This window comes from Haloarcula ordinaria, assembly GCF_029338275.1.
In the GTDB taxonomy this organism is placed as follows: domain Archaea; phylum Halobacteriota; class Halobacteria; order Halobacteriales; family Haloarculaceae; genus Haloarcula; species Haloarcula ordinaria.
Genome location: NZ_CP119789.1, coordinates 1722780 through 2619558, shown reverse-complemented (window position 1 = coordinate 2619558; position 896779 = coordinate 1722780). Strand labels below are relative to the sequence as shown.

Below are 896779 nucleotides of genomic sequence, written 5' to 3'. Positions count from 1 at the left end.
TCGCTGTTGTTGTCACCGGAATCGGCAGCAACACTTCCGCTACCGGAGCTCTCACTCCCGCTCGTGGCCGGTGTCGGTTTCCTCGTCCTTATCGTCGGGACGCTGTTCGGCGGCTTCTTCGCGGTGTACTCCGTATCGTTCTACCGTGAACTCACACAGTAACGGAAGGGTCCCAGGCGAATCCTTGCTTGATACGCGCTGTGTGCCTTGTACGTCCTTGAGGAATTTCCTGACAAATCTCAGGAGCGGTGTACGAGATACAGAGGATGATTCTTCATGGTGGGAAAAACACATCAGCAGATATGAATCAGATTGGGTCTGTTGGTATTCTATTCATTGGATTGGGGCTCGTAGCAGGTTCAATAGCGACAACACAGGGCTTTGCCAACGTAATCTTGCCTTCGATTTTCCTCACTGGCGTCGGTATGGCTGTGACGGCATTCGGGAGATATCGCTGACCGGCTTGCGCTGGTTATTCTGTACGGCTGCTGGACCCCATTCCGAATAAAGGGTTTCAGCAATTATACCAAATACAGGCCACGTCTCGGCCATTGGTGGGTTCTTTTCAGTCGTACGAATAGACTGTAGAGCTCGTTTCTATGCCCGGCACTTCCGAACCTATCGACGTCTTTTCACCTTACCCAATCGTGATACGCGTATGGATGCTGCCGGGGATAAACTCATTCGCATCGATGCGTGGCTGTTCCATCTGTTGAACGTCCTCGTCGGCATCGCTGTCCTCGTTACAACCGTTCTATATAAGCCACTGGGAACAGTCTCTCTCAACCTGTTCGTCGCACAGATAGATCTGTTCTATATTCTCGTTCCCCTCGCAGTGCTGTACACGTGCTGGAGTGGTGCTGTGTTGTGGCGATGGGTAAACGGAAACGACCTGTTGTGAAACCGTGGACGTCCGCTACCATCCAATCGCTCGGTTTGCTCCTCTCAGTAGGGACTGGCACAGGCCAAGCTACTGAACGCATCGTCTGGGTGCAGCCCGCTGGTTGTCTCTGGTTCGACGGCGGTATTGAAACCTTCAATAAATGATGGATTTCAGCAGACGTGCTGAATACAGGGCGCAAGTCGGTCACTCAACCCTGCCGGTCTTGATGTTCGGTATAGGCCGTCTTCTGGCCATCGAATTATAAGCAGAAGTATGATGCCAATACAGAGACAAGACAGTTCATGAGATCCAGTCCCTCCCTTCGAGATCGAATCCGTCCGAGAGCGTTGTTGTTAATGATACTGCTTGTTGGGGGAGCGACCTTCGTTGAGTTCGTATATTTGGGGCCACCAAGTCTGTATTCGGTTGTTCTCTGGATAATTGTCGTTCCACTGTTGTTCTCCACGACAGTGTACGGTGTTCGAAGTCATCCTCTCTACCAACCGCTCGTGTATGGCAGTTTCATTGCAATCGGCGTCCTTCAGTATCTTGACAGTGACTGGTTCCTTCTCGCGGGGCTGTTCATACTCGCAGGGCTTGTTGGATTAGTTTCTGAACTCCGTAATCAGTATACTCCCACATCTTCCAGACCACAGTGATAAATTCGTATGCCTACGTCGCTCCACAACAGAACGAGTGAGACGGACGACATCCTTTGCTGAATAGACCCTCTGAGTGTTGCATACCGCTACTGACAGTGACTGGGGAGGTTTCTCCGGTCGTGCTGAATAGAGCGCGCGTATTCGGCAGTCCGTTCGTCAGCGGGCTTCGACGGACCCACGAAGCGAGAACGCTCCAGCAGCGACCGCCAGACAGCCCGCAACCGAGGCAAGCGCCGGACCGACCATCACCGGCTCGAAGACCTGAGGCAAGGAGGCTGACTGTTGGGCAATGAGGTAATGTGGGAGAACCGCATACCCCACTCCAAGGAGACACAGAACGCCTCCTTTCACCTGATTCCATGGAAGAACGAGAGTTATGCCACTCGCGACAGTCATCACGCCGACGAAGATGCTCTCGATGACTGTGAGTTTGTAGCCGAATAGGTACGACCCGATACTGGGAACCTGTGTTGCGTCGGAAGCCGGAGCCATCCACGGCAGGTATCCACTGACCACCAGTAGGACGACAGAGGCTACTGTGAGCGCCACGGTTACTCGGGCGGTATTGGCCATACAGAGGTGTCCTGACTCGCTTGTAAGTGTCTTCTCTTCATGACCGACCTATCCTCTAAGTCTCGCACGCCAATTCTGGCAGAGAATGGAGAGGTTTCTGTAGACGTGCTGAATAGAGCGCGCACCAGTCTTTCTGTATATGATAAGTTTATAACAGCTGGAAGCTTAAGTATCAAACAATGAATAGTGAGCCCAAAGCAGATATTGTGAACGTCGTAGTGGGGGCGGCGTTGTTGATCGGTTCTGCGGTACTAATCGCAATTAACGGTGTGGTTGTGACTACCTTACTATTCTTTCTGGGCGGAGTGTATCTGGTCAGCCGAGAAGTCCGAAAAGCTCTGAAAAGACAATAACTGAATCAGACTGCACAACTTTTCTGCTGAACTCACCCTCTGTATCGGTCACGCCGGTACTGACAAGATTCGAGTAGTTGCTAAGGGCGTTCCTGTATACAGCACGCGAGTCGGTCAGCGTCATCAGCACCGTTTCACAATCGAACCAGACTTATCTCAACGGCGGGTACGCGAATCCCCGCCGTATTTTGGCATCGCGGGAGATGACACGCTTGATGCCCTCCATAATCGATGAGACAGTGTTCGGCGAGCCCTCCAGAGGGCTTGGGCTGTTTTTCCTCTGTGGTGCACTTCTATTGGCCGGGCAACAAGGGTACTACGTTATAGTAAAAGGGGCGACGCCGTTCTATGCTGGGCTATTTGTGATTGCCGGGATGGCCCTCTCAGGCATTGCCGAGTCCTTGCCGAAATCCCGACGACGGGCTGCTGGTGCCCTGCGACTCACGGCGATCTCTATACTGGTGAGTCTTCTTGTTATCGGCTTCTTCACCCCCCGAGCTCCTCTCAGCGTGATCGAGCCGGTCGGGTTGAGTTCACCACTCTTGTAATGAGTTCATTCTCTCTTGCACCGCCGAGTGACTCACACCTGGCCCCCATCCGACTGCTCGTCTCGTATCTGAAGATAGGCGTCGGCGATGATGCCATATCCAAGTATCGCAAGCGGGGCAGTCACCAGGAACGTGACGAGTTGGCCTATCCCCGGGCTGACGAAGGATGCAAGCGACCCGATACTGCTAACGAGGCCAGTCACGACCCCAACGAGCAATAGAAGGCCCGCTAACCGCCAGCGATTCCCACGTGAAAGCGCCCAACTGCGTCGCAGCGAGGCAATGAGACGACGGTCTTCCACGGCGATGGCGAACACGACGAACGCGAAGCTCACCATAAGGAAAATGCCGGGAATTACCAGCAGAACGAACCCGAAGAACGTGGCGATACCGACGACGATGTTCGCACCGACAGCTGTCAGTAGCGCTCGTCCAATCCGCCGGGTGAACAGCGATCCAGTGACTGTTCCGCTGTCTGACCCCTGCCGAGTGAACGCGCGGGCGGCGGCGATGTAGAGCGCAATGCCAAACAGCAGGGCAGCGAGTGCAAGTCCCGCCGCGAGGACACTGGAGAGGGGTAGCGTCAACCCGATCTGTGCTTCCTGTTGAATCTCTGGTGGGAGCGCTCCAGCGACAATCGTGTTGACCGAACTGGTGAATATCCCCACGTAGAGGAAAGTCAGTACCATCAGGGTGATGCCAACCGGAGAGACACTCCGGCTAATGCCGTTGCTAATCGCACGGTCAATTTGGAGGGCCATAACTGATTTGCTTAGGCTAGTGTAGAAAATCCTTCGCTTGACGACACTTCGGAAAGTAGCGGCGGTGGCCTGCGTACAAGTACAGACTCGCAGCGCTACGGTAGTGTCTCGCCTGTCGCTCCGTCACTGAACTCGAATTAATCGATGGACACCGCACAGAAAAGTCACCACTCTTGCCCAGTCTGTCGCTCCTTAGCCCAGAGTACCGCACTCTTCTCGCGTGTAGTAATTCTATGATTGCGCACAGGGGCTCTCGATAGCCTCTCAGTACCGAAGTGACCGATACAGAAGGGGCATTCAGCATCGGTATTGCATGAGGGTTTATTACCTCCGTTTCGTCTGCGATCAAGAGGAAATGAGGGTGCTACTGTACTGCCTCGTCGATGGCCTTGACGAACTCCTCCGGGTGTTGAGACCCGAGAAGCACATCACGCTCGTTCGTCCGTTCGATCCAAACTCCTCGATTACCACGTACGTTGTAGGCAAGCTTCCCGGGTGCCCAGCGAATCCCCCAGCCGCCGAACTCACGGAGTGGTCTGTACTGTTTGGTCTCGCGCTGTTCGATTTCTGCCCACGGTATTCGACGGAACGAGTGGTGAAGTGGCCACATTTTGAGATATATACCGTCAGCTCTCACTTCGGTCGTGAGACGAAGGCTGTAGACGAACCCAGCGACCGCACCGACGATGACGAGTCCGCCCCACGAAATGGGCCCCAACACGAGCATGAGCAGCGCGATCCCTCCGAGGAGTGTCCAGATCCACGGCTGGCGAAACCGCTGTACTTCACGGAATAATGGGTCCATGTGTGAGTACTACGCGAACGACGGTATTCAGTACTCGGCCTGCCAGACATCGAGATACGATTGAGACCGATGCGTACCGTGGTTGAAGCACCCTCCTCCCCCTCTTTCATTGTATTCGGTATCGTAAGCGGAGTGACTTACGCGATATCTGTGGGGACTCGCTTGCCTCGGCGATAGCTCCGCACGAACGCGTACACCAAGCCGAGCAGACCACCCACGCTCAGGACGCCCGGACCGACGCTGATCGAGATCTCCTCTGCGGTGTTGACGAACGCGAAGAGGTACGTGAGCGTCCCCGGCGTCCCGACGGTTATCGACTCGACGCCGAGCGCCGAGAGGAGTATCGGACCAACAAGTGCCAGTAGTATCCCCACGAGGAACAACGCCACCGCTGCTCCGGAGAGCGCGTCCCAGACGAGCGACGTTATCGACAGCGAACGCGGTCTATCGCTGTCCTGCCCGACGATTCGGACGCCGCTTTCGTGATCAACGATTCGAACGTGTGCTGGATAGCTCACCACCATCAGTGTCATCCAGATGTCTGCGACTGCCCCAGCGGCGTTCAACGTCAGTGGAATGACCAACCATCCCCACTCAAGCAGGATCATCAAGGGGACGCCGACGAGCGTCATCACGACGAGTGGCGTCAAGAGGACCACGATGAACTGGTTGCGCGTGAACTCGTGGTCGGTTGTCGCGTATGCGTACGGGAGCACGAAGTGAGCGACGCCGACACCGTAGCGTGGCTCGCCACCATAGTGTCTGATTGCGAGCCCGTGGAGCCACTCGTGGGGAACGAGAATCGCCGTCCCGAGAAACACGAGGACGAGGATGTTCAGTGGGGTCGCAACCCACCCGACCGACTCCGGTACAAACTGGAACGTCACGACATTCCCAGTCGTAACCTGGTAGAGCCCACTGAATAGTGTCCAACCGACGAGCATCCCCAACGTACCGATTGCCAGCATCTGAATCGTCAGCCCGCGAGTGAGTTCGAGACCGGCGAGCACTCGCTCAGTGGACCGGTCCGCCATTTGTTGGAGTGATATCCCACTTACAGAAAAGCGTTCGCACCACACCCGTGCGCTGTGTGTTCAACAGGACTACTGAAATATATCTCCGATTGAGGATATCAAAACGCCCTCTATTGTCACTTGGTCTCGTCGGTCGCGCCGGGGAAGATAAGTACTGGTGCGGTATAATCGACCAACGATGGCCCGCTTCGCCCTCCACGCCCTGCTGGTCGTCTGTGTCCTGACGAGTGGGTGTTCGCTGTTCGGCCCCGACTACACACGCGAAGACCGCGCCGTCGAGGCACTCGAAAATGCGACGAGTACCCACTCGGCAACCGATACCTACCGCTTCGAATCACACATGACTGTCACAAGCGCTGCCGACGGCCGCACCGAGCGGGTCGATATTGCACTCACCGGCACTGTCGATGTCGCCGCACGTACGTTGCGCCAGGAAGCCATCAGAGATAGCGAGTCACGACGTACGTTCGTGGTGAATCGAACCGTCTACCGGGAGTGTGCACCACCGTGGGACGGCTGGGCAGTCGAGGAATCCGACGATACCGTCCAGTGGGTGAACCGAACTCCGGCGGTCCGCCAACTCTCTTTGCTTGAGTCGGGATCGCTGTACTGGAACGGCACCGAAACCGTCGATGGCGACCGGGCTGTGGTCCTCACCGGCGAACCGAGCTCCGATGCGCTCACCGAGTATCAAGACGACCAGTCACGACCGCTGTTCGGCGGTCCGCGTATCGACGGCGTCGAACTGCGAGCCTGGATCGATGCCGACACTAAGCGCCTCCTCAGAACGGAACTTCGCTTCACCGTGTCGAACAGGGACAATTCCGCAACGGCGACTATGGAGACCACCTTCAGCGACTATGGCGAATCAGTCTCAATCGATGTACCCTCCGAGGCGCGAACGAACCAGTACAATCTCGGCTGCCCTGGGGAGTAACTGGTCTAGCGAGTTGGTTGTGGTCCCGGTCCTGATGATCTTGATCGCCATCGGGGTGATAGCGAGTAGTCCAGTATCGTGGTCTTGGCGGGGCCAAGAGTTGCAAGTAGCATTGTCGGGTTGTGAACAGCCCCCACGATGTCATTATCTCGGTTCTCACATCTTTCAAGAGAAGTAGATTGTTGGCCGATTGAAATGGGTATGACCGATTCGAAGGAAGTGGTTCGGTTGCGTTCGTCCAGCAGACGGGTTCAAGAGCAAGTGCATCCTTAATCTTTCACGAGTAATCACCCGAGCCTCCATGATGGAAGATGTATTCTTGATTCGAATCTTCGCGTATACGGTCCTGCCGCTTATATTCGCTGTCGCCCATCTACTCGTTGGCCCACAGTCACGGACGTTCTCCCGGCGTATCGAGCTCTTCGTCATCTACCTGTTGGCAATCAGCGTCGGGGCAAACGGTATCAGCGGTGCCTTCGGACACCTATTCCTGTCTGACCTCGTGGCCGAGTCGGTTGGATGGCCGGCTGGCAGCCCATTCCAGCTGGAGATGGGCTTCGCCAACCTGGCCCTTGGTGTATTGGGCTTCCTCGCCGTGGGCCGACGTGGTGGCTTTCGCATAGCCACCATTATCGCGGTAGCAATAATCGGATTCGGCGCAACCACGGTCCATCTCCTTGACATCGCTGCGACTGGGAACCTCGCACCGGGTAACACTATTCAGAACGTGAGCAACGTGACTGATCCAGTATTGCTCATCGGGCTGACGTGGCTGAGCGCACGGCGAGCCGATCCCGACGCCGAGAGTTCGGAGTTCGAACGGTGGCAACAGCGACAACAACCCATCGCTATGCTAGCGGCGGCCGGTATCGGCACGGGATTCGGTATCGGCTTTGCTATGGGCGGTTTGCTCCTGTGGACCGTCGTCGGGGCTGCCGTTGGCCTTGCCATCGGCGTCAGATTCAGCAGACGGCTTCCCGATGTGGTTCCATAGTGAAAGCGGCTTTTACAGATGCACCACTCGTGTTTCCATCGCCTGGTTCCCTTCACCGATCTGCAGAAATTCATAATGCGAGATACGCACTGGATCTTCGGTATGCGCCAAGATATAGTAATAATTCTGATATATGGGGGCGTATTCAAACCCCTCGAATTCGGTCGCCTCACGCCCGAAAGGACGATTCGTTCGACAGTCGAACGAGCGCCCTCAGCGCCCGTACCGAGTTTTGGGTCTTGACCAGCATACAGCATCGGAGTTCTCCCGCAGCTCTATAAGGCGGAGGATTGCTTTCGTGCAGTCGTCGGCCGAGTCCAGTCCGCTACGTGAACGCCGGAGACACGGTGAGGGTCAACGCGGTCGTAATCACGACCCTTTCGACCCAGGCCTGATACGAGTGCCGTGCGCCAGGAACCGACGCCGTCTTGCGACGTATCAGAACCAGCGCCAATGTCTTCGAGTTCCACACTCGCGGTATCGGCGGTGTTCGTAACCGATTAATCGATGGTTAGATACTGGGATACCGAGACTGGTCTCTTGACATTCGACAATTTATATTGGAAAAATACGTTGAAATCTAGTATCAACTGTGCCTTTTGATATTATACTGAGTTATATACTTAACATTGAGGTGGATAAAGTCATAGAGCAGTGAAAAGTGGGAAATTTGGATTCTAAATCAGATATTAGAGAATATAATTCTAAATTTGAAACTATTTTGGCTAATTATGAGGGCATAATGGGTGACTATTGTTACTATCTTATGCGTCGTCTATCTCGAGCCTGAAATACCCTGCCAGTCCAAGAGCCCTGCTGGACCAGTGTACTTCGCCCACGGGGAAGAGGTCAAACCCACATCCGAGTCGTCTTCATCTCTCGAACCGGTTCGGTAGTACTGAACAGGCTCTACCTTTGCTCGATTCTCGTGAGTCGAAGGCTCGATCCGTTTCCCGGCACGGACAAAACGTGGACTGGCCTGCATATTCAGGGAGAGAGAGAGGTTGTTCCTGGGCGGTTTCGGCGCTTCTACTGATTCAGTAGTGAGAGTTGTCACGACGACCAATCGCTGTAGTGGCGCGGTCGTTCGACTCGTCACGTATAAGTTTCCAAGCCTGTTGCCGCAGAAATATTGTTCAGTATCGAAGAACGAAGCGGAGCGACACGTCGAGCACGATGATCCCGTTAGAAAAGACTCGGGGCGTTATCTTCGGTTGGGCAAAGAACGCGTATCGAGCACCTGTCGGTCTGATACTACATCTCGCTGCTTATCTGTGCTAGGAGACCGTCTTCGTGAACGCTATCGAGTCGGTACCCATCTCCCTACTCTTGACACTCCGTCACGTGGGCCGCTGTGGACGGGCCCTGGAGAAGTTACGCGACGAACGTGTGGTCTGGCCCTAATATAACGAGCGTACACCTGTGATTTAGATGTCGCGCCCCCCTTCCGGGACACTCGTGTCATTAGATTCTGGCTGATAGCCTGGTGATATAGAGAGGCCAATACCTGTTCGTTCTCTAATACGGAATGCTACATACTCGATTCGACTGTGAACTCACAGCACTGTTCCGCCATCACCGAGGTTCCTGTTTGGTAAACCATCTCATAGACCGGTCACTGCCGGTTTCACGCGGGACGTCTCGTGGACATCGACACTGCAGGCCAGGGCCGCGCTCCACGCGCCATTTCGCATTGGAGAATATCTAGCGAACTCGACAGGGCCCAGCAGGGTGTCGCGTGGGATCTCAGTACGGTCCGGGACGTGGACTCAGTCAGAGGTCGAGCGGCGCGTGATGTCGTTTAGAAACGGAGTGAAAAACGGTGTGGCTCTGTGGGGGTCAGATCGGAATCATCGTCTCGGACGTCAGCCCGATTCCCACGAACACCATTGCCGAGAGCCAGAGCAGGTGCATGATGACGAGGCTACCGAGGGCCTTTCTGCTTGGCAACCCGTGGGTGGTCGTGATGCCGGCATACACGGTGCGCGAGATTACCACTACCGCCGGAATCGCCAGGAGGAGCGCGGTGAGCAGGGACGTGCCGACGATGGCAATGTCGTAGCCCAGCGTGACAAACGGGATGGCGAACAGTGGGGCAGCCATGAGACCGTACGTTATCGTGAGCAGGGTGCTCACCGAGTCTCCGGTGCCGTCGAAGAACTTGTTCGCTGCCGAGAGAGCGAAGAATCCGACAAACGCCATGGCTGCCAGGAAGAGGTACACCTGAGCCATCGTCTCCGGCCACCCACCCTCGAGTAACAGTCTGAACTCTCCGCCGCCGCCGGCGAGGCTGAACACGAACGCGAGGAGGTTGGTCAGGACTCCGGTAACGCCGATCGTCACAGCGAGGAAGCCGAACATCTCGCTGGTCGTCATCTGTTCGGAGACCTCGTCGAAGAAGTGGTGGGGGGATCGAACCAACTCCGAGATGGGGTCGAAGTACCATCGCTTGAGGAGATCGTAGCTGAATCCTTTGAAGATCACGTCAAGGCCGATGGCCGCGATGATGAATCCACCCTGGATAACGCCGTTCCAGCCACTGATGTTAAGACCGATTAGCGTCAGGATGTTGTTCGCGATGGCGAGGACGACGGCACCGAGCACGACCCCAACCATCGATCCTTCGCCACCCGTGAGTTTTGTCCCACCGAGGACGACGGCTGCGATAACAATCAGTGCGAGCCCGTTGCCAGTACCCGACGACACTGAGCCGAAGCGTGCGAGATAGGACATTCCGGCGAACGCGGCCATCATCGAACACAGCGCGAAGGCGCCGAGTTTGATCATCTGTGGGTCGATACCGGTCGTGTCGACCGACTGTACGTTGTCACCCGTCGCACGCACGTGGGCGCCGAATCGCGTGTAGTTGAGGATGTAGTGGAACACGCCGAGCAGGATGAAGATCCAGAGGATCTGTATCGGGAACTGTGAGAACGTGTTCACGTCGTCGTGAATGCCCGGTATCTGGTACGATATCGTCGGTATCTGGATGTTGCCACCGATCCACCAGAGGATGCCGATGTCTTCGGACGCCGCAGCAACCGTGGTGCCGCCGAGGAAGATCCGTTGGATACCCCGGACCAGCGTCAGGGTCCCGATAGTGACGATCAGCGACGGCAGCCCCATCTTCACGACGATCAGCCCCTGTGTGATTCCGAAGATAGCGGCAAAGACAAGGATGAGCACGACCGCGAACAGGGGATCGAGACCCAGTTCGCTGCTACCGATGATGAGTGCCGTAAACGCTGCCGAAAGACCGTACATCGACCCTACTGAAAGGTCGAACTCGGCCGTAATCATCAGCAAGGCAACGCCGAAGCCGATGAACGCAGTCGTCGCTGCCTGTCGAAGCACACCCGCCAGATTGTTCAGCGTGAGAAAGCGTGAGGGGCTAAGAAACGCTCCCAGTAGGAAGATGACGATCAGGCCGAACAACACACTGCCTTCACGCCGATCGAATAGCGATTCAAGGGAAGACCCCACACGCGACCAGACTGTCTGTGACTCTGTTGCCACGTACTATAACACCTACAGAGATAACTACAGAGGAGCGGTTTATAATTTTTGATGAGGTAAGAGACGATCCAGGTCGCGACTGGTGTGACGAGGAGTCCCCACAGAGTGACTGGGCGTCTACCGCTCGCGTTCGCGGTGCATCCGCTCGACGATGTCCATCCGCTCGATGTCGTCTCGGTTGGTGTCGAGGACATCCACGATCTCACCGTCCCGCATAACGGCGATCCTATCGGCGACGTCGACGACGACGTCGATCTTGTGCGAGATGAGGATGACCGACTTCTCACCGTCTGGGATACCACGGACGAGGTCGATGATCTTGTCGGTCCCGGTGGTCGAAACTTCGGACGTCGGCTCGTCGAGGATGATAATCGGCGGGTCTCGGATGAGTGCACGGGCGACCGCAACCGCCTGTTTCTGCCCGCCAGAGAGTTCGTTGACGGGCGAGCGCGGATCGAAGTCGAACCCGATCTCGTTCAGCAGGTCCCGGCTCTCATTGATCATGTACTTGCGGTCGAGTTGCCGAAGCAGCCACCCACGGGGGCCGTCCTTCAGCGGTTCCATTCCGAGGAAGATATTCGCGAAACTCGCCGCATTTGGCGTCAGATGTTGTTCTTGGTACACCGTCGCGATGCCAGCGTCCATCGCGTCCTTCGACGAGGAAAAATACTGCTTGCGCAGCTCACCTCGTAATCGGAGAAAGATGTCACCACGGGTTGGCTGGAGGACACCGGACAACATCTTGATCAAGGTCGACTTCCCGGCGCCGTTGTCCCCGGCAATGGCCAGGATCTCGTCTTGGTGAAGCTCTAGACTGACGTCTTTGACTGCCTCGATAGCGCCGAAGTACTTCGTGAGGTCTTTCGTCTGGAGCGTTACCTGCCCGCCGTCGCCGACACCCGTATCCGATTCGACTGCAGGTTCGACTGAGTCTGAATCAGCGTCTGCCATGGCTAGTAAGCAAATCGCGGAGATATAAATCCACCGCTGCAGGGTGTGTTATCCCAGGTCGTAGTTCTGGTTCTGCCAGCTTTGCAGGTCGGCCCACGAGCGGCGTTCGAGGGCAAAGGGCACGTTCTCCTCGTCCCAGACGGAGACGCCCCACTCTATGTCTTTCATCTCGATTCCACGGTTGACGTACATCCACGCCAGGGGCACGTTCATGAAGCCCTGACTGTACGGGTCCTGCCCGACTGTGAAGTCGATGAAGCCGTCGTTGATCCCGTTGAGCAACGGTCTGACGAGGTCGAATCCACAGATAACCATCGGCCCCTCGATTTCGCCGGCGTCGAGTGCCTGGCCCGCACCGACTGCACCCCAGAATGCCGAGCAGATGACGCCGTCGACGTCTTGGCCCGAGATCGTGTTCGTGATCTCGGTCTGTGCCTCGGCGATGTTCGCCGGCGGATTGATGATCTGGTCGTTGTAGAGGCTGACCGACGGGTTACTCTGTGCCTCGAAGTATCGCTGGGCGGTCCCCGTGCTCTCAGCGTTCGCGTTCACCCGACGGGTGACGGCCGGGTTGTCCGGAAGTTCGTTCGTGATGAGGACAGTGAGTTCGTCCTTGTCTGGGAACGTCTGTTGGAGGCGTTCGTACGCCTCCGCCGCCATCGCGGCACCACCACGGGCGTCGCGAATCCCGACGTGGGGGATAATCATCGCCTGGTCCCGGTAACTGAACTCCTCTTGCATCGTCTCGTAGTTCCACGGCGCACCCTCCGGCGGATTCGTCGCGGGGGTCGTGTGTCCGTTGATGACGACGATGTCGTTATCGAGTGCTCGCTGGAGTACGTCGTTGTACGCTGTCGTGTCCAGGACCGTCGTGACGAGCACGTCACCTGGATCGAGGTTGTCGACCTGCGTGTTCAGGATCTGAATCTGTGCCGAGGGGTCGCCCGCGGTGGCACCCGAGGGACCGGTGACCGACCCGTTCCAGCCGAACTGGTTGAGCGCGTCCTGGTACCCACAGATCAGCGGCACGAAGAACGCGTTGTCGATGCTCTGGATGACGAAGGGGGCAGTTCGCTCGGCGTCGCCAGCGCCACTCTCCGTCTTGGACCCGTCCCACTCCGGCGGTGCGACGGCAGGATGCCGGGAGAATTCGAAGTCGGCAGGCGGACTGGCATTTCCATCCCCGTTGGAACCGCCATCCCCGCCCCCATCGCTCCCGTCACCACCGTCACCGCCGTCTTCCTGGTCGCCAAGCAAGGCGTTACAACCTGCCAGTCCGGTGGCGGCACCCAGCGCACCGAGTTGTGCCATCACCTTCCGACGTGACACGTCCTTGCCAAGTTCGATCTCGAATCTCCCGTCCTCGATAACATCGTCTGGTTCCATACCGGTTCGGAAAGTGTACGGCCTAGCATAAATAAATTATTATAAATTAAGTATGACGTTTCTCGTCGCGGTGATGGCGGGGAACAGAGCGTGGTCCCGTAATTTCGCCCGGAATTCGTCTCTGTTTCCGACGATCGCATTCGAGTGACGCGGGTCTGTAGCGCCCCCTCCCATCGGTGGGGAGCGGAGTCGCAAAGTCGTGGTGTCGAGCCCTGGATATCACCGTGTACTTACCGGCACGAGAAAACAGTGAGCCGAGGGTTCTCAGACGTCGACCCAGCGGCCAGTCTCGTCGCTCCGTTCGATCGCGTCCAGGACCCGCTGGACCGAGAGTCCGTCCTGGAAGCTCGGCGCGTATTCCTCGCCATCCGCGACCGCGCTGAGGAACTCGTAATCCTCGTGGATGAAGGTGTGTTCCCAGCCGATGACGTGGCCCGGCGGCCACCAGTGGTCGATATAGGGGTCGTCGGGGTCGGTCACCAGCACCGTCTCGTACCCGCGGTTCTCACCACGGAGGACCTCGAGCTCGTTGAGTCGTTCCAGGTCGAACCTGATGCTCCCCTCGGATCCGTTGATAGCAATCGTGTGCGCGTTCTTCTGCCCGTTCGCGAACCGCGTGGCCTCGAAGGTTCCCATCGCACCGCCTTCGAAGGCCGCCTGCGCTGAGTAGGCGTCGTCCACGGTCACCTCACGGGTTTCGACCGCGTCAGAGCCAGCGGCGTCCAGTCCACCACCGTCCGCGCCGGGTACCGGCCGTTCGTCGACGAAGGTCCGAAGGTGGCCACTCACGCGGGCGATGTCCTCCCCGAGGAGGAACTGTGCCAGGTCGATCGAGTGGGCACCAAGGTCGCCGAGTGCCCCGCTCCCGGCTACCTCCGCACTGTTGCGCCACGACCACGGCGCCTGCGGATCGACGAGCCAATCCTGCAGGTAATTCGCTCGCACGTGATGGATATCGCCCAAGACGCCGTCCGCGATGAGCTGCCGGGCGTACCGGATGGCAGGAACGTACCGGTAGTTGAACGCGACCGCCGACGGGACGTCGGCGTTCTCGGCGGCGTCGGCCATCCGCTCTGCGTCCTTGAGCGTGGCTGCCAGGGGTTTCTCCGAGAGGACCGGGACGCCCGCCTCCAGTGCGGCGATCGAGGGGTCGGCGTGGACGTTGTTCGGTCCCAGGTTGTAGAAGACGTCGACCTCGTCGACGACGTCCCGCCAGTCCGTGGACGTTCTGCTGAAACCCAGCTGGTCGGCGGCGTCCTCCAGCGCCGTCTCGTCGCGGCCGATGAGGACGTCCCGCTCGACCGCCGGCGCATCCGGGAAGAACATCGGGAGCCTGGCCATGGCGTTCGAATGGGCCTTGCCCATGAACCGATACCCCAGCATACCGACGGACAGAGTCACGAGGGCCCACCTCGCTCGGTACCGTAGTTGCCGGCCGACGACGCTACTCGAATGCGGTGTTTCACACGCATAGTCGAAGCAGGAACTACCAGCCGCATTAATGTTACCCCGTCAGAGACTGACGATGGGGCCCCTCTCTGCCCGCGAGTCTGCTGCCAGGCCGGGTCGATCGGACGGGTAGGCGGGTGGCGGGGGATAGCTATTTTGCATATTCAATCCAATCGTCGTCTGTATGCAACTAGGCGTACTCACGGCCCAACCGCTCGGGCACATGGACCGTTCGGACGCGTTCGACTTCCTCGAAACACTCGGCGTCGACGCCGTCGAACTGGGTGCTGGTGGCTTGATCGGCTCCGACCACATCGATCGGGGCCACTTGCTCGACGACGACGATGCACAGGCCGCACTCCAGGCCGAACTCGACGAACACGACCTCGAAATCTGTGGACTCGCGGTCCACGACAACCCCCTCCATCCCGACGAGGAGCGACAGCGGAGAGTCGACGAGGAAACCCGTGAGACGATCAGGCTGGCGTCCCAGCTCGACGTCGACCGCATCATCACGTTCTCGGGTCTGCCCGCAGGCTCGCCGGACGATTCGACGCCGAACTGGGTCACCTTCCCGTGGCCACAGGAACACGCGGAGGCGCGTGACTACCAGTGGGAGGTCGCGACCGAGTACTGGAGCGACCTCGGGGCCTTCGCCGACGACCACGGCGTCGACATCGCCATCGAGATGCACCCGAACATGATGGTGTACGACCCGGTGGGGATGGTGAAACTGCGCGAGCGCACCCACGAGCGCGTCGGCGCGAACCTCGACCCATCCCACCTCTGGTGGCAGGGCATCGACATCCCGAAGGCGATTCGCTACCTCGCGGACCACGACGCCATCCACTACGTGCACGCCAAGGACGTCCGCGTGTACGACTCGAACGCCGAGATCGAGGGTGTCCTCGACAACAAGGACTTCGACCGCGAGGAGGAACGCGCCTGGATGTTCCGCTCGGTGGGCTACGGCCACGACGAGGACGCCTGGCGCGACATCATCAGCACGCTCCGACTGGTCGGTTACGACGACGTGCTCAGCATCGAGTGGGAGGACGGCCTCGCAGAGCCCACCGAGGGCCTCGAAAAGGCCGTGACCATGCTCCAGGACGGCCTGCTGCGAAAGGAAGCCGACGTCGACTGGGTGCCCGAGTAAGTCGCTTGGCTCCCTGTCGGCCGGTCGGGGTTCGGGTGCACGTCCCCGACCTCGAAGTCTCCGCACTCGCCAGGTTCGGGTAGCCACGGGTCGTCCGACGGTACCGGCCACGCGAGGCTTTAACATGGACGTCCGCGAACGGCTATGATGATGCAGTTCGGAATCAACCTCTGGGTCTGGGGAGCACCGATAACAGACGACCGCATTGCCGAGCGGGTTCCACAGGCCGCTCGGATGGGCTTCGACGTCGTGGAGTTCCCGCTCGAAGAACCGGGTGGGTTCGACTACGAACAAACGCGGGACCGCCTCGACCGACATGACCTCGACAGTAGCGTGGTCCTAGCGATGTCCGAGGAGCGTGACCTGCTACACGACGACGACGTGGTCCGCGAGAACGGCCGGGAGTACATCCGCCAGAGCGTGGATGCCGCCGCCGCAATCGGGTCGGACCGCGTGGTCGGACCCGCGTACTCGGCCGTCGGGCGTACCTGGCGGATGAGCGACGACGAGCGCGAACAGGCCGTCGAAGACGTCGCGACGCAACTCGCCGACCTCGCGGACTACGCGGGCGAGCGCGGCGTGACCATCTGCGTCGAACCCCTCAACCGGTTCGAGACGAGCTTCCTCAACACCGCCGAACAGACGATCGAGGTGGTCGACCGAGTCGATCATCCCCACTGTCAGATCCTGCTCGACACCTTCCATATGAACATCGAGGAGACCTCCCTGGCCGATGCGATCCGGGCCACGGGCGACAGACTCGCTCACTTCCACGCCTGTGGCAACAACCGTGGTGCGCCCGGGAACGATACCATCGACTGGCCGTCTGTGGTCGAGGCGCTCGACGACGTGGGGTACGACGACCAGGCAGTGATCGAGTCGTTCACGCCGGAGGTCGAGAGCATCGCGCGGGCTGCTGCGATCTGGCGCCCACTCGCAGAGAGCCAGGACACACTCGCCGAGGACGGGCTGGCCGCACTCAAACGGTACTTCGCCTGAGTCGCCGGTAGTCCCGGAGAGAGCACAGTGCTGGCGCCGGGCAGCTCGGGTCGGGGGAGCACGGACAGGTCGGGAGTGGTATCGAATGCCGACCTGACGACCTATCGCGCCCGGTATCACCGCTGTCGGAACGGTCGACCGCTACGGATGCCGGCCCCGCTGGCTGAACGCGACAACAGTCGCCGATGTCGGCACGCGCTTCGACACAGGGCGATAGCTACGCTCGAATCACAACCGTGCGGACAGCTCCGAGAGGTGCAGATAGTGTGGACGAACTGTCCGGGGTGCTGACGGTCGAAAACCACGCACAACGAGTCACGCTATCCAGGCATGTGGTACCGTTGGGGTGACAGCGTCACAACCGCGAACTGGCCGGCAGCCACACGTCGCTTACGAATAGATGAAGTTGAGCTCTATGAGGTTGGCCGTGTTCTTGACCGCGTCGCCGTACGCCATGCGGTCCTCTTCAGTCGCCATCCGACTGCGGGGGACCGAGATACTCACCGCGCCCTTCACGTCGCCGTCGTCGGTGCAGATGGGTGCGCCGACACATCGGAGGCCACGCCAGCGCTCCTCGTCGTCGTACGCCCAGCCCCGGTCGGCGATGGTCTCGAGTTCCGCCTTCAGCGTCTCTGGATCGGTTATCGTGTTCGGTGTCTCGCCTGGGAGCCCCCGCTCCGCGATTATCTCCTCGACGCGCTCGGTCGGCATGTGAGCGAGAATCGCCTTTCCGAGCGCGGAGTTGTGCAGGGGTTCCTGGGCCCCGATGTGGTTGTCGAGGTCGACTGCGTCCTCACCCGGAGCGCGATAGAGGACGACACCGATACCGCGTTCGACCGTCGCGAGCGTGACGAGTTCTCCGGTCTCCGCGGCCAAATCGTCGACCTTCGACCGGGCCGCCTCGAGTAACTCGATGTCGTCCCTGAGGACGCCACCGATCGTGAGAAACTGCAGGCTCAATTCGTAGTTGTCCTCGTCTTTCACCACGTACCCGTGCTCGCGGAGCGTACTGAGGTGGTTGTGGACGGTGCTCTTGTTCATATCCAGCTCCGACGCGATCTCGCGCAGCGGAGCCGCCCCCATCTCCTGCAGCGTCTCTACGATGGTCACGGTCTTTTCGAGTGTTTTGACCGGATGTCTCGCGTCCTGGTCCATACAGGCCCATTGTACTGTTGGCTCTTCAAACTATTCAATCATAGAGAATGTGTCCGGATAGCCGGCCGATCCGCTCCCTGTGACCGGATTCGGACCGGAACGCTCGCAGGGTGGTCACCACAAGGCGCCTACGAGTAACTCTTCAGACTGTTCAATGATAGAGAATATGTCCGGGTAGCCGACCGATTCGTTCTCGGTGCTATCGTCCAGACACCCACGGTTTCAGGGTTTTCACGCCCTCTCGACCCCCCCCTCTATACCGTCACTGAATGTGGCGGGGGCACATCCCGCGACCCCGCTCGGTGCGCACCGTCGTCGGTCGTGCCCCAAACACTTATGAAAATTTGTGGCGATACTCTATCCATCATGACCGACAGTCAACGGTTCATCTCGCCAGAGTCGATCGAGACACTCACCCTGGACTGGGGCACCCTCAAGTGGCTCAGCACGCCGGAAACCACGGGCGCGGAGACGTTCAGCGCTGGGCTGGTCGTCCTCGAACCCGGCGAGGGCCACGAGCGGCACACGCATCCCGACAGCGAGGAAGTCCTCTTCTTCCTCAACGGCGAGGGCATCCAGATGATCGACGAGGAGGAACGAACGGTGTCCGCGGGAGAGATGGTCTACATCCCGGCCGGGGTCGAACACAGTACAACGAATACGTCCTGGGAGCCGCTCCGCTTTCTGGCAATGTACGGCCCACCCGGACCGGAAGCCGAAATCCGCCACAGCCAGGACTCAACAGTCGTCCCGCCGGGTGAAACACCGGACTGACCGTCTCTGTGAACGAGTCGTTGGACCGGCGTTGGTCAGAGACCGTCCGCTGACGTGACGCGGCGCGAGTGCAAGAGAGGGGGCCCTTCGAGGGTGCGAGCACCCCAATCTTCAAGCATCGTTCAGGCGATGATGGTAACGACAATGAAGTTCCAACGGCGAGAGTCCCTCGAGCGACTACAATCGACTGTCGACAGCGGTGACCCGATCATCGGCGCGGGCGCGGGGACCGGTATCTCGGCGAAGTTCGCCGAACGGGGTGGGGTCGACCTGCTCATCATCTACAACTCGGGGCGCTACCGGATGAACGGCCGCGGGTCCCTCGCGGGTCTGTTGCCCTACGGCGACGCTAACGAGATCGTCGTCGAGATGGGCAACGAGGTGCTCCCTGTCGTCGAGGACACGCCCGTGCTCGCTGGCGTCAACGGGACCGACCCCTTCCGCGAGATGCCGGTGTTCATCGAGGACCTCCGACGCCGGGGCTTTTCCGGCGTGCAGAACTTCCCTACGGTCGGGCTGATCGACGAGGACAGCAGTTACCGGAAGAACCTGGAGGAGACCGGAATGGGCTACGACGAGGAGGTCGAAATGATTCGCGAGGCCAGCGACCAGGGGATGTTGACCTGCCCGTACGTGTTCACCGAAGACCAGGCCCGCGCGATGACCGAGGCCGGGGCAGACGTCGTCGTCTCTCACATGGGGTTGACGACGTCCGGTGACATCGGCGCGGAAACCGCCCTCGACCTGGAAGCGGCAGCCGAGCGCGTGCAGGCCCACCACGACGCGGTAAAGGAGGTAAACGAGGACGTGCTGGTCATCTGCCACGGCGGTCCCATCGCATGGCCCGACGACGCTGCGTACGTCCTCGAACACACGGAGGGCGTCGTAGGTTTCTTCGGCGCGTCCAGCATCGAACGGCTCCCCACCGAGGAAGCAATCGAGAACCAGGCACGCGAGTTCAAGGAGATCGATATGGGATGACGTCGACTGCCAGACGGGTGACGGGCCGATGAGCGTCGGTATCATCGGTACGCTCGACACGAAAGGCGAGGAGATCGGATTCGCCCGGGACGTGATCGAGGCTCAGGGTGTGGACGTCCACCTGATAGACGTCGGCGTGATGGGCGACCCCGAAATCGAACCGGACACGACGGCGGCGGCAGTAGCCGAAACTGCCGGGAGTACTCTCGAAGCGCTTCGGGGGTCGGGCGATCGCGGTGAAGCGATGACCGTCATGGGCGAGGGCGCCGCCGCGGTGGTTCAGCGCCTCTACGAGGATGGAGTCCTCGATGGCCTGCTCGGACTCGGCGGCTCTGGGAACACCTCTATCGCCACGTCCGCGATGCGCGCGCTACCCGTCGGCGTTCCCAAACTGATGATCTCGACGATGGCGTCCGGGGACACCGAGCCCTACGTCGGCTCCCGGGACGTCGCGATGCTGTACTCCGTCGCGGACATCGAGGGACTGAACCAGCTCTCTCGCACCGTTATCGCCAACGGGGCGCTCGCGATGGTGGGGATGGTCGCCAACGAGGCCGACGTCGCGGTCGAGGACCGTCCGACCATCGGCATCACGATGTTCGGCGTCACCACGCCCTGCGTGCAAACAGCCCGCGAGTGGCTCGAGGAGCGCGGGTACGAGACCATCGTCTTCCACGCGACGGGCACCGGTGGGCAGGCAATGGAGAACCTGATACGTGAAGGGATCATCGACGGTGTCCTCGACGTCACGACGACGGAGTGGGCCGACGAGCACGTCGGTGGCGTCCTCGCTGCGGGCCCGGACCGCCTCGACGCCGCGGCCGAGACGGGTGTCCCCCAGGTCGTCTCGACTGGCGCGCTCGACATGGTCAACTTCGGGCCGCGAGACTCGGTGCCCGAGGAGTTCGAGGGGCGAACCTTCCACGTCCACAATCCGCAGGTGACACTCATGCGGACCACGCCCGCGGAAAACGAGGCCATCGGCACGATCATCGCCGAAAAACTCAACGCGGCGACCGGGCCGACTGCCCTTTATCTGCCGCTGGGTGGCGTCTCGATGCTCGACGTCGAGGGCGAGGACTTCTTCGACTCCGAGGCCGACGCCGCCCTGTTCGACGCGCTCAGAGACACGGTCGACGAGGGCGTCGAACTGATCGAGATGGACGCGAACGTCAACGACGAGGCGTTCGCGCTGGCGCTCGCAGAGAAAATGGACGCGTACATGCAGGACGCAGATGCGGTCTGACAGCTGACATCCGGACTCGTTCGCTCACCGGGAGGCGCTCCGCTCGCCCGTGAGAGCCGACGATGTCTCGAGTCCTGCGGCCACCCACCATCGGCAACCGAAACGGGAGGCGCAGCCATCCTTCTATCGGTCCCACCGAGCCCGCTCGGTGGATACCTATAGGAATGTCAACGTAACGGGGAAATGATTATAATACCCTGTTGAGATGTTTCACACGTACTTATGGAGATTGGCTGTAACGTGGTTCCCTTCGGGGACCAGACGCTAGAAGAGGTACTCGAATACCTGGACGGCCTGGGAGCAGAGGCCGTGGAACTCGGCTCCGGTGGCGTCCTCGGGCAGGACTTCCTGCCCCGCGACGAGTATCTGGACAACCCCGACAAACAGGCCGAACTGCATCAGACGCTCGACGACTACGGCTTTCACATCAGTGCCCTCTCGACACACGACAATCCGCTCCACCCCGACGAGGAGAAGGCCGAACAGTCAGACACGGACCTCCGCGAGTCGATTCGACTCGCGGACCAGCTCGACGTCGACGTCGTCTGTGCCTTCTCGGGCCTGCCGGCCGGCGGTCCCGACGACAACGTGCCGAACTGGATCACCGCGCCGTGGCCCTCCGAGCACAACGAAGCCTGGCGGTGGCAGTGGGAGGAAAAGACCGTTCCCTACTGGCAGGAAATCGGTGACCTCGCCGCCGAGCACGACGTGAAAATCGGCATCGAGATGCATCCGAACATGATGATATACGAGCCTACGGGGCTCATCGACCTCCGCGAGGAGACCAACGAATACATCGGGGCGAACCTCGACCCGTCACAGCTGTTCTGGCACGGCGTCGACATTCCCGAGACGATCCGGTATCTCGGCGAGCACGACGCGATCCATCACTTCCACGCGAAGGACTCGAAGCTCAACGAACCGGTCTCGAAGCTCAAGGGCGTCCAGGACCCCAAGATGTACACGAAGGAACCGGAGCGGTCCTGGCTGTTCCGGACCATCGGCTACGGGCACGGCGAGCAGTACTGGAAGAACATCGTGAGCGAACTCCGGATGGCCGGGTACGACGGGACCCTCTCGGTGGAGCACGAGGACTCCCTGACCAGCACCCGTGAAGGCATCGAGAAGTCGATGGACGTACTCAACCGTGCCGTCTTCGAGACCGAGCCTGGCGAAGCGTTCTGGGCGGAAGGGTCGCTCAACGAGTAGCGAACGATGGACGTCGAATCATACTTCGAAGGCTTCACCGGGCGGAACTGGGAGACACCGGCACCGGATGAGCAGGTCCGCTTCGCCGTGGTCGGCTGTGGCTGGTTCGCAGAGGAGTTCGCGCTGCCTGCAATCGAGCAGGGTGAGCACTGTACGGCGAGCGTTCTCGTCACCGGGGACGCGGAGAAGGGGAACCGCCTCGCCGGAGCGGTCGGTGCGGACCACGTCATCGGCTACAGCGACTTCCAGGACGGCACCGCCGCCGACGAGTACGACGCAGTGTATGTCTCGACCCCGAACGCCCTCCACCTCGAACACGTCGAGGCGGCCGCCGCGCTCGGCAAGGACGTCCTCTGTGAGAAACCACTGGAGGTGTCCGCCGAACGTACGGAGCGGATGGTCGAGGCGTGTGCCGATGCCGACGTGACGCTGATGACGGCCTACCGCCAGCAAGCCGAACCGGGCATCCGTCGGATGCGTGAGTTGGTCCAGGACGGCGTCATCGGAACGCCTGTGTACGCCATCGGCGATTTCTCGATTACCCTGTTGGGTCGGGACGCCGACGCGGACCAGTGGCGACTCGACCCGGACCTGGCGGGGGGTGGTGCGCTCGTCGACATCGGCATCTATCCGATCAACACGCTGCGATACCTCATCGACGAGGACCCGGTCGCGGTACAGGCAGAGACGAAGACGTCGGACGAGCGCTACGCGGGCGTCGAGGAGCACATCTCCTTCCAGCTCTCGTTCCCGGGCCGGATGAGTGCTGCCGTCGCGTCGAGCTACGGCGCGAACCTGGACGACACGTTCGTGCTCGTCGGCACAGAGGGGAAACTCGAAATCGACCCGGCGTTCTTCCCGGAAGCCCAGCGGACGTTCCATCTCACGAGAGACGGCTCGACGCTGTCGCTCGAGGGAAGCGAGGTGTCCGGTATCGACGAGGAGTTCGAGTACTTCGCGAGTTGTGTCCTCACCGGCACCGACCCGGACCCGGACGGGCAGGACGGACTCACCGACGTGCGGACCATCGAGGCGATTTACGACGCCGCCGAGACAGGGCAGCGCGTCGAACTGTAGGCTGTCGACGCGGCGCACTGTCCCCGAACTTCCCGGCACCTCTCGTAGAGCCACCCATCGACGCCCCCACGTTTATGCCTCGGATAGGTTGTCTCTGGCCAATCATTTTCTAACCATGTTTTTCATTTCCTACACCGATTTGGCATTGACGAAATTAAATTGCCAGTATATAGTCGCAAATAGTATTCAAAAAACTCTCAACTCTCGGTATATCCCAATATATCTTATACAAACGCCCTCTATTGAGATATATTACTAATTTAGTGCTAACTAACTCTTATTTGGACATAAAATAGCGTTTCTACTGGCAACGAGTTACCCAACGCGAAGCATTCTGCGGAAACTGACCATCAGTTTGGCCGGTTCTGATTCGATACGGGGCGTCGTTCGATGGTCGAACTGGTGGCAGCAGCGCTCGTGGTCTGGCTCGAAGAACTTCACGAGCGGCTGGTACAGAATTCGGGACGCGCTATTGCACCCGACCCGAATCAAGGCGGTACCGGTCGACCAACCACGCATCGTGACTGACGGAAAATCTCAAACGTGATAGCCATCCAGTCATTATTTACAGTCTTGAGCAGAAAAAGAGGTCGAATATGCCGTCAGCGCCGATACGTGTCCTTCACGTCGACGATGACCCGGAGCTGCTCGACCTGGCTGCAACCTTTCTCGAACGAGAGAACGCCGGGTTCACCGTCGATACGGCCACGAGTACGGCCGAGGGCTTAGAGCGACTCGGCGCCGACGTCGACTGTATCGTCAGCGACTACGATATGCCGGACCTGAACGGTATCGAGTTCCTCGAGGCGGTCCGGAGCGACTACCCCGACCTCCCGTTCATTCTGTTCACGGGCAAGGGGAGTGAGGAGATCGCTAGCGAGGCCATCTCCGCGGGAGTCACCGACTACCTACAGAAGGGGACCAGCGGCGAGCAGTACACCGTCCTCGCCAACCGAATCGGGAACGCCGTCGACCAGTTCCGGTCACAGACGAAACTCGAAGCCAGCCAGCAGCGCCTCGAGCTCTTCGTCGAACAGTCGCCGCTCGGCGTTCTCGAATACGACCAGGACTTCGAGATCGTCGGGCTAAACCCCGCCGGCGAGGAGATTCTGGGGTACACAGAAGACGAGCTGAAGGGAGAAACGTGGGAGAAAATCGTCACTACCTCCAGCCACCAGAACGTCGACGAGGTGACCTCGGCGCTGGCAGAGGCCGAAGGCGGCTACCACAGCATCGACAGGAACGTCCGGAAGGACGGGGAGATAATCACCTGCGAGTGGCACAACCGAATCATCACCGACGAGAGCGGTGACGTCGTGGCGATATTCTCGCAGTTCCAGGATATCACCGACCGAAAGGAACGGCAGGAACAGCTGCAGCGAACGACTGCTCGCCTCAGAGCGCTGTTCGACAACTCGCCGGTGATGATTAACATCCACGACGACGCGGGCAACATCATCGAACCGAACCCGCGACTCTGCGAGAAGACGGGATACGACAAGTCGGAACTGACGGAGATGAAAGTCTGGGAGCTGGACCAGGGCATCGACCCGGAGGCGGCGAACTCACTCTGGGAGGGGATGGAGGTCGGCACCCAGCGCGAGTTCGAGGGCGCCTACGAGCGGAAAGACGGGTCGACACTTCCGGTCAGAGTCCACGTCAGCCGTATCGCCTTCGAGGGGAAGGACCGTTTCGTCGTGATTAGCAGGGACCTCACCGACGAGCGGGACCGACAGCGAGAGCTCGAACGATACGAGGCGATGGTCGAGAACACCGAAGACGGCATCTATCTGTTCGACGAGTCCGGCAACGTGCGGTTCGTGAACGAACGCGTGGTCGACGTCTCGGGCATCCCGTTCGACGGGTGGGTCGGCGAACACGTCTCGGTGCAACGGGACCTCGGGACGCTCACCGAGAGTGAACTGGAAGACGTCGAGTCGGCGATCGAAGCGATCGCTAGCGGCGACCAGGCGGACGTTCGAATCGAACTCCATCCGAACGTCCCCTACGGTATCGACACGCTGGAGCTTCGATTGACGCCGTTCCGGACAGACGACGGCGAGACCCACGTCATCGGGTTCTCGCGGGACGTCACCGAGCGCAAGGAGTACGAAGCGAAACTCGAGGAGAAGAACAGCCGGCTGGAACAGTTCGCCAGCAACGCGTCCCACGACCTGCGGAACCCGCTGCACGTCGCTTCGGGGCAGCTCGAGCTCGCACGGTCGGAGTGTGACAGCGAACACCTCGATGCCGTCGGCGACGCCATCGAGCGGGGCGAGGAGCTGATCGACGACCTCCTCCGGCGGGCCCGTGAAGGTGGTGAGGTCACCGACCGTGAGGCGGTCCGGCTAGACGACATCGTCGAGACCTGCTGGCGGACCATCGACACGAGAGACGCGACGCTCGATCTGGCGACCGACCGGACAGTGCAGGCCAACGAGAGCCGATTCCAGCAGTTCTTCGAGAACCTCATCCGAAACGCTATCGAGCACGGGGGCGAGGACGTGACGATTACCGTCGGTGAACTCGAGAACGGGTTCTACGTCGCGGACGACGGGCCCGGGATTCCCGAGCCCGAACGCGAAGACGTCTTCGACCGGGGCTATTCGACCGCGGAGGACAGCACTGGCTTCGGCCTGCCGATCGTCAGACAGATCGCCCAGTCGCACGGCTGGGAGATGCGGCTGACCGAGAGCGGCTCGGGTGGCACGCGCATCGAGACGCGGCTGGGAGCCCGTCCGTCCCAGTCCGATGAAAGCCAGTAATCGGCCGCAGCCTGTCTGTCCCGCTCACTCCCACGCGCTTGGTCCCACACCGAGTCGCATCACGATAGGACGATACGCGAAGACGACGACGGTAACGACCGCTAACTCGGCGATGAACCCGATGTCACCGACGGCCATCCGAACGACCGTGAGAACCAGGAACACCAGGAACAACATGGCGAGGTAGTGCGGGACGAGCTCGAGGAGTCGGTCTGTGTCCATACTCCTCCTAGCCGGGTGACTGTCATCAAACCCGCCCCTCACTGGGGAGGGCCGAACAAGCAACTCACCGTCCGTGATTCGGTCACCGGTCCGACCGCGGGTTACCGCCAGCTCGTCCAACCGCCGTCGACGACGAGCGATTCGCCGGTGACGTAACTCGCGAGGTCGCTCGCGAGGAACGTCGCAGCGCCGGCCACGTCCTCGGGTTGGCCGTAGCGCCCGAGTGGGACCATCTGCGTGAACTGTTGGGCCTGCTCTGCGGCCGCTTCCTCGTCGGTCACTTCCCCGCCGATCATCGTCTGAATCCCACCGGGGTGGATGGCGTTGACGCGCACGCCGTCGCCCCCGAGCTTGTGGGCCAGTGAGTAGGTGAACGTCGTGAGGCCGCCCTTGGACGCGGCGTAGGTCGGCCAGTCACCGTTCCCGAAGAGGCCGGCGATGCTGGAGATGTTGATGATAGACCCACCGTCCTCGTTCTCGACGAGGTGCTCGCCTGCGATCTGCGAACCGAAGTACGCTCCTTTGAGGTTGATATCTAGCATCTGCCGATAGTCCTCCTCAGAGACGTCGAAGAACTCCTCGGCGTGCCAGATGCCGGCGTTGTTCACCATCACGTCGATGCCGCCGGATGCCTCGGCGGCTTCGACCGCTTCCCTGAGGTCCGCCCGGTTCGTGACGTCACACTCGACGAACGCGGCCTCGGTGTCCGACTCTTCGCTGACCAGTTCGTGGGTCGGCGGCCCCTCGCCTTTCGGTTCCTCGCGGACGTCGGCAACGACGACTGCTCGGGCCCCGTGCTGGGCGAACCCTCGTGCGATACCGCGACCGATACCTGAACTAGCGCCGGTGATGACCGCCGTCTTGCCTTCGAGTAGTGTCATTGTTGTGCCTCTGTCTGTGGGCTACGACGGCAAACATGTTAAATTAGAACCATTACTGTCGCTCCCTATCCTGGACCCTTCATCGACAACGTGGCCAAGGAACCGCCGCGCGTGCCACCAGGCTGATTCAACGGTCACTTACTCCGGGGTCGCGCTTTCGGTCCGCGGTCGTCCAGAGAGCCACAACGCTTTCATCCGGCCGCTGCCGTGTTCCGCCAGAGCATGTACCGGAACGGTCACTACGGACTCAATCTCCTCCTCTATGCACCCGTCGGCGCCGCGCTGCTGCTCCTGCGAGAGCCCCTCCTGTCGATGGTCGGCTGGGGGCTGGCTGTCGGGCTCGCGACGACGCCAGACCTCGACCACCGACTGCCGCTCGTCTCGCACCGTGGCATCACTCATACGGTCTGGGCCGCACTCGCCGCCAGCGTCGTCTGTGGTGGCCTGCTCTACGTCACGGCTGGTTCGATAGGGGCCTACACACCCGTCGAGGGTGCGGTCGTCGGTGCGCTCGGTGCGACGGTCGGCATCCTCGGTCACGTCGCCGGCGACGCGATGACGCCGATGGGCGTCACGCCGTTCACGCCGCTCTCCAAGTCGCACTACTCCCTGCAGCTGTGGACGGCCGACAGCACCATCGCGAACTACGGGCTCCTGCTGTCGGGCGTGTTCGTGACGTCACTGGTGGTCCTCATGGCGCTGCGGACGGTCTACGCCGTGCCGGTGTGACCGTGCCCGCGACTTCGCGGGACACTTACCGCGTCGCTGCGTCCGGTCTCGTATGAACCCCGACGAAGTCCGTGACGACTGGGCCGGTCGCTCCGGGAGATTCTCCCCGCGGTACTACGCCGAACTCGGTCCCAACAAAGTCAGTGAGACCATCCTCGAAACCCTCCAGTACTACGTCGGGACCGACGCCGCGATCCTTGAACTGGGGTGTGGCTCCGGCCGCCACCTCGAACACCTGCGTTCACACGGATTCAAGCATCTCTCCGGCATCGACATCAACGACGACTCCTTCGAGGTCATGGCCGATGCCTTCCCGAAACTCGCCGAGACGGGGACCTTCAGGACCGGTGCGATAGAGGACATCCTCCCCGAGTACGACGCGGACGCGTTCGACGTCGTCTACTCGGTCGAGACGCTCCAGCACATCCACCCGGACGACACGTGGGTGTTCGAGGACGTCGCCCGCGTCGCCGGCGACATCCTCATGACCGCCGAAAACGAGGGCAACAGTCCCGAACGGGGCCGTGGCGAGACCGCCGTAAGCTACGTCGACGACGAGTTCCCGCTGTACTACCGCAACTGGAAGCACGTGTTCGACGAGTTCGGGTTCACACAGGTGATTCACGAGCCGACCAAGCGGGACACGATACGGGTCTTCCGCGCGCCGTAGTCGGCCCTGTCTAAACCTCGCCGACCCACAATCGGCCCGGACCTGTTTCTCGTTCGACGCCATACGCTCCGGCAGTGACACTTATCATCGTAACAAGCGATAGTCAAGACACATGCCGACAGACGTACCATCGTTCGACATCGAGACGGACACCGGCGTCGACGTGGGCGACACGCTCATCGTCGGGACGGCGAACCTCGGACTCGCGGGGCTGACGGCTATCGACTACCTGGTCACGCATACGCTCACCGAACAGACCGGCCACGTCAGGACCCGGAACTTACCGGACATCACGCCCTTCACCGACGGCGAACCGCGCAACCCGATGCGGCTGTATTCAGCCACCGAGTCCGACATCTCGCTGCTCATCAGCGAGATATTCGTCCCGGTCTGGGCGGGCGAACCACTCGCCGACGGCGTGGCCGCCTGGGTCACCGACCACGGATTCGAGGAGGTCTGTCTCCTCCACGGGGTCCCGTTCCCCCACGGACCCGACGAGCACGTCGTCTTCCACGTCGGGACCCCCGAGTTCCGGACTCGTCGAATCGATTCGAGTGAAATCAGACCCCTCGCGGGCGGATTCTTCGAGGGCTTCGTCAGTGAGTTCCTGGTGCAGAGTCTCGACGGGCGGGTTCCGCCGACGGGCGTTCTGACGACGCCGACGCACCCGCCGGGCCCCGACTTCGAGGCCGCACTCCGGTTCCTCGACGCGCTCGAATCGCTCTACGGGCTCGAAGTCGACGAGTCCGAGCTCGAGGCACGGTCCGAGGAGATGAAGCAGTACTACGAGGAACTCACGACCCGGTTACAATCGATGGAGGAGAGCGAGGCGTCCGGCCGCGACTACCCGGAAGACCGGATGTACATGTGAGGCTGCGTTCAGGGCCAGAGCTATCGCCGCCGACGTCCGCGAGGTCCCGAGGAGTCTAACGGACTGACCTGTTACTCGGCGAACTCGTCGGCGCCGTCGCCGCCACCCAGTACTTTCTTCGCCGCGACGGCGGAGACGAGGGCGACGAGGACACCGAGCACGACGAGAAGACCGACCGGGACGCCGCCGGTGTCATCGTCATCGACCGCTACCTCCTCGTCGTCGGCTGCTTCCTCACTCTCCCCGCTATAGGGGGCGTTGGCAGTGAATCGAGCACCTTCGAGATGAAGTTCGAACAGCGTAACGTTCACCATACTGGTAGTTCTCTCCGACAGACCTTATCGGTTGCCCCGTGCCGTCCTTTCATACCAGCGGGGTTCCAACGCGGAGCATGGACGAACCACAGCGTGCGTTCCTCGAGTCGTTGCTCGAGACGCCCGGTCCGTCGGGCTACGAGACGAACAGCCAGCGGGTCTGGGTCGACTACGTCAGCGAGTTCGCAGACGAGGTCCGAACCGACGACTACGGGAACGCCGTGGCGAAACTGGAGGGCGGAGACACGTCCGTCGCGCTCGCGGGTCACGGCGACGAAATCGGCTTCATCGTCCGTGACCTCACCGACGACGGCTTCGTCCGACTCAGTCGAATCGGCGGGTCCGACAAGACGGTCACGCGCGGGCAACACGTCACCATCCACACCGCGGACGGGCCGGTCGCCGGCGTTGTCGGCCAGACGGCTATCCACCTCCGGGACCCCGACGACGAGAGCGTCGCCGAGATCGCCGAGCAGTACGTCGACGTGGGTGCGACAGACGGCGACGAGGTCGCGGAACTGGTCGACAGGGGCGACCCGGTGACGTTCACACAGGCGATTCGCGAACTTGCGAACGGGCGACTCGCCGCGCGCGGGATGGACAACCGCATCGGTATCTGGGCGGCCGCCGAGGGGCTCCGCCGGGCCGCCGAACGTGGTACCGACGCGACGGTGTACGCCGTCTCGACGGTCCAGGAGGAAGTCGGGCTGCAGGGCGCGAAGATGGTCGGGTTCGACCTCGCGCCGGACGCCGCGCTCGCGATAGACGTGACCCACGCGACGGACGCCCCCGAATCGCCCGGGAAACGGTCGAGCGGCGTCGAGCTCGGCGCCGGGCCAGTCGTCTCCCGTGGGAGCGCGAACCACCCGGTCGTCGTCGAGGCCCTGCGCGCGGTCGGCGACACCGAGGACATCGACGTCCAGTTGCAGGCGACGGGCACGCGAACCGGGACGGACGCCGACGCCTTCTACACTTCGCGTGATGGCATCCCCTCGGTGAACGTGGGCCTCCCGAACCGCTACATGCACACCCCGGTGGAGGTAATCGACCCGGACGACCTTGACGCGCTGGCCGACTTGCTCGCCGGGTTCGCCAGCGTGGCCGACGCTCACGCCCCGTTCGCTGTCGATATCTGAGCGGTCCCGAGCGCTCGCGAACAAGCGAGCAAGCGGTACGTTTAAGCGGCCATCACTATCCGTTCCGAACATGAGTGGACGACCGCTTGACGTACTCGAAGCGTCGCTGGGCGAAGAGGTCACCGTGCAGCTGAAAGGCGGCGAGATATTCGAGGGGGAGCTGACCGGCTACGACCAGCACATGAACCTCGTCATCGAGGACGAAGACACAACGATTATACGCGGGGATAACGTCGTTTCGATTAATCCATGACTGGTGCAGGAACTCCGAGCCAGGGGAAAAAGAACACCAAGACACACACCAAATGTCGACGGTGTGGCGAAAAGTCCTATCACAGAAAAAAGAAGGTTTGTTCGTCGTGCGGCTTCGGCAAGTCGGCGAAACGACGCGGCTACGAATGGCAGTCAAAGGCCGGCGAGTAACGGTCTGACACTCCCCACAAATGCACGAAAAGTGCGGCGTCGTCGGTATCTCCCTCGAAGAGCGTAGCGCCGCCCGCCCCCTCTACTACTCACTGTACGCCCTCCAGCACCGCGGCCAGGAATCGGCCGGTATCGTCACCCACGACGGCTTCCAGCAGCACAGCCACGTCGAGATGGGTCTCGTCGGTGACGCCTTCTCGCCCGGGGACCTCGAGTCGCTCAACGGGTCGAACGGCATCGGCCACGTCCGCTACCCGACCGCGGGTAGCGTCAACGCCTGCTGTGCCCAGCCGTTTTCGGTCTCGTTCAAGTCCGGGTCGCTCGGGCTCTCGCACAACGGCAACCTCGTCAACGCCGACGAGATCGGCGACGAACTGGCGGAACTCGGTCACGCCTTCACCTCCGACGGTGACACCGAGGTCATCGCCCACGACCTCGCGCGGAACCTGCTGGAGGAGGACCTCGTCCGTGCGGTCAAGCGGACGATGAACCGTATCCACGGCTCGTACTCGCTGACCATCATGCACGACGAGACCGTGCTGGGCGTGCGGGACCCCGAAGGCAACCGCCCGCTGTGTATCGGCGAGCTCGACGACGGCTACGTCATCGCGTCCGAGTCGGCGGCAATCGATACGCTCGACGGCGAACTCGTCCGGGACGTCGAACCCGGCGAACTGGTGGTGCTCTACCCCGACGGCACGGGCTTCGACACCTACCAGCTCGTCGAGCGCGAGCGGACGGCCAACTGCTTCTTCGAGCACGTCTACTTCGCGCGCCCCGACTCGACTATCGACGAGAACCTGGTCTACGAGGTGCGGCGCGAACTCGGCCGGAAACTGTGGCAGGAGTCGGGCGTCGAGTCCGACGTCGTCCTGCCGGTGCCCGACTCCGGGCGCGCGTTCGCCTCGGGGTACGCCGAGGCCGCACAGGACGACGGCTCGGACATCGAGTTCGCCGAGGGGCTGATGAAAAACCGGTACGTCGGCCGGACGTTCATCATGCCCACGCAGGGCGAACGCGAGCGTGCGGTCCGGTTGAAACTGAACCCCATCAAGTCCACCATCGAGGGCAAGTCGGTCACGATCATCGACGACTCCATCGTCCGCGGGACCACCTCGACACAGCTCATCTCGCTGCTGAAAGACGCCGGCGCGGAAGAGGTCCACGTCCGGATCGGGTCGCCGCCCATCGTCTCGCCGTGTTACATGGGCATCGACATGGCATCTCGCGAGGAGCTCATCGCGGCCGGGCAGTCCGTCGAGGACATCCGCGACGAAATCGAGGCCGACTCCTTGTCGTACCTCTCTATCGACGCCATCGCGGCGGCGCTGGGCGAGAGCCGCGCCGACCTCTGTCTCGGCTGTGTCACGGGCGAGTACCCTTACGACATCGAGGGCGAGACCACGGACCGAGACGTCGTCCGACCGGAGATCGGCGGCAACCCGACGCCGGCGGACGACTGACGCCCTGCGATTCTTTCGCCCCGTCTCGAGGACCGCCAGCCTACCGGCTCGTCGTCTCGTGATTCCTCGCAGACCACCTTGTGCGTCAGTTCCGTTCGCGTCGCTCGCGCCCGTCCCCGTCTGCCCGTCGCGGTTCGCCCTGTTCGGCCTGGCGGCGCTGCTTGGTTCGCGCCCCCGGTTTCGGCCCGCGGGCACGGGTGTCTCTGGTGTCGAAGGGCATCCCGGCGACGCTATCGGGAATCGCGACCCACGCGAACACCCCGCCGAGCGCTGACGTCCCGAGCGTGATGCCCAGGACGACCGGCAGGGCGGCGCCGCCGTGGAAGGCAACCATCCCCATCGAGACCCCGACCAGCAGTGCGAAGCCGATCTTCACCCTGACCAGGAACCGCTCGCGGTCCGAGTCGGTGATCGACGGTCCGACCATCAGCGGCCCCCGGTCATCAGTAGAACCCCCGGTCGACGTCCTCGTCGATGACGTCCTCGAACTCTGCGTCGAGCAGTTCCTCGGCCTCCTCGAACGTGTCTGTCAGCCCGTCCATCCGCTCGGGGCGGTCGTACTGGTCGAACTCCATCGGGCCGTAGGCCGGCGAGTCGACGGCGTCCATGATGTCCTCCATCAGCGCCTGCGGCGTGGTCGGAGCGTCGGCGTGCGTCTCGAGGACCGTCTCCAAGTTCTTGGCCTTCTCCTCGGCCTCGTCCTCGTCCTCGACGCCCTGCTGGACGCCGAAGAGCCCCGTCCCCTCCTCGGGGAACAGCGGCTCGATGTCCTCGTCGATGCGACGGGCGACCTGCGTGCCGACCCCCTGGACCTCGTAGGGGTTCTTCGCGTAGGTCTTCATCTGGTAGACGCCGGCGTTCGGATGGCCGAAGTAGATGTCCTCACCGATTCCGTTCGCGCGGTCGCCCCCCACGGCGCGCCAGCCGCCGGGGTCGGCGCTGCTCTCCATCACGTCTCCGATGATGTCCTGCCAGTCGCGAACGCGCATTGTTGCTCGTGGGTTCGGCCTGCTGGAGAATGAAGCCATCGGTCTCTACGGTGTGCGACACCTTCACTCCGTACCGAACGGTTATATTTGCGGACCCGAGCACTCGACGTATGGAGAGCGAAGCCAACGTCCTCGGCGGCGAACTCGCGGCCTGTTCGACCGACCCGATGACGGGGTTCATGCGCGACGGCTACTGCTACCCGGTGGCCCGAGACCCGGGCCGTCACGAGATCTGTGCCGTGCTGACCGACGAGTTCCTCCAGTTCAGCAAGGCGCAGGGCAACGACCTGGTGACGCCGCGGCCGGAACTGAACTTCCCGGGCCTGGACCCGGGCGACGCCTGGTGTCTCTGCGTGCCCCGATGGGTCGAAGCCCACGAGGCGGGCGTCGCCCCGCCGGTCGTGCTGGAAGCGACCAGTGAGGACGTCCTCGATGACGTCCCGCTCGAGACGCTGGAGGGGTACGCGTACGACGACGCCGAGGAATGACCGGGCGCGAACGACTTTTGCGTCTCGCTCCCGTTGCCGTGAGCGTGCACGAGATTCAGGGACCGACGGTGGGCCGCCGCCGACGACCGGAGGGGCGGTTGTGAGCGGGGCTGACAGTCTCAGAGGTGTCGTCGTCGACGTCGACGACCCCAAGACGGTCCAGACCGGCCACGGCGAGAGCGACCTGTGCGAGGTGACTGTGCGGCCCGAACGGGGCGCTGGCGAGCCGACGACGGTCACGCTGTGGGGGAAGTGGACCGAGACGGGCGCGGTCATCGAGCCGGGCATGGAACTCGCCGTCTACGACGCCGACGAGCGGGAGTACCAGGGCGAGACGCAGTACTCGGTCGGCAGCGGTGCGACCGTCGTCGTCGAACCGGACTTCCTGGTCGACGTGACCGACGTCCGGGCGTGGGTCCAGTGCCCGCGGATGTACTACCTACGGAAGCTCGACGGGGCCGACCTGGCCTACCCGCTGGTGAAAGGGACCGTCGTCCACGAGGTGTTCGGCGACCTCTTGCGGGGCCGGGACGTCGACGCGGCCATCGAAGCCCAGGTCCGTGACGCGGGGCTGGACATCGGCCTGCTCGGCCGCGAGGCCGACGAGGTGGCCGGCGACGTGCGGGACCACGCGAAAGCCATCGAGGGATGGCTGAACCAGGGCACCCTTACCGAAACTGACCAGTGGCGCTCCGAGATGACGCTCATCTCCGAGCGCTTCGGCATGAAGGGGCGGGCCGACGCCGTCCGCCGGGGGATGCCGGTCGAACTGAAGACCGGGAAGAACACGAAGCGCGAACCGCGCTTCCAGGACAAGATCCAGGCGACGGCCTACGCGCTGATGCTCGGGGAGCGCGAGGCAAACTCGCTGGAGGCCAGCGAGGTGATGGCCGGCGACGGTGGCTCACAGAGTCCTATCGAAGCGGCACCCAACACGGGAACGCTGCTCTACACCAAGAACGCGGCCGTCGACCGGAACGAGGAGAGCGGCGACCTCTCGCCGGCCAAGGAGTTCTCCATCGGGCCGGGACTGCTGAACTACGTGATTCGGACCCGGAACGCCATCGCCGCGATGGAACACGACACCGGCGTGCCGACGGGCTACGAGGCCAACGCGAAGTGCGAGTACTGCTTCGAGCAGGACACCTGTATGGCCGTCTCCGGCCGCCTCGACCAGGAGTCGAAGGCCGGGCAGGTCGGCGTCGCCATCCCCGAGGACGAACGCGAGTACTTCGAGCGGTTCTACGAGGCCATCGAGGCCGAACGCCGCGCGGTCCACCGCGAGTACGCGAAGCTCTGGGAGCAGACACCCGAGGAACGCGCCGACGACGACCGGGCGCTCGTGGACCTGGAACCCACCGGCCGCCGGGAACTCGACGGCGGCCGCTGGGAACTGCGCGCCAGGGGGACCGGCGCCGTCTCGAAGATACGCGAGGGGAACCTCGTGCTGGCGAGCGACGGCGACCCCATCACCGGGAACGCCGAACTCGCCCGCGTCGAACGAATCGGTGGCGGGGTGGCGGACGCCGAGGGCACCAGTGGTGACCGCGAGGCCGGCGAGGAGATCGTCGTCACCGCCGACGAACCGTTCGACCTGCGCCGCCTGGACGTCTACCCCTCGGAACTCACGACGAGTCGGCTCCAGAACGCGCTGCACGACGCGCTCCTGAAACAGTCCGCCGAGGCGAAAGACGTCCTGTTTGGCCGCCGCGACCCCGCGTTCGAGGACGTCGCCGAGACGTTCATCGACAACAACGCCGCCCAGGACGAGGCCGTCTCGCTGGCCGTCGGGGCCGAGGACCTCGCCCTGGTCCACGGCCCGCCCGGAACCGGCAAGACCTACACCCTCGCCCGGATGGTCCGGACATTGGTAGAACGAGGCGACCGGGTGCTCCTCTCGGCGTTCACCAACCGCGCCGTCGACAACGCTATCGAAGCCCTCGAAGAACAGGGATTCACCGACGTCGTCCGGGTCGGGACCGAGAGCGGCGTCCGGGAGGACATGCAGAAATACCGCCTGGAGACGAGCGGCGACCCCGGCGAGTGCGCTGCCACCCTCCAGAACGCGCAGGTCGTCGCGGCGACGACGGCGACCTGCGGGAGCACCGCGCTCCAGAGCCAGTCGTTCGACGTCGCCGTCGTCGACGAGGCCGGCCAGCTGACCGAACCGGGGACGCTGGCCGCGACGACGCTCGCCGACCGGTTCGTCCTCGTCGGCGACCACCAGCAGCTCCCGCCGGTCGTCCAGTCGGAAGACGAGACGCTCACCACGTCGCTGTTCGAGCGCCTCATCGAGGCCTATCCGGACGCTGGCGTGATGCTCGACAAGCAGTACCGGATGGCCCAGCACATCCAGGCGTTCGCCTCGCAGGAGTTCTACGACGGCGCGCTGCGCCCGGCGAACGGCGACGTGGCCGGCCAGCGAATCGACGACCTGGCGGGTGTCTCACTCGATTCACTCCCGTCGCATCTCCGTGACCGCGTCTCGTTTGTCGACCCCGACGGCACGCAGGTCGGCAACACGAATCCGACGGAGGCCGACGCCGTGGCCGACGTCGTCGCCGCCTACCGCGAGGCGGGCGTCCCGGCGGCCGATATCGGCGTCATCGCCCCCTACCGCGCCCAGGTCTCGGAGATATCCAGGCGGCTCACCGACGTCGCCGTCGACACCGTCGACCGGTTCCAGGGCTCCAGCAAGGAGGTTATCGTCGTCTCCTTTACCGCGACTGGTACGCTGGACGGGCCGCTGTTCGAGGACTACCGGCGCATCAACGTCGCGCTGACACGGGCGAAGAAGTCGCTCGTGCTCGTGGGCGACGCCGACGCGCTCTCGGGCGACCCCGTATACGGTCGGATGGTCGACTGGGCCTCCCGGTGAGGGCCGGCGCGCAGAGCCAAACAGGGTAGGTATCACCGATAGGCAGACCCAGTATGATGTGTGAGTATGGACGCACCAAAATTCGAGATGATCGGCGAGAAGGCGACGCTTGCGACCGAGGAACCCGGTCAGTGGCTGGCGAGCGACCAGGTCGTCGTCCTGGACGACTGGCAGTAACTCACTGGAAGTCGTCCGGCGAGAGCGTCTCCGGGCCGTCGGTCGGACTGTCTTCGGTCCCGTCGGCTGGCCGCTCGTCCGTAATCTCGCTCGACCGTTCCACGCCCCCGCCGGTCGAGGCTTGCACCTTCGCTACGCCCTCGACGTCGTCGACCCGCGCCGTCTCGTCTTTCGCGAGTCGGAACAGGTCCACGAGCTCGTGGAGGTCGTCGCTCACCCCGCTGAGGTACTGCGCCCGGTCCGCGACCTGGTCCATCGCCTGGGTCTGTTCGTCGACGCCGGCGGCGATCTCCTGGATGGAGGCACTGACCTCCTGGGCCATCGCGGCGGTGTCCTCGAAGACGGCGCTCACCTCTTCGGCGTCGTGGGCCTGCGAGTCGACGGCGTCGGTTATCTCCTCGACGCCGCGGTTGGTCGCCTGAATCTGCTCCCGGAGCGTCTCGATGGTCTCGACCGCGTCGTCGACCGAATCGGCGCCTGTGCTGACCTGACTGTTCGCGTCCTGGATGCTGGTCACGAGTTGTTCGGTCATCGTCTGGGCGTCGTCGATGATGTCGACGATCTCGTCGGCGGACTCCCGTGACTGGTCCGAGAGGCTCTTGACCTCGTTCGCGACGACGGCGAACCCGCTGCCGGCATCACCGGCGCGGGCGGCCTCGATGTTGGCGTTCAGCGCGAGGATGTTCGTCTGGTCCGCGATGTCGCTTATCATCTCGACGATCTCACCCACCTCGTGCATGTGTGCCTCGAGCTGGTCCATCTCCTCGGCGACCTCCGACGAGGCCTCCATCGCGTCCCGGATCTCCGTCAGCGCCTGTCGGATGTCGGTGACGCCGGACTCGGTGAGTTCACTGGCCTCGTCAGAGCGGGTGCGAATCTCCTCTGCCGTCGCGGTGATCTCCTCGATGGAGGCCGAGAGGTCGTCGACAGTCTGGTTTGCCTTCTCCGTGTCGCTCGCGAGCTGTTCGGCGCTCGTGGCCATCTCGTCCGTCGAGGCGTCTATCTGCTGGATGGACGCCGTCACCTCTTCGCTCGACGCGCTCAGCGTGTCGCTGGTGCCGGCGACGGACTCCGTCTGCTCCGTGAGTGTCTCGAGGACCTCCGAGAAGCTGTCGACGACGTGGTTCACGTCGTCGTTCATCGCCGAGAACTCCTCGTAGACGGTCTGCAGCTCCTCGTAGTCGGCCGTGGGTGGTTCGACTGTCGGGTCGATGGTGAGGTCGCCGTCCGCGAGCTTGCTCAGGTTCTCGCTGAGGTCGTCCAGCAGCCCGACCTGGTACTCCTCGAGTGCTTGTGTCCGTTCACGTCGCTCGATTCGATTCTGAATCTCGCGGTCGATCTCGACGGCACCGACGCACTCCCCGTCCTCGAACACCGGCGTCACCGTCCGGCTGACGGGCACTGTCTGTCCCCCGACGACGAACTCCTCCTCGCGGTCCTGTATCTCTGCACCGCTCGAGACGGCTTGCTCGGCCACCGGACTCACCGAACTCCCGTCGTCGAGGAGCGCTTCCGGCGTTCGACCGGTCGCCTCGTTCTCCGTGACGGCGAACAGGTCTCTCGCCTCGTCGTTGAGGCGCCTGATCTGCCCGTCCGTATCGGTGACGAGTGTCGGGAAGCCCAGCCCGTCCAGTACGGAGATCGAGTCGGTCGCCGTCGATTCGATCGTCGAACTATCCACTTCGGCGTCGGTGTCGCCAGGGCCGTCGCCAGCACGCCTACTCATAAAGAACCCCATGTGTGTACAGATTTTGAGGGTGATGGTAACTGTTGCTGTCAGATTCTCAGTCGTGATAGCCCCTTTCGTTGGGGCTGCTGCCGTGAGAATGCCGGGATTTCAGGCCAAGGCTGCGGATGGCTCTGTCGAACCAATCAGTATCACCGACTTTCACTGCCGCAAGGATTCGACGGTCACTCGGTCGCTGCTGGTCTCTCTACGGGGCCTCGCGGAACCTCGCCGGCCATCACCTCACTGGTAGCGCTGGATGAGCGAGAGCAGTGCGTCTTTGCCCTTGACTCCGACCACCTGTTCGACCTGTTCGCCGTCGGCGAACAACACTAGCGTCGGGACCCCGCGGACCCCGTACTGGGCGGCGAGCTGCTGGTTGGCGTCGACGTCCACCTTGGCGACGGTCACGTCGGTCTCCGCCGCGATCTCGGCGACGGTCGGTTCTAGCATCTTGCACGGCCCACACCAGTCCGCATAGAAGTCCGTGAGGACGATATCGTAGGAAGCAACCGCATCTGCCAGCTCGTCGCTGGAGCCGATGTGAATCGGCTCAGATGGTATTGCCGACTCAGATTCACTGTTGCTGTCGTTCTGGAGTTCCTGTCGTTTCCGCTCGCGAATATCGTCGAGAGTCTCTTCGTTACTCATCGACTGTTCGTTGGTGACCGACGCTCTTAATTGTTTTGTGTATATCGAGCAATACTCTCCGTCAGTCGAGCGTCGTCGCGAACGCCGACGGTAATCGGGTGTACACGGAGGCGTTCCGAGCGACGGCGTCTCCCGTCGTGTACTCGTCGACGGCGTGCACGGTGTCGGTGCCGATGCCGAACTCGACGGTGGGGATACCCGCGTTCCGGAACGTCTTCGCGTCGCCGCCGCCGGTGGCACTCCGCCGGTAGATCCGCTCGCCGGTCACCGCACTCGCCGTCTCGGCGACGGCGGCCGGCAGTGGGCTGTCTATCGGCTCGTAGGTGCCGACGCTCCAGTCGACGTCGTCGATGGAGATGCCTTCACACCCGTCGACGCACTCACGGATGCGGGCCAGCAGGTCGCTTGTCTCGACGCCGGCGGTCACCCGGATATCGAGCCGCGCGGTCGCCCGCGTCGGGACGCTGTTGATGCTGTCGCCGCCCTCGATGACCCCCAGGTTCACCGTCGGCGTCTCGAACAGGGCGGTGGCCGTCTCCGTGTCCATCGTGCCCTCGTAGTAGGCCACGGACTCATCGACGATGGGCGCGAGTTCGGGCGGCAGGGTCAGTGACTCACTTCCGAACTCGGCTCGAATCCGGTCGACTGCGGCGTACAGCCGGTCGATGGCGTTGTCGCCGAGCACCGGTCGCGACCCGTGTGCGCCGCGTCCCGTCGCCGACAGCGTCAGCCAGATACTCCCGCGGTCGGCCACCGTCACCGCGTAGCGGTCGCTATCACAGGTCGTCTCGCCGATGACACAGCCGTCGGCCCGCAGGTCGCGCTGATCGAGGACCGCTTCGAGCCCCGCGGCCCCGCCGGTCTCCTCGTCGCTGACCAGGAGGAACTGCAGGGTCAGCGGCGGCGTGGTATCCGTCTCGACGAACGCCGCCGCGGTCGCTATCATCGCGGCCACCTGCCCCTTCATGTCTGTCGCACCCCGGCCGTAGATGCGGTCGCCGTCCCGTTCGCCCAGCGGGTCCCGTGACCACTCGCTCTCGGTGTAGGGGACGGTGTCGAGGTGGCCGTTGTACAGCAGGGTGGCGTCGCGCTCGCCCGGAAGCGTCGCCAGGACGTTCGGCTTCGCCGGGTCGACGGTCAGGCGCTCCGTCGACAGGCCGAGCGCCTCGAAGCGGTCCTCGACGAGCGATGCGAGGGCTGCGGTCTCTCCCGGTGGGTTCTGCGTATCGACTGCGAGGAGGTCGAGCGTCGTCTCGATGAGCGACTCCCGGTGGGCGTCGAGATACGCCTGGACCGCGTCCGAGCCGCCGGTCACGGGCTTACTGCTCGGGGGCGACCTGCTGTGGCTGGTCGTACTTGCCGCGGAACTCCTGGATGAGCTGGCCCATCTTCGCGTACCAGTCGTTGAGCATCCGCTGCATGTTGTCGGCCATCTTGTCGGGGTCCGCCGGGAGGTAGACGTGGTAGTAGCCGCCCTGGTCGTAGTTGACCTGTTCTTTCTGGATGAACCCGGTCTGGAGCAGGCGCTGGACCGCCCGGTAGGCCGTCGACCGCTCGCGGTCGACCTCCTCGGCGATCTCGTCGACCGTCAGCGGCTCCGACGCCGATGCGAGCACGGCGAAGATCTGCCTGTCGAGCGCTTTCAGCCCGTGGAAACACTCCAGAAGCCCTTCACACTCCATGTCCTGCTGGAGGTATTCGCTCAGTGAGTCTGGCATTATAGGCTAGCCTACGGGCGAGGCGAGCATAAGTGTGTGGATTCTCTACACTACTGCTCGGCCGTGAAAAGACGGCCCAGTGAGCCCCGCTACCCGAAGGTGCTCACGCGACGGCGACGACGAGTAGCGTGTCGGGTCGCTCCTGTGCGACGGGCACGTCGAACCCGGCGGCCGCGAACATGTCGGCGGCCTCGTCGGCGCCGTACCGCTCGTCGAGCGGCGGCCCCTCGTCGCCAGTCCCGTTGGCCGTCCAGTCGACGATGACAGCTCGGCCGCCGTCCGTGAGGACGCGGTGGAGCTCCGCGAGCGAGTCGGGTGTCGCGAACTCGTGGAAGGTCATCGTCGAGAAGACGGCGTCCAGATGGTCGTCGTCGAACGGCAGCGACGCGACGTCGCTGGTGACCAGTTCGACGTTCGACGGGACGCCGTTCTCCCGGTACAACTCCTGCATCTCCGGCTGGACGTCGACGGCGTACATCGTCCCGACGAACGGCGCCACCTCGTCCGTGTAGAACCCCGTCCCGCTCCCCAGGTCGGCGACCACGGCGTCCCGGTCGACCGCGAGGTGGCCGACGAGTTCGTCCCGCGAACAGAAGCGGAAGCGTGACACGTCCTCGAGCATCTGTGCCCGGTCGGGGTCGAAGGTGTGAAATCCCACGTCAGTGCCCCTCCACGTCGGTTCGTCCCTCGGCGGTGATTGCGCGGACAGTACTGTCCCGTCGCTCGGTGGGTCGGTCGATTGGCATAGGCGTGGTATCCGCCCGACGTACAGAAGTCTTGTCCCCTCCGCGTGTGGTTCCCTGTGGAGGTTCAGTCGGCGGTGACCGAGCCTGCGTCCCCAGGTGCCCGGAGCGCTCGCCAGTACCCCTGAGCGTACGCGCCGACGAACATCCCGGCCATCGCCCAGAGAATCTGGTAGTTGCCGACGCCGATACTGGCGTAGCCGGCGCCCGGACAGATACCGGAGAGACCCCAGCCGACGCCGAAGACGACGCCGCCGACGGCGACGTTCCGGTCCATCGACTTGACACGGCGAGTGTAGGACTTCCCGGTGAGCGGAGCCCGGTCACCGAACGTCGTCGCACCCCAGAAGGTCAGGCCTGCCGTGATGGAGGCGACCCCCATCACGAGCAACAGGCCGAAATCCTCGAGCTGGAGGAAGTCGAGGACGACCTCGGGTCGGGCCATCCCGCTGTATGCCAGGCCGAAGCCTTCGATGAGTCCGCCGGCGACGATGAGCAACGTGAAGTACGGACCGCGGCCACCGTCGCTCATCAGGGCGTCACCCCCATCGCTGCGACACCGAGTGCGACGACGATGGCCGTCCCGACGAACAGCGCGACGTTGACTAGCGAGGTCCGGGAGACGGACCCGACGCCACAGACGCCGTGGCCCGCGGTACAGCCCTTCCCGATTCGCGTCCCTATTCCGACGAGGACACCGCCGCCCAGGAGACGCCACCACTGCACTTCGGTGACGAAGATGGACGGGTCGAAGATGGCTTTGTAGGCGACGGCGCCGAGAATGATGCTCGCGGTGAACAGGACGCGCCAGTCACGGGACTCGACGAACCGCGGGATGTTGAACCGCGGGAGTTTCGAGACGTAGGAGAGCGACGTCTCGAGGAACGTGCTGTTCCCGGCGATGATGCCGGTGCCCAGGTAGATGACGCTGATCCCGAACCCGACGAAGAACCCGCCGATGAGATACTGGGCGACGCCGTTCGGGAACAGCTCCGGTGCGAACGCGAGCTGTGCGAGCGCCGTCATCTGTGTCGCTGCACCTCCGACTTGGCAGCCGGCTCCTGTCTCGCGTGGTCGACTGAATCCGTTGAAACTGTCTCGTACATCTGGACGAGTCTTGTACACTCTTCAAAATAAGACTTTGGATGTACTCGGACAAAACCCGAAAAACGGACTAATAAGCCGTTTCTCATAGGTAACTGGACATCTATATTGGAACTACTAAACAAGACTATCGCAGGGTTTTTACGATCCGGGGCAATACTACCGGGCGAGGAATGACGATGAATTCAGATATCGACGTCACCGAAACGCTGGACGTGCGCGGCGAGAACTGCCCGATGCCGGTCATCAAGACCAAGCAAGCCGTCGACGGTATCGCCGAGGGCGAGACCCTCGAGGTGCTGGCGACGGACCCAGGCAGCATGAGCGACATCGGCGGCTGGGCCGAGTCGACAGCGAACGTGGAACTGGTCGACCAGCAGGAGAGCGACGAGGCCGGCGAGACGGTGTTCCGACACTTCGTCGCCAGGGTGGCATGATGACGGCGCGCCGTTCGCTGACCGTGTGCGGTCGCTGGGAGGGTGAGCACTGAGATGAGTACCGACGACGCGTCCGCGAGCGACCCCACGCCGGACGTCGCCCGGCTCGAGGCGAGAGTCGAGGAGCTGGAGTCGGAGCTCGCGGCGGTCAGAGACGACCTCGCGGACGACCAACAGAAGATGGTCATCATCGCCACGAAAGGGACCCTCGATATGGCCTACCCGCCGCTCATCCTCGCGAGCACGGCGGCCGCCTTCGGCTACGACGTGACCGTCTTCCACACGTTCTGGGGGCTCGAGATACTCCACGAGGAGCACTCCTCGGACCTCCAGCTGAGCGCCGTCGGCAACCCCAACATGCCGATGCCAAACGCCATCGCGGCGCTGCCCGGGATGGACGCGATGACCTCGCGTATGATGCGAAAGCGAATCGCGGATAACGACGTCGCCAGCGTCGAGGAGCTCATCCAGATGTCGCTGGACACCGGGGTCGACCTGCAGGCCTGTCAGATGACCATCGACCTGCTCGAATACGACGAGGACGACTTCTACGACGGCGTCACCGTCGGCGTCGGCGCGGCCACCGCCTTCCAGGAGATGGTCGACGCTGACATCCAGCTGCTGGTCTGAGGGCGTTCCCGTCCCGACCTGCCATCGTCAGAACGCGCTCGCGAAGTGCATGATGTCGACGACGATGACGAACAGCACGACCAGCAGCAAGACGAGGATGACGACCTTCAGATACCACGGGAGCGACGTATCCTTGCCCGCAGGCTCGTTGCTCATACACACCGTTCGTTCGCCAGGCCCGAGAAACTTCGGCTTCGCGGCGTGAGCGTCGTCAGTCGAGGAGGCAGCCGTTCAGGGAGCCAGCGCTGTCCGGGGAGAGTATTTCAGGCTGCCGATACAACCGACGTACGATGAGCGACGTTCAGGCCCTGCAGTCGATACTCCTCGACGCCGACGAGATAACCATCGTCTGCCACAACAACCCGGACCCGGACTGTCTGGCGAGCGCGCTCGCGCTCGGCCGCATCGCGGCGACGGCGGGCATCGACGAGCGCCGTATCCTCTACAGCGGGGACATCTCACACCAACAGAACCGCGCGTTCGTCAACCTCCTCGAGGTCGACCTCCAACCGTTCGACCCGGACCTCGTCACCGATCGCCCCGCCGGGTCGCTGCTGGCCTTCGTCGACCACTCTGTGCCTGGCGAGAACAACAACGTCCCGCCGGGCACGCTCGTCGACATCGTCATCGACCACCATCCGGCGGAGGACGTCAGCGGCCGGTACGTCGACCACCGCGAGGAGATCGGCGCGACAGCCACCATCCTGACGACCTACCTCGAATCCCTCGAAGTCGACCTCAGCAGCACACTCGCGACGGCGCTCCTCTTCGCCATCCGCCAGGAGACGCTCGGCTTCCTCCGCGGGACCACCCCGGCGGAGTACGAAGCGGCGAGCTTCCTCCAGGAGTACGTCGACGACCAGCTGCTGCGCCAGCTCTCCTCGCCGGCTGTCAGCGGGGCGACGGTCGACGCCATCGCCGACGCTATCGAGAACCGCGTCGTCCGCGGCTCGGTGCTCCTCTCCCACGTCGGGCGGACCAGAGAACGTGACGCACTCCCGCAGGCGGCCGACTACCTGGCGACGCTGGAGGGCGTCGACACCGCAATCGTCTTCGGTATCATCGACGACAGTATCCAGTTCAGTGGCCGTTCGACGGACCCCCGAATCCACATCGGTAACGTCCTCAACGAAGCGTTCGACGACGTGGGGAGTGCCGGGGGACACCGGGAGATGGCCGGCGGACAGATTTCGCTCGGGCTTTTCGCCGACTACACCAACGACGACACACAGCTGGTCGATATGGTCGAACAGATCGTCAGCGCCCGGCTCCTGGCGGCGCTCAACCTCGACGAGTCCGGAGAAGACCGGCAGAGCGAGACGACAGAGGAGTGAGCCGACGGATTTCGCTCGGTGAACGACCGAACGGAGTTCCCGAGTACTGAGAACACGGCGATATATTCATAGTAGTGGGGTGACTATACACTGATGTAGAAATACCCATGGAGAAGAACGTCGGTGGACTCGACAGAATTGCTCGCCTCGTGCTCGGACCCGCACTCCTCCTCGTCGGTGTGGCCGCCCTCGCCGGCCTCTTTACCCTCGCGGCCGGGACGACGGGGCTTGTTGTCGCTGGACTCCTGTTGGTCGTCGGCGCGGTGCTGACGGTGACCGCGCTCACGCAGAAGTGCCCGCTGAACTCGCTTATCGGGTTGGACACGTACTGACCAGTCAGGGTCTGACCAACCGCCGCAGCCGACTCGACCGCGTCTGCGGCCGTGCTCGAACGTCAGTGCCGCTCAGACGAACCGGAACGTCTCCAGGTTCTTCGGGTTGAACGTCCGCATGTTGAACTTCTGGTAGAGCGCCGACGACAGCTGGTTCGTCGAGGATTCGTCGCCGTGGACACAGAGGACCTTCTCCGGACGGGGGTGCATCGTCTCGACGAACGTCTCTAAGCCCTGTCGGTCGGCGTGACCGGAGAACCCGTCGACCGTCTCGACGCCCATCTTCAGGCTGACGCGCTCGGCGCGCGGGCCGCTGCCGTCCGAGAGCGATATCTCGTCCTGGCCGCGCTGAATCTGTCGCCCGAGGGTCCCCTCGGCCTGGTAACCGACGAACACCATCGTGTTGTCCGGGTCGCCACCGAGCAGGCGGAGCCACGACATGACCGGCCCACCCGTGACCATCCCGGAGGTGGTGAGGATGATGGCCGGTTCCTCGTCGACGATGTCCTGGCGCATCTCCTCGCCGCCGTCGACCTGCGCGAACTGCTCGGCGAGGAACGGGTTCTCGTCCTCGTAGAGGATTCGCTGGCGGAGGTTCCCGCGGAGGTACTCGGGATAGGCCGTGTGGATGGCCGTCGCCTCGCGTATCATCCCGTCGAGGTAGACGGGCATCGTCGGGATGTCCCCCTTCCGCATCGCCTCTTCGAGAACGAGCATCAGTTCCTGGGAACGCCCGACTGCGAAGGCGGGGATGAGTATCTTCCCCTCCTTCTCGTGGGCCTCGTTGATGACCCGCTTGAGGACGCGCTCGGAGTCCTCCTGGTCGGTCTGGTAGTCGTTCTTGCCGCCGTAGGTGGATTCGAGTACGAGCGTCTCCACGCGCGGGAAGTCGTTGACTGCGCCGTCGAGCAGCCGGGTGTCCTTGTAGTGGATGTCGCCGGAGAAGGCGACGTTGTACCGGCCCTCGCCGATGTGGAAGTGACACACCGCCGAGCCCAGGATGTGGCCGGCGTTGTGCATCGTCAGCTTCACGTCGGGCGCGATGTCGGTGACGTTGCCGAACTCCAGGGGAATGGTGTGTTTCAACGCGTCCCGGACCTGCTGGCTCTCGTACGGAGGGGTGCGTCCCTCTTTGGCGGCGACGTCGAGGTAGTCCAGCTGGAGGAGTCCCATCAGGTCGCGCGTGGGCGCCGTGGTGTAGATGGGGCCGTCGTAGCCGTACTTGAACAGGATGGGGATGAGCGCCGAGTGGTCGAGGTGGGCGTGGGTCAGGACGACGGCGTCGATGGAGTTCGGGCCCGCCGCGAGCGCTTCGGGCACCTGGAGGTAGGGGACCTCGCCCTGGGCGCCGGGCTTGTCACCACAGTCGATGAGGATGCGCGATTCGGGCGTCGAGAGAATGAACGAGGCGCGGCCGACCTCCCGACAGCAGCCGAGCGTCGTCAGACGGACCCAGTCGTCGTCGGCCGTCGTCGGCCGGTTGATCTGCCGGCCGACCCGTTCCAAGATGTCACGGCGCTCGTCGCGCTCCTGTTTCAGGAAGTTCCGGACGTTCGAGACCGTCGAGGACTCCATGGGCGGCGTCCGGACGACTTCGGGGGTCCAGCCGACGCTGGCGGCGATCTGGTCCAGCGTCTCGCCGTGGCGACCGATGACCCGACCCGGTTTCTCCGCCTCGATGAACACCTCGCCGGTCTGGGTGTCGAAATCGAGGTTCTGGACGCCCGCGTCCTCGGGGATAATCTCCTCGATTCGCGGCTGGGCCTCCTTGGGCGGGACCAGCGCGTCCTGGGTGGGACGGACGTTGATTCGCTTCCGGAGGGCCTGGGCCAGATTCCGGACGATGCCGTCACGGTTCGCCACCGTCTGGGCGTCCGGCGTGTAGATGACCAGTTCCGGCCCCTCGAACGTCACCGACTCGATGGTGATGTCGCTCGGGGTCTCCGATTCGACCTGTGCTTTGATCTCCGCCAATGTCTCGTCTGCAGTACTCATGTATACGGGAAACCTATCCGTTGAAGACCACATCGCCGTCGCAAGAACAACGGCTACCGGGTATCGTTGTATACCGAAAGACCGAGCAGAAACAAGAACCTTTGCTTCCCGGAGTACTGGGAACGTCGCTCCGTATCGGTCCGGCGCTCGCAGCGCGACTCGGTACCACACGCCGAAGGCGAGCACTATCGGACGTTTTTTGCCACTGGTCGACCTACTTCCGTACATGGGTTTTGGAAGCTACGACGAGTCTGAGCAGCAAGACCAGAACGTAGATACCGACGACAGCGACGGCGTGGCCGTCCACGAGAACGACCACGACGGCGACGTGTCGTTCGAGACCGACGCCTCGACGTCGGACCTCGTCGACAAGCTCGGCGAGATGAAAGACGACTGAACGGCGTCAGTCTTCTCCCACCTTCGGTTCTCGCGTGTTTCTTGGCTTACGCGCCGAGTGTCGACTCCAGCTCGCCGCGCTCGTCGAGCTGTTCTAGGATGTCGCTCCCGCCGACGAACTCCCCGTCGACGAACGTCTGTGGAATCGTCTCGCGGTTGCTGTGTTCCGAGAGTGCGGCCCGGAACGCGTCTGTCGCCTGCAGGACGTCCACGGTCTCGACGTCTTCGCAGTACTGTTTGATGAGGCCGAGCGCCTTCCGTGAGTAGCCACACTGGGGCAGCAACTCGGTCCCTTTCATGAACAGGACGACGTCGTTGTTCGCGATGGTCTCGTCGACTTTCTGTGTGACCTCTTCGTCAGACAGCGTCTCCGGTTCGAAGGACATGTCTCTCCGTAGTGCCACCAGGCGTAAATCAGTGCCGCTGCCGCCAGGTCGCGTTCGAGGAGGCTCTGCCACTGGCGCCCGAGCGTTGGCCCGGTCCCTCGCCGCTCAGTTCGAGGCTTCTTCCGGCGTGGCCGTCGTCAGCTCGATGGCGTGGATGTCGCGAGTCAGATGCTCGCCCAGCGCGTCGTGGACGAGCTGGTGTTGGTCGACGAGTGTCTTGCCCTCGAATGCCGGCGATACGACCGAGATGGCGTAGTGCTTGTCGTCGTCGGGGTCCCGCGGCGTCGTGACAGTCGCCTGGGCGTCGGTGATCTCCTGTTCGATGAGGGCCGCGACTTCGTCAGCGTTCATACCGGCAGGAAAGCGGGGAACGGGCAAAACCCTTGGCCTCTCGCCCGGCCTGTCAGGCCATCAGGCGCTGGTGCGTCGGTTTCATGCAGCGGTCCTGGACGACCTGTCGACCAGCCTTCTCGGCTCGTGCCACGGCCTCGTCGTCGTGGATGCCCAGCTGTAACCAGATGACTGCATCCTCGTCACGTTCGAGCGCCGCGTCGACGATGTCGCTCACCTCGTCGCTCGGTCGGAACACGTCGACGATATCTATCTCGCCGGGGACGTCCGCGAGCGAGTCGTAGGCCTCCAGGCCGAATATCTCGTCCGCGAAGGGGTTGACCGGTACCACGTCGTACCCCTGTTCGAGCAGGTACTTCGGAATCTCGTGGGCGTCCTTCCCGGGCGTCGTCGAACACCCGACGACGGCGACGCGCTTTCGCTCGAGAATCTCCCGGAGTTCGTCGGTATCGGAGACGGGCATATCGACGCGTACGTGTCTGCACAGTATAAGATGTGTGGGAACGTCCACCGCTCACACACTCGGGATATACAAATGTACTGGTGACTGGAACGGCTCGTGCCCGTCCGGGGTACCTTAAACTACGCTCTCGGCGCTCTCGATAGACGATGAGTTCCGAGACACCCGTCACTGTCGACGACACCGGCACTTTCCACGTTCACCCGGGGCTAACAGGGCCGTCCACGACGCATCGAATCAACTCCATTACTGATAGGGATATATCGCGACGCGCCACGAGGGTCTCGGCATGAGTGACCACTCCGAGCGTCACGAGTACGAAGTCGTCGTGGTCGGTGGCGGACCGGCCGGCATGACGGCGGCCCTCTACACCACCCGACTGGGACACCGGACGGCCCTCGTGAACCGCGGTGGCGGCCGCGCCGCGATGATGCAAGAGGTCCACAACGTGCTGGGCGTCACGGAGGAGACCAGCGGTGCCGAGTTTCTCGGCGTCGGCTGCGAGCAACTCGAGGGCTACGGCTGTGACCTGTACCAGGACATGGTGACGACCTGTACCCGCGAGGACGACGAGACCATCGTCCTCTCGGGCAACAACGCGGCGTACGAGGCCGAGTACGTCGTGCTCGCGACGGGGTTCAACGACGTCAGACCCGACCCGCCGCTCCCGCGGACCGGTCGCGGGCTGCACTACTGCCTGCACTGTGACGCCTACATGTTCGTCGACGAGTCGGTGTACGTGATGGGACACTCCGAGAGCGCCGCACACGTGGCTGCCATCATGCTGAACTTCACCGACGAGGTCGACCTGCTGACGCGGGGCGACGAACCGACCTGGAGCGACGAGACGGCGGCGATGCTCGAACACCACCCCATCGACGTGATTCACGCGGACCTCTCGGGCGTCCAGAACGGCGAGGATGGCTGGCTGAAGGCCCTGGAGTTCGAGGACGGGAGCGTCCGCGAGTACAAGGGCGGCTTCGCGATGTACGGCGCCGAGTACAACAACGGCCTCGCCCGGGAACTCGGCTGTGATATCAACGACGACGGCACCGTCGAGGTCGACGACCACGGCAAGACGTCCGTCGAGACGGTCTACGCCGTCGGCGACATGGTGGCCGGCCACAATCAGGTCCCCGTCGCACTCGGTCAGGGAGCCAAGGCGGGCATCTCGGTGCACTTCCAGCTCCGTGATTTCCCGCGAGACCCGGACCTCCTGGAGGAACAGGGACCGGTCCGCTCCGAGGAAGTCCCGGGCCTCCCCGACGAACTGCTCGAACAGTCCGTCGACTTCCACACCTACGACAACCCCTAGTCCTCGCGACTCGCGAGGAACTCCGCCGCCCGTTGCTCGCCCAGCACCTGCAGCTCCGCCAGGAAGTCGGGGTCGCGGTCCACCTTCGTGGCGCAGTGGAACCGCTGGCCCATCTCGATGCGGTGGACGTCGGTCACGGCGAACTCGTCGCTCGGCAGCTTCCCCGACTCCACCCAGTCGTTGACGCGTTCGATGAACCGCAGCTCCTGGTTCAGCGAGATGTTGCCCGACAGTTCGTTGCGCCGGTCGGCGATGACCTCCGCCGTCCTGGGTTCGCCCTCGAACGCCTGGGGATTTATCTGAATCACCCACAGCTCGTCCGGTTTCTGGCCGGGTGGCTGGTGCATGAGGTCGTTTATCGGCGGGTTCTGGGAGAACAGGCCGTCCCAGTGGTAGTGGCCGTGGAGCTTCACCGCCTCGAAGAGGTCGGGAACGGCGGCCGACGCCAGCACGGCGTCCACGGTGACGTCCTCGTTGGTGAACGTCTCGAAGACGCCGGCGTTGACGTCGACGGTGCCGACGACGAGTTCCGGCACGTCGCGCCGACAGAGGTCCGGGATGGCCTCGAAGTCGATGTGGCGCTCGAGGACCGTCCGGATGCGCTTCTTGCCCATCTCCGGGCCCGGAATCTGATAGGGCGTAATCTCCAGTAACGCGAAGCCGGCGCTCTCCATCCGCGACCGGCTGGTCACGAGCTCGTTCATCCAGCGGTCCTGCGGCCCCTTGGCCGCCAGGTCGTCCCAGAGGGCAGCCAGCAGTTCCCGCGCGTCCGTCTCGTCGCCGGTGACCAGACCGTACCACGTCGCCAGCGCGTTGAACGCGCCGCCGGAGGTGCCGCTGATACCGACGAGTTCGTGGTCCTTGTCCCACTCTGCCAGCAGCGTCCGGAGGACGCCAGCCGTGAACGCGGTGTGGCTCCCCCCACCTTGACAGGCGATGGCGATTCGGGTCGGGCCGTCGTCGGGCGCGGCCTCACTCATACGTCGTGGTGTAGCCGCCGTCGAAGAGCAGGTCGGCCCCGTTGAGGTGGCTCGCGTGCCGGGAGAACCCGAAGACGAAGAGGTTCGCCACCTCGGCCGGCGTCATCAGCTCCTTGGTCCGCGCCTGGCCGAGCATCACGTCTTCGACGACCGCCTGCTCGGAGATGCCGCGCTCTCTGGCCGTGTCCGCAATCTGGTTCACCATCAGCGGCGTCAGCACGTACCCGACGCTGACCGAGAACCCGCGAAGGTTCCCTTCCCCCTCGGCGGCGATTGCACGGGTCAGGCCCGTGATGCCGTGTTTGGCGGTGATGTAGGCCGGCTTGTCCTTCGTCGCGTAGTGGCCGTGGACCGACGACATGTTCGCGATGGCCCCGACGCCGTCGTCGGTGGCCCGGATACGGGGCATCGTCTCCTGGGCCATCTTGAACGGCGAGCGAAGCATGACGTCCGTCAGGAGGTCGTACTTCTCCATCGGGAACTCGTCGATGCCGGCGATGTGCTGCATCCCGGCGATGTTCGCGACGAACCGGATGTCGCCCTCCGCCGCGGCGGCCGCTACGACGGCTGCCACGTCCCCGTCGTCGGTCAGGTCCGTCTCGACGCCGTGGACGGTCCCGACCGCGTCACACGCTCGGGCGATGTCGGTCGTCTCGTCGAGGCCCTCTTCGTCGATGTCGGCGCCCACGACGGTAAGGCCGTTCGCGGCCAGGGCGACGGCCGTCGCCCGACCGATGCCCGACGCCGCTCCTGTGACGATAGCCACGTTGTCCTCCGAGAAGTACGGGTCGTCCAGCACCAGCAGGTCGTCCCGGGTCAGTTCCGGTGCGCTCAGGTCGAACGCAGAACCAGTCATGTAGTATCACTCACACGACTGATGGGCCTCCGTCCAGATAACTGCACCTCACGGGGCGGTAACTGTATCCAGTGAAACCACGTACTCTGGGACCGAGATGCCCCGAAACGGGTCACGTCGACGTTAGTCCGTAACCGCCCCCATACGGAGGTGTTATAGGTTACCGAGTAGTACTAGGTACTGTACAGTAACCAGTAGCGAGCCCCGATCTCAATGGCACCCAAAATCCGCGACTCAGACGACCGATTCCCCACGACCGGCCCCGACAGCGAACGGTACGACCGGTACCGGCTCGTCACAACCGGTACCGACGAGGTCATCATCTACGACACGGAGTCCGACGACGCGTGGATACAGACCGAGCTCGTCGTCGATTTGAACGACTGGTGCTGACGGGTCGAGACGGAATCGGCGACGCGTCGCGTCCCTCTCTATATCGACGCCACGCCATCGCAGGCCGTCGCCGTGCTACCGGATGCCGCCCTCGGGCTCCGACGGCGCCTTCAGATTGTTCTGGCCCCACTCGGCCATCGCCATGATGACCTTCTCCAGAGATTCGCCGCGCTCCGTCAGGGAGTACTGGACGCGGAAGGGCTGTTCGCTGATGACCGCCCGGTCGACGAGCTGCTTCTCCTGGAGGTCCTCGAGGCTGTCCGAGAGGACTTTCGAGGAGATGCCGTCGACGTTCTTCTTCAATTCGTTGAACCCGGAGGGCCCCGACTCGAGCAGGCGATGGATGATTACCGGGTGCCACTTCTTGCCGATGAGCGTCGCCGTGGTCGTTATCGGGCACCAATCCTCACCGGCACACCACACCTCGAGTCGCTCGGGTGAGTCGCTCATGTCTAGTCCCCCTGTTGGCGGGCTGCCGGCTTATAGTTACTGCACGTTATCAAGTAACAGTGTGTAACCTCTATTTATCGGTCCGGCAGCGAGTTCGTCGCCCATGGACACCGAGTCGTTCGCTACACAGGATTCAAACCCCGTCACGGCCGTGACCGCCGACGAGATGCGCGACGTTGACCGTGTCGCCGTCGAGACGTTCGGCATCGACCTCTTACAGATGATGGAGAACGCCGGGCGGAGCCTCTCGACGATTGTCCGCGAGACGCTGGCTAGAGCCGCACCTGACGCCGCGGTAACTGTCGTGGTCGGAAACGGCGGAAACGGTGGTGGCGGCCTCTGCTGTGCGCGCCACCTCGCGAACCGGGGCGTCGCTGTCAGCGTCGTCCTCGACAGGCCCGCGGCGGAACTCAAGGGCGCGGCGGCCCAGCAGCACCGTGTCGTCGATGAGATGGGGATACCGGTCTCGACGGGTGCCGCGGTGCTCGAGGAACGCGACGCCGAGATTCTCGTCGACGCCCTCGTCGGCTACGGCCTCCGGGGAGCCCTCCGCGGGGCCGCCGCAGCGATGGTCGAGGCTATCGAGGAGCACCCGGCGCCGGTCGTCTCGCTGGACGTCCCCTCGGGCCTCGACGCGACGACGGGGGAGCGACCCGGTGTCGCCGTCTCACCCGAGCGAGTCGTCACGCTCGCGCTGCCGAAGACCGGTCTCGCCGCACTCTCCTGTCCGGTAGCCCTGGCCGACATCAGCGTCCCGGCAGGCGTGTACGAGCGTCTCGATATCACGTACGAAGGGCCGTTCGACGACGCGTACCTCGTGGAACTGCAGCGCGTCACCGAGCGATGAATCGGTGGACGTCCGCTGGAACCGGTTGCTGGGTGACGCAGGTATTTGTGGGCTCGCTTCGAGACGTTCCGTATGGCTGACCCGTTCGTGGTCGTCGGTGGCGACGCCGCCGGCCTCAGTGCCGCAAGCAAGTTCACCCGCGAACGACCCGACGACGACGTCGTGGTCTTCGAGAAGGGCGAGTGGATATCGTACGCCCACTGTGGGACGCCCTACTACGTGAAGGGGACCGTCGAGCACATCACCGACCTCCTCTCGCTGTCGCCGGCGGCCGCCGAGGAACGCGGTATCGACCTGCGGCGGAACCACGAGGTGGTCGCCGTCGACACCGACGCACAGACCGTCACGGTTGACCACCACGGCGAGGAGCTGGTCCAGCCCTACAGCGACCTCCTGGTCGCGACGGGTGCCCACGCGCTGACCGCGCCCGTCGAGGGCAGTTCGCTCGACGGCGTGTTCACGATGCACGGCCTCGACTCCGCCGCGGCAGTCCGGGCGGCGCTCTCCGACCCCGGTGAGTCGGCCGTCGACACCACCGTCGAGGCCGTCGACACGGCGCTGGTCGAGAAGTATGCTGCACGTGACCCACCGGAGACTGTCGCGGTGGTCGGTGGGGGCTACGTGGGCGTGGAGATGGCCGAGGCCTTCCGCGAACACGACCTCGACGTCCACGTGTTCCAGCGGTCCGACCGACTGCTCCCGCCGTTCGGCGAGGCGGTCGGCGAGCGCGTCGCGGAGCACATGCGCGAGCAGGGTGTGACCCTTCATTTGAACACCGAGGTCGAGCGCCTCGAGGGCGAGTCCGAGGTGTCCGGTGTCGTGCACGAGAACGGTCACGTCGACGTCGACATGGCGCTCGTCGGCATCGGTATCCGACCGAACACCCGGCTGCTCGAGGACTCGCCGGTCGAACTCGGGGACTCGGGTGCCGTGGCCGTCGACGACTACGGCCGGACCTCGGTCGACGGGGTCTACGCCGCCGGTGACTGTGCCGAGATGGCCCACACCGTGACGGGCGAGCCCGCGTGGGTCCCCCTCGGGTTGACCGCGAACAGGGCGGGCCGGGCCATCGGCCAGACCGTCGCCGGCGACCCCGAGCCCGTCGGCAGCATCTCCGGGACGGCTGTCGTCAAGGCTTTCGACCTGGAGTGTGGCCGGACCGGGATTCTCGACCACGAGGTAGCCCGAGATGCGGGATTCGACCCCGTCTCGAAGACAATCACGGCAGGCTCGCGGTCGGGCTACTATCCGGGCGGCGACGAGACGGTCGTGACACTGACCGCCGACCAGGAGACCGGCCGCGTGCTCGGCGGGTCCCTCGTCGGGCGCGATCGGGCGGCCATCCGGGTCGACACCCTCGCGGCGGCGCTCGACGGCGAGGCCACCGTCGGGGCGCTCGAACGGATGGACCTCGCCTACGCCCCGCCGTTCAGTCCGGTCTGGGACCCGATTCTCGTCGCGGCCAAGGTGTTGCGCGGCAGTCTGGAGTGAGGCCCGCTGCGTTCGGCGGTCGGTCGACTGGGAGGGGCCGACTCGCCCGGTTGGGTGTCACGTCCCTGCGTCGCCGGAGGGGGATGCGGGGGTAACAGGTGATGACCAGTCCCTTCGATTCCGGGTAGGACACCGTTTCCCCGCGCTCGGTCCGCCGTGCCGTGACCGCCTGCCGAAACTATGAAAACCAATCGACTGCGCGGCCGACCATACGAACGGCGGGTCCAGTAATCTGTGCAAATCGCGGGGTAATGCCCGCGAGCCGACCCTGAGTTGATTGGTGAAGGTCGCAGTTATGCTGTCTAACTGCGTTCTCACGTTCGAATGACCAAGGACACGAACGGGGCGCGAGACCGGAACAACGAACTCGTGGGCTTGGAGAAACAGACAGCGACGCTCACCCACGGGGCGGTCTACACTCTCCTCGCGAACCCGACCAGGCGACATGTGGTGACGGCACTGGACATAGACGGCGAACCCTGGACGCTCGAGGACCTCTCCCGCTACGTCGTCGCCAGAGAGTACGAAGCCCTCTCCGAGCGGAGTCGCTCGCGTGCTGTCGACGAGGTGGCTACCTCGCTGTACCACGCTCACCTCCCGAAACTCGAACAGAGCGGCGTTATTTCTTACGACCAGGGGCGTGAACGAATCACGGCCACGCCGACGGCCGGGACGCTCCGAGAGGTTCTACAGACCGTCGAGCAGCTCGTCGAACCCACCGACTGAGACTGCCACACCACAGTCACCCCCTGACCGCGACCGCCCTCACCACGCGGCCTCGAGAATCCCCTCGATATCCTGCCGGGTGGGTTCGAGGGCTGGCGGCCGGTTCGGCATGAACGAATCGCCGAGGATAGCGTCTGTCACCTTTGGGAACTCCTCGGGCGCTGGACCGTCGACGTCTCGGAGTCGCGTCGGCAGGTCGAGCGCCGCCACGACGGCCTCGACCCGGTCCACGATTGCCGACGCGGGGTCGTCGGCTGTTCCGACGCCCAGTGCCTCGGCGAGCAACCTCCGCCGGCCGTCGACGTTTGCGAAGACGTACTCGAGGACCTGCGGGGCGACGACGGCGTGGGCGGCCCCTTGCTGAACCTCGTACGTCCTGGTGAGTCCGTGGCCGAAGGCGTGGACGAGCGAGAGCGTCGTCGCGTCCGGCCTGGCGATGCCGTACTGGAGGAGCATGATACCCTTCGTGAGCGCAGCGTACACCGAGGGGTCCGTCTCGCCGTCGCCGTAGGCCAGTAGTCCCTCCGTGAACAGCGTGAGCCCCCGCATCGCCGTCGCGTCGGTCACCGGCGTCGCCGTGCCCGCGTACAGCGTCTCGATGCCCTTGTCGAACCCGTTCATCGCGGAGGCCGTCAGGACCGACCGGGGCGTGGTCGCGAGGAGGTCCGGGTCGTAGAACACCGCCGCGGGCATCAGTGAGCGGTGGGAGACACCGCCACCGACGGGGCTCTCGACCGGACACGTCGCGGGGTCGGCGGTGACGCCCGCGCCGATAGAGAGGTCCGCACCGGCCAGCGTCGTCGGGACGGCGAGGATGGGTGCGAGCCCCTCGACCGGAACCGTGAGCGTGCCCGTCTCCGCGAACTGCGCGCCAACCTGCTCCGGGTCGCGGTCTGTCGCGACGAGGACGCTGAGCACCTTCGCCACGTCGAGGCTGCTCCCGCCGCCCAGGCTGACGATGGCGTCCGCGCCCGTCGACTGGAACCGTTCGAGTGCGTCGTACGCCGTCCCGAGGCGTTTCGCCGGCGTCGTCTCCGCGAAGACACCCGCGAGCCGGTCGCCGAGACCGTCGCGTACCGGGTCGATTACCGCCGGCGTCTCGCCGACGGTCGACCCACAGACCACCAGCGCCCGCTCGAAGCCCTGAGTGGCCAGTTCGTCGTCGAGGTCGGTGACACAGCCCGGTCCGTAGCGAAGTACTGCTGGGTCGTACTCGAAGCGGAACGGGCCCGTGCCGTCGGCGTCGATGGTGTCGGCCATGCTGTCTCAGTAGAGCAGTCCCCGCGCCTTCACTTCTCGGCCGGTATCGACGGCCCGTCGAAGGGCAGCAACTGCCGCTCGATGACGTCCCGGTCCGATTCGAGCCACTCGGGGAGCGTGAGCGAGGTCCCCAGCGAGTCCAGGTCCTCGTCCACGGCGAAGCCCGGACCGGGGGTCGACAGTTCGAAGAGGACGCCGCCGGGTTCGCGGGCGTAGAGCGCCCTGAAGTACTTTCGGTCGATGACCTCGCTGGGCTTCATCTCCTGCTGCTTGTATGCCTCGCGGAACTCCCGCATGGTCGCCTCGTCGGCGGCCTCGAAGGCGACGTGGTGGACGGTTCCGGCGCCCATCCGGCCGCGTGGCTGGTCCGTCTCGACCAGGTCCACGACAGACCCGGGCCCCCCAGTCGCGCTCCGGTAGCGACGTCGCCCACCGTCTGTCGCCTCGTGCTCGAAGCCGAGGACGTCGGTCAGAATCTCCTCGGTTGGTCCGAACTCGGAGACGGCGAGCCTCACGCTGTAGAACCCCTTCAGCTGGTGTGCCTCCGGGACCGGGCTGTCCGCCCACGGCGTCGCGTCGGACGGCGCGTCGGCGGCGACGAGTTCCAGCCCGATACCGTCGGGGTCCTCGAATCCGAGGACCGTCTCGTCGAACCGCTCCTCGCGCGTCACCTCGACGTCGTGTGCCGCCAGGCGGTCGGCCCAGTAGTCCAGCGAGTCCTCGTCGACGAGGTACGCCGTGGTCTGTGTCTGGCCGGCCCCGAACGTCCCTCGCTGGCCCTGTTCTCCCCACGCGAAGAAGGTGATGTTCGTCCCGGGCGTGCCCTCGCCGTCGCCGAAGTAGAAGTGGTAGGTCCCGGTGTCGTCGTGGTTGACCGTCTTCTTGACGAATCGGAGGCCGAGGACGCCGACGTAGAAGTCCGCGTTCCGCTGCGGGTCGCCGACGATAGCGGTGACGTGGTGTATCCCAGGGGTTACGGGTGCCATACGAATTGGAGGGGCCCGAGCACTGAAAGGCTTCTCTAACACGGGTGACATCAGGGGGCATCGGTGTCAGTAGGCCCTCGGAGACGGGTCAACGGTTAATCCGGGGCGGCACCTACACCGGCCCATGCCATGCCAGTTTCTGGAGTACCGTGGGGGCGACGACGAGGCGTCGTTCGACACGGCGCGCGCCTACTGCACCGCGGTCGACGCGTTCGTCCAGCCGATGCGCGCCGACATCTGTAACGACCGCTACGACCTCGACCACGCACGACACTGCGAGATATTCGAGGCCCACGTCGGGGACGAGTCGTGAGTTACGACCGGTTCCTCGACGGTGACCCGGTCATCGTCACGGCCGCGCTCACCGGCGGTGTCCACGGCAAGGAGGCGAACCCGAACCTCCCCGAGACGCCCGAGGAGATCGGGCAGGCCGCCGGCGAGGTCGAGGCGGCCGGCGCGTCGGTGGTCCACCTCCACGCGCGACGCCCCAACGGCGAGCGGACGTTCGAGACCGAACGGTTCCAGGCCATCGACGACGCCGTCCGGGCCCACACCGACGACGTCATCATCCAGCACTCCACCGGCGGGACCGGCGCGCCCGACGCCGACCGGCACCTTCCGCTTCGGACCGACCCGCCGCCGGAGATGGCGTCGCTCGACATGGGGCCGCTCAACCGGTACGACCACCTGACGAGCGAGAACACGCGCGGGCTCGTCGACTCGCTGCACGACGAGATGGTCGACCGCGGCATCAAGCCCGAACTGGAGGTGTTCAACGACGGCCATCGCAACGAGGTGTTCGGCCTCCTCGAACGCCGCGACCTCGCAGACCCGGTGTACGCGACGCTCATCTTCGGCCCCGGCACGCTCTCACCGCCGACGCCGCGGAACTTCCTGACCGCTATCGACGGCCTCCCCGAGGGCGCGCTGTTCAACACGCTCGGCTTCGGTCGCCACCAGTTGCCCTTCGCCACCATGGGCATCCTGTTCGGCGGGCACGTCAGGGTCGGCCTCGAAGACAACGTCTACTATCGGCGGGGGGAGCTCGCAGCGAGCAACGCCCAGCTCGTCGACCGCGTGGTCCGAATCGCCGAGGAGCTCGGTCGACCGGTCGCGACGCCCGACGAATCGAGGACCATGCTCGGCCTCTGACTGAACCATCCCCGATGCGTCTGGCGGTCGGTTCCCCACTGCAGGCCGGTGACCCCGTCCGAGAGGCACAAAGGATTTAAAAACAGGTGGTAAGTATCCGATATGGTAGAGTTTGCATTGCAACTGGACAGCCTCGGACTCCAGCAGATGGGCCTCGAGTTCGGCGGCGGCGGCCTCATCGGCGGCATCATCGGCTACGCCGCCAAGAAGGTGGCGAAGATCATCGCTATCATCGTCGGCCTGGAACTCGCCCTGTTCAAGTTCCTCGAGACGCGGGGCATCCTCCAGGTCAACTGGAGCGCCATCACCGGCGCGGCACAGGACACAGCGACGTCGGCCGGGAGTGCAGCCGCGGGTCAGCCACCGTCCTGGCTCCTGTCGCTGCTGTCGGCCCTCCCCGTCAGTGCGGGGTTCACCGGCGGCTTCCTCATCGGCTTCAAGAAGGGATAACGGCCCGTCGACTGCGGAAGCGCGACGTCAGCCCCGCGTGTTGAGTTCGTCCTCGTCTTTGATGATTCGGGTCTCGGCCTGCCCGCTCGTGTGCTCGTTGACGAGGTCGTAGAACTCGTTTTGCAGGCCGGCCGGGAACGTGAGGACGCCGACCCAGGACCCGTCGGACTGCCACTCCTCACGCTCCAGGTCCCCGAACTGACGGATCTGTGCCTGGGCGCTTCCGGCGTAGTCCGGCGGCACCTGGACCGCCACGGTGACCTCGTCGAACCGGATGGGAATCACCGGGCGCAGGGCGTCCAGCGCCTCGTCGACCTGGCTCTCGACGGGTTCCATCGGGTCGACGCGGAAGTCCGTCTCTTCCAGCGCCGACTCGATACGTTCTGGCGGGTGGGGCGCGTCGTCCATCTGCGGGTTCACCGCGTTCCGGGTGATTCGCTGGATGAGCTGTTTGTGTTTCTGCTCCTGCATCTCGCGGCGCTGGTCGGCTGTGATCTGTATCTCCCCGCGCTCGACGACCTCCGGGATGATCTCCATCGGGTCCGTCGTGTCGAACACCTTCGTCAGCATGTCCTCTGGGGGCCGGTCACCGCGGGAGGCGTCCTCGAAGACGTCCTCGGCGGCGATGACGTCCTCCAGTTCCCCGTCGAACTCGCCGCGCTTCATCGCCAGCGCCGCGTCAGGGTCGACGAGCACCTCGAACCGCTGCCCGTGTGACTCGAGGCGGGCCGTCACAGCCTCGTCAAGCGATATCATACCTGTCGGTTACGGGGGGCGTCGTAAAGACCTTACTGCGTCGGGATTCGGGGCAGCGCGTCAGACGGTCGGGAAGGTTTATGCCAGCATAGCTGTAACGGGCAGTCGAATGCGGTCACTGGAACTCACGGTCGACTCGGAGACCGCACGCTCGCTGGCCGTCGAAGCCGACATGCTGGGGTTCGAGGGTGTCGACGGCTACCTCCGGTGGCTGGTCACGCACCGACTGGACATCGCGGCCGACGGCGAAACCGGCGAGCGACTGACAGAGTACGCGGAGCGCGTGACGGACGTCGAGGCAGACAGGGACGTGGCCGCCGTCGCTGAAGCGGCCGTTGGAGAGGGCCCGTCGGACGACGACCGGAACGGCGTCACCGCCAGAATCCAGGACGACCAGCTGTCCGTCGCGGCGGACGCCCTCTCGTCGGTAGAGGACCAGCGACTCGACCTGTTCGCCCAGCACGCCGTCGCGAGGGCGCGCGAGCAACTCGACGACGGTATGGGCGGCGAGTACCGCTCGAACCGCCCGCTGGTCGACGAGAAACCGCCGGGGGCCGAGATAACCGACCTGGACTCGCTGGAGGTCCCTGGGTGGGACGACGAGTCCACGACGCGCCGGCAGGAGGCCGTCGGGGCGGCGCTGGCGTTCCTGAAGGCACAGACGGAGGCCACGAGGGGCGACTTCGTCGACGCGCTCTACGAGGAGTACCCCGCCGGGTACGACAGTCCGGACAGCTGGTGGGAGTGCATCTCGACTGGGCTCCGGCAGGTCGACCGGGTCGACCCGGCACGACAGGCGAGTCGCGTCTGGCGGTTCCGGGAGACACCGGGGCGAGTGACGCGCATCTCCTTCGAGTGACGCCCGGGTAATGGCTTCATACTGACCCAGGAAAGATTGATTACGAGATGCCAGCAATAGTGGTGTATCCGACCAAAACGACCGATACCCCATGACAGACCAGAACGCTGACGGACGACTCTTCGAGTGGTATCGACGCTACATCGGCGAACCGGACCGTGAGGTGGACGTCTACGTCGGGTTCGCGCTGTTCTTCGGGGGGATCGGTCTGGGCATCGCGGCGTTTCTCATCAGCGCCGCGGGACAGTTCGGCGGGGCCGAGGGCTACGTGTTCCGCGAGGCAGCCTTCGCGGTGGGCATGGTCGCCCTACCCGCTACACTCTCGAGCGTCATCGTCCTGCTCCCGGTCGGCAGGCGCGCCATCTACGGCGGGGTGGCCGGCACCCTGGTCTGTCTCGCGGGACTGGCCTTCTTCCTCTTTGCCTACCCGTTCAACTGGGCGTCGGGGTCGGGGCCGCAGTACGCCATCCACGTCATGTTCGTCTACGGGGCGGGCCTGACCGCGCTGCTCGCCTCGACGGGCGGCGCGCTGGTCGCGTACCACGTCGAGCGCGCGCGGCCGGGCCCGGCCGACATCGAGGGCATCGAGGAGGACGACGACGAGGAGTTCACCGACGAGGACATCGAACGGGACATCGAGGAGGCGATGGCCAACGTCGACATCACCTGGGGCGGCGTCGAGCGCCACGAGGGGACGGCCCTGAAGCTGAACCCCGACATGGACGACATGGACACGTCGGGTATGAACGTCGAGGCCGACCGCGTCCACCGGAGCTCCGTCGACGCGCAGGTCAACAGCCTCCAGAGCCTCAAGGGCGGGAAGGCCAAGTCCGACCGCTCGACGTCCACCGTCGACGACCAGACGAGCCGGCTGCAGGAACTCAGGCAGCGCCAGCAGGAGGAGGCAGAACAGCAACCGACGGAGACGCTGCTGGAACGCATCCTGGCGCGAATCGCGAGCCTCCTGAACTGAAACCGGCCGCGGCGCTCCGGCCGTCGTTAAAGTATCATTAAAAGTAACTATACATAGATTTATCTGTCGAAACCACCGACATCAGTAACGTATTACCATGGCAAAAGGTTTAGACGTGGGAACGATGAACTTGATTTCCGCACAGCAGGAAGGCAACGAAACCGTCTTCGTGCAACAGCGGAACTCGTTCGTCGAAATCGAGTATAGCGATATGGCGGAACAGATGCTGTCGCGGTCGGAAGTGCTCCACATCCGGAAGGACGACAAGGTGTACGTCCTCGGTGACGACGCGCTCAACTTCGCGAACATCTTCAACCGCGAGACCCGGCGTCCGATGTCCCAGGGCATCCTCTCGTCCTCGGAGAAGTCCGCGATTCCGATGATGAAGCTCATCATCGAGCAGGTCGTCGGCTCGCCCGACTACCCGAACGAGAAGCTGTACTTCTCGTCGCCAGCCGACCCGATGGACTCGAACCTCAGCACGCTGTACCACCAGAAGACCATCGAGTCGTTCCTCAACGAGATGGGCTACGACGCGGAACCCATCAACGAGGGGATGTCGGTCATCTACTCCGACCTCGCGGACAACGACTTCACCGGCCTGGGCATCAGCTTCGGCGCCGGGATGACCAACGTCTGTCTGGCGTACTACGCCGTGCCGGTGATGAAGTTCTCCGTCGCGCGCGGCGGCGACTGGATCGACGAGCAGGCCGCCCAGGCGACCGGCCGCTCCGTCGACAAGGTCACCTCCATCAAGGAGGACGACTTCGAACTGGACTTCCAGACCGACGTCGGCGGCGTCGAAGGGGCGCTCGCAATCTACTACGAGAACCTGCTCGACTACGTCATCGGCAACATCGTCGAGGAAGTCGACGAGGAGGACGTCGAGGAGGGCCTCGACGTGCCCGTCGTCGTCACCGGCGGCACCTCGTCGCCCAACGGGTTCGCCCAGCTGTTCGAACAGCACCTGGAGGACGCGAACATCCCGTTCTCCATCAGCGACGTCCGCCACGCGGACGAGCCGATGTACAGCGTCTCCCGCGGCGCGCTGGTCGCGGCACGGTCCGACGAAGGCGAGCGGGAGCGACAGGCGGACCAGGAGTCCGAAGACGTCGAGGAAGCCGAAGAAGCAGCGAGCGACGACTGAGGGGCTATTTGGGTGGGGCCGGGTGCTACGTGAGGGAGCGACTGCGCTCTGTACTCTCGGTTGAGGGGCGGTGGGGACTTCGCTCCAGAACGACGGTACCCGAGTGTGGGCTTACTCGGACGCGTCGTCGGACTCGTCTGCTTCGTCCGTCGCTTCGTCCGCTTCTTCGTCGTCGTCGCTCGCCAGCAGTCCGGCCGCCTCGAGATGCGCGTGCTTCTCCTCGTCGGTCAGCTCGTGGAACATCTCGGAGTCGACGTCTATCGTCGCGACGCCGATGCCCTCGGGGGAGAGCCCCTCGTCGTTGACGGACTCGAGAGCCGCCAGCGCGAGGTCGATACCCTCGTCCAGGTCCATCTCCGCGGAGTAGTGTTCCTCGAGGTACTCACGGATGTCGCCCCGGTCGGCACCGACGGCCAGGGCCTTCCACTCGTAGGGCGTCCCCGACGGGTCGGTCTCGTAGAGGCGCGGTTCGCCGTTGACGATGCCGCCGATGATGAGCGCGACGCCGAACGGCCGGGCACCGCCGACCTGCGTGTACTGCTGGATGTAGTCGGTGATCTCCTTGGTCAGCGTCTCGACGCCGACCGGTTCGCCGTAGCGCAGCTGGTTGACCTGTGCCTGTCGCCGAGCGAAGTCGATGAGCTGGCGCGCGTCGGCGACGTGGCCGGCCGACGCGATACCGATGTGGTCGTCCGCCTTGTGGATCTTCTCGACCGAAGAACGCTCCATCAGCGGCGAGCGGATGCGCTTGTCGACGGCGAGGACGACTCCGTCGCTCGTCCGCACGCCGATGCTCGCCGTGCCGCGCTTGACCGCCTCGCGGGCGTACTCGACCTGATAGAGACGTCCGTCCGGGGAGAAGATGGTGATCCCGCGGTCGTACGCCTGCTGTTGACTTTGTCCCTGCATAGTTATCTGAAATCGAGTGCGGTCGCGCCCGCGAACGCGTCGTCGGTGTGGACGTCGATTCGCACACCCCGTTCGACGGCCCGACGGTCCTGGTTCTCGAACACGACCTGTCTCTTGGCAGGTGCTTCCGGCGGCCGGCGTATATACTTTTCTTCACAGGCCCGCACCGTCCCGCTAATTCCCAGGACGCGGAGGCCAACTGGGTCGTCGTCGACGCTGTCGAGACACGCCAGCGCGGCACGGGCTTCGCCGGCGGAGCCCCGCCGGGTACGAACGATGGCCTGTGCCCCCCCGTCGGTCCGGTCAAAGGCGATGACGGTCAGGTCGACCTCGGCGCTGCCGGTGTCACCCAGCAGGTTCTGCGCGGCGTACCACACCTCGCGCTGGAACGCGCGGCGGTCGACCGACGCGTCGGGCCAGGACTCGACGGCGACGGCGAGATACCGCCAGCGGGGCTGGAGGTGCTTCGGGAGATGTTTCACACCAGGGCACCTCCGAACCCACGATTCGAGTGCATACCGGACCCAGCGGTGCCAGCGGCAAGAACGGTGCGGTCGCCTTGCGGGGCTCTCGAAACTGTCGGCCCACCCGGCAACGCGTCACTCCTCGTCGGTCTCGTCGATGCGGACGCCCGGCTCGACGAACGCGTCTGACCGCCGGTCACGGTTCCGTTCGGCGAGTCGGCCCCACTCGGCGAGGCCGTCGCGAACTGCGTCGGCGTCGAACCCGATGGTCTCCCCAACGGCGACGAGCTCGCGGGGCGCGCGTATCTGCAGGTGACTGAACGGGTCCGCACTGACGACGTACGGCGCGTCGGCGTCGGCCACGAGTTCACGGAGTTTCCGGAGGGCCTGGATGGTTCTGACGCGTCGTCCGCCCTCCTCGCGCAGGACTCGGGCCAGCGAGAACTCGACGCGGACACCGTTCTCGGCGGCTGCGGCCGCCAGGACGTGGTTGAAGTCGCCGTCGGCACGCATCGGATGGGCGAGCACGTCGACGGTCGGCTGTTCCACGGCGAAGCGGTTCATCTCGGCGTCGCCGCCGTGGACGGCGACGATGGTCTGTGAGGACCGGGCGTTCCCCACGTGGCCGCTGGCTTGTGCGGGGGCATCGGCGCGGACTTCGACGCCCGTGACGACATCGATACCGTATTCCCCGGCGACAGTCTCGGCGTCGTACGTCGCTCGCTCGTCTACGTGGTTCCTGACGACGATGCCGTCGTACCCGTAGTCGGCGGCCGTCAGCGCCTGTCTGGCGACGGTGCTCGCGCCGTCGGGACGGGCGTGGACGGCCTCGTACATCACAGTTCGTCCAGGAGTTCACGCGCGTTGGCGACCGCTTTCTCTCGTTTTGCCGGGTAGGCTTCGACCTTGGCGCGAAGCGTGATACCGTCGCCGCGGGCGACGTCGCCTTTGAAGGCCGACTGCTTGTCGAACGTGAGGAAGAACGAGCAGTTGTCGTCGACCCGGTCGTCCAGTTCCGCGCGGACGTCGTCGATCTCCGACACTGACGCGACCTGCGAGAGGACGTGTCGGACCTCGTCAGCGTTCTCGACGCGCGCCGACAGCACCACGATGCGGTCCCCGTAGTGTCCCTCGTTCGTCACGCGCTCGATGGGGTAGTCCTCGGGGAGGAAGGTCCGGAGGGCCTGCTCGACGCGTTTCTCGTCTTCCGTCGCATAACAGAAGGTGCGGAGGTCGACGTAGTGGAAGGGGACCGACGACATCGGGGCCTTACTCCTCGACGGCTTCGAGGTTGTCCTCGGGGACGCCCTGCTCCTGGCCGTCCTCGAACGAGACGGTGTAGTTCGCGTCGCCGAACATCGTCTCGACGACCTGCGTGATGGTGCCTTCTTCGCCGTCGTAGTCGCTGTGCTCGTCGTTGAGAATGACGTGGTCGTCTTCTTCGAATGCCATAGGCGCCGCTACTGGACGACTCGTCAAAAAGGGACTGATTCGACCCGGCGACCGACAGCCTGGCTCCGGAAGCGACCCGTCGGTGCACCGATATTGTCGAAGACTTATAGGTAATACTCTCCTATCGCGCCGTATGAACTGCGCATCTACACCTCCCGGGCCGCGGTATTCACAAGCGAGACGGAGCGCCGACCCGCTGGACGGATGACTACTGTCGACAACCTGTGGTATCTCGCCGACGTGGCGAGTCAGCAGGCCGAACAGACGTACCACGACCTGGCGACGGCACACGAGGGGTTCGTCGAGTTCACTCGTCACCGGCGCGTCCCGCGACACCGGTTCAAACAGGTCGCGACCGACGCCCGTGACCACGGTGCGCCGTTCGGTTCCCACACCTTGACCTACCGGGCACCGGGCGAGATTCTCCTCGTCCGTCACGAGGGAGTCGACCAGTGGGTCCTGCCCGGCGGCGAGCTCGACGGCGACGAGTCCTTCGAGGAGGCCGCGCTCCGCGAGCTCGGCGAGGAGAGCGGCGTCGAGGCGACCATCGAGGGCCTGGGCATGCTCGGCCGCGTCGAGTTCTACTGCGACGGGAACAACACCTGGGGCATCCTCCCGGTGTTCGAGGCCCGTGCCGAGACGACGGCGCTCAGCGTCGACGACCCGGACGAGGAGATCAGCGAGGCTCGCTGGTTCGAGACACTCCCGGAGGACACCCGTGACCGCGACGAGATACTGCGCTGGCGCGACCGGTTCTTCGACTGACGACTAGCGCCGACTGGGCGCGCGCGCCCTCGCCGTCTCCTTGGCCTTCTCGACCATCGGACCGGCCAGCGCCCACTCCTCGTCGGCTTTCGAGCGGGCGCGCTTGACGACCGGTGCCGCGGAGGTCCACTTCTCGCCCAGAATCGCGCCGACGAGCGCGCCAGCACCTGCCGCCGTGCTCGCGGCGCGCGCGCTGAAGATGCCGCCGACCGCTCCGCCGATGGCGCCGCCGATTGCCGCGTACTTCGCCCTGTTGACCACTCGAGTGATGCGTTCGCGCATACCAGATATGTCGCTCGCCGAATAGATAAAGGTATCCTGCGCCCCGTCCTGAAAAAACGGTCTCAGTCCGGGCCGAACGACTGCCCATCGCGCGCGTCGGCGCTCATCCGGCGGATGGTCGCCCTGGCGTTGCTCGCGTCGTAGCCGAAGAGGACGCTCTCACCGTACTCTGCGGCCACTTCGGCGGCTTTCGCGAGCGCGTCGATGTCCACGTCGACGGCGTACAGTTCGATGCTGAACGGCGTCGAGAGACGGTCGCGGAACCCCTTGGCGAGAATCTCCAGCCAGTAGGTCGTCGAGTACGCCATGTCGTAGATGGGGACGACGAACTCGTCGACGTGCTCGGACAGGTCGTCGATAGCAATCCCGCTGCGGGCTTCGAGGTGGCCCGGATACGGGTCGGGGTACAGGGTGAGATAAAGGTTACCGGGGACCCGCTCGCGCGCCGCGGCGACGAAGGAGGTGATGACGTCGTTTCGCCACTCGCCCCAGTCCTCGAACTCGCTCTCCTCGAACCGCCGCTCACAGCGGTCGCAGTGGCAGTACTCCTCACGGGGGAACCCGACGTCGTCGAGGCGGACGTCGTCGGTGACGGCGGCCGCGTCCTCGATGATGTCCAGGAGCCCCTCGCGGTACCGGTCGTGGGTCGGGCAGACGTACGTCCAGTCGAAGTACGGTTCGTTGCGCGTCGCCGCCGTGCCCTCGTCGTCGAAGGACAGCAACTCCTGCTCGCTCTCGACGGCGTTGTCACCGAAACACGACACCATGTTCACCGCGCTGTCGACAGGTTCGGCTGCCCGGCCGGTGACGTCCTTGACCTCGTAGAACGCGCGGTCGAACTCCGACCACTCGGTCTCGTCCTCGTTGCGCGTGACGACGCCGTACATGGCCGTCGGTACGGCGCTGTCGCTGGTAAGCGTTCGGAAACGTGGTCGGAGGACTGTACGACTGGGGCTGTCCGTCGCTACTTCCGGTAGACGTACGCGAGCGTCAGGACGGCGAGAGCGACGAGGGCGATGACCTTCTTCGACATCAGTCGTACATACACTGACGCGGGTAATAGAACTATCGGAGAATCGACTAGAACTGGGCGAATGGGGATCCGCCAACGAGCAGCCGTTGGGCGGTTATCTGTCGTGGGCCCAGAACGCCTCCTCGACCGTGACCTCCTTCTTGAACAGCGGCACTTCCGCCTTGAGCCGGTCGATACCGTCCTCGACGGCTCGGAACGCCTCCTCGCGGTGGCCGGCCAGGACGACGACGAAGACGATATCCTCGCCGGCCTGGACGACGCCGGTCTTGTGGTGGAGGCGGACCGCGAACACGCCCTCGCGGCCCTCGATGTCCTCGCGAATCGCCGCCATCGTCTCGTCGGCCACCGCGTCGTAGCGCTCGAACTCCAGGTGTTCGGTCGGCGCGTCGTCGACGCCGTCACGGGCGCGGACCCGGCCGGTGAAGGTGGCGATAGCGCCCGCCCGGTCCTCGTCTGGGCTGCGTTTGACCTCGCGGACGAGCGATTCGAGGGTGACGTAGGGGTCCTGGGCAGCCAGCGCATCGAGAATCGCATCGAGGTCCGCCGTCTCGCCGTCGTCGGCGCGGTGGACGACCGGGTCGGTCGCGGGTCGGTCCCCCAGCACGACCTTCGGCAGCGACGAATCGGGGTACCCATCGACGAACACGTAGTCGAACGCCGGCGCGAGCTCGGTTAGCGTCTCGTCCAGCGTCCTGGACTCGCCGCTGGCGACCCACTCGCCGTCGTCGGTCGTGGCCACGGTGGTCGCCGCGCCCGCCGTGCGATGGCGGGCGATATCTGTCCGGTCGGTATCGACGGCCGGCGCGCGGTCGCACTGCGTGACCGTTGCCACCCGAGCAGAGTCCGCGCAGCGCGCGACGAGTCGTTCGACGAGTGTGGTCGTCCCGTTGCCCGAGGGGCCGACGATACCGAGGACCTGCATGGAGTGGTCTACTCGGCGGAGACACGTATGTGTTTTCGGCGGCACCGGACTGAGCCACCGACCGGTCTCGACCCGCCGTCGATTACCTGTCGACCGACTTCTCGACGACACGTACGTCCTCGATTGCGGTCGTCGGATACTCGCCGTCGGCGTCTTTCTCGCTCGCCTTCACCATGTCCCAGACGACGTTCAGCCCGGTCGTCACCCCCTGGAGCGCCTCCATCTCACAGCCGGTCTTCCCCACCGTATCGACGGCAACAGTCACCTCGACGGCCGATTCGTCGACGTCGAACGACACGTCGACGTTCGTCACTGGAATCTGGTGGCACAGCGGAATCGTCTCCCACGTGTGCTTGACCGCCTGGATGGCCCCGACTCGTGCCGTGGCCAGGACGTCGCCCTTCTCCATTTCGTCGGCCGCGATGGCCTCGAGCGTCGCCGCCGAGAGCCGTATCCGGCCCCGGGCAACGGCGCGACGCTTGCTGTCTGCCTTCCCCCCGACGTCGACCATCTGCGCCTCGCCCTCGTCTTCGACGTGCGTGAACTCGTCGGTCATCGCTCGGTCGTAACAGGACTGTCCCCAAAACCGTGCGGGTCGCCTCAGCGACGGACGAGACCGACCAGGTGGCCGACGGCCGGGACGATGAGCCGTTCGGTCCCGGTCCGGGCGGCGTGCTCGCTTCCGGGCAGACAGAACACGATGCGGTCGTCCACGACGCCCGCCGTCGACCGCGAGGCCATCGCCATCGGCCCCACCTCCTCGTAGGAGAACCCGCGGAACAGTTCTCCGAACCCAGGAATCCGGCGGTCGAACAGCGGTCGGAGGGCCTCGACGGTGACGTCGTCGGGGGTCAGGCCGGTCCCGCCCGTGGTCACGACGACGTCGGCGTCGTCCTCGTCGAACGCCGCCGCCACCGCTTCGACGATGGCGTCCCTGTCGTCGTCTACGACGCGCCGGGTCACGACGTCGTGACCCGTTCGCTCGCAGGCCCCAGCGACGACGTCGCCGGCGGGGTCGTCTTCGAGCGTCCGTGTCGTAGAGACGGTGAGGACGGCGATACTGACGCGCTTGGGGTCGTGCGCGTGGTGGTCGTCGTGGTCGTCCTGAACCTCGTTATCGTGTCCGCCGTTGTCGCTCATACCGTCTCTTCGGTCCCATTCCGAATAAATCCCGTCTGGTCATGCCGAGGGGCCACAGAGCACCTGACAGGCCAGCCACAATTGATGCGTAACTGACAACTCAGACACAACATAAATACGGGTGCCGGGAGTTGGTCCGGCAATGGTCCTCTCGGAAATCTTCCTCTCCCCGCTCGGATTGGCGGCGTTCGCCCTCGCCATCCCAATCGTGGTGCTGTACTTCATCCGCCCGGAGCCCCAGCGGATGGAGCTCCCGACGTTCCGCTTCCTCGCCAACGACGAGCGCCAGCAGGCGACCAATCCCCTGCTGGAACGGCTCTCGCGGAGCCTCCTCCTGCTCGTCCAGCTGCTGGCGCTCCTCCTGCTGGCCGTCGGTCTCGCGGCGCCGTACGTGATGGTCAACGAGCGTGCCGTCGTCGAGGAGACCGTCCTGGTGGTCGACACGAGCGCGAGCATGGCGACCACCGGCGGTGGCGACACCCGGCTCGCTCGCGCGCTCGAGACGGCCGACGCGGAGGTCACCAGCACGACCTCGGTCGTCACCACCGACGACGGGGGTGACGTCACCCTCCAGCGAGGGACACCCAGCGAGGCCCGCGAGGCGCTCGGGCAGTTACAGGTGACCGACGCGCCGGGCGACCTCGACGGCGCGATAACGCAGGCGACCGCGCTGGCGGGTGAGAACGCCCGAATAGTGGTGCTCAGTGACTTCGCCGGAAACGAGTGGACCGACGCCGTGGCCACCGCCCGCGCCCGGGACCTCTCGGTCGACCTGCGGCAGTTCGACGCTGGCGGCGACGCGAACGTGGGATTCGTCGACCGCCGCTTCGCCGGGTCCAGGGTGACGCTGTCGGTCAAGAACTTCGGGAGCGAGACGGTCACCCGGACGGTCACGCTCGGGAACCGGAACGCGCGGGTCGAACTGGGGCCAGACGACCTCGAGACGGTGACGTTCCCGGTCCCGGCCGGCCGGAGTCAGGCGCGACTCTCGCCAGGTGACGGCTTCGCGACCGACGACACGGTCTCCATCGCCGCACCTTCGGACCCCACCGTGGAGGTGCTCGTGCTGACCAACGACCCGAACCGGTACCTGATTACGGCGCTGGAGGTGGTCGACCAGGTCGACGTGACCGTCGACCGGCCACCGACGACCGTCACCGACGACTACGACGTCATCGTCTACAGCAACGTGGACCCGAGCGCGCTCCTGCCCGGCAACGTCGAGGCGGGTCGAGAGCTCGTGGCCGACGGTGGTGGCGTCGTCGTCCAGGCGCAACCGGAGCTCCCGACGCGATACGGTGACCTGTTGTTGCTAGAGCCGGGGCCCGTCAGGTCTGCCGCGACCGTACAGTCCCCGCCACCGGACGAGCTGACCCGCGGCATCGACTTCCAGCCGCCGGACGAGTACGTCAGCGGCTCCCTCCGCGAGGGCCGCACGGTGGTCGAACTCGGCGACGGGACCCCGCTCATCGCCACCGCCGAGCGAGAGAGCGGCCGTCTGCTGTACTACGGGTACATCGAAGACAGCTCGAGCTTCAAGTTCAACTACCAGTACCCGGTGTTCTGGAAGCGGGCCGTCTTCCACCTCGCGAACCGGGACCCGCTGCCGGCGCTGAACTTCGAGACGGGCGAGACGGTCCGGTTCGACGCCGACCGCATCGAGGGGCCGGACGGGCCGGTCACCGGGCCGACGAACTCGCTCCAGCGCGTCGGGTTCTACAGCGCAGCCGGACGGACGGTGAGCGCGTCGCTGCTCGACGAACGCGAGTCCGACACAGCGGTCGAACCGCTCTCGGACCGGCAGGGACCGACCGGGAACGCCACGCGCGAGGAGCGCCGGAGCGTCCCCCGGCCGTTGACGGAGTTCGCCGCGCTGGCCGGCCTGTTCGTGGTCCTGCTGGAAGTCGGATACCTCCGATACCGGGGTGACCTCTGATGAGCGTCTCGTACACCCTCTCCGACGGGCTGACGATCGGGGTCGAACACCTCTGGCCAGCAGTGGCCGTCCCGGTCGCCGTCGCCGTCCTCGTCTACGTGGTCTTCTGGGGCGAGCGGGGCTCCCGGTCGGCGTCGACGCGGAGCAGACGCCTGCTCTTTGCCAGCCGGGTCCTCGTCGTCGTCCTGCTCGTCGTCGGCGCGATGGGGCCCTACACGGTCCAGACCCGCGAGACGGCCGGCGAGCCGAGCGTGACGCTGCTGACCGACGACTCCGCCAGTATGGACGTCTACGCAGACACGCGCGAATCGCTCGTCGCAGACATCGAGGCGACGGGCGTCCCGGTGACCACCACGACGGTCGGGAGCGAGGCGTCGTCTCGTCTGGGTGACGGCCTGGCAGCGAACGCCAGAGAGAACGGGACGGTAGTGGTGCTCTCCGACGGCCAGGTCACCGCCGGGCGGAGCCTCGCGATAGCGGGGGAAGAGGCCAGACGGCTGAACGCGACGGTGAGCGCCGTCGAGCTGATTCCGCGAAACCGCGAAGCGGCCGTCTCGGTCTCCGGACCACAGACGGTGAGCTCGGGGGTACCGTCCCGGTTCGTCGTCAGCGTCGACGGCGTCCGGCTTCCCGACGAGTCGACTGTCGAGGTCAGCATCGACGGCGAGACGGTCGCCACGCGGACGGTCGGCGAGAACGGCACGACGGCCGTCACGCACACCTTCGAGGACCTCGGCTCACACCGGGTGACGGCGACGATAGAGAGCTCCGACGTCTTCGACCGCAACAACGTCTTCTACAAGAGCGTTCGCGTCGTCGAGCAACCGGACGTCCTCTACGTCTCGGCCCGGACCTACCCCTTCGAGAACTTCCTCGACTCGCTGTACGACGTGACGAAGACGGACACCGTGCCGGCGGACCTGTCGGGCTACTCCTCCGTCGTCGTCCAGGACAGCCCCGCTACGCGATTCGGGAACGTCAGCGCCCTCCAGGAACACGTCATCGAGGGCGGCGGCCTGGTTGTCGTCGGTGGCGACAACGCCTACGAGAACGGCGGCTACGGCGAGTCGCCCGTCGCGTCGATGCTGCCCGTCTCCGTCGGGAACGCGACTGGCGGGACGACGAACATCGTCCTGCTCGTCGACGTCTCCGGCAGTGCCGAGGAGGGGATGGCCATCCAGAAGGCCGTGGCCCTCGACGTGCTCGACCAGCTGGGCGACGAGAACCGGGTCGGCGTCGTCGCGTTCAACTTCCGGGCCTTCCGGGTGGCCGAACTCGCCCCGCTGGGGGAAAACAGGAACACGGTCGCCAACCAGATTCGCCGGCTCACGAGCGGCGGAGCGACCGACATCGCCATCGGCCTGCAGGGGGCCGACGAGCTGCTCGGGGAACGCGAGGGGACGATAATCCTCCTGAGCGACGGCCAGGACCGACCGGCCCAAGCGGCCGCCGTCTCGAACCAGCTGGGCCGCGAGGGGACTCGCGTCGTCAGCGTGGGTGCCGGCCGCAAGGTCAACGAACTCACGCTGCGGGAGATCGCCGCCGAGTCCGGCGGGTCGTACTTCGCGGCCACCGAGACGAACCGCCTGCGACTGCTGTTCGGCGGTGGGTCGCGACAGTTCCAGGGCGACCGACTCACCATCGTCACCCGGAACACGTTCATCACGTCGGGCGTGGAGCTGACCGCCAACCCGGGCCAGGCGAACCGCGTCACGGTGAAACCCGGGGCCGACTATCAGGTGGCGACGGCCGACGGCACGCCGGCCATCGCGTCGTGGCGCTTCGGCCTCGGTCGGGTCGTCTCCATCACGACGTACGGCGACGACGGCACGCTCGACGGCCTGCTCGAACGGCCGGACTCGCTCGTCCTGACGAAGTCGGTCAACTACGCTATCGGCGACCCGGCGCGGACACAGACCGGCGTCACGGCCGTCGGGGACGCGCGCGTCGGCCGGCTGACGTCGCTGACGTACCGCGGCGAGACACGGCCCGAGGCGGCCGATATCACGTTCCGGCAGGTCGGGACGAACCGCTATCAGGGCGAGTTCACGCCGTCGACGGCCGGCTACGGAACGGTACTCGACACCGAGTACGCGGCGAACTACCCCGCCGAGTACGGCACGTTCGGCCAGTCCGAGGCCCTCACGAGCGTCGTCGAGGAGACGGGCGGGCAGCTGTTCACGCCCGGCGAGGGGGCGGAAATCGCACGGCTGGCACGCCAGCAGTCGACGCGAATCCGGACGGTCCGCGACTCGTGGTCGTGGGTCTTCCTGCTGGGCGCACTACTGCTGTTCACTGCAGAGGTCATCGCCCGACGCGTTCAAGTGTACCGCGGGCGCACTACTCTGGAGAGTGGTCTCCCGTGAGCGCAATCGGTCGCACCCTGAACCTCGGACTCGTCGCCCTCATCCTCCTGGCAGTCGCCGGCACCGCCGGGGCTACCGTCTTCTACCAGGACTCGACGGGCGAGCTACAGCAAGAGAACAACCGCCTGAAGTCGACCAACGCCGACCTCCGTGACGAACTGGAGGAAACGCGTGCCGACCTCCAGGACAACCGGACCCGTGTCCGCGAACTCAGACAGACACTCGAGACGCGGACCCAGGACGTTGACCAGGTAGCCGACGACCTCGAACGGACCGAGGCCCAGCTGAACGCCACCGAGAGCCAGCTGGCAGAGACGAGACAGGCACTGCGAGACAGCCAGGACCGGGTCAGCACGCTGCAGGGCACGACGAGCGAACTGCGCCAGGAGAACCAGCGCCTGGAGCGGGAAGCGAACGAGCTCGAAGACGAGGTCGAGACGCTTCGAGACGACCGACGGGAACTACAGAACGACGTGGTGAACCTCAGGAACGAACTCAACGACCGCGAAGACGTAATCGACGACCTCCAGGACGAGGTAAATACGCTCGAGAACGAGAACGAGGACCTGCAACAGGAGAACAGCGAGATGGAAGACGACCTGCAGTCGCTGTGCAACAAGGCCGAAAACGAGGGCGAACCGGAGTGTAGCGGGTACTGACCATGAGCAAGAAAGACAGACCAGTCGGCGAACGGATGCGTGCGGCGCTCAGAGCGGTCCGGTTCGAGGCCTGGAAGGCCGCCACGATATACGCCGTCGTCGACGCCGTCGCGCTCTTCCTCGTCGTGAACCTGCTGGTCGCGGCGCTGGAACCCAGCGCGATTCCGGAGCAGGTCGGGGTCCCGGACGTCGTCACCGAGACGGTGACCGATTCGGCTGGCGTGCCGCTGTCCGACCCCACGGTACCCGGGTCCGCGCTCGTCGCGCTCGCAGTCGGGCTCGTGGTGTTCGTCGCCGAACTGGTGCTTCGGCTCCGGCGCCCCCTCATCGAGCAGTTCGAGGCCGTCAACCCCTCGGTCGCCGAGGCCCTCCGGACCGCCCGCGACGCTATCACCGACGAGCAGGAGACGGCGATGGCCGTGCGACTCTACGAGGACGTGCTCGCACAGCTGCGCGAGACGTCCGGCGTCGCGCTGGTGAACATCCGGCGACTCGCGGTGACGCTCTTTGTCATCGCTATCTTGAGTCTCGCGACGGTCCAGGTCGCCGCCGTGGACCTCGCCTTGCTCGACGGTAACGGCGGAGCGACGCCGGCGAACGGCGGCCCAGACCAGCCACGGGACTACACCGGCCTCGAAGACGGCGACTCGGTGCTGGGCGACAGCGAGGACGTGACCGCCGGCGACGAGAACCTGACCGCTCAGATAGAATCGACCGGCGGCGAGGAGGAGGTCGACCCCACACAGCAGTTCCCGTCGGAGGCCGGCGGGGACGTGAGCGGCGACTTCGAGAGCCAGCAGGCCGGCTTCGCCGGTGCGGAGGACCTGGAGGACGCGGAACTCATCCGCGAGTACAACCTGCGGATACGCGAGGACGGGGAGTCTGATACATGAGCTCAGGACACGACATCGACACGATACAGCAGAAGTTACAGGACGCACGCGACCAGATCAGAAAGCGAATCGTCGGCCAGCGGGATGTGCTCGTGCAGCTGCTCGTCTGCATCCTCGCCGACGGGAACGCGTTGTTAGAGTCGAATCCCGGCCTCGGGAAGACGACGATGGTCCGGACCATCGCGGAGGTGACCGACCTCGAGTTCTCGCGCATCCAGAACACGCCGGACCTGATGCCCTCCGACATCACCGGGACCGAGATAATCCGTGAGACCGAACAGGGCCGGGACTTCGTCTTCGAGAAGGGGCCGGTCTTCGCCAACGTCGTCCTCGCCGACGAGATCAATCGTGCCACGCCGAAGACGCAGGCCGCGCTGCTCGAAGCGATGCAGGAGAAGCAGGTGACGGCCGCCGGCGAGACCTACCAGTTGCCCCGGCCGTTCTTCATCCTCGCGACGCAGAACCCCATCGACCAGTCGGGGACTTACGCGCTGCCCGAGGCACAGACCGACCGCTTCATGATGAAGATCCTGGTCGACTACCCGAACTACGAGGAGGAACGGGACATCGTCGAGATGTTCACCAGCGGGAAGCCACAGGTCCCCATCGAGAAAGTGCTCACCCGGCAGGAGATACAGACCGCCCAGCAGTACGTCCGGGAGGTCCCTATCGCCGACGACCTGCGGGACCGGGCGATTCGGCTCGTCCGCCGGACCCGCGAGGAGGACACCATCGAGTTCGGGGCGAGTCCGCGGGCGAGCATGGCGCTCGTCCTCGCCTCGAAGGCGCGCGCTTTCCTCTTTGGCCGGTCGCACGTGGCCAGCGAGGACCTCGAAGCGCTGGCCGCGCCCGTGCTCAGACACCGCATCCTGCTCGACTTCCGCGCGGAGCGGGAGGGGCTGACGACCGACGACGTCGTCCAGTCGCTCTTCGAGTGACGATGCCGGCATCGCACGGACAATCGGACGACGAATCCCCGGGAGGTGACTCGTGACTATCGAACCCGACTTCCTCGACGAACTGGGCCGGTTCGACGCGGCGCTCAACCGGGTGTCGACGGCACTCCGGCAGGGCGACCAGGAGTCCCCCCGGATCGGTGAGGGGCTGACCTTCAGCGACTACCGCCGATACTCGCCGGGTGACGACACCAGGCTCATCGACTGGCGGCTGTTCGCCCGCACGGAGGAGTACTTCATCAAGCAGTTCGAGGAGGAGCGCAGCCTGACGGTCCACGTCCTGCTCGACGCCAGCGCCTCGATGGACTACGGTGATGGGGAGGCCAATAAGTTCGAGTTCGCGGCGAAACTCGGGCTGGGCTTTGCCTACCTCACCGCCGAGGAGAACAACGACTTCCTGTTCGAGACGTTCCGGGAGCGGGTCGACCGCCTCGACACCGGGCGGTCGAACCGGGGGGAGCTGCTGAACCTCATCGACCAGCTGAACGCCATGGAGCCGTCCGGCTCGGCCGACTTCGAGACGGTCCTCTCGGAGTACGCAGAGCGCATCCGGTCGCGCTCGCTCGTCGTCATTCTGAGCGACTGTCTGGCCGACCCAGAGGAGTTCGAAGCGGGTATCGCCGCGCTCGTCCGGAACGAGGTGGACGTGCTGGTCGTCCGTGTCGTCGCGCCAGACGAACGCGACCCGGGCGCGGTCGGCGACGTCCTGTTCGCCGACCCGGAGAGCGACCAGACCCGTCGCTCCTATTTCAGCGGTTCGATGGCGGACACCTACCAGTCACGGTTAGACGCCCACGTCGACGCCGTCGCGAACCGGGTCACGCGGCTGGGAGGCGACCACGTCCTCGTCGACACCGGGTCGGACTACTTCGACGCGTTCGCGAGCGTCTGGCTGGAGTGATTGTTGGTCCCGCTGAGATACTCAGCTGGTGAGCGGTTGCCGTAGCCGTGCTGAATACAGGGCGCGTATATTGCACATTCAGCTTTGCACGCTGAGTTATATAGCAGCGCCCGCTGATGGTACAGACCCCCGAATCTTTGTCGCTAACTTGCTACGGTGAGTCACTGTTTGTGAACACGCATCCGAACATCCTCGGAAGGTTGCAACGTCAACTCCATGTTTATCTCGGGCTGAGGCGAACTCAACAGCTCGAATTCTACATTTCGGGCAAGCATCGGGATGATGTGTTTCAGCTCCATCATCGCAAAGTGCATCCCGATACACTGGTGGGGACCACCGCCAAAGGGGAAGTACGCAAAGTCCGGCCGTCTGTCACTCCGAGCATCGGTAAAACGCTCGGGCCGGAACTGCTCGGGCGCGTCGAACCATCGGTCGTCCTTGTGAACAGTGAACTGTGGTAGTAGGATCTTCGTTCCTTCGGGAATGTAGTACCCTCCAAGCGCTGTCTCCTCAACAGCCTCGCGGAACAGCATCCCCGCTGGCGGATAGAGCCGCATCGCTTCCTTGGCGACGTGCTCGGTAGCGGTGAGGTCGGCAAGGTCTTCTGCCGTAGGCGGGCCGTCAAGCACAGTCGTGGCTTCCTGCGATAATCGGTCGCGCTCATCGGGATGGGTCGCCAGCAACAACCACGTGAACGTCAGTGCCATCGCTGTCGTCTCGTGACCAGCGATGAGAAACGTAATCAAGTGGTCGTGAATTTCCGCATCGGTCATCGAATACTCGTGGTCGTCCTCCTTTTCGAGCATCATCGTCAGGAAGTCGTCGTACTGGCCGGGGTTCGCTCTCCGCTCTTCAATGAGCGTATCGACCGTTTCGTCGAACGCATCCATAGCCTGCGTATACCGTCGGTTCCTGTGAGTCGGCACCCACGACGGCAAGAGCATTTCGACGGCACTGAGGCCACTCATATCGGCCATGGTCTGTAGCTCGTCGGCGGCATCGGTGATCACTTCCCGGTGCTCGCCGAGGTCGAAATCGAACAGCGAATTAGTGAGTATCGACAGCGTCAGTTCCGAGAACTCCTCGTTGATGACGATTTCTTCGCCGTCATCCCACTCCTCGATCAGTTGTTCCGTGGTAGCAACCATGGACGAACTGAACCCTCGCAACCGGTTCAGCCCGAACATCGGCTGGAGGAAGTGGCGCTGTTGTATCCATTCCTCGCCACGGGTGAATGTGAGACCCCGCGGGGCGATCTCGTAGTCGAGGAGTTCTTTCAGTTCGTCGAAATTCCACCGTTCGTAGGTGTCTTGTCCCAGTAATACCTCGCCGATGTGCTCGGGATGGAAGACAGCGACGGCGTCGATACGCGGAAATTCACAGTGGGCGACATCACCGTACTCGGCAAGGTCGTCGAAAAACCCCATTGGCTGCTTGACGTACTGATGGGTGTTTCCCAGCACTGGGAGCCCATCCGGGCCCGGCGGAAGCTCGTCGGTCTCATCATCCGGACCTGAGCCGGTGTCATCACCCGGCATATGTAAGCGTATATGAATGATTGTTAATAGTCATTTTCCCAGCAGAACGTGACATAGAAACAGCCTCACAGAGTTTGCGGCGTTGATTCACGGGTGAATAAGGTGATCAGTACCTCTGCTGATCTATCGGTGGAGGTTCTACCACATCGCGCTGATGTTCGCTGCGTCGTGCAAGCTAGCGGATACGGATCTCTCACCGATGGAATCAGAGTTCACAAGAGCTCCACTCGGTCGGTTCAGTTGCAGTTGGTGTCACGACACACAAAACCGATACATCATTTCGAATACATTTAGAACATAGGTATGGAAACCCAACATCTGCTACTCGGGAGTCGAAGGGGAGCTCGGCAGCGATACGGAGTGGTCGCTGTCGTCTTGGGACTGCTCTCGGCGGTCGTCCCGATTGGCATCCGGGTCAGTGGTGCACTCAGCGGTCCGGGTGGCGACACGGAGGGACTCGGCGTCGCGCTACTGTTGCTGCTTCTCGGTGGGGTCCTTGCCCTGGTCGTCCCGATCGCGGCGGGCTATCACGGCGCGGGTCTAGTCGTTTGTATTGCGATTCCCACGGGTCTCATCCTGGGGCTTAACGTCGCTTTCTGGACGGTGATGGACGCATTTCGATGGACTCTCTGGCAGTGGAGTGGACCACCGATCGGGTTGCTGCTTGGACTCCCAGCTGGGACTGCCGGATATCTGGTCGGTGTCGCTCTCCGCCGGTTCCGGTGAGTCTCTACTGACTGGTCACCCAGACACAGACGGTCTTTCAGTCACTTGCACAGTCTGGTGGCTGCACTTCCCTCTCGGTCATTTGACACTGACAGATATCGAATCTTTCGAACCGATCCCACTGCCTAGACTGTACATAGTCAGTATGGCTACAGATCACATTGCTGAGGTGCGTAATCGTTCAGTGGATATTCACTTGCGCCCCTATCGTTGTGGCTATACTAGGTTACGACCTTGTTTAGACGCAGGGTAGATTGGCTGCTATGGCTCTTGCCCAACGAACGAAATTGACGAGAAAAGACCTGAGTGGATTCTGATCCTCCAAAGGGCAACTATCCGATGCTCTCTGGAACGTCTAGACAAGGCTGAGGGCGCGTATGTAGAGCGGACAGAACTCGTGAGACGGACTTGACCGGAAGAACCGTTCGTGTAACCCACTGGAAAAGAATTAACTCACGTTCGGTCGGAGTGCGTATATGAAGAGCCGACGTAACCTCTACGTCGCTGCGTTTGTTGGTGCGTCGCTATCGTACATATTCAACGTTCTCGCGTTCACTGGTACCTTCGATGTTTTCCGTTGGTTCGTGTTCGCTGTCTTCTTTCTCGGGGTTACCTATGGGTTCGAGAAGTTCATTGCGTGGCAGACTGGATAGTGGTACATCAATGGGACTGAGTCGCCATTCCGTGCTGACTACACCCTCTGTATCTCGCACGCCGCTTCTGACAGCACCTGGGTAGATCTCTGGATCGTGCTGCATACAGCACGCATATCAGTCACTTTCAGAAGTCACAGTCGTGATATAGTTGTGTTATTTTCCGACAATATTATGAAAAAGTGAGTTCTACCGCATACTATGACGCCCCTCCAAATGTTCGGAATTAACCCACTCGGAAGTGTAGTGCTGGCACTCGTAGTCCCGTTCGTAATCGTCCTCTTCGGGACGTACTTAGGGGTCCTCGGGGCGCTACAGACCTTCTTCGGTGAGTCGTCGTGGCAGGAAGTCTCGCCCGTTGACGAAGAGTGAAACGCCCGCTCCAGCCCCCGATCAAGCGAGGTCTGTCAATAAGCCCAATAGTCGGTGATAGATACGCCCTCTGTCTCTTGCATCCCAGTACTCTCAGATGTGAATGCGCTAACAGAGCCTACGTTTTCTAACTGTCCACAGATATGACCGCTCGCAGTCGGCCTGTCAACGCTGACATACCCGACAATGACTACTCCGCGAGGATGTGGGCCGGCAGGTCGTCGCGGATGATGGTGTTGCAGTACTCACAGCGCACGCCGTCGTCGGTGACGGCAAAGCGGGACGCGACGGGCTCGTTCTCGGTCGTGATGCAGTTGTGGTTCGGACACTCCAGGACGCCCACGACGACGTCCGGGCGCTCGACGCGGTGTTTCTCGACGACCTCGTAGTTGCGGACGATGTTGATCGAGGCGGCTGGCGCGATGAGCGAGAGGACGTCGACCTCGTCCTGGGAGAGCTCGCGGCCCTCCACTTTCACGATGTCCTTCAGGCCGAGTCGCTCGGAAGGCATGTTCATCGCGACGGAGACCGAGTCACCGCTGGTGCCGTCGATGCCGAGGATGGCGAGCACGTTCAGCGACTGCCCGCCGGTGATGTGGTCGATGACGGTGCCGTTGCGAATCTTCGAGACCCGTAGTTGTCGGTCGTCGTCAGTCATTGGTCGCCTCCGAGCATCAGGTCCAGCAGCGCCATCCGAACGGGCACGCCGTTGTGGGCCTGCTGGAAGTACTTCGCGTACTCCGTGTCGTCGACGTCGTGTGAAATCTCGTCGACCCGTGGCAGCGGGTGCATGACGGTGAGGTCGTCGGCCGCCGCCTCGAGCGTCTCGGCGTCGATCTGGTACTCGCCCGCGACGGCGCGGTACTCGCTCTCGTCGGGGAACCGCTCGCGCTGGATGCGCGTCACGTAGAGGACGTCCAGCTGGGGGAGCACCTCGTCGAGGGCGGTGTGTTCGCGAACCTCCGCGCCCTCGTCGTGCAGGTCGACGCGAACCGAGCGGGGCAGCTGGAGTGACTCGGGACTGATGAAGTGCTGGCGCGCGTCGACGGTCGTCAGGGCGTGGGCCAGCGAGTGGACCGTCCGACCGTACTTCAGGTCGCCCATGATGCCGATGGTGAGGTCGTCGAAGCCGGCGTTCTCGCGGATGGTGTAGAGGTCCAGCAGCGTTTGAGTCGGGTGTTGACCCGCCCCGTCGCCCGCGTTGACCAGCGGGACGTCGACGAACTCGCTGGCCATCTTCGCCGACCCCTCCATCGGGTGGCGCAAGACGAGCGCGTCGGCGTACCCCTCGACGACGCGGACGGTGTCGGCCAGCGACTCGCCTTTCTTGACGCTCGATGATTCGACCGACCCCATGTCGACGATGTCGCCGCCCAGCCGTTTCATCGCCGTCGTGAAACTCATCTTCGTGCGCGTACTCGGCTCGAAGAAGAGCGTCCCGAGCAGTTTGTCCGAGTGCCGGTCGCCGTACGCACTCGGGTTCTCGGCGATGTCGGCCGCGTGGTCGAGCACCGCCTCGATGTCGGCCCGTGTGAGTTGTGTCGCGCTGATGATATGGTCGTGCCGCATCTCACAATGAATCGCCCCCGGATGGTCTTGAATCCCCCGACACGCCCGGCCCGAGGGTTGAAGTAGCATGGCGGGACCAGCCCCGCTATGCTCGCAATCGCTGGCGGGAAGGGCGGCTGTGGGAAGACGACGACTGCGCTCGGGGTCGCTCGCGCGATGGCCAGGGCCGGTCGTCGACCGGTCGTGGTCGACGCGGACCTGGACATGCCGGACCTCCACCGCCAGGCCGGCGTCGCGCAGACACCTGGAGTGGCCACTGCCGCGAGTCGGTCGGCTCCCCTCGAGGTCGCCCATCCCTCCACCTGCGTCGACGGCGTCGACGTGCTCCCCGCCGCCGGCGCGTCGCCGGTCGCCCTCGCTTCGGTCCTCGATGCCCTGGAAACCAGTGACCGTCCGGTCCTGCTCGACTGTCCCGCGGGCGCTGGTCCGGACGGTGCGGTTCCGCTCCGCGCGGCGACGCATAGCGTCCTCGTCTCGACACCGACCAGGCAGAGTCTCCTGGACGCTGTGAAGACGGCCGCGATGGCGCGGCAGCTCGATTCGCCACCGGCACTCACGGTCGTGTCCCGGAGCGAGGGCGACGTCGACCCGACACCGCTGCTCGGGCGCCAGCCGACCGTCCACGTTCCGGACGTATCACTACCTCCACTCGAAGCCACGGAACCGGCAACACGGTACCGAGAAGTCGTGAAAAACCTGAAAAAGCGGAATGCTTAATCGTTTGCGAACACCATTTCGAGTGAATGGTGAACCGGCTGCGAACGGGTATCGAGGTCCTCGACAGGAAGCTCGACGGCGGCATCCCAGCCGGGAGTATCGTCGCCCTGACCGCGAGTCCGGCCAGCCAGGCGGAGCTGTTCCTCTACGAACTCACGGCCACGCGCGGGACGCTGTGGCTCTCGCTCGACCGAACCGCCGAGTCGGTGGTCGCGAGCATCGAGCAGACGCCGGCCAACACCGGCGACCCGACGGTCCGCCACATCTCGGGGGAGGCACCGCTCGACAACGCCGGGAAGCTCGTCTCCGCGCTCCCGGAGACGTCGAACCTCATCGTGGACCCGCTGGACGTCCTCGAGTCCCAGGAGCCGCCGTCCCGGTTCCGCGCGTTCATGAACGACCTCCAGAACCACATCGTCAACACGGGGAGTCTGGCCATCCTCCACTGTCTGGACGGCCGGACCATCCCACCGCTCCGGGATACGACCGAGCACTTCGCCGACGTCGTCTTCCAGCTCGACACCCGCGTGAGCGGCGACGAGGTGGAGAACCGCCTCGCCATCCCGAAGTTCCGCGGTGGCCGCGCTCCGAAAGACGTCATCAAACTGGACCTCGTCGAGCAGGTCAGCATCGACACTTCGCGCGACATCGCCTGACGTCGCTCCCTCCGCCGGACCTCGTCGGTTGCTTCCTCAGCACGGAAGTCGCTACTCGGGTCGGTTGGGCGACCCGACTTCCGTCCCAAGGAGCACTATCCCGAGGATGAGCAGGCCCACGGAGAGCCCGCCGACGGCGCCGAACCGGATGTTACCGGTCAGTAGCGTGACCCCGACACCGAGCGCCACGGCCGGCGGGACCGAGAACAGCGCCGCGTACGTCAGCGTCGCTCGCATGGGTGTGAATGTGATGCCTCCCAGATAACCGTTTTCGAGCGGTCAGTGAACCAGTGCAACCGCTCGACGGTCGAACCGCCCGCAGAACCGCACGCGTCGCGTCGCCGGGAACCGGGTCGAGCGCGTTACTCTTCGACGTCTTCGATCTCGTCCATGATCTCCTCGGCGTCGACGTCGGCGTCCTCGAGCGCGTCCTCGATGTCGCCCATCCCGCCGGCGCCGCCCATGCCGCCGCCCATCATGCCGGGCATACCCATACCCATCCCGCCCAGCTCCTCCTGGACGATGATGCGGTCGACGTCGAGCAGCTGGGTGAGCTGCTGGGCGATCTGCTGTTTGCCCATCATCCACTGCTGGTTCATCGTCAGCTGCGGGGTCGCCTCGATGTAGAGCGTCTCCTTCTCGACCTCGACGGTCTCGTACTCGGGTTCGCTCGCTTCGGCGGCTTCGCCGCCTTCGTCCGAGGCGTCTTCCGACGCCTCGCTGTCCTCGTCGTCCTCGCTCTCGACGAGCTGCTCTTCCTCGACGGTCTCGGTCTCGAACCAGACGTCGAGGCGCATGTCGAGCATCAGGTCGAGGATGCCGGCGGCCTTCTCCTCGCGGTCGGTGACCTCCTCGACGATCTCGTAGTCGTACTCGACGTCCTCGCCCGCCAGCGGGTGGTTGAAGTCGACGCGGGCACGCCCGCCGATGATGGTCTCGACGTGGCCGTGCTCGCCGTCGATGTCGACGTGGCCGCCGGGGTAGCGGTCGTCTTCCGGGATCTTGTCCTTCGAGACGGTTCGGACCTGCTCTTCGTCGTACTCGCCGAAGGCGTCGGCGGCCGCGATGGTGACGCTCCCCTCGTCGCCGACCGCCTTCCCCATGATGTCCTCCTCGACGTCCGGGAAGATGTGACCCTCACCCAGGACGATGGTACGCGGGCCCCAGTCCTGCTGCTCGGTGTCGATGCCGTCTTCCTCAGCGATTTCCTCGTGCGTCGTGTCGACGAGGTTGCCGTCGTCGACGGTGCGGGCGGTGTAGGCGAGTTTGATGACGTCGCCGTCCTGGAGTCCGCTCTCGGTCTGTTCGTCCTCGGTGTCTGCCTCTTCCTCGACCGCTTCCGCGTCGGCCTCGGACTCGTTGCTCATACCGTGTTCGTCAGTCGTGGCACTCTTAAGGACAACGTTTCGGGGCCGCCGTCACTGCGCGTTCGCCCCGTCCGTGAGTAGGTCGACGAGTTTCTCGTGGGAGATGTTCCGCCCCGAGACGGGGATGACGACGGTCTCGCCGGCGATGTCGTCGCCGGCCTGTCGGGCGGCGGCAACGCCGGTCGCGCACGCGCCCTCCATGACGATGCGTTCGTCCAGGAACAGGTCACGCACCCCGTCGCGGATGGCCGATTCGGAGACGAGCCGGAAGTCCGTGAGTCGGTCCCGCAGCACCTCCACAGTGAGGGCGAACGGGACCCGCGTGGCGACGCCCTCCGCCATCGTGTCCACTGGCTCGTGGGCGTCCATCGTCCCGTCCCGCCAGGCGTTGTGGACGGCCGGGGCCGCCGCGGCCTGGACGCCGATTACCTCGGCGTCGGTCAGTGCGCCGACGGTGAGGCAGTATCCGGCGGCCGCCGACCCGCCCCCGACCGGACAGAACACGCGGTCGACCGAGGGGAGGTCGTCGACGACTTCGAGGCCGGCGGTACCCACGCCGGCCACGAGTTTCGGTTCGTTGCCCGAGTGGACGTACCGAGCCTGCCGCTGTGCGGCCAGTTTCTCGATGTGCTCGCGCGCAGCGTCGTAATCTGCCCCGCGCTGGATGACTTCCGCGCCGAAGCGCTCCATGGCCGCGACCTTCTCGGGGTTTGCGTCGGCCGGGACGCCGATAGTCACCGGGACGTCGAACTGGCGGCCGGCCCAGGCTATCGACTGACCGTGATTCCCCGTACTCGCCGCGAGCAGCCCCCGCTCGCGGAACTCCTCGTCGAGCGTCGCGACGAGGTTCACCCCGCCGCGGATTTTGAACGCCCCTGTCGGCAGCGTGTCCTCGCGCTTGAGGTACACCTCCGCGTCGAGTTCGGCCGAGAGTGACTCCGAGCGGACCAGCGGCGTCTTCGGGAGGTGTTGCCGGACTATCTTCCGAGCGGCGGCCACGTCGGCCGTCGACGGCGGCGTCAGGTCGTGATAGGGGAACACTGTCGTCTCGTCCGGCGATTCGGCGGGGGTGTACCGGCCGTCCATACGTCCCCTCTCTGGCCGGAGACAGTAAATCACGCGGTCGGAACGGACCGCTTTTCAGCGACGCGGGTCCAGGCCGGTGCATGTACGAAGTCGAAGTGAAGGTGCCCGCCGACCTCTCCAGCGTCGAACGCGCGCTCGAGGACGCGGGTGCCGAGCGAGCAGGTGAAGTGGTCCAGGTCGACACCTACTACGACGCGCCCCACCGGGACTTCGCCGAGACGGACGAGGCGCTCCGCACCCGCGAGGAGACGCGGGACGGCGAGACGACGACGAAACTCACCTACAAGGGGCCGCTCGTGGACGACGAATCGAAGACGCGCGAGGAGTTCGAGACGGCCGTCGCCGACGGTGCGGCCACTGCGACCATCTTCGAGCGGATGGGCTTCTCGCCGGCGGCGACCGTCCGCAAGGACCGGCAGTTCTACACGCTCGACGGCTACACGGTGACGCTGGACGATGTCGAGGGCGTCGGTGAGTTCGTCGAAGTCGAGGTCGAGACGGACGAGGCCGGCGTCGAGCGGGCACGAGCGGGTGCCTTCGAGATACTGGAACTGCTCGGTCTCGACCCGGCCGACCAGGTCCGGACCTCCTACCTCGGACTGCTGCTCGAAAATGCGGGGGAGTAATCATCGCCGCCTGAACTGTTCCCGTAAGTTATAGAACCCACCGAAGCAAAGGCCAGACAATGACCGACCGGAACATCCACGTCCAGCCCGAACACGGGCTGGCAGTCGAAGACCAGGACGTCGAAATCGTCGAGCGGAAGGGTATCGGTCACCCCGACTCTATCTGCGACGGCGTCGCCGAGACCGTCGCACGAGCGCTCGCACAGGGCTACATCGAGCGCTTCGGCAAAGTGCTTCACTTCAACACCGACGAGACGCAGCTCGTCGCCGGGACGGCCGCACCGGCCTACGGCGGCGGCGAGGTGCTCGAACCCATCTATCTCCTCATCGTCGGGCGCGCGACCAAGGCCTACGAGGGCCAGCGCTTCCCGGCCGAGCGCATCGCGCTCGAAGCCGCCCGGGGGTACCTCGACGAGACGTTCCCCCACCTGGACTCGGGGAGCGACATCATCGTCGACGTCCAGCTGGGCGAGGGCTCGGGCGACCTCCAGACCGTCTTCGGCGAGGCGGGCGCGGTGCCGATGGCCAACGACACGAGTTACGGTGTCGGCCACGCGCCACTCTCCGAGACCGAGCAGATCGTCTACAACACGGAACGCAAACTCACCGGTGAATACGCGGCCGACAACCCGGTCGTCGGCCAGGACGTGAAGGTGATGGGCAAACGCGAGGGGGACCACATCGACGTCACCGTCGCCGTCGCGATGGTCGACGAGCACGTCGCGGACATCCATGCCTACAAGCAGGCGGTCGAGGACGTCCGGGAGTACGTCGGGACGCTGGCGACGGAGTACACCGACCGCGAGGTCACCGTCCACGTCAACACCGCCGACGACTACGACGAGCAGTCCATCTACCTCACGGTGACCGGGACCAGCGCCGAACAGGGCGACGACGGCTCTGTCGGCCGGGGCAACCGTGCGAACGGCCTCATCACGCCCAATCGACCGATGAGCATGGAGGCCACCTCCGGCAAGAACCCCATCAACCACATCGGGAAGATATACAACCTCCTCTCGACGGAGATCGCCCACTCCGTCGTCGACGAGGTCGACGGTATCCGCCAGCTCCAGCTGCGACTGCTCTCTCAAATCGGCTCGCCCATCGACCAGCCTCACGTCGCCGACGCGATGCTCGTCACCGAGGACGGCGTCGAACTCGGCGACATCGAGACCGAGGTCCGCGCGGCCGTCGACGAGGAACTGGCGGCCGTCACCGACGTCACCGAGCAGGTCATCGAGGGCGACGTCTCGACGTTCTGAGTCGGCCGTAAGCTACCCGTCACGTCTCCGGTCGGTACTCAGATTTCTGCCGTGCCGCTGGTCGATTCCCGGGGCCCCGGAGGGGTCAGATATGCCACAGTTAGCGGCGGGTAACGACGGCTCTATCCTGGCATGGTAACACATAACAAAGACTGTCCGCTCCGTACTGGGATTGCCACCAAGGCGGCGCACCGCCGACGAACTACAACCAGAGACACCCGACAATGGCGACAACAGAGTCAGCGACAGACGTCCGAGAGGACATGGAAGAGACGTTCGGGATGGTCCCGTCCCCGTTGGACGCGATTCCGGAGGCGGACGTGGCCTCCGAATGGCCGTTCTTCAAGAAGTACACGGTCGGCGAATCCGAGATTCCCGCGAAGTACCGCGAACTGATGGGCCTGGCCGTCGCGGCCAACATCAGGTGCCCCTACTGCCTGCACTTCCACAGGACGGCGGCGGAGCTCCACGGCGCGAGCGAGGCGGAACTGGCGGAGGTCGTCTCGCTCGCGAGTCTGACCTCGCGGTACAGCGCGATGCTGCACGCGTCCGACAAGGACCTAGAGGAGTTCAAGACGGACGTGAGGAAGATCGCGGACCACCTCGAGGCCCACGGCGGCGACTGAACCGGCGACGAACGCTCGGCACGGAAGCCGACACGCATTTATTTGCCATCCAGGTACCTCGCGTATGCATCCACCTGACGCCGACGTGGTCCTCATCAGACACGGCGACATCGGCGTCAAGAGCGAGCAGGTCCGCCGGAAGATGGAGAGCCGCCTCGCGGACAATCTGAGGACCATGCTCGCGGACCGGGGCGTCGACGGCGACGTCGAACAGCGACGGAACCGCCTGTTCGTCCACACGGACGACCCCGCGGCCGTCACCGCAGCGGCGGCCGACACCGTCGGCGTCTCGTCTGCCTCTCCGGCCCTGACTGTCGCCCCGACGCTCGACGACATCTGTGCGGCACTGGCTGCCGCGACGCACGAACACTACGACGGCGGGACGTTCGCCGTCGACGCCCGCCGCGCGGGACCCGCGGACGCACACCCGTTCTCGAGCACCGACATCGAGTCCGAGGGCGGCGCGGCGGTCTGGGGGGCCATCGACGCCATGGGTGGGGACCCGTCCGTCGACCTCGACGACCCCGACTTCCGGCTGTTCGTCGAGTGCCGGCGCGACGAGGCGTTCGTCTTCTTAGAGCGCTGCGAGGGACCGGGTGGCCTTCCGCTGGGGAGCCAGCGTCCCGTAGTCGCGCTGGTCAGTGGCGGCATCGACTCGCCGGTCGCCGCCTGGCAGCTCATGCGCCGCGGGGCCCCGGTCGTCCCCGTCTACGTCGACCTCGGGGCGTACGGCGGCGCCGACCATCGGGCCCGGGCGCTCTCGACCGTGGAGACGCTGGCCGCATACGCGCCGACGACGGACCTCTCGACGCACGTCGTCGACGCGGGCGACGTCGCTGCCGCCCTGGACGACACGATGGGAGCCATGCGGATGCTTGCGGTCCGCCGGTTCATGCTCGTGGCCGCGGAAGCCGTTGCCGAGGACGTCGGGGCCGTCGGTATCGTCACCGGCGAGGCTATCGGCCAGAAGTCCAGCCAGACGAGCGCGAACATCGCCGTCACCGACGCGGCGACGTCACTGCCGGTCCACCGGCCGCTCCTCACGCTCGACAAGCCCGAGATAACGCAGCAGGCTCGCGACCTCGGCACGTTCCGCGACTCGACCATCGACGCCGGCTGTGACCGACTCGCGCCGTCGCTTCCGGCGACGAACAGCTCTCTGGCGGCGATTCGCGACGCCGAACCCGACGACCTCTTCGAGCGGGCACGGACGGCGGCCGGCGAGCGGTCGGTCGTCCCCATCGAAAGGTAAATCTCCGGGGCGGGCGACGGCCAAGACATGACGCAGGTCTGTCTCGTCGGGAGCGAGGACGTCAACCTCCGGTACGAACTGCTCTCGCGCGAGACCGCACGGGACGCGCTCGCCACCTACGACCTGCAGGAGCCGTTCGAGAACTGCCTGAGCGTCGAGACGGTCAGCCTCGGGGCGGCCGTCGCCCTGCTGAACGACCTGAACTGGTACCTCGTCCGGTTCGTCGACGCGGCGTTCGTCCGCGAGCCGTCGATTCACGAGACCGAGTGGCTCTCGCGTGACCTCGCCGCGGCCGTCAGGGACGACGGGGTGGCGCCCGACGAGACCGGTCGGTTTCTCACCGTGTACGGCATCGTCGAGGACGACGCGGCGAACGAGGAGGGGTCCGAGGACGGGACAGAGCGGACAGACCCACCCGAGGAGCCGTCGGTACAGGACGCCCCGCCGCGACTGGTCGAGCCGATGCTGGTGACCCGCACCGGCGACGGAATCCCCGAGTACGACCTGCGCGACGTGGACGACACGCTGGTCGTCAGAGTTACCGAAGACGAGTTCGGGGCCTAAACGACTCGCGTCGATTAGTCGAACATCCCGGTCGACATGTACCGCTCGCCGCTGTCCCAGAACACCGTGACCACGAGCGGGTCATCGACGCCGTCTTCGACGAGGCGTGCGGCGACGTCGTAGGCCGCAAGGTTCGACGCGCCCGAGGACTGGCCGACGAGGAGTCCCTCCTCACGGGCGAGACGGCGGCACTCTGTCTCGGCCTCCTCGAGCGTGACCGTCCGCACGTCGTCCAGCAGGTCGACGTCGAGGTTGTCGCTGACGAAGCCAGGCCCCATCCCCTGGAAGCTGTCCTCGCCGGTCCCCGGCTCCATCCCCGAGAGCACGGCGTTGTTCGCGGGTTCGACGGCCACCACCTCGACGTCCGGATAGGCTTCCTTGAGCCGCCGTCCGGTCCCGGTGATGGTGCCGCCGGTGCCGACGCCCGCCACGAGCGCGTCGACGGTCCGGTCGCCCACCTGGTCGACGATCTCGACGCCGGTCGTCTGGTAGTGCGATTCCGGGTTCGCGGGGTTCTCGAACTGGTGGAGCTGCACGTAGCCCTCCGTCTCGGTGAGCTCGTCGGCTCGCTCCTTCGCGGCCGAGATGTCGCCGTCGACGAGCTCGATGTCGGCGCCGTAGGCTTTCATGATGCCACGCCGTTCCGGTGACTTCGACGACGGCATCACGAGGACGACGTCGTACCCCTTCGCCGCGCCGACCATGGCCATCCCGATGCCGGTGTTCCCGCTGGTCGGCTCCACGAGCGTATCACCGTCCGAGAGCTCCCCGTCCCGCTCGGCCCGCTCTATCATGAACCTCGCCGGGCGGTCCTTGGCCGACCCGCCGGGGTTGAACGACTCGACCTTCGCGGCGACCGTCGCGCCCTCGGGGGCTCGCACCGAGACCAGCGGGGACCCGATGGTGTCGATAATAGATTCGTCCATTGGGGGAGCGTACGCCACCCCATCATAAACCGCTAGTGGCATCGCCAAAGCGTGCGGGGAGTCGTCGCTGCCGGCAGCGTTTTCCGATGCGTCCGAGAGCCGGGCATTTCAAGCCGTTCGACGTACAACGAGCGGCTATGAGCGATACGGAACGACTCGAGACGATGGAACCGAACCCGGTGTGGGTCGCCGACGCCTACACGGACACCGTGGACACCCTGAGCGAGTACGGCGCGGACCTCGTGTTCAGGGTCTGGGGCGGCGACTGGTGCAAGGACTGCCGGTCGCAGCTCCCCGACTTCGGGGCCGCACTGGAGGCGGCGGCCATCCCCGAGGAGAACGTCCACCACTACCCGACTGAGAAGGAAGACGACGGGTCGAAGACGGGGCCCGGCGTCGAGGAGTACGGCATCGAGTACATCCCAACGGTCGTCGTCGAGTACGAGGGCGAAGAGGTGGCGCGGTTCGTCGAGGACGAACCCGTGCCCATCGCGGTGTATCTGGCCGACGAGATCGCCGCCGCGCTCGACTGAGACGAGGCCTCAGTCGATATCGACGGCCACACGCTCCGTGAGTTCCAGGTTCAGGGGCGCGGGGAGCGCCGGCCCGCCACGGAACTTCGGGACGGAGAGCCGATTCTCGACGGTCTGGTTGTCGACGGACGTCTCCAGGTTGAACACGAGGTCCGCCATGTACGTGGTGACGTCGCGCTGCTCGGATGCGCTCGAACCGGCGAGGCAGTGGAGGACAGCGATGCTCTCGGTGGCGTCCAGTCGCTCCTGTAACCACACCAGGAACCTCCGGAGCGACTTCGTGTCACAAGTCTCGACGGCGTCCATCGGGTCGATGACCACGACTGACGGCTTGGCGACCCGCTTGACGTACCCGGCGATTTCGACGAGCGGCGCGTCCGAATCGACGGCCCTGACGAAGCGGTTCGATGCTTCGGCCCCTGTCGACTCGAAAGCCTTCCGGACGGACGAAACCGACCGCCTGGCGGTCAGGTACAGCGTCGGTCTGTCGGTCGCGAACTGGGACAACAGCAGTTCGGACTGGCTCGTCGGCGCGGCGAGCAAAGCGACGATGCTGCCGGCCGGAATCCCACCCCCGAGACCGGTATCGAGCGGGCCGATGCCCGTCTCGTACCGTGACGCGACCCCTGACATGATATGACCGAGCTACCCCCGATACCTGCCTTGTAATACCGTCGCTACCGCCGACGTCTCGCTCAGAAACAGCGGGTAGATACCTGCTAACCGGGGATATTTGGGTCTGTAGCAGAACATGGACTGCCCTACTCGGTCGTCGCCCGCTCCGTCGGATACTATTTTGATGGTGGGCCGTCCACGTCGAGTATGGACGTCGTAGCAGACGATTCGTTCGAAGAGGTCGAAGTCGAACCCGGGGTCTTCCTCGCACAGATGGCCGCCGGTGACGAGATGAGCATCCAGCACCTGCGGATGGCGCCGGGGGGCCGCGTGCCCGAACACAGCCACCACCACGAGCAGGTCGGGTTCGTCTACCAGGGCGCACAGACCTTCGTCCTGGAGGACGGCGAGGCGGTGACCGTCGAGGCCGGCGAGTCCTACCGGCTCGAGAGCCACGAGGTCCACGCGGCGGAGAACCGCGGCGACGACGAGCTGCTCGCCATCGATATCTTCAGTCCGCCCCGCCCCAACCCAGACTGGCTGGAGTGAGCGGTCGGCCGGGGACCCGGGTGGACCCACATTTAAGTCAAGTCCCCCTCTCACTCCGGATATGCGAGCCGTACGCCTCCACGAACACGGTGGTACAGACGTTCTCGGTGTCGAAGAGACCGACCGACCGGAGCCGGCCGACGACGAACTCCTCGTCGAAGTCGCCGCCGCCGGCGTGAACCCGGTCGACACCTACTTCCGCGACGGGTCTTACACCCCGGCCTCGCTGCCGTTCTCCCCGGGTGTCGACGTCGCCGGCGTCGTCAGCGCCACCGGCGACGGGGTCACGGGGTTCGAACCCGGTGACCGCGTGTATGGGACCGGCATCGGGAACGCTGCCCACCAGGGGGCGTACGCCGAGTACGCGACGGTTCCCACCGACCGGGTGGTTCACCTGCCGGACGGGGCCGACCTGACGGAAGCCGGGGCTGCCGGCGTCGTCGCTGGCACCGCGTGGCGGTCGCTGGTCGACCACGCCGAACTCGACCCGGCCGAGTACTGCCTGATTCACGGCGGGTCGGGTGGCGTCGGCCACGCAGCCGTACAGATTGCTGCGGCGGTCTCCGCCCGCGTCGTCACGACCGCCGCACCGACCTATCACGAGGCGCTCTCCGACCTCGGTGCCGAGACGGTGCTCGACTACGACCGTGACGACCTGGCCGACGCCATCGTCGACGCCTCGGACGGCGGCGTCGACGTCGTCCTGGACCACCGGCTGGACGACTACCTCCAGCTCGACGCCGACGTGGCGGCGGACCAGTGTCGCGTGGTCGGCATCGGCGAGAACCAGCCGAACCCCGGCTTCACGAACGACCAGCCGGCCCGGGCGAAGGACGTCTCCTACCAGTTCATGAGTATGTTCAACACACCTGACCTCAGGGTCCCGCTTCGGGGCGTCGCGCACCTCATGGGCACCGACGCGCTGTCGATAGAAGTCGCTCGGTCCTACGACCTGGAGGAGGCGGCCGAGGCCCAGCGCGCCGTCATGGAAGACAGCTTCATGGGCAAGCTCGTCATCGAGCCCTGAGCGAAGGTCCCGTTCTCGCGGTCAGTTCTGCCCCCACGTCAGCGCCGCCTCGAGGTCGTGTTTCGGCGGTGAACACGCGAAGTTCCGGCAGGCGTAGACGGTGGGGTCGCCGTCGGCAGGGTCGCGACCAGCCCATATCGGTGGGGCCTCGTCGAGGTCCAAAGACGCGAGCCACTCCGAGAACCCTTCGTCGGCTGCCGGCCGCCAGGCGACAAGCCGCCGGGGGACGTACGTCTCGGCCAGCGTAGTCAGCCATTCTCCCGGCGGGTCACCTGTGTCGCCGACGAGCGTCAGTTCGAGCGCGCCCTGCTGATACGTGTCCGTCGCGAGCGTCAGGGAGGCGTGCTGGAGCGGGTTCGACGAGATTCGGTCGGCGTGGGTCTGGATGACGGACTCGGCCACCGACTCGAACCGGTCGTCGTCGACGAAGTGCGAGAGTGAGAGCAGGAGCTCGACGGCGACGCCGGTGCTCGACGGCGTCGACTGGTCGGTCAGTTCCTGTGGCCGAGCGACCAGCGACTCGCCGCCCGTCGGCGTGAAGTAGAGCGTCCCCTCGGACTCGTCCCAGAAGGCCTCGCAGATGGCTGTCGCCAGGTCGCGGGCGAACGCGAGGTACTCGACGTCGGCGGTGGCCTCGAAGAGGTTCAGCGCACCCCGGCCGAGGAACGCGTAGTCCTCTAAGTAGCCGTCGATGGCGACGTCGCCGTCCTTGAACCGGCGCTGGAGGCGTTTCGCGTCGTCGTTCCAGAGGTGCTCGCGGACGAACCCGAGCGCGTCGGCCGCGACGTCGGCGTACGCGTCGTCGAGCACGATAGCCCCCTCGGCGAGCGTCGATATCATCAGGCCGTTCCACCCGGCGAGAATCTTCTCGTCGCGGGCGGGTCGCGGACGCGATTCACGTGCCTCGAAGGCCTGGTTCAGCGCCGTCTGGAGGTGTGAGAGTGCTTCCGCCTCGTCCATCTCGAACTCCTCGACGAGAGCTCCGACGGGCTTGCGGACGGCCAGGACCCGTCCCCCGTCGAACCCCCCCTTTCCGTCGACGCCGTAGTACGAACAGAAGACCTCGGCCGCCGTCTCGTCGTCGATGGCGGCGTGGGCCTGCTCGGGCGTCCAGACGTAGAAGGCCCCCTCCTCGGTGTCGCCCTCTGGGTCGTCCGGTGGCCGGCTGACGGCGTCGAGCGTGCTGAAGAAGCCGCCGTCCGGGTGTTGGAGTTCGCGCTGGACGAACTCGAACGTCTCTCTGACGACCGACGCGTAGCGCTCGGAACCGATGGCCTGGTACCCAGCGAGGAACGCGCGCGGGATCTCGGCGTTGTCGTAGAGCATCTTCTCGAAGTGGGGCACCGCCCACTGCGGGTCGGTCGCGTACCGGTGGAAGCCGCCCCCGACGTGGTCGTACAGACCCCGGTCGGCCATCACGTCCAGCGTCTCCTCGACCACCGCGAGGTAGTCGTCCTGTCCACCATCACTGTGGGCGCGCAAGAGCGCGTGGATACGGCCGGTCTGGGGGAACTTCGGCCCGCCGGAGCCCCACCCGCCGTGCTGTCGGTCAGCACCCCGGTGGGCGACCGTCGCCGCCGTCTGAATCAGGTCCTCGTCAGGGTCACCAGGTTGACCGCCGGTCGCCTCCAGGTCGCTCTCGATGGCGTCGGTCCACTGCCGGGCGCGGTTCTCCATCTCCGCGCGCTGCTCTGGGTCCGCCCAGGAGTTCGAGAGGTCCCGCAGGAGGTCGGCGAAACCCGGCTGGCCGCGCTTCTCCTCGGGTGGGAAGTACGTCCCGACGTAGAACGGCTCGCCGTCGGGCGTGAGCCACGCTGAGAGCGGCCACCCGCCCCCGCCGGTCACCTGCTGGCAGATGCTCATGTACACAGAGTCGATATCCGGGCGTTCCTCCCGGTCGACCTTGATGGGGACGAAGTGCTCGTTGAGCAGGTCGGCGATGGCCTCGTCCTCGAAACTCTCCTCCTCCATGACGTGACACCAGTGGCAAGCGGCGTAGCCGATAGAGAGGAAGATAGGGACGTTACGCTCTTTCGCCGCGTCGAGCGCCGTCTCGTCCCACGGCTGCCAGTGCACGGGATTCTCCGCGTGCTGGCGGAGGTAGGGGCTCTGGGCCTCGTCGAGCCGGTTGCGTCGCGTCGGGTCCGGGCTGTCGCTCATACCACTTTCTCGGAGGGCCGCGGGGAAAAACGGACCGACGAGGCGAGCCACCGGTCGCACTGAGAGAGCAATACTTACGTCCCAGCCAATCCGGCCTACCAACATGACAGAGACTGTGCTGCTCGTGGGTGGCGGCGGCCGTGAACACGCCGTCGCTCGCGCGCTGGCTGACTCCGACGCCGCGCTGTACGCCTGTGCCGGCAACCGGAACCCCGGTATCGTCGACCTGGCGGACGGGTTCGAGGCGCTGGACACGACCAATCCCCAGGCCGTGACCACCTACGCCCGCGAGGTCGAGGCGGACCTCGCCGTCGTCGGTCCCGAGGCACCGCTCGCGGCGGGCGTGGCCGACGCGCTCGACGACGCCGGCGTCTACGCCTTCGGCCCGCAGGAGGCCGAGGCCCGCATCGAGACGGACAAGGCGTTCCAGCGCCGGTTCATGCAGGAACACGACATCCCCGGCTGTCCCGACTTCGAGACGTTCGAGGACATGGACGCCGCCTGCGACTACATCGACGAGTACGACGGCGACCTCGCCGTGAAGCCGGCCGGCCTCACCGGCGGCAAGGGCGTCCGGGTCATCGGCGACCAGTGTACGGCCGAGGAGGCAAAGGAGTACCTCCGGACCTCCGACTACGACCGCGTCGTCCTCGAAGAACGACTCGTCGGCGAGGAGTTCACTATCCAGGCGTTCGTCGCCAACGGTGACCTCCGGGTCACTCCTGCTGTTCAGGACCACAAGCGCGCCTACGAGGGTGACGAGGGCCCCAACACCGGCGGCATGGGGAGTTACTCCGACGCCGGCCTCGCGCTCCCGTTCATGACCGAGGACGACTACACCGACGCCGTCGACGTCCTCGAAGCCACCGTCGACGCACTCGAGGGGTACAAGGGCGTCCTCTACGGCCAGTTCATGCTCACCGAGACGGGCCCGCGCGTCGTGGAGTTCAACGCACGCTTCGGCGACCCGGAGGCGATGAACACGCTCCCGGTGTTGAACACGGACTTCCTGGACGTGCTGACGGCCGCCCGCGAGGGCGAGTCGCTCCCCCAGCTCTCCTTCCAGCCCAAGGCGACCGTCTGCAAGTACGCCGTCCCGGACGGCTATCCTACCGACCCCGAATCCGGCGCGAAGGTCACCATCGACGCGGACAACGCCGGGGAGGCGCTGCTGTTCTACGCCAGCGTCGACGACCGCGAGGACGGCATCTACACGACGACCTCGCGCTCCTACGCCGTCGTCGGCGTCGCCGACTCCATCTCAGAGGCCGAGGAGATCGCCGAAGGGGCGCTCCAGCGCGCGGGCACCGAGGGGCTGCGCGTTCGCCACGACATCGGCAAGCCCGACCTCGTCCAGCAGCGCATCGACCACATGGCCGAGATCCGCGGCGACTAGGCGAATATGGCGCCTCGCTGGGCTGGGGGTTCAAGACAGTTCGGTCGGTACAGGGTGCCGTGAACGCGACGCCGCGCTCCGTGTCGACGCGCCGGGGAGGTGACCCACGCTGTCGCTGACGTCGGTCGACGTCGGCGCGTCGCTGAACGTCGTCGGCTCGATACTTCAGTGGCTGGCGGTCCCGTTCTCGATTCCGCTGGTGACCGCGTTCGTCTACGGCGAGAACCCGGTCCCGTACCTCGCCGCCATCGCGGTCTCCCTCGGCGTCGGGACGCTTCTCGTCCAGTTCGAGCGCGAGGACATCTACGACCGCGAGGCGTTCCTCGCGGTGTCGCTGTCGTGGCTCGCCATCGCGCTCGTCGGCGCGATTCCGTTCCTGGTCGAGGGGACTGGCGTGTTCACGAGCCCCGTCAACGCCCTCTTCGAGAGTATGAGCGGCATCACGACGACGGGCGCGACGGTCGTCCGCGACTTCGAGGCCCACTCCCGGGCCCTGTTGATGTGGCGCCAGGTCATCCAGTGGCTCGGCGGCCTCGGCGTCCTGTTGCTCGCCACGGCGGTCCTCTCGCGGCTCTCGGTCGCCGGCGCGCAACTGATGGAGTCCGAGACTCGGACGAAGAACGTCACGAAGCTCACGCCCGCTATCGGCGAGACGGCCCGGATACTCGTCACGCTCTACCTCGGGCTCACCGCCGCGGCCGCGCTCCTGCTTGGGCTGCTGGGCGTGGTCGGCCTCGCGCCGAAGATGACGGTCTTCGACGCTATCGCCCACGCCTTCACGGGCATCGCGACCGCTGGCTTCTCCCCACGGGCCGCGAGCGTCGGCGCGTTCTCTCCTGCGGTCCAGTGGGCCGTCATCCTCATCATGGTCGTCGGCGCGACGAACTTCATCCTGCTGTACGCCGTCTTCCGCGGGGACGTCTCCCGCCTCCGCGACAGCGACGAGCTCCACTTCTACCTGGGGATTCTCGCCGGCGGGAGTGCGCTCATCCTCGCCTTGCTCGTGGCTAACGCGACCATCACGGGCGGTCCCGAGGCGTCGGTCCGCCACGCCGTCTTCCAGGTGGTCTCCATCGTGACGACGACGGGCTACGCGTCGACGGACTTCAACATCTGGTCGGCCGCCGCGAAGAACGTGCTGTTCGTCGGGATGTTCGTCGGTGGGATGGCCGGGAGCACGACCTGCTCGATAAAGTCGCTGCGCTGGCTGCTGGTGACCAAGTCCTTCTGGCGTGACCTGAACGTCTCGGCTCACCCACAGACCATCCGCCCTATCCGGCTGGGCGGCAACGCCGTGGACGAACAGACCGTCCAGAACGTCTACGCCTACACGCTGGTGGCGCTCGTCTTCTTCATCCTCGGGACGGTGCTGCTCATCGCCGACGGCGAGCGGGCGGGCGCGCCACTCACCGAGTTCGAGGCCCTGAGCGCCTCGGCATCGACCTTCTTCAACATCGGTCCCGCGTTCGGCGCGGCGGGCCCGTACGGTACGTACGAGGGCTTTGCCCGGTCGAGCAAACTGCTGATGGTCCTGCTGATGTGGGTGGGCCGCATCGAGATTATCCCGGTCCTGGTCCTCTTCACGCCGACGTTCTGGCGCCGATAGGGCGGGGAGTTGAAGAGGGCGACCACCGTACGCACTGGCGTGACAGCGCCCGATGGACCTGCTGACGACAGGTCGGAACCCGAGGACACGGAGCGACGCCACGACCGACTCGTCAGGCACCCGACGACCGGCCCGCTGAACTCGCTGTACCACTGGACCGACGCCCGTCATCCGCTCCGGGTGATGGCCAACTACGCCGTCATCCTCGTCTGTCGGATTCTCCCCAGTATGCGACTCAAGAACGTCTTACTTCGCCGCCTCGGCATGACGGTCGGCGACGGCGTCGCGTGGGGACTGGAGTCGACACCCGACGTCTTCTGGCCCGACCGCATCACCGTCGAGGACCACGTCATCATCGGCTACGACGCGACGGTCCTGTGCCACGAGTTTCTCCAGTCCGAGTACCGGACCGGCGAGGTCAGAATCGGCGAGCGGGCGATGGTCGGCGCAGGGGCTATCATCCTCCCAGGTGTCGAAATCGGCGCGGGCGCACAGGTCGCGGCGAACTCGCTGGTGACCGAGGACGTCCCGCCCGGGACGACCGTCGCCGGCGTTCCGGCGGAACCGGTCGAGAGTGGGGCGACTGACGCCTAGTCCCGGATTCGGATAACGCCGTCCCGGAAGACCTTCTGGTTAGGGATGACGTGCTCGCGGCCATCGCTCTCGACGTGCGTGACGAACATGTCGACCTCCTGGACGATGCCCTGCCGGTCGCCGATGACTATCTCGTCGCCGATGCTGTACGGTTCGGTCAGCAGGACGTACACGCCGGCCGCGCTGGCCGAGAGGAGGTCGCGGAGCGCCAGACCGACCAGGAAGACGAGGCCGAACGCGTAGGCGGCGAGCAGGATGAGCAGCGCGAGCGTGTCGATGCCCAGTTGGCCCAGCGCGATGAGGACCGCCAGGTAGACGATGCTGTACTTGACCAGCTCGGGCAACACCGTCGCCTCCGGTAGTTTCACGCTTCGGAGGCGCTCGGAGACGACGAGTTTCGCCTTGTCACCGGCGATGAGTCCGATGATGAGTGCGAACGCGGCGATGAAGAGGTCCGGGAGGAAGGCGGTGAAGCGCGTCCAGTACGCTTCGGGGTCGACGAGTTGTGCGATGTTCAGAGCGACGGTGATGGCCGTTATGTAGACGAACAGCGCCGCGAGGTTCGACACGATACCCACCGTCGACGTGCCGAGGCTCTGGGCGGTCCGCTCGAACGGCGTCCCCTCCACGGTCTCCGGGACGCCCAGCTCCCGCATGAACTGTCGCAGGGAGCGCCAGACGAGGTAGCCGAACAGCGCCCCGACGACGAGGACGGCGATGGAGAGGACGAAGGCGCCCTCGGGCGAGAACACGGACCGGACGACCTCCGGCCAGTCGATTCCGAACTGCATCGTCAGTACTCCTCTGGGTCGACTTCGAGGATGAGCTCCCCGCCTTTGAACGCCCGTACCAGGCCGTCGCTCTCCGAGAGGACGATGGATATCGCGTTCGTGTCACGGGTGATGGCCCCGCCAGCCATGTGGCGAGCGCCGAGTCCCTTCGGGATATCGACGCCCTCTGCGGAGGGTTCGAGGTAGCGATACGCCGAGACGATCTTCCCGGCGTCGGAGATGACAAAGGCGCCGTCGAGCCGCGAGAACTCCTTGAGCATCACGTTGACGATGGGGTCGCCGACGTGGACGTGTGACTTCTCGAAGGGGTTGTACGACAGCGGCCGGGACTTGTTCATCACCTTGCCGGCGTCCCCGACGACGAACAGTGCGCCGACCGGCTTCCCCTTCTGACCCTTCTTGCCGAGTTCGACCGCGACCTCGAAGACGTCGCGGACGACGCCCGGCTCCGCGCGAGAGTTGACGAACAGGTCGTAGACACCGGAGGGAGCGAAGTCGCTGGTCTCGATGCGCATGATATTGTTGGCCGTCCCACCGAGCATGTCGGCGACGCAGACCACCTCGGCACCTTCCTCGACCACGCCCTGTTCGAGGGCGCCCTCGACACCGAAGCGGACCCGTCCCTCGATGTCGGTGAACTCGAGGGGCAGCTCGACGAACGTCTCGGCGTCGACGGTGTTGTCCGGCGCGACGACCACGACGTCGACGTCGTCCAGCTCGCCGAACTGCTCCGCGTAGGAGGCGTTCGGGGAGAACAGAAACACCGCGTCGGCGTCTGCGACCACTTCTTCGAGCAGGTCGCGCAACTCGGTCATTGTACGTATCACCTCGCGTAAGAGGAAAAAAGGTTGCGGGTAGTCTGCCGTCTGGCAGACGCGCCGTCAGCCGTGCGTTGTTATTCCGAACCTGACAGTAACGAATCGACGGCGCCGCTCGCCCCGTGGGCGTGGCAGTAGGTCCCGAGCGTTCGGTACTCGAACAGGCCGTCGTGGGTGCCATCGATACCGTCGCCACGGACAACGTCGAAGGCGAACGTCGCGTCCGACGCGACCGAGGCCGAGGAGTAGTGGAACTCGTGGCCCCTGCGTGTCGCTCCGCACGCCGCGACCGGCGAGTCCCGCGTGGCGGTCAGTTCGACGTGGTCCAGTGCCTGGTACCGGTCGTGCATCTCGACGTCGGCGGGGAGCACGCCGGCCATCTCGTACCGGTCGCCGTCGCTCGTAGTGAGCGACTCGGACAGCGCCATCAGCCCGCCGCACTCCCCGTAGATGGGGCAGCCGTCAGCTGCACGCGCCGCGATGTCTGGCAGCGTCTCCGAGGCTTCGAGCGCTGCAGCGTGCAGTTCCGGGTAGCCGCCCGGGAGATACACCGCGTCACTCTCCGGGACCGGGTCGCCGGCCAACGGCGAGAACGTCTCGACGGTGCCCCGCTCCCGCAGTCGCTCGACGGTGCTCGGATAGACGAAACAGAAGGCAGCGTCCCTCGCGACGGCCACGGTCCGCCCTGTCTCCCCGGTCTCCAGCGGTGCTGGACGGTCCGGTTTCCGGGCGAGCGAGACGAGCCCGTCGACGTCGAGGTGTGCGGCGGCGTCAGACAATGCATCGGGGTCGAGCGGGTGCTCGGTGCCCATCTCCAGGCCGAGGTGTCTGTCTGGAATCTCCAGGGCCGGCATCGGTGGGACCCGGCCGAGATAGGCCATCTCCTCGGGGATGGCGTCCTCGATACCCGTCTCGTGCCGGCCGCCGTGGGCTCGCTGTGCGACGACGCCAGCGACGTCGATGTCGCGTCCGACCCGGGCGGCGTACTCCCGGAACCCGAGTGCCGTGGCGCCGACGCTCTGCATCCCGGCGCTGGCGTCGACGACGAGAACGACCGGCAGGTCCAGCACGTCGGCGACGCGTGCCGTCGAGCACACCGACCCGTCGTACAGGCCCATCATCCCCTCGACGACGCAGACGTCGCCCTCGCCGCGCCAGTATGTCCGGCGCGTCCCGTCCTCGCCGGAGAGCCACGGGTCCAGCGAGCGAGAGGGCTTCCCGGCGACCGCTGCGTGGTGGCTCGGGTCGATGAAGTCCGGACCGGCTTTCGCCGGCTGTGGGTCGTAGCCAGCCTCGTCCAGCGCCGTGAGCGTCGCGAGCGTCGCGACAGTCTTGCCGACGCTCGAAGCGGTCCCGGCCAGGACGACGCCCTTCACGACGCGCTCCCCCTCATCGATGCTCCTCGTCAGCGACAGGCGTCTCGACCAGGTCGTCGTACACCGTGGCGAACCGGTCCCGAACGTCGGCCATCGGAACCCCGGCCCGGTCGGCCAGTGCCAGTGCCCCGCCCATCCCGACGCCCTCCTTGGCCTCGCCGGCCACGAATCGGTCCATCGCCACGTGGTCGGCCCCCTCGAATCCGGGGTCGGTGACGGTCAGGTCCAGCGACAGCGCGTCTGCATCCGACCGGAGTGCGGCCGTCTGGTCATCGGCGACGTAGCTCGTCGTCGCTAGACCGAGCCGCCCCTCGTACCCCCCGTGGCGGACCAGCGCCGCGACGGCCAGTTGCTGGCTCCCGCCCGCGAGCGTCACCGCGGTGTCGGTCTCGACGGCTCCTGCCGTGAGTCCAGCGAGCGTCGCGAGCACGGGATCGCCCATCCGCCGCAGCGCCCGTTTCGGTTCGCCGGCGGCGTCGCCGGGCGCCATCGAACTCGCGGCGAGCCCCTGGCTGACGGCGCGTTCTTTCTGTTCGATGGGGTTCTCGGGCAGCGACGACGACACCATCGACGTCTCCCCCAGCGCCCGCAGCACCCCGAGGGCGGTGGTCGTCCCACCGGGGACCGACTCCGCGAGCCAGAGCTCGTCGGCCGGCAGCCGGTGCCCGAACTGCCGGGCCGCCTCGAACGCCCCGTACGCGGTCGGCACCGGGTCTTGCTCCCCGATATCCTTCCCCGGTCGCGCACCGACCGTAATCGTCGGCGCGCCGGTCCGCTCGGCCAGGCCGCCGTCGACCACGGCGAGGTCGAACCCGAGCACCTCCCGGACTGCCCGTGTGACTAATGCTGGCGTCGGACACCCACTGGGGCTGACCGGGACCGTCTCGGTCCTGACCGGTCGACCGTAGGTGACCAGCTCCGCGTCCGCCGCGGGCGTCGTCGCCATCAGGTCCGGGTCGGCACCCGCGGCGCTGATTCCCTCTCGCTGGGCCGTCTCCGTCGTGCCGGCGACGAGGACGAATCTGATACCGTCGGAGCCACTGTGCATATCAGAGTGAGTTACTGCAAACGAACTTGAACACATCGGTGCCGTCCGACCAGCGGTGTTCAGGACACTGCTGTATATCCGGAAATTCCGTTCGCATTGTAGCAATCAAGGGGACAGCAGACCTACTCTACCCTGGACAGCTCTCCGATACCCTTCGAAGTAGACAGCTCATTGCACCGGTACAAGGGACAAACGTTTCTCCTACATCTCTCTGAACCAGCGAATCATTTGACGGTGGTACCGCCGTTCTGATCCGACTATCCGGGCGTCTCGGTACAGAGTGCGGGTCCCGAGAAACACGTCGTTTCAGAACGGATGGCAGCCACACTAACGTGACATTCAGTAATACTTTCTAGCACTTGAAGTATTGCAGATAGTCTAGGAATTTATGTGCGTAGCCTAAGCAAATAGCATATGTCCCAGGCAAAAGCGACACAAAGTGGTACAGAGACGGTCTCGTCGCTTGAATCCGAGCTGGACCAGGCGCTCTCGATCGGGGAGCGACTGGACGAGTTGGAGAATCGGGCCGTGTGGCTCGATGCGGAGTTCACGATTCCGGGAACGAACATCCAGATCGGTGTTTCTTCCATCGTCGGCGCCCTCCCGGGCGCGGGCGACGGGGTGATGATGCTGATCGCTGCATCTATCGTCTACCACGGCTTCCGACTGGGTGCGCCGACGAAGACGCTCGTCTGGATGTACATCGTGCTGCTGGTCGAGGGGGTCATCAGTATTATCCCGCTTTTGGGCGACTTCATCGGCGCCTACTGGTCGGCGAATATCCAGAACGTCGGCTACCTCCGGGAGCACAGTGAGACACTCGATGGGTCGACAAACTGGTGGTTCCTCGTAGCCACATCCTCACCGTTCATCCTCTTCGTCCTGCTGGTGGTGAGTCTCCTGTGACGACACACGAGACGCCGTGTTACTATCGAGTCGGACCCAGGCAATCTGACTCCCCTGCCATCGAGGACTGTGTCGAAGGTCGGCTTCGCCTCACCGAAGAGGGGCTCGTCCTCGGGACGGATGCGACGTCGTCCGACGGCAGCTACACCGACCGTATCGACAAGCACTCCAACTCAGCGATTCGGCGCTTGTTCGGCGGCCACTTCGACCCACAGCTGTTCAGTTTCGACGACCTCCCCACAGACCGGACGATTGCAGTCCCGCTCACGTCGATTCAGGACGTCCAATTCCTGACCTGGGACGGGAGCCACCTCCGCGGGGCCGACCAGACGCACGGTATCCTGGTCCAGACAACGGCGTTCGGTGGCGACGCGTTGCTGATTCAGCTGGGCCACGGCGACCGGAACCGGGGCAGTGGTACGAAGCGGCACAGACTCTTCGCACAGACACTCGATGCGCTGCTGGCGCAGTCCAGTCCCGACAGAAGCGCCGCGGGCAACGGATCAGTAGCGGCGGGCACTGAGACCGTAGACGCGTCCGAGAACTCTCAGGTGGACTGGTTGGATGCACCGACGGCGGAGACCACGCTTGTCGCACGGAACACGTCCGACGAGACAGTGACCGCGCATATCGGGTATCGAGAAGACGAGGTGGTCGGCGGGACGTACGACGTCGAGCTCGACGGCAACTCGACGAGGGAGTGGGACGGACTCTCCGCTGACAACACCATCGAAGTCGGTGCCGCACTGGGCCCGCGGCGAACGACTGCGAGGCGATTCGAGGTGGACGGCCTCGCGTCTACCGACCTCGTGGTCGAGATCACACCGGAAGAGATTGCCGTTCAGCCCGGAGATGGCGAGACAGTCGAATCAACACCAGCATCGAACCAGCGCTCACAGCAAGCGCGTTCGACGCCCCAGTCCAGCCCCACAACTGAAGCGGCATCCCAACCACCGACCGGGACTCAGGCAGCAACGAATCCCGGTGGCGCTGCCAGCACGTCGTCAGTCGACCCTCACGAGACTTCTCCCACCGAGACGGAGGACTCGTCCGAAGGGGGCGTACTGAAACCGTTGCTGGTCATCGTGGCCGGTATCGGTATCGGTGTCTTCGGGAGTGCGCTGGTCTCTCTCGGGGTGGACTTGCTGATTCGCGCATCCTCCGGTCCGACCAACTCTCCAGGGTTGATCGGCTTTCTCGAAATCCTTCCAATGATTTTCACTGCACTCAACCTCGTCGGGCTACTCGTGGTCCTATACGGTATCTACAAGCTGATTGGAGCCCTCCGATAACTGGGTCCTAACCATCGCTTCCGTATTTGTCTAAACGCGAATCGGCAGCGTTATGCGTCTCAATTAGACGACTACGTCACCGTGTCGGGTACTCTGAAATCGAGATGTCCTGACCAGTGAACTCCACCTGGATATCGTGGGGCGATCCGGTGTCCGACGAAAACGCTTCGAGCGCTCCGCCGCCGTCGGCATTCACACCTACCTCGAACACCTCGGCGACGGGAATCGCCGTCAGTTCTTCACGCTCCCCGGCAGCCACCGCGAACTTGTCCGTGAAAACCGTCTCCTCTCGGGTTCGAATCCCGACCGATCCATGGACCGAAGATTCTGACCGGTTGACCAGCGTGAGCGTATCGTCGAAGTCGATCGCATCGGCCAGCCAGTCGGCCGGTACTTCTCTCCCGGCTGTCGTCGGTTGTGGGGTGGTCTCTGTGGATGGCTGTGGAGACGTCGTTCCGTTGTTATCGAGTGTCTCCGCCGTGGTCTCTGGGTTGGATTCAGCAGTGGACGGTTCGTCCGACGCCAGCTGATACTGACTCGGGTTCATCGGGATAACCCAGACACGCTGTGCGGCGTCGCCCTCGTACGGTTCTACGTTTCCGGCGTTGAGATGCCGATAGTGGATGAAGCCCTCGATTGCAAGTATAGCCAAATACGTGCCTGCAGAGAACGGGATGAAAACCAGGTTCGCGATGGTCCGAATCGTGTTGTGTCGCTTCATCGCATCCCAGACAGCGAACAGGAACCCATACCTGTCAGGAGTTGTCGACGACGAGTCGTCGGCCTGGGTGGCCCCACACGCCGGACACAGGTCTGCGGATGTCTCGATGCGCTGACCGCAATCACCGCAGACCTTTCGAGCTGATGGATTCTGCGTCCCTGATTGTGACATTTCGTACATCTCACGACGAAAGATACTAAAACATTTTGTACACTTACAGGTCTAATTTATCTCTCAGGTAACACTAGCACCCGCTCCGGCGTGTGTTTTATACTCCATGCTTACGGCGTTCTACTATGGACGATTTCGACGAACTCGTCTCCTCGCTGACACCTCGTGAGGACAACGAGGCAATCAGGTCCTACCAGAACACGACCGCCGTCGCCTGTCCGGCCTGCGAGCAACCGTTCGACGACATGGTCGTCTGCAAGCAGGACCTCACCTCCCTCGAGATGGACTTCGAGATGGACCTCTGTACGGGTATCCACGACGACTCGGTGATTCTGTTCACACACCGGTGAGGTGCCGGGTAAGACTGTTGGGGGCCGGATTTGAACTCGCTGGTGAGATGCACGTCGTTCGCCTCGCGTAGTTCAAATCTGCTCGTTACGATTTATAGACTGCCCACTTCCGCCCGCGGTCAGTAAGAATGCGCGGGACCGGATTTGAACCGGAGGGAGACGTGCTCACTTCGTTGCGCGCGACTCCCAGAGTTCAAATCCGCTGGCGCAGACACGTCTCTCACGTCCGTTCGAGACGGTATGCGCGGGACCGGATTTGAACCGGCGGACCCCTACGGGATAGCGTCCTAAGCGCTACGCCTTTTCCTGGCTCGGCAACCCGCGCGCACTCCGGAGTTTCCGCGACGGAATCAAGAACCCTTCGCTTGCTGGCGACGAAGGTTTACGTAGGGTGCTGTCCAATCGTCGTTCATGTACCGCGCGAGCGACCGGGTAGAACACGCGGAGTGGCTGTCCGACATCGAACGGGCGGCCGACAGTCTCGGGCTGGGGACGACGGCCCGGTCGCACGCGGTCGACCTCTTCCTCTCGACGATTCCCGACGAGGACCGTTCGAAACGGGCGACGATGGCCGCGAGCGTCTACGTTGGGGCCTTGCTGGCGAGCGAAGAGCGGTCGCAGTCGGCGGTCGCCGAGGCCACTGGCGTCTCGCGGTTGACGATACAGCAACGCTGGAAGGGCCTGCTCGAGAGCGCCGGGCTCGAAGCGCCGGAGTGGTAGTTACGAGGGCGTCTCGCGGCCTTCGCGCTCGGGCGTGACGTTGCCGTGCTGGTCGATTTCGCCCTTGACGATACGAGTCGAAGAGATGACGTCGCCGTCGTCGGCCAGGACGTGGTCCACGACGACGATATCCAGTGACTGGTGGCCCCGCTCCTCACGGATCTCGTTGATTCGCTTCCCGCCCGTCTCCGTCTCGGGCGAGACGACGAGCGCGTCGAACTCCGGTTCCGTCGCGATGCCGGTCGGTTCGACGAGTTCGCGGATCTCCCACTCCCGGTCGTGGGCGTCGGCGAAGGTGGCGAGTTCCGCGGCGAGCTCCGAGCGGCGTTCCTCGAAGGACCGGATGTGACGCTGGTCGTGGCGTGTCTTCGGGGCGAGGTCGTCGCTGGTGAGGCCGACCGTCACGTTCCCGAGTTCGAACGCTCGCTCGAAGAGGGCCCGGTGACCGTCGTGGATGGGGTCGAAGGTCCCGCCCAGCGCGACTTCCATACTCCGGGCATTGGCGGGGTTGGATTTAGTGGTATCGACTTCCTCAATCTCTGTGACGGACTCCCACGAGGAACGTCGTCGGACCGGTGAGACCGCTTGGAGAACAGATTCGACGGCTACTCCTCGTCCTCGTCTTCGGCCTCGTCGACGTCCGCTGCGTCCTGCACCGAGATGGTGACTGGTTCGCTATCGGTGTCGAGTTCGTCGGGCCCGCCGCCGAGGTGGTCGTCCAGGTTGAAGACGGTGTTCAGCTCCGTCTGGACGTCGCCGACGATGGTGTTTACGAGCTCGCTTGGCGCGATTGCGCTGTACTCGTAGGGGTTGTTGCCCGCACCGTCGCTCTCGCGTTTGGTCCGCGTCACCTTCCCCTCCTCGTGGAGCTCGGCGAGCGCCTCCCTGACCGTACTGGGGTAGAGGCCGGTCCCGTCAGCCACCTCCTCACTCGTGCTCCTGGGGTGCTGTCGCAGGTGGACGTAGATGCGCGCTCGCGTCTCGGTGTCGAGCACCCACGAGAGCAGGTCGACGATTCCCTCGTCGAACTGCTCGACCGCGCGGTCGGCCTCCTGTTCGAGCCGGTCCCGTACATCACCGCTATCCGGAAGTTCCTCGTCTGGGTCGTCGTCGGACATGCGTTGTCTCTGTAAGGACGGAAGCGGTGTCGAGATAAAAATGCTTGCCTCCTGCCCCTCCGAGTGAGGCTCCCAAGCCCGACCGACAGCCGCGTCGGGTCGGCGACGCCCGGTCGAATTTGCTCAAGAAGCACCACATATAAAAGCAGCCGATTTACGGGCCCCACTATCGTCCGTGAAACTGTCCCTCGGGTATTACTTCACTGTACGTGGTACATCAGCGCGTCGAACGACTCGACTACGAATCACTTTCGTTCGTCCGCTGGCCATCCGGTCACCATATCGGTGGAGGGAGGCCGGAAGATTCGGAGGCCGGCGACACCCCGGGTACGACTCGGAGTGGGGGTAACTGGTGGCATCCGAAGCCAGACGCGCTGTCCGTTTTCCGCCGCACGCCCGGCCACTGTTCGTTCGATGGCTCCCGAAAGCGGTGCGACCGGACTACTGGCCGATTCTGACGGCCTCGCATACCGGCTCGATGCCGTCCGCTCGGAGGCGTCGCTGCCTGACCGCACCGCTCTCCTGGTCGAACACCGACTGGAGGCCGTCGACGTCAAGGCGGTCACACTCCGCGGCGACCAGGTCGCCGACGGGCGCCGTATCCGTCCCGTCCGGCGTGAGCAACGACGCGGACTGGCCGTGTCGAATCGCGCGCCACTTGCTCTCGGCTAAGAACTCGCGACGGATTTCGGTTCCCGACTCGCCGTCCTCGTAGCGTGCCGCGTAGTCCGTCACGAGCGCGTGGACGTACTCGACGAACGCGAGGACTCGCTCCGGGTCCGGCTGGCCGTCGGGCGCGCGGACCTCCACGGTCCCGTGGCCCGAGTGCGGCCGCACGTCGAACCAGAGCTCGCCCCGGTCGTCGATGCTCCCGGTCTGTATCATCCGGCGCTCGTAGCGCTCGAATGCGTCGTAGTCCTCGAAGGCTGTCGGCATCCCGGTGTTCGGGAGCCCCTCGAAGATCTTCGCCCGGGCCGACTGGAGGCCGGTGTCGAACCCGTTCCAGAACGGCGAGTTCGCGGAGACGGCGAGCAGCAGCGGGACGTGCCAGCGGAGTTCGTTGGCTATCCAGACGGCCTTGTCCGGGTCGTCGACGCCCACGTGGACGTGCAGGCCCGCTGTGGTGTTCCGGTGCTGTGGGTACTTGATGCGGTCGAGTTGCGCACGATACCGCGGTTTCTCGGCGTGTTCGAGCTCGCGCCACTTCGCCGCGGGATGCAGGCCGGCCGCGGCGATGCCGAACCCGTGCCGACGGGCGTGGTCGACCAGCGCCTCCCGAACCGACAGCAACTGCTCGCGGGCGTCTTCGGGTCGCTCGATGAGCGGCGTCTGGGTCTCGATGATGCACTTGAACAGCTCGTGGTCGAGTCGGTCCTCGAGGAGGGCCGGCGGGTCGCTCTCGTAGACGAGTTCGTCAGTCCCGGACGTCGGCCGTCCGTACTCGTCGACCACGTAGAACTCCTCTTCGATACCGAGCGTCCCCATCCGCGTGAAGTTCTCGGCGGACCCCGTCTCGTCCATCGAGTCGTGCATCGCAAGCGACGTGCTAAAGCCTTCCGTCACCGGCCGGTTACTCGTCTCGCGGCGTCGCCACCACGCCGAGGTGGTCGGCGTGGTACGGGTCGAGTCTCGCCGTCTCGAGCACCTCGTACGACTGCTCGAGGTCCGAGCGCACGCGTTCGAACACCGTTTCGGGGTCGGCCGTCACGTCTTCGCTTCGCGCCTTGATGGCCGCCAACAACCGGCCGTCCCCGGACAGGAACTGCTCGTTGAGGTTCGCGACGCGCCCCTGTCCGCGGGTCGCGACGTCCTGGACGACGACGTCGACCGGTTCGACGACGTGGGCGTAGGTTTCCGGCTTCCGGGCGTCTTTCAGCAGCGGAAAGAGCCGCTGGCGGCTCTCGGCGGCGGTCAGCAGATCGCGCATCGGACGGGGCGCGAACTCCACGGCGTACGTCGGCCCGCAGAAGTCGGCGACGTGGCTCGCCGTCGTCCCCGCCGCGGCGCCCAGATAGAGGACCGTCTCCCCGCCCGAGAGTCCCGTGTCCATCCCCAGTTCGAGCATCGCCCCGAGTTTCGACCGGTGTGGGTCCCAACGTCGCCACGGGTCGTCGGTCCGCTCGCCGTAGACGGGGTCTCCCTGGGTGGCGATGCTGGTCTCGCCGTCGAACTCGTGTCGCTCGACGCCCGTCGGGAGCGTCACGCGTCCTCACCCCCACGCGACTGGATGGTCTCGATACGCTCTTCGAGCTCTTCGGCGAGCTCCGGGCGTCGGTCACCGCTGTAGTGGTCGATTCGCGCGGCGATGCTGAGTTTCCCCGCGAACGCCCGCGACGCCGACCCGCGGTCCGCCGGCCGTGTCCCCCTGACGTACTCGTGGGTGTAGATGATGCCGTGCTTCGGTGACGGCGCGCCGCCCTGGAGGTGGGCGAACAGGGCGTCTTCGGCCCCGAGCAGCTGAACGGTCCCGCTGGGTTTCTTCGCGAGTGCCTCGAGGCCGCCGGCGAGCGAGACGAGGCGTGCCGCCAGCACCGGACCAGCGAGCATCGAGAGGTTCGGCGCGACGGCCGGCGCGGTCCGTTCGATGTACGCTCTGAGTGCGTCCGCCTCGTCGGCGACTGCGACGGTCTGTTTGGCCAGCGAGCGGAGTGCCTGGTCGGCGTCCTCGGCGTCCGTTCGGGCCGCGACCGCCCGCGCGTACTCGATGCCACTCCCGGACTCACCGTACCGGCTCCCCGCCCACTCGGCGACCCGCTCGGCGAGTTCGTTCGCGGTCTGCTCGCAGTCGGCCATCGCGCGGACCGCGTGGACGAGCTGCTTGTCGTCAGCACCCTCCCGCTCGCGGACGGCCGCCGTTGCGGCGGCCGTGGTCGCAGCCTTGAGCCGGTCGTAGTAGGCTGTCTCGTCGTCGACGAACCCGGCTTCGACTGCCTGTGCGGGCCACGCTTCAGGACCGTCGGCGCGCCCGCTCCGGACACGCTCTGCAGCAGTCGTCACGTCGTCGGGGTCCACGCCGACGAACCACCCGTCTGTCATACACTCCGCTTGCCGGCGGCCCGCGAAAAAGGGTCCGGTCGGATGTCGAGCGCCGACAGACCTGTAGCCCAATGCCCACACACGTACCTCGCCGTCCACCGATGGACTGGCCTGCTGCTAGCACAGGTGACTACTACTTTATATTTTCAAACAGCCATCAGTACGGTGTTATGGGAACCCGAAGATACCCCTTCGACAGCATGGAACAGCTCTTCGACCAGATGCGCCGCGAGATGTTCGGCGGCTGGGACGAGGTGCGAAGCGACTGGGACGAGATGCGGCGTGACTGGGACCGGCCCGCACTCGCGGCCGACGCCTGGGACGCGGGCATCAGCATCGACGAGACCGACTCGGGCTTCGTCGTGCTGGCCGACATCCCCGGGTTCGAGCGCGACGAACTCTCGCTGCGGCTCCACGACGACCTGCTGGTCATCCGTGGCGAACACGAGGTCGGCGACGAGTACGAGTCGCGCCGACGGACCGTCCACGAGCGCATTTCGCTCCCGGCCAGTCCTGACCCCGAGGACGTGCACGCGAGTTACCGCAACGGCGTGCTCGAGGTCGAGTTCTTCGTCGAGAACAGTTCCGACGAGGGCACTGACATCGACATCGAGTGAACTGACCGGACCAATGCGGCTGTGAAGCGGGGTGTGGTAGGACACCGTTCGAACTGAGGCGGTTCTGCGGAAACGATTCGAAACGGAGTAGCCGTTAACTTCCCTTATATATTTGACTCGGCAGCTTGTATCGGTGTCTATGTCAGGCGACGACTCGCGACCGGCGTGGCGCGACGCCGAAGAAGGGTACACCGACGACGTCATCGGAACCAACACGATTGGCGAGTTGTTCGCCGAGACCGCACAGCGTAACGCCGACCGGCCCGCCCAGATGTACAAGGGCGGCGTCTACGACCGGACGCTGGGCGAGGACGTCATCTCGACGGCCCCACCGGGCGGGTACGCGACTATTTCCTACGAGCGAATGCACGATATCGTCAAGCACCTCGCCGCTGGGTTCCGGGACCTCGGGATGGAGCCCGACGACCGGGTCGGGCTGTTCGCCAACACCCGGATGGAGTGGGCGCTCTGTGACTTCGGCGTGCTCTCGGCCGGTGGCGTCGTCACGACGGTGTACAGCGAGTCCTCCTCCAACCAGGTCCAGTACCTGCTCGACGACCCGGACGCCGACGCCGTCGTGGTCGAGAACGAGGAGCTGCTCCGCCGAGTCCTCGAGGTCGAAGACGACCTCTCACTGTCGTTCATCGTGGTGATGGACGACACCGACGTCGACCGGGAGGACGTATACTCGCTCGCCGCCGTCCACGACCGAGGGAGAGATGCGTTCGACGAGGCAGCCTACGAGTCCTGGCTCGACCAGCGCGACCCAGAGGACCTCGCGAGTCTCATCTACACTTCGGGGACGACGGGACGACCGAAGGGCGTCGAACTGACTCACGAGAACTTCCGCTCGAACGTCAACCAGGCGCGCAAACGCCTCGGCCCGCGGCCGGACAAGCATCCGGACCTCGCGAGCGTCGAGCCCGGAACCCGTTCCATCTCGTTCCTGCCGCTGGCACACGTCTTCGAGCGACTCGCCGGGCACTTCTTCATGTTCGCGTCGGGCGCGACTGTCGGGTACGTCGAGAACCCGGACACGCTCGCCGACGATATCCAGCAGATACAGCCCCACATGGGCGCGAGCGTCCCACGGGTCTACGAGCGCATCTTCGACTCGATGCGCACTCAGGCCGCCGAATCATCGGTGAAGGAACGCATCTTCGAGTGGGCCATGGACGTGGCGCGCGAGCGTACTCGGACCGAGGACCCAGGGCTCGTCCTCGGTCTCAAGCACGCCATCGCCGACCGACTGGTCTACAGCACCGTCAAGGAGAACCTCGGCGGCGAACTGGAGTTCATGGTCAGCGGCGGCGGGACCCTCTCGAAGCGACTCTGCGAGACGTTCCTGGGCATGGACCTCACGATAATCGAGGGGTACGGGCTCACGGAGACGTCGCCCATCCTCACCATCAACCCGCCCGAGGACGTCCGACCCGGGACGCTCGGCGCGCCCGTCGTAGACGTCGACGTCCACATCGACGAGAGCGTCGTCGACGCCGAGCAGTTCGACGACGTCGAGGGTCGGCTTGGCGAACTGCTCGTCGACGGGCCAAACGTCACCCGTGGGTACTGGAAACAGCCCGGCGCGACCGAGCGCGCCTTCACGGAAATCGACGGCAAACAGTGGTTCCGCACCGGCGACATCGTCGAGCACACCGACGACGACTTCCTCGTCTACCACGACCGCATCAAGGAGGTGCTCGTCCTCTCGACCGGGAAGAACGTCGCCCCGCAACCCATCGAGGAACGCTTCGCGACAAGCGACCGGGTCGAACAGATAATGGTCGTCGGCGACGACCAGAAGTTCATCGGCGCGCTGGTCGTTCCGAACTTCGAGAACCTCGAGCGCTGGGCGGACCGCGAGGGCATCGACCTGCCGGCGGACGATTACGCACGCTGTGCCGACGACCGCGTCCGTACGTGGGTCGGGGAGGCCATCGACGCGGAAAACGAGGCCTTGGAGAAGGTCGAGCGCATCAAGCAGTTCGCACTCGTGCCGGAGGAGTGGACGGCCGAGAACGACCTCCTGACGCCGTCGATGAAGAAGAAGCGGCGCAACATCCGGACCGAGTTCGAGGCCAAACTCCGGGAGATATACGGCGACGACTACGCCACGCGGGACTGACCCGTCTCCGCGCCGGTCACCAGCAGACGTCGATAGCGCGTTCTCGCGGGCCGTCACAGTCGACCAGTAACACGGACTGCCAGGTCCCGAGGTCGAGGTCGCCGTCCATCACGGGTATCGTCTCGCTCGGGCCGACGAGCATCGCCCGGACGTGCGAGTCGGCGTTGCCGTCGAGGGAATCGTGCTCCCACCCCTCGTCGGCGACGATGTCAGAGAGCGCTGTCTCGAAATCGTCGAGCAGTCGGGACTCCGCCTCGTTGACGGTGATACCGGTTGTCGTGTGCCTGGCGAACACGGTGCAGGTCCCCTGAAGGTCCGGCGGGACGGCGTTCTGTACCTTCTCGGTGATGTCGACGACAGAGAGTCGTCGGTCCGTCGAGACCAGGATGCGTTCGCTTCCCATACCAACAGCTCGACCCACACTGCCGAAAGCGTCACGCCCGTCTCCGACTCAGAGCCACTCCTCCGGTTTGGTGTTGTAGTCGATGTCCGTCGCGGCGAGATGCTCGACCGCCGCCCAGTCCACGTCGTTGACGACGACGTTCTCGCCGTCGTACTCGATGCGCTTGCCGACCTCCCTGGGTTCGGGTTCGCGGTCACGCCGCCTGGCCACTTCCACGTCGTGGTCGTCGAACTCCTTGACGATTGTCAGCAGGCTCACCGGTCGTCCCCAGAGCTCGAACACCCGCTTGAGGACGTCGATGGCCTTGCTGGTGTTCAGCATGACGCCGTTGTACTGGTGGGCGAGGAGCAGCTCGTTGCGGTTGCGGTAGTTGCCGTCCTCGACCACGATGGTCGGCTTGCCGAAGTTGGTGAACTGCAGCATCAGCTTCTTCTTGACGTCCTCGTGGTCGGTCGAGGTGACGCGGTAGTCGCCGGACGCGTGGGTGTACTCGTAGGTGAAGTAGTCGTTGTCGTCGACGAACTCCTGGGTCAGAAACTCGTCCAGGAAGGTCACGTCGTTGTGACTCTCGCGGATCTCTCGCATCCGCTCCCAGCCGCGGGTGTAGTCGACGTCTTCGAGCGCCGCCTCGATAGAGTCGTACCGCGCGTCGTCGAACATGTACCGCGAGAGGCGTTCCAGTTCGGACTTCCCGATACGCGAGAGGAAGCCCCGGAACTGCGGCTTGAGCAGCGAGTAGTGGCGCTGGGCCATCCCGTCGTAGGTCAGTACCTTCCAGGGATACGACTCCACGTCGAATTCGCCCGCGCGGGCGGCAGCCAGCGCGTCCGCGTCGACCCGCGGGTCCTCGGGGTCGATGTCGTCGAGGTGGCCGACGACGTCGGTCACCCACGCCGGGGGTTCGAGCAGCGACTGCACTTCGCCGAAGTCGACGACGTCGGTGAAGTTCCGCCAGGACACTCCGTCGACTCTGAGGAGCCGCTCGACGACCTCCCGCCGGTTCTCGGTGTTCTCGACGTACTCCCAGAGTTCGAGGCCGAGCTTGTACGGGTTGAGCCCCGGCGACCCGAGCACCTGGGCCATGTGGTCGGCGTAGAGGACGAACTCGTCGTCGCCGGCGAACCGCTCGCCGGTCATCATCAGCGACTCCCAGTACGCCGCCCAGCCCTCGTTCATGACCTTCGTCATCTTCTGGGGGGCGAAGTAGTACGCTTCGCGGCGCAACAGTTCGAGCAGGTCCTTCTGCCAGTCGGTCATCTCGACGGCCCGTTCGGCGCTCTCGTCGTACTGCTTGCCGTGCTTGCGCAGGAATCCGAGGACGTCTTTCTCCGGTTCGGCCGGGAACGTGACGTTCTCGCCGTCGTCGGCCTGGGCCTCCAGCCACTCCTCGTCGAAGACCTGTCGCTTCACCTCCTCCGAGAGGTCGAGGTTCTCGAGCTGGTCTTCGGGGTCGACGCCCTCTATCTCCTCGAGGCGCTCTTCGACGGTCTCGACGGGGCTGTAGGGCTCGTGCTGGTCGATGTTGTCCTCCAGACAGAGGACGTGGTCGATGAACTGCTCGACGTCGCCGCGAGCGATGTCCGGGTCCTGCATGTACTCCCGGATGGTCTCGCCGTGTCGGGCCAGCATCCCGGCGGCGTCGGGGTTGTCCGCGAAGAGGCCGAACCACTCGTTGTTGGCGAAGAAGTCGCCGTGGGCCTCGACGTGGGTGATGACGGCCTTCTGGTCGGCCAGGGTGTTCGACTCCTGGAGGAAGGCGTGTGCGGGGTCGTCGTTGTTGACGATCTCGAAGGCCTTCCCGCCGAGGAACTGGCTCTGTTTCTGCTGGCGGTCGTACTGCATCCCCCAGCGCCAGTGCGGGTACCGGTTCTGGAACCCGCCGTAGGCGATGAGCTCGTTCATCTCGTCGTAGTCGACGATCCAGTAGTTCACCGGGTACGGCGAGAGGCCGAGCTTCCGGGCGAGGTTGCCCGCTTCGGCCACGGGTTCCTCGAGGTTCGCTGCGATGCGTTGTTTGGCGAATCTATCGTCGGTGCTCATTTGTCCTCCGTGCTGAGAATCTCGTAGATGGCGTCGATGACGTCCTCCGGCGACGTGACGTACGCCACCGCGACGTTGTCGGTGTCGCGGAAGTTCCGTTCGACCTCCTCTGCGTGCGTCGCGTTGATGGCGTTCCCGCTGGGCTGGGTCTCCACGTAGGCGTGGAGGTTCGCCGGAATCTGCTCCATGAGCGGGATCACCCGTTCTCCGGTGTCGTTCGAGGAGTTCTCGCTGTCACCGGCGGCGAACACGTAGCGGTTCCACTCGCTCCACGGGTACTCGGATTCGAGCACCTCCGCGGCGAGTTCGTAGGCGCTGGAGATGCGCGTCCCACCGCCCGAGCGGATGCCGAAGAACTCCTCGCGGTCGACCTCCCAGGCGTCGGCGTCGTGGGCGATGTAGACGAACTCCGCGTTGTCGTACTTCCCGGTGAGATACCAGTCCAGCGGTGTGAACGTCCGCTCGACGAGCTCGCGCTTCTTCTGGCGCATCGACCCGGAGACGTCGCGGATGTTGACGACGACCACGTTCTTCTCCCGTTCCTCGACGATTTCGGGGTAGCGGTAGCGCTCGTCCTCACGGCGGAACGGAATCTGCTCGATTCCGTCCCGGCGGATCCGCGTCGGCGTATCGACCTTCTCGACGTTAGCCTCCATCTCCTCGATGGAAGCCCACGTCGACTTCTCGTCGCCGTCGAGCTCGTCGTAGGCGTCGTCTATCCAGGCCTTCGAGACGGGCATGTGTCGCTCGCGAGCCCACTCGAACACCGTCGCCGGCCCCCAGCCTTCGACTTTCAGCGCCTCGCGGACGTACTCCTCGTCGAAGTCCATCGCGAGTTTGCGCTTCAGTCCCTGCTTGAACAGGCGCTCGAAGTCGAGCGTGCTGGACGGACCGGTCCGGGTGATGTCGGTGAAGTCGCCCTCCGTCTCCTCTAAGACCTTCTTCCCCTTCGGTTCCAGGTCGAGGCCGAGCTGCTCGTCGAGCTCCTGGGCGAACTCCTCGGGGTCCATCTCGTAGTATTCGTGCTCGCCACCCTCCTCGCCGGGTTCCCCGTCCTCGTCGCCGTCGCCCGGCTGAGGCTGTGGCTGGCCGACCGGGTCCCCCGGCTCTGCCCCTTCGCCCTGGCCGACCCCGCCCTTGTCCCGCTGGTCGTACTCGAAGCTGGGGAGGTCGATGATTTTGATGGGGATTCGGACGCTGTCGCCACGGGACTGGCCAAGGTCGCCGTACTGGATGAACTCCGCTAAGTCCTGGCGGCGCTCCTCACCGACTTCGCGGTACCGTTCGAGGTCGTCTTTCAGTCCCATCGGTAGCTCACCTGTTTCATGACGTGTCGGCTGGTCAGTTCGGCCGACGCGGGGCTGTAGTCGTACATCTCGACCATGTTCTCCGTCGCCTTCTGCTTGAGGCGGGCCGTCTGCGTGCCGGACGGTGGGTTGTCCCACTGTCGTGGGTCGAAGTCCTCGTAGGTCCGTCGGACGTCGTCCCAGTCGTGGCTGCCGAGGACGGTCTTGATGACCGGAATCTCCTTCGGGTTGACATCGCTGACGCGGAACTCCTCGTCGCGGCGCTGCCACGCGTGGCGGTTCAGCGCGGTGATTATCTTGTCCGTCCGGAACGACCGAACGGCCTCGTCCGGGTCGTTGCCGCTGTAGTTCGACTCGTCGAACCGGCCGAGGTGCTCTATCTCGAACACCTTCATCTTCAGCGGGTCGGGGTCGACGAACTCGCCGCGGTCGTTCGTAATCTGGTCGTCGGACTCCCAGGCGTAGACGTGCTCGATGTACTCCTCGACGGTGGCCTCGTCGACCCGCTTGTCCCGCATCAGTGCGTCGAGGACGTCCCGTTCCTGTTCGCTGAATATCTCGTTTTTCACCTGGACGACGCGCTCCTCGTACTCGCCGGCCTCGCCGGCCGAGAACACCGGCGCGTCGTCGAGGCCGTCCGCGACGGCGTTCAGCACGTCACGGGGCATGATGACGTGTTCGACGGGCAAGTCGGGGTGATGGCGGTCCTGCGTCTCGTGGAGCAGGTCTGCGATGACGTCTCGCACGTAGGTGACTGGGATGCCGTGCTCCCCGTCGTCGTCCGTCGGTTGGAGGTCGAAGTCCTCGATGTCCAGCCGCTCGTCGCCCTCCATCAGGTACCCCCGGTCGAACAGCAGCGCCTTGTCGACCAGGTCGAGGCCGTTGGGTAGCTGGGCCGTATCCAGCCGCGAGACGACGGCGTACAGCGCTGCCGCCTCGACGGCGTGAGGCGCCAGCTCCTTCTCTGTCACCGTGTCCAGGTCGCTGCGGACCGTAATCGTCAGCGGCTCCTGAATCCGGTCTTCGAGATCCTCCCAGGACCTCGGGTCCCAGACGGTCGTCTCGTTGGTCAGCTCCCGCCGGAGCAGCTGGGCCTCCAGCGAGACGTTCGTCAGGTAGGTGAACTCGTGCTTGTCGAGCCGTCGTTTCAGCGCTTTCAGCGGGTCCTGCCCCTCGCGCTCGGCGTGCTGGTTGAGCTGGGCTTCGAGGTCGGGGTTCGAGATGATGACGAGTTGCGTGTCGATGTCCATTCCGATGCCCTTGTCGAGTTTGACCCGGCTCTCGTCGGGGACGTTCAGCAGTTTCTGGAGCAGGTCGGCGTGCTGGGCTGCGTCCTCGACGATGGTCAGCAGGCCGTTGCCCTGCGAGAGGACGCCGTCGTAACTGAACGCCTGGGGGTTCTTCCGGCCCCTGGAGTCCAGCTCGCGGAGCATCCCGTGCATCCACGAGCCGACGAGGCGCTCCTTGGGGGTCCCCTCGTCCTCCGAGTGGAGGATGCCGATTCCGCGACCGACGTCGACGACGAAGTTCTTCACACGGAGGTGCTTCGGGTCGGTCACCGAGGAGAACAGGTTCCTGACGCCCTGTCGGCGGTACTGCTCCTCGATGTAGTCGTAGGCCTCCCGCGAGAAGGGGTCCAGTTGCCCGTCGACGCGGACTTCGATGTGGTCGTCGAGCCGCTCGTTCACCCGGTCGAGTATCTCGCGTCGCACGTCTTCGGGGAACACGGTCAGGGGGTGGACCTGTACCGGACTCTCGTACCAGTCGTCCTCGTCCTCGACGGTCTGGCTGCCGTAGGTCAGGCCCGGGTCGTCCTCGCCCGCGCCGGCGACGTTCCACTCCACGGTGTAGCGCCGGCCGGCTGGCGTCTTCGAGAACTCACGCAGCCCGTTGATGAGACACCGTTTGAGCTCGGACTTGCCAGTCGCCGTGGGGCCTTCGAGCCAGATTATCTTCTCGTCTTTCCCGCGGCCGGCGGCGATTGAGCGCAGGTCGTCGACGAACCGGTTCAGCACCTCGGTGTTCCCGAGGATGGCGTGTTCGCCGTCGTTGTGCGGGTCATCGAAGAAGCGGTAGCGCTGTTTCTCGTCGCCCTCCTCGATGACCGTCCGCGTCCCGGCGTCCTCGATAGCCGCGAGCAGGTACTTCGACGCGTGGGAGGCTATCTCGGGCTCCTCGAGGACCGTGTCGACGTACTCGCCGAGGCTCATCGGGGCCTCGTAGGTCCGGTCCAGCGATTCGTCCGCCCGTCCGATGAACTCCTCACCCGACATTACTCTTCCATCTCACTCTTTGCGACCTCGGCACCGGCGAACTCTAACACCTCCTTTGCGCCCTCTTCGCCGTAGCCCTGCTCGATGAGCGCGTCGATCCACTTGTTGCGCTCGTCGTCGTCCATCTCCGAGCTCGACACCAGCGCCGAGAAGTTGATGTTGTGCTTCTTGTCCTCCCAGAGCTTGCGTTCGAGCGCACGGCGCAGGCGGTCGTTGTCCTGCGGGTTGAACGTGTCGCCCTCGCGGGCGCGCCGGGAGACCCAGTTCGAGACCTCCTGTCGGAAGTCGTCCTTGCGGTCCTCGGGGAGGTTGAGCTTCTCCTCGACCGACCGGAGGAACTGCTCGTCGGGTTCCTGCTCCCTGCCCGTGAGCTCGTCCTCGACGGTGGCGTCGTCGATGTAGGCCATCACGTGGTCCATGTACTTCTCGCCCTGGCGCTGGATCTCGTCCATGTCGTAGGCCAGCGCGTGGCGGACGTCCTCGATGGCCCGCTCCTTGTACTCCTCGCGGACGAGTTCGAGGTAGCGGTAGTACTCGTCGAACATCTCCTCGTCGATGGAGCCGTGGTTCTCCAGGTTGCCCTCGAGGTGGTTGAACGTCGTCAGCGGCGAGAGGAACTGCCGGTCGCGGTGCATCGAGTCCATGATGGCTTCGGCGATCTCGTCGCCGATGAACCGCGGAGAGACGCCGTCCATCCCCTCGCCGATGTCCGCCCGCTGGTCGGCCTCCTCGCGGAGCTTCTTCACGTCGACGTCGTCGGCCTCGTCGATCTCGCCGTTGTAGGCCTTGGCCTTCTGCACGAGGTCGATCGACTTCGTGTCCGGTTCCTCGATGCGGGTCAGCACGCCGAACAGGCCGGCCATCTCGAGGGTGTGTGGCTCGACTTTGATGTCCGGAAGGTCGGCGTTGCGGAGCATCTTCCGGTAGATGCGGGCCTCCTCCTCGTACTGGAGGACGTAGGGGAAGTCGATGCGCTTCGTGCGGTCGTTGAACGCCTCCATCTTCTCGTCGCCCTTCTTGTCCCGGTACTCGGGCATGTTCGTCCGGCCGACGATGACCTGGTCGATGTCGATGCGGGGGTTGTTCTTCGGCTTGATGGTCTGTTCCTGGCTGGCGTGCAGGAAGTCGTAGAGGAACTCCCGCTGGAGCTTCAGCAGCTCCTCGCCGGAGAACAGGCCGCGGTTGGCGTTACAGAACGCCCCGGAGTAGTCGAAGGCCCGGGGGTCCGACTCGCCGTAGATGGCGATCTTCGAGTAGTTGACGTCGCCGGTCAGCTCCGTCTCGTCCTGGTTCTTCTTGTCCTTCGGTTCGAACGTCTCGATACCCTGGCGCTGGTTCTCGTCGGCGACGAACCGGATGATCTCGACGTGGTTCTCGAGGACGGCCTGCAGGTCGTCGTCGTAGTGAGCCAGCAGGTTGTCCATGTAGAACTCGGAGGCGGGGTCGAGCGCCTGCTCGTTGCGGATGGTGTAGGGAGCGTCGAGTTCCTCGTTGATATCGTCGATGACGCGGTCGCGTTGTTCCTGTGGGAGGAGGACGATGGGGTCCTGGTTCATGGGTGACCGGACCACGTCGTCGGCCGGGTCCTGGTCGTGGATGACGTCGCCGAGGTTCGTCCACCGGAAGGTGTACATCCGTCCCTCGTCGCGGCGTGTGTAGTCCTCGAAGTACCGGCGCAGCTGGCGGTCGAAGTCGGACTTGCCCGACCCGACCGGGCCCAGCAGGAGCTTGATACGTTTCTCGGGCCCGAGGCCGCGGGCGCCGGACTTGACCTTGTTGACGAACTCGTGGATGGCCTCGTGGATGACGCGGCCGTAGAACGTGTTCTCGCCGTCGTTGAGCGGGTCCTCGCTCGCGAGTTCGTACTCGACGACACCGGCGTCCTCGTCGTACGACGTCCCGTAGAAGTCGAACATGTCCGCGACGCGCTGGTGGGCGTTCCGGCCGATCCGCGGCTCCTCGTAGAGCTGGTCGAGATACCAGTCGAACGTGTGTGTCGTCCGGAGGTCCGCCGGTATCGAATCACGGTACTCCCTGCTCAGCGCTTCGAGTGTCTCTTTGTTCTTGCTCATGCTATCGTCGTAGGTTGGTCTCGAAACAGCACGCTGTGGTGTTCGACCACGGAACGAGGCGGGCGGGGCCCGCGAGGTGTGTCGGTTGCAGTCCTGGCCCGGCGTCTATCGACCGCTCTGCGCGTGCTTGCCAGCGGCCGACGACCGACCCGGGGCAGTGGGTCGGCAGTAGTACGAATCCTTGCCATGTCTGACTCCCGAGCGGGGTAGGACGGTTGCCCGGGACGGTAGCGGGGACAGTGCGGGACTGCTTCCGATACTATTTATTGTTTGAGGGCTTCAGGCATATGAGCCTTTTCCCCATCCCCCTTAAGTTCCGTCTTTTTACAGACAGATATGCAGTTGAAATACACCGACAGCGCGGCGATGGTATGCCAACACCTCCCAAGACATCACGGCGTTACTTATATACCCGTCTTCCGGATGCGACCGCGGCCTTCATGTTTCCCGGACCAGAGGGGTCCGATATGGGACTGGACTCGCTGGCCGACGACTGGACGGTGTGGACCGAGAGCGCCGAGAAGCTCGTGCTCGCGTACCGTCCGGACGTCTTCGACAGCCACGCGTTCCCAGCGCCGTGTCTGCCGACCATCTACCTCACCCGGGGCCGGCGGACCCGCCGGCCCGGTGCGGACCGCACTGGCGACGACTGGTTCGTGACGCTCTACCTGGAACCCGACGTCGACGCGAGCGCCGACCGGTACGACGACCGGGACAGCGCCGTCGCGGGGGCCGTGGACCTCGCGAACCGGTTCGCGACCGGCGAGTTCGACTACCGGGCGCTCTATCAGGTGCCCCGTCCGGAGTACCTCGACGAACTCGACGAGCGCACCGGCCGGTCCTGACCCTTAACTGCCGCCGCGGAGTAGACACGGCTATGTCAACTGTCACGCTCGTCGGCACCCGCCTCGCAGAGGTGGGCGAGGAGTTCGTCTACCACGGAGAGGCCAGCGGTTGTGCTGGCTGTCCGTACCGCACGCAGTGTCTCAACCTCACGCCCGGTCGCCGGTACCGCATCTCCGACGTCCGCGAGAACGGCCAGACGCTCGACTGCGCGGTCCACGAGGGCGGCGTCCGGGCCGTCGAGGTCGAGGCCGCGCCGATACGCGCCAACGTCCCGACGAAGGGCGCGTTCGCCGGCAGCAAGGCATCGCTCGCCGGCCCCTGTCCCCACACCGAGTGCCCGAGTCACCCCTACTGTGAACCGGCCGGTGCCGAGTTCGACTCGGAGTACCGCATCGAGACCATCGTCGGTGACCCGCCACACGACTACTGCATGCTGGACCGCGACCTGACGATGGTGGAGTTCGAGGCGCCGGAGGAGTGACTCAGTCCAGGACGCCGACCTTCGCACCCCGATAGCCGAACACGTCCTCGTAGCCCTCCGGCGAGAGCAAGACCGGATGGAACGGCTCTTCGGCGACGACCGGCTCGCCGTCGACAGCGGCGAACTCCTCGCCGGCGTCGACGCGTTCGAAGTTCCGGACGAACACCTCGTAGCGGTCGGCGGTCGACTTCGGGATCGGGTCGCCCAGCTGGAAGACGGGCAGCGACGCGTTCCGAATCGTCGCGACCGTGTCTGTCACGCCCAATGCGTCGAGGAACTCGCGGATTACCTGTTCGGCGTTCGCCGCGGCTTCCTCCGACCCCTGGTAGCCACACTCGACCTCGATTGCCTCCGGCGCCACCGAGAAGAGTCGTCCCTCGTTGTTCCCCTTCGTCCGGACGATGGCGTCGACGGACAGCTTCGGGATGACCTCCCGTGCCAGCGGCGTCACCTCGTCGACGAGCGCGAACATGTCGTCGTACGACTGCGTGGAGTGCAAGGAGAGCACCGTGCAGTCACGTATCTCCGCCGCGAGTTCGGCGGCGAGGCGCACTTCGCGGACGTCGCTGTCCGGGTCACCCGGGAAGATTCGGTTCACGTCGACGTCGACGTAGCGGCGGTTCGCCGCCAGCGCCTCCTCGTTGACCACGATGAACTTCACCGGCCGATTCACTGTCGGGGGGTCGGCGAGCACGGCCTCGATGCCGTCGCGACCACACGGTTCGTCGCCGTGGATACTCCCGACTATCGCGATATCCGGCTCGCCATCACCCAGCTGCTCGACTCGCATCTACCGTCCGTTGGGAAGCCAGCCTTTAGAGTCGTGTGGATTCGGCGTGTCAGTCCAGGCGCTCGGCGTACTCGAAGTCGACGTCCCTGGCAGTGGGGTAGCCGTCGTCGAACCGTATCTGCCATCCCTCCAGCACCGAGGGGTCCGACAGCGCGTTGGTCACCGTCGTCCGCACGTCGAGCAGGTCGACACCGTAGTAGTCGTTCGGGACGCCGCGGAAGTACTGCAGCGAGGTTCGAAAGAGCGAGCGCATCCCGTCGTCGTCCTCGAAGTCGAAGTGCTTGTACGCGCCCGCGGCCACCTGGACCATCCCGTGGAGGAACTTGCTCTCGGTGCTCCCGCGGCCGTAGTTGTACCACTCGTCCTCGAAGCAGTCGTGTGACTCGTGGAACTCACCGGAGTTGTAGAGTCGCACGCCGTGGACCACCGCCTGCCGGAGGGTGGCGTGCTCCCACTGGCCGTCGGCGCGCCAGCCGGCCGGGTTCCCACTGGGGGGCGCGACGGAGGGATCCCGCGTGTGGTCGTCCATAGCCACCCTTCGCTCGCGGGCCGGGTGAATCCTCCGGTGGGCGGGCCCGAGGAGAGCGACGGCTTATTGACTCGGCTCTCCGATGCCAGGCCATGACCAGTGTACTCGTTCTGGCCGGTGGGGCCGTCGCCGTCGTGTCGTTGCTCGCGTTGAGCGCGTTCTTCTCGAGTTCGGAGATCGCGGTGTTCTCCCTGCCCAGTGAGTGGATCGACGCGCAAGCGACGACGGGCGATGACCGTGCGAAGGTGCTCGAGGAACTGCTCGACGACCCACACCGCCTTCTCGTGACGCTCCTCGTCGGCAACAACATCGTCAACATCGCCATCGCGAGCATCGTGACGGTCCTCGTGGCGCAGTCGCTGCCCCCCGGTCCAGCGGTCGTCGCGACCACCGTCCTCACGAGCGTCCTCATCCTGCTGTTCGGCGAGATCGTGCCCAAGGCGTATGGACTCGCAAACGCGAAAGACTGGGCGCTGACCGTCGCCGCCCCGGTCCGGTACGTCGAGATGGGACTCTCGCCGCTCATCACCCTGTTCGACGGCGTCACCACCCGGCTGAACGCGTTCCTCCCCGTCGAGATCGACATCGAGACGCCCTATCTGGAGTAAACTGGTACGAGTGCTGGCATCGCGACGACGTTCGGCGACGCGTTTCCGTGGCACCTTTATACGAGTCGGCGTGACTCTCTACCGGACCAATCGCGGTGCCCGACCCTGGACGGTGGTTGGTCGAGAGACGCGTGCGAGGGTAGCCAAGCCAGGAAACGGCGGCGGACTCAAGATCCGCTCCCGTAGGGGTCCAAGGGTTCAAATCCCTTCCCTCGCATCGCACGAGGCGCACGACGCGCCGAGTAAGATGCAAACGGAGGGTTTGAAGCAGGAAAGTCGCAGCGCGACTCCGTCGCGACCGTCTTTCCGTGGTTCAAATCCCTTCCCTCGCACTGTTGGACCTACCGCGGTCCCTCGCAAACAGTGCTGGAAGACTCGCACGGAGCGGTCTTCCCTCGCAAATTCCTGCGCACCAACCCAGGTAGTCACTCGACCGGCGGCGCACGCAAAACCCGCTCCCGTAGGGTCGTCGTGAGCGACTGCTCGAACGACGAGGAAAACCCCATATAATCCCAGTCCAAAGCCGTAGCCAGTGACCGACGCTACCGAGCCGGTGTACTACGTCATCAGTGACCTGCACATCGGCGGCGACGAACAGCTGGAGCACGCCGCGTTCCTCGACGAACTGCTCGAGTTCCTCACGCGGCTGGAGACCACCGACGAGAACGCGGAACTGATAATCAACGGCGACGCCTTCGGTCTGTGGGAGTTCACGGAGATCGAGGGCCCCGCCAAGTTCGACGCGCTCGTCGAGACCTACCCCGAACTGTTCGAGCAGTTCCACGCGACAGGTGAAAACACCCCGATTACGCTCTTACCGGGCAATCACGACCACGAACTCGCCGTCTACGACGAGTACGTCGAGCGCTTCGACGACTACAACGTCGACGTCGTCCAGGAGCAGTCGATGACCCGACCGATAGACGGCCGGACCATCCACTTCGAACACGGCCACCAGCGCGACCCGAACAACCGGATCGAGGACTGGGGGAACCCACACGCGACGCCGCTTGGCTACTACTACAACACCCTGGTGACGAGCCGAGCCGGCAGGCTGTCGGACCGCGGACGCTACAACTGGCTCCGGGATGTCCAGGCGGTGACGCCGACCGAGCGGATGCCGGTCTGGCTCCTCTCGAAGTACTTCTACCTCGAGATGCATCCGGTCCTGCGCTACGCGCTGGTCCCGTTCTTGCTCTTGTTCAACGTCAGCGCGCTGCTGGCCGTGCTGGCGGGACTCGACCTCGCCGGCGTCTGGTCGGTGCCGGTCGAATTGACCGCGACCTTCCTCTCACAGTTCGGCCCAGCCGGGGCAGTGCTCTGGTCGCTGCTCGTGCTCAACGTGTCGCTGGCGGGGCTGGTGTTGCTGGTCGGCATCCCGCTGTACCTCATCCGCCGCGACGTCCGCCAGACCATCCAGCGCTTCGGCGTCTTCGAGACGGCGCTCACTGTCGACGACGAGACCCCCTACGAGACGGCTGCCCGTGAGGTGTTCGCCGAGACTCCCGAGACCGCGGTCTTCTGTTACGGCCACACCCACCGGCCGCGCGTGCAGGCAGTCGACGATGGGGTGCTGGTCAACACCGGGACGTGGCTGAAGCGCCTGCACCGCCGCGACGGCATTATGGGTATTCTCCCGCCGGTGTTCTATCCCTCGTATCAACTCGCAGCGGTCCGTATCGCGGCCGACGCCGACGGGGTCGCCGTCGAGTACGAACCCATCGAGAAGCCGAACCCGAGTCCGGAGGAGCTTACACTCACCGAGCGGCTGTTGACACTTGGACGTCAGCCGGACCCGTCGCTCCCGGGCCGGGTGGTCGTCGAGGGCGGGGCGGACGTGTCGCAGACCCCCGAGATCGAGGCAACCGACTGATAGTGATTGCTGTACCTGTTTCCCGGTTCGACCGCACACCGTGGTGCGGTCGATACCGGAATGACGTACAGTAGTCACTATGGGGCGGTGGTCCCGTGGCCCGACCGCTTCAGAGATACCCGAAGCGGCAGCGGACGCGGACGAGTACCCCGGCGCTTCATTGGGGTGGAGTTCATCAGCCGTCTCAGGACGACGTCGTCCCGAGGCGAACCACGGCCGCACCGAGTGTCCAGTACAGCCGTCAGCAGACCGAGCGATGTTAGTGGGTCGGTTGTGAACACGGGGACATGGCTGATGAACACCACCGAGCGGCGGTCGCCGAACGCGCCGCCCGGTCCGGGGGCGTTGTCGCCCGCGAGGCGTTCCGCGGCGACCTGGTCGTCGAGACGAAGGCGAACAAGAACGACTACGTGACCGAGACGGACCGGGACGCCCAGCAGCAGGTCGTCGCGACCATCCGCGAGGAGTTCCCCGACGACGGCTTCGTATGCGAGGAGGAACTGACGCAGTTCGTCGGCCCTGAGTCCGATGCGGACGACCCGCTGGCGCTCGACGCCGTTCCCGACAGTGGCGCCGCGTGGGTCGTCGACCCAATCGACGGGACGGCCAACTTCGTCCGCGGGTTACACACGTGGACGACGAGCGTCGCGGCGACCGTCGACGGCGCGGCGGTCGGGTCGGCTACGTACCTCCCGGCCACCGGCGACCTGTACGCCGCGGGGCCGGAGAGCGTCACCCGTGACGGTCGGACCGTCTCGGTCAGCGACCGAGCGGACCCGGAGACGTTCGCCGTCGCACCGGTCGGGTGGTGGGACCGGGACGACCGGACCGAGTTCGGCGACCTCTGTACCGCCGTCGTCGAACGGTTCGGCGACATGCGTCGTATCGGCAGTTTCCAGGCGACGCTCGCGTTCGTCGCCGACGGCGGCCTCGACGGGGCTATCTGCACGACCCCGATGTACCTCTGGGATACCGTCGCGGGCGTGCACATGGTCCGAGAGGCCGGTGGCACGGTGACCGGCCTGGACGGCGAGCCGTGGGAATTCGACAGCGAGGGACTCGTCGCCTCGAACGGCGAGGCTCACGACGAACTGCTGGCCGCCGCTGCGGACGCGCTAGACTGAGCTGACGAGCCGGTTGATTTCCCGGACACGGCGCACGGGACCGGAAGCCTGAAATCTCCCGATGCCGGTCTGTGACGCATGAACACCTTCGGACGAGTCGTCGACGAGTACGGTCCGGAACGGCTCTGGATCGCCTCGTTCGTCACCATCCTCGTCGTCGGCATCGTTGCGGCGCTCGCAGTTCCGCGAGTCGTCTGGGACGGGTTCCTCTGGCGATACTTCTGGGGCCCGGTCTACGCCGACGCGAAAGCGGCCAGCTGCGCCGTGATGACGCCCAGCGGACCGGAAGCGCTTACGAGCGGCTGTGCTGCGGCCATCCAGGACGGACGAATCGTCGCCGAGCCGGGCTACACCGTCGTCTCCGAGGTCGGCTACATGCTCATCCTCATCTTCATGCTGGTCGGCGTCTACCTCCTGCTCGACAACCTGGACATCGCCGAGGACCCGAAGCTCTACTTCGCGTTCGTCCCGTTCATGCTGCTGGGCGGCGCGCTGCGAACCGTCGAGGACGCGACCGACCGAGCGCTCGAAGCCGGGTTCACGCCGTTCGTCGAGTACCCGCTCAGCTCGCTCATCATCAGCCCCGTCATCTACGGCACCGTCTTCCTGCTGACGCTCGCGACGCTGGTGACCGCCGTCTGGGCCGAGAAGGAGGGGTACATCGAGAACTACTACCGCGCGACGGCGGTCACCGGGTCGGTCCTGGTCCTCGTCACCCTCGTCTACCTGTCGTTCGTCGCCGTCACCACCGACTACTCGACGGCGTATCCGTCGGTCCTGCTCGTCACCGTCGGTATCGCGACCGCGCTGTCCTACGGGCTCTACCGGGCGTTCGAGGCGTTCAAGCCCGAGGTGAACTCGGGCACCGGGCTCATCGGCCTGCTGGTCATCTGGGGCCACGCCATCGACGGCGTGGCGAACGTCCTCCTCGCGGACTGGCTGGACACGCTGGGTGTCCCGCTGACCTACTACCCGAAGCACCCGGCCAACGCCTTCATCATCTCGACCACCGAAGCGCTCCAGCCCGCGAACCTCACGGCCGTCCTGGGGACCTCCTGGCCGTTCCTCATCGTGAAACTGGTCGTCGCCTCGGCTGTCGTGTGGCTGTTCAACGACGAGTTCCTGGAGGACAGTCCGCGGTACGCGCTCCTCTTGCTGGTCGCGGTCACGGCCGTCGGCCTCGGGCCCGGGACCCGCGACATGCTGCGCGCGACGTTTGGTATCTAAACCTCCGTATTTTCCCACCCGAACGGCGCCAACCTACGGGAACGGGTGGTGCTCCCGGTCGAGCCGTGGCGCGAACCCGAGCGACTCGGGCACCCGTTCGGCGCGCTCGCCGAAGTAGGGGTCGTCGAAGAAGAGCGGCTGTGCGGTCGGACAGACGACACGGACCGCTTCGAAGCCGAGTCGCTCGACGTCGCGGGTCGTGATGCGCGCCGCGTACGGGTCGAGTCCGGCCGCAGTCACCCGGTCGACAAGTTTCGCCAGTTCGTCCTCACCTTCGGGGACCGAGTCGGGACCGACGCTGTCCACCGGGACGGTCGTCTCCGTCTCGACGAACGACGCCGCGGCGTCCGGTCGACGCGCGAAGTGCCCGATGGCGCCATCCGCGTCCTGCGCCTCTGTGGCCCCCATCCCGTCGAGTTCCATCCAGTTCTGGAGCGCTTCCGCCAGTGCGCCCGTGGCCGCGTCGACCGGGTCGAGCGACGTGGCCGAGCCGAGCGCGAACTCCGGCCACTCGTTGCCCTGGACTGCGACGCCGACGACCGGGACGTCGACGTCCTGTGTGAGCAAGAGTGGCGTCACCTCGAGGTTCTCGGACGCCGCGCGCCGACGGAGCGTCTCGAAGGTGTCGTGGCCCTCGACGGCGATACCCAGCGGGTCGTACGTCGAGTACCACGAGAGCATCGCGGCGTCGCGCTCGACGACCTCGTAGAGTCCGGAGAGCAACGCCTCTGTCCCCGTGCTTCCCAGTCCCAGTCCGGTCGTCACCGGGGGTCGGACCCGACGAGAGGGCGGTGGGTACAACACCGTCTCCGCCGGAAGGTGGTGTCGCTCGCCGGTGTCGAGCCGCTCGGCGGGGTACCACTCGATGGACTCGCCGCTCCAGTCCCACCCCTCGGGCCGGACGAACGCTGTGGGCTCGACGGGGTTCTCGACCCGTGCGGGCGGGCCGGTGGGAAGCGACTCGCTCCGGTAGACGCCGGCCGCGTAGCGCTCGTAGCTCTCACCCAGCGCCTTCATGAAGGCGGTGTCCCAGTCGACGGCGACGCCGGCGGCCTGCCGTGGGACCGTCGCGTCGCTGAACCCCGAGGTGTCGGCCAGCGTCGACAGGTAGTACGGTGCGGGGAACGACTCCGCTTCGCCGACCTCGCTGACGACGCCGACCCGCTCGTCGAGTCCCTCCTGCGCACGGGCCAGCGCCGGCCCGTCGGGTTCGCTGTCTGCCTGCCTGAGCGTGCGGTCCGGATCCGCGGCGCAGGTGCATCCGGGAACCGGGAGGAACTGACGCTGGGCGTGAGGTACCTCGATGACGGTCCCGGGGAGCACCGCGTCGCCGTCGAGGAACTGGCTGATTTTGCGACCTGCGACCGCTCCCGCGAACCGCTGTACGCCGGGGTCGGGGGCTTCCACCGGCTCGTCGTGGTCGGTCACGTTCGCGGCGACGCGGGACGCGAGACAGTCGAAACACCCCACCTCCGGGCCGAATCCGCTCACCGCGGCGTCGACGACCGGCACGCCGCCGACACCACCGAGCTCCACCGCGACCCACGGCGTTCCCGTCGCGCCCGCTCGCTCGTTCGCTCGCCCAAATCGGTCAGCGGCGATTCTGTCGACGACGACGACGATGTCGGCGCCGTCGAAGTCGGGTTCCTCACTGTGTCGTACGTCGGCGTCCGTGTCCGAGAGCGCCGCGAGGAGGGTCTCGGTGGCAGTGCCCTCCCCCGCGACGTCGATGCTGGTCATGCCTGGTGAGACACGGAGGAGATAGAAAAACCCACAGCCACCGTCCGCCTTACGCCGCCAGGATACTCTGGGTGATACTCGCCAGGTCGTCGGTGTCGGCCCCTTTCAGCCGTTCGTCGCCGAGCATGAGGCGGAGGCGCGGACGGCCCACGTCGATGGGGACCTTCTCGGTGTCGATGAGGCCCATGTCCTCGAGCTTCGTCTTCGTCCGCGAGAACGTCGCCTTGCTCGCGAGGCCGATGTCCTCCCCCCACTTGCTGATGTCGTACAGCAGTTCGCCGTTCTTCGCGGCGACCAGGAGCGCGATTGTCACCTCGTCCAGGCCGTCACCGTCACCGCGAGCGGTCGCGAGCGACCCGAGCACCGCGTCGAAGTCGGCGGCCGTCTCGGAGCCGATGTCGGACTCCAGCGTCTCCTGGACGAGCGAGAGCGGCGGTGTTCGGAGCGAGAACGCCTCGGCGTCGTCCCAGACGTCCGCGTAGAACCCGAAGACGTCGCCGACGAATTCGTCGTCGTCCGTCCCCAGGCCCGCGACGGAGTCTCCGACGGTGACGAGCGCGTACACCTCGTCGCTCGTCACTGCGATCGAGTGGTTCGGGCCGTCCGCCAGCAGTCGCAGTGCGAGCGTCTCGGCCTCGATGAGGTCGGCGGCGGTGCTGGCCAGGATGAAGTCGTCCATGATATCTTTCAGGACCCGTTCCTCGGCGAGCATCCGGACTTCGGGGTGGGCCGAACTATCCTCCAGCGTCGTGATGAACTCGGAGATCGTCTCCCCGGAGGGATTGACGACGTACAGTGTCTCACCCGCGTCGAAGACGGACGTGAGGATGGTTCCGATGTCGTCCTGTAGCAGATTTGTACTCATTGTCTTTGCTAGATATATAGTCCAGTATCATATTTAATTTTACCGGCCAACTCGTGTTGAATTCTATCGCGGAGGACTCACTCTCGCCTTCTACCTGGATAAATAAACCATCGAATCGTCGTTATCAAACCGGAAAACGGTTCTGTAGCGCTATTCTGGCGGGTTCTTCGAGCGGGCAGCGATTTCGCAACGGCGAGACGACACTTGTGTTCTTGGTGGTGGATACGGGTGCCGGCGCTACTCGCTCGACTCGAGGTGGGCGGCCAGGTCGTCGGACCAGTAGAACTCGCCGTCGAAGATGATCGGGAACGACGCCGCCCGCAGCTCCCCGGGCAGCCGCTCCGCACCGACGGTGAACGTCCGCTTCGTCCCGTTGAGGGTCTGCTCGTCGGCGAAGGGGACGCGGTAGTGCCCACCGGCCGAGCGCGGCGTGACCACCTCACAGGCCAGCTCGTAGCCGCCGTCGCACTCCGAGAGCCACACGACTATCGGATGGGTGCCCTGGGAGACGAGCGCGTACGTGCCGTCACCGACGACGGCGTAGTCCTTCCCCATCATAATACGGCGGCGGGCCAGTTCGATGGCTCGCTGGAGGCAGAAGCCGTGACTCAGCAGGTGCGCGAAGGCGGTGCCGACCAACGCGGCGTGGTTGTCGAGGACGTCGGTGAACGTCACCGCACCGGCGACGGCACCCCGGCGGACCAGCGCCAGCCCTTCGTCGTAGGAGCCACAGGCGTTGAGGAAGAACGTGGGCGTGCGCACGTCCCCGAGCGAGTCCGACGCGAGGTTCCCGTCGGGACAGCGCAAGCCCGCGTCGTCACAGTGTCCGATGAAATGCACGAAGTCGTTCTCGGCTTCGAACACGGCCGCCAGCTCGTCCGTGCGCAGTCGCTCGCTGACGGTGACGTCCACCGAGCGGTCCGCGCCGCGGTATATCTCGGCGACGGCCCCGTGTTCGTCTGCCATCCCGTCGTCGTTCCGGACGACGGCGACCGATACCGGCTCGGTATCCCGGTCACGGTAGCGCCCCCGGTTCTCGAAGGCCGCCGGCGTCGTCTTGAACGCGTCGATGGGCGTCCCCGGGGCCATCCAGGCCTGTGACCGGCCAGCACCGAGCGACGGCGCCAGTACCGACTCCGCGGGCGAGTCGCTACCGCGTGTCGGGAAGGCGTCGGTCAACGTCCTGTCGAGGAGGTCCCGTGGCTCCATCTCGGCCCCGTCGGCGATGTAGACCAGACTGAGTTTGTCGAGCAGGAAGGGGAGATATCGAGCCCGTTCGATGGAGGGATGGACGTGCGTCGCGAGGTGCCAGTCGGGCAGTGTGCCATCGAGCGTGTCGTCGGGCACCGCCAGATAGCGCTCCAGTCGACCGGCCGGCGAGAGCGACCGGACCGACTCCGGGTCGAGGTCGAGCCGACTGAGCAGGTCGCCGGCACTCGTGTCTGCGTCGACCCGTCGAACCAGACAGTCGAGGTAGAAGACGCGTCTCAGGAGCGCGGCCACGCGGTCCTGGAACTGCGGCCGTCGCTCGAACCGCCGTCTGACGCTCGTCCCAGCCGCCGTGAGGACCGCGGTGTCCCGGTCGACGGCCCGCAGGTCCGCGCCCAGATAGTACGCGAGCGGCGCAGCGACGAACAGGTCCGAGACGGTCGCCGGCACCGCGAGTTCGATACCGGTCTCGGGTTTCCGGTCACGGACGGACCGCGGGACGGAGACCGTGTCGCCAACGGTCACGAGCGGCGGGTGGCTCCGGTGGTCCGGATGGGACCGAGCGGGCGCCATCGAGCGGTGGGCCGCGCTCAGATACGACAGGCCGGTCGCGACGCCCATGACCGTCCCCGGGACCTGGATCTCTGCCGGTCCCGTCTCGGAGTCGCTACGAAAGCCGGTCGTCTCGGCTGTGCCCCGGTCTGCGTCGACTTCGTCGTTTACTCCCACAATCTCAGTCACCCCCATGTGACGTACGGTCCCAACTCTGCGAGAGTCGATTAAATACGTACTGGTTCGTGTCGGCCATCCACAATATTTTGGCTCCATTAAATACCCCCGTATCGTGTTTCAGACCGCTGCTTAAGCGAGCGGAAGAAAGCCATTAGTTCGAACCTGACAGGTTCGTGTTCGCGCTCGTCACTGGCTCTCACACGGTCGCCCAAAGGGTAGCTTATTGTCGGGCGGGTCCAGAGAAGTCGATATGACCTACGACACAGTCCGCGAGACGGACCCTGCTGTCGCAGACGCGCTGGAGGGCGAGCGCGCCCGCCAGAACGACACGCTGGCGATGATCGCGAGCGAGAACCACGTCAGCGAGGCGGTCCTCGAAGCCCAGAGTTCCGAACTGACGAACAAGTACGCCGAGGGCTATCCCGGCTCGCGATACTACGGCGGCTGTGAGTTCGCCGACGACGTCGAGCAACTGGCCATCGACCGTGCCAAGGCGCTGTGGGGTGCCGACCACGTCAACGTCCAGCCCCACTCGGGCTCGCAGGCGAACATGGGTGTCTACCTCGCCGTGCTCGACCCCGGCGACAAGATTCTCTCGCTGGACCTGACCCACGGCGGCCACCTCTCGCACGGCCACCCGGCGAACTTCGCCGGCCAGGTCTACGAGGTCGAGCAGTACGAGGTCGACGAGGAGACGGGCTACATCGACTACGACGCTCTGAAAGAGAAAGCCGAGGCGTTCGAGCCGGACATCATCGTCTCGGGCTACTCGGCGTACCCGCGCGAGGTCGACTTCGGGCGCATCCAGGAAGCCGCCGACGCCGTGGACGCCTACCACCTCGCCGACATCGCGCACATCACTGGTCTGGTCGCCGCCGGCGTCCACGAGTCGCCCGTCGGCGTCGCTGACTTCGTCACCGGGTCGACGCACAAGACTATCCGCGCCGGCCGCGGCGGCATCATCATGTGTGACGAGGAGTACGCCGACGACGTCGACTCGGCTGTCTTCCCCGGTTCGCAAGGCGGCCCGCTGATGCACAACGTCGCCGGCAAGGCCGTCGGCTTCGGCGAAGCGCTCGAACCCGAGTTCGAGGCGTACGCCGCACAGACCGTCGACAACGCGAAGGCCCTCGGCGAGCGACTCCAGGAGCACGGCCTCGAACTCGTCTCGGACGGCACCGACAACCATCTGGTCCTCATCGACCTGCGTCCCTCGCACCCCGACACGACGGGCAAGGACGTGGAGGCCGCACTCGAGGACGCCGGCATCGTCCTGAACGCCAACACGGTCCCTGGCGAGACGCGCTCCGCGTTCAACCCATCGGGCATCCGCGCCGGGACGCCCGCGCTGACGACCCGTGGATTCGACGAGGAGACCTGCCGCGAGGTCGCAGACCTCATCTACGAGGTCGTCGACGCTCCGGAGGACGAAACCGTCGTCGCCGAGGTCAGCGAGCGTGTCGACGAGCTCACCGACGAGTACCCGCTGTACGACTGAGCGTCGGTCGCTGTTCGAGTCCAGTACGCTTCCGATTTAGTGTTCCCAGTCTTTCTTGAACCCCTGCAAGATCATCGTGAGCGGGACCAGCACGACCATGGCCGCCCCGATGAGCGCCAGTATCGGCAGCGGCGGGAGGATAGCCAGCGCCATCGCCAGACTGTTGCCCTCGGCAGCGTCCACCGTGGCGACGGCCGCGCCGTCGTAAACGATGGTGTACAGCACGCCGAAGAGGAGCGTCATGAAGACGATGTTGAAGAGCGTTCTGATGGGGTGGGTGACGACGTTGACCGCGTTTCGCTTCACTCGGCTCACGTCTCGATTCGCTTCTTGCACCGTGTCCCTGACGAGCCACTCTAGTAGACGTCCTGCAACCATGAGAGAGAATGGTTCGCTGACAGTATGACTGTACACCCTGACAGTGAAAGCAGCGACCGTAAGAGGGGGTTTCCCGGCTGGTTTTTTACTGCTCGCCCCGTTGGGTCGGTGTGACCGACCTCGACAGGACGCGACGGACTGTCCTCACGGCAGGGGTCGCAGCCCTGGCGACCCTCGCTGGCTGTGGCGACGGTTCTGCACCCGAGGCGCAACCGTCCGAACCCGTGACCCAGGCGGCCACGGAAGCAACGGATATGCCGACCCCTTCGGCGACTGACGAGCCAACGGGCGACGACCTGGACCTCCGCGAAGCGAACGTGACCGACGTGGCCGTGACGAACAGCGGTGACCGGAACTACCGGTTCGACGTGACGCTGTACCACGACGACGATGGCGAGGACGGCTACGCGGACTGGTGGCAGGTCGAGACGTTCGACGGAGAGCAGTTGGGGCGACGAGACCTGCTCCACGCGCACTCGACGGCCCCGTTCACTCGTTCCGAGACGGTCGAAATCCCGGCTGGTGTCGATTGCGTCGTCGTCCGCGGCCACGACCAGGAACACGGGTACGGTGGGCAGGCGATGCTGGTCACGGTCGATGGTGGTGCGATGCGAGCCGTCGAGCAAGGGCCAGAGCGCCAGTCGATGGCCGACCAGCCGTGTCCCTAGGGCTCTACCGGGACGAACACCGTCGAACGAATCCACGCCTCGTCGCGCTCGACGTCCTCGAGACGGACCACGCGCTCGCCGGCGCACTCGAACTCGCCGTAGGCTAGTTCGACACGCTTCGATTCGGCGTCGGTCATCTGTCCGTCCTCCGTGTTGCTTCGAGACCGGAGACAAACGGAATCGGGCTCATGTGTCGTGACGGGCGTAGGACGGACCGTAGTATGGCTGTGGCGTCAATTCGTATTCACGGCCGGCGAATCGACGCTATCTATATTCACCGCCGAGACGAGCCGTTCGACGGCGCCGCTGGCGTGTCACAGGAGTGCACACCGGAGCGAATCCGCACCTTAGAAAACCCCCGGTGACGCCACACTAGACAATGACCGAGATTATCGACGGCGACGCACTGGCCCAGTCGGTCCGTGACGGCCTCGCCGAGAGTATCGACCAGCTCGACGATGCGGGCGTCAGGCCGTCGCTCGCGACGGTGCTGATGTCCGATGACCCCGCGAGCGAGACGTACGTCTCGATGAAGCAGCGCGACTGCGAGGAGGTCGGAATCGAGGCCATCGACATCGAGATCGATCCCGAGACCGACGCAACCAAGCTGTACGATACCATCGACGAACTGAACGCCGACGAGAACGTCAACGGCATCCTCGTCCAGATGCCCGTCCCGGACCACGTCGACGATCGACAGGTGCTCCGGGCCATCGACCCGCTGAAGGACGTCGACGGCTTCCACCCCGAGAACGTCGGCCGCCTCGTCGCGGGGAACGCGCGGTACAAGCCCTGCACGCCCCACGGCATCCAGAAGCTCATCGAGTCGGCCGGCGTCGACACCGAGGGTAAAGACGCCGTCGTCGTCGGGCGCTCCGACATCGTCGGCAAGCCGATGGCGAACCTCCTCATCCAGAAGGCCCCAGGCGGCAACGCGACGACGACGGTGTGTCACTCCCGGACGAAGGACCTCGCGGCGAAAACGCGCGAGGCGGACATCGTCATTGCGGCGGCTGGCGTCCCAGAGATGGTCGATGGCGACATGCTCGGCGAGGGCGCGACGGTCATCGACGTCGGTATCAACCGTGTCGAGGCGGATACCGAGAAGGGGTACGAGCTGGTGGGCGACGTCGACTTCGAGAGCGCGAAGGACGTCGCCGGTGCCATCACGCCGGTGCCCGGTGGCGTCGGTCCGATGACGCGCGCGATGCTGCTGTACAACACGGTCAAGGCGGCCAGCCTGCAGCACGACGTCGACGTCGACCTGCCCTGAATGCCCTCGCTCGCAGCGTTCGCGGACCGACCGGTTCTCACCCGGCGCGTCACGCGCGAGACGGACGCGTCGGGCCTGCGGGCACTCCGTGACCGGGGTGACCGCGACCTGGTCTGGGCCGTCGGTGCGCTGGTCGAGGACGACGCGAACCGGCTCTTGCTCGTCTACGAGGACGACCGCTGGAAGCTCCCCGGCGGCGGTGTCGAAGCCGGCGAAACGCGCAGCGAAGCCGTCCGTCGAGAAATTCTAGAGGAGACCGGCGTCGAGTGTCGCGTCGACGACCTCGCGGCGGTGACTGAAGTAACGGTGACTCACGGTGAAGCGCGCGAGACGTTCTTCTTCGGGACCTACCGGGCGACGCCCGAGTCATTGATCACGGCCGACGACCCGGGCCTCGATGGCGAAGACATCGAGCGGGTCGCCTGGCGGGAGTCGGTCCCCGAAGCGTGTCTGGACCGCGACCTGGTGGCCCGGCTCCGTGCGTCAGGTGACTGACCCGCCGATGCCGGTGAGCCAGTTGTCCGCGGTGACGTAGGCGCTCTCCTCGCCGGCGACGAACCGACCCAGGTCACGCGCCGCGTGGAGCAGTCGGTTGGCGTCGGCCGGGTCCACGTCGCCGTCGAGCGCCTCGATTCGCTTTCGGTGGTCACGGATTCGCCCGGAGAGCCGTCGCGCCGTCTCGTCCTCGTCGTCGTTGAGATAGGTTCGGACGTCACGCTGGTAGGCTTCGACGGCGTGGGCAACGGCCAGACCGAACGGGACCCGGAGCGAGGACGGCAGCTCGTCGACGCCGGGCCGCTCACCCTGGTCGGCCCCCGAGAGGAGCGCCAGGAAGTACAGCTCCTCGTCGTCGGTGACTCGCAGCTCGCGGGCCACGTGCGAGCCCACGTACTGGAGGACGACGGCGGCGGCGAACGTCTCGTCGAGCGTCTGGAGGGCGCCGGCGTCGATGAAGCCGCGCTGTCGCGTGTACTCCCGGCACCGTTCGGCCGCGGCGGTCGCGACGTCCCGCGTCGCGTCGGCGTCGATGCGGTTCCGGACGGGCGTCAGGTCGAGCCTCACTGGCGAGTCCGTATGCCGCGTCCGGTCGCCGACGCCGACGCTGTGGACGCTCTCACACTCCGGGCACGAGATGCTCCCCGTCTCGTAGTACGACCAGCGCGTCCCGCAGTCCTGACACTCCCGTTCGCCACGCACTTTCATATCTCCCCCTCGTCGCCCTGGCCTCAAGATTGTTCCGCGCTCGCCGTGTAGGCGACGTCATGCGCTCGGAGGCCGAAATCAGAGAGCAGTACGAGTACCTCGCCGAGCAGCTGGACAGCGGGGACATGAATCACGAACGCGTGCGGATGCTGTTCACGCACTACAAACGCGCGCTCGGCTGGGTCCTCGAGGAGGAACACATCTGACCCGGCGGTTCACGTGTGGCAGATAACAGGTCTGAGCCGGTGCCGGTACTTTTAAGTTATTCTCCCACCAGTCTTCACGTGACGCTTCGCTTGGAGGGCCGAAGCGTCAGCGGGGACCAATTCAGGGCGGCAAGCGGTCGCATTTTTGGCGACCGCTTTCCACTTACTTCGCTCCACCAATAACAGGCAGCCGCGCTGTTCTCACTCGATTTCGAGTGCGTCGTCGCTGGGGTTCTCCGGCCACTCCAGTTCGACCTCGATACTCAGTTCGCCGTCGCCGTCGGCGGGCCCCTCGCGTTCCGCTTTGACCTCGAACTCGACGTGTGACGGCGGGTGGAGCGTCACCGACTGGTCGCCAGCTCGGAGGGTGACGTCGGACCCCGTGTCCAGGTTGTCGGCGAGGGTTCGGAGGTACTCCGCGACGGCGCCTCGGTCCATCTTCCGTTCGCTCTCGAAAAGCACTTCTTCGGGCATACGTTGAGTTTGTCAGCCAAGTTAATAATCCCGTCGGCGCACCCTTTGTCGAGAATGAAATCCTTCTGACGAGATCTGACGGGCCGTGATGATTGACTGAAGGAGGTTTCACAGCTCGAATAGCCCCGCATACGGGCCTGTCACGGGCACCGACACCTATCGGGACGACATAGTTAAATGATTCAGACACTAACAGAATACTAGAACGTACTGATGCACGACCTCACAGGATTCCAGCGAGACCTCCTCTACGTCATCTCCGGGAGAGAAGAACCACACGGCCTCGCGATAAAGGAAGAACTGGAAGCGTACTACGAGAAAGAGATTCACCACGGTCGACTCTACCCGAACCTGGACACGCTCGTCGACAAGGGCCTCGTCGAGAAGGGGCAGCGCGACCGTCGGACCAACTTCTACACGCTGACTCGCCGCGGCCGTCGCGAAATCGACGCCCGACGCGAGTGGGAAGACCAGTACGTCGAGCTCTGAAACCGCCGGCCGCTCACTCGCTGGCTGGGTCGCCTGTCGCTCGCGGGCCACCGCTACTCTTCGAACTCGGCCCCGTCTCGTCTGTCTGGTCGCTCGCTGAATCGTTCTCCAGCAGGTCCGCCTCCGTCCCCGCGAGATTCGTCGGGTCGACGGCACCTGGCTTGATGGGTCTCCCCTGTAAAAGCTCCGGCAGGACGAACCGCGCGAAGTGCACCACCAGGACGAGAATCATCGGGGCCAGGAAGATGCCGTACCACCCGAACAGGAACGGTCCCAGGATGTACGCGAACATCAGCGTCCCCGTATGCAGGCCGGGTTGGTCCTCGAACTGGTCGGGTTTCGTCCCCAACGGCCCGATTTTCAGCGACCCGCCGCCCGAGACGTACGGCCGGATGATGAGGTCCGGAATCGTGTCGACGACGACGAGCGCGACGACGACGAACAGGGCGACGAACCACCACCCCTCACCCTGGAGGCCTGCCTCGACCGCGAGGAAGCCGGCCATCGGAACGTAGACGATCTTCATCCCGATGATGGGGATGAGACTGGCCGCCCCGGCGAGCAAGCCTGTCAGCGCCGGGTAGGGAACCGAGAGGCCGGCCGGTGCAACGGCGTCGACCAGACTGAACGCGATGGCACCGATGGCTCCCGTCACGATGGCGTTGAGGATGTTCCCGTAGAACACGCGGTCGAAACTGCGGTCCACCTCGGCGAAGTACCGGTCCAGGTTGCCCCGGTGGTCCAGATAGTTCTTGCACCACTCGGCGAACCGGCCGCCGTCCCGGAGCATGTAGAACGCGAACGCCAGCATGACGAAGCCGTGGATGAGCCCGGTTCCGACGAGGCCGAGAAAATCGAGCAGCTGCGTGGCTGAGTCGACGAACACGCCGGTACCACCGGCGCTATCGACGAGCGCCTGCGGGTTCTGGACGACTTCGGAGACGTTGACGTACGGGGAGGCGTACTCTTCTATCGGGCCGAACTCCGCCGACTCGGCGAAGCGACCGAACTCCTGGAGCGCGATGGCGATAGTGTAGTACAGAAGTATGATTATCGGGAGGGCGAGCAGCGACAGCGAGATGATAGCCGCGAGCGTCCGCTGACGGATGCGCCCGTAGATGCGCCGGTAGAGGGGACGTGTCGCGTAGTAGAGGAACACCCCGAAGACGAACGTCCCGATGAACGAGTAGAGGACGAACAGGAGGACAGCCGCCAAGACGGCCCCGAAGCCGATCCAGAAGGCCCGGGGCCAGTCTACGTCGACGTCGTAAGAGGCCATGTCAGGACCTTTCACTGGGGTGCGCAAAAAACTGTGGCGTCAATACCGCTCCATGGGGGCGGCCCGAACCGGCAGCTGGCTCGCCGCGTCGCCTTGTGGAGTGCTGCCGTGCTGGCCGCCGGGAGCCTGACCGCCGTCGTCCTCCTCGCCTAGTCGCCGGCCACGAGCCGTTCAGAACTGGTAGCGTCGGTCGTCGTTGTCGTCCTGCTGGGGGAACTGGCCCCCGGTCATCTCGTCGTAACTCATCCCCGAGAGGTACTCGTCGTAGGTGCAGTCGTACCCCGACCGGAGGTGGAAGTCGAGCGAGCCGCGTTCGACCGCCGACTGGAACAGCATGTGCACCGCCCGTCGGACCAGTTCGTCGGTGTCCTCGGGGTCCAGCGCGACTGACAGCATCGCCAGCTCGTTCTTCGTCTCGCGGTCGAGCGCGACGCCGAGTTCGTCGTCGAAGTCGGAGTAGGCGTCCGTGACGTCCGTTTGCAGGTCTTCCAGAGTCATGTGCCAACCCAGCGGCGGGCCGAAGAAACACCTTGCGACTCGCGCGCCCGCGGTCGGTCGTTCTATCAGTCCTACATGACAACGCTTAAAATCAAATACGCAGTACGGAAGTGTAACTACGCCGCCGACCGGTCCTCGGCGACGTACCATCATGGCACGACAAGCGGGGGATGGGTCCTCTGACGCGGTGACTGCTGCGGATGGGTCGGGGAGCGACTGCCGTCCCGACTCGTCCGATAGACAACCGCTGGACGTCCTCAAGCGCCGGTACGTCGCGAAATTCGCGCTGGTGCTCCTCCTGATTGTCCTGTTCGTCTCGACTGCCGGCGCGGTGAGCTACGTCCAGACCTACAGCCACCTCTCGGCCGAGGCGACGGAGAACTTAGAGACTCGTACCGAGCGGAAGGCCGCCTCGGTCGCCGAGTGGCGGACGAGCCTCGAGGCCCACGTCCGCGACTACGCCGCCGAAGGCGCGTTCGAGGCCGACCCGACGGCGGTCACCCAGTACCTGCGAGAGGCGACGGTGACCGCGACCGGGTCTGTGGTCGAGCTGCACTACGTCGACACCTCGGCCAGCGACCCGCGTGTCGTCGCCAGCACGAACGCCTCCGTCACGCGGACGGGCATCCCGCGCCAGTCGGACTGGGACACGCTCGCCGGCGAGGTCACGGAGAGAGGCACCGCCCCGTCCGCCGTCGCGGTCTCCGGACACACGTACGAACGCGGCGGCGCGCAGGTGCTGTCGTTCGCCAGTCCAGTCCGGAACGGGTCGGGCGTGCTCGTCCTGGTCGCGTCCGTCGCGGAACAGCGTCGACTACTTCAGGTCTCCGACCGCGAGACGACGGTGCTACTGAACGCCTCCGGAGCGCCGGTGTTCGAGGCCGACGCCGAGTCACCGGTTCTGCCGGTCGACGAGTCGAACGTCCAGGCGGCGCGGGCCGGCGTCACGACGACTGACGAGCGCGACGACGACGTACTGGCGTACGCCCCGGTGGCGGACACTCCCTGGGTCGCGGTCAGTAGCGTCGAGCAGTCCGTGCTCTATCACTCGGCCATCGAGGTGCGCCAGACCATCGTGGTGCTCGTCGGCACGGCGCTCCTCTCGCTCTCGCTCGCCGGTGTCGTGTTCGGCAAGCGGGCCGTAACGCCGCTCGTCGACCTCCGGAACCGGACGGAGGCGATGGAGCGTGGCGACCTGGCGGTCGACCTCGAGACGGACCGTGAGGACGAAATCGGCCGCCTCTACGACTCACTCGACAGCATGCGCGACGCCCTGCGAGAGCAGATTCGAGAGGCGGAGGACGCCCGGCGGGCCGCCGAGCAGTCGAACCGGGAACTGGAACGACAGAATGAGCGGCTCGAGCAGTTCGCCTCGACGGTGAGCCACGACCTCCGGAACCCGCTGACCGTGGCCCGTGGGCGGGTCGAACTGCTCGAAGCGGCGGTCGAATCACTGGACGAGCCCGCGCGGAGCGAACTCGCGGAGCACGTCGAGCAGATCGACCACGCCCACGAGCGAATCGACGCGATAATCCAGGACGTGCTGGCGCTCGCTCGCGAGGGTAGCGTCGTCGAGGACCCGTCTCCCGTCTCACTCAGAGCCATCGCCGAGGACGCGTGGGAGTCCGTCGACAGCGGAGCGGCGACACTCACCGTCACTGGTGACCGGACTATCGTCGCCGACCGGTCGCGGCTGCTCCGGGTGTTCGAGAACCTCTTCCGCAACGCCATCGACCACGTGGGTGACGATGTCGTGCTGGAGGTCGGGAGCCTCGACGACGGCTTCTACGTCACCGACGACGGGCCCGGAATCCCGGACGAGGACGTCGACGATGTCTTCGAGTACGGATACACGACCACCGAGGACGGCACCGGCCTCGGCCTCTCTATCGTCCAGACTATCGCGCAGGCCCACGGCTGGCGGCTCTTCGTCGACAGGCCCTACGAGGACGGGGCCATGTTCGTCTTCGCCGACGTGGTCGACGAGCCCGCCGAGTCCGACGACCCGTTCGAGTGACGCGACGGGCCGGAGCATTCCCTGACCGCTCCGTCCGCTTGGCGACCGCCAGGCCCATATCGGGACCAGCCCAACTCCCGCGGGATGACCGACCAGTCGCCAGCGACGGACCTGCCCGGCGACGTGCCGGCCGACCCGTCGGCGGTCCAGCGGGCACTCGTCGAGTGGTACGAGGACGGCCACCGGGACTATCCGTGGCGCCAGACCGACGACCCCTATCGGATTCTCGTCTCGGAGGTGATGAGCCAGCAGACGCAGCTCGACCGCGTGGTCGCCGCCTGGGAGGACTTCCTCGAGGAGTGGCCCACTGTCGACGCCCTCGCTGCGGCCGACCGGGCGGAGGTCGTCGGCTTCTGGACCGACCACTCGCTGGGCTACAACAACCGGGCGAAGTACCTCCACGAGGCCGCTCGCCAGGTCACAGCGGAGTACGACGGCGAGTGGCCGCGTGACCCGGAAGGCCTCACGGAGCTGATGGGCGTCGGACCGTACACCGCCAACGCCGTCGCGTCGTTCGCGTTCAACAACGGCGGGGCGGTGATAGATACCAACGTCAAACGGGTGCTCTATCGCGCGTTTGCGGAAATCCATAATGCGGACGATCCGGACTACGAAACCGTTGCGAACGCCCTTATGCCGCCCGGAGAGTCTCGAATCTGGAATAACGCGATTATGGAACTCGGTGGTGTCGCCTGCGGGAAGACGCCTCGGTGCGATGAGGCCGGTTGCCCGTGGCGCGAGTGGTGTCACGCGTACCAGACCGGCGACTTCACCGCGCCGGATGTACCAACCCAACCGAGCTTCGAGGGAAGCCGTCGCCAGTTCCGCGGGCGGATCGTTCGGCTTCTCGGTGAACACGACGAGATGGATCTGGACACACTTGGTCATCGGATCCGAGTGGATTACACTCCTGATGGGGAACACGGACGAGAGTGGTTGCGAGGTCTCCTTTCGGACCTCGCCGACGACGGTCTCGTCCAAGTCGAGGAAGGAGACGATCAGATAACTGCTCGCCTCCAGTAGTCTGATTCAGGTCCGCTGAACTACTTCTAAGGGGTCATAGACGAGTTATATGCGAGTGGACGATGTGATGGTCGAGGGTCACACCGCGGCCTGCTTGTGCCGTCTCAGGTCGTCGGTGTCGCTCGCGTACTGTTCTGTGAGCCACTCGTTCCACGTGACGCTCCCGACTGCGTGCTCCGGGCAGGTCGCGTGGCCAGCTCGAAACGCCGCGGTCGTTCCACCAGGGAGTGGAACTCTGAGTATCGGTCGGCGTAACTCCCGCGCACGACGGTACGCCCGTGCGAGGTCACCCACTGAATGGACCTCCGGCCCACCAACAGGGTCAGTTCGACCCGCAGCTGTCTCCGTCGCATAATCCACGAGACAATCTGCAACCTCGCGGACATCGACCGGCTGAACCTGAATCCTTGTCGGGAGGGGCCATATGGGGAGCTTCGCCACAAAGTCAAGCAACTCTGCGACGAACGAGTGAAATTGCGTCGCACGAACGATTGTCGTCGGGAGGTTGCTGGTCTCGACTGCGATCTCGGCGGTACGCTTGTGCTCGTAGTAGGAGAAGGGGATGTCGTCGATTCCGACGATGGAGGGATAGACGAAATTCTCGATGTCAGCTTCTACCGCGGCTTCCAAAAGGCGATCCGTCCCCGCAACGTCAACTGCCTTGGTGTCGCCCTGCGGGGCCGTCGCCGCGTGGATGACGGCATCAACGTCTTCGAGCGCTGACTGAATCCCCGTGCCTTCAGCCAGATCGAGAGCGACCCACTCGACGTCCGCCGTACTCTCGTCCGGCGGCGAGCGGCTTGCCGCCCGAACAGTATGGCCTGCCTCGGTGAGGCGCGACTGGAGGGCTGTCCCGAGTGTGCCGGTTGCTCCGGTCACCAGCGTTCGAACCATACCTACGGGTTCGGTGCCTCGAACAGAGTGGCTACTGCCGATTCCACTCGGTGGGTTTAAGTTATAAATCGTGTCGTGTAACTTATGAAACACGCTCGCGTGCGTATCACGGCCCACGGGAAGGAGAGCGACATTCACCCGATGTACGGTGTGATGACCGAGGCGTCGTTCGTCGAGCGAGCGACGGCGCTGCAGTGGAACTACACCGGCGATGCGTTGGGAATTCTCCATTACATCGTAGGCGACGCCGACGCACTCGAAACGGCGATGGGAGACATTCCGGAGGTGATCGGCTACGACGTGGCCCGCGTTGATTCTCGGTCCTTCTACGTGTACGTCCGGGACACGACGACTGGTCCACTCCAAGAGATGTTCGCTCCTGTCACGTCGGGTGGAATCCTCGTCGTCCCGCCGGTCAAGTACGAACCGGATGGAACCGTTGTTTTCTCGATGTTTGGCCCTGACGATGAACTTCAGGAGGCATTGAAGAGCGTTCCCTCACCGATTGACGTAACCATCGAAGCTGTAGGCGGCCTCGCAGATACGACGGCTGCTGTCGAGGCCCGGCTCACAGACCGCCAGCGTGAGGTCGTCAAAACGGCAGTTACCAGGGGTTACTACGATATTCCTCGAACTGTCAGTCAGGCGGAGATCGCCGCCGAACTTGACTGCGCACCGAGTACTGTCGCAGAGCACCTCCGTAAAGTCGAATCGCGGATGATGCGAACGCAGTTCCTCCGATAGCTGCAAACAGAAATGTCGCCTTCTACTACAGAACGGATGTCTCCCCCCCTTATTGGCTCCCAGAGAATCGTATAATGGATTTCTCACACTATCGGGCGTTCGGTGCGCCGGACGACGACGCGGCCTTCGAAGCGGCCGCGCCACATCTCATGCCCGACGGCGAGTCCCGGACCTGGAACAACGCCATCATGGAGCTCGGGGGCGTGGCCTGCGGGAAGACGCCGAAGTGTGACCAGGCCGGGTGTCCCTGGCGAGAGTGGTGTCAGGCATACGAGACCGGTGATTTCACCGCCCCCGACGTGCCGACCCAGCCCGAGTTCGAGGGGAGTCGGCGACAGATGCGCGGACGGGTGGTCTCGGTGCTGAAAGAGTACGACGAACTGGCCCTGGACGACCTGGGCCCGCGGGTCCGCGTGGACTACTCGCCCGACGGGGAGTACGGACGGGAGTGGTTACGGGAACTGTGCGACGACCTGGACGCCGACGGACTGGTAGACTTGCTCCAGCGCGACGGCGAGACTGTCGCCCGGCTCAGGGCGTAAGCGAGTTCAGTCGCTCGTCATCGACTCCTGACTGGCGGCGCAGTTGTTCGGCCCGAGTTCGAGCGCGAACGCCTCTTCCTCGTCGGTGTCGCGCTGACCGAGGTTCGTCGCGATGATGTCCTCGTAGTTGGCGGGCCGGGGCGGCATGTCCGCGAGCACCTGCTCGACGAACTCGGACTCCTCGGCGGTCAGCGCCGCCATCGACTCCGTCAGGTCGCCGATGGGTGCCGTGTAGGTCCCGTCGGCGGCTGGTTCGGCGGAATCGCTGAAGTGCGCCCCACCGACGAGGACGTCGTCGTCCAGCGCCAGGACGCGCTCCTGCAGAGACTCATAGAGCTGGCGGGCGGCGTCGGGTGCGCCCTCGTCGCCCTCCTCGAGGTCAGGCCGTGCGACACTCTCGGTGAAGAGGCCGTCGCCGGTGGTGAGGAGGCTGTCGCCGACGAGGTACGAGGTCATACCCGACGTGTGGCCCGGTGTGTAGACGACCTCGACCGTCGCGTCGCCGACAGAGAACGTGTCGCCGTCCTCGGTCGTCAGGAGGTCGTCAGCGTAGGTGACGCCGCGGTCGACTGCGGCCGACGGGATGACGCCTGTCACGCCCGCTTCGTCGAGCGCCCGCACGCCGCTGACGTGGTCGGCGTGGATGTGGGTGTCGAACGCATATGTGAGATCCACGCCCAGGTCGGCCGCGTCCTCGAGGTAGCGGTCGGTGAACGCCTGGAGCGGGTCGATGACTGCCGCTTCCTCGTCGTCGTAGACCATGTAGCCGAGACAGCCGCTCGACGGGCGCTGGTACTGGAGCACGGTGCCCGGTCCATCGTACGCCTCAACCTCGACAGCGTGGTAGACGCTCGCATAGCCGTTCATCCCGTCTTCGAGGTGGACGACGTCGCGGCCCTCCTCCTGGAGCAGACCGGCGACGTACTCGCTGGCGCCACCCTTGGCACAGAGGACCACCAGCGGGTCGCCCTGTGGGACGTCCGTGAGCAGTTCCTCGTCGAGGCCCTCGATGAACTCGAAGTACGGCACGTTAGCTATCTCGACGCCTTCGCCGTCGATGTGCCACTCCTCGAAGTCGCCCGTCGAGCGCGCGTCGAGGATCGTCACGTCCTCGCCGTCCGAGACCATCTGCTCGAGTGCTCGGGGGGCGAGTTCGTCGACCGGTTCGTCTGGGGTTGGGAACGCTTCTGCATCCATGCGTACTCCACTGTTGCAGGGGGATGGTTAAAAGAGTTTTGTATAAATTGCACAATACACCCAAAATAGGTGCGACTAGTCGGGAGTGGTCGCCGGGAAAAAACGTCCGAGACGCTCAGTCGGCGCTTGCTGACCGTGCGGTGCTGGACTCTTCGCGGATAGCGACGATGCTACTGTAGACGACTGCGCCGCTGACCAGCAGGGCCGCGCCGATGATGATGACGAAGCTGACGGTGTTCAGGACCTCGATACCGAGGTAGTTACCCACCTGACGGAGGGCGACGGCGGCAGCCCCCAGCAGGAGCATCACGCCGAAGTACACCTTGATGCCCTCCTCGTCGACGAGCCCGGTCGCGGCCGACCCGAGGCGCGCACCGAAGGCGCTCCCGGCCAGTAGCGGGGCGACGATACTCAGGTCGACACCGCCCGACTGCGCGTAGAGGAACGACCCGATACCACCCGAGAAGACGATCTCGAACAGGTCGGTTCCCACTGCGACGGGCACCGGGACGCCGATGAGGTAGAACAGTGCGGGCATGCGGATGAAGCCGCCACCGACCCCGAGCAGGCCCGAGAGGAGCCCCGTGACGAAGGCGACGGCCAGGACGACCCAAAGCGAGATTTGGACGCCGCCGCGGAGCGACAGCATCGGCGGGATGCGGTACGACTGGATTTTCTTCGCGATTTCGGGGACCTCCGCGTCCTCGTCCTCCTCGACGTCGTGTCCGAGATCGTTCCCACCCGACCCCCTGCTTGAGAGCGCCTCGTAAGTGACGAACGCGCCGATACCGCCCAGCAAGACGACGTACGTGACGCTGATGATGCCGCCGGCCAGACCAAGCTCCTCGAGGAAGAGGACGGTCTCTTTTCCCACCTCGATGCCGGCGGTCGTCCCGATTATCATCGAGATACCAAGTTTGTAGTCGACCTGGCCCAGGTCGCGGTGTTTGAGCGTCGCGATGACGGACGTCCCGAAGACGAACGCCAGCCCGCTCCCGACCGCGACGCGCGTGGGATAGCCCATGACCAACAGCGCCGGGGTTACGAGGAAGGACCCGCCCATCCCGAAAAAGCCGAAGAGGATACCGATGAGCAGACCGAACCCGACGAACAGCGCGATGAGCGCAACGCTCATTCCCAGTAGCTCCATCGTCACCCCTCCAGCATGCTGCGGATTTTCGGTGCGGCCACGCGTTCGATGCCGCCGTATCCGACGTAGAGGAGTGCCGCTTCGACGAGGACGATGCCCACCAGCACGGCCGCCTGCACGTTCCCGCTGAGCTGTTCAACGCCGAACATCGACGTCACCTCGAGTTAATATTGTGCTTCGGTGGATTTTCATTACAATACAGTCTACCCGGTCAAGCGAATATAACTGTTTTGCAGTTGGCGCACAATACTATATCGCGGTAACCAACCCATCACCATGGATACGTTATGGGTTGGATTGGCTGGCAAGTCCGGACGCAGCGTTTTCGACGGATGCACCACGAGGGCTTTCAGCGGGTATCACGTAGGTTCTGGTATGAGCGACCCGTGGCCCAGCGACGTCTCCCGTCGTCAAGTCCTGATGGCCGGGGCCGGCCTCATCGCCTTCGGTGGCTGTCTCGGCGACGGGGACCGCCCGGCACCGATTGCCCTGGACGGCGGCCAGAGCTGCGACCAGTGTGGCATGATAATCGACCAGCATCCGGGCCCGGCCGGGCAGACCTACTATCGCGAGAACAGCCCGCCTGGCCACGACCCGCCAGCGCGGTTCTGCAGCACCATCTGTACGTACCGCCACCGCTTCGCCGCGAGCGACCGGGGCTGGCGGGTCCAGGTCACGTATCTCACTGACTACGCGCTCGTCGACTACGAGGTCCGGTCCGAGGGTGGGTCACAGTTCATCTCCGCCCACCTCGGTGGCGAGGTCTTCGCGCCCGCCGACCAGCTGGAGGTCGTCGTCGGGTCCGACGTCGTGGGGGCGATGGGCCCCGCGCTCGTCCCGTTCAGCGACACCGACGCCGCTGACGACTTCGTCGCGACGCACGGTGGCGAGCGCATCGCTGCCGAGTCTATCTCCCGGGAACTGCTCGAGAGCCTGTGAGGCGGCTCACTCGCGACAGGCCGGCGGTGTTCAGTGGAACCGAGCCGCCCCATCCGATATTGTGTTATTTTTACAATTCCATTCACGGGGGTACCGTGCGCTCACCGATACTCGATCGCGGCTGTCGCCCCGACCAGCGGGAGGACGACCCAGCCGACGAGACTGACCGCTGCGAGTATCGGTGCGACGAAGCCCGACCGACCTTCGAAGGCGACGTACAGCACCGTCTCGAAGACGAGACCGCGATAGGCACTGGTCGGCGAGAGTGCCAGGAGGGTTCGCAATCCTCCCTCGCTCGTTCCGGCGTCGAGCGCACTGAAGAGGGCGACGTCCGTCCCGACGACGACCAGGAGGAGGCCGGCGACACCCAGCAGGATGGCGCTCCGACCGGACCCGGCGACGGCCGAGAGCGCCAGCGCGACGGACAGCGATACCAACGCCAACAGCGCCGTCAGCGTCACGAACCGGACGTAGAGGAACGGTGAGTCGACGCCTCGGTGGCTCGCGAAGACGGTTATCTCCGGGCCGGACGTCGTCGCCACGTGGAGTCCGAGCAGCGCCAGCGGGACGAGCGTCACTGCGAGCAGTGCGATGGCCCTGCCGACGTACACGCCGGCGACGTACGCCCAGGTCGGGAGCGGGTAGGTCTGGAGGACGTCGAGTTCGCCGCGGACCGCGTCGTCGACGATGGCGCGGTAGCCGACGGCGAACGCTACGGTCGGGACGAGCACCTCCACGACGAGCAGGATGTCGACGACGGTCGGGACGTAGCCACCGGCGGGACCGCCTCCAGTCCGGGCGACGCCGAACGCGATGCCGGTCAGTGCGAGGCCGAGGAAGACGTACAGCCGCGTGCGGACGGCGCCGCGGAGTTCACGCCGTACCACTGTCCACAGCCGGTCGCTGGTCCCAGTCATTCGCTGGCCTCCACGCGTGCGCTGACAGTCCCATCTTGGTGGTCGAGGAGCATAGAGAACGTCTCGTGCAGCGGGCCACCGGTCCGTTCGCGGAGTGCTGCCGGCGAGTCCGTCGCGACGACGGTGCCGCGGTCCAGTACGACCACGCGGTCGGCCGTCGACTCGACCAGGGGGAGCTCGTGTGAGCAGAGGACGACGGCCCGACCGTCGGCCGCGATGGAGTCGACCACCTCGAACACGTGTCGGCTCATCTCTGGGTCCAGACCGCTGGCTGGCTCGTCGAGCGCGACGACCGGCGGGTCGCCGGCCAGCGCCTGTGCGATACCCAGTAACCGCGTCATCCCGCCCGACAGCGCCTCGACCCGTCGGTCCGAGACGGCGTCGAGCCCGACGCGCTCGAGGAGTCTGTCCGGGTCGTCGTCGACCAGGTCGGCGTAGAACGCAAGCGTCTCCCGGGCGGTGAAACCAGGGCGGAAGGTCGGCCGCTGGGGCAGATACCCCAGCCGGCGCATCGCAGACGGACCAGTGTACTCGATGCGCCCGCTCGTGGGTGTGTCGAGCCCGACGAGCAGCCGTAGCAGCGTCGTCTTTCCGGACCCGTTGGGGCCGATGAGGGCAGTGGTGGAATCGGCCGGCACCGTGACAGTCACATCAGACAGCGCGGACACCTCGCCGAAGCGGCGCGTGACGCCCTCGGCGGTCAGCGAGGGCTCGGTCACGACGCCTCACCCCCGTACTCGGATTCGTTACGAGCAGCCGTGAGCAGTTCCGGGTTCGCCGGCTCCCTGAGCGGGTCGAGGTCGACGATGCTGGCTTTGCGGAAGCCCGGTGTCGTCCCGCGCAGCGCCCGCACCCCACGGACGCTCGGGGCGGCGCTCAGCGTGACCGCCGCATCCGACCGGTGGAGTCGACCGTCGACGGTGTCCGTCGGCGAGTACGCTCGTTCGAGCGTCCCGTCGCCTCCGGTCAGGTCGTACGCCCCGTGCCAGTAGTTGCCCCGACCGTCGTGGGTGTAGATGCGGAGCGGCCCGGTAGCGGCGGTCGCGTGTCGGTCGTTGGCGACGAAGTCGTTCTCGACGACGCGGTTGGACGGGATGACGTTCTCGGCGACGACCCCGACGTCGTTGTCGTAGAGGACGTTGTGCTCGTACAGCGACTGGATGGCGTTCGTCGAGATACCTCGCCGCGTGTGCGCGACGACGTTCGACCCGACGTAGCTCCGGGACCCGGAGGTGGCGATGCCGCTTCCGGAGTGGCGGATATCGTTGCCCACGATGGCGTTCCCGGTCGGTTCGGTCATGACGACGATGCCCGAGTACAGCTGGCCGCGAGCCCGGTTGTCGGCCAGGAGGGTGTTTGACGTGTACATGAGATGCGTTCCGAACCGGCCGCCACGGAAGGTGTTGTTCCGGACGACCGTCCCGTGGGCCCGGTGGAGGTAGACCCCGTCGCGCCCGCCCCGGAGCGTCGAGTCCTGGACGACCACCGGCGCGTTCATCGCGATGACGCCCATGAAGCCGTCGCGCCACTCGTCGGTCCCATTGACGGTCACGCTGCTCACGACCGTCCCCTCGCTCCGGCGCAGCAGGATGCCGTTCGCCGGTGTCTCGATAGTCACGTCGGTGACGAGCAGCGACGAGGCGTTCACCGCGGCGATGCCGGCGTCGCCCCCGCCGTAACTGTGCAGAATCTTCGTGTCCCACGCCCCGTCGTCGCCGGAGCCGTACCCCTCGGTCGACCGGTTCAGCGTGGCGTTACCCACACCCGAGATAGCGAGCCCGGTCAGCGCCACCCGGTCGGCCCGCACCCGGACGACGGTCCCGTTGCCGGACCCGACCAGGTTCGCGTCCCGTCCGCGGACCGTCACCGGCTTGTCGACGCGGACCTCCTCTCGGTAAGTCCCCGATGGGACGACGACGGTGGTGTTCGGCGGGGCTGCGTCGATGGCCGCCTGGACCGTCGGCGCGTCTCGACCCACGACGACCGACACTGGTCGCTCCAGCGTCGATTCGAGGGCCTCGACACGCTGGTCCGCTCGAGCACGCTGGTCGGTGACACGCTCGCGCACGCCCGTCGCCTGGAGGAGGTCGAACTGCCTGTCACGAAGGCGCTCCCAGCCCTCTGCCTCGCCACCACACCGGTCGACGAACGCAGCGGCGCTCTCGGCCGACCCGAACGGGACTACGACCGGGCCCGACGGGACACGGGCGTCGCTGTCGACGACGAACGTGGCGTCCTGGGCCATCACCCAGCCCGGCTCGCGCGTCGCGGTCAGGGAGCCGTCCTCGAGACAGGTCGGCGTCGCGCGACTGTAGTCGGAGACGTAGACCGCGAGCGGGTAGCCGAACTGCTGTTCCCGCCCGGGTTCGTTCAGCGCAGCGACCGCCTGCCCGACGCCGGCGTACCCGACGACGAAGCGGTACTGCGAGTAGAATATCTCCGCCTTCGGCACCGCGAGCCCGCGGTTCGCCGCCTCCTGTTCGGTCTCCATCGACAGCCCGAGCTCGACGGTGTCCTCGAAGGGCACCGGGTCCGGCGTGGCATCGCTCACGTCGACGGCAAAGGACCCGAGCGCGACGCTCACGATGAGCACGACGGCGGCCGCGAGAGCCACGTCCTCGACGGTGGTGTCTTCGAGCCACATTCACGTCACCCGTCTGGCCGCGCGTGGGTAACGTTCTCGGTTTGCGGGTGCCCCTGGCGACGGTCCGGTCGCGTGCTGCCCCGCCACGATGTCACTCATCCTCGAAGAACCGGGCCCGGTAGCGTTCGGCCAGGTCGCGGTCGAAGGCCTCGATACCGACCACGTCGTCGGTCGTCAGGTAGTCGACGGCCTCGACGTAGGCCACCGCGTCCGACCGGTCGGCGAAAGGCGCGGGATTGAGTCGCATCGGGTCGTCGACGCGGTCGGGGTCGGTCTCGAGGGCGTAGCTGGCGGGCAGCCCGTCGATGGTCTCGCGAGTCTCGAAGTCGGTGACCCAGACGCCACTGACCGGGGCGTCGGTGGCTGCGAACCGGTCCGGGACGGCGTAGTAGGCGAGCAGACACCCGCTCGTGTCGAAGAAAGCCCGCTGGCCGTCGTCGTGAACGACCTGTGCGTTCCAGTCCGGATAGTCCGCGGGGACCATCTGACACACCGGACAGGCCGCGTCGGCCGGAACCGGGGCTGGTTCGTCGAGCGCCGCCGTGGTGGTGCGGTCGCTATCACTCTGCGTGACCGTGTCCGTCGGCGTGGGCTGGTCGCCACCGCCGCCACAACCGGCGAGTCCAGCGGTCAGGCCGCTACCCACGAGTGCGAGCAGTCGCCGTCGGTCGGCGTCGGAGAGACGGTCGTCCATACGACGTCGTAGGCGACTGCCAGTGTTGTACGCTATGGTGCATGCGTCGAAACCAGCCGATGAGGGTGGCTGCCAAGACCCGCCGCCATCGCTGGTCGTTTATCGGTCGCGCACGTCCGGTCGGATATGACCCAACCACACGTCGTCGGCATCGCAGGGAGCCTCAGGAACGCGAGCTACACCCACGTCGGCATCGAACGGGCGCTCGAAGCCGCCGAGTCCGCGGGCGCGACGACCGAACTGCTCGACCTCCGGCACTTCGACCTCCCTGTGTTCGACGCCGACGACCGGGAGGCGGGCGACGCGGTCGAGTTCGCCAGGCGGGTCCGGAGCGCGGATTCCATCCTGCTGGGGACGCCGGTATACCACGGGTCGTTCTCCGCGCCGCTGAAGAACGCGCTCGACTACTGTGGCTTCGACGAGTTCGAGCACAAGACCGTCGGCCTGCTCGCCGTCGCCGGCGGCGGGTTCCCTATCACCGCCCTCGACCACCTCCGGTCGGTCTGCCGGTCCCTGGACTGCTGGGTCATCCCCCACCAGGTGGCCATCCCGCGTGCGCGGAACAGCATCGACGGCGGTCGAATTACCGACGACAGCATCGACGACCGCGTCGGGAAACTCGGCGAGGAGGCCGTCCAGTTCGCGAACATCGAACCGGACCCACCGAGTCTCGAGAGCACCGAGAACGTCGGCGCAGAGGACTAGTCCCGTGTCGGGACTGTCCTGTCGAGCGCGCGTGGGACGCTCCGAGAAGGAAACGGTCAAAGTCGGCCACGCCTAACCGTCGGTCGTGACACAGTGGGTCGAGAATCCGACCGGCGGCCGCGACCGCGGCCCGGTCGCCGTCCTCCGTGCGTGGGCCGAGATACTCGTCCGACCGCGTCGGTTCTTCGCGGCGGGCGTCGCGCCGGGCGATCAGGCACCGGGACTCGTCTTCGCCGCGGCGGTCCTCCTGATCGAGGAGGGCAGCCGGTTCGCGGTCGTCAGGCTCGCCGAGTGGGGCCTGGTCTCGACCGGTCCCTTCGCCTACCCCGCCGTCAGCGAGTTCTCGCCCGGTATCGCGCTCCTGGCGCTGCTCGGCGTCATCATCTTCGTGATGCCTGCGACGGTGCACCTGACGGCCGCGCTCCAGACGCTCCTGCTGGTTCCGGTCGCGGAGAACCGCGGCGGAGTCAGCGAGACGGTCCAGGTGATGTGCTACGCGATGGCGCCCTGCGTCCTCGCGGGGCTCCCGTTCCCCGAGCTTCAGAGTGGTCGTGGCCGCGTGGGGCGCGGCCCTCTACATCGTGGGGACGACGGTCATCCACGATATCAGCCTCGGGAAGGCGCTGGTCGTCGGGGCCGTTCCCGCCGCTATCGTCTTCGGCTACGGGTTCCGGGGATTCCTCGCGCTCTCCGTGCTGGTCTGACGGCGGACTTTTGTACCCGGCGCGCCCCCCCTCCGGTTATGCTGAGTCTGGACATCGACGACTTCATGCTCGAACTGAAAGACGGCGCGTTCAAGAACATCGGCGCGTCGAACAAGCAAGCCACGGTCAAGCTCTACGACGTCGAGGGCGTCGACGTTCGAGCGTTCGGCGACGAGCGCGTGAAGATCGCGTTCGAGGACGAGGATGGGAGCGAGGTCGAGGTCGCGCTGTTCCCGGAACAGGCTCGAGCGGTCGCTGAGGGGCTAGAACTGGTCGAATCCGAGAGCGACCTGTTCGACTGACCGGCCGTTCGAACGCCCACTGACTCTCGCGCGTAATTCGACAACAGTTTTAGGGCCGAACTATTTTCTCCTCCCAATGGGTTCGTGTATCATTTGCGGCAAATCTGTCGACGGAAGCATCTGTGACATCCACGAGGAGGACGCGCTGTTCGAATTCCGCGGGTCCCGACCCGACCAGCTCACGGTCGGTCGGTACTACCGCGGCAGCGTCGACGGCTTCGCCGAGTTCGGCGTCTTCGTCAACATCGGTGACAGCGTCACCGGCCTCCTCCACCGGAGTGAACTGGACCGGCGACTCGACTCCCTCGACTGGGACTCGGGCGACGTCGTCTACGTCCAGGTCAAGAACGTCCGCGACAACGGGAACATCGACCTCGGCTGGTCCATTCGCCAGTCCGAACGCGAGTTCCGTGGCATCCTCGTCGACGACCCCGACATCGGCCACGCGATCGAACTCGAGGCCGAGGACGAGAACGAGGACGCGGACGAGGCGGACACGCAAGCAGATGCTAGCACAGACGACGCCGCACAGGACGACAGTACCGAAGCGGAAGAAGACCAAGAGGCAGAGGACGACTCGACGACTGACCGCTCCGCCGGTGAAGTGAGTCAGGCTGGCGACGCAGACCGCGTCGACGGCGCCGGCGGGTCAGTCGGAGCCACCGAGGAGACTGAGACCACGACGTCGACGGGTGGCGGCGCTGCCGTCGTCGAACAGCAGGACGCGGAATCCGAATCCGCGGCCGAACCGGTCACGGCGGCTATCGGTGACCTCGAATCCCTCGTCGGTGACGACGTCCGGCTCGAGGGCGAGGTCGTCGACATCCGGCAGACGTCGGGACCGACGGTCTTCGAACTCCAGGACACGACGGGTACCGTCGACTGTGCCGCGTTCGTTGAGGCCGGCGTCCGGGCGTACCCCGACGTCGTGGAGGCAGACATGGTCACGCTCGACGGCGAAGTGCGGCGCCGACGCGGCGAGATTCAGGTCGAAACTGCGGACCTGACCGTGCTGGAAGCAGAGGAACGCGACGCGGTCGAACAGCGACTCGCGGATGCCCTGGACGAGGAGGCCCGACCCGAAGCGGTCGAGCCGCTGGCCGAGGACGGGGTCATCGAGCAGCTGAGCGACGAACTCGTCGAGGCGGCGACGCTTGTCCGTCGTGCCGTCCTCACGGACCGACCGGTTATCGTCCGACACGCCAATACCGCCGACGGCTACCTGGCCGGGAGCGCGCTCGAACGCGCGACGCTCCCGCTGGTCACCGAGGAACACCGCCGCGCCGACGCCCAGTACCACTACTTCGACCGCCGCCCGCTCGAGGGCGGCGTCTACGACATGGACGACGCGACCAAGGACGTGACGAACATGCTGGACAACCGCGAGCGACACGACGAGAAGCTCCCGCTGTTCGTGTTCGTCGCTGCGGGCGGCACGCGAGAGAGCCTCGACGGGTTCGACCTGCTCGACGTCTACGGCGCCCCGAGCCTCGTGGTCGACGACATCGCAGTGGACGACGAGGTCATAGACGCCGTCGACGCCGTCGTCTCGCCGTCCGAGTCCGGCGCGGCGACGACCACGGCGACCACCCTGGCCGCAAACGTCGCCGCACACGTCAACGAGACGGTCCGCGACGACCTGCGACACCTCCCGGCCGTGAGCTTCTGGGAGGAGGCACCGGACGCGTACGTCGAACTTGCCGCCGAAGCCGGCTACGACGCCGATGCCGTCACACAGCTCCGTGAGGCCGTCGCGCTCGAGGCGTTCTACCAGTCCTACGAGGACAAGCGCGAGCTCATCACCGACCTCGTCTTCGGCGACGACGAGGACGACATCGGTGGCCTGGCGGGCCACATCGCCGAGCAGTTCCGCGAGAAGGTCGACCAGGAGGTCGCGACCGCTCGCGCGAACCTCGATTACCAGACCGTCGGCGACGCGCGAATCGCGGTCCTCGACACGGACGCCTTCTCGCACCAGTACGAGTTCCCGCCGGAGACGCTCCTCCTGGACGAGCTCCACCGCGACATCCGTGACGAGGGCGACGCGCTGGTCGGCATCTCGACGGACACGCTGTACGTCCGGACGGACGCCGACGTCGACCTCCACGACCTGTCCGACATGGTCGCGGACGAAGCGCCCGAAGGCGGCGTCGCTACCCGGAGCGTCCGCGAGGGTTCGGTCCGGTACCTCGCCGGCGAACGCGGCGCGGTCCTCGACGCGACGCTGAAGGTCCTCTCGGACCGCCTGTAACCCAGCCAGACTTTTTCACCGCTGCGCTCCACTCGGGACCATGAGCAACGGCCCCGTCAACGTCTCGGACCTCGAGTGGACCGACTACGACCACGGCGACCGGCAGTTCCGGCGCAAGCAGCTGGGCGCGGCCGCAGGCGGCGAGGCGCTCGGGACGAGTCTCTACCAGATTCCAGCCGGCAAGCGTACCTGGCCGCCACACAGCCACTTCGCCAACGAGGAGGCTCTCTTCGTCCTCGACGGTGGCGGGACGCTCTTTCTCGGCGAGGACGGCGACGAACACGCGCTCGAATCGGGCGACTACGTGGCGCTGCCGACCGGGACGGAGCACACACACGAAGTCGAGGCCGGGGAGGACGGGCTCCGCGTGCTCGTCGTCTCGGAGATGAACGATCCCGACGTCACGTACATGCCGACGCGAAACGCTCTCAACGTGTTCGCGGGTTCGCCGCCGGGTGGCGAAGCGAGCGAGCGGGACTTCTCGAAACTGCTCGACCTTGACGCCGAAGTCGACTACTGGGACGACTAGCCGTCATCCCCGCCCGCTTGAATTGCTCCGGAGCTGTTCTGCCACGTCCAGTGCCAACCCGTAGCCCAGCGAGACCAGGACCACCACCGAAAACGTCGTCCAGAGCGCGACGTTGATCGAGTTCGGACCGGCCCAGAACGGAATCGCCGGTCTGGTGACCGCCGGCACAAACGGCCACAGGAGGTCCGAAGGGACCGTCGGGTTCGCCGCGAGCAGCGATTCGTGGTTGTCCCCGATCAGGTGGGAGACGTAGGCGACGCCAAAGGCGACTCCAGCTCTGAGCCGGCCGGTTTTCCAGCCGTAGATGGCGACGCCGACAGCGATCGGCACGGCGAACGGGAGCGAGTGCATGAACACCCGACCGGAGGGCAGTACCTGGAGCTGGTGGGCGAGTGGCTTGTCTATCAGGTCCGGGAACTGGCTCCCGACGAACACGACTGCGACCAACCTTCGGTCCGGGAGACTGCCGTCACGAACGGCCACGTACGCGAACACAGGGAGGGCGGCGACGATGAAATGCTCATGCGGGAACACTATGCGTGATGCAACGGTTGACACGAGTATTAGCCTTGGGTGGGGCGGCGACCCGAGTGCAGTCGCGGCTGACGACCTTCGAACGGGAATCGCACAGATGGACACGCCCACCGCGCGGACCCGAGCGACACGCTTATTCACGCGAGACGACGAAATCCGACCAACCGATGAGCACGGAGACGCCGGACCCGGAGGAAACCGAAGCCTTCCAGCAGGTGTGTGCGGAGCTGGTCGACCGCATCCTCGCCGGGGACGTGGAACGCGACGACGTCGAGTCCGCCAAGATCGACGTCTGCCGGGAGTACTCTGCCCCGAAGGTCCCCCAGAACTCCGAACTGCTCGACTACGCCCCTCAGGAGCACCGCGAGGTCCTGGAAGAGGTGCTCCAGCGCAAGCCCGTCCGCACCGCATCGGGCGTCTCACCCATCGCCATCATGACCTCGCCCGAGCGCTGCCCCCACGGGAAGTGTCTCTACTGTCCCGGCGGCCCGGACTCGGAGTTCTCCTCCTCGCAGTCCTACACGGGTCACGAGCCGGCCGCGGCGCGCGGCGAACAGAACGACTACGACCCCTACGGGCAGGTCACGCTGCGGCTCAACCAGCTCCGGGAGATCGGCCATCCAGTCGACAAGGCCGAACTCATCCTGATGGGCGGGACGATGACCGCCCGGAGCCACGACTACCAGGAGTGGTTCGTCAAGCGCGCCCTGGAGGCGATGAACGACTTCGACGTCGACGCCGACCCCAGCCCCGCCGAGGGTATCTCGTTCGCCGAGTCCGCCGACGACTACGAGTGGCGCTATCTGGAGGACGTCATCGCCGAGAACGAGACGGCCGACGTCCGGAACGTCGCGACGACGTTCGAGACAAAGCCCGACTGGTGTGACCCAGAGCAGATCGACCGGATGCTCGACCTCGGCGGCACGAAGGTCGAGGTGGGCGTCCAGACCACCTTCGAGCGCATCAACCGCGAGATGCACCGCGGTCACGGCGTCCAGGCCTCCATCGACGCGAATCAGCGGCTCCGGGACTCGGCGTTCAAAGTCGGCTTCCACATGATGCCCGGCCAGCCCGGGATGTCGAAGGAGATGTGTCTGGAGGACTTCCGACGCATCTTCGAGGACTCGCAGTGGCGCCCGGACTATCTCAAGATATATCCGACGCTCGTCGTCGAGGGCACCGTCACCTACGACTGGTGGCGCAAAGACGAGTTCGAGCCGCTGGGTAACCAGGAGGCCGCGGAGCTCGTCGCGGAGATCAAGGACATGATTCCCCGCTACACGCGCCTCCAGCGCGTCCAGCGCGACATCCCTGCGGACTTCATCGAGGGCGGGGTCTGGAAGTCCAACCTCCGGCAACTCGCCTGGAAAGAGATGGAGAAACACGGCTGGACCTGCGACTGCATCCGCTGTCGCGAGGCGGGCCACAGCGACGAGGTCGCCGAGGACGTCGACCTCGACGTGATGACCTACGACGCGTGTGGCGGTACGGAGCATTTCATCTCCTTCGAGGATTTCGAGACCGACGTGCTCGTGGGATTCTGCCGCCTCAGGTTCCCGAATCAGCCGGTCCGAGCGGAGCTTCAGGACGCCGCGCTGGTCCGGGAACTCCACGTCTACGGCAACTCGGTGGGCATCGGCGAGCAGGGCGCAGACGGGGATCACCAGCACAGGGGCTACGGCAAGCGACTCCTCGCGAAGGCCGAGGAGCTCGCGCGCGACGCGGGCTTCTCGAAGATTGCGGTCATCTCGGGCATCGGCGTCCGTGAGTACTACCGGAACAAACTCGACTACCAGCAAGACGGGCCGTACGTCTCGAAGCGGCTAGACTGACTACAGCCGGTCGTACTTCTCGGCGAGTCCCACGACACCGAAGAGTACGACGCTCGTCCCACCGACAACGACCAGTAGCGTGTATACCGACCCGTCGACCCCTGGCGGGATGCTCGCCAGGCCGCCGAAGATGGCCACTCCGACGGCGACGTCGCCGAGGCCGCTGCAGTCGTGGAGGTCGACCCGCCGACCCGCGACGGCGGCGGTGCGTCCGTTCGCTGCGAGGAGGAAGAGGAGGCCAGCGAGGACGAGCCCACCAGCGAAGAGAAGCGCCCCGTCACTCGCCCAGACCGACTCTGCGCCAGAGAGCAGCGCCACGGACGTAACCCCGAGGAGACAGAGTACCCCGGCGGTGAGGTTGAGTCGGTTCACGGGCTCACAGACTGGACGGGTGGCTATCGGGCTTTCGGCGACGCAACACGGGACCTGACTGTGTGCCTGTCGAGAACCGGGTGATGAGAGGGTCGCGTCGAGTGACCGCGCTTACTGCATCGCCTTGACCCAGCCGGGGACGCTGGCCATACCGTCCTTGTCCGCCCAGCCGTGGTCTTCGAGGTACGTCTCGAGGTCCGTGAACTCGAACCCGAACCGGTCTTCCAGCGCGTCGACGTCGGCCGAGTAGCCGACCTCGTTGAACCACTCGCACATCACGGTGAACTCCTCGCCGAAGGTCTCGTAGGCGTCCTCGATGGGGACGTGGACGGCCTCGACGTCGACGCCGGTGACCGACGAGAGGACGGCGGCCGTCTCTTCGAGGGTCCGCTCGTCGCCCGCGAGATCGATTGCCTCACCGACGAAGTCGCCCGGATTCGCGAGGGCGACGGCAGCGGCGCGGCCCACGTCGTCGTTGCTCACCATCTGGAGGCCCACGCCCTCGGCGAGCGGGAGCGCGAGCGTGCCGTCCTCGACGATGTCCTCGGCGAACGCCTCGAGGTTCTCGAAGAAGAAGACCGGCTTGAGAACCGTCCAGTCGAGGTCCAGGTCACGGATGTGCTGGTCGATTTCTTCGGCTGTATCGAAGTGGGGGATTCCGGTGTCCTCGTCGTGGCTGCCGACCCCGGAGAAGACGAGGTGGTCGACGCCCTCCTCGGCGGCGACGGTCGCGATGTTCTTGCCCTGTTCGACCTGCGCGTCGTACCCCTGCGTCCAGAAGTTCGTCACCGCGAAGACCGCGTCAGCGTCGCCGACGGGGCCACGTAGCGTCTCCGGGTCGCCGAGGTCGCCCTCGACCATCGAGACGCCGCGGTCCGACAGCGCCTGTGCCGCGTCGCTGGACGCGTCGCGGGTGAGTCCGCTGACCGCGAAGTCCTGGTCGCTTGCCAGCAGGTGGTCGACGACGGCGCCGCCCTGGTTTCCTGTCGCTCCGACGACGAGTACGTGTGTGCGAGAATCGCTCATTAGGTAACTCGGATAGACGTTCGACCCGCACAGGGATATCCTTCAGGCGGCGTCGGGGATAGCAGGTGACGCCGGTGTAATCACCCCCTGGGGGCGCATCTGTGTCGTGCCCTTGCAGTTCGGTTCTCAGATTTGACCCGCAGCGTTTTCCCTCCAAGTCCCGTCCTGTCTGTATGGTCCGTCGACTCCGCGAGGGCGTGTGGCTACTGGAGCTCGGGCTGTTCCCACCGTTCGCCTCGAACGCCTATCTGGTCGACGAGACGGCACTTGGGGACGCGGACGGCGACCTCACCCTCGTCGACACCGGTCTCTGGTGGAACGAACCGACAATCGTCGACGAACTGGCGGCGGTCGGCTACGCGCCCGGGGACCTCGACCGGGTGCTGATAACCCACTACGACCTGGACCACGTCGGCGGATTGAACCGCCTCGTCCCTGAGTTCGACGGCCCGGTGTACGTCGGTACGGCAGACCTCGACCTGCTGAACGGCGACAGCGACCCGGCGTGGCTCCACCACAAGGGGCTGTTCCACCGGGTCGCCCGGCAGCTGTTCCCGCTGCCGGACGTGGACCTCTACCCCGTCGAGGACGGGGACACCGTCGGGCGATTCACGGCGCACACCACTCCGGGCCACAACCCCGGTCACGTCGTCTATCATCACGAAGACGCTGCGGCGGCGTTCCTGGGGGACCTCGTCTGGGAGGACGACGGCGCGCTGACGACGCCGATCCGGTTCGATTCGTACGACATGGTCGAGCTCCGGGCCAGCGTCGTCGACCTCGCCGCGCGGATTCCCCCGTTCGAGGTGGCCGCGATGGGGCACGGTGACCCGCTCCTCGCCGACGGGTTCACGGCCCTCGAGGCGCTCGCTGCCCAGCACTGACCCCCTGACGTGTGTGGGGATGGCTTTTTACTCGCCGCCCGTGTGTCAATCGATATGACCGAACAGGTGGCAGTCGTCGGCGCAGGAGCGGCCGGCGCCGCGGCGACGTACGCACTCCGTGGCGACCCCGTCGAAGTCACCGTCTTCGAGAAGAGCCGGGGCGTCTGCGGGCGCGCGGCGACGCGGCGGAAGAACGACTGCGTCTACGAGTACGGCGCGAACTACCTCAAACCGAGCGACGACCGGGTGACGGACCTCGTGACCGAGCAGCTGCCCACCGACGGTCTCGTGGACATCGAAGAGCCGGTGTACGTCTTCGATGCGGCTGGCGACCTCGGCGAGGGGCGGGACGCCGACGCGCACAAGTGGACCTACGAGGCCGGTATCACGCAACTCGCGAAACGGCTGTTCGCCGCGACGGACGCCGAGGTCCACAACGAAGTCAGGGTCGAGACGCTGGACCGGCACGCCGACAGCTGGCGGGTCGTCGACGACGAGGGCCACGACCACGGGGCATTCGACGCCGTCCTCCTGACCCCGCCTGCGCCACAGACTGCCGACCTGCTGGGTCAGGCGGCCTGGGACCACGACGACCGTCGCGCGCTCAGACAGGCCATCGCGTCGGTCCCCTATCGGACAGTCGTCACCGGCGTCCTGCACTACCCGTTCGAACTCGACATGCCGTGGTACGGCGCGGTGAACACGGACAAAGACCACGATATCGGCTGGCTCTCGCGTGAAGAGTGCAAGCCAGGCCACGTGCCGGACGGTGAGAGTCTCCTCATCGTCCAGATGAACCAGCCGTGGTCGATCGCGAACTACGACGTTCGGCCGGACGAGATGCTCGAGACCATCGCCGACCGGGCCGCTTCGCTCGTCGACGACGACCGCGTCCGGGACCCCGACTGGACCGACTACCAGCACTGGCGCTACTCACAACCGGAGGGCGAAATCGAACACGAGACCCTCGCTAGCGGCGTCGACCACGACCTCTTCTTCGCCGGTGACTGGGTCGCGGGGGAGGGCCGCATCCACGCGGCAGTAGGCAGTGGGCTCGACGTCGCGGGCGACATCGCCCGGCGCTGAACGGAACGCCTTTGCGTCGCGGCCGTCAGCCACCGACATGGACCACAAGCGGGAGCTGACGAGCGTCGACCTCGCGGCGCTCGAGACGGAACTCGGGGCCTACGAGGGCGCGAAACTCGACAAGGCGTACCTCTACGCCGACGACGACCTCGTCAGGCTCAAGATGCGGGATTTCGACCGCGGGCGGGTGGAGTTCGTCATCGAACTCGGCGAGGTCAAGCGGGCCCACGTCGTCGCGGCCGACCACGTCCCCGACGCGCCAGGCCGGCCACCGGACTTCGCGATGATGCTGCGCAACCGACTGTCCGGGGCCGACCTCGTCCGCGTCGAGCAGTTCGAGTTCGACCGCATCATCGAACTGGAGTTCGACCGGGCGGACGGGTCGACGACCATCGTCGCGGAGCTGTTCGGCGACGGCAACGTTGCCGTCCTGGACGAACACGGCGAGGTCGTCGACTCACTGGAGACGGTGCGCCTGAAGTCACGGACGGTCGCGCCCGGCGCGCCCTACGAGTTCCCCTCGGCACGGTTCAACCCGCTCACCGTCGATTACGAGGGGTTCGTGGCTCGAATCGAGGACTCGGACGCCGACCTCGTCCGGACGCTGGCGACGCAGCTCAACTTCGGCGGCCTCTACGGGGAGGAACTGTGTTCGCGGGCGGGCATCGAGTACAACGTCGACATCGAGACGGTCACCGACGAGCAGTTCGAGCGCCTCTACGAGGTCGTCACGGACCTCGCGACCCAGCTCAGAGAGGGGAATCTCGACCCCCGCGTCTACTACGAGTCGACCGGGGAGGGAGACGACGAGGAGTCGCGCCGCCGCGTCGACGTCACGCCGGTCCCGCTCGAAGAGTACGAAGCGCTCTACAGCGAGCGCTTCGACTCGTTCAACGCGGCGCTGGACGACTACTTCTACCACGTCCAGCGGGAGAGCGAGGTCGAGGGCGGCGAGACGAAACGGCCCGACTTCGAGAGCGAGATTCAGAAACACGAGCACATCATCCGCCAGCAGGAGCAGGCCATCGAGGACTTCGAGGCCGACGCCGAGGCCGAACGGGAGAAAGCCGAGTTACTGTACGCCCGCTACGACCTGGTGGACGACGTCATCTCGACCGTGCAGGGGGCCAGAGCGGAGGACGTGCCGTGGGACGAGATACGCGACACCTTCCGCGAAGGCGCGGACAGAGGCATCCCGGCCGCGGAAGCCGTCGTCGACGTCGACGGCAGCGAGGGGACGGTCACGCTGGCGGTCGACGACACGCGCGTGACCGTGGACGCGTCGATGGGCGTCGAGAAGAACGCCGACCGCCTCTACAAGGAGGCGAAACGCATCGAATCGAAAAAAGAGGGCGCGATGGCCGCCATCGAGGACACGCGCGAGGACCTGGCCGACGTCAAGGAACGCCGTGACAGCTGGGAAGAAGACGACGGCGAGGACGAGGCACCGGAGACCGAGACCGACGACGAGCCGACCGACTGGCTCGCCGAACCCTCGATACCGATCCGCCAGACCGAGCAGTGGTACGAGCAGTTCCGCTGGTTCCACACATCGGACGGCTTCCTCGTCATCGGCGGTCGGGACGCCGACGAGAACGAGCAACTCGTCAAGAAGTACCTCGAGCGTGGCGACAAGTTCTTCCACGCGCAGGCGCACGGCGGACCGGTGACCGTCCTGAAAGCCACGGGCCCGAGCGAGCCCTCGAAAGACGTCGACTTCCCGCAGTCCTCGCTCGAGGAGGCCGCGCAGTTCGCCGTCTCGTACTCCTCGGTCTGGAAGGACGGGAAGTTCGCCGGGGACGTCTACATGGTCGAGAAAGACCAGGTGTCGAAGACGCCGGAGAGCGGGGAGTACCTGGAGAAAGGCGGGTTCGCCATCCGGGGCGACCGGACGTACTTCGAGGACACCGAGGTCGGCGTCGCCGTCGGCATCACCTGCGAGGACGAGACGCGCGTCGTCGGCGGCCCGCCGACTGCCGTCCGCCCGCAGGTGGCGACGAGCATCACCGTCGAACCCGGCCAGTACGCGCAAAACGACATCGCGAAACGGCTCTACCGGGAGTTCAAGACGCGGTTCGCGGACGAGACGTTCGTCCGGAAGGTCGCCAGTCCCGACCGTATCCAGGAGTTCTTGCCACCGGGCGGCAGTCGGATGGTCGACGACTGAAAAGGAGTCTCGTCGTCGTTCAGCGATTCGCTCTCGGGAGTATCGAACACTACCGGCCGGACGGCTTCTTCGGTCCGACCGGCTACGATGAACCCTACGTCCCGGGAACCCGCGAGATACTCCGTAGCGTGATAGTAATACGCATCTGATACGTACGGTTATATACTTGTTGGTAGTACTAGGATAACGAAGATACCACGAGGTGACTGCTGTGGCCGTCTGGGTCCAGTTCCCCGGGTATCGCACCCCACTGGAGGGACACGATGTTTCAAGAAGCCATAAACTACCCACGTAACGGCGACAGCGCGATAAAGAACCTCGCTATCGGCGGCCTCCTGCTGCTCTTTAGTTTCCTGCTCGTCCCGGCGTTCCTCGTCCTCGGCTACATCCTCCGGGCCCTCCGGATGGTCATGGACGGCGAAGAGGAACTGCCGGAGTTCGACGAGTGGGGCGAGTTGCTCACCGACGGGCTGCAAGTGTTCGCCATCGGGTTCGTGTACGCGCTCATCCCCGCACTCATCGCCACCGTGGCGGTGATTGCGAGTGGGGCGTCCATCGGACTCGGCGGCGACAGCGCGGCCGGCGGCCTCGCCGCGGGGCTCATCTTCCTCGTGACGTCGCTCGTCCTGTTCGTCGTCTCGCTGGCGCTGGCGTACGTGCTCCCGGCCGCAGTCGTGGCCTTCGCCCGTGAGGACCGCCTCGGTGCGGCGTTCTCGGTTGCCGAACTCCGCCCGCTCCTGTTCAGCCGGACCTACGCGACTGGCTGGCTCGTCGCGTTCGGTATCAGCTTCCTGGCCGGGATCGTCATCGGCGTGCTGAACGCCGTGGTCATCGGTGTCATCCTCGCCCCGTTCGTGTCCTTCTACGCGAACCTGGCCGGCACCCACGCCATCGGTGAGGCCGTCCGTGAGATGCCCGCCATGGAAGAGGGACCCGACTCGACGGCCGGACAACCCGCCGTCTGAGAACCGGCTGTTTACCGCGCCCACTTTTCACTCCTAGATTCGACGCTTCGAGCCTATCGCTATTCCTGTTGGCGAATCTTTATGTTCGCGCTCGGCGAACCCTCGTGTGATACTGTCACAAACCGCTGTCCGTCGCCTGCCGCTCCGAACGGTCGCGACAGTACCAGAGAACCAAGTTAGAAGACGCACTCAGATTCCCGTGGAAGGGGGAACAGAACGTCGAGACCATCCTCATCGGCGGCGTCCTGAGCCTCCTGGGCGTCTTTTTCATCCCGACGCTGTTCGTGTACGGCTATCTCGTCAGAGTCATCCGGCAGGTGGCTGCGGGCGACGACGAACTGCCGCCGGTGTTCGACGAGTGGGGCGAGCTGCTCGTCGACGGCGTCCTGGCGTTCGCCATCTCGCTGGTGTACTTCCTCGTCCCGGCAATCGTCATCACGGTCGGCGTGCTGGCCTGGATACTCCCGGTCGGCGTCGGGACGAGCGTCGGTGGCACCGGCGGGAACTCCGTGGCCGTCCTGGGGGTGTTGCTGGCGCTCGCGACCGCCGCAGTGGGTCTCATTACGCTCCTCGCCGCCGTCTACCTCTTCCCTGCGGCCATCGCGGCGTTCGCCCGGACGGGGTCGTTCGGGGCGGCGTTCTCGCCGTCGCTGCTCCGGCGAATCGGAACTGACGGTGACTACGCGGTCGCGTGGCTCATCGCCATCGTCATCGGCGTCATCGCACAGATCGTCGCGGGCGCTGTCGCCATCACGGTCCTCGGCCTCGTGCTGGTCCCGTTCGTCACCTTCTACGGCAACATCGCCAGTGCCTACGCTATCGGTCGGGGCATCGAGTCGGTGCCCCTCCCCGACGAACAGTCCGAGGAGTCCGCCACCGGCCAGCCGGCAGTCTGAATAGCAGGGCACTTGTGTCACTACGGCGGACCCACTCCCATGCAAGTCAAGAGTCGGGTGACCACCACCGAGGGACGCGAGCGCGTCGAGGTGGTGCCCGAGACGCTCGACGACCTCTGGCACCTCTCCTATATTGTCGAGCCGGGCGACCTGGTGTCGGGTGATACGACCCGGCGCATCCAGCGCAACGACGACAACCTCCGTGACAAGGGCGGCGAGCGCGAGCACATGTGGCTGGAGATTGAGGTCACCGACGTCGAGTTCGCGAAGTTCGCGAACCGCCTGCGTATCGGCGGCGAAATCGTCGACTGCTCGCGGGAGGACCAGCTGGGCTTCCACCACACGCTGAACGTCGAGGAACACACCGAACTGGAGATAGAGAAACACTGGAAGCCGGACCAGAACGACCGCCTCGAAGAGGCCGAGGCGGCCGCCGAGAACCCCGACGTCGCAATCGTGACTGTCGAGGAGGGCGAGGCCCACGTCCACACCGTCGCACAGTACGGGACCGAAGAGCGCGCCACTATCACGTCGACGACCGGGAAGGGCGAGTACGCCCGGCCCCGTAAAGAGCTGTTCTCGGAACTCGCCGACGTCGTCCGCCGGCAGGACGTCGACGCCTACATCCTCGCCGGGCCCGGCTTCACCAAGCAGGACGCGCTGGACTACTTCCGCGAGGAGATACCCGACATCGCCGAGCAGATGACGGTGGTCGACACGGCCAGCGTCGGCGACCGGGGCGTCCACGAGGTGCTCAAGCGCGGTGCCGTCGAAGACGTCCAGCAACAGACCCGCATCGCCGAGGAGGCCGACCTCATCGACGAACTGATGGCCCGAATCGGCGAGGGTAGCGAGGCCGCGTACGGCCCCGAGGAAGTCGCCAAGGCCGCCGACTTCGGTGCCATCGAGACCTTGCTCGTGCTGGACGAGCGTCTCAGACTGGAGCGTGCCGGCGAGGGCGACTGGGAGGTCGACGTCGACCACCTCATCGAGACGACCGAGCAGAAGGGCGGGTCGGTGACCGTCTTCTCCGCCGAGTTCGCTCCCGGCCAACAGCTGTCGAACCTCGGCGGCGTCGCGGCGCTGCTTCGATACCGCCTCGACTGACCCTCTGGCCGGCACAGTCAGCCGTACGTCGCCGTTCTCGCACGACGAGAACTATCCAAACGAGTATTTAGGGGGAGTCCTAAGGTCGGTCAACCACGGTACAGGGCAAGGGTTCAGATGATGCCACTGGAAGATAGTCGCGAGTTCGCGAGACAGGTCGCAGACCTCAACAAGTACGGCCAGGCGCTCAACCAGTGTTCGACCGTCGAGGAGGTCGTCTCACTGTCACTGGAGGCGATGGCCGTGCTGTTCAGGTTCTCACACTCGACGTTCGTCGACGTCCACGGCGGCGAGCCCCGGGTGGCCCACAGCACGAACCCCAACTTCGAACCGGGCGAGCAGCCGTCCGATATCGCATTGGCCGCCCTCGAGACCGGGTCGGTCGTCGTCGAATCGGGCTCGACCGCCAGCGTCACCGCCGACTCGGACGTCACCGCCGCACTCGCAGTTCCGGCCAAGATGGGCGACGACGTGACCGCGGTGCTGGAGACCCGCTCGACGTCGGCTGACCCTTTCGATGACGAGCACAGCCGTCTGATGACGATTCTCGCGTCACACGCTGCGACGGCGATCAGCAACATCCGCTCGCGCGAACGCCTCGAACGCGCCCGGCAAGACTTAGAGAGCCGGAAGGAACTGATAGAGCTGTACGACCGGCTGCTCCGCCACGACCTGGGCAACGAACTGCAAGTCATCGCTGGCTTCGCCGACGTCGTCGCCGAGGACGTCGACGGCCAGACCGCGGAGCACGCCGAGAAGATACAGCGGGCGGCCGGGAACGCGGCCGACCTCATCGAGCGGGTCGGCGACCTCGTCTCGTCGCTCGAAGCCCAGGACGAACCAGAGCCCCGGGCCCTCCGACCGATTCTCGCCGACACCGCGGCCGACATCGAGGCCAACTACCCGTCGCTCGCCGTCGAGTTCGACCCAGACGACGCCGACTACCGGGGTACGGCGGCGACCTGCTAGACTCGGTGTTCCGCAACATCGTCTCTAACGCCGCCGTCCACAACGAGGGCGACGTGACAGTCCGCATCACGGTCGCCGAGAGCGGGACCGAGCAGGTGGTCGTCACCGTCGCCGACGACGGCGAGGGCGTCGACGAGGCGGTCCGCGAGGAGATATTCCAGATGGGTCACAAGGGGCCCGACAGCTCCGGCAGCGGCTTTGGCCTCGGGTTCGTGCGGGCGCTCACGGAGTCCTATGGCGGGAGTCTCACCGTCGCCGACAGCGAGGCGGGCGGGGCGGCCTTCCACGTGACGCTGGACCGGGCCTGAGCGTTCAGGCGGCGTCCGCGACCGAGAGCGTCAGGCCGTCCGCTGCGAAGCGGATGTCGCCGTCGTAGTGGCGTTCGAGCGAGGTCAGCATCTCCTCGTGCCGGCCCTCGGTGTGCGGGTACAGGTGGGTGAGATACACGCGACCGACAGTGGCGTCGGCGGCTGCGAGCGACTCGCCGAGCGAGGACGGCGTCGGGTGGTTCGAGACGTCGACGTCGTCGGGGAACGAACAGTCGTGGACGAGGACGGCCGAGCCGTCCGCGAACTCGACGAGGTCCGTGAACGCCTCCGAATCGCCGCTGAGAGTCACGGTCGGCCCGCCGTCGGCCGATGCGAGCCGATAGGCGAAACACTGCATGGAGTGGCGCGTCTCGAACGCCTCGACGGCGAACCCTGCCAGCGAGAACTCTCCCACATCGATATCTCGAAGCGTCAGGTCGAGCCGGTCCTGCATGTACTCGTGGACCGAGAGGATGTCCCGGACGAGTTGCGTCGTTCCTGGGGGGCCGACGATAGTGAGGTCCGTCTCGCCCGCCAGCCAGCGGGCCTTCAGCAGCACGTCGATGTCGGAGACGTGGTCTAGATGGTGGTGGCTCAGGAGGACGGTGTCGACGCCTTCATAGCCGACGTCGGTCCGAGCGAGCGCCGAGAGGACGCCGCTCCCGCAATCGACGAGGAGCGACTGCTCGTCGGCCGAAAGCAGGTAGCCGCTCTGTGCACGGGTCCCGGTGGGCATCGCGCTCCCGGTCCCGAGGAACGTGAGTCGCATGGCCGGACAGAGCGACCGGACAAGGAAAGGCGTTGGTGTCGTGGGGGAAGACACCGGGCGGGACGCCAGGGATCCGTTCGGGAGCGTCAGCGGAGGGGGGAAGGGGTAGTTCCGGGGGTGGAACTGGATGGCTCGGGCAGGGTGGCCATCGTCGGAGACCGGGGCACCAGGGCGGCGGTTCCGGACCCCGTCGACGGCGCACCTAAGCGTAGGGTTGGGAGTATCAAAAGCCCATCTTACGGTAAAATATCGTTTTGAGCGACCGTCATGTATCGTAGGCCCAGACGGCCGCGACGACGGCGACCACCAGCAGGCCACCGAGGAAGAACACCAGTCCCGGCGCGACGTCGAATCCGCCGGCGGCGCCGGACATTTCGGCGAGTTCGGTGGCGACCTCCGTGGGGGTCGTCGTCGCTTCGGCCGCCGTTTGCGGGGCTTCGGCAGGTGCCGGTGTCGGTGTCTCCGTCGCCTCGGCGATGCCGACGCCACCGTCGCCGCCGCTCGGGGTCTGTGTCTCCGTCGCCTCGGCGATACCGACACCGCCGTCGTCACCGCTCGCCGTCGCCGTCGGTTCAGCCGTGGGCTCCGACGTAGCGAGTGACGCGTCCCCGCCGGCGTCGCCGTCGCTTTGGCTCGCGAACTCCTCACCGTCGGCGCCGCCGGACTGGCCCACGAACGGGACGCCTTCGGTGATGACCTGGACGGCGACGCTGGCCGCCGTGAGGACCCCGACGACCGGGACGAGCCGCTTCGCGAGCGAGCGCAGCGACCGCTTTCGGTCCCGAGTCCCGACGAACAGCACCAGCGGGTCCTCCGGGGGCTGGTACACCTTCATCTCCTGGCCTTTCTCGGAGTAGCGGGTGCCGGCCACGGCGATGAGGTCCTCGTCTTCGAGTTTCTCGAGGTGGTAGGAGACCTTCTGGATGGACATGTCGAGCCGGGTCGCCAGCTCCGACGGCGTGCCCGGGTCGTCGTACACCGCATTGAGGATGTTGCGTGCCGTCTCGGAGGAGAGCGCATCGATGACAGCGGAGACGTCTTCGTCGACACCGACGATTTCGAGTTCGCCGTCCTGGGCGGTGCTCGCCTCGGGACCGCGCGAGGGGAGGAGGGACATATCGCATCCACCGACGCCCAGCGGTATATATCTCGTGGAGACTGCGATGGAAATTTCACGGTTGCCGCCGGTTCACTTTCACTCCGCGGTCGCAACCCACTTGGCCGCACGGGCCCACCGTTCGACCAGACTCCGAGATGGGAGGACGAGCGCGCCTCGAAGCACTGGACCTGCAGTTCGACCCGTCGGCGGTCGATATCGACGACGAGTCGGTCATCGAGCTGCTGGCACCCGTCGTCCAGGAGTGGTGGGTCGAGCAGTTCGGCGCGTTCGTCCCCGGGAACGGCGGCTTCTTCACGCCCCCGCAGAAGGAGGCCATCCCGCTCATCCACGAGGGGGAGAACGCGCTCATCTGCGCGCCGACGGGGTCCGGGAAGACCCTCGCCTCCTTTACCGGCATCATCAACGAACTGTTCGCGAAGGCCCGCGACGACGACCTGGAGAACTCCGTCTACTGCATCTATGTCTCGCCGCTGAAGTCGCTGGCCAACGACATCCACCGCAACCTGGAGGTCCCCCTGGACGACATCACCGACCGGTTAGCCGAGCGCGGCGAGGACGTCGACATCCGCCACGCCATCCGCCACGGCGACACGAGCGACAGCGAGCGCCAGGCGATGCTGGAGACGACGCCACACATCCTCAACACGACGCCCGAGACGCTCGCTATCCTGCTCAACTCGCCGAAGTTCAAGCAGAAACTGGAGACGGTCGAGTACGTCATCGTCGACGAGATTCACAGTCTCGCCGAGAACAAGCGTGGGACCCACCTGTCGGTCTCGCTGGAACGCTTGGAGGCGATGGCCGAGACCTCGCCGACGCGAATCGGCTGTTCGGCGACCGTCGAGCCGCTCGACACCGTCGCGGAGTTCCTCGTCGGCCGTGAGGAACTGGGCGGCGACCCCCGGCACTACGAACTCGTCGACACGCGGTTCACCCGGGACTTCGACGTCGAACTGACCTGTCCGACCGACGACCTCATCGACACGCCGCGGGACGTCGTCACCGGTCGGTTCTACCAGCAGCTCCACGACCAGATCCAGTGCCACACCAACACGCTCGTGTTCACCAACACCCGCTCGGGGGCCGAGCGCGTCCTCCAGAACCTCCGCGAGCAGTTCGACGGGTACGACGAGGCCAACTCCGGGTGTCACCACGGGTCGCTCTCGAAGGAGAAGCGCCACGAGGTCGAGGAGGCGCTGAAGGCCGGCGACCTCGACGTGGTGACCACCTCGACGAGCCTCGAACTGGGCATCGACATGCCCCACATCGACCTCGTCGTCCAGGTCGGCTCGCCGAAGTCCGTCGCCGCCCTGCTCCAGCGCATCGGACGGGCGGGCCACCAGCTCGGGGAGACCGTCGAGGGTCGCGTCGTCGCGCTCGACCGGGACGAACTGATCGAGTGTGCCGTCATGCTCCAGAAGGCAGAGTCCGGCTTCGTCGACCGCGTGTTCGTCCCGGAGAACGCCCAGGACGTCGCCGCCCAGCAGGTGTACGGGATGGCCATCAACCAGGTCCGGCCGGAACGCGAGGTTCGGGCGATTCTCCAGCGAGCGTACCCCTACCGGAACTACACCGACGAGGACTGGGAACAGCTCTGTCGGTATCTCACCGCCGACTACCCGGGACTGGAGGACAGGAACGTCTACGCGAAGATATGGCGCGATACGAACGACCCGCCGGACGGCGAGTACCACTACGACGAGTACGACGTCGGCGAACCGCTCGTCGGCAAGCGCGGCCGGCTCGCCCGGGTCATCTACATGACGAACATCGGGACGATACCCGACTCCTTCACCTGCGACGTCCGCACGCGCAGCGACAGCCGGTGGGTCGGCCAGCTGGACGAGCAGTACCTCGACACGCTGGAGCAAGGCGACGTGTTCGTCCTGGGCGGGGACCGCTTCGAGTACCGGTACCGGCGCGGGTCGAAGGTGTACGTCGACCCGACGAGCGCCCGCCCGACGGTGCCGTCGTGGTTCTCCGAGCGGCTCCCCCTGTCGTACGACATGGGTCGTGAGATGCTCACCTTCCAGGAGACGCTGCTTGAGAACCTCGAAGCAGGGGGCATGTCCGAGGTCCGCAACTGGCTCCGGACGTTCCCCGTCGACGAGAACTCCGTCCGCGCCATCGCCCGGATGTTCCGCGAGCAGGTCGCCTACGCCGGCTCGGAGAGCGTCTCGACGCCCGACCGGCTCGTCGTCGAGGAGGCGCTGGACCACGACGAGTACGAGCGCCACTACTACGTCCACGCCACGTACGGCCGGCGGTTCAACGACGGCTTCTCGCGGCTGGTCGCCTACTACGTCGCCCAGCGAGCGACGGCGAACGTCCAGGTGGCCGTCGCCGACCACGGCTTCACCCTCTCGATGCCGCTGAACCGGAAAGTCGACGTCGCCGGACTCATCGAGGGCATCGACCCGACGGCGGTCCGTGCGGACCTCAGAGCCAGCCTCGAGGGGACCGACCTGCTCCAGCGGTACTTCCGCATCAACGCGACCCGGTCGCTGATGATACTGAAGCGCTACAAGGGCTACGAGAAGTCCGCCAGCGAACAGCAGGTCTCCTCGGAGATGCTGCTGGGGTTCGCACAGGACCTGGGCGACTTTGCCGTCGTCGAGGAGACCTACCGGGAGATTCTCGAGGACAAACTCCACGTCGAGGGCATCCAGGACGTGGTGACCGACATCGACCGGGGCGCGCTCGACGTCGTCTCGACGCGCGTCGACTCGCCGACTCCCCGTGCGTTCGGCCTGGCGACGCTGATGGCCAGCGACGTGGTGCTCGCCGACGACGAGTCGGCGGTCCTCGCGGAGTTCCACCGGCGCGTGATGGCTGAAATCGACGACGACCGGACTGACGAGAGCGTCGCGACGACGGACGACTGACGTCCCCGTTCGTCACAGACGCCGGTACGTGTTACCTGAACATCAAGTACGACGTGGGGGGAGTGGCAACGTGCCATTCGATGCCACACCACACGCACGACCACACCGACGACCCGCCTGAACCGGGTCGGGTTCACGAGGCCGTCGATAGCGACATCGACGCCCGGGACGACTGGGCGCGCCGACGCCGCAAGGGAATTCCCACCGACAAGCAACTCCTCGTCGTCGCCTGCATGGACGAGCGCATCCCGGTCGAGGAGGCCCTTGGGCTCGAACTCGGGGACGCACAGGTGTTCCGCAACGCCGGTGGCAAGGTGACCGACGACGTCATCCGGTCGGCGGCACTCACGACGCAGTTCTTCGAGACGACCGAGATTATCGTCGTCAACCACACGGACTGTGGGATGATGAGCGCCTCCGACGAGGCGGTCGTCGAGGGCCTCGAAGCCGCCGCTGGCGGTGACCTCGACGACGTCGACCTGGACCCCGCGCTCCCCGAACTGGACGTCGGCGAGGCCACCCTGGCCGACTGGGTCCGGATGACCGACGACATCGATGAAGCCTGTCGGGTTCAGATCGAACTGCTCCGCGACCACCCCCTCATCCCGGACGAGGTGACCGTCTCCGGGTACGTCTACGAGGTCGAGAGCGGGCACCTCCGCCGCCCGGGCGAGCGCGTCGCCGACCAGGTCAACGAGCGGGTCTGACCGCTGTCGGGCCGTCGCGGTCCAAACGATTAATCCGACGCTCGGTCCACAGAGTGTGTATGGAGTCGTTGCATCCGCGCGTCAGAGGGCTGTGGGTCGGGCGGCGGCTGATACAGGCGACGGTGCTGGCCGCCATCGCGCTCGGCGTCGACCGGTTCCTCCTCACCGTCTCACCGACGCTCATCGCCGCGGGTTGGCTCGTCGTCGCCCTCCTCGGCACGGTCCACGCCGTCGCTGCCCACCGTATCTGGCGGTTCGAGCTGCAGGACGACGCCCTCTATCTCGTCCGCGGCGTCGTGACCAGAACTGACACCTCCGTCCCCTACGTCCGCGTCCAGCACGTCGACACGCGGCGCGGACCCGTCGAGCGGACGGCCGGACTGTCGAGCGTCGTCGTCTACACGGCCGGGTCCCGCGGGGCCGACATCACCATCCCGGGGCTCCGACCCGAACGGGCGACCGAACTGCGCGAGCGCCTCCGTGACCTCGCCGGTGAGAGCGAGGCCACAGACGCCGTATGAGACGGCTCCATCCACGGAGCGCGGTCCTGCGGGTCACGCGGGCGGCGCTTCAGGGCGGCTTCTTCGGCTTCTTCGTCGGGACGGCGGCCGCTGGAGCGCTCGGCATCCCGTCGACAGCCATCCCGGTGTTCGTTCCGCTCCTGGCACTGCTGGCCGGCGGGTACGGACTGTTGCGATATCTGCGGTTCAGATACGATATCGACGACGGGACCCTCAGAGTCACGTCGGGCGTCGTCGCCCGACAGTCCCGCGAGATTCCACTGGGCCGCATCCAGAACGTCGATACGAGACAGGGGGTGTTCCACCGCGTCCTCGGGCTGACGGTCGTCGAGTTCGAGACGGCGGGCGGGAGCGCGACAGAGGCCAGCCTCGACGCCGTCGAGGTGACCGAGGCCGACCGACTCCGGCGACTCGTCCAGGACTACGACCGTCGGGGTGGGACCGAGAGCCAAACGGACGAGGCCGAAGACGAATCCGAGGGCGACGAGGAAACCGGCCTCGCGCCGGAGCTGCTGTTCGCGTTCACCTGGCGGGACCTCGTCACGTACGCGCTCGTCTCCGTCCGACCGGCGGCACCGGTGTTGACGCTCGTCGGCTTGCCACTCGGGTCCGACGTCGTCATCGCAGTACTCCGGTTCAACGTCCGACTCCTCGCCTCGAACGGGCAACTGGGTATGCCAGGGCTCCGCGACATGGCGACGCCGCGGCTCGTCGCGCTGTTCGCGCTGACGGCCCTCCAGTTTGTGCTCATCGCACTGGTCGTCAGTATCGTCCTGACCGTCGTGGAGTACTACCACTTCACGCTCACGCGCGAGGACGACGACCTGCGGTACGAACGGGGCCTGATTCGCCGGTACAGCGGGACCATCCCGGTCGAGAAGGTCCAGACAGTGAGTATCCGGGAGAACGTCCTGATGCGTCGGTTCGGCCTCGCCACGCTCGTCGTCGAGACAGCCGGCTACGGACCGGGGAGCCAGCAGTCCTCGAAGGGAGTCGCCGTGCCGATGGCACCGCGGGGGGAGGTGTACGACCTGGCACGCGACATCGCGCCGTTCGGCGACCTCGAGTTCGAGCGCCCGCCGACGCGCGCCCGCCGGCGGTACGCGTTCCGGTTCGCGTTCGTCGCCGCCGTCCTCACTGGCGTCGGATACGCAGTCGACACGCTGGTGCTCGACATCGGGGCCTGGTGGGCTCTCCTCGGGGCCTTCGCCCTCGTCGTGCCTGCCGCGTACTACCGCTGGGTCCACCGAGGGTACGTGCTTGACGACGACGCTCTCGCGACGCGGACGGGGTTCTGGCGGCGGACGACGCGTATCGTTCCGTACTACCGAATCCAGACCGTCTTCGTCCGCCGGACGCCGTTCCAGCGTCGTCGCCGGCTCGCCACCGTGACGGCCGACACCGCCAGTTCCTCCAGCCTCGTCGGAGGCAGCGCGAGCGCCTTCGACGTGGACGCCGACGATGCCAGCGACCTGCGGGACGAACTGCGCGAACGGCTCCGGACAGACCTGCTGGCACGGAACGCAGCCTCGCGGGCGAGTGCTCGGGACGAACGACGTACGGGGGCAACTGTCTCGGAGCGAACCGACGACACCGAGGAGGCCGACGGGACCGGACCGTCGGCTGGTGGGGACAAAGACTGGCCGGACGACCAGTGGGGGCCGCTTTCGGACGCGACAGACGACGCGGAGGGGACCGAGTCGGCCGACGGCCCGGACTCAACCGACCAGTAGCGTGTCCAGCGCGTCGGGGACCACCAGCACGTCGCTGCTGGGGTCGATAGCGGCCTCGACACTCTCGGCCGCGTGCATGAGACACTCCTCGACCACGTCCGGGGACTGGCTGTCTGTCACCCAGACGTCGTAGTCACGCAGGACGCGCGCGACGACGAACGCCCGCTGTGCACCGGGTTCGTACCCCTCGGCCATGGTCGCGTAGAGGTCCTCGGCGCTGCTCGCGCCCGAGAGCCACTCGTAGAACCGCCGTTCGCCGGTCCCCGCGCCGACGCCTTCCTGCAGTGCGGCCGGAATCACGATTCGGCCGCCGTCGGTCAGTGGGTCGAAGTCACCCAGGGCGACGTATGTCGCGGCGCGGGTGGCCTGGTAGAGGTTCGCGTCCTTCGGCGCGCCGACACCGGCGACGACTGCGTCGTAAGTTTCGGTCACTTCGACCGAGAGCGCGTCGCGCGCGCTGGCAGCGAGATGACGGACGACCGCTCGCGGGTCGCCGGCGGCCGCGTCGAGGATGCCGGCGGGACCGTGGGTGACGTTGAGACAGAAGTCGACACCGACGCAGTCCCCGGCCCGGTCCAGAAACGACCGGAACGGGTTCTCGTCGACGCGGCCGAGGCGGACGCCGTCCTGGCCGATGAGGTCAGGACCGTGGGTGTAGCCGATCTGTGACTCGCCGCCGGCGCCGATGACGACGGTCTTCGCACCGCCGGAGAACCCGGCGTACTGGTGCGGTTCGACCATGCCTGTCGTGAGGACTCGGTCGGCCGCCGCGACGGTCTCGTGGACGTCGACGTCGACACCATCCACCGTGCCGACGGTCACCGTCTCCTCGGGGTCGTGGTTCACCGCCAGGTCGGCGTGGTCGCCCAGTGCGGCCTCGATTTCCTGTGCCGTCATCGGTCGGTGGAGGCCGAGCCCGACGACGACGGTCACCTGTTCACGATGGACGCCTGCGCTGGCGAGCCCGTCCAGTAGGTGGTCGAGGAGGACGTCGTCGGGCGTCGCTCGCGTCACGTCCGTTACGACGATAGCGACCGTCTCGTCGGGGTCGACCAACTGCCTGAGCGGCGGCCCGTGCGGGTCGGCAATCGCCTCGGCGGCTGCCTCGCTCGGGTCGTCGGCCTCGCCACCAGGCGGCCGACACACCGTCACCGAACACTCCGGCAACGACACTTCGACGGTCCCGTCACCGAGGGGTACTCGAACGGTCATCGGCGACGGTTCGCACCCCAGCGTGGAACACCTATCGGTCGAGGGGACCGGCGAGGGCAGGTCTGGGACGAGTCGCGACTGGGTTCGGCTCGACGTGTCGCTCCCTGGCGCCCCAGGCTGAACCTGGAGCATCAAGTGTCGCGACTCAGCTTTCCACCGGTAAGCCAACAGTGCTGGCGGTGTCGGCTGGAAAGTAACAAATAACTACCAACACTGACCGCGAAACCCCTCCCATGGCCGTTCAGAGACCGACGCGACGACAGGTGCTGCAGGGAGTACTCGTCGGAACGGTGGCGGGACTGGCGGGCTGTTCGGGCGACGGCGGTGGGGATGGTGGCGACGACGAGGTGTCCGCCGACGACTACCCGGTCATCGACCGGTGGCTCACGGAGACGGAACTCGGCGGCGCCGCCGACAACTACGACGGCAGTTTCGCCGACGAACGCGGAGCGGATACGGTGACCGTCGACGTGGGCGCCGAGGGCAACGGTGGTGCCTTCGCCTTCGGGCCGGCGGCGGCTGTCGTCTCGGCTGGAACCACCGTCGAGTTCCGTTGGACCGGGGGCGGGAACCCACACAACGTCGAGGCGCTCCCCGAAGAACAACTCGGCGAGTCCGACTACGAGTTCAGCTCGGGCGAAGCGGAAGGCGGGTCCGGGGTGAAGTACACCGTTACGCTCGACGAGCCCGGTATCGTGCTCTATCACTGCGAGCCGCACTTCTCGCTCGGGATGAAAGGCGGTATCGCCGTCGAATGACTCGACGGGATTTTCTAGCCCGTTTCGATGCTATCGTGGCAGATACAAGCGTCCGGATATACCCATCTCATTCGAGAATCTACCGGTCTATTGCTTGATACAGTGGAAAGAGGCGTATATGTCGACTTGAACTGCCGATAGTGGCGGATTCGAGAACGAAATCCCGAGATAGATTCACAGTTACTGCGAGTCGACGACAAAGTGACGATTCTCTCGGCAGTGACCGTGTTCGATTCCGTCGTTCGCCAGTCGGTTACTCCTCGCTATCGTCCCCGCCGCGGCGGCGTGCGGCGATGGCGACGATGGCGACGATAGCGACGATTGCGATGAGTTTCGTCCGTTTCATGACAGGTAGAACTGCGTTCGAAAGGTGTATAAAGATTTCTGTCACTTCGACGGCGACGACCGTGGTACTCCCGTATTCTCTGCGAATGCTGTCGACGTGCGCTCCCCTGGTAGCCGGTGGGCCGGGGCCGCTCTACGGCAACCCACCACAGCGATAATATATAGGACAGCCAAGGTGTTGGGGACGGTTGATGACTCGATTCATCGTCGCGTACGGGACCAGCGAAGGACAGACCGAGAAGATAGCCCGGGCGATAGCCACGACAGTGCGGGACCGTGGTCACGAATCCGAGACGCTCGACGTCTCGACGCTCCCCACCGATTTTACCCTCGACGGGTACGACGCGGTAATCGTCGGGTCGTCGATCCACGTCGGGAAACACCAGGACTCGGTCGTCGAGTTCGTCGAGCGGTATCGGGACGCGCTGGCGTCGCGTCCGACCGCGTTCTACCAGGTCTCGCTCTCCTCGGCGGTCGAAGACGAAGCGCGCCAGGCCGAGGCCGCGAACTACGTCGACGAGTTCGTCGAGGCCACAGACTGGCATCCCGACCGTATCGCCATGTTCGGCGGCGCGCTACGGTATTCGAAGTACGGGTTCCTCACACGGCTCCTCATCAAACGCATCGCGAAGGACGCGACGGGCGATACGGACACGTCCCGAGATTACGAGTACACCGACTGGGACGAAGTGGCTGCGTTCACGAACGACTTCGCGGCGTTCGTCGAGGGCCGGATGGGCGTCTCGCCGGACGCCGAGTAGCGAGTCCGGGCTACGCTACGCTGTCGGCGTGTCGCCGACCGATTCGTCGAGCGTGGCCTGCCGACCGCCGGGAGTCGCGCCACTGCTGCGGTTCCGGTAGCTGTTTCGCAGCCCGAGCGCGACGGCACCCAGACCGAGCAGGAAGGCGATGAATTCGAGGATGCCACCGAGAACGGGTATCGCCCCGAGCAGGGCGAACCCGACCAGGCCGACGACCAGCGCCAGCCACCGGTTGTCCACGTCGAACATCGACAGCACCCACGTCCCGACGGCGAACTGGCCGTAGACGCTCCCGACCCAGACGGCGAGGCCGAACGCCGCGGCACCGAGGAGCGTCAGCGGAATCCCGATGATGGTGACCGCCAGGAGGAGAAGGAGGACGGGTACGCCGACGAGCGTGAGCAGACCGACGCCGCCGCTCTTCACTGGCTCGTCAGCCACGCGCCTCGCCACGCCCATGGAGAACGCCGGGAAGATGGCGAGCAGGACCACACCGAGCAGGAGGCTGGCGACGAGGCCGTAGACGATGCCGACCCAGGACGGGATGGTGAGCGGCTGGAAGTCAGGACCGGCGGTCTGTCGAAGGCTTGCATCCCTGACGACACCGCCAGCGACGGTCGCGTCGGGGTCCTGGGTGAACGCACCGGCGTCGTAGCGGAACGTCCCACCGATGTCGGCGTTGGGACCCAGTTCGAGCGTCTCCGCGCCGACGCTGACGTCTCCAGCGACGGCCCCGTCGACGAGCGCGTAGTTCGCGCCGGCTTCGAGGTCACCGCCGACGGCACCGGTCTCGCTGAGCTCGACGGTCGCGCCAGCGGCGGCGACGTCGCCGTCGACCGTCCCGTCGATTCGGATGGTCGCCGCGGCGGCTTCGACGTTACCGCCCACGCGCCCTGTCTCTGTGATGTGTATCGTTCCCGCCGCACCGGCGAGGTCGCCGGTCACCGTCCCGCGGATGACGATGGTGCTCGCGAACGCTTCGATACTCGACACGGTCTCGCCCGATTCGACGACGACGGTCCCCGTCGCGCCTTCGACCGACTGGGCGGCGGCGATGCCGGTCCCTACCTGGAGGAGGAGCGCGACGACGACGCCGAGGACGAGGAGCCGACGTCGGAGGGTGGTCGATTGTATTGCCATGCATACCTGTTCGCTAATCGTGATAATAAAGGTTCGTTGACATGACTGGTCAGGGCTGCTCGGAATTCTACGGCATAGAGCCGCAACGAGGGCGCGACTCTTTCTCTCACCGTCGCAGCCGCTCAGTCCTTCGAACGGTCCGTCTTACCGGTCCGGGTCGTCGGGAGCTCCGTGACGAACTCGACAGCGTGGGGCTTCTTGTGGGGGCCGAGCCGGTCGGCGACGGCGGAGCGGAGTCGGTCTTCGAGGACCTCGTCCCCACTCCCTTCGTCGACGAGGACCACCGACGCGACCACCCGCTGGCCCCGCTCCGGGTCGGGTTCCCCCCGCACGAGCGCGGCCGCGACGCTCGGGTGGTCCGTGAGGACGGACTCGACTTCGAGCGGGCTGATGCGGTACCCCGACGAGACCACGAGTTCGTCGGCCCGCCCGAGGTGTTCGAGGACGCCATCGGGGCCGAACCGGCCGAGGTCACCCGTCCTGAGCCACTCCTCCCCGAGGACCGCTTGCGTCGCGTGGGGGTCGTCGAGATATCCCTTCATGACGACCGGGTCGGGACGGGCGACGGCGATCTCGCCGACCTCGCCCGCCGGCAGTGGCGTGCCGTCGTCGTCGATCACTGCGAGGTCGTGCCCGGGATACGGGCGGCCGAGGCCGTCGTCGGTCCCCGGGTAGACGCCCTGGGCCTCGCCGGCGAGTGCGTTGGCCTCCGTCTGTCCGTACGCTTCGTTGACCGTCACGTCCAGCGTCTCCTCGGCCCACGTCGCGACCGAGTTCGGTAGCGGTTCGCCCCCGCTCATGATGACCGACAGCGACGCTGTCTGCTCTTCGGACACGGCTGCCCCCTCGCGGAGTTTCCTGAGCGCCGTCGGTGGGAGGAAGGCGTGGGTCACGCCCTGTGTCTCGACCACGTCGAGCGCACGCTCGGGGTCGAACCCGCGCCGACGGACCGAGGAGACGACGGTCCCTCCGACTGCGAGTGTCGGAAAGACGACGTCGAACAACGCCCCGGCCCACGCCCACTCGGAGGGGGTCCACGCGCGGGTCGCTTCCGCCGTCTCGGGCTCGAAGCGGTCGAACCAGCAGTGGTACCCCGGCATCGACCCGAGCAGGTACTGGTGGCCCTGGACGACGCCCTTCGGCTCGCTGGACGTTCCAGACGTGTAGAGGACCAGCGCCGGGTCGTCGGGAGCCGTCCGGGCCATCGGCGGCGTCGTCCCACCCGACCGGTCACTGGCGAACCGCGTCAGCCCGCCGAGCGGGGAACTGTCCGCGTCGACTCTGACAGTCACAGTCGAGACCGTCTCCTGGAGTTCATCTAGGTCGGCGCTGGTCCAGCGCTGTTCATCGACGAAGAGCGCCGATACGTCGGCGTGGGTCAACTGGTGTTCGAGCGACGCGTCGCCCAGCAGCATCGACACCGGGACGACGACGGCGCCGAGTCGGTAGGCCGCAAGGTGCAGGACAACCTGTTCCGGACACTGCGGGAGGCAGACGGCGACCCTGTCGCCGGGCGTCACGCCGTCAGCGGCCAGTCGAATCGCGACCGCGGCCGAGGCCGACGCCAGTTCCCCGTAGGTGACGGTCCGTACGGTGTCGCTCACGGCAGCATTGCTCCCTCGGTCGGGGAGGTGACGGAGCGCCACTGCCTCCGGGTCACCCTCAAGCGCGACGGCCGCGATGTTGTACTCGCCGGGAATCTGCCACTCGAACCCGTCCAGTAACTCGTCGTAGCCGGTCGGAGACGTCGGGAGTGTGTACCCCGTCCATGACCCGGTCATCCGTTGAGCACGCTCGCGAGCGTCTCGGCCAGGTAGTACGTCGACCAGACGAGCTCCGTGTCGGTCGCGTACTCACCAGGTCGGTTGAAACAGCCGTGTTCGACGCGTCCGTACGCCGGGTCGTCCGGGTCGGTGACCAGGTAGGCGTCGACGAGCGAATCGAGGACGTTGACTCCGACGGACTGCAGTCGGGCGACGCGTGACTCCTGCTGCCCGGCTTTCCCGTCGTCGAGGTGCACCAGCAACCCGTAGGTGACGAGCGCGGCGGCGCTGCTGTCTCTCGGCTCGTCGTCGGGGTTCGGGACCTCGAAGTCCCAGTGGGGGACGAGGTCGTCGGGGGCGTGCTCGCGGTAGTAGTCGACGTTCGCCTCGAGGGCGTCCAGATAACGCTCGGCACCCGTCGCGGTGTAGGCGGCCGAGAGCCCGGCGATGCTCCACCCCTGCCCGCGGGCCCAGCAGGTCTCGTCGCTGTGTGCCAGCTCGTTGTACTGGCGTTCGAGCTCGCCGTCCGTGTCGAACACCGCGTGGTGCCAGGTCCGGCCGTCGTCGCGGACGTACCAGTCGAGGTGCCGGTCGGCGTGGGAGACGGCGACGTCACGGAACCGCGGGTCGTCGACCTCCTCGTAGGCTCGCCAGAGCGGCGCGACGGCGGTGTAGAGGTTGTCGACCGCACCGATGCGGTCCCCTGGCGGGCCGTGGCTGGACTCGGGGCCACGGAACTGCTCGGGGCCCTTGATAGCGAGTTTTCCCAGCGGCACCTGTCGGGCGCGTTCGTCGAAGGCGTCGGCCATCGCGTCGGCTCCTTCCAGGCCGATACCGAACAGCGTCCGGTCGCCGCTGTGGTCGTACGCCCGGAAGCCCGCGTAGGCGAAGTTCATCCCGCAGAACATCGAGTCTCGCGGCATGGCCGGGCGCATCGCCTCCGTGTGGGCTCGTGCTGCGCGCTCGAACCGCTCGCTGTCCTCAGCGTCGTCGGCCCACTCGCTCGCCAGCCAGAGGAGACCGACCCAGTGGCCGCCACACCAGTTGCCGTCCGCCGTCGTCTCCCACGTCCCGCTGTCCCTGTCGAAGACGTAGGGGAACCGTTCGCCGGTCTCGTCGAGCGTCGCCCCGACGCGGGTCAGCAGCGCTCGCAGTGCCTCTTCGTACACCTCGTCGGTCCCCCCGTGCATACACACAGCTCTGCCCGGCCTGGTATTTAAACTACTGCTCGCCGGGACGGACTGCCCGGGCCCTAGGGGCTTCCGACGACGCCGTCCTCCAGCAACCGTTCACGCTCCGTCTCGTCGTACCCGAACTCGGCGAGAATCTCGTCGGTGTGCTCACCGGGCCGAGGCGGGTGTAATCGAACGTCACCCGGCGTCTCGGACATCGTCACCGGGATGCCGGTGGTGGTGAAGGCGCCGTCCACGGGGTGGTCGAGCTCGACGAGCATCTCGTTGTGTTCGACCTGTGGGTCCGCGGCGACGTCGTGGAAGTCGTTGACCTCGGCGGCCCAGATGTCGTCCGCAAGCAGCGTCTCGAGGAGCTCGTCGGTCTGCTGGTCGCGCGTGTACGCCTCCAGGGTCCGTTTTATCTCGTCGCGGTGTTCGAAGGTCTCCTCGGGCGTCTCGTACTTCGCGAGTTCGGGGAGGTCGAGCGTCTCGGCCAGCGTCTCCATCGGTGCCATGGCGATGGCCACGTGGTCGTCAGCCGTCTCGTAGATGCCGTACGGGCCCCCGAGCCAGGCCTGGGCGATGCCCTCCTCGCTGCGCTCGAACTCGACGTCCATGTTGAGCGCGGCGGTGATCTCCTGACACTGGAAGTCGAGCGCCGCGTTCAGCAGGTTCACCTCGACGCGCTGGCCCGACCCGGTGCGTTCCCGGTGGAACAGCGCGACCATCGTGTGGAAGGCGATGAGCATCGCCGCGTGCTCGTCGACGACAGCGGTCCCGGCCGGTGTCGGCGGGTCGTCCTTCCGACCGGTGTAGTTCGCCAGCCCGCTCATCGACTGCAGGAGGAGGTCCTGGCCCGGCCGCTCGACGTAGGGTCCGTCGCTGCCGAACCCGGACGCAGAGACGTAGACGATACCCGGGTTGACCTCCGCCACTTCGTCGTAGCTCAGACCGAACCGGTCCATCACGCCGGGTCTGAAGTTCTCGACCAGGACGTCGGCGTCCCGGACGATATCGAGCGCAACGTCCCTGCCCTCGTCAGACGTCAGGTCGAGGGTGATGCTCCGCTTGTTGCGGTTCATCGCCAGGAAGAAGGGACTGACGTCGTCGAGCAGTCTCCCGCCCGCCTCGAGCGTTCGTTCCCATTCGCCACCCAGTCGCTCGATCTTGATGACCTCGGCCCCCATGTCCCCGAGCTTCTGTGTCGCCCACGGCCCCTGCATCATCTGTGTGAAGTCCGCGACGACGATGTCGTCCAATGCTCGTTTCATACCAGTTACATTCGCACCCGGCCTGTATATTCTCTTCGTTGGTCGCGGGCGACGGCACACCTCCCGACACTGTGTCGCTCGCCGTCCGGCGGTGAGTTTAATGTGTCACGTGGTATCAGTCGATTTATGGTAACACTGCGGCTTGTCGGACGCCCGTTTGAGGGGTTCGAGCAGGCCCTACAGCGTCAGATGGACTCGTTCGCTGCCTCCGTCGACGCCGACGTGAGGTTCGAGCGTGAGCACCGTCCGCTCCCGGAGATTCACGAGGAACTCGTGACGACGGGCGACATCACTGACGGGACCTACGACCTGTTGCTCTGTCTGAGCGACTGGGTCCCGATGCTCGCCGACGCCGGCTACCTGACGCCGCTCGACGACCACCTGGACAGCGATCCGCCGGCGGACTGGCCGGACGGGTGGGCCGAGAGCCTGCGGGGCCTGATGGCCTTCGAGGGAACGACCTACGGCGTCCCGTACCACGACGGCCCGGAGATATTCCACTACCGCGAGGACCTCTTCGAGAGCGTCACCGAGCAGAGGGCCTTCCGGGCCGAGTACGGCCGACCGCTGTCGGTGCCCCGGACCTGGGACGAGTTCCGCGAGGTCGCCGAGTTCTTCACACGGCCCGACGAGGATCTCTGGGGTACCGTCGTCGCGGCCAAGCCCGACGGCCACAACGACGTCTACGACTTCTGCATCCAGCTGTGGAGTCGCGGCGGTCGGCTGCTCGACGACGACGGCGCGCCCGCGTTCGACAGTCCCGAGGGTCGAGCGGCGCTCCAGTACTACCACGACCTGATTCACGACCACGAGGTCGTCCCACCGGAGTCCGTCGATCTGGAGAGCGTCGAGGCGGGACAGTTCTACGCCGACGGGAAGGCCGCGATGATGTGGAACTGGTCGGGGTTCGGCGCGATGGCCGAGGACCCGGGCTCCGCGGTGTTCGGCCGGACCAACTACGGGCTCATCCCGCGGGCGGACGCTCCAGATGGCGAGCACACCTCGCTGACGGTCACGTACGGGCTGACCGTGCCCAGCGGGAGCGAGCACGCCGACCTCGCGTACGAGTTCATCCGGCACGCCGCGTCCCCGGAGAACGACCTCGTGACGACCCGTGAGGGGGCGTCCGGGACCCGGTTCTCGACCTGGCGCGACCCCGACGTACTCCGCGAGAACTCCTTCTACTCGATGGTCGAGGAGGTCAACACCGGGCCGGTCAACACCCTGCCGCGCGTCCCCGAGTACCTCGAACTCAACGAGATACTCGACGAGATGGTCGAGGCCGCCGTCGTCGAGCAATCGGCGTCCGTGGAGGCGGCGCTCTCGGAGGCGGCCGACAGGGCAACGACGCTCCTCGAGTAGTCGGCGCGCTGCCCTCGGGCGCTTTCGCTGGACAATACTTATGCCCACAATCGTCGTCCTCTCGGTATGAGCCAGCAGTCAGACGGCCTCGCGACCGACTTCGAGTCGCTCCCGATGCGAATCGGCCTCGGGCAGTTCATGGACCCGACCGAGGACAAGCTCCGCTTTTGCAAGCAGCTGGGCGTCGACGACGTCCTGTTGAACATGTACCGCTACACGCCGGACTACCCCCACATGCCGGACAACGAGCGAATTCCCCTGGAAGGCGACGAGGAGTGGTCCTACGAGAACCTCGTCGAACTGCGCGAACACGTCGAGTCGTACGGGGTACGGCTCAACGCTATCGAGAACATCCCCATCTCCTTCTACGACAAGGTCATGCTCGGCAAGGAGGGCAAGGAGGAGCAGATGGAACACGTCAAGACGACGATTCGCAACATGGGCCGGGCCGGCATCCCGATGTTCGGCTACCACTGGATGCCAAGCGGCGTCTGGCGGAACGTCGACGTCGAGGTCCGGGGCGGTGCCAGCGCCTCGGGGTTCGACCTCGGGGCGGTCGACGACGAACTGACCCACGACCGCGAGTACACCGAGGAAGAGCTCTGGGCGAACTACGAGTACTTCCTCTCGGAACTCCTCCCCGTCGCCGAGGAGGCGGGTGTGAAGGTCTGTCTCCACCCCAACGACCCGCCCGTCGAGTCGCTTGGCGGCATCCCCCAGCTGTTCCGAAACTTCGAGAACTTCAAGCGGGCGATGGACCTCGTCCCCAGCGACAACCACGGCCTCGAGTTCTGTCTCGGCTGCTGGTCCGAGATGGGCGAGGACCTGGAAGAAGTCATCCGCTACTTCGGCGAGCGCGACGACCTCTTCTACGTCCACTTCCGGGACGTCGACGGTACCGTCCCGAAGTTCAACGAGACGTTCATCGACCTGGGGAACTACGACGCCTACGAGATCCTCTCCTTGCTCGACGAGGTGGGCTTCTCCGGGCTGGTCATCCCCGACCACACCCCCCACGTGGACGACGACACCGACTGGGACCACCGGGGCCGGGCCCACGCCGTCGGCTACCTGAACGGGATGCTCACCGCGATTCGCCACGAGCACGGGCAGTCGTAGGCAGGTACCAGACTGCCGGTACACCCGCGGGTCGTGTATCGGTACGAACGGTCTGTGTAAACAGCCAGACAGTCCCCGCCCGCCAGGTTGTCCACACGGCTGGACTTTCTGGCGCTTCGAAAACAGAAATCCAAAAGCAGAGACTGGCCAGGTCCGGCGACCAATCTATAAGCCGGTCCCGGTCGAGAAGCCTGTATGGAAGCCCAGCGACACGCAGACCGGACGGTCATCGTCACCGGTGCGGCAAGCGGCATCGGTCGAGGCATCGCCCGGCGGTTCGGGACGGAAGGCGCCAACGTCGTCGTCGCGGACGTCCGCCGAGAACCGAAACAGGGCGAGCGCTACGACAGCGACGAGACTGTCCCGACTGACCGGGTCATCACTGACGAGACGAGCGGGGACGGGACGTTCGTCGAGACCGACGTCGGCGACCCGGACAGCGTCGAGGGGATGGTCGAGACGGCCGTCGACACCTACGGCGGCGTCGACGTGCTCGTCAACAACGCGGGCATCCAGGTCGTCGGCGACTCACAGACAACCGACGTCGAGGACTGGGCGCGCTCGCTGGACGTCGATCTCAGCGGCGTCTTCTACGCCGTGAAGTACGCCGTCCCCCACATCGTGGAGCGGAGCGGCCAGATACTCAATATCGGCTCCGTCCGCGGGTTCGAGGGCGGCGGTGGCCCGGCCTACGCCGCCGCGAAAGGCGGCGTCGTGAACCTGACCCGCGACCTGGCCGTCGAACTCGGCGAGGACGACGTGCGCGTCAACTGCATCAACCCGGGCTACGTCGAGACGCCGCTCCAGGACTACCTCACGGAGGAGGACATCGCGCAGTCCGCCGAACACACCCTCCTGCCCCGCTTCGGGACGCCGGAGGACATCGGCGACGTCGCGGTCTTCCTCGCCAGCGAGGAGGCGTCGTTCATGACCGGTGTGAACGTGCCTGTCGACGGCGGCTGGCTGGCCCACAGCGGCCTCTGATCAGAAGACGCCGTACTCGTCGTACGCGTTGAGCGGGGCCATCCCCTCGCGAACGGCGTCCCTGACCTCGTTTTCCGTCTCGGCGAGTTCCTCGGCCGCTTCGAGGACAGAGAGCCGGATGTCTTCGGGAACCACGACGACCCCGTCGACGTCTCCCAGGACGACGTCGCCCGCCGAGACTTCGACGCCACCGACGACGGCGGTGCCGCCCCAGTCGAGTATCTCCCACCGCGGGACGGCGTCGGCCGGCGTGCGGTACTTCGAGAACACGGGGAAGTCCTCGTCGAGGACGTACGAGACGTCACGGACGCCGCCGTCGAGGACGGCTCCGTTGACGCCCGCGGCCTTGAGCGCGACCACGGAGAGCTCGCCCAGGTGTGCCGCGTCACCGTCGTCGTTGGTCTGGTAGGTGAGGACCCCGTGGGCCGGGGCGTCGCCGAGCATCCGGAGTATCTCGCGCATGTTCGCGTCGGGGTCGACGCTCCGGTTCGGCCGGCCGACCACCGGATACGCGATGCCGGCGGTCCGCATTCCGTCGCGCAACGGCGCGATTCCCGCCCGCATCGTCTGGTCTTCGAATCCACGGTCGTCGAGCACGTCGACGACCGCGCCCGGGTAGAGCGCTTCGTATCGGCCGGTCAGCTCCTCGAGTGATGGGTTGCTCATAGCCGCCGCTACTCCTTCGGGTGGTATAACGGTACGCCACAGGTTTGTGCTCTCCAGCGCTCCTCGGCGTACCATCCGGACGGCAGTGTTGGCAGGTAGTGACTCAGAGAGCCAGAAAGCCCCTTTCAGTCCCACCCGTCGCCGGGTGGTCAGCCGGTCTGGGCGGGACTAAAAGGGGCCGCGTTCTCGGCTCCCGCGGCTCGCTGAGAACGCGGGGGCTGTCTGGCTGTTCACTCCCTAAGTCTCGTAACGAAACACCACCGTCGGGAGTTCACGTAGAGTTTTATGCCGTCCGCGGGTACCGCTCACCCATGCAGCCGGCAACCTATCGGGACCCCGACTGGCTCCGTCAGCACGTCCGGGACGTGCTGTCGTTCTACTACCCGTCCTGCGTCGACACCCACTACGGCGGCTACGTAGCACAACTCGACGAGCAGGACGGCCACGTCTACGACGGACAAACGAAACACCTGGTCGCGACGGCCCGCGCCGTCCACAACTTCAGCGTCGGCGTCATGCTCGACGGCCCGGTATGGTGCCGACCCGCCGCCGAGCACGGGCTCACCTTTCTCGAGTCCGCTCACTGGGACCCGGACAACGAGGGGTACGACTGGCGTCTCGAGGGCCGCGAGACGGTCGACGCGACGCGACACTGCTACGGCCACGGGTTCGTGATGCTGGCCGGCGCGCGGGCACATCAGGCCGGCCTCCGCCGGGGCAAGGAGACGCTGGAACGGGCCTACGATGTCATCGACGAGCGGTTCTGGGAGGAAGACTACGGGCTCTGTGCGGACGAGGCCAGTGGCGATTGGAGCGAGCTGTCACCGTACCGCGGCCTGAACGCGAACATGCACACCTGCGAGGCCCTGTTGGCGGCCTACGAGGCCACTGGTGAGGCGCGCTACATCGACCGCGCCGGGGTCATCGCCTCGACCGTGACCCGCGACCTCGCTGAGGACCACAGCGGACGCATCTGGGAGCACTTCACCGAGGACTGGGCGCCGGACAAGGCGTACAACCGCGACGAACCGGCCCACCAGTTCCGCCCGTGGGGCTACCAGCCGGGCCACCACGCCGAGTGGGCGAAGCTGCTGCTCGTGCTCCACGAACACGCCCCGGCGGACTGGCACGTCGAGCGGGCCGCCGAGCTGTTCGACGTCGCCGTGGACCTCGGGTGGGACGACGAGCACGGCGGGTTCTACTACACCGTCGACGGGGACGGCGAGCCGGTCGTCGACGACAAGTACAGCTGGGAACTCACCGAGGCCATCGGTGCCGCCGCGTTGCTCGCTCAGCACGACGCCGACTACGCAGCGTGGTACGACCGACTCTGGGAGCACTCGATGACCCACTTCGTCAACCCGCGCCACGGGAACTGGTACGAGCGGCTGACCCGCTCTCACGAGCGCGACGACCCGAACCGGGGTGTCGCCGTCGAACCGGGCTATCACCCGTTGAACAACGCCTGGGTGGCGATGCAGGCGTTCGCCGAGTAGACCACTCGCCAGGGAGACTACTCTACGGGGTGAGTCTCGAGCGTGACCGTCGATTCTCGGGTCTCGCCGGGGTCGAGCAATTCGGCGGTCCCGTTCTCGATCGCCTCGGCCAGCCCGGCGTTCGGAATCGACGTACACGGTTCGAGCCCGACGTTGTAGTTGCGACCGAAGAACGGCGCTTCCTCGAAGCCGCCCAGGGGCTGCCAGTACCAGAGGTACTCGTACAGCGACTCGGGGAACCGCACGGTGACGCCCAGGTCTATCGCGGGGTTCGAGACAGTGTACCGCCCCTCCCGGAGGTCGGCGAGCGCCACCAGGTCGTGGACGCGCTCCTCCCGCGGTGGGAACGCACGCAGGTCGACCGGGCCGTCGGGCGTCTCACAGACCGGCCAGTCGTAGGTCTCGCCTGGGGGGAGCCTGGCGGTGTCGGTCGTCTGGTCGGGGTCCACGAGCACTGTCTCGCAGGGGACGTCGAGGTGTGCGTCGGGGTCCACGAGCGGCTCGCCGAGCGCGATATGCTGGAGCCACGAGTACGGGACGGTCACCTCGCCGTCGTTCCTGACCGTCTCGGTGACTGCGAGCGTAGAGTCGCCCGCCCCGAGTGCCAGCTCGCGCACGATGGTGAACGGGTAGCGCGTGAGCGACGTCGAAAACTCGACGGCAACGCGCTCGTCGGTGTCGGCGGTGATACGGGAGTCCCACGGGATGACGCTCGACTCCCCGTGGAGGGCGAGCGTCGCTCCAGCGACGGACGTCGGCCCCCCGGCCGCCGGGAGCACGGTCTGCCAGCCACCGGGGTAGTGGTCGAGGAAGGAGAACGCCGCGTCGGGGGCGCCGGCCGGGCCAGCGGCCGGGGCGCGCCACGCGTGTGGGGCCTCGAAGAGCACGTTCGTGTCCGTCCGCTTGTCCCGTATCTCCGTGACGTCGCTCCCCTTGCCGGCGAGCACTTCGACACGCAGGTGGTCGTTCTCCAGAAAGACGGTGTCGATGCCCCGGCGCTGGTACTCGTCGGTGACAGAACAGCCCATATCGGGGTTTCGCCCCCGACCGATAAAAAGTTCGAGCGGTCCCTTACTGGAACTCGGGCGCGACCTCGTCGCCGAACAGTTCCATGCTCCGCTCGCCCGGGAAGTCGAGGAACATGAGCTGCAGGCGGTCGAAGCCGAGGTCGCGGATGGCTTCTATCTGGGAGGCGACCTGTGATGGTGTCCCGATGAGCATACTCCCCTTCTCCCGTGCGTCGTCGGCGTCACTGAGCTCCTCATCCATGTCGGATTCCTCGCCCCACGGGAGCGGGAAGATGTTGTCGACGGCATCTTCGACGGCCGCTTCGTCCTCGCGGACGAGCACGTGTGCGAGCCAGGACCGACGCACGTCGTCCGGGTCGCGCCCCTCGTTCTCCAGGTACTCGTCAAACTTCCGGACCTTGAACTCGATGGGCTTCCCCCGTGCCCGGGCGCTGATTTCGACGTTCCACTCGTCGGCGTGGCGCGCGATGAGACGGAGCATCCGCGGCCCGGCCCCGCCGATGACGATGGGCGGGTGTGGCTCGCTCGTCGGTTTCGGGTTGTTCAGCGCGTCGTCGATCTGGTAGTGCTCGCCCTCGTAGGTCGGGTGGTCTTCGGTGAACATCGCCTTCACGACGTGGATCGACTCCTCTAACATCTCGATGCGCGTGTCGATGTCGGGGAAGTCGAAGCCGTAGGCGCGGTGTTCCTCCTCGTGCCAGCCGGCGCCGAGGCCGAGCTTGAGTCTACCCTCGGAGAGGATGTCGACGGTGGTCGCCATCTTCGCGAGCAGGGCCGGGTTCCGGTAGGTGATGGACCCGACCAGCGGGCCGATGTCCACGTCGTCGGTCCGCTCAGCGAGCGCGCTCAGGAGCGTCCAGACCTCGTACTCCTCGGCCTTCGGACCGAGCATGAAGTGGTCGGGCGCCCAGAGCCCTTCTAACCCATTGTCTATCGCGGCGTCCACGCCGTTCAGTATCGTCTCGCGCTCCACCGTCTCCAGCATCGGCGTATCCCTGAAGACACCGTCACCGGCGTAACACTGCACCATCCAATCGAATTGCATGTCTGTGTCATCGGACCGAGGTGAATAATCACTTTGGGTCGGATTCCCGACAGTCATCCCGGGCCAGCTGAACTCCAGACGTCCGGTCCGTCTCGCCGACTGGATTTATTACGGTCACGGGCGTCCCCTCTCGCATGAAGGCACCCGCGAAGGACACCGAACGGTACTTCGAGGCCATCGAGGAAGGCGAGACGTTCACCGTCGAGGCCGCCCGGACGATAACGGAGGCGGACATCGTCAACTTCGCCGGCCTCTCCGGCGACTTCCACCCGCTCCACATGAGCACGGAGCGCGGCGAGGACTCCGACTTCGGCGAGCGAATCGCACACGGCAACCTCGTGTTCTCGGTCGCCGAGGCGCTCGTCGCGGACATGAACCCCCGCTCGTTCTCCTACGGCTACGACTCGCTGCGGTTCATCAACCCGGTCGGTATCGGCACCACGCTGACCGTCCACCGCGAGGTCGTCGAGACCGAGGTGTACAACGACGACCTGGGCCGCGTGGTGTACAAGTACGTCGTCGAGGACCAGGAGGAGACGACGCTGCTCGCCTGCGAGCACATCACGCTCGTCGAGCGCGAGAGCGCCGAGTGAGTCGGCGGCCCGGCGGGACGAAAGGTTGTTTAGCCGACCGGCCGGAGCGTCGTACGAGATGGACTACCGACAACTCGGCAACACGGGGACGCGCGTCTCCGAACTCTGCTTCGGCACGTGGCGCTTCGGCAAAGAGACCGGCGGCGTCGTCGAGACGGACCGCGAGGAGGCACACGAACTGCTCGACACCGCCTGGGAGAACGGCATCAACTTCATCGACTCGGCGAACGTCTACGGGACACCCCACGGGCTCAGCGAGGAGTACGTCGGCGAGTGGCTGGACGACCACGACCGCGAGGATTTCGTCGTCACGTCGAAGGTGTACTTCCCGTACAACGGGGACGGCGAGCCCGGCCCCAACGACCGCGGTCTCGGGCGCAAGCACATCCGGGCCCAGATAGAGGGGACGCTCGACCGCCTCGATACGAACTACCTCGACGTCTACTACATCCACCGCTGGGACGAGAACACGCCCATCGAGGAGACGCTGCGAACCCTCGACGAACTCGTCAACGAGGGGAAGGTCCACTACCTGGGGGCCTCGACGATGGCCGCCTGGCAGCTCACGAAGGCCCTGTGGACGAGTGACGTCGAGGGACTCCAGCGCTTCGACGTGACACAGCCGCTCCACCACGCTGGCTACTACGAGGACGTCAGGGAGTATCTCGAGGTCTGTGCCGACCAGGACCTGGCTGTCTGTAACTACTCGCCGCTGGCCGGCGGGTTCCTCACCGGGAAGTACGAGCGGGCCGACCCCGACGACCCGGAAGCCGTGGAGGCCCCCGACGGAGCCCGGGGGAGCTTCGATGACTTCTTCGGCGACTGGTACGCCTCCGAGCGCGGCTGGCAGGTCTTAGACGAGGTCCGAGCCGTCGCCGACGAGGTCGACGCGACGCCCGCGCAGGTGTCGCTGCGCTGGCTGATGGACTGGGACGACTTCTCCTGCATCCCCATCGTCGGCGCGCGGACGCCCGAGCAGCTCGAGGAGAACGTCGCCGCGACGGAGGTCGACCTCTCCGACGAGCAGTGGGACCGTATCATGGACGCGCGCTACGACCCTGACGGCGACCTCTGGGGATAACCGACAGCGGGCGACGGTCTATTCGTCGCTCTTCCCGGGCTTGACGTAGGTCACCGGGCACGCGGCGTCAAGCAGGACGCGCTGGGAGGTGCTCCCGAACACCGCTTTGCCGACCGGCGAGCGGGCGTGCCCTGACAGGACGACGCGGTCGGCGTCTTCCGCTTCCGCGAGGTCGATTATCTTCTCGCTGACGTCGCCGACGAAGCCGTGCACGGCGTAGTCCACGCCGTGCTCGTCGAACAGGTCCTCGAGGTACTGGACCGACGCGTGGCGGTCGAGGATGGGGTCGATGTCCTCCTCGGTGGCCTTCGAGTAGTCGAGTTCCTCGGCGATCGCCTTGAACTGGTCGCCGGTGAACACGTGCGTGAGCACGACAGACGCACCCGTCGGTTTCGCCACCTGCAGGACGGTCCGTGCCAGTTCTTCCAGCCGGTCGTCGTCTTCGGGGCCGATAGCCAGTACGATGGTCTCTAGAGAGGTGTCCATACTGAATCATTCGCCGGGCGACGAAAAAATACCACCGGTCGAGACGCCCCCAGCGTCGGCCACTCCCGGTACGTTGATACAGGACCCGGCCGCGTGTACACACATGGTTGGCAGGACCACCTACGACTTCGACGGAGAGTCGGCGCTGGTGACCGGGTCGACGTCAGGCATCGGTCGCGGTATCGCTCGGGCGCTCGCCGCGGCAGACGCGAACGTCGTCGTCAACTCGCGGACCGAGAGCGACGTCGAGGCGACGGCGGCCGAACTGGACGAGCTCGGGTCGGGGACCGTCGTCGGCATCACGGCTGACCTGCTCGAGTCCGACGATATCGAGCGCCTGGTCGAGGGGACAATCGACGCCTTCGGAACCATCGACCTCCTCGTGAACAACGCCGCCGTCTGGCCGATGGAGGAGTCGATGCTCGACGCCGACCTCGACGACTGGGACACGACGATGGACGTCAACGTCCGCGCGCAGTTCTACACGGCGAAGCTCGTCGCCCAGCATATGATAGACGAGGGCGTTGAGGGCTCGATCGTCAATGTCACCAGCCAGACCGCCGACAGGCGGACCGGCCCGCGTGGCATCTATGGCATCTCGAACTCGGCGGTCAACGGCCTGACGTGGCGAATGGCGGGCGAACTCGCCGAGGAGGGCATCCGCATGAACGCCGTCTCGACGGACCTCACCGAGACCCGCCAGGTCCGCCTCGAAGCGCGCGTCGCTGGGGAGGATACGGGCCAGTCCGAACAGGAGGTCCTCGACGAGTGGGCGTCGAACCTCCCGCTCGGGCGACTCGGGCAGCCCGAGGACCTCGCCGACGCGGTGCTGTACCTGGCGAGCGACCGGGCCGACTACGTCGTCGGGGCCATCCTCCGGGTCGCCGGCGGGGGGAACCTCCAGTGACGCTCGTCGACACCCACACGCACGCCTGGGGGCCCGACACCGACGCCTACCCGTGGCAGGCGGAGGTCTTGCCACCCGGCTGGGAGGGAGCGTACACGTACGACGACCTGGTCGACGACATGGACGCGGTCGGCGTCGACGAGGCAGTCGTCGTCACGACGCCGATGTACGGCCGCGGGCCGGACGCCAACGACTACACCATCGAAGCCATCGAGGCCTACCCCGAGCGCCTGCACGGCGTCGGCCTGATGGAGTTCTTCCCCGAGGACCAGCAGGCGGCCGCCGAGTCGTTCCGGCGGGTCGTCTCGACCGACGGGATGCTCGGCGTCCGGATGCACGCGGCGCTCGCGTACGCGGAGACGCCGACCGAGATAGACCGGCAGGGCGACTGGTTCCTCGACGACCGCCTAGACCCGATGTTCGACGCCGCGGCCCAAAGCGACGCGGCCGTCTTCGTCTTCCCGAAGGCCCAGCAACTTCAGGACGTGGCGACGCTCGTCGACGACAATCCCAGGGTGCAGTTCGTCGTCGACCACATGGCCTGGCCCGACGAGACGACCGACCCACACGAGGCCCCGTGGACCGACTTCGAGGGGCTGGCGCACTACGACAACGTCGCCGTGAAAGTGAGTTCGCTGCCCCGTTCCAGCGACCAGGCGTGGCCGTACGAGGACCTCTGGCCGTACGTCGAGCACCTCCTCGAGTGGTTCGGCCCCGAGCGGCTAATGCTCGGCTCGGACTACCCGTGGATGGACGACTGGGGGACCTACGACGAGTGTCTCTCGTGGGTCGAGCGCGCCGACGTCCTCTCGGACCGTGACCGTCGCTACCTGCAGAGCGAGACGTTCCGGCGGATTCACGGCTGACCGACGGTCGCTACTCCTCGGGTTCGAACCGCCAGATGCAGTCCATGAACGGGATGCCCGATTCGGGGTCCGCGTCGGCGTCGACGCCCTCGCGCTTGAACTGACCGGTGTAGCGTTCCCACTCGGCGACCTCCTCGTCCCCGTCGACGGCTTCGAGGTACGCGTCGAGGTCCTCGCACTCAAGGATGCAGACGGCGATGTCGTCTCTGAGGTAAAGCTCGAACTCCTCGACGCCACCCCGCTCCATCGCGTCGGTAACCGCCGCCGGCACGTCGTCGTGGGCATCGACGTATTCCTGGCGCTGGTCGGGGTCGAGTCGCTGAATGTACACCGCTCGTTCTGTCTCGGACATGTCTGGGGAGACGGTGGGCCCGAGCAAGAGCCTTGGGGGCCATCGCTGGGCTTACTACACCGGCCGTCACAGTGCCGGTATGGTCGACCCAGCACTCATCCTGCCGCCGAAACCGGACGAACGATGGCAGCTCGCGAAACAGATGGGCGTGACGAAGACCGTCATCCACCCCATCGAGATCGGGGACGCGCGGACCCACTGGTCGTTCGACGACCTCCAGGGACTGGACAACTGGCTCACGAACGCCGGCCTCGACCTCTCCGTCATCGAGGGGTCGGTCCCCATCTCCGACCGCGTCAGACTCGGGCGAGAGGGCCGCGACGAGGACATCGAGACGTTCAAGCAGTTCCTCCGGGACTGCGGCGAGGTGGGTATCCCGGTCGTCGCCTACGACTGGATGGCCGGCGTCCGGTGGGCCCGGACCGCCGCGCACGTCGAGTCCCGGGGCGGCTCGTACGTCACCGAGTTCGACAACGCGAAGGTCCAGGGTGGGCCGCCCTCCGAAGCGGCCAGCGCGACCCACGAGGACCTCTGGGAGGCCCTGGAGTATTTCTTGCAGGAGGTGACGCCGGTCGCCGAGGCGGCCGGCGTGAAGCTCGCCCTGCACCCCGACGACCCGCCTCGCGAGGAACTGCGCGGGGTGCCCCGTATCATCGGCAGCGTGGACGCCTACGACCGCGTGCTCTCTGCCTACGAGAGCGAGCACAACGGGCTCACGTTCTGCCAGGGCAACTTCGCGGCGATGGAGACGGACATCCCCGACGCCATCGAGCACTTCGCCGAACACATCCACTTCGTCCACTTCCGCGACATCGAGGGGGACGCCGACCGGTTCGTCGAGACGTGGCACGACGAGGGCAAGACCGACATGCTCGCGGCGATGCGCGCCCACGAAGAGCACGTCGGCGACGAGGTGCCGATGCGTCCCGACCACGTCCCAACGATGGCCGGCGAGGACAACTCGAACCCCGGCTACCACACCAAGGGTAGGCTGTTCGCGATCGGGTACATGCGCGGCCTCCGGGAACAGGCTCGGGCCGAGCAGTAACCTTCAGACGTCGATAGCCGACCGGAACTCCGGGACGCCTGTCACGCCGAGGTCGACGGTGTAGAGGCTCCCGGCCCCCTCGCCTTCCGTCTCCCGCGTCTCGACGCAGGCCGTCGTCACGTACGCCGTCTCGTTCTCTGTGCCACCGAAGGTCAGCGACGAGACCTTCCGCGGCGCGAACTCGACGGTCGCCTCGTGGTCGCCCTCGGGCGAGAACCGCCGGAGTGCGTGCCCATCCCAGAACGCCGACCACACGTGGCCCTCGCTGTCGACGGTCATCCCGTCGGGGTACCCGTCGAACGCGCCGCACTCGACGAACACTTCGGGGTCCGAAATCGCCCCACTGGCCCGGTCGTAGTCGTAGCGGTAGATGTAGCCCGGGCTGTCGGGATCGACGTTGCCGGTGTCGCTGAAGTACATCTGCGAGCGATCGGGCGTGAACCCCATCCCATTGGGGAGGACGCACTCCTCGCGGACGAGCTCGAAGGTTCCGTCGCCGTCGAGGCGGTACAGCTGACCCGGGATATCCCGGTCGGTATCGGGCATCACGCCGGCGAAGACGCGCCCCTCCGGGTCGGCGATGACGTCGTTGAACCGCTCGTGGAAGCGGTCGGGGTCCGATTGGACCACCGTCTGGACGTCGCCGCTCTCCTGGTCGAGTCGCCGGACGGCCCCTGCCTCCTGGAACAGCAGCAGGGACCCGTCTTCCTGGAACGTGAACCCGCCGATGCGCTCGGTGTCGTCCTCGTAGACGAGTTCGTGGTCGTCCGTATCGGGATCGTAGCGATAGATGCGGCCCCGCGGGATGTCGGCCCAGTAGAGGCGTCCCTCGTCGGGGTGCCACAGCGGTCCCTCGCCCGTTTCGCAGGTGATGTCGACGACTATGGACGGGTCGGACATACGCGAGATATCGACGGAGGAGAACTTAAGGGTGTGTGCCGGCGTCAGTCGTCGTCGCCGCGGATTCCCTCACGGAGCGTCCCCGTGGTCATCAGGTCGTTGAGCGGTTCGAGGCCGGTGTCGGCCGGGTCGAGGATGTCGACCAGCTGCCCCTGGTAGAGGACGCCGATACGGTCGGCCAGTTCCAGCACCGACTCGATGTTGTGACTGACGATGACGATGGTGATGCCCTGTTCCTTCGAGAGCGTCTCGATGGTGTCCTGGACGAGTCGGGTCGCGTCGACCGACAGCGCGCTCGTCGGCTCGTCCAAGATGATGACCTCGGGGTCGAACGCGAGCGCCCGACCGATGGCCACGAGCTGGCGCTGCCCGCCGGAGAGGAACTCGACCTCGGTGTTGAGGTCGACGTTACGGCCGAGCCGTTCCATCATGATCTCCTCCGAGCGCTCGAAGGTCTCGTCCCAGTCGATGTACTTGATGGGGCCCAGCCCTTTCATCGGGAACTGGCCCATGAAGATGTTCGTCGCGATGTTCAGGTCGTCCATCAGCGCGAGGTCCTGGTACACCGTCTCGATGCCCTTCGCTCGGGCTTCGGACGGGTTCGAGAACGAGACTTCCTCGCCGTCGACGTACATCGACCCGGTCGTCGCCTGGTGGACCCCGCTGAGGACGTTCATCAGCGTGGACTTCCCGGCCCCGTTGTCGCCGATGAGCGCGAATATCTCGCCCTCCTCGATATCGAGCGTCACGCCGTCGAGCGCGGTGATACGGCCGAACGTCTTCACCACGTCTTCGACGCGAATCTTCGGCGTCCCGCGGACCTCGTCGACGGTGGTCGGCGCCGCGGACTCCTGTCCGGAGGCGACGTCGTCGGTGCTCATACCGAACCACTCGCGAGGATGCGAGAGCGGATCTTGCTCTGCGTGCTGTACAGCAGGATCGCGATCAGCAGGACGAATCCGTTAATCATCTGAATCTCCGTCGCACCGACGGCGGTGCTGTTGTTCAGTGCCGACTGGACGAGCTGGATGAGGATGACCCCACCGAGCGCGCCCGTGATCTTCCCGCGCCCACCGAAAAGGCTGATGCCGCCGATGACCGCGCCGGCGAACGCCTGGAACACCAGTCCCTCACCGATGAGCGGTGGGACGACACCGACGAAGCCGGTGAGCATGAGGCCCGCTATCGCCGATAGCACACCGCTGATGGTGTAGATGACGATGATGAGTCGGTCGGTGTCGATGCCGACCTCCCGCGCGGACTTCTCAGAACTCCCCAGCGCGTACACCGCCTGTCCGAACGTGGTGAACCGCATCAACAGGCCGAACACGAGGAACGCGACGAGCAAGACGAGGATAGCGAAGTTCGGCGTGCCACCCACGTCCAGGTACAGCGTCGGGAGGCCCGTGACGGGCTGGGTCTGCATCGCCGTCTTCGCGCCCTCGAAGATGATGAGGAAGGCCAGGGTCTGCAGGAACGGGTTCAGGCCGACGCGGGCGATCATCACGCCGTTGACCAGCCCGATGACCGCCCCTGCGCCGAGGATGATCGCGAACCCGAGCAGCGGGCTCGAGATGACGTTCCAGCAGCTCGGACAGGTCCCGAGCAACATCCCGGTGAACATCGCCGAGAACCCCGCAATCGACCCGATAGAGAGGTCGAAGTGGCCCGAGAGCAGGCAGAGGCTCTCGGCCAGCACCAGGAGCCCCAGCGGAACGGCCGCCCAGAGGAGCAGCTGTATCGAGCGGAAGTTCCGGAGCGTCTGCGGGACGAAGACGAGCACCCCGAGGATGACCACGCCCAGGATCGGCCATATCATGTTGTCCAACAATGTCAGTACGGTGTCGTCGGTGTCGCCGAAACGGCTACTTAGGAATCCTTCTTCGGTAGACATGATGTAGTGGAGTACTGAAGGTAGTTGTCCGTGGATTCAGCCCCAGACGTTGCCCCAGAGGAACGGCTGGTCGTAGTTCTCCTGGGTAATGACGACGCTGTTGGTGCGGAACCACGGGTGCCCGTTCTGCTCGCGTATGATGCCGGGCTCCCATATCGGTTCGGACCACATCTCGACACCCTTGTGCTGGCCGGACTCGATGGTGAGGTCGTCGGCGGTGACCTCCGAGCCGACCTCTGGGATGACGCTGTCGTCGTTGCCAGCCTCGACGTACTGTTTCATGTACTGCATCGCGATGGGGTTGTAGAAGTAGTTGGGCTGGTCGACGGCGGCGTCGATCATGCCCTCCCCGACGAGCGGGTTCACTTCCGGACTGCCGTCCATCTGCGTCAGGACGACGTGGCCGTCCTCGCCCTTCGGGACCAGGAGGTCTTCGTTACGCATCGCCTGGACGACGCCGAGGCCCATCGAGAGGTTCCCGGAGTAGATACCGTCGACGACCCCGTTGGCGTTGACCCACTGCTGGACGGTGGACTGTGCCACGTCACGGGCGTACTCCCCGTTGAGCGTCTGGACGACTTCGATGTTGTCCTGTTCCGCCATCACGTCGAGGAAGCCCTGCGAGCGCTGGTTGGCGGACTGGTTGCCCTGCGGGCCACGGACGTTGAGTACGCGGTAGTTGTCCTTGTCCGGGTACTGCTCTTCCAGTGCGGGGATCATCTCCTCGGCGGAGGCCGCGCCGCCGTCGTAGTTACTGAACCCGACGTAGAGCGGAATCTCGGAACTGGACGTGTCGGCGTTGGTCGCGAACACGGGTGTGCCCGCCTCCATCGCCTGGTTGATGGCCCCCTCGGCGGCGCCGGTCGACCAGACACCGACGAGGATGGCGTCGTGGTCCCCGTTCGTGAAGTCGCGGATGTCCTGGACCTGCTTCTGTGCGCTCTGCTGGTTCGGCCGGACTTCGAGCTCGATGCCGAGGTCCTCGGCGTAGAACCTCGCCGCCTCGATGTACGCCGTGATCCAGGAACCACCACGGACGTACGCAGACATCCCGACCTTCTCCAGTGTGTTGTCGCTTCCACCCGGCCCCGCAGAACACCCGGCGACGGCTGTCGCGCTCACTGCCGCTCCGGCTGCCTTCAGAAACGTTCGCCTGTTGGTATTTACCATACGGGCTACGGTTCTGTGGCTATTATTATAAAACTTTATGGAGTACATCGATTTCACTCTTCGAAACGCCTATCTATGGCCCAGACCGGGCCGGTATTCCGGGAGGGTCCCCGAGCGGTACAACGGTAACTCCTCCCATGACCAGAACGGTCATGTCTCGGGGTCACCCACGAGTGGGTATGTCACTCGACGGACGGACGGCCATCGTCACCGGTGCTTCGAGCGGCATCGGGCGTGGAATCGCCGACTGCCTCGCGGCGGCGGGCGCGAACGTCGCTGTCGCCGACGTTCGACGCGACCCGAAGCAGGGGCAGTACTTCGAGACGGACGTCACCGTCCCGACGGACGAGATGGTCGCCGAGGCCCACGGCGTCGAGTCGCTGTTCGTCGAGACGGACGTCAGCGAGGAGGACGACGTGGTCTCACTGATCGCCGCAGTCCTCGAGCGGTTCGACCGGCTCGACATCCTCGTGAACAACGCCGGCATCCAGGTCCCCGGAACGACCCAGGACCTCTCGCTGGACCAGTGGCAGGAAGTTCTCGGCGTGAACCTCACAGGCGCGTTCGCCACCTCGAAATACGCGATGCCGTATCTCGACGACGCCCCGGCAGGCCGTATCGTGAACGTCTCCAGCGTCAACGCGTACTTCGGCGGTGGCGGCGCGCCCTACGCGGCGAGCAAGGCCGCACTCCTCAACCTCACGCGGGAGCTGGCCCTCGAAGCCGCGGTGGCTGGGACGACGGTCAACACTGTCCTCCCCGGCGTGGTGAAGACGCCGATGCAGGACCTGAACGACGAATCGGTCCAGGAACGCGAGGCCGAGAAGACGCCCCTCTCTCGCCTCGGTGAACCGGCAGACGTGGGCCACGCCGTCCGGTTCTTCTGTTCCGACGAGGCGGCGTGGATTACCGGGGCACAGCTCCTCGTCGACGGTGGTTACTGTGCCGGCCGGTGACCCGCCGGCGATACCTTCATTGAACGGGCCCACGGACCTCCGGACGAATGAAACTGTATCTCGACACGGCCGACATCGACCAGATTCGCTCCGCGGTGGCGCTCGGCGTCGTCGACGGCGTCACGACCAACCCCTCTATCATCGCCGCGTCGGGGCTGGGCTACCGCGAGGCCGTCACCGGCATCGACGACGTCGTCGACGGCCCGATATTCGCGCAGGTGGTCGGCGAGAGCGCCGACGAGATGGTCGAACAAGCCCACAGATATCAAGACTGGGCCGACGATGTCGTGGCGAAGATTCCAGCCAGCAGGGCCGGTTTCGAAGCACTGGCTCGCCTCCGCGACGACGGCGTCCCGGCGGGTTCGACGGTTGTGTTCTCCGTCGAACAGGCCGTCCTCGCGGCGAAGAACGACGCCGACTTCGTCGCCCCGTACGTCGGGCGACTCGACGACGCCGGTGCCGACGGCCTCGAGACCGTGCGGCGGATGCAGCGGACCTTCGACCGACAGGAGTTCGACACGGACGTCCTCGCGGCCAGCGTGCGAAACACGACGCAGGCGACGGCGCTCTACGAGGCCGGCATCGACGCGATTACGATGGGGCCGGACCTGCTCGATGCCCACGTCGGCCACCCGAAGACGGACGAGGGCATCGCGGGCTTCGACGAGGCCTGGGGTGACCGGGGGAGCCCCATCGAGGAGTGACCGACCGGCCCACCGACCGAGACATGCTATAAGTACCACCGGGCCGAGAGTCTCGGTATGGCCGAAGACGGAACGATTCTGGTTGCTGGGGATACGCTCGTCGACCTCCTCCCGGACGAACCGGGACCGCCGGGCGAGGCGGGGGGATACACGCCGAACTTCGGCGGCTCGGGCGCGAACGTCGCGCTCGCACTTGACCGGCTCGGCGTCCCACCACTCTTCTGGACGCAGCTCGCCGACGACGACTTCGGGACCTTCCTCCGTGGCCACCTCTACGACTCGTCGATACCGCCGACGCACATCGTCACCGACCCGGACGCCAGGACCACGCTCGCCGTCGTCTCCCACGACGCCCACGGGGAGCGGTCGTTCAACTTCTATCGCGACGACGGGGCGTGTACGCGGATGCAGGCGGGCGAGGTCCCCGACGCGACACTCGCGGACGCCGACTGGGTCCACACGACCGGCGTCACGCTCAGCGTCGAACCGAGTCGGACCGCGACGCTCGACCTCCAGGAGCGCGCCCCGGACGGGACGACGGTGTCGCTGGACCCCAACTGGCGACCGGAGATGTGGCACAGCCGCCAGGAGTACGCGGCCGTCGTCCGGGGCGCGCTGGGGAACGTCGACGTCGTGAAGGCCTCCACCGAGGACCTCGGCCCGGCCGGGTTCGAGGGCCAGGACCCCGCACAGGTGGCGAAGTCGGTCACGCGATACGGCCCCCACACTGTGGTCCTGACGCGCGGGAGCGACGGCGCGGTCTGTTACGGGACCGACGACAGTCCGGTCCCCGGGCTCGTCGAGCACTCGGGCTACGACGTCGAGCCGGTCGACGCGACGGGCGCGGGCGACGTCTTCCTCGCGGGGTTCATCGCGTCGCTGACGAGTGGCGTCCGAGACCCGGAGCGCCTGCTCGGGCTCGCGAACGCCGCCGGCGCGGTGGCGACGACCAAGCCGGGGGCCGTCTCGGCGCTGACTGGGCTCGACGAGGTGCGGGAGTACCACGACGACATCCCCTGGGAGTGACCGCTCGTTCCCCTTGTGTGGCGATGCGTTCCGAACTGCTGAACAGTTAAGTACCGTGCGCCGGTACGGTGTCGTATGTCTCCGGACGCCAACACGGTCAACGCGACGCGGACCTCGTTTCGCATCATCGAGGTGCTGAAGCGGCTGGACGGGGCCGGCGTGACCGACGTCGCGAGCGAGCTCGACATCCCGAAGAGCACCGTCCACAACCACCTGCAGACGCTGCTAGAGGAGCGCTACGTCGTCAAAGCGGGCGACACCTACAACGTCGGCCTCCGCTTTCTCGAGCTCGGGGAGTTCACGCGCAACCGGATGGACATCTACGAGACGGTTCGCCCGGAGGCCGAGACGCTCGCCGAGAAGACGGGGGAGATGGTCAACGCCGCCGTCGAGGAACACGGCCAGGGCGTCTACATCACCCGTCACGGAGGCCAGCAGGCGGTGAACGTCGACACGTACGCGGGCAAGCGGGTCAACCTCCACTGCACCGCGCTGGGCAAGGCGATTCTGGCCGAACTCCCCGAGGCCAGGGTCGACGAGATTCTCGACGAACACGGGATGCCCGAGCGAACGGAGCACACCGTCACCGACCCGGACGAGCTGAAGGCCGAACTCGAGACGGTGCGCGAACAGGGTATCGCCTACGACCGCGAGGAACGGCTCCCCGGCCTCCGCTGTGTCGCTGCACCCGTGGTCACCGATGGCGTCGTGGCCGCCCTCAGCGTCTCGGGACCGACGACGCGTATCAAGGGCGAGACGTTCCACGAGGAGATTCCAGAGCTGTTGCTCTCGGCGGCGAACGTGGTCGAGATCAACATGGCGTACTCCTGACTGGCGTTCCGGAGAACCGAACGACAGTGTGGCGAAGCACCGTCGTATACTTTTAAGACACCGGGTCCGGATGGACGTAGTATGGCCCCCGAGATAGAGCGTATCGAAAGTATCGAGTTCAGCTATCCACTGGAGGACGTGGGGACGGACGGTGCCGGGTTCAACCTCGTCTACGAGCCCGGGAGCACCACCGAGCGGAAACTGTTCGGGCTCCGCATCCACACGAGCGAGGGCATCACCGGGGAGTACGTCGGCGGGAACTCCCCCGCCGCCGCCCAGATAAACACCTTCGCCGACTACCTCGTCGGGAAGAACCCCCTGAAACGCGAGCGACACTGGTCCGAAATCAAGCGAGCGCTGCGCAAGTACGACCGGATGGGGATGGGTCCCGTCGACATCGCGCTCTGGGACTTCGCCGGGAAGTACTACGACGCGCCGATTCACGAACTGCTCGGCACGTATCGCGAGCGCATTCCCGCGTACGCGTCGACCTACCACGGGGACGAGAACGGCGGACTGGACTCGCCCGAGGCCTTCGCCGACTTCGCCGCGGACTGTCGGGAGATGGGCTTCGGCGGGTTCAAGGTCCACGGCTGGGGCGGTTCGGACGGCTCTCGCGACGTCGACCGGGAGGTCGAGATGGTCCACGCCGTCGGCGAGCGCGTCGGCGACGACATGGACCTGATGCTCGACCCGGCCTGCGAGTACGAGACGTTCGGCGACGCGCTGACCGTCGGCCGCGCCTGCGACGAGGAGGGGTTCTACTGGTACGAGGACCCCTACCGCGACGGTGGCGTCTCGCAGCACGGCCACAACAAACTGGCCGACCGACTCGACACCCCGCTCCTCCAGACCGAACACATCCGCGGCCTGGAGATTCACACGGACTTCGTGGCGTCCGGGGCGACCGACTTCGTGCGCGCCGACCCCGAGTACGACGCGGGTATCACCGGCGCGATGAAGATCTGCCGGATGGCCGAAGGCTTCGGCCTCGACGTCGAGTTCCACGCGCCCGGCCCGGCCCAGCGCCACTGTATCGCGGCGACGCGCAACGCGAATTACTACGAGCTCGCGCTGGTCCACCCGGACTGCCAGAACACGATGCCGCCGGTGTACGAGGGCGGCTACTCCGACTTCATCGACACCATCGACGACGATGGCACCGTCTCCGTCCCGGACGGCCCCGGTCTGGGCGTCGACTACGACTGGGACTACATCGAGAACAACGCGACCGGCAGCGTCCACGTCTACGAGTAACATGACTTACAGAGCAGGCATCATCGGCACTGGCGGCATCGCTGGCATGGGCATCCTCGGTATGCACGACGAGGAAGACATCGGCAAGAAGAAGGTCAAGGCGAGTCACGCCGGCGGCTACGACGCGGCGGAGGGCATCGAACTCGTCGCCGTCGCCGACGTCGACGAGGAGAAACTCGAACGGTTCGGTACGGCCTGGGACATTCCCGAGGAGAACCGCTACGTCGGCCACGAGTCGATGCTCGCGGCCGAGGACCTGGACGTCGTCTCCGTTGCGACCCCGTCGTATCTCCACGCGGACCACACCATCGACGCGGCGCAGTCCGTTGCGGACCCGAGTCTGGTCTGGTGTGAGAAGCCCGTCGCCGCCTCGGTGAGCGAGGCCGAAGAGATGATCGAGGTCTGTGACGAGACTGACACGGAGCTGTTCGTGAACCACTCGTTCCGGTTCACCGACAAACTGCGCCGACTCCACGACCTCGTCCAGGAGGAGGGGCTGCTCGGCGACGTCCACGCCGTCTCGACGCAGTTCCGGATGGAGCTGCTGCGCAACTCGACCCATCTGCTGGACACGCTGGTCTACCTCCTCGACGCTCGGGCCGAGACAGTCTCCGGGTACATCACCGGCGAGAACGAGGCCGTCGACTCGCTGCAGGCCGGCGAGGAGGTCGACGACGCCGGCGGCGGCGGCTTCGTCGTCATGGACGACGGCACGTTCACGACCGTCGACTGCACGATTCCCAGGGCGGAGTCGTCGATGACGCTCCAGTTCGTCGGGAGCGAGGGCAAGCTCTACCTCAACAACGACGACGGTGAGTGGCGCTACTGGCGGCTCGAGGACGGCACACACGTGGAGGAGCCGCTGCCTGGCATCGAGGGTGCCTGGACGTGGGACGACGACTACCAGCGAGCCTTCCCGAACGCCGCCAGAGACATCGTCTCGGTGCTCGACGGTGACCTCGACAACCCGTCGACGGGAGTCGAAGCGGCCCGTTCGCTCGAAATCATCGTCGCGTTCTACATCTCCCACTACACCGGAAGTCAGGTCTCTATACCGCTCGACCGACCGCTGAAAGACGTCACTATCACCTCCTGGTAACCAGTTCCTCCTCCGTTCGCTCAGACGGCGCTCCTCGTTCACACTGTCTGAACGTATTCGTGTTCTGTCTTCTACCACCGGTACAGAACACCGGATGGACCGCCTGACTGAATCCGGTTCGGTCTCAGACGCCATCGGAGGTCCGTGCGACGGCACTCGAATTTTCCGCCTGTATGAATACCCATTATTGTGAGGTGAACGGTGGGGAACGAACTCCGTACAGAACCGACGCGAGTTCCGAACCGGACTCTGTCGAGTCGGGTCGCTTGCGGGTGGGGAGTGATCCGACGTCCCACCCGGAATCTCTGGGTCGACGCCCACTGTGGCGCTGCAACTACCGTCATGGAAATCGACATGACGAGCGATGTCTGTGGAAGCACTCGGTCGCCGTCGCATCGAGTCTGAAACAACCTGTCCACCCTGTCTCTCTCAGTAGAATCTATATTCGGCCTGAATGAACGAACAAATCGCGCCCGGCCTGAGATAGCGAACGGCGACGACCGAACTACTACTTCACGAACACGCGACTTTCCAAATCACTGCAACGGAAATTTCCATTCACGGAGAGCCGATCTTCGAACAGCTGCAGATAGACCTAACAGATGTACATATGTGCTAGAAAGGGGAAAACTGACCCGAGATTTTCATCGACACTATTCAGCATGACCGAACGATATTGTCGGGAGAGCGATATCACACACGCCGTCCACCGAGCCCCTATTCCAGATTTCGGTTGGTCATTGGCGCTTGCCGCGAAACTGGCTTCGGGACCAGCAATCGGTCGCCTGGGGCGGTATGTCAGTTGTTCACCTGACTGGGACAGAGCGGGGCGCACGCCTTACCAAAACCTTCTCGTAGCCGCGGTGACTCGCCTAACACCATGGTGGAGACGTACCACAATTACGTTGACGGAGCGTGGATTGAAGCCGAAACCGGCGAGACGTTCGAGACGCGCAACCCGGCGGACCGCTCGGAAGTCGTCGGCGAGTACCAGCAGTCCGGGACCGCCGACGCGGAACGCGCCGTAGAGGCAGCAGCGGCGGCCCAGTCCGAATGGGCGAACACACCCGGTCCGGGACGTGGCGCTATCCTCCGCGAGGCCTCGAACAACCTCGCCGCCCGCAAGGACGAGGTCACCGAGACGCTGGTCCGCGAGGAAGGCAAGACCCCCGGCGAGGCGGGCGGTGAGGTCCAGCGAGCCATCGACATCCTTGCGTACTACGGGACGAAAGCAAGCGAGATCGGCGGCGACGTCAAATCGCCGAGCGCCCCGGACAAGACGATGTACACCGTCGACGAACCCGTCGGCGTCGCCGGGCTCATCACCCCGTGGAACTACCCCATCGCGATTCCCGCCTGGAAGATCGCCCCCGCGCTCGCCGCCGGGACGACCGTCGTGTTCAAACCGGCCTCCATCGCACCGAGCGTCGCCCGGCAGCTCGTCGAATGTCTCGACGAGGCGGGGCTCCCCGACGGTGCACTCAACATGGTCACCGGCCCGGGCAGCTCTGTCGGTGAGACCTTCTCCACACACGAGGCCATCGACGCGGTGTCGTTCACCGGCAGCGCGGCCGTGGGCGACATGGTCGGGTCGCAGGCCAGCGAGTCGGGCAAGCGCATCCAGCTGGAGATGGGCGGGAAGAACCCCGTCGTCGTGATGCCGAGCGCCGACGTGGACGAGGCCGTCGACATCGCCGCCGCCGGTTCGTTCGGCGTCACCGGCCAGGCCTGTACGGCTACGTCCCGCGCCATCGTCCACGAGGACGTCTACGACGAGTTCGTCGAGGGTGTCGTTGCCGCCGCCGAGGACATCGAGATCGGTCCCGGCCTGGACGGTGCGGACATGGGCCCACACGTCAGTCAGGACGAACTCGACAGCACGCTGGAGTACGTCGAGATCGGTCAGTCCGAGGGCGCCACCCTCGAGACGGGCGGTCAGACGGTCGACGCCGGCGACGCTGAGGGGTTCTTCGTCGAACCAGCCGTGTTCTCCGACGTCGACAACGACATGCGCATCGCCCAGGAGGAGGTCTTCGGCCCCGTCCTGGCTGTCATTCCCGTCTCCAGCTACGAGGAGGCCGTCGAGACGGCCAACGACATCCGCTACGGACTCTCGGCGAGCATCGTCACGCAGGACCTCTCCGAGGCCCACCAGTTCGTCGACGACTCCGAATCTGGCGTCGTGAAGGTCAACGAGAAGACCACCGGGCTGGAGCTGCACGTGCCCTTCGGCGGGATGAAAGACTCCTCCAGCGAGACGTACCGCGAACAGGGCGACGCCGGCCTGGACTTCTACACCATCTCGAAGACGGTCTACCTCAACTACTAACGTCGAATTCAGGCTGCTCTCGGACGTCTGACCTGATATTTCCTCACTCTATCTATATAAGCACCCACTTCACCCCCAGATATAACTATACGGCCTCAGAAGAGGGAGATACATCCCCTATATACACCTTACGTCAGCGTATGGCTATATTCCTTCCCATATAGTACTATATCGGGTATTCGAAATCCAGAATTCACTACTACCGTGCTGTATTCGCTTTATTCGGAGGTATCACTTCGAGCGTGTGATGACAGTCCGCCACGCTATCCCCGAGACGTCCGTCCCGAATTCGCCCGAAAAATCTTCGATGTTCCGAAAGTATGCAGACACAACCGATACGTGACCGATATAGGGGCCGTTATGCTGATTGTACTTTAGTGGGACCAGCGGCTCGTCTGGCCTATGGGCGCCACTGATTCTCGACTGTCCGTCGAAGAGATACACATGTCTGTCACCGAGAGCGACGACGACCGATACTGCCGTCACTGTGATACTATCGGCCTGGCCTTCGACCCGGCGGCGGGCCGGGCGCGTTGTCGTTTCTGTGGCTCGCTCGTCTAGGCCGCGGTGGGCCTGCTATCGGTCGTTTCGAAGCGGTCCGCCGTGGCGATGACAGACGCTGTCGGGTTTCTGCAGGTACGAGTTACCACGCCCGTGGGACTCTCTCGGGGAGAAGGCATATTCCTACGCGCCGCGTCGATAGGGCATGGGACTCTATCATAGCGTCAGGGCGGTCGCGCGAGCGTCGGGCGACGGCCCCATCGACTGGGACGCCGTCGCCGCCGCCGCGAAGGAGGGCACCGACCCGGGTGACCTCGACGTGTCGGCGGCGGAACGGGACGGGTACGCGACGGACGTGCGGGACGCGCGGGACCGTGTCCGGACGGTCAGCGAACTCGACTTCGACCTCCCGGAGACGGTGGAGATTCAGAACCGCCACCACTGGATCGACGCGAACGTCGCGACGTTCGAACGAGTGATGGCCCCGATAGAGCAGCAGGCGGAGTACATCCCTGGCATCGCCAGAGCCGTCAACACCGGGTCGATGGCCTTCGCGCTCTCCTTTCTCGGGAACAACGTCCTGGGCCAGTACGACCCGCTGTTGCTGGCCGACGGCGACGACCACGCGCTGTACTTCGTCAGGCCGAACATCCAGCGGGTGGCCGGGCAGCTCGGCGTCGACGGGGACCGGTTCAGGCGATGGATCGCGTTCCACGAGGTGACTCACGCGGCGGAGTTCGGCGCTGCGCCGTGGCTCTCGGACCACCTCGAGGCGTCGATGGAGGAGGCCATCGGGAAACTCAGTGACGGGAATCTGGACCGGGCGTCGCTCGGCGAGCTCGACACCACGATGACAGCGGTCGAGGGCTACGCGGAGTTGCTGATGGACCGGGCGTTCGACGACGAGTACGACGACCTGCGGCGCAAAGTCGACGAGCGACGGAAGGGGCGCGGCCCGATCGCGTCGCTGGTCCGGCGCGTCCTCGGCCTCGGGATGAAACGCCAGCAGTACGAGCGCGGCAAGGCGTTCTTCGATACGGTGGCCGACGCTCGGGGCGTCGCCGCCGCCGGTCGCGTCTGGGACCGGCCCGAGAACCTCCCGACGCAGGACGAGATCGACTCCCCGCTACTGTGGGTCGAGCGCGTCGACCCGTAGCGCGGTCGCGCCGCAGCGATTGCTCGTCACCACAGCACGTACAGCATGAGGTAGACGACGATACCTAGCGAGAACGAAATCACCCAGAGCGTGGCGGCCGCCTTCCCGGCTCGCGGATGGTTCGTCTCCGACAACTGCCCAGGCGAGTACGAGAATGCGAGCAGGAGCACGTAGTACACCAGCGGAATCGCGACGATGGCAAGGAGGATGTGTATCGCCAGCAGCGGGAAGTAGAGGTACGTCTCGAAGACCGCAGGGCCGGAAAACTGCGTCGGGCCCTCGAAGATGACCCGGTAGAGATACAGCACGAGGAACGCGACGAAGAGGCCGAACGTGGTCAGCATCAGCCGTCTGTGCCGTCTGACGTCGCCTCGGCGGATGGCGCGAATCCCGCCGAATATCGTGCCGATAGCGGCGGCGCTCAGTGCGGCGTTGACGTGCGGGATGGCTGTGACGACGGCGTCCGGCGGGTGTGGCAGTATCGTCCGGGGAATCGCCCCCAGGACGGCGCCGAACACGAGGGCGAGCGAGACGACCGTCAGGAGGCCGGTTATCGGACCGACGTTGTCACGAACAGTCACCTGCATGGGTCGGGGTTAGGACGAGTCAGGCATGTGTATTGCGTTCTACACCGCTGGGAGCGGTCTGTACCCGGTGCCCCTGACGACCAAAAGAGAGAGAGAGATACCGCGAAAACGTGCGAAATCGCTGAAAATCGAGCCGGGTTTACTGGAAGGTGCGGCTGACCCGCTCTTCCTCGCTCACGTCTGGCTCGCTGCGCTGGAACCGCTCTTCGATCTGTTCGTAGCGGTCCCGGGTCTCGTCGGTGACGCTCGCGTTGACCTCCTCGAGGGCCGTCTCGAAGTGGTCCATCGTCACGCGGACGTTCCCGACGGAGTCGTCGATGTCCTCGGGCTCGACGCTGGCGATGAACTCGCGGGTCGCAGCCATCGACGCCTCGCGGGCGACGGCTTCGACGTCGGCCCCGACGTAGCCTTCCGTCCGGCGGGCGAGGCTGTCCAGGTCGACGTCGTCGGCCAGCGGCTTGTCGCGGGTGTGGACCTCGAAGATGGCGCGGCGCGCCTCCTCGTCGGGGACCGGCACGTGGACGTGTCGGTCCAGCCGTCCGGGGCGCAGGAGCGCGCTGTCGATGAGGTCCGGACGGTTGCTCGTCGCGATGACGACGACGTCCTCCATCTCCTCGATGCCGTCGAGCTCGGTCAGCAGCTGGCTGACCATCCGCTCGCCGACGCCCGAGTCACCGGAGCGGGTCCCGCGTTCGGTCGCGATGGAGTCGATCTCGTCGAAGAACACCACCGTTGGGGCGTTCTCACGGGCCTTGCTGAACACTTCGCGGACGCCCTTCTCGGACTCGCCCACGAACTTGTTGAGCAGTTCCGGCCCCTTCACCGAGATGAAGTTCGAGTCGGCCTCGTTGGCGACGGCCTTCGCGAGCAGGGTCTTCCCCGTGCCGGGCGGGCCGTACATGAGGACGCCCTTGGCGGCGTTCAGGTCCATCGCCTCGAAGACGCTGCCGTATTCGAGGGGCCACTGGATAGTCTCGCGGAGGCGCTCCTTGGTGTCTTCCAGCCCGCCGACGTCCTCCCAGGTGATGTCAGGGACCTCGACGAACACCTCGCGGAGCGCCGATGGTTCGATACCCTTCTTGGCCTCCTTGAAGTCCTCGTCGGTGATCTCCAGATGCTCGAGCACCTCGGCGTCTATCTCGTCGGACTCGAGGTCGAGTTCCGGGCGGATGCGGCGGAGCGCGTTCATCGCGCTCTCCTTGGTCAGCGAGGCGAGGTCGGCCCCGACGAACCCGTGGGTGTTGTTCGCGTACTCCTCTAAGTCGATCTTCTCGGAGAGGGGCATCCCGCGGGTGTGGACCTGCAGGATCTCCTTGCGGCCCTCCTTGTCCGGGACGCCGATCTCTATCTCGCGGTCGAAACGGCCACCGCGGCGGAGCGCGGGGTCGATGGCGTCGACACGGTTGGTCGCCCCGATGACGATGACCTGGCCGCGCTCTTCGAGCCCGTCCATCAGCGAGAGCAGCTGTGCGACGACGCGCCGTTCGACGTCGCCCTGCGTCTCGCCACGCTTGGGTGCGATGGAGTCTATCTCGTCGATGAACACGATTGCGGGCGCGTTCTCGGAGGCTTCGTCGAAGATATCCCGGAGCTGCTCTTCGCTCTCCCCGTAGTACTTCGACATGATCTCCGGCCCGGAGATGGTGGTGAAGTACGCGTCGATCTCGTTGGCGACGGCCTTCGCCATCAGCGTCTTCCCCGTGCCGGGCGGGCCGTGGAGCAGGACGCCCTTCGGGGGTTCGATGCCGAGCTGCTGGAACAGCTCGGGGTGGCGCATCGGCAGCTCGATCATCTCTCGGACCTGTTCGAGTTCGCCGTCGAGGCCGCCGATGTCCTCGTAGGTGACGTCGGGCGTCTCCCGCCCGTCCGACGGCTCACCGCCGCGGATCTGTTCGGCGGGCTTCTCGCTGACCTGGATCTCCGTGGAGTCGGTTATAACGACCGTCCCCGACGGGTCGGTGTCGGCCACTTTCAGCGGAATCTTCTGGCCGGACATCGAGGAGAGCGGCCCGAGCCCGAAGCTGACCGGGACTGTCTGGCCTTTCGTGACGGCCTGGCCGCTGAGGTTGTTCCGGATCATCGGCCCGACGTTGCCCCGGACCCGGAGGTTCTGGGGAAGCGCGACGGTCACGTGCGTCGCCGGGTTGACATCTGCTTTCTCGACGGAGACGCTGTCGTCGATGCCGACGCCGGCCTCCTGGCGGAGCTGACCGTCGATTCTGACGATGCCGTTGCTGGTGTCCTCGGGGTAGCCGGGCCACACGCGGGCGACCGCGCGGTTACCCTGCTTGCCTTCGAGTACGATGTAATCGCCGTTCTCGAGGCCCATCTCGTCCATCGCGCCACGGTCGATGGCGGCGAGTCCGCGGCCCGCGTCCTTCTGTTTGAGTGGTTTGACGGTGAGTTTCATCGAATGTCCTCCTCCGGGTCTGACAGTTCGATGGTGAGGACGCCGTGGTTGATAAACGCTCGCGCCTCGACGTTATCGGGGAGCTCCTGCTCGTACTGGTCGTCGCCCGCGATGACGATGACCGTCCCGTCGACGACGTCCACGCTGGCGTCGTCGACCGTTCCCACGTCCGCCGCGAACACGACGCTGTCGTCGTACTCGAACCGGCGGAGGGGTATCTCGCCGAGCGACTTGTGTTGTGAGTTCATCCTAACACAAGGTAAGTCACAAAACTATATAAACCTTTCGCAAAAATACGCCACACTGAACGGTGATGGCTATTCTTGCTTGATTGCGGTTCCACATTGTCGGGGGATACCCGAGCCACCTTTATTTTCCGTCCCCTCGTGGACGGGACGTAGATGGAGACGATTCTACACGACGGGCGAGAGACGGCCTACCGGCTCGTCGACGCCGCGGCGAGTGGCCCGACAGCCCTGTACGTGCACGGGAGCGGAGGCACCCACGTCGCCTGGGGCCACCAGTACGGTCCCTCGGGGCCGACGCATCCGGCCGCCGCGCTCGACCTGAGCGGTCATGGGCACTCCGAGGAGGTCGCGGTGGGGCCGGACGGCGCGATAGGCGCCTACGCCGCCGACGTAGCCGCCGTTGCTCGAACCGTCGACGCCGACGTCCTGGTCGGAAGCTCGCTCGGCGGGGCTGTCGTCCAGCGCGCCGTGAACGAGTACACCCTCGACCTCTCGGCGCTCGTCCTCTTCGGGACCGGCGCGCGGTTGCCGGTGGCCGAGCAGTTGCGAGCGTGGCTCGATTCGGACTTCGAGCGCGCCGTCGAGTTCCTCCACGGGCCCGACCGGCTCTTTCACGAGACGGACCCACGGACTGTCGCCCGGTCCAGGGAGCAGATACAGGCGGTCGGACAGCGCAGTACTCGCCGGGACTTCCTGGCCTGCCACGGCTTCGATAGCCGCGACTGGTTGGCCGACATCGACGTGCCGACGCTCGCCGCCTGTGGGGAGCACGACACGCTGACGCCACCGTCCTATCACGAGGAACTCGCGGAGTCGATTCCCCATGGGGAGTTCGCTGTCGTGCCCGATTCGGCGCACCTCGCGATGCTCGAACGGCCGGCCGCGTTCAACGACCTCGTCGGCGACTTCGTCGCGTCAGTTACCTGATGACTGCACGTCACTCCCAGTAGTATCTGGGGCCGAGCGTGAGAAAGAGCAGTGCCACGACGAGCATCACCCGTGGGCCCGCCCGGCCGAACGCCGTCGGTGCGACGACCGACACGGAGAGGACGACGCCCATCGGTATCGCCGTCCTGGCGCCCGGTTTCGGGAAGTCGAACGGCGAGACCATCAGGAGCGAGAGGACGACGGCGCCGCCCGCGAGCACGAGCGGGTTCGTCACCCCGGCGAGATACGCCGTGGCGAGGATGATGACGCCCAGCGTGTTCGGGATGCCCGGCCGGGCGTCCGCACCCTCGATGTAGGTGGTGTAGAACGCCGTCCGGACGACGGAGAAGACGGCGTAGACAGCGGCGAGCAGCGTGAGCCCGGCGACGACTACCGGTGAGGTGTCACCGACGCCGCCGTAGGTTCCCGTCAGGGCGACGAAGATGAACAGACTCGGCGTCGCACCGAAGGAGATGACGTCGGTGATGGAGTCCAGCAGCGGGCCGACAGCCGAGCTCTCACCCTCGCGGGCGACGATGCCGTCGACGGCGTCGAAGATAATCGCGACCAGCATGAGCCGTGCGGCCAGCTGGAGGTCGGTGAACGCCACCGCGCCAGCGGCGAACCCGACGACGGCGTTGGCAAGCGTGACCGTATCGGCGACACTGAGCCGTCGGCGCACGTCGAAGCCCATGCGTGTCCGGTCGGCAACCGCCCACAAGAAGGACTCGGAACGGACCGACTCACTCCTCGGGCAGGTCGTGGCCGACGACGAACCGCGCGGCCGTCGCCAGCGTCCCCACGACGAGGAGGTAGAGCTGCCAACCGCCCCGTGCGACCGGGAACACGCGGTCGACGACCTCGGGTTGCTCTGCCTCGCCCGGGTTCGGGTCGATACCCGTGCTCATCTGGACCTCGCTGGTGTTGCCGATGGACCGCAGCGTCGGCACGCCCCCGCCGCCACCGCCGTCCCCACCTGACGCCGGCGGGCTCATCTCGACGAACGTCTGGACGATGCCGCGCTGGGTCGACAGCTCGAGTCGGCCTCGAATCTGGTAGAACTGGTCGTGGAGCGGCCACAACAGGTTCGCACCCCCGCCGACCGCGTCCAGCAAGACGTGCGCGACGGCGTAGATGAAGACGCAGAACCACGCGACTCTGACCCCGTAGGTACCCCACTGCGTCCGAATGTACGACTCCTCCCGGACGTACAGGTCGACGACCAGGACGACGGCCGCGAGCGCGGGGATGACGAGGTTCGTCGTCGCCGTGCGGTGGCCGGCCGTCGAGAACAGCGCGATGAACGCGTCGACGTCTGGAATCGTGACCACGACCAGCGACAGCAGGAGCGACCGCTTGTCGAAGGCCGCCCCGAGCAGCGTCGCCGCGAGCAGTCCGACGAGTGCGTAGTGGACCACCAGGGAAGGCATACCTGGACAAACGGTACGGACGAAATGAGTGTTGTGGTACCAACTACCGTCCCCGAAATCGGGCGACGGCAGACCCTACGACTCGGCCAGTTCGATGGCCCGGCGGCGCAAGCCGACGTTCATCTGCTCGAAGCCCCGTCGCATCCGTCGCTCCAGACGACTGACCACGGGGTTGGCGAGCGGCCCGTCGATTCGCTCGTGTTGCGTGAACCGCGTCCCGGTCCCGTCGTCGGTCGGTTCGAGCAGGAACGCGTGCTCGGCGGCCTGTCCGAACAGCGTCGTCCGCCAACGGACCTCTCGCTCGGGCACGACGGTCAGCACCCTGGGTCTGAACGGTATCGTCGGGAGCCCCGGAACCGACAGCCGGGCGGATACCGTGCCTGTCTCAGTCAGGTCCCCCCGCACGCGGAGCAGCGTGTTCCACCGGGGATACGCCGCGACGTCGGTCAGCACCTCCCACACCGTCGCCGGCGGCGCCGGGACGTCGATCGACGCTGATAGCTCGCGCATCACCCCGGCGTAGGGTCTGTCGAGGCAAAAGCCCCCTGTGAGTTGTGTTGGCACGAGCGCCGCGTGCCTGCACTCGCGCCTCCATCGCGGCAGCGGCTCTCCGAGTGCGGGCGCCACTGCTACGGACGACGACTTTCCGGTCCGCGAAGAAGTTTTAAGACCCGTCCGTCCGACCTTCGCCTATGGACCCGGAGAGCGTACCCCAGGAGATTACGACACTCGTCGGACGCGAGGTGTACTCGAAGAACGGCGTCTTCGTCGGCGAAGTCGAGGACCTCCGCCTCGATCTCGACCGGCAGGAAGTCACCGGTCTCGCCCTACACCAGATCAACACCGAACTGTTCGACCAGGAAGTTCGGTCGTCACGCGGCGTCATCCTCCCGTACCGGTGGGTGCAGGCAGTGGGTGACGTCGTCATCGTCAACGATATCGTCGAGCGGCTCCGCTCGCCGGACTCCGACGAAGAGGAAGAAGTCGCGGCCTAGCTTCCGTTCCCGTTCTCGCTCGTACTGTCGACGCCCATCGCCTGGAACAGCTTCTGCTTGACGGCCGACTCCGTCAGTTCGAGCAGCGTGTCGCGGTTGTCGTCGCTGGTGTCGAGGCCCATGAAGATACCGAGTGGAATCTCGACGCTCGCGTCCGTCGAGTGACCCGCCGTTTCGCCCATCTCGCCGAAGGCGTCGCCGAGCACCTTGCCGATGTTCATCCGGATGTCCTTCGACCGGGCCGCGAGGTAGATGGTGTCGTCGGCGATGGCGAAGACGGCCGTCGTCGTGATGCCTTCGAGGTTGAGGAGGTGCTGTGCGGCCTGCGAGAGGGCGTCCCGGTCGCGGATGAACCCGGCGTTCGAGACCAGGTGACTGCCCTGGACCTCCCGGTTCCGGATGGCCTCGGCGAGGACGTCTAACGTCTCGGGGCTCATCGACGGGGACTCGACCTGCTCTAAGGTGTCGTGGTCGGCGAACGGGTAGAGATAGGCGGCCGCCGTCAGGTCCGCCGGCGTGGTGTCTCGCTTGAAATCCAGCGTCTCGGCGCGGATGCCGTACAGCAGCGCCGTCGCGACGGTCTCACTCAGGTTCAGGTCGAGTTCCTGGATGTACTTCGTGAGAATCGTCGACGTCGCGGAGACGTTGGGCCGGATGTCCGAGAACGTCGCGTCGTGGTCGTCCTCGTGCTCGTAGTGGTCGATGATGATGTCGACGTCGTCGATGTTCGGTTCGCCGCCCTTCGCGACGTCGACGAGCGCGAAGGTGTCGTACTCACTGAGGTCGACCGAGTCGCGCCCCGCGAGTTCGATGCCAAGCAGGTTGACGAACGCTCGGTTCTCCTGGCGCCCGATCTCGCCCTCGTAGACGATGTCCGCCTCGACGTCCCGACTCTCGGCGATCGCCACGAGCGCCGCCGCCGACGCGATGGAGTCCGGGTCGGGCGAGCGCTGGACGAGAATCGCCATCCGCTCCTCGGTGCCGTCGATGACGTCGCTCAGCTGTGTCGCCTTGTACTCCAGTTCGCCCGTCTCCAGCGCGCGAAGCGCTGAGTCCGCGATGACCGCCGACGGGTTGATGACGACGTCCGCCCCCAGCTCCGCCAGTTCGTCGGCCGAGACTGGGTCGTCGGCGCGCGCGATGATGAACTGGTCGCCGTCCGCACGCCGGATGTTCAGGACCGCCTCCGCGTTCGCCTCGACGTCGGACGACATGATGAGGACCACGTCGCGGTCGCCGACCATCTCGACGACGTGTTCCTCCACGATGTCTGCTTGCTGGGCGTTCAGGTCCTGGTCGCGCAGAGCCTCGACGCGCCCCTCGTCAGCGTCCAGGATGAGAACGTCTTTCCCCTCCTCGACGAGTTCCTCCGCCACGGCGTGGCCGACGCTCCCACACCCGAGGATGGCATAGGTAGACATCGAGGCCATCGTAATGCCGCTGGCTGCACTCATTGACTGTCACGTACGGACGGACACACTTATATTACACCGTCTCCGTGTCCACCCGTCATTCCGTGAACTTGTTTCACGGTCGACACCCGCAAACAGGTCCCACGAACGGACGACGAGACGGCCGGACGGCGGTACAGTCCGGCGACCTGCGGGGGCCGAAAGGAAACGTATTTACAACCCCCTCCGCAACGATGAGTTGCTGGGCCGGTAGCTCAGTCTGGCAGAGCGACGGCCTCTTAAGCCGTCGGTCGAGGGTTCAAATCCCTTCCGGCCCGCTTTCTGTGCGTACGACAGTGAGCAGTGACACGACGGAGTTGAACCACACGTGGCGACCGGCAGTGTGCCTCACAGGCGGCTCACATCGCTGCCTCTCTATCTACGTCGAAAAGAGGACCGACCACCGAGCTGGCTCCGCCGGTCCTACTCACGACGGTTCGATTTCGACGCCGGTAATCTCGAAGCGCGCCCCGCCCGCGTCACTGCTTTCGAGAGTGATCTCCCAGTCGTGTGCGTCGGTGACCTGCTTTGCGATACTCAACCCGAACCCCGTTCCCCCTTCCGTGCCGGAATAGCCTGGCCGGAACAGTTCCTCCTGGTCGTCGATAGCGATACCCGCACCGTCGTCCTCGACGTAGAACCCGCCGGGGAGTCGGCCGACCGTCACCGTGACAGCCGTGCCGCCGTGTTCGACTGCGTTTCCGATGAGATTCTCCAGCAGTTGCTTGAGACGCTCCCGGTTCGCGTGGATTTGCGGCGCACTGTCCGTTCGGAGCGTCGCGTCAGCGGTTTCGACGGATTGCCAGCAACTCTCCGCGACGGTCCCGACGTCGACGACGTCGAGGGCACCGACCTGCTCGCCCTCCCGCGACAGGGTCAGGAGATTCTCGATGAGTTCGAACATCCGTTCGTGTGCCTGCTGGACGCTATCGAAATGTCGGGTCTCGCCCGTCTCTCTGGCGAGTTCAAGGTGCCCTTCTGCAACCTTGAGCGGATTCTTGAGGTCGTGACTGACGACAGACGCGAACTGCTCTAACTGCTCTTCACGCTGTCTTCGCTCGGAGATGTCTCGGCTGATGGCGATGAACCGCTGCTCGCCATCGGCGTCGTGACGCCTGACGTGTATCTCCACCGGGAAGGTGCTCCCATTCTTCCGGTGATATTCGCTCGTTATCTTCCGTTGTGCGTCCTCGTCCATCTCCTGCCACAGCGACTTCGCCTCCGCCGGGTCGAGCTTCACGTCGAGGTCCCAGACCTTCATCTCGAGGAGCTCCGCTTTGCTGAAGCCGGTCTCTTCGCAGAGGCGCGGGTTCGGCTCGACGATGTTCCCGTCGATGTCGTGGACGTTTATCATGTCCGGCGACTCGTCGAAGAGGGCTTTGAGGCGCGCGGAGCTCTCCCGAAGTTCCTGTTCGCGCTGTTTTCGCGCCGTGATGTCCCGGCTGTTGACGACGATACCCTCGATGTCCGGGTTGTCCCGGTAATCCGTCCCGCGGATGTCGAGCCAGCGCCACTCGCCACTGGCGGTCCGGAACCGGGCTTCGGCCTCGACTCGGCTCTCGGCCCCCGTCGATAACCGCTCGAAGGCCTCGAGCGTCGACTCCCTGTCGTCCGGATGGACGAACTCGAACCCGTTTTGACCCACCAGCTCGCCCGCGTCGAATCCGAGGATTCGTGTGACCGATGGACTCTGGTACTGTATCTGTCCGCTATCGTCCAACACGGTGATGATGTCCGTCGAGCCCTCGAGATAGGCTTCGTACCGTTCGAGTTCCTGCTGCCGCTCCGTCCGGTCGGTGATATCCTGGAACAGGGAGATTATCGCGACGACGTCGTCGTGTTCGTCGGTGATGACGCGGTTGTGCCACTCGCAGATTATCTCCTCGCCGTCCTTCCGGACGTTCCGGTCGACACTGTGATAGCCGCCGCGAGCCTCCGCGAGCGCGTCGGTGACGGCGTCGACGTTCTGGTAGCTCTCCTCGGTCACGAGCCGCTCCCAGGTGTCCCCGAGCAGCTCTTCCTCGGAGTAGCCGAGAATCGACTCGCCTTTCTCGTTCAGCCGAACGATCTCGAAGTCCTCGTTGTACTCCAGGACGCCGATCGGCGACTGCTCGATGAGCAACGAGAGGCGTTTCTTGCTGTTCTTGAGCGCCGCCGCCGAACGGTACTGCTCGACCACGTTCCTGATCCGGTTCGCGAGGACAGTGTACTGGCTCGTTCCGCTCTCTTTCTGGAGGTAGTCGGTCACGCCACTCGAGATAGCGTCGCTGGCGACCGTCTCAGACCCTTTCCCAGTGTACAGTATGAACGGCAGGTCGGCGTACGCCTCCCGGACGGCCGTGAGGAACTCGATGCCGTTCTGTCCCGGCATCTCGTAATCCGAGACGATACAGTCACAGGTGCTCTCGGGGAGGCGGTCCAGTGCTTCGCTGGCGGTGGCGACGGTGGTGACGTCGAACTGCTCGTCCTCACGTTCGAGATACGTCGCCGTCAGGTCGGCGAGTTCCGGGTTGTCGTCCACCAGTAGAACGGCTATCGTATCCAAATTTTCAGAAGACATGTTCTCTCGTTTCGTCGCAGAGACGTCCCGTGCGATCAGCCATACTGATTGCGTACAGTTGTGAGGGTGGTCTATTCAAACTGACGGCAGGGACTGCCACAGTGATTCGGGGGTCAGATCAGCCTGACTCAGCCAGCCGAGACTCACTGGCTGTTGACACTTGGGTTCGTGCGATATCCTGTCACACACAAGGTATTTGTTCGACCCGGGAGAGCGCTCTACCATGCTGCCCCTCCCAGTCCTCCAGGTGCCTGGTGCCGCCGAACTGGTAATCGTGCTCTTCATCTTCCTCATCGGGCTCGTCCTCCTCGTCGGGGCGAGCTACTGGGTGTACTCCGACGCGAAGAAGCGTGGGAACGACAACGCCCTCATCTGGGGCCTCGGGACGGCATTCGGGTTCTTCCTCGGGCTGTTCCCCGGACTCCTCGTGGTCGGTATCTACTTCGTCACGCGCGACTGAGGGCCGTCACTCGGCGTCGAGCGGTTTCACCATCTCCACGTGTGGGATGCCGGCCTCTTCGAACTCCTCGCCGACCGTCTCGTAGCCGAGTCCGGTGTAGAACGACTCGACGTGGCGCTGGCCGTGTAACAGCGCCGTGGTCGCACCGGCTTCCCTCGCCGCTCGCTCGGCCGCGGCCATGACTCGCTTGCCGAGCCCCTCGCCCCGGTGAGAGTCGAGCACTGCGACCCGTTCGACCTTCACGGTCGCGTCGTCGATGAACCGGGTTCGGGCCGTCGCCACCGGGGTCTCGTCGTGAGTAATCACGAAGTGCGTGGCCACCTCGTCCTTGCCGTCCATCTCTTCACTCTCCGGGACGCCCTGCTCGTCGACGAACACCGCCTGACGGACCTCGCGGGCGGCGTCACCGAGTTCCGCATCGGTGCCGCTGTGGAGGACGTACGATGACACAGTCGGAGTTCGCGGACGGGGACACTGTATCTTGCGCTCGGCGGCGTCGTCCGACGGACGCAGTGTCGCTAACGAAAACAGTGGCTCACTCAGCTCTCGGGGCTGTAGTTCGGCGCCTCGTCGGTAATCATCACGTCGTGCGGGTGGCTCTCTTGTTGGCCAGCCGCGGAGACGCGGACGAACTCGGAGCGCTGCTTGAACTCGGGGATGGTCGCGGCACCGACGTAACCCATGCCCGACTGCATCCCGCCGACGAGCTGGTGGAGCTCGGAGGCGAGCGAGCCCTTGTACGGCGTCGCGGCCTCGACGCCCTCGGGGACGTACTCCTCGTTCTCGTCGTCGTCCTTGAGATAGCGTTCACCGCCGCCCTCGTTCATCGCGCCGACGCTGCCCATCCCGCGGTACTGTTTGTACTTCTTCCCGTTCATCGTGATGACGCGGCCGGGGGCCTCGTCCGTCCCGGCGAAGTACGACCCGAGCATGACGGCGTCGGCGCCGGCGGCGATGGCCTTGATGGCGTCACCGGAGTACCGGATGCCGCCGTCGGCGATGACGGGGACGTCGTGCTGGCTGGCCACGTCGGCGACCTGCGCGACGGCCGATATCTGGGGCATTCCGGAGCCGGTGACGACGCGGGTCGTACAGATAGAGCCCGGGCCGATGCCGACCTTCACCCCGTCGGCGAAGTCGACGACCGCCTCGGCGGCTTCTCGGGTGCCGATGTTACCGACGACCACGTCGGCTTCGACCTCGGCCTTGATTTCGCGGGCGCTGTCGATGACGTTCGCGTTGTGCGCGTGAGCGCAGTCGATGAAGAGGATGTCCGCGCCGGCCTCGTCGGCCGCCTGGGCGCGGTCGACCTCGAACGGGCCGACGGCCGCGCCACAGCGGAGGCTCCCGTCGTCGGCACGGGCGGCCTCGTCGTACTCGCGGCGCTGGAGGATCCCCTGCATCGTCACGAGGCCGACCAGTCGATTCGCCTCGTCGATGATGGGCACGCGCTCGATCTTGTGGTCGTACATGAGCTCAAGCGCCTCGCGGGGCGTGACGTCCTCGGGCGCGGTGACGACCTCGTCGGTCATCGCGTCGCTGACAGCGTCGTCCTCTCCCACTTCGAGATAGGGGCGGATGTCCGTCCCGGAGATGATACCGAGTACCTCCTCGGTGTCGTCGTCGACGACGGGCGCGCCGGAGACGCCCTGGCGCTCCATCATCTCGTCGACCTCGCGGACGGTCTGGTCGGGACGTGCGGTGACCACTTCCCGGATGATGAGCTCGTCGGCGCGCTTGACACGCGCTATCTCGTCGACCATCTGCTCGACGTCCATGTTCCGGTGGAGGACGCCCAGGCCTCCCTGTCGGGCCATTGCGATGGCCATGTCGCCCTCCGTGACCGTGTCCATCGCGGCGGTGAGGACCGGCTTCTGGAGCGTGACCGACTTGGTCACTCGCGTCGTCGTGTCGGCCTCGTCGGGCTCGACGCGGGACTCCTTCGGTCGAAGCAGTACGTCGTCGAAGGTCAGCGCCTCCGGAACGCGGAGTTTCTCCGAAAAGGGCTCGGAATCGTTCGCCATGTAAACCGTCCAGTATCGCCGGTGAAAAACGTTGCGAGAGCGGACGAGACTGACGCTTGGTCACACACGCCCACGTCGGTCCCCGTCCAGATTTCGAGGCCAAAGCGAGACAACTGTCCACGTGTGACCGGGTACCGTGGTGTTCACGTGGTGTATGCGGCCGAATCTCACACAACACTTATACTCAAATCAACGTTAATTACAGATATGCACTCGACCGAACCCACCCGCGCGGGCGCTGCCCGGCCACAGACGCTCTCCTCGGAGACCGTCGCGACATTTTCGGTGGGCTTCGGGAAACAGAACTGGCTGCCAGCCCTCGATTCGAGCCAGTCCAGTGCCGTAGCCGCCCGACGGGAGTTGGGGTATCCCCGATCGTAGGACTCGATGAGTAGCTCGAGACACCCCGTCGCACTCGACGTCGAGCGACAGGTCGGCCGCGGCGGCCGACTGCTCGCCACCGTCATGGGCCTCCCGCTGGTAGACGGCATCTTCCCGGTGCTGGTCCTCGCGGGCGCGCTCTCGACCGTCACCGGCATGCTGGAGGTCGGTCTGCTGGTCTTCGGCGGCTCCGCGATGGTCGCCGTCGTCCTCGCCGAGATGGAGGGCAGCCCCCGAGAACAGGCCCGCGTGGTGCTCCTCATCGGCGCCGTGTTGCTCCCGGTCGCGGTCCTGGAGGCCGCTCTCGCCCCGACTATCGCCGCCGTCGTCGAACTCGCGACGTTCGAGCGGTTCGCCGGCATCGTCATCCTCGCTGTCGCGGCGCAGACCGCCAGTGCCCGCATTGGCGAACTCCTCCCTCGGCCGGCCATCATCGTCGGCCTGGGGCTGCTTGCCAGCGTCGACCCTGCCGGCGCGACGCTCGTCGTCGAGGCGAACCTCGAGATGATGGCCCGTGCTGCCGCGACCGCCGGCATCGGCGTCGGCTTCGCGCTGGCCGTCGCGCTGGCGAGCCCGTGGCTGCGCAACGCCGTCGATATCGACCGGTTCCGCTTCGGGAGCGCCGTCGCACTGGGCGTCCTGGCGCTGTCGGTCCTCGGCATCATGCCCACCACGGCACCCGTCGCACTCGCGGTGCTCGCCGTCACGGCCCTGCTCTCGTTCGACCCGCACGAGGCCCGCGAGCGCCACACGGAGTACCATCCGGACCACGTCGACCTGACCGCCGCTTTCGCCGATGGTGGGGCGTCCCAGGGTGTCGCCGGGGACGAGCGGACCGACACCGGCGCCGCCGTCGACGACGACCCCGACGAGGAACGCGCGCCCTGGCTTTGAGAACGGGAACTTTTAGGCCCGTCTGGCCCCGCTGTCCGGTATGGCCGAGAACCGCGTCGTGCAGGGACGGATGCAGACGCCACAGAGCCTCGCCGAGCTCATCGAGGGCGAGAGCGTGATGGACGCCGAACCGATCGAAGACGCCGACCGGGCGTGCCCGGAGTGTGGTGAGAACGTCATCTCAGTCGGGTACATGCCCTCTGCACTGGAGTTCGTCACTGGCTACAAATGCCAGGAGTGCGACTGGGCCGAGACCGACCGCGACTGACCGCCGTCCGGCAATCGAAATCCCTTTACTGTACCTGGGGCAAGGCAGGAGTGCGGGGTCGTGGCCTAGTCCGGGAAGGCGGCTGACTCCAGAGGCCACGTGCCTGGGACGAGACTCTAGGGCTGATATACTGAGCGGCCGGCTGATCACCGGTTCGCGACGATGACCCTCTGGAGTTCCGAGGCACAGGACGGAGATATCAGCCGATCGGGGGTTCAAATCCCTCCGACCCCATACCATATATTAAACTTTCTTAGCTTTGCTTACAGATCACTGTTCGATGGATTCCACTATTTCTGGGCAACTCTACGTGGTGAACAGGATACCGGCCGATCAACCAAAGAAAACGATGTTCGGTTAAGAACCACACCCGGCTCGCTCTGGTTCGATTTCGACGAAGAAAGCTCGAACAAGACTGTAATAGACTCACCTCCAATAGCGGTTCGAACGTCTCAGGGCTGCTACTCTCCAGATGGCGCTTCCCTTACCCTTAGTGGCGGGATGCGAGTGCATAGAGAACGCTCTTCTTCTTCTTTCTGTGAAGAACCAGATCGATTACTTACTACGATCTGCGTTCGAGAAGAAGGAGAAAAGAACCAGCCTGGTTCACTTCGTGCTCTCTCCGAATCGGCGACGAGGTGGGTCGAATGAGCCGTCGGCCTCAGTTGAGCCGACAGGTCCCAGCGGAGTCCGTGGCAAAATTCGATGACTGGTGCGAACGTGAGGGGCACGTGAACGGCGGTGACAAAGGCAGACACGCGGAACAGGCCATCATTGAGTATCTACCACCGATGTATCGACCTGAACGCTTCCGCGACGATCTCGACGCGCTTGAAGCGGACTTGCGTGCTGATCTGGATGAGGCCGGGCTCCTGAGTGACCATTCTTCGTCGAAGGAGAGCCCAACTTCGAGATCCAGTGTCGAAACAGCCAAACTCACTTACCGCATTGCCGAAGATGTTCAGGACGAACTCGAACGATACGTCTACGATCAAGAGGGGAAAGTCCGTGAAGTGATCGGAGAATACGTGGCGAGAGCGTTGGACGAATACCGGGACGGAGCTCAAGTTGCACGCGTTCGCCGTTACTACGAGCAACTGCGGGAGAACGTAGATATGGTGTCTGAAGATCGGGTTGGTGCAGTTATTGAACAGTTACACTCTGAGATTGGTGAACGTGAGTATTACAACATCGAGACAATACGGTGTGCTGTCAGTAGCGCCTTAGATGTACATTCCGAAGATGTCCGAAACGACTTCGCAGACCGTGTGATTGAGCGTCTAGAGTTCGTGTCTGTAGAAACAAGTGATGGAGTGTATGCTAAACCGGAAAAGGCAGCGAAGTTGGTTCAACAGAATGAGGTGGACTCTGATTTCAACTGGTCTTCGACGGACAAAAAAGAGCGTGTGGAGTACCTCAAGACAGCTGTAAAGGCTCGTTCCAAAAGCTCAGCGAAGGGTGCCGGCGTTGATTACAATCAGGTCCGGGACGAGGTATTCGATCAACATCCCTGCAACGATTATTGTTATAAACTGATGGAATTGGCTGGCGAGGAGTCTGGCTTCGAATATGGCAAACACAACGGGAAGCTGATGCTGCGCTACACTGGCAAGACCGATCCGTTAGAGGCGAGACCGGATAGCGAGTGGGTCAGTGACGCTGCAAAACGTGTACAGGAGTTCTGTGATGAGACCGGGATGAACCCGGGAGAGGTTGATCAGCCAATTCTCGATAATCTAATTGTACGTGCAAAGTTCATCGACGAATACGACAAAGAAATGGGGCCGAGCGAACGGGCAATGGAAGCAGTAACTGAGAATGACCGTAGATGTGTCCGGAATCGCGTTACTGGTTCATCCGACACCAATGCGGGTCAAACTGAGGATACTGGGAAGAAGGAAATGGATCGGCTAACTGCAGAAGCAGAACCAGTGACAGATGGTGGTCAGCGGAGGAAACATCACGATTGAAACAATTCATTAGAATGTCAGGCGGCCTGCCGCTGATGAAATTCTCCTCGGAAAACGTGACGGCGAGAATCTCTTTATCAGAGTGAAAACGCGGGCAGTATTTCTATGTTCACTTGATCCGGAGAATGTGTCTGTTGAACGCTATCTTCGCGTCTCGCTGGCACACGATTTACACTCAAGTACATCTGATATCGTATGAATCGGATTTTGTTCAGAAAATTCCCGTTCGCACGTTGAACATCGAATGGTGTCAGTCACCCCAATACCGCTCCCATATCCGAAAGTAACGGTTTGACTTGTGCTCTCGTCAAGAAGCTCAAAATCGACCTCGCCCCGCTCGTACTCGACCTCTGTCAAAGTGAGCGGCGTGACCTGCACGTCGAGTGAGTGCCGCTCTCGTATTTCGCGCTGCCGCTCCGGGAACCCACTGTCACGGCGCTCCCGTAACTCGTTGAGAATCTCGTCGAGGTCCTCATACTCCGATTTGAGTTCCTTCCGTTCTCGTAACGCTTGGACGCGTGAATCCTCGTCTCCGGTGTTGATTTGCTCACTCAGGTCGCTGATCTTCGATGATAAGTTCGAGTGTTCTTCCTGCAGTTCCTGGATCCGCTGCTCTTGCAGCTGACGGTACTCCTCAACTTCTGAATCTGCCGCACGGGAGGCTTCTTGCTGAATCTCGTCGAGTTGGTCTTGGAGCCCGTCCAGAACCAGCTTACGAGCGGTCTCCAGAAGTGGTTTCGCCTCCGTCTGTGTCAATTGCGCGTTGCCACCGGAGGTTTCGTTGGACCCTACCGAGGTCAGTTCGATGAAGGATTCAGCTAATCTTGGGAGGTGCTCCTCTGACCGAGCATCAACGGCAACGACTCGGAGGAGCTCCTGCTGGTATTCACTGACAGTCTCGACACCGACATGGAAGAGAATCACGACAGCTGTACGGTCGTAGTACGGGGTGAACTGCGCGCTCTGTACTTCGACATCGCTGTGCCGGAGCCACTTCGGAGTCTCAATGTCTGATTCACTCTCTATCGATAGCTTGCCCGTAGGCGACCGTTCCGCAGCCTCACGGAGGAGCCGCTGAAAGAAGGCACTTTCCGGGTGCAGCTGCTTCGTGTTATCATCGTCACCGTCTGGAGCGCCTTCCCTACGGACGAGTGTGTGTTTCCCGTGGGAGATTTCGGTGTCGGTTGTATCGGGTACAGACACCACCCAATGATCGTCGCTGTGCTCGATAGAACAACCGAGAGAGCGGAGATATCGCTCCGTAAACTGCTCTACCGCAGATTGGGTAACGGAAACGGCGGCGTCAGTCATCGCTCTCCCCTAGATCAAACCCTTCGAACACGCCGCTGTTGAACTCCTCAAGTTTATTGGCGAGGTCACGCTGTTCCTGAAGGTCAACGGCCATCGCATCGAAGTCATTCTCAAGATCGACCTCGGAACCAGCATTCACCAGCCGTTCGAAGATCTCGTCTTCGAAGCTCGTCCCAGACTCTTCTAAGCGGCTTAGGATCGAGCTCAACTCTCCCACGCTCTGCTGGAACAGATCGATCTTGTGGTACAACCGTTCCAGTACGTACTCCTCAACGGTGTCTTTCAGAGCCATATTGAAGATAAATACGTCTCGTTTCTGGCCGATCCGGTGTACGCGGCCAATACGTTGTTCAACACGCATCGGGTTCCACGGCAAGTCTAAGTTAACCAATATGTTACAAAACTGTAAATTACGCCCCTCACTCATAGCGTCGGTTGACACGAGGATTCCGCCCTCTTCTTCGAATTCCTCGACGATCTGTTCTTTCTCGCTGCTGGAGTGCCCACCGTGGAACGCGTGAACCGTATACCCCTCTGAGGCGAGTCTGTCGAGGATTTGCTGTTGGGTAGCTCGGAACTGCGTGAAGACGATTACTCTCCCCATTTCGACGGTATCACGGGCTTCTTCAACGATGTCTAAGAGCCGTTCCTGTTTGGTCACCGTATCGATCTCATCGATCAGATCCAAGATTGACTCTAATTCGTCTGCGTGCGTGAGTTCCGACTGGTCGTAGAGTCGCTTCTCAATAGTCTGCTTAAGTGCAGCCGGACTGCTGACGACCTCCTTCTGTAAGAGCATCAGTACAAGCTTCTGACCCTGGTCTTGGCTGTAGGCACCTTTCACGTAGTCAGAGACCGCCTGATAGAGTTCACGTTCCTTCGCGGTTGGGTCGAACGTCCGTGTGTCGATAGTCCGGTCTGTGAAGTCGATGTCCGTGTCCTCCCGTCGGTTCCGGATCATCACTTTGTTCAGCCGATCCTGTAGTTCGTCTCGATTCACCAGCGTCTCCTGATTACTGTTCACGAAGTAGTGGTGGAAGACATCGCGTGTGCCAAAGAGTCCAGGTCGCAGTAGCGATACGACGTTGTACAGGTCCGTCAGTTCGTTCTGAATCGGTGTCGCCGTTAGGAAGAACGCGTAGTTGTACGAGAGGCGGTCTATCAGGTCGTAGCGGTCCGTCTCTTCGTTCTTGACGTAGTGGGCCTCGTCGAGTACCAGAACGTCCCAATCGCGCTTGAGGACAGTCTCACGGTGTCTCTCACTCTTGGCAGTGTCTATGCTTGCGATGATGTAGTCGTGCGCATCGAAGTCCTCGAACTCGTCGTCGTAGTTGCAGACGAAGTCGAGTCCAAATTTCTCACGTAGTTCCGCTTGCCACTGTTTGGCCAACTGCGCAGGAGTGAGGATGAGGACGGATTCGTCCGTCTGTCTGAAGTGCATCTCCTTGAGAATCATTCCGACTTCGATGGTCTTCCCGAGTCCCACTTCGTCTGCGAGAAGGGCCTTCCCATCCATCTCGAAGAGGGCACGATAGGCCGCATCCACCTGGTGTTCGAGTAGCTTGACGGAGTTCTCGTCCAGCTCCTTCAGCGACCGGAGTTCAGAATCAGACTGTCCAGCCTGGAGACGGACAGCTTGGATACTCTGCAGATGCTCCCCCTCGGTGCTGTCCTCAGACAACGAATCGAGCAGATCGTCACCAGATTCGTGTGTGACCTCGATATCGACGAGGTCGTAACCGCTCATACGTTCGTAGAAACGGGTATGCGTGAAATACATTTGGTGACCGACAGTCACAGACCTGCACACGGTACTGTTGGTGCGTCTCAGGCTGCGTTCACGTGACCATAGTGTTTATTGGGTGCCACGGAGGTTTGTTTAAGTATCAAGATGGCACAAACGGGATCCTTATCAAACACACTCGAAGACACGGTGACCCTCAGCCGCGAGCTTCGAGAGGAGGGGCAGATCGACGGGCAGGTAAAGCTCTACAACGTTGACGACGACGACGAGTTCGAGTCTGATGCGGAACTCTTCTTCGAGCGGACGTTGATGACTCAGGGCCTTAGAGAGGCCATTTCGATCCTCCGTGATTCCTTGACTGGTGACGACCCGCGAGGCACACACATCCTCTACGGCCCGTACGGCAGTGGGAAGTCGCACCAGATGGTGGCGCTGTACCACTGTTTCGATGATCCTGCGGCAGCAGGTGTGTGGGCGAGTGATTCGGTTGAAGGATTCGACGACGCGCTTCCGGAGTCGGCGACGCCGATTACGGTTGCGATGCAGAACGAACAGTACGAGTACCTCTGGGAGCCTTTTTTCGAGGCTCTCGATTACGATCCGGGGACGTTCGAATCGGGGGGATATCCCGACATGCAGACGATTCAGGAGGCTGTCGGTGACGACACGGTCGCGTTCTTTGTGGACGAACTGGAGGACTGGTTCGATACACTACAAGGCGACCGAAAGAGCGCTAACAAAGCGTTCCTCCAGTCGCTGCTCGAATCCACCGCGCTCTCTGACCTCGAACTCTACACCATCGTCTCCGTGCTCCGTGAGGGATCCGAGGTCCACGACATTCTGAATCGGGAGCAGGCGGTTGAGGTCAATATGAACAACCAGGTGGATAAGCGCGAGGTCCTTCGTCACCGCCTGATCGACTCAGTGGACGAGAGTGCTGCCCGCGAGATTGTTAACGGGTACTTCGACGCGTACGATCAGGCAGAGGGGCACGTCGATATACCTGACGACCTGCTGTCGGAGATGCATGACCTCTATCCGTTCCACCCAGTGCTTCTGGACGCGCTTGAGACGCGCTACTACGCCGATGAGGGGAACCAGAACACGCGGGGGATGATTTACCTCTTCTCTAAGGTCCTCTTACAGATGCAGGATCAGACGGATCTGATCACTCACGGGGACATCGATGCAATCGAATTCGAGGACGAGCTGGCGAAGATCAACTACGAGCGACTGAACGCCGCCACGGGTGACATCAAAAGTCGTGTCGACACGGACGAAGTACCCCACGGTCGTCGCATCCTGAACACAATTCTGCTCTACTCGCTGAAACCCAGCGAAGGTGAGGGTGCGGAGGTCTCGGAAATCGTGATGGGAGCCTACCAGACGGGTGACCTCGTATCCGACGTCGTCCTCAATCTTGAACGGCTCCACGGCGTCGCGTGGCACCTTCACAAACTGAACGGAAAGTACGCCATCCGCGACCGACAGAACCCGAACGCACTCATCCGGAACGCGGCCGTGGACGTATCGGAGACGTCGGCGAAGGCCGAGATCGCGGACTTCATCACAGATATCTTCGGCTCAAACGCGTATCCGGTCGGATTCCGGACAAACGATATGCGAGACATCCCGGACGACCGGGAGGTCAAAGTCGTCGTGAAGGACAGTCAGTGGTCGCAAGAGGAAATTAAGAAGGTCATCACGAACGACGGGCGCGGACGCGAATGGCGCAACACGCTCGTGTTCGTCCAACCTTCCGGCGATAAGGCCGTCGAGTCCGGTACGCGATATATTGACAAAGCGCGGTACATCGAGGGTGCCCGGCAGGTACTCGCCGACGAATCCCTCGATGACGAAATCCGCACGTCGATTCGGAATATGAAGGAGCAGGAGGAGAACGAACTCCGCGAAGAGCTTCAACTCCTGTACGGCGAAGTCATTGACGGCGACAATCTGTTGGACGACGACGAGTGGGAGAAAGTCGAGCCGATGGACCTCGATGTCTTCGTGCTCGATGACGCCGAACTTGACGCGACGAATATCGCAGATTCGGCTGCTGCTGACCCATTCGATCTGCAATCACACGTATGGGACATTGCGGAAGACCTGCTGGAACGACGTGGTGAGATCTCGGTGGAGGATATTTACGAGCAATTCCTCCGTGATCCAGAATTCCCGATTCCCGGCAGCGCAAATGACGTGTTGAACGCGACTGTCGAGGCACTCAACGGCAAGCCGGTGCTCGCCCGTGACACCGGCGGGTTCCGCGACGACCTCTCTGGAAGTTCGCTAGATACCGTTCTCGTCCAGCAAGAGGACGTTGACGTGTGGGGCGTCGATGACGTCGAACAAGAACTCCGCCAGCGCTTCGGGAGCGGAACAACAGCACTCGACATCGGCGACCTGGAGCTTGAGCTCGTCGAGGACGGCGAGGTATGGATCGACGGCGACAGCCACGACGTCGTGATGCGTGCCATCGGCCGGCTCGCTCGTGAGGAACAGTACGTCATTGTCAAAGGGAACGAGATCCTCGACAAGCCCCAGTCCGACGCGACGCTCCGCGACGTCGGCGGCGCAGAGATCGTCGGTACGTCGTCGCTCGTGGAGCGCATCCAGACGCACATTGACGACGACGGCTACGCGAACCTCGACACCATCATCGGTGAGATTCGTGCGGACGAAGCAGTGTTCCTCCCGCCGGACGAGACGGAGTCCGTCGCACGAGAGGCGGTGAACGAGTTCCTCGTTGACGACTACGTGCTAGAGGCTGGCGGTCGGTACCTCGGGTCGCTCGGCGACCGCGACCCGACGGCGGTGAAGATTGTCCCGACGGTACCGGATCGGATCGGCGACCAGATCCTGGCGTACATCGAAGATCTGGACCCGGGCGACCAGTTCACCGTCAACAAAGTCACCGACCGGTTCGACAGCAGCGTCACCGAGTACATGGTTCGGACGTACCTGCTGGAGAACATCGGGAAGGACGAGGAGCCGGAGTACGTGGTCAACACCACCGGGTCGGACAAGGCCTCGGACTGGGTGCCCGGCTATCCGTTCCGGAAGGCCGACACGGAGGCTGACACGTGGCGTTTCGAGTACAACGGCGACGACGTCGCCGCGATGCGGAGCAAGTGGCGGAACAACCACCAGACGGGAAGCGTCGAGTACGGCGACGTCACGTTCATGCTGCCCGACAGGGAAGGTGTTCCCGGCGCTCTTCAGGGGACCGCCGACGTCGAGCGCACGCAGGTCAGCTTGACGTTGCGGTCCGAACAGGACTACACGAAGGTGCAGGACCTGTTCGAGCGGATGCCTGATGAGGCGTCGAGTCTGAAGATCGAGATCAGCTTCCAGAAGTAGCTGTAATTCAGCTGTATCGTCTCCTCATTAACCATCAGTTCCTATTCTTTGTGCTTGCCCAATTAATCCAGATACCGCAGTAGAATAACTGTGCCCGAATGAGTGATTCCGGCCGCCATCCAATTACAAAGGAAAGATCGTCAGTTGTTACCTATCGTCCTGTTTTTCAGCGGTATTGTATATCTGTGGTTGAGATTTTCCTCCTTTGGAGTGGTGGATGTTGATCAGGATGCAGATTTATTTCACTCTATGCTCAGTTCCCTGCTAAGAGACCTATGTCAACTGATACCCTGTCAAAGGAACAATTGCATCATAAACTTCTTTCAGCCCTTGATTATGCTGTGGTAGACTATTCTGATACTTCTCAGAAGCCATTAGAGATCACGCTGGATCACCCGCTCCCTCCGAAAGTTCGAGTGTATATGTATAATGTCACAAGCCCAAAAGGTGACCGGCCAAATGACGAATACAAAGCACAACTGATAGCACCGGGCCAAGATAGCGACGAACGAGGATCATTCGATTTCTCTGATGATTGGCTTGTTCTTCTAATCGGTTACGAACAGAATGAGGAGGTCTTTGTATTATGGGATGGATATTTACATCCAGACTTTTCGTTCTCAAAAACAGTCTATGTGAAGCAATGGGCTATCAGGAAGGCAGTTCGTGGTGAGTTGGGAGAACAGACTAGAAATTTACAAACTGGTGAGGAAGTGGTTATCACGGCCAATAGTGAGAATCTAAATGAGGCAATTCGTTTGCGAACCTCGCTCTCAAGTTCATCTCTCCCAGAGGGAACAGAAGCAGCTGGGGTATCCAATCCGGATCCGGAAAGGAAGGCTACTGACTATGATATACCTGATGAAAGGACATCAGAGACCACCAGAAAAATCCGGAATACGACTATCGTCAATAATCTAAAGCAGAGATACAACTACCGTTGTCAGGTCTGCGGGAAGCGTAGAAAACAATCAAAGGATGATTTCTATGCTGAAGGACATCATTTGAAACCTCTGAGTGATGGAGGACCTGATGACATCAGAAACATAATCATACTCTGTCCCAATCATCACGCGGACTTCGATTTTGGGATGGTCAAAGTTGATCCAGACTCATTAGAAATCAACCACTGCTACGAGGATGCAGAAAGAGAAATCAAATGCCGACCGGGACACGATATTGATCCCAGATTTCTAGAATACAATAACGATCACATCACCGAATTCTAAACCGTCGTATCGCTTCTCAAGTCCCGATTTACGATTGATGAACAGAACAGCAGTTGATACAGGTTACAACAGGCTAGTGACCGTTGCACTATACCCTATTGTCGAGACACCCGAATCCTTATGCAGTCAGATTGTGCTTCATCCATATATGACGGATAGCTCCGGAGAGAAGCAGGTTTCTGAACGTCAATCTCTCCCGATTGAGAAGGGATTCCCCATTGAACGGGTGAACGAGATCGCCGCGAAAGAAGGCCGTGCGAAGATTCACTACCGGCCGATTTACACGATGCACAAATGGTGGGCACGCCGTCTCGGCTGCGTCTTTCGTGCCGTTTCTCTGTATACACTGCTGGATGACCCAGAGAAGGTAGAAGTGTTTGAGCCAGGGAATAAGGACCAGACACTCGCCGGTTGGGGTGACGACGACACCGACGAATTCGATGTCGCGTCCCTGCTTGAGCGGGTGGACATGATGGATCCGGAGAGCCTCTGGAAGCTCTATCCCAAAGACGTCCAGGTTGAAGATAAGAAGATCCTAGATCCATTCATGGGGGGTGGGACATCGCTAGTTGAGGCCTCACGTTTCGGAGCCGAAGTCGTCGGAAACGACCTAAATCCGGTCGCATGGTTCGTTACAAAAAAAGAACTTGAGGCCGGACAGACCGACGTCGAAGACCTCAAAAACGCCTTCGAAGAGGTCAAGGAAGATGTCGCCGACGAGATCACGCAGTATTACCGGACTCCTTGCCCGAACGGCAACCACGAGGCTGATGTGATGTACAACTTCTGGGTCAAGGAGTTGGACTGCGTCTCCTGTGGGAGCACGGTTCCGCTGTTCAAGGATTACCGTGTTGCGAAAGGACGTTACGAGAATGATGACCAGTATAACGTTCTTTGTCCGGGCTGTGGAGCGGTCACGCTTGTAGACGATTGGCAGTCTGAGAGTGTCTGTAACGATTGTGGACACGGGTTCGTCCCTAAGGAAGGAAACGTCTCCCGTGGTGGGAAGTACAACTGTCCTGACTGCGGACAGAAGTATGCAATTACGGACGCGATCCAAGAACAGGGGGGTTACGACACGCGTCTGTACGCTCTGGAGTATTATTGTGAACACTGTGAGGATGCAGGTGAAGAGCGAAGCCTGTACAAAGGGTACAAAATGGCTGAAGATACGGATATTCAGCTGTTTAACGAAGCAAAAGAGAGGTGGGAAGGAAACAAAGAACTCAGTTCTTATTCACCTTCGGAACATATTCCCGAAGGACACATTCCTTCAGAAAGAAATCCTATCTTCGACCATGGGTATGAAGAGTGGCAGGATATGTTCACCAGCAGACAACTTTTCGGCCTGAGTACGCTTCTACGTTCAATTGACCAGAACGTGCCGGACGATAATCTTCGGGAATTGTTGCTTCTGGGCTTCTCTGACAGCCTGATGTTCAACAGCACGTTTTCTATCTACAATCTAAACGCTAACAAGATCGAGGGCACGTTTAGGATGAACTCATTCGTTCCCCAGACAGACTTCGTTGAGAACAACCTCTGGGGTACTAAATTTGGACGGGGAACTTTCTCCAACACGATGGACAAAGTCTTCAATGCTGTAGAATACGCCTCAAACCCCACAGAACGCTATATCGAAGATGGTGAGACAAAGGAATCAGAGCCGTTTTCGAAGGAAATTGGTGGAACACATACTCTGAATTTGGGTGACGCTAGGACGATCAATTTCGGTGAAAACGAGTTTGACGCAGTGATTACAGATCCTCCGTACTATGATAACGTCATGTATTCAGAGGTTGCTGACTACTTTTATGTTTGGCAAAAACTACTACTGAAGGGGGACTATCCGGGATTCGATAACGAAAAAACACCCAGAGCAGATAGTATTGTCACGAATCCGTTCCACGGTAAAACGGCAGAAGATTTTGAATCTGAGCTGGGACAAGCATTCGAAAATATCCACCACCACCTCAAGTCAGATGGTCTGTTGGCATTTACTTACCACCACTCTGACTCGGAATCTTGGGGGGAATTACTGGAGTCCCTTTGCGAGACTGGATTCGAGGTAACGGCCACGTATCCCATCTCCTCAGACCTGAACAAGTTCATCAGCGGAGAAGCCGTTTCCTTCGACATCGTCGTCGTCGCCCGTCCCATCGACGACACCGAACCCGCATCTTGGAACTCCCTCCGCCGCGACATCTACCGCACGGCTCGACGCACCCGCAAGCAGCTAGAAGAGAACCGCGACCTCTCCCGCGGCGACATCGGCGTGATGGAGATGGGCGCGTGTTTCCGCGAGTACTCCAAGCACCACGGGAAGGTTCAGCGCGACGGAGAGATCATGTCCGCAAAGGAGGTCGTCCAAGAGATCTACGGCATCATCCAAGAGGCAAGTGACATCGGCGTCGAGGACGTGTTCATCGACCTGCTGGACACACCGAATCCCTCGTTCGACGATGTCAACAAGCTCTGCCGCGGGACGAACGCCACACCGGAAGATCTCAAGGAGACGCACCTGTACAACCAGGACGACGGCTTCGAACTCGGCACGTGGGACAACGAGAAGCGCCAGGCGTACATCCAGGAACGCGTCAACGGCGACGGCGGCGACCACCTCTCGAACCTCGACAAGCTCCAGTTCCTCCGCTACCGTTACGAGAAGGGGCAGGCGGTCCAGAACTACGTCGAGAAGTGGGATGTCGATGACGATATGCGTGAGCTCGCTGGGCGGCTCGCCGACGTGACCGGCGACGACACGTACACGCGGGTGCTCGGCGACCGCGACATCACGAGTTACTAACCATGGCAGGACCAGGCCAAATCCCCGGACGATACAACATCATCGTCGAAGGGGAGTACGACGTATTCGACCACCAAATGCCGGTCGAGGAGTTCATCAAGCGCCTCAAAGACGACGACGTGCCCGACAAGGTCACCGTCGTCGGACTGGGTGATGCGTTCGAGGACGGTGACTTGGCAGACGAACTCGCTCATTCAATGGATCGACGAGCGAACGACCTAGAGTATCAAAGTCCGACCGTCCAGTTCGTCGCCGAAGGGTCGTTCCACCGGAGCGGGAAGACCTACGACCTTCGCTACAACGACGCGCTACACTCCCTGCAACAGGTCTTCGGTCCACAACTCGAACGGAAAGAAGGGGGTGACTGGCTCGTCGCTCCATTTTAAAATTCAATAGCTGATCTCAGTAGAGTGGTTCCTACTTACTGTTCGTGATTCACAACAACTCAGAGAGCCAACCGACGCCTATTCGGTGTGGTCTTTGAGAGTCCGACTTCGGGTAGTACCCTTCAACGCTTGCAGCACTCGTTCTTCAACGGCATCGTATGCGTCTGAATCAACAACAGAGTATCCGTCCTCACCTGCCCTAATCTGCTCTGTAAATGCTCTTCTGAACGCAGCTTTCACCGAGGGGTACTCGATGATAGGGTCGTAGTGTCGATCAAAGACTTCGTACAGGGACAGCAGGGATTCGAGGGGAAGGAAAGCGACCGGGATCTCGCCTTTCTCCACTTCCTCACTCTGTTCAAACCACTCCTGAACACGAGAGGAAACATGAGGGAACTGCCCTTCTCGGAAGTTATTCGAGACGAAGAGGTGGGCATCTAAATTTTCGTCGTCTGAGAGCGAGACTGAGAGAGCACCGCCGAGGTTTTCGGTGACCATGTACCAAGCAGCTTTGTTCTTCTCCCCGGCATCGAGGTCGTATCCCTTCTTGGTGTAGGTGAGCTTCGGGTCGTAACTTGTGATGAAGTACCCCTCGTCTTCAGGAATAACCAGGCAGCCATCTGTTTCGGTTTCTCCTTCTCGGCCCCACCGCTCAGTGAAGAGAAACATAAACTTCAGGAGGTAGAACACGTCCCGTTCGAATTCGTTGTAATCGTAGTCTTCTTTCAGTTCCTTCCGCTCTCCCTGTGAGAGACTGTCAAATTCGCCTGCTGCACCGCGCTGATGTAGGTCCTGAAGTCGTTCGAATGCTTCATCGGCACGCCCGATGATCCGATTTCTGAACTGGGACTTGCTGTTACGGATCGCTGAGACAAGAAGGTCCTCTGGTGAGTCGGTTGTCAACAGGTCGTGTAGGTCAATAGTCCCAAAGTGCTCTCGTCCGTTGAGATACGCTTTCCCGTAAACCACGAGAACCGAATTTAGCAGGTATTGATTGATGCGTCGAGGAAGGCGACCATTTCCGAGACAGTAGTTGATGTACTCATACCGGTGTGTGTTGGCTTCTTTTCCTGCGCTCGCAACTTCTTGGAATGTAGTCCTGATGTAGTCGTTGTGCTTGGTCTCATACTGGTCAATTGAGACGTTCAGGAAGTTGATGCCGTTATTTGATAGCGTATCACTGGTCTCTTTCAACGACTCAAATGCTGCTTCGTGGACCGCCGCATCGTCAACGCTGACCTCCCTTCGAATGTCGGCTCTAAAGCTATCTCCCTCACATTCTTCGCATTCCTCTGGTTCCTCTTCCTCATACACCTCGTGACAACGGTAGCACTCGAACGTGTCAATTTCATCTACTTCGATGAACCTGTTCAGAAGCGACTGCTCTTCCTCTGGTAAATCCTCAAAGTACCTGTTATACGTATCAACTGCACCGGTGAGGATCTGATGGAAGATGTATGAATCCCGTAACTGGACATCATAGGGATAGATGCTGTCGAACGAGATGCCTAGTTTATTCTCGATCAACAATTGAATCGCCTCCTTTTCTGACTCGGGAAGGTACCGATCTTGAATCTCGAAGTAGAATCCCGTTTCTTCGCGCTCTACTTTCAACTCAACCTTCTTCCCCGTCTTGTTGTGGTTGAAGCCGAGGTGAGATAGCTCGGAGAGGCTCTGTAGATCGACGAGTTCCTGAAAGACGGCTTCTGACTTGAGATCGTTCCGAACTCCTGCGGGGTTGCTCAGAGAAAGAGATGACCCATCAGGGAGGTAAGTTCGTTGGAATTCTACTTCAGTGAGTGTGAGCGCTTCAATCTCATCGTTGAAGATGGAGGCAAGTCCATCAATAACGGGCTGAGTCGTTTGTGATCGCTCTATTCTGTCAACGCCATCACTGTCCGTGAAAGTCTTTGAGAACTTCTTGATGCGATTCTTTGCGCCTCGTACCTCTACCTCACCACCATCGTCTCTCCGCACGAACAGTGGGTGGGCTCGCTCGAACAATCGACTCCGGACACGATTGTCTTCCCGCGTGGTGACACGGACCTCTTTGCTCGGCCATACCAATGTGAAACCGTCAGCCAACTCCTCGACAAAGAGGCCCTCCTCTTCGAGTCGTCGAAGCTCGTCATTGAGGTCAGTTTCCACTTGGAAGCCATTGCTCCCACTGCTCTTTTGAGTCCATTTCTCTTCTGCCCAGATAGTGAGTAGAATCTGCTGGGCAAGGTCGGGGGATTGATCTGCTAATTCTGCGAGGAGATCGTCAGTAGACTCAAACCGGGAGTCGGTACGTTTCGTCCGCCCAACATAGAATTCGGATACGAGATTTTCAAACGTTCTTTCTGATTCCGGAATCTTATCATATTTCTTTCCAAGCAGGAGACCCCAGAACCCGTCGTCGTCCGAGAGGGGATCATGTGATGTCATCTCGTTACTCATTCAACTATCTGATTAGTGTGAAATCGGGTATAAAGAGACTGTCGGACGAAACGAACATTCAGAGGAGTTTCAGCGGACCTTCTTTCTCCACCTCACCGGATCCGTTCTGGAGGAAGTAGAGGTCGATCCACTCTTGTCCGTTCTCACGGCAGAACACCGGCACGCACGTTGTGGTGTGCTCGTAGCGCTGTTCACAACGCGTTTCAATCTGTTCTCGCGTCCAGTCGCCGTCTTGCTCTAAGTCGTACCGATTGCGGACTTCCCACGAGTGCTCGTCGGCAGCAGCCTTGAGGACGCGGAGCGAGAAATCCCGTGTATCCTTGAACGTGAACGGGCCGCTCATCGATTTCGCCTCGGCCAGATCTGTTTCTTCGACGCCGTCGAGGCACAGGCGGTTCTCCGCAACAGCACGGAAGGCTTCGAGTTCGGGAGATCTCTTGACGAGAACGTCGTGCAGATAACACTGAACGACGTTGCCATATCCATCCAGCGAGAACTCTAACTCAGGTGAGACGATCTGCAGCTCTGCCCCAGTCTGGGCGACTCGACGACGCTTCGGTTCAAGCAGCGGACACAGGAACGCGAGTCGGTCAGCGTGGAGAAGATAGGCGTAGCTGAACAGCCGCGACCGGGACGGTGATTCCTTCACCGGATCGTGGCCTTCCGCGTAGTACTTCGAGTCCAACACGGCCAACGTCTCCTCGCCCTCCTGCAGGGCGTGGTCCGGCTCGTGGTAGATCTGGCCCTCACCCTCGAACGGATTCACCGACGGTGACCGAACGGGTGTCACGTCATCGAGTTCGCCGAGATGGTCGTAAGACTTGATGTACGAGAGTTCACGCTCAATGACGACCTGGGAGTACTGCTCGAACAACGACTCCATATTCAGAACGTAGTCTACGACCAATTCTCGTGGGCCATCGCGGAGTTGCTGGCCGAGCGACGATGACATCACCGCCTTAGCGACGTCGAACGCCTTCTGGTAGTACCGACGCTGTTTCGGGAGATCGTGGAGCGAGATCCGGCGATACTCATCCATTCGGTCCAACCCACTTCCGACGCCCATACTCTCCAAGCGCTCCACCTCCCGGTGAACCTCTGAGAAGATTCGGTCGTACGCAGGATGGTCGTTCTCGTGAGAATTCTGCCGGAAGAGTCGAAGAAGGGTTTTTCCAGCGAAGTGCAGCAGCGAGTTCGCGGGGTTGTCGTACTCGGTCTCGTTGCGGATCCAGTGTGGCTCCAGCGTCCCGCGTGCGTGGTTCAGGAGTGTCTGTTCGACGTCGATCTCACCACGACCATCAAGGCTGTCGACACGCCGAATGATGAGGTCGCGGATGTACCCTTGCCGGTGAATCGTCTCTAACCCGTCGAGATAGTTGATCGCCAGAACCACGAAGACATCGTCGAGGTGGATATCGTCGGAGAGGAAGTCCTGAAGCGGGATCCCGTGATACTCAATAGACCGGTTCTGGTCGTAAACGGCCAGCAGCATATCGAAGATGTACTCCCAGTCAATCTTGGGATCGACCTGCACCTTCGACGACGGTGTGAGGCTCACGACGCCGATGATGTCGGTTGCTTCGACGTGGAGTACCTCATTCTCGTCGCCGTCAACGGTGACCGTGACGACCTCGTATTCTTTCTCGCTGTCGAGTGCTGCTTGACTCTTCGTGAAGACGCCAGGACTCTTCTGGGTGAAGGATGCGCGACGAAGTTGATCCCCAATGGACGACGGACAGCCCTCTATCCGGATTTCCCCACGTTCGGGGACGTTGAAGGTGTCCTGCCCGTACTCGTAGACTTCGTCAACGGTGCTCATTACTCGTAGGAGCCCATCTGGCGTCGCTCCTGTTCGAGTTCCCGTTCGGCCAACTCGGCAGCAGGGGCGAGATCGTACTCCTCAAACTCGCCATTCATCGCACGGTAGTGTTCCGCGATTCGCTCGATCTGCGGGAACGCAGCGGCGTTCAGGAGTCGCGGAACGATGTATGTCCGGAACGCCTGTCCGACCGCGTCAGTCTGATCGTACTCGTACTCTCCGCCTTCTCGGCAACCGACACCAAGGAAGACGGCGACGTCGCGGTAGTGCATCGGGCCAAATCGCATAATCGACCCTTGCGATGTCGATTCGTGGCCGTGGTTGATTCCCTGATAGTCCCGCTCGAACAGGCGGAGGATCTCGCTTTTGCCGAGTTCGGTGTGATCAGTGACGTGCGTGGTGATCCAGTGTTTGAACAACTGGCGACGTTTGTCCTCCTCGTACTCGTCAAGCTCGATCATGGCGAACCGGCGGGTGATCGCGTTGTCGAGTTCGTTCACCGTCCGGTCGGACATATTCATCGTACAGATGATGTTCACCCGTTCGTCCAGTTCGATGGTTTCGCCCTCGTCGGTCTCGAAGATGGTCTGGTGGGGATTCTCGATAGCGGTGTACAGTGGTCCGAAAATCTTGGAGATGTCCGCCCGAGTGATTTCGTCAAGAATGACGCCGTACTCGACGTCGAACCGTCGAGCACGCTGAACGGCTTCGGACACACACCCGAGTTTCGTCCGGTAGCTTAGCGAGTCACCGGTGTAGTCCGGGCTGATGCCGCCGATGATGTCTGATGGCGTCCACGAGGGTGTTGCGGTGTTGAGGGCGTATCCAATGCCGGTCTCACGGGCGAGCTGCTTGGCGAAGGTCGTCTTACCAGTTCCAGTCGGCCCGTACAGAACGACCGGCTTCCCGGCTTCGAGCGCGACTTTGGCGTTGCGCTCCACGTCGTTCGGTACGAGTATCTCTTCAGGCGTTTCGTCACCACGGAGGCTCACGATGCGCTTGAGACGATCCGACGCTAGTGCTGACTCAAGTACGGCACGCCGAACCTGACCCAGACCACGCTCTCCGTCGTGGACTACGTCAAGTTTCTCGTCCTCGATTAAATACTCCAGTACATCTTCGCTCTCTGCATTCCGGATTGCTTCGACGACGTCGTCGGTGACACGGCGAAGAATTCCGATTTCGTCCTTAGCATCCTCAAGCGTATAGTCGTCCGACGAGTCACTCATCATCTGACACAGGTGGGCCGGAGTATATAAAATCCCGTTCAAGAATGAGAATTGAAAAGCTGAGATTGCCCTCGAATAGTGAATTCTCAAGAGGAATCCCTATTCGTCGGCTTAGAGGTACCACAATTTGCATCTGCAGAATCACAATCCCACAACAGGACTTGAACCTATACGCATGTTTTCTCCCCCGAGATGGTTGGTTGCGATGTTCTCCGACTATAGTGCTTGGAGAGTGGCAGATAACTGGATCAAAAACGGCGGTCCAGACACTATCCGTTCTTCACCGTTCTGACACGGCGTCCGCGTGACAGTTGGCGCTCAGCTATTCTACGTCAGAGAGTAATGACGCGGTCCAGAAGGTACGAGATTTCAAACGTAATTTCTCCGGTGACAAGTAGATGCCGAGTGAGACCACTCCTCTCACGTAGAGGGTGCTTCATCAACTCAATACAGTCGTGCTCTCAGTCTGCCCTCCCGACTGTCAATCTGGAGCGGTCCAGTTCGTGTTTTCATCTCTTGTGCACCGAGTGCGTAGTGCTACTCCTTTTTTCGTGCAATCCTGTGCGGCAGTAATGCCCGTCTGAGGAGTCGAACCCCAGCTTGGCTATTCCTCGGGAGGGACAGCTCCTCTCCCGTTGGTGGGAGGGATAGCCGTTAACCAAGAACGGGCGCTCTTAAGATCGCTTGCACTCTGGGTCTGTCTCGACCAAGAGGTACACACCAGGGCCTTGAGGGACTGTGTGAGACATACTTCCCGGACCCGTGACGTGGATAGAGCCAACCGAGGCAGTCTCAACATGAGTCCCGATCATCTGATTCGGGTCCTGTCCCTTGTCTGGGAGTCGCGTGAGTGAGTAGTCACCCGGTCGAAAGATATCACCTACGACAATCCCACCGTTGTCGGTCCGTTGTAGCCAACTGACTACTTGTCCCCTGACAGGGATGGCAGGCACCTCACAGTCTGTACCGCTCTGGTTGGGGGGCGAGGTATCCATCCAGTCCACCACACCACGATTTATTCCTCCTCCTTAATCAACAATTGCCGATTGGGTTTTTCGTCTCCTCGGTTCAGCTATCCTTGTCTGGTCGCTTGTCGGCCACGTTGTACTGTTCGACGAGCTCGGTCTCGATCCGTGACGCCTCATCCTCGTCAACCTCTCCAACGTTGACCTCTTGGATACAGACACAACTCCCACCACGGCAACCGCGATGGCTCTGCATCAGGCCGCGCTCCTCCCGGTAAATCCACGTCTGCTTGCATCCGCATGCTTGACATCGGGTCTCGATCTTCAGCGGCATTATTTCCGTCCTCGCCAGCCAGTAACACTCTCGTTCAGTGTTCTCGATAGTATCCCTCCGACCGGTGTCCCTATCTCAGCACCGGACAGTGTGGACATCTCAACCGGTTGCTTATCAACCATACCGTGTTGCGGTTCCCGTGCCTCCTAACCAATCACTCTTTGCGGGTGCACAGACCTGATTCCGGTGTCAGCCTAATTCACACGCGTGTTGAGCAACAGCCACCAACGACTCATTGTGTTAGTGCGTGAGACCGTTGCAGAAGCTATGTGATCGTTGAGTGAGATTACCAGCGTTTAACTTGGAAAATCCACTTCATTAGCCTGACCCCCGACCCTCCGCCTCGGGTAGAGTCCCGAGATCAGGAGGGCAGGTGTTAGAGCACCTGCCCGGGGGTTCGAAAGGTCCAGAACCCCATGATTAGACAGCTAATCCAGCCCAAAGTAGCTATCGCTAGTTCGACGAATAGGAAGGTTTGCAGATGAACGATCAGTCTCCCACTTGGCAGCGAGGTGCGGCCAACCTCTTCAAAGATGACACTCTCGATACAGTTTCCACGGTCTGCGATCTCCTTAGCAATCAGAGACGACAATTCGTCGTGTTCTACCTCGCCTCGATACCCGAGCAGTGGGTCTCAGTGAGTGAGGTATCTCGGTGGGTGACCGCCGTCTACTACGACCAATCGATCAGTGAGTCCCGAGGGGCCGAGTACAAGAACGTGAGGGAGTCAATGAGACACACCCACGTAGATGTCCTTGAAGAAGCTGATGTCGTCGAGGTTGACGACCGAGGGACTGAGATGCGTCGTGGTCCTCGATTCGAGAGAGTAGCTGCGATTCTCGTACACCTTCTCGCAGCTAGCTTGTAGAGACAGGCGTTGCGATTTTTCCAGTACGCTCGCTGGAGTACATCGCTGACGATCTCCTACGCGACTGGGCGCGTATTGAGGCTACAGCTGAGGCAACGTTCCTCAACATACAAACCCAATCACGCTATGAGACAATGCACCTGTGAGAACCCTATCGCTAAACTCGTGATCTCAACCTGTTCAAGAAGCACGAGCGGCGTGTGAGAGCCACGAAAACATACCATATCCATTACACCCCACGGGGGGCGAATCCCCCCATATCTAACACCATCTTGGTACAAAACACCCCCCTCTGGACGGAGTAAGAATCGGTATTGAAGGTCATAGAGGCATCAAAAAACCCTCTAAAGCCATTAGGGTGAGTAAGAGGGGAAATCATAGTCAAGATAATGATATGACCTCAATCCCACACAGTATCCCACATAGTGGCTAATGTAGATATCCAACGAATTATTGATGAACGTAAGTAACCCCACACAGTATCCAACACTACGTAAGATATGTTCTCATTGGATTTTAGACGAATAAAAGTATACTACACAGTACCCAACACTTAGCCGTGAGGAGCCCTACAATGAAGCTGGAGGCAAATGGCGAGTGGTCAAGACGAAGATCGAGATGACGACAGCATCGGTACACAAGTAGATATTGAGCAGATCAGTCATGAAGCCGCGAAGATGGTCGCGGTGTATACCCGCAATGACCCCGATAGTGTCTCAGAGAGCCTCGACGCGCTCCTGAGCTATGCAGAAAAGGAATTAGGGTACGAGTTCGGATCAGATGCTCGGAAATCTCTTGTTGATTCAGATATAGATGATACTGACGAACTTGGGGGAGGGAAGAAGGCAGAAAACGGGTTCAACGGGGCCTCTGTGATCTACGATCTCCAAGAGACGTATCCTCGGGGGCTTGAGGGTTTCACTGACTTTGTAACTGAATACAAAGTTGCTGACGTCGTAGTACCTGCACTGGCGACATTTGGAAACGTGGAGACTGCAACGAGGAAAGTTGAGCATCTACAGGATAACGGTGCCACGATACACCTGATCCAAGACGGCCTGGTCATTGATCCCAGTGACAAGCGAGCAAGTGCGTGCTTTGCCGCTGCGCGCCGCGCCACAAAGTCGGACGTCGACGAACATCTGGTGACCGAGCGAGGCACCGGAGTTGAGTGGGATAGTGGCCAGCCTCCAGCCGGATTTACTGTCGGTTCAGCCGGGTATTTGGAACGAAACGACGACTGGGAGACAATCCGTCAAGCAGCTAAAGCGGTTGAGTCGGACGAAATAACACTGTACCGCGCCAGTGAGATCACTGGTATCTCTCGTCACGCGATTCGGACTGCACTCGATAAGTACTACCATTTGTACCGAATAGACGAATCTGACCCGCTCACATTCACCACTGGCGCTGATAATCAAGGGCAGTAATCACCGTTCGATAATGGAGTCAGAGCCAGTACGGTCGTGCTCTTAGTCTGCCTATCCTACTGTCAGTCCAAGAATGAGCGCACGTGTGTTCGACATCGATATGGCTCGAATCTCTCATCGCTCTGACTTTGCCGACCTTCTCTTCATCTCACTGGTGGTGAATATGCAGCACCGCTTGTGACTCGTAGCGTCGATCTGGAAACTGTATAGCGTTCGTGATCGTGCGAGACCCAGTATGTTCAGGTGAGTATTCATCCGGTCTCGACCTTTTCGAGGTACCGATCACGCCGCTTCATGACGCCCGACATCGTTGAAGATGAGATTCCCAGTTCCTCCTGAACGTCTCGATAGGTTGCACCGTCTTCGACCATCCGGATCGCCTCAACGACGTCACTGAACCGACCATCTCTGTCCGGAATCCAATATTCGCCGGCGTCGTCGAACTGGAAGCCCAGTGGGGCCCGTCCGTGGTCGTACCCGTTATCAATGCGTTCCTGTACGGCCTCGCGGGCCCGCTTGATTTCCTTCTTTTTCGCTTCATGCTCGCTAGCGGCCTGAAGAACTTCGACGGCTGCCTGTACGGGTTCAGAGAGGTCGATTTTCCCCTCTTGGAAGGTGTGGGCTTCGACGTTGTGCTCTCTGAGATCGAGGACTAGCCGCATCGTTTCGTCGAAGTCGCGCGCTAAACGCCGCTTGTCGTTGACGATGACCGCCATGGTATCTTCCGACTGGATGCGGTCGCGTAACCGCTGGTACTCTTCTCGGCTTTCATCGAAGCCGGAGGAACGTTTGCCATCATCGTAGATGTGTTCCAGTGTAAGGCCTCTCTCATCGGCGTACTCGCGGATGTGACGCGTCTGCCGGTCGATGGACGTGTCCGAGTCCTGTGAGAGGCGCGTGTAGCCAATGGCACTATTCATCGACCACCGTCACCTCCAGTGTACTCCCAGACTTTACTTTCCACTCCAGACGTTTCCCCTCCAAGTCCATCGCATCTGCTACTCCTTTCGGAATTGTGACTTTGTACTGCCCGTTCGACCCCTGACTGACTCGTGTTTTTGCCATTGACCCGTATAGGACTAATAATAGGACTAAACTTAGTTCTATCTCAGTTGTTCAGAAAACCCCGGTTTCTCGAACAAGTAGGGAACAAATTGTCAGAACCTACCGGCGCGGCCCATTCCCCCGCTACTACCTGAGTGGAGTAGGACTGCAAGTGTGAACACGACGAATCTTCCGATGAACAGCGAAATTGCATACTCGGGAGCGTCGAACAGGGCAGAGGCTCCGAGGACGCCGAGAACGTACCCTGCGAGGCCACCCCAACGACCGGCTCCGTAGGCAACCCCGAATCCAATAATAGTCTCTACTATCGGCAGGAGTGGCATCAGCTTTACAGTCAGCAGAATCAGGTGGAGCGTGGCGCCCTCCGGCTGAGGTACCGTGAATACTATCTCACGGATGACCTTCTGGAACACCGGAATTAAGATGGCTCCGACAATTGCGCCCTCCAGAATATCTGCGAACACGTTACCGGGGTCAACAGAGGCGCTCACACTACTAAGTAGCATATTTGAACACATCAGGGTTTCGTAGAAAAGAAATCAAGTACAGAATGTGGGTTCAAGTGAGAATCATCGAAGGGTGAGGTAAAATTAGATTCACTATAGAAGGCCTCAGTAACTGATTAACGAGGAGTTACATTCGACACCCGGGGTTAAAATCAATCCCATGTCTGACCACAGGAATTCTGGACACCCCCCGTCGATTACACCTCATTGGAAGACCAACCATATTATTGATAGTGTTGAGTGCCCGAACACCGGACTGACTGTGGGCTCAGTCACTTTCTCCTATGTGCCAGGTGTCTGGCAGTATTTGTCGTCAGAAGTCGTCGAGTTGACTCTGCTTGCCGAGTTCTGCAACAATCCGCTCCTCACACTCATCTCTTAGTTGTTCTTTCATACCCTCAATCCGCCAGTCTACCCACTTGTTTTCGAGTGCTCGCTCAAGATCGTCTTTGGCTGTGTAGTTAGACACGATCTTGAGCTCTGCCCGATCATCATCCCATTCGGACAGGAAGTTGAGACGCTTCCCCGATTCAATGAGTTCATCGACGATTTCTGAGATACGCTCCTCAGTGTAATTCAACGCGCTATTTGAGACGTACTCCTGGATATCGTCACGATCAACACACGGGTACCTATCTTCAACTCGACGAGACTGGACGACCACACGTAGACGGTCTACAATGATGGAAGTCGGTAGAACATCTGCCTGTCCAAAGCTCGTGGTCACTCGATCCAACTCACTGTTCAGAGAAGAAATGTCGTGAGTATGTCGGCGGTCAAGCTCTTCAAGCATAGCGTCAGGGTCATCAGATTCCAGGTTACCAGGAAATGACCTGGGTCTGGCTTGCCGAATCCAAAGCGTATCGGAGTGGGCATCCACTACCCACGTAATGAATTCCACGCCGGACTCAATGATCTCCTTCGCAATCTTGTCACCGTGGTTGACGTACGTCGACACCACGAACTCCATATGGTTGATGTCGCTCCCAAGATACTCCTGTTCGATGTACTCCTTGTGATTCTCTGCTACTTCCTTTCTTTCCTGAAGTTGGTTCACGACTGTGGCCGCGCTATCGGGAATCGAAGACTTCGCTTCACCGAATATCACGCTACCGTCAAGGTTCCAAAGTAAGAAATCGAAATTTGGAACGTCGAGTTCCTCCAGCGGCTCAGCAGTGATGAACTTGTAGCCCGCAGGGTTCCCTTGTGCGAATGGGAAGATTGAGTAGCTGATGAGTTTGCGATGGTGGCGCTGAACGTCGATTTCTTCACGGAGTATCTCACGTTTGGACTGCTCAGGGAATTCTTGGCGCTTATGATGGACACACTTGCCGTATAACCCGCGGTATTTCGTTTCTTGACCCTCTGGCACCGATTCTGGAGGGTCAACGTTCGTCATATTATGCCGCAGTCTGAGATTCGTAGAGCTTCATCTTCGCCCCACCGTCCAACATCTGAATCACCGCGAGGTAGAACTCAACCAGAGACGGGAAAGAGCAGTTATGCTTCGGAACGATTCGCATTGATTCTTCAGTCGCACTTACGTTGAAAAGCGACCCTCTATTCTCGTCTGTTACTTGGGCAGAGAAGTCCAGTGACCCGGCTTGTTTTGTGACGTCGGTGAAGCTGAAGTTCAGATCATCGCTATTCTTAGTACCCCTGATGAAACTCTCGGCTTGCATCAACGTCACTGGGTGATCAAAATCTATTTCACCAGAACTCACCTCCGGCACTTGGATCTTCAAGTTTCCCGGCTCCACCTCGCGCTTCTCGAACTTGATCTGATTCGCCACATCGAGCAATTCGAGAACGTTCACGACCACCTCGCTGAGCAGCTCAAACAGGATGTTGAAACTCTCCTGATTGACGGTCTCTAATGTGAACTTGCCAGAGGTGTCGATCCTGATGGACACATTCTCGTGTTCGTATTGAATACGGGTCGGGACAACACCGTACTCCTCGCGGAATTCGTCGAGACGGTCACGGCCGTCGATGCCTTTGTATTCGATCTCTCGATCAACGTCCGGTCGGGTTCGAGCGTCTGCCAGACTCGGAACGCGCTTCGATTTGAACTCGGAGATCCGCATATCATCATAGCTGCTGAGGACAATCTCGTTCATCGTCTGGAAGTCCTCAGTCATAATCGGCATCGGTGACAAACTGTCACTGTGCTCCGACACCGGACGCAAGGCTTGTCGAATAGCCTCCTCGGTTTCGGCAGTGAGCACCATCTGGAGATCATCCTTGTATTCCCCCACGTAGAATTTCGCGGGCTGCTCAGCTCCCTTCCGATTGGTATACTCGCCTACGAACTTTGTTATCTCGCCGAGGTTCTCAGTCTCGTAATGCTGGTCAAGGTAGTCGCCCCAGCCGTCATCTGAGAGGTACAAGAACGATTTGATGCGTTGTCCATGATATCCCTCTAGGACAGACTCTGGCGAGTCGAAAATAACTCGACAGAACTCCTTCAAATTGTATTGGCCTTCGGGGATATGCATTAGCGAGCCTCCGACAGCGCTGTTTGTTGAACGTGGTATGCCTGACCGTATATTAGTTCCCCATCCAAGGTGAATGTGAACTGCCGATTCCGACCGATTTGTTCTCCTAGGTACTCTACTTGGTCGTCGGGAAAGGTTCTTATGCCGGAAACGCTTCAGATAGAATAGGAGCCACTGGAGGCACCCACGATGACCTTTCAAGAACAACTCCGCTCAATAGAAGAGCGGTACGACGTAAGCGAGAGCGAACATGCCCGGGAGCTTGGGCGCATTGTCGCGGACCTTCAGGACTAACGCGGTTATTCTGCCTTTTCGAGGAACGAGACGAACTCCGCTTTACCGATACCTTCGGTACTGACGAGTTCGTCGTGTCCAGCACGGGTGACGGATTCAGTGAGGAAGTCGGTACAGAGTTCAGTATGCACACCCCCATAGTGCGCATACGCTTCTGAACGGGTGAAATCGAGGTCGTACTCTGCAAGACAGATCTCGATACCGTTCTTCCGTACAACAGTGTCACATCCCCATTCAGAGAGTAACGAGAACGCCGTCGTATTCCGCCGAACCGTGAGAAGCCGCTTCGATTCGGAAATGTACTCGTTGACCCATGTCTTCCAGTCGTACGCTTCGGTCGCAAAGTCCGGAAAGGAGAATCCGGTTTCGATGCTCTCCAGGTACCACTGAGCCATACTGATCGAAGTCCGGTGGTTCGCGTTGGGTAGCGCGTGTTTCAGAATCAACGTAGACATAAGTTGCCCTGCGACATGAACAGCAGTACCGGTCCAATCAACGCGTGCAATAGCATCTGGAATCCGCTCTAATTCGATCTGCTTGTAAATCTCCAGCTTCTCTTCTTCTTCCAGTTCCTTCTCCTCGACAATCTCCTCGAAGATCTGGAGCAACCGCACGGTGATCGTCCGATCCTGCGGTGACATCTCGTCGAGTACGTCTTCAAACTCGTCGTCAATATCCTCGACAGTACCGCTTGCTCCACGATTCGTATACAGTACGAAGAACTCTTCATCGAAATCGTAGTGCTCAATAATCGCGTCTTGCCCAGACGTCGTTATCTCATCCCTGTCTTGCGTAACATACGCGAGAGAATATTGGGAATCGTCGGGATGATGATAATAGACGCGGGCAGTCATCTAATCAGTGTAGGCCATAAACCGAATTAAAATGCACTACATCCAGAGAGGGGTACACACGTTCGGCCATACCAGCTTGCGGAGTGATTCCTCACACCTGCCTAAGGGACCAAAGTGTTCTATGACCAGGCTCATACATGACTTGAGACGTTCGAGTTATTTCCTCTATGAAGTCTTCTACACCTGCTATCGGGCCGTTCCAGATGAGATCAATCGTGTCGGCTGGTATTTGATGCACTCTTGTTAGAGGATAATGCCGCAGGAGATGTTCCAAGTTGTCTCGGCGTCGAGTTTCTTTAGTGTACTCGTCTATTTGCCAGTGGAGACTAACCCCTTGATGAATCGTCTCGCTCAATCCCTGTTCGGCAAAGTGCGACTCCACAAGGTCACCTGCTTCAGCGAGACGTATACGTCGCTCAATAGATTTCCAATCAGTCTGGGTGAACGCCGACTTGATATCGCGGCTCACGTGATACTGCAGGGACTCCGCCAGTGACCCGTCCGTAGTTACGATTTCCGGATGTGGTAGGGGATACACTTGATACGTGCGCATCTGCTGGAAATGTTGTTTCCCACCCCAGTCAGCGTCTGAGATGCCTCTAAGCGAGCGCTTCAATAGAACCCCATATTCGGCATCTATTAAGTAATCGGATCGGAAATGGTATGTCTGGTCATCAATCTCGCAATCTGCCCGCAAACTAACTTTCCAAGAATATGGTGACGAAACATCACCAAAAGAATAGTTCACAACGGTGTGGATTGTTTTGGAGCCGATCTCTAAACGACCTTCCCACAAGGTTCGATCCATCGACTCGGGTGGGGAGGCACTCGCTCGATCAGACCGGATTGCACTGATCACTCGTGCTAAAAACGGATACTTGAGAACTTTTCTGTGGACTTGGTTTGTTTGTTTTGATAATGTGGATTGTGTAACACCGAACGCTTCGGTCAATTCAGTAGCATCGAATCCGAATTCAGTTCGCAAGAGATAGCGCTCCACAGCTTTTGAGCCGATACCGCTGATGTCCGACGGAAGACGTTCGATGACTTTGCTGCACTCCTCTTGCGCGTCTTCAAACGCCAAATCAAGAGATTGTTCAGGGACAATCTCTTCTGGAGGAAGATCCAGACGTTTAGGTTCGAATTCATCTATCTCCATGGTACTTGAACAGACCTCCTATTAGAATAACTTTTGCCTCAGACGGTCAAACCCAGGTGCCATCATACCGAGTGCAAGCGCCATTTCGAATTTGTTTTGACTGAATCAGTCAAAAAACACACCAAGTTTATATACCAACAGACTATATCAACCAGTGACGGGATGAGGTCGCAGGTCAGGAATGGCTGTGAGGATGCACCCGTCTGGCAACGAACTGCATCCTCACAGGTTCTGGCCGCGGCCGACTCACGTCGTCCAAACACGGTACGACCAGAACAATGCAACAGAGAACACCTAACGCAAAGGCAGTTTCGGGGTGGTCAAGTTGAAACTCCCCGAAGAGCCGGGAGATTTCAACCCCACCGCCGCGGGAGAGTACTGGATCAACAAACGAAAAATCGATCATACTGAGAACACGATTCGTTCCAATCAGAAGGATCTCGACCCATTCTTGATGTGGTGTGACGAACACGGCATCAATCGGGTGGGCGACCTTACGGAGTGGACCATCGAACAGTACGAAGATTATGCACACGCACGTGAGGACTGGAGCCCGATCACGATCAAGAACAAGCTCCAGACGTTGAAGCAATTTCTCCGATTCCTCGGTGAGAAGGGTGCTTTAGACAGCTACCTCCATCCAGCCGTTACTGTCCCAGACTTAGAGCGCAGTAAAGAGGTGAATACCGAGAAGTGGGACAAGACTGACGCACTTCCACAGATCCGTTATATGCGGAACTCGCCGAAGTGGTTCGGCACGTTCGAACACGCGGTGACAGAAGTTGCGTGGTTCACTGGCCGACGAGTTCAGGCTATCGCTGGTCTAGATCTTAGCGATTACACTCGGGAGCCAGATGAGGATGACCCTGCTGACGGCCCCTACCTCGACTTCAAACACCGGGCAGACGAGGGGACTGGCCTCAAGAACAAACTCGATAGTGAGGACCCTGTCGAAATATCCGGCGACGTTGCCGACGTGCTCGATCACTACATCGCTCGGGAACGGAACAACAAGCGGGACGATAACGGACGTGAATCTCTGTTCACAACCAGGCAGGGTCGAGCAAGCATAGCCAAAATTCGTGGAGCGATCTACATCGCTACCCAGCCCTGCATCCGTATTTCGTGCCCGCACGGTGAGAACGCGAAGAAGTGCGAGTACCGCAAGCGAGACCACGCGAGCAAGTGCCCGAGCTCTCGCTCGCCTCATCGAATCCGGACGGGATCGATTCAGTGGCAGCTTGATCAGGGGATCGCCCCTGAAGATGTATCGGATCGAGTGGATGCAAGTGTTGACACGATTCGCCGCCACTACGACGTCCCTGACGACCGCGAGAAGATGGAGAACCGGCGTCGCAAGTATACGGGAGTTCTCGAAGACTCGATTGACGACGGTGACGAGTCCAGAGGACAGCCCCAATCCGGAAACGACGATGACGATGACGACGACTCAGAAGGGAGTCCGCCAGCACCTACACAATGACCCACCAACAGGATCCACATAAAAAGACCAGTGTCGCCCTGTGTCACCCCCTGTCGAATTCGGGCGTGAACAGGGCACAGTACGGCAAAAAACGACTGGTTTGGGGCCCTCCGACCCCTTACATTCTCGCGACGGTCCACTTCGAGCACCGGTGAATTGATGACGAGCGGGGATTTGAACCATACGAGACCAGCGAGGCTGGCAACTGACTACGTCGAGACGGTCGCCGGTGACCGCCCCCTTCCACAACTGGTTCACTCCTGGAGTCATTAGTAGAATATCGATGGTCTCTGCTTTGGCGCGGTTCAAAGGTCCGTTGCTCTACGTGATGGGGCCGCTGTACGTCGTCGCCGGACTCCTTCATTTCGTCGTCCCGGAGCTGTACGTCCAGGTCGTCCCACCGATGTTTCCGGCGGCACTCGCGCTGGTCTATCTGTCCGGGTTGGCCGAGGTCGCAGTCGGCATCGGGGTGTTGCTACGACCGACGAGACGATACGCAGCGTGGGCGACCATCGCACTGCTCGTTGCGATCTTTCCGGCGAACGTCTACATGGCCACAAGCGGCGTCGTCGTCGACGGAGTACCGGGTGGCGGCGCCCCGTCCGAGTTCGTCCGGTGGGCACGACTACCGTTGCAGGGCGTGTTGATACTGTGGGCGTACTGGTACACCGATTCTGGAGTAGATACCGGTCGAGGTGACGCGCCGTCGTAAGGAGGAGACGACGGGCCAGCTCGTCACAGGTGCATCTGTAACCCGGCGACGACAACTCCGAGTCGTGGTGACCCCTCTGGCTGTCTCAGGCCACCTCCTTTACTACCGCGGGGAGTCTGAGTAGGAACGTGAAGCAGTGTCCCGACATCCCAACCCTCGACGGGGCCGAGTTCTCCGGACACGTCTGGGTACAGGAACTGCCGACCGGCGTGGAGTTCCGGTTCCAGGTCGCAGCCTCGGGGCTCGTGACGTTCGCGACGGCTCGCCAGTCCTACGACACAGCCGCCGCCGTGCCACCGCAGTACCGGCTGGCGGCAGACCTCGTCAACGAGAAACTGGACCGTGCGGCGCTGGAAACGGCGACGGACGACCCGAGCGACGTGACGTTCTGTGGCATCGCGACCCGCAACGAGGGACTCGAGTTCGACTGGCAGCGGGTCCCGGCGTTCGTGGGCATCGACGTCTGGTCCGGTCGCCAAGACAAATTCCTGTCCCCGGATTCGGCGACCGGCGTATACGAGCACCTGGGCCTACCTACCCTACCGGCTATCGATAAGGAACTGGTGGCTGCGCATGCGAACTTCGACAGGTACACCGACGAGTCGGGATTCCCGCAGTCGGCTTGGCGAGACGGGCACGCGGTCGGCGTCCTGATACGCGACAAATCAAATCGACGCGCGGCAGCCTGGTCTGACGAACCCCGCTCACAGACAGGTCCAGTTGCTCGGTCGGCCGAGACGTTGGCAGCGCAGTATGCGACCGACGAGCGAATCGCGCGCACTGTCGCAGAGATGGGTGCGGATAGCCAGTCGACGGCAGTCGACGTGGTACGTGACCGCCTGGTTTCGGCGGTCGCTCGGGAGGCGTACGCCGAACTCTTCTCCGACGAGGAGTTCGCCTCCGACCTGTCGGCGTTCCGGTCAGCCGTCGCCGAGCGCGTCCAGCAGTTTCAACCGACAGCAGAGTAGCCCTCGACGGCTGTAATCCGAACGCGGAAAATCCGACGTCGATACCCTGGATGGCGTCCCTACCACTGTCACCGTCGGCACTCTCTCCCGTCGACTGTCTCTCAATCAGCCAGTTTCGCCTCGTTGGGAGCCGGGTCGACCGGCGTCCCCGATTTCAGGGTTCCTGTTGCTGACGTCTGAGCGACGCTCACTCTCGTGTTCGCCGACGCCGTAGAGGAACAGACAGAGGACTGCGGCCCCCACCAGCCAGACGACTAAGACGCTTGTAGCCCATCCGAACATACGGTATGCTAATGGGTAGCAAGATAATAGTTATACACCTCCTAAGACGGGATCGTCCCTGGTATCAGTGGTACGGACTCCACGGTCATCGCTGATCGCGGGGGTTGGGGACCCGCCAAATTCACCCGTAAACCTAGTGAGGACTCGCCGAGGACGGTTGTAGCCGGCCACATCTATTTTGTATCCGTCGGTCGAGGAACTAGTATGGTCTCCGAAGACGACGACTCAGACACGGCCCACTCCGCCGCTGAAGAGTTCGACCCTGCCGAAACAGCGTCCTCTGAAGCAGACGCGGGGTCCGACACCAGCGAAGCCGCTGGCGACGAGAACAGCGTGACCGACGACGAGCAGACGTGGGCGGTGGTCCTCCACGCGTCGGCGTTCAGCGGCCTCGTCGTTCCGTTCGGAAACATCTTCGGCCCGCTCCTGGTGTGGCTCATCAAGAAAGACGAGAGCGAGTTCATCGACGAGAGCGGCAAGGAGGCGCTGAACTTCCAGCTCACGTGGACGATGCTGCTGCTCGGGGCGCTACTCTCCTTGCTCGTCGGTATCGGCTTCCTGCTGGTTCCGCTCCTCGCGGTCGCGTGGATCGTGATCGTCGTCCTGGCGACAGTCCGGGCCAGCGAGCGAGTGGTGTACGACTACCCGCTCACGGTCGACCTCATCGACTGAGCGCGGCGCGTCCGAGTGCAGGGCCGACTGAACTGTTTGAATCGCTGCTGCGAGGAAAGTCGTCCTGCAAGCAGCGATGAACTGCTGTGGTAGCGAATCCACCGTCCGGTTCGTCGCGGACTGCTCGGCGACGCCGGCGTCACGGTGTGAGTCGTTGCCACCAGAAGTCCTGCCAGGTCCGAAGATTTTCCGTCCAGCGGTCCCAGAGGGTCGTGGGTGAGACCGGCGACTCTCCTGTGGACCGGGCGATTACCGTCGTGTGACATTCGGGGCAGTGGAGTGCTCGCGTGCCCGTCCGCTCGACGACGAGCCAGTCGCCGTCGTACCGACTCCGGTGTCCGCAGTCAGGGCAGAAGAGCGTCGCCTTCGCGAGGGCCGTTCGGTCGGGGGAGGTCATCGCTCGAGTGGTGCTTCTGAAAGCATAGGGTAAAGAGGCTACCTATGAGGAGGATTTAGTGCTGTAGCAGACCTTTGTTTCATTATATCGGCCGCTCTCGGCGTGTCCGGCTCTTCACTGGCGGGCCCCGACCAGGTGGACGCGCGGCCCCGTTCAGAACGCATTTATACCGCGATAGTGTGGTGCCCGCCAATGACTGCGTCCCCCGTCGCCGACCGCGTCGAGTATTCGCTCGCCGACATGACCGAGTGGGAAGACGTCGACGCGGACCTGGCGATAACGGACCCGCCGTTCGGCCTCGAGTTCGACGGCAAAGCGAGCAACTACAACCGCGACACCTCGAGAGTGGTCGACGGCTACGTCGAGTGGGAGTCGGCGGAGTACGGCGAGAAGATCGCCGCTTTGCTGGAGGTGCTCGAGCGCAACACGCACGACGAGGGCCAGGCCATCGTCTTCTCCGGGAAGGACAACAGCCACCTCGTCCACCAGGCCGTCCTGGAACACGACGAGTGGACGCTCGAGGGCAAGCTCTACTGGGCGTACAACTTCGCCCCGTACTGCAAACTCAGGCCCGCACACAACGTCTACGAGCTGTTCTGGATGGTCAAGGGCGACGACTGGTACTACTCGAACGAGTGTTCCTACGACCACTGCCAGGAGGGTGAAGCCAATCTTTCGGTGCTCGACATCAAGCGTAACTACCTCCGCGAGATGCCGAAGTACCCGACTCGACTGCCACCCAAGGTCGTCAGGGTGCTCCTCGACCACTTCTCGGAACCGGCGGACACGGTGTTCGACCCGCTGGCCGGTTCCGGCGTCGTCGGCATCGCGGCCGCGCAGCAGGGAAGCGACGCGGTACTCGGGGACCTGAACGCCAACGCGAAGGACGTGTTCACCGAGACCCTCGCGGCATTGACTGACTGACGGTCCGTTACTGTCAGCGACCGAGCCACCGAATTGATTATCGCCGGGTTCAATATCCGCACCGGAGCAGGAGTTACCAATGGGAAGCCTCGACGACATCCGGCCCGAGTGGCGGACGCTCAAGCGGAAGTGGGAGCACAGCTTCCACCCCATGTGCTCCTACATGGGGATGTTCCCGGCGTCGCTCCCCCACTACTTCATCCAGAAACTGACTGACGAGGGCGACGTCGTCCTCGACCCGTTCTCTGGCCGCGGCACCGCCCCGCTCCAGGCCTGCGTCGACGGCCGCGTCGGCGTCGGGAACGACCTGAATCCGATGGCCTACGTGCTGACGCGGGCGAAAGTCGACCCGCCCTCGGCCGAGTCGGTGCACCAGCGAATCGAAGATCTGCGGCTGGACTACGACCCGCCGGAGACCGAACACGTCCCGGAGAAGGTCCAGATGCTGTACCACGACCACACGCTGGCACAGCTGGTCTACCTGAAACGCGAATTTGGACTCGGTGAGAACGGTATCCCGGCAGACCTCAGGTCGCTCTCGCAGATCGATACGTTCGTCACGGCGCTTCTCCTTGGCATCATGCACGGCCAGAGCGGCCAGTACCTCTCCGTCTCGATGCCCAACACCTTCTCCATGTCTGAGGGGTACGTGAGCGACTACATCGAGGAGGAGGGACTCGAACCGCCCAGGCGGGACGTGTTCGACAAACTGGAGACGCGGCTCCACACGATATACCACGACGGGGAACCCGCTCAAAGGGGTCACGCCGTCTTCGGCGACGCGCGCGACCTGCCCGAGACGCTGGCAGACATCGACGACGTCGACGGTGTGGACCTCATCTTCACCTCGCCGCCGTACCTCAAGGTCCTCAAGTACGGCCTGTACAACTGGATTCGACTGTGGTTCTTGGACGAGGAACCCGACGTGGTCGACGACCGACTCGACGACGAGCTGGACCTCGAGGCGTATCTCGAGTTCATGACGGAGACGTTCGCCGTCGCCGACGAGGTGCTCGACAGCGAGGGCGGCGTCGCCGCGTTCGTCATCGGCGACGTCGACCAGGGGGGTGAGACCATCAACCTCGCGAAGGAGGTGGCGGACGAGGTGGTCGCGCCGATGGACGGGTTCGAGGTCGGGCGAATCGTCGAGGACAGGGTCCCCGACAACGAGAAGGTCTCGCGCATCTGGGGTGAGACGAAGGGCGAGGCGACGGAGATCGACCGCATCCTCATCGCCCACCGCGGCCACGTCGAGGTCGCCGACGACCCCGACGGGCTGAAGACGAAGTCGCTCCCGGGACGCCAGCAGACGCTGAGTTCGTTCGATTGAGACTCGCACTCGGGATTTATGTTCGGCGGTCCGTAACTGGAGACAACATGGATGCCAGGTCGTACGCTGACGAGCTCCGAGCGGCAATCGATTCGGAACGCTACGCGACGCTCATCGTCTCACTCGGGTCACAGCTCAACCGGGCGCAGGACCGCTTCGACAAGTCAGACTTCATTGAGCAGGGCGTGGCGGAGTTCTCCGGTGGCCGACTGAACTGGGTCGACGAGCAGGGCCGTGACTTCAGGGACGCGGAGTTGGGGTTCGACATCGAGTTCAAGTACGAGACCGACCTGATGTTCACGCCCGCACGGAAAAACGAGTCAAGTAGCATCAAGCCAAAGATCAAGAACAGTCTCGGCAAGAACAAAGGCACGAATATCCCGGACATGGCCGAATTCTACCTGCTGGGCCAGCAGGACGCCCTCGCGCTCGTCTCGGACGACACATTAGAGGAGTACCTCGTCAGCGTCCCCGACGGCATCGAGGCACACCTCGACTTCGACGCCCTGGAGTTCGTCTTCCGTCCGGAGGAGATCGGTGACGTCGACCCCGTTGAGATAAACTACAAGACGCGGAAGATGGAGATGCAGCGCGAGATTCTCAAATCCATCTAGCGGGGAGCGGTTCGGTCCGCCACACGGCTATCCTACGACTAGCTGTCGGAAACGGGAACAGCTCGGTGTTACCGGCCCCGACGCCCCTTCGTCTGTCGATAGTCCCGGCCCAGCGTCTCGCTGAAGTGGTCGAGGAACGCGGTCCGCTCCTCGTCGGTCTGCTCGACGGGGGCCATCATCGGGATGATTTCGAACCCCCGCCCGCGAATCGTCGTCGCGTGCCGTTCGGTCACGTCCAGGTCCTCGGCGCGCTCCGTCGTGTACTCGAAGGCCAACTCTTCGAGCGGGCGCTGGCCGACGGGGACGAGGATTTCGGGGTTGATCATCCGTATCTCGCTGTTGAGATACGGCTCGCAGTTCACCACCTCCTCCTCGGTCGCCTCGCGGTCGGGGTGTCGACAGCGCGTGACGTACGTGAGGAAGGCGTTGGGGAGCGCCGGTTCGTCGGCGTCGGGGTCCTCGCACATGTCGACGGCCGTGAGGATATCCAGGAGCTCCCGCTCGCGCTCGCCCGTGAACGGGATGCCGGAGGCGTCCGCACCCTCACTCGGAGCGGGGCCCAGGAAGAGGAACTCCGCACCGACGTCGCCGTAGCCGTGGACGACGGTCTCGCGGGTCGCACAGAGCGCGTCGCAGTTCTGACAGGCCTCGTCCATCCCGAACGGGTTGGACATCGATTCCTGGTTCGCGTCCATCTCAGTCCTCGTCGACCGGTTTCGCGTGGGTGCCCGCGTCCTCGGGGTCGTTCTGCGGACTGGACGGGTGGTAGTCGGTGTCGTACTCGCCGGGGCGGTCGTCGAGCCGGTCCGGGTTGAGTCGGCCACCGAGGAGCATGAAGTCTAGCACCGTACAGTACAGCATCGCCTCGACGACGGGGACCGCCCGCGGCGGGAGGACGGGGTCGTGGCGCCCGGTGACGGTAATCTCTTTCTCCTCGCCGGTCTCCCAGTCGACGGTCGTCTGGGTCTTGGGAATCGAGACCGGCGGATGCCAGGATACCTCGCCGTAGATTGGTTGGCCGGTCGTGATGCCGCCCTGGATGCCCCCGTGGTCGTTGCCGACGGGCGTCGGGTGGCCCCTCGCTCGCGACTCCTCGTCGCTCGCGGATTCCGGGGCCGTCGCCTCGCTCTCGTCGAACTCCCAGTCCTCGTTGTAGTCGCTCCCGCGGGTCGTCCGGGCCTCGCGGCCGATGCCGTACTCGAAGTCGTTGACCGCCGGGATGGAGTACATCGCCTGTGCGAGCCGGGAGGGGAAGCTGTCGAACCGGGGCGCACCGAGTCCGGACGGGACGCCGCGGCACTCGAAGTAGATAGCGCCGCCGATGGAGTCCCCCTCTTTCTGGTGCTGGTCGGCCACGTCGCGCATCTCCTCGGCCGCGTCGGGGTCGGCACACCGGACCTCGTTTTCCTCGCTATGTTCGAGGATGTCCTCGAAGGTGACCGGGCCGGCCTCGACGTCGCCGATCTGGCAGACGTGGGCCTTGATGGTCACGTCGTAGTCGGACTGGGCCAGTACCTGCTTCGCGACGCCGCCGGCCGCGACCCAGTTGACGGTCTCGCGGGCCGACGACCGGCCGCCACCGCCCCAGTTACGGGTCCCGAACTTCGCCGAGTAGGTGTAGTCGCCGTGCGAGGGGCGGGGTGCCGTGATGAACGGCTCGTACTTGCCCGAGCGGGCGTCCTTGTTCTGGATGACCATCCCGATGGGGGTGCCGGTCGTGTAGCCGTCCTGCAGGCCCGAGTTGATGGTCACCTCGTCCGGTTCCCCGCGCGATGTGGTTATCATCGACTGACCGGGCTTGCGCCGGTCGAGGTCCTCCTGTATCTCCGCTTCGGAGAGCTCGACGCCGGCCGGGACGCCCGAGACGGTACAGCCCATCGCCTTCCCGTGTGACTCGCCGTAGGTCGTCATCCGAAAGAGACGACCGAACTCGTTGCCGTTCATTATCCCGAATTGAGGGACGGGGGCATTTGAACCTTGTAGGTGACGGTCAGCGTCGGCGTCGCGGTGACCGTGCCGATGCGTGGGTTTATGCTGTTACGAGGAGAATCTCGTCCAATCTGAATGTCCGTAATCGCGAAATTCACCATCGACTCGAGCGAGTTCATCCTGGGGCAGGTCCTCTCGATGGAAGCGGGGACACACGTCGAGATGGAGCGGGTCGTTCCGGCGTCGAGACGTGTGATGCCGTACGTTTGGGTCTCCGGGGTGGACCTGGACGAGTTCGAGCAGCACGTCCGCGCCGACGAGAGTATCGAGTCACTCACGGCGCTCGACTACATCGACGGGCAGGGGCTCTATCGGGTCCAGTGGAACGAGAACGTCGAGAGCCTCGTCTACGGCATGGCGGAAGTCAATGCGACGATACTGGAGGCCGCGGGCAACGAGCAGTGGACCTTCCGGCTCCGTTTCGACGACCACTCGGGACTGGCGAACTTCCACAACTACTGTACCGAACACGACATCTCGTTCACGCTCGAACGCGTCTACACGCTGTCCGACGAGCAGGCGGGTGGCTACTCGTTCGGACTGACCGAGTCACAGCGGGCGGCCCTGATGCTCGCAGTAGAGAACGGTTACTTCGAGGTTCCGCGCGGGACCACGCTCGGGGAGATCGGCGAGGAGATCGGTATCACCGAGCAAACGACCTCGGAAAACGTCCGCCGTGGTGCGAACAAGGTGTTGCGGAAGGTGCTTCTAGAGCAGTCGGCTGCCGACCTGAGTAACCGGTGAATATGGTCGAAACGGCCCCCGATAACTGATATAACATGCACATATCTTCGAGAAGTCTTAGAAATACGTGCTTACTCTGGTTATAAAAGCCCTGAAATAACAAGGAGTATGCTGTTGATACCTGCAATCGAACAACTTTCGTAGATGAGACACACCGAGCAGGCAGACTGGGACAATATCTTCCGCGCGCTCGCTAGCGAAGAACGACGGACGGTCCTCCAGACGCTCTTCGATGGCAATGGCGAGATGGCGCTCGAGGAGCTGGCCACCGAGCTGTCCGATAGTCCGCCTACAGACGGCGGCACGGACGCCGCAGTCCTCGCCCATCTGCACCATACCGCGCTGCCGGCCCTCGCGAAAGCCGACCTTATCGACTGGGACCCACAGGAACGGACAGTTTCGCTGAACGCGCTCGTCTACAGACTTCCGATCGGGACTGTGAGCCCCCAGCTGGTGCCCCCCGAGGCGGCGAGCCCGAAGCAACGAGCAGACGACTGAACGATGCGCGAGGGAGACGAGCTGCTCGGCACGTCGACGGGGACCGTGCGAGACCCCCACGACCCGGCGGACGATACGAAACCCAGTGAGCGGGTGGTTCGGTCCGTCGCTGCACTCACGGACACTGACCCGGTCGACCTTCCGCCGCTGTACGACGCTGTCGACCCCGAAGCCCTCGACAGACTCGCCGACAGCCAGGCCGACTCGGAGTATGAAATCGCCTTCCAGTACGCCGGTACGGCGGTCTACTTCTCCGAGCCGGGAGATCTACACGTGACCTCGTTCGAGTAGTAGCGCAGCCAAGCAGATCCCGGCGTGCGAGACAGTGAAGTGATACACCAACGCTGAGTGCTCGCTCTACGTCCGGGTGACCGATGCACCGAGTTCCGAGAGCACGTCGAAGAAGGCCGGGAACGAGACGTCGACGTGTTCGGCGCCCGTGACGGTCGTCTCGCCGTCGGCGACCAGTCCAGCGACTGCAAGCGACATGATGATACGGTGGTCAGCTCGCCCGTCCACGGTGGCCCCAGTCAACTCCGTATCCTCCCCGTAGACGACCAGCGAATCCTCGTGTTCCTCGACGACGGCACCCATCGCGGTGAGCTCCTCGGCCATCGCACTCACGCGGTCGGTCTCCTTGTACCGGACGTGTTCTGCGTCCGTGATACGCGTGACTCCGTCGGCGGCCGCCCCGAGCGTCGCGATGGTCGGGAGCAGGTCGGGCGTGTCTTCGACACCGACCTCGACGCCCTCCAGGTTGGAGTTCCGGACGGTGAGTTCACCCGCGTCGCGGTCCCACTCCAGGTCGGCGCCCATCCGCTCCAGGACCTCGACGATGGCGATGTCCCCCTGCGCGCTCGGGAACGCCGACGTGACGACGAGTTCGTCCTCGGCGGCCAGGGCCCCCATCGACAGCAGGTAGCTGATAGACGAGAAGTCGCCTGGGACGTGATACTCGCCGCCGACGGGGTCGTATGTCTGTCCGCCGGCCACCGAGTAGCCGTCGTCGGTCTGCTCGGCGTCGACCCCGAACGCCTCCAGTACTTCGAGCGTGATATCGACGTATGGAGAGGACTTCAGCGCCGTCGTCAGCTCGATGTCGATACCCTCGTCCGTGACCGCGCCGGCCATCAGCAGCGCCGTGATGTACTGCGAGGAGACGTCGCCGGGGATGGCGACCGACCCGCCGCCGACCCCACTGCCCACCACCAGCGGCGCCTGGTCGTTCGCTCGGGTACTTTCGGCGCGGCCGCCGAGTTGCTCGATGGCGTCGAGTAGTGCCCCCTGGGGGCGTGACCGGAGTGAGTCGTCGCCGGTGAGCACGGTGAGGTTGTCCTGGAGGGCGGCGGTCGCGGTGACGAGTCTGGTCGTCGTTCCACTGTTCGCACAGTCGATGACGTCGTCGGGTGTCTCGGGGCGGCCGTGGAAGCCGTCGACGTCGAGCGTCGAATCGTCGGCCGAGCGGTCGACGCTGCCGCCGTAGGCCTCGACTGCTCGCATCGTCGCCCGCGTGTCAGCGCTCACGAGCGGGTCGTGGACCTGGGCCGACTCGGCGTACCCGGCAGCGAGAATCGCACGGTGCGTGTAGCTCTTCGACGGCGGGGCCTTCGCTGTCCCGCGCACCGTCGAGTTCGCGATAGTGACGTCCATATCCGCCCGTCGTGAGCGGATGCCAAGAGGATACCGTTCCCGGACGCCGACGTGCCGACGACAGGTCTCGAAGCTCGCTTCGAACCGGGTATACAGAGAATACTTAGATACGGTGTCGCCGACTGGTCCACGTACCAATATCATGTCAGATTTGATGTTCGCGGAGGAGGCCGACCGCTAGCCAATGTTACTGCAACTCATCGATGTGCTCCGGGCGTACGCCGGCCTCGTGCTCCCGCTATTATTCTTCGGGTTCTTCGCCATCGCCGGCCTCGCGCTCCTGTTCAACCGGCGCCCGGAGGTCAGGCGGACGTTCGCTGTCGGGTTCGTCGTCGTGTTCTTGCTCTGCCAGGTCAGCCTCGTTCCCCTCACGGTGCCACCGCTCACCACCTACCACAAGTTCTCGAACACGTGGGACGAAGAGCGCGTCCAGCACGAAGTCCGCGTCGTCGACGAGAACGGCCGGGAACTGAGTTTGGACTCGAAGTCGACGCTCGCGTTCGAGGGCATTCGGATGGCCCGCCTGTCCCACCAGATGCTGAACGAGTACTCCGAGGCAGAGAACCAAGAGGTGGCGCGGTTCCTCTTGCAGAACGCCCGTGAGTACCGCAGCGAACTAGAGGCCGGTGGCGGACGGAACGCCCTCGTCTGGACCGACGGCGGTGTCAAACTCCGCCACGCGATAAACTTCCCGGCCCACGGTCACACCGGCACGTGGACTCCGGCGGAGGTGCGCGAGTACGGGGAGTTCGTCGGCCTCCGTCTCTACCGGGTCGAAATCGTTTCGTCCGCCGACGGGTCCGAAGTCGTCTCGCAGTCCGAGGCGGTCGTATTCGAGTACTACGACTACCACGAGGGAGACTCCGCGGCCGAACTGGAGGAACGGGATGTTCGTTAACTACTTCGCCGATTCGGAGCGCTCGTCGCCGGTCAACCTCGCCGTCGGGCGGACGATACTGACCGTCTGGCTCGTCTGGAAGACGGCGATGTACGACTGGAACGAGTTCTTCGAGGTACCCTTCTATCTGACGCCGGAGTTCACGTGGGCGGTACCGCCCGTCGCGCCGGGACTGTTCATGACCGCCGAGAAGTGGGTGCTCATCGGCTTGCTCGTCCTTTTCGCTGTGGGCTACCGCGTCCGGTTTACCGGCGGTGTGAGCGCGCTCGTCCTGGCTCATTTCGGCGCGGTCAGGGAGATTCAGAACAACTCCGGCGAGACCCAGGCGCTGTTCCTCGGGGTATACTTCCTGTTGTTCTACAGCCTCTTCTCAGAGACGCACGTGCTGTCCGCCGACGGCCTCCGGCAGACGAAGGACTGGTCGGTCGACTCGCTGCGGTCCTTCATCGTCTCGGGCCGCGACTCGTACCAGCTTCCGGCGCTGAAGTGGTCGCTACTGGTCATCGCGATGATATACTTCGGGTCTGGCTTCAATAAGCTCTTCCCGGACGGTCCGTTCGGCGGGTTCCACGCCGGCTACTTCGGTTCGGTCACGCTCTCGCGCATCATTGTCGTCCGTGACGCCGTCTACCAGTGGCACGTCCCAATCGGCCCGGCGCTGGTGGAGTATCCCGTGCTGATAACCGCCGGCTCCATCGGGACGCTCGTCGTCGAGATGGGGCTACTGGTCGCAGTCTTGCTCGGCATCACCATCACGCCGTTCGTCGTCGGGTTGCTTGGATTCCAGACGGCCGTGGTCGTCCTGCTTGGCATCCTCTTCGTCGACACGTACCCGATACTGCTCACGTTCTTCGCTTGGGACAGGGTCTACGAGCGCCTCGTCGCCGACCGGCAGATCGACGTCGTGTTCGACGGCCAGTGTTACTTCTGTATGCGCAGTCTCTATCTGTTCAAGCTCCTCGACGTGAACGGAACCATCGAGTTCGTTCCGCAGGCGGCGACGCCCGAGAAGTACGCCAGTCGTGACGACGTCGACTTCCAGAGCGCGATGTACGTCTTCGACGGGGAAATCGCCTACGAGGGCTACTACGCCTTCCGGGAGCTCATCCGGCAGTACCGGGTGTTCTTCCCGTTGGTCTGGTTGATGGGGCTGGCGCCCATCGCCCAAACTGGCCGGCAGGTGTATCAGTACGTCGCCGCGAACCGTGGGGCACAGTTCAGTTGCCGGGTCGAGAGCGACGACTGACTGGTGTCGGCCGGGGCACGGTCCAGCGGCACGCCTATGACCCCCGCAGACGGTAGCCACTGGTATGGACCCCGACCTCTCGCGGCTCGACTCGTATCTGGCAGAGCGCGGCGCCGACGGTTACCTCGTCGACGCGGACTCCGGCCTCTCCGACCAGTTCTACCTCTCGGGCTTCGACGCCCCGGACCCCTTTATCACCCTCTACGACGGCGAGACACACCTCCTCTTCCCCCGCAGTCTAGAGTTCGGACGGGCGAAACGCGAGTCACGAGCGGACACCGTCCAGCGGTACGTCGATTTCGACCACGCCCAACACGTCGAGGAACACGGCCCGGAGGCCGCTGTCTCCCACGTGCTCGCAGACTTCCTCCGCTCGTACGACGTCCACCGCGTCGCGGTGCCGCCACGGTTCCCGCTGAAGACCGCCGACGCGCTCAGAGCCCGCGGTATCGAGGTGACAGCCGACTCGGACGGCGTCGTCACCGAGATCCGAGCGACGAAGACCGACGAAGAGGTTGAGCACGTCCGGGCGGCCCAGCGGGCCAACGAGGCGGCGATGGCGGCGGCCGAATCGCTCCTGCGCTCGGCGTCGGCCCGCGAGGACGGAACCCTCGAGGAGGGCGGCGAGGTGCTGACCAGCGAACGGGTCAAGACCGAAATCGAGGTCACGCTCCTGCGCCACGGCTGTTCGCTCGACGAGACCATCGTCGCCTGTGGGAGCGACGCCGCTGATCCTCACGACCGCGGGAGCGGGCCGCTGTCGGCCGACGAGGCCATCATCGTGGACATCTTCCCCAGGGACAAGGCGACGAAGTACCACGCCGATATGACCCGGACCTTCGTGAAGGGCGAGCCCAGCGAGAGTATCGCGGAGTGGTACGACCTCACCGAGCGCGCGATGGGGGCGGCCTACGACGTACTGGAGGCCGGGGTGACCGGTGAAGCCGTCCACGACGCCGTCTGTGACGTCTACGAGGACGCCGGTCTGCCGACACTCCGGAGCGACGAGCGCACGGAGACAGGGTTCATCCACAGCACCGGGCACGGTGTCGGCCTCGACGTCCACGAACTCCCGCGGATCTCACCCGACGGTGGCGAGCTCGAACCGGGCCACGTCGTCACCGTCGAACCCGGCCTCTACGACCCCGAAATCGGTGGCGTCCGAATCGAAGACCTCGTCGTGGTCACCGAGGACGGCTACGAGAACCTGACTGACTACGAGAAGCGACTGGTCGTCTGACCGGGCGGGGGACCCCGTGGTCTGGCAACTGCTAGCATGCCGCAGAATCTTGCATGAAAAATTATGAAGGTTTATTACTGATGACGCAGTACGGAGTGATACGCCATGCTTGTACACAAAGCAATTCGCACGCCGGCACACCACACACCGTCGACGCCAGCCCGACCGACCGAACCCACACGATACACCCAACCCCCCGGATGACAACACAGATCACGACCCCGACCGACGACGACGCGTTCACGACTGACACCACTTCTCTCACCGATGTCGGCACCCGTGCCGACCGCGCCCCGATGATGTTCTCGCCGACCAGCTCGGCTGTCATGGGGCAGTTCGAGACCGAAGCCGACGACGCCTGAGAGGGCAACTCCTTTCCCGTCGGCATCGTACGGTACGCTATGGCCGACTACACGACGGTATCCATCCCGAAGGACCTCGCCGACCGAGTCGAAGAGACCATCGAGGGGACCAGCTTCTCGAGTACGTCCGACCTCGTCCGGTTCCTGCTCCGGAGCATCGTCGTCCAGCACCAGCGGGAGGGCGAGCTCACCGAGGCCGAGTTCCAGGACATCACGGACCAGCTGCGCGACCTGGGCTATCTGGAGTGACCGTCAGGTCAGGCGCTCCTCGGGCGGTTCGACGTCGAGAATCTCGACCTCCCGCTCGCGACCCGCCCGGTCGAACGCCGCGAACGACGCGTCGTCCCAGGGCGGTATCGCCACGAACACGACCTCGTGCAGGTCGTCGGCCTCGCTGATGCTCAGCGCCCCCTGCGGGTGCGAGACGAACCGGCCCTGGGTCTGGCCCGCGGGCATCCCGAGGTCCATCCCGAAGACGGCGTTGACCGACCCGCCGGCGGAGGGGAGATAGAAGTCGGTGAACACCGGTGTTTCGCCGGGGAGCCCCGAGTCCGGTAACTCGGCGGCACGGCTCACGGCCAGCGATATCGTCACGTCCGACGGCTCCGCCTCGTTCGCGAGGCGCAACAGGGTGTCGACGAGGCCGCGTGTAATGTACACCACACGGATAGTTGGCATGGCAGGTGTAAAGTCCCGTCGCCGACCGGGTCACCCGAAGACGAGTGACTTGACAGTCTTCGCGTACAGACTGGGAGCGCGGCCGCGTGACCCCTTGAGCGCGTCGGTCAGCGCCGCCTCGGCGTCTTCCATGACGCCGCTCCCGTGACCGACCAGTATCCTGTCGGGCGTCAGGCGACCGAGCTTTGTCGGTGGTTTCAGCCGGAGTGCCGGGTGGACGCCGAGGCGTTCGGACCCCGCGAGGAAGAAGTCGGCCGTCCCGACGGCCTCGGCGACGACCAGCGTGTCGTCGTCGTCACCGTAGAGCGCGGCCTCCTGCCAGAACGGGTTCTTGATTATCTTGTGGATGCCGTAGTCCGTGTCCGGCAGTTGCCGGTGGACTCGCTCGACCGGGGCGTCGATGTCGTCCTCGACGCCACTCATCCAGTCCGGAACGTACACGGGGACGTCGTGCCGTCTCGCCACGGCCGCACAGTCGCGCTTGTGCCGGGCGAGCAGGAGCACGACGCCGGCGACGTCACCGAACTCGGCGAACAGGTCGTCGATGCCCTCCGCGTCGACCGGGTCGACGACGAACACGCCCGCGTCCGTCGAGAGGACGTGGCTGGCGCGCTCCATCGCTTCGTCAGGGTACGCAATCCAACTGGCTCCTCGCTCCCACCGGTCGACCTCGGCCCAGTCTGTCGCCGGGCCCGTCTCTTTCATAGCCATGCAGATGGGTACGGTCCACTGGCTGATAAATGGGGCATCCATTCGGTTAGGTACCGGGACCTTTCAGGCTGGACCGCGTACGCCCGCTATGCTCGCTACGCCCGCCTGGGTGACGCTCGAAGTGAAGTACGTCGACCGCGCGGCGGCGTTCTACGACGCCTTCCTCGAACTGGACGTCGTCGAAGAGACGGAGTCGGAAGCCGTCCTCGCGGCCGGGGGGACTGACATCCGACTCCGCGCTCCGGGCGCGGTGCCCCGCGGTGGCCTCCACACGCACTACGCGCTGACGGTCCCCGACCGCGAGTACGACGACTGGTACGAACGCCTCGACGCGCAGTTCGACCTGGTCGAAGAGACGTTCGGCGGCGAGCGCTCGCTGTACTTCTACGACCCGGAGGGGAACTGTGTGGAGCTCGGCGAACGCGACCACGGCGGCGAGGGCGTCACCGGGCTGTTCGAGCTCGTCCTCGAAGTCGAGGACCTCGCTGCCGCCGTGGAGTTCTACACCACTCTCGGTTTCGACGTCGTCGACGACGACCGTGACTCGGGTCGCGTCAGGTGTACCACCGGCGACCTCGACCTGGAACTCTGGGAGTCGCGGCTCGGCATCGCCGACGCCCGTGGCGGCGTCCACGTTGATTTCGGCGTGGTCGCCGAGGACCCGGAATCGGCGGCCGATGCAGTCGCCGACGAGGCACTCGCCGTGACAGCCGTCGACGACGGGATGAGAATCCGGGACCCCGACGGGCACTACCTGACGCTGGTCGGTGCCTGAGCGGCGCGCCGCTCAGTCCAGGCGGTCGGTGTCGATACTGACGCCCGGTGGGGTCACGACGAGGAAGCCCCGGAAGTGCATCAGTTCGCCGCCGGCCTCGGTAATCGGTCGGGCGAAGCCCGCCGCGAGTTCGTTCAGGTCGCCGTCGATGTTCAACACGAGGACGGCGCCGTCCTCGATGGCTTCTATCCACTCCTCGTCGTCCGTGGTCCCGTCGAGCACGCCGAGGACGACGCGGTTGCTCCCCTCGTCGTCCGTGTCGAGTTCCATCTGGTCCTCGACGGCCTGCAGGTCCAGTCCCTCGAAATCGCTCATGTCCGGGGAGAGACGCGGCACCGGCAAAAATCCACCGCAGCCCGGTGGGCCTCGGCAGGTTCGACCGACCACCGGACTGCCGGCGAGGGCACCGCCGACGCTCGTCAGCGACGGCCGAAGAGCCGCTCCGAGAGCGACCGCGACGTCGCCCGCTCGGTGAGCAACACCGAACACTCGATGTCGTCGATGACGGCGAGGTTCAGCGAGTCGTGGACGAGCCGCGAGAGGAGGCCACGCTCGGTCGCCCCGATGATGACCAGCGACCGGGAGCGCGCCTCGCGGGCGATCGCCGCCTCGACGTCACCGGAATCGTCGACGGTGCGAGTCGCGCCTTCGAGCTGCTGCTCACGAGCCCAGCGTTCGAGGAACTGTTCTCCCGCTGGTCGGTCCTCCGCACTGTCGACAACGTGCAACAGCGAGAGGTCGGCGCCCACGGCGTCCCGGAGCCTGCGCCCGACCTCGGCGCTCAGCTCGCAGTTCTGTCCCTCCTCTGTCGGGAGGAGGATATCCGACGGGTCGAACCCACGGTTCTTGAGCACGAGGAAGTCACACGGCAGTTCGCGAGTGAGGTCGCTGAGCGACCGGTTGGCTCTCGCGGCCCCCCACACTCTGTCGTCGTCCCACTGCATGACGACCAGGTCGGCGTGGTTCCGTCGAGCGACCTCGAACAGCGCCTCGAAGGAGCGCTGGGAGACCACCGTGGAGCTCTCGTACTCGATGTCGTACTCGGCCGCCACCTCCGCTAAGTCCGCCATCAGTTTGTTCGATTCCTCGACGACCTGCTGGCGCTCCGTCGAGCCGTATCGGCTCCGGTCGGTCGGCGTCTGGACGATGTGCACCGGTGAGACCACCGCGTCCTCGCGCTCGCTGGCCAGGAGGGCAGCCAACCGGACCAGGTCGCCCTCCGTTCGCGGGTTCAGTATGGGGACGAGAATCCGGTACGCGTCGTCGTCGGCAACCACGGGCGCGTCTTCCGTGTCGAGCAGCGGCACGTACGAGCGCCCGGCGAGGCTCCCGAGCGCCCACTCTGGGAGCGATAACTGCCGCGCTGCCCCCTCGAACCGCGCCGATTCGAGCCGCTCTTCGGTCGTCTGGAAGTAGTTGACGACGGTGACCAGCACGACGCCGCCGACGGTGTTCCCCAGCAACACCGGGAGGACGAACTCCATGAGCCCCACGCCGAGCGCGAGGTCGCCGTGCAGGGCCAGATAGGTCATCTCGGTGAAGGCGACGACGGAGTGGTACAGTCCGCCGAGCGGAATCGCGAGGAAGGCCAGGTAGACCACGACGAGTCGGGAGATGGTGTCCCGGGCGGCGTACTCCACCCAGACGACGCCGGCGACTATCAGCCCGGCGAAGGCCGCCTTGCTGAACAGGCTCCACCAGGCGGTGGCGACCCCCTCGCGGGCGATTTCGGCGGCGACGGTCCCGGCTTCCGGCGAGAGGACGCCGCCGAAGACGAGCGCGGCGGCGCCCAACGCGCCACCGGTGAAGTTCCCCGTCAGGACGACGAGCCAGTTGCGCAACAGCGCCGGTACGCTCGCCAATCGTTCGAGTGTCAGCGCGACCGGCGGCAGCGTGTTCTCGGTGTACAGCTGGTAGCCGCCGATGATGATGTAGATGAACCCGAGCGGGTACAGAAGGGCACTCAGGACCGGGTCGGAATCGGTCGACGTCTTCATCGAGACGTACAGCATGAAGGTGATGGTGATGGCGAACCCGGCCGCGAGCGCACTGAAGAACAGCTCGCGGGCACCCGACGTGATCTCTTCGTCCGCGGCGGCGACGATGCGCTGGAAGACCTCGTCAGAGGAGAACCGGTCCCGGACGACACTGCCCACTGCGGGGGCGCCACTCCGAGACCGTTCGACGGCCTCCCGGAGTGACTCGTCCCCGTCTGTCCCGTCGATATCGCTCATTGGTGGGTCGACTCCGCAGGAGAACTAAGAAGTTCTTGTTGCGTGTCGCGCGATAGGGATTCACGATTCGGCGTCCCCTCACCGATAGCGACGGCCGATACCGGTGGCCCGAACGGACAACTATAAGTAGCGGAAGCGACCAGAGAGAAGTGATTATGTCCAACAACGAGGGCACGTCGGATTCTCCGGCGGATCGAGTTCTTCCAGGGCACACTGGATTCCACTTCTGAGATAACAGAAGCACGCATTTTCGACACCACGCTGCGCGACGGTGAACAGTCGCCACGCACGTCGTTCAACTACGAGGACAAACGCGAGATAGCCGCGATTCTCGACGAGATGGGCACCCACGTCATCGAGGCCGGGTTCCCCGTCAACTCCGACGCGGAGTTCGAGGCCGTGCGCGACATCGCCGAGTCCACCCACGTCACGACCTGCGGGCTGGCACGTGTTGTCGAGAAAGACATCGAGGCGGCGCTGGACTCCGGCGTCGACATGGTCCACACGTTCGTCTCGACGTCCGACGTACAGTTGCAAGATTCCATGCACGCGACCCGACAGGAGGCGCTGGACGCCGCTATCGAGAGCGTCGAGCGCGTCAAGGAGGCCGGCGTCGAGTGCATGTTCTCGCCGATGGACGCCACCCGGACCTCAGAGGAGTTCCTCATCGAGGTCATCGAGGAGACGTCCGCGGCAGGCGCAGACTGGATCAACATTCCAGACACCGTCGGTGTCGCGACGCCACGCCGGCTCTACGACCTCATCGAGATCGTCGACCAGCACACGGACGCGCGTATCGACGTCCACGCGCACGACGACTTCGGGTTCGCGTCGGCCAACGCCATCTCCGGCTTCGAGGCCGGGGCGAGCCAGGCCCAGGTGTCGGTCAACGGTATCGGCGAGCGGGCCGGCAACGCGGCCTACGAGGAGGTCGTGATGGCACTCGAGTCGCTCTACGACGTCGACACCGGCATCGACACCACCCGCATCACCGAGCTGTCGCGGATGGTCGAGGAGAAATCCGACATCCCGGTCCCGGCGAACAAACCCATCGTGGGCGCGAACGCGTTCTCCCACGAGAGCGGCATCCACGCTGCCGGGGTCATCGAGAACTCGGACACGTTCGAGCCGGGCGTCATGACCCCCGAGATGGTGGGCGCAGAGCGCGAACTGGTGCTCGGCAAGCACACCGGTGCCCACTCCGTCCGCGAGCGACTCGTGGACGCGGGCTACGCCCCGACGGACGCCGAAGTCCGCGAGGTGACCCGCCGCGTCAAGGAGTTCGGCGCGGAGAAACAGCAGGTCACGATGACCGAGCTGGAGCGGTTCGCGAAGGAGGTCGGCGTCGACGAGGAGCCCGAGGAGGTTCGGGCGTAGGCCCATGTCGGCGCTCTCGGCCGTGATTCGTCCCTCCGAGCGGTGGCTGGCCCCACGGCGTCGCCGTCGGCCCCGAAGGCCCGGCACGGAGCGCCACGCACGCCAAAACCTATCACAGAACGCTTATTATCCGGGACGATTAGAATCCGGATGTGACGTCTGCGAACGCTGGCTACCGCATTCGACCGTCGACCAGCGTCGCGTCCGTACTTCTCGGCGAGGGTATCGTAGGGGCCTTCTAGCCCCCATATTCACCCACTTCCGACGCCGCTCGTACCGAGTTCCCATCACCCAACGACACAGAATGCACACACCCACGACCACGATGCGACCACAGGACAGTTATGAGTGAACACGCATCAGTCCCGAAAGAGGACCAGACAGAGACCGAACAGGACGACGAACAGGAGCCGATAACGACGGGGGCCCAATCGGTCATCCGGGCGCTCGAGAACGCCGGGACCGACTACGTCTTCGGCGTCCAGGGCGGGGCCATCATGCCTGTCTACGACGCGCTGTACGACTCCGACATCAACCACATCACGATGGCCCACGAGCAGGGGGCCTCGCACGCGGCCGACGCGTACGGCATCGTCACCGGCGACCCCGGCGTCTGTTTCGCGACGTCCGGTCCCGGCGCGACGAATCTCGTGACCGGCATCGCCGACGCCAGCATGGACTCCGACCCACTCATCGCGCTGACGGGGCAGGTCCCGACGGACTTCGTCGGCAACGACGCGTTCCAGGAGACCGACACCGTCGGCATCACCCAGCCCATCACCAAGGAGAGCTACTTCGCGGGCGATTCGGACACCGTCGGTGACAACGTCAGCGAGGCGTTCGCACTCGCCGGGTCGGGCCGTCAGGGGCCGACGCTGGTCGACCTGCCGAAGGACGTCACGCAGGGCGAGACGGACGTGGAGCCGATGGCACCCACGACGCCCGACACCTACGACGTTCCCGAGGAAGCCGACGACGCCGACGTCCAGGAGGCCGTTGCGGCCTTCGCGGACGCCGACCGGCCGGTCATCCTCGCTGGTGGCGGGGTCATCAAGGCCGACGCCTCGGCGGCCCTCCGGGAGTTCGCTAAGGAGTACGAGATTCCGGTCATCACGACGATGCCTGGTATCGGCAGTTTCCCCGAGGACCACGAGCTCTCGCTCGAGTGGGCCGGGATGCACGGGACCGGCTACGCCAACCTCGCGATAACGAACACCGACTGCATGCTGGCCATCGGGACCCGTTTCGACGACCGGCTCACTGGCGGCGTCGACTCCTTCGCCCCGGACGCCGACATCATCCACGTCGACATCGACCCCGCCGAGATCTCGAAGAACATCTACGCGGACTACCCGCTCATCGGCGACGCGAGAAAGGTCCTCCACCAGCTTTTCGACGCGATGCCACGCGCCCCCGACGCAGACGAGTGGCGCGAGCAGTGCCAGGACTGGAAGGCGGAGTACCCGATGACCTACGAGATGCCCGACGACGAACCGCTGAAACCGCAGTACATCGTCGAGACGTTCTCGGAGGTGACGGACGACGACACCATCGTCTGTACCGGCGTCGGCCAGCATCAGATGTGGGCCTCCCAGTTCTGGGAGTTCACCGAACCGCGCACGTGGGTCTCCTCACACGGCCTCGGGACGATGGGCTACGGCGCGCCGGCCGCTATCGGCGCGAAACTCGCCGCGCCCGATCAGGAGGTCGTCTGCTTCGACGGCGACGGCTCGTTCCTGATGACGGTCCAGGAGCTCATCGTCGCGGTCCGTGAGCAACTGGATATCACCTACGTCGTCCTCAACAACGAGGCCGTCGGGATGGTCCGCCAGTGGCAGGACGGCTTCTACGAGGGCCGGCGGATGGCCTCGGAGTATCCGTGGATTCCGCAGTTCGACAAGCTCGCCGAGGCCTTCGGCGCCCGCGGCTTCCGGCTCGAAGACGCAGACGACGTCGAAGCGACGATACAGGCAGCGCGTGACTACGACGGCCCGGCCGTCATCGACGCCATCATCGACCCGGCGGAGAACGTCTTCCCGATGGTCCCCAGCGGCGGTGACAACGGGCTGTTCGCGCTCGAAGAATCCCATCTGGAGATGCTCTAACAATGACTGGAGGAATGCCAGGCCCCGCACCGGACGAACGGCTCCGCCCCGAGGGTCGACGCAACTTGCAGGGAATCCGCGTCGACCCCGAGGCCGAAGTGACTCACGAACCCCGCCAGGCCGTGCTGTCGGCACTGGTCAAACACCGCCCCGGCGTGCTCTCGGAGGTGTCGGGCCTCTTCAGCCGCCGGCAGTTCAACATCGAAAGCCTCACTGTGGGTCCGACGGTGGACGAGGATACAGCCCGAATGACCATCCTCATCGAGGAGCCGGAACCCGGCATCGACCAGGCGAAAAAGCAGTTGCAGAAACTGGTGCCGGTCATCTCGGTCGCCGAGCTCGAACCCGAAGCGGTCCGCCGCGAACTGGCGCTCATCAAGGTCGACGGGGAGAAACCCGACGACATCACGGCCGTCGCGGAGATGTACGGCGGCCAGGCGGTCGACGCCGCCACGGACTCGGTGACCGTCGAGGTCACGGGAAGCAAGCAGAAGATCGACGCCGCCGTCGAGGCGTTCAAGCAGTTCGACGTGCAGGAAGTCGTCCGCACCGGTGCCGCAGCACTGGAACGGGGCGCAGATACACTGGAGAAACATGACTGACGAATTCACTACCACGGTCTATCACGACGAGGACGTAGACGAATCGCTCATCGAAGACGAGACAATCGCCATCCTTGGCTACGGGTCACAGGGGCACGCCCACGCGCTGAACCTCAATGACTCCGGGATGGACGTCGTCGTCGGCCTGCGCGAGACCTCCTCGTCCCGCGACGCCGCCGAGGCCGAGGGGCTCCGCGTCGAGACCCCCGACGTCGCCGCCGCCGAGGCCGACCGCGTGGTCATGCTCGTCCCGGACACCGTCCAGCCCGCGGTCTACGAGGCCATCGAGGACGGCCTGGAGGCAGGCGACACGCTCCAGTTCGCCCACGGGTTCAACATCCACTACGGGCAGATTCGCCCGCCGGAGGACGTCGACGTGACGATGTCGGCGCCGAAGTCGCCCGGCCACCTCGTGCGCCGGACCTACGAGCGCGGCGAGGGGACGCCGGGTCTCATCGCGGTCTACCAGGACGCCACGGGCGACGCCAAGGCGGAATCCCTGGCGTACTCGAAAGCGATCGGCTGTACCCGCGCCGGCGTCATCGAGACGACGTTCCAGGAAGAGGTCGAGACTGACCTGTTCGGCGAGCAGGCCGTCCTCTGTGGCGGCGTCACCGAGATGGTGAAAGCCGGCTTCGAGACGCTTGTCGACGCGGGCTACGCGCCGGAGATGGCCTACTTCGAGTGTCTGAACGAGCCCAAGCTCATCGTCGACCTGATGTACGAGGGCGGCCACATGGGCATGTGGAACTCCGTCTCCGACACCGCCGAGTACGGCGGCCTCACCCGAGGTGAGGAAGTCATCAACCGGGAAGGGATGGACAAACTGCTCGAGGAGGTCCAGAACGGCGAGTTCGCTCGCGAGTGGATCAACGAGAACCAGGCCCACCGGCCGGCCTACAAGCAGTACCGAGAGGCCGAACAGAACCACCAGATAGAGGAGGTCGGCGGCCGGCTCCGCGAGCTGTTCTCGTGGAGCGACGACGCCGACCAAGAGACACAGGAAGCACCAGCAGATGACTAGCGAGAAACGCAATTGCTCGGAGAACGAGAGCGGTGACCGCAGTGAGCCGCGAAGCACAGACACGATGCGCGACGTGGACCACACGCATCCACACACGAACGAGACGTTCGGCGCCGCCTTCGTCCGCGGCCCGGCGGTGGCTGCCGACGGTGGCGAGGCCGACAGCGAACCAGCGGCCGACGACACGATGGAAGACGTCGACCACGAGAACGCCGGCGAGGCAGTCTCGCGCGCCTACGAACGCGGAACAGAGGGACGGGACGAGTCAGTATGAGCCGAGGAACACTGTACGACAAAGTCTGGGACCGGCACAAAGTCACGACGCTGCCCAACGGGCAGGACCAGCTGTTCGTCGGCCTCCACCTCATCCACGAGGTGACGAGTCCGCAGGCGTTCGGGATGCTCCAGGAGCGAGGCCTCGAGGTCGCGCGCCCGGACCTGACCCACGCGACGGTGGACCACATCGTCCCGACGGCCAACCAGGACCGGCCCTACAGCGACGACGCGGCCGAGAACATGATGGCCGAACTCGAACAGAACGTCCGGGACGCCGGCATCGAGTTCTCCGACCCGACGACCGGCAACCAGGGCATCGTCCACGTCATTGGCCCGGAGCAGGGCATCACCCAGCCCGGCAAGACCATCGTCTGTGGCGACAGCCACACCTCCACGCACGGCGCCTTCGGCGCGCTCGCCTTCGGTATCGGGACCAGCCAAATCCGCGACGTCCTGGCGACCCAGACCATCGCGATGGAGAAACAGAAGGTCCGCAAGATTGAGGTCACCGGTGAACTCGACGAGGGCGTAGAAGCCAAGGACATCATCCTCGAGATCATCCGCCGACTGGGCACCGAGGGCGGCGTCGGCTACGTCTACGAGTACGCCGGCGAGACCATCGAGAACCTGGACATGGAGGGGCGGATGTCCATCTGCAACATGTCCATCGAGGGCGGCGCTCGCGCGGGGTACGTCAACCCCGACGAGACCACATACGAGTGGCTCGAGCAGACAGATTACTTCCAGGAACGCCCCGAGAAGTTCGAGGAACTGACCGAGTACTGGGAGTCCATCCGTAGCGACGCGGACGCCGAGTACGACGACGTCGTCGAAATCGACGCCGGCGAACTCGACCCCGTCGTCACCTGGGGGACCACGCCGGGCCAGGGTATCGGCATCGACGACCAGATTCCGGCCCCCGAGGACCTCCCAGAGGACAAGCAGGACACCGCTCGGCGCGCCCAGAAGCACATGCGCGTCGAACCCGGCCAGAGCATGGAGGGCTACGACATCGACGTCGCCTTCCTGGGCTCGTGTACGAACGCCCGGCTGCCCGACCTGCGACGGGCCGCCCGCATCGTCAAGGGCCGGCAGGTCCACGACAGCGTCCGCGCGTTCGTCGTCCCCGGCAGCCAGCGCGTCCAGCGCGCCGCCGAGGAAGAGGGCCTCAAGGACATCTTCGAGGACGCCGGCTTCGAGTGGCGCAACGCCGGCTGTTCGATGTGTCTGGGTATGAACGAGGACCAGCTCGAGGGCGACGAGGCGTGTGCCTCCTCCTCGAACCGGAACTTCGTCGGTCGCCAGGGGAGCAAGGACGGACGCACCGTCCTGATGAACCCCCGGATGGTCGCCGCCGCGGCGATCAACGGGGAAGTGTCTGACGTGCGCGACCTGAAGGAGGTGTCCTTGGCATGACCGACGCGACCGAGGACATCCCCGAGGTCGACTACGTCGAGGGGACCGGCATCCCCATCCGCGGGAACGACATCGACACCGACCAGATCATCCCCGCGCGGTTCATGAAGGTCGTCACTTTCGACGGCCTGGGGGAGTTCGCCTTCTTCGACCTGCGGTTCGACGACGACGACAACGAGAAGGACCACCCGATGAACGAGGCGCGGTTCCAGGACGCCAACGTCATGGTGGTCAACAACAACTTCGGCTGTGGCTCCTCGCGCGAGCACGCACCCCAGGCGCTGATGCGCTGGGGTATCGACGCCATCATCGGCGAGGGCTTCGCCGAGATCTTCGCCGGGAACTGCCTCGCGCTGGGCATCCCGACGCTCACCGCCGACCACGAGACCATCAACGCACTCCAGCAGTGGGTCGACGACAACCCCGACGGAGACATCGAGGTCGACGTGGCGGCAGAGACCGTTCGCTACGGGGTTCCGGAATCGGACGATTCCGGAGCCGAGCAGAACTCGGAGAGTTCTGCGCTCGGCAACGAGATCTCGGTCAGCGTCGACGACGCCCAGCGCCAGGCCCTCGTCGAGGGCATCTGGGACACGACGGCGCTGATGAAGGCCAACCGGAACGCCATCGAGGAGACGGCCGCACAGTTGCCGTATCTGGACCAGACACGGTCGGACGTCGAGTCGGACGACTAGAGCGCGGCTGGGATTTTCGAAGCCACCTGCCACGCCGAGCGGTGTAACCGCGAGGCGACTACGCGGCGTTGCATCGCCGCGGCGGAGGCGGGCGACTCGCTAGAACGGACGACTGACTCTCCGGACGTCTCTGTTCGAGGTTGCGACGTACGGGTGAGTGTCTGAACCGTGCCGTTTATCGGTCTGTCACTCGCTATCACTGCCGTGAACCACTGGCTGCTCCTCGCACTGGTATTCGGGTTCATCGTCCCAGTCACGGTCGGGTCGGCCGTCGTCTGGGTCGCCTTCGACGCCGCGACGCGTGGCGTCAAGTGGCCCGGCAAGTGGGTCTCCGTGCTCGTATTAACCTTTCCGCTCTTTCCACTGGTGCTCATGTATCTGCGCCTTCGCCACGACCGGGTCGGAACGCCGGGGTCGAAGTACTTCATCGCCCGGAACATCGCGGTCGGCAGCATCTTCGTCCCGATACTCGCCGTGGCGATGTCGCCCCCGGACGTCACCGTGCAGATATTCAGCTGGGCGTTCGCGTTGCTGCTCGTCCTGGTCGGTGGCTACCTCTACGAGTGGCTTTGACACCGGGGTAAGCCACGAGTTCGAAATCGTACCGTGAGGACCGGTCGTCGGTTGTCTCGGATATCGACACCCTCTTTTCGGCCACCGGTGGAAGTACGTGCATGACACACGAGATTGCAGTCATCCCCGGCGACGGTATCGGGCAGGAGGTCACGCCCGCGGCCGTCGCGGTACTGGAGGCCATCGAGACGGTCGACTTCGAATTCGTCGAGGGTGACGCCGGCGACGCGGTGCTGGCCGAGACTGGTGAAGCGCTCCCACAGGCGACGCGGGACCTGGCAGCCGACGCCGACGCGACGCTGTTCGGCGCGGCCGGCGAGACGGCCGCCGACGTCATCCTCCCGCTGCGCGACGTCGTCGACTCGTTCGCCAACGTTCGGCCAGCGCGGTCCTACCCCGGTCTCGACGCCGTCCAGCCGGACACGGACATCGTGTTCATCAGGGAGAACACGGAAGGCGTCTACACCGGCATCGAGAGCGAGATAACCGACGGCGTGCGGACGCTCACGCGGGTCATCACGGAGGAGGCCTCGCGCGACATCGCCGAGTTCGGCTTCCGGTACGCGAAGCAGAACGGCTACGACGACGTGACTATCGCGCACAAGGCCAACGTCATGCGCGAGACCGACGGCCTCTTCCTCGAGACCGCCGAGGCCGTCGGGGACGACCGGGGTGCCGACTACGACACGGGGCTGATGGACGCTCTGGCGATGCACCTGGTGATGAACCCGGAGGACTACGGCGTGGTCATCTGCCCGAACCTGGCCGGGGACATGCTCTCGGACCTCGCGGCCGGCCTGGTCGGTGGCCTGGGACTGCTCCCGTCTGCCAACGTCGGCGAGGACAACGCGCTGTTCGAGCCGGTCCACGGCTCCGCCCCGGACATCGCCGGTCAGGGCATCGCGAACCCGTCGGCGATGATTCTCTCGGCGGCGATGCTGCTCGACCACCTCGGCTACGACGATGAGGGCGACCGGGTCCGGGACGCCGTCGAGGCAGTCCTCCAGAGCGGGCCCAGAACGCCGGACCTCGGCGGCGACGCGTCGACCGAGGACGTCACCGACGCGATACTCGGCGAACTGTAACCCGGTCGAAGCACGCAGAAACGAAACCATACGATAGAAAGTGGTAAATCGGACCGGGAACAACCGCCCGAGCGACGATGCTTCCGGCCGAGAGAAAACGGACTATCGTGGAACTGGTGACGGAACGTGACGGCTGTTCCGTCGCCAAGCTGGCGGACGAACTCGAGTTCTCGAAAGCCACTGTCCGCCGTGATCTCCGAGACCTGGAAGACGAGGGCCGTATCGAGCGAACGCACGGCGGGGCCGTTCCGACGCCGTCCGTCGGCACCGAGCGCTCCTACGACCAGCGGGAGGTCGAACATCTGGCGGCGAAGCAGGCTATCGCGGAGCGCGCCAAAGCGGAGGTCAGGGAGGGTCACGTGGTCTTCCTCGACGCCGGGACGACGACGATGGAGATCGCTCGCGTCCTCCCCGATACCGGGTACGTCGCGGTGACGAACATGCCGACCGTGGCGACCGAGCTCTCTGAGCGGGACATCGACGTGAAACTGACCGGCGGGACGCTCCGGGCGCGGACCCGCGCCCTCGTCGGTCCGACCGCCTCGGCGTTCCTCGACCGGGCCAACTTCGACCTCCTCTTTCTCGGGACGAACGGAATCCACGCCGACGCGGGTCTCTCGACGCCCAACGAGGAGGAGGCGGCGGTCAAGACACAGATGGTCGAGCGGGCCAGTCGCGTGGTCCTCGTCGCGGACAGTTCGAAGTTCGACGAGCGGAGTTTCGTCTCCTTCGCCGACCTCGCGGACGTCGACGCACTCGTGACGGACGCAGAACCGCCAGCGGCCCTGGCAGCAGCGCTCGCAGACGCGGACGTACTCGTCGAGAGTGTCAGCCAATGATTGTCACAGTCACCTACAACCCAGCAGTCGACCAGACGCTACAGTTCGACGAACCGATGGACGCCGACGCGATACTCCGGGCGACGGACGCTCGGTTCAACGCCGGCGGCAAGGGAATCAACGTCGCCCGGTACCTGACCGGGCTGGACCGGCCCTGCGTCGCGACGGGTATCGTCGGCGGGTTCACCGGCGAGTTCATCAGCGACGAGCTCGAGGACGACGGCATCGAGACGGACTTCGTCCAGGTCGACGGGCCGACCCGACTGAACACGACGGCCATCGCCGCTGGCGAGGAGTACAAACTAAATCACGACAGCGCGCCAGTGGAACCGGAGTCTATCGACGAGCTGGTCGAGACGGTCCAGTCCTTGGGCCCCGAGCGAGTGCTCGTCAGCGGGAGTCTCCCACCTGGCGTCTCGACGGCCGACGTCGACCGCATCGCCCGAGCCGGCGACTGGGACACCGTCGTGGACATGGGGGGAACCTACCTCACGCAACTGGAGTCCGAGTACGCACTGTGCAAACCCAACCGCGAAGAACTGGCCGAAGCCACCGGGACCGACGTCTCGACTGTCGACGGGTGTGCGCGGGCGGCAGACGCGTTCCGCGACGAGGGGTTCGACCGCGTCCTCGCGTCGATGGGCGCCGACGGGGCGGTGCTGGCTACCGGCTCCGAGCTGCTGTACGCCGAGGCGCTCGACGTCGACGTGGTCGATACGGTCGGTGCCGGCGACTCGTTGCTCTCCGGAGCCGTCGCCGCCTGGGACGAGGGCGCCGACGACCGGACGGCACTCCGAACCGGCGTCGCCGTCTCGTCGCGACTGGTACAGGCGGCCGGCACCGACGTCAACTCGTTCGACGGTGTCGAGGCGGCTCGGGACCGCGTCACGGTTCGCCGGCTCGACGAGTAGCGACCCGAGAAAGCAGGTAGTTAGAACTTCGAGAGGTACGTCTCGACGAACTCCCGGACCGCCGTCAGCGACGGCTGGTCCGCCGTCCGCACGAAGTACCCGGCGACGGCGTTCCCCAGGACGACCGCGGGTGCCGGTGAGAGGCCGGTCACGAGTCCGAGCCCGAGGCCGGCGTTGAAGTGGTCGCCGGAGCTGGTCGTCATCGCGGGCTCGTCGACCGCCGGGACAGCCACGCTGGAGACGCCGTCGGCCGTCGCGACGACGCCGGCCTCGACGCCGTGGCCGACGTACCAGGTCGGTTCGAGCGCGTCGAACGCCGCCTCGATGTCACCCTCGAACGACCGGTCTACCTCGCCCTCGAAGGCGTCGGCGATGACGCTCGACTCCGCCCGATTAGAGGAGACCACGACGTTCGTCACCTCGTTCAGCCGACCGATAGCCTCGCGGCCCGCTCGGAGCCGGTCGTCGTCGAGTTTGCGGACGTCACCGGGGTCGACGAGGACGTGGCTCGGCGGGTCCGCCATCTCGTCCCAGCGGCTGCTGAGTCCTTTCAGGATGTCCGGCAGGTCGGGCGTCTCCGACCAGTAGCCGGTCCCCAGGAGGCTCGCGCCGTCGATACGGTCGACGAGTGTGTCGTGACCGACGCCGTCGTCGAGCGTCGCCCAGTCCAGTTCCATCGTGTCGCCGATCTCGGTCAGCATCAGCTTCCCGTCGTCGAACTCGATGGCGTCCGTGACGCCCGGCTCGCCCAGGGAGTGCATCTCGTAGTCGCCGAACTCCGTCGCGAACGGCTCGGCGATCGGGTCCCCGTACATCCCGACCATCACCGGGTCGAACGACCACGCGCCGAAGGCACGCGAGACGTGGCACGTGTGGCCCCCCGTCCGGGTGCCGTGCTGGAGCCACTCGAACGAGAGTGAGCTGTCAGCGGCGACCGACCGCTCGATGCGGTCGCCCAGCGACTCGATTGTCGCGAGTCGGTCGAAGTCCTGCGGGCCGGACCGGTCGGCGACCATCTCCCTGACGCGGTCCACGTACCCGTCGAAGCCGAAGACGACGCGGCCCCGCTCGACGGCCTCGGGGAGCGCTGCCGCCTCCGGGAACTGTTCGAGTGCCCGCTCGACCGCGTTTCGCGTCTCGTCGTTCATCGTCACACCACATCCCGCTTCGTCGTGCTCTGGAGTGCTTGTTCAGCTGTGGCTCGAATCCCGGCGTCGTTCCTGGCGATGTCGTTCCGGTCAGAGGGAACGGCACTGACGTCTCGCATATGCTACCGTGTTCCAGGATTACCCACTAACCGCTTTCGATTCTGTCGGTTTCCTATCGAACGTGCATGCTGTGGGTCGCTACCGGTGTCGTTCTGACTGGCCTGCCGAGTCGGTCTCCTCAGGCCTCCATCTTGCAGAGCGACTCCCAGCGCCCCTTCGATTCGAGTTCCTCCTGGAGTTGCTCGGCGTACTGCTGTGCCAGTTCCGTCGCCTCTTCCATCTTCTCGTTGCTACCGCCGCCGCCGAGGCCGAGGGCTGACTTCACGCCCGAGAAGAGGCCGCCGCCGCTCGATCCGCCGGAGCCACCGCCGCCCATCGGGGACTGCTGTTCGATTCGGTCCATCTCGGGCATGATGCTCGACAGCTTCGACGTGTTGGCGACGACGCGCGCCTCGTCGGGGGATTCCGGGTTCTCTATCTCGAACTCGACGGCAGTCATCACGAGACCCCACTGCTGGCTGGAGAACGACGAGGCCTCGACGTATTCGTTGAACTGCTGGTCGACGGACATCCGCTCTGCTGCGATGCGGTCTGTCCAGGATGGGTCACGCATACGACGACGTTGGTGGGCCGGGCGTATGAGCGTTTCCCGGTCCGTCCGGACCGAAAATTAGAGTCGGTGCCGTTCAGACGCCGGAGTCGATCGTAATCTCGGCGTGGAGCCCCTCGCGGAGCGCCGAGTGGACGTGGCAGATCTCCTCGCCCAGTTCGACGATGTCCTGCTCGTCGTCGCCGAGGTCGGCCTCGACCTGGATGTGCCACCGCATGGCCACCAGGTCGTCGTCGTCGTCCAGGTCGGCTTCGACGTCGACCTCTACCGTGCCGATGTCGTCGTACCCGTGTTTGCTCGCGGCGACGCGGAACGCCGGGATGTAACAGGACGCGTAGTCGGCCGCCAGGACCTGGTTCGCCGACGGTCCGTCCTCGCTGAGTGCGTCCACGACGAGCTCCCATTCGCCGTCGATGACGCTCTCGACTGTGTATCCTTCCGTGCACGTGCTTTTGACTTCGATATCCGTCATTGCGTTCGTGTACTGGGGGCGCGCTCCCCTAAATGTTGCTGGCCTGCGTTCGGACGAATGGGTCATCCGAATCGGCTTCACAGCGTATTAGAGGGTGGAGAGCGAACGCCTGCCTATGGCAGACGTAGGCTTCATCGGACTAGGTGCGATGGGTGCACCGATGGCGTGGAACCTCGACGACGCAGGGTTCGACCTGCTCGTGTACAACCGCTCCGACGACCGCGAGGACCCCTTCGAATCGGCGGGTATCGAGACCGGCGCGTCACCGAGAGACGTCGCGGAACGGGTCGACGTCGTCTGTCTCATCGTCAGCAACGGCGCCGCCGTCGAAGCGGTCCTCGAACAGGACGACGGTCTGCTGGCGGGACTCGACGAGGGGACAACGGTCGTCCAGATGAGCACCATCGGCTACGACGAGACGATGGCGGCCGCAGAGATGGTCTCCGAGGCCGGCGGGACCTTCGTCGACGCGCCCGTCTCCGGCACCGTCGGGCCGGCGCGGGAGGGGACACTCGTCGGCCTGGCGAGCGGCGAGGAATCCGCTGTCGAAGACGTCTGGCCGATGCTCGAAGCGATGTGCGAACCCGTCGTCAACTGCGGCGAGACGGGCCAGGGGACGAACATGAAGCTGTTCATCAACCTCCTGCTGGGCGACGCGATGGGCGCGTTCGCGGAAGCGCTCGTCTTCGGCCGGAAGAACGGACTGGACCTCGACACCATGCAGACGGTCGTCGACAACGGTGCGCTGGACTGTCCGCTGTTCGCGGGCAAGGGCGAACTCATCGCCGACGGGGACTACGAGCCGCGGTTCCCGGTCGACTACCAGTTCAAGGACCTCTCGCTGGCCCTCGACCGCGCCGGCGACGTCGGTGCGCCGCTCTCACAGACCGCTGCGGCGCGCGAGTCGTTCAGTGCGGCGCGCGCACAGGGGCATGGCAGCGAGGACATGACCGCCGTCATCAAGCACCTCGCCGAAACGGCGGACGTGTCGCTGGCCGAAGAGTAACACCGGAAAACAGCGGACATGGCGGCAGCGGTCCCGGGGTGGCCCGACTAGAGCGTGAACGTCTCGTCGCCTTCGAGGACGTGCACGTCGGTGTCACTTCCGGCCGCTTTCACTTCTCTGGCGAAATCCTCGACCTCGATTTCGATAGGCGGGAACGTGTCGTAGTGCATCGGGAACGCGTGGTCGACGTCCAGCCAGTCGACGGCGATGGCGGCCTGCATCGGGCCCATGGTGAAGTGGTCGCCGACCGGCAGGGCGGCAGCGTCGGGTTCGAGGTACGGTCCGATGACGTCCCGCATCTCGGTCATCAGCCCGGTGTCGCCGGCGTGGTAGAACGTCGTCGAATCGGCGTCGCTAATCTGTGTCGGCTTGGTGTCGGAGATGATGTATCCGGCCGGCATGCCGCCCGTGGCCCCGTAGGACGTGTCCATCCCGTTGGTGTGGTCGGCCCGGTGCATGGTGACGTACGCGTCGCCGAGTTCGATGGTCCCGCCGATGTTGAACCCGATGGTGTCGTTGACGCCGTAGTTGTCCTCACAGTACTCGACGACTTCGGGTGTCCCGACCACAGTCGTCCCGCGATAGCGGTCCACGTCGGCGATGTGGTCGGCGTGGCCGTGTGTGAGCAGGACGTAGTCGGGGTCCAGTTCCTCCGGGTCGGTCTCTGTCATCGGGTTGTCGAAGAAGGGGTCGATGAGCAGCTCTGTCCCGTCGACTGTGACGGCCCACGTCGAGTGGCCGTACCAGGTTAAATCCATAGTCGCCAGACCGTACACGTGGCTCGTACTTAACTGTACAGTGGGCTTTCAGGTTCCGGTCAGTCGAACAGACTCGTGCGGGTGGGTTTGCCCTGCGCGTAGCGGATCCACTTCCGCATGTGTCTGTTCATCGCCCAGAAGAGGACGACCGTCATGCCAAGCAAGGCCGTCAGCAGGACGACGCCCAGAACCAGCGGTTCCTGCGCCGGGAGCCCCACCAGCGCGACGATGATGCCGACGAGCGCCATCTCGACGCCGGCCCTGAGTCCCGGGAGGACGAACCCCGGCGACGGCGTCTTCGACCCGGAATTGTTCTTCGCCATGGGCCACGTTCGGCGGCCGACGATATTGAGTCTTCGGCCGACCGTGGCATTCATCGGACTCCGCTCCCTGGTTCGCGTATGAACAGTACGAGCCTGTCACGTCGCCAGTTGCTCGGCGCGCTCGGCGCCGCAGCCGCGGGCGTCGCCGGGTGCCAGGCGCCCGGACAGACCGAGGCCCCGACGGCCGACCGACAGGTGTCGACCGAGACGTCCGACATCGAGACGGCCGCATCCCGCGGGTCGACCTACGCCGACGTCTACCAGCAGGTCGCCGGCTCCGTCGTCTCGATACGGGTGCTCACCGGCTCGGGCGGCGGGTCACAGGGGAGCGGCTTCCTCGTCGACGACAGCCACATCGTCACGAACGAACACGTGGTGGCCGGCGGTGACGAGTACTACGCTCGCTTCGCGGACACCGGATGGCGCGAGGTCAGCATCGTCGGGATGGACGTCTACAGCGACCTCGCTGTGCTCGACATCGACGACCCCTCGGCCGCCGCGACGCCGCTCTCCTTCGCGGACCAGGACCCCGCGATCGGGACGGAGGTCGTCGCAATCGGGAACCCCTTCGGGCTCTCGGGGTCGGTCTCCGCCGGCATCGTCAGCGGCGTCGACCGGACGCTCCGGAGCGCGAACAACTTCTCTATCGCCGACGCCATCCAGACGGACGCGGCGGTCAATCCCGGCAACAGCGGCGGCCCGCTGGTGAACCTCGACGGGGACGTGATCGGCGTCATCAACTCCGGCGGCGGCGACAACGTCGGCTTCGCCATCTCTGCCCAGCTGGCCCGGCGCGTCGTGCCGTCCCTGATTCAACGCGGCTCGTACGACCACTCGTACATGGGTGTCCTGCTGCGCAGCGTCACGCCGCTGGTCGCGGAGGCCAACGGCCTGGACAGAGCGACCGGCGTCTACATCGACGACACCGTCGACGGGGGGCCCGCAGCCGGCGTCCTCCGCGGGAGCTCCGGCTCGCGCGTCGTCGCCGGGACGGAGGTGCCGACTGGTGGCGACGTCGTACTCGCCCTTGATGAGACCCCCACGCCGACGCGACAGGCGCTCGCGACGTACCTGGCACTGGAGACCAGTCCGGGCGACACCATCGCGGTCACGCTGCTCCGTGACGGTACCGAGCTGACCGTAGACCTGAGGCTCGGGAACCGGCCCGCGCCGTAGGTCTCGGCCGGTCGAGCCGTGTCCTCACCTACCGAACTGACAACTTTTCGAAAAGACCTGGCTCAGAGACGCTTTGCCGGTGACTAGTCGAGCGGTTCGGCGGCGTCCTGCTCGACCAGCGGGTCGGCGTTGTCGCTCGGCAGTGTGACGATGTCGTCCGTCGCGAGATCGTACTCGCGCTCGTCAACGCCGAATATCTCGCCCACGTCGTCGGTGATGCGGACCGTCCGACGCTGGACGTCGTCGACGGAGTGCTCCGGCCCGTCGTCGGCCGGTTCGGCTGGCTCGTCTCGGCCCGACTGGGGTGGGGGACTCGTTTCCTGGTCAGTGGCGACCGCAGCCTCGTCGGCCGGCCGCCCATCACCGACCGGTTCCGGGTCTGTCCCCGACGATTCGTCGGGTTCCATCCCGCTCCCACCCATCACGTCGGCCGCGCCGACGCCATTGTCGTCCGGTGTCGGTGAATCCGCATCGGCCGCTGGGGCCGGGGTATCCGAGCTCGGTTCGGTAGTCGTCTCTGTGGGTGTGCTCGTCTCGATTGGGGCACTGGCCACCTCGTCGCCCACATTCTCCCCGGAGATGACGTCCAGGACGTGGTTCCGGTTGTCCTTGATGGCCTGGACCATCGTCTCGAAGAGGCTCCGTTCCTCCTTGGTGAGCCCGTCTTCCTCCATCGGCATGTCGGCGGCCGCCAGCGACGCCATCTTGACGATTTTGCCGACGCGACGCTCGTAGATGGCCTCTATCGTCTGCTCGGCCGTGTTGATGTCGTCGGTGAGGTGGTTCACCTCGGGCGCGTCGAAGGGGTCGTCGGCCCGTTGGGCCGCCCGCGACCGCTCCTCGCGCAGTTGGGCGATGAACTCGCCGGCCTCCGTGTAGAACGTCGCGCGCAGCTGCTGGAGCTGGTCGGTCTGGCGCTCCCGCGATTGAACGGACTGGAGTTCGTCGAGGTTCATTCCTTCCCCTTCTCGGCGCGACCGCGGGCCATCAGGAAGATGCCCACGTGCTCTGGTACTGAGTGGATACCCGCCTCGACTGTAAAACTATCGCCGCCCAGTTCGACCAGGCCAGGGTCGGTGACGTCGACGGAGATCTCGTGGCCGCGAAACGTCTCCGGGACGGGGTCGACCAGCGGGTCGAACGCCGCGATGTCGTCGCGGCCGATGCGTTGGACCTCCAGCCCGCTCCCGCCGTGGAGCGAGCCCGGGAGCCGGATGAGGCGGTTGGTGTCCGTCGTCACCGGCTCGTCGATGGGTGCGTTGTCCGTCGCGACGACCTCGTGGTGGAGTAGCTTCGCGAGCTGGTAGAACGCGGGGTGGACGTCGATGTTCCCGGACGCCAGCTGGTCGTAGTTGTTCCGGGCGGCGTTCAGCGCCGCCGTCGCCTTCCCTTCGCCGATGCCGTCGTACTTCTGGAGGCGGTCGAGGGCGTCCGCTTCGTCCATCCCAAGTAGGTCGTCGACCTCCGACATGATGTGTCGGTGGGCGCGTGCGCCCCACCCGCCCTCGGTCACGAGGGTCCGCTTCTGGGCCGGACTGGACCGTCCCGCCGTTCCCGAGACCGCTTGCTCGCTGACGAGCTCGTCGAACTCCAGGCCGATACCCCGGACGTAGTCGACGACTTCGCGGCGCGCCTCGCGGTTCAGGTGCCGGATGCTCTCGTCGCGGACGTGGACGTGGTACCCGCGGCCCCCGGAGAACACGACGGTCATGTCGTCGAAGTCGAAGTCGTCTTCGAGGAAGTCGAGCAGGCGCAACAGCGCGTCCTTGCACTTCGCGAGCATCTCCCCGTACGTGTCCTCGCCCAGCTCGACAGCGGGGAGGTGGTCGGCGTCCAGGTCGAAGACGAGGTCCGAGGAACGCCATCCCTTCGCCCCCATCGTCGACGCGCTGGGGTCGTCGTAGCGGCCCGCGGAGAAGTAGACGTGTCTGGGCTTCTTGCGGCCGAGGAACTCGGAGAGCTCGCCGAGGTCGAGCAGCGAGCGGTGGCGCACCATCGTCTCGCCGGGGCCCTCGGTCCACGGGATGAAACCCCATTCCCGTTCGTTGGCGGCCGGCGGCGGCGTTATCGAGGCCTGCCGGTAATGGTCGCCAAAGCGGCCACGGAGATACGACAGTGTCCGCGCTTCCATCGGCTACTCCGTTGGACGGTTCCACTCAAAAGCGTTCTCCTACCCGCGCAGCAGCTTCGACAGCTTGTCTCGAATCGTGTCCTCGCCGAGCCGGAGGTAGTAGGCGTCGCCGCCGTCCTCGTAGTAGTTGTCGATGCGGCGGCGGATCTGGAACCCGATGTGCTTGTAGAAGCCCAGCGCCCCCTCGTTGGTCGTCCGGGCGTGGCAGGTCACGGTCCCGTAGTCCTCGGCGACGCGCGCGATGAGGCGCTTTCCGAACCCGTGGCCGCGGTACTCGTCGTCGACGGCGAGAAAGAGGATGTAGCCGTCGCGACGGACCGCGGCGAACCCGACCAGCCGGTCGTTCGGCCGGTCGACGTAGAGGTACACCGTCGACCGGCGGTAGGCGTTCCGGAAGAACCCGTGTCGCTGTCGGAGGACGCCGTCGGACTGGCGGATGTCCTCCTTGAGTCGCCAGGCCGCATCGACGTACTCGTCGCTCCCCCGCTCGACGATTTTCGTTTCGATGTTGACGCTCACTGGCATCATCGTAGAACTGGCATGAACATAATTCCACCGCCCTGAACGTGGCGTTTACCGGCGCAATACGGTCGTCGCGTCGGTTCCGCCGCTGCGGAGATGACGACCGATGAACAGGATTAGGTGTGTCCTCTCCCAATCGCCGCTATGGCGCGCCCTTCGAGTGCCTATGTGCTGGGAGCCGTCTTCGCGGTAGTCGCATTTAGCCGTCCGGTCGCCGGGCACGTCGATTACGTCACCGACGGCCCCGGTCCGGCCGTCGACGCACTGGCGTTCGCCATCGACGTCCTCTCGAACTCGTTCAACGCGGCGCTCTTCGGCGGACTCGGCCTGCTTACCCTCATCGGTATCGCGGGGTACCTCTGGGCCCGGCCGACTATCCCCGACGTCGTCGTGCTCCGGAACACGCTCGCCGGGTACGCCGACCTCGTCCCGTGGATGATTCGTCTGAGCGTCGGCCTCCCGCTCGTCGGTGCCGGCTTTCAGGGGTACCTCTTCGCGCCGACAGTCGCCTTCGACCTGACGGCCAACTCCACCGTCCGGGTGCTGTTCATCGGGCTCGGCTTCCTGCTGCTGTTCGGCCTCGCGGTCCGTATCGCCAGCACGGTCGGGTTGTTGACTTACGGGTGGGCGCTCACCGTCGACCCCGCCGTCGTCATCGCGATGGAGTTCGTTCCGGCGTTCCTCGCGCTAGTCATCCTCGGCGGCGGTCGCCCCAGCGCGGACCAGATGCTCCAGGAGGTCGCGAGCACCGAGGGGACCATCTACGGCCGGTTTGACCCGGTCCACCATCTGAAAGGGTTCCTGGACGAGGTGACGGCCCCGTACCGCCAGTACGTCCCGGTCGTCCTCCGGGTCGGCGTGGGCGCGACGTTCGTCTACCTGGGGCTGGTCCAGAAGCTCGCGACCCCCGGGAGTGCGCTGCTCGTCGTCGAGAAGTACGACCTCACCGCGGTCGTCCCGGTGGACCCCGGCCTGTGGGTACTCGGCGCTGGGGTGACCGAAGTCGCCGTCGGACTCGTGTTCATCCTCGGACTGTTCACCCGTGGCGCCGCCGCCGTCTCCTTCCTCCTCTTTACGACCACGCTCTTCGGCCTGCCGGACGACCCGGTGCTCGTCCACGTCACGCTCTACGGGCTGGTCTCGGCACTGTTCACGCTCGGTGCGGGGCCGCTCTCGCTGGACCACTGGTTCGGCCGGCCGGCCGTCGCCGACGACGAGGCCGCTGTCCCGGCCGACTGACGGCGAACGTTGGGTGGGTGACACTTTTACCCTGCGGCACGGAGTGTCGAGCATGACCACGTACCAGGCCGACGACATCACGCTCGAGAAGGTCAGGGACTACGTCTGGGAGATTCCCCAGCAGGACGGGATGCGCGTCCCGGCCCGCGTACTGGCCAGCGAGGCGCTGCTCGACGAAATAAGCGACGACCTGACGCTCACCCAGCTCAAGAACTCCGCGCATCTGCCGGGGGTCCAGAAGTACACGCTCTGCATGCCGGACGGCCACCAGGGCTACGGCTTCCCAGTGGGCGGTGTCGCCGGTATCGACACCGAGGAGGGCTGTATCTCGCCCGGCGCGGTGGGCTACGACATCAACTGCGGCGTCAGGATGCTGAAGACGACTCTCACCTACGACGACGTCCGGGGACACGAAGAGGAGCTCGTCGATTCGCTGTTCGACGCGATTCCGTCTGGACTGGGCGGTGGCGGCGTCCACGAGGGGACCATCGAAGAAGTCGACGCGATTCTCGAACGGGGGCTGGACTGGGCGCTCGAACACGGGTACGCCGTCGAGGACGACCTGGCGCACTGCGAGGACGAGGGATACCGTCCGGAGGCGAACGCCGCGAAGGTATCCGAGCGGGCGAAGAACCGGGGGACGGACCAGATCGGGTCCCTCGGGTCGGGCAACCACTTCCTCGAAGTCCAGCGGGTCACAGACGTGTTCCGGCCCGACGTCGCCGCCGACTTCGGCCTGTCGACCGACCAGATCGTCGTCCTCATCCACTGTGGCTCCCGCGGCCTGGGACACCAGGTCTGTACGGACTACCTGCGCGAGATAGAGAAGGCCCATCAGGGCTTGCTGAACCAGCTCCCCGACAAGGAACTGGCTGCGGCGCCGGCGGGGTCGCAACTGGCCGACGACTACTACGAGGCGATGTGCGCGGCCATCAACTACGCCTGGGTGAACCGCCAGCTCGTCATGCACCGGACGCGGACGGTGTTCGAGGACGTCTTCGACCGCTCGTGGGAGGACCTGGGGATGTATCTGCTGTACGACGTCGCTCACAACATCGCGAAGCGAGAGGTCCACGAGGTCGCGGGCGAGGACCGCGAGCTGTTCGTCCATCGGAAGGGCGCGACGCGCGCGTTCCCGGCCGGCCGACCGGAGCTCCCGCCGGTCTACGCCGACGTGGGACAGCCGATACTAATCCCGGGGAGCATGGGCGCGGGCAGTTACGTCCTCCGTGGGGGCGCCGAGTCGATGCGAGAGTCGTTCGGGTCGACGGCCCACGGTGCCGGTCGACTGATGTCACGGATGCAAGCGAAACAGGAGTACTGGGGCGAGGACGTCAGCGACGACCTCCGCGAGCACGACCAGGTCTACGTCAGAGCCCAGTCCGGCGCGACGGTCGCAGAGGAGGCCCCCGGCGTGTACAAAGACGTCGACGAGGTGGTCCGGGTCTCCGACGCGCTGGGTATCGGTGACAAGGTGGCCCGGACGTTCCCCGTCTGTAACATCAAGGGCTGATGCTCACTAGCCATCCCACTCACTCAACTTCGTCCGGTTGCCGCTCCGATTCAGGTAGATCTCCACCTGGTCCCCCCGCTGGACGCTCTGTCCGTAGGCGTTCCCGGAACCGAGCTGCGTGATATCGCCCGGACCGACGAGCGCCGTCTCGTTCCGGTTGGCCAGCTCCGCCCAGGTCGCATTGTTACCGGGTCCCTGGAACTCGATGTTTCCGGCCTGTAGTTCGTCACCCCTGGCGTGGGTGACGATGAGCAAGCCGCTATTCTCGACGTGGTCGTAGGTGAAGTTGGCACGAGGACCGCCTTCGTCCACGTCCTCGAAAACGAGGACGCTCATCCCGACCATCGCGGTCACCGTTATGGTCAGGCCGATGAGGACGGCCACACCGATGGCTTCGGACATCCCGAGGGTATCGGTGCGGAGGCGTCGCCCACCCATCTCGTTCCGGGGAGAGGGTGACCAGCGGTATATGTCATTCGGGTCTCGTGGGGAAGACACATGACCGTCCGGGTCACAGCAGTTGATATGATAGACGAGACGGTCCGGCAGATCGAGGAGATGCAGACCCACAGCTCTTCTGTCGTCGCCGTGAAGGCCGCAGAGGCGCTTCGCGCGCTGACCGACCGGGACTACCCGACCGTGGAGGCCTACCTCAGGACGCTCGAACGCAACAGCCACGCACTCCAACGGGCGAACCCCTCTCACGCGTCGCTCCACACGACACAGGAGGACATCGTGCAGCGCGTCAGCGACGCGGACCCCGCGGACGTCGAGGCGGCGAAGGACCTGACGACCGCTGCCATCGACGACGTGGTCTCCGAAGTCGAGCACGCGAAAGACCGCGCTGCGGCCCGGACGGCGGAGTTTATCGCCGACGACGACGTCCTCCTGTTGCACGACTTCTCCTCGACGGTCATGGCCGCACTGGACGAGGCGCTCTCCAACGGTGCCGAGTTCGAGATCTACGTCACGGAGTCCAGACCCCGGATGCTGGGACGGAAGGCCGCACGCCAGCTCGCCCAGCGAGACGGACTCGACGTGACGCTCACCGTCGACAGTGCGGCCGGCTACTACGTCTCCGAGTGCGACCGTCTCCTCCTCGGGATGACGTGCATCGTCGACGACACGCTGTACAACCGCGTCGGCACGTATCAGATCTGCACGGCGGCCGTCGACAGCGACGTCCCGATCACCGTCACCGGCGCGGGCTCCAAGCTGGTCGAAGGCGGGTTCGCCTTCCAGAACGAGTTCCGGCCGCCGGCGGAAGTGATGCGGGAACCGGCCGACGGGTTCAACCTCGCGAACCCGGCCTACGACGCGACGCCGACCGAACTCCTCGATACCGTCGTGACCGACGACCAGGTCTACGACTACTGAGACGAGCGCGGATGACGACTCTCACGGCTGCAGCCGCCGAGTGGCGTCACTGACTGCTGACGACGGTCCGACAGACCGGACAGCGCAATCGCTCGCGGCCGTCCTCTCCTTCGGTGTGCCAATCGCCGTCCAGCTCGCTCTCGTGGCCACAGTCGGGGCAAAACAGGACAGTCTTGCGTCGCTCATCGCCAGGGGCGAACTCTTCGATAGCGTCCGTGGTGAACGGCGTGGTGGAGGTCATTGGATAACTAGTGTTGCTGTACACTGATATACGTGTCGGGGAATTGTTTGATAGTTCACGACAGACCCACCACGTCTGTCGGTTTTGGGCGTATAATAATTCCTGACAGTTCGCTGGATGAGAGCACGTCACACGTGCATCTGGCTCGCGGTAGCGGCCCCGTCCCATCGGGAGGGCAATCCTTTTCTCGGGGGGCCGTGGATGATGGGTCATGCGAGCCGGTTCCGTCTGGTTGTTCCAGACGACCCCGACGCCGACCCAGGCCGGGACCACCACGGACCTCGGCGGGCTGCTCCCCGTCCAGATTCCAGTCTGGGTGATGCAACTGCTCACGGCGCTGTTCGTGTTGACGGTGGCGTTCCTTATCTCCCGTCTCCTCGTGCGCTTGCTGGGCCGGCGTATCGCCCAGCGGTTCCGTCGACCGAGCCTCACCCGGACGGCGCTGCGCAGCATCCGCGTCGGCGTGTTCATCCTCGCGCTCCTGACGGTGATGAACATCTACGGCCTGGAACTGGGCGACATCGCGCTCTCGGTCACCGTGTTCTCCGCCGTCATCGGTGTCATCCTGGCGCCCATCGTCGGGAGCATCATCTCCGGGATGTTCCTCCTCGCGGACCAACCCTACGAGATCGGCGACATGATCGAGCTGGCCGACCGGAACCAGCGGGGCTTCGTCGAGGACATCACGCTCAGGCACACGAAGATTTTCACCATGGACAACACCTTCCTGGTGATTCCGAACGGGGAGATACGCCAGCGTGACGTGATCAACTACTCCGCCGAAGACCCACGAATCAGGCTCTCACAGGGCTTTCTCGTCACCTACGAGAGCGACATCCAGCAGGCCCGCACGCTCATCGAGCGGGCCGCCCAGAGCTGTGAGGGCATCATCGAGGGCGGTCCCGACATCCGTATCGGTGCCGCCCGGTATCCAGCGTCGCCGACGGCCTACATCGATGACTTCGCCGACCACGGGGTGTTGCTGACGCTGCGGTACTGGGCGATGGAACCGTACAAACTGCTCACCGTCCGCTCGCGGATTCAGACGGCCGTCTGGGACGAACTCGAGGACGCAGACGTCGAGATCGCGTACCCGCACTCGCACCTGTACTTCGACGAGACGAGCGGCGAGATGCAGGTCTCGATGGCCGAGGAGTCGGCGGACCCGCGCGACGGTCAGACGTTGGACGAACTCGACGAGGAGCGAGAGGGCTGAGCGTCCGGGCTGACCGTGACGATGTCGCAGTCGAGCTCCTCCCGGAGGAAGCGGTCGATGTCCGGGTCGTCGACGAGTCGGAGGACCATCTTGCGCCACCGGCTGACCTGCTTGCTGCCGATGACGACGACGTCGGCCTCCTGTGCGGCCACCTCGTCGAGAATCGTCTCCTCGACGAGCAGTCCCGTCCGGACGACGTACCGCGTCCGCGGCAGGTGGCCGAACGCCGCTTCGACGGCCTGTTTGAGCTCGCTCCGTGTCACTCGCTGGCCGTTCTGGTAGAGATTGACGTGGAGGACTGTCAGGTCGGCGTCCTCGCTCTCGGCGACTTTGATTGCTTCCGCGAGCGTCGCTCGTGAGTTCTCGGAGAGGGGATACCGAACCGGGACGACGACCTGTTGCATCGAGTGGAAATTGGCTCCCGGTGTTTATATTCCTAGCGACAGAGACATCTTCTGCTGTGCTTTCACGAGGCCGTCACAGCGCGTCCGACGAATCGGCCGGAGTCGCAGCACCTTAGCCGATAGCCCGCCTCCGGTCGAACATGGACGCTCACGACGGGCCAGAGGGGCTCACACTCTACGTCGACCGCACCGACTCGGATATCGGGACCAAGGGACCGTTCTTCGTGGTCTACGCGGACGAGGACGGCACGCGGCGGTGGGGCTACTTCTGCAGCAACTGTTCGACGTTCGACAACGCGATGGACTCGATGGGACGTATCCGGTGCAACGAGTGTAGCAACCTCCGGAAACCAGACGAGTGGGACGCGGCACACGAGTGAACGCGACCGGGTAGCGAGTGGGTTCGTGTCAGTAGGAACGTTTATATCGTCACCCTTGGTACTTGTTGTCAGATGGGGGCTGTTACCACATCCCTAGGCGAGCAGGCTCGGTCGATATTCGACGAACTCGGTTACACCGTGTCGCGCACTGGCACAGAAATCCGCGCGGAGTACAAGTGGCGCACAGTCACGATCTCCGTCCTCGAACCGGACGAGAAACCACCGGAAACGGGCGAACTCCGGTGTTTCGTCACACGGGCCGGTGAGGTGACACGCCTCTATACCCGGTTGCGGACGATGGACGTCGAGTACGACTGGGCGGTCATCGGTATCGAAGACGACGGAACCTACGAGGTGTTCCGCTCGGACGCCAGACCCACATTTTAACCCCGTTACGTTCGTCTCGCTTGCGTGCAGATAGACATCCTCAACAGGGCATTCGAGCAGATACTCGCGAACGTCACCGACGCGCTGCCGGACCTCATCACCGGCATCGTCTTCCTCGCGCTCGCCGCAGTGCTCATCAAACTACTCATGGCGGTCGTGCGGACGGCGCTCGACCGGGGGCTGCCGGGCGAATCGCCGGTGTACAGACAGTTCATCGCGGTCATCGTCCTCGTGTTCCTGTGGTTCGCCGTGGTGCTCTCCTTTCTCTCGATCGTCGGCCTCACCGCCATCGCCGCCTCGCTGGGAACGGCCACGGGGTTCCTCGCTCTCGGCGTCTCGTACGCACTGTCGGGGATGATAGCCGACGCCGTCGCCGGTGTCTACCTCTTGCGGGACCCCGATTTCAACCCGGGCGACGTGGTGACCGCCGGCGGCGTCACCGGCGAGGTCGTGGCCATCGAACTCAGAAAGACCCGGTTCCGGGTCGAGGGAAACACCGTCGTCCGTGCCAATGCGGACATCGAGAAGCAGTGGACGAAAGTAGATACCACGTAGCACAGGGGTAGTTAAGACCTCTGAGTGCGAAGTTTCTCTAATGTTCGTCGGACACGGGCTGCTGGCGTTCTCCCTGATGGCCCTCGCTGCGGAGCGGTGGGGCGTCTCTCGAGAGCGTGCCGTAACCTTCGGCGTGCTGGCAGCCCTCTTTGCCACCGTGCCCGACGTCGACGTCGTCTACGCGCCGGTCGGCCTCCTCCTGCGCTCGGTCAACACGCTCGGACCGGACGTGTTCTGGGAGACGGCGAACGTCATCCACCGCGGCCCGACCCACTCGCTCGTGATGGGCGCACTCCTGGCTGTCGCCGTCGCGCTCTGGGTCACCGGTCGCGACGCGGGGCGCGTGCTCGCTATCGGCGTCGTCGGCGCGCTGGTCGTCGTCGCGACGGCGGCCAGCGGCGTCGTCGGCGGCCTGGTGATCCTCGTCTATGGACTCGGCGGCCTCGGACTGGCGCTGCTGGCCGAACGGCTCGCCGTCAGCCCGCGGCAGGCGCTCGCAGTCGCGCTCGTCGGACTGCTCTCACACCCCTTCGGCGACCTGTTCACCGGGTCACCGCCACCGTTCCTCTACCCGCTGGACGTCACGCTCGTCGCCGAACGGGTCCTCCTACACCCCGACCCGACCGGTCACCTGCTGGCCGCGTTCGCCGTCGAACTGGCGACGGTGTGGCTGGCCGTCTGGACCTACGCTCGCCTGACGGGCCACACGCTCCCGGGACTCGTCTACCCGCGTGCCTCGCTGGGTGTCGGGTACGCCGTCGCCGCGTTCGTGCTCCCGGCCCCCACGCTCGACCAGTCGGCGCACTTCGTGTTCAGCGTCCTGGCGCTCAGCGTCGTGGGCGCGCCGGTTCGGCCGTTCAGTCGGGGCGTCGACTGGTTGAAGACGCTCGTGACAGGCCTGGCCGCCGTCACCATCGCTGCCCTCGCGTACACGCTCGCCTACGGTCTGCTCTGACCCGAGCGTCCACATAGCCACGTCCATATCGCAGAACCGCTGGTTCGGTGCGTATCCGATAGCATTTTCGGGTTCGGGTCGCTTGCAGAGTGTATGGCACGCGACGTCACCGACCTCTTGCGCGACAAGCGGCTGAACGCGCTGGGTGGGTGGATAATCGTGGTGGTCCTGTTCGGCGTGGCGGTGACGAGTCTCGTCGGCGGGAACCTCCTCTGGACGGTGTTCGCGACGACGGTGACCGTCCTCGCCGTCTTACCACCTGTGTTGCTCGTCAACCGATACGCGATGTTACCGTGGGAGATTCTACTGCTTGCGGCCCTGCCCGTCGTTGGCCGCCTGTTCGCGACGGTACCGGTCACCGGCAACCTGGCCAGTTATCTCTCTGTGGCGGCTATCGCGCTTATCATCGCCGTGGAACTCCACGTGTTCACCCCCGTCCGGATGACGCCCCGGTTCGCCGTCGTGTTCGTCGCCGTCGCGACGATGGCTGCCGCCGGCGGTTGGGCTGTGGTCCGCTGGGGCGCCGACATCATGCTCGGGACGACGTTCGTCCTCGACCCGGCGCTGACAGAGCACGAGATAGAGGAGGCGCTGATGTGGGAGTTCGTGGCGTCGACCATCGCCGGCCTCGGCGCAGGCCTCGTCTTCGCGTACTACGTCCGCCGCCAGATCGGCACGAAGCGGATTCCGAGGGAGGTCCGACCCGACACATGAGACTTCGCGACCGCATCGGCATCGGGCGACACCGGCAACAACAGATATCCCGGGCTCTCTCGATGTCTCTCGTCGGCTTCTTCATGGTCGGCATCTGGACGGGCAACACCGGTGTCATCGTCAACGCCGGCGTCGGTGTCCTCGCCACCCAACTGGTCCCGATACTCGAACGGGACTACGGCATCGCACTCGACCCCGCGCTGACGCTCTGGATTACCTCGGCCGTCTTCCTGCACGCGCTCGGCGTGGTGGGTCTCCCGGGCGCCGAGGAGAACTTCTATCGTAGCCTCTGGTGGTGGGACCACCTGACCCACGCACTCTCGTCGTCGGTCGTCGCCGCCGTCGGGTACACGTCCGTCAGGGCGCTGGACCGCCACTCCGAACAGCTCTATTTCCCCCGTCAGTTCATGTTCGTGTTCATCCTGCTGTTCGTGATGGCTTTCGGCGTCTTCTGGGAGGTCATCGAGTTCTCGCTGGGCCTGTTCGCGTCGGCCACGGGGAACGGGACCATCCTCACCCAGTACGGCCTCGAAGACACGATGCTTGACCTAGTGTTCGACACCATCGGTGCCATCATCGTCTCAATCTGGGGCACGGCACATCTCACCGACGTCGTGGGATACGTCGAGGACTGGCTCGATTCCCGGACCCCGACCTGACCGTAGTTTTATGCTCTCCCCGGGAGACGCGACAACACGCTATGGTGTTCAAGAAGATTACACTAATCGGTACCAGTCCCGAGAGCTTCGACGCCGCCGCCGACGACGCTATCGAGCGCGCCGAGCGGACGCTCGACAACCTGAAGTGGGTCGAAGTGGAGGAACTGGGCGTCGAGATAGCGAGCGTCGAGGGTCGGGAGTACCAGGCCGAGGTCGTCGTCGCGTTCGAACTCGAAGAGTAAGCAGTCGGCAGCTCCGTCTTCTCTGACGTTGGGGTCGGTGTGGTGGTGGCCGGTCTGACTCGACGCATAGAACCCGACCCGCCGCTGCTGGATTCACAAGGTGTGGGAAAAAGCGTCAGCGCGTCGTGCTGGGGGTACTGTGTGCGCCGGTCAGGTCCGGAACGACTCGCCACAGCCACACTCGCTGACGACGTTCGGGTTCTCGACGTGGAAGCCAGCGCCCTGGAGGCCGCCCTCGTAGTCGAGCACCGACCCTTCGATGTAGTCGATACTCGCGCCGTCGACGAACACGCGGAGTCCGTTCCGCTCGAAGACGTTGTCGTTCTCCTCCGGTTCGTGTTCGAAGCGCATCCCGTAGGAGAGGCCGGCACAACCGCCCTGCTGGACGTACAGCCGGAGACCGGAGACGTCGGTATCCATTCCCTCGCTCTCCATCAGTTCGAGCGCCTCGACCGCGGCCTCCTCGCTGACAGTCACGTTCGTCCCGCCAGGTTCCGGCTTGCCGTCGTCGGCGGTGCTGCTCATACAGAACAGTGCGTTCCGGAACGTGTTAACACTGACGACGACTGCGCCGCTCGGCACTCAGTCCTCGGAGCGCTTCCGGACGCTCTCGGCGTGTGCCTCCAGCCCCTCTGCCTCGGCGAGCGTCGTAATCGTCTCCGAGAGGTCCCCGAGCGAGTCCTTCGAGAGGCGCTGGACCGTCGTCGAGCGGACGAACGTGTCCACGGAGAGGCCGCCGGTGACGCGAGCCGAGCCGCCGGTCGGGAGGACGTGGTTCGTCCCGGCGGCGTAGTCGCCGGCGGCGACGGGGCTGTACGGGCCGAGGAAGGCGGACCCGGCCGTCGGGATTCGCTCCAGCAGGGCCTCGTCGTCCTCGGCCTGGATGGAGAGGTGTTCGGCTGCGTACTCCTCGGCGAAGAGGACGCCCTCGCTCATCGAACGCGCGTGGAACACGCCCGACGCGTCGTTGTCGAGTGCGGCGCGGATGACCGCCTCACGTTCTCGGTCCTCGGCCTGGGACTCGATTTCAGCCACGACAGCCTCGGCGAGCGCCTCGTCGTCCGTCACCGTCACCACGGAGGCGTTCTCGTCGTGCTCAGCCTGTGCGACCATGTCGGCGGCGACGAACGCGGGGTCGGCCGTCTCGTCGGCGACGACCATTATCTCGGAGGGGCCGGCGAGGAAGTCGATGGCGACGTCGCCCCGCACCTCGGCCTTCGCGGCGGTGACCCAGCGGTTGCCGGGCCCCACGACGATGTCCGTCGCGGTGACCGTCTCGGTGCCGTAGGCCAGCGCGCCGATGGCCTGTGCCCCGCCGACCTGGTAGACGGCGTCGGCACCGGCGACGTGGATAGCCGCGAGCGTGACGGGGTTGACCGGGTCGGCCGGGGGCGTCGCGACGGCGACGTGGTCGACGCCGGCGACTTTCGCGGGGATGACGCCCATGAGGGCGCTGGACGGGTAGGCCGCCGTGCCGCCGGGCGCGTAGACGCCGGCGCTCTCGAGCGGACGGAACCGACGTCCGAGCTCGCGGCCGTCGAAGTCCGCCCGCCAGTCCTCGGGGACCTGCCGTTCGTGGAACTCGCGGATGTTCTCGGCGGCGGCCTCGATGGCGGCCAGGACGTCGTCGTCTACCTGCTCGGCGGCCCGCTCGGCCGCGTCGGTGATGTCGACGTTTCCGACTTCGACGTCGTCGAACTCCGCGGCGAAGCGCCGCAGCGCCACGTCGCCCTCCTCGCGGACCGCCTCGACGATGTCGCGGACGTCGTCGCGGACCGCCTCGACCCCGGCGTCGCGGTCGAAGAGCCCCGCCCGCTCGTCCGGAGTGAGGTCGGCCACGGTACGTACGTTCATAGCCGGGATTCGTGACGGGTGGAAAAACGGGTTTCCCTTTCGACGGCGTCGCTGTGGTGTCCGACCGCGCTCCAACAGACCCAAACTGCTGGGCCGAGTATCGTCAGTATGACCAACGCGACAGACGACTGGGCGCGGCGGCTCCGCGCGAACCGCGACGAGAAAGACCAGTTCCTCGCCGAGCATGCCCAGTCGCCGATACCCCCGGACGAACGCGACTCGTTCGACGGGCTGAACTACTACGACCCGGACCCGGACTACCGCGTCGAGGCGACGGTCACGGTCCACGAGGACCCGGACCCAGTCGAGATGGACACGACGGCCGGCCGGACGGTTCGATATCTGCGCGTCGCCACGCTCGCGTTCGACATCGACGGCGAGGCGCACGAACTCCAGGGGTATCGGCAGGCCGACGACGACACGACGTCGCTGTTCGTCCCCTTCCGGGACAAGACGACCGGGCAACAGACGTACGAGGAGGGTCGATACCTGGAGCTGGAAGCCGACCGCGAACTCGAGGACGGCGACACGTTCACCGTGGACTTCAACCTCGCGTACGCCCCGTTCTGTGCCTACAGCGAGACGTTCGACTGTCCGATTCCGCCCGAGGAGAACTGGCTCGAGACGACCGTCGAGGCCGGCGAGCGGAACCGATAGCTTCGGCGGGCCGCTATCGGGACAGACAGCCGAAGAACGAACTTTTTTCGTCGCTCCGACACTACGGTGGTTATGGAAGCAGTCTCCCGTGAACGACCGGCGGTCAGGTCGGCGGTGGCGCTCGTCGCCGCCGTCGGCCTCGGTGGCGGCGGTCTCTTTCTGGGGTTCGTCCTCGCCCTGGTCGCCGCGCTCGCCCTCACTGCGGCCGGAATCGAGGTGACACCCGTCCGGTTCCTGGTCCTCAGCCTGGTGTTCGTCCAGGGTGTCGGCTCCGCCGGCGTCGCCCTGACCTATCGGAAGTATCGCCCGCGACTCGCCCCGAAGGTTCGGTCCCTGCTCGGACTGACCGACGGGGTCTCGTCGCTCTCGCTCCCCGCGGCGGTCCCGTCAATCGGCCAGGTGGTCATCGTCGGTGTCGGCTACGTCGCCGCGCTCGGTGCCGCCATGGTCGGGGGGCTCGTCGTCTCGACGCTGGACGTCCAGACGGGCCAGAACGCCGCGGCGGAGCTCGGGATGCAGAACCCGGACGTGCTCCTGTTGCTCATTCCGGCGTCGATTCTCGTCATCGGACCCGGCGAGGAGCTGCTCTTCCGCGGCGTCGTCCAGGGGCGACTCCGTGAGGTGTTCGGCTGGAAGGTCGCCGTCGTCCTGGCGAGCGTCATCTTCGCCGGCCTCCACTGGTTCGCGCTGAGCGGCGGGTCGGCCACCGGGAACCTCGTCGTCCTCGGCGTGTTGCTCGGCCCGGCTATCGTCTTCGGCCTCGCCTACGAGTACACCGACAACATCGTCGTCCCGTCACTCATCCACGGTATCTACAACGCGACGCTGTTCACCGCGCTGTACGTCTCCATCACCTCCGGCATGATGCCGGAAGCGACGCTGCTGCTCTGAACCCCCTGGAGACGGTCACAGCGTGATACGGGAGACGGTCGTCCCGGCCTGTTCGAGGTCCCGCTGGGACGCGGCGGCCACTATACAGGTGTTCTCCCCGTACTCCATCTCGAGGCCGACCTCGAACTCGCCGCCGTCGGGCTCGACGAGCGCCGAGTCCACCGGCGTCTTCACGGCGACGAGCTCGCCCGTCGTCTTCCCGCTGAAGATTATCTCGTCGCCGCGGAACCGCGTATCGACGCGGAGCGCTGGACTCCGGTCCTGCTCGTGGACCTCGCGCTCCAGGTAGCGCTCGCGGACGACGGCCGGCGTCTCGACCGGCTCTCCGGCGTCGATGCCGTGGGCCAGGCGGACGAACTGGGCCATCGCCCACGCGAGCGGCGTCGCCGCACCCGTCCCTTCGCCCGGTTCCCAGTCGTAGTCGGTCGTGTACTGGCGGTCCCACACCTGCTCGGCCAGCATCCGTCCGGAGTTCGCGAACGAGGCCATCGACTCGAGCAGTTCCTGTGGGTGGTCACCGGGCGCGTGCTCGTCGGTGTGCAGTTCGTACTCGCCGCGCTCGCCGGTCAACAGCGGCCAGAGCCGTCCCTTGCCGTTGTGGTCGACCGACCACGGCCCGCCCTGGTCGCCCCGTTCGCGCTCCCCGTAGCCGTCGCCGTTGTACCGGTAGAACGCCGCGTTCCCGTCGAGGTCGACCCGAATCGTCTTGTCCACCTCGGCGATGGAGTTCCTGACGACCTGGTCGTCCCAGGGCTTGATGCCGAGGCGGATGAGTTCGAGGAATCCCCCGTCGATGATGTCCCGTTCGTCGAGGGTGGGACCGTCGTTCGCGAGCGCCCGTTTCGTCCCCGACTCGGGGTCGCCGTCGCGGGTCACCCGGACGTAGTACGGCGTCCGGTCGTGTTTCTCGGTCCCCGTCTCCGTCGCGGTCCAGGACTCGACGACGTTCGTCCACTGGTCGGCCAGGGCGAACCACGAGAGCGCGTCCGCCTCGTGTCCGGTGTCCATCGCCACTGTCCCGGCACAGACCAGACCGGCGATCTCCGCTGCGATGGTCGACGGCGAGTAGCCCGCCTCTTCCTCCCAGCGCTCCTGGGAGGTCGCGGGGCCGTTCTGCGCGACGTAGTCGGCCGACAGCCGCAGGTTCTCGAAGTCGTAGGCCACGTCGTCGAAGGTCACGCCGCGCTCCCAGAGGTGGTAGGCCATCACCTGGGGGAACGAGACGTTGTCCATCTGCTCGCCCACCCAGCGTGTCTCACCGTTGACGTACGTGTTCTGGGGAACGAACCCGTCCGGTTGCTGCTGGTACTCGTAGATGAACTCCAGGTGCTCGATGGCCCGGTCCAGCCCGTCGACGGCGTCGAAGACGGTGAAGACCTGATAGAGGTCACGCGACCAGACGAAGTTGTACCCCGTCCCCTGGGATTTCGACGCTGTGACGACCTCTCCCCAGGGAACCGAGGGCGACGCGACCGACGCCCCGGCGTAGCCCTTGTCTTCGACGGCCAGGAGCGTCATCAGCGCGCTCCGGTACTGGGCGGCGAGTCGCTGGTCGTCGCTGACGGATGCCGGGAGCGCCTTGTCGGCGAGGAACGACTGCCAGCTGTCCCGATAGCCGGTCCGGATGGGGTCGTACCCGGTCGCCAGTGCGCCCTCCGCTTCGCCGAGCGCCGCCGCGGTGTCGGCCTTGCCCGCGAATCCCAGCGCGATGCGGGTGTCTGTCTCCGTCCCGCTCCCGAGGCGGCCGACGAGCACGACGTGGTCGCTCTCCACGGTGTCCCGGCCTTCGGGGAGCGCGTCCTCCGAGAAGACGGCCTGCAGGTGCTCGTCGCCGGCGACGCCGACGGTCGCCCAGTCGAACCGCTGTTCCGCTGCGAGTGCGAGGGCCACCGAGTATCCCTCGTCGTTCTCGTCGACCAGCAGTGGGGGGCTCGGGGACTGGGTGTACGCCGCTGCGGCGCGCGCGACGAGGTGGTGCCCGGTCGACCCGGAGAGGCGCAGGCCGCGCTCCCCCTCACCGGTCGTGCTCAGGGCGGTGTCGGCGACTGCGAACACGTCGTAGGACTTCCCGTCGTGCGCCTCGAACTGGACGTCGGCGACGATAGCGTCGTGTTCCGGGTCGGCGGCGTACTCGACGGTCAGCGACCACTCGTGGCCGTGGCCGTCGCTCTGTTCGGTGATGACGTGCTTGAACAGCAGGGCGTCGTCGGCCGTCGGTTCGACGCGCCGGTCGACGGTGTCCGTGCCGCTCCGGCGGCGGTTCTCCTTGTGTGTCCTGACGACGTACTCCTCGTCCCGACACCTGACGAGGAAGTCGAGCGTCCGGAGGTTCATCAGGTCGATTCGCGGGAACCGTGCCTCGGTCAGTGCGCCCTCGGTGAGCGTGAACCACACCCGCGAGGGGTCGGGACTCCCGTGGTCCGCGACGGTCCCCAGGCCGTACTTCTCGCCCGTGGTCCACCGGAGTCGCTCTTCGGGCCCTGTCGGGGCCGGCGCCGTCGGGAGGGCGTTCTGTTCGCCCAGAATCGTCGTCGCTCGGAGTCTGAAGACGTGGGCCGTCCCCAGCGGGGTCGCACCGTCGAGCGTGCCGTCGTCGAACACCTGGGCCGCGAGGTAACCGACCTCGCTCGTCAGCGGGCCGTCCGCGCGCAGGAGGTTGTACAGGTCGCTGCCGCGCTTGAAGAAGGCCTCGCCGTTTCGGCCGTACCCCTCGAGGAGTACCCCGAGCTCGGCGGCGGCCGCCGCACCCATCGCCGTCGTGAGCGTCCATATCTTCTCGGCCGGCTGGTCCATGGTCCGCCAGCGGTCGCCCTCGAACCTGACGAGGCCGCCGACGGGGTTCCCCGGCGGGTTCCGGTACAGCCCGTTGAGCAGCGAGCCGACGTGGCTCGTCAGCCGGTCCAGGTCCGCCTCGGAGAGCGTGACGTCGTCGAGTGAGGCGTAGGCCCTGAAGGCGTCGACCAGCGCGAACGTGGAGGCGTCGAGACGCCGGTCGGGAATCCCGTTGCCGTCCAGCCGCTGGGCGAACGACCCCGCTGAGTCGTCCCACAGCTCGTCCAACGACGCGAACAGCTGTTCGGCCCTGACCGCCGCAGTCGACTGCAGTCCCTCGCCGACCGGCGCTCGACTGACCTCGGCGTAGGCTTCGATGTATCTGGCCGCGGTGTGGGTGAACTGTCCCATCGCGTCCTCCCAGAGGTTCTGACAGAGCTCCGGCAGCCCGTTCTGGTCCAGCGAATCGTCCATGGCCGCGACGGCGTCCTCGAGCGTCTCCCGTATCTCGCTCCGGAGCGTCTCGGAGACGTCGTCGCCCCGTGTCCGGAGGTACCTTGCGAGGAAGGTGGTCACCTGCGCCGACTGGTGGGCCTGGTACTCGCCGGACGTCTCGTCGTGTTCCACTCTGGCGTTGGCCCACCCCGGCGCCAGTTCCCCGTCCGACGCCCAGACGCGGTGGGGCCAGGTCCCGTCGGGTAACTGCCCGGCGCAGTAGAACGCAGCCTTCTGGCGGAGTCGGTCGGTGATGTCGAGGCCGACGCTGTCGTCGACGGCCAGCAGGTTGCTCGCGATAGTGGCGTCCTCGCCGAACCAGCAGTAGCCGTAGCCGCCGGAGTTCACGTAGAAGGGGTCGAAGTCGGGCGCCGAGATGTGCGCGCCGGTCGGGGCGAGCAGGAGGTCGAGCACCCGCAGGTCGGTTCGGACCAGCGAGGGGCGTGGCGACTCCTCGGGCACGCTCACCGACGTCCGGTCGCGGGCCGCCGCCCGGAGGTCGTCGGACGTCTCGTGGGCCGACACGCAGTGTCTGAGGTCCGCGAGCGCGTCCTCGCGGTCTATCTCGTCGTGGTCGGACAGCTGGGTGACGAGCGACGTCCGCGCCGCTCGCCCGGTCTGTTCCAGCGGCGCGGTCACGAGGATGTCGCCGCTCAGGTGCGTGTCCTCGTAGCGCCTGGAGGCCACGTCGCGGGGGAAGGTGAGTGCCTCGTCGTCGAGTATCTCGTCGAACTGTTCGGGGACCTGGCCGTGGACCTCGTCGAGCCCCGTCGAGGCGGTCACGTAGTCGTGCTCGTGGTGGTGGAACACTTCGACCGCTTTGCTCCCGCTTGGCCCACCGTCCTCGTGGATGAGCCGGGCGACGCGTGCCTCCTGGCCCTCCGGTGCGAGCGTCATGAACGCGACGAGGTGGGCCTGTGACGGAATCGCCCCGCGGAGCTCCACGTGCGTGACGTGGGCCCGACCCAGCGTCAGGTCGTACTGGTGGACGGTGAACTCGCCCATGTCGTACTCCGTCTCGACGAGGTTCGTCTCGCGGTAGTAGTGCTGGCGTATCGTGTCGAGGTCGTCGAACCAGTAGGTGTCCGTCTCTGTCCTGATACCCAGCCGAGAGCGGTCGATGCCGTACAGCTCGGATAGCGGGGCCGAGAAGTCGCGGAGAGAGCCGTTCGGGTCGACGTGTACCAGCCGGTCGCCGTGGCCGGAGAAGGCACCCTCCACAGTCTGCCGTTCTCCGGGGTACCGGGCGGGGTCCGACCGGTCGCGCTTGTAGTCGTTGAGCGCTGTGCGCAGCCGCATACCCCTTGAGTACAGCCCGTCCGGTATAGTAGATTGGGTGTGTTGGCCCATCGCCGCTTCCGGCAGGAGAATACATAAGGGGCACACACGCACAGTGTCCGTATGGACGACCCAACCGACACCGCCGATACAGGGGCCGAGGTGGCGGACGAAGAGCCCGTCTCCTTCGAGATGGACATCGTCGACGGCGAGACGCGCATCGTGGTCTCGGGCGACCGGGACACCGCCGTCGTCGTCGTGTCGGCTTCCGGCGAGAAAATCTACCTCCCCCCGGAGGACTTCGAGCGCTCGGCCATCGAGGGGCGCCAGACGCCCTACGATAGCCCCTACCAGTCGCGCAGCGGGAGCGGTGACAGCCCGTACGACTCACACCCGGACGCCACGTCCGTCTCCGGCCTCGAACCGACCGCTGACGGCTACATCATCCAGCATCCCGAGCCGGTGCAGGACGTCAGATTCCTGCGCTGACTCACGCCGCGTCGTCGAGGATATCGTGGTAGAACGCGACGTGTTCCTCGCCGACGTCGTCCCAGGTCCGCTCCTCGTACTCGATCGGCGTGTCTATCTCCAGAGCGTACTCGATACCCTCGGCGATGGAGTCCGAGTTGGGTTCCACCTCGATGACGCAGTCGTCGGGCAGAATCTCGCCGGCACCGTTCTCACAGGCAAGGACGCGCGTCCCGACCGAGAGCGCCTCGACGTAGGTGATACCGAACGGTTCCGCGAGCGACGGCGAGACGAAGAGGTCGGCGTTCGCGTAGTAGTCGCCCAGTTCCTCCTGGGGGACGTACCCCGGGAACCGGACCTGGTCTTCGACACCGAGGAGTTCCGCGAACCGCTTGAGCTGGTCGGTGAGGTGGCCGGAGCCCCCCAGCACGAGCGTGACGTCGTCGCGCTTGAGCTTCGTGAGGGCGTAGAGGAGATAGGAGATTCCCTTCTGGTCGGTGTGGCGCCCGACGAAGAAGAGCATCTTCCCGTCGATGTCGAGTTCCGCCTTGATGTCCCGGCCGGTCGACTCGACGGAGGAGAAGCCGTTGTAGATGACCGTCGAGTCGGCCCCGTACTCGGCCTTTATCTTGCCGGCGGTGAAGTTGCTGACCGCGATGAGATGGTCCGACCGGTCTGCGACGCGCTGTTCGGTCTCGACCTCGCGCTCGGGGGGGTTGACGTTCCGGTCCGACGACAGCGAGTGGAACGTCGTCACCCACTCGACGTCGTGGGCCGATTTCGCTCTCGACCCGGGGTTGTACCCGAACCAGTCGTTGGTGTGGATGATGTCCGCGTCCTCGGCGTGGTCGGCGAACGCGCCCGCCAGGCGACCGATGCGGGTGATGATGTCTCCCTTCCCGGTCGGGACGCCGTGGATGTTCTCGCGCCCCTCCGGTGCGTACTCGTCGGGCAACACCAGTTCGAACTGGACGTCGTCGCGGGGCTGCATCACTTCGAACAGTTCGCCGATAGCCGTATCGAGGCCGCCGGTGATGTTCGGTGGGAACCCCCAGCCAAGCATCAGCACTTTGGGTGGCATGTTCGGTTACCCGGGTTGATGGCCGATGCGGTTATGTAACTTTGGGGCTTCGGATGGCGCTCGACCAGCAGTTCCGAACCTGTGGGCGGCCGGAAAGTATCGGACCGTTGAAGGGGGAGTCGGCTGAAACCCTCTTCTATGAGATTCCAACGACAGAGTGGACTCTTCCTCCACCACACGTCGCTCCCGAGCCCGCACGGGGTCGGGGACCTGGGGGCCGGCGCTCGCCGGTTCGTCGACTTCCTCGAACGGGCCGACCAGTCGCTGTGGCAGTTCTGCCCGCTCGGACCGACGTCGGCCGAGCTCGGTAACTCGCCGTACCAGTCGTTCTCGGCGTTCGCCGGGAACCCGCTGCTCGTCGACCTGCGCGACCTCGGCGAGCGGGGGTACCTGACCGACGGCGAACTCGAACCGCCCGGAGGCGTCTCCGAACACTCGGTGAACTACGAGACAGTCGGCTCGTTCAAGCGCGACCGGCTGCGGACGGCCTTCGAGCGCTTCGACGAGGACGCGACCGGGGCCGACCGCGAGTCCTTCGAGGCGTTCCGTGAGCGCGAAGCAGGGTGGATCGACGGTTATTCCCTGTTCATGGCGCTCAAGTCCCACTTCGACGGCCGGCTCTGGACCGAGTGGCCCGATGCGGTCAAGACTCGCCAGCCCGACGCGCTCGACAAGTACCGCGAGGAGCTGGCCGACGAGGTGGGTTACCACGAGTTCGTCCAGTGGGTATTCGACGAGCAGTGGCAGGCCCTCTACGAGTACGCCAGCGATGCCGGCGTCAAGCTCGTCGGCGACCTGCCCATCTACGTCGCGCTGGACTCCGCCGACGTCTGGGCGGCGCCCGAGGCGTTCCAGTTGACCGAGGAAAACGACCCCGCCGTGGTCGCTGGCGTCCCGCCGAACCCGGACGACAGCGGTCAGCGCTGGGGGAATCCGCTGTACGACTGGGACCGGCTGGCCGAGAACGACTACGACTGGTGGATCGACCGCCTCGAGCGACTGTTCGAACTGGTCGACATCACGCGCATCGACCACTTCAAAGGGTTCGACGAGTACTGGGCCATCCCAGCCGAATCCGACGACCCCGCCGACGGCGAATGGCGTCAGGGTCCCGAGGCGGACTTCTTCGAGACGGTCGAGGCCGAACTCGGCGACCTCCCCTTCTTCGCGGAGGACCTCGGCTTCATCGACGAGAGCATGATATCGCTGCGCGACCGCTTCGAGTTCCCCGGTATGCGCGTCCCGCAGTACGCCGACTGGTGTGAGGGCGGCCACATGTACCAGCCGATGCACTTCCCGGAGAACGCCGTCGGCTACACCTCGACGCACGACACCGACACCGTCGTCGGCTACTACCGGGACCTCGACGACCGCCAGCGCGACTGTCTCCACTACAACCTCGGCACCGACGGGAGCGACATCAACTGGGATATCATCGAGGCGGTGTGGAATTCCAACGCCGTCGTCGCCATGACGACGATGCAGGACCTCCTGGGACTGGACAGCGACGCCCGGTTCAACCTCCCCGGGACCGCGACGGGCAACTGGCAGTGGCGGGTCACCGAGGCGGCGTTCGACGAGGACGTCGCCGAGCGCCTGCGCCAGGTGACCGACCGGACGATCCGGTAGTCCGACAAGGGCTTTCTCCGGGCCGCCCGAACCCGGCGTATGGACCTCGCGCTGAACTGTTACGCCTGTGGTTCGGACGGCCAGCTCGCCGACGGCACTCGCTGTGCCTGCGGCGAGCCGTACTGGCTCGAGACCGACGCGAGGGGCTTCGAGTGGCCGGACACCGCGGAGCGCTCGCTGTGGCGGTACCGCGACCTGCTGCCGCCGGTCGACCCCGAGAGATTGGCCGCGGTCGCCGGGGGGACGCCGCTGGTCCGGGCCAGCCGACTCGACGACGACGTCGGTGCCCGCGTCCACGTCAAGTACGAGGGCGCGAACCCGACGGGGACGTTCAAGGACCGCGGCAGCGCCGTGGGCGTCGCCGTCGCCGAGGCGTCGGGCGCGTCGGCCGTCGGCACCGTCTCGCACGGCAACATGGCCCGGTCGATGGCGGCCCACGCGGCGAGCGCCGGTCTCGACTGCGTGGTGCTCGTCCCGGCGGACATCCCGGCCGAGCGCCTGGGCCTCATCGCCCGCTTCGATCCGACCATCCTCCGCGTCGAGGGCGGCTACGACCGCCTCTACGGGGCGTCGCTGCGGGTCGGGCGCGAGCACGGCGTCCGCTTCGTCAACTCCGACACGCCGCTCCGGGTCGCCGGGCAGCAGACGACCGGCCTCGAGATTCTGGAGGCCTTCGCGCCCGACGGGCCGGACGCGATCGTAGTCCCCGTCTCCAGCGGCGGCCACGCGAGCGGGCTCTGGAAGGCAGTCCGCGAGCTGGAATCGGCCGGGCACCTCGCCGACCCACCGGCGCTGTACTTCGTTCAGGCAGCGGCGTGTGCGCCCATCGCCGAGGCGTGGGCGCGGGAGGCCAACGCCGTCGCGCCCGTCGAAGCCGGGGAGACGGTGGCGTACTCTATCGCGAACACCGACCCGCCCAGCGGGAACCGGGTGCTCGCGGCCGCCAGTGACACCGGCGGTGCCGTCCTCGCCGTCGACGACGACGCCATCCTCGCGGCCCGCCGGACGCTCGCCGAGCGGACCGGTCTGTTCGTCGAGTCGGCCTGCGCGACGGCGCTGGCCGGCGCCCGTGACCTGGCGGCCGCCGGGGCGTTCGTGCCCGAGGACGACGTGGTCTTGGTCGCCACTGGCACCGGCTTCACCGAACGCGACGTCGACCCGGTCGGCCCCGCCCCCCGAACCGTCCACGTCGACGCACTCGACGGGGCACTCGAGTCAGTCCTCTCCTGAATCGGCGCCAGTGGTGGCCGGAGCAGGGAACCCGGGCATACTTTTGCCCGTCGTCCACACACCGCTGGTGATGTCGTCACCCGGTCCCGACGCGAGCGCCCTCTGCTGGACCGTCCCCGAGGTCGTCGGTCTCACGGCCGTCGGCATCCTCATCTCGCTGGTCGCCGGCTATCGCCGGATCGAGCGTCCTCTTCGGGTCGGTGCACCTGACGAACTTCACCGGGGCGCTCCCGCCCATCCTGGCGACCATCGGCCTCCTGACCGCCGTCGGTGCCGTCTTCGGCGTCGCCTACGAACGGACGGGCAACCTCGCGGTGCCCGTCGCGGTCCACGGTCTCTACAACCTCGTCCTGCTGTCGGTCTCGTTCCTGTCACTGTAGTGGGAGGCGTTTATGAAGACGGCGTCCATTGTGGTCGTTATGGCCGGTTCGACCGCCGGAGGACACGCCCCCGAGAGCGAGCACGAGGGAGGACACGAGCACGCGAGTCGTTGGCCGCTCGTGGCCGCGATAGGTGCCGGCGCGCTGTATCTGGGGGTCGGCCTCGCCTTCGTCGGCCTCGACCTCGTCCCCTCGGCGATACCGCTCGCGCTGGGCGGCCTGGGGGCGGTTGGGCTGGTCGCGGGCCTCGCGGGCTGGGCCAACGAAGCGTTCGTTCGTGACTACCGGGCGGGTCGTGGCGCGTCGGGGTCGCTCTACGACACGACGATGGTGCTGTTCCTGGTCTCCGACGTGGCCACCTTCGCCGCGGGGTTCGTCTACTACGCGTTCGTCCGCGCCGGCCAGTGGCCGCCCGCGCACCTGCCGCCGCTGTTGAGTTCGCTCGTGCTCGTCAACACCGCCCTGCTGCTGGCCAGCAGCGTCACGCTGCACTACGGACACCACGCCCTCGAACGGGGCGACCGACGGCGGTTCCTCGCTCTGCTGGGCCTGACGGTGGCGCTGGGCGTCGTCTTCGTCGCCGGACAGGTGCTCGAGTACGTCGAGTTCGTCCTCGGCGAGGGCTTTACCCTCTCTAGCGGTGTCTTCGCGAGCGCCTTCTACGGGCTGACCGGGCTCCACGGCCTGCACGTCAGCCTCGGGGTCGTCCTGCTGGGCATCGCGTTCGCTCGCGCGCTCCGTGGCCACTACTCCGCAGAGCGCGACACCGCGATCCGGACGACGGCGCTGTACTGGCACTTCGTCGACGCCGTGTGGGTATTCCTGGTCGTCGTCCTCTACGTCGGCGCGAGCGTCTGAGAACCGGCCCTACCGGGCGCGGCGGTCCAGCGCCACGAGGCGCTTGTAGATGGGCGGCGTCAAGATCAGCACGACCCCGAGCGCGATGGCGAACACACCGAGCGGGAACTGGAGCGGCGCGGCCTGGAAACAGGGGTTCTCCGAGACGGTGGTGACGTAGTGTTGCTCGCCCTGGTACGCGACGAGCGACCCGTTCCTGAACGCGGCCGCGTTGGGGAAGTCACCCGCCACGTGGGCCTCGTTCCTGGGTGCAGTGAGCGCCTCCCGGAAGGCGGCCTGTTCGGCGGGCGAGAGGGCCTCGAACTGGGACTGTCGGAGGGCCGGCCCGTCGTCGCCGAACCGGTCGGCCGTCGCGTCGGGCCCTTCGACGGCGATGGTCGGTTCGCCGCAGTTCAGGACCGGCCCCTCGAGGATGGCGTAGCCGCCCGGGACCGCCGCGCCGATGCCGATGGCCACCAGCAGGACGCCGGCAAAGGGCGCGACGTAGGTGAACACCACTGACCCGCGGTCCCTGTCGCCGTCAGTCATCCGACTCGACACCCCAGAAGCGCGCCTGGCGCCGCGACTCGAGGTACTGGTAGGTCACGCTGAGGCCGAGGCCGTACGCCCAGTGGGCCACGAGGACGAACCCCAGGTAGCCCACCAGCGCCAGGCCCTGCTGGCCCGTGTAGAAGGCGACGGCGAACCCCGTCGAGATGACCGTGGCGAACACGAGCCCCGTCTCGAACAGCAGCCGCCCCGGCAGGTACTCTGAGAACGCAAGGAACAGCAGCGGCCAGGTGACTGTTCCACCGACGAGAAAGAGGACGACGCCGAACAGCGGGCGGGCGGGCAGTCCGACTATCTCGGCGATTTCGCCGAACGACGCCGGGTCGAGCACGCCGACGAGCCAGGCGGTGCCCAGGCCCCCAGCCATGAGGACGGTGCCGACGAAGCCACCGATGGCTGCGAGCCCCGCGTTCCGGGTGACTGTCTGGGCGACGTTGCCCACGCTGCCCTCGGTGAACCCCTTCGGTTCGCCCTCGGGGGCGTACGAGCGGCGGGTGCTCGTCGGTTCGGTGGGTTCGATGTCGTACTTCTCGACCAGTCGCTGCTCGAACCACCGCCACTCGCGGGTGAACTGGTTCGTCGCCTTCAGGTCCCAGGGGTCTGTCGTCTTCACGACGTCGCCCTGCCAGTACGACACCAGCATGTTGTAGAGCCACAGCAGGGCGCTCAGCCCGATGACGTAGGCGCCGATGGTGGCTATCTGCTGACCGAACTGGAGTTCTGGCGGGTAGACGGCCTGCCGGCGCGGGAACCCCAGGCCGCCGATGACCGTCAGCGTGACGAAGGTGACGAAGGAGCCGAAGATGAGCAGCACGGCCTGGAACCGTGCCAGGCGAGTGTCGTACCAGCGGCCCGTGATGAGCGGGTACCAGTAGTAGCTCGCGGCGATCATCAGGAACGGGATGATGCCGACGACGATGAGGTGGAAGTGCCCGACGACGTAGTATGTCCCGTGATAGAGGATGTCGACGGGGATGACCGCGAGAAAGACGCCGGTCACGCCACCGATGATGAACGTGGATATGCCGCCCGCACAGAGGATGAAGGGCGCGGTCAGGCGGATGTCCCCGTCCCATATCGTCGTGATCCAGTTGAACACCTTGATGGCGCTGGGGACGGCGATGGCGATGGAGATGGCCATGAACGAGGCCTTCAGCCGGGGGTCGACGCTGGTGGTGAACATGTGGTGGGCCCAGACGCCAAAGGAGAGGACGCCGAGGCCGAGCGTCGAGTAGACGATGAACTGGTAGCCAAAGAGCTTGCGCCCGACGAACTTCGGGAGGATGGTGCTCATCAGCCCCGCTGCCGGCAGGAAGAGGATGTACACCTCGGGGTGGCCCCAGAACCAGAACAGGTGCTGCCAGAGTATCGGGCCGCCACCCTCCGTCGCGAAGAAGGTCGTCCCGAGGTTACGGTCCAACAGGAGCATCACCAGGGCGCTCCCCAGCAGCGGGAAGGCAAACAGCACCAGCCCGCTCGTGACGAGCATGTTCCACGAGAAAATGTCCATGTTCGCCCAGGTGACTCCCTCCTCACGCTCGTAGACGATGGTCGCGATGAAGTTGATGGCCCCGACCGTCGTCGCGATGCCCGAGAGGTGCAGTCCCAGCAGGAGCAGGTCTATCTGGGGGTTCGGTTGCTGGACCGACAGCGGGGCATAGAGGGTCCACCCGACGCTCACCTCGCGGACGGTCAGGAAGAACTCGATGGCCTCGGGCGGGAAAAAGAGGGAGAGAATCTGTCCGCCGACCTGTACCAGCAGCCCCATCCGGGCCATCAGGAGGGCCGGCGGGAGCATCCAGAACCCGACGGCGTTGACCCGCGGGAAGGCCATGTCGTCGGCGCCGATGAGCAGCGGGAGGACGTAGTTCCCGATGCCGTAGAACACGGGGAGGACGAAGAAGATCAGCATCGTCAGCCCGTGGGTGGTAAAGAGCGCGTTGTACGTCTCCGGCGTCCAGATGTCCGCCGGCGGCGTCAGCAGTTCCGTCCGGAGCATCATCGCGTCGACGCCGCCCCACAGGCCCGCAACGGTGCCGAAGGCGATGTACAGCAGGCCGATGTCCCGGTGGTTCGTCGTCGTCAGCCACCGGTACAGTTCGGACCCCACCCGGTCGACCTCGTACTGGAGTCCCTCGCGGGTGATCGTGCCCCCGTCGCTCTCGAGGCGCGCGTGCCAGCGCGAACGCACCCACAGCGCTAGCACGGAGACCGCCAGGAGGCCCAGCGCAGTCCCCTCGACGACGGCGCGGTTCACCGGTGCCCCTCCGTGTGGCTCGTGACCACAGCTCGAATTTCAACCGAGAGACACATTTACCGACCCTGAAAGCGGCTCGATAATAAAACTACGCGACGGCGGCCTGGCGAAGATATATGACAGCCCCACTACAAACGTGTGCCAATGCGTCGCATTCGGGTCCTGTCCTGGTCGCTGCTGGCCGTGGTGGCGCTGGGCGCGCTCGCCTCGCCGGCGGCGGCCCAGTCGCTCAACCGGGCGGCCATCGACGAGCTCAACGAGCAGTTGCTCTACGTCGCCCTGCCGCTGACGCTGTTCGTCGAGCTCACCCTCGTCTACGCCATCTACCGGTTCCGGAACAACGACGCACCCCGGCCGACCGTCGACGACCCGGCGCTGGAGGTGACCTGGACGGCCGCGACGGGGGCCATCCTCGTCTTCGTCGGCATCTCGGCGTTCTTCGTGCTCGCGACGCCCTATATCAGTCCCGCCGCGGCGACGCCGGCCGACGGCGGAGCCGCCGACATGGAGGTCGAAGTGGTGGCCTACCAGTGGGGCTGGGAGTTCCACTACCTGGACTCGAACGTCACCACCCAGTCGCGTCTCGTGATCCCCGTCGACGAGGACGTGCGGTTCCGACTGCGCACGGTGGACGTGATACACTCCTTCTACGTCCCGCAATTGGGCATCAAGCAGGACGTCTTCCCCGGCCAGGAGATGGTCGCCCGGACCCACGCGACAGAGACCGGGTCGTACCGCCTCCACTGTGCCGAACTGTGCGGGGCCGGCCACAGCCGGATGGACGGGACGGTAGTCGTATTGAACCAGAGCGAGTACCATCGGTGGGTCGCGAACCGGACCGCCGAGTCCTGACTCGTGAGAACGGGGGAATTAAACCGCGCCCTCCCGGAACGCAATCTATGGACCTGTTCGGGACGGCCGGCATCAGAGGCCCCGTCGACGCCGACGTCACGCCAGACCGGGCACTGGCGGTCGGCCGGGCCGCCGGCCGGGACGGCGGGACGTTCGTGGTGGGCTACGACGGTCGAGTCACGTCGCCGGCGCTGGCTGACGCCGTCGCGTCCGGCCTCGCGAGCGCCGGCGCGAACGTCGTAAAACTGGGACGGGTACCCACGCCGGCGCTCGCCTACGCCTCGCAGGGCCGACGAGGCGTGATGGTGACCGCGAGTCACAACCCGCCGACGGACAACGGCATCAAGCTGTTCGTGGACGGCGAGGAGTACCACGGTGACGCCGAGCGCCGACTGGAGGACCGCGTCGCGAACAACACTCACCCAGCGTCATGGGACCAGTGGCGTGCGACCGAACGCGAGGACGTCCTGCCGGACTATCGGGACACCGTGGCGACCTACGCTCACACGCTGGGAGCGGCCCCGACTGACCTGACCGTCGCCGTCGACTGTGGGAACGGGATGGCGGGCGTCGCGACACCATACGTACTCAGAGCGCTCGGCGCCTCAGTAATCGCGACCGAGGCCAACGTCGACGGCCACTTCCCCGCACGCGAGAGCAAACCCACGGCGGAGTCGCTCACCGCCCTCCGGTCGCTCGTCGCGAGCACGGACGTCGACGTCGGTATCGGCCACGACGGCGACGGCGACAGACTCGTGCTCGTCGACGAGGAGGGCGACGTCGTCCACGAGGACACGGTGGTCGCGATGCTCGCCGAGACATACACCGCCCGGTCGAGCGCCGAGGACCCGGTTGTCGTCACCACGCCCAACGCATCGGGTCGCATCGACCAGCGCGTCGAGGAGGCCGGCGGCCGCGTCGAACGCGTCCGTCTGGGCGCACTTCACGAGGGCATCGCCGACGTTCGCGCCGACGCCGGCCCGGACACCGAGGTGGTCTTCGCCGCCGAACCGTGGAAGCACGTCCACCCGGCGTTCGGTGGCTGGATAGACGCCGTCGCCAGCGCGGCCGTCCTCGCCAGACTCTTCGCGGCGACACCGCTCGCGGAACGCCGGGCCGTCGTGGACGAACGGCCCTACCGGAAGGTGAGCGTCCCCTGTCCGGAGGCGGCAAAGGCAGGGGCGATGGAGACGCTCGGCGAATCGCTGCCTGCGGCCTTTCCCGAGGCCACGGTGTCGACCGACCACGGCGTCCGATTGTCGTTCGACGGCGGGGCCTGGGCACTCGTCCGCCCTAGCGGCACGGAGCCATACGTCCGCGTCTACGCGGAGAGCGAGTCCGTCGACGACCTGATCGACCAGGTGGAATCACTGGTCCGCTCCGCCGTCGACGACGCGAACTGAACCGAGCGATAGCCCCGTTGGCCCCGGCGGTGGGTATTTCACCCGGCCAGTCCACCCGTGACCATGGACGACCTCATGCAGGCCGCACGGGACGCCATCGACGCGTCGTACGCACCCTACTCGGAGTACCGGGTCGGCGCAGCCATCGAGACGGCCGACGGGTCGGTGTACACCGGCTGTAACATCGAGAACGCCAACTACAGCAACAGCATCCACGCCGAGGAGCTGGCCATCGGGTCGGCGGTCCGCGACGGCCACGACGAGTTCGTCCGCCTCGCCGTCTCCTCGGACAAGCGAGACGGCGTCACACCCTGTGGGATGTGCCGCCAGACCCTCTCCGAGTTCTGTGACGAGTCGCTCCCGATTGTCACTGACGGCGAGGACGGCACCGAGTACACCCTCGGCGAACTCTTGCCCGCGACGATATCTCCGGCACACCTGGGCAAATGACCGGCGACAGCGAAGACCCGAACGACGACGTTCAGTACCACCTCGAGGTGGGACCGGGAGACGTCGCCGACAGCGTGCTCCTGCCGGGCGACCCCGAGCGCGTCGAGAAGGTGGTCGCCGACTGGGACGACCACGAGCTCGTCGCGGACCACCGCGAATACCGCACCGCGACCGGTACGCACGAGGGGACGCCGATTTCCGTGACGTCGACCGGTATCGGGTCGCCCTCCGCCGCCATCGCCGTCGAGGAACTGGCCCGCGTCGGCGCCGAAACGCTCCTCAGAGTCGGGTCCTGTGGCGCTATCCAGGCGGAGGCCAGCGTCGGCGACCTCGTCATCACGACGGGCACCGTCCGACAGGAGGGGACCAGCAAGGAGTACGTCCGCGAGGACTACCCGGCCAGCGCGGACCACCGCGTCGTCTCGGCGCTCGTCGCGGCCGCCGAAGAACTGGGCTACGACTACCACCTCGGCGTGACCTGCTCGACGGACAGTTTCTACGCTGGACAGTCTCGCCCGGGTTTCGGCGGTTTCGAAGCCCGGGGAAGCGATGGTGACCTCGAAGCACTCCAGCAAGCCGGGGTCCTCAACTTCGAGATGGAGGCCGCGAGCATCCTCACCCTCGCCAGCATCTACGGCCTCCGGGCTGGGGCGGTCTGTACGGTCTACGCCAACCGCGTCACCGGCGAGTTCCGGGCTGAGGGCGAGCGGAAGGCCGCGAAGTGCGCGAGCCTCGCGGTGACCTACCTGAAGGAGATGGACGAGGCAGTCGAGGCGAGCGATAGCGACCATTGGCACGCTGGATTGAGTATCGAGCAATAGCGGGAGGTCAGGCCGGGAGTGCGCTCCGTCGCACGACCCGGGGAAAGGCAGGCCGACTGAGAATAGACCGGAACGGAGATTTCAGAGGACCGTGTCCGACGCCGAAGGCGTCGGTTCACCCGCAGCGCGCGGACTGCCGCGCGGCGCAGCCGCGCGAAAGGAGCACGCAGCGATTTTTCCCCAAGTTTTTGCTCGACTGAGGGCGCGGAGTGCCCGAAGGAGATGCAAACAGTGGGTTCACATATCCGGCCACGCCTTCGCGGCGCGACCGATGCTGGTGACGTCGGCGATCCAGCGGGCGGCGATACCCTTCTTGAGAATCTTCGCCGGGAGGCCACCGAACGTCGAGATCGGGACGCCCATCACGTCGTGGGCGACGGCTTTCTCGCCGACGGAGATGACGGTCCCCTTGTCCTTGTGCGTCCACGTACTGAGTGGCTGGCCGCGCACGGCACGAGCGAGGTTCTCACCGGCGACCTCTGCGGCCTGCCAGGCGGCCTGGGCGGTCGGCGGAGCGGGCTGCTCGCCGGGCTGGTCGATGAGCGCGCAGTCGCCGATGGCGAAGACGCGCTCGTCGTCGGTCTGGAAGTCACTCTCCGCGTGGATGCGGTGGTTGCGGTCGTCCTTGTCGAGCTTGACGTCCTGGACGGCGTCGCGGCCGGTGATACCGCCGGTCCAGACCAGCACGTCGTAGTCGAGTTCCTCGTCGTCGCCGATGTAGACGGTGTCCTCGTCGACCTCGCCGATGAACTCGCCGCACATGATCTCGACGTCGCGCTCGACCAGGCGCTTGCGGAGCGAGCCCTGCAGTTCGGGGTCGTTGCCGGGGAAGATCTCGTCGAGGCCCTCGACGAGGTGGATGTCGATCGGCGCGTCGTGCAGGTCGCGGAACTCGGCGACCTCGCCGGCGGTCTGGATGCCCGAGAGGCCGGCGCCACCGATGACGACCTGCGCAGGGTCGTTCTGAGTCGCCTCCCGGGCGGCGGTCTGGACGGCCTCGTGGATGCCCAGAGCGTCGTCGAGACTCTTCAGCGTGTGGGCGTGTTCTTCGAGGCCCTGGATGCCGAAGAAGGCGGTCTGCGAACCGAGACAGACGAGGAGGTAGTCGTACTCGACGGCGTCGTTCGCAGCGAGTTCGACGCGCCGTTCGTCGGTGTCGATAGCGACGACCTCGTCTTCGATGAACGACGTGGTCGGTTCCTTGATGTCGTGGACAGGAATCGAGATTTTGTCCTGGACGGACGGGTCACGGATGCAGCGGTGGGATTCGTGGAGAACGAGGTGGAAATCAGTGTCCGAGATCCAGGTCAGATCCGCGTCACCGTTCAGTTCGTTTTCAAAACTCTTGACGGCGCCTGCACCGGCGTAGCCAGCACCGAGTACGACGACCTTATCAGTCATATCTCGACTTGAGGAGTGGTGTGATACAAAGGCTTTGAAACGCGCGCGACAGCCCTCGTTCTCCGGATATTAATCATCCAGAACTGGAGCGGCGGTGTTGCTCGTCGCAGCGAGCAGGGAGAGAACGCGAAGAGAAGATCCGGAACTAGTGTTCGGGCTCGCCGGCCGGCGCTCGCATGTCGTCGATAGTCAGGATGAGCTTGTTGTTGGTGTCGTCCTTCCCTTCGAGCGTGCCGATGATCTGGAGTTTCGAGAGCGGCGTCGGCCCCACGGTGACCGAGTCACCTTCGTGGTACCCGGAGATCGAGCCCTGGAGCTGTATCTCCGCGCGGCACTCCTCCGGGTGGTGGACGCTGGTGAGGTCGATCTCCTCGACGTTGGAGTGCTCGACCAGTTCGCCGTTGTGGCGAAGGGGAACTTCGGCGGCCTGTTCCATGTCCTGAATCTGGAGGGCGTCGTACGCAGTCGCTGTCGGTTTGTACCCGCCTTTGGGGCCGGGGACGCCCTCTACGAGCTGGAGGGCTTTCAGGCTCTGCATCTGGTTACGTATCGTCCCGGGGTTGCGGTCGACTTCGGCGGCGATGTCTTCGCCTTTGACCGCCGTCTCGCTCTCCCGGTACAGGTTGACGAGCTCCTGGAGTATGTTTTTCTGGCTCGGGGTCAGTTCGATTGATGACATAATGTCTCGTTCGGTATAACCGTCCTTAAACCCGGCGGTGAGACCCCCCACAAATCCACGCTGTCCGGTAACTTTCAGCGGAAAGCGACACCACTATTGTACGCCCTCGTGGCTACATGTGTATGAACGGACATCGCGTGCTGGTGACTGGCGGCGGCGGATTCATCGGTTCGAATCTGGCCAACGAACTGGCCGAGGACAACGATGTCGTCGCGCTGGACGACGGCTATCTCGGGACGCCGGCGAACGTGTCAGACGAAGTAACGTACGTGGACAAGAGCGTCCTCGACGACGACCTGCCGACGGACGTCGACGTGGTCTTCCACCTCGCGGCGCTGTCGTCCTACGCGATGCACGAGGACGACCCGACACACGGGACCCGCGTCAACGTCGAAGGGTTCGTGAACACCGTCGAACAGGCCCGCGACGACGGGTGTGACACCGTGGTCTACGCCTCGACGTCGTCTATCTACGGCAGCCGAACTACTCCCTCTCCGGAGTCCATGGATGTCACAGTGAACACGGGGTACGAGGCCTCGAAGATGGCCCGCGAGACGTACGCCGAGTACTTCCACAACCACTACGACCTCTCACTGGCCGGGATGCGCTTCTTCTCGGTCTACCAGGGCTACGGTGGCGCCGAAGAGCACAAGGGCGAGTACGCGAACGTCATCGCGCAGTTCGCCGACGACATGGCCAACGGCGACGCGCCGGTTCTCTACGGCGACGGCACTCAGACGCGCGATTTCACACACGTCAACGACATCGTCCGCGGGCTCGTCCAGGCGGCCGAACACGAACTCGACGGCATCTACAACCTCGGGACCGGCGAGGCATTCGACTTCCGCACGGTGGTAGAGATGCTGAACGACGAACTTGGCACCGACATCGACCCCGAGTTCGTCGAGAACCCGATTCCCGACGACGTCTACGTCCACGACACCTGTGCCGACGCCTCGAAGATGAGGGCGGCGACGGGCTGGGAGCCACAGATCTCGTTCGAGGAAGGTATCGAACGAGTCTGTCGGCAGTACAACTGACGCGTCGTCGGCCTCACAGCCCCCCGTTCTTTTCTCGGCTGGCCGAGAAGCCATCGTATGAAGCGCAACGTCCGTATCCTGGGTGTCCCGATGGACCTCGGCGCGGACCGGCGTGGCGTCGACATGGGGCCCTCTGCCATCAGGTACGGCGGTCTCGCGGGCCAGCTCGAGCGACTCGGCTACGACTGCGTCGACGGCGGGGACCTCGCCGTCCCCAACCCAGAGGAGCGCGACCCGGATTCGACGGTACTGGAGCGCGGCCGGGCGAAGTACTTCGAGGAGACCAGGGACGTCTGCGACGACGTCCGGACAGCAGTCGCCAGTACAGTCGCTGACGGCGAGTTCCCCCTGGTGCTGGGGGGCGACCACTCCATCGCTATCGGGACTGTCGCGGGGATAGCCGGCCCCGACGAAGACGTCGGCGTCGTCTGGTTCGACGCCCACGGGGACTTCAACACGCCCGCGACGTCGCCCAGCGGCAACACCCACGGGATGTCGCTCGCGGCCATCCTCGGCACCGGGGAGTTCGCCGACCACGACTGGGCCCACACGTCTGCGGTGAAGGAATCGAACGTCGTCCTGGTCGGGCTCCGGGACGTCGACGAGGAAGAGCGCCGGCTCATCAACGAGAGCGAGGTCACCGCATACACGATGTCGGAGATCGACACCCGCAGCGTCCCGGCCGTCGTCCAGGAGGCACTCGACGTCGCGACGGACGGCACCGACGCCATCCACGTCTCGCTGGACATGGACTGGCTCGACCCGACGGAGGCACCCGGTGTCGGGACGCCGGTCCGCGGAGGCGTCTCCTACCGCGAGGCCCACGTCGCGATGGAGTACGTCGCAGACCGAGGCGATGCGCTACGCTCGATGGAACTCGTAGAGGTGAACCCCATCCTCGACGACCACAACCAGACCGCCGAGCTCGCCTGTGAGCTGGCCGCGAGCGCGTTCGGGAAGCGGACGCTCTAATCGCTCAGATACCGGTCGAGTCCGGGGTAGTCAGCAATGAGTCCGTCGGCGCCGACGTCCAGTGCACGACGGGCTTCCTGCCAGTCCCGGACGGTCCAGACGTTGACAGCAGCGCCCAGGTCGTCGGCGAGGGACGCCAGGGTCGGGTTGTCCACCTGTTCGAGCGGGACGTGGAGTGCCTCGACGTCGTAGCGGCGCGCGATAGTCGCACCGGCCTCCCAGTCGCGCCGGCCGACCAGCGCAGCGAGCGACGCGTCCGGCCGCTTGCCTCGGACCGCGGCGAGCGCTCCCTCACAGAACGAGGAGAAGAGGACAGGCGTCTCTGACGCGTCGGTCACCGACAGCACCCTGTCCACGAAGGGCGTCCATCGGTCGCGAGCAGCGCTGCGGTCCGCACCGTCGACCGCCTCGAACGGTCTGATAGCGGTCGTGCCGGGGTTCTTCAGTTCGACGTTGAGGCCGACGTCCGCCGGGAGGACCTCCAGCACCGATTCGAGGGTTGGCACCCGCTGCTCGGTGCCGAGGACCCGTGCATTCGTCACGACGTCCGTCGACCGGTCCCAGACGCGGCCCTCGCGGTCTGTGACGCCCCTGCTCTCACCACCGTCGTCGAGTCGCTCGTCGTGAAAGGCGACGACCTCACCGTCCGCCGTCGGGACCGCGTCGACCTCGACCATGTCGGCACCGCTCTCGACGGCTCCTCGAACCGCAGCGAGGGTGTTTTCCGGATACAGTCCGGCGAACCCGCGATGGGCGATCGCCGTCGGGACATCGGCCATCCTTCGAGGCGTGGTTACGACTCGTCTACGGCCGCAGGAACGACGGTCACGCTCGCGACCTGGTCACCGGCGTCCAGGCCCATGATGGTCACGCCCTTGGTGTTCCGGCCGACCTGTGAGACGTCACCGGCGCTGATTCGCATTATCTGGCCCTGTTGGGACATGATGACGAGGTGGTCCTGCTCGGTGACGGCTTTCGCCGTCGCCACCGGGCCGTTTCGCTCGTCGGTCTTGATGTCGATGAGCCCCTTCCCGTAGCGGGACTGGCGGCGATACTCGCCCAGTTTCGTCCGTTTCCCGTAGCCGTTCCGGGTGACGGTCAGCAGCGACCGCTCGTCGGCGTCGTCGGTGGCGACCATCGCGGCGACCTTGTCGTCGCCCTGGAGGTCGATGGCCCTGACCCCGCGCGCCGACCGCCCCATCTCGCGGACCTCGTTCTCGTCGAAACGGATGGTCATCCCGTGTTCGGTGGCTACGACGAGGTCCTTCGTTCGGTCGGTCACCTCGACGTCGACGAGCTCGTCGCCGTCCTCGAGTTTCGCCGCCCGGATGCCGGTGGTCCGGATGTTCTGGAAATCGGCCGCGCAGGTGCGCTTGGTGTACCCGTCCCGGGTCACCATCGTGATGCACTCGTCCTCCTCGAAGTCGTCCGTCGAGACGACGGCAGTTATCTCCTCGCCGTCGCTGAGGTCGATGACGTTGATGGCCGACTTCCCGCGGGCGGTTCTGGACATCTCCGGAATCTCGTAGGTCTTCAGTCGATACACCTGCCCCTGGTTGGTGAAACAGAGCAGGTAGTCGTGGGAGTTGGCCCGGAACACCTTCGAGACCCGGTCGCCCTCCTTCGGGTCCGAGCCGATGATACCCTTCCCGCCCCGGCCCTGTGGGTCGAACGCGTCGACGGGCATCCGCTTGATGTAGTCGTCCTCGGTGATGACGACCACACAGTCCTCCTCCGGGATGAGGTCCTCGTGAGTGACCTGGCCCTCGTCCTCGATGATGGACGTTCTACGGTCGTCGTCGTACTCGTCTTTCATCGCCTGGAGCTCGTCGACGATGACGCTGTCCAGCTTCGCGCGGCTATCGAGGACCGATTCGAGGTAGTCGATGGTCGCCTGGACCTCCTCGTACTCCTCCTCGATTTCGGTCGTCTCCATCGAGGTCAGCGAGCCGAGTTGCATCCGGACGATGTGGGCCGCCTGGTCCTCGGAGAAGTCGAACTCCTCGTGGAGCCCCGCGCGGGCCGCGTCGCGGTCCTCGCTGTTCCGGATAAGGTCGACGACGTCGTCGACGTTCTCCAGGGCCTTGAGACGGCCTTCGAGGATGTGTTCCCGGTCCTCGGCCTCTTCGAGGTCGTGTTCGGAACGCCGGCGGACGACCTCGCGGCGGTGGTCGATATAGTGCTGGAGTGTCTGTTTCAGCGAGAGCACCTTGGGCTGGCCGTCGACCAGCGAGAGGTTGATGACACCGAACGTCGACTCGAGGTGGTGGTCCAGCAGGCGGTTCTCGACGACGTCGATGTTCGCGCCGCGCTTGAGTTCGACGACGATACGGACGCCGTTCCGGTCGGACTCGTCGCGCAGGTCGGCGATGCCCGCAATCTTCCCCTCGTTGACGTCGTCGGCGATTCGCTCGACGATGCGGGCCTTGTTCTCCTGGTAGGGCAGTTCGCTGATGACGATCCGGCCGTCTTCGCGGTCGACCTCGTACTCGGCACGGACCCGCAGTCGGCCGCGACCGGTCGTGTACGCCGAGTAGATGGCGTCGCGGCCGACGATGTTCCCCCCGGTCGGGAAGTCGGGCCCCTTGATGTGCTCCATCAGGTCCTCGACGGTGGCCTCCGGGTTATGAATGAGTTCGGTGGTCGCGTCGACGAGTTCGCCCAGGTTGTGCGGCGGGATGTTCGTCGACATCCCGACGGCGATGCCCGACGATCCGTTCAGGAGGAGACTCGGCACCTTCGCGGGGAGGACGTCCGGTTCCTGCAGGCGGTCGTCGTAGTTGCTGGAGAAGTCGACGGTGTCCTTCTCGATGTCTTCGAGCAGTTCCTCTGCGATGGGGGCCATCCGGGCCTCCGTGTACCGCATCGCAGCGGGCGGGTCGCCGTCCATCGACCCGAAGTTCCCCTGGCCGTCGACCAGCGGGTAGCGCATCGAGAAGTCCTGGGCCATCCGGACGAGCGTGTCGTAGATTGCGCTGTCGCCGTGCGGGTGGTAGTCACCCATCGTCTCGCCGACGATGGACGAGGACTTCCGATGGCTGGACCCCGACGAGATACCCATCTCGTGCATCGCGTAGAGGATGCGCCGGTGGACCGGCTTGAGGCCGTCACGGACGTCCGGGAGCGCACGCCCCGCGATGACCGACATCGCGTAGTCGATGTAGGACTGCTCCATCTCGTCCTCGATACGGACGTGCTGGATGCGCTGTGCCGGTGGCGCCGCGTCCTCTGGCACGTCCGAGCTCATATGTCGACCCACTCCGCTTCAGGGGAGTGTTCCTTGATGAACTCCTTGCGCGGTTCGACGGCGTCACCCATCAGGATGTTGAACATCCGGTCGGCGGCCGCCGCGTCCTCGATGTTTATTTGCTTGAGGATGCGGTTCTCGGGGTCCATCGTCGTCTCCCAGAGCTGGTCGGGGTTCATCTCGCCTAAGCCCTTGAACCGCTGGACCTGCGTCGGGTTCCCGTCGCACTTCTCCTCGACGATACGGTCGCGTTCCGCCTCTGTCATCGCGTCGTACGTCTCGCCCCGGTACCGGATGCGGTACAGCGGGGGCTGGGAGGCGTAGACGTTCCCGGCTTCGATGAGCGGCTTCATGTGGCGGTAGAGCAGCGTCAACAGGAGTGTCCGGATGTGGGCCCCGTCGACGTCCGCGTCGGTCATCATGATGACCTTCTGGTAGCGCAGGTCGTCGATGTCGAACTCGTCGCCGATGCCGGTGCCGAGCGCGGTGATGAGGTTCCGGATCTCGTTGTTCTCCAAGATGCGGTCCAGGCGGTGTTTCTCGACGTTCAGGATCTTCCCCTTGATGGGGAGGATGGCCTGGAACTCTGGGTTACGACCTTGCTTCGCGCTCCCGCCCGCGGAGTCGCCCTCCACGACGAACAGCTCGGCCTCCTCCGGGTCCCGGGTCTGGCAGTCGGCCAGTTTCCCGGGGAGCGCCGTCGAGTCCAGCGCCGACTTCCGGCGCGTGAGCTCCTCGGCCTTCTTCGCGGCCTTCCGTGCCTTCGCCGCCTCGACGGCCTTCCCGATGATGGTCTCGGCCGTGTCCGGGTTCTCCTCGAAGAACGTCGCCAGGCCGTCGTGCATCGCCGACTCGACGACGCCCCGGACCTCGCTGTTGCCGAGCTTGGTCTTGGTCTGCCCCTCGAACTGCGGGTCGGGGTGCTTCACCGAGATGACGGCGGTGAGTCCCTCACGGATGTCGTCGCCCTTCAGCGTATCGTCAAGGTCCTTCAGCAGTCCGTTCTCGGCGGCGTAGTCGTTGACCACGCGTGTGAGTGCGGTCTTGAAGCCGGTGAGATGAGACCCCCCTTCGCGGGTGTTGATGTTGTTCGCGAAGGCGTGGATGGAGCCCTGCAGGTCCGCAGTGCCCTGTAGCGCGATTTCGACCTGGACGACCCCTTCGCCGATGTCCTCCTCGTCCTCGAAGTAAATGACGTCGGGATGGAGGGGCTCTTTCGTCTCGTTCAGGTACTCGACGAACTCCCGGATGCCGCCCTCGTACTCGAAGGTGGTGGCCTCGCCGTCGCGCTCGTCGGAGAGCGTGATGGCGACGCCGGAGTTGAGGAAGGCGAGTTCGCGAAGCCGGGACTCGAGCGTCGAGAAGATGAACTCACCCGTCTCGAAGATGTCGTCGTCGGGCCAGAACCGGACCGTGGTCCCGGTCTCTTCGTCCGGGTCCAGGTCGCGGATGCGTTCGAGGTCGTACTCGGGTTCGCCGTGGTCGAAGCGCTGCTTCCAGACCGCGCCGTCGCGCTTGACCTCGACTTCGAGCCACTTCGAGAGGGCGTTGACGACGCTGACGCCGACGCCGTGGAGGCCACCCGAGACCTGGTAGGACTTGTTGTCGAACTTTCCACCCGCGTGGAGGATGGTCATCACGACCTCGACGGCCGGGACCCCGTGCTCTTCCTGGATGTCGACCGGGATGCCACGCCCGTCGTCGCTGACGGAGACCGAGCCGTCGTCGTGGATGGTCACCTCGATGGTGTCACAGTAGCCCGCCAGCGCCTCGTCGATGGCGTTGTCGACGACTTCGTAGACGAGATGGTGGAGACCTCTGGCATCGGTGGAACCGATATACATCGCAGGCCGTTTCTGGACGGCCTCCAGCCCTTCTAGGGTCTGGATTGACTTTGCGCCGTACTCATCAGACTCTCCTGACATAGGAACTTACTCTGGTTAGTAGGGGCACCCTTATAAAATTCCCGCACGCGCGTGCGAGAATCGGCCCGAATCCACCCGAGAGAGGCGTTTGAACGGCCTAACTCCGTAACCTGCTGACAGAACAGAGCCGCCCTGAACGCCGTCGTCAGACCGCTTGAATCACCGAACCGGTTCCCGAACAGTGGACTGGTTCGAACGCATCTGTTCACTTTCACCGCCCTGGCGAACACCTTTTAAGCTCGACGTTAGTACCTTCCCCCACGTCAATGACCTCGTTTCAGTCGCAACTCGGTGAAGGCGAGGGAATCGCCGAGGAGCTGGCCCAGACACAGCGGGCCATCTCCATCGCCGAGTTCTTCGAGAAGAACAAGCACATGCTCGGGTTCGACTCGGACGCCCGGGCGCTGGTCACGGCCGTCAAAGAGGCCGTCGACAACGCGCTCGACGCCTGCGAGGAGGCCGGCATCCTCCCCGATATCTACGTCGAGATACAGGAGGCCGGTGATTACTATCGCCTCGTCGTCGAGGACAACGGTCCCGGCATCACCAAGGAACAGCTCCCCAAGATATTCGGGAAGCTCCTCTACGGCTCCCGCTTCCACGCCCGTGAACAGTCCCGCGGTCAGCAGGGTATCGGCATCTCTGCGGCCGTCCTCTACTCCCAGCTGACCTCCGGGAAGCCCGCGAAGGTAACCTCCCGACCCAAGGGCCAGTCCGAGGCGCAGTACTTCGAACTCATCATCGATACGGACACCAACGAGCCCGAGATCAGCGTCGACGAGACGACGACCTGGGAACGCCCCCACGGCACCCGCATCGAACTCGAGATGGAGGCGAACATGCGTGCCCGCTCGAGTCTCCACGACTACATCCAGGACACCGCCGTCGTCAATCCCCACGCTCGCATCGAGTTCATGGAGCCGGGACTGGACGAGCCCCTGAAGTTCGAGCGCGTCGAGGACGCTGGTCTGCCAGCGGAGACCTCGGAGATTCGACCCCATCCCCACGGCGTCGAGCTCGGGACGCTGCTGAAGATGCTCGCCGAGACTGACTCGTACTCTGTCTCGGGGTTCCTCCAGGCCGAGTTCACCCGCGTCGGCGCGAAGACCGCCGACAAGGTCATCGCGAACTTCAACGACTACCACTACGGCCGCGGGATGGCCTGGCAACCCCCACAGGCCCACGCGGACGAGAGCATCGAGGACGCCGTCGAGGCAGCCGTCGCCAACAAGGGCGCCGACGCCACGGCAGCGTTCGCGAAGGCAGTCTCCGACGCCATCCACGACAGCGACCGGGTGGCACACCACGAGATAGCGGCTATCGTCGACGAGGCGGCCGACGACATCGAGGCCGAGTACGGGACGACCTTCGGCGCGACGGTCACGGAGAACGCCGTCGAGGCGGCCTGGGACGCCGTCGTCGCACAGCGCCAGAGCGACCTCTACGGGCTGGTCGACGACGCGACGTCGACCCGGAAGGACGACGCCGCCGTCGAGGGACTCGCCGGCCGACTCGTCGACAAGTTCGGAGACAGCCGCCACCGTGTCACCAGGAAGGACCTCCGGGACTACGTCGACCGGGCCGCCGACATGACCGAAGAGCACGACGACGCCACCTTCGGTGAGACCGCCCGCGAGAACATCGTCGACGCGCTCTGGGCTGCGGCCGTCCGGGTCCCCGACGACCCGCCGAACGTCTCGGCCGTCGCCGACGACCGGGACACGGCGAGCGACCTCCTGACCGCGATGCGGGAGACGGACATCATCGCGCCGCCGACCGACTGCCTCTCGCCCATCACCGCGGAGCTCGTCGAAGAGGGGCTCCGAAAGGAGTTCGACGCGGACTTCTACGCCGCGTCGACCCGCGACGCCGCAGTCCACGGCGGCGACCCGTTCGTGGTCGAGGCCGGCATCGCCTACGGCGGCGACCTCCCCGCCGAGGGACCCGTCGAGGTGATGCGCTTCGCGAACCGCGTCCCACTGGTCTACCAGCGCGGCGCGTGTGCGACCACCGACGTCATCAAGGGCATCAACTGGCGCAACTACAACTTAGACCAGCCGGGCGGTTCCGGCATCCCCAACGGCCCGGCGGTCATCATGGTCCACGTCGCCTCGACCAACGTCCCCTTCACCAGTGAGTCGAAGGACGCCATCGCCAACATCCCCGAGATGGAAGACGAGATAGAACTCGCCATCCGGGAGGCCGCCCGCGAGCTCAAAAGTTACCTCAACAAGCGGCGGTCGATGCAACAGCGTCGGAAGAAGCAGAACAAACTCGCGACCATCCTCCCGGAGATGGCGCGGAAGCTCACCGAGGTCACCGGCAACGAGGAGCTCGTCATCGACGACTCGCTGGCCCGCATCATGAACAACGTCCTCGTCGAACGCGCGGTCGAGGACGGGACGGTCAGACTCGTCGTCGAGAACAACGACGACACGAACGCCGACATCGAACTGACGGATATCGTCACCGCAGAACCAACGGACACGAACGGCGCGACGGTGGTCGAGATGGACGGCGAGTGGTTCGTCAAGTGGTCACAGACCGTCGGTGCGGGCGAACGGGCGGTGCTGGAGTACAGCGTGGCAGACGAGGCCGAGTTCACCGTCTCGGTCGACGGCGTCGAGGACGAGAAACTGACGGTGAACGCCTGACATGAGCTCAGAATCAGACACCCCACAGCAGTCCGAGGAGGCCCGCGAGAAACTCATCGACCTCGCGGCGGAGTTCTACGACCAGTTCGCCGGCGGCGAGGTGCCGTCGATGCAAATCCCGACCCGGACGAAGTCCAACATCGAGTACGACGAGGACAAGAAGGTCTGGGTGTACGGCGACCGCCACTCCACCCGGTCGGCGAAGTCGGTCTCCGGTGCGCAGAAGCTCTTGAAGGCCATCTACACCATCGACTTCCTCTCGAAACAGCTCGACGAGGACCGCTCGTCGACCCTGCGTGAGCTGTACTACCTCTCCGAATCGTGGGATATGGAGGACGCGCAGTTCAACGACCAGGACGAGTCCAACCAGCTCGTCGAGGACCTCGAGATCGTCTCCGACGTCACGCGCGAGGACTTCCACATGCGTCCCGAAGAGTCCGGGGCGACCATCATGGGGCCGCTGAAACTCCGCGAGCAGACCCGCCGGGGCGAACGCGAGATTCACTGCCAGAAGGACGTCGGCGAGGGCGGCTACCAGATTCCCAACAACCCCGACACCATCGAGTTCCTCGACAACGACGCCGACTTCGTCCTCTGTGTGGAGACCGGCGGGATGCGTGACCGGCTCGTCGAGAACGGGTTCGACGAGGAGTACAACGTCATCGTCGTCCACCTCAAGGGCCAGCCCGCCCGCGCGACCCGGCGCATCACCAAGCGCCTCCACGACGAACTCGACCTGCCGGTCACCGTCTTCACTGACGGCGACCCCTGGTCGTACCGCATCTACGGCTCAGTCGCGTACGGCTCTATCAAGTCGGCGCACCTCTCGGAGTATCTCGCCACGCCGGAGGCACAGTTCATCGGCATCCGGCCGGCCGACATCGTGGAGTACGACCTACCGACGGACCCGCTGTCGGATTCGGACATCAACGCTCTCGAATCCGAGCTCGAGGACCCGCGGTTCCAGACGGAGTTCTGGCGCGAGCAGATCGAACTCCAGCTGGACATCGGGAAGAAGGCCGAACAGCAGGCACTGGCCTCCCGTGGCCTGGACTTCGTGACCGACACGTACCTGCCCGAGCGACTGACCGAGATGGGCGTAATCTGAGGTCGGTACGGAGCGCGGTCTCGCGTGCTCGCCAGTCGGACCGCCGCTGACTCAGTCGCGGTCCAGCACGACCGGGATGTGCCGGCTCGCGACGTCGGCCGCGAACGCCTCGTCGTCGGCGGCCAGTGACTCGAACGTGTTGTAGTGCATCGGGAGCACGAGGTCCGGGTCCATCGCCTCGGCCAGGTCGGCAGCCTCGTGGCGGTCCATCGTGTCGTTCGGTGCGAGCGTGGGGACGAACAGCGAGACGTCGAGCTCGGCGTGCCCGTCCAGCACGTCGCTGTCGCCCGGCCAGAACACCCGCGTGCCGTCGAGCGAGACGAGAAAGCCACAGCCGAAGCCCTTCGGGTGGATGGGCGTCCCGTCGGGACGCAGGTTCGTGCCGTCCTCGCGGTTGTAGGCCGGCACGGTCCAGACGGGGGTGTCGCCGACCAGAATCTCGTCCTCCATCGAGACCTCCCGGACCTCGAACTCCAGGTCGGCAAACCGCTCGAGGTCGCGGTCCGACTCGTGGACGTTGATGCCCTCGAAGGCGACGACCGTCGCGTCCGGTTTAGCGACACGACGAATCCCGTCCGGGTCGTAGTGGTGGACGTGGGTGACACAGACAATGTCCCCGTCGCGCGCCTCGTAGTCTCGCGGCTCCGGATGCCGGACACCAGGCTCGTGCGGTTCCCACTCACCGGTGAGCACGCCGTATCGCCCCGGGTCGAAGTAGACGACGGCATCGCCGGTTTCGAGCCGGAGCGTCGCGTACCCCAGCCACTCGGCGGTGACGTTGTCGTGTCGAACTGTCATATTCGTCCCTACTCCGACCAGTCTGAAAAGGTATCGGTCGCGCCGGTCACTGTTCGTCGGCGAGACGTTCGACCCGCGAGAGCGAGTCGGCGTCGGCCGGCGCCTTGTCCTCGCGGACCGCGAGGAACCGGGGGAACCGGAGGGCGTAGCCGGAGTCGTAGTTGGACGACGACTGGATCTCCTCGTACCCCACCTCGAAGACGACGGCCGGGTCGAGACGCACGTGCTGGCCAGACGTTTCGACGACCAGCGGTTCTAGACGCTCGGTCAGCGAGTCAAGTTGCTCGTCGGTGATGCCCGTCGCGACGTTCCCCACCGTCTCGAACCCGTCGTCGGTCCGCACCGACAGCTCGAACGTACCCAGGACGTTCGCGCGGCGACCCTCGCCCCACTCGGCACCGGTGACGACGCAGTCCAGCGTCTCGACGTCGGGCTTGCGCTTGCGCCAGCGTTTCCCCCGCTTGCCCGGCGTGTAGGCGGCCGTCGGGTCCTTGAGCATGATACCCTCCTGACCGGACGACAGCGCCTCGCGCTCGATGGCAGCGACGCTCTCGGCGTCGGACGCGAGGACGAGGTCCGAGACGGTGTCGCTGTCGGCCCCGAAGAGCGATTCGAGGCGAGCGTGGCGGTCACGGAGCGAGGCATCCAGCAGGTCCTCGCCGTCGACGTGGAGGCAGTCGAAGGCGTGCAACCGGACGGCGACGTCGGCCCGGGTCGCGGCGACGTCGTGTTTCCGACGGAACCGCCGGAGGACCTCCTGGAACGGCAGGGGCGACCCGTCGTCGTCGACAGCCACCACTTCGCCGTCGAGAATCGCCGGGCCGTCCAGGGCCCGTTCGACCGTCTCGACGATTTCCGGCAACGGGTCGGTCACCTCCTCCATGTTCCGCGAGAAGAGGCGGGCCGATTCGCCGTCGAAGTGGACCTGGACGCGGGCGCCGTCGTACTTCCACTCGACTGCGGCCGTCGCCCAGTCCTCGAGCGCTCCGGTGACGGTGCCGGCCTGTGCGAGCATCGCCTGGACCGGGCGACCGATTTCGAGGTCGATGGCCGCCAGTCCGTCGCGTCCCTCGTCGCGAGCGACCGTCGCGACGTACCCGTAGTCGTTCGACACCTGTAGCGCCCGCGCGACGTCCTCGACCGGGACCTCGAAGGCGGCCGCGATTGCGTCGCGGACCGTGCCAGTCCCGACGCCGATGCGCATCTCCGAGAGGACGAGCCGCGCGAGGTACCGCGCCTCGGTCGGCGAACAGCGGTTGAACAGACCGAACAGCGTCTCGACTTTCGTCGTCTGGCTCCCGTCGCCGTCGACGGCCGCCAGCGCGGCGAGGTCGGCCGCGACGCCGGCGACAGTCAGCCCCTCGCTCTCACCGGCACCGAACGCGCCGAGCCCCTGCTGTCCGCCGAAATCGTAACTCGCCGCGACGGCACCGATATCGCCAAGGTCGGCCAGTCGCGATTCGACGTCGTCAGTCGAGACGTTCGGTCCGGCCGCTCGACCGATAGCCTCGTAGCACAGCTGCGGCCCGACGTCGTGCGTGCGAGAGTCGTGGGCGGGGAACACGCGGCCCTGGACGAACCGCGCCAGGTACTCGAGGTCGTCGTCCGCGCTGGTAAACAGGTCGGTCACCGCCTCGACGATGGCCGTGTCGGCGGACTCCCCCTCGATGGCGGCGGCGGCGTCGGCGAAGGCTGCGAACTCCATCTACCCCGTCTTCCCCGGTGACGACCGTAAACCCAGCGTCACTCGATTGTCACGTCGACTGTCACGTACTCCGCGTTGCCCGTCGCCGCGTACGGCTGGTCCGGGCTCCCATCAGGCTGGTCGAACCGGTAATCCAGCGCCTCGTTCCCGTTCGTGTCCTGATGGACGACGAGCACCACGGACCTGCCGCTGCTCACCGACCCGTCGAGGGGAATCCGGAGGTCGCCATACGTGCCGGCCTGGAGATAGTCCGACGTGCCGAGAACTGGACCGTCGGCGTCCCCCGCGTGGACCACGACGAACCCGCCGTCAGAGAGCGAGGCCGACTCGACGGTCAACTCGCCGCCGTCGACGGGCTGGTCCGCCACCGTCAGCGAAGCGACCGGTGAGGAGAGCAGGAGGAACGCCACGTAGGCCACCCCGAGCAGGACGGCGGCGTGCTTCGCGCCGTCCTTGAGCGTCCCCTCACCGAGCTGGCCACCGATGAACCCAGTCAGGACCGCCTGGATAAGCGCCGTGTGGAAGAACACCAGCGTGTACGCCGCCTTGTCGACCTGGCCGAACCGCGCGAACTGGTCGACGCCGACGCCCAGGCGGTTCGCCGACCCCACGGGCGTCGGGACGTCCGACGGGAGCGCCGGCACGAGCACCTCCTGGACGGCGACGATGATGACCAGGAAGACGAGGAAGGAGATGTAGATGACCACCAGGTAGGTCAGCATCTGCTGGCGCCGTCGTTTCCGGAGGCGGAGCTCTGAGCGGGCCTGGGTCGCGGCGATGCGGAGCACCGGGCCCAGCTCGCCCGACGACCGCATCGAGTGAATCAGCAGCGTCACGACTCGGGTTATCGGCGTCGTTCGGATGCGCCGGCCGAACCTGACGAGCGCGTCGCCGACGTTCGCCCCCATCCTGATGTCGGCCCAGATTCGCGCCATCTCCGGCGTGAGCACACCGACGTCGTTCCCGCGGACCCGCCGGATGCTCTCGACGACCGACATCCCTGCCTCGTTCAGGCTCGCCAGCCGCTCGAGCAGGTCCGGCGTCGCCTGCTCGATGCGAGCGATGCGCCGCGTGTAGAGGAGTCTGACGAGGGCGAAAGAGCCCAGCACCAGCAGTACGGACTGAACCAGCAGGTCGTCGAGCAGTCGGACGTTGACCATCGACGTCTGGACGGCCGCCGGGACTCGGACGGCGAAGGCGAGCACGGCGACGGGGACAGCGACGTACAGCATCTTCGTCGGGTTCCAGACCATCGTCTCGACCGGTGACCGGAGCACGCGCTTCACCGTCTTGATGCGGTCGTAGAGGTCGAGTCGCGCCCAGTTGTCGTCCGTCCCGCTGACGTGGCCGCCGTCGGTGACCCGCGCGGTGGGTCGCGACGCGGGCTTCCCGAACGTCGTCGTCTCCAGTCGGTCCAGCGCGTCCGTCGTCCCGGTGTCGCTGATTCCCAGCGCGTCCATCTTCGACGACAGGTAGACCATGAACCCCAGGTTCGCCAGCGGGATGGCGAGATACGCCAGCAGCTGGAGGAAGGGGAGGGTGTCGGTGGTCGTGAGCCCGAACACCAGCAGGATGGTGATGAGGAAGAGGACGCCGGCGACGAAGACAGTCACGTACGCCTCCGCGACGGTGGCGAGGTTCTCGATGATGTCGGCCTGGCGCTCGGCGGCCTCCTCCTGGTGCCGTTCGTACTGCCCGTGGAGGAAGGAGGTGAGCGACTGGCCGCTCTGCAGGACGCTGGAGAGGTTCTCGGAGAACGTCTTCATCTTCTCGCTGGGCGTCCGTCTGGAGACGTGCTGGAGCGAGGAGATGACGTCCCGGCCGAACAGGTCCATCTCGCGGACGGCGATGGAGATCTCCCTGGACATCTCGCCGTAGATGTCCTGGTTCCGTCCGAGAATCCGCACTGTCTCGGGGAACGACATCCCTCCGCGCGCGAGGGCGTACATGAACGCGATGTTGCGTGGCATCCCCTCGTCGATGTTGCGGCGACGGACCGCCGCAGTGTTCTTTGGGAGCTCCCAGCGCAGCAGGTAGGTCAGTCCCGCCGTCCCGCCGCCGATGACGGTGCCCCCCGCGATGAGGACGACGAGCGTCTGTCTCGGGGCCAACACGAGCTCGAACTCCCGCAGACCGAGCGTCGCGACCATCGTCCGCGGGAGCCCCAGCATGAGGTCGACGATGGTCGGAATCGAGAGGAGCAACAGGCCGACGACGTACGTCCCACCGAGGGCACCACACAGCGCGGCGACAGCGGTAAGCAGGTACGTCCGGGCCGCGTACCCACGGTACGTCTCGCCGATGTAGGCCGACTCCAGGGACCGCTTTCGTTCGGGCGACGCCTTGACGTAGCGCCCGAAGAGGCGGCGAGCGAATCTGGTCAGACGCCGGTCGAAGGCATCGCTGACCGCACCGAGTCCGACGACGCCCAGCAGCGCGACGAGGACGACCAGCGGCGCGAGACCGAGTGGGTTCAGTGCCATCTACACAGACTCGCCGTCGATGCGTTCCATGACCCGGTCCTTGTCGGCGTAGTACTTGTTGACCATCGCGGTGAACCGCCGGTAGTCGGAGATGCCCTCCTGCCGGAGGTACTCTAGGAATCGGCGGCGGTTGCGCAGCTCGGTGAGCAGTTCCGACTGGCTCCAGCCGCGTTCGGTCCGTATCTCGTCGAGCAACTCGCTGTTGCTCTGGGAGAACTGGTCGGCGGTTGAGTTCCACGAGTAGGTGTTCGAGTAGTCCAGCTCACCGGTCCGCTGGTCGATGCCCTCTATCTCGGCGATGGTCTTGGCCCGGCGGACGCGTTCGTCGCCCGAGCGCCCGAGGACCTGCACACACAGGATGTCGAGCGACTGGACCATCGGTCGGGGCACGTTGATGGGTTCGTTCTCCAGGCGGTTGATGACGGTCTGGACGGAGTCGGCGTGGAGCGTCGAGAACGTCGTGTGGCCGGTGTTCATCGCCTGGAACAGCGTGATGGCCTCGCTCCCTCTGACCTCACCGACGACGATGTACTCCGGCCGGTGTCTGAGCGCGGACCGCAGGAGGTCGTACATCGTGATGTCGGAGTCATCGAGCCGTTCGCGCGTGACGGAGGAGAGCCAGTTGTCGTGGTACAGGGAGAGCTCGCGGGTGTCCTCGATGGTGAGGACCTTCGAGCGAGGTGGGATGAACATCGAGACGGCGTTCATCGACGTCGTCTTGCCGGCGGCCGTCCCGCCGGCGAAGATGAGCGACTTGTTCGACTCGATGGCGAGCCAGAGGTAGGCGAGCATCTCGATTGAGAAGGTGCCGTACTCCACCAGGTCGATGGGGGTGAACGGCTCGTCGGCGTACTTCCGGATGGTGAACGCCGACCCGCGCGGGGTGACCTCCTCGCCGAGCGCGAGTTCGATCCGCGACCCGTCCGGCAGGGTCGTCGAGACGACGGGGTCCGAGACGGAGACGTGGCGGCCCGCTCGCTGGGCCAGCTGGATGACGAACTCCTCCAGTTCCTCGCCCCCGTAGGTGACGTTCGTCTCGATGTCGGTGTAGCCGTCGTGGTAGACGAAGATGGGGAGGTCCGCCCCGTCACACGAGATGTCCTCGATGGCCGGGTCGTACATCAGCGGGTCGATGTAACCGTATCCAAGGAACGACCGGTAGAGGTAGTAGTAGAGCCGATAGAAGGTCTCTGGTTCGACGACGACGCCGTACTCCTCCAGGCGGACGCGGAGTTCCTCGCGGAGCGCGGTTTCGGGGTCCCGGTCTATCGAGTCGCGGTAGATGAGCGGGCCGCGGATGTCCTCGTACAGCCGGTCAAGGAGCTCGGCCTCGATGTCGGTCAGCGACGGTTCGACGACGTGGTACCGGTTCTCGTCCCGCTCCGGGTCGTGGTTGATGGAGACGAAGGCGAACGGCGCGTTGAGCCAGTAGCGCTCGAGTTCCTCGTACCCGTCCAGCCCCGAAAAGGAGACGAGCGAGTCGTGACGGCCCGGGTCGTAGTTCGACTCCGGGACGGCCCCGCCGCTGAGCATCGTCGCCGTGCGCGAGAGCCACGACTGGATGTGGCCCAGTGGGTCTCTGACGATGTCGCCGGGGTCGGGAGTCTCGGGATTTGACATCTACTCACACAGACCGACGCGTGACGCGTCGCCGGGTTTGTCGGTCATTGTTCGGCTTCCTATTTAAATTCGCTCGTCAAATTATCAGTTGCGACCATAGACCTGATAACCACGGGTCGGTCACGTCCGCTCTATCGTCAGGAGGAGATAGGCGAACAGCGCGGCCAGGAGCGCGCCGAGCGGGAAGGTGACGCCGGGGAAGTACCGGGCGAACAGCGCGGTGGCTCCGAGCGACGCGAGCGCCACCAGCCCGAGGAGAATGCCGAAGAGACGCACCGGGTCGAGCGGGAGGCGCGCGCCGACCCGTTCCTCCTCGAAGTAGTAGTAGAGACTCAGCACGAACGGCAGGACGAACAGGCCCAGCGCGGCGAACCCGAGCGTCCCGGCAAGGGTGAGTTCCGGCGACTCCTGGAACCGCGCGACCTCCCAGGCCCACAAGAAGGGGCGCTCGTTCTCGAGGGTCGCACCGAAGATGAACTGGAACCGAAAGGGGAGAAACCGGAGGGCGACGACCGTGAGGCTGGACACCTGGAAGACGGAGACGGACCACGGTGCGAGCGCGACCAGCCAGGTGGCCAGCACGGCCAGTTCGCCGGCGTACTCGGATTTGACCCACGCCATGACGTCTCCAGAAGGTGTGGGTGACCGTGAAAAGCTACCGGTACCAGCGAACTGGCCCGGTCGGACGAACACGGGGACGCCACCGCCGTTACGTTCATTGCATCCGGACACCTAGCGGGAAGTATCCGAATGAGGCGCGACTACTTCACCGTCGACGTGCACAGCGAACCCGCGGACGAAGGGACCCCTACGATCAGTATCGAGTACACCGGCCCGTCGGGCGGATTACGGGAGCGCCTCGCCGCGGAGTCCGGCACGCTGGACGCCGACGACATCGACGTCACACTGCGTCACCAGCCGAGTGACGAGGACGGCGTCCTCTCGCTTTCGAACCGCCTGACCGGTGAGTACATCCTCGAGGCGACGGTACCGACGGCGGCGATACTGAAACTGGTCACCGCCGCGGAAGACCGTGACGACGGCCAGTACGAGGTCCGACTGACCGACGCCGACGGGAAGTCCCTCGTCTACGAGAAGCAAACGCTGCTCGTCTACGACCACGACGGCAGCCTCCGGCGCAGCCAGAGCCTGATTCCCGGCGGCGTCCAGCTCTGATCAGCGGACGCGACAGACCAGCGCCGGAAGCACGGTCGTCACGTCCTCCCTGACGACGTACGCCGCCTCGCCGTCTCTCGGCGTGGGGTCGAAGTTGACGACGACGAGCGTGCTCCCCGCCCGGGTGGCAATCTGTGGCAGTAGCGACGCCGGCTGCACCGAGAGCGACGACCCGAGTGCGAGGAACACGTCGCTCTCCCGGGCGAGGTGCTGGGCTGTATCCATCGCTTCGTCCGGCAGCGACTCGCCGAACAGGACCACGTCGGGTCTGAAGACGCCGCCACAGTCACAGCGCGGCGGGAGGTCACCGTCCGCTGCTCGGTCGAACATCTCGTCTGCCGATACTCGGTCGCCACAGTCGTCACATCGCACCCGCTGGTTGGTGCCGTGAAGCTCGACGACGCGGTCGGACCCCGCCGTGTGGTGCAATCTGTCGACGTTCTGTGTGACGACAGCGTCCAGCAGCCCACGGGACTCCAAGTCCACGAGGGCCTCGTGTGCGGCGTTGGGGACCGGGTCCAGGTCGGCATACAGCTCCCTGCGGAGGTCGAGTCGGTCCAGCCAGAACCCCGCCGGGTCCGCGTCGAGCCGGCGCCGGTGGAACGCCATCGGGTCGAACTGGTCCCAGACCCCGTCGTCGCCGCGGAACGACGGGATACCGGACGCTGTCGAGACGCCCGCGCCGGTCAGCGCCACTGTCGAGTCGCCGTTCTGCATCGCGTCGGCCACGGCGTCGAGTGCCTTGTCCTCGGTCACGACCCGCGCTTCGAGCGCGGCGGAAAAAGCGTCGTCGGTGAGGGTCGGTCCGAGCCGACGATTTATATCCACACAGTTCCCAGTTTGTCCCATGTGTTACGACCGGTTGACGGACGAGGGGGTAGCCGAGATGCGGCTTCGGGACCTCGTCGCGTCTGAACTGCGGTGTTCGCTTCGGAACGGGGGGATGGCCGGGGTGATGGTGCTTGCAGTCCTGCTGGTCCAGGGAGCGTCCGCGCTGCTGCTCCTCGCGAGTGTGGTGGGCGCCGTCGCCCTCGGGGCAGTCCTCCACCAGTGCGTGTTCGTTGCCGGAGCGCTCGTCCAGCGTGGTCGAGTGCGGGTCGGCGGGAGCGCCGAGGACAGTCCGCTCGAATCGGCCTGAGACGGGGGTCAGGCCACACCGCCGAGCAGGCTCCCGACGGCGTAGGCGACAGCAGCCGCGAGCATGCCGACGACGAACATCTCGACGCCGTTGATGACCCACGACCGTCGAGTGACGAGGCTCCGGCGACGCCCGAGACGACGGCGAACGTCGTGACGATGCCGTCGTTCGCCCCGTAGATGACCTCGGCAAGGTACCGGCCCGACGATTCGACGTCGTCGCCGAGGAGCTGTTCGATCACGCCTGGGAGATACTCCAGGAGGTGTCAATTACCTTACGACGAGCCGACACGATACTTGCGGTGGACGAGGCGGAGACGGAGGGGGCTCCTCATGGCTGGTTCCTGGCAGGAGCCGGGGTACCGAGGACGGTTGGCCGGCCGGTGTGACATAGTCGGGTGCTCGTACGGCACGCCTCCCAGCTGCGTTCCGTTGGACCGACAGAATTGTGGGGGGTCCGACGGCTGACGTCCAGTCGCGTACAGACGGATTTAAATCGCCGCCCCTCTCCAATCCGTATGACATGCGATTGCACGAATATCAGGCGAAGCAAGTCTTCGCCGACGCGGGCGTCCCCACACCCGCATCGAGACTGGCCGAGACAGTGGAGGAGGCCGTCGCTGCGGCCGACGAGATCGGCTATCCGGTCGCTATCAAGGCACAGGTACACGTCGGCGGGCGTGGGAAGGCCGGCGGTATCGAACTCGTCGAGAACGCCGAAGAGGCCCGCGAGGCCGCCGAGAACATCATCGGGATGGACCTCAAGGGCTACCACGTCAGGACGGTGCTCGTCGAGGAAGCCGTCGACTTCGTCAACGAGCTGTACGTCGGCGTCACGATGGACCGCGGCGAGGGCAAGCCCGTCGCGATGGTGTCGACCAAGGGCGGCGTCAACATCGAGGAGGTCGCCGAGGAGGACCCCGACGCCATCGCGCGCGAGCACATCGACCCCGCGTTCGGGATGCACCCCTTCCAGGCACGGAAAGTCGTCTACGACGCGGGCGTCGACCGCAACCTCGCGAACGACGTCGCGAGGGTCCTGCAGACCCTCTATCAGCTCTGGGACGACCGCGACGGCAGCGACGTCGAGGTCAACCCGCTCATGATCACGAGCGACGACGAGGTCATCGCGGCCGACGCCGTGATGAACATCGACGACGACGCGCTGTTCCGCCAGCCCGAGCTCGCCGAGATGGGCGAGGAGGCCGCGGACGGCGACGAACTCGAACAGAAGGCCGACGAGTACGGCTTCGACTACGTCCGGCTCTCGGGCAACGTCGGCATCATCGGCAACGGCGCGGGCCTCGTAATGACGACGCTCGACCTCGTCGACCACTACGGCGGCGCGCCCGCCAACTTCCTCGACGTCGGCGGCGGCGCGAAGGCCGACCGTATCGCGAACGCGCTCGACATGGTGTTCTCCGACGAGAACGTCGACTCGGTCGTGTTCAACATCTTCGGCGGCATCACCCGCGGTGACGAGGTGGCCCAGGGTATCAACCAGGCCTTAGAGCAGTTCGACGAGATTCCCAAGCCGGTCGTCGTCCGACTGGCCGGGACGAACGCCGCGGAAGGTATGGAGATTCTGAACGAAGACCTGGTGACCGTCGAGCACACGCTGGAGGACGCCGTCCAGCGTGCGGTCGACTACGCCGGGGAGGTGGACAAATGAGTGTTCTAGTCGACGAAAACACGCGCGTGGTCGTACAGGGTATCACCGGCGGAGAGGGGAAGTTCCACACCGAGCAGATGCTCGAGTACGGGACCAACGTCGCGGCCGGCGCGGTGCCGGGCCGCGGCGGTCAGGAGGTCGCCGGCGTGCCGGTGTACGACACCGTCCACCAGGCCGTCGAAGCGGAGGACGCCAACGCCTCCGTCGTGTTCGTGCCGCCGGCGTTCGCCGCAGACGCCTGTTTTGAGGCCCTCGACGCGAAAGGGCTCGACCTCGTCGTCGCAATCACCGAGGGCGTCCCGACCCAAGACATGTCCCGCGTCTACCGCAAACTCCAGGAGACCGACACGTACCTCGTCGGCCCGAACTGCCCCGGCCTCATCACGCCCGGCGTCGCGAAGCTGGGTATCCTGCCGGGTAACATCTTCTCCTCGGGGAACGTCGGTCTCGTCTCCCGCTCGGGGACGCTGACCTACCAGGTCGTCGACAACCTCACCGACCGCGGACTCGGCCAGACGACCGCCATCGGCATCGGCGGCGACCCCATCATCGGCACCGGGTTCATCGACGCCCTCGAACTGTTCGAGGCCGACCCCGACACCCACGCCGTCGTGATGTGCGGAGAGATCGGTGGCGAGGACGAGGAGGAGGCTGCCCGATACATCGGGGCCAACATGGACACGCCGGTCGCCGGCTTCATCGCAGGCCGGACCGCACCGCCGGGCAAACGCATGGGTCACGCCGGCGCTATCGTCTCCGGGTCCGGCACTGGCACTGCTCAGTCGAAGATTACGGCCCTCGAGAACAACGGCGTCCCGGTCGGCGACACGCCCGAAGAGGTCGCGGACCACGTCGAGGACCTGCTGTAGACGGCGACGGATTCATATCCCCGCTTTTCGTACCGGCGGAGCGTGAACGAATCGGGTGAGCCACTGCATGTCGCCGTCGTCGGAGACGCCGCGACGGGGTCGGGGGGCCTCGGCACAGCACTCGACGCGGTCGCTGAATGGGCGACCGTCGTAGCAGTAGCAGACGTCGACGCGGTCAGTGACGACTCGGCCGTCGACGCGGTCGTCGTCGCCGACGCCCCGCCGTCGCGGGACGGGCTGGCCGACCTCAAGCAGATCCGCGAGGCCGATCCGACCCTGCCGGTGTTTGTCGCGACCGAGTCCAACGACCCGGACCGAGTCGCCTCGCTGCTCGAGGCTGGCGCGACCGACGTCACGGCACTCGGGGGTTCCGAAGACGTGGCCCGACTCGCCGCCCGAGTCCGAGCACGGTCCGCCTCGCCAGCGGGCGACGGGCGACGCGTCGCCCACCACTGGAGCGAGGTCGCGAGCACCCTCGCACACGACGCGAAGAACCCCCTGAACGTCGTCGTCGGTCGGCTGGACCTGATGGAGCTGGACCCGGTCCACGTGGAGTCGGTGAACCGGTCGGTGACCCGCGTCGACGCGCTGTTGAACGACCTCTCGGCGCTCGGAACGGCGGGACTCCCGGTCACGAACCCTGAAGCGGTATCGGTCGGTGAGAGTGTCGAACGGGTCTGGAACCACCTCGAGACGGAGGGGGCGTCGCTGACAGTCGATGGCGACGTAACCGTCTCGGCCGACCCAGAGCGCCTGCGAACGCTGCTCGACTGCCTCGTCGAGAACGCGCTGGTCCACGGGGGTGACGGCGTCAGTGTCACCGTCGAGGCCACGGACACCGGTTTCGCGGTCGCCGACGACGGCCCAGGTATCCCACCGGAGGACCGCGAGAGCGTGCTCGAACAGGGGTTCGGGACGACGAGCGACAGGGTGGGCTACGGCCTGTTCGTCGCCGCGACCATCGCCGATGCTCACGGGTGGTCCATCGACGTCGGCGAGAGCGAGAGCGGTGGCGCCCGGCTCGAAGTCCGGACCAGTCCGCGGTAAGGTGAGGCGAACCGAGCGACCGCGCCGGCGGAATCACTCCGACCAACCACCGGGAGACGGCGACCCGAGGCCGACTGTCGAGCCCGAAACAGACGGAGTAAGACGGCAGAACCGGCGCTCGTGAACGTTCCGGTGTAGATATAAGGAAGGAATTTGTATTTTCGTCTATGCCCCACACTTGCCGGAACTGCAAGCGGACGTTCGGAACGGAACTCGAACTCGAACTCCACCTGGACACGTGCTCAGCCGGCCAGCTCTACTGCGACGAATGCGGCGGGCGCTTCACAGAGCGGTCGGCGACAGAGGACGGGTGGCACTATCGATGTCCGAACGAGGACTGTGACGGCGAGGGAATCGGCGATGACATCCACAACGTCTCCGACGCGCGCGTAACCAACCAGTAGTCCTGCGGCCCAGTCCCCGGCACGCACCGAATATCCCGAGAGCGGACGCTCTCACGGTTCTGTGGTAGTGCTTTCGGCTGCGAGCGACGCAATCTTCCGGCACGCTCGGGCACAGACCGGCGCGTATCCGCCGGCGAGCAACGGAATCTCGAACACGACCCGTGAGCCGCCGGGCCACTCGTCCACCCGATGTCCAGTCGCCGGAATCCGTGCGACGTCCCACGTCCAGCGATACGGCTCACACGCGGTCACCTCGAAGGGCAGCCAGAGCCCCCCGACGGTCCGAACGCGGCCTGTTGTACCCGATTCGATGTACCGAGTCGCTGCCTCGACGGACGTTATCGAGGGTCCCCAGTCCGGCCACAGTTCCGTATCGGTCAGGACGTCCCAGACGGTGTCACGGGACGCGTCGACAGCGCGGCTGACGACGATGCGCCGTCCGTCAGGTGTCCGTTCGACCGAGACGTCTGTCTCATCGAGTGTGGTCATTATCAGAATCAATAGGCCGGCGCCAAGGTATAGGTTCGTGCCGTCACAACCCCCGCGCAGATGATTGACGCCCGTGACCTTCGCAAGGAGTACGGTGACTTCGTCGCCGTACAGGGCAGTACGTTCTCGGTCGACCGTGGCGAGGTGTTCGGTATCATCGGCCCCAACGGCGCCGGCAAGACGACCACGTTGAAGATGCTCGCCGGCCTGCTGGACCCGACGGGCGGCGAGGCGACGATCGCGGGGCTCGACACCGAGACGACCGAGATGCGCCGCCGCCTCGGCTTTCTCCCCGAGGAATCACCGCTCTACGAGGAGATGACGCCCATCTCCTACCTGGAGTTCTTCGCCGACCTCTACGACGTCGACCCGGACGTCGCCGAGGCGCGGATGCACGAGACGCTGGACGAACTCGACCTGGAGCACCGCGACCGGAAGCTCGGCGACATGTCGAAGGGGATGAAACGCAAGGTCGCCATCGCCCGCTCGCTCATCAACGACCCCGACGTCCTCATCTACGATGAACCGGCGTCGGGACTGGACCCGCTGACGACGAACTACGTCATCGAGTTCACGGAGCGACTCGCCGAGGAGGGCAAGACCATCGTGTTCTCCGCGCACAACCTCTTTCACGTCGAGTCCATCTGTGACCGTGTCGCCATCATGAACGAGGGCGAAATCGTCGCCCGCGGCGACCTGGACGAGCTCCAGGCGGAGTACGGCGAGACCCGGTACCACGTCTACACCACCGTCGACGTCCCGGACGCCGTTCGGGTCAACGGCAACTACGAACGGGTCGTCGAGAGCATGGACGCCGTCGAGGAGACGCGCGAGCAGGCACAGGCCGCGGGCGGTGAAGTGGTCGATATCCGGACCGAGGAGTCCAGCCTCGAAGAGGTGTTCCTCAACGTCGCCGACGCGGGGACCAGGGGCACGCGGTACGTCGAGGAGGACGCGGCGTAGATGGAGTGGGACAAGCTCCTGCGGGTCGCGAAGTGGGAGGTGACGAAGAACGCCGGCGGCGTCGACAGACGAACCGTCGCCATCATGGCGCTCTCCATCGTCGCGATGGGCGCCGTCGCCGCCATCGCCGTCAGCGGCGGCGGCGCGGCACTCGACGACGGCCTCTACCGCGTCGGGGTCGACGAGTCGAGTCCGTTCTACGACGTCGCGGCCGAGGACGGGACGTTCGTCGTCCAGGAGCCGGACCCCGCGGCTGTCGAGCGGCGGGACCAGGAGCTTCTCTTCCGTGGCCCCAGTCTGTTGAGTGTCCCACGGACTCCCAAGGAACGGGCCGCGCTCGACGAGTTCCGGTCGAGTACGGAGCGGTACAACGACCGGACGCTCGCCCGCGACGACAACCAGACGGCCGCGTTCCCCGTTTCGGTGACCGTCGTCTACCGGGAACAGTCCGGCACCGACGTGTTCGACCCGCGTGACGATAGCGACGGCGGCAGTGACGGCGGGGGCGACGGTGGCAGTGGCGGCAGCGACGGCGGGAGCGGTGATGGAGCAGCATCTGGCGGAAGCGGCGGACGTACCGGTGACGGCACCGCGGGCGGTGGTGGAGCGAGCCTGAGCGGCCTGGGTGCCCGGCTGACCGGTGGGGTGACCGGCGGCACGCCCTCCGACATCTCGCCACCATTCCCGTTCGAGTCGCTGGTCCTCGCCTTCCTCTACATCGTCCCGATGAACTTCGTCATCCAGGCCTACGGGTCGTCGATGCTCTCGGAGCGGTTGAACCGCCGAGGCGAACTGCTGCTCGTGACCCCCGCATCCCGGGGCGACATCATCGCGGGCAAGACGCTCCCGTATCTCCTCGGGGCCCTCGGGGTCGCGACGGTCATCACCGCGACGCTTCGCTTCGGCGGGCTCGCCCCCGGTGGGAGTCCCATCTCCGTCCTTGCTGTGGTCCCGCTCGCGATGCTCTTCCTCGCGGCGACGTTCTGCGGGGCGATGTTCGCCCGGTCGTTCAAGGAACTGACCTTCGTGACGGTCACCATCACCGTCTCGCTGACCTCCTACGCGTTCGTCCCGGCTATCTTCACGGACATCACGCCCATCGCGCTCATCTCGCCGTTGACGCTGGTCGTGATGGACCTCACCGGCCAGGCCATCAGCCCCGCAGCGTTCACCTTCTCGACGCTGCCACCGCTGGTGACGGCGCTCGTCCTGTTCGGCCTCGGGGCGGGGCTCTACCGCGAGGAGGACATGTTCACCCAGCGCCCCATTCCGCTGAAGGTGTTAGACGCGCTCTCGGGGCGCATCAAGTCCCGGCGGAGCGCGGCGAAGATGAGCGTCATCCTCCTGCCGTTCGTCGTCGTCGCGGAACTCGTCGCCATCGCGTTCCTCTTCATCCTCGACTCCGTGTCGCTGAACCTCTTTGGCACCAACCAGACGCTCGGCGTCCTGCTCATCCTGGGCGTCGTCGCCGTCGTCGAGGAAGTGGCGAAGAGCCTCCACATCTACGCTGGGTACGACGCCGCGCGGTACGAGCGGACGATTCGGTCCGCACTCGGCCTGGGCGTGCTCTCTGGACTTGGATTCTTCCTCGCCGAGAAAGGGCTGCTCATCGCCCGGCTGTCGAACTTAGAGAGTCTGCCCATCGGCGAGGCGGCGCTCCAGGGGGCGACGCCCCCTGCCGGCGTCCCGTTGTGGCTCGTGGCGTTACTGTTCTTGCTGGCCCCGCTCGTGTTGCACACGGTGACGGCCGCGCTGTCGGCCATTGGGGCGACGCGCGGGCGTACGGGGTACGTCGCCGGCCTCGGAGCGGCCGTCGTGGTTCACTTCGCCTACAACCTCACGGTGGTGACCAGCCTTGTCTGACGGACGCTCGCCGTGGCGCGACCCACGGCTCGTCGTCGCGAAGCGGGACGTCCTCTCGCTGTCTCGCGAGAAGACCATCGTGCTGGCGCTGCTCATCCAGCTGTTCGTCGCCGGGTTCTCGTCGTTCCTCGTGGTCGGCCTGACCTCGCTGTACGACCCCGGCTCGGTCGCCACCCAGGACGTCGAGATGGCGGTAACTGGCGACGCGAGGACCGAACTGCTCGAGGCCGCCGAGGAACAGCAGGGGGCCAGCGCGGTGGCCTACGAGAACCCCGACAGAGCCAGACAGGCGTTCCAGGACCGCCGAGTCGACGCTGTCCTCGTCGGCCAGTACGTCTCGGCGCCCGACGGCGGTGGGCGGACTGTCGACGTCATCGCGACGGTTCCCGAGGGGAGCATCCGCTCGACGCTCGTCGTCGTCGAGGTACGGCGAGTCCTCAACGCACTCGAGCGCCAGGAACGCGTCGAGCGAGCGGCGTCGCTCGACCGGTCACCGGCCCCGCTGCCACAGACCGTCGGTGCGAGTCCCTACTTCGGGTTCACCTACACGGTGCTGATTCCGCTCCTGTTGTTCCTGCCGCCGTTCATCAGCGGCTCCGTCGCCGTCGACACTGTCACCGAGGAGATCGAGCGCGGGACGCTGGAACTGCTCCGCGTGGCACCGGTCTCGCTCCTGGACATCGTCGACGGCAAGGCGCTGGGGATGGTCGTCCTGGCGCCGGTCCAGGCCGTGCTCTGGGTGCTCTTGCTGTCGACGAACGGTATCACCGTCGCGAACCTGGGGACGCTCATCGTGTTCGTCACGGCGGTGGCGCTGCTCGTGGTCACCTTCGGCGTCGTGTTGGGACTGGCGACGAAACGCCGGCGACCCGCACAGCTGTTGTACTCCGTGGTGACGCTGGTCGTGTTCGGTGCTGCGGTCTTGCTCCCCGAACACCCGGCGACGACGGTAGCGAAACTCGCCGTCGATAGCGCTACGTTTGCCACCTACGGCCACGTGCTCGCCACCGTCGCCGTCGCCGTCGGGGCGTACGCGGCCGCCCGTCGGTACGTCGCCACCGTCGACGTCGAAGGCCTCTGAACCGGGTTCTACCTTTTTGTACTCGGCGGCCCCGACGGGGGTATGGAGTACACTACACTCGGCTCGACGGGCATGGACGTCAGCCGCATCTGTCTGGGCTGTATGAGCTTCGGGACCTCCGACTGGCGGGACTGGGTGCTCGACGAACCGGAGAGCCGGGAGATAATCGAGCGAGCCATCGACCTCGGTATCAACTTCTTCGACACCGCCAACATGTACTCGCTGGGCGAGTCCGAGCGCGTCCTCGGGAACGTCCTCGCGGACTACGAACGGGACGCACAGGTCGTCGCCACGAAGGGGTTCTTCCAGATGGACGACGACAACCCGAACTCCGGCGGCCTCTCGCGGAAGGCCCTCGAACAGGAGTGTGCGAACTCCCTCGAGCGGCTTGGAATGGAGACGGTGGACCTCTACCAGATTCACCGCTGGGACTACGAGACGTCTATCGAGCAGACGCTGCGGACGCTCGACGATCTGGTGCGTCGTGGACAGACAAGATACGTCGGCGCGTCGTCGATGTGGGCCCATCAGTTCGCCGAGTCGCTGCAGACCAGCGACCGGGCGGGGCTGGAACGGTTCGCGACGATGCAGAACCACTACAACCTCCTCTATAGGGAGGAGGAACGAGAGATGCTGCCACTGTGTGACCGTGAGAATATCGGCGTCCTCCCGTGGAGCCCCCTGGCCCGGGGCTATCTCACCCGACCACACGAGGCGGTCGAGGCGACCACCCGGGGCGAGGGGGACGATTACGCGAGGGAACAGCCCTACTTCGAGGGCGCCGGTCGCGAGGTCAACGAGCGCGTCGAGGAGCTGGCCGACGAGTACGACGCCTCGATGGCTCAGATAGCCCTGGCCTGGGTCCTGGAGAAAGACTGGGTCGACGCCCCCATCGTCGGCACCACGAGTATCGAACACCTCGAAGCCGCCGTCGAAGCCCTCGATATCGACCTCGCGGCGGACGACGTCGAGTGGCTCGAAGCGCCCTACGAACCTGTCAGAGTGTCCGGACACGAGTGAGGTCAGCTATCGACATCGCCACGGAGTGGCGCAGGGACCGCTGTTGGTCGGCTGAAGCGAAAAACGCATATGAGTCGGTTTGACCGGAGAATTTTCTTATCCTGTAGAGAAATACTGGTACATAACTTTATTATGTACAATTACCTATCAAGGGCATGTACTCTGTTCCGTTCAGCACTGGCATCGACACCCCGTTCGCCGACAGCGTCGTGAGTGCCGCCCGGACGACGCTCGGTGATTCCCTTCGGAGCGTCATCTACTTCGGTGAACACGAGATGGACCTGCTGTACGTCCGCAAGGACCTCTACGAGACAGAACAGGGTGCGATGGAGGTCAAATCACGGCTCGTCGAGTTCGAGCGGATCGGCTTCGACGAGGCACCGATCCGCTCGGTGCTCTCGGTCCCCAACGACCCCTCGAGCATCGGGACCTACGAGTTCACGGTCCGTATCCACGACGACGGGTACGTCATCCGTATCCTCGGCGACAGCGTCGGCGTCCTCCTGACGACGGACGAGATGGACGTCGAGGCCTTCGAGGATGCCGCGGAAGCCATCACGAGGCTCCTGAAGGACCCCGTCGGCTGAGTATCGACACCCACAGCCATAGCGCGTGGGGAATCTTGGCTCAGTTGGCCCGAGGACCGGCTGGTGTCAACTATTATATAGGCCGGCCTCATCTGTTTACATGTGGTGTGTTAACTATGACCGCGTCACAGACAGACGAGCGGACGAGGTCAGCGCCGACGCGTAGTCCGGACGGCAGACAGGGCGTGCCAGTCGACCCCGTCGAGCACTACATCACCGGCTTCGTCGGCTTCACCGTCACGCTCGTTGGCACCGCGATGCTGTACCCTACCCTGGCGGCGGCCAGCGACGTCCTGCACTACCTCTCCTCGACCCTGCTGCTGTTCGCGTTCCTGGCCGCCTGGCTCCTCGTCTGGCTCTCGCTCGAAGTCCTGTGGGAGTGGCGCGCCGGACGGCTGACGGTGACGTGACGACAATCAGGGCACGCGCCCGCCGACTTCGCCGGGGGACGCCGTCCCCGCCTGCTCGTGGGTGTGATGGAAGAACCGTACCAGCGGGGCCCCGTCGTCGTCACTGACCGGTTGGAAACAGACGCGTCTGAACCGCTCGTTGTCGAGCAGGTTGACCATCAGTCCCTCGTCGTGCACCGAGACCGACTCGAAGTCGGCCCCGCAGACCGGACAGCGGACCGGACCGTCACGCCCGCTCTCGCCGGTCTGCCGTGTCTCCTCGCTCGACTGGTCCGTCACGCGTCGCGAACCTCGCTTGCGACGCGCCGGATGCGCTCGTAGTCCTCGTCCGAGTACGCGATGAGACGGACGTCCGAGAGTTTCGTGGCGTCGAAGTCGCTGATGGTCTCACAGATGATGCGGACACCCTCCTCGAAGTCGAAGCCCGCGATGCCACAGCCGATAGCCGGGAGTACGAGCGACTCACAGTCCAGTTCGTCGGCCTCGACGAGCGCGTTTCGCGTCGCGTCCCGGATACTCTCGGCCGTCGAGGACCCACCCGGCGGCATCGCCGCCGCGTGAATCACGTACGTCGCGTCGAGGTCGTACGCGTCCGTCGTCGCGACGCCGCCGAGGTCTACCGGCCCCTTCGAGACGGCCTCGTCGTTCAGGCCGGAGCCCGCTGCGCGTTTGAGCGCGCCGGCGACGCCGGACCCCATCCGGAGGCTCGTGTTCGCGGCGTTGACCAGTACGTCCGCCGACTGGACGGCGATGTCGCCCTGGATGACCTCGAACTCCATACGAGGGCTGTCGGCCGCCGGGCGCAAAAGGGTTGCCGAGGGTGTGGGGCGAAGTCTCACGACAGGACGAAAGTCCTGGAAGCCCAAGCGCACGTATGAACGTTCTCCGGATGCGCTGGCGCGACGTCGGCTTCCTCCACTGGCCGGTCGACCCGGCTGTCGTCGCTCGGACACTCCCCCCACCATTGACCGTGGACACGTACGACGGGAACGCCTACCTCGGGGTCGTCCCGTTCCGAATGGCCGACATCAGGCCGCGTGGCAGCCCGGTCGGGCGCTCGTTCGACGAGTTGAATCTGCGGACCTACGTCCGTGTCGACGGGCACCCGGGCGTGTACTTCTACAACCTCGACGCCGACGACGCGCTCAGCGTTCGGCTCGCCCGTCGGCTGTTCATGTTGCCATACTACCCGGCCGAGATGACAGTCGAAACCCGTGACGGGACCGTCGTGTTCCGGAGCGAACGGCCCGGTGGCGACGCCCCGACCGCCCGGTTCGACGTCACGTATCACGGCGACGACGACCCCTCGGCACCCGCACCACAGAGCCTCGAGCAGTTCCTCGTCGAACGGTACCGGTTCTACGCCGAGAGCACCGACGGGACGGTCTACTACGCCGATATCGCACACGACCCGTGGCCTCTGGAGGGTGGCACCGCGGACGTCCGCCGCAACGAGCTGTTCGACGTCAACGGGTTCGAGTACCCCGCGGGCGAGCCGATAGTGCACTACAGTTCCGGCATCGACGTGACCGCCGGCGTACTGCACAAACTGTAGCCCGCGAGCGCTACACTGATTGTCACGCTGCCCCAAGCGACTGTGTGGTCTCGGTCACTCCACTCCGGACGTCGCTCGTCGACATCTGTTTCTGTCACTGGCCGGTCGGCCGCGATGCCCTCGCCCGGGTCGTACCCGACTGGCTCACTGTCGAGACTATCGACGGCGACGCCTGGGTCTCGGCCATCCCCCACACTGTCGAACGCGTCGAGGCGTTCGGCATCGACCTCACGAGCCCGGCCCCCGCGGTCAACGTCCGGACGTACGTCCGTGGTCCGAACGACCAGCGCGGCGTCTACTTCCTCGCGCTGTACTCGGGCGACCAGTTCACGACGGAGACGGCGTCCCGCGTGCTCAGACTCCCCTATCGACGGGGACGGCTCGAAGTCCACGAGAAGTCTGACGGCGCTGTTCGCCGGACGCTCGATGTCGAGGGACGGCGTGCGATGGATGTCGAGTACAGTCCCACCGCTGGGGAAGGAACGACGGCACCACCGGATTCGCTCTCGGCCTTCCTCGTCGAACGGGACCGGTACTTCACGACCGGTGCCTTCGGCGTGAGACTCTCCGGGAGCGTCGGGCACGACCCCTGGCGACTCGCCCCCGTCGAGGCGACGGTCGACGGCGCGCTCCTGGAGACTATCGGCCTGGCCCGGACGGACGAGCGACCGCTGGTCCACTACAGCCACGGGATGGACATCGACCTCGCGCCGCCGACGCCCCTGGTCGAAAGTCAGCGCTGATGACGAACAGTTAACAGCCCGCGCCGAGTGGTGCCGACGCAATGAGCCCGGCCAGCCGGTTACAGACGAGCGTGGCGGCGGGACTCGCCTCGGTGGTGACGACCAACGTAGCGATTCTAAGTGCCGTCGTCGCGTCACCGTCGTTCAGCTGGTCGGAGAACGCACTCTCGAACCTGGGTCAGCCCGGGACGGCGGTCGCGACACCGGTGACGACGGCGCTGTTCAACGGCGGACTCGTGCTTGGCGGCGTGCTCGGCGTCGGGTTCACGGTCGCGCTCTGGGCGGTGGCCGACAACCACGTCCAGCGACTCGCGGTCCCGCCGTTCGCCGGTGCCATGGTCGCGATGGTCGGCGTCGGGGTCTTCCCTCAGTCGCAACCACTGCACGCGCCAGCGGCCATCGGTCTCTACCTGCTCTCGATGGTCGCGATGTCGTTCGACGGGACGGGCGCACTCATCGCCGGGGCCGTTCGACGCGGCGTCGCGACGCTCGCCCTGGTCGTCGTCCACGTCGGCGTCTGGTGGTGGTGGAGCACTGGTGGCCCGATTCTCAGGGCCGGGCTGGCGGTTCCGGAGATCGCCGGCGCGCTGGTCATCACCGGCTGGGTCGTGCTGGTGGCGCTGAGCGCGCGCGGGGACTGACTCGAACGAGACGCACTTTTCCCCGTCGGGCGCATACTGGCGCAAGATGACCTACGGGGGCGTAATCCTCGACCTGGACGGCACAGTCTACCGCGGCGACTCGCTCATCCCGGGCGCGACGGACGCGGTCGACGAGATTCGACGCCGAGACGCAGCGGTCTGCTTCTTCTCGAACAATCCGCTCCACGACGGCACGGAGTACGTCGAACGGCTGGACGGCCTCGGTGTCGACGCCCGTCCCGGCGAGGCGTGTTCCTCCGCCGTCGTCACCTGCGACTACCTCGATTCCACGCATCCCGGTGAGTCGGTGTTCGTCGTCGGCAGCGACGAACTCCGGACACACGTTCGGCGGACCGCTACGGACATCGTCGAGGACCCGGCGGCCGCCGACGTCCTGCTGGCCTCCTGGACCGACTCGTTTCACTACCGGGACATGGTCGCGTCGCTCCGCGCGATAGACGACGACACGGTGTTCCTGGGGACCGACCCCGACCGGACGTTTCCGGACGCCGACGGGAACGCCGTGCCGGGTTCGGGGGCGATTATCCGGGCGATAGCCGGCGTCGTCGAGCGCGAACCGGATACGATTCTCGGGAAGCCCTCCCAGGTGGCCGTGGACGCCGCACTGGAGCGCGTGGGTCGCCCGGCAGAGGAGTGTCTCATCGTCGGTGACCGACTCGACACGGACATCGCGATGGGCGAGCGGGCCGGGATGACGACGGCGCTAGTCATGACCGGCGTCACCGACGAAGACGACCTGGCCCGGAGCGACGTGCGACCGGACTACGTCATCGACTCGCTGGCAGACGTGGGGCGGGTCTTCGAGCGATAAATCATTTTCTTGATGATAATTCACCTCTGTCTTTATTTCTTCCGGGCGAGAAGGATAGTTCGGTGACACCAATGGGCAAAAACATCCTGATGATAGTCGGTGACTTCGGCGAAGACGCCGAGATATTGGTTCCGTTCCAGGCACTCCAGATGGTCGGCCACGAGGTCCACGCGGTCTGTCCGGACAAGGAAGCCGGCGAGAAGGTGAAAACGGCAATCCACGACTTCCGTGGCGACCAGACGTACATGGAGGCGCGTGGGCACGACTTCGAGCTCAACGCGACGATGGCCGACGTCGACCCAAGCGACTACGACGCACTGGTCGTCCCCGGCGGCCGGGCACCGGAGTACCTGCGGACATACGAGGAAGTCATCGAGGCGGTCCAGCACTTCTTCGAGGCCGACAAGCCAGTCGCGGCGCTCTGTCACGGCCCACAGATTCTCGCCGCCGCGGGAGTCCTCGACGGGTACCAGGCGACGTCGTATCCGGCCTGTCGCCCGGAGTGCGAGGCGGCCGGCTGTTCGTGGGTCGACGGCGTCGTCCGCGACCGGAACCTCGTCACCGGGCAGGCCTGGCCGGACCACCCCGAGTGGCTCGCCGAGTTCATGACGGTCCTCGGCGACGAGGTCTCCCACGGCGACGCGGCTGTGCTCGCCGACGACTGACCTGGAATCCGGGCGAAACGCCTTTTCTGACGCCGACCCTCAGTAGCCAGTAGATCACCCGTGTTCTCGCCATCGGCTCCCAGACTCGCCGAGGAAGGAGAGCGGAGCATGCGCATCTCGCTCGTCGTCCTCTTCGTCATCGCGCTCCGACGGCGGAGCTGGGGGGCCGCAGTGAACGCGCTGCTCGCGCTCGCGGGGACGTTCCTGCCTGGCATCCTAGAGTCCACCTACGACGTCGAGTTCCGCCCCTGGCAGCGCCTGTACGCCAGCTCGGCGATGGTCACACACGCCGTCGGGATGCTCGGACCGTACGACGACACCTGGTGGTGGGACCACCTTACCCACACGCACTCGGCGACGCTCCTCGGCGGCCTCGTCCACGTCGTCACTCGCCGCCGCGGGGCGGACCCGACGGTGAACGTCCTCGGCGTCGTCGGTGTCGCCGGGGTCCTGTGGGAACTCGGCGAGTACGCGATACACTACACGGCCGAGGCACTCGGCATCGAGCCGGTCCTGATGACCTACGGGACGCGGGACACGATATTCGACCTCTGCTTCAACCTCCTCGGCGCGCTGGTCGTCCTGGCGTTCGGTGACGAGTGCCTCGAGAATCTCATCGACCGGGGCGAGACAGGCGACGGCGAGGCCTGACTTACCCCTCGATGAATCGCTCCGGGACGTAGCCGTACAGCGGTGCCGGGACGCACTTGAGCGCGAGTCCGGCGAGCAGCGGGATCTTCCGGCGGACCAGCGCGTACGTCAGCGAGACGAGCATGGCCCCGACGACGAGCAGTTCCACCGACCCGTCTGCAACGACGAGCGATGGGACCGCGACCGCAGTGGCGACGACGGCGTCTTCGGGGGCCCCATCGTAGCGAATCCACCGTCGAGGGCGGTGCCAGCGGTTCCGGAAGTGGTCGTACACCGCCCGCTCCGACCCGGCCTCCCACGGCCGAAGCTCCAGGCCGCCACCGAAGATGTCCATCGTCGAGTGCAGGGCCGCGCCAAGGGTGAAGAAGAACAGGCCCACGGTGAAGGGGCTGCTCCCGACGAACACCAGTAGTCCGGAGACGGCGACGACCGGCCAGTAGTACGTCGGGAAGTGCAGCGTCTTCCGATGGCCGAAGTACAGGTCCAGGTCCGGGAACACCCCACCCGCGAAGGCCCCCACCAGCGCGACGCTCGCGGACTCGGGGTTGGTGAAGGCGAACAGCGACGCGACCGCCACCGCGACGAGCGCGTGTGTCGTTGCCATCATCTCTACCGAACGTAAGCCAATTCCGACGTAAAACCGTATCGGCAGACGTGGTAGCACACGGACCGGACGGACAACGAGCCGAGACTATCGACCGGTCTCCTGTTCTCACGCCCCGCGAATCCGATGGACCACGCCGCTGTCCCCGCTCACACCGCCCCCATCCGTCGTACAGACGAGCAGTTCGCCGTCGGGCATCCGGCCGAACGAGAGGACGTTCGACCCAAAGTCGTCGCCGTTGATCGGCACCGTTTGGACCGGCCACCGCTCTGACTCGCGTTCGCTCGCGACGAACAGCCGACCGCTCACCCGCCAGTCCGCGAAGACGTAGCGTCCCTGGAGGTCGGGAATCGACGCCCCGTCGTAGAGGTAGCCGCCGATGACCGACACGCCGGACACCTCGGCCCCGCCGTGCGGGTACTCGATTATCGGGTCCAGCAGCGGGTCGCCGTCCGGTGTCTCCGACGGACACTCAGACGCGTTGTAGCACTGTGTCGCCTCACGGACGTTCCACCCGTAGTTCCCGCCGCGTTCGACGACGTTCACCTCCTCGAACTCGTTCTGGCCGACGTCGGCGACGAAGAATCGTCCCGCCGGACCGAAGGAGAACCGCCACGGGTTCCGGAACCCCCAGGCGTACTGCTCGTCGAGGCCGGGCTCGTCGACGAGCGGATTGTCGTCCGGAATCCCGTAGGCGTCGCCGCTCGGCACGTCGTCGACGTCCAATCTGAGGATGCTCCCGAGGAGGTTGTCGGTGATATCCTGTCCGTTCCCGCCGTCGACGGCGTCGTACCAGTCGTCGACGTGTCCTCGGCCCTGGTCGCCGCCCGCGCCACCGTCGCCGACGGCTACGTAGAGATAGCCGTCCGGACCGAAGGCAATGGCCCCGGCGTTGTGGTTCGACTGGGGCTGTGGGATCTCGAGTACCGTCCGTTCGCTCGACGGGTCGACGGTGCCCTCGCTGACCTGGAACGCGGCCAGGACGAACGTGTGGGAGTAGTTCTCGGGCGTCCCGTCCCGTCGTGGAGCGCTGTACCTGACGAACAGTCGCCCGTCGCCGTCGTAGTCCGGGTGGAGGGCCAGACCGAGCAAGCCCCGTTCGTCGTAGCCACCGACGGTGACCATCCGGTCCCGGACGTCGAGGACCGTCTCTCGCTCGCCGTCGGAACCGATTCGCGAGACGGTACCGGCCTGGTCGGCGATGAAGTACTCGGTGGGGCGTGGGACCGCGACGTCAACGGGTGCGGTGAGCCCGTCGGCGACCGGTTCGGTCCGGAGTTCGAGTGACTCGAGTGATTGGTTCGACTGTCCGTCTGTGGGGCCCGCTCTGGTTCCGTCGCCGGAGTCTCCCGCTGCATCGGGGGACGCTGAACCGCTGGGCCCGACACACCCTGCCAGGCCACCCAGTGCGAGTACGCCGGCGCGAAGGAACTGCCGTCGACGCTGTGGGACCATAGCCGTCGTTAGGGACGGAGGGACAAGAACCTGAACGACGCGAATAAACTTCCAACAACGGAATAGTGTCGCGTCTTCGAACCTTTTATGCAACGTGTGGCGCTACAGTGAGACGAACAATGGTAGACAAAGCAGACCTCCGAGAGCAGTTCGTCGAGGCGTTCGAGGGCGCAGACTACCCCATCTCCAGTCCGATGGACCTCGTCCCGGCCCTGCCGGGCGGTCCGTCGACGAAGTTCGAATCGGGCGACTTCTCGATGACGGCGATGGAACTCAACACGAAGCTCGACGGCGAGTTCCCCTACGAGAACGTCGACGAGTTCGTCGACGACGTGATGACCTCCCTCGAGGACCAGGACCTCATCTGAGTGCCCTCTCGGAGCCATCTCGTATCGCCGGTCGCCAGTCCCACCTATAGTTACCGGACCGACTCCCCGCCTCGCCGTTTTATCACTACCCCGCCCTAACTCGGGGTATGTTCGTCACCCCGCTGGTCGATACGCTCGTCAGCACCTTCGGGCCGTTCCTGATTCCGGCGACGTTGTTTCTCCTCGGCGCTATCGGCTATCTCTTCCTCTATCTGCTGACGCGGACGCGAACAGAGACCTACACTGCCGACGAGTGACTAGCGCGCTCCCGTGTCACGACGCGCGACTCAATACCACCATATTTTTGAATTAGACGCGTCTAATTCGCGGTATGCTGAGCGCGAAGATGGAGGACTATCTGAAGGCTATCTACCGCCTGGAACGGGAGGACGGGGGGGCGGTGTCCACCTCCAGACTCGCCGAGACCCTCGACGTGACCCCGCCGACGGCGACGAGCATGGTCGAGAAGCTGGCAGAGCGAGGACTCGTCGACCGCGAGAAGTACAAGGGGGTGACGCTGACGCCGGAGGGCGAGACCGTCGCCCTGGAGGTCATCCGCCATCACCGCCTCATCGAGACGTTCCTGAGCGAGGAACTGGGCTACGACTGGGCCGAGGTACACGAGGAGGCCGAGATTCTCGAACACCACATCAGCGAGGAGTTCGAGCGTCGCGTCGCCGACAGGCTCGACCAGCCGGCCGTCGATCCGCACGGTGACCCGATTCCCAACGACGCGCTCGAACCCATCGACGACGCGGGCGAGTCCTCGTTGGCCGACCACGACGAAGGCGACCACCTGGAGGTCGTCCGGGTCCGCGACCGGGATTCGGAGGAGCTCACCTACCTCGACAGACAGGGCATCACTCCGGGGACCCGGTTCACCGTCGAAGAGGTCGCGCCCATCGGGATGATGACGGTCCGAATCGACGGCACCTCGACCGTCTCGCTCCCCGACCACATCACCGAGGCGATCCAGGTTCGGCCGCTCGAAGCGACCGGCGCGGATACGGTCAGTCGCGGCCCCGACGAACGCTCACAGACATGACGGAAGCCACCTGGCTCGGCGTCGCCCTCATCGCGGCAGGCGCCCAGCTGGCCGTCCTCCCGGGCGAGAAGGTCCAGTTCATCATCGCTGGCCTCTCGACGCGGTTCAGTCCGGCACTGGTCGTCGCCGCCGCGGGGAGCGCCTTCGCCGGCTGGACGGCCGTCGAAATCTGGCTCGGTCAGCGGGTTACTGAACTGCTGCCAGGTATCTATCTGGACGCCCTGACGGCGGTCTTGTTCGTGGTCTTCGCCGTCCTGCTCGTCCGGTCGGCCCCCACTGCGGGAGGGCTCGAGGGCGACAGTCCGGCAGGATACCTGACTGACGGTGGTGAAATCGACGTCCGACTCCCCGTCGTCGACGTGCGCGTCCCGAACAGACTCGGCGGCTTCCTGCCCATCTTCGCGATGATGGCCTTCGGCGAGTTCGGCGACAAGACGCAGATGATTACCATCACGCTCGCGACGCAGTACGCCGCGCATCCGACGGCGCTCTGGACTGGCGAGATGCTGGCGATACTCCCGGTGAGCATCGCGAACGCGCTGTTCTTCCATCGGTTCTCCAACGCGTTCGACCTCCGGAAGGCCCACTTCGTCGGCGCGGCCCTCTTCCTGTTTTTCGCGCTCGACTTCGCCCTCTCGGTGACGGTGGGCGTCTCGCTCTGGGAGACTGCAGTCGGTCTCGCTGCCGAGCAGATACCGCTGTGAGACACCCCGTAGAGATTACCCCGTTCCAGTACACTCATCTGTCACGCGCCCCGAACCCACGGTAGTGAGTGAGTCCGCCGGTGCAGGAGAACGCACGTCCTCGAGCGCCAGCACCCAGCCGACCGGACTCAGCGTGACGCTGCGGGCGCTCTGGCGGACGGGCGTCATCGTCTGGCAGTTCGTTCCGCTGGTGCTCGCCTGGGCCCGCGACAGGCGGCGGTTCATCTTCTTCGGTCGGTCGCGCTCCGTCTCGTCGACCGAGCGGACCCGCCGCGCCCGCGAACTCAAGACCACCTTCGTCGAACTCGGGCCGGCGTTCATCAAACTGGGCCAGATGCTCTCGACCCGGCCCGACGCGCTCCCGGAGGAGTACGTCGAGGTCCTGGCCGAGCTCCAGGACCGGGTTCCCCCCGACGACTGGGCCGACATCGAGCGCGTCATCGAGAGCGAGCTCGGCCCCATCGAACAGCACTTCGACGAGTTCGAGACGACGCCCATCAGCGGTGCGTCGCTCGGGCAGGTGTACGTCGCCGAGTGTGGTGGCGAGACGGTCGCCGTGAAAGTGCTCCGGCCCGGTATCCGCGAACGGGTCGAATCCGACCTCCGGGTGCTGTCCGTCCTGCTACCGATCTTGACTCGCGGCGCGCCACCGGGACAGGCCTTCACCCTGGAGAACGTGGCCGAGGAGTTCGCCGCGACCATCCGCAGGGAGATGGACTACGGGCACGAGGCCCGGATGCTTCAGACGGTCGGGAGAAACTTCGCAGACAGCGACGACATCGCCATCCCGTCGGTTCGTGAGACCCACAGCACCGGTCGGTTGCTGACGATGACGTACGTCGACGGGGTGAAGATTGACGAGGTGGAACGGCTGGACGAGCTGGCCATCGACCGCCGGGAGGTGGTCCGGCGCCTGGAGGAGGTGTACATCCAGATGATCGTCGAGGACGGTGTCTTCCACGCCGACCCGCACCCGGGGAACCTGGCTGTCCAGCCCGACGGGACGCTCGTCTTCTACGACTTCGGGATGACCGGCTCTCTGGGTCCCCAGACTCGGGAGCAGTTGATGGAGTTCTACATCGCGCTGGCGGCCGACGACGTCGAACGGGTGATGGACGCGTTCGTCGCGATGGGGGCGATGGACCCACACGCCAACCGCGAGGTGATGCGGGAAGCGTTCGAGATCGCCATCGAACAGTTCCGCGGCGAGGACATCAGCCAGTACCGCATCGAGGAGCTCGTCGGCCAGTTCGAGGAGCAGCTGTACGAGTTCCCGATGCGCCTCCCCCAGGACCTCGCACTCGTGGTCCGCGTGACGACGGTTCTGGAGGGCGTCTGTCGGACGCTGGACCCCGAGTTCGACTTCATCGACATCATCACCGAGTACGTGATGGAGGAGGGTGCGGCGGAGGCCGGGACGGCCGTTCGCGAGGAACTCACGAACACCGTCCGGGCGACGAGTCGGGCACTGGTTCGCGTGCCGCGAGGCCTCGAAACGGCGCTCGATACCGCGAGTCGCGACGACCTGCTCGTCCAGGCGCTCATGGAGGATAGCGGGGGACTAACTACCCGCATGGCTCGCCGACTCCTGCTGGGGCTCGTCCTGAGCGCCGGTGTGCCAATCGTCGCGTTCCTCTACACCCGCGGGACCCCGGTCGCACTGTGGACTGCGGTGGCACTGACGACGCTCGCTGGCGGGACACTCCTCCTCTCGTTCCGACGCCAGCGCGGGCCACGGCTGTCACAGCCACAGTTCACCCGTCACGAGCTCCGTCAGCGGCGACAGACCGACCCCGAGGAGTGAGTGCTGGTCCGGTGGGGCCTAGAGGTCCCCGCGTTCGGCCTTCGACCGGACGTCGTCGGCGCGCTCACGGATTGCCGCTCGTTCCCCGTCGTCCTTGTTGTCGAGGTGATTGTAGACGAGCCCCATCCGGTGGTTCGACCGGAGTCGGTTCTCGTTGCGGTCGAGGAACTCCCAGTACAGCGCGTTGAACGGACACGCACCCTCGCCGGTCGCCTTCGTCTTGTCGTAGGGACACCCCGAACAGTAGTCGCTCATCCTGTCGACGTAGTTGGCCGAGGCGGCGTAGGGTTTCGTCGCGAAGACGCCGGCACCGAACAGCCCCATCTCGACGACGTTCGGCGTCGTCACCCAGTGGAAGGCGTCGACGTACCCCGCGTGGAACCAGCGGTTGAGCTGCCGCGGTTCGACGCCGTAGACGAGCCCGAAGTTCGAGAGGAGCATCAGGCGCTCGATGTGGTGGGAGTAGCCGCGTCTCCGCACACCGTCCACGACGTCTGACAGGCACGCCATCTCCGTGTCGCCGGTCCAGTAGAACGCCGGCAGGTCCTCGTCGGCGCCGAGCTGGTTCGCCTCGGCGAGCGCGGGCATCTCCCGACGATAGACGTGGCGGAGGAACTCGCGCCAGCCGAGTATCTGTCTGACGAAGCCCTCGACGCTGTAGAGTGGCGCGTCGCCGTCCTCGTAGGCGGCAATCGCCCGCTTGATGACCTCTGCCGGACCGAGCAGGCCGAGATTGAGCGACGTCGACAAGAGGCTGTGGCCCATCGCCCACTCCGACCGGCGCATCGCGTCTTGGTACGGGCCGAACTCGGTCAGCCGGTTCTCGACGAAGTCGTCGAGCGCACGGACGGCCTGCCGACGCGTCACCGGCCACCTGAACGTCTCCGGGTCGGCCCAGTCTCCGCCGTAGGGTTCCGCGTCGTACCCGCCGGCGAACGTCTCTCTGACCCACGCTGCGGTGTCGCGGGTCAACTCGTCAGGCTCGAAGTTCGGTGGTTCCGGGGCCGTCCAGTCGTCCGGCGGCGTCTCTCGGTTCTCCTCGTCGTAGTTCCACGACCCGCCGACTGGTTCGCCGTCGGCCATCAGATAGCCAGTCTCGCGGCGGAGAAACCGGTAGAAATCCTCGTGCCGGTATCCGTCTGCGTCGCCGGCCCACTCGTCGAACATAGCGCGCGAACAGCAGAACCGCTCGTCGGCGACGAACTCGACGGACCCACCTGCCGACTCGACCATCGCTTCGAGCCGCGTTCGTTCACTCGGCGTCGGTGGCGACGGGGTCACCAGTGTCTCCCCAGGATACGCCTCGAAGTACGCTTCCAGGCCTTCCCTGAAGCTTCCGACCGAGTAGTACTCGACACGTCGGCCGGCCTCGCGCAGCTCGTCGCGGAAGTGCCGCATCGCGCTGAACACCAGCGTGAGCTTGTGGGGGTGGTAGGGGAGCTTCCGTCCGAACGATTCCGACTCCACCAGCAGGACCCGGTCGTCCGGCCGGTCTGCGAGCGGGCCGCGCCGTCGCACGAGGTGGTCACCGCGAAGCCAGACGGTCACGGTTCAGCGCTCCAGTTCATCGGCAGACTATAGGCCTCGACAGGCATCAATCCTTGGCTCGGTTCGGTTAGTAACAGGAGTGATACATCCAGGAATAATCGTGACTGATTCCTGCATAATTCGCCGATTACGGCAGTTTACCGCCTTCTGACGCGGTTTGAAAACGACCGCCTTTTATGTCTTCAAGGCCAACAGATACGTGTATGCAAACCAACCTGGATCGACGGACGTTCCTCCGTAGTACCGCCGCTGTCTCGGTCGCTTCGGTGCTCGCTGGCTGTGGCGGGTCCGGTGGTGACGGCGGGGACGGCGGCGGTGACGGCGGCGACGGCGACAGTGACGGGAGCAGCGACGGTGGTTCGGGTGGCGACGGCGGAAGCGGCGCCAGCAGCGAAGTCCAGGAGTACCTGAGCGACACCTCGAACTTCGACGGGCAGGTCCAGGACATGACCGGCCAGGACGAGGTGTCGGTCACCGTCGGCGCGGAGGGCAACGGCGGGGCCTTCGCCTTCGGACCCGCAGCCGTGTCGGTCTCGACCGGCACGACGGTGGTCTGGGAGTGGAACGGCGAGGGCGGCACGCACAACGTCGTCGACGAAGACGAAGCGTTCGACTCCGGACCCGCCGTCGCCGAGGAGGGGACGACGTTCGAACAGACGTTTGAGGAGTCCGGGACCTTCCTCTATCAGTGTACCCCCCACGCGACGCTGGGGATGAAAGGCGCCATCGTCGTCGAATAGCGGTCGCCGGAGTCTCAGTGATCGATTGCGAGCCGAGCGCCACCTTTGGCGACCACTGATATCAGTGTTCTGAGCGATAGCGTCACTATCCTGAGACTGAGTACGCCGAGTGGGCTGCACCGGTCATAGTTCCTCACCGATTCTGGTCCAGAGGCGTGCGAGGCGCTCGGACGGTGATTCGCGGTCCGCGAACAGGTCGACGTCGAACTGCTCGTCGCCCTCGATCGTGACGAAGATACCTGCGCAGTCCCGGACGTACGTCGTCGTATGGTGCCCGTCGGACCGCAGTTCCGTCCGGTCGTCCACCAGTCCGGCCTCGCACAGCTGCTGGAGTTTCCGGTACGTGGTGGTCTGGGGCAACTCACACGCGTTCGCGACGGCCTTCGCCGGCAACGGCTCGTCGAGTGTCGCGAGGATGCGGCGACAGTCGCGGTCTGCGAGCGAGTCGAATATCGGCTGCTGATCTGGCTGCTCCTCTCGTGACACGCGGGGACACTCCTTGTCCGAGGGGCGGTGGTGGGGGCTGTTTGGGGGCGATAGCGGACGAAGCGGCAGTTCAGGGCTGCTATCTCGGACCTATCACGCGGAGGACTGTCAACGTGACGGTCAGACTGGTGCCCGCCCGGCAATTCGTATTCGAGTCGAAACTACCTGTACAGTAAAGGGTGGTCGCCGATTTTCAGAGTCTGGAAAGGAGGGTGCCCCTTTTCGACTGCCCGGAGACAACCATTGCCCTGCAATGCGACTCCCCACCTGTCCTCCGCGTCCGGACGGGGACGACCGTCGTCTGGGAGTGGACCGGGAACGACGGGGGGCACAACGTGGCGTTCGATGACGCCGATATCGAATCAGACGACGTGAGTCCAGAGCAGGGACGCACCTTCGAGCACACGTTCGACGCGGCTGGGACGTATCGCTACTACTGTGCCCCGCATCACGCCCTCGGGATGCGTGGGGCGATTATCGTCGAGGAATAACCGCCTGGTCACGGGCCGGATATTCGGCGGTTCCGAATCGGACCAAGAAGTGAGCCCCCTCCGTTCGGGGCTGCGACTGACAGAATCTGAATCTCTCCCACCTCGTTCACTGGTGGTTGGTGTTGGGCGATAGCGTGGCGGGATTGAGCGAATCCGGATCTTTCGGGATATTCGTCATGGCCGCAAACAAGCGACGCGAGTGAGCGGGCGTGGCGGGATTCGAACCGCCTGAACTTCGCTCACTCCATTCGCTCGTTCCGTGCTTCGAATCTCCGGTCTCCCTCCGGGGTTCGCTATCGCTCATCCACTACGGGCGTGGCGGGATTCGAACCCGCGGTCTAGGGGTTAGGAACCCCTCGCCCTCGTCCACTAGGCCACACGCCCTACTCGGTGCTCGTGCAGCGCGTGAAAAACGCTTTCGCTCCCGCTAACGGAGCGCAAAACGGAGGAAGATGGGGGAGAGTTACTTCTCGGTCTCTGTCTCGGAGTCGACAGTCGACTCGGCTTCGGCGCTTGGCTCGGTTTCGGTGCTCGGCTCGGCGGCCTCACTCTCGGCTTCGCCGGTGGCGCCCGTGCGCATCTCTTCGAGTTCCTGCTCGACTTCTTCGCGCCCTTTCTGGAACTCGCCCATCGCCTCGCCCGTCGAGCGTGCGAGTTTCGGTATCTTGTTCGCTCCGAACAGGAGGACGGCGATGAGGAGGATGACCATCATCTCCGTCGTCCCCGGCATCCCGGGGAACAGTGGTACGAATGGTGCTGCCATTGTAATCTGAGTTTACGTGGTTGTTATTATAGTCTTTTTGCAAAAGTCCCGTTCCAGGGCCGCCGTTAGCGGATTTTCAGCCGTTGCGTCGCTGCCACCTGTCAGGCGAACACGACCGACTCACCTCCCCGCTGTCCGAATCTCGCAAGGGCTATCACGGGCCACTGCAAAGGCCCGGAAGACATGATTTCGACTGGCGACACTGCGCCCGATTTCACCGCCCCGCTGTCGAACGGTGCCGTTGACCAGTTCACGCTCTCGAACGCTGCAGACGACGGGCCGGTCGTCCTCGCGTTCTTCCCCGGCGCGTTCACGACGACGTGCAGGCACGAGATGAACACGCTCCAGGACCGCCTCGACGAGTTCGCCGATGCCGGCGTCTCGGTGTACGGTATCAGCATCGACACGCCGTTCGCGCTCAACGAGTTCCGCGACAAGCTCGGTCTGGAGTTTCCCCTCCTCAGCGACACGAACCGGGATATCATCGACGCCTACGACATCTCGATGGACTTCGAATCGAGCGGTATCCGGAACCTCGCGAAGCGGGCCGTCTTCGTCGTCGACGAGGACCGGAGGGTCACCTACGCCTGGGTGAGCGACGACCCCGGCGTCGAACCGGACTACGACGAGGTCGTCGCGGCCGTGCGCGACGACTGACACCGGGAAGCGCTTTTTGCAGTGGGCCGCCTCTCCGAGGGTATGAGCAGCGACGATGCCACGCACGGCGGTCGGCACTACGACGAGAACGCACCGCACGCGTTCCCCGACGAGCGCGTGAACGCGGTCTTACACTCCATTGCGGAGAGTGAGACCATCGCGACCTACCTGGACGCACAGAACGTCAATCCGGTCACCCGGATGCGCTACAACGACCACGGCGCGAAACACATCGACATCGTCCGTCACAGGGCGCTCTGCCTGTACGATCTGCTCAAAGGAGGCGGCGTCGAGTTCAACGGCGCCAGCGACCAGAGACTCGAGGAGGCTGACGAAGCCGTCATCATCGCCCTCGCGGCCACACTGCACGACATCGGCCACGTCGTGCACCGCGACTCCCACCCGTACTACTCCATCCCGCTCGCGGCCGACGTCCTCGACGAGTTCCTCCCCGAGTTCTACGACGTCGCCGACGCGATTCGCGTCAAAGGCGAGGTGCTCCACGCCATCCTCTGTCACCACACCGAGGAGACTCCCCTGACCCTCGAAGCCGGCGTGGTCCGCGTCGCCGACGCGCTGGACATGGAGCGCGGCCGCTCCCGGATTCCCTACGAGAGCGGCGGTCGTGGCATCAACACCGTCTCCAGCCAGGCCATCGAACGGGTCGAGCTGAGTGCCGGAGACGAGTTCCCGGTGCTGGTCGAGATCGCGATGAACAACGCGGCCGGCGTCTACCAGGTCGACAACCTCCTGAAGGCGAAGCTGAACCAGTCCGGGCTCGAGAACCAGGTCCGAATCGTGGCTATCAACAGCCACGAGAACGGCGACCAGATCGTCGAACGCATCGAGCTCTGAACGCGCCCGCGTCACAACGATTTTGTAGCCCGGTACCCAACCTCTGGGTATGAGTGTCACACCCAAGGGAGGGGGAAAGGGTGGGCACGCAATCACGGGAACCAAGGCGGAATCGAAGTCGCTCAAGCGACGGGTTCTCGACGGACTGGTACCCGTACTCCGGCGCATTCCGTTGGCTCGACGAATCGTGCCATCGAGCAGCGGGGAGTGCACGAACGCGACACCGACCTCCGCGCCGACGGACGACATTGCCGACCATCGGGAGGGGGGTAGCGTCAGCGGCCTTCCCGACCGGCGACGGCCGTTCACCTATCCGACCCGTGACCGTCCGGAGCGCAACCCGGTCGACCTCGTCGGCGAGACGCGCCAGGATACGCTCACAATCACGCACCCGGACAACCCGGATGCGACGATCACCTCAGACGTGTGGGACGACGTCAGGCAGTAATCCCGTCGACGACAGGTGTGGCACGGCTGTCTCTAAGTTACCGGGTACTCGCTGCCGGTTTCGTGGCCGAGCAGACGCTCACCACGTTTGTTCCTCGCAGGATGCGGCGGCCGGGATTTGAACCCGGGCCATGAGCTTGGAAGGCTCAGGTCCTACCACTAGACCACCGCCGCACGACGTCAGGCGTCCGTCCACGGCGTCGCCGTGACGCGAACGTAGCTGCCCATACCCGGGTGTCGGTTAAGGGCGTTTCCCTTCTGGTTCGACGACAGCGTAGCAGTTCCCGCTCGACAGCTCGAAGTCGACGACCCACAGCTCGCTCTCCGCTAAGACGGTACGGAACTCGGCGGGCGCATAGATGTGGTAGAACCGCGGGACAGTCTCACCGTCGGGGAGCGTCCAGTCGACGGTCGTATCGAATCCGACGGGAGCGTCTTCATCGACGTCGAACCGGTCGTGGGCCGTGCTCCAGACGCTGACGAGCGCCCGGCCCTCTGGGGCCAGCACGCGAGCGAGTTCGTCCAGGCTAGCGGCTCTGTCGCGCTCTGTCGGGAGATGATGAAGCGTCGCGACGTAGACGGCGAGGTCGACGCTGTCGGTCGCAAGCGGGAGCCGCGAGGCGTCGCCCTGAACGAGGTCGGCTCTGTGACCGACCCGCTCCCGGGCCGCAGTGAGTAGCGCGCGACTCGCGTCGATACCGATGACTCTCGCGGCGACGTCGGCGAGCAGGACTGCGTGTCGTCCGTTCCCACACCCGACGTCCAGCGCGGTGTGGACGTCCCTGTCGGTCCCGACGAACGCTTCGACCTCGGGCCAGGCGTACTCGCGGGTCTTCGAGAAGTGCTCGCCAATGGTCTCGTAGGTCTCTCTGACGCCGAGGCGGGACCGCTCGTCCATGTCTCCGAGTGGGTGAACCGGCGGGTTATCGGTTTCGACAGCGAACGCGTGGGCCGAATCGATCGGTCGCTATTCGCCGTACGTCTCCGGGTACGCTTCGGCCAGCAGGTCCGTCTCGTCGGCCAGTCGCTCGCGGACCGGATCGATGACGTCGGAGATGGCAGCCGCCGCGGACGGCTTCAGGTCGGCCGGGTGGAGCTCGCCGCTGAGGAAGTCCGCCTCGACGGCGTCGTAGTCCTCGTAGACGAGGTCGCCGCCGTACTCTTCGGGCCGTTCGACGACGAAGTCTTCGCCACGCTCGTCGAGCACCGGGAAGACGAGGTGGTCGAGGTACTCGAGGACGCCGTTGTCTTCGAGTTCGCCGGCCGGACAGTAGGCTTGGCCGATCTTCTCCTCGACTGCTTCGGGGCTGTCCGTGAGGTTGACCTTCGAGGCTGCCTCGGAGGCGCTCATCTTCCCGCCGGAGAGGCCCGACAGGAGCGGCGCGAACAGGCAGACCGGCGACTGCCCACCGTGGTCGGGGAGAATCTCGCGCGAGAGCATGTAGATGCCGCGCTGGTCGACACCGCCGTAAGCGATGTCGGCGTCGAGTGCTTTCACGTCGAGGGTCTGCATCAGCGGGTAGAGGAGTCCACCGAGCTTCGGACTCTCAGACTCGCGGACGACCTCGCTGGCGGCACGCTGGGAGCGAGAGATGGTCGTCTCCGCGGCCATCCGGTACATCTCAAGGGTGTACTCCTCGTCGAGCTGGAACTCCGTCCCGCGGACGAACTCGACGTCGTCGGGGTCGGCGCCGGCTGCGGCTATCATCGCCTCGATGGCGACCTCGTAGTACTCCGAGCGAGCGTCGAGCAGGTCGAAGGGGCTCTTGTTGTCGTCGAGGTGGGCGTGGAGGTCCGCGATGAGGACGGTCACGTCGACGCCGGCCTGCAGGAAGTCGGCAAGCTTGCGCATCGTGGTGAAGTGGCCGATGTGCATCTCGCCGGTCGGCGCGTAGCCGATGTAGGCCGACGGGTCGTCGTCGAGCAGTTCGGTGAGTTCGTCTTCGGTGACGACCTCCTGTGTGTGTCTCGTCACCAGGTCGAGTCGCTCGGCCGTATCCATACGCTCCGGTCCCCGCTCCGGCGAGTAAAGCGTTCCGTGTCCGCCTGGAACGTATGACTCTAGCAGACCACTTCTCGCTGTCTGAACGGCTGTCACGCAGCGCCTTTGGGACGTCGACTGTGGCCGCCCTGTGTCACGGTGGCACGTCACTGCTCACTAGATAGGCACTGGACCCAAGTCTGTGCGGTCGAAGGGAGGGACATGTACACGGGGAAGACGGAGACCGCGTGTTGCCTGTGCGGGAACCCGGATATCGAGACGCGTATCGACCTCCCGCCGCGGGCGGTCCCGCTGCTGAAACACTCGGAGGCCATCGCGTGGCGAGACATCGTCGGGGAGGTGTCCATCTACTTCTGTGAGAGCGACTGGGAGACGGTCCGCGACCTCGTCCTGGAGACGGGAATGAGTCCACTCTCCCGCTGTAACGTCGCCCACGCTTCGTTCGACCTGCGCGAGGACTTCGAGGCCCTGCTGAACGACATCCGGGACGAGCCCGACCATAGCGACCTCGAACGGGAGATGCGCGAGTCGGCGACCAAGACCCTCTCGAACCCCGAGGACCCCTACGTCGACGAGCGGGACCTGGTGGAGGCGCGCGTCGTCACGTGGGCCTTCGACGACACCCTCGTCGAGTCCGAGACCTGACGCCGAACTGATACTGGTCGGCGATACCCAAACTGCTTAGTGTGCCCGACGCAGACCGGTAGCACAATGTCTGTACGCGTAGGCGTTCTCGGCGCGACCGGTGCAGTGGGACAACGACTCATCCAGCTGCTCGACCCACATCCCGAGTTCGAGATCGCCGCACTGACCGCCAGCGAAGCGAGTGCCGGAAAGACCTACAAGGAGGCCGCCAAGTGGCGCGTCAACTCCCCGATTCCAGCGGACGTCGCGCAGATCGAAGTCGGCGCGACGACGCCCGATGACGTCCCCGACGACGTCGACCTCATCTTCTCGTCGCTCCCCTCGAGCGTCGGCGCCGAGGTCGAACCCGAGTTCTGCGAGGCCGGCTACGTCGTCTCCTCGAACTCCTCGAACGGTCGGATGGACCCGGACGTCCCGCTCACCATCCCGGAGATCAACGCCGACCACGTCGACCTCATCGAGGTCCAGCGCGACGAGCGCGGGTGGGACGGCGCACTGCTGAAGAACCCCAACTGCTCGACCATCACGATGGTCCCGCCGCTGGCCGCGCTGGATAAGGCGTTCGGACTGACCGACGTCAACGTCTCGACCCTGCAGGCCGTCTCCGGCGCGGGCTACTCGGGCGTTACGTCGATGGAGATCATCGACAACGCCATCCCGCATATCGGCGGCGAGGAGGAGAAGATGGAGACCGAGTCCCGAAAGCTGCTGGGCTCGTTCGACGGCGCGGAGGTCGACCTCCACGATATGGACGTCGCGGCCTCGTGTAACCGCATCGCGACGCTCGACGGCCACCTGGAGAACGTGTGGGCCGACACGGCCGAAGATGTCACCCCGGCGGACGCCGTTGACGCGATGGCCGAGGTCACCGGGGTCGACCTCCCGTCCTCACCGGAACAGCTCATCACCGTCTTCGAGGAACCCGACCGACCCCAGCCTCGACTCGACCGGAACATCGAGAACGGGATGGGTGTCGCCGTTGGTGGGTTCAAAGAGACGACGAAGGGTGTCCAGTTCAACTGCCTCGCGCACAACACGATGCGCGGTGCGGCCGGTGCGAGCGTCCTGAACGGCGAACTCCTCCAGCAGCGCGGGTACCTGTAACCGCGCGTTCGGTGGCTGGTTCTTCCAGCACGTTCGGTCTCCGTTCGAGCCTCGGACTCGCTTCTCAGAGGTCGACCTGGTTCCGAAGCCCTTCCCAGCCCCCAGTCTCCTCGTGACGGCGGATGTTCTCGGCGACGATGTCGGCGAGCCGCTCGAAGTACGATTCGGTGTGGCCCGCGTTGTGCGGCGTGATGAGGACGTTGTCGAAGTCCCAGAGGGGATGGTCGTTCGGCAGCGGTTCGGGGTCGGTGACGTCGAGGGCCGCCCCGGCGATGTTGTTGTGCTGGAGCGCGTCGACCAGTGCCGGCGTCTCCACGACGGGGCCGCGAGCGACGTTCGAGATGACGGCAGACGGGCGGAGCGTATCGAAGACGGCCTCGTCGAATAGATGGCGTGTCGCGTCGGTCAGCGGGCACGCGATACCGATGTACTCAGCGTCGACGACCGCCTCGTGAATCTCGTCGAACCCGTACACGTCGTCGGTCGACCCCCCTTTCTCCGGCGAGTAGCGCACACCGACGGTGTCGACGTCGAACCCGCCGAGGCGGTCGACGATAGCCTGGCCGATGGCACCGAGGCCGACGATGCAGACGGTGCTCCCCGCGAAGTCCGTCGAGGGGAACGACTGCCAGACGTGGTCCGCCTGCTGCTCCCGGGCAGTGAGGAAGCCACGGGCGAACGCAAGCCAGTTCCCGATGACGTGCTCGGCGATGTTCGGGCCGTGAACGCCCGACGCCGTCGTCAGCGCGATGTCGTGTTCGGCCAGTTCAGACAGCGGGAGGTGGTCGTATCCCGCGTAGATGCTCGCGTACAGTTCGAGCGAGTCGGCCCGCGCTAACAGTTCGTCCGGGAGTTCGACACCGGTCAGCACCGTCGCATCGCCGACCATCTCACGGCCCGCTGCAGGTGTTCGCGCGACGTCGATATCGTAGTCCGGCAACCGGTCCCTGAGCGCGTCGACGTAGCGCGAAATCGGGATACCGTGGATGTTGTGCCGCAACACCAGGATGTCTGTCATCGTCCCCTCCGTGGTTCGAGCCAGCGCATACCAGGGGGTGCACACCGGACTGGCAAAACGATGTCGGGGGTGGACCGTCGCACCAATCGGGTCAGGGGACCGGTCCGAGACAATAAGTTTTAGCCACCGGGGCGGCACGACTGTGCGTATGGAAGACGTAGACGTCGCTATCGTCGGGGGCGGTCCGGCCGGGTCTTCGGCGGCCAGAGCCGCGGCCGACCACGACGCCGACGCAGTGGTCCTGGAGAAGGGGGTCCCCAGGGCCGACCGCGAACGCCTGGGGCCAGATTCGACGGACGCTGCCGGATTGCTCGATTACTGGCTCGACATCATGGAGTTCGACCCGGGCGAGTTCCCGGACGACGTCGTGTTGAGCGAACTCGAAGGCGCGAAGTTTTACGGTCCCGACAGCGAGCTCGCGCTGACCGAAACGGGCATCGACGCGACGTACGACGGGTTCGGGTTCACGTTCCACCGCGCGAGGTTCGACGACTGGCTCCGGGAGCGGGCCCTCGAGGCAGGCGCGGAGTACCGCACCGGGGTCAGTGTCACCGGCGTCGAGACGGACCTCACGAGCTCCCCCCGACACACCGTCACGCTCGCGAAGGGCGAGGACATCCGGGCCGACGCCGTCGTGCTGGCCGACGGACCCCAACGGACCGTTACGAGCGGCACGCTCGACCAGTTCCTCCCCGAGGACCGCTCGATGTCCGAGATTCTGCCCTCGACGTCGGCTAACCACATCGCCTACCAGGAACACCGGCGGATGCCGGAGGAGCTGTTCGACCCCGAGTTCATCGAGTTCTGGTGGGGCATCATGCCCGGCCACACGGCGTACCCCTGGATATTCCCGAACGACCCGCCAGTCGCCCGCATCGGCCTGACGATGCCCATAGGCCTCGATATCGACAACTACGACGTGGCCGAGTGGGACCTGCTCCGGCCGGAGGACGAGGGTATCCCACGCGGGAGCGAGTACGTCGAACGCCTCCTCGAACGGCAGTTCCCCGAGTACGACCTGACCGACTTCCCGCTCGTGGAAGACCGGGGCAAGTCGAAGGGCACCGAGACCTACCCCATCTCCTCGACGCGGCCTATCGAATCCCCCTGTCGAGCGGGCATCGCCGTCACCGGTGGCGCGATGGGTGGGACCTCCGCGTTCCACGAGGGTGGTGACCACGTCGCCGTCAGGACCGGGAAGATCGCCGGGCAACTCGCCGCACAGGGGCGTCTCGAGCGGTACAACGAGGAGTGGCACGCTGCCATCGGCGACGAGGTGCTCCGGAACGTCACCTTCGCCGACATCGTCCGCGATTGGGGCCCGTCGGACTGGGACCGCGCCTTCACAACCGCCAACGATCTCATGGACGCACGCGGCATCAAAGCCGACGCAGCGCTCAAAGGCGGCTACTACGGACTGAAGATGGTCCTGACCTACAAGTGGAACAAGTTCGGCTACCGGAACGGTCGATACGTCCAGTTGCGCGAGTCCGACTACACGATCTGAGGCCTGTTCGCTGTCGCTCCAGTCTTCGGTCCTTTGTCCTCGCTGAAGTGAGTTGCTCGGAACGTCACGCTTAGGTTCGGGAGGGTTCTATCTATCGATACGTGCCTTCAATCCCCGGCCGAGGCCCGACATCGGGACGATGACAGACCGGAGAACCCGGGCGCGTGACACAGCGATCCGTCGCCTGACGGCGACCGTCTCGCGGGACATCCCGCGCGACACTTGGTGGACCCGTCCACCCGCCCGGCACGAGGGTTTGTCGGCTGACCTGGCACACCGCCCAGGATGATGCCGGACGTTAGTGTTCCGGGCGTACATTTCGACCGCATCGAGCGCTTGCTTTGCACGCTGTCCGCTTGCGAACCCCCAGCCAAACACTCAAGAATCGTGTACACGTATCTCAGGTATGGCGACGATAGAGATCGACGACGACGTTTACGAGGCGTTACAGCTCCCGGAGGGGGAGCGCTCACCCGCGATGAAGCGGGAGTTGGCGGTCTCGCTGTACGCCCGCGATATCCTCTCGTTCGGGAAAGCCCGTACGTTGGCGGAGATGTCGAAACGGGAGTTTCAGGAACTCCTCGGCGAACGTGAAATCGCCCGGCACTACGACGAGCGGGAACTCGAAGAAGATCTCGACTATGCCGGATAGCGAGCTGATCGTTTCTGATACGTCGCCACTCCTTAATCTCGCGCTCATCAGCGGCTTGAGCTCCTCGAATCGCAATTCTCCGAGGTCACGGTTCCACAACAGGTCTGGAACGAACTTACCGATGGGGAAGATGGACTGGAGGGGCTCCGTGAGTTGCGCGACGACGGACTCCTATATCTCGTGGAGGTGGAACGCTCGGACTTGTTCGTGGAGCTCTTCCACGAGCTTGACCTCGGTGAGACAGCAGCGATCTGCTATGCCGTCGAGCAGAATGCCGACCTCGTTCTACTCGACGATCGCGACGGACGGCGCGTCGCCCGCAGACACGACCTGAACGTCACGGGCGTGATCGGAATCCTGCTTCGCGGAGCGAAGACCGGCGTAGTGAACCTGGAGCACGAACTGGAGGTCCTTCGTGAAGCTGGATTCTGGATTTCTGACGACCTCTACGAACAGATACTCTCCAAAGCCGATCCGTAGCCTTTCCGACGGATAGTTCGCCGCCACCACCCGATTTCACTTCCGTCGAGTCTATCAGTAGATTCGCGCCCGGTAGCGTTCCGGGCGTACATTTCGAGTTGGCTATTAGAACTATTTGAAAATAATATCTATTGCTTCAGGTACGGTCTACCGTTGAGGTCGATCCTTCCGAAGTACCGCTCTTCCTACCGGTTTTTGGAACCAGCAGATAATGACGAGCCCGGGATGAGGTCGGCCGGGAGTACTGACATCTGTCAGGTTTGGATGACCGTGCTGCATAGAGGGTACGTATCGGTCAGTACAGGTGACTCACAGACCAGCGTCGGTTTACACCTCTCACCCCTGTTAGAAACACCCGAGAAACCGCAACCCAGTGATTACCGCTGGTCGTCTGTGATGTACCGCTCATAGACGTATCCTACAAGCGCACCGAGTGGGGCGATGATGGGGGCGGTAATGGCACCACCGAATACAGCGATTAAAACAGTCAAGAACAGGAACTCGGAGATACCACCAGCGAGCGCGCCAGCGGAAACCCGACTCAGAGAGAACACGAAACCTATCGAAGCCGCGAATACGAACAGCGTACCGAACGCTGAAACGACGCCTGCTGCGGCGCCGTAGAGTGGGTTTGGCTCATCCGGCATCATCACGCGCCAGACGACAATCCCGACGAACACAGCGATAATCGGTGCGAAGATACCCCCGAGGAAGATGATCCCACTCATCCCTCGTGAGTACTCCGCTATACTGGCGGAATCGAATCCTTGGGCCCTGAACGTCTGGAAGAAGTTCCAGAGGTTAATCAGGACGGCACCAAGGAGGGACGACCCGCCGGCAGCGAGGCCTGCCCCGACATCCCGCCGAGACACACCCAGATAATGGGTCATGGTCCGATCAATGAACCTTGCGGTCGTTCGATAATAAAAGAGGTGTGTCTCTGTTACTGACGTTTGTACACCAACCAATACGAGAGTGGGAGTGTAATCGTGAGGATCACGACCGTCCCGAGCACTTGACTATAGACGTCTGGGGGCGAGATCTGGGCGGCGATTGCGAATCCGAGAATAATAAGGAAAGACTCGTAGATGACGAAACGGGAACGGCGTGATAAGTTCATACCGTTGGTTCGTGGAGTCCTACGAATAACTCCACCGACAACCACGCTCTGAGTCGGTCACGCCAGTACTGATAGACACTGAGTTGTTGGCAAAGGGGTACTGCAGACAGGCGCGTATCTCTCGGTGAAAGATGTGCATCTAATAACTACCAGTACCTGTCAGTCGTCGTTATCTACTTCAAGACCGTATCTCTTCCATGTCTCCAGCAGAGGGTGTTACAGGACACCAACAGCCGAGCGGAGGATTCGAGCGTGGAATCGCAGCGAAGGTCCAGCAGATCCGTCCCTCCGTCCAGCCCTCTCCGATGCAGGGATACGAACACGTGCGGGGCTTTGGCATCTATGCACTGCCGTTTGATTCTGGCCACGTGCTCGCGCTTCGCGTGTTTCCCGAGAACGACTTTGCCCCGTACACGACGGTCTGGCATCGGACGCCTGACGGGCGCTGGTCAATCTACGTGGACGGGCCAAGCCACAATACTGCCTGTCCTCGGTACTACGGAACTGCGGCGGACTACGTGCAGACAGCGACCATCACGCTCGATTGGACCGGACCGATGGAGCTCCAGGTGCGAATGGATGACCCCGAACTCCGCTTGACCATCCGAATGGACGCGCCCCTGACTGCGACGATTCTGAATGCTATCGGCGCTCGCTTGCCGGCCACGATCTGGCGCATTCCGGGAGTTGCATCAGTGTTCGCTCGGGTGGCCGATACCGTGTTCGATATCGGTGATGTGACGCTGATTGGCACCGCTCCGAACGGCCAGCGTGCGATTCTGATGCCTCGTCAGATGTATCCCATCGAATCTGCTGTCGCAATGCTCGATGGTGACGATTTGGGTGAGCCGATTACGAGCAAGACAAACCCAACTATGGGAGACGTTGCGTTTCCTGCCCGGCCCATGCTGGCAATCGGCGAGGCGTACTTCGAAATCCTTGACCAATCCGAGCACGATGAAACGTTCATGGAACTGAACGAAACCAGCGTATCGTACTGAGTATATTCTCTGGATCGCTCACGACGTTACTGACAGGTTCCGAGTGGTTCGGTCGGACCGTGCTGCATACGGAGCGCGAATTCCCCAACTGGGGAATACCGGTAGGAGGTAGTGGTTGGAGGGCGGTCCTCGGTTGGTTTCGATCCAACCGCGTTTCTCAAGCCACCGTTGCGGTGGGGGCGTCCGCAGTCTCCGGGTCGCCGTCCTGGCCGACGGTCTCCCCGGTCTGCAGGTGGGTATCGAGTCCCGAAAGGATGCCCTCCGCTACGTCACGGAACTGGCCCTTCATCATCACCTTGGCCATCAGCCAGCCCACTGGGCCGTACTTCGGCACGAACGACATGGTAAACGTGACGTCGGTGCTGTTCTCGTCGATCGGTTTGAGGTCGAAGCTACCGACCATCTCCTTTAGCGGGAACGAACCGAGGTCGTACACGTTACTGACCTGTCGCTCTTCGGGGATCCTCTCGACGACCTCTTCGCGGATGACGCCGCCGTTGTAGAAGTCGCACTGTCGCTGGACCCCTTCGCCGGTCCCAGCGACGTTGATGCTTTCTGAATGTTTGACGTCCGGGTGGAACCGGTAGACGTTCCCGAAGTCGTCGATGGCGTCCCAGACGGTTGCGACGGGCGTATTGATAGTTCGCGTTGCTGTTACGGTGTGCATGTTTTTTCTATGAGCCTCAGAGAATCTCTTACTGGACTTCAAGACGACGCTGGCCAAGTGAGGGGGGACTCGGAGAGTCGTGACAAGGTAGGACTCACAAGGGGATAAACCCACCCTATTAATAATTAAGTATCCCTGATTTCCACGGGTTGACCCAGTCATTGATTGATTCAAGGAAGGCAGATGTCCGAATCCCGGCGCGAAGCCGGGGAGGGTCAGTCTGTCGAAATCCCCCGGTCTGAAAGATGTTTGGAATTGGTATCTGCTAAATATCACCTGCTGATGAATGCACCCTCAGTAGGTTGCACGTGACTTCTAACAGTGTTCGGTGAGGTTTCTGTGAGCGTCCGCATACAGCGCGCATATCCTCCGTAGAGTCAGTTCCGGCATTCAGGCAGGCGAACTGTCGGTATTTGTCGTGTAGTCCTCAGAGAGAGTTGATAAAATCGCTGAGTATTCGATTGAACCGTTCGGGCTCCTCAACCGTGATGCAGTGTCCGCTGTCCTCAAACAGTTCGAAGCTGGACTCTGGGAGGATTTCCGCTGCGTATTCGACGGATTCCACACTTCGCCATTTCTCATCTGCTCCAGCACACACTAATGTCGGGACGTCGATCGTAGAAAGTATGTCTCGGTAATCGCGCAGGTACAGTAATCCGAACATGAGAGTTCCCTGAATCGCCGGTGGGGTTTGAGATCCTTCGTCAAGGATGAGATTGCGAAGCTCACGCGATGGCTTCTCTTTGAGCATTCCCGTTGCTTGCTCTTCAAGGAGACCAAGCGGATCAGTTTGAATCTGGTTGATCGTTTGTTCAAGGTCATCACGCCCGTAACTCCCGTATTCGTAGTCGTCGCGTTTCATTGGTGAGGGCTCCATATCGACATCGACCATAGCCCGAACCCGGTCGGTCCCGAACTGATCGATGTATTCCCACGAAACGATTGCCCCCATCGACCACCCTGCGATGACGACGTCATCGAGATCGAGCTGGCGGAGAAACTCATGCACATCACGGGCGTACTGTGAGAGCGTGTGACCGAGTTCGGTCTTCTCCGAGCGTCCGTGGCCTCTGAAATCGACGGCAAGGGTTCGGTATTCGTTCGACAGACTGGCCAATTGTGGTTCGAAGTACCGGAGGCCAGCCGTTGCTCCGTGGAGGAAGACGATGGGATCTCCCTCGCCGTGGTCTTCGTAGTAGAGTTCCGCGCCGTTACACTGGATGGTAGGCATTATGACATAGTTGAGCGTGCTCGTCGTTAAGAGTATTCAACAGGAGATTGATGTCAGATGACTATAACGTCCCTATCTCGCACGCAGGTCCTTCGACCTAAATAGTGTTAAGAATCCTCGATGATGTTTGCCACCGTAATCTGTAGTCCCTGACTACTATGCTGGGGGCACGATCTGGTCAGACAGGGGCTGTTCGGTTCGCGGATTCTTTTTCGAGGGTCATACACGTTCCAGAGAGGCGTGCGACGAGATCACCCTCTTCAGTCGTAATATCACACTCTGCGAGCCCGATCCTTCGGCCCTTGTGGACGACCCGCCCGACCGCCTCCAGTCGTCCACTCCAGACGGGTCTTAGGTAATTCACTGTCAGGTCGACCGTCATGAACGATTCGTCTGGGTTGACGGTGCTCATGTACGCTGTGCTGAGTGCTGCATCCCCAAGGTCACAGAGTACCCCACCGTGGATGGTCCCCATCGGGTTCGCGTGTTCCGGGCCCGCTTCGAGCACCCATTGCGACTTGCCATCACCCATCGAGCGGAGTTCGAGTCCGAGGAGGCATCCAAGCGGCCACGTCGGATACTCTGGATCCAGGATCTTGCTGAACCCCTCCGGGCCCTGGAACCCTCCGTCTTGAGTGAACGCAATCGACTCCAACAGTTCGAGTCGCTGTATCGCTGAGTCGTAGAGCAACTCGGCTGGCGAATCAGACACCTCCCTGAGTCGGTCATACTCGTTCTGATCGAACTCGATAGTGACTGTTGGGCCTCTATTCTCGCTCATTTTGCCCCCTAAGGTATGTGTAGACATAACCTTATGTTCAAACTACATATCGCCCTCTGTATCGGTCGTACTGTTACTGACAGGACCAGAATAGGTAGCAGAGCCATTGCTGCATTAAAAGAGCGAGTGCAGCACTGATTGCCAACACCAACTGTCAATCTCTACTGAGTGACACGCCGCACAAGCTTGCCAACAGCGCGAGCCCAATCCCAATCGAATTAAGGAGGCTGTGAATGATACTCACGATGAATAGACTTTCTGTCCGTTCGTAGATGGCACCGACAACGAATCCACCAGCTACGATACCCAATAGTGCACCCACAACAGAGACTGAGGTTCAAGGTGAGCACGAAGCGTTCTCGCGGAGCGATTCTGCCTGTGAACGCTCGACACCCGAACGTGTTCGGCGTAACTCCTGGGGAGTCGCCAGCGGTATGCCCTTGTGAAGGCATGTACGACAGCAACAGGAACGCGACCAGACGGCGTGTAGTCGCGGCGACCGTGACAACGCTGCTCGGGGCATCGCTCGCGGGCTGTTACGGCGGGAGTAGCTCCGGAGATGGCGGCTCATCGGGTGAAACTGAAAGCGGCAGTTCCTCCGACGGCTCGTCAAGCGAGAGCGGGAGTGACGACACCTCCGGCGAGTCGTCCGGCAGCTCGTCGGACGGCTCGAATCCCAGCTTCGGTGGCTGGTTCGAGGACGTCTCGAACTTCGACGGCGTGGTCGACGAAACCGGGTCGGGCGAGGTAACCGTGACGGTCGGTTCCTCGGCCAACGGCGGTAACTTCGGCTTCGGTCCTGCGGCCGTCCGCGTCGACACGGGAACCACCGTCGTCTGGGAGTGGAACGGCAAGGGCGGGTCGCACAACGTCGCTGCCGATGCTGGGGCGTTCGAGAGCGAGCTCGTCTCCGAAGACGGCCACACGTTCTCTCACACTTTCGAGGAGGCAGGGACAGTCAAATACGCTTGCACGCCGCACGAGACAGTCGGAATGAAGGGCGCCGTCGTCGTCGAGTAGTCGGGCGCGCTGGTATTCGACGATTGTCCACAGAAGACGAACAGGAGCCCGAAAATCACGGCTCCGCTGGTCCGGGCGGCACGTATGCTGAGAGGTCGCCGCAAGAGATACATAGATTGATATGCTAACCGAGAGTTCATTTTCTCCGGCCGTGTTGGGGTAGACCATGTCTGACGCCGTCGGCGGACCGGGGTCGCAGTCCGACTCACTGACCGAGGAGCTGAACCCCGAGATCGGCCTGATCGGGTCGCTGGCCATCGGGGTCGGGACGATGATCGCCGCCGGTATCTTCGTCCTGTCCGGCCTCGCGGTCACGAACGTCGGTGCCGTCGCTATCGGCTCGTTCCTCCTCGCGGCAGTCATCGCGGGGTTCACCGCCGCCGCCTACGCCGAGTTCTCCTCTATCCACCAGGAGAGCGGCGGCGGCTACATGTTCGTCGCCAACACCTTCGACAGCGACGTGACCTACATCATGGGCTGGACGATGATTTTGGGCTATCCCGCCAGCGCGGCGTTCTAACTCGCGAGTTTCTCGGAGTGGTTCTACCGGTTCATCTTCCCGGTCCTGAACGTCCCCGACGCACTCCCGTTCTGGATACCCGGTATCGGGATTCTGGTCCTCCTGGTCCTCATCAACCTCAAGGGGACCGAGGAGTCCAACCAGTTCCAAATTATCGTGACCCTCCTCAAAGTCGTCCTGCTCGTCTTCTTCCTCTGGGGCGGCCTCCAGACGTTCGACTCGGCGGTCGTCGTCCAGTCGGTCGCCGAGAACATCGACAAGGTGGCCCAGATCGGCCTCACGAGCGCGCTCGTCTTCATCACCTTCTTCGGGTTCTCCGCCATCACGACCAACGCCGAGGAGATAAAGGACCCCGGTCGCACCATCCCGCGCGCCATCTACCTGAGCATGGGTATCGTGACGGTCATCTACGCACTGGTGGTGCTCGTCATCGTCCTGGCGGTCAACAATCTCGAGTTCCTCACCTTCCTGGCCCAGAACGTCGAACTGGGCGGCCTGGACGCGACGGAGTTCGTCGCGGAGAACGGCGAGGTGTCGATGGGCTACGCCGCCCAGTACTTCCTCGGGCCGGTCGGGTTCAATGTCATCATCGTCGGCGCGCTGTTCTCCATGCTCTCCGCGGCGAACGCGACCATCATGGCCGGGTCGCGGGTCAAACTCTCGATGGCGCGCCGGAACCACCTGCCGAAGGGGTTCGAGGACATCCATCCGGACTTCAACACGCCGTACAAGGCGGTGTTGCTGACAGGGTGCCTCATCTTCGTCTACATATTCGTCTTCGCAGTCATCTTCGGCGAGTCGGCTGGGACGGAACCACTCTTCGGCTTCCACCTGGGTATCGAGGGACTGGCCCAGTTCGCGAACTTCCTGCTTTTGAGCGGGCTGAGCCTGGTCAACGTCGCGCTCATCCAGTCCCGGCGGAAGTTCCCCGACATCGAGCGCGGGTTCAAGGTCCCCCTAGTGCCCATCGTCCCGGCGCTCGCTATCGTCGCGAACGTCGGTCTCCTGCTGAACGTCGGGCTCGTCGCGCTCCTCATCGGGCTGTTCGTCGAAGCCATCGGCGTGGCCGTCTGGTTCGCTTGGAAGGGGCGCAAGCCGCCGGTCGAACGACTCGAGAAGGAGACGCCGACCGCAATCGCCGAATACGCGGGACCCAGCGACGGGTATCAGATAGTCGTCCCCATCGCGAACCCGCGCAACGCCACCCAGTTGATGCGCACCGCGATGCGCATCGCGGAGGACAAGGACGGCGAGATTCTGGTGATGAGCGTCGTCACCGTCCCCGAGCAGACGCCGCTCTCTCGCGGCCGCGAGCAGACCGACGAGAAACGGGAGATACTGGACCGCGCGATGAGTCTCGCCGAGGATGCAGACGTCCCGGTCAGTGGGACCATCCGTATCAGTCACCACGCGGCCAGCGCCATCCTCAACACCATCACCCAGTACGACAGTGACGCCGTCATCGTCGGGTGGAAGGGGCGGCGGACCCAGCGGCGCGACGCCGTCCTCGGGTCGAACGTCGACCGTATCGTCAAGGAGGCCGACTGCGACGTCTACGTCGAGAAGTTCGGCCTGGAGATGGACGGACGCGTCGACTCGATTCTCCTCCCCACGGCGGGCGGACCACACGCGGCGCTGGCCGTCGAGACTGCGGCTGCTATCGCCCGCTCGACCCGCGCGACGCTCTACCCCGTCTACGTCCTCGGAACCACCCCGACGCGAGAGGAACGTGAGCAAGGCGAGTCGTTGCTCGCGACGGTCAGTGAGACGGTCGACGACGTCCCCATCGAGACGCGCCTGCTCGAGAACGACGACGTGGTCGAGGCGCTGGTCGACGAGAGCGCGAACCACGACCTCACTATCATCGGCGCGACCCGCGAGGGCGTGTTCCAGAAGTTCCTCTTCGGGACGATTCCGGAGACTGTCGCGGAGCGTGCGGCCACCTCGGTCATCATGACGAAGGCGTCCCTGGAGCTGGGGACGAAACTCCAGGAGTCGGCGAAGAAGCTCGGCGAGCGCGTGACCGGACGGGCGAACCCGCTCGAAGAAGACGAGCTGAAATAGTGGGCCGACGGAACGCGGTTACAGGAGTTCGTCGAAGTCGTAGCCCTGGATGTCGACGCCCTCGGCCGTGACGTCGGCCAGGTAGATGCCGTTCCCGGACCCCGTGTCTCGCTCCGCCGCGGCCTTGATGGACGCTGCGGCCACCTCACGGGCCTCCTCGTTGCTCATGTCGTCCTCGTAGCGGTCTTCGAGGGTCCCGTACGCGACCGTGAGCCCGGAGCCGGTGACCGTGTAGTCGTCTTTCATCACGCCGCCGGCGGGGTCGATTGAGTAGACGTGGTGGCCGTCTTCGTCGACGCCGCCGAGAATCGGGTTAATAGCGAAGAAGGGACCGCCGCGGGCGAAGTTACCGGCCAGCGTCGAGAGCCCTTTCATCGTGATGTCCTCGCCCCGGCGGGCCTCGTAGAGGTTGACCTCGGCCCGGAGCGTGCGGATGAACGACTGGGCGCCCCCGACGCTACCGACGAGGGTGAGCGCCCCGGTCGGGTGGATCTGTTCGACCTTCTGGACGTTCTTGTTGGAGACGAAGCGGCCACCGAGCGAGGCGCGCATGTCCGTCGCGATGACGACACCCTCGGCGGTCGTGATACCGATAGTCGTCGTCCCCGTCTTGTTGACCTTCTCCGCGTCCTGTGCGGACTGCTCGGGGAGCGAGCCGACCTCCGGTGAGTACGGGTCGCTCTGGAACTCGTCCGCGCTCGGCGGTCGGGAGAAATCGGAGCCGGGAATACTGTCTCGCATTACCGACCGGTACCAGTCCAGCGGTGATAAAACCTCTTTTTGTGGTGAGCCTGACCGCCTCCAGCCGGCACTCTCACCGAGCAGGGAGCCCTGCCCTCACGCGCTCGCCTGTTCGTAGGCGTCGTTGAGCCGCGTCACGAGCCGTTCGACGGGGAGCCTGATGCCGAGTCGCTGGGTCACGACCGCGACCGGGAACAGCACGATTCCCAGCACCAGACTGAGTTGATACAGTGCGAGCAGCGTCGTCTTGTACAGTTGGGATTCCATCGTCCCTCGCTCGTGGAGAGGAAAACGGTAGTATAAAACGTTTGCTACCGAAATTCTTGCATGTTTTAACGTTCGTGTAGAATAGCAACGCCGCAGTCTTGCGGTTAAACTCTACTTGCAGATAGTCCAACTGACCGAGCAGTCCGAGCGGTTGCGGGCGTAACTGGGGTGTGAGGGAGAGCCGGGATTCTGATAAGTTATGACAATAGTAGCGGTGACGTGCGCACCACGAGCGAATCAAAACTAACGAATAGTCGGGCCACATTGGACGGGGTATGAACTATCTCGTAGCGATGGAAGCCGCCTGGTTGGTCCGTGACGTTGAAGACATCGACGACGCCATCGGGGTCGCCGTGAGCGAGGCCGGCAAGCGCCTCAACGAAGCCGAGATGGACTACGTCGAAGTCGAGGTCGGCGCGACGGGATGTCCCGCCTGTGGCGAACCGTTCGACTCGGCGTTCATCGCCGCGGACACGGCGCTCGTCGGGCTCGTCCTCGAGATGGACGTGTTCAACGCGGAGTCCACCGAACACGCACAGCGCATCGCGAAGAGCGAGATCGGCGGCGCGCTGCGGGACGTCCCGCTGAAGGTCATCGAAGTCTTCGAGACCGAAGCGGACGACGAGGCCGAAGCAGAGGCCTGACCCGCGGTCCCTCGGTGTTCCTGAACCGACTTACCGCATAGCCGATGGCTTTTTGTATAACCTCTGGTAATACGGCCTATGGAACTGCCGACGCCCGAGGACCTTCGGGAGCGACGGAACGAGCTCGGACTGACCCAGAGTGAACTGGCCGAACAGGCCGACGTCTCCCAACCGCTCATCGCGCGCATCGAGGGCGGAGACGTCGACCCCCGGCTCTCGACGCTCCGTCGCATCGTCAACGCGCTCGAGGAGGCAGAGGGCGGCATCGTCAGAGCGGCCGACCTGATGAACTCCCCGGTGGTCTCGGTCGCACCGGACGACTCCGTCCACGAGACGAAGGCCCTGATGGACGAGAAGGGGTACTCCCAGGTGCCGGTCATCCGTGATGGGTCGCCCCAGGGGCTCATCGGGAACTCGGACATCCGCCAGCGCTCCGAAGAGAACGTCGGTGACCTGCCCGTCGCCGAAGTGATGCACGAATCTATCGCGACGGTCGAACCCGACGCGACCATCGACGAGGTCGACGCCTACCTCAACCACAACGCGGCCGTGATGGTCGTCGAGGACGGCCGGACAGTCGGTGTCATCACCGAGGCCGACATCGCACGGACGGTCAGCTGAGGACGTCGAGCGCCCTCAGTCGCGAAGTTCCAGCCCGCGAATCGACACCGTCTCGTCGCCGTCGGCGACGGAGCCGACGATTCGTGCGTCCTGCGACGCTTCGACGACCGCTTCTGCGTCTTCCTCGGGGAGCGCAGCGACGAATCCGGTCCCCATGTTGAACGTCCGGTGCATCTCCTCGTCGCTCACGTCGCCCTCGTCCTGGACGAACTCGTAGACCGGCTGCGCCTCGAACGGGGCGTCGATGTCGTAGTGGAACGCCCCCATCCGCGTGAGGTTCGTCCAGCCGCCGCCCGTCACGTGGGCCGCGGCGTGCGTTTCGTGGTCCCGGAGGACCGGCAGCACGTCGCTGTAGATTCGTGTCGGCGTCAGGAGCTCCTCGCCGATGGAGACGTCGTAGTTCGGCGGGAACGGGTCACTGTACTCGTGGTTCCGTGTCACCGCCTCGCGAGCGAGCGTCAGCCCGTTCGAGTGGATGCCTGACGAGGGCCATCCGACGATAGCGTCGCCCGCCACTGCTTCGCCCGGGAAGACGCTGTCTTTCGGCGCCAGACCCGCACAGGTGCCGGCGATGTCCAGTCCCTTGATGACGTCGGGCATCACGGCCGTCTCGCCGCCGACGAGCGCGACGCCCGCCCGCTTTGCGCCCTCGCGGAGGCCCGCACCGATTTCCTCGCTCGTCTCTTCGTCCGGAGCCTCGACCGCCAGGTAGTCGACGAACGCGACCGGTTCGACCCCCGTCGCGACGAGGTCGTTTGCGTTCATCGCCATGCAGTCGATGCCGATGGTGGAGTAGTCATCCATGGCCTCGGCGACGAGCAGTTTCGTCCCGACGCCGTCCGTCGCGAGCGCGAGGTACTGGTCGCCGATGTCGACGAGGCCAGCGTAGTCGCCCTCGAACTCGCCCGCGGCGCCGATGAGCGCCTTCGTCGCCGCCTCGCTGGCGTCGATGTCGACGCCCGTCTCGGCGTAGGTGAGTCCCTCCTGCTCCGACTCCTCCGCTGGCTCGTCCTCGCGCTCGTCGGTCATACCCGAGTGGGGACGTGGCGCGGGCAAAAACGCATCGTTCCGTCAGAGGACGAACAGCGCACCGAGGCCGAGGAGAATCGAGGGGACGGCAACCACGAGGAAAACGAGCGTGCTCCACTCGCGGACCTTCCGCCCGTCGAGTGGGCCGAACGGAATCATGTTGAAGCCCGCCAACAGGAGGTTGATCTGGACGCCCATCCGTGCCACTTCCCAGAGGAACCCGCGGATGCCGCTGAGCAGGGCGAATACGAACGGGACGAGAAACACCACTGCGAGAGCGAGGTTCGTCACCGGGCCCGCGAGTGCGATGAGGCCGCCCTCGCGTTCCGTGATGCGCCCGCGGTGGACGACGGCCCCCGGCGCGGCGAAGAGGAAGCCGGCCAGACCGCCGATGATGGCGAACCCGAGCATCCGGTAGTCGGCTTTGAACGCCGCCAACTGGCCGAACCGGACCGCGACAACCTTGTGGGCAAGTTCGTGGAGCAAGAATCCCACGCCGACCGTCAGCAGACTCACGGCCAGCACCGAGACGACGCCACCGACGGTCAGGCCGGCGATGTCGCCTAAGAGCGCCATGCGGATGTCGCGTTCGAGGAACAGCGTGAACGCGACGCCCAGCGCGAGCCACGCGACGAACAGGTCCTTGACCTCCGCGTCGCTGAAGGTGATGTTCACACGACCAGCCCCCAGATGAGGTCGGCGCTGTTCTGGGCGCCCTCGATCATCTTCGAGACGACCCAGCCGACGTCGCGGTCCTGTGAGGCGAGATACGGCAGCGCCACGACGGGGAAGAGGAAACTGGCGATCATGCTCCCGATGTTGGTCATCGCGACGATGAGGATGAGCCTGAACAGCGGGACGGCCCGCATCCGCTGTACGAGGTCCAGAATCGGGGACTCCTCGTCGGCCAGAATCTCGTTGAGCTTCCCGATGTCGCCGACGTTGACCGAGAGGTAGCGCAGTTCGACGTAGCCCGCGAACCAGCCCGGTGCGAGCAGCGGGTTGACGCTCGTCATCCAGGCGACGCCGCCACCGACCAGCGAGCTGCTCCAGTGGGCCCCGGCCAGACGCGCCAGCCCCGCGGCGACGATGCCGTTGATGAGGAACCAGGCAGCGAACACCTGGAGCAGGAACGTGTTCCGGACGCCGGCCATCGCGAGCAGGACGAAGAAGGCGACGAACGCCACCGTGATGCCCCATCCCACGATTTTGTAGATGGAGAACCGACTGCCGGTCTCCTTACCGACCAGCGACTCCATCGGTGGGAGGCTTTGTGGGTCCTCGAGGTACCGCTCGATACCTTCCCGGTGGCCCGCCCCGACGACGGCGACCACGTCGTAGCCCGCCTCGCGGAGGCCGACCAGTCGGTGGGCGATGAACGCGTCGCGCTCGTCGATGAGCGCCTCGGCGCCGCCCGGCGAGAACCGGCGGAACTCCTCCATCATCGCCGTGACGACGTCGGTCTCGGTCAACTGTTCGAGGTCGAACTCGTCGATATCGTCACCACCGCGCTGTCGGGACAGCAGTGCTGCGATGGTCACGCCGAGAACGACGGTGACGACGACGCCGACGAGCACCGAATCGAGGATTCCAACGAGAGACCCACCCAGGCTACCGGCGAGCGCACCGGTGACCGCCGACGGGACGATGAATGGACCGCCGAGCGCCGACGCGACGACGACAGCGGAGATACCTACCACCGCGCCGACACTCAGACCGACGGTGAGCGGGGGACCGAGTTCCGCGAGCAGGCTCCCGACGAGCGTTATCTTCTCCCGAACGGTCAGCCGGGCCCAGAACCGCTGGACCGTCGTCTGGATGTCACGGTCGACGAGGGCGACGCCGATTCCCAGCCGCTCTGCGGTGTCGATCGCGGCCTGCATGTCGGCGCCGGGTTCGATGTCGAACTGCTCGCCCAGACGGGTCTGGATGTACGAGAGCATCCAGTACGCCAGAAACTGAAAGACCGTGTTCCCCCTGAGCAGGTCGCTCGCGTCGAGGTCTTCGGGCGTCTCGCCCTGCATCTGTCGGTACCGGCCCTCGTCGAGTTCGACGGCGACGATGTCCGGCCGTGAGGACTCGAGTGCCTCCTCTACCGCTTCGACGCTGTGTTCCGAGACGTGGGCGGTTCCGACGACCTGGACGGACCCTCGCCCCGACGGTTCCGGGAGGTCGCCCGCCGCCGACTCCGCGTGTTCGGTCATCATCCGCGTTACACAGTCACCTCCTTTACCGTTGTCGGGTACGGTCGACACAATCCTGCCGCCAGAACCGAATCGCACTCACAACTTCCACTGGCAGCTACTCCCGGAAAATGAGAGTCCCAAACGAGCTCACCGCCAGCGACACCGGCGATAGTGGTTGTGGAACAGGAGGTGTGCGAATCAACGGTGAACATCGGGGAGTACGGTCAGATTACTGGCACAGAGAACTGTCGTTACTGGCCGCTACGAACTTACTTCTGGGTTACCTGCTCACTCGCTGATTAACAAGAGTGATATATGTTGGATACGGTGGACTATCTATAGGTTATGCACGACTTGACTGGTTTCCAACGGGACTTGTTGTACGTCATCGCGGGACTGGACGAACCCCACGGTCTGGCAATCAAAGAGGAACTCGAACAGTACTACGAGGGTGGCGTCAACCACGGCCGTCTCTACCCGAACCTCGATACACTGGTCGAGAAAGGGCTCGTCGAGAAGGGACAGCTGGACAGACGGACGAACTTCTACACACTGACCCAGCGTGGGGTCCGCGAGCTCGACGCCCGGCAGGACTGGGAAGCGCAGTACGTCTCGGCGTAAGCGGTCGTCGAGCCACGCGCAACGCGGGCGGTCCTTCTCACACCCCCGGTTTTCCTCACGCGTTCCGCTCGCTTCGCCAGACTGCCCGACTTTATGCCGGTCACTTTCCTAATGCCGCTATGGGACTCGACGTAGCGACGCCCGACGTACCGGAGCTCGAGACCGGAAAGTCGGCCGACGAGTACGAGGACGCGGACGTTCAGGGCGACGAGTACAGACGAGCGGAGTTGCAAGTAGCGCTCGAAGACGGCGCGTGGGCCGACGCGTTCGAGGAATGGACGGCCCAGACGGGCCTCGAAGAGCGAGCGTGGGATATCGTCACGGACCTCGGCCTGGTCCGGGAGTTCGACTTCTTCTGGGACTCCTTCGCCGGCCGCGTCGGTTACCACGCACCCGGCTTGCCCGAGGACTGGCGAGAGCGGAACATCCACCCGGCGATTCAGTCCTGGGAGACCGTCTCGGGAATCAACGCCGGTCTGACCGAATTCGGCCAGGTGGTCTGTGACGTGCTGGCCGACGACTACATCGACTGGGAGGCCGAGGAAGTCGACGCCGACGACCTCCCGGACTTCTGAGCCGGGCCACCGGAATCGACCGGCACGCTGATAGGGGCTCACGTACTTCGACCGGATATGGCAGAAATCGTACCCCCGCGAGAGCGCGTCTGTGAACGGTGTGGGCGGCATGACGTGTGGGACGAGGGCAAGAGCAGCTGGATTATCGCCAGCGCGGAGGGCGAGAAGGAGTTCGGCAGTCCCTACTGTCTCCACGAGTGGGACATCAGCGGTACCTACAATCCGCTCGCGTGAGTACTCGGGAGAATCGGTGCGCTCACGGTACTCAGACCACCTCATCTTCTCTGTTACCTGTTCCACCCTGCTAGAGAGTTCGACCCCGAGCGACCGGGGCTACCCGAGACGACGAACAAGAAGACGTCAACATCCAGAACTAGCAGAACCCTCGACGTCGTTCAGGGTGTGACCGCGACGGACTCGCTCGCGACCGGCGAGAGTGACCCGGACGTGTTCGTCGAGGAGTCGGTTCCGCTGGTCTCGTTCGTCGTGGTCCCGTCACCGTCTCCAGCCGTGGCGTCGTCGGTCGATCCGTTCTCGCTCTCCGCGGTGTCGTTCGTTTGAATCTCGAAGGCCGGTTCCAGCGTGACAGTGGCCGCCGACTCGTTCTCGCCGATGACCTGTCCCTCGGTGACGTTGGTCGTCGCCGCGAACGGTAGGAGCGTGCCCGCCTGCTCGCCGGTCGCAGTCAACTGATAGCTCGTCTCCGCGCGGACGCTGACGTTCGTGTAGCCCGCGTCGGTGCCCCACTCGTCGTACCCGGTCGTCGAGTACGGGACGGTCATCTCGAAGTCCCCACTGGCGTCGGTCTGGGTCTGCTGGCGGTAGACGAACGTCTCGTTGGTCTGCTCGTTGCGCATCCGGACGGCCGCAGTGACATTCGAGTTGGCTGGGCCGGTTCCTTCAATCGTCGCACCCGGGACGCGCTCGAACGTCTTGGTCCACGCCGGGTTGTTGACGTGCATCTGAGTAGCGTACGCATTCACCAGACACCGAAACACCTGATTTGTCACAGCTCGGGGATTATACCCACACGACTCCTTATCGGTGTCTGACAAGACACCCACTGCTTCTTGATACATCGCTACGTTGTGACTGAAGGATTCGTAGGCGCTCATCTCGCTGGAGCCAACGTATCGATAGTGCTCCATCGCCGGGACCCGATCGCTCGGGTTCGACCCGAAGCCGCCCACCTGTGCTGTGCCGTCATCACGGACATAGGAACGGGCCGCAGACATGTTCGGGAACTGTTTGAGTGTCTGGCCATCGGACGGAGTAACGCGCCCTTCGCCAGGCTCGCGTTCCCAGTCGAAAACTATTGGCTGTGCTTCGATAGCGCTGCCGTGGAACTCGTAGAGTCGTACGACAGTCGTGTCGTAGTACGCCTGTGTGCGGTAGTAGAAGAACTGGTTGGTCGATTCGCCGTTTCGCTGGACCCGAACTGGGCGGTAGTAATCCGACGAAGTTGTGTTGTACTGGTCTTCGAACCGTGGCGGCGCGAAGAACTTCCCTTGACTACCTCCGTAGACTTGCGTCATCTTCCAGTCGACGGCGACGTACCGGGTGTGCGCGTCGTCCTCGTCGGCACTGTCGAGCACCGAATTCGCTTTCACCTCGGTCGGCGCTAACAGGAAGTTCGCCGCGAGGTCGGAGCCCTGCTGGAACGGGTTCGCGTTCGGTATCCGTTCGGCCTGTGTCGTGATCCAGTGCCCGTAGTCCCACCAGGAGATGACGCCGTACTCGCCCTCACTGTAGTCGAAGTCGTCCCGAATCTGGTAGGTTCCGTAGTACTCGAGCGACTGGTTTCCGCCGGTGCCGTATGCACCTTCCTCTGGGGTGTTCCCCTGCATCCAATCGAGGTTCTCGTCCCAGCCCTGAACCGCCTGGCCGGGGTCAGCGGATTGGCCCAACTGCAGCGCCGTCGGTGCGACGAACAGCAGCGGCCCGACGACGACGAACACGACTGTAATGACAGCCAGCACCTGGTACGTGTCGACGCCATCGTCCGGCGAGAGGTCAATCCAGTCTACGGCCTTTCCGACGACGAGACCCGTGAGCGTCGCGATGGGGAAGACGACGTAGATGCCGAATCGTATCTGCGTGAGCGTCGCCGCGAAGATGAACGCCGTCCAGACGACCACGAAGAACTCCTCAGCCGACTGGCGCCGATCGAACAGCTGCTGGTAGATAATGTACAGCGCACCGATGATAGCGAGCAGGAGCGCCAGGCCGTACTCGTTGTACAGTCTGGAGGGGTTCCCGAGCGGGTTGGCTTCAGCGACCGACGTCTGCGTCGCGGATGGACTCGCCGTGAACCCGATGACCCGGAGTATCTGATTGACGAAGTAGCTGAAGACGTCCGGAAGGATAATCGCCATGAGTACCGCCCCAACGGCGATGATGCCGAAGACCGTCACCGGATACAGGTTCCGGTCGAGTGATTCGGCCTCGATGTACCTGGCGAGCCACGCCATGAACGCGCAGCCGAACGCGATGGTGAAGGCGAGGAATGGCTGGAGGATAGAGTGGTCCGTCGCCGTGAGTGCGAACGTCTGGAGCGACCCAAGCGCGAGGACGCCGACGGTGCCCATCATCACTACGCCGGCGATGGCCGTGTGGTCCGGACTCTGACCGTGCCAGAACTCGAAGACGAGTCGGAGGAGGAAGAAGGCGCCGAGGATACCGATGAGGAGGACGCCGGGCGGCCAGGTCCACAGGTACAGCGAGACGCCGAAGCCGGCCAGGATGGACCAGCCCACCGTGTCTCGAAGCGCGTCGACGTCGCGTTCGAGGAACTGCTCGTATATCGGCCGGTCGCGTTCGGCCACGCTCAGTGCGACCATCACGCCGAGGACCGCAGTCACCTGGAGGAGGCCCTCGGCGACCTGGTGGTCGTAGACGCCGACGAGACTCCGCTGCATGAAGGTCCCCGCAGAGAGTGCGAGGACGATGACGGCGGTGAGGCCGCCGAGGCGACCACCCAGTCGCTTGCCGACGTAGTATGTCGGGATGGCTGCGAGCGCGCCCATCACCGCGGGGGCGAACAGCGCCGTCATCGCGACAGTGTTCTCGGTCGGCGAGCCAAGGCCGAGAACCAGCGCTACTGTCCCGACGACCTGGTCCATCAGTGTCCCGAACTGGCCCGAACGTGTCCCGATGGGGAACCGGGTCCAGGGGTCGAAGGGCATCGTCGCCGGCCAGTTTCTGACGACGTACATCGTCGAGCGGAAGTGGTAGTACGGGTCGTTCCCGCTGAAGAACACTTCGCCGTCGACGACGAAACTGCGCCAGTTCTGTACGCGGTTCCAGAGCATGAACCCGATCAAGACCACCAGTATCGGGACGTGGTACCACCGCTCGGCCCAGTCCAGGGCAGCGTCGAGTTCCGGGTTGTCGTCAAAATAGCCCGACGATTGACTCATTGGACGGAGAAACTGGCAAGGCGCGCATAAGCCTTTTGACCTCTGGTCGGATGGACCGGATTTGCAGTACCTTCGCGTTGACGACACTCGGATAGATAGCCCTTACATGACGGATAGAAACGACTAACAGCACCCGTGGTCCATGCCCAGACATGCGAGTCTCGGTCGTCCTCTGTACGCATACCTTGGACCGCTACGACGACTGTCGTGCGGCGGCCGAGAGCGTTCTGGACCAGACGTACGACGACGTCGAACTGATACTCGTCTCGGACGGGGACGAAGCCGTCTACGAACGATACGAGACGGACTTCGGCGACCGGGAGAACGTCCTGACCCACTGCAACGACGAGAACATCGGGTTGCTCGAGAGCCGGAACAACGGTGCGAGCGTCGCGACCGGCGACGTCGTCGCGTTCATCGACGACGACGCCATCACCGACGAACAGTGGGTGACAGAACTCGTCCGCGCGTACGACCGCGATGACACCGTCGCCGTCGGTGGGCGCATGACCCCGGCATGGGTCGCCGGCAAGCCGTCTTTCCTCCCCGAGGAGTTCTACTGGCTCGTCGGCGTCACCCATCGCGGGTTCGGCCCGGACGGGAACCCCGAGGAACCGGGCGAAGTCCGCAACACCTTCGGCTCGAACATCTCCTTCGACCGCGAGGTGTTCCTCGACCTGGGCGGGTTCGACGACGACATCGGCGGTCGCAAAGGCGAGAAGAACCTCCAGGGCGGCGAGACCGAACTCTGTGCGAGGCTTCGCAGCGAGTACGACGCGGGCGTCTACTACACGCCGGACGCGCTGGTCGCACACAAGATATTCGACTACCGGACCGACCCGGGATGGCTCGTCGACCGCGCGTTCTGGCAGGGGTACTCGAAACGCGGGATGGAGGTGTTCGTCCCCGAGTCGACCGGCGAGGAGTCTGCCTTTCTCGGCGACCTGCTGTTCTCCTTTGTCCCGGACCGTCTCGGCGGTCTCGTGCGCTCGCCGTCCGTCGCGGCGCTGCTCCAGCTCGTCTTCCTGTTCGTACTGACTGGTGCCGTCGGCGTCGGCTACCTCTACGGGATGTACGTCTGGGGATGACGATGACTGGACCTGCCCTCCCCGATGTCTGTGTCGTCACACATCCGCTCGCGCCCGCGGGCGAGAACGCGACCCGCAGTCTCCTCGACATCCTTTCAGCGATCACCGCTGTCTCGCTCGTAACGGCCGACCTCCCTGCGGACTCCGAGATTCGCGAGCGACACGAACTGATAGAACTGACCCAGAAGGGGGCCGGTGAATCCGTTGTGGTCGCCGCCGTCAGGTTCCTGCTGAACCAGCTCCGGATGTGTCGCGTCATCGCCGAACGCGACGAGGAGGTCGTGTTGTTCTACGGCGCGACGTCGTACGTCCTCCCGATACTCGCCGCTCGCTTGCTTGGCAAGACCGTGCTGGTCGAACCGCGCGGGGACGTCCCCTTGACACTCCAGCTCAACTGGGAACAGCGGCTGCCGATTCCCGTCGCACGAGGCCTCGCGGGACTGGTCCGCGCTCTCGAGCGGGTCGGATTCGCGGCAGCGGATGGCGTCGTGACCTACACACCAGCGATGGCCCGACAGCTCGACCTGCAGCCCGAAGCCCCCGACGTCTATCCGCAGGGCGCACGGTACGTCCGGACCGACGAGTTCGATGTACACACGCCCTACGACGAACGCGGGCGAGTCGTTGGCTTTCTCGGGCGACTCGACGAGGAGAAGGGGATTCGGGAGCTGGCAGAGGTGGCCCGTACCCTCCCGGACGATGTGACGTTCCGGTTCATCGGCGATGGCGACCTTCGCGGTTGGCTCGAATCAGAACTCGCCGCCGAAATCGAATCGGGCACGGTCGAGATGGCGGGATGGGTCCACCACGACGAGGTGCCAGCGGAGTTGAACCGATTGGCGCTCCTCGTGTTACCGTCACAACCGACGGAGGGCCTCCCGACGACGATTCTGGAAGCACTGGCCTGCGGGACCCCGGTCTACGCGTCGCCAGTCTCTGGCGTCCCGGACGTGGTTCGCGACGAGGAGACCGGGTTCCTCATCGATCGCCGTGATCCGGCGGCGCTGCGAGTCGGCATCGAAGGGATACTTGCTCGGGACGACCTGTCGGAACTGAGTGCGAACGGGCGTGAACTGATAGAAACGGAGTACAGTTTCGAGGCGGCCTGCGACCGGTACCGCGAGATTCTCGCCGCAGTCTCCTGACTACTCCTTGTACCCGAGACGGCGGAGGCGTTCTTTGACGTCTTCGCTCATGTCCGGCCGTTCGACGTCCTCGGACGTCGTCGATTCGACGAGCTGTCGGTGGACGTCGAGTCGTTTCCTGAGCTGTCGTTCAACGTCCGGATGGTCGCCGAGTACGTTCTCGTGTTCGCCTGGGTCGTCGGAGAGGTGATACAGCGCGTCTGGTTCGTTCTCGTGGACGACGAGGTTCCACGCGGGGTCCCTGACGCGGATGTGTTCGCCGTCCTCGTCGCGATAGCCGCCGATGACGTCCGTGCGTTCCCACTCGCCGTCGAATACCAGGTCCCGGAGGCTGTACCCGAACCAGTTGTCCGGTATCTCCAGGCCCACACTATCGACGAGCGTCGACGGCAGGTCGGTCAGGCCGACGAGGTCGTCGTACTCACCATCGTCGTCCCATCCACTGACGAACAGCGGGACGTGATTTTTGACCTCCAAGAGGCGAGCCCCGCCGAAGTATCCGTGTTCGAGGAAGTGGTCGCCGTGGTCGGCAGTCAGCGCGAGCAGGTAGTCATCGCCCCACTCGTCTTCGACGACATCGAGTAATCGACCGATTTCGGCGTCGTTGAACTTAATCTCGGCGTCGTAGAGGTCGATGAACGTCTGGTACTCCTCGTCGGTTACGCCGTCGGGGTTCTCGATGAACTTCCGACGGAGCTGGATGGACTCGTCGTGGGACACCTGTTCGTCGAGGAACTCCCGCTGGTACTCTTCGGGTGGCAGGAACGGGTGGTGGACGTCCATGTAGTGGACCCAGGCGAACGTCGGGTCCTCAGCGGTATCCCTGACGAACTCGATGGCCCGGTCGGTCATCTCGTCTGCAGGCACGTGGTACGACCCGACGTTCATGCCCTGTGAAGATTCGAGGAAATCGTAGCCCTTCTTCAGCACGTCGAGGACGACCCCGTCCAGGTTGGTCTTGGCCCACTTCCGGAACTTCGACGTCGCCGACTCGTCGGGGGCCGAGTCGAAGAACTCGTCCCAACCCCTGTCGTAGCCGAACTGGCCGGATACGTAGAGATTCGAATGGAAGCCGCCGGTCCGGTAGCCGGCGTCGTGGAACACCTCGGAGAGAAGCGTCTGCTCGGCTGAGATCTGTTCGTGGCCGCCGTACATCATCGGCGTCACACCCGTCAGAATCCCCGGGAACGAGAACCGCGTCCCCCCCACGTGCGAATGAGCGTTCGTGAATCGACTGCCGCGCTCGGCGTGTTCGTCGATGGTCGGCGTCACGTCCCGCTCGTACCCGTGGTAGCCCACGTGGTCGGCTCTCAGCGAGTCGATAGTGACGAGGAGGACCTTATCCATACGATGACTGTCCAGTACTGGCGTAATTAAGGATTCCCATCGCAATCAGGGGTCGCTCAGGCGGCCCTGGGAACCAGCGAGAACGCCTTGGAGCGAATCCGGGGGGCAATCCCCAGTAACACCGCGAAATACACGACGCCTCCGAACCCGGCGAGCAAGACGGTCCCCACGCGACCACTCGGTGCGAATCCGACAACGGGGAACACTGCACCAGCCATCACGAGCGCTGCGACGACCTGGCGGGAGAGCTCGCCGAACGGGATGCTGACACCACCGAGAATGGACTCGAGGACCCAGTACCCGGCGACGGCACGGAGCAGCGAGGACGACGCCGTCGCGAACGCAGCCCCGAACCAGCCGATCTGCCAGACGAGCACGACGTTCAGCACCATGTTGACCACGATGAAGAGGCCATTGACCCGGAAGGCCGCGTCCGGTCGGTCGATGCCGTTGAGGACGTTCGTGAACTGTGAGGCGAAGACGTCGGCCAGGTACGCCAGGATGAGGACGAGCAGTATCTGGGTCCCCTGTCCGAACTCGGGGCGATAGAACCGAAGGACGCGTTCGCCGAGGACGACCGTCCCGAACAGGCCGGGGATGACGAAGATGGCGCTGAACGCCAGTGCCTCGTCGAGGTAGTGCCGGATGCGGTCGAATCCACTGTCCGTACTGAGCTCGCTGACCTCGGGGAAGAGCGTCTGGCTGATAGACCCGCTGGCGATGGCAAGCATCGACGCGATACCCCACGCAGCCTCGTAGATGCCGATGAGTGACGCGCTGACGAAAAACGAGAGGACGATCGTATCGAGCCATCCGAACACTCTGCCCCGTAGCGCGCCCGCCCACGCGTAGCGCGCATAATCTACCAGGCTCTTCACCTGGGCGACAGACGGGGCCGAGGGCCGGTACTTACTGAAGAGGAACCCGCCCACTGCAATCAGTGCGAGCGAACTGGCGTGCCCGAACGAGATGCCGGCGACGCCGAGTCCCAGAAGGAGTGCCCCGACTTGGAACGCGGTCCGTCCGATGCGCTCGCCGGCTTTCAGCCAGCCGGTCGCCGCGACGCGCTTCTGTCCCTGAAGGACCGCCATTGCGGTCTGATAGCCGATTGCAGCGACTAGTAGGGCGGCGATCTCGACGTCGTACTCGATGAGGACGATCATCAGCTCCCGGTTCCGGGACACGATTCCGCCGAGTAGTTCTCCGGCTGCGAGGACCAGGGCGACGAGGCCGGCGGCCAGCGCGAGATTCAACACGAGGCCGCCGCCGAAGAACGCCGCGGGCGACTCCTGCTCGCTCATTCGCTTCTTGATCGCCATCGCCACCGCGTTGGCCGGGATAACGAGCCAGAAGAAGCCCAGCGAGACCACGACCGAGTACCGTCCGAGCCCTTCAGCACCGAGAACGAACGCGATGAGCCACGTCGCGACGAACCCCGACAGCGTGACGACGACTTGCGAGACGAAGTGGGAGGCGGCGGTCTTTCCGAGTCTCATTCCATGTAGCCGAGGTCACGGAGCTGACGCGTCACCGCGTCCGAGAATTCGCCTTCCTGTGCGGCACCGACCGGCTGTCCGTGGCGGTCCATCCAGTCGTCGAGTGTCTCGTCGAGCGCGGTTCGTTGCTGCGGATACTCGGACGAGACGTCGGCATCTTCGTCGGGGAGTGCGAACAGCTCTTCTTTCTCGGAACTGCGCTGGTACTTGAACTCGGGCGTCCGGAGCGCGGTCAGCGTCTCCGTGTGGAATCGCGAGGTATCGAACGACGGGTTGTGCGCGAGCAGTTCCTCGAAGCTCGTGGGACCACGCTGCGAGACAGCGAATTCACGGGTCTGCTCACGGAGGTCGAAACCGATAGTATCGCCGGGGTCCCCGCCTGCGACGTTCAGTAGCGTCCGGAACACGTCGAGGTGTTGAATGGTATCGTCACCATCGACGGCCAGGTCGTCGTCGAGACCGTGGATTACCATCGGGACCCGCGTGACGGCGTCGTGGAGCACGTAACTGTGCGAGAGGAGCCCGTATTCACCGAACAGCTCCCCGTGGTCGGCAGTGACCACCACGATGGTGTCTCGGCCACGCATCGACTGAACGTGGTCGAACAATCTGCCGACCATCTCGTCGGTGTAGGCGACCTCTGCGTCGTACATCGCTTCGAGCGCGGCCCACTCGTCGTCGCTCAACTGACAGCCGTTCGCGACGATGTCTTCCAGGTTGTAGTGGACGTCCAGGGCGAACTCGGCGGCCTCCGTCCCCGACATCGAGAGGCCTTCGGAGAATGTGTCGAGGTACTTGCGGGGTGGATAGTACGGACGGTGCGGTTCGTTGTAGTGCAGGTAGAAGAAGAACGGGTCCTCGTCGCGCCGGAAGTCCGCCAGCCACTCCTTGGCCACTTCGTTCATCAGATAGGCCGACGAGTGTTTGGCCGTATCCGTAGACAACCCCGCAGAGTGTGACCGGAGGTTCAGCGCGTACGACAAGAGGGGTCTGAGACCGGCCTCGTGGAGCGTCGATGAGGAGAGCCACTGGAACCGGTCGAACCCTCTATCGAGGCCCGTCGCCGAACTGAGATACGAGTTCCGGGAGAGACAGGCCGTCGCGTAGCCTGCATCGGAGAACCGCTCAGGCATCGTGGTGATAGAGTCAGGGAGCTGGTTGCCGTCGACGCCGACGGTGTTGCGCGATGGTGGGTATCCGCTCATCATCGCGCCCGTCGACGGCAGCGTCGAGAGACTATGTGCGATGCAGTTCCGGAACGCGTGGCCGCCCTGGCCGATGCGTTCGAGTTCCGGCGTCGTCTCCCGGTGGTAGCCGTCGAGGGTGGTGTGATCCGCCCTGACGCTGTCCAGCGTGATCCAGACGATGTTGGGGCGCTCCATCGCTGCGTGAGTGGTCCGTTTCCGGGGCAGTAGTTTCTGTGTTCCGGTTGCCATCCGAAAGAGATTAGCGGCCGCCGGGGGTTCTCTGACACAACGATGGTCCTCGTCGTGCTCGGAATCGACGCCCTCGACCCGGAACTCGTCGACGCGCAGCGACACCCGAACCTCGTGCTGGACGCCCACGAGTCGATAGCGACGATAGACAGCGTCGAGGGCGAACCGAGCACACACGAACTCTGGCCGACGATTATCACGGGCTTGGAGCCCAGGGAACACGGACTGACCCTGGACGACGACGGCGTCGCCTGGGAGAACCCGCTGTTGAACGTCGGGAGTCGCCTCGCTGACTACGTGTTGCCCGACGCAGTCCAGACACGTATCGGCGCCTGGCTTCTGACGAATACGCGCGCCGATGCGTTCAGAACGCCCGCGGCCTACTACGCCGAGCGTGGCATCGAGACCGTCTTCGACACGGCCGACGGGACCGCAATCGGCATTCCGAACTACGTCGTCGACCCCGACGAGACCGACCGCGAGAACCAGCTGCGACAGAACATGGGTGACCTGTTCAAGCGGGACCCGGATGCAGTCGGCGGTCACCGGTCAGCGGACCCCGTGGCGTTCTACGAACAGTGCCTGGAGATGGTGATGATCCGCATCGCACGAGCCCGGCGGGCGCTCCGCGGCGGCGCGTCTGAACTGGTCTTCGCGTACACGAGCGGCCTGGACCTCGTCGGCCACGTCGCCTACCAGACACCTGGATTACAGCAGGAGGCGTACGACGAACTCGACGACTTCGTCGGGGAGGTCCGGGCGGACCTGGGCGAGACCGACGAACTGCTCCTCGTCAGCGACCACGGCTTGCAAGACGGCGTTCACACGCACGAGGCGATGGTCGCCAGCACCGAACCGAGCATCGTCGACCGCATCGCGAGCGTCCTCGACGTGAAAGCCGCCATCGAGGTGGAACTCGACAGAGTGGACCACCGCCCGACAGAGCGAACCGTCGAGACGGCGGGACCGGGCGACGCCGAAGCGGTCAGAGAGCAGCTCGAAGATCTGGGGTACATGTGACCGATGTCCGGTGAGCCAAACGTCCTGCTGGTCGTGCTGGACAGCGCCCGAGCGAAGAACTGTAGCCTGTACGGCCACGCCAACGAGACGACCCCGTTTCTGGAGTCGTTCGCGGCAGCTGAGGCGACCGTCTACGAACAGGCTCGTGCGCCTGGAGCCCGCAGCGTCACGAGTCACGCGAGCCTCTTCTCGGGCCTCCACGTCGAGGAACACGGCGTCGTGTCCGCGGGCCACAGACTGGACCCGTCCGTCTCCGTCTTCTCGTCGCTCCGCGAGGCCGGCTACGACACCGGCGTCTTCACCGAGAACGACTGGCTGACGGCGGTGGACGTGGGCCTGAAAGACGGGTTCGACACGATAGTCGGCGCCCGAAACGTCCCGTTCCCGGAGGGAATGAACCCCCACGAGTTCGTCTCCAACGAGGGGCAGGGGCAGTACAGCGCGTTCGTGAGGGCGGCGCTCGGAAGCGACGAGCCGTTCAAGTCGCTCGCCAACGGGGTGGCGACGAAGGTACAGTCGGATTACAAGCGATTCCTCCCTGACAGCGTCCGGTCTTCGACGCCGGCCGACGTCTACGTCGATGCGTTCCTCGACTGGAGCGAACGACGCGACGGGCCGTGGGCCGCCTGTGTCAACCTGATGGACGCACATATCCCCTACGAACCCACGAGCGAGTTCGACGAGTGGGGTGGAGCCAGAGCCCGACGCCTCCAGTCGTCGTTCGAGGACCAGAAGTGGTCGTTCAACGCTGGAGACCGCCCGTGGTGGCAGAAGCGAGCCGTCGAATCGCTCTACGACGGCGCGATACGACAGCTCGACGCCGAACTGGAGCGACTCGTGGGAGCGCTTCGAGAACGAGGTGAACTGGACGACACCCTGCTCGTAATCACGAGCGACCACGGAGAGGGGTTCGGCGAACCGAGTCGACTCCGACCGGGCGTCCGTGTCGCCGAGCACGGGGTCGCGATTCACGAAGTCCTGTTCCACGTGCCGCTAATCGTGCGACAACCCGGCCAGACGGACCCACGGCGCTTCGAGGACCCGGTATCGCTGACCGCCTTCCCAGACGTCGTCGGGGGGACTCGGGACGGCGATGCCGAACCTGGCGCGTTCGTGTCGGACGAGCCAGTCATCACGACGGCCGTCGGCCTCGACGAACCGTTACAGGAGCGAGCCGGCAAGTACGTCGACGACCTCTCACCCTGGATGGGGACGTCACGGGCAGTGTACGAACGCGAGGGTGACGTCGTCCACAAGTATTGCTCGAAGGGGGAGAGGGCCGCAACAATCCACGTCCGGGACGCACAGACGGGATACAAAGTATCGTCGGACGGCCTGGAGCGCGTCGAATCGGCGTTCGCCGGTATCGAACAACTCGACGTTCGCGAAGACGGGGAGGATTTCGACGAGCTGGACAGCGCGACGTACGACCGATTGGAAGACCTGGGTTACGTGTAGACGTCCCCCGACGCCTGACTCTCGTACTCCCAGACCAGGTCGAAGTACCGCTGCATCCCGGCGACGAACGACCCGTTGTCGGTCAACGCGGCCTGTCGCATGTGGTTCGGGACGTCCGGTTCCTCGACTAGCAGGATGGCTTCGCCGCCGTCGTAGTCCATGCTCGGGTCGACGACGGTGCCGCGCCAGGGGAGCTTCTGGTCGCTGAACCGGAACTCGACGGCAGTGAACTCACGCCGGAGTCGCTCGACGACGTCGGCCTGCACGGCGGCCTTCTCGGGGGGCAGTCGGTCGGGATGGAGGAACAGCACCGCGACGTCGGCGCCGGCGGCCAGCGCATCTTCGAGTGCTCCGGCGACGCTATCGAGGTAGGCAAAGCTGTTCGTGATGATTCGGAGCGTCTCCCCCGCGTCGCGGTAGAGCCGCCTCGTCTCGCGCTCGCTCGGTCCGCCGACGTCGACGACGTGGAACAGTTCGGCGGTCGGTGAGATGTCCTCGTTCGCCCGCTCGTAACGGGGCCGGTACTCGGAGAGGAACGCCTCCCGGTTGGCGTCGATTTCCTGGGTGAACCCCTCGAAGGACTGCCGACGGTTCTCGACCGCGCGGTCGAGGATATCTTCGGGCGCCTTCGGCTGGTACTCCTTGGGACGGCCGGGGACGACCTTGACGAACCCGCGGTCGGCCAGCGCGTCGAGGACGCCGTAGATTCGGGCCTTGGGGATGCCGGTGGCCGACGCCAGGTTCGGCGCCGTGGTCCGGCCGAGCGAGAGCAGTTCCTCTAACGCCGTCGTCTCGTACTCGGTCAGCCCGAGGAGGTCGAACACGTCCGACGGGTCGGCCATACCAGACCGTCCAAGGCCACGGTAGTAAAAGGCGCGAATCGGGGGCCACTGCCGCTTTCCCGACAGGGACGCGGCCATGGGTACTACCCGTGATTTATTTCAGTGCGCGTATCGGATGGTCGGACAATGGCCGACCGTGACGACGTCTGCGTGCTCCTGCCGACATACAACGAGGCAGAGACTATCGAATCCGTCGTCACGGGCTTCCGCGAAGCCGGGTTCGAGACCGTCCTCGTCGTGGACGGCGGGTCCGCCGACGACACGCGTGAGATAGCCGAACGCGCCGGCGCTCGCGTCGTCCAGCAGTCCGGGACCGGCAAGGGACAGGCGATACGCGAGGCGGTCCGGCGGTGGGTCGACCAACCCTACGTCCTGATGGCAGACGGCGACGAGACCTACCGGAGCGAGGAGGCAGACCGGATGCTCGACCCGCTCCTGTACGGCGACGCCGAGCACGTCATCGGCGACCGCTTTGCCAACATGTTGCCCGGAGCGATGACGCGGCTCAACATGGTCGGCAACCGCTTCATCAACCGGGCGTTCGCCGTCATCCACGGCCGTGACCTCGGGGACATCCTCTCGGGGTACCGCGCGTTCACGACAGACTCCTTCGAACGGATGTCGCTGACCGCGGACGGCTTCGGTATCGAGACGGAGATGGCCGTCGAGTGTGTCAAGCACAACATCCGGACCGACGTCGTGCCGATCACCTACGAGCCGCGGCCCGACGAGTCCGACACGAACCTCCACCCGCTCCGCGACGGTGCGACCATCATCCTGACGCTCTATCAGATGGCCAAGACGAACAACCCGCTGTTCTACTTCGGGAGCGTCGGCCTGGGCTCTATCGGCATGGGCGCTGTGCTGGCGGCGTACGTCGCCTACGACTGGGTTGTCAACAGCATCTCCCACGAGGTCATCGCGATGGTTGGCGGGGTCGCCATCCTCCTCGGCCTCCAGTTGCTGATGTTCGGCGTTCTCTCGGATATGATCGTCGCGGTCAATCGCGAGCAGACGCGTCAACTCGAGGACATCGCTCGCAAACTGACCGACGACGACCGGTCGGACCGACGGTCGAGAGCGACCGAGACAGAGGCGACGGTCACGTCCGGCGAGTCCGAAGACTGAGTCAGAAGGGGACGAGCGACCGCAGCTGCGAGAGGAGACTGGTCCCACCGGAGAGCCGTTTTCGCTCGAAGACCGGATGGAGCGCGTTGAGCAGGTCCTGCTCGGTCTCGAAGTGCCGCTCGGTCGACTCGTCCAGCGCGTCTCCCACCGTCATCGTGTGTCCGGCCGGGTCGTACGGGACCTCGATGGTGCCGGCGAGGTCGCGAACCTCGTCGGCGGTCGCTGGGTACGTCAGTTCGTCGCTGGGCAGTTTGCCGTCCAGCGCTGCGATACCGAACTCGATGACGTCTGGTTCGTCGTTGTCGTCGCTTGGTGGCCGGACTCCCATTGTCGTAGTGTTCGGACCGGGGGGTGGAAAATCCTGTGTTCCGTCACTCGGGGCCCTGGGCGAGCCACTCGTCGGCCCAGTCCTCGATCTCGTCGAAGACCGGACAGAGCGAATGTCCTTTCGGGGTTAGCGTGTAGTAGGTCGCCACTGGCGCGTCTTCCTCGAGCCGTCGCTGGACGAAATCGGTCTCCTGGAGGTCGTCGAGGACGCGGGAGAGCGTCCGCGAGCTCGCGTCCGTCGCCCGTTTGAGTTCGTTGAATCTGCGCTCTCCGTTCTGGAGTTCGTGGAGGACCACGAGTCGCCACCGGGACCCGATCTGTTCGAGCGACTCGACGACCGCACACGGGCCCGCTTCGTCCTCTACCGCGTCTGAGAATACTTCTGATGACATCGGTGCTACCTGGTATCGTCTATGTCCGGGAATCGATATATAGGTTCGGATTCGAATCAGGTAACGTGATGAAACCACCTGTCAATCACAGATCGATTCGCTCGGCGACCACTGCGACCCCGGCGGTGAGCGCCTGATGGCGTTCGAGACTGCGGGTGCGCCCGAGGCGTTCCTCGTCGGCCGCGTGCTGTTCGGTGGCCTGCTGGCGTTCATGGGCCTGAACCACTTCCAGAACGGCGAGCAGCTGATTCCCTACGCCGAGATGAAGGGGCTGCCCGCCCCTGGACTGTCGGTGTACGTCAGTGGCGGGCTGCTGGTGTTCAGCGGCCTGTTGCTCATCCTCGGTGCCTTCCCCGTCGTCGCGGCCGGTGCGCTCGCGACGTTCCTCGTCGTGTCGGCACTGACGATGCACGACTTCTGGGCCGCGCCCGAGGAACAGAAACAGGACGAGATGACCCAGTTCCTGAAGAACGTCGCGATGGCCGGCGGCGCGTTCGTCCTGCTCGCCGTCTCGGGGACGGCCTGGCCGTACAGCGTCGGCATCGGACTGTTCTGACGGCGCGAGAGCTCGGATTTTCCGCCGTGCGTGGCGTCAATGCTAAACCGTCGCCGGTCCCAGTGCCACCTGAATGATACAGGCGACGCCGGAGTTGCCGAGCGTGATCGCCGGGCTGCCGCTCCGCGCGGGTGTCGTCGTACTCGTCCTCCTCGGGACGGCCGTCGGGTTGCGACGGTTCGCCGGCGTCACTGTTCCGGATGCCGTCCGCGCACGGCTCCTCCTGGGTGTGCCGTGGGGGACGCTCGTGACTATGGCCGGCCTCCTCGCCGTCTACTTCTTCGTCCAGGGCGCGTGGTGGCATCCGCACCCGCTCGTCACCCCGTTCCGGACGTGGTCCTACTTCTACCCGCTCGGGATACTGACCAGCGCGTTCACGCACGACGGGCTGGGCCATCTCATCGGGAACCTGCTCGGGACGCTCGTGTTCGGAACCGTCGTCGAGTACGCCTGGGGCCACTATCCGACGCGGCGCGGTGTCCAGACGTTCACGTCGCTGCGCACGAACCCCTTTGCCAGGATACTCGCGGTTCCCCTGGCGGCGGTCGCCGTCGGGCTCTTCACCGCGCTGTTCGCCATCGGTCCCGTCGTCGGGTTCTCCGGGGTCGTCTTCGCGCTGGCTGGATTCGCACTCGTGGCGCGGCCGACGCTCTTCCTGGCCGCACTGCTCGCGAACCGAATCGTCGACCTCGTCGTCGCGACGCTCAGATTCCCTGAGTTCACCGCCAGGGCCCGCCAGCAGTTCGTCTCCCCGTGGTGGGCCGACATCGCTATCCAGGGCCACGCCGTCGGGATGGTCGCCGGCGTCGTGCTCGCAATCTGGTTGCTCCGGCGGCGAGAGACCCAGCCGAGGGTCCCCCGCGTCTTCTTCGCCGCACTCGTCTTCGCCGTCTTCCAGGGACTCTGGGCCATCTACGTCCCGCTCGGCGGGGGCCGGTTCACGCTGTTTCGCTGGCTCGGGACGGCCGGGGTGTTCCTGCTTGCGCTCCTGGTGGCACTCGCCGTCTCTGACGTCGACCAGCCACTCGCAGTCGGGTTCGAGCGACCGAGCGCCTCGCTGGCAACCCTTGCACTCGTCGTGGTCCTCGGTGCGCTCGCGCTCGCGGCCGTCCCCACCAGCGTGGTCACAATCGGTCCCGAGCAGGTTCCCGACGACGGAATCACGGTTCGGGACTACGTCGTCACCTACGACGAGAACGTCCGGAACGAGTACGCGGCGGGAATCTGGACACCGGTCGAGACGGACCGCACCCTGGTCAGCGAGAGTGGCATCATCGTCGCGAGCGACACGCGGGACACGTGGCTGCCAGTCGTCCAGAAGGGACGGCTGGCCCTGAACGGACGGGCGACGGTCATCGTCGGCGGGCTGGGCTGGCGCGAACGCATCGTCGCGAACCGGACCGGATGGGTCGTCCTCGGTAACGACACGGTCTATCGGGTCCAGCTCCGTCGGGAGGGGGGCGAGCCCGAGCCGGTGTTCGAATCGCCCCCATCGACGCCGGCGGCGACCATCGACGGCCGGAACGTGACCGTCCAGCCGACCGAAGAGGGGTTCCTGCTCGAAGTGCGGCGCGGTAACGAAACGCTCGGTGTCGGACCGGTGCCGACGAACACGACGACGGCCGACATCGGTGGGCTAACCTTCGAGCGCAACCGGTCGCGACTCTACGTCTCGCAGAACGGGACGCGCGTGAACATCGCGCGCTATCAGACCGACCAGCGCCCGGAGTGAGTCACTGCCAGTCGATGCGGAACACTTCGGCCGTGATGACCCGCCGGTCGTCGTCGTGGAAGTCGAACTGCCGGGGCAGTTCGAACTCCGTCTCGAAGGCGTGGGTCACCTCGCCAGCGTTGTCGGCGGCGAACGCCTCGACGAACTCCCGGCTCCCCTCGTTGTGGACCGAGTAGGAGACGCCCGAGAGTTCGGCGGCCGTCTCCAGGAACTGCCGGTCCGCGTGCTCGTTCCCCGACTGCGCCCCGAACGGCGGGTTCATCACGACCGTCGTCTCCTCGACGGGCGGACAAAGCGGCGCCGCGGTGGCGTCCCCGCGCACCCACGAGACGGAGGTGGTCGACCCGACCTTCCGCTCGTTCTGTCGTGCCGTCGCGAGCGGGGCCGGGTCGATGTCCAGCCCGACGACAGTCTCGGGCGACCGGAGCGCCGCGCCGAGCGCGAGCATCCCGGTTCCACAGCCGAGGTCAACGACGGTTCGGCCCTCGACGTCGCCCTGGAGGTCCGCCGTGTGGACGAGGTGAGCCGCCAGGTCGGGTGGCGTCCGATACTGTTCCAGGCTGGCCCGTGGGTTCTCGAACCCGGCGACGACGGCGAGTTGCTGGGCGAGGGCGCTCTTCGTCGGCATCAGTTCAGATACACCTGATTCATGCAAAAAGGTTTGGGAATGCGCATCGGTAATACACTGGTACGGTCGCTGCTTCGAAGGCCGGAACGAGGAGCCGAACAGGAGTCGCTACCAGGTCCCGTGGAAGGTGTCGAACTCGAGCGATTCGAGCGGTTTCTCGCCGATGGCGATCTCGTACTCGCCGGGCGTGAGCATCGGCTTCTTGAACTGCGGCCCGTCGTCGGTCGTGATGCGCGGACAGCCGGTGTTGACGTAGGCGTCCATCCCGAAGTTCGTCAGACGGTCCGGGGTCACTTCGTCCATCGTGATGATGTAGGCGTCGTCGTTGTTCTCGACGATCTCCTGGGCCTGCTCCCAGCGACCCTGCCCTATCTTCGTACAGAAGATGACGCCCCACGTCTCGGCGTCCATCGCCTTGTGGACCGAGGCGTAGCGCTGCTTCATGAACTGCTCCGTGTCGGCGATGGTCAGCGCGTTGTTGACCGGGTCGGCGATGATGACCTTCTTATCGGGGTGTTCCATCGCGAGGCCGAGCGGGTGGAACTTCCCGCCGCCGACGTAGAGAATCTGGTCGGCGTCGACGTCGGCGGAGGCGTAGTTACAGCCCAGCACCTGTCCCTCGTGGGTGAGGCGGTCGTCACCCTTGCGCGTGTGGACCTCGTAGCCGCGGTCTTCGAGCCACTCACGCATCTCGCCGAACTTGTTCATGTGCTGGGCCGTGGTCACCAGCCCCACGTCGGGGTCCTCCTCGGGTGGTGCGAGTTCCTCCGCGTGGGCCTGCTCCATGATGGGGAAGACGTCGACGTTCGAGAACAGCGGGACGTAGATTATCTTCTCGGACTCCTTCATCGGGGAGTGGCCGAAGTGGACGAACACGTCGGTCCGTCGCATCAGGTAGGTGTCGAGATCACAGGCGCCGTAACACGGCTGGCCCGATATCATCACCTGCACGTGGTCGGGAAGTTCCGCCCGGAGGTCGTCGGCGACGGCCGGACCCCGGCGCTTCAGCCCCTCGGGGAACTGGAGGCCGACAGTTGCAGCGTCACGCTCCTGGACCGCGTCGACGATGCGGTCGAGTTCGTAGTCCCACTCGCGGTCGTGCTTCAGCGAGAGGCCCGTGTTGCGGAGGTCGCCCTCGGTCCGTTCCTGGCTCATTAGCCACGGATACCGGCTGGGGGCGTAAAACCTCCGCGCTTCGGACCGGTGGCCGTGTCTCGATACCACACGGCTTCGGCAGGTTCATACAGCGCGAGTCCCAAGCCGCCGGTAATGAGCATCGAGTCCGATACCCCGACCGAAGCAGACGGCGACCGGGTCGACCAGCTCGCAAGCGAGTTCGGTGAGGCCATCGCCGAACTGCCGGTGTACCAGCGCTACCAGGAGGCCAAGGCGGCGGTCGAAGCCGACGAGGAAGCGCAGGACGCCATCCAGGAGTTCGAACAGATCCGCGAAGAGTACATGCTCGCCCGACAGACCGGCCGCGCGTCCCAGGAGGACCTCCGGAAGGTGCAGTCGGCCCAGGAGGAGCTGCACGGGATGCCCGTGATGAGCGAATATCTCGAAGCCCAGAACGAGCTCGAACTCCGCCTGCAGGAACTCAACGAGCTCGTCTCCGCGGAACTGACCGTCGACTTCGGCGGGAAGGCCGGCGGCTGCTGCCAGGACTGATTTTCGGCTACTCCCCCACGTCCGGACATCCGACTGCCCGGGGTCCGTAACGACTTAACCCGCGCCGCGAGCAGTCAAGCGTATGCCCGTAGACTCCGACTGGGACGACTGGCTCCCCCGTGCGGTCGAAGACGCCGACCCCGACGGACTGGCCATCTGGTACCTCGGCTGTAACGGCTTCGTACTGAAATCCAGCGGCGGGACGACGGTGTTCGTCGACCCGTACCTGGGCATCGGCGACCCACCGCGTACCGTCCGGATGGTCCCGGTGCCGTTCAACCCGGAGGACGTGCTCGAAGCCGACGCTGTCCTCGGAACCCACGAGCACACGGACCACGTCCACGGGCCGTCGCAGGCACCCATCCTCGCCGGCACGAACGCCGACTACTACACCACCGACAGCGGCCACGACGTCATCAGCGATGAAGCGTGGCTGGACAACTGGGCGGTAACCGACGACCAACTGCACGAGGTCGCGGAGGGCGACACGCTGGAACTCGGCGATCTGACGGTCCACGTCGAACCAGCCAACGACCCGGACGCCGAGCACCCGGTATCGTTCGTCTTCGAGCACGCGTCAGGAACGTTCTTCCACGGCGGCGACGCCCGGCCTGGGGCGTTCGCGGACGTGGGTGAGCGGTACGACATCGACCTCGGCGTCCTCGCGTTCGGTACCGTCGGGATGATTCCCGACAAAGAGACCGGCGAGCCGACGCGCACGAAGTGGTACAACGACGAGAACATGATTATCGAAGCGGCTAACGAGCTTCAGCTCGACACGCTGCTCCCCACTCACTGGGACATGTGGAAGGGGATGACCACCGAACCGACTGTGCTCCACAACCACGCGAACAGCTTCGAGTATCCCGGCTCGCTGGAGATCATCGAAATCGGCGACCGAGTCGACCTGTAACGGGGCGACCGCCGTGCTGCAATTCTCTTTTCGGAGAATCGGCACGTAACTTTAAGAGCGTTGACTTACGCAGTAGCACATATGAGCGACTCGCAAACGTACGAGGAGGTCACCGCGTCCTCGGACGGCGTGACCGTCACGAAGCGGTTCGAGGAAGACGATTTTCCGGTACCTGCAATCGCGTTCAACGTCGTATCGAACCGAACGGAAGCCGTCACGATTCGGCTTGTCGACACCGTCCCCGAGGACGTGGCCGTCGAGGACCTCGGGTTCCACCCGGAGTACGGCAGCGAGTACTGGGACATCACGGACGACCGGATAACCTTCGAGAAGGAGCTTGAACCGGAGAGCGAGTACACGACAGTCTACGGGATTCGAGCGACGGGCACGGACGACATCGAGAAGTTCCTCACCGAACCCACCATCGAGAACGTCGACCCACCGTTCGACGGCGACGAAGACGCAATCGTCGGGAGTACCGACGACGCCATCAAGGACGTCATCTCCGGGGACTCGGAGAACATGCCGGGACTGGAAGACGAGGACGAAGCGGAGAGCGAAGACGACGAAGACGTCTCGACGCTCGAGCTCGCGGACCCGAGCGGGAACAGCGAACAGGTAGCCGAAGCAGAAACGGCAACGAGCGAGGACGAGGACGAGGGCGAAGCGGAGGGAGCGGCGGTCGACGTCGAAGGCGGCAGCGTCGTCGCCGCGATGGCAGCGGAGATCCGGCAGGACAACGTGTCGGCCGACGACGTCAAGATGCTCAAGCGAGCGCTCGACGCCGTCTCCGAGGACCAGTCGAGCGGCGCGAACACCGCCCGCATCCAGCGCATGCAGACCGACATCGCGGACCTGCGAGCCTACACCGACGCCCTCGAAGAGTTCCTCGAGGAGCACGGGACCGGCGAGGAACTGATAGCGGAGTTCAGCGAGCGACTGGACACCTTCGAGTCCGACCTCGAGGAGTACGAGACGGAGATTCAGGCGGCGAAGTCGACAGCCGAGGAGGCCAGGAGCACGGCCGACAGCACGTCTGGTGAGGTCGCCGAGGTGAGCACCGAGCTCGACGAACTCGAGGAGTCACTCGACGATATGAACGAGTGGGTCGAGTCGGTCGAGGCGGACATCGAGGAAGTGCGCGACGAGATCGGGGAGGGCGAGATCGACGACCGCCTCTCGAGTCTCGAGTCCGACATCGAGGAGCTCAACGAGTGGCGGGAGCAGCTCTCGTCTGTCATCGGCGGCAACTAGCAACCGAACCCGTTTTACCGACCCCCGCTCTGGTCTCGACAATGACGACGACCAGAGTGGCCGTCCCGAGGAAGGGACGCCCCCTCGAAGCCGTGCTCGAACGGCTCGCCACTCGGACCGGGGAGACCGAGCTGGCCGACGACATCATCTCGACGCTCCAGTACGAGAAGGCGGTCACGAAGGACAAACAGACCGCCCCCGACCCCGTCTACCAGCGACTCGCCGAGTACTCCTCGCTCGACGACCCGTCCGAACCGGAGTTCACGCTCCTTCGAGACGACCGGGACGGGATGCCCCGGCGTGTCGTCTTCGACAGCGTCACCGTGCCGACTGAGCACGGCGACGTCCAGCTCGTCGGTCGGGAGGAGCCGTTCCGGGCCCTCCGGACCCACGAGTTCGCGCTCGGGTTCGACAGCGCGGACCTCGTCCTCGAAGAGGTCGTACAGCTGCGTCCGGAACCGCTGACCAGCATCGCCGAGATAAACGACCGAATCGACCCACTCGACACCGACGTCCGGGTCGTCACCGGACTGGGAGACACGGTCTATCACACGCTCCTGGCGACCCCGGAGATCGTCGACTCCCAGGACCGACCGCTGGACCGCCAGTTCGTGGCCGACTACGCCGGCGAGCTGTGTATCTCGCCGCGCTACGAGCGCCTCGTCGAGGCCGTCCTCGGGACGGAGTCACTCGACGACATCACCTTCACCTACCCGAACGGCGGTCGGGAGGAGGAGGCAGACATCGCCGAGACAGGGCTCGGCGTCTACCTGACCGTCTCGGGGTCGACGGCCAGAGACCACGGGCTCGAACTGGGCGAACGGCTGTTCCCGAGCGAGACGGTGCTCCTGGAGAACGAACACGAGCGGACGGAGACCACGCAGGAGGTTGCAGCGCTGTTCGAGCATCCGGACGAGACGGCCCTCCAGTCGGTCTGACCCGGTGGGTCTTCCGTCGTCATCGCGCTGTGAACCACGATTCTAACCAGGTCACGGAATCGGGCAACAAAAGACAGTTTCGAGGATATTTCGGCGGCGCATTCGATTTTGCACATCTAATAAGACATACTGGGCTTAGAAGAGAGATTCCATAATTAATCTGGATAATATAGAACTCAAGTACGCCTATATAGTACAAAATAACCGAAATTCGTAGATATATAATATCCATTGAACAGAAATACGGATAGATGCACTTCTTGAAATCGATTCGACGACAGAAGGGAGACGAACAGATAGAAATACACAGACTGTCGATAGGCGATGGCTCGATAACGCGACAAGCCCGTTCGACCTAAACCCTCACCGGCGACGGCGGAGTCGGGAGCCACAGAAGAGGGTCCTGAGCCCTGTTCGGGCCGTAAACAGTACCTAATAGTCGTCAGCATGTCAATAACGATGTCGTCAACGAGAAGACACTTCGACGAACAAGAATGGCACAGTTTGACACGGATGGGGACTCGAACGGAATCTTCGAAGCGGAGGACGTCTGCAGGACCATCATCGAGCGCTCGACCGACCGACCGGACAGGTGCACGATCTACGACACCGACGTGAGTGGGAAGATGAGTGCGACTCGCTGGGTGGCCGCGGCAGAGGGGTCGTTCGTCTTTTCCGAACTGATGCGGTGAGTCGAGGGTTCGTTTTCCGTGCATGTTCTCCACCCGGCATAGCGTCGTCGTCGTCGAGCGACTCCGAGCCCGTCTCAGTGGGATGGGACGTTGTTCGCGTTCGTCTCCAGACAGCTCTCAGAGCGCTCCGGCCACGGGTACTCGACAGCCTGTGCTCCTCCCGTGCTGGACGGTAATCCCGGTAGTATTCACAGACCTGAGAGTTAAGCCCCTTTTACCCGACGCCCCTCAGGTAACGTAGTTGTAACAATGCATTACCCGAGGGAGAATACGGATAGCCACTGACTCAGTACCGACCGGCTCAGGACGGCAAGGAAAACTTGAAAAGAACCAATGGCAACTGATAACCAGGAACTCTCGCGCGACCGCGTCTTCGACATACTCAGTAGTCCGAGACGACGCTACGTGCTCCACTATCTGCGGACTGAGGAGAGTCCCATCGAGCTGACGGCACTCGCAGAGGAGGTCGCAGCCTGGGAGAACGACACGACGGTCGAGAACTTATCCTCGCAGGACCGGAAACGGGTCTACGTATCGCTCTATCAAACGCACATCCCGAAGCTCTCGGAGGCAGGCCTGATCGAGTACGACTCCGAATCGGGTAACGTCGCGCTCTCCAGCCAGGCGTCGGAGATAGACCCGTATATGGGGACACAGCCCGACGAGCGGCCGTGGTATCTCTACTACATGGCGCTCGCGGCCGCGAACGTGTTGTTGCTCGCGCTCACGAACCTGGTGTTCACAGGAATCGGGGAGACGATAGTCGCGTTCGTCGTCGTGGCGTCGTTCCTCGCGCTCACGGCGGTCCACGCCGCCACGCACTACCGCAACCGGGACGGTAGTTCGGGCGGCATCGAAGAAACGTAAGTTGGTATCATCCGGTCGCCGCTGTCCCACCTATGAGGTTAGTCCTCGTCGTCCGTAGACCTCTCGGGCATGAGCTGCTCGGGTTTTCGCATGTAAACCGGGGTGTTTGCGAACTCCGCCATCCGTTCCAGGTCGCTCTCCGAAATGAACTCTGGCATCACTACGGAACACGTCATCACATCCCATAGTAATTCAGTCCGTATTTTCGGGTAGTGGCTCTGTTCCCGGGTCGAAGTAATTTATCTGTTCCCGGGTAAACAGTGTCACTGCCGGCCGGAACGGTACGTATACCGATATCGCGGACGTAGTTTCTCTATAACAACCCACTCGCCGGTGGTGTGACGACTGTGAGTATGGCAGACCTGTTCGGAGAACCCGGAGTGACACGCTGATGTGGCCCTGGGAACACCTGGCCGTCGGCTACATCGCGTTCTCCGTGATGCAGCGGGTCGGCGGTAGGCAGGGGGTGCCGACCCCAGCGGCCGTCGCGCTCGCGCTCGGCACGCAGCTCCCGGACCTAATCGACAAGCTACTCGGCTGGGGCATCGGAATCCTGCCGGGCGGCCGGTCGCTCGGTCACTCGCTCCTGTTCGCGCTTCCGCTCGTGGTCCTGGGATATCGTATCGCCAGAAGACTCGGTCGCCGAGACGTCGGGGGTGCCTTCGGCGTCGGGTATCTGTTCCACCTGCCGGGCGACATGGTGTATCCGGCGCTGCTCGGTGGTGACGTCGCGTATCGGTTCCTCTTCTGGCCCATCGTCCCGGCCCCCGAGTCCGAGCCGGTGACAGTGCTGGGCCGGACCGTCGAGCTGTTGGCCTACTTCCTTGCAGAGCTGGCAACCAGCACTGGCCGGTTGTACATCGCCTTCGAACTGCTCCTGCTAGGGACGGCAGTGACACTATGGGTTCTCGACGGCCGACCGGGCTTCCCCAACGGTGACCGGCAGCGAACGACTGACGACCCGGAGACACCACGATAATCTCGGATACTATCCAGTCAGTATCAGGTTACTCAAAGATTATATACTGCCTGATACTATAGAGTACTACTGGCAGGACCAGTAAGACACTATCATGGCCAACACAGAACACAGTGTAGACTATCGCGAACGGAACCCCAGAGAGTACCACGGCCGCGTTCCGAACGGCGAGCTGGCGACACAGACGGTCGTCCACATGCTCGCGTCGATAGAGAACTGTGACCCGATCGACATCGGGCCGCTCGCGGACTTCGTCGATACGGACTCGCTGAACAAGCTCGTCGACCAGACGTCGGACGAGAACCTGGAGATCAGGTTCACGATCGAGGAGTACACGGCACGCGTGTCCGGTGACCGCTCCATAGTTCTCGTCGCGGAGTGACGGTCAGCTCGGTGGTCGAAACACGGAGATCTCCCTGACAGCAGTGTTTTAACCAGGGATTACGTTTTGATTCTATCGGTACTGAGTTAGTTACCTTGTAGCATCATGTTAATCTGTCTGTATGTCCGACGAACGCGGGTCCGCGAACGTAGACTGGTTCTACGCACCGCTCTCTGTCCGGTGGGTGGGCTCCGTGGACCGAGTACTCTGGGCCCTCGTTCTCGGCGGTGCTACGGCAGATACCATCCTCACCCTCGTTGGCCTCCAGCTCTGTTTCGTGGAGGCCAACCCCGTCGCCGCCTGGGCGCTCGAACGGCTCGGTGGCCTAGGGCTGATACTGTTGAAGACCGGGGCACTCGTGGTTCTCTACGCGGTGGTCAACCGGCTCCCCCGACGGTATTCGCTCGCCGCACTTCTGGGATTCAGTCTCCCACAGATGGCCGCATCCGTGATGAACACCGTGCTCATTGTTACGCATGCCTCCAGCTGCTTCGCGTAAAGATACGGGGCCTCACTCTGTGGGAAGCGTTCCAGGGAGGTGTTCTTGGGACGCCTCGGAGCGCCGCCCGACTTGCTCCAACGCGTCGCGGACGGTGTACGATTCGCCGTCGATGATACACGGGAAGACGCCCACGAGTTGCTCCCCCTCGTACATCGCAGTGCATCTGCTCGGTGGGACGATACTCTTGAAGGACTGTCCAGACATGGACGAATCGACGTCTCTGACCCGGAAGAACGGAGAGATGGTGACGCCCTCGTCCGCAGCGAACGCGAAGAACTCCCCGATGCTGTCGACGATGTGCTTGCCGCTGTCGAGCCCGGAAAGCGCCCCTTCGGTGCAGATCCGCGACCCCCAGACCGTCACGCTGACGTCTCCGAGCTGCTCGCGCTCCCGGAGTTCGGTGAGCAGTTCGACGAGCTGCCCCTGGGACTCGTAGTTCTCGGTGGGGGCGAGGGTCTGGACGAACAGCTCGATTCGGCTCTCGGGCCCCAGCGATGGAAGATACGCTCCCAGTGCCGATTCAGTACCGCTGTGAGTACCATGCATCTCTGTCGTCAGTTTTGCCGGTGTTGATAAAACAGTAGTAGACCGTTTCGACGGTAATGCCGACGTGTTCTGACGGTCGTGCCAGTTGCCTCGAATTACTTGCGACGCCGCTCCGTGACCGACTGTAGCGGGTCGTTCCGGTGCAGTCCATGCGTGCGGGAAGCAGCGACGTAGGTGGTCCTGGAACTCGTCTGGAAGCCGATCAGTGCTGACAACTGCCACGGCAACTGACCAGTGAACCAGCGGAGATTACTACGTCGATACTTGCCTGAGGTCCGGTGCTCCTGAGACTGGCTGTCGCGACGGCGCGGCACCTTGGGTCGTGCGAGGAGTACGCGAGTAATTCCGCCTTATCCAGGTTTCTCACGTTGAAACGAACCGTATGCTCCGGCAATCCGCAACACGTTCCGTGAGACGGTGGTCGCAATTCTGGTACGTATCCTGTATGTAAATTGTATTTAAATGAACGTTCTCGGCTCGTACATCGACACAACCCCTTTTTGAGTAGTATGTCCTTTCCGCGATATGGACGAACTGCGACGGGACGGTGGGCGGGAGAAAGTTGGACTTACCAGTAGACAGCCACGGCCTCGTTCGAAGCGACGATGGAGGGCCTGAACCGATGGAGCAGCTCGGAGAGGACTCAGAGTGGGACGACGTCCCGGACGACCCGCATCCGGAGAACCACCTCGGGTACGAGATGGAGGAGCTGACCGTCATCGAGTCGGCGACAGACTCGAAGTACATCTTCCTCCCCGCGGACGAATCGCAGCTGGGCGAAGAGGAGTTCATCGTCGTCGGGGAACAGGCGCTCTGCGAGCTGGAACAATAGCCCTACCGGCCGTCCGCCGGTGGCCGATACGCACTGAATAACAATACCTCGGTTGTCCGTAGCCATGGTCATCAGTTCCTCCCTGGGGGACTCGACGAAACGATGACTTACCGAGATTATATGCGGGGCGACGAACTGATTCTCAGCGTCGCACCGACCGGCAATCGAGAGCCAGACGACCAGACGACCTACCTCCCGGTCAGTCCCGACGAGATAGCGACTGCCGTGTACGAGGCGCAGGTACAGGGCGCCAGCATCGCGCATCTCCACGGACGGCGCGACGACGGCGTTCCGGAACCGAAGCGGCTCCCGGCGGTCGCCCGCGCAGTCAGAGAGCAGGCGACCGACGTCCTCGTCGAGTACGGTGTCGGGCCAGACGATGCGCTCGGCGACTACCTGGACGTCATCGACGAGGGGCCGCGCCCGGACCTCGCTCAGGTTCGAGTCGGGCCCGAGCAGTACGGCCACCGAGGCGTCAGTAGCGTCAACCGTCGGGACGTCGACCGGTTCCTCGAAGAACTGGACGACCGGGACATCAAACCGAACCTGCTGGTCACGAGCGGCCGTGACCTCAACGAGGTGGACCGGCTCATCCGGTCGAAACTCGTCGCACCGAACCCACTGCTCACACTCAAGCTGGGGGCGAGCGCGGGAACCGTCGCGACGCCACAGATGCTGCTGGCGCTCCTCGACGCCGCCCCGTCCGAAGCGACAGTCCTCGTCAGCGCGTCGGGACCCAACCAGTACCCCCTGACCTCGCTCGCCGTGTTCTACGGCGCACACGTCAGGACCGGGATGGAGGACAACCTTTATCTCAACCGCGAGACACCGGTGCAGAGCAACAGCCAGCTCGTCCAGCGAGTCGGTGAGCTCGTCTTCCACTCCCAGCGGGAGTTCGCGGGGCTGGACGCTGCGAAAGAACTAATCTCTCTCCCCGACCGACAGCGGGACATCAGCGTCTGACCGGTCCCGTAAGCGGACGTATACTTTATATTCTACTTCCGGTAGCCAGCCTATGGATGCAGTGATTCTTGCAGCCGGAGAAGGGACCAGATTACGGCCGCTGACGAACGACAGGCCGAAAGGGATGGTCGAGATCGACGACCGGCCGATACTGGCCGACTGCTTCGACCAGTTGCGTGCACTCGGCGCGGACGCCTTCCACGTCGTCGTCGGCTACCGGAAAGAGGACATCATCAGCCACTTCGGCGACGAGTACGCCGGTATCCCGATAACCTACGCCCACCAGCGCGAGCAGGCCGGGCTGGCTCACGCACTGTTGACGGTCGAGGACCGCATCGACGACGACTTCATGCTGATACTCGGCGACAACGTGTTCCGCGCGAACCTCGAGGACGTCGTGATGCGCCAGCACGAAGACAGGGCCGACGCGGCCTTCCTCGTCGAGGAGATTCCCTGGGAAGAGGCGAGCCGGTACGGCGTGTGTGATACGAACGAGTTCGGCGAGATAACGGCGGTCGTGGAGAAACCCGACGACCCCCCGTCGAACCTGGTGATGACCGGCTTCTACACGTTCTCGCCGTCGATATTCCACGCCTGTCATCTGGTCCAGCCGTCGGACCGCGGCGAGTACGAACTGTCCGATGCCATCGACCTCCTGCTCCACTCCGGCCGGACCATCGACGCGATCCCGATCAATGGGTGGCGAATCGACGTCGGCTACCCGGAAGACAGAGACGAGGCGGAACGGCGACTGCGGACGGCTTCGAAGCCGGAACAGTCCTGATTCGCTCGTTGGCCTTATCCTGTGGTGTTCCCGTCGCTTCTGCTCCTGTCCGCGTTAGTTCCCTGTGACGCCTCGAACGCCTGGGACGTACACTCCCCACTGTGGGTCAGCTCGTCGATGTTGACAGACGAGGCCACTTGCGTGACGTCCGCCCCTTCGACGTCGATGTTGATGTTCCGGATGGTCGTGTTGTCGGATTCGTTCACGATGATGGCGTCGCGGAACTGACTCCACAGGATGCAACCGCCCTCGATGAGCGACCCCGGACGACCGTTGATCTCGATGACCGGCTTCCCGAACGAGTTGCCGACCGCGACCACGTTCCGAATCGTCGCGTTCCAGGGGCGTTCTGCCGTGACACCGAGTCTCGGGTCACGGGGGTCGTCGATTCGTATCGCCTGCACTCCATCGGCGTCGATTTCGAAGCGACAGTCGACTAGTTCGAAGGAACCGGCGGAGCCGTCGGCCCACACTGCGGCCTGCGTCCGTTCGGGGGAGTTCCGGACGATGAACTCGCAGTTCTCGATTCGACCACCGGTCATCCCGAGTCGCCCGGTCTCCCAGATGATTCCGTGGGGGTTGATGAGAGAGCCTTGGTTGTCCGGGTGAACGGTCTCGGTGTCGATGACGAACCGGCAGTTCTCGACGACCGACCCCTCACCGCCGACGCGCAGACTCGTCTGGTTGTTGTTCTCGAACAGGGAGTCGGAGATATGGACGCCCCCACGGGTTCGCGACGCGTAGATAGCGTTCGTCCCCGTGTTCGCGATGTGGCTGTTCCGGATGTACAAGTTCCCGACGTGGCGTTCGCCGAGCCAGATACAGCCGGCGTTCGCGTTGTTGTCGAGGTGCCCGTGCGAGACGATGTCCGTCGGACCCGTTCGGACGAGCCCGTCGACGACGGCGGTGCCGTCGGGGTCCAGCGCCATCGGCACCAGGTTGTCCAGCGCGCCGCCCTCGACGGTCGGGTTGAAGCCGACGAACTCGACGTCCTGGACGTGTATCTTGTCGGTCGCACGCATGATGAGGCCGATACTCCCCTCCGTCGAGTCGCTGTAATCGAAGGCTACGTTCTCGACGAGCTGGCCGCTGCCGCCGTCGGAGTTGAGGAGATTCCGCCCCTCGCCCGGCGTCGTCACGAAGCGTACGTCGCGAGGTTCCGTTCCGAGTCCGAGTACCCCCCAGTTAGTTACGGGCTGGGGCTCCGGTTCCGACTCGAAGAGGTATCTGCCGGGCGGGAAGGCGACGAGCACGTTCCCCTGTTCGAGAGTGGCCTGCAGTTCGTCGTCGATAGGCTCCTGGCCCGTCGGGTCCATTCCCAGGTCCTCGACAGCGTTGACGACCGTCCCGAACGAGATGCCGTGCCGGGGGCTCAGCGAGTCGCTGGTGTCGGGGGTGGGGGTCTCCTTGGACGGCGGCTGCTCCGTCTGTCCCGAGGGCGGGGATTCTGTATCGGGGTCCCGGTTGGTGGAACTCAGCCAGGAGCACCCACTAAGAGCCCCGACACCAGCGAGTACCGCACTCTTAGCGAGAAAGTCGCGACGATTCACGTTACTCAATGATGGGCTCGGTCGTGCAAGGTTATTGCTTTCTTACTGACGACTTAGGATGGTGCTTGCCACCGCGACGCGGTGACGGTCGACCGGAAGGCGAGGGCAAACTGCCGGCCAGCCATCATTCATCGATGTAGTAGACGCCGACGTCCCCGTTCGACTGGATGCGATGGATGCCGTTCGTCGTCTGCAAGCGCTCGAAGCCGCGTTCGTCGAAGCGGAATCCGTTGTACACGTCTAACTCCTGGGTCCGGTCGTACTGACTGACGACGAGATACTTGTCAGTATCGTAGACCCCTGACAGCCCCTCGTTGAACGTCGTCCCGTTGAACATCACCGCCCGCTGGTCGCGTCCGTCTTCACTGTACTGGAGGGCGTCGATGAACCGCCCCGCATGGCCTCGTAATCCGCCGAACACGCGAACGTCCCTGTCCTGGTTCTCCAAGAGCGTGTCGTACCCGTCCATCTCCGTCTCGGTCACCTGCGCGTTCGGCAGCAGGATGAACGGCGAGGAGAACGCGATGAGGAGGCCGGCCGCGAGGACGACCACCGTCGCGACACCCAGCACTGGGCGCCAGTCGCGCCGGAACGGCGTCGACGAGACGTGAAAGAGCGCGATGGCACCGAGGATGGTCACGAGGACCATCCCGAAGCCGAACTGTCTGAAGAGGTAGGCGTCGATATCGCCCAGGAAGTGGAGTCCCACGAACGGAACGAGGACGAGCCCACCGTAGGCGAAGTAGATGACGACGCCGTCGGTCTTCTGTGACTGGGCCTGGAAGCGCGAGGAGAGCACGCTCAGGATGAGTCCACCGGCGAGCAGCGAGTAGATCGTACTCACGCCGAACAGCTTCACGAACATCTCGGTGAGGCTGGTACCGACCGCGACAGTCGAGCTGCTCCGCTGCTGGATGACCTCCCCGGCCTCTTCGTTGCCGGTGATGGTCTCCTGGACACCGGTTATCATGAGATCGAGGACCCGGTACGTGTTCTCGAACTGGCCGGCCCAGAGCGCGAACACGATGGCCAGGAGAATGAACTGACCGTAGATGCCACGCATCTGTGAGACGGCGTGGTCCTTCGAGCGGAGCCGGTAGACGAACTGGACCAGGGTGATCGTCCCGAACAGGAGTAACACGTTGAACGCAGCCTGGGGGTGGAAGAACACCACGGCGACGAGAGCAACGGGCAGTAGCATGCCAGTCGGCGAGATGAGTCTCGGAAGGGACTCGTCGACGTGTTTCTTCGTGACGTGGGCGAACAGCAGGTAGTACACGAAGACCGTAAACAGCACTGTCATCGAGAACGTGTGGAAGTGCTCGTGGGTGCTGATGTGGTTTATCGGCATGAGGAGGAACCCGGAGAAGACACCGATGAAGATGGCTTTCCGGTTCGAGTACAGCACGTACAGCGTGAGCGGGACGAACACGACGTAGAGGAGCTTCACCAGGAGCGTGACGTACATCATCGTCAGCGGCATGTCGATGCCGCCGAACTTCGAGAAGAACACCGAGATCATGTGGAAGCCCGGGTAGATGATGTCTCGCGGGTCCAACACGCCGTCGGCGATGTCTTTCGCCCAGCCCAGGTGGTGGAGCGAATCGCCGTGCCCGTAGAAGAAGTACCCCCGTATTATCGGGAGCGCGAAGATGCTCAGGACACCCATGACTGCGAGGACCAGCGCGAGGGTCCCCAATCGGTTGTCGTACGCCAGTATGGACACGGCGATAGCGACGAGCAGGGCCACCGAGAGCGCGACCCAGTAGAGCAGCGGGGACTGCGTGTACACGGAGATCTCGTAGCCGGTCGCGGGGTTGTTGTGTGCCGTCAGAAAGGCGAAAGCAAGGGCACCAAAGCCGACGATGAGGGCGAGCTTGAGCCCATAGCGCCGGCGGTTGCTAGTCCGCGTCCCACTCACATTCATGATGCCATCTTGCTTCCCGTATACGGTGTTCACAGATAGTTATCGTGAGAATAACGCCCCCACTGGAGTGTTCCGTACGCGATACGTTCCGCACGGGTTATAGATAGCCGAGCGCCCTGAGCCGTTCTTCGGCGTCGTCTTCCTCGTCAGGACCTGCCTGCCGGTCGCCGACAGCGGCTTCCTCGACGATTTCTCGACGGGTCTCGCTCTCGACGACCAGCCAGGGGACCGTGACGAGCGCATCGGCGTAGACGGACGGCGGGTGGCCGTACAGCTTGAACGGGACCGGGCAGGGTGTCGGGCGCTCTCCGACGAGGTTCCCGTGGTCCGAGGTCACGACGGTCCGTCCGACGAGTTCTTCGAGCAGGTCCTCGACGTGGTCGAGCGTCAACTGCAGGTTCTCGTTGTACCCCTTCCACAGGTCGGCCTCGGTGATGACGCCCTGCTGCAGCAGGTCCCAGACGTTGTAGTGGTCGCTCTCGGCGGTCTCACCGGTCGCCTGCCGCTTCGAGAGCTCCATACCTGCCTGTTCGTCGACGAGCGTCCGCCCGAACTCGCCGATAAAGGGGTAGTGGGGCTGGACGAAGTGGCTGATGATGCGTTTGTCGGGGAACCGCTCCTGTGCGTCGATGGTCGCGTCGACCATCGCCTCCGGCCGCACCGTGTTGAACGCCTCGTCCCACTCGTCCCGCCAGACGGAGACCGTCTCGTGGAAGGGGGTCTCGAGGTTGACGTCGACCTGGGGGTTCGCCGTGACGTAGACCGTGTCGTCGAACGTCCGGCCGGCGAAGTTCTGCTGGAGGAACTCCGTCGTGTTCGACCCCTTCGAGACGCGTCGCTGCAGGTCGCCGTCGAGCGTGTTGTGCGCGGCGAACATGTCGTAGCGACACGCGTCGAGGATGACCAGCGTGTCCCACTCCTCGGCCATGACGTCGATGCCCTCGTTCTCGTGGACGTACTGGAAGTACGGTTGGACAAGCGTCGCCCGGACGGCGAAGGGCATCACTATCTTGCGCCACCAGCCGGGGTCGTTCCAGTGTCTCCGGAGGTTCGAGGTGAGGATTTCGAGGTCCATCAGGTGCCTCCGTCGAGGTGGCGTTCCTCGAGATACACGGCCAGCGCGTAGGCCATCCAGGCCTGGCACCAGCGCATCAGCGTGAACCGCTTGGTGTAGAACCGTCGTTTCTGGTAGTAGAACTGTCCCTCGCCGGCATAGAGGTTCGCGAACACCCAGTCGATGATCTTCCGGGCGAACGTGAACTCGCCGGCCTTCGAGAAGACGATGATACCCTGGGTGGCCGCGTGGATGTCCTTCGGATACGCCTTCTGCTCGTCCCAGTTGGGCGCGCCGTTCGGGTCGAACAGGTACTCGCGGTGGAACTGGAGGGCCCGCTCGACGGTGTCGCGGTACCGCTCGTCGCCGGCGACCTCCTGGTAGCGGAGGTACGACTCGAGGACGAACCCGTTGTGGTGGTTGTCCATCGAGAGGTGGGACGCCGACGCCGGGTCGCGGTACATCCAGCCGCCCAGGTCGGTCTGTTTCGTCGCGATGTAGTCGAGGAGCTTCCGTGCTCGGTCGAGGAACGCCGGGTCGCCGAACTCCTCGTAGAGGTCCACGTGGAGGCGTGCGCCCACGGCCCCGCCGTTCAGGGTGTAGAACTCGCCGTCGAAGTACGGCTGGTAGACGATGCGCGCACCATCGTCGAACTCCCTGTACTTGAGGTCCTCGTCGACGAACGCGGCCGCCGTTCGGGCGACAGTCGCGTAGTCGCCCTCGTACTCCGCGGCTCGCAAGAGCGCCTTGACGCCGTACGAGGTGGGGACGACGTTCGGCGTGTTCGCCGGCCGGCGCTCGTCCAGTTGCTGCATCTCGTGGGTGTGGCCGCCACAGAACCCGGCGTACCCGTCTGCCCGGTTGTCGACGAGCCAGTCCGCGAGTGCCCGTGACTCCTCGCGATACATCTCGTCGCCGGTCAGCGAGTAGGCCGTCTCGTTGGCCATCGAGAACAGCGCCGTCCCCTTGAAGTTCTGGCGCTGTTCGACCAGGAAGTACGGCCTGACGTTCACCGGGGCGCGCTTGATGCTCTCCTGGACGGCGATGTTGACCCACTTGTTGTCGACGGGCAGCGCCCGGAGGACGCGGCTGCTCATCCCGTCGAAGTAGTCGTACCCCGTGTAGTCACGCTCCCGGGCGTATTCAAGCGTTTCAAGCATCACTTGGAGCAGGTAAGCCTCGTCTACCGGCAGGTCGCGACGTTCCATGGCGGGCCTGTCGGCGCTCATCTGCCCATGGCCGTTCGACCGCGCCGACGGTTCGAGTCCCTCCCGGCTCATCGGTCGGCCTCCAGGTCGTCGATGAGGCCCTGGGTGAGTGAGACGACCTCGTCTCTGACCCTGCGGGCCCGTTCACGGCTCGGCTCGGCGTCAGACGCGTCGATTCCACTGAGGTACTCGCCGATAGCATCGACGTCCCGTGAGTGGAACACGCGGCCCTCGTCGACCAGTTGCTGGTCGACCGAGAGCAGCGAGTTCGGGAAAAAGGACACGGCGGGCGTCTCCATGCAGGCAGCCTCTCTGGCCATCGTACCCGACCCCGTCAGGACACACTGGGCATACCAGGCCAGGTCGAGCCCGTTGAGCGCGTTCGGCGGCGTGTACACCCTGTCGTCGGGGAACTCCGCAGCGTACGCCTCGTCATCTCGCCAGCGGGGCAGGTACACCACGTTGAGTCCCCGGTCGACGATTTCGGCCAGCAGTCGCGGGACGATAGACTCGTCGACGTCGACGTAGGCTGCGGTCATCGCCTCGGGGCGGACGACGACGAACTCGTCGAAGGGGAGCTTCTCGAGGAAGTCGGGGTTCGGTTCGAAGTCCGCGACGTAGACGTGTTCCTTGAGGCCGTCGTACGTGTGAATCGAGCCGCTGCTGGCCCCCCACCGCTTGAGCTCCCAGGTGTCGAAGGCCGCGGGGACCACGTTGTGCGTCGCCATCGCTTCGAGTCGGTTGTACAGCTCCTCGGCTCGAAGGCCGTCGACGTACGCGGTGATGTCGTTGTCGGTGAAGTGAATCGACGGAATCCCTCTGACCTTCGCCGCCAGGATACACATGGCGTTGCGCGAGCAGAGCGCGACGTCGGCGTCGGGGGCCTGGAGGCCCAGCTGGGCCGTCCGGAGGGGAATCCCGAGCTTCCTGAGTGTCGGGTTGTCGAAGTCGCGGCCCACCGTCCTGACGTCGAAGCCCACTTCGCGTGCCAGCGGGACCGTCTCAGTCTTCTTCCGGACGGTCACCGTCGCCGTCACCGACTCGAGCCCGTCCACCAGTGCCCGGAAGAAGAACGGGTGCGACGGACTGACGAGGTCGACCCACGCGGCCGTCGTCCGCGGGACGGTAGCGGTCGCTACCGCCTCAGTCGCCATCTATGCCTCCAGTGGTCCGGGCGAACCGACCGCGCACCTCGGACGGGTGCGATGTCTCGCCAGCCGGTTGTGTTCTAGCAGGGCCCACCCAGCGATCTCGGTTCACATGTTGCCTGTTCGCTCTCATGTCTCGGATGAGTCAACAGGGACCTCGTGTGGGCTTTGTTATGGCCGGCCTGTGCAGGGCGACGGTACCGACCTGCGACAGTAGCTACCGGCAGCATGCGCGTCGTCGACTCACGGTGAGGTCCACGTTGCCGCCTCCGGACAGGTAGGGACTGAAGTCGACTCACACCTCTGGCGAAGTGCGACCGAGGACCAACCGCGCCGGGGCGATATCCGCAGACGTCGGCCCGGTTCTCGGCTCTCAGCGGCCGGACGCCGCATTATCCTAACCATAACAATACTGCGGTCGTTGAAAGGGAGTCTCACATGGAGACGAACCCCAGGTCAAGCGGGTCGCCTGCCGGTTGGCAGGCGGGTCGCTCGAAGGGTCACTCGGCGAACGGATTGTTGAATCGCGTGCGGGTACGTTCTGAATGCTCACTGCACGACGGAGCGCTGAATCGACTGTCGACGGACGCCGGAGTTGGGTGCCACAAACACCGCCAGCAGTCGGTGAACAGGCGTCTGCCGACCGAGTGGAGGGACTGAGATGGGACCCAAATCCAAGATACAGCGTCTCATCAAGCGGCTCATCCCCAGTGGCGGCGTTGCCGAGCGGGCCGTCAAGAGCGGGATCTGGATGGCCGGACAGAACGCCTTCGGTCGGGTTCTGCAGCTGGTCATGCTCATCATCCTCGCCCGGCTCATCGGGCCCTCCGAAGTCGGGCTGATGGGTATCGCCCTGCTCACACTGAGCGGGGTCCGGAAGTTCACGAAGATGGGGCTGAACTCCCAGTTGATTCAGCAGGTCGATTCTAACGTCGACGCGTATCTCAACACGACGTGGCTCCTCGAAATCGCTCGCGGTGTCGTCATCTTCACCGTGCTGTTCGTCGCGGCCCCGTTCATCGCCCAGGTGTTCGATACGCCCCGAGCGACCGACATGATTCGGGTCATCGGGCTCTCGCCGCTCATCCTCGGGCTGCAGAACCCGGGCGTGGTGTACTTCTCGAAGAACCTCGACTTCCACAAGCGGTTCGTCTACTACCTGTCGGGGCAAGTGGTCCAGCTGACGGTGGCCGTCGGGTTCGCACTCTACGAACCGACGGCCTGGGCGTTCATCCTGGGGTTCGTCAGCGGCGACCTGATGATGCTGGTGCTCTCCTACGCCCTCCACGAGTACCGCCCGTGGCCCTCGTTCGACCGGTCGAAAGCCGGCGAACTCATCAACTACGGCAAGTGGCTCACCGCCTCCTCGATTCTGTACTGGCTGTACAGCGAGGGTGACGACGCGTTCATCGGCTGGCTGCTGACTCCGGCCGCGCTCGGGTTCTACCAGTACGCGTACCAGTTCTCGAACGCGCCGGCGACGGAGATCGCTCAGGTCGTCTCGAGCGTGATGTTCCCGGCGCTCTCGAAGCTCAAGGAGGACACCAGTAAGCTCCGTGAAGCCTACTTACAGACGCTGCGTGTCACCGCATTCGTCTCGTTCCCCGCTGCAATGGGGATTCTCATCATCTCGCCGAGCTTCGTCCAGGTGTTCCTCGGCCCCGAGTGGGAACAGATGATTCCCGTGATGCAGATACTGGCCATCTTCGGGCTGCTGCGTGCCATCTCGAAGACCTTCGGTCCGCTCTGGAAGGCCATCGGTCGACCGGACTACATCACGAAGCTCAGCTTCATCCGCGTGGTGCTGCTCGCGATATTCATCTGGCCGGCGACCGAGGCATACGGTATCGTCGGCACGGCCCTCGTGGTGACCGGCATCTTCATCTTCCCGATGATGCCGATGGACATGTACCTGACCGTCAAGGCCATCGACGGGACCTTCACGCAGGTGCTCCGCGAGCTGGTCTACCCGCTCTTCGCGAGCGGTGCCATGGCGGCCGTCGGCTGGTACACCGCCTCCCTGCTCGACGTCCCGCCCATCGTGGAACTCCCGCTGCTCATCGTGCTGGGCGTCGTCGTCTACGGCGTTCTCGTCCTCTTCCTCGAGTCCCAGTTCAACTGGGGCGTCAGACAGAACTTCGAGACAGTCCTGTCGAGCATCAGGGCCTGAGCGGCACGTCTTTCTCGCCGAATCGGGGTGGTAGTCACCATTGAATTAAACCCGTCGACGGGCTCCTGTGTATCAATGGTACAGCGAGACATCATCTGGATTTCCCTGGAGAGCGTGCGACAGGACCACACTACGCTCGGGGGCCACGAGCGTGACACGACTCCGAACCTGGCACGGCTCGCTGGCGAACCGGGCGGTGCTGTGTTCGAGAACTGCTTCTCCCACGGCATCTGGACCCGGACGTCGAGCACGTCGATACTCACGGGCCGAGCGCCCAGCGACCACGGCGTGCTCGCCTTCGATTCGAAGCTGGGTTCGGACGTCGAGACGATTCCGGAACAGCTCTCTGCGCAGGGCTACCGGACGGCCTGTATCTCCCCCATCGCACAGGTGAGCGAGGCAACTGGCCTCGACCGTGGCTTCGACGACTTCCACTATCTCAACAACGACACCCTGCTACAGGAGGCGGGCCCAGCGACGATGGCGAAGTTCCTGCTCAACATCAACCGGCACTCCGCCGGCCTGACCACGGACACCAAGAAACACTGCATCGGCTATCTCGGGACGGAGATCGCGAAGCGACACATCCGACAGGCCGAACGGTCCGGTGACCCACTGTTCCTCTATACGCACATCGGTGACAGCCACCACGCGTACTATCCGCCGAAGGGCTGGCGGACCCAGTTCGAAGCCGACCTCGAGCTCTCACTGGAGGAGGCGCTGGCCGTCTCGCTGGACATGTCTGACCGGCTCGTCGAACACATCGCGAACGGAGCGTCGTTCACCGACGCCGAGTGGAACGCCATCGAGGTCATGTACGACCAGTGTCTCCTGTACGTCGACCATCTCGCGGGGGCCATTATCGACGAAGCCCGAGCCCGACTCGAGGACCCGATCATCGTCGTGACCTCGGACCACGGCGAACTCCTCGGAGAGCAGGGGCTCCTCGCCCACATGCTCGTCACGAACACTGCCGTGTCGAACGTTCCGATGGTCGTCTACGGTGTCGACGGCCTCAACAGCAGCGACGAGTTGATGCAACACGCCGACGCGATGCAGATGGCGCTCGCCGAATGTGACCTCCCCATACCGGTTCCAGCGGGGATAGACCTCAGAGAGAGCGAGCGTCCGTTCGCGGTCACGCAGCGAGGGGGAAAGCGGGCAGCGAAGAAGGTCCGCCAGCTGGAAGAGTACCGACCCGACTTCGACCACACGGCGTTCCCCGAAGGCGACCTGACCAGCATCAGGACAGCGGAGTTCCGATACCAGCGGACAGACACCGAGGAAGCGCTCTTCTCGCTCCCCGACGAGCTGGTCGACGTCTCGTCGGACTACCCTGAGGAACTCGAACGGATGCGAACACTCTGTGAACAGTGGCTCGAGGAGCACGCACAGGCGCGAGCCATCGAGGAGGAAGCCACCTTCTCACGGAACATGGAGCGCCAGCTCAAAGACCTCGGATACCTCTGACCCGTCTTGGCTTCGAAATCGACTTTCGAGGTGCGCTGAGTCACAGTAAGCACGTCTTATCCGCTTTCTAAACATCCTCGAACCGGGAACGGTCGCCGTGTTTCGCCCGTACGCTGCTTTCTCGGGTCTGTAACTGGTACGTAAACGAGACTACCTGATACTAGTACTCGGCAAACTCGCTACTGACTGGGAACAACGTCTAATTAAGGACCTATTAACACTCGGTCACAGCGATGGACGAAGCGAACGACCCGGAGAAAGACGACCTTACCGGCGCACAACGCGACGAAACAGAGGCTGACGTCCCTCCTGAAAAGGGTGGTGTCTCCGTCGACGACGGGCCGAACTCGGCCGATGCAGCGGAAACGACCGACGAGAACCCCAACCTCAACCGGCGGGATTATCTCAGGCTCGGGGCCGCCGCAGTCGCCGTCAGTTCGACTGGCCTCGTGGGGAGTGTGGCCGGTGCGACCGAACGGTACGGTATCTCGTTCGACACTGTCGTCGACGCGGTCGACGATCTGGGGATGGACCCCAACGGCAACGACCCGATAGACGGGAAACTGGAGAACACGCTCAGCAAGGGGAACGTCCTCATCGAGTTCCCTCCCGGCGAGTACTACTTCGACAGCACGAACACCTTCGGCTCCCCGAACAACTGGGGCATCCGGGGACTGGGCGATACGCCCGGTGACGTCCGGTTCCGGACCGCGGCCGGCGAGGGGAAGTTCTTCCTGAAGACCAACGGCGGGAGCGGTCAACTCGTCGAGAACGTCACGCTCGACTACAGTTCGGCTCACGACGGGAGCCTCGGCATGGTTCTGCGAGGGCCGGACGCCATCCGGGTTCAGGACGTCCACTACGTCGGGTTCAACCCGACCGACGCGGCCGGCGCGGTGAACAACCTGGTCCCTATGGCGACAGACCCGAACGGGACTGCTATCATCGACGGCGTCGAGCGCACGGGCCCGACGGATATCGTCTCCCACGGGCATCTCGACGGAACCTCCAACGAGGGCCCCGTCTGGCTCGGTGGGCGACACGAAGGGGCCATCCACTTCCGGAACTGCCACTTCGCGAATACGGGGACGAACGCCGTCTACGCGTCCAGGACGCCCGGGTCCGTCCACTACGACAGCTGCCTCTTCGAGAACAACAACCAGGCGTCGATCCGTATCGGCGGCGGTGGCGGCGACCAGAACACGATTCGGGACTGCACCTTCCTTATCGACACCGAGAACGCGCACCAGGACATCGGGGGCGAATACATCAACCCCCACGGCGTCATCTGCGAGACGAAGCGAGTGACTCCGGGGCCGATTCTCGTCGAGAACTGCGAGTTCATGTACAAGTCCGGCCCGGACCGTGGCCGCCTACTATTTGTCGACGGGAACGTCGGTCCCATCGAGGTTCGGAACAGCCGCGTCCGTTCGGAAGTGTCCGCAGTCAACGCCGTCTTCGCTCGGACGGACCCGAGGTGGGGCGACCCCGCACCCGACCAGAGCATCGACATCATCGACAGCCAGTTCTCCGGCGCTGGCGAGCTCGAGGTGGTCGGCGGCCGGCCCGCCATGATGGACGGCGGCTGTCTCTCCGCTCCCGTCTCGGGCGTCGACGTCGCGAGCAACGTCTCCCGGGACTCCTGTGCGATCCCCGATACTTCGGCACCGGCCGAGTCGACCGAGGACACCACGACCACGACGGAGGAAGACACCACGACCACGCTCGACAACCAGATTACCGTCACCGGCACCGGGACGAAGACCAACTACGTCTACGAGGTCAGCGGGACCGTCGAGGCGACCGGGGACGTCGAGGACTGGGACGACGTCTCCGAGTCGTCCGTCGACGCCTGGGTCACCAGCGACGGGGCCAGTGACACCTACACCTACTCGAAAGGGCTCGGGAGCGTCGACTTCGTCGAGGGCGAGGCGGAGGTCTCCGTCAACGGCGTCCAGGTCGACCCGGCGACGCTGAGCGCTGACTCGGCGTACCCGAACACGCTGCAGATAGTCGGAAACGGCACGAAGACGAACTACGTGGCGTCGGTCTCCGGCGAAATCGCCGACCACCCGGCCTTCGGAACCTCCCTCAGCCAGTACGACACGGTCGACAGCGGGACCGTCGACGGCTGGGTCACCGACGAGATGGACGGCCTCCAGTTCTCCGGGCAACTCGAGTCACTGGAGTTCGTCGAGGGTGGGACCAACGTCCTCCTGAACGGCACGCAGATAGACCCGACAAACTACGACGGTTCGACCACAGAACCCACGCTGACGGTGACCACCGACGGGGTGAGCGGCGTCGGGAGCACGTCCGCGACGTTCAGTGGAACGCTCGCTGAACTCGGCGGCGCCAGCTCGGCCGACGTGGCCTTCGAATACCGACCGGTCGGCGGGTCCTGGACCGCGACGTCGGGCCAGACGCTCTCGGCCGCCGAGTCGTTCACGGCGTCTGTCTCCGGCCTGAGCGGCGGGACGGACTACGAGTTCCGGGCCACCGCGGCCGCCTCCGACGGTGACACGGCAATCGGTGGCACCAAGACGTTCACCTCAGGTGAGGCAACGACCGATTCGGCCCCGACGATCAATCGGTTCAACGTCTCCGAGGCGGGTCGTAAGGACCCGCACGCCGAGATTACGGTCAACTGGGACGTCTCGGACGTGGACGACGACCTCGATACAGTGTCGCTCGATATCCTCGACGACAGCGGGTCGACGGTCCGGAGCACGTCGTGGACGTTCAACGGAGTTGCCGCGGCCTCCGACACCGACGAGTATCGCTTCAGGAAGGGCGGCGGCGTCGATTACACGGTGTCCATCACTGTGACCGACCTGGCTGGCAACTCGGTCTCGAGCAAGAAGGTCGTCTCGTCCTGAGCGGCCGGGTTCACCACGTCCGCCGGTTTCGTGTGTGACGGCAACGCCGCTGCAGTGGTGAAACACGGACTCCGGACGGCAACAGCCCCCATCGCTTCGGGCGTCGTTCTCAGAGATAGCCCAGGTCTGCCAGCCGTTCCTGGACTGCTTCCTCGCTGACGTCGGTTTCTTCGGTCGTCGACGAGTCAGCCGAGATCTCCCGACGGGGGCCGTTCTCGTACACGAGCCACGGGACCTTCACCAGCTGTTCGGTGTACAGTCCCGGCGGGTGGCCGTAGTCTCTCACTGGAAGCGGCGAGGAACGCTCGCCGATCATCTGCCCGTGGTCTGCCGTGACGACAGTTTTGCCCTGTAACTCGCCCATGAGCGCCTCGACGTGGGGGAGCGCCACGTCGAGGTTCTCCCGGAAAGCGGCCCACAGCACGTCGTCGGAGATACCGAGGTCACCCGTGAGCGCGCCATCCCACTCGAAGTTCAGCTGGTCCAGGTCGAAGTGGCGTCGGCCGGTCGGGCCGATGAAGGGGTAGTGTGGCTGCAGGAAGTGGACGACGAGTCGTTTGTCCGGGTACTGCTCTGCAGCGTCGAGGGCGAGCTCGCGGACCGTCTCGGGCAGCACTGTCCGATACTCCTCGTGCCACCCGAAGTCCTGCCAGATGTTGACGACGTCGTGCAGCTGGGTGTTCAGCCGCTCCCGGTTGCGGTAGTACATCGGACTCGCCGTGACGTACACCGTATCTCTGAGGTCGCGGTCGGCGAAGTTCGACTGCAGGAACTCGCTCGTGTGCGAGCTCTTCGAGATGCGGGATTCGAGCCGGCCCGGCAACGAGTGTTGCTCCTCGAACATGTCGTAGCGGCAGGCGTCGAGGATGAGGAGGTTGTCCCAGTCCTCCTCGAAGATGTCGATGCCGCGGGGGTTCCCGGTCTGCCGGCCGAGACGGGTGTGATAGAGCCGATTCACCTCACGGACGGCCAGTCCCGGGTTCGCCATCCCGCGCAGTAACTGCCGAAAATCGTACATGGGCCTCCTTTCCAGTATCTATGCATTGTTATTGTCTCAATACACGGGCACATTCCCGTACCCCGAGCGCACGTGGCTGTTTAGTCTGCCGATAACAATGCTTGGCGACGCCAGTACAGCAGGTACCACGGAGTGAGCCGATTCGTACGGTTCGTGACGCGGACGCACTTTACCATGAAAATCCGACGGACACCCTTCTTGAATCTGATCGCGCGGACCTCGACGCTCCACGGCTTCGGAGTGACCCACGGACGTACTGCTGCCCCCCACGGGCTGGACCGTCGTCGAGAGGGGAGTGGTGTATGACCGGGCTAGCCGGCGGCACGACCAGTGTGACGCCACTCTCCGAGCTCCTCGAACCGATGCACTCAGAGCCCTGGTACGAGGTGGATTCCGTCGAACGTGGCAGGCTCGGGCTCGCTCACGTACACCACGGACAGAAAGACCCCGGTGGGCGGCTCTGGTGGACGGACGAGAACAGGGCCGGGACCGTATACGGCGCGGTGACGAACCGCGACCGACTCGGACTCTCGACCGCAGCGCTGTTCGAAGCAGTACTCGAGCGACCGGACGAGACGCTCGCGGCGCTTGACGGCCCGTTCTTGCTCGTCGCCATCGACCGGGAGTCCGACCGGGTGGTCGTCGGGACCGACAAACTCGGGACGAGGCAGTGTTTCTACACCGCAGAGGGGCCGTTCGCGTTCGGCTCGAACCTGGCAACGCCTCTCGCGGCTGTCGACCACCCGACGGTGGATCTGCAGGGCCTCAGCGACATGCTGCTTATCGGTCAGGTCTGGGGCGAGAAGACGCTCATCGAAGAGCTATCCGCGCTCCCCGCAGCATCGGTGCTCGAGTACGACAGCGATGCCCGCGAGGTCCGGTCCTACTGGCAGTTCGAGTTCGAGACCGGCCCGCAATCGGACCCTCTCACGCCCATCGTCGAGGAGTACCGGAAGGCAGTCGCCGAAACGTCCGAGACGATGGACGGCTCGGTCGGCCTCTGGCTGTCCGGTGGCCTGGACAGTCGGACCCTGGCCGGTGAGCTGTGCAACAACTTCGAGGCCATCACGACGTACACGTACAACGCCAATCCCTCGAACGGTGGCAACAGGCGCATCGCGAAACAGATCTCGGACCGGCTGGGCGTGCGAAACGAGACAGTCCCCCTGACGCCGGACCGGTTCGTCGACGTGTTCGACGACGCAGTCACACTCACCAGCGGCATGTTGACCTGGCGGACGTTCCTCAATCTCACCGCCGTGTTCAACATCGAAGCCCCCGCCGACATCATCCTCGAGGGCTGTGGCCAGGGGACGATGATGGGTGGCGGTCTCAGCCAGGACGTGATCGAGCGATACGACACGCCGGAAGAGTCCCTCTATCAGGAGAAACACCAGAGCAGCCGGGCGGACGTACAGCGCCTGTTGACAGCCGACGTCGACCCGATGGCGACCTACAGAACCGTCGTCGCCGGGTCGAGCGCCGACGACTCCGTGGGCAAGACCCTCGACTGCTACTACCGGAACTACATGGCACGCGGCGAGTTCGCCAGTAACCCGCTCGCCGAGAGCCAGGTCGGGAACCGTATCCCGATATGTCATCGCGGCTTCCTGGACGCAGTGAGCAAACTCCCTCTCCAGTACAGGGGCGACACCATCCCGTTCACCGGGGGCAAGATACCGGCCGGAACCTCACGCGGGAAGCTCGAACTGGCGAGACGGCTCGATTACGGCCTGAACGGCATCGACTACGAGCGGACCAAGATGCCGCCGAGCCGGCCCCACTGGCTCCACGTCGTGGGGTTCGTCGCCGACACGGCCACGAAGCGGTTGCTCGGAAAGCACGCTTACGGTGGACGACGGCTCCAGGAAGCCTGGTACGAGGACCACGACGAGATGCGGTCGCTAATCGACGGGCTCCTCGACGACGCGGCCGAGCGAGCGGTGTTCGACGCCGATGCCATCGCCGACCTGCGGGCGTCCCACGAACGTGGCGACGCGAACAACCTCGGTCCGCTCGCCGCCCTCTCGACCGTCGAACGCTGGTTCCAGCTCCACCTAGATTCTAAAGAAGCCACTCACGACGGCTCGCTGCAGCCCAGCCCCAGCACGGCCGAGTGACCGGTCGAGGCGGTCTCTTATCCGAACGCAGTCTGTAGTCTCCGGCGGATACCCCTGGCTGGCTTGTACGTGAACGGCCCGCCGAGCGCCAGCAACAGGTAGAGGTAGGCCCTGGGTATCAGCGGGTCGTATCGAATCGCGCTGAGGAACGTCCGAATGGCGGTCGCGTAGTACCCGTTCCGTAGCGCGGAGAACCCGAGCGTGACCGTCAGTGTCGCGACGAACCGTCGCTCGGTCTTCGTCCCGAACTCGGCCGCCAGTGGACGGTGCTTCTCGAGCAACACCGGGTATGAGACGTCACGCTTCGCTTCGAAGTCGTCCGTAATCTGGTCGTGAGACGTGACTCGTCTGACGACGACCGCCTCCCTGAGGGACGCGTACTGACACACCGTCGAGAGTCTGATATGCCACTCCAGGTCCTGCCAGCTGGGCAGCTGCTCGTCGGGGAGCCCGGCGGCCTCTATCGCACTCCGCCGGACGGTAAAGCGAGAGAACGAGCCCGAGCGGACCGTTCCACGGAGAATCTGCTCGGTCACGTCTCCGGTGGCGTCCGGAATGACCACCCCGAGCTCGGTTTCGTTCTCGTCGACGATTCTGGTACCGGCGATGACGACGCCGACGTCGGGCCCCGATTCACGAAACGTCGAGACCACACGTTCGACGAGCGTCTGGTCCCAGTAGTCGTCGTCGTCGAGGAAGGCGACGAACTCACCCCGTGACCGTTCGATACCGGTCCGGCGAGCGGCGTTCCCACCCCTGTTCTCCTCGTGTCGAACGACCTCGGCGTGGGCCAGGTCGTCGAAGGGGACATCCGCGAGCAACGGTTCGACCGGTTCTGGGGAGTGGTCGTCGACGACGACGAGCTCGACGTTGGGGTAGGTCTGGTCGACCACACTCCGAACGGCGTCCGTGAGGAACTCCGGCCGGCCGTACGTCGGGATGACGACGCTGACCAGCGGTGAACCGGTGTCAGTCTTCATTACCCGTCAGTTCCCCACGAACCTCTTTGTTATGACGAGTCTGTTCGCCGCCGTCCCTCGGTTTTCCGTCAGTTTGGTTCGGCTGAAGAATCGGTCAGTCGGAGAGGGACTGCAGCTCCCAGAGGTCCGAGGTCGTGAGGACGCGGAGTCCCAGGTCGTCGACGAACCGCATCGTCTCCTCGAACCGCTCCGCGGTGATGTGGTCCCGTGACTCCTCACCTACGGTCTGATACATGATAGGGACGACCTGTCGGTACTTCTGTGCGAGTTCGACGATCTGTGTCGTCGTCCCGACGTCGGCGCCGTTGACCCGACCGACCGAGAGCGGTCCGGTCAGCCGACCACTCGGACAGCGGCCGCTCCAGAGCCCGAGGTAGTGGTACTGTGCGGCGATGTCGAACGTCGTCTTGGTGACCGTGCCGAAGGGGAACAAGACGAACCGCGACCCCGACTCGAAGCCGTTGTCGGCGAGCCACCGCTTCGAATCGAGTATCATCGAGGCCTGTTCGGACCTTACGAACTCCGAGAGTGGCGTCTCGTGCTGCGGGTAGCTCACGACGTCCCACCCCTTGTCCTGCAACGCCTGCAGCTGAGCCAGGTTGATCCGCCCCTCGTTCCCGACCAGCCGCGGGATGACGCCGGCGACCCCTGGGAACCCGAACTCCTGCATCACCGGGAACGCGTTCTCGTACTGCGAGAGCGACATGTCGTCGAACGTCACCACTACTGCGCCCTCGTCGAGCTTCGGTGTGAGTCGTATCTCGTCGACGTGGAACTCTGCGGCGCGTTCGGCTCCGATCCACGACTGGACGCGGAGCTCTCGGACGTCGGTCAGGTCCGGCGAGCCCACCTCTTTCGTCGGGCCGAAGTCGAGTCGCAACCAGCCGTCCGTCGGGTCGAGCGGACGCCACATGTCGAGTCGGTTGGAGCGGTCGGGAGCAAGGAGCTGCAGGCGGACGTTCGAGACACTGGCCTCCCCGGACCCCGGGTGGACAGCCATGGAGAGGTCCCAGTCGCTGAGGTCGATGCCGTCCTCGAACCGCCGGGTTATCCAGGCTCGGCTCTCTGATTCGCTCGCGGTGAGGCGAGCCGACTGGCCGGGGTAGGGGGACTCCCCACCCGAGAGCGAGCCGTCGAGGACATCCCAGTAGGAGAGGTTGCTGAAGTCCTCGAACAGGCGGCCTCGGCACCGGAACCGGTCCCGGCTGTCGAAGTCGACGGTCAGTGGCCCCTCCGGCGCCGACGTGTCCGGGGAACAGTCGTCTGCCACCCCCGGGAGCTCGCTTTCTGTCGCTCCGTCGGTCGGGTCTGGACGCTGTTCGGCGGGTTCCGGGTTCGAGTTCGCCGGCCGGACGAGACACCCCGCGAGCCCCGTCAACGTGACCGCCCCGAGTTTGATGGCGTCCCGCCGCGAGAGAGGAGACCCGTTCATTTGGTGTCAGATACGGCTCGCGACGGATTGTACTGACCCTGCTAACGCCCGGTAGGCCTACCCTACACTGGTATCTCCGAGCCCGGCGGCTGCTGAGACAGCGAGCTTGGGGTAGAACGACCGAGATACCTCGCTACGTTCCCGAGTGGGCCTGGTCTCGGAACCAGGAGAGAACCAGATACCGTCCGAAGTGGCCAGTCTCACGTCCTAGTACACCAATAACAAAGCCTCGTATCTCGTAACTAGGGTATAAGATGGTTATCGAAGCTTTCGGCGGGACCGGTGGGGCCCGCGACTACGAGTACGAGACCGGCGGGCACTCCCGACCGGGGAGGACTCCGTGACGGACGGCGTCCGGTCGCTCGTCGCGCAACTGGCTGACGTCTGGGCGGTTCTCGCCCTCCTCGCGGTGGGAAACGTCGTGCTGCTCTTGCTCCCGACACCCGTTCGATTGGTACTGGCGGCCGTCTTCCTGTTCCTGCTTCCCGGGTACGCCCTCACAACGCTGGCGTTCCCGGCCCGGAGCGGTCGGAGGGCGACCAACCCCTTCAAACCAGACCTGAACGACGGCGTCCTCGGCGAGGGCGAGCGCGCTGCCCTGTCGCTGGGGCTGAGTTTCGCGCTCGTCCCGCTTTTCGGCATAGCGATGGCCTTCGCAGAGGTACCGTTGACCCTCGAGAACGCACTTCTCGCCGTGACGGCGTTCGTCCTGCTCGTCCTTGGCGGTGGGACCGTGCGACGCCTGCGCACGCCGACCGACTCGCGTTACAAGGCGCCGTTCTTCTACTGGCTGGGTGAGGGAGCCCGGTCGTTCCGGGGCACGAAGGTAGACATCGTCCTCAACGTCGCGCTGGCGGTGGTACTCGTCGCGGCGATGAGCACGTTCGCCGTCGCACTCACGGCCCCACAGAACGGGACCACGTACACCGAGGCCTCGCTGCTCACGGAGACGCCCGACGGCGAACTGGTCTCCGGCAACTACCCGACCGAGTTCGGGCCGGAGGGCCAGGCAGACCTCGTCTTGCGCCTGTCCAACCACGAGGGTGAGGCCGTCGTCTACACCGTCGTAGTGCAGATACAACGACTCGAGGCCGACACCGAGGGGCCGCGAGAAGTCACCGCTCGCTCCGAACTGTTCCGTGAGTCCCAGCGCGTCGCGGACGGTGAGACCTGGGACCACGAACACACAGTCACGCCGACGTTCTTCGGTGACGACCTGCGCGTCGTGTATCTCGTCTACGCGGGAACGCCCCCGGAGGAACCCACGACGGAGAACGCGTACCGGTACCTCTCGTTATCGATAGACGTGACCGAACCGGAATAACGACGCTCGTCCGGCCGCAAGCGTAATCGGCAATCGTTTTCAGTGGTCTAGTTGGCTCCCAGAGACGTGGCACGACACGAACGGGCACGTCAGCAGATTCAGTAGAGGGGGACGTTCGGAACGTAGAAACAGCCGTCAGGCCGGACGCTCAGTCGGCCAGCAGCTCGCCCTCTTCGACCATCGATTCGAGTGGGTTGTCGGCGATCTCGAGCGGGAGGTCGACACGCGTCCGTCGCCGCGCGGACTCCCAACAGGCGAATATCAGTTCCGTGGCCTGGAGCGCGTTCGACGCACAGAGCACGGACTCTGTGTCCGTCTCGACGGCGTCGACGACGTCGGCAATCGCGCGGTCGATGAACGTCGCCGTCCGCGCCCGTTCGGCGCTCAGCATCGGGACGCGCGCCGCGACGCGCTGTTTCGCCGCCTCGACCAGCGACCCCTTCGGGCCGTGGACGGTATCGCCGTCGGAGTCCAGCGTCCGCCACTCGCCGCCGACCTGGGCCCGGAGGGGTTCCTCTTCACCGCCGATTTCGAGCACGCCGTCGCTACCGACCAGCCGCAGCATGCACGAGAGCATGCCCTCGTCACCGGTGGCAGCGAGACCGTAGACGCCGTTCTCGTAGCGCCACTGCGCGATAGCCATGTTCTCGTTGTGGGCCCCGAACTGGATGTTCTCCTCCGAGTAGTCGATACCGGCCAGCACCCACTCGGCCCGCGACTGGTCGGTGAAGTACCCACAGAGGTCGAAGAGATGCGACCCGAAGTCGAAGAGGTTGTCGCCGCCGAGTTCGACGCGCTCCAGGGTCCCGATAGTCCCCGAATCGAGTTCCTGCTTCGCTCGCGTGAATGGGCCGGCGAACCGTCGCTGGTGGTTGAACGTGAGCTTGACGTCCCGTTGCTCGCACAGCTCCACCATCTCACGGCAGTCCTCCCAGGTCGTCGCCATCGGCTTCTCGCAGTGGATGGCCCGCACGCTCTCGCCCCTGGCGACTTCCATCACGACGGGCGCGTGGACGTGTGGCGGGACGCAGACGCTGACGATGTCCGGCTCAACCGCAGCGAGCATCTCCCTGGTCTCCTCGAAGACGTTGGCCGCGGGGATGTCCCAGCGCTCGGCGAACTGTTCCGCGTTCTCCCGGACGATGTCGGCACAGCCGACGAGTTCACACGAGTCGAGTCGGGTGTAGGCGCCCGCGTGTCGGTACGCCATGGCGAAGCCCTCGGCGTCCGGACTGTTCGGGTCCGCACCGGTCCCCACGATTGCAACCTTGTAGGTCATCGTCGAACCTGTGTGTCCGGAGTCACAAGAGTAGAAGCCGCGTACCCCCAAACCACGCGGTATGTCTGCCGGCGGTCACGACACTGCGGGTGGCGAGAGTAGCTAGCTGGCCGACAGGGCGCACACTCCCGGGTGGCTTGCGGGCTGAACTGGACGGTACGCGCTGGCTATTTATTTGCCCTCGCTGCCCACAGCCACTACGAAACGGGACTCGCCGGACACGATACCGTCTCGCGCGACCACTAGGCCGGTGCATCCGCCGACCCAACGTCGCGCGGCAGTCTGTCCAGCGGCTTCAGTGATGTACCATGAGCGAACCCGAACCACAGCAATCCCGAACGACGTTCAGACACGAACAGATAGACGCGAACCCCCCGTGTTCCCGGCTGGGCTTCTGTCTCACGACAGACCTGACCGGTAACGGCCTCCCGGACGTGATCGTCGGCGGCGCCGGGAAGGGGTTTCCCGGCCGCGACCTCGCCTGGCAGGTAGACCGATATTCGCCGCTCCCGGTGCGAGGGCTGCTGGACGCGCTGGGCAAGGAACACACCAACCTCTTCTGGTACGAGAACCCGGGGTGGGAGCGCCACGACGTGGCGTTCCTCCCGAACCTGGACGTCGGCGCGACACTGTGTGACGTCACCGGGGACGGCCGGCCGAACGTCGTCGCCGGGCAGGGCATCAGAAACACGGACGTCTACTGGTTCAAGATGCCAGCGGACCCCAGAGAGCGGTGGACGCCACACCTGGTCACCGACCAGTTCGAGAAGTACCACGACCTGGAGGCCGGCGACGTCGACGGCGACGGACGGGACGAGATTGTCGGGCTCTCACAGGAGTCTGAGACCGTCTTCTACTACGATATCCCGGAGGATCCGACCGAGACGCCGTGGCCCGACTCGTGTCTTCACATCGTCGACCGGGGTATCGAGATCGAGGGGCTCCGCATCAGGGATATCGACCACGACGGGCAACACGAGATGATCGCTGGAACGTACGTCTACCACCGTGACAGCGGCGCCGCGACGGGATGGCGCCGCGATCCGGTCGTGACCGGGTGGGACGATACCCGGGTCGAACTTGCGGACTTCGACGGCGACGGCGACCTCGAGATCGTCTTCTCGGAGGGTGACTCCCCGCACTACGGGACCCATCCGGGACGCGTCGCAGTGTTCGACGGTCCGGACTGGTCCGAGACGATACTCGAGGACGACCTGTTCTGCCCGCACACGCTCCAGGTCGCTGACTTCGACGGCGACGGGACGCCGGACATCTACGTCGCCGAGATGGGACTCGGGGAGAACGACGACCCGGTCCACCTGCTCTTCCGGAACCGTGGTGACGGCACGTTCGACCGCGAGGTCGTCTTCGAGGGTATCGAGACCCACGAGGCGGTCGCCGTGGACCTGACTGGGGACGGCAAGCCAGACCTCGTCGGGAAGTCCTACGCACCGGACCACCACGTCGACATCTGGTACAACGAGAACTGAGAAGGACCGACAGCCGAACGAGCGCCGTTATTCTGTGGTCGTCGTCGGGTTCGCTTGCGCTGCCGCGTTCTCGAACGACGGGACCCCCGAATCGAGTGTCGCAGAGTCCTCCCCGAGCAGACCGAAGAGTCCCTTGATGCGGCCGGCAGTCCTGGCCAGCTGTGCGCCGGCCTTCACGAACGACCCGGTCACACCGCGGACGACGTAGCACTTCGGATGTAGCGCCCCCACGAGCGTCATCGCGACCTGCTGACGCAGCGAGTACCCGATCTTCCGCCAGTAGTACGGGTGCTGGGTCTCGAGCTTGTATATCTTGCGCCAGTAGCCGGGGACACTGTCGGCGTAGGAGTGCGTGACGACCAGCTCGGGGTCGTAGAGGATGTCGAACTGCGACCGGACGCGCGCGGCGAGCTCCTTCTCTTCGTGTCCCCAGCCCATGTTCTCGTCCCAGCCGCCGACGGCGTCGAACACTTCCCTACGGACGCCCATGTTGTTCCCCCAGAACGTATCGACGTGCCGGGGTTCGTCGCCACGGTCGTAGTGGGCAGTGAAGTGACGTGCGAAGACGTCCGACCGTGGGTGAATCGTGCGGCCCGAGTACGCGGGCGCTCGTTCGAGTGTCTCCACGGCTCGCTCCAGGTAGTCCGTCCGGGGACGCGAATCGTCGTCGAGGAACACGATCTTGTCGGCCGACGCCCGCTTGATACCCTCGTTTCTGGCCTTGCAAACCGGATAGTCGTCGCGGACCACGACCTCGTAGTCGTCGTACGTCCCCCGTTCGAGAGACTCGACGACGTCTAGCTCGTCGTAGGGGAGCAGCGTCGCCACGACGACACTTACGGAAACCATTGAACCTTCGACCGAACCGTCGAGCCGACCGATATTTATTATAGGCCCCTTTCCTCATGATATCCAGTTGAAAATTTCGCCGGGGCGGTCACTGACATGTACTCATTAACAATACGTGGAGCTCCAGTAGCAGGTTCCAATGGCAGATTCCTCGCCCGAGTCGCTCCTCGTCGTCGGGCCCTGCAGACAGGAGACAGGTGGTATCTCACAGTTCATCCGCGGGCAGGCCGAGGAGCTGGGTGACCGACTGGACGTGACCGTCTACAATACCAGCACGCCCCCCGAACGGGGTGCGCTGTCGGCGGGCGGGCTCGCGAAGGTGCGCTGGCTGGCAGTCGCGGCGCTCTCGGCTATCGCGAGAGTCGTCCTCTTCCCGCTGTACCTCGACGCGGACGTCGTGCACGTCCACGCATCCTCGCGCGTGTCGTTCTACCGCAAGTCTGTGTACATCATGCTGGTACGCCTCCTCCGAGACGTCCCCATAGTCATCCACATCCACGGGTCCGACTTCGACGCGTTCCTCCAGGAGGCGGGCCCACTCCGGCGTGCGTACATCCAGACCATCTTCGACCAGTGTTCGGGTGTCATCGTCCTCTCGGAGTACTGGGCGAACGTCCTCGAGGCAGAGCTCGACGTCAGTTCTATCAGTGTCGTCCCGAACCCGGTCGACGCGGAACGCTTCGTACCGGTCTACGACGTCGACCCGCCCCGAATCGTCTACGTCTCGAACCTCATCGACCGCAAGGGCGTCGAGGAGTTCGTGACCGCGATTCGGCGACTGCTGAGCTGGTCTGACCTGGAGTTCACTGTCGACATCGCGGGCAGAGGGCCCCGCTCGGACCTGGTCACCGACCTCGCGGCGGAATTCGACGCGGTCGAGTACCACGGCTTCGTCAGCGAGGCGGAGAAACGGGCCCTCCTCGACGAGGGGTCGATATACGTCCTGCCGACCTACGCCGAGGGGCTCCCCATCTCGCTGCTGGAGGGGATGGCCGGCGGGAACGCCATCGTCTCTACGACAGTGGGAAGCATCCCAGAAGTAGTCGGCCCGGACAACGGCCACCTGGTCGACCCGGTCGACGTCGACGGTCTCGTCGAGGCACTGGGTGCGCTCATCAGGGACGACGCCAGGCGGCAAGCGATGGGCAGAACGAACCGAGCGGCTATCGAGGCCGAACACACGTGGGCCCACATCAGCGACCGATTGCTAGAGACCTACGGTGGACTCACCGACGGTGACGACCCGGCGCCAGACCGAGTCGCCCTCGGCGCTCAGATGTCCGACTGAGCATCCTGGCTGCTGGTTCGCGCACAGCATCGCCCGGAGAAGGGACCGATTATCGTGGTTCGGTGTTACTAACCCAGTGCTAAACCGGTCGGCTGTCGACCTGGCCATACCTGAATCCGAGTGACGAATCTCGCTCTACTCCAGAGTGTACGGTGGATTGGGCCGTCTCTTCTGCGCGGCACGCTGGATCGCCGTACCCACCTCGCCGCCGCTCCCTGCCCCACTGACGGGGTCGATGACCAGTCAGCTATCCAGCGCCAGGTAGTAAGGAGCGAACCGGTGAAACGCCCTCCTTCCGAACTGACGTTTTTCAAACCTAATTCGATAAGAAACAATTTACAAAGCAGATTTGCGGGTTCTACACCTATGTGAGCACCCATATCGCGTTCGTTCTCGGGACCAGACCCGAGATAATCAAACTCGCCCCCGTAATCAGAGCATGCGTCGACGGGGACGTTCCGTTCACCGTCGTCCATACTGGACAGCACTACTCCGAGAAACTCGACGAAGTGTTTTTCACCGACCTCCACCTGCCCGAACCCGACTACAACCTCGCCGTGGGGTCTGGGACCCACGGCGAACAGACGGGGAGGATGCTGATCGATATCGAGCAGATTCTCCTCGATGAGGACCCGGATATCGTGCTCGTGCAGGGAGACACGAACTCGGCACTGGCCGGCGGTATCGCGGCGATGAAACTCGACGCGAAGCTCGGCCACGTGGAGGCCGGGCTCCGGAGTTTCGACCGTGAGATGCCCGAGGAGCTCAACCGAATCCTCGTCGACCACGGTGCAGACCTGCTGTTCCCGCCGACCGAGGACTCCGCCGCCCGACTCCGCGAGGAGGGTATCCCCCCCGAGCGAGTCACCATCACGGGAAACACTATCGTCGACGCAGTCCTCCAGAACCGGGACATCGCCGCGGAACACAGTGACGCGCTCGAGGACCTAGACCTCTCGGCGGGCGAGTTCGTCCTGCTGACAGCCCACCGCCCCGGGAACGTCGACGACCCGGACCGGTTCGCCAAACTCCTCGAGGGCGTGAACCGGTACGCCGAACTGGCGAACACGACGGTCGTCTATCCGATACACCCTCGCTCAGCGGAGAAACTAGAGGCGTTCGACCTGACCGTCCCCGAGCGAATCCGGTGTGTCGAACCGCTGAACTTCCTCGACTTCCTCCACCTGGAGGATACGGCCTCGCTCGTGTTCACCGACTCCGGGGGCGTCCAGGAGGAGACGTGTATCCTCGGGACCCCCTGTGTCACGCTCCGTGAGAACACCGAACGCCCCGAGACGCTCGACGTCGGATCCAACGTGCTCGCAGGCCCTGAACCGGAGAGCATCGTCGTCAATGCATTCGAGATGCAGACGAAGTCCACCGACTGGGAGCTGCCCTTCGGCGACGGGAACGCTGCTGCCCGCATACTCGCGCAGTGTGGCGTCGAGTCTGTCGTCCCGACAGAGGCACGATCGTGACGTCCGTCTCCGTCCACGGCCTCGGGTACGTCGGCTTGCCGACTGCGGCCCTGTTCACCAACGAGGGCTTTACCGTCATCGGCGTGGATACCGACTCGGAACGGATCGAACTCCTCCGCGAGACCGGACCGACCTACGAGGAAGTCGAGCTCGAGGCGTACGTCGACCAGGCACTGGAGTCGGGCCGGCTCACGCTCACGACGACGGCAACTGAGAGCGAGTATCACCTCATCTGTGTCCCGACGCCGTTCGACGAGGAAGCGGGCCGGGCCGTGCTCACCTACGTCGAGCAGGCCGCTCGGAATATCGAACCGCATCTCCGCGAGGGCGACACGGTCATCCTGACGTCGACCTCACCACCGGGGACGACCGAACACGTGGTCGGTCCCGCGCTGGAGCGAGGCGGGCTCCGCGCTGGCGTGGACTTCCACCTGGCACACTGCCCGGAGACCATCCTGCCGGGCTCGATACTCCACGAGATCAAACACAACGACCGCATCGTTGGGGGTATCGACGAGGACTCGACTGCGTCGGCCGCCTGGCTCTTCGAGACGGTGACGGAGAGCACGGTCCACCGCGCCCCGGACCCGTCGACGGCGGAGTTTGTCAAGCTCGCACAGAACACCTTCCGCGACACCAACATCGCGCTGGCGAACGAGCTCGCAAAGGTGGCCCGGGACTACGACGTCGACGTCCGCTCGAGTTTCGCGCTCTCGAACACCCATCCCAGAGTCTCGCTGCTCACCCCTGGCCCGGGCGTGGGCGGACACTGCCTCCCGGTCGACCCGCACTACCTCGGCCAGAACTCAGACTCCGTCGAGCTCATCGAGTGCGCCCGGGACGTCAACGACGGGATGGTCGACTACGTCTCCGAGATGCTTCGAGAGGCGCTCGGAACCCTGTCTGGGTCGAAAATCGCAGTCTTCGGCCTCGCGTACAAGGGTAACGTCGACGATGCACGCAACAGCCCCGGGGAACGGTTCGCGGAGACGCTCCTGGAGGAACCACCCGAACTCACCGCCGACGGTGGTGAACAGGACATCGAGGTCAGTGCCTACGACCCGTACGTCACCGATTCCGAGCTGGAGCTGTCGGATTACGAGAGCGCCCTCGCGGACGCCGACGCCGTGGTCATCACGACCGACCACGACGAGTTCGCGGACCTCGTTCCCGACGACTTCCGCGACCGGATGCGAGGCAACGTCGTCATCGACACGAAGTGGATACTCGACGCGGACGAGTGGGCCGAACACGGCATGCGCGTCGAACAGCTGTAAAGTGGTGAGTTTTTCCGGCAGACAAGTAGTGTAGAGCGGCAGCCTCCCGTCGGGCACTGGTCTGTCTCTGGCCGACTGAAAGACGGTTCTACATCGTCGGTAGCTCGAAAATTAGGAACGCGATGGGGACGGTACCCGAACGGACCGCCTGCCTGAGTCAGGCCGCGGTGGCCGACGGGTCGGGACGGTCGACGTACTTCGTCCAGAGCCGCCAGATGAGCCCGCGGAACAAGAGGAGCGAGAGCTTCGGAACGAACGACCCGTACCGGATGCCGCTCTCCTCGTCGCCGTACAGCGCGTCCATCGGGACGTCGACCACGGTGAAGTCGTGGACGTTCATCTTGATGAGGAGGTCGTTGAGGAACCCGTAGTCGTCGTAGAGGTCGTCGAGCGTCAGTCGGTCGAGTGCCTCACCCGAGATAGCCGTGTACCCGTTCTGTGGGTCACGGATACGCCAGTGGCCGCTGGCGACCATCGTCAGTCCGGTCAACAGCGTGTTGCCGAAGAGCCGCCAGTTGGACATCTGTCGGCAGTGGTCGAGCGACACCAGCCGGTTGCCCTTCGCGTAGTCGGCCGTCCCCTCGACCACGGGGTCGATAATCCGGTCCAGGATGTCCGGGTCCATCTGGCCGTCGCCGTCCATGACCGCGACGACGTCGAGGTCGTTGATCATCGCCAGGCGGTAGCCGGTCTTGACGGCCGCACCGCGTCCGCTGTTGACCTGGTGTCTGACCGGGACGAGGCGCTCAGCGAGGACGGATGCCTCGGTGAACGGCTGGCCGGAACCGTCCGTCATCGCAGTGTTGCCAGCGACTTCCAGCTCGATGTCCTCGGCCGCCTCCGATGCCGTCTCGGCGACGTACTCGGTGATGACGGACCACGTCTCGTCGGTGGACCGGTCGTCGATGACGAACACTTTGTCGACAAAACTGGGCACCGTCTCGATTACGTCGCCGATGAACTCCGCCTCGTTGTAGACGGGGACGACGACGCCGACTGACGACCCTCTGTACACGCTACCCCCCACCTCCGAGGTGTAGTTGTGTCGCCGCCCGCGTGTCGGCGTGCCGTCGCCGGTGCTGGCAGTTCTCGTCGCGTGGGTCGCCGACCGTGCCTCCGTCGCGGGTTCGTCCGTGGGTACTGTCTCTAAGTGTCATGCTACGTCAGTTCCGGGACCGTCGACTGTCGGTCGACCGACCCGTTTCCACTCCTCCCTTACCGTGAACGTCGCATTGTTATTCCTTGCTTTCAGCTGGTAGTACCGGTATTCGGGGCGTGTGCGCTCGAGATAAGATTCGAAGCGCACCCCGTGGGCAGATTAGGACTCGGCTGCCGCTGGCCGGGCGCGTCTGACACCTGCTCCCTGAGGTAGCAAGCCGCTGACGGCAAACAGAACGGCGCAACGGAGTATCCACTGCAGTGTGTGCAGTGATTGAGAGAGGGCTCGCTGGCCGGTCGGAATCTCCCAACTGAAACACAAACAGAAAGCGAGTGGACGGCGAACGAACCGCCCTATTCGAACTGGTCCAGGTACGCAGCCCGGATCTCTTCTTGTTGCTCGTCGGTCAGGCTCTCGTAATCAGTCCCGTACTGGGCCTGTGCGAGTTCATCCCACGATTCGATGGTGTCACCCTCTTGAGTCTGGAACTGCGCGTCGTACTCGGCCTCGATGGTCTGCTGGAGGTCCATGTCGAGCGAGTCGAACTCGAAGTCCGCGGAGCGTGGGACGTTGATGTCGTACTTGATTCGCGCGAACTCCTCGCGGGTGTAGATATCAGTGATGTCGAGGCCGTCGGCGAACGGCTGCCGGGCGAAGATCTCGTCGATCTGGTTCGCGGTCTCGTCACTGAGCTCGTCGTAATGGAGATTGGTCTTGGCGACCGAAATCTCGTCGAGCGTCGTGTACTCGATATCTTCGCTCGCATCGCCGGTTCCGTCACCGTTGGTTTCGTCGCCGGTTCCATCACCGTTCGTGACGTCGCCAGTTCCGTCGTCAGCCGAGCCACCAGACCCGGAGTACGGTGGCCATTTTGCGACGAAGACAGCGGACATTTTGGAGTCCTCGGCATGGACGCTGTAGATGAACGTCCCAGTGATGAAGTCCTCGACCGGGAACGGGTCTGGGTCCTCCATGTACGGCAGGTCGAAGACGACATCCTTGGTCTCGTTCGCCGCGAGAGTGACGTTCTGGGTGATGCCGTACGATTCGGGCTGGTCGTCGCCGTCGATGTCGAGTTTGAACTCGAGGGTCTGGGTGTCCGGTGCGTCACCGGTGTTCTTGACCGTGGCCGTGAAAACCATCGGGTCACCGATGTAGACCGTCTCGTTCCCCCGCAGATCGGTCACGGTGAACTCGCTGTTGCGGACTCGCAGGTCCGCCGCGGCGCTGTAATCAGACGATACGACGGCGTATGTGTAGTTCCCGCGCGTGCGGTTGGCCGTCGCCACGCTGAACTCGAGGTCGGTGGATTCACCGCTCGCGAGCGTGACGGTCCGGTTCTCGACGGCTTTCCCGTCGTGCATCAACGCGACGGTCTGGGTTCCCTCGACGTCGCCGACGTTCTCGACAGTGCCGGTGAGATTTGCAGTCTCGCCCCGGACCACATCAAGTGTGCCGTTCAGCTCGGTGACGTCGAACGTGGCTGGCTGGTGGATGGTGAGACTGCTGGCCGAAGCGTCGTCCTCGGTCCGCACTTCGTACGTGTACACGCCCGGGGACCGGTCGGCTGTGTCGACAGTGAACGAGACGGTATCGGTCGCTCCAGGGGCGAGCGAGAAGGACTTGCTGGCCTCTAGCGCCCCGTCGTCGACACTAGTCCCGTCGGACACGTAGAGTCCGACCGTCTGGACGCCCTGGAAGTCGCCGGTGTTGGAGACGGTGGCAGTGATGGTAGTGCTGTCGCCCTGAACGACGGGCGACTCCGCGTCCGTGTCGTCGACGATGAACGTCGTCGGTCGAAGGATGACGAACTGACCGCTGCTGGTGGGCTCGTCACTCGAGTCACCCGTCGAGATGCCGTAGTCGTAGGTACCGGGTTCCATCGACTCGGTCGACACGGTCAGTTCGACGGTTTCGGACTGCTCGCCGCCGAGCGTGACAGACTCTTCGGCGACGGTCGTATCGACGACACCGTCACCGTCCATATCGACTCTGAGGGCGATCTGTCGGGTCTGTTCCGACGACTCCGGGTTCTGGATTGTCGTCCAGACGGTCAGGTCCTCGCCTGCCGTGATCCTGTCGGAGTCGTCCAGCTCGCTGACTACGAAGTCGGCGCCGGCTGTCTCCGGTGATTGGTTCTGCGTTGAGAGTGGCTCACTGAACCCTCCCGTCACGGCACCGACCGTGACGATTCCGATGACTGTGACGCCGATCAGAATCAACTGCCTATGGGTGATAGCCATGTACCAGTAGACCGGATATACAGATATTGTTAGATAGATTGTAATAACGACCGTGTGCGTACCAGTTCAGACTGTAAGAGGCGGTTTCGGGGTAAGCGCTCACGAACGATTCGGGTAGGAACGCCTTCCGTCACTCGATAATCGATTTCGCATCTCCGAGTAGCACTCTGCTCGCGTGTCCAGCAGCTCGCCGAGTTCAGTAGATATTTATGACGGCTACCGAATGGTGAGGTATGTGGACAGAGGAAGAGCTGGGCTCGCCGGACGCGGGGCAGGACGAACTGACGGACGCCGCTCCGAGCACGGCAATCGCCATCAAACTCTCAGAGCGGCTCGGGAAGGACGTTACGGAACTCGAACCGGTCGGGCAGACGATCGACACCGACGCGCTGGACAGGCTCGTCGAGCGGAGCGCAAGCAGGGAGTTCCGGTTCGAGTTCCAACACGAAGGCTGTCTGGTCGAACTCGAGCAGTCTGAAGTCAGCGTCACCAAGCTCGAACAGCCCAGCGACTGAGGCGCAGTCGAGAACTACGTGGGGACCGGAGTCGTGTCGGAGACGCCGGTCAGGCCATGTTCTTCCGTTCGATAGTCTCCCAGACCTCGACCCCTTCGTCGGTGATGCCGTACACGCGGCCTTTCTTCCGGTCTTCGGAGACGAGAAGGTCAACGAGGTCCATCTCGCGGAGCTCCTGGAGCGCGCGAGAGACGTGTGCGATGCTGAGTTCCCTGTCACTCGCGATGAGTGACGGTGTCGCCGGGCCCTCCGACAGCCGACGAATCGTCTCGACGCGATACCGTGAACTGATCACGTAACTTACCTTGTCCCACTGGTCGAAATCTGCCATTATGCGTAGTTCGGCGCTGCAACCCAGGGACCGACCGTGCGGGTACGTCGGTCCGTGTGGTGGATTGTCACACCTATGTGTTGTTTCCCTTGGTTCGCGGATAACTCTTGTGCTCGAACCGAGCGGAGTTTCCCGGGCGATACTGAGCGTTCTGCGCTACTCACTGCCGGTCACCCGTAAGGACGGCGGATAACCGGATAGTTCGACCGGCAGTGTCCGGCTCTGCTGTCGGTGTTCGATGAACTGCCCGACAGCGCTGACTCCGACGCTCGCGACGAGCAGGAACGCAGCGAAGTACGCGAGCGACGTCGAGACGAACGGAGCGAGCGCCGCGAGACCGAAGAGAGCCACTGCGAATCCGGACGTCGCAGTCGTCAGGTAGTACCAGGGTATCCACCGGCTCTCCTTCGAGAGGTAGGTGTCGATCTCGTGAATCTGGTTCGTGGCACGGACGTTCTCACCTTCGTGGGTTACCAGTCCGACCGACTCGAGTTTCGGGATGTGCGTCTGGTACATCGAAACGTAGACACGCTTTCGCTGTCGACTCGTGAGGTCTGCCGGTCGAATCCCCTCCTCCCAGCCGGCGACTTGCGCCGCCAGCGTGGTCACTTCGATCGGACGGTCGGCGGTCCGAAGGATGTGGAGAATCGCTCTCCGTCGGGGGTTGCTGAGTACCTCGTACGCAGCATCGCGTGTAATCACTGCGGGGTCAGAGCCTATCATCGGCACTACTCCCAACGTTGTTCGTACGGGTTGCAAGTTACGTGGTATTCGATAGTCACAGTGGAAGATTTCGCCTATAAACGACTTTGTTACCTGGGTCATACCTCGTGTATCCGGTATCAAACGATGGCGTAGTCTCGGCAAAACTCCGGTAGTATCCGATGGTCTTCCCACGTACACACGTGAGAGATAGATACCCCTGCAGCACTCCTAAACGGTGGTTGCTGACGGGCGAGACGGGCGTCGCCAGTCGTAGCCTACGACGAGAACATCGAACCTACCCCGGCCGAAGGCGCCGCCGTAGTTCGATATTCGTATCGGCGGATACCGGGACGTCTGACCGGAACGGCGCGAAAACTATCGAACCTACCCGAGGCGTAGCCTGGTAATATCAACTTAGTGTCGCCTACTTAGCAGTTGCAAAGGATTAAGTACTTTCCATTCGATTAACAAGTATACCGATTACGCTCGGGTGGAGCCATCAGTCGCGGTAGCACTGGATGGCTACCCCGCCATCGGGAAGGGGAAACAAATGGGAGTCAAGGATCAAACAATGTCGCAATCGGAACAGAACGTCGAGGAACAATCAGTGACTACCAGCTCTTCGGAGCCGGTGGACGCCGAGGCAGAGACCGTGGTCGAGGCGGCAGCAGACACGCCGCCCGAACCGTCGCTCGACCTCATCTTCGAGATTCTGAAGAACAGTCGTCGCCGCGAGGTCATCAAGTACCTCCGTGAACGCGGCGAGCGGGTCTCGCTGTCGGACCTGGCAGAGCACGTCGCTGCCGTCGAGAACGGCATCACGACGGCCGAGCTGAGTTCGAGTCAGCGCAAGCGGGTCTACGTCGGTCTCTATCAGTGCCACCTGCCGAAGATGGACGACATCGGCGTCGTCGAGTTCAACCAGAACCGCGGCCACATCGAACTGACCGATCAGGCCGTCCACTTCGAGAAGTACCTCGACCACGCCGAGGCGGGCCCGTCCCGTCGCTGGTACCAGTACTACGGGGGCGTCTCTATCGTGGGTGTCCTCGTGCTCGCGCTCTCCGTGTTCGCCCCGGTCCCAGGCTGGGCGGTCATGGCTATGCTGGCGCTGGTCGTCGGTATCGCGGGCGCCACGTCCGCGCTGCACTGGGCCGCAGAGAACAGCGACGACTGACCACCTTCTTTCTCGCATCGATCCGTTCTGGTAATCGCCGAGTACTACCCAGAAGGAGTTCGATTACTACAACGTGAGACTGCCTTGCGGTGTGTGACTACCGCCAGACAGTCCTCACTATGATTCAACACACACCAGCCCCCGATTCCGCCCTCGAGACCGGCACGTGGGAGGACACCAACACCAACGCCTGCGCGCGCCCGCCTCAATGGAGCACCTGAACGATGTGTGGCATCATCGCCGCCATCGGGACCGAACCGGTACTCGCGAGTGTGCTGCGCGGACTGCAGAACCTCGAGTACCGGGGCTACGACTCAGCGGGCGTGGCCGTCGGACTCGACGACTCGCTCGCCGTCTGTAAGCGCGCGGGGCAGATCTCCGCGCTCGTCGACGACGTGCGCGCCGAGCTCCCCGACGGCACCAGAGCCATCGGCCACACGCGGTGGAGCACGCACGGACCGCCGACAGACGCGAACGCGCACCCGCACACGGACTGCACCGGCCGGGTGGCCGTCGTCCACAACGGGATTATCGAGAACCACGAGGTCCTGAAAGCCGACCTCCGCGACCACGGCCACCGCTTCACCAGCGACACCGACACGGAAGTCGTGGCGCATCTCGTAGAGCAGTGCCTGGAAGCGGGCGACGAGACGGGCGTGGCTGTCCGGCAGGCAATCGACCGGCTTGCGGGGAGTTACGCGGTCGCGATTCTCGTCGACGGCGACGACCGCGTGTTCGCCGCGCGCAACGGGTCACCGCTCGCGCTCGGCGTCGGTGCCGACACGTTCTATCTCGGGAGCGACGCGCCGGCTTTCGTCGAGTACACGGACGAGGTGGTGTATCTCGAAGACGGCGACCTCGTGACGCTCTCGCCGACGTCGTTCGAGGTGTCCAACGACGGCCAGCTGGTAACGCGCCCGGCAGAGACCATCGACTGGACCCCCGGCGACGCCCGCAAGGGGGCGTACGACCACTTCATGCTCAAGGAGATTCACGAGCAGCCGTCGGCTATCGAACAGACGATTCGGGGTCGCCTGACCGACGACGGCGTCCGGCTCGAAGAGCTCGAGGCACTGGACTTCGGTGCCGTCGAGGCTGTCCACTTCGTCGCCTGTGGGACGTCGTATCACGCATCGCTGTACTGTGAGCAGTTACTCCGCGAGCGCGGGGTCGACGCACAGACGTTCCTCGCCTCGGAGTACAGCGGGTCCCCACCACCCGTCGACGAACGGGTCCTCACGGTCGCCGTCACGCAGAGCGGCGAGACGGCGGACACGCTTGAGGCGGTACGCATCGCTCGCGCGGAGGGCGCGACCACCCTGGCCGTGACGAACGTCGTCGGGTCGACCGTGACCAGGGCGTGTGACCACCATCTGCTGATACGTGCGGGCCCCGAAATCGGCGTCGCAGCGACGAAGACCTTCACCTCACAGATCACCGCGCTCGTGTTGCTCGCCGAACGCATCGTTCAGGACCGCGGGACGGACATTCAGGGCTATCCGCTAGACGAACTTGCGGCTCTCTCGGACAACGCAGCACGGACACTCGAGAGTCCCCAGGCCGAGGCGGTAGCGCGGCGGTACGCCGACGCCGATTCGTTCTTCTTCATCGGCCGTGGTCCCTGCTACCCGGTCGCACTGGAGGGAGCGCTCAAACTCAAGGAGATCTCCTACGAACACGCCGAGGGGTTCCCGGCCGGCGAGCTGAAACACGGGCCGCTCGCGCTCGTGACGCCACAGACCCCAGTCATCGCGCTGTTCTCCGGAGAGAACGACAGGAACACGCTCAGCAACGTCAGAGAGGTCCAGGCGCGCGGCGCGCCCGTAATCGGCGTCGTGCCCGAAGGGAGCGACCTGGTCTACGAGGACTTCGACGACGTGCTGACCGTTCCGGACACGGCTCCCGAACTGACAGCGGTCCTCGGCAACCTCCAGCTCCAGCTGTTCGCGTACCACGTCGCCGACGCGCTCGACAGGGCGATAGACAAGCCCCGGAACCTCGCGAAGAGCGTGACCGTCGAATAACGACTGCGGTGCTGCAGGGGCGTCTTCCCGACAGCTCGTCGAATCGGCTTCTGTGTCTGTCCGGTACGGAGTCAGAGAATCGCATGCAGGTTCGAGGGGCGCCCAACTGTTCTTCTGGGGAACCCGCTTAGCGGTCAGGTTGGGTACGCCAACACGTGAAGCGCCCAGCCTCCGCTCGTTCGAATCAGCAGGACTACGTGGCGGAACTCGTCACAACACTGGGCAATAAGTAGGTTTTGGGGAGAGAGAAGTTGGGTGCGAGTGCCGAGAAGGCTCGGCAGTCGTCCCGATGCTTGGCCTGGGGGTGGGTGGGGTCGGGTGGGATGGCAAGGGATGTCGGCCAAATTGTCTGATAACTACTCTCCCCACTGTAGAGAGCGCTATCTACGAGTATTGTTATAATGGTGTTATCGACGGGTAATCGGAGATTGCGCCGACCGATATTCGTTCCTCTCCTGGCCGTAGCGTAAACTACGGCGAAACGCTGGAAGCGAGCCCCAGACCGTTCCTGGACATGGCGACCGAGTGATGCCGTCAGTCGGAGCCCCGCTCCGGAGACACGGGCGCCGCGACCACGAGTGTGGCTGTGCCGCAATCGGGCCTGCACGCGCCCGGCTCGTGCCGGTCGGTGACCCAGAACGGTTCGACACGCTGTAGTAAGCAGCGTCACGGTATTGTAAATCTCAGCCTAGCGGCCCGTACAACGGACGTATCTGACCCCGTAGGAGAACAAGCAACCGTGTGGAGATGCAGCCTAGGGGCGCTGAGCGGCCCCGCTTCCGAACAAGCTGGTCTGGAACGTTGCGATAAGTGCTGGTTACTCGTGGGACCTGGTCGGCCGCGGACTCAGAGTCAGTTTCTCGTGTCCGGCCACGATAAGGGGGACTATACTGATACCACAGTCAGCTCAGCGACACGGACTCCCGTAGCCGAGCGACGCTCGTCAGCACCGGGTACGTCCACTCCGCGCTCTCGTAGAGGTACGAACAGAAGTCGTGGTTGTCGAAGGTCTCTGTCCTGTCGTGGAGCGTCTGCTGGCGCGTGTCGGTGATCGCTCGGAGCTCCGCCTCGAACGTGCTCCGGTACCACTCAGGGAGGACGCTGCTGTCGATGGGTTCCAGGAGGTCCCGGAGGGCCGTCGACGCCCGCTCGACCGACTCCTGTTCGGACTCGACGCACGCGAGCAGTGACTGGCGCTGGTCGATCGACCGCTCCGTCGCAGCGAGCAACGCTTGCTTCAGGGCCGGCGAGAACTGGACCGAGTTCCCTGGCCGGAGCACCGACGCGAAGTCCCACCCGAACTCGCGCGCGATGCTCTCGACCAGCGAATCCCCGTAGACCTCCTCCTGGTGGGCCACGTCGAAGAAGGTCCGTTCGTAGGCCCCCCGCACGGTATCTGTCGCGCCAGTCGTCTTAGTCGGGGTCTGGAGAGCAGCTGGGGCTCGTCCTTGCGGCCCCTCTGTGTCGACGTCGACAACGATGTCCCGAAACGTTTCGAGGGCCTCAGACTCTGCTGTCAGTTCTCCGTGCTCGCGGTCCAGGGCCGTCAGGGCCGTCTCGAGGGGTTCCGCGACGTACTCGTGAAGCGAGTGGAGGTACCAGTGGGGGTTTTCCCGGGTGGGGGACGCTGACATGCGAAACAGTACCGCGTTAAGAACAATAAGTCTTTTACTTACCGACCGATATCGCCGGGTCTCGTGACGCTACTTATATATGTCCGATGAGGCGTAATCGGCCGACGCCGGGCCGGTTGGAGACCGTCCCTAAACAACAGGCCCTGACGCGGGTATTCGGGCCCACCACCCGGCGAAGAGGCCTTGCAAGCGCAAAACCGTCCGAACAGAACAAGATATCAATACTCGGATCGAGACTAACCATATATATTTAACGATAAATGATAGTGGTTTGAAAACAAATGCGCCTATCGCAGATGAATCGAACGCTCCGTATCGAGTTCGACGATTTCGCGGTGACTGCAGTGACACTGGCCAGGCGGTGGCGGCGCTACCCACGAACTCACGTCACAACACAGGGACTCCTGGTGCTCGACTTGATGTCGTCCGAGCGGTGCGAGCTATTTCTCTCGTGGGTACCGTCCGAACGAGACATGTAACAATTGTACATTCATTATGAGAACGCACTGCTCCGACCGTTTCCGTCGATTGGACCAGTTAATTTTTATAATGTACGTTCCAACCTGAGAGTAATGAGTTCATCGAGTCAAGTCTCCGACGTCGCTCGGTTCGAGGTCCAGAACGTCGGTGGTATCGGTAACACGCAGGTAGACATTCCACCCGGAGTGACTGTCCTCACCGGAAAGAACGCGACGAACAGGACGTCGTTCCTCCAGTCCGTCATGGGTATCATGGGCAGTCGACAGGTGACGCTGAAAGGGGATTCCGACGAGGGACAGATTCGGCTCGAACTCGGGGGCGAGACCTACGAGCGGACCCTCTCACGGGCGGGTGACGCCGTCAAGTTCTCCGGCGAGACGTACCTCGACGACCCCGAAGTTGCGGACCTCTTTGCCTTCCTCCTCGAGACCAACGAACCCCGTCAGTCCGTCGCCCGCGGTGACGACCTCAGAGAGATCATCATGCGCCCGGTCGATACGACGGCAATCAAAGAGGAAATCAGCCAACTCGAAGCCAAGAAGGAGGACATCAACGAAGAGCTCGCGACGATCGAGAACCGGAAGACCGACCTCCCGAAGCTCGAACAACAGCGGACAGACTTGCGCGAGCAGATCGAGGCAAAACGGGACGAGCTCGCGACGCTCGAAACGGAGATCGACGAAAGTAGTCGCAACATCGAGGAGAGCCGTCGAGAACAGCAGAAGCTCGAATCGAAGCTCGACGAACTCCGCGAGACCCGATCCGAGATCGAATCGATTCGCCGGAAGATAGAGACCCAGGAAGAGAGTATCGCCTCGCTGAAGTCGGAGCGAAACGAGGTCGAAGACGAACGCGACGCCCTCCCGTCAGCGCCGATGGGCGAACATGAAGACCTCGAGAACGAAATCGTCCGGCTCCGGGAACGGCGCCAATCGCTCAGTACGGAGATATCCGACCTCCAGAGCCTCATCCAGTACAACGAGGAACGACTGGAGGGTGAGGACTACGAGGTCATGCAGTCGCTCGAGCAAGCGAGCGCGGACAACGGCGAAGTGACCGACCGACTACTCGCCGACGACGCGGAGAGCATGGTGTGCTGGACGTGTGGCTCGACCGTCGACCGCGAGCAGATCGAACAGACCGTCGACCGCTTGCAGACGCTCCGTCAGGAGAAGGTCGGGGACCTGAACGACCTCAAGTCGGAGCTTGAGGACCTGAAAGAACAGCAGTCCGAAGCCGAGCGCAAGGAGCGCCGTCGCGAGCGGTTGGACGAGAAACTCGGCGACATCGAGGCGGAACTCCAACGACGGTCCGAGCAGGTCGACTCTCTCAAAGAGCAGCGCCAGTCGCTCATGAAGACCGTCGAGACGCTCGAATCAGACGTCGAAGCACTCGAATCCGAGGACTTCGAGGACATCCTCTCGTTGCACACTGAGGCCAACCAGCTCGAGTTCGAGATTGAACGCCTCGAATCGGACTTAGACGAGAAGACAGAGGAAATCGAATCGATCGAATCACTGCTCGACGAAGCCGAGGAACTTCGGACGGAACGCGAGGAACTCGGCGACGAGCTCACCGACCTCCGGACGAAGATCGACCAGATAGAGAGCCAGGCGGCCGAGGAGTTCAACCAGCACATGGACGCATTGCTGGAGACCCTCGAGTACGATAACCTCGACCGAATCTGGATCGAACGGGTCGAGAAGTCGGTCCGGGAGGGCCGCCGGACCGTCGACCGAACGATGTTCGAGCTGCATATCGTCCGGACCACCGAGAACGGCGCTGCCTACGAAGACACCATCGACCACCTGAGCGAGAGCGAACGGAAAGTGACCGGGCTCATCTTCGCGCTGGCGGGCTATCTCGTTCACGACCTGCACGAGGTGGTTCCGTTCATGCTCCTGGACTCCCTGGAGGCCATCGACGCGGACCGCATCGCCGCGCTGGTCGACTACTTCAGCGATTACGCAGAGTACCTCGTCGTCGCGCTACTACCGGAGGACGCCCAGGCGCTCGACGAGGAGTATCACAGAATCACGGACATCTGAGGGCGATACGTTTTTACTGATCTCTCCCGTGGGTGTATCCACTAGATGGTTGATGCGACAGAAGACCGCCCATCGAGCAAGGTGGCTCGGCTCATCGACGAGTACGACCTCGACGGGTTTGGAGCGGAGCTGGAAGCACGCTGGACGGGGACCGGCGAGGAGCGCCTGAGCCTCCGGGACCTCGCGACGCTGTTCAACAAGCGCCTCCTCGAGCAGACGCTGCTCGATGCGGGCATGAACGCGCTGGAAGCCAACGTCGACATGACCTACCGGAACCTCACCGACGAGGACGTGAGTACCGGTGTCCAGACCGACACGCGGAGTCGGCTCGAACGCAATGGCATCGACGTCGACGCGCTCCAGAGTGACTTCGTCACCTACCAGGCCATCCGGTCGTATCTCAAAGAGTGGCGTGGGGCGGCGTACGAAGGGCCTTCGGACGACGAGAAGATACAGAAGGACTTAGAGAGCATCCAGCGACTGATGACCAGAACAATGTCGGTCACCGAGGAACGCATCGAGAAGCTGCGCAACTCCGATCGGTTCGAACTGGGCGATTTCGAGGTGTTCCTCGACGCGCAGGTGCTCTGCCAGGAGTGTGGCTCGCAGTATTCGGTGTCGGAACTGTTCGACCAACGGGGTTGTGAGTGCCAGCGGGACTAGGAGACTACCTCTCGGGTACCGCAGTCCGGACAGTGACTGGGAGACCGGGCCCACCACTTGGACCAGGCCCACGCGATCGGTCGGCCATCGAAGCGGTGAGGGCGTATTCGTGAGCGACGGTGGCCATATCTAGAGACCATCCGTGTGCGGAATCTGGAGTGATAGAAACACTTTTGAAATTTCACTCTGAATAGGTCTGGTATGGACGACGAATCAGAGACAGAGAGCGATACTGTCGCCGTCTCACTCGAAATCACCGGTAACTACGACGACGTTATGGACAGACTCCAGCAACCCAGCAACGGGAGCCCCGGCCTCGACCCTCTCATGGGTGACCTCGAGACGCTGCTCGAGACGATCGTCCAGATGGACGGCGGGACGCGGAGTGCAATCGCCGACCGGTTGCCCGACGCGATGGCCGTCTCGTTCGACGCGCAGGCGGTCGTCGACACGCTGCAGGTGCTCGAACGATACGACCTGGTGACCCTCGAAGGGAACACCTGGAAGCCGGGTCCGAACCTCGACCGCGAATAGAAACGGCCGCGGGAGACGCACCTGGCCGGTCAGTACGGTGGTGATTCCGCTTCGATGACGCCGGCGAGGTTGTCGAGTTCGTCGGTCAGCAACACGACGAGGTCATCCAGTGTCAGGATACCCGACACGTTGTCCTCGTCGTCGACGACCGGCAACCGTCGGACCGCGTGTTCGAACATCTTGCTGGTGGCTTCGAACACACCCTCGGACCCGTTCAGCGTCACCGGTGCGTCCGTCATGATGTCACCGGCCGTCACGGCAGTCGGGTCACGCCGGGGTTCGAGGACCTCGACCACGAGGTCGCGGTCGGTCACGATGCCGACCGGCCGTCGCTCGTCGACGATGATGACGCTCCCGACGGATTCCTCTTTCATCACCGTCGCGAGGTTGCCGGCGGATTGGTCGCGCTTCGCGGTCATTACGTCTGCCCGTGCGATGTCTGCGACAGTCATTTTTCTTCAAGATAATTTCGGCAGGTTAACATATAATCGTACCACCTGATACTCCCGGCGCGGGCTGTTCAGGCCGTAACGTGGCCATCCGGGTCGGCTACGAAACCTCGGACTCGGTGGCCGGCATTCCATATAGCGATATACGATTTATCGGTCTGGCACCAGTCACCAATCGAAGTTACGAAGTAGACAACTGTCTGCTAGTTAGTCCAGCAGCCGATAGATATTCGCCTCGTACACCTGGCGGATTCGGTTCCCCCACTCGTGGGTGTACGTGTCGATGACGTCCTGCGCGACGTCCCCACGGAGATACTTCACGACGCCCCTGTCGCCGGTCCGGTCCCGGAGATGGGTGGTGAAGAAGTGCCGGAAGTAGTGTGGCGTCACGTTCTCTTCGGCACCGCCGCCCTCCCGGTACCAGCCATGCTCCCGCGCGTGTGTTTCGACCGCGTGGTGGACCATGTCGGGCGTGAGGCGCTCGCCCCAGCTGCCACTCGTCGACACGAACAGCGGGTCTGCGGGGGACCGTGTATCTGGACGTATCGCGAGCCAGCGGCGCAGTAGGCCAGCCAGCTCCTCGTCGACAGGAATCGTCGTCTCACGTTTGCGCTTGTTCGACGCCGTTCGTTCTTCGCCGTTGACGACGCTTCCACGGGCCGGTTCCGCAGCAACGTACAGCGAATCGGGGCGCCCGTCGAGGCCTGCTCTCACCGGCACAGACGGCCGTGGGCCCGGTTCGGCGAGGTGAAGGTCCCGGATGTCCAGATTACACAGTTCACCGACACGCATCCCGGTCTTCAGCAGCGTGACCACGACGGCTCGTTCGAGCGGGTGCGTCATCTCGGCGACGAACGACCGCATCGCCGGGAGTCCGATCTCGCGTCGCGTCGGGTCGGTGTTGATCGATTCGTCCATCTCTTCCATGACCAGCGTCATCGGATTCCCCTCGAAGGTTCCGACCTGGGTCATGTACGCGAAAAACCGGTGGAGGTAGGAGGCGTAGGTCGCCACCGTACTCTCGCTCTTGTCGCCTCTGAGGCTGTGTACGTAGGCCATACAGTCCCTGTGGCTGGCTTCTCCCACGGGAACGGGATGTCCACCCTCCGCGAGGAACGACTCGAAGTCACGGAGCACGCGCTCGTAGGACGACCGGGTTCGTTCGCTCTTGCCGTGGAACGTGATGTCGTCGAGGAAGTATCCCACTGCATCGTCGTCGGAGTCTGGGTCGGTTGTCTCGGAACTCATCTGTCGAGCACGTACCCTCCGTGTCTGCCGCTGTATCTGACCCGGCCACTGGACTGGAGCTCCTGCAGAGTCTCTTCGAGTCGTGCTTCGATATCGTCGGTGAGTTCGGTGAGCAACTCGTCCCAATCGTAGTGACCACCATCCGAGAGCGTTTCGAGCACCCGGTCTTCGAGGCCCTCACCCCCAGGGGTTGCGTCCTGAGAAGGTGGTTCCTCGGGCGTCCGTACCGTCGAGTCTGCCGCATCCACTGATTCGGGCGGTTCGAAGCCGCTGCGACCCGCCTGGACCATCGTGCGGACGAATTCGCTCTGACTCATGTCGAGGTCGTCGGCGTGGTCCTGCCACAGCTCCTTTTGATAAGCAGGAACGTACGTCCGGACGACGGCCCGCTCGCTCCCCTCGTCTGTCGACATGTGTTGGGCCTCTCACGGAGGCATTATCAATTTAATCCTACTCACCCGGATAAACACACTTATTCGGGAATATAGGTATGAAATTTGGCGAATTTTGAGCCTATATACTCAGATATAACTGCTCAGTTGGCATGACTCCGCTACCGATCGACTATACACACAAATATAATCCCTTACCGTGGCACAGCTTTCCGGCCGTTCAAACAGGCGCCCAGTGTGGTCGGACTCAATCCTCTTTGATAGCGACTCCGAGTCGGGATGTATCCAACGGGTATCAGAACCCCAGGACCAGATGTGAGATCAATCGAATCGGAGCGTCGCTTCACGACGCTCTCTCTGGATGGCGGTCCGCAGAATACACTGCGTTCTTGCTCCCCTCGCAGAATCAAGACGCACCGCAGTTCACTTAGCGCGACCCACAGCGGTGTTCTGGTGTCAAACGTCCGACCGTGCTAAGGAGACGCCGTGGTATCGCAGTAGCTCTCCTGCGTGGGAGAGGAAAACTCTCAATTGATTCCTGTAGCGGTTCGAATTGGCCAACAGATGGCAGTCGTTCCAATAGTCGCGTCGATAACCGGCCTGAGTCGAATCTACGGATCGCCCTGCGGCCAAACACGAACCGATAAAGTGGTGCTCGGAGGGGATGCAATAGTTGTTGCCACTTTTGTACGCGATAACCGAGATGCCCCCCGGAACGGGAAACAGACATCTATTCAGGGAATCCTCCTCTCGTGAGGCCTCTGGGCACTACGCAGCGTCACTGTCGGGTTGACCGCATTGGTAAGTACGCTGTCGGTGAGCCAATCAGGTGGCCGAACACCGCGAGAGACGGCAGGAGAACCCGATTCTACTTGTGCTCAGTGCCGAAGGACATACTCTTGGCGATGCCGATAGAAATGGGGTATATGCACCGCCAGAGGAGCCCCGCTGTTGATTACAGACGCCGGACGGATGGGTGGTAGCGATGGTGTCTGATCTCAGCTTGATGTTCATGGTGGTCATCGTGCTTCTGGTACTGGTCCTCAGCATCGTGGGCTCGATTTATCTTATGAAGTACCTCATGCGATACACGTACGAATCCTAGTGTCGGTCACAGAGGCCCAGGTGTGGCGTTTCGGTCTGTGAGTTCGAAAATTCCGGACAGGATAGAGTATGTACCATAGTTAGGCGCTCGAGTTCGACCAGATAAATCTCATTTCGCTATACAAAAGAGGGGCGGCTAGAACTCCCGTATCCTGGTATTCAGCCGTCATTCACCGAAGGGAAAGAGCGCGACACCAGTGACCTGGAATCTCCAGCACAGACAGCCCGTATCGCTTCACGGCGGGCTCACGGATTCTCCGGGATTTATACCAGCCGGGGAACGACGGAGTCGTATGGTCGACCTGGTCACTTTCGGCGAAACGATGCTCAGACTCTCTCCACCAGGTCAGGAGCGAGTGGAGACTGCAGACCAGTACGACGTACACGTCGCCGGAGCGGAGTCCAACGTGGCCGTGGCCGCGCAGCGGCTCGGGCTCGATAGCACGTGGGTCTCGAAGCTCCCGGACTCGCCGCCGGGGCGCAAGGTCGCCACCGAACTCCGGAGCCACGGCGTAGACACCGACGTCGTCTGGGACGACGCAGACACGGGGCGCGTCGGGACCTACTATCTCGAACAGGGGGACGTGCCCCGCGGAAACGACGTCATCTACGACCGTTCGGGCGCGAGCGTGACGACTGCCACAGTCGACGAACTACCCACGGGACTGCTCGAAGAGACAGCAGCCTTTCACACGTCGGGCATCACGCCGGCCCTCTCCGAGCGGCTCGAGGCGACCACGGCAGACCTGTTGGCTGCGGCCGACGAAGCAGGGGCGACGACGAGCCTCGACGTCAACTACCGCTCGAAGCTATGGACCCCGGCAGAAGCCGCAGAGGTCCTCACGGACCTGTTCCCGAACGTCGACGTGTTACTGACCGCCAAGCGGGACGCCGAGAACCTGTTCGGACTCTCGGGCCCCGCGTCCGAGATGGCGGTCGAGCTCACCGACGAGTACGGGTTCGACGTCACCGTCGTCACGCAGGGCGCGGAGGGTGCCGTCGCGGCCACGCCGGACGAACAGTTCGACCGTCCGGCCTACGAGGCGAGCGACGCGCATCCGGTTGGGTCGGGCGATTCCTTCGTGGGTGGGTTCCTCTCACAGTACGTCGAGGGAGCGCCGATTCCGCGCGCGCTCTCGTGGGGGGCGGCGACGGCAGCGCTGAAGCGCTCGGTCCCCGGCGACATCGCGGTGCTCTCGTCCGACGAGGTCGAACGCGTGATGCAGGGCGACAGTACCGAGATAGACCGATAGACCGACCGTACAATCGCCATATGACGGCGCGGCAGGCGCGTCAAACAAGTTTCTTATCCCCAGCCTGGGTACCCAGTCATATGATTCAACTCGCTCTCGGCGTATCGCCCGTCCGTGCGGAGGGACGGACCGATGCGTAACGCGAAAATCGTCTGTACGCTTGGCCCGGCTTCGGAATCGATAGAGCAGATCGCCTCGCTGGCGGAGGCCGGGATGTCGGTGGCCCGGCTCAACGCGAGTCACGGGTCCCCGGAACACCGGCGGGAGATGATCGACCGTATCCGGGAAGTCGACGAGATCGTCGACCAGCCGGTCGCCGCGATGCTCGACATGCCCGGGCCGGAAGTCCGGACGGCGCCGATAGACGAACCGATTCAGCTCGAGGAGGGGGCGACGGTACAGTTCGTCGTCGGCGACGACGCGACACCCGAGGAGGTCGGGCTCTCGAAGTCCATCACCGCCGTCCAGCCGGGCGACCGCGTCCTGCTGGACGACGGCCGCATCGAGACGACTGTCGAAAGCGTCGAAGACGGGGTCGTGCACGCGCGAGTGGAGAACGGCGGCGAACTCGGGTCGCGGAAGGGCGTCAACGTCCCCGGAGTCGAGCTCGACCTCCCGACCATCACGGAGAACGACGAGCAGGAGCTCGACGTCGCCGCGGAGAAGGAGCCGGACTTCGTCGCCGCGTCGTTCGTCCGCGACGGTGAGGCCATCTACGAGATCAACCAGGCACTCGAGGACCGCGGCGTCGACATCCCGGTCATCGCGAAGATAGAGCGCTCGGGCGCCGTCGAGAACCTCGATTCCATCATCGAAGCGGCGTACGGCGTGATGGTCGCCCGTGGTGACCTCGGCGTGGAGTGCCCGCTCGAAGACGTCCCCATCATACAGAAGCGCATCATCCGGAAGTGTCGCCAGGCCGGCGTCCCGGTCATCACCGCGACAGAGATGCTCGACTCGATGATCCACTCGCGGCGACCTACCCGGGCGGAAGCCTCGGACGTCGCGAACGCCGTGCTCGACGGGACCGACGCAGTGATGCTCTCGGGCGAGACGGCCATCGGCGACCACCCGACCCGCGTCGTCTCGACGATGGACCGAATCGTCCGCGACGTCGAGTCCAGCGAGGAGTACGCCGAGGTCCGCGAGCAGTGGGTCCCCGGGGCGGGCGGCAACCGGACCGATGCACTGGCCCGGTCGGGACGCTACCTGGCGCGCGACGTGGGCGCCACCGCGCTCGTCGCCGCGTCCGAGTCGGGCTACACTGCGCTCAAGGCCTCGAAGTTCCGTCCCTCGATTCCCATCGTGGCGGCCACGCCGAGCACGCAGGTCAAGCGGAAGCTCGCGCTCTCCTGGGGGATTACCCCGGTCACGACGGAGTACCGGAGCGAAGGGGCCGACGCCGTCATCCAGAGCGCGGTCCAGGCAGCGCTGGACACGGAGGCCGCGAGCGGCGGCGACACCGTGGTCGTCATCTCGGGGATGATGACCGAGCTCGAGGGCATGAACACGGCGAACATGCTGAAGGTCCACGTGGCCGCAGAGACGGCCGCTCAGGGCCGGTCGGTCGTCGAGGGTATCTCGACGGGCCCCGTCCACCGACTCGACACCACCGGGGACATCTCGGACGTCCCGACCGGCGGCATCCTCGTCGTCCCGGACCACTTCGAGGGCGAGTTCCAGGGCGATATGACCCGTATCGGGGGAATCATCGACGAGCACCAGGGGATGACGAGCTACGCCGCCATCGTGGCCCGCGAGCTGGGCGTGCCGATGGTCTCCGAGACGAAGCTCCCCGACTCCGTCACGGACGGCACGACGATCACACTCGACGGGGAACGGGGCGTGGTCTACAAGGATGTGACCGACCACGGTGCCGCCGACGGTCGCCCCCGTTGAGGAATCTGTGCAATTAAGTACTGCTGGAGCGACGCATCAAACAGCATGGCCGCATACGCAGGCGTCGACCTCGGTGCGACACATATCCGCGCCGTCGTCGGCGACGAGTCCGGGACGCTACTGGGGTCACACAAGTCAGACACGCCGCGTGGCCCGTCCGGTATCGACGTCACCGAGGCCGTCCTCGACACGCTACGGAAGGCAGCCGAGGCCGCAGGCATCGAGCCGAGGAACATCGAAGCCGCCGGTATCGCGGCGATCGGCCCGCTGGACCTCGCGCAGGGTATCATCGAGAACCCGGCGAACCTCCCGGACTCCATCGACCGCATTCCGCTGACCGGGCCCGTCTCGAACCTGGTCGGGAGCGACCGCGTCTACCTGCACAACGACGCCAACGCGGGCGCCATCGGCGAACGCTTCTACTCCGACCGGAACCCCGACGACATGGTGTATCTGACCATCTCGTCTGGTATCGGCGCGGGGGTCGCCGTCGACGGCAACATCCTCAGCGGGTGGGACGGCAACGCGGGCGAGGTCGGTCACATCACCATCGACCCCCAGGGGTTCATGACCTGTGGCTGTGGCCACGACGGCCACTGGGAAGCCTACTGCTCGGGCGACAACATCCCGGATTACGCCACTGCACTCCACCATGAGGACCCCGTTGACACGGCGCTACCCATCGAGACCGAGGAGTTCTCCGCCGCCGACGTCTTCGAGTACGCCGGCACGGACGAGTTCGCGTCCCACGTCCTCGACCAGATATCCCACTGGAACACCATCGGCATCGCGAACATGGTCCACTCCTACGCCCCGCTGGTCATCTACGTGGGCGGGGCCGTCGCGCTCAACAATCCGGATCAGGTGCTCGACCCCATCCGGAACCGCCTCGACGACATGGTGATGTCGAACATCCCCGATATCCAGCTGACGTCGATGGGCGACGACGTCGTCGTCAGGGGTGCACTCGCCTCGGCGCTGACGCGTGGCACCGGCGACCCGAGCATGCTGCAGTGACCCGTCAGGAGCCGAGGTCGTAGAGCTGTCTGAAGGCTGTCGGCGGGAACCGAGGTTCGACGCGACTCGGCGGTCGCCCCTGGCCGTTCCGCCGTTCTGACTTGACGCGGTCGACGATACCCGATTCAGCCATCTCGTAGAGGAACCGCTTGACGGTCCCCTGTGAGAGGTCGACCGCGTCGCGTTGACTGATGACCTCGGTCGTCCGGGTGACCGACGCGGTCTCGGCCTCGTCCATCTCGACGAGTTCCCTGAGAACGGCCTGTCGGTTCTTCGGTAGCGCGAGGACGCGGCCGAGGGAGACACACGGGTCGGGAATCTCGTCGACGGCCGACGCGACGTCGTGTTCGGTGATACGGGTCCGGTCGGCCGCTTCCGTGTTGACCGCGGCGACGAACAGCACCGAGAGGGCGTCGTGTGCGTTCCCGTCCGCCCAGTCGGCGATATGACGGGCGGTCGAGTGGGTGAGCGACTGCTGGGCCAACCCGTCCGAGGCCCGCGTCATCAGGACGTCGACCAGCGTCTGCTTCCGGTACGGTTCGATGGCGAGCGAGCGAGCGGTGTACTCCGTCAGCGGACTCTGTTCCGCCGGCGCTCTGCCGATAGCCAGCCAGCTCGTGTTGCTCGGTAAACCCGCGAACAGGTCGACGAGGTCCTCGGGGTCGAGCTCGTCCGCGTCGTCGACGTGGTCGACGGCGATGACGGCACCGTTGTTTCTCCCGCCGAGAATGTCGTGTAACCGCGACCGGAGCGTGTCGGTCCCGATACCGTACTCCGGAACGGTGTCGTCCGAGAGGCTGTCGAGGATGGCGTGATAGAACGCGAACTCGCTTTTCGTCTCGCGGACGTCGACGTAGATGAATGCGGGGGAGATGGCCGGCTCGGCGCGCGTGCTCGTGTGGATAATCGACCGGTCGTCGGTCGGCAGCAGGTCGAGACAGGAGAACAGCGCAGTGATGACCGCGGACTTTCCGGACCCCGCCGGACCGTGAACGTAGGCGTTTGGGGGGAGATTGCCGTCGAAGACGGAGTCGAGGTGATCCAGCAACCGTTCCATCATCGGACCACGACCGTTCGGTTCGTCGATGTGGTGGACCGGCGACAACGGCTCGTAATCGAGCACGAGCCTGTGACTGCTGTCACGTCGTTGTCGTCGTTTGATTCTCGACTCGATGTCCATTTTTGGAAGGATAGGCTACTTTTAAAAATGAGTTTTTCGTTTATACGAGACCCAGGTTCGGGACCCAGGACGTGCTCGGGAAGACGCCGACGATGGCGAGCACCACGATGGTGAACGTCGCGACGACGATAGCGGCCGCCGGCGGGTCGAAGTGGGTGTCCGAGTGCGCGTAGAAGATACGCTGGACGAGTTCACCCACGAGAGCACCGTAGACGCCGAACACGCCGGCGATGGCGATTGCTGCGACCTGGGTCATCCCGGTCGGGTCGGCAGCGAACGCGAGCGCCGCCGTACTCGCCGGCAACGTCATGTGGTGCGTGACCGGAATGTTCTCCACGCCGAGGTTGAGGAAGGTCAACAGTGCCGCGGAGATACCGAAGGCGAGGAACGGACTGCCGGTGGCCAGTGCGATCCAGCCGCCGAGCAGTCCGGTGACCAGCCCGATAGCCGCGACGTTCGGCCATTCGTACTGGTGTGGGAGCCACGGTTCGACGGCCAGACGGGTCGCCGTTTGGGTGCCACCGTCGGTAGCGACGTCTGAACGACCCTCTGGGGGACTGCGCTCCTCCCCTCTCTCGAAGGGAGACATGTCGAGGATGTCTCTGTCACCGGCCCCGATAATCGGGTAGCCGAACGCGAGGCGAGCCAGGACCGCCGAGACGACGACCATAATCGCAATCGGGTCCCACGGCAGGGCAAGGGCTCCGGAGATAGCAGTGCCCAGGGCCCCGATCATGCCGAAGATACCACCGACTGCGAGGACGTCCGGGCGCGTCCCCAGCGCGTACGCGATGTCCTTCGCGACGTGGTAGTCGCCGTCCTCGGGTTCGTACATCACCCCTTCTTTCCGTGCTGCGTAGGCGGCCGCTGCCACACCGCCGGCGAAAGCGACGTGTGGCCCGAAGACCGGCCCGAACGCTATCGCACCGAGGATACCGGGGGCGTCGAGCGCATCCGAGCCACCCGACAGGAGCCGAGCGCCTTCTGCGGCGAGCACGGCGAACCCGGTGAAACAGAACGCCGGCAGCGCCCCGAGCGCGGCGCCGAACGCACCACCGCCGAACGCCGCGATGAGCAATAGCAGCAGGTCCGCGACCGGCATGTCGACGATCGGAACCTGTAGGAGGAGGTCTGCGACCATCGGTTACTCCTCCCGAGCCCAGTCGAGGGACTTCTCGACGGCGTCGTCCCAGCGACTGTACTTTCTGTCCGCCTCGGACGCTTCCATCTCGGGCGAGAACTCCCGGTCGATCTGCCAGTTGTCGCGGAGCTCGTCGACTGTGTCCCAGTAGCCGACCGCCAGCCCGGCGGCGTACGCAGAGCCGAGTGCAGTCGTCTCGTCGACCTCCGGCCGGACGATGTCGGTCTGGATGATGTCGGACTGGAGCTGACAGAGGAAGTTGTTCTTCACCGCACCGCCGTCGACCCGGAGACTCGTCGTCTCGACGCCGGAGTCGGCCTCCATGGCCTCTGCGACGTCCCGCGTCTGGTAGGCGATGGACTCCAGTGTCGCCCGGACGATGTGCTCCTTCCTCGTCCCCCGGGTCATGCCGACTATTGTCCCGCGTGCGCGCCCGTCCCAGTGGGGCGCGCCCAGGCCGGTGAACGCCGGCACCATGTAGACGCCGTCCGTCGAGTCGACGGAGCGAGCGAGTTCCGCGGTCTGTGCTGCGTTGTTGATGAGGTCGACGTCTTCGAGCCACTCGATGGCGGCCCCGGTGATGAAGATGGCCCCCTCCAGCGCGTACTGGACGGGCTCACCGGACATCTGGAAGCCGATGGTCGTCAGGAGTCCGTGGTCAGACGTGACTGCCTCCGTCCCGGTGTTCATCAGGTAGAACGAGCCGGTTCCGTAGGTGTTCTTGGCGTCGCCCTCGTCGAAACAGGTCTGGCCGAACATCGCGGCCTGCTGGTCGCCGAGCGCGCCCGCGACGGGGACCTCTTCGCCGAGGAAGCCGTCGGGGTCGGTGTACCCGTAGTAGTCGTCGTCCGACGACGGTCGCACTTCTGGGACCATCGACGCGGGGACGTCGAACTCCTCGAGGAGGTCGTGGTCCCACTCCAGGTCCCGGATGTTGTACAGCATCGTCCGGGACGCGTTGGTGACGTCGGTGATGTGGTTACCGGTGAGGTTGTAGATGAGCCACGAGTCGATGGTGCCCATGAGGAGCTCCCCGGACTCGGCCCGTTTGCGGAGGTCCTCACCGCGACTGCTCTGCATCTTCAGTGGTTCGGCGTTGTCGAGAATCCATTCGGTCTTCGTCGCAGAGAAGTACGCGTCGGCCTCCAGCCCGGTCTTCTCACGGATCCACTCGACTTTGTCGGCATCCTGCAGTTCCTCGACGCGGTCTGTGGTCCGGCGGTCCTGCCAGACCAGCGCGTTGTGGACCGGCTTGCCCGTCTCTTTGTCCCAGACGATCGTCGTCTCACGTTGGTTGGTGATGCCGAGCGCTTCCAGCTGGCTCGCGTCCAGCCCGGCATCCTTGAGCCCCTGAGTGACGACGTCTTTCGTGTTTTCCCAGATCTCCATCGGGTCATGCTCGACCCAGCCGGGTTCTGGATAGAACTGTTCGTGCTTTTCGTACGCGTTGGCGACGACCTGCCCGCTGTGGTCGAATACCATGAACCGCGTGCCTGTCGTGCCTTGGTCGATCGAACCGACGTATGTGTCTGTCATAGTGTCTCTATGTTGGACGGGTGTTATGTACTGCTAGACCCGTCATGGTAGTAAACATCATAGTGTATCATTATAAAAGTTACTGATTGACCGGTGTCGAGAGTAAAGAATGGGAGACGGGTTGTCAGTGTTCGCTTCCCACTACGAGCGATCGAGCCAGGCGCAGAAGTTCGGTCGGACTGAGACGGCGGTCGTCCCCGAATACTGTGGGAACGAACGGAAGGACCTGAACCCGGCCACGAACCCGCCTTCGCTTCGAACGAACCGAACGTCGAGCGAGTCGGATATTGGTCTCTGAAGGCGTGAGACCCATCGACTCGCGATGGGGTGGCTGGAATCAGCTGGCCGTCTCGTGGAAGGTGCCACGCCTGGGAAGCCGATAGTCGAGAACCTTTGAGACCGCGTACCGACAGGTCCGGAACTACCCGCCAGTGGAATCGCGAACCGACGCTCCTCGGGACCAGTCGATTCGACTCCACCCGGCGCTCGAATTAGTTGACGGGTGGCCGACAGTCAGACGTAAATTACGTGTCGGAGTTGAACTCATCCGGGAACGTACCCGGACCGTCCGCAGCGTCAGACTCTGTCTGAGGACACTGAGCGCGTGTTCGGGCAGAGACTGGTGGTACCGGTGGTGAACTTGCGGTCGGTCACACATGATTACCCATTAAATTTACTGTAACCAACCACTCGGCGGTAAAATAAAGTAGATGCGCTTCAAATCGCCGGTATACCAAATGGCATCGACACCACACATCGCCGTCCTGGGCGGCGGTTCGACCGGCGCTGGAATCGCCAGGGACCTCGCGATGCGCGGCCTCGACGTGACACTCCTCGAACAGGGGAACCTCACACACGGGACGACCGGGCGGATGCACGGACTGCTCCATAGCGGGGGGCGGTACGCCGTCTCCGACCAGGCCAGTGCGACCGAGTGTATCGAGGAGAACCGGATTCTCAGAGACATCGCCAGTCACTGCGTCGAGATGACCGACGGGCTGTTCGTCAAGCGGCCCGAGGACTCCGAGGAGTACTTTCAGGAGAAGCTGCAGGGCTGTGAGGAGTGTGGGATTCCGGCCGAAGTGGTCTCACGCGAGGAGGCGCGCGCGATGGAACCGCACCTGGCGAAGGACATCGACAAGGCGATAATCGTCCCCGACGGCGCGGTCGACCCGTTCCGCCTCGTCGTCGCCAACGCCGCGAGTGCTCAGGAGTACGGGGCGCGCATCGAGACCCACTCGAAGGTCACCGACCTGCTGGTCGAGAGCGGGGAGGTCGTCGGTGTCGAAGTCGAACACACGTCTGGTCCCGGAAAGCGAGTCCACGGCACGCAGGGCGGCACCGAGGAGATATACGCCGACTACGTCGTCAACGCAACGGGCGCGTGGGCGGGCCGTATCGGTGACATGGCTGGGCTCGACATCGAGGTCCGTCCGTCGAAGGGCGTCATGACTATCATGAACGTCCGACAGGTCGATACGGTCATCAACCGCTGTAAGCCCAAGGGCGACGCCGACATCATCGTCCCCCACGAGACGACAGCCATCCTGGGGACGACCGACGAGGAGGTCGAAGACCCAGAGGACTACCCCGAGGAGCAGTGGGAGGTCGACATGATGATAGACACCCTCTCGGAGCTGGTGCCGATGCTCGAGGAGGCCCGGACCATCCGCTCGTTCTGGGGCGTCCGTCCCCTCTACGAACCGCCGGACGTGGGGAGCACGGACCCGACCGACATCACGCGGGACTTCTTCCTGCTGGACCACGAGGACCGCGACGACCTGCCGGGGATGACCAGCATCGTCGGCGGGAAGTTCACCACCTACCGGATGATGGGCGAGAAGATATCGGACCACGTCTGTGAGAAGTTCGGTCTCGAGCGCGACTGCCGGACTGCAGCAGTCCCGCTCCCGGGCAGCGAGGATTTCACCGTCATGCGGGACTACATGGAGGAGTTCGGTCTCCGCTCGCCCATCGGTCGCCGGAGCGTCGAACGCCTCGGCTCTCGTGCCGAGGAGGTGCTGGGGACCGACCGACCGAACCCCACGGTCTGTTCCTGCGAGGGCGTGACCAGGGCGGAAGTACAGGACGCCATCTCGCAGTCCGGCTCCGACCTCAACGCCGTCCGCATCCGCACGCGAGCGACCATGGGCAACTGTCAGGGTGGGTTCTGCTGCCACCGCCTCGCGAACGAGCTCCACGGTGACTTCGACCAGCGGGTCGTCCGCGAAGCGTGGGACGAGCTCCTCCAGGAACGCTGGAAGGGACAGCGCCACGCGCTCTGGGGCGACCAGCTCTCCCAGGCGGCGCTGAACTACTCGCTGCACGCGACGACGCAGAACCGCGATCACGACCCGGCAGACGGCGACCCGGTCGACTTCGCGGCGTTCGACGGCGGCCTCGACCACACTGGCGGGTCGGCTGCCACGGACGTCGCCGCCGACGGGGGTCGACATGGCGATTGAGTCTGACATCCTGGTCGTCGGCGGCGGCCTGGCCGGCCTGACAAGTGCGATAGCCGCTGCCCACGAAGGCGCGGACGTCCGCCTCGTCTCGTACAAACAGAGCACGCTCCGGAACGCATCCGGACTGGTCGACCTGCTGGGGTACACGCCCGACGGCGACGGGCCACTGCCCGACCCCTACGAGGCGATGGGGGACCTGCCCGAGGAACATCCCTACCGGACGGTCGGCGTCGATACGGTCCGCGAGGCGATGGGACTGTTCGACGAGGTGACACAGTACGAGGGGGGCCACACCGACACCAACGCCCTGTTGCCGACCCACGGCGGGACGGTCAAGCCGACCGCGCGGTATCCCAGTGGGGCCGCCGCCGGCCTCGCGAGCGACGACCGAGACATGCTCCTGGTCGGCTTCGAATCGATGACGGACTTCGACGCGCCACACGCCGCCGCCCACCTCGACGCCGTCGGGGCACCGTTCGACGTCCGCGGCGTCACCGTTCAGTTTCCGGGCGGCCTGCGCGCGGACGCGAAGGTGACCCGGTACGCGAAACTTCTCGACACGAACCGCGACGTCACTGTTCGTGGCCGGACGCGGCCCATCCGCGAGGCGCTGGCCGCGCGGGTGAACCCGCTCATCGAAGACGAGGCACGCGTCGGGTTCCCGGCGGTGCTCGGTGACGACCGTCCAGCGGAGATCCGGGCCGACCTCGGCCAGCAGATGGGCGCCGACGTCTTCGAGGTGCCCATGGGACCGCCGTCGTTGCCGGGGCTCCGCCTCGAAGACGCCCTGTTCGAGGCCCTCGACGAGAGCGGGGCGAGCTTCGAGACCGGGAACCCCGTCGTCAAGTACGAGGGCGACGGCACCCTCGAACGGGTCTTCCTCGAGAAGAACGGCGCGAGAATCCCCCTCTCAGCCGACCAGTACGTCCTCGCGACGGGCGGTCTCGTCGGGAAGGGCATCGACTCCGACCGCGAGCGCGTCACCGAACCAGTCTTCGACTGTCACGTCCCACACCCGTCGGACCGCTACGACTGGTTCGACACGGACGTGTTCGGTGACCACCCGTTCGCGGCGTTCGGCGTCGCGACGGACGAAGAGTTACGGCCCCTGGACGGGGGCGGAGAACCGGAGTTCGATAACCTCCGTGCCGCCGGGGGCGTCCTCGGCGGCTACGACTACGCGGCCGAGAAATCTGGAAGCGGGGTATCGATTGCGACCGGCTATGCGGCGGGCCTGCACGCCGCAGCGGAGGCACAATGAGCGACGCCGAAGAGAGTCCATCCACGTTCGACCCAGCTGCACCGAACACGGGGGAGGAGGTCGAACCGGTCGACGTCTTCCCCGACAGCGACGACTTCGACCTCCGACCCGGGTCGGATTCGTGTTACAAGTGTGCGACCTGCGACACCAACTGTCCGGTGGCCGAGGTCGACGACGAGTTCCCGGGCCCGAAGTTCCAGGGGCCCGAGCAGTGGCGCCTCAAGCAGTCCGACGACAGCTACACCGTCGACGACTCGGTGATGTCCTGTTCGAACTGCATGCGCTGTGACAACGCCTGTCCGTCGGGCGTCCCGCTCAGCCAGATGCACAACACCGCCCGCGGGGAGTACGTCAGCAAGCAGATGGACAAGCTCTCGGTCGAGTACGTCCGCAACCGAATCCTCGCGAACTACCGTACGTCGGCGTTCTTCGCGAGCAAAGTACCCCGCCTCGCGAACGCCGCGATGAACTTCGGCCCGGCCCGGTGGCTGATGGAGAAGACGCTCGGGGTCACCAAGGAGCGGGAGTTCCCCGAGTTCGCCAGCGAGACGTTCCGGGAGTGGTGGGCAGCGCGCGGCGGGGCGGATGCCTCGCGACACAACGCCCGAGAGAGTCGCGAGCGACGCGGCGAACCCACCGAGTCGGACAAGAAGGTGGCGTACTTCCACGGCTGTTACTCCAACTACAACACGCCCGAGGTCGGCAAGGCGATGGTCCGGGTGTACGAGCACTTCGGCTACGAGGTGGTCGCACCCGAACAGCGCTGTTCCGGGACGCCGATGTTCGCCAACGGGATGCTCTCGGACGCCAAACGCCACGCGAAGGTCAACGTCGCCTCGATGGCGGACCTCGTCGAACAGGGCTACGACGCTATCGCGTCCTGTACCTCCTGTTCGATGGCGCTACGCCAGGAGTACCCCGAGCTGTTCGACATCGACGGCATCGAAGACGTCGCTTCGAACACCTTCGAGTCAGTCGAGTACCTCCGCATCCACGAGGACCTCACCGGCGCGGTCCGGGAGGCCGAGGTCTCCGGCGACCTGGCAGAGGAGTTCGCGTACCACGCGCCGTGTCACGCCCGCAACCAGGGTCTCGACCGGCAGGCCGTCGAGCTGTTCCGCGACCTCGACGGTGCCGGCATCGAGGACGTCGGCGAGTCCTGTTCGGGTATCTCGGGCACCTACGGCTGGAAGGAAGAGAAGTACGAGAAGTCGATGGCCATCGGGGAGGAGATGTTCGAGCACATGGCCCACGCCGACGGCGAGGTGGGGATGACGGAGTGTCCGACGTGTGCCATGCAGATGGAACACGGGTCGGGCTACGAGATTTGCCACCCGCTGGAACTGCTTGAGGCGGCGCTGGTCGAGTAGTCCGGTCGCGGTTCGGCGCGGATATCGACCGAGTTTCGTCGCAGTCTCGGGGTGTCGCGACTACGAGTAACGGAGAGAACGAGAGAGTGTGCTCGGGCTTACTCGTCGCCGCGGACGAAGGTCACGGGACACGGCGCGTTCAGCATGACCTCCTGGGCAACGGAGCCGAAGACGGCCTTGCCGGTCGGGGAGCGCTTGCGGCCGCCGACGATGACGAGGTCGGCACCGGTCGTTTCCGCCAGCGAGACGATTTCGTCGCCGTGTTCGCCGACAGCACCCCGAGTGGAGTGGGGGACGTCGGCCGAATCGAGCATCGCCGCGATGTCTCGGACGTTCGTGTGTCGGTCGGCGACATCGTCGGGGTCGGCGTCCCCGGCCGAAGCGAACTCCAACCGCTCGATGACGTCGTCGTACTGGTCCTCGGTGAAGACGTGCGCGATCGTCACTTCGGCACCGGTCGGGCCAGCGATGTCGATGGCCGTCTCCGCGAGTTCCTCCAGACGGGTCTTGTCGGAGGGGCCGACTGCGAGCAGAATTGACTCGATAGCCATACCGAATCGTCCCGACGGTGGAACAGTAAATCCTTCGATACAACTACCCCTGTAGTAAACGCCGCGACGGGAGAGCCGCCGGCCTACTCGTCACCCAGTGTTCTTCATCCCGGCAGCGATGCCTTGGACGGTGAGCCGGAGGGTGCGCTGCTCGGTCTCGGTGAGGTGCGACTGGGCCAGCAGCCGGACCTGCAACAGGTTCAGCGGGTCCACGTACGGGTTCCGTCGGTCGAGGTTCTCGGCGAGCCACTCACGGTCGAGAAGTCCGTCACGGCCGGTGATTTCGCTGATGAGTGCCACAGCCTGCTCGTACTCGTCCTCGATGCGCGGGAAGATCCGTTCCCGAAGGTCCGCGTCGGCGAGGTCGGCGTACTCCCGGGCGATCTCCATGTCCGTCCGGGCCAGCGCGAGCGACGCGTTGTCGATCTTCGTCCGGAAGAACGGCCACTCGTCGTACATCTCCGCGAGTTCCTCGATTTCGCCGCCGTCGTCGAGGTAGGCCTGGAGCCCTGTGGCGATGGAGTACCACCCGGGGATGATACACCGGGCCTGGGTCCAGGAGAACACCCACGGGATGGCCCGCAGGTCGTCGACCGAGCGGTCCTCGCTGCGTGAGGCGGGCCGGGAGCCCATGTTGAGGTTCTCGATGACCGTGATGGGCGTGGCCTGTTCGAAGTACTCGACGAACCCCTCGGTCTCGAGGAGGTCCTGATACTCGTCGCGGGCGGCGTCGGATGCCGTCTCCATCGCCTCGCGCCACTCGTCGGGAATCTCCTCGACGGGGTCCTGCATCGCGTTGTAGCGCGCCCGGGTCTGCGCGTTGAGCATCTGTTCTAGGTTCCGCTCGGCGATGTCGTCGTTCGCGTACTTCTCGGAGATGGCCTCGCCCTGCTCGGTGAACTTGATCTGGCCGGTGACCGTCTCGTTTGGCAGCGCCAGCATCGCGTCGTTCATCGGGCCGCCGCCACGGGAGATCGAGCCCCCGCGCCCGTGGAACAGGCGCATCTCGACGTCGTAGTCGCTGGTGATGTTCGCCAGTCGCTTCTGGTTGTTGTACAGCGACCAGTTCGCGGCAAGGAACCCGTTCTCCTTGTTGGAGTCGGAGTAGCCCAGCATTATCTCCTGGACGTTGTTCCGGGCCTCCAGTGCCATCGAGTACGCCTCGTTCTCGAACAGCGTGCCCATGATGCGCCGGGCGCCCGAGAGCGCGTACTCGGATTCGAGCAGTGGGACGACGTCCAGCCCGCAGTAGCCGGGCAGGTCGACGATGCCGACCTGGTTGGCGAGGAAGAGGACTTCGAGGACGTGGCTCGGCTCCTCACACCAACTGATTGCGTAGGTGTCGATGGCGTCGACGCCGTACTCCTTCTGCCACTCGGCCGTCTCTCGGAACCGGCGCATGACCCGCTGCGAGTCCTCGGAGAGCGCTTCCGTGTCCGCCATGTCGATAGTCCGCTCGTCCTGGAGGATGGCCTCGGTCAGGAACTCGACGCGCTCGTCCTCGTCCATCCCCTCGTAGTCGATGCCGTAGCGGTCGACGGCCTCGGCGATGGCGTTGGTGTGCATCGCGCGGTGGTCGCGCAGGTCGAGGCTGGCGAGGGAGAAGCCGAAGGTGTCGACCTTCCGAACGAGCGGGTCGACCTGCGACTCCGCGATGACCTCCGCGTCGTTCTCGCGGAGGCTCTCGGCGATGGCGCGCAGGTCCTTCGCCAGTTCATTGGCCTCTTCGTAGCCACCTTGACGGACGTCGCTGACACGGACGACCGACTCGCGCATCAGTTTGAGCTTCTGTCGGTACGGTTCGTCGGGGTACCGTTCCTCCGCTTCGCTGGCGACGCCGGGGAGTCGTTCCTTGTGCGCTGCCAGGCGGGTGTCGAAGCGCTGGTCCGTGTCGATGTTGTCCGCGTCCTGGCTGAGGACGCCGGAGAGCTCTTTGAGTTTGTTGCGGTACAGCGGGAGGATGGTGTCACGCTGGCGTTCGAGCGTCTCTTCGGTCACTTCGGGCGTGACGAAGGGGTTCCCGTCCCGGTCCGACCCGGCCCACGACCGGAACTCGTAGAGCTTCGGGACGTCGATGTCTTCCTCGTACTCCTCGTCGATAGCGTGTTCGAGCTCGTCGTACACCTCGTCGATGACCTCGAACAGGACGTTCTCCAGGTACCACTGGACGTTGAGCGCCTCGTCGGTGACCTCGGGGCGCCGGTCGCGGACCTGTGGGGTCTGCCAGAGGCTCGTCACCTCGGCCTCGAGGTCGCGCTCGACGAGGTCCTTCTCGCGGTCGGTGAGGCGGACGCCGTCGAGCGTCTCTAAGTCCCGGGCGACGGCACGGAGCTTGGCCTTGACCGTCTTCCGCCGGGCCTCGGTGGGGTGTGCGGTGAACGTCGGCTGGATGAGCACGTCTTCCAGGACGCTCTCGACCGTCTCGGCGTCGGCACCCTGTTCGGAGAGCAGTTCGACGGCTTCGGTCACGCTGTCTTCGAGCACGCCTGCCTGACTCTCCTCGCGGATCTGTCGGACTCGGTGTCGCTCCTCGGCGAGGTTGATGAGCTCGAAGTACGTCGTGAAGGCTCGCGTGACGACGTCCTGTTCGTCGGGGTCGAGTCGGTCGAGCGACCGGCCGACGTCGACTCGCGTGTCCGCCTCACCCCGTCGGTACTCGATAGACGACTTCCGGATCTTCTCTACCGTCTCGAATGCGTCGGTCGACGCCTGCGCCTCGAGAACGTCGCCCAGGAGTTCGCCCAGTTCACGGACGTCCTGTTTGATATCTCTGGCGTGCAAAGTCATACCACTGTGTGCTAATGCGAGGCCTAAAACAGTATTGAATCGGACAGGGGGTGGGTGGTCGATTATGATAAATACGGACGATTGACCGGGTCCTGCGTCCGATTAGTTACTGGCGTCGAGGTCGCATCGAGGTCTGTGCTCACCCTGGTCTACGGGGAACGTTCATGACCGCCGGCCCCCACAGTGGGACCAACAGGACCGGGCACATGCAGTACGCAACGAACGACGGGGTCCGCCTCGCGTACGAACGGACCGGGCCGACGGACGCACCGACGGTCGCGTTCGTCGAGGGAATCGGCTACGGACGGTGGATGTGGCGCTGGCAGCGACGGGCCCTGGACGACGCCTACGACACTATCGTCTGGGACAGCCGCGGGACGGGTGACTCGGACGTCCCCGAAGGCCCGTACACGATGTCCGAGATGGCGAGCGACCTGGCGACCGTCCTCGATGCCGCCGGTGTCGACAGCGCACACGTGGTCGGCGCGAGCATGGGTGGGATGGTCGCCCAGCAGTTCGCTCTCGAATACGACCGGGCGCGCTCCCTGACGCTCATGTGCACGTCACCGGGTGGGCCCGAGGCCGCCCCGGTACCCGAGGCGACGAGAGAACGACTGTTCGACGTCCCCGAGGACTACGACGAACGCGAGTCGCGACGGTACAAGATGGCCACAGCGATGACGGAGTCGTTCATGACCGACAACGAGGCGCTGGTGGAGCGGATTATCGACTGGCGGCTCGAATCTGACGCCGGCGACCGGGCCCTCGTCTGGCAGAACGCCGCCGTCGAGGCGTTCGACGTCTCGGACCGGCTCCAAGAGATTCGGGTCCCGGTCCTCCTGCTGCACGGCACCGCCGACCGGGTCGTCCCAATCGAGAACGGCGAGTTGTTGGCGGCGGGGCTCCCGGACGCCGAGTTCGTCCGGTTCGAGGGCGCACCGCACCTCCTGTTCGTCGAGGCGGCCGACCGCGTGAACGAGCACCTCCGGGAGTTCCTGACCGATGACTGAGCGCGGCCCGCCACAGGACTGGGTCGGCGCGTGGAGCGAGAAGCGCGCCGCGCTGACGCCCGACCGGACGGGACTCGTCGACGCGACGACGGGCGAGCGCTACACCTACGCCGCACTCGACCGCCGAGCGAACCGGGCTGTGCGGCTGCTGGATGAGTACGGAGTCGACGCCGGCGACGCCGTCGCCGTCGTGTCGCGGAACCGACCGGCCGTCGTCGACCTCTTCTTCGCCACCGGGAAGACCGGGAGCGTCCTCGCGCCGCTCTCACACCGACTGGCACCGCCGGAACTGGGGGCGCTGTTGGCCCGCGTCGACCCGGTGCTCCTCGTCGTCGAAGAGCCGTTCCTGGAGACGACAGCCGAGGCACGGGACCGTGCCGACGTCGACTGTCCGGTGCTGACTCTCGCGACAGCGGCAAGCACGGGGACGGATTCAGTATTCCCGGACAGCGTGTCGTACGCGGCGCGGCCGGCCGACGGGAGTCCGGTCGAGTCGGCGCCGCTTGAACCGTCAGCCCCACACCTCTTGCTCCACACCGGCGGGTCGACCGGGACACCCAAGGAGACGGTCCTGACCCACCGCGGCATCGTCTGGAACTCGCTCAACACCATCACGGGCTGGGGACTACGGCAGGACGACGTGACGCCGCTGGTGTTCCCGCTGTTCCACACCGGGGGCTGGAACGTCGTCACCGTCCCGCTGTGGCACATGGGTGGCACCGTCGTGCTCGCCCGCGAGTTCGACCCCGAAGCGGTCCTCCGGGTCATCGAGACGGAGGCCGCGTCGGTACTCGTCGCCGTCCCCGCAGTGCTCAGGGCGATGACCGAACACGAGGCGTGGGCGGCGACGGACCTCTCGTCGCTCCGGGTGGCCAAGTCCGGCGGCGGCCCCTGCCGGGAAGCAGTGCTGGAGGCCTGGTGGGACCGGGGCGTCGACCTCTCGCAGGGGTACGGCCTGACCGAGTGTGGCCCTAACAACTTCGCGATGCCGACCGGATGGGACGCCGAGAAGGCAGACAGCGTCGGCCGTCCGGCCATGCACGTCGACGCTCGCGTCGTCGACGACGGGACGGTCGTCGACCAGGGGGAGATCGGGGAACTGGAGCTGCGGTCGCCCCACGCTGCGGCCGGGTACCTCGACGACCCTGACGCGACGGCGGCGACGTTCGGCGCTGATGGGTGGGTCGCCACGGGTGACCTCGCGCGCGTAGACGAAGATGGCTACTACCACATCGAGGGGCGGAAGAAACACATGTTCGTCAGCGGCGGCGAGAACGTCTATCCGGCGGAGGTGGAGGCCGCCATCGCCGACCATCCGGCCGTCGACGACGTCGTGGTCGTCGCAGTGCCCGACGAGCGCTGGGGACAGGTCGGACGCGCGGTGGTCGAGGGCGACGAGGACCTCACCGTGGACGCCCTCCGCTCGTTCCTCGACGGGCGCCTCGCACGGTTCAAACACCCGCGTTCGCTCCGCTTCGTCGAGACGATGCCGATGTCGGGGCCGTCGAAGGTAGACCGCGACGCTATCGTCGACCAGTTCGGGGAGTAATCGATATTTGCTACCTAAGTCTCTAGGTTAGGTTATTATCCAGCAGTCCGTGATAGGTCCTACTAGCAGGGATGCAGGGTCACTCAGTGGAGGTATCCCAGAGGTCAAACATATGACGAGCCCCGACAACGGAGATCGTATCCAACGACAGCAGCTCCAGGAAAGCGAACGGCACGAGCTACTCGCAGACGACGTTCGGCGCGAGGCGCTCTCGGTCCTTCAGCGAGTCGATGGAACAGTGACGCTGATGGATATCGCCCACACTGTGTGGGCCACGACGGCGGTTCGGGACGACCAGCCCGATATCGAGAGCGTACAGATACGTCTCCATCACGCCCACCTTCCGAAACTCGAGTCGTACGGACTCATCATCTACGACGCATCGCGGAAAGAAGTCGTCGAGAATCGCGTCGACGGCGACGTGCTCGCTCCGTGACGCGGCGAGCGCCACAGAGTCCAGTTTTCAGCCGGTGAAACCGTTCGAGCGAGCGTCGCCCGACCGTCCGACGGCCTCAGTCGTTCCGGTACTCGGTCCGGAACCCGCGGAACTCCGTCCGGTGCGCTTCCTCGTCGGCCAGAATCGTCACCGCGAGGTCCTCCGTCACCGGGTCGTTGGCGTCCTCCGCGGCCTCGATGAGGTCACGGTACGTCGCGATGGCGTCCTCCTCGGCGTCGAGGACGCCCTCGATGACCGACAGCACGTCGGTGGAGTCCTCCGGCGGCTGGAGCGACTCCTGGCGGGCCACGAAGTCCATCGAGCCCGGCGGCTGGGCTTCGAGTTGCTTGAGGCGCTGGCCGAGCTGCTCGGCGTGGTTCAGCTCCTCCTGGATGTCCGTCTGGAGGCTCTCTTTGATCTCCTCGGCGCGGACGCCGTCGAGCACGATAGCGTTCGTCTGGTAGTTCATCACGGTCTCGATCTCGTCGGAGTAGGCCTTCCGAAGCAAGTCTACGACTCGGGAATCTCCCATACCAAGACATTCGGTCTCGGGAACATAAATCAGGCGATTGTGACAGCAGCCAATCGGGTCCGACGTCTCGCTGCCACTGGGTTCGGCCCCGTCGGACGGGCGAGTGGCGTGTCGCGGCCGCGCGGTCTTGCTTACTCCGAGCCGGCGTAGAGGATGGCGACGTTCTCGACGGTTGCGTCACCGTCGGCCGCAGAGACGTCCTCGTCCCGGACCTCGTCGTACCCGTCGACGTCCTCGTCGGGGAAGGAGACGGTGGCCGCGTTGCCGCCGAAGTTCAGCGCGACGACGTAGCGGTTGCCCTCGTCGTCCTCGCGGGCGAAGGCCGTGACCATGTCGTCGTCACACTGGTACTGGACTTCCTCGTAGTCGCCCTCGTACTGCAGGGCGGGGATAGTGTTCCGCGTGTACGTGAGGTCCTGGTAGTACTCGCGCAGATCCTCCTGGGCGTGCTCCCAGTAGATGTGGCCGCGGCGGTTTCGCTCGCCGATCTCCTGGCCGGCGTACAGCATCGGGACGCCCGGCAGGGTGAACTGTGCGGCGGCGGCCGCTTCGAGCGCCTCGCGGCCGCACTCCGCGACGTAGCGAGTCTCGTCGTGGTTCTCGACGTAGAGCATGAAGCCGGCGTGGTCCGGGAAGCCCGTGACCGCGCGCTGTTCGAGCGCGTCGAGCACGTCGTCGGCATCGGCCTCGCCCCGGCCGATCTGGCGCATGGTGAAATACAGCGTCGTGTCGAAGTGGATGTCGAACGCGAGGTTGTGGAAGTCCGCGATGTACGGGATGGTCTCGTCCAACAGGACGAACTCGGGGTGGTCCTCGCGGACCCGCTCTCGAATCTCCTGCCAGAACGGCGTCGGGACGGCCCACGCCATGTCACAGCGGAACCCGTCGACGTACTCGGCCCACTTGTCGACGGCGTCGAGCAGGTGGCGACGGACTTCGAGGTTCGTGTAGTCGAAGTTCGCGATGTACTCCCAGTCGAAGTACGTCCCGGGAGAGCCGTCGTCCTGCCACTCGTACCAGTCGCGGTACTCGGGGTCGCCGGCCTGTGCCCGCTTGAAGAACTCGTGGTCCCGGGCGGAGTGGTTGAGCACGAGGTCGAACAGGACCTTCATCCCGCGGTCGTGGGCCGCGTCGACGAGGTCCGAGAACTCTTCCTCGGTGCCGAGGTCGTCGGCGACCGAGAAGAAGTCCGTGATGTTGTAGCCGTGGTCCCAGCCGTCGTGCTGGAGCACGGGCGTCAACCACAGCGTGTCGACGCCGTTGTCCTGAATCTCGCCCAGGTTGTCCTGGATGACCTCGAAGACCGACTGGTCCTCGTCGCCCTCCTTGTAGCCACGGACGTACACCTCGTAGAGGGTCATCTCCTTGCCCCACTGGGGCGGGTCGTTCAGCAGTTCGACGTCCCCGTCGGGGTGGACGCGGACGGCGTCCGGGACACTGTACTGCTCGCCGAGCGCGACTGCGTGGATGCGGAAGGGGTCGTCGACGCTGTCGAGTGGGGCCGTCGCCTCGCGGTCGCTCGTCTCGAACCCGTCGGGCACGGTGTCCCGGTCGTCGACGACGAACTCGACGTCGAGGTCCTCGTCGGCCGCGTCACTGGTGGGCGAGGTCTTGACGGTGGCCCTGACAACCACGTCGTCGCCCTCGACGCCGCCGCTGAGCTGGATTCGTGGTCGACCACGCTGGTCGCCGCCCTCGGACCCGGTCCCCGAACCGCGGGCGCTGCCACTGAACTGCCCGGACCACTGGCCGCTCTGGCCGCGGAAGCCGCTCTGCCCGCTTGCCCCACTGACACCGCTCTCGCCGCCGGCGAGGCCGCCGACGGCTTTGTCCGACGGGAACACGCGGACCGTCAGTTCGTGGTCGCCGGTCGGCCCGGAGAGGAGAACGGTGTAGCGGCCCGCCACGTCCGGTCGAAAAGAGAGGACCGCGTCGTCGCCGAGCGTTACGTCTGACTGTTCGGGTGCGTCGCCGATGCGCCACTGGTACGTCGCGTCCGGGTTCGGGTCCCTCGGCGCGAGCTCTATCGTCTCACCGACTGCCGCGAATCGAGGTTGGCCTGGATGCTTCATATGCATGAACCCTCTTCACGAGTTGAAGTTTCTTACTCATTGAGCTCGGAGTTCGCGTAGAAATCCCGCTCATTAATCCATTTCTTTACCGCTACTCTACCCCGGTTCGGCGCACCCGCAACGCGGCGTAAGGCCGATTTCAGACGGGAATTTGCCGGTTTCGTTGCCCCAACCGCCAATGTTTTACTCTGTCTGCCACGTTGCCCGACTAATGCGCCTTCGAACCGCCCTCAACGAATACAAGAGCCGTCTCGACGAGCCGTTTCCGGGCGAGGCACCGACCACCACCGGTGCGTTCTCCGGGTTCGGCGACCGCCTCATCTACGTCGACCGGGACGGCTCGTTTCGCGACTACTCTGCCGAACTGTCCGGCCTCCACGGCGTCGACCGCTCTCGATTCGGTATCGACACCGGCGATGCGATCCAGTGGTTCGACGACATCGACCCGATCCGCCAGCACTACTACCGGGAGACGCCGCTGGTCGAGACGGAGTACGACGCCGGTGCGTTCAGCGTCCACCAGTACGACCTGACGCTCGGCCGTGCTCACCTCACCCACGTCGAGCTCCGTGGCGAGGTCCCCGCGGACGCGAAGTTCGTCGCCTTCCTCACGCTGGCGCCGGAAGGCAAGGAGACACAGGTCAGTCGGCTCGTCCACGAGTCGGCCGGCTACAACGACGACCGCGTCGTCGAGGTGTACCACCGCCGCGAACACGACTACGTCGCGGCCTCGACGCAGGTCGAGATGGCAGTCGGCAACCGGGTCGAGACGATGGCGGAGCTGCTCGACGACGCCCCGATTCAGTACCCCCGTGAACGGCACGTCGGCAAGATGGAGCGCGGGTCGCTGACCGGTGACATCGTCGTCGCCGCCAACCTCGAGAAGGTCGGTCGCGCGGCCCAGACGACGCTCGTCACCCAGGTGTCGGACCACGACGAGACGACGCGCGAACAGGCCCTCAGCGACGTCACGCACGCCGCCCGGACCCACGCCTCCGTCGACGACATCCGCCAGGCCGCCCTGGACCGGGCTATCACGCCCATCCCCGAGGATACGCCCCAGAGCGACGAGGTGACGGCCGACCTCCGGGCACTGTCGCTCCTGACCGCCCCGAGCGGAGCCCGGCTGGCGGCCCCCGAGTTCGACCCCTTCTTCGAGCACACCGGCGGGTACGGGTACACCTGGTTCCGCGACGACAGCGAGGTGTCGGCGGCGCTCCTCGACGTCTCGGAGCGGATGGGCATCGACCTGGACGTCCAGCTGCTCGACAGCGCCCGTCTCTACTGCCGGACCCAGCGGGAGGACGGCACCTGGCCCCACAGAATCTGGGCGGTCGACGAACGCCTCGCCCCCGGCTGGGCGAACGAGCGCATCGAGGGCGTGGGCAGCGGGTACCAGGCCGACCAGAGCGCCTCGGTGACCGCGTATCTCGCGACCGTCCTGACCGAACGAGAGGACCTGCTCTCCGCCGAGGACCGGGCCCGAATCGTCGACACGATTCAGAACGCCGTCCGGGGGCTCGACGACAGTCTCGGCGACGACGGCCTCCCGCTGCCGTGCCAGAACGCCTGGGAGGACATGACCGGGCGCTTCACGCACACCACGGCGAAGTTCCTCGAAGCGTACTCGACGGTGGCAACGGCCCCGCTCGAAGGCGACCTCAGAGAACATGCCGCTGCACAGGCGGCCCGTCTCTTCGACGCGCTCGACGACCTCTGGAGCGCGGACCAGGAGCACTACGGCATCCGCATCCGGGACGGTAAACTCGACGACCGCGCGGACTCGGCGGCGCTCGAACTCGTCAGCGGCGTGAAAGCCTACGCGGAGATCGCATCTGTCGACGACGAGACCCTCGTCAGACTCGAGAAACACGTCGAGAACGTCGTGACGAAACTGTATCGCGACAGCGGGGACGGCGTCGCGGGCCTCGTCCGCTACGAGGGCGACCCGTGGCGGAGGCACGACCAGGCCGAGGAGAAGATCTGGTCGGTGTCGACAGCTCTGGGCGCGCGGGCCGCCGCGGAGCTGGGCATCCTCGTCGAGACGCTGGGATACGACCCCGACGACCTCCTCGACCTCGCTTCCGACCTCTACTCGCTGTTGTTGAACGACGGGCCCTTTGGCACCGACGTGGGCTTCCTCGCGGAGCAGGTGTTCGACGACGGCGAACCGGACAGCGCGGCGCCGCTCGGCTGGACCCACGCCGTCCGGTTGCAGGCGACGGCCACGCTCCGCGACCTCGGTGCGCTGCCGACGCCGGCGAAACCGGCCGGCCCGGAAGAACGGCCCCACTGGACGACCGGCGAGAAGTACGCCGTCGCGACGGTGGCCGACCACGACGACCCGGAGCCCTCGAAGGTCTGGTTCACGCTCACCGAAGGCGCGCTCACCGAGGCGCGCTACCCGCGCATCGACTCGATGAACCTCCGGACGATGGACTTCCTCGTCGTCGACAGCGACGGGGACTCCGACTACGTCGCCCGGACCCACAACGAATCACGCACCGACGACCACGCCGAGACTATCGAGCGACGCGCCGAAATCGTCGAGGAGGACGCGCTCTGCTTCCGGCACACGATCGAGGAGACTGGCGACGGCCACGGCCACAAGTGGACGCTCGAAGCCGACTACGTCACCGACCCCAAGCACGACGCCATCCTCACGAACGTCTCGTTCGAGGCCGACGACGACAACGAGTACGAGGTGTTCACCGTGGTCGACACGGCCCTGACGAACACCGGGGACACGGACCGTGGCCTCCTGCTCGGCCAGTCCGGCGAGTACTCGCTCGCGGCGCGTGACTCCTCGGCGTTCGACGTCTACGACGAGGAACACCTGCTCGTCGACGAGGACGGCGAACCCTACAACGTCGCGGTCGCGCTGACGAGCACCGACCGCTTCGACTGGGCCTCCGTCGAAGTCGCGGCTTCCGACCGCATCCGGAGCCTGTTCGTCGACGGCGAGGTGCCGGAGCCGCGAGACGAGGCCGCCGAGGAGAACGTCGTCCTCATCGGGCGCATCGGTACCGGCCAGTCACTGGCCGACACGGTCGGCATCGGCTTCGCACAGGAGTCCGACACCGCGGGGGCGCTGGGTGAGGCCGACGGGGCGCTGACCCGTGGCTTCCATACGGTCAAGAACGGCTACGTCGACTCCTGGGCGGACTTCCTCAGGGACAAGCACCTGCCGGCGTCGGTCAAGAACTACCCCGAACTGGCCGCACAGTACAAGACCTCGATGATGGTCATCCAGGCCTGCGAGGACAAGACGTTCGACGGCGCTGCCATCGCGAGCCCCTCGGTCCCGTGGGGCGACGCGGTCCCCTCCGACCAGCCCAAGAGTTACGGCTACAACTTCGTCTGGTCGCGCGACCTCTACCAGACGTTCACGGCCTTCGAGGCGATGGGGGACCTGGAGACGGCCGCGGACGCGCTGGCGTACATCTACGAGTACCAGCAGGAGGAGAACGGGTTCATCCCCCAGAACACCTACCTCCAGGGCCGGACGCGCTGGGGCGGCGAGCAGATGGACAACATCTCGTTCCCGCAGGTGATGGCGTACCACCTCGCCGAGCAGGGGCTCGACTTCACGGACGTCGACTACGACTACGAGAACGTCCGGCGCTCGGCCGACTACGTCGTCCGCAACGGCCCGGTGACGGCCCAGGAACGCTGGGAGGAGGAGTCCGGCTACTCCCCGAGTTCAATCGCAGCGGAAATCGCCGGCCTCGCCTGCGGGGCAGCCATCGCCGAGGACCAGAACAGCCTCGGCGACGCGCTCGTCTGGTACGCCGTCGCCGACCAGTGGGTCGAAGACGTCGAGTCCTGGACCGCTACGCAGGAGGGAAGCGACGGCATCGAGCAGACTCCGTACTACGTCCGCATCACGCGCGACGGGAACCCAGACGAGGCAGCGCGGCGCGCGCTGGCTAACGGCGGGCCGATGATCGACGAGCGGGAGATCATCGACGGCGGCTTCCTGGAGCTCGTCCGCCTCGGCATCAAGCCGTGGGACGACGAGGTCGTCCAGAACACCGTCGACGTCGTCGACGACACCATCCGCGTCGAGACGCCCAACGGCCCGGGCTTCTACCGCTACGTCGGCGACGGGTACGGCGAGCTGGAGCGCGACGACGAAGGCGCGCCGTGGCACCCCCACGAGGGCGACGGCAAGGGTCGCCTCTGGCCGATATTCACCGGCGAACGCGGCGAGTACGAGCTGCTCGCAGGCACCACGGACGGGGAGAACGACCCCCAGCGCCTCCTCGAGACGATGGCCAACTTCGCCAACTCCGGCCGGATGATTCCCGAGCAGGTCTGGGACATCGACGACCCGAGCGACTACAACTGGGCGTTCGGCGAGGGGACCGGAGCCGCCACACCGCTGGTGTGGTCGATGGCGCAGTTCATCCGTCTCGCCCACGGCATCGAAGCCGGTGAGCCGATAGAGACGCCCGACGTCCTTCGCGAGCGCTATCTGGGGAGCGAGCGTCCCGAAGGCCCCGAACTGTGGGTCGACACGGCCTACGAGACCGGCGGACTGGTCATCACCGTCCAGACCGACGGCGACCTCGTCGCCATCAAGACCCCGGCGGAGACCGTCGTCAGCGAACCGACCACCGGCGGGGAGTTCGTGGTGCGCGTCGCCGCGGCCGCCGGCGAGAACCGCGTGACGGTCGCCGCCGCCACGGACACCGACCTCGAGACGGCCGGGACGACGGTCGAGCGATTCACACTGTAAGCGCCGTCCAATCCACAGCGACACGGACCCGGTTTTACCGCTTCGAGATCCGATTCTCGCCCAATCGAGGGGCCGTAGTGTCTCCTCGCGCCCGGACGCCAGCTCGTCGGCCCCGGTCTCGGGGGAGACGCGAAGGCACTCGGGCAGGGTACAGACGCCACTGCCGGTCTCACGGCGACGTGGCCCACCTGGTGCTCAGAGCGTGACCGTCCGCGTCCGGAGGTAGCCACACCCGGGACAGAGGTGTCGGTAGTTGATTCGTCGCCCGTCGGCCACCGTCTGCCAGGACCCGTCGTCGTCTTCGTATCCGCACTTCGGACAGGTGAGGTCAGCGTCGTCGTAGCGTCGGGAGAGGTGTTCGAAGGGCGTCAGACCGCTACCGCTCCGTGCCATGTGTTATCGTTGTTCACCTGATACGATAAAGACTGGGGTGAGATGGATCCTCCGGATCGTCGAACCCCCCGAGACCGGTCGGAGAAAATCGCTACGCCTCGTCGAACAATACCGAGCAAAGCTCGGCAGGCTCGACGAGTCGTTTCACTCCTCGTCGAACGCCGAAAATCAGAGATTTTCGTGCTTACCGAGCTTACGCTTCGTCAAACACCGCTGAGCTTCGCTCAGCGAGCCCGACGAGTCGTTTCACTCCTCGTCGAACAGCGTGTCGCCGTCGACCATGTGTTCCTCGACGGCGTCGAGGTCGAGCGTCAGACCCAGGCCGGGTTCCTCGGGGATCTCGATGTAGCCGTCCTCGATGACCGTCTCCTCGACCAGGTCATCCCACCAGCCCAGTTCGTAGGAGTGGTACTCGACCGCCAGGGAGTTCGGGATAGCGGCGCCGACCTGCGCGCTGGCCATCGTCGCGATGGGCGAGGAGACGTTGTGCATCGCGACCGGGATGTAGTACTGGTTCGCGACGTCGGCGATCTTCCGGGTCTCGCGCATGCCGCCGACCTTCGGCATGTCTGGGGCGATGATATCGACCGCCTGGTTCTCGATGAGGCGGCGCTCCTCGGTGACCCGGTAGCGATTCTCGCCGACCGTGATGGGCGTCTTCGTGGACTTCGTGACCTCCTCCTGCACGTCGAGGTTCTCCGGCGGGACCGGGTCCTCGAGCCACCAGACGTCGTACTCCTCGATGGCGTCGGCCAGGCGCTTGCCCGACCCGCCGGAGAACGTCCAGTGACAGTCGAAAGCGACGTCGGCCTCGTCTTTGACCTCTTCGGTGACCTTCTCGACGATTTCGGCCTTGTGCCGGACCTCACCGGGGCGGAGGTGGCGGTTCGCCCGGTCCTTCTCGAAGCCGCTGGGGACGTCGAGGTCGAACTTCATCGCGTCGTAGCCGAGTTCGTCGACGACCCGCCGGGCCTCTGCGGCACAGGCATCGGGGTCGGCCTCGTCCTCGGTGTGGCAGTCACAGTAGACGCGCATCTTGTCCCGATACTTGCCACCGAGCAGCTGGTAGGCCGGGATCTCGAGAATCTTGCCGGCCAGGTCGTGGAGGGCGACCTCGATACCGGAGATGGCGGTGACGGTGACGCCCTCGACGCTCCCCTCGCCGGACATCTTCTGGACGAGGTGTTCGTAGAGGCGGTCGATGTCCAGCGGGTTCTCGCCGACGACGAACGGCTTCATCCGCTCGATGAGTTCCGGGACGCCCGCGCCCCAGTAGGCCTCGCCGGTGCCGACGATGCCCGCGTCGGTGTAGATACGGACCAGGGTCCACGGGAAGTTCCCGTCGACCATCGTCGTCTGGACGTCGGTAATCTCGACGTCCCGGCCGCCGCCGCGCTTGGCGGTGGTGCCCATCGTCTCCGCGGAGAGCTCGCGCATCGTGTACTCTGCGTTCGGGTCGTGCAGGTCAGCGTAGTCCACGTCGTTCGCGTTTCCCATGCACTGGACTTGCTATCCGCGTCACAAAAGTGTAGAGGGAACGGGTGCGGGGCCGTGAGAACGGCCCACAGAGCCGACATCGGGTACGCAGACGAATCCGGAGAGAGGAGGGGCGGGACTAGGGGCAGCTGTTATCACGGTCATCTTCGACTACTGAGTCATGCACGTCGGTGTGCTCACCGTCACGTTCCGGGAGCACCCGCTCCGACTCGGCGTGCTCCTTTGGAAACGGAACGCTTTGGCGGTGAACGTTTATACCGGATAGCGAGCAATGTCACACTGACCTGTCATGGATATCGAACTGACACACAAACCCGCCTACACGCACGTCGTCCTCGACATGGAGGCCGGCGAATCCATCCTCGCGGAACCCGGGGCGATGGTGAGTCACTCCTCGACTATCGAGATCAACACGACGACGAGCAGGGACGGCATCCTCAGCTCGGCGAAGTCACTGCTGGGCGGCGAGTCCCTGCTGGCAAACGAGTTCACCGCGACGGGCGGTCCGGGTCGCCTGACGCTGGCGCCGCCGGCACCGGGCGACGTGAACCACCACTCGCTCGACGACGAGACGCTGTACGCCGTCGACGGCGCGTTCCTCGCGGCCGACCCGGCCATCGACATCGACTCGGAGTTCGGCGGCATCAAGTCGCTGCTGGCCGGCGCGAGCATCACGCCGCTGGCGCTGAAAGGGACCGGCGACGTCTTCATCGAAGCGTTCGGCGGGCTGGAGTCCCTCGAACTCGACGCCGGCGAGACCTACACTGTCGACAACGAGCACGTCGTCGCCTGGGACAACTCGGTCGACTTCGACGCGCGGCGCGTCGGCGGCCTGAAGTCGACACTCTTGAGCGGCGAAGGCCTGGTGATGGAGTTCACCGGGCCGGGGACGGTGTGGTATCAGACGCGCGGGCTCGACTCGTTCATCGCGGCAATCGCCGAATCGCTCCCGGGGACCCAGAACAACGACGGCGGCGGCGCGCCGGACATGAGCGACTTCCTCTGAACGGGCCGACCGGATTTATTATCGCGCCTCCGGGATGACCCAGTATGACTCTCGAAGCGCGACTCGACGCGCACCTCGCAGAGAACGACCTTGCGGCCGTGTGGTTCGCGCGGCCGAACTCCTTCGCGTGGCTGACGGGCGGCGACAACGTCATCGATAGAACCGGGGACCGCGGCGTTGCGGCCGCCGGCTACGACGGCGACGGGGTGACGGTGGTCACGGACAACATCGAGGCCAGCCGCCTCCGCGACGAGGAACTGGGCGAGGACGTGACCGTCGAGACGTTCGAGTGGTACAGCGGCGGCCTCGAAGAGGCAGTCGCGTCCGTGAGTCCGACGCCCGCGGCCGCGGACTTCGACGTCGAGGGATTCGAGTCGGTGGACGCGACCGCACTGCGCCAGCCGTTGACCGACGCCCAGGCCGCCGCCTACCGTTCGCTGAGCGAGGAGACGGCCGTAGCCGTCGAGACAGTCGCGCGCGGAATCGACCCAGATGATACGGAACGCGGTGTCGCCGCCGCCCTCCGCGAGGAGCTGGAAGCCCGCGACATCGCCACACCGGTGGTCCTCGTCGGCGGCAGCGAACGCGCACAGCGCTACCGACACTTTACGCCGAAATCGGAACCGGTCGGCGACTACGCCCTCCTCTCGGTCACGGGAACCCGTGACGGCCTGTTCACGAGCACGACGCGGACAGTCGCGTTCGACCCACCGGAGTGGCTGGCCGAGCGGACGCGGAAAGCGATGCGCGTCGAGACGTCCGCGCTGGCAGCGACGCAGGCCGTGGGTCGAGACGGTGGCACGGCCAGCGAGGTCTTCGCCGCGATTCAGGCCGCCTACGACGGGGTGGGCTGGGACGGCGAGTGGCAGCACCACCATCAAGGCGGGGCCGCCGGGTTCGACGGGCGCGAGTGGATCGCGACCCCTGACAGCGACGCCCCTGTCGTGCTCCCGCAGGGCTACGCCTGGAACCCGACGATACGGGGTGCAAAGAGTGAGGACACCCACCTCGTCAGCGAGAAGGGGGTCGAGACGCTCTCCGTGACTGGCGAGTGGCCGACGAGACGCGTGCAGGCGGTCGGCTACGACCTCGAACTTGAGCGCCACGGCGTCCTCCATCTGTGAAACGCCACCCGCGTCGCAGGCCGCGGTCTCTATTTGAACGACAGCACTGAGACGCGCTTCGGGAGTCGTCGGGTTCCCAAGCGGACCGACGGCCGAAAGAGAGCCACCGTCCGACGCGAGAAACGGACCGCCTGCGGGACAGTGTCCCACTTCGCTGCTGTGGGTTACTCGTCGGCTTCGACGCGGATGACCTGGACGAGTGAGTAGACCGGCACACCCTCGATGTCCTCGACGCCGCGTTTGTCCGCCAGCACGACACAGGCGACGGGGTTCCCGCCCTGGTCTTTGATGGCGTTGATAGTCTCTGACATCGTCTTCCCGCTGGTGATGGTGTCGTCGACGATGAAGCAGTCACGGTCGCGAATCTGGGCGAAGTTCCGGGAGAACGAGCCGTCGCTCGTCGCGTTGTCGTCGTCGTCCCACTGGTGTTTCGACGGCGAGTAGGTCCCGAGGTCCGTCTCCAGCTCCTGTGCGACGGTGGTCGCGAGCGGTGCGCCCGCCTTCTCGATACCGATGGTCAGGTCGATGTCCTCGCCCTGCTTCGATAGCAGGTCGGCCATCGCGGCGCCAAGATGGTGGAGCCGAGCGCTGTCGCGGCCGATGGCCGACCAGTCGACGTGGATGTCGTGCGGCCCACCGGTCGGCGTCGGCGGCGTCGGTTTCGTGCCCGTGCCGCTCCGTTCGACCAGCCAGCTCGCCGTCTCCCGGGAGACGTTGAGCTCGTCCGCGATTTCGCCCTTGGAGAGGCCGCGCTCGGCGAGGTCCGAGGCACTCTCCACGAGGTCGTCGATGTTCTTCATGTACGTGTCTCCGCGTTGGACGACTTAATAGGCAATGCTCTCGGGACAAGTGTCTCCGGTTTTTTCAGTAACGCATCATCGGAGTCGGTAGAGAAAATATTAATTGTATTCCGTGTAATCATTCGAGATACATTTTCGGACGCCACACGCTCTCCGTCGAACCTGAGACGCTGTAGCGGTACGCGAGGGTCGTTCAGACGAACCTGGATGAGGTCCTCACACATAGATACGAAATCTGTCAAGACATGCCAGAGTATTTAAATCAAGGCTGTACACCAACGAACGAGGAATATCGCGATTTTACGACTTTCGAGCCCTAAATCGAAGCATCAGGAACCGGCGGCGTAACTAAAACGAACACTGTTGTCATACCGAAGTATTAAGTTTGAATCGTCAATACGACTTAACGAGGAACTACTTTACTCATGACTGACGAACCCTCTGACAAGCGGCTATCGAGACGCAACGCGCTCCGCATCGCAGGCGCTGCAGGTGCTGCCTCCCTCGCCGGCTGTGGCGGCGACGGCGGGAGCGGCGGTGACGGCGGCAGCGGTGGCGACGGCGGGAGCGGCGGTGACGGCGGCAGCGGTGGCGACGGCGGCGATGGCGGCGACGGCGGCGACGGCGGCGACGGACAGACTCAGACGAGCACACTCGAGGTCGCCCACTGGTGGGGCGAGGGTGACGGACTCGAAGCCATCCAGTCCGTGATGGACGCGTTCGTCGAGGAGTACCCGTTCGTCGACTTCGACGACAACCTCATCGCCGGCGGTGCCGGCCAGAACCTCCAGTCCAACATCCGGACCCGAATTCAGAACGGCAACCACCCGAGCACGTGGCAGAACTGGCCCGGTGCGGCGCTGCGGCCCTTCACCGATGCGAACCTGCTCGAGGACATCGGCGACTCCGTCTGGAGCGAGAACAGCATGGAGGACGCGTACCTCGACGGGCCGAAGGCAGCGGCTCAGCCGGCGGGGAACTACGTCACGGTCCCGCTGAACATCCACCGGATCAACAACCTGTTCTACAACGTCAGCGTCGTCGAGGACGCGGGTGTCGACCCGACCAGCCTCGAGACGCCCGCCGACGTGACCGAGGCCCTGCAGGCCGTCTCCGACGCCGGGTACACCGGCATGGCCCATCAGACCAACGCGCCGTGGTCGACCATCCAGCTGTTCGCGACGGTCTACCTGGGAATCACGGACGCAGAGACCTACGGCGCCACCTTCGAGGACGGCGAAATCGACGCCAACAGCGATTCGCTGGCCGAGGCGCTCGACATCGTCCGGGACTACAGCGAGTTCTACCCGAGCGACGCCGGGTCCATCTCCTGGACCGAGGCCAACTCGCAGGTCATCAACGGCGACGCCGCCTTCATCCACCAGGGCGACTGGGCGGCCGGGACGTACATCACAAACGACCTCACCTACGGCGAGGAGTGGGACTACGTGCCGTTCCCCGGCACCGCGGGCAACTACGCGCTGAACATGGACTCGTTCCCGTACCCGATCAACAACCCGTCGCCGGAAGCGACGACGCTGTGGTGTCAGTTCGTCGGCACGACGACGGCCCAGGAGATCTTCTGTCCGGGCAAGGGCGCGATTCCGCCCCGCAACGACGTCTCCACGGAGCCGTTCAACGACTTCTCGACGGACCAAATCGAAGACTTCCAGAACAGCGACGCCCAGCCACGTTCGCTGGCACACGGCCTGGCTGCGCCCCCGGAAATCGCGTCCGGTGTGAGCTCGGCAATCAGCTCGTTCATCTCCGGTGCGTCCAACGACGACGTCCTCGGACAGATGTCCGACGCCTACAGTCAGTAGACGCCCCGGTCCGACGCCGATTTTTTGCGTGCAGTCGCGTAGTCGTATTACCCTTCGAGGGACGATTCAGGCAGTCTGAGGGCTCTCTCGGGAGATAGCAGAACAATGATATACGCGGTGTCTCAATCACAGTGTACGCGATGGCACGACTGACACTCGACAACGTGACGAAGATTTTCGACGACGACGGGGACCAGATAGTCGCCGTTGACGACGTCGCTATCGACATCGAGGACGGTGAGTTCCTGGTCCTCGTCGGGCCCTCCGGCTGTGGGAAGTCGACGACCCTGCGGATGATAGCGGGGCTCGAAGACATCACGTCCGGCGAGTTGCGCATCGACGGGCAAGTCGTCAACGATGTGCCGGCGACGAAGCGGAACATCGCGATGGTGTTCCAGTCGTACGCACTGTATCCGCACATGACCGTCCGCGAGAACATGGCGTTCGGGCTCGAGGAGTCGACCGACCTGCCGAACGCGGAGATTACGCAGCGGGTCGAAGAGGCGGCCGACCTCCTGGGCATCCCGGAACTGCTCGACCGGGTGCCCGACGAACTGTCTGGCGGCCAGCAACAGCGCGTCGCGCTCGGCCGCGCTATCGTTCGGGACCCCAAGGTGTTCCTGATGGACGAGCCGCTGGCGAACTTAGACGCCAAGCTCAGAGCGGAGATGCGCACCGAACTCCAGCAGCTCCAGCAGGACCTGGGCGTGACGACGGTGTACGTCACACACAACCAGGTCGAGGCCATGACGATGTCCGACCGCGTCGCCATTTTGGACGAGGGTATCCTCCAGCAGTGTGCGACGCCGCTGGAGTGTTACCACGAGCCCAACAACCTCTTCGTCGCCGGGTTCATCGGTGAACCGGCGATGAACTTCTTCGAGGTCGAGCGCGAGGGGTCGACGCTCGTCGCCGACAACTTCGAGTACGAGCTCTCGGAGGAGACGCTCGCCGACCTTGGCGACGCCACCGAACTCACGCTCGGTATCCGCCCCGAGGACGTCGAACTCAAGTCGGCCGTCGGCTCGGACCACGACTACTACGCGACGGTCGACGTCGTCGAGCCGAAAGGCGACGAGAACGTCGTCCATCTCGCCTTCGAGGACGCGGCGGCCTCCCAGAGCGCACTGTTCACCGCCGTCCTCGACGGCATGCGCAGTGTCGATGCCGACCAGCGGCTCGTCGTCGGGTTCCCGGAGGAAGCCATTCACGTCTTCGACCGGGCGAGCGGAACGGCGCTCCGCAACCGGACGCTGGCCGATGCGAACGCGCCCCGTTTCTGAGGAGAGACTTTCGGGAAGGCGAAGTCTCTTTGTAGACGACTTGAGAGCTGTCCCACATGGCAAGTGACGACCTGGAGGCCGCCCTCGAACAGGTCATCTCCCGGTTCAATCTCGGCGAGTACGAGGTGGCGGCGTATCTGGCCACCCTGCAACACGGCGAACTGACCGCCTCCGAGATATCGGAGCACACCGACATCCCACAGCCCCGGGTGTACGATACGGTGCGGAGTCTGGGCGACGTCGGACTGGTCGAGCTCAAGGAGACGCGGCCGATGAAAGTGCTGGCGATAGACCCGCGCGAGTCGTTCGGCGACATCCAGTCGTCGCTGGACGACCTCGTCGACAGCCTCGCCGAGCGGTACACCGCCCCGGCCCGGGAGCCGGAGGCCGTGTCGCTGGTGAAATCCCGCCCGACGATACTCCGCTATCTCGAGGACATCATCGACGCGGCCGAGTACGAGCTCATGCTGTCGTTGACGCCCTCGCTGCTCCGACGACTCGAGGACCGCCTTCGGGAGCGACACGAGAGCGGCATCGCGACCGAGATCCTCGTCTCGCCGGCCAGTGAAGCCCCCGACAAGTCGGAGTTCGACTACCGTGGCGTCGCGAGTACCGTGCGCGCCCGGCGGGGCATCACCACACCGGTGGTCGCCATCGCCGACGGCAACTACTCGATGTACGCGACGCGAGAGAGCATCCGCGGGGAGACGGACCGCTACGGCGTCATCTTCAACCGCTCGGAACTGGGCTTTCTGGTCTCCGGATTCCTCAACACCGTCCTGTGGACGACGGCAGAGACGATATTCTCGAACGGCGACGAACTCGCCTTCCCGCGCCGGTACGGCACCATCCGGCGCTGTATCTCGGACCTGAGCAGCATCGAGGGCGAGTTCTACGCCACTATCGAGGGCCGAGACGTCGAGACGGGCGACAGCTGGGTCGTCGAGGGACGGGTCGCCGAAGCGACGTACAGTTCCAGTCGCGAGGTGGCGACACTCGTCGTCGAGACCGAGGAAGGGATGGTCGACGTCGGCGGCCAGGTCGCGACCTACGAGGACATCGAAGCCTACGAGATTCGCGTCGACCGCGGTAGCGTGCCGTCCATGTAGCCGCCATGAAAAGTCAACTCACTGTTACGATTTTTGGCGGACCTAAAAGTTCAAGAGGGGCGAGGACGGACCACTTGCTAATGAGCGTTCAGCGTACCGAAGCAGTAGACGGAGGCGCATTCACCTTCGACGACGTGGCCGTCGTGATGGGAACCTACAACGAGGAGCAAGCCATCGGCACGGTGCTCGCGGACATCGAATCGGTGACCGACGGCCGAGCCGAGGTGGTCTGCGTCGACGGGTCGAGCGACCGCACCCCAGAGATTGCACGGGAACACGGCGCGCGCGTCGTCGAACAGGACCCACAGGGCTACGGCGTGGCCGTCCGAGAAGCCGTCCTCACACCGGACCGCCCCATCGTCGTCACGACGGACTGCGACGACACGTACCCCATGGAAAGACTGCCCGACTTCCTCGCGGAGATGAACGACGGTGCGGACGTGGTCAGCGGCGACCGCCTCTATTTCGGCGCCGAGGAGATGCCACGGCTCAACCGACTCGGAAACGAACTGTTCGCACTGCTCGCGAGCGTGCTGATGGACAAGCGCGTCCACGACACGACCACCGGGATGCGAGCCTACCGACGTGAACTCCTCCACCAGATTCGCTGGACGGAGAACACCGGTCTCTCGGCGGAACTGCTCATCCGGCCGCTGATGCGCGGCTACGACGTCCGCGAGCGCCCCATCGAGTACGACGAGCGAGCCGGTGAGACCAAGCTCGACCCGTTCTCGGGCGGCCTCGCTATCGCGAAATCCATCGTGAAGGTGGCCCTCGAGGAGCGGCTCCGGTAGCGAGGGGACTCGGAACGTCGGCCGACGGCAGCTACTCCGGCGGGCGTTGATAACTGTCCGTCCCGCCGGGGTGACCCTGCGGATTCTCGATGCCGACGAGCCGCCCGCCGGTCGGCGAGCTGTACAGTGCGAACTGGAGTTCGTTGACCAGGTAGTAGCGGACGCGCTCTCGCGGGTCGCCCTCGGGGTCAGGGTCAGCGATGGCCACGCCGAACCCCCGCAGCGTCCCGTCTCGCTTTTCAGGGTCGAGGTCGACGAACGTCGCGTCCTCCCACTCCCTGGCGTACTCGTCGAGCGCAGCCACGGCCGCCGAGATGCCCCCTGCTCGGTCCGGGTCGGCGTCGACGCGGCCGGCGAGGAACCCGTCGACGAACTCCCGGACGCCGGACACCTCGCTCGGGTAGACGGTATCTGCGACGGCGAGGACCGTCTCGCGGTCGTGCGTCGAGAGCGGTGTTTCCCCCTCTTCGTAACCATCCCAGGTCAGTGCCGCCGCGCCACCGGCAACCGTGATACCTGCCGCGCCCAGTGCTTTCAGTGCGTCCCGTCGTGTGAGTTCGTAGTCGGTCATTCGGTAGTCACCTCGGACAGCGTCGCGTTCAGTTCGATGCCGTCACGGTGGGCCCCGGGGACGTACGCCGCCTCGCCGTCACAACGGCGCTGGTCTCGGCACATCTCCAGTCGGGGCGTGAGTGCACGGACCCCCGCTTCGGTGCGTTCGACGGGCACGACGACGCGGTAGGTGAACCCGGCACCGGTCCCGTAGTCGACGAAGGCGGAGAGCGCGACGGGACCGCGCTCGGGCGTCGGAACCGTCGCCGTCTCGTCGAGCCCTGGTCCGCTCATCCGGGTCTGCTCCTCGCCGACCCGCAGGGTCACGTTCAGCGTCTCGACTCCCCTGGCGGTCGCGTAGGCGTTCTCCCGGTCGTCGGTGAGCCGCAGCGAGACCAGTTCGGCTTGGGCAGGTATCGTCGCAGTGACGTCGGCCCCGACCGCGCTGCCCTCGACGACGTTCACCCGCTGGACGCGGGGTTCGACGGACTGCCCGAGGAACGGGGCCCACTGCCCGCGGTAGACGTAGCGGTAGTAGGCCCGGTCCGGATACGCGTCGACCACAGCGAACTGGCGGTGCTGCATGGCGTACACCGTCCCGTCGTCGAACCCAGGGTCGTTACGGAGCGCCTGGAACGGGTGGTTGAGCCAGTCGCCGTAGGGCGTCGGGAGGAAGACGACGGCGTCGTTGTAGCCGTCGTCTTCGAACGGCTCGTACGCCTGCTCGTACTGCCGGGTCACCTCCAGATTGTCGCCGACTGGGTCCGCAGCGGCGGCGACGGCGGCGGTCCCGCCCAGCGTCGCGAGGACGAGGGTGACGGCCACCAGTGCAGGCCGTACTCGAGCGGGGGCGACGCGCTCCTCGACGGTCGAGGTGACTGCGCGTCCGACAGCGATGACACCCACGGCTCCGAACGCAACGGTCGGCACCAACAGGTCGACGTGGTAGTACGGGCCGAGGAAGCGCACGAGCCCGTCGGTCGGGTCGGCCAGGTCGCCGAGCATGTTGACCGTCCCCCAGAAGTAGAGGTTCCCGAGTGTCACGGTGAGGAAGACACCCGCGAGCGCGCTCTGCCGACTGTCGAGTCCACGGCGCGTCGCAGTCCAGACTCCGACGAGCGCGACGAGCGTGCCCAGGGGCCCGGCGACCACCCAGCGGGTGGCGTACTTCGAGAGGAGTTCCACGTTGGCCTCGAGCGAGAGCGCGGGCGTGAACTCCCGCGAGTACCCCAGGATGGACCGGCGACCGAAGCCCAGACCGTCGTTCGGGGCGAACGCCTGGTAGGGGAAGACCAGCGCTTCACCCGTTACGACCGAGTTGTACGCCAGCGTGAGCCCGACACCGGCGAGGCCGAACAGCGCCGTCAGACCGACGCGGACGAGGACCGGTCGCTCGAACCCGCGGAGCGACCAGAGGGCGTGGAGAACGAACGGGGTCGCGAACAGGACGGCCGTGTAGGGCCGCGAGAAGAACGCGAGGCCGATACAGGCGCCGGCGAGCGAAGCGGTCCCGTTGTGTCCGGTCCGGTCGGCGTGGAGGTAGGCCGCCGCGAACCCGATGTTGAACAGCATCGTGGGCACGTAGGAGAGGAACACCGACGCGTCGACGAGGAAGAGCGGCGAGCCCAGCATGAGGACGCTGGCGACGACGCCGGTTCGCTCGTCAAACGCCTCACGGACGGTCAGATACGTCAGTGCGAGCGTACCCGTCGCGACCAGCGCCAGCGCGATTCGGAATCCACCGAGCAATTGGCCGACGGCGAAGACGGCGGCGGCGACCGGCGTGTACTTCGGATAGAGCCGGCCGCCGTCTTCGACGAAGAACCACGGGCGGAACGTCTCGGCGACCGGCGGACGGAGGAAGAGCTGGCCGTCGAGTAGCATCGCGGCCTGCTGGAGGTAGACGGCCTCGTCGTGGTTGGTGGTGTGGTACGGGAAGACGACGGTGGAGAGCGCGAAGACGACCAGCCCCCCGAGGACGGCGACCACTGCCGCCTGGACCGACGGTCGCCGCAGGGAGCTCATTCGGCGGGGTACCAGGCGAGTTCGTGGTCCGCCGCGAGGTCGACTTCGACCGGCTCGCCCGGTTCGAACGTCTCGACGTGGTTGTGCATGCAGTGGACGACGTCGCCGCTGTGCAACTCGACGCGGTAGACGAACGACGGGCCGTTGTACTGGCGGTGGACGACGTAGCCGTCGGCCTTCGGTTCGCTTGCCGGGACAGCCTGCAGGTCGTCGGGGCGGACGAGCACGTCGACCATCGCGCCGTCGTAGGCCTCGACCGGCCCGTTCAGCAGGTGTGTGCCGAACGAGCCCAGCCCCGTCTCGATGGTCTCGTCGACCACCCGTGCCGAGAGGAAGCTCGCCTGCCCGAGGAAGCTCGCGACGAAGCGGCTCTCGGGGTTCTCGAACACCTCGCCGGGGTCGCCGACCTGCGCGATGGCGCCGTCGTTCATGATGGCGACCCGGTCGCTGATAGACAGCGCCTCCTCCTGGTCGTGGGTGACGGAGATGGCGGTGACGCCGGCGCGCTTCAGAATCTTGCGGACCTCCTCGCGCATCTCGACGCGCAGCCGGACGTCCAGGTTCGAGAACGGCTCGTCGAGCAGGAGGACGTCCGGTTCCGGCGCGAGCGAGCGGGCGAGCGCGACGCGCTGTTGCTGGCCGCCGGACAGCTGAGCGGGCATCTTGTCGTGGTGGTCGGTCAGGTCGACCAGTTCCAGGAGTTCGTCGACCCGGCGGCCTGCGGCCGCGTCGTCCATCTCGGTGAGGCCGAACGCGATGTTCTCCGCGACCGAGAGATGCGGGAACAGCGCGTAGTCCTGGAAGACGATGCCGATGTCCCGCTCCTCGGGCTTGCGGAACGTCCCCTCGCCGGCCACGACGTCGTTTTCGAGCGAGATAGTGCCCGCGGAGGGCGTCTCGAGACCGGCGATCATCCGAAGCGTCGTCGTCTTCCCGCAGCCAGACGGACCCAGCAGCGTCAGGAGTTCGCCCTCCTTGACCTCGAGTTCCAGGTTCTCGACCGCGAGTTCCTGGCCGTAGTCCTTCGTGACGCCGTCGAGTCGCAGGACCGTCCGGTCCGGGTCCGATACCGCCGCGTCGACCGAATCGAACGCGGAGAGTCGCTGTGTGTGTGTTTGGTTGGACATTACGAACTACCTTCCCGTCGCAGGATGACGAGCATGGAGAGCCCCGAGACGCCGACGAGTATCAGCGCCGGGATAGCGGCTTGCCCGTAGTAACCGGCTCCCTGGACGAGCCAGATATACGTTACGAACGTCTCGAACCCCGTCGGTCGTAACATGAGCGTTGCCGGCAATTCCTTCATGGTCGTCAGGAACACCAGCGCCGCGCCGGCTGCGAGGCCCGGCGCGACGAGCGGCAGGACGACCTGGCGGAACGCCGAGATGGGGTTGTACCCCAGCGACCGGGCCGCCTCGATGTAGCTCGGGTCGACCTGGAGGATGGAGGACTCCGTCGTCCCGACCGCCTGTGGCAGGAACCGGACGACGTAGGCGAACACGAGCAGGATGACGCTCTGGTAGAGGAAGGGGACGTACGACAGCCCGAGGTATACGAGCGCCAGGCCCAGCACGACGCCCGGGACCGCGTAGCCCACGTAGGTCGCACGCTCCGGGAGCGCGCCGAGTCGCGTGTCGCTGCGGGCCGAGAGGTACGCCACCGGGAGCGCCGCGAGGACGCTGATGCCGGCCGCAACAGCGGCCAGGCCCACCGAGTTCCACGCGTAGGAGAGTTCGAAGACGAACCCGCCGCCGCTGTATCCGGTCCCCGAGCGCACGAGCCACTGGAGCAGGATACCGATGGGCAGGACGAGACAGAGCGCCGCGATGCCGGCACAGAAGGCCAGGGCCGGCGCCTTCCAGTAGCCCAGTCGAATCTGGCCGGGCTGGCGCGACCCGCGGCTGACGTACGCGCCCTCGCGACCGGCGTTGAGACGGGACTCGACGGCGAGGATTCCGAGCGCCATCACGAGCAACAGCATCGAGAGCACCGACGCGTAGTCCAGCCGACGGGCCCCGAACTCGTTGTATATCATCCGGGTGAACACGTCGTACTGCATGATGGCGGGCGTCCCGAAGTCCGAGAGGGCGTAGAGTGCGACGAGCAGTGCGCCGGCGGCGATGCCCGGCGCAATCTGGGGGAGCGTGACGCGCTTGAACGCCTCCCAGCGCGTGTGGTTCAGCGAGCGAGCCGCCTCGACGACGGTCCCGTCGAACGAGAGGAGCGACGCGCGCGTCGTGAGAAAGACGTAGGGGTACGTAAACAGCGTGAGGACGAGGACGGCGCCGGGAAGCCCGTAGATGGTCGGGAGCTGTTCGACGCCCAGCGGAGCGAGCAGGTCGGCCAGCACCCCGCGAGGCCCGAACGCCGAGACGAAGGCGAAGGCGCCGATGTAACTGGGGACGACCAGCGGGAGCGCCGCCGTAATCGTCCAGAAGCGTCTGAACGGGAGGTCCGTCTGGGCCGTGAGTATCGCCAGCGGGACGCCGATGAGGACGGAGGCCGCCGTGACGCCGACGACCAGCACGAGGGTGTTGAGCGTGACCTCGACAGTGGTCTGGCTGGTCAGCAGTTCGAGGGCGCGCGCGGGGGCTATCTCGCCGGCGCGGAGGAACAGCCAGACGAGCGGCGACAGGACGAACAGCGAGATGGCGAGTGCGACGACCGCGAGCAGCGTGGGGGCTGTCGAGTCACTGGATTCTGTCGACGTCTGCTCCCGGAGCTGCTCGAAGCGGTCGCTCGCGCTCATCTCAGAGGACACCAGCCTCCCGCAAGAGGTCGACCGTGCCCGCGACGTCCGCGAGCTCGGTCAGGTCGATGTCCGGCGGGTCGAGTTCGTCGATAGTGGGCAGCCCGCCGACGGGCTGGACGCCCGGAATCATCGGGTAGGCGAAGGTCCGCGTGGCGAAGAACTCCTGGGCCTCCGCCGAGAGAATGTGTCTGACGAAGTTCGCGGCGAGGTCGGCGTTCGGTGTCCCGTCGAGAATCTCGAGCCCGGAGACGTTGACGAGCGCGCCGGCGTCTCCCTCGGTGAACGCGAGGTCCAGCGGTGCGTCCTCCCGGGCGGACTTGACCCGCTGGGAGTAGTAGTGGTTGGCAAAGCCGGCGACGATCTCGCCGTCGGCGGCGGCGTTCGAGACGCGGAACTCGTCGGGGAACTCCGTGATGCCGGCGTCGAGCATCGCTTCGAGCCACGATCGCGTCTCGTCGTCCCCGCGGATGAGCCGCATGGCCGTGACGAACGACTGGAACGCGCTGTAGGTCGGCGCCCAGCCGAGGCTGTTCTGGAAGGCCGCCGTCTCGGGGAACGCCTGGACGCTCGACGGGATGTCGGACGCCGAGAGCTCGTTCGTGTTGTACGGAATCGCCCGCGCCCGGCCGGCGATACCGACCCAGCGTCCCTCGCTGTCCTGGAACTCCGACGGGACTGCCGAGAGCGCCTCTTCGGGGAGACCCGCCGTCGCGCCGGCGTTGGCGACGGCGCCGAGCGAGCCGGCGTCGACCGCCATGAACACGTCGGCTGGACTCTGGCCCGCGTCCGTCTCCTCGATGATGGTGTTGGCCAGGTCGCTGGACGCCTCGAGCCGGTGGTTGGTCGTGAAGTCGGGGTAGCGCCGTTCGAGCAGGTTGATGAGGTCGAGGTACAGGCCGCCCTCGCCGCCGCCGAGGTAGAGCGTGAGTTCCCCTTCGAGGGCTGGGAGGTCCTCGATGGACGTCCCCTCTGGCTCGGCCCGCTGGGCGACGAGCGGACCCGACCCGCGGAAGTCCGCGAGCGTCACCTGTCCGCTTTCCTGTTCGCCACCGAGTGAGAGTCCAGAACAACCGGCGAGCGCAGTCGCGGCAGCCGCACCGCCCAGCTGGAGGAACCGACGTCGGGACCGCGAACCGTCCGTAAGAGAGTCGTCGTCAGTCATGTTGTGTTGTAGTAGTTTTAGGTTTGCCTAAATGGTTTGCGTTTTAATCGTCCGCCGCGGCGGGGATGCGGTCGGGCTGTGGCCCTTCGAGTTCGGCCAGGCAGTCCAGCCAGTCGAGCATGTACTCCCCGCAGTGGTTGAGGAACGCACCGTTCTCCCAGTCGCTGAAGTCGCCCTCGGCCAGCGCCTGGCCCATGGCGTCGAACGCCTCCGTGTACGAGGACGCGTCGTCGCCGACGTCGTCGACGACCTCCCAGACGTGCTCGTTGAGTTCGAGACCGTGGACCTCGTTGGTGAGGTCGGAGAACGTCGACCGCGGGGCCTTGTTGTGCTCACAGAGCGGGCCGCCGTTGTAGATTTGCTTGTCCAGCAAATCGGCCGCCCGTTTGAGGAACAGCCCCGACCAGATGTCGTCGAACCGGCCGACGTCCCATTCGTTGTCGTCCATCGGCAGCTGGTAGAACGCTGGGACGACCTCGCGGCGGAAGGCGAGGTTCATCGAGCAGACGGTGAGGTAGTTGCCCTCGGCTGCGACGAAGTCCTCGCCGAAGTCCGACGCGGCAGTCCGGGTCTGGGCCTGTCCCTGCAGGTCGCCGTCCATCAGGATGCGGACCGCGTCGAGGTCCGGCACGTTCGTCCAGAGCCCCTGGGAGGCCACGACGTCGTCGACGTACGTCGCGTCGGTCTCGACCGACTCGTCCATCGCAGCGTAGGGGTATCCCCGAGGGTAGAGGCCGTGGTCGTCCTCGTTCTGGTAGAGGACGTTCACCCAGCGCTCGTCCGACCGAACGCGCTCTATCTCGCCCTCGTAGGCGAGATTCTCCATGTGGGTGCCGAAGAAGTCCACGTCCGCGTGGGGGAGCGTGTCGTCGTCGATGAACACGCCGTACTCGAACTCGTTGGCCCAGAGATACAGGAGCCCGAAGGACGTCTGCGCGTGGCTCGCCTCGGGGACGAGGTGGCCGTACTCGCTCACGCCGTTCTCGTTGAACCACGCTTCCCTGGCGGTGCCGTCGAAGACGGCTCCCGCGACGCCCTCGTCGTCAAGCATCCGTTCCATCGCCTCGGTGTCACAGAAGTCCTCGGTGACGAGCACGAAGAAGAGCCGGTCGAGGTCGAACCCGTGGTCGCGGGCGTTCTGGCAGTACTCGCGGAGACACTCGTGGTTCCGTATCGTCGGAACCACGACGCAGATGTCTGTAACCATCGTACTCCCCACTGTTTAGGCCTGCCTAAAGAGGCTTTCTGTTTTAGGCCGGCCTAACTGTTGGACGGGCGAACGGTACCCACGTGAATCTGTATATCAGTATGTACGTTCGGCTCCTGTGACAAGCTCATTATATTCCCGGTCGCCCGATTAACGAGCTATAAGGCGAACTATTATCTGCCTGTGCTTTGCCCTCTATGGTAAGCGATGAATGCACGAACCCACGGGGGTATCTCACCGGATACATGTATCTGAACGATCAGACCTGTGTGGTGACCGGCTCGTCACGGGGCATCGGTCGCGGTATCGCCGAGGACCTTGCCGAACACGGCGCCAACGTGGTCGTCAACTACCGGTCCTCGGAGGACGAGGCACGCGACGTCGTGGAGACCATCGAGGAGATGGACGGCGGCGAGGCAGTCGCCGTCCAAGCCGACGTGGCCAAGCACGACGAGGTGCTGGAGATGCGGGAAGCGGTCGTCGACGAGTTCGGGCCGCCTGACGTGCTCATCAACAACGCGGGTATCACCATCGACAAGAAGTTCGAACACATGACCCGCGAGGACTGGCAGACGGTCATCGACGTCAACCTCGGCGGGGTGTTCAACTGCACCGACGCGTTCTACGACGACATCCAGCACGCCGAGAACGGCCGGCTGATCAACATCTCGAGCGTCGTCGGCCAGCAGGGCAACATCGGGCAGGCGAACTACGCGACGACGAAGTCGGGCCTGTTCGGGTTCACGCGCACGCTCGCACTGGAGCTCGCCCACACCGGCTCGACGGCGAACTGCGTCGCACCGGGGTTCGTCCGTACCGACATGCTGGACGAGGTCCCGGAGCGAGTCCAGGAGAAGATTCTGCGGAACATCCCGCTCGACCGGTTCGCGACCGTCGAGGACATCGCCTGTATCGTCCGGTTCGTCGCCGGCGAGGAGTCCAGTTACATGACCGGGCAGGTGCTCGGCGTCAACGGCGGCATGGAGTGGTAACATGAGTAAACAGGAAGAACCCGAAGACGAGAGCGAGGAGCGAAGCGCCGTCGAGGAACTCCGCGACCGACGCGAGGAAGCGAGGCTCGGCGGCGGCGAGGCGCGTATCGAGGCACAACACGAGAAGGGGAAGATGACCGCCCGCGAGCGAATCGACTTCCTCGTCGACGACGGGTCGTTCAACGAGGTCGACCCCTTCGTCGAACACCGCTCGACGAACTTCGGCATGGAGGACAAGAAGTTCCCGGGCGACGCCGTCGTCACTGGCTACGGCGACGTCGACGGCCGCAAGGTGTTCCTCTTCGCCCACGACTTCACGGTGCTCGGTGGCTCCGTCGGCGAGGTCGTGGCCGAGAAGATCTGTAAGGTGATGGACAAGGCCATCGAGAACGGCGTCCCCGTCATCGGCCTCAACGACTCCGGTGGCGCACGCATCCAGGAGGGGGTCGACTCGCTGGTCGGCTTCGCGAAGATCTTCGAGCGCAACACGAAGGCCAGTGGCCTCATCCCCCAGATCTCGGCCATCATGGGCCCGTGTGCGGGTGGGGCGACCTACTCCCCGGCGCTGACGGACTTCACGTTCATGGTCCAGGACACCAGCCACATGTTCATCACCGGCCCGGACGTCATCGAGACGGTCACCGGCGAGCAGGTGTCCAAGGAGGAACTCGGCGGAGCGGGCTCACATTCCACGAAGTCCGGTGTCGCGCACTTCTCGTACCCCTCCGAGGAAGAGGCCCTGGAGAACATCCGCCGACTCCTCTCCTATCTCCCCCAGAACAACATGGAAGACCCGCCGCGGGTCAAGCCGTGGGACGACCCCGAGCGCGAGGTCCCGGAGGTCACGGACATCGTCCCCTCGGCCCCGCGAAAGCCCTACGACATGACGAAGGTCATCGGGAACATCGTCGACGAGCAGTCGTTCTTCGAGACCCACGGCAACTGGGCCCGGAACGTCATCACCGGGTTCGCCCGGATGGACGGCAAGTCGGTCGGTATCGTCGCCAACCAACCCCGTGTGAGCGCGGGGACGCTGGACATCGACGCCTCAGAGAAGGCCGCGCGGTTCATCCGCTTCTGTGATTCCTTCAACATCCCCATCGTCTCCTTCGTCGACGTCCCCGGGTTCATGCCCGGCACGGACCAGGAGCACAACGGCATCATCCGTCGGGGCGCGAAGCTCATCTACGCCTACGCGGAGGCGACTGTCCCGCTGCTCTCGGTGGTCGTCCGCAAGGCCTACGGCGGGGCGTACATCGTCATGTCCTCGAAGTTCCTCGGCAGCGACGTCAACTACGCCTGGCCGGGCTCCGAGATGGCCGTGCTGGGGCCGCGGGGCGCGGTCAACATCCTCTACCGGAACGAGATCGCCGAGGCCGACGACCCCGACGCCAAGCGCCAGGCCCTGATGGACGAGTTCCGCGAGGAGTTCGCCCACCCCTACGGCCCGGCCAGGCGCGGGTACCTCGACGACGTCATCGAACCGAAGGACACGCGCAAGCGACTCATCGACGACCTGGACCTGCTCCAGCGCAAGCGCGAGGACACGCCCCCGAAAGACCACGGCAACATCCCACTGTAAGATGGCGACACGCGAGGAGACAGCAGACGGACCGGGGGAGCGGACAGAGGGCACGGCGACCACGACGGTGACCGTCGACGGGACGGAGCTGGCGGTGTCGATTCCCGCGGACGCGAATCCCTCGCAGGTCGCCGCCATCACGAGCGCCGTCGGCGCACACGTGTCCGACCGACAGCGCGCTGCCGTCGCGGCCGCCGCGGCTGACGACGTCGACTACACGGACCAGTGGACGCTCGCCGCTCGCCTCGACCGCTTCGGGAAACGACATCGCCCGCAGAACGTCGAGCGTGGCGAGGAGTGGGTGGCCGCAGCGAGAGCGCAGTACTGACCCGGACAGTCAGTTGCCCGGCGACCGTTCAGTCACGGACTACGACCTCGAGCGCCTCGAGGTCGACGTCGACCGAGACGTCCGAAACGGTGCGGGCGTACTCGTTCTTGTGGTTCCCGTCCGCCCGGAAGCGAGTGTGTTCTTCGAGTAACCCCGCTTCGACGAGACAGTCGACCTTTCGGTAAAGCGTCGAAATCGGCACGTCCAGTTCGTCGTTGAGTTCGGTGACTGTCAGCGAGTCGGACTCGAGTGTCCGGAGGACGCCCAGACACTTCTCGTCCGTGAGGACCGACAGCAGGTCCGACTCGGCGAGTGCTGTGCGTTCGACCTCGTTCCGACGGCCGGGCTCGAATCGGTGTGCTTGGGACGACATGACGACTCACTGTGTCCGTGTAGACGGGACGGTGGCAGAGTGCAGGTCCCAACATATGCAGGGGGATTCATATCCCCTCGACTATCTCGGCGGTGCGTGAGATTTAGATAGGAGTGCTGCGAGATACGGAACGAATGGGGACCGGCATCCGAGCGGAAGTCCGGGTCGACCCGGGCGAGACCTGTCTCGTCGCACAGGCCGCCGCGCGAGCAGAGGCACACAGTCGGTCGATTCGGCGGAGCGTCAATGACAGCGACACCGACCGGACCACCGTCGAGTTCATCCTCGAAGGCGGCGACCCAGCCGACGACGTCGACGCCGAACTCCCCGAACGCGTCGCTCCGGTCTTCGACTACGGCGCGACCACGGTCTATCGCTACACGCGGGAGGCGGGTGTACGGTGCCCGTGTGACTGCGTCGAGACGTACGACTGTCCCATCGCCGACCGACACACCCGAGAGGGGTCGGTGTTCCTGACGTTCCACGCGCCGGACGTCGAGACGTTACAGGGCCTCGTCACCGACCTCCGTGAGTCGTTCCCGGAGGTTGACATCCAGCGACTGCTCCGGTCAGAAGGGGTCCGAGACGACCACGACCTCGTGTTCGTCGACCGCGCGAAGCTGACGGCCCGCCAGCGCGAGGCACTGCAGCGCGCCCACGACCTCGGCTACTTCGACCACCCCAAACGGGCGAACGCAGGCGACGTCGCGGCGGCGATGGGCATCTGTCGGGCGACGTTCAGCGAGCACCTCGCCGCGGCACAGTCGAAGGTGCTCGACGCGCTGCTGGTCGACTGAGACCGGTACCACCAGTATATCATCACGCACCGACAGTAGCAAGCGGTTCGAGTAGGGTATCGACAGTCTGCAGAACACGGCACTAGCCGGCCGGAAGCCGGTCGGAACGGACTGATAACTCAGTTACGTTCGAAGGCCCCAGGTGTAATCGCCGCCCCGCAGACGATACATCCGCTCTCCAGTATCGCCGCCTGCATCGGTTCGTTGACTTCGATGGTCTCGGCACACTCCGGACAGACGAACAGCAACCCGGCACTGTCGTTCATCGCGCGCGCCATCCCCCCTCGTGTCGCCGAACCACGACGGCAGCGTCACTTCGTTTCGGTTCGGACGAGTTCATGCCGCCGGATAGCTCCTCCAGAGGCATATAACCAAGAGCGGTTTTTCATCAGATGATAGCGTGCCAGGGTGGTGCTGGGCCGCACGTTCGCAGTTCGAACACAGCGTCCTGTCATCGGGGCTGACGACGAGCGCCGCTGCAACGATGTCACCAGATCAACGGGAGTGGCGAGGGCGGCCCGACGTGTAGCCGGACCGAAATCTACACAGGGTATCCCCGAGAGTGGCCGCACATGGGAGTCGCAGTAATCGGCGCGTCGATGACGAAGTTCGGGCAGCGTGACGCCTGGCTCCGCGAGTTGCTCTCGGAGGCCGGCGAAGCGTGCCTCGACGACGCCGGTGTCACACCGAAGGACGTAGAGCACCTGTACGTCTCGAACATGGCGAGCGGCGAGTTCGAGGGCCAGACGGGCGTGATGAACCTCCTGGCCCACGACCTCGGGCTCATGCCGGCGTACAGCGAACGGGTCGACCAGACCTCCTCCTCGGGCGGGGCCGGCATCTACGAGGCCTGGCAGTCGGTCGCCTCCGGCGCCAGCGAGATGACGCTGCTGGTCGGCGGGGAGAAGATGACCCACAAGACGACGGGAGAGGCGACGGACATCATCGCCTCCATCACCCATCCAGACGAGTACAAGCACGGCGTCACCCTGCCGTCGTTTGCCGGGATGACCGCCCGTCACTACCTGGAGCGGTTCGACGCGCCGCGAGAGTCACTCGCCCGCGTAGCCGTCAAGAACCACAAGAACGGGGTCGACAACCCCAACGCGCAGTTCCAGAAGGAGATCACCGTCGAGAAAGCACTTGACTCGCCCATCATCGCCGACCCGCTCCGACTGTACGACTTCTGTCCCATCACCGACGGGAGCGCGGCGATGATGTTCACGACCGAGGAACGCGCCAAGGAGATTACCGACGAGTACGCGGTCATATCGGGCATCAGTGGCGCGACGGACACCCACGTCGTCCACGAGCGCGACGACCCGACGATCATGGGTGGCGTCGTCGAATCGAGTCAGGACGCCTACGAGATGGCCGGCCTGGGCCCGGAAGACCTCGACGTCGCGGAACTGCACGACATGTTCACCATCCTCGAGTTCCTCCAGCTGGAGGGTATCGGCGTCGCCGACCAGGGGACTGCCTGGGAACTGGCGATGGACGGGACGACGGCGAAGGACGGCGACCTGCCCATCAACACCTCGGGCGGACTGAAGTCCAAGGGCCATCCGCTCGGGGCGAGCGGCGTCGCACAAGGCGTCGAGATATACGAACAGCTCGTCGGCGAGGCCGGGCCGCGACAGGTCGACGCGGAGACGGCGCTGGCCTGTAACGTCGGCGGCTTCGGGAACTGTGTCATCACCACCATCATGGAGGCAGCAGAATGACGCTGGTCGCAGGGGTCTGTCCGAACGGCCACGTCTCGTATCCGACCCACCCGCGCTGTCCGGACTGCGGGGAGCCACAGGAAGAAACACTCGACCTCTCGGAGCGCACCGCCGAAGTCGTCACCTGGACGACGTCGACGGCCACGCCTCCCGGGGTGCGCCAGCCGAACACGATGGCCATCGTCGAATTCGACCTCAGCGACGAGGGGCTGACCGACGACTTCGTCCGCGCGCTCGGCCAGGTCACGACCGAGGACGTCGAGACCGGCGACGAAGTCGAACCGGTCTACGTCGAGGAACTGCGTGACCCCGACGTCGGAATCAAAGAGCCCGAGAGCCAGGACTGGGACGGCTACCGCTGGGACCCGGTCTGACCGACTGCAGGACGACTCGCCCGCTCACGGAGACGAGTGCGACTCGGCTGTGGCCGCCGCTTCTAGCTTGTCAAGCCCGTCGATGACACTCTGATAGCCCGACGGCCCCGAGTGTGGATAGACGGCACAGATGTCGCCGTCGGCCAGGAACGCCAGACAGATGACCGGGAGCGACACGACGTCGTCCTCGGTCCCGGTAAACCAGTTCGAGCGGTTGTGGTGCTCGAACGCAGGCGTGAGCGAAACGTCGCAGTCTTCGGCCCAGGCCTCCAGCGCGACGACCGACGGCATCACGGGGTCCTCGTCGCTGTCGCGTGCTTGTCTGAACCAGTAGGTGACGGTGACGTCGTCGATGGCTCTGGCGTTTCGGAGCGCCTCTAGCCGTCCGAGAATAGTCTGTTGACGCTTCTCGGTCGCCATTGGCGCTGGCGTCCGGACGTACAGAGCTGCGCCGTCGACGTGTTGCATGGTATCATACACCGATGTTCGGGGAAGCTACGACGGCCGACGAGATAGCCATATCGATGCATCTCGCGTAGCGTCACTCCGCCATCGAGACGGAGGACGGGACCGTCGGAATCGAGTCAGCGTGCCTCGACAGCAGCTCGACGCACTCGGTGACGGACTCGGTGCTCCCGGCGTTCGCGTGTGGCGCGACGCGCACGAGTTCGCCGTCCTCGTAGACGGCGAGGGCCATCGTCGGTAGCACCAGCTGTGTCTCCTTCTCGCCGGTCGTCGTGCTGTAACACTCCCTCGTGTCAAAGAATGGCGCGAGCGAAGCGTGGGCCCGTCTCGCCCAGTCGGCGAACTCCGAATAGCGGTTCCGCTCTGCGGTGTCCTGCGCAGGGTCGGCTCGGACCCGCTTGTTCCAGACCACAGTCTCGACGTCGTCGAGTACGCCCGCACAGACGAGGTCCTGTAGCGTCTGTTCCAGTTCGGCCCGACGCTGTGCCGACGGCGCGGGCAGGTCGTGGCGGACGAAGAAAACGGCTCTCCGTGGTCCGGGGTACTCGGTGTTCGACATCTGTATCGGACAATGCAGGAGTAACATAATAAATCATTATGTTTTCGAGCGGTCCGCTCCGAACCCCGGACTGGCGCTACGACTCGTCGTCTGTGTTCGTAGACTCGTCGTCGGCGGGAGGGTCGATATCGTCCTTGATGGACTGCAGCTCGGCGTCGACGTCGACCGAGACGGAACTGAGCGAGTCGTCCGTGCCGTCCGCTGAACGTCCCTCGTCGACTTCCTGGAGACGGTCCGCGAGGTCGGCGCGGAGCGCTCTGGCCTCCTCGAGGAGCTCGCGCGCGTCCTCGTCCTCGGGCGTGCCCTCGACTGCGCGCTGTATCTCTGTCAGCGCGCCGTCCAGCCGACGGAGCGTGACACTGCTGAGTTCCGCGGCCCGGGCTCGGACGGCGTCTCCGGTCGAGTCCTCGGCCACGGGCCGTCGCTCGGCCAACCTGATAGCCCGGCGCAAAAGCTTCAACGCCTCGATGTTCGTCCGGAGGACCAGGATGGCGGCGGGAATCGTCACGTCGCTGGTGAACCGAAGCAGTTCCTTCGGTGTCGGTGGCCGCGGTCGGCCGCGCTCCGTGCGCGGTTCGACAGCCGTCTCCAGGTCACGCAGCGTGGTGACGAGGTCCGTCAGCAGGGCGGTGACGTCGTCACCGGAACTGTCGCTCATGTAATCCAGTAGCCGCGTGACCTACAAAAGCCCGCCGTCCGTGAGCGGGGGACGCGTTTCGGGATAACCCAGAACGTACGTGTCCGCGCGGTGGGACGGGCGGATCCCCGTATCGGTACGGGAGAATCGAAGTACTCACAGCGCCGACCGGAATACTCGCTGGCTGAACGAGCACATCGCCATCGGGAGACGGCGTCCGTCGCTGGCGAGCCAGGTCGCTACCCCAGACGCTCGACCTGGACCAGCGCGGCGGGCTCGTCCCAGTCGTAGACTTCCGGGGGTAAGTTGCCGACTCCCTGAATCCCCGGATGCGGGCGGATGACGTCGTCCTCGGCGATGTCCTCGTCGCTCTCGGCGGTCCCCTCTGGCTCGCCACCGATGATGAGCGTCTTGGCTGGGGGGACCATGTCGGCGAACAGTTCCGTGTTCTGTTCGGTGCCAACGTCGTAGCCGTTCGCGTAGTAGGTGCGCGACTCGTTGACGTGGCTCGGCAGCGGGACCGTGTCCAGGCCGACGATACCGTCGTTGGTGGCGATGAGCATACTGGCGAAGGTGAGGAACGTCGCCTCCTCGTCGGCGGTGAGATGCAACATCGTGTACCACGGGTTCCCGGTTCCAGCGGGGTCGGCCTGCGGGACGAGGGGCGCATCACCGACGGCGACGCCACGGACCTCGTCAGCCGACGTCGCCAGGTCGCTCAGGGGACCCAGGTCCCCGTTCTCCGCGAGCTGACGGGTCGGTTCGTTGGCCGGTTCGCCGACGGCGAACACCTCGATGTCGGCCGTGTGGGCCGCGACCGCCGGGGGCGTGAACGGTTGCCCAGGCGTGTTGTTCGCGATGGTCACTCTGTACCGCCGCGATTCGTCGTCGTTCTGTCCGAGTACCGTCGAGGTTCCGAGCGCGAGGCCACCGAGGGCCGCGCCGCCGGCGACGAGCGCTTGTCTTCGTGTGATGCTATCTGTTGGTTTTGGCATTTCAATCGTTCCTTGGTCGTTCCCGGCCGGTCGTTTGGTGGGTGACCGAGCTCCCGGCCGTCGGGAACGAGAAAGCCTTGGTAGTCTGCTGCATTGTAATGCGGAGCGTAGAAACGGCACTCGTTGAGTAATCCAGACTGATACAGAGGGAGGCCGAACCTAGCAGAATTGCCACCGGCCCGGTCAGTAGGAGACTGGACTGGGCGGGGACGATAACGTCGGCTTTCAGTCACTCGCCGGGCGGGCGACCACCAGCGGCACGAGTTCGGGAGCGGAAGTCAGCGCCTCTTCGGAGAGCGAGCGGAGGACCTGTTCTTGATGGACCGCCACGACGGCGCCCAGCATCTCGTCGCTCAGTTCCAGGAAGGACCCGAACTCCTCCCAGACCGACGGCTTGACCGCGACGACGTATCTGTCCGGAGTCCGGTCGAGCACCGGGTCCTGGAACTGCTTTCGCCACTCGTAGACGAGGTTCTCGACGCCAGGGTTGTCACGCATCGTCCGCTGGTGGTCCCGCAGCGCGTCGACGAGCAGGTCACGCTCGACGTCGTTCTCGGCCGCGACGGCGCGAATCACCTCGTCGTCGAAGGCCGCCAACAGGTCGGAATCAACCATCGACGGCGGTACTCGGGCGACGGACAAAAACGACGCGAAGTCGACCGACGCCGTGGATTCGCGGCTAAAGACGTTTCGATGCCGGGCGGGGTTCTCACCCGACGGGAGCGACCCCGCAGTTATATTCGCGCGTGGGGAGAAAGTCCGATAGAGGCATGGGACGACTATCGACGCTTTTCGCGCCGGAACGGGTCGCCGTAATCGGTGCGACCGACTCGGAGGGCTCTGTCGGTCGCGCTATCACGTCGAACCTGCTTGCATCGTTCGACGGCGAGATCGTAGCGGTCAACCCATACAAAGACGAGGCCCTCGGCCTGCCCTGCTACGATACCATCGGTGACGTCGACGACCCCGGGATGGTCGACGTCGCCGTCGTCGTCGTGCCACCGGACGCGGCGGTCCAGGCCATCAGAGAGGCTGGCCAGGCGGGGGTGAAGAACGTCGTCGTCATCACGGCCGGGTTCGGCGAGACCGGCAGCGAGGGCATGTCCCGCGAGCAGAAGCTCATCGAGGCTGCCGAGGAGTACGACCTAAACCTCGTGGGTCCCAACAGCCTGGGCGTGATGTCGACCCCCGGCGGGCTGAACGCCACGTTCGGCAACGAGATGGCAAACAGCGGGGACATCTCCTTCATGAGCCAGTCCGGGGCGTTCGTCACGGCGGTGCTCGACTGGGCCGCCGAGCGCGACGTCGGGTTCAAGGACATCGTCTCGCTGGGCAACAAGGCCGTCCTCGACGAGGGCGACTTCGTCGCCGAGTGGGGCGAAGACCCGGACACCGAGGTCATCCTCGGCTACCTGGAGGACATCTCCGACGGGACGAAGTTCGTCCGGACGGCCCGAGACGTAGCTCAGGATACCCCGATTGTGCTCGTCAAGTCCGGCCGGACCGACGCCGGTGCGAGCGCCGCCGCCTCCCACACCGGGGCGATGGCGGGGTCGGAGCGGGCCTACGAGGCGGGCCTCGAACAGGCCGGGACCCTCCGGGTCGAGTCGGTCCAGGAGCTGTTCGACTACGCACAGATTCTCTCGGGCCAGCCGCTCCCCGAGGGCGACGAGATAGCCATCGTCACGAACGCCGGCGGCCCGGGTGTGATGACGACCGACGCCGTCGGCGACTCGGACCTCTCGCTGGCGGAGTTCGAGGACGCGACGCTCGACCGGCTGAGGGAGTCGATGCCCGACGAGGCCAACATCTACAACCCGGTCGATATCATCGGGGACGCCCCGGCGGAGCGGTTCGAACTCGCCCTGGAGACCGTGCTCGCCGACGACAACGTCGCGATGGCCGTCGTCGTGGCCTGTCCGACCGCAGTGCTGTCCTTCGAGGAGCTCGCCGAAGTCGTCGTCGAGAAACAGGCGGCCTTCGAGACGCCCGTGGCGACCACTCTGATGGGCGGGAAGTCCGTCGGCGCGGGCCAGGAGGTCCTCAGCGAGGCCGGCATCCCGAACTACTTCGACCCCGCGCGCGCCGTCGACAGCCTCGACGCGCTGCGCGACTACCGCGAGATTCAGGCCCGCGAGTACGAGGACCCGGCGACGTTCGACGTCGACCGCGACCGGGCCGAGGAGATACTCCGGTCGGCCGCCCGGCGGGACACGAACCGGCTGGGCGTCGAAGCGATGGGACTGCTCGACGCGTACGGCATCCCGACACCGCAGGGTGCGGTGACACGGTCGCCGACGGAGGCCGAGGAAGTGGCCGCAGAGATCGGCGACGAGGTCGTGATGAAGATCGTCAGCCCGGACATCCTCCACAAGTCCGACATCGGCGGCGTAGAGGTCGGCGTCCCGCCGGAGGAGGTCCGCGACACCTACGAGGACCTCGTCGTCCGGGCGCGCAACTACCAGTCCGACGCGACGGTACTGGGCGTCCAGGTCCAGGAGATGGTCGACCTCGACTCGGGGACCGAGACCATCCTCGGGATGAACCGCGACCCGCAGTTCGGTCCCCTGTTGCTGTTCGGCCTCGGAGGCATCTTCGTCGAGGTGCTCGAAGACAACACCGTCCGCGTCGCCCCCGTCAGCGAGACAGACGCGAGAGAGATGCTCGACGACATCGACTCCGCGCCGCTGTTACGCGGCGCCCGCGGTCGGGACCCCGTCGACGAGGCGGCCCTCGTCGAGGCCATCCAGCGCCTCTCACAGCTGGTGACGGACTTCCCGGCCATCGTCGAACTGGACATCAACCCGCTCGTGGCCACCCCGGAGGGGGTTCAGGCCGTCGACCTGCGACTCACGCTCGACCAGGAGGAACTATGACCGACACGAACACGCTACTCGTCACGTCCACGGAGGAAGGTATCGGCAAGACCGCCATCACGCTCGCGCTTGCGAAGCAGGCCCAGGAGTCGGGACTCTCGGTCGGCTACATGAAGCCGAAGGGGACCCGGCTCCAGAGCGCGGTCGGCAAGACCCGCGACGAGGACCCGATGCTCGCCCGCGAGCTGCTGGGCCTCGACGCGGAGATGCACGAGATGGAGCCCATCGTCTACTCGCCGACGTTCATCCAGGAGGCCATCCGGGGGCGCGAGGACCCCACCGAACTACGCGAGCGCGTGGTCGGCAACTTCGAAGCACTCTCGGAGGGCGTCGACCTGATGGTGCTCGAGGGGAGCGACCGCCTGGAGACGGGCGGCATCGTCGACCTCACCGACGCCGACATCGCCGAGGCTGTCGACGCGAACGTCCTCCTGGTCTCCGGCTACGCAACGGTCGGTGACATCGACGAGGTGCTCGGCGCCGCCCGCACCCTCGGCGACCGGCTGGCCGGCGTGCTGTTCAACGGCGTCACCGACGACGCGATGGAGATACTCACCGACGACGTGATGCCGTTCCTGTCCGGGCGCGACGTCCCCGTCTTCGGGGCGCTCCCGCGCGTACAGTCGCTCGCCGGCGTCACCGTCGAGGACCTCTCGCGCAGCATCGGGGCCGACGTCCTCACCAACGAGGCCGACACCGGCGCCCACGTCGAGCGGTTCTCGGTCGGTGCGATGGGGGGGAGTGCCGCCCTGGAACAGTTCCGGCGGACCCGCGAAGCCGTCCTGATTACCGGCGGTGACCGCTCGGAGATTCAGACGGCGGCGCTCGAGTCGTCGGGCATCAAGGCGCTGGTGCTCACGGGTGGCCTTCGACCCGCGAGCGCCGTTCTCGGGCGCGCCGAAGAGGAGAACGTCCCCATACTGCTCGTCCAGTCCGATACCCGAACGACGATCGACCGGGTCGAAGACGTCCTTCGCTCGGGCCGGACGCGGGACGAGGGGACCGTCGAGCGGATGCAGGAGTTGCTGGTCGACAGCGGCAGTCTCGACTCGCTGCTGGAACCCGAGGAGTGAGGGCTCGGTTTCCATTGCGGTTTCGAGCGTCGAAACTAGGCTCGTTGGCGGGTTTGTACCAATATCTCCAGATGAAACGTACGTCAGACTTTTTGCGTCAGACGTTGAAAGTGAAAGTGGAGCCGGAAGGCTCCGTAGTGTCACACGCTACGGGGGCATCGCCCCCGAAAGTTCCCTTTGGTACCTGATTGTCGCCGAGCGACGCGTCTCTCGCGTCGGGTCGAAGGCCGAAGTGTCTCCAACCGTCGCGTACAACGGACGTCCTCAGGCCCGGCCGCGTCAGTTGTCGGATTGCAGGTCCGACGTGCTCTGTGCCGTACCGGCAGCGGTCTCTGAGCCGGTCGCGCCCTCGGTTCGCTCCTGGACGGCAGCCGGGTCGAAGTCGTTGACGTCGGTGTTCGGTTCGAGACCCGCCGCCTCGATTATCGCCAGGTCGTCAGCGGCCGACTGTCCCTCGGTCGTGAGGTAGTCGCCCGTGAGGATGCCGTCCGCACCGGCCTCCAGCGCGGCCACCTGTCCGTCCGTGTCGAGGTTGACCTCGCGGCCGCCGGTGAGACGGACGCGGGCCTCCGGGTGGAGGAGTCGGTACACCGCGATGGTCGCGAGTATCTCCTCGGTCGTGATGTCCGGGAGCCCCTGTTCTGCCAAGGGGGTCCCGGCGACGGGATTGAGGACGTTGACCGGAAGCGAGGAGACGCCGACGTCCTGCAGGGCGATAGCTGCGTCCACCCGGTCGGTCGGCGACTCGCCCATGCCGAGTATGACGCCGGCACAGAGGTCCATGCCGGCCGCCTTGGCCACCTCCAGCGTCTCCACACGGTCCTCGAAGGAGTGGGTGTCGACGATTTCGGGGAAGTAGGTCGGCGACGTCTCGATGTTGTGGTTGTAGTGGTTCAGTCCCTCGTCGGCCAGGACGGCGGCTTCCTCCTCGGTGAGGATACCGAGGCTCGCGTCGACTGCCACGTCAGTCTCGTCACGAACGAGGCGAATCGCCTCGACGACGTCCGCCCACTCGTCCGGGCGTTGTTCCTTCGAGACGCCCTTCTCGGCGACGACGATACCGAATCGCTGGGCACCGTCGCGTTCGGCGCGCTTCGCGGCCTCGAGTACTTTCTCCGGCCCCAGGAAGCCGTAGTCGTCGATACCCGTGTCGAAGTGGACCGACTGGGCACAGAAACCACAGTCCTCAGCGCAGTTCCCGGCTTTCGCGTTCACGATTGAACAGGCATCGACGGTGGCGTCGCCCAGCTCGCGCCGAACGTAGTCGGCCCCCGCCGCGAGCGCCTCGACCGGCTGGGCAAGGAGCGCGATACCGTCGGTGCGGTCGAGCCGCTCGCCGTCGAGTACCCGTGCCACTGCGTCGTCGACCGTTCGGTTACCCGTCTCGTAAACCACATTTCGGTTTCGAGTTGACGGTCAAATAAATATTCGGGTGGCGACGGCCGGTCAGTACAGGTCGTCCAGTTCCTCGGCCGTGTCGCTGTGTTCCGGCCCCGGGAAGTCGCCCTCCTGAACGGCGTCGACGTAATCGCTCACCGCGTCGGTCACTTCGCTCCTGACGTCGCCGAACTGCTCCGCGAACGGCGGACTCGAGTCGGCAAGGCCCACCACGTCGGTAAACACCAGCACCTGACCGTCGCAGTCGCCGCCGGCGCCGATGCCGATGGTCGGGATGTCGATGGCGTCAGTCACCTGGGCGGCGAGGTTGGCGGGGACGTGTTCCAGGACCAGTGCGAACGCGCCCGCCGCCTCGTGTTTGCGCGCCAGTTCGAGGATCTCCTCGCCCTCTTCGCGCTCGGTGGCCTGCTGGGTGTAGCCCGTCTGGTTGACGCTCTGGGGCGTCAGTCCGAGGTGGGCCATCACCGGGATGCCGAGATTCGAGAGACGCTCGGTCAGGTCGACGGTGTGCGGGCCCGACTCCAGTTTGACGGCGTTCGCACCTTCCTCTTTCAGCATTCGCCCGCAGTTCCAGACGCTCTCGGCCTCGTCGGCCCCGAAGGAGAGGAAGGGCATGTCGGCGACGACCAGGGCCTCGTCGGTCCCACGCGCGACGGCACCGACGCGGGAGGCCATCTCGTCGACGGTGACCGGGAGGGTGTCGTCGTGGCCGAGGACGGCGTTCCCCATGCTGTCGCCGACGAGGACCACGTCGACCCCACTGTCCTCGACGAGCCGGGCCGTGACGGCGTCGTAGGCGGTCAGCATCGTTATCGGCTCCTCGCCGGCCATCGCCTGCAAGTCCCTGACGGTGGTCATGTCCGTGGCCGGGTGCGCCGGCATATTACGTGTTCGGTTTGGGCGAAATCGGAAGCGGCATGGCACAGCCGTAAGAACGTCGACGCGTGCCAGCAGTCGAACAGACCGACCCCGACGGCGTCGACTTCGGCTGGGTGATGCAGGTCACCTTCCTGACGACCATCCTCGTCGGGACGCCCATCGTCGTCGCGCTCTCCGCGCTCACCACGCTCACTACCTGGTCGGCCCGGGCGCTCTTCGCCGTCCGCGTCGGGGCGGTCGTCTGGTTCCTCACCGCCGTCGGCGTCTACCTCTACGCACGGTACCGTCGCTGATCGAACGAGCGTGCCCACTCGAAGGCCGTTCCGGCGCGGCGAGCCGTCTCGGCGTCGCGTTCCGAATCGCCGACAAAGACCGTCTGTTCGGGTGTCGCGTCCAGCTGGTCGACGACGGCGAGCAGCCCCTCCGGGTCCGGTTTCGCGCTGCCGTAGGTGTCACGGCCCACGACGGGTCCGACGTAGCGCCCGAGTTCGTGGACGTCGAGCGCCTCTCGGACGGCCGCCTCGGCGTTGAGCGAGCAGACTCCCACCGGGACGTCGTGTGGGAACCCGTCGGCGAGTGCGAGGCGGGTCGATTCGCGGGCGCCGTCACGCTCGAAGCGCGTTATCGTCTCCTCGACGACGTCTCGGTGGCCCGTCTCGCCGGAGAGCTGCAGCATGTCCCAGAGGCCGCGCCCCTCGGTCGTGACACCGCGGTCGGTCAGCGCGTCGTCGACCGCGGCGGCGACCGCACCCCAGTCGACGGCCAGTTCGACGAGGGTGCCGTCGAGGTCGTAGACGACGGCGTCGTGAGTCATTGCCAGCAGTAAGACAGCGCCGGTCAAAGGCCTTCGCACCCGAAGCGGGCCGGGCTACTCCAGCAGGTCCCGTGCGACGATGTCGCGCTGAATCTCGCTGGTGCCCTCGTAGATAGTGGTGACCTTCGCGTCGCGGTAGAGCCGTTCGACGGGGAACTCGGTCATGTAGCCGTAGCCCCCGTGAATCTGGACCGCCTCGTTGGCGACGTCGACGGCGCCCTCGCTCGCGAAGTACTTCGCCATACTCGCGGCCCGCCGGGCGTCCTCGCCACGCTCCATCCGCTCGGCGGCGTCCCAGGTGAGCAGGCGACCGGCCTGGACGGTGGTCGCCATCTCCGCGAGTTTGTGCCTGATAGACTGGATATCCGCGATGGGGCCGTCGAACTGCTCGCGCTCCTGGGCGTAGGCCAGCGCCTCGTCGAGGGCGGACTGTGCGACGCCGACGGCCTGGGCCGCGATACCGAGTCGGCCACCCGTGAGAATGGAGAGCGCCGCCGCGAGTCCGTCGCCCTCCTCGGTCAGTCGGTACCGCTCGGGTATCCTGACGCCGTCGAAGGTCAGCGACGTGGTGTCGCTCGCCCGCAGCCCCAGTTTGTCCTCCTTCTCGCCGACCGACAGTCCCGCCGTGTCTTTCGGAACCAGAAACTGCGTGATGGAGTCGTCGTCTCCGAGGTCCGTCTTGGCGAAGACGACGACGACGCCGGACCGCGTTCCGTTCGTAATCCACTGTTTCTCGCCGTCGATGACGTATTCGTCGCCCTCGCGTCGAGCGACGGTCGCCATCTGGCGGGGGTTCGACCCGGCCTGCGGTTCCGAGAGCGCGAACGCCCCGACAGGTCGCCCAGAGGCCATGTCCGGGAGCCACTCCTCGCGGAGGGTCTCGTCGCCGAACTCGGCGATACAGGAGGTCACGAGGCAGTGCACCGAGAGCGCCGTGGCCACCGAGAGCGCCCCGTACGCCAGTTCCTCGTTGACGAGCGCGTACGTCAGCCGGTCCGCGTCGAACCCGCCGTACGCCTCTGGAGTGGTCAGGCCGGTGACGTCGACGTCGGCCAGGCCATCCCAGACGTTCTCGGGGAACGACTGGTCGCGGTCGCCCTCGCGTGCCGTCGGACGGATCTCCTCGACAGCGAATTCTCTGACGACGTCCCGAATCGCACGCTGGTCGGCCGAGAGGTCCATACCCCCAGTAGGGGCGGCGCGGAGAAAGGTACCGGGGTCAGTCTGCGACGAGTTCGACGTCGAGGAACGCCTCGAGCTTGGCGACCAGCGACCCGCCGACGCCGGCCTGTGTCGCGCGGCCCTGTTCGATAGCGAGCACGTCGGACTCCTCGGCGTCGAGCTCCTCGGCGAGATCTCCCGTCTGGAGCCCGGCCGCCTGTCTCGCTTCGGTCACGCGCTTCCCGTAGCCCTTGACGAGGTACGGGAGCTGGTCGTCGTCGTAGTCGGCGCCGTCTTCCCAGTGGGAGGCGTCGCCCTTCTGTGCGTCCGCCAGTCGGGCGGTGTTCTGTGCCGCCTTCTTCCGGCGCGACCGCTCGTCGTCCGCGTGCCCGCTCGTCTGTGTCCGGTCGGTCTCGCCGTGGTTCCGCGCACAGTCGCTACACAACTGGAGGGTCGCACCGGCGACCTGGGCGGTCTGGAGGTCACCGCCCTCGGCACCGCAGAGCTCACAGCTCCCGCCGGCGCTGTCCCCCCCGCTGCCGGTCGAGTATTTGGCCATGCGGTCGGTAGCGGCTTCGTCGTATTTGAAACGCCCGGTTCACGAGGGATGGCACACTGTAGCGGGGTCGGGCCCAAAGGAAAGCGCTTTTATTATGCCACGGGATACGAAATAACGCAGTAAGACAGAGCGAGCGTGGGTAGCCAAGCCAGGCCAACGGCGCAGCGTTGAGGGCGCTGTCCCGTAGGGGTCCGCCGGTTCAAATCCGGTCCCACGCATCGCATTGGCACGAGCAAACAGCGAGTGCCTGTCGATGCACGACCGGTTTGAACCCCGGCAGACGCAGCGCGCAAGCGACCGTCTGCAGACGGTTCAAATCCGGTCCCACGCATCGCCCGCGAGGGGCGTGCGACGCACGGCCCTCGGAACGAGGCGGCGAAGCCGCCGAGGTCGATGCAGGTGCTTTCCCTACATGGGTCAGCACCCACGCATAATTCCTACCGGTGCACTACTCCGAGCGACAGGTACTCGCACCGCCGTCGAGGTATCGACGACAGTGATGGCGGCATTATCAGAAGAGAAAATTGTGCAAAATCATTACATACCAGGCTAACCGAAGTACGAGTGGGCACTGGCGGAGTGCCTGATCCTTCACCCCTTTCCGTATCACGATTCACCCGCGAGAGCAGCGGCCGCAGCGTGTCCAGTCACACCATCGTACTACTCTGATGGAAGGGGCGAGAGTCGAACCACGCGGACCCATTTGCAGGTCGGTTACCGACCGAGTCAGACACGTCGGTCGCTCTACCACTGAGCCACCCTTCCTGGCCGGCGATAGAGACGGTGTGAAGAGGTATGTGGTGGAGAACCGAACGCTGACGGGAAGATAGAGAAAAACCGCAAGCGACGACTGCGGGGTCAGTACGAGCGGACTTTCGGCTCGTAGGTCTGTTCGTCGCCCTCGAGGATGACCGGCTTGTAGTAGAGTTCGGGGGTACCGTCGTTCCAGGCGAGCATGGTGTGTTTGATCCACTCGTCGTCCTTTCGCTCCTGGTGTTCCGCACGCCAGTGGGCACCGCGGAACTCCTCGCGGGCGAGCGCACCGAGCGTGATGGCCTCGGCCACGTCCAGGATGTTGCGCGTCTCGATGGTGTGGATGAGGTCGGTGTTGTAGGTGCGCGATGGGTCGGCGACGGCGACGTCCTCGTAGTCGACCCGGGCCTGCCGGATGTCCCGGAGAGCCTGTTCCAGCCCGTCTTCCTCGCGGAAGACGTTGACGTTGGCCGTCATCGTCTCCTGGACTTCGGCCCGGACCTCGGCGTGGTTGACGCCGTCGGATTCGAGGAGGGTGTCGACCCGGCGGCGCTCGTACTCGACGGCGTTCTCGATGACTGCCTTCGGTTCGACGGCCGCCCCGTCGGCGGCGACGTCTTCGCTCCCGGCGTCGACCGCACCGGGTTCGACCGGCGGGTGGACGTCGCCGGCCTCGCTCTTCGCGGAAGGGCCGGTGTCGATCTCTGCGGCCTTCATGTCCTTGCCCGCCGCGTGGTAGCCGGCGCGAGCGCCGAAGACCAGCAACTCGGGCAGCGCGTTCCCGCCGAGGCGGTTCGCGCCGTGCAGCGAGACACAGGCCGTCTCGCCGGCTGCGTAGAGCCCTTCGATGCACGTCTCGCCGTTCTCGTCGGTCTCGACGCCGCCCATGGCGTAGTGCTGGCCGGGCTTGACCGGCATCGGCTCGTCGAGGCCGTCGACGCCCTCGAAGTCCTCCGCGAGGTGGAGGATGTTCTCCAGGCGGTCGAGGATGCGCTCCTCGCCGAGGTGGCGCATGTCGAGGTGGACGTACTCGTCCTCGATGCCGCGACCCTCGTTGACCTCGGTGAGTTCCGAGCGCGAGACCACGTCGCGGGAGGCGAGTTCGCCGTCGTTGTTCGCGTAACCGTACTCGAACATCAGGCGCTCCTCGTTGTCGTTGTAGAGGATGCCGCCCTCGCCGCGGACCCCCTCGGAGATGAGGACGCCCGTCGACGGCAGCGTCGTCGGGTGGAACTGGATCATCTCCATGTCCTCCATCGGGACGCCGGCGCGGTAGGCCATCGCACAGCCGTCGCCGGTGTTGGCGACGGCGTTGGTCGTGTGGTCGAACGCCTGGCCGAGGCCGCCCGTCGCGAGGATGACGCCGCCCTTCGCGCGGAAGCCCTCTATCTTCCCGGACTTGATGTCGTAGGCGACACAGCCGTGACACTCGCGGTCCTCGGGGTCGTCGTGGTCGGTGACGGCGAGGTTCGTGACGTACCACTCGTCGTACACCTCGATGCCGCGCTTGACCGCCTGCTCGTACATCGTGTGCAGGAGGTGGTGGCCCGTCTCTGCGCCCGCGTACGTCGTCCGCGGGTACGAGAGGCCGCCGAACGGTCGCTGCGAGACGCGGCCGTCGTCCTCGCGGGAGAACGGCATCCCCCAGTGTTCGAGCTGGATGACCTCTTCGGGGGCCGTCTTCGCGAACGTGTCGATAGCGGGAGCGTCGCCCAGGTAGTCCGACCCCTTCATCGTGTCGTAGGCGTGGAGGTCCCAGGAGTCGCCCTCCTGGAGCGCGGCGTTGATGCCGCCCTCCGCCGCCCCGGTGTGACTGCGGACCGGATGGAGCTTCGTCACGAGGGCGACGTCGGCACCCTCTTCGTGCGCTGCGATGGCCGCCCGGAGGCCGGCGCCGCCCGCGCCGACCACGATAACGTCGTGTTCGTACATTAGTCGTTGATTCGTCTTAGGATTACCAGAACTTGAGGTTGTTCTTCACCGACTCCCGCTTGAGCGCCTGGATGTGCTCGGTCAGCGGGATGTCCTTCGGGCACACCTCGGTACAGGAGAACTGGGTCTGGCAGCGCCAGACGCCGTGTTCCTGTTCGATGATGCGCAGTCGTTCCTGCTTGCGGTCCTCGCCCTCGCGTTCGTCCATCGCGAAGCGGTAGGCCTTGTTGATGGCCGCGGGGCCGAGATACTCGTTGTCGCCGGCGGCGATGTTACACGAGGACATGCAGGCGCCACACCAGATACACCGCGTGGACATCTTCACTTTCTCGCGGTTCTCCCGCGACTGGCGCTGCTCTTCGAGGTCGTCCTCGGGGAGTTCGTCGGCGTCGAAGAACGGCTCGACAGCCTCCATCTGGTCGTAGAAGTGCTCCATGTCCACGACGAGGTCCTTGACGACCTCCTGGTGGGGGAGCGGTTCGATGCGGACGGGGTCCTCCAGGGCCGACAGCTGGGTCTTACAGCCCAGTCGCTGCCGGCCGTTGACGAACAGCGCATCCGAGCCACAGACCGCCTGGCGACACGAGTGTCGGAAGGTCAGCGACGAGTCGTAGCGGTCGCGGGCGTAGATAAGCGCGTCGAGGACGGTCATCCCCTTGTGGTAGGGCACCGCGAAGTCGTCGAAGCGGGGTTCCTGCTTGCCCTCGACTTCGGGGTCGTAGCGGAACACCTTCAGGTGGACCGTCTCATCGTCGTCGAGGGTCTCTTCCTCGGCGACGCGCTGTGCCTCTTCCTCGGCGAGGCGCTGTCGTTTCGCGGCGCGACGGCGCTCACCGGGTGATTCGACCTCCGGTTCGGTCTCCTGCTCTTCTGTCTCCGTCTCCTTCTGTTCGATTTGCGTGCTCATTGTTAGACGAGGTTGGTCATAGCGAGGGCGACGCGGGTCCCCTGCACGACGAGCAGGATGCCGGCGGCGCCGAGGAGGTACTTGACGGCGTTCTTCTGCGACCCGGTGATGCCCTGGTTGAGCAGGGCGTTGTAGACGCCGTTGACCCCGTGGAACGTCGCGGTGACGAGGAACAGCCACATCGTCACGAAGTATCCGACGCTGCTCATCCGGGCCTGCGTGCCCAGGAAGGTGATGTCGGCGGCGTGGTTCACGAAGTGAAGCAGGACGAAGTGGAACGCGAGGACGCCGATGAGGAAGACGGCCGTCAGGCGCTGGAACAGCCAGCGACGGCCGCCCCGGTCGAAGGAGGAGTAGTGTTCGGCCATTAGACGAGTTTCCCCCCGAGGAACGTCGGCACACTGGCGACGACGATGGCGCCGGTCAACAGTAGCGACGCGTAGAAGCTCTTGTCCTGCGATTCGAGACCGACGCCGAGGTCGACCATCAGCAGCCGGATGCCGTTGAGGATGTGGAAGACGGCGACTGCCAGGAGCCCGACCTCGAGGAACCGCACGATCAGTAGACTCTCCAGTCCCGCGATGGTGTTGGTATAGAGGTCCGCGCTCGACTGTGCGGCCGCCGGATCGACGTTAATCGCGGTGCTCAGGACCGCGATGTGGGTGAAAAGGTAGCCCACGAGCACCCAGCCGGTGAACTTGTGGAATATCCAGGCCCACATCCCGGCCGTGAACTCCCGCCACCGTCCGAAGTCCTCGACGGTGCCGCGATTGTAAGACTGACTCATACAGTGGGGGGTTGGACCGGGGACAAATAGTAGTTTCTACCGCGCGCGGGAATCGCCGGCTTTTACAGCGTTTTCCGGCAAGATGGGACGATTGTCACAGCGTCGCCCACGCCGAAGACGGGGCTGGGCGGGCCACTCTCTCAGTCGTGGTACAGTGTGGTGCGGCCGTCGATGTGGATGGCTGTCTCCGTGAGGAGCACGTGATGGGTCCCGTAGGAGAACTCGAGCGTGAACGGGGCGCCGTCGTGACGGAGGAGGTAATCGAGGGCGTCCGTATCGATAACCTCGTCCAGCCCCGGTTCGAGGGCCAGCGGGTCCACGCCCTCGAGCTCCGCGACCGCTTCGATGATGCGAACCGACGCCGGGACGGTGGTCTGCGAGGGCGGCGCCCATGGATCTAGCGCCATGGTTCTCCGAGGCGGCGGCTACCGGGGTATCGGCCGTCAGCCGAACGGCGGCTAGACGGGGACTGATATCGGCCACTGACAATCGAGTGTGTGAACATGGGCGCTGGCGGTGATACCAGAGCCGGGACAACTGCCCCGGCGCGTGGTGTCACTCGTACTAATAATTCTCTTCACAGACACATAGCGTTGCCGGTGTCCCGACACGATTCTGGCCGGTATTTGACGGCCGGGGCGGCCTACCGGTTCTGTTCGAGCGCCCGCCTCGTGCGTTCGTCGAGGTGGACGAGGTGACAGAGCGGGTTGCCGGGATACACGAGCGGGTTCTCCAGGACGCCGACGAGCAGGCCCGTGAACGGCGCGGTGACGTCCGTCGTCTCCGTCTTGAACGGGTTCGTTATCGTACAGATGGTCTCGCCCTCGTAGACGAGGCCGCCCCGCTCCTGGTGCATGTCCACCAGGCCGCCGGCATCGGCCCGGAGCCAGGTCTTGTCGCCCACGCCGTTCTCGACGACAGCGCGCCAGCCTGGCCACTTGACAGCCTCACTCTCGAGGACGCCGAACTCCGCGAGCACGGACCGGACGCTCTCGAGCGCGCCGTCGATGAGGCCGCGCTGGAACCGGTGGGCCTCACCCATCTCGATGGTGATGGTCGGCGTCCCGACGGTGCTGGCCTCCCGCCGTAGCGACCCCTCGGGCCCCTCCGAGGAGATGATGAGATTCGACGCGAAGGCTTTTGCGACGCGAGCCACCGCCTGGTCGGACATATCGGCTCGGACGTGAAGCATGTTGCTGCGGCCGCGCGTAGACGTGTGGAAGTCCATCCCCAGGTCACACGGTTCCAGGAAGTTCCGGAAGATCCGGTGGGCCATCCGCTTGGCGCTCGTCGAGTCGTGCTGCCCAGGGAACGAGCGGTTCAGGTCGCGGTCGTAGATAGGGAGGTACCGCTCCTGGGCGATGAATGCGGGGACGTTCAACACCGGGAGACAGACCAGCGTCCCCGCGAGTTCGTCGTGGTCCCACTCCTGGGCGACCTCCCGAACCACCTCGACGCCGTTGAGCTCGTCGCCGTGAGCGGCGGCGCTGAGGAACACGCTCGGTCCCGGTTTCGCCCCGTTGACGATGGTGACCGGCATCCGCACCGCGTCGCCCATGTACGTCTCGCTGACGGTGTACCGCACGTTCTGTATCTCACCAGGGTCCACCCGGCCGCCGTCGTACGTGAACGGCGTGGCCTCGTCCATGCCACGTACGAGCGGGTCCGGGTATAAAAACGTCACCGCCCGGTCATTGACATGATGTGTGACACGGCACGGGGACCAGCAACCCTTTTTTAGGGCCGCGAGAATGGCGTCCCATGAGCACTGACGACATCACCGTGGGCGTGTTGAGCCTCCACTCCAGCAAGGAGTCGAAGGCCATCCTGAACGCCGCCGACGAGATGGGCTACGACACGGAGTGGCTCCGTGCACAAAACACCAGAGTCGAAGTCGAAGACGGCGAGGCGACGCTCTATCCCGACGTCGACGTCATCGCCAACCGGCTCCTGCTGTCGAGCGACGAACACCCCGCGGAGGGTATCGGGCTGGCGCTGACCCTGGAACGCCTGGCCCCGATGCTGAACGAACCCATCGCCGCGACGCGAGCGCTCCACAAGTTCGCCAGCGCGACGGCGCTAGTCGAGGCAGGAGTCCCCATCCCCGACGCGGTGCTGGCGCTCTCGAACAGCGAACTCAACGCCGCCCGCGAGCGCTTCGGCGAGCAGGCGGTGTACAAGACGGCCATCGGGACCCACGGCGGGGGGACGTGGATGGTCGACCTCGACAACCCCGTCAACTCGCAGGTCGGGAACCGTCACGCCTTCCTGCAGGAGTTCATCGACCACGACGGAGACCGGCACCACGACCTGCGGGTCTACGTCGTCGGCGACCGCATCGTCGGTGCGATGAACCGCTACGCGCCGGAAGGCGAGTGGCGGACCAACGTCGCCCTGGGCGGCGACGTCGAGGACATGACCAACAGACTCCCGGGCCGTGTCCGTGAAATCGCGCTGAACGCGGCCGACGCCGTCGGTCTCGACTACGCCGGCGTCGACATCATCGAGGGCGAGGACGGCTACTACGTCCTCGAGGTCAACCCGACGGCCGGGTTCCGCGGCCTGTTCGAGGCGAGCGGTATCAGTCCCGCGCCGTACATCGCGAAACTCGCCGTCGAGCGCGCTGGTGGTCACGTCCCCGAAGAGGCCGTCGACCGCATCTCCGGTGTGCTTGACGACTCGCGACCGGACTGCATGCCGCGCGAAGAGCCCCAGCGCAAGGGCGAGCGCGTCACCATCGGCTACATCGAGGAGGTCCAGGTCACCGGGACACGGGGCACCGAGACCATCCTCGCGAAGTCTGACACGGGCGCGACCCGGACCAGCATCGACTCCTAGCTCGCGGCCGACATCGGGACCGGCCCCATCAAGGACATCGTCCGCATCAAATCCGGGAGCCTGAAGTCCGGTCGCTCCCGGCCCGTCGTCGACCTCGTGGTCGGTATCGGCGGCGAACAGCACACCGTCACCGCGAGCGTCGAGGACCGCTCGCACATGGACTATCCGCTCCTGCTCGGCCGAGACATCCTCACGCACTACCAGGTCGACGTCAACAAGCGCGCGGACAGCGAACCCGACTCGGACACCGAGGAAGAAGAGGAGTCCGCCGAGGAGTAACTACGACTCGTCGACTTCGTCGACGCTCTCTGCGATGTCCTCGGTCGCCCGCCAGAGATACAGCGACGCGTAGCTCCGGTACGGGGCCCACCTCTCTGCGTACGCCGACATCGCGTCGCGGTCCTCGACGTCGCCGACGACTGCCCGGAACCCCTTTCTGATGCCGAGGTCGCCCACCGGGAAGACGTCCTCCCGACCGAGGGCGAACAGCAGTTGCATGTCGGCCGTCCACTCGCCGACGCCGGTGATACCGGTCAGCTCCGCCCGAACCGCGTCGTCGGACATCCCTTCGAAGAAGGCGATCGAGTACCCCGCTCGCTGGAACGCCTCGGCGACCTCGTTGACGTACCGGGTCTTCTGCCGTGAGAGCCCGGCGTCCCGGAGGACCTGGTCGTCGGCAGCCAGGATTCCCTCGGGCGTAACCGAGACGGCGTCGAACAGCCGTTCGCGGGTCGCTGCGGCCGACGCCATCGAGACCTGCTGACGGAGGATGGAGACGACCAGGCGCTCGAAGAGGTCGTCGGCCGGGTCGAGCGTGAGCTCGCCGTGGGCCTCGACGAGCGGGCCGAGGTCGTCGTCCGCTCGCAGCGTCTCGTGGGGCGAATCGCTCATGGGTTAAGTGAGGGCGGCGGGCGGAAAGAACCTGTCTGTCCGGCTCGCTCAGCCGTCGACGACTGCGGGGTCCGGTTGGTTCGCGGCGTCCTCGGTCCCGACCGGTCGTGCGGGGTTGCCGACAACCGTGGTCCCTGGAGGAACGTCGTCCGCGACGACGGCGCCGGCGCCGACGGTGGCGTCCTCGCCGACCGTTATCGGCCCGAGGAGCGTAGCGCTTGCGCCGACCGTGACCCCGTCTTCGAGCGTCGGATGCCGCTTCTCCCGGCGCATCGACTTGCCACCCAGCGTGACGCCGTGATACAACAGCACGTCGTCGCCGAGTTCCGCCGTCTCGCCGATAACAGTGCCCATCCCGTGGTCGATGAACAGCCGGTCGCCGATAGTCGCTCCAGGGTGTATCTCGACGCCGGTCAGGAACCGTGCGAGGTGCGAGACGAGGCGCGCAGACAGGGAGTGGTCACGGACCCACAGCGCGTGGGCCAGGCGATACAGCCAGACAGCGTGGAGGCCGGCGTAGGTGAGGACGACTTCGAGGGCGCTGACCGCAGCGGGGTCTTTCGCCATCGCCGTCCGGACGTCTTCTCTGAGTGTGGTGAACATTGTGTGTGGTCGAGTTTGTCGGCTAGCGGTCGGGGTACGGTCCGGTCGAACGGGGGGAGTCCAAGAGAATCAACAGCGACAGCGGGCGCTGGCGGGGCGGCTATGATGGTCGTCGGCGAGCGGGCCGAACGTGACGGTCCGTCGGGAGTCACCCATATATTACGGGATATGCGCGACAGCGGATTAAAACCCGACGGTTCGACGGGCGGTGTCGCCGCGGGTCAGACCATCCCCTTCCCGAGGAGTTCCCGGGCGATGATGTTCTTCTGAATCTCCGTGGTCCCCTCGTATATCTGGGTTATCTTCGCGTCGCGGTAGAACCGTTCGACGTCGAAGTCGTCGACGTAGCCGGCCCCACCGTGAATCTGGACCGCCTCGTCGGCCACCTCGACGGCGACCCGCGAGGCCTTCTCCTTGGCCATCGAGGCCAGCTGGGTGAGCTGGTCGTCGGAGTGGTCGACGCTCCAGGCGGACTTGTAGGTGAGCTGGCGGGCGGCCTCTATCTCGGTGTACATCTCCGCGAGTTTGTGCTGGATGGCCTGGAACTCCGTGATGGGACGGCCGAACTGTTCGCGTTCTTTCGCGTACTCCAGGGCGCGCTCGGCGGCCCCGCGGGCGATGCCGACGCCCTGGGCGGCAACGCCCGTCCGGGTCTCGTCGAAGAACTGCATCAACTGGAGGAAGCCGGCACCCCGGGTCCCGACGAGGTTCTCCTCGGGGACGCGCACCTCGTCGAGGAGGAGTTCGGCCGTATCGGACGCCCGGATGCCCAGTTTCCCCGTTATCTTCTCGGCCTCGAAGCCGTCGCGGTCGGATTCGACGACGATCTGTGAGAAACCGTTGTACCGCCCCTCGGCGTCGGGGTCGGTCTCACAGAGCACGACGAAGTAGTCGCCGACGGTGCCGTTCGTTATCCACATCTTCGTCCCGTCGATGACCCACTCGTCGCCTTCCTTGCGAGCCTGGGTCGACACCGAGGAGACGTCCGAGCCGCTGTCAGGTTCGGATATCGCTGCGCCCATCACCGCCTCGCCGGTGGCGACGGGTTCGAGGAACCGCGCTTTCTGCTCGTCGGTGCCGAACCCGATGACAGCGTCGGCCCCGAACGCCGCCGACTGGATACACAGCCCGATGCCAGGGTCGGCCGCGAACAGCTCCTCGGCGAGGATGACGTTCGTGAGCGTGTCGTACCCCGCACCACCGTACTCCAGCGGGATGTTGCTGCCGGTCAACCCCATCTCGGCGGCCTTCTCGACGATTTCGCCGGGATATTTCTCCGCACGGTCGTACTCCGTCGCGACCGGTTTCAGCTCGTTCTCGGCGAACCGGCGGACCTCCTCGCGGACCTGACGCTGTTCGTCTGAGAGTGCGAAGTCCATGCGATACCTGTTATCGTAGCCCACAATAACTGTTTGGCGAACGAAATAAACACAGATGAGGTTTCTACCCGAGAGAAACGTTGAAACGTGGGCCGACTCTGGTGACGAACGTTATGGATTTCGAGGACATCGACACTATCGCGGTACTCGGCGCGGGGAACATGGGCCACGGCATCGCAGAAGTGGCCGCCCTCGCCGGATACGAGGTCCGGATGCGGGACATCAACGACGAGTTCGTCCAGGACGGCTACGACAACATCGAGTGGTCGCTGAACAAGCTCGCGGAGAAAGACCAGCTCTCCCAGGAGGACGCCGACGCGGCGCTGGACCGGGTCACGCCGCTCGTCGACGTCGAGGAGGCCGTGGGCGACGCCGACGTGGTCATCGAAGCCGTCCCCGAGAAGATGGAGATCAAGAAGGACGTCTACCAGGAGGTCGTCGAGTACGCCCCCACAGAGGCCATCTTCGCGACCAACACCTCCAGTCTCTCTATCACTGAACTCTCCGAAGTGACCGACCGCCCCGAGCAGTTCTGCGGGATGCACTTCTTCAACCCGCCGGTGCGTATGGCGCTGGTCGAGGTCATCTCCGGCGCACACACGAGCGAGGAGACGCTCGACGCCATCGAGCAACTCGCCGAGGCCTTCGACAAGTCCCCGGTCCGGGTCCGCAAAGACTCGCCCGGCTTCATCGTCAACCGCATCCTCGTCCCCCTGATGAACGAGGCCTGCTGGCTCGTTCACGACGACGAGGCGACCATCGCCGAGGTGGACGCGACGACGAAGTTCGCAATCGGCCTGCCGATGGGCGCGCTGGAACTGTCCGACCAGGTCGGCAACGACGTCGGCCTGCACGTGCTGGAGTACCTCCACGAGGTGCTGGGCGACGCCTACACGCCGTGTCCGCTCCTCGAACAGAAGGTCGAGGAGGAGAAGCTCGGCAAGAAGTCCGGCGAAGGGTTCTACGACTACGAAGACGGCGGCGTGGAGATTCCGCGCGACGCCGCTCGTGACGACATCGAGACGCGACTGCTCGCCCTGCTGGCCAACGAGGTGGGGAAACTCGTCGAGAACGACGTCGCGCCCGTCTCGGACATCGACGAAGCCGTGATGCTCGGCGGTGGCTGGCCGGACGGACCGGCGAAGATGACCGACACCGCCGGTCTGGAGACGCTGGTCGAGACGCTCGACGAACTGCACGACGAGACGGACGACCCGCGATTCGAGGCGAGCGAGGGCCTCCGGAACGCCGCCGAGGCGGGCGGGTTCTACGGCAGCGATGACGAGGAGGCGGCGGCGACGTACGACACCATCAACGTCGAGACGCTCGACGGGCACGTCGGCCACATCGAACTCGACAGACCACACCGGATGAACACGGTCAGCACGGAGATGTTAGACGAGCTCGGCGACGCCATCGACCAACTCAGCGAGGACGACGACGTCAGGGCGGTGCTCGTGACCGGCGCCGGCGACAAGGCGTTCTCGGCGGGCGCCGACGTCGTCTCCGCGGCGAGCAACGCGAACCCGCTCGACGGCATCGAACTCTCGAAGGCCGGCCAGGAGACGTTCGGCAAGTTCGAGGAGTGCCCGATGCCGGTCGTCGCCGGCATCGACGGCTACACGCTCGGCGGCGGGATGGAGATGGCGACGGCAGCCGACCTCCGGGTCGCCTCCGAGCGCTCGACCTTCGGCCAGCCCGAGCACAATCTCGGCCTGCTCCCCGGATGGGGCGGCACCCAGCGGCTCGCGAACATCGTCGGCGAGGGCCGCGCGAAGGAGATAATCTTCACCGCCGACCACTTCGACGCCGCGGAGATGGCCGACTACGGCTTCGTCAACGACGTCGTCGGGAACGACGAGCTGTTCGACGAGGCACTCGCCCTGGCCGAGAAGCTGGCCGCCGGGCCGCCCATCGCACAGGACTTCACCAAGCGAGCGATGCACGCGGGACGCGACGACGAGGACGCGGGCCTCGCCGTCGAATCGCAGGCCTTCGGCCACCTCTTCGGAACAGAGGACCTGATGGAGGGTATCACCGCGTTCTCCGCCGACCGCGACCCCGAGTTCGAGGGGAAGTAAGCCGACCCGACGGCCTGGTTCCCGGATTTTCGCACGTCGGTTCGGACGCTCAGGATGCGTTCGTGACAACTAGGCGACTGTGAGACGAGTCCACGAGGGCACCCGATTTCGATGGGGTTAAATTGAAGCACCCGAAAGCCACGACTGCGCTCGGTTGGTGTAGTCCGGCCAATCATCTTGGCCTTTCGGCTCGCTCGGAGGTTCAACCTCCGCGAGGAAGACAGCCGAGGACAGGGGTTCAAATCCCCTACCGAGCACATTTTCAGGAAATAGTGTTCCCAGCGGCGTCGCTGTCGGTTCCCCGATGCACAACCGACAGCAGTAGGTATTTTCCGTGGCCGTGTGACGTCCCGTGCATGCAAGCTGTCGTACTCGCGGCCGGTGAGGGGACTCGAATGCGGCCGCTGACCGCACAGACGCCGAAGCCGATGCTCCAGGTGGCCGACCGCCCGCTCGTCGCCCACACGGCGGACACGGCGGTCGAAGCCGGTGCCGACGAACTAATCTTCGTCGTCGGGTACGAGGCCGACGACGTCCGGTCGTACTTCGGCGACACTTATCGGGGCGTTCCGGTCAGGTTCGCCGTCCAAGAGGAACAGCAGGGGACGGCCGACGCAGTCGAGGCGGCTCGCGAGTACCTCGACGGCCCCTTCGCCGTCCTGAACGGCGACAACCTCTACGACGAGGCGAGCGTCGCGGCGCTGTTCGACGCAGCCCCGGCTATCGCCGCCTACAGTGTCGAAGACCCCCGGAACTACGGCGTACTCTCGACGGATGGCGAGACAGTGACCGGCATCGTCGAGAAGCCCGACGACCCGCCGACGGACCTCGCGAACGCGGGCGCCTACGTCTTCCCGGCCGAAGCGCGCGACTGGCTGGACGTGCCGCTGAGCGAGCGCGGCGAGCGAGAGATAACGGACGTCCTCGCGCGGGTCGTCGACGAGCACTCGGTGACGGCCGTCGAGGTCGACCGCTGGCTGGACGTGGGTCGCCCCTGGGAACTGCTCGCGGCCAACGAGTGGAAACTCGCAGACATGGACCGACGCATCGACGGCGACGTCCGCGGCGATGCCGACCTCCGGGGCACCGTCGTCGTCGAGGAAGACGCGGTGGTAGAGCCCGGGGTGACCATCGAGGGGCCGGCACTGGTGCAGTCGGGGGCACACGTCGGCCCGAACGCGTACGTCCGCGGGGCGACGCTCGTCGGTGAGGACTGCCACGTCGGGCACGGCGTCGAGGTCAAGAACACCGTCCTCTACGCGGGATCGAACGTCCCGCACGTCTCGTACGTCGGGGACAGCGTCCTCGGCACCGACGTCAACTTCGGCGCGGGCACGCAGGTGGCGAATCTCCGTCACGACGGCGAGCCGGTGCGGATGACGGTGAAGGGCGAGCGCGTCTCGACCGGCCGCAGGAAGTTCGGCGTCGTCGCCGGAGACGGGGTGAAGACGGCCATCAACACCAGTCTCAACGCCGGCGTCGTCCTCGACACCGGCGCGACGACGACGCCGGGCGAGAGCGTCACGCGAGACCGGTAGCGCGGTCTTCGGCGCTGGCGACGAATATGTGGGATTAAGTACGGGCGAATCCACTCTCGAATAAGAATGGTCGACCCGACATCGGACCACCACGAAGACATCGACGAGGAGGATGCGCCGAACTGTGCGACCTGTGGCGAGCCCATCGCCAACGAGGCGACCCATCGGGTCATCACCTGGATCGAGGACGCGACCGTCCAGACGGCGCACTTCTGTGACGAGGACTGCCGGATGGACTGGGACGGCCAGTGAATCGCTGAAACTCTGACCTGACTCTACGGTACTCCTTTTACCAGGCGGTCGGTGTTCCCGGGTAACACGTGCTTCCCAGTCGGACGCGTCCCCTTGTGCGGGCGGTACTGGCCTTGACCCTCCTGCTCTCCGTCACCACCGTCGGCGCCAGTTACGTCACAACCACGGAGCCGACGGTGCAGGAGTTCGCCGGAGCGCCGTCGGCAGGGAACGGGACCGCGACGGCACAGTCGACGACTCCCACCCGCGGTATCGACGTCGAGAGCCGGTTCGACGAGGCCAGAGCTGGGGAGTCGCCCGCCCTCGACTGGTCGACAGAGCGAGTCGACCGCGCCGTCGCCGCGAGCGAGCGGAACCTCACCGTCGTCGCCACGCAGGGGTTCTACGTCTCAGACGAACGAGCCGAGCTAGCCGCGTTCCTGCCCAACGGGACCCTGGTGTACTACGACGACAGCTACCGGGTGTACTTCGACGTCGACCCTGTGCCCGGGGAACGCTACACCGTGGAGTACGTCGCCGCCGAACACCTCGACGGTGACGAGTGTGAGTCCGTCACCAGTGAGGAGTGTACGCGGAACGTGGTCGTCCGGGTCAACCTCACGACCGGCGCGGAGGAGCGCGTCTACGGCGAGGTGACGCCCCGCATCTACTCGGCACGGTGGCACGACGTCGACCGCCTCAACGAGACGCATCTCCTGGTCGCCGACATCGTCGACGACGGTGTCTACGCGGTCGACACGCGCGACGGGTCGGTCGTGTGGCGCTGGAACGCCTCGGCCCACTACGACCGGGACCAGGGCGGCGGCGCCGGCGACTGGACGCACATCAACGACGTCGAGCGACTGGCCGACGGGAGCGTGATGGTCAGCCCGCGCAACATGGACGAGGTCGTGTTCCTGGAGCGAGGGCCCGACGGCTGGGCGGTCAACGAATCCCGGACGCTTGGAACCGACGAGGACCACAGCGTCCTCTACGAGCAACACAACCCGGACTACATTCCACCGGCGGCCGGCGGGCCGAGCGTCCTCGTCGCCGACTCGGAGAACGGTCGCCTCGTCGAGTACCGACGGACCGAGGCCGGCTGGGAGCGAACGTGGTCCTGGCGTGACGTCCGCCTGCAGTGGCCGCGTGACGCGGACCGACTCCCCGACGGCGGTACCCTCGTCGTCGACTCCCACGGCGACCGCGTGGCGGAGATCGGTCCGCGCGACGAGGTCGTGTGGTCGGCCGACGTCGGGATGCCCTACGACGTCGAGCGCCTCGGGACCGGTGACGAGAGCGCCGGCGGACCGGCCGCGCAGTACCGGCAACTGGTCAGCGAACGACCGGGGACCGCGCGAGACGTCGTCGCGAACGTGACCGGTGGCGTGGCCGGTTCCAGAGATGGATTCGACCGGTCGCTCGTCGACCGCTTCTGGCTCGGGCTCAAGGACCTCGTCCCGAGCCTGGTCGCCAACGGACTGCTCTACGTCGCGCCGGCGTGGGTCCGGTTCAGCGACCTCGTCTTCACCGCCGTCGCGTGTGGCGGTGCCCTCGGATGGGTGACGGCGGAGGTTTACTGGTCACGGTACTCCCTCCGAGGGGGTGCCTCCCGGGCACGACAGCTGTTCGACAGCGTCGTCGGCAGACTCGTCGGTCGGTAGTCGGTCACCGAGTCCCCGCACCTTTTTTGTCGAGCGCGTCGTTTCAATGCGTCTATGAATTTTTCTCCATCGACCGCCGGTCGACGAATCCTCGCGGCAGCGGGCCTGTTGGGTGCGACTGCCGTCCTCGGTGTCGGCGTCCAGCGACGTCGGTTCGCCCGTGAAATCGCGACCCGTACCGACAGGCTGCACGCGGCAGCCACCGTTCGAGACGGAGCGTTCGACCGGAGCGAACTAGCGGGCCTCCCAGACCCTGTTGCGAACTACTTCGAAACCGTGCTCCAGCCGGGACTGGCGTACGCGACGTCGGTCTCTCTCCACCAGACCGGGACCTTCCGTCTCGGCGACGCCGGGTCCCCCTGGCGGTCGCTGGAGGCCACCCAGCACTACACGACCAGACCACCCGGGTTCGTGTGGGACGCGACCATCGACGTCGCTCCGCTGATTCGTGCGCGCGTACTGGACGCCTACGTCGACGGGGACGGCATCCTCGACGCTCGGGTCCTGTCGGCCATCCGCGTCGCGAACGCGGGGCCGTCCCCGGAGATGGACACCGGCGAACTCCTGCGGTACCTCGCCGAGGCCGTCTGGTTCCCCACGGCCCTCCTACCGAGCAACGGCGTCGAGTGGAGGGCCGTGAGCGCGACTGCGGCGAGCGCGACTATCGAACACCGCGGCAACACGGCGTCGGTCGTCTTCCACTTCGACGACGGCGTCGTCGACCGGGTCACGGCCGAACGCTTTCGGCAAGCTGCGGGTGACGACGCGCCCTGGACCGGAACGTTCGAGAACTATCAGAACCGGAACGGCCGCCTGATTCCGACGCGGGCGGCGGTCGAGTGGACCCTCCCGGACGGCGCGCTGCCGTACTGGCGCGCGACCATCGACGACGTCGAACACCGTAGCGAACGACCCGGCGACGTCGGGAGCCGGCCCAACCGCTCCGTTCGCTGAGACGCGACGAGTCCGCGTCGCTAGACGCGGCAGAACGAAGGGTGCTCTGTCAGGGATTCGACCCCGAGGCGAGAGTCGCTCGTCTCGCGTGATTCGAATCACTGCAGTCCAACACAGTGGCTCGCGAGTGTGCTCGCCACAGAAGTGCTCCGTCAGGGATTCGAACCCTGGTCATCACCGTGAGAGGGTGATATGATTGGCCGGACTACACCAACGGAGCGCATTCGAACGTAGCGAGGAGTTACGTATAATCATTGCGCTTCACGGCCGCCCTGGGGAGGTTTCCCACTCCTCGAGAGCGTCACGCCGGGTCGTGAATGCGGTTCCAGGGACCTATTCGTCGTCGAACGGCGACTTCGTCGCGTCCGGTTCGTGCCCGGAGAGGCTGATGATGTTCTCTCGGCCGACCCGGAGCTTGCTGATGTCACCCTCGTCCTCCATGTCCGAGAGGAGCATGCTCACCTTCGACTTCGACCAGTCGGTGGTGTCGACGATGTCGACCTGCTTCATCCGACCGCCGTTGTCCTCCAGGAGTTTCACCACCCGGTCGCTGTCGGTCAGCAGTTCGTCCTCTGTGACGTCCGGCTCCGGGGCCGGAGCGGACGAGTCGCCGTCCGGCTCGGCCTCGACGGCTTCCGACCCGCCAGTGTCGTCCTCGCCGCCGAGGACGATCGTCCCCATCCCAGAGCGCCAGGCAACGGCGCCGCCGAGGCCCACCAGCAGGACGATGCCAGCGACGAGGAACATCCACGACGGGGTGCCACTGGTCGGGGGGGCGGGTGTCCCGTCCGTAGTCGGAGACTCGTCACCGGGCGTGGCGGTCCCGTTCGACCCGTCCACGACGGTTGTTCGCGGGCCCAGCTCGACGAAGGGGCGCCGGTCGTTGAAAGACCGTTCGCCGTTCCAGGTGACGCTCGCGCTCTCGGCCAGCGAGTCGGGTTGGCTCACGGAGTCAGGACCCGGCTGGACCTCGGCGAAGGCGAGCGACGGGCCGCGCTCGAACACCAGCGACTGGCTCGGGCCGATGTAGAACCCGCCGGTGAAGACGTCGTTGACGACGACGGCGTCACCGGAGCGGACGGCGAAGTTCGTCCAGCGGAACGACATCCGGACTGTCCCACTGCTCTGAATCGGGTCGACACCCGCCGACCGCTGGAAGCCCTCCGCCGCCATCTCGCGACCGGTGGCGTTCGTGCCGAGACTGGTCAGGACGTCGGCCTGCGAGACGAAGTTGGCGTACAGCTGCGTCTCGTTTCGTTCGAACTCCGCCGCGAAGTCCTCGAACTGCTGTCGCTCTGACTCGTTGTTCAGCGGCGTCCGGTGTTCGATGGCCCACCGGGCCGACCCGTTCTCGTACACCGTGACGCGGAACGTCGTCCGGTCGAATCCGTCGGGTGTCTGCACCGCGGCGTTCTGTTGTGCGCCGCCGACGGCTGGTATCGAACCAACGGTGGCGACGACGAGGAGAACGACGGCGCTCGCAGCGACCAGACGCGACATCTACACTGATTGACCCGAGGACCGCATAAAAGCACTGTGCATGGATACGAATCCGCTGCGGTGTGGGCCCTCCATCTCGGGGTTTCGAGACGGGACACGCCAGCGGGCACGGCGTGGCGGTCCGGGCGAACTCGACCGGCTGGGCGGCATCAGAGACTTATTTACGCTGGAGGGTACAATCCCAGCCAATAGATGAGTTTCGCAGACACAGTGGCTGAGGGGCGGCGACTGTTCGTCGAGCGGCCCGGGACCGCGATACTCGGCGCCGTCGTCGGCTTCCTCATGCTTGATCTCGTCGTAAAACTCTCCGGGACGACGGTGTTCTTTCTGGGAGTCAAACTGCTCGGTGGCGCGATGACTGTCTCCTCGCTCGTCTCCATGGTGCTCGACGGCATCCTGGTCGGACTTGCGGTGGGGCTTGCCGGCATCGGTCTCTCCATGACGTACAGCATCCTCGACTTCGCGAACTTCGCCCACGGCGACACCGTGACGGCGGGCGCGTTCATCGGCTGGGTCGCCGCCTACGTCGTCGGTGGCCTCGGGACGGGCGCATCGTTCGCCGACCTGTTTCTCTTCAACGCGGGGCTGCAACTCAGCGCGCTGACCGCGATCGGACCGGTCGTCGTGGGCCTGGTCGCCGCCGGAGTCGGAACCGTCGCCGTGGTGCTGCTCCTCGACCGACTGACCTACCGGCCGATGCGTAGCGCGGGGAACATCTCGTTGCTCATCGCCTCTATCGGGGTCGCGCTCGCGATGCGATACATCATCGCGTTCGTCTTCGGAACGCAGACCAGCGGCGTCGCGAGCAGCGGCGTCCAGTTCGTCCTGTTGGACCTGGCGGGACAGCGTCCCGTGACGGTGACCGACAACGAACTCGCCCTGCTCCTCGTCGCCGTCGCGCTGATGCTCGGCGTCCACATCCTCCTCCAGCGGACGAAACTCGGGAAGGCGATGCGCGCGATGGCCGACAACGAGGACCTGGCGCTGGTCAGCGGCATCCCGACCGAGCGGGTCATCCGACTGACCTGGATTCTGGGTGGCGGCCTCGCCGGTATCGGGGGCTACCTGCTCGTCCTGGAGAGCGGGACCATCTCCTTCAACTTCGGCTGGATTCTCCTCCTCCTCATCTTCGCGGCGGTCATCGTCGGTGGCATCGGCTCTATCTACGGGGCGATGGCCGGGGGCGTCCTCATCGGCCTCGTCGACAGCCTGGCGCTCATCTGGCTCCCGTCGGGCCTGACGCGGGCGGCGGCGTTCCTCGTGCTCATCGTGGTCCTGTTGCTCCGTCCGTCCGGTATCTTCGGGGGGGTGACGACCGCATGAGTGCGACGGCCACCATCCGGGACCGGCTGGACGGACTCCCCGACGCCGTCCTCGTCGCAGGGTACATCGTCGCCATCTGGGTCCTCATGGTCCTCCTCGCGCGTGCGGTCGGCGGGAGCCAGTGGACGAACCTCGCGGCCGGCTTCGTCGGCAGCGTCACCGTCCTCATCGGCGCGTACGCGATTCTCACGCTGGCGCTGAACCTCCAGTGGGGGTACACCGGGCTGTTCAACATCGGCGTCGCCGGGTTCATGGCCGTCGGCGCGTACACGATGGCGATTCTGACGGCCCCTGCCAACCCGGGTGCCGGTGGCGTCCCCGGCTTCGACCTGCCGCTCGTGGTCGGCATCGTCGGCGGGATGGTCGTCGCCGCCATCGTCGGGGCGCTGGCAGCGCTGCCGGCGCTCAGACTGAAAGCCGACTACCTGGCTATCGTGACCGTCGCGCTCTCGGAGATAATCCGTCTGTTCGTCAACTGGGACGGCGTGGCCGAGGTCACGCTGTTCGGGGCGACGTTCGGGACGGGCGGCGCGACCGGTATCTCGTTCAAGTCACCGGGCGACGTCCTGTCCGGCCTGGTCACGGGCCTCGGCTCGCCACTCGTCTCGGCCGCGGCTGCCTTCGGCGTGTCGAGTCCGAACGTTGTCAATATCGCGTACGGACTCGCACTGCTGGCCGTGATGGTCGGGTCTTACTGGGTGCTCACGCGCCTCTCGAACTCGCCGTTCGGCCGCGTACTGAAGGCCATCCGAGAGGACGAGACGGTCACGCAGTCACTCGGAAAGGACACGCGCCTGTTCAAGATCAAGGCGTTCATGATCGGCTGTGCGCTGATGGGGCTAGCGGGCATCCTCTTCCGTGGCGGGGCGGGCTACATCAGCCCCCAGCAGTTCCGCCCGGGCATCACGTTCTACGTGTTCGCGGCGCTCATCCTCGGCGGCTCGGGGTCGAACACTGGTAGCATCCTCGGCGCGGCGACGTTCTCGGCGCTACTCTTTTACCTGCCGGCAAGGCTCGGGGAGAACATCCCGCTCGGCGGTGACGGGGCGCCCGGGAACATCGTCGACGCCGCCGCCGCCCTGGGGTCGCTCGACCCGGCCCCGTTCGTCGCCTACACGGTCGCGAACATCAGCACGCTTCGGTTCGTGCTCATCGGCGTCGTCCTCATCTACATCATCCAGAACCAGCCCAAGGGGCTGCTCGGCCATCGGAACGAACCGGCCGCGAGCGTCGATATAACGGACCGCAGACCGGCAAGCGGGGGTGAGAGCGATGAGTGAGAGCGAGCACGTGACCGCCACGGACCGCGAGTTCGCCATCCGGAGCGACGCCATCGACGACCCCCTGCTCGAGGTCGACGGGCTCCGGAAGGAGTTCGGCGGCGTCACCGCCGTCGACGGCGCGACGTTCGCCGTCGAGACAGGGGCGTTGACCGGCCTCATCGGTCCGAACGGCGCGGGGAAGTCGACGACGTTCAACTGTATCACCGGCATCCACACGCCCACCGGCGGTGAGGTCCGGTTCGACGGCGCGGACGTCACCGGGCACCCGCCGTACGCCCTCGCGAAGACCGGCCTGGTCAGGACGTTCCAGATCGCCCGCGAGCTCTCGGAGATGACGGTGCTCGAGAACGTGATGCTCGCGCCGCCGGACCAGGTCGGCGAGTCGGCGCTCAGAGCCGTCACGCCGGGCCTGCGGTCGGGGGTCAAAGAGAACGAGCGAGCCGTCGTCGAACGGGCCTGGGAGACACTGGAGTTCTTCGAGATCGACCACCTGGCCCACGAGAACGCCGGGACGCTCTCTGGCGGCCAGCGGAAACTCCTCGAGATGGCTCGCGTCCTGATGACCGACCCGGAGATGGTGTTGCTCGACGAGCCGCTCGCCGGCGTCAACCCGACGCTCGAGGAGAAGCTGCTCGAACGGGTCCACGAACTACGGGAAGACGGGCTGACCTTCCTGCTGGTCGAACACGACATGGACGTCATCATGAACCACTGTGAGCACATCATCGTGATGCACCAGGGGGCGGTGCTCGCCGAGGGCGACGCGACGGCGATTCAGTCGAACGAACAGGTGCTCGAGGCGTACCTCGGAGGTGAGGTATGAGCCAGCAGGCCGCCCGGTCCGAAGACGTGACACTCCCGGACCCAGACGAGATCCTCCTGGCGGTCCGCGACTTAGACGCCGGCTACGGCGACCTGCAGGTGCTCTCAGACGTCGACATGGACGTCGGCGACGGCGAGTACGTCGTCATCGTCGGCCCGAACGGCGCGGGGAAGTCGACGGTGATGAAGTCCGTCTTCGGCCTGACGACGTACATGGGCGGCCAGGTGGTCTTCGACGGGACCGAGATCAGCAGGCGCTCGCCGGACCAGATCATCCACGAGGGAATCGGTTACGTGCCACAGAACGAGAACGTCTTCGGGAGTCTCAGCGTCCGCGAGAACCTGGAGATGGGCGCGTACATCTTAGACGAGGTGCCCGAGGACCAGATCGAGCGCATCTACGACCGCTTCCCGATTCTCAGGGAACGCTCGACGCAGAAGGCGGGGACACTCTCGGGCGGTCAGCAGCAGATGCTGGCGATGGGGCGGGCGTTGATGCTTGACCCGGACCTGCTCTTGCTCGACGAGCCCTCGGCGGGCCTCGCACCGGATCTGGTCACGGAGATGTTCGACCGCATCGACAAGATCAACGACGACGGGACGGCGGTGCTGATGGTCGAACAGAACGCGAAAGAGGCCCTGCGGCGCTGTGACCGCGGCTACGTCCTCGTCCAGGGGCAGAACAGATACCAGGACGCCGGCGAGACGCTGCTGAACGACCAGCAGGTCCGCCAGGACTTCCTGGGCGGCTGAGTCGGCAGGACACGGGGACATCTGGCCGCCCCGTGACTTCGACGCGAGCTGGAACCACCGTGAGACACTTGTAACTCGACGGAGACTATCGAGTGCATGCCCTCTTCGAAACCGTTCGTCGACCCGGCGACGGGTGCACTGGACCGGCAACAGCTGTTGCTCGAAGCCGTACCGCTGGCCAAACTCGTCGGCCTGTTCGTGGCCATCAGTCTGGTGCCGTTCGCCCTCGCCGTCCTCGCGTTCGGTAGCTCACCGCTTGCGGCGATCCTGACCACGCTCGGGCAGTTCGTCCTCGCGGTCGGTGCTGGCATCGTCATCATCTACGCCGTCGCTCGCGGGGAGACGCTGGCGAGCGACTGACCGTCGTCAGTCGGCCAGTCGGCCCACAGAGATCGGCGGTTCGAGGTTACCCCCGACCAAGCCCCCACGTTTATTCTCCCCCCGCGACCCGCCTAGTGTATGGACATCACGTCACTTTCGGTCCCGGAGTCGGTCGTCCTCGAGGCGACGGGTGAGCAACCGCTCCCGGAGATGGGCGTCGTCGAGCAGGTCTGGGAGACAGATCCCATCGAGCCGGCCGACATCGAGGACCTGACCCGCCGGGCCGTGGAGTCGCTGGACTGGTCGGAGATTCCCGACGGCGGCGAGGTCGCCATCGGCGCGGGGAGTCGGGGCATCGCCAACCTCGCAGCCATCGTCGGGGGCGTCGTGAGCGCCGTCGACGAACTGGGTTACGAGCCGTTCGTCTTCCCGGCGATGGGGAGTCACGGTGGCGCGACGGCGGAGGGGCAACGGGAGAAACTCGCGGCGCTCGGCGTCACCGAGTCGGCAATCGGCTGTGAGATACGCTCCAGCATGGACGTGGTCGAGGTCGGTCGCACGGCCGAACGGGACGTCCCCGTCGTGGCGGATGCGAACGCCGTCGCCGCCGACGCGATCCTCCCGGTCAACCGCGTGAAGCCCCATACGGACTTCGACGGAGCGGTCGAGAGCGGCCTCTCGAAGATGCTCGTCATCGGGATGGGCAAGCAGCGGGGCGCGAAGATCGCCCACGAGTGGGCCGTCGACTGGAGCTTCCGGAACATGATTCCGGAGATAACCGAGCAGTTACTCGATGCGCTCCCGGTCGTCGGCGGCGTGGCTATCGTCGAGGACCAGCACGACGACACCGCCATCGTCGAGGGCATCCCCCCATCGGGCTTCCTCAGCCGCGAAGCGGAACTGCTCGAGACGGCCTACGACATCATGCCGACGATACCGTTCGACGAGTTAGACGTCGTCGTCGTCGACCGGGTCGGGAAAGACGTCAGCGGGCAGGGGATGGACACGAACGTCATCGGTCGGCGGCCGTTCGCCATCAACGAACCCGCGCCCGACCGGCCGGACATCAAGCGTCTCTTCGCGCGCGGACTGACGGAGACGACGCACGGCAACGCGATGGGCATCGGGTCGGCCGACTTCGTCCACCAGGACCTCCTGACCGACCTCGACGCCGAGAAGACGCTCATCAACGCCATCACCGCGAGCACGGTCCGCGGGGTCCGCCTCCCGCCGGTCGTCGAGTCCGACCGCGCCGGGCTCACGGCGTCCCTCTCGACCGGTGGCGTGATTCCGGAAGCCGACGCTCGCGTCCTCAGGGTGACCGACACGATGCGGCTCGACCGGATGTACGCTTCGCCGGCCTTGCTCGACGCCGCCCGGACCCGCGACGACCTGCGCGTCGTTCGGGAGGCAGAGCCCATCGCCTTCGAGGACGGTCAGTTCGCGGCCCCGACACCACACCAGGGCTGACGGCTTCCGGACCGACCGGTAGCGATGCTCGAAAAATCGGAATGTGCGTGCTCACCAGTCCTCAGATCGACATCGCGGTGTTTATCTGCGAGGTGTAGGAGGGCTGCTGTGACTCGAAGCTGACCTGCTGGGAGACGCTACCGCCGGCGTCCTCGAAGGCGTTGACGAACGATTGCTGGAGCGCCTGCCCGTAACTGTTGTTGAGATACAGCGTCGAGGCCGTCGTGCCCTCCAGGTTCTCGGTGGCGACCTGTGCCAGCACCCGGCCCTGGAGCGCGTCGCTCGGCGGGGTCCGGAAGACGAAGTCGTCGTCTTCGAGGTCGGTGATGTCCGGCGACGTCGCCGAGGGCGAGCAGCCCACGACCTGGTTGTCGACGAGAACGTTCCGGGCGACCTGGATGGTCGTCTCGGACCCCGCGGGCCCAGTGATAGAGGGGAAGCCGGCGCTCACAAGCGAGTTCGCGGCGTCGATACCCGCCTGGGCCTGGGACTGGGTATCACCGACCTGCGTCTCGACGGTCTGGTCGATGGCGTCGCGCAGCTGGATGGCCGGGAGCAGCGCAGCGTCACGGATGGCCACGCCGAGCGGACCGAGGTCGCCGGTCTCGGGCTGGAGGACGCCGAGTCGGACCGTCCGGTCCGCGCCGCTCCCGCTGCCGGCCGGCTCGGGCTCCGGAATCTCGCCGGACCCGCCGAAGTCGACCGTCTCTCGCGTCTCGACGCCGTCCCCGGTGAAGCCAAACACCTGGTACCGGGCGGACGTGATGTCGCCGGCGTCGTCGAAGTTGACGTTGCTCGACGCCCCCTCGTACTGGATGTTCTCGCCCGCCGCCGCAGCCTCGGCCGCCTCTGGCAGCTCCGAGGGTGTGTAGGTCGTGCCGCCCGGATTCGCGACGACGCGCATGTGGTCGCGGATGGACGTCCCGTCGTTCTCGCCGGCCATCAGGTTCGCGAGAATCTGGACCGCGGAGGCGTCGTACGCCTGCGAGGTGAACACGCCGGCCTGGTCGTAGTCGAACTCTTCCAGGAAGAGGCTCTCGAAGGTTTCCCGCCCGGGCCCGGACGACGTCGGGGCTGTCCCGCGGACGTTCGACATGTCGTTGCCGACGTCACCGGGCAGGTCGCCCGACTGGAGGCCGTCGGTCACGAGGATGTTGGCGTCGTCGTCGCCATAGTCTGCGTAGAAGTCCTTGAACAGCTGGACCCCACTCTGTGGGTAGCCGACGACCATCAGCACGTCCGGTGTTTCCCCGCCGCCGCCAGTGCCGCCCGTCGAACACCCGGCGAGTCCACCCAGTAGTCCGACAGTGCCGACTGCGCCGGTGCGTTTCAGGAATGCTCGTCGATTGTAGTCTCGACTCATGTGTGTCCTGATTTCTCCCCGCTAGTAGAAATATGTTGCCCGTACTGCGACGATTTGAGCCCGTGTTCGGTCGGTAGAGGGGCTGATTCGGGTTTTCGATGTCGGAAGACTGTCAGGGTGCGAGCCGGTTCTTCCGGTTTTTCATGTGCTCGTTGTAGTGTTCGAAGGTTATCGGGCACCACTCCTCGGCCAGGTCGAGCAGGTCCTCGGTCAGGCCGCGAATCTCCCACTGGGCGTCGGCGGCCGCGCGCATGTCGGCGACGTGCATCAGCATCCGAGCGTTCATCGACATGACCATGTTGACCTCCATGCCGATGGGGAGGACGAACCGGGCGTCCTCGGGCGGCATCCCCAGATCGAGCAGGTCCTGGTACGACTGGACGGCCTGTGCGACTGTGTCTTTGAACAACTGTTCGCGCTCCGCGACCGTCTCGTCGTCGACCTGGCCGGACTGCTGGTTGCGGCCCACCCAGTCCGGGTCCGTCGCCGAGGGCGGGACGACGACCATCTCTCCCTCGCGGACGTCCGCCGGGTCGACGTCGTCGAAGGAGACGTACCGCATCGACTGCACGTCGAAAGAGACGTGCCGGTGGCGGGTAATCTGTGCCATACACGACCGGGAGACACCCTTGACCGCGAAGGTGACCTGGGCGTGCTCGAAGGGCCCGTAGTGCCCGTGGTTCAGCAGGTGTCCGATGAGCGTCCGCTTCTTTTCCTCGATGGTCTCGCCCTCCACCGTCGCCATCGTCTCCTCGAAGGACTGTTCGCCGACGAACCCGGCGCTGTAGTCGTTACGGGCCGCCTTGCAGATGAGTTCCTCGGGGTCGTCGGTCGACTCCAGCAGCGTGACTTCCATATCGGGTGGGTGAACCCGAGGGTCAAAATACTTCCTCCCCCGTCGGAACCGCGAGTCAGAGCTGTTTCCAGGCCGTCGGTTCGCTGGCGAGGCCCAGGACGCGGGCCTCGCGCCCCCCGGCCTCCGCCTCGCGGACCTCGATGAGGCCGTCGAACGCCTGTTTGATGACCTGGAGCGTCTGGGTGTCGTGCGCGCCGGAGTCGATGGTGAAGACACCGACGTAGTCGGCCGTATCCAGCCGTGAGGAGAGGACGTGACAGAACTTGAACACGGTCTTCTTGTCGGTGTAGGTCAGCATCGTCGACAGGGACACCAGCGCCAGTCGTCCGCTGGTCCGGCCGGACGTGTGGAGCCCCTCGAGCGCTTTCGTGATGCCGATACCGATGCCGGTCAGGTCCCCCGGCGACGACACCTTGTGGACGAACGTCCCGTCGGGCGCGTCGGCCTCTGTGCCGCCCTCGCCCCGGCAGTCGACGATGCCGAGCTGCGAGTCGGCCAGGTCTGGGACCCCGGTTTGGAACTCCTCTGCGATAGCCGGTGCGCTGTCGTTGGTACTGACGACCACGGCCCCTTCGCCATCGCGAGCACCGTCCATCAGGATGTCGTACGCCAGCCGTTGCTTCCCACTCATCGCCGGGCCGGAGAGGAGGATACTCGACCCGGGACGAACGTCGCGCAGTTCCTCGAAATCGAGGACAGACGATAGATTATACATGTCTGGGCCTTCGTTACTCCTCGTCAGTGCTCAATCCGCGGAGCGTCGCGATGAAATCGGAGTCGTCCTCGATACCACCGAGGGTCTCCGAGAGTCCGTCGCGCATCTCCGTGATGTCCTCGGTCAACTCTTCGTACTCGGGGCTCTCGGCCAGTTCGGCGGTGGATTTCGTGGCCTCGAGCGTCGCCTGCTTCTCGACGAGGGCGTAGTACTCCTGCAGGAGTGTGTCGTACTCAGAGCGCTCCAGCAGATTCGAGACGGTGTCGTGCAGTTGCTTGCTCCGGATCGGCTTCGAGAGGTAGGCATCGAACCCCATCTCCAGGATGTCGAAGTCGGGTTCCACTGCCGTCACCATCGCGACCCGACAGTTGAGTGCTCGCTGGCCGATGCGTTCGAGCACCTCGTCGCCCGAGAGGCCGGGCATCATCCGGTCGAGGAGGACGACATCGACGGACTCGTCGAGCATCTCCAGGCCCTCGTCGCCGTTCTGGGCCATCCGAACCTCGTACTCGTCTTGGAGCCAGAGTTTGTAGGTCTCCGCGACGTCTGGCTCGTCTTCCACGATGAGAACGACAGGGGGGTCCAAATCTGACATCACTGAATCTACTGGGCGGGTACCGTATCCACGTACATAGCCCTGTGGGTGTAGTTATCAGCGGTGTAAATCGAACCTGGAGAAGACGCCCTGACACCGCAGCGAGAACGATACCGACATTGACCTCCCCACCGAACGTCCGGGCATGATTCGGAACCTCGCGCGCGGCGTCCAGTCGTTCACCAGCAACGCCTTTCTCGTCACCGGCGAGCGAACGGCGCTGGTCGACGTCGGTAACGAGTTCGACGTCGTAGAGGCCGTCCGTGAACACACAGCGGACCTGGACGCCGTGGTCCTGACACACACGCACTACGACCACGTCGGCAACCTCGCGGACGTCGTGGCGGCCTTCGACGTCGAGGTGTGGGGCCAGGACCCGGCCCAGGACGGCGTCGACCACGGTATCGAAGACGGCGACCACGTCACACTGGGCGACCACGATTACCTGGCAGTCCATACGCCGGGCCACAAGGAAGACCATCTCTGCTTCTACTCGGCGGCCGCCGATGTCCTGTTCGCCGGCGACCTCGTGTTCGCGAACGGGAGTTTCGGCCGGACCGACCTCGAGGAAGGCGACCGCGACACGCTCGTCGACAGCATCGCGCGACTGCTCGACGTGATTGACGAGGAGTTGGCCGAGATGCACACCGGCCACGGCCCGAGCGTCACCGACACGCCGTATCGCGACGTCGAGCTCTCCTGGCAGGCCGCTAAATTCTGAAGCCGCCGGGACCTCACAACCGAAGGTCCAGTTCCGGTTACAGGTGGGGGAACGCTGAAGTACTCACTTCGCAAACCCGTGGTAAGCCGATGTTAAACTGTCCGCACGACGGGTGTTCCTGGCAGGCGATTGCCCCGTCGACCGACGCCGCACAACAGCAGTTAGCGAAACACGCCGTCGAGGAACACGCCATACCGGCAGACGCAGACATCCCGGACGGGAAATTCGAGGTCAAGCTGGAGGAGGACGGCGAGTGGATGACGGTGACCGCCAAAGAGGCGAAACAGCTCCACGACGAAGTGCACGACAGTTGATATCTTTGTGCGTATTGCCGTCAGATAAGCCGGTGTTTCAGCAGGAAAGGCGTTGATAGCGTTAATAGCATCGTTGTAACAATGCTACTGTCTCGCATCCGTCTGGGTGGAGGTCCACCAATGGCGAAACAACTCAGCTGTCGAGACGCCGGGAACGACTGCGACTTCGAGATTCGGTCCGAGGACGAAGACCAACTCATCTCGTTCGTCAAACAACACTCGATGGAGACGCACGACACGGAGCTGTCGGACAGCGACGTCCGTGGCCTGTGGGAGACGGTCTGACGGGAGTCGCGCTCACCGCGAATTTTTTGTCTGTGACTCAGTCGAACGCCGTCGCCAGCAGCGCGTCGTAGGCGTGGTCGTACGCATCGGCGACGGCGGCCGGGTCGCGCTGCTCCTCACCCGTGAGCGCCGGCAGCCGAACGGCCCCGGTCCGCTCGATGAGGTCCACGACGTTCCCGACCCGCTCTTCCAGCTGGCCCTCCTCCGGGCTCCCGGTCGCGATTTCACACGCTTTGGCGTACCGACTTCCGTCGTAGAACCGCGCCCGACCGGGTTCGACGACGGCGACCGCGTCCGGTTCGAGCCCGGACAGCGGGCGGGCGATGTCGCCGTACGACTCGACGACAGCGCGCTGCTCGGTCGCGATATCTTCGGCGATAGCCTCGAGCGCCGGGACGTGCATCGCACTCATGAGGTCGTTGAAGTCGGGCACCGAGGTGACACGCGGTGCGGCCGCCAGTGGCAGGCGCTCCTCGACCGACTCGGGGAGGTCGATAGACCCGTTGACGACGAACTCCTCGCCGACCCGGTCGACGACGAACTGCTCGTGCTCGCGGCCCAGCAGTCCGGTCCCCGCACCGGCCGAGGGGTGCCACAGCCGATGGATGGGGTTGACGTCCTCGGGCGTGACCTCGTCGGGCGTCGCGGCCGCGAGTCGCTTGGCGTCCTTCCCGTAGAGTCGCCCCTCACTCGTCGCTCGCTCGTAGTCGTCGTGGTCGAACCAGTAGTTGTTCCCGGCCCGGGGCTTGTAGCCGCGCGCCCCCGTCCGTTCCAACAGCCCCACGGTGAACGTCGTCTTGCCGGCGTCGACCCGGTCGGCGCCGGCGACGAGGAGGTTCATTCGTCTGCGAGGCCGTAGAGGCCGACCACGTCCTCGTCGTTCGGTTCCGCGAACACCAGGTCGTCCTGGTTGTAGATCATCCAGGGGATGGCCCAGTCGATGAACACCGACTCGTTGAAGTCGCTCAGTTCGGCGTCGACGGGGAGACCCTGGAGCAACCGGGCCAGCTCCGGAATCGTGTACAGCAGGTCCGGGTCCAGGATGTCCGCGGGTTCGTGCAGCTCGAACGACAGCAGCTCGTCGAATTCGTCCTTCGTCGCAGGCATACCCGCGGGTATGCCGAGCGGGTGGGTAAATCCCTCGGAGTACGCGTCGCTACCGAGCAGCGACTAAAGAAATGCTGGTTGGAGCCCCTTACTCGAAGTGCTGGACCGACTTCTCGAACTGTGCTGCGGCGTGGTCCCAGTCGACGACCTCGAAGAAGGCGTCGATGAAGCTGCCGCGGTCCGGTCCGTAGTCGTAGTAGTAGGAGTGCTCCCAGACGTCGAGCGCCAGGACGGGATGTGCGCCCCAGAGCGCGCCCTGGTCGTGCTTGTCGACCTTGACGTTGCGCAGTTGCTTGGCGACAGGGTCGTAGACCAGGAGCGCCCAGCCACCGGCGGCGCCCGCGGCGGCCTCGAACTCGGCCTTCCAGCCCTCGTAGGAGCCGAAGTCCGCCTCGATGCGGTCGCGGAGGGCACCTTCGGGTTCGCCACCGCCGTTCGGGTCCATGTTGTCCCAGAACAGCGTGTGGAGATAGTGGCCACACCCGTTGTGTGTGACGTTCCCGAGGGCACCGGCGGTCGAGGAGTGGTCTCCCGACTCGCGGTTCTCGGCGAGGGTCTTCTCGGCCGCGTCGAGGCCGTTTACGTACCCCTGGTGGTGGGTATCGTGGTGCCAGGTGAGCACCTGTTCGGAGATGTGGGGTTCCAGTGCGTCGTAGTCATACGGTAGTGGTGGTAGTTCCGGGTCAGAGTGTTCGGACATATCAAATCGCCTCCAATACCCCTGTGGACCGGAGACCTGTTAAACGTTTAGGAGGCGGTGGGTTTCGTGCCCGCGTTCGTGGTGGTTCTAGCATGTCACTACCTGACAGCATCGACCGGACCTACCCGTCCCCGCGGGCCCGCTCGAACATCTCGATGGCCTGTTCGCGCCGGTCGCTGTGGTCGACGATGGGGGCCGGATAGTCGGGGGCCGCGTTGCGCCGCTGGGTGAGCGACGCCTCGTGCCAGCCGTGGATTATCTCCGCCCCCGCGTCCCGCAGTTCCGGGACGTACCGCTTGATGTACTCGGCGTCCGGGTCGTATCGCTCGCCCTGCGTCATCGGGTTGAAGATGCGGAAGTAGGGTTGGGCGTCGGTCCCCGTCGAGGCGGCCCACTGCCAGCCGCCGTTGTCGTTGGCGGTGTCGTGGTCGACCAGCTTCTCGCGGAACCAGTCGTACCCCTCGCGCCAGTCGATGAGGAGGTCCTTCGTCAGGAAGGAGGCGACGATCATCCGCACGCGGTTGTGCATGAACGCCTCGGCCCGCAGCTGGCGCATCCCCGCGTCGACGATGGGGTAGCCCGTCTCGCCGTCCTTCCAGGCCTGCAGGGCCTCTGGGTCGTGGTTCCACTCGATAGGGCGCTCGTAGGACTTGTAGTTCGCCGTGACGACGTTGGGGTTCGCGGCCAGCACCTGGGTGTAGAACTCCCGCCAGGCCAGCTGGGAGAGGAACTCCCCGACGGAGTCGTCCCGGTCGCTGCCCGGCTCGACGACGTCGCGGGCAGCGACGGTCCGCTCGTAGACCTCTCTGATGCCGATGGTCCCGAACTTGAGGTGCGCCGAGAGCCGCGACGTGCAGTCGTCGGCCGGGTAGTCCCGCCGGTCGTCGTAGCGGTAGACGGCTTCATCGAGAAAGTCCGCGAGCAGGTCCCGCGCCGCGTCTGTCCCCGCCGCCGGTACGTCCGCCTCCGGCGTGTCGAACCCGAGATCCGTGAGCGTCGGGCGGTCGGTACCGGCCATGTCCCCGAGTTCCCTCGCATCGACGGCCGCGAGCGCCTCGTCACTCGGTTGGTCGTACGGCGGGGCTTTCTCCCGGTCCTGCCACTTCCGGCCGAAGTAGGTGAAGACACTGTAGGGGTCGCCGTCGTTCGTCGTTATCTCGCCCGGTTCGTGCAGGACGGCGTTCTGGACGGCCTCGCGGGTCACGTCGGCGTCGTCGAGCGCACGCCGGACCGCCGCGTCGCGCTCACGGGCGAGACCGGAGTAGTCCCGGCCCCAGGTGACGTGGTCGGCACCGAGTTCGCGGGCCAGGTCCGGGAGGACCGAACGGGGGTCGCCGTGGACGACGAGGAGCTGACTGCCGGCGTCACGGTACTGCTCGGCGAGACTGTCGAGCGCGTCGAGCATGAACGCGACGCGAGGCGGACCAGCGTGGGTGAGGACGTCGCGGTCGAAGACGAAGACCGGGACGACCGGGTCGTCCGGCGTCGCCCGTGCGAGCGCGGCGTTGTCGGCCACCCGCAGGTCCCGACGGTGCCAGTGAATGCGCATACACGGTCCTGGTGTGGCTCCCTACAAAAGGTCGTACCCAACCAGGTTGGACGCCAGGGTTTTCCCGTCTCCCGGCGTCGGGTGAGCCATGACCACAGACGCCGTGGAACTGCGTATCGCCGACGGGGTGGCGACGGTGACCCTGAACAGGCCCGACGTCCGGAACGCCATGGACGTCGACACCGCCGGGGTACTGGTCGACCGCTTCGAGACCATCGCCGAGAGCGACGCCCGCTGTGTCGTCGTCGAGGGCGCGGGCGACGCGTTCTGTGCCGGCGGCGACATCGGGGCGATGGTCGAGGGCGTCGCGAACGAGGTGCCGCCAGCGGACAGGGTGGAACACGCCGCCGCGGCCATCAACGATGCTGTCGAAGCAGTCTACGACTGCCGACTCCCGGTCGTCGCGAAACTCGACGGCGCGGCGTTCGGTGCGGGCGCAGGACTCGCACTGGCCTGCGACGTACAACTCGCGAATCCGAGCGCGAGACTTAGCTTCGGTTTCCGGCGTGTCGGACTCGCCGTCGACTCCGGTATCTCCTACTTCCTGCCGCGACTCGTCGGGCCGAACAAGGCGAAGGAACTCGTCTTCACCGGAGCGACGGTCGGGGCCGAGGAAGCGCTGGAACTCGGGCTGGTCACACAGCTGTTCGATGCCGGATCGTTCGACACGGAGGTCGAGTCGACGGTCGAAACAATCGCCTCGGGGCCCACCGTCGCGCTGACCCAGTCGAAGCGGCTCGTCGACCGCGGCGTCGAGTCCTCGTTCGAGCAGGCACTCGACCGCGAGGCCACGGCCCAGGGCATCGCCTTCACGACCCGAGACCACGACGAGGGGGCGCGGGCGTTCATGGAACAGCGGGACCCGGAGTTCGAGGGACGCTGAGTCACCGAGGCGCACTGGTCCGAGAGCGAGTCCACCGGACCCGCCTGGAGCAGCGGCTCATCACCAGAGCAGCATGCAGAGAGAGGAAATGAAGAGAGGGACGTGCCGGGCTACAGTTTGCGCTCCGCGTCTTCGGCCAGCTCCTGCATCCGCTTGCCGACGCGGCCGGCGTCCGAGAACTCGTCTTCGCTCATCGCGGTGGCCAGCGCGTTGCCGAGGACGAACACCGCGTGTTTGTGCTCGCTCTTCGACTTGTGGACGTCCGAGGGCCGGACGTCGAGTTCCTGGTACTGGTCGAACAGCTCCGGGTCGACGGAGTCCATCTCGTCGCGGAAGAACTCCATAATCGTCACCATCTGTTCGTGTAACTCTAGCAGCTCGTCTTTGTGCATGGTTGGTTACCCTATGAGATGGGAGTGGTATAAGAATTACCCGGGAAGGGATACCAGACCGGCGGGCTGGGGGTCAGAAGACGTACTCGTCGTCGTGTCCCATCATCCCGTCGTCTTCGAACCCTGGTTCCTCGTCCTGATCTTGTGGTCCGGAGGTCTTGTACGCCTTGAGACCCGTCGAGAGGAGGTCTTCGATGGCTTCCTCGCGGTTGATGAACTCGCCCTGCTCGACCAGCTGGGCAATCTGCATCTCGAGGTGCTCCGGGACCGTTATCTCTACCTTTGGCATCGCAACGTTGGGTGCTTAGAGTAACCCATATTTAAACTTGGCGGGCGGTTGAGATGTTCGGACACCGGCTGCGAGGAGCGCCTGGCGGTCAGAGTGAGCAGGCCGGGTCGGGGCGGCCGAGCCACGGACGGTTCGGGCATAGTTAGGCTCAAAGGGACGGACTCCTAAGACCGGGCCAATGGAACCACTGCGTGGCGAGGAGGCGACGGTCGGTGAGACGGCGGTCGTCGCACGTGGGTGTCGCGTCGACTGTGCGCCGATTCGGGGGGTTCTCCAGACGGACGAGCGGCCGCGGTTCGCGTGGGCCACGGGGACCGAGACGGTGGCCGCCCGGGGCGCGGCCGTTACCGTCACGGCCGAGGGCTCGACCCGGTTCGAGGACGTCCGCGAGCGGGCCGAGAGCCTCTTCGAATCGTGTTCGGTCCAGCCAGGCCTCCCCCGCGCGGCTCGCCCGCGCCTGTTCGGAGGGTTCGCCTTCCACGACGGGGATACGACAGACGCCGACTCCCCCTGGGACGGGTTCCCCGGGGCCGCGTTCTTTCTCCCGGCGGTCCAGCTGACCCAGACGGGAGACGACGCGTGGCTCACGACGATTGCCACGGGTCCGGACGCGAGCACGGCGGCAGAACGGTCACTCGAGACGTGGCGGGACCGACTGGAGGAGATGGACGCTGGCCCAGTCGCCGATTCGCCGGGCATCGACCACGTCGAGCGGACCCCGACGCGGGCCGGGTGGCGCGAACAGGTGCGTGCCGCGCTGGAGAGCGTCGAGCGGGGCGACCTCCAGAAGGTCGTCCTCGCCCAGTCGCTGCAGGTATCGCTCCGGGACGGGCTCTCAGTACCGGACGTACTGGGTCGGCTGGCCCGGAGATATCCGGACTGCTACCGGTTCATGCTCTCGCTCGCCGACGCCGGCACGTTCTTCGGTGCGACGCCGGAGCGGCTCGTCTCCGTTCGTGGTCGAACGGTCCGGACGGAAGCGCTCGCGGGGTCGACAGGCCGGGGCGATACCCCCGCAGAGGACGAGTGGCTCGCATCGGAGCTGCTCGAGAGCGAGAAGGACCGCCACGAACAGCAGCTGGTCGCCGACGCCATCCGCGAGCAGCTCGAACCGTTCGCGTCGTCGGTCCGGACCGGCGACGTGAGCGTCCGTCGACTGGCGACGGTCCAGCACCTCCGGACCTCCATCACCGCCGAACTCGACAGCGACCGCCACGTCCTCGAGCTCGTCGAGGCACTCCACCCGACGCCGGCGGTGGGCGGCCTGCCACCGGACGCGGCGCTGCGGACCATCCGGGAGACGGAAGCCTTCGACCGTGGGTGGTACGCCGCGCCCGTCGGCTGGGTCGACGCGGGCGGGAACGGCAGTTTCGCGGTCGGTATCCGCTCTGCGGTCGCCCGCGGCCGCCTCGCGACACTGTTTGCCGGCGCCGGCATCGTCTCGGACAGCGACCCCGACCGAGAGTGGGACGAGGTCCAGCTCAAGTACCGGCCGATGCTCGACGAACTGGAATGAGTCACCCGAACGTCAACACGCTGTGGGCCGAGACGCTGGTCGACGAGCTCGTCGCCGGCGGCGTCGACGCCGCCTGTCTCTCACCGGGGAGTCGGTCGACGCCGCTGACCGTCGCGTTCGCCGAGCACCCGGACGTGCAGGTGTTCTCGCATCTGGACGAGCGCTCCGCAGCCTTCTTCGCGCTCGGACGGGCGCGAAGAACCGGGCGACCGACTCCGCTGGTCTGTACCTCGGGGACCGCGGCGGCGAACTTCCACCCCGCGGTCATCGAGGCGAATCAGTCGGGCGTCCCGATGCTCCTCTTGACGGCCGACCGCCCGCCGGAACTCATCGACAGCGGTGCCAACCAGACCGTCGACCAGGAGAAGCTGTACGGCGATTCGGTCCGGTGGTACCGCGACATGCCCGAACCGGAGGCCGAGCCACGGAAGGTGCGCATGTTGCGGACTACGGCCGCCCGAGCACTCGGCGAGTCGACCGGCGTGGACCCGGGGCCGGTCCACCTCAACTGTCGCTTCCGAAAGCCACTGGAACCGACCCCGGTTCCCGCGGACGACCCGGCGGGCGTCCCCGACGATTGGGCTGAAGACCACCCGCTCGAAGCCGACGGCCGCGACGGCCCGTTCGTGCAGACGTCGACCGGGAGACCGACGCTCGACGAGGCGGCGCACGAACGCGTTGCGAGAGCAATCAGTGACGCCGAGCGTGGCCTCGTCGTCGCGGGCCCCGCCGACGGTGGACTCGGTAGGGACGCGCTCGGGCGACTCGTCGAGGCGACCGGATTCCCGGTGCTCGCAGACCCGCTCTCGGACCTCCGATTCGGCCCGCACGTCGACGCGCTCGACGCGCCGGTCTGTGGCGGCTACGACGCCTACGTCGGCTCCGAGGCGACGGCTGCGTGGGACGACCCCGACGTCGTGCTCCGGTTCGGGGCGTCACCGACCTCTAAGCCCCTCCGGCAGTACCTCCGCGACGCCGACTGCCGGCAGTTCGTCGTCGACCCGACGGGCGACTGGACGGAGGCAGAGTTCACCGCGACGGACCTGCTGGTGGCCGACGAGGACGCCACCGCGCTGGCCCTCGCCGACCGGGTCGAGGGCGCCGGACTGGAGCCGTGGCGCGACCGGTTCGCCGCTGCCGAGCGGGTCCACTGGCAGGCAGTGGCGGAGCGCCGTACAGAAGCCGACTGGGAAGGTGGCGTCCTCTCGGACGTCTTCGAGAACGCACCGGACCCGGCGACCGTGTTCGTCTCCAACAGCATGCCGGTCAGGGACGCCGACCGGTTCGGCCGGCCGCGGAGTGCCGACCTCACCGTGCTGGGCAACCGGGGCGCGAGCGGTATCGACGGCGTCACCTCGACGGCGCTGGGCGCGGGGAGCGCGACCGAGGACCCGCTCGTGCTGGTGACCGGCGACCTGGCGTACTACCACGACATGAACGGCCTGCTCGCGCTGGGTCGCTGTGCCGTCGACGCGACCATCGTCCTCGTGAACAACGACGGCGGGGGCATCTTCCACGTCCTCCCCATCGAGGCACACGAGACGTTCGAAGAGCAGTTCAAGACGCCACATGGGCTGGATTTCGGGCCGACCGGGGACCTCTACGGACTGGAGTTCCGGCGCATCGATGGCCGGGACGACTTCCGGGCGGCGTTCAACGAGTCGGTTACGCGTGACGGGACGCAGGTGCTCGAAGTCCAGTTCGACGCCGCAGAGAGCCACGAGGTGCGGGACGCCCTAGCCGCACGCGTCCGCGAGGCTATCGCCAGTCGCTGAGCGACGTTTCGAGGTGGTCTCGTTGCACCCCAGACGACCCCAGCGACTAGCGTCCAGACAACGCTACGAACACCCACCCCACAAAGGCCAGGTTCTAGAGGCGAAGGACGGAGATGGTCAGGATAGTGAATCCGAACGGGAGCCAGGTCGCAAGCAGGACGGCGATGCCGACGAGCGAGACGAGCGAGAGGTTCAGGCCGACGAGGACGAACGGCATGACGATGCTCCAGGGACCGAACACCAGCAAGGCGATGCGGGGCATCGACTGGAGGTAGCCGACGACGAGCACCAGACAGGCGCCGAGGACGACGTTGACGAACAGCGGGAACGCGGGGACCAGGGCGCTGAACAGCAGGACTGGATAGAGCGCGAACGTGATTCCGAGCAGCGTCAGGTCGCGACCGGACGGGGTCCAGTCGTCGGCGGTCGACACCCAGTTCCGGGACCCACCGCTGCGGTATCCTCCGGACGTCGCCCAGGCAGGCCCGCCTGTACTGTCACCCCCCGCCGAAGTCGCCGAACTCGGGTGCCCGGGACTCGCGGTCGAACGGCCGCTCCCGCCGGTCGTGGCACCCTCCGTTGTCGTCTCTGTCTCCCGACGCTGGGAGACGCGCTCGGCAGCGCGTCGCTCTCGCTCGCGGCGCTCCCGTGCTCGCGCTCTGGCGTCCCTGACCGTCGAACGGGCGCGCTCTCGCCGGTCGGACGCAGCCTCGCCGCCGTACCCCACGTCCCTGGCCGCTCTGGCGACATCGCTCTCTCCGTCGCTCTTATCACCGCTCACGTATGCCTCGTGGCCGAGACGGTCGTAGCGCTCGCGCTCGTCCTCGTCGACCAGGACGTCGCGGGCGTCGATGAGTTTGCGCGTGGACACCTCGGCGTCGGCCTCGTCGTTCACGTCGGGATGGACCGTCTTCAGGCGCTCTCGATAGGCGGCCCGTATCTCGTCGGTCGTCGCGTCCGGTGCGACGCCGAGTACCTCGTAGAACGTCTCGGTCATGTGAGACAGCAGTGGTGGCTCATTGGAGAGGGGGCAGATAAATCCTCACCGCCGATTCTCAGTCGTCGTGGTTGGGTCGCTCGTCCGAGTCGGTGTCCACCGAGCGGTACTGCTCGACGAACTCCCCAGTCAGGCCGCCGTCGGCCCGCTGCACTGCGAGTTGCTCCAGTGCCGACGCGATGCGCGCCAGTATCTCGATGAGCCTGTAGAACAGATAGGCTCCCCAGAACACGGTGATAATCAGCACGCCGAGGAGAATCTGTTGGACGATGATGAGACTGTACCCGAAGACGAGTACGGACAGGACGACGAGGCCGATCTCGAGCCGTCGGTGGTCGGTGGAGGAGGGCATTATTTCGAGGTCCGTCCGGGTCAGTACAAAATCTTTCGGCCAGCGCGAATCTTTTTGCGCCGGCCACCGCCATCCAGGGTATGGTCTCAGAGCTATTCGACCCGAGCCGGTGGGAGCCGGTCGACAGGTTCGACTTCCGCGATATCACCTACCACCGCTCGACGGAGACGGGCGCGGTCCGCATCGCCTTCGACCGGCCGGAGAAGCGCAACGCCTTCCGCCCGGAGACGGTCGACGAACTCGCCACGGCGCTGGACCACGCCAAACGGCTCACCGACGTGGGCTGCATCCTGCTGACCGGTAACGGGCCCTCCCCCAAGGACGGTGGCTGGGCGTTCTGTTCGGGCGGCGACCAGAGCATCCGCGGCGAGAGCGGGTACGAGTACCGTTCCGAGGAAGATAGCGGGTCGCAGCGCGACTCGGACAAGTCGAGCGGTGAGCGCGGCGAGCCGCGAGACGTCGGCGACGAGGGCGCACCGGAGAACGTCGGCCGCCTCCACATCCTGGAGGTCCAGCGCCAGATTCGCCACATCCCGAAAGTCGTCGTCGCCGTCGTCCCGGGGTGGGCCGTCGGCGGTGGCCACTCGCTGCACGTCGTCTGTGACCTCACCATCGCTAGCGAGGAGCACGCGAAGTTCCTCCAGACCGACCCGGACGTTGGGAGTTTCGACGGCGGCTTCGGCTCGGCGTACCTCGCCAGGCAAATCGGCCAGAAGAAGGCTCGCGAGGTGTTCTTCCTCGGGAAGACCTACAGCGGCGCGGAGGCCGAGGAGATGGGGATGGTCAACGACGTCGTCCCGCACGCGGATTTAGAATCGGAGGCCATCGACTGGGCAAAGCGCATCAACAGCAAATCACCGACGGCGATGCGGATGCTGAAGTACGCGTTCAACCTCGACTCCGACGGGATGGTCGGCCAGCAGGTGTTCGCCGGCGAGGCGACCCGGCTGGCGTACATGACCGACGAGGCCCAGGAGGGCCGTGACGCGTTCAACGAGGGCCGAACGCCGGACTTCGACGACGTGCCCTGGCACTACTGACCGAGGAGTCGAGGTGGCGACGTTCGGGGCTTCGCACGGCCACGGTGAGGCCATCGACTCCGGACGCGTCGGCGAAACGGGGGCCAGCTAGCCATCACAACCACAGGCGATATGGGGGTGTGGGCCTGAAATTCCGCCAATGAGTACTGCGACGGCGGACGTCTCGAAGCGGAAGGCCTGGGTGATGGCCGCCCGGCCACAGACGCTCCCGGCGGGCGCCGCCCCGGTCGTCGTCGGCGTGGGCGTGGCCGTCCACGCCGGCGTGTTCGCGCTCGGCCCAGCGCTCGCGGCCCTCGTGGGGGCGCTGCTCATCCAGATCGGGACGAACTTCGCGAACGACTACTACGACGCGGTGAAGGGAGCCGACACGGACGACCGGGAGGGGTTCACGCGGGTGACCGCCGGCGGCCTCATCGAACCGGCCGAGGTCAAACGGGCGATGGCCGCCACGTACGGCCTGGCCGTCGTCGTGGGCGTCTATCTGGTCGCTATCGGCGGTTTGCCTATCGTCGTCGTCGGTCTCTCGGGCATCGCTGCCGGTATCCTCTACACCGGTGGCCCGTTTCCCTACGGCTACCGGGGCCTCGGCGACCTCTTCGTGTTCGTCTACTTCGGCCTCGTCGCCGTGACCGGGACCTACTACGTCCAGGCCGTCGCGACGATGCCCGCGGTGGGCACGTTCCCGACGACGCTCCCACCGGGTAGCGTCACGGCGGCCGCGGTGACCGCGAGTCTCCCCGCCGCTGGGCTCTCGACGGCCATCCTCGTCGTCAACAACGTCCGCGACCGGGAGACGGACATGGCGGCAGGCAAGAAGACGCTGGCTGTCTACCTGGGCTACACGTGGAGTCGCGTCGAGTTCCTGGCGATGGTCGGGATGGCGTACGTGGTTCCGGTGGGCTTCGCGCTCGACGGCGCGTTCGGGCCGTGGGCGCTCGCACCGCTCCTCTCGCTCCCGCTCGCGGTCTCGGTCTCGCGGACCGTCCTCACCGAGACCGAGGGCGCGGCACTGAATCCGGCGCTCGAACGGGTCGGACAGACCTTGTTCGTCCACTCGCTGCTGTTCGCCGCCGGGCTGTCGCTCCCGCAGGTGCTATGACCGTCGAACGGTTCTCCCTCCCGCTCGCTCGCCCCCTCGCGACGGCGGACGGAACCATCTCGAACCGCGAGGGGTTCGTCGTCAGGTACGACCATCGGGGCGAGACCGGGGTCGGCGAATCGACCCCCTTGCCGGGCTGGACCGAGTCACTGGTCGAATGCGAGGCGGGACTCGACGCCGCAACGGAAGCGGAACGAAGCGACGGCCACAGTGGCGCGTTGCTGGAACTGGACGCGCTGGAGGTCCCCGCCGCCCGCCATGGCTTCTCGACGGCACTGCTGGACGCCGACGCGCGGGCCGACGGCGTCCCGCTCTACCGGTGGTTCGACGCGGGCCGGAACTGCCGGTCGGTTCCGGTGAACGCGACGGTCGGTGACGGCGACGCAGGGGAGACAGCTGAGGCCGTGTCAGTTAGCGTCGATGCGGGATACGATTGTGTCAAGGTGAAGGTCGGTAACCGGCCGGTTGCCGAGGACGTCGACCGGATTCGCGCGGTTCGGGACCGAGTCGGTGACGGCGTGACCCTGCGAGCGGACGCGAACGGGGCCTGGACGCGCGACCAGGCCGAGACTGCGTTCGGGCGGTTCGAATCGCTCGGCGTGGCGTACGTCGAGCAACCGCTGGCGGCCGACGACCTGACGGGTCACGCTGACTTGTGCTCGGCGGGCTACGACGTGGGCGTCGCGCTGGACGAGTCGCTCGTCGGCCGGCGCGTCGACGCGGTCCTGAAGGCCGACGCCGCCGACGTGCTCGTCCTCAAACCGATGGCGCTCGGCGGGCCCGGGAACGCCCACACGCTGGCGATGCGCGCCCGTGAGGCCGGCATCGAGCCGGTCGTCACGACGACCATCGACGGCGTCGTGGCCCGGGTGGCGGCGCTCCACGTCGCAGCGGCCATCCCCGACGTTGTCCCGTGTGGGCTGGCGACCGGCGACAGGCTCGAGCGGGACCTCGGTCCGGACCCGACGACGGTCACGGACGGCGAGATGTCGGTCCCGCAGAGCGCTGGCCTCGGCGTCGACCCGTCGGAGGTGCGAACGGATGCCTGAGCCCGTCGACTGGCCGACGCGCGACCTCGTGACCCACCGAGTGGAGAGTACGCCCGACCGGACGGCCGTCGTCGGTGAGCACCGAGAACTGACGTACCGCGAGTTAGACGACGCCGTCGACGAGGCCGCGGTAGTCTTCGACGCGTTCGGGGCGAGTCGCGGTGGGCGGGTGGCCACGCTCGTCGACACCCGGGCGGCGATGAGTCGGCTGCTGTTCGGCGCGATGCGAACCGGGGCGACGCTGGCCCCGCTGAACGTCGAACTGGAGGCGGCGACCCTCGAATCGCAGCTCGACGCGCTCGACCCGGAGGTCCTCGTCTGTGCGGCGCCGACGGCAGAACGCGCTATCGAGGTAGCGCCGTGTCCCGTCGTCTCGCTGGATGCGAGCGACCGTGGGGCCATCGACGAGTTCGACGCCGTCGCGTCGTCGGCGAGTCCGCCACCCACCGTCGAACTCGCTCGGGACGACACACAGCTCGTCCTGTTCACGTCGGGGACGACGAGCGCCCCGAAGGGCGTCCGGTTGACCGTCGGCAACCTCGTCGCGAGCGCGACGGCCTCGGCGTTCCGGCTCGGCGTCCGGCCCGACGACCGATGGCTGGTCTGTCTCCCGACCTACCACATGGGTGGCCTGGCCCCGTTCGTCCGGAGCGCGCTCTACGGAACGACCGTCGTCGTCCAGCGCACCTTCGACGTCGAACGGACCCCCGAGATGCTCGACGCACAGGAGGTCACCGGCGTCTCGCTGGTTCCGACGATGCTCACGCGGTTGCTGGACCGGGGCTGGACGCCGCCCGACTCGCTCCGGTTCGTGCTCCTGGGCGGCGGGCCTGCGAGCGAAGCGCTCGTCGAACGCTCTCGGGAGCGCGGCGTCCCAGTCTGTCCCACGTACGGGATGACCGAGACGAGTTCGCAGATAGCGACTGCCCTGCCGGAGACAGCCGTCGAACACCCCGGAACCGTCGGACAGCCACTCCTGTTCACCGACGTGCGAGTCGTCGCCGACGGAGAACCAGTCGCCTCTGGCGAACGCGGCGAGCTCGTCGTCGACGGGCCGACGGTGACGCCCGGCTACCTCGACTCGCAGCAGACGGACGCGGCGTTCGGCGCCCACGGGTTCCACACGGGCGATATCGGGTACCGGGACGCCGACGGCCGACTGTGGGTGACCGGGCGAGCCGACGACCGAATCGTCACCGGGGGCGAGAACGTCGTCACGAGCGACGTCGCGAGTGCGATTCGGACCCATCCGGACGTGACCGAGGCCGCCGTGGTCGGGCTTCCGGACCCGGAGTGGGGCCAGCGGGTCGCCGCGCTCGTCGTCGGCGACGTCGACGGCTCGGCGGTCGTCGCGCACTGCCGGGAGCGGGTCGCGGGTTACGAAGTGCCCAAGACGGTTCGAATCGTCGACGCGCTCCCCCGAACGCCATCGGGCACCGTCGACCGACAGGCCGTTCGGACACTGCTAGAGGAGTGAGGCAAGCATCTTGCTCGGACCCCGCAATTTGCATCGGTTCCAGGAACCGTGCTTGAAACAGGGCGACTCAAGTGGGGAAATCGGCGGCTGTGCTGTTGTGGCGGCGGTCGCTGGCGAGAGCGATGTCACGTCACCGGCGCGAGGCACTCACGTTCACGTTGACGTCTCCCTTAGCATACTCCCCGATGGGGCACCAGACGAGTGCCTGCGAAGGTTTATGGTAACATTCCACGTGCCGAGCGTATGGGAGACGAGTACCAGACTGTGACGGCGGCAGCAGTACAGGCTGCACCAGTATTTCTCGACCGCGAAGCATCCGTCGAGAAGGCGGTCGGTCTCATCGAAGAGGCCGGCGCCAACGATGCCGACGTGATCGCGTTCCCGGAGGGGTTCATCCCCGCACATCCGCTGTGGTTTCACTTCCACGGCGCGACGAGTCAGCTCTCCCAGTCGTTGAGTGTCGAGCTGTTCAAGAACTCCATCGAGGTGCCCGGCCCGTCGACCGAGCGCCTTGCCGCGGCGGCCGACGCCGCCGACGCCTACGTGGTAATCGGTGCCTGTGAGAAAGAGCCCCAGACGACCGGGACGATGTACAACTCCCAGCTGTTCTTTTCACCGGACGGCGAGCTGCTGGGGACCCACCAGAAGCTGAAGCCCACCGTCGGCGAACAGCTCGTCCACACCGAGGGCGAAAACGACACGTTCGGCACCATCGACACCGAGTACGGACCGATGAGCGGCCTGATCTGCGGGGAGAACTCCAACCCGCTGGCCGTGTTTGGCTTGACTGCCGAGTACAGCCGCATCCACGCGATGAGCTGGCCCCCGTACATCCCGTCGGAGTCGAACCCGCTCCCGGAGCGGTCGCTGGACGACGCGAAGGCGTTCGCACAGATGTCGAAAGCCGCCGTGATTAGTTCGGTCGGCGTCGTCGACGAACGGACCGTCGAGAAGCTCCAGGTCGACGACGAGACGGCCGAGAAGATTATGCGACCGGAGTACTCGGGCGGGTCGGCTATCGTCGGTGCAGACCGCTCGGTTATCGCCGGGCCGGTCGGCAACGAGGAGACGATCCTGTACGGTGACATCGATATCGAGACGGCGATTCGCCGGAAGCTGTTCCACGACTTCGCCGGCCACTACAACCGTCCCGACGTGTTCCAGCTCCGCGTGAACCGCACCCCCAACGAACTGTACGCGGAGGCCAGCACGGCCGCGGAGGCGGCCGACACCGGCCAGCCCCCGGCGACGGAGACCGAGAGTGGAACCACCGACGGTATCGGCCGCGACGCAGGCAGCGAGCTCGTACGCGAGGCAGTGACCGAGGACCACTCCGAAGAGTGACGCTGACCGCCAGTTCGGTCGACGACCGCTGCCGGGAGACCGCCGTCACGGAATGAATCATGCTGCCGTCGACTAGGGCCATCGAACCCGACGGTGCGGATTTATAGGCGTTCTCGTGCCATCTGTGGGTATGCGAGCTGTCAGAATCCACGAGTACGGCGACGAGAGCGTCCTCCGGATTGACGACGTCGAGCGACCGACACCGGGACCGGAGGCGGTGTTACTGGCGGTCGACACCGCGGCCGTCAACCCATTTGATACGTACGTTCGAGAGGGATACGTTCCGCCCGAGGACGGCGGACTCCCGCACGTACTCGGCGGTGACGCCGCGGGCGTCGTCGAATCAGTTGGCGACGACGTGACAGCGTTCGAGACCGGTGAGCGGGCCTTTGTCACCGGTCTCGGACTGGACCGGCCAGGCACCTACGCGGAGTACGTCGCCGTACCCGAGCAGCGACTGGCCCACCTGCCCGAGTCGATTTCGTTCGAGACCGGTGCCGCGGCAGCAGAACCGGTGACCACGAGCATGCAGGCCCTCGAACGAGGGGGGATGGACGCCGGCGACGTCGTCCTCGTCCAGGGTGCAGCAGGCGGTGTCGGCCACGCGGCCGTTCAGGTCGCCAGCCACGAGGGTGGGTTCGTCGTCGGGACCTGCAGTCCCGACTCGAGTGACGCAGTTCGGGCCTTCGGTGCCGACGCGGTGGTCGATTACAGCGACGAAGACCTCGCGAGCGCCATCAGTGACGCGACGGGCGGGCGGCCGGTCGACGTCGTCGTCGAGACCCACGCCGCTGCGAACGTCACAGCCGACGTCGAGTCGCTAGCGACCGGCGGGACCATCGTCGTTCTGGGTGAGGACGACGACATCACCGTGTCGAGTCCGACCGCCGGGACTGCAAAGGGAAAGCAAGCGAGCTTCGAGTTCTGCTCTCACATGCGGGCGACGGCCCACCACTCGGAGGGGCTCACGAGGACGGCGCGGTTGCTACAGCGCAACGAGGTGGACGTGGCCGTCGACGCGACGTTTCCGCTCGCGGAGGCTGGCGCCGCACAGCGACACTGCATGTCGTCGGGGGGCATCGGGAAGACGCTCCTCGACGTGTCCGGGTGACCCAGACGGATACGCCATCCGTATGGGTGTGTGGTACGACAACACAGGAAGTACTCGACGTCCCGGAACTCGAGGAGTAACAGACGACTGGCGAAGCTCGCTTCGAGCGGACGAGTGTCGAACCCGGGCTTGACGTACGCTCTATTTGCAGCACACCAGTGTTGTCAGAGAAGGATACTTTGGACACTGCCAGGCAAGCCGTTTTCTACCGGCGACGCCTACAGCAACTCGTGTGTACAATCGTCCTCGCGTGGCAGGTGTTCCCCGACACGCCAGTCGCGTTCGGTGCGAACCGCGACGAGCGACTGGACAGGCCCTCGGAACCGCCCCGAGAACGCCAGTGGGGGGCCCGGGTCATCGCGCCGGCCGACGAGGAGGCCGAAGGGACCTGGGTGGGCTACAACGAACACGGCGTCCTGGCGGCGATAACGAACCGCTGGGTCGACGCCGACCTGGCCGCCGAGCGCTCGCGGGGCCTGCTCGTCCGGGATGCGTTCGGCCACCAGAACGCGGAATCGGCGGCGCAAGCGGTCGAACAGGCGGTCCGAGAGGCCGAGTACGATGGGTTCAACCTCCTGCTCGTCGACGAAGACGCCGCCGTCCTGCTGGAGTGGGACGGACAGCTGGCCGTCCGGACCCTCGAACCTGGCGTCCACGTCGTCGTCAACGTCGGCGCGGACGGCGACTACCGGATTCCTGGCCACCGACCGGAGGTGGGGGAGCGACAGGCTGCCAACGCAGACCGACTGAGAGACCACCTCCAGGTCGAGCCGGGGGAGGACGCCGAGACGTGGCTCGACCGCGCCGCCGACGCTATCGGGGACCACGACTTCGGTGTCTGCGTCCACGGCGACGGCTTCGGGACGCGGTCGTCGTCGCTCGTGACGCTTGGAGCGGACCGAACGTACCGGTTCGCCGACGGCCCGCCCTGCGAGACGCCGTATCGGCCGGTCGAAAGTCACATTTAACCGGCCGTCCGTCAGTGTAGCATACATGAGCTCGGCAGCGTCGGAGGCGGACCTCTCTGAAGACGAACGGGCAGGGCTAGAACTCATCCGCGAGTCGGGCGGTATCCACCAGAGCGACTTCTGGAAGGAACTCGACGTCTCGTCGCGGAAGGGGAGTCGGATCGTCGAGTCCCTCTTCGAGCAGGACTTCATCCAGCGGGAGGAGACGGTGTACAACGGGCACAACACCTACTACCTCACGCCGGCGGCCAGGGACCTGGACTTCTCGCTGCTGATGGCCGGCGACCAACTTTCCCCGTTCATCGGCGACGAGGAGGTCGACCCCCACGACGACACCTTCTCGCAGTGGATCATGAACCTCGCCTACGAGCGCTGACTGCCGCGTCTCACTTCTCGTCGCTTCGTATCGTCGTCACTCGCTGTCGCCCCGAGCGCCTGGAAACGAGCGTCCCGCGAGAACCTCAGTCTTCGAGCGCGTCGGCGATGCGGTCGAGCGTCCGCCGGACGTCGTTGACCTCGTCACGGAGTTTGCGGATCTCGCGGGTGAGGTCCTCGTTGTCGCCGCCGCTCTCCTGTTCGCGGCCGGGACCGGGCTGGCCGCCCATGCCGCCGGGGCCACCGGGGCCGCCACCGCCCATCATGCCGCCCATCATCTGTGCGAAGGGGTTGCCGCCCATGCCGCCGGGGCCACCGGGGCCGCCGCCACCGCCCATCATCTCTTCCATGCGCTCTTCGCGGCTCATCTCGCCCTCGTCGCCTTCTTCGCGCTCCTCGGCGCGCTGCTGGCGAATCTCTTCGACGCGCTCGCGGAAGGATTTCTCCTCCGCCTCGCCGCCTGCTGTCTCTTCGCGCGCTTCCTCGGTATTTTCGGAATCGTCGTCTGCCATGGGAGCGGGTTTGGTAGGGCCGCAGAAAAGGGTTGTCGTCCTCAGGCGAGTCGGCGGACGAGCAGCGAGATGCCGAGCCCGCTGGCGAGCAGGACGAGCAGGTTGAAGCCGGCGCGGAATAGCGGCCGGTACCGGCGCGTGACGAACTCGGAGATCGCCGCCGACGCGGCGAAGTAGAACTGGAACGTCGCCACGAGGGCGACGAGGACGAGGATGGCGAAGGCCGCCCACATCGCGTAGGTCCGGATAGACCGGTCGCTGCCGCCGGTGTCGGTATCGGATGCCTCTGTCGCTACGCTCGATTCGGGGTCGGTGTCCGTCTGGGACGATGAGGTGGCTGTGTCTGTCATAGTCGCCTCCGTGCGAGTGCGATGGTACCGGCGAGGAGCGCGGCGAGCGCGGCGACGGCCGTGAACCCGGGGCCGCTCCCGCCAATTGTTGCTTCTCTCTCGGGTGCTTCGGTGGCCCGCTCCCGTTCGGGCTCCTCGGCGAAGTCGCCGGACTGGAAGCCGACGTCGCGCCGGGTCTCGTTGAGTTCGAGGGTCTCCTGTGGGTCTAAGTTGGCCGGAGCGCTCTCCGTCGCGACGATGACGCCGTCGGACTGGAGGATGCCGTCGAGCCAGTAGTTGTAGCCGTCCGGAACCGTGAGCTCGGCGTCGATAGTCTCGGTCCGACCCGGGCGAATCTGGCCGACCGAGAGCCGTGTCTCGTCGGCGATTACGTTGGAATCGGCCTGTCGGGCGCGCAGGCGGAGCGTCAGGTCGCCGGCCGGTTCGTCCCCGCGGTTGGTGAAGTACACGGAGACGTTCAGCGTGGTCCGGTTGTCAGCGACGGACTCGATGCGATAGGAGATGGCGCGCAGCGGCACGTCGGTGTTCTCGAAGCGGTGGAACGAGACGCTGCTCTCGGCGTAGGCGGGCGTGAGCGCGTCGACGTTCCGAACCTCCGTCCGACCGGTCGTCCGCCGTTCGCCGTCGGCGTAGACGATGGTCTCCATGCGATAGCCGCCCTCGCGCTCGACGGTGACGTCGGTCGTGACCGATACTTCCCGCTCCCCGGTGACGTTGCCGAGTGACTGGCGGCGCGTCGTCGCAACCAGCCCGGTCTCGGTGTCGACGACCCGCGTCTCGACAGTGACGTTCCGGGCGGTGCCGCCCCGGTGGGCCACCCGCGAATCCAGCGCCAGCGTGACAGTCTCACCACCGACCTCGGTGGCGTTGACCGTTGTCTCGCGGAGGTCGAGATGGCTCGGGCGGATGTCCTCGTCGGGTTCGGTGAGGACGTCGGGGACTGCTGTCGCACCGGCGGCCATAGCCAGGATGAGCAGTACCATGGCACCGGCGAGTGTGACTTCTCGTCTCACACGAACGTCTCCAGATGCCTACATAAAGGGTCTTGTGTACACTTCGGTCGGATTTTGAGCGACCTACCCGAACGCACCGAGACTCGACTGGAGGTCGCGGTCGGTCCCGCTCTCGGTGAGTTCGTAGCCGACGAGGTCCCGAAGGTCGACGGCGTACGTACTCCCGTTGTTCTCGAGCACTGCGACCCGCCCCTTGGTCCCTCTGACGGTCCCCGTTGCCAGCGTCTCCGGAATCGGCTGGTCGGACAGGTCGAGGTCGTAGTCGAAATCGAACGTCTCTAGCGGGTCGTATTCGCTCATCAAGTCGTCCCAGAACGGCTCACTCACGGATTCGGCGAACCCGGCCACCTTCGTCGGGACGCGGACCCGGTCGCCCAGGTCGACTGCGATGTCGGCCTCTATCTGGCGGGCGATGCGGCCATCAGCGACCGTCCGAAGGTGGGCCGCACGGTCCGCACCCTGCTCCCGTAACCGGCGTTCGAGTCGCCAGGAACGCGTGACGCCGACCTTGACGACGTCGGGCGCGAACGCCGCGAGGTAGACGGCGTGTTCCTCGTCGCAGGCGTCGATGGGCTTCGCGCACTCGCCGGTGCACCGCGCACAGGGCCACCGGTCCGTGTGGTCCGGACAGTAGGGCGCGGGGTCGTTCGGACAGGCGAGGTGGACGTCGCCGTCCGTCGTCCCCGCGCAGTGGCGGTCCCCGAGCGCGTACGCGAGCTCGGTCCCCTGTTCCAGCCGCTCCGTACGGATGGTGCCGTCGTCTTCGAGGACGATAGCGGCGGGAGACTCGACGCGTGGCTGGTAGCCGACGACCTGCACGGACGACAGTTGGCAGTCGCCGGCAAAATGACTACCGGGCCAGTTTTTTGCAGTTGGCTGTCATCTGTTCGTACATGGACGACCTGCGAGTGACGAGTCCGGCGTTCGACGACGGGAAGCGCATCCCCGAGAAGTACGGCTACGCCGCCGAAAACACGAACCCCCCACTAGACGTCGATGACGTTCCGGCGGAGGCCGTCTCGCTCGTCATCGTCGTCGACGACCCGGACGCGACGGAACCGGCGGGCAAGGTCTGGGACCACTGGGTGGTCTGGAACATCCCGGCCGAACGGACCCACATCCCGGAGGGCTGGACGCCTGAGGACGCGGCCGAGGGGCAGAACGACTACGGCGAGACCGGGTGGGGCGGCCCGAATCCGCCGGACAGGGAGCACACCTACCGCTTCCTTGTGTACGCGCTGGATGCGATGCTGGACCTCCCGCAAGGAGCGAGCAAGGACGACGTCTACGACGCCGCCAGCGGCCACACGCTCGCGAAGGGCGAACTGACCGGGACGTACCCGGCCTGACCCGGCTCAGAGCTCGTCCAGCAGTTCCCGAACCGTCTGACGGACGGCGTCGTCGCTCGATTGTGCCGGTTCCCACCCGAGTCCCGACAGCTTCTCGACGGAGAGACGCATCCGCGGGACGTCGCCGGTCCAGCCCCGTTTCCCGCCGGTGTACTCGCGGTCGGGGTCGACGCCCATCTCCTCGGCCACGATGGTCGCGATGCGGTCGACAGACGTCGTCGTCCGCGTCCCCAGGTTGAACACGTTGTGGTCCTTCTCCGCGTGCTCGACGGCGTACAGCATCGCGTCGAGACACTCGTCGACGTGCATGTAGGACTTCTCTTGCCGGCCGTCGCCGAGGATGGTCAGCGTTTCGGGGTCGGCGCGGAGTTTCTCGATGAAGTCGGGGATGACGGCCCCAAGGAGCCGCGGGCCGACGATGTTCGCGAAGCGGAACACCCACGACTGGATGTCGTGGCTGTGGGCGTACGTCGAGACGAGCGACTCCTCGGCGAGTTTGGTCGCCCCGTAGACGCTGATGGGCTCCAGTGGCGCGTAGTCCTCAGGTGTCGGCCGAGGGGCCTCGCCGTATACAGTCGACGACGACGTAAACACGAGGTCCTCGACCCCCACGTCGTCCATACGCTCCAGGATGTTGTACGTTATTTCGCTGTTGTCCTCGAACTGCTTGCGCGGGTCGTCGGTGTCGACGAGCTTCGACGCCGCGAGGTGGACGACCATGTCCACGTCCGGCGTGATGGCCTCGGCGACGACGTCGGCGTCTGTGAGGTCGCCGTCGACGAACGACGCGCCGTCGTCTACCCACTCGACCCGTCCGTTGGAGCCGTCGTCGGCGACGATGACGTCGTTGTCGCCGACCAGCCGGTCGACGAGATGCGAGCCGATGAACCCTGCGCCACCCGTGACGACGATGCGGCGCGAAGAACTGGTCATAGTTCAACACTGACAGGAGCGCAGAATAGCGTTGCGGTCCGTCGATGACAACGTCGTTTTATATCGCCAGCGTCGAGTGACAGGTATGACCCGACCGACTCGCCGTGACGTGCTCGCCACCGGCGTCGCGCTGGCCGGGGCGACGGCCGGCTGCCTCTCCCAGGGGAGCGATGGCGGCCAGTCGCCGTCCACGACGCCCACCGGCGAGACGCTTCCGACCCCCGTCGCGGGCGACCCGGACGCCGACGTCACTGTGGCCGTCTTCGAGGACTACGCCTGTCCGCACTGCCAGACCTACTCGGTCGAAGTGTACCCACAAATAGCGGAAGCGTTCCTCGCGGGCGGGGCCGTCAGATACGAGTTCCACGACTTCCCAATCCCGGTCGACGAGGCGGTATCCTGGCAGGCAGCGAGCGCCGCGCGAGCCGTCCAGGACGCCGCCGGCGACGCCGCGTTTTTCACCTACAGCAAGCGGCTCTTCGAGAACCAGGCCAGCCTCGGGCCGGAGGCCTACGCCGAGCTGACCGACGGGCTCAACGTCGACGGTGAGCCGGTCCGCCAGGCCGCGGTCGACGAGCAGTACCGCCCCACGGTAGCCGCCGACCGACAGGCCGGCATCGACAGCGGCGTCGAAGGGACGCCGACCGTCTTCGTAAACGGTGACCCCGTCGAGTGGCGGGAAATCGCCTTCGAACCGGTGCGTGATGCCATCGAGTCAGCGAGGGGCACATGAGGGGCACCGAGTCGGTCACAGTGCTCAGACTGGGCCACCGACCCGGGCGCGACGAGCGGATGACGACCCACGTCGGCCTCACGGCCCGCGCCCTGGGTGCCGACCGGGTCGTGATGGCCGGGTCGGCCAGCTCGCGGACCGACACTATCGTCGACATCACGGACCGCTTCGGTGGCCCCTTCGACGTCGAGACGACCGAGGAACCGAAGCGTTACATCCGGGCCTTCGAAGGCGCGGTAGTCCACCTGACGATGTACGGTGAACCGATTCAGGAGGTCGAGGACGACATCCGTGCGGCCCACGACGATGGCCCTCTGCTCGTCGTCGTGGGGGCCGAGAAGGTCCCCTTCGAGGTGTACGAACGCGCCGACTGGAACGTGGGCGTCACCAACCAGCCCCATTCGGAGGTCGCCTCGCTGGCCGTCTTCCTCGACCGCCTCTACGAGGGGGCCGAACTCGACCGCGAGTGGGAGGACGCCGACCGCGTGGTCGTTCCGAAGGCGACCGGCAAACGGGTCGTCGACCCCGAGGACGCCGGCGACGAGCAATCGTGAGCGAGACACAGCGGGGCGACTGACGATGCTCGATGGCATCACGGCACTGTCCAGGCGAGTCCTCCCGCTTGTCGGCACCGTGTACCTCTGCTATCTCGTCACCCAGCCACCGCCGGCCCGCTGGGTCGGCCTCGTCTGTCTGGCAGTACTCGCGCCGTTCGCGGTCGGCTGGGCCGCGGGCCGGTTCTTCGACGTCGGTCCGTGGGCGACGTGACTCCGTCGTCGCGCTCAGACTGACCCGGCCGGACGAACCCGTGGCGGGGCCGGCACCGACTCCGCCAGCCCTCGACCCGATGGATTTAACCACGTGACAGCCGGACCTTCGGGTAATGGCTTTCGAGGATCTTCTAGAGGACCCCGTGATACAGAAATACCTCCACGAGTTGGTGGGACCGAAGGGGATGCCGGTCGCCGCCGCGCCGCCGGACGGCGAAGTGACCGACGAGGAACTGGCCGAGGAGCTCGGGCTCGAACTCAACGACGTTCGCCGAGCGCTCTTCATCCTGTACGAGAACGACCTGGCGACGTATCGCCGCCTCCGCGACGAGGACTCCGGGTGGCTCACGTACCTCTGGACGTTCGAGTACGACAAGATTCCGGAACAGCTCGAAGAGGAGCTCTACCGCCTGCTGGAGGGGCTCGAGGACCGCCGCCAGTACGAGCGGGACAACGAGTTCTACCTCTGTGAGCACTGTGGCATCCGCTTCGAGTTCGGCGAGGCGATGGAGTTCGGCTTCTCCTGTCCCGACTGTGGCAACCAGGTCGAAGCGATGGAGAACACGCGCCTCGTGACGGCGATGGAGGACCGTATCGAGCAGCTGCGGGACGAACTGAACGTCGATAGCGTGGAAGCCTGATGGTCGTTCTCGGAACGAAGGTGTACGTGACGGGCGACGCCCGACAGCGCGCACTCGACAGCCTGCGGTCGCTGGTGGACAACGAGTTCGGCGACCTCGACGTCTCGTTCGACGTCGGCCATCGGGAGGACGACTTCCCCAGCGTCACCGTCGACGGCGCAGACGCGACGGTGGCCCGGAACCTCCTGCGCGAGGAGTTCGGCGAACTGGTCACGTCCCACGAGGACGGCGAGACGTACGTCGGAACACTCGACTCGTGGGACGACGACGGGTTCGTCTTAGACGTCGGGTTCGGGCAGACGGTCCGGATTCCACCCGAGGGCATGAATCTCGGTCAGGGGTCGCCGGCGCAGATTCGCAAGCGGTTCGGCATCGTCCAGCACATGCCGCTGCGGTTCGTCGCCGGTGACGAGCCCCGCCTGGCCGACGAGGAGGTCGACCGGCTCTACGACTGGTCGCGCGGGAACGGACGGGTAAACGCCAACAGCGTCACCCGCTCGCAGGCCCGCGCGACGGTCAACCGCGCCGGCCACGCCCAGGACATCGTCACCGTCGAGCGAATCGGGCTGCTGGAACAGAGCATCATCTGCAACCCCGACACCGACGCACCGGGACTGCTGGCCGACATCGGCCGGTTCATGAAGTCGGAGCTGCTCGCAGTCGTCCCCTGAACTCGACCCATGAAACGGCGTCACCTCGCTCTCTTCGGTCTGGTCGCACTGCTCGCCCTCTCGGGCTGTACCGCGCTCTTCGGCCCCCAGGAGTCCGACCCTGCGCGGCTGAACCAGAACGCGAGTTACGAGTGGGAGACGCCGGAAGACGCGACGCTCGTCGTCGACCGGTCGTCCTACACCGCCGTCTACGACGTGCGGAACAACTCGACGTTCGAGGTGTACACCCGCGACGGGTTGGGGCGCGAGCAGTCGGTACCCATCCGCGCGCTCCGCTTTCGCTACGACAACGGGACGGTTATCAGCGCGGCCAACTCCTCGATGAGCGCCACCGAGGGCGGCCGACGGACCGAGATACAGTTCCCAGGCAACGTCACCGGCGAGGTGGCGTTCACCGCGCCCCGCCTGGGCAAGACGTTCGCGACGCCGACGCTCGTCGACGGGGGATCCTACGCCATCACGCTCCCGCCGGACGGTCGCGTCGGCATCCCGCTGCTCTCGCAGGTCAGCCCCGGGAGCGACGCGAGGTCCGTCGAGAACGACCGACAGACGATTCGGTGGGAGGAGGTCACCACGCGGGGACTCAGTGTCCGATACTACCTGCAGCGTGACCTGCTCATCTTCGGCGGCCTGACCATCGTCGCCATCATCGTCGGCACCGGCGGGGTGCTGTACTACTATCGGCAACTCCAGGAGGTCAAGCGCCGCCGGAAGGAGGCCGGCATCGACCTGGAAGAGGAGGACCACGACGACGACCCCCGAGACCGCGGCCCGCCGCCCGGAATGCGGTAGTCCGGGTGAGTGCCCGCTACCACTGACCCACAGTATATGTATCTCGCTTCCCTTAGCGCTGCGTATGCGTGTCGCGGTAGTAACGGTCGGCGACGAACTGCTCGCCGGTGAGACGGTCAACACGAACGCGGCCTGGCTGGGTCGACAGCTCGCGGAGCGTGGCGTCACCGTCGAGCGAGTGACGACGGTGCCGGACCGCCTCGCCGACATCGCTCGCGTCGTCAACGAGTATCACGCGGAGTACGACGCCGTCGTCGTCACCGGCGGCCTCGGCCCGACGCACGACGATATGACCATCGACGGCGTCGCCGCGGCGTTCGGTCGCGACGTGATCGAAAGCGAGGAGGCGCTGACGTGGCTCGAAGAGAACGGCGGCTACACCCGCGACGACCTGACCGACGGGACGGGCGACGTGCCAGAGGGGGCGCGCGTGCTGCCGAACCACGAGGGCGTCGCCCCCGGCTGCGTCGTCGAGAACTGCTACGTACTCCCGGGCGTGCCCGGCGAGATGAAACGGATGTTCGAGGAGGTCGCAGACGAGTTCTCGGGACAGCCCCGGTACGTCGCCACGGTCGACGCCGCGGAGCCAGAGAGTGCGCTCCTGGACCGCCTCGCGGCAGTCCAGGAGGCGTTCCCGGTGAAGGTGGGGAGCTACCCGGGCGAGAACGTCCGGGTCCGGTTCGAGGGGCCCGAAGAGGACGACGTCGAGGCGGCCGCGGCGTGGCTGCGGGACCGCGTCGAGCCGGCAGACACCCAGTGATCGACCTCGATCGGTTATCGGTAGAGGTACTGGAGCCAGATGAACGTCAGCAACAATCCGCCGAGTGTCAGCGCCGCGCCCGCCGCGTTGATGACCCCCGGCTGCACGTGACTGGAGAGTAGCGTGACCATACGCGCCGTTCTGCGGCTGGCGGCTTGAAACATGCGTTCCCGGGTGGCTTTTGCCGTTGCCTGTCCAAGCGGTAGCAGATGCGACGAATCGGTGTCGTGGTCAACCCAATCGCCGGGATGGGCGGCCGCGTCGGACTGAAGGGGACCGACGGGAAAGTAGCCGAGGCACGCGAGAAAGGGGCCGAACCGCGAGCGCCCGACAGAGCACGCGCCGCGCTGGAGTCGCTCGCCGAGGTCGGCGACGGGATAACGCTGGTGACCTACGGCGACCCGATGGGAGCGTCGCTCGTCCGGGACGCCGGGTTCGAGGCCGACGTCGTCGGCAAACCGCGGAACGAAGACGAGACGACCAGCGAGGACACGAGGGCGGCCGTCAGAGCCTTCGTTGACGCCGGCGTCGACGCGATTCTGTTCGTGGGCGGCGACGGCACGGCCGTCGACGTGGCCGAGACGCTCGATGCGCTGGCCGACGAGACGCCGATTCTCGGTGTGCCGGCCGGCGTGAAGGTGTACTCGTCGGTGTTCGGCGTCTCGCCGCGGGCGGCCGGCCGCATCGTCGCCTCGTTCTCGGAGACCGAACGCGCCGAGGTCAACGACATCGACGAGGACGCCTTCCGGGGCGGCGAGGTCGTGACGGAGCTCCGCGCGGTCGCGACCGTCCCGGTGGCCGAACAACGCCAGTCGGCCAAGCAGCTCGGCGGTGGCACTGTCGAGACACTCGCTGAGGGCGTCGCCGACAGCGTAGAGGCGGGGGTCACCTACGTGCTCGGTCCAGGCAGCACCGTGGGCGCAATAAAGGACGCACTCGGTTTCGAGGGAACGACGCTAGGTGTCGACGTGTGGCGCGACGGCGAGGTGCTCGTCGAAGACGCCGCCGAAGCCGATATCCTGGACATCCTCGGCGAGCGGAACGTCATCGTCGTCTCGCCCATCGGCGGCCAGGGGTTCGTCTTCGGGCGGGGCAACCAACAGCTCTCGCCAGCTGTCATCCGGCAGTGTGACCTCGAGGTCGTCGCCTCCCGTCGGAAGCTCGACGACATCGGGACCCTACGGGTCGACACCGGCGACGAGGCGCTCGACGAGGCGCTCCGCGGCTGGCTGAAGGTCCGAGTGGGACGCCACGAACGGCGACTCGTCGAGGTTCGATGACCACATCCGGTCACCCTGCACCCGAGTCTAACATGATTGTATACATCGCCGGCTATTAAGTTGTGTATAGTCAAGATTAAGGTTGGGTATCTCTAACCAAGGGGATATGGAAACGCGGAAAGTTCAGCGACTGGGTCCCTCGACGCTCGCGATGACGCTCCCCGCCGAGTGGGCGAGCGCACACGACGTCGAGAAGGGCGACGAGGTGTCGCTCCGGATGGGCGGGAAAGGAACGCTGACGGTCATGCCCGAATCCGTCCAGACGGAGGAGTCGGAAGCCATCATCTACGCCGAGAACCTCGACGCCGACGCGGTCGAGCGGGCCATCGTGGCCCAGTACGTGCTCGGCCGGCGAGTCATCCACGTCGAGGCACCGGAGGGCGGGACGCTCGACTCGGCACACATCAACGCCGTCTACAACGCCGAGACGCAGCTGATGGGCCTGGGCGTCATCGAGGAGACGCCCGAGCGCATCGCCATCCGGTGTTCGGTCGACCCCGAGGACTTCACGCTCGACAACCTGCTCGAGCGCCTCGAATCGACGGGGTCGACGATGCGAAACGAGGCCGTCAAGGCGCTGGCCCACGGCAACCCGGACCTCGCCCAGCGGGCGCTCAACCGGGAACGGCAGGCGAACAAGATATTCGTCCTCCTGCTTCGCCTCATCTTCACTGCCTACCAGAACCCGAACCTCGCGCGGGCGGTCGGCCTCGAAGACGGGTTCCCCCTCATCGGCTACCGCTCTATCGCGAAGAACCTCGAACTGACCGCCGACAACGCCGAGGACATCGCGGAAATCGCGCTCGAAGCGGACGAGAACTCGCTGGCGGTCGACAGCGGGACGATGCGCCGCATCCGCGAGTTCACCGACCAGGTCAACGAGATCACCGAGCTCTCGGTGCAGTCGGCCGTCGAACGCGATTACGATACCACCATCGAGGTCCGCAGGATGTACCGCGAGATCGGCGACAAGGAACACGAGATCCTCAACGACCTCCCGGAGATGGACAACCAGGACCTCCTGCAGGTCCGAGAGGTGCTCGTCAGTCTCCAGCAGACCGCCGAGTACGCGGTCCGGAACGCCGAGATCGCCACGAACCTCGCGCTCAACGAGCAGTCGGAACACACGAAGATTCAGTAAGCCGAGCGACTGGCGCTACAGCAGGCCGTCGTCCTCGGTCGCGGTTTCGGTCGGTGTCGGCGTTTCAGTCGGGGTATCCGTTTGTGTCGGTGAGTCAGTCACCGTAGTGCCATCGCCGAGGAGGCCGCCGTCGTCAGTCGCCGACGCAGTGTTGGTCTCGGTCTCCGCAGGCGTCGACGTGGCCGTCTCGGGCTCCCCTTCTTCGGCGTCGCTGCTCCCGGACGGCTCCGATTCGGTCCCCGTCGGATACTGCGCCTTGTTCCCGAAGATGTCCGTCTCGATGGTGGTGTCGTAGTCGATGGCATCGAGGTCGATGCGGAACGACTCACCGGCGCCCTCGACGACGACGTAGAAGTCGATGTGCAGGTCGGTCACCTGATTTCGCTGGAGGTGTGTGACCCACCACTCGTCAAGGTGCTCGTTCCTGATGGTCGTCCTCGCTTCGATAGTCTCGGTCGACTGCGGTGCGATGACGTACCCGCGGTCTGACTCACCGGCACCGACGGTCACGTCGTTCATCGTGATGGTGTACCCCACCTTCGTGACGGCGTAGGGGATCGATTTGGGGTTGTAGACGGTGAAATCGAGCGCCATCGGGGTCCGCTCGCGCGTGAGGTTCGCCCGGTCCCACGCCCCGCTCGTCTCGTTGACGTAGAGGACCGGGTCGGAGATCAGGGGCTGGTTCGCGTCCACCGGCCGGGTCTCCGACGAGTTGAACTGACCGATGATATCGGTCTCGATGGTCCGTTCCTGTGCCGTCGAGAACGACTGTCCGAGTGTCGAGGACGTCAACGTCGCGTCGATGGTGACGTCGGTCACCTCGCCGTTCCGGACGTGAGTGTACCACCACGCGGGGATGCGGTCGTTCTGCATCTGGGTGGAGAACTCGAGCGTCGAGTTGCCCTGCTCCACGGACAGCCCGTCCTTGGTTCCGGAGGCCATAGAGACGTCGTTCATCCCGACAGTGTAGTTCACCGAGACGCCGCCCAGCTGGACCCCGATGGGGTTCGGGTTCGAGACCCGGAGGTCCGTCGCGACCGTCGTCGTGTTCTCCGAGACGGTCCCGAAGTGGTTCTCGACCGAATCGACGCTGGGCGCTCCGAGGACGCCCAGCACGAGGCCGGCCCCGACGAGCGCGACGAGGGCGATACCGACGATGGCCACCGTCCGCAGTTTCCCTGCCATTAGACCCCCCTCTATCTTCGGGCGGTAAATGCTCGGTGGCTCGGCCAGGGGTCGTGTTTAGGTGCGAGGTTGGGATGGTTGAACAGCCGGAAAGTTCCAGCGTTCTCAGCTTTGGTTCGCGGGCTGTGAGGCGGTTTCACCCCCCCTCTACTTCGCGGCGCGCAGCGCCGCGCAAGGCCCACTCACCAGGACGGGAGACCGGAGGTCTCTCGAACCACGCTCCGGTAGGTGCTTGCGTCGTCCGCCTTCGTCCAGCGAGTCGGGGCTTCCTGGCTCTCTGAGTCAATCACCGCTAACCGAAACACGGCTCGTCCCGGGCCCGAATGAACTAAGTGGGCCACAGCGGTAGCGCACACAATGGCATCGAATACGCCCGAGACCGACATGGGGCTCGGTCTCGGTCTGGTCTTCGGTATCGTCGCGCTGATCGCCGTCGTCCTGACGGCGACGAACGGCTACGCGTACGCACTCAACGGCGTCGCGCAGGTCCGTATCACCAGCGGCATCGTGTTCGGCATCGGCCTCCTGGCGGCCGGCCTGTCAATCGTCGCGATTCACGTCTACGACGCGTGAGGCCGTGCCAGAGGCGCGTTCACAAGAGCAATCATTAAATCCGTTCAGACCCTACTTCTGCTATGGCCGATTTCAGCGAGGAAGACCGGCGGATTCTGGAGTACCTCCGCGACAGCGTCTCTCGGGGTGAGAGCTACTTCCGAGCGAAGAACATCGCGTCACAGATCGGCCTCTCGGCGAAACAGGTGGGGGCCCGACTCCCCCGGCTCGCCGAAGAAGCCGACGAGGTCGAGATCGAGAAGTGGGGTCGCGCCCGGTCGACGACCTGGCGCGTGACCACGGGATAGTCGGAGGATTATTGCGGGAGCAGACCCGACTGAGAGCTATGACTGTCCGGGTCGAACGAAGCATCACCGTCTCTGCGGCGCCCGAACGCGTCTGGGAATTCATCGCCGACCCGGAGAAACGAGCACGCCCCATCAGCGTCGTCACCGACTTCGAGGTGGTCGACGACGAACAGGCCAACTGGTACCTCGAACTCCCGATTCCCGTCGTGAACCGGACGCTCAAGGTCGAGACGAAGGACGTCGAGCGTCGCTACCCCGAGTACGTCCGGTTCGTCGGGAAGTCGAAGGTGATGCGCGTCCAGGGCGAACACGAGCTGGAGGAGACAGCGGACGGCGGGACCGTCCTGACGAACCGATTCATCGTCGACGGGCGACTCCCCGGTGTCGAGCGGTTCTTCAAGCGGAACCTGGACGAGGAGATGGAGAATCTCGAGGCCGCGCTCCGCGAGGACCTCGAAGTGACAGCATGAGACTCACGCTCGCACAGATCACGGTCGATCCGGGAAGCGTCCAGGGGAACGTCGAGCGGGCGTCGGACGCTATCGAGCGAGCGGCGGCCGACGGCGCGGACCTGGTGGTCCTCCCCGAACTGTTCAACGTCGGCTACTTCGCGTTCGAACTGTACGGCCGCCGGGCGGAGGCTCTGGACGGCGAGACGCTCACGACGATTCGAGACACGGCCGTCGAAGAGGGTGTCGCCGTACTGGCCGGGAGCATCGTCGAAGACCTCGAGTCCAGTGCGGCAGCGGGAATCCCGGTGCCGACCGACGACGGCCTGGCGAACACGGCAGTGTTCTTCGACCGGGACGGCGAGCGCCGGGCGGTGTACCGCAAGCACCACCTCTTTGGCTACGGGTCGGCCGAGTCCGACCTGCTCGAGCCCGGACAGCGGCTCCCGACCGTCGAGTACGAGGGGTTCACCGTCGGCATCTCGACGTGCTACGACCTCCGGTTCCCGAAGCTCCACCGCCAGCTCGTCGAGAAGGGCGCGACGCTGACGCTGGTCCCGAGCGCCTGGCCCTACCCGCGCGTCGAGCACTGGAAGCTGTTCCCCCGAGCGCGCGCAGTCGAGAACCTCCTGTACGTCGCCGCGGCCAACGGCGTCGGGACGTTCGACCAGACGGAGCTGCTGGGCCGGTCGACCATCTTCGACCCCTGGGGGACCACCCTCGCGAGTTCGAGCGACGACCCCGCGCTGGTGACGGCGGACGTCGACCCGGGCCGCGTCGAGCGGGTCCGTGACGAGTTCCCCGCGCTGGAAGACGTCCGGACAGACTGGTGAAGACCACAGTCGCTCTTTCACACAAAGCGCGTTTTGAGCGTCCCTGAGCCCTTTATTCTCTCCCTGAGGAGTGGGGACTATGTCCTCGAAGAGATTTGCCCCCCTGCTCGTCGCACTGGTCCTGTTGCTGGCTGGCTGTGCGGGCGCCGGCAACCCCGTGAGCGCGAACGGTGGTGGAGACGGCGGCGAACTGGCTGCCAGTGGGGATGCGGAAGCACCTCAGGAACAGGCACAGCAATCGGGCGGTGACGGCGGCGGGAGCGCAGACAGCGTCGCACAGGCTGACGCAATCAGCCAGCAGCGAGCCATCATCAGGACGGGGCGGATGGTCGTCGAAGTGGACAACTTCTCCACGAGTCGAACCGCGGTCGCGGCGGAGGCACGTAGCCTCGGTGGCTACGTCAGCGACTCCAACCAGCGCCTCCACCGGTCCGGGAACGCGACGTGGCGGACCGGCTACGTCGTCGTCCGTATCCCCAGCGAGGACTACGAGTCGATGCAAGAGTACGCCGGCGCTCGGGGGACCATCGTCTCCGAGGAGACGGAGACCCAGGACGTCACCGACCAGCTGGTCGACCTGGAGGCCAGGCTGGAGAACCTCCGCCAGCGCCGTGACCGCCTGCGGACGTTCTACAGTCGCGCCAACGACACCGAGGAGCTGCTGCGCATCGAGGAGCAGCTCTCGGAGGTCCAGGGCGAAATCGAGCGTCTCGAAGCCCAGCGCCGCTCGCTCGAACAGCGGGTCGCCTTCTCGACGCTGCGGGTCGAACTCCGTGAGCCCGCGCCGGGTGCGAGCGACATCCGGGCGCAGTACCACCAGCAGTCGCTCGTGGCCGTCTTCCTCGGGTCCGTCGAGGACGTCTACGTCTTCGGGCGAGCAACGCTAGTGACCGGCGCGGCCGCCCTCCCGTGGCTGGCCGTCCTCGCCGTGCCGGTGCTCGGCGTTCGCCGCGCCCTCCGTGGCCGCAGTTTCTCGCTGCCGTCGGTGCGGTCCGATGACTCGGATGTCGGGGAGGAGGCCGACGAGAGCGATTCCGGGACGACGGACACCGAAGACGAGTCGGGTGGTACCGAAAACGAGGAGCGAGGAGCCGGGGCGGACAGCACGGAATCGACGGACGACAGGGAGTAGGCACGACTCACACCGGGCATTTTTTGAAGGTGGGGTGGATACAGTCACATGCCGGCACGGCGCTTTTCACGTCACGCCGGTAACTCAACGCCCGTCTCGCTGCTCGGCCACACGGCGTCGCTCGTCCGCCAAAGGCTGTCCGGACAGCCTTTCTCGTCATGCCATCACGCTTCGCGGAGCGCGACGCTCGCTGCGATCTCCGATTACCGTGCTCGTTCGTGCTCTACGGCCCGGTCGAAGTGCTCGCGAGTGACGACGACTTCGTCCGCGCGCTCGCTCGCGGCCTCGGGGCCCAGCTCGCTCGCGGCCTCCCTGATGGCGAGCATCGACGCCTCGCGGACCACGGCCTCCAGTTGCGCCCCGGAGAACCCCTCGGTGTCGGCCGCGAGGTCGGCGAGCGAGACGTCCGCTGCGAGCGGTTTCTGCCGGGTGTGGACGGCCAGAATCGCCTCCCGTGCGGTCGAGTCAGGATTGGGGACCTCGACGTGTTGCTCGAGACGGCCCGGCCGCAGGAGTGCGTCGTCGATCATGTCCCGGCGGTTCGTCGCGGCCAACACGACGAGGTTCGGGTTCTCCGTGATGCCGTCGAGTTCGGCGAGCAGTTGGGAGACGACCCGCTCGGTCACCTCGTTACCCTGCCCGCGGTGGCTGGCGATGGCGTCGATCTCGTCCAGGAAGATGATGCTCGGCGCGGTCTGGCGGGCCCGCTCGAACAGTTTCCGGACCGCTTCCTCGCTCTCGCCGACGTAGCGGTCCATGATTTCCGGCCCCGCGACGTGGATGAAGTTGACGTCGCTCTCGCCGGCGACGGCGCGAGCGAGGAGGGTCTTCCCCGTCCCAGGCGGGCCGTACAGCAGGATGCCGCTGGGCGGGTCCGTGTTCGTCGCGGTGAACAGGTCGGTGTAGGCCAGCGGCCACTCGATGGCCTCTGTGAGGACCTGCTTGACCTCCTCGAGACCGCCGACGTCGTCGAAGGTGGTGTCGGGGGACTCGGCGACGTACTCGCGCATCGCGCTCGGTTCGACCGTCGCCAGCGCCTCGTCGAAGTCCGCCTTCGTCACCGCCGGGCTGTCCCGGTCCCGCCGCAGCGCCACCATCGCCGCCTCCGTCGTCAGCGAAGCGAGGTCCGCGCCGACGAAGCCGTGCGTCCGGGCGGCGATGCTGTCGAAGTCAACCTCGTCGTCGATGGGCATCTCGCGCGTGTGGACGTCGAGAATCTCGCGTCGGCCGGCCTCGTCGGGGACGCCGACCTCGATTTCGCGGTCGAAGCGGCCACCCCGGCGCAGCGCCTCGTCCACGGCGTCGACCCGGTTCGTCGCGCCGATGACGACGACGTTCCCGCGCTCCTCGAGACCGTCCATCAGCGTCAACAGCTGCGCGACGACGCGGTTCTCCATGTCGGCGTCCTCGTCGCGCGACCCCGCGATGGAGTCGATCTCGTCGATGAACAGGATGGCCGGCGAGTTGGCCTCCGCGCGCTCGAACGCCTCGCGCAAGCGCTCCTCGCTCTCGCCCTTGTACTTCGAGACGATTTCGGGGCCGGAGATGGTGTCGAAGTACGCGTCCACTTCGTTGGCGACGGCGCGGGCGATGAGCGTCTTCCCGGTCCCCGGCGGCCCGTGCAGGAGGACACCGCTGGGCGGGTCGATACCGAGTCGCCGGAACTGCTCGGGTTCCGACAACGGCATCTCGATCATCTCGCGGATGCGGTCGAGCTCCTCGTCGAGGCCGCCGATGTCCTCGTAACTGATGCCCGTCTCTGTCTCGGCCGTCTCGGGGTTGACCCGGTCGCTGCTGGACGGCGAGGGAGAGGATTGCGTCCCGCTGGACTTGCCCTCGCCGTCTCTCGCGAGCACCGTCACGCGCGTTTCGTCGGTGACCTGCACCGGGCCGTCCGGCGTCGTCCGCCTGACGAGGAAGGTCCCCAGTCCCTCGACGTGGACGCGTTCGTCGGCCTGGACCATCCGGTCGACCAGCCGGTCCCGGACGGTGTACTCGTACTCGTCGGTCCCCGGAATCGGGTCCACCGGCTGGACGGCGATGTCGGTGGCTGCCACCACAGATCCCTGGCTCACGGTCACCGTCTCGCCGATGTTGACGCCGGCGTTCGCCCGGGTATCGGCGTCGATGCGAACGAACTCGCCCTGTTCGTCCGCGGGCCACACCTTCACTACGGTCATCCGGTCGCCCTCGACGATGACGGGGTCGCCGCTCAGAACGCCGAGCTGGCTCCGCGCGGATTCGGTGAGGCGCGCGATACCGCGGCCGGCGTCCCGCTTGTGCGCCCCCTCGACCGTCAGCTCGATACCGTCGTCGCTGGACCCACTCATGCCCCCTCGTAGCCGTCGAGCGCCCTTGAGGGTTCCCTTCGTGTCGCGCGAAAACAATATACGGCCGCACACCAGAGTGTGTCACATGGTAGTCACGACCGAGCGGGACGACATGACCTGGTACAAATGCGAGGTCTGCGGGCTGATGTTCGACGACCGGCAGGACGCGCAACAGCACGAGTCGAACTGTGACGACGAAGACCCGTCGTACATCCAGTGAGCGAAGGCGAGCGAGGCGGGACAGGGCCAGGGCTGACCTGGCAGTTCAGACTTCTTCCGGGACGATTTCGAAGCTGCGTTCGCCCATGTCGTCTTCCTCGAAGACGAAGACGCGGCCGTCCGCGACGTCGAAGTCGACCTCGACCTCGACGCGCATCTGGTGGTCGCGGACTGTGACCCCCGGGAACAGCTCGTCCTCGTCCCCGTTCTGGAGGATGACCCGCCCGACGCCACTCTCCTCGATGATGTCGTCGTGGGTCCGGAGGTCGTTGACGTAGACGAGGATGCCCGTCGTCTCCGTCTCGTCGGTTATCAGCACGTGGGTGTCCTTTCCCGGGGCGGTACGGACGCGCTCCTCGACTTTCGACGGGATGCCGTGGTAGAACGCCGTCCGCCCGTCGAGGTACTCGACGGCGACGCCGTCCTCGGTCAGTTCGACCGAGAGCGACGATGGCGCGATGTCGGACCGGTTGCTCATACCCGGTCATTCGGCCGCCGACCCAAAAACTGCGCGTTGTCCGCGCCGGCGTGGCCGGTTCCGCAGGTAGTAAATACTCCCGGGCGGGAGTAGGGAGCGATGGAAGGGAAGGCAGCCGCGCCCGCCGCCGGAACGGTCCTGAACGCGCTCGCGACCGGCCGAGGCTCGGCGTTCGCCATCGACGAGTACACCACGGCTACGGTGGAGCTGTGGAAAGACGAGGAGGGCGTCACCGGCGAGGTCGACGGTGCGCCCGAGGCCGACACCCGCCTCGTCGAGCGCTGCGTCGAGTACGTCATCGACTCGCACGGCGGCCCAGAGACCGTGGGATTCCCCGCGGTGTCAGGCGGGCACGTCCGCACCGAGAGCGACATCCCGATGGCGTCCGGTCTGAAGAGCTCGAGCGCCGCGGCGAACGCGACGGTGCTGGCGACGCTCGACGCACTGGACGCGACAGACCGGATGACCCGCGAGGACGTGGCGCGACTGGGCGTCATGGCCGCAAGAGACGTCGGTGTCACAGTCACCGGGGCGTTCGACGACGCCTCCGCCTCGATGCTCGGCGGTGTCACCGTCACCGACAACGAGGCCGACGAACTGCTGGCCCGCGACGAGGTCGACTGGGACGTGCTCGTCTGGACGCCACCGGAGCAGTCGTTCAGCGCCGACGCCGACGTCGACCGCTGCCGGAAGATCGCACCGATGGCCGGCCTGGTCGAGGACCTCGCGCTCGACGGCGACTACCAGCGCGCGATGACGGTCAACGGGCTGGCGTTCTGTGCCGCGCTCGGCTTCGATTCGGAACCGCTGGTCGAGGCCATGGGCCAGGTGCAGGGCGTCTCGCTGTCGGGCACCGGCCCGTCGTTCACCGCCGTCGGCGAACGACGAGCGCTCGAACAGGTCCAGGCGTACTGGGACCGGCGCGACGGACGGACGCTGCTGACCACGACGCAAACAGAAGGAACACAGACAGTATGAGTACAGAGCCGAACCCCGAGGACATGTCACTCGACGAACTGCGCGAGGAGATACGGGCCATCGACCGGGAGATCGTCGAGAAGATCGCCCAGCGGACCTACGTGGCCGACACTATCGCGCAGGTGAAAGCGGAGAAGGACCTGCCGACGACCGACGAGGCCCAGGAGCAGGCCGTGATGGACCGCGCCGGCGAGAACGCCGAACGGTTCGACGTCGAGTCCAATCTCGTGAAGGCCGTCTTCCGACTGCTCATCGAGCTGAACAAAGTTGAACAAAGAGAGAGCAGATAGCTGAATTCAACCGTTTCAAGGCTTCTATTGCGGTTCGGGTCGCAAAATTCTCTTCCGGTAGTTGTTCTTTCGTTCCTGGCTCGGTGAGCGACGATATGGATTCGTCGGTGTCAGGGGCACGGATTCAAAACAGAATTTGGGGCGAGTGACGAGATGTGTGAGGGCACTTGCTCACGAAGCAATTAACTGTCGAGAATCGCTACGCGGTCGATACGTCTAGATAATCATCGGTCAGTAGCCTGTCAGATAACAGGCGTCGCGTGCTGCATAGAGAGGGTGTATGTAGCAACGATTCGGAGGACAGCTGATCGACCGTTCTACATCTGGAGGTCGTGCTTTTCGAGGAGTGCCGGGACACTCTCAAGGTCGGCCTCGAAACCGTAGCGTTCGCCGATCGCTAGGAACTGCGAGACCCATTCCTCGTCCGTCGGGTCGGGTGGCCCGAGTCGTGCGACTTCCTCAAAGTACTCCGAGAACTCACCTGGGGCGATGATTTCGAGGAACTGGAGCGGTTCGTCGCCAGCGTTCCAGAATGTGTGCCAGACTCCTCGGCCTTTCACGACCGACTCCCCCGCTTGTACGGTCGTCAGTTCCTCGTCCGCCAGTACGGTCATCTCGCCCTCCAGCACGTAGGAAATCTCGTCCTCATGGCTGTGGCGGTGGAGCGGTGCCGCCAGCGTCTGCGGCGGTAGCGTGTGCTCAACGATGGCCACGTTCGCCTCGTTCTCCGTCCGAGAAACGTCCAGTCGTGCACTGAGATTTCCGAGAGAAACGTCGTACTTTCCTGAGGATGTGGTTGGTGAACTCATCAGCAACTATTCCATTCTCACTGATATAAACTAGCAGAGACACGTGCTATCATAGCCGTTGGAAGCCGTGAATTGAGAGAATATATTCCGGCGAAGCGTGATGGACTGATCTTCTGGACGCGTCACTGACCGATTCGCGCTGTGTATCCAGCACGGCTACCAAAACCAATCACTGATTGAGGGGTTCAACAAGGCCGCATTTTCACTATTCCCGTTTCTTTATATACAATTCCCTTTCGAGAGCTATGGCGGATGATATAGGCCTCCCTGGAACTGAAACACCTCTATTTACACGAGAATCCATCATGGATTTCAGCTACCTGAACAAAGTTGAGCAACGGGAGAGTCGGTAGGGGGAAAGACGAGTGTTAGAGGGATTCTAGCCACGTACTAGTGCAGTGTGGTGTCAGTTCTCGACGCACCTTGCGAGTTTTCGGACTCGGCGAGCAACCGGAAGATCTGACAAGATCTGTCGCACTCGGGGTCACGACAATCGCTACGAGCACCACGCTTCGTTCGGGTGGTGCTCTATCCTCAGTCCGAAGTTATTCCTCGTCGGTCGGTTCAAGTGGGACTCGTTCTATCTCGATGTCTTCGTAGTCTTTCTCGGACGAGAGCACGTCCATCCCTCGCGTTTCCGCAGTCGCTGCGTGGAAAGCGTCGAACGATGTCATCCCATCGTCGTAGTAGTTGACGGCCTTCAGGACGATCTGCTTCTCCTCTTCGTCTCGCACGGGGACGAGTTCGAGCAGGTTCGCCACCAGCGGAACGTAGTCGAACTCGTAGCGTTCCCGAGCGAGGAGGAGTTCGAGATACGAGAACGGTGACGTTTCGATATCGTATTTGACAAGGGCGTCCTCTGCGGGGACCTGCAACCAATCAGTATCTTTGGCGAGTGCGAGCAAAAAATCCGTCTCGACGTACACCGTCATCTGTCCCCGCCAGCCTCCTCAGCCTCGTCTTTCGCCTCCGCCTCGATATCCTCTCGAATTTTATCGACGGATGCATCGTGAAGTTCGCCTGCCGCCTCGCGGACAGCTGCGAGTGGGTCGTCCGCGACCGGAATCAGCTCAAGTCTATCCTCGTACATAACGATATGATACTTCTGGCCGTACTTCTCGCGCACCTCTTTCGGAATGTACAGCCGTCCCTGCCCATCCGTCTCTGTTGACATAGCTGGTACTACGTTACCACGGAAAAAGAACCTTACCATCAGAACGTGACTAGTGGTTTTCGGCGGGGCGTTTCAGTAGCTTGTATGGTGGATTTCATCCATTTGAACAAGGTCGAGCAACGGGAGAGTCGCTGAGGTGCCGAGACTGCCCTTCGTCAGTCAGTTCCAGCGGCGCCTTGGTTACCTCGATGTCCAACACCATTCTCGGACGAGAATCCATTCATGCCTCGTGGCTCCGCTGGCACCGTGTATAACCCGTAGGACGACGATACGACAGTTACGCCCGACAACGGAAGGCTACCGCTGGACGTACCGGAAGAACCGGTCGAAGATGACGATGCCCACGGCGACGGCGGCAGCGACTGTCAAGCCGAGTGTGAGTGCACCGGCGAGCGACCCCTGCTGGAAGTACCCGACCAGCGTGCCCAGCACCCCGACGGCGACGACCGTCGCTACGGCACGCATCACGTCGAACGACTGTTCGGCGCTCATAGTCGTCCCTCGGCAGTCGGCGTCTTCAGCTCTGTGACTACGCCACGGTTCCCCAGGCACGGTCGTCACTGTGATAGTGTGACTACCTGTTGGGACGCGCCACTTGACGAATCACCCGACACGGAGACCGCCCGACGAACGAGTGGGCGCGTACCGGGCGCTCCGTCGGTGTCGGTCACGAGCGCGTGCGCGGCGATATGACATCCGGGGTTCGTGCTTCGAATCGCGCTCAGTACGTCCAGAGCCGGGTGATGCGGTCCGCGACCTCGGGATGGGCCTCGCGGAGCGTCTCGACGTCCGTCTCGCCGTCGACGTTGATGACGTGGACTTCGCCGCGGTGCTCGGAGTAGACGTCCTGGAAGTCGTAGACGGCGCCGACGACGTCCGTCCCATCGGGAACGTCGTCACTATCGAGCAGGAAGTCGACCTGCCGGTCGACGTTGTACTCGACCAGGCGGTTGATGGCCTCGCTCTCCTCCAAGCCATCTGGCAGTTCCTCGACGCCCGGTTCCAGATGTGGCTTCAGGATGCCGATGCAGTGCTCGATGCCGGCGGGTTCGTCGACGCCGTCGGTCAGTGCGCCGTAGGTGGCCGTCACGGCCCCACAGCCGGTGTGCCCGACGACGACGATGGTGTCGGTGCCCGTGTGTGCGACCGGGTACAGCACGTCGCCCGAGACGGCCGGACCCGACTCGGTCTGCTGGACGACGCGGTTCCCGATGTTCCCGGCGGTGAAGACGTGTCCGGGCGCATCGTTGTCCCACATGGCGTCCTGGAGGACCCGGGAATCGGAGCAACAGACGGTGACGGCGTCGGGGTGCTGTGCGTCCTGCAGATCGTCGAAGCGGTCTGCGAACTCGTGAGCGTGCTCGGCGTTGCCAGCGAGCAGGTCCTGAACTGTCTCGTTCATATCAGAGGTCCCGACTCGCTCCATTATATCGTTTGATGAATCGGACGGTGACCGCGTCACCGGAGCAGCAGTGGGACCACCAGGAACGCCAGCGGGACGACCAGGAGCGCGAACAGGAAGGCAGCGAAGACCCGCCGGTCCGTGGCGAGTCGGGTGTCCAGCGCGGTGACGACGCGGCGGTACTGGTCGTAGGCCACCATCGCGAGCAGCGTGAGCAGCGTCGCGACGGCGACCAGCTCGAGGACGACGACCAGTCCGGTGACCGACTCGAGCACGACGGCGACCAGCACCGTATCGAAGAAGGTCCCGACGTTCGCACCGAGGATGTACGGCACCAGTTCGTCGCGGTCGACGTACCCGCGGTTGTACAGCGGGACGACGACACCGAGCGAGAACGCGACGCTCGTCGCGACGCCCGTTATCAGAAGCCCGGCGAAAAACGACACCCAGGTGTGGCGGAAATGCGCGAAGAGATGGCGCTGGAGCGCCGCCTCGTCGACGCGTGCGAGCAACCTGTCGAACAGCGAGAGGCTCCCGAACACGAGCGCCACGGCCAGCAGGACCGAGAGCCCGGGGCCGATGGCCGTCGTGACGGCCTCGGTGAGCGGGTCGAACGTCGATAGCGCCCGGAACTCGATGGCAGTGGCGGTGCCCGCACCGAACCCAGACGCGTCGAGGAGCGGGAGCGCGACGTAGCCGAGCACCGTGGCCGGGAGGAATATCGAGTGGGTCAACACGAACGTGAGCGTGCCCAGGCTGACCGCTTCCTGGACCGAGAGCCGGTCCTTCTGGAAGTAATCGAGCGCGCCGACGAGGACCACCACCGCTGCGCCACCGAGGCGGGACCCGGCGACCATCAGGAACAGTTGCTGGGTCGAGACGACGCCGGCCGTGAACAGGGACACCGAGAGCGTCGCGACGACAGAGCCGTTGGCGAGGACGTACGCCGCGAGCCAGCTCAGCCCGAGTGCGGCGCCGTCGCCGACGACGTTGCGAGCGAAGACACGGGCCACCAGGGGTGCAACGGCCTCCGTGGCGGTTCCGAGCAACTGGACGGCAAAGAGAAACAGCGCGACGGTCGCGAGGAATCCGAGGAGAAGCCGGAGCCTGCCCGGCGTGCGACCCGACAGCTGTGCCAGTCGACTGTTCATCGGTCTCGGTTCAGGAGCGACCCCGGCCGCCCCCGGGGGATGAGAGGGGGTGCCGGGGTCCGTTCGATTAGTTGTCGAACCGGACGGCTATATCGGTCACGGAAACCGTGACCTCGCTGGTATCCAGCGTGCAGGAGACGGTGTCGCTGGCCACCCGGTTACAGGTGTCGGTCCCAGGCTGTGCGTCGAGGTAGCGGAGCCACGCCTCGCTGCGTGGGCTGGTCACCGTGAGCGTCACGTCGTCGGACTCGGTGTCCGTCCGCAGGACGGTCGTCCCCTCGTGCGTGGTCCGGACCGTCGCGCTGGTCTGTCCGGCGACGGACGTCGAACCGACAGGGGTCGTCCGGACGACCGGGATGACGGTGTAGTCGGTGGTCAAGAGCATGGTCGGTGAGTCGACCATCACCTGCCCGTCGGGGTCCGACCGGATGACCGCGCCGTTCTCGTAGACGACCTCCGTCCCGGTGCCGGCATCGAGGACGATTGGTGTAACCTCGAACCGGTGGGTGAAGTCGTCGGCCGGGACGGCGACCTCGATAGTCGTCGTCTCGGCCGCCGAGAGCTGCGAGTTGTAGAGCTTCACCGTGGTCGTTCGACTCGGCACCTCGTCGCCGACGACGTCGTCGACGTTGTCCGAGAGGATCTCGAACGAGCGAACGCCGTTGTTGACGCGCTCGGCGTCCTGGACGTGGTCGAGGGTCGCGAAGCCGCTGACGCTGATGAGTGCGACCATCAGGAGGACCATCGAGAAGATGACCACGAATCCGACCGTCGCGCTCTGGCCGCGGTCGGTCACTGGGTCACCTCCAGGGTTCCGGTGGCCGCGTCGTACGAGATGACGAACTCGCCGCCGGTGACGGACGTCTCCTCGATCTGCGTGCCGGTCTTGAGGTCGACGACCGCCGAGACCTCGACCGAGGCGCTCGTGACCACGAGGCGGTACTGGTAGGCGTCGCCGCTGGTGCCAGTCTGTTCGATGGCGATGCGGTACTGTTCACCGGCGACGCGTTCGGGCAGTCGGTCGGTGACGCGGACCGTCGTCGGCGCGTCAGTTGCACGGACGAGGGCGTCTGCGGCGGTCAGCTGGTCGGCGAACCGGTTGCCCAGCACGTCGAGTTCAGACTGGACGGTGCTGTCGCGCTCGGCCGAGACGAGCGAGCCGGTCGACGTGAACAGCGAGGTGACCAGCAGCAGCGTGATAGCCAGCGTCGTCACGAAGCCGACGGCGGGCGAGACGCCGCGGTCATGCATCGGCATCACCCCCCTCGACGGTCGTCTCGGTGACGTACTCGACGCTCGACGTCACGTAGGTGATACGGACGGTGGCAGACGATATCTGACCGTCTGCGGTCGGGCCGTTGGCCGCGTCGTCGGCGTAGTTGCTGTCGTCGACGCCGGTCGGTGCGTGTTCGACGAGCATCGTGTAGGTCCCCACGACGTTGTCCGCCGAGCGGAACTCGATGCTGTACGGGCTTTCGACGTCGCCGAAGGTGTCGAGCGAACTGCAGGAACTCCCGTCGAGCTCCCCGGTCACCAGGTCGATGGTGACGTCCTGTCCCGGCGGACCGCTGACGGTGCAGCCACCGTGCAGGGTACCGCTCGTGTCTCGGACTTTGACGACGACCTGGGAACTGTTCGTGTAGGCGAACAGCCGCCAGGTGTCGCCGTCGTCCTCGGTGACGAGGACAGTGAACACGCCGTCGCCGGTCAGGGTGGCGACGTCGCCGTCGAGGTCGGATTCGACGAGTGAGTTCTTGGAGACGTTCAACCGCAGGTCGCTCGCCGCAGTGACGTCGCTCGCGAGCGTCCAGTCACTCTCGGGGCTGGTCGCGCCGCTCTGGAAATCCCGCGTCGAGTCGGTCTGGTTGATTCGCGTCTCGTGGGTCGACCCGGTTAGGGCTACCTCTGAGTGCCCGCCGCGTCTGGCAGCGTCGTCGTCGGCGCTGGCACTCCAGTCAGCGACGCTCGTCTCGAGGTCGGTCCGGAGTGCGGACTGGCTGCCGTCGCTGTGTTCGTTGGCGTGGGCGATGGCTCCCGAGACGCCGTCCGTCGCCGCGACGGTGAACCCGATAGCCTCCCGGGTGTCGTCGTCACTGGTCGTCGCCATCGTCTGGGCGAACGCCGAAGCGTTCAACACCAGCGTCAGCGCGACGAGCAGGACGGCGATGCCGAACGTCGTCACGAGGAGGACCTGCCCACGCTCACTCGCTCCCGACGGAATCAGGTGGACCACAGGACCACCTCCACGGAGACGACGTTGTAGAGGCCGCTTCCGGGCGAGTCGTCGGGCGCGTAGAACGGCACCGACGAGACGGTGTCGGTGCCCGCGACCGCGGGCGTCGACTCGTCGCCGTCGCCGTCGTAGTACAGCGGGTCCTCGTCGTACAGCGTCACGAGCGTGGCGACGCGGACGGCGTCGTCACTCGGCGTGCCGCTGTCGACGATACGCACGGTCTCGGGGTCGTCCCCGGGGACCTGGTACCGGACGTTGACGTTGTAGACGACGCCGTCGCTCGCGAAGCTCCGGCGGAGCTGCTCGCCGAACGCGGTCGGCAGGTCGCCGTTCGCGTAGCCGGACTCGTACGCGTCGAGCCCGTAGAACGCCTTGGCGTCCGGGTCCCAGAAGAGGACGGTCCGCTTCAGCGACCCGTCCTCAGCAGCGTCTTCGAGGACGCCCGAGGCGACCCGTTCGAGCTGGGTCACGGAGTGGGCGCTCGCCGTCGTCGCGCTCTGTGGCGTGACGGCCGTCGCCTGGAGCGCGAAGACGATCGCGCCCAGGAGGAGCATCCCGGAGACCAGCGCTTCGAGTGTGAACACCTGTCCTCTGTCACTCATGGTCACCACACCTCCACCACCAGGACGGCGGCCGTCCCGTCGATAGAGACGTGACGCTCTGCGGTGACGACCGTGCCCTCACCGGACTGATACGTCTCACCGACGGTGAGCGGGGTACCGCTGCCCGTACACGGGCCGATTGACCCGCCGTCCGCACAGAGGACCGTATCGTCGGTTCTACCGGCGTCGTCCGGCCGAATCGAGACGGTCACTCGGTAGCGGTCGTCGATGCCGAGCTGGTCGGTCAGCGGCTCGCTCGTCTCGAGCGTGCCACACGAGTCCGGACTGGACTGACTGAAGAAGTCGACCGTGCAGGCCGGGTCCAGCGAGGTCGTGGCGGGCTCGCCGAGGTGGAAGTCGACGAGCTGGTTCGCGACTCTATCAGCGACCAACGGGTCCTCCTGACCGCCCGGGGTCGACGAGACGAGCCCGGGGACGAACAGGAACACGAACCCGACGACGACGAAGAACACCGCCATCCCCGTCAGGAAGTCGAGGGTCAACTGGCCGCGAGCGGTACGAGGCGACTGCATCTACCCCACCACCGTCCAGACGGTCAGGGAGAGCGCGAGGAGCACGACGACGTACTTCGCGCCGGCGCGGAGGCTCGCTTCCCGGAGATATCCCGAGATGAGGCCCGCGAACACGGCCTGGATGGTCACGGCGTGGAAGAACATCAGCGAGAGCAGGTCCGCGTCGATGGCGCCACCGAGCGACATCCCGCCCGCGCTCCCCACGGCCGCACCGGCACCGAAATCAGCCATGACGTCGATGAACTGCACCTTCAGCAGTGCCATGACGCCCAGCAGCGTGACGTAGGTCATGAGCACGATGGCCACCTGCATCATCGAACGGGAGTGGCGCTCCCGGCGCAGGTCGTCCGCGTTCTCGCTGGCGTTCGCGGCGGTCGCGAGGACGACGGCGATGTGGCTGGACGCTTCCTGGGCCTTCGTGATGAGTTTGACCGTCCGTGCGAGCTGGGGCATGTGGTACTTGTTGTTGAACTCGATGAGCGACTCCTTGAGGCTCATCCCGAAGTGCACCTTGTGGTGGATGATTCGGAGTTCCTCCGCGAGCTTGTCCGAAGACGTCTCGGAGACGGTCTTGATTGACTCGAGCACCGTCGCCCCGGTCGCGTTGACCGAGGAGAGCTTCAGCAGCGTGTCCGAGAGGTTCCCGAGTATCGCACGCCGGGACCGCTGGTTCCAGGTGTGGAACACGGCCATGGGCGTCACGGTCAGGAACAGCGGGATGTAGACGTAGACGAACGTCGACCACACCGGCCGCGCGACCACGCCCGACCAGGACGTGGGGACCGTGCCCGACAGCGCCGCCGCTGCGACCAGCGAGACGGCGGCCGGGACGCTCAGCGCGAACGTGTACAGCGGGTTGTCCCGGAAGAACACGTGTGGCTTGCGCAGGAGCGCCACGGTCTCTTCGAGCCCGCGCTTGGCCGCGATGCGGTCGAAGATGTAGTACGTGCCGGTAAACGAGGTGATGAACCCGAGGTTGGTGATGCCGGACCGACCCTCGGTGTCGAGCCAGATGCTGGAGTCGCGCGGCTTGATGTAGCCGTCGCCGAACTCGTCGCGCTTGATGCTGGTGACGAGCACCAGGAACGCCAGTGCGATGGTCGGGATGAGCGCGTAGACGGTGATGTAGAGCATCATCGTCGACGCGTTGCCGAGCATGTTCATCACCACGAGGATGATGATGAGCAACAGCGGGAACAGCGAGATGGTGATGTACATCTCGCCGAGCAGCTCGAGCACGTCGAGGGTCTGCTCCTGTTCCTGTTTCGCCGTGCGCATGTACTTGTGCTTCTTGTCCTCTAAGAACTTCGTCATGTTCCCACCGCTGTGGATGACAGAGAGCATGTCCACGAGGAACTCGCGGAACTCGTCGCTCGGGGAGTGGTCCATCTGGTTCTTGATGGCCGTCCGGTAGTCGACGTCGAGCGTCTTGGTCTCCCGGACGATGGCCTGGAACTCGCGGGACACTTCACCGTAGGTGTCGTCGGCTTTCGCCATCGCCTCGAGCAGTTCGAGCTGATTCAGCCCGCCCAGCGAGAGGGCGTACATGAACGACACGGAGTCCGAGAGCAACATGTTGATCTCGCGCTTGCGCTCGTTGGCCCGCAGGTACGGAATCCCGACGATGGTCCCGAACCCGGCTCCGAAGCCGAGCCCGCCGAGGACACAGCCCAACAAGAGGACCACGAAGGGTGCCCTGGCGCTTCGCACGAACTCCGCGACCACACCGCTGTCGGGCAGCGGCACGCCCAGCAGGGGTCCGGCGAAGAAGCCCATCGAGACGAGGAAGAGCCCCAGGCCGATGCCGAGGGTCCACAGCGCCAGTCCAGTGAGAACGCCCACGGCGATGGCGTGCGAGAGATACATCTCGACGGTGTCGGGCATCCGCGACTCGGCGAGCTTCGTCTCGACAGACTGGACGAACACGTCGGAGTCGTCGAAGAGGTAGTCGTAGACGGGGTAGAACAGGTTCCCTAACTCGTCTCCGGCCCCCTCGAACTTGCGGATGGATTGCGGTTCACCAGTCTCGGTGCTCATCTATGCCTCCGACTCGTCGCTTGCGTCCACCGCCTCACCGTCGAGGTCACTGGGACGAGCAGCGTCCTCGACGGCGTCGTCGTCGCGTTCGATCCCCTCGTCGTCCGCGTCGTGCTCGTCGTCGAACAGCGACTGGATGCCACTCGACTCGCGCTCGGCGTCCGAGTCGTCCTCGGAACCGTCGTCTTCGAGTGCGGGCTCGCCGCCGGTGTCTATCGACGCCGCTTCCGTCGCCGCGATATCGACGTCTTCGAGCGCCGCCACGACGGCCTTGACGCGGGACGACGGAACGTCCCCGCCGGCCGCCTCGATCGTGGCGGTCAGGTTCTGTTCGTTGATCTCTGCCCCGGTCTCGTGCAGCATGAGCACTGCGTAAACGTATTCCATTGTGTTACTCCGTTGTATCCGCGTCCGTCTGTTCGTCGCTCAGTTCGGGGATGTCGAGGCTCTGGGCGTCCGCTTCGCCCATGCCATCGGTCGCCAGTCCGCTTCGAATCTCTGCGCCCGCCGCGCGGATGGCCTCGGGTAACGCACCGAACAGCGTCCCCGCTGCTTCTTCCCGGTAGTCGTCGAGAATCGTCGACTCGGCGGTATCGAGAATCTCCTTCGCGAGTTCGGCCGTCTCGTCGCTCGGCGACGGCCGGGGGACGAGCGCCTCCTTCTCGGGGTCGATGTCGATCATGACGCTCTCCATCTCGCGGAGGTCGGCGAGGCTGTCGCCGAGTTCGCCGCGAGCCATCAGGCCCAGAATCGTGTCCGGGTCGTTGATGAACGCCTGGAGCGTCGCGGCGACCTCCGAGTAGTCGGAGAACTCGTTGTCGATGAGGTAGGCCAGCACGGTCTTGCGCTTGAACAGCTCGTCTTCGAGCTGGCTGTTGTCCCAGCCCCGGTCGAACTTGATGTCCTCGAGCGTGTTCGAGCGACCGAGTTTCAGGAACTCGTCGCTCTCGGGCTGCCACTCGTAAATCTCTCGAACGTTGATCTCGTCGTTCTCGGGGTCGTAGTGGTTGACCTCGGTGATGGTCTTGTTGCGCCGGACCTTTCGGCCCTGCACGCGGGTCTGGGTCTGGACCGACACCAGGTCGAGCCCGGTGAACATCGTCTTCGAGACGTTGATCGGTGCCGTGGTGAACCGCTTGAGGACCTCGCCGACCGAGTCGGCGTGGAAGGTCGTCAGGGTCGTGTGCCCGGTCGACATGACCTGGAAGAGGGTCCGTCCCTCCTCACCCCGGACCTCACCCATCACGATGAACTCGGGGCGCTGTCGGAGTGCGGCCTCCAGGAGGTCGAACTCGTCGACGTCACCGGTGTCGTCCTCGCCGAAGGATGGGCGAGTGACGCTGGCGACCCAGTTGCGCTGGGGCAGCTCCACCTCGCGCGTGTCCTCGATGGTCACGATCTTCGAGTTCGACGGGATGAACAGCGAGACGGCGTTCAGGCTGGTCGTCTTCCCGGAGGCGGTCCCACCGGAGAAGACCAGGCTACGGTTGTTCTCGATGGCGAGCCAGAGGAACGCCATCTCGTCGAGCGAGAAGGTGTTCCAGTTGATGAGGTCGATTGGCGTGTACGGCACGTCCTTGAACTGCCGGATGGTGTAGTTGGTCCCGTGGTCCGACACTTCACGACCCAGCGTGAGCTGGGCACGCGACCCATCGGGTAGCGTCGCGTCGACCTGTGGCCGACGCTTCGAGATGCCTTTGCCCGAACGCTGGGCGAGCTTCACCACGAAGTTGTCCAGCCCGGACTCGTCGTGGAAGACGTTCGTGATGAGGTTCTCGTACTCGGAGTGGTAGACGAACACCGGCGAGTTGTAGCCGTCACACGAGATGTCCTCGACGTTGACGTCGTGTTTGATGCCGTCGATGCGCTCGTAGCCCAGGAAGTCCCGCTGGAGCTCGTAGAGCAGGCGTTCGACCTGCGCCTCGGTAAGCGTGCCAGAGTCCTCTTCGAGCACCGCGGGTTCGGGTCGCGCCTTCAGGCCGCGGAGCTCACCGTCGTGCGATTCGAGCTCGACGCGGTCCGAGAGGAGTGCCTTGAACTGGCCGGTGACGCTGTCGTCGCCGCTGCCCTCGAGGAGGTCGTACTGCTCGAGCAGTCGAAGGGTCTCCTCTTCGATGATGACCGAGCGGTCGTCGTCGGACCCGTCGATGAGGGCCTCGTCCTCGGAGTACTTGATCGCGTTGCGGAGGCGGCCCGTCAGGTAGTCCTTGACGTTGTCCTCGATGTCGTTCATGTACGGCTCGACCAGGTAGTACTTCTTCTCGTTCTCCTTGATGGAGTGAAAGAGGATGACGAAGGCGGAGGGCTTGTTGACCCAGTAGCGCTCGATCTCGACGAAGTGGCGTTTCTTCTCCATCGACACCGCCTTCTCCAGGTCGTAGCGGTTCACCAGGGTGGTGAAGCCGTCGACGTCGGAGAAGAACAGGTCCTCGTCGATCTCCGGGTTCACGTTGACCGTGCGTTCCTCGACAATCTGGTCGAGCGTCTCCGCGAACGCGGCCCCGCGGGCGAGGCGTGATTCCGTCTCCTCCGGGTCGAAGCCCAGGAAGGACTCGGCGTCGAACGATTCGACCTCACCGGTCGCGTCACGCGGTATCTCGCCCTGGTCGTCGTAGTAGTACTCCCACTTGAAGTGCTCCCAGGTGTACTCATCTTTGGTCACCGGCGTGTCGGTGATCCAGTCGGCGAACGCCGTCCGGAACTGCAGGGCAGACAGGATACCGCCGCCCAGCCGTTCCGAGAGTTCGTCCGGGTGGAAGCCGAGGTACGCCTCGGGCGAGAACTCCGTCGCGTCCCAGGCGCGCTGGCGCGTGGTCCGGACCGAGTCGTTCTTCCGACCGAAGAATCCGAGGAACCGGTCGCCGTCCTCGGGTTCGTCGTCCGCTGTCTCGACCACTGCGGCGACGTCGTCGGCGTAGCCGACTTCGGCCATGAGGTCGTCCCAGGTGTAGGTTCCGACGACCACGGGCTTACCCCGTCCCCCGTCGTCGTCGGGCCGCTGCTGTTCAGCAGCCATCGGACGCCCCACTCCGCGATTCTCCCACCGCTCCAATCGTATGTTCGTTCATGGTTTCGCTCCTGAACACACGTCGGCTGCAGTTTTCGGCCACCGACTCACCGGTGCCATCCCGTGCGGACCCGTTACGTGTGTTTCTGTCTCATAACAGGACCGGTATCAAGTTGGTAATAACTCCTGTAACAGTCGGTATCTACCTGCTACCGCGAATGCAGTGCCTGACGGTCGGGGAAGCAAAGTCGTACCGAGTAAGAATATATTACCTACCGGCCCTCAGTGTCGTTATTTTCACACCAAAATAATTTGGATAGATATTGCGGGAATCGGTGCTATGTGACCGGGTTCAGCGTGAGAAGGCGGTGACTTATCGCCGAGATACGCGCTCTATCCGAGTTGTCGGTACGGCGAGTTGTGAATCAGTAGATAGTTCAAGTACATCGAGGACAACATCAGAGAGATTGTAGACGGGCCTCGAACAATCAGGATATGGAGAACCGGCGACAGCATCGCACTGCGAGGACCGCAACCGCCGCGGGATTACGCGATGTCGCGGCTCGTGTCGATGGCGACCTCCTGGGTCAGCTCCAGCTTCAGCGTCTCGTCGAACGGCACGCCGCCGCGGAACTTCGGGACGATGAGCCGGTTCTCGATGTTCTCCCCGCGGACCTCCGTCGAGAGTTCGAAGATGACGTCCGAGAGGTACTCGGTGATGTCACGCTGGGCCTGGACCTGGCGGCCGTCGAGTCCGTGCAGGACGGCGTAACTGTCCTTCGAGAGTAGTTCGCTGCGGATGTCGTTCAGGAAGTGGAGGTACTCCTGGGTCTGCCCGGTCTCGAGCATGTCGACGGTGTCGATGATGACCGTCGAGTTCGGCGGGCAGTTGCTGACGAGCGTGAACGCCTCGTTCAGGGGACGCTCACCGAGCGCGTGGACGTTCGTCGTCTCCATCGAGCCGCCGGCGTTCTCGATGGCCGTCATGACCGCCGCCGGCGAGCGCGCGGTCGTGAGGTAGAGCGTCGGGCGAGGGACCGTCAGCTCGTAGAGCATCTGCTCGGACTGGCTGGCGGGGTCGGCCGAGAGGAGCACCAGGCTCCCCACCGGCAGTCCGCCCTCGAGCTTCCGATCCAGAACCCCGATACCCGTCGGGAGGTAGTCTGTCATCGGCGCTCCTCCCGGTATAGTTCGCGTTCACACGCGCGTAGAGTCGTGATGCTGTCGAGTGGTCGGCTTGCGAGTGGCATGCGATAGAGACACGTTCCCAACCTAACGGCATTGTTACGGCCCCGCATACGCGGCCTTGAAATCTGGAAGTATCTCACTAGAAAACCGGAATCAAACGGCTACTACACCGGTACGAGACTGCTACTTTCCGGTAATTTTGGGTTATCGCTCGAATAACAATGACCCTTTGACGACTTGAGGAACTTGCACAGATGGCCGACAGGGTGCGCGGAATCGCGGTGACACCAGGAGGGGGTTACCGGAACTACGCTCCACAAACGGCTGCCTGCTGAGTCAGCAGGGCAGCACCGAGGTGTCGAGCCCGACACGAGTCGGGTTCGGGAAACCCGCGTGGGGGGTCGACGATTACGTCGCGGACGAGCCCGGGAGTCATCGAGCACCAGACAAATCATGAAACTACAGAACTTCAAAGCGATGTTCGACGAAGAGAACGCAGTGTCGCCAGTCATCGGCGTCATCCTGATGGTCGCGATCACAGTCATCCTCGCGGCCGTCGTCGGCTCGTTCGTCCTCGGACTGGGGAGCTCTTCGAGCGTTGCGCCGCAGGCGAGCTTCGACTTCGACTACGATGGTACTGAGGTGACCATCACGCACGACGGTGGCGACACCATCGACGCTGACGACCTGACCGTCACGGGGTCTTCCTCCGATGCCATCTCGGTGGCCACCGCGGACGACATCTCGGCCGGTGACAAGCTCGTTGACGCTCAGACCGTCACCTCGGGCGAGACCATCCGCGTCGTCTACAACGACCCGAACAACGACAAGAGCGCCGTCCTGGCGACCTCCGTCGCACCGTAACCGCTGACGATTCAGCGGTGACCCACTCCCGGGTCGGAGTCGAACTCACGTAACGGGGTCGGGCTGGACCGGGACCACGAGCGGAAACCAACACAACGAATTTACCATACATGAACGCAGGACCCAACCGATTGACCGACCGTCTGACCGCCGCGAGAGCGGGCGGGCGAACCGCGCAGCGCGGGCAATCGGAGGTGCTCGGGGTCGTCCTGCTCATCTCCGTCGTCATCGTCGGTGCACTCACCGTCGTCGCCGGCGGCTCGGTGATACTCACGGAGATGCAGACCAACGCAGAGGTTTCTGCGGCCGAGAACTCTCTCGCTGCGTTCGACAGCGAGGCGAGCGCGGTTGCGCTCGGGAACTCGCCGTCCAGAGAGGTCGACCTCGGGCTGACGGCCAACGACGGCGACCTGCGGTACCACGAGACGAGCTGGATACGGGTGGACGCCTACAGCGACGAGGACGGGACGTCGGCCGAAGTCGTGAACGCCACGCTCGGGACCGTCGAGTACGCCAACGGTGACACGACAGTCGCCGCCCAGGGCGGCGGTGTCTGGCGGAGCGACGGGCAGGGTTCGGTGATGCTCTCGCGGCCCGAGTTCCACTACCGTGACCAGACGCTCACCATGCCCCTGGTCGTCGTCGACGGCGAGCCAGGACTGAGCGGCGACGTCCGAATCACCCGCACGAGCGAACCGATCCGCCACTACCCCAACGAAGCCAACGGATTCCTGAACCGACCGGACGGCGGGACGGTCACCGTGACCGTCCAGAGCGAGTACTACGAGGCCTGGGGCCGGTACTTCGAGGACGAGACCACCGCCATCGTGTCCTACGACCACCCGAAGGAACGAGTGACGGCGAGGTTCCTCGTCCTCCCGAAGCGGACGTCGGTCGAGGCGGGACTCATCGCGACGTCGAACAACGGCGAACTCGCCATCACGGGGACGGGCGCGTACGTCAACAGCTACGACTCCTCGGAGGGGAGCTACAACGAGACCAAGGCAGCCGACGGGCTGGTCCAAGCCGCCGGTGACTTCAAGGCCAGCGGTGACTCGCTGGTCGACGGGGACGTCAGGTCCGGTGGCGTCGTCGACGTCCAGGGAAGTGCGTTCATCAACGGGAGTGTCTCCTACACCGACACGCCGGCGCCCGATGCCACCGAGGAGACCAAAATCGCCGGCGGCATCAAGCCGATATCCGGCGTCACCGCGGTCGACTCCGTCGACGAGTTCGTCGACAGAGTGGCGACCGAGGTCAAGCAGACCAACGACAACGACGCGACCTCGCTCGTCACGGCCGACGAGTTCGCGATGAGCGGCTCCACGGCGACGCTGGGCAGCGGGCGGTACTACGTCCACGACATCGAGCTCGACAACGACGAACGGCTCGTCCTCGATACGACCGGCGGCGACGTGACCATCGTCGTTCGTGACTACGTGGAACTGTCGAAAGGCGGTAACATCACCGTCGAAGGCGACGGGAACGTCCAGATCTTCGTCGAGAGCGAGGGGACGACGACCGTCTCGCCGACCGGGCTGGGCAACCAGGACGTGAACTTCCACGTCGGCAAGAACGCCGCGGTCCACGTGCCCGACGAGAAATCGAGCCAGCTCAGCGTGTTCGGCCCGCAGCAGTTCAAGATGACCATCGCGGGCGCCAACAACAACCGGGCGTCGTTCGACGGCCTGGTCTACGCCCCCGGCGGTGACACCGGCACCGGCTACCTCTACATCAAGCAGGGGGACCTGTACGGTCTGGCCGTCACCGGCAACCTGACTGTCGGCCAGTACGGCGCGGCCCACTACGATTACGGCCTGCAGAGCTCGGGCGGCATCGATTCGCCGTTCTCGACGCTGAAGGCAATCTACGTGACCGAACACCAGATCCGCGTCGCGTCGGGGAACTGAGACAGGAGCGAGACCACATGACGTACCACGACACCCAAGCGAACCGAACCGGCACCGACAGCGCGAACGATCGGGCGACAGGAGCACGGCGATGATATCCATCGCTTCGCTCCGGCAGTCACACACCTGCGACGAGACCGAGTGCATCCGGTGTTCGCACGCGCCGACAGTCGTCTACGAGTGTCGCCACTGTGGGGCCTCGGCGACGGCCGGGACGATGGCGTGTTCTCACTGCGGTCGGACCGACATCGTACAGTACACCATCTGAAGTGAGGCCGGGCGGCGAGCGAGTACTTTTATTCGACGACTGGACGAAGGGGTGCCATCCATGCCCTCCGAGAAGGAGAAGATGCTCGCCGGAGACCGATACGACCCGAGCGACCCGCAGCTCGTCGCCGAGCGCAACGCTGCCAGGGAGTGGACCCGGACGTACGGCGAGACCGGTCCCGACGAGACCGATCGGCGCCAGGAACTCGTCGAGGACCTGTTCGGGTCGGTCGGCGGCGACGTGGTGATAGAGCCCCCGTTCCGCTGTGACTACGGCTACAACGTCCACGTCGGTTCGGACTTCTACGCGAACTTCGACTGCGTGATACTCGACGTCTGCCGGGTCGAGTTCGGCGACGACTGCATGCTGGGGCCCGGGGTCCACGTCTATACGGCCACGCACTCGCTGGACGCGGCCGAACGCTCTGGCGGCACGGAGTACGGGAAACCGGTTACCGTGGGCGACGACGTCTGGATCGGCGGGCAGGCGGTGCTCAATCCGGGCGTGACGGTCGGCGACGAAGCGGTCGTGGGGTCGGGTGCCGTCGTCACCGGGGACGTGCCCGACAGCGTCGTCGTCCAGGGGAACCCGGCGACCGTCGTCAGAGAGCTCTGAGGGAGACCCGGTCGAGTTCGTCACGGAGCGCCCGCCGTTTCAGCAGCGAGAACCCGAGGACGATGCAGGCGAACCCGGCGGCGGTGTACACCGTCGGTGTCTCCGAGAGGACGAGAAAGCCCGTGATCGCGGCGACGACCGGCGCAGCATAGGAGACGAGGTTGATCTCGATCGGCCCCAGTCGGTCCAGCAGGTCGAAGTAGATGAGAAATCCCAGCGCGCTGGCGACGACGACGAGGTAGCCGAGCGACAGCACCGCCTCGCCCGTCCAGCGAACCGAGTTCGGTGACTCGCCGATGGCGGCGCTCACGCCGTGGAGCAGCAGCGCGCCGAGCACCATCGACCACGCCTCCATCGTCTCGATGGGGAGCGGGGCGTCGATGCGGCGGGTCACGACGCTCCCGAGGGCGAACGACGCGGCAGCGAGGAAGACGAGCGCCAGCGAGACGGTGCGGGCAGTGACGAGGGCATTCGGGTCCGGCGCACTCAGGACACCGACGCCGAGAAACCCGACGAGCAGTCCCAGGGCACCGAGTGCGGTGAGCCGCTCGGACGGGAGCAGGACACGGGCGAAGCCGGTCGTGAGTATCGGCGAGAGGCTGACGACGACGGCCGCCGTCGCGCTCGTCGTCCCCAGCTCGCCGACGAAGAGGAAGGCGTGGTAGGCCGCGATGAGCAATACCCCGCCGACGACGACGGTGCCCCACTCCTCGCGTCCGGACGGACGCCAACGGTCGGCGGCGTAGCCGGCGTAGGCGAGCATCAACACACCGGCGAAGTCGTATCGGATGGCCGCGAAGAGCACCGGCGGGAAGAAGTCGAGGCCGGACTTGATGGCGGTAAAGGCACTGCCCCAGACGACGGCGAGCGCGACGAACAGAAGCGCGTTTCGGAATCTCATGGAGGCGGCTCGTCCGGAGGCTCTCGGTCAACGGGATTAACCGGACCGATTCGCGGTCGACGAACAGTGGGACCGCCGTTCACTCCAGTGCCTGCCAGACCGACATCGAGAGGTAGACGGACGCGAGGCCGCCGACGGCGACCACGAGCCAGTAGGTGACGAGTCGGTAGAGGAGGACGGCAGCGGTAGCGAGTTCGGGCGAGGCGACCGAGAGCAAGACGAACACCGCCGTGAGTGCGACCTCCGAACTGCCCAGGCCACCCGGCGTCGGGAGGAGCGTGGCCAGCCCGCTGGCCGGTGCCACGAACAGCGCCAGCGCCAGTGGGAGCGTGACCCCGACGGCAGCGAACGACAGTGTCAGCGCGAGCCCGAACGCGAGCCAGCCGGCCAGCCCCAGCGTGCCGGCGACGGCGAGACGCCGTCTGTTCGCCGTGGCCCGGTCGAACGACTCGAGGAACGACTGGACGGCGCTGGCCACGCTCTCCGGAGCCAGCCGGCTGGAGAGACGACGGGAGAACATGCCGAGCACGGCGTGCAGGACCGACGCGAACTGCTGGACGAGGCGACCGAGTCTCTCGCGACGGTAGGCGACGGTGACGCCGCCGGCGAACAGGCCGACAGCGAGCGTCGAGAGCAACACCACCACGTAGGGGCCCTGGAATCCGGACACCGGACGCAGCGCCAGGCCGACGAGCCCGATGGTCGCCACGGCCAGCGAGCCACCGAATCTGAGCAGTTCGCTGGCGGAGACGGGCGGGAAGACGTCGCGGAACCGACCGTCAACGCCCTCCGAGATTGCGTACGCGAGGACCGCCGCACCCCCGAGGTTTCCGAGCGGGAGGACCAGTTTGCCGAACGTCCCGGCGAGCGCGGCCAGCAGGAGTCGGGTCCGGGGCAACGAGTCGTCGGCGGTCCGCAGTATCCACACGGTCATCAGGTTCCAGCAGAGCTGGGCGAACAGCGCGCAACCGGCTGCGAGCGCGAGTATCGACCAGTCCGCATCGAGCAGTGCGGCGGAGATCGCAGCCGTGTCGAGCGAGAAGACGAGCACGGTCAGCAAGACGACAGCCAGGACGACACTCAGGAGTACGCGAATGCCCTCGGACCAGCCCCGCATAGTCGTCGCCATCCCTACTCAGATGGGGCGACCGACGGATATGAAATTAGGGGCTGTCTTCGGGGTCGTACGTCTCGGCCAGCGCGTCGAGCGAATCGTGGTGTTCCGTGGTGTGTGGCGCCGTCAGCGGCGAGACACTCACCCGTCCGTCGACGACAGCGCGGCGGTCGGTCCCGTCCGGGTCTGGGATGTCGCCGTCGGCCATACGCTCCCAGATACGGTCGTGCAGCGTCACGGAGTCGCCGTTGTAGACGGCGTCCATCTCGTAGAGCCGCGAGGGCCGGGTAATCTCGATGTCGGCGGCCCCCCACTCGGCGACGGGGGCGTTGACGTTCAGGTAGTCACACTGTTCGAAGACGCCGGCCTCGAAGGCGTGGTCGGCGAGGTAGCGTGTCGCCCGCACGGCCTCGCCGTAGCTGTCGCCGTTGGCCTCGATGTCGGTGAACGCGGCATCTTCGCGGACCGGGATGTACATCGAGACGGCGATGGCCGGGACGTCGAAGAACGTCGCCTCGACGGCGGCACTGACAGTGCCGGAGCGACCGAGGACGTACGCGCCGAGGTTGGCCCCGCGGTTACACCCCGCGACGACGAGGTCCGTCTCGGGGACCAGCGCCTCGAGGCCCGCGACGACGCAGTCGGTCGGCGTCCCCTCGACCGCGTACCCGAGGTCGTGTTCGCGGACGGAGACCTCGTGGGAGATGGCGCGACCGACGGCGCTCTGGTCGGACGCGGGAGCGACCACGGTCACGTCACCGACTGCCGAGAGCCCCTCGTATATCGCGTGAAGCCCAGCGCTGTCGATACCGTCGTCGTTCGTCAACAGGATAGCCGGCTGGTCCATACCGACCGTCAGACCGACGGCGAGAAAAGCCCACCGTTCAATTTTTTATACCAGTACTCCGATATATCACTCATGTCGCACAACCTCGCCACCGTCGAGGGGGCAGTGTCCGACCTGCAGTTCGCCATCCGGACGACGGCGCTCGCCGGCCACGACGTCGCCGGGAAGACGTTCGACGAGACGATGCTGCGGGTTCGTGACGGCGTGCTGGACACCCCTGCCGGAACCACGGCCCACCTGCCGGCGGTGTACACGACGTTCACCGACGACTTCCTCGAACGAATCGAGGTGACGGGACCCGGCGCCGTCCGAGCGCTCGTGAACCTCCTCGACCTCCAGGTGTGGTTGGCGATGCTCCCGGAGACCGCACAGGTGGAGATGCGGTTCGACGGTGACCCGGACCGCGGCGTCGCCGACGAGCTGGTGATCGACGCCGAGGACGAGCGCGTGACGCTCGACGGGAGCAGCGACGTCGACGAGTTCGCCGATATCTCGATTGAGATGCCGATGGCGTTCGAGTCAGGCCGCTTCCACTTCGCTGACGATACGGCGGCACCGACTGTCGCCCGGACGTCGGGGGAGACGTTGGAGCGAATCGTGGACACGGTCGAGGTGGCGGGCGCCGAGACCTACCCGGTCCACATCGATGACGAGGGGCTCCAACTCGACATCGAAGCCGAGGGCGTCCGTGTCGAGGCGTCGCTTCCCGGCACCCTGATGGAGGGCGAGCCGGTTGCCAACGACTACGACGACGGGTTCCCCGCGATGGCACGGACGCTCTCGGGGAAGATACGCATCGAGACCGGACCGGGCGAGCCGGCCGCGTTCGTCACGGAAGGGCAGGGATACATCCTCCGCGTGGTCCTCGAACAGGGCTGAGTCGTCACCGCGCCCGGTCGACGGTCGTCTCGCCGTCGACGACGACGTTGTACGCCGCCTCGTCGTCGTTCCACAGCACGAGCGCGTTCTGGATGGACAGCAGGTCGCCGTAGTCGGCCGTCTCGAGGTCCTCGTTCAGCAGCGACGGGTCGGTGCGGACGGCGAAGTGGTCGACGGACTGGCTCCCGTCGCCCAGCAGGTACAGCGGGTTGGCCCCCTCGCGGTCGGAGAGGTCGTGGCTCAGCTTGACGGCGAGCAGGTTCACCCGGTCGGTGACGTAGTTCTCGGCGTCGGCCATCGGCGCGTGAGTGCCCCGGTCCGGCGTCATCTCGATGCGTGTCCGCTCGTCGGTCCGCAGGACGCTGAAAGCGTACTGGACGTCGGCGTTCACGAACTCGCCGGTCCCGCCGCCGGCGTCGTCGAGTCGTCGCTGTATTCCGGGCACTTCGATGTCCGGCTTGCGGTCGAACGACCACGACTCGCTCGTCGGTGTCTGGTGAGGCCAGAGGCGGACGGTCGGGGCGTACACCGTCGCCGCTCCGTCGTCGGCGACGGCGCGTTCGACCTCGCGGAGCTGTATCGCCGTGTTCCGGTCGGCCGGCGCCATCGCCAGCATCGTGCCGTCGTCGGCCAGCATCGAGAGGTACCGCTCGACCACCGCGACGGGGTCCGCGAGCTCGCTCAGGACGTTCCCGAAGACGACGAGGTCGTACTCGCCGTCGGGCTCGAAGTCCTCCGCGCGATCCCGATGGACGGTCCACTGGACGTTCGACCCGGTCGGTTCGAGCATCGTCGCGAGGACGTCGGCCGCGGCGCTGGGTTCGACCGCGTGGTACTCCAGCAGGGCGTCGTCGGGGAGCAGGTCGACCAGCGCGAGCGCCGGTCCGCCGACGCCGGCACCCACGTCGATGACGCGGAGTTGCGAGGGGAGCAGGCCGTCGGCCGCCAGGTCCGCGAGCAGGTACGCCGTCGAGGCGTAGTAGTCCGGCAGGTGGTAGACGGCGTAGCCGTGGGCGGTCAGGTCGTCGTACTCGACGTGGCTGCCGTGGAGATAGGCCGCCTTGACGTCGCGAATCCGCTCGCGGAGTCGCTCGCCGCTGTCGCCGCGTTCCCACGCCGGTCCGTAGGCGTCCGTCAGCAGGTCGTCGACAAGCGACTCGTGCTCGGCCGGGAATCGCTCGACGCCGTGGAACGGAACGTCCAGCGGCCCGTCCGGAGCCGGCACGAAGGTCCCGTCGTCCTGTTCGACGAGTCCCAGGTCGACGGCCTCCTCGCGCAGCACCTGCCGGACGACAGCAGGGTGTGGCTGGCCCTCGACGTACTCGAATATCTCCTCGGGGTCGATGGGGCGGACGCTGCGCAGGTACCGCGCGTTGTCGCGTATCTGGTCCCGCGTCGCCGGGTTCATGAGAGGGCGTCGTAGAGCCGCTGGAACTCCTCGTAGTCGGCGTCGGCGATGCGTCCGGCGGCGTCGGCGACCGGTTCTGCTCCGTCGAAGGCGCGCTGGATGTCGGCGTAGACGTGCGGGTCACCACCGGTGACCTGCTCGACGAGGTCGTAGAGGCCCTGGGAGACCGGCGTCTGGAACTCGTCGGGTACCGAGTCGGCGGCCAGCGCGAACGCGAGTATGGCCGTGTGAGCGCCCGCCTGGACCGTCTGCATTGCCTCGTCGTGTTCGGCCGGCGTCGTCTCGAAACAGTCGCACCCGGCCTCGCGGAGCACGTCGAGGAGTGCATCGGTCGTCTCGTCGCCGCTGTCCGTGACGACGGCGACGTTCCCCGGGGCGTTGTCGGGGGCGAACAGCGGGTGGAGGCTCATCCGGGCGGCGTCGGGGGCGGCCTCCCGCATCGCGGCCACCGGGTCTCGCATGCTCCCCGTCACGTCGACGACGGCTTCGGTCGCGAGCGGTCCGTACTGCTCGATGGCGACGCGTGCCGCGGGCATCGGCACGGCGATACAGACGACGTCGAAGGCCTCGTCGGTGTCGGTCGGCACGGCGCGCCCGTCGACCGCGTCCGCTGCGGCTCGGGCGCTCGCTGGGTCCGTGTCGGTGAAGGCGACGGCGGCGGCGTCCCGGACCGTCCGGGCGAACCAGCGCCCCATCGCGCCCGCACCGACGACTAAGACGTTCATTGGCGGGCGTAGCCCGTCGCGTCTCAAAAGCAGTTCGGTCAGCGCAGGCCAGGGCCGATACCCCAGGTGTCGTACAGGGCATTGACAGTCGTCGAACCACCCGTCGGCTGAGGGTTCGTGTCCTAAACGCTTATCCCTCGGCCGCGACTCGGGACTTTTATGAAGCGCGTTCGATTCCGTGACTCCGCGGGTAACGTCCGTGGCGGCCGCTGGACCGTCGAGGACGGCGAACCCAAGGTCACCGCCGCCGCCGGTCCGTACGGTCGCATCGCTTTCGGCGACGAGATGTACTCCCCCGACGAAGTCGACATCCTCCCGCCGTGCGAGCCGACGAAGATGGTCTGTGTCGGCATCAACTACGTCGACCACGCCGAGGAGACGGACAGCGAGATTCCGGACCGACCGATGCTGTTCCTCAAGGCCCCCAACGCCGTCGCCTCGCACGGCAACACCCTCACCCTGCTCCCGGGGAAGGAACGCATCGACTACGAGGCTGAGCTCGGCGTCGTCATCGGCGAGCAGTGCAAGAACGTCAGCGAATCGGGCGCGATGGACGTCGTCGCCGGGTTCACCTGCATCAACGACATCTCGAACCGCGACGACCAGGACATCGAGCAGAACTGGGTCCGCGGGAAGGCGTTCGACAACTCCGCGCCGATCGGCCCGCTGGTCGCCACACCGGAGCACGTGCCTGACGACGCCAGCATCGAACTGCGCGTCAACGGCGAGACGAAGCAGTCCTCCAGCCGCGACAACCTCATCTTCTCCGTGCCCGAGCTCATCGCGGAGATAACCGAGTACATGACGCTGGAACCCGGCGACGTCATCTCGACTGGCACGCCGGCGGGCGTCGGGCCGCTGTCGACCGGCGACGAGGTCGAAGTCGAGATCGAGGGCATCGGGACGCTCAAACACTCGGTCAAGATTCCGTAACCGACGGCACTGTTTTCGTCAGACCGTGCGGGGAGATGATAACCGCTAAGTTTAGGCTCGCCTAAGACAACTCAGATGGAGCGCGAGCCGTCCGAGCGAGTCGACGTCTGCGTCGTTGGCGCCGGACCGGCGGGTGCGCTCGTCGCCAGCCGTCTCGCCGGGAACGGCCACGACGTCGTCGTCCTCGAAGCCGGCCCACAGTTCGACTTCGACAGTCGCCAGCGGCGGATGGAGCAAGCGATTCGCCCGGGTGACGGTGGCTCGGTCTGGGAGATGGGCGGCGACCGCGACGCCTTCAGTGCGACCGGCGAGCAGTACTACCCGCTGAACGTCTCTCGCGTCAAGGGCGTCGGCGGGTCGACGCTCCACTGGCAGGGGATGGTGATGCGCCTGCACCCGACGGATTTCGACGGCAGCCACCGCAACGACGACCCTGCGTGGCCCATCGGGTACGACGACATACGCCCGTACTACGACGCGGCCGAACGGGCGCTGGGCGTGGCGGGCGACGCAGACAACCCGTTCGCCCCGGACCGGGACGGCCCGTTCCCGATGGCGGGGTTCCCGCCATCGTACAGCGACTCGCTGTTCGCGGAGGCCTGCGAAGCGCTGGGCATCACGATGCACTCGGTGCCCAACGCACGGAACTCCGAGGGGTACGACGAGCGGAGCGCCTGCGTCGGGTACGGGACCTGTCAACCCGTGTGCCCCTCCGGCGCGAAGTACGACGCCAGCGTCCACGTCGAAGACGCGGCGGACGCGGGCGCTCGAATCATCGACCGGGCCCCGGTCCAGCGACTCGAGACCGACGGCGACGGGCGCGTGACTGCCGCCCGGTACGCCACGCCGGACGGCGACGAGCACCGCCAGGAAGCCCGCGAGTTCGTCCTCGCCGCGGGTGGGGTCGAGATCCCCCGAATCCTCCTGCTGTCCCGGTCCGAGCATCACCCGGACGGACTGGCGAACTCATCGGGGGCAGTGGGTCGGTACTTCATGGACCACCTCTTCGCAGGGGCGGGTGGCACTATCGACCGTGAGACCAGGCAGAACCACGTCGGATTCATCACCAGCGAGTGTCACCAGTTCTACGACGATCCGGGCCAGACCGTCGAGCGGGTCGACTCGGGCGAGACCGTCGTCTCGTCGTCGAGCGACGCCTTCTCGCCAATCAAACTGGAGTTCCTGAACTACGCCGGCCCCTCGCCGGTGGAACTCGCGCTCGACGCCGACGACTGGGGCGACTCGCTCCTGGACGACCTCAGAGCGGACTACGGGCACAGCATCTCGATGGGCGGCCTGGTCGGCCAGCCGCCACGGCGCGAGAACCGGGTCACACTCGACCATTCGACGACCGACGACCACGGGAATCCGGTTCCGGACGTCCAGTGGTCCTTCGGCGACCGCCTGGGCCGGTCGCTCGACCGGGCCAACGAGATTCAGCACGCGGTGCTCGACGAACTGGGCACGGACGTCTCCTGGACCGTCGGCCCGGCCAACACCGGGCCGGCGTACCACCACATGGGCACGACCCGGATGGGTGTCGACCCCGAGAAGAGCGTCGTGAACCCGCAGCTTCGCACCCATGACCTGTCGAACCTCACCGTCGCCTCCTCGTCCGTGTTCGTCACCAGCGGGTCGATGAACCCAACGCTCACCATCGCCGCGCTCGCGCTGAAAGGTGCCGACCACGTCGCAGAACGGCTCTGAGAAGTCTACTCGGGCTGCCCGCCGTCGGCGAGGTTCTTCCGGCGACCCTCCGTCACGCCGGATGCGTCCGACCGGCCGACGTCGAACGTCTCGATGAGTCCCTGGAGCCGTGTCGTCTGGTCCCGCAGCGACTCGACGGTGGAGTTGACCTGCGAGAGGGACGCGGTCTGTTCCTCGGCCGCCGCCGACGCCTGCTCGGTCTCGCTGGCCGTCGACCGGCTGATGTCTGCCACCTCTTCGACCATCGCCACGACCTCCTCCGTGCTCGCGGCCTGGTCGTCGGTGGTGTCGCGCACCTCCTGGATGCCGCTGTCGGTCGCCTCGGCGTTCTCGGCGACGGTCTCGAAGGCCGTCACGACGTCCTCGACGGCGTCCACACTCTCGTCCATGTAGGCCTCTGCGGCACGTGCCTCCTCGACAGTCTCCTCCGTCTGGGACTGGGTCTCCTGGATGAGCTGCTCGATTTCGGTCGCCGACTGCTGGGTCTCCTCGGCCAGCTGCTTGACCTCGTTCGCGACCACGGCGAAGCCCTCACCGCCACCGCCGTCGCCGGCACGAGCGGCCTCGATGTTCGCGTTGAGCGCGAGCATGTTCGTCTGCTCCGCGATGTCGCTGATGAGTTCGATAATCTCCCCGATCTCGGCCATCTGCGCGTCGAGCGACTCGACGTTCTCGACGGTCTCGTCGATGGCCGCCTGGACCTCTCGGGCGTCCTCGATGGCCGCCTCGGCCGTCGACTCGCCCTCCTCGGCGACCTCGGTCATCTCGCGGGAGCGGGTCGCTATCTCGGAGGCGGAGGCCGCCGCCTCCTCGACCGTGGCCGACAGGTCGGTCATCTCGCCGGACACCTGTTCGAGCATCTCGCGCTGTTCGTCGGCCCCGCTGGCGATGGCCTGGATGGACTCGCTGACCTCGCCGCTCGCGTCGCTGGCCTCGGCCGTCCCGGTCGACGCCTCTTCGCTGGCGGTGGCGACGGTGTCGGCGAACGACTGGATCTCTTGCATCGCGTCGGCCGTCTCGTCGAGCATCTCGTTGAACGACGCCGCGATCTGGGTCATCGCGTCGCTCTGACTCTCGGGGTCCAACCGGACGGTGAGGTCGCCTTCGGCGGCCTGTGACATGGTGACGCTGTAGGCGTCGGCCTTGGACTCCAGGTGCGAGACCAGTGCCTCGACCTCCTGCTGACGGGCCTCGGCCTCCGATTTCAGGCGCTCGGCCTCGGCCTTCTCTTCCTCGATGGCCTCCCGCCTCGCCTGGAGGTCGTCTATCTCGTCCCGCTTTGCCTCCACCGCCGCAAGTTGCTCGTGGACCTCTTCGCGGGACACCTCGGTCGAGTACCAGTGGGCCATCAGCGCACCGGCGAGACCGAGGATGAAGACGGCGTGAATAGTAGCCCAGACGAGCGGGTTCTCGACGGCCGCGGGGTGGTTGTACATCTCGCCAGGATTGACGAGTCCGAAGACGCTGTGCTCGACGGCAACGAAGAGGATACCCACGAGAAACGGCAGCCAGTCCTCGTAGATGGCGACGACGGCCATCACGACGAAGAAGTGGAAGTGGGCCTCGATGAACCCGCCGGAGAAGTGAACGAGGACCGCAGACGCTGTCAGCAGCCCCATCGAGGCGATAGCGGTCCGGGCCCGTCGTGGGAGGCGGGACGTGTAGCCGAGGGCTGCGAACACGAGCAACACACCCGCCTCCAGAACGACGTGTGAGGGTTCGTACGCTGGCAGCGTCGCGCCGGTCACCAGCGACTCGGTCCCCTCGTACAGTCCGAGGAGAATCAGGAAAGGCACGTGTATCACGATAAGCGACAGAATTTTCCGGTGGCGACTCCGCCACGTCTCGTCAGGTATCGTGTCACCGGCAGGGATGTAGTGGAGGAACTCGCGAATGGACTGGTCGAGAGCAACGCCGAAAGTACCGCCAGTGTTTGACGCAGACTGCTGAGACATACGTGCCTCACTCGCCTACCCCGAAAAAACAGTTCCCCTCTGACTATCAGGAGTTATAATCGGGCCGAGGACAGCGGGTCTCATAGAGTGGCCGTCAGTCGACCAACCGCAGTGTTCCATCCCAACACCCTGAAACCGATAATCTCGCTGTCCGGGGACTGCCCGTGTCGGTCACGTTACCCAAACAGGCCGAGAATCGCACCGGCATCGAGCAGGAGGAGGACGGCGACCAGCGACGCCCCGAGAAGGAAGGGGCGGGCCTCGCGGGCCGGTTCGCGGACCTTCTGTTCCTCGAACCCGTCTTCGAGCTTCGACCCTGCGACTTCGACGAGGCCCGCGAGGACGAACCAGAGCGCGACCATCGTCAGGACGAGGTGACCGCGTGGCGACCCCGTCAGCGACTCGGCCGTGTAGCGGGTCGCAGCGAGGTGGCCGCCGGTGAGCAACAGCAGGAGTGCGCTGGCCCGCGAGACGGTCCGGAGTTTCCCAGTCAACGCCGCGAGCGGCCCCGGCTGTGCGTCCCCATTCATCGCCAGGGGCAACACGGCGTACGTAGTGAACAACACGCTTCCCGACCAGAGTCCGGCGAACAGCAGGTGGACACCGAACACGCCAGCGTCGACGACACTCATACCCGGTGGTTGGACGCGCCCCTCTTGAACCTCGGGGAATCGATCCGCCTGTCCCGTGTCGACCGAACCGCGTGGGCCCCGAGAGCGGACAGGTGGCCACGTTTAAGCCGCCCCACCCGTTTGAGTCAGCCATGGAACCACGGGACCTCTCGTCGCATACGGTCTACCGGGCGGGTCGCGGTATCGAAGAAGTCGCCCGGGAGCTCGGTCTCGACCCGGACGATATGGTGAAGCTGGCGTCGAACGAGAACATGTTCGGACCGAGCCCGCTGGCCGTCGAGGCCATCCGTGAGTCGGCCGAGCGGATGCACTCGTACCCGAAGGCCTCACACGCCGACCTCGTCGAGAAGGTTGCGGCGCTGTGGGACTGCCAGCCCGAGCAGGTGTGGCTGGCCAACGGCGGCGACGGCGCACTTGACTACCTCGCGCGGGCGATGCTCGAACCTGGCGACGACGTCCTCGTCCCCACGCCGGGCTTCGCCTACTACCCGATGAGCGCCCGGTACCACCACGGCGGCGTCGCGGAGTACACCATCGCGAAGGCCGACGACTTCGCCCAGACGGCCGACACCGTCCTGAAGGACTACGACGGTGAACGCATCGTCTACCTGACGAGCCCACACAACCCCACTGGTGCGGAGTTCAGCACCGAAGCCGTCCGGACCATCGCCGAGGAGACCGACGAAGAGACACTCGTCCTGGTCGACGAGGCCTACGGCGAGTTCAGCGACTCGCCGAGCATGCGCCCGCTACTCGACGAGCGCGACGACGTCGCCATCCTGCGGACGTTCTCGAAGGCCTACGGCCTCGCCGGCGTCCGACTGGGGTACGCGCTGGTCCCCGAGACGTGGGCCGACGCCTACGCCCGCATCAACACGCCGTTCGCCGCGAGTGAACTGGCCTGCCGGGCCGGACTGGCCGCGCTCGACGACGACGGCCACGTAGAGCAGTCGGTCGAGACGGCCGCCTGGGCCCGCGAGTACATCCGCGAGGAGCTCGCCGCTGACACCTGGCCGAGCCAGGGGAACTTCGTCCTCGCCGAGGTCGGTGACGCCTCGACCGTTGCCGACGCCGCCCAGGAGGAAGGCATCATTATCAGGGACTGCTCGTCGTTCGGCCTGCCCGAGTGTATCCGCATCACCTGCGGTACGGAAGCGGACACCAGGCGTGCCGTCTCGGTACTGAACGACGTCATCGAGGTGGTCGAGGCGTGAGAGTCGCCGTCACCGGAACGCCGGGGACCGGCAAGACGACGGCGACGGACCGGCTGGACACCGATTTGGCGGTCGTCCACCTTAACGAGGTCATCAAATCCGAGGGGTTCTCGACCGGCGTCGACGAGGAACGCGGCAGTCTGGTCGCCGACCTGGAGGCCGTCGAGGCGTGGCTGGACGGTCGCGAGGACGTCGTCGTCGAGTCGCACCTCGCACACCACTTCCCGGTCGACCGGGTGGTGGTGCTCCGAGCGCATCCTGACGAAATCGTCGACCGCCTCCGGGAGCGCGGTGACGCCGACTCGAAGGCCTACGAGAACGCCGAAGCGGAGGCACTCGACGTCGTCCTCTCGGAGGCCGTCGACCGCCACGGTCGGGACGCAGTCTACGAGATAGATACGACCGACCGCGACCCAGAGGATGTGGCGGCGGCCATCGCGGCCGTCGTCGCAGGTGAGCGCGAACCGAGCGCGGGCGAGGTCTCCTTCATCGACTGGCTATGACGCTGGACCGCTACCGCTCCGTCGCCGACCGAGCGCTGGTGCCCTTCGTCAGTGCCGCCCGCGCCCTCGGCCTCTCGCCCAACGGCGTCAGCGTCATCGCGTTCCTGCTCGCCGTGGCCGCAGGTGTCGTCTACGCGTTCGTCGGTCGCACGCAACTGTTGTACCTCGCCGGCGCGCTCCTGGTCTTCTTCAACGGCTGGCTGGACATCGTCGACGGCGCGCTGGCCCGCGAACTCGACGTCGCCTCGGCCGGCGGCGACCTGCTGGACCACGTACTGGACCGCTACGCGGATATCGTCATCATCGTCGGCCTCGCGGCGGGCCTGGAGCGCTGGGTCCTCGGCGTCGCCGCCGTCACCGGCGTCCTGATGACGTCCTACCTGGGCACTCAGTCACAGGCCGTCGGACTCGACCGGGTCTACGGCGGCCTGCTGGGCCGGGCCGACCGCCTGGCGCTCGTGGGGCTGACGACGGGCGTGGCCGCGTTCGTCAATCCGGAACTGCTCGGGCTCACGCTGGTCGGCTGGCTGCTCGTCGTCTTCGCCGTCGTCGGCCACCTGACTGCCCTCCAGCGGTTCTACTACGCGATGCAGGCACTGGACTGAGCCCAGCGCATCATTTATACGGCGGCCCGGCTAATTTCGCCGTATGGTTCAATGCGAGATGTGCGGGAAGGATGTCGCCTCCCCCAACCGCGTCAAGATCGAGGGGGCCGAACTCGACGTCTGCGACGAGTGTACGGACTTCGGGACGGAGGTCAAGACCCAGGACAGCTCGTCTTCGACCTCCACGAAGTACTCGACGTCCTCCAGCGGGTCGGGCAGTTCCTCGTCCTCGTCGTCGTCGAGTTCGTCTTCGGGTGGATCCAGCACCAGCCGTCGCCGGGACATGTTCGACGAGATGGACGAACTCGCACAGGACTACGACCAGCTCATCCGCGAGGGTCGCGAGTCACAGGGCCTCAGTCAGAAGGAGCTGGCCCAGAAACTCAACCTGAAGGCGAGCCTCATCCGGAAGCTCGAACACGGGGACTCGCTACCCAGCGACGACGTCCAGAAGAAACTGGAGAAGGAGCTGGGAATCGAACTGAGTGCGGCCGGCAGCAGCGACGAGACGGAGTGGTCGAGCGGGAGCAGCAGCGGCGAGTACACGCTCGGCGACGTGGTCAAGCGGAAAGACTAGAGCCTGAGGTCGGACTTCTCGACGTTCAGGTCCGTCGCGAGCTCGTCGACGCTGTCGGAGAGCGCGTCGATGTCGCGCTCTAACTGCTGGTACCGCTCGCTCTCCTGGAGTTCTGTCGGTGACTTCTCGACACTGAGGACGTTCCGCTTCAGTTTCTTCGCGGTCAGTCGCTGCAGCTTGACGTTGTACGTCGCGACCTTCGAGAGGCGCTCGACCACCGACCGCAGGTCCGCTCGCGTGACCGGCTTGACGAGATAGTCGTCGATGCCGATCCCGATGATGTCGAAGTCCGGGTTCACGGCCGTCACCATGGCGACGCGACAGCGCAGGCCACGTTCCTCTACCTCGGCGAGCACCTCGTTGCCGGAGACGACGGGCATCCGGCGGTCGAGCAGGACGACGTCCACCTCGTTCGAGAGCAAGTCGAGGGCCTCCTCGCCGCTGTAGGCCGTCAGGACCTCGTACCGGTCCGCCAGATAATCGGTATACAGGTCCGCGAGGTGCTGTTCGTCGTCCACGACAAGCACCGTCGGAACGGGCGAGTCTCCAGGGTTCACGGTTCGAGCAGACGTTGCTGCCCAGCGGGCTTAACCTTCACTACCGCGAGCCAGGAGCAAAATCTATTTCCAGGCGGCCTTCCGTGGTTCGCCTATGTTCGTTCTGGTCAACCTCAAAGCGTATCCGTGCGACCCAGTGGAAGTAGCGTCCGCCGCAGCGGACGTCAGCGACGATTCCGGCGTCCGTGTCGCCGTCGCGCCGCAGGCGGCACACCTCGAATCAGTCGCCGAGACCGGTGTCGAGACGTGGGCCCAGCACGTCAGCCCCAACGAGCACGGGAGCCACACCGGCAGCACGCTCGCGGAAGCCGTCGCCGACGCCGGCGCCGTGGGGACGATGCTGAACCACTCGGAGAACCGCCTCAAGCTCGCCGACATCGACGCGTCCCTCGACGCCGCCGAGCGCGCAGACTTAGAGACCATCGTCTGTGCGAACAACCCCGGACAGATCGGTGCGGCCGCGGCACTCGGCCCGGACGCCGTCGCCGTCGAACCCCCGGAGCTCATCGGGACCGGCACCCCGGTCAGCAAGGCTGACCCGGACATCGTCACCGGCGCCGTCGACGCTGCCGCGCGTGTCGACGGTGACGTGGACGTCCTCTGTGGCGCGGGCATCTCGACCGGTGAGGACCTCGTCTCCGCCAGCGACCTCGGCGCGACCGGCGTCCTGCTCGCGAGCGGCGTCGCGAAGGCCGACGACCCGCGGGCGGCGCTCGAAGACCTCGTCGAGCCGCTGGTCTAACCGAGAAACCGCTGTTCAGGTATCGTCGATAACTTCGGCCTCGATTTGCGAGACGTAGTCCTCGATTCGCATGTCGTCGAGGTCCCGCTCGCTCTCCTCGGCGACGAGCTCCCGAAGCCGGTAGTCGTAGGACCCCCGACCGACGTGTTCGATGAGGCCGCGCAGTCGGAGCGTCCGGTTCCTGGCGTAGGCCGCCGTCCGGTCGCCCGACCCGCCCGACGAGAAGTGGGCGTTCAGCGGGGTGCCCGGCCCCTGGTCCTTGTAGTACGAGAGCATCCGGCGGGTCTTCTCCTCCATCTCGGCGATGTCTGCTGTGATCGCCGAGACGACGGCTGGCTCGTCTTTCCGGGGCCGCGACTCGACGGTCGCCTCCTCCCCGGCGTCGATGATATCACCGTCGTCAGAGTCGGCGTGGCCGTTCGTCGAGACGTCCTGTTCGTCCGGCGCGGCAGCCATGGCGGCGGCGAAGGCCTCTTCGACCTCTCCGTCGTCAGCCGTAGCGCCACCGCCCGACCCGTTCGCCACCGCCGCTTCGCCGTTCGCCGACACCGAGTCGTCGGCCCCGCCGTTCATCGCCGGTCCCGCGTCCTCGAACGCGCTGAACGCGTCGCCGAACCCGCCACCGGACGTCTTGTCGGCCGACCCGGACTCCGGTTCGGCGGCCGCCGACTCCGTCTCGGACCCCTGGTCTGGGTCCTCGAACCGTCCACGGCGTTCCTGCAGCCGTTCTTGCTCGGTCTTTCCGGGGTTGTAGCCGTCGACGTGGTCCATCAGCGCGCTCGTGAACTGCTCTGCCATGCGCGAGAGGTCGCGGGCGTCCTGGAGCTCGGTCTCCAGTTCCGCGATGCGCGAGTTCTTCTTGTCGAGCTCCTCGCGGAGCTCCTTGATGCGGCTCTCGGTAGCCTGTTTCTCCTCGCTTATCGTCTCCAGTTCCGAGACGAGGTCCTCGCTGACGGACTTCAGCTCCGGGCGCTCGAAGTCGTCCAGCCCTGGCGTCGCGCCGGCGTCGAAGGTCTGCTTGCGGTGGAACTGCACCCGTCGGACCCGCTCGGACCAGTCCGACATCATGAACGCCTCGCCGTCGTTCAGGTCCTCGACGGCGTTCTCGTACTTGCTGTCGAGGATTCGCCCGACCACTTTCGTGTCGTTGTTCCAGGTCAGGCGGTGCCAGACCAGCCAGTCGCACTGGGTGATGTAGTCCTTCTTGACGTCGGCCGGGCGCTGGCTGATGCCGACGATGCCCAGGCCGTGTTTCCGGCCCCGCTTGCCGATCTTGATGAGCATCTTGCCGACCTCGCCCATCCCGCCTTTCTCGGGAATCCACTCGTGGCACTCCTCGACGAGCATCAGGAAGGGCTGTTTCTGCTTCTTTGCCTTGGCGAACAGCTGCTTCGAGACCTCTGTCAGCAGGTTCTCGGCTTCCTCCTCGTCGAGGTACGACGAGACGTCGAGGATGATGGGGACGTTCTGTTCGAGGGCGAGGGTGGCTATCTTCCCGGCGTGCTCCTCGGTGACCTGGATGTCACACTCCTCGTCGCCGCCGACGTGGAGTATCTCGTACTCCTCCTTGAGGCCGTAGTACTCGCCGTCGATGTCCACGATGAGCAGGCCGAAGCCGCTGTCCAGCAGTTTCTCGGCGACGACGCTCGCCGTGTTGGACTTGCCCGACCCGCTCTTGCCCGTGATGAACCCGCGACCGGTCAGCAGTTCGACCACGGGGATGTCGACGGACTGTCCGGGTTCGTCGGCCCCTCCCGGACCAGCGCTCGTGTCCGCGACGGTGATTGTTTCGGTCTCTCCCATACGTTTCTGGCGTAGCTTCGTGCGTCTCCCCTCATAACTCTCAGTCAGACGATAGTCACACGGGCGACACGTCGCGGCCGCGTGCTTCGCTGTCAGCGGGGCAACTGCTATTGCCCTGGCACTCGCTAGCACGACCAGTGGGTGGAAACGTGGGTATGGCTCGATACGAGACGTTCGTCGAAGACGGGGTCGTCTACGTGGGGAGTAGCGACGGGCCCGTCGAGGTGGCGCCGCTCGAAGACGTCGTCGAGGCGGTCGGTGGCCCGGCCTGGACGATACGCTACACCGAGGCCGAGAAGGAGCGCTACCCGGAGATGGACACGAGCGACGAGGGCCTGGTCGTCGACGTGGTTGACATGCTCAACGCCATGACCCACGGCGAGCAGTTCGTCCGGACCCTCGCGGCCCATCCGACGGCGGTCCAGACGGACGATTCGATATCCCCGAGGGCGGGACTGCTGGTCGGGAAGTTGCTCGAGAACCTCGAGAACGGCGTCTCCTGAACCGACGCTGTCATCGTCGGAACGGTCCGCTCAGACGTACTCCCAGAGCGTGGTCTGTCCCTCGGGTCCTCGGTTGCCCGCGTCGGCCGTCTCGTCACCCGACGACTCTCCGCCGCCGGAGAACGCATCGAGGGATGGCTGGCCCGCGTCCGCGGGATGGTCGGCGTCGGTTTCCTGGCCGGCCGCCGCCACACCGTCGAACCCGTCGAGACTCGCCTGTTCGCCGGCTGAGAAATCCAGGTTCGAGACGCGCACGCCGGCCTTCCGGACGGCCACACCCTCGAACTCACCGAGGAGGTCCAGTGCCACGGACTCGACCAGTTCGGGGTCGTCGACCGGTCCGGGGAGCGACCGCGCCCGGGTGTTGATGTCGTACGGCGGGACGACGACCTTGATGCCGATAGTCTGGTACCGGGCGTCTTTCCGGGACGCGCGGTCCGCGACGGCCTCGGCGAGCGTCCGGACCCGGCGGCGTATCGTGTCCGCGTCGTCCGTGGCGTCCGTGAACGCGGACTCCCGAGAGAGGCTCTTGGGGTTCCCGCGCGGGGTGACCTGGCGTTCGTCGTCGCCGCGAGCGAAGCGCCGAATCTCGCGCCCGCGCTCCCCGAACCGCCGTTCGAGTTCCTCGGGGTCCGCGGCCGCCAGGTCGCCTGCCGTCTCGACGCCCATCGCCCCCAGTTCGCGTGCGGTCACCGGACCGACACCGTGGACGTCTTCGACCGGAAGGTCCTCGAAGAACGAGCGGACCGTTCCGGGTCGGACGACGACCAGGCCGTCGGGTTTCTCCCGGTCGCTGGCGACTTTCGCGGCGCTCATCGTCGGCGCGACGCCGACGCTGGCGACGACACCCACCTCCGACTCGATTCGCGTCTTCAGGTCGGCGGCCCACGACTTGACCGCGTCCCAGCCGACGTGGTCGGTCACGTCCAGATACGCCTCGTCGATGCTCACCTCGCGAACGACATCCGCCTCGTCGTGGATTATCTCGCGGACCTCCTCGGCCACCGACTCGTAGAACTCCATGTCGACGGGGCGGTAGAACCCCGCCGCCTCGACGTCCGCGTCCGGGTCCCTGGCCGCATCGACTTTGCGCGGTAGCGCCTCGAGGGCTTGCGAGATGGGCATCGCCGACTCGACGCCGTACTCGCGGGCCTCGTAGCTCGCCGTCGCCACCGCGCCGTGGGTCTCCTCGGCTTCGTAGCCCATCCCGACGACGAGCGGTTCGCCCTCGAGCGCGGGTTCTCGGCGGCGTTCACACGCCGCGTAGAAACAGTCCATGTCCACGTGCGCGACTACCTGGTCGGGTCCGTCCGTGCCCGGGAGACGCGCGGCGTCCATACCGACACGTCCACGCGGTGGGTCAAAACCCCTGCGTCGGCCGGTCGCACATCACGGGCTGGGAGTGCTCCGTTCGCAGAATCGTCTGCGGCCTCGAGCCACGGGCGGGGGGCAGGTGTGCCCCCCGGCGTCTGGTCGTCCGTCGATGCCAATCCCGGAATGCGTCAGCGGTAGTTCCCGCCGGGAGCATCTAGTGCCCCATGGTAACTATGCACACGATTCGACTTCAACGTTTCCCCGGTCACTATCCATCGCAGGTTTACGAGTCGACTCACATCGGGCCCGAGATAGCCCTGGCCGTCTCGGAGTTGAAGACCTCGTTGCGGAGCGCTGGGAAGCGGGAGTCGATATCCGAGCGCAAACTGGTGTAGTGCGAACGCAAACGACAAACCAGCGAGGGCCGGAGAACCATGCATGACCACTGTCGCAGTGCTCGCCGACCCGCCCGTCGAAGGGGCCGTCCTCGAGGACCTCGCCGGCGGACTGCTGAGCGACCGTGAGGCGACGGACCTGTACGCAGCGATGCTGACCGACGTCTGTCGGGCCATCGAGTCCAGCGGCGCCGACCTGCTGGTCAACTACCGACCGGCCGACCAGGTGCCCGGCGTCGAAGACCCCGAAGCGTCGATTCGCGAGTTCCTCGACCCGGAGCTCCACGCGCCGGCCGACGCCCGCTACGAGGTACAGGTCGGGTCGACGTTCGCCGCCCGCGTCGGCAACACCGTGGCCCACCTGCTCGAACGGGAGTCCGTCGCGACCGCTGCGGCCGTCGAACCGACCGCCGCCCTGCTCGCCCGCCAGCAGATAGACAGCGCCGCGATGAAGCTCCGGACCAGCGACGTCGTCCTCGGCCCGACGACCGACGGCCGCGTGTACTACGCCGGCTTCGGCGAGCCGGTGGACTTCGACGACGCCTACGCGACCCCGGGCGTCGAGACGCTGACCGAACGCGCGCGGGACGCCGACCTCGACGTCGACTTCCTGCCGACGAATCCGGTGCTGGAGACGCGCGCCGACCTTCGAACCGCGGTGCCCGTGCTCCGGGCGCGCCGACAGGCCGGTCGCGTCGTGCCGCCACGCACGACGACGCTCGTCCAGCAGTACGGGCTCCGGGTTCGCGACGGCGAGTCGGGCCCGGAACTCGTTCGGGAGTAACCGACAGGCCTTAGAGGAATCGTGGAGTAGCCCAGGTTGCGGTGGGGTGGCAGAGCGGCCTATTGCGCCGGTCTTGAAAACCGGTATCCTCACGGATTCCTGGGTTCAAATCCCAGCCCCACCGTTTCTCTGCGAGCGACAGTGAGCAGTGAACGGGTCATCTGGATTTGTACCCTGGGAGTCGCAGCGCACGAACGGCGTGAGTTCGACCGTCTCCCTTCGGTTCAAATCCCAGCCCCACCGTGTTTTGCCACGAACAGCGCGTGAGTGGTAACCACGTCGCCTGGGATTTGAAGCCGACAAGTCGCAGCCCGCGAAGCGAAGCGAGCAGGACCGTCTTGGCTCGGTTCAAATCCCAGCCCCACCGTTTCTCTGCGAGCGACAGTGAGCAGTGAACGGGTCATCTGGATTTGAGCCCTGGGAGTCGCAGCACACGAACGGCGTGAGTGTGACCGTCTCCCTCCGGTTCAAACCCAGATACCGCGATGACTCGTACGCTGTCGTGACCGAAAGCCGACGAGCCCGACACTGCTTCGAGACCATCACTCAAACGACGGTCGGAGCGACCACGCATTTTTTACGGATAGTCTGGGTCATGATACATTGATGCAACGACAGAATTGGTCCCCAGGCGATGTCAAGACGGTAGCATTGCGGTTCGGTGTTGTCGCCCTGCTCGTTGTCGGTGCAGCTATCGGAACGGCAGCAGCCGCACCGAGCCTCGCCGTCACCGGCGGGCAACTAGAATCGTCGGAAGCGCTTGTTGGCGACGATTTCAATATCACGGTCCGCATCGTTAACGTCGGCAGCGATGGCGGTGGGATGACAGTAGATCTTCGCCGGAATGGAACGAAAATCGCGAGCGAGCGCGTCGTGGTGCCCGGTGACTCGGAGACGCGACTCGTCAAGTCAGTAGTCTTCGAGAACCCTGGAACGTACCGAATCACTGCGGGGAACGAGGAGATCGGTATCGTGAGAGTCAAACGCGCAACGGCGCGGGTGACCAACGAGACAGAAGCGAGCAGGTCGATCGCGATACGGACCGGTGGAGTCTCGACCACGGAGCCACACGAAATCGACGTCCCTGCCGCCGAGAACCGGTCGTTCGCTATCGAACGATGGACCGTCGAGGCAAGCGAGGACCGGTTCGGCCAGCAGGTGACTGAGTACACGAGTCCGTCGGCGTCGTCGGTGACAGTACCGGACGACGAGGGGTCGTCGGTCTTCGGTGTCGTGACGGTCGGCCCGAGGGCTGGGGTGGAAGCCGTGACGATGCGCTTCGCCGTCAACAGGTCGGCGCTCCGGTCGGCGGGTATCGAGGCGGAAGCGCTCAGTGTCTACTCACAGACCGGGTCGACGTGGACGCCGGCCCAGACGACAATCGTCGAGGAACGTACCGATGCGGTGGTCTTCGAGGCTCGGACGACCGAGTTCGAGACGCTGGCGATAGGGAGCATCCAGCCGGTCTTCGATATCGAGGAGACGGGCCTGCGGGCCGTGGAGACAGCGGACGGCCAACGACTCGTCGTTGAGGCGACCGTGCGCAACTCGGGGAGTGTCGCGGGCGACTACGAGGCCGCGATGACGGTCAACGGCGAACAACGGAACAGCTCAGTGACGCGGATTCCGGCGGGAGAGGAACGAACGGTCTCGCTCACCCACGAGGTCACGAGCGCCGGTGATTACCAGGTGGGGATAAACGGGCAGGGCGTCGGGAGCGTCGTCGTCACTGAGGGGCAGGTCGGCACCGAAGCACCAGGCGACACCGAGACGGGTACCGAAACGGCCCCGCCAGCGGACGGCGGCGATGCCGGAGAGAGTGACGAGAGTATCCTCCCGCCCGGCGTCCCCCAGACTGTGCTGGGCATCGATACGCTCCTCGTCGCCGGCGGCGTGGCAGTCGCGCTCCTGGTGTTCTTCGGCTTGCTCGCGTTCATGCGCGGTGGCAGCGGCAAAAGCGGCTCGGACTTCGAGCTCTGAAACCCGACCACGGGAGAGAAATCCTTTTTGTGGAGGTCCCCTACCGTCCGGTATGGACTGGCCGCACGACCCCGACGGGGACGAAGGCAGCGAAGGACGGCGCAAGTACGGCCACGCCGTGCTCGCGAAGAAGATAGACGAGGAGGAAGACTTCCCCCTCGAGGCATCGGCGTTCGTCGACGAGTACGGCGACCACCCGGTTCGAATCGACTACGAGACGGTGGTCAGCGTCGCGGACGTCTTCGAACACGTCGACCAGGAGTCCTTCGAGGACTTCCCGGACTTCCACAAGGCGGTCGGCCGCGCACTTCGCGAGGCGGACTGGTGGCCCTACCGCCTCGAACACGCCTGAGTCAACGGTTCTCTCAACGCGTACGTCTCGACGACGACGACGACCGTGACTCGCCGGTCAGGCGACGTAAACGGACCACCGTGGACAGCGTCCTGGGTGACCGATTCCGTTGCATGTTACCGCGCCACATACTTATCGGGGTACGTTGTAGATATTACTATGGCGACACACGACCCCGAAACAGAACAGGAGGGACCGCTCCCACCGGACGTCGTCGCGGACCTGCTCGCGGTCGAGCGGCGACGTCGGGCGCTGGAGATTCTCGACCGGGTCAATGGTCCGGTCGTCGTCCGCGAACTCGCCGAGACGGTGCTCGCAGCCGAACGAGACGCACTCGAGTCAGAGCTACCGGACGACGACGTCGATTCGGTCCGGGAGGAACTGTTCCGCGACCACCTCCCCAAGCTGACCGCCACCGGCGTCGTGCGGTACAACTCGATGGTCGGTACCGTGGAACTGCGCCGGCCGGAGGTGGTCCCCGACGCCGAGTGAGCGTATTCCGATAGACCAATAGCCGAGGGTTACCAAGCGGCGATTGACAGTGACGAACACGCAGGTTACCCACATCCAGATCGACAACTACGGCCCGTGGACGGTGACGCCCGAACCGCGACGCGAGGTCGACCTCCAGACGATGCAGTCGCGCCTCTATGCCGACCTGGCGCAGCTGTTCGGCAACCGAGACGGGTACATCTTCTTCTCCCGATTCGACAACATGATCGCCGTCTCGAACGGCCTGGACATGGACGACCACGGCCTCATCCAGGAGTCCGTCGGGAACCGGTACCCCGTCTCGATGAGCCTCTCGGTCGCGACGGGGGCGACGCCGGCGTCGGCGCTGGGAACGGCGACAGAACAGCTCCAGGAAGCCGGAAGCGCACAGGACAAGGGCCGACGCGAAGTACTTCGGGGTCAGACCATCGACGACGAGTTCCGCACCGAGACAGACGTCCAGCTGGCGCACTTCGACGTCGACGACGCCACGGAGAAGTACACCGACCAGCTCAACGAGTTCGATACGTTCATCCGTATCGAGCAGGGCTACGCCGCGCTGATGAAGTACATGCGCGAGAGCCACGACTCCCTGTCGTTCTTCGTCGGCGGCGACAACGTCATCGCGGTCTGCCCGTCGCTGAACCGCGACGACTACCAGGACGCTATCGACCACGTCCGCGAGGCGGTCGATGTGGAGCTCAAAGTCGGCGTCGGCAGGGGACGAACGCCGGCCGAGGCGGGGATGGACGCGAAACACGCCCTGGAACACTGCCGTGCCACCGGTGACCCGGTCACCATCGGATAGTGAACGACTAGCACACTTGGCGAGGGCAGGGTATAAGCGTACTGGGGGTATCTTTTAGATTAGCCGTGTGGTACTCTCTCGCATGAACGACTCCGTAACAGTCCGGGAGGTGATGGACCGGGAATTCCTCGGTGCGAGCGAGTCCGACGACCTGCACGAGACGACCGAATTGCTGCTCGAAAGCGACGACGAGGCCGTACTGGTCCTGCGGGGGAACGACCCCGTCGGCTGTGTCACCCGCGACGACATCCTCACTCATCTCCTCGGTAACGGCGAGACGAGCGCAGCGACCATCGGCGACGTGATGCGGGACTCGCTGCCGGCGATCGAGCCGGACGCACGGCTCCCCGAAGCGAGGGACACGATGACGTCCCGCTCGACGTCCTGGCTTCTGGTCGTGGAGGACGGCGAACCGCTCGGAACGCTGACGGCGAGCGACATCCTCTCGACGTCGCTCCTGGAAGGAGAGGTGACCGACAGCGTCGAAGAGCCCGTGCAGTTGGGGACGACGGGCCAGGCGGCCACCACCGACGGGACCACCTCCATCGCCGAGGACAACTTCGACGACCAGGGCATCTGCTCTGCCTGCGGGACGCTCACGCAGAACCTCTCGTCGTTCAACGGCCAGCTGCTCTGTGCCGACTGTCGGGACGTCTAGCGCCGGAGTTGGGAAAATCGTTTTCGTGGTCGAACCCCCACTTCAACCGTGGAGATCAGGACAGCTACGACGGCCGAGACCGACACTGTCGTCGACCTGTGGGTGGACCTCGCTGGCGACCAGCGAACCCACGGGTCGCACCTCCTCGCCGAGGCCAACCGAGCGGCAATCCGCGAGTCGATAGCGAACCGTGTGTTCTCCGAGCGCGTGCTGGTGGCGACCGTCGAGGAGACCATCGTCGGCTTCGTCGCGTTCACCGTCAAATCGGGCCGCTACCGGCAGGACGTCTCCCAGGGGTCGATAGAGAACCTCTACGTCCGGCCGGGACACCGGCGGGCGGGCATCGGGTCGGCGCTGCTGTCGGCCGCGGAGGACCGGTTGGCCACGGAAGGTGTCGAGAACGTCGGGCTGGAAGTGATGGCCGACAACGAGGCCGCCCGTCGGTTCTACCGCCGGCACGGCTACCGGGCTCACCGCGTCGAACTCGAGAAGTCGGTGGAAAACGATACTCTCTAAACAGTCCCCCTGCAACCACCGTACGCGGAGGCGCCAGGGGAGCTTGGGTGGTCCAAGCACTCGACTTGTAATCGAGAGTTCGTGGGTTCAAATCCCACCCCTGGCTTGGTGCTACGAACAACTCGTGAGTAGCACAACCGAATGTGGATTTGAACCCTGCCAGTCACGCGGAACGAAGTGAGCACGTCTGGCTCTGGTTCAACATCCCACCCCTGGCTCGTGTTATTTTCGAGCGGGTACTCGCCGGTGTCACCGACGAAACGGCGTCGTCGGACGCCTGAGCGACAGCCTTTCTCACTCGACCGTATCGTCAGACGACGGGGGCCGCTGGGAGAGGCGGTCGAACCGGCTCTGCGCACTGGCCGTTCTCGCTTCTGTCTCCTCGGCGTCGTACCGCAGTTGCACCACTGCGTCGTCTACGTAGGCGATACGGAGAACAGCGTCCTGTTGTCGAGCGGCATCCGGTAACAGACCTTTCGTGACGACCAGCTCGTCGACGACTGCACCGTCATCCTCGACCAGTAGCACTGCCTGGTCGTTCTCGAACCGGTCGACGACTGCGGTGTGTTCTGTCCGTCCCATCGGTCAGTAGTCCTCCCGGAGCACGACGGTCCCATCGGCGTCTCGGATTGTAACGGTATCGCCGTCGTTGTTCCAGACCGGTCGTCCGGCGTCCCAGTAGAGGTCGGTGGCAGTATCGACGCCAGCGCCGCTGTGAATCGTGATGGACTCGCCGGGGCTGAGTTCGGTCCCGGTCGGAATCGTGTAGACGCGGTCGCTGGCATCGCTGACGGTGTAGTTCCCCAGCGAGAGCGTCCCGTCGCCGGTGTTCTCCAGCACGAGGTACTCGTCGTTGAGGTTCGTCCCGTCGTCGCCGGCGGCGTCGGCGTTGACCGCCGCCAGCGTGAGCGTTCCTTCACGGCTGACGACCGTCGCCGGCTCTCCGTCAGGGGTCTCCGTCTCACCGGGGAGGAGCCGTGCCCGGACTGCCACCGGCTCGTCGAGGCCCGGCTCGACGGGGTCGCCGCTCCGGATTGCCGTCGCCTCGGTCGGTGCGGCGCGCTGGGTCTGCACGGTTACCTGCTCGCCCGTGCTCGCCAGCACGATGTCCCCGTGGGTGGCCGTCCAGTACGTCGGAATCGACCGACTGCCGAGTCGATCGAGCACTACGGGGTCGGGGTGGCCGTACTGCGAGTCGTAACTACTGGAGATGACCACCGCTTCGGGGTCGACCACGTCGAGTAGCGCGTCGCTCGTACTGGACTTGCTCCCGTGGTGGCCGGCTTTGAGGACCGTCGCCTCGAGATCGGACCCGTACGTCTCGACGAGGTATCGCTCACCGTCGTCTTCGGCGTCGCCGGTGAACAGGAAACTCGTCTCGCCGTAGGTCAGCTTGACGACGACGCTGTTCTCGTTGCGTTCGGGCGAGTCGAGATATCCCTCCGGCGGGCCGAGTACTGTCGCCTCGACGCCGTCCATCGGGATGCGGTCGCCAGCCTGGGTCCGGTAGAGCGTGACCTCGTGTCGTTCGACGGCGTCGAGGTATCGCTCGTAGGTCTGCGACGACGACGCGAGCCCCTGGTCGTAGATGGCCTCGACGCCGTCGGCCTCCGTCTCGAAGTACTCGATGACGGCCGCGTTCCCACCGATGTGGTCGGCGTCGCCGTGCGAGGAGACTAGGTAGTCGATTCGGGTGATACCGTGACGTTGTAGATACGCGAGGACGAGCTGGCCGTCGTCCCGCCAGTCCCCGGTGTCTATCAGCATCGTCTCCCCGGTCGGCCCGACGACCAGCGTGCTCAGCGACTGCCCGACGTTGATGAAGTGCACCTCGAGTGTCCCGTTCGGGGCGGTGGCGGTCGCCGATTGCTGGGTCTGGGCCGCCGTCGGCTGCTCTGTCGCGGTCGGTCCGGGCGTCAGTTGCTCACCGGCGCTACACCCGGCGAGGACGATGAGCGTGGCGACCAGGAGTGTCGCCACCCGTCGAGAGACCATTACCTAGTCCTCTCGGGGAGAGACATTGAATTGTACGGGTACGCTCGACGGAGATGGACGGTGTAGCGCGCCACGCGTGTGAGAAATCGGGACCCTGATGTCGAATCTGACGCCGGCAGCTGTCGGTCGACACCAACCATTAATAATCGTACGGACCTTGTCCGTTAACTAATGCCAAACGTGGACGAGGACGGACCGTCCCTCGACCGTCCGAATCGGCGGGACCTCTTACGAGTTCTCGGTATCGGGGCGACGACGACGCTCGCTGGGTGTAGCCTCGTCGGAAACGGCGGTAGCGACGGCGGCACTGACCCGACAGAGACGGAGTCACCGGGCGACGGGAGCGACGGCGAGGCCGCGGGCCCGCGCCAGCCGTCGGGCGAGTACGTCGGTGTCGTTGGGTCCGACGCCAACGGGTTGAACTGGCTCTACACGAACGACACCACCTCCGGCGCGTTCGTGGGGTTGACCCTCGACGGGGCGTGGGCCGTCGACAACGACCAGAACGTCTTCCCGCTCTGGGCGGAGCCCTCGACGGAGGACGGGCAGACCTACCAGATAACGCTCCGGGACAATCTCCAGTGGGGCGGCGGGTACGGGCAGATGACCGCCGACGACTGGGTCTACATGATACGGAACGTCTTCCAGGGCGAGGACAACTGGGCTGGGTACACCAACGCCGGCGACTGGTTCCGCCAGGGCGAGCCGATTCCGGTCGAACAGCTCGACGAGCTCACCTTCGAGCTCCAGTTGCCCGAAGTCGATCCGGCGTTCCCCCTGAAGCCCGTTCTGTGGGGACAGAACTGTATGCCGAAGGGCATCCTCGAGAAGTACGTCCCCGACAAGGACGCCGAGGGGCTCCGGCAGGACGAGGAGCTCACCACGCTCCAGTACACGGGGAATCTCGGTCCGTACTCGTTCGAGGAGTGGAACCGCGAGTCCCAGTACCGGACCACGCGCAACGAGGACTACTACCTCCGCGAAGTAGAAGGACTGGGGGAAGACTGGACGAACGCCCCGTACTTCGAGGGATACCGGATTCAGGTCATCGCCGAGGAGTCCTCCCGGCTGAACGCCTTACGCGAGGGGGAGATCACGACCGCCGGAATCCCGCCGAAGAACGCCCAGGAGTTCCAGGGCCTGGAGAGCGTCGACGTCTACGTCCAGCCCCAGCCGTTCGTCCAGGCCATCAAGTTCAACATGCGGGCAAACGGCTGGGCGCCGTTCCGGGAGATTCCCGTCCGGCAGGCGTTCGCCATGGCCGTCAACAAGGAGACGCTCGCGGAGAACCTCTTCAGGGGGTACGCGGAACCGGCCTACACGATGCAACCGCAGTTCTCCAAGTGGTACGTGGCCGAGGGGATGGACCAGTACACCTTCGGGACCGGCGACCTCTACGGGAGCGAGGTCGCCAGGCGTCGGATGCGCCAGGGTATCGAGGGGACCGACTACCGCTACGAGGACGGGACGCTGGTCGGCCCCGACGGGTCGGACGTGACGCTCTCGCTGTTTGCCAGCTCCGCGAGCGAGACGAACCAGACGCTCGCCGAACTCATAAAGCAGGAGGTCGAGCGCAACCTCGGGGTCGGCGTCGACGTCAACACCGTCCCGGGCAACACCTTCCAGCAGAACTACGCCGCCAACAGTCCGCCGGAAGGCGAGGAGGCCCCCTGGAGTGCCGGCCTGTTCAACGGTGGCCCCCGGGACGTCTCGGTCAGTCAGGAGGCGTGGGATATGTCCATCGTCCTCGGGTTCAACACCTACCCGCGGACGCCGAGTTCCAGTTCCGTGTTCTTCCGGGAGCAGGGGACGGTCAACTACTTCGGCTACGTTCCGGAGGCGGACATCGCGGAGCTGTACGCCGAGGGCTCGCGCACCGTCGACGAGGCGGAGCGCCGCGAGCTGTTCGGTGAGGTGTTCCGGAACCTCGCCCGCGAACAGCCGTTCGGGTTCCTCATCATGCCCTCGACCATCTCGGGGTCGCAGGACGCGCTCGTGGGGCCGACCGACACCTTCGCGAGCGGTTGGAACTCCCAGACGTACTACTTCGACAGATGAGGTGGTACGTCGCGAGACGGCTCCTCTGGGCGGTCGTCGCAACGTTCATCATCCTCTCGATTACCTGGGCGTTGCTCTTCGTGACACAGCAGCAGGCGCTCGCCTCGATTCAGTTCCAGGCGGCCGCCAGTGGTGGCAGCGCGGAGTCCGCGAAGGAGGCGTTCGAGGCACAGCGCGGCCTCGACCGCCCGCTCTGGGAGCAGTACTCCAGTTACATGACGAACATGGCGACGGGCAACTGGGGGTACAGCACGTCGCGCGGGCAGCCGGTGACCGAGGCAATCATGGAGGCGCTGCCGTACACGGTGATGTACTCCGTCCCGTGGACGATTCTGACCATCACGTTCGGACTCGGTATCGGCCTGTACTCGGCGACCCACCAGCACTCCCGGTTCGACTACGCCGCGACGTTCGTCGCCTTCTTCGGGTACGCCATCCCGAACTTCTGGTTCGGCATCATCCTGCTCGTGCTGTTCGGCGTCCACCTCGACCTGGTGCCCATCGTGTTCAACCCGAACGCCCCAGTGTTCAGCGTGGAGAACGTCAGGCAGCTGGTACTCCCCGTCTTCGTCCTCACCACGGGGTCGATAGCGAGTCTGACGCGCTACACCAGGGCTGAGGCTCTGGAGTACGTCGAGGCCACGTTCACGAAGACGGCGAAGGCCAAGGGGGTCTCCGACCGCCGGATACTGCTCTTGCACGTCCTGCGTCCCGCCGCAGTGCCGCTCTCGACGATACTCGTCGCGGACCTGCTCGGGCTGTTCATCGCGAGCTCCTACCTCGTCGAGGTGGTCTTTGGCATCCCCGGGCTCGGCCAGCTGAGTTTCAAGGCCATCCAGACACAGGACACGGCGCTCGTGCTCGCGACGACGCTCATCGGCGTCTTCATCGCCATCGTCGGGAACCTGCTACAAGACATCGCGTACACGGTGCTGGACCCCCGCATCGACTACGGTGATCGGTGATGAGTTCCGACACACCCCGCCGGCGGTTCGAGGACATCGACTGGGAGGCCGACCGGGGCGTCGTGCTGAGCCGACAGACGGCGGGCTTTCTGGCGACACTCGCGGCCCTCGGGCTCGCGTTCGCGTACGACTACACCCGCGAGACGCCGCTGTTCTCGCCGAACCTGCTCCTCCGGGAGGGGTGGGACCTCACCCAGCTGGACTGGCTGTTCCTGCTCTCGCTCGCGCTCTTTGGCTTCTACTTCGTCGTCCCGCTGGCGACCCACCGGCGAATGACCGCCCACTACTGGCGACAGTTCCGGAAGAACCGGGCGGCGGTCATCAGTCTCGGCTACCTCGGCGTCGTCGTCGTGCTGGGTCTCGTCGGGCCGCTCCTCGTCACCAGGCCGACCGTCGAACTGACACAGAGCTTCCAGCCGCCGATGGGCGTCGCCGTCGACAGTTCCGTCCCGCTGACGTGTATCGGCGAGACCATCGGCGGTCGGTGTACGGGCAGCTGGCAGTTCCCGTTGGGGACGACCGGCGACGGGAAGGACATCCTCGCACTCGTCGTCCTCGGGATGCGCGTCTCGATACGCATCGGCCTCATCACCTCGTTCCTCATCATCAGCATCGGTGCGACGGTGGGCACCGTGGCCGCCTACGTCGGCGGCCTCGTCGACGAGGTGCTGATGCGCTACGTCGACATCCAGCAGGTCTTCCCCTCCTTCCTGCTGTACCTGCTTCTCATCTTCCTCTTCGGTGGGAGCCTGCTGATGTTCATCCTCGTCTTCGGTCTGTTCAGCTGGGGTGGAACCGCCCGCCTGGTCCGGAGCGCGGCGCTCCAGCGTTCGGAGGACGAGTACGTCGCCGTCGCCCGCGCGGCCGGCGCGGACACCAAGCACGTCATCCGCCGGCACATCCTCCCGAACGTCTCGGGGACGGTCATCACGAACCTGACGCTGCTGATTCCCGGCCTCATCCTCTTCGAGGCCGGCCTGGCCTTCCTCTCGCTGGGCGACCCGACGATTCCGTCCTGGGGGCAGACCATCGCCGCCGGCCGGTCGGACCTCCGGACGGCCTGGTGGGTGTCGACCATCCCCGGCGTCTTCCTCTTTCTGACCATCCTGGCGTTCAACTTCGTCGGGGACGCGTTCCGCGACGCACTCGACCCGCGCTCGGAGGGTGACCGATGAGTGGGCAGCAGCAGCGGGCGGCCACCCCGGAGACCGAGGGCCCGCTCCTGTCGGTCCAGGGCCTCACCGTCGAGTTCGAGACCGAACAGGGGCCGCTGCGGGCCGTCGACGACGTCTCCTTCGACGTCGGCCACGGCGAGACGGTCTGTATCGTCGGCGAGAGCGGGAGCGGGAAGACGGTCACCGCGGAGACGATAACGAAGTTGATTCCGATGCCACCGGGCCGTATCCTCGACGGCACGGTCGACCTCGACGGCCGGAACTTGCTCGACCTCTCCGAGCGCCAACTCCGGACCATCCGCGGCGACCGCATCGCCCACGTCTTCCAGAACCCACAGGACGCGCTCAACCACTGTTTCACCGTCGGTTGGCAGATACGTGAGGCGATACAGACCCACGAGGACGTGGGCAAACGCGCGGCCAGGGAGCGGGCGATAACGCTCTTAGACCGGGTCGGCATCCCCGACGCGACGAGCCGGTACGACGAGTACCCACACGAGTTCTCCGGCGGGATGCGCCAGCGGGTAGTGGTCGCGATGGCCCTCGCGTCGAACCCTGACCTGCTCGTCGCCGACGAGCCCACCACCGCGCTGGACGTGACCATCCAGGCGCAGCTGCTCGACCTCTTGGAGGAGATTCAGGACGAGTTCGGGATGTCCATCCTGCTGATAACCCACGACCTGGGGGTGGTCGCCGAACTCGCAGACCGCGTGGTCGTGATGTACGCCGGCAGGGTGATGGAACGCGGGGGCGTCTACGACGTCTTCGACGCACCCGCCCACCCCTACACCATGGCGATGTTCGACTGTCTCCCCGGTCGGGGTCGCGACCTCCGGACTATCGAGGGGACGTTGCCGGACCTGCGGGACCCACCTGCCGGCTGTCGGTTCGCCAGCCGGTGTGACTTCGCTCGCGAGGAGTGCCGTCGCGGGTCCCAGCCGCCGCTGTACGACCTGGGCAACGGCCAGGACGCATCCTGCGTGTACTACGGGCCTGACGGCGACCCCGAGGTACTTCGGAACGGGCTCGAGGGAGGTGAGACCGATGAGTGACCCGCCGCTGTTCGAGGTGGCGAACCTGACGAAACACTTCCCGATAACGGAGGGCATCCTCAGACGGCAGGTGGGCGCGGTCCGTGCCGTCGACGGTATCGACCTGACCGTCGAGCGCGGCGAGACGGTCGGCCTCGTCGGCGAATCGGGCTGTGGGAAGTCGACGGCGGCCCGGACGATGCTCAGGCTGGAGGACCCCACCGACGGAACGATTCGGTTCCAGGGGGAGGACGTCACCGACGTGACCGGCAGCGACCTGAAGGCCTACCGCCGGAACGTCCAGATGATATTCCAGGACCCGAGCGCCAGTTTCGACCCGCGGATGTCCATCGGGGAGTCCATCGCGGAGCCGCTGGTCATCCACGGCGTCGCCGACCGAGAACTCCGCCGGGAGGTCGCTCAGGACCTCTTAGAGCGGGTCGGCCTGTCGGCCGAGGATATCGACCGGTACCCCCACGAGTTCTCCGGCGGCCAGAAGCAACGCATCGCGCTGGCCCGGGCGCTCGTGCTCAACCCGGACGTGCTGGTCGCCGACGAACCGACCAGCGCGCTGGACGTCTCGGTCAAATCAGAGATTCTGACGCTCATCGAGGACATCCAGGCCGAGTTCGGCCTCGGGCTGTTGCTCATCAGCCACGACATGGGCGTCGTCCGGGAGGTATGCGACCGGACGGCCGTGATGTACCTGGGCGAAATCGTCGAGCACGCGCCCACCGAGCAGCTGTTCACGTCGCCGCGACACCCCTACACGGAGGTGCTCGTCTCCTCGATTCCGACGATCGACCCGCGAAAGCGGGGCAACCGGGTCAGGCTCTCGGGCGACGTCCCCTCCGCGAGCGCGCCCCCGAGCGGCTGTCGGTTCCACACGCGCTGTCCGAAGGTCATCCCGCCTGACGGCTACGACATCGACCAGCGAGCGTGGCGGGCCATCCTCGACTTCCGGCAGCGCCTCGGGAGCGAGGGCGTCGACCCCGAGACCGTCCGGGAGTTCGTCGCGGCCTCGGCGGACGTCCCGGTCGAGGCGGTGACCGACGGCCAGGTCCGCGACGCCGTCCGAGAGGAGTTCGAAATCCCGGAGACCGTGGCGGACCCAGAGGCCGAGGCGACACTCAGCGACGCACTCGACAACGTGCTCGCTGGCAACAGCGAGCGCGCCCACGACCGCCTCGTCGAGTCGTTCCCGACAGTGTGTGCACGCGAGCCGCCCGAGGAGACGTCGGTCGACGAGGCCCACAGCGCGTCCTGTCACCTGGTCGGCGCCGAGGCGTCTGGCCAACCACAGCCCGATAGGTCCGTCCCGGAGAGATGACGTAGCGCAGGTTGCGCTGTGTCGACAGAGCTGGCGACGGGGGCTCTGGCAGCGGGCGCTTATGTCCGTCCAGCCCGTATGAACGTGTATGAGTGAATCCGAGCACGACCTTCCGGAGACCGATGCGGAGTGGCGCGAACTGCTGACAGACGAGGAGTACAGCATTCTCCGCGAGGCGGGGACCGAACCGCGGTTCAGCAGCGAACTGCTCGACGTCAAGGACGACGGCGTGTTCACCTGTGCTGGCTGTGGCGCCGAGCTGTTCGACAGCGACGAGAAGTTCGAGTCGGGCACCGGCTGGCCGAGCTTCTGGGACGTCCTGCAGGAGGGCACCGTCGAGACACGCGTCGACAACAGCCACGGGATGCGCCGCACCGAGGTCGTCTGTGCGACCTGTGAGGGACACCTGGGCCACGTCTTCGACGACGGACCCGACCCGACGGGCAAACGGTACTGCATCAACGGGGCCGCACTGGAGTTCGAAGCCGAGGAGAACTGACGGAGCGCCGCACCAGTCGACACGACGCGGTCGAGTCCACCGCAATACTTTCGATGGTGTGTGACGGTCACAGGGATAGAGTAGCGCTGTGACCCCCGACCACGCCGAGTCAGCCGACGCATCGACCGACGACCACTTCCTCGCACCCTCGGTCAGGACCTTCCCGTGGCTCCAGGCCGCGCTGGCCGCCGTCGCCGTCTTCGTCGTCGAGTACCTCCTCGTCGCGGCGCTCTTCGTCGTCGGGCCGTCGTCCGTCGACCGGAATGCCGCACCCATCAACTCGACGGTGGACGTTCTCGTTCAGTACGCACATATCCTGTTCAACGCCCACCACGTCCCGACGATAACCCGTGCGACGGTCCAGATCGGCGGGTCACCGCTGGCCAACGACCTGTACATCGCGACCGACGCCAGCGTCCCGCCGGTGGTGTTCTTCCTGATTCCCATGGTCGCGCTGGTCGTCGCCGGCGGGGTCTTCGAGGCCTATCGCCCGGGGAACCCCGCCGAGAGCCTCCTCGAGGAGAGTGCGCTCGTCGGGACGGGGTTCACCATGGGCTACCTCCTGTGTGGTGTCGGCGGCGCACTGCTGTTCGTCCAGCGGTGGCCGCTCGTTGTCCAGGAGGAGACAATCGGCGCCGCGTCACAGGGCCCATGGCTGTGGGTGGCGCTCGTGACGTTCTTCCTGTTCCCGATGGTCTTCGTCACTATCGGCGCAGCGCTGTACTACCGCAAGGCGTCGACTGCCGAACCGCCGGCCACGGCAGTGGAGGGGGAGTCCAGCGCGGCGGTGTCGGCGGACGAGGATCAGGCGTAGGTCTGTTCGGCGAACTCGAGGATGCGCTCCGACTCGGCCATCGTGACGCCGTGGGCCTCGTCGACGAGGACGGGCACGGCGCGCTGGCCGGAGACGCGTTTCACTTCGTCGCGCTTGGAGTGGAGCCCCTCGACCCACTCGGTCTCGTAGTCGACGTCGAGTTCGTCCAGTCGGTCGGCGACTTTCTCGCAGTACGGACAGCCGTCGAGCTGGTAGAGTGTCCGGCTCATACCCGTCGGTACGGACGGGAGCCTCAAGGTGGTTGCGCTCGGCGAAAACGTGACGAGACGGCTTACTCGTAGAGCCAGGTCTCGTCGATCTGGTCCCAGTCGACGAGCTCGTCGTCGTCGAAGAACAGCGAAATCTCGCGCTCGTTCGCACCGGGGTCCTCGTCGTCGGAGCCGTGGATGACGTTCCGACCGAGGTCCAGCCCGTAGTCACCGCGGATGGTGCCGGGGGCGGACTCGGCGGGGTCGGTCTCGCCCATCATAGTGCGGACCTGACTGACCGCGTCCTGGCCCTCCAGGACCATCGCGAAGACCGGACCCGAGGTGATGAAGTCGACCAGGTCGTCGAAGAACGGCTTGTCCTCGTGCTCGCCGTAGTGGTCCTCGGCCAGCTCCTGGTCGATCTGCATGAACTTCCCACCGACCAGCTTCAGGCCGCGGTCCTCGAACCGGGAGACGACGTCCCCGATGAGGCCGCGCTGGACGCCGTCGGGCTTGACCATCACGAAGGTGCGCTCGGTGTCTGCCATCAGGCCTCGGCCTCCTCGGCTTCCCCGTCGTCTTCGTCTTCCTCGTCGAGGTCTTCTTCGGCGGCCTCGAGGTCGGGTGCGGCGTCACCCTCGTCGTCGGCGGCATCGTCGTCCGCTGCGTCTTCAACGTCGGATTCCGCTTCCGTCTCCTCCTCGTCTACGTCGACCGCAGCGGTCTCGTCTTCATCTTCTTCTTCGTCTTCAGCCTCGACTTCCTCGACAGCCTCGGTCTCGGGGCCGCGACCGGACTCGGTCCATTCGAGCGTGCGCGGCTCGCGGCCGAGGTCGGCGTTGTTCTCGCACTTCGAGGAACAGAAGTGCGTGGTCGAACCGTCGTTGCTGACGAACATCGTGCCCGTGCCGGGCTCGATGTCCGCACCGCAGTAGTCGCAGTCTCGTGTTCGGGGCATCGGTTACTGACCTCCGATGGAGTCGGCCTCGCGGGCCGTTTCGCGCAGCTGGAGGACGTCGCCTTCGCGGACCGGGCCGAGCACGTTCCGGGTGATGATACGACCCTGGTTCTCGCCCTCGCGGATGCGGCACTTGACCTGCATGGCCTCGCCGTGCATCCCCGTCCGGCCCACGACTTCGATGACCTCTGCGGGCGTGGCGCCGCTGCCTTCGGATTCCTCAGCGCTCATCCGTGGTCACCTCAGCGGAGCTCCTCGACCTTACCGGCGATGTCCTCGACGTCGGCCTCCGCCTCGCCGGCGTCGACGATGGCGGCCGCGGCCGAGCCGACCTCGAGGCCGGCGGCGTGTCCGAGGTCGTCCTGCTGCTCGACGAAGATGAAGGGGACGCCCTTCTCGTCGGCGAGCTCGGGGATGTGCATGACGATCTCCTCGGGCTGGACGTCCTCGGCGACGAGGACGAGCGCCGCGGAGCCACGCTCGATGGACTTGGTCGTCTCGTTGGTTCCCTTCTTTACGCTTCCTGTATCTCGTGCGACTTCCAGCGCCTCGAGGGCGTCGTCCTCGAGGTCGGCCGGAACGTCGAAATCTACGTACACTGGCATTTGTATGTTCACCTCCTGCACGCGGGCTCACGCTCCCCCGCCGTGACGCGGCCGATTCCGCGGCGCACCACGCTGGTGCGCGGTTTCCTGAGAAGGCTGGGAGCATCATCAACCCGGCGCAGGCTGTACCCGTTTCTGTGCTACCAGCCCTAAAAGCGCTTTCGAAGGCGAAATCCCGTGCCAGCCCGGCACACGGTCGCTGACCGGTGACCCGAAACCGGGTGACCCGACCGTCAACGACATACCGCCGGGCCTGCCACCACCGCTATGGACATCGCCCGGTCGCTGCGCGACGAGGCACACCGGTCGAACGAGCGCCGGCTCCTCGTGCTGTCGGGCGACCCCGACGTGACCCGACAGCGAGCGCGCGACGCGCTGGACGCGGCGGCGGTCCCGCGGGAGGAGACGACGGTGGTCGGCCCCGAGGGAGTTCTGGACTGCGAACACCACCGACAGGCTCGCTCGGATGAACTCCTCGGACGCACGCGGACCGCAGTCGTGCTGGACGCCCACGGGGAACTGCGACCGAACGCACTCGGGCGCGCCGTCGGGGCCGTCGACGGCGGCGGCCTGCTGGTCCTGCTGACCCCGCCGCTCGACGCGTGGCCGGACCGACGCGACGCCTTCGACGAGACACTCGCGGTGCACCCGTTCACCGTCGAGGACGTCACCGGGACCTTCCGTCGGCGACTCGTCGAGACGCTCCGGGCACACCGCGGTATCGCGCTGGTCGACGTCGACTCGGACCGCGTCGAGCAGCCGGGGCTCACGAACCCCGCACCACGGCTGGTCGGTGGCCCACCAGAGCTCCCCGACGACGCAGCGTTTCGCCCGGAGACGTACGCGGCATGTCGAACCGACGACCAAGTCGCCGCCGTCCACGCCTTCGAGCAACTCGAACAGCCCGGTCAGGCCGTGGTCGTCGAGGCCGACCGCGGTCGGGGGAAATCGAGCGCGGCTGGTCTCGCGGCGGCGAACCTGGCACTCGGGGGCAACGACGTGCTCGTGACCGCGCCGACCTACCGGAGCGCCGGCGAGGTGTTCGCCCAGGCGGCGGCGCTCTTCGAGACACTTGGGGTCGACGTGGTCCGGGACGACGACGAGGAGCCGCGAGTGCTGACCCTTGCCGACGGCGGCGGACGGATTCGCTTCGAGCGGCCGGCCGATGCCGTCTCGCTGCCCGGCGACCCCGACGTGGTCGTCGTCGACGAAGCCGCCGCACTCCCGGTCCGTCGCCTCGAAGCGCTGCTCGCCGCGCCGGCCGTCGCGTTCACGACGACGGTCCACGGCTACGAGGGCGCGGGTCGCGGGTTCTCGGTCCGGTTCCGCGACCGACTGGCAGAGAGCGACCACGAGGTGACCGACGTGACCATGACGACGCCGATTCGCTACGCCGAGGCCGACCCCATCGAGGTGTGGGCCTTCCGGGCGCTCCTGCTGGACGCCCGGCCGCCGGCCGACCCGCTCGTGGAGGGAGCGACCCCGGCGACAGTGACCTACCGGCGTCTCTCGACGGCCGACCTGCTGGCCGACGAGCACCTGCTCCGGGAGGTGTTCGGGCTGCTGGTGCTGGCCCACTACCGGACGGAGCCGGCGGACCTCGCCAGGATGCTGGACGCCCCGAACCTCACCGTCCGGGCGCTCACCCACGATGGCCACGTCGTCAGCGTGGCGCTGCTGGCCCGCGAGGGCGGCCTCGCGGCCGAGACGCGCGAGACGATGTACGGTGGCGGGCGCATCCGGGGGAACATGGTCCCCGACGTGCTGACGACGCAACTCCGGGACGAGGTGGCGGGGGTTCCGGTCGGCCAGCGCGTGCTGCGCATCGCGACGCACGACGCCGTCCGCGAACGGGGATTGGGGTCGAAACTGCTGGCTGACGTCCGCACGGAGTTCGCCGACGGGATGGACTGGCTGGGCGTCGGCTACGGCGCGACGCCCGGACTGGTCCGTTTCTGGCGGGACAACGGGTATCACACCGTCCATCTCTCGACGACACGCAACGACACCAGCGGTGAGTACTCGGCGATAATGCTGCAACCGACGTCCGAGGCGGGCGAGGAACTGGCGACGCGACACGCCGAGTGGTTCTGTGACCGCATCGCATCGGTGCTTTCCGACGCGCTGGACGACTGCGACCCGGACGTCGTCAGGGAAGCGCTCGCCGCCGTCGAGACGACACCCGACGTCTCGCTGTCCGAACTGGAGTGGCGACTCGTGGCCGGCGTCCCCGGCGGCGCGTCGATACTCGACACCGACCCCGCTCCGTTCCGGACGCTCGCGCTCCGGCACCTCGTCGACCCGGCCGACGCCGATGCGTTGACGGCCGACCAGGAGCGCCTGCTCGTCCGGAAGGTCCTGCAGGCCGACGACTGGTCGACGGTCGCCGACGACCTCTCGTTCGTCTCGCGCCGGGAGTGCATGCGGGCACTCGGACGAGCCGTCGAAAGATTGACGCGGCTCTACGGCGACGACTGGGTACAGGAGGAACTCGACCGCCACGCATGATATCGTCTGGTCTCGCGCTGGCCCTCGTCGTCGTCGCGTTCGCCCTGCTCGTCGGCGGCGTCGTCGGCAGCCTCGTTCCGCAGGTGCCCGGCGCACTGCTCTCGCTGGGCGGCGTCTTACTCTACTGGTACGCGACGGGTGAGCCAGGCACCCTGCTGCTGGCCGGCTTAGTGCTCGTCGCCGTCCTGACCTGGGTCGTCGACCTCGTCGGCGGGGCTGTCGCCGCCAGGGTAGGTGGCGCCTCGAACCTGACGGCCGTTATCGCGGGACTCGTCGGTCTCGTCCTCTTCTTCCTCACAGGACCGCTGGGTATCATCCTCGGCGTCACGGCCACCGTCTTCCTCGTCGAGTTCCGCCGCCAGCAGGACGCCCGCAAGGGGGCGAAGGCCGCGCTCGTCACGACGGTCGGGATGCTCGCCACGGGCGTCGTCCAGGCGCTGCTGACCGGGTCGATACTCGTCACGATGGTGGTGGTCGCGCTCCTATGACCGAGTGCTGGGAAGCGGACTGCGAGCGGGAGGCCGCGGTCGAACTCCACATCCCCTGGGACGCGAACAGAAAGGTCTGTACGGGGCACGCACGCGTGTGGGCACAGAAAGACGGCGTCGTCGCAGAACCATTAGACGACTACGGCGAGGAGTGGCGCTGACTTACAGGTCCATGGCCATCATCGTCTCGTCGACGTACGTCTCGTCGAACTTGTAGTGGTTCTCCCGGACGGCCTCGACCTCCCAGCCGTGGCCCTCCAGGAACTCGATGGCGTCCCTGTTGGACGCCGGAATCGAGTTGTACAGCTTCTCGAAGTCGTTCGAGGCGGCCCACTCGGTCCCGCGCTCGAGCAGGTGCGAGCCGATGCCGTTGCCGCGGTAGCGTTCGAGGACGCCCAGCGTGAGCTCGGCCGTGTGCCCGAGCTTGCGGCTCTCGGGGTGCTTGAGGTGGACCCAGCCGACCACCTCGTCGTCGATGCAGGCCACGAAGAAGATGCGCGACTCGAGCTCGTTGTGGCGCAGCAACACGCCCTCGCTGTCGACGACGTCCGCGACCGTCTCGGCGTCGACGTAGCCCCCGCCACCGATGGCCTCGCGGATGGCCCCGACGAGTCCAGTGAGGTCCTCCTGGCGGGCCTGGCGGATGGTGAACTCCACGTCGTCGGCCCGGAACTCCTCCTCGACTGTGTCCTCGTAGGCGACCCTGATGGTTCCGTCGTGCTCCTCGAGGACGCCGTCGCGCTTCAGAATTGCGACGTGGTGGCCGAACGGTCGGGGGTCCATCTGGAGTGCGTGGCGTGCATCCTCCGGTTTCACCGAGCCGTGCGATTCGATGTACTCGTAGATCTCTTTCCGGTCTTCGTGGTCGAACTGCAGCGGCTCCGTAAGTTGCATGCGGGAAGTTACCACACGTCGGTACTTAACGTTTTATAATACGGAACCCAGCGAGAAGGGTGTCGTTACTCGGGTCCCGGTCAGCGGTCGGGGACGCCGGTCAGCACCTGTGCGGTGTCCCGAGCGTTGTGGGTGTCGACCAGCAGCTCGGCGGCCTCACGGATGGCGTAAGTGCCGTCTAACTGTACCCCGTAACACGCCGCGTACAGGTCGAGCCAGGCGTTCATCGTCGCTTCCAGCCGGTCGAATGTGTCGCCGTCGAACCGCACCCAGGCGTCCCCGGTGCGACTTTCGCAGTAGAGGGAAACTGTCGGCCCAAAGCCCTCCCTGACGACAGTCATCGCCCGGTCGTCGTCCGGCGGGTCGGGGTCGAACGAGTCTCGGGCCGCCTCGGCCCGACGTTCGAGCGTACGGATTCGGTCGACGTACTGCCGGGTCATCGCGAGTCGTCCCTATCCCTGTTTGTAGTCGACGCCCTTCCCGCCGGCCGGGTGTTCCCAGTTGGTGTCGGCGACGACGGCACAGGTCCCACACTCGACGCAGGGCTGCGTGTCGAGGCTCACGAGGTGTTCCTCGGCGCCGTTGGTCTTGACCGTCTCGTCGCGATAACAGCCGCCACCGAAGTCCTTCGCGCTGACCGGACAGGCCGTCACGGCCGTGCCCGACGCCTCGAAGGAGTTGTCCACCAGTTCGATGTGCGGGTCGCCGACGTCGTAGGTCAGGTCGCCGATACGGTCGTCCAGCTCCGGCGGTTCGACCGTGTTGGTGTCGGTCACGCGCTCGCCCAGTTCCTCCGCGATGACCGTCGGCAGGGTCACGTAGGGGAGCTTCGTGTCCGGAATCATCGAGACGAGGGTCGGCGAGGAGTAGGCTCGTTCGAGGAGTCCGCCCGCCAGTTTGACCCCGACACGTCCCACGGTCGACTTCACGAGCGAGTTCGAGACGTTGTCGACCGCCTCAAGCTCGCCCATCTTACCGAAGATGTTGTAGTTCGAGGGGCGGAGTTTGTCCATCACACCCTCGTCGTACAGCTTCGACTCGTAGAGCTCGCCGGCCTGGTGTGGCGTGCCACGCGACTTGGCGTCGGCGAAGGCCTCCGCGGCCAGCGCCCCGGCGGTCACCGCGTGGTTCATCCCCTTGATGATGGGGCCCTGGGCCTGCATCTGCCCCGCCGCGTCGCCGACCAGCACCAGGCGGTCCTGGTGGGGCGACTTGTGTGCCACCTTCTTCGAGTCGGGGACGAGCTTGGCGCTGTACTCCAGCTCCTCGTACTCGTCGCCCAGCCACTGGGCCATGAGCGGGTGGGTCAACAGGTTGTTCAACAGCTCGTGGGGTTCGGCCTCCTCGTCCGCGATGGAATCGAGGTGGAAGACGGTCCCGATAGAGAGTGTCGACTCGTTGGTGTAGAGGAACCCGCCGCCACGGACCCCGTCGAACAGGTCGCCGGAGAACAGGTGGGCGACGCCCTCGTCCTCGTCGATGTCGAACCGCTCGTTGATGGTCTCCGGGTCCATCTCCACGGTGGCCTTGACGCCCTGGAACCAGTCCTCGGGGTCCTCCCAGTCCATCAACCCGGCGTCGCGAGCGAGTTCGGAGTTGACGCCGTCGGCGGCGACGATCATGTCGGCCTTTATCGGGTCGAGCTCCTCCATCTCGACGCCCACGATCTCGCCGTCCTCCCGCAGGAGACCGGTGACGTGGACCTCCGTGAGGAGTCCGCCGCCGTTCTCGCGGGTGAGCTCGTGGACGCGCTGGGCGAGCCAGGAGTCCATCTTCCGGCGCAGGACCGCGTCAGACCACTCGGTGTCGTGGTGGTGCAGGTCGCCGATGTCGAAGGACTTCACCTGGTCGCCGGCGATGTTGTGGATGTAGTTCTCCGTTACCGGCCGTTCGCTGGCCTGCTCGCGGAACTCGGGGAACAGGCTGTCGATGGTGTACGGTGCGGATTCCTCGGCGTAGATGAGCCCGCCGGAGACGTTCTTCGAGCCGGCGTCGACGCCCCGTTCGAGGACGAGCGTCTCGACGCCGTTTCGCGCGAGGTTCGCCGCGGCGGCGGCTCCACCGGGTCCACAGCCCACGACGACGGCCTCGTAGTGCTCGTAGTCGTCAGTCATCGCTGACCTCCTGGAGCGCCGTGGCGAGGTCTCCCGACTCGACGGCCTCGGTCAGGCGCGGGAGGACGTCGAAGAGGTCCCCCTCGATGACGTAGTCCGAGAAGTCCGCGATGTCGGCGTCCGGGTTGGTGTTGATGGCGATGATGGTATCGGCCTCGTCGCAGCCGACCTTGTGCTGGATGGCCCCGGAGATGCCGGCCGCGATGTAGATGGGCGGTTCGACTTCCTGGCCGGACTCGCCGATCTGGCGGTCCTCGCCGATGTACTGCTCGACGTGGCCGTCGAACTGGTACGAGGAGGTGATGACGCCACGGGAGAGGCCCAGGTCGGCGTCGTCGAACGCGTCGACGAGGTCGAGCGCGAGCTCGACGCCCCGCGTCGGGTCATCGCCGATGCCGCGCCCGACCGCGACGACGACCTCGTTGCCGGTGAGGTCGACGCCGCCGGAGAGCTGGTCGAACTCGGTGACGTCGACGAGGAACCAATCGTCGTCGAGCTCCATCTCGTAGTCGACGACCTCGGCCTCGCGCTCGTAGTCGGGATCCTGGATGTCGAAGCTCCCCGGGATGACCGAGCCGCCCTGTGGGTGGAAGTCACGGTTGGGCTTGTCGATACACAGGATGGTGGAGTACTCGAAGCCCGAGAAGTCCGGCCGCTTCATGTGCAGGACCTTCTCGAACTCCTTCTTGTCGCCCGCCGTGCCGACCTTCGCGGGGTTGGATATCATCGTGTTCTCGATGTACAGCCCCGAGCAGTCGGAGGCCAGGCCCGAGTCGAGTGCGCCCTGGACGAGCGCCGAGAGGTCCCGGCCGTTGTTGGTCGCTGGGAACAGCGTGTAGCGCGGTTCGTGGTAGTCCTTCCAGTCGACCTCCTGGCGGTCCTCGTGAGCGAGTTCGCCGCCGGCACGCGCCATGTCACAGAAGATCTCCGTGTACGGTTTGTGCCGGAACCGCTCCAGCCGGTCGTCCTCGTGGTAGAGGACCAGGTCCGCGCCGTGGGCGACGACTTCGTCGACATGCTCGCTCGCCTCCGAGCCGATGAGGACGGCGACGACGCGCTCGTTCTCGTCGTAGTCATCGTTGTAGTCGTCCATCAGCTGGCGGGCCTTCCCGAGCATCTCCTTCGAGACGTCGACCAGTTCGCCGGCCTGGGTCTCGCAGTAGACCCACATGTCGCGGTACTCCGCGCCGGCGATGCCCTCGACCCACCGCTTGTCGTTGGTCGGATGGTCGAGTTCGGGGTACTTCTCTTCCGGCGGGACGTACTCGACTTCGCCGGCGTCCTCGTCCTCCTCGGTCCCCTCGATCGACTCGATTCGGCTCTCTATCTGGCTGATAGCGCCTTTACGGTTCTCGCCGTCCTTCTCGCGTTCGAGGATGTCACGGAGGACGTCCCCGTCGTCGACGTCCCGGACCATGTTCGCGATGTCGGCGATGGTCAGGTCCGAGAGGTCGACCGTCTCGGGGTCGACCTCCTCGTCTTCTTCCTCGAGCGTCTCGATGCGGCTCTCGATGAGCGTCTTGACCGGTACACGGTCTTCACCGCCTTCCTCGAGTTCGAGCATCTCCCGGAGTTCGTCCGGGTCGTCGATGTCCTTGATCTTCGGTCCGAGGTCCGCGATCTCGTGTTCTGTGGGGTCTAAATCTACCATCGTCAGTCACCTGCCGCATAAGGAGTCAGTTCGTCGAGTACCTGTTCCATCGCCGCGTCGTCGTCGGCCTCGATGTGCGTCGCCTCCCGTTCGGAGGGCGCCTTCGGGATTGGGTCGACGCCGGCCACGATGGTCGGCGACCCGTCCAGTCCGATGTAGTCCGGGTCGAGATTGAGGTCCTCGTGGTCCCACACGGTGACGAGGTCCTCGTAGTCCTCGGCCCGCTCCTGGGTCTCCTCGCGGAGGTCCTTGTGTCTCAGCCGGTGGTTCGCCTTGCGGTAGGTCGGCTCGAACTCGGGGTCGGCGACGATGAAACACGGCATCGGGGCCTCGACGGTCTCTATCTCGGAGATGTCGCCGTCGACCAGTCGCTTGGCCCGGACGACGCCCTCGTCCTCGTCGATGTCCAGCGAGATGACGTGGGTTATCATCGGCCAGTCGAGACACCAGCAGGTCTGGGGGCCGGTGTGGCCAGTCTCCCCGTCGGCGGTCTTGAACCCCGCGAAGACGAGGTCCGGCGGCTCCTCGAGCTTCTCGAGGCCAGTGGCGACGGTCATCGCCGTCGCCCAGGTGTCCGCAGCGCCCATCTCACGGTCCGAGAGGAGATAGAGGTCGTCGGCGTAGACGTCCCGCATCCCCTCCTGGAGGACCTCCTGATACCCCGGCGGACCCATACTCATCAGGGAGACGTTCCCGCCGTTCCGGACCTTCGTCTGGAACGCCGCTCGGAGCGCGTGTTTGTCGTTCGGGTTCATCACCGTCGGTGTCTTCCCGCGTTCGAGGTGTCCGTCCTCGTCGAAGGACACCTGCCCCTCGCGGAAGTCGGGAACACCTTTCGTCAAGACTACAGTGTGCATATGTCTAACGACCCTCGTAGTCGTATCTCAACGACGGGACAGTAATAAACTTATGTTTACAAAACCGGTTGACACGAGCGGGTTCGGCGGTCTCGACGGTCCCGACGAGGTCGCAGCGTCGAATCCCACAGTATCGAGGGTCGAAGCGGCGCTATCGGGGGGTTCTGCGTCGAGGTGAGACGCCCCCTGCGTGGGGCGCGCGGCAGAGAACTGTGGCGTGTTAGATACGGCCGGCGCGACCCGGGTCGACGTCGATGGCGTCGACCGGACAGACGTCGACACAGAGCATGCAGTCGATACACTGGTCCTCGTGAGCCGGGTCGGCCTTGATCTCGCTCTCGGGGTGGTCCGGCGTGTCGACCCACTCGAAGACGTCGACGGGGCAGTCCTCGAGACAGGCGCCGTCGGCGATGCAGATGTCGAAGTCGACGGCGACGTGTGTCCCGTGGATACCGAGCGTCTCGGGTTCCTCGACCGGCCCCCAGACGTTGTGTCCATCGTGCTGTTCAACGGCCTCGCGGTTGTCCTCGAACTCGGGGTCTATGGCCATTGGTATCTGCCCCCACTCAGCGGGAGCACTTAAACTTTCGACCGTTATCGCCGGGCCGGACCGTCGTCGGGCGGCCCACTCCCCCCGAGTCCGGCGTCGGTCTCCGGTCCGGTCCCGGCATGTTGGTCGAAGAAGCGGGCCGTGCGCTCGTAGACCTCGTCGTAGAACGCACCGTGGAACGGGAACCCGTGATCGCTGGGCAGGACCTCGTTTTGCACCGTGGTCAGCGGGTCCAGCGTCTCGGCCATGAGCGCTGACTGGCTCGGTGGAATCACCGCGTCGTCCTCACCGTGTAGCAAGAGCGTCGGCGGCATCGAGACGTCGGCCTGGGCCACCGGCGACGCCAGTTCGTAGGCCGCCGGAACCTCGCTGGGCGTGCCACCGAGGTACTGTTCGTGTGTGTCGACGTCCTGCTCAGACTCGTCGAGTCGCTCGAAGGCGCGGAAATCGTACACGCCAGCGTAGCCGACCACCGCCGAGAGCGCCGACGAGGTACCCGGATACAGGTCCGGTTCGAGCGCCGGGTCGTCGGCCGTCGCGGCCGCGAGGACGACGAGGTTCGCACCGGCCGAGTGACCAGCGGCGACGATGCGGTTCGGGTCGGCACCGTACCCCTCACCTTCCGCCCGACACCATTCGATCGCGGCCTTCACATCGATGAGCGGCGCCGGGAACGTCCACTCGGGCGCGAGCCGGTACTGCGGTTCGACGACGACATAGCCGTCGGCGGCCAGGTCGATGGCGTGGCGGGCGAACTCGCCTTTGTCACCGACAGTGAACCCGCCGCCCCGGACGAGGACGGCGACCGGCTTCGGGCCGCTCGTCGCCGGCGCGTCGTAGATATCGAGATGCAGTGTCTCGTCACCGACCTCCTGGAAGGGGACGTCGCGCTGTACCGAGACGGTCGTCGCGTCGCTGCGTGTCACGTCGGTGAGTCCGACCGTCCGCAGTAAAAAGCATTCGGCGACGGCCCCGAACGGTCGGTTCGGCGCGGCTCAGGGGTGTGCGAAGTACGCGACCGACTCGCCGTCGGGGTCGATGTCGTCGACCCGGGCGAAACCGATGCGCTCGAACTGGAGCAGGTCGCCCGGCTCGTAGTCGAGAACGCCCGGTTCCACGAGACCGGTCACGTCGCCGTCCATCGTCCGGAGTCGGAGTTTGGGGCCGTCGGCCGGCGCCCAGTGGACCACGTCGACACCCTCCTCGCGGACGGCGCTGATGTCGTCGCCGGCGTACTCGAAGGCGTCGCGGGTGTGGCGGACACAGCCGTAACCCTTCAGCCAGACGCGCTCGCCGTGGGGCGGGAGGTCGTCGCCCTCGATTGCGACGCCGCTCACGACAGAGATGTCGCGCTTGCCGCGGTCCTCGTGGTCTGGGTGGACCGGCGGATGGCCCTCGTCGGGGCCGCCGACCATCATCCGCTCGACGAGGCCGCCGTGTTCGTCGTCGTCCCTGACGAAGAACGCCCGGTCCGTCTCGTCGTCCACGAGGTCGCGGTTGTTCGCGTACACCGAGGACATCGCGAGGTCGACGTTCGAGGTGGAGGTCCCCAGGCCGACCATCGCCTCGACCAGCGCCTCGCCACGGATACCCCGGCGTTCGAGGCTGGCGACCGTCGGCGCGCGCGGGTCGTCCCAGCCGTCGAGTTCCCCATCGGCGACGAGTTCCGAGATCGTCGAGGTCGACAGCGAGACGTCGTACTCGTCGACCTGGACGTGGCCCCAGTGGACGAGTTCGGGGTACTCCCAGTCGAAGTAGTCGTAGACGAACTGCTGTCGCTTCGCCGAGTCCTGCAGGTCGATGCCGCGGATGATGTGGGTGACCCCGAGCAGGTGGTCGTCGAGGCCGCTCTGGAAGTCGAGCATCGGCCAGCAGCGGTAGTCGGCGGCCTCCTCGCGGGGGTGAGGGGTGTCTATCATCCGGAAGGCGACGAAGTCCCTGAGTGCGGGGTTCTTGTGGGTGATGTCGGTCCGGACCCGCAGCACCATCTCGCCGCTGTCGTACTCGCCGTCGACCATCGCGTCGAACTCCTCGTGGACCGTCTCGACGTCCTTCTCGCGGTGCGGGCAGGCCTCGCCGCTGTTCTTCAGGTCGGAGAACTCGCCCTGCGGACACGAGCAGGTGTAGGCCCCCTCGGCGTCGATGAGGTCGCGGGCGTACTCGTAGTACGTCTCGACCCGGTCGCTCGCTCGGACCACGTCGTCGGGTTCGAAGCCAAGGTAGTCGATGGCGTGGAGAATCTGGTCGTAGGCGTCGAGGTCCGGCCGCTTGGTCTCGGGGTCGGTGTCGTCGAACCGGCAGACGAACTCGCCGTCGTAGCGGTCCTTGTAGGTACCGACGACGGCGGCCATCCTGGCGTGGCCGATGTGCCACGGGCCGTTCGGGTTCGGCGCGACGCGCATCCGGACGGTGTCGACGTCCTCCGTGCCCGGCAGGTCGGGCAGTGGGTGGTCCTCGCCCTCGTCCTCGGCCTCCAGCTCTTCGAGTTTCTCCGGGGCGAGCTCGGCCAGGCGCTCACGGCGCTCGTCGGCGTCCATGCCGTTGACCCGGTCGACCACCGGGGCGATGACGCCCGGAATCTCGTCGCCGTACTCGCGGAAGTCGGGGTTCTGACCCATGAGCGGGCCCATGATGGCCCCCACCTGTGCCTCGCTGTCGTGTTTGACCGCGTTGAGGAGGGCGTTCGTCTCGGCGGCCTCCTCGATGCGTTCGCGTAAGGCGTCGTCCATACACGCTCCTGGCACCGCCCCGGTCAAAACGGCGTCGGGTCTGGCTCAGCACGACAGTCTCGCTAGCGGTCCGAAGCCTCAGACAGCCAGGTTCGTTCCCACCCGCTCCAGCGCCTCGAACCCTGTCACCTCGACGGACTCGTCGGGCAGGGTCCACACGTTCTTTCCGACGCCGCCCTTCCCGCCGTAGAGGACGAATCGTGTCACGAGACACAGTTCGGGTGGCGAGCATATAGGTCCGAGGTGGCCGCGTCGCTGGCCGAGGTCGGGACCGGAGAAGTAGTCGGCGCGGCCGCTCAGTACTCGCGTTCGACGAGGTAGTCCGCGATGCCCGACAGCAGGTCGCGAGCCTCGTTGTCGGGGAGCACTTCGAGGTTCTCCTTGCCGCTCTGGACCAGTTTCTGGGCCCGGTCGCGGGCGTACTCGATGGAGCCCGCCTCGCGGAGCTGTTCGACGGCCGCGTCGATCTCGGCCTCCGAGACGTCGTCGACGGAGTCCGTATCGACGAGGTTCGCCACGTCGACGCCTTGCTGGCTCGCGTGGAGCGTCACGAGCGTCTGCTTGTCCTCGACGAGGTCCGAGCCACGCTGCTTGCCCAGTTTCTCCGAGGGCGTCGTCAGGTCGAGCAGGTCGTCCTGAATCTGGAACGCTCTACCGACGTCGAGGCCGTGGTTGTACAGCGCTTCGACGGTCTCGTCGTCCGCGCCCAGCAGCGTCGCCGGAATCGACGTCGATGCGCCGTAGAGCACCGCCGTCTTGAGCTCGACCATCTCGAGGTACTCGTCCGGCGTCACGGCCGACCGCTGCTCGAACTCGATGTCGAGCGACTGCCCTTCACAGATTCGGGTGCAAGTGGTCGCCAGGCGGTCGTTGGCCGCGACGGTGCGGTCGTCGGCCGCCCCCGTCGACAGCAGGAACTCGAACGCCTTCGAGTACAGCGTGTCGCCGGCCAGGATGGCCGTCGAGAGGTCGTACTCCTTGTGGACCGCCGGCACCCCGCGCCGGAGGTCGTCGTCGTCCATGATGTCGTCGTGGATGAGCGTGAACGTCTGGATGACCTCGATGGCGAGCGCCGCTGACAGGACGTCCGCTCGACCGCCGTCCAGCGTCGGGAACTCGCGGTAGTTCTCCGAGAGCGGGTCGACGTCGAGCAGCGACTCGGCGACGAGCAGGAGGACGGTCGGTCGCAGTCGCTTGCCGCCAGCGTCCAGCAGGTACCGGGTCGCCTCGTAGAGGTGCTCCGGTTTCGTGACCGGCAAGTCCTCGGGGAGGGCCGCGTTGACCCGTTCCCGTCGGGCGAGAATCGCGTCTTCGACCTGCTGATGGCGTTCGGACATGTGCTTAGTCCGTGAGCTGGATCATGTTGCCGTTACGGGTGATGTGCAGGTCACGGCCCACCTTGTACCCCTGGTTCTCGGCGAGGTCCACGTACGGCGCGAACCCTTCGAGGCTCTGGTGAGCGGGGATGACGTGCTGGGGCTGGAGCGCGTCCAGCATCTCGTAGTGGCCCTCCTGTCGGAGGTGGCCGGAGACGTGGATGTCGTCGTAGATGCGGGCGCCCTGCATGCCCAGCAGCTTCTCGGACTGGTAGCGCTGGCCCTCGTTGGTCGGCTCCGGGATGACCCGGGCGGAGAACAGCACCTTGTCGCCGTTGTCCAGTTCGTACGGCGTCTCGCCGCGGCCCATGCGGGTGAGCATCGCACGGGGCTCGCCCTGGTGGCCGGTGACGATGGGCAGGAAGTTCTCCTTCCCCTCGTTCATGATTCGCTTGAACGTGCGGTCGACGGACTTCCGGTGGCCGTACATCCCGAGGTCCTCCGGGAAGTCGACGAAGTTCAGGCGCTCCGCGGTGCCCGAGTACTTCTCCATCGAGCGGCCCAGCAGGACTGGCTGCCGACCGATGTCGTCGGCGAACTCGACGAGGCTCTTCACGCGGGCGATGTGCGAGGAGAACGTCGTGGCGACGATGCCGCCGTCGTAGTCCTGGATGCTCTCCATCACGTCACGGAGGTGACGGCGGGCGACGGCTTCGGAGGGCGTGCGGCCCTTCCGGCCGGCGTTCGTACAGTCCTCGATGTAACAGAGGACGCCGTTACCCTCGCGGCCGATCTCGCGGAAGCGGTCCATGTCGATGGGGTCGCCGATGACCGGCGTGTGGTCCATCCGCTTGTCGAGGCCGTAGACGACCGCACCCTCCGGGGTGTGGAGGACGGGGTTGATGGCGTCGATGATGGAGTGGGTGACGTTGACGAACTCGAGTTCGTTCTTGTCGCCGATGTTCATCGTCTCGCCGGCCTCCATCTTCACGAGGTCGTTCTGGACCCCGAACTTCTCCTCGCCCTTGATCTGCTGTTTGACCAGCTCGATGGTGAACGGCGTCGCCACGATTGGCGCGTCGTACCGGTGGGCCAGCTTCGAGATGGCGCCGATGTGGTCGAGGTGGCCGTGCGTCGGCACGATGGCCTTCACGTCGCCCTCGAGGTCGGACATGACGCGGTCGTCCGGGATGGCGCCCATGTCGATGAGGTCGAGCGAGTGCATCCGCTCCGTCTCGACGTTGTCGTGAATCAGTACCTTCGAGAGGTTGAGGCCCATGTCGAAGATGACGACGTCGTCCCCTGCACGGACGGCCGTCATCTGTCGGCCAACTGCCTCGTAACCGCCGATTGTCGCAATTTCGACTTCCATAGTTGTAGGTCCGAGTAGAGCCGGTCGCGGACGACAGTGGCAGAGGCAGCGACGGTAGCAGCTGTGAGACGGCGTCTCGATTCCGCGTCGACGATGAGGCCAACCGGGTACGCCCGTAGCCCCGACGTCGCAGTGGAAGGACTCTCGTCCTGACGACTGATACCCGTCGTCTGCCGGCCGCCGAACCGCGTCCGCGAGCGGCCGTGCGCTCGGTTATGCGGCCCTACAACGTCGGTTCTTAAAACGGTGTGGGTTCCGCCGCGCCGTCACTCGTCTTCGAGCGCGTCCGAGAGCGGGTCTTTGTCACTCGCGGGCTGGAACCCGGTCACGCCCTCGTCGGCGAGCGTCTCGTCGTCCGCATCGGCGTCTGATTCGTCGGCCGGGTCGGACTCGTCGTGACTGTCCTCGGTCTCATCCTCGCCTGGGCTGTCCTCACCGAACAGGTCCTCCGCGGTCCGGGGCTGCGACATCGCTTCGGGCTCGCTGGGGCCGCCGAACATCTCTCCCTCGCTCGGTTCGGATTCGTCGACGTCCGCTCGCGCCGATGCTGCGTCCTCCGTGGTCTTCGTCTCGAACTCGGCGGGGTCCGGCGGGGTCCACTCGGCAGGCTCGTCCGCCGGTCCGGAAGCCTCGGAATCGGTCGCCACTTTGGGTTCGAAGTCGTCGGCCCGCAGGTCGTCCAACGACTGAGCGGCCGCCGCCGATTCGGCTTCCTCGCCGTCGGGCTCGGATGATTCGGGCTCTTCACCACTGATATCGGCCGTCTCGGGCTCCTCGCCGTTAGCCGCCGTCGACTCGGCCGAGTCCTCGACCGGCGTGGGTTCGAGGGGAGCGTCGTCACCGTCTGTCGGTTCTCGCTCCTCGGTCGCACTCGACGCCGTCCCCGCTTCTGCTTCGGACGCTTCGGCTGCGTCCTCCGCCGCGGCTGGTTCGGTGCTGTCCGGTTCGTCGGTCGGGGGTTCGTTGACCGTCGATCCATCGTTGGCCGGTCCAGTCTCGGGTTCGTTCGCCTCGGGCTCGCTGTCCGCGCTGGCTGTCGGTGATTCGCCGTCGGACGCTGCCAGACCACCGGCGACCGCGGTCCCTGTCGTCGCCGACTCCGTCGATTCCGTCGTGTCGTCCTCGGCTGCCGCTTCCGAGGCCTCGGCATCGGGTGCTGTCGGCGAAGCCATCCCGACAGAGACCGCGTCGGCGATGAGTTTGTGTACGAGGCCGAACAGGCCGGAGAGTCCGACCAGCCCGCCCAGAGCGACCATCACGACGCCGGCGATGGCACGGCCACTACTGCCCCCCGAGAACGACGCGAGCTGTCCAGTGCCGACGAGGGCGACTCCGGCCCCGACGAGGAGGCCGCTCACGAGTGCGACGACGAGCAGTGCCCCGAGAAACCGCGTGCCGTACCGGTAGACGTCAGCCAGTCCCACAGCAGTCATGGTTCGACAATCGATAACGCCGGTGAAATAGGTTACGCCGAGGGTATCACTCGTTCATACCGGCGTGTCCGCCCTCGATGGTCGTCCCCGCTGGCTCGCCCGCGAGGAAGGCCTCGAGCGAGTCGGGGCCGAACACGTGGGCGCGGGACTCCAGTTCCAGGAGCGCCCGGACCTTCGCGGCCATCCCCCCGGAGACGTCGGTCACGTCGCTCCCGCCGAGTGCGGCCGCGACGTCCTCGAAGGCCGCGATACGCGGGATAACCTCGCCCTCCTCGTCCAGCACGCCGGGCACCGTCGAGCAGACGCCCACCCGGTCGGCGTCGACGGCCGGCGCGAGTTCGACGACCAGTTCGTCCCCGCTGAGTACCGTCGCGCCCCGTCCCTCGTGGGCAACGACGTCGCCGTGTAACACCGGGACGAAGCCTTCTTCGAGGAGCGTCACGACCTGGTCGGTCGGCAGGGTCAGTTCGCCCTCGCCGTCCCGGACGCCTGCAGAGAACGGGTGAACGGGGACGGCTGGAACGCCACGGGCTGCCAGCGCATCGACGACGGCGTCGTTGAGCTGCCGCATGGCGCCGTGAATCGCCCGGACGCCCTCGGCGTCGTGGGTTCCCGAGGTCGTGCTGACGCCGTACTCGGCGGCGTGGTGGTGGCCGAAACTCCCGCCCCCGTGGACGACGACGATGTCGTCGGTCGTCGCCGCGACGGCGTCGGCCGCGGCCGCGAGGGTCGCGTCGTCGACCGTCTCGGGGCTGTCCTTCTCGGTCACGACGCTCCCGCCGAGCTTCAGGACGAGCGTCATTCCTGGACGACCCCGTCGGTTGCCAGCTCCGCGCGGAAGGCGTGGGCACACCCTGGCGTGTAGCGCAGCGCCGTCAGCGTCTCGTCGCTGTCGTCCAGGGCGACGATACAGCCACCCCCGCCGGCCCCGGTGAGTTTCGCGCCGAGTGCGCCGGCGTCGCGGGCCGCCCACACCATCGCGTCCAGCGAGCGCGAGGAGACGCCAAGCGCCGAGAGCAGGCCGTGGTTGAAGTCCATCAGCTCGCCAAGCGCCTCGTGGTCGCTCGTCCCGAGGACCGCCTCACCCTCCCGAACGATGTCGCCGATGGCGGTGACGGTGTCGGCTGCGAAGTTGTACTCCGCTCGCAGTTCGCGGACGCCCGCGACGAGCTTCCCGGTGTCGCCCGCGCCGCCGTCGTAGCCGATGACGAACGGGAGCGTGTCGACGCCCTCGATGCGCCGGCAGTCGTCGCCCTCGACGCGGACGGCACCGCCCATTGCCGAGCAGAACGTGTCCGCCCGCGAGGCCTGACCGTCCTGGACCTCGTACTCGACCTGGTAGGCGCGGTCGGCGATCTCCTCGGGGGTGAGTTCGACGCCGAGTTCGCGAGTGGCGGCGTCGATGGCGGCGACGACGACGGCCGCCGAGGAGCCCAGGCCCGCCCCGAGCGGGATGTCGCTCTCGACGACTATCTCGAAGCCGGCGTCCGGTCGGTCGGCTGCGTCCCGGGCCTGTTCGACGGCTGCCTGGATATAGCCGATGCCGGCCTCGACCAGCGAGTCCGAGACGTCGATGTCCGGGTGGTCGCCCTCCGTGCCGGTGTACTCGACGGTGTACCCGTCGAGCGTGAGGTCCTCGGCGTGGATGCGCAACCCCGCTTCGCGCTCGGTCGCCGTCACGCGGGCCCGGCGCTCGATGGCACAGGGGACCGCCGGCTCACCGTAGACGACTGCGTGCTCCCCGAACAGGTACACCTTGCCGGGGGCGCTCGACGTGACCATACCCGCTGGTGGACGCCGGGGATGTTAGGTGTTTTCGGACCGGCGCGGCGGCCGTCGGCCCCACCTCACCGCTCCAGAACGCGCATCCGCATCTCCTGGCGTGGGTGGGCGGTCAGGGAGGGCATCAGTTCCAGCGGCGTCTCGCCGAGGAACTCCAGGTGGTAGCGCTGTGCCGTCGTGGCGACGATGAGCTGGGCCTCGAGCATCGCCAGGTGCTTGCCGATGCAGTGGCGCGGCCCGCCGCCGAAGGGGAAGTACGCGAACCGTGGGCGTTGCTTTGCTCGCTCGGGCCGCCAGCGCTCGGGGTCGAACGTCTCGGGGTCGTCGTAGAACCGCGGCGACCGGTGGACGCCCCACTGAGGGAGCATCAGCGTGGTCCCCGCCTCGACCGAGTAGCCCGACAGCGTCACGTCCTCGGTCGGTTCGCGGAAGATGGTGTACACGGGTGGGTAGAGCCGCATCGACTCCTGGATGACCCACTCGAGATACTCCAGGTCCCGGACGTGTTCCATCGCCGGGTCGTCGTCGCCGACTACCTTGTCGAGTTCCTCGTGGACCTTCCGTTCGACCTCGGGGTGCTCCGAGAGCAGGAACCAGGTGTACGTCAGCGTCAGCGCCGTCGTGTCGTGGCCGGCCAGGAGCATCGTCATCATCTCGTCGCGCAACTGCTCTGGCGACTCGACGCCGTCGTCGCGAGCGCGGATGAGAATCGACAGGAAGTCCATCGGACCGTCCGCGTCGGTCCCGACCGTCTCCTCGCGAACGTCGATGACGTCGTCCAGGATGGAGTCCAGCGTCTCGACGGCCTCGTCGAACGCCGCGTCGTCGGGCATCGGCATCCACTCTGGCGCGGCAAAGCGGATGGGGTCGGGTTCGAAGCGCTGGCCCAGCGGCATGAGCTGCTCCTCGATAGTCCGGACCCGCTTCTCGGAGAGCTCGACGCCCATCATCAGGTCGAGGATGACGTCCAGCGTCGTCCGGGTCATCTCGCGCTCGATGTCGACGGCGTCGCCCGGGTCCCACCCGTCGACACGCCGCTTCGCGTGACTGGTGATGCGGTCAGCCATCCCCGAGAGCCGCGCCATCGAGAACGCGGGATTGGCCAGCTGGCGCTGTTGCTCCCACGTGTCCCCCTCGCTCAGCAGCAGGCCGTCTCCGAGCAGGTCCCCCAGTGCGTCGCCCTGGAAGTCCGGTTTGCGAAAGCGGTCGGCCGCCGAGACGAGGATGCGCTCGATGGCCGTCGGGTCACACACCATGTAGGTGTCCATCGGTCCCATGTCGAAGCGGGCCACGTCACCGTACGCTCGTTCCAGCGCCGAGATGAAGCGAAACGGGTTCCGCGCGTAGGTTCGACTGCTCCCGAACAGCGGTTCTCCCTTCGGACCAGGGGGCAAACTTGTCATCAATCCTTCCTAGGGCCGGATACGTTTGAATGATATGCCAACGCCGACCAGTGGCTGCTCGTCAGAGCCAGCGCCCCGGGTCCAGATTCCAGTCGGTGTTGGCCGACGCCCACGCGCCACCGAGTCCACCCAGGGCACTCAGGCCGACGGTGTACGCCAGGAAGAGCGCGAACACGATTGCGAGAAACAGCTCGTACCCCGGTGCCCCCGGCGGGATACCGAACCCGAGTCGGCCGGCGACGTAGAGCGCCGGGACGAAGAGGCCGAGGAGAGGGACCATCGCGACGACACCCGCCAGGGCCCCGATTGCCAGCCCCACAGCGTAGCCCCCGCCGTGGCGGTTGGCGGCGACGGCACCGCCGACGACCGGGGAGAACGGGAGGACCGACAGCGCCAGCGTCACGACTGCGCCCCACCCGACGTCGACCAGCGTCTCGCGCATCACGTCTGGGCCTGTCCGTGTGCGGTCACGTATACACTTCCACTGCGATTCAACTGCCGATGCTGGTGTCGTTCTTCACGTAGTTGCCGATCCAGCCGCCGAGTGCGCTCAGGCCGACGATGTACACACCGCCGAGAATCCCGCCGACGATGAATATGACGAGCCCGAACGTCCCGAACATCCACGGTGCGCCGGCCGTTCCGAGGAACACCGCGAACACGAGGAAGCCGGCGATGAACAGGACGGCGGCGATGGCGGCCCCGATGAGGCCGGAGACGACGCCCACTCTGAGCCCGTCGTTTCTGTCGCCGCCTTCGAGGTAGCCAGCGAGCGCGCCACCGAACACCGGCGCGAACGGGACGAAGCCACTCAGGAGGGCCGTCGCGACGGCGCCGATGACCGCGTTGAGGGTAGAGTCACCTTCTGACATCGCCTACAGGTTCTCCTGGCGAGCATCTATGTCTTTTGACAGCGACCGGCGGCTACGGAGACGCAGAAGCGAAGTGCGAACGTCGGGCGTCAGATCTCGGACTCGAAGTCGTCGAGTCCGTAGGACGGCTCGGCACCGCGGCGGTCGAGCGTCTCGTTGGCCAGCAGCCAGTAGACGACCGACAGCGCCTTGCGCCCCTTGTTGTTCGTCGGGACGACCAGGTCGACGTTCGACGTGGTGTTGTTCGAGTCACACATCGCGATGACCGGGATGCCGACCGTGATGGCCTCCTTGACGGCCTGGGAGTCACCGATGGGGTCGGTGACGACCACGACATCGGGTTCGATGTAGCCGTCGTAGTCCGGGTTCGTCAGCGTGCCGGGGATGAACCGGCCCGTACGGGCCCGTGCGCCGACGGCGTCGGCGAACTTCTCGGCCGGGAACCGGCCGTACTGGCGCGAGGAAGCCACGAGGATCTGCTCGGGCTCGTAGTTGGCCAGGAAGTCCGCGGCCGTGCGGATGCGCTCGTCGGTCATCGAGACGTCCAGCACGTAGAGCCCGTCGGTCCGGACGCGGTGGATGAACCGCTCCATGTCCTTGGTCTTCTGCTGGGTCCCGATGTGGACGCCGGCGCCGAGGTAGTCCTCGACGGCGATGAGGAGGTCCGCTTCCTCCTGTTCGCCGGGCATGACGTCTTCGTCGAGCTGTGGGCCCGCGTCTTCGTCTTCCTCGGCGTCGGGTGCGTCGGTTGCTGCTTCGGCCTCGGCCGGGGGACTCTCCTCGGCGTCGGCGACCTGTTCGTCGGCCGTCTCGGGTTCGGCGTCGGCGTCCGTCTCCTCGTCCTCGGTGGACGGGTCGTAGTCGGAGTCCGCCGCGTCGAGCCCTTCTTTTTCGTTGCCGCTCATACTGCGTTATCTTCGATACGGATGAGTTCGTTCAGTTTGGCTGTGCGTTCGCCGCCGACCGCGCCCGTCTTGATGAACGGGGCCGCGGTCGCGACGGCGAGGTGTGCGATGGTCGTGTCCTCGGTCTCGCCGCTGCGGTGGGAGACGACCGATTCGTAGCCGTTCTCCGTCGCCAGTTCGATAGCGTCGACCGCGTCGGTCAACGTCCCGATCTGGTTGGGCTTGATGAGGATGGAGTTCCCAGCGCCGACGCTGATACCGCTCTGCAGGCGCTCGACGTTCGTCACGAAGAGGTCGTCGCCACAGACGAGCGTCTGGTCGCCGACCCGCTCGGTGAGGTCGGCGAAGGCCTCGTAGTCGTTCTCGTCGAGGGGGTCCTCGACGTAGACGAGGTCGTACTCCTGGACCTTCTCGGCGATGTAGTCGATCTGCTCCTCGGTGGAGCGGACCTGGTCGTCGTAGACGTAGCCGTCTTCCTCGTCGTCGTACAGCTCCGCGCCGGCGACGTCGAGGCCGAAGGAGATGGCGAAGCCAAAGTCGTCGGCCACCGTCTCGACGGCTTCGGCCATGATCTCGAACGCTTCGTCGTCCGAAATCGATGGCGCCCAGGCGCCCTCGTCGCCCTTGCCGGATGGCAGGTCGCGGGCCATCAGGATGTCGTGGACCTCCTGGTGGACCGCGGCGTTGGCGAAGACGGCCTCCTCGACACTCGGTGCGCCGACCGGGGCCGCGAGGAACTCCTGGATGTTGGTGGCGTCCGCGGCGTGTTCGCCGCCGCCGATGATATTACCCAGCGGCGTCGGGTACTCGTTGCCACGGAAGGTGCCACCGAGGTGCTGGAACAGCGGTGCGCCCAGCACGTCGGCACCGGCCTTCGCGGCCGCCATCGAGATGGCGACGGCGCTGTTGGCGCCGATGCCCGAGAAGTCGTCGGTGCCGTCGGCGGCGTGGAGCGCCGCGTCGACGTCACGCTGGTTGCCGGCGTGGACTTCCCCGACGAGTCGCGGGATGGCCTCTTCGCGGGCCTTCGCTATCGACTCGTTGGCCGGGAGTTCGATGGCCTCGTATTCGCCGGTACTTGCACCGCTCGGTGCCTTCCCGCGCCCGAAACCACCACTCTCCGTGACGACGTCGGCCTCGACGGTCGCGTTCCCGCGGGAGTCGAGGATGCGGCGGAGTCGGACGTCCGTGATGAGCGTCACTTGTGGTCACCTCGCTTGACGGTGAAGGGGAGCACACCGGCGTCGTACTCTTCGGCAGCGATGAGTATCGGCTGGGTGTGCTCCGTCTCGATGAGCACGGGCGCGCCGTGGGCCAGCTGCAGCGCTCGCGCGCCGAGTTTGCGGGCCTTCTCGTATCGGCTTTCCTGTGCGTTCATTGGTAGGGTGCAACGATGTCGACGAGGTCTTTGTGCGAGACGAGCATCCGACGGCAGCAGTGGCGGTCGACGCCGAGCTCGTCGAGGACCATCTCGGGGTCCTCGGGGTCCTCGGCTTCTCGCGTACGCGCCTTGAACTCTTCCCAGTGCTCGGCGACGACGTTACCACAGGTGAAACACCGAACCGGTACCATCATACCTGCATCACCTCAGCGGTACGATTTCTGGTAGCGAGCCCGTGCGCCGGGGCCGCCCCACTTCTTTGGTTCTGACTGTCGAACGTCGTTGACCAGCAGCGAGCGGTCGAACTCCATGTACGCGTCGCGGAGTTCGGCGTCGTTGGTGAACTCGACGAGGCCGCGTGCGATGGCGGTCCGGGCCGCGTCTGCCTGGCCCATGACCCCGCCGCCCTCGACGCTCACTTCGACGTCGATGGAGTCTCGCATGTCGTCCTCGGCGATGCGGAACGGCTCCAGCATCTTCAGCTGGGCCAGCTCCGGTTCGACCAGTTCGACCGGCTGGGAGTCGATACGCACACGCCCCTCGCCCTCGCGGATAGTCGCGCGGGCGACGGCCGTCTTCTTCTTGCCTGACGTGTTCGTTACCATGTCTTGTTCGCTCCAAGAGCCTCGCTGATTTCTGCCAGCGAGACGAACTTGATGTTCGAGAGTCGGTCCAGTGAGGTCCCGTCGAGGACTTCTGCTTCGACGGCTTCGCCGTCTCCGTCTCGCTGGCCCCAGCCAGCGCCGTCCTCGTACGGGTTGCCGACGTAGACACGGACGTTCTCGAACGCTTCGCGACCGCGGGGCTTCTTGTGCGGAAGCATGCCGCGGATCGAGCGCTTGAAGATGCCGTCCGGTCGCTTCGGGTAGAAGTACGCGTTGTCGTCACCGATGTCGACGCGCTTCTTGTACTTCTCTTTGATCTGGTTCTCACTGCCCGTGACGACGGCGCGTTCCGCGTTGACGACGGCCACCGTCTGGCCGTCGAGCGCTTTCTCCGCCACCTTCGAGGCGACCCGACCCATGATGCAGTCGCGGGCGTCGACGACGACGTCCGCATCGAACTCTGCGATGCTCATCGGATCACCCGGACGTGAGAGCCCTCGGGGTTGTTTTCGATTGCCTGTTCGAGCGATACAGCCTCTCCAACCTGGTCGATCTTCTTCTCGGCGGTTCCGGAGAAGTCGACGGCGGCGACGGTGACGTCCTTCTGCAGGACACCGGAGCCAAGCACCTTGCCCGGCACCACGACGGTCTCGTCTTCCTGTGCGTACCGCTCGATGCGGCCCAGGTTGACTTCCGCGTGTGTGCGCCGGGGCTTCTCTAAGCGCTCGGCGACGTCGCCCCAGACAGCGCCGCCCGACGACCGGGCGGCCGACTTCAGGTCGGCGATGAGACTACTGAGTCTCGGATTCGTCTTACTCATAGCGTTCCTCCTTTGTAGGAAAAGTGCAGGGAGCAGGATTTGAACCTGCGGACCCCTACGGGACAGCGCCCTGAACGCTGCGCCGTTGGCCAGACTTGGCTATCCCTGCTTGCATTCTTGGGTTTTTCGTGCCCCGTAAAACCCCTTTCGGTCCTCGCGCTCGGGGGGCGGGCGGTCATCGGCGGCGTGGGTGTGTTACGGGGCATCTGTGCTTACAGCTGGATTGCGTCTTTCAGTTCCGTCGCGCGGTCACGCAGCGACTCGACCGCGCGCAGGACCAGTTCGTCGGTGGTGAACGACCCGTCGGTCTCGACGTGGAAGACGAAGGCGTTCTCGACGTCCTCCACCTCGAGTTCTTTGCCCGGATAGCGGTTCCGGAGGTCGTTGCCGAACTCGGCGGTCCGAACGAGGTCGCCGTCCGTGGCGTCGCCGGCCGCGTGCTCGGCGGCCTGCTCCTCGATGACGCCCCGAAGGATGTTCGGGTCGTCGTCCTCGAACTCGCCTTTGTCGCCCACGACGGACACGCGCTGCAGGTGGCGGTAGCCGACGGCCACGCCGCCCTGGTGTTTCGCGTGTTCCCGACCAGTGTCGAGGACGGCTTCGGCCTCGACTTCGAGGCGCTGGCCCTCCTTCAGGTCGATGATGGGGATGTTGTCGTCGGCGGGTTCGACCATCGCGTCACTGGAGACGAGGTCACTGGAGTAGGCCGTGTTCGGCCCGTCGACCGACAGCGACAGCGTCACCTCGTCGCCGACCTCGAAGTCGTCGAGGTCGGTCGTCAGCGGGACGAGTCCCAGTCGGAGTCCGATCTGCTCGTTGAACATCACGCTGGTGTTCTCGATGACGCGGACGGTGTCGATACTGAACGTCGGCACGTCAGCGATCATCGCACGGCGGATGCCGTTGGCGAACGCGGGCGTGATGCCGCGCACGAGGAACAGACTCTCCCGCTCGCCGCGTTCGACGAACTCGACCTCGTAGTCCTGTGTCATTGGTTAGAATCCGGAGTTCTTGGGTGCGCGAGTGCCGTCGTGCGGCGTCGGCGTGACGTCCTCGATGCGACCGATCTCGAGGCCGGCACGGGCCAGCGCTCGGATGGTCGCCTGCGCGCCCGGCCCGGGGGAGGTCTGCTGGTTCCCGCCGGGGCCGCGGACGCGGACGTCGACACCTTCGATGCCACGGTCGAGCGCCTTCTCGGCGACGACCTCGGCCATCTGCATGGCCGCGTAGGGCGAGGCCTCGTCGCGGTTCTGCTTGACGACCGTCCCGCCGGAGCTCTTCGCGAGCGTCTCCGCGCCGGTCTGGTCGGTGATGGTGATGATGGTGTTGTTGAACGATGCGTGGACGTGGGCGATGCCCCAGATGCCGTCGTTCTCAGATTCGCTCATTCTTGGGCCTCCGCTCGGGCGGGGTGGAGTTCGTCCGACAGCGAGCTGTTCTCGTCGAAGCCGATGGTGTCCTCGACGGCGACGTCGACTTTCATCGACGGGCGCGTGACGCGCTGGCCGTCAAGCACGATGTGGCCGTGGACGATGAACTGACGGGCCTGCTCGGGCGTGTTGCCGTAGCCCTTGCGGTAGGCGACCGTCTGGAGTCGGCGCTCGAGCACGTCGGTGACGTCCAGCGACAGGACGTCGTCCAGCGCGTCCGTCTCGCTGAGGATGCCGTAGCGCTGGAGCCGCGCGAGGAACTCCTCGGCCTCTGTCTCGTGTTCGCCGGCACGGCCCAGTAGCTTCCGGGCCTCGCGGCGGTAGCCGCGCAGTTCGGACTGCGCGCGCCAGAGCTCTTCCTTGTTCTTCAGGCCGTAGCGCCCGCTCAAGTTCTTCTCGTCGGCGATGCGCTCGCCCTGGAACGGGTGGTTCGGCGTCTCGTAGAACTTGGTGTTAGAGCCGAGTGCCATTATTCGTCATCCTCCGCTGCGGCGGCTTCCTCAGCCTGCTCTTCCTTGATGGCCTCGACGTTGACACCGATGGTGCCCTCCGTCCGGCCGGTGGACTTGGTTCGCTGGCCGCGGACCTTCTGGCCGCGCTTGTGGCGGACGCCGCGGTAGGAGTCGATCATCTTCATGCGGTTGATGTCCTGCCGGCGGGTGAGCTGGAGGTCGTTGCCGGTCTCGTGGGTGGACTCGCCACTGAAGTAGTCCTTCTGGTGGTTGGTCATCCACTCCGGGACCGAGTCAGCGTAGCTCTCGACTGCGTCGACGACCTCGTCGATGACGTCGTCGTCGAGTTTGCCGAAGACCGCGCGCCGGTCGACGCCTGCCGTCTCGGCGATGACGCGGGCGGCGCGGTGGCCGATACCGTTCAGTTCTGTCAGCGCTCGCTCGACGGACTTGGTGCCGTCGAGGTCGGTCTGTCCGATGCGGACGAAGTAGCGGATGTCCTCCTCTTCGGCATCCGCGTCCTCGTCCGGGTTGGGGTCTTCTGCACTCATATGTGGGTAATCGTTGGGTGAGCGTCGTGGCTGGGATTCGAACCCAGGAGGCTGTACGCCACAGAGTTAGCAACCCTGCGCCTTGGGCCAGGCTTGGCTACCACGACACACGCTTTCTCGGAGACTCGCGCCCGCGTCGCACGGACTCGGGGGCGCTCCCCCTACACGAGTGTACCCGACAGTATTCCGGGGTTGTATTTAAACGCAACGAAGCACCGCGCCCACGAGAACGTTCCGCAGACGCCCTGTGTCGGTGAGACACGGACCGACCGGGCTGTCGGCCAAACGGCTATGAGGACGGCGACCGCAGCACGACCATGCGCCGACCCCTGCGTACGGACGGCGGCACCGTCGTCGACCCGACCGACCGGACGGCCCTGCGACGGGCGCTCGAACAGTTCGCCGACGTCGAAGCCGTCGACGAGATGGACGACGGGAGCCTCCGGGCGCGCTTCGGGAGCCAGACGCACGTCACCGTCACCGCGGACGGACACGTCGACGCAGGGATGCCGTTACACTCCTTTACCGGTCCGGCCGACCACCTCGAGTTCGACCACGACGCCGGTGAGCTTCGTGTCCGGACCGACGAGGGGGAGGACGCCGTCGCCTACGTCTTCCGTCGCCCGTGACCGCGCCGGGGGTCACAATCCTTATCGCACCTCCCGGGCCTACCGCATGACATGAACGAAGCCGACGTCCGCGAGCGACTTCGAGCCGTCGAGGACCCGGACCTCGGGGCCGACATCGTGTCCCTCGGGCTGGTCAACAGCATCGAGGTCACCGACGACGAGGTCCGAGTCGACCTCGCGCTGGGCGCGCCGTACTCCCCGACCGAGACCGGTATCGCCAACGCGGTCCGCGAGGCACTGGCTGACCTGGACCGCACCATTGACCTCTCGGCGAGTGTCGACCGGGGCGTCCCCGAAGAGGGCGACCCGCTCCCGGGTGTCAAGAACATCATCGCCGTCGCCTCGGGGAAGGGCGGGGTCGGCAAGTCGACCATCGCGGTGAACCTCGCGGCCGGCCTCTCGCAGCTGGGCGCCCGCGTCGGGTTGTTCGACGCCGACGTATACGGGCCGAACGTGCCGCGGATGCTCGGCGCCGACGAGTCGCCGCGGGCCACCGAGGACGAGGAGATAATTCCCGTGGAGAAACACGGGCTGAAGCTCATGAGCATGGACTTCCTCGTCGGCAAGGACGACCCGGTCATCTTCCGCGGCCCGATGGTCGACAACGTGCTCACTCAGCTGTGGAACGACGTGCGCTGGGGCTCGCTCGACTACATGGTCATCGACCTGCCGCCCGGGACTGGGGACACGCAGCTGACGATGCTCCAGCGCGTACCCGTCTCGGGTGCGGTCATCGTCACGACCCCCCAGGAGGTCGCACTCGACGACGCCCGCAAGGGCCTTCGGATGTTCGGTCGCCACGAGACACCGGTGCTCGGCATCGTCGAGAACATGTCGTCGTTCGTCTGTCCCGACTGCGGGGAGGCGCACGACATCTTCGGGAGCGGGGGCGGCCGCGAGTTCGCCGAAGAAACCGACATGCCGTTCCTCGGGGAGGTCCCACTCGACCCGAGCGTCCGGGAGGGGGGCGACGGCGGCCGCCCCATCGTGCTCGACGAGGACAGCGAGACGGGCGAGTCGCTCCGGGACATCGCCGCACGTGTGGCTAACATGCAGGGCATCGTCCACCGGCGCAAGCAGTCCGAGTCACGGCAGTCGGACTCCGTCCCGGAGCAGTGACTACCGGGCGTCGCGAGTAGCGAAGAAGAACAGACAGATTACGCTTCGACGGCGGCGTTCTGCTTGCGAGTGACGTAGCCGGCGATGCGGTTGCGAACGCCCTTGGACTCGATGTTGGTCACTTCCTGGACGACTTCCTTGTTGTGCTCGAAGTCGGCGCCGAACGCGTCCGGGTATCGTTCCATCAGGAGTCGCCCTGTCTTCTTGACGTAGGCGGGTTTGATTGCCATGCGCGTTCCTTGCTCTGTGGCACTCAAAAAGGGTTCGAAACGCATGTCGCGGTTCCAGTCGAGAGTCGACCCCGTGCCAGGGCCTTGGCATCCGGCCGAGAGTTTATGAAGCAATCCGGGGCAAGCGCTGGCCGTGTCCTGATTCGTCGCGGCGGCGTGTCCCGCGTGAGTGCGACACAGCACGTCGTCCCCCGGTTGTGTCGCCTGTTCGTTACCACTTCGTGTCCACGAGCGCTTCGAGTCGCTCGAACGCCGCCTGGTCCCGGTCGCTCCCGGCGGTCTCGACCACGGACTCGAAGTACCGCAGTCGCTCTAGCAGCGTCTCGCGGTCGTAGGCCTCGACATCGAGCCGTGACGCCGCTACTGTCGCCTCGACGACGGCCGCGTGTCCACGGTTGGTCGTGGGGACGACGCGACGACGCACCACTGTCTCGACGGGCCGGAGCGCCCACCTCACCCATTGGGTTCCCGCGTCGGTCCCCTCTGCTCTGTGGTCGACCTCCGCTCGCGCCCACGCGTCGGCGCTGTCGAGCACCGGATCAGCCTCCTCGCGCACGGCGAGGGCAGCCTCGACGAAGTCCACCGGGTCCCGGGTGAACTGGACGTAGCCCTCCCCACGCTCCGAGAAGTTCCGCCAGGTCCGGGTCCGGCCCCAGGTCGTCGCCGTCGCCACGCCGTCGTCGCCGGGTTCGTGGAGCCCGAGCGCCGCCACGTTCCAGCGGTCGTTGGGCCCCAGCGTCGTCACGACGGTCTCGGTGACGCCGGCCAGTTCGACCGGCCACCCCACTTCGCTCCCCGCCGCCTCGGTGTCGTCGCTCACACGACCAGCCCCCGGTCGAGAGCGACGAACAGCGCCCCGGCGACGAGGTCCGCCGTCGTTCCCGGGTTGATGTCGCGTTCGACGAACTCCGCGGCCAGTTCCGTGGCATCCTCCTCGCCGTCGAGGACTGCCTGTGCGCGTCGCTGGACCTCCTCCGCAGTCGCGTTGTCCTGACGCTTGACGACGAACGTGTCGGGTTCCGCGGCCAGCAGTTCGAGAAACGCTCGCGCGGCGCGGTCTGGAACCGGTCCCGTATCCGCGAGAATCGACTCGGCCGCGTCGAACACCCGCTCGAACTGCCCGACCCACTCGGCGGCGACGCCGTCGACGGGCGCGCTTCGCTCCATCACGTCGAACAGCGTCAGGTCCCGTGCTTCGAGGGCCGGAATTGCGTCGCTCCCCCGCCGGACGTCGAGCGGTTCCAGCCCCTCGGGCGGGTCCTCGACGGCGACGGAGACGTGTTCGAACGCCCGGTAGAAGTCCGCGGCGTCGGCGACCGTCGTCGCCCGGGCGACAGCGTCGACACCGTCGGGTGACAGCGCGTCCTCGTTCGACGCGGCGACGAGGGGCGCCAGCAGCAGCAGCGCGCCGAACTGTGTGTTGCCGGCCGACTGGTCGGCCATCCCGGCGACGGCCCGCTCGAAGGCGTGGCCGACCCGCTCGCCGTCCGCCGCGAGCTCAAGACCTGGACGTGCGCCTACAGCGCCGGCCATGAAGTGCTCGAACCGGAGGTCGTCGTAGTCGCGCTCCCGGTCAACGTTGCCCGGCTTGGGCGTCCCGGTGACTTCCAGCAGCAGGGCGAGTTCGGCGTTCTGGGCGACGGAACGACCAGTCACCGGGACACCTCCTGGGTGAACCAGTCGTCGACGGCCTCCCGGACCGCACGGAGGACGTCGGGGTCGTCGCTCGGCCGCCCGACGCTGACCGCGTCGGCCCCGAATTCCAGGTACTCACGCGCGGTCGCCCGCCCGCGAACGCCGTTGTTCGCGATGACGAACAACGAGGCAGCGTCGACGACGTCGGCGACGACGGCCTCGGAGTCCATCGCGTCGACGTGGATGGCCGACGCACCGGCCGTGTCGATCGTTTCGGCCACGGAACCCAAGTCGACGCCGTCGACCTCCGCTCTGACTTTCACCGAGACCGGCGCGCCCGCCCGGCTGGCTGTCCGGACGTGGGCCGCCAGTCGGTCGGGGTCTCGGAGGATGGTCTCTCCAGCACCGGCAGCGCACATCTCATCCTGGCGGCAGTGTGCATTCAGTTCGAGAATCGCACCGTGGTCGGCACAGACCCGGGCTGCCCGCTCTGTCGCCTCGGTGGTGGTGCTCCGCACGTTGAATGCAGGGCGAACGGGGACGTCCCGAATGGCGGCGAGCTGCCTGTCGACGAAGGCCATCGGGTCGTCCGGCAGGAACTCCGACCGGTCGCGGTCGACGAGTCGACGGGCGGCCGCTCTGGTCGCGTCGTCGAGCGAGATGCCGCCCAGGAACGCACAGCCGGCGTGCTCGGCACCGTCTCTGGCCCACGTCGCGTCGGCCTCGCCGCTGAGACTCGCCAGCGCGACCCGCGGTTGGAACATCAGGTCACCTCCGAGAGCACCGCGTCGACGGCCCGAGCGACGCGTTCGGCGTCCGACTCGGTGTCGAGTGTCGTATCCGTCCGGACGACCGGCCTGTCGAGCGCAGTCCCGTCGGCCTCGTCGAGGACGAACGCGTCGGCGAACGGATAGGCCTCGGCGACGCCCGCCGTGCTCGGGTCGCGGCCGGTCCCGGTCATCAGCGTCGCCGCCGGCCCGGAGAACACCTCGTCCTCGACGAACGGGGAGACGGCCACCACTGGCGTGTCTGCGAGGGCGCGCTCGATGCCCTCGACGGCGAGCATCGGTCCGAGCGACGTGACCGGGTTCGACGGCCCGACGACGACAGGGTCATCGAGTGCCGCCAAGACGGCGTTGGTCGCTGTCGCGGCGTCGGCCCCCCTGAACTCGACGTCATCGACCGGCGGGTCACCACCGCGTCCGACCCACCACTCCTGGAAGTGCATCGGTCCGTCGTCGGTGTGGACGATGGTCGCGACGGGGTCGTCGCTCATCGGCAACAGCGTTCTGGTGAGGTCGAACGCCTCGGCGAGCGTCCGGGTGACCTCGGTCAGTGACTGTCCGGCGTCCAGCAGCGAGGTTCGGGTCACGTGGACCGCGCGGTCGCGGTCGCCGATGTGCATGAATTCGGCGACGCCGGAGAACCGGCGCCAGTGGGCGATTTCACGCCCGGCGGTCTGTCGGTCTTCGGGGAGATACTGCGGGCCACTCGGCAGGTCCGCGGCGTCGGCCAGACGGAGGAGTTCGTCGTGTGTCTCGGCAGTGTCGTCGGCGATACCCCACCACGTCTCACGGTCGAGGACGCCGCCTGCGAGGAAGAGGACCGTGTCGAGGTCGGGACAGACCAAGTGGCCGCCCAGTTCGACGTCGTCACCGGTGTTGGCGACGACCGTCGTCTCGGCCGGCGCGAACACGTCGTCGGCGCCGGCGAGGAGTTTCGGCGTGCCCGTCCCGCCGGCGAGGAACGTCACCATACGCCGACGTGGGGGGACCGATTGTATAAACGTGGCCCCTGGCGGGCACCGAGACCGCAGATGACCCGGAGAGAATCAGCACTGAGAACCGAGCGGATACATTCAAGATGGTGGACTGAAAGACCATTGACAATCGCCGTCATGCAGCGACAGAACCCACATCGGTTCGCTCCGGCGGCCCCGGACGAATCGTTCGTCTTCGGCGCCTGCGCGCCGGGCTGGCACACGGCCGCGGGCCACGAGCGGGCGGTCGACGACTGGCTCGACTACGTGGCAGCCCGTGACATCGAGCGTGTCTGCTGTCTCATGCCCGGCCGCCAGCTCGACACCACCGGGCTGAACGTTGCTCGGTACCAGTCGGCGTTCGGTGAATCGAAGGTGTGTCACGCCCCGATACCGAACCACCACCTCGCCACGCCGGAGCAGTTGAACGGCGAGATACTCCCCTTCCTCGCGAACGCCCGTGACGCCGAAGAACGCACCGTCGTCCACTGTCTCGCCGGTATCGGCCGGACCGGACAGGTGCTCGCGGGCTGGCTGGTGTACAACCGGGACTACGGGCCCAAGAAGGCCACCGAGACGGTCCGAGAGATGGGGCGAGACCCGTCCGACGCCATCGAGGCGGGAAATGCCGACCCGGCGGACCTCACTGCCTTGCTCGCGTCCGTCGCGCGACGGTGACCGTCAGTATCGTTTTCAGCGGGGCCGACGTAGCACCGGACAATGACCACCATCAAGGACAGCGTCCACGACCATATCGCGGTCGAGGGCGTCGCTGCCGACCTGCTGGAGACACCGCCGGTCCAGCGGTTGCGCCACATCGCGCAGCTGGGGACGGTGACGCTCGTCTACCCCTCGGCGAACCACACCCGGTTCGAGCACTCCCTGGGCGTGTACCACCTCGCCGACCGGGCGCTGTCGGAGCTCGGTATCGAGGGGCAGCAGGCGGAGCGCGTCCGTGCAGCGGCACTCCTCCACGACGTCGGTCACTCGCCGTACAGCCACAACGTCGAGGCCGTGGTCCACCGGAAGACCGGGAAGTACCACGACGACGTCCACGAACTGCTCGACCGCGGGGCCGTCGCACGGGTTTTGACCGACCACGGGCTCAACCCGGACCGCGTCGCCGACCTGGTGGCCGGCGACGGAGAACTCGGGCAGCTCGTCTCCGGGGAGCTCGACGTCGACCGGATGGACTACCTCGTCCGTGACGCACACCACACGGGGGTCCCCTACGGCACCATCGACCACGAGCGGCTCGTTCGCGAACTGCGGTTCGTCGACGGCCAGCTGGTGCTCGACGAGGGGAACGTACAGACGGCAGAGTCGCTGTTGCTCGCACGCGCGTTGATGAACCCTACCGTGTACCAGCACCACGTCGCGCGCATCGCCAAGTCGATGCTCCGGCGGGGGACCGAGCGACTGCTGGCGGCGACGAACTCGACGGCCGACGACCTGCGGCGGTGGGACGACAAGGACCTGCTGGTGCGCCTCCGGCGCTGTGCAGAGACCGCCGAATACGCGCGTCGGCTGAGCGAGCGCGACCTCTACAAGCGGTCGGTGTGGGCCGAGCGTCCCGCGGTCCCCGACGACCTCCTCGATGGGGAGTTCCGGGACGTCCGCGCTCTGGAACACGCCATCGCGGACGCGGCCAACGTCGACCCCGACACGGTCATCCTCGACGTGCCGCCCGAGCCGACGATGAAGGAGTCGTCGAGCCGGATTCTGGTCAACGGCGAGGTGCGCCGCCTCGGCGAACAGTCGACGCTCGTCAACGCGATTCGGGCGGCCCAGCACGACCAGTGGCGACTCGGGGTCTACGCGCCGGAGTCAGAGAGCGAGCGGGTCGGTGAGGCGGCGGTTCGCGAACTCGGCCTCGACATGGACGGCGCTCGCGTCAGGGACGTCCGGCACGGAATCCACGCGACCCTCGACGAGTTTAATTGAGCGACCGTTCAGGACTAGCTATGATACTCGAAGGGACGATTCTCCGCGGCCCATCGTTCGACGCGGTCGAGGGCCGCGTCGTCGTCGAGGACGACCGCATCGTCGCGATCGAGGAAGACGAAGTGTACAGCGACGATATCGTCCTCCCGGCGTTCGTCAACGCCCACACCCACGTCGGTGACTCCATCGCCAAGGAGGCCGGCGAGGGACTGAGTCTCGAGGAACTCGTCGCCCCGCCGGACGGGCTGAAACACCGACTGCTCCGCGAGGCCGACCGAAGCGAACTGGTGGCGGCCATGGAACGGAGTCTCGACTACATGGAGCAGTCGGGGACCGGCGCGTTCGTCGAGTTCCGCGAGGGCGGCGTCGAGGGCGTCCGTGCACTGGACGATGCACTCGAGGGCTCGCGTCTCGAAAGCGTCGTCCTCGGTCGGGAGTCCGTCGACGTCCTCGAAGTCGCAGACGGGTTCGGTGCCAGCGGCGCCAACGACGCCGACTTCTCCAGCGAGCGGCGCGCGACCCGGCGCGCGGACAAGCTGTTCGGCATCCACGCCGGCGAGGTCGACACCACCGACATCAACCCGGCGCTCGACCTGGACCCCGACTTCCTCGTCCACCTGGTCCAGGCCGAACCGCTCCACCTCAACCGGGTTGAAGACAGCGGGATGCCCGTCGCGGTCTGTCCCCGCTCGAACCTCGTCACCGACGTGGGCCTCCCGCCCGTCGAGGAGCTCATCGAGCGGACGACAGTCGCGCTCGGGACTGACAACGTGTTCCTCAACAGTCCCTCGATGTTCCGCGAGATGGAGTTCACCGCGAAGCTGTACGACCTGACTGCCCACGAGGTCCTGGCCATGGCGACGGGCAACGGGGCCGAACTCGCCGGGCTCGACTGCGGTGTCCTCGAAGTCGGCCGCCCGGCACGGCTGACCGTGCTCGACGGGAATTCGGACAACCTGGCTGGCGCGCAGAACCCCGTCCGGGCAGTCGTCCGGCGGGCAGGGACGAGTGACGTCAAGCGCGTGGTCCTCCCCGAGTCGTAGTCTCGTGTGCTACCACGCACCAAACACCTATGCTGTTACCTGACCAACAGGAACGTATGTACGACCGGATACTGCTGCCGACCGACGGCTCGGAGGAGATGGAGCACGTCATCGAGCACGCCGTCTCGCTCGCGAAGACCCACGGCGCGACGGTCCACGGTCTCTACGTGGTCGACACCGGCCGTTTCTCGGCGTTACCGGCCGACAACTCGTGGGAGGGTCTCACGCAGATGCTCAGGGAGGAGGGCGAGCTGGCGCTCGACGAACTGGAAGCGTACGACGAGCGGGAGGTCGTCGTCGAGGGCAGGATGGTCGAGGGCGACCCGACCAACGAGATACTGGAGTACGCCGTCGAGACCGACTGTGACGTCATCGTCATGGGGACGCACGGCCGCGGCGGGCTCGATCGGCTCCTGCTCGGTAGCGTCGCCGAACGCGTCATCAGGCGGTCACACGTCCCGGTCGTCACGGTCCCGGTCGGCCGCGGCAAGCTGCGCGACGACCCCGAGTCGGCCGTGCAAACCGCGAACTGACGGAGTCCGGACAGCATCTCCCGCCCGTTCGGCGCTCAGACCGGGCGGAGGTGGTCACAGTCGCCGGCCGTGATAGTCACCCGGCCGGTATCTGTCTCGACGACGAGCGCGCCGGGGAACTCGATATCGACGGCCTCGCCCTCGACGGTGCCACTCGGTGTCTCGACGCCAACGCGCCGACCCAGCGTCGTCGCGTACTCTCGCCAGGCGTCGACGACCGTCTCGGGCGACTGTCGGAGCGCGTCGAACTCCTCGAGGACGCGCTGCGTGAATGACCGCCGGTCGACCGGGCTCCCGCGCTCGGCCTCGAGACTCGTCGGGTCGGCGTCGCTCGGGAGGGCCGCAGGGTCGACGTTCGCGTTGATACCGATGCCGACGACCACCCAGGAGACGCGGTCGGCCTCGCCCTCCATCTCGGTGAGGATACCGACGAGCTTCCGGTCGTCGACGAGCACGTCGTTCGGCCACTTGATGGTGGCGTCGACGCCGGCCCCGCGAGCGGCCCGGGTGACGGCGACGGCTGCGGCGAGCGTGAACACCGGGGCGTGCGCCATCGGCGCGTCCGGACGGAAGAGCAACGAGAGCCAGATGCCGCCGCTCGGCGACGACCACGCGCGGTCGAGTCGGCCGCGGCCGCCGGTCTGTTCGTCGGCCAGCACCACCACGTCGGTCGCTCCCTCGGCAGCCAGGTCGCGAGCGCGGGCGTTCGTGCTCGGGATGCTGTCGTGGTACTCGACCTCGAAGGGGGCGCCGAGCTCGTACGCTACTGCGGCGCCGCCGAACTCCGGGACCGACGCCAACCGGTACCCGTCGTCCCCGCTCTCGACGTCGAATCCGCTCTCGCGCAGTCCCTCGACGTGCTTCCAGACGGCCGCACGGGAGACGCCGAGCGCCTCGGCCAGTGCCGGCCCGGAGACCGGCCCGTCGGCCAGCGCCTCCAGAACCCGGTGTCGTGTCTCGTTCATACTCGACGGTTCGACAGGGGGAGATAAAAACCGCGTGGCGAGAGTGACCCGACGACCGAACAGTTAGCCGATGACGAACATGAGGTCGCCCATGTCGACGGACTCGCCCTCGCCGATGACCACCTCGTTGATGGTGCCGCTGCGCTCGGTGACGATGTCGTTCTCCATCTTCATCGCCTCCAGGACACAGAGCACGTCGCCGGCCTCTACCTCGTCGCCTTCGTCGACGTTGACCTCCAGGATAGTCCCCTGCATCTCGGCGGTGACCTGCTCACCTTCCGCGCTGGACCCACCGGACCCGCCGCCACCGCCACCGCCCGCTGCCGGACGGTCCGGACGGTCTGTGCCGCCCGCGTCGACGTCACCGACGTTGATTGGCGGGGCGCCGCGCTCCTCGAGATCGACCTCGAAGCGCTTGCCGTTGACCTCGACGGTGAACTCGCGTTCGACGACCTCCTCGTCCTCGTCGGCCGCCGAGTCAGAGTCGTGGCCCCACTTCTCCTGTGCGGCCTCGATTCGCTCTTTCTCGAGCGTGTTGTCCAGGTACTTCGTCGTGTGCGTGCCGCCGACGAACACCTCGTCGGTGAGCATCAGGCGGTGGAACGGGATGACCGTCGGGAAGCCCTCGATGTCGAACTCTCCGAGCGCGCGTTTCCCGCGCGTGATGACCTCGTCGCGGTCGGAGCCGTGGACGATGAGTTTCGCGATCATCGAGTCGTAGTCCGTGACCAGGTCGTCGCCCTGCCGCAGCGCGTCGTCCATCCGGACACCGATACCGCCCGGCGGGTCGTAGACCTCGAGCGAGCCGCTGTTGGCCGGGGCGAAGTCCTTGGCGGCGTTCTCGGCGTTGATGCGGAACTCCATCGCGTGGCCGTCGACCGCCACGTCGTCCTGGGCGAAACTCAGGTTCTCGTCCTGGGCGACCCGGATCTGCCACTTGACGATGTCGATGCCCGTTATCTCCTCGGTGACGCAGTGTTCGACCTGGATACGGGTGTTGACCTCGAGGAAGTAGAAGTTCGTGTCGGGCCCCAGCACCTCTCCTGGTTCGCGGTCGGTGTCCTCCTCGACGAGGAACTCGACGGTGCCGGCGTTGTAGTAGTCAGCCTCACGAACGCCCCGGCGGGCGGCCTCGCCAATCGTCTCGCGGAGTTCGTCCGACAGGGCCGGTGAAGGCCCCTCCTCGATGACCTTCTGGTGGCGGCGCTGGAGCGAACAGTCGCGTTCGCCGAGGTGGCGGACGTTGCCGTCGTGGTCGGCGATGATCTGGATCTCGATGTGGCGCGGGTTCTCGAGGAAACGTTCGAGGTAGACGGAGTCGTTCGAGAAGTAGGCCTCGCCCTCACGTTTCGCGGATTCGAGCTGCTCTTCTATCTCGTCGGGGCTCTGGACGATCTTCATCCCGCGGCCACCGCCACCGCCTTCGGCTTTGATGGCCACCGGGAAGCCGTGTTCCTCGCCGAACGCCTCGACCTCGTCGGGGTCATCGACGGGGTCGGTCGTCCCAGGGACGATGGGCACGTCGGCCTCCTGCATGATCTTCCGGGCCTTCGTCTTCTCGCCCAGCGCCTCCATCGCGTCGCCGGCCGGACCGATCCAGGTGAGGCCGTCCGCGGCTTCGACCTTGCGGGCGAAGTCCGCGTTCTCCGCCAGAAAGCCGTAGCCGGGGTGGATGGCGTCGGCGTCGGCCTGGTGTGCAGCGTCGACGATGGCGTCCTGGTCGAGATAAGAGTCCGCCGCTCGCGCTGGTCCGACGTTGTACGCCTCGTCGGCGAACCTGACGTGGCCGGAGTGCTTGTCGGCCTCGGAGTAGACGGCGACCGTCCCGATTCCCAACTCCTCGCAGGCACGCATGACCCGTACCGCGATCTCCCCGCGGTTCGCGACGAGTACCTTGTCGAACATATGCCTCCTTACCGAGACTCACCTCATAAAACTAGGCGGAACTGTAATATCGTCGCTCCGTCGTCTCTCGTATAGAGTGGACGCTCTATGGATATCACAGCGCGCGCTCGCGGAACGTTGCTCGGACTGGCGTGTGGCGACGCCCTGGGCCGGCCGGTCGAAGGGTGGCCGCGGTCACGCATCGCCAGCGAACACGGCCGCCTGACGGAGATGCAAGACCGTGGGATTCACGGCCTGCCGGCCGGTGAGGTGACCGACGACACGGAGCTGGCCCTGTGTCTCGCCCGGAGCCTCGTGGAGTCGGACGGGTTCCATCCGGACGACGCCGCCCGGCGGTTCGCGGAGTGGTTCGAGGGCGACCCGACGGGTATCGGCGGGATGACGAGGCGGGTGCTCTCCCGCGTCGCGACCGGCGAACCGTGGGACCAGGCCGCCGAACACGTCTGGACGCAGAGTCCCGAAGGGCAGAACGCCGGCAACGGCAGCGTGATGCGCTGTGCACCACTGGCGATACGGTACGCGACGGACGCCGAGACGCTCGTCGAGACGAGTGTGGCGTCCTCGCGACTGACCCACTGGGACCCGCGCTGTACCCACGGGTGTTCGGCGCTGAACCTGGTCGTCGCCGGCTTCCTCCGGGGGGAAGCGGACCCGGTGTCGATGGCGCTCGAGCGACTGAGCGACGACGCGCCCGCGGCTGTCACGGTCGCCCTCCGGGAGGCGTCGACCACGACGGACCCGACGATGCTCCCCGTGACCGCCTACGTCGTCGACACCCTGGAGGCCGGCGTCGGGCACGCGCTGCTGGCGGAGACAGCCGAAGAGGCCATCGTCACGGCGGTCAACAACGGCGGGGACACCGACACCGTCGGCGCCGTCGCAGGGGCCGTCGCCGGGGCCCGGTTCGGGGCGGAGAGCCTCCCGGCAGCGTGGCTCAACGAGCTCACTGTCCGGGACGAGGCAGCGGCCCTCGCCGAACGGCTGGCCGACCAGGCAGGGTAGCTTCTACATCCGGTCGGTTCGACCGGCGGCGCTCCAGGGGTCCGTCGGTGCGTCTGCTGGAACTGTGACGTGGCGCCGTTGTGTGTCCGCGACCCGCTTCGAGAACGTCCACTCCTTGCCGTCCCAGGTCGGGTCGTCGCCCGCGGCGGCGGCCGCGGCCGCCGCGGCCCGCTGCTGGTCGGTCATGTGCGCCCCGATGGCGACGGCGATGGCCGCAGCCTCGTCGTCGGCGGCGTCCGGGAGCGCGTCCGCGACCGCTTTGACGAGCTCGACGTCGACGTCGGCGGAGTCGGGTGCTGTGTCTGTGGCCATGGTTACAGTGGGATGTTCCCGTGTTTGCGGTCGGGTTGGTCCTTCCGTTTCCCTCGGAGGAGGTCGAGGTCTTCGATGAGTCGCGGCCGAGTCTCTTGTGGTTCGATAACGTCGTCGACGAACCCGCGCTTGGCGGCGATGTAGGGGTTCGCGAAGGCGTCGCGGTACTCGTCGATGAGCTGCTGGCGGCGGGCCTCGACGTCGTCCGCGTCGGCCAGTTCGTCGCCGTAGAGGACGTTCACGGCACCCTGTGGGCCCATCACGGCGATTTCGGCGGTGGGCCACGCGTAGTTCATGTCGGCGTCGATGTGCTTCGAGGCCATGACGTCGTACGCGCCGCCGTATGCCTTGCGCGTGATGACCGTCAACAGCGGGACGGTGGCCTCGGAGTAGGCGTACAGCAGTTTCGCGCCGTGGTTGATGATGGCGTTTCGTTCCTGGTCTTTGCCGGGCATGAACCCCGGCACGTCGACGAACGTCAGGATGGGGATGTTGAAGGCGTCACAGAAGCGGACGAACCGGGCGGCCTTCCGCGAGGCGTCGATGTCCAGCGTCCCGGCGTTGACCCGGGGCTGGTTGCCGACGACGCCGACGCTGTGGCCGTCCAGCCGGGCGAAGCCGGTGACAATGTTCCGGGCGAACCCCTCAGCGACCTCGAAGAAGGAGTCGGTGTCGACGATGCCGTCGACGACCTCGACCATGTCGTAGGGCTTCTGTGGCTGGTCGGGCACCGTCTCGACCAGCGACTCGTCGCGGCGGTCCGGGTCGTCCCAGGGGTCGACACTCGGCGGGTCCTGGACGTTGTTCTGGGGGAGATAGGAGAGGAGGTAGCGAATCTCGTCCATCGCGGCCTTCTCGTCGGCGGCGGTGAAGTGCGCCACGCCGGACTCGGTCGCGTGGGTCTGTGCGCCGCCCAGTTCGTCGAAGCCGACCTCCTCGCCGGTGACCGTCTCGATGACGTCCGGTCCGGTGATGAACATGTGGCTGGTCTCCTCGACCATGTAGACGAAGTCGGTGATGGCCGGTGAGTAGACCGCGCCGCCGGCACAGGGACCCATGATGGCCGATATCTGTGGGACGACGCCGCTGGCCTGCTGGTTACGGTGGAAGATGTCGGCGTAGCCAGCCAGGGAGTCGATACCCTCCTGGATGCGGGCGCCCGCGGAGTCGTTCAGTCCGATTATCGGCGCGCCGTTCTCGATGGCCTTGTCCATCACCTTACAGACCTTCTGGGCGAACGCCTCGCCGAGCGACCCGCCGAAGACGGTGAAGTCGTGGGCGAAGACGTAGACGCGGTCGCCGTTGACCGCGCCGTAGCCGACGACCACGCCGTCGCCGGGGGCCTCCCGCTCGGCCATGTCGAAGTTGGTCGAGCGGTGCTCACGCAGGGCGTCGATCTCGACGAACGAGCCGTCGTCGAGGAAGTAGTCGATACGTTCGCGGGCGGTGAGTTTGCCCTTCTCGTGCTGGGACTCGATGCGTTCCTCGCCGCCGCCGCGCTCCGCCTCCGCCTTCCGCTCGCGGAGGTCCTCGACGCGTTCGTCGTGGTTCACGCGACATCACGGCTCCGGGACCAGGACATACCGGTCCCGTGGAGTGCATCCGAGAAAAACGTTACCGGTGCGAACCGTCGGAGTTTTCCTCTCCTGTTCCCTGCTCTCTCGCGTGAAGAATATCACGGCAACACAGCACAATCCGTTTGGCTTCGAGCCGCCGTGTGAGCCGTTCGTGCCGGGCTACGGCGACGCGAACGCGGACTTCCACGTCATCGGCGACCACCCCGCCGTCCACGGCGGCAGCGAGTCGGGGATTCCGTTCACCGGGACGCCCGCCGCAGAGCGCCTCCAGCGAGCGCTCGTCGCCGGCGGGCTCCTGACGGAGGCCGGGACACCGCCGACAGTCGACAAGACCTACCTCTCGTATCTGTTCCTGTGTGGTGACCGTGTCCCGACCGAGGACGACTACGCGGACCACGAACCGATGTTCGACACCGAAGTTCGGGCTATCACCTCCCACGTCCTGCTGCCGGTCGGCGAACGGGCGACGAGACACGTCTTCGCGAACATGACTGCAGAGCCGACAGCCGACGTCGACATGGACGCCCTCCACGCGACGGAGGTCAAAGGGAGCGGGTGGCTGGTCTACCCCATCAAGGACCCCGCCAGCTGGACGGACGACGACGAGTCGGAACTCGTCGCCGCCCTCCGAGCGCTGCTCCAGACGGACTACCGGCAGGAGGCCGAACTCGGCCGATTTCTGCCCGGAGACTCGCTCTGGCGCGTCCGCTGACACGCGGTCGACGTCACCGTGTCACTGCGGGCCAACCTTCTTACTATAGGACAACAAACATACACGTATGGACTGTAGAGTTGTCGTTGAGGCGGCAGTTCCTGTCTACGACGTCTCGAACCCGGACGAAGCGGTTCGCATCGCCATCTCGAAGACCGGCGAGATGCTGAACCCGGATCTCAACTACGTCGAGATAAACATGAGCGAGCGCCACTGCCCCCACTGTGGCGACGCGCTCGAACCGGCGTTCATCGCGGCCGACGAGAGTCTCGTCGCCCTCGAGCTGGAGATGACGGTGTTCAACGTCGAGCGCGACGAGCACGCGGCCCGCATTGCCCGGAAGGAGATCGGACAGCGCCTGGAGAGCATCCCGCTCGACGTCGTGGCTATCGAGGAGGTCGTCGACGACGAATCGGAGTCCGACGGGTCAGAGGAGGCCGAGGAGGAAGAACCGGTCGTCGCGGGCGACGGCGACGACGAGGTGCTGCCGGAGTTCGAGGAGCTCATCGACGAGTAACTGCAAACGGATTGGACAGAGGGGTCTCGCTATCGGTCGTCCTGGGCGGGAGAGGAGAGGGAATCAGTCCGCGGCGGCAGAAACGGGTTCTTTCGCGTCGTCGGTCATCTCGGAGGTGATGCCGTCGACGAGGGCGAAGACGGCGGCCTTGTGGTCGGTCTTCGACTTGTGGATCGATGTCGGCTTCACGCCCAGTGTCTCGTACTCGTCGTGCTCGACTTCGGTGGCTGCGTCGGCCTCGTAGTGGTTCTGTACCTGTGCAAGCAGGCCGTGAAGATGGATGAGCTCCTGCTTCTTCATAGTCACCGCAGTCTAATAACTCGAAGTTTATAGTACTACTCTGACGAAGGTTAACACACTTCTAAAATCAACAATCGTTATACTCAGGCCGTCTACAGCCGGTTCTCTGCTGCCCGGTTCCGACAGACGGGGACGCCAGTCGGCGGGATTGGAAGCGCTTTTTTCGACCAGTGATCAAGTGTACGATATGGACTACGAGGAGCAACTCGACAAGGTGCTCGACGAGACGCCCGACGTCGAGGCCACGGACGAACGGTTCGAGCTCCCCGATACGGATGTCCGCCAGGAGGGGAGAGTCACGGTGTTCGAGAACTTCCGGGCGGTGTGCGACCGACTCGACAGAGACCCGGACCACGTGCTGAAGTACCTGCAGAGGGAGCTGGGGACGAGCGGACACATCGACGAGAGCGGCCGGGCCCGACTGGCCGGGTCGTTCGGGAGCGAGCGCTTGGACCGGGCCATCGACGCGTACTTCGACGCGTACGTTCGCTGTTCGGAATGTGGCCTCCCGGACACGCGACTCGACCGCGAGAACGGGGTCGAGGTCCTCCGGTGTGCGGCTTGCGGCGCGCGGACGGCGACGGGCGAGTAGTTACTGCAACCCCTTCAGCGTCTGAAGGTCGCGGTCGGTCCGGGTGAACTCCGCGAGCCGCCGGCTCGCGTGACAGTTGGGACAGTGATAGGTGGTCGTGTGGGGCGGCAACTGGGTGGGCGTCGACTCCCAGCCCTTCTTGCACTCGGGACAGAGCAGACGGACGTACGCTTCCTCCATGTATGATGATGACACACACTGGGCGTCGTATAAAAGTTTACTGTCAACTGTTCTGAAAATCTTGGTGAAATAAACCGGCGGATGAGAGAGAGAGTCGCGACTGGCTTACGCCGGGACGTTCTCGGCTTCGAGCAGCTCCTTGTAGCGGTTGCGGATGGTGACTTCGGAGATGTTGGCCACCTCGCTGACCTCGCTCTGGGTGACCTTCTCGTTGGTCAGCAGCGCGGCGGCGTAGACGGCGGCCGCGGCGAGGCCCACCGGTGACTTCCCGGAGAGCAGCCCGGCCTTCCGGGCGTTCTCGACGAGGTCACGGGCCTGGCGCTCGGACTCGTCGCTGAGGCCCAGCTCGGAGATGAACCGGGGCAGGTAGTGCTCCGGGTCAGCTGGCTGGACTTCCAGGCCGAGTTCGCGCACGATGTAGCGGTAGGTCCGGGTCAGCTCCATCTTGTCGACGCGGGAGACGACGGCCATCTCGTCGAGCGACCGGGGGTTGCTCGCCATCCGGGCCGAGGCGTACAGCGCCGACGTCGCGACGCCTTCGATAGACCGGCCGGGCAGCAGGTCTTCGCCGAGGGCACGGCGGTAGATGACGCTCGCGGTCTCACGGACGCTCTGGGGAAGCCCCAGCGCGGAGGCCATGCGGTCGATTTCGCCGAGCGCCTGCTTGAGGTTGCGCTCCTTGGAGTCGCGGGTGCGGAACCGCTCGTTCCAGGTGCGCAGGCGCTGCATCTTCTGGCGCTGCTCGCTCGAGAGCGACCGCCCGTAGGCGTCCTTGTTCTGCCAGCCGATGTTCGTCGACAGCCCCTTGTCGTGCATCATGTTCGTCGTCGGCGCACCGACGCGGGACTTGCGGTCCTTCTCCGAGGAGTCGAAGGCCCGCCACTCGGGCCCGTGGTCGATCTCGTCCTCCTCGACGACGAGGCCGCAGTCCTGGCAGACCGTCTCGCCGTGTTCGGCGTCCGTCAGGAGATTGCCGCCACACTCCGGACAGACGTCTATCCGCTCTGTCTCCTTGCGTTCGACCTCTTTCTCGCTCGTCTTCTCGTGGGTGCTGGTTCGTACTGGGGATTCACTCATGATTGGGGACCTCTCATTCTGCCGGGGGCGTAATGGTAAAAAGTACTCCCCGCTGGCGTCTTACCTATAGTAAGGGAGAAAAGTTTATAAACCTTTTGGTATTCGTGATAACAAATCGCATGACTGCGGTCGGGTGACCGAATCGAGCGCCCGCGCCACGTTCGGCGCCAACTGGGAGTTAGGACGATTCACGAGTGACGACACAGACGCAGAGACCACCCACGATGCGAACCTGGTCAGACAGTGAACAGGTGGCCCTCGGTCGGCACGTCGAACAGGCCGATCCGTGCGCCTGCGTCCAGCCACGCGTGCCCGTACGAGAAGGAAGCGAGCGCGTTGACCGGGTCCTCGTCGGCCCGGAAGTGGCGGCCGTCTTCGAGATACGACGACGCCATCTCCTGGCATTCGAGCGCGGCGTCGTGCATCGGCGTCCCCTCTGGCGGTGCGACGGCCGCGGCGTCCAGTGCCTCGGCGAGCAGTCCCTCGTAGCGGTCGGTCTTCTCTTCGAGGTCGGCGGGCATACCCTGACCGAGCGGGGGGCGGTGCCTAAGGGTGTCGGCGGGCGTGTGCGGTCCCGACTCGACAGCGCAAAATAATTACCCCCGTGGACAGTATCTGTGGGCATGACTGAGCCAGTAGAACACCGACGACTCATCATCGCCGGGTCGGGAATCGCCGGACTGACGGCCGCCATCTACGCCGCCCGGAGCAACAACGAGCCGCTGGTCCTCGAAGGCGACGAACCGGGTGGCCAGCTGACACTCACCAGCGAGGTCGAGAACTACCCCGGCTTCCCCGAGGGGCTCTCGGGTCCGGACCTCATCAACCGGATGAAAGAGCAGGCCGAGCGCTTCGGCACCGAAATCGAGCACGGCATCGTCACCGACATCGACGACAGCGAGCGCCCGTTCCGCGTCGAACTGCGCGACGGCACGGTCTACACCGCCGACGCGTTCATCGCCGCATCGGGGGCGAGCGCCCGCACGCTGGGCGTCCCCGGTGAGGACGACCTGATGGGTTACGGCGTCTCGACGTGTGCGACCTGTGACGGGGCGTTCTTCCGCGGCGAAGACATGCTCGTCGTCGGCGGCGGCGACGCCGCGATGGAGGAGGCGCACTTCCTCACGAAGTTCGCCGACACGGTGTACATCGCCCACCGGCGCGAGGAGTTCCGCGCCGAGGACTACTGGATCGACAAGATTCAGAAGAAAGTCGACGAAGGCGAGGTCGAAATACTGCGAAACACCGAACTGCTCGAGATACACGGCTCCGCCGAGGACGGCGTCGACCACGTCACGCTCGCGCGAAACGAGTCGGGGTACCCCTCGGAGAAACTCGACGACCCCGAGACCGAGACGTTCGACCAGTCGGTCGGCGCGGTGTTCGTCGCCATCGGCCACACGCCCAACACCGACTACCTCCAGGACACCGGCGTCGAGCTCGACGAGACGGGCTACATCGTCGCGAAGGGCGGCAAGGGCGCCGGCCAGACCGCGACGGACGTCGAGGGGCTGTTCGGGGCCGGCGACGTCGTCGACTTCCACTACCAGCAGGCGGTCACCGCCGCCGGCGACGGCTCGAAGGCCGCGCTGGACGCCGACGACTACCTCGAGGACCTCGAGGACACGACTGCGGACTCGGAGTCGGAAGCGGCCGCGAAAGCCGACGACTGAGCGCCACCGGCGAGGCGTGCAATTCTATCAGTCACTCTTTATCTCCTCTGGGCGCGTTATAACGGCAATGAAAACCATCGAGACGACCATCGATATCCACGCCCCCGCGTCCGCTGTGTGGGCGACGCTCGTCGACTTCGACGCGTACCCCGAGTGGAACTCGTTCGTGACCCGGATCTCCGGGACGCCCACCGAGGGCGAGCGACTCGAAGTCAGACTCGACCCGCCGGGGAGTCGCGAGATGACGTTCAAGCCACGCGTCACCGCCGCCACGCCGAACGAACACCTCGAGTGGCTCGGCAGACTGTTCGTCCCCGGCCTGCTGGACGGCCGCCACGAGTTCAGACTCGAAGCACTCGGCGAGAACCGCACGCGCCTCCACCACGGCGAGTCGTTCTCGGGACTCCTCGTCGGCCTCGTCCTCGACGTCGACGGCACGCGCCGCGGCTTCGAAGCGATGAACGAGGCGCTCAAGCTCCGCGCCGAGACGACGGGGAACGACCCCTACGTCGGCGAGCACGCCACGGCGTAGCCTCGCCCGTGCCAGGATTGCGACGGCGTAGCACTGACCCGACAGACCCTTCCGTCGCGTGTCCGAACCAGTTCGCATGGCAAGCGACACTGTCACGCTGACTATCGAGACGGACGACGCCACAGACGAGCTCACGGTCCCGAGCGGCCTGCTCGACATCCTCCGGGAGACGGACGACGAGACGGACCCCCAGGTCATCGGTGACCTCGCGATGTTCGGCCTCGCCCAGCGTATCCACAGCGCAGTCCACCACGCCCAGGGCGAACCGGACGCCGAAATCGCCGCCCTCGAGGAGCAGACGCTCGACCTGTTCGAGGAGCGCTTCGGGACGACCTTCGGCGAACTGACCGGCCACGACCACTGAGCGGGCCGCGGCACCGGCCACAGACGTGCGCTTCTCAGCGACCTGTGAACCGAGCGACAGCGCCGTCCCGCCGGTCAGAGCGTCCAGGTCAGCAGGACGCCGTCGTCGAGGCGCTCTACCTCGTCGAGATCGAGCGACGGGAACTCCTCGACGAACCCGTCGCCGTCGGCCAGCGTCGGCGCGTCACGCCCGCCGATGAGTTTCGGCCCGACGAACACGGAGAGCTCGTCGACCAGCCCCTCCGCGACGAGGCCGAAGATGAGTTCCCCGCCGCCCTCGACCAGCAGTGTCTCGATGCCCTCGCCCTCGAGTTTCCCGAGCGACGTCGTGAGGTCCACCTGGTCTTCGCCCGCCGCGAGGACGTAGGCGCCCGTCTCCTCCATCTGCTCGATGAAGTCCGTCGGAGCGGCCTCGCTGACGAGCAGATACGTCTCGGCCTGGCCGTCGAGGACCGTCGCGTCCGGCGGCGTCCTGATTCGGGAGTCGGCGACGATACGAGCGGGGTTCGGCGACTCGCCCCGCTTCCGACGTGCCTCCCGGCGGTCGGCGTCCTTGACGGTCAGCGACGGGTCGTCGGCGATGACCGTCCCGACGCCGACCATCACGGCGTCACAGTCGGCCCGCAGCTGGTCGACCCGGTCGAAGTCTTCGGGCCCCGAGATGGCGATCTGCTCGCGCCGCCGCGAGGAGAGCTTCCCGTCGGCGCTCATCGCGGCGTTGACGACGACGTGCATACGACGGGGTAGTCCACACCCGCAGAACCGACTTTCGGTTCCGGCCGTCTCAGAAGGTGGCGGTGTCGAGCGTCTCGACCAGTTCCGCCCGACCCTCGTTCGACGACGTCTCGAAGTCGGTCACCCGGAGTCGGACCCGCGTGTCGGCGGGGACGTGCTGGTCGAGCGTGAGCAGCGAGTCGCCGATGCGGACGATGCTCCGGTCGCCGTCCGTCCGCGTGACGAACGCGACGATGACGTCACCCGGCTCGAACGTCGGCGTCTTCGACCGGAACTGCCACCCGGCGAAGTACTTCTCGAGGAGGCTCATACCCGCGCCACCTCCTCGGACTCGCGGTCGGAGACGTACTCGCGGCCAAATCCAGTCCAGGCGGCCAGCAGGAACGTCACCAGGAGCAACCAGCCGTGGAAGACGAAGGGCACCACGGCGACGGGGTTGATGAGCATCGACTGTTCGAACCAGGGGTAGGCATCCGGCAGTCCCTGCATAGCCGCGATGCCGACCAGGACGCCGCCGGCCCACGGGAAGATGTAGCCCAGCGCGGAGGTGTTGGCGTCGAGGATGTTCGCCCGGCGGTAGCCGTTGAGGTTGAACCGCCGGCCGATGGTCGAGACGTACGGGGCGATAGCGATTTCCGCGGCGGTGTTGATGGTAATCATCGCGTTGACCGTCGCGGTCCCGAGCACCATCGTCGTCTCGGCCCGGGTGACCGTCGTCGCGACGTGGTCGAGCAGCCAGTCCTGCAATGCGGCGAAGCCGCCGCCCCGAATCATGATGCGAGCGCCGGCGACGATGAGCAACGTCAGGACGATGAGCGGGAAGAAGCCCTGGGCGCCGTTGTAGATGCTCCCGCCCACGCCGGGGGAGGCGCTCGCGTCGACCACTTCGACGACCGGGAGCCCCGAGAGCGACTGGGCGACGCTCGAGCGCGCGGGGGCGCGGAAGACGAGCATCTCCGAGAGGCTGGCGAGGCCGAAGACGAGGTTCGCCGCGACGGCGACGACCAGGCCCCACGAGATGGCCTCGACGATGTGCCGGCCCCGGACGGCCGTGGCGATGACGACGCCCATCGAGACCAGATGGAGCAGGCCGGCCGGCTCGGCGCTCGCGACGAACACCGCGGCCGCGTCGCCCGCCACCTCGATGCCCGACATCATGCTCCCGGCGACGATGTACGCGCCGAGGGCGACGATAGCCGGGAGGATGGCGTACTTGAACCGCGAGGCGACGACGCCGCCGATGTCGGAGTCCTGCGTGACGGCGCTGACGATGGTGGTGTCGCTGACCGGCGCGAGGTTGTCTCCGAACACCGCCCCGGAGAGGATGGCCCCGAAGACGAGGACGGGGCTCGCTCCCAGCAGGATGCCCGCCGGGAAGAACAGCGTGGTGAACGCGACGGTGGTCCCGTAGCCGGTGCCGATGCCCGTCGCGAGGAGCGCCGCCAGGACGAACGTCGCCGCGGGGAACAGCGCCGCGCCGATGTCAACCGCGTTGGCCGCCCAGACGAGCCCGCCGACGAACCCGCCGGCCTGGATAGTCGCCGAGAACATCCCGGCCCACAGCCAGGCGACGATGGCCGTCGCCGCGACCCGCTGGGTCATCCCCTCGAAGATGGTGTTCGCGTAGGTCTTCCAGTCGCCCTTGACGAAGAACATCCCGACGATGAGCGCCAAGAGCATCCCGGCGACGAGCCCCGTCGTGTCGGAGATGCCGAGCAGCCCGCTCTGGACGATCGCCCACACGATGAACAGCCCTATCGGGAGCGCGCTGACCAGCTTCCCACCGTAGAAGTCGATGGTTGGGTCGCTCTGTATCCCGCCCGCTACGTCGATATCCAGTGAGTCCGTGACCGAACCCGAATCGTTCTCGTCCCGTTCCGACATATCTGGGCCATGCTCGGACTGCCCACACAAATGTGCCGGTTCCCGCGTCTGAAGTCCCGGGGCGTCAGCCCGACGCCTCGTCCGGCCGCTCCGCCAGCGCCGTCGCGTCGAGCTCCCTGACCACTCCGTCGACCGTCTTCAGCTTGAACCTCGTGCCGTCGATGACGAGCTCGGCCACGTCGAGGACGGCGTCGGACGACCACCCCTTGAAGCGGGCGACACCTGCCTCGTCTATCTCGACGAACGTCCGCGGTTTTTCCTGTGTCCCCATCGTCCAGTTGGCGTCGCCCAGCGATATCTCCTGCCCGCCGGTCGTCGCCCAGTTGAACACGCAGGCGTGCTGGGCTCGCGGTTCGTCGCTCCGGTCGTGGTCGGTCCGGGTCCACTCCTCGTAGTCGACGCCGAAGTGAGCGGCCCAGAGCTGCAGGTACTCGAAGTCGAACTTCTTCTTCCCGTCGTCGTCCCGCCCGGTCCGCCAGATGACGTGGGCGTCTGACGGTTTCGAGCCGAAGATACCGCCCACGTCAGTTCACCCCGTCGTCGGGCGCCAGACGCCCGCTCGCGACGGCGTGTCGCACGGTGCGAACCTCGGTGACCCGGGCCGGGTCGCACGTGCGAGCCATACGCACGGTGACGCGACTCTGGCAGATAAGGGTGTGGGAAACTGGCAACTCGGCAGAAACGAGCAGTGGGAACGGGACTCGACAGGCCCGCTCCGGGGACGGACGTTCGTCCGGAGACGCCGATACGAGCGCGCACCGATTCACACACCCCACAAACCCTTTTGCATGCCCCCGCCGAACCTCCGCTCGATGTCTCTCGAAGACCATGCCGAGGAACTCGCCTCCGACCTCGGCGTCGACAAAGAGGAGGTCACGCGCGACCTGGAGAACCTCGTCACGTACTCCGTGCCGATGGACGAAGCCAAGCAGAGCGTCAGGCGGAAGTACGGCGGCGGCTCTGGCGGCGGCGACGCCACGCAGAGCAAGGCCATCGCCGACGTGACTCCAAGCGATTCGAACGTGACCGTCACAGCCGTGGTCCTGACCGCCGGCCGCCGGACCATCCAGTACAACGACGAGGAACAGCGCATCCGCGAGGGCGAGCTCGCCGACGAGTCGGGGACGATTTCCTACACGGCCTGGGACGGCTTCGACGGCGACCTCGTCCCGGGACAGACCGTCAGGCTCGGGAACGCGAGTATCCGTGAGTACGAGGGGAACCCCGAACTCAACCTGGGCGGAAGCACGCAGGCGACAGTCCTCGACGAGGCGCTGGCCATCGACGCCGATGTCGGCGGCGACCGCCAGTTGAGCGAGATCACCATCGGTGACCGCGGCATCAACGTCGAGGTGAGAGTACTCGAATGTGAGGAGAAGGTCATCAACGGCCGCGACGGCGAGACGACCATCTTGAGCGGCGTCCTGGGCGACGAGAGCGGCCGGACGCCCTTTACCGACTGGGAGCCGCACGACGAGATTACCGAAGGGGCATCCGTCCGCCTCGAAGAGACCTTCGTCCGTGACTTCCGCAGCGCTCCGGCGGTCAACATCTCGGAGTTCTCGACGGTCACGCCGCTGGAGACACCGGTCGAAGCGACGGACAGCGCCCCCAGGATGCGAATCCGCGACGCCATCGACGGAGGCGGGATGTTCGACGTCGAACTCCAGGGCAACGTCATCGAGGTCCGCGACGGGTCGGGCCTCATCGAACGCTGTCCGGAGTGCAGTCGCGTCATCCAGAACGGGCAGTGCCGGACCCACGGCACCGTCGAGGGGGAAGACGACCTCCGGACGAAGGCCATCCTCGACGACGGGACGGCCACCGCGACGGTCATCCTCGACGCGGACCTGACGGAGACGGTGTACGGTGGCGACATCGACGATGCTCGCGAGCACGCGCGGGACGCGATGGACAAGTCAGTCGTCGCCGACCGCATCGCCGAGCGCATCGTCGGCCGGGAGTACGTCGTCCGTGGCTCGCTGTCCATCGACGAGTACGGCGTCAACCACAACGCGTCGGCGTTCACGCCGGCGGACGACGACCCCGCGACGCGCGCCGCGGCGTTCCTCGAGGAGGTGGACGCATGAGCGCCAACGGCGACGACGAGCCGCGCCTCCGCGAAGTCGCCTACCGGCTGTTCGCGGCGGAGTTCGACGAGGCCGACTTCTCGTACTCCGAGTCCGACGAGGAGCGGGCCCCGAACTACGTCGTCACGCCGACGGGCGCGCGGGTCAACCGCCTGTTCGCGGTCGGCGTGCTGACCGAGATAGAATCGGTCAACCAGGAGGTGCTGCGGGCGCGAGTCGCCGACTCGACCGGTGCGTTCGTCGTCTACGCCGGCCAGTACCAGCCCGAGGCGCTGGCCTTCCTCGAATCGGCCGAGCCGCCGACGTTCGTCGCCGTGACGGGCAAGGCGCGGACCTTCGAACCGGAAGACAGCGACCGGGTGTACACCTCGATTCGCCCGGAGAGCATCAGCGAGGTCGACGCCGAGACGCGGGACCGCTGGGTGGTCCAGGCCGCCGAGCAGACCGTCGAACGCATCGGCCTGCTGGCCAGCGCCAAGGCGACAGGGCTCGCGGGTGACGAACTGCGAGCGGCGCTCGAGGAGAACGGCTACACCGAGGCCCAGGCCGCCGGCATCACCCTGGCGCTGGACCACTACGGGACGACCGGCGACTACCTCCAGGCGCTCCGGGAGACGGCCCTCGATTCGGCCCGCGTCGTGACCGGTGAACGGGACGAAGCACGCGGCGTGTCGATGCGACCCGGCGACGGCACGGACGACCCGATTCCCCTGCTGGCCGACGTCGACGTCTCCGTGCCAGAGACAGCGGACGAATCGAGTACCGAGCCGGCAGCACCGCAGGCGGCGACCGCGGAAAGCGGCGAGAGCGTAGCGGCGAGCGAGTCGAGTGCCACTCAGCCAGACTCGGAGCCCGCCGAAGCGACTGCGTCCGAGTCTGCGGCGAGTGTCGCCAGCGAGTCGAACGGAGCACAGCCAAGTGACGAGACGCCGACCGAGACCGCAACGGCGGACGAATCGGCCGTCGAACCAGACACACCGGAGCCCGACACAGAGACCGACGAAGCAGTCGAGCACACGACGGAACCGACGCCGGACCCTGCCTCTGGCACGGTCACCGAGTCCGCGGGTGCTGATACGGAGGCGCCGGAACCCGACGGGGAGTCGGTTGCGACCGACGCAGCGCCGACGAGCACCGAATCCGAGCCGGAATCGGCTTCCGAGGACGATGACCTCGGGGACTTCGAGCCGGAGTTCGAACTCGACGACGACGAGCGCGAGCAGATCGAATCGGAGTTCGGGACGGAGTTCCAGAGCGGGACGGACGTCGACGACCCCGGTGAGGCCGACATCGAGACGCCGGACCCCGAAACGGTCGAACGTGCGTCCACCGAGTCCGAAGACAGCGCCGGGACAGCCGACGCTGCGAGCCCGGACACGACGGCGGCGGACGCGACGGATTCGAGCGAACCGGAGCCGGCGCCGTCGACTGGCGACGGTGACGAGGACCCCGAGGCGGCGACCGAACCTGCCGGTGACGCCGAACCGACGGCAGATCTGAACCTCGAGGACGCCGTGATGGACGCGATGAAGGAGCTGAACGACGGCGCCGGTGCCGACCGGGAGGAGCTGGTCGCCACGGTCGTCGACCGACACGGCGCCGACCCCGAGGCCGTCTCGGACGCCATCCAGGACGCGCTGATGGGCGGGCGCTGTTACGAACCCGAAGACGGCAAACTGACCCCCATCTGAGGCGCGGTCCTTTTCTCGCGTCATCGCCAAGGTTCGGGCGATGTCGGTCGAACCGCTCCCCGGCGTGCCCGCCGCGACTGTCGAGACCGACGGTGAGCGACTGCTCGCCGTCGCCGACTATCACGCCGGTATCGAAGCCGGCCTCCGATACGACGGCGTCGAGCTCGAGTCCGCGGCGGCGGAGCGACGCCGCCGGCTGACGGGCCTCGTCACGGAGACGGGCGCCGACCGGGTCGTCGTCGTGGGCGACCTCGGACACGCCATCGGCGACCCGTTCGCGGACGAACGCGACGAACTTGCTGCACTGTTCGACTCTCTCTCCGTCCCGATGACGCTGGTGAAGGGCAACCACGACGGCGACCTGGAAGATGTTCTCGACGAACTCGGCGCGGACGTGACGGTCACGCCCGCACATGGCACCCGTCTCGGCGACGTGGGTTTCGTCCACGGCCACACGTGGCCGTCACCGGCCGTTCTCGCCGCCGACGTAGTCTGTATGGGCCACGAGCATCCGGTGGTCCGCTTGGAAGACGAGGTCGGCGGCGTCCGCAAGGAACGCGCGTGGCTCCGTGGCGAACTCGCGCCCGACGCCTTCGAGAGCGCGGTCGAACCTGGTGCCGACCTGGTCGTCTTCCCGGCGTTCAACGACCGGTCGGGCGGGACCTGGGTGAACGTCGATGGACAGTCCTTCCTCTCACCGTTTCTCCCGGCGGGCCTCGCAGACGCCGAGGCGTTCCTGCTGGACGGCACGCGCCTCGGCGCCTATCAGACGGTCTGAGACCGGTGTCGGAGAGTCAGTGCCGCGGCGGGGTCGTGGAGTTGCTAAGTAGAACCGAATTGCAGCGGTAAGCTGTTCCAGCTGTGTCCTCTGCCGAGGCGGCTCGAAGGCGGGCGACAGCAGTCGAGGGTGTCCATTTCCGCGGTCGAAAAGTGTGGAACCGTATTTTCACCCACAGATAATGGACGGTAGGAAGCCTATACTCAGTATCGTAGGGGAACGATACCGGACCGATGTCCCGCGAGAAAACAGAGATTTACTGTGCCGAGTGTGGAACCTGGCTCGTCATCGAGGGTCACGACGGCAGCGCGACGTGCGACTGTGGTTCACAGTTCAGTATCACGGCGACGCCGGTCCCGGACAGCAGCCCGGCGGCGAACCGGACGCCGTCGCCTCGCGGGCACCCGGTACAGCTCGACCTCGTACAGCGGACAGCGACTCGTCGGTAACCCATCTCGGCCCCTCTGTGCCGAATTCTCGTGCGAACTCTCGGATTCTCAGCGTCGCATCAGACGTGTTCTTTCGGCAGTAACTCCTCGGTGGTCCGGTCGTCGAGCCAGTCACAGAGCCGACAGAGGTGGTCCAGCGCGGCATCGAACAGCTCGGCACCGACCTCGTCGCTGGCGTCCGTCTGGTCGCCGAAGACGCCGTTCTGCGAGTTGTCGAGCGCGTCGTAGAACGTCCGTGCACCGTGGACCCGCCCCGTCTCCTCGTCGAAGTTCGCCAGGCCGCCGTCGCGGGCTTGTTCCAGTCGATCGTCGTGAACGAGGTCGCCGGCGAGGTGCTGAATCAGCGCCGTCTCCTTCGGGCCGCCGTGTGGGCCTGGGGTCTCGAACGCCGCTTCGATTCGCTCCGTGATGCTCTCGTCCCACATCCACTCGATGTGCCCGCGAAAATTTAGAATCGTTATTACTCAAATATGTGATTGAAAACCAGCTACTGCTGCCGAAACTGCAATGGAAAAGAAGGGGTTCGGCCTACTCAGCAGCCTCGTCTACTGCGAGAGCGACCATAATCGAGATATTCTCGACTAATTCGTCTTCGTCGGCTACGATAGCCTCACCGTCTCGCTCAACTTCTATCGACTCCTCTGCTACCCAGTCTTCGATAGCTTCTCTCACAGCCTCGAATAGCTCTTCCCCACGGTGGCTAGAATGCGATACCGGACTCTCTCCGTTCTCTGAATAGTCGGTCATAAAATGAAGGTAGGTTTGTGGTCTATTCGTCGTCTTCAGCCTCTAGGACCTCTTCTCTGTACTCTTCCAAGTCCTCTTCATCTAACTCCATCCAGTCCATCAGGTCGATACTATCGCCCTCGAAGAGGTGCTTTGTGACGTGAGGAACCATCTCAGCGAAGAACTCATCTATGTCGTTGATTCCCTCACGGAGTTGTCCTCCCCGTGAGGCCAACCGGTAGGCTGCACGTTGGTTCTCCTCCGAAGAGTCGAACTCGATGTAGGTTTTGCTACCTTCGTTGCTATCCTCGTTGCTAAGGTGCTTGCTTGCTCCCATAGTTTGGTCTCCTATCTGCTCGCAGGCTTGCGATTTTTGCAAGCGCGAGCAGAAGCGTTCTCGCGCCGAATTCATGTAAATTTCTTGCTAAGAAATCAGAGAGCAAAGAAACGAAGAAAACGGCGAAAAGCAATAAGATATCTAATATTTCGCAAAAAACGTGAAATGCGAATGTCGAAAACCAGGGCGTTTCGATCCCAAATGAAATAGATCGAGCTACTTTCTATCTTCTTTTGCTTCTGATCGCAGCAACTCAGGAAATCCAGGTCAAGCTGCTGCTCCACCGTAAAAGGCCTCGGCTTGTGCTACAATCGGCTCAACCAAGTCTTCGTGTTTATACAAGCTGAGACCGTTAATCCGGAGAACCGCCTTGACCTCCGTCTTGATCTCCGCTCTGATCTTCTCCCTGTTCGTCCAGTCAACTTCAGTACTGTCTTTCAGATTCTTCTTGAGTTCCCGAGCGATATTCTTCAGCGTATCATCGTCTATCTCGGTATCCGTGTTCGCAGAAATCGCGTCGTAGAACGCAAGTTCCTCATCATTCAGATCTAGCTGATCCTGACGATCATCCGTCTCCTGAATCTCCTCAGCATAACCTTTCAGCTCCTCTATAACCTCCTGAGTAGAAAGGAAGTTATTGTTGTACTCCTTGATGGTCTCCTCTAACTCTTCCTCGAAAGACTCGTACTTAGCCAAGTTGCCCTTCTTCCGCGTGGAGATCTCGTTACGAATCAACTGCTCAAGCATCTTAACCTGCAAATTCTCGAACTCAACTTCCTCAACATCGGACATGAACTTGTCACCAAGAATCGGCTTCTCTTCCTCCCAAGTATCGAATCCAGAGAGCTCGACCATATCCTCAATACCGACACCCTCTGCAACCAGCTCCTTCATCGCAGAATCAAGATCTTCAACATCCTCATCCCCACCTGGATTCTCCATGCTCTTGATACTGTCAAGAATACCTTCGAAGAACACCATATCCTGCCTAATCTCGTTGGAAGCGGGATGTGGAGAAACTAGAGAGAAGGCCTTCTTCAACTCCTTCATCGCCTCCTTGAACTTTTGCTCCCGTTCTTCCGTGACCAAGACCTCGTTCTGCGCCTTGTGTATCAAACGCTGGCGTTCCAACTGCTCCAGCTCAGGCCAATCACTGTAATCGATCTGGTCGAAAAAGCTGGCAACCCTAGAGTGTTTCTGATGCATGACTTCAACTGCTTCCTCAAGATCAAGCATCGCAGTCTCCTGAATCTCGGTCGTGTACTTGTCTAGGGCTTGCTTCAGATTCTCTGCAATACCCATGTAATCGACGATCAGGCCACCTGGCTTGTCTTTATAAACACGGTTGACCCTGCCGATTGCCTGAAGCAGGTTGTGATTCTTCATCGGCTTGTCGATGTACATAGTGTGAAGGCACGGAACGTCAAATCCGGTCAGCCACTTATCACAGACAACGGCTAATTTGAGTGGATCGTCCTCATCTTTGAACCGACGTTTCAGCTTCTCGTTATCCTCCGGGTCATCGATATAGTCCTCAGGACCAGAGATGACGACCTCCACTTCTGGAGCATCAGGAATCTCTTCGATAGCTTTCTTGTAGTTGACCGCAGCCTCACGGCTAATAGCAACGACCATCCCCTTTCCCTCTATTTCTCGGTTATTGAAGTGCTCAACAATGTCTTCCGCGATCTGCCGGGTACGCTCATCGCTGTTCTCGATTATACGGCGGAGGCTGGTCCACCGCTTAGTCATTTCCTCCCGCAAATCATCCGACTTCGATGCCATCAACTCCTGAAAATGCTTCCCGATCTCAGGATCGTTGATCTGAAGCTTAGCTAAACGGCTCTCGTAATAGATCGGGACGGTGGAACCGTCTTTCTGCGACTGGTCGATAGTATACTGGCTGATGTAACCTCCAAACGTATTGGTAGTCGAACGGTCTTCCTTCTCAATAGGAGTCGCAGTGAAACCAAGATATGAAGCGTTAGGTAGAGCTCTCCGCACGTTAGCGGCCAGCTCCTTGTACTGAGTACGGTGAGCCTCATCCGCAACCACTATCATATTTTGACGGTCGTTCACCTCAGGATAGACCGCTTCCTCATCGGTCGTCTGGAACTTCTGGACCGTAGCGAAAATTATACCGCCAGACTCACGGTCGAGACGTTTCCGAAGCTCTACCCGGTTATCATCGTCCGCCCACTCTGCTGGAAGATCATGCTTCTTGAACTCTTTGTATAACTGCTCGTCCAGGTCGTTACGGTCGGTTAGAAATACGAGAGTGGGATTCCGGGCTTCCTTCGTCTGGCGAATCTTATGTGCGTAGAAAACCATCGAGAGTGATTTCCCCGAACCCTGAGTATGCCAGACAACACCGATTCGATTATCATCAGGGTTCGGAACAGTCTCTTTACTACTCTCAATTGCACGGTTGACCGCGTAGAACTGATGATAGGCAGCGAGCTTCTTACTCAGCTCCCCTCCTTCATCAGAATACAAAACGAAGTTCTTGATCAGATCAAGAACTCTCTTCGGGTCAAAAGCACCTCTAATCAGTACTTCAGAAGGCGGATACTTACTGGTCGCGTCCTCTTCCTCATCAATATATCTCCAAGGAGAGAACCACTCCCAGCCAGCACTCAGACAACCAAGTCTGGCATTGCTCATATCCATCACACCGATCAGCTCATTGTAATGGAAGAGGTCCGGGATATCGTCGACGTACCGATCCGTGACCTGTTTATAGGCCTTCCCGATAGAGGCGTTCGGATCGGTCGGGTTCTTCATCTCGAGAACCCCAATCGGAAGTCCATTGATAAAAACCACAATATCTGGCCTTCTCTCCGGGTTATCACCGAACTGAATCGTGACCTGGTTAGATACCAAGAAGTCGTTATTCTCAGGATTCTCAAAGTCGATTACATCGACGAAGTCGCCCTTGGTTTCATCATTCTCCTCGTACTCAACCTGAATGCCCTGAGTCAGATTGTCGTGGAAATTCTTGTTGTTCTTCAGAAGTCGAGTAGAATTGTAGCCAAGAAGTTGGGAGATGGCGTCTTCGATAGCCTCGTCTGGCAGAGATGGATTGAACTCGCGGAGCTTACGCTCAAGACGACCACGCAGCACTACATCAGAGAGCGACTCCCTCTCCGGGTCCTCACTATTAGGCCCCAGCTCAGAACCAGGCTTGTATTCGTATCCAATATCCTGGAAAACCTGTAGGGCCGGTTTCTCCGATAACTCCATCTCATTCAAAGACATAACCAATCAGACCTCGCTATCAACCTCTAAATCATCAAGACTAATGTCATTAACCCTGACTTCACCGGACATTAGTTTTGGGAGTAAAGTATCTCTTAGTTCATGGAGTGATCTATTTTCATTCTGATTTTCCCTAATAAGATCCATAATCGGCGTGATTTTCTCGTTAAACTCAAAACGGTCATTCTTCGGAGGAAGAACAATTTCTTGCTCACGGAGCGTGTTCATGTTTATTGTGTCAAATACTGTACCATGAGTCCTACTTCGTAGCCTCTGTATATGTGATTGGACGAGGAAATATAGGAAATATCTATCTTCTCTGTTTTTCGGCACTAAACCGTAACAGGTCTGATTAGTTGTCATCTCAATTGGAGTTAATGCAGTTTCCCCTACAGTACCCCTAGCTGTAATAACTGTTGTTCCCTCAGGGATTAGTTCGGCTGAACTCTCCACCAATCCCTTTTCAGTTATCGACTTTTCGGTAGAAGAAATGAATGCATCGTCCTCTTGAGCTACATCCTTCGCCTTCGCCCAGAGAATATCTCCACCGTAGTAGTCTTCCACATCTGATTTGGGAGTTCCACCAAGAACTATATCCATCAACTTAGGCAAATTATCAACCTCGAATTCAGTAGGTATCTCTCCTTTCTTCGAATTTTTAAATTCGTGATAAGGCCTAAAGTCTACAAATTGATATTTGTAGAGTGACTGGGCAAGTTCCCCTAGAAGTTGGTTGACTTGCTTATTAACGGTAATTTTCTTCTCTATATTGTCTAATATATACCCGATCTTTTTCTGCTCAGAAATAGGTGGCAAAGGTATCACTGTATTTCTGAGGTCTGTTTGATTGAAACTACTGACAGTCGTCCCACTAGCATATGATTCTAGTTGGTTCTGGGTTTTCTGATACTGTAGACAGAATTTTAGATATCGCGAATCTAAGCACTCAGCCACCCTCATCGTAATAAGTCTCTGCGCAGTAAGAAATGGTTCCTCAGTCCGAATTATACCCACTTCTCCTACGGGTGCTTCAGTTGTGATTACCACATCTCCTTTTTTAGGAACTCCGCGAGTGGTCCATTCTTCAAATGTTTCTTTTGATGCGAATTTCTCTTTTCTTTTTGGAAGTATAAAGCCATCTTTGATATTTGCCGCAGATAACATGTGTATCCCTTCGTCCGCTTTAGGAGGGGTTTTTCCACGGTAATCAATAAAATTCTCAACCAAGTCATCAAGCTTCCCAAATCCCCAGTTCTCGGGAACCAATCCATAGAATTGGTTGGCTAAGCTTTGCACTTCACTATCTGGCTGGTCGTGATTCTTTTCTATGATTTCTGAGAGCTGTTGTTGTTCGGAAGTCAAAATCCCACCTCCTCGATACTCTTATCTATTTTCTTTTGTAATTCATTGGATTCTTGAAACATTTCTCGAAGATCCGCGGAGAGCCTCTCCATCTTCTTTTCAAATTGTTCTTCATCTCCATTCTCTTCTCTTACACCAACATACCTTCCGGGTGTTACTATATACCGGTTATCTGAGATATCCTCTCTAGTTGCGACCTTGCAGAATCCTCGTTCATCCTCGTACTTTCCAGCTTGATCCTCACCTCGGTACGCTTGGACTGCCTCCGATATTTTTTGAATATGATCTTCAGTAAGTCGGTTTTGAGTTCTGCTTACAGTTTCAAATAAATCTGTAGCATCAACAAAAAGTGTCTCCCCCTTTCTGTCTCTGTACTTGTCCTTACCTTTCCCCTTACTAAAGACGAAGATGCAAGCCGGAATACTTGTCGTATAGAATAGTGCTTTTGGGAGGGCAATCACAGTATCAAGTAAGTCGTCTTCGACAATCCCTTCTCGAATTTCGGCGCTATTATTTTGTACTGACATTGCGCCATTTGCCATGACTGTGGCTGCCATTCCTGTATCATCAAGATGGTGTATCATATGCTGGATGAAGGCATAATTGGCATTATTCGATGGCGGCAATCCATATTTGAAGCGAGGATCATCATCTGCGATTGAATCTTTACCCCACTCGCTCATATTGAACGGTGGATTTGTGAGGATATAATCTGCTTCTAAACCTTTGTGCTGGTCGTTGAGGATGCTGTCTCCCTGTTTGATATTTCCATCTAGACCTCTAAGATAGAGGTTCATCTTGGAGATCTGGAGTGTTCTTTCCTTTATTTCTTGACCGTAGATGGAGATCTTGTCTGTGTCTCCGCCATGACTTTCGATGAATTTCTGGCTTTGGACGAACATACCTCCTGACCCGCTGAAGGGGTCGAAAATTCGGCCTTCGTAGGGTTCCAGAATTTCAACCATTAGTTCGACGACGCTCTTCGGCGTGTAGAACTCGCCTCCTTTTTGACCACCTTCCATCGCGAACTGCTTAATGAAATATTCGTAGATGCGGCCGAAGATATCCTCGTCTTGTTCTCCGTTACCATTCTCCATTTTGATGTCGGCGAAGAGGTTGATTAGCCCTTCTAGAGCGTCAGATCCATTACTGGCAAGTGAGGAGCGTGAATATCCTTTCGGAAGAATTCCTTTTAGGCGTGGGTTCTCTTCTTCGGTTGCCCGCATCGCGTCGTCTATTTTCTTTCCTATTTGAGGGTCAGTGGCGTTGTCGACGAAGTACTGCCAGCGAGCTTCTTCAGGAAGGTAAAATACGTTCTCTCGCTTGTACTCGTCCTTGTCCGTCAGTATATATTCGCGTTCTTGTTCGTCTTCTGTGTAGTAACGGGAGTCTGGATCGTGGGTTTTCTCTTCCAGTTCTCGTTTACGGGCCTCGAAGGAGTCGGACATACTCTTCAGGAAGAGAAGTCCAAGAGCGAAGTCCTTGTATTCGGAAGGGTCGACTGGTCCTCGAAGTTTTTCGGCGGTTTCCCAGAGTTTCTTTTCAAGTTCGCCGTTAGAATTTCCCGCAATAGTCATACGCAGTAATGCTAACGGTGCTCGGTTAAGAGTTGCGTTGGCCCAGAAGTTTGGGAAAAGCAAAATATTCCAATTCTTTCAACCTGTCTCGCAGATGTGAAGCGGCTGGCGGGCAACTTCTTCACTGGTAGTCCCGCCAATACTTGTCTAATCATTCTTTTTGCGTTGCATCTCAATTATTAGTTGACGAAAAATAATAAGAGAGAGTCACCCGCTTTGCTAATTATGGCTGCCGTTCAATCACGGTTAGATCCCAACGAGATTCTACGGGATGTACCCGCTGATCGACCTAGATATGAGGACGGTTGGGATGATACGTATAAATCGAAGTTTGAGGATGTTCTTGAGGATTTAGATAATGAAACCTTGGATGTCATTCGAGAGATTTTGGAGATTGACGAGGACACAGATAATCTCCAATCTGCCATCCTTACGAATGAGTCAGAATCAATTCTCCTCTATACCCTCTACCGATTCCTCAGTGACAAACGTACGTTACTCCGTGAAATAGCGGATAGATGGGGAGATGAGGTAGAAGAAGATCGAGAATATAGATATCTTGTCCAAGCACTCCTGGATGGCAGATCAGATATTGTTTATAGGTTATTGCTCTACAAAGAGTGGTCAGACGCGAAGAACGAACGTTCCTACAAAATCGAGAACGAACTTCCAGATGACTACGTCGATCGGTTCGATGACAACTTTCGAAGTATCCAGCTCACGCTTGCTCGTCGAACCAATACCGATCACTTTCGATATGAGGAGCGAAACGAGCTGGATTTCGAGGATTCAACGATTTTTGCTATCGACCGACAGACATCAGACCGAGAACGGCGCGATGTCGTTGGCGCACAGCGTCGGCGTAACCTTCGAAGCGTCTTTGTCGAAGTTGAAGAGGAAGACCACGCAGTTCATATCCTGACGAACAATCAAACTATTCGAGATACTCTTGTCGAGAAATTAGAGGAGATTTTTTCTATCTCACTGGTGAGTCAGGACGAGGTTGGGGACCAGATAGAGGTCAATGCCGATCAGTTCGAGGAGGCCCTGCGAGAATTACCCGAAGAAGACGGGGAGGAGGAGGGCGATATCCGGATTCTGAATGTAGAGTTTAGGCGTACACAGACGACCCCCACGGTCCCTCTGACAGTCTCTAAGAAGTCCTATGATACGGAGATTCGAAATGTCGTCTCCGAACTTGCCGAGGATATTGTAAATCCCGAGATTACCAATGTCCGTCGATTCTGGTTCAATGCGTACGGAGTAGATGCTCGCGTCAAGGTTGACATCTATTCGGAAGAAAACACGCTACGCTTGGATACTGATATCAAGACGGACTCCGGGTCCCTAGCGGAGCGTATTCGGGAGACATTTCAGGAAAGTTTTGGCCTTCCTCTCGATCAAGAAATCCCATTGCATTGGGTGACTGGAGACCGAGAACAGGTGATCTCGTTTATCCTCAAGAACCCGCCAACCTACGAAACCCAAAATAATCATTATCAGGATCTCATCGAGGATTTGGATGAGATAGGCGTTATCAACACCCGAACTGTCGAACGAAAGCAATGTCGGGGGCGCAACTGTGAGGAAATTTACGAGGGCCATGACGGGGATACTTGTCCCGCCTGTGGAGGAACGTTAGACGTCTTCGCCGAATTTGAAAAAGTCTCGTTGTCGAATAGGGGCATCCTCGAGTTCTTCAAGGACCGATTGGAGGATGAAGACATCGAGTACCTCGGAACGAAACAAGAACAGATCTACAGGAAGAAATACCGTTTTAGACGGGTTCGGCACGACGGCGATATAGCCCATGTCCTGATCAACACGCCAGATGTAAGCATCACTCCGAATACAGTCAATCATCTCAACAAAAGCGTCAACCCAGTCACTCTACTCAATCTCGGGACTGTGAAGGATCAGCGATTGATGGAAGAAGTGCTCGCAGCATATCTTGATCTTAGTACAATCATCGACGAGTACCTCTCTGATGAATTGTCGTCAGACTACATCTCTCAGAAGATAGATCAAGTAACACGTGCTACCGAAGAGCGCGTCGCGGGGAACGCAGCTCACGCCTATGATCGACTCCAAGAGATCGTTGCTAATCCTTCCGAGTATGGGGGTGAGGACTTCGAACCAGAGATCTTCCACCTGATCAACCAGATCATCACGAATGCCGAACAGTGGGGAACCAAGAGGAGAGGAAACTTACCGGATGGATTTGCGGAACTTCTTTTTTCTACTGGACAAGGGAAATATTTCCGATCGTTCGGTTGGGATTGTAAATTCACCTCCTCGGACGAATTCCACATCGGGGCTTCAGAAGCGAAGGATCTACGAGATTATGTCCACCGGATTAAGGAGTCCACTGAAGTCAAATCGTCTGATACTCGGTTCAAGAATTTCGTCGTCATCACAAATGCTGAGTCAGGGAATTTCGGATCCAGTGTCGCAGATCGGATAAATAAAATGACCAGCTGGGATGGAACGCCTGTATTGATGCACGTTGATTTCATATTCGCTCTACATCTCGTCTTCAATGAGAACGTCGACCTTATCAAACGGAATATTCAAGAATTCTATCGGCAATTCTACCTAACTCTCAATGATGGGAAGTACTACCATCAGGAAGTGGACGACGACTTCTACGTAGACTTAACGGCTGAAAATGCAGAGATCTTATTCGAAAACTTTGGATCGGAGATCGAAGATAGTTCATTAGATATCAGCTCCCTCCGTGATTTCATGGAGCAGGACATTTTCCCTTGATTGGCACTCAACATACTCCTCGCGTCCTTTTGAACCAATATACGATTAGTTTGTTTGTTGCGCTCTCTCGACTGATTCGGTAGGATTTCTCTCTTTTTTCCAGCGGCGAGCACCTTCGATTTCTTCAAGTTTATCATCCTTTTTAGACTTCTCTTCTTTCACGTTATCTTCTAGATCTCCAAGTTGTTCTTCATCTACGAGGCCCCGTTTGAGAACACCCAAGATCTGTTTCCGAGTATACTGATCATTGCGCAGTGAGAGCATCTCTTCGATAGAAAGGAATAGCAACTGCCGGAGCAGGTTCACATCACGCACGTACACTGGCGACTCAATCCCCGAATGAACGATCTCGTTTCTTTTCTCGGCCAAGTCTTCGGTTATCGACTCGAGAATTTCGAGGTCAAACTCATCACGGACTAATGGAAGTGTCCGATCTAATGCTTCCTGAGACCTCGCACCTCGAGCATGGAGAGTGATCTCCTCGATACCTCGCCAATAGTATAGAAATGCGTTCTCATTGGTTGTCGCTGTTAGCCCGGACTGGAGCGCTCTGAACGCGTCCGCGATATCAGAATCCACTTCTTGGCTGGCTGCCTCGACAGGGAACTGTCGTAGAGAATCAAAATCAGCCTCAAAACCGCGAGGTAAACGGAGGCCACTGTATGCTCTATGCCGCGGCCCAGCATGATAGTCTTGATATTCACCATCTTCCGTCACGAGATAGACTCCGGGACGGACAATCGCCTCAGGCAACAACCGATCCAGAGATCGAAGCTCCTCTAAAGCTGTCTGGTCCAAACTGGAGTCTATCGCAGTGAAATTGAGCTTCCCGAGAATAATATCTAAATCCTGACTTAGCAAAGAAATAGCAATGTTGCTGTTCCGTGCGTTAGTTTCGAACTCATAGAAAACGTTGTGGCGACTAGAAACTATCTTCTCCGAAGCGTCTTGAAGAAACTCGTGGTAAGATTGTTCGTTATCGTCTGTCTCCGAGGAGTTCTTCGCTTCGTCATGTAGCTCATTCCACTGATCCTCGTCGAGCTTTCGGATCGTGGATGAATTAGCACTGATTGTCCGTGGAACACTCTCGTTCCGTCTTTCCCGAATATTAAGAGGGAACACAATTCGGAATTTCTCAGTCGCAGTAGAGTCGAGTGTTGTACGTAGTTCCCTCTGAAATGCACTAGTAACGTTATCCTCCAGACTTGCCTCGTTCAAAGACTGGTGAATGAGGAGTTCCAGGTGTTCTTCTTCAAGTTGTTCATCAGCTTGCTCCCATTCCCGAACCTGAGAACAGAGCCTACGCAGGAGAAGAGCATATTCATCGGTACCGTCGCTGACGACTGGTTCGTCATCTTCTGGTAGGTGTTGAACTGCCCGCTCAACACACTCGTTAACGGTGAGCCCGTCACCGCTCATAGCTCTCTCGCCTCCAAGTCCTCAAATTGATCAAGGACTTCGTCCATGTACCTGTCATCCATGACGCGAGGGGATCGCACAATTGGGAACGAATCTATGACGGACCAGACAACATCAACATCTTCGAAGCCATAAGCTCGGAAGGCAGCAGCGTCGATTGTGGCCTGTGCAAGTCTTCGCTCGCCCTCATCGTGGAGGGGAGGAATACTGAGCTCGTCCCTCAGCGAGGCAAAAGAGTCACCATAACAATTGAGCTGAGCAGCGGATTCCCAAATAAGGTCAAACCAGTCGGTATCGCTGGTTAGCCGGGGCACTTGGGATTCTTTCATGAGATAGTCAGAGAGATGCGTTTCCACTTTTGTCCGCATCAGGTAATCGAATGGAATACTGTTCAGAAGTCCCAGAAGACAGAAGAGTTCCTCCGGATTGTATGTCAGTCTAAACAGATCATCTGGGTTTGTGGTACCCACCTGCGGGTCTTGACGACGCCAGTCATACGGATGGATCGTATGCAACGTATTTAGACACACAACTCCCGGAGGAATCACCGACGCTATAACGGTTCGCTCGTTCTTTGAGCTGGCAACATCGCGATAGGCAATGCGATATTCATCAAACGGCATCGGGACGTCGTTTCGATCAAGTGTCGTACCATCCCCAAAGGCCACCTGTTGAGGCTCTACGACAACGTCAGCAAATCGCCTTTCTAGTTCGTGAAATTCGCGTTCTCGTATTCGTGTCTTAGCACTTGGTCGATCCCCGTTTTCACTAACACCCCAGTACGAGGGTCCATCTAGATCGAAGAATGAGCGGTCATGGACGAACTGGTAGATATTTCGACCACCATAGATTGGATAAGATCCTTGCTCCTCTTCTTCAAACAGATACTCCGCTTCTCGCGCTTGGTTCAGCCCTCTAAACGTTTCAATATCCCAGCCCTGGTCGTCCGCTAAGGATCTATGCTGGACAATTTTCCGCAGGCTCTGGAGATCATCTGCTGTCTCTACTGCTGGGAAAGAGAATCGATTTGGAGAATATTCTCTGATCGTCTCAGGAGAGATATCTAAGAGCGATTCAGACGGTGAATTGAGAATATCTAAACTTGTCTGACGGAATATCGTCTTGATCTCACTCGTCTCGCCCGTATTATGGAATTGGAGAAGCCCAAATCGGTACTGCCGGTGGAGATCCGAGAAAATGCCGTGATTCTCGAATCCTATAGCGTATTCAATTGCTGCATTTCTGAGAAGGTGGTCACGCAGAGTAGTGAACTCTTTAGCAGAAAAAATGGTCTCTGGGACCAACATCGAAATAACCCCTTCTTCGTCCGTAATTGCTTGTGCTCTTTCTATGAATAGCGAACTCAAATTCGCGGATCGATCTCCCTGGAGCTGATAGGCCTCACTCTCATTGAAATACTCCTGTTGATATTCGATCGCTGCCCTTTCTTCAGCATCGGCAGAGCGTCCGCTAATTGTTTCCTTGAGATCTAACCAAGGGGGGTTGCTGACCACTACATCGAACCCGCCTCCTGCAATGATGTCGGGGAAGGCAAGGTACCAGTGGAACGGATGGAGTGTATCTCGCATTTGGCCGTCTGATAGCTCCTGAGAGAATACTTCGGAGAGCTGATCATGGAAGTTCTGGTCAACTCTCTCCTCTAACTCAGTCAAGATCGATTCTATTCGTGTAATATCGCTCGAACTGCTTGATACTCCTTCTCGATAATTGGCCAGTGCCTGACGGAGATCAGCATAATTCTGGTGGTCGGTAGTTAGCTGAGTCTGGAAACCTTCTGTGATGGGTTCTCCGGGTTCTATAAAGCCAATTAGACTGTTCCCTCTCCAGAAATTGAATCCTGACTGTAGTTGTAGCGACCGTGATTGAAGCTGTTCCGGATCAGTGACGGCTGTTAGAAGCGAGAGGTTGAGTCGAAACTGTGTTAGCTCCTTAGCTACTGGGTTTAGGTCGACGCCGAATAGATTGCGGCGGGTTGCTATCTCTTTAGCCAACAGAACTCGATCAATATCCGACTGATAGTCCGGGAGTTCGTCAGTTCTGAAGGAATCTTCCGATTCGAGTCTGTCAAAACATTCTATATAAATGTCTGAGAGCAAATCAAGCCCCTGTTCAATGAAGGAACCGCTTCCAACTGCAGGATCAACAATATAAAAATCTGACAAAGTCTCAAAATACAAATCTTCAATCTGTTCTGCCGTGCCCTCTTCGAATACCTGCTCTATCGAGTCATACTCGTCATTGATTGTGGGATTGAACTTTGTAAGGAGGCTTTCTTCAACCGACTCTTGCACTACAAACTGAGCAAGACGCTCCGGCGTATGGTATGTGCCACTCCCTTGTTTGTTGATATACCGCTCCAAAGCATGGCCAATGACTCGAGGCGTTACCCACGTAGTGCGTCTGAGATTATATTCTCTAGCGATGTGCCAGTCCCATTCATCAAGGAATGTTAGGACATCTTCAAATAGCTCGTTGACTTTCGTGGTAGAAGCAGCCGGACGGATTTGCGGATGCTCTTCTTCAATCGGCCCCTCTTCGAAAAGGAAATTGTCGAGGAAAGGTTCTACTGACGGGTTTGTATCAGAAGGCAGCTCACCACGGAATAGTGGTGAGTAGAACTCATCATAGACATCTCGTCCCGAGTACGAGATTTGCCCATGTTTGTCCTCTAGATACTTCTCGTCGAGAACCTCATTTTGCTGGAGCAGATACAGATATATAACTCGGTTAAGCGAGCGTTGTGCATAATGACGTCGAGATTCTAAATCAAGAGTTTCTGGGGCAGAGATCTGATTAGTGAGCTCTTCTAAGATTTCTTGATATTCTTTTGTGAACTCCTCAATAACACCCAAATCAGAGTAGATCCGCTTGAGAGAGTCGCCATCGTATCCTTCGATTCGATTCAAGCGCTCGATAAGCGTTCGCGAGTGAGTTCCCTCTTCGGCCACTTCCTGCATATCGAAACCGAAGTGGTCAAAATTCAACTGTCCGTATGCTGGAGCAGCATCGCTTCTCGAGAAGATATCGAATCTTCTGTACCCAGAACTCGCTACCAGTATATTCGGATGTTCTTCAGTATGCTCTTCCAAGATTTCTGGGATTTCTGTCCCCCCCTCATCCCCACTAGTCGACACTAGAAGAAATTTAGTTACATCATCAAAACGGAGCGAAATTCCGTTCTGTGGAGAATCCTCTTCTATCTCAAGCCCTCTCTTAGTGAATGATTGCGAGATAGCCTCTAGAGAGTTCCACTCTAAGATATCCGAACGAGTGATTTGAGTTGGAACCATTGTTTTCACTTCGATGGCCTACCGTCTTGAACTTTCGGCGATTCCGTGGAGTGGGTCTTAAGCCTAAGAGATCGGTTGCTAGCTGCGCCGTCTAAAAGACATGCTGTAGCGGTCCCGCCTGCTCAACTGTATCGTGAGTATCCCTGACCTCCTCAAATGAGAGATATCGTAGACTGCAGTGCTCAGCAGGTTCAAGAACGTGCTGGAAGGTTGGTCGATTAATCTCTTCTCGGACCTTATCCTCATCGTCATCTGGTGCGACGATATGCATTTCAACTGCTATATTCGGAACTTTCACCATGAAGTCAGTCATCCGTAGAATTCCGCTAAAAATACTCGTCGTGCTCTCTACTTCGAACATCTTGACAATGAAATCGTCTTCCAGCCAGATCACATCTACATACTCAATGATTCTCGTCGCTGCGGAGCTAAAGCCGGGTAAATTGAGATTTTCTAAACAGTCCTCCCCGAGCCGGTTTCCATCGTAAGTTCGGTTTTTGTCGTTTTTCGCTACATAGACATCGTAACCATGAGCAAGTCCCAGCTGAATAAGCCGCCATTGTATCTCAGTGTGTTCTCTTGGTTCGTCTTCTCCATTGTCTGGTTCATCAATCTCTCCTCCGTTCTGGAAGTCCTGAAAAGCCTCTTCAATCGAGTTATATTGACGGAGAAGACTGCTTACAGCGTCTGGTGATACCCGAAGGAACCGATAGGGCACCCATTCTTCCTCGTACCCAAGCAACAAGGCCAATTTCTCTCGCTGGACTGTGATCTCTTGATAATCAGTTACGGTGTAGATGAACCGACTATCAGAATTGTTCCAAAGGGCCTCACCTACCTTTGGATTTTCAAACGCAGTTCCGACCCGACCAGCAGCAAAGAACTCACCAGTATTGTAGAATAATAGCGGGTCCCCGGTTTCCATCTCCTCGAAGAACGTTCGTTTTTGTCGGCCCTCAGTAGTCCCCCAGATACGAGCTTCCTCCTGCTTCTGGATATCTGCAGGGGCTGCGTCAGGCACCGGTGTTGAGGATCCAACTGTCTCCCGGAAATTATCTATCCAATCATCCCCAACCGGTACAATATAGAGACGAGTCACTATTTCAGAAGTACTTCTCTCGAAGGTCTTGTAGTTTCTGTGAGTCGAGGGATATTGTGGGCCATACGCGCTAAAACCGCTCGTGAATCTAATTCCGAGTAATCAAGCAAGGGAGTCAGGGCATTTGGTTGACAATGGACATGATCGGCATTTTGCTGCCTTCTTTGTTGGAACCGCCTCGCGATCTCCACGCCAGTACTCAAGTGCCCAATCCAGATCCTCTAAATGATCCGTTGGGTCATAATCAAATAGATAAATGTACGCTTCAGGTTCCTTCGATAACTCAGTCTTCCCAGTACTATACCCGGAGTAGCTCTGTATAATTACGTCCTGCAGCTGCTTGCCGACTTCGGGGTCAAGACTCTGTTCATGGCTTAGAATAGCGATTTGGAGATTATCTGTGTCGAATTCAAGACTGTCAAGCATGTATCCGTAGAGCCAGACTTGAATACGCTGATTTTTGAATAGATTACCTGGGATAGATGTCGTCTTCCGGTCAAAAATTAGCTGGGGCTCCCCGTCATCAAAGACAATCGAATCAGGCTTCCCGACGATAGTGAAATCAGCTGCTTCACCGACGAACATAGTCTCAAGCAGAATCTGGCGTTCACCTCGTTCAATTGCATCCCAGACCTCATCCATCTCAACCTCAACAGCATCTTCAGCAGCCTTTTCATGGGTTTCAGTCCCGCGCTGTTTTTCTAGTGTCTCGACTTCCCCGTGTTCCCGTTCCAAATCAACTTTTTTCTCGCAATAGAACTGCCCGCCGATACTGCTGGGTGCTACTGTCTCTGCGTTGGAAAGGCCCGAGAGCAAGGACTCAAAGTTTTCACGGGCATTCATAGCTTGTGAGTTGTATTCAGAGGCTCAAGAAAGTACCCGCTAAGTTGTAGCATCAAGAGTTGACGGAGAGCCGTGTTCGCCTGGGATTACCCCTACCCTCCTCGTGTTATCCGTTGATTGCTAAGCGCCCCTTCATTCTCCGCCCGCAAAATCGCCACTCAAATAGCCTGTGCCGGCGATTTTGAGTGTAAAACGTCAGTCATTATCCCGCCCCCCGTCGATGTGGGGTTTCACTTCAAATCTGCAGACACGAAGATTCTCTGTGGTCGCTATTACGAACTCTCAGCATCGCTTTCGACCTCATCTTCTACAATCACATCTACTTTCACAGCCACCGAGTCCTTGTGAAAATGAGGAACGACCTTGTCTTGGAAGACTATCAAATATCCTTCCTCCTTGTATTTGTTAATCACATTCTCCTCGGGATAATCATACGCAGACTCAAAGCAGTCCTCGGTCTCTTCGAGCGGAATCGAATACTTGTAGACCGATATCTGGCCCATGTACGGCACCCAACTATATTAGCCGAGCTTCTCCGCTACGGCGGTACTCATACTCGGGACAGACGACGCCTGAGTACTTGACCCTGAATCCTCACCGAATTCTCTCTCCAGTACCTCAGCCACATCCACCACGAACGTTCCTCCAGGTGCTTCTCGAACCTCAATTGTATCCTCGCTCGATAGAGCAATCGTCTCCGCTTCCGAGTGCTCCTCAGCAAGGAAATTCGCTACACGGAGCTCATCCTCGCTTGGTGATTCTACTTCGACCTCGACGTTGTCGGAAGTCTCTGACCCAGAACGGACCCGCTCTGGTTCCTCAATGGAATTGTCTTCACCGACGCGACTGTTTTGAGGACTACCGCCAAGAGAACTCCCTGTTGCTCCGAATACGATTCCTGGCCTACGCCCAGCAAGTTCAAGTCGTCTGTCCAGAGGCGATATCTCTCCCATCAGCACTTCTTGGAACGTCTGCATCCTGAAATCGAGAGAATCTTGGAGGGAATTAGCGAAGGCTGCATTGGAGTCTCCCAGCATCTTACAGCACCTCCACTATCTGCTTGCCTTTCTCGGTAGCCCGATACAGCTTGTAGTTGCGCTTATGTGTCGTGAGTTCCTCTACAAGGTCGCGCTTTTCGAGCCACTTCACCTGGCGTCTAGCCCACTTCGTCGATACGCCGAGTTCGTCAGCTATCTCTCCGTTCATGCGAGGGTTCTCGGTGAGTATCTTGAGCACCTGCGTTCGTCTATCGGATGCCTTGACGTTACTAACCAAGTTCCAGTCTAATTGCTCGAAATTCACACTCATACCGCTTCTACCTCGGACTCTGTCATGCACCATCATATAGGTAGGGTGGCCAACCGTGCGGCACATTCCAATTACGGCGATGAATACGATATGGCTGGATAGACTGGAGTGTAGACCAGGGTGGACGTTGGGTAGTATCACTGCGGCCACACGGACGATAGTGGTTACGTGGGACCGATAGGGGGTCTATCATAACGTTGTATAGTCCTGATCCCGCCGAACTCCCCGTTCCCCCCGTCCCCCTGGTTGAACTATTCACGCTGAATTGACCACTATTGCTTTTATTGTGAGCAAGAGTTCGTTGACCGGCTCATCCCACGCAGTCAATCGAGGGGCAATAACGAGACACCAGAACGCGAACGTCCCGAAAGAAGTTGCTTTAGACCGGATAGATGTAAGCCCAGATTTGCTGCACAGGCACTACGATCAAGCGACAGAGACCGAGTTGAGAGAGAAGAGAAAGGAGTTTTTGGGCGTTGTCTAACCTTTCCTAGTAGTTAGATTCTTACATCCCCCAAATGAATCGTTGACATAGCACTGAGGGGATAATTTGGTAAAGAGTCTTCCACGTTTGATAGCAGATCATCTTGCGGCCTTCACCGGAAGTAGTGGTCTTATTCTGATGGTGGCCGCTCTCGGCGCTAAAGCTATTTCATTCAACAATTCACTCAAGTTAGCGGACTATAGCTTCTATATCGGGACTGGGTTACTCTCTATTGGAATCGTAGGCTGGTTTGTTTACGACATTTTGAGACGGTTTGAGTTTGTGGATCCAGCACCTGAGGACTTAGAAGAATTGAGTGGTGAAATAAACACTATTGACTCCACTCTCAACGATCTCAACGATAGGATAGATCATATAGAACACCAGATTCAGAAAAGGGATCTCAACTCGACACAAGTACAGATAACCAGTGATTCGGGAGATATTACGGTCAGGAGTGATTTAGATGCCATTCAGTGAGCAAAATGTAGATAGTTTTGTGCGCGAAACCCAGGAAGCCTACCGAAATAATTCAAAACTCAGAGAAATTTCTGATTGGGATCAATTTAATCCACAAGAGCACAGCGGGTTAGATTTCATTCAGATAGGTCGAATTACTGGCATTCCTGAAGATGTGTTTTCAGATGATCGAGTGGGATTAGGATACAAAACGCTAGCCCAAGACCTAACCAAACCGATTTGGAGAGGCGAAGTGATGGCGATTAGTGACGAAATAATCGATGTGACAGAGGAATATGACCGTGTTTCAGTGGTCGAGAACTTCACACATGACTCTCTCATCTCTGCGGCTCACAAGGCTAACGCAGATCGAATTCTCCTCCCGATTTCTCAATCCTATTGGGACATAGTTCATCAATGGCATGATGACCATGAGGGTGAATACCGAGACGGGGATTTGCATATTCGGGCTGGTGAGTCAGAATTAAAAGTCCACTGGCTACCGACGGATCGTGGATACGAATCTGTCTATTTGATGAATAGCGAGTGTCTGTCTGTTATTCAGAAGAAGTACGAGGACACGGACATCCCTACTCAAATCCAAGATCGCGCATATCCTGAGCTGAATAACCTCAGCCGTGGGCAACATTTGATGAACTATTTTGCTGAGGGGGAGACCGATGAGATTGATCTCCTCCAGCGTGTCGTGTTTTGGAAAGATCTCGAGCCAGAAGGGGCATTTCGAATTGAGCCCGCTCGGACATTGACCGAGTTCATTAGCTGAATATGGTCTCAAATCCCCTGCGGCTAACAGATTCTGTTAAATGCTTTCCGAGCGTGCTCTTCGAGTTCTGCAACGTATGCGTCGTATCCGGCTGATTTCCCTTCGTGTTTCGTTGGCATCTCTACGAGATGTAGTGGATGACCTCCTGCGATCGTATTCTCCGACGCAACGATCCCATCCTGTTCAGGATATAGTAGGAGTCCCGGCCCATCGAACGCAAGTTGGTACGAGGCAAGTTGATAGAAATCGCTGTTGTTCGGCGATCCAAGCTTCCATTTCGCGTCACCGATACACCTCACCTGCCCCGTGTCGTCGCGTATGAGGATGTCTGGACGGATCGTGACTGTATGCTTGTCACTGTCAATGAGATTGGTGCTGGAGTGCTGAGCATCCACAGTCCACCCAGGTCGCCTCCTAACCGCGCTCCTCATCGCCCGCTCGACGACCCGTTCGAATATGCGGTTCATGTCCACGAGCAATGAAAAACTCTCCCGGCTACCGCCGCGGAACTCGCGAACGAAGTGGCTCTGAAGCACGAGCTTCGTTAGCCGGATGATGTCTCCATAGTGGTCGTTCAGCCGCGTCAGCTCAATTCTATCCAGGGCAGAGGGTTCGACTGCTGTGAGGGTTACCTGACGACGAAGAAGGTGTTGATGGCGCTGTAGTGATTGCCGAAGGTCTGTGTCCCGGACGAGACGAAGAAGTACGGTTGTCGCGTACAGAATGGCCCGGTTGACAACGGTATCCGTCGTCAGTTCATCATAGTCACACTCGAACGCGAGGACCGGGCGTTGCTGTTGTTGTAGTTGCCGCTGGACATCCAACCGACCCCGGAGCTGTTTCTTGGCCTGGTTTACTCGCTGGTACTCGCTGTGGAGTCCTCGATCGAGGATTGTGGTGAGCTCTGCATTGAACAGATAGCCAATCGCGTCAATGAATGTGTTCCCCGCCTGGAGGGAGACCTCCTGGTCAATGGTCGTCGTCGTCACACCCTGGGCATAGCGGAGGAGGTGTAGGAGGTGAGTTCCTGCGGCCTTCGGTCTGATCTCGATGGTTGGCCCGTCTCGAAGTGCTACCACACCCACGTATTGAGTGGCGCTGAGCGAGACCGCTCCTTCAGCGTTGAATGTCGCTTTGATCCTCTCGACGCCATCCCGATTTACATCTGTTCGGAGGCTGGCAAGGGCTGTGTCGCTTAGCTCCCGGTACGGTGTAGACTCATACTCGGTGAGCTGTATATCCGGCTCAAACAGCCCGAAGTCGTCAGTGAGTCCGTCGAGTGTTTCGGGTGCCGGTTCAGCCATGGATCACTCAATCGGTTCCGCTTTCTGTATCAGTAGACACCATCGCGGTATCAAGATTCACGATAGAGGTTAGTCCATCAGTCAGCCGCGAAGGCGTTATCTCTCGGACTTCCTCGCGCTCGAAATCATATAACTCATCGCCGCTACCGCGGAACAGCTCCTCACGAATCCGCTCAAATTGGCCGAAGTAGTACTCTTCCAGCAACGGCAGGATCTCAAACTGCCAGACTGTACAGAGGTCCGACTCCGTCTCGACACCCCAGAGGAAGGAGTGACCGATCTGTTTCCCCTTGCCTAAGTCCGGAGCATCGAGAATCCGGGTATTCAGCTTTCGGATAGCAAGAATCGAGAGGGCTAGCAGGCGTTGGTACGGATCATCGTCCGTCACGGCTGACTGCTCAACTGCATCTATGCTACCAAACCCGTGGGAGTGAGCCAGCGCCTCGTAGTTCGGCGGGAAGCTGATGAATCGAAACCGTCGCCGCAATGCCGCGTCAACGAGCGCGATCGAACGGTCCGCTGTGTTCATCGTCCCGATGACGTACAGGTTTGGAGGGACAGTGAAAGAGCGTCGGGAGTGAGCGAGTGAGATACGAGCCTCGTTGTCGGCACCCAGTCGTTTATCCCGTTCTAACCCAGTGATCGTCTCTCCAAAGATCTGAGCGAGATTACCACGGTTGATCTCGTCGATGATGAGTACGTAGGGTGCTGGATCGTCTGGCGATTCTTGATATGCCTCGCGTGCCCGTTCTGCGATTCGTTTGAAGACACCAGCCTCGATCTCATACGCAACATCACCGTCGTCGGTTTTCTGTGCTGTGAGCCCCTCGATGAAGTCCTCGTAACTGAAGGACGGATGAAACGTGACTGTCTCTAGCTGCTCCTGATGTGGAGTGTCACAAGCTTCTGTGAGCCACCACCGTGCGAACCGCTGAGCTGTGTAGGTCTTGCCCGTGCCTGGTGGTCCGTAAAACACGAGTTGTCCAAAGTCGGTAATGAGGTCACGAATCTGCTCACCCCGTTCCGGCGCTGGTGCGGGTTCGAGTGGTTCCCCTTCAGGCGGATCTGAAATGAGGGGCTGTCGTACCGTGTAGGCTTCGTTCCGGAGGACGTTGTACTTCACCTGGTTGAAATTGACGGTTGTGTCTGCCGCACTCTGTAATTCCCGAAATGAGACAATGAACAGCGTTTCAGCGGGGGTCAGCTGAGGGAGTTCCCCAACCCCAAGAGCCGCGGCCTGTTTCTGGAACTGCTCTTGCGTGTCCTCGTACAGCTGAAGAATCTGCTTGCCACGAACGTCGTCAGCCGGTGAGACTTCACTGTTCGGCTCGAAGCCAGAGAGCATCGTTGTCCACTCCTCGATCAGCGCGGTCGTGATCGCGTCATTCAGTAGGTTGGTTTCATCTCCCTCCTCGCTATCGAGGCGGTCTCGTACATCATCGGTTGCCTCACTGATCGTCTCGTACTCCCCGGCGGGCGTGGTACCGTCCAGGTCGTATCCGAGTTCAGAAAGCCGGTCACGAAGCGATTCACTCTGCCGAGCCAAAATCTCGACCAGTTCCTGCGGAGCCTCCGTAACGTATGCTTGCGGGGTAAACGTCAACGACTCAGTATAGAAGACCGAATTATCCTCAGCAATACGTCTGAGCGAAGGCTCCAACTGTTCGACCTCGAGTAGTTCCTCTCTGACCGAGAACGGAGGAGTCAGGTCGCGATAGTCTTTGAGTTCTCGTAGGTAACCGCCCGTCTCCCGTTGCTCGGCAGACCATTCAGCATCCTCTGGAATCTCGAAGTCGGTCTGGAGATCAGACTCGATGACAGACGTTCCAACAATGGCATCATCTTCTCGCGAGAGGTGTAACACAACGTCCCCAATCGCGGGTTCGCGGAGCCGCTCGTAGATCCGTTGCCCATCTTTGTTTTCTTGTGGGGCCCAGAGTGCTTCCCCAAAGGCGAATCCAGATCCAGAGTCACCGTAGTTCCACTCTGTTGGCTTCGCCTTCTCGACCCAGACCTGAGGGGACGACACAGCATCACGATTCAGCCAGAACAGACACAGACGTTCAATATCCCAGAGATGGATTTGTTCCCCGGTGTGCGATTCAAGAACGTCGCGGATCTCCTCGTTCAGCTCCCAGAACTCGACGTAGTCGTTCGGGTGATCACCGCTCGGCGTCCAGATCTCGAGGTTCGCCAGTGCATCGCGCATCGAGGTGTAGTAGATAGGGTACGTGTCAGGGTCGTGGAGTTGCCAGAAGTAGGAGACGAAATACGGAACATGGCCCACGGCTGGAGCAGACTGACCCTCATCCAGCGCCGATCGCAACTGATTGACATACTCAACAAGATCCTGTAGACAAGAGCGAGCAGTGTCATGATCTTCTGGGGGTGTAAGGACCTCTCGAAGTATCGTGGATAGCTCAGTCTCCTCATCCACCTCAGAGGCAGACTCCAGCATGTTGAAGAACATCATGCCTGAGAATCCGCTGAAGCCCCAGAGCTTGTTGCTGGCACACTCCTCGTTCATCCGGCGCTTGAACGTTGTCAGGTCTGTTTGCTCTTCGAGAAAGTCATTGAGGAGCTCTTGCCGAACCGCGAGCTGTTCGTGCCGTTCGTCACGCACCTCTGTTCGACTCCGGCGTTCACCACTGTCTGAGACATAAGTGAAACCGGCATCAGCGAACGCCTCCCACGCCTCGATAATCCGCTCTTGATCAGTATGTTCCATTGAGAGCGATCAGTCCGTTGGGATGACCAATTAACAGCAGGAACATAAATCGGCCCCATCATCCAATAGCCACGTATTGGAACCTGTAATTTTCTTCATATTTGGTGGTTTTACGAATTAGTTGAGTACTCTACCCAGGAAGAATCAGATCACACAAATGAAATTAATCGGGAGCGTATTCACACTGGGCAGGACGAGCTCTTCCGAGTCAATTGGTACGACTACTGACTCAGTTCTGTATCAGTTGATACCGATCACATTGGTTGGTCCCCGATACTTATATCGGTATTTAAATAAAATTCCGAAAACCGCCACACGTCGGACGGAAACACCGGTTTCGGCGCACTCTATGTGATGATTGCTTGCTAGCATTGAGGGTCTGCTGAATCTAGAGGACAGTATCCGATCCATAGAAAAGGTACGTCACCTACCCAAAATCCGCCACCGTGTGGCGATATTCGACTATACTTTATATCCCCATTTATATGCTTATGAGGTTCTTTCAGATATCGAACCACCCGGAATCTATCTCAACTTCATCCTCTTCGCGGTTTCCGTCCGCTTTCACCCGTTCTTGGATCTCTGTATAGTACTCGTACAGCTCATCCCACTCGAACGAGAGGCCACCTCGTTGAGTCATCCGATAGAGCGTTTCCAGCGTTCGCGTCAGTATACCCTGCATCTCGTCATCGTCCTCGGTGAACGTCTGATAGAACTTGTCCACTCGCTGGTCTTCAGGCACGCTATTCTTGTAGGGAAGCATCTCCCACCTGCGAAGGTACTCGGATTCGAGATCGTCGAGTTCCTCCATGTCAAAGAGATCGTTAGTGGCGAAGATCATCGTTGCAGTGTTATAGAACTCGAATGGCTCCCGATGCTTTGGGTTCGCGTGGATGAGATCTCCACCAGTGAGTGCTTTGAATTCCTGTTGCTTCATCTCCCGAGGACTCGGCGCTTCGGCCACGATATTTGCCTGCTTGCCGTAGAGATTGGCTTTCGCGTGGTTGCCCTGTTTCAGCTGCCGAACGGACTGAGCACCGACGTTCTCCATCCCGATGAGTTTCTCAAGCACTCGAAGGGTGGTGCTCTTCCCCGTCGCTGTCTCTCCCCATAGAAGAAAGGCCGATTGTGTGGGATAGCCCCGATGCAGCGCGTGAGCGAACATGCACCAGACGGTATGAATCTGCTCGGGAGAGACGTGCTCAGTGAGAAAGCGGTCGAACTTTGGACAGCTAGCTTCCTCATGATACGCAACGTCGACTCTGTAGAGATACTCGTCCTCGGGACTGTGGGCTTTCGTTTTCCCAGTCTGCACGTTGTACTGGCAGTTCTTCAGACACAGCCAATCTGTTGAGCGGCCAAACTCGCTTCGTGGCTTCCGGGTCTTGTTTCGGATGACCTCTGTGACTTCTCGCCGGATGTGTCGAGAGTAGCGGTCGCCCAGTTCTTCGGTTAGAAACTCTGCAACACGCTCCTCTCCGATATCGGTGTAGATACCCTCTTCGTAGACGTACATCTCGTCGGTATCCTGCAGCGTCACGATATCGAGTTCAGTCAGCACATGATCGGCAAGTGAGTCCGACTGGAGTACCCCATTCTTGAACCACTGATCGGTGGAAAAATCCTCAAGTCCCATCAGGAGGCACCTCTATAGAACCTCCAATAGTCGGGATTTCAGGTCTTCCGCATCGGCAAGCGTACCGTCTGGAGCTTCCCAGCCCTTGAGCAAGATGGCTGCATGGCCATCGTTGCCGATTTGCAAATGCCCTCCGAGAACCCGCTCATAGACGGTCTCAATTAAGACCTCATCGTCGTCGGGGATGTATTCCTTATCTAATCGGAGGAAGTGGAGCTCATCTTCGTTTTCTGTTTCGTCCTCGTCTATCCACAGAGCGTAGTTCCCGCTGTTCGATATCTCTGCCTTTGAGTTAGCAATTGTCTGCCCCCCGATACGTTCATGCGTTTGGAATTCGTACAGTGACATGGCTCAGGACCTCTGATTACGGGGTCTGGGTCTGCTGTAGTTCATACTGTTCTTGAAGCGTCAGAGGGCAAGCTCTGGACTTGCCCTCGTCTTCGTTTTTCATCCGACATCCAGCTCCTCAAGCCGACGTCGAGTAGCGTCTCGAATCAGGTCGCTTTTCGAGGCGTAGCCTGCGTCCTGGTAAGCATCCGAGACTTGCTCTGCAAGCGCGTCTGGAAGTTCAAAGTGCATGGGATGGCCTCATTGTAATCCGGGTTATCGAGGTACATAAAATTGGTTGGGTATATGATATATTGTACTGCTAGTCTCGCTAGTACACTAGCCCCCCTCGAAGCCACGTGGCGGTTCACCCTGCGATTTTGGTTCGCAGAGAGATGGCACCGGGTGAGCATCCTCATACACTTTTAGGGTGACTTGGGATGGTAGTCCCGATAAGCGGCCTTCTATATCCTCTGCCCATTCCTTCCCTTCCTCGTACTCCTCAAACGGTCTAGTCATCTGGATGATATTCTCGCGGATAGAGAATGTATAGACGCTGTCCAAAACGGAGCTGAGGAACTCCTGAAGGATCCCTACCGCCTGGGTATACTCTTCCATTGATGCCTGAATGAGGGAGGCACTCTCCGCCACGTTTTCGACGACCTCACTGTTCTCGAAGAAGCTCGCCATGTGGGGTGATTCTACCTCTATTTCCACCCACACAGTCTCGGCTTGTTCAGCTACCCGTATCTTCTCGTAGCAGTCCAGGTTACGTTGTTCTAATTCCCCGGCTGGCATGTCAAGTTCTATGTCGGGCATCTTTTGAGACCCGATTAGGCGAAAGAGTGGCGTAGCATTCCTGTTTCTGCTAAGTACTGCTAGGGCTAGTTAGAACTCAACGAGTTCCGACGGAGCGAACATGAGATGGACTAAGTAGAGAAGGACAACTTCCACCAGTATCGTGTTCCGAAGGAGAGGCAGTGTGCCTCAAGCGCGGTACTCATTAATCCATACTGAGGCTCGCCGGGATCGACTTACCTGAGATTCTTGAAGAGCCGTTCCCAGCTGTTCTGATGCTTGCCGAAGGGGTGCCGATATCCAGTTGTGGTGATGCGGAACTCCTTCTTTCCCGAGGTAGGAATTTCGCTAAGGATGTCTTCGGTCAAGACGAGAAAATTGTCCTGGGCCTGCTGATAGCCGTTGGAACTGCGATGGTCAATGACTATCCCGAAGACGTCCACGAGTTCAGAGTCGTCCTGGATGGTGAATGGAATTTCCACTGGGTTGTCTCTCCAGGTCGCCTCTTCAACAGAATTGAGGCTAATGTACGACTTGTCTCGTTTTTCTTCTCTTGAATGATGGGTCTTTCCGACAACACACCTGCCGTTGCACTCTAACAGAAAGTAGTGAGAGTTTGAAGATATGTGACGGTATCTCAATGAGTATCCATGGGAATCTACACGGTTCTCAAATTCTGCCATCCAGTCCGACTTTGGTTTTCTGAAGTCTTCCAGCCCCATCTTTAGACTATGTTACCTGCGGGAGTAATTGGCTGTGCCGCTCGATTCAATCGGTAAGCAACCGCACGCGGGTTCATGAATCCGGTTTTCCCGGTTGTCTTCACGGGCGGAATATTCCCTACAAACGCGATAGACGGCACGAATACCTGATTTAGAGTTCTACAAGAGTAACGTCTTGACCGCTTTCGTGTAGCGCCGAAACAGCGGTACACAACCCCCACGGTTGACGGTAAAATACGGAATTCTCTCAATCTCTCTCTTCAATATCTCTCGGTATCCACCAAACCAGTCGCTTGCCAGCATCTTTCTTGCGAAGCTCTCCCTCCTCTTCAAGCCCTTTCAACCGCCGTCTGGCTGTTTGAAGATGATACTCAAAGTGTTCGGCGACCTCTTTTGTTGTCACGACTTCCTCTTGTTTGACGTAGTTGAGAATATCTTCATCCGAGGCCTTCTCAACGAAGTATTCTCCATCTGACTCGTCTTCAGCCATGCCGACTTAAGGCAATCTTCTTGGGCCAGTCTCTTATGCGAAAATTATGGCTTTAGCAGTGCTTGCTACAACCAATACGGCTGTAGACACAACCTATATGCAGTTGCCACCGAACATATATTTCCTAATGGCATCGGGAGTAAATGATAAGCAGACGGTTACTTTCGTAATTGCTTGTCTCATCGTAGCGGTCGCTGGAGGTCTCGCTGGAATTGGAACAGTCGAAGCTCAAGAGAATCTGGACGTAAGTTTGGATGTTCCACAGGGAGCGACGACAGGTGAACAAGTCAACCTTTCAACGACTGTCTCGATACCCGACCTACCCGGTGATTACGAGAAAGAACTGACGGTGACATTCTACAGCAACGGCGAGCAAATTGGTTCTGAGACCGTTACTGTGGCTGATGGCGAGACAACGGAGGTTGAAACCACACACACGTTCGAGGAAGCAGGTGACAAAGACATTGAGGCTGAAGCTACTGTAGCGCTCGGTGGGCAGGAGTACACCGGGAGCGATACGGCTACCCTCAGTGTCTCGGAACCGCAGGAGCAGATCTCGTTTGACGGAAATCTCTCGTTGACTGTTGACGCTCCCGACTCGCCGCAGGTTGGTGAGGAAACAACGACGACAGTAGAAAGCGAGATCCCGAGTTTCACCGGAGCGCAAGAGGGAGAACTCACCCTGCGTCTGCTTGTTGATGGTGAGGAAGCTGCGTCAGAGACCATTACTGTGACCGGCGGAGAGACGACTGAAACAGACCTGACCACGGTCTTTGATAGATCCGGGGAGACCACTGTCACAGTAGAGGGCACACTTACCGTGGGGGAGCAGAGTCTCACGGAAAGCACCTCAAGGACAGTCAACGTTCCCGAAGCGCCACCTGAGACTACTACTATTGAGGGTGCTGCTTTTGCTGTCCCTGAATCTCTTGAGGACGAGCTGGAAGCATATCGAGATGACGTGTCTCAAGATCTGCAAGCACAATCCTTTGTTCTCGCTACTCAGGACGAACTCTACGTAGTTTTCACGAGAGATGAACCAACAAAGGGAGTTGCGTCTGTTGAGGGAGCTGTCTTGGAAAGGAATCTATCTACTGAAAACCTCACCTATGGAGTCATCGCCTCAACCAGAACCTCTTTTAATACGACCGGGACGGAAGCCAGCGTCCAAGAGGTCGCATACAACTCCGAACAGTACCGTCTTGATTTAGTCCGAATCAATGCTCACTACCGTCGCGTCGCCACCTTGACAGACCCGGACTCCGGAGAGAACTACACTCTCTCCACAACTTCGGGAGTCTTGATAGACAATCCTCGCAGTGCATCGACACTCTTCCAGAACGTGGGAAGTAAGACTAGGGAACTCAGTCGGAACACTTCTACTGAGCAAATAGATACGACACTAAGCAACCCGAGCAGACCTCACCTGCATACTTTCTCCTTTGAAACTGAGTTCTGGACTGACGCTGAGGCGACGGTAGATGCAATTGTCCTCGACCCTCAGAGTGCTGCCCAACAGTTTATCGACGAGTATGATCAGACAGGTATCGCTCACTCGGAGGACGGAGAACCGATATTGTACGTCGTGGAAGAGGACTTTCAGCCGCAACAGGTGGACAATGTAGAGAGCATCAAGTCGCAGTCGCAGTCACTTGACGGAGAGGTTGTGGAAACCGAGGTGAGACTGTATCAAGAACAGATCAGCGTCCAAGAGACGCTTGAGCATAACACCGGCTGTGATGATGACCTGCTGGAGATACAAACTCCGCAAGGACCGGTCTGCGTGAATGTTGTGCAGGACAATCTACTGCACGGGGGAGTAGCTTGGAATAGCATCCCTCAGTCGAGAGATGATGCTCTGTTAGTGATGGGTGTCTCGTCTCTCCACCAAGACTCTCCTGAAGAGTTTGAAGAGGGCAGGTATCGGATAGAGGGTGAAGTCGTCTCGACTTCGAGAATTAATGAGTCACTGCCAGAAGGCTCAGTGCTGGTCATCTATGACATTGAGAGGCTTGGCGATATTGACTACGAAGCGGTGGCTGAGGAAGCCAGAGGGATTATCGAAACGAGAACAGGTGAGTTGACTACTCAACTACGCCAGCAAGTCGGTGAGGAAGGAATCGAGATAGCGACTGGAAGGACTACGGAGACGATTCAATCAGCTACTCCGGGAGAACCGGCTACCGTGTCCTTCTCACAGTCCAATCGTGGGTCAGTCTCTATCCAGCAAGCCAGAATATACGTCTCAACGCAAGTAGAGAACGCCCAGGTCAACGTGGCTGAAGTTTCGTCCTTGCCAAGCGGAGTTAGTCAACCACCCGGACAGTCAATCCGTATCCTAAATATCTCGTCTTCAATAGCGGACGGTGACTTCAATAATGCGTCCTTCCAACTCCGAATTTCTGCGGCTGCTATCCCAGATGAAGCAGAAGTGACCGTCTCCAGGTATCATGATGGTGAATGGAATACCCTCAATACGAATGTTGTAGAGGAGACAGACAATAGGATTGTACTCAACGTGGAAACACCTGGGTTCTCCTACTTCGCCGTGGGGACACAGAGCACGAGTGACCAGACCGACTCTGATGATAACCAGACAGATGATACCCGGACGGACTCGGGCGATGAGGAAACAGGCGGAACACCCACTGAAAATGGGACTCAAACAGGTGAACAGACGACAGATAGTCAATCGGGTTCCGAAGGTAATGCTGCCACCGAAACCAGTGGCGCTAAAGGACCTGGGTTCACGCTTCTATCGGTTCTCACCGCCCTCATGCTGTTTGTCGGATGGAGAATAAGGCGATAGGAATCTGTCCTATCTGTCTCTCGTGTCAGGGGTGAGCTGTCATCGCAGTTCGTGCTACTTCCTCTGCATCTTTGACGTGCTCGACCTCCAGAGAGGGATCTGAGTAGATATCTCTGGAGATTACTATATCTTCCTTTGCCTTTGAGAGGATTTCAAGCATCAACCCGACACAGTGGCCACCGCACTCTTCTCTAAACACTGGCCAGTATTTCTGACGTTAATGCTATATGCCCAGTCCCAGACAAACAGAGTATGTCAGACGACGCTGACGACTTATATTCTGTTTTCATTGACTACGAGCAGAAAAAAGAGCTCCCGATTCACGATGTTGGCGACGGCAAAGTGATGAAAAAGAATGCAGAGAAGAACTTCGACATGCACAAGCGGGAGTTGGGGCAGGTCCTCGAAGATCAACAATTCAGAATTCCGGAGTACCAGCGCTCTTATTCATGGCGGGATGAGCACCACAAACAATTTTGGTTGGACATCGAGCAATTCGTCGATGCTGATCTGGTCACCGGTCAGGACAATATTTCCGACGTTTTCTTTAGCACGATGTATTTCGCTGTGGACAAGGATAGTGAGGCCTACGATGTCATTGACGGGCAACAACGTCTCACAACGACACACATCCTTCTCCGAGTTATCATGGAACATCTGCAGGGAATTAACCCAGATACGATTAACGACGACGAGGTCACTAAATTTCGGAGCAACGGGATAGACCTCATCGATAAGCTTCTGTATGTAACTTCAATGTCTGGTAAGGAGCCGCGACTCGAGCTTAATAAGCATGATAAGGAGTTCTTTGAGGCCCTAATTCTGGGATCAGAGGAGCAGTTGGACTACCTCACATCTGACAAGATTGAATTTGATATCCATGGTAACAACAACAATGCGATCCGCGTATCTCAGTGCATTGAACGGTTGGGGATCACGGAGGAGGAAATTGCGTCAATAGATCCAGGTGGGTTGCGGTCCTCCTCGTTTTTCCGATTATACGACTCCCACGAGAAGTTGCTGAGTGCTTATGAATTCTACCATCGGAAGATCTCCGGCATCGTCGAGAGCGCTGAGGAGCCGGATCAGGCCGTGGTTGCACTACTGAACATCAGTGAGTACATTCAGCATGCATTTCATGTAGGGGAGTACGTTATTCAGGACTCTGCACCGGATTTCCGTATGCAAATCTTTGAGATCTTGAACGACCGGGGCGTAGATCTCACTAAAATCGACCGGATACGCTCTGCTGTGGTAAATGCGTTCTACGATACCGATGACAAAGATGACTTCATTAAAAAATGGGAGAAGATTGTCTCTGAATTTGCTGGCGAAGGAGACCGTATTGATGACTATCTTTCTATTTATCTGAGTATTGTTGATGAAGACGTCGATACGATTGGATGGGCGAGTAGCCAATTGACGAACGCATTTGATACTCGTAGAATCAATGAAGACAGCGTGAAGCCCCGTCTGGACAATGACGATTTTGAAGAGACAAAAGAGTTCGTCAGGAAAGCCGAGGACTTCGTCGAATACTTCAAGCATATCACGGATCCTGATCTCAACCACGAAGATCTGAATCTTGCCGCCCATACTAAGGAAGTGCAAGAGATTCTTGTCAGGTTAAACGATCAGCAAATGCAGCAGTGGCGGCCATTAGTGCTGGCCCTGTACTACTATACGGGAGATAGGTCCGAGGATCGAGCAGCGAGTTTCCGAAAGGTTATAGATACAATTGAAAAATTGAATTTCCGGCGTCTTCTCGCCTCTGAGAGACCCAACATCTTCAGTGAGATCTTCATCGACGCTGTCCACGAATTCGGGTTATCTCCACTCGCAGACGAAGTTCCCCCTGATGATGTCTACGCGCAGATCAACCAGTACCTTATCACTGAAATAAGGTCTTCCACGCCTACGCTGTTCGGTGACCGCTTCGTCGACATCATAACCCAAGCCCAGAACTGGAATACAAAACCAGTGAAACTTCTGTTTGGCCGCATCACCCACGAGCGCTACCGTGAAGCGGAGATCTTGGATCGGCAACTCGATATGGGGCAGATAGATCTAGAACACGTCCTACCCCAAACCCCGATCTACGACAAAGAAAATCCAGTCTGGCTACCGAAATTTTTCAATCTTGAAGAGAACGATAGTGAACTCGCCGACGAAATAAGGCGGTACCTCTCCCTTGTGCAAGAAGATGAGTTGGAGGACGAAGAGGAACAAGTCATAGAAAAAGTCGAGGAGCTCATCGCTCAACGGTTTATCGACGATATTGCTAATTTCCTGCTATTACGAGATAGTGACAATATTAGTGCTAGCAATCGGCCCCTGGCAGAGAAGATGCCACGATACCATGAAAATGTCGAGTATTTCAATAGCATCTATCCAAACCGCTACTTTACCGCAGAAGATGGGTCCATTGATCACGAGAAATTCCGAGCACTCAGCAATCAATTTAGTGAGGCCAACGATGATGAGGCTGATCGAACCGAACTTGACGATGAGATCACTGAGTACTTTAATTCATTTTGGACCTATGAGGCCATGAAGGACCGTCGAGTTGAGCTATTGCTTGACGTCCTGAAAACGTTGGAGTTTGAGACAGGTGACGATGAATTCGGTTTGGGTGCAGATGAAGGCGCAGTTCGTGCAGACCTTCAGGAACAAATCGATGAAGAATTCGAGAAACGCCTTCTAATTAGCACTTTATAACCGCCATCAGATAGGTAGATACTCTCGATAATTATTTGGAAGTAAAAAATATCACTTGTATAGATGATGGGGTCCTTATTTATGCCTCATCAATTCAACCGCAGCCAATTTCGCATCCAGTACATCATCGATATCTTCTCCCTCAGCAACGACCTCTTTCCACCTCTCAGGAGTTTCGAGGATCACCCGATGCGAGTGCGTGTAGTCAGCTACCCGGTCAGTCGGAATTGGAACGATACGAATCATCTTCTCCGAACCCTCTAATTCGTAAACGGCACAGAGAGTATTGTGCTCGACGAGTTCGGCTATTGTCGCTTCCCATCTATCGGGCAGTTCGTCGTCTTTTGGTGTTGGAGTCATTGTGAGCATCTGAATTCCTCCATCTTCGTAACGGCGGCTTCCTCAGCATCTTCGACATGCTCAACCTCCATGCCTACAGCCACTTCTTCAACTCCGTCTTCTGCATGGACGAGGATAACGCGATGAGCGTTGCAGAAGCCGGGCTGCGAGTAGGTCTTGTAGGGAGTGACCCTCACTTCGGCTCCGGTTTCTTTGTGCTCGAATTCTGCGATAAGCTTAAAATTCCCGCTGAATCGGCAGGTTTCCGTGACCCAATCCTCAGGCACATCTACTTCCGGCTCGTCATCAATCATCGCTACCAACCTTCGCTATCGCTTGTTCTAACGTGCCCTCGAACTGCCAATCTGCGACCTCGAAGGATTTCTGGATTCCTTCGTCTTCCCATCTTGGGAAGCCGCAGTGCTTGCTGACCTTGATCCTCCATTCACTGGGCTCGTCGAAGGGGCTTCTCGTGGGAAGTTCGACGACATACAGGTATTCTTCATCGCCGTGGATACCATGAGAGGGGTCTTCGACACCGTGACCAAGGAAGTAGGACGGTGTGACCTGTTTATCCTTCCAGTCTTCCGGTTCTAGAACTCCGACAATCGAGTCAGGTAAGTCATTGTAGACGCCATCCCGACAGCGGAAGGTCCGTTCCATGTACCAGAGTTTGTCGATGAAGATGAACTGTGCCGCTGCGTAACTCGCGTCCCGTTGAGTCCCAGTAGTGTGTAGCAACTCTTGGAGGCGTTCCAGCAGCGAGAGCACGCTTCCAGGGTAGCCATCTGAGTGACGGTATACCTGAGCGACTCGGTCAGAACCGTTCTCCGTAAACCGGACTTGACATCGGGTGCTCATAGACTGGCGTACCTCGTCGGGTCTAGGTCTGTATTTTGCTGGATGGATTGAACTCGTTCGAGCTGGTGCTCTCCAGTGGCTCGGTCACTGCTGCCCCACGAACAGGCCGGGCAACCGTTGCCCTGCAGAACGTCTTCTTTCTCGGTATCGGGCATCTCGTGGGTGAGGTAGTAGAACTCCCAGGGCTCTCCACAGAGTCCACAGATTACGTCATTCATCTCCACTCCCTCCTGCGGGCGAGTGGGTCGGATACAAGACCGAGATACCCATGCTCGCCGCTGGCCCTTCTTGTTCCTCGACCTCTCGCCACTGATTCACGGTGTCGAGCAACTGTTCTGCTTTCTCAGGATTGCCTTGCTCTATTCGGAGCCAGTGCGCTCTGGCCGACTCAATCAGAGTATCCAGATCTCTGTCGAACACTGCAGCCCCACGTTCACAGTATGCCTCCGTGCCGCCGTCACGGAAATCTGCAACGTGCGTCGCTGCATGTGTGGGACTCGCATAACCTATCGAGTCGTCCATTATCGCGGCTACTAACTCTTCATCGGACATCTCCCCCGCCGTGTGGGTATTCATCTCCTTGGCACAATCTCGACAAAGATTGTCAAATTCCTCTGGCACTCGATACTGTTCGTAGTATTCAACGCCGACAGCCGACCAGGAACCGCAGTGGTCACATGACCGGCTGGAGATACTCTCGTCTGCTGAGTTTTCTGTCATAGCGAATCTCTCCAAGAATCGGCTGTGTTACGGTATCACAAGCCGATTCAGGAAATAGAGATACAAACCACGGTTATCAAATCTATTCAAAATAGGTTAGATGAACGCTCTCTACGTCGATTAACCGATTCTATACGTGCTCTTTCGGCATGAGGTCCTGGAAGTCCTGGGAATCGAGCCAGTCGCAGAGTTTGACGAGTTGTTCTGTAGCAGCCTCGAACATTTGCTCACCCTTCTCTGCAGTAGCATCTGTTTGGTCTCCTAAGACGCCGTTGTCCGTATTATCAGCAGCATCGTAGAATGTACGCGATCCAAATTTCTCTGTGTCAGCTTCATCAACGCTCGCCACCCCTCCATCTCTCGCATCTTCCAGACGATCCTCACGGACCAGTTCTTGCCTGAGGTGCTGGATCATCGCTGTTTCCTTCGGACCTCCATGTGGCCCATTCTGCTCAAACAAGTCATCCACGAGGTCAGGGATACTATCGTTCCACATCCATTCTATCGCATAGAGTACCTCCTCATCACGAAGCCGTCTACCAACCTCACGGAGATGTTCTATGTTTCCGCCATGAGCATTGACATAGATGACTCGGTCTATCCCGTGGTATGCCAGATTTCGTGTTATCGACTCTACGTAGTCTCGAAAGACAGGAGCGTCAGCCCACATCGTTCCGTGAAACTGCCTGTGGTGAGGACTTACTCCGATATTGATAGTCGGCGTACAGAGGTAGCCAGTTCTTTCAGCAGCTTCTCGTGCAAAACCCTCTGCGATCAGGTGATCCGTCCCCTCAGGAAGATGAGGTCCGTGTTGCTCAGTTGAGCCAAGTGGAACCAGTGCCAAGGATTTGTCCTCGAAGTAATCCCCGAGTTCCGGCCAGGTGTGGTCGGCTAGATACATACATTCTGCTGGAGGGTGGCGGACTCTTCAATCTGTGCAACTTCGGAAGTTCAGACGCCTCAGTCGAGCAAGCCTCGTTTTTCAGCTTCTTTCCTCGTTAGGTCTGGTGTCAGTTCTGGATACTGGTCTGTTAGGTGGATCTTCGGGTGACAGGTCTTGCAGACTGGGACACGGATGTTCTCCTTGTATGAGACGTGGTGAGCCACGAGATTCGGCTTGTACTCACCGCAGGCTGCACATGCATGTCTGGGGTCGTCTACCTCCTCACCACACATGCGAACTACACCGTCCCCTCAGGCCCGTACTTCCGATAGCGTTCTCGGAGGTCGTCAGTAATCAACCGGAGATACTGCTTCGTCGTGTCAAGACTCTCATGGCCCATAATATCGGCTAGCGTCTTGATGTCCATCCCGTTCTTCAGAGATTGCACTGCGAATCCGTGCCGCAGAGAGTGAGCAGTGATTTTGTATCTGTTCTGGCCGTTGCCGTCAGTATACATCTTCGACTGAATGTCTGCGTTCTTCGCGGCCTTTACGATGACTTGGTTGATTTGATGAGGGTTGAGTCGACCACTTCGCTCAGATACGAAGAGGTGATCCGATTTCTCAGCCCAGTTGTAACACTGACGATAACCTCCATCAAGCCAGATTTGCAGAAGCGTATCGAGAGTCGGTTGATAGAAGACAATCCGATTCTTGTCGTTCTTTCCTCGAATCTGAATCTCTCGATTCTCCCTATCGAGGTTGTCAAGGGCTATATCCGCAGCTTCCTCACGTCGGAGACCGGTTTGCCACATCAACTCAATCAGCAGTTCGTTCCGCGTCTTAGGACCGGGACAGTGCTCCTTCATCGCCTCTTTCTGCTCTCTGGTTACGTACGGGATATCCTCGGCGAGTTTGTCGCTCTTCTTGGTTGGGTTCCGATAATCGACGATGTCCGCTTGGTTCAGATTGACCTCCTCTGCTGGGTTCTCGTCTATGACGTTTGCTTTGTCATGCAAGAACTGGTACAGCATCGAGACAGCCGCGAACTTGTCTTTGACTGTCGTATCTCCGTATCCCTTCTGCTTCAGATGTATCGCGTAGTCTTCGAGTCTAAGGGGTGTGAAATCCTCAAGACTCTCTTCAGTCTGGTTTTCAACCCACTCCGTGAACTGAATGAGGCCCAGTTCTCGATTCTGGATTGTCCCTTCGGCTTTCGTTGCTCTGGTCCGCTGGAGATATCGAGAAGCGTCATCCAGAATGATGCAGTCCACAATGTCCACATGGTCACATGGATTCTGGTGTATCTCTTCTTCTTCGACCAGATACGCGAAATACTTCTTAAGACTCCAGAAGACATCTGAGCGGATATTACCGTAGGGTATTGACTTCCGTCGCTTAACCCATTGGATGAATTCTTCTATCTCAGATGCCCTACACTCCGTTACGGAAACCTCTTGAGTTTCAATCCACTCAGAGAACACCTCTAAGGAGCTGGTATGGGTCTCGATTGTCGACTCTGCGTAATCGCGGTCTCGACACTCACGGATGAAGGCTTCTGCTGACCTGAGCATAGCAATCAGTCCTCTTTGTAGTAGTGGACCGTGCCTGCTGCCGACTCAACCGAGTACACAGAATGAGTCGTACTCTGGAGTCGGTTGATAGCTAACTGGACGGCTTCCTTGTCTGCATCGAGGATAGTGGCGATATCGTTTATCGAGCCAGTACATGGTCGTCTATCGGTCTGAGTGGCATCTTCTGAGGGGAGTGTAAACTCGCCGTCTTCGTCCATTGCTTCCCCCATGAACTCAATGTCTACACTGCTCTCATCCCCAGGGATGGCATTCTCTTTCAGTGCAACTGCCTGCTGAATCTCCGAAACGGAACTCGGCAGGATTCTGTAGACCTCTGTCGCTAGCTCAGTGAGGTCCTCGTCTCCGTAGCGGTCAGATTCGATAGCGGACAGTCTACGGTCCATCGACTGGAGCTTGTTCGAGATTTGGTCCAGTTTGTGTATTACCTCCGGTGACGGCTCCTGCGAATCTGCCCCGCTTGTGTCCGGAGCGGTGATTGGGTCATCCCTGGAAATCTCTTTTTCCATGGCAAGACGGAGCACCTCCGATAGCGTTGTCATGGGACTTTCTTCAACATAGTCTTCCCACCTTTCCTTCTTATTTCTGGACAATCTTACTGCTACTGTCTTATATTCGTCCGACATTGCAGTATAAGGTCACAAAACGAAACGTATTAACAATTTTCTCTAAAAACAGAGTTACGTCCACTCGAGGGCGTACATCGTCCCGTCGTCGCGGAGTCGTCGGCCGACCTCCCGGAGGTGCTCGACGTTCCCCCCGTGGGCGTTGACGTAGACGACGCGGTCGATGCCGTGGTACGCGAGGTTCCGGGTGAGGCTCTCGACGTAGTCCCTGAACGGGCCGGGGTCGGACCACATCGTCCCGTGGAACTGGCGGTGGTGCGAGCTCACGCCGACGTTGACAGTCGGCGTACAGAGATAGCCGGTCCGTTCGGCCGCCGCCCGGGCGAAGGCTTCGGCGATGATGTGGTCGGTCCCTTCGGGGAGGTGCGGGCCGTGCTGTTCCGTCGACCCGAGGGGGACGAGCGCGAGCGACTCGGCGTCGAAGTACGACTCGAGGTCCGGCCACGCCTCGTCTGCGAGGTACATGGCCACCCGTGCACTCCGGACCGTCTTGAAGATGTGGGCGATGCCGTTTCACAGGACGGGCCGGCTTCGATGATGGCAGGAAGCGGGGCCCTCATGCACGAACGCTTATGTATCCCGCTGGCCTCCCGTCCAGCTATGCCTGACGACTCGCTGTTCGGTCGGCTCGGGAGCCGGTTCGAGGCGCTGTTGTTCGGTGAACGGGCACCCACCTACCGGCGGTTCGTTCGTGCGACGTTCGTCGTCGCGGCCGGCCTGGCAGCGGCGTACGTGGTCGTCGAGAGCGGTCTCGTCGACCTCGGGAGCGACGTCGCGAACGTTCTGGGCGTCGCGACGGCAGTCGCCGTCGCCGTCCTCGTGCTCTCGGGCATCGTGGAGTTCGTCGTGCTCGGACGGGTGTACCAGCGCGGCACGACCGAGGTCGCGCGGGCCGCGGCCGACCTCGAACAGGCCGCAGAGCAGTTAGAGGAGACCGCGACCGACCTCGAGGCGACCGCGGAGGAGGTCGAGGGGGCCGCCGAGACGGTCGACGAGGCTGCAGCCGACATCGAGGAGACCGGCGAACACCCTGACGGGGCCGCCGACGTTCGTGACAAGACCACCGACGCGAAGGCGACTGCGGACGCAGCTCTCGAAGAGGCCGCGGAGGCCAAGCGGACCGCGACGGCCGTCGAGGTGACCGCGGAAGAGCGCCGGGAACGGCTCCCGGCCGACCCGGAGACGGGCGAGGAAGACGAAGCGGACGAAACGGAGTGAGACCCGTCGGCGCGCCAGCGACAGGCGCCCAGCGAGTCACGTTTTGGACAGGCCGTACGGACACAACGTGTTTAACCAGTTGCAGTGGCTAGACCGCGTCGATGACTGACGGGTCCGTGCGGGGCGAGGCGGCGTTCACGACGCTGGGCGAGTCGGTCCGGGCCGCCCTCTCCGAGCGGGGGTTCTCGACGCCGACCGAACCACAGCGGGCAGCGATTCCGACGCTCGTGAGCGGTCGCGACGCACTCGTCGTCGCTCCGACCGGGACCGGGAAGACCGAGACGGCGATGTTGCCGGTACTCGACGCGCTCGCCCAGGACGAGGAACGCTTCGGCATCGGCGCGTTGTACATCACGCCCCTCCGCGCGCTCAACCGGGACATGCGCCAGCGGCTAGACTGGTGGGGCGAGACGCTGGGGCTCGACGTGGACGTTCGACACGGCGACACGACGGATTACCAGCGACAGAAGCAGGCAAACGACCCCCCCGACGTGCTGGTCACGACGCCGGAGACGTTGCAGGCGATGCTCACGGGGTCGAAACTTCGGACGGCGCTCTCGGACGTCTCGCACGTCGTCGTCGACGAGGTGCACGAGCTCGCCGCGTCGAAGCGTGGCGCACAGATGACGGTCGGCCTGGAGCGGCTGGCGGAACTCGCCGGGTCGTTCCAGCGTATCGGCCTCTCGGCGACGGTCGGCGACCCCGAGGAGGTCGGCCGGTTCCTCACTGGTGGGTCCCCATGTAGCGTCGTCGAGATAGACATCGGGAGCCGCCTCGACATCGACGTGGTGCGGCCGGAGGTGACGGAGCGCGACGAGCGACTTTCGAGCACGCTGGTCACCGACGCGGAGACGGCGAGTCACGTCCGCTACGTCGACGAGCTGATATCGGCCCACGACTCGGTCCTGCTGTTCGTGAACACTCGCCAGACCGCCGAGGCGCTGGGGTCCCGGTTCAAGGAGCTGGGGACGGACCTTGGCGTCCACCACGGGTCGCTCTCGAAGGAAGCTCGAATCGAGGTCGAAGACCGGTTCAAGGCCGGCGAGTTGGACGCCCTGCTGTGTACCTCCTCGATGGAGCTGGGCATCGACGTGGGCCACGTCGACCACGTCGTCCAGTACGGGAGTCCCCGGCAAGTCTCCCGCCTCGTCCAGCGCGTGGGTCGCGCAGGCCACCGGAGCGGCCAGGTCTCCTCGGGAACCGTCGTGACGACCCACGTCGACGACACGCTGGAGGCGCTGGCCATCGCCCGGCAGGCCCGCGAGGGCGACGTCGAGCCGGCCGAGATACACGACGGCAGCCTCGACACCGTCGCCAACCAGATCGCCGGCCTCGTCATGGACAGCGGGGAGATTCGGGCGATGGAGGCCTACGAGATACTGACCCGGGCGTACCCGTTCAGGGACCTGCGCGAAGAATCGTTCAAGGCCGTCGTCCGCGAGCTCGCCGCGAACAACGTCGTCTGGCTGGACGAGGAGCGCGATACCTTGGAGAAGCGCCGTGGCACCTGGCAGTACTTCTACCAGAACCTCTCGATGATTCCCGACGAGGCGACCTACGACGTCGAGGACGTCGCCTCCGGCAAGCAGGTCGGGACGCTCGACGAGCGATTCGTCGTCAACTTCGCCACGCCTGGCGAGGTGTTCGTCCAGCGCGGCGAGATGTGGCGCATCACGACTATCGACGAGGAGGAGGAGACGGTCACCGTCTCGCCCATCGAGGACCCCGCCGGCGAAGTGCCATCCTGGGTCGGCTCGGAGATTCCGGTCCCGCGGGCCGTCGCGTCGGAGGTCGGAGAGATTCGCCGCGTCGCCGGCCGACAGTTGCAGGACGGGGCAGAGGCGGGGTCGGTCGCCGCGCACCTCGCGACGCGCTACGACGCCAGTCCGGAGACGATCGAGACGGGCCTCGAGGACCTCGCGCGACACGAGGGTCCCCTCCCGGACGAACGGACCGTCCTCGTGGAGTTCCATGGCCGCGACGTCGTGCTCAACGCTTGCTTCGGTCACAAGGTAAACGAGACGCTGGGTCGTGTGCTCTCGGCACTGCTGGGACAGCGAGCCGGGTCCTCCGTCGCGATGGAGGTCGACCCGTACCGCATCGAACTGGAGGTGCCGCGTCGCATCACCGCCGGCGACGTCATCGAGGTCATCGAGGAGACCGACCCCGACCACGTGCCGGCGCTCATCGAACTGAGCCTGAAGAACGCCGACGCGCTGAAGTTCAAGCTCGCGCAGGTCGCCACGAAGTTCGGGTCGCTGAAGCGCTGGCGGGGTCGCGGCTCGACCGACTTCGGCCGGGATCGCCTGCTCGCGGCCCTCCAGGACACGCCGATGTACGACGAGGCGGTCCGGGAGGTCAAACACGAGGACCTCGCCATCGACGAGACGGCCGACGTCCTCGCGGCGCTGCAGTCGGGCGACCTCGCCCTCGAGACGGTCGCCGAGCGGACGCCGGTGGGGTTGGGCGGACGTTCGTCGGGCCGCGAGCTGCTCTCACCGGAGAACGCCGACGCGAGCGTCATCCAGACCGTCCGCGAGCGCATCCAGCGCGACCGCGTGCTGCTGTGCTGTCTCCACTGCAAGGAGTGGGACCGGAAACAGCAGGTCAAGCGCGTCAGGGACCAACCGGAGTGTCCGAAATGCGGGTCGACCAGGGTCGCGGCACTGAACCCGTGGGCCGACGAGGTCGTCTCGGCGGTCCGGGCCGCGGAGAAAGACGACGAGCAGGAGAAGATGACCGAGCGGGCCTACCGCTCCGGGTCGCTCGTCCAGACCCACGGCAAGCAGGCCGTCGTGGCGCTGGCGGCCCGGGGCGTCGGGCCGCACAACGCCGCACGAATCATCAACCGCCTCCGGGAGGACGAAGACGAGTTCTACCGCGACATCCTCCGTCAGGAACGGGAGTACGCCCGGACCCAGTCGTTCTGGGGCTGACAAGTCGGGGCCGTCAGCCGTCGGTCTCGTCGCGCTGTTCGTCACCCTGGTCCCCGAGTCCAGCGAGTTCGTGGAGTCGTCCGGGGTCACCACGCGCCTGTCTCGCCGCGCGACCGGCGACCCGACGTGCCAGCAAGACGGCCACGATTGCGGGGATGGCGAGGCCGCCGACCACGAGGAGGAGTTCGGTGCTACCGACCGTCGCCTCCGCGGTCGTCGAATCGAGCGCCAGCGTCACGAGCACCGCGCCGACGCCGGCGACGACGAGATAGAGTCCCCGGGCCAGCGCGGCACTCGGGTTGGGGAACCGCGAGAGGTACGCGGCGGGCAGCAACCAGCCGGCGAGGCCGAGCCCGGCGAACGCAGCGAGCGAGAGCTCGACGCCGGCCAGGACGACGGTGAACACCACGAGCGGCGAGATGGCGATACCGAGCGCCAGTCCCGTCAGCGCAACCGCCCAGCGCGGTGCTCGGGTCGCTTCGCCGTCGATCGCGTCCAGCTGTGCGGCGACGGCGTCGGTATCGAACCCGCCGAGAAGCGGCGTCTCGCAGGCCGGACAGCGCACCGCGTTCGAATCTGCAGGCTCGCCGCAGTTCGGGCAGGTCTGCCCGTCCGCATCCGGGAGCGCCATACCGTCGGTTGTCCGCCCGGGGGCTTGAGTGATGCGCCCAGGGCGCCGTGGACGGCAAGGCTCCCTTTCTCGCACCCGGCGGAGGTCGAACCAGCCGAAGCGAGATGGACCGGAACCTGAACGTACCGAACTCGGCGGGAGAGTAAGAGCGTGTTGTCCGAGCGGTAAGTCGTCGCCCCACGAGAGTAATTCGGGCTTCATCAGTGGCTCCCAAAAATGTCAACCTAATAACAATATCGCCCCGGTCCGATGCTCGACCCGCCATGTCGAGAGACACACGCGGTCCGTATCGGCGAGACGTGATGAAGACCATCGGCACGGGCGCCGCGCTGTCGGTAGTCGGGGGTTCGGCCATGGCCCAAGAAGACGGGGGAGACGACGAGAACGGAGAAGACGGCGGGAACGGAGGAGACGACGGCGAGATGGACGAGGACACGGGGACAGTGCACACGGTCCGGACGCTCATCGAGGGGCCGGCGACGAACCCGGAGCGACCGGCGGACTTCTTTTTCCAGCCCACCGGGCTCCACGTTCAGCCTGGCGACGTCGTGAAGTTCGTCTTCGTGACGTCGGACCACAACGTGGTGTCGTACCACCCTGCGTTCGGGATGCGACGGCGCGTCCCGGTCGGCGTAGACTCCTTCTCGTCCCCGCTGATGGGCTGGCGAGACGACTCCATCGCCGACGATCAGATCGAACCGCCAGCGGAGCCGGGCGAGGGCGGCGAGAGCGACGGCAGCGAGAACGGAGACGACGACGGTGAGAGCGAAGACGAGAACGGAGACGACGACGATGAGAGCGTACCACAGCCGAGCACGTGGCTCCACGCCTTCGAGCGGGAGGGCGTCTACGACATGCTGTGTTCACCACACGAGACGTTCGGCATGAACTTGCGCGTCGTCGTCGGGGACGTCTCGGAGGCGCCCTTCGAGACGTCGGACCCCGACAACCTGGTGCCGCCGCGTGCGGGGCCGGTGGGGCTGGCACGGGTGACGCTGACCGACCCGGCGCTGGAACCGGCGGCCATCGTCGAACAGGGGACCGTCGCCTGGCAGGACCTGGACGCGAACCAGGGCGACGGCGGGTAGGCCGACACGTCGTTCATAAACGACTAAACGCGGCCCGCCCATCGCTGTGCCCATGCGACTGGAGGAGTACTGGGGAATCGGCCCGAAGACGTCCGAACTGCTGAGCGGGGAACTGGGCGTCGAGCGGGCCATCGAGGCCATCGAGTCGGCAGACACGCGCACGCTGGCGTCGGCGGGGCTCTCGCGTGGCCGTGCGACGCGCATCCTCCGGCGAGCGACCGGCGCCGAGTCGATGGACCTGCTCGCCACTCGGGACACCCGCAACGTCTACAAGGAACTGCTCGACCTCGCCGAGGAGTACGCCGTCACTGAGGACGCGGCCGACCGGATTCGCGTGCTCACGCCGCTGCCCTCTCGCGAGCAGATGGAGGCGCGACTCGACGACGTGCTCGAAGCGCGTGACACCTGGGCAGCGCTCTCGGACAGCGACCGGCGAGCCGTCGTCGCGGCGTTCGACGGGTACGACGCCGGCGGCGGGGACCGCGCCGCCGTCGAGACGGCACTCGCGCTTCGAGACACCGGCGTCGAGGACGGCGTGTTCGAACCACTCGCAGCGCTGGACGGCGATGCGCTCGCTGGCGCCAGGGCCGCACTCGCCGGCCTCGCCGGGTCCGGTGACCGCGTCGGCGACGGGGCCGACGACGAACTAGACCGCCTGCGCGAGCAGCTGGGCCAGGTCGAGGACCTGGCAGCGGGGTCTGCGAGCGTCGTCGAGGCCGTCCAGGAGGGCGCGAGACGACCGGCCGAGTTCCAGGACGCCCTGGTCCGGCACGTCACCGACGAGACCGGGCTGGGCGGTGCGCGGGTCCGCGAAGCCATGCCGAGCGATGCGACGGACGCCCGGGACTTCGTCGAGACGGCACTGCGGGACCTGCGGAGTACCCTCCGCAGCGACGTCGAAGCGCGCGAAGCGGCCGTCTCCGACCGGCTCGAATCGGACCTGGCGGCTGCTCGCGAGGACGTGGACGCCGCGGTCGCAGCGGTGGGCGACATCGCCCTGTCCGTCTCGCTCGCGCGATTCGCGCTGGCGTTCGACCTCGTGCGACCGACGTTCGTCGACGGTCGCTCGACCATCGCGGTGCGCAACGCCCGCAACCTCGCGCTCGCGGACGTCGACGACGTCCAACCGGTGACCTACGCGGTCGGTGACCACGACCTGGAGGTTCCGAGCGCAAACGCCCCGCCGACCGGCGACCGGGTCGCGGTGTTGACGGGCGCGAACTCGGGTGGGAAGACGACGCTGCTGGAGACACTCTGTCAGGTGCAGCTGCTGGCCCAGATGGGGCTGCCAGTCCCGGCCGAGGCCGCCGAAGTGAGTCTCGTCGACACAGTCGTCTTCCACCGTCGGCACGCCTCGTTCAACGCCGGGGTCCTGGAGTCGACGCTGCGCTCGGTCGTCCCGCCGCTGACCGACAGCGACCGGACGCTGATGCTCGTCGACGAGTTCGAGGCTATCACCGAACCGGGTTCGGCGGCGAACCTGCTCCACGGCCTGGTGACGCTGACCGTCGACCGCGACGCGCTGGGCGTCTTCGTCACCCATCTGGCCGACGACCTCGAACCGCTCCCCGAGGTCGCTCGCGTCGACGGTATCTTCGCCGAGGGACTGAACACCGACCTCGAACTCCAGGTCGACTATCAACCCCGCTTCGGAACCGTGGGGAAGTCCACGCCGGAGTTCATCGTCTCTCGACTCGTCGCCAACGCCAGGGACCCAGTCGAGCGGTCGGGCTTCGAGACGCTGGCCTACGCCGTCGGCGAGGAAGCCGTCCAGCGGACGCTGTCCGACGCTCGCTGGACGGAGGAGTGAGGCCGGTCAGCCGTCGTCGGGCGTGTCGGCCGAGTCTGTCTCCGGCCCCGTCAGAATCGGAGCCTCGACGGTCACGACCGAGCCGGTCGGGTCGTTGTCGTCGAACGCGACAGAGCCACCGGCGATGTCGGTCCCCCAGGCGATGAGCGCGAGGCCGAACCCGCTCCCGTGGCCCAGCGGGGTCTCGGACCCCTCCTCAATGAGCCTGAGTTCGTTCTCGTCGATGCCGGGGCCGTCGTCGGCGACGCTGACGGTGGCGTGGTCTCCGTCCGTCTCGACGGAGATCCACACCCGTTGCTCTGGGCCAATGTTGTGTGCCGCGGCGTTCTCGACGACGTTCTGCAGGACGGTGTCGAACAGGCTGTCGACGTAGACGTCGGCGGAACCCGACTCGTAGTGCACGTCGACGCTCGGGTACGCGTCCTCGGCCGAGGCGACTGCCTCACCCAGTATCGCGTCCAGACGCAGCGACTTGCGCTGTTTCCGCCCCTGCTCGAACACGTCGATAATCGTGCGTGCCTTCTGGCTGATGTCCTCTATCTCGAGTGCCTGCTGCTGGAGTTTCGCCGACTTCTCCTCGCTGTTGTTCGTGGCCAGATACTCAGCGTTCCCCAGGATGACCTGCGTGCTGGTGCGGATGTTGTGCCGGAAGATGCGGTTGAGGACCTCGAGGCGTTGCTGCTGGCGGAGGTGTTCGCTGATGTCGTGGAGCGTGATGACCCGCCCGATGGTCCGGTCGTGGATATCGGTCACCGTGCTGACCGAGACGTCGTAGGCCCGGTTCGAGTTCGGCGGGTGGTAGACGTTGTGGCCCAGGCGCGTCGACGAGCCTATCGTCTTGAGCTTCGGGCTGGCGTACTCCACCGGCCGGCCGAGGGCCTCTCGCGGTAGGAGACCCAGCGCCTCTGCGGCCTGCTCGTTCAGGTCGATGATGTGGTCGTGACTGTCGAGCACGAGCGCGCCCTGTTGCATCCGTCTGAACACGACGTCCCGCGCGTGGCGGATGGCAGTCGGGTTCGCCCCGAACAGCTGGAATCGGGTCAATGCTCCGAGGTACGCGATGCCGGAGACGCCGAAGGCGACCGGCGTGGGGTCGATACCTGCCGTCGGGAGCAGGCCGAACAGGAAGAGGAGGTTCGTCGCCCACGGGGCCACGATTCCGACGAGCAGTGCCAGGCTCTGTCCGCGGAACGTGCTGACCTCGCTGGTGACGAGGCCCAACAGTGGCAGTGCCCCGAGCAGCCCCAGCAGGTACGTGTAGATGGCGATGACCCAGAACCAGATGCCGGGCGACCGGCTGATGGAGGTGACGGCACCGTGTGCGACGAGCTGCGTGTCGACGTACAGGAGGTGGTGGAACTCGCTCGTCAGGCCCAGAATCGCGGTTATCGCGGGGACGACGGAGAGCGCCAGGAGGTACTTTCGGGTCGTGTACTCGTCGTAGCCCGCGTACTCGAGGGCGAAATACAACCAGGCGACGGGTATCAGCCCGATCCCCACCCAGGAGACGTCGACCCAGAAGACCTTGGCCGAAAGGCTCGTGGACGTGATTCTGAAGAACAACGTCGTCGACCACCAGCACTGTCCCGCGAGGAGCAAGACGAGCGGGACCGACCCGGGTTCGGGGCGTTCGCGCCACGCGAGCAGCCCTCCGGTCACCCCGACGGCGATAGTTCCCACCAGCACTATCTTCATAAACGTCAGTGTGAGCACGGACAGTGTCACCGTCAGTGGCCGCGTATATTAAGTATCTGTTGAATTTCCTGAATAAACTGCGAGTAAAATAAACGTGTTAGTGGCCGAGCAGGGTGAGGGCCACCAGGAGAAGCGCCGGGAGACGGGTACACTCTGCGGCGATGGAGAGGCCGTCCTCGTCGTCGACGCGGCCGAGACAGAACGTCACGGCGGCGAGGCAGGCGAGACTCAGGACGAGAACGCCTGCCGAGACGGGCGACAGGAGGTCGGCGGCGACTGCGCCACCGAGGATGACGGCCGTCAGCACGCAGATACCGTAGAGCAGGTGACGCGTTCGTCGGACGCCGAACAGGGTCGGCAGCGTGTCGACGCCGATCTGTCTGTCACCCTCCATGTCGCGGACGTTGGGAATCTCCGTGTTGACGAACGTCGCCAGGAAAAAGAACAGGAACACGATGCCGGCGGCGGGAGTGAGCGAGGCCCCGGCGAACGCCAGCGGGAGGAAGACGATGACGAGTGCCCACGCACCGGCGACGAGCGCCGAGCTGAGGACCGCGACCTCCTTGAGTCGCCGGACGTTGGTCCCGATGCTCGGCAGCCAGTCCTGTGCGTACAGGAGCCAAATGGCACCGGGAAGCAGCGAGAGGGCGAACGCCAATGGGCCACCGAGCACTGCGAGCGCGACGGCGAGGCCGTACGACAGTGCGGCCAACACGTAGAGAATATCCTTGTAGCGGCGCACGTACGCGGTTCGCCTCGGTGCGGACACGGCGTCCGTCTCGAGGTCGGAGATGCGGTCGTTGCCGTAGACGGCGAAGGTGAGCAGTCCCGCGACGGCCGGCGCAGCGGTCAGCGGGAGCGACAGCAACTCGGTGACGATGACCACTTCGGCCACCGCGACGAGTGCGAGATACGCAGACGTGTAGAGAAAGAGGTTCAGCGCGGATTTGCCGAGGTCGTAGAGCTGTGAGTCGGTCGTTCGGTTCAACAACAGCGTCAAAACGTCTCGTTCTGACTGGGATTGTGGTTCGGTTGCCATACTGCGAGCGTACTGACGTCATGCATCGCAGTAAATCCTCATTCTATCAGCAATCGACTACCGAATAGTCGAGACACTCGTATGCGGCGTCCGGAAGTAATCAAACGTCGAACGCCCGTGGTTCGGTCGCCGGCCGTCAGTCGCTCTCCGGAACCGGTCGCGTGGGACGTGCCGTCGAGCCCTGTGCCGCGGACTCCGCCGAACCGTCGGTCAGCGAGCGCGTCGAGTTCCCGACGACGAGTAGACTGCTCGCGGTCATCGCCAGCGCGGCGAAGAGCGGGTTCAGGAGGCCAAGCAGTGCGAGCGGGAGCGCCACGGCGTTGTACCCGAACGCCCAGGCGAGGTTCTGGCGGACCCGCGAGCGCGTCGCCGTGGTTACATCCAACATTTCGGGGACTGCGGACAGCTCGCCGGTAGTGACGACGGCGTCAGCGGCGTCAGCCGCGAGTTTTGTCCCGGAGGCCATCGCGATACCTACGTCGGCGACGCCCAGCGCCGGCGCGTCGTTGCTCCCGTCACCGACCATCGCGACGGTCCCGCGAGACTGGAGGCGCTGGACGACTTCTGTCTTGGCCTCCGGCGGGACGCCGGCGAACACCTCGTCGACGCCCGGATGGGCTTCGAACGCGGCTGCGGCCTCGGGACTGTCGCCGGTGAGGACGACGACCTCGTGGTCGGGGGCCAGCGCGTCGACCGTGTCCTCCCAACCTGGTCGCGGCCAGTCGCCGGCGACGACCAGACCGCGAGCACGGCCGTCCCAGGCGACCAGCGCGGGCACGTGGCCCGCCTCGCGCGCAGCCGCGTATCGGTCCCGAAAGGCCTCCTCGATGTCTATCCCGAGCGACTCAAGCAGGTCTGCGGTCCCGACGACCGTCCGCTCGCCGTCGACGGTGGCGCTGACGCCGCGGCCGGGATGGGTCTCGAACGCCTCGACGTCGGCGTCGGGGACGGCGACGGCGTCTGTCACGGCCGCGGCCAGCGGGTGGTCGGCGAACTGCTCGACCGCGGCGGCCCGGCGCATCACCGTCGAGTCGGCCCGTTCGAGCAGCTCCATCTCGCCCGTCGTCAGCGTCCCCGTCTTGTCGAAGGCGACGACGTCCAGGTCGGTAGCCGTCTCGAAGACTGACTCGCCGGTGACGACGACGCCGGCGTCGAACGCCCGGCGGATGCCAGCGGCCGTCGCGAGCGGCGTCGCGAGCCCCAGCGCGCAGGGACAGGAGACCACGAGGACGGCGAGCCCGGTCAGCAGCGCGTCGGTCGGTGCCGCGCCGAACAGCAGGTGTGCGCCCGTGGCGACGACCGCCAGCAGGACGACCAGCGGGACGAACACGGCGGCGATTCGGTCGACGAGCCGCTGGACGCCGCCGCGGCCGCTCTGAACGTCCCACAGCAGCGTCGCGAGGCGGTCGATAGTGCTCTCGGCGTCGGGGCCGACCCGGACGACGACGCCCCCCTCGGCGAGCAGCGACCCGCCGAGCACCTCGTCGCCGGCCGTCTTTCGCACCGTCCGAGACTCCCCGGTGACCAGCGACTCGTCGGCCGCGCCGTCACCGGAGACGACGACGCCGTCGACCGGAATCCGGTCGCCGCTCTGGACGACCAGCTCGTCGCCGGCGTCGAGGGCATCGATGTCGACGGTCTCCGTCCCGTCGGCCGTCCGGCGGCGGGCCGTATCGTCCCGCTGGGTCGTGAACTCGGTCAGGCGTTCGAGCGCGCTGCGGCGGACGCGGTCCTGATAGTAGTCGCCCAGCGAGACGGCCATGACGATGACCGTCGCCACGTCGAAGTACACCTCGGTGTGGCCCAACAGCACTGCGAGCACGCTGTACCCGAAGGCCGTCGTGGCAGCCATCGCGACCAGCAGGTCCATGTTGGGTCGGCCCGCACGGAGGCTGACGTACGCCCCCCGAAGCAGCGGCCAGCCGGTGTAGCCAACGACGACAGCGGTCATCACGGCCATGTTCCACAGGAGGTAGTCACCCGCCGCGCCGGTCGGGTCGAGCAGCAGGAGCGACGGGTCGACGCCCAGGTACGCCGGGTAGAGGAAGAGAATGTACCACAGCATCGTCATCATCCCGAAGAAGCCGCCGACGATGAGGCGGCCTTCTAGTTCGTACTCGTCGTCCTCGGCGTCGTGGCGATGGCTGGCGTCGTACCCGGTCCCGTCGACAACGCCCGGGAGGGTCTCGGCGTCGATGACCTCGGGGTCGTAGGTGAGTTTCATCGTCCCCGTCGGATAACTCGCCGCCGCACCCGTGACCCCATCCTGGTCGGTCGCGCGGGCTTCCAGGAAGGTCTCGCAGGTCGCACAGTGCATCCCCTCGACCGAGAGGAACGCCGTCTCACCGGTCGCGTCCTCGGGGTCAGTACCCGTGTCGGCGTCCTCGACCGACGCGGCTGCCGGGTCGTCGAGGGTCCGGGCCACTTCCAGACAGCCCCGACAGCAGAAGGTTCCCGCGACGTCGGCGTCGCTGACCGGGGCGTCGACCGGCAGGCCACAGAGCGTACAGTCGGTCATCGGTCGTCACATCCAGGGCATCGGCAGCGGCGGTTTGGGAATCGAGACACCGAAGGCCGCCAGCCCGTTGGCCAGCGGGACGAGTGCGAGCACGACGAAGACGGCGCCCAGCACGCGGTGCAACGAGGACCGACGGGCCGGCGACAGCGACCCGAAGGCCGTCCCGTAGGCGAACACGAGCGGGATAGTCCCCAGGCCGAGCGCCGCGAGTGAGAGGGCCCCGGTCGCGACCGAGCCCGTCGCGAAGGCGTACAGGAACGCGGGATACAGCAGCGGACAGGGCAACAACCCGTGCATCGCCCCGAGCGCGACCATCCCCGGGCCGTCGACCCAGGCGTCTATCTTCGCGACGAGTGCCGCGGAGACGCGCTGGAAGCCGGTGCCGACCAGGGGAACCGAGGCGGCCACGTCCACGGCGCTCCCGCGGGTCATGTAGCCGAGCCCGACCGTGAGGATGAACGCGCCCACGAGCACGCCGACGACACCACGAACCGCGGTGCCGAACTGCGCGAGGCCGGCGACGTCGAACACCAGGGTGCCGAGGCCACCGAGCAGCGCGCCGACAGCGGTGTAGCTGACGGTTCGACCGACGTTGAACAGCGCTTGTTGGCGAATCTCGTGTGTCGAGACCGGCCCGCCGTCGTCGAGCCTGTCGGCGTACGTCGTCACCAGCGGTCCGCACATCCCGAGACAGTGGACGCTACCGACGAGGCCGAGGCCGGCGAACGCGAGCAGCCCTGCCGTCTCGCCCGCACTCAACGCGCCGGCCGCGAGGTCCATCTCAGGCCGGTGCGCCCTCCGACGCGCCCTTCGCCGTCATCCAGTAGAGACTCGCGGCGATGAGAACGACGTTGACGAGCGCGAGGGCCACGATGGTTCGACCTGTCCCCTGCAGGTAGTACGCGACTGGAGCCAGCCCGGCGAGAGCGAGCAACGTCATGATACGAGGATTCGACATCGACATGGACAACGCTTCGGCAGTCGGGATATAAAAATGAAGGGGGCGTTCCTACCACCTGAAAACACTGGGTGCTTTTTAGTCGATAAGCCTGGTTCGGATGGATATGGGCCGAATGACTGTTGGAGCGACGACAGTGCCAACCCGGCCTCCGACGATGGAGGGGTCTGGATGTCACTGAGGAGACGACAGTTCGTCCAGGGCGCGGTCGGCGCGACTGCCCTTGGCGCGTCAGGACTGGCATCGGCACAGGAAGAACCCGACTACGGCGGCTGGTTCGACGACGTCTCGAACTACGACGGCACCGTCGACAGGCGCGGGGAGGACACCGTCGAGATTACCGTCGGGGCGGAGGGGAACAACGGCGCGTTCGCCTTCGACCCCGCGGCCGTGATGGTCAGCCCCGGCACCGAAGTCGTCTGGCGGTGGAACGGCGAGGGCGGCGGCCACAACGTCGTCTCGGACGGCGACGGCCCGCTCGATTCGGGCTCGCCCGTCGCCGAACAGGGGACCACCTATTCACACACCTTCGAATCGGAGGGTATGTTCAAGTACGTCTGTGTCCCCCACGAGACGCTGGGGATGAAAGGCGCCGTCGTCGTCCGACCCGGTGGGTCGGGCGGTGGCAGCAGCCAACCCCAGGGCCCGCCGGCCAGCCCCGACTACGGCGGCTTCTTCGACGACGTCTCGAACTACGACGGGACGACCGTCGACCAGACCGGACAGGACACCGTCGAGATATCGGTGGGAGCAGAGGGGAACAACGGCGCGTTCGCCTTCGACCCGCCGGCGGTCAGAGTCTCGCCGGGCACCGAAGTCGTCTGGACGTGGACCGGCGAGGGCGGCGGCCACAACGTCGTCTCGGACGGCGACGGCCCGCTCGATTCGGGCTCGGCCGTCGCCGAGGCGGGGACCACCTACTCCTACACCTTCGAGGAGATGGGCATCTACGAGTACGTCTGTGTGCCCCACGAGAGCCTGGGGATGAAAGGCGCCGTCGTCGTCGGCGGCCCCCTCGAAGGCGGTAGCGGCGGCGGCGAGACCGGCGGGCGCGGGAGTATCGAGCTCTCCGGCCCCCAGTGGCTCCTCAGCGGGTCGATCATCCTGGCGTTCTTCTCGCCGCTGTTGTTCGCGGCGGTGATGCGCAAACGGTACCGCGAGCGTCCGCCCCAGACGGTCGGCGAGGAGAGCTTAGAACGGGCGACCGGACCGGTTCCGGTCGAAGAAGCGGCAGAGACCGAACCGGCAGTCGAACTGGCACACGACGAGTACGACCCGAAGGGAACGGCGGCGCTGGTCGCGTTCTACTTCGTGCTCATCGCCCTCCTGTGGGTGTTCATGTACTTCGTCGAGTTCCTCGGCCGCGTCTCGGTGATCGGGTGATAGCATGCAGGTTCACAACTTCGAAAAAGTCTGGCTCGGTGCAGCGATACTACTCATCGTCGGCTTCATCGCCACCATCTCCTATGGCACCGTCGGTGCCGGTATCTCGATGGTCGACGATTCGGGCGGACAGATCAGTGCAGAGGCCGTCCAGAACGGGAACACGGGAACGGCCTTCGACGACCCCGGCGTGGTCCAGGAGAGCGAGGACAACGTCGTCGTCTACGTCGTCGCCCAGCAGTTCCAGTTCCGGCCGGGGAGCGGTGACACCCCCATCCGGGTTCCCGTAGACACGCGCGTCACGTTCAAGGTGACCAGCGCGGACGTCGTCCACGGCTTCGCCGTCACTGAGACGAACATCAACACGATGGTCATCCCCGGACAGGTCGCCGAGGTCACCGCCGTCTTCGACGAGACGGGGACCTACGGCCTGGTCTGTCACGAGTACTGCGGGGCCGCCCACCACACGATGGGTGGGTCCGTGGAAGTGGTCCCGCAGGACCAGTACGAGCCACAGGAGGTGAGCAACTGATGGTTTTCGTCGACGAGTACCCCAAGACCTCGAAACTCATCCGCAGTCAGTTCATCGTCTCGTTCGTCGCCCTGGCGCTCGGTGCCCTCTTCGGCATCGTCCAGGCGCTCCACCGGACCGGAACCCTCCGGATAATCAGTTCCGCGGACTACTACACTATCCTGACCGGGCACGGCGTCCTACTGGCGCTGGTGTTCACGACGTTCTTCATCGCTGGCCTCTTCGCCTGGGCAGTCAGCAACAGCCTCGAACGCGAGCTCCCCCAGCGGGTCTCGTGGTCGGCCTTCTGGCTGATGCTGTTCGGGACGGTGCTCGCGGCCGTCGCCATCATCGGCGGCCTCATCGGCGCGCCGTCCATCCTCGGACACGACCTGAAGGCCGACGTGCTGTTCACGTTCTACGCTCCGATGAAGGCCCACCCGGCGTTCTACGTGGGTGCGGCGCTCATCATCGTCGGCTCGTGGCTCGCGGGCTACGCCTACTTCAAGTCGCTGTGGAACTGGCGCTCGGAGAACCCCGACGAGCGCATCCCGCTGAAGACGTTCATGGTCGTGACCACGATGCTGATGTGGTACATCTCGACCATCGGCGTCGCCGTCGAGGTCGTCGCGCTGCTCATCCCGTGGTCGCTGGGCCTCATCAGTAGCGTCGACCCGCTGCTGACCCGGACGCTGTTCTGGTACTTCGGCCACCCGGTCGTCTACTTCTGGCTGATGCCGGCGTACCTCGTCTGGTACACCATCCTGCCGAAACTGGCCGGCGGCCGACTGTTCAGCGACCCGCTCGCCCGCGTCGTGTTCGTGCTGTTCCTGCTGCTGTCGACGCCGGTCGGCTTCCACCACCAGTACGTGGACCCCGGCATCCCCGAGGGCTTCAAGTTCATCGCCATGACGAACACGATGTTCCTGCTGTTGCCCTCGCTGTTGACCGCCTTCACCGTCGTCGCCTCGCTGGAACACGGGGCCCGCCAGAACGGCGGGAAGGGCTACTTCAGCTGGCTCCGGAACCTGCCGTGGGGCGAACCCGCGTTCGCCGGCTGTGCGCTGGCCGGCCTGATGTTCGCCGCCGGCGGGTTCTCCGGGATGATCAACGCCGGGATGAACATCAACTATCTCATCCACAACACGCTGTGGGTGCCCGGCCACTTCCACCTCACCGTCGGCACCGCGTTCGCGCTGACGGCGATGGCCATCAGCTACTGGCTCGTGCCACAGATTACGGGCAAGAAACTTCAGCGGCGCTCGCTGGCGGTCGTCCAGCCCTACGTCTGGTTCATCGGGATGGCGCTGATGTCCAACGCGATGCACCGCGCCGGGCTGGCCGGCATCCCTCGCCGGACCGCCGAGCCGATGTACAGCGAGTTCTCCTTCGAGGGCGTCGCCGGCACCGTCGGCGAGATGCGGCTACAGATCGCCATCGGCGGCACGCTGCTGTTCGTCGGCGCGGCGCTGTTCCTGGTCGTGATGGCCGAGACCTGGCTCGCCCACCGCGGCGGGCGCCTGCAGGTCAACAGCGTGTTCCCCGACCCGCTCTCCGGGCCGGAACACAGCCCGCGTATCCTGGACAACTACAAGCTGTGGACGGCCATCGCGCTCGTCCTCATCGTCATCGCGTACGGCCCGCCGCTGGCAGCGATGCTCGCGGACGGTATCGCCGTGCCCGGTAGCCCACCGATTCCGGTCTAATCAGCCCCGTTTTCCATATCCATGTTCGACGACGTCTCCGGTCCCGACCAGACGACGCTGATACGAGTCCTGATAGTCGTCGGTATCGGCCTGCCGATCGTCATCGAGGTCGCCACCTTCGGTGGCATGCTCAGCCACTACGTCGCAGGCGGAGGCGGTGACGCGGGCACGGCAGCCGCGAAGACGCCGACCCCCGAGGTAGCGGGAGCGGATATCGACGACGAGATCCTCGCCGAGGCCGACCCGACGGTCCATATCGAACGGGCGTCGGTCCTCGCCGCCGACGAGAGCTGGCAGTTCGTCCTCACGCTGAACGTCACCAACGCCGGCGAACAGTCGTCAGCGGTACAAGTAGGGGCGGTCACCGCGCACAACGGTGCGACGGTAGCGGGCGCGGGAACGACCGGCGAACTCGGCCCGAGCGAGAGCGGGCGCGTCACCGGCTCCTGGAGTCTGCCGCTCGGCGAGCGCCCCGATACCGTCGAGATAACCGTCGTCACCGAGACGGCCGATGGAGCGAGCGACGAGACGGCGTACACGGTCGCCCTCGGTGACATCCCGGTTTCCAACCAGTGAGAAGCGCGCACATAAGTTATTAGCGTGGGCGGCGATGTCGAAGACGAGGTGACACAGATGACGACACACCATCCCCGGAAGGGCGTGGAGCTCTACCGCGAAGACGACGCCTACGTCGTACTGTTCGACCTGCCCGACCACGACCCGGCCGACATCGAGGTCAGCTGGCACGACAGCCGGCTCCACGTGGAGGCCGTCGAGAACCGCGACGGCAGTCGGCACAGCGTGTTCCACCGCAGTATCGGCCTCCCGAAGGCCATCGTGGAGGGGAACATCTCGGCGGTGTACGACGACGGCGTGCTGACGGTGACGGCCCCGGTGAGCGAGTCGGGCCCGGACCGCCACACCGTCAACGTCCAGTACTGAGAGCGCGGTTCGCGGACGCCACAGCCATGCCATTCGACCTCCGGGAGCACACCGCCGACGTCGCCGTGGAAGCCACCGGTGCGAGCCTCGGCGAGACGTTCGCCGCGGTGGCCGACGGCCTCGCGGCCGCGATGTGCGAGGACGTCCCGACGACGGGCGACCGCTTCCCGGTGACGCTCGCCGCGGAGTCCGGCGAGGCGCTTCTCTTCGACTATCTCGACCAGCTGATATACGAACGCGACGTGCGGTCGGTGCTCCCCGTCGACAACGAGGCGACAGTCAGCGCCGACGGCGACGAGTGGCGGCTCGAGGCGAGTGCACGCGGCGTCCCGCTGTCCGACATCGTCGCTCGCGAGATAAAGGCGGTGACCTACTCTGAGATGGCACTGGAGGCGGTCGACGACGGCTGGCGCGCCTACGTCGTCTTCGACGTCTAATCGAGGCGCTCACCGCAGTTCGGGCAGAAGCTCACGGTCGTCTCGGTGGGGAGGTCGGTACGACAGGCCGGACACTGGTCGGGCGTCCCCGCGCTCGCGGCGTCCTCGGTGAACACTGCGGTGTCGTCGTACCACTCGTCGTCTTCGTCGGATTCGGGGATGGGGTCGTCGGGCGTGAACACCCGCGTTCCAGGGCGTTCGGTGGTGTCCTGGATTTCGGCTTCGTTTTCGCCCTCGTCAGTGGTCGACCCCGCTGGGTCTTCGGACGCTGCGTCGGCTGTGTCACCCGACCCGTTCGTCGCGGCTGGATCCGGCGCGTCGCCCGAGTGACCGGTCACACTCCGTGTGTTCCCCGGGTAACGCTGCCCAGGGCGTGGCTGTGGGTTCTCCAGCGGTGCGCGCAGTGAGACGGCCAGGCCGAGAATCGACTGCGGGACGAGATACGCCGCCGAGAGCACCGCGGGGACGAGCACGGTCAGCGAGAGGAGAGTCCCGGCGTCGGTCCCGCTCGCGGTAACGAATGTCCCGGCGACGGAACTGACGCCCGCGGCAGCGAGCTGGGTCCCGAGCGTCCCATTCAGCGCTCCCAGCGTTGGTGCGTGGAGCAGCCAGGCCACCGCGAGGCCGGACAGGGCCAGAACGGTCAGAACCGAGAACAGCACCGTGACGGAGAACGTGTAGACCCGGTAGCCGTAGGCGAGCGTCCGGACGAAGAGGTGGGCCGAGGCGACCGCAGTCAGGGCGAGCAGCGAGGGCGAGGGCCCCGTCGCGACCGTCAGCCCCACGAGCGTGAGCACGGCGAGTCCGGACGGCGCGAGCAGTGCGCTCGGGTGGTCGAACCGGTATCGGGACTCGAGGTTCCCGCGGGAGTTCTTGAGGGAGCGGTCCAGCAGCGCCGTCGCGACGAGGGCCGGGACGGCGACCCAGAGGAGCACGGCGACCAGGGACAGCGAGTCCAGCTGGACAGTGGCCAGCGAGACGACGGTGGCCGTATCGAGCGCCGGGAGACTCGACTGGAGGAGTCGTCCGGTCACCACCACCCAGAGTCCGTAGCCGAGATAGGCGAAGAGACCGCCGGCGACGAGCCGCCGCTCGCTGGCGAGCAGGCGGACGGAGTCACGGAACGCAGCGGTCAGGGAACCACCCCACATGTGTCGGTGGTTTTCACAGCGGGCGCATAAGTGTGTGTGATAACCCGGTCACGGCGCTTCGATGGTGAGCGTCGCGACGCCGGAGAGATCCACCTCGTCGCCGGGGCCGACGGGTTCGCGGTCACCCTTCGTCAGCGCACGGCCGTTGAGTTTCGTCGGGTTGTCGCCCAGGTCGACGAGGTAGAACCCGTCTGCCTCGCGGATGAACCGCACGTGTTCGCGGTGGACGCGGACCGCCTCGTCCTCGGTGCGACCGGCGTCGGTCAGCGCCGCCCGGACCTCGCGGCCGACGCGGTCGCCGTCCGCGACCTCGATATCGGTGCCGAGCACCGAGAGCACCAGTGACTCCGGCACGGCCTCTGCACCCTCGTCGGACTGCGCGGCCAGGGCGTCGACGGCGTCCTCCGCTGCCGTGTCGTCCGCCTCGCCGTCGCCCTGGCCGCGGTGAGCGTCTAAGTCCTCCCCGCAGTTCGCACAGAAGTTCTCGTCGCCGGAGAGCTCGGTCCCACACGAGGGGCACTCGGTGAGGTCGTCGCCGGGGTCGACGGCTTGTACGTCGGCCCCACACTCGATGCAGAAGTTCGCGTCGGCAGCCAGTTCGGTCCCACAGTCCGGACACTCGATGGTCGCCGGGACCGACACCTCGGCTTCCTCGGTTTCCTCGACCGGTTCTGCGTCGGTGTCCGGGGGGTCGGGCTCGGGTTCGGAGTCTGCTTCGGTGCTCCCGTCAGCTTCGGGTTCCGACTCGGTCGTGTCGGTCTCGTCGCCGTCGACATCAGCGTCCGCAGTGACGTCCGGGTCCACGTCAGGAACGGATTCGGTGTCCATGTGGGAGTCGTTGTCCACGTCGGCGTCGTCGTCCGGTTCTGTGTCCGTCTCGGAATCCCCACCCTCGAAAGTACTGTTCGCGCCTTCGAACGGGTCGGTCGCCGGATGCGGGTCCGATTCGGCCCCAGCGTCGTCGGCGTCGGACTCCTCGACCGACGAGTCGTCGGTGACGGTAGCCGCAGCCACCGAAGCGTCCTCGTCAGCGTCGCCGTCGGTTCCCTCCGCCGAGACGTCCCCGTCGTACTGCCACTCGCCGCAGTCGGGGTTCGTACACCAGCCTCCGGCAGCCGCGGGGTCGAAGGTCCCGCCGCAGATGGGGCACTCGACCTCGTCTCCGTCGTGTGCGTCGGACATAGTTGGCTAAAGGCTATCTCCCAGGGAGCAAAAACAGTTGCCCACGAGTTGACGATTAGTTGTCAGTTATTATGACCGTATCCTGGTCCCGGACGTCGACGCCTGGGTCCGCGTCGCGGACCGGCATGCCGCCTGATTCGGGTGTCACCGGCAGCGCCGAATCACCGAACAAGAGGACTGAGACGTTGTCTTTGCCGCCACGCTCGTTGGCCAGCGAGACGTACTCGCGGGCGGCCTCGTCGAGCGAGGTCGCACCGAGCGCGACGTCCCGTATCTCGTCGTCGGTGACGACGGCGTCGCGAATGCGCTCGGCCACCGCCTCGGACCGGTCCGACGCGACGTACTCGTCGTAGAGGTCAGGGGCGTTGGTCTGAGCGTCGACGAGGCCATCGCTGGTCACCAGGACGGTGTCCTCGGCGTACAGGCGGACGCTCCGAGTATCGACTTCGACGGCCGCCTGTTCGGGGTCCTCGTAGCCCGAGCCGCCCAGAGCGCGGGTTATCTGGTTCCCCTCGGGGTGGACGTGGGCCTCGACGTCGTCGATGTCCCCGGCATCCTCGCGCTCCTGGACGATGGCGTGGTCCTTCGTCAGCCTGGCGATGGTCTCTCGGGCCGCGTTGACGACGTAGGCCCGGCTGTCGCCGACCCAGCCGTAGTGGAGGTGCCCGTCGGCGTAGACCCCGGCGACGACGGTCGTATAGGACTGAGTGCCGGACGCGGCCGCGTATCGGATAATCTCCCGGTGGGCGTCGAGGATAGCGTCTTCGACGGCCGTCTGGACGTCTTCCTCGCCAAGCGGCTCGGGGAGCACCGACCGGTCGACGTCCACGTCGAACTGGTCCGGATGGCTCCGAGCCGCGCGAATCGCGACCGGTGCGAGGCGTTCGGCCACGGCCGTCGTCGCGATGTAGGACGCCGCGTCGCCCGCGTCGTGGCCGCCGGCCCCGTCCGCGAGGACGAACGCCGCCGTCGAGCGGTTCATCGGTCGCTCGTCGTCGGTCGACTGGCCGAGGTAGCCGTCGCGGTGGCCCTCCTCGAACACCGAGATGGAGACGCTGTCCTCGTTGATTCCCCGCCCGCGTTTCCGCTCGCCGATGTCGTAGTTGGTGCTGTATCGCATGGTCATGTCTCCGGATGGAACTCGAACGTGACGCCGTAGGTCGGGTGGACGAGCGACACCAGGTCGCCGTCGTGGAGCCGGACCGACTCCGGGGGGACGTTCCCGTGGCGGTCCGTCGGGTCCTCGCCCTCCTCGCGCAGGCGGTCCCGACCCGCCGCACAGAGGACCCGCTGCCAGCCCTGGCCCTGCTGGACGAAGGTGCCGTTGAGGCTCCGGTCGTGGAGGTACCAGTCGCCGTCCTCGGTGTCGAACTGGACCTGGACAGAGGAGATGTACTCGCCCTGTGGGTCGTCGATGGTGACGGACGCCGACGGCCCGCTCGCGCCCCGCCGACCGATGGTGTCGCCGGGTTCGACGACGAACCGCTCGTCGGCCTGGATGTATCGAACCGCGGCCGTCGCCGGCGGTTCGGGGTCCCGGTTCTGGAGCACCTCCTTCAGGACCGTCGCGTTCCGGTAGCGGTCCCGGTAGTCCGTCTGCGTCGCCCGTTCGACGATATCCGCCAGGTAGGCGTCGCAGTCCGCCCCGAAGTCCCGCGGGTCGACGCCGTCTTTCTTGGGGACGCTCCCCTTCAGGAGAAAGAGGAGTATCTTCCCGATAGAGTAGACGTCCGACCAGGGACCCTGGCGGACGTCGGTCCGACTCGCCTCGGCGACCTCACGGGGCTTGAACGGGCCCAGGATGGTCGTCCCGGTGTTCCCCGTCGACGGGTCGCCGGCTGCGTCGAACCCGGTGGCCGTGTTGAAGTCGATGAGCGTCGGCGTGATGTCCGGCGTCAGCATCACGTTCTCGGGTTTCAGGTCACGGTAGACGATTTCGTGTTCGTGGAGGAAGCCCATCGCGTCCGAGAGGTCGATGCCAATGTGGCGGACCTGCTCGGTGTCCTCGATTGGGCCGTGGCGGTCGATGACCTCGTCGAGTTCGATACCGCCCTCGACCAGCTCGACGACCAGGAAGGGGACATCCCGCTCGGTCACCTGGTCGTAGAGGTCCATGACGTTCTCGTGCCCCCCGGCCGCCCGTATCTTCAGCAGCGTCTCGGCCTCCTTCTCGAAGTACTCCTCGATGACCTCGGGGTCGTTCTGGGACTCCCGGTAGTTCGGGTGTTTCAGGACGACGCTGTCGCCCGTCGTCGTATCGACCGCCCGGTAGGCCTTCGCGAAGCCGCCTTTGCCCAGGAACTTGCGGAGCTCGTACCGGTCGGCGACGACGTCGCCCTCCTCTGGTTCCCAGGTCATCGCTCACTGGTCAAGGTAATCATCGATGGCGGCCCGCTCCGGTGACTGAAAGCGAGTCACTTCTGTATCCCGTCGTCGGTCACGATCTTGGTCGCCTCGCTCTCTTCGGCCCGGCCGCCCTCCGCGACGATTCGCGTCTCGCGCTCGGCGGACTTGACCGCCTGCGTCTCTGCCCCGTGTATCTGGGTCATCTTCTCGACCTGGGTCTGGGCTTCCGCGACGTTTCCCTTGCCGAGTTCGGTCTTGATGACGGTCTGGCGGTGGTCGATGTCGACGGCCTCGTTGTGGACGCTGAGTTTCTCGGCGTCGTCGGTGTACTCCACCTCGATGGCACCGTGTGCTGTCTCGCCGCGGGCGGTCAGTGTCACGTCGGCGAGCGTCACCGTCTGTCCGACGTCGCGCGGCGGCGCGTGTATCTTCAGGACGACTCGCTGGGTCTGGCGGTCCAGCAGGTCCGGCAGGCGAATCTCCGTCGAGTTGCCCGTCCACTCGACGTCGACTGCCTGCGTCTGTGGCAGCGCGCGGTACACCTCGCTGACCTCGACGCCGTCGGCCACGTCCAGCTCGAGTTTCGCGTCCGGTGCGACCAGCGTCCCGGCCTCCTCGACGGCGTCGCCGAAGAACGACTCGATGTCGCCGGCCGAGTCGAGATGGGTCCACTCGCCGCGGGCCGTCTCCCCGAGCGTCCGAATCGTCTCCTTGCGGTAGTCGTCGCCGATGCCGGCCGACTTGATTCGGATGCCGTCCTCGTCGATGGCCCGGGCTAGCGACCCGAACTCCGCCTTGCCGTGGTTCTGATCTTTCCCGTCGGAGAGAAAGAGGATTCGACGGGCGGTGGTGTCGTCCGTCGGGAGGTGGTGCAGCGAATCGCGCGCCGCGACCAGGCCCCGGTAGATGTCCGTGCCGCCGCCTGCGGTGATGGCGTCGACACGGTCGAGGGCGTCTTCCCGCGAGATGTCGCCCCATCGCGTCGCGTCGAGGACCGTCTCGACGTCCGTATCGAACGTGACGATGGAGACGTAGTCGTCGTCCTCGAGGAGGCCGAACACCCACTCGGCCCCGTCGCGGGCCTGCTGGATGTCGTCGCCGGCCATCGAGCCACTGGAGTCGATACACAGCGCGATCTGTCGCGTCGAACGCCCCTCCCGTCGGCCGGGGTCGACTTCGATCTCCGCGGTCAGTTTCGCCCCGTCTCCCGGGACGTACGGGCGGTTGACGTCCGTCACGACGTTCGCAGTCATACGGTGAAGCTGGTCAGACGACCCGTTATAAGTTTTCCCCGGAGGGCGCGGGGACCTATCACAGTAACCACACGTGTTCGATAATCCTTAATAGGTTTGCCCCATCTCGTTAATACATGACCGTTGTCAGCGTCTCGATGCCGGAATCGCTGCTCGAGCGCATCGACGAGTTCGCCGAGGAACACGGCTACACCGGCCGGAGCGAGATTATCAGGGAAGCCAGCCGGAACCTGCTTGGCGAGTTCGAGGACAAGCGCCTCGAGGGGCGCAAGCTGATGGGCATCGTCACCGTCCTGTTCGACTACGAGACGACCAGCGTCGAGGAGAAGATGATGCACCTCCGGCACGAACACGAGGGCATCGTCGCCTCGAACTTCCACAGCCACGTCGGCGAACACCGCTGTATGGAGCTGTTCGTCCTCGAAGGCGACCTCGAGGAGATCTCCTCGTTCGTCGGGAAGATTCGCGCGACGAAAGACACACTGAACATCGACTACTCCGTCGTCCCCGTCGACGACTTCGCGACGTTCGCGGACGTGGAATAAGAAACAGCGGCGGTCGATGTCATATTCACTCGACGACAATACCCCCAGCCCTCGGGCGACCGTTACTGCTTACGGAATCGGTCTAGCGGTCCACAGCGCTAGTTCGGTTGAACTTTGGTATCGGTTCCACCGTCGATTACGTTGTTGTCCACATTCGTGAATCGGTTGCGGATGACCTTGTTGTTCGACCCAGCGGCGACCTGAATACCGATAGTGTAGTGGGATATTGTATTATTCGTCACCTTCGCGTTGTCGCCGGCAAAGAGGAGTATTCCCCAGTCGTCGTCACTACCCTCGTCGATACGATTTCGAATGATTCGATTGTCGCTCCCTAGAGAGGCGACCCCGATTTCAGTATTCGTGAGCGAGTTCTTCTGGACCGTGATACTGTCGACGCCGAAGAGGAGTACGCCCGTTGCGACAACCTGGCCAGTGTCTTCGTAGACGTGGTCACGAACGTCGTTATCTTGGATCGCTCCCTCTGCACCACCGCTCATTTGAATGCCGTTTTGACCGATGATATCAGTTACACCCGCTCCGACGACCGTATTCCGTTTGATTTCAGCAGTGGTACCCGCGTTCTGGATGACGATGCCGTTCTTCTGGTAGTCCTCGAGTACGTTGTCCTTGATGTCGACGGTCCCCCCGCCCCGGACCACGATTCCGACGCCTCGCTGATTACCCTTGAGCTCGTCGTCGCGGACCCGCACGACAGAATTATCTCTAATCGTCCCACTGGCACCCTGATAGAGGATGCCGTCGAAGTCGTCTCCCTCACCGTCGCCGTTGCCCGCACCGTCGATCTCGAACCCCCGCACCTCGACGTCGACTGAGCCCTCGACGCGGACAATTCCTCGAGACATGAGCGAGTCAGGCGATTCAATCGTGGGGGAATTCTGTCCACGTAGCGTGAGGTCTTTTGTTATCGTGACTTCCTCGACGTAGGTTCCGCCATTGACGACCACAGTGTCCCCGGGAGCTGCGTTGTCTACGGCTGCCTGAATCGAACTATAGTCTTCCGGAACCCTAATCGTTGCTGCGGCAGCGGTTCCAGTGAGGGTCGGAACCCCCACTACGGTTATAGAACCTGCGAGAACGCTTCGTTTCAAGAATCTTCGCCGCGTTTCGAGTTCGAGAGTCGGTGTATTACTCATGATGTCGCTCCGCGTAACCGGGATTTGACACACGCAGGGGTCAACTATAAAATTTCCTGAAAGTATAGTAATCCAATACAATTCGAAACTACCCAGAACCGTCTCCAGAAGGGGACAGGCATCAGTCTCGCAAACCATCGACTATCCCGTCGTCTCGGCTGGCAACTTCAGCACGCTCGCTGACCTAAAGTGGAAGACCCGAAATTCGTGTTTAGACAGCTTCTGGCTGGACCTTCGTCCCGACCCACAGCAGCGTCCCTAGCAGCGCGACGACAGCGATGGGGAGGAGCCACTGGAACACCGTCAGGACACCGGCACTGGCCTGGATACCGACGACCAGCAGGATTGTCGGCCCACAGCAGACGACCCCTGAGAGCAGTCCCGGAATCCCGGCGGCCGCGCCGGCACCTGGCCCGAGCCGGCAGGCCTTCGGGCCGCGCCAGGCGACCAGCGAGACGCCGAAGTTCAGACCGACGAGCGCCGCCAGCACGCTCCCGAGCGCGAGGTTCAGCGGCGCGACGGGCAGCTCGACGGGCCCGACCACCAGCAGGGCGACGGGCTCCCACTGGACGGTCCCGACCGGCCGGAACATCCGCGAAAGCGGGTTCTCGACCACCGAGAGGTCGAAGCCCCACGGGCCCGTGCCAAGGTGCGAGAGGCCGTACAGGTAGACGACCAGGTACACCGTCGCGGTGAGAAGGAACACCCCCTGTCCGTCGCGCCGTGACATCGCGCCCCGAATAGCCACGACAGTGTTGCTCAGCAGTCCCAGGGTGCGGTCGACGACGGTCCGCCCCTCGGTCGACACTTCACTCGACATATGGTATCTCGGGGTAGAAGCCCGCCCACGCGAACCACATCCCGTCGAAGGCAATCTGACTCGGAAGTGGGAGTCGGTCGGCCGAGTACGTGGTCCCGTCGACGCGGTAGCCGTCCCCGTCGGGCGTGACGGTCACACCGCCGCTGTTCTCGTAGATGTAGCCCGTTCGGAGGGTCTGATCGGCGACGGCGACGTAATCCGTCTCGCCGATGCTCCCGGTCAGGACGCGCTGCTCGAGGAGTGCGTCTTTACCGAACGACAGCGCACCCTCACTGGTCCGGGTGCCGATGACGACGTGTTTCGGACGGTTCCGGTCGTCGCTCATGAGCGCTGGGAAGATGGTCTGGTCGCTGACGTAGTAGCCCCGGTCGGGGTTGTACTGACCGTACGGGTCGCTCCCGTAGCGTCGCGAGAACCCCGTCTCGTCGGTCAGAACCACGGTGTCGGGGTAGGCTGCCTGCCAGTGCTCCCAGGTGGTCCAGACGACGCGGAACTCCTGGAGTGACTGGCCCTCCATCTCGCCTTCGACTGCGGTGCCGGTCACCTGAGGCCACCGGCTGTCGGTCCCACGGTCGTACATCACCAGATTCGAGTTGACGAGGTCGCCGGAGGTCCCGAACTCGACGGCGCCGCGCTCGAAGCCCTGTGCGGTGCCAGTCAGCGGACAGTAGGTCACGGCGACCGGGTCGCCACCGAGGACGTCGTTGACGATCTCGTGCCAGACCAGAATCAACTGTGGGTAGGCCTTCGCCTCACCGTCGCGGACGACCCCGAACACCGGGTCGCCGGGGTCTACTGTCGCCTCGTCCGCGGCCACGAACTGCGGGTCGTCGATGGACGGAATCCCGTCTTTCGGGACGCCACCGCTCGTAATCTCGCCCCGAATCGTCTCGACGTCGTGGCCCAGGTACAGCGCCTGGTCGCGCGTCGGCGGCCGAGCGTCGCCCCCGCTGGTCGTCGTCACCTCGCCCTCCGTCGGGGTCGCCGTTGTCGTATCGCCCTCGGTCTCGGTGTCCGAGGACCCTCCCGAACCCCCGGTTCCGGTACAGCCGGCGAGGCCGGCGACTCCCACAGCACCGAGCGCCCGGAGGACGGTTCGGCGTTTCGTGTCCATACACTAACTGGTCGTTCCAGCGTCAAAACCTCGCGGTGAGGGGTCGGTAACCACACGCGACCGCCTCGAGACAGCGAGACCACCACGGCAGATGGCCAGTGACTGGCGTCTCGGAGGGTATCGCGGACGCCGGCCGCGTCACTCCTCGTCGAGCAGTCCGACGACGAGTTCCGCGACGGCCGAGAGCTCGTCCTCGTTCACACCGTGACCCATCCCCTCGTAGATGCGTTCGTCGACGTCTGCGCCCAGTCGCTCGAACACCTCGGTCGTGACCTTGACCCGTTCGAGTGGGATATGCGGGTCGACGTCGCTACAGCCGACGAACACCGGCATCCCATCGAGGTCGCCCTCGTAGTCGTCGGGGTCGACGGACTCGCCGATGAGCCCGCCACTCAGTGCCACGAGTGCACCGTAGCGGGCCGGGTCGCGCGCGACGAACTCGCTCGCGAGGCAGGCTCCCTGAGAGAAGCCGAGCAGCATGACCTGCTCCGGGGGGATGCCGGCGGCTTCGGCCTGGTCGACCGCGTCGCGGACCGCCTGCAGGCCGGAGGTCCGCCCCGGTTCGTTCTGCTCGACGGGCGCCAGGAACGACTGGGGATACCACGTGTTCCGGGCCGCCTGCGGCGCGAGCAGCGCCAGCCCGTCCTGGTGGACCTCCTGGGCCATCTGGACGATGCTCCGGGCTGTCGCGCCCCGGCCGTGGACCAGCACCGCAGCGGCGCTAGCGTCCTCGAGCGGCGTCCCGGCCGTCACGAGCGGCTGGTCCTCGTGTGGCCCCGTCATTCAGTTCGCCCCCGTCGTCGCGTCGGTCTGTGTCGCTGTCATACCCGCAGTACTGCCCCGACGCTCTTGAGTCGTTTCCTCTCTGGCGCGGCCGACTGGTTCGCTCAGTCGACGACCCGGAGCCGGAGCGTGATGCCGTCCTGGTCCTCGAACTCTACGCCGTCTTCGCGGTCTGTCACCGCGACACCGGCCGATTCGAGACGTCCACGGGCGGCCTCGAGACTCGACCGGTCGGGCACGAGGAGTTCGACCCACGACAGGCCGCGGCCTCGCCGTGGCGCGGTCCGCCCCCGCCACGTGTTCAGGCCCACGTGGTGGTGGTAGTCATCCGCGGCGACGAACAGCGCTCCCCGAACTTCCTGCCGGAGGGTCAACCCGAGCGTCTCGACGTAGAACGACCGCGCAGCGTCGAGGTCGGACACCTCGAGATGGACGTGCCCGACGTCCGTTCCCTCGGGGACCCGGTCGCGGCCGTCGCTCTCCGAGCGGAGACTCTCGAGCGGGAGCGGGCGCGTGGCCATCTGGACCCGGCCTCGGTCGTCCTCCGGCCACTCCGTGCGCGGGCGGTCACGATATATCTCGACACCGTTGCCCTCGGGGTCCGAGAGGTACAGCGCCTCGCTGACGTCGTGGTCGGCGACACCGTCGAGCCCTGCGTGGTCCTCGATTCGTTCGAGTGCGGCGCCGAGTGCCTCCCGCGATGGGACCCGGAAGGCAGTGTGGAACAGCCCCGCCTCGTCACGTGCCCGTTCGGGGCGGTCGGGGGCGGCGACGAGTTCGAGCAACGGCGTCGTGCCGTCACCCAGGACGGCCCGCTCCTCGGTTCGTTCGTGGCCGACCAGGCCGACGACGTGCTCGTAGAATGCGACGACGTCGTCGAGGTCGGCGACGGTGAGTGCGACCCGGCCCACGCTGGTCTCGGGCGGGAGTCCCTCGGCGCTGGTCATACCCGCCGTTCGCTCGAACGGCTATTAAGCAGCGTGCACCCGTCGCCGATATCTTCAGGCACCGACCGAGTCAGAGAGCACCCACACTGTCGACTCGAACGCCACATTGTCGCGGTCGACCACTCGCCGACCGGCGTCCAGACACCCGTCACCGTCGAGGGCTGGACCGGAGCGAACTGTGGCGCTCGAGGAATAGACTGGAGAGAAAGGTGGCGCGTGTACACACGTCACAGCCCTCGAGGCCGGTGTTCTCTCCGTCCGCAGGGGGTGATTGTAAGAGATAGACGCAAAAGTTACCATCGGCTACGACACTCGGGTCCGGCCGAGACCACCTCGAACGGGCGAGTCACCGGGATTGCCGCCCGAACAGCCGTCTCTGGCCCGTTGCTGATTGTTGAGGTGCTTGCCACGGACCGTCCGGATAAACGGTGGCGCCGCTAGAGGAACGTAATGGCAGACAAGACTGCAGGCGTCTCGCGACGCGCGTTTCTGACTGGTGCTGGAGCGACTGCGACTGTCGGCCTCACCGGCTGTCTCGGCATGGGTGGGAGCGACGAGCTGACGCTCGCGTACATGCCCATCTTCCCGGACCTCCAGTACTTCGTGATGGACCAGGAGGGCTACTTCGACGACATCGACGCGACTGTCGACGCCCGGGAGTTCACCGACGGTCCGGCCATCGTCCAGGCCTACGGCGGCGGCGAGCTCGACGTGGCGATGTTCGGCATCGTCCCTTCCATGATCGTCATCGACCGGGGTATCCCGGCGCAGGTCACCGCCGCGAACATCAAGGAACCGATGGCCATCATGGCCCACGAGGACCTCCAGTCGCTGTGGGCCGACCACGGCGCTGACGCCTTCTCGGTCTGGCGCGAGGAGACTGGCCGGAAGTTCCGCTTCGGGACCTTCCCGCAGGGGTCTGTCCCCGACGTGCTCCTGCGCTTCTGGCTCCGGGAGGCCGGCGTCGACACCTCGCAGGTCGATATCCTCGAAATCAACGGCGCGAACGCCGTCTGGCAAGCCATCGCCAACGGTGAAATCGACGGCTCGTCTATCATGGAGCCGGTGCCGACCCGCGCTGCGGCCGCCGACGCACTGGTCCAGACGTTCAGGCGCGCCGACGAGGTCATGCCCGGCCAGCCAGCGGCCGTGACGCTGATGCGCGACGACATCCTCGACTCGCCCGTGGCGACGCAGTTCCTCGAACAGCACGTCCGGGCGACCGAGTTCATCCAGAACAACCCCGAACGGACCGCCGACATCGTCGAACAGGGCATCGGGATGCCCGCGGACCAGGCGCTCTCGGCGCTTCAGGGCCCGCTCTCGAACTTCGTCACCGACCCGCGCGAGATCGAGAACGGGACGGAGATATTCTCGGCGTTCGCCGCACAGAACGGCCAGATAGACTCGGCGCTGTCGCAAGCGGAGATATTCGACTACAGCGTCTACGACGGGCTCTAGGAGGAGACCGATGGCAATCGACGTCACCGACACCGTAGAGCAAACCGACGATGGATACCCCTCGCTCGACCGAGTCGACGGCCGCCGAGTGCTTCGGGGTGCTGCCGGCCTCGCAGCCTTCGTCGGCCTCTGGTTCGCCGTCTCCCTCGTCCAGCCGTCGTACGTCCTCCCCTCGCCGGTCGCCGTCGCGACGACGTTCGTCGAAGAGGCGACCACAGGTAGCATGCTGACCGCGCTGGGTAACAGTGTCCTCCACTGGATTCCGGGTGCCGTCGTGGGGACCGGCGCTGGCATCGCCGCCGGCATCGCGCTCGCCTGGAGCCCGTTGCTCGACGACGTCACCTCGCCCGTCGTGCGCGTGCTCCGCCCGGTGCCACCGCTGGCGCTCATCGGGTTCGCCATCGCCTGGTTCGGCATCAATCACGCCGGCGCGGCCTTCATCATCGCCGTCGGCGCGTTCTGGATCAACTTCTACGCCACCTACGGCGGCGTCGAGGGCGTCTCCGACGACCTCCTGGACGTCGCCCGAAGTCTCGGTGTCCAGGGTGATATCGAGCTCGTCCGGGAAGTAGTCGTGCCGGCTGCACTCCCCGAGATTACGACCGGCATCCGGACCGGCATCGGCCGCTGCTGGATGCTCGTCGTCGCCTCCGAGATTTTCGGCGTGCCCGGCATCGGTCGGCGCATCCTGCGCGCCTCGAACAACCTGCAGGTCGACGTCGTCATCACCTACATCCTCGTCCTGAGCCTGCTGTTCCTGCTCGTCGACGTCGCGTTCCGCGCGGCCCAACGGAGGGCGCTGGCATGGCGCTGACGGACTCGGACGTCGACCTCGAGACGAGCGCACCGCCCCGCGTCCGTATCGACGGCGTCGGCAAGCGGTACGCCGACGAGTCGAACGGACGCGTCCAGGCCCTCGAAGACGTCTCTTTCGACGTCGAACCCGGGTCGTTCGTCTGTATCGTCGGCCCCTCGGGCTGTGGCAAGACGACGCTGTTCCGCATCATCGCCGGTCTCGAAGGCGCGACCACCGGTGGCGTCTTCCTCGACGGCGAGCGCGTCACGGGTCCGGGCCCCGACCTCGGCCTCGTCTTTCAGGAGTACCACCTCTTCCCGTGGCGCACGGTGTCCGGGAACGTCGCGTTCGGCATGGAACAGCAGGCCGTGTCCGAGGCCGACCGCCGCGACCGCGTCGAATCGCTCCTCGACCTCGTCGGGCTCGACGGGTTCGGTGAGAGTTACCCCCGCGACCTCTCGGGCGGGATGAAACAGCGAGTCGCGCTCGCCCGCGCGCTTGCCGTCGACCCCGGCCTCCTGCTGATGGACGAACCGTTCGGGTCCGCCGACGCACAGACCAAGCGGATGCTTCAGGACGAACTGCTCGACATCTGGTCGGAGACAGGCAAGACCGTCCTCTTCGTGACTCACGACATCGAGGAGGCGGTCAAACTGGCCGACCACGTCGTCGTGATGGCCAAGGAGCCGGGGCGCGTCCGCGAGATCGTCGACATCGACGTCGAACGCCCCCGGTCGCGGGCCGACGAGGCCTGCGACGCGTACTACCAGCGGATTCTCGACCTCATCGAGTGACGACGGCCTGACGGAGGCCTATCTCTGGCCTGCCGTCGGGTCAGTTCCCCTATCGCAGTCGTGACTATCTCGATATCGATGCGTTCGCGGGGCTAGCACGGACAAAACGACACTCATGGCTGTCGAGGCCGCTGTATACATACGAAAACCCCCACGCGGAGAGCCGGCGATGACTCTCTGCGTGGGGGAAGTAAGGTATGAGTGGTCGGCGGCGAACCGGATTTCCCAGAGGCTCGCGCACTCCAGTACTCGCCGGAACGCTGGTGGGCTTATCTTCCGTGTTCGGGATGGGTACGGGAGGCAACCCCACCGCTATGGCCGCCTTAACGCCGAGTCACGGAGTCGAACCGTGATGGGATACCGCTCTCGGTGGTCTTCTATGACCGTATGATACGTGCGATCCAGTTTGCGCCTGGACTCGTTCAGACAGTCGACGAGCAATTCGTCGGTGAATGCGAGTCACAGTGCGTATGATTGTGGCTTTGAGTTGTTAGTACTCGTGGGCTCAACACTTCGTTACCTCAGTGCGTACACCCCGAGTCTATCGACCGCGTCTTCTACGCGGACTCTCTGCGGTGTCTCTTTTCCAGGTGGGTTTCGAGCTTAGATGCGTTCAGCTCTTACCCCGTGTCGCGTGGCTACCCGGCACGTGCTCTCTCGAACAACCGGTACACCAGTGGCGACCAATCGTAGTTCCTCTCGTACTATACGATCGTTCCCGTCAGACACCATAACACACCCAGTAGATAGCAGCCGACCTGTCTCACGACGGTCTAAACCCAGCTCACGACCTCCTTTAATAGGCGAACAACCTCACCCTTGCCCGCTTCTGCACGGGCAGGATGGAGGGAACCGACATCGAGGTAGCAAGCCACTCGGTCGATATGTGCTCTTGCGAGTGACGACTCTGTTATCCCTAGGGTAGCTTTTCTGTCATCAATTGCCCGCATCAAGCAGGCTAATTGGTTCGCTAGACCACGCTTTCGCGTCAGCGATCCTCGTTGGGAAGATCACTGTCAAGCTATCTTTTGCTCTTGCACTCTTCGCCGGGTCTCTGTCCCGGCTGAGATAGCCTTAGGGCGCGCTCGATATCTTTTCGAGCGCGTACCGCCCCAGTCAAACTGCCCGGCTACCGGTGTCCTCCTCCCGGAGTGAGAGTCGCAGTCACCGACGGGTAGTATTTCACTGATGGCTCGGTGGCCCCGCTAGCGCGGGTACCTGTGTAATGCCTCCTACCTATGCTGCACATCGGCGACCACGTCTCAGCGACAGCCTGCAGTAAAGCTCCATAGGGTCTTCGCTTCCCCCTGGGTGTCTCCAGACTCCGCACTGGAATGTACAGTTCACCGGGCCCAACGTTGGGACAGTGAAGCTCTGGTTAATCCATTCATGCAAGCCGCTACTGATGCGGCAAGGTACTACGCTACCTTAAGAGGGTCATAGTTACCCCCGCCGTTGACAGGTCCTTCGTCCTCTTGTACGAGGTGTTCAGATACCTGCACTGGGCAGGATTCAGTGACCGTACGAGTCCTTGCGGATTTGCGGTCACCTATGTTGTTACTAGACAGTCCGAGCTTCCGAGTCACTGCGACCTGCTCATTTCCTGAGCAGGCATCCCTTATCGCGAACTTACGGGACTAACTTGCCGAATTCCCTAACGTCGGTTGCTCCCGACAGGCCTTAGCTTTCGCCGCTATGGACACCTGTGTCGGTTCTCGGTACGGACATCATACTCGTCTTTTCACGGGCCCCAGGTTGAACCACGTTTCCCTGTCTCGCCGTTCGTCCGCTTCGTGCCGTTATGGCTTCCACGGAGTTTGACGATTCGACCGGGCGAAGGCCCGGCGTGGTCGACCCCAGGGCGTCAACTTTCACTGTATGATGGCACGGGAATATTAACCCGTTTCCCATTTCGTCATCGTCGAGTTGCGGGATGACTTAGGACCGGCTAACCCCCAGCTGATCAGCAGTGCTGAGGAACCCTTATCCATTAGGCCGTCGGGGTTCTCACCCGACTATCGCTGCTACTATGGCCAGGATTTTCGTCACTCATCGGTCCACAGGAGCTCTCGCCCCTGCTTCCATCCAATGAGAGCGCCAATCTACTCGATTACCCTGTAACGGGTACGGAAAGGTCTCGGTGGTGGATTTGAGTCCCGATCATTTTGGGCGCCTCAAACCTCGGCCGGTAAGCTGTTACGCTTTTCTTAGAGGGTAGCTGCTTCTAAGCTCACCTCCCGGCTGTCTAGGGCTCGAGACCACCTTCAGAGGATTACACTTAATCCACACTTGGGGACCTTAACCTTTCTCTGGGTTGTTCCCCTCACGGTGCACAGGCTTACCCCGCACACCGGAATCCCCGCGTCAAACGGCGTTCGTAGGTTTGGAGTTTGACAGGTGTGCCGACTCCTCTCGGAGGCGGTCACACCAATCGGTCGCTCTACCCCACGAACTACCTCGGCGGAGGTCATGCTTCGACATGTTTCGATTGGAACCAGCTGTTGCCGGACTCGATGGGCCTTTCACCCCTACACATAGATCACGAGAGGGTATTGTAGGACACCAACTCTAACAGGCCTCCACGTGCCTTTCGGCACGCTTCACCTTGTCCATGCGTAGATCGTCCGGATTCGGGTCGTGTCCACGTGGCTCCCCGCCCTTGAAGACGGCGGCCCTCGGGCAAAGCCCTGCGGCCATGTCGGTTTCCCTATGCCTCCCCCGATGCTCGGGTTAGACTTGCCATGTAGACACACTCCCTGGCTCGTTTTTCAAAACGTACGATAGAACATCGGCTTCCCGTGAGTCTTACTGGACGCTCGCGCGTCGGTCATTCGTCAGGGGACCTTGTATGCCCTATCGCTCCATCGCCAACTGAGTTCAAGCTCTATTTCACCTCCCTTCTGAGGGTACTTTGCAGCGTTCGTTCACACTACTTGTGCACTATCGGTCTCGAGGAGTGTTTAGCCTTTGCAGTCGATGCCTGCAACATTCGCGAGGGATATCCAACCCCCGCTACTCTGGAACTACCGCACACTGTACTGATCTCGATTACGGGGTTGTCACCCTGTATCACGCTCTGTTCCAAGAGACTTCGTCGAGATGGTCGAGTGATGAGAGGTAGCCCTGACACCACATGTCCCGTGAGGGATTCGGTTTGGGCTGTATCGCGTTCACTCGCGGTTACTAACGATATCGCATTGCGCTTTCTTTTCCTTCCGATACTAAGATGTTTCAGTTCTCGGGGTTCCTCATTGCGCGAGGCAATTGCTGAGGAGATTCTCATTCGGAAATCCAAGGTTCTTCGCCTCCGTGCGGCTCCCCTTGGCTTATCGCAGCTTGGCACGTCCTTCATCAGCTCTCGAGCCGAGCTATCCACCAGCTGGCATAGTAGCCAACGTCGTTGTGACTCGCTAAACTGCACTGAACGAGTCCAGTGGACGCCTGGATCGCACGTACACACGGTTTCATACTCGCCCCCAAGGTGGGAGAGGTGGGCGAGTCGACCCTTCCCAACCGCGGTTTGACCCGGGTTGGTGCATCAGTCGTCGTACCACATCCGAGCGCCGTCCCACACTTAAGGGGAGCGGTTCGGGCGTGACACGAGATACGGACCCGTCGGGAGTTGCACCCGACACCCCGTGAGGGGTATCCGCCTCGGATAGGTCTCGTGAGCCCAGCGGGCCCATACAGCAGTCCGCTTCGGTGTCGTCGGCGGGTGCCGACAACGATTGTGGGCTGGGGCAAAGCCCCAGTCCCGGTCTGTAGGAGGTGATCCAGCCGCAGATTCCTCTACGGCTACCTTGTTACGACTTAAGCCCCCTTGCGGAGCCCAGATTCGACCATCGCATGATGGCCTCATCCGGACCCCACTCGGGTGCTTTGACGGGCGGTGTGTGCAAGGAGCAGGGACGTATTCACCGCGCGCTTCTGACACGCGATTACTACCGAATCCAGCTTCATGCGGGCGAGTTTCAGCCCGCAATCCGAACTACGACTGCGTTTGGAGATTAGCTTCGCCTCTCGGCGTCGCATCCCACTGTCACAGCCATTGTAGCCCGCGTGTTGCCCGGTCCATTCGGGGCATACTGACCTACCGTTGCCCGTTCCTTCCTCCGCTTTAACAGCGGCAGTCTCCGTAGTGTACCCGACTACCTCAAGGGTATCGCTGGCAACTACGGATGCGGGTCTCGCTCGTTGCCTGACTTAACAGGACGCCTCACGGTACGAGCTGACGGCGGCCATGCACCTCCTCTCAGTAGCGTCGGGTAAAGTCGTCAACCTGACCGTCATGACTACTGTCGGGACCGGTGAGATGTCCGGCGTTGAGTCCAATTAAACCGCAGGCTCCTCCGGTTGTGGTGCTCCCCCGCCAATTCCTTTAAGTTTCATCCTTGCGGACGTACTTCCCAGGCGGCCTGCTTATCGTCTTCACTACGGCACATCACGTGCTCATGGCGCGTGACATACCTAGCAGGCATTGTTTACAGCTAGGACTACCCGGGTATCTAATCCGGTTCGAGACCCTAGCTTTCGTCCCTCACCGTCGGGTCCGGTCTCTTGACGTGGTTTCCCCATTGGTGGTCCGTCCAGGATTACAGGATTTCACTCCTACCCCGGACGTACCCGTCAAGTCTCTCGGCCCCAAGCCGTGTAGTTTCCGCTGGACGCCGGCCAGTTGAGCTGGCCGATTTCCCAACGGACTTACACAGCAGGCTACGGACGCTTTAGGCCCAATAATATCGGCCATCACTTGGACTGCCGGTATTACCGCGGCGGCTGGCACCGGTCTTGCCCAGTCCTTGTTCCTGAACCACCTTACGGTTCAGAAAAGCGAGGACTATATGCCCTCGCACTCGGAGTCCCCCTATCGCACTGTCGTGCAGTGTAAAGGTTTCGCGCCTGCTGCGCCCCGTAGGGCCCGGTATCTTGTCTCAGATACCGTCTCCAGGCTCTTGCTGTCACAACCTGTACCGATTATGGGCATGGTGGGCCGTTACCCCGCCATCTACCTAATCGGCCGCAGCCACATCCTACAGCGCCGGAACGTTTCCAGCTCTCGGCACTCCAGCGTGAGAGCTGTATCCGCTATTGGCCTCAGTTTCCCGAGGTTATCGCGGTCTGTAGGGTAGTTTGGCCACGTGTTACTGAGCTATACGCCGCGGGTCTAACCCGCGCGACTAGCATGGCTAAATCGGACTCCGATAGCAATGGCCTCCGGCAGGATCAACCGGAATGTGCTGACTGAGTCAGCGGCGGGTGTTGCGTGGTGCAACATCTGAGTGTGGTATCACTCCGTCGGAAGCGTAACACATCGATTTCCAGTATCGATGTTAACTGCTGTATGGGTCCGTGGGCTCACATCAGATTCCATCTTGACGGCGGACCGCAGGGGTGGAATCCTCATCGGTCGAGAGAGTCTGGGTCACCCGAAGGCGACGTCGACGTGCTCTCTGCGAACAGCCCGGGCGTCGAAGACGCGTCGGACCGTATCGCCGGGGGGCGCTCCCCCGTGCGACCTTCGCATTTCTTCCGAGGAGAGGGGTATATATAAATGACTCGTCTCAGAGGCACCCTGTGCAGGCCCCACACGGCGCACATGTGACGTGGGTTCGTCACACACCGAACCGCAGGACTGCAGCCGAACAGTAGCAGTAATAGTAACTATACTGATTGATACACAGACACACGGTTTTCGGCCCGTCCAGAACGTGGCCTACAGAGAGACAGTAGCAGCCCCGAGAGAACTGAGCAGTACGGAGAACTACGTCGTTCTCCCGACGCCGGAGTGCCAGTGGTGCGTGTTCCGACGGCCTGTGGTCGCGCACACGCGACACTGGAGAGACGGCAGTCGACACAGACGCTAGCATGTGGGCTGGCGCCCGGCGTTATCGGGACAGCGCAGGTGCTACTGCTCGAGTGTGTCGAGACGGGCTACAAATATGAAAATCAGGCAGTCAGGGAGTCGACGTGACCCTCTGCACGGAGCTGGTCGGCGTCCTGGCCGGTGTAGCGCCACTCGATGTTGGCTTTCTCGTCCTGCCAGTCCCAGGGTTCTGCGAGGACGATGTCGTCCTCGTTAATCCAGGTGCGGAACTTCATCCGACCGGGGATACGGCCGAGACGCGTCTCGCCGTCCTCACAGCGGATTCGGACGTGGTTCCCGCCCAGGTGTTCTGTTACGACTGCGAACAGCTCGTCGTTTGTAGGCATACGGAGATTCCGTCGCCCTGTATCTTCGCTCACGGGTAATCTTCGTTCTCACGCCGTATAAATTGACTGAGAGTTGAGGTACCGCGTACCACACGCCGGGGCCGCTCAGAAGACGTACTCGTCGTCGTGACCCATCATGCCGTCGTCGTCGAGCGGGTCGTCACCGAAGCCCGGCTCCTCGGATTCCTCGCTCGGGCCACTGACCTTGTAGGCCTTGAGGCCGGTCGAGAGGAGGTTCTCGAAGGCGTCCTCGCGGTTGAGAAACTCGCCCTGGTCGACTAGTTGGGAAATCTGCATCTCGAGGTGCTCCGGAACGGAGAGTTCTACTTTGGGCATCTAACTACCCTGGGGTTCAGCAAGGGTGTATTTAAACGTAGTGGCAAGCACCTCCGGCAGGGGCCAAACGCCCTGTACTGGCCGAGCCGGTGGCTGGTCGGCAGGGGTCACTGAGACTGTCGCAGAACGGCTTAGTCGGCGGTGAGCGTGAGCGGTTCGTCGCTACGCTGCATCATGTCGTCGGTCAGTCCACCGGCGAGGGCGAAGACGGCGTCCTTGTGGTCGGTCTTCGATTTGTGGATCGAGGTCGGCTTGACACCGAGTGTCCGATACTCGTCCTGGTCTACGTCGGACCCTGTGTCTGCTTCGTAGTGGTTCTGTACCTGTGCGAGCAGGCTGTGAAGGTGGATGAGTTCCTGCTTTCTCATGGGTACAACAGCATAGCGGACGAGGGTTTATAGTATTATCTTGCCACATAGTACCATACTCTGGTAGCCCAAGCCGTGACGTTCCGGCATCGATTCGGAAGACCGGACGGTGATGGAGGGGCGGAGGGTGAGAGGAGCGCCTCGCGACGAGTATTGAATTTCCCAGGCACAAGCGCCCCGATGGGTGTGGGTGAAACCGACCGTAAGCATCACGGCAGCAGCACCGGCGACTGCGTGCGTCGGGACGCGGGGCTGACTAGCGGCTGCTGTCGTGGCCGTCGGCGTGGCAGTCATCACTGACGGCGTCGTGCGGTCCGACAGGACCGTGCTCCGGACAGGCCCCGACGATGGGGGTGGCGTTGAGACAGCAGTGCCGACGGGACGAGGCGATCAGTCCGGTCACGAGCTGCTCCCCACACCGTCGACAGTACTGGGGCGCCGAGTCCATACGGCGGCTACTCGCTCGGCGACCAAACGTCTGGTGGGGGCCGTCGAACCGTGGTCGCGACCGGGGGCACCCTGCAGATTAAATAAACGGACGACGTAGTTCCGGTCGAGTGACGGCGACACACACCACGGAACGGGCGGTGATCGCGAAGCGAGTCGACAGTGGGACGGCAGACACCGAGGAGATACGGGACCTCGCCCACGCGGCGGGCTACGACGTCGTCGCCGAGATAACCCAGACCCGAACGGAGGACCCGGCCTACCACATCGGGGAGGGGAAGGTCACGCGCCTCGCGAACGCGGTCGCCCGCGAGGAGGCGACGGTCGTCATCTTCGACAACCAGCTGGGCCCGTACCAGACGTACAACATCGGGAACGAGCTGGCCAACGGCGTCCGCGTCATCGACCGCTTCCGGCTCATCCTCGAGATATTCGGACAGCGCGCACACACGCGGAAAGCCCAGCTCCAGGTGGAGCTCGCGGAGCTGCGCTACGAGCTCCCGCGCGCCGAGGCGAAGGCGAGTCTCGCCAAGCGCGACGAGCGCCCGGGGTTCATGGGACTCGGCGAGTACGACGAGAGCCGCGAAGAGGACATCAAGAAGCAGATATCGAACATCCGGGACGAGCTCGAGTCCATCGAGAACACGGAGCAACACCGCCGCGAACAGCGCCGCGAGTCGGGATTCGACCTCGTCGCGCTGGCCGGCTACACCAACGCTGGGAAGTCGACGCTGCTTCGGCAGCTCGCGACGGACCTCGACGTCGACGAGAACGAGGACCTCCACCCCGACCTCGACACCACCGCCGAGAGCGAGGACCGGCTGTTCACGACGCTCGGGACGACGACCAGACGCGCCGAGGTCGGGAAACGAGAGGTGCTGGTCACCGACACCGTCGGGTTCATCCAGGACCTCCCCCACTGGCTCGTCGAGTCGTTCAAATCCACGCTCGATTCGGTGTACCGTGCGGACCTCGTCCTCCTCGTGGTGGACGTCTCGGAGTCCGTCGAGGAGATCCGCGAGAAGCTGGTGACGAGCCACGACACGCTGTACGAACGCAACGAGGCGCCCATCGTCACCGTCCTGAACAAGACCGACAAGGTCGACGACGAGGAGGTCCGCCGGAAGAAGGAGGCCCTCTCCGCGCTGGCCCCGAACCCGGTGGCCGTGAGCGCCCAGGTGGGTCTGAACGTCGACGCGCTCGCGGACCGCATCGACCGGGAGCTTCCGGACTACGAGCGCGAACGGCTCGTTCTGCCGATGACCGACGACACCATGAGCCTCGTCTCGTGGATTCACGACCACGCCCACGTCGAGGCCGTCGACTACGGCGACCAGGTGGTCATCGAGTTCGAGGCCCGACCGGCTATCGTCGAGCGCTCGCGCGCGAAGGCCGGGGACCTCGCGAGCGCGTCGGCCTGACTACGCGCCCCAGAGCACGGTCGGAATCGAATCGAGTAGGTCAGTGGCTACGAGCCCGAACCCGCGCGCCTCGACCACGAGGTCGCCGGCGCTGCCGGTGGCGTACGCCGCGATAGCGGCCGCGGTACGTGGTTCGTGCGTGCACGCGAGCGCACCCGTGACGCCCGCGAGGACGTCACCGGTCCCGCCGACGGTCATCCCGGCGTTGCCCGTCCGACCGACGCGGGTCACCTCGCCGTCCGAAATCACGTCGTAGGGACCTTTCACCAGCAGCGTCTGGCCGAGGTCGGCGGCGAACGAGGCGACGAGGTCGGCCCGCTCGCGCCAGTCGTCGCTCGTCTCGCCGCCCATCCCCCGGAGCTCGCCCTGGTGGGGCGTACAGACGAGCGTCGCGTCGGTGTCGACGTCCGGCACGACCGAGAGGGCGTCAGCGTCGACGACGGCGGTCCCGTCGAACCGTCCGAGGAGGTCGGCGACGGCGTCCATCGTCGCCCCGTCGTCGCCGAGGCCTGGCCCGAGGACCACCGTGTCGTGGCCGGCGGCGAGGTCGAGGAGCCGGTCGACGTGGCCGGGTTCGAGCCGGTCGCCGTCGTACGGGCGGACGATGAGGTTCTCGCTGTACCCCTGGAGCTCGCGCGCGACGGCCGACGGGCAGGCGACCCGGACCAGGTCGGCACCGGCCCGGAGCGCGGCCTGGGCCGAGAGCGCCGGTGCGCCGGTGTAGGGCCCGCCGCCGACAACCAGCACCTCGCCGTTGTCGCCCTTGTGGCTGGCCGGGTCGCGCGCGAGTCGCTGGAGGTCGCCGCGCTCGACGAACAGCTCGGCGTTGGCGGGGATGCCGATGTCCGCGACGGTCACGGGGGCGTCGAGCGCGGGCAGGCCGGGCTTGGTCTCGTGGAACGTGACGACGTGGTCGGCCTCAACCGCGTTCGTGGCCAGCGTGCCGTCCTCGGCGTCGAGTCCCGAGGGCACGTCCACCGAGAGGACCGCCGCGTCGCTGTCGTTCATCGCGTCCGCAGCCGTGGCGGCGGGTTCCCGGAGCGCGCCGCTGATACCGGTTCCGAGCATCGCGTCGACGACGACGTCGGGGGCCCCGAGGTCGAACGCAGACGCGTCGCGGACCTGCTCGGTGGGGTACTCGGCGCGCTGGAGAGCGTCCCAGTTCTCCCGGGAGATGTCGGTCGTGATGGTCTCGGGGCGGCCGAGCAGGAGAATCCGGAGGTCGTAGTCGTCCAGAAAGCGGGCCGCGACGAGCGCGTCGCCACCGTTGTTCCCCCGGCCGGCGACGATGGTCACCGCGTCCCCGGGGGTTGCGAGGTCCCGGACCGCCCGTGCGACAGCGTTTCCCGAGGACTCCATCAGCTGCTTGCGAGGGACACCGAGCGCCGCCGCGTTCTCGTCGACGACGCCCATCGCTGAGCCAGTAAGCATGCGCGGGGGTTCGCCGGCCACCCTCCTAACGATAGGGGGCAGCGAGGGAATGACTACCAGCGGACCTCGAACCCGTCGAGCCCCTCGGGGTCTCGGTAAGTCACGTCGACGTCGGTCACCTCGGCGCGCTCGCTTCCCTCGTGACAGAACTCGACCATCGCCTCGACGGCGGCTTCCTCGCCCTCGAAGACCGCCTCGACCCGCCCGTCGTCGAGATTCTTCACCCAGCCGTCGACGCCTCGCTCCCGGGCCGTCTCCCGCGTCGTCGCCCGGTAGTAGACGCCCTGGACCCGTCCGGAGACGAAGACGTGTGCTCGCGTGCGTGTCATGGGTCGCTGTAACGGAGGCGTGAAGTTAGGTCCTAGTGGTCCTCGCCGCCGGAGCGGAGGTAGTGAAAGAGGTATGTCTGGGTGTAGCCAGCGTATTCGCCACCGAGCGTCTCGCGGATGGCCCGGGACGTCTCCGTGTAGTTGCCGCGGTCGCACTCCGGGTAGTACTCCTCGATGGTGGTGCGAATCCAGGTGTCCAGCGGCACCGCCTCGAGGTAGCCAAGCGAGAACAGCAGGACGCAGTCCGCGACCTTGTCGCCGACGCCGACGAACTCGGTCAGCGACTCGCGGGCGGCCTCGTAGTCGAGTCCGGCGACGGCGGCGGGGTCGGCCTCGCCCTCGGCGACCATCGCCGCCGAGCGCTTGACGTAGGGCGCGCGGTAGCCGAGGTTCAGGTCCCGGAGGTCGGCCTCGCTGGCGGTCGCGAGCGCCGCGGGCGTCGGATAGGCGCGGTACTGCCGGCCGTCGAACTCGACGGGGTCGCCGAACTCGCGGCGGAGCGCCTGCTGCATCCCATGGATGCGGCCGACGCGCATCTGGGCCGAGCAGATGAACGAGACGAGCGAGGGGAACACCGGGTCGCGCACGATACGCATGCCCCAGTAGGCGTCGTAGGCCGCGTCGACGACGGCGTCAGGCGGGGCGGTCTCGCGAATCGCCGGCAGGTCGTCGTCGAGGCCCAGGCGCGTCCGGAGGTGGTGCTCGGCGTCGACGGTAGACTCCCACTCGAGGGAGCCGTCGGTCTGCCGGACGCGGACGACGACCGGGTCGCCGTCGACGCGGGCGGTCGTCCAGTACCAGGCGTCGCTGCCCGTCCCGCCGTCCGCGTCGTACATCCGGCCGTCCTCGCGGTCCCAGAGGTACGACTGCCCGCTCTCGACGGTCGACTGGAGGTCGAACCCGCCCGCGAGCGGGTCGAGATCGATGGTGCCCTGGTGCATCGTCCGCGAGGAAGGGCCGAACGGCTTTCCCGGTTTCCATCCAGCCCGACGACGTCAGGCCGTGGGCTCGGCGCGACTCCGGAGGACGGCGATGACGCCGACCACGCCGACGACGGCGATGGCCGCCGCCTGTGTGGCGCCGAGTGAGACACCGACGACACTCCCGAGTCCGGAGACGAGCGTGAACGCGAGAAAGAGCGGGAGGACGACGGCGACCGCGTAGTACCACGGCAACCCTGCCATCCGGGCGAGGGGGCCGGCGCCCTTCGAGTACTCGTCGAGCGCTGCGCGGCCGAGCACCCACCCGTCGAACAGCAGGAAGCCGAGGAGGCCGGCTGTCAGTGCGAGGTTGGCGATGGTGTCCGCGAGCAGGGAGAACAGCGACGGCGACAGCGCGGCGGCGCTCCCCGTGACGAGGAGCAGCCCGCCGACGCCGAGGGTGGCCTGCGGGCGGGTGACGTCGTGTTCGTCGACGAGGTAGGCCACGAGCACCTCAAGGATGCTGATGGCCGAGGACAGCGCCGCCAGCAGGACGACGCCGAAGAAGACGACGCCGACCAGCCGGCTGTACGGCAGGTCGGCGAACGCGCCGGCGAGGCTGACGAACAGCGCGCCCGGGCCGCCCTCGCCGGGCGAGACGCCCAGCGAGAACAGCAGCGGGAAGATGACCAGGCCGGCGAGGACGCCGATGCCCGTGTTCAGCACCGCGATGACGGTGCCGTCGGCCGCCAGCGAGCGGTCCTCGTCGATATAGGAGGCGTAGGTGAGCATCGCACCGGCCCCGACCGAGAGGGTAAAGAGCGCCTGGCCCGCCGCCGCGACGAGGACGTCGAGGAAGTTGGCCCGGAGGTACGCGACATCCAGCGAGAGGAAGAACGCGTAGCCACCGGCGCTCCCGGGTAGCGTCGCGGCCCACAGGGCCAGCGCGCCGAAGAGGGCGACGATACCGGGGACCATCACCATCGTCGCCAGTTCGATGCCGCGGTCGACGCCCGCGTAGACGACGGCCACCGTCGCCAAAAGGAACAGGACGTGGTAGCCGGCCGCACCGAGGCCGAAGTCGATGGCGGCGAAGAACGACTGTGGCGCCCCGAAGTACGCACCGGTCGCGCTGGCGACCGTGTAGCGGAGAATCCAGCCGCCGACGACCGAATAAAAGGAGAAGATGACCACGGACGCGACCAGTGCGATACCACCGAGGGCGCGCCAGCGCGGACCGCCGAGCGCGCCGAACGCGCCGACCGGGTTCCGGCGAGAGCGCCGGCCGATGACCATCTCGCCGAGCAGTCCGGGGACGCCGACGAGCACGATTACGAGGACGTACAACAGGAGGAAGGCCGCCCCGCCGTTGGTGGCGGTCAGCCACGGGAACCGCCAGATGTTCCCGAGGCCGACGGCGCTGCCAACGGCGGCGAGCACGAACCCGAGTCGGGTCCGCCAGGTGGCTCTCGTCATCGTCTCAGGGTCCTCGTAGCCCGATAAAAACGTGTCGAGAGCGGGGCAGAACAGTCAGAACGGCTGGAAGAAGTCGGCCCCCTCGACGAGGAACATCTCGTTGAGCCCCAGTGCGAGCGTGCCGAGGATGGCGACGATGACGATCAGGCGGAGCGTCCAGAGCCACAGCGGCCCCACGGCGCCGAGACCGCCGGTCCCCTGCCGGAGCTCGTCGATGGCGTCGGCGCCGATGACCCAGCCGACGAAGGCGACCAGTGCGAGCACCGACACGGGCAGGAACACCTGATAGGCGAACCGGTCGAACCAGGTCAGCCACCCGGTGTCCCACGCCGAGGGCAGGCCGAGCAGGAACAGGCCGACGCCGACGATGGCCGCGAGGACAGGTCTCGAGAGGCCGTAGTTGTCGTTGGCGTAGGCGACAGACACTTCGAGCAGGCTGATTGCCGAGGAGAGCGCGGCGATGAGGACGACGCCGAAGAAGACGACGCCGAACACGCGACCGAAGGGGACCGAGCTGAAGCCGGCCGCCGTCGCGACGAACAGCGCCCCCGCGCCGCCGCTTTCGGTGGTTATCTCGGCGCCGATGGTCAGGAGGATGGGGAAGACGACGAGGCCGGCGAGCACGCCGATGAGCGTGTTCGTGACGACGACCACGCCGCCGTCGAGGACGAGGTTGTCGTCGCTGCCGACGTACGAGGAGTAGGTTATCATGATGGCCATCCCCAGCGAGAGCGTGAAGAAGGCCTGTCCGACGGCGAAGGGGATGATGGTCCCGGCGTTCGCGACCATGGCGTCGATGTCCGGCGAGAGGAAGAAGGCGTACCCCTCGGCGGCCCCCGGCAGCGTGGCGACCCAGGCGGCCAGGGCCACCATCAGCACGACGATGCTGGGGACCATCACCTTCGTCGCCTTCTCGATGCCGTCCTCGATGCCCAGCGCCACGATGCCGACGACGATAGCGAGGAAGACCGCCTGGGCCAGAACGGCCTCGGGGCCGGCGGAGACGGCCCCGAAGTACGCGGCGGGGTCGGCGAAGTACGCACCCGTCGCGCTCCCGACGATGTAGCGGATGACCCACCCGCCGACGACGTTGTAGTACGATAGGATCCAGAACCCGGTGAAGACCGCGAGGCCGCCGACGACCCGCCACTGACGGTGGCCGAGTTCGCCGAACGCGTCGACGGCGTTGACGTTGGTCCGGCGCCCGACGACGAACTCCGCCAGCATCGCCGGGAACCCGACGACGACGACGGCCGCCAGGTAGAACACGACGAAAGCCGCCCCGCCGTTGGTCGCGGTCTTGAAGGGGAACTGCCAGAGGTTCCCGAGACCGACTGCGCTCCCGATGGCAGCGACGACGAACCCGAGTCGCGTCGCCCACGTCTCTCGGTCTGACATGCTCTTGCCCGCCGAGTCTCTCACATCGGAATAAAACCACGTCGATTTCCCGGCGAGACGCGCCGGGACCAGCGCCACACGAACTGGCCGCGAAGCGACGACTCAGGCCTCGCCGTACACCGGCACTGCCGCCCCACTGGTGACCGACGAGGCGTCGGAACACAGCAGCAGCATCGTCGCGCCGATGTCGGCCGGGTCGACCCACTTCGAGTGGTCCGAGTCGGGCATCATCTCGCGGTTCATCGGCGTGTCGATGACGCTCGGCATCACCGCATTCGCTCGCACGGTCCCGAGGTTCTCCTCGGCGATGGTCTCGGTGAGCAGGCGGACGCCGGCCTTCGTCGCCCGGTAGATGCCGTCGCCCGCTCCGCCCTCCAGCGACGAGCGAGCCGAGACGGAGACGATTGCACCCTCCGTCTCGCGGAGGTGTGGCAGCGCGTGTTTCGACGCCAGGAACATCGTCTTGAGGTTGACGTCGAAGAGGAAGTCGAACGTGTCGACGTCGGTCTCGTGAATCGGGTCACCGCCGCGCCAGGTGCCGGCGATGTTCAGCAGGTAGTCGAGACGGCCGTGTTCCGCGACGACCTCCTCGAGGACGCGTTCGACGTCGGCCTCGTCGGTGAAGTCGCCCTGGTAGAAGTCGATTCGCGTGGGGTCGTCGAGCAGGAAGTCCTCGCTCTCCGGTTCGACCACGTCGGCGCCACAGACCGTCGCGCCGGCCTCGAGAAACGCCCCGGCCGCCGCACTCCCCAGTGCGCCGCCGACGCCGGTCACGAGCGCTACTTCACCGTCGAAGTCGAATTCGACAGACATACGCGACGTAAGGGTCGGACGCCTGATAAATGCTCAGCCGCCGCGGGTCGCTACCCTGGACCTCAGAGGCTCGCGAGGTTCTGCCGGAGCTTGATGGTCGCGGTCATCAGCGTCGTCGCGGTCATGATGACGAAGACGACCTGGACGTGCAGGACGATGGCGCGGTCGAGCCCCACCAGCGTCGCGAGGTCGACGGCCGGGACGAGCGCGGCGAACAGCAGCACCGGCAGGAGGTGCCGGAGGAGCGTGTCCACGACCGTCCCCTGGACGCGGGTGGCGGCGGCACCGCGCCGGCCAAAGGAGAACCCGGCGGCAGCGAACGCGAGGGCGCTCACACCGAGCGTGCCGACCAGAAGCGGGTGGCGACCGACGAGGAGCATCCCGACGAAGACAGTGAGGACGGCGAGCGACGCCGCCCGCGTCAGTGGACGGGTGAACCGGTGTGGCTCGCCGGTCGTCGGGACGACACTGCGGTAGAGGACCCGCATCGTCACCGCGAGCAGAAGCACCTGGGCGAGGACGAGCGCCTGCTTGAACGGGAAGGTGAGGGTGGTGACGATTTCGAGCAGGCCGAGCACGGCGAACACCACCGAGAGCAGGCCGACCACGCCGAGGAAATCCCAGAGCCGGTGTTCCGAGACCAGGTCGCTGGCCTGTCGGTTCCGGAACGCGTAGAACCCGAAGCGGAGCCCTAAGGTCGCGAGCAGCGTCAGCGCGATGAAGAAGATGAACGTGAGGTTTGGGTCCCCCGCCACGAACTGGAGCTCGACGTCCACATTACCCTGCATCGTCCTCGATACTCTCTTTCAGCCTACGTATCTCTTGCGTTAGATGAGTTACCGACTCGTAGCGGGCGAGTTTCCGTTTTCCCATCGCTTTGCCAACGAGTGCGTCGACCCCCGTCGGCACGTCGGCCACCTCGCTCGGCATCGGTGGGCGGTCCTGTATCACCCGCTCGCGGACGGTGTCGAACTCGCCGGCGTAGGGCGGTTCGCCGGTGAACAGCCGGTAACAGACCGCACCGAGGTGATAGAGGTCGGTCGCGTGGTCGATGCGGCCAAAGCGGCGGTCGTAGTACTCGGGAGCGGCGTATCGCGGATCCAGATAGGTCGACGGGTCGGTGAACTGACGGTAGGCCTGAATCGACCCGACGTTGTCGAGCAGCGGCGGTTGCCGCTCGTCTGCCTCGAGGACGTTCCCGTAGTAGGCCACGTTCTCCGGGTCGATACCGGCGTGGACCACGCCCCGTTCGTGGAGCGCCGAGACGGCATGGGCCAGCCGCTCGGCGTGCCAGGCGGCGTCCGCCGGCGCGAACCGGCCGCGGTCGGCGAGGGTCTCGTCGGTGTATTCCGTCGTGGCCCAGAGATACGGTTCGTGGCCCCAGTCGTACAGCGAAACCACGTTGTCGAGCGTGGCGACGGCGGCCCAGTCGTCGAGCCGCTCCGCGACGGCCGACCGGAAAGCATCGCCGTCGGGGTCGGGTGTGTCGAGCAGGCGAATCCCGACGGCGACGTCGCTCCCGTCGACCGTCCCGAGCGTCCGGTAGACGTCGCAGTAGCGCCGCCGGTCGCGCGGCGCCAGCACGGAGAGCCGGTCGAACGGGCTCTCGTACTCGACGATAGACAGCCAGTCGGCCTCGCCGGCGAGCGGGCCACCGGTCGGTCGGCCGCGTATCGTCCCGCCGCCGTCGTCGTCCTCGCGTTCCTCGTCTTCGGCTTCGGCCTCGTCATCTAACTCCACCTCCGGGTGTCGGTCGGTCCGGCTGGGGCCGGACGCGTCACCGAGCGCCATCGTCCGCCCCACCTCGAGACCGAGCGAGGATTCGTGGAGCGTCGCGCTCCCGAGGTCGGCCGTCAGGTCGTCCAGGTCGCGTTCGGCGTCGGAAAGCGCGTTGTAGGCGTCGAGTTCGGCGTCGACCGCGTCCGGGAACCGGGCCGCGAGATAGCCGAGCGCCAGGCTGACCTCCAGACTCTGGTCGGCGTCGGTTCTGTCGAGGAGCCGGCGAGCGAGATAGTCCGCCGTGCCCGGGTGGCTGTCGGCGACGACACAGAGGCCCGTCACTGCACCGAGCCGGACCTGTCGGTCACCGACGTCGAGCAGCCCGAGGAGCGCCGGGAGCTTCGTGCGCCCCGTCTCGGGTGCCGTGAGGACGTCGGCGACCAGCTCGCGCGGGTCTGCCGGGCCAGGCTCGTCGGACGACATACTCCGTGACCTGCTACTCTAGACGCCGTCCAGTATCACTGTTTTGGTACTTCGCTCGTCGAGCGCACCGCTGCGAGCACTGGCACGAACGCCGGGACGGACCGGGCGGTCCCGCTTCGTCATATCATGACTGAGAATCGGGGACCAACGCTTTAGACAGTTTTTTTCGTACCACAGGGCGATGCCATCAGATAGCGCGTCACCGCTGCCGAGTCTCGTCGGCGACAGTTACGCCGCCCGGCTCGGAGTCGCTCTCTCGTTCGCTATCGTCGTCATCGTCGCCTTCGGCGTCCTCATCAGTGTCCAGGCCTCCGCCACACTGGAGGAGGACGTCTCGGAGGAGCTGACGGCCCTGTCGGACACCCAGGCCGACCAGCTGGACGCCTGGCTGACGACGACGCAGCGAGAGGTCCGCACGACGTCGAGTCGATCGGTGTTCGCAACGGGGTCGACCACCGAGATACAGGACAGACTGGAGGGGATGGTCACGAACGACGAGGTACCGCCCGACGTCGTCGCGGTCCACTACGTGAACACCGAGACCGGGGAGATACTCGCGAGCTCGGACCAGCAGTTCGTCGGGGTCAACGCCGCCGAGCAGGGTGCGCCGTTCGCGACGACCCGGCCGTCGTTCGAGGGGCCGGACGACACGCACGTGACCGAGCCGTTCTCGGTATCGGTCGTCGACCACCCCATCATCGCGGTGGTGTCCCCGGTTCGGGACACCGACGACAGGATGCTCGTGTTCATGACCGACCTCGAGGCGAAGGCCAGCGAGCTATCCGCACAGCGCACCGGATCACGGACGCTCGTCGTCGGCACGGACGGCCGGTTCGTCTTCCACCACAACACTTCGGCGGTCGGGACGGTCGCACCCGTCTCGAGGCTCGACGGGGACCCGCTGGGCTCGCTCGAAGCGGGCAACAGCACGTTCGTCGAGACGAGGTCGATGGTGATGGGACTGTCACGACTCGACGGGCACGACTGGGTCGTCATGACCCACTCTACGCCCGAGGAGGCGTACGCCCTGAGTTCGCAGATCAACTCCGACCTCGTGGGGCTCATCCTGCTCGCGGTCGTCAACCTGGGGCTCGTCGGCGTCACCATCGGTGGCAACACCATCGCGTCGCTCCGCCGACTCTCGACGAAGGCAGAGGCGATGGCCGACGGTGACCTCGACGTCGACCTCGAGACGTCCCGGACCGACGAGTTCGGGGCGCTGTACGGAGCGTTCGACAACATGCGGACGAACCTTAGAGAGCAGATATCTGAGGCGGAGTCCGCCCGCGAGGAGGCCATGGAGGCCCGCGAAGAGGCCGAAGCGGCGCGCGCCGAGGTCGAAGAAGAGCGCAACGAGATGGAGGCGCTCAGCGGCCATCTCGAACTGAAAGCCGAGGAGTACAGCGACGCGCTGGACTCGGCCGCCGACGGCGACCTGACCGCGCGGGTCGACGCTGAGAGCATGAGCGACCCGATGGCGGACGTCGGGAAAGAGATCAACACCACACTGGCGGCGCTGGAGGAGACCATCGCGACGATGCAGTCGTTCGCCGCGAACGTCCTCCAGTCGAGCGAGCGCGTCGACTCCAACGCACAGCGGGTCGACGAAGCGAGCCAGCAGGTCTCGGCGTCCATCCAGGAGATATTCGAGGACGCCACGGCACAAAACGAGAACCTCGACTCGGCGGCCTCCGAGATGGAGAACCTCTCGGCGACGGCAGAGGAGGTCGCCTCCTCCGCCCAGCAGGTCGCAGACACCTCCGAGTCCGCCGCGAGCGTCGGCGAGGACGGCCGCGAAGCCGCACAGGCGGCCATCGAGGAGATGAGCGCAATCGACGACGTGACCAAGGAGACGGTCGCGGAGATCAACGCGCTGGACGACGACTTGGACGAGATCGGCGACATCGTGAGCGTCATCACCTCCATCGTCGAGCAGACGAACATGCTCGCGCTGAACGCCTCCATCGAAGCTGCCCACGCGGACGGCGACGGTGACGGCTTCGCCGTCGTCGCCGACGAGATAAAGAGCCTGGCGGAGGAGACCAAGGAGGCCGCCGGCGACATCGAGGCGCGCATCGAGCGTATCCAATCCCAGGCCGGCGACACCGTCGAGACGATGGAGTCGACCAGCCAGCGCATCACCGAAGGGGTCGGCACCGTCGAGGAGGCCGTCGACGCGCTGGAGACCATCGTCGAGTACACCGAAGAGGTCGACACGGGCATCCAGGAGATCGACCACGCCACCGAGGAGCAGGCCCGGACCGCACAGGAGGTCATGGGGACCATCGACGAGCTGGCGGACATCAGCCAGCAAACCGCCACCGAGGCGGACACCGTCGCCGGCGCGGCCGACGACCAGGCGTCCGCTATCAGCAAGGTCTCGGAGTCTGCCGAGGAGCTCGGTCAGCGCGCAGCGGACCTCGAATCGCTACTCGAACGCTTCCAGGTCGACGCGGGTGTCGGGGCCGACGCGACCACGGCGACTGCGGAGACCGACGACTAACAATGGCAACGATAACGACCTGGTTCACACTGGGACTGCTCGGCGAACTACTCGGGACGGCCGTCCTGGCCTACGGCTACCGGCTCGTCCCCGAATCGACCAGACGGCACTACCTCCTGCTGGTGGCGATTCCCGGCATCGCCATCGTCGCGTACGCCCTACTGGTGCTCGGTGTGGGCGAACTACAGACGGCCACCCACACCGTGTACGCGACTCGTTACGCCGACTGGTTCCTGACGACGCCGATCAACGTCCTCTTCCTCGGGCTGTTCGCGAGGGCCGACCGCGGGGACATCGTGAAGCTCGTCGTGCTCCAGGCGCTGACCATCGTCTTCGGGTTCGCCGGGGCGATGGTCGCCGGGCTGCTGAGTTACGGCCTGTTCGCCATCGGTGCGCTCCTGTTCGCCGGCGTCGTCTACCTGCTCTACGGGACCATCGAGAACGCCGCGCGGGCAGCAGTCAGCGACATCGAGTTGAGTCTGTACCGGACCCTCCGGAACTTCGTCGTCGTACTCTGGCTCGTCTATCCGGTCGTCTGGCTGCTGGGCATGGCCGGTATCGGACTACTGGACGTCGAGACGGCATCGCTGGTCATCAGCTACTTAGACGTGGTGACGAAGGTCGGCTTCGGCCTCATCGCCATGTACGGGCTCTCGACCATCTCGGCGCGCGGGGAGACGAGTGCCCCGACGATGCCCGCAGACGACTGAGCGTACGCGAACGTTCGGTCAGCACCGCTAACTCAATGTTACTACTGCGGTTCGAATGTCACGGAGGACCGGCGAGCAGCGCGTGGTGGCGTCGCTCACGACCATCTGGAGCAGTCCGAGAAAGACGCTGGTGCCGCGTCAGTGGATGCCCATCGCTTCGATCTGTTCCTGGTACCGGTTGCGGATGGTGACTTCGGTCACCTGGGCGACGTCGGCGACCTCGCGCTGTGTCTTCTTCTCGTTGCAGAGCAGCGAGGCGGCGTAGATGGCCGCGGCGGCGTAGCCCGTGGGGGACTTCCCCGAGAGCAGGCCCTGTTCGGCCGTCGTGTCGATAATCTCGTTGGCCTTCGACTGGACCTCCTCGGAGAGTTCGAGTTCCGAGGCGAAGCGGGGGACGTACTGCTTGGGGTCGACCGGCTCCATCTTCAGTTCGAGCTCCTGGGCGACGTACCGATACGTGCGCCCAATCTCCTTCTGTTCGACCCGGGAGACGTCCGACACCTCTTCGAGACTGCGCGGGATGCCCTCCTGTCGGCAGGCGGCGTACAGGCAGGCCGTCGCCACGCCTTCGATGGAACGGCCGCGGATGAGGTCCTCGTTCAGCGCGCGCCGATAGATGACGGAGGCGACCTCCCGCACCGAGCGGGGGACGCCCAGCGCGGAGGCCATGCGGTCGATCTCGGAGAGCGCGAACTGGAGGTTCCGTTCGCCGGCGTCCTTCGTCCGGATGCGCTCCTGCCACTTGCGCAGGCGGTGCATCTGGCTGCGCTTCTCCGAGGAGAGCGACCGGCCGTAGGCGTCCTTGTCCTTCCAGTCGATTTGCGTGGTCAGTCCCTTGTCGTGCATCGTCTGGGTCGTCGGCGCGCCGACGCGGGACTTCGACTGGCGCTCGGAGTGGTTGAACGCCCGCCACTCCGGCCCCCGGTCGATGTTCTCGTCTTCGATGACCAGCCCGCAGTCCTCGCAGACGAGTTCACCACCACCGTCACTGGATATCGATTCCGACTCACATTCCGGACAGGTCTGCTGTCCTGTGGCCTCGGACTCCTGCTCGCGCTCCTCCTGCTCGGTGTTCCGCTGGCGCGTCGGACGTTCCATGTGTTCTTTTACGGAGAACAGCCAATTACATATATATGTTTGGGTGGTTCGAGGGAAACAGTCGGTCCGAAATCCGCCGACGCTGGCTTCCTATCCCAGCGTAAAGGCTTAACCCGGCGGCCCTCGGTGATATCGGCATGAACGTGGCCGCACTCGAAGTCGGTCGAGCGGGGCGGGCAGTCGGTACGTCGTGTACGCGGGTCGGGCGTGGCGCGCGCCTCTGGGTCGCACACGCCAGCGCCCTGATGGGCTGGGTCGACGCACTCGAACGCACGGTCGGTGACTGGGTGGACACCTCACTGGTCGCCCCGACGTTCCCCGGCGAGTGGGGCACGAGGTGCCCGACGGAGCTCCCCGACTGATGAGCGAGGACCAAACAGAACCGCCGGCGACCGAGGACGACGACTCCATCGGTGCGCTGTTCGACGAACTCGAAGAACTGCAAGCCATCGTCGACGACCCCACGGAGCGCGAACAGGTCCGCGAGGCGATGCGGGCCGCAATCGAGGTCCAGAGCGACAGTACGGCGGTGTTCGGGCGAGTCATCTGGGGGTTCGACCGGAGCGACTTCGCCGAGGCGCTCCTCGGATCGCTCCTCTTTGGGATCCCGATGGCCGTCGAGAGCGGGACCGTCGACGCGGGCCAGCACATCGCCCAGCACCCGCTGTACTTCGCTGGGACCCTCGCGGCGGCCGTAGGGATGGTCGTCGGGATCCTCTACGTCGCGGACTTCCAGGACGTGCGCGTCGCGAAGCGGGTCTTCGGACTCGTTCCACGCCGGTTGGTCGGCGTCACCGGAACCGCGTTCCTCACCTCGGTCGTGCTGCTCACCGGATGGGGCGTCGTCGAGTGGTCGACCGACCCCCAGATGGCATGGGTGGCCCTCTGTGTCTGTAGCGTGGCGTTCGTCCCGATGGCCATCGGGGCCGCACTGGGCGACATCCTCCCGGGGAGTTAGGCGAATACGGAGCGAGTCGGCGGTGTGTCACCGCTTCTCTCCCCCCGAAACGTTTGGCAATCGTTAAAAGTCGCGGTCGGATACGGAGTGGTATGAGCGAGAGCCAGCAGAAACAGGCGCGCAAGTGCGTCTCGTGTGGCATCAACATCGCCGGCACGAACGCCGCCGCGTTCAAGTGCCCGGACTGCGGGCACCAGATCTACCGGTGTGCCACCTGTCGGAAGCAGAGCAACCTCTACGAGTGCCCCGACTGCGGATTCCGAGGACCATAACAATGGGAAAAGTCGCCGCCAAGATCAAGATCATGCCGCAGAGCCCGGAAGTTGACCTCGACGCACTGCAGGAGCGTCTCGAAGGGTCGCTTCCCGAAGGAGCGAAGATCAAGGGCTTCGAACGTGACGACGTCGCGTTCGGCCTCGTCGCGCTGTTCCCGACCGTCATCGTGCCCGACGACGCCGGTGGCACGGAGGCCGTCGAGGAAGCGTTCGCGGACGTCGAGGGCGTCGAATCGGTCGAAGTCGACACCGTCGGCCGCCTCTGAACGGACTGGCTCCCGTCTTTTCGGTCGCTCACCCCGGGAGCGACGGCGCCCGTCGGCCCCTGACGGGCGTGGAACGCACGTTTTATTAGGGCGAGTGGACAAGCGAAGGCCAAGAATGCCTAGTTCCAACGGACCCCTCGAAGGGACGCGTGACAAGCTCAAGAACAAGCCCCGCAACCGAGGCACCTCCCCGCCCCAGCGTGCCGTCGAGCAGTACGAGGAGGGCGAGAAGGTCCACATGAAGATCGACCCGTCGGTTCCCAAGGGTCGGTTCCACCCCCGCTTCGACGGCCAGACCGGCGAAGTCGTCGGCAAACAGGGCACGGCCTACAAAGTCCAGATCGTCGACGGGAACAAGGAAAAGACCATCATCGTGACGCCCGCACACCTCCGTCGTCAAGAGAACTAAGCGATGACCATCTTCAAAGAGAAGGTCTCCGAGGAGTATCTCACGGTCGCCGAGACCAAGGAGATTCTCGGAGGGCTAGAGATGGAGCGCGCGGCCGACGAGGACCGCGAGATGCGGTACGAGCTCAAGCGGGCCATCGAGCACGTCAATCGCTTCGCGATGCTCGACCCCGAGGAGTCCCTGGAGTTCGTCGAGCAACTGCGGGAACTGGAGAAGGTCGACGAACCGACCGCGTACAAGATCGCGAACCTCCGCCCGCTCGACCGGGACGAGCTCCGCGCCGTCTTCGCGCAGGAACGCTACTCCCTGGACGGCGACGAGCTCGACGAGATTCTCAACATCGTCAAGCAGTACGCCTGAGTCGGGTTCCCCACCGCAGTTCTCCGGGTCCCCGTCGTCGTGCGGTATCACTCTCACCCACCGACATTAAGTAGGTTCTGACCGTACCCCTGGGTATGACCACTACGGAACCCGAGGACAGTGGCGACGAGATACTCGGCGCCGTCCTCGACGTCCTCCCGCACGGCCGGAGCGACGACGACCGCCCTCAGCACAAGAAGGAGGCGCTCGCGTTCGCGCTCGACGTGCAGGACTTCTCCATCTACGAACTCGTGCTCGACGACGACTCCGACGTCGCCTTCGGCGACCGGGTCGACCTGACTGAGTTCGGTCGCATCACCGAAGTCGAGTTCGAGGACCTGCCCGGCGGCACGCAGTCCGAGGTCGAGTACGCCGTCGAGGAGATCGTCGAGGACGACGAACGGCGGTTCGTGGACTTCTACAACGACGCCCAGCCCATCACGCTGCGCCTCCACCAGCTGAACCTGCTGCCGGGCATCGGCAAGAAGCTGCGCAACTCCATCCTCGACGAACGAAAGCGCAAGCCCTTCGAGAGCTTCGACGAGCTGGAAGAGCGAGTCAGCGGCCTCCACAAACCGAAGGAGGTGCTGGTCGAGCGCATCCTCGAGGAACTGCGCGAGAACGACCTGAAGTACCGCATCTTCGTCCGGCGCGAGGACAGCGAATAGGCGTCACTTTTCAATACCGACCGTCTACGGCGGGGTAATGACCGACACAGCGACCGGTAGTCGCGACCCGGACGCGCTCGTCAGGCGCGCCGGCAAGCGGGCCGACACCCGCCGCGACCAGCACTTCCTGGTCGACGACCGGGTACTCGACCGCATTCCCGAGTACGCCACCGACGCCGGGTTCGACTGCTCGAACGTCCTCGAAATCGGCGCGGGACCGGGGGCGCTGACGGACCGACTGCTCGCCGTCGCCGACCGCGTGACCGCTATCGAACGCGACCCGGACTTCGCCGCCCACCTCCGCGAGGAGTTCGCGCGGGAAATCGAGGCCGGCCGGCTCACCGTCGTCGAGGGCGACGCCCTGGAGGTCGACCTGCCCGAGTTCACCGCCAGCATCTCGAACCTGCCCTACGGTGCCTCCTCGGAGATCGCCTTCCGCTTGCTCCCCGAGAAACGCCCGCTGGTGTTGATGTTCCAGCGGGAGTTCGCCGACCGGATGGCCGCCGACCCGGCGACCGACGACTACGGCCGCCTCTCGGTGACTGCCGGCCACTACGCCGACGTCGAGGTGGTCGAGACGGTCCCACCCGAAGCGTTCGACCCCCAGCCCCGGGTGACGAGCGCGCTCGTGCGGACGACGCCGCGCGACCCCGACTACAGCGTCCCGAGCGACGAGTTCTTCATGGCCTTCCTGAAGGCGGTGTTCACCCAGCGACGGAAGACGATGCGCAACGCGGTGCGCAACACGGCACACATTTCGGGACTGGGCGACCCGGACGCTGTCGTCGACGCAGCCGACGAGGCGCTGATGAGCGCGCGAGCGGGGAAACTCACCCCGGCCGACTTCGCGGCGCTCGCGACGCTGGCCCACGAGGTCGGCGAGCCAGGGGCCTGAGATGACCGACGAAGACGCCGACGCAGAGTCGGACCGTGGCCGCCCGTCACTTGCCGACGCCCGGGAGGTCGAGTCGGTGTACCAGCCGGCCGAGGACTCGGCCCTGCTGGCACGGACCGCCCGAGCGTACGCCGGGTCGGGCGACCGGGTGCTGGACGTGGGCACCGGTTCGGGCTACGTCGCTGCGACCCTCGACGAGGCCGGCGCCGACGCCGTGGGCGTCGACCTGAGTCCGCTGGCCTGCCGGCAGGCCGCGGCGAACGGCGTCAGCGTCGTCCGCGGCGACCTCGTCTCGCCGTTCCGTGACGGCGCCTTCGACCTCGCCGTGTTCAACCCACCGTATCTGCCGACGCCCGAGGAGAAGGAATGGGACGACTGGATGGAACACGCACTCTCCGGTGGCGAGGACGGCCGTCGCCTCGTCGACCCGTTCCTCGACGACGTTGCGAGAGTGCTGGCTCCCGGCGGCGAGGCCCTCCTGCTCGTCAGCAGCCTCACGGACCCGGACGCCGTCCGCTCGTACGCGCACGACCGGGGGCTCGAGAGCGAACGGGTCGCGAGCGAGAATCATCCCTACGAGGAGCTCGTCGTCCTGCGGTTCTGGCCGCTGTGATTACTACAGGACATTTTATTGAATAGGAAATATTAAAGCCCGTCATTTCATAGCCGGGCGTAATGACAGACATAGTCGCGACGACTCCTGGCCTGTTCCCGCTGCCGGACTGGGCCAAGGACGAGCTGTCCGACCTGAAGGGCCACCAGAAGAGCGACCTCATCTCGGGCGACGAGGGCGGCGACGTCGTCGACGCCTATCGGCGCGCCCGCGAGGAGGTCGTCACGCTCCAGCAGGACGCCGGCCTCGACCGTATCGTCGAGGGGCAACTCCGCTGGGACGACATGCTCGCCCACCCGCTTGCGGTCCACGACAACGTGGAGACCCGTGGCATCGTCCGCTACTACGACAACAACAACTTCTACCGCGAGCCGGTGGTCCAGGGCGACCTGACCGCCGACGGCGACATCGCCGCGGAACTCGACGCCGCGAGCGAACTCGTCGACGGCGGGTTGCAGGCCGTCTTCCCCGGCCCGTACTCGCTTTCAGACCTCGCGACGGACGAACACTACGGCGACGAAGCGTCGTTCCTCGACGCCGTCGCGGAGTTCCTGGCCGGCGAAGTCGAGCAGTTCCCCGACGTGGAGACGCTGTTCCTGCTGGAACCATCGCTGGTCGAGAACGCGCCCGCCGACGGCCAGGACGAACGGGCCAGCGAGGCCATCGACGCCGTCGCGAGTGCCACCGACGCCGACGTGGTCGCCCACACCTACTGGGGCGCCCTCGAGGAGAAAGTCTACGCGCACCTGATGGACGCGGACGTCGACGCCATCGGCTTCGACCTTATCGCCGACCACGACCAGAACGTCTACAACGTCCAGGAGTACGGCACCAAGGACGACGTCGCGCTGGGCGTCGTCGACGGGCAGAACACGCTGGTCGAGTCCCCCGAGACCATCCGGGACCGCATCGACTGGTTCGAACAGCAGACGAACTCGACGTACGACACCGTCTACGCGACGGCCAACACCGAGCTGTTCTACCTGCCGGTCAACAAGTTCGAAGCCAAGCTCGAATCGCTCGCGAACGCCGCCGACCTCGCTGTGGAGGCCTAACATGACAGGACCACGAGACCAGTTCAAGCCCGAGAATCACCCGAACGACCACTTCCTGCTGACAACTGTCGTCGGTTCGTACCCCAAGCCCAAGTGGCACGACCGCGCCCGCGAGATGTTCGAGGACGAGGACGCCGACTTCGGCGAGGACGAGTGGGAAGAGTCGAAAGACGACGCCTCGCGACTCATCACCGACGAGCACGAGCGCTGCGGCCTCGACGTCGTCTGTGACGGCGAGATGCGGCGCAATGAGATGGTCGAGTACTTCGCCCACCGCATCGACGGCTACGAGTTCAACGGCCGCGTGAAGGTGTGGGGCCACAACTACTTCGACAAGCCCTCCGTCGCCGAGGACGTCGAGTACGGCGAGCAGTGGCTCGTCGAGGAGTTCGAGTTCACCGACGAGGTCGCCGAACGCCCCGTCAAGGTGCCCATCACCGGCCCGTACACCCTCGCGAACTGGTCGTTCAACGAGGTCTACGACAGCGAGGAGGCCCTGGCCTACGACCTCGCGGATCTCGTCAACGAGGAGATCGAGGCGCTGGTCGAGGCCGGCGCGCGGTACATCCAGATCGACGAGCCCGCGCTCGCGACGACACCGGACGACCACGCCATCGTCGGCGAGTGTCTCGAGCGCATCGTCGACGACGTGCCCGACGACGTCCGACTCGGGCTGCACGTCTGTTACGGCGACTACTCGCGAATCTACCCCGAGATTCTGGACTACCCGGTCCACGAGTACGACCTCGAACTCGCCAACGGTGACTACGAGCAGCTCGACGTGTTCAAGGACCACGAGTTCACCAAGGACTTCGCGATGGGCGTCGTCGACGCCCACGTCGCCGAGGTCGAGTCCGTCGAGGAGATCAAGGACAACATCAAGAAGGGGCTCGAAGTCGTCCCACCAGAGCGCCTGACCGTCTCACCCGACTGCGGCGTGAAGCTGCTCCCGCGCGACGTGGCCTACGGGAAGATGGAGAATATGGTACAAGCGGCCCGAGAAATCGAGGCCGAGCTCGACGCCGGCGAGATAGACGTCGTCGCGAGCGGTGCTGAAGCCAGCGCGGACGACTGACGGGACTGCGAACTCGTTTGCAGCGACCCACTATCGCGCGCACCGCTGTTCGACTGTACGAGAGCCACCCCCTTAGTTCGGTTTCGAATCGCACTCCTGAGAGGAATGTCCGAGAGCGGCGCCGTAACGCTGTTCGAATAATTCGACGCTGGCCGAAACAGGCATCGACCCGTGCGGTAAAATATTTAGTACCAGTTGACAAGAAGTCGGAAGGTTATATTCTCCAGAAGTGCCATATATAGTAGTCTTAGCCACTCTCTATTGATATTCCTTCGTGTGTAAATATATGTAATCTAATTATTAGAAGTGGGAAAGAGTTATGTCGATATCTGATAAAGTTGGAGACGAGATAACCATGACAGCCGACTCACAACTCCGGGCCGAACTGTACCTTCGAGGGGACACGTACGGCACATTCGACGCCCAGCAACAGGTCCTGAATCGGGTCAAGCACCTGGAAGCCAACGGCGTGTTCACCGACTCGATGGTCTCCGGCGAGTGGCAGCGCATCCGGACGATGGCCGAGGACAAGCGCTCCGGGGCGCTGGCCACCTACGAGGAGTTCCGTGACTGGGCCGACCGCAACGGCCACTCCCTCGAGCCGGCGTTCGAGCGGCGGACGCGGACCTACATGGGGATGGACCGCGTCGAGGACGTCGTCGTCTTCCCGGTCGTCTCGCTCGCGATATACGACGACACGCAGCTCGAAGCGGTGTTCCCGTGCACCGACGCCGAACGGACCTTCACCGTCGGCGACGCCCTCGAGGCGTTCGAGAGCGGCGACGAGAACTGGCTCGCCCAGTTCGACTCCGTCACCGTCGGTCGCACCGAGCCGTGGCTGGAATCCGGCGTCGAGATCACTGTCTGATTATCCTCTGAGCGCTTCGACCGGTTCTTCGCTCGCTGCTTTCCACGCCGGATAGAGGCCACTGAGGACGCTCGTGACCACACCGAACGTGAACGCGGCCCCGACGTACCAGGCGTTCGCGAGCCTGAACACGGCCATGGCATCACCGACCGTGTAGTGGTTTATCGCCAGTCCCGCGGCGACGCTCAAGACGACTCCGATGAGGCCGCCACTGACGCCGAGCAGGGTCGCCTCCATCAACATCACCTTCAGGACGTCACGCTTCTGGTAGCCGACCGCTCGGAGGACGCCGATCTCCTCGCGGCGTTCGACCGTCGACATCAGCATCACGTTGAGGATGGAGATGCCGGCGACGAGCAAGGAGATGGAGGCGATTCCCACCAGGATGGTGTTGACGACCTGGAACGTCTGGTTGATCTGGTCGATGAGCGACCCCAGCTCGGTGACCGTCACGCGCTCTTCTCTGCCGTTCAACGCGTCACGGATTGCCATCGCTGTCGCATTTGCCTCGGCTCCGGATGTCGTGGTGACGTATACCTGCGAGTAGCCACGCGACTCGAACTGGCTCACCGGCACGATGACCCGGTTGTCGGGGTTGAGCTGCGAGAACGACTCGCCGGACTCCAGCACCGCACGGACGCGGACCGCGCTCTCGTTTATCACGATGGTACTGCCCGGATGGAGGTCGTGTTCCTCGGCGATACTGCTACCCACGAGGGCGCCATTTCTGAACGGGTTCGGGATACGCCCCTCGCTCGCGGTGTACACTGCGCCCGGGTTCTCCATCCCGAAGACGACGGCCTGTGACGGCGTTCCCCGTCTGTCGTACGACACCCGCTCTATCTCCTGTTTGACCGGCGAAACGCTCACCGACGGCGCCGTGACGCGCTCGATCTGGCGGATGTCGCGGTCCGTTATCGACTCGACGCCCGCATCGCCGTTGGGTGAGACGACGAGCTCGTTGCCGAGGTCACCGAGGTTCTGCGTGATGGCGACCCGGAGCGAGACGCCGAACATCCCGAGTGAGGCGATAGCGATGACGCCGATGACGATACCGAGCGCGGCCAAGAGCGACCGGAACTGCGTCCGCGTCAGGTTCCGCCGTGCGATGAGCGCGGTCGGGAACTGCCGGTAGAGCCACTCAAGCATCCAGACGCTCCTGGCCGATGGTGCCGTCGACGAGGTGGACCGTCCGGTCGACGTACTCGTTGACGAGGTCGTCGTGCGTGACCGCGACGATGGCGACGTCCTCGTCGTCCGCGATGCGTTCGAACTCTTCGAGAATCTGGCGGCCGGTCCGGCTATCCAGGTTCCCGGTCGGTTCGTCGGCGAGGACGATAGCCGGTTCGTTGATGAGCGCGCGGGCGATGGCGACGCGCTGTTTCTGCCCGCCGGAGAGCTGGTCCGGGCGGTGGTCGAGTCGGTCACCGAGCCCCAGTCTCGTGAGCAGGTCGCGGGCCCGCCGGTTCAGGTCAGGGTCCCCGTCGAGCAACCCCGGGACTTCCACGTTCTCGACGGCCGTCAACGTCGGCAGCAGGTAGAACTGCTGGAAGACGAACCCGATGGTCCGCTTGCGGAGAATCGTCCGCGTCCGGTCGTCGATGTGGGTGACGTCGCGCCCCTCGAGCAGGAGCGTCCCCTCCGTCGGCGTATCCAGCAGACCGATGACGTTCAGCAAGGTGGTCTTGCCGCTCCCGCTCGGGCCCATGATGGAGACGAACTCACCGGCCTCGAGCGTGAAGTCGACCCCCGCGAGCGCGTAGAGCGTCTCGCCGCCGGTCCGATACCGCTTGACCAGGCCGTGTGCGTCGACGATAGTCATAGGTCCAGTTCGTCGTCGTTGCGTCGCGACTGGCGGAACAGGAGGTACCCGACGACCACGACACCCGCGACGCCGACCGCGATGACCGGTCCGAAGGTCGACAGCCAGGAGCCGTTCCCGCCCGATTGTTGCTCCGAGTCGCCATCGAGGTCCGAGACGTCGACGGCGAACCGCTGTTGCTTGCGGTCACCGTCGACGAGGTAGGTCACCACTAGCGGCACGGCCGTGACGTTCTCGTCGACGCTGGCGTAGACGTCGAAGGAGACGAAGTCGCTCGCCGGGACCGTCCCGACGAAGTACTCCTTGTTCGGGAACGCCGGGGTGACGCCGTCGGCGGGGACGACGCGGACGATGACGCTGTCGACCTCGGTGAGCCCGACGTTCGCGGCGCTCCCCGAGAGCTGGAGGCGGTCGTCCTCGTTCGTGACGTCGATACCGCTGAGTTCGATGGCCCCTGGCGTCGACTGGAGCTCGACGGCGGTCGTGGCGGCGTTCGACCGGTCCGCAATCTCGTACTCGGCCCGGACTGTCACGTCGGCACGCGGTTCGGTGAGCGTCGCGTTGAGACGGACCCGCTCGACGGTGCCGGCGTCGACTCGTTCGAGAAGTGCCCGCCGAAGCGTCGCGTTCGGTGACGCCGCAGTGACCGAGACGTCTTCGATGGGCGCGTTGCCACGGTTGACGACGTCGACCGCGAGGGCCCGGTTTTCACCGCTCCCGACGGCCGACGCGTCGAGGATCACTTCGTCGGCGAGTGTCTCGGTCTCGATGAGCGTCGAGACCGTGGTCGTTCGTCTGACGTCCCCGTCGACAGTGTACCGAATCCGGGCCGTCAGTTCGTGGGGTCCCGGCGTCTCTGGCCTGAAGCGGAAGGGTGCAGTTCGGGTACCGTTGGGCTGGATAGACGCGAACACCCGTCGATTCTCCGTCGTCCGAACACCCACGCCAGAGACGGTGACCTCGACGTTGGAGATTCGGGTATCGAGCCCGTTCGCGACGGTCACGGTGCCGTTTGTCAGGACGCCGTCGACCGAGTCGCTCGCGTCGATAGCCAGCTGCGGGTGTCGGTCGCGGACGTCGACAGTCACGGGATACTGGAGTCGCACCGACTCGGTCCTGTTGGGATTGTAGCCGTAGACGATGACCCGGAGGTCACGAGTCCCCGGCGAGTCGAAGGTGTACGTCAGCGGGACGTCGATGCTCGAATCCGGCGACAGCGTTCCCAGGTCACGAATCCGAGTGTACTCGGAACTGCCGGAGCTCCGTCGGAGGGCGACTGCGCGAATCTCGAGGACGTCCGAACTGCTCTGTGAGTTTCGGATAGTCGGCGTGAACGTGATAGTCTCGCCGGGGGCCGGAGCAGCCGGTGAGACGTCCACACCGGTTATCGAGGCGTTGACCGTCGCGCCAGCGACGACCGGCGGCAGCGCCCCGGCGATGAGGACGAGCACGACACAGATCGTCAGACGCTCCATCGAGCCCTCCGGTAGCGAATCGACACGGAGATGGGCACGGACCAGCGTCGGGAGGAGAGCGGAGACCAGTACCATACGGCGGTCTTCGAGCGAGGTTCTGTTAAACGTATGGCACGAGAGTGGTGACCCGCTCGCTTTTTGCTCCTGCTGTGCAACAGCGCACTATGGAGGACGACGACCTCGCACAGCAGGTCCTCGACGTCGCGGCCGACGTCGAGTCGATGGAGACACGTGGCGCCGCGCCGATCGCCACCGCAGTGGCGAAGGCCCTCCGGGCGCAGGCCGAGGAAAGCGACGCCGCCGACGTCGCCCAGCTCCAGGCCGAACTCAGAGCGGCGGCCAGGCGCCTGCTAGCCACCAGACCGACGGCAGTGAGCCTGCCGAACGCGCTCCGGTACGTCCTCCAGCGCGCGGAGGGCGAGAGCGTCGCGGCGGTCCGTGCGTCGGTGGACGGCAGCGTCGCGGAGTTCTGTCGTCGACTCGACACCGCGAAGGCCGACCTGGGGACGGTCGGCGCGAACCGACTCCGGGACGGCGACCGGATGATGACACACTGCCACTCGACCGACGCGCTGGCCTGTATCGAGGCCGCCGTCGAGCAGGGGAAGTCACTCTCGGCAATCGTCAAGGAGACGCGTCCGCGCAACCAGGGTCACATCACGGCCCGGGAGCTGTCCGAGATGGGGGTCGACGTGACGCTCGTGGTCGACAGCGCGGCCCGCCGCTACATGAACGACGTCGACCACGTCCTGGTCGGGGCCGACGCCATCGCCGCCGACGGGAGCGTCGTCAACAAGATCGGGACCTCCGGCCTGGCCGTCGTCGCTCGGGAGCGCGGGACTCCGGTCATGGTCGCCGCCCAGACGCTGAAACTCGACCCCGACACCCTGACCGGCCAGACAGTGGACATCGAGATGCGGAGCGAAGCGGAGGTGCTCCCCGACGAGCGCCGGGCCGACCTCGGCGACGTTCGCGTCGAGAACCCGGCGTTCGACGTCACGCCGCCCCGGCACGTCGACGCCATCGTCACGGAGCGCGGCCAGTTCCCGCCCGAGAGCGTCGTCACGCTGATGCGCGAACTGTTCGGTGAGGGACCGGCGAACCCCTGGGAGGATGGTCCATGACGGACGGGTCTGGCGACGGCCCCGAGAACGGCCCCGACGTGCTCTGTGCGGGGCACGTCAACTGGGACGTGACGCTCCGGGTCGACCGGCTGCCAGACCGAGACGGGGAAGCGCGCATCGACGAGCGGGTCCAGTCCCCTGGCGGGAGTGCCGCGAACGTGGCGACAGTGCTGGGCGGACTCGACGCCGCACCGCTGTTGCTGGGGAGCGTCGGGACGGACGAACACGCCGACATGGTGCGACGCGAACTCCGGGCGCGCGGGGTCGAGACGCGCCTGGTCGAGTGCGACGGTGAGACCACCGTGAAGTACCTCGTCGTCGACGCGGACGGCGAGGTGTTCGTCCTCGGGAACGAAGGCGTCAACGAGGGGTTCGGTCCGGGAGACCTCCCGGCCGAGCGACTGGTCGGTACCGACCACCTCCACCTCACCGGACAGTCCGCGGCCACGGCCGGGCAACTGGCCCGGGAGGCCGCGAGCGCCGGGGTCACGGTGAGTTTCGACCCCGGACGACGGCTGACGGACCGGGACTACGACGAGGCGCTGGCGCACACGGACGTGCTCTTCTGTAACGACCGGGAAGCCGGGACAGCAGTGAGCGAGCGGACGGTCGAGTCGATTCCGACGGTGGTCGTGAAACACGGGTCTGGCGGCGCCGAAGCGCTGACCGACGACCGGACAGTCAGCCATCCCGGCTTCGCCGTCGACCCCGTGGACTCGACCGGAGCCGGTGACGCATTCGCGGGTGGATTCCTCGCTGCCCGGCTCCGCGACGAACCGCTCGACAGAGCCCTCGCGGTGGGGAACGCCTGCGGTGCGCTCGCCACGCGGGAGATGGGTGCCCGGCTCACGGTCGAGTGGCGAGACGTTGAGGCACTGCTCGACATCGGCCCACGAGAGGTCTGAGAGGGGGTGACTGGCGAAGCAGTGGGCAGGTCCCCGGCGTCCGCGTCACCGGGGCGTCTCGGTGCCCCACTGCTCGAGTGCGGTGGCGAGTTCGGGTGTCTCTGCGGCCGCCGTCTCGATGTCCCGACCGGCAGCGGCCGCGTCGACGGCGGCCCGGAGTGCCTTCGCACCGGCGTGGGTACCGTCGGGGTGGCCGTGGACGCCGCCGCCGGCCTGGACCCCGATGTTCGTCCCGCAACGCGCGACGAGTTCCGGGACGAGGCCCGGATGCAATCCGCCTGAGGCCATCGGGAGGACGTCGCGCAGCCCGTAGCGGTCCGCGTAGAGCCACGCGTTGATTCCCACCGTGTCCTCGTTGGCGAGCTTCCCGAGGTTCGCGGTGCCAGTGTGTATCTGGTCGACGCCACAGAGCCGCGCGACCTGCGCGAGCACACGCATCGAGACGCCATGGTCCGGCAGGCGGTCGAACCCCGCATGCATCGCGCGGTGGGCGTGGATAGCGAGGCCGTGGGTCGCACAGCGTTCCCGGACCTGCTGGACGGCGGCCCATCCGGCCGTGACCACGTCGACCATCACGTACTCGCAACCGTGTTCGGCGGCCAGGTCGACGCGCTCGAGCATCTCCCGGCCGCTCGCCGTGACGTTCAGGAGGTAGGACTTCGGGTCGCCGGTCTCGTCCTGCGCCCGGTCGCGCTGGGCCAGCGTCTCGGTCAGGCGGTCCTCGAAGGGGTTGAACGCCTGGTCGGTGAGGTTCTCGTCGTCTTTCAGCAGGTCGAGGCCGCCGGTCCAGGCCTCGTAACCAATCTGGGCGTGTTGCTCGGTCGAGAGGCCGACCTTCGGTTTCGGGACCGTCGCCGTGATCGGTCTGTCGCCGGCGTCGAAGACGTCCTGGCGGACGCTGGTCCCGAACTGCGGGCCCGGAAACGACGTCGCGAGCCGTTCGGGCCAGTCACAGTCGAGCAGCCGGATGCGGTCGACGGCCTTCATCCCGAGGATGTTGCCGGCGATACACGAGAGCACCTGGGGCATGTTGCCCGGCTCGAAGAGGGCGTCGGGGTAGGCGATTGCGACCCGGTAGGCGTCCCGGTCCTCGCGACCGGGCACCGTCATCTCGGTGATTCCACACGCCGTCGCCGAGAGGTCGGTCACCGACCCTGCGACCTGGAGCTCGGCCCAGGTGCCGTTCGAGGACTCGCTCGCGACCCAGCTCGCGGCCGACTCCGCGGTCTGGTCCGTGGCCGGTTCGACGTAGAACTCACAGACGAGGTCCGAGTCTGCGGGGTCGTACCCGAGGTCGAGGAAATCTTCGTAGGTGATACCGACCATGCGACACCTACGCATGGTCCCGAGATAAATGTGGGTCAGAAAGACTGTTCGGCGAGGACAGCGGCTTTAGGTCGCCGATACCTACGTCGGGTATGCCCGAACTCGTGCTCGTGGCCGGGGTGGCCGAGACCGGCGTCATCGGCGACGGGGAGACAATCCTGTGGCACTACGACGCGGACGAACGCCAGTACAAGGAGCGGGTCGCCGGCCACCCGGTCGTCGTGGGCCGCAAGACGTGGGCGGGGATGACCGACGTTCGCGGGACCCATCCGGTCGTCGTCACGCGGAGCCCCGGCGAGTACGACGCGCAAAATGCGACGTTCGTCTCGACGGTCCCCGACGCGGTGGAGGCGGTCGCCGACCACGACTCGGTCGGCTACGTCATCGGCGGCCAGCACGTCTACTCGATGTTCCTCCCCTATGCCGACCGCGCGTTCGTCTCCGAGCTGCCCGAGCAAGCGACCGGGAGCCGGGTGTTCCCCTACCTCGGGACGGCCTGGACGGTGGCCGGCCGAGAGCGATTCGAGGCGTTCGACGTCGTCGAGTACCACCACGAAGAGCCTCGCCCAGTAGCGGACGCCGCCGAGTAGGCCGCCGCAACCGCCAACGATTACCTTACCCAGTCCTACGTGCAGGACATGCGACGTGTTGACGCGGCCGGCCTCGAGATCGGTGACGACCAGCCACCGCGCATCATGGGAGTGCTGAACGTCAGTAAGGAGTCGCCCTACAAGCCCTCCGTCTTCGACGACGCGGGCGAAGCCGCGGCGTTCGTCGACGAGGCCCTCATCGGCGAAGGCGCAGACATCGTCGACGTCGGCCTGGAGTCGGCGAACAAGCGCCTGGACGTGCTCTCGGCCGAGGAGGAGCTCGACCGCCTCGATACGGCCGTCGAGACCATCCAGTCAGTCAGCGGCGACGCAGTCTTCTCCATCGAGACGCGGTACGCCGAAGTAGCCGAAGCCGCACTGAACGCCGGCTTCGACATGGTCAACGACATCTGTGGCTTCGCCGACTCCGAGATGCCGGTCGTCTGCCGCGAGTACGACGTGGCCGTCGGCAAGATGGCGAGCCCCCCGGACCTCACGCGCCCCGGCGCCGTCGACGACGTCGACTGGGCCGACGCGAAGTCCCCCGAATGGGCCGCGCAGGCGGACTACGTCGACCGCATCTACGAGGCGCTCACGCAGAACGGCTTCACCGACAAGACCATCGTCGACCCCGCGTTCGGCGGCTGGAGCGAGGCCAAGACCACCGAGGACGACCGCGAGACGTTCCGCCGCCTCCGGGAGTTCCGCGGGTTCGGCCTCCCCATCCTGGTCTCCATCAACCGCAAGAACTTCCTCCGGGAACTGGCCGACCGCTCGACGGACGAAGCACTGCCGGTAAGTCTCGCGGCCACGTCGATGGCCGTCGAGCGCGGCGCCCACGTCGTCCGGACCCACGACGTGACGGAGACTGTCGACGCGGCGACCATCGGCGCGGCGTTCACCGAGCGCCGGGAGACCGTCGGCGACGACGTCACCGTGAGCGAACTCGACGTCCGCGAGAGCCGCGAAGTCGAACGTCACCTGGAGCGAATCGGCTCCGAGCGGCGGGACGGCGAGCCGTTCGTCGGGTCGGTGTTCGAAGTGCAGGGACTCGACGCCAAAGCGACCGACAGACTCGTCACGGCAGCGGCGGAGACGGGCGCCGTCGTCCGCGCCGGCGACGGCAGCCTGCTGCTGGGCGGCCGCCGAGACGCGCTGTCCGACCTCGCCGACCATCTCGAGGCGGCGGGCGAGCTCGAGACCGTCACCGACGCCCTCCGGAACTGACCGATGGACTACGCACAGGAACACGTCACGACGCTGCACGACCTCACGGACCCGACGCCCGACGCACCGCTGGCGGACAGCGCCGTGGTCATCCCGATAGCGGGAGACTCGGTCGGGGCGGTCACGCCGGAGTACATCTTCGCCCCGCTCGAACGGGCTGGACCAGGAGAGGTCGTGGTGCCCCTTCGAGCGCCCGCCGAGGTTGTCGCGGGCTTCCGCGAGTGGGCCGCCCAGTTCGACCTGCAGGTGACCACGGTGTGGTGTGACGCCCCGGCGCTGAGCGGCCTGCTCGAAGAACACGACCTCGGCGGCCCGACGGGGAAGGGCCGGGACGTCTGGCTCGGCCTCGGGATCGCCGCCGACCGGGCGGATTTCGTCGCCGTTCACGACGCCGACGCGACGACGTACGCCGCGTCGACGGTACCACGGCTCCTCGCCCCGCTTGCGATGGACCACGAGTTCGTCAAGGGGTACTACGCCCGCGTCGAAGGGGGGCAGCTCTACGGTCGGCTCGTCCGCCTGTTCATCGCCCCGCTCGTTCGAGCACTCGAGGAACGACACGCGCACCCGTTCGTCCGCTACCTCGAGGCGTTCCGCTACCCGCTGGCTGGCGAGTTCGCCTTCACGGCCGACGCCGCCCGCCGCATCCGCTCCCAGCGAGCGTGGGGCCTGGAGATCGGGATGCTCGGCGAGACGTACGCGCAGGTTGGTCCCGAACGCTCGGCACAGGTCGACCTCGGACTCCACCAGCACGACCACAAACCGGTCGGCGGACGTGGCGGCCTCTCGTCGATGTCCGAGCAGGTCGGCGCAGCATTGCTCCGCGCGGTCGAAGAGGCTGGCGTCGACCCCGAGTACGAGACGCTCACCGAACGGTACCGCGCCGCCGGCGAGCGGCTGGTCGACCAGTACGCGGCCGACGCCTCGTTCAACAGCCTGACCTACGACGCCGAAGCGGAGTACGAGCAGGTCGAGGCCTACGCCGCCGGCATCCAGCGACCGGGACCGGACATGCGGCTCCCCGCCTGGGAGGACGTGGACCTCTCGCCCGCGGCGGTCGTCGAGACGGCACGAGCGGCCCGCATGGAGGCCGTCGACGGCGACGCGGACTGACTGACCCGGTCACGCGAGTTGGTCGGCGAGGTCGTGGAACGAGGCGATCGTCTGGTCGGGGTCGCCGGCGAAGGCGTCCCACGGGCCGCCGTCCCGGTTGACCCAGACGCCCTGCATCCCCGCGTGCATCGCGCCGTAGACGTCGAAGTAGCCCGCCGTGACGTGGGCTATCTCGTCGATTGGCGTCCCCGTCCGCGCCGCGCCGTGGCGGTACAGGGCCGCGTCGGGCTTGAACGTGCCAATCTCGTCCGCGCTGATCGTGTCCTCCAGCAAGCCGTCGATACCCGCGTGTTCGACCATCGACTCGAGCATCGCCGGGTTCCCGTTCGAGAGGACGTAGAGGTCGTAGCCGGCGTCGTACAGGCGGTCCATCCCGTCACGGACGTCCTCGAAGACGTCGAGTTCGTGGTAGACCGCCAGAATCTCGTCGCGCTCCTCGGTCGAGAGGGCGACGCCGTGGGCGTCGAGTGCGTACTGGAGTGCGTCGCGGTTCATCTCGTAGAACGGCTTGTACGCGTCGACGGCGTTGGCGATGAACGTGTACGCGAGCGAGCGAGAGCGCCAGAGCCGGGAGACCGGCGTCGGGTAGTCGACGCGGTCCCGAAGCGCTTTCTCCGCGGCCTCGACGTCGACGATGGTGCTGTAGGAGTCGAAGGTTATCTTGGTGACTCGGTCGGGGTCGAACGACATGAGAGTGAGTACGCCGACCACCGACAAAGAACCCCGGAGCGGTTGAACCCCGTTTGAACGACAGCCCTGCCGCGCGCCTGTGGGTTTATGCCACACCCGACCACAGTAGGGCCCATGTCGAACGCTACAGCGGCGAGGGGCCGACGATGACCGTTCGCGACGTCTACCTCCCGGTGGCCGCCCAACCGTCGGTCGAGACGCTGATCGAGATGAGCCAGCGCGCCGAGGACCTGGGCTACGAGCGCGTCTGGTTGCCCGAGACGTGGGGCCGAGACGCAATCACGACGCTGACGAGCATCGCGAAGGACACCGAGACGGTCGGCATCGGCACGTCGATACTCAACGTCTACTCGCGCTCGCCGGCCCTCATCGGGCAGACGGCCGCCACGCTACAGGAGGTCGCCGAGGGACGGCTCCGGGTCGGTCTCGGCCCGTCGGGCCCCATCGTCGTCGAGGGCTGGCACGGTGTTTCGTTCGAACGGCCGCTCAGGCAGACCCGGGAAGTGCTCGATATCGTCAAACAGGTCCTCTCCGGCGAGACGGTGGACTACGACGGCGACATCTTCCAGCTGTCGGGGTTCCGACTCCGGTGTGACCCGCCGGACCCCGTACCGCCGGTCGACGCGGGTGGGATGGGACCGAAATCCGTCGAGCTGGCGGGTCGATTCGCCGACGGCTGGCACGCGCTGATGCTGACCACCGACGGCATCCGCGAACGACTCGATGACTTCGAGACCGGGGGAGAGATGGGCGACCGTGACCGGTCGGCCCAGCGAGTGACCCTGTCGCTGCCCTGCTGTGCGCTGGACGACCGCGAGACGGCGCGCCAGCTCACCCGGCAACACGTCGCGTTCTACGTCGGTGGGATGGGGACGTTCTACCGCGACGCCCTCGCGAGACAGGGCTACGAGGAGACGGCCTACGAGATATCCCAGCAGTGGGCCTCCGGCGAGCAGGAGGCCGCCATCGACGCCATCAGCGACGAGTTGCTCGACGAGATCGCCGTCGCCGGCACGCCAGACGAGTGTCTCGACCGACTGGAGCGGTTCGAGGCCATCGACGGTGTCGACGCTATCAACGTCTCGTTCCCGCGGGCGGCGGACCGCGAGACCATCGACGCGACGATGGACGTCCTCGCGCCGTAGTCACAGCGGGTCGATACCGTCCCGCCGGCCGTCGAGGACGGCGAACTGCTCGCCGCGTCGCCGTTCGAGCCAGTGGAGGAGGCGTTCGGCCCACCGGAGTTTGTGCCGCTTCGCCGCGTCGACGCTCTTGTCGTCGAAGTCCCAGCCGACGAACTCGAGCTGCGCCGCGCCGAAGTGGTCCGCGAGGAACGCCGCCCGGTCGCCGTCGGTGAAACCGCCGAAGTTCTGGACCGGGTCCGTCGGTGCGGCCTGGGTCGTCGGGACGACGAACGCCGCGTCGTACTCGGGAACCCACTGCTCGACGGCCGGAACGTTGTCGCCGTGGGCGTGGACGACGACCGGACGGCCCGAGGTGGTCAGCCGGCGCCCCGTCTCGGGGTTCTTGTCCAGGTCGGTCACCATGCAGTCGACGCCGACGCCGACGGCTTCGAGGCGGTCGGTCGCCGTCGAGGCAGCGAGCACGACGTCGGCGGCGCTCGCATCGTCGGCTTCGGCCTCCAGCGACGGCCCGGCGCCGGCGATGGCGACCGTCGACCCGGCGAGAGACAGCCCGTCGGGGTCGTACGTCGGCTGGTCACCGACGAGCGCGCCGAGTCGGTCACGGGCGCGTTCGTCGCCGGCCCGCGGGTATCCGAAGTCGTCGAGGAGCGATTCGTACACCGGCTCCCACGTAGCGAACTCCATAGCAGGTGCTACCAGGGTTGTCTCTCGATAAAGTGAGTTTTGAGCCGAAGTGGCACGTCCGTGTACCCCTACCCGGGTGCCCTTTCGGCTTTCATCCCACGTTTTCGACGCCACCGGTATAAGTTTTCTCTTACTGCCACCTGATTGTCCTGAGCGTTCGAGTTAGTTACCAGCGGTCTGATACGGGCGGTCGGAAGGGGCTGTCGCAAGTCAGGCGTCTGACGGCTGTCGGCGGCGGCGCGGACAGTCGAACCTCGCAGCAGAGGAGTGACAACTCGATTCAGCGAGAGCAGGGCGGAGTTTCGAGTGTCGTTGATAATCTGAGGCTACTCCACAGAACACGCCCAATAGCGCTCCTTACGACTGTTTTCGACAGGAGACCTTCTCTTCTCAGGAATCGAGAACGGGAAAAAGAATAATATACTGACTTGTCGAACGTCTAGACATGGCAACGAGACAAACCCTGCAGTCAGAAATCCTTGGCCGAGACGTACAGTTCGACTACTCGGAGAACTGGGTCGGCTACTCCCTGTTCCTCATGCGCATCGTGATGGGCTGGACGCTGTTCCAGGGCGGCATCACGAAACTCGTCACGTACATGGACGGGAACCCCGAGAACAACTGGACGGCGGCGGGCTTCCTCGCGAACGCGGTTCCCGCCGGCAACCCCTTCACTGGCCTGTTCGCCTCGATGGCCGGCAACCCGCTCATCGACTGGCTGAACATGCTCGGCCTGACGCTGGCCGGCCTCGCGCTACTGTTGGGCGCGGCGGTCCGGTTCGCCGCGTTCTGGGGCGCCGTGATGATGATCTTCTACTGGATGGCGTCACTGACGGGCGGCCTGATGGCCGGGCTCCCGGTCGCTCACGGCTGGGTCGTCGACGACCACATCGTCTACGCCGTCCTGCTGTTCGGCCTCGGCGCGTTCGGCTCCGGCCGCATCCTCGGGCTCGACAGCCGCATCGAGCAGCTGTCGTTCGTCCAGAACAACAAGTGGCTGAAGCTACTGCTGGGCTGACCCGGCGGCCACATCGCGCTCTTTTAGTCTCGCAACCGACTAGCCCCGCGTATGGACAAGGTGAGCATCGGACTGCGGGGCTGGCGGTTCGACGCGGACGTGCTGGACGCGAACGGGCGCGTCCGCCCACTGAAGACGATGGAACCGGACACTCGTCAGCGGATCCTCGTGCTGGCCGACCGGGTGGTCGACCCGTGTGACGCCTGCTGGCTCACGATCGGCCGGGAGAACCCCAAACAGTGTAACGTCGCCGAGGTCATCTACGGCGAACCGCTCGGCGAGGTCGTGCTCTGCTCGGACCACGAACCGGACTTCCTCTACTGGTTCCGCGAGGCCGGTGGGGACCAGTACGCCGGCGACACCGAGATGCAGGAGGCGTTCCACGAGTGGTTCCTCGATGGCGGCCGCGCACCGGAGGGCTACGCTGGGATGGAACACGTCGACGAGGACCCGACGGCCGTCCCCGACGCGCCGGACCGCTCGGAGGCGATCCCCGGCCTCGAAGAGGAGCTCGAGCAGATGGACGAGTCGGACCTCGAATCCATCGACATGAATCTGGACGACCTCGACGTATGATTTCGGTCGCCGTGGTCGACGCAGAGACGCCGGGCAACGTGGGCACCATCGCCCGGTCGATGAAGAACTTCGGCCTCGCCGACCTCCTGCTGGTCGACCCGCCGGCACTGGACCCCGACGGCGAGGCGTACGGCTTTGCTGGACAGGCCCGCGAGGACATTCTCCCGGGCGCCCAAACGGTCACGTTCGACCACCTGGTCGAGAACTACCACACCGTCGCCTGCACGGCCGTCCCGAACGAGGACGACGCGAACCACGTCAGGTACCCCGCGAAGACGCCCGCCGAGCTGGCTGACTCGCTGCGCGACGTCGAGAGCGACACCTGCGTCGTCTTCGGCCGCGAGCGCGTGGGGCTGACGAACGACGAACTCGCGCGACTGGACGAGATCTGCTCGATTCCCGCCAGCAGCGACTACCCGGTGTTGAACCTCGGCCAGGCGGCGACCATCGTCCTCTACGAACTCCGCGAGCTCACCGTCGAGCGCGACCAGCACCCGGACACACTCCACACGCGAGCCGACGAACAGGCGATCGAGGGGCTCCACGAGGAGTTCGCCGGCTTCGTCGAGGCCGTCGGGCATCCGGCGGAGAAACGACCGAAGGCCCGTCGGATGTTCCGCCGCCTGCTCGGCCGCGCACAGCCGACCGGCCGGGAGGCGACGACGCTCAGGGGCCTCCTCAGAAAGGCGCGTCACCGTCTGAACCACGAGGAGTGACCGTTCAGTCGGTGGCGATGTCCGCTTCGGACGCGACGTCGACGTAGGTCTCCGTCAGGTAGGCGTCGAGTCGCCGGGCGATGTCACCCTCGTACGTCCAGAACCCGTTGTACTCGTTGCTGTCGCCCGCTTCGAAGGCGAGCAGCGCAGCCTGCTGGTCCGGGTTGCCGTTGCCGTCGTAGACGACGAACCACGAGTTGGCGATTTCCGGCGCGTCGTGGCCGTGGGCGACCACGCCCTCGAAGTCTAGTTCGGCGTCCGGGACGCCGTAGACGTGCACGTCGGTCCCGGCCTCGGAGAGTTTCCGGTAGATGCGCGCGCTCCGGTCGTCGTCCGCGAGCCGGGAGAACTGCTGGAAGCCCGCGTGCAGCCGGCCGCCACCGTTGCGCTGGGCCAGCATCTCGATGTTGTGGCTGACGTCGATGAGCAGCGACTTGTTCGCGGCCGACGCGCCGAAGACGGACTCCTCGAGCCTGGTCAACAGGCCAGACGACTGGCGCTCGGCGAAGGCCTCGGTCTCCGCGGAGTCGATCTCGATAGTGTTCCGCAGCGACTGGACGTTCTCGGAGGCCAGCAGGTCGTCGCCGTGGTGGAGCAACGCGAACGAGCTCGGTTGGTCGACGTCGAGTGACGCCTCCTGGACGGCCACGTTGTGGCGGTCGAAGTACCGCTCGATGTCCGAGAGAGTGTCCGGCGACTGGTCGTAGTTGCAGATCGTCAGCGTGGGTCGTCCCATCTGGACCTCGTCCATCACCGCTCGCAGGGACTCCGGGACGTCGACAGCGGCGAGTCCACCGGACTGCGCCTCGGAAACCGGCCCCGTCCGCTCGAGGGTGCTGCTGAACGGGACCCAGTCGGTGGGTTCGGGGTCGACGCCGAGGACCCTGAGCTCGGTCGTCGCGTCCTCCTCTCGTACCTCGACGACGCCGTCGACGAACGACCGGAGCTGATTGAGGACCTCGTCGTCCATCGTGTCCGAGTGGGCGACGACGAACCCCACGCCGTCGGCCTCCGAGACCCGGTTGCCGAGGACGTGCAGGAAGCGGACGACCTGCTCGACCGAGGCGTACATCGACATCGTCGTCAGCGAGAAGAGGCCGAGCCGGAGCCGGGTCGAGTGGTCCGTGTACAGCGACTCTAAGAGGTCGGTCAGTTCCATCCCGATGCCGGTGAGGTCGGCGGGCGAGCCCACGCGGTGGTCGAGCGGGCCGAGTGCGTCGCGGCTCTGCATTTCCCCGACGCAGTCGACGATGCCGAACGGGAGCGAGTCGACGGACGCGCCGTGAATCTGTGCCATCATCTCCCGGACGTCCCCCGCGCTGGAGTCGGTCGAGATGAGCGCAACTCCCTCGTCGTCGTCGAGCCCGAGTTCGAGGAGTCGCATGCCGAGGAATCGCTTCCCGGTCATCGGCGGTCCGACCACCAGGAGCGTCGACCCCGGGTCGAGGCCGTCGACTGGTAGCAGATCACCTACGTCGTACATACCCGAGTTACACCCCCCGGGGATAGAAAGATATCGCCTGCGCGGTCCCCGGGTGGTCGGTTTCGTCCGTTCAGGCCCGTTTCTGTATCTCCTCGCGGAGCACGTCGCTCACCACGTCGCCGTCGGCCTTCCCGCGGAGCGCACCCATGCACTCGCCCATCAGCGCGGAGAAGGCACCCATCCCCTCCGCCTCCACCTGGTCGGCGTTTCGCTCGACGACCTCGACGATTGCCTCGCGGACCTCCGACTCGTCGACGCCACCCAGATCCTCCTGCTCGACGGCTTCCGTGGCCGACAGCGAGGGGTCCTCTGCGAGCGCGGTGAGGAGGTCCTCGACGCCCTCCCGGGGCACGTCGCCGCCGTCGACCAGCCGTAGCGTGTCTCCGAGATGGGCGTCGGTCAGGGCCTCGACGGGGACGTCGTCGCGCCTGAGTTCCGTCAGCGTCGACTCCAGGACACCGGCTGCCAGCGTGGCGTCGACGCCGTCGGCGACGACCGACTCGAACAGCGGCCAGCGCTGCCCGTAGGCGACCTGTCGTGCCAGCCCCTCGTCCAAGCCGTGGTCGGCCTGGTAGCGCTCGACCTTCTCGGTCAGCAGTTCGGGCGTCTCGACGTCGCTCGGGTCGGGCTCGACCGGCGGGACGTCCGTCTCGGGGTACATCCGGGCCGCGCCGGGGAGCGGCCGGAGGTAGCGAGAGGTGGCCTCGGCAGTCGCGTCGCGGGTCTCCTCTGGCACGCCCGCCAGTGCTGTCTCGGCGCGTTCGACGACAGCATCGATGGCGAGTTCAGCCGTCTCAGGGTCGTCGGCGACGATAGCGACGGCGTCCTCGGGCCCGGCACCGACCGCCTCGCGAAGCGCGTCGACCTCGGCCTCGGTGACGCCGTAAGCCGGCAGCTCGTCCGTGTGGAAGATACCACCGGCGCCGTGGCGCTTGGCGTGGTCCGACAGTTCGGTCCCGAGACGACGGTCGGGCTGAATCTCCCGACCCACCAGCCCGTCGAACCCGGAGAGCAAGACGGCCTGGACCCGGCCGCCTGCGGAGAGTGCGCCCTCGATGACGCCGGAGTCGGTGTCAGCGAAGACGTCGGTGACGTCCTGCGGGTCACCGACGCTAGCGTCCCGGTCGTCGAGTTCGTCGCGGATGTCGAGCAGTTCGACCTGACGGCGGACCTCGTTGCGGACCAGGTCCTCGATGTCGTCGAGGCTCTGGACGCCCTTCAGTTCGATGCGGGCGCCCGCGGCGATGGAGACGTTGACGTCCTGGCGGATGGTGCCGAGACCCCGCTTGACCTTCCCCGTCGAGCGCAGCAACATCCCGATGCGCTCGGCGGCCTCGCGGGCCTGTTCAGGCGTGCTGATGTCCGGCTTCGTGCCGATTTCGACCAGCGGGATGCCCAGTCGGTCCAGCGAGAAGCGGACGCCGGTGTCGGTCTCTTCGACGCGTTGGCAGGACTCCTCCTCTAAGAGGATGTCTTCGACGCCGACCGACCCCTCGCTGGTCTGAATCTCGCCGTCGTTGCCGACCAGCATCGAGCGCTGGAATCCCGTCGTGTTGGACCCGTCGACGACTATTTTTCGCATGACGTTGACATGGTCGACGACGTCCATGTCGAGCAGTTGCGCGATCTCGAGGGTGGTGTCCATCGCCTCGGCGTCGATGCGGTGTGGCGGCTCGTCGTCCTCCTCGACCAGGCAGGTCGTGTCGTAGGCGAGGTACTCGAACTCCCGGTCGACCATGCTCTCCTCCAAGGCGGCCTCGTCTATCTCCCCGAGTTCGCTCTTGGTGGGGTGGAGGTATCGGGTGAACGAGCGGTCGGACGCCTCGGGCTCGCGAATGGCAGTCGGACAGTTACAGAACAGCTTGGTCGCGGTGTCCAGTTGCTGGTGTATCTCCAGCCCGGCCACGAGCCCCAGGTCCTCGTAGTCGAAGTCGGCGGCAGTCATTGTCAGCGTGTCCGTGACCGGGGGCCAAAAAACGCACCCTTCCACCAGACGCCTTTTGCCTGTCTGGCAGCTATGCCGTGGTATGCGGTGGCACCTGACGGTCGCGCTCGCCATCCTCACCGTCACTGCAGGCTGTACCTCCGTCACGGGGTTCGGGGATGCCCCAGACGAGGCCGTCACACCGGCACCGGTCCCGACCGCCGAGCCCAGGGACCCGATTCCGCCGCCGGGCATCACCGATGCGGGTATCCGCAGCGTGACGACACTCTCGGCGGCCCACCGGCAGGCGCTCACGAACCAGTCCTACACGATGCACGAGCGGTACGTCGGGACGCTCACGCGCGGGAACGTCACCACGACGGTGCGACGCAACGAGACGACCTCCGTCACCGGCATCCGGACGTACCGGCACGACCTCGACCGTGTTCGGACGTTCTCCGACGGCCGCGAGCGCATCTACCGACAGTCGACGTACGGCGATGGGCAGCTGTGGTACGAACGGCGCGACGACGGTGAGAACCGGACGTTCCGCGGCGGCGAGATACGGTTCGGCCGCGACCAGTTCGCCTTCGAGGGGTCCTTCTACGTCTCCCAGTACCTGTCGACCAACGAGACGTGGACGACCCCCGTCGTCCGGAACGGAACGCAGTTCTTCCGCGTCGTCGGCAGCGGCGGGAAGCCGCCCTGGGCCTCTTTGCTCGGCGAGAGCGAGGTGTACCGCGTTTCGTTGCTCGTCGATTCGGCGGGCCTGGTCCACCGCCTCGACGTGCGGTACGTGACGCCGAGCGAAGAGATTCGACACACAATCTGGTACGAGGACGTCGGCGAGACGACCGTCGAACCGCCGGCCTGGCTGGACGAGGCGACGGACCGGCAGGTCGCGACCAACCGTACTGGCGGTGAGTAAACGTCGTCCGAACAGTGGTCGGTTCGGTGCGAATGGTGTGCGTCGCCTACTCGTCGCCGAGCACGCCGCGCTTGGTCATCTTCACCGGATCGAGCACCTCGTCGACCTCGTCCTCGTCGAGGTAACCTTCCTCGAGGACGACCTCGCGGATGGTCTTGTCCTCGGCGAGCGCCCGCTTCGCGACCTTGCTGGCCTTGTCGTAGCCGATTGCCGGGTTGAGCGCCGTCGCCAGCGCCATGCTCTGCTCGACGCGCTCCGCGCAGTGGTCCGCGTCGGCCTCGAGTTTCGCGACGAACTTCTCGCCGAACACCTCGCTCCCGTTGGCGATGAGACGGGCCGACTGCAGGAAGTTCGAGGCGAGGATGGGCTTGTAGAGGTTGAGGTCGATCTGTCCCTCCGCGGCCCCGGCCGAGACGGCGGCGTCGTTGCCGACGACCTGCTTGTGAATCTGGTTGACGGACTCGGCGACGACCGGGTTTATCTTCCCGGGCATGATGGACGAGCCGGGCTGGTTCTCCGGCTGGTCGATCTCGCCGAGACCGTTCCGCGGCCCCGAGGCGAGCAGGCGGAGGTCGTTGGCGATCTTGTTCATCGAGCCGGCAACGGTCCGGAGCGCGCCGTGGGCCTCGGACATCGCGTCGTGGGCGGCCTGCGCCTCGAAGTGGTTGTCGGCCTCCCGGAAGTCGACGCCGGTCTCCTCGCTGATGTACTCGGCCGCCTTCGCGGGGAACTCGGGCAGCGTGTTGAGCCCCGTCCCGACGGCGGTGCCACCGAGGGCGAGTTCGGAGAGTCGCCCCTGCGTATCCTGGACACGGGAGATACCTTTCTCGATCTGGGTCCGGTAGCCGGAGAACTCCTGGCCGAGCGTGATGGGCGTCGCGTCCTGGAGGTGCGTGCGACCGGTCTTGACGACGTCGTCGAACGCCTCCTCTTTCGCGGCGAGTTCGTCGCGCAGGACCTTCAGGCCGGGGAGGACGTCCTTCTCGACGGCCTCGAGCGCGGCGACGTGCATCGCCGTCGGGATGACGTCGTTGCTCGACTGGCCGAAGTTGACGTGGTCGTTCGGATGAATCTCCCGCGTGCCGATCTCGCCGCCGTACAGTTCGGTCGCGCGGTTGGCGATGACCTCGTTGGCGTTCATGTTCGAGGAGGTGCCCGAGCCGGTCTGGAAGACGTCGACCGGGAACTGGTCGTCGTGGTCGCCGGCGATGACCTCGTCTGCGGCCTCGACGATGCAGTCGGCCTTGTCCGCGGGAATCGCCTCCAGGTCGCGGTTGGCCTGTGCGGCCGCCTTCTTCACCACGCCGAGCGCGCGGATGAACCGGCGACCGAACGTCACGTCGCTGATGGGGAAGTTCTCGACCGCGCGCTGCGTCTGGGCCCCCCAGTAGGCGTCCGCGGGGACCTGCATCTCACCGAGGCTGTCCTGTTCGGTGCGGAACTCGTCGGTCATACAGCTGGAGGGTCGATTGCGGGGTCGTAAAAGCCACCGGTCGACCGGTCGGGCCGGGGCCGATACCGCGGTGAACGACCGTGACCAGTCGTCGCCCCGAACGCGAAGAACGACGATTTTTCGAGTACAGAACCGCCAAATTCGGGCGCCTCAGGCCCGGTTCGCCGTGCATTGCTATTCGCAATCATTAAGTGTCAGGTGTCTCGATTTACGGTGGGTTCGAAGCCACGGTGAGACCCACCGCAGACGCCGCCGCCGTCGGGTCGTTCCGGCCGCTCGGACGGGCAGTCGGAACCGTCGGCGCCCGGCTGACCGTCGAACGGGCCACCAGCAGACACGACCGACGTGGCCTCGAACGGACTGCCCGCCGCCCACACGCGGGGTGACGGGCCGACAGGGACCCGCCGACGACGCGTCGCACGTCACGACTGACACGGTGTCGGGCCGCTATCGAGACCGACTGCGGGCCGACCGTCGGACTGGCACACCGACGGGCCACGGCGCGGGCGTCGAGGCGGGAGTCCCCGACGACACTGCCGCGTGACTGACACAACCATGCGTGAGATACTTACCAGACTCCGAACTGCCCGGGACAGACTCCGGTCAGCCGTAGGCAGCACCGAATCGGCCGACAGAGAGGTCGCGACAGACGGCGGGACGGCGGTCGGCGAGGGGCGAGGGGGGTCGCTGCGCGACGCGCTCCCGGTGGAGTGGGAGCTCATCGAGTCGTCGCCGTTCTGGCTCCCACCGGTCGTCCTGGCGGGCTTTTTCGTCTACGGCGCCATCTTCTGGAACGCGATCATCTCGCTGACCGACTGGGAGGGGCTGTCACTCTCCGGCGCCGACTACTCCGACCTCGACCTCGAGATGTACGGCCGGTTGCTCCAGGACGGCGCGTTCTGGCAGGCCACACAGAACACCGTCGTGTTGCTGGTGGTGTTCACGCTGCTCTGTCTCGTCGTGGGGCTGCTGGCGGCGATACTCATCGACCAGCAGATCCGCTTCGAGAACACCTTCCGGACGATATACCTGCTCCCGATGTCGCTCTCCTTCGTCGTCACGGCGACGATGTGGGCCTGGATGTACAACGCCCGCAACGGCGTGCTCAACACGTTCCTGCGGGTGTTGAACCTCGAGGGAGTGCTCGTCACGCTCCTGAAACCGGAGGCCATCAACGCGACGGTGCTCCAGTGGCTCTCGTGGAACACGACGGCGCTCCCGGCGGTCATCTTCGCCCTGCTCTGGCAGTTCAGCGGCTACGCGATGGTCGTCTTCCTGGCGGGGCTACGGGCCATCCCGACCGAGCACTACGAGGCCGCCCGCGTCGACGGGGCCTCGACGATTCGGATGTACATGCGCGTCATCATCCCACAGCTGCGGGCCTCGGCGGTATCCGCCTCCGTCGTGCTGATGGTGTTCGCGCTGAAGGCGTTCGACTTCATCTTCGCCCTTCGGGGCGACCAGCCGGGCGCGAACCTGGACATCCTCGCGACGATGATGTACCGCGAGGCGTTCACCGGCGGCAACGAGTGGGCGTACGGGTCGGCCATCGCCATCGTCCTGTTCGTCCTGGCGCTGCTCATCATCGCGCCGTATCTCTACAGCGAGTACAAGCGAGGTGAACTATGAGCACGTCGAGCAGCAACCCGATTCAGACGCTCCGGGAGATGGAGGCCCGCCGCATCGGGCTGTATCTCGTCTTGCTCGGCGGAATCGCCTTCTACCTCGTCCCAGTCGAGACGGCCGTGGCGACGATGTTCAAGACCCAGCAGGCGTTCACCGCGACGGCGCCGTACGTCCCACCGCTGGGCGACGGCTTCTCGGTCAGTTCGGCCCTCAACGCGTGGGAGACGCTGCGGCCCGGACTGATCGACTCGATGCTGATGGCCGTGCCCGCGACCATCCTCTCGGCGCTGTTCGGGAGCCTCGCGGCCTACGGGCTGACGACCATCGACTGGCGCGGCCAGGTGGGCGTCGTCGTGCTCATCATCGCGGGCATCTTCATCCCGTACCAGGCGGTGCTCGTCCCGCTGACGACGTTCTGGTTCCAGATCTGGCCCGACCTCGTCACCGGCTTCGTCAACACCGTGTTCGGGTTCGTCACGGGCGGTAACTGGGCGTACCCGCGCAGCGGCGACATCCAGCTCATCCAGCTGACCATCACGCACGCGGCCTACGGGATCCCCATCACGACGCTGCTGTTCCGGTCGTACTACCAGGCCATCTCCGACGAGATGATAGAGGCCGCGCGCCTCGACGGCGCGACGGCGTTCAGTATCTACAAGAACATCATCTTCCCGCTGTCGCTGCCGATGTTCGCGGTGACGCTCATCTACCAGTTCACGCAGGTGTACAACGACCTGCTGTTCGCGCTCGTCCTGCTGAACGACCCGAACACGCAGGTCGCGACCCAGCGCCTGGTCCGATTGACCGGCGGGGTCCAGCAGGACTTCACGCTGACGATGGCCGGCGCCATCATCGCGGCGCTGCCGACCCTGCTCGTGTACATCTTCTTCGGCGAACAGTTCGCGAAAGGAGTCGCGGAGTGATCTGACAATGGCACAACTGACACTCGACGAAATCACGAAGATATTCTACGACGACGACGAGGGCGAGATTCGCGCGGTCGACGAGGTCTCGGTCGACATCGAGGACGGCGAGTTCCTCTGTGTCGTCGGGCCCTCGGGCTGTGGGAAATCGACGACCCTGCGGATGATAGCCGGACTCGAGGACATCACGAGCGGCGAGATTCGGCTCGGCGGCCAGGTCATCAACGACCAGCCGCCGGCCCAGCGCGACGTCGCGATGGTGTTCCAGTCCTACGCGTTGTACCCGCACATGTCCATCCGGCGGAACATGGGCTTCGGGCTGGAACAGTCGACCGACATGTCCGACGACGAGATTCGAGAGCGGGTCGACGAGGCCGCCGACCTGCTCGGCATCGACGACCTCGTCGACCGCAAGCCGGGCGAGCTCTCCGGTGGGCAACAGCAGCGTGTCGCACTGGGCCGGGCCATCGTCCGGGACCCCGAAGTGTTCCTGATGGACGAGCCCCTGGCGAATCTCGACGCCAAGCTCCGTGCTGACATGCGAACCGAGCTCCAGCACCTCCAGGAGGACCTGGACGTGACGACGGTGTACGTCACCCACGACCAGACCGAGGCGATGACGATGTCCGACCGCATCGCCATCCTCGACGGCGGGAGACTCCAGCAGGCCGCGACGCCGCTGGAGTGTTACCACGAACCGAACAACCTCTTCGTCGCCGGGTTCATCGGCGAACCGGCGATGAACTTCTTCGACGTGACCCGGGAGGGCAGGACGCTCGCTGCCGACGGCTTCGAGTACCCGCTGTCGGCGTCAGTCGCCGACAGCCTCGGTGAGAAGACGGACCTCACGCTGGGCATCAGGCCCGAGGACGTCGAAGTCGTCCCAGAGAACACTGGCGACCACGATTACGACGCCGTCGTCGACGTTATCGAGCCCCGGGGGAACGAGAACACGGTCCACCTCCACTTCGAGGCGGGCGACGAGTCGTTCATCGCCACCGTGAGCGGGATGCACAGTATCGCGGCGGGCGACGAGGTCACCGTCCGGTTCCCCGAAGAGGCCATCCACGTCTTCGACTCGAGGACCGGTGAGGCCGTCCGGAACCGGAACATGGACACGGTCAAGAAGATCGAACCCGCGGTCTGAGCGTCCACGACCGCGCTTTCTGAACGGGACGCGGCATCGGACTGTGGCCGGGCGAGGGTTGATATGATATCGCGTCGATACGTCCATCTATGACGGACGACAAGAACCCGTTCCGCTCGGCGTTCGAACTCCAGCGTCAGGCGATCGAAGGGAGCCAGCGTGCGCTCACACACAGCCTCGAGTTCCAGCGCGAGCTCAACCGTGCGGTGCTGACGGGGCTCGAACACGGGGCGGACCTGAACGACCGCGGCGCCGAGACCACGCGCGAGACGCTCCACCAGACGCTCGACGCGATCGAGCAACTCGTGCCCGGATCGGCGACGGGCCTCGAACAGGTCAGAGATGCCATCGACGAGCAGTTCGACGCGGCGAGCGAGGCCGGCCAGCAGGCCATCGAGGCTGCCGAGTCCGGGGTCGAGGGCGTCGAAGGCGCCTCGGAGTCGTATCTCGAGACGGTCGACAGGCAGATGGACACGCTGCTCGCCGCCCACGAGGACTTCGAGTCACAGACGCTCTCGTTCCTCGACGAGACGGAGCGCCAGCTGGAGACCATGCAGGAGGAAGCGGAGGGCCAGGTCGAGGAACAGATCGACCGGCTCCAGCAACAGATGGAGCAACTCAGGGACCAGCTCGGCGACCAGTCGTGAGGTGACTCGCGACCGGTCGAGCCGCATCCCGTCGGTAAGACGTCGTTACCGAATCTTGACGATGGGGCCGTTTCGGCGGTGGCCGATGACGGTCGCCCGCGGGCTGTCGATAATGCGGTCATAACTCTCTTCGTCGAGTTCGATTCGGGTTTCGCCGTTGTTCTGCACCAGGTACACTGCGTCGCTCATTACCCGAGTAGAGCACCTACGGGCCAATAGGAGCAATCGCTATGTGTATACCGTCCCGGCCCGGTGCCCACTAGATAGTTTGCGTCAGCGAGCCTGAAACCGAACGACGAAAGCCGCGAGTAAGGTCGACTTATCGCTCCTGCCGGCGGTCTGCGTGGTCAGGTCCAGCGGTCGAGGCCGGTCTGGACCAGCGACTCCTCGATGCGCTCGAACCCGCGTGCGACCTCGTCGGCGTCGACCTCCCACTCCTCGGTGACGAACCGGCGGGCGGCGGCGACGTCGGGGTCCAGGTCGGTCCGGACGCTGTAGTCGTCGGTGACCGCGGGGTCGAGAAACAGGTCGCGGAGCCGGTCCGCGTGCTCGATGTGTTCGCCGCGCGATTCGAGGACCCCGTAGAGGTCACCGTGCTCGCGCAGCGCCGTCACCGCAGTCTTGGGACCGATACCGGAGATGCCCTCGTTGAAGTCCGTCCCCATCAGGATGGCCGCGTCGACGAGTTGCTCCCAGGTGAGGTCGTGGCGCTCTAGCGTCGCCTCGAAGTCCATCAGCTCCGGGTCACCTTTGGAGGTGAGCTGGCGCAGGGTGTAGGGCGACCCGAACAGGAGCGCGTCGTAGTCCTCCGTGCCCGTGTAGTCCACGTCGCCCTTGCGGGCCATGTAGGCGGCCTGCCCCTCGCCTTCGGCCGGTGCGTCGACGACGGGGACGTCCAGCAGCGAGAGCAGCTCGCGAGTCGTCTCGACGATGGTCGGGGTGAGCCGCTGCGTCCGCGAGTCCAGCTTCGCCGCCCGTACTGCGTCCCCGGCCTCGCGCGCCTCCGCCAGCTCGTCCTCGTAGCGCTCGCGTTGCTCGCGTCGTTTCTGTACCTCGTCGTCCTTGAGGTCTGTCACGGCGCCGTCGAAGACGAACACCGGGGTCAGGTCGTGCTCGAAGAACTTCGGCAGGCCCTGGACGACGCCGATGAGGTTGGCCACCTCCTCGCCCTCGGCGGTGGTGTACTTGTGGTCGCTGGTGAACTTCACCGTGGTCGTGAGATACCGGTAGAGCCAGTTGTGGGCGTCGACGGCGACGATGCTGTCACCGAGGTCGTCGAACGGGACGTCTTCGATGACCGCGAGTGAACGGAGGTCTGCGTTTCCCATCGGCGGACGTTGGGCCGACACCGGTTTGAAGCTCCCGGGTAGCGAGACGCTGAGCGACGCGAAGCGTCTCGAACCCTTGTGGGACGCTCACTCGACGTCGTCATTCGGTGGCGCGACCCCGGTCTTCGCGTGCAGGAACGACTCCTCCTCCGGAGAGAGGTCCCGCCCGCGGAATACGTCGAGTCCATCCTGGTACCGGTCCCGGTTCCGGTCGCCTGGCCACTCGAGTTCGAGTTCGCCCAGTCCCTGCTCGGTCCCGGTGTAACAGAAGCCGGCCCGGTAGGCCGCCTGGTACGAGAAGGGGTTGTTGACGCCGATGGTGACCCGCTCGTAGCCCCGTTCGAGGGCGCGTTCCCTGACGAAGCGGAGCAGCTCGCTCCCGATGCCCTCGCCCTGCCGGTCGCGCCGAACGGTGACGTAGCGGATGCAGAGCGTCTCGGGGTCGGTCCGGTCGGCGTCGAACGCAGCGGCCGCGACCGGCCCGTCGTCGCCGACGACCGCCTTCCCCGTCGAGGTCATCACGAACTTCCCGGCGTAGGCGAACCGCTCGTGGTCCAATCGGAGTCGGTGGCCGTCCTCGGACCAGCCCAGCAAGGCGAACTCCATAGCGATGGATCGGCGCCCGGGGAAAAGTACGTTTGGAGAGCGGCGTTCAGAGCAGTCGCGGGTCGTCGAGCACCCGGAACCGGTGCCCACACGCGGGACACTCGACCTGTCGCGGCCGAACATCCGGAACGACGCCGAACCGGGAGCTCCAGGTTCGATGTCCGCAGTTGGGACAGCGGCGGACGAGTGGGGGAATCATCGGTGAGCGAGTCGCAGTGGTCGTGCAGACGCCCCGAACGGGCATGGGTCTGCCGGGAGAGCTGGTCGAGCGAGGTGCGGAGGTGTAAGTATCCGGCCCACGAACGGGGAGTATGCACGCCGACGTCGGCGCGTTCGACCGGTTCGCACGAGCGTACAACCTCGTGATGCCCCGCGCCCGCGTGAGTAAACTCGAAGCGGGGCTGGCGGTCGCCGACAGGGAAATCGTGCGGGCCCTAGACGTCGGTGGGGGCCCAGGTCGGGCTGTCCGTCGTCTGGACATCCCCGAACGAACAGTGGTCGACGCCGCACTGGGGATGCTGGCGCAGGCACGCGGGTACGGACTCGCGACGGTCGCTGGCGACGCGACGCGACTGCCGATTCGAGCCGCGTCGGTCGACGCTGTTTTCATCGTCGACGCACTCCACCACATCCGCGACGTCGAGACCGTGTTCGCCGAGGCAGCCCGTGTCCTCCGTCCTGGCGGCGTCCTCGTCGTCAGGGAGTTCGACCCGACGACGGTCCGGGGATGGGGGCTGGTCGCCGCTGAGCGACTCGTCGGCTTCGACTCGGCGTTCTACACCCCGGCAGACCTCTCGACGGCGATGGAGGACGCCGGACTTGAGGCGACAGTGGTCGAACGCGGGTTCGCGTACACGGTGGCCGGGCGTCGATAACGGGAAAGCAAAGTACGGGCTGTCCCAAGGTGGCGTATGAGCGTCTCGACGGTGGGCAGCAGCCGAGTCGAACTGTCGTCCAGGACCGCCGCGCTGGCTCTCGGCGACGTCCTCGCTATCCTCGTGTTCGTCGTCGCCGGGGAGTACTCACACGGCATCGACCCGTTCGTCAACGTCGGCCGCGTCGGGGGGACGGTGGCGCCGTTCCTCATCGGCTGGGGACTCGTCGCCATCATCGGCGGCTTCTACGCCAGTCGGTCGCGCCTGTCGCCGGGTCGAACGCTCGCCGCGACGTTCGTCGGCTGGGTCCTCGCCGTCGTCGTCGCCCAGCTGCTCCGTGCTACCGAGGTGTTCCACGGCGACGCCGCCCTCACGTTCGCGCTCGTCTCCACGTTCGTCGGCGGCACGTTACTCTGTCTGTGGCGTGTCGTCGCGACGTTCATCGTGTCGCGGTAACGAAAAGGAGGCTCCGAGACGAGGGGTGCCACGCGCTAGTTCCGCCACCGGCCCGTGTCAGCGGGTCCCGACCCCGCACCGAGCGGTCTCGCTCACCGGAGTTCGGCTACCGACATCGTCTCTGTCGACTGGATCCACGCCTGGTGGTTCTCGCGGTCGTAGATGACGAACTCGTCGTCACCGATGCTCAACTCGGCGTATCGCCGTGCTTCGTCCGTCGTGACGTCGCCCGTGTCGTCCGTAGCGTTGGTGCTCATGGATGCTGGGGGCAGGGGGCTCCCTTGCCGCTCTGTCCCACCAGGTCGTGGTATCGGTTCACACATAATAAGCACTCCCTCCCGATTATCAGCGGAGAAAACCGACGTGCGGGCGGTCGGGGTTCCAGTTTCAGGGTGTTCCGAGCCGAATCCCGCACGCGACTGTGGCCTCAGTGGTGCCGCCCAGCGCGGCGCTCGGTCGGATGTCGCCACGAAACAAGACAGAACACGGACAGCAGACTCGTTCTGGAGATACGTCACAGAATCAGCTCTCTTCCACCTACTTCAATTCGGGCGTTAGAAGGCCCGTAACGCCAGTTCCCGATTTGTAGCCACTCATAAGTTATGAAAACTATATTGGTTGCTCACCGAAGTACTACTGAGTGCCTACAGAGAATATTATCCAGTGGCTACGGGAAACACTTATGTACCCTTACCTCCTATTATGATTCGTACTTATGACGGGTTACTACGACATTGTCCTCGGCCTCATCCCCCTCGCGATGGCAGGAATCACTGGTGGACTCACACTCGCTGGCTTCGAACTGACGACTGCGATCCCGCTGGCGTCCGTCGTCGCCGTCGGCCTCATCGGCCACGCGATGTTCGTTCGGGCCCCGGTCGACCCGACCCCGAGCGAACCCGTCCAGGCAGAACCCGTCCAGACCGCAGACTGAGTCGCTGAGCCCGTCAGCGTTTCTTCTTTCCACATACGAGCATCCGCCGAATCTCCACAGTGCCGACCAGCCGCCACATGGGTTAAGGCCCGGTCGGTCGAACACCGACGTATGACAGCCGATTCCACCGCTCTGTTTCTCACGAGCGACGACGTCGCCGACCTCGCGACGCCGGCAGACTACGTCGACGCGGTCCGGGAGGGGTACCGCGAACGCGGCGACGGCGCCCCGGCCGAGCCACGGACGACGCTGTTCAACGAGGACCCTGGTGGGATGCTGACCGGGTACCTCGCGATTCTCCCGGAGACCGGAGCGATGGGCGGTTACACGTACGCAGCGGGGTTCGGTGCCAGGGACGCCCATTTCGCGCTCCCGATCTTCGACCCCGAGTCCGGACGACCGCTGGCGCTCATCGACGGCGCGAGCATGAACCCGTTCAAGACAGGCGCAGCCGGCGCAGTGGGTATCGACGCGCTCGCACGAGCGGACGCGACAGACCTCGCAGTCATCGGCAGCGGGGCACAGGCCCGCGGCCAGGTGAAGGCAGCCGTTACGGTGCGGGACTTCGACCGAGTCGAGGTGTACTCGCCGACCGCGGACCACCGCCAGACGTTCGCCGCCGAGTTGAACGAGCAGCTCGACCCCACGGTAGCAGCCGTGGCGTCGTCCGCGGCCGCCGTCGAGGGGGCCGACGTGGTCATCACCGCGACGGACGCGTCCGAACCGGTGTTCGACGGTACCACCCTGGAAGACGGCGCCCACATCACCGCGATGGGGCAGTACCACCCGCAGAAACGCGAGCTCGACGCCGAGACGATAGTGCGGGCGACGTACGTCCCGGACCTCCGTGACCGCGTCATGCAGGACGCGGGGTCGTTCATCCAGGCGGTAGCGGCGGGCGACGTCGACGAGGACCACGTGCACGCCGAACTCGGTGAGGTCGTCGCCGGCCACGCGACCGGCCGCGAGTCACGCGACGACGTGACCGTCTTCGATTCGGGCGGGACGGCCATCGAGACGGTTGCGGCCGGCAAGCTGCTGTACGACCGCGCGGTGGAGGCGGGCCTCGGCGAGGAAATCGAGTTCGCGCCCGCGAGCGACGCCCTCACCGGACGGTAGCACGTCGACTCTCAGAGATACGGGCCGAGTCCGAGCGCGTCCACGAGCGTGATACCGGCGGCCAGCGCGCCGACGAGATACCCCGCTATCGTCCCGCCGTTCAGCAGCGGGAGGCCGGCGTGGGCCCGTCCCTTGAGCACCATCCAGAGGAGGACCGTGAGGCCCGCGAAGGTGCCGACCATCGCGGTCACGGTGGGGAGTGGGACACCGAGGACAGTGGCGATGCCGGCTGGGGCGAAGAAGGCGGAACTCGCGACGAGCACCGACGGGATGACGGCGTCGCCGAGACCGATGAACAGGGCGTCACGATCGAGTGGTCCCTCGTCGACCGCGTCGCCGTCGGTTGTCTCAGTTGCGTCAGCCACTCCCTCGCCGTCGGTCACAGTCGGCGACTCGCCGTCGGTGGCAGCCGGTCCGGCTCCGGCGTCGGTACCGTCGTCACTATCGGGCTCCGGCGTCTCCGCGTCCAGGAACGAGTAGGAGAGCGATAGCGGAATCACCAGTACGACGGGCACCTTCAGGTCCATCACGCCCGAGGCCAGCGTCAGCATGTGTTCGGTCCCGTAGACGCTGATGGCGTCGTAGACGGCCAGGACAGACAGTAACACGAGCGCCGGGAGGATGCCGAAGCTGATGCCGAACAGTCCCGCGGCCGCCGCCCCCATGACTGCCCCGGCGATGTCGATGACGTACCACTCCGGGTAGACGAGCAGTCCGAGTGCGATGGCCCCGGCCAGTCCCCAGGCGACGACGTTGAACCCCTGCACCGTCAGGACCGGCGGGACCACGACACGGAAGACGAACAGGGAGAGCCAGGCCCCGGAGAAGACGATGAGGGCGCGGATGAGCTGGTCGACGTTGAACTTGAACGCCGCGAGCATCACCGCCGTCGCGACGAGGATGGCGCCGATGTACGCCAGGCTGTTGGTCGGGTCCGACGGGTCCTCGACGGCCTGGTAGCCCGCGGACTGGAAGGGGTCGACCAGTGCCAGCGCTCCGAGCTGGACCACGAGGAAGATGAGTGCGATGAGTCCGCTTCCGGCCGCGACTCGTAAGCGCCTGTCCATACCCGACGGTCGGCGAGAGCCCGTTTCAGCGTTACGAAGCCAGGATTCTCAGCGAGCGTACAGCGTCTGGCCGAGCAGTCCGGGGAGATGAACGGCGTCCGACGGGTTCACCGCCAGGTACGGCCGGTCGACCGGTCCGAACACGTCGACGACGGTGCCGACCCGCGTCAGGTCCTCGTCGACGACCGACGTGCCGACACTCGCGTACGACTCGTCCGGGGAGCGGACTACGGCGAGGCCCTGGGCGGTTCTGACGACGCCCCCGACCCGTTTCATTCTCGCAGGACCTGGAGGTACGCCGCGACGGCGCCGAGCAGGTCGCTCTTGCCCGCGTCGTCCGCGTTCTTCACGAGCACCCGTCCGCGCTGTTCGTACTCCCGTGGATACGTCTTGTCCCGTTCGATGACCGAGTCGTACCCGACCTGCTGGACCGCCTTGGCGATCTCGTCGACGGTCGGGTCCTCGACGGCGAGGTCGAGCGAGACGCGCCGTCCCTCGCTGCGTGTCGCCGCGGCGTCGAGCGCGGCCGGCCAGATGACGTTGTCGACCATACAGGGTCTCGCCGCCGTATCCTTATGTGCCTTTTCGAAATCCGATACAAAGGTAGGCGGCTGTTACCGTGGTAGTAGCAACCTTACACTTACATAGTCACATCGTCTACCTCGTTCCGAGATGGTCAACAAGGGAATCATCGTGGTCGGGATAATCGTCCTGCTCTCAGCAGTCGGCGTGGGCGCGCTCATCGGCATGCAAGTCGGTGGCGGCGGCCCAGCGCCAGTCGCTGACGGCGGTACGGACGAGACACCGACGGGCAACGACGGCGACGCGCCGGCTGAGACCGAGACGCCGACCCAGCAGGACGAGCCGGCGGCGACGGAGACCGAGACGGAACGGACGCCGATCTCCCCGCGCCAGTTCAACGACGGCAACATGACCGAATACATCGAGCAGTTCATCAACGAGGAACGCCAGTCCGCTGGCCTCGACCCACTCCAGCTTACCGGACCGACGGCCAAGCAACTCGACGACCTCGCGGTCGACCACAGCAACGGCATGGCGGCCGAGGGGCGCGTGATTCACACTATCGATAACGAGTCGAGTGCTGACCGATACAAGAACTACGGACTCTACGACGCGTGTGTCTTCAAGTCTACGGAGGGAAGTTACCTGGTTCGGGCTGACAACCCCGAACAGAACCAGTTCGAGGCTATCGGGATGGCCGTAGCCGGACAGACCTACGAGGTCGACGGTGAACAGCGGTTCCTCGATTCCGACCGGGCGGTGGCACAGGCCATCGTCGACGACTGGATGGCCTCGAACATCTACCGCGACCGGCTCATGCTCCCGGGCACGGAGCGACTCGGTGTCGGCGTCACCATCACCAACACCGGGAACGTCTACGCGACGGCGAACGTCTGTGGCTGATTAGCCACGACGGCGCCAGAGCACCTGCGCGACCATCGAAAGGACGACCGCTCCGTCGTCGTTCGTGGTCGTAATCTCGCTGGCGACCCGTCCGCGGTCGTCGTCCCAGACGTCTTTGTCGAGGATTTCGGTCCGAACCGAGAGCACGTCGCCGGGTTCGACCGGCGTGGGCCACCGGAGCTCGTCGACGCCCAGCGCCCCCATCGCACCGGAGTCGGCGAGGTAGTTGTCGACGAGCAATCGCATCGTCATGGCGGCCGTGTGCCACCCGCTCGCGACTAAGCCACCGAACATCGACGCTGCGGCGGCGTCCGCGTCGGTGTGGAAGGGCTGGGGGTCGTACTGCTCGGCGAAGGAGACGATCTCGTCCCGGGTGACATCGTAGGTGCCGAACGAAGTCGTGTCACCGACCGTGAGGTCCTCGTAGTACTCCATGCGGACGCCACGTCGGGAATCGAGGTAACGGTTTGGCCGGAAAACTCAGTTCGCGGTCTCGTTCTGCTGGCTCTCGAGCCACTGGTCGTACTCGTCCTGGGGCAGTACCTCGACGGTACCGAGCATCTGCGAGTGGCCCGAGCCACAGTACTCGGCACAGTAGAGCTGGTACGTGCCGGGACCGTTAGCGACAGTTCGGAGTGTGTTGTACTGGCCGGGGAAGGCGTCGGACTTCAGGCCCAGTCCGGGGACGTGGAACGCGTGGAGCCAGTCGGTCGAAGTGATTCGCAGGACCACCTCCTGGTTCGCCGGCATACGGAGCGTTCCCTGTGTCGAAACGTCAGTCTGGCCGTAGTTGAACGTCCAACCGTAGCGTTGGGCGACGACTTCGATGCGTTCGGGGTTCTGTTCGGCCAGTTCCGCACTGTCGCCGGCCGACGCCGTGACGTACGGGCTCGCCATCACCTGATACGACGCGACGCCGACGAACAGCAGGATGATGGCGGTCGCGATAGTCCAGGTGATCTCGAGGCGGCGGTTCTCCATCGTGGGGAGCGCTTCCTCAGAGTTGCGGAACCGCCAGACGGTGTAGATGAGAATCCCTTCGACGAGTACCGTGATGGGGATCGCGACGTAGAGCAGGTTCTGGTTGAGCCCCCAGATGAGACTCTCCGTCGTCGAGTCCGCTGTCTGAGCGGCGGCCGGTTCGACGGCGAGCGCGAGCAACGCCACGCCGAACAGAGCGACCAGGCCAGCACGTTTCCGAGTCATGTTCGCGGCTTAGGATTTGGGAGATAAATAACTGCTGTCTTCCACCTCAGGGTGCGCGGGCTCCGACATTTCGGTCCCGCGTTCCAAGCGCGCGAGAAAAAGCGCGGGGTCTAAGTGTGCTCCACCGAAGCATCAACTAATGGCAGTGAACCAGCGGTTCTCCGGACTGTTGGCGGCCACTGCAGTCGGTGTCTATCTCCTGGTCATCGCCGGCGCGACGAGCGCGGTCACCGACGCCGTGACCGCGTGTACGACGTGGCCGCTATGTCGCGGCCCCGTGAGCCTGGCCGACCCGGCGCTCCTGATCGCCCGCGGCCATCGCCTGACTGCGGCCGTCGTGGGCGTGCTCGCGCTCGTGACGGTCGTGTCCGGCCTCCGAGTGGCGACCCGTCCCCGGGTGAAGGTCGCGCTGCTCCTCGCGGTGGTCCTCTACCCTGTGCAGGTCGCACTCGGTGCGTTCGTCGCCACCTCCGGGGCCGCCGGCCAGCTCCCCGGTGCACACCTCGCCGTCGGGATGGGCATCTTCACCGCGTTCGTCCTCGCGCTGGCCTGGCACCTGGAGGCCGAGACGGGCAGCGACGACGAGAACCCGGTCCGCAACCCGTCGCCTGACCCGATGCCGGACGACGTGGCCGAGGACCCCGCGCCGTCGCCGACGGTGGCGATGACGACGCGAGAGCGCCTCGTCGCCACCGCATCGGCGTATTTCCGGTTGACCAAGCCCCGGCTGATGTGGCTCCTGTGTCTGGTCGCCGCCGCGGCCATGGCGCTCGCGGCCGGCCCGGCGCTCACCGTTCGGACGGTGCTGTTGACCCTCGGTGGCGGCGTGCTGGCCATCGGGTCGTCGGGGACGTTCAACCACGTCCTCGAACGGGACGTCGACAAGCGGATGGACCGGACCTCGGACCGTCCCATCGCGACACACCAGATTCCGGTCCGCAACGCGATGACCTTCGGCGTCGCGTTGGCGCTGGCCTCCCTCGGCCTGTTCTGGCTGGTCAACCCGCTCGCGGCGGCGCTGGGGCTCGCAGCCATCCTGTTCTACAGCGTCATCTACACGCTGGTGCTGAAGCCCAACACGGTCCAGAACACGGTGCTTGGCGGGGCGGCCGGCGCGCTCCCGGCGCTCATCGGGTGGGCCGCCGTCGAGGGGAGCATCGGGGTTCCGGGACTGGTGCTCGCTGGCGTCATCTTCCTGTGGACGCCCGCGCACTTCTACAACCTCGCGCTGGCCTACAAGGACGACTACGAGGCCGGTGGCTTCCCGATGATGCCCGTCGTCCGCGGCGAGACGGCCACCCGGAAACACATCGTCTACTACCTCGGGGCGACGCTCGTCGCCTCCGGCGTGCTGGCGGCGCTGACGTCGCTCGGCGCGCTGTACTCGCTGACGTCGGCGGCGCTGGGCGCGGTGTTCCTCTGGGCGGTCGTCCGGCTCCACCGCGAGCAGACCGAACAGGCGGCGTTCCGCGCGTTCCACGCCTCGAACGCGTACCTGGGGCTGCTGCTGGTCGCCGTCGTCGTCGACGCACTGGTCCTATGAGCACCACCAACAGCCTCGACCCGCGCAGGTTCGTCCCCGACGGCCAGTCGCTGTTCGTCGTCGCGGCCGTGTTGAACGCAGAGTTACTGGCGGTGTTCCTGTATCTCACGCTCGTCCCGGAACCGGCGACCGACTGGTTCATCCTCGCTTTCCCCTTCATCTGGCTCAACGTCGCGGCGCTGGTGTTCTGGCGAGTCCGGCCCGCCGCAGTATCCCGCCGCCGCCGGCTCGTCGGCCTGGCCTTCGCCGTCGGCTACGCCCTCCTGCTCGCATGGCTGGGTGGTGTCGCCGGTTTCGGCGGGCAAGGGACCGGGCTGCGAGTCGTGCTGGCGGCTCCGCCCGGGTTCACGCCCACAGTCATCTACAGCGGGTCCCCACTCGCCGTCGTGCTGACGCCGTGGAAGGTCGGCGGCTACCTCACGTTGACGTACCTGGTGTACGTCACGGTGCTCGACGCGAGCGGCGGGCTCGCCGGGGGAGTGCTGGGCCTGTTCTCGTGTGTGAGCTGTGTACTGCCCATCATCGCCTCGGTGCTGGGCGGCGTCGTCGGCGTGAGCGCCACGCTGTCGGCCGTCGCGTCGAACCAGTCCTACGGCGCGTCGACGGCCGTCTTCCTCGTCTCGGTGGGCCTCCTCTACGCCGTCAACCGGTTCGACCTGACGGTCGTGGGTCGACTCAGGCGATAGGCCAGCCCTTTGACGCTGGGCCCACAGGAGGAGATATGAGCGACGTCACCATCGAGTACTGCGTGCCGTGTGGGTTCAGAGAGCGGGCGATAGCCCTCCAGCGGGCCATCCTCAACGGTCTGGAACGAGACATCGACAGCGTCGCGCTCGTCACGGGTGACCACGGCGTGTTCCGCGTCGACGTCGACGGGGAGACCGTCTACGCGAAAGGGGAGGACGACTACGACGTCGACGCCATCGTCCGTGAAGTTCGGGCCCGCCTGTAGGAGAACGGAACGGCTTTCGGCCGGGGGAACCGACGGCCCTGCATGGACGAGGTACTGGTCGCGAGTGACGTCCGCCGGGCCTACGGCGAGACGGTCGCGCTCGACGGCGTCTCGCTGACGGCACAGACGGGCGAGGTGCTCGCGCTCGTCGGGCCCAACGGGGCCGGGAAGACGACGCTGGTGCGGGCGCTGACGGGGACGACGGACGCCGAGGGAAGCGTCGAGCTGTTCGGCGTGGCCCCGACGGACGTCGACCGCGACCGAATCGGCCTGCTCCCGCAGTCGTTCACGCCCGCCGAGCGCCTCACGGCGCAGGAACTGGTCACGTACTACGCCGGGCTCTACGACGAGACGCTGGCCGTCGACGACGTGCTCGCCGACGTCGGTCTGACCGACAGCGCCGAGACGGCCTACGAGAACCTCTCGGGCGGCCAGCAGCGACGCGTCTGTGTGGCCACCGCGCTCATCAACGACCCCGACCTGCTCGTGCTGGACGAACCGACCACCGGTATCGACCCGGCCGGCCGCCGGGCGCTCTGGGACCTCCTCGAAGGACTTGCCGACCGGGGCGTGACCATCATCGTGACGACCCACTACATGGAGGAGGCCCACCGACTGGCAGACAGAGTCGGCCTGCTCGCCGACGGGCAGCTCGTCGCGCTCGACGACCCCGACACGCTCGTCGCGGAGCACGGCGGCACGAGCCAGCTGGTGGTCGACGGGACGTTCGACGAGACGACGCCCGCACAGATCGATTACCCCGCCGAGATTCGGCTCCGGAACGGCCGACTGGTCGTCTTCGGCGTCCGTCCGGAGTCCATCGGCCAGGTCGTCGGGGCGCTCGGGGAGGCGGGCGTCCCGTACGACAGCCTCACCTGGAAACAGCCCGACCTCGAGGACGTCTACCTGGAGCTGACGGGGACGGCGGTCGGTCGGCGGGGCGAGCCGCGACAGGACGAGGTGCCGGCGGGTGGTGTCTCGTGAGCCGACTCGGCCGCCTCCGGTCGGAGAGTCGCGCCGCGACGCTGGCCTTCCTCCGTCGCCGGACGGCAGTGTTCTTCACGTTCTTCTTCCCGGTCATCATCGTCGTCATCTTCGGCGTCCTCGTCCAGACGCGCCCCGGCGGCGGCGGCCTGTTCACGGAACCGCCGGCTTACTACGTGCCCGGCTACCTGGCGGTCGTCGTCCTCTTTACACCGCTCTCGCGGGTCGGGAGCGAGGTGGCGCGCCATCGCGACGGGAACAGGTTCGAGAAGCTGGCGACGACGCCGCTGACCCGCCCCGAGTGGCTGCTCGCCCAGACGCTGGTCAACGTCGTCATCATCGGCCTCGCCGGCCTGCTCATCCTCGGCCTGATGGTCGTCCTGACCGGCGCGACCATCCGGCCATCGCCGCTGCTGGTCCCGTTCGTCGTCCTCGGCGTCGCGCTGTTCTGTGGCGTCGGCGCGATGCTCGGGAGCCTCGCGAGTTCACAGGACGGCGTCATCTCGGCGAGCAACGGCATCGCGCTGCCGCTCCTGTTCCTCTCGGAGACGTTCGTCCCGCCGACGCTGCTGCCGTCGTGGCTCCCGACGTGGCTCTCGCCGCTCACCTACTTCTCGCGTGGCGTTCGGGCCGTGACGACCGGGAGTGGTGACGCGGTAGTGCCACTGGCAATCCTCGCGGCCTGTGCGGTGGTCGCCGTCGCTGTCGGTGCGCGACTCCTGCCAATAACTGACTGAGCGAGATATCGAACGCCCCGGACTGAAACAGCAGCTCACCGCCGAATCGACGGCCCGACGATAGCCAGTAGGAGGGCCGCCTCGCTCCCCCGCGGCACCCAGCCGTAGACGTGGTTCAGCATCACGTAGGTCACTAACCCGAGAAAGAGGCTCAGGCCCCAGGCGGCGACGGCGATTCGCCCGACGCGAGCGTGAGCGGACTGCTTGAGTTCCGGGACCGAGTGTGTGAGTCCAAGGACGACAGCGTGGACGACGACGGGGACCGAAATCGCCGACAGGAGGACGTGGATGCCCAGCATCACGATGTAGGCCCACCAGACGGCCCCCTCGGCGAGAATCTCCTTCTCGAAGCCACCGCCGACCTTCAGCAGGTACATCACCAGGAAGGCGAGGATGAGGACGAACGCCGTCAGCATCGCCGCCCGGTGCTTCCGTATCTGGTTCGTCTTGATGAAGTAGACACCGGCGACAATCGCGGTCAGCGCGGTCGCGTTGACGACGGCGATGGCGTCACTCAGGAGGATGACGGTCTGGTCACTGATACTCGGGAACGGGAGCACACCGCCGAACGTGGCGAACACCAGCACGTATCCGACGAGCGAGATGGCTGCGGTGACGAGCCGTGGGGATGCGCGCACTCGCGACTGGAGTTTCTCTGCGACGGCCATACCCACTCTCAGGAACGGACGGGTTTCTGTGTTCTGGAACGAAACGGGCTGCGAAAAGCGACCGCGTCAGGCGAACGTCCGGGAGACGTCGTCGTCTTCCGCTTCTTCCTGCTGAATCTTCTCCCAGGCGTCCCGGAAGTCGGCCATCGCGACCTCGGTCCGGTCGTCGCGGATGGCGAACATCCCGGCTTCGGTGCAGATTGCCTTCACGTCGGCCCCGGACGCGTCCACGATCTCCTCGGCGAGTTCGTCGAAGTCGACGTCGTCCGAGACGTTCATCTTGCGGGTGTGGATCTGGAAGATCTGCTTGCGACCCTCGACGTCCGGCTTGGGGACCTCGATGAGGCGGTCGAATCGGCCCGGGCGAAGGATGGCGCGGTCGAGCATGTCGAAGCGGTTCGTCGCCGCGATGAGCCGTATCTCGCCGCGGTCGTCGAAGCCGTCCATCTCCGAGAGCAGCTGCATCATCGTCCGCTGGACCTCGGCGTCGCCGGAGGTCTTCGAATCGGTCCGCTTGGCAGCGATTGCGTCGATTTCGTCGATGAAGACGACCGCCGGTTCCTCCTGGCGAGCCAGCTCGAAGAGGTCGCGGACGAGCTTCGACCCCTCGCCGATGAACTTGTGGACGAGTTCGGAGCCGGCCATCTTGATGAAGGTTGCGTCGGTCTCGTTGGCGACGGCCTTCGCCAGCAGCGTCTTGCCGGTCCCGGGCGGCCCGTGGAGCAGGACGCCGCTCGGTGGGTCGATGCCGACGTCCTCGAACATCTCGGGGCTCGTCAGCGGCATCTCGACGGTCTCGCGGACCTCGGCCATCTGCTCTTCGATGCCGCCGATGTCGGCGAAGGTGACGTCGGGCGACTGGTCGACCTGCATCACGCGAGCGCGGACGTCGGTCTCGCTGTCGAGCTGTTTGACGATAGAAAGCGAGTTGTTGACCGCCACCCGGTCGTCGGGTTCGAGCTCCTCGCGCATCTCGTCGGTGACCTCGGTGACCGCCTCCTGGTTGTTCCCGTGCTGCTTGATAATGACACCGTCGTCGCCGACCTCCTGGACCGTCGCCACGAACAGCGGCGATTGTTTGAGCTTTTTATTCTCGTGAGTCAGCCGTTCGAGTTTCTGCTGATACTTGTTGTTCTCGGCGTTCGCGTCAAGTAGTTTGTCCCGCATGTCCTCGTTTTGCGACTCTAAGACCTCGAGTCGCTCCTGCAGCGCCTCTATCTTCTTCTGTTGAGAGGCGTCGTCGTCGTATGGTAAGTCCACCTCATCGACGGTGTCAGTCATTACACCGCTCTTAGTAGATGAATCATTATGAGGCTTCGGGTAGTGCCAGCTGTGAATACGGCACGAGAGCGGCCGGAAGCGGGCGAAACGCCGAACCGTGTCTGAAACCGGTAGGCTTCTGTCACCCGCTTCGGTACCGGCGGGTATGGCAGCCGAACCAGAGTCAGTCATCGTGGTCGGTGGTGGCGTGGCCGGTCTCTCGGCAGCGCTGTTCACCGCCCGCGCCGGCCTCTCGACGCGAATCGTCTCCAGTGGCGAGTCCATCGTCCAGCGCAACGCCCACCTGGAGAACTACCCGGGGTTCCCGGCGGGTGTCAACCCGCGGTTGCTCATCGAACTGATGCGCGCCCAGGCCCGCCGTGCGGGCGTCTGGTTCATCGACGGGACGGCCGAATCGGTCACGTCGACCGAGTCGGGGTTCGAGGTCCAGGCCGACGACGAGGCGTTCGAATCGGCGTACATCGTCGCCGCCTCCTGGTCTGACCCCTCCTATCTCGCGGGGCTGGACGTCGAGCTGGTCGACCGCGGGTCCAAGCAGTTCATCGACGTCGACGCCCAGGGGCGGACGGCCGTCGACGGCCTCTACGCCGCCGGCCGCCTGGCCGAACAGCACCACCAGACCATCGTGTCGGCCGGCCACGGGGCTCAGGTCGGGTTGACGCTCGTCGAGGATTCTGACGTGGACTTCTACCACGACTGGACCGCCCCGGAGGGGTACTTCACCGACCGCGGCCGCGAGGTTCCGCCGGGCTGTGAGGAGATCGACGAGGAGGAGCGAAAGCGCCGCGAGCAGGAGTCGATGGAAGTGATGCAGCGGTACTTCGACGCGCCGGTGCCCGGCGAACCGACGATGCACCCGAGCCTCGTCGACGACGAGGACTAGCCGAAGTTCTCGACTTTCGCGTCGTCGCCGTCCACGCCAGCGGCTTCGAGGGCCGCCGTGGCTTCATCGAGGAAGTCGGCGAACCCGTAGACGAACACCTGGCCACCGTCGGCGACGGCCGCCGCCACGGCGTCGGTCAGGTCCTCGTCGTCGGCGAGTACCTCGACGAGTGCGCCGTCGTCCGCGAGTGCCTCGATGCGGTCGACGTGAATCGGGTCGCTGTCCTGATAGACGACAGCGGCCTCGTTGCCCTCCTGTAAGGCTCGCTCGGCGATGCCGATAGCCGGGCCCACACCGGGACCGCCGGCCAGAATCACGGCCCGGGCCTCACCCTCGTAGTAGTCCGAGCCGAACGGCCCTTCGATGCGTACCTCGTCGCCCGCGTCGAGGTCAGCGATGTGGGGCGCGACTTCACCCTCCGGGTCGATGCCGATTGTAATCTCGAACTCGCCGTCGACGTCGGGCGAGGAGATGGTGTAGAACCGGGAGTGGTCCTCGCCGTCGACGGCGAGGGTGAGCTTGACGAACTGGCCCGGCTGGGCGTCGAACTCGGGTGGGGTCTCGATGTCGATGGCGACGCTGTCCGGGCCGACGGAACGGACGGCAGCGACTGTTAGTGAACGTTCGTCCATACCGGGGAGGTGGGAGGGACCTGTCAAGGGGATTTCGGTCGATTCTGCCGGCTGTCCGAGAAATTGTTTCACATCCGAGTCACCGGCGGGCGGCGGCATACAGAAGCCTTTTCCTACCCCGCAGGCTACCCGTGAGATAGTATGCCAGACGACCTCAACTGGGCCATCGGCGGCGAGGCCGGCGATGGAATCGACTCGACCGGGAAGATTTTTGCGCAAGCACTCTCCCGGGCCGGTCGACACGTCTTCACGTCGAAAGATTTCGCCTCGCGCATCCGGGGCGGCTACACCGCGTACAAGGTCCGGACGTCGGTCGACCGCGTCGAGAGCGTCGTCGACCGGCTCGACATCCTCATCGCGCTGACCGAGCGAACGATTCACGAGAACGAGGACGAACTGCACGACGACTCCGTCATCATCTACGACGGGGAGCGCTCGACGATGCAGGACGTCGAAGTCCCCGGCGACGCGACGGCACTGGAAGTCCCGCTCAAGCGCCTCGCCGAGGACGCGGGTGGCGCCATCATGCTCAACGTCGTCGCGCTGGGCGCGGCCTGCGAGGTGACGAACTTCCCCATCGAGAACTTGGACGAGAGCCTCCAGAAGCGCTTCGGCGACAAGGGCGAAGCCATCGTCGAGAACAACAAGAAGGCCGCTCGAAAGGGCCAGGAGTACGTCCGCGAGGAGTACGACCACGAGTTTGGCTACGACCTGGAGACCACCGACGCCGACTACGTCCTTCTGAACGGCGACGAAGCCATCGGGATGGGCGCGCTGGCCGCCGGCTGTAAGTTCTACTCCGGCTACCCCATCACGCCGGCGACCGACGTCATGGAGTACCTGACCGGCCGCATCGATCAGTTCGGCGGGAAGGTCGTCCAGGCCGAAGACGAGCTCGCGGCCATCAACATGGCGCTGGGCGCTGCCCGTGCGGGCGCGCGCTCGATGACGGCGACCTCCGGTCCGGGCATCGACCTGATGACCGAGACCTTCGGCCTCGTCGCCACGAGCGAGACGCCGCTGGTCATCTGTGACGTGATGCGCTCGGGCCCCTCGACGGGGATGCCGACCAAGCAGGAACAGGGCGACCTCAACATGACGCTGTACGGCGGCCACGGCGAGATTCCCCGGTTCGTCGTCGCGCCGACGACCATCTCGGAGTGTTTCTGGAAGACCGTCGAGGCGTTCAACCTCGCCGAGAAGTACCAGACGCCCGTCTTCCTGGTCTCGGACCTCGCGCTCGCGGTCACCGAACAGACGTTCCCGCCCGAGACGTTCGACATGGACGAGGTCGAGATCGACCGCGGCAAGGTGGTCGACGAGGACGAGGTCGAGGCGTGGCTCGACGAGAAGGGGCGCTTCCAGGCCCACTTCGCGGCCGCCGACGGCATCTCCCCGCGAGCCTTCCCCGGGACGACCGACGGCGCACACATGACGACCGGCCTCGAGCACGACGAGCTCGGCCGCCGGACGGAAGACCAGGAGGTCCGCATCGAACAGGTCGACAAACGACAGCAGAAAGTCGAGACGGCCCGCGAACAGGAGGACTTCGACTACCGCGAGTTCGGCGACGCGGACGCCGACACGCTCGTCATCTCCTGGGGCTCGAACGAGGGCGCGCTCCGCGAGGGGCTCGACCTCCTCGACGACGAGGGGTACGACATCCGGTTCATCTCGGTGCCCTACATCTTCCCGCGACCCGACCTCACCGAGGAGGTCCAGGCGGCCGACGACGTCATCGTCGTCGAGTGTAACGCGACCGGGCAGTTCGCCGACGTCGTCGAACACGACGTCCTCCAGCGCGTCGACCGCATCAACAAGTACGACGGCGTGCGATTCAAGGCGGACGAACTCGCAGAAGACATCAAGCAGCAGCTCGCCGGGACGACCGGCACACAGGAGGCAACACAATGAGCTCCGACGTTCGATTCACCGACTTCAAATCCGACAAGCAACCGACGTGGTGTCCCGGCTGTGGCGACTTCGGGACGATGAACGGCATGATGAAAGCCCTGGCCGAGACCGGCAACGACCCGGACAACACGTTCGTGGTCGCCGGCATCGGCTGTTCCGGGAAGATCGGCACGTACATGCACAGCTACGCGCTGCACGGCGTGCACGGCCGCGCCCTGCCGGTGGGCATCGGCGTGAAGATGGCTAACCCCGACCTCGAAGTGATGGTCGCTGGCGGCGACGGCGACGGCTACTCCATCGGGGCCGGCCACTTCATCCACGCCGTCCGGCGCAACGTCGACATGTCCTACGTCGTCATGGACAACCGCATCTACGGCCTGACCAAGGGCCAGGCCTCGCCGACCTCCCACGAGGACTTCGAGACGGCGACCACCCCCGACGGTCCCGGCCAGCCGCCGGTCAACCCGAAGGCGCTCGCGCTGTCTGCCGGCGCGACGTTCATCGCCCAGTCGTTCTCCTCGAACGCCCAGCGCCACGCCGAAATCGTCCAGCAGGCCATCGAACACGACGGCTTCGGCTTCGTCAACGTCTACTCGCCCTGTGTCACGTTCAACGACGTCGACACCTACGACTACTTCCGCGACGCCATCGTCGACCTGAACGACACCGACCACGACCCCGGCAACCGCGACATGGCCAAGGACAAGATTCTCGAGTCCGACAAGGAGTACACGGGCGTCCTCTACCAGGACGACTCGTCCGTACCCTTCGAGCAACGCGAGGGCATCGAGGCCCCGATGAACGACGTCCCGGACGGCGCCCCCGAGGGCGCGATGGACCTCGTTCGAGAGTTCTACTAGACTACCGTTTTCTGCGTCTGATTCGTGCTCGGCGCGACCCCAGAACTGCGCTCGCAGTCCGTTCGGCTCCCCGCAGAGTCGTCTCGATTCGGCAGTCCGTGGCTCCCCGTGACATACACAACAGAGTTGGGCGCGAACCCATACCCTGTGGAGTCCTGGACAGCGTATGCACGTCTTCTGGCACCAGCGCGACCTCCGGATTCCGGACAACCGTGGCCTGGCACGCGCGGCGGGCGACGACCGGCTCCTCCCCGTCTACGTCGTTGACCCCGAGGTCCTCGATACCGTGGGGCGGCGACAACGGGCGTTCTTTTTCCAGGGCGTCCGAGAACTGAAAGCGGCGTACCAGGAGCGCGGGAGCGACCTGCTGGTCCGGACGGGCTCGGCCACCGACGTCCTCGCCGACGTGGTTCGGGAGCACGACGCTGACCGGGTCTACTACAACGAACACTACCGGCCGGAGCGCCGGGAGCGACAGCGGCAGGTCGACGAGGCGCTGTCGACTCGTTCGGTCGTAGACCTCGTGCTGGTCGACCCCGCCGAGCTGGCCGGGCGCTACGAGAACCACAGCCGGTTCTTCGACGACTGGCAGGCCGTGACGAAACCCGCGCCGGCGACGACCCCGAGCGACGAGGCCCTGGTCGGGTTCGAGGACGACGAGACGCCGCCCGAACTGGAGTCGGACATCGACCTCCCGACCGCTGGCTACGCGGCCGCCAGAAAGCGCTACGACGCGTTCCTGGCCGATGGCATCGAGACCTACGCCGACACCCGCGACGACATGCAGGCGGCCGTCGAGTCACCTGTGGGCGCCGTCTCGCGCCTCTCGCCGTACCTCGCGGCGGGGATGCTCGGTATCCGCGAGGTGTGGGCCGAAGCCAGCGAGCGACACGTGGCGGTGGAGGATGACGCCCGGCGCAACGTCCAGAAGTTCCGGTACGAGCTCTCCTGGCGCGAGCAGAACTACCACCTCCTGTACTACAACCAGGACCTGCTCTCGGCGAACTACAAGTCGTTCCCGAACGCCATCCCCTGGAAGTCGGACCACGACCACATAGCGGCCTGGAAGGTCGGCGAAACGGGGTATCCGCTCGTCGACGCCGGGATGCGACAGCTGAACGGGGAGGGGTACATCCACAACCGCCCGCGACAGAACGTCGCCTCGTTCCTCACGAAGCATCTCCTCACGGACTGGCGCGTCGGCGCCGACTACTTCGCCGAACAGCTCGTGGACCACGACCCGGCGAACAACTACGCCAACTGGCAGTGGACCGCCTCGACTGGCACCGACTCGGTCGACGTGCGCATCTTCGACCCGGTCGCGCAGATGGCGAAGTACGACGCGGGGGCCGACTACGTCACTGCCTACGTGCCGGAACTTCGGGGCGTCGACCCCGACAGAATCGTCGAGTGGCCGAACCTCTCGGACGAGGAGCGCGAGCGGTTGGCACCCGAGTACTCCCATCCCATCGTCGACCGGAACGCGGCCTACGAGCGGGCCCAGCGGGTCTTCGAGACGGCGCTCGGGAAACGGTAGGCGGTCAGAACGAGCCGGGGAGCACCTGCGGGTCGCCCGAGCGGTAGATGTACTCGGCGGCGATACCCGTCAGCGGCGAGTCGGCCTCGGTAGCGTACGTCTCCGCCAGGTCCAGATACTGTTCGGTGATGTCCACGACGTGACGGTAGGCCGCCTCGTCGTCGGGCGCGAGCAGGTACTCCGCGGTGACGGGGGTCAGCTGGCCGTTCGCCTGGTCGTCGGCGTAGTCGTCGACGTCGTCGAGCCACACCTGCGCGCCGATGATGGCCAGCACGATGGCCTTCGCGAACGTCTCGTCGATGTCCAGGCCGGCCAGCCGGTAGAGGTCGAGCATCCCGTCGTAGATGACGCCGACGCGGGCGTACTGGGTCTTGCTGTACGGGAGGGCCATCTCCCGCTCGCCGAAGGTCGGCGGTCCCTCGTCGTAGTCGGCGAACTTGTACTCCGCGCGGACGGCGTCCAGCGCCGCCTCGTCACCTGCTTCGGCGTCGGCCATCAGGTCGCGGAAGTGCTCGTCGCGGTCCTGGTGGGCCTCGCTGTAGTCGACGGCCCACTGGTAGGCTTCCTCGACGACGGGAGGCATCTCATCGAGCAGACCGTCCAGATGGCTCTGGAGCGCGTCCTGTGCGACTTCGGCGACCCGACGGCGGTCCGCCTCGTCCGCGTCGAAGTCCACCTCGAAGTCCTCGAACTCCTCGTCGTTTATCGCGTCGCGCATGTCGCCGTCGACGAGCGCCTCGATGGAGAGGCGGGTCATCCGCTCGGCCCGGACGACCATCTCCCGTGGGGTGAGGTCCTGGGTGGGGCCCCGTTCGAGCGCCAGCTCGTCGACCGGCGGGACGCCGTCGGCGATAGGCTCCTGGACGGGGTCCCCGTCGGCCGCGCGTCGCGCCTCCCGGTAGACGTAACCCAGCGTGAGCTGGGCCGGGAGGATGAGTTTGGTGTCGTAGTCGAACTCGACGGGATGTCCGAACTCCGCTTCGAGCGCGGCCTCGACGCGCGCGTTCACGTCGTCGACCATCCGTTCGGTTCGGTCGTCGATCTCCCGTTTGAGCGAGAGACTGGCGTAGTCGAAGACGCCGGTTTCGGCGTAGTACCCCAGGACCGCTCGCAGTGCTGTCGGCACTCGCCGCCGGTCCGCGAGCATGCCCGCACCAGTTTTCAGGACCATCTCTCGAATCTCCGCGTTGGCGGTGGTGTGGTTGGTGGGTCCTTTACCCTTTCGAGAGCCGGGTCGGTACATTCAGCAAGACTGATTATGCAAAGGAGGTACGTTCGATTATGCGCGACCGCTTTGACGTGGTGATAGCCGGGGCCGGGCCTGCCGGGGCCCAGTGTGCCCGCGACGTAGCAGAGCGGGACTACGACGTCCTCGTCCTCGAGACGGAGCCCGAAGACGAGTTCCCGCGTCAGAGCAACAAGTCCACCGCAGGCACGTTCCCCTCGATGATGGCGTCGTTCGGTATCCCGGACGACGTCGTGATGAACTACACCGACAGCGTCGTCCTCGAATCACCCAACGACCACTACGTCCGCGAGCAGACCGGTGCGGTGCTCGAGTTCGCCGACTTCAAGCGCTTCCTCGTCCGTGACGGCCGCGAGCGCGGGGCGACGTACCGGTTCGGTTCGCGCGTTTCCGCGCCTATCGTGGACGAAGGCGAGGTCGTCGGCGTCCGGTACGACGGCGACGAGGAGGTGTACGCGGACGTCGTCATCGACGCGACGGGGCCGGCCGCACCGCTGGCGAAGAAGCTCGGCGTCAGCGACCTCCAGCGCGACCACCAGGCTATCGGCGTCGAGTACGAGTTCGAGGGCATCGACGTGGACCACGACGACTACGGGGACCTCACGGACGCGATGATGCTCCGGCTGGACCACGACCTGGCGCCCGGCGGCTACTCCTGGATATTCCACACCGGCGGCGACACGGCGAAGGTCGGCCTCTGTTACATCCAGAACGACTCACACCGCGAGTACGCCAAGGACGGGATGGGCATCGACGACTACCTGGAGTACTGGCTCGACCAGGACCCACGTTTCGACGGCGCAGAACGCCTCGAGGGGAAACAGCACCGCGGCTCGGCCCACATCCAGCCGCCGGGTGACCTGAGCACGGACAACTTCATCGCCATCGGCGACACCGTCCCGACCATCGACCCGCTGTGGGGCGAAGGCATCCACAAGGGCATGAAGTCCGCGCGCGCGGCCGCCATCACCGTCGACGCGGCGCTGACACCCGATTCACGGGACACCTCGGCCGAGAAGATGAGTGTGTACGACGAGCTCTGGCACACGGAAGTGGCACCGCGCTCGCGGGCCAGGTTGACACTGACCGAGTTGCTGTACCTCGTGCCCAACGAGCGCTACGACCAGCTCATGGCCGACCTCCGGGCCGCCGACGACGACGTCCTCCAGCGAGCGAACGCCGGCGACAAACTGGCGATGGCGCGGCTGTTGCACCTCGACGACGTGCCGACGCTGGTGAAGTACGCCCGCCAACGCTTGAGCAACTAACGGTGAGTGCGGCAGGTTTTTCTCCGGTCGGTCGGACCCTTCAGTGATGACCGAGCGCGATTCCGTGGGCGTCGTCGGTGACGACGAGGTGGCCGAGCGGCTCCGGGAGGGCAGCGTGACGGTCGAGACCGGAACCCCGGAGACCGTGCCAGCGACAGACGCCGTCGTCGCCGTCGGCGAGGCCGCGGTGACTGCCGTGGCACGTGCCGAGCGCGACCCGCTGGTGGTGCCCGTCGACGCCGGTCGAGGCGTCCGGTCGGTGCCTCGCGACCGGGTCGCCGACGCGGTGGCCTCGCTGGACGCGGCACGCGTCGAACACCACCCGCTCCTGTCGGTCGCTCTCGACGACGACCCGGTGGGCAGGGCCGTCTGGGACGTGACGCTCGTCACCGCGGACGCGGCCCACATCTCTGAGTACACCGTCGCGAGCCCGACGGACCACGTCGGGACGTTCAGGGCGGACGGGGTCGTGGTCTCGACGCCGGCGGGCTCCCCTGGATACGCCCGTCGCATCGGCGGCCCGGTCGTCGAACCGGCGCCCGTCAGCGTCGTCACGCCCATCGCGCCGTTCGCGACGAACCCGGACCACTGGGTGCTCCCCGGGGAGACGGTCACCGTGACCGTCGACCGCGACGAAGCGGAAGTCTCGCTGTTCGTCGACGGGACCGAACGGGGAACGGTCTCGTACGGCGACTCGGTGACGCTCGCCCGGCAGGGCCGCTGGCGGGCCGCCGTCGTCGACTCGAGCCGGTCGCGGTTCGACTGACCGGGCGAGAATTGGAAAGACACTAATGGGGACCGGACACAGTGTCTCGTATGCAGCCATCAGTCACGCTCTTCGGGCCGCTTGACACCATCTTCGGGAGCACAGGCCCCGGTGGCGTCCTCCTCATCGAGTACGTCATCATGGTCCTGGTGGTCGCGAACCTGCTGACCCGGCAGCTGGCCCACAGGCGACACCTCAAAGAGTACGAGACGGGGGGTGCGGAGGCGATCTCCCGCCATCCGGCCCACACCGCGAGCAACGTCATCCTGGTCATCGCCTCGTTTTTCTACATGACGCTCGCCCACCACGGCGGGATGGTCATGTCGATGCTCGTCCTCGGTGCCGTCATCACCGACTTCTTCGAGTTCGAGTCCCGGAAAGTCGAGGCCCGTCGCGAGATTCCCCTCGAACGACCGAAGGGGTCGCTCGTCGCTGCGGCGCTCCTCGTCCTCTACGCGGGCTACCAGAGCCTCTTCTGGGTCATCGCCGCCCCCTGGGACGCAATCGTCTGAGCGTTCGCGCTTTTCGAACCATTTCTTCCGAGTGCCCGGTCAAATATCCGACTGCCAGAGACGGCTGTGTTCCCCGTCCAGTCACGACACGTCGGCGCCACTGACGTCGCTTGGGTCAGACATGGTCCCTCCGCACGTGGTGTAACTGAAGCGTGGTCGGGCGATGCGACTGCGATGCTGGCTAGAGAACAGTGTGACCGTCGCGGAAGTAGATGGAGTTCGTGGCCCCGTCAGCCGACAGAAAGACGGACCGTTCAGGCCGAGCGCTCGTCGAGGTACTCTCGCGTCTCGTTGACCAGCGGGATGACGACCCAGAAGGTCAGCGCGCCGATGATGGCGAACCAGAAGAACACGTCCATCATGACGAGCCCGATCTGGTCGAACAGCGTCGGGTTCTCGAGCGTGACCTCGCCTGTCAGCTGTGCGCCCTCGAAGCTCGGCGTCCGGTACCAGCCCGCGAAGGTCATCCAGGCGAGCCCGCCGACCATGAGGATACCGAACCCCTTCATGAATTCGTCAGCCATTATCTGATTCTTCGCCAGCGTCGTCTTTAGACTTTCCCATTTCTTCGGTCCGAAAGCGCGTCGAAAAGGCGTAGACCACGGTTCCAGCGAGGATGAGGCCGACGCCGGCGATGGAGATGGGGACGTCTATCTCCGAGGCCGGCGCCGACGCGCGCTGGGTCGCGTTGTCGACGAGGATGAACCCGCCGACCACACAGAGGACGGCGAAGAGCGTCGAGAACACGGTGACGGCCTTGTACACGCGCAACGGGACGACGACGTCACGTCGGCCCGCGGTCGGCTTCGAATCGTCCTCGGTCATCACCCTCGCTAGGGGCGCGACCTACTTTACTGCGGCGAGACGGGGGCGTGACTCGTCTCGAGATGCGTGAGCGCCGGTGAAAACGGAGTGGAGTCCCGGGACGGAGCGCGGGTTACTTCGGTGGGCGCAACCGGTAGTACCGCCGGTTGAGGTCGAACATGTATCCTTCCCGCATGGTCTTCAGCACCGCGTAGGTGATGGTGGCGCTGACGAACGGGAGCAGGAACGTCAGGTCGAACAGGAGGTTCGAGTCCATCGGGATGATGTTCTTGACGGACAGCGCGGCGATGGTCAGGCTGAACACCACGCCGGACATCCCGACAGCGGCCCAGAAGGGCTGCTCGACGGGGCGTCGGGCCGACCCCTTGTTGAGGAAGGGGACGATGGCGACGAAGCCGACGACGACCACGTTCGCGAGCACCCCGTAGGTCCGGTCAGCCATCAGTTTCTGGCCGCCCAGGATGGACAGGTCCGGGTTCAGCGGGCCGAGTTTCAACAACCCGAACGACCAGTAGAGGTACCAGTCCGGCAGGATGATGGCCGGCGTCACGCTGGAGTTTGCGGGGTTGGGCATCTCCGGTGGCAGCGCCGCCGAGACGAACAGAATCATCCCGACGAAGAACGCCGACAGCGCGAGGTTGCGGATCATCTCGTGGGGCCAGGCGGGGAAGGCCAGGACGTCACGTTCGACGTAGTCGGACTCCTGGCGCAGGTCCTGGTCCTCGCGACGGGACCGTTCGAAGTACTCGTAGGTCAGCCGGGAGAGCCCCTGAGTCCGCTGCTTGCGCTCGGACCACGTCGGGGTCTCGTCGTCCGGCGGGACGATGCCGGTACCGCTGCCGTCTGTACGAACGTCGTCGTTGGTGTCGTTGTCGCTCATTGTATCAGTGTGGTTCCGCGATGCCTTGCATCCAGACGATGCCGATGTGCACGGCGATGACTGCCGTCGTGATGAACGGCAGGAGGAACACGTGCAGGATGTACATCCGGACGATAGTCGACTGGCTCAAGGTGAAGCCGCCAAACAGCAGCTGGGCGACCCACTCGCCGATGAGGGGAATCGACAGCGACATCTCGACGCCGATCTGGCCGGCCCAGAACGACAGCTGGCTCCAGGGGAGCAGGTAGCCAGTGTACCCGAACACCAGCGTCAGCGAGATGAGGACGATGCCGATAATCCAGTTGAGCTCGCGCGGTTCCTTGTACGCGCCCGTGAAGTAGACACGCAGCATGTGGAGGAACACGGCGGCGACCATCACCTGCGCGGACCAGCGGTGGACCGAGCGCAGGAAGAAGCCGAGGTTCAACTGGCCCATGATGAGCAACACCGAGTCGTAGGCGATGGTCGGTGACCCGTCCGCGGCGGCCGCAGCCGGCGCGTAGTAGAAGCCCAGCAGGGCGCCCGATATCGCCGCGACGATGTACGCCAACGTGGAGAACGACCCCAGCGCGTACAGCGGGTACCAGTACCAGAACTTGTTGTCGAGGTTGTACTGTTCCGTGTGGCTCTTGGGCATCTGCATGTTGACCTTGTAGTAGAGGTCCTCGAGGATCTCCAGGTAGTCAACGACGCGCAGCCGCTTGTCGAGCCAAATCAGTGCCGTGAGGTACACCGTCTCTATCGGCGTGAGCTCACGCGTCTTCATCCAGCCTTTGTGGTCGTGGTCGTCTTTGCGTTCGAGACTCATTGGTTACTCCGTCTGTGGTGGGCGCGGGAGCGCCACGAACTGTTTCTGCACCGGGCTGAAGGGGTCGTACACCGACTGGTGACATTGGCAGTAGATGGCGTTCTCGCCACCGAAGTTCGCGCTCCCCTCCTGCGTCTTGAAGCCCGGGACACAGCAGAAGTGGGTGCACTTGTTCAGCCAGGCGATGAAGCCCTGGTCGGTCGCCTCTGAGATGAACGACTGGACGGGGCCCGGAACGTCCGAGTACTTGCCCTCGCCGTTGGCCAGTTTCTCGATTTCGACCGACCGGATAATCTGGACCGGAATGGTCGAGGCGTCACCCTCCGAGCGCCAGGTGGCGCTCGCGGGCTTCCCGATACCGGCGGTGCCGATACCGTTGCCCCACTCCTGGTAGTCCGAGAACATGTCGACGGTGAGCGGCGCGCCGCTGTCGTACTCGTCCTGCCAGGAGAACGACCCCTGGTTGTTCCGGAAGAGGTTGTCCTGGTCGGCCTGCGGGTAGATGCCTTCGACCGTCTGCATCCCGCAGTACTGGAACCAGGCCGACGAGTAGGAGATGCCGCTGCCGCCGAAGTCCTCCTGGATAGCGACGCCCTGTGAGGGGTCGTACTCGGGCCAGACGCCTGATATCTCGCCGCCGTTGATCTCGATGGGGATGATGGGCATCCCGCGGGGTGCCGGGCCGTCAGTGTTCTCGACGGCGACGAACGTCGTCGTCCCGCCACCCTCACCAGCGGCGTCCGTCGTCGCGTCGACGGCGGCCGCGCCACCGACGCCGATACTGGACAGCGCTGCGCTCCCGACGACGCCCTTGACGAAGCGGCGTCGGCCTGTCTCGGATGGGTACTTGTCTTCGTCTAGTGGCATTATTTCTTGTAGTATGGGTAGACCGCACGTTTGATGTTCTCGACGAGCGCCTCGTTGTCGAGCACGGTGGTGCCGTCGACGTCGTCCTGCTCGATGTAGAGGTCCTCCCACTTGCGACGGCGCTTCTTGACGATCATCACGTCGGGGAGGAACTCCTTGCGGTACAGCATCATGATGAAGGCCAGGTCGATGAAGATGGCCGTCAGGACGCCACCCATGAACATGTTGGCCTCGATGATTCGGAGGGTCAGCGTCGTCCCGATACCGGACGCCCAGCCGGCGAGCATCCCGTAGGTGAACAGCCCGACGAGGACGATCTGGATGAACGTCAGCAGCACGATACCGACGGCGGCGGCCGTGCTCTCACGGGGCGGTTCGTACCGGTGGATGTCGCCGTAGGTGGAGCCTTCGGAGGACATCAGTTGTTCCCCCCGCTCGTGTGTGGCGACTCACCGTACTTCAGGAGGAAGAAGGTGAACACCAGCGAGACGACGACCGCGAGCCCCGCACCGAAACCGACGAAGTGGGGCTGGATGGGGACGCCAGCGTAGTGCGGGTCGACCTCCACCGGGCCGCCGCCACCGACCGTCTGGGTCGGGTACTCCTCGCCGACGACGATGGCGCCTTTCATGCCGAGCCCCTCGTGGGGGACACAGACGTAGGTGAAGATGCCGTCCTCCTCGAAGGTGTGCTCGTAGTTGACGCCCGCACTCGATACCGCGTCGCCCGAGTCCAGGGGACCGTCGGGTGCCGAGACGACGTTGTGGCCGCCGCCTTCGCCGGTCCATTCGAACTGCACTGTCGCACCGTTGTCGACGTGGACCGCGGGTGGGCCGAACGCGAACGCGCCGCCGTTTCCTTGCGCACCGACCTCGACGGTCACGGTGTCCTGGCCGCGCGCGTCGACGGTCGTCCCGTCGAAGTTGCCGACCTGGTCGAGAAATCCGCCGTAGTCCGGGACTGTCTCGCCGCCACCCTCTTCCTGGGCTGCGGCAGTGCCCGTCGCACTGAGGGCTGCCGTCGCGCCGGCAGCACCCCCGGCAGTCCGGACGAATTCCCGCCTATTCATATACACCGGTAGGTCAGGACCGAGTTTGTATAAACCCACCGAATACCACCCGCAGGCTCCGTGTTGGCCCCACTCGGACGCGCTACTCCGTCTCCTCTCCGTCGCCGGAACGCTGGGGTTCGAGCTCCGGGACGAAGTCGGGTCGCTCGCCGTCTTCGAGGCCGATAGCCCGCAGTCGCTCACGGTACTCCTCGGCGCGGAAGGTGTCCGAGAGCCTGGCGTTGGCCACCGTGAAGAAGAGGACGAGCGCGATAGCGATGAACGCAAGTCCGCCGACGAACAGGAAGACCACGTTGACGCCGGGCCCGCCGATGACGTTCGCCACCGAGAGGACTCCACCGAGAATCAGGCCCAGGCCGGCCAGCAACTGGGCGCCGGCGATGACCTGCAGCATCCGGTTGCCAAGCTCGCCGCCGCCCTCGGGGACGGCTTCGGGTTCTGGCAGCGGGTTGTCCGGCACCGTCTCGGGGACGTCGTAGGAGTCCATCGACGCGAGCGCGACGGTCGGCTTCACGTCCCGCAGCACCGTGCCCTCACCCTCGATACTGCCATCCGGGTAGACGAGCGCGTAGCCCTCGTCGGAGTAGGCGAGCACGCGGGGCGGGTCCGTGTGGCGCTCGATACGGGCGAAGACGTCGCGCGTCGCCACGCGGTTCCGGAGGTCACGGTCGACCCGGTCCAGCAGCTCGTCGCCGGTAATCCAGGTGTCCGGGTCGAAGGCGACGTCCCACTCCTCGGCGGTCATGTCGGCCATGTCCGCCGGGCCGAAGTTGTCGAAGTCGTACTTCTCTTCGACCTGTCTCCGGAGCGCCTCGACGTCCTCGGAGTCGGCGTCGGGAGTGTCGGATGGCTCGGCCGGTCGTGACCGCTCGTCCGAGGAATCACTCATTACCCCCCCTAGAGCGGGCGTACCTGTTAGCGTGACGGTTGTCGACGAGTCCGACCACGGCCCGCCCCGGCCTGCCCGGTGGACGCCGTTCCAGAAATCCGCTATCCGCGACCCTTTAGCCGTCGCGTCCTAAGCCGCGGCCATGGTGTCCGAGAGCGCCATCGCGACAGTGGTGCTGGCTGCGGTCTCGCTCAGCTTCCCCTGTTTCGTCTACGGTGCGTACTACATCATCGAGACAGAGCCGGTCACGTGGGATGTCCTGCTGCACCACCTGAAGTTCGTGACCACCGGACTGACCCTGACGACGGTGCCGATGGTGGGCTGGATGATGCCACGGCTCCCGGACCAGCTCGGTGGCCTCTCGGCGGTCCACGCCTATCTGGGCCTGCAGGCCTACGCTCTGCTCCTGTTTGGGGGTACCGGCATCGTCCGCATCTTCCGGGCCAAACGGGAACACGACCTCTACAACGAGTACGACGAGGACCTCCTGCTGGACGAGATCGGCGGCGAACAGATGAGCCACTGGCGCTCGCGGCTCCGCATCGGCGTCTTCGGCTACGTCATCTTCTGGATGCTGGCCTACGTCGTCGGTGCCGCGCGGTACGTGCTCCGGTACGTCGCCTGAGCGGCGGCGAGGCCACGCATCCGGTCGACGTCGGCGTGAACGGTCGAACAATTAATATAATGTGACAGCGAAATAACACGTGTGAAGATGTATCAGACGATTCTCTTTCCGACAGACGGGAGTTCCGGTGCCGACGCCGCGATGGAGCACGTCCTCGACCTCGCGTCGACGTACGGAGCGACAGTGCACGTCCTCAACGTTGTTGACAGCGAGGCCGAGGAGTCCTCCATGGTGATGCCCGACGACGGCACGGGGTCGTCCGGGATGGTGAAGCCGGACGACGTCGAGGAGCCGTCGGGGATGACGGCCACTCACGATTCGACCAAACGGCTCGAGCGAGTCGGCAAGGAGGTTGTCAGGACGGCGGCTGCGGAGTTCGAGGACCAGGACATCGAGGCGGTCACGGCCATCCGCCGAGGGAGCCCGTATCAGGTCATCGTCAGCTACGCCGAAGACGAAGGTATCGACCTGGTCGTGATGCCGACCCACGGCCGCAGCGGACTGGACCGGTACCTGCTCGGGAGCGTCACCGAGAAAGTCATCCGGACGTCCGACATCCCGGTGCTGACGGTGCGCTTGGACGGGGAGTGACTCAGGACCAGGGCTCGCCGCTCGCAAGGTCGACGTCGCTGTCTCCCTTGGCCGACGGGCAGATATCTGCCAGCACACACGCATCGCAGTCGGCCGACCGCGCCCCACAGACGGCCCGGCCGTGGTCGATGAGCAGGTGGGTGAACTGCTGCCACTCGTCCTCGGGGACGACGTCCAGAAGGTCCTGTTCGATGGCCTCGGGCCGTTCTTCCTCGGTCAAACCCAGGCGTCGGGAGAGGCGCTGGACGTGCGTGTCGACGACGATGCCCTCGACGATGTCGTGGCCGTGCTGGAGGACGACGTTGGCCGTCTTCCGGCCCACGCCTGGCAGGTCCGTGAGTGCTGACATCGTGTCGGGCACCTCGCCGTCGTGTTCCGCGACGATTTGCTCGCCGATGCCCTGCAGATAGCCGCCCTTGTTGTTGTGGAACGTGATGCCGTAGATTTCCTCGGCGAGCTGTTCCTCGCTCGCGTTCGCGTAGTCTGCCGGGGTCTGGTACGTCTCGAAGAGGGTTTCGGTGACCTCGTTGACGCGCTCATCGGTACACTGCGCAGAGAGGACGACTGCGACGAGCAGTTCCAGGCGGTTCGAGTAGTTCAGCGAGATGGTCGAGTCCGGGTACTCCTCGTGGAGGCGGTCGACGACTTCCGCGGCCTGTGCCTCGCGTGTCTCCAGCGGCGTGCCCATACCGACATCCAGGACGCCCCCGACTTTGGCGTGTCGTTCTCCACGCTGGTCGCCTCAGTGGCGGTCGACCGCGGCCAGTATCGGGTCGATGTCGGGCGGGTCGGTGGTGCCCGCGTCGCGCTCGTCGAGCCATCGGAACGCCACTCTGACCCGCTGGTCGACGAGGAACGCTGAGCGTCGGGTCGTCCCGTCGGGGCGCTGGACGCCGAACTGGGCGTCGACGCCCGGGTCGTCGACGAGCAGCGGGAAGGGCAGGTCGAGGTCGGTCGCGAACTCGCGGTGGGTCGCGAGCGTGCCCGGCGCGACGCCGAAGACGGCGATGGCGTCGGTCAGCGCGCCCCAGTCGGTGTCCCGGAGCGCTTCGAGGTAGCCGGTGCAGGCCGAGGCGAAGTCCTCGGTGTAGAAGGCGACAAGTACCGGGGCCTGGTTCGTGGCCGCGGAGAGCCGATACGACCCGTACCCGGTCCCGGCGGTGCCGTCGAGGTCGAAATCGGGGGCAGGGTCGCCGACGTCGAGCATACTGGACCCAGCGTCGACTGGCGCATAAGTCTACTCACGGCGGTTCAGCCGACGCTATCGAGCGTCGGTCACACGAAAATCCGAACGACCGTGTCGAGTGAGTCGAACTCACTCGTTAGTCGGCCGTCACCTCGTGGCCCGTCGCCACGTCAGCCTCTTCGTCGAGCCGGTCGGCGAAGCGGTACGCGCCGTATATCGCCAGGATGCCGAGGCCGGCGAGCACCAGGCCGGTCCGGAGGACCGGGTCGACCATCGGGGTCGCCACGATCTCGCCGGCGTCGTTCGTCACGGGGGCCGCCCCGTAGGGTGCGCCGGCGAGGATCTCGACGATGCCGAGCCCGACGATGCCCAGCAGCATCAGTCCGCCGCTCAGTGCCATTGCCGCTTTGTCGATTATTTCGTTGGTCATTGTGTGTCACCTCGTTAGCCGAGTATGTACTTCAGGCGCGGGTGCTGCTTGACGAACTTCAGCTTCTCGATGATGGCGTCGAGCCCGAAGTAGCGACCGGTGCCCAGGATGAGCATGGTCGCGAACAGCAGCAGGCCCATCAGGTCGCTGTTCACGAGCCCGTGTCCGAAACCGGCGTTGCCGATCCAGAACAGGGTCATGAATATCATCCCGCCGAGGGAGGCCAGGCGGACGAACGCGCCCGCCATGAGCGCCAGGCCGATGCCCGTCTCGAACAGCGGGACGCCGGGCGCGATGAGCCACGCCAGGTTGTTGCCCATCCAGACCGGGATGGGGCCGAGCGCGGTGCCCGTCATCTGCTGCATGTAGGCCGGGCCGTAGCTGAACGCCAGGCCGTCCTCGATGAGTTTGGTCACACCGGCGTGGAAGAACCACCATCCGGTGACGATTCTGAGGAAGGCCAGCCAGTAGGCCGCCAGCGGGCCGTCCAGGTTCAGCTCGAACTCGTCGGCCAGTGGGTTGGTTGCTTGGTAGGACATCGTCGTTACCTCACATGTGGATGTGAGCGATGGATACCCATATAAGCAGACGGGCGTTCCCAGCGACTGAAAACAGTTCTTAGCCCGCGAGAAGGTAGTTTTCCGACGAAACAGTGATTCACAGTGTACGCCCGAGAACTGCGTGGAAGACCGACCGGTCGACAGGGGTAGTATAACCTCTGGAGGACGTTCCGCCGAGAAACGGCCGCGCCTCAATTGTCATTATCGATAATTATAGGTATCGATAAATAACCCTATCTATCATATTCTATTATGGGAGTTAGTGAACTACGTGGAACCGGACACCGTCCCGGGCAGACGGGCGCCCGCGAAACCCCCTCACAGCGACAGACTCTGTCACAACGACGGCCACAGCCGACCGTGCTCGTCGTCGACGGGCCGACGCGGGCCGAACTGTTCGAGCACTGGATCAGCGACGGGTGTGAGGTTCTGACGGCGAACACCATCGAGGAGATACGGACGGCGTTCGAAGACACCATCTCCGTCGCCCTGGTCCGTAACGAACTCCCCGACGAGGCGAAGGCAGAGATCGAAGCCCAGATCAAGACGACGTCGCCGTACTGCCGGACGGTCGTGACGACGACCGAGCACGTCGAGGTGATGTTCCCCGGCCTCCCGTACGACGTGTGTCTGCCCGAGCCGACGACGAAAGCAGCGGTCCGCAAGACGGTCGACCGACTGATGCGCCGGTCGTGGTACCAGTCGCTGCTCAAGTCCTACTACGACGTCACGCTCGGTATCACGAACCTGGAGGTGGGCGCGACGGCCGAGGAGTTAGACGAGTCCGAGCGCTACGCGGAGCTGGTGGCAGCCCGGAACCGCCTCCGGGCGAAACTGGACGAACTCAGGTCGACGTTCGACTCGGACGACCTCCGGGCGGTCCAGCGAAATCTGCGCCCTGAGAAGGGGTTCGGTCCCGAATCGAGCCAGCGGAACGAACGGAAGAGCAAACGGCACAAGCCGGACACGTGCATCGGTTGCGGGCGGACCTGGGACGTCGGCAACAACGGCTCCGGGGAGGCGAGCTACCGCCGCCTCGGAGCGTTCGTCTGGAAGTGCATGGAGTGTGGGACCGTCCAGAACCTCCCGGACCCGAGCCACCGTCGCGTCACCAAGCGGTGAGGGCGGCGGGCGGGACCGACCGTGAAGTTCAACACACCGTCTCGACTACCCCCGGCAGAGATGCCCATCGAACTGGTCGGCGAGTACACCACCGCCCGCGTGATGGTGGACGACGAGTCGCTCCTGGAGTCGGAGTGCCGCGCGCAGATACAGTCGCTCATCGACCACCCGGCGTTCACCGAGCCGGTCCGAATCATGCCGGACACCCACTGGGGCGCGGGCGCACCCATCGGGTTCACGATGCCGCTGGGCGACCGCATCGTCCCGAACGTCGTCGGCGTCGACGTCGGGTGTGGCATGGTCGCGACGAACCTCGGCGACGAGTTGCCACTCTCGGACCCCGAGCGAGAGCGTCGTGTGCGCGAGGCAGTCCCGATGGGGCGCTCGGTCCACGACTACGACGACGCACCACATCTGGTCGACGAGTTCCCATTCGAGCGCGCCAACAGGGTCTTCGAGCGGTTCGACGACGCCTTCGAGGCGCGGTTCGGCAAGCGTATCGACCCCCTGGAGTTCGACTTCGACGGCTACGACGGCGAGTACTTCGAGTCGCTCTGCACTCGCGTGCTGGCCGACCAGCGCCAGGGCATGGGCCACGTCATCCAGAGCGCGGGGACGCTGGGCGGGGGCAACCATTTCGTCGAGTTCGCCCGTGCGCGCGATACCGGCGAGTACTGGCTCGTCATCCACAGCGGCTCCCGGTACTTGGGCAAGTCCGTCGCGGAGTACTGGCAATCGAACGCGACCGACAGGAGAGCGGTCGGGGCCATCCGGGAGGCGGTTCCCGACAAGTACGCCGAGTTCCTCCGGTTCGACCCCGAGACGGTGAGCGACCGCGACCTCTACGAGTGGGTCACCGGCGGGAAGGGCGAATCCCACATCAGGAAGGACCGCTTGCGCCGGTCGCTCGACGGCGAGAACATCGAGGACGCCTTCGACGCACTTGGGTCGCTGGGGCCCCACGTCGGCGACGGCGACGAGCGGGACACCGACCTTGACTGGCTGGAAGGGCGGGAGGCCCACGGCTACTACGTCGACATGCTGTTCGCCCAGCAGTACGCGCGCTGGAACCGCGAACTGATGAGCGACGCCGTCTGTGCGGCGCTGGGCGTCGAACCCGTCGACCGGTTCCAGAGTGTCCACAACTACGTCGACTTCCGGGACCTGACGATTCGGAAGGGCGCGACGCCCGCACGCGAGGGACAGCGGCTGGTCGTGCCGTTCAACATGGCCGCGGGGTCGGTCATCGCTCGCGGGAAGGGCAACGACGACTACCATCAGACGGCGCCACACGGTGCTGGTCGGGTCATGAGTCGCGGCCGGGCCCACGACGTCGTCGACATGGACGACTTCGCCGAGGCCATGGCCGGCGTCTACTCCGAGTCCGTCGTCGAAGCCGTTCGCGACGAGGCCCCGATGGCGTACAAGGACGCCGACGTCATCCGAGCAGCGCTCGAACCCACCGCGGAGGTCGTCGAACGGCTGGATCCGGTCCACAACCTGAAGGCCACGTCCTGAGCGCACCGCGGTTCCGCTGAAACGTATTTCGTGCTGGCCGTCGTCGTCGACGTATGACAATTCTCGTGGCCGTCGCGCCCGACCCGGTCTCCGAACCGGTCATAGACACCGCGATCAGACTCGGCGAGGGACTGGAGGAGGAACTGTACGTCGTCCACCTGCTCGACGAGGAGATGGCCGACGCGGCGGCCAAGCAACTTCGCGAGGAGCTCCGCCAGCGGCTCGCCGACGAGTCCGTGGTCGCGACGGTGGCACTGGAGTACGTCGGCCGCTCGAGCCGACGAAACGGCAAACGCATCGCCCGGGAGCTCCTGGAACTGGCGACCGACGTGGACATCACGCACATCGTGATGGGCCACAGACACAAGCGGCTCAGGGATCGGTTGGCCGGGGGGACCGCGGCCTTCGCCGTCCTGGATACGGTTTCCGTGCCGGTGACAATCGTCCCCGACGGGACCAAGTAAGCCCGTCTTAATCGGCGGGCTGGGTCGACGACTCGGTATGGTCTTCGCCCGAGTCCCCAGGCCGTTCTACGGGCGCTCCGGACCACGCCCGTGCGATCCGGTCGAGGCCCAGTGTCGCGAGGAAGAATCCGACGCCGACGTACAGCAACACTTCGCTTTCAACGAGTGCCCGTTCGAGGACACCGGGGCCGTACCCCAACCACAGCACGAGGTACCCACAGAGAGAAGAGGTCCATCCGAGTCCGGTGAGTGCGGCGAGTTGGTCGAGCGAGCGCGAGTCGAGGAATGACGGTCGGTCCATGGCGGGTAAGACGAACCTACCCTCAAAACCGTACGCATTGTGGGTACTTACCCAGAGTCGAGTGGCTACTGAGCGACCGTATCAGAAGTGGAGTGGTACGTAGCCCGCTATCACACGGAGCGTATCTCACAAGGGAGGACGCGAGACTCCTCGCTCGCCCGCCACCCCCGGTTCCCACGGGCCGGCCTACAGGCCGAGTTCCCGGCCGAGCACCAGTCGCTGTATCTCGCTGGTTCCCTCGCCGATCTCCATCAGCTTCGCGTCCCGGTAGAACCGCTGGGGCGCGAAGTCCGTGGTGTAGCCGTAGCCGCCGAGTACCTGGACGGCGTCCTCGGCGACCTCGCGACAGATCTCGCTGGCGTCGAGCTTCGCCAGCGACGACATGCGAGTCAGGCTGGCGGCGTCGCCGCCGCCTCGCTGGCCCTTCGGCCCAGCGCTGTCCTCCCCGTCGTCGTACATCGTCGCGGCCTTGTGGGTCAGCAGGCGAGCGCGCTCTATCTTGCGGTCCATCTCGACCAGCTTGTCGCGAATCGCGTCGAACTTCGAGATGGGGCGGTCGAACTGCTCGCGCTCCGTGGCGTACTCCCTGGCGGCGTCGAAGGCGCCCTGTGCGAGCCCGACCGAGAGCGCGGCGATGGAGATGCGACCGCCGTTGAGCGTCTTGAGTGTCTGGTCCCAGCCCTCGCCTTCCTGGCCGAGCAGTCGGTCGGCAGGGACCCGACAGTCCGTGAACTGGAGTTCGCAGGTCGGTGAGGCGTTCAGTCCCATCTTCTCCCACTCGGTGGTGACCTCCCAGCCGTCGTCCTCCGGCGACACGATGAACGTCGAGATGCCGTCGTACCCGGCGCCGGGGTCGGTGACGGCCTTCACGAGCACGGACCCCGCCACCGAGGCGTTGGTGATGAACTGCTTGGTGCCGTCGATGACGTACTCGTCACCGTCGCGCTTCGCTCGCGTGTCCATGTCGCTGGCGTCGCTCCCGCTGCCGGGTTCGGTCAGCGCCCAGGCACCGAGCGTCTGGCCGGTGGCAAGCGGGCGGAGCCACCGCTCGCGTTGCTCGTCGGTCCCGAACAGTTCGATGGGTTTCGACCCCAGCGACGTGTGGGCGACATAGGAGAGCCCGACGCTGCCCGAGACACGTCCCAGCTCCTCGGCGACCAGTGCGTAGGTCAACGTATCCGAACCAAGACCGCCCCACTCCTCGCCGATAGGGACGCCCATCATGTCGAGGTCGGCCAGCTGATCGAAAATCTCGGCCGGGAACCGGTGCTCGTCCTCGATGTCCTGTGCGATGGGTGCGATCTCGTTCTCGCAGAACTCGCGGACCGAATCCCGGATCATCCGGTGTTCGTCGGGGAGCGTGAAGTCCATACGCTCGATAGGGCTCCTGCGACCAAATACCACCGGGCCGGTCACAAGCCATTTGCCGCCGCCGCTCCTGCGTTCGGACGATGGCGTTCCGACGGTTCCTGCGCGGGTCGGTCCCCTGGGAGCACCTGGAGGGCGTGACGCGGGCGGTGATGGAGCGGTACGACGAGCCGTCGGCCCGGGTGACCTTCCTGGACGCGGACAACTGGCTCTCGACGCCGTTCGTCGTCAACGACCGCTGGTTCGTGAAGGTCATCACCCAGCAGAACTCGCTGGTCCACGGCCTCCTGACCAGAGGCCGGAACCTCGGAGCCTTCTCCTCGGGGACCGAGGGCTTCTTCGAGCACTTCGGGACTCCATACGAGATGGCCCAGCACGAGCTCGCGGCCACCGAACGGATGCGCGACCTGGGAATCGATGCACCCGAACCCGTCGAGGCGTTCGAGTACGAGGGGATGGGCGTGCTCGTGCTCTCGTATCTGCGCGACTTCGAGACGCTCGACGACCTGCCCCGCGAGAGTATCGAGCGCCACACCCCCACGGTGTTTCGCGACCTCCACCGGATGCACGAGCACGGGCTGGCCCACGGCGACTTCCGGTGTGAGAACGTCCTGGTGGCCGACGACGAGGTGTACTTCATCGATGCCACGAGTGTCCGCGAGGACGCGATCGCCGACGCTCGCGCGTACGACCTCGCGTGTGCGCTCGGCGCACTGGAACCGCTCGTCGGCGCACCGCTGGCCGTCGACGCAGCCAGTGCCGTCTACGACGCGTCGGAACTGCTCGCCGCCGAGGAGTTCCTCGACTTCGTCAACCTCAGACCGGACCACGACTTCGACGCCGCCGCGATTCGGGGAGCCGTCGAGAAGCGAGCGCTCGACAACGACGTCGTGTGACTCGCCCGCGAGGACTCAGGCGGGCTGTGGGTCCGGACGGCTTCGTGCCGTGATGACGATGCCGGCGAGGATGACCGCACCGCCGACGACGGTCCACGGACCCGGCACTTCCGCGAGCAAGACGAGTGCGAGCAGGGCACTGCCCAGCGGTTCGCCGAGCAGCGAGACGCTGACGAGACTGGACTCGACGTGGGCCAGCGCCCAGTTGAGGACCGTGTGCCCGAAGATGCCGGGGCCGACGGCCATCGCGAGGAAGAGCCCCCACTCGCGGGGCGGGTAGCCGCCGACGGGCACGTCCGAGACGAGCACGAGCGCGAACAGGCACACGCCGGCGACGCCGTAGACCACCGTCACGTACGGAACCAGCGGGAAGCGCTGCCTGAGCGACCGGCCGGCCAGCACGTACGCGGCGGCCATCACGCCACCGACGATTGCCAGCGCGTTCCCGTAGAGCGGCCGGGGTCCGACCGCGGCGCCGCCGAGGAAGTCGCCCAGCGAGAGGACGACGATGCCCCCGACGGCCACGAGGATACCGACGGTCGTCCCACGGGTGACACGTTCGTCGAGCAGCGCCCAGGCACCCACCGCGACGAACAGCGGCTGACACTGCACGAGCGTGACGGACGCGGCGACACTCGTCCACGAGAGGCTCTCGAACCACGCCGCGAAGTGGACGGCGAGCGCGACGCCGGTCGCACCGGCGGCCAGCAGGTCCCGCCGGGAGAGGGTCGCGAAGGACTCGCCGTAGCGCGAGAGCGCCACCGGCGCGAGCATCACCATCGTCAGCAGGACGCGGTAACAGGCCGCGACGACCGGCGGGGCGTTGCTCCACCGGACGAGGATGGCACTGGTGCTGACCGCGAGGACGGCGACCACGAGACCCGCTCTGGGGTCGATTCGCGGGCCGCTCACTCTGCGTCGTCCGGCGTGTCGAAGTCGTGGAAGTGCTCGCCCTTCTCCTTCGAGAGGACGTTCAACGCGGCCGCAGCGCCGTCACCCGCCGAGATGATGGCCTGCCACTCCTCGGCGCGGACCATCGCGCCCGTCGCGTACGCCTCGTCGACGCTGGTCTCCATCGAGACGTCCACGTCGACGACGCCCTCGTCGGTCATCGCACAGCCCAGGTCTTCGGCCAGGTCGCGCTTCGCGCCGGTCGCGAGGACGAGGTACGACGCGGAGGCCTCGCCCTCCTCGGTCGTCGCGGTGAACCCGTCGTCGGTAGCCTCGACAGCGGTGACTTCCGCCTCGCGGAGGTCGGCACCGAACGACTCGACCTGTTCGCGGGCGTCCTCGACGAACTTGGTGCCGTCTTCGGATTCGATACCGAGGTAGTTGAACAGGTGCGCCTTGTGGAGCCACGTCCCATCTGTGTCGTAGACGACAGTGTCGAGACCGTTCTTGGCGGTGAACAGTGCTGCGCTGAGGCCGGCGGCGCCGCCGCCGACGACGAGTACGTCTGTCATGCCTACAGGTGAGGCACAAAGCGGAATAAATGTACGCCCGACCGGGGTCGAGGGCTCACGACTCGAGTCGCCGCTTCGTCTCGCGGTGACGGAATCGGAACATGGGTTCGAACCCGACGACGCCGAGCGGGCCGACGGCACGCCCCAGCGGCCCGCCGGGGAGTTCGTACTCGACGTGGTCCTCGACGATGGTGGCGTCGGGGCCGTCGGCGCGGAACCGGTGGGTGTGCTCCCAGAACGGGAACGGCCCCTCGCGCATCACGTCGCGGAACATCGCCTCGCCCTCGGCTTCCTCGCGGGCGACGATGTCCGAGACCCAGCGCTGGCGCGGCCCGACGCCGAACGGTTTGATAGAGGAGACGACGGTCGCCCCAGCGTCGAGGACCTCGGGGTCGGGTTCACCGTCCGGGCCGGTCTCCGATTCGATGCGGAGGTTCATCCAGTCGGGCGTCAGCGCGACGAGTCCCTGGCCGGTCGAGTGAAACTCCCAGACCTTCTCGAAGGGTGCCTTCACGCGTACCGACCGCTCGTAGGTGTCCATGCCGGACCGTAGGCCCCGGGGAGCAAAACGCCGGCGGTCCCGATGACCTACGGCCAGATGCCGGCCTCTTCGGCCGCAGCGACGACGCGCTTGATGGCGACGACGTACATCGCCGTCCGGAAGTTGGGTGCCCCGGTGCTCTCGAAGGTGTCGACCAGGTCGTCGAACGCGTTGGTGATGACGGTCTCGAGTTCGTCGTTGACGCGCTCCTCGGACCAGTAGAAGCGCTGGCGGTTCTGGACCCACTCGAAGTACGAGACGGTGACGCCGCCGGCGTTCGCGAGGATGTCGGGGAAGACGTAGACGTCGCGGTCGGTCAGAACGTCGTCCGCTCGCGGCGTGAGCGGGCCGTTGGCCGCTTCGACGATGATGTCCGCCTGGACCTCGTGCGCGAGGTCGCCGTCGATGGCGTTCTCGAGCGCCGCCGGCACCAGCAGGTCGACGTCCATCGTCAGGAGGTCCTCGTTGGACAGCTCCTCGGTCGCGCCCTCGTAGCCTGCGAGCGATCCGGTCTCGCGCTTGTGGTCCTTCGCCGCGCGGGTGTCGAGGCCGTCGGCGTTGTACACCGCGCCGGAGGAGTCAGAGACCCCGACGACGTTCGCGCCCAAGTCGTCGATGAGTTTCGCGGCGACGGAGCCGGCGTTGCCGTACCCCTGGACCGCGACGGTCGCGTCCGCGATGTTCATATCGAGGTAGTCGAACGCTTCGCGCGTGACGAGCATCACCGAGCGGCCGGTGGCCTCGACGCGGCCCGCGCTCCCGCCAGATTCGGGCGCTTTACCGGTGATGACACCCGGCTCGGTCGTGTTCTCCAGCGTCTCGTAGGTGTCCTTTATCCAGTTCATCTCGCGCTGGCCGGTGTTGACGTCCGGAGCGGGGATGTCCAGGTCCTCGCCGATGATGGGGCGCAGCTCCTTCGCGAACGACCGTGTGATGCGCTCAATCTCGCTGTCGGAGTACTCGCGGGGGTCGATTTTGATGCCCCCCTTGCCGCCGCCGTAGGGGATGTTGACGGCGGCGCACTTGTACACCATCCACCCCGAGAGCGCCTTCACCTCGTCGCGGGAGACCTGCGGATGGTAGCGGATGCCGCCCTTGTAGGGGCCGCGGTCGCCGTTGAACTGCGAGCGGTAGGCCCGGAACACCTCGACGGAGCCGTCGTCCAGCTCCACGGAGAGGTTCGCCTCCAGCACCCGCTCCGGGTGTTTGAGCCGTTCGAGGACGTCGGTCGGGTATTCGAGATACGCCGCGGCGTCGTCGATCTGCTCTTGCAGACTCTCGAACGGGTTCACCTCGTCAGACATACCATAACGATTGACAGAGCGACGGCAAAAGGATACCGCCATCGGCCGAGATTCACAGGCGGCGGCCGGTCGAAGTCGCTCAGTCCCGGGCCGCCGCTGCTCGCGCTCGAACCCGCTCGGCCTGCCTGACCTGTGGCGCGTCGACCATCTCCCCGTCGACGACGAACACCCCGCCGTCGGCCTCGTCACGGGCGGCCAGCACCCGCTCGGCCCAGGCCAGTCGCTCCTCGGAGGGCGTGAACACCTCGTTGATGACCGTCGCCTGGGCCGGATGGATGGCGAGTTTGCCGTCGTAGCCCAGGCCGACCGCCGTCTCGGTGGCTTCGCGCAATCCCTCGTGGTCCCTGTAGGCCGTGTACAGCGTGTCGATGGGCGCCACGCCCGCGGCACGGGCGGCGAGGACGACGTGCTGACGAGCGTAGGCGACCTCCTCGCCCTCGGGCGTCCGAGTCGCGCCGACGTCGCCGGCCAGATCCTCCGCGCCGAAGATAAGCGCGTCCGTGGCGTCGGCGGCGGCGATGGCCTCGGCGTGGAGGATCCCGGCGGCCGACTCGACGAGCGCCAGGACCGGGAGTGTCGTCCCGTGGTCTCGGACCAGCGAGTCGAGCCGCTCGACGTCACCGGCGCCCCTGGTCTTCGGGAGGACGAGGCTGTCCGGTGGCGGTCCGTCGAGCACGACGTCGAGGTCCGCGCTGGCCCTCGACCCGACAGGGTTCACGCGCACGCACACCTCGCAGTCCGCCGGGAGCACGTCGGCCAACGCGTCGCGGACCGTCTCTCGGGCCGCGGGTTTCGCGTCGGGCGTGACCGCGTCTTCGAGGTCGAACACCACGGTGTCGGCGTCGCTCTGGACGGCCTTTCGGAGTTTCTCGTTGTCGTCACCAGGCGAGAAGAGGACGCTTCTGCGGACCATATCAAGCAATGGACCGGTGGGACCGTAAGTGTCGTCCACGCCCCGCACCGCTAAGGACCGGGCGGCCGATGAGTCGGGCATGACCGGGAAGTACTACGAGTCGTTCACCGAGGGCGAGACGATCGTCCACGAGACGCGCCGCACTGTCTCGGAGGGCGACAACCAGCGCTTCTGTGACCTGACGATGAACCAGCAGCCGCTTCACTTGGACGCCGAGTTCGCCGCCGGGACGCAGTTCGGCGAGCGCGTCGTCAATGGTCTCTACACCCTCTCGCTGGCCGTCGGCCTCACGGTCCCCGACACGACAGCAGGGACCGTCGTCGCGAACCTCGGCTACGACGACGTCGAACACCCCGCGCCCGTCTTCCACGGTGACACCCTCCGTGCCGAGACGACGGTGACGAACACGCGGCTGACCAGCGACGAAGAACGAGGCGTCGTGACAATGCAGGTCGACGTCTACAAGCAGGACGACACGCTCGTCTGTTCGTTCGAGCGTACCGCCCTGGTGGAGCGAACGCCGGAGTGATGCACTGCCACGCGCCCACGAGTCGAACACGATGACCGCCGTCGCAGACTCTCGACTGCGTGTGCCAGCCCTGTGCGGACCGCTATCCCTGACACTGCAGGCGCAACCGCTAATCCCGTCGGGTCGTACCACCGATATGACTGACTGGCGAGCGGTGGGCATCGGTTTCCTCGTGAGCATCATCGCTGGATTGCTGGCGTTCCTGCTTCCCGTCATCGGCCACATCGGCGCGGGCCTCATCGGCGGGTTCGCGGCGGGATACGTCGCCGGTGGGAACGTCTGGAACGGCCTGTGGCACGGGTTGCTGGCCGGCGCTATCGGTGGCGTCGTCGCCCTGCTGTTCGGCGGGCTCGTCACCGTCGTCGGCGGCGTCGGCGCGGGGCCAATCGGTGGCCTGGCAGGACTGAGCGTCCTCGTCCTTGGCCTCCTCATCGCGTTCGTCCTCGCGCTCGACTCCGCTATCGGCGGTGCGGTCGGGTCGCTGCTCTCCTGAACGCGTGCATCGGTGCGTCACCGCTCGGCGCCCCGCTCGAAACAGGCACCGAGCGGTCGCCGCCTCGTAGTCGTCACGATTCAAGACCGTGTCCGCGCTGCCGGTGACGGTGAGGACGGCGAGCGGCTCCTCGCCGCCTCCTGATGAATCGACGGCTGCCTATGTCACAGAATCGTCCCGTGTTTCTTCTCCGGACGGTCCTTCTCGACCGTCTCGTACATCTCGAAGCGCGCAGCGAGTTCGGCCCGTAGGTCGCTCGGCGGGACGATCTCGTCGATGACGACCTCACTGGCCATCCGGTGGGCGTCGATGTCCTCGCGGTACTCCTCGCGGAGCTGTGCCTCCCGTTTCGCCCGTTCCTCGGGGTCGTCGATGGCGTCGAGCTTGTTCGCGTAGACCGCGTTGATGGCCGCTTCGGGTCCCATGATGGCGATTTCGCCCGACGGGAGTGCGATGGTCGACTCGGGGTCGTAGGCCGGCCCGGACATCGCGTAGATGCCCGCGCCGTAGGCTTTGCGGACGACGACACACTGCTTGGGCACCGTTGCCTCCGAAGTGGCGTAGATCATCTTCTTGCCCGCCTCGAGGATGCCCTCCTTCTCGACGCCCGACCCTGCCATGAACCCCGGCGTGTCACAGAGATACAGGAGCGGGACGTTGAACGCGTCGCACTTCCAGACGAACTCGGCGGCCTTGCGCGCCGAGTCGGGGAAGATGGCCCCTGCGCGGTGGCTCGGCTGATTCGCGACGACGCCGACCACCCGGCCGTCGACGCGGGCGAACCCGGTCAGAATCTCCTTGCCGTACTCCGACTGGAGTTCGAAGAAGGAGTCGGCGTCGACGACGCGCTCGATGACGCGGTGCATGTCGTACCCTTTGTTGGGTTCGGCCGGGACGACGCCGTCGAGTTCCGACGGGGAGTGGGCCGGTCGGGTGCTCTCGGTTCTCGGTGGCTGCTCCTCACAGTTGTCGGGCAGGTACGTGATGAGGTCCGCCACGAGGTCGCGGGCGTGTTGCTCGTCCTCTGCGACGAGGTCCGCACTCCCGGAGTACTTCGCGTGGACGTCCGGGCCGCCGAGTTCCTGGAGTTCGATGTCCTCGCCGGTGACCATCTCGACCATCCGCGGGGAGGCGATGGCCAGCGCGCTCATCCCCCGGACCATCACCGTGAAATCCGAGAACACCGGAGTGTAGGCCGCCCCGGCGATACAGGGGCCGTAGAGGACGCATATCTGCGGGACGACCCCCGAGATGCGCGAGTGGTTGTAGTAGAACTTCCCGATGCCCTCGCGATTGGCGAAAAAGCCCCGTTGCTCGTCGATTCGGCCGCCCGAGGAGTCGACGAGGTACAGCGCCGGCCGGCCGGTCTTGAGAGCGCGCTCCTGGAGGCGGATGAACTTCTCGACGCCGCGTTTCGCCACCGACCCTGCCTTGACGGTGAAGTCGTTGGCCCCGACGTGGACCTTTCGGTCGTCGAAGGTTCCCGCACCGGTGACGAGACCGTCGGCCGGGAGGCGGGTGTTCTCGTCTGCCTCCGTCACGTCCGGGCTGTCAGGGTGCCAGCTGTCGAAGTTGGCGAAGCGGCCGTCCTCGAAGTCCAGGCCGTCCTCGCCGAACCAGAGCGTCAGGCGGTCGCGGACGAACAGCTTCCCCTGGTCGGCGAGTCGCTCGCGGTACTTCTCGGGCCCGCCGCGTTCGATGTCGGCGACCTCCTCGCGGAGCCGCGCCTCGCGTTCGGTCGGCCCGAGGTCCCCCTCGTCCGCCGCGTCCTCCTCGCCCGATTCGAGGACCTCCCGGACGAGCGTCGGCTCCTCGCTGTCACCGACGTACACTTCGACTGTCTCGCCGACGTGTTCGGCGACCGCGGCGGCGATGGCGGACGCCTCGTCCCGGCTGGCCTCCGCAGCGATGCGAACCTTCATACCATCCCACACGACCGGAGGGGATTCAGTAGTTGCCCCTCGTGGACCGCGATTATCAACCACGGTAATCTCGCCGAGCGATTGATACCGGACGCTCGGCAACTGCGTACCAATGCACCGGAGGGCGGCGCGGGGAGACGGCCACGAACAGCACACTCGTCAGTGGCGCGTGGGACTGCTCTGTGTGCTGGGCGTGCTAGTCACCCTCGCGGCGCTCACCGGACCCGTCGCGGCCGCCGACACCGAGGCCCCGGAGTGGGGGACCGCCACGAAGGGGAACGCGACGACCATCGACGTCACGGTCTACGACAACGGGACGCTGGACACGGGAAGTGTCACGAGGGACGACTTCCTGCTGTCTGCGGGCACGGTCGAAAACGTCACCGTCACGTCGATCAACGCCTCCGGCGCGAACCGGACGGGCGCGCAGGTCTCGCTACACCTGGCCCAGCGCCTGAACGTGAACAACGTCACCGTCGGGATACGGAGCGGCGCGAGTATCGCCGACGAGGCGGGCAACACGCTCACCGACGGGACGGTGACGGTGACGGGGATGGACACGCGGCCGCCGCGGTACGAGTCCTTCGAGCGGACGCGCGTCAACAGCTCGACCGTCGAGCTGGCGATTACGGTCGACGAACGGTTGGAGAACCTCACGCTCTCCATCGGCGGCCCGCAGATAGACACGCTCTACGTCTCGAACTTCAGCGTAGAGGAGGGCGATACGGTGACCTACACTACCCGGTACACCTTCTCTGAAGAGGGCGAGTACTCCATGATACTGCTCTCGGTCGTCGACCGCTACGGCAACGCCATCGACATCGGCCACCAGCGGAAGTTCCGGTACGACGACTCCGCACCGACCGTCACCGTCGAGGGACCGACGAACGCGACGGTGGGCGAACCGGTGACTGTCACCGCGAACGCCACCGACGACCAGAGCATCGAGTCCTATCGGTGGCACATCGACGGCGGCACAATCCTTCCGAGTGAGTCGGTTACAGTGGCCTTTGCCAGTCCGGGGACCCACGAGATCTCCGTCGAAGTGACCGACCAGTTCGGGAACACGGCCGCCGAGACACACCGGATTCTGGTCACGGGAACAGGCATCGACGGCACCGTCGAGGTGACGAGACGGAGCGACCGACGTGCGGTCGCGAACGTGACCGGCAGCGGGACCACGCAACGAGTCACTCGGGCCAACGGCTCGCTCGTCGCCGGCTCGAACGCCTCGCTGGAACGCATCCGGGCGACGTTCACGACGAACGAGACGGTCAGGCTCGACCTCAGCGCCGACGACCGGACGCCGCCATCGTTCGCGACGGCCACCGGCGGCGTCGGACTCACTCGGTTCGACGTCGAGCACGGGAACGCCACCGCCGAGGCCGTCACGTTCACCTTCGCCGTCTCGCGGGCGGCGCTGAACCGTACCGGGACAGACCCTGACGCGGTGACGCTCTATCGCGACGAAGGCGGGTGGGTCCCCCTGGAGACGGCCGTCGTCAGCCAATCGGGGTCGCGCATCGTCTACCAGGCGTCCGCGCCCGGGCTCTCGACGTTCGTCGTCGGCAGTGGGGCCACGGCAGCGTTGACCGACGATGAGCCGGAGTCGACTGGAACGAGCGGCGCCGAACCGACGCCCACGCAGACACAGAGCGACGCCGGCGAACCGGCCATCGTCGTCACGAACGTCACCGTCTCGCCCGAGGAACCGACCGCCGGCGACCAGGCGGTCGTGACCGTCGACCTGGCGAACCGCGGCACCGCGACGGGCGACTACCGTGTCGCCGTGGTCCTGAACGGGAGTCTCCTCACCAGCCGGACGGTGACGGTCCCCGCCGGGGCGACCCGAAGCACCGAGTTCGCGCGCTCGGTCCCGGAGGGCGGGACGCTCAGCGTCGCGGGCCAGGACGTCGCCACCGTCAGTGGAAGCGGCGGCGGACTGTCGCTGCCAGCAGTCTCCCTGCCCGCGCTCGGTCTCCCCAACCCACTTTCGCTGTGGCCGAGCGGCCTCGTCGGGACGGTACTCTCGGCAGTCGTGGGACTGGTGGTCGTCGTCTACGGCGTGCTGAAAGCGCTCGCGATATACCTGGGTTACTGAAGCGAGGACTCGAGGCGGTCGATGAGCGCCGCGTTCCCGATGTGGAGCGGCGTGCGGTCGTGGAGGTCGGACGGCGTCGGTTCGAGCAGCGACTGGGTGCCGTCACTCGAGCGCCCGCCGGCCGACTCGACGATGTAGGCCATCGGCTGGCCCTCGAACTGGAGGCGGAGCTTGCCTTCCGGTCGGGACTGCAGTGCCGGGTACGCGAAGACGCCGCCGTAGGAGAGCACCTGGCTGATGTCGGCGATCATCGCCCCACCGTAGCGGAGCTTGAGCTCTTCGCGAATCTCGTCGGCGTAGCTCCTGAATGGGTCCGTCCAGGAGTCCTCGCCGCCGCCGAAGCCGAACACAGTCGGGTCCTCGGGGAGGGTCACGTCGTCGTCGACGAGCCGCTGTTCGCCGTTCTCGACGAGGTACTCCCGGACCCGGCCGTCGCGAGCGACCACCATCGACGTCACCGGACCGTAGATGACGAAGCCGGCGGCAAGCAGGTTCCGGCCGGCAGTCGGTGGGCGCTCGCTGTAGACGCCGAAGATGGTACCCATGCCGCTGTTCGGGACCAGGTTCGACGAGCCATCGAGCGGGTCCATCGCGACGTGGAGGCGGCCGTCGGCCGTCGAAAGCGTGTCGCGCTCCTCGCTCGCGTAGGTCGCGACGCCGTCGATGTCGAGCATGCGACGCTCGAACAGCTCGTCGGCCCTGAGGTCGGCGGCGAGCTGCGTGTCACCGCTCGGGTTCGTCGTCCCGGCCACTTCGCGGTGGCCAGCGATAGCCGAGCGGACGTCGGCCGTCGTCGAGGAAACCGTGTCGAGAATCGTCTCTATCGTTCGGTCGGTCGCACTGGTGGGGGTATCGAGTGACTTGCTCATTGGTCTGGAAGGGGTCGCACGCGCTCGGACGCCGAGAAGCCGACTGGCAGCGAGGCAGTCGAGGGTCGTCCGAGGTCCGTCATCGAACACTAGTACTCACGTCGGCCATAAGTATCTTTTCTCTGACATTTACTACAAGCCGAGTTAAGCTTTCGGCGGGAGGTAGTTCACCGAGTGACCGGCTCTTATCGTCCCGTGGTCGCCCATCTGACGGCCCCAGTTGTCCGGGAGGGCACGCACGTCGGCAGACTTACACGAATGCCGTGCGAACCGTTCGCACATGGAACTGGCACAGGTAGACACCGTCGGCGTCGTCGGCGCGGGAACCATGGGGAGCGGCATCGCACAGGTCGCGGCGACGGCCGGCTACGACGTCGTCATGCGCGATATGAACCAGCAGCTGGTCTCGAAGGGGTTCGACCACATCGGGGAGAGCCTCGAGCGACTGGTCGCTCGCGAGGCCGTCTCCGAGGGCGAAGCGTCGGCGGCCCGCGAGCGAATCGAGGGGACGACCGACCTCGCCGACATGGCGGACGCGGACCTCGTCGTCGAGGCAGTCACCGAAGACATGGAGATCAAGCAGTCCGTCTTCGAGGACCTCTCGGAGCGCTGTTCGCCCGAGACGGTGCTCACGACGAACACCAGCACGCTCTCGGTGACGACCATCGCGAGCGTCACCGACCACCCGGAGCGCGTCCTGGGCCTCCATTTCATGAATCCCGTCCCGATAATGAAGGGCGTCGAAGTGGTCGTCGGCGAGAAGACGGGGCGCGACACGCTTCGCCTGGCTCACGACTTCGCCGCCGACCTGGGGAAAGAGACCTGGGAGGCCGACGACAAGCCGGGCTTCGTCGTCAACCGCATCCTCATGCCCTGGATCAACGAGGGAATCCGCGCGCTCGACGAGGGCGTCGCGGCGAAGGCTGACATCGACCGCGGGATGACCCTGGGGACGAACGTCCCGATGGGGCCGCTCGAACTCGCGGACCACATCGGCCTGGACGTCGTACTCGACGCCAGCGAGACGCTCCACGAGGAGCTCGGGGACCGCTACCAACCGGCCTACCTCCTCAAGCGGAAGGTGGCCGCCGGCGACCTCGGCAAGAAGACGAGGGCGGGGTTCTACGAGTACGACTGAAGCGACCACACCTGTTCGATTCCGTCTCAATCGTCGACAACGGGTACGCCGTTGGCCAACAGTAAAGAGATGCAACCCGGTACCTAGGCGCATGGATTTCAGCCCGACCCAGGAGCAGCGCCAGATACGGGAGATGGTCGCCGACTTCGTCGACGAAGAGGTGGTCTCGCAGGCCAGCGACATCGACGCGGCCGACGAGTTCCCGGCGGGCCTTGTCGGCGAGATGGCCGACCTGGGCCTGATGGGGATGCCCATCCCCGAGGAGTACGGCGGCGCGGGCCTGGACTACCACAGTTACGCCATGGCCTTAGAAGAGATATCGCGTGGCAGCGGCGGCCTCGGGACCGTCGTCGCCGCCCACATCTCGCTTGCCTGCAACATGATCTACGAGTTCGGCGACGAGACCCAGAAGGAGGCGTATCTCCGCCCGCTCGCCGAGGGCGAGGACATCGGGGCGTTCGCGCTCTCGGAGGCCGGCGCGGGGAGCGACGTCCCGGCGATGGAGACCACGGCCGAGCGCGACGGCGACGAGTACGTCGTGAACGGCGGGAAGCTCTGGATTTCGAACGGTTCGGTCGCCGATACGGTCGTCCTCTTCGCGAAGACCGACCCGGACGCAGGCAACAAGGGCATCTCCTCGTTCGTCGTCCGCCCCGAGGAGGACGACGGCTTCGTGGTCGAGGGCACCGAGCACAAACTCGGCGACAAGGGCTGTCCGACGGCGGAACTTCGCTTCGACGACATGCGAATCCCCGAGTCGCGCCGACTCGGCGAGGAAGGGCGGGGATTCGTCCACGCGCTGAAGACCCTCAACGGCGGTCGCATCACTATCGCCGCCCGTGGCGTCGGTATCGCACAGGCTGCTCTGGACGCGGCTCTCGAGTACGCACAACAACGCGAGCAGTTCGACCGGCCCATCTCCGAGTTCCAGGCCATCCAGCACAAACTCGCCGACATGGACACGAAGACCGAAGCCGCCCGGATGCTGATGCACCGCGCGGCGGACAAGAAGATGCGCGGCGAGCGGTTCGTCAAGGAGGCCGCGCAAGCCAAACTATACGCCTCCGAGGTGTCGCGCGAGGTGGCCAACGAGGGCATCCAGATTCACGGCGGCTACGGCTACACGAAGGACTTCCCCGCCGAGCGGTTCTACCGGGACGCCAAACTCAACGAGATATACGAGGGGACCAGCGAGGTTCTCCGGAACACCATCGCCGACCAGCTGCTCGACTAGCCGGTCAGTCGCGTTTTGAGCGTCCAGTGGGTTATTTTCGAGTCCGTGTGTAGACTGTCGTATGCCCGCTCGACGAGCGGTCCTCGCAGGTATCGCGGCGCTGCTCGCAGGCTGTAGCGGTCCCAGTGACAGCAACACCGACCCCCAGACCGAGCGACCACCGGTCGAGTCTCCCTCGGTGACGACCACCCGGGACCAGACCTCGACATCGACGGCGTGCGGCGCCGGGCTCACGGTGACGGCCGACCCGTTCGACCCCGCCGATGCGCTCCCGGTTCGACTGAGCGAGCGGGGTAGGTCGCTGGTCAGAAGCGCCGTTGACAACGGGACGGCCGAGGGGACACACTACAGCGACACACCGCCGCTAGAGGACGGCTCTTACGCCGACGTCGACGGGCGCTTCTACCGCCTCGCCGTCGAGCAGACCGGTCAGTCCGAGGTTCCGGGGCTCGTGTTGAACGTCGAGATGCGGGTGGGGAAGGCGGCACCGGCCGGCGCGACGGTAGTCCCGTTCGAGGACCTGCCAGCCGTGGACCGGGCGGCGCTCCGCTACACCGTCTACGAGTCGGAGTGGGACCACCGGGGCGATGACCTCCCCCAAGGGCTTTCGGCTCGCAAGCGGCCGGTCCCGTACCCCGACGGCCTCGACCGCTCGCGGTTCGCGGCGGTGTCGGACCAGCTCTGGGTCCACTGGCAGGACCGGGACTGGCGAGTCGAGGCCGGAGAGCGAACCACCAGAACCCAGTACAGGTTCGCCGTCACGCCGTCCGAGGTGGCGACCGACAGCGAGGGGTTCCGGGCGGCCATCGCGGAGACCCACCTCGTCGAGCGGTCCCAGTTCGACGCCGACGAACGAGAGATTCTCCGGACGGCCGCGGCCGACCAGTACGAGGAGTGCGAGCCGCTCTCGGAGACAGTCGCGTCGCTCCGTGAGACGTTGGAGGAGGAACAACCGCTGCCGGCGCCGCTAGACGACGCCTGGTACGTGGGTCTGGAAGGCGGCGACTATCGGGTCGAGTTCCGCGACTGGGTCGTCTAGGCCAGCGTCTCGCGCATCCACTCGAACTGCTCGCGGAGCCGGTGCTCGCCGGCCTCCGTCAGCGAGTATTTGTCGGCGATGCCGTCGACGCGGTGCTCGACGAAGCCGGCGTCCTCCATCGCGTCGAGCGCCCCGTAGAAGCTCTTCGGGTCGATTCGCGTGTCGTAGCGGGCCTCCAACCGGGTCTTGAGGCGCTGGCCGGTCAGTTCCCCGTCCTCGGCGCCGGCGAGCAGGATACACATATCCCGGCGGCGTCCGCTCTGTAACCACTTGGCCATACGCCGACAGGGGCGAGAGACGGCCTTCTTCGTTGCGGTCCTCAGGCGACGTCCGCACAGGCGTACGTCCCGAACGGCTCCCGTTCGACCCGCTCTGGTCCGTCGAGGTCGGTCGGTTCGTGCAGCTGGACCAATCGGACTTCGACCATCGTGTCGTCGTGGGCGCGGTTCCAGCGCCAGCAGAGGTGTGCGACCAGCGACCGCTGGAGCGCCGGTTCGCGCCGCGCGTCGTCGAGGAACTTCCGCCACCGCTCGTTGGGATACGTGGTCGCGACGTCGGGCGGCCTCGAGAGGGCGACCGGCTCGCGGCTGAGCGCGTCGACGCGCTCGCCCGACTCGAGGGTCGCCGGTGCAGCGTACCACCACGTCCCGAGCGGCGGCGACGGCGCGAACATGTCCCACGAGCGGTCGGCGACGGCGTCCGGGGTTCCGGCCGGCGGCGAGACGACGCCGAGTCCGATAGCGTTGATGGCCACGAGGGCGACGAGACAGACGGCCGCGAATACGCGTCCGACAGACCGGAGGCGCTGTGGCGTCCGACGGATGGACCGCCTGTCGGGCAGCGACGCGACGAGTTCACCGAGCCCGGCCGGTGCATGTCGCTGGAGACGGTCCCAGACGACTGGCGGGAGGAAGGGCAGGAGCGCGGTCATCGACACGAGGGGGAAGATACCGAGCGAGAGCGTCAGGAGCATCCCGACGTGCACCGACGCGAACGCGGTAGCGAGTGCGGCCCGCCAATGGCCGGTCAGGACGACGAGCAGGGGCGACGCGACGAGGAGCGTCACCCACCCCCAGTCAGCCAGGGTCAGAAGCGTCGACTGTCCGGCGAGCACGTCGCCCAGGAGGACGGTGAAGTGGTCGAGTTCGAAGGCGTAGCGGACCGCGTCGCCCCGGAGCCAGACGTCGGCCCGGAACTTCACCACGGCGTTGGTCGCGTAGACAGCGACGACCTGCAGCAGGAGGCCCGCCGTTGCCGGGCCGACGACCGACGGTCGCCAGTCGTCGCCGGTCGCGTCGACGGCCCATCGCTCACCCAGCGGGAGGAACAGGCTCCAGAACAGGAGCCGGCGGAACAGCGTGTCGCCGCTGTTGAGGACCGCGGGGTTGCGCGCCTGTATCGAGACCAGCAGGACCAGCGAGACGACGACGGCCAGGCGGGTCCGGTAGCCCACGAGCAGGGAGAACGCGGCCAGCGCGGCAACCGCGAACAGCATCCACTGCACCCAGGCTGCGCCGGAGAGCGCGTGGAGCGAGACGTACTGATAGCCCGGTTCGACCACCGGGAGCAGGGCCCGCGGGAACACGCCACGGTCGGTGTAGAAGGCGACGAGGTCCGTCGCCCGGCGCGCCAGGTCGACCAGCAGGAGCGTCGCCAGCGCGACGCGGAAGACCGCCAGCGCTCGCGTGTCGACGGAGAACCGGGTCGCGAGCACGCGGCGGAGCGTGGAACCGGTGCCGTCGCGTCGGGCCATCCTGACTGAACGGTGCAGAGAGCGGCGCATAAATCTTCCAGTCCCGCCGCGGCCGGCACCGACAGCTTTCACTACGGCGAGTCCTAACTCCGCGTCGATGACCGAGTCCGAGTCCACGACCGAGGCGTCGGCAGACGGCGTCACCGCCCGCTACTACGAGACGGACGAAGAACGCGTACTGACCTTCGAGAGCGAGTCCGGGACGGCGGCGGTCACACAGAACATCGAGGGCTACGCGATGCTCAAGGTCCGGCCCACCGCCGACGGCGACGAACTCGAGCGGTACTACGGGTTCGACATGGCGCTGGACCACGCGGCGGAGTTGCTCGGCGTGTCGCAACACGCGCTCCCGATTCCCGAGGCGGCCGACGACATGGGGATGTGAGAATCCGCTCACGCCAGAATCACTAAATCAGCCCGGGTCTATCCACTAATATGGCCACTCTACGCTCGCAGTTCGACCACCCGGCGTGGCTAGCGGCGGCCGGCACCCTCGCGGGGTACGGCCTGATACTCCTCGTCCTGTTCGTCTTGCTGTTCGTCGTGCCCTTCCTGGTCTTCGCGGCGTAAGCGGTGGACCCTTCGGTGGGCAAGAATCAAACCACCGGACGTGGTAGAGGTTTGCATGAGTGTCGAGCACGAACAGAGCGGGCGGACGATACGCTGTCTGGTCGCGAAGGTGGGCCTCGACGGCCACGACCGCGGGGCCCACGTCATCGCCCGTGCGCTCCGTGACGCCGGGTTCGAGGTCATCTACTCCGGACTGCACCGCTCGCCGGACGAAGTGGTTCAGGCCGCCGTCCAGGAAGACGTCGACGTCGTGGGCATCTCTATCCTCTCGGGCGCCCACAACACGCTAGTTCCGAAGATACTCGACGGCCTCAAGGAGTACGACGCCTTCGACGACCGACTGGTCCTCGTCGGCGGCATCGTCCCCGAAGACGACAAAGAAGAACTTCGCGCGCAGGGCGTCGACGAGATATTCGGGCCCGGCGCGTCCATGGAGGAGATGATCACGTACATCCGCGAGCACGCGCCCGAGCGATGAGTGACCTCGTCGAGGACCTCCTCGCGGGCAAGCACAGCGCGCTGGCCCGTGTCATCACGAAGATAGAGAACCGGTCACCGGGCTACCGCGACGTCGTCTCGGACCTCCACCAGCACACGGGCGACGCGGACATCGTCGGCGTCACGGGCAGCCCCGGCGCCGGCAAATCGACACTGGTCGACAAGGTGGCGGCGGCCTATCGCAAGGAGGGGCTGACCGTCGGCGTCATCGCCATCGACCCCTCCTCGCCGTACTCGGGGGGCGCGGTGCTGGGCGACCGCATCCGGATGGCGTCGAACGCTGGCGACATGGACGTGTTCTTCCGGTCGATGTCAGCCCGCGGGTCGCTGGGCGGCCTCTCGACGGCGACGACCGACGCAGTCACCGCGCTGGACGCCTTCGGCAAGGACAAGATAATCGTCGAGACGGTCGGCGCTGGACAGAACGAGGTCGACATCGTCCGCACGGCCGACACGGTCGCCGTACTCGTCCCGCCCGGCAGCGGCGACGACGTCCAGATGCTCAAGGCCGGCATCCTCGAAATCGGCGACGTCTTCGTCGTCAATAAGGCCGACCTGGACGGCGCCGACCGCACCGTCCAACAGCTCAGAGAGATGCTCCAGAACCGGGGTGGCCAGGGTCGGGGCGGTCACCACGGCCCAGACCAACATGCTGAAACCCACGCCGGGCCCGACGAGGTGGGCCCAGACGACGAGACAGCCACCGAGTCGTGGTCCCCGCCCATCGTGGAGACCGTGGCGAACCGCGCCGAGGGCGTCGACGAGTTCATCACGGCGCTTGCCGACCACGGCGACTTCCTCGACCGGACGGGGCGACGCGACGAGCAGGAACGGGCGCGGTTCGCCGCCGAGATTCGCACCCTCCTGCGCGAGGACGCCAACGGCCTCGTCACCCGTGAGCTCGACCGCAAGGGTGGCATCGACCAGGCCATCAGTGACGTCGTGGCTCGCGAGACGGACCCCTACACGGTCGTCGACGATGTGCTGGCGCCGCTCCGGGAGTGTCTGGACCGCGACGCGTAGTCGGAGACTATCCCGTGGCCGGCACAGGACGTGTCGCGTCCATTACGTATTAGAGTCTCAGCCCCCTACGGTCGGGCATGAGACTCAGAAACGCACTCGGGCTGGCCGCGGGAACCGTCGGCGCGGCGGCGCTTGCCAACCGACTGCTCCGGTCATCGCCCGAGGAGTTCGACCCGTTCCTCCCGGGAACGCAGCGGTCCTACCGCTGGCGCGGGTTCGATATCGCGTACACGGAACTCGGCGACCCGTCGGACCCGGACCTCGTGTTGTTGCACGGCATCAACGCGGCCGGGTCGAGCCACGAGTTCTACACGGTCGTCGACGAACTGGCCGAGGACTACCACGTCCTCGCGCCGGACCTCCCCGGTTTCGGGCAGTCCGACCGGCCGCCACTGCTGTACTCCGCCTCGCTGCTGACGACGTTCGTCCGTGACTTCCTCGACGAGGAGGCTACCGACCCGACGGTCATCGCCTCCTCGCTGACCGGCGCCTACGCCGCGTCGGCCGCCCAGGACGTCGACGTCTCGGAACTCGTCCTCGTCTGTCCGACCGACTCCTCGATGGGCGGCGGGAACGTCTGGCTCCGGTCGCTGCTGCGCGCGCCCGTCGTCGGCCAGGCCATCTACAACCTCATCGTCTCGAAGGCCTCCATCCGACACTTCCACGCCGACCACGGCTACTACGACATGGACAAACTCACAGCCGAGGTCGTCGACTACGAGTGGCAGAGCGGCCACCAGCCGGGCGCCCGGTTCGCGCCAGCGTCGTTCGTCTCCGGGTTCCTCGACCCACAGGCGGACCTCGGAGCGGTGCTCGAATCGCTCGACGTCCCGACCACGCTGGTCTGGGGCGAGGACGCCGACATCACGCCGCTCTCCGACGGCCGCGAGCTGGCCGAACGCGCCGACGCGCGGCTCATCGTGTTCAGCGACTCGCTCTTGCTCCCGCACGTCGAACACCCGGACCAGTTCGTCACCGTCGTTCGCGGCGAGACGACATCCGTGACTGTCGAATAACTCGTTCGAACCGCTCAGCGCGGTCGGAACACCACGGCCCGGTCGCCCGTGGTCACCCGCTCGCCGACCTCCAGTCCGACGACCGTTCCGATAGCGACGTCCTCGGGGTCGATGCCACGGACAATCCCGGTAATCGAGACTGGGCCGAAGTCCACGACGGCGGTCACGTAGGGCGCGTCGTCCTCGAACTGCGGCGTCGGGACGGTGATGGTCGTGTGCGTCGTCACCTCGCCGGAGTCGGGGAGCGGTTCCTCGGTCAGGTCCCGGGACCGGCACTCCGGACAGATGCGACGTGGCGGGAGCCAGCCGTGGCCGTTCTCGCACTCGAGGTAGTAGGGCGCGTCGTCCTCGATACTGTCGAGCCACGCGTCGTACGCGCCGTCGGGGGCCGCGTCGATCATTCCGCCACCTCCAGGACGTGGACCGTGGTAGAGGCGACGGTCCCGCCGGCGTTGTGACAGACGCCGACCCGACCGTCCTCGACGGCGTCGGCGCGCGGGTGGGACCCGTCGAGGACCCACGCGATGGTCGCCAGCTGTGCGACGCCCGTTGCGCCGACCGGGTGGCCCTTGGCTTTCAGGCCACCCGAGAGGTTGACCGGCAGGTCGCCGTGGCGGGACGTCTCCCCGTCGGTCGCTGCCGTGATGCCCTCGCCGCGCTCGTAGAGCCCGAGCGACTCGATGGCAAGGACCTCGGCGATGGTGAAACAGTCGTGAACCTCGGCGACGTCGACGTCCGCCGCACTCACGCCGGCGTCCGCGTATGCCTCCCGGGCGGCCTTGTCGGCGGCCGGCGTCTGCGCGAAGTGGTCCCGGTCCTGCAGCGCGAGGTTGTCGCCGCCCTGACCGGTCCCGCTGACAGCCACCGGTGCATCGAGTCCATGGTCCTCGGCGTACGCCTCGCTGGTGAGGACGGCGGCCGCCGCGCCGTCCGTGATGGGACAGGAGTCGTACAGCCCCAGCGGACTGGCGATTGTCGGCGCCTCCAGCGCGTCCTCGACGGTGATCTCCTTCTGAATCTGGGCGTGGTCGTTGACCAGCGCGTGCTCGTGGTTCTTCACGGCGATGTGCGCCAGGTCCTCGCGAGAACCACCGTACGCCTCGAAGTACGAACGCGCCATCAGCGCGTAGGCGCCCGGGAACGTCATCCCCGCGCGGACCTCGTAGAGGTCGTCGGCGGCGATAGCCAGCGCGTCGGTGGCGGCGGCCGTCCCGATGTTGGTCATCCGCTCGGCGCCGCCCACGACGATGACGTCGGCCTCACCGTTACGGAGGTCTTTGACCGCCGCCCGGACGGTCGCGCCGGCCGACGCGCAGGCAGCCTCGAAGCGGGTCGCCGGCACGTCCAGGCCGATGGCCTCCGCCATCAGCGGGCCCTGGTGGCCCTGGTGCTCCGCGAGTTCGCCCATGAAGTTCCCGTAGAAGAGGGCGTCGACGTCGTCGGGGTCGACCCCGGACTGGTCGAGTGCTTCGAGGCCCGCTTCGGCAAACAGATCGCGGCCGGTGCGTTCGGGATGTTTTCCGAACTTCGTGACACCGGCCCCGGCGACACGTGGGTTTGACATTAACACTCACTCGTCTTTTCGGACGTAAATGCTTGCCGCCATTGTGGGTTTTTGCCACGATTTCGCCGCGCTGGTATCGCCAGACAGCGGCGTAATTAGTAGAATTCGTATATTTTCTCA

General features: G+C 64.7%; 907 protein-coding genes, 14 tRNA genes, 3 rRNA genes and 9 pseudogenes (1 of these 933 running past the window's edge). 469 read left to right on the top strand and 464 right to left on the bottom strand.

From position 1 onward, the window contains the following. On the top strand, positions 1–162 hold the 3' end of the coding sequence (locus tag P1L41_RS13790; protein ID WP_276296308.1) for a DUF7847 domain-containing protein. It extends 636 nt beyond the left edge of the window; 162 of the gene's 798 nt are visible here — the last part of the coding sequence; its start codon lies beyond the left edge, outside the window; it ends in the stop codon at positions 160–162. A 496-nt stretch (positions 163–658) separates the two neighbouring features. Then, the gene (locus P1L41_RS13785) at positions 659–901 is read left to right on the top strand and encodes a hypothetical protein (RefSeq protein WP_276296307.1); all 243 of its coding nucleotides are present in this window, start codon (positions 659–661) and stop codon (positions 899–901) included. A gap of 800 nt (positions 902–1701) precedes the next feature. Here P1L41_RS13785 and P1L41_RS13780 read toward each other — a convergent pair. Next, a complete protein-coding gene (locus tag P1L41_RS13780; protein WP_276296306.1) occupies positions 1702–2118 on the bottom strand; it encodes a hypothetical protein in 417 nt (138 codons plus the stop codon). A 315-nt stretch (positions 2119–2433) separates the two neighbouring features. Then, a complete protein-coding gene (locus tag P1L41_RS13775) occupies positions 2434–2595 on the bottom strand; it encodes a hypothetical protein (RefSeq protein WP_276296305.1) in 162 nt (53 codons plus the stop codon). 91 nt (positions 2596–2686) lie between these two features. Between P1L41_RS13775 and P1L41_RS13770 the strand changes: the two genes are divergently transcribed. Beyond that, positions 2687–3019, top strand: coding sequence for a DUF8011 family protein (locus P1L41_RS13770; protein ID WP_276296304.1), 333 nt, complete (start codon positions 2687–2689; stop codon positions 3017–3019). 32 nt (positions 3020–3051) lie between these two features. Here P1L41_RS13770 and P1L41_RS13765 read toward each other — a convergent pair whose 3' ends face one another. The 3 genes from P1L41_RS13765 to P1L41_RS13755 all read right to left on the bottom strand — a co-directional run bounded on the left by P1L41_RS13765 (position 3052) and on the right by P1L41_RS13755 (position 5619). After that, positions 3052–3780: a DUF7847 domain-containing protein gene (locus tag P1L41_RS13765; RefSeq protein WP_276296303.1), complete on the bottom strand. Its 729-nt coding sequence runs from the start codon at positions 3778–3780 to the stop codon at positions 3052–3054. A gap of 364 nt (positions 3781–4144) precedes the next feature. Beyond that, positions 4145–4585, bottom strand: coding sequence for a DUF6141 family protein (locus P1L41_RS13760; RefSeq protein WP_276296302.1), 441 nt, complete (start codon positions 4583–4585; stop codon positions 4145–4147). 137 nt (positions 4586–4722) lie between these two features. Then, positions 4723–5619: a DUF3267 domain-containing protein gene (locus P1L41_RS13755; protein WP_276296301.1), complete on the bottom strand. Its 897-nt coding sequence runs from the start codon at positions 5617–5619 to the stop codon at positions 4723–4725. Between the two features lie 178 nt (positions 5620–5797). Here P1L41_RS13755 and P1L41_RS13750 point away from each other — a divergent pair, with 178 nt between their 5' ends. Both P1L41_RS13750 and P1L41_RS13745 read left to right on the top strand, forming a co-directional pair. Further along, positions 5798–6556 (top strand): LolA-like protein, encoded by a 759-nt coding sequence (locus P1L41_RS13750; protein ID WP_276296300.1) that lies wholly within the window; start codon positions 5798–5800, stop codon positions 6554–6556. 304 nt (positions 6557–6860) lie between these two features. Then, positions 6861–7550 carry a DUF6790 family protein gene (locus tag P1L41_RS13745; RefSeq protein WP_276296299.1) on the top strand — a complete coding sequence of 230 codons (690 nt, stop codon included), beginning with the start codon at positions 6861–6863 and terminating at the stop codon, positions 7548–7550. 1839 nt (positions 7551–9389) lie between these two features. On the opposite strand, the gene P1L41_RS13740 is transcribed toward P1L41_RS13745, so the two are convergent. From P1L41_RS13740 to P1L41_RS13725, 4 genes are all read right to left on the bottom strand, one after another. Beyond that, positions 9390–10904 (bottom strand): ABC transporter permease, encoded by a 1515-nt coding sequence (locus P1L41_RS13740; protein ID WP_276296298.1) that lies wholly within the window; start codon positions 10902–10904, stop codon positions 9390–9392. A gap of 279 nt (positions 10905–11183) precedes the next feature. After that, a complete protein-coding gene (locus tag P1L41_RS13735) occupies positions 11184–12017 on the bottom strand; it encodes an ATP-binding cassette domain-containing protein (protein WP_276296297.1) in 834 nt (277 codons plus the stop codon). Positions 12018–12065: 48 nt separating this feature from the next. Further along, positions 12066–13403 carry a substrate-binding domain-containing protein gene (locus P1L41_RS13730; RefSeq protein ID WP_276296296.1) on the bottom strand — a complete coding sequence of 446 codons (1338 nt, stop codon included), beginning with the start codon at positions 13401–13403 and terminating at the stop codon, positions 12066–12068. A gap of 264 nt (positions 13404–13667) precedes the next feature. Then, positions 13668–14804, bottom strand: a complete 1137-nt coding sequence (locus tag P1L41_RS13725; RefSeq protein WP_276296295.1) for a Gfo/Idh/MocA family protein — start codon at positions 14802–14804, stop codon at positions 13668–13670. Positions 14805–15036: 232 nt separating this feature from the next. Here P1L41_RS13725 and P1L41_RS13720 point away from each other — a divergent pair, with 232 nt between their 5' ends. Both P1L41_RS13720 and P1L41_RS13715 read left to right on the top strand, forming a co-directional pair. Beyond that, on the top strand, positions 15037–16008 hold the full coding sequence (locus P1L41_RS13720) for a sugar phosphate isomerase/epimerase family protein (protein WP_276296294.1): 972 nt from the start codon (positions 15037–15039) through the stop codon (positions 16006–16008). Between the two features lie 147 nt (positions 16009–16155). Continuing rightward, on the top strand, positions 16156–17007 hold the full coding sequence (locus P1L41_RS13715; protein ID WP_276296293.1) for a sugar phosphate isomerase/epimerase family protein: 852 nt from the start codon (positions 16156–16158) through the stop codon (positions 17005–17007). Positions 17008–17397: 390 nt separating this feature from the next. Here P1L41_RS13715 and P1L41_RS13710 read toward each other — a convergent pair whose 3' ends face one another. After that, positions 17398–18162: an IclR family transcriptional regulator gene (locus P1L41_RS13710; RefSeq protein ID WP_276296292.1), complete on the bottom strand. Its 765-nt coding sequence runs from the start codon at positions 18160–18162 to the stop codon at positions 17398–17400. A gap of 366 nt (positions 18163–18528) precedes the next feature. Here P1L41_RS13710 and P1L41_RS13705 point away from each other — a divergent pair, with 366 nt between their 5' ends. The 6 genes from P1L41_RS13705 to P1L41_RS13680 all read left to right on the top strand — a co-directional run bounded on the left by P1L41_RS13705 (position 18529) and on the right by P1L41_RS13680 (position 26214). Then, complete coding sequence (locus tag P1L41_RS13705; protein WP_276296291.1) at positions 18529–18936, top strand: cupin domain-containing protein; 408 nt, start codon at positions 18529–18531, stop codon at positions 18934–18936. Between the two features lie 144 nt (positions 18937–19080). After that, positions 19081–19917 carry a phosphoenolpyruvate hydrolase family protein gene (locus tag P1L41_RS13700; protein WP_276296290.1) on the top strand — a complete coding sequence of 279 codons (837 nt, stop codon included), beginning with the start codon at positions 19081–19083 and terminating at the stop codon, positions 19915–19917. A gap of 28 nt (positions 19918–19945) precedes the next feature. Then, the gene (locus P1L41_RS13695; protein WP_276296289.1) at positions 19946–21163 is read left to right on the top strand and encodes a Tm-1-like ATP-binding domain-containing protein; all 1218 of its coding nucleotides are present in this window, start codon (positions 19946–19948) and stop codon (positions 21161–21163) included. Positions 21164–21385: 222 nt separating this feature from the next. Then, positions 21386–22372 carry a sugar phosphate isomerase/epimerase family protein gene (locus P1L41_RS13690; protein WP_276296288.1) on the top strand — a complete coding sequence of 329 codons (987 nt, stop codon included), beginning with the start codon at positions 21386–21388 and terminating at the stop codon, positions 22370–22372. A 6-nt stretch (positions 22373–22378) separates the two neighbouring features. Beyond that, positions 22379–23449 (top strand): D-xylose 1-dehydrogenase Gfo6, encoded by a 1071-nt coding sequence (gfo6, locus tag P1L41_RS13685; RefSeq protein ID WP_276296287.1) that lies wholly within the window; start codon positions 22379–22381, stop codon positions 23447–23449. Between the two features lie 596 nt (positions 23450–24045). Further along, entirely contained in the window at positions 24046–26214 is a 2169-nt protein-coding gene (locus P1L41_RS13680) for a PAS domain S-box protein (RefSeq protein ID WP_276296286.1), read from the top strand. A 24-nt stretch (positions 26215–26238) separates the two neighbouring features. Here the strand turns inward: P1L41_RS13680 and P1L41_RS13675 are convergent, their stop codons facing one another. Both P1L41_RS13675 and P1L41_RS13670 read right to left on the bottom strand, forming a co-directional pair. Continuing rightward, positions 26239–26436 (bottom strand): hypothetical protein, encoded by a 198-nt coding sequence (locus P1L41_RS13675; RefSeq protein ID WP_276296285.1) that lies wholly within the window; start codon positions 26434–26436, stop codon positions 26239–26241. A gap of 101 nt (positions 26437–26537) precedes the next feature. After that, the gene (locus P1L41_RS13670; RefSeq protein WP_276296284.1) at positions 26538–27317 is read right to left on the bottom strand and encodes an SDR family NAD(P)-dependent oxidoreductase; all 780 of its coding nucleotides are present in this window, start codon (positions 27315–27317) and stop codon (positions 26538–26540) included. Between the two features lie 222 nt (positions 27318–27539). Between P1L41_RS13670 and P1L41_RS13665 the strand changes: the two genes are divergently transcribed. The 3 genes from P1L41_RS13665 (at position 27540) to P1L41_RS13655 (ending at position 29587) form a co-directional block, all read left to right on the top strand. Beyond that, on the top strand, positions 27540–28046 hold the full coding sequence (locus P1L41_RS13665; protein WP_276296283.1) for a metal-dependent hydrolase: 507 nt from the start codon (positions 27540–27542) through the stop codon (positions 28044–28046). A gap of 52 nt (positions 28047–28098) precedes the next feature. Then, a complete protein-coding gene (locus P1L41_RS13660; protein ID WP_276296282.1) occupies positions 28099–28716 on the top strand; it encodes a class I SAM-dependent methyltransferase in 618 nt (205 codons plus the stop codon). A 112-nt stretch (positions 28717–28828) separates the two neighbouring features. Continuing rightward, entirely contained in the window at positions 28829–29587 is a 759-nt protein-coding gene (locus tag P1L41_RS13655; protein WP_276296281.1) for a proteasome assembly chaperone family protein, read from the top strand. A gap of 71 nt (positions 29588–29658) precedes the next feature. Here P1L41_RS13655 and P1L41_RS13650 read toward each other — a convergent pair whose 3' ends face one another. Continuing rightward, positions 29659–29901, bottom strand: coding sequence for a hypothetical protein (locus P1L41_RS13650; protein ID WP_276296280.1), 243 nt, complete (start codon positions 29899–29901; stop codon positions 29659–29661). 77 nt (positions 29902–29978) lie between these two features. On the opposite strand from P1L41_RS13650, the gene P1L41_RS13645 reads away from it, so the two are divergent. The 4 genes from P1L41_RS13645 (at position 29979) to purF (ending at position 32923) form a co-directional block, all read left to right on the top strand. Beyond that, complete coding sequence (locus tag P1L41_RS13645) at positions 29979–31037, top strand: M20/M25/M40 family metallo-hydrolase (protein ID WP_276296279.1); 1059 nt, start codon at positions 29979–29981, stop codon at positions 31035–31037. Positions 31038–31107: 70 nt separating this feature from the next. Further along, positions 31108–31290: an LSM domain-containing protein gene (locus P1L41_RS13640; protein WP_276277755.1), complete on the top strand. Its 183-nt coding sequence runs from the start codon at positions 31108–31110 to the stop codon at positions 31288–31290. Continuing rightward, complete coding sequence (locus P1L41_RS13635) at positions 31287–31460, top strand: 50S ribosomal protein L37e (protein ID WP_276296278.1); 174 nt, start codon at positions 31287–31289, stop codon at positions 31458–31460. Before P1L41_RS13640 ends, P1L41_RS13635 begins: the two co-directional genes overlap by 4 nt. A 20-nt stretch (positions 31461–31480) precedes the next feature. Beyond that, positions 31481–32923: an amidophosphoribosyltransferase gene (gene purF, locus P1L41_RS13630; RefSeq protein ID WP_276296277.1), complete on the top strand. Its 1443-nt coding sequence runs from the start codon at positions 31481–31483 to the stop codon at positions 32921–32923. A gap of 85 nt (positions 32924–33008) precedes the next feature. Here purF and P1L41_RS13625 read toward each other — a convergent pair whose 3' ends face one another. Together P1L41_RS13625 and P1L41_RS13620 are read right to left on the bottom strand one after the other, a co-directional pair. Further along, positions 33009–33350 carry a hypothetical protein gene (locus P1L41_RS13625; protein ID WP_276296276.1) on the bottom strand — a complete coding sequence of 114 codons (342 nt, stop codon included), beginning with the start codon at positions 33348–33350 and terminating at the stop codon, positions 33009–33011. Between the two features lie 16 nt (positions 33351–33366). Continuing rightward, positions 33367–33912, bottom strand: coding sequence for a hypothetical protein (locus P1L41_RS13620; RefSeq protein ID WP_276296275.1), 546 nt, complete (start codon positions 33910–33912; stop codon positions 33367–33369). A 110-nt stretch (positions 33913–34022) separates the two neighbouring features. Here P1L41_RS13620 and P1L41_RS13615 point away from each other — a divergent pair, with 110 nt between their 5' ends. Together P1L41_RS13615 and P1L41_RS13610 are read left to right on the top strand one after the other, a co-directional pair. Further along, positions 34023–34400 (top strand): DUF2237 family protein, encoded by a 378-nt coding sequence (locus P1L41_RS13615; protein WP_276296274.1) that lies wholly within the window; start codon positions 34023–34025, stop codon positions 34398–34400. A 100-nt stretch (positions 34401–34500) separates the two neighbouring features. Further along, positions 34501–37278: an AAA domain-containing protein gene (locus tag P1L41_RS13610; protein ID WP_276296273.1), complete on the top strand. Its 2778-nt coding sequence runs from the start codon at positions 34501–34503 to the stop codon at positions 37276–37278. 178 nt (positions 37279–37456) lie between these two features. Here P1L41_RS13610 and P1L41_RS13605 read toward each other — a convergent pair whose 3' ends face one another. The 7 genes from P1L41_RS13605 to P1L41_RS13575 form a co-directional block, all read right to left on the bottom strand. Continuing rightward, on the bottom strand, positions 37457–39181 hold the full coding sequence (locus tag P1L41_RS13605) for a methyl-accepting chemotaxis protein (RefSeq protein WP_276296272.1): 1725 nt from the start codon (positions 39179–39181) through the stop codon (positions 37457–37459). A 243-nt stretch (positions 39182–39424) separates the two neighbouring features. After that, positions 39425–39832: a thioredoxin gene (gene trxA / locus P1L41_RS13600; RefSeq protein WP_276296271.1), complete on the bottom strand. Its 408-nt coding sequence runs from the start codon at positions 39830–39832 to the stop codon at positions 39425–39427. A gap of 61 nt (positions 39833–39893) precedes the next feature. Then, the gene (locus tag P1L41_RS13595; RefSeq protein WP_276296270.1) at positions 39894–41147 is read right to left on the bottom strand and encodes a M20 family metallopeptidase; all 1254 of its coding nucleotides are present in this window, start codon (positions 41145–41147) and stop codon (positions 39894–39896) included. A gap of 4 nt (positions 41148–41151) precedes the next feature. Further along, positions 41152–41550, bottom strand: a complete 399-nt coding sequence (locus P1L41_RS13590) for a helix-turn-helix domain-containing protein (protein WP_276296269.1) — start codon at positions 41548–41550, stop codon at positions 41152–41154. Between the two features lie 103 nt (positions 41551–41653). Then, complete coding sequence (locus P1L41_RS13585) at positions 41654–42208, bottom strand: class I SAM-dependent methyltransferase (protein ID WP_276296268.1); 555 nt, start codon at positions 42206–42208, stop codon at positions 41654–41656. A gap of 152 nt (positions 42209–42360) precedes the next feature. Beyond that, positions 42361–42825, bottom strand: coding sequence for a DUF6691 family protein (locus tag P1L41_RS13580; protein ID WP_276296267.1), 465 nt, complete (start codon positions 42823–42825; stop codon positions 42361–42363). Further along, positions 42825–43319 carry a YeeE/YedE family protein gene (locus tag P1L41_RS13575; RefSeq protein ID WP_276296266.1) on the bottom strand — a complete coding sequence of 165 codons (495 nt, stop codon included), beginning with the start codon at positions 43317–43319 and terminating at the stop codon, positions 42825–42827. The genes P1L41_RS13580 and P1L41_RS13575 overlap by 1 nt, the downstream gene beginning before the upstream one ends. 257 nt (positions 43320–43576) lie before the next feature. Here P1L41_RS13575 and P1L41_RS13570 point away from each other — a divergent pair, with 257 nt between their 5' ends. Both P1L41_RS13570 and P1L41_RS13565 read left to right on the top strand, forming a co-directional pair. Continuing rightward, positions 43577–43834, top strand: coding sequence for a sulfurtransferase TusA family protein (locus tag P1L41_RS13570; protein WP_276296265.1), 258 nt, complete (start codon positions 43577–43579; stop codon positions 43832–43834). A gap of 54 nt (positions 43835–43888) precedes the next feature. Next, positions 43889–44464 carry a DsrE/DsrF/DrsH-like family protein gene (locus P1L41_RS13565; RefSeq protein WP_276296264.1) on the top strand — a complete coding sequence of 192 codons (576 nt, stop codon included), beginning with the start codon at positions 43889–43891 and terminating at the stop codon, positions 44462–44464. Between the two features lie 27 nt (positions 44465–44491). Here P1L41_RS13565 and P1L41_RS13560 read toward each other — a convergent pair whose 3' ends face one another. Beyond that, a complete protein-coding gene (locus tag P1L41_RS13560; protein WP_276296263.1) occupies positions 44492–44620 on the bottom strand; it encodes a hypothetical protein in 129 nt (42 codons plus the stop codon). 134 nt (positions 44621–44754) lie between these two features. On the opposite strand from P1L41_RS13560, the gene P1L41_RS13555 reads away from it, so the two are divergent. After that, the gene (locus P1L41_RS13555) at positions 44755–45798 is read left to right on the top strand and encodes a DHH family phosphoesterase (RefSeq protein WP_276296262.1); all 1044 of its coding nucleotides are present in this window, start codon (positions 44755–44757) and stop codon (positions 45796–45798) included. Positions 45799–45905: 107 nt separating this feature from the next. Then, positions 45906–46130 carry a YgaP family membrane protein gene (locus tag P1L41_RS13550; protein WP_276296261.1) on the top strand — a complete coding sequence of 75 codons (225 nt, stop codon included), beginning with the start codon at positions 45906–45908 and terminating at the stop codon, positions 46128–46130. 72 nt (positions 46131–46202) lie between these two features. On the opposite strand, the gene P1L41_RS13545 is transcribed toward P1L41_RS13550, so the two are convergent. Next, entirely contained in the window at positions 46203–48125 is a 1923-nt protein-coding gene (locus P1L41_RS13545) for a beta-CASP ribonuclease aCPSF1 (protein WP_276296260.1), read from the bottom strand. A gap of 226 nt (positions 48126–48351) precedes the next feature. Between P1L41_RS13545 and P1L41_RS13540 the strand changes: the two genes are divergently transcribed. Next, positions 48352–48522, top strand: coding sequence for a DUF5786 family protein (locus P1L41_RS13540; protein WP_276296259.1), 171 nt, complete (start codon positions 48352–48354; stop codon positions 48520–48522). 46 nt (positions 48523–48568) lie between these two features. Here the strand turns inward: P1L41_RS13540 and P1L41_RS13535 are convergent, their stop codons facing one another. The 3 genes from P1L41_RS13535 to P1L41_RS13525 all read right to left on the bottom strand — a co-directional run bounded on the left by P1L41_RS13535 (position 48569) and on the right by P1L41_RS13525 (position 49721). Further along, the gene (locus tag P1L41_RS13535; protein WP_276296258.1) at positions 48569–48907 is read right to left on the bottom strand and encodes a glutaredoxin family protein; all 339 of its coding nucleotides are present in this window, start codon (positions 48905–48907) and stop codon (positions 48569–48571) included. Positions 48908–49012: 105 nt separating this feature from the next. After that, positions 49013–49258 (bottom strand): BolA/IbaG family iron-sulfur metabolism protein, encoded by a 246-nt coding sequence (locus P1L41_RS13530; RefSeq protein ID WP_276296257.1) that lies wholly within the window; start codon positions 49256–49258, stop codon positions 49013–49015. A gap of 52 nt (positions 49259–49310) precedes the next feature. Then, a complete protein-coding gene (locus P1L41_RS13525) occupies positions 49311–49721 on the bottom strand; it encodes a CoA-binding protein (protein ID WP_276296256.1) in 411 nt (136 codons plus the stop codon). Positions 49722–50007: 286 nt separating this feature from the next. Here P1L41_RS13525 and P1L41_RS13520 point away from each other — a divergent pair, with 286 nt between their 5' ends. Next, positions 50008–51033: an NAD(P)/FAD-dependent oxidoreductase gene (locus tag P1L41_RS13520; RefSeq protein ID WP_276296255.1), complete on the top strand. Its 1026-nt coding sequence runs from the start codon at positions 50008–50010 to the stop codon at positions 51031–51033. Here the strand turns inward: P1L41_RS13520 and P1L41_RS13515 are convergent. Both P1L41_RS13515 and P1L41_RS13510 read right to left on the bottom strand, forming a co-directional pair. Further along, entirely contained in the window at positions 51030–52013 is a 984-nt protein-coding gene (locus P1L41_RS13515; protein WP_276296254.1) for a patatin-like phospholipase family protein, read from the bottom strand. The genes P1L41_RS13520 and P1L41_RS13515 overlap by 4 nt on opposite strands. Continuing rightward, positions 52006–52869 (bottom strand): SDR family oxidoreductase, encoded by an 864-nt coding sequence (locus P1L41_RS13510; protein ID WP_276296253.1) that lies wholly within the window; start codon positions 52867–52869, stop codon positions 52006–52008. The genes P1L41_RS13515 and P1L41_RS13510 overlap by 8 nt, the downstream gene beginning before the upstream one ends. A 213-nt stretch (positions 52870–53082) precedes the next feature. Here P1L41_RS13510 and P1L41_RS13505 point away from each other — a divergent pair, with 213 nt between their 5' ends. Continuing rightward, on the top strand, positions 53083–53262 hold the full coding sequence (locus P1L41_RS13505; RefSeq protein WP_276296252.1) for a DUF7331 family protein: 180 nt from the start codon (positions 53083–53085) through the stop codon (positions 53260–53262). A 75-nt stretch (positions 53263–53337) separates the two neighbouring features. Here P1L41_RS13505 and P1L41_RS13500 read toward each other — a convergent pair whose 3' ends face one another. Beyond that, positions 53338–53712: a winged helix-turn-helix transcriptional regulator gene (locus P1L41_RS13500; protein WP_276296251.1), complete on the bottom strand. Its 375-nt coding sequence runs from the start codon at positions 53710–53712 to the stop codon at positions 53338–53340. Between the two features lie 103 nt (positions 53713–53815). On the opposite strand from P1L41_RS13500, the gene P1L41_RS13495 reads away from it, so the two are divergent. The 3 genes from P1L41_RS13495 to P1L41_RS13485 all read left to right on the top strand — a co-directional run bounded on the left by P1L41_RS13495 (position 53816) and on the right by P1L41_RS13485 (position 56776). Then, on the top strand, positions 53816–54559 hold the full coding sequence (locus P1L41_RS13495; RefSeq protein ID WP_276296250.1) for an NAD(P)H-hydrate epimerase: 744 nt from the start codon (positions 53816–53818) through the stop codon (positions 54557–54559). 72 nt (positions 54560–54631) lie between these two features. Beyond that, entirely contained in the window at positions 54632–56050 is a 1419-nt protein-coding gene (locus tag P1L41_RS13490) for an FAD-dependent oxidoreductase (protein ID WP_276296249.1), read from the top strand. 324 nt (positions 56051–56374) lie between these two features. Beyond that, complete coding sequence (locus tag P1L41_RS13485; protein WP_276296248.1) at positions 56375–56776, top strand: DUF7344 domain-containing protein; 402 nt, start codon at positions 56375–56377, stop codon at positions 56774–56776. A 39-nt stretch (positions 56777–56815) separates the two neighbouring features. Here P1L41_RS13485 and P1L41_RS13480 read toward each other — a convergent pair whose 3' ends face one another. Together P1L41_RS13480 and P1L41_RS13475 are read right to left on the bottom strand one after the other, a co-directional pair. Next, complete coding sequence (locus P1L41_RS13480) at positions 56816–58036, bottom strand: iron-containing alcohol dehydrogenase family protein (RefSeq protein ID WP_276296247.1); 1221 nt, start codon at positions 58034–58036, stop codon at positions 56816–56818. 29 nt (positions 58037–58065) lie between these two features. After that, the gene (locus P1L41_RS13475) at positions 58066–59022 is read right to left on the bottom strand and encodes a ring-cleaving dioxygenase (protein WP_276296246.1); all 957 of its coding nucleotides are present in this window, start codon (positions 59020–59022) and stop codon (positions 58066–58068) included. 124 nt (positions 59023–59146) lie between these two features. On the opposite strand from P1L41_RS13475, the gene P1L41_RS13470 reads away from it, so the two are divergent. The 3 genes from P1L41_RS13470 (at position 59147) to P1L41_RS13460 (ending at position 60624) form a co-directional block, all read left to right on the top strand. After that, positions 59147–59335, top strand: a complete 189-nt coding sequence (locus P1L41_RS13470; RefSeq protein ID WP_276296245.1) for a hypothetical protein — start codon at positions 59147–59149, stop codon at positions 59333–59335. Further along, positions 59332–60174, top strand: coding sequence for a beta-keto acid cleavage family enzyme (locus tag P1L41_RS13465; RefSeq protein WP_276296244.1), 843 nt, complete (start codon positions 59332–59334; stop codon positions 60172–60174). Before P1L41_RS13470 ends, P1L41_RS13465 begins: the two co-directional genes overlap by 4 nt. A 102-nt stretch (positions 60175–60276) precedes the next feature. After that, positions 60277–60624 (top strand): FUN14 domain-containing protein, encoded by a 348-nt coding sequence (locus P1L41_RS13460; protein WP_276296243.1) that lies wholly within the window; start codon positions 60277–60279, stop codon positions 60622–60624. Between the two features lie 27 nt (positions 60625–60651). Here the strand turns inward: P1L41_RS13460 and P1L41_RS13455 are convergent, their stop codons facing one another. Continuing rightward, on the bottom strand, positions 60652–61380 hold the full coding sequence (locus P1L41_RS13455) for a ribosome assembly factor SBDS (RefSeq protein ID WP_276296242.1): 729 nt from the start codon (positions 61378–61380) through the stop codon (positions 60652–60654). A 109-nt stretch (positions 61381–61489) separates the two neighbouring features. Here P1L41_RS13455 and P1L41_RS13450 point away from each other — a divergent pair, with 109 nt between their 5' ends. From P1L41_RS13450 to P1L41_RS13440, 3 genes are all read left to right on the top strand, one after another. Then, positions 61490–62239, top strand: a complete 750-nt coding sequence (locus P1L41_RS13450; protein ID WP_276296241.1) for a hypothetical protein — start codon at positions 61490–61492, stop codon at positions 62237–62239. Positions 62240–62330: 91 nt separating this feature from the next. Then, positions 62331–63212, top strand: coding sequence for a cell division protein CdpA domain-containing protein (locus P1L41_RS13445; RefSeq protein WP_276296240.1), 882 nt, complete (start codon positions 62331–62333; stop codon positions 63210–63212). A 97-nt stretch (positions 63213–63309) separates the two neighbouring features. Then, a complete protein-coding gene (locus P1L41_RS13440) occupies positions 63310–64359 on the top strand; it encodes a disk-shape morphogenesis protein volactin (RefSeq protein ID WP_276296239.1) in 1050 nt (349 codons plus the stop codon). 111 nt (positions 64360–64470) lie between these two features. Here P1L41_RS13440 and psmA read toward each other — a convergent pair whose 3' ends face one another. From psmA to P1L41_RS13415, 5 genes are all read right to left on the bottom strand, one after another. Further along, entirely contained in the window at positions 64471–65268 is a 798-nt protein-coding gene (psmA, locus tag P1L41_RS13435) for an archaeal proteasome endopeptidase complex subunit alpha (protein WP_276296238.1), read from the bottom strand. Positions 65269–65270: 2 nt separating this feature from the next. Beyond that, a complete protein-coding gene (locus tag P1L41_RS13430) occupies positions 65271–65750 on the bottom strand; it encodes an Rpp14/Pop5 family protein (protein ID WP_276296237.1) in 480 nt (159 codons plus the stop codon). A 117-nt stretch (positions 65751–65867) separates the two neighbouring features. Continuing rightward, complete coding sequence (locus tag P1L41_RS13425; RefSeq protein ID WP_276296236.1) at positions 65868–66569, bottom strand: RNase P subunit p30 family protein; 702 nt, start codon at positions 66567–66569, stop codon at positions 65868–65870. After that, positions 66569–66994, bottom strand: a complete 426-nt coding sequence (locus tag P1L41_RS13420; protein ID WP_276296235.1) for an RNA-binding protein — start codon at positions 66992–66994, stop codon at positions 66569–66571. Before P1L41_RS13420 ends, P1L41_RS13425 begins: the two co-directional genes overlap by 1 nt. A 7-nt stretch (positions 66995–67001) precedes the next feature. Then, a complete protein-coding gene (locus P1L41_RS13415; RefSeq protein ID WP_276296234.1) occupies positions 67002–67184 on the bottom strand; it encodes a DUF1918 domain-containing protein in 183 nt (60 codons plus the stop codon). A gap of 204 nt (positions 67185–67388) precedes the next feature. On the opposite strand from P1L41_RS13415, the gene P1L41_RS13410 reads away from it, so the two are divergent. Beyond that, on the top strand, positions 67389–67949 hold the full coding sequence (locus tag P1L41_RS13410) for an NUDIX hydrolase (RefSeq protein WP_276296233.1): 561 nt from the start codon (positions 67389–67391) through the stop codon (positions 67947–67949). A 3-nt stretch (positions 67950–67952) separates the two neighbouring features. On the opposite strand, the gene P1L41_RS13405 is transcribed toward P1L41_RS13410, so the two are convergent. From P1L41_RS13405 to P1L41_RS13385, 5 genes are all read right to left on the bottom strand, one after another. Beyond that, positions 67953–68231: a hypothetical protein gene (locus P1L41_RS13405; RefSeq protein ID WP_276296232.1), complete on the bottom strand. Its 279-nt coding sequence runs from the start codon at positions 68229–68231 to the stop codon at positions 67953–67955. Between the two features lie 62 nt (positions 68232–68293). After that, complete coding sequence (locus P1L41_RS13400) at positions 68294–69118, bottom strand: hypothetical protein (protein ID WP_276296231.1); 825 nt, start codon at positions 69116–69118, stop codon at positions 68294–68296. A gap of 240 nt (positions 69119–69358) precedes the next feature. Continuing rightward, complete coding sequence (locus P1L41_RS13395; RefSeq protein WP_276296230.1) at positions 69359–70186, bottom strand: molybdopterin synthase; 828 nt, start codon at positions 70184–70186, stop codon at positions 69359–69361. An 82-nt stretch (positions 70187–70268) separates the two neighbouring features. Next, positions 70269–70742 (bottom strand): cyclic pyranopterin monophosphate synthase MoaC, encoded by a 474-nt coding sequence (moaC, locus tag P1L41_RS13390; RefSeq protein WP_276296229.1) that lies wholly within the window; start codon positions 70740–70742, stop codon positions 70269–70271. Between the two features lie 44 nt (positions 70743–70786). Further along, positions 70787–71326 (bottom strand): MogA/MoaB family molybdenum cofactor biosynthesis protein, encoded by a 540-nt coding sequence (locus P1L41_RS13385; RefSeq protein WP_276296228.1) that lies wholly within the window; start codon positions 71324–71326, stop codon positions 70787–70789. A 142-nt stretch (positions 71327–71468) separates the two neighbouring features. Here P1L41_RS13385 and P1L41_RS13380 point away from each other — a divergent pair, with 142 nt between their 5' ends. The 6 genes from P1L41_RS13380 to P1L41_RS13355 are packed head-to-tail and all read left to right on the top strand — an operon-like array spanning position 71469 to position 79037. Then, on the top strand, positions 71469–73262 hold the full coding sequence (locus P1L41_RS13380) for a vWA domain-containing protein (protein WP_276296227.1): 1794 nt from the start codon (positions 71469–71471) through the stop codon (positions 73260–73262). Further along, complete coding sequence (locus tag P1L41_RS13375; protein WP_276296226.1) at positions 73262–75628, top strand: vWA domain-containing protein; 2367 nt, start codon at positions 73262–73264, stop codon at positions 75626–75628. The genes P1L41_RS13380 and P1L41_RS13375 overlap by 1 nt, the downstream gene beginning before the upstream one ends. After that, positions 75625–76287, top strand: coding sequence for a chromosome partitioning protein (locus P1L41_RS13370; protein WP_276296225.1), 663 nt, complete (start codon positions 75625–75627; stop codon positions 76285–76287). The genes P1L41_RS13375 and P1L41_RS13370 overlap by 4 nt, the downstream gene beginning before the upstream one ends. A 2-nt stretch (positions 76288–76289) precedes the next feature. Beyond that, positions 76290–77180 carry a DUF7502 family protein gene (locus P1L41_RS13365; RefSeq protein WP_276296224.1) on the top strand — a complete coding sequence of 297 codons (891 nt, stop codon included), beginning with the start codon at positions 76290–76292 and terminating at the stop codon, positions 77178–77180. Next, on the top strand, positions 77177–78118 hold the full coding sequence (locus P1L41_RS13360) for an AAA family ATPase (protein WP_276296223.1): 942 nt from the start codon (positions 77177–77179) through the stop codon (positions 78116–78118). The genes P1L41_RS13365 and P1L41_RS13360 overlap by 4 nt, the downstream gene beginning before the upstream one ends. Before the next feature lie 52 nt (positions 78119–78170). Then, positions 78171–79037 carry a DUF58 domain-containing protein gene (locus tag P1L41_RS13355; RefSeq protein ID WP_276296222.1) on the top strand — a complete coding sequence of 289 codons (867 nt, stop codon included), beginning with the start codon at positions 78171–78173 and terminating at the stop codon, positions 79035–79037. Between the two features lie 161 nt (positions 79038–79198). Here the strand turns inward: P1L41_RS13355 and P1L41_RS13350 are convergent, their stop codons facing one another. Next, positions 79199–80575, bottom strand: coding sequence for a cytochrome P450 (locus P1L41_RS13350; RefSeq protein WP_276296221.1), 1377 nt, complete (start codon positions 80573–80575; stop codon positions 79199–79201). 1580 nt (positions 80576–82155) lie between these two features. Here P1L41_RS13350 and P1L41_RS13345 point away from each other — a divergent pair. Then, on the top strand, positions 82156–82326 hold the full coding sequence (locus tag P1L41_RS13345) for a hypothetical protein (protein WP_276296220.1): 171 nt from the start codon (positions 82156–82158) through the stop codon (positions 82324–82326). A gap of 190 nt (positions 82327–82516) precedes the next feature. Here P1L41_RS13345 and pyrI read toward each other — a convergent pair whose 3' ends face one another. Both pyrI and pyrB read right to left on the bottom strand, forming a co-directional pair. Further along, the gene (gene pyrI, locus P1L41_RS13340; protein WP_276296219.1) at positions 82517–82984 is read right to left on the bottom strand and encodes an aspartate carbamoyltransferase regulatory subunit; all 468 of its coding nucleotides are present in this window, start codon (positions 82982–82984) and stop codon (positions 82517–82519) included. After that, on the bottom strand, positions 82981–83895 hold the full coding sequence (pyrB, locus tag P1L41_RS13335) for an aspartate carbamoyltransferase (RefSeq protein WP_276296218.1): 915 nt from the start codon (positions 83893–83895) through the stop codon (positions 82981–82983). Before pyrB ends, pyrI begins: the two co-directional genes overlap by 4 nt. Positions 83896–83982: 87 nt before the next feature. On the opposite strand from pyrB, the gene P1L41_RS13330 reads away from it, so the two are divergent. Then, positions 83983–84612 carry a MinD/ParA family ATP-binding protein gene (locus P1L41_RS13330; RefSeq protein WP_276296217.1) on the top strand — a complete coding sequence of 210 codons (630 nt, stop codon included), beginning with the start codon at positions 83983–83985 and terminating at the stop codon, positions 84610–84612. Between the two features lie 26 nt (positions 84613–84638). Then, a complete protein-coding gene (locus tag P1L41_RS13325; RefSeq protein ID WP_276296216.1) occupies positions 84639–85268 on the top strand; it encodes an RAD55 family ATPase in 630 nt (209 codons plus the stop codon). A gap of 51 nt (positions 85269–85319) precedes the next feature. On the opposite strand, the gene P1L41_RS13320 is transcribed toward P1L41_RS13325, so the two are convergent. The 3 genes from P1L41_RS13320 to P1L41_RS13310 all read right to left on the bottom strand — a co-directional run bounded on the left by P1L41_RS13320 (position 85320) and on the right by P1L41_RS13310 (position 87721). After that, positions 85320–85505: a hypothetical protein gene (locus tag P1L41_RS13320; protein ID WP_276296215.1), complete on the bottom strand. Its 186-nt coding sequence runs from the start codon at positions 85503–85505 to the stop codon at positions 85320–85322. Between the two features lie 125 nt (positions 85506–85630). Then, positions 85631–86635, bottom strand: a complete 1005-nt coding sequence (locus tag P1L41_RS13315; protein ID WP_276296214.1) for an FKBP-type peptidyl-prolyl cis-trans isomerase — start codon at positions 86633–86635, stop codon at positions 85631–85633. A 51-nt stretch (positions 86636–86686) separates the two neighbouring features. Next, positions 86687–87721, bottom strand: coding sequence for a threonine ammonia-lyase (locus P1L41_RS13310; protein ID WP_276296213.1), 1035 nt, complete (start codon positions 87719–87721; stop codon positions 86687–86689). Between the two features lie 80 nt (positions 87722–87801). On the opposite strand from P1L41_RS13310, the gene cyaB reads away from it, so the two are divergent. From cyaB to P1L41_RS13285, 5 genes are all read left to right on the top strand, one after another. After that, on the top strand, positions 87802–88347 hold the full coding sequence (cyaB, locus tag P1L41_RS13305; protein WP_276296212.1) for a class IV adenylate cyclase: 546 nt from the start codon (positions 87802–87804) through the stop codon (positions 88345–88347). Between the two features lie 59 nt (positions 88348–88406). Beyond that, positions 88407–89609, top strand: a complete 1203-nt coding sequence (locus P1L41_RS13300; protein WP_276296211.1) for a methionine adenosyltransferase — start codon at positions 88407–88409, stop codon at positions 89607–89609. A gap of 224 nt (positions 89610–89833) precedes the next feature. Beyond that, positions 89834–90235 (top strand): carboxymuconolactone decarboxylase family protein, encoded by a 402-nt coding sequence (locus tag P1L41_RS13295; RefSeq protein WP_276296210.1) that lies wholly within the window; start codon positions 89834–89836, stop codon positions 90233–90235. A 64-nt stretch (positions 90236–90299) separates the two neighbouring features. Continuing rightward, positions 90300–91487: a tRNA sulfurtransferase gene (locus P1L41_RS13290; RefSeq protein WP_276296209.1), complete on the top strand. Its 1188-nt coding sequence runs from the start codon at positions 90300–90302 to the stop codon at positions 91485–91487. Positions 91488–91514: 27 nt separating this feature from the next. Then, complete coding sequence (locus P1L41_RS13285) at positions 91515–92051, top strand: DUF5804 family protein (protein ID WP_276296208.1); 537 nt, start codon at positions 91515–91517, stop codon at positions 92049–92051. 14 nt (positions 92052–92065) lie between these two features. Here P1L41_RS13285 and P1L41_RS13280 read toward each other — a convergent pair whose 3' ends face one another. Beyond that, positions 92066–92977 carry a PLP-dependent cysteine synthase family protein gene (locus P1L41_RS13280; RefSeq protein WP_276296207.1) on the bottom strand — a complete coding sequence of 304 codons (912 nt, stop codon included), beginning with the start codon at positions 92975–92977 and terminating at the stop codon, positions 92066–92068. 137 nt (positions 92978–93114) lie between these two features. On the opposite strand from P1L41_RS13280, the gene P1L41_RS13275 reads away from it, so the two are divergent. Further along, positions 93115–93510, top strand: coding sequence for a thioredoxin (locus P1L41_RS13275; RefSeq protein WP_276296206.1), 396 nt, complete (start codon positions 93115–93117; stop codon positions 93508–93510). A 9-nt stretch (positions 93511–93519) separates the two neighbouring features. On the opposite strand, the gene P1L41_RS13270 is transcribed toward P1L41_RS13275, so the two are convergent. Continuing rightward, the gene (locus P1L41_RS13270) at positions 93520–94143 is read right to left on the bottom strand and encodes an RAD55 family ATPase (protein ID WP_276296205.1); all 624 of its coding nucleotides are present in this window, start codon (positions 94141–94143) and stop codon (positions 93520–93522) included. Positions 94144–94332: 189 nt separating this feature from the next. Here P1L41_RS13270 and P1L41_RS13265 point away from each other — a divergent pair, with 189 nt between their 5' ends. Continuing rightward, complete coding sequence (locus P1L41_RS13265) at positions 94333–94674, top strand: cupin domain-containing protein (protein ID WP_276296204.1); 342 nt, start codon at positions 94333–94335, stop codon at positions 94672–94674. Between the two features lie 61 nt (positions 94675–94735). Next, positions 94736–95701 carry an NADPH:quinone reductase gene (locus P1L41_RS13260; RefSeq protein WP_276296203.1) on the top strand — a complete coding sequence of 322 codons (966 nt, stop codon included), beginning with the start codon at positions 94736–94738 and terminating at the stop codon, positions 95699–95701. A 21-nt stretch (positions 95702–95722) separates the two neighbouring features. Here the strand turns inward: P1L41_RS13260 and P1L41_RS13255 are convergent, their stop codons facing one another. Further along, positions 95723–97861, bottom strand: coding sequence for a thioredoxin domain-containing protein (locus P1L41_RS13255; protein WP_276296202.1), 2139 nt, complete (start codon positions 97859–97861; stop codon positions 95723–95725). 103 nt (positions 97862–97964) lie between these two features. Between P1L41_RS13255 and purD the strand changes: the two genes are divergently transcribed. The 3 genes from purD to P1L41_RS13240 all read left to right on the top strand — a co-directional run bounded on the left by purD (position 97965) and on the right by P1L41_RS13240 (position 101457). Further along, positions 97965–99257 (top strand): phosphoribosylamine--glycine ligase, encoded by a 1293-nt coding sequence (purD, locus tag P1L41_RS13250; protein WP_276296201.1) that lies wholly within the window; start codon positions 97965–97967, stop codon positions 99255–99257. A 109-nt stretch (positions 99258–99366) separates the two neighbouring features. Continuing rightward, positions 99367–100863 carry a TrkH family potassium uptake protein gene (locus P1L41_RS13245; RefSeq protein ID WP_276298464.1) on the top strand — a complete coding sequence of 499 codons (1497 nt, stop codon included), beginning with the start codon at positions 99367–99369 and terminating at the stop codon, positions 100861–100863. 39 nt (positions 100864–100902) lie between these two features. After that, positions 100903–101457 carry an acyltransferase gene (locus tag P1L41_RS13240; RefSeq protein ID WP_276296200.1) on the top strand — a complete coding sequence of 185 codons (555 nt, stop codon included), beginning with the start codon at positions 100903–100905 and terminating at the stop codon, positions 101455–101457. On the opposite strand, the gene P1L41_RS13235 is transcribed toward P1L41_RS13240, so the two are convergent. From P1L41_RS13235 to P1L41_RS13220, 4 genes are all read right to left on the bottom strand, one after another. Continuing rightward, a complete protein-coding gene (locus P1L41_RS13235) occupies positions 101454–102248 on the bottom strand; it encodes a mechanosensitive ion channel domain-containing protein (RefSeq protein ID WP_276296199.1) in 795 nt (264 codons plus the stop codon). The two genes, P1L41_RS13240 and P1L41_RS13235, sit on opposite strands and share 4 nt — an antisense overlap. A 2-nt stretch (positions 102249–102250) precedes the next feature. Then, positions 102251–103063: a diadenylate cyclase DacZ gene (dacZ, locus tag P1L41_RS13230; protein WP_276296198.1), complete on the bottom strand. Its 813-nt coding sequence runs from the start codon at positions 103061–103063 to the stop codon at positions 102251–102253. Between the two features lie 80 nt (positions 103064–103143). After that, positions 103144–104442 carry a cobyrinic acid a,c-diamide synthase gene (locus tag P1L41_RS13225; protein ID WP_276296197.1) on the bottom strand — a complete coding sequence of 433 codons (1299 nt, stop codon included), beginning with the start codon at positions 104440–104442 and terminating at the stop codon, positions 103144–103146. A 13-nt stretch (positions 104443–104455) separates the two neighbouring features. Further along, the gene (locus tag P1L41_RS13220; protein WP_276296196.1) at positions 104456–105490 is read right to left on the bottom strand and encodes a nicotinate-nucleotide--dimethylbenzimidazole phosphoribosyltransferase; all 1035 of its coding nucleotides are present in this window, start codon (positions 105488–105490) and stop codon (positions 104456–104458) included. 414 nt (positions 105491–105904) lie between these two features. Here P1L41_RS13220 and P1L41_RS13215 point away from each other — a divergent pair, with 414 nt between their 5' ends. Both P1L41_RS13215 and P1L41_RS13210 read left to right on the top strand, forming a co-directional pair. Beyond that, complete coding sequence (locus P1L41_RS13215; protein WP_276296195.1) at positions 105905–106396, top strand: DUF4112 domain-containing protein; 492 nt, start codon at positions 105905–105907, stop codon at positions 106394–106396. Further along, positions 106393–107688, top strand: coding sequence for a hypothetical protein (locus P1L41_RS13210; RefSeq protein WP_276296194.1), 1296 nt, complete (start codon positions 106393–106395; stop codon positions 107686–107688). The genes P1L41_RS13215 and P1L41_RS13210 overlap by 4 nt, the downstream gene beginning before the upstream one ends. A 76-nt stretch (positions 107689–107764) precedes the next feature. Here the strand turns inward: P1L41_RS13210 and P1L41_RS13205 are convergent, their stop codons facing one another. Then, entirely contained in the window at positions 107765–108580 is an 816-nt protein-coding gene (locus P1L41_RS13205) for a hypothetical protein (protein WP_276296193.1), read from the bottom strand. 125 nt (positions 108581–108705) lie between these two features. Between P1L41_RS13205 and P1L41_RS13200 the strand changes: the two genes are divergently transcribed. Beyond that, positions 108706–108930 (top strand): DUF7385 family protein, encoded by a 225-nt coding sequence (locus P1L41_RS13200; protein ID WP_276296192.1) that lies wholly within the window; start codon positions 108706–108708, stop codon positions 108928–108930. Positions 108931–109171: 241 nt separating this feature from the next. On the opposite strand, the gene P1L41_RS13195 is transcribed toward P1L41_RS13200, so the two are convergent. Further along, positions 109172–109255 (bottom strand) — tRNA-Leu (locus P1L41_RS13195). An 86-nt stretch (positions 109256–109341) separates the two neighbouring features. Here P1L41_RS13195 and P1L41_RS13190 point away from each other — a divergent pair. Beyond that, positions 109342–109650, top strand: coding sequence for a transcription initiation factor IIB family protein (locus P1L41_RS13190; protein ID WP_276296191.1), 309 nt, complete (start codon positions 109342–109344; stop codon positions 109648–109650). Here the strand turns inward: P1L41_RS13190 and P1L41_RS13185 are convergent, their stop codons facing one another. From P1L41_RS13185 to P1L41_RS13165, 5 genes are all read right to left on the bottom strand, one after another. Then, entirely contained in the window at positions 109651–110139 is a 489-nt protein-coding gene (locus tag P1L41_RS13185; protein WP_276296190.1) for a phosphopantetheine adenylyltransferase, read from the bottom strand. It lies immediately after the preceding gene. A gap of 116 nt (positions 110140–110255) precedes the next feature. Further along, the gene (locus tag P1L41_RS13180; protein ID WP_276296189.1) at positions 110256–110768 is read right to left on the bottom strand and encodes a winged helix-turn-helix domain-containing protein; all 513 of its coding nucleotides are present in this window, start codon (positions 110766–110768) and stop codon (positions 110256–110258) included. 441 nt (positions 110769–111209) lie between these two features. After that, entirely contained in the window at positions 111210–112289 is a 1080-nt protein-coding gene (locus P1L41_RS13175; protein WP_276296188.1) for a glutamate--cysteine ligase, read from the bottom strand. A gap of 49 nt (positions 112290–112338) precedes the next feature. After that, complete coding sequence (locus P1L41_RS13170) at positions 112339–112971, bottom strand: fibrillarin-like rRNA/tRNA 2'-O-methyltransferase (protein ID WP_276296187.1); 633 nt, start codon at positions 112969–112971, stop codon at positions 112339–112341. Continuing rightward, positions 112968–113804 (bottom strand): NOP5/NOP56 family protein, encoded by an 837-nt coding sequence (locus P1L41_RS13165; RefSeq protein ID WP_276296186.1) that lies wholly within the window; start codon positions 113802–113804, stop codon positions 112968–112970. Before P1L41_RS13165 ends, P1L41_RS13170 begins: the two co-directional genes overlap by 4 nt. 170 nt (positions 113805–113974) lie before the next feature. Between P1L41_RS13165 and P1L41_RS13160 the strand changes: the two genes are divergently transcribed. Together P1L41_RS13160 and P1L41_RS13155 are read left to right on the top strand one after the other, a co-directional pair. Next, a complete protein-coding gene (locus P1L41_RS13160) occupies positions 113975–114421 on the top strand; it encodes an Hsp20/alpha crystallin family protein (RefSeq protein ID WP_276296185.1) in 447 nt (148 codons plus the stop codon). Positions 114422–114560: 139 nt separating this feature from the next. Then, complete coding sequence (locus tag P1L41_RS13155) at positions 114561–116546, top strand: AMP-dependent synthetase/ligase (protein WP_276296184.1); 1986 nt, start codon at positions 114561–114563, stop codon at positions 116544–116546. A 16-nt stretch (positions 116547–116562) separates the two neighbouring features. Here the strand turns inward: P1L41_RS13155 and P1L41_RS13150 are convergent, their stop codons facing one another. The 5 genes from P1L41_RS13150 to P1L41_RS13130 are packed head-to-tail and all read right to left on the bottom strand — an operon-like array spanning position 116563 to position 124641. Then, on the bottom strand, positions 116563–116949 hold the full coding sequence (locus P1L41_RS13150; RefSeq protein ID WP_276296183.1) for a secondary thiamine-phosphate synthase enzyme YjbQ: 387 nt from the start codon (positions 116947–116949) through the stop codon (positions 116563–116565). A 48-nt stretch (positions 116950–116997) separates the two neighbouring features. Beyond that, complete coding sequence (locus P1L41_RS13145; RefSeq protein ID WP_276296182.1) at positions 116998–118989, bottom strand: SpoVR family protein; 1992 nt, start codon at positions 118987–118989, stop codon at positions 116998–117000. Further along, complete coding sequence (locus P1L41_RS13140) at positions 118986–120296, bottom strand: YeaH/YhbH family protein (RefSeq protein WP_276296181.1); 1311 nt, start codon at positions 120294–120296, stop codon at positions 118986–118988. The genes P1L41_RS13145 and P1L41_RS13140 overlap by 4 nt, the downstream gene beginning before the upstream one ends. Next, the gene (locus tag P1L41_RS13135; protein WP_276296180.1) at positions 120287–122569 is read right to left on the bottom strand and encodes a PrkA family serine protein kinase; all 2283 of its coding nucleotides are present in this window, start codon (positions 122567–122569) and stop codon (positions 120287–120289) included. The genes P1L41_RS13140 and P1L41_RS13135 overlap by 10 nt, the downstream gene beginning before the upstream one ends. Further along, positions 122569–124641, bottom strand: a complete 2073-nt coding sequence (locus P1L41_RS13130; protein ID WP_276296179.1) for a PrkA family serine protein kinase — start codon at positions 124639–124641, stop codon at positions 122569–122571. Before P1L41_RS13130 ends, P1L41_RS13135 begins: the two co-directional genes overlap by 1 nt. A gap of 467 nt (positions 124642–125108) precedes the next feature. On the opposite strand from P1L41_RS13130, the gene P1L41_RS13125 reads away from it, so the two are divergent. Together P1L41_RS13125 and P1L41_RS13120 are read left to right on the top strand one after the other, a co-directional pair. Continuing rightward, positions 125109–125486, top strand: a complete 378-nt coding sequence (locus P1L41_RS13125) for a DUF5820 family protein (RefSeq protein WP_276296178.1) — start codon at positions 125109–125111, stop codon at positions 125484–125486. A gap of 32 nt (positions 125487–125518) precedes the next feature. Continuing rightward, positions 125519–125968, top strand: a complete 450-nt coding sequence (locus P1L41_RS13120; protein ID WP_276296177.1) for a UPF0179 family protein — start codon at positions 125519–125521, stop codon at positions 125966–125968. 1 nt (position 125969) lies between these two features. Here the strand turns inward: P1L41_RS13120 and P1L41_RS13115 are convergent, their stop codons facing one another. Both P1L41_RS13115 and P1L41_RS13110 read right to left on the bottom strand, forming a co-directional pair. Then, positions 125970–126758, bottom strand: a complete 789-nt coding sequence (locus P1L41_RS13115; protein WP_276296176.1) for a M14 family metallopeptidase — start codon at positions 126756–126758, stop codon at positions 125970–125972. A gap of 49 nt (positions 126759–126807) precedes the next feature. Then, positions 126808–127287: a DUF309 domain-containing protein gene (locus P1L41_RS13110; RefSeq protein WP_276296175.1), complete on the bottom strand. Its 480-nt coding sequence runs from the start codon at positions 127285–127287 to the stop codon at positions 126808–126810. 92 nt (positions 127288–127379) lie between these two features. Here P1L41_RS13110 and P1L41_RS13105 point away from each other — a divergent pair, with 92 nt between their 5' ends. From P1L41_RS13105 to P1L41_RS13085, 5 genes are all read left to right on the top strand, one after another. Further along, complete coding sequence (locus tag P1L41_RS13105; RefSeq protein ID WP_276296174.1) at positions 127380–127895, top strand: DUF21 domain-containing protein; 516 nt, start codon at positions 127380–127382, stop codon at positions 127893–127895. 133 nt (positions 127896–128028) lie between these two features. Continuing rightward, positions 128029–128112 (top strand) — tRNA-Leu (locus P1L41_RS13100). Positions 128113–128427: 315 nt separating this feature from the next. After that, positions 128428–129768, top strand: coding sequence for a metallophosphoesterase (locus P1L41_RS13095; protein WP_276296173.1), 1341 nt, complete (start codon positions 128428–128430; stop codon positions 129766–129768). 287 nt (positions 129769–130055) lie between these two features. Further along, a complete protein-coding gene (locus tag P1L41_RS13090; RefSeq protein WP_276296172.1) occupies positions 130056–130892 on the top strand; it encodes an inositol monophosphatase family protein in 837 nt (278 codons plus the stop codon). A gap of 78 nt (positions 130893–130970) precedes the next feature. Further along, a complete protein-coding gene (locus P1L41_RS13085; RefSeq protein ID WP_276296171.1) occupies positions 130971–132119 on the top strand; it encodes a DUF63 family protein in 1149 nt (382 codons plus the stop codon). A 33-nt stretch (positions 132120–132152) separates the two neighbouring features. Here the strand turns inward: P1L41_RS13085 and P1L41_RS13080 are convergent, their stop codons facing one another. The 3 genes from P1L41_RS13080 to P1L41_RS13070 all read right to left on the bottom strand — a co-directional run bounded on the left by P1L41_RS13080 (position 132153) and on the right by P1L41_RS13070 (position 136662). Further along, the gene (locus P1L41_RS13080; RefSeq protein WP_276296170.1) at positions 132153–133859 is read right to left on the bottom strand and encodes a YcaO-like family protein; all 1707 of its coding nucleotides are present in this window, start codon (positions 133857–133859) and stop codon (positions 132153–132155) included. A gap of 49 nt (positions 133860–133908) precedes the next feature. After that, on the bottom strand, positions 133909–134724 hold the full coding sequence (tbsP, locus tag P1L41_RS13075; protein ID WP_276296169.1) for a transcriptional regulator TbsP: 816 nt from the start codon (positions 134722–134724) through the stop codon (positions 133909–133911). A gap of 237 nt (positions 134725–134961) precedes the next feature. Then, the gene (locus tag P1L41_RS13070) at positions 134962–136662 is read right to left on the bottom strand and encodes a hypothetical protein (protein ID WP_276296168.1); all 1701 of its coding nucleotides are present in this window, start codon (positions 136660–136662) and stop codon (positions 134962–134964) included. A gap of 253 nt (positions 136663–136915) precedes the next feature. Between P1L41_RS13070 and glyA the strand changes: the two genes are divergently transcribed. After that, positions 136916–138163 (top strand): serine hydroxymethyltransferase, encoded by a 1248-nt coding sequence (gene glyA, locus P1L41_RS13065; RefSeq protein WP_276296167.1) that lies wholly within the window; start codon positions 136916–136918, stop codon positions 138161–138163. 36 nt (positions 138164–138199) lie between these two features. Here glyA and P1L41_RS13060 read toward each other — a convergent pair whose 3' ends face one another. Next, a complete protein-coding gene (locus tag P1L41_RS13060; RefSeq protein WP_276296166.1) occupies positions 138200–138541 on the bottom strand; it encodes a hypothetical protein in 342 nt (113 codons plus the stop codon). Positions 138542–138651: 110 nt separating this feature from the next. Here P1L41_RS13060 and P1L41_RS13055 point away from each other — a divergent pair, with 110 nt between their 5' ends. After that, complete coding sequence (locus P1L41_RS13055) at positions 138652–139209, top strand: hypothetical protein (protein WP_276296165.1); 558 nt, start codon at positions 138652–138654, stop codon at positions 139207–139209. Here P1L41_RS13055 and P1L41_RS13050 read toward each other — a convergent pair. After that, positions 139206–139346, bottom strand: a complete 141-nt coding sequence (locus tag P1L41_RS13050) for a hypothetical protein (RefSeq protein ID WP_276296164.1) — start codon at positions 139344–139346, stop codon at positions 139206–139208. The genes P1L41_RS13055 and P1L41_RS13050 overlap by 4 nt on opposite strands. Before the next feature lie 242 nt (positions 139347–139588). Here P1L41_RS13050 and P1L41_RS13045 point away from each other — a divergent pair, with 242 nt between their 5' ends. Both P1L41_RS13045 and P1L41_RS13040 read left to right on the top strand, forming a co-directional pair. Further along, positions 139589–140482 carry a bifunctional methylenetetrahydrofolate dehydrogenase/methenyltetrahydrofolate cyclohydrolase gene (locus tag P1L41_RS13045; RefSeq protein WP_276296163.1) on the top strand — a complete coding sequence of 298 codons (894 nt, stop codon included), beginning with the start codon at positions 139589–139591 and terminating at the stop codon, positions 140480–140482. Next, positions 140483–140977 carry an NUDIX hydrolase gene (locus P1L41_RS13040; protein ID WP_276296162.1) on the top strand — a complete coding sequence of 165 codons (495 nt, stop codon included), beginning with the start codon at positions 140483–140485 and terminating at the stop codon, positions 140975–140977. On the opposite strand, the gene P1L41_RS13035 is transcribed toward P1L41_RS13040, so the two are convergent. After that, positions 140966–141685: a DUF7117 family protein gene (locus P1L41_RS13035; protein WP_276296161.1), complete on the bottom strand. Its 720-nt coding sequence runs from the start codon at positions 141683–141685 to the stop codon at positions 140966–140968. The genes P1L41_RS13040 and P1L41_RS13035 overlap by 12 nt on opposite strands. A 59-nt stretch (positions 141686–141744) precedes the next feature. Here P1L41_RS13035 and P1L41_RS13030 point away from each other — a divergent pair, with 59 nt between their 5' ends. Continuing rightward, positions 141745–141891 (top strand): hypothetical protein, encoded by a 147-nt coding sequence (locus P1L41_RS13030; protein WP_276296160.1) that lies wholly within the window; start codon positions 141745–141747, stop codon positions 141889–141891. Positions 141892–142092: 201 nt separating this feature from the next. Here the strand turns inward: P1L41_RS13030 and P1L41_RS13025 are convergent, their stop codons facing one another. Next, positions 142093–142365, bottom strand: coding sequence for an amphi-Trp domain-containing protein (locus P1L41_RS13025; protein WP_276296159.1), 273 nt, complete (start codon positions 142363–142365; stop codon positions 142093–142095). A 213-nt stretch (positions 142366–142578) separates the two neighbouring features. Here P1L41_RS13025 and P1L41_RS13020 point away from each other — a divergent pair, with 213 nt between their 5' ends. Next, positions 142579–142854: a PadR family transcriptional regulator gene (locus P1L41_RS13020; protein WP_276296158.1), complete on the top strand. Its 276-nt coding sequence runs from the start codon at positions 142579–142581 to the stop codon at positions 142852–142854. Positions 142855–142867: 13 nt separating this feature from the next. Here the strand turns inward: P1L41_RS13020 and P1L41_RS13015 are convergent, their stop codons facing one another. Both P1L41_RS13015 and P1L41_RS13010 read right to left on the bottom strand, forming a co-directional pair. After that, positions 142868–144133 (bottom strand): AI-2E family transporter, encoded by a 1266-nt coding sequence (locus P1L41_RS13015; protein WP_276296157.1) that lies wholly within the window; start codon positions 144131–144133, stop codon positions 142868–142870. A gap of 171 nt (positions 144134–144304) precedes the next feature. Further along, positions 144305–144631 (bottom strand): ribbon-helix-helix protein, encoded by a 327-nt coding sequence (locus P1L41_RS13010; RefSeq protein ID WP_276296156.1) that lies wholly within the window; start codon positions 144629–144631, stop codon positions 144305–144307. A gap of 151 nt (positions 144632–144782) precedes the next feature. Here P1L41_RS13010 and P1L41_RS13005 point away from each other — a divergent pair, with 151 nt between their 5' ends. Continuing rightward, on the top strand, positions 144783–146648 hold the full coding sequence (locus tag P1L41_RS13005) for a sensor histidine kinase (RefSeq protein WP_276296155.1): 1866 nt from the start codon (positions 144783–144785) through the stop codon (positions 146646–146648). An 84-nt stretch (positions 146649–146732) separates the two neighbouring features. Continuing rightward, the gene (locus tag P1L41_RS13000; protein ID WP_276296154.1) at positions 146733–147671 is read left to right on the top strand and encodes an HhH-GPD family protein; all 939 of its coding nucleotides are present in this window, start codon (positions 146733–146735) and stop codon (positions 147669–147671) included. A gap of 78 nt (positions 147672–147749) precedes the next feature. Here P1L41_RS13000 and P1L41_RS12995 read toward each other — a convergent pair whose 3' ends face one another. Further along, positions 147750–148565: an SDR family oxidoreductase gene (locus P1L41_RS12995; RefSeq protein ID WP_276296153.1), complete on the bottom strand. Its 816-nt coding sequence runs from the start codon at positions 148563–148565 to the stop codon at positions 147750–147752. A gap of 84 nt (positions 148566–148649) precedes the next feature. Here P1L41_RS12995 and P1L41_RS12990 point away from each other — a divergent pair, with 84 nt between their 5' ends. Both P1L41_RS12990 and P1L41_RS12985 read left to right on the top strand, forming a co-directional pair. After that, positions 148650–149309 (top strand): helix-turn-helix domain-containing protein, encoded by a 660-nt coding sequence (locus P1L41_RS12990; RefSeq protein ID WP_276296152.1) that lies wholly within the window; start codon positions 148650–148652, stop codon positions 149307–149309. An 89-nt stretch (positions 149310–149398) separates the two neighbouring features. After that, positions 149399–149851: pseudogene (locus P1L41_RS12985) on the top strand (HhH-GPD family protein); the annotation flags it as partial. 6 nt (positions 149852–149857) lie between these two features. Here the strand turns inward: P1L41_RS12985 and P1L41_RS12980 are convergent. From P1L41_RS12980 to P1L41_RS12970, 3 genes are all read right to left on the bottom strand, one after another. After that, the gene (locus tag P1L41_RS12980) at positions 149858–151048 is read right to left on the bottom strand and encodes an MBL fold metallo-hydrolase (RefSeq protein ID WP_276296151.1); all 1191 of its coding nucleotides are present in this window, start codon (positions 151046–151048) and stop codon (positions 149858–149860) included. A gap of 115 nt (positions 151049–151163) precedes the next feature. Then, positions 151164–152198, bottom strand: a complete 1035-nt coding sequence (locus P1L41_RS12975; protein WP_276296150.1) for a sulfite exporter TauE/SafE family protein — start codon at positions 152196–152198, stop codon at positions 151164–151166. Positions 152199–152200: 2 nt separating this feature from the next. Continuing rightward, positions 152201–152347, bottom strand: a complete 147-nt coding sequence (locus P1L41_RS12970; protein ID WP_276296149.1) for a DUF7512 family protein — start codon at positions 152345–152347, stop codon at positions 152201–152203. 226 nt (positions 152348–152573) lie between these two features. On the opposite strand from P1L41_RS12970, the gene P1L41_RS12965 reads away from it, so the two are divergent. Further along, complete coding sequence (locus P1L41_RS12965; RefSeq protein WP_276296148.1) at positions 152574–153137, top strand: nitrous oxide reductase accessory protein NosL; 564 nt, start codon at positions 152574–152576, stop codon at positions 153135–153137. Positions 153138–153238: 101 nt separating this feature from the next. On the opposite strand, the gene P1L41_RS12960 is transcribed toward P1L41_RS12965, so the two are convergent. From P1L41_RS12960 to P1L41_RS12945, 4 genes are all read right to left on the bottom strand, one after another. Beyond that, positions 153239–154054, bottom strand: coding sequence for an ABC transporter permease (locus P1L41_RS12960; RefSeq protein WP_276296147.1), 816 nt, complete (start codon positions 154052–154054; stop codon positions 153239–153241). Beyond that, on the bottom strand, positions 154051–154773 hold the full coding sequence (locus P1L41_RS12955; RefSeq protein WP_276296146.1) for an ABC transporter ATP-binding protein: 723 nt from the start codon (positions 154771–154773) through the stop codon (positions 154051–154053). The genes P1L41_RS12960 and P1L41_RS12955 overlap by 4 nt, the downstream gene beginning before the upstream one ends. Further along, the gene (locus P1L41_RS12950) at positions 154770–156698 is read right to left on the bottom strand and encodes a NosD domain-containing protein (RefSeq protein WP_276296145.1); all 1929 of its coding nucleotides are present in this window, start codon (positions 156696–156698) and stop codon (positions 154770–154772) included. The genes P1L41_RS12955 and P1L41_RS12950 overlap by 4 nt, the downstream gene beginning before the upstream one ends. 91 nt (positions 156699–156789) lie before the next feature. Then, complete coding sequence (locus P1L41_RS12945) at positions 156790–157392, bottom strand: nitrous oxide reductase accessory protein NosL (RefSeq protein ID WP_276296144.1); 603 nt, start codon at positions 157390–157392, stop codon at positions 156790–156792. A 126-nt stretch (positions 157393–157518) separates the two neighbouring features. On the opposite strand from P1L41_RS12945, the gene P1L41_RS12940 reads away from it, so the two are divergent. The 5 genes and pseudogenes from P1L41_RS12940 (at position 157519) to P1L41_RS12920 (ending at position 161883) form a co-directional block, all read left to right on the top strand. Then, entirely contained in the window at positions 157519–158097 is a 579-nt protein-coding gene (locus P1L41_RS12940; RefSeq protein ID WP_276296143.1) for an NADPH-dependent FMN reductase, read from the top strand. 85 nt (positions 158098–158182) lie between these two features. Next, positions 158183–158801 (top strand): annotated as a pseudogene (locus P1L41_RS12935) (YIP1 family protein). A gap of 38 nt (positions 158802–158839) precedes the next feature. Next, a complete protein-coding gene (locus P1L41_RS12930; protein WP_276296142.1) occupies positions 158840–159103 on the top strand; it encodes a hypothetical protein in 264 nt (87 codons plus the stop codon). A 76-nt stretch (positions 159104–159179) separates the two neighbouring features. Continuing rightward, positions 159180–161354 (top strand): DHH family phosphoesterase, encoded by a 2175-nt coding sequence (locus P1L41_RS12925; protein WP_276296141.1) that lies wholly within the window; start codon positions 159180–159182, stop codon positions 161352–161354. Positions 161355–161394: 40 nt separating this feature from the next. Continuing rightward, a complete protein-coding gene (locus P1L41_RS12920) occupies positions 161395–161883 on the top strand; it encodes a cupin domain-containing protein (protein WP_276296140.1) in 489 nt (162 codons plus the stop codon). Between the two features lie 3 nt (positions 161884–161886). Here P1L41_RS12920 and P1L41_RS12915 read toward each other — a convergent pair whose 3' ends face one another. Next, a complete protein-coding gene (locus P1L41_RS12915) occupies positions 161887–162420 on the bottom strand; it encodes a metal-dependent hydrolase (RefSeq protein WP_379789167.1) in 534 nt (177 codons plus the stop codon). A 164-nt stretch (positions 162421–162584) separates the two neighbouring features. Between P1L41_RS12915 and P1L41_RS12910 the strand changes: the two genes are divergently transcribed. After that, positions 162585–164249, top strand: a complete 1665-nt coding sequence (locus tag P1L41_RS12910; RefSeq protein ID WP_276296138.1) for a tRNA uridine(34) 5-carboxymethylaminomethyl modification radical SAM/GNAT enzyme Elp3 — start codon at positions 162585–162587, stop codon at positions 164247–164249. Here the strand turns inward: P1L41_RS12910 and P1L41_RS12905 are convergent, their stop codons facing one another. After that, positions 164250–164621, bottom strand: coding sequence for a DUF7994 family protein (locus P1L41_RS12905; protein ID WP_276296137.1), 372 nt, complete (start codon positions 164619–164621; stop codon positions 164250–164252). 111 nt (positions 164622–164732) lie between these two features. Further along, positions 164733–165647: an NmrA/HSCARG family protein gene (locus P1L41_RS12900; RefSeq protein ID WP_276296136.1), complete on the bottom strand. Its 915-nt coding sequence runs from the start codon at positions 165645–165647 to the stop codon at positions 164733–164735. A 173-nt stretch (positions 165648–165820) separates the two neighbouring features. Between P1L41_RS12900 and P1L41_RS12895 the strand changes: the two genes are divergently transcribed. The 7 genes and pseudogenes from P1L41_RS12895 to P1L41_RS12865 all read left to right on the top strand — a co-directional run bounded on the left by P1L41_RS12895 (position 165821) and on the right by P1L41_RS12865 (position 174029). Continuing rightward, positions 165821–166531, top strand: coding sequence for an MBL fold metallo-hydrolase (locus P1L41_RS12895; protein WP_276296135.1), 711 nt, complete (start codon positions 165821–165823; stop codon positions 166529–166531). 54 nt (positions 166532–166585) lie between these two features. Further along, positions 166586–167617: an NAD(P)/FAD-dependent oxidoreductase gene (locus P1L41_RS12890; protein ID WP_276296134.1), complete on the top strand. Its 1032-nt coding sequence runs from the start codon at positions 166586–166588 to the stop codon at positions 167615–167617. 37 nt (positions 167618–167654) lie between these two features. Next, positions 167655–169784, top strand: a complete 2130-nt coding sequence (gene rqcH / locus P1L41_RS12885; protein ID WP_276296133.1) for a ribosome rescue protein RqcH — start codon at positions 167655–167657, stop codon at positions 169782–169784. 263 nt (positions 169785–170047) lie between these two features. After that, complete coding sequence (locus P1L41_RS12880) at positions 170048–170749, top strand: DUF4013 domain-containing protein (RefSeq protein ID WP_276296132.1); 702 nt, start codon at positions 170048–170050, stop codon at positions 170747–170749. A gap of 125 nt (positions 170750–170874) precedes the next feature. Next, positions 170875–171645 (top strand): DUF4013 domain-containing protein, encoded by a 771-nt coding sequence (locus P1L41_RS12875; protein WP_276298463.1) that lies wholly within the window; start codon positions 170875–170877, stop codon positions 171643–171645. A gap of 39 nt (positions 171646–171684) precedes the next feature. Next, positions 171685–172752, top strand: coding sequence for an mRNA surveillance protein pelota (locus P1L41_RS12870; protein ID WP_276296131.1), 1068 nt, complete (start codon positions 171685–171687; stop codon positions 172750–172752). Between the two features lie 120 nt (positions 172753–172872). Further along, positions 172873–174029, top strand: a pseudogene (locus P1L41_RS12865) (sensor histidine kinase). Between the two features lie 4 nt (positions 174030–174033). Here the strand turns inward: P1L41_RS12865 and P1L41_RS12860 are convergent. Further along, entirely contained in the window at positions 174034–174798 is a 765-nt protein-coding gene (locus P1L41_RS12860; RefSeq protein WP_276296130.1) for an MBL fold metallo-hydrolase, read from the bottom strand. 265 nt (positions 174799–175063) lie between these two features. After that, positions 175064–175915, bottom strand: a complete 852-nt coding sequence (locus P1L41_RS12855) for an ArsR/SmtB family transcription factor (protein WP_276296129.1) — start codon at positions 175913–175915, stop codon at positions 175064–175066. Between the two features lie 137 nt (positions 175916–176052). On the opposite strand from P1L41_RS12855, the gene P1L41_RS12850 reads away from it, so the two are divergent. From P1L41_RS12850 to P1L41_RS12835, 4 genes are all read left to right on the top strand, one after another. Then, positions 176053–178803, top strand: a complete 2751-nt coding sequence (locus P1L41_RS12850) for an ATP-dependent helicase (RefSeq protein ID WP_276296128.1) — start codon at positions 176053–176055, stop codon at positions 178801–178803. Between the two features lie 80 nt (positions 178804–178883). Beyond that, positions 178884–179510: a beta-class carbonic anhydrase gene (locus P1L41_RS12845; protein ID WP_276296127.1), complete on the top strand. Its 627-nt coding sequence runs from the start codon at positions 178884–178886 to the stop codon at positions 179508–179510. Between the two features lie 59 nt (positions 179511–179569). After that, positions 179570–180031, top strand: coding sequence for a PH domain-containing protein (locus P1L41_RS12840; RefSeq protein WP_276296126.1), 462 nt, complete (start codon positions 179570–179572; stop codon positions 180029–180031). Continuing rightward, entirely contained in the window at positions 180028–181764 is a 1737-nt protein-coding gene (locus P1L41_RS12835) for a PH domain-containing protein (protein ID WP_276296125.1), read from the top strand. Before P1L41_RS12840 ends, P1L41_RS12835 begins: the two co-directional genes overlap by 4 nt. Here the strand turns inward: P1L41_RS12835 and P1L41_RS12830 are convergent. After that, the gene (locus P1L41_RS12830) at positions 181750–182976 is read right to left on the bottom strand and encodes a lactate racemase domain-containing protein (protein ID WP_276296124.1); all 1227 of its coding nucleotides are present in this window, start codon (positions 182974–182976) and stop codon (positions 181750–181752) included. The two genes, P1L41_RS12835 and P1L41_RS12830, sit on opposite strands and share 15 nt — an antisense overlap. Before the next feature lie 233 nt (positions 182977–183209). Between P1L41_RS12830 and P1L41_RS12825 the strand changes: the two genes are divergently transcribed. Further along, positions 183210–183734, top strand: a complete 525-nt coding sequence (locus P1L41_RS12825; RefSeq protein ID WP_276296123.1) for a halocyanin domain-containing protein — start codon at positions 183210–183212, stop codon at positions 183732–183734. 536 nt (positions 183735–184270) lie between these two features. After that, complete coding sequence (gene hemG, locus P1L41_RS12820; protein ID WP_276296122.1) at positions 184271–184840, top strand: menaquinone-dependent protoporphyrinogen IX dehydrogenase; 570 nt, start codon at positions 184271–184273, stop codon at positions 184838–184840. 15 nt (positions 184841–184855) lie between these two features. Here the strand turns inward: hemG and P1L41_RS12815 are convergent, their stop codons facing one another. The 4 genes from P1L41_RS12815 to P1L41_RS12800 form a co-directional block, all read right to left on the bottom strand. Further along, a complete protein-coding gene (locus P1L41_RS12815; RefSeq protein WP_276296121.1) occupies positions 184856–185980 on the bottom strand; it encodes a polymer-forming cytoskeletal protein in 1125 nt (374 codons plus the stop codon). Between the two features lie 122 nt (positions 185981–186102). Further along, on the bottom strand, positions 186103–187761 hold the full coding sequence (locus P1L41_RS12810) for an AMP-binding protein (protein WP_276296120.1): 1659 nt from the start codon (positions 187759–187761) through the stop codon (positions 186103–186105). After that, positions 187758–188933, bottom strand: a complete 1176-nt coding sequence (locus tag P1L41_RS12805) for an AGE family epimerase/isomerase (protein WP_276296119.1) — start codon at positions 188931–188933, stop codon at positions 187758–187760. The genes P1L41_RS12810 and P1L41_RS12805 overlap by 4 nt, the downstream gene beginning before the upstream one ends. 62 nt (positions 188934–188995) lie before the next feature. Further along, on the bottom strand, positions 188996–190186 hold the full coding sequence (locus tag P1L41_RS12800) for a CaiB/BaiF CoA transferase family protein (protein ID WP_276296118.1): 1191 nt from the start codon (positions 190184–190186) through the stop codon (positions 188996–188998). A 126-nt stretch (positions 190187–190312) separates the two neighbouring features. Between P1L41_RS12800 and P1L41_RS12795 the strand changes: the two genes are divergently transcribed. The 3 genes from P1L41_RS12795 (at position 190313) to P1L41_RS12785 (ending at position 193651) form a co-directional block, all read left to right on the top strand. Continuing rightward, positions 190313–191548 (top strand): ABC transporter substrate-binding protein, encoded by a 1236-nt coding sequence (locus P1L41_RS12795; protein ID WP_276296117.1) that lies wholly within the window; start codon positions 190313–190315, stop codon positions 191546–191548. Positions 191549–191614: 66 nt separating this feature from the next. Further along, positions 191615–192667: a mannonate dehydratase gene (locus P1L41_RS12790; RefSeq protein WP_276296116.1), complete on the top strand. Its 1053-nt coding sequence runs from the start codon at positions 191615–191617 to the stop codon at positions 192665–192667. A 195-nt stretch (positions 192668–192862) separates the two neighbouring features. Further along, positions 192863–193651, top strand: a complete 789-nt coding sequence (locus P1L41_RS12785) for an SDR family NAD(P)-dependent oxidoreductase (protein ID WP_276296115.1) — start codon at positions 192863–192865, stop codon at positions 193649–193651. Here the strand turns inward: P1L41_RS12785 and P1L41_RS12780 are convergent, their stop codons facing one another. Continuing rightward, a complete protein-coding gene (locus tag P1L41_RS12780; protein ID WP_276296114.1) occupies positions 193652–194317 on the bottom strand; it encodes an RraA family protein in 666 nt (221 codons plus the stop codon). A 311-nt stretch (positions 194318–194628) separates the two neighbouring features. On the opposite strand from P1L41_RS12780, the gene P1L41_RS12775 reads away from it, so the two are divergent. Further along, complete coding sequence (locus tag P1L41_RS12775) at positions 194629–195813, top strand: AGE family epimerase/isomerase (RefSeq protein WP_276296113.1); 1185 nt, start codon at positions 194629–194631, stop codon at positions 195811–195813. A gap of 17 nt (positions 195814–195830) precedes the next feature. Here the strand turns inward: P1L41_RS12775 and P1L41_RS12770 are convergent, their stop codons facing one another. Both P1L41_RS12770 and P1L41_RS12765 read right to left on the bottom strand, forming a co-directional pair. Continuing rightward, positions 195831–196841, bottom strand: a complete 1011-nt coding sequence (locus P1L41_RS12770) for an aldose 1-epimerase (RefSeq protein WP_276296112.1) — start codon at positions 196839–196841, stop codon at positions 195831–195833. Positions 196842–196884: 43 nt separating this feature from the next. Continuing rightward, positions 196885–197886 (bottom strand): LLM class flavin-dependent oxidoreductase, encoded by a 1002-nt coding sequence (locus P1L41_RS12765; protein WP_276296111.1) that lies wholly within the window; start codon positions 197884–197886, stop codon positions 196885–196887. Between the two features lie 134 nt (positions 197887–198020). On the opposite strand from P1L41_RS12765, the gene P1L41_RS12760 reads away from it, so the two are divergent. Both P1L41_RS12760 and P1L41_RS12755 read left to right on the top strand, forming a co-directional pair. Continuing rightward, entirely contained in the window at positions 198021–198479 is a 459-nt protein-coding gene (locus P1L41_RS12760; RefSeq protein WP_276296110.1) for a MaoC/PaaZ C-terminal domain-containing protein, read from the top strand. Positions 198480–198537: 58 nt separating this feature from the next. Beyond that, positions 198538–199560 (top strand): aldo/keto reductase, encoded by a 1023-nt coding sequence (locus P1L41_RS12755; protein WP_276296109.1) that lies wholly within the window; start codon positions 198538–198540, stop codon positions 199558–199560. 18 nt (positions 199561–199578) lie between these two features. On the opposite strand, the gene P1L41_RS12750 is transcribed toward P1L41_RS12755, so the two are convergent. Next, positions 199579–200046: a universal stress protein gene (locus tag P1L41_RS12750; RefSeq protein WP_276296108.1), complete on the bottom strand. Its 468-nt coding sequence runs from the start codon at positions 200044–200046 to the stop codon at positions 199579–199581. Between the two features lie 103 nt (positions 200047–200149). On the opposite strand from P1L41_RS12750, the gene P1L41_RS12745 reads away from it, so the two are divergent. Beyond that, on the top strand, positions 200150–200953 hold the full coding sequence (locus P1L41_RS12745; RefSeq protein ID WP_276296107.1) for an SDR family NAD(P)-dependent oxidoreductase: 804 nt from the start codon (positions 200150–200152) through the stop codon (positions 200951–200953). Continuing rightward, positions 200950–201819, top strand: coding sequence for an amidohydrolase family protein (locus P1L41_RS12740; RefSeq protein WP_276296106.1), 870 nt, complete (start codon positions 200950–200952; stop codon positions 201817–201819). The genes P1L41_RS12745 and P1L41_RS12740 overlap by 4 nt, the downstream gene beginning before the upstream one ends. A 10-nt stretch (positions 201820–201829) precedes the next feature. Here P1L41_RS12740 and P1L41_RS12735 read toward each other — a convergent pair whose 3' ends face one another. Continuing rightward, a complete protein-coding gene (locus tag P1L41_RS12735) occupies positions 201830–202171 on the bottom strand; it encodes an L-rhamnose mutarotase (RefSeq protein WP_276296105.1) in 342 nt (113 codons plus the stop codon). Between the two features lie 79 nt (positions 202172–202250). Between P1L41_RS12735 and P1L41_RS12730 the strand changes: the two genes are divergently transcribed. After that, positions 202251–203219, top strand: coding sequence for a mannonate dehydratase (locus P1L41_RS12730; RefSeq protein WP_276296104.1), 969 nt, complete (start codon positions 202251–202253; stop codon positions 203217–203219). Positions 203220–203222: 3 nt separating this feature from the next. Here P1L41_RS12730 and P1L41_RS12725 read toward each other — a convergent pair whose 3' ends face one another. The 4 genes from P1L41_RS12725 to P1L41_RS12710 are packed head-to-tail and all read right to left on the bottom strand — an operon-like array spanning position 203223 to position 207183. Continuing rightward, entirely contained in the window at positions 203223–204119 is an 897-nt protein-coding gene (locus tag P1L41_RS12725) for an SMP-30/gluconolactonase/LRE family protein (protein ID WP_276296103.1), read from the bottom strand. Between the two features lie 44 nt (positions 204120–204163). Beyond that, the gene (locus P1L41_RS12720; protein WP_276296102.1) at positions 204164–205000 is read right to left on the bottom strand and encodes an ATP-binding cassette domain-containing protein; all 837 of its coding nucleotides are present in this window, start codon (positions 204998–205000) and stop codon (positions 204164–204166) included. Continuing rightward, the gene (locus tag P1L41_RS12715) at positions 204997–206013 is read right to left on the bottom strand and encodes an ABC transporter permease (RefSeq protein ID WP_276296101.1); all 1017 of its coding nucleotides are present in this window, start codon (positions 206011–206013) and stop codon (positions 204997–204999) included. Before P1L41_RS12715 ends, P1L41_RS12720 begins: the two co-directional genes overlap by 4 nt. A 36-nt stretch (positions 206014–206049) precedes the next feature. Then, complete coding sequence (locus tag P1L41_RS12710) at positions 206050–207183, bottom strand: sugar ABC transporter substrate-binding protein (RefSeq protein WP_276296100.1); 1134 nt, start codon at positions 207181–207183, stop codon at positions 206050–206052. Positions 207184–207362: 179 nt separating this feature from the next. Here P1L41_RS12710 and P1L41_RS12705 point away from each other — a divergent pair, with 179 nt between their 5' ends. The 8 genes from P1L41_RS12705 to P1L41_RS12670 all read left to right on the top strand — a co-directional run bounded on the left by P1L41_RS12705 (position 207363) and on the right by P1L41_RS12670 (position 217042). Further along, positions 207363–208139 carry an SDR family NAD(P)-dependent oxidoreductase gene (locus P1L41_RS12705; protein WP_276296099.1) on the top strand — a complete coding sequence of 259 codons (777 nt, stop codon included), beginning with the start codon at positions 207363–207365 and terminating at the stop codon, positions 208137–208139. A gap of 47 nt (positions 208140–208186) precedes the next feature. Continuing rightward, complete coding sequence (locus P1L41_RS12700; protein ID WP_276296098.1) at positions 208187–208843, top strand: transaldolase family protein; 657 nt, start codon at positions 208187–208189, stop codon at positions 208841–208843. A 57-nt stretch (positions 208844–208900) separates the two neighbouring features. Then, complete coding sequence (locus tag P1L41_RS12695; protein WP_276296097.1) at positions 208901–209869, top strand: carbohydrate kinase family protein; 969 nt, start codon at positions 208901–208903, stop codon at positions 209867–209869. A gap of 75 nt (positions 209870–209944) precedes the next feature. Beyond that, on the top strand, positions 209945–210700 hold the full coding sequence (locus P1L41_RS12690; protein WP_276296096.1) for an IclR family transcriptional regulator: 756 nt from the start codon (positions 209945–209947) through the stop codon (positions 210698–210700). A gap of 81 nt (positions 210701–210781) precedes the next feature. Continuing rightward, the gene (locus tag P1L41_RS12685) at positions 210782–211957 is read left to right on the top strand and encodes a mandelate racemase family protein (protein WP_276296095.1); all 1176 of its coding nucleotides are present in this window, start codon (positions 210782–210784) and stop codon (positions 211955–211957) included. A 1-nt stretch (position 211958) separates the two neighbouring features. Then, complete coding sequence (locus P1L41_RS12680) at positions 211959–213056, top strand: Gfo/Idh/MocA family protein (RefSeq protein ID WP_276296094.1); 1098 nt, start codon at positions 211959–211961, stop codon at positions 213054–213056. 880 nt (positions 213057–213936) lie between these two features. Beyond that, positions 213937–215385, top strand: a complete 1449-nt coding sequence (xacF, locus tag P1L41_RS12675; protein WP_276296093.1) for a 2,5-dioxovalerate dehydrogenase — start codon at positions 213937–213939, stop codon at positions 215383–215385. A 706-nt stretch (positions 215386–216091) separates the two neighbouring features. Further along, a complete protein-coding gene (locus P1L41_RS12670) occupies positions 216092–217042 on the top strand; it encodes a zinc-dependent metalloprotease (protein WP_276296092.1) in 951 nt (316 codons plus the stop codon). 26 nt (positions 217043–217068) lie between these two features. Here P1L41_RS12670 and P1L41_RS12665 read toward each other — a convergent pair whose 3' ends face one another. The 3 genes from P1L41_RS12665 to P1L41_RS12655 form a co-directional block, all read right to left on the bottom strand. Continuing rightward, a complete protein-coding gene (locus tag P1L41_RS12665) occupies positions 217069–217629 on the bottom strand; it encodes a DUF420 domain-containing protein (RefSeq protein ID WP_276296091.1) in 561 nt (186 codons plus the stop codon). A 139-nt stretch (positions 217630–217768) separates the two neighbouring features. Continuing rightward, a complete protein-coding gene (locus P1L41_RS12660) occupies positions 217769–220039 on the bottom strand; it encodes a CDC48 family AAA ATPase (RefSeq protein WP_276296090.1) in 2271 nt (756 codons plus the stop codon). After that, complete coding sequence (locus P1L41_RS12655; RefSeq protein ID WP_276296089.1) at positions 220036–220287, bottom strand: DUF7127 family protein; 252 nt, start codon at positions 220285–220287, stop codon at positions 220036–220038. Before P1L41_RS12655 ends, P1L41_RS12660 begins: the two co-directional genes overlap by 4 nt. Before the next feature lie 153 nt (positions 220288–220440). Here P1L41_RS12655 and P1L41_RS12650 point away from each other — a divergent pair, with 153 nt between their 5' ends. Continuing rightward, the gene (locus P1L41_RS12650; RefSeq protein WP_276296088.1) at positions 220441–221214 is read left to right on the top strand and encodes an alpha/beta fold hydrolase; all 774 of its coding nucleotides are present in this window, start codon (positions 220441–220443) and stop codon (positions 221212–221214) included. 10 nt (positions 221215–221224) lie between these two features. Here the strand turns inward: P1L41_RS12650 and P1L41_RS12645 are convergent, their stop codons facing one another. From P1L41_RS12645 to P1L41_RS12635, 3 genes are all read right to left on the bottom strand, one after another. Continuing rightward, positions 221225–221908, bottom strand: a complete 684-nt coding sequence (locus P1L41_RS12645) for a protein sorting system archaetidylserine synthase (protein ID WP_276296087.1) — start codon at positions 221906–221908, stop codon at positions 221225–221227. 49 nt (positions 221909–221957) lie between these two features. Beyond that, the gene (locus P1L41_RS12640; RefSeq protein ID WP_276296086.1) at positions 221958–222644 is read right to left on the bottom strand and encodes a metal-dependent hydrolase; all 687 of its coding nucleotides are present in this window, start codon (positions 222642–222644) and stop codon (positions 221958–221960) included. Between the two features lie 75 nt (positions 222645–222719). Continuing rightward, on the bottom strand, positions 222720–223154 hold the full coding sequence (locus P1L41_RS12635) for an SRPBCC domain-containing protein (protein WP_276296085.1): 435 nt from the start codon (positions 223152–223154) through the stop codon (positions 222720–222722). A 182-nt stretch (positions 223155–223336) separates the two neighbouring features. Between P1L41_RS12635 and P1L41_RS12630 the strand changes: the two genes are divergently transcribed. Further along, positions 223337–223639: a PRC-barrel domain-containing protein gene (locus P1L41_RS12630; RefSeq protein WP_276296084.1), complete on the top strand. Its 303-nt coding sequence runs from the start codon at positions 223337–223339 to the stop codon at positions 223637–223639. Here the strand turns inward: P1L41_RS12630 and P1L41_RS12625 are convergent. Beyond that, a complete protein-coding gene (locus P1L41_RS12625; RefSeq protein WP_276296083.1) occupies positions 223636–225093 on the bottom strand; it encodes a DHH family phosphoesterase in 1458 nt (485 codons plus the stop codon). The genes P1L41_RS12630 and P1L41_RS12625 overlap by 4 nt on opposite strands. Positions 225094–225294: 201 nt before the next feature. Here P1L41_RS12625 and P1L41_RS12620 point away from each other — a divergent pair. Beyond that, positions 225295–225368 (top strand) — tRNA-Lys (locus tag P1L41_RS12620). 149 nt (positions 225369–225517) lie between these two features. Here P1L41_RS12620 and P1L41_RS12615 read toward each other — a convergent pair. Continuing rightward, the gene (locus P1L41_RS12615; protein WP_276296082.1) at positions 225518–227650 is read right to left on the bottom strand and encodes a PAS domain S-box protein; all 2133 of its coding nucleotides are present in this window, start codon (positions 227648–227650) and stop codon (positions 225518–225520) included. Positions 227651–227873: 223 nt separating this feature from the next. Between P1L41_RS12615 and P1L41_RS12610 the strand changes: the two genes are divergently transcribed. After that, complete coding sequence (locus P1L41_RS12610) at positions 227874–228110, top strand: hypothetical protein (RefSeq protein ID WP_276296081.1); 237 nt, start codon at positions 227874–227876, stop codon at positions 228108–228110. Between the two features lie 6 nt (positions 228111–228116). Here P1L41_RS12610 and P1L41_RS12605 read toward each other — a convergent pair whose 3' ends face one another. Then, the gene (locus P1L41_RS12605; protein ID WP_276296080.1) at positions 228117–228560 is read right to left on the bottom strand and encodes a GNAT family N-acetyltransferase; all 444 of its coding nucleotides are present in this window, start codon (positions 228558–228560) and stop codon (positions 228117–228119) included. Between the two features lie 89 nt (positions 228561–228649). Then, on the bottom strand, positions 228650–230134 hold the full coding sequence (guaB, locus tag P1L41_RS12600; RefSeq protein WP_276296079.1) for an IMP dehydrogenase: 1485 nt from the start codon (positions 230132–230134) through the stop codon (positions 228650–228652). 207 nt (positions 230135–230341) lie between these two features. Here guaB and P1L41_RS12595 point away from each other — a divergent pair, with 207 nt between their 5' ends. The 5 genes from P1L41_RS12595 (at position 230342) to P1L41_RS12575 (ending at position 233647) form a co-directional block, all read left to right on the top strand. Next, complete coding sequence (locus P1L41_RS12595) at positions 230342–230515, top strand: hypothetical protein (RefSeq protein WP_276296078.1); 174 nt, start codon at positions 230342–230344, stop codon at positions 230513–230515. 6 nt (positions 230516–230521) lie between these two features. Then, positions 230522–231409, top strand: coding sequence for a DUF5794 domain-containing protein (locus tag P1L41_RS12590; RefSeq protein WP_276296077.1), 888 nt, complete (start codon positions 230522–230524; stop codon positions 231407–231409). 40 nt (positions 231410–231449) lie between these two features. Next, the gene (locus P1L41_RS12585) at positions 231450–231677 is read left to right on the top strand and encodes a DUF5795 family protein (RefSeq protein WP_276296076.1); all 228 of its coding nucleotides are present in this window, start codon (positions 231450–231452) and stop codon (positions 231675–231677) included. A 54-nt stretch (positions 231678–231731) separates the two neighbouring features. Then, positions 231732–231911 (top strand) — tRNA-Trp (locus P1L41_RS12580). 458 nt (positions 231912–232369) lie between these two features. Next, positions 232370–233647, top strand: coding sequence for a hypothetical protein (locus P1L41_RS12575; protein WP_276296075.1), 1278 nt, complete (start codon positions 232370–232372; stop codon positions 233645–233647). A gap of 141 nt (positions 233648–233788) precedes the next feature. Here the strand turns inward: P1L41_RS12575 and P1L41_RS12570 are convergent, their stop codons facing one another. Next, positions 233789–234958 (bottom strand): hypothetical protein, encoded by a 1170-nt coding sequence (locus P1L41_RS12570; RefSeq protein WP_276296074.1) that lies wholly within the window; start codon positions 234956–234958, stop codon positions 233789–233791. Next, positions 234951–236705 carry a DEAD/DEAH box helicase gene (locus P1L41_RS12565; RefSeq protein ID WP_276296073.1) on the bottom strand — a complete coding sequence of 585 codons (1755 nt, stop codon included), beginning with the start codon at positions 236703–236705 and terminating at the stop codon, positions 234951–234953. The genes P1L41_RS12570 and P1L41_RS12565 overlap by 8 nt, the downstream gene beginning before the upstream one ends. 144 nt (positions 236706–236849) lie before the next feature. On the opposite strand from P1L41_RS12565, the gene P1L41_RS12560 reads away from it, so the two are divergent. From P1L41_RS12560 to P1L41_RS12545, 4 genes are all read left to right on the top strand, one after another. Beyond that, positions 236850–240065, top strand: coding sequence for a DUF499 domain-containing protein (locus P1L41_RS12560; RefSeq protein WP_276296072.1), 3216 nt, complete (start codon positions 236850–236852; stop codon positions 240063–240065). Positions 240066–240340: 275 nt separating this feature from the next. Continuing rightward, complete coding sequence (locus tag P1L41_RS12555) at positions 240341–241294, top strand: HNH endonuclease (RefSeq protein ID WP_276296071.1); 954 nt, start codon at positions 240341–240343, stop codon at positions 241292–241294. A 148-nt stretch (positions 241295–241442) separates the two neighbouring features. Further along, complete coding sequence (locus P1L41_RS12550; protein ID WP_276296070.1) at positions 241443–244100, top strand: DUF1156 domain-containing protein; 2658 nt, start codon at positions 241443–241445, stop codon at positions 244098–244100. Between the two features lie 2 nt (positions 244101–244102). After that, complete coding sequence (locus P1L41_RS12545) at positions 244103–244486, top strand: DUF8076 family protein (protein ID WP_276296069.1); 384 nt, start codon at positions 244103–244105, stop codon at positions 244484–244486. Between the two features lie 78 nt (positions 244487–244564). On the opposite strand, the gene P1L41_RS12540 is transcribed toward P1L41_RS12545, so the two are convergent. The 4 genes from P1L41_RS12540 to P1L41_RS12525 form a co-directional block, all read right to left on the bottom strand. Further along, entirely contained in the window at positions 244565–246925 is a 2361-nt protein-coding gene (locus P1L41_RS12540) for a hypothetical protein (protein WP_276296068.1), read from the bottom strand. A 58-nt stretch (positions 246926–246983) separates the two neighbouring features. Beyond that, positions 246984–248744, bottom strand: coding sequence for a 5-methylcytosine restriction system specificity protein McrC (locus P1L41_RS12535; protein ID WP_276296067.1), 1761 nt, complete (start codon positions 248742–248744; stop codon positions 246984–246986). Beyond that, on the bottom strand, positions 248744–249973 hold the full coding sequence (locus P1L41_RS12530; protein ID WP_379788911.1) for an AAA family ATPase: 1230 nt from the start codon (positions 249971–249973) through the stop codon (positions 248744–248746). Before P1L41_RS12530 ends, P1L41_RS12535 begins: the two co-directional genes overlap by 1 nt. A gap of 1068 nt (positions 249974–251041) precedes the next feature. Then, positions 251042–251272 carry a hypothetical protein gene (locus tag P1L41_RS12525; RefSeq protein ID WP_276296065.1) on the bottom strand — a complete coding sequence of 77 codons (231 nt, stop codon included), beginning with the start codon at positions 251270–251272 and terminating at the stop codon, positions 251042–251044. 481 nt (positions 251273–251753) lie between these two features. Between P1L41_RS12525 and P1L41_RS12520 the strand changes: the two genes are divergently transcribed. Continuing rightward, complete coding sequence (locus tag P1L41_RS12520; RefSeq protein ID WP_276296064.1) at positions 251754–252140, top strand: DUF7344 domain-containing protein; 387 nt, start codon at positions 251754–251756, stop codon at positions 252138–252140. 590 nt (positions 252141–252730) lie between these two features. Further along, a complete protein-coding gene (locus tag P1L41_RS12515; RefSeq protein ID WP_276296063.1) occupies positions 252731–253570 on the top strand; it encodes a hypothetical protein in 840 nt (279 codons plus the stop codon). A gap of 251 nt (positions 253571–253821) precedes the next feature. Here the strand turns inward: P1L41_RS12515 and P1L41_RS12510 are convergent, their stop codons facing one another. The 6 genes from P1L41_RS12510 to P1L41_RS12485 form a co-directional block, all read right to left on the bottom strand. After that, on the bottom strand, positions 253822–254490 hold the full coding sequence (locus P1L41_RS12510; protein WP_276296062.1) for a recombinase family protein: 669 nt from the start codon (positions 254488–254490) through the stop codon (positions 253822–253824). A 237-nt stretch (positions 254491–254727) separates the two neighbouring features. Further along, entirely contained in the window at positions 254728–255126 is a 399-nt protein-coding gene (locus P1L41_RS12505; RefSeq protein ID WP_276296061.1) for a hypothetical protein, read from the bottom strand. 328 nt (positions 255127–255454) lie between these two features. After that, positions 255455–256540 (bottom strand): hypothetical protein, encoded by a 1086-nt coding sequence (locus P1L41_RS12500; protein ID WP_276296060.1) that lies wholly within the window; start codon positions 256538–256540, stop codon positions 255455–255457. Between the two features lies 1 nt (position 256541). Beyond that, positions 256542–257639: a hypothetical protein gene (locus P1L41_RS12495; RefSeq protein ID WP_276296059.1), complete on the bottom strand. Its 1098-nt coding sequence runs from the start codon at positions 257637–257639 to the stop codon at positions 256542–256544. Positions 257640–257938: 299 nt separating this feature from the next. Next, positions 257939–258787: a DUF8172 family protein gene (locus tag P1L41_RS12490; RefSeq protein WP_276296058.1), complete on the bottom strand. Its 849-nt coding sequence runs from the start codon at positions 258785–258787 to the stop codon at positions 257939–257941. Positions 258788–258878: 91 nt separating this feature from the next. Then, positions 258879–259946, bottom strand: a complete 1068-nt coding sequence (locus tag P1L41_RS12485) for a hypothetical protein (protein WP_276296057.1) — start codon at positions 259944–259946, stop codon at positions 258879–258881. 316 nt (positions 259947–260262) lie between these two features. On the opposite strand from P1L41_RS12485, the gene P1L41_RS12480 reads away from it, so the two are divergent. The 4 genes from P1L41_RS12480 to P1L41_RS12465 all read left to right on the top strand — a co-directional run bounded on the left by P1L41_RS12480 (position 260263) and on the right by P1L41_RS12465 (position 264063). Continuing rightward, positions 260263–261429, top strand: coding sequence for a tyrosine-type recombinase/integrase (locus tag P1L41_RS12480; protein WP_276296056.1), 1167 nt, complete (start codon positions 260263–260265; stop codon positions 261427–261429). A 283-nt stretch (positions 261430–261712) separates the two neighbouring features. Next, positions 261713–262141, top strand: a complete 429-nt coding sequence (locus P1L41_RS12475; protein WP_379788907.1) for a DoxX family protein — start codon at positions 261713–261715, stop codon at positions 262139–262141. Between the two features lie 128 nt (positions 262142–262269). Then, on the top strand, positions 262270–263109 hold the full coding sequence (locus P1L41_RS12470) for a hypothetical protein (protein ID WP_276296054.1): 840 nt from the start codon (positions 262270–262272) through the stop codon (positions 263107–263109). A gap of 486 nt (positions 263110–263595) precedes the next feature. After that, the gene (locus P1L41_RS12465) at positions 263596–264063 is read left to right on the top strand and encodes a DUF4870 domain-containing protein (RefSeq protein WP_276296053.1); all 468 of its coding nucleotides are present in this window, start codon (positions 263596–263598) and stop codon (positions 264061–264063) included. A 139-nt stretch (positions 264064–264202) separates the two neighbouring features. Here the strand turns inward: P1L41_RS12465 and P1L41_RS12460 are convergent, their stop codons facing one another. Next, positions 264203–264460, bottom strand: a complete 258-nt coding sequence (locus tag P1L41_RS12460; protein WP_276296052.1) for a DUF8106 domain-containing protein — start codon at positions 264458–264460, stop codon at positions 264203–264205. A 192-nt stretch (positions 264461–264652) separates the two neighbouring features. Here P1L41_RS12460 and P1L41_RS12455 point away from each other — a divergent pair, with 192 nt between their 5' ends. From P1L41_RS12455 to P1L41_RS12445, 3 genes are all read left to right on the top strand, one after another. Continuing rightward, a complete protein-coding gene (locus tag P1L41_RS12455; protein ID WP_276296051.1) occupies positions 264653–265384 on the top strand; it encodes a DNA methyltransferase in 732 nt (243 codons plus the stop codon). Between the two features lie 79 nt (positions 265385–265463). Then, complete coding sequence (locus P1L41_RS12450) at positions 265464–266714, top strand: DNA methyltransferase (RefSeq protein ID WP_276296050.1); 1251 nt, start codon at positions 265464–265466, stop codon at positions 266712–266714. Positions 266715–266761: 47 nt separating this feature from the next. Continuing rightward, positions 266762–267328 (top strand): hypothetical protein, encoded by a 567-nt coding sequence (locus P1L41_RS12445; protein ID WP_276296049.1) that lies wholly within the window; start codon positions 266762–266764, stop codon positions 267326–267328. A gap of 68 nt (positions 267329–267396) precedes the next feature. On the opposite strand, the gene P1L41_RS12440 is transcribed toward P1L41_RS12445, so the two are convergent. Next, positions 267397–268023 (bottom strand): uracil-DNA glycosylase, encoded by a 627-nt coding sequence (locus P1L41_RS12440; RefSeq protein ID WP_276296048.1) that lies wholly within the window; start codon positions 268021–268023, stop codon positions 267397–267399. A gap of 1 nt (position 268024) precedes the next feature. Then, positions 268025–269272: a chorismate synthase gene (gene aroC, locus P1L41_RS12435; protein WP_276296047.1), complete on the bottom strand. Its 1248-nt coding sequence runs from the start codon at positions 269270–269272 to the stop codon at positions 268025–268027. Positions 269273–269392: 120 nt separating this feature from the next. Here aroC and P1L41_RS12430 point away from each other — a divergent pair, with 120 nt between their 5' ends. The 3 genes from P1L41_RS12430 (at position 269393) to P1L41_RS12420 (ending at position 270850) form a co-directional block, all read left to right on the top strand. Beyond that, on the top strand, positions 269393–270061 hold the full coding sequence (locus P1L41_RS12430) for a helix-turn-helix domain-containing protein (RefSeq protein WP_276296046.1): 669 nt from the start codon (positions 269393–269395) through the stop codon (positions 270059–270061). Positions 270062–270205: 144 nt separating this feature from the next. After that, a complete protein-coding gene (locus P1L41_RS12425; RefSeq protein WP_276296045.1) occupies positions 270206–270559 on the top strand; it encodes a DUF7344 domain-containing protein in 354 nt (117 codons plus the stop codon). Positions 270560–270562: 3 nt separating this feature from the next. Then, entirely contained in the window at positions 270563–270850 is a 288-nt protein-coding gene (locus P1L41_RS12420; protein WP_276296044.1) for a HalOD1 output domain-containing protein, read from the top strand. A 66-nt stretch (positions 270851–270916) separates the two neighbouring features. On the opposite strand, the gene aroA is transcribed toward P1L41_RS12420, so the two are convergent. Next, the gene (gene aroA, locus P1L41_RS12415; RefSeq protein WP_276296043.1) at positions 270917–272209 is read right to left on the bottom strand and encodes a 3-phosphoshikimate 1-carboxyvinyltransferase; all 1293 of its coding nucleotides are present in this window, start codon (positions 272207–272209) and stop codon (positions 270917–270919) included. 184 nt (positions 272210–272393) lie between these two features. Between aroA and P1L41_RS12410 the strand changes: the two genes are divergently transcribed. From P1L41_RS12410 to P1L41_RS12390, 5 genes are all read left to right on the top strand, one after another. Further along, entirely contained in the window at positions 272394–273107 is a 714-nt protein-coding gene (locus P1L41_RS12410; RefSeq protein WP_276296042.1) for a hypothetical protein, read from the top strand. After that, positions 273097–274353, top strand: a complete 1257-nt coding sequence (locus tag P1L41_RS12405) for a DUF393 domain-containing protein (protein ID WP_276296041.1) — start codon at positions 273097–273099, stop codon at positions 274351–274353. Before P1L41_RS12410 ends, P1L41_RS12405 begins: the two co-directional genes overlap by 11 nt. A 64-nt stretch (positions 274354–274417) precedes the next feature. Beyond that, positions 274418–275593, top strand: a complete 1176-nt coding sequence (locus P1L41_RS12400) for a M24 family metallopeptidase (protein ID WP_276296040.1) — start codon at positions 274418–274420, stop codon at positions 275591–275593. Between the two features lie 80 nt (positions 275594–275673). Next, positions 275674–275955, top strand: coding sequence for a hypothetical protein (locus P1L41_RS12395; protein ID WP_276296039.1), 282 nt, complete (start codon positions 275674–275676; stop codon positions 275953–275955). 39 nt (positions 275956–275994) lie between these two features. Next, positions 275995–276204 carry a ribbon-helix-helix domain-containing protein gene (locus P1L41_RS12390; protein WP_276277535.1) on the top strand — a complete coding sequence of 70 codons (210 nt, stop codon included), beginning with the start codon at positions 275995–275997 and terminating at the stop codon, positions 276202–276204. A 3-nt stretch (positions 276205–276207) separates the two neighbouring features. On the opposite strand, the gene P1L41_RS12385 is transcribed toward P1L41_RS12390, so the two are convergent. Together P1L41_RS12385 and P1L41_RS12380 are read right to left on the bottom strand one after the other, a co-directional pair. Continuing rightward, entirely contained in the window at positions 276208–276618 is a 411-nt protein-coding gene (locus P1L41_RS12385) for a JAB/MPN domain protein-containing protein (RefSeq protein WP_276298462.1), read from the bottom strand. 45 nt (positions 276619–276663) lie between these two features. Continuing rightward, positions 276664–277344 (bottom strand): hypothetical protein, encoded by a 681-nt coding sequence (locus P1L41_RS12380; protein WP_276296038.1) that lies wholly within the window; start codon positions 277342–277344, stop codon positions 276664–276666. A gap of 88 nt (positions 277345–277432) precedes the next feature. Here P1L41_RS12380 and P1L41_RS12375 point away from each other — a divergent pair, with 88 nt between their 5' ends. Next, entirely contained in the window at positions 277433–278119 is a 687-nt protein-coding gene (locus P1L41_RS12375; RefSeq protein WP_276296037.1) for a VOC family protein, read from the top strand. Between the two features lie 12 nt (positions 278120–278131). Here P1L41_RS12375 and P1L41_RS12370 read toward each other — a convergent pair whose 3' ends face one another. Together P1L41_RS12370 and P1L41_RS12365 are read right to left on the bottom strand one after the other, a co-directional pair. Continuing rightward, entirely contained in the window at positions 278132–278434 is a 303-nt protein-coding gene (locus P1L41_RS12370; protein WP_276296036.1) for a DUF5779 family protein, read from the bottom strand. Positions 278435–278538: 104 nt separating this feature from the next. Further along, positions 278539–280353, bottom strand: a complete 1815-nt coding sequence (locus P1L41_RS12365) for a formate/nitrite transporter family protein (RefSeq protein WP_276296035.1) — start codon at positions 280351–280353, stop codon at positions 278539–278541. Positions 280354–280533: 180 nt separating this feature from the next. Between P1L41_RS12365 and P1L41_RS12360 the strand changes: the two genes are divergently transcribed. The 11 genes from P1L41_RS12360 to pfkB all read left to right on the top strand — a co-directional run bounded on the left by P1L41_RS12360 (position 280534) and on the right by pfkB (position 291256). Continuing rightward, complete coding sequence (locus P1L41_RS12360; RefSeq protein ID WP_276298461.1) at positions 280534–281730, top strand: LeuA family protein; 1197 nt, start codon at positions 280534–280536, stop codon at positions 281728–281730. 344 nt (positions 281731–282074) lie between these two features. Continuing rightward, on the top strand, positions 282075–283835 hold the full coding sequence (ilvB, locus tag P1L41_RS12355) for a biosynthetic-type acetolactate synthase large subunit (protein WP_276296034.1): 1761 nt from the start codon (positions 282075–282077) through the stop codon (positions 283833–283835). Positions 283836–283849: 14 nt separating this feature from the next. Beyond that, positions 283850–284437, top strand: a complete 588-nt coding sequence (ilvN, locus tag P1L41_RS12350) for an acetolactate synthase small subunit (protein ID WP_276296033.1) — start codon at positions 283850–283852, stop codon at positions 284435–284437. After that, positions 284430–285461 (top strand): ketol-acid reductoisomerase, encoded by a 1032-nt coding sequence (gene ilvC, locus P1L41_RS12345; RefSeq protein WP_276296032.1) that lies wholly within the window; start codon positions 284430–284432, stop codon positions 285459–285461. Before ilvN ends, ilvC begins: the two co-directional genes overlap by 8 nt. Continuing rightward, positions 285454–285735: a DUF7989 family protein gene (locus P1L41_RS12340; RefSeq protein ID WP_276296031.1), complete on the top strand. Its 282-nt coding sequence runs from the start codon at positions 285454–285456 to the stop codon at positions 285733–285735. The genes ilvC and P1L41_RS12340 overlap by 8 nt, the downstream gene beginning before the upstream one ends. Beyond that, positions 285732–287153 (top strand): 3-isopropylmalate dehydratase large subunit, encoded by a 1422-nt coding sequence (gene leuC / locus P1L41_RS12335; protein WP_276296030.1) that lies wholly within the window; start codon positions 285732–285734, stop codon positions 287151–287153. The genes P1L41_RS12340 and leuC overlap by 4 nt, the downstream gene beginning before the upstream one ends. Continuing rightward, positions 287150–287848: a 3-isopropylmalate dehydratase small subunit gene (gene leuD, locus P1L41_RS12330; protein ID WP_276296029.1), complete on the top strand. Its 699-nt coding sequence runs from the start codon at positions 287150–287152 to the stop codon at positions 287846–287848. Before leuC ends, leuD begins: the two co-directional genes overlap by 4 nt. Positions 287849–288052: 204 nt before the next feature. Then, positions 288053–288421, top strand: a complete 369-nt coding sequence (locus tag P1L41_RS12325) for a hypothetical protein (RefSeq protein ID WP_276296028.1) — start codon at positions 288053–288055, stop codon at positions 288419–288421. A gap of 101 nt (positions 288422–288522) precedes the next feature. Continuing rightward, positions 288523–289506 carry an isocitrate/isopropylmalate dehydrogenase family protein gene (locus P1L41_RS12320; protein WP_276296027.1) on the top strand — a complete coding sequence of 328 codons (984 nt, stop codon included), beginning with the start codon at positions 288523–288525 and terminating at the stop codon, positions 289504–289506. Positions 289507–289583: 77 nt separating this feature from the next. After that, the gene (gene glpR / locus P1L41_RS12315) at positions 289584–290345 is read left to right on the top strand and encodes an HTH-type transcriptional regulator GlpR (RefSeq protein WP_276296026.1); all 762 of its coding nucleotides are present in this window, start codon (positions 289584–289586) and stop codon (positions 290343–290345) included. Beyond that, the gene (gene pfkB / locus P1L41_RS12310; RefSeq protein ID WP_276296025.1) at positions 290342–291256 is read left to right on the top strand and encodes a 1-phosphofructokinase; all 915 of its coding nucleotides are present in this window, start codon (positions 290342–290344) and stop codon (positions 291254–291256) included. Before glpR ends, pfkB begins: the two co-directional genes overlap by 4 nt. A 20-nt stretch (positions 291257–291276) precedes the next feature. Here the strand turns inward: pfkB and P1L41_RS12305 are convergent, their stop codons facing one another. The 3 genes from P1L41_RS12305 to P1L41_RS12295 form a co-directional block, all read right to left on the bottom strand. Further along, entirely contained in the window at positions 291277–292404 is a 1128-nt protein-coding gene (locus P1L41_RS12305) for a hypothetical protein (RefSeq protein WP_276296024.1), read from the bottom strand. 238 nt (positions 292405–292642) lie between these two features. Continuing rightward, the gene (locus P1L41_RS12300; protein ID WP_276296023.1) at positions 292643–293077 is read right to left on the bottom strand and encodes a DUF5799 family protein; all 435 of its coding nucleotides are present in this window, start codon (positions 293075–293077) and stop codon (positions 292643–292645) included. A 73-nt stretch (positions 293078–293150) separates the two neighbouring features. Then, the gene (locus P1L41_RS12295) at positions 293151–293546 is read right to left on the bottom strand and encodes an OsmC family protein (RefSeq protein ID WP_276296022.1); all 396 of its coding nucleotides are present in this window, start codon (positions 293544–293546) and stop codon (positions 293151–293153) included. Positions 293547–293661: 115 nt separating this feature from the next. Between P1L41_RS12295 and P1L41_RS12290 the strand changes: the two genes are divergently transcribed. Then, a complete protein-coding gene (locus P1L41_RS12290) occupies positions 293662–294552 on the top strand; it encodes an NAD(P)-dependent oxidoreductase (protein ID WP_276296021.1) in 891 nt (296 codons plus the stop codon). Between the two features lie 47 nt (positions 294553–294599). On the opposite strand, the gene P1L41_RS12285 is transcribed toward P1L41_RS12290, so the two are convergent. Continuing rightward, positions 294600–295310 carry a metal-dependent hydrolase gene (locus P1L41_RS12285; protein WP_276296020.1) on the bottom strand — a complete coding sequence of 237 codons (711 nt, stop codon included), beginning with the start codon at positions 295308–295310 and terminating at the stop codon, positions 294600–294602. Positions 295311–295369: 59 nt separating this feature from the next. Beyond that, complete coding sequence (locus P1L41_RS12280; RefSeq protein WP_276296019.1) at positions 295370–295633, bottom strand: hypothetical protein; 264 nt, start codon at positions 295631–295633, stop codon at positions 295370–295372. A gap of 78 nt (positions 295634–295711) precedes the next feature. On the opposite strand from P1L41_RS12280, the gene P1L41_RS12275 reads away from it, so the two are divergent. Then, positions 295712–296809 carry a S1C family serine protease gene (locus P1L41_RS12275; protein ID WP_276296018.1) on the top strand — a complete coding sequence of 366 codons (1098 nt, stop codon included), beginning with the start codon at positions 295712–295714 and terminating at the stop codon, positions 296807–296809. 83 nt (positions 296810–296892) lie between these two features. On the opposite strand, the gene P1L41_RS12270 is transcribed toward P1L41_RS12275, so the two are convergent. Genes P1L41_RS12270 through P1L41_RS12260 form a run of 3 tightly spaced genes read right to left on the bottom strand, consistent with a single transcriptional unit; the run spans position 296893 to position 299459 of the window. Beyond that, positions 296893–297765 carry a hypothetical protein gene (locus P1L41_RS12270; RefSeq protein WP_276296017.1) on the bottom strand — a complete coding sequence of 291 codons (873 nt, stop codon included), beginning with the start codon at positions 297763–297765 and terminating at the stop codon, positions 296893–296895. Further along, positions 297762–298940 carry a DNA primase small subunit PriS gene (priS, locus tag P1L41_RS12265; RefSeq protein WP_276296016.1) on the bottom strand — a complete coding sequence of 393 codons (1179 nt, stop codon included), beginning with the start codon at positions 298938–298940 and terminating at the stop codon, positions 297762–297764. The genes P1L41_RS12270 and priS overlap by 4 nt, the downstream gene beginning before the upstream one ends. A gap of 39 nt (positions 298941–298979) precedes the next feature. Further along, the gene (locus P1L41_RS12260; RefSeq protein WP_276296015.1) at positions 298980–299459 is read right to left on the bottom strand and encodes a GNAT family N-acetyltransferase; all 480 of its coding nucleotides are present in this window, start codon (positions 299457–299459) and stop codon (positions 298980–298982) included. Between the two features lie 147 nt (positions 299460–299606). Here P1L41_RS12260 and P1L41_RS12255 point away from each other — a divergent pair, with 147 nt between their 5' ends. Continuing rightward, complete coding sequence (locus tag P1L41_RS12255; RefSeq protein ID WP_276296014.1) at positions 299607–300701, top strand: DoxX family protein; 1095 nt, start codon at positions 299607–299609, stop codon at positions 300699–300701. Between the two features lie 52 nt (positions 300702–300753). After that, on the top strand, positions 300754–302214 hold the full coding sequence (locus tag P1L41_RS12250; RefSeq protein WP_276296013.1) for an RtcB family protein: 1461 nt from the start codon (positions 300754–300756) through the stop codon (positions 302212–302214). A gap of 6 nt (positions 302215–302220) precedes the next feature. Here P1L41_RS12250 and P1L41_RS12245 read toward each other — a convergent pair whose 3' ends face one another. Next, positions 302221–302652, bottom strand: coding sequence for a type IV pilin N-terminal domain-containing protein (locus P1L41_RS12245; RefSeq protein WP_276296012.1), 432 nt, complete (start codon positions 302650–302652; stop codon positions 302221–302223). A gap of 87 nt (positions 302653–302739) precedes the next feature. On the opposite strand from P1L41_RS12245, the gene P1L41_RS12240 reads away from it, so the two are divergent. Beyond that, a complete protein-coding gene (locus P1L41_RS12240) occupies positions 302740–303591 on the top strand; it encodes an eIF2B alpha/beta/delta subunit family protein (protein ID WP_276296011.1) in 852 nt (283 codons plus the stop codon). A 46-nt stretch (positions 303592–303637) separates the two neighbouring features. Here P1L41_RS12240 and P1L41_RS12235 read toward each other — a convergent pair whose 3' ends face one another. Then, on the bottom strand, positions 303638–303832 hold the full coding sequence (locus tag P1L41_RS12235; protein ID WP_276296010.1) for a DUF8106 domain-containing protein: 195 nt from the start codon (positions 303830–303832) through the stop codon (positions 303638–303640). Positions 303833–304043: 211 nt separating this feature from the next. Here P1L41_RS12235 and P1L41_RS12230 point away from each other — a divergent pair, with 211 nt between their 5' ends. After that, the gene (locus tag P1L41_RS12230) at positions 304044–305048 is read left to right on the top strand and encodes a mechanosensitive ion channel family protein (protein ID WP_276296009.1); all 1005 of its coding nucleotides are present in this window, start codon (positions 304044–304046) and stop codon (positions 305046–305048) included. Here the strand turns inward: P1L41_RS12230 and P1L41_RS12225 are convergent. Further along, on the bottom strand, positions 305009–305452 hold the full coding sequence (locus P1L41_RS12225; protein WP_276296008.1) for a universal stress protein: 444 nt from the start codon (positions 305450–305452) through the stop codon (positions 305009–305011). The genes P1L41_RS12230 and P1L41_RS12225 overlap by 40 nt on opposite strands. Before the next feature lie 140 nt (positions 305453–305592). Between P1L41_RS12225 and P1L41_RS12220 the strand changes: the two genes are divergently transcribed. The 7 genes from P1L41_RS12220 to P1L41_RS12190 all read left to right on the top strand — a co-directional run bounded on the left by P1L41_RS12220 (position 305593) and on the right by P1L41_RS12190 (position 309344). Further along, positions 305593–305832 carry a DUF5816 domain-containing protein gene (locus tag P1L41_RS12220; RefSeq protein WP_276296007.1) on the top strand — a complete coding sequence of 80 codons (240 nt, stop codon included), beginning with the start codon at positions 305593–305595 and terminating at the stop codon, positions 305830–305832. A 72-nt stretch (positions 305833–305904) separates the two neighbouring features. After that, on the top strand, positions 305905–306219 hold the full coding sequence (locus P1L41_RS12215) for a DUF7116 family protein (protein ID WP_276296006.1): 315 nt from the start codon (positions 305905–305907) through the stop codon (positions 306217–306219). Positions 306220–306243: 24 nt separating this feature from the next. Then, complete coding sequence (locus P1L41_RS12210) at positions 306244–306774, top strand: mechanosensitive ion channel domain-containing protein (protein ID WP_276296005.1); 531 nt, start codon at positions 306244–306246, stop codon at positions 306772–306774. Between the two features lie 40 nt (positions 306775–306814). Further along, positions 306815–307729 carry a metal-dependent hydrolase gene (locus P1L41_RS12205; RefSeq protein ID WP_276296004.1) on the top strand — a complete coding sequence of 305 codons (915 nt, stop codon included), beginning with the start codon at positions 306815–306817 and terminating at the stop codon, positions 307727–307729. A gap of 93 nt (positions 307730–307822) precedes the next feature. Continuing rightward, on the top strand, positions 307823–308443 hold the full coding sequence (locus tag P1L41_RS12200) for a hypothetical protein (RefSeq protein ID WP_276296003.1): 621 nt from the start codon (positions 307823–307825) through the stop codon (positions 308441–308443). Continuing rightward, on the top strand, positions 308440–309102 hold the full coding sequence (locus tag P1L41_RS12195; RefSeq protein ID WP_276296002.1) for a DUF2238 domain-containing protein: 663 nt from the start codon (positions 308440–308442) through the stop codon (positions 309100–309102). The genes P1L41_RS12200 and P1L41_RS12195 overlap by 4 nt, the downstream gene beginning before the upstream one ends. A gap of 41 nt (positions 309103–309143) precedes the next feature. Next, positions 309144–309344, top strand: a complete 201-nt coding sequence (locus P1L41_RS12190; protein ID WP_276296001.1) for a dodecin — start codon at positions 309144–309146, stop codon at positions 309342–309344. 150 nt (positions 309345–309494) lie between these two features. Here P1L41_RS12190 and P1L41_RS12185 read toward each other — a convergent pair whose 3' ends face one another. Continuing rightward, on the bottom strand, positions 309495–309869 hold the full coding sequence (locus P1L41_RS12185; protein ID WP_276296000.1) for a HesB/IscA family protein: 375 nt from the start codon (positions 309867–309869) through the stop codon (positions 309495–309497). A gap of 57 nt (positions 309870–309926) precedes the next feature. After that, positions 309927–311198 carry a histidinol dehydrogenase gene (hisD, locus tag P1L41_RS12180; protein ID WP_276295999.1) on the bottom strand — a complete coding sequence of 424 codons (1272 nt, stop codon included), beginning with the start codon at positions 311196–311198 and terminating at the stop codon, positions 309927–309929. 108 nt (positions 311199–311306) lie between these two features. On the opposite strand from hisD, the gene P1L41_RS12175 reads away from it, so the two are divergent. Together P1L41_RS12175 and P1L41_RS12170 are read left to right on the top strand one after the other, a co-directional pair. Next, positions 311307–311855, top strand: coding sequence for a DUF1684 domain-containing protein (locus tag P1L41_RS12175; RefSeq protein ID WP_276295998.1), 549 nt, complete (start codon positions 311307–311309; stop codon positions 311853–311855). A 72-nt stretch (positions 311856–311927) separates the two neighbouring features. Then, positions 311928–312746, top strand: coding sequence for a CPBP family intramembrane glutamic endopeptidase (locus tag P1L41_RS12170; protein ID WP_276295997.1), 819 nt, complete (start codon positions 311928–311930; stop codon positions 312744–312746). A gap of 15 nt (positions 312747–312761) precedes the next feature. Here the strand turns inward: P1L41_RS12170 and P1L41_RS12165 are convergent, their stop codons facing one another. Continuing rightward, on the bottom strand, positions 312762–317312 hold the full coding sequence (locus P1L41_RS12165) for a DUF7997 domain-containing protein (protein WP_276295996.1): 4551 nt from the start codon (positions 317310–317312) through the stop codon (positions 312762–312764). Between the two features lie 102 nt (positions 317313–317414). Between P1L41_RS12165 and P1L41_RS12160 the strand changes: the two genes are divergently transcribed. Then, positions 317415–317780, top strand: a complete 366-nt coding sequence (locus P1L41_RS12160; protein ID WP_276295995.1) for a DUF7510 family protein — start codon at positions 317415–317417, stop codon at positions 317778–317780. A 1-nt stretch (position 317781) separates the two neighbouring features. Here the strand turns inward: P1L41_RS12160 and P1L41_RS12155 are convergent, their stop codons facing one another. Beyond that, entirely contained in the window at positions 317782–318840 is a 1059-nt protein-coding gene (locus tag P1L41_RS12155; RefSeq protein WP_276295994.1) for a glycosyltransferase family 4 protein, read from the bottom strand. A gap of 138 nt (positions 318841–318978) precedes the next feature. On the opposite strand from P1L41_RS12155, the gene malQ reads away from it, so the two are divergent. From malQ to P1L41_RS12135, 4 genes and pseudogenes are all read left to right on the top strand, one after another. Next, a complete protein-coding gene (malQ, locus tag P1L41_RS12150) occupies positions 318979–320469 on the top strand; it encodes a 4-alpha-glucanotransferase (protein WP_276295993.1) in 1491 nt (496 codons plus the stop codon). A gap of 39 nt (positions 320470–320508) precedes the next feature. Continuing rightward, positions 320509–321699 (top strand): threonine synthase, encoded by a 1191-nt coding sequence (gene thrC / locus P1L41_RS12145; RefSeq protein ID WP_276295992.1) that lies wholly within the window; start codon positions 320509–320511, stop codon positions 321697–321699. Positions 321700–321866: 167 nt separating this feature from the next. Continuing rightward, positions 321867–322079 (top strand): annotated as a pseudogene (locus tag P1L41_RS12140) (CPBP family glutamic-type intramembrane protease); the annotation flags it as partial. A 39-nt stretch (positions 322080–322118) separates the two neighbouring features. Further along, positions 322119–322937, top strand: a complete 819-nt coding sequence (locus tag P1L41_RS12135) for a cytochrome c oxidase subunit 3 (RefSeq protein WP_276295991.1) — start codon at positions 322119–322121, stop codon at positions 322935–322937. A gap of 9 nt (positions 322938–322946) precedes the next feature. Here the strand turns inward: P1L41_RS12135 and P1L41_RS12130 are convergent, their stop codons facing one another. Next, positions 322947–323465, bottom strand: a complete 519-nt coding sequence (locus P1L41_RS12130; protein WP_276295990.1) for a DUF7979 domain-containing protein — start codon at positions 323463–323465, stop codon at positions 322947–322949. Then, positions 323458–325743 carry a DUF6789 family protein gene (locus P1L41_RS12125; RefSeq protein ID WP_276295989.1) on the bottom strand — a complete coding sequence of 762 codons (2286 nt, stop codon included), beginning with the start codon at positions 325741–325743 and terminating at the stop codon, positions 323458–323460. The genes P1L41_RS12130 and P1L41_RS12125 overlap by 8 nt, the downstream gene beginning before the upstream one ends. 144 nt (positions 325744–325887) lie before the next feature. Here P1L41_RS12125 and coxB (P1L41_RS12120) point away from each other — a divergent pair, with 144 nt between their 5' ends. The 4 genes from coxB (P1L41_RS12120) to P1L41_RS12105 all read left to right on the top strand — a co-directional run bounded on the left by coxB (P1L41_RS12120) (position 325888) and on the right by P1L41_RS12105 (position 329269). After that, positions 325888–326595 (top strand): cytochrome c oxidase subunit II, encoded by a 708-nt coding sequence (gene coxB / locus P1L41_RS12120; protein ID WP_276295988.1) that lies wholly within the window; start codon positions 325888–325890, stop codon positions 326593–326595. Between the two features lie 47 nt (positions 326596–326642). After that, the gene (locus P1L41_RS12115) at positions 326643–327998 is read left to right on the top strand and encodes a phosphohexomutase domain-containing protein (RefSeq protein ID WP_276295987.1); all 1356 of its coding nucleotides are present in this window, start codon (positions 326643–326645) and stop codon (positions 327996–327998) included. A 63-nt stretch (positions 327999–328061) separates the two neighbouring features. Continuing rightward, entirely contained in the window at positions 328062–328448 is a 387-nt protein-coding gene (gene cdd / locus P1L41_RS12110; protein WP_276295986.1) for a cytidine deaminase, read from the top strand. Then, positions 328445–329269 (top strand): nucleoside phosphorylase, encoded by an 825-nt coding sequence (locus tag P1L41_RS12105; RefSeq protein ID WP_276295985.1) that lies wholly within the window; start codon positions 328445–328447, stop codon positions 329267–329269. The genes cdd and P1L41_RS12105 overlap by 4 nt, the downstream gene beginning before the upstream one ends. 237 nt (positions 329270–329506) lie before the next feature. Here the strand turns inward: P1L41_RS12105 and P1L41_RS12100 are convergent, their stop codons facing one another. Together P1L41_RS12100 and P1L41_RS12095 are read right to left on the bottom strand one after the other, a co-directional pair. Beyond that, positions 329507–330670, bottom strand: a complete 1164-nt coding sequence (locus P1L41_RS12100; RefSeq protein ID WP_276295984.1) for an NAD(P)/FAD-dependent oxidoreductase — start codon at positions 330668–330670, stop codon at positions 329507–329509. Between the two features lie 145 nt (positions 330671–330815). Continuing rightward, positions 330816–331349 carry an HTH domain-containing protein gene (locus tag P1L41_RS12095; protein WP_276295983.1) on the bottom strand — a complete coding sequence of 178 codons (534 nt, stop codon included), beginning with the start codon at positions 331347–331349 and terminating at the stop codon, positions 330816–330818. Between the two features lie 122 nt (positions 331350–331471). On the opposite strand from P1L41_RS12095, the gene P1L41_RS12090 reads away from it, so the two are divergent. Together P1L41_RS12090 and rocF are read left to right on the top strand one after the other, a co-directional pair. Further along, positions 331472–332389 carry an NAD-dependent epimerase/dehydratase family protein gene (locus P1L41_RS12090; protein ID WP_276295982.1) on the top strand — a complete coding sequence of 306 codons (918 nt, stop codon included), beginning with the start codon at positions 331472–331474 and terminating at the stop codon, positions 332387–332389. Positions 332390–332446: 57 nt separating this feature from the next. Then, positions 332447–333361: an arginase gene (gene rocF, locus P1L41_RS12085; RefSeq protein ID WP_276295981.1), complete on the top strand. Its 915-nt coding sequence runs from the start codon at positions 332447–332449 to the stop codon at positions 333359–333361. Here rocF and P1L41_RS12080 read toward each other — a convergent pair. Genes P1L41_RS12080 through gyrB form a run of 3 tightly spaced genes read right to left on the bottom strand, consistent with a single transcriptional unit; the run spans position 333358 to position 338533 of the window. After that, positions 333358–334140 (bottom strand): glycerophosphodiester phosphodiesterase, encoded by a 783-nt coding sequence (locus tag P1L41_RS12080; RefSeq protein ID WP_276295980.1) that lies wholly within the window; start codon positions 334138–334140, stop codon positions 333358–333360. The genes rocF and P1L41_RS12080 overlap by 4 nt on opposite strands. Positions 334141–334154: 14 nt before the next feature. After that, positions 334155–336608, bottom strand: a complete 2454-nt coding sequence (gyrA, locus tag P1L41_RS12075; protein WP_276295979.1) for a DNA gyrase subunit A — start codon at positions 336606–336608, stop codon at positions 334155–334157. Next, positions 336605–338533, bottom strand: a complete 1929-nt coding sequence (gene gyrB, locus P1L41_RS12070; protein ID WP_276295978.1) for a DNA topoisomerase (ATP-hydrolyzing) subunit B — start codon at positions 338531–338533, stop codon at positions 336605–336607. The genes gyrA and gyrB overlap by 4 nt, the downstream gene beginning before the upstream one ends. 266 nt (positions 338534–338799) lie before the next feature. Between gyrB and P1L41_RS12065 the strand changes: the two genes are divergently transcribed. Both P1L41_RS12065 and P1L41_RS12060 read left to right on the top strand, forming a co-directional pair. Beyond that, positions 338800–341187: a DNA topoisomerase VI subunit B gene (locus P1L41_RS12065; protein ID WP_276295977.1), complete on the top strand. Its 2388-nt coding sequence runs from the start codon at positions 338800–338802 to the stop codon at positions 341185–341187. A 1-nt stretch (position 341188) separates the two neighbouring features. Further along, positions 341189–342295: a DNA topoisomerase IV subunit A gene (locus tag P1L41_RS12060; protein WP_276295976.1), complete on the top strand. Its 1107-nt coding sequence runs from the start codon at positions 341189–341191 to the stop codon at positions 342293–342295. 51 nt (positions 342296–342346) lie between these two features. On the opposite strand, the gene P1L41_RS12055 is transcribed toward P1L41_RS12060, so the two are convergent. The 5 genes from P1L41_RS12055 to P1L41_RS12035 form a co-directional block, all read right to left on the bottom strand. Further along, positions 342347–343093, bottom strand: a complete 747-nt coding sequence (locus P1L41_RS12055; protein ID WP_276295975.1) for an MBL fold metallo-hydrolase — start codon at positions 343091–343093, stop codon at positions 342347–342349. 46 nt (positions 343094–343139) lie between these two features. Then, positions 343140–344798 carry an ATP-dependent DNA ligase LigA gene (gene ligA / locus P1L41_RS12050; RefSeq protein WP_276295974.1) on the bottom strand — a complete coding sequence of 553 codons (1659 nt, stop codon included), beginning with the start codon at positions 344796–344798 and terminating at the stop codon, positions 343140–343142. 38 nt (positions 344799–344836) lie between these two features. After that, positions 344837–347281 (bottom strand): type II secretion system F family protein, encoded by a 2445-nt coding sequence (locus P1L41_RS12045; RefSeq protein WP_276295973.1) that lies wholly within the window; start codon positions 347279–347281, stop codon positions 344837–344839. Then, positions 347282–348901, bottom strand: a complete 1620-nt coding sequence (locus tag P1L41_RS12040) for a type II/IV secretion system ATPase subunit (RefSeq protein WP_276295972.1) — start codon at positions 348899–348901, stop codon at positions 347282–347284. It lies immediately after the preceding gene. Positions 348902–349021: 120 nt separating this feature from the next. After that, complete coding sequence (locus tag P1L41_RS12035; protein WP_276295971.1) at positions 349022–349522, bottom strand: TIGR04206 family protein; 501 nt, start codon at positions 349520–349522, stop codon at positions 349022–349024. A gap of 129 nt (positions 349523–349651) precedes the next feature. On the opposite strand from P1L41_RS12035, the gene P1L41_RS12030 reads away from it, so the two are divergent. Beyond that, positions 349652–350077: a DUF5793 family protein gene (locus P1L41_RS12030; protein WP_276295970.1), complete on the top strand. Its 426-nt coding sequence runs from the start codon at positions 349652–349654 to the stop codon at positions 350075–350077. Here the strand turns inward: P1L41_RS12030 and P1L41_RS12025 are convergent, their stop codons facing one another. Continuing rightward, positions 350078–350833, bottom strand: a complete 756-nt coding sequence (locus P1L41_RS12025; RefSeq protein WP_276298460.1) for an NAD-dependent deacylase — start codon at positions 350831–350833, stop codon at positions 350078–350080. Between the two features lie 91 nt (positions 350834–350924). Here P1L41_RS12025 and P1L41_RS12020 point away from each other — a divergent pair, with 91 nt between their 5' ends. The 5 genes from P1L41_RS12020 to P1L41_RS12000 all read left to right on the top strand — a co-directional run bounded on the left by P1L41_RS12020 (position 350925) and on the right by P1L41_RS12000 (position 355206). Then, positions 350925–351215 carry a hypothetical protein gene (locus tag P1L41_RS12020; RefSeq protein WP_276295969.1) on the top strand — a complete coding sequence of 97 codons (291 nt, stop codon included), beginning with the start codon at positions 350925–350927 and terminating at the stop codon, positions 351213–351215. 522 nt (positions 351216–351737) lie between these two features. After that, the gene (gene sucC / locus P1L41_RS12015) at positions 351738–352886 is read left to right on the top strand and encodes an ADP-forming succinate--CoA ligase subunit beta (RefSeq protein ID WP_276295968.1); all 1149 of its coding nucleotides are present in this window, start codon (positions 351738–351740) and stop codon (positions 352884–352886) included. Next, positions 352883–353755: a succinate--CoA ligase subunit alpha gene (gene sucD, locus P1L41_RS12010; RefSeq protein WP_276295967.1), complete on the top strand. Its 873-nt coding sequence runs from the start codon at positions 352883–352885 to the stop codon at positions 353753–353755. The genes sucC and sucD overlap by 4 nt, the downstream gene beginning before the upstream one ends. A 42-nt stretch (positions 353756–353797) precedes the next feature. Next, entirely contained in the window at positions 353798–354802 is a 1005-nt protein-coding gene (locus tag P1L41_RS12005) for a sensor histidine kinase (RefSeq protein ID WP_276295966.1), read from the top strand. Positions 354803–354969: 167 nt separating this feature from the next. Further along, entirely contained in the window at positions 354970–355206 is a 237-nt protein-coding gene (locus P1L41_RS12000; RefSeq protein ID WP_276295965.1) for an HVO_2901 family zinc finger protein, read from the top strand. 51 nt (positions 355207–355257) lie between these two features. Here the strand turns inward: P1L41_RS12000 and P1L41_RS11995 are convergent, their stop codons facing one another. Continuing rightward, on the bottom strand, positions 355258–355695 hold the full coding sequence (locus tag P1L41_RS11995) for an SRPBCC family protein (RefSeq protein ID WP_276295964.1): 438 nt from the start codon (positions 355693–355695) through the stop codon (positions 355258–355260). 60 nt (positions 355696–355755) lie between these two features. Between P1L41_RS11995 and P1L41_RS11990 the strand changes: the two genes are divergently transcribed. The 6 genes from P1L41_RS11990 (at position 355756) to P1L41_RS11965 (ending at position 361619) form a co-directional block, all read left to right on the top strand. Next, positions 355756–356658, top strand: coding sequence for an ABC transporter ATP-binding protein (locus P1L41_RS11990; RefSeq protein ID WP_276295963.1), 903 nt, complete (start codon positions 355756–355758; stop codon positions 356656–356658). Next, positions 356659–358521: an ABC transporter permease gene (locus P1L41_RS11985; RefSeq protein ID WP_276295962.1), complete on the top strand. Its 1863-nt coding sequence runs from the start codon at positions 356659–356661 to the stop codon at positions 358519–358521. After that, on the top strand, positions 358514–359602 hold the full coding sequence (locus P1L41_RS11980) for an ABC transporter permease (protein WP_276295961.1): 1089 nt from the start codon (positions 358514–358516) through the stop codon (positions 359600–359602). The genes P1L41_RS11985 and P1L41_RS11980 overlap by 8 nt, the downstream gene beginning before the upstream one ends. A 42-nt stretch (positions 359603–359644) precedes the next feature. Continuing rightward, the gene (locus P1L41_RS11975) at positions 359645–360622 is read left to right on the top strand and encodes an aldo/keto reductase (RefSeq protein WP_276295960.1); all 978 of its coding nucleotides are present in this window, start codon (positions 359645–359647) and stop codon (positions 360620–360622) included. Positions 360623–360777: 155 nt separating this feature from the next. After that, positions 360778–361209 (top strand): DUF7522 family protein, encoded by a 432-nt coding sequence (locus tag P1L41_RS11970; protein ID WP_276295959.1) that lies wholly within the window; start codon positions 360778–360780, stop codon positions 361207–361209. 116 nt (positions 361210–361325) lie between these two features. Further along, the gene (locus tag P1L41_RS11965; protein ID WP_276295958.1) at positions 361326–361619 is read left to right on the top strand and encodes a hypothetical protein; all 294 of its coding nucleotides are present in this window, start codon (positions 361326–361328) and stop codon (positions 361617–361619) included. Between the two features lie 6 nt (positions 361620–361625). Here P1L41_RS11965 and P1L41_RS11960 read toward each other — a convergent pair whose 3' ends face one another. Together P1L41_RS11960 and P1L41_RS11955 are read right to left on the bottom strand one after the other, a co-directional pair. Continuing rightward, positions 361626–361898 (bottom strand): DUF8145 family protein, encoded by a 273-nt coding sequence (locus tag P1L41_RS11960; protein WP_276295957.1) that lies wholly within the window; start codon positions 361896–361898, stop codon positions 361626–361628. Then, complete coding sequence (locus tag P1L41_RS11955) at positions 361895–362398, bottom strand: macro domain-containing protein (RefSeq protein WP_276295956.1); 504 nt, start codon at positions 362396–362398, stop codon at positions 361895–361897. The genes P1L41_RS11960 and P1L41_RS11955 overlap by 4 nt, the downstream gene beginning before the upstream one ends. Before the next feature lie 95 nt (positions 362399–362493). Between P1L41_RS11955 and P1L41_RS11950 the strand changes: the two genes are divergently transcribed. The 6 genes from P1L41_RS11950 to P1L41_RS11925 all read left to right on the top strand — a co-directional run bounded on the left by P1L41_RS11950 (position 362494) and on the right by P1L41_RS11925 (position 366706). After that, positions 362494–363174, top strand: a complete 681-nt coding sequence (locus tag P1L41_RS11950) for a YqjF family protein (RefSeq protein WP_276295955.1) — start codon at positions 362494–362496, stop codon at positions 363172–363174. A 44-nt stretch (positions 363175–363218) separates the two neighbouring features. Beyond that, positions 363219–363917, top strand: a complete 699-nt coding sequence (locus P1L41_RS11945) for a DUF2071 domain-containing protein (protein WP_276295954.1) — start codon at positions 363219–363221, stop codon at positions 363915–363917. 41 nt (positions 363918–363958) lie between these two features. Beyond that, positions 363959–364558, top strand: a complete 600-nt coding sequence (locus P1L41_RS11940; protein ID WP_276295953.1) for a DUF998 domain-containing protein — start codon at positions 363959–363961, stop codon at positions 364556–364558. Between the two features lie 46 nt (positions 364559–364604). Then, a complete protein-coding gene (locus P1L41_RS11935; RefSeq protein ID WP_276295952.1) occupies positions 364605–365390 on the top strand; it encodes an HAD-IIA family hydrolase in 786 nt (261 codons plus the stop codon). A 71-nt stretch (positions 365391–365461) separates the two neighbouring features. After that, the gene (locus P1L41_RS11930; RefSeq protein ID WP_276295951.1) at positions 365462–366055 is read left to right on the top strand and encodes a DJ-1/PfpI family protein; all 594 of its coding nucleotides are present in this window, start codon (positions 365462–365464) and stop codon (positions 366053–366055) included. Between the two features lie 108 nt (positions 366056–366163). Beyond that, the gene (locus P1L41_RS11925) at positions 366164–366706 is read left to right on the top strand and encodes a DUF2238 domain-containing protein (protein ID WP_276295950.1); all 543 of its coding nucleotides are present in this window, start codon (positions 366164–366166) and stop codon (positions 366704–366706) included. A 1-nt stretch (position 366707) separates the two neighbouring features. Here the strand turns inward: P1L41_RS11925 and P1L41_RS11920 are convergent, their stop codons facing one another. Together P1L41_RS11920 and P1L41_RS11915 are read right to left on the bottom strand one after the other, a co-directional pair. After that, positions 366708–367310 carry a metal-dependent hydrolase gene (locus P1L41_RS11920; protein ID WP_276295949.1) on the bottom strand — a complete coding sequence of 201 codons (603 nt, stop codon included), beginning with the start codon at positions 367308–367310 and terminating at the stop codon, positions 366708–366710. 108 nt (positions 367311–367418) lie between these two features. Then, positions 367419–368765, bottom strand: coding sequence for a PQQ-dependent sugar dehydrogenase (locus tag P1L41_RS11915; protein ID WP_276295948.1), 1347 nt, complete (start codon positions 368763–368765; stop codon positions 367419–367421). Positions 368766–368884: 119 nt separating this feature from the next. Here P1L41_RS11915 and P1L41_RS11910 point away from each other — a divergent pair, with 119 nt between their 5' ends. From P1L41_RS11910 to P1L41_RS11890, 5 genes are all read left to right on the top strand, one after another. Continuing rightward, a complete protein-coding gene (locus tag P1L41_RS11910) occupies positions 368885–369133 on the top strand; it encodes an MTH865 family protein (protein ID WP_276295947.1) in 249 nt (82 codons plus the stop codon). A 107-nt stretch (positions 369134–369240) separates the two neighbouring features. After that, the gene (locus P1L41_RS11905) at positions 369241–369390 is read left to right on the top strand and encodes a hypothetical protein (protein WP_276295946.1); all 150 of its coding nucleotides are present in this window, start codon (positions 369241–369243) and stop codon (positions 369388–369390) included. Positions 369391–369464: 74 nt separating this feature from the next. Further along, positions 369465–370178, top strand: a complete 714-nt coding sequence (locus tag P1L41_RS11900; RefSeq protein ID WP_276295945.1) for a metal-dependent transcriptional regulator — start codon at positions 369465–369467, stop codon at positions 370176–370178. Then, a complete protein-coding gene (locus tag P1L41_RS11895) occupies positions 370175–370882 on the top strand; it encodes a TMEM165/GDT1 family protein (RefSeq protein WP_276295944.1) in 708 nt (235 codons plus the stop codon). Before P1L41_RS11900 ends, P1L41_RS11895 begins: the two co-directional genes overlap by 4 nt. A 64-nt stretch (positions 370883–370946) precedes the next feature. Beyond that, positions 370947–372686, top strand: coding sequence for an ABC1 kinase family protein (locus P1L41_RS11890; protein ID WP_276295943.1), 1740 nt, complete (start codon positions 370947–370949; stop codon positions 372684–372686). Between the two features lie 18 nt (positions 372687–372704). On the opposite strand, the gene P1L41_RS11885 is transcribed toward P1L41_RS11890, so the two are convergent. After that, positions 372705–374234: a cryptochrome/photolyase family protein gene (locus P1L41_RS11885; protein ID WP_276295942.1), complete on the bottom strand. Its 1530-nt coding sequence runs from the start codon at positions 374232–374234 to the stop codon at positions 372705–372707. A gap of 203 nt (positions 374235–374437) precedes the next feature. On the opposite strand from P1L41_RS11885, the gene P1L41_RS11880 reads away from it, so the two are divergent. Next, a complete protein-coding gene (locus P1L41_RS11880; RefSeq protein ID WP_276295941.1) occupies positions 374438–374974 on the top strand; it encodes a halocyanin domain-containing protein in 537 nt (178 codons plus the stop codon). Positions 374975–375097: 123 nt separating this feature from the next. On the opposite strand, the gene P1L41_RS11875 is transcribed toward P1L41_RS11880, so the two are convergent. Beyond that, positions 375098–375460 (bottom strand): winged helix-turn-helix domain-containing protein, encoded by a 363-nt coding sequence (locus P1L41_RS11875; protein ID WP_276295940.1) that lies wholly within the window; start codon positions 375458–375460, stop codon positions 375098–375100. Positions 375461–375672: 212 nt separating this feature from the next. On the opposite strand from P1L41_RS11875, the gene P1L41_RS11870 reads away from it, so the two are divergent. Continuing rightward, the gene (locus tag P1L41_RS11870; protein ID WP_276295939.1) at positions 375673–375951 is read left to right on the top strand and encodes a halocyanin domain-containing protein; all 279 of its coding nucleotides are present in this window, start codon (positions 375673–375675) and stop codon (positions 375949–375951) included. A gap of 310 nt (positions 375952–376261) precedes the next feature. Here the strand turns inward: P1L41_RS11870 and P1L41_RS11865 are convergent. After that, positions 376262–376335: transfer RNA gene (locus P1L41_RS11865), tRNA-Arg, on the bottom strand. A 79-nt stretch (positions 376336–376414) separates the two neighbouring features. Beyond that, the gene (locus P1L41_RS11860; RefSeq protein ID WP_276298459.1) at positions 376415–376681 is read right to left on the bottom strand and encodes a twin-arginine translocase TatA/TatE family subunit; all 267 of its coding nucleotides are present in this window, start codon (positions 376679–376681) and stop codon (positions 376415–376417) included. Between the two features lie 216 nt (positions 376682–376897). On the opposite strand from P1L41_RS11860, the gene P1L41_RS11855 reads away from it, so the two are divergent. The 3 genes from P1L41_RS11855 to P1L41_RS11845 are packed head-to-tail and all read left to right on the top strand — an operon-like array spanning position 376898 to position 378674. Beyond that, positions 376898–377371, top strand: coding sequence for a redoxin domain-containing protein (locus tag P1L41_RS11855; RefSeq protein ID WP_276295938.1), 474 nt, complete (start codon positions 376898–376900; stop codon positions 377369–377371). Between the two features lie 42 nt (positions 377372–377413). After that, positions 377414–378226 (top strand): HD domain-containing protein, encoded by an 813-nt coding sequence (locus tag P1L41_RS11850; RefSeq protein ID WP_276295937.1) that lies wholly within the window; start codon positions 377414–377416, stop codon positions 378224–378226. Positions 378227–378275: 49 nt separating this feature from the next. Continuing rightward, positions 378276–378674, top strand: a complete 399-nt coding sequence (locus P1L41_RS11845) for a hypothetical protein (protein WP_276295936.1) — start codon at positions 378276–378278, stop codon at positions 378672–378674. 102 nt (positions 378675–378776) lie between these two features. Here the strand turns inward: P1L41_RS11845 and P1L41_RS11840 are convergent. From P1L41_RS11840 to P1L41_RS11830, 3 genes are all read right to left on the bottom strand, one after another. Further along, positions 378777–378847: transfer RNA gene (locus tag P1L41_RS11840), tRNA-Gly, on the bottom strand. A gap of 67 nt (positions 378848–378914) precedes the next feature. Beyond that, the gene (locus P1L41_RS11835; RefSeq protein WP_276295935.1) at positions 378915–379571 is read right to left on the bottom strand and encodes a class I SAM-dependent methyltransferase; all 657 of its coding nucleotides are present in this window, start codon (positions 379569–379571) and stop codon (positions 378915–378917) included. Positions 379572–379640: 69 nt separating this feature from the next. After that, complete coding sequence (locus P1L41_RS11830) at positions 379641–380675, bottom strand: tyrosine--tRNA ligase (protein ID WP_276295934.1); 1035 nt, start codon at positions 380673–380675, stop codon at positions 379641–379643. 201 nt (positions 380676–380876) lie between these two features. Here P1L41_RS11830 and P1L41_RS11825 point away from each other — a divergent pair, with 201 nt between their 5' ends. Both P1L41_RS11825 and asd read left to right on the top strand, forming a co-directional pair. Continuing rightward, positions 380877–381320, top strand: coding sequence for a DUF7960 family protein (locus tag P1L41_RS11825; protein WP_276295933.1), 444 nt, complete (start codon positions 380877–380879; stop codon positions 381318–381320). A 66-nt stretch (positions 381321–381386) separates the two neighbouring features. After that, positions 381387–382424, top strand: coding sequence for an aspartate-semialdehyde dehydrogenase (gene asd, locus P1L41_RS11820; protein ID WP_276295932.1), 1038 nt, complete (start codon positions 381387–381389; stop codon positions 382422–382424). A gap of 64 nt (positions 382425–382488) precedes the next feature. On the opposite strand, the gene P1L41_RS11815 is transcribed toward asd, so the two are convergent. After that, positions 382489–383442, bottom strand: coding sequence for a D-2-hydroxyacid dehydrogenase (locus P1L41_RS11815; protein WP_276295931.1), 954 nt, complete (start codon positions 383440–383442; stop codon positions 382489–382491). Between the two features lie 148 nt (positions 383443–383590). On the opposite strand from P1L41_RS11815, the gene P1L41_RS11810 reads away from it, so the two are divergent. The 3 genes and pseudogenes from P1L41_RS11810 to P1L41_RS11800 form a co-directional block, all read left to right on the top strand. Then, a complete protein-coding gene (locus P1L41_RS11810; protein ID WP_276295930.1) occupies positions 383591–384949 on the top strand; it encodes an NAD(P)/FAD-dependent oxidoreductase in 1359 nt (452 codons plus the stop codon). A 406-nt stretch (positions 384950–385355) separates the two neighbouring features. Further along, on the top strand, positions 385356–385601 hold the full coding sequence (locus P1L41_RS11805; protein ID WP_276295929.1) for a UPF0175 family protein: 246 nt from the start codon (positions 385356–385358) through the stop codon (positions 385599–385601). Between the two features lie 108 nt (positions 385602–385709). Further along, positions 385710–386081: pseudogene (locus tag P1L41_RS11800) on the top strand (PIN domain-containing protein); the annotation flags it as partial. A gap of 377 nt (positions 386082–386458) precedes the next feature. On the opposite strand, the gene P1L41_RS11795 reads toward P1L41_RS11800, so the two are convergent. Then, positions 386459–386953, bottom strand: a complete 495-nt coding sequence (locus tag P1L41_RS11795) for a hypothetical protein (RefSeq protein WP_276295927.1) — start codon at positions 386951–386953, stop codon at positions 386459–386461. 71 nt (positions 386954–387024) lie between these two features. Beyond that, positions 387025–387201, bottom strand: coding sequence for a DUF7534 family protein (locus P1L41_RS18645; RefSeq protein WP_419181086.1), 177 nt, complete (start codon positions 387199–387201; stop codon positions 387025–387027). A 197-nt stretch (positions 387202–387398) separates the two neighbouring features. Between P1L41_RS18645 and P1L41_RS11790 the strand changes: the two genes are divergently transcribed. Next, positions 387399–388202, top strand: a complete 804-nt coding sequence (locus P1L41_RS11790) for a hypothetical protein (RefSeq protein WP_276295926.1) — start codon at positions 387399–387401, stop codon at positions 388200–388202. A 157-nt stretch (positions 388203–388359) separates the two neighbouring features. On the opposite strand, the gene P1L41_RS11785 is transcribed toward P1L41_RS11790, so the two are convergent. The 4 genes from P1L41_RS11785 to P1L41_RS18640 all read right to left on the bottom strand — a co-directional run bounded on the left by P1L41_RS11785 (position 388360) and on the right by P1L41_RS18640 (position 391203). Continuing rightward, positions 388360–388926, bottom strand: coding sequence for an SRPBCC family protein (locus P1L41_RS11785; protein ID WP_276295925.1), 567 nt, complete (start codon positions 388924–388926; stop codon positions 388360–388362). 370 nt (positions 388927–389296) lie between these two features. Continuing rightward, positions 389297–390100 carry an alpha/beta fold hydrolase gene (locus P1L41_RS11780; RefSeq protein WP_276295924.1) on the bottom strand — a complete coding sequence of 268 codons (804 nt, stop codon included), beginning with the start codon at positions 390098–390100 and terminating at the stop codon, positions 389297–389299. 178 nt (positions 390101–390278) lie between these two features. After that, positions 390279–390881: a PaaI family thioesterase gene (locus P1L41_RS11775; protein WP_276295923.1), complete on the bottom strand. Its 603-nt coding sequence runs from the start codon at positions 390879–390881 to the stop codon at positions 390279–390281. Between the two features lie 154 nt (positions 390882–391035). Beyond that, positions 391036–391203: a CPBP family glutamic-type intramembrane protease gene (locus P1L41_RS18640; protein ID WP_379788865.1), complete on the bottom strand. Its 168-nt coding sequence runs from the start codon at positions 391201–391203 to the stop codon at positions 391036–391038. A gap of 128 nt (positions 391204–391331) precedes the next feature. Here P1L41_RS18640 and P1L41_RS11770 point away from each other — a divergent pair, with 128 nt between their 5' ends. From P1L41_RS11770 to P1L41_RS18635, 3 genes and pseudogenes are all read left to right on the top strand, one after another. Then, on the top strand, positions 391332–391901 hold the full coding sequence (locus tag P1L41_RS11770) for a halocyanin domain-containing protein (protein WP_379788863.1): 570 nt from the start codon (positions 391332–391334) through the stop codon (positions 391899–391901). 166 nt (positions 391902–392067) lie between these two features. After that, a pseudogene (locus P1L41_RS11765) lies at positions 392068–393447 on the top strand (APC family permease); the annotation flags it as partial. 186 nt (positions 393448–393633) lie between these two features. Then, a complete protein-coding gene (locus P1L41_RS18635; RefSeq protein ID WP_379789164.1) occupies positions 393634–394485 on the top strand; it encodes a universal stress protein in 852 nt (283 codons plus the stop codon). Positions 394486–394503: 18 nt separating this feature from the next. On the opposite strand, the gene psmB is transcribed toward P1L41_RS18635, so the two are convergent. Both psmB and P1L41_RS11750 read right to left on the bottom strand, forming a co-directional pair. Then, positions 394504–395226, bottom strand: a complete 723-nt coding sequence (psmB, locus tag P1L41_RS11755) for an archaeal proteasome endopeptidase complex subunit beta (RefSeq protein WP_276295921.1) — start codon at positions 395224–395226, stop codon at positions 394504–394506. Between the two features lie 96 nt (positions 395227–395322). Further along, a complete protein-coding gene (locus tag P1L41_RS11750) occupies positions 395323–395493 on the bottom strand; it encodes a hypothetical protein (RefSeq protein WP_276295920.1) in 171 nt (56 codons plus the stop codon). Positions 395494–395768: 275 nt separating this feature from the next. Here P1L41_RS11750 and P1L41_RS11745 point away from each other — a divergent pair, with 275 nt between their 5' ends. Next, entirely contained in the window at positions 395769–396137 is a 369-nt protein-coding gene (locus P1L41_RS11745) for a DUF555 domain-containing protein (RefSeq protein WP_276295919.1), read from the top strand. A gap of 78 nt (positions 396138–396215) precedes the next feature. Then, the gene (locus P1L41_RS11740; RefSeq protein WP_276295918.1) at positions 396216–396758 is read left to right on the top strand and encodes a CBS domain-containing protein; all 543 of its coding nucleotides are present in this window, start codon (positions 396216–396218) and stop codon (positions 396756–396758) included. A gap of 15 nt (positions 396759–396773) precedes the next feature. On the opposite strand, the gene purM is transcribed toward P1L41_RS11740, so the two are convergent. From purM to P1L41_RS11725, 3 genes are read right to left on the bottom strand one after another with little or no spacing between them, the layout of a single operon-like run. Next, the gene (gene purM, locus P1L41_RS11735) at positions 396774–397787 is read right to left on the bottom strand and encodes a phosphoribosylformylglycinamidine cyclo-ligase (RefSeq protein ID WP_276295917.1); all 1014 of its coding nucleotides are present in this window, start codon (positions 397785–397787) and stop codon (positions 396774–396776) included. 42 nt (positions 397788–397829) lie between these two features. Next, positions 397830–398462 (bottom strand): site-2 protease family protein, encoded by a 633-nt coding sequence (locus tag P1L41_RS11730; protein ID WP_276295916.1) that lies wholly within the window; start codon positions 398460–398462, stop codon positions 397830–397832. Then, entirely contained in the window at positions 398459–399991 is a 1533-nt protein-coding gene (locus P1L41_RS11725; protein ID WP_276295915.1) for a TraB/GumN family protein, read from the bottom strand. The genes P1L41_RS11730 and P1L41_RS11725 overlap by 4 nt, the downstream gene beginning before the upstream one ends. 327 nt (positions 399992–400318) lie before the next feature. Between P1L41_RS11725 and P1L41_RS11720 the strand changes: the two genes are divergently transcribed. From P1L41_RS11720 to P1L41_RS11710, 3 genes are all read left to right on the top strand, one after another. Next, the gene (locus P1L41_RS11720) at positions 400319–400594 is read left to right on the top strand and encodes a PadR family transcriptional regulator (protein WP_276295914.1); all 276 of its coding nucleotides are present in this window, start codon (positions 400319–400321) and stop codon (positions 400592–400594) included. Positions 400595–400713: 119 nt separating this feature from the next. Then, positions 400714–401169: a DUF7992 family protein gene (locus P1L41_RS11715; RefSeq protein WP_276295913.1), complete on the top strand. Its 456-nt coding sequence runs from the start codon at positions 400714–400716 to the stop codon at positions 401167–401169. Positions 401170–401226: 57 nt separating this feature from the next. After that, complete coding sequence (locus P1L41_RS11710) at positions 401227–401403, top strand: HEWD family protein (protein WP_276295912.1); 177 nt, start codon at positions 401227–401229, stop codon at positions 401401–401403. Positions 401404–401564: 161 nt separating this feature from the next. On the opposite strand, the gene P1L41_RS11705 is transcribed toward P1L41_RS11710, so the two are convergent. Further along, positions 401565–404588, bottom strand: coding sequence for an oligosaccharyl transferase, archaeosortase A system-associated (locus P1L41_RS11705; protein WP_276295911.1), 3024 nt, complete (start codon positions 404586–404588; stop codon positions 401565–401567). A gap of 152 nt (positions 404589–404740) precedes the next feature. Here P1L41_RS11705 and aglG point away from each other — a divergent pair, with 152 nt between their 5' ends. Both aglG and P1L41_RS11695 read left to right on the top strand, forming a co-directional pair. Continuing rightward, entirely contained in the window at positions 404741–405676 is a 936-nt protein-coding gene (aglG, locus tag P1L41_RS11700; RefSeq protein ID WP_276295910.1) for a glucosyl-dolichyl phosphate glucuronosyltransferase, read from the top strand. 2 nt (positions 405677–405678) lie between these two features. Then, positions 405679–406821, top strand: a complete 1143-nt coding sequence (locus P1L41_RS11695; RefSeq protein ID WP_276295909.1) for a glycosyltransferase family 4 protein — start codon at positions 405679–405681, stop codon at positions 406819–406821. Here P1L41_RS11695 and P1L41_RS11690 read toward each other — a convergent pair whose 3' ends face one another. The 3 genes from P1L41_RS11690 to P1L41_RS11680 are packed head-to-tail and all read right to left on the bottom strand — an operon-like array spanning position 406822 to position 411100. Then, on the bottom strand, positions 406822–408168 hold the full coding sequence (locus P1L41_RS11690) for a sulfatase family protein (RefSeq protein WP_276295908.1): 1347 nt from the start codon (positions 408166–408168) through the stop codon (positions 406822–406824). 56 nt (positions 408169–408224) lie between these two features. Further along, entirely contained in the window at positions 408225–409664 is a 1440-nt protein-coding gene (locus P1L41_RS11685; RefSeq protein ID WP_276295907.1) for a lipopolysaccharide biosynthesis protein, read from the bottom strand. Further along, positions 409661–411100: a sulfatase gene (locus P1L41_RS11680; protein ID WP_276295906.1), complete on the bottom strand. Its 1440-nt coding sequence runs from the start codon at positions 411098–411100 to the stop codon at positions 409661–409663. The genes P1L41_RS11685 and P1L41_RS11680 overlap by 4 nt, the downstream gene beginning before the upstream one ends. Positions 411101–411142: 42 nt before the next feature. Between P1L41_RS11680 and P1L41_RS11675 the strand changes: the two genes are divergently transcribed. Continuing rightward, positions 411143–412120, top strand: a complete 978-nt coding sequence (locus tag P1L41_RS11675) for an alkaline phosphatase family protein (protein ID WP_276295905.1) — start codon at positions 411143–411145, stop codon at positions 412118–412120. Positions 412121–412123: 3 nt separating this feature from the next. Continuing rightward, on the top strand, positions 412124–413578 hold the full coding sequence (locus P1L41_RS11670) for a sulfatase (RefSeq protein WP_276295904.1): 1455 nt from the start codon (positions 412124–412126) through the stop codon (positions 413576–413578). On the opposite strand, the gene P1L41_RS11665 is transcribed toward P1L41_RS11670, so the two are convergent. Then, positions 413569–414420, bottom strand: coding sequence for a TrmB family transcriptional regulator (locus P1L41_RS11665; protein WP_276295903.1), 852 nt, complete (start codon positions 414418–414420; stop codon positions 413569–413571). The genes P1L41_RS11670 and P1L41_RS11665 overlap by 10 nt on opposite strands. A gap of 126 nt (positions 414421–414546) precedes the next feature. Between P1L41_RS11665 and aglJ the strand changes: the two genes are divergently transcribed. Then, positions 414547–415548 (top strand): S-layer glycoprotein N-glycosyltransferase AglJ, encoded by a 1002-nt coding sequence (gene aglJ, locus P1L41_RS11660; RefSeq protein WP_276295902.1) that lies wholly within the window; start codon positions 414547–414549, stop codon positions 415546–415548. A gap of 1 nt (position 415549) precedes the next feature. Here aglJ and P1L41_RS11655 read toward each other — a convergent pair whose 3' ends face one another. Next, positions 415550–415876, bottom strand: a complete 327-nt coding sequence (locus tag P1L41_RS11655) for a DUF5789 family protein (protein ID WP_276295901.1) — start codon at positions 415874–415876, stop codon at positions 415550–415552. A 43-nt stretch (positions 415877–415919) separates the two neighbouring features. Next, positions 415920–416267, bottom strand: a complete 348-nt coding sequence (locus tag P1L41_RS11650; protein ID WP_276295900.1) for a winged helix-turn-helix transcriptional regulator — start codon at positions 416265–416267, stop codon at positions 415920–415922. 136 nt (positions 416268–416403) lie between these two features. On the opposite strand from P1L41_RS11650, the gene P1L41_RS11645 reads away from it, so the two are divergent. Beyond that, positions 416404–416823 carry a DoxX family protein gene (locus P1L41_RS11645; protein ID WP_276295899.1) on the top strand — a complete coding sequence of 140 codons (420 nt, stop codon included), beginning with the start codon at positions 416404–416406 and terminating at the stop codon, positions 416821–416823. 73 nt (positions 416824–416896) lie between these two features. After that, a complete protein-coding gene (locus tag P1L41_RS11640; RefSeq protein WP_276295898.1) occupies positions 416897–418555 on the top strand; it encodes a rhomboid family intramembrane serine protease in 1659 nt (552 codons plus the stop codon). A gap of 1 nt (position 418556) precedes the next feature. On the opposite strand, the gene P1L41_RS11635 is transcribed toward P1L41_RS11640, so the two are convergent. Both P1L41_RS11635 and dph2 read right to left on the bottom strand, forming a co-directional pair. Continuing rightward, on the bottom strand, positions 418557–419183 hold the full coding sequence (locus tag P1L41_RS11635; protein ID WP_276295897.1) for an METTL5 family protein: 627 nt from the start codon (positions 419181–419183) through the stop codon (positions 418557–418559). A 108-nt stretch (positions 419184–419291) separates the two neighbouring features. Further along, on the bottom strand, positions 419292–420338 hold the full coding sequence (dph2, locus tag P1L41_RS11630; protein WP_276295896.1) for a diphthamide biosynthesis enzyme Dph2: 1047 nt from the start codon (positions 420336–420338) through the stop codon (positions 419292–419294). A 114-nt stretch (positions 420339–420452) separates the two neighbouring features. Here dph2 and P1L41_RS11625 point away from each other — a divergent pair, with 114 nt between their 5' ends. The 9 genes from P1L41_RS11625 to P1L41_RS11585 all read left to right on the top strand — a co-directional run bounded on the left by P1L41_RS11625 (position 420453) and on the right by P1L41_RS11585 (position 427375). After that, positions 420453–420851, top strand: a complete 399-nt coding sequence (locus P1L41_RS11625; RefSeq protein ID WP_276295895.1) for a YlbF/YmcA family competence regulator — start codon at positions 420453–420455, stop codon at positions 420849–420851. Between the two features lie 82 nt (positions 420852–420933). Continuing rightward, positions 420934–421764 carry an MBL fold metallo-hydrolase gene (locus tag P1L41_RS11620; RefSeq protein WP_276295894.1) on the top strand — a complete coding sequence of 277 codons (831 nt, stop codon included), beginning with the start codon at positions 420934–420936 and terminating at the stop codon, positions 421762–421764. Positions 421765–421845: 81 nt separating this feature from the next. Further along, positions 421846–423018: a hypothetical protein gene (locus P1L41_RS11615; protein WP_276295893.1), complete on the top strand. Its 1173-nt coding sequence runs from the start codon at positions 421846–421848 to the stop codon at positions 423016–423018. Positions 423019–423059: 41 nt separating this feature from the next. After that, positions 423060–423956, top strand: a complete 897-nt coding sequence (locus P1L41_RS11610; protein WP_276295892.1) for a phosphoribosyltransferase HisG-related protein — start codon at positions 423060–423062, stop codon at positions 423954–423956. Between the two features lie 494 nt (positions 423957–424450). Further along, the gene (locus tag P1L41_RS11605) at positions 424451–424648 is read left to right on the top strand and encodes a DUF7511 domain-containing protein (protein ID WP_276295891.1); all 198 of its coding nucleotides are present in this window, start codon (positions 424451–424453) and stop codon (positions 424646–424648) included. A gap of 333 nt (positions 424649–424981) precedes the next feature. Further along, positions 424982–425515 (top strand): DUF7344 domain-containing protein, encoded by a 534-nt coding sequence (locus tag P1L41_RS11600; RefSeq protein ID WP_276295890.1) that lies wholly within the window; start codon positions 424982–424984, stop codon positions 425513–425515. A gap of 391 nt (positions 425516–425906) precedes the next feature. Further along, positions 425907–426494 (top strand): metal-dependent hydrolase, encoded by a 588-nt coding sequence (locus P1L41_RS11595; protein WP_276295889.1) that lies wholly within the window; start codon positions 425907–425909, stop codon positions 426492–426494. A 94-nt stretch (positions 426495–426588) separates the two neighbouring features. Next, a complete protein-coding gene (locus tag P1L41_RS11590) occupies positions 426589–426876 on the top strand; it encodes a HalOD1 output domain-containing protein (RefSeq protein ID WP_276295888.1) in 288 nt (95 codons plus the stop codon). A gap of 121 nt (positions 426877–426997) precedes the next feature. Continuing rightward, a complete protein-coding gene (locus tag P1L41_RS11585) occupies positions 426998–427375 on the top strand; it encodes a DUF5658 family protein (RefSeq protein WP_276295887.1) in 378 nt (125 codons plus the stop codon). Between the two features lie 12 nt (positions 427376–427387). Here P1L41_RS11585 and P1L41_RS11580 read toward each other — a convergent pair whose 3' ends face one another. Further along, positions 427388–427924: an HTH domain-containing protein gene (locus tag P1L41_RS11580; RefSeq protein WP_276295886.1), complete on the bottom strand. Its 537-nt coding sequence runs from the start codon at positions 427922–427924 to the stop codon at positions 427388–427390. A gap of 622 nt (positions 427925–428546) precedes the next feature. Between P1L41_RS11580 and P1L41_RS11575 the strand changes: the two genes are divergently transcribed. The 3 genes from P1L41_RS11575 (at position 428547) to aglF (ending at position 430503) form a co-directional block, all read left to right on the top strand. Next, positions 428547–428756: a hypothetical protein gene (locus P1L41_RS11575; protein WP_276295885.1), complete on the top strand. Its 210-nt coding sequence runs from the start codon at positions 428547–428549 to the stop codon at positions 428754–428756. Between the two features lie 102 nt (positions 428757–428858). Further along, positions 428859–429719, top strand: coding sequence for a beta-keto acid cleavage family enzyme (locus tag P1L41_RS11570; RefSeq protein WP_276295884.1), 861 nt, complete (start codon positions 428859–428861; stop codon positions 429717–429719). A 52-nt stretch (positions 429720–429771) separates the two neighbouring features. After that, positions 429772–430503 (top strand): UTP--glucose-1-phosphate uridylyltransferase AglF, encoded by a 732-nt coding sequence (aglF, locus tag P1L41_RS11565; protein WP_276295883.1) that lies wholly within the window; start codon positions 429772–429774, stop codon positions 430501–430503. A 14-nt stretch (positions 430504–430517) separates the two neighbouring features. Here the strand turns inward: aglF and P1L41_RS11560 are convergent, their stop codons facing one another. The 5 genes from P1L41_RS11560 to P1L41_RS11540 all read right to left on the bottom strand — a co-directional run bounded on the left by P1L41_RS11560 (position 430518) and on the right by P1L41_RS11540 (position 437396). Continuing rightward, a complete protein-coding gene (locus tag P1L41_RS11560; RefSeq protein ID WP_276295882.1) occupies positions 430518–432053 on the bottom strand; it encodes a twin-arginine translocation signal domain-containing protein in 1536 nt (511 codons plus the stop codon). A 124-nt stretch (positions 432054–432177) separates the two neighbouring features. Next, positions 432178–433974: a hypothetical protein gene (locus tag P1L41_RS11555; protein WP_276295881.1), complete on the bottom strand. Its 1797-nt coding sequence runs from the start codon at positions 433972–433974 to the stop codon at positions 432178–432180. A gap of 103 nt (positions 433975–434077) precedes the next feature. Then, complete coding sequence (locus P1L41_RS11550) at positions 434078–435055, bottom strand: hypothetical protein (RefSeq protein ID WP_276295880.1); 978 nt, start codon at positions 435053–435055, stop codon at positions 434078–434080. Beyond that, positions 435055–436314 (bottom strand): antibiotic ABC transporter permease, encoded by a 1260-nt coding sequence (locus tag P1L41_RS11545; RefSeq protein ID WP_336399365.1) that lies wholly within the window; start codon positions 436312–436314, stop codon positions 435055–435057. Before P1L41_RS11545 ends, P1L41_RS11550 begins: the two co-directional genes overlap by 1 nt. Then, positions 436311–437396, bottom strand: a complete 1086-nt coding sequence (locus P1L41_RS11540; protein WP_276295879.1) for a DUF354 domain-containing protein — start codon at positions 437394–437396, stop codon at positions 436311–436313. Before P1L41_RS11540 ends, P1L41_RS11545 begins: the two co-directional genes overlap by 4 nt. 655 nt (positions 437397–438051) lie before the next feature. Here P1L41_RS11540 and P1L41_RS11535 point away from each other — a divergent pair. From P1L41_RS11535 to P1L41_RS11525, 3 genes are all read left to right on the top strand, one after another. After that, positions 438052–439560, top strand: coding sequence for a lipopolysaccharide biosynthesis protein (locus P1L41_RS11535; protein ID WP_276295878.1), 1509 nt, complete (start codon positions 438052–438054; stop codon positions 439558–439560). Positions 439561–439635: 75 nt separating this feature from the next. Beyond that, complete coding sequence (locus P1L41_RS11530; protein WP_276295877.1) at positions 439636–441030, top strand: sulfatase; 1395 nt, start codon at positions 439636–439638, stop codon at positions 441028–441030. 233 nt (positions 441031–441263) lie between these two features. Beyond that, the gene (locus P1L41_RS11525; RefSeq protein WP_276295876.1) at positions 441264–443909 is read left to right on the top strand and encodes a hypothetical protein; all 2646 of its coding nucleotides are present in this window, start codon (positions 441264–441266) and stop codon (positions 443907–443909) included. A 109-nt stretch (positions 443910–444018) separates the two neighbouring features. On the opposite strand, the gene P1L41_RS11520 is transcribed toward P1L41_RS11525, so the two are convergent. Beyond that, positions 444019–444927 carry an alkaline phosphatase family protein gene (locus P1L41_RS11520; protein ID WP_276295875.1) on the bottom strand — a complete coding sequence of 303 codons (909 nt, stop codon included), beginning with the start codon at positions 444925–444927 and terminating at the stop codon, positions 444019–444021. Between the two features lie 302 nt (positions 444928–445229). On the opposite strand from P1L41_RS11520, the gene P1L41_RS11515 reads away from it, so the two are divergent. Then, positions 445230–447047, top strand: a complete 1818-nt coding sequence (locus P1L41_RS11515; protein WP_276295874.1) for an asparagine synthase-related protein — start codon at positions 445230–445232, stop codon at positions 447045–447047. A gap of 17 nt (positions 447048–447064) precedes the next feature. Here P1L41_RS11515 and P1L41_RS11510 read toward each other — a convergent pair whose 3' ends face one another. Together P1L41_RS11510 and P1L41_RS11505 are read right to left on the bottom strand one after the other, a co-directional pair. Continuing rightward, positions 447065–448027, bottom strand: a complete 963-nt coding sequence (locus P1L41_RS11510) for a glycosyltransferase family 2 protein (protein WP_276295873.1) — start codon at positions 448025–448027, stop codon at positions 447065–447067. Between the two features lie 94 nt (positions 448028–448121). Further along, on the bottom strand, positions 448122–449459 hold the full coding sequence (locus tag P1L41_RS11505) for a polysaccharide deacetylase family protein (RefSeq protein ID WP_276295872.1): 1338 nt from the start codon (positions 449457–449459) through the stop codon (positions 448122–448124). Between the two features lie 340 nt (positions 449460–449799). Between P1L41_RS11505 and P1L41_RS11500 the strand changes: the two genes are divergently transcribed. Then, positions 449800–450783, top strand: coding sequence for a DUF1616 domain-containing protein (locus P1L41_RS11500; protein ID WP_276295871.1), 984 nt, complete (start codon positions 449800–449802; stop codon positions 450781–450783). A gap of 148 nt (positions 450784–450931) precedes the next feature. Here the strand turns inward: P1L41_RS11500 and P1L41_RS11495 are convergent, their stop codons facing one another. After that, positions 450932–452062 (bottom strand): Gfo/Idh/MocA family protein, encoded by a 1131-nt coding sequence (locus P1L41_RS11495; RefSeq protein ID WP_276295870.1) that lies wholly within the window; start codon positions 452060–452062, stop codon positions 450932–450934. Between the two features lie 308 nt (positions 452063–452370). Here P1L41_RS11495 and P1L41_RS11490 point away from each other — a divergent pair, with 308 nt between their 5' ends. After that, positions 452371–453552, top strand: coding sequence for an FG-GAP repeat domain-containing protein (locus tag P1L41_RS11490; RefSeq protein ID WP_276295869.1), 1182 nt, complete (start codon positions 452371–452373; stop codon positions 453550–453552). 27 nt (positions 453553–453579) lie between these two features. Here the strand turns inward: P1L41_RS11490 and P1L41_RS11485 are convergent, their stop codons facing one another. Further along, positions 453580–454401, bottom strand: a complete 822-nt coding sequence (locus P1L41_RS11485; protein ID WP_276295868.1) for a glycosyltransferase family 2 protein — start codon at positions 454399–454401, stop codon at positions 453580–453582. A gap of 139 nt (positions 454402–454540) precedes the next feature. Here P1L41_RS11485 and P1L41_RS11480 point away from each other — a divergent pair, with 139 nt between their 5' ends. The 3 genes from P1L41_RS11480 (at position 454541) to P1L41_RS11470 (ending at position 458444) form a co-directional block, all read left to right on the top strand. Beyond that, positions 454541–455689 carry a glycosyltransferase family 4 protein gene (locus tag P1L41_RS11480; RefSeq protein ID WP_276295867.1) on the top strand — a complete coding sequence of 383 codons (1149 nt, stop codon included), beginning with the start codon at positions 454541–454543 and terminating at the stop codon, positions 455687–455689. Positions 455690–456057: 368 nt separating this feature from the next. Next, complete coding sequence (wecB, locus tag P1L41_RS11475) at positions 456058–457167, top strand: non-hydrolyzing UDP-N-acetylglucosamine 2-epimerase (protein WP_276295866.1); 1110 nt, start codon at positions 456058–456060, stop codon at positions 457165–457167. Continuing rightward, positions 457164–458444 (top strand): nucleotide sugar dehydrogenase, encoded by a 1281-nt coding sequence (locus P1L41_RS11470; RefSeq protein WP_276295865.1) that lies wholly within the window; start codon positions 457164–457166, stop codon positions 458442–458444. The genes wecB and P1L41_RS11470 overlap by 4 nt, the downstream gene beginning before the upstream one ends. A 157-nt stretch (positions 458445–458601) precedes the next feature. Here the strand turns inward: P1L41_RS11470 and P1L41_RS11465 are convergent, their stop codons facing one another. Beyond that, positions 458602–459459, bottom strand: a complete 858-nt coding sequence (locus tag P1L41_RS11465) for a glycosyltransferase family 2 protein (RefSeq protein WP_276295864.1) — start codon at positions 459457–459459, stop codon at positions 458602–458604. A gap of 497 nt (positions 459460–459956) precedes the next feature. After that, positions 459957–461846, bottom strand: a complete 1890-nt coding sequence (locus P1L41_RS11460) for a CARDB domain-containing protein (RefSeq protein ID WP_276295863.1) — start codon at positions 461844–461846, stop codon at positions 459957–459959. A gap of 233 nt (positions 461847–462079) precedes the next feature. On the opposite strand from P1L41_RS11460, the gene P1L41_RS11455 reads away from it, so the two are divergent. Beyond that, a complete protein-coding gene (locus tag P1L41_RS11455) occupies positions 462080–462361 on the top strand; it encodes a HalOD1 output domain-containing protein (RefSeq protein ID WP_276295862.1) in 282 nt (93 codons plus the stop codon). A 49-nt stretch (positions 462362–462410) separates the two neighbouring features. Here the strand turns inward: P1L41_RS11455 and P1L41_RS11450 are convergent, their stop codons facing one another. Both P1L41_RS11450 and P1L41_RS11445 read right to left on the bottom strand, forming a co-directional pair. After that, positions 462411–462692, bottom strand: coding sequence for an ArsR family transcriptional regulator (locus tag P1L41_RS11450; protein ID WP_276295861.1), 282 nt, complete (start codon positions 462690–462692; stop codon positions 462411–462413). 156 nt (positions 462693–462848) lie between these two features. Then, positions 462849–463415 (bottom strand): DUF7344 domain-containing protein, encoded by a 567-nt coding sequence (locus P1L41_RS11445; protein WP_276295860.1) that lies wholly within the window; start codon positions 463413–463415, stop codon positions 462849–462851. Between the two features lie 553 nt (positions 463416–463968). Between P1L41_RS11445 and P1L41_RS11440 the strand changes: the two genes are divergently transcribed. The 3 genes from P1L41_RS11440 to P1L41_RS11430 all read left to right on the top strand — a co-directional run bounded on the left by P1L41_RS11440 (position 463969) and on the right by P1L41_RS11430 (position 467255). Continuing rightward, entirely contained in the window at positions 463969–464574 is a 606-nt protein-coding gene (locus P1L41_RS11440; protein WP_336399364.1) for a DUF7344 domain-containing protein, read from the top strand. 224 nt (positions 464575–464798) lie between these two features. Next, positions 464799–466598, top strand: a complete 1800-nt coding sequence (gene glmS / locus P1L41_RS11435) for a glutamine--fructose-6-phosphate transaminase (isomerizing) (RefSeq protein ID WP_276295858.1) — start codon at positions 464799–464801, stop codon at positions 466596–466598. Positions 466599–467126: 528 nt separating this feature from the next. Continuing rightward, entirely contained in the window at positions 467127–467255 is a 129-nt protein-coding gene (locus P1L41_RS11430; RefSeq protein ID WP_276295857.1) for a hypothetical protein, read from the top strand. 245 nt (positions 467256–467500) lie between these two features. Here the strand turns inward: P1L41_RS11430 and P1L41_RS11425 are convergent, their stop codons facing one another. After that, complete coding sequence (locus P1L41_RS11425; RefSeq protein WP_276295856.1) at positions 467501–468232, bottom strand: DUF7260 family protein; 732 nt, start codon at positions 468230–468232, stop codon at positions 467501–467503. A gap of 572 nt (positions 468233–468804) precedes the next feature. Here P1L41_RS11425 and P1L41_RS11420 point away from each other — a divergent pair. The 3 genes from P1L41_RS11420 to P1L41_RS11410 all read left to right on the top strand — a co-directional run bounded on the left by P1L41_RS11420 (position 468805) and on the right by P1L41_RS11410 (position 471957). After that, complete coding sequence (locus P1L41_RS11420; protein ID WP_276295855.1) at positions 468805–470760, top strand: archaea-specific SMC-related protein; 1956 nt, start codon at positions 468805–468807, stop codon at positions 470758–470760. Between the two features lie 45 nt (positions 470761–470805). Next, the gene (gene rdfA / locus P1L41_RS11415; protein ID WP_276295854.1) at positions 470806–471423 is read left to right on the top strand and encodes a rod-determining factor RdfA; all 618 of its coding nucleotides are present in this window, start codon (positions 470806–470808) and stop codon (positions 471421–471423) included. 201 nt (positions 471424–471624) lie between these two features. After that, positions 471625–471957, top strand: coding sequence for a hypothetical protein (locus P1L41_RS11410; RefSeq protein WP_276295853.1), 333 nt, complete (start codon positions 471625–471627; stop codon positions 471955–471957). A gap of 29 nt (positions 471958–471986) precedes the next feature. Here P1L41_RS11410 and P1L41_RS11405 read toward each other — a convergent pair whose 3' ends face one another. The 3 genes from P1L41_RS11405 to P1L41_RS11395 form a co-directional block, all read right to left on the bottom strand. After that, positions 471987–472409, bottom strand: coding sequence for a CBS domain-containing protein (locus P1L41_RS11405; protein WP_276295852.1), 423 nt, complete (start codon positions 472407–472409; stop codon positions 471987–471989). Between the two features lie 204 nt (positions 472410–472613). Continuing rightward, on the bottom strand, positions 472614–473654 hold the full coding sequence (locus P1L41_RS11400) for a tyrosine-type recombinase/integrase (protein ID WP_276295851.1): 1041 nt from the start codon (positions 473652–473654) through the stop codon (positions 472614–472616). Then, the gene (locus P1L41_RS11395) at positions 473651–474067 is read right to left on the bottom strand and encodes a DUF5805 domain-containing protein (RefSeq protein ID WP_276295850.1); all 417 of its coding nucleotides are present in this window, start codon (positions 474065–474067) and stop codon (positions 473651–473653) included. The genes P1L41_RS11400 and P1L41_RS11395 overlap by 4 nt, the downstream gene beginning before the upstream one ends. Before the next feature lie 1376 nt (positions 474068–475443). On the opposite strand from P1L41_RS11395, the gene kdgK1 reads away from it, so the two are divergent. The 3 genes from kdgK1 (at position 475444) to P1L41_RS11380 (ending at position 479319) form a co-directional block, all read left to right on the top strand. Beyond that, entirely contained in the window at positions 475444–476403 is a 960-nt protein-coding gene (gene kdgK1 / locus P1L41_RS11390; protein ID WP_276295849.1) for a bifunctional 2-dehydro-3-deoxygluconokinase/2-dehydro-3-deoxygalactonokinase, read from the top strand. 132 nt (positions 476404–476535) lie between these two features. Then, positions 476536–478302, top strand: coding sequence for a pyruvate kinase (pyk, locus tag P1L41_RS11385; protein ID WP_276295848.1), 1767 nt, complete (start codon positions 476536–476538; stop codon positions 478300–478302). A gap of 45 nt (positions 478303–478347) precedes the next feature. Beyond that, complete coding sequence (locus tag P1L41_RS11380) at positions 478348–479319, top strand: ROK family protein (protein ID WP_276295847.1); 972 nt, start codon at positions 478348–478350, stop codon at positions 479317–479319. Between the two features lie 4 nt (positions 479320–479323). Here the strand turns inward: P1L41_RS11380 and P1L41_RS11375 are convergent, their stop codons facing one another. From P1L41_RS11375 to glpK, 3 genes are read right to left on the bottom strand one after another with little or no spacing between them, the layout of a single operon-like run. Beyond that, positions 479324–480499 carry a Cdc6/Cdc18 family protein gene (locus P1L41_RS11375; RefSeq protein ID WP_276295846.1) on the bottom strand — a complete coding sequence of 392 codons (1176 nt, stop codon included), beginning with the start codon at positions 480497–480499 and terminating at the stop codon, positions 479324–479326. 40 nt (positions 480500–480539) lie between these two features. Next, positions 480540–481640: a DUF7973 family transport facilitator gene (locus tag P1L41_RS11370; protein WP_276295845.1), complete on the bottom strand. Its 1101-nt coding sequence runs from the start codon at positions 481638–481640 to the stop codon at positions 480540–480542. Between the two features lie 3 nt (positions 481641–481643). Next, entirely contained in the window at positions 481644–483176 is a 1533-nt protein-coding gene (gene glpK / locus P1L41_RS11365) for a glycerol kinase GlpK (RefSeq protein ID WP_276295844.1), read from the bottom strand. 737 nt (positions 483177–483913) lie between these two features. Between glpK and glpA the strand changes: the two genes are divergently transcribed. Genes glpA through P1L41_RS11350 form a run of 3 tightly spaced genes read left to right on the top strand, consistent with a single transcriptional unit; the run spans position 483914 to position 488272 of the window. Further along, positions 483914–485641 carry an anaerobic glycerol-3-phosphate dehydrogenase subunit GlpA gene (gene glpA, locus P1L41_RS11360; protein ID WP_276295843.1) on the top strand — a complete coding sequence of 576 codons (1728 nt, stop codon included), beginning with the start codon at positions 483914–483916 and terminating at the stop codon, positions 485639–485641. Then, the gene (gene glpB / locus P1L41_RS11355; protein WP_276295842.1) at positions 485631–486902 is read left to right on the top strand and encodes a glycerol-3-phosphate dehydrogenase subunit GlpB; all 1272 of its coding nucleotides are present in this window, start codon (positions 485631–485633) and stop codon (positions 486900–486902) included. The genes glpA and glpB overlap by 11 nt, the downstream gene beginning before the upstream one ends. Further along, positions 486899–488272, top strand: coding sequence for an anaerobic glycerol-3-phosphate dehydrogenase subunit C (locus P1L41_RS11350; protein WP_276295841.1), 1374 nt, complete (start codon positions 486899–486901; stop codon positions 488270–488272). Before glpB ends, P1L41_RS11350 begins: the two co-directional genes overlap by 4 nt. A gap of 98 nt (positions 488273–488370) precedes the next feature. Here the strand turns inward: P1L41_RS11350 and P1L41_RS11345 are convergent, their stop codons facing one another. Both P1L41_RS11345 and ppc read right to left on the bottom strand, forming a co-directional pair. Continuing rightward, on the bottom strand, positions 488371–488823 hold the full coding sequence (locus tag P1L41_RS11345) for a universal stress protein (RefSeq protein WP_276295840.1): 453 nt from the start codon (positions 488821–488823) through the stop codon (positions 488371–488373). A gap of 90 nt (positions 488824–488913) precedes the next feature. Further along, positions 488914–491610, bottom strand: coding sequence for a phosphoenolpyruvate carboxylase (gene ppc, locus P1L41_RS11340; protein WP_276295839.1), 2697 nt, complete (start codon positions 491608–491610; stop codon positions 488914–488916). Positions 491611–491816: 206 nt separating this feature from the next. Here ppc and P1L41_RS11335 point away from each other — a divergent pair, with 206 nt between their 5' ends. The 3 genes from P1L41_RS11335 (at position 491817) to P1L41_RS11325 (ending at position 494605) form a co-directional block, all read left to right on the top strand. Next, positions 491817–492620 carry an alpha/beta fold hydrolase gene (locus P1L41_RS11335; protein ID WP_276295838.1) on the top strand — a complete coding sequence of 268 codons (804 nt, stop codon included), beginning with the start codon at positions 491817–491819 and terminating at the stop codon, positions 492618–492620. Next, positions 492613–494169, top strand: a complete 1557-nt coding sequence (locus P1L41_RS11330) for an AMP-binding protein (RefSeq protein ID WP_276295837.1) — start codon at positions 492613–492615, stop codon at positions 494167–494169. Before P1L41_RS11335 ends, P1L41_RS11330 begins: the two co-directional genes overlap by 8 nt. A gap of 112 nt (positions 494170–494281) precedes the next feature. Beyond that, positions 494282–494605, top strand: a complete 324-nt coding sequence (locus P1L41_RS11325) for a DUF7344 domain-containing protein (protein ID WP_276295836.1) — start codon at positions 494282–494284, stop codon at positions 494603–494605. Positions 494606–494681: 76 nt separating this feature from the next. Here P1L41_RS11325 and P1L41_RS11320 read toward each other — a convergent pair whose 3' ends face one another. Together P1L41_RS11320 and malA are read right to left on the bottom strand one after the other, a co-directional pair. Beyond that, positions 494682–495137, bottom strand: a complete 456-nt coding sequence (locus P1L41_RS11320; protein WP_276295835.1) for a ferritin-like domain-containing protein — start codon at positions 495135–495137, stop codon at positions 494682–494684. A 131-nt stretch (positions 495138–495268) separates the two neighbouring features. Then, positions 495269–497209 (bottom strand): alpha-amylase MalA, encoded by a 1941-nt coding sequence (gene malA, locus P1L41_RS11315; protein WP_276295834.1) that lies wholly within the window; start codon positions 497207–497209, stop codon positions 495269–495271. Between the two features lie 211 nt (positions 497210–497420). Here malA and P1L41_RS11310 point away from each other — a divergent pair, with 211 nt between their 5' ends. Then, a complete protein-coding gene (locus tag P1L41_RS11310; protein WP_276295833.1) occupies positions 497421–501950 on the top strand; it encodes a DUF7997 domain-containing protein in 4530 nt (1509 codons plus the stop codon). Between the two features lie 195 nt (positions 501951–502145). Here P1L41_RS11310 and P1L41_RS11305 read toward each other — a convergent pair whose 3' ends face one another. Together P1L41_RS11305 and P1L41_RS11300 are read right to left on the bottom strand one after the other, a co-directional pair. Continuing rightward, on the bottom strand, positions 502146–502343 hold the full coding sequence (locus P1L41_RS11305) for an HVO_0649 family zinc finger protein (protein ID WP_276295832.1): 198 nt from the start codon (positions 502341–502343) through the stop codon (positions 502146–502148). A gap of 246 nt (positions 502344–502589) precedes the next feature. Next, positions 502590–503840, bottom strand: a complete 1251-nt coding sequence (locus P1L41_RS11300) for a mandelate racemase/muconate lactonizing enzyme family protein (protein WP_276295831.1) — start codon at positions 503838–503840, stop codon at positions 502590–502592. A gap of 289 nt (positions 503841–504129) precedes the next feature. Between P1L41_RS11300 and P1L41_RS11295 the strand changes: the two genes are divergently transcribed. Together P1L41_RS11295 and P1L41_RS11290 are read left to right on the top strand one after the other, a co-directional pair. Next, the gene (locus P1L41_RS11295; RefSeq protein WP_276295830.1) at positions 504130–504846 is read left to right on the top strand and encodes a TIGR00266 family protein; all 717 of its coding nucleotides are present in this window, start codon (positions 504130–504132) and stop codon (positions 504844–504846) included. Positions 504847–504890: 44 nt separating this feature from the next. Further along, complete coding sequence (locus P1L41_RS11290; protein ID WP_276295829.1) at positions 504891–505970, top strand: M24 family metallopeptidase; 1080 nt, start codon at positions 504891–504893, stop codon at positions 505968–505970. A 164-nt stretch (positions 505971–506134) separates the two neighbouring features. Here the strand turns inward: P1L41_RS11290 and gfcR are convergent, their stop codons facing one another. Further along, complete coding sequence (gene gfcR, locus P1L41_RS11285; RefSeq protein WP_276295828.1) at positions 506135–506770, bottom strand: transcriptional regulator GfcR; 636 nt, start codon at positions 506768–506770, stop codon at positions 506135–506137. Positions 506771–507195: 425 nt separating this feature from the next. Between gfcR and P1L41_RS11280 the strand changes: the two genes are divergently transcribed. From P1L41_RS11280 to P1L41_RS11265, 4 genes are all read left to right on the top strand, one after another. Further along, positions 507196–508593: an ABC transporter substrate-binding protein gene (locus P1L41_RS11280; protein WP_276295827.1), complete on the top strand. Its 1398-nt coding sequence runs from the start codon at positions 507196–507198 to the stop codon at positions 508591–508593. Positions 508594–508733: 140 nt separating this feature from the next. Beyond that, entirely contained in the window at positions 508734–509876 is a 1143-nt protein-coding gene (locus P1L41_RS11275) for an ABC transporter ATP-binding protein (protein ID WP_276295826.1), read from the top strand. A 56-nt stretch (positions 509877–509932) separates the two neighbouring features. Continuing rightward, on the top strand, positions 509933–510985 hold the full coding sequence (trmB, locus tag P1L41_RS11270; protein ID WP_276295825.1) for an HTH-type sugar sensing transcriptional regulator TrmB: 1053 nt from the start codon (positions 509933–509935) through the stop codon (positions 510983–510985). Between the two features lie 80 nt (positions 510986–511065). Next, positions 511066–511779 carry a dolichyl-phosphate hexose transferase gene (locus P1L41_RS11265; RefSeq protein WP_276295824.1) on the top strand — a complete coding sequence of 238 codons (714 nt, stop codon included), beginning with the start codon at positions 511066–511068 and terminating at the stop codon, positions 511777–511779. Between the two features lie 31 nt (positions 511780–511810). Here the strand turns inward: P1L41_RS11265 and P1L41_RS11260 are convergent, their stop codons facing one another. From P1L41_RS11260 to P1L41_RS11235, 6 genes are read right to left on the bottom strand one after another with little or no spacing between them, the layout of a single operon-like run. Beyond that, positions 511811–512350 (bottom strand): gluconate 2-dehydrogenase subunit 3 family protein, encoded by a 540-nt coding sequence (locus P1L41_RS11260; RefSeq protein WP_276295823.1) that lies wholly within the window; start codon positions 512348–512350, stop codon positions 511811–511813. Next, positions 512347–514356, bottom strand: a complete 2010-nt coding sequence (locus P1L41_RS11255; RefSeq protein WP_276295822.1) for an ArnT family glycosyltransferase — start codon at positions 514354–514356, stop codon at positions 512347–512349. Before P1L41_RS11255 ends, P1L41_RS11260 begins: the two co-directional genes overlap by 4 nt. Continuing rightward, positions 514353–515483 carry an ABC transporter ATP-binding protein gene (locus P1L41_RS11250; RefSeq protein WP_276295821.1) on the bottom strand — a complete coding sequence of 377 codons (1131 nt, stop codon included), beginning with the start codon at positions 515481–515483 and terminating at the stop codon, positions 514353–514355. Before P1L41_RS11250 ends, P1L41_RS11255 begins: the two co-directional genes overlap by 4 nt. Further along, entirely contained in the window at positions 515483–517105 is a 1623-nt protein-coding gene (locus P1L41_RS11245; protein WP_276295820.1) for an ABC transporter permease, read from the bottom strand. Before P1L41_RS11245 ends, P1L41_RS11250 begins: the two co-directional genes overlap by 1 nt. 1 nt (position 517106) lies before the next feature. Further along, a complete protein-coding gene (locus P1L41_RS11240) occupies positions 517107–518270 on the bottom strand; it encodes an extracellular solute-binding protein (protein ID WP_276295819.1) in 1164 nt (387 codons plus the stop codon). Positions 518271–518313: 43 nt separating this feature from the next. Continuing rightward, complete coding sequence (locus tag P1L41_RS11235) at positions 518314–519477, bottom strand: alpha-1 4-glucan-protein synthase (RefSeq protein WP_276295818.1); 1164 nt, start codon at positions 519475–519477, stop codon at positions 518314–518316. Positions 519478–519722: 245 nt separating this feature from the next. On the opposite strand from P1L41_RS11235, the gene P1L41_RS11230 reads away from it, so the two are divergent. From P1L41_RS11230 to P1L41_RS11220, 3 genes are read left to right on the top strand one after another with little or no spacing between them, the layout of a single operon-like run. Beyond that, positions 519723–520469, top strand: a complete 747-nt coding sequence (locus tag P1L41_RS11230; RefSeq protein WP_276298456.1) for a beta-ketoacyl-ACP reductase — start codon at positions 519723–519725, stop codon at positions 520467–520469. 1 nt (position 520470) lies between these two features. Continuing rightward, positions 520471–522051 carry an acyl-CoA carboxylase subunit beta gene (locus tag P1L41_RS11225; RefSeq protein WP_276295817.1) on the top strand — a complete coding sequence of 527 codons (1581 nt, stop codon included), beginning with the start codon at positions 520471–520473 and terminating at the stop codon, positions 522049–522051. Between the two features lies 1 nt (position 522052). Continuing rightward, on the top strand, positions 522053–522379 hold the full coding sequence (locus P1L41_RS11220; protein ID WP_276295816.1) for a DUF8022 family protein: 327 nt from the start codon (positions 522053–522055) through the stop codon (positions 522377–522379). A 28-nt stretch (positions 522380–522407) separates the two neighbouring features. Here the strand turns inward: P1L41_RS11220 and P1L41_RS11215 are convergent, their stop codons facing one another. Beyond that, on the bottom strand, positions 522408–522752 hold the full coding sequence (locus tag P1L41_RS11215) for a winged helix-turn-helix domain-containing protein (protein WP_276295815.1): 345 nt from the start codon (positions 522750–522752) through the stop codon (positions 522408–522410). 134 nt (positions 522753–522886) lie between these two features. Here P1L41_RS11215 and P1L41_RS11210 point away from each other — a divergent pair, with 134 nt between their 5' ends. Then, positions 522887–523549 (top strand): helix-turn-helix domain-containing protein, encoded by a 663-nt coding sequence (locus tag P1L41_RS11210; RefSeq protein ID WP_276295814.1) that lies wholly within the window; start codon positions 522887–522889, stop codon positions 523547–523549. A gap of 119 nt (positions 523550–523668) precedes the next feature. Here P1L41_RS11210 and P1L41_RS11205 read toward each other — a convergent pair whose 3' ends face one another. Beyond that, complete coding sequence (locus P1L41_RS11205) at positions 523669–523815, bottom strand: DUF7560 family zinc ribbon protein (RefSeq protein WP_276295813.1); 147 nt, start codon at positions 523813–523815, stop codon at positions 523669–523671. A 306-nt stretch (positions 523816–524121) separates the two neighbouring features. On the opposite strand from P1L41_RS11205, the gene P1L41_RS11200 reads away from it, so the two are divergent. Together P1L41_RS11200 and P1L41_RS11195 are read left to right on the top strand one after the other, a co-directional pair. Further along, complete coding sequence (locus tag P1L41_RS11200; protein ID WP_276295812.1) at positions 524122–525273, top strand: thiolase family protein; 1152 nt, start codon at positions 524122–524124, stop codon at positions 525271–525273. Next, positions 525270–525647 carry a Zn-ribbon domain-containing OB-fold protein gene (locus P1L41_RS11195; RefSeq protein ID WP_276295811.1) on the top strand — a complete coding sequence of 126 codons (378 nt, stop codon included), beginning with the start codon at positions 525270–525272 and terminating at the stop codon, positions 525645–525647. The genes P1L41_RS11200 and P1L41_RS11195 overlap by 4 nt, the downstream gene beginning before the upstream one ends. A gap of 24 nt (positions 525648–525671) precedes the next feature. Here the strand turns inward: P1L41_RS11195 and P1L41_RS11190 are convergent, their stop codons facing one another. The 5 genes from P1L41_RS11190 to P1L41_RS11170 form a co-directional block, all read right to left on the bottom strand. Further along, entirely contained in the window at positions 525672–526115 is a 444-nt protein-coding gene (locus P1L41_RS11190) for an HTH domain-containing protein (RefSeq protein ID WP_276295810.1), read from the bottom strand. 73 nt (positions 526116–526188) lie between these two features. Continuing rightward, positions 526189–526671, bottom strand: a complete 483-nt coding sequence (locus P1L41_RS11185) for an HTH domain-containing protein (RefSeq protein WP_276295809.1) — start codon at positions 526669–526671, stop codon at positions 526189–526191. Between the two features lie 76 nt (positions 526672–526747). Continuing rightward, positions 526748–527329 carry a DUF7547 family protein gene (locus P1L41_RS11180; RefSeq protein ID WP_276295808.1) on the bottom strand — a complete coding sequence of 194 codons (582 nt, stop codon included), beginning with the start codon at positions 527327–527329 and terminating at the stop codon, positions 526748–526750. A gap of 218 nt (positions 527330–527547) precedes the next feature. Then, positions 527548–528303 carry a spondin domain-containing protein gene (locus tag P1L41_RS11175; RefSeq protein WP_276295807.1) on the bottom strand — a complete coding sequence of 252 codons (756 nt, stop codon included), beginning with the start codon at positions 528301–528303 and terminating at the stop codon, positions 527548–527550. A gap of 225 nt (positions 528304–528528) precedes the next feature. Beyond that, a complete protein-coding gene (locus P1L41_RS11170) occupies positions 528529–528918 on the bottom strand; it encodes a DUF8048 family protein (protein ID WP_276295806.1) in 390 nt (129 codons plus the stop codon). Between the two features lie 155 nt (positions 528919–529073). Between P1L41_RS11170 and acs the strand changes: the two genes are divergently transcribed. Together acs and P1L41_RS11160 are read left to right on the top strand one after the other, a co-directional pair. After that, positions 529074–531179, top strand: a complete 2106-nt coding sequence (gene acs, locus P1L41_RS11165; protein ID WP_276295805.1) for an acetate--CoA ligase alpha subunit — start codon at positions 529074–529076, stop codon at positions 531177–531179. Then, positions 531176–532252, top strand: coding sequence for a phosphotransacetylase family protein (locus P1L41_RS11160; protein WP_276295804.1), 1077 nt, complete (start codon positions 531176–531178; stop codon positions 532250–532252). Before acs ends, P1L41_RS11160 begins: the two co-directional genes overlap by 4 nt. Before the next feature lie 279 nt (positions 532253–532531). On the opposite strand, the gene bioB is transcribed toward P1L41_RS11160, so the two are convergent. After that, the gene (gene bioB / locus P1L41_RS11155; protein WP_276295803.1) at positions 532532–533647 is read right to left on the bottom strand and encodes a biotin synthase BioB; all 1116 of its coding nucleotides are present in this window, start codon (positions 533645–533647) and stop codon (positions 532532–532534) included. Between the two features lie 51 nt (positions 533648–533698). Beyond that, entirely contained in the window at positions 533699–534508 is an 810-nt protein-coding gene (gene panB / locus P1L41_RS11150; protein WP_276295802.1) for a 3-methyl-2-oxobutanoate hydroxymethyltransferase, read from the bottom strand. An 86-nt stretch (positions 534509–534594) separates the two neighbouring features. On the opposite strand from panB, the gene P1L41_RS11145 reads away from it, so the two are divergent. Further along, positions 534595–534822 (top strand): DUF5822 domain-containing protein, encoded by a 228-nt coding sequence (locus P1L41_RS11145; protein WP_276295801.1) that lies wholly within the window; start codon positions 534595–534597, stop codon positions 534820–534822. Here P1L41_RS11145 and P1L41_RS11140 read toward each other — a convergent pair. The 3 genes from P1L41_RS11140 to P1L41_RS11130 are packed head-to-tail and all read right to left on the bottom strand — an operon-like array spanning position 534801 to position 537063. Beyond that, complete coding sequence (locus P1L41_RS11140) at positions 534801–535343, bottom strand: HAD family hydrolase (RefSeq protein ID WP_276295800.1); 543 nt, start codon at positions 535341–535343, stop codon at positions 534801–534803. The genes P1L41_RS11145 and P1L41_RS11140 overlap by 22 nt on opposite strands. 54 nt (positions 535344–535397) lie before the next feature. Beyond that, positions 535398–536525, bottom strand: coding sequence for an acyl-CoA dehydrogenase family protein (locus P1L41_RS11135; protein WP_276295799.1), 1128 nt, complete (start codon positions 536523–536525; stop codon positions 535398–535400). A 37-nt stretch (positions 536526–536562) separates the two neighbouring features. Continuing rightward, complete coding sequence (locus tag P1L41_RS11130; protein WP_276295798.1) at positions 536563–537063, bottom strand: helix-turn-helix domain-containing protein; 501 nt, start codon at positions 537061–537063, stop codon at positions 536563–536565. A 133-nt stretch (positions 537064–537196) separates the two neighbouring features. On the opposite strand from P1L41_RS11130, the gene P1L41_RS11125 reads away from it, so the two are divergent. Beyond that, a tRNA-Leu gene (locus P1L41_RS11125) sits at positions 537197–537281 on the top strand. Between the two features lie 451 nt (positions 537282–537732). On the opposite strand, the gene P1L41_RS11120 is transcribed toward P1L41_RS11125, so the two are convergent. From P1L41_RS11120 to P1L41_RS11090, 7 genes are all read right to left on the bottom strand, one after another. Then, positions 537733–537828 (bottom strand) — tRNA-OTHER (locus tag P1L41_RS11120). A gap of 93 nt (positions 537829–537921) precedes the next feature. Further along, entirely contained in the window at positions 537922–539748 is a 1827-nt protein-coding gene (locus P1L41_RS11115) for an FAD-binding protein (protein ID WP_276295797.1), read from the bottom strand. 22 nt (positions 539749–539770) lie between these two features. Then, positions 539771–540655, bottom strand: a complete 885-nt coding sequence (locus tag P1L41_RS11110; protein WP_276295796.1) for a succinate dehydrogenase/fumarate reductase iron-sulfur subunit — start codon at positions 540653–540655, stop codon at positions 539771–539773. 2 nt (positions 540656–540657) lie between these two features. Next, entirely contained in the window at positions 540658–541023 is a 366-nt protein-coding gene (locus P1L41_RS11105; RefSeq protein WP_276295795.1) for a succinate dehydrogenase hydrophobic membrane anchor subunit, read from the bottom strand. Further along, on the bottom strand, positions 541023–541442 hold the full coding sequence (sdhC, locus tag P1L41_RS11100) for a succinate dehydrogenase, cytochrome b556 subunit (RefSeq protein WP_276295794.1): 420 nt from the start codon (positions 541440–541442) through the stop codon (positions 541023–541025). Before sdhC ends, P1L41_RS11105 begins: the two co-directional genes overlap by 1 nt. Before the next feature lie 140 nt (positions 541443–541582). Next, positions 541583–541849, bottom strand: coding sequence for a HalOD1 output domain-containing protein (locus P1L41_RS11095; protein ID WP_276295793.1), 267 nt, complete (start codon positions 541847–541849; stop codon positions 541583–541585). Positions 541850–542085: 236 nt separating this feature from the next. Continuing rightward, positions 542086–543090: a succinylglutamate desuccinylase/aspartoacylase family protein gene (locus tag P1L41_RS11090; RefSeq protein ID WP_276295792.1), complete on the bottom strand. Its 1005-nt coding sequence runs from the start codon at positions 543088–543090 to the stop codon at positions 542086–542088. 113 nt (positions 543091–543203) lie between these two features. Here P1L41_RS11090 and P1L41_RS11085 point away from each other — a divergent pair. Beyond that, positions 543204–544559, top strand: a pseudogene (locus P1L41_RS11085) (RimK family alpha-L-glutamate ligase). Here P1L41_RS11085 and P1L41_RS11080 read toward each other — a convergent pair. The 3 genes from P1L41_RS11080 to P1L41_RS11070 form a co-directional block, all read right to left on the bottom strand. Beyond that, positions 544560–545171 (bottom strand): DNA-3-methyladenine glycosylase family protein, encoded by a 612-nt coding sequence (locus P1L41_RS11080; protein WP_276295791.1) that lies wholly within the window; start codon positions 545169–545171, stop codon positions 544560–544562. Between the two features lie 48 nt (positions 545172–545219). Then, positions 545220–545774 carry a serine O-acetyltransferase gene (gene cysE / locus P1L41_RS11075; RefSeq protein ID WP_276295790.1) on the bottom strand — a complete coding sequence of 185 codons (555 nt, stop codon included), beginning with the start codon at positions 545772–545774 and terminating at the stop codon, positions 545220–545222. Positions 545775–545995: 221 nt separating this feature from the next. Next, positions 545996–547153: an acyl-CoA dehydrogenase family protein gene (locus P1L41_RS11070; RefSeq protein WP_276295789.1), complete on the bottom strand. Its 1158-nt coding sequence runs from the start codon at positions 547151–547153 to the stop codon at positions 545996–545998. Between the two features lie 113 nt (positions 547154–547266). Here P1L41_RS11070 and P1L41_RS11065 point away from each other — a divergent pair, with 113 nt between their 5' ends. The 6 genes from P1L41_RS11065 to P1L41_RS11040 all read left to right on the top strand — a co-directional run bounded on the left by P1L41_RS11065 (position 547267) and on the right by P1L41_RS11040 (position 553621). Continuing rightward, positions 547267–549234: a 3-hydroxyacyl-CoA dehydrogenase/enoyl-CoA hydratase family protein gene (locus P1L41_RS11065; protein ID WP_276295788.1), complete on the top strand. Its 1968-nt coding sequence runs from the start codon at positions 547267–547269 to the stop codon at positions 549232–549234. A 148-nt stretch (positions 549235–549382) separates the two neighbouring features. Next, positions 549383–549491: transfer RNA gene (locus P1L41_RS11060), tRNA-Glu, on the top strand. 99 nt (positions 549492–549590) lie between these two features. After that, positions 549591–550772, top strand: a complete 1182-nt coding sequence (glmU, locus tag P1L41_RS11055) for a bifunctional sugar-1-phosphate nucleotidylyltransferase/acetyltransferase (RefSeq protein ID WP_276295787.1) — start codon at positions 549591–549593, stop codon at positions 550770–550772. Between the two features lie 66 nt (positions 550773–550838). Then, positions 550839–551024: a DUF7576 family protein gene (locus P1L41_RS11050; protein ID WP_276295786.1), complete on the top strand. Its 186-nt coding sequence runs from the start codon at positions 550839–550841 to the stop codon at positions 551022–551024. Positions 551025–551119: 95 nt separating this feature from the next. Continuing rightward, the gene (locus P1L41_RS11045) at positions 551120–552667 is read left to right on the top strand and encodes an aryl-sulfate sulfotransferase (protein WP_276295785.1); all 1548 of its coding nucleotides are present in this window, start codon (positions 551120–551122) and stop codon (positions 552665–552667) included. A gap of 54 nt (positions 552668–552721) precedes the next feature. After that, entirely contained in the window at positions 552722–553621 is a 900-nt protein-coding gene (locus P1L41_RS11040; RefSeq protein WP_276295784.1) for a DUF6544 family protein, read from the top strand. Between the two features lie 145 nt (positions 553622–553766). Here the strand turns inward: P1L41_RS11040 and P1L41_RS11035 are convergent. Then, a tRNA-Glu gene (locus P1L41_RS11035) sits at positions 553767–553841 on the bottom strand. A 113-nt stretch (positions 553842–553954) separates the two neighbouring features. Then, positions 553955–555121, bottom strand: coding sequence for a helix-turn-helix transcriptional regulator (locus tag P1L41_RS11030; RefSeq protein WP_276295783.1), 1167 nt, complete (start codon positions 555119–555121; stop codon positions 553955–553957). A 192-nt stretch (positions 555122–555313) separates the two neighbouring features. Between P1L41_RS11030 and P1L41_RS11025 the strand changes: the two genes are divergently transcribed. The 6 genes from P1L41_RS11025 to P1L41_RS11000 all read left to right on the top strand — a co-directional run bounded on the left by P1L41_RS11025 (position 555314) and on the right by P1L41_RS11000 (position 561093). Beyond that, positions 555314–556444, top strand: a complete 1131-nt coding sequence (locus tag P1L41_RS11025) for a branched-chain amino acid ABC transporter permease (protein ID WP_276295782.1) — start codon at positions 555314–555316, stop codon at positions 556442–556444. Beyond that, positions 556441–557724 (top strand): branched-chain amino acid ABC transporter permease, encoded by a 1284-nt coding sequence (locus P1L41_RS11020; RefSeq protein ID WP_276295781.1) that lies wholly within the window; start codon positions 556441–556443, stop codon positions 557722–557724. The genes P1L41_RS11025 and P1L41_RS11020 overlap by 4 nt, the downstream gene beginning before the upstream one ends. Continuing rightward, on the top strand, positions 557717–558550 hold the full coding sequence (locus P1L41_RS11015) for an ABC transporter ATP-binding protein (RefSeq protein ID WP_276295780.1): 834 nt from the start codon (positions 557717–557719) through the stop codon (positions 558548–558550). Before P1L41_RS11020 ends, P1L41_RS11015 begins: the two co-directional genes overlap by 8 nt. Further along, on the top strand, positions 558547–559302 hold the full coding sequence (locus P1L41_RS11010; RefSeq protein ID WP_276295779.1) for an ABC transporter ATP-binding protein: 756 nt from the start codon (positions 558547–558549) through the stop codon (positions 559300–559302). Before P1L41_RS11015 ends, P1L41_RS11010 begins: the two co-directional genes overlap by 4 nt. Before the next feature lie 96 nt (positions 559303–559398). After that, a complete protein-coding gene (locus P1L41_RS11005; RefSeq protein WP_276295778.1) occupies positions 559399–559662 on the top strand; it encodes a hypothetical protein in 264 nt (87 codons plus the stop codon). Between the two features lie 99 nt (positions 559663–559761). Then, complete coding sequence (locus tag P1L41_RS11000) at positions 559762–561093, top strand: nickel pincer cofactor-dependent isomerase, group 22 (RefSeq protein WP_276295777.1); 1332 nt, start codon at positions 559762–559764, stop codon at positions 561091–561093. Positions 561094–561154: 61 nt separating this feature from the next. Here P1L41_RS11000 and P1L41_RS10995 read toward each other — a convergent pair whose 3' ends face one another. From P1L41_RS10995 to P1L41_RS10980, 4 genes are all read right to left on the bottom strand, one after another. Next, the gene (locus P1L41_RS10995) at positions 561155–562456 is read right to left on the bottom strand and encodes an ABC transporter substrate-binding protein (RefSeq protein WP_276295776.1); all 1302 of its coding nucleotides are present in this window, start codon (positions 562454–562456) and stop codon (positions 561155–561157) included. Between the two features lie 112 nt (positions 562457–562568). Then, complete coding sequence (gene thyX / locus P1L41_RS10990) at positions 562569–563312, bottom strand: FAD-dependent thymidylate synthase (RefSeq protein ID WP_276295775.1); 744 nt, start codon at positions 563310–563312, stop codon at positions 562569–562571. A 55-nt stretch (positions 563313–563367) separates the two neighbouring features. Beyond that, positions 563368–564027, bottom strand: coding sequence for an RAD55 family ATPase (locus P1L41_RS10985; RefSeq protein WP_276295774.1), 660 nt, complete (start codon positions 564025–564027; stop codon positions 563368–563370). 13 nt (positions 564028–564040) lie between these two features. After that, entirely contained in the window at positions 564041–564622 is a 582-nt protein-coding gene (locus P1L41_RS10980; protein ID WP_276295773.1) for a response regulator transcription factor, read from the bottom strand. Positions 564623–564767: 145 nt separating this feature from the next. Here P1L41_RS10980 and P1L41_RS10975 point away from each other — a divergent pair, with 145 nt between their 5' ends. The 3 genes from P1L41_RS10975 (at position 564768) to P1L41_RS10965 (ending at position 565942) form a co-directional block, all read left to right on the top strand. Further along, the gene (locus P1L41_RS10975; RefSeq protein ID WP_276295772.1) at positions 564768–565343 is read left to right on the top strand and encodes an MBL fold metallo-hydrolase; all 576 of its coding nucleotides are present in this window, start codon (positions 564768–564770) and stop codon (positions 565341–565343) included. A gap of 89 nt (positions 565344–565432) precedes the next feature. Then, positions 565433–565657, top strand: coding sequence for a hypothetical protein (locus P1L41_RS10970; RefSeq protein ID WP_276295771.1), 225 nt, complete (start codon positions 565433–565435; stop codon positions 565655–565657). Between the two features lie 120 nt (positions 565658–565777). Continuing rightward, entirely contained in the window at positions 565778–565942 is a 165-nt protein-coding gene (locus tag P1L41_RS10965) for a DUF1059 domain-containing protein (RefSeq protein ID WP_276295770.1), read from the top strand. A 37-nt stretch (positions 565943–565979) separates the two neighbouring features. Here P1L41_RS10965 and P1L41_RS10960 read toward each other — a convergent pair whose 3' ends face one another. The 4 genes from P1L41_RS10960 to P1L41_RS10945 all read right to left on the bottom strand — a co-directional run bounded on the left by P1L41_RS10960 (position 565980) and on the right by P1L41_RS10945 (position 569298). After that, positions 565980–566783 carry an ATPase gene (locus tag P1L41_RS10960; RefSeq protein ID WP_276295769.1) on the bottom strand — a complete coding sequence of 268 codons (804 nt, stop codon included), beginning with the start codon at positions 566781–566783 and terminating at the stop codon, positions 565980–565982. Further along, entirely contained in the window at positions 566780–567049 is a 270-nt protein-coding gene (locus P1L41_RS10955) for a DUF5827 family protein (RefSeq protein WP_276295768.1), read from the bottom strand. The genes P1L41_RS10960 and P1L41_RS10955 overlap by 4 nt, the downstream gene beginning before the upstream one ends. Before the next feature lie 88 nt (positions 567050–567137). Then, positions 567138–567749: a superoxide dismutase gene (gene sod, locus P1L41_RS10950; RefSeq protein WP_276295767.1), complete on the bottom strand. Its 612-nt coding sequence runs from the start codon at positions 567747–567749 to the stop codon at positions 567138–567140. A gap of 121 nt (positions 567750–567870) precedes the next feature. Then, a complete protein-coding gene (locus P1L41_RS10945; RefSeq protein ID WP_276295766.1) occupies positions 567871–569298 on the bottom strand; it encodes a cryptochrome/photolyase family protein in 1428 nt (475 codons plus the stop codon). An 88-nt stretch (positions 569299–569386) separates the two neighbouring features. On the opposite strand from P1L41_RS10945, the gene P1L41_RS10940 reads away from it, so the two are divergent. After that, positions 569387–570181 carry an enoyl-CoA hydratase/isomerase family protein gene (locus tag P1L41_RS10940; protein WP_276295765.1) on the top strand — a complete coding sequence of 265 codons (795 nt, stop codon included), beginning with the start codon at positions 569387–569389 and terminating at the stop codon, positions 570179–570181. Between the two features lie 110 nt (positions 570182–570291). Here the strand turns inward: P1L41_RS10940 and P1L41_RS10935 are convergent, their stop codons facing one another. Then, positions 570292–570573 (bottom strand): UPF0058 family protein, encoded by a 282-nt coding sequence (locus P1L41_RS10935; RefSeq protein ID WP_276295764.1) that lies wholly within the window; start codon positions 570571–570573, stop codon positions 570292–570294. Between the two features lie 73 nt (positions 570574–570646). After that, on the bottom strand, positions 570647–570862 hold the full coding sequence (locus P1L41_RS10930; protein WP_276295763.1) for a ribbon-helix-helix domain-containing protein: 216 nt from the start codon (positions 570860–570862) through the stop codon (positions 570647–570649). Between the two features lie 178 nt (positions 570863–571040). Here P1L41_RS10930 and P1L41_RS10925 point away from each other — a divergent pair, with 178 nt between their 5' ends. Together P1L41_RS10925 and menD are read left to right on the top strand one after the other, a co-directional pair. Further along, positions 571041–572378, top strand: a complete 1338-nt coding sequence (locus P1L41_RS10925; protein WP_276295762.1) for an isochorismate synthase — start codon at positions 571041–571043, stop codon at positions 572376–572378. Then, positions 572375–574153 (top strand): 2-succinyl-5-enolpyruvyl-6-hydroxy-3-cyclohexene-1-carboxylic-acid synthase, encoded by a 1779-nt coding sequence (gene menD / locus P1L41_RS10920; protein WP_276295761.1) that lies wholly within the window; start codon positions 572375–572377, stop codon positions 574151–574153. The genes P1L41_RS10925 and menD overlap by 4 nt, the downstream gene beginning before the upstream one ends. A gap of 94 nt (positions 574154–574247) precedes the next feature. Here the strand turns inward: menD and P1L41_RS10915 are convergent, their stop codons facing one another. Continuing rightward, the gene (locus tag P1L41_RS10915) at positions 574248–575150 is read right to left on the bottom strand and encodes a J domain-containing protein (RefSeq protein ID WP_276295760.1); all 903 of its coding nucleotides are present in this window, start codon (positions 575148–575150) and stop codon (positions 574248–574250) included. A gap of 58 nt (positions 575151–575208) precedes the next feature. Then, complete coding sequence (locus P1L41_RS10910; protein ID WP_276295759.1) at positions 575209–575502, bottom strand: DUF8066 domain-containing protein; 294 nt, start codon at positions 575500–575502, stop codon at positions 575209–575211. A gap of 80 nt (positions 575503–575582) precedes the next feature. Here P1L41_RS10910 and P1L41_RS10905 point away from each other — a divergent pair, with 80 nt between their 5' ends. The 8 genes from P1L41_RS10905 (at position 575583) to P1L41_RS10870 (ending at position 583966) form a co-directional block, all read left to right on the top strand. Beyond that, positions 575583–576542 carry a 1,4-dihydroxy-2-naphthoyl-CoA synthase gene (locus P1L41_RS10905; protein WP_276295758.1) on the top strand — a complete coding sequence of 320 codons (960 nt, stop codon included), beginning with the start codon at positions 575583–575585 and terminating at the stop codon, positions 576540–576542. 139 nt (positions 576543–576681) lie between these two features. Continuing rightward, complete coding sequence (locus tag P1L41_RS10900; RefSeq protein WP_276295757.1) at positions 576682–577641, top strand: 1,4-dihydroxy-2-naphthoate polyprenyltransferase; 960 nt, start codon at positions 576682–576684, stop codon at positions 577639–577641. Beyond that, positions 577638–578690: a mandelate racemase/muconate lactonizing enzyme family protein gene (locus tag P1L41_RS10895; protein ID WP_276295756.1), complete on the top strand. Its 1053-nt coding sequence runs from the start codon at positions 577638–577640 to the stop codon at positions 578688–578690. Before P1L41_RS10900 ends, P1L41_RS10895 begins: the two co-directional genes overlap by 4 nt. Continuing rightward, on the top strand, positions 578683–580167 hold the full coding sequence (gene menE / locus P1L41_RS10890; protein WP_276295755.1) for an o-succinylbenzoate--CoA ligase: 1485 nt from the start codon (positions 578683–578685) through the stop codon (positions 580165–580167). The genes P1L41_RS10895 and menE overlap by 8 nt, the downstream gene beginning before the upstream one ends. Before the next feature lie 243 nt (positions 580168–580410). Continuing rightward, complete coding sequence (locus P1L41_RS10885) at positions 580411–581511, top strand: carbon-nitrogen hydrolase family protein (RefSeq protein ID WP_276295754.1); 1101 nt, start codon at positions 580411–580413, stop codon at positions 581509–581511. 130 nt (positions 581512–581641) lie between these two features. Continuing rightward, positions 581642–582622, top strand: a complete 981-nt coding sequence (locus P1L41_RS10880; RefSeq protein ID WP_276295753.1) for an NADPH:quinone reductase — start codon at positions 581642–581644, stop codon at positions 582620–582622. A gap of 230 nt (positions 582623–582852) precedes the next feature. Beyond that, positions 582853–583590, top strand: coding sequence for an NRDE family protein (locus P1L41_RS10875; protein WP_276295752.1), 738 nt, complete (start codon positions 582853–582855; stop codon positions 583588–583590). 25 nt (positions 583591–583615) lie between these two features. Continuing rightward, the gene (locus tag P1L41_RS10870; RefSeq protein WP_276295751.1) at positions 583616–583966 is read left to right on the top strand and encodes a helix-turn-helix transcriptional regulator; all 351 of its coding nucleotides are present in this window, start codon (positions 583616–583618) and stop codon (positions 583964–583966) included. An 85-nt stretch (positions 583967–584051) separates the two neighbouring features. Here the strand turns inward: P1L41_RS10870 and P1L41_RS10865 are convergent, their stop codons facing one another. The 4 genes from P1L41_RS10865 to P1L41_RS10850 form a co-directional block, all read right to left on the bottom strand. Then, positions 584052–584477, bottom strand: coding sequence for a hypothetical protein (locus tag P1L41_RS10865; protein WP_276295750.1), 426 nt, complete (start codon positions 584475–584477; stop codon positions 584052–584054). 41 nt (positions 584478–584518) lie between these two features. After that, entirely contained in the window at positions 584519–584827 is a 309-nt protein-coding gene (locus tag P1L41_RS10860; RefSeq protein ID WP_276295749.1) for a DUF8060 family membrane protein, read from the bottom strand. Continuing rightward, the gene (locus P1L41_RS10855; RefSeq protein WP_276295748.1) at positions 584824–585840 is read right to left on the bottom strand and encodes a DUF7490 domain-containing protein; all 1017 of its coding nucleotides are present in this window, start codon (positions 585838–585840) and stop codon (positions 584824–584826) included. The genes P1L41_RS10860 and P1L41_RS10855 overlap by 4 nt, the downstream gene beginning before the upstream one ends. Positions 585841–585903: 63 nt before the next feature. Further along, complete coding sequence (locus tag P1L41_RS10850; protein WP_276295747.1) at positions 585904–586659, bottom strand: DUF2797 domain-containing protein; 756 nt, start codon at positions 586657–586659, stop codon at positions 585904–585906. A 74-nt stretch (positions 586660–586733) separates the two neighbouring features. On the opposite strand from P1L41_RS10850, the gene P1L41_RS10845 reads away from it, so the two are divergent. Next, the gene (locus P1L41_RS10845) at positions 586734–587189 is read left to right on the top strand and encodes a YbhB/YbcL family Raf kinase inhibitor-like protein (RefSeq protein ID WP_276295746.1); all 456 of its coding nucleotides are present in this window, start codon (positions 586734–586736) and stop codon (positions 587187–587189) included. Between the two features lie 6 nt (positions 587190–587195). Here P1L41_RS10845 and P1L41_RS10840 read toward each other — a convergent pair whose 3' ends face one another. Continuing rightward, a complete protein-coding gene (locus P1L41_RS10840) occupies positions 587196–588122 on the bottom strand; it encodes an NAD-dependent epimerase/dehydratase family protein (protein ID WP_276295745.1) in 927 nt (308 codons plus the stop codon). Between the two features lie 85 nt (positions 588123–588207). On the opposite strand from P1L41_RS10840, the gene P1L41_RS10835 reads away from it, so the two are divergent. The 9 genes from P1L41_RS10835 (at position 588208) to P1L41_RS10795 (ending at position 594910) form a co-directional block, all read left to right on the top strand. Continuing rightward, positions 588208–588855, top strand: coding sequence for a DsbA family protein (locus P1L41_RS10835; protein WP_276295744.1), 648 nt, complete (start codon positions 588208–588210; stop codon positions 588853–588855). Continuing rightward, positions 588852–589409 (top strand): tRNA (cytidine(56)-2'-O)-methyltransferase, encoded by a 558-nt coding sequence (locus P1L41_RS10830; protein WP_276295743.1) that lies wholly within the window; start codon positions 588852–588854, stop codon positions 589407–589409. The genes P1L41_RS10835 and P1L41_RS10830 overlap by 4 nt, the downstream gene beginning before the upstream one ends. A gap of 25 nt (positions 589410–589434) precedes the next feature. Next, the gene (locus tag P1L41_RS10825; protein WP_276295742.1) at positions 589435–589623 is read left to right on the top strand and encodes a hypothetical protein; all 189 of its coding nucleotides are present in this window, start codon (positions 589435–589437) and stop codon (positions 589621–589623) included. 115 nt (positions 589624–589738) lie between these two features. Beyond that, positions 589739–590266, top strand: coding sequence for a transcription factor E (gene tfe, locus P1L41_RS10820; RefSeq protein ID WP_276295741.1), 528 nt, complete (start codon positions 589739–589741; stop codon positions 590264–590266). Beyond that, positions 590266–590937: a DUF2110 family protein gene (locus P1L41_RS10815; protein WP_276295740.1), complete on the top strand. Its 672-nt coding sequence runs from the start codon at positions 590266–590268 to the stop codon at positions 590935–590937. Before tfe ends, P1L41_RS10815 begins: the two co-directional genes overlap by 1 nt. A gap of 9 nt (positions 590938–590946) precedes the next feature. After that, a complete protein-coding gene (locus P1L41_RS10810; protein WP_276295739.1) occupies positions 590947–591729 on the top strand; it encodes a DUF5803 family protein in 783 nt (260 codons plus the stop codon). Between the two features lie 64 nt (positions 591730–591793). Next, positions 591794–592489, top strand: coding sequence for a competence/damage-inducible protein A (locus P1L41_RS10805; protein ID WP_276295738.1), 696 nt, complete (start codon positions 591794–591796; stop codon positions 592487–592489). Between the two features lie 209 nt (positions 592490–592698). Further along, positions 592699–593769, top strand: coding sequence for an ATP-NAD kinase family protein (locus P1L41_RS10800; RefSeq protein WP_276295737.1), 1071 nt, complete (start codon positions 592699–592701; stop codon positions 593767–593769). Positions 593770–593875: 106 nt separating this feature from the next. Beyond that, positions 593876–594910: a phosphate uptake regulator PhoU gene (locus P1L41_RS10795; RefSeq protein ID WP_276295736.1), complete on the top strand. Its 1035-nt coding sequence runs from the start codon at positions 593876–593878 to the stop codon at positions 594908–594910. Between the two features lie 15 nt (positions 594911–594925). Here P1L41_RS10795 and P1L41_RS10790 read toward each other — a convergent pair whose 3' ends face one another. Further along, complete coding sequence (locus P1L41_RS10790) at positions 594926–596095, bottom strand: LEA/WHy family protein (protein WP_276295735.1); 1170 nt, start codon at positions 596093–596095, stop codon at positions 594926–594928. Positions 596096–596452: 357 nt separating this feature from the next. On the opposite strand from P1L41_RS10790, the gene P1L41_RS10785 reads away from it, so the two are divergent. The 5 genes from P1L41_RS10785 (at position 596453) to P1L41_RS10765 (ending at position 599369) form a co-directional block, all read left to right on the top strand. Continuing rightward, a complete protein-coding gene (locus P1L41_RS10785) occupies positions 596453–596668 on the top strand; it encodes a DUF7525 family protein (RefSeq protein ID WP_276295734.1) in 216 nt (71 codons plus the stop codon). Positions 596669–596730: 62 nt separating this feature from the next. Then, positions 596731–596955, top strand: coding sequence for a DUF7123 family protein (locus tag P1L41_RS10780; protein WP_276295733.1), 225 nt, complete (start codon positions 596731–596733; stop codon positions 596953–596955). Positions 596956–596993: 38 nt separating this feature from the next. Next, positions 596994–597425 carry an SRPBCC family protein gene (locus P1L41_RS10775; RefSeq protein WP_276295732.1) on the top strand — a complete coding sequence of 144 codons (432 nt, stop codon included), beginning with the start codon at positions 596994–596996 and terminating at the stop codon, positions 597423–597425. Continuing rightward, on the top strand, positions 597422–598237 hold the full coding sequence (locus P1L41_RS10770) for a carbon-nitrogen family hydrolase (RefSeq protein ID WP_276295731.1): 816 nt from the start codon (positions 597422–597424) through the stop codon (positions 598235–598237). Before P1L41_RS10775 ends, P1L41_RS10770 begins: the two co-directional genes overlap by 4 nt. A gap of 79 nt (positions 598238–598316) precedes the next feature. Beyond that, a complete protein-coding gene (locus P1L41_RS10765) occupies positions 598317–599369 on the top strand; it encodes a DUF4349 domain-containing protein (protein WP_276295730.1) in 1053 nt (350 codons plus the stop codon). A 203-nt stretch (positions 599370–599572) separates the two neighbouring features. On the opposite strand, the gene P1L41_RS10760 is transcribed toward P1L41_RS10765, so the two are convergent. Further along, positions 599573–601699, bottom strand: coding sequence for an AAA family ATPase (locus P1L41_RS10760; protein ID WP_276295729.1), 2127 nt, complete (start codon positions 601697–601699; stop codon positions 599573–599575). 85 nt (positions 601700–601784) lie between these two features. On the opposite strand from P1L41_RS10760, the gene P1L41_RS10755 reads away from it, so the two are divergent. Further along, on the top strand, positions 601785–601919 hold the full coding sequence (locus tag P1L41_RS10755) for a DUF7128 family protein (RefSeq protein WP_276295728.1): 135 nt from the start codon (positions 601785–601787) through the stop codon (positions 601917–601919). Positions 601920–601964: 45 nt separating this feature from the next. Here the strand turns inward: P1L41_RS10755 and P1L41_RS10750 are convergent, their stop codons facing one another. Next, positions 601965–602396 carry a DUF5796 family protein gene (locus P1L41_RS10750; protein WP_276295727.1) on the bottom strand — a complete coding sequence of 144 codons (432 nt, stop codon included), beginning with the start codon at positions 602394–602396 and terminating at the stop codon, positions 601965–601967. 99 nt (positions 602397–602495) lie between these two features. Between P1L41_RS10750 and P1L41_RS10745 the strand changes: the two genes are divergently transcribed. After that, positions 602496–603374, top strand: a complete 879-nt coding sequence (locus P1L41_RS10745) for a shikimate kinase (protein WP_276295726.1) — start codon at positions 602496–602498, stop codon at positions 603372–603374. Further along, positions 603371–603664, top strand: coding sequence for a chorismate mutase (locus P1L41_RS10740; RefSeq protein ID WP_276295725.1), 294 nt, complete (start codon positions 603371–603373; stop codon positions 603662–603664). Before P1L41_RS10745 ends, P1L41_RS10740 begins: the two co-directional genes overlap by 4 nt. Positions 603665–603981: 317 nt before the next feature. On the opposite strand, the gene P1L41_RS10735 is transcribed toward P1L41_RS10740, so the two are convergent. The 15 genes from P1L41_RS10735 to P1L41_RS10665 all read right to left on the bottom strand — a co-directional run bounded on the left by P1L41_RS10735 (position 603982) and on the right by P1L41_RS10665 (position 617782). Then, complete coding sequence (locus P1L41_RS10735) at positions 603982–604377, bottom strand: cupin domain-containing protein (protein WP_276295724.1); 396 nt, start codon at positions 604375–604377, stop codon at positions 603982–603984. Positions 604378–605018: 641 nt separating this feature from the next. Then, positions 605019–605405, bottom strand: coding sequence for a PIN domain-containing protein (locus P1L41_RS10730; RefSeq protein ID WP_276295723.1), 387 nt, complete (start codon positions 605403–605405; stop codon positions 605019–605021). Further along, positions 605402–605647 (bottom strand): AbrB/MazE/SpoVT family DNA-binding domain-containing protein, encoded by a 246-nt coding sequence (locus P1L41_RS10725; RefSeq protein ID WP_276295722.1) that lies wholly within the window; start codon positions 605645–605647, stop codon positions 605402–605404. Before P1L41_RS10725 ends, P1L41_RS10730 begins: the two co-directional genes overlap by 4 nt. Positions 605648–605944: 297 nt before the next feature. Continuing rightward, entirely contained in the window at positions 605945–606139 is a 195-nt protein-coding gene (locus P1L41_RS10720; RefSeq protein WP_276295721.1) for a hypothetical protein, read from the bottom strand. Between the two features lie 229 nt (positions 606140–606368). After that, the gene (locus P1L41_RS10715; RefSeq protein ID WP_276295720.1) at positions 606369–607049 is read right to left on the bottom strand and encodes a carbonic anhydrase; all 681 of its coding nucleotides are present in this window, start codon (positions 607047–607049) and stop codon (positions 606369–606371) included. 56 nt (positions 607050–607105) lie between these two features. Next, positions 607106–608200 carry a sodium:phosphate symporter gene (locus P1L41_RS10710; RefSeq protein WP_276295719.1) on the bottom strand — a complete coding sequence of 365 codons (1095 nt, stop codon included), beginning with the start codon at positions 608198–608200 and terminating at the stop codon, positions 607106–607108. Positions 608201–608267: 67 nt separating this feature from the next. Further along, positions 608268–608996 (bottom strand): DUF7289 family protein, encoded by a 729-nt coding sequence (locus P1L41_RS10705; protein WP_276295718.1) that lies wholly within the window; start codon positions 608994–608996, stop codon positions 608268–608270. Next, positions 608993–609457, bottom strand: coding sequence for a DUF7266 family protein (locus P1L41_RS10700; protein ID WP_276295717.1), 465 nt, complete (start codon positions 609455–609457; stop codon positions 608993–608995). Before P1L41_RS10700 ends, P1L41_RS10705 begins: the two co-directional genes overlap by 4 nt. Then, positions 609444–610433 (bottom strand): DUF7261 family protein, encoded by a 990-nt coding sequence (locus tag P1L41_RS10695; protein ID WP_276295716.1) that lies wholly within the window; start codon positions 610431–610433, stop codon positions 609444–609446. Before P1L41_RS10695 ends, P1L41_RS10700 begins: the two co-directional genes overlap by 14 nt. Then, the gene (locus P1L41_RS10690; protein WP_276295715.1) at positions 610421–611035 is read right to left on the bottom strand and encodes a DUF7288 family protein; all 615 of its coding nucleotides are present in this window, start codon (positions 611033–611035) and stop codon (positions 610421–610423) included. Before P1L41_RS10690 ends, P1L41_RS10695 begins: the two co-directional genes overlap by 13 nt. Positions 611036–611037: 2 nt before the next feature. Beyond that, a complete protein-coding gene (locus P1L41_RS10685) occupies positions 611038–611568 on the bottom strand; it encodes a DUF7287 family protein (protein WP_276295714.1) in 531 nt (176 codons plus the stop codon). After that, on the bottom strand, positions 611569–613605 hold the full coding sequence (locus tag P1L41_RS10680; protein ID WP_276295713.1) for a type II secretion system F family protein: 2037 nt from the start codon (positions 613603–613605) through the stop codon (positions 611569–611571). Beyond that, complete coding sequence (locus P1L41_RS10675) at positions 613606–613992, bottom strand: P1/P2 acidic ribosomal protein (RefSeq protein WP_276295712.1); 387 nt, start codon at positions 613990–613992, stop codon at positions 613606–613608. A gap of 4 nt (positions 613993–613996) precedes the next feature. Beyond that, the gene (locus P1L41_RS10670; RefSeq protein ID WP_276295711.1) at positions 613997–616621 is read right to left on the bottom strand and encodes a type II/IV secretion system ATPase subunit; all 2625 of its coding nucleotides are present in this window, start codon (positions 616619–616621) and stop codon (positions 613997–613999) included. A gap of 537 nt (positions 616622–617158) precedes the next feature. After that, complete coding sequence (locus tag P1L41_RS10665; protein WP_276295710.1) at positions 617159–617782, bottom strand: RAD55 family ATPase; 624 nt, start codon at positions 617780–617782, stop codon at positions 617159–617161. A gap of 471 nt (positions 617783–618253) precedes the next feature. Here P1L41_RS10665 and P1L41_RS10660 point away from each other — a divergent pair, with 471 nt between their 5' ends. The 4 genes from P1L41_RS10660 to P1L41_RS10645 all read left to right on the top strand — a co-directional run bounded on the left by P1L41_RS10660 (position 618254) and on the right by P1L41_RS10645 (position 621457). Further along, positions 618254–618664, top strand: a complete 411-nt coding sequence (locus P1L41_RS10660) for a type IV pilin N-terminal domain-containing protein (protein WP_276295709.1) — start codon at positions 618254–618256, stop codon at positions 618662–618664. 110 nt (positions 618665–618774) lie between these two features. Continuing rightward, positions 618775–620574: a DUF7289 family protein gene (locus P1L41_RS10655; RefSeq protein WP_276295708.1), complete on the top strand. Its 1800-nt coding sequence runs from the start codon at positions 618775–618777 to the stop codon at positions 620572–620574. A 91-nt stretch (positions 620575–620665) separates the two neighbouring features. Continuing rightward, entirely contained in the window at positions 620666–620842 is a 177-nt protein-coding gene (locus tag P1L41_RS10650) for a hypothetical protein (protein WP_276295707.1), read from the top strand. A gap of 60 nt (positions 620843–620902) precedes the next feature. Next, positions 620903–621457, top strand: a complete 555-nt coding sequence (locus P1L41_RS10645) for a maltose acetyltransferase domain-containing protein (protein ID WP_276295706.1) — start codon at positions 620903–620905, stop codon at positions 621455–621457. Here P1L41_RS10645 and P1L41_RS10640 read toward each other — a convergent pair. From P1L41_RS10640 to surE, 3 genes are all read right to left on the bottom strand, one after another. Further along, complete coding sequence (locus P1L41_RS10640) at positions 621444–622358, bottom strand: DMT family transporter (RefSeq protein WP_276295705.1); 915 nt, start codon at positions 622356–622358, stop codon at positions 621444–621446. The two genes, P1L41_RS10645 and P1L41_RS10640, sit on opposite strands and share 14 nt — an antisense overlap. Before the next feature lie 79 nt (positions 622359–622437). Further along, positions 622438–623487: a lysylphosphatidylglycerol synthase transmembrane domain-containing protein gene (locus tag P1L41_RS10635; protein WP_276295704.1), complete on the bottom strand. Its 1050-nt coding sequence runs from the start codon at positions 623485–623487 to the stop codon at positions 622438–622440. A gap of 34 nt (positions 623488–623521) precedes the next feature. After that, positions 623522–624319, bottom strand: a complete 798-nt coding sequence (gene surE / locus P1L41_RS10630; RefSeq protein ID WP_276295703.1) for a 5'/3'-nucleotidase SurE — start codon at positions 624317–624319, stop codon at positions 623522–623524. A 72-nt stretch (positions 624320–624391) separates the two neighbouring features. Here surE and P1L41_RS10625 point away from each other — a divergent pair, with 72 nt between their 5' ends. Further along, positions 624392–625198, top strand: coding sequence for a hypothetical protein (locus P1L41_RS10625; RefSeq protein WP_276295702.1), 807 nt, complete (start codon positions 624392–624394; stop codon positions 625196–625198). 4 nt (positions 625199–625202) lie between these two features. On the opposite strand, the gene P1L41_RS10620 is transcribed toward P1L41_RS10625, so the two are convergent. Next, entirely contained in the window at positions 625203–626606 is a 1404-nt protein-coding gene (locus P1L41_RS10620) for a small ribosomal subunit Rsm22 family protein (protein WP_276295701.1), read from the bottom strand. Beyond that, positions 626603–627331, bottom strand: coding sequence for a prephenate dehydrogenase (locus P1L41_RS10615; RefSeq protein ID WP_276295700.1), 729 nt, complete (start codon positions 627329–627331; stop codon positions 626603–626605). The genes P1L41_RS10620 and P1L41_RS10615 overlap by 4 nt, the downstream gene beginning before the upstream one ends. A gap of 159 nt (positions 627332–627490) precedes the next feature. Between P1L41_RS10615 and P1L41_RS10610 the strand changes: the two genes are divergently transcribed. Both P1L41_RS10610 and P1L41_RS10605 read left to right on the top strand, forming a co-directional pair. After that, on the top strand, positions 627491–628264 hold the full coding sequence (locus tag P1L41_RS10610; protein WP_276295699.1) for a fumarylacetoacetate hydrolase family protein: 774 nt from the start codon (positions 627491–627493) through the stop codon (positions 628262–628264). A 75-nt stretch (positions 628265–628339) separates the two neighbouring features. Beyond that, positions 628340–629971, top strand: coding sequence for a GMC family oxidoreductase (locus P1L41_RS10605; protein WP_276295698.1), 1632 nt, complete (start codon positions 628340–628342; stop codon positions 629969–629971). Positions 629972–629976: 5 nt separating this feature from the next. On the opposite strand, the gene P1L41_RS10600 is transcribed toward P1L41_RS10605, so the two are convergent. After that, positions 629977–631926, bottom strand: a complete 1950-nt coding sequence (locus tag P1L41_RS10600) for a methyl-accepting chemotaxis protein (protein WP_276295697.1) — start codon at positions 631924–631926, stop codon at positions 629977–629979. Positions 631927–632102: 176 nt separating this feature from the next. Further along, on the bottom strand, positions 632103–632558 hold the full coding sequence (locus tag P1L41_RS10595) for a transporter (protein ID WP_276295696.1): 456 nt from the start codon (positions 632556–632558) through the stop codon (positions 632103–632105). 131 nt (positions 632559–632689) lie between these two features. On the opposite strand from P1L41_RS10595, the gene hisC reads away from it, so the two are divergent. From hisC to P1L41_RS10575, 4 genes are read left to right on the top strand one after another with little or no spacing between them, the layout of a single operon-like run. Continuing rightward, complete coding sequence (gene hisC, locus P1L41_RS10590) at positions 632690–633772, top strand: histidinol-phosphate transaminase (protein ID WP_276295695.1); 1083 nt, start codon at positions 632690–632692, stop codon at positions 633770–633772. Then, a complete protein-coding gene (locus P1L41_RS10585) occupies positions 633769–634275 on the top strand; it encodes an adenylate kinase family protein (protein WP_276295694.1) in 507 nt (168 codons plus the stop codon). The genes hisC and P1L41_RS10585 overlap by 4 nt, the downstream gene beginning before the upstream one ends. After that, positions 634272–634880 carry a CDP-alcohol phosphatidyltransferase family protein gene (locus P1L41_RS10580; RefSeq protein ID WP_276295693.1) on the top strand — a complete coding sequence of 203 codons (609 nt, stop codon included), beginning with the start codon at positions 634272–634274 and terminating at the stop codon, positions 634878–634880. The genes P1L41_RS10585 and P1L41_RS10580 overlap by 4 nt, the downstream gene beginning before the upstream one ends. Positions 634881–634923: 43 nt before the next feature. Then, the gene (locus P1L41_RS10575; RefSeq protein ID WP_276295692.1) at positions 634924–635457 is read left to right on the top strand and encodes a multiprotein bridging factor aMBF1; all 534 of its coding nucleotides are present in this window, start codon (positions 634924–634926) and stop codon (positions 635455–635457) included. Here the strand turns inward: P1L41_RS10575 and P1L41_RS10570 are convergent. Next, positions 635454–635984 carry a response regulator transcription factor gene (locus tag P1L41_RS10570; RefSeq protein WP_276295691.1) on the bottom strand — a complete coding sequence of 177 codons (531 nt, stop codon included), beginning with the start codon at positions 635982–635984 and terminating at the stop codon, positions 635454–635456. The genes P1L41_RS10575 and P1L41_RS10570 overlap by 4 nt on opposite strands. A 124-nt stretch (positions 635985–636108) precedes the next feature. Here P1L41_RS10570 and tpiA point away from each other — a divergent pair, with 124 nt between their 5' ends. Further along, entirely contained in the window at positions 636109–636756 is a 648-nt protein-coding gene (gene tpiA, locus P1L41_RS10565) for a triose-phosphate isomerase (protein ID WP_276295690.1), read from the top strand. A 15-nt stretch (positions 636757–636771) separates the two neighbouring features. On the opposite strand, the gene P1L41_RS10560 is transcribed toward tpiA, so the two are convergent. Further along, positions 636772–638559, bottom strand: a complete 1788-nt coding sequence (locus P1L41_RS10560) for an ATP-binding protein (protein ID WP_276295689.1) — start codon at positions 638557–638559, stop codon at positions 636772–636774. A gap of 155 nt (positions 638560–638714) precedes the next feature. On the opposite strand from P1L41_RS10560, the gene P1L41_RS10555 reads away from it, so the two are divergent. Further along, positions 638715–639062, top strand: a complete 348-nt coding sequence (locus P1L41_RS10555) for a hypothetical protein (protein ID WP_276295688.1) — start codon at positions 638715–638717, stop codon at positions 639060–639062. A gap of 30 nt (positions 639063–639092) precedes the next feature. Here P1L41_RS10555 and dinB read toward each other — a convergent pair whose 3' ends face one another. Further along, positions 639093–640400, bottom strand: coding sequence for a DNA polymerase IV (dinB, locus tag P1L41_RS10550; protein ID WP_276295687.1), 1308 nt, complete (start codon positions 640398–640400; stop codon positions 639093–639095). A 414-nt stretch (positions 640401–640814) separates the two neighbouring features. On the opposite strand from dinB, the gene P1L41_RS10545 reads away from it, so the two are divergent. The 9 genes from P1L41_RS10545 (at position 640815) to P1L41_RS10505 (ending at position 646467) form a co-directional block, all read left to right on the top strand. Continuing rightward, complete coding sequence (locus P1L41_RS10545; protein ID WP_276295686.1) at positions 640815–641555, top strand: glycosyltransferase family protein; 741 nt, start codon at positions 640815–640817, stop codon at positions 641553–641555. A 40-nt stretch (positions 641556–641595) separates the two neighbouring features. Continuing rightward, positions 641596–641679, top strand: a tRNA-Ser gene (locus P1L41_RS10540). 482 nt (positions 641680–642161) lie between these two features. Continuing rightward, complete coding sequence (locus tag P1L41_RS10535) at positions 642162–643535, top strand: CARDB domain-containing protein (RefSeq protein WP_276295685.1); 1374 nt, start codon at positions 642162–642164, stop codon at positions 643533–643535. Positions 643536–643587: 52 nt separating this feature from the next. Then, positions 643588–643887: a DUF5785 family protein gene (locus P1L41_RS10530; RefSeq protein WP_276295684.1), complete on the top strand. Its 300-nt coding sequence runs from the start codon at positions 643588–643590 to the stop codon at positions 643885–643887. A 159-nt stretch (positions 643888–644046) separates the two neighbouring features. Further along, complete coding sequence (locus P1L41_RS10525) at positions 644047–644379, top strand: DUF7344 domain-containing protein (protein WP_276295683.1); 333 nt, start codon at positions 644047–644049, stop codon at positions 644377–644379. A gap of 49 nt (positions 644380–644428) precedes the next feature. Next, entirely contained in the window at positions 644429–645187 is a 759-nt protein-coding gene (locus P1L41_RS10520; RefSeq protein WP_276295682.1) for a GTP cyclohydrolase III, read from the top strand. Positions 645188–645269: 82 nt separating this feature from the next. Further along, positions 645270–645845, top strand: coding sequence for a CBS domain-containing protein (locus P1L41_RS10515; RefSeq protein ID WP_276295681.1), 576 nt, complete (start codon positions 645270–645272; stop codon positions 645843–645845). Between the two features lie 48 nt (positions 645846–645893). After that, positions 645894–646361, top strand: a complete 468-nt coding sequence (locus P1L41_RS10510; protein ID WP_276295680.1) for a GNAT family N-acetyltransferase — start codon at positions 645894–645896, stop codon at positions 646359–646361. A gap of 32 nt (positions 646362–646393) precedes the next feature. Then, a tRNA-Thr gene (locus tag P1L41_RS10505) sits at positions 646394–646467 on the top strand. 188 nt (positions 646468–646655) lie between these two features. On the opposite strand, the gene P1L41_RS10500 is transcribed toward P1L41_RS10505, so the two are convergent. Both P1L41_RS10500 and P1L41_RS10495 read right to left on the bottom strand, forming a co-directional pair. Further along, on the bottom strand, positions 646656–646943 hold the full coding sequence (locus P1L41_RS10500) for a DUF3006 domain-containing protein (protein WP_276295679.1): 288 nt from the start codon (positions 646941–646943) through the stop codon (positions 646656–646658). Positions 646944–646946: 3 nt separating this feature from the next. Further along, positions 646947–648356 carry an MBL fold metallo-hydrolase gene (locus P1L41_RS10495; RefSeq protein ID WP_276295678.1) on the bottom strand — a complete coding sequence of 470 codons (1410 nt, stop codon included), beginning with the start codon at positions 648354–648356 and terminating at the stop codon, positions 646947–646949. Between the two features lie 171 nt (positions 648357–648527). Between P1L41_RS10495 and P1L41_RS10490 the strand changes: the two genes are divergently transcribed. The 7 genes from P1L41_RS10490 to P1L41_RS10460 all read left to right on the top strand — a co-directional run bounded on the left by P1L41_RS10490 (position 648528) and on the right by P1L41_RS10460 (position 656228). Beyond that, complete coding sequence (locus tag P1L41_RS10490; RefSeq protein WP_276295677.1) at positions 648528–650414, top strand: ABC transporter substrate-binding protein; 1887 nt, start codon at positions 648528–648530, stop codon at positions 650412–650414. Further along, positions 650411–651379: an ABC transporter permease gene (locus P1L41_RS10485; RefSeq protein ID WP_276295676.1), complete on the top strand. Its 969-nt coding sequence runs from the start codon at positions 650411–650413 to the stop codon at positions 651377–651379. Before P1L41_RS10490 ends, P1L41_RS10485 begins: the two co-directional genes overlap by 4 nt. Next, complete coding sequence (locus tag P1L41_RS10480; protein ID WP_276295675.1) at positions 651379–652554, top strand: ABC transporter permease; 1176 nt, start codon at positions 651379–651381, stop codon at positions 652552–652554. The genes P1L41_RS10485 and P1L41_RS10480 overlap by 1 nt, the downstream gene beginning before the upstream one ends. After that, entirely contained in the window at positions 652551–653606 is a 1056-nt protein-coding gene (locus P1L41_RS10475) for an ABC transporter ATP-binding protein (protein WP_276295674.1), read from the top strand. The genes P1L41_RS10480 and P1L41_RS10475 overlap by 4 nt, the downstream gene beginning before the upstream one ends. After that, positions 653599–654915 (top strand): ABC transporter ATP-binding protein, encoded by a 1317-nt coding sequence (locus P1L41_RS10470; protein ID WP_276295673.1) that lies wholly within the window; start codon positions 653599–653601, stop codon positions 654913–654915. Before P1L41_RS10475 ends, P1L41_RS10470 begins: the two co-directional genes overlap by 8 nt. 88 nt (positions 654916–655003) lie before the next feature. Continuing rightward, positions 655004–655414 (top strand): peptide-methionine (R)-S-oxide reductase MsrB, encoded by a 411-nt coding sequence (gene msrB / locus P1L41_RS10465; protein WP_276295672.1) that lies wholly within the window; start codon positions 655004–655006, stop codon positions 655412–655414. 88 nt (positions 655415–655502) lie between these two features. After that, complete coding sequence (locus P1L41_RS10460; protein ID WP_276295671.1) at positions 655503–656228, top strand: DUF7978 family protein; 726 nt, start codon at positions 655503–655505, stop codon at positions 656226–656228. On the opposite strand, the gene P1L41_RS10455 is transcribed toward P1L41_RS10460, so the two are convergent. From P1L41_RS10455 to rpl7ae, 5 genes are all read right to left on the bottom strand, one after another. Next, positions 656219–656458, bottom strand: a complete 240-nt coding sequence (locus tag P1L41_RS10455) for a glutathione S-transferase N-terminal domain-containing protein (protein ID WP_276295670.1) — start codon at positions 656456–656458, stop codon at positions 656219–656221. The two genes, P1L41_RS10460 and P1L41_RS10455, sit on opposite strands and share 10 nt — an antisense overlap. A 62-nt stretch (positions 656459–656520) precedes the next feature. After that, on the bottom strand, positions 656521–656985 hold the full coding sequence (ndk, locus tag P1L41_RS10450; protein ID WP_276295669.1) for a nucleoside-diphosphate kinase: 465 nt from the start codon (positions 656983–656985) through the stop codon (positions 656521–656523). After that, the gene (locus tag P1L41_RS10445) at positions 656985–657395 is read right to left on the bottom strand and encodes a 50S ribosomal protein L24e (RefSeq protein WP_276295668.1); all 411 of its coding nucleotides are present in this window, start codon (positions 657393–657395) and stop codon (positions 656985–656987) included. Before P1L41_RS10445 ends, ndk begins: the two co-directional genes overlap by 1 nt. Positions 657396–657398: 3 nt before the next feature. After that, the gene (locus tag P1L41_RS10440; RefSeq protein ID WP_276277095.1) at positions 657399–657626 is read right to left on the bottom strand and encodes a 30S ribosomal protein S28e; all 228 of its coding nucleotides are present in this window, start codon (positions 657624–657626) and stop codon (positions 657399–657401) included. Positions 657627–657637: 11 nt separating this feature from the next. After that, entirely contained in the window at positions 657638–658000 is a 363-nt protein-coding gene (gene rpl7ae / locus P1L41_RS10435) for a 50S ribosomal protein L7Ae (RefSeq protein ID WP_276295667.1), read from the bottom strand. A gap of 267 nt (positions 658001–658267) precedes the next feature. Here rpl7ae and tmcA point away from each other — a divergent pair, with 267 nt between their 5' ends. From tmcA to P1L41_RS10420, 3 genes are read left to right on the top strand one after another with little or no spacing between them, the layout of a single operon-like run. Continuing rightward, the gene (tmcA, locus tag P1L41_RS10430; RefSeq protein ID WP_276295666.1) at positions 658268–660508 is read left to right on the top strand and encodes a tRNA(Met) cytidine acetyltransferase TmcA; all 2241 of its coding nucleotides are present in this window, start codon (positions 658268–658270) and stop codon (positions 660506–660508) included. Then, on the top strand, positions 660505–660996 hold the full coding sequence (locus tag P1L41_RS10425) for a DUF456 family protein (protein ID WP_276295665.1): 492 nt from the start codon (positions 660505–660507) through the stop codon (positions 660994–660996). Before tmcA ends, P1L41_RS10425 begins: the two co-directional genes overlap by 4 nt. Beyond that, positions 660993–661157: a DUF8014 family protein gene (locus P1L41_RS10420; protein ID WP_276295664.1), complete on the top strand. Its 165-nt coding sequence runs from the start codon at positions 660993–660995 to the stop codon at positions 661155–661157. Before P1L41_RS10425 ends, P1L41_RS10420 begins: the two co-directional genes overlap by 4 nt. A gap of 1 nt (position 661158) precedes the next feature. On the opposite strand, the gene P1L41_RS10415 is transcribed toward P1L41_RS10420, so the two are convergent. From P1L41_RS10415 to P1L41_RS10270, 30 genes are all read right to left on the bottom strand, one after another. Further along, entirely contained in the window at positions 661159–661890 is a 732-nt protein-coding gene (locus tag P1L41_RS10415; RefSeq protein WP_276295663.1) for a GNAT family N-acetyltransferase, read from the bottom strand. 80 nt (positions 661891–661970) lie between these two features. After that, positions 661971–662330, bottom strand: a complete 360-nt coding sequence (locus P1L41_RS10410; protein WP_276295662.1) for a DUF8055 family protein — start codon at positions 662328–662330, stop codon at positions 661971–661973. Positions 662331–662342: 12 nt separating this feature from the next. Continuing rightward, positions 662343–664004 (bottom strand): FAD-dependent oxidoreductase, encoded by a 1662-nt coding sequence (locus P1L41_RS10405; protein WP_276295661.1) that lies wholly within the window; start codon positions 664002–664004, stop codon positions 662343–662345. Then, on the bottom strand, positions 663997–665655 hold the full coding sequence (locus P1L41_RS10400) for an electron transfer flavoprotein subunit alpha/FixB family protein (protein ID WP_276295660.1): 1659 nt from the start codon (positions 665653–665655) through the stop codon (positions 663997–663999). Before P1L41_RS10400 ends, P1L41_RS10405 begins: the two co-directional genes overlap by 8 nt. A 2-nt stretch (positions 665656–665657) precedes the next feature. After that, positions 665658–666512: an electron transfer flavoprotein subunit beta/FixA family protein gene (locus P1L41_RS10395; protein WP_276295659.1), complete on the bottom strand. Its 855-nt coding sequence runs from the start codon at positions 666510–666512 to the stop codon at positions 665658–665660. 220 nt (positions 666513–666732) lie between these two features. Next, a complete protein-coding gene (locus P1L41_RS10390; protein ID WP_276295658.1) occupies positions 666733–667062 on the bottom strand; it encodes a 4Fe-4S dicluster domain-containing protein in 330 nt (109 codons plus the stop codon). Positions 667063–667106: 44 nt separating this feature from the next. Beyond that, positions 667107–667988 (bottom strand): alpha/beta hydrolase, encoded by an 882-nt coding sequence (locus P1L41_RS10385; RefSeq protein ID WP_276295657.1) that lies wholly within the window; start codon positions 667986–667988, stop codon positions 667107–667109. 69 nt (positions 667989–668057) lie between these two features. Continuing rightward, the gene (locus P1L41_RS10380) at positions 668058–669791 is read right to left on the bottom strand and encodes a glutamate--tRNA ligase (RefSeq protein WP_276295656.1); all 1734 of its coding nucleotides are present in this window, start codon (positions 669789–669791) and stop codon (positions 668058–668060) included. Between the two features lie 78 nt (positions 669792–669869). Next, a complete protein-coding gene (locus P1L41_RS10375) occupies positions 669870–669998 on the bottom strand; it encodes a hypothetical protein (protein ID WP_276295655.1) in 129 nt (42 codons plus the stop codon). 89 nt (positions 669999–670087) lie between these two features. Beyond that, positions 670088–671128 carry a geranylfarnesyl diphosphate synthase gene (idsA3, locus tag P1L41_RS10370; RefSeq protein WP_276295654.1) on the bottom strand — a complete coding sequence of 347 codons (1041 nt, stop codon included), beginning with the start codon at positions 671126–671128 and terminating at the stop codon, positions 670088–670090. A 4-nt stretch (positions 671129–671132) separates the two neighbouring features. Further along, entirely contained in the window at positions 671133–672479 is a 1347-nt protein-coding gene (locus tag P1L41_RS10365) for a ribonuclease J (RefSeq protein WP_276295653.1), read from the bottom strand. A 266-nt stretch (positions 672480–672745) separates the two neighbouring features. Further along, positions 672746–673912: a hypothetical protein gene (locus P1L41_RS10360; protein WP_276295652.1), complete on the bottom strand. Its 1167-nt coding sequence runs from the start codon at positions 673910–673912 to the stop codon at positions 672746–672748. Positions 673913–673958: 46 nt separating this feature from the next. Further along, positions 673959–674714 carry an isopentenyl phosphate kinase gene (locus tag P1L41_RS10355; protein WP_276295651.1) on the bottom strand — a complete coding sequence of 252 codons (756 nt, stop codon included), beginning with the start codon at positions 674712–674714 and terminating at the stop codon, positions 673959–673961. After that, positions 674711–675694 carry a mevalonate kinase gene (gene mvk, locus P1L41_RS10350; protein ID WP_276295650.1) on the bottom strand — a complete coding sequence of 328 codons (984 nt, stop codon included), beginning with the start codon at positions 675692–675694 and terminating at the stop codon, positions 674711–674713. Before mvk ends, P1L41_RS10355 begins: the two co-directional genes overlap by 4 nt. Before the next feature lie 65 nt (positions 675695–675759). Next, positions 675760–677097 carry a cytochrome P450 gene (locus P1L41_RS10345; RefSeq protein WP_276295649.1) on the bottom strand — a complete coding sequence of 446 codons (1338 nt, stop codon included), beginning with the start codon at positions 677095–677097 and terminating at the stop codon, positions 675760–675762. Between the two features lie 61 nt (positions 677098–677158). Next, positions 677159–677539: a DUF5518 domain-containing protein gene (locus P1L41_RS10340; RefSeq protein WP_276295648.1), complete on the bottom strand. Its 381-nt coding sequence runs from the start codon at positions 677537–677539 to the stop codon at positions 677159–677161. Between the two features lie 49 nt (positions 677540–677588). Further along, complete coding sequence (locus P1L41_RS10335) at positions 677589–677969, bottom strand: DUF5518 domain-containing protein (protein ID WP_276295647.1); 381 nt, start codon at positions 677967–677969, stop codon at positions 677589–677591. An 89-nt stretch (positions 677970–678058) separates the two neighbouring features. Further along, a complete protein-coding gene (gene rpsB, locus P1L41_RS10330; protein WP_276295646.1) occupies positions 678059–678874 on the bottom strand; it encodes a 30S ribosomal protein S2 in 816 nt (271 codons plus the stop codon). After that, complete coding sequence (gene eno, locus P1L41_RS10325) at positions 678871–680076, bottom strand: phosphopyruvate hydratase (protein WP_276295645.1); 1206 nt, start codon at positions 680074–680076, stop codon at positions 678871–678873. The genes rpsB and eno overlap by 4 nt, the downstream gene beginning before the upstream one ends. Beyond that, positions 680073–680252, bottom strand: a complete 180-nt coding sequence (locus P1L41_RS10320; protein ID WP_135303168.1) for a DNA-directed RNA polymerase subunit K — start codon at positions 680250–680252, stop codon at positions 680073–680075. The genes eno and P1L41_RS10320 overlap by 4 nt, the downstream gene beginning before the upstream one ends. Continuing rightward, a complete protein-coding gene (locus P1L41_RS10315; RefSeq protein ID WP_276295644.1) occupies positions 680249–680449 on the bottom strand; it encodes a DNA-directed RNA polymerase subunit N in 201 nt (66 codons plus the stop codon). Before P1L41_RS10315 ends, P1L41_RS10320 begins: the two co-directional genes overlap by 4 nt. A gap of 12 nt (positions 680450–680461) precedes the next feature. After that, a complete protein-coding gene (locus P1L41_RS10310) occupies positions 680462–680860 on the bottom strand; it encodes a 30S ribosomal protein S9 (protein ID WP_276295643.1) in 399 nt (132 codons plus the stop codon). Continuing rightward, complete coding sequence (locus P1L41_RS10305; RefSeq protein WP_276295642.1) at positions 680854–681333, bottom strand: 50S ribosomal protein L13; 480 nt, start codon at positions 681331–681333, stop codon at positions 680854–680856. The genes P1L41_RS10310 and P1L41_RS10305 overlap by 7 nt, the downstream gene beginning before the upstream one ends. Beyond that, positions 681330–681680, bottom strand: a complete 351-nt coding sequence (locus P1L41_RS10300; protein ID WP_276277068.1) for a 50S ribosomal protein L18e — start codon at positions 681678–681680, stop codon at positions 681330–681332. The genes P1L41_RS10305 and P1L41_RS10300 overlap by 4 nt, the downstream gene beginning before the upstream one ends. A 24-nt stretch (positions 681681–681704) precedes the next feature. After that, a tRNA-Leu gene (locus P1L41_RS10295) sits at positions 681705–681789 on the bottom strand. A 103-nt stretch (positions 681790–681892) separates the two neighbouring features. After that, positions 681893–682672, bottom strand: coding sequence for a DNA-directed RNA polymerase subunit D (locus P1L41_RS10290; protein WP_276295641.1), 780 nt, complete (start codon positions 682670–682672; stop codon positions 681893–681895). 3 nt (positions 682673–682675) lie between these two features. After that, a complete protein-coding gene (locus tag P1L41_RS10285) occupies positions 682676–683068 on the bottom strand; it encodes a 30S ribosomal protein S11 (RefSeq protein WP_276295640.1) in 393 nt (130 codons plus the stop codon). Next, positions 683065–683580: a 30S ribosomal protein S4 gene (locus P1L41_RS10280; RefSeq protein ID WP_276295639.1), complete on the bottom strand. Its 516-nt coding sequence runs from the start codon at positions 683578–683580 to the stop codon at positions 683065–683067. Before P1L41_RS10280 ends, P1L41_RS10285 begins: the two co-directional genes overlap by 4 nt. Beyond that, complete coding sequence (locus tag P1L41_RS10275; protein WP_276295638.1) at positions 683580–684113, bottom strand: 30S ribosomal protein S13; 534 nt, start codon at positions 684111–684113, stop codon at positions 683580–683582. Before P1L41_RS10275 ends, P1L41_RS10280 begins: the two co-directional genes overlap by 1 nt. Before the next feature lie 22 nt (positions 684114–684135). After that, positions 684136–684220 (bottom strand) — tRNA-Ser (locus tag P1L41_RS10270). Positions 684221–684430: 210 nt separating this feature from the next. On the opposite strand from P1L41_RS10270, the gene P1L41_RS10265 reads away from it, so the two are divergent. Further along, positions 684431–684742, top strand: coding sequence for a hypothetical protein (locus tag P1L41_RS10265; protein WP_276295637.1), 312 nt, complete (start codon positions 684431–684433; stop codon positions 684740–684742). A gap of 51 nt (positions 684743–684793) precedes the next feature. Next, entirely contained in the window at positions 684794–685861 is a 1068-nt protein-coding gene (locus P1L41_RS10260) for an Mrp/NBP35 family ATP-binding protein (RefSeq protein ID WP_276295636.1), read from the top strand. 38 nt (positions 685862–685899) lie between these two features. On the opposite strand, the gene P1L41_RS10255 is transcribed toward P1L41_RS10260, so the two are convergent. The 5 genes from P1L41_RS10255 to cofD all read right to left on the bottom strand — a co-directional run bounded on the left by P1L41_RS10255 (position 685900) and on the right by cofD (position 689482). After that, a complete protein-coding gene (locus P1L41_RS10255) occupies positions 685900–686091 on the bottom strand; it encodes a 30S ribosomal protein S17e (RefSeq protein WP_276295635.1) in 192 nt (63 codons plus the stop codon). Positions 686092–686302: 211 nt separating this feature from the next. Beyond that, positions 686303–686911 (bottom strand): DUF447 domain-containing protein, encoded by a 609-nt coding sequence (locus P1L41_RS10250; protein WP_276295634.1) that lies wholly within the window; start codon positions 686909–686911, stop codon positions 686303–686305. Beyond that, the gene (locus P1L41_RS10245; RefSeq protein WP_276298455.1) at positions 686908–687771 is read right to left on the bottom strand and encodes a triphosphoribosyl-dephospho-CoA synthase; all 864 of its coding nucleotides are present in this window, start codon (positions 687769–687771) and stop codon (positions 686908–686910) included. The genes P1L41_RS10250 and P1L41_RS10245 overlap by 4 nt, the downstream gene beginning before the upstream one ends. After that, entirely contained in the window at positions 687744–688490 is a 747-nt protein-coding gene (locus tag P1L41_RS10240; RefSeq protein ID WP_276295633.1) for a tRNA-dihydrouridine synthase, read from the bottom strand. The genes P1L41_RS10245 and P1L41_RS10240 overlap by 28 nt, the downstream gene beginning before the upstream one ends. Then, complete coding sequence (cofD, locus tag P1L41_RS10235) at positions 688490–689482, bottom strand: 2-phospho-L-lactate transferase (protein ID WP_276295632.1); 993 nt, start codon at positions 689480–689482, stop codon at positions 688490–688492. The genes P1L41_RS10240 and cofD overlap by 1 nt, the downstream gene beginning before the upstream one ends. A 126-nt stretch (positions 689483–689608) precedes the next feature. Here cofD and P1L41_RS10230 point away from each other — a divergent pair, with 126 nt between their 5' ends. From P1L41_RS10230 to P1L41_RS10215, 4 genes are read left to right on the top strand one after another with little or no spacing between them, the layout of a single operon-like run. Then, positions 689609–690163: a protein-tyrosine phosphatase family protein gene (locus P1L41_RS10230; protein ID WP_276295631.1), complete on the top strand. Its 555-nt coding sequence runs from the start codon at positions 689609–689611 to the stop codon at positions 690161–690163. Positions 690164–690205: 42 nt separating this feature from the next. Continuing rightward, positions 690206–691429, top strand: a complete 1224-nt coding sequence (locus tag P1L41_RS10225) for an HD domain-containing protein (RefSeq protein WP_276295630.1) — start codon at positions 690206–690208, stop codon at positions 691427–691429. Positions 691430–691449: 20 nt separating this feature from the next. Beyond that, positions 691450–692472 (top strand): amidohydrolase family protein, encoded by a 1023-nt coding sequence (locus P1L41_RS10220; protein ID WP_276295629.1) that lies wholly within the window; start codon positions 691450–691452, stop codon positions 692470–692472. Positions 692473–692528: 56 nt separating this feature from the next. Next, positions 692529–693005, top strand: a complete 477-nt coding sequence (locus P1L41_RS10215; RefSeq protein WP_276295628.1) for a universal stress protein — start codon at positions 692529–692531, stop codon at positions 693003–693005. Positions 693006–693040: 35 nt separating this feature from the next. Here the strand turns inward: P1L41_RS10215 and P1L41_RS10210 are convergent, their stop codons facing one another. Then, the gene (locus P1L41_RS10210; protein ID WP_276295627.1) at positions 693041–693970 is read right to left on the bottom strand and encodes a biotin--[acetyl-CoA-carboxylase] ligase; all 930 of its coding nucleotides are present in this window, start codon (positions 693968–693970) and stop codon (positions 693041–693043) included. A 63-nt stretch (positions 693971–694033) separates the two neighbouring features. Continuing rightward, the gene (locus P1L41_RS10205) at positions 694034–695875 is read right to left on the bottom strand and encodes an acetyl-CoA carboxylase biotin carboxylase subunit (protein ID WP_276295626.1); all 1842 of its coding nucleotides are present in this window, start codon (positions 695873–695875) and stop codon (positions 694034–694036) included. 87 nt (positions 695876–695962) lie between these two features. Here P1L41_RS10205 and P1L41_RS10200 point away from each other — a divergent pair, with 87 nt between their 5' ends. Then, on the top strand, positions 695963–696877 hold the full coding sequence (locus tag P1L41_RS10200) for an ADP-ribosylglycohydrolase family protein (protein WP_276295625.1): 915 nt from the start codon (positions 695963–695965) through the stop codon (positions 696875–696877). A 3-nt stretch (positions 696878–696880) separates the two neighbouring features. On the opposite strand, the gene P1L41_RS10195 is transcribed toward P1L41_RS10200, so the two are convergent. Together P1L41_RS10195 and P1L41_RS10190 are read right to left on the bottom strand one after the other, a co-directional pair. Further along, positions 696881–697189: a DUF8022 family protein gene (locus P1L41_RS10195; protein WP_276295624.1), complete on the bottom strand. Its 309-nt coding sequence runs from the start codon at positions 697187–697189 to the stop codon at positions 696881–696883. A gap of 2 nt (positions 697190–697191) precedes the next feature. After that, positions 697192–698742: an acyl-CoA carboxylase subunit beta gene (locus P1L41_RS10190; protein ID WP_276295623.1), complete on the bottom strand. Its 1551-nt coding sequence runs from the start codon at positions 698740–698742 to the stop codon at positions 697192–697194. A 112-nt stretch (positions 698743–698854) separates the two neighbouring features. On the opposite strand from P1L41_RS10190, the gene P1L41_RS10185 reads away from it, so the two are divergent. Continuing rightward, positions 698855–699478 (top strand): uracil-DNA glycosylase family protein, encoded by a 624-nt coding sequence (locus P1L41_RS10185; RefSeq protein WP_276295622.1) that lies wholly within the window; start codon positions 698855–698857, stop codon positions 699476–699478. A 67-nt stretch (positions 699479–699545) separates the two neighbouring features. After that, positions 699546–699995, top strand: a complete 450-nt coding sequence (locus P1L41_RS10180) for a DUF555 domain-containing protein (protein WP_276295621.1) — start codon at positions 699546–699548, stop codon at positions 699993–699995. Between the two features lie 63 nt (positions 699996–700058). On the opposite strand, the gene P1L41_RS10175 is transcribed toward P1L41_RS10180, so the two are convergent. Then, positions 700059–700295, bottom strand: coding sequence for a UPF0058 family protein (locus P1L41_RS10175; RefSeq protein ID WP_276295620.1), 237 nt, complete (start codon positions 700293–700295; stop codon positions 700059–700061). 187 nt (positions 700296–700482) lie between these two features. On the opposite strand from P1L41_RS10175, the gene P1L41_RS10170 reads away from it, so the two are divergent. Next, complete coding sequence (locus tag P1L41_RS10170; RefSeq protein ID WP_276295619.1) at positions 700483–700887, top strand: translation initiation factor IF-2 subunit beta; 405 nt, start codon at positions 700483–700485, stop codon at positions 700885–700887. On the opposite strand, the gene P1L41_RS10165 is transcribed toward P1L41_RS10170, so the two are convergent. The 3 genes from P1L41_RS10165 to P1L41_RS10155 all read right to left on the bottom strand — a co-directional run bounded on the left by P1L41_RS10165 (position 700888) and on the right by P1L41_RS10155 (position 702665). Further along, positions 700888–701067, bottom strand: a complete 180-nt coding sequence (locus P1L41_RS10165; protein WP_276295618.1) for a DUF7836 family putative zinc-binding protein — start codon at positions 701065–701067, stop codon at positions 700888–700890. It abuts the gene before it with no gap. A 105-nt stretch (positions 701068–701172) separates the two neighbouring features. Continuing rightward, positions 701173–702144, bottom strand: a complete 972-nt coding sequence (locus P1L41_RS10160; RefSeq protein WP_276295617.1) for a transcription initiation factor IIB — start codon at positions 702142–702144, stop codon at positions 701173–701175. A gap of 236 nt (positions 702145–702380) precedes the next feature. Beyond that, positions 702381–702665, bottom strand: a complete 285-nt coding sequence (locus P1L41_RS10155) for a DUF357 domain-containing protein (protein WP_276295616.1) — start codon at positions 702663–702665, stop codon at positions 702381–702383. Between the two features lie 102 nt (positions 702666–702767). Between P1L41_RS10155 and P1L41_RS10150 the strand changes: the two genes are divergently transcribed. From P1L41_RS10150 to P1L41_RS10140, 3 genes are all read left to right on the top strand, one after another. Further along, the gene (locus P1L41_RS10150; RefSeq protein ID WP_276295615.1) at positions 702768–703817 is read left to right on the top strand and encodes an NAD(P)/FAD-dependent oxidoreductase; all 1050 of its coding nucleotides are present in this window, start codon (positions 702768–702770) and stop codon (positions 703815–703817) included. Between the two features lie 67 nt (positions 703818–703884). Continuing rightward, positions 703885–704349, top strand: coding sequence for an SRPBCC domain-containing protein (locus P1L41_RS10145; protein ID WP_276295614.1), 465 nt, complete (start codon positions 703885–703887; stop codon positions 704347–704349). Positions 704350–704425: 76 nt separating this feature from the next. After that, a complete protein-coding gene (locus tag P1L41_RS10140; protein ID WP_276295613.1) occupies positions 704426–704713 on the top strand; it encodes a DUF7545 family protein in 288 nt (95 codons plus the stop codon). Positions 704714–704787: 74 nt separating this feature from the next. On the opposite strand, the gene P1L41_RS10135 is transcribed toward P1L41_RS10140, so the two are convergent. The 4 genes from P1L41_RS10135 to P1L41_RS10120 form a co-directional block, all read right to left on the bottom strand. After that, complete coding sequence (locus tag P1L41_RS10135) at positions 704788–705447, bottom strand: 2,5-diamino-6-(ribosylamino)-4(3H)-pyrimidinone 5'-phosphate reductase (protein ID WP_276295612.1); 660 nt, start codon at positions 705445–705447, stop codon at positions 704788–704790. A 49-nt stretch (positions 705448–705496) separates the two neighbouring features. Beyond that, the gene (locus P1L41_RS10130; protein WP_276295611.1) at positions 705497–705757 is read right to left on the bottom strand and encodes a DUF7513 family protein; all 261 of its coding nucleotides are present in this window, start codon (positions 705755–705757) and stop codon (positions 705497–705499) included. Next, complete coding sequence (locus P1L41_RS10125; protein WP_276295610.1) at positions 705754–707331, bottom strand: Na+/H+ antiporter NhaC family protein; 1578 nt, start codon at positions 707329–707331, stop codon at positions 705754–705756. Before P1L41_RS10125 ends, P1L41_RS10130 begins: the two co-directional genes overlap by 4 nt. Positions 707332–707395: 64 nt before the next feature. Next, positions 707396–707854 carry a hypothetical protein gene (locus P1L41_RS10120; RefSeq protein ID WP_276295609.1) on the bottom strand — a complete coding sequence of 153 codons (459 nt, stop codon included), beginning with the start codon at positions 707852–707854 and terminating at the stop codon, positions 707396–707398. A 289-nt stretch (positions 707855–708143) separates the two neighbouring features. On the opposite strand from P1L41_RS10120, the gene P1L41_RS10115 reads away from it, so the two are divergent. Genes P1L41_RS10115 through P1L41_RS10105 form a run of 3 tightly spaced genes read left to right on the top strand, consistent with a single transcriptional unit; the run spans position 708144 to position 711890 of the window. Beyond that, positions 708144–709421 carry a Single-stranded DNA binding protein gene (locus P1L41_RS10115; protein ID WP_276295608.1) on the top strand — a complete coding sequence of 426 codons (1278 nt, stop codon included), beginning with the start codon at positions 708144–708146 and terminating at the stop codon, positions 709419–709421. Beyond that, positions 709418–711112, top strand: a complete 1695-nt coding sequence (locus P1L41_RS10110) for a hypothetical protein (protein WP_276295607.1) — start codon at positions 709418–709420, stop codon at positions 711110–711112. The genes P1L41_RS10115 and P1L41_RS10110 overlap by 4 nt, the downstream gene beginning before the upstream one ends. 40 nt (positions 711113–711152) lie before the next feature. Continuing rightward, the gene (locus P1L41_RS10105; protein ID WP_276295606.1) at positions 711153–711890 is read left to right on the top strand and encodes a metallophosphoesterase; all 738 of its coding nucleotides are present in this window, start codon (positions 711153–711155) and stop codon (positions 711888–711890) included. A gap of 508 nt (positions 711891–712398) precedes the next feature. Here the strand turns inward: P1L41_RS10105 and P1L41_RS10100 are convergent. From P1L41_RS10100 to P1L41_RS10075, 6 genes and pseudogenes are all read right to left on the bottom strand, one after another. Further along, positions 712399–712773 (bottom strand): annotated as a pseudogene (locus P1L41_RS10100) (creatininase family protein); the annotation flags it as partial. 94 nt (positions 712774–712867) lie between these two features. Further along, a complete protein-coding gene (locus P1L41_RS10095) occupies positions 712868–713086 on the bottom strand; it encodes a hypothetical protein (RefSeq protein WP_276295604.1) in 219 nt (72 codons plus the stop codon). A 22-nt stretch (positions 713087–713108) separates the two neighbouring features. Beyond that, positions 713109–713402: a hypothetical protein gene (locus tag P1L41_RS10090; protein ID WP_276295603.1), complete on the bottom strand. Its 294-nt coding sequence runs from the start codon at positions 713400–713402 to the stop codon at positions 713109–713111. Between the two features lie 267 nt (positions 713403–713669). Further along, positions 713670–716660, bottom strand: a complete 2991-nt coding sequence (locus tag P1L41_RS10085; protein WP_276295602.1) for a type I restriction endonuclease subunit R — start codon at positions 716658–716660, stop codon at positions 713670–713672. A gap of 6 nt (positions 716661–716666) precedes the next feature. Then, positions 716667–718022: a restriction endonuclease subunit S gene (locus tag P1L41_RS10080; RefSeq protein ID WP_276295601.1), complete on the bottom strand. Its 1356-nt coding sequence runs from the start codon at positions 718020–718022 to the stop codon at positions 716667–716669. Next, positions 718019–719599: a type I restriction-modification system subunit M gene (locus tag P1L41_RS10075; RefSeq protein WP_276295600.1), complete on the bottom strand. Its 1581-nt coding sequence runs from the start codon at positions 719597–719599 to the stop codon at positions 718019–718021. Before P1L41_RS10075 ends, P1L41_RS10080 begins: the two co-directional genes overlap by 4 nt. Before the next feature lie 225 nt (positions 719600–719824). Here P1L41_RS10075 and P1L41_RS10070 point away from each other — a divergent pair, with 225 nt between their 5' ends. Beyond that, complete coding sequence (locus tag P1L41_RS10070) at positions 719825–722368, top strand: hypothetical protein (protein ID WP_276295599.1); 2544 nt, start codon at positions 719825–719827, stop codon at positions 722366–722368. 45 nt (positions 722369–722413) lie between these two features. Here P1L41_RS10070 and P1L41_RS10065 read toward each other — a convergent pair whose 3' ends face one another. The 7 genes from P1L41_RS10065 to P1L41_RS10035 form a co-directional block, all read right to left on the bottom strand. Then, positions 722414–723787, bottom strand: a complete 1374-nt coding sequence (locus P1L41_RS10065) for a hypothetical protein (protein WP_276295598.1) — start codon at positions 723785–723787, stop codon at positions 722414–722416. Beyond that, positions 723784–727098 (bottom strand): Eco57I restriction-modification methylase domain-containing protein, encoded by a 3315-nt coding sequence (locus P1L41_RS10060; protein WP_276295597.1) that lies wholly within the window; start codon positions 727096–727098, stop codon positions 723784–723786. Before P1L41_RS10060 ends, P1L41_RS10065 begins: the two co-directional genes overlap by 4 nt. A gap of 91 nt (positions 727099–727189) precedes the next feature. After that, positions 727190–728119 carry a hypothetical protein gene (locus P1L41_RS10055; protein WP_276295596.1) on the bottom strand — a complete coding sequence of 310 codons (930 nt, stop codon included), beginning with the start codon at positions 728117–728119 and terminating at the stop codon, positions 727190–727192. A 180-nt stretch (positions 728120–728299) separates the two neighbouring features. Beyond that, the gene (locus P1L41_RS10050; RefSeq protein WP_276295595.1) at positions 728300–729040 is read right to left on the bottom strand and encodes a PD-(D/E)XK nuclease family protein; all 741 of its coding nucleotides are present in this window, start codon (positions 729038–729040) and stop codon (positions 728300–728302) included. A 272-nt stretch (positions 729041–729312) separates the two neighbouring features. Then, positions 729313–729543 (bottom strand): hypothetical protein, encoded by a 231-nt coding sequence (locus tag P1L41_RS10045; protein ID WP_276295594.1) that lies wholly within the window; start codon positions 729541–729543, stop codon positions 729313–729315. An 18-nt stretch (positions 729544–729561) separates the two neighbouring features. Further along, positions 729562–730077 carry a hypothetical protein gene (locus P1L41_RS10040; protein ID WP_276295593.1) on the bottom strand — a complete coding sequence of 172 codons (516 nt, stop codon included), beginning with the start codon at positions 730075–730077 and terminating at the stop codon, positions 729562–729564. A 1-nt stretch (position 730078) separates the two neighbouring features. After that, on the bottom strand, positions 730079–730348 hold the full coding sequence (locus P1L41_RS10035; RefSeq protein ID WP_379788770.1) for an ArsR family transcriptional regulator: 270 nt from the start codon (positions 730346–730348) through the stop codon (positions 730079–730081). 622 nt (positions 730349–730970) lie between these two features. Here P1L41_RS10035 and P1L41_RS10030 point away from each other — a divergent pair. Together P1L41_RS10030 and P1L41_RS10025 are read left to right on the top strand one after the other, a co-directional pair. Continuing rightward, the gene (locus tag P1L41_RS10030; RefSeq protein WP_276295591.1) at positions 730971–731312 is read left to right on the top strand and encodes a hypothetical protein; all 342 of its coding nucleotides are present in this window, start codon (positions 730971–730973) and stop codon (positions 731310–731312) included. Then, positions 731299–732075: a hypothetical protein gene (locus P1L41_RS10025; protein WP_276295590.1), complete on the top strand. Its 777-nt coding sequence runs from the start codon at positions 731299–731301 to the stop codon at positions 732073–732075. The genes P1L41_RS10030 and P1L41_RS10025 overlap by 14 nt, the downstream gene beginning before the upstream one ends. 23 nt (positions 732076–732098) lie before the next feature. On the opposite strand, the gene P1L41_RS10020 is transcribed toward P1L41_RS10025, so the two are convergent. From P1L41_RS10020 to P1L41_RS09990, 7 genes are all read right to left on the bottom strand, one after another. Beyond that, positions 732099–733379, bottom strand: coding sequence for an McrC family protein (locus P1L41_RS10020; RefSeq protein ID WP_276295589.1), 1281 nt, complete (start codon positions 733377–733379; stop codon positions 732099–732101). A gap of 7 nt (positions 733380–733386) precedes the next feature. Next, the gene (locus tag P1L41_RS10015; protein ID WP_276295588.1) at positions 733387–736107 is read right to left on the bottom strand and encodes an McrB family protein; all 2721 of its coding nucleotides are present in this window, start codon (positions 736105–736107) and stop codon (positions 733387–733389) included. Positions 736108–736609: 502 nt separating this feature from the next. Next, complete coding sequence (locus tag P1L41_RS10010; RefSeq protein ID WP_276295587.1) at positions 736610–737743, bottom strand: DNA primase family protein; 1134 nt, start codon at positions 737741–737743, stop codon at positions 736610–736612. Positions 737744–737755: 12 nt separating this feature from the next. Then, positions 737756–738091, bottom strand: coding sequence for a hypothetical protein (locus tag P1L41_RS10005; RefSeq protein ID WP_276295586.1), 336 nt, complete (start codon positions 738089–738091; stop codon positions 737756–737758). 318 nt (positions 738092–738409) lie between these two features. Then, positions 738410–738889, bottom strand: a complete 480-nt coding sequence (locus tag P1L41_RS10000; RefSeq protein WP_276295585.1) for a hypothetical protein — start codon at positions 738887–738889, stop codon at positions 738410–738412. A 215-nt stretch (positions 738890–739104) separates the two neighbouring features. Then, complete coding sequence (locus tag P1L41_RS09995; protein WP_276295584.1) at positions 739105–739590, bottom strand: hypothetical protein; 486 nt, start codon at positions 739588–739590, stop codon at positions 739105–739107. Positions 739591–739837: 247 nt separating this feature from the next. Then, positions 739838–740080, bottom strand: coding sequence for a DeoR family transcriptional regulator (locus P1L41_RS09990; RefSeq protein WP_276295583.1), 243 nt, complete (start codon positions 740078–740080; stop codon positions 739838–739840). Positions 740081–740207: 127 nt separating this feature from the next. Between P1L41_RS09990 and P1L41_RS09985 the strand changes: the two genes are divergently transcribed. After that, entirely contained in the window at positions 740208–742889 is a 2682-nt protein-coding gene (locus P1L41_RS09985) for a PGF-pre-PGF domain-containing protein (RefSeq protein WP_276295582.1), read from the top strand. Positions 742890–742914: 25 nt separating this feature from the next. On the opposite strand, the gene P1L41_RS09980 is transcribed toward P1L41_RS09985, so the two are convergent. After that, positions 742915–743049: a hypothetical protein gene (locus P1L41_RS09980; protein WP_276295581.1), complete on the bottom strand. Its 135-nt coding sequence runs from the start codon at positions 743047–743049 to the stop codon at positions 742915–742917. 92 nt (positions 743050–743141) lie between these two features. Here P1L41_RS09980 and P1L41_RS09975 point away from each other — a divergent pair, with 92 nt between their 5' ends. After that, the gene (locus P1L41_RS09975) at positions 743142–745607 is read left to right on the top strand and encodes a DUF262 domain-containing protein (RefSeq protein WP_276295580.1); all 2466 of its coding nucleotides are present in this window, start codon (positions 743142–743144) and stop codon (positions 745605–745607) included. A 75-nt stretch (positions 745608–745682) separates the two neighbouring features. On the opposite strand, the gene P1L41_RS09970 is transcribed toward P1L41_RS09975, so the two are convergent. From P1L41_RS09970 to P1L41_RS09930, 9 genes and pseudogenes are all read right to left on the bottom strand, one after another. Beyond that, positions 745683–745976 (bottom strand): hypothetical protein, encoded by a 294-nt coding sequence (locus P1L41_RS09970; protein ID WP_276295579.1) that lies wholly within the window; start codon positions 745974–745976, stop codon positions 745683–745685. Next, a complete protein-coding gene (locus tag P1L41_RS09965; RefSeq protein ID WP_276295578.1) occupies positions 745964–746260 on the bottom strand; it encodes a hypothetical protein in 297 nt (98 codons plus the stop codon). The genes P1L41_RS09970 and P1L41_RS09965 overlap by 13 nt, the downstream gene beginning before the upstream one ends. Beyond that, on the bottom strand, positions 746253–746807 hold the full coding sequence (locus P1L41_RS09960; RefSeq protein ID WP_379788766.1) for a hypothetical protein: 555 nt from the start codon (positions 746805–746807) through the stop codon (positions 746253–746255). The genes P1L41_RS09965 and P1L41_RS09960 overlap by 8 nt, the downstream gene beginning before the upstream one ends. Before the next feature lie 210 nt (positions 746808–747017). Beyond that, positions 747018–747527, bottom strand: a complete 510-nt coding sequence (locus P1L41_RS09955) for a hypothetical protein (RefSeq protein ID WP_276295576.1) — start codon at positions 747525–747527, stop codon at positions 747018–747020. A gap of 130 nt (positions 747528–747657) precedes the next feature. Beyond that, positions 747658–748428, bottom strand: a complete 771-nt coding sequence (locus P1L41_RS09950; RefSeq protein ID WP_276295575.1) for a creatininase family protein — start codon at positions 748426–748428, stop codon at positions 747658–747660. 59 nt (positions 748429–748487) lie between these two features. Further along, positions 748488–748703, bottom strand: coding sequence for a hypothetical protein (locus P1L41_RS09945; RefSeq protein WP_276295574.1), 216 nt, complete (start codon positions 748701–748703; stop codon positions 748488–748490). A 5-nt stretch (positions 748704–748708) separates the two neighbouring features. Then, positions 748709–749983 (bottom strand): tyrosine-type recombinase/integrase, encoded by a 1275-nt coding sequence (locus tag P1L41_RS09940; protein ID WP_276295573.1) that lies wholly within the window; start codon positions 749981–749983, stop codon positions 748709–748711. A gap of 5 nt (positions 749984–749988) precedes the next feature. Next, on the bottom strand, positions 749989–750627 hold the full coding sequence (locus P1L41_RS09935; RefSeq protein ID WP_276295572.1) for a hypothetical protein: 639 nt from the start codon (positions 750625–750627) through the stop codon (positions 749989–749991). 60 nt (positions 750628–750687) lie between these two features. Continuing rightward, a pseudogene (locus P1L41_RS09930) lies at positions 750688–751092 on the bottom strand (creatininase family protein); the annotation flags it as partial. A 135-nt stretch (positions 751093–751227) separates the two neighbouring features. On the opposite strand from P1L41_RS09930, the gene P1L41_RS09925 reads away from it, so the two are divergent. Beyond that, positions 751228–751845 carry a hypothetical protein gene (locus tag P1L41_RS09925; protein WP_276295571.1) on the top strand — a complete coding sequence of 206 codons (618 nt, stop codon included), beginning with the start codon at positions 751228–751230 and terminating at the stop codon, positions 751843–751845. 101 nt (positions 751846–751946) lie between these two features. Further along, positions 751947–754781 carry a DEAD/DEAH box helicase gene (locus P1L41_RS09920; protein ID WP_276295570.1) on the top strand — a complete coding sequence of 945 codons (2835 nt, stop codon included), beginning with the start codon at positions 751947–751949 and terminating at the stop codon, positions 754779–754781. 13 nt (positions 754782–754794) lie between these two features. Here P1L41_RS09920 and P1L41_RS09915 read toward each other — a convergent pair whose 3' ends face one another. Beyond that, positions 754795–755412, bottom strand: coding sequence for a zinc ribbon domain-containing protein (locus P1L41_RS09915; RefSeq protein WP_276295569.1), 618 nt, complete (start codon positions 755410–755412; stop codon positions 754795–754797). 263 nt (positions 755413–755675) lie between these two features. Between P1L41_RS09915 and P1L41_RS09910 the strand changes: the two genes are divergently transcribed. Continuing rightward, positions 755676–756500 carry a cupredoxin domain-containing protein gene (locus P1L41_RS09910; RefSeq protein ID WP_276295568.1) on the top strand — a complete coding sequence of 275 codons (825 nt, stop codon included), beginning with the start codon at positions 755676–755678 and terminating at the stop codon, positions 756498–756500. Between the two features lie 52 nt (positions 756501–756552). Then, positions 756553–758310, top strand: a complete 1758-nt coding sequence (locus P1L41_RS09905) for a MutS-related protein (protein WP_276295567.1) — start codon at positions 756553–756555, stop codon at positions 758308–758310. 6 nt (positions 758311–758316) lie between these two features. On the opposite strand, the gene P1L41_RS09900 is transcribed toward P1L41_RS09905, so the two are convergent. The 5 genes from P1L41_RS09900 to P1L41_RS09880 all read right to left on the bottom strand — a co-directional run bounded on the left by P1L41_RS09900 (position 758317) and on the right by P1L41_RS09880 (position 764526). Continuing rightward, positions 758317–760005 (bottom strand): histidine kinase N-terminal 7TM domain-containing protein, encoded by a 1689-nt coding sequence (locus P1L41_RS09900; RefSeq protein ID WP_276295566.1) that lies wholly within the window; start codon positions 760003–760005, stop codon positions 758317–758319. Between the two features lie 97 nt (positions 760006–760102). After that, positions 760103–761044: a UbiA family prenyltransferase gene (locus tag P1L41_RS09895; protein ID WP_276295565.1), complete on the bottom strand. Its 942-nt coding sequence runs from the start codon at positions 761042–761044 to the stop codon at positions 760103–760105. A 136-nt stretch (positions 761045–761180) separates the two neighbouring features. Beyond that, positions 761181–763562: a heavy metal translocating P-type ATPase gene (locus P1L41_RS09890; protein WP_276295564.1), complete on the bottom strand. Its 2382-nt coding sequence runs from the start codon at positions 763560–763562 to the stop codon at positions 761181–761183. Between the two features lie 6 nt (positions 763563–763568). After that, positions 763569–764342, bottom strand: coding sequence for a sulfite exporter TauE/SafE family protein (locus P1L41_RS09885; RefSeq protein ID WP_276295563.1), 774 nt, complete (start codon positions 764340–764342; stop codon positions 763569–763571). 1 nt (position 764343) lies between these two features. Then, positions 764344–764526, bottom strand: coding sequence for a DUF8131 family protein (locus tag P1L41_RS09880; RefSeq protein ID WP_276295562.1), 183 nt, complete (start codon positions 764524–764526; stop codon positions 764344–764346). 165 nt (positions 764527–764691) lie between these two features. On the opposite strand from P1L41_RS09880, the gene P1L41_RS09875 reads away from it, so the two are divergent. From P1L41_RS09875 to P1L41_RS09850, 6 genes are read left to right on the top strand one after another with little or no spacing between them, the layout of a single operon-like run. After that, the gene (locus P1L41_RS09875) at positions 764692–765903 is read left to right on the top strand and encodes a halocyanin domain-containing protein (RefSeq protein ID WP_276295561.1); all 1212 of its coding nucleotides are present in this window, start codon (positions 764692–764694) and stop codon (positions 765901–765903) included. Between the two features lie 4 nt (positions 765904–765907). Next, positions 765908–766435 (top strand): cytochrome c oxidase subunit II, encoded by a 528-nt coding sequence (locus P1L41_RS09870; RefSeq protein ID WP_276295560.1) that lies wholly within the window; start codon positions 765908–765910, stop codon positions 766433–766435. Then, positions 766435–768120: a b(o/a)3-type cytochrome-c oxidase subunit 1 gene (locus P1L41_RS09865; RefSeq protein WP_276295559.1), complete on the top strand. Its 1686-nt coding sequence runs from the start codon at positions 766435–766437 to the stop codon at positions 768118–768120. Before P1L41_RS09870 ends, P1L41_RS09865 begins: the two co-directional genes overlap by 1 nt. A 21-nt stretch (positions 768121–768141) precedes the next feature. Then, positions 768142–768696, top strand: a complete 555-nt coding sequence (locus P1L41_RS09860) for a hypothetical protein (protein WP_276295558.1) — start codon at positions 768142–768144, stop codon at positions 768694–768696. Between the two features lie 57 nt (positions 768697–768753). Then, entirely contained in the window at positions 768754–769062 is a 309-nt protein-coding gene (locus P1L41_RS09855) for an Hsp20/alpha crystallin family protein (RefSeq protein ID WP_276295557.1), read from the top strand. A gap of 26 nt (positions 769063–769088) precedes the next feature. Further along, positions 769089–769499 (top strand): archease, encoded by a 411-nt coding sequence (locus P1L41_RS09850; protein WP_276295556.1) that lies wholly within the window; start codon positions 769089–769091, stop codon positions 769497–769499. Here the strand turns inward: P1L41_RS09850 and P1L41_RS09845 are convergent. Genes P1L41_RS09845 through P1L41_RS09825 form a run of 5 tightly spaced genes read right to left on the bottom strand, consistent with a single transcriptional unit; the run spans position 769496 to position 775431 of the window. Then, entirely contained in the window at positions 769496–770650 is a 1155-nt protein-coding gene (locus P1L41_RS09845) for a zinc ribbon domain-containing protein (RefSeq protein WP_276295555.1), read from the bottom strand. The genes P1L41_RS09850 and P1L41_RS09845 overlap by 4 nt on opposite strands. 48 nt (positions 770651–770698) lie before the next feature. After that, entirely contained in the window at positions 770699–771832 is a 1134-nt protein-coding gene (locus tag P1L41_RS09840) for a zinc ribbon domain-containing protein (RefSeq protein ID WP_276295554.1), read from the bottom strand. A 55-nt stretch (positions 771833–771887) separates the two neighbouring features. Further along, entirely contained in the window at positions 771888–772952 is a 1065-nt protein-coding gene (locus tag P1L41_RS09835) for a PP2C family protein-serine/threonine phosphatase (protein WP_276298454.1), read from the bottom strand. A gap of 2 nt (positions 772953–772954) precedes the next feature. Continuing rightward, positions 772955–774190 carry an FHA domain-containing serine/threonine-protein kinase gene (locus P1L41_RS09830; RefSeq protein ID WP_276295553.1) on the bottom strand — a complete coding sequence of 412 codons (1236 nt, stop codon included), beginning with the start codon at positions 774188–774190 and terminating at the stop codon, positions 772955–772957. A gap of 56 nt (positions 774191–774246) precedes the next feature. Next, positions 774247–775431, bottom strand: a complete 1185-nt coding sequence (locus P1L41_RS09825; RefSeq protein WP_276295552.1) for a vWA domain-containing protein — start codon at positions 775429–775431, stop codon at positions 774247–774249. A 116-nt stretch (positions 775432–775547) separates the two neighbouring features. On the opposite strand from P1L41_RS09825, the gene P1L41_RS09820 reads away from it, so the two are divergent. Then, complete coding sequence (locus P1L41_RS09820) at positions 775548–775976, top strand: CopG family ribbon-helix-helix protein (protein ID WP_276295551.1); 429 nt, start codon at positions 775548–775550, stop codon at positions 775974–775976. Positions 775977–776074: 98 nt separating this feature from the next. Here P1L41_RS09820 and P1L41_RS09815 read toward each other — a convergent pair whose 3' ends face one another. From P1L41_RS09815 to P1L41_RS09795, 5 genes are all read right to left on the bottom strand, one after another. Then, entirely contained in the window at positions 776075–777130 is a 1056-nt protein-coding gene (locus P1L41_RS09815) for a right-handed parallel beta-helix repeat-containing protein (protein WP_276295550.1), read from the bottom strand. A 211-nt stretch (positions 777131–777341) separates the two neighbouring features. Beyond that, positions 777342–777950, bottom strand: coding sequence for a hypothetical protein (locus P1L41_RS09810; protein WP_276295549.1), 609 nt, complete (start codon positions 777948–777950; stop codon positions 777342–777344). Beyond that, a complete protein-coding gene (locus P1L41_RS09805; protein ID WP_276295548.1) occupies positions 777940–779064 on the bottom strand; it encodes a DUF3179 domain-containing protein in 1125 nt (374 codons plus the stop codon). Before P1L41_RS09805 ends, P1L41_RS09810 begins: the two co-directional genes overlap by 11 nt. A gap of 138 nt (positions 779065–779202) precedes the next feature. Continuing rightward, positions 779203–779847: an alpha/beta hydrolase gene (locus P1L41_RS09800; RefSeq protein ID WP_276295547.1), complete on the bottom strand. Its 645-nt coding sequence runs from the start codon at positions 779845–779847 to the stop codon at positions 779203–779205. A gap of 104 nt (positions 779848–779951) precedes the next feature. Continuing rightward, on the bottom strand, positions 779952–780794 hold the full coding sequence (locus P1L41_RS09795) for a VOC family protein (protein ID WP_276295546.1): 843 nt from the start codon (positions 780792–780794) through the stop codon (positions 779952–779954). A 450-nt stretch (positions 780795–781244) separates the two neighbouring features. Between P1L41_RS09795 and P1L41_RS09790 the strand changes: the two genes are divergently transcribed. Genes P1L41_RS09790 through P1L41_RS09780 form a run of 3 tightly spaced genes read left to right on the top strand, consistent with a single transcriptional unit; the run spans position 781245 to position 783845 of the window. Next, positions 781245–782255, top strand: a complete 1011-nt coding sequence (locus tag P1L41_RS09790) for an ABC transporter substrate-binding protein (RefSeq protein WP_276295545.1) — start codon at positions 781245–781247, stop codon at positions 782253–782255. 10 nt (positions 782256–782265) lie between these two features. Continuing rightward, complete coding sequence (locus P1L41_RS09785; protein ID WP_276295544.1) at positions 782266–783069, top strand: ABC transporter permease; 804 nt, start codon at positions 782266–782268, stop codon at positions 783067–783069. Next, the gene (locus P1L41_RS09780) at positions 783060–783845 is read left to right on the top strand and encodes an ABC transporter ATP-binding protein (protein WP_276295543.1); all 786 of its coding nucleotides are present in this window, start codon (positions 783060–783062) and stop codon (positions 783843–783845) included. The genes P1L41_RS09785 and P1L41_RS09780 overlap by 10 nt, the downstream gene beginning before the upstream one ends. Before the next feature lie 203 nt (positions 783846–784048). On the opposite strand, the gene rrf is transcribed toward P1L41_RS09780, so the two are convergent. The 7 genes from rrf to P1L41_RS09745 all read right to left on the bottom strand — a co-directional run bounded on the left by rrf (position 784049) and on the right by P1L41_RS09745 (position 791207). Continuing rightward, positions 784049–784171, bottom strand: a 5S ribosomal RNA gene (rrf, locus tag P1L41_RS09775). A 145-nt stretch (positions 784172–784316) separates the two neighbouring features. Beyond that, a 23S ribosomal RNA gene (locus P1L41_RS09770) occupies positions 784317–787245 on the bottom strand. A 363-nt stretch (positions 787246–787608) separates the two neighbouring features. Then, positions 787609–789079: ribosomal RNA gene (locus P1L41_RS09765) — 16S ribosomal RNA — on the bottom strand. The 16S, 23S and 5S rRNA genes sit together here, the layout of an rRNA operon. Positions 789080–789791: 712 nt before the next feature. Beyond that, positions 789792–790088, bottom strand: coding sequence for a translation initiation factor eIF-1A (locus P1L41_RS09760; protein WP_276277008.1), 297 nt, complete (start codon positions 790086–790088; stop codon positions 789792–789794). Positions 790089–790160: 72 nt separating this feature from the next. Then, complete coding sequence (locus P1L41_RS09755) at positions 790161–790391, bottom strand: DUF7120 family protein (protein ID WP_276295542.1); 231 nt, start codon at positions 790389–790391, stop codon at positions 790161–790163. A gap of 131 nt (positions 790392–790522) precedes the next feature. Beyond that, the gene (locus P1L41_RS09750) at positions 790523–790759 is read right to left on the bottom strand and encodes a UPF0058 family protein (protein WP_276295541.1); all 237 of its coding nucleotides are present in this window, start codon (positions 790757–790759) and stop codon (positions 790523–790525) included. Positions 790760–791015: 256 nt separating this feature from the next. Continuing rightward, on the bottom strand, positions 791016–791207 hold the full coding sequence (locus P1L41_RS09745; RefSeq protein WP_276295540.1) for a hypothetical protein: 192 nt from the start codon (positions 791205–791207) through the stop codon (positions 791016–791018). Positions 791208–791316: 109 nt separating this feature from the next. Between P1L41_RS09745 and hflX the strand changes: the two genes are divergently transcribed. Next, the gene (gene hflX / locus P1L41_RS09740) at positions 791317–792627 is read left to right on the top strand and encodes a GTPase HflX (protein ID WP_276295539.1); all 1311 of its coding nucleotides are present in this window, start codon (positions 791317–791319) and stop codon (positions 792625–792627) included. Here hflX and P1L41_RS09735 read toward each other — a convergent pair whose 3' ends face one another. The 8 genes from P1L41_RS09735 to P1L41_RS09700 all read right to left on the bottom strand — a co-directional run bounded on the left by P1L41_RS09735 (position 792628) and on the right by P1L41_RS09700 (position 801196). Beyond that, positions 792628–794058 (bottom strand): NAD(P)H-hydrate dehydratase, encoded by a 1431-nt coding sequence (locus P1L41_RS09735; RefSeq protein WP_276295538.1) that lies wholly within the window; start codon positions 794056–794058, stop codon positions 792628–792630. Positions 794059–794111: 53 nt separating this feature from the next. Continuing rightward, entirely contained in the window at positions 794112–794387 is a 276-nt protein-coding gene (locus P1L41_RS09730) for an acylphosphatase (protein ID WP_276295537.1), read from the bottom strand. A gap of 32 nt (positions 794388–794419) precedes the next feature. Next, positions 794420–795328 (bottom strand): DNA-3-methyladenine glycosylase family protein, encoded by a 909-nt coding sequence (locus P1L41_RS09725; protein ID WP_276295536.1) that lies wholly within the window; start codon positions 795326–795328, stop codon positions 794420–794422. 54 nt (positions 795329–795382) lie between these two features. Beyond that, on the bottom strand, positions 795383–796783 hold the full coding sequence (locus tag P1L41_RS09720) for a sodium-dependent transporter (RefSeq protein ID WP_276295535.1): 1401 nt from the start codon (positions 796781–796783) through the stop codon (positions 795383–795385). Between the two features lie 54 nt (positions 796784–796837). Then, a complete protein-coding gene (locus tag P1L41_RS09715) occupies positions 796838–798181 on the bottom strand; it encodes a sodium-dependent transporter (RefSeq protein WP_276295534.1) in 1344 nt (447 codons plus the stop codon). A 102-nt stretch (positions 798182–798283) separates the two neighbouring features. Further along, positions 798284–798994 (bottom strand): SDR family oxidoreductase, encoded by a 711-nt coding sequence (locus P1L41_RS09710; RefSeq protein ID WP_276295533.1) that lies wholly within the window; start codon positions 798992–798994, stop codon positions 798284–798286. A 62-nt stretch (positions 798995–799056) separates the two neighbouring features. Beyond that, a complete protein-coding gene (locus P1L41_RS09705; protein WP_276295532.1) occupies positions 799057–799770 on the bottom strand; it encodes a hypothetical protein in 714 nt (237 codons plus the stop codon). Between the two features lies 1 nt (position 799771). Beyond that, a complete protein-coding gene (locus tag P1L41_RS09700) occupies positions 799772–801196 on the bottom strand; it encodes a protein kinase domain-containing protein (protein ID WP_276295531.1) in 1425 nt (474 codons plus the stop codon). A gap of 181 nt (positions 801197–801377) precedes the next feature. Here P1L41_RS09700 and P1L41_RS09695 point away from each other — a divergent pair, with 181 nt between their 5' ends. Both P1L41_RS09695 and P1L41_RS09690 read left to right on the top strand, forming a co-directional pair. Next, positions 801378–803699, top strand: a complete 2322-nt coding sequence (locus tag P1L41_RS09695; protein ID WP_276295530.1) for a methyl-accepting chemotaxis protein — start codon at positions 801378–801380, stop codon at positions 803697–803699. A gap of 2 nt (positions 803700–803701) precedes the next feature. Next, positions 803702–804409, top strand: coding sequence for a bacteriorhodopsin (locus P1L41_RS09690; RefSeq protein WP_276295529.1), 708 nt, complete (start codon positions 803702–803704; stop codon positions 804407–804409). A gap of 138 nt (positions 804410–804547) precedes the next feature. Here P1L41_RS09690 and P1L41_RS09685 read toward each other — a convergent pair whose 3' ends face one another. Continuing rightward, entirely contained in the window at positions 804548–805507 is a 960-nt protein-coding gene (locus P1L41_RS09685) for a transcription initiation factor IIB (protein ID WP_276276996.1), read from the bottom strand. Positions 805508–805644: 137 nt separating this feature from the next. Here P1L41_RS09685 and P1L41_RS09680 point away from each other — a divergent pair, with 137 nt between their 5' ends. The 12 genes from P1L41_RS09680 to P1L41_RS09625 all read left to right on the top strand — a co-directional run bounded on the left by P1L41_RS09680 (position 805645) and on the right by P1L41_RS09625 (position 812949). Further along, positions 805645–805869 carry a hypothetical protein gene (locus P1L41_RS09680; protein WP_276295528.1) on the top strand — a complete coding sequence of 75 codons (225 nt, stop codon included), beginning with the start codon at positions 805645–805647 and terminating at the stop codon, positions 805867–805869. Then, a complete protein-coding gene (locus P1L41_RS09675; protein WP_276295527.1) occupies positions 805869–806465 on the top strand; it encodes a DUF2391 domain-containing protein in 597 nt (198 codons plus the stop codon). The genes P1L41_RS09680 and P1L41_RS09675 overlap by 1 nt, the downstream gene beginning before the upstream one ends. 92 nt (positions 806466–806557) lie before the next feature. Next, entirely contained in the window at positions 806558–806737 is a 180-nt protein-coding gene (locus tag P1L41_RS09670) for an HVO_2753 family zinc finger protein (RefSeq protein ID WP_276276994.1), read from the top strand. A 2-nt stretch (positions 806738–806739) separates the two neighbouring features. Further along, the gene (locus P1L41_RS09665) at positions 806740–807006 is read left to right on the top strand and encodes an elongation factor 1-beta (RefSeq protein WP_276295526.1); all 267 of its coding nucleotides are present in this window, start codon (positions 806740–806742) and stop codon (positions 807004–807006) included. A gap of 115 nt (positions 807007–807121) precedes the next feature. Next, entirely contained in the window at positions 807122–807415 is a 294-nt protein-coding gene (locus P1L41_RS09660) for a 50S ribosomal protein L21e (RefSeq protein WP_276295525.1), read from the top strand. Between the two features lie 3 nt (positions 807416–807418). Beyond that, positions 807419–807775 carry an RNA polymerase Rpb4 family protein gene (locus P1L41_RS09655; RefSeq protein ID WP_276295524.1) on the top strand — a complete coding sequence of 119 codons (357 nt, stop codon included), beginning with the start codon at positions 807419–807421 and terminating at the stop codon, positions 807773–807775. A gap of 95 nt (positions 807776–807870) precedes the next feature. Further along, positions 807871–808443, top strand: coding sequence for a DUF655 domain-containing protein (locus P1L41_RS09650; RefSeq protein ID WP_276295523.1), 573 nt, complete (start codon positions 807871–807873; stop codon positions 808441–808443). Positions 808444–808480: 37 nt separating this feature from the next. Further along, positions 808481–809338 (top strand): 16S ribosomal RNA methyltransferase A, encoded by an 858-nt coding sequence (locus P1L41_RS09645; protein WP_276295522.1) that lies wholly within the window; start codon positions 808481–808483, stop codon positions 809336–809338. A gap of 1 nt (position 809339) precedes the next feature. Continuing rightward, positions 809340–809951 (top strand): HemK2/MTQ2 family protein methyltransferase, encoded by a 612-nt coding sequence (locus P1L41_RS09640; protein WP_276295521.1) that lies wholly within the window; start codon positions 809340–809342, stop codon positions 809949–809951. Positions 809952–810013: 62 nt separating this feature from the next. After that, positions 810014–811006, top strand: a complete 993-nt coding sequence (locus P1L41_RS09635; protein WP_276295520.1) for a 5-methyltetrahydropteroyltriglutamate--homocysteine methyltransferase — start codon at positions 810014–810016, stop codon at positions 811004–811006. A 1-nt stretch (position 811007) separates the two neighbouring features. Further along, on the top strand, positions 811008–812081 hold the full coding sequence (locus P1L41_RS09630; protein WP_276295519.1) for a methionine synthase: 1074 nt from the start codon (positions 811008–811010) through the stop codon (positions 812079–812081). A 355-nt stretch (positions 812082–812436) separates the two neighbouring features. After that, positions 812437–812949, top strand: a complete 513-nt coding sequence (locus P1L41_RS09625; RefSeq protein ID WP_276295518.1) for an HTH domain-containing protein — start codon at positions 812437–812439, stop codon at positions 812947–812949. Here P1L41_RS09625 and P1L41_RS09620 read toward each other — a convergent pair whose 3' ends face one another. The 3 genes from P1L41_RS09620 to P1L41_RS09610 are packed head-to-tail and all read right to left on the bottom strand — an operon-like array spanning position 812950 to position 816321. Next, on the bottom strand, positions 812950–814098 hold the full coding sequence (locus P1L41_RS09620; protein ID WP_276295517.1) for an ABC transporter permease: 1149 nt from the start codon (positions 814096–814098) through the stop codon (positions 812950–812952). Next, positions 814091–814771 (bottom strand): ABC transporter ATP-binding protein, encoded by a 681-nt coding sequence (locus P1L41_RS09615; RefSeq protein WP_276295516.1) that lies wholly within the window; start codon positions 814769–814771, stop codon positions 814091–814093. Before P1L41_RS09615 ends, P1L41_RS09620 begins: the two co-directional genes overlap by 8 nt. Next, the gene (locus P1L41_RS09610; protein ID WP_276295515.1) at positions 814768–816321 is read right to left on the bottom strand and encodes a COG1361 family protein; all 1554 of its coding nucleotides are present in this window, start codon (positions 816319–816321) and stop codon (positions 814768–814770) included. Before P1L41_RS09610 ends, P1L41_RS09615 begins: the two co-directional genes overlap by 4 nt. 89 nt (positions 816322–816410) lie before the next feature. Here P1L41_RS09610 and P1L41_RS09605 point away from each other — a divergent pair, with 89 nt between their 5' ends. Beyond that, entirely contained in the window at positions 816411–817370 is a 960-nt protein-coding gene (locus P1L41_RS09605) for a ribose 1,5-bisphosphate isomerase (protein ID WP_276295514.1), read from the top strand. Next, positions 817367–818275: an ATP-dependent ribose-1-phosphate kinase gene (locus P1L41_RS09600; RefSeq protein ID WP_276295513.1), complete on the top strand. Its 909-nt coding sequence runs from the start codon at positions 817367–817369 to the stop codon at positions 818273–818275. The genes P1L41_RS09605 and P1L41_RS09600 overlap by 4 nt, the downstream gene beginning before the upstream one ends. Before the next feature lie 45 nt (positions 818276–818320). On the opposite strand, the gene rbcL is transcribed toward P1L41_RS09600, so the two are convergent. Beyond that, positions 818321–819601 (bottom strand): type III ribulose-bisphosphate carboxylase, encoded by a 1281-nt coding sequence (gene rbcL, locus P1L41_RS09595; protein ID WP_379789162.1) that lies wholly within the window; start codon positions 819599–819601, stop codon positions 818321–818323. Positions 819602–819693: 92 nt separating this feature from the next. Between rbcL and P1L41_RS09590 the strand changes: the two genes are divergently transcribed. From P1L41_RS09590 to P1L41_RS09580, 3 genes are read left to right on the top strand one after another with little or no spacing between them, the layout of a single operon-like run. Continuing rightward, positions 819694–820191, top strand: coding sequence for a dihydrofolate reductase (locus P1L41_RS09590; protein ID WP_276295511.1), 498 nt, complete (start codon positions 819694–819696; stop codon positions 820189–820191). A gap of 48 nt (positions 820192–820239) precedes the next feature. After that, positions 820240–821418 (top strand): dihydropteroate synthase, encoded by a 1179-nt coding sequence (gene folP / locus P1L41_RS09585; RefSeq protein ID WP_276295510.1) that lies wholly within the window; start codon positions 820240–820242, stop codon positions 821416–821418. Between the two features lie 3 nt (positions 821419–821421). Further along, positions 821422–822531 (top strand): glycosyltransferase family protein, encoded by a 1110-nt coding sequence (locus P1L41_RS09580; protein WP_276295509.1) that lies wholly within the window; start codon positions 821422–821424, stop codon positions 822529–822531. A 9-nt stretch (positions 822532–822540) separates the two neighbouring features. Here P1L41_RS09580 and P1L41_RS09575 read toward each other — a convergent pair whose 3' ends face one another. Further along, on the bottom strand, positions 822541–823221 hold the full coding sequence (locus P1L41_RS09575; RefSeq protein WP_276295508.1) for a haloacid dehalogenase type II: 681 nt from the start codon (positions 823219–823221) through the stop codon (positions 822541–822543). 146 nt (positions 823222–823367) lie between these two features. On the opposite strand from P1L41_RS09575, the gene P1L41_RS09570 reads away from it, so the two are divergent. After that, positions 823368–824366: a TIGR04024 family LLM class F420-dependent oxidoreductase gene (locus tag P1L41_RS09570; RefSeq protein ID WP_276295507.1), complete on the top strand. Its 999-nt coding sequence runs from the start codon at positions 823368–823370 to the stop codon at positions 824364–824366. Here P1L41_RS09570 and P1L41_RS09565 read toward each other — a convergent pair whose 3' ends face one another. Next, positions 824367–825050 (bottom strand): 6-hydroxymethylpterin diphosphokinase MptE-like protein, encoded by a 684-nt coding sequence (locus tag P1L41_RS09565; RefSeq protein ID WP_276295506.1) that lies wholly within the window; start codon positions 825048–825050, stop codon positions 824367–824369. It lies immediately after the preceding gene. Between the two features lie 445 nt (positions 825051–825495). On the opposite strand from P1L41_RS09565, the gene P1L41_RS09560 reads away from it, so the two are divergent. The 3 genes from P1L41_RS09560 to P1L41_RS09550 are packed head-to-tail and all read left to right on the top strand — an operon-like array spanning position 825496 to position 827360. Then, entirely contained in the window at positions 825496–826068 is a 573-nt protein-coding gene (locus P1L41_RS09560; protein WP_276295505.1) for a DoxX family membrane protein, read from the top strand. Between the two features lie 51 nt (positions 826069–826119). Then, complete coding sequence (locus tag P1L41_RS09555; RefSeq protein WP_276295504.1) at positions 826120–826644, top strand: DUF8114 family protein; 525 nt, start codon at positions 826120–826122, stop codon at positions 826642–826644. Next, positions 826641–827360, top strand: a complete 720-nt coding sequence (locus P1L41_RS09550) for an RNA methyltransferase (RefSeq protein ID WP_276295503.1) — start codon at positions 826641–826643, stop codon at positions 827358–827360. The genes P1L41_RS09555 and P1L41_RS09550 overlap by 4 nt, the downstream gene beginning before the upstream one ends. Positions 827361–827364: 4 nt before the next feature. On the opposite strand, the gene P1L41_RS09545 is transcribed toward P1L41_RS09550, so the two are convergent. Continuing rightward, a complete protein-coding gene (locus tag P1L41_RS09545) occupies positions 827365–828843 on the bottom strand; it encodes a DUF7504 family protein (protein ID WP_276295502.1) in 1479 nt (492 codons plus the stop codon). A 70-nt stretch (positions 828844–828913) separates the two neighbouring features. Further along, positions 828914–830788 carry a Glu-tRNA(Gln) amidotransferase subunit GatE gene (gene gatE / locus P1L41_RS09540; RefSeq protein ID WP_276295501.1) on the bottom strand — a complete coding sequence of 625 codons (1875 nt, stop codon included), beginning with the start codon at positions 830786–830788 and terminating at the stop codon, positions 828914–828916. An 82-nt stretch (positions 830789–830870) separates the two neighbouring features. Here gatE and P1L41_RS09535 point away from each other — a divergent pair, with 82 nt between their 5' ends. After that, on the top strand, positions 830871–831695 hold the full coding sequence (locus P1L41_RS09535) for a hypothetical protein (RefSeq protein WP_276295500.1): 825 nt from the start codon (positions 830871–830873) through the stop codon (positions 831693–831695). 46 nt (positions 831696–831741) lie between these two features. Here the strand turns inward: P1L41_RS09535 and P1L41_RS09530 are convergent, their stop codons facing one another. Beyond that, positions 831742–833148, bottom strand: coding sequence for a class II fumarate hydratase (locus tag P1L41_RS09530; RefSeq protein WP_276295499.1), 1407 nt, complete (start codon positions 833146–833148; stop codon positions 831742–831744). 230 nt (positions 833149–833378) lie between these two features. Between P1L41_RS09530 and P1L41_RS09525 the strand changes: the two genes are divergently transcribed. From P1L41_RS09525 to P1L41_RS09505, 5 genes are all read left to right on the top strand, one after another. Continuing rightward, the gene (locus P1L41_RS09525) at positions 833379–833534 is read left to right on the top strand and encodes a hypothetical protein (RefSeq protein WP_276295498.1); all 156 of its coding nucleotides are present in this window, start codon (positions 833379–833381) and stop codon (positions 833532–833534) included. Positions 833535–833703: 169 nt separating this feature from the next. Beyond that, the gene (locus P1L41_RS09520) at positions 833704–834777 is read left to right on the top strand and encodes a carbohydrate ABC transporter permease (protein ID WP_276298453.1); all 1074 of its coding nucleotides are present in this window, start codon (positions 833704–833706) and stop codon (positions 834775–834777) included. Next, entirely contained in the window at positions 834774–835697 is a 924-nt protein-coding gene (locus tag P1L41_RS09515; RefSeq protein WP_276295497.1) for a carbohydrate ABC transporter permease, read from the top strand. The genes P1L41_RS09520 and P1L41_RS09515 overlap by 4 nt, the downstream gene beginning before the upstream one ends. 7 nt (positions 835698–835704) lie before the next feature. Then, on the top strand, positions 835705–836844 hold the full coding sequence (locus P1L41_RS09510; protein WP_276295496.1) for an ABC transporter ATP-binding protein: 1140 nt from the start codon (positions 835705–835707) through the stop codon (positions 836842–836844). Positions 836845–836933: 89 nt separating this feature from the next. Continuing rightward, positions 836934–837491, top strand: coding sequence for a hypothetical protein (locus P1L41_RS09505; RefSeq protein ID WP_276295495.1), 558 nt, complete (start codon positions 836934–836936; stop codon positions 837489–837491). A 45-nt stretch (positions 837492–837536) separates the two neighbouring features. On the opposite strand, the gene P1L41_RS09500 is transcribed toward P1L41_RS09505, so the two are convergent. From P1L41_RS09500 to P1L41_RS09490, 3 genes are all read right to left on the bottom strand, one after another. Continuing rightward, positions 837537–837680: a hypothetical protein gene (locus P1L41_RS09500; protein ID WP_276295494.1), complete on the bottom strand. Its 144-nt coding sequence runs from the start codon at positions 837678–837680 to the stop codon at positions 837537–837539. A 158-nt stretch (positions 837681–837838) separates the two neighbouring features. Next, a complete protein-coding gene (fen, locus tag P1L41_RS09495) occupies positions 837839–838819 on the bottom strand; it encodes a flap endonuclease-1 (RefSeq protein ID WP_276295493.1) in 981 nt (326 codons plus the stop codon). 87 nt (positions 838820–838906) lie between these two features. Beyond that, a complete protein-coding gene (locus P1L41_RS09490) occupies positions 838907–839425 on the bottom strand; it encodes a GNAT family N-acetyltransferase (RefSeq protein ID WP_276295492.1) in 519 nt (172 codons plus the stop codon). Positions 839426–839736: 311 nt separating this feature from the next. Between P1L41_RS09490 and P1L41_RS09485 the strand changes: the two genes are divergently transcribed. Both P1L41_RS09485 and P1L41_RS09480 read left to right on the top strand, forming a co-directional pair. Then, positions 839737–840300, top strand: coding sequence for a class I SAM-dependent methyltransferase (locus P1L41_RS09485; RefSeq protein WP_276295491.1), 564 nt, complete (start codon positions 839737–839739; stop codon positions 840298–840300). A gap of 36 nt (positions 840301–840336) precedes the next feature. After that, positions 840337–840756, top strand: coding sequence for a DUF3054 domain-containing protein (locus P1L41_RS09480; RefSeq protein WP_276295490.1), 420 nt, complete (start codon positions 840337–840339; stop codon positions 840754–840756). A 92-nt stretch (positions 840757–840848) separates the two neighbouring features. Here the strand turns inward: P1L41_RS09480 and P1L41_RS09475 are convergent, their stop codons facing one another. After that, the gene (locus P1L41_RS09475; protein ID WP_276295489.1) at positions 840849–841013 is read right to left on the bottom strand and encodes a DUF7331 family protein; all 165 of its coding nucleotides are present in this window, start codon (positions 841011–841013) and stop codon (positions 840849–840851) included. A gap of 458 nt (positions 841014–841471) precedes the next feature. Between P1L41_RS09475 and P1L41_RS09470 the strand changes: the two genes are divergently transcribed. Further along, positions 841472–841690, top strand: coding sequence for a DUF8015 family protein (locus tag P1L41_RS09470; protein ID WP_276295488.1), 219 nt, complete (start codon positions 841472–841474; stop codon positions 841688–841690). Between the two features lie 111 nt (positions 841691–841801). Further along, entirely contained in the window at positions 841802–842809 is a 1008-nt protein-coding gene (locus P1L41_RS09465; RefSeq protein ID WP_276295487.1) for an ornithine cyclodeaminase family protein, read from the top strand. A gap of 11 nt (positions 842810–842820) precedes the next feature. Here P1L41_RS09465 and P1L41_RS09460 read toward each other — a convergent pair whose 3' ends face one another. Genes P1L41_RS09460 through srp19 form a run of 3 tightly spaced genes read right to left on the bottom strand, consistent with a single transcriptional unit; the run spans position 842821 to position 844427 of the window. After that, complete coding sequence (locus P1L41_RS09460; protein ID WP_276295486.1) at positions 842821–843876, bottom strand: presenilin family intramembrane aspartyl protease PSH; 1056 nt, start codon at positions 843874–843876, stop codon at positions 842821–842823. Positions 843877–843924: 48 nt separating this feature from the next. Continuing rightward, on the bottom strand, positions 843925–844152 hold the full coding sequence (locus P1L41_RS09455) for an H/ACA ribonucleoprotein complex subunit GAR1 (protein WP_276295485.1): 228 nt from the start codon (positions 844150–844152) through the stop codon (positions 843925–843927). Beyond that, the gene (gene srp19, locus P1L41_RS09450; RefSeq protein WP_276295484.1) at positions 844149–844427 is read right to left on the bottom strand and encodes a signal recognition particle subunit SRP19; all 279 of its coding nucleotides are present in this window, start codon (positions 844425–844427) and stop codon (positions 844149–844151) included. Before srp19 ends, P1L41_RS09455 begins: the two co-directional genes overlap by 4 nt. Before the next feature lie 121 nt (positions 844428–844548). On the opposite strand from srp19, the gene P1L41_RS09445 reads away from it, so the two are divergent. Next, complete coding sequence (locus tag P1L41_RS09445; protein ID WP_276295483.1) at positions 844549–845301, top strand: CAP domain-containing protein; 753 nt, start codon at positions 844549–844551, stop codon at positions 845299–845301. On the opposite strand, the gene P1L41_RS09440 is transcribed toward P1L41_RS09445, so the two are convergent. Both P1L41_RS09440 and coxB (P1L41_RS09435) read right to left on the bottom strand, forming a co-directional pair. After that, positions 845302–845736, bottom strand: coding sequence for a MaoC family dehydratase (locus P1L41_RS09440; RefSeq protein WP_276295482.1), 435 nt, complete (start codon positions 845734–845736; stop codon positions 845302–845304). It abuts the gene before it with no gap. 45 nt (positions 845737–845781) lie between these two features. Continuing rightward, positions 845782–846507, bottom strand: coding sequence for a cytochrome c oxidase subunit II (coxB, locus tag P1L41_RS09435; protein WP_276295481.1), 726 nt, complete (start codon positions 846505–846507; stop codon positions 845782–845784). Positions 846508–846646: 139 nt separating this feature from the next. Between coxB (P1L41_RS09435) and P1L41_RS09430 the strand changes: the two genes are divergently transcribed. The 5 genes from P1L41_RS09430 to P1L41_RS09410 are packed head-to-tail and all read left to right on the top strand — an operon-like array spanning position 846647 to position 850723. Further along, entirely contained in the window at positions 846647–848050 is a 1404-nt protein-coding gene (locus P1L41_RS09430) for a heme o synthase (protein ID WP_276295480.1), read from the top strand. Beyond that, positions 848047–848736: a DUF7546 family protein gene (locus tag P1L41_RS09425; RefSeq protein ID WP_276295479.1), complete on the top strand. Its 690-nt coding sequence runs from the start codon at positions 848047–848049 to the stop codon at positions 848734–848736. Before P1L41_RS09430 ends, P1L41_RS09425 begins: the two co-directional genes overlap by 4 nt. 35 nt (positions 848737–848771) lie before the next feature. Next, positions 848772–849002, top strand: coding sequence for an Rdx family protein (locus P1L41_RS09420; protein WP_276295478.1), 231 nt, complete (start codon positions 848772–848774; stop codon positions 849000–849002). Between the two features lie 42 nt (positions 849003–849044). Further along, complete coding sequence (locus tag P1L41_RS09415; protein WP_276295477.1) at positions 849045–849986, top strand: ABC transporter ATP-binding protein; 942 nt, start codon at positions 849045–849047, stop codon at positions 849984–849986. Further along, the gene (locus tag P1L41_RS09410; protein WP_276295476.1) at positions 849983–850723 is read left to right on the top strand and encodes an ABC transporter permease; all 741 of its coding nucleotides are present in this window, start codon (positions 849983–849985) and stop codon (positions 850721–850723) included. The genes P1L41_RS09415 and P1L41_RS09410 overlap by 4 nt, the downstream gene beginning before the upstream one ends. 35 nt (positions 850724–850758) lie before the next feature. On the opposite strand, the gene P1L41_RS09405 is transcribed toward P1L41_RS09410, so the two are convergent. Together P1L41_RS09405 and pan1 are read right to left on the bottom strand one after the other, a co-directional pair. Next, on the bottom strand, positions 850759–851391 hold the full coding sequence (locus tag P1L41_RS09405; RefSeq protein WP_276295475.1) for a DUF420 domain-containing protein: 633 nt from the start codon (positions 851389–851391) through the stop codon (positions 850759–850761). Between the two features lie 66 nt (positions 851392–851457). Beyond that, a complete protein-coding gene (gene pan1, locus P1L41_RS09400; RefSeq protein WP_276295474.1) occupies positions 851458–852672 on the bottom strand; it encodes a proteasome-activating nucleotidase Pan1 in 1215 nt (404 codons plus the stop codon). 145 nt (positions 852673–852817) lie between these two features. On the opposite strand from pan1, the gene P1L41_RS09395 reads away from it, so the two are divergent. Beyond that, positions 852818–853555, top strand: a complete 738-nt coding sequence (locus P1L41_RS09395) for an FAD-binding protein (protein ID WP_276295473.1) — start codon at positions 852818–852820, stop codon at positions 853553–853555. Here the strand turns inward: P1L41_RS09395 and P1L41_RS09390 are convergent. Continuing rightward, on the bottom strand, positions 853552–854187 hold the full coding sequence (locus P1L41_RS09390) for an FAD-dependent oxidoreductase (RefSeq protein WP_276295472.1): 636 nt from the start codon (positions 854185–854187) through the stop codon (positions 853552–853554). The two genes, P1L41_RS09395 and P1L41_RS09390, sit on opposite strands and share 4 nt — an antisense overlap. A 141-nt stretch (positions 854188–854328) precedes the next feature. Here P1L41_RS09390 and P1L41_RS09385 point away from each other — a divergent pair, with 141 nt between their 5' ends. The 3 genes from P1L41_RS09385 to P1L41_RS09375 all read left to right on the top strand — a co-directional run bounded on the left by P1L41_RS09385 (position 854329) and on the right by P1L41_RS09375 (position 858498). Continuing rightward, entirely contained in the window at positions 854329–856101 is a 1773-nt protein-coding gene (locus P1L41_RS09385; protein WP_276295471.1) for a 2-oxoacid:acceptor oxidoreductase subunit alpha, read from the top strand. Then, entirely contained in the window at positions 856098–856961 is an 864-nt protein-coding gene (locus P1L41_RS09380; protein WP_276295470.1) for a 2-oxoacid:ferredoxin oxidoreductase subunit beta, read from the top strand. The genes P1L41_RS09385 and P1L41_RS09380 overlap by 4 nt, the downstream gene beginning before the upstream one ends. Positions 856962–857127: 166 nt before the next feature. After that, entirely contained in the window at positions 857128–858498 is a 1371-nt protein-coding gene (locus P1L41_RS09375) for a cryptochrome/photolyase family protein (protein ID WP_276295469.1), read from the top strand. A 4-nt stretch (positions 858499–858502) separates the two neighbouring features. On the opposite strand, the gene P1L41_RS09370 is transcribed toward P1L41_RS09375, so the two are convergent. Beyond that, the gene (locus P1L41_RS09370; protein WP_276295468.1) at positions 858503–859669 is read right to left on the bottom strand and encodes a hypothetical protein; all 1167 of its coding nucleotides are present in this window, start codon (positions 859667–859669) and stop codon (positions 858503–858505) included. Between the two features lie 110 nt (positions 859670–859779). Between P1L41_RS09370 and P1L41_RS09365 the strand changes: the two genes are divergently transcribed. Genes P1L41_RS09365 through P1L41_RS09355 form a run of 3 tightly spaced genes read left to right on the top strand, consistent with a single transcriptional unit; the run spans position 859780 to position 862290 of the window. Continuing rightward, the gene (locus P1L41_RS09365) at positions 859780–861012 is read left to right on the top strand and encodes a digeranylgeranylglycerophospholipid reductase (RefSeq protein WP_276295467.1); all 1233 of its coding nucleotides are present in this window, start codon (positions 859780–859782) and stop codon (positions 861010–861012) included. 46 nt (positions 861013–861058) lie between these two features. Beyond that, on the top strand, positions 861059–861778 hold the full coding sequence (locus P1L41_RS09360; protein WP_276295466.1) for an NAD(+)/NADH kinase: 720 nt from the start codon (positions 861059–861061) through the stop codon (positions 861776–861778). Positions 861779–861828: 50 nt separating this feature from the next. Then, a complete protein-coding gene (locus tag P1L41_RS09355) occupies positions 861829–862290 on the top strand; it encodes a DUF7313 family protein (RefSeq protein ID WP_276295465.1) in 462 nt (153 codons plus the stop codon). Positions 862291–862544: 254 nt separating this feature from the next. Here the strand turns inward: P1L41_RS09355 and P1L41_RS09350 are convergent, their stop codons facing one another. From P1L41_RS09350 to P1L41_RS09315, 8 genes are all read right to left on the bottom strand, one after another. Then, complete coding sequence (locus tag P1L41_RS09350; protein WP_276295464.1) at positions 862545–862814, bottom strand: DUF7314 family protein; 270 nt, start codon at positions 862812–862814, stop codon at positions 862545–862547. Next, positions 862807–863115 carry a DUF7315 family membrane protein gene (locus P1L41_RS09345; protein ID WP_276295463.1) on the bottom strand — a complete coding sequence of 103 codons (309 nt, stop codon included), beginning with the start codon at positions 863113–863115 and terminating at the stop codon, positions 862807–862809. Before P1L41_RS09345 ends, P1L41_RS09350 begins: the two co-directional genes overlap by 8 nt. A 112-nt stretch (positions 863116–863227) precedes the next feature. Then, the gene (locus P1L41_RS09340; RefSeq protein ID WP_276295462.1) at positions 863228–863995 is read right to left on the bottom strand and encodes a cytochrome b family protein; all 768 of its coding nucleotides are present in this window, start codon (positions 863993–863995) and stop codon (positions 863228–863230) included. A 4-nt stretch (positions 863996–863999) separates the two neighbouring features. Beyond that, positions 864000–864803 (bottom strand): cytochrome b, encoded by an 804-nt coding sequence (locus P1L41_RS09335; protein ID WP_276295461.1) that lies wholly within the window; start codon positions 864801–864803, stop codon positions 864000–864002. Between the two features lie 3 nt (positions 864804–864806). After that, positions 864807–865670, bottom strand: coding sequence for a Rieske 2Fe-2S domain-containing protein (locus P1L41_RS09330; protein ID WP_276295460.1), 864 nt, complete (start codon positions 865668–865670; stop codon positions 864807–864809). Then, the gene (locus tag P1L41_RS09325) at positions 865670–866089 is read right to left on the bottom strand and encodes a DUF7318 family protein (RefSeq protein WP_276295459.1); all 420 of its coding nucleotides are present in this window, start codon (positions 866087–866089) and stop codon (positions 865670–865672) included. The genes P1L41_RS09330 and P1L41_RS09325 overlap by 1 nt, the downstream gene beginning before the upstream one ends. Then, positions 866089–866739, bottom strand: a complete 651-nt coding sequence (locus P1L41_RS09320; RefSeq protein ID WP_276295458.1) for a halocyanin domain-containing protein — start codon at positions 866737–866739, stop codon at positions 866089–866091. The genes P1L41_RS09325 and P1L41_RS09320 overlap by 1 nt, the downstream gene beginning before the upstream one ends. A gap of 82 nt (positions 866740–866821) precedes the next feature. Then, positions 866822–867628, bottom strand: coding sequence for a DUF7319 domain-containing protein (locus P1L41_RS09315; RefSeq protein WP_276295457.1), 807 nt, complete (start codon positions 867626–867628; stop codon positions 866822–866824). A gap of 142 nt (positions 867629–867770) precedes the next feature. Here P1L41_RS09315 and P1L41_RS09310 point away from each other — a divergent pair, with 142 nt between their 5' ends. Together P1L41_RS09310 and P1L41_RS09305 are read left to right on the top strand one after the other, a co-directional pair. Next, entirely contained in the window at positions 867771–868253 is a 483-nt protein-coding gene (locus P1L41_RS09310) for a DUF7321 family protein (protein ID WP_276295456.1), read from the top strand. A gap of 87 nt (positions 868254–868340) precedes the next feature. Further along, a complete protein-coding gene (locus P1L41_RS09305) occupies positions 868341–868844 on the top strand; it encodes a universal stress protein (protein ID WP_276298452.1) in 504 nt (167 codons plus the stop codon). A gap of 1 nt (position 868845) precedes the next feature. Here the strand turns inward: P1L41_RS09305 and nth are convergent, their stop codons facing one another. The 4 genes from nth to P1L41_RS09285 all read right to left on the bottom strand — a co-directional run bounded on the left by nth (position 868846) and on the right by P1L41_RS09285 (position 870999). Further along, positions 868846–869532 (bottom strand): endonuclease III, encoded by a 687-nt coding sequence (gene nth, locus P1L41_RS09300; protein WP_276295455.1) that lies wholly within the window; start codon positions 869530–869532, stop codon positions 868846–868848. 54 nt (positions 869533–869586) lie between these two features. Then, the gene (locus tag P1L41_RS09295) at positions 869587–870051 is read right to left on the bottom strand and encodes a redoxin domain-containing protein (protein WP_276295454.1); all 465 of its coding nucleotides are present in this window, start codon (positions 870049–870051) and stop codon (positions 869587–869589) included. Between the two features lie 115 nt (positions 870052–870166). Then, a complete protein-coding gene (locus P1L41_RS09290) occupies positions 870167–870460 on the bottom strand; it encodes a hypothetical protein (RefSeq protein ID WP_276295453.1) in 294 nt (97 codons plus the stop codon). A 14-nt stretch (positions 870461–870474) separates the two neighbouring features. Beyond that, on the bottom strand, positions 870475–870999 hold the full coding sequence (locus P1L41_RS09285) for a DoxX family protein (RefSeq protein WP_276295452.1): 525 nt from the start codon (positions 870997–870999) through the stop codon (positions 870475–870477). Between the two features lie 381 nt (positions 871000–871380). On the opposite strand from P1L41_RS09285, the gene P1L41_RS09280 reads away from it, so the two are divergent. From P1L41_RS09280 to P1L41_RS09270, 3 genes are read left to right on the top strand one after another with little or no spacing between them, the layout of a single operon-like run. Next, positions 871381–872142, top strand: coding sequence for a HalX domain-containing protein (locus tag P1L41_RS09280; protein ID WP_276295451.1), 762 nt, complete (start codon positions 871381–871383; stop codon positions 872140–872142). Between the two features lie 60 nt (positions 872143–872202). Further along, complete coding sequence (locus P1L41_RS09275) at positions 872203–873660, top strand: RtcB family protein (protein WP_276295450.1); 1458 nt, start codon at positions 872203–872205, stop codon at positions 873658–873660. A 53-nt stretch (positions 873661–873713) separates the two neighbouring features. Further along, positions 873714–874124: a universal stress protein gene (locus tag P1L41_RS09270; RefSeq protein WP_276295449.1), complete on the top strand. Its 411-nt coding sequence runs from the start codon at positions 873714–873716 to the stop codon at positions 874122–874124. A 7-nt stretch (positions 874125–874131) separates the two neighbouring features. Here P1L41_RS09270 and P1L41_RS09265 read toward each other — a convergent pair whose 3' ends face one another. After that, positions 874132–874425, bottom strand: coding sequence for a hypothetical protein (locus P1L41_RS09265; protein ID WP_276295448.1), 294 nt, complete (start codon positions 874423–874425; stop codon positions 874132–874134). Positions 874426–874611: 186 nt separating this feature from the next. After that, positions 874612–875796, bottom strand: a complete 1185-nt coding sequence (locus P1L41_RS09260; RefSeq protein WP_276295447.1) for an acyl-CoA dehydrogenase family protein — start codon at positions 875794–875796, stop codon at positions 874612–874614. Between the two features lie 80 nt (positions 875797–875876). Here P1L41_RS09260 and P1L41_RS09255 point away from each other — a divergent pair, with 80 nt between their 5' ends. Next, a complete protein-coding gene (locus tag P1L41_RS09255; protein ID WP_276295446.1) occupies positions 875877–876689 on the top strand; it encodes an RIO1 family regulatory kinase/ATPase domain-containing protein in 813 nt (270 codons plus the stop codon). A gap of 15 nt (positions 876690–876704) precedes the next feature. On the opposite strand, the gene P1L41_RS09250 is transcribed toward P1L41_RS09255, so the two are convergent. The 5 genes from P1L41_RS09250 to P1L41_RS09230 form a co-directional block, all read right to left on the bottom strand. Then, a complete protein-coding gene (locus P1L41_RS09250; RefSeq protein ID WP_276295445.1) occupies positions 876705–877601 on the bottom strand; it encodes a DMT family transporter in 897 nt (298 codons plus the stop codon). Next, complete coding sequence (locus P1L41_RS09245) at positions 877598–878152, bottom strand: FAD-dependent oxidoreductase (RefSeq protein ID WP_276295444.1); 555 nt, start codon at positions 878150–878152, stop codon at positions 877598–877600. The genes P1L41_RS09250 and P1L41_RS09245 overlap by 4 nt, the downstream gene beginning before the upstream one ends. A 55-nt stretch (positions 878153–878207) precedes the next feature. Further along, complete coding sequence (locus tag P1L41_RS09240) at positions 878208–878693, bottom strand: SRPBCC family protein (RefSeq protein ID WP_276295443.1); 486 nt, start codon at positions 878691–878693, stop codon at positions 878208–878210. A 47-nt stretch (positions 878694–878740) separates the two neighbouring features. Further along, complete coding sequence (locus P1L41_RS09235) at positions 878741–879997, bottom strand: Glu/Leu/Phe/Val family dehydrogenase (protein ID WP_276295442.1); 1257 nt, start codon at positions 879995–879997, stop codon at positions 878741–878743. Between the two features lie 79 nt (positions 879998–880076). Continuing rightward, the gene (locus tag P1L41_RS09230; protein WP_276295441.1) at positions 880077–880910 is read right to left on the bottom strand and encodes an HpcH/HpaI aldolase/citrate lyase family protein; all 834 of its coding nucleotides are present in this window, start codon (positions 880908–880910) and stop codon (positions 880077–880079) included. Between the two features lie 28 nt (positions 880911–880938). Here P1L41_RS09230 and P1L41_RS09225 point away from each other — a divergent pair, with 28 nt between their 5' ends. From P1L41_RS09225 to P1L41_RS09215, 3 genes are all read left to right on the top strand, one after another. Then, complete coding sequence (locus P1L41_RS09225) at positions 880939–881439, top strand: MaoC family dehydratase (protein ID WP_336399363.1); 501 nt, start codon at positions 880939–880941, stop codon at positions 881437–881439. Between the two features lie 136 nt (positions 881440–881575). Continuing rightward, positions 881576–881932, top strand: coding sequence for a DUF5518 domain-containing protein (locus P1L41_RS09220; protein WP_276295439.1), 357 nt, complete (start codon positions 881576–881578; stop codon positions 881930–881932). A 12-nt stretch (positions 881933–881944) separates the two neighbouring features. Beyond that, positions 881945–882076 carry a hypothetical protein gene (locus P1L41_RS09215; RefSeq protein ID WP_276295438.1) on the top strand — a complete coding sequence of 44 codons (132 nt, stop codon included), beginning with the start codon at positions 881945–881947 and terminating at the stop codon, positions 882074–882076. A gap of 20 nt (positions 882077–882096) precedes the next feature. On the opposite strand, the gene P1L41_RS09210 is transcribed toward P1L41_RS09215, so the two are convergent. Continuing rightward, entirely contained in the window at positions 882097–883854 is a 1758-nt protein-coding gene (locus P1L41_RS09210; protein ID WP_276295437.1) for an acyl-CoA carboxylase subunit beta, read from the bottom strand. A gap of 112 nt (positions 883855–883966) precedes the next feature. Between P1L41_RS09210 and P1L41_RS09205 the strand changes: the two genes are divergently transcribed. Beyond that, positions 883967–885955 (top strand): PKD domain-containing protein, encoded by a 1989-nt coding sequence (locus tag P1L41_RS09205; RefSeq protein WP_276295436.1) that lies wholly within the window; start codon positions 883967–883969, stop codon positions 885953–885955. On the opposite strand, the gene P1L41_RS09200 is transcribed toward P1L41_RS09205, so the two are convergent. Continuing rightward, positions 885949–886824 carry a class 1 fructose-bisphosphatase gene (locus P1L41_RS09200; protein WP_276295435.1) on the bottom strand — a complete coding sequence of 292 codons (876 nt, stop codon included), beginning with the start codon at positions 886822–886824 and terminating at the stop codon, positions 885949–885951. The two genes, P1L41_RS09205 and P1L41_RS09200, sit on opposite strands and share 7 nt — an antisense overlap. Before the next feature lie 280 nt (positions 886825–887104). Between P1L41_RS09200 and P1L41_RS09195 the strand changes: the two genes are divergently transcribed. The 3 genes from P1L41_RS09195 to P1L41_RS09185 all read left to right on the top strand — a co-directional run bounded on the left by P1L41_RS09195 (position 887105) and on the right by P1L41_RS09185 (position 890235). Further along, complete coding sequence (locus P1L41_RS09195; protein ID WP_276295434.1) at positions 887105–887962, top strand: 3-hydroxyacyl-CoA dehydrogenase family protein; 858 nt, start codon at positions 887105–887107, stop codon at positions 887960–887962. A gap of 91 nt (positions 887963–888053) precedes the next feature. Further along, positions 888054–889196, top strand: a complete 1143-nt coding sequence (locus tag P1L41_RS09190) for an acyl-CoA dehydrogenase (RefSeq protein WP_276295433.1) — start codon at positions 888054–888056, stop codon at positions 889194–889196. Between the two features lie 61 nt (positions 889197–889257). Next, positions 889258–890235, top strand: coding sequence for a hypothetical protein (locus P1L41_RS09185; RefSeq protein ID WP_276295432.1), 978 nt, complete (start codon positions 889258–889260; stop codon positions 890233–890235). Here the strand turns inward: P1L41_RS09185 and P1L41_RS09180 are convergent. Beyond that, positions 890232–890513, bottom strand: a complete 282-nt coding sequence (locus P1L41_RS09180; protein WP_276295431.1) for a PadR family transcriptional regulator — start codon at positions 890511–890513, stop codon at positions 890232–890234. The two genes, P1L41_RS09185 and P1L41_RS09180, sit on opposite strands and share 4 nt — an antisense overlap. Positions 890514–890554: 41 nt before the next feature. Beyond that, complete coding sequence (locus P1L41_RS09175) at positions 890555–891988, bottom strand: HTTM domain-containing protein (protein ID WP_276295430.1); 1434 nt, start codon at positions 891986–891988, stop codon at positions 890555–890557. A 97-nt stretch (positions 891989–892085) separates the two neighbouring features. Here P1L41_RS09175 and P1L41_RS09170 point away from each other — a divergent pair, with 97 nt between their 5' ends. The 5 genes from P1L41_RS09170 to P1L41_RS09150 all read left to right on the top strand — a co-directional run bounded on the left by P1L41_RS09170 (position 892086) and on the right by P1L41_RS09150 (position 895095). Continuing rightward, positions 892086–892373 carry a DUF7111 family protein gene (locus P1L41_RS09170; RefSeq protein WP_276295429.1) on the top strand — a complete coding sequence of 96 codons (288 nt, stop codon included), beginning with the start codon at positions 892086–892088 and terminating at the stop codon, positions 892371–892373. Positions 892374–892423: 50 nt separating this feature from the next. Further along, positions 892424–892558, top strand: coding sequence for a hypothetical protein (locus tag P1L41_RS09165; protein WP_276295428.1), 135 nt, complete (start codon positions 892424–892426; stop codon positions 892556–892558). A gap of 55 nt (positions 892559–892613) precedes the next feature. Continuing rightward, positions 892614–893036 carry a cobalamin B12-binding domain-containing protein gene (locus tag P1L41_RS09160; protein WP_276295427.1) on the top strand — a complete coding sequence of 141 codons (423 nt, stop codon included), beginning with the start codon at positions 892614–892616 and terminating at the stop codon, positions 893034–893036. Then, positions 893033–894079, top strand: coding sequence for a methylmalonyl Co-A mutase-associated GTPase MeaB (gene meaB / locus P1L41_RS09155; protein ID WP_276295426.1), 1047 nt, complete (start codon positions 893033–893035; stop codon positions 894077–894079). Before P1L41_RS09160 ends, meaB begins: the two co-directional genes overlap by 4 nt. A 77-nt stretch (positions 894080–894156) precedes the next feature. After that, the gene (locus P1L41_RS09150) at positions 894157–895095 is read left to right on the top strand and encodes an alpha/beta fold hydrolase (protein WP_276295425.1); all 939 of its coding nucleotides are present in this window, start codon (positions 894157–894159) and stop codon (positions 895093–895095) included. Between the two features lie 14 nt (positions 895096–895109). On the opposite strand, the gene P1L41_RS09145 is transcribed toward P1L41_RS09150, so the two are convergent. Both P1L41_RS09145 and P1L41_RS09140 read right to left on the bottom strand, forming a co-directional pair. Then, the gene (locus P1L41_RS09145; protein ID WP_276295424.1) at positions 895110–895496 is read right to left on the bottom strand and encodes a Zn-ribbon domain-containing OB-fold protein; all 387 of its coding nucleotides are present in this window, start codon (positions 895494–895496) and stop codon (positions 895110–895112) included. Next, positions 895493–896659: a thiolase C-terminal domain-containing protein gene (locus P1L41_RS09140; protein ID WP_276295423.1), complete on the bottom strand. Its 1167-nt coding sequence runs from the start codon at positions 896657–896659 to the stop codon at positions 895493–895495. The genes P1L41_RS09145 and P1L41_RS09140 overlap by 4 nt, the downstream gene beginning before the upstream one ends. Positions 896660–896779: the final 120 nt, after the last annotated feature.

Bases quoted from the DNA above. Each gene is read 5' to 3' on its own strand.
- P1L41_RS13785 (WP_276296307.1), top strand. From the start codon at position 659: ATGGATGCTGCCGGGGATAAACTCATTCGCATCGATGCGTGGCTGTTC.
- P1L41_RS13780 (WP_276296306.1), bottom strand. From the start codon at position 2,118: ATGGCCAATACCGCCCGAGTAACCGTGGCGCTCACAGTAGCCTCTGTC.
- P1L41_RS13775 (WP_276296305.1), bottom strand. From the start codon at position 2,595: ATGACGCTGACCGACTCGCGTGCTGTATACAGGAACGCCCTTAGCAAC.
- P1L41_RS13770 (WP_276296304.1), top strand. From the start codon at position 2,687: ATGCCCTCCATAATCGATGAGACAGTGTTCGGCGAGCCCTCCAGAGGG.
- P1L41_RS13765 (WP_276296303.1), bottom strand. From the start codon at position 3,780: ATGGCCCTCCAAATTGACCGTGCGATTAGCAACGGCATTAGCCGGAGT.
- P1L41_RS13760 (WP_276296302.1), bottom strand. From the start codon at position 4,585: ATGGACCCATTATTCCGTGAAGTACAGCGGTTTCGCCAGCCGTGGATC.
- P1L41_RS13755 (WP_276296301.1), bottom strand. From the start codon at position 5,619: ATGGCGGACCGGTCCACTGAGCGAGTGCTCGCCGGTCTCGAACTCACT.
- P1L41_RS13750 (WP_276296300.1), top strand. From the start codon at position 5,798: ATGGCCCGCTTCGCCCTCCACGCCCTGCTGGTCGTCTGTGTCCTGACG.
- P1L41_RS13745 (WP_276296299.1), top strand. From the start codon at position 6,861: ATGGAAGATGTATTCTTGATTCGAATCTTCGCGTATACGGTCCTGCCG.
- P1L41_RS13735 (WP_276296297.1), bottom strand. From the start codon at position 12,017: ATGGCAGACGCTGATTCAGACTCAGTCGAACCTGCAGTCGAATCGGAT.
- P1L41_RS13730 (WP_276296296.1), bottom strand. From the start codon at position 13,403: ATGGAACCAGACGATGTTATCGAGGACGGGAGATTCGAGATCGAACTT.
- P1L41_RS13720 (WP_276296294.1), top strand. From the start codon at position 15,037: ATGCAACTAGGCGTACTCACGGCCCAACCGCTCGGGCACATGGACCGT.
- P1L41_RS13715 (WP_276296293.1), top strand. From the start codon at position 16,156: ATGATGCAGTTCGGAATCAACCTCTGGGTCTGGGGAGCACCGATAACA.
- P1L41_RS13710 (WP_276296292.1), bottom strand. From the start codon at position 18,162: ATGGACCAGGACGCGAGACATCCGGTCAAAACACTCGAAAAGACCGTG.
- P1L41_RS13705 (WP_276296291.1), top strand. From the start codon at position 18,529: ATGACCGACAGTCAACGGTTCATCTCGCCAGAGTCGATCGAGACACTC.
- P1L41_RS13700 (WP_276296290.1), top strand. From the start codon at position 19,081: ATGAAGTTCCAACGGCGAGAGTCCCTCGAGCGACTACAATCGACTGTC.
- P1L41_RS13695 (WP_276296289.1), top strand. From the start codon at position 19,946: ATGAGCGTCGGTATCATCGGTACGCTCGACACGAAAGGCGAGGAGATC.
- P1L41_RS13690 (WP_276296288.1), top strand. From the start codon at position 21,386: ATGGAGATTGGCTGTAACGTGGTTCCCTTCGGGGACCAGACGCTAGAA.
- gfo6 (WP_276296287.1), top strand. From the start codon at position 22,379: ATGGACGTCGAATCATACTTCGAAGGCTTCACCGGGCGGAACTGGGAG.
- P1L41_RS13680 (WP_276296286.1), top strand. From the start codon at position 24,046: ATGCCGTCAGCGCCGATACGTGTCCTTCACGTCGACGATGACCCGGAG.
- P1L41_RS13675 (WP_276296285.1), bottom strand. From the start codon at position 26,436: ATGGACACAGACCGACTCCTCGAGCTCGTCCCGCACTACCTCGCCATG.
- P1L41_RS13670 (WP_276296284.1), bottom strand. From the start codon at position 27,317: ATGACACTACTCGAAGGCAAGACGGCGGTCATCACCGGCGCTAGTTCA.
- P1L41_RS13665 (WP_276296283.1), top strand. From the start codon at position 27,540: ATGTACCGGAACGGTCACTACGGACTCAATCTCCTCCTCTATGCACCC.
- P1L41_RS13660 (WP_276296282.1), top strand. From the start codon at position 28,099: ATGAACCCCGACGAAGTCCGTGACGACTGGGCCGGTCGCTCCGGGAGA.
- P1L41_RS13655 (WP_276296281.1), top strand. From the start codon at position 28,829: ATGCCGACAGACGTACCATCGTTCGACATCGAGACGGACACCGGCGTC.
- P1L41_RS13650 (WP_276296280.1), bottom strand. From the start codon at position 29,901: ATGGTGAACGTTACGCTGTTCGAACTTCATCTCGAAGGTGCTCGATTC.
- P1L41_RS13645 (WP_276296279.1), top strand. From the start codon at position 29,979: ATGGACGAACCACAGCGTGCGTTCCTCGAGTCGTTGCTCGAGACGCCC.
- P1L41_RS13640 (WP_276277755.1), top strand. From the start codon at position 31,108: ATGAGTGGACGACCGCTTGACGTACTCGAAGCGTCGCTGGGCGAAGAG.
- P1L41_RS13635 (WP_276296278.1), top strand. From the start codon at position 31,287: ATGACTGGTGCAGGAACTCCGAGCCAGGGGAAAAAGAACACCAAGACA.
- purF (WP_276296277.1), top strand. From the start codon at position 31,481: ATGCACGAAAAGTGCGGCGTCGTCGGTATCTCCCTCGAAGAGCGTAGC.
- P1L41_RS13625 (WP_276296276.1), bottom strand. From the start codon at position 33,350: ATGGTCGGACCGTCGATCACCGACTCGGACCGCGAGCGGTTCCTGGTC.
- P1L41_RS13620 (WP_276296275.1), bottom strand. From the start codon at position 33,912: ATGCGCGTTCGCGACTGGCAGGACATCATCGGAGACGTGATGGAGAGC.
- P1L41_RS13615 (WP_276296274.1), top strand. From the start codon at position 34,023: ATGGAGAGCGAAGCCAACGTCCTCGGCGGCGAACTCGCGGCCTGTTCG.
- P1L41_RS13605 (WP_276296272.1), bottom strand. From the start codon at position 39,181: ATGAGTAGGCGTGCTGGCGACGGCCCTGGCGACACCGACGCCGAAGTG.
- trxA (WP_276296271.1), bottom strand. From the start codon at position 39,832: ATGAGTAACGAAGAGACTCTCGACGATATTCGCGAGCGGAAACGACAG.
- P1L41_RS13590 (WP_276296269.1), bottom strand. From the start codon at position 41,550: ATGCCAGACTCACTGAGCGAATACCTCCAGCAGGACATGGAGTGTGAA.
- P1L41_RS13580 (WP_276296267.1), bottom strand. From the start codon at position 42,825: ATGAGCGACGGTGGCCGCGGTCCGTACTTCACGTTGCTCATCGTCGCC.
- P1L41_RS13575 (WP_276296266.1), bottom strand. From the start codon at position 43,319: ATGACGGCGCTCGCACAGCTCGCGTTCGCACCGGAGCTGTTCCCGAAC.
- P1L41_RS13570 (WP_276296265.1), top strand. From the start codon at position 43,577: ATGAATTCAGATATCGACGTCACCGAAACGCTGGACGTGCGCGGCGAG.
- P1L41_RS13565 (WP_276296264.1), top strand. From the start codon at position 43,889: ATGAGTACCGACGACGCGTCCGCGAGCGACCCCACGCCGGACGTCGCC.
- P1L41_RS13560 (WP_276296263.1), bottom strand. From the start codon at position 44,620: ATGAGCAACGAGCCTGCGGGCAAGGATACGTCGCTCCCGTGGTATCTG.
- P1L41_RS13555 (WP_276296262.1), top strand. From the start codon at position 44,755: ATGAGCGACGTTCAGGCCCTGCAGTCGATACTCCTCGACGCCGACGAG.
- P1L41_RS13550 (WP_276296261.1), top strand. From the start codon at position 45,906: ATGGAGAAGAACGTCGGTGGACTCGACAGAATTGCTCGCCTCGTGCTC.
- P1L41_RS13545 (WP_276296260.1), bottom strand. From the start codon at position 48,125: ATGAGTACTGCAGACGAGACATTGGCGGAGATCAAAGCACAGGTCGAA.
- P1L41_RS13540 (WP_276296259.1), top strand. From the start codon at position 48,352: ATGGGTTTTGGAAGCTACGACGAGTCTGAGCAGCAAGACCAGAACGTA.
- P1L41_RS13535 (WP_276296258.1), bottom strand. From the start codon at position 48,907: ATGTCCTTCGAACCGGAGACGCTGTCTGACGAAGAGGTCACACAGAAA.
- P1L41_RS13530 (WP_276296257.1), bottom strand. From the start codon at position 49,258: ATGAACGCTGACGAAGTCGCGGCCCTCATCGAACAGGAGATCACCGAC.
- P1L41_RS13525 (WP_276296256.1), bottom strand. From the start codon at position 49,721: ATGCCCGTCTCCGATACCGACGAACTCCGGGAGATTCTCGAGCGAAAG.
- P1L41_RS13520 (WP_276296255.1), top strand. From the start codon at position 50,008: ATGAGTGACCACTCCGAGCGTCACGAGTACGAAGTCGTCGTGGTCGGT.
- P1L41_RS13515 (WP_276296254.1), bottom strand. From the start codon at position 52,013: ATGAGTGAGGCCGCGCCCGACGACGGCCCGACCCGAATCGCCATCGCC.
- P1L41_RS13510 (WP_276296253.1), bottom strand. From the start codon at position 52,869: ATGACTGGTTCTGCGTTCGACCTGAGCGCACCGGAACTGACCCGGGAC.
- P1L41_RS13505 (WP_276296252.1), top strand. From the start codon at position 53,083: ATGGCACCCAAAATCCGCGACTCAGACGACCGATTCCCCACGACCGGC.
- P1L41_RS13500 (WP_276296251.1), bottom strand. From the start codon at position 53,712: ATGAGCGACTCACCCGAGCGACTCGAGGTGTGGTGTGCCGGTGAGGAT.
- P1L41_RS13495 (WP_276296250.1), top strand. From the start codon at position 53,816: ATGGACACCGAGTCGTTCGCTACACAGGATTCAAACCCCGTCACGGCC.
- P1L41_RS13490 (WP_276296249.1), top strand. From the start codon at position 54,632: ATGGCTGACCCGTTCGTGGTCGTCGGTGGCGACGCCGCCGGCCTCAGT.
- P1L41_RS13485 (WP_276296248.1), top strand. From the start codon at position 56,375: ATGACCAAGGACACGAACGGGGCGCGAGACCGGAACAACGAACTCGTG.
- P1L41_RS13480 (WP_276296247.1), bottom strand. From the start codon at position 58,036: ATGGCCGACACCATCGACGCCGACGGCACGGGCCCGTTCCGCTTCGAG.
- P1L41_RS13475 (WP_276296246.1), bottom strand. From the start codon at position 59,022: ATGGCACCCGTAACCCCTGGGATACACCACGTCACCGCTATCGTCGGC.
- P1L41_RS13470 (WP_276296245.1), top strand. From the start codon at position 59,147: ATGCCATGCCAGTTTCTGGAGTACCGTGGGGGCGACGACGAGGCGTCG.
- P1L41_RS13460 (WP_276296243.1), top strand. From the start codon at position 60,277: ATGGTAGAGTTTGCATTGCAACTGGACAGCCTCGGACTCCAGCAGATG.
- P1L41_RS13455 (WP_276296242.1), bottom strand. From the start codon at position 61,380: ATGATATCGCTTGACGAGGCTGTGACGGCCCGCCTCGAGTCACACGGG.
- P1L41_RS13450 (WP_276296241.1), top strand. From the start codon at position 61,490: ATGCGGTCACTGGAACTCACGGTCGACTCGGAGACCGCACGCTCGCTG.
- P1L41_RS13445 (WP_276296240.1), top strand. From the start codon at position 62,331: ATGACAGACCAGAACGCTGACGGACGACTCTTCGAGTGGTATCGACGC.
- P1L41_RS13440 (WP_276296239.1), top strand. From the start codon at position 63,310: ATGGCAAAAGGTTTAGACGTGGGAACGATGAACTTGATTTCCGCACAG.
- psmA (WP_276296238.1), bottom strand. From the start codon at position 65,268: ATGCAGGGACAAAGTCAACAGCAGGCGTACGACCGCGGGATCACCATC.
- P1L41_RS13425 (WP_276296236.1), bottom strand. From the start codon at position 66,569: ATGTACGAGGCCGTCCACGCCCGTCCCGACGGCGCGAGCACCGTCGCC.
- P1L41_RS13420 (WP_276296235.1), bottom strand. From the start codon at position 66,994: ATGTCGTCGGTCCCCTTCCACTACGTCGACCTCCGCACCTTCTGTTAT.
- P1L41_RS13415 (WP_276296234.1), bottom strand. From the start codon at position 67,184: ATGGCATTCGAAGAAGACGACCACGTCATTCTCAACGACGAGCACAGC.
- P1L41_RS13410 (WP_276296233.1), top strand. From the start codon at position 67,389: ATGACTACTGTCGACAACCTGTGGTATCTCGCCGACGTGGCGAGTCAG.
- P1L41_RS13405 (WP_276296232.1), bottom strand. From the start codon at position 68,231: ATGCGCGAACGCATCACTCGAGTGGTCAACAGGGCGAAGTACGCGGCA.
- P1L41_RS13400 (WP_276296231.1), bottom strand. From the start codon at position 69,118: ATGTACGGCGTCGTCACGCGCAACGAGGACGAGACCGAGTGGTCGGAG.
- P1L41_RS13395 (WP_276296230.1), bottom strand. From the start codon at position 70,186: ATGCAGGTCCTCGGTATCGTCGGCCCCTCGGGCAACGGGACGACCACA.
- moaC (WP_276296229.1), bottom strand. From the start codon at position 70,742: ATGACCGACGAGTTCACGCACGTCGAAGACGAGGGCGAGGCGCAGATG.
- P1L41_RS13385 (WP_276296228.1), bottom strand. From the start codon at position 71,326: ATGAGCGACAACGGCGGACACGATAACGAGGTTCAGGACGACCACGAC.
- P1L41_RS13380 (WP_276296227.1), top strand. From the start codon at position 71,469: ATGGTCCTCTCGGAAATCTTCCTCTCCCCGCTCGGATTGGCGGCGTTC.
- P1L41_RS13375 (WP_276296226.1), top strand. From the start codon at position 73,262: ATGAGCGTCTCGTACACCCTCTCCGACGGGCTGACGATCGGGGTCGAA.
- P1L41_RS13365 (WP_276296224.1), top strand. From the start codon at position 76,290: ATGAGCAAGAAAGACAGACCAGTCGGCGAACGGATGCGTGCGGCGCTC.
- P1L41_RS13360 (WP_276296223.1), top strand. From the start codon at position 77,177: ATGAGCTCAGGACACGACATCGACACGATACAGCAGAAGTTACAGGAC.
- P1L41_RS13350 (WP_276296221.1), bottom strand. From the start codon at position 80,575: ATGCCGGGTGATGACACCGGCTCAGGTCCGGATGATGAGACCGACGAG.
- P1L41_RS13345 (WP_276296220.1), top strand. From the start codon at position 82,156: ATGACGCCCCTCCAAATGTTCGGAATTAACCCACTCGGAAGTGTAGTG.
- pyrI (WP_276296219.1), bottom strand. From the start codon at position 82,984: ATGACTGACGACGACCGACAACTACGGGTCTCGAAGATTCGCAACGGC.
- pyrB (WP_276296218.1), bottom strand. From the start codon at position 83,895: ATGCGGCACGACCATATCATCAGCGCGACACAACTCACACGGGCCGAC.
- P1L41_RS13330 (WP_276296217.1), top strand. From the start codon at position 83,983: ATGCTCGCAATCGCTGGCGGGAAGGGCGGCTGTGGGAAGACGACGACT.
- P1L41_RS13325 (WP_276296216.1), top strand. From the start codon at position 84,639: ATGGTGAACCGGCTGCGAACGGGTATCGAGGTCCTCGACAGGAAGCTC.
- P1L41_RS13320 (WP_276296215.1), bottom strand. From the start codon at position 85,505: ATGCGAGCGACGCTGACGTACGCGGCGCTGTTCTCGGTCCCGCCGGCC.
- P1L41_RS13315 (WP_276296214.1), bottom strand. From the start codon at position 86,635: ATGAGCAACGAGTCCGAGGCCGACGCGGAAGCGGTCGAGGAAGAGGCA.
- P1L41_RS13310 (WP_276296213.1), bottom strand. From the start codon at position 87,721: ATGGACGGCCGGTACACCCCCGCCGAATCGCCGGACGAGACGACAGTG.
- cyaB (WP_276296212.1), top strand. From the start codon at position 87,802: ATGTACGAAGTCGAAGTGAAGGTGCCCGCCGACCTCTCCAGCGTCGAA.
- P1L41_RS13300 (WP_276296211.1), top strand. From the start codon at position 88,407: ATGACCGACCGGAACATCCACGTCCAGCCCGAACACGGGCTGGCAGTC.
- P1L41_RS13295 (WP_276296210.1), top strand. From the start codon at position 89,834: ATGGCGACAACAGAGTCAGCGACAGACGTCCGAGAGGACATGGAAGAG.
- P1L41_RS13290 (WP_276296209.1), top strand. From the start codon at position 90,300: ATGCATCCACCTGACGCCGACGTGGTCCTCATCAGACACGGCGACATC.
- P1L41_RS13285 (WP_276296208.1), top strand. From the start codon at position 91,515: ATGACGCAGGTCTGTCTCGTCGGGAGCGAGGACGTCAACCTCCGGTAC.
- P1L41_RS13280 (WP_276296207.1), bottom strand. From the start codon at position 92,977: ATGGACGAATCTATTATCGACACCATCGGGTCCCCGCTGGTCTCGGTG.
- P1L41_RS13275 (WP_276296206.1), top strand. From the start codon at position 93,115: ATGAGCGATACGGAACGACTCGAGACGATGGAACCGAACCCGGTGTGG.
- P1L41_RS13270 (WP_276296205.1), bottom strand. From the start codon at position 94,143: ATGTCAGGGGTCGCGTCACGGTACGAGACGGGCATCGGCCCGCTCGAT.
- P1L41_RS13265 (WP_276296204.1), top strand. From the start codon at position 94,333: ATGGACGTCGTAGCAGACGATTCGTTCGAAGAGGTCGAAGTCGAACCC.
- P1L41_RS13260 (WP_276296203.1), top strand. From the start codon at position 94,736: ATGCGAGCCGTACGCCTCCACGAACACGGTGGTACAGACGTTCTCGGT.
- P1L41_RS13255 (WP_276296202.1), bottom strand. From the start codon at position 97,861: ATGAGCGACAGCCCGGACCCGACGCGACGCAACCGGCTCGACGAGGCC.
- purD (WP_276296201.1), top strand. From the start codon at position 97,965: ATGACAGAGACTGTGCTGCTCGTGGGTGGCGGCGGCCGTGAACACGCC.
- P1L41_RS13235 (WP_276296199.1), bottom strand. From the start codon at position 102,248: ATGCAGTTCGGAATCGACTGGCCGGAGGTCGTCCGGTCCGTGTTCTCG.
- dacZ (WP_276296198.1), bottom strand. From the start codon at position 103,063: ATGACCGAGTTGCGCGACCTGCTCGAAGAAGTGGTCGCAGACGCCGAC.
- P1L41_RS13220 (WP_276296196.1), bottom strand. From the start codon at position 105,490: ATGCACAGTGGCTCCGACGGTATCAGATTCGTCCTCGTCGCCGGCACG.
- P1L41_RS13215 (WP_276296195.1), top strand. From the start codon at position 105,905: ATGTCCCAGGCAAAAGCGACACAAAGTGGTACAGAGACGGTCTCGTCG.
- P1L41_RS13205 (WP_276296193.1), bottom strand. From the start codon at position 108,580: ATGTCACAATCAGGGACGCAGAATCCATCAGCTCGAAAGGTCTGCGGT.
- P1L41_RS13200 (WP_276296192.1), top strand. From the start codon at position 108,706: ATGGACGATTTCGACGAACTCGTCTCCTCGCTGACACCTCGTGAGGAC.
- P1L41_RS13190 (WP_276296191.1), top strand. From the start codon at position 109,342: ATGTACCGCGCGAGCGACCGGGTAGAACACGCGGAGTGGCTGTCCGAC.
- P1L41_RS13185 (WP_276296190.1), bottom strand. From the start codon at position 110,139: ATGGAAGTCGCGCTGGGCGGGACCTTCGACCCCATCCACGACGGTCAC.
- P1L41_RS13180 (WP_276296189.1), bottom strand. From the start codon at position 110,768: ATGTCCGACGACGACCCAGACGAGGAACTTCCGGATAGCGGTGATGTA.
- P1L41_RS13175 (WP_276296188.1), bottom strand. From the start codon at position 112,289: ATGGACGAGACGGGGTCCGCCGAGAACTTCACGCGGATGGGGACGCTC.
- P1L41_RS13165 (WP_276296186.1), bottom strand. From the start codon at position 113,804: ATGACAGACGGGTGGTTCGTCGGCGTGGACCCCGACGACGTGACGACT.
- P1L41_RS13160 (WP_276296185.1), top strand. From the start codon at position 113,975: ATGGGAACCCGAAGATACCCCTTCGACAGCATGGAACAGCTCTTCGAC.
- P1L41_RS13155 (WP_276296184.1), top strand. From the start codon at position 114,561: ATGTCAGGCGACGACTCGCGACCGGCGTGGCGCGACGCCGAAGAAGGG.
- P1L41_RS13150 (WP_276296183.1), bottom strand. From the start codon at position 116,949: ATGGGAAGCGAACGCATCCTGGTCTCGACGGACCGACGACTCTCTGTC.
- P1L41_RS13145 (WP_276296182.1), bottom strand. From the start codon at position 118,989: ATGAGCACCGACGATAGATTCGCCAAACAACGCATCGCAGCGAACCTC.
- P1L41_RS13140 (WP_276296181.1), bottom strand. From the start codon at position 120,296: ATGGGACTGAAAGACGACCTCGAACGGTACCGCGAAGTCGGTGAGGAG.
- P1L41_RS13135 (WP_276296180.1), bottom strand. From the start codon at position 122,569: ATGTCGGGTGAGGAGTTCATCGGACGGGCGGACGAATCGCTGGACCGG.
- P1L41_RS13130 (WP_276296179.1), bottom strand. From the start codon at position 124,641: ATGAGCAAGAACAAAGAGACACTCGAAGCGCTGAGCAGGGAGTACCGT.
- P1L41_RS13125 (WP_276296178.1), top strand. From the start codon at position 125,109: ATGGGACTGGACTCGCTGGCCGACGACTGGACGGTGTGGACCGAGAGC.
- P1L41_RS13120 (WP_276296177.1), top strand. From the start codon at position 125,519: ATGTCAACTGTCACGCTCGTCGGCACCCGCCTCGCAGAGGTGGGCGAG.
- P1L41_RS13115 (WP_276296176.1), bottom strand. From the start codon at position 126,758: ATGCGAGTCGAGCAGCTGGGTGATGGCGAGCCGGATATCGCGATAGTC.
- P1L41_RS13110 (WP_276296175.1), bottom strand. From the start codon at position 127,287: ATGGACGACCACACGCGGGATCCCTCCGTCGCGCCCCCCAGTGGGAAC.
- P1L41_RS13105 (WP_276296174.1), top strand. From the start codon at position 127,380: ATGACCAGTGTACTCGTTCTGGCCGGTGGGGCCGTCGCCGTCGTGTCG.
- P1L41_RS13090 (WP_276296172.1), top strand. From the start codon at position 130,056: ATGGCTGATGAACACCACCGAGCGGCGGTCGCCGAACGCGCCGCCCGG.
- P1L41_RS13085 (WP_276296171.1), top strand. From the start codon at position 130,971: ATGAACACCTTCGGACGAGTCGTCGACGAGTACGGTCCGGAACGGCTC.
- P1L41_RS13080 (WP_276296170.1), bottom strand. From the start codon at position 133,859: ATGACCAGCATCGACGTCGCGGGGGAGGGCACTGCCACCGAGACCCTC.
- tbsP (WP_276296169.1), bottom strand. From the start codon at position 134,724: ATGAGTACAAATCTGCTACAGGACGACATCGGAACCATCCTCACGTCC.
- glyA (WP_276296167.1), top strand. From the start codon at position 136,916: ATGACCTACGACACAGTCCGCGAGACGGACCCTGCTGTCGCAGACGCG.
- P1L41_RS13060 (WP_276296166.1), bottom strand. From the start codon at position 138,541: ATGGTTGCAGGACGTCTACTAGAGTGGCTCGTCAGGGACACGGTGCAA.
- P1L41_RS13050 (WP_276296164.1), bottom strand. From the start codon at position 139,346: ATGACCGACGCCGAATCGAAGCGTGTCGAACTAGCCTACGGCGAGTTC.
- P1L41_RS13045 (WP_276296163.1), top strand. From the start codon at position 139,589: ATGACCGAGATTATCGACGGCGACGCACTGGCCCAGTCGGTCCGTGAC.
- P1L41_RS13040 (WP_276296162.1), top strand. From the start codon at position 140,483: ATGCCCTCGCTCGCAGCGTTCGCGGACCGACCGGTTCTCACCCGGCGC.
- P1L41_RS13035 (WP_276296161.1), bottom strand. From the start codon at position 141,685: ATGAAAGTGCGTGGCGAACGGGAGTGTCAGGACTGCGGGACGCGCTGG.
- P1L41_RS13030 (WP_276296160.1), top strand. From the start codon at position 141,745: ATGCGCTCGGAGGCCGAAATCAGAGAGCAGTACGAGTACCTCGCCGAG.
- P1L41_RS13025 (WP_276296159.1), bottom strand. From the start codon at position 142,365: ATGCCCGAAGAAGTGCTTTTCGAGAGCGAACGGAAGATGGACCGAGGC.
- P1L41_RS13020 (WP_276296158.1), top strand. From the start codon at position 142,579: ATGCACGACCTCACAGGATTCCAGCGAGACCTCCTCTACGTCATCTCC.
- P1L41_RS13015 (WP_276296157.1), bottom strand. From the start codon at position 144,133: ATGGCCTCTTACGACGTCGACGTAGACTGGCCCCGGGCCTTCTGGATC.
- P1L41_RS13010 (WP_276296156.1), bottom strand. From the start codon at position 144,631: ATGACTCTGGAAGACCTGCAAACGGACGTCACGGACGCCTACTCCGAC.
- P1L41_RS13005 (WP_276296155.1), top strand. From the start codon at position 144,783: ATGGCACGACAAGCGGGGGATGGGTCCTCTGACGCGGTGACTGCTGCG.
- P1L41_RS13000 (WP_276296154.1), top strand. From the start codon at position 146,733: ATGACCGACCAGTCGCCAGCGACGGACCTGCCCGGCGACGTGCCGGCC.
- P1L41_RS12995 (WP_276296153.1), bottom strand. From the start codon at position 148,565: ATGGTTCGAACGCTGGTGACCGGAGCAACCGGCACACTCGGGACAGCC.
- P1L41_RS12990 (WP_276296152.1), top strand. From the start codon at position 148,650: ATGAAACACGCTCGCGTGCGTATCACGGCCCACGGGAAGGAGAGCGAC.
- P1L41_RS12980 (WP_276296151.1), bottom strand. From the start codon at position 151,048: ATGGATGCAGAAGCGTTCCCAACCCCAGACGAACCGGTCGACGAACTC.
- P1L41_RS12975 (WP_276296150.1), bottom strand. From the start codon at position 152,198: ATGGAGCTACTGGGAATGAGCGTTGCGCTCATCGCGCTGTTCGTCGGG.
- P1L41_RS12970 (WP_276296149.1), bottom strand. From the start codon at position 152,347: ATGTTCGGCGTTGAACAGCTCAGCGGGAACGTGCAGGCGGCCGTGCTG.
- P1L41_RS12965 (WP_276296148.1), top strand. From the start codon at position 152,574: ATGAGCGACCCGTGGCCCAGCGACGTCTCCCGTCGTCAAGTCCTGATG.
- P1L41_RS12960 (WP_276296147.1), bottom strand. From the start codon at position 154,054: ATGACTGGGACCAGCGACCGGCTGTGGACAGTGGTACGGCGTGAACTC.
- P1L41_RS12950 (WP_276296145.1), bottom strand. From the start codon at position 156,698: ATGTGGCTCGAAGACACCACCGTCGAGGACGTGGCTCTCGCGGCCGCC.
- P1L41_RS12945 (WP_276296144.1), bottom strand. From the start codon at position 157,392: ATGGACGACCGTCTCTCCGACGCCGACCGACGGCGACTGCTCGCACTC.
- P1L41_RS12940 (WP_276296143.1), top strand. From the start codon at position 157,519: ATGACCCAACCACACGTCGTCGGCATCGCAGGGAGCCTCAGGAACGCG.
- P1L41_RS12930 (WP_276296142.1), top strand. From the start codon at position 158,840: ATGCTGAGTCTGGACATCGACGACTTCATGCTCGAACTGAAAGACGGC.
- P1L41_RS12925 (WP_276296141.1), top strand. From the start codon at position 159,180: ATGGGTTCGTGTATCATTTGCGGCAAATCTGTCGACGGAAGCATCTGT.
- P1L41_RS12920 (WP_276296140.1), top strand. From the start codon at position 161,395: ATGAGCAACGGCCCCGTCAACGTCTCGGACCTCGAGTGGACCGACTAC.
- P1L41_RS12910 (WP_276296138.1), top strand. From the start codon at position 162,585: ATGAGCACGGAGACGCCGGACCCGGAGGAAACCGAAGCCTTCCAGCAG.
- P1L41_RS12900 (WP_276296136.1), bottom strand. From the start codon at position 165,647: ATGAGCGATTCTCGCACACACGTACTCGTCGTCGGAGCGACAGGAAAC.
- P1L41_RS12895 (WP_276296135.1), top strand. From the start codon at position 165,821: ATGGTCCGTCGACTCCGCGAGGGCGTGTGGCTACTGGAGCTCGGGCTG.
- P1L41_RS12890 (WP_276296134.1), top strand. From the start codon at position 166,586: ATGACCGAACAGGTGGCAGTCGTCGGCGCAGGAGCGGCCGGCGCCGCG.
- rqcH (WP_276296133.1), top strand. From the start codon at position 167,655: ATGGACCACAAGCGGGAGCTGACGAGCGTCGACCTCGCGGCGCTCGAG.
- P1L41_RS12880 (WP_276296132.1), top strand. From the start codon at position 170,048: ATGTTTCAAGAAGCCATAAACTACCCACGTAACGGCGACAGCGCGATA.
- P1L41_RS12870 (WP_276296131.1), top strand. From the start codon at position 171,685: ATGCAAGTCAAGAGTCGGGTGACCACCACCGAGGGACGCGAGCGCGTC.
- P1L41_RS12860 (WP_276296130.1), bottom strand. From the start codon at position 174,798: ATGCGACTCACGTTCCTCGGGACCGGGAGCGCGATGCCCACCGGGACC.
- P1L41_RS12855 (WP_276296129.1), bottom strand. From the start codon at position 175,915: ATGTCCCTCCTCCCCTCGCGCGGTCCCGAGGCGAGCACCGCCCAGGAC.
- P1L41_RS12850 (WP_276296128.1), top strand. From the start codon at position 176,053: ATGGGAGGACGAGCGCGCCTCGAAGCACTGGACCTGCAGTTCGACCCG.
- P1L41_RS12845 (WP_276296127.1), top strand. From the start codon at position 178,884: ATGCCACACCACACGCACGACCACACCGACGACCCGCCTGAACCGGGT.
- P1L41_RS12840 (WP_276296126.1), top strand. From the start codon at position 179,570: ATGGAGTCGTTGCATCCGCGCGTCAGAGGGCTGTGGGTCGGGCGGCGG.
- P1L41_RS12835 (WP_276296125.1), top strand. From the start codon at position 180,028: ATGAGACGGCTCCATCCACGGAGCGCGGTCCTGCGGGTCACGCGGGCG.
- P1L41_RS12830 (WP_276296124.1), bottom strand. From the start codon at position 182,976: ATGACCGTTCGAGTACCCCTCGGTGACGGGACCGTCGAAGTGTCGTTG.
- P1L41_RS12825 (WP_276296123.1), top strand. From the start codon at position 183,210: ATGGCCGTTCAGAGACCGACGCGACGACAGGTGCTGCAGGGAGTACTC.
- hemG (WP_276296122.1), top strand. From the start codon at position 184,271: ATGACTCGATTCATCGTCGCGTACGGGACCAGCGAAGGACAGACCGAG.
- P1L41_RS12815 (WP_276296121.1), bottom strand. From the start codon at position 185,980: ATGGCAATACAATCGACCACCCTCCGACGTCGGCTCCTCGTCCTCGGC.
- P1L41_RS12810 (WP_276296120.1), bottom strand. From the start codon at position 187,761: ATGACCGGGTCATGGACGGGGTACACACTCCCGACGTCTCCGACCGGC.
- P1L41_RS12805 (WP_276296119.1), bottom strand. From the start codon at position 188,933: ATGCACGGGGGGACCGACGAGGTGTACGAAGAGGCACTGCGAGCGCTG.
- P1L41_RS12800 (WP_276296118.1), bottom strand. From the start codon at position 190,186: ATGAAACGAGCATTGGACGACATCGTCGTCGCGGACTTCACACAGATG.
- P1L41_RS12795 (WP_276296117.1), top strand. From the start codon at position 190,313: ATGGTAACACTGCGGCTTGTCGGACGCCCGTTTGAGGGGTTCGAGCAG.
- P1L41_RS12790 (WP_276296116.1), top strand. From the start codon at position 191,615: ATGAGCCAGCAGTCAGACGGCCTCGCGACCGACTTCGAGTCGCTCCCG.
- P1L41_RS12785 (WP_276296115.1), top strand. From the start codon at position 192,863: ATGGAAGCCCAGCGACACGCAGACCGGACGGTCATCGTCACCGGTGCG.
- P1L41_RS12780 (WP_276296114.1), bottom strand. From the start codon at position 194,317: ATGAGCAACCCATCACTCGAGGAGCTGACCGGCCGATACGAAGCGCTC.
- P1L41_RS12775 (WP_276296113.1), top strand. From the start codon at position 194,629: ATGCAGCCGGCAACCTATCGGGACCCCGACTGGCTCCGTCAGCACGTC.
- P1L41_RS12770 (WP_276296112.1), bottom strand. From the start codon at position 196,841: ATGGGCTGTTCTGTCACCGACGAGTACCAGCGCCGGGGCATCGACACC.
- P1L41_RS12765 (WP_276296111.1), bottom strand. From the start codon at position 197,886: ATGCAATTCGATTGGATGGTGCAGTGTTACGCCGGTGACGGTGTCTTC.
- P1L41_RS12760 (WP_276296110.1), top strand. From the start codon at position 198,021: ATGAAGGCACCCGCGAAGGACACCGAACGGTACTTCGAGGCCATCGAG.
- P1L41_RS12755 (WP_276296109.1), top strand. From the start codon at position 198,538: ATGGACTACCGACAACTCGGCAACACGGGGACGCGCGTCTCCGAACTC.
- P1L41_RS12750 (WP_276296108.1), bottom strand. From the start codon at position 200,046: ATGGACACCTCTCTAGAGACCATCGTACTGGCTATCGGCCCCGAAGAC.
- P1L41_RS12745 (WP_276296107.1), top strand. From the start codon at position 200,150: ATGGTTGGCAGGACCACCTACGACTTCGACGGAGAGTCGGCGCTGGTG.
- P1L41_RS12735 (WP_276296105.1), bottom strand. From the start codon at position 202,171: ATGTCCGAGACAGAACGAGCGGTGTACATTCAGCGACTCGACCCCGAC.
- P1L41_RS12730 (WP_276296104.1), top strand. From the start codon at position 202,251: ATGGTCGACCCAGCACTCATCCTGCCGCCGAAACCGGACGAACGATGG.
- P1L41_RS12725 (WP_276296103.1), bottom strand. From the start codon at position 204,119: ATGTCCGACCCGTCCATAGTCGTCGACATCACCTGCGAAACGGGCGAG.
- P1L41_RS12720 (WP_276296102.1), bottom strand. From the start codon at position 205,000: ATGAGCACCGACGACGTCGCCTCCGGACAGGAGTCCGCGGCGCCGACC.
- P1L41_RS12715 (WP_276296101.1), bottom strand. From the start codon at position 206,013: ATGTCTACCGAAGAAGGATTCCTAAGTAGCCGTTTCGGCGACACCGAC.
- P1L41_RS12710 (WP_276296100.1), bottom strand. From the start codon at position 207,183: ATGGTAAATACCAACAGGCGAACGTTTCTGAAGGCAGCCGGAGCGGCA.
- P1L41_RS12705 (WP_276296099.1), top strand. From the start codon at position 207,363: ATGTCACTCGACGGACGGACGGCCATCGTCACCGGTGCTTCGAGCGGC.
- P1L41_RS12700 (WP_276296098.1), top strand. From the start codon at position 208,187: ATGAAACTGTATCTCGACACGGCCGACATCGACCAGATTCGCTCCGCG.
- P1L41_RS12695 (WP_276296097.1), top strand. From the start codon at position 208,901: ATGGCCGAAGACGGAACGATTCTGGTTGCTGGGGATACGCTCGTCGAC.
- P1L41_RS12690 (WP_276296096.1), top strand. From the start codon at position 209,945: ATGTCTCCGGACGCCAACACGGTCAACGCGACGCGGACCTCGTTTCGC.
- P1L41_RS12685 (WP_276296095.1), top strand. From the start codon at position 210,782: ATGGCCCCCGAGATAGAGCGTATCGAAAGTATCGAGTTCAGCTATCCA.
- P1L41_RS12680 (WP_276296094.1), top strand. From the start codon at position 211,959: ATGACTTACAGAGCAGGCATCATCGGCACTGGCGGCATCGCTGGCATG.
- xacF (WP_276296093.1), top strand. From the start codon at position 213,937: ATGGTGGAGACGTACCACAATTACGTTGACGGAGCGTGGATTGAAGCC.
- P1L41_RS12670 (WP_276296092.1), top strand. From the start codon at position 216,092: ATGGGACTCTATCATAGCGTCAGGGCGGTCGCGCGAGCGTCGGGCGAC.
- P1L41_RS12665 (WP_276296091.1), bottom strand. From the start codon at position 217,629: ATGCAGGTGACTGTTCGTGACAACGTCGGTCCGATAACCGGCCTCCTG.
- P1L41_RS12660 (WP_276296090.1), bottom strand. From the start codon at position 220,039: ATGAAACTCACCGTCAAACCACTCAAACAGAAGGACGCGGGCCGCGGA.
- P1L41_RS12655 (WP_276296089.1), bottom strand. From the start codon at position 220,287: ATGAACTCACAACACAAGTCGCTCGGCGAGATACCCCTCCGCCGGTTC.
- P1L41_RS12650 (WP_276296088.1), top strand. From the start codon at position 220,441: ATGGAGACGATTCTACACGACGGGCGAGAGACGGCCTACCGGCTCGTC.
- P1L41_RS12645 (WP_276296087.1), bottom strand. From the start codon at position 221,908: ATGGGCTTCGACGTGCGCCGACGGCTCAGTGTCGCCGATACGGTCACG.
- P1L41_RS12640 (WP_276296086.1), bottom strand. From the start codon at position 222,644: ATGCCTTCCCTGGTGGTCCACTACGCACTCGTCGGACTGCTCGCGGCG.
- P1L41_RS12635 (WP_276296085.1), bottom strand. From the start codon at position 223,154: ATGCGCGAGCTATCAGCGTCGATCGACGTCCCGGCGCCGCCGGCGACG.
- P1L41_RS12630 (WP_276296084.1), top strand. From the start codon at position 223,337: ATGGACCCGGAGAGCGTACCCCAGGAGATTACGACACTCGTCGGACGC.
- P1L41_RS12625 (WP_276296083.1), bottom strand. From the start codon at position 225,093: ATGAGTGCAGCCAGCGGCATTACGATGGCCTCGATGTCTACCTATGCC.
- P1L41_RS12615 (WP_276296082.1), bottom strand. From the start codon at position 227,650: ATGTCTTCTGAAAATTTGGATACGATAGCCGTTCTACTGGTGGACGAC.
- P1L41_RS12610 (WP_276296081.1), top strand. From the start codon at position 227,874: ATGCTGCCCCTCCCAGTCCTCCAGGTGCCTGGTGCCGCCGAACTGGTA.
- guaB (WP_276296079.1), bottom strand. From the start codon at position 230,134: ATGGCGAACGATTCCGAGCCCTTTTCGGAGAAACTCCGCGTTCCGGAG.
- P1L41_RS12595 (WP_276296078.1), top strand. From the start codon at position 230,342: ATGCACTCGACCGAACCCACCCGCGCGGGCGCTGCCCGGCCACAGACG.
- P1L41_RS12590 (WP_276296077.1), top strand. From the start codon at position 230,522: ATGAGTAGCTCGAGACACCCCGTCGCACTCGACGTCGAGCGACAGGTC.
- P1L41_RS12585 (WP_276296076.1), top strand. From the start codon at position 231,450: ATGGCCGAGAACCGCGTCGTGCAGGGACGGATGCAGACGCCACAGAGC.
- P1L41_RS12570 (WP_276296074.1), bottom strand. From the start codon at position 234,958: ATGACTGACGCCGCCGTTTCCGTTACCCAATCTGCGGTAGAGCAGTTT.
- P1L41_RS12565 (WP_276296073.1), bottom strand. From the start codon at position 236,705: ATGAGCGGTTACGACCTCGTCGATATCGAGGTCACACACGAATCTGGT.
- P1L41_RS12560 (WP_276296072.1), top strand. From the start codon at position 236,850: ATGGCACAAACGGGATCCTTATCAAACACACTCGAAGACACGGTGACC.
- P1L41_RS12555 (WP_276296071.1), top strand. From the start codon at position 240,341: ATGTCAACTGATACCCTGTCAAAGGAACAATTGCATCATAAACTTCTT.
- P1L41_RS12550 (WP_276296070.1), top strand. From the start codon at position 241,443: ATGACGGATAGCTCCGGAGAGAAGCAGGTTTCTGAACGTCAATCTCTC.
- P1L41_RS12545 (WP_276296069.1), top strand. From the start codon at position 244,103: ATGGCAGGACCAGGCCAAATCCCCGGACGATACAACATCATCGTCGAA.
- P1L41_RS12540 (WP_276296068.1), bottom strand. From the start codon at position 246,925: ATGAGTAACGAGATGACATCACATGATCCCCTCTCGGACGACGACGGG.
- P1L41_RS12535 (WP_276296067.1), bottom strand. From the start codon at position 248,744: ATGAGCACCGTTGACGAAGTCTACGAGTACGGGCAGGACACCTTCAAC.
- P1L41_RS12530 (WP_379788911.1), bottom strand. From the start codon at position 249,973: ATGAGTGACTCGTCGGACGACTATACGCTTGAGGATGCTAAGGACGAA.
- P1L41_RS12525 (WP_276296065.1), bottom strand. From the start codon at position 251,272: ATGCCGCTGAAGATCGAGACCCGATGTCAAGCATGCGGATGCAAGCAG.
- P1L41_RS12520 (WP_276296064.1), top strand. From the start codon at position 251,754: ATGAACGATCAGTCTCCCACTTGGCAGCGAGGTGCGGCCAACCTCTTC.
- P1L41_RS12515 (WP_276296063.1), top strand. From the start codon at position 252,731: ATGGCGAGTGGTCAAGACGAAGATCGAGATGACGACAGCATCGGTACA.
- P1L41_RS12510 (WP_276296062.1), bottom strand. From the start codon at position 254,490: ATGAATAGTGCCATTGGCTACACGCGCCTCTCACAGGACTCGGACACG.
- P1L41_RS12500 (WP_276296060.1), bottom strand. From the start codon at position 256,540: ATGACGAACGTTGACCCTCCAGAATCGGTGCCAGAGGGTCAAGAAACG.
- P1L41_RS12495 (WP_276296059.1), bottom strand. From the start codon at position 257,639: ATGCATATCCCCGAAGGCCAATACAATTTGAAGGAGTTCTGTCGAGTT.
- P1L41_RS12490 (WP_276296058.1), bottom strand. From the start codon at position 258,787: ATGACTGCCCGCGTCTATTATCATCATCCCGACGATTCCCAATATTCT.
- P1L41_RS12485 (WP_276296057.1), bottom strand. From the start codon at position 259,946: ATGGAGATAGATGAATTCGAACCTAAACGTCTGGATCTTCCTCCAGAA.
- P1L41_RS12475 (WP_379788907.1), top strand. From the start codon at position 261,713: ATGGTCTCTGCTTTGGCGCGGTTCAAAGGTCCGTTGCTCTACGTGATG.
- P1L41_RS12465 (WP_276296053.1), top strand. From the start codon at position 263,596: ATGGTCTCCGAAGACGACGACTCAGACACGGCCCACTCCGCCGCTGAA.
- P1L41_RS12460 (WP_276296052.1), bottom strand. From the start codon at position 264,460: ATGACCTCCCCCGACCGAACGGCCCTCGCGAAGGCGACGCTCTTCTGC.
- P1L41_RS12455 (WP_276296051.1), top strand. From the start codon at position 264,653: ATGACTGCGTCCCCCGTCGCCGACCGCGTCGAGTATTCGCTCGCCGAC.
- P1L41_RS12450 (WP_276296050.1), top strand. From the start codon at position 265,464: ATGGGAAGCCTCGACGACATCCGGCCCGAGTGGCGGACGCTCAAGCGG.
- P1L41_RS12445 (WP_276296049.1), top strand. From the start codon at position 266,762: ATGGATGCCAGGTCGTACGCTGACGAGCTCCGAGCGGCAATCGATTCG.
- P1L41_RS12440 (WP_276296048.1), bottom strand. From the start codon at position 268,023: ATGGACGCGAACCAGGAATCGATGTCCAACCCGTTCGGGATGGACGAG.
- aroC (WP_276296047.1), bottom strand. From the start codon at position 269,272: ATGAACGGCAACGAGTTCGGTCGTCTCTTTCGGATGACGACCTACGGC.
- P1L41_RS12430 (WP_276296046.1), top strand. From the start codon at position 269,393: ATGTCCGTAATCGCGAAATTCACCATCGACTCGAGCGAGTTCATCCTG.
- P1L41_RS12425 (WP_276296045.1), top strand. From the start codon at position 270,206: ATGAGACACACCGAGCAGGCAGACTGGGACAATATCTTCCGCGCGCTC.
- P1L41_RS12420 (WP_276296044.1), top strand. From the start codon at position 270,563: ATGCGCGAGGGAGACGAGCTGCTCGGCACGTCGACGGGGACCGTGCGA.
- aroA (WP_276296043.1), bottom strand. From the start codon at position 272,209: ATGGACGTCACTATCGCGAACTCGACGGTGCGCGGGACAGCGAAGGCC.
- P1L41_RS12410 (WP_276296042.1), top strand. From the start codon at position 272,394: ATGTTACTGCAACTCATCGATGTGCTCCGGGCGTACGCCGGCCTCGTG.
- P1L41_RS12405 (WP_276296041.1), top strand. From the start codon at position 273,097: ATGTTCGTTAACTACTTCGCCGATTCGGAGCGCTCGTCGCCGGTCAAC.
- P1L41_RS12400 (WP_276296040.1), top strand. From the start codon at position 274,418: ATGGACCCCGACCTCTCGCGGCTCGACTCGTATCTGGCAGAGCGCGGC.
- P1L41_RS12395 (WP_276296039.1), top strand. From the start codon at position 275,674: ATGACGCAGTACGGAGTGATACGCCATGCTTGTACACAAAGCAATTCG.
- P1L41_RS12390 (WP_276277535.1), top strand. From the start codon at position 275,995: ATGGCCGACTACACGACGGTATCCATCCCGAAGGACCTCGCCGACCGA.
- P1L41_RS12380 (WP_276296038.1), bottom strand. From the start codon at position 277,344: ATGGCTATGAAAGAGACGGGCCCGGCGACAGACTGGGCCGAGGTCGAC.
- P1L41_RS12375 (WP_276296037.1), top strand. From the start codon at position 277,433: ATGCTCGCTACGCCCGCCTGGGTGACGCTCGAAGTGAAGTACGTCGAC.
- P1L41_RS12370 (WP_276296036.1), bottom strand. From the start codon at position 278,434: ATGAGCGATTTCGAGGGACTGGACCTGCAGGCCGTCGAGGACCAGATG.
- P1L41_RS12365 (WP_276296035.1), bottom strand. From the start codon at position 280,353: ATGAGCGATATCGACGGGACAGACGGGGACGAGTCACTCCGGGAGGCC.
- ilvB (WP_276296034.1), top strand. From the start codon at position 282,075: ATGAGTGAACACGCATCAGTCCCGAAAGAGGACCAGACAGAGACCGAA.
- ilvN (WP_276296033.1), top strand. From the start codon at position 283,850: ATGCCAGGCCCCGCACCGGACGAACGGCTCCGCCCCGAGGGTCGACGC.
- ilvC (WP_276296032.1), top strand. From the start codon at position 284,430: ATGACTGACGAATTCACTACCACGGTCTATCACGACGAGGACGTAGAC.
- P1L41_RS12340 (WP_276296031.1), top strand. From the start codon at position 285,454: ATGACTAGCGAGAAACGCAATTGCTCGGAGAACGAGAGCGGTGACCGC.
- leuC (WP_276296030.1), top strand. From the start codon at position 285,732: ATGAGCCGAGGAACACTGTACGACAAAGTCTGGGACCGGCACAAAGTC.
- leuD (WP_276296029.1), top strand. From the start codon at position 287,150: ATGACCGACGCGACCGAGGACATCCCCGAGGTCGACTACGTCGAGGGG.
- P1L41_RS12320 (WP_276296027.1), top strand. From the start codon at position 288,523: ATGACACACGAGATTGCAGTCATCCCCGGCGACGGTATCGGGCAGGAG.
- glpR (WP_276296026.1), top strand. From the start codon at position 289,584: ATGCTTCCGGCCGAGAGAAAACGGACTATCGTGGAACTGGTGACGGAA.
- pfkB (WP_276296025.1), top strand. From the start codon at position 290,342: ATGATTGTCACAGTCACCTACAACCCAGCAGTCGACCAGACGCTACAG.
- P1L41_RS12305 (WP_276296024.1), bottom strand. From the start codon at position 292,404: ATGAACGACGAGACGCGAAACGCGGTCGAGCGGGCACTCGAACAGTTC.
- P1L41_RS12300 (WP_276296023.1), bottom strand. From the start codon at position 293,077: ATGCGTGACCCATCCTGGACAGACCGCATCGCAGCAGAGCGGATGTCC.
- P1L41_RS12295 (WP_276296022.1), bottom strand. From the start codon at position 293,546: ATGACGGATATCGAAGTCAAAAGCACGTGCACGGAAGGATACACAGTC.
- P1L41_RS12290 (WP_276296021.1), top strand. From the start codon at position 293,662: ATGGCAGACGTAGGCTTCATCGGACTAGGTGCGATGGGTGCACCGATG.
- P1L41_RS12285 (WP_276296020.1), bottom strand. From the start codon at position 295,310: ATGGATTTAACCTGGTACGGCCACTCGACGTGGGCCGTCACAGTCGAC.
- P1L41_RS12280 (WP_276296019.1), bottom strand. From the start codon at position 295,633: ATGGCGAAGAACAATTCCGGGTCGAAGACGCCGTCGCCGGGGTTCGTC.
- P1L41_RS12275 (WP_276296018.1), top strand. From the start codon at position 295,712: ATGAACAGTACGAGCCTGTCACGTCGCCAGTTGCTCGGCGCGCTCGGC.
- P1L41_RS12270 (WP_276296017.1), bottom strand. From the start codon at position 297,765: ATGAACCTCGACGAACTCCAGTCCGTTCAATCGCGGGAGCGCCAGACC.
- priS (WP_276296016.1), bottom strand. From the start codon at position 298,940: ATGGAAGCGCGGACACTGTCGTATCTCCGTGGCCGCTTTGGCGACCAT.
- P1L41_RS12255 (WP_276296014.1), top strand. From the start codon at position 299,607: ATGGCGCGCCCTTCGAGTGCCTATGTGCTGGGAGCCGTCTTCGCGGTA.
- P1L41_RS12250 (WP_276296013.1), top strand. From the start codon at position 300,754: ATGACCACGTACCAGGCCGACGACATCACGCTCGAGAAGGTCAGGGAC.
- P1L41_RS12245 (WP_276296012.1), bottom strand. From the start codon at position 302,652: ATGGGTGGGCGACGCCTCCGCACCGATACCCTCGGGATGTCCGAAGCC.
- P1L41_RS12240 (WP_276296011.1), top strand. From the start codon at position 302,740: ATGATAGACGAGACGGTCCGGCAGATCGAGGAGATGCAGACCCACAGC.
- P1L41_RS12235 (WP_276296010.1), bottom strand. From the start codon at position 303,832: ATGACCTCCACCACGCCGTTCACCACGGACGCTATCGAAGAGTTCGCC.
- P1L41_RS12230 (WP_276296009.1), top strand. From the start codon at position 304,044: ATGCGAGCCGGTTCCGTCTGGTTGTTCCAGACGACCCCGACGCCGACC.
- P1L41_RS12225 (WP_276296008.1), bottom strand. From the start codon at position 305,452: ATGCAACAGGTCGTCGTCCCGGTTCGGTATCCCCTCTCCGAGAACTCA.
- P1L41_RS12220 (WP_276296007.1), top strand. From the start codon at position 305,593: ATGGACGCTCACGACGGGCCAGAGGGGCTCACACTCTACGTCGACCGC.
- P1L41_RS12215 (WP_276296006.1), top strand. From the start codon at position 305,905: ATGGGGGCTGTTACCACATCCCTAGGCGAGCAGGCTCGGTCGATATTC.
- P1L41_RS12205 (WP_276296004.1), top strand. From the start codon at position 306,815: ATGTTCGTCGGACACGGGCTGCTGGCGTTCTCCCTGATGGCCCTCGCT.
- P1L41_RS12200 (WP_276296003.1), top strand. From the start codon at position 307,823: ATGGCACGCGACGTCACCGACCTCTTGCGCGACAAGCGGCTGAACGCG.
- P1L41_RS12195 (WP_276296002.1), top strand. From the start codon at position 308,440: ATGAGACTTCGCGACCGCATCGGCATCGGGCGACACCGGCAACAACAG.
- P1L41_RS12190 (WP_276296001.1), top strand. From the start codon at position 309,144: ATGGTGTTCAAGAAGATTACACTAATCGGTACCAGTCCCGAGAGCTTC.
- P1L41_RS12185 (WP_276296000.1), bottom strand. From the start codon at position 309,869: ATGAGCAGCACCGCCGACGACGGCAAGCCGGAACCTGGCGGGACGAAC.
- hisD (WP_276295999.1), bottom strand. From the start codon at position 311,198: ATGAACGTACGTACCGTGGCCGACCTCACTCCGGACGAGCGGGCGGGG.
- P1L41_RS12175 (WP_276295998.1), top strand. From the start codon at position 311,307: ATGACCAACGCGACAGACGACTGGGCGCGGCGGCTCCGCGCGAACCGC.
- P1L41_RS12170 (WP_276295997.1), top strand. From the start codon at position 311,928: ATGGAAGCAGTCTCCCGTGAACGACCGGCGGTCAGGTCGGCGGTGGCG.
- P1L41_RS12165 (WP_276295996.1), bottom strand. From the start codon at position 317,312: ATGCGGCTGCGCACAGCGCTCAACGACTACAAGCGCGACCGGTCGGAC.
- P1L41_RS12160 (WP_276295995.1), top strand. From the start codon at position 317,415: ATGGACGACCCAACCGACACCGCCGATACAGGGGCCGAGGTGGCGGAC.
- P1L41_RS12155 (WP_276295994.1), bottom strand. From the start codon at position 318,840: ATGCCACCCAAAGTGCTGATGCTTGGCTGGGGGTTCCCACCGAACATC.
- malQ (WP_276295993.1), top strand. From the start codon at position 318,979: ATGAGATTCCAACGACAGAGTGGACTCTTCCTCCACCACACGTCGCTC.
- thrC (WP_276295992.1), top strand. From the start codon at position 320,509: ATGGACCTCGCGCTGAACTGTTACGCCTGTGGTTCGGACGGCCAGCTC.
- P1L41_RS12135 (WP_276295991.1), top strand. From the start codon at position 322,119: ATGGCCGGTTCGACCGCCGGAGGACACGCCCCCGAGAGCGAGCACGAG.
- P1L41_RS12130 (WP_276295990.1), bottom strand. From the start codon at position 323,465: ATGACTGACGGCGACAGGGACCGCGGGTCAGTGGTGTTCACCTACGTC.
- coxB (WP_276295988.1), top strand. From the start codon at position 325,888: ATGCGTCGCATTCGGGTCCTGTCCTGGTCGCTGCTGGCCGTGGTGGCG.
- P1L41_RS12115 (WP_276295987.1), top strand. From the start codon at position 326,643: ATGGACCTGTTCGGGACGGCCGGCATCAGAGGCCCCGTCGACGCCGAC.
- cdd (WP_276295986.1), top strand. From the start codon at position 328,062: ATGGACGACCTCATGCAGGCCGCACGGGACGCCATCGACGCGTCGTAC.
- P1L41_RS12105 (WP_276295985.1), top strand. From the start codon at position 328,445: ATGACCGGCGACAGCGAAGACCCGAACGACGACGTTCAGTACCACCTC.
- P1L41_RS12100 (WP_276295984.1), bottom strand. From the start codon at position 330,670: ATGACTGATAAGGTCGTCGTACTCGGTGCTGGCTACGCCGGTGCAGGC.
- P1L41_RS12095 (WP_276295983.1), bottom strand. From the start codon at position 331,349: ATGTCATCAATCGAACTGACCCCGAGCCAGAAAAACATACTCCAGGAG.
- P1L41_RS12090 (WP_276295982.1), top strand. From the start codon at position 331,472: ATGAACGGACATCGCGTGCTGGTGACTGGCGGCGGCGGATTCATCGGT.
- rocF (WP_276295981.1), top strand. From the start codon at position 332,447: ATGAAGCGCAACGTCCGTATCCTGGGTGTCCCGATGGACCTCGGCGCG.
- P1L41_RS12080 (WP_276295980.1), bottom strand. From the start codon at position 334,140: ATGGCCGATGTCCCGACGGCGATCGCCCATCGCGGGTTCGCCGGACTG.
- gyrA (WP_276295979.1), bottom strand. From the start codon at position 336,608: ATGAGCTCGGACGTGCCAGAGGACGCGGCGCCACCGGCACAGCGCATC.
- gyrB (WP_276295978.1), bottom strand. From the start codon at position 338,533: ATGTCAGGAGAGTCTGATGAGTACGGCGCAAAGTCAATCCAGACCCTA.
- P1L41_RS12065 (WP_276295977.1), top strand. From the start codon at position 338,800: ATGACCTCGTTTCAGTCGCAACTCGGTGAAGGCGAGGGAATCGCCGAG.
- P1L41_RS12060 (WP_276295976.1), top strand. From the start codon at position 341,189: ATGAGCTCAGAATCAGACACCCCACAGCAGTCCGAGGAGGCCCGCGAG.
- P1L41_RS12055 (WP_276295975.1), bottom strand. From the start codon at position 343,093: ATGACAGTTCGACACGACAACGTCACCGCCGAGTGGCTGGGGTACGCG.
- ligA (WP_276295974.1), bottom strand. From the start codon at position 344,798: ATGGAGTTCGCAGCCTTCGCCGACGCCGCCGCCGCCATCGAGGGGGAG.
- P1L41_RS12045 (WP_276295973.1), bottom strand. From the start codon at position 347,281: ATGGCACTGAACCCACTCGGTCTCGCGCCGCTGGTCGTCCTCGTCGCG.
- P1L41_RS12040 (WP_276295972.1), bottom strand. From the start codon at position 348,901: ATGTCAAATCCCGAGACTCCCGACCCCGGCGACATCGTCAGAGACCCA.
- P1L41_RS12035 (WP_276295971.1), bottom strand. From the start codon at position 349,522: ATGGCGTGGGTCAAATCCGAGTACGCCGGCGAACTGGCCGTGCTGGCC.
- P1L41_RS12030 (WP_276295970.1), top strand. From the start codon at position 349,652: ATGAGGCGCGACTACTTCACCGTCGACGTGCACAGCGAACCCGCGGAC.
- P1L41_RS12020 (WP_276295969.1), top strand. From the start codon at position 350,925: ATGTGTTACGACCGGTTGACGGACGAGGGGGTAGCCGAGATGCGGCTT.
- sucC (WP_276295968.1), top strand. From the start codon at position 351,738: ATGCGATTGCACGAATATCAGGCGAAGCAAGTCTTCGCCGACGCGGGC.
- sucD (WP_276295967.1), top strand. From the start codon at position 352,883: ATGAGTGTTCTAGTCGACGAAAACACGCGCGTGGTCGTACAGGGTATC.
- P1L41_RS12000 (WP_276295965.1), top strand. From the start codon at position 354,970: ATGCCCCACACTTGCCGGAACTGCAAGCGGACGTTCGGAACGGAACTC.
- P1L41_RS11995 (WP_276295964.1), bottom strand. From the start codon at position 355,695: ATGACCACACTCGATGAGACAGACGTCTCGGTCGAACGGACACCTGAC.
- P1L41_RS11990 (WP_276295963.1), top strand. From the start codon at position 355,756: ATGATTGACGCCCGTGACCTTCGCAAGGAGTACGGTGACTTCGTCGCC.
- P1L41_RS11985 (WP_276295962.1), top strand. From the start codon at position 356,659: ATGGAGTGGGACAAGCTCCTGCGGGTCGCGAAGTGGGAGGTGACGAAG.
- P1L41_RS11975 (WP_276295960.1), top strand. From the start codon at position 359,645: ATGGAGTACACTACACTCGGCTCGACGGGCATGGACGTCAGCCGCATC.
- P1L41_RS11970 (WP_276295959.1), top strand. From the start codon at position 360,778: ATGTACTCTGTTCCGTTCAGCACTGGCATCGACACCCCGTTCGCCGAC.
- P1L41_RS11965 (WP_276295958.1), top strand. From the start codon at position 361,326: ATGACCGCGTCACAGACAGACGAGCGGACGAGGTCAGCGCCGACGCGT.
- P1L41_RS11955 (WP_276295956.1), bottom strand. From the start codon at position 362,398: ATGGAGTTCGAGGTCATCCAGGGCGACATCGCCGTCCAGTCGGCGGAC.
- P1L41_RS11950 (WP_276295955.1), top strand. From the start codon at position 362,494: ATGAACGTTCTCCGGATGCGCTGGCGCGACGTCGGCTTCCTCCACTGG.
- P1L41_RS11940 (WP_276295953.1), top strand. From the start codon at position 363,959: ATGAGCCCGGCCAGCCGGTTACAGACGAGCGTGGCGGCGGGACTCGCC.
- P1L41_RS11935 (WP_276295952.1), top strand. From the start codon at position 364,605: ATGACCTACGGGGGCGTAATCCTCGACCTGGACGGCACAGTCTACCGC.
- P1L41_RS11930 (WP_276295951.1), top strand. From the start codon at position 365,462: ATGGGCAAAAACATCCTGATGATAGTCGGTGACTTCGGCGAAGACGCC.
- P1L41_RS11925 (WP_276295950.1), top strand. From the start codon at position 366,164: ATGCGCATCTCGCTCGTCGTCCTCTTCGTCATCGCGCTCCGACGGCGG.
- P1L41_RS11920 (WP_276295949.1), bottom strand. From the start codon at position 367,310: ATGGCAACGACACACGCGCTCGTCGCGGTGGCGGTCGCGTCGCTGTTC.
- P1L41_RS11915 (WP_276295948.1), bottom strand. From the start codon at position 368,765: ATGGTCCCACAGCGTCGACGGCAGTTCCTTCGCGCCGGCGTACTCGCA.
- P1L41_RS11910 (WP_276295947.1), top strand. From the start codon at position 368,885: ATGGTAGACAAAGCAGACCTCCGAGAGCAGTTCGTCGAGGCGTTCGAG.
- P1L41_RS11905 (WP_276295946.1), top strand. From the start codon at position 369,241: ATGTTCGTCACCCCGCTGGTCGATACGCTCGTCAGCACCTTCGGGCCG.
- P1L41_RS11900 (WP_276295945.1), top strand. From the start codon at position 369,465: ATGCTGAGCGCGAAGATGGAGGACTATCTGAAGGCTATCTACCGCCTG.
- P1L41_RS11895 (WP_276295944.1), top strand. From the start codon at position 370,175: ATGACGGAAGCCACCTGGCTCGGCGTCGCCCTCATCGCGGCAGGCGCC.
- P1L41_RS11880 (WP_276295941.1), top strand. From the start codon at position 374,438: ATGCAAACCAACCTGGATCGACGGACGTTCCTCCGTAGTACCGCCGCT.
- P1L41_RS11860 (WP_276298459.1), bottom strand. From the start codon at position 376,681: ATGCCGGGGACGACGGAGATGATGGTCATCCTCCTCATCGCCGTCCTC.
- P1L41_RS11855 (WP_276295938.1), top strand. From the start codon at position 376,898: ATGATTTCGACTGGCGACACTGCGCCCGATTTCACCGCCCCGCTGTCG.
- P1L41_RS11850 (WP_276295937.1), top strand. From the start codon at position 377,414: ATGAGCAGCGACGATGCCACGCACGGCGGTCGGCACTACGACGAGAAC.
- P1L41_RS11845 (WP_276295936.1), top strand. From the start codon at position 378,276: ATGAGTGTCACACCCAAGGGAGGGGGAAAGGGTGGGCACGCAATCACG.
- P1L41_RS11835 (WP_276295935.1), bottom strand. From the start codon at position 379,571: ATGGACGAGCGGTCCCGCCTCGGCGTCAGAGAGACCTACGAGACCATT.
- P1L41_RS11830 (WP_276295934.1), bottom strand. From the start codon at position 380,675: ATGGATACGGCCGAGCGACTCGACCTGGTGACGAGACACACACAGGAG.
- P1L41_RS11825 (WP_276295933.1), top strand. From the start codon at position 380,877: ATGTACACGGGGAAGACGGAGACCGCGTGTTGCCTGTGCGGGAACCCG.
- asd (WP_276295932.1), top strand. From the start codon at position 381,387: ATGTCTGTACGCGTAGGCGTTCTCGGCGCGACCGGTGCAGTGGGACAA.
- P1L41_RS11815 (WP_276295931.1), bottom strand. From the start codon at position 383,442: ATGACAGACATCCTGGTGTTGCGGCACAACATCCACGGTATCCCGATT.
- P1L41_RS11810 (WP_276295930.1), top strand. From the start codon at position 383,591: ATGGAAGACGTAGACGTCGCTATCGTCGGGGGCGGTCCGGCCGGGTCT.
- P1L41_RS11805 (WP_276295929.1), top strand. From the start codon at position 385,356: ATGGCGACGATAGAGATCGACGACGACGTTTACGAGGCGTTACAGCTC.
- P1L41_RS18645 (WP_419181086.1), bottom strand. From the start codon at position 387,201: ATGAACTTATCACGCCGTTCCCGTTTCGTCATCTACGAGTCTTTCCTT.
- P1L41_RS11790 (WP_276295926.1), top strand. From the start codon at position 387,399: ATGTCTCCAGCAGAGGGTGTTACAGGACACCAACAGCCGAGCGGAGGA.
- P1L41_RS11780 (WP_276295924.1), bottom strand. From the start codon at position 390,100: ATGCCTACCATCCAGTGTAACGGCGCGGAACTCTACTACGAAGACCAC.
- P1L41_RS11775 (WP_276295923.1), bottom strand. From the start codon at position 390,881: ATGAGCGAGAATAGAGGCCCAACAGTCACTATCGAGTTCGATCAGAAC.
- P1L41_RS11770 (WP_379788863.1), top strand. From the start codon at position 391,332: ATGTACGACAGCAACAGGAACGCGACCAGACGGCGTGTAGTCGCGGCG.
- P1L41_RS18635 (WP_379789164.1), top strand. From the start codon at position 393,634: ATGCGCACCGCGATGCGCATCGCGGAGGACAAGGACGGCGAGATTCTG.
- psmB (WP_276295921.1), bottom strand. From the start codon at position 395,226: ATGCGAGACAGTATTCCCGGCTCCGATTTCTCCCGACCGCCGAGCGCG.
- P1L41_RS11750 (WP_276295920.1), bottom strand. From the start codon at position 395,493: ATGGAATCCCAACTGTACAAGACGACGCTGCTCGCACTGTATCAACTC.
- P1L41_RS11745 (WP_276295919.1), top strand. From the start codon at position 395,769: ATGAACTATCTCGTAGCGATGGAAGCCGCCTGGTTGGTCCGTGACGTT.
- P1L41_RS11740 (WP_276295918.1), top strand. From the start codon at position 396,216: ATGGAACTGCCGACGCCCGAGGACCTTCGGGAGCGACGGAACGAGCTC.
- purM (WP_276295917.1), bottom strand. From the start codon at position 397,787: ATGACCGACGAGCGCGAGGACGAGCCAGCGGAGGAGTCGGAGCAGGAG.
- P1L41_RS11725 (WP_276295915.1), bottom strand. From the start codon at position 399,991: ATGACCGAACACGCGGAGTCGGCGGCGGGCGACCTCCCGGAACCGTCG.
- P1L41_RS11720 (WP_276295914.1), top strand. From the start codon at position 400,319: ATGCACGACTTGACTGGTTTCCAACGGGACTTGTTGTACGTCATCGCG.
- P1L41_RS11715 (WP_276295913.1), top strand. From the start codon at position 400,714: ATGGGACTCGACGTAGCGACGCCCGACGTACCGGAGCTCGAGACCGGA.
- P1L41_RS11710 (WP_276295912.1), top strand. From the start codon at position 401,227: ATGGCAGAAATCGTACCCCCGCGAGAGCGCGTCTGTGAACGGTGTGGG.
- P1L41_RS11705 (WP_276295911.1), bottom strand. From the start codon at position 404,588: ATGAGTCAATCGTCGGGCTATTTTGACGACAACCCGGAACTCGACGCT.
- aglG (WP_276295910.1), top strand. From the start codon at position 404,741: ATGCGAGTCTCGGTCGTCCTCTGTACGCATACCTTGGACCGCTACGAC.
- P1L41_RS11695 (WP_276295909.1), top strand. From the start codon at position 405,679: ATGACTGGACCTGCCCTCCCCGATGTCTGTGTCGTCACACATCCGCTC.
- P1L41_RS11690 (WP_276295908.1), bottom strand. From the start codon at position 408,168: ATGGATAAGGTCCTCCTCGTCACTATCGACTCGCTGAGAGCCGACCAC.
- P1L41_RS11685 (WP_276295907.1), bottom strand. From the start codon at position 409,664: ATGAGACTCGGAAAGACCGCCGCCTCCCACTTCGTCTCGCAAGTCGTC.
- P1L41_RS11680 (WP_276295906.1), bottom strand. From the start codon at position 411,100: ATGGCAACCGGAACACAGAAACTACTGCCCCGGAAACGGACCACTCAC.
- P1L41_RS11675 (WP_276295905.1), top strand. From the start codon at position 411,143: ATGGTCCTCGTCGTGCTCGGAATCGACGCCCTCGACCCGGAACTCGTC.
- P1L41_RS11670 (WP_276295904.1), top strand. From the start codon at position 412,124: ATGTCCGGTGAGCCAAACGTCCTGCTGGTCGTGCTGGACAGCGCCCGA.
- P1L41_RS11665 (WP_276295903.1), bottom strand. From the start codon at position 414,420: ATGGCCGACCCGTCGGACGTGTTCGACCTCCTCGGGCTGACCGAGTAC.
- aglJ (WP_276295902.1), top strand. From the start codon at position 414,547: ATGGCCGACCGTGACGACGTCTGCGTGCTCCTGCCGACATACAACGAG.
- P1L41_RS11655 (WP_276295901.1), bottom strand. From the start codon at position 415,876: ATGGGAGTCCGGCCACCAAGCGACGACAACGACGAACCAGACGTCATC.
- P1L41_RS11650 (WP_276295900.1), bottom strand. From the start codon at position 416,267: ATGTCATCAGAAGTATTCTCAGACGCGGTAGAGGACGAAGCGGGCCCG.
- P1L41_RS11645 (WP_276295899.1), top strand. From the start codon at position 416,404: ATGGCGTTCGAGACTGCGGGTGCGCCCGAGGCGTTCCTCGTCGGCCGC.
- P1L41_RS11640 (WP_276295898.1), top strand. From the start codon at position 416,897: ATGATACAGGCGACGCCGGAGTTGCCGAGCGTGATCGCCGGGCTGCCG.
- P1L41_RS11635 (WP_276295897.1), bottom strand. From the start codon at position 419,183: ATGCCGACGAAGAGCGCCCTCGCCCAGCAACTCGCCGTCGTCGCCGGG.
- dph2 (WP_276295896.1), bottom strand. From the start codon at position 420,338: ATGAGCCAGGAACGGACCGAGGGCGACCTCCGCAACACGGGCCTCTCG.
- P1L41_RS11625 (WP_276295895.1), top strand. From the start codon at position 420,453: ATGAGCATCGAGTCCGATACCCCGACCGAAGCAGACGGCGACCGGGTC.
- P1L41_RS11620 (WP_276295894.1), top strand. From the start codon at position 420,934: ATGCCCGTAGACTCCGACTGGGACGACTGGCTCCCCCGTGCGGTCGAA.
- P1L41_RS11615 (WP_276295893.1), top strand. From the start codon at position 421,846: ATGAGCGACTCGCAAACGTACGAGGAGGTCACCGCGTCCTCGGACGGC.
- P1L41_RS11610 (WP_276295892.1), top strand. From the start codon at position 423,060: ATGACGACGACCAGAGTGGCCGTCCCGAGGAAGGGACGCCCCCTCGAA.
- P1L41_RS11605 (WP_276295891.1), top strand. From the start codon at position 424,451: ATGGCACAGTTTGACACGGATGGGGACTCGAACGGAATCTTCGAAGCG.
- P1L41_RS11600 (WP_276295890.1), top strand. From the start codon at position 424,982: ATGGCAACTGATAACCAGGAACTCTCGCGCGACCGCGTCTTCGACATA.
- P1L41_RS11595 (WP_276295889.1), top strand. From the start codon at position 425,907: ATGTGGCCCTGGGAACACCTGGCCGTCGGCTACATCGCGTTCTCCGTG.
- P1L41_RS11590 (WP_276295888.1), top strand. From the start codon at position 426,589: ATGGCCAACACAGAACACAGTGTAGACTATCGCGAACGGAACCCCAGA.
- P1L41_RS11585 (WP_276295887.1), top strand. From the start codon at position 426,998: ATGTCCGACGAACGCGGGTCCGCGAACGTAGACTGGTTCTACGCACCG.
- P1L41_RS11580 (WP_276295886.1), bottom strand. From the start codon at position 427,924: ATGCATGGTACTCACAGCGGTACTGAATCGGCACTGGGAGCGTATCTT.
- P1L41_RS11575 (WP_276295885.1), top strand. From the start codon at position 428,547: ATGGAGCAGCTCGGAGAGGACTCAGAGTGGGACGACGTCCCGGACGAC.
- P1L41_RS11570 (WP_276295884.1), top strand. From the start codon at position 428,859: ATGACTTACCGAGATTATATGCGGGGCGACGAACTGATTCTCAGCGTC.
- aglF (WP_276295883.1), top strand. From the start codon at position 429,772: ATGGATGCAGTGATTCTTGCAGCCGGAGAAGGGACCAGATTACGGCCG.
- P1L41_RS11550 (WP_276295880.1), bottom strand. From the start codon at position 435,055: ATGGACCTCGAAATCCTCACCTCGAACCTCCGGAGACACTGGAACGAC.
- P1L41_RS11545 (WP_336399365.1), bottom strand. From the start codon at position 436,314: ATGAGCCGGGAGGGACTCGAACCGTCGGCGCGGTCGAACGGCCATGGG.
- P1L41_RS11540 (WP_276295879.1), bottom strand. From the start codon at position 437,396: ATGGCGACTGAGGCGGTAGCGACCGCTACCGTCCCGCGGACGACGGCC.
- P1L41_RS11535 (WP_276295878.1), top strand. From the start codon at position 438,052: ATGGGACCCAAATCCAAGATACAGCGTCTCATCAAGCGGCTCATCCCC.
- P1L41_RS11530 (WP_276295877.1), top strand. From the start codon at position 439,636: ATGGTACAGCGAGACATCATCTGGATTTCCCTGGAGAGCGTGCGACAG.
- P1L41_RS11525 (WP_276295876.1), top strand. From the start codon at position 441,264: ATGGACGAAGCGAACGACCCGGAGAAAGACGACCTTACCGGCGCACAA.
- P1L41_RS11520 (WP_276295875.1), bottom strand. From the start codon at position 444,927: ATGTACGATTTTCGGCAGTTACTGCGCGGGATGGCGAACCCGGGACTG.
- P1L41_RS11515 (WP_276295874.1), top strand. From the start codon at position 445,230: ATGACCGGGCTAGCCGGCGGCACGACCAGTGTGACGCCACTCTCCGAG.
- P1L41_RS11510 (WP_276295873.1), bottom strand. From the start codon at position 448,027: ATGAAGACTGACACCGGTTCACCGCTGGTCAGCGTCGTCATCCCGACG.
- P1L41_RS11505 (WP_276295872.1), bottom strand. From the start codon at position 449,459: ATGAACGGGTCTCCTCTCTCGCGGCGGGACGCCATCAAACTCGGGGCG.
- P1L41_RS11495 (WP_276295870.1), bottom strand. From the start codon at position 452,062: ATGACCTACAAGGTTGCAATCGTGGGGACCGGTGCGGACCCGAACAGT.
- P1L41_RS11490 (WP_276295869.1), top strand. From the start codon at position 452,371: ATGAGCGAACCCGAACCACAGCAATCCCGAACGACGTTCAGACACGAA.
- P1L41_RS11485 (WP_276295868.1), bottom strand. From the start codon at position 454,401: ATGGTTTCCGTAAGTGTCGTCGTGGCGACGCTGCTCCCCTACGACGAG.
- P1L41_RS11480 (WP_276295867.1), top strand. From the start codon at position 454,541: ATGGCAGATTCCTCGCCCGAGTCGCTCCTCGTCGTCGGGCCCTGCAGA.
- P1L41_RS11460 (WP_276295863.1), bottom strand. From the start codon at position 461,846: ATGGCTATCACCCATAGGCAGTTGATTCTGATCGGCGTCACAGTCATC.
- P1L41_RS11455 (WP_276295862.1), top strand. From the start codon at position 462,080: ATGTGGACAGAGGAAGAGCTGGGCTCGCCGGACGCGGGGCAGGACGAA.
- P1L41_RS11450 (WP_276295861.1), bottom strand. From the start codon at position 462,692: ATGGCAGATTTCGACCAGTGGGACAAGGTAAGTTACGTGATCAGTTCA.
- P1L41_RS11445 (WP_276295860.1), bottom strand. From the start codon at position 463,415: ATGATAGGCTCTGACCCCGCAGTGATTACACGCGATGCTGCGTACGAG.
- P1L41_RS11440 (WP_336399364.1), top strand. From the start codon at position 463,969: ATGTCGCAATCGGAACAGAACGTCGAGGAACAATCAGTGACTACCAGC.
- glmS (WP_276295858.1), top strand. From the start codon at position 464,799: ATGTGTGGCATCATCGCCGCCATCGGGACCGAACCGGTACTCGCGAGT.
- P1L41_RS11430 (WP_276295857.1), top strand. From the start codon at position 467,127: ATGCCGTCAGTCGGAGCCCCGCTCCGGAGACACGGGCGCCGCGACCAC.
- P1L41_RS11425 (WP_276295856.1), bottom strand. From the start codon at position 468,232: ATGTCAGCGTCCCCCACCCGGGAAAACCCCCACTGGTACCTCCACTCG.
- P1L41_RS11420 (WP_276295855.1), top strand. From the start codon at position 468,805: ATGAGTTCATCGAGTCAAGTCTCCGACGTCGCTCGGTTCGAGGTCCAG.
- rdfA (WP_276295854.1), top strand. From the start codon at position 470,806: ATGGTTGATGCGACAGAAGACCGCCCATCGAGCAAGGTGGCTCGGCTC.
- P1L41_RS11410 (WP_276295853.1), top strand. From the start codon at position 471,625: ATGGACGACGAATCAGAGACAGAGAGCGATACTGTCGCCGTCTCACTC.
- P1L41_RS11405 (WP_276295852.1), bottom strand. From the start codon at position 472,409: ATGACTGTCGCAGACATCGCACGGGCAGACGTAATGACCGCGAAGCGC.
- P1L41_RS11400 (WP_276295851.1), bottom strand. From the start codon at position 473,654: ATGAGTTCCGAGACAACCGACCCAGACTCCGACGACGATGCAGTGGGA.
- P1L41_RS11395 (WP_276295850.1), bottom strand. From the start codon at position 474,067: ATGTCGACAGACGAGGGGAGCGAGCGGGCCGTCGTCCGGACGTACGTT.
- kdgK1 (WP_276295849.1), top strand. From the start codon at position 475,444: ATGGTCGACCTGGTCACTTTCGGCGAAACGATGCTCAGACTCTCTCCA.
- pyk (WP_276295848.1), top strand. From the start codon at position 476,536: ATGCGTAACGCGAAAATCGTCTGTACGCTTGGCCCGGCTTCGGAATCG.
- P1L41_RS11380 (WP_276295847.1), top strand. From the start codon at position 478,348: ATGGCCGCATACGCAGGCGTCGACCTCGGTGCGACACATATCCGCGCC.
- P1L41_RS11375 (WP_276295846.1), bottom strand. From the start codon at position 480,499: ATGGACATCGAGTCGAGAATCAAACGACGACAACGACGTGACAGCAGT.
- P1L41_RS11370 (WP_276295845.1), bottom strand. From the start codon at position 481,640: ATGGTCGCAGACCTCCTCCTACAGGTTCCGATCGTCGACATGCCGGTC.
- glpK (WP_276295844.1), bottom strand. From the start codon at position 483,176: ATGACAGACACATACGTCGGTTCGATCGACCAAGGCACGACAGGCACG.
- glpA (WP_276295843.1), top strand. From the start codon at position 483,914: ATGGCATCGACACCACACATCGCCGTCCTGGGCGGCGGTTCGACCGGC.
- glpB (WP_276295842.1), top strand. From the start codon at position 485,631: ATGGCGATTGAGTCTGACATCCTGGTCGTCGGCGGCGGCCTGGCCGGC.
- P1L41_RS11350 (WP_276295841.1), top strand. From the start codon at position 486,899: ATGAGCGACGCCGAAGAGAGTCCATCCACGTTCGACCCAGCTGCACCG.
- P1L41_RS11345 (WP_276295840.1), bottom strand. From the start codon at position 488,823: ATGGCTATCGAGTCAATTCTGCTCGCAGTCGGCCCCTCCGACAAGACC.
- ppc (WP_276295839.1), bottom strand. From the start codon at position 491,610: ATGACTTTGCACGCCAGAGATATCAAACAGGACGTCCGTGAACTGGGC.
- P1L41_RS11335 (WP_276295838.1), top strand. From the start codon at position 491,817: ATGCAGTACGCAACGAACGACGGGGTCCGCCTCGCGTACGAACGGACC.
- P1L41_RS11330 (WP_276295837.1), top strand. From the start codon at position 492,613: ATGACTGAGCGCGGCCCGCCACAGGACTGGGTCGGCGCGTGGAGCGAG.
- P1L41_RS11325 (WP_276295836.1), top strand. From the start codon at position 494,282: ATGACGAGCCCCGACAACGGAGATCGTATCCAACGACAGCAGCTCCAG.
- P1L41_RS11320 (WP_276295835.1), bottom strand. From the start codon at position 495,137: ATGGGAGATTCCCGAGTCGTAGACTTGCTTCGGAAGGCCTACTCCGAC.
- malA (WP_276295834.1), bottom strand. From the start codon at position 497,209: ATGAAGCATCCAGGCCAACCTCGATTCGCGGCAGTCGGTGAGACGATA.
- P1L41_RS11310 (WP_276295833.1), top strand. From the start codon at position 497,421: ATGCGCCTTCGAACCGCCCTCAACGAATACAAGAGCCGTCTCGACGAG.
- P1L41_RS11305 (WP_276295832.1), bottom strand. From the start codon at position 502,343: ATGGCACGGAGCGGTAGCGGTCTGACGCCCTTCGAACACCTCTCCCGA.
- P1L41_RS11300 (WP_276295831.1), bottom strand. From the start codon at position 503,840: ATGGGAAACGCGAACGACGTGGACTACGCTGACCTGCACGACCCGAAC.
- P1L41_RS11295 (WP_276295830.1), top strand. From the start codon at position 504,130: ATGGATATCGAACTGACACACAAACCCGCCTACACGCACGTCGTCCTC.
- P1L41_RS11290 (WP_276295829.1), top strand. From the start codon at position 504,891: ATGACTCTCGAAGCGCGACTCGACGCGCACCTCGCAGAGAACGACCTT.
- gfcR (WP_276295828.1), bottom strand. From the start codon at position 506,770: ATGAAGAACATCGACGACCTCGTGGAGAGTGCCTCGGACCTCGCCGAG.
- P1L41_RS11280 (WP_276295827.1), top strand. From the start codon at position 507,196: ATGACTGACGAACCCTCTGACAAGCGGCTATCGAGACGCAACGCGCTC.
- P1L41_RS11275 (WP_276295826.1), top strand. From the start codon at position 508,734: ATGGCACGACTGACACTCGACAACGTGACGAAGATTTTCGACGACGAC.
- trmB (WP_276295825.1), top strand. From the start codon at position 509,933: ATGGCAAGTGACGACCTGGAGGCCGCCCTCGAACAGGTCATCTCCCGG.
- P1L41_RS11265 (WP_276295824.1), top strand. From the start codon at position 511,066: ATGAGCGTTCAGCGTACCGAAGCAGTAGACGGAGGCGCATTCACCTTC.
- P1L41_RS11260 (WP_276295823.1), bottom strand. From the start codon at position 512,350: ATGACCGACTACGAACTCACACGACGGGACGCACTGAAAGCACTGGGC.
- P1L41_RS11255 (WP_276295822.1), bottom strand. From the start codon at position 514,356: ATGAGCTCCCTGCGGCGACCGTCGGTCCAGGCGGCAGTGGTCGCCGTC.
- P1L41_RS11250 (WP_276295821.1), bottom strand. From the start codon at position 515,483: ATGTCCAACCAAACACACACACAGCGACTCTCCGCGTTCGATTCGGTC.
- P1L41_RS11245 (WP_276295820.1), bottom strand. From the start codon at position 517,105: ATGAGCGCGAGCGACCGCTTCGAGCAGCTCCGGGAGCAGACGTCGACA.
- P1L41_RS11240 (WP_276295819.1), bottom strand. From the start codon at position 518,270: ATGACTGACGACGACTCTCTTACGGACGGTTCGCGGTCCCGACGTCGG.
- P1L41_RS11235 (WP_276295818.1), bottom strand. From the start codon at position 519,477: ATGGTTACAGACATCTGCGTCGTGGTTCCGACGATACGGAACCACGAG.
- P1L41_RS11230 (WP_276298456.1), top strand. From the start codon at position 519,723: ATGTATCTGAACGATCAGACCTGTGTGGTGACCGGCTCGTCACGGGGC.
- P1L41_RS11225 (WP_276295817.1), top strand. From the start codon at position 520,471: ATGAGTAAACAGGAAGAACCCGAAGACGAGAGCGAGGAGCGAAGCGCC.
- P1L41_RS11220 (WP_276295816.1), top strand. From the start codon at position 522,053: ATGGCGACACGCGAGGAGACAGCAGACGGACCGGGGGAGCGGACAGAG.
- P1L41_RS11215 (WP_276295815.1), bottom strand. From the start codon at position 522,752: ATGTCGTCCCAAGCACACCGATTCGAGCCCGGCCGTCGGAACGAGGTC.
- P1L41_RS11210 (WP_276295814.1), top strand. From the start codon at position 522,887: ATGGGGACCGGCATCCGAGCGGAAGTCCGGGTCGACCCGGGCGAGACC.
- P1L41_RS11205 (WP_276295813.1), bottom strand. From the start codon at position 523,815: ATGAACGACAGTGCCGGGTTGCTGTTCGTCTGTCCGGAGTGTGCCGAG.
- P1L41_RS11200 (WP_276295812.1), top strand. From the start codon at position 524,122: ATGGGAGTCGCAGTAATCGGCGCGTCGATGACGAAGTTCGGGCAGCGT.
- P1L41_RS11195 (WP_276295811.1), top strand. From the start codon at position 525,270: ATGACGCTGGTCGCAGGGGTCTGTCCGAACGGCCACGTCTCGTATCCG.
- P1L41_RS11190 (WP_276295810.1), bottom strand. From the start codon at position 526,115: ATGCAACACGTCGACGGCGCAGCTCTGTACGTCCGGACGCCAGCGCCA.
- P1L41_RS11185 (WP_276295809.1), bottom strand. From the start codon at position 526,671: ATGTCGAACACCGAGTACCCCGGACCACGGAGAGCCGTTTTCTTCGTC.
- P1L41_RS11180 (WP_276295808.1), bottom strand. From the start codon at position 527,329: ATGAGCGACAGTTCCGGTGACGACGTCACCGCCCTGCTGACGGACCTC.
- P1L41_RS11175 (WP_276295807.1), bottom strand. From the start codon at position 528,303: ATGCCAAAACCAACAGATAGCATCACACGAAGACAAGCGCTCGTCGCC.
- P1L41_RS11170 (WP_276295806.1), bottom strand. From the start codon at position 528,918: ATGGTTGATTCCGACCTGTTGGCGGCCTTCGACGACGAGGTGATTCGC.
- acs (WP_276295805.1), top strand. From the start codon at position 529,074: ATGGGACGACTATCGACGCTTTTCGCGCCGGAACGGGTCGCCGTAATC.
- P1L41_RS11160 (WP_276295804.1), top strand. From the start codon at position 531,176: ATGACCGACACGAACACGCTACTCGTCACGTCCACGGAGGAAGGTATC.
- panB (WP_276295802.1), bottom strand. From the start codon at position 534,508: ATGACCACCGTCAGGGACTTGCAGGCGATGGCCGGCGAGGAGCCGATA.
- P1L41_RS11140 (WP_276295800.1), bottom strand. From the start codon at position 535,343: ATGACTCACGACGCCGTCGTCTACGACCTCGACGGCACCCTCGTCGAA.
- P1L41_RS11135 (WP_276295799.1), bottom strand. From the start codon at position 536,525: ATGGACCTCTCGGCCGACCAGCGTGCGATTCGGGACGTCGTCAGAGAA.
- P1L41_RS11130 (WP_276295798.1), bottom strand. From the start codon at position 537,063: ATGGCCAAATACTCGACCGGCAGCGGGGGGGACAGCGCCGGCGGGAGC.
- P1L41_RS11115 (WP_276295797.1), bottom strand. From the start codon at position 539,748: ATGTACGAACACGACGTTATCGTGGTCGGCGCGGGCGGCGCCGGCCTC.
- P1L41_RS11110 (WP_276295796.1), bottom strand. From the start codon at position 540,655: ATGAGCACGCAAATCGAACAGAAGGAGACGGAGACAGAAGAGCAGGAG.
- P1L41_RS11105 (WP_276295795.1), bottom strand. From the start codon at position 541,023: ATGGCCGAACACTACTCCTCCTTCGACCGGGGCGGCCGTCGCTGGCTG.
- sdhC (WP_276295794.1), bottom strand. From the start codon at position 541,442: ATGAGTCAGTCTTACAATCGCGGCACCGTCGAGGACTTCGGACGGTGG.
- P1L41_RS11095 (WP_276295793.1), bottom strand. From the start codon at position 541,849: ATGGCGCTAGATCCATGGGCGCCGCCCTCGCAGACCACCGTCCCGGCG.
- P1L41_RS11090 (WP_276295792.1), bottom strand. From the start codon at position 543,090: ATGGACGAGGCCACGCCGTTCACGTACGACGGCGGCCGGGTGGACCCT.
- P1L41_RS11080 (WP_276295791.1), bottom strand. From the start codon at position 545,171: ATGAGCGATTCGCCCCACGAGACGCTGCGAGCGGACGACGACCTCGGC.
- cysE (WP_276295790.1), bottom strand. From the start codon at position 545,774: ATGTTCACCACACTCAGAGAAGACGTCCGGACGGCGATGGCGAAAGAC.
- P1L41_RS11070 (WP_276295789.1), bottom strand. From the start codon at position 547,153: ATGGACTTCGCACTCTCAGACGAACAGCGTCAGGTCCGCGAGGAGGTC.
- P1L41_RS11065 (WP_276295788.1), top strand. From the start codon at position 547,267: ATGGATTTCGAGGACATCGACACTATCGCGGTACTCGGCGCGGGGAAC.
- glmU (WP_276295787.1), top strand. From the start codon at position 549,591: ATGCAAGCTGTCGTACTCGCGGCCGGTGAGGGGACTCGAATGCGGCCG.
- P1L41_RS11050 (WP_276295786.1), top strand. From the start codon at position 550,839: ATGGTCGACCCGACATCGGACCACCACGAAGACATCGACGAGGAGGAT.
- P1L41_RS11040 (WP_276295784.1), top strand. From the start codon at position 552,722: ATGAATTTTTCTCCATCGACCGCCGGTCGACGAATCCTCGCGGCAGCG.
- P1L41_RS11030 (WP_276295783.1), bottom strand. From the start codon at position 555,121: ATGTCGCGTCTGGTCGCTGCGAGCGCCGTCGTTCTCCTCGTCGTCGCC.
- P1L41_RS11025 (WP_276295782.1), top strand. From the start codon at position 555,314: ATGAGTTTCGCAGACACAGTGGCTGAGGGGCGGCGACTGTTCGTCGAG.
- P1L41_RS11020 (WP_276295781.1), top strand. From the start codon at position 556,441: ATGAGTGCGACGGCCACCATCCGGGACCGGCTGGACGGACTCCCCGAC.
- P1L41_RS11015 (WP_276295780.1), top strand. From the start codon at position 557,717: ATGAGTGAGAGCGAGCACGTGACCGCCACGGACCGCGAGTTCGCCATC.
- P1L41_RS11010 (WP_276295779.1), top strand. From the start codon at position 558,547: ATGAGCCAGCAGGCCGCCCGGTCCGAAGACGTGACACTCCCGGACCCA.
- P1L41_RS11005 (WP_276295778.1), top strand. From the start codon at position 559,399: ATGCCCTCTTCGAAACCGTTCGTCGACCCGGCGACGGGTGCACTGGAC.
- P1L41_RS11000 (WP_276295777.1), top strand. From the start codon at position 559,762: ATGGACATCACGTCACTTTCGGTCCCGGAGTCGGTCGTCCTCGAGGCG.
- P1L41_RS10995 (WP_276295776.1), bottom strand. From the start codon at position 562,456: ATGAGTCGAGACTACAATCGACGAGCATTCCTGAAACGCACCGGCGCA.
- thyX (WP_276295775.1), bottom strand. From the start codon at position 563,312: ATGGAAGTCACGCTGCTGGAGTCGACCGACGACCCCGAGGAACTCATC.
- P1L41_RS10985 (WP_276295774.1), bottom strand. From the start codon at position 564,027: ATGTATAATCTATCGTCTGTCCTCGATTTCGAGGAACTGCGCGACGTT.
- P1L41_RS10980 (WP_276295773.1), bottom strand. From the start codon at position 564,622: ATGTCAGATTTGGACCCCCCTGTCGTTCTCATCGTGGAAGACGAGCCA.
- P1L41_RS10975 (WP_276295772.1), top strand. From the start codon at position 564,768: ATGATTCGGAACCTCGCGCGCGGCGTCCAGTCGTTCACCAGCAACGCC.
- P1L41_RS10970 (WP_276295771.1), top strand. From the start codon at position 565,433: ATGTTAAACTGTCCGCACGACGGGTGTTCCTGGCAGGCGATTGCCCCG.
- P1L41_RS10965 (WP_276295770.1), top strand. From the start codon at position 565,778: ATGGCGAAACAACTCAGCTGTCGAGACGCCGGGAACGACTGCGACTTC.
- P1L41_RS10960 (WP_276295769.1), bottom strand. From the start codon at position 566,783: ATGAACCTCCTCGTCGCCGGCGCCGACCGGGTCGACGCCGGCAAGACG.
- P1L41_RS10955 (WP_276295768.1), bottom strand. From the start codon at position 567,049: ATGCCTGCGACGAAGGACGAATTCGACGAGCTGCTGTCGTTCGAGCTG.
- sod (WP_276295767.1), bottom strand. From the start codon at position 567,749: ATGTCCGAACACTCTGACCCGGAACTACCACCACTACCGTATGACTAC.
- P1L41_RS10945 (WP_276295766.1), bottom strand. From the start codon at position 569,298: ATGCGCATTCACTGGCACCGTCGGGACCTGCGGGTGGCCGACAACGCC.
- P1L41_RS10940 (WP_276295765.1), top strand. From the start codon at position 569,387: ATGACCACAGACGCCGTGGAACTGCGTATCGCCGACGGGGTGGCGACG.
- P1L41_RS10935 (WP_276295764.1), bottom strand. From the start codon at position 570,573: ATGCACAAAGACGAGCTGCTAGAGTTACACGAACAGATGGTGACGATT.
- P1L41_RS10930 (WP_276295763.1), bottom strand. From the start codon at position 570,862: ATGCCAAAGGTAGAGATAACGGTCCCGGAGCACCTCGAGATGCAGATT.
- P1L41_RS10925 (WP_276295762.1), top strand. From the start codon at position 571,041: ATGGAACCACTGCGTGGCGAGGAGGCGACGGTCGGTGAGACGGCGGTC.
- menD (WP_276295761.1), top strand. From the start codon at position 572,375: ATGAGTCACCCGAACGTCAACACGCTGTGGGCCGAGACGCTGGTCGAC.
- P1L41_RS10915 (WP_276295760.1), bottom strand. From the start codon at position 575,150: ATGACCGAGACGTTCTACGAGGTACTCGGCGTCGCACCGGACGCGACG.
- P1L41_RS10910 (WP_276295759.1), bottom strand. From the start codon at position 575,502: ATGCCCTCCTCCACCGACCACCGACGGCTCGAGATCGGCCTCGTCGTC.
- P1L41_RS10905 (WP_276295758.1), top strand. From the start codon at position 575,583: ATGGTCTCAGAGCTATTCGACCCGAGCCGGTGGGAGCCGGTCGACAGG.
- P1L41_RS10900 (WP_276295757.1), top strand. From the start codon at position 576,682: ATGAGTACTGCGACGGCGGACGTCTCGAAGCGGAAGGCCTGGGTGATG.
- P1L41_RS10895 (WP_276295756.1), top strand. From the start codon at position 577,638: ATGACCGTCGAACGGTTCTCCCTCCCGCTCGCTCGCCCCCTCGCGACG.
- menE (WP_276295755.1), top strand. From the start codon at position 578,683: ATGCCTGAGCCCGTCGACTGGCCGACGCGCGACCTCGTGACCCACCGA.
- P1L41_RS10885 (WP_276295754.1), top strand. From the start codon at position 580,411: ATGGGAGACGAGTACCAGACTGTGACGGCGGCAGCAGTACAGGCTGCA.
- P1L41_RS10880 (WP_276295753.1), top strand. From the start codon at position 581,642: ATGCGAGCTGTCAGAATCCACGAGTACGGCGACGAGAGCGTCCTCCGG.
- P1L41_RS10870 (WP_276295751.1), top strand. From the start codon at position 583,616: ATGAGCTCGGCAGCGTCGGAGGCGGACCTCTCTGAAGACGAACGGGCA.
- P1L41_RS10865 (WP_276295750.1), bottom strand. From the start codon at position 584,477: ATGGCAGACGACGATTCCGAAAATACCGAGGAAGCGCGCGAAGAGACA.
- P1L41_RS10860 (WP_276295749.1), bottom strand. From the start codon at position 584,827: ATGACAGACACAGCCACCTCATCGTCCCAGACGGACACCGACCCCGAA.
- P1L41_RS10845 (WP_276295746.1), top strand. From the start codon at position 586,734: ATGGACGACCTGCGAGTGACGAGTCCGGCGTTCGACGACGGGAAGCGC.
- P1L41_RS10840 (WP_276295745.1), bottom strand. From the start codon at position 588,122: ATGACCAGTTCTTCGCGCCGCATCGTCGTCACGGGTGGCGCAGGGTTC.
- P1L41_RS10835 (WP_276295744.1), top strand. From the start codon at position 588,208: ATGACCCGACCGACTCGCCGTGACGTGCTCGCCACCGGCGTCGCGCTG.
- P1L41_RS10830 (WP_276295743.1), top strand. From the start codon at position 588,852: ATGAGGGGCACCGAGTCGGTCACAGTGCTCAGACTGGGCCACCGACCC.
- P1L41_RS10825 (WP_276295742.1), top strand. From the start codon at position 589,435: ATGCTCGATGGCATCACGGCACTGTCCAGGCGAGTCCTCCCGCTTGTC.
- tfe (WP_276295741.1), top strand. From the start codon at position 589,739: ATGGCTTTCGAGGATCTTCTAGAGGACCCCGTGATACAGAAATACCTC.
- P1L41_RS10815 (WP_276295740.1), top strand. From the start codon at position 590,266: ATGGTCGTTCTCGGAACGAAGGTGTACGTGACGGGCGACGCCCGACAG.
- P1L41_RS10810 (WP_276295739.1), top strand. From the start codon at position 590,947: ATGAAACGGCGTCACCTCGCTCTCTTCGGTCTGGTCGCACTGCTCGCC.
- P1L41_RS10805 (WP_276295738.1), top strand. From the start codon at position 591,794: ATGCGTGTCGCGGTAGTAACGGTCGGCGACGAACTGCTCGCCGGTGAG.
- P1L41_RS10800 (WP_276295737.1), top strand. From the start codon at position 592,699: ATGCGACGAATCGGTGTCGTGGTCAACCCAATCGCCGGGATGGGCGGC.
- P1L41_RS10795 (WP_276295736.1), top strand. From the start codon at position 593,876: ATGGAAACGCGGAAAGTTCAGCGACTGGGTCCCTCGACGCTCGCGATG.
- P1L41_RS10790 (WP_276295735.1), bottom strand. From the start codon at position 596,095: ATGGCAGGGAAACTGCGGACGGTGGCCATCGTCGGTATCGCCCTCGTC.
- P1L41_RS10785 (WP_276295734.1), top strand. From the start codon at position 596,453: ATGGCATCGAATACGCCCGAGACCGACATGGGGCTCGGTCTCGGTCTG.
- P1L41_RS10780 (WP_276295733.1), top strand. From the start codon at position 596,731: ATGGCCGATTTCAGCGAGGAAGACCGGCGGATTCTGGAGTACCTCCGC.
- P1L41_RS10775 (WP_276295732.1), top strand. From the start codon at position 596,994: ATGACTGTCCGGGTCGAACGAAGCATCACCGTCTCTGCGGCGCCCGAA.
- P1L41_RS10770 (WP_276295731.1), top strand. From the start codon at position 597,422: ATGAGACTCACGCTCGCACAGATCACGGTCGATCCGGGAAGCGTCCAG.
- P1L41_RS10765 (WP_276295730.1), top strand. From the start codon at position 598,317: ATGTCCTCGAAGAGATTTGCCCCCCTGCTCGTCGCACTGGTCCTGTTG.
- P1L41_RS10760 (WP_276295729.1), bottom strand. From the start codon at position 601,699: ATGAGTGGGTCCAGCGACGACGGTATCGAGCTGACGGTCGAGGGGGCG.
- P1L41_RS10755 (WP_276295728.1), top strand. From the start codon at position 601,785: ATGGTAGTCACGACCGAGCGGGACGACATGACCTGGTACAAATGCGAG.
- P1L41_RS10750 (WP_276295727.1), bottom strand. From the start codon at position 602,396: ATGAGCAACCGGTCCGACATCGCGCCATCGTCGCTCTCGGTCGAACTG.
- P1L41_RS10745 (WP_276295726.1), top strand. From the start codon at position 602,496: ATGGAAGGGAAGGCAGCCGCGCCCGCCGCCGGAACGGTCCTGAACGCG.
- P1L41_RS10740 (WP_276295725.1), top strand. From the start codon at position 603,371: ATGAGTACAGAGCCGAACCCCGAGGACATGTCACTCGACGAACTGCGC.
- P1L41_RS10730 (WP_276295723.1), bottom strand. From the start codon at position 605,405: ATGACGGTGTACGTCGAGACGGATTTTTTGCTCGCACTCGCCAAAGAT.
- P1L41_RS10725 (WP_276295722.1), bottom strand. From the start codon at position 605,647: ATGTCAACAGAGACGGATGGGCAGGGACGGCTGTACATTCCGAAAGAG.
- P1L41_RS10720 (WP_276295721.1), bottom strand. From the start codon at position 606,139: ATGAGCGCCGAACAGTCGTTCGACGTGATGCGTGCCGTAGCGACGGTC.
- P1L41_RS10715 (WP_276295720.1), bottom strand. From the start codon at position 607,049: ATGAACGAGACAGTTCAGGACCTGCTCGCTGGCAACGCCGAGCACGCT.
- P1L41_RS10710 (WP_276295719.1), bottom strand. From the start codon at position 608,200: ATGAACAGTCGACTGGCACAGCTGTCGGGTCGCACGCCGGGCAGGCTC.
- P1L41_RS10700 (WP_276295717.1), bottom strand. From the start codon at position 609,457: ATGCCGATGCATGACCGCGGCGTCTCGCCCGCCGTCGGCTTCGTGACG.
- P1L41_RS10690 (WP_276295715.1), bottom strand. From the start codon at position 611,035: ATGAGTGACAGAGGACAGGTGTTCACACTCGAAGCGCTGGTCTCCGGG.
- P1L41_RS10685 (WP_276295714.1), bottom strand. From the start codon at position 611,568: ATGCAGTCGCCTCGTACCGCTCGCGGCCAGTTGACCCTCGACTTCCTG.
- P1L41_RS10680 (WP_276295713.1), bottom strand. From the start codon at position 613,605: ATGAGCACCGAGACTGGTGAACCGCAATCCATCCGCAAGTTCGAGGGG.
- P1L41_RS10675 (WP_276295712.1), bottom strand. From the start codon at position 613,992: ATGGAATACGTTTACGCAGTGCTCATGCTGCACGAGACCGGGGCAGAG.
- P1L41_RS10670 (WP_276295711.1), bottom strand. From the start codon at position 616,621: ATGGCTGCTGAACAGCAGCGGCCCGACGACGACGGGGGACGGGGTAAG.
- P1L41_RS10665 (WP_276295710.1), bottom strand. From the start codon at position 617,782: ATGACAGACTACCTCCCGACGGGTATCGGGGTTCTGGATCGGAAGCTC.
- P1L41_RS10660 (WP_276295709.1), top strand. From the start codon at position 618,254: ATGAAACTACAGAACTTCAAAGCGATGTTCGACGAAGAGAACGCAGTG.
- P1L41_RS10655 (WP_276295708.1), top strand. From the start codon at position 618,775: ATGAACGCAGGACCCAACCGATTGACCGACCGTCTGACCGCCGCGAGA.
- P1L41_RS10650 (WP_276295707.1), top strand. From the start codon at position 620,666: ATGATATCCATCGCTTCGCTCCGGCAGTCACACACCTGCGACGAGACC.
- P1L41_RS10645 (WP_276295706.1), top strand. From the start codon at position 620,903: ATGCCCTCCGAGAAGGAGAAGATGCTCGCCGGAGACCGATACGACCCG.
- P1L41_RS10640 (WP_276295705.1), bottom strand. From the start codon at position 622,358: ATGAGATTCCGAAACGCGCTTCTGTTCGTCGCGCTCGCCGTCGTCTGG.
- P1L41_RS10635 (WP_276295704.1), bottom strand. From the start codon at position 623,487: ATGGCGACGACTATGCGGGGCTGGTCCGAGGGCATTCGCGTACTCCTG.
- surE (WP_276295703.1), bottom strand. From the start codon at position 624,319: ATGGACCAGCCGGCTATCCTGTTGACGAACGACGACGGTATCGACAGC.
- P1L41_RS10625 (WP_276295702.1), top strand. From the start codon at position 624,392: ATGTCGCACAACCTCGCCACCGTCGAGGGGGCAGTGTCCGACCTGCAG.
- P1L41_RS10620 (WP_276295701.1), bottom strand. From the start codon at position 626,606: ATGAACCCGGCGACGCGGGACCAGATACGCGACAACGCGCGGTACCTG.
- P1L41_RS10615 (WP_276295700.1), bottom strand. From the start codon at position 627,331: ATGAACGTCTTAGTCGTCGGTGCGGGCGCGATGGGGCGCTGGTTCGCC.
- P1L41_RS10610 (WP_276295699.1), top strand. From the start codon at position 627,491: ATGAAGCGCGTTCGATTCCGTGACTCCGCGGGTAACGTCCGTGGCGGC.
- P1L41_RS10605 (WP_276295698.1), top strand. From the start codon at position 628,340: ATGGAGCGCGAGCCGTCCGAGCGAGTCGACGTCTGCGTCGTTGGCGCC.
- P1L41_RS10600 (WP_276295697.1), bottom strand. From the start codon at position 631,926: ATGTCTCAGCAGTCTGCGTCAAACACTGGCGGTACTTTCGGCGTTGCT.
- P1L41_RS10595 (WP_276295696.1), bottom strand. From the start codon at position 632,558: ATGAGTGTCGTCGACGCTGGCGTGTTCGGTGTCCACCTGCTGTTCGCC.
- hisC (WP_276295695.1), top strand. From the start codon at position 632,690: ATGGAACCACGGGACCTCTCGTCGCATACGGTCTACCGGGCGGGTCGC.
- P1L41_RS10580 (WP_276295693.1), top strand. From the start codon at position 634,272: ATGACGCTGGACCGCTACCGCTCCGTCGCCGACCGAGCGCTGGTGCCC.
- P1L41_RS10575 (WP_276295692.1), top strand. From the start codon at position 634,924: ATGGTTCAATGCGAGATGTGCGGGAAGGATGTCGCCTCCCCCAACCGC.
- tpiA (WP_276295690.1), top strand. From the start codon at position 636,109: ATGTTCGTTCTGGTCAACCTCAAAGCGTATCCGTGCGACCCAGTGGAA.
- P1L41_RS10560 (WP_276295689.1), bottom strand. From the start codon at position 638,559: ATGGGAGAGACCGAAACAATCACCGTCGCGGACACGAGCGCTGGTCCG.
- P1L41_RS10555 (WP_276295688.1), top strand. From the start codon at position 638,715: ATGGCTCGATACGAGACGTTCGTCGAAGACGGGGTCGTCTACGTGGGG.
- dinB (WP_276295687.1), bottom strand. From the start codon at position 640,400: ATGGACGCCGCGCGTCTCCCGGGCACGGACGGACCCGACCAGGTAGTC.
- P1L41_RS10545 (WP_276295686.1), top strand. From the start codon at position 640,815: ATGACCACTGTCGCAGTGCTCGCCGACCCGCCCGTCGAAGGGGCCGTC.
- P1L41_RS10535 (WP_276295685.1), top strand. From the start codon at position 642,162: ATGCAACGACAGAATTGGTCCCCAGGCGATGTCAAGACGGTAGCATTG.
- P1L41_RS10530 (WP_276295684.1), top strand. From the start codon at position 643,588: ATGGACTGGCCGCACGACCCCGACGGGGACGAAGGCAGCGAAGGACGG.
- P1L41_RS10525 (WP_276295683.1), top strand. From the start codon at position 644,047: ATGGCGACACACGACCCCGAAACAGAACAGGAGGGACCGCTCCCACCG.
- P1L41_RS10515 (WP_276295681.1), top strand. From the start codon at position 645,270: ATGAACGACTCCGTAACAGTCCGGGAGGTGATGGACCGGGAATTCCTC.
- P1L41_RS10500 (WP_276295679.1), bottom strand. From the start codon at position 646,943: ATGGGACGGACAGAACACACCGCAGTCGTCGACCGGTTCGAGAACGAC.
- P1L41_RS10495 (WP_276295678.1), bottom strand. From the start codon at position 648,356: ATGGTCTCTCGACGGGTGGCGACACTCCTGGTCGCCACGCTCATCGTC.
- P1L41_RS10490 (WP_276295677.1), top strand. From the start codon at position 648,528: ATGCCAAACGTGGACGAGGACGGACCGTCCCTCGACCGTCCGAATCGG.
- P1L41_RS10485 (WP_276295676.1), top strand. From the start codon at position 650,411: ATGAGGTGGTACGTCGCGAGACGGCTCCTCTGGGCGGTCGTCGCAACG.
- P1L41_RS10480 (WP_276295675.1), top strand. From the start codon at position 651,379: ATGAGTTCCGACACACCCCGCCGGCGGTTCGAGGACATCGACTGGGAG.
- P1L41_RS10475 (WP_276295674.1), top strand. From the start codon at position 652,551: ATGAGTGGGCAGCAGCAGCGGGCGGCCACCCCGGAGACCGAGGGCCCG.
- P1L41_RS10470 (WP_276295673.1), top strand. From the start codon at position 653,599: ATGAGTGACCCGCCGCTGTTCGAGGTGGCGAACCTGACGAAACACTTC.
- msrB (WP_276295672.1), top strand. From the start codon at position 655,004: ATGAGTGAATCCGAGCACGACCTTCCGGAGACCGATGCGGAGTGGCGC.
- P1L41_RS10455 (WP_276295670.1), bottom strand. From the start codon at position 656,458: ATGAGCCGGACACTCTACCAGCTCGACGGCTGTCCGTACTGCGAGAAA.
- ndk (WP_276295669.1), bottom strand. From the start codon at position 656,985: ATGGCAGACACCGAGCGCACCTTCGTGATGGTCAAGCCCGACGGCGTC.
- P1L41_RS10445 (WP_276295668.1), bottom strand. From the start codon at position 657,395: ATGCCCCGAACACGAGACTGCGACTACTGCGGTGCGGACATCGAGCCC.
- P1L41_RS10440 (WP_276277095.1), bottom strand. From the start codon at position 657,626: ATGAGCGCTGAGGAATCCGAAGGCAGCGGCGCCACGCCCGCAGAGGTC.
- rpl7ae (WP_276295667.1), bottom strand. From the start codon at position 658,000: ATGCCAGTGTACGTAGATTTCGACGTTCCGGCCGACCTCGAGGACGAC.
- tmcA (WP_276295666.1), top strand. From the start codon at position 658,268: ATGGACATCGCCCGGTCGCTGCGCGACGAGGCACACCGGTCGAACGAG.
- P1L41_RS10425 (WP_276295665.1), top strand. From the start codon at position 660,505: ATGATATCGTCTGGTCTCGCGCTGGCCCTCGTCGTCGTCGCGTTCGCC.
- P1L41_RS10420 (WP_276295664.1), top strand. From the start codon at position 660,993: ATGACCGAGTGCTGGGAAGCGGACTGCGAGCGGGAGGCCGCGGTCGAA.
- P1L41_RS10415 (WP_276295663.1), bottom strand. From the start codon at position 661,890: ATGCAACTTACGGAGCCGCTGCAGTTCGACCACGAAGACCGGAAAGAG.
- P1L41_RS10410 (WP_276295662.1), bottom strand. From the start codon at position 662,330: ATGACCCGGCAGTACGTCGACCGAATCCGTACGCTCGAACGTCGGGCC.
- P1L41_RS10405 (WP_276295661.1), bottom strand. From the start codon at position 664,004: ATGACTGACGACTACGAGCACTACGAGGCCGTCGTCGTGGGCTGTGGA.
- P1L41_RS10400 (WP_276295660.1), bottom strand. From the start codon at position 665,655: ATGGTAGATTTAGACCCCACAGAACACGAGATCGCGGACCTCGGACCG.
- P1L41_RS10395 (WP_276295659.1), bottom strand. From the start codon at position 666,512: ATGCACACTGTAGTCTTGACGAAAGGTGTTCCCGACTTCCGCGAGGGG.
- P1L41_RS10390 (WP_276295658.1), bottom strand. From the start codon at position 667,062: ATGGCCATAGACCCCGAGTTCGAGGACAACCGCGAGGCCGTTGAACAG.
- P1L41_RS10380 (WP_276295656.1), bottom strand. From the start codon at position 669,791: ATGGACGACGCCTTACGCGAACGCATCGAGGAGGCCGCCGAGACGAAC.
- idsA3 (WP_276295654.1), bottom strand. From the start codon at position 671,128: ATGTCCGAACGCCATCAGCAGGTCGAAGACGCGATTCTCGCCCGACGG.
- P1L41_RS10365 (WP_276295653.1), bottom strand. From the start codon at position 672,479: ATGGAAGTCGAAATTGCGACAATCGGCGGTTACGAGGCAGTTGGCCGA.
- P1L41_RS10360 (WP_276295652.1), bottom strand. From the start codon at position 673,912: ATGACTGCTGTGGGACTGGCTGACGTCTACCGGTACGGCACGCGGTTT.
- P1L41_RS10355 (WP_276295651.1), bottom strand. From the start codon at position 674,714: ATGACGCTCGTCCTGAAGCTCGGCGGGAGCGTCGTGACCGAGAAGGAC.
- mvk (WP_276295650.1), bottom strand. From the start codon at position 675,694: ATGGTCACGTCGAGCGCCCCCGGCAAGGTGTACCTGTTCGGGGAGCAC.
- P1L41_RS10345 (WP_276295649.1), bottom strand. From the start codon at position 677,097: ATGACAAGTTTGCCCCCTGGTCCGAAGGGAGAACCGCTGTTCGGGAGC.
- P1L41_RS10340 (WP_276295648.1), bottom strand. From the start codon at position 677,539: ATGCGCGAGACGCTGGTCGACGTCGGGTGGGGCGCAGTCGTGACGCTG.
- P1L41_RS10335 (WP_276295647.1), bottom strand. From the start codon at position 677,969: ATGTCAGAAGGTGACTCTACCCTCAACGCGGTCATCGGCGCCGTCGCG.
- rpsB (WP_276295646.1), bottom strand. From the start codon at position 678,874: ATGAGCGGCAACGAAAAAGAAGGGCTCGACGCGGCGGACTCCGACTAC.
- P1L41_RS10320 (WP_135303168.1), bottom strand. From the start codon at position 680,252: ATGAACGCACAGGAAAGCCGATACGAGAAGGCCCGCAAACTCGGCGCG.
- P1L41_RS10315 (WP_276295644.1), bottom strand. From the start codon at position 680,449: ATGATGGTACCGGTTCGGTGTTTCACCTGTGGTAACGTCGTCGCCGAG.
- P1L41_RS10310 (WP_276295643.1), bottom strand. From the start codon at position 680,860: ATGGTAACGAACACGTCAGGCAAGAAGAAGACGGCCGTCGCCCGCGCG.
- P1L41_RS10305 (WP_276295642.1), bottom strand. From the start codon at position 681,333: ATGAGCATCGCAGAGTTCGATGCGGACGTCGTCGTCGACGCCCGCGAC.
- P1L41_RS10300 (WP_276277068.1), bottom strand. From the start codon at position 681,680: ATGAGTAAGACGAATCCGAGACTCAGTAGTCTCATCGCCGACCTGAAG.
- P1L41_RS10290 (WP_276295641.1), bottom strand. From the start codon at position 682,672: ATGACACAGGACTACGAGGTCGAGTTCGTCGAACGCGGCGAGCGGGAG.
- P1L41_RS10285 (WP_276295640.1), bottom strand. From the start codon at position 683,068: ATGAGCGAATCTGAGAACGACGGCATCTGGGGCATCGCCCACGTCCAC.
- P1L41_RS10280 (WP_276295639.1), bottom strand. From the start codon at position 683,580: ATGGCACTCGGCTCTAACACCAAGTTCTACGAGACGCCGAACCACCCG.
- P1L41_RS10275 (WP_276295638.1), bottom strand. From the start codon at position 684,113: ATGAGTGCAGAAGACCCCAACCCGGACGAGGACGCGGATGCCGAAGAG.
- P1L41_RS10265 (WP_276295637.1), top strand. From the start codon at position 684,431: ATGCGCCGACCCCTGCGTACGGACGGCGGCACCGTCGTCGACCCGACC.
- P1L41_RS10260 (WP_276295636.1), top strand. From the start codon at position 684,794: ATGAACGAAGCCGACGTCCGCGAGCGACTTCGAGCCGTCGAGGACCCG.
- P1L41_RS10255 (WP_276295635.1), bottom strand. From the start codon at position 686,091: ATGGCAATCAAACCCGCCTACGTCAAGAAGACAGGGCGACTCCTGATG.
- P1L41_RS10240 (WP_276295633.1), bottom strand. From the start codon at position 688,490: ATGTTCCAACCGCGGGTCGCGCTGGCGAGTCTCAGCGGCGAGGCCGAC.
- cofD (WP_276295632.1), bottom strand. From the start codon at position 689,482: ATGGTGACGTTCCTCGCCGGCGGGACGGGCACGCCGAAACTCCTCGCC.
- P1L41_RS10225 (WP_276295630.1), top strand. From the start codon at position 690,206: ATGACCACCATCAAGGACAGCGTCCACGACCATATCGCGGTCGAGGGC.
- P1L41_RS10220 (WP_276295629.1), top strand. From the start codon at position 691,450: ATGATACTCGAAGGGACGATTCTCCGCGGCCCATCGTTCGACGCGGTC.
- P1L41_RS10215 (WP_276295628.1), top strand. From the start codon at position 692,529: ATGTACGACCGGATACTGCTGCCGACCGACGGCTCGGAGGAGATGGAG.
- P1L41_RS10210 (WP_276295627.1), bottom strand. From the start codon at position 693,970: ATGAACGAGACACGACACCGGGTTCTGGAGGCGCTGGCCGACGGGCCG.
- P1L41_RS10205 (WP_276295626.1), bottom strand. From the start codon at position 695,875: ATGTTCGACAAGGTACTCGTCGCGAACCGCGGGGAGATCGCGGTACGG.
- P1L41_RS10200 (WP_276295625.1), top strand. From the start codon at position 695,963: ATGGATATCACAGCGCGCGCTCGCGGAACGTTGCTCGGACTGGCGTGT.
- P1L41_RS10195 (WP_276295624.1), bottom strand. From the start codon at position 697,189: ATGGCCACAGACACAGCACCCGACTCCGCCGACGTCGACGTCGAGCTC.
- P1L41_RS10180 (WP_276295621.1), top strand. From the start codon at position 699,546: ATGGACTGTAGAGTTGTCGTTGAGGCGGCAGTTCCTGTCTACGACGTC.
- P1L41_RS10175 (WP_276295620.1), bottom strand. From the start codon at position 700,295: ATGAAGAAGCAGGAGCTCATCCATCTTCACGGCCTGCTTGCACAGGTA.
- P1L41_RS10170 (WP_276295619.1), top strand. From the start codon at position 700,483: ATGGACTACGAGGAGCAACTCGACAAGGTGCTCGACGAGACGCCCGAC.
- P1L41_RS10165 (WP_276295618.1), bottom strand. From the start codon at position 701,067: ATGGAGGAAGCGTACGTCCGTCTGCTCTGTCCCGAGTGCAAGAAGGGC.
- P1L41_RS10160 (WP_276295617.1), bottom strand. From the start codon at position 702,144: ATGAGTGAATCCCCAGTACGAACCAGCACCCACGAGAAGACGAGCGAG.
- P1L41_RS10155 (WP_276295616.1), bottom strand. From the start codon at position 702,665: ATGCCCGCCGACCTCGAAGAGAAGACCGACCGCTACGAGGGACTGCTC.
- P1L41_RS10150 (WP_276295615.1), top strand. From the start codon at position 702,768: ATGACTGAGCCAGTAGAACACCGACGACTCATCATCGCCGGGTCGGGA.
- P1L41_RS10145 (WP_276295614.1), top strand. From the start codon at position 703,885: ATGAAAACCATCGAGACGACCATCGATATCCACGCCCCCGCGTCCGCT.
- P1L41_RS10140 (WP_276295613.1), top strand. From the start codon at position 704,426: ATGGCAAGCGACACTGTCACGCTGACTATCGAGACGGACGACGCCACA.
- P1L41_RS10135 (WP_276295612.1), bottom strand. From the start codon at position 705,447: ATGCACGTCGTCGTCAACGCCGCGATGAGCGCCGACGGGAAGCTCTCC.
- P1L41_RS10130 (WP_276295611.1), bottom strand. From the start codon at position 705,757: ATGAGCCTCCTCGAGAAGTACTTCGCCGGGTGGCAGTTCCGGTCGAAG.
- P1L41_RS10125 (WP_276295610.1), bottom strand. From the start codon at position 707,331: ATGTCGGAACGGGACGAGAACGATTCGGGTTCGGTCACGGACTCACTG.
- P1L41_RS10115 (WP_276295608.1), top strand. From the start codon at position 708,144: ATGTCTCTCGAAGACCATGCCGAGGAACTCGCCTCCGACCTCGGCGTC.
- P1L41_RS10110 (WP_276295607.1), top strand. From the start codon at position 709,418: ATGAGCGCCAACGGCGACGACGAGCCGCGCCTCCGCGAAGTCGCCTAC.
- P1L41_RS10105 (WP_276295606.1), top strand. From the start codon at position 711,153: ATGTCGGTCGAACCGCTCCCCGGCGTGCCCGCCGCGACTGTCGAGACC.
- P1L41_RS10095 (WP_276295604.1), bottom strand. From the start codon at position 713,086: ATGACCGACTATTCAGAGAACGGAGAGAGTCCGGTATCGCATTCTAGC.
- P1L41_RS10090 (WP_276295603.1), bottom strand. From the start codon at position 713,402: ATGGGAGCAAGCAAGCACCTTAGCAACGAGGATAGCAACGAAGGTAGC.
- P1L41_RS10085 (WP_276295602.1), bottom strand. From the start codon at position 716,660: ATGTCTTTGAATGAGATGGAGTTATCGGAGAAACCGGCCCTACAGGTT.
- P1L41_RS10075 (WP_276295600.1), bottom strand. From the start codon at position 719,599: ATGACTATTGCGGGAAATTCTAACGGCGAACTTGAAAAGAAACTCTGG.
- P1L41_RS10070 (WP_276295599.1), top strand. From the start codon at position 719,825: ATGGCTGCCGTTCAATCACGGTTAGATCCCAACGAGATTCTACGGGAT.
- P1L41_RS10065 (WP_276295598.1), bottom strand. From the start codon at position 723,787: ATGAGCGGTGACGGGCTCACCGTTAACGAGTGTGTTGAGCGGGCAGTT.
- P1L41_RS10060 (WP_276295597.1), bottom strand. From the start codon at position 727,098: ATGGTTCCAACTCAAATCACTCGTTCGGATATCTTAGAGTGGAACTCT.
- P1L41_RS10050 (WP_276295595.1), bottom strand. From the start codon at position 729,040: ATGAATGCCCGTGAAAACTTTGAGTCCTTGCTCTCGGGCCTTTCCAAC.
- P1L41_RS10045 (WP_276295594.1), bottom strand. From the start codon at position 729,543: ATGGGCCAGATATCGGTCTACAAGTATTCGATTCCGCTCGAAGAGACC.
- P1L41_RS10040 (WP_276295593.1), bottom strand. From the start codon at position 730,077: ATGCTGGGAGACTCCAATGCAGCCTTCGCTAATTCCCTCCAAGATTCT.
- P1L41_RS10035 (WP_379788770.1), bottom strand. From the start codon at position 730,348: ATGAGTGTGAATTTCGAGCAATTAGACTGGAACTTGGTTAGTAACGTC.
- P1L41_RS10030 (WP_276295591.1), top strand. From the start codon at position 730,971: ATGGTGGCCGCTCTCGGCGCTAAAGCTATTTCATTCAACAATTCACTC.
- P1L41_RS10025 (WP_276295590.1), top strand. From the start codon at position 731,299: ATGCCATTCAGTGAGCAAAATGTAGATAGTTTTGTGCGCGAAACCCAG.
- P1L41_RS10020 (WP_276295589.1), bottom strand. From the start codon at position 733,379: ATGGCTGAACCGGCACCCGAAACACTCGACGGACTCACTGACGACTTC.
- P1L41_RS10015 (WP_276295588.1), bottom strand. From the start codon at position 736,107: ATGGAACATACTGATCAAGAGCGGATTATCGAGGCGTGGGAGGCGTTC.
- P1L41_RS10010 (WP_276295587.1), bottom strand. From the start codon at position 737,743: ATGGGACTTGAGGATTTTTCCACCGATCAGTGGTTCAAGAATGGGGTA.
- P1L41_RS10005 (WP_276295586.1), bottom strand. From the start codon at position 738,091: ATGTCACTGTACGAATTCCAAACGCATGAACGTATCGGGGGGCAGACA.
- P1L41_RS10000 (WP_276295585.1), bottom strand. From the start codon at position 738,889: ATGCCCGACATAGAACTTGACATGCCAGCCGGGGAATTAGAACAACGT.
- P1L41_RS09995 (WP_276295584.1), bottom strand. From the start codon at position 739,590: ATGGGGCTGGAAGACTTCAGAAAACCAAAGTCGGACTGGATGGCAGAA.
- P1L41_RS09990 (WP_276295583.1), bottom strand. From the start codon at position 740,080: ATGGCTGAAGACGAGTCAGATGGAGAATACTTCGTTGAGAAGGCCTCG.
- P1L41_RS09985 (WP_276295582.1), top strand. From the start codon at position 740,208: ATGGCATCGGGAGTAAATGATAAGCAGACGGTTACTTTCGTAATTGCT.
- P1L41_RS09980 (WP_276295581.1), bottom strand. From the start codon at position 743,049: ATGCTTGAAATCCTCTCAAAGGCAAAGGAAGATATAGTAATCTCCAGA.
- P1L41_RS09975 (WP_276295580.1), top strand. From the start codon at position 743,142: ATGTCAGACGACGCTGACGACTTATATTCTGTTTTCATTGACTACGAG.
- P1L41_RS09970 (WP_276295579.1), bottom strand. From the start codon at position 745,976: ATGCTCACAATGACTCCAACACCAAAAGACGACGAACTGCCCGATAGA.
- P1L41_RS09965 (WP_276295578.1), bottom strand. From the start codon at position 746,260: ATGATTGATGACGAGCCGGAAGTAGATGTGCCTGAGGATTGGGTCACG.
- P1L41_RS09960 (WP_379788766.1), bottom strand. From the start codon at position 746,807: ATGAGCACCCGATGTCAAGTCCGGTTTACGGAGAACGGTTCTGACCGA.
- P1L41_RS09955 (WP_276295576.1), bottom strand. From the start codon at position 747,527: ATGACAGAAAACTCAGCAGACGAGAGTATCTCCAGCCGGTCATGTGAC.
- P1L41_RS09950 (WP_276295575.1), bottom strand. From the start codon at position 748,428: ATGTATCTAGCCGACCACACCTGGCCGGAACTCGGGGATTACTTCGAG.
- P1L41_RS09945 (WP_276295574.1), bottom strand. From the start codon at position 748,703: ATGTGTGGTGAGGAGGTAGACGACCCCAGACATGCATGTGCAGCCTGC.
- P1L41_RS09940 (WP_276295573.1), bottom strand. From the start codon at position 749,983: ATGCTCAGGTCAGCAGAAGCCTTCATCCGTGAGTGTCGAGACCGCGAT.
- P1L41_RS09935 (WP_276295572.1), bottom strand. From the start codon at position 750,627: ATGTCGGACGAATATAAGACAGTAGCAGTAAGATTGTCCAGAAATAAG.
- P1L41_RS09925 (WP_276295571.1), top strand. From the start codon at position 751,228: ATGCCTGACGACTCGCTGTTCGGTCGGCTCGGGAGCCGGTTCGAGGCG.
- P1L41_RS09920 (WP_276295570.1), top strand. From the start codon at position 751,947: ATGACTGACGGGTCCGTGCGGGGCGAGGCGGCGTTCACGACGCTGGGC.
- P1L41_RS09915 (WP_276295569.1), bottom strand. From the start codon at position 755,412: ATGGCGCTCCCGGATGCGGACGGGCAGACCTGCCCGAACTGCGGCGAG.
- P1L41_RS09910 (WP_276295568.1), top strand. From the start codon at position 755,676: ATGTCGAGAGACACACGCGGTCCGTATCGGCGAGACGTGATGAAGACC.
- P1L41_RS09905 (WP_276295567.1), top strand. From the start codon at position 756,553: ATGCGACTGGAGGAGTACTGGGGAATCGGCCCGAAGACGTCCGAACTG.
- P1L41_RS09900 (WP_276295566.1), bottom strand. From the start codon at position 760,005: ATGAAGATAGTGCTGGTGGGAACTATCGCCGTCGGGGTGACCGGAGGG.
- P1L41_RS09895 (WP_276295565.1), bottom strand. From the start codon at position 761,044: ATGGCAACCGAACCACAATCCCAGTCAGAACGAGACGTTTTGACGCTG.
- P1L41_RS09890 (WP_276295564.1), bottom strand. From the start codon at position 763,562: ATGACCGACTGTACGCTCTGTGGCCTGCCGGTCGACGCCCCGGTCAGC.
- P1L41_RS09885 (WP_276295563.1), bottom strand. From the start codon at position 764,342: ATGGACCTCGCGGCCGGCGCGTTGAGTGCGGGCGAGACGGCAGGGCTG.
- P1L41_RS09880 (WP_276295562.1), bottom strand. From the start codon at position 764,526: ATGTCGATGTCGAATCCTCGTATCATGACGTTGCTCGCTCTCGCCGGG.
- P1L41_RS09875 (WP_276295561.1), top strand. From the start codon at position 764,692: ATGTCACTGAGGAGACGACAGTTCGTCCAGGGCGCGGTCGGCGCGACT.
- P1L41_RS09870 (WP_276295560.1), top strand. From the start codon at position 765,908: ATGCAGGTTCACAACTTCGAAAAAGTCTGGCTCGGTGCAGCGATACTA.
- P1L41_RS09865 (WP_276295559.1), top strand. From the start codon at position 766,435: ATGGTTTTCGTCGACGAGTACCCCAAGACCTCGAAACTCATCCGCAGT.
- P1L41_RS09860 (WP_276295558.1), top strand. From the start codon at position 768,142: ATGTTCGACGACGTCTCCGGTCCCGACCAGACGACGCTGATACGAGTC.
- P1L41_RS09855 (WP_276295557.1), top strand. From the start codon at position 768,754: ATGACGACACACCATCCCCGGAAGGGCGTGGAGCTCTACCGCGAAGAC.
- P1L41_RS09850 (WP_276295556.1), top strand. From the start codon at position 769,089: ATGCCATTCGACCTCCGGGAGCACACCGCCGACGTCGCCGTGGAAGCC.
- P1L41_RS09845 (WP_276295555.1), bottom strand. From the start codon at position 770,650: ATGTGGGGTGGTTCCCTGACCGCTGCGTTCCGTGACTCCGTCCGCCTG.
- P1L41_RS09840 (WP_276295554.1), bottom strand. From the start codon at position 771,832: ATGTCCGACGCACACGACGGAGACGAGGTCGAGTGCCCCATCTGCGGC.
- P1L41_RS09835 (WP_276298454.1), bottom strand. From the start codon at position 772,952: ATGCGATACAGCACCAACTACGACATCGGCGAGCGGAAACGCGGGCGG.
- P1L41_RS09830 (WP_276295553.1), bottom strand. From the start codon at position 774,190: ATGACCTGGGAACCAGAGGAGGGCGACGTCGTCGCCGACCGGTACGAG.
- P1L41_RS09825 (WP_276295552.1), bottom strand. From the start codon at position 775,431: ATGACTGCGAACGTCGTGACGGACGTCAACCGCCCGTACGTCCCGGGA.
- P1L41_RS09820 (WP_276295551.1), top strand. From the start codon at position 775,548: ATGACCGTTGTCAGCGTCTCGATGCCGGAATCGCTGCTCGAGCGCATC.
- P1L41_RS09815 (WP_276295550.1), bottom strand. From the start codon at position 777,130: ATGAGTAATACACCGACTCTCGAACTCGAAACGCGGCGAAGATTCTTG.
- P1L41_RS09810 (WP_276295549.1), bottom strand. From the start codon at position 777,950: ATGTCGAGTGAAGTGTCGACCGAGGGGCGGACCGTCGTCGACCGCACC.
- P1L41_RS09805 (WP_276295548.1), bottom strand. From the start codon at position 779,064: ATGGACACGAAACGCCGAACCGTCCTCCGGGCGCTCGGTGCTGTGGGA.
- P1L41_RS09800 (WP_276295547.1), bottom strand. From the start codon at position 779,847: ATGACGGGGCCACACGAGGACCAGCCGCTCGTGACGGCCGGGACGCCG.
- P1L41_RS09795 (WP_276295546.1), bottom strand. From the start codon at position 780,794: ATGACCAGCGCCGAGGGACTCCCGCCCGAGACCAGCGTGGGCCGGGTC.
- P1L41_RS09790 (WP_276295545.1), top strand. From the start codon at position 781,245: ATGGCAGACAAGACTGCAGGCGTCTCGCGACGCGCGTTTCTGACTGGT.
- P1L41_RS09785 (WP_276295544.1), top strand. From the start codon at position 782,266: ATGGCAATCGACGTCACCGACACCGTAGAGCAAACCGACGATGGATAC.
- P1L41_RS09780 (WP_276295543.1), top strand. From the start codon at position 783,060: ATGGCGCTGACGGACTCGGACGTCGACCTCGAGACGAGCGCACCGCCC.
- P1L41_RS09755 (WP_276295542.1), bottom strand. From the start codon at position 790,391: ATGCCCAAAGTAGAACTCTCCGTTCCGGAGCACCTCGAGATGCAGATT.
- P1L41_RS09750 (WP_276295541.1), bottom strand. From the start codon at position 790,759: ATGAGAAAGCAGGAACTCATCCACCTTCACAGCCTGCTCGCACAGGTA.
- P1L41_RS09745 (WP_276295540.1), bottom strand. From the start codon at position 791,207: ATGGACTCGGCGCCCCAGTACTGTCGACGGTGTGGGGAGCAGCTCGTG.
- P1L41_RS09735 (WP_276295538.1), bottom strand. From the start codon at position 794,058: ATGCTTACTGGCTCAGCGATGGGCGTCGTCGACGAGAACGCGGCGGCG.
- P1L41_RS09730 (WP_276295537.1), bottom strand. From the start codon at position 794,387: ATGACACGCACGCGAGCACACGTCTTCGTCTCCGGACGGGTCCAGGGC.
- P1L41_RS09725 (WP_276295536.1), bottom strand. From the start codon at position 795,328: ATGCACCAGGGCACCATCGATCTCGACCCGCTCGCGGGCGGGTTCGAC.
- P1L41_RS09720 (WP_276295535.1), bottom strand. From the start codon at position 796,783: ATGACGAGAGCCACCTGGCGGACCCGACTCGGGTTCGTGCTCGCCGCC.
- P1L41_RS09715 (WP_276295534.1), bottom strand. From the start codon at position 798,181: ATGTCAGACCGAGAGACGTGGGCGACGCGACTCGGGTTCGTCGTCGCT.
- P1L41_RS09710 (WP_276295533.1), bottom strand. From the start codon at position 798,994: ATGTCTGTCGAATTCGACTTCGACGGTGAAGTAGCGCTCGTGACCGGC.
- P1L41_RS09700 (WP_276295531.1), bottom strand. From the start codon at position 801,196: ATGTCGTCCGACGAGCCTGGCCCGGCAGACCCGCGCGAGCTGGTCGCC.
- P1L41_RS09695 (WP_276295530.1), top strand. From the start codon at position 801,378: ATGCCATCAGATAGCGCGTCACCGCTGCCGAGTCTCGTCGGCGACAGT.
- P1L41_RS09690 (WP_276295529.1), top strand. From the start codon at position 803,702: ATGGCAACGATAACGACCTGGTTCACACTGGGACTGCTCGGCGAACTA.
- P1L41_RS09685 (WP_276276996.1), bottom strand. From the start codon at position 805,507: ATGGAACGTCCGACGCGCCAGCGGAACACCGAGCAGGAGGAGCGCGAG.
- P1L41_RS09680 (WP_276295528.1), top strand. From the start codon at position 805,645: ATGAACGTGGCCGCACTCGAAGTCGGTCGAGCGGGGCGGGCAGTCGGT.
- P1L41_RS09675 (WP_276295527.1), top strand. From the start codon at position 805,869: ATGAGCGAGGACCAAACAGAACCGCCGGCGACCGAGGACGACGACTCC.
- P1L41_RS09670 (WP_276276994.1), top strand. From the start codon at position 806,558: ATGAGCGAGAGCCAGCAGAAACAGGCGCGCAAGTGCGTCTCGTGTGGC.
- P1L41_RS09665 (WP_276295526.1), top strand. From the start codon at position 806,740: ATGGGAAAAGTCGCCGCCAAGATCAAGATCATGCCGCAGAGCCCGGAA.
- P1L41_RS09660 (WP_276295525.1), top strand. From the start codon at position 807,122: ATGCCTAGTTCCAACGGACCCCTCGAAGGGACGCGTGACAAGCTCAAG.
- P1L41_RS09655 (WP_276295524.1), top strand. From the start codon at position 807,419: ATGACCATCTTCAAAGAGAAGGTCTCCGAGGAGTATCTCACGGTCGCC.
- P1L41_RS09650 (WP_276295523.1), top strand. From the start codon at position 807,871: ATGACCACTACGGAACCCGAGGACAGTGGCGACGAGATACTCGGCGCC.
- P1L41_RS09645 (WP_276295522.1), top strand. From the start codon at position 808,481: ATGACCGACACAGCGACCGGTAGTCGCGACCCGGACGCGCTCGTCAGG.
- P1L41_RS09640 (WP_276295521.1), top strand. From the start codon at position 809,340: ATGACCGACGAAGACGCCGACGCAGAGTCGGACCGTGGCCGCCCGTCA.
- P1L41_RS09635 (WP_276295520.1), top strand. From the start codon at position 810,014: ATGACAGACATAGTCGCGACGACTCCTGGCCTGTTCCCGCTGCCGGAC.
- P1L41_RS09630 (WP_276295519.1), top strand. From the start codon at position 811,008: ATGACAGGACCACGAGACCAGTTCAAGCCCGAGAATCACCCGAACGAC.
- P1L41_RS09625 (WP_276295518.1), top strand. From the start codon at position 812,437: ATGACAGCCGACTCACAACTCCGGGCCGAACTGTACCTTCGAGGGGAC.
- P1L41_RS09620 (WP_276295517.1), bottom strand. From the start codon at position 814,098: ATGCTTGAGTGGCTCTACCGGCAGTTCCCGACCGCGCTCATCGCACGG.
- P1L41_RS09615 (WP_276295516.1), bottom strand. From the start codon at position 814,771: ATGACTATCGTCGACGCACACGGCCTGGTCAAGCGGTATCGGACCGGC.
- P1L41_RS09610 (WP_276295515.1), bottom strand. From the start codon at position 816,321: ATGGTACTGGTCTCCGCTCTCCTCCCGACGCTGGTCCGTGCCCATCTC.
- P1L41_RS09605 (WP_276295514.1), top strand. From the start codon at position 816,411: ATGGAGGACGACGACCTCGCACAGCAGGTCCTCGACGTCGCGGCCGAC.
- P1L41_RS09600 (WP_276295513.1), top strand. From the start codon at position 817,367: ATGACGGACGGGTCTGGCGACGGCCCCGAGAACGGCCCCGACGTGCTC.
- rbcL (WP_379789162.1), bottom strand. From the start codon at position 819,601: ATGGTCGGTATCACCTACGAAGATTTCCTCGACCTCGGGTACGACCCC.
- P1L41_RS09590 (WP_276295511.1), top strand. From the start codon at position 819,694: ATGCCCGAACTCGTGCTCGTGGCCGGGGTGGCCGAGACCGGCGTCATC.
- folP (WP_276295510.1), top strand. From the start codon at position 820,240: ATGCGACGTGTTGACGCGGCCGGCCTCGAGATCGGTGACGACCAGCCA.
- P1L41_RS09580 (WP_276295509.1), top strand. From the start codon at position 821,422: ATGGACTACGCACAGGAACACGTCACGACGCTGCACGACCTCACGGAC.
- P1L41_RS09575 (WP_276295508.1), bottom strand. From the start codon at position 823,221: ATGTCGTTCGACCCCGACCGAGTCACCAAGATAACCTTCGACTCCTAC.
- P1L41_RS09570 (WP_276295507.1), top strand. From the start codon at position 823,368: ATGACCGTTCGCGACGTCTACCTCCCGGTGGCCGCCCAACCGTCGGTC.
- P1L41_RS09565 (WP_276295506.1), bottom strand. From the start codon at position 825,050: ATGGAGTTCGCTACGTGGGAGCCGGTGTACGAATCGCTCCTCGACGAC.
- P1L41_RS09560 (WP_276295505.1), top strand. From the start codon at position 825,496: ATGGCAACGAGACAAACCCTGCAGTCAGAAATCCTTGGCCGAGACGTA.
- P1L41_RS09555 (WP_276295504.1), top strand. From the start codon at position 826,120: ATGGACAAGGTGAGCATCGGACTGCGGGGCTGGCGGTTCGACGCGGAC.
- P1L41_RS09550 (WP_276295503.1), top strand. From the start codon at position 826,641: ATGATTTCGGTCGCCGTGGTCGACGCAGAGACGCCGGGCAACGTGGGC.
- P1L41_RS09545 (WP_276295502.1), bottom strand. From the start codon at position 828,843: ATGTACGACGTAGGTGATCTGCTACCAGTCGACGGCCTCGACCCGGGG.
- gatE (WP_276295501.1), bottom strand. From the start codon at position 830,788: ATGACTGCCGCCGACTTCGACTACGAGGACCTGGGGCTCGTGGCCGGG.
- P1L41_RS09535 (WP_276295500.1), top strand. From the start codon at position 830,871: ATGCGGTGGCACCTGACGGTCGCGCTCGCCATCCTCACCGTCACTGCA.
- P1L41_RS09530 (WP_276295499.1), bottom strand. From the start codon at position 833,148: ATGACCGACGAGTTCCGCACCGAACAGGACAGCCTCGGTGAGATGCAG.
- P1L41_RS09520 (WP_276298453.1), top strand. From the start codon at position 833,704: ATGCGTGAGATACTTACCAGACTCCGAACTGCCCGGGACAGACTCCGG.
- P1L41_RS09515 (WP_276295497.1), top strand. From the start codon at position 834,774: ATGAGCACGTCGAGCAGCAACCCGATTCAGACGCTCCGGGAGATGGAG.
- P1L41_RS09510 (WP_276295496.1), top strand. From the start codon at position 835,705: ATGGCACAACTGACACTCGACGAAATCACGAAGATATTCTACGACGAC.
- P1L41_RS09505 (WP_276295495.1), top strand. From the start codon at position 836,934: ATGACGGACGACAAGAACCCGTTCCGCTCGGCGTTCGAACTCCAGCGT.
- P1L41_RS09500 (WP_276295494.1), bottom strand. From the start codon at position 837,680: ATGAGCGACGCAGTGTACCTGGTGCAGAACAACGGCGAAACCCGAATC.
- fen (WP_276295493.1), bottom strand. From the start codon at position 838,819: ATGGGAAACGCAGACCTCCGTTCACTCGCGGTCATCGAAGACGTCCCG.
- P1L41_RS09490 (WP_276295492.1), bottom strand. From the start codon at position 839,425: ATGGAGTTCGCCTTGCTGGGCTGGTCCGAGGACGGCCACCGACTCCGA.
- P1L41_RS09485 (WP_276295491.1), top strand. From the start codon at position 839,737: ATGCACGCCGACGTCGGCGCGTTCGACCGGTTCGCACGAGCGTACAAC.
- P1L41_RS09480 (WP_276295490.1), top strand. From the start codon at position 840,337: ATGAGCGTCTCGACGGTGGGCAGCAGCCGAGTCGAACTGTCGTCCAGG.
- P1L41_RS09475 (WP_276295489.1), bottom strand. From the start codon at position 841,013: ATGAGCACCAACGCTACGGACGACACGGGCGACGTCACGACGGACGAA.
- P1L41_RS09470 (WP_276295488.1), top strand. From the start codon at position 841,472: ATGACGGGTTACTACGACATTGTCCTCGGCCTCATCCCCCTCGCGATG.
- P1L41_RS09465 (WP_276295487.1), top strand. From the start codon at position 841,802: ATGACAGCCGATTCCACCGCTCTGTTTCTCACGAGCGACGACGTCGCC.
- P1L41_RS09460 (WP_276295486.1), bottom strand. From the start codon at position 843,876: ATGGACAGGCGCTTACGAGTCGCGGCCGGAAGCGGACTCATCGCACTC.
- P1L41_RS09455 (WP_276295485.1), bottom strand. From the start codon at position 844,152: ATGAAACGGGTCGGGGGCGTCGTCAGAACCGCCCAGGGCCTCGCCGTA.
- srp19 (WP_276295484.1), bottom strand. From the start codon at position 844,427: ATGGTCGACAACGTCATCTGGCCGGCCGCGCTCGACGCCGCGGCGACA.
- P1L41_RS09445 (WP_276295483.1), top strand. From the start codon at position 844,549: ATGGTCAACAAGGGAATCATCGTGGTCGGGATAATCGTCCTGCTCTCA.
- P1L41_RS09440 (WP_276295482.1), bottom strand. From the start codon at position 845,736: ATGGAGTACTACGAGGACCTCACGGTCGGTGACACGACTTCGTTCGGC.
- coxB (WP_276295481.1), bottom strand. From the start codon at position 846,507: ATGACTCGGAAACGTGCTGGCCTGGTCGCTCTGTTCGGCGTGGCGTTG.
- P1L41_RS09430 (WP_276295480.1), top strand. From the start codon at position 846,647: ATGGCAGTGAACCAGCGGTTCTCCGGACTGTTGGCGGCCACTGCAGTC.
- P1L41_RS09425 (WP_276295479.1), top strand. From the start codon at position 848,047: ATGAGCACCACCAACAGCCTCGACCCGCGCAGGTTCGTCCCCGACGGC.
- P1L41_RS09420 (WP_276295478.1), top strand. From the start codon at position 848,772: ATGAGCGACGTCACCATCGAGTACTGCGTGCCGTGTGGGTTCAGAGAG.
- P1L41_RS09415 (WP_276295477.1), top strand. From the start codon at position 849,045: ATGGACGAGGTACTGGTCGCGAGTGACGTCCGCCGGGCCTACGGCGAG.
- P1L41_RS09405 (WP_276295475.1), bottom strand. From the start codon at position 851,391: ATGGCCGTCGCAGAGAAACTCCAGTCGCGAGTGCGCGCATCCCCACGG.
- pan1 (WP_276295474.1), bottom strand. From the start codon at position 852,672: ATGACTGACACCGTCGATGAGGTGGACTTACCATACGACGACGACGCC.
- P1L41_RS09395 (WP_276295473.1), top strand. From the start codon at position 852,818: ATGGCAGCCGAACCAGAGTCAGTCATCGTGGTCGGTGGTGGCGTGGCC.
- P1L41_RS09390 (WP_276295472.1), bottom strand. From the start codon at position 854,187: ATGGACGAACGTTCACTAACAGTCGCTGCCGTCCGTTCCGTCGGCCCG.
- P1L41_RS09385 (WP_276295471.1), top strand. From the start codon at position 854,329: ATGCCAGACGACCTCAACTGGGCCATCGGCGGCGAGGCCGGCGATGGA.
- P1L41_RS09380 (WP_276295470.1), top strand. From the start codon at position 856,098: ATGAGCTCCGACGTTCGATTCACCGACTTCAAATCCGACAAGCAACCG.
- P1L41_RS09375 (WP_276295469.1), top strand. From the start codon at position 857,128: ATGCACGTCTTCTGGCACCAGCGCGACCTCCGGATTCCGGACAACCGT.
- P1L41_RS09370 (WP_276295468.1), bottom strand. From the start codon at position 859,669: ATGGTCCTGAAAACTGGTGCGGGCATGCTCGCGGACCGGCGGCGAGTG.
- P1L41_RS09365 (WP_276295467.1), top strand. From the start codon at position 859,780: ATGCGCGACCGCTTTGACGTGGTGATAGCCGGGGCCGGGCCTGCCGGG.
- P1L41_RS09360 (WP_276295466.1), top strand. From the start codon at position 861,059: ATGACCGAGCGCGATTCCGTGGGCGTCGTCGGTGACGACGAGGTGGCC.
- P1L41_RS09355 (WP_276295465.1), top strand. From the start codon at position 861,829: ATGCAGCCATCAGTCACGCTCTTCGGGCCGCTTGACACCATCTTCGGG.
- P1L41_RS09350 (WP_276295464.1), bottom strand. From the start codon at position 862,814: ATGGCTGACGAATTCATGAAGGGGTTCGGTATCCTCATGGTCGGCGGG.
- P1L41_RS09345 (WP_276295463.1), bottom strand. From the start codon at position 863,115: ATGACCGAGGACGATTCGAAGCCGACCGCGGGCCGACGTGACGTCGTC.
- P1L41_RS09340 (WP_276295462.1), bottom strand. From the start codon at position 863,995: ATGAGCGACAACGACACCAACGACGACGTTCGTACAGACGGCAGCGGT.
- P1L41_RS09335 (WP_276295461.1), bottom strand. From the start codon at position 864,803: ATGAGTCTCGAACGCAAAGACGACCACGACCACAAAGGCTGGATGAAG.
- P1L41_RS09330 (WP_276295460.1), bottom strand. From the start codon at position 865,670: ATGCCACTAGACGAAGACAAGTACCCATCCGAGACAGGCCGACGCCGC.
- P1L41_RS09325 (WP_276295459.1), bottom strand. From the start codon at position 866,089: ATGTCCTCCGAAGGCTCCACCTACGGCGACATCCACCGGTACGAACCG.
- P1L41_RS09320 (WP_276295458.1), bottom strand. From the start codon at position 866,739: ATGAATAGGCGGGAATTCGTCCGGACTGCCGGGGGTGCTGCCGGCGCG.
- P1L41_RS09315 (WP_276295457.1), bottom strand. From the start codon at position 867,628: ATGAGTGATTCCTCGGACGAGCGGTCACGACCGGCCGAGCCATCCGAC.
- P1L41_RS09310 (WP_276295456.1), top strand. From the start codon at position 867,771: ATGGTGTCCGAGAGCGCCATCGCGACAGTGGTGCTGGCTGCGGTCTCG.
- P1L41_RS09305 (WP_276298452.1), top strand. From the start codon at position 868,341: ATGTATCAGACGATTCTCTTTCCGACAGACGGGAGTTCCGGTGCCGAC.
- nth (WP_276295455.1), bottom strand. From the start codon at position 869,532: ATGGGCACGCCGCTGGAGACACGCGAGGCACAGGCCGCGGAAGTCGTC.
- P1L41_RS09295 (WP_276295454.1), bottom strand. From the start codon at position 870,051: ATGCTCGACGTCGGCGACCCTGCCCCCGATTTCGACCTCGACGGCACC.
- P1L41_RS09290 (WP_276295453.1), bottom strand. From the start codon at position 870,460: ATGACCAACGAAATAATCGACAAAGCGGCAATGGCACTGAGCGGCGGA.
- P1L41_RS09285 (WP_276295452.1), bottom strand. From the start codon at position 870,999: ATGTCCTACCAAGCAACCAACCCACTGGCCGACGAGTTCGAGCTGAAC.
- P1L41_RS09275 (WP_276295450.1), top strand. From the start codon at position 872,203: ATGCCCATCGAACTGGTCGGCGAGTACACCACCGCCCGCGTGATGGTG.
- P1L41_RS09270 (WP_276295449.1), top strand. From the start codon at position 873,714: ATGACAATTCTCGTGGCCGTCGCGCCCGACCCGGTCTCCGAACCGGTC.
- P1L41_RS09265 (WP_276295448.1), bottom strand. From the start codon at position 874,425: ATGGACCGACCGTCATTCCTCGACTCGCGCTCGCTCGACCAACTCGCC.
- P1L41_RS09260 (WP_276295447.1), bottom strand. From the start codon at position 875,796: ATGGACTTCACGCTCCCCGACGAACACCGGATGATCCGGGATTCGGTC.
- P1L41_RS09255 (WP_276295446.1), top strand. From the start codon at position 875,877: ATGGCGTTCCGACGGTTCCTGCGCGGGTCGGTCCCCTGGGAGCACCTG.
- P1L41_RS09245 (WP_276295444.1), bottom strand. From the start codon at position 878,152: ATGACAGACGTACTCGTCGTCGGCGGCGGCGCCGCCGGCCTCAGCGCA.
- P1L41_RS09240 (WP_276295443.1), bottom strand. From the start codon at position 878,693: ATGGACACCTACGAGCGGTCGGTACGCGTGAAGGCACCCTTCGAGAAG.
- P1L41_RS09235 (WP_276295442.1), bottom strand. From the start codon at position 879,997: ATGTCTGACGAGGTGAACCCGTTCGAGAGTCTGCAAGAGCAGATCGAC.
- P1L41_RS09230 (WP_276295441.1), bottom strand. From the start codon at position 880,910: ATGGTCCGCAGAAGCGTCCTCTTCTCGCCTGGTGACGACAACGAGAAA.
- P1L41_RS09220 (WP_276295439.1), top strand. From the start codon at position 881,576: ATGACTGACTGGCGAGCGGTGGGCATCGGTTTCCTCGTGAGCATCATC.
- P1L41_RS09210 (WP_276295437.1), bottom strand. From the start codon at position 883,854: ATGAAGGTTCGCATCGCTGCGGAGGCCAGCCGGGACGAGGCGTCCGCC.
- P1L41_RS09205 (WP_276295436.1), top strand. From the start codon at position 883,967: ATGCACCGGAGGGCGGCGCGGGGAGACGGCCACGAACAGCACACTCGT.
- P1L41_RS09200 (WP_276295435.1), bottom strand. From the start codon at position 886,824: ATGAGCAAGTCACTCGATACCCCCACCAGTGCGACCGACCGAACGATA.
- P1L41_RS09195 (WP_276295434.1), top strand. From the start codon at position 887,105: ATGGAACTGGCACAGGTAGACACCGTCGGCGTCGTCGGCGCGGGAACC.
- P1L41_RS09190 (WP_276295433.1), top strand. From the start codon at position 888,054: ATGGATTTCAGCCCGACCCAGGAGCAGCGCCAGATACGGGAGATGGTC.
- P1L41_RS09185 (WP_276295432.1), top strand. From the start codon at position 889,258: ATGCCCGCTCGACGAGCGGTCCTCGCAGGTATCGCGGCGCTGCTCGCA.
- P1L41_RS09180 (WP_276295431.1), bottom strand. From the start codon at position 890,513: ATGGCCAAGTGGTTACAGAGCGGACGCCGCCGGGATATGTGTATCCTG.
- P1L41_RS09175 (WP_276295430.1), bottom strand. From the start codon at position 891,988: ATGGCCCGACGCGACGGCACCGGTTCCACGCTCCGCCGCGTGCTCGCG.
- P1L41_RS09170 (WP_276295429.1), top strand. From the start codon at position 892,086: ATGACCGAGTCCGAGTCCACGACCGAGGCGTCGGCAGACGGCGTCACC.
- P1L41_RS09165 (WP_276295428.1), top strand. From the start codon at position 892,424: ATGGCCACTCTACGCTCGCAGTTCGACCACCCGGCGTGGCTAGCGGCG.
- P1L41_RS09160 (WP_276295427.1), top strand. From the start codon at position 892,614: ATGAGTGTCGAGCACGAACAGAGCGGGCGGACGATACGCTGTCTGGTC.
- meaB (WP_276295426.1), top strand. From the start codon at position 893,033: ATGAGTGACCTCGTCGAGGACCTCCTCGCGGGCAAGCACAGCGCGCTG.
- P1L41_RS09150 (WP_276295425.1), top strand. From the start codon at position 894,157: ATGAGACTCAGAAACGCACTCGGGCTGGCCGCGGGAACCGTCGGCGCG.
- P1L41_RS09145 (WP_276295424.1), bottom strand. From the start codon at position 895,496: ATGATCGACGCGGCCCCCGACGGCGCGTACGACGCGTGGCTCGACAGT.
- P1L41_RS09140 (WP_276295423.1), bottom strand. From the start codon at position 896,659: ATGTCAAACCCACGTGTCGCCGGGGCCGGTGTCACGAAGTTCGGAAAA.